Annotated in this window: 810 protein-coding genes, 7 tRNA genes, 20 pseudogenes and 2 riboswitches (2 of these 839 only partly in view); of the genes and pseudogenes, 525 read left to right on the top strand and 312 right to left on the bottom strand. The window is 70.0% G+C overall.

Translation table 11 applies throughout. The annotated features are described in order from the left end of the window. Together rarD and ACSYGN_RS16665 are read right to left on the bottom strand one after the other, a co-directional pair. A protein-coding gene (rarD, locus tag ACSYGN_RS16670) for an EamA family transporter RarD (protein WP_460396349.1) crosses the window boundary here: on the bottom strand, positions 1–80 show its 5' portion. It extends 955 nt beyond the left edge of the window; only the first 80 of its 1035 coding nucleotides appear in the window; it begins with the start codon at positions 78–80; its stop codon lies off the left edge, out of view. Between the two features lie 143 nt (positions 81–223). Next, positions 224–1078 carry an SDR family oxidoreductase gene (locus ACSYGN_RS16665; RefSeq protein WP_460396347.1) on the bottom strand — a complete coding sequence of 285 codons (855 nt, stop codon included), beginning with the start codon at positions 1076–1078 and terminating at the stop codon, positions 224–226. A gap of 211 nt (positions 1079–1289) precedes the next feature. Between ACSYGN_RS16665 and ACSYGN_RS16660 the strand changes: the two genes are divergently transcribed. Next, complete coding sequence (locus ACSYGN_RS16660; protein WP_460403512.1) at positions 1290–1643, top strand: winged helix-turn-helix transcriptional regulator; 354 nt, start codon at positions 1290–1292, stop codon at positions 1641–1643. Positions 1644–1691: 48 nt separating this feature from the next. Here ACSYGN_RS16660 and ACSYGN_RS16655 read toward each other — a convergent pair whose 3' ends face one another. From ACSYGN_RS16655 to ACSYGN_RS16635, 5 genes are all read right to left on the bottom strand, one after another. After that, positions 1692–2771, bottom strand: a complete 1080-nt coding sequence (locus ACSYGN_RS16655) for a 2-oxoacid:ferredoxin oxidoreductase subunit beta (RefSeq protein WP_460396345.1) — start codon at positions 2769–2771, stop codon at positions 1692–1694. Beyond that, positions 2764–4692 (bottom strand): 2-oxoacid:acceptor oxidoreductase subunit alpha, encoded by a 1929-nt coding sequence (locus ACSYGN_RS16650; RefSeq protein ID WP_460396343.1) that lies wholly within the window; start codon positions 4690–4692, stop codon positions 2764–2766. The genes ACSYGN_RS16655 and ACSYGN_RS16650 overlap by 8 nt, the downstream gene beginning before the upstream one ends. A 373-nt stretch (positions 4693–5065) precedes the next feature. Next, a complete protein-coding gene (locus ACSYGN_RS16645; protein ID WP_460396341.1) occupies positions 5066–5737 on the bottom strand; it encodes a LuxR C-terminal-related transcriptional regulator in 672 nt (223 codons plus the stop codon). 184 nt (positions 5738–5921) lie between these two features. Then, complete coding sequence (locus ACSYGN_RS16640) at positions 5922–7448, bottom strand: sensor histidine kinase (RefSeq protein ID WP_460396339.1); 1527 nt, start codon at positions 7446–7448, stop codon at positions 5922–5924. Positions 7449–7577: 129 nt separating this feature from the next. Continuing rightward, positions 7578–8855: a sensor histidine kinase gene (locus ACSYGN_RS16635; protein WP_460396337.1), complete on the bottom strand. Its 1278-nt coding sequence runs from the start codon at positions 8853–8855 to the stop codon at positions 7578–7580. 283 nt (positions 8856–9138) lie between these two features. Between ACSYGN_RS16635 and ACSYGN_RS16630 the strand changes: the two genes are divergently transcribed. From ACSYGN_RS16630 to ACSYGN_RS16575, 12 genes are all read left to right on the top strand, one after another. Beyond that, positions 9139–9558 (top strand): NADH-quinone oxidoreductase subunit A, encoded by a 420-nt coding sequence (locus tag ACSYGN_RS16630; RefSeq protein ID WP_460396335.1) that lies wholly within the window; start codon positions 9139–9141, stop codon positions 9556–9558. Beyond that, positions 9549–10301, top strand: a complete 753-nt coding sequence (locus tag ACSYGN_RS16625; RefSeq protein WP_460396333.1) for an NADH-quinone oxidoreductase subunit B — start codon at positions 9549–9551, stop codon at positions 10299–10301. Before ACSYGN_RS16630 ends, ACSYGN_RS16625 begins: the two co-directional genes overlap by 10 nt. Next, complete coding sequence (locus ACSYGN_RS16620) at positions 10298–12052, top strand: NADH-quinone oxidoreductase subunit C (protein ID WP_460396331.1); 1755 nt, start codon at positions 10298–10300, stop codon at positions 12050–12052. The genes ACSYGN_RS16625 and ACSYGN_RS16620 overlap by 4 nt, the downstream gene beginning before the upstream one ends. Next, positions 12049–13017 (top strand): complex I subunit 1/NuoH family protein, encoded by a 969-nt coding sequence (locus ACSYGN_RS16615; RefSeq protein WP_460396329.1) that lies wholly within the window; start codon positions 12049–12051, stop codon positions 13015–13017. The genes ACSYGN_RS16620 and ACSYGN_RS16615 overlap by 4 nt, the downstream gene beginning before the upstream one ends. Then, positions 13017–13628 (top strand): NuoI/complex I 23 kDa subunit family protein, encoded by a 612-nt coding sequence (locus tag ACSYGN_RS16610; protein ID WP_460396327.1) that lies wholly within the window; start codon positions 13017–13019, stop codon positions 13626–13628. The genes ACSYGN_RS16615 and ACSYGN_RS16610 overlap by 1 nt, the downstream gene beginning before the upstream one ends. After that, complete coding sequence (locus ACSYGN_RS16605) at positions 13625–14317, top strand: NADH-quinone oxidoreductase subunit J family protein (protein WP_460396325.1); 693 nt, start codon at positions 13625–13627, stop codon at positions 14315–14317. Before ACSYGN_RS16610 ends, ACSYGN_RS16605 begins: the two co-directional genes overlap by 4 nt. After that, complete coding sequence (nuoK, locus tag ACSYGN_RS16600; RefSeq protein WP_460396323.1) at positions 14317–14697, top strand: NADH-quinone oxidoreductase subunit NuoK; 381 nt, start codon at positions 14317–14319, stop codon at positions 14695–14697. The genes ACSYGN_RS16605 and nuoK overlap by 1 nt, the downstream gene beginning before the upstream one ends. Continuing rightward, positions 14694–16688 carry an NADH-quinone oxidoreductase subunit 5 family protein gene (locus ACSYGN_RS16595; RefSeq protein WP_460396321.1) on the top strand — a complete coding sequence of 665 codons (1995 nt, stop codon included), beginning with the start codon at positions 14694–14696 and terminating at the stop codon, positions 16686–16688. The genes nuoK and ACSYGN_RS16595 overlap by 4 nt, the downstream gene beginning before the upstream one ends. A 6-nt stretch (positions 16689–16694) precedes the next feature. Beyond that, a complete protein-coding gene (locus ACSYGN_RS16590; RefSeq protein ID WP_460396319.1) occupies positions 16695–18269 on the top strand; it encodes an NADH-quinone oxidoreductase subunit M in 1575 nt (524 codons plus the stop codon). Further along, positions 18266–19765 carry an NADH-quinone oxidoreductase subunit N gene (locus tag ACSYGN_RS16585; protein WP_460396317.1) on the top strand — a complete coding sequence of 500 codons (1500 nt, stop codon included), beginning with the start codon at positions 18266–18268 and terminating at the stop codon, positions 19763–19765. The genes ACSYGN_RS16590 and ACSYGN_RS16585 overlap by 4 nt, the downstream gene beginning before the upstream one ends. 275 nt (positions 19766–20040) lie before the next feature. Further along, complete coding sequence (gene htpX / locus ACSYGN_RS16580; protein WP_460396315.1) at positions 20041–20904, top strand: zinc metalloprotease HtpX; 864 nt, start codon at positions 20041–20043, stop codon at positions 20902–20904. After that, entirely contained in the window at positions 20901–21293 is a 393-nt protein-coding gene (locus ACSYGN_RS16575; RefSeq protein ID WP_460396313.1) for a YccF domain-containing protein, read from the top strand. Before htpX ends, ACSYGN_RS16575 begins: the two co-directional genes overlap by 4 nt. Before the next feature lie 171 nt (positions 21294–21464). Here ACSYGN_RS16575 and ACSYGN_RS16570 read toward each other — a convergent pair whose 3' ends face one another. After that, positions 21465–22709 carry an APC family permease gene (locus ACSYGN_RS16570; RefSeq protein WP_460396311.1) on the bottom strand — a complete coding sequence of 415 codons (1245 nt, stop codon included), beginning with the start codon at positions 22707–22709 and terminating at the stop codon, positions 21465–21467. A 188-nt stretch (positions 22710–22897) separates the two neighbouring features. Between ACSYGN_RS16570 and ACSYGN_RS16565 the strand changes: the two genes are divergently transcribed. Beyond that, the gene (locus ACSYGN_RS16565; protein WP_460396309.1) at positions 22898–23164 is read left to right on the top strand and encodes a GlsB/YeaQ/YmgE family stress response membrane protein; all 267 of its coding nucleotides are present in this window, start codon (positions 22898–22900) and stop codon (positions 23162–23164) included. Positions 23165–23271: 107 nt separating this feature from the next. Here ACSYGN_RS16565 and ACSYGN_RS16560 read toward each other — a convergent pair whose 3' ends face one another. Then, on the bottom strand, positions 23272–23760 hold the full coding sequence (locus ACSYGN_RS16560; protein WP_460396307.1) for a YajQ family cyclic di-GMP-binding protein: 489 nt from the start codon (positions 23758–23760) through the stop codon (positions 23272–23274). A gap of 223 nt (positions 23761–23983) precedes the next feature. Between ACSYGN_RS16560 and ACSYGN_RS16555 the strand changes: the two genes are divergently transcribed. Both ACSYGN_RS16555 and ACSYGN_RS16550 read left to right on the top strand, forming a co-directional pair. Then, a tRNA-Tyr gene (locus tag ACSYGN_RS16555) sits at positions 23984–24065 on the top strand. 122 nt (positions 24066–24187) lie between these two features. Then, complete coding sequence (locus tag ACSYGN_RS16550) at positions 24188–24400, top strand: hypothetical protein (protein ID WP_460396305.1); 213 nt, start codon at positions 24188–24190, stop codon at positions 24398–24400. A 58-nt stretch (positions 24401–24458) separates the two neighbouring features. On the opposite strand, the gene ACSYGN_RS16545 is transcribed toward ACSYGN_RS16550, so the two are convergent. Then, positions 24459–25115 carry an SDR family oxidoreductase gene (locus ACSYGN_RS16545; protein ID WP_460396303.1) on the bottom strand — a complete coding sequence of 219 codons (657 nt, stop codon included), beginning with the start codon at positions 25113–25115 and terminating at the stop codon, positions 24459–24461. 96 nt (positions 25116–25211) lie between these two features. Beyond that, positions 25212–26363, bottom strand: coding sequence for an amidohydrolase family protein (locus tag ACSYGN_RS16540; RefSeq protein ID WP_460396301.1), 1152 nt, complete (start codon positions 26361–26363; stop codon positions 25212–25214). 391 nt (positions 26364–26754) lie between these two features. Here ACSYGN_RS16540 and ACSYGN_RS16535 point away from each other — a divergent pair. The 8 genes from ACSYGN_RS16535 (at position 26755) to ACSYGN_RS16500 (ending at position 31755) form a co-directional block, all read left to right on the top strand. Continuing rightward, positions 26755–26827: transfer RNA gene (locus ACSYGN_RS16535), tRNA-Thr, on the top strand. Positions 26828–26873: 46 nt separating this feature from the next. Continuing rightward, a tRNA-Met gene (locus ACSYGN_RS16530) sits at positions 26874–26946 on the top strand. 89 nt (positions 26947–27035) lie between these two features. Further along, a complete protein-coding gene (gene rpmG, locus ACSYGN_RS16525; protein WP_003948671.1) occupies positions 27036–27200 on the top strand; it encodes a 50S ribosomal protein L33 in 165 nt (54 codons plus the stop codon). Positions 27201–27379: 179 nt separating this feature from the next. Next, positions 27380–27835, top strand: coding sequence for an FAS1-like dehydratase domain-containing protein (locus ACSYGN_RS16520; RefSeq protein WP_460396299.1), 456 nt, complete (start codon positions 27380–27382; stop codon positions 27833–27835). Positions 27836–27842: 7 nt separating this feature from the next. After that, positions 27843–28271 carry a MaoC family dehydratase gene (locus ACSYGN_RS16515; RefSeq protein ID WP_460396297.1) on the top strand — a complete coding sequence of 143 codons (429 nt, stop codon included), beginning with the start codon at positions 27843–27845 and terminating at the stop codon, positions 28269–28271. 168 nt (positions 28272–28439) lie between these two features. Further along, entirely contained in the window at positions 28440–29009 is a 570-nt protein-coding gene (locus ACSYGN_RS16510; RefSeq protein ID WP_460396295.1) for a TetR/AcrR family transcriptional regulator, read from the top strand. Positions 29010–29105: 96 nt separating this feature from the next. Then, complete coding sequence (locus ACSYGN_RS16505; protein ID WP_460396293.1) at positions 29106–30551, top strand: DHA2 family efflux MFS transporter permease subunit; 1446 nt, start codon at positions 29106–29108, stop codon at positions 30549–30551. A 148-nt stretch (positions 30552–30699) separates the two neighbouring features. Beyond that, entirely contained in the window at positions 30700–31755 is a 1056-nt protein-coding gene (locus tag ACSYGN_RS16500; protein ID WP_460396291.1) for a UDP-N-acetylmuramate dehydrogenase, read from the top strand. A 74-nt stretch (positions 31756–31829) separates the two neighbouring features. Here ACSYGN_RS16500 and ACSYGN_RS16495 read toward each other — a convergent pair whose 3' ends face one another. Both ACSYGN_RS16495 and ACSYGN_RS16490 read right to left on the bottom strand, forming a co-directional pair. Further along, positions 31830–32870 (bottom strand): adenosine deaminase, encoded by a 1041-nt coding sequence (locus ACSYGN_RS16495; protein ID WP_460396289.1) that lies wholly within the window; start codon positions 32868–32870, stop codon positions 31830–31832. 144 nt (positions 32871–33014) lie between these two features. Next, positions 33015–34241: a pyridoxal phosphate-dependent aminotransferase gene (locus ACSYGN_RS16490; protein ID WP_460396287.1), complete on the bottom strand. Its 1227-nt coding sequence runs from the start codon at positions 34239–34241 to the stop codon at positions 33015–33017. A gap of 263 nt (positions 34242–34504) precedes the next feature. Between ACSYGN_RS16490 and ACSYGN_RS16485 the strand changes: the two genes are divergently transcribed. The 12 genes from ACSYGN_RS16485 (at position 34505) to ACSYGN_RS16430 (ending at position 49990) form a co-directional block, all read left to right on the top strand. Beyond that, positions 34505–34577 (top strand) — tRNA-Trp (locus ACSYGN_RS16485). Positions 34578–34684: 107 nt separating this feature from the next. Continuing rightward, positions 34685–34975, top strand: a complete 291-nt coding sequence (gene secE, locus ACSYGN_RS16480; RefSeq protein ID WP_460396285.1) for a preprotein translocase subunit SecE — start codon at positions 34685–34687, stop codon at positions 34973–34975. Positions 34976–35055: 80 nt separating this feature from the next. Next, positions 35056–35937 carry a transcription termination/antitermination protein NusG gene (gene nusG / locus ACSYGN_RS16475; protein ID WP_460396283.1) on the top strand — a complete coding sequence of 294 codons (882 nt, stop codon included), beginning with the start codon at positions 35056–35058 and terminating at the stop codon, positions 35935–35937. 202 nt (positions 35938–36139) lie between these two features. After that, positions 36140–36574 (top strand): 50S ribosomal protein L11, encoded by a 435-nt coding sequence (gene rplK, locus ACSYGN_RS16470; RefSeq protein WP_460396281.1) that lies wholly within the window; start codon positions 36140–36142, stop codon positions 36572–36574. Between the two features lie 111 nt (positions 36575–36685). Further along, the gene (rplA, locus tag ACSYGN_RS16465) at positions 36686–37411 is read left to right on the top strand and encodes a 50S ribosomal protein L1 (protein ID WP_460396279.1); all 726 of its coding nucleotides are present in this window, start codon (positions 36686–36688) and stop codon (positions 37409–37411) included. 242 nt (positions 37412–37653) lie between these two features. Further along, complete coding sequence (locus ACSYGN_RS16460) at positions 37654–38589, top strand: hypothetical protein (protein WP_460396277.1); 936 nt, start codon at positions 37654–37656, stop codon at positions 38587–38589. A 211-nt stretch (positions 38590–38800) separates the two neighbouring features. After that, positions 38801–39640: a LolA-like protein gene (locus tag ACSYGN_RS16455; RefSeq protein WP_460396275.1), complete on the top strand. Its 840-nt coding sequence runs from the start codon at positions 38801–38803 to the stop codon at positions 39638–39640. Between the two features lie 415 nt (positions 39641–40055). After that, the gene (gene rplJ, locus ACSYGN_RS16450) at positions 40056–40586 is read left to right on the top strand and encodes a 50S ribosomal protein L10 (protein WP_460396273.1); all 531 of its coding nucleotides are present in this window, start codon (positions 40056–40058) and stop codon (positions 40584–40586) included. A gap of 114 nt (positions 40587–40700) precedes the next feature. Next, entirely contained in the window at positions 40701–41081 is a 381-nt protein-coding gene (gene rplL / locus ACSYGN_RS16445) for a 50S ribosomal protein L7/L12 (RefSeq protein WP_460396271.1), read from the top strand. Positions 41082–41709: 628 nt separating this feature from the next. Continuing rightward, a complete protein-coding gene (gene rpoB, locus ACSYGN_RS16440) occupies positions 41710–45195 on the top strand; it encodes a DNA-directed RNA polymerase subunit beta (protein WP_460396269.1) in 3486 nt (1161 codons plus the stop codon). Between the two features lie 94 nt (positions 45196–45289). Continuing rightward, a complete protein-coding gene (locus ACSYGN_RS16435; RefSeq protein WP_460396267.1) occupies positions 45290–49189 on the top strand; it encodes a DNA-directed RNA polymerase subunit beta' in 3900 nt (1299 codons plus the stop codon). A gap of 222 nt (positions 49190–49411) precedes the next feature. Further along, positions 49412–49990, top strand: a complete 579-nt coding sequence (locus ACSYGN_RS16430) for a DUF1707 and DUF4190 domain-containing protein (protein ID WP_460396265.1) — start codon at positions 49412–49414, stop codon at positions 49988–49990. 171 nt (positions 49991–50161) lie between these two features. On the opposite strand, the gene ACSYGN_RS16425 is transcribed toward ACSYGN_RS16430, so the two are convergent. Beyond that, positions 50162–50701, bottom strand: coding sequence for a DUF397 domain-containing protein (locus ACSYGN_RS16425; protein ID WP_460396263.1), 540 nt, complete (start codon positions 50699–50701; stop codon positions 50162–50164). A gap of 255 nt (positions 50702–50956) precedes the next feature. On the opposite strand from ACSYGN_RS16425, the gene rpsL reads away from it, so the two are divergent. The 7 genes from rpsL to ACSYGN_RS16390 all read left to right on the top strand — a co-directional run bounded on the left by rpsL (position 50957) and on the right by ACSYGN_RS16390 (position 58471). After that, positions 50957–51328 (top strand): 30S ribosomal protein S12, encoded by a 372-nt coding sequence (rpsL, locus tag ACSYGN_RS16420; protein WP_003948652.1) that lies wholly within the window; start codon positions 50957–50959, stop codon positions 51326–51328. Positions 51329–51330: 2 nt separating this feature from the next. After that, positions 51331–51801, top strand: a complete 471-nt coding sequence (gene rpsG / locus ACSYGN_RS16415; protein WP_073792897.1) for a 30S ribosomal protein S7 — start codon at positions 51331–51333, stop codon at positions 51799–51801. Positions 51802–51842: 41 nt separating this feature from the next. Next, positions 51843–53969, top strand: coding sequence for an elongation factor G (gene fusA / locus ACSYGN_RS16410; protein WP_460396261.1), 2127 nt, complete (start codon positions 51843–51845; stop codon positions 53967–53969). A 156-nt stretch (positions 53970–54125) separates the two neighbouring features. Then, positions 54126–55319 carry an elongation factor Tu gene (tuf, locus tag ACSYGN_RS16405; protein WP_460396259.1) on the top strand — a complete coding sequence of 398 codons (1194 nt, stop codon included), beginning with the start codon at positions 54126–54128 and terminating at the stop codon, positions 55317–55319. Positions 55320–55513: 194 nt separating this feature from the next. Next, a complete protein-coding gene (locus ACSYGN_RS16400) occupies positions 55514–55876 on the top strand; it encodes a hypothetical protein (protein ID WP_460396257.1) in 363 nt (120 codons plus the stop codon). Positions 55877–55937: 61 nt separating this feature from the next. Further along, positions 55938–57935 carry a hypothetical protein gene (locus tag ACSYGN_RS16395; RefSeq protein WP_460396255.1) on the top strand — a complete coding sequence of 666 codons (1998 nt, stop codon included), beginning with the start codon at positions 55938–55940 and terminating at the stop codon, positions 57933–57935. A 281-nt stretch (positions 57936–58216) separates the two neighbouring features. Next, a complete protein-coding gene (locus ACSYGN_RS16390; RefSeq protein ID WP_460396253.1) occupies positions 58217–58471 on the top strand; it encodes a hypothetical protein in 255 nt (84 codons plus the stop codon). On the opposite strand, the gene ACSYGN_RS16385 is transcribed toward ACSYGN_RS16390, so the two are convergent. Continuing rightward, positions 58456–59364, bottom strand: coding sequence for an RpnC/YadD family protein (locus ACSYGN_RS16385; protein WP_460396251.1), 909 nt, complete (start codon positions 59362–59364; stop codon positions 58456–58458). The genes ACSYGN_RS16390 and ACSYGN_RS16385 overlap by 16 nt on opposite strands. A 392-nt stretch (positions 59365–59756) precedes the next feature. Between ACSYGN_RS16385 and ACSYGN_RS16380 the strand changes: the two genes are divergently transcribed. The 36 genes from ACSYGN_RS16380 (at position 59757) to truA (ending at position 84321) form a co-directional block, all read left to right on the top strand. Further along, complete coding sequence (locus ACSYGN_RS16380) at positions 59757–60278, top strand: hypothetical protein (RefSeq protein WP_460396249.1); 522 nt, start codon at positions 59757–59759, stop codon at positions 60276–60278. Positions 60279–61923: 1645 nt separating this feature from the next. Next, the gene (gene mycP / locus ACSYGN_RS16375) at positions 61924–63141 is read left to right on the top strand and encodes a type VII secretion-associated serine protease mycosin (protein WP_460396247.1); all 1218 of its coding nucleotides are present in this window, start codon (positions 61924–61926) and stop codon (positions 63139–63141) included. Between the two features lie 105 nt (positions 63142–63246). Continuing rightward, entirely contained in the window at positions 63247–63840 is a 594-nt protein-coding gene (locus ACSYGN_RS16370) for a hypothetical protein (RefSeq protein WP_460396245.1), read from the top strand. Positions 63841–63881: 41 nt separating this feature from the next. Beyond that, the gene (locus tag ACSYGN_RS16365; protein ID WP_460396243.1) at positions 63882–64880 is read left to right on the top strand and encodes a hypothetical protein; all 999 of its coding nucleotides are present in this window, start codon (positions 63882–63884) and stop codon (positions 64878–64880) included. 171 nt (positions 64881–65051) lie between these two features. Further along, positions 65052–65678, top strand: a complete 627-nt coding sequence (locus ACSYGN_RS16360) for a serine/arginine repetitive matrix protein 2 (RefSeq protein ID WP_460396241.1) — start codon at positions 65052–65054, stop codon at positions 65676–65678. A gap of 580 nt (positions 65679–66258) precedes the next feature. Further along, positions 66259–66567, top strand: a complete 309-nt coding sequence (gene rpsJ, locus ACSYGN_RS16355; protein WP_003948644.1) for a 30S ribosomal protein S10 — start codon at positions 66259–66261, stop codon at positions 66565–66567. 17 nt (positions 66568–66584) lie between these two features. Continuing rightward, the gene (gene rplC / locus ACSYGN_RS16350; RefSeq protein WP_360951642.1) at positions 66585–67229 is read left to right on the top strand and encodes a 50S ribosomal protein L3; all 645 of its coding nucleotides are present in this window, start codon (positions 66585–66587) and stop codon (positions 67227–67229) included. A gap of 7 nt (positions 67230–67236) precedes the next feature. After that, positions 67237–67887 carry a 50S ribosomal protein L4 gene (gene rplD / locus ACSYGN_RS16345; RefSeq protein ID WP_460396239.1) on the top strand — a complete coding sequence of 217 codons (651 nt, stop codon included), beginning with the start codon at positions 67237–67239 and terminating at the stop codon, positions 67885–67887. Beyond that, positions 67887–68306 (top strand): 50S ribosomal protein L23, encoded by a 420-nt coding sequence (gene rplW / locus ACSYGN_RS16340; protein ID WP_460396237.1) that lies wholly within the window; start codon positions 67887–67889, stop codon positions 68304–68306. The genes rplD and rplW overlap by 1 nt, the downstream gene beginning before the upstream one ends. Before the next feature lie 45 nt (positions 68307–68351). Beyond that, positions 68352–69188 carry a 50S ribosomal protein L2 gene (gene rplB / locus ACSYGN_RS16335; RefSeq protein WP_460396234.1) on the top strand — a complete coding sequence of 279 codons (837 nt, stop codon included), beginning with the start codon at positions 68352–68354 and terminating at the stop codon, positions 69186–69188. 12 nt (positions 69189–69200) lie between these two features. After that, positions 69201–69482 (top strand): 30S ribosomal protein S19, encoded by a 282-nt coding sequence (gene rpsS / locus ACSYGN_RS16330; RefSeq protein ID WP_006140908.1) that lies wholly within the window; start codon positions 69201–69203, stop codon positions 69480–69482. A gap of 41 nt (positions 69483–69523) precedes the next feature. After that, the gene (gene rplV / locus ACSYGN_RS16325; protein WP_003974262.1) at positions 69524–69871 is read left to right on the top strand and encodes a 50S ribosomal protein L22; all 348 of its coding nucleotides are present in this window, start codon (positions 69524–69526) and stop codon (positions 69869–69871) included. Continuing rightward, complete coding sequence (rpsC, locus tag ACSYGN_RS16320; RefSeq protein ID WP_043443029.1) at positions 69871–70692, top strand: 30S ribosomal protein S3; 822 nt, start codon at positions 69871–69873, stop codon at positions 70690–70692. The genes rplV and rpsC overlap by 1 nt, the downstream gene beginning before the upstream one ends. Positions 70693–70697: 5 nt before the next feature. Continuing rightward, the gene (gene rplP, locus ACSYGN_RS16315) at positions 70698–71117 is read left to right on the top strand and encodes a 50S ribosomal protein L16 (RefSeq protein ID WP_360951656.1); all 420 of its coding nucleotides are present in this window, start codon (positions 70698–70700) and stop codon (positions 71115–71117) included. Continuing rightward, positions 71117–71341: a 50S ribosomal protein L29 gene (rpmC, locus tag ACSYGN_RS16310; protein WP_018564811.1), complete on the top strand. Its 225-nt coding sequence runs from the start codon at positions 71117–71119 to the stop codon at positions 71339–71341. The genes rplP and rpmC overlap by 1 nt, the downstream gene beginning before the upstream one ends. Next, positions 71341–71625 carry a 30S ribosomal protein S17 gene (gene rpsQ, locus ACSYGN_RS16305; protein WP_200418828.1) on the top strand — a complete coding sequence of 95 codons (285 nt, stop codon included), beginning with the start codon at positions 71341–71343 and terminating at the stop codon, positions 71623–71625. The genes rpmC and rpsQ overlap by 1 nt, the downstream gene beginning before the upstream one ends. 305 nt (positions 71626–71930) lie before the next feature. Beyond that, the gene (gene rplN, locus ACSYGN_RS16300) at positions 71931–72299 is read left to right on the top strand and encodes a 50S ribosomal protein L14 (RefSeq protein ID WP_003998823.1); all 369 of its coding nucleotides are present in this window, start codon (positions 71931–71933) and stop codon (positions 72297–72299) included. Positions 72300–72301: 2 nt separating this feature from the next. Further along, positions 72302–72625: a 50S ribosomal protein L24 gene (gene rplX, locus ACSYGN_RS16295; protein ID WP_360951661.1), complete on the top strand. Its 324-nt coding sequence runs from the start codon at positions 72302–72304 to the stop codon at positions 72623–72625. Beyond that, the gene (gene rplE / locus ACSYGN_RS16290) at positions 72625–73182 is read left to right on the top strand and encodes a 50S ribosomal protein L5 (protein WP_053661885.1); all 558 of its coding nucleotides are present in this window, start codon (positions 72625–72627) and stop codon (positions 73180–73182) included. The genes rplX and rplE overlap by 1 nt, the downstream gene beginning before the upstream one ends. Positions 73183–73187: 5 nt before the next feature. Continuing rightward, entirely contained in the window at positions 73188–73373 is a 186-nt protein-coding gene (locus ACSYGN_RS16285) for a type Z 30S ribosomal protein S14 (protein ID WP_003956452.1), read from the top strand. Positions 73374–73616: 243 nt separating this feature from the next. Then, the gene (rpsH, locus tag ACSYGN_RS16280) at positions 73617–74015 is read left to right on the top strand and encodes a 30S ribosomal protein S8 (protein WP_030831671.1); all 399 of its coding nucleotides are present in this window, start codon (positions 73617–73619) and stop codon (positions 74013–74015) included. 24 nt (positions 74016–74039) lie between these two features. Continuing rightward, complete coding sequence (gene rplF / locus ACSYGN_RS16275; protein WP_460396230.1) at positions 74040–74579, top strand: 50S ribosomal protein L6; 540 nt, start codon at positions 74040–74042, stop codon at positions 74577–74579. 3 nt (positions 74580–74582) lie between these two features. Next, positions 74583–74966 carry a 50S ribosomal protein L18 gene (gene rplR / locus ACSYGN_RS16270; RefSeq protein WP_460396228.1) on the top strand — a complete coding sequence of 128 codons (384 nt, stop codon included), beginning with the start codon at positions 74583–74585 and terminating at the stop codon, positions 74964–74966. Between the two features lie 36 nt (positions 74967–75002). Next, positions 75003–75608, top strand: a complete 606-nt coding sequence (gene rpsE, locus ACSYGN_RS16265; RefSeq protein WP_285561820.1) for a 30S ribosomal protein S5 — start codon at positions 75003–75005, stop codon at positions 75606–75608. Next, positions 75608–75790 carry a 50S ribosomal protein L30 gene (rpmD, locus tag ACSYGN_RS16260; protein ID WP_460396226.1) on the top strand — a complete coding sequence of 61 codons (183 nt, stop codon included), beginning with the start codon at positions 75608–75610 and terminating at the stop codon, positions 75788–75790. Before rpsE ends, rpmD begins: the two co-directional genes overlap by 1 nt. Before the next feature lie 2 nt (positions 75791–75792). Next, a complete protein-coding gene (gene rplO / locus ACSYGN_RS16255) occupies positions 75793–76248 on the top strand; it encodes a 50S ribosomal protein L15 (protein WP_460396224.1) in 456 nt (151 codons plus the stop codon). A 281-nt stretch (positions 76249–76529) separates the two neighbouring features. Next, positions 76530–77843 (top strand): preprotein translocase subunit SecY, encoded by a 1314-nt coding sequence (gene secY, locus ACSYGN_RS16250; RefSeq protein WP_460396222.1) that lies wholly within the window; start codon positions 76530–76532, stop codon positions 77841–77843. Beyond that, complete coding sequence (locus ACSYGN_RS16245; RefSeq protein ID WP_460396220.1) at positions 77843–78505, top strand: adenylate kinase; 663 nt, start codon at positions 77843–77845, stop codon at positions 78503–78505. The genes secY and ACSYGN_RS16245 overlap by 1 nt, the downstream gene beginning before the upstream one ends. 169 nt (positions 78506–78674) lie before the next feature. Then, entirely contained in the window at positions 78675–79511 is an 837-nt protein-coding gene (map, locus tag ACSYGN_RS16240; protein WP_460403510.1) for a type I methionyl aminopeptidase, read from the top strand. Positions 79512–79883: 372 nt separating this feature from the next. Continuing rightward, positions 79884–80105: a translation initiation factor IF-1 gene (gene infA / locus ACSYGN_RS16235; protein WP_003948620.1), complete on the top strand. Its 222-nt coding sequence runs from the start codon at positions 79884–79886 to the stop codon at positions 80103–80105. Between the two features lie 61 nt (positions 80106–80166). Further along, positions 80167–80280: a 50S ribosomal protein L36 gene (gene rpmJ / locus ACSYGN_RS16230; protein ID WP_003998809.1), complete on the top strand. Its 114-nt coding sequence runs from the start codon at positions 80167–80169 to the stop codon at positions 80278–80280. 221 nt (positions 80281–80501) lie between these two features. Then, on the top strand, positions 80502–80882 hold the full coding sequence (gene rpsM, locus ACSYGN_RS16225; RefSeq protein WP_116148529.1) for a 30S ribosomal protein S13: 381 nt from the start codon (positions 80502–80504) through the stop codon (positions 80880–80882). Positions 80883–80948: 66 nt separating this feature from the next. Next, complete coding sequence (rpsK, locus tag ACSYGN_RS16220) at positions 80949–81353, top strand: 30S ribosomal protein S11 (protein ID WP_003956432.1); 405 nt, start codon at positions 80949–80951, stop codon at positions 81351–81353. Positions 81354–81572: 219 nt separating this feature from the next. Next, on the top strand, positions 81573–82595 hold the full coding sequence (locus ACSYGN_RS16215; RefSeq protein WP_003966937.1) for a DNA-directed RNA polymerase subunit alpha: 1023 nt from the start codon (positions 81573–81575) through the stop codon (positions 82593–82595). A gap of 205 nt (positions 82596–82800) precedes the next feature. After that, positions 82801–83310, top strand: coding sequence for a 50S ribosomal protein L17 (gene rplQ / locus ACSYGN_RS16210; RefSeq protein ID WP_460396217.1), 510 nt, complete (start codon positions 82801–82803; stop codon positions 83308–83310). A gap of 159 nt (positions 83311–83469) precedes the next feature. Further along, positions 83470–84321 carry a tRNA pseudouridine(38-40) synthase TruA gene (gene truA / locus ACSYGN_RS16205; RefSeq protein ID WP_460396215.1) on the top strand — a complete coding sequence of 284 codons (852 nt, stop codon included), beginning with the start codon at positions 83470–83472 and terminating at the stop codon, positions 84319–84321. 95 nt (positions 84322–84416) lie between these two features. On the opposite strand, the gene ACSYGN_RS16200 is transcribed toward truA, so the two are convergent. Further along, on the bottom strand, positions 84417–85304 hold the full coding sequence (locus ACSYGN_RS16200) for a hypothetical protein (RefSeq protein ID WP_460403508.1): 888 nt from the start codon (positions 85302–85304) through the stop codon (positions 84417–84419). Between the two features lie 125 nt (positions 85305–85429). Between ACSYGN_RS16200 and ACSYGN_RS16195 the strand changes: the two genes are divergently transcribed. From ACSYGN_RS16195 to ACSYGN_RS16175, 5 genes are all read left to right on the top strand, one after another. Next, positions 85430–86611 carry a CapA family protein gene (locus ACSYGN_RS16195; RefSeq protein ID WP_460396213.1) on the top strand — a complete coding sequence of 394 codons (1182 nt, stop codon included), beginning with the start codon at positions 85430–85432 and terminating at the stop codon, positions 86609–86611. A gap of 205 nt (positions 86612–86816) precedes the next feature. Continuing rightward, positions 86817–89285 (top strand): HAMP domain-containing protein, encoded by a 2469-nt coding sequence (locus ACSYGN_RS16190; RefSeq protein WP_460403506.1) that lies wholly within the window; start codon positions 86817–86819, stop codon positions 89283–89285. A gap of 6 nt (positions 89286–89291) precedes the next feature. Next, positions 89292–91262 carry a poly-gamma-glutamate synthase PgsB gene (gene pgsB / locus ACSYGN_RS16185; protein WP_460396211.1) on the top strand — a complete coding sequence of 657 codons (1971 nt, stop codon included), beginning with the start codon at positions 89292–89294 and terminating at the stop codon, positions 91260–91262. A 103-nt stretch (positions 91263–91365) separates the two neighbouring features. Beyond that, on the top strand, positions 91366–91851 hold the full coding sequence (locus ACSYGN_RS16180) for a poly-gamma-glutamate biosynthesis protein PgsC/CapC (protein WP_460396209.1): 486 nt from the start codon (positions 91366–91368) through the stop codon (positions 91849–91851). 16 nt (positions 91852–91867) lie between these two features. Next, the gene (locus ACSYGN_RS16175) at positions 91868–92938 is read left to right on the top strand and encodes a C40 family peptidase (RefSeq protein WP_460396207.1); all 1071 of its coding nucleotides are present in this window, start codon (positions 91868–91870) and stop codon (positions 92936–92938) included. 63 nt (positions 92939–93001) lie between these two features. Here the strand turns inward: ACSYGN_RS16175 and ACSYGN_RS16170 are convergent, their stop codons facing one another. Next, entirely contained in the window at positions 93002–93880 is an 879-nt protein-coding gene (locus ACSYGN_RS16170; protein WP_460396205.1) for a hypothetical protein, read from the bottom strand. Between the two features lie 648 nt (positions 93881–94528). Between ACSYGN_RS16170 and rplM the strand changes: the two genes are divergently transcribed. The 3 genes from rplM (at position 94529) to glmM (ending at position 97330) form a co-directional block, all read left to right on the top strand. After that, a complete protein-coding gene (gene rplM, locus ACSYGN_RS16165; protein WP_460396203.1) occupies positions 94529–94972 on the top strand; it encodes a 50S ribosomal protein L13 in 444 nt (147 codons plus the stop codon). 42 nt (positions 94973–95014) lie between these two features. Then, positions 95015–95527 (top strand): 30S ribosomal protein S9, encoded by a 513-nt coding sequence (gene rpsI / locus ACSYGN_RS16160; protein ID WP_460396201.1) that lies wholly within the window; start codon positions 95015–95017, stop codon positions 95525–95527. Between the two features lie 444 nt (positions 95528–95971). Then, entirely contained in the window at positions 95972–97330 is a 1359-nt protein-coding gene (gene glmM, locus ACSYGN_RS16155) for a phosphoglucosamine mutase (protein ID WP_460396199.1), read from the top strand. 72 nt (positions 97331–97402) lie between these two features. Here the strand turns inward: glmM and coaA are convergent, their stop codons facing one another. Next, entirely contained in the window at positions 97403–98371 is a 969-nt protein-coding gene (gene coaA, locus ACSYGN_RS16150) for a type I pantothenate kinase (RefSeq protein ID WP_460396197.1), read from the bottom strand. A gap of 285 nt (positions 98372–98656) precedes the next feature. Between coaA and glmS the strand changes: the two genes are divergently transcribed. Next, positions 98657–100504: a glutamine--fructose-6-phosphate transaminase (isomerizing) gene (gene glmS / locus ACSYGN_RS16145; protein ID WP_460396195.1), complete on the top strand. Its 1848-nt coding sequence runs from the start codon at positions 98657–98659 to the stop codon at positions 100502–100504. A 96-nt stretch (positions 100505–100600) separates the two neighbouring features. Here glmS and ACSYGN_RS16140 read toward each other — a convergent pair whose 3' ends face one another. The 4 genes from ACSYGN_RS16140 to ACSYGN_RS16125 form a co-directional block, all read right to left on the bottom strand. Beyond that, positions 100601–102412 carry a M16 family metallopeptidase gene (locus ACSYGN_RS16140; protein WP_460396193.1) on the bottom strand — a complete coding sequence of 604 codons (1812 nt, stop codon included), beginning with the start codon at positions 102410–102412 and terminating at the stop codon, positions 100601–100603. 15 nt (positions 102413–102427) lie between these two features. Next, positions 102428–103345 (bottom strand): hypothetical protein, encoded by a 918-nt coding sequence (locus ACSYGN_RS16135; protein ID WP_460396191.1) that lies wholly within the window; start codon positions 103343–103345, stop codon positions 102428–102430. A gap of 209 nt (positions 103346–103554) precedes the next feature. Beyond that, a complete protein-coding gene (locus ACSYGN_RS16130) occupies positions 103555–103752 on the bottom strand; it encodes a DUF397 domain-containing protein (protein WP_460396189.1) in 198 nt (65 codons plus the stop codon). A gap of 8 nt (positions 103753–103760) precedes the next feature. Beyond that, the gene (locus ACSYGN_RS16125; protein ID WP_460396187.1) at positions 103761–104612 is read right to left on the bottom strand and encodes a DUF5753 domain-containing protein; all 852 of its coding nucleotides are present in this window, start codon (positions 104610–104612) and stop codon (positions 103761–103763) included. Positions 104613–104851: 239 nt separating this feature from the next. Here ACSYGN_RS16125 and ACSYGN_RS16120 point away from each other — a divergent pair, with 239 nt between their 5' ends. The 8 genes from ACSYGN_RS16120 to tsaE all read left to right on the top strand — a co-directional run bounded on the left by ACSYGN_RS16120 (position 104852) and on the right by tsaE (position 112246). Then, positions 104852–105298, top strand: a complete 447-nt coding sequence (locus ACSYGN_RS16120; RefSeq protein ID WP_460396185.1) for an ATP-binding protein — start codon at positions 104852–104854, stop codon at positions 105296–105298. Positions 105299–105354: 56 nt separating this feature from the next. After that, positions 105355–106284: a hypothetical protein gene (locus ACSYGN_RS16115; protein ID WP_460396183.1), complete on the top strand. Its 930-nt coding sequence runs from the start codon at positions 105355–105357 to the stop codon at positions 106282–106284. A 10-nt stretch (positions 106285–106294) separates the two neighbouring features. After that, positions 106295–106666, top strand: a complete 372-nt coding sequence (locus tag ACSYGN_RS16110; RefSeq protein WP_460396181.1) for a holo-ACP synthase — start codon at positions 106295–106297, stop codon at positions 106664–106666. Positions 106667–106710: 44 nt separating this feature from the next. Further along, complete coding sequence (locus tag ACSYGN_RS16105; RefSeq protein ID WP_460396179.1) at positions 106711–108144, top strand: NAD(P)H-hydrate dehydratase; 1434 nt, start codon at positions 106711–106713, stop codon at positions 108142–108144. An 86-nt stretch (positions 108145–108230) separates the two neighbouring features. Next, positions 108231–108956, top strand: coding sequence for a L,D-transpeptidase family protein (locus tag ACSYGN_RS16100; RefSeq protein ID WP_460396177.1), 726 nt, complete (start codon positions 108231–108233; stop codon positions 108954–108956). 116 nt (positions 108957–109072) lie between these two features. Further along, complete coding sequence (alr, locus tag ACSYGN_RS16095) at positions 109073–110290, top strand: alanine racemase (protein ID WP_460396175.1); 1218 nt, start codon at positions 109073–109075, stop codon at positions 110288–110290. A 135-nt stretch (positions 110291–110425) separates the two neighbouring features. Continuing rightward, positions 110426–111646: an alpha/beta fold hydrolase gene (locus ACSYGN_RS16090; protein WP_460396173.1), complete on the top strand. Its 1221-nt coding sequence runs from the start codon at positions 110426–110428 to the stop codon at positions 111644–111646. A gap of 87 nt (positions 111647–111733) precedes the next feature. Continuing rightward, positions 111734–112246, top strand: a complete 513-nt coding sequence (gene tsaE, locus ACSYGN_RS16085; protein ID WP_460396171.1) for a tRNA (adenosine(37)-N6)-threonylcarbamoyltransferase complex ATPase subunit type 1 TsaE — start codon at positions 111734–111736, stop codon at positions 112244–112246. 443 nt (positions 112247–112689) lie between these two features. On the opposite strand, the gene ACSYGN_RS16080 is transcribed toward tsaE, so the two are convergent. Then, positions 112690–113265 (bottom strand): hypothetical protein, encoded by a 576-nt coding sequence (locus ACSYGN_RS16080; RefSeq protein ID WP_460396169.1) that lies wholly within the window; start codon positions 113263–113265, stop codon positions 112690–112692. A gap of 167 nt (positions 113266–113432) precedes the next feature. Here ACSYGN_RS16080 and tsaB point away from each other — a divergent pair, with 167 nt between their 5' ends. The 4 genes from tsaB to ACSYGN_RS16060 are packed head-to-tail and all read left to right on the top strand — an operon-like array spanning position 113433 to position 116017. After that, positions 113433–114089: a tRNA (adenosine(37)-N6)-threonylcarbamoyltransferase complex dimerization subunit type 1 TsaB gene (gene tsaB, locus ACSYGN_RS16075; protein ID WP_460396166.1), complete on the top strand. Its 657-nt coding sequence runs from the start codon at positions 113433–113435 to the stop codon at positions 114087–114089. 56 nt (positions 114090–114145) lie between these two features. After that, positions 114146–114625 carry a ribosomal protein S18-alanine N-acetyltransferase gene (rimI, locus tag ACSYGN_RS16070; RefSeq protein WP_460403504.1) on the top strand — a complete coding sequence of 160 codons (480 nt, stop codon included), beginning with the start codon at positions 114146–114148 and terminating at the stop codon, positions 114623–114625. Then, entirely contained in the window at positions 114618–115724 is a 1107-nt protein-coding gene (gene tsaD / locus ACSYGN_RS16065) for a tRNA (adenosine(37)-N6)-threonylcarbamoyltransferase complex transferase subunit TsaD (RefSeq protein WP_460396164.1), read from the top strand. The genes rimI and tsaD overlap by 8 nt, the downstream gene beginning before the upstream one ends. Continuing rightward, positions 115721–116017 (top strand): hypothetical protein, encoded by a 297-nt coding sequence (locus ACSYGN_RS16060; RefSeq protein ID WP_460396163.1) that lies wholly within the window; start codon positions 115721–115723, stop codon positions 116015–116017. The genes tsaD and ACSYGN_RS16060 overlap by 4 nt, the downstream gene beginning before the upstream one ends. 45 nt (positions 116018–116062) lie before the next feature. Here the strand turns inward: ACSYGN_RS16060 and ACSYGN_RS16055 are convergent, their stop codons facing one another. The 4 genes from ACSYGN_RS16055 to ACSYGN_RS16040 form a co-directional block, all read right to left on the bottom strand. Then, positions 116063–118369 carry a beta-xylosidase/alpha-l-arabinosidase gene (locus ACSYGN_RS16055; protein WP_460396162.1) on the bottom strand — a complete coding sequence of 769 codons (2307 nt, stop codon included), beginning with the start codon at positions 118367–118369 and terminating at the stop codon, positions 116063–116065. Between the two features lie 203 nt (positions 118370–118572). Further along, entirely contained in the window at positions 118573–119484 is a 912-nt protein-coding gene (locus tag ACSYGN_RS16050) for a carbohydrate ABC transporter permease (protein WP_460396161.1), read from the bottom strand. A 4-nt stretch (positions 119485–119488) separates the two neighbouring features. Then, positions 119489–120379: a carbohydrate ABC transporter permease gene (locus tag ACSYGN_RS16045; protein WP_460396160.1), complete on the bottom strand. Its 891-nt coding sequence runs from the start codon at positions 120377–120379 to the stop codon at positions 119489–119491. Next, positions 120376–121713 (bottom strand): ABC transporter substrate-binding protein, encoded by a 1338-nt coding sequence (locus tag ACSYGN_RS16040; protein WP_460396159.1) that lies wholly within the window; start codon positions 121711–121713, stop codon positions 120376–120378. Before ACSYGN_RS16040 ends, ACSYGN_RS16045 begins: the two co-directional genes overlap by 4 nt. Before the next feature lie 169 nt (positions 121714–121882). Here ACSYGN_RS16040 and ACSYGN_RS16035 point away from each other — a divergent pair, with 169 nt between their 5' ends. The 5 genes from ACSYGN_RS16035 to ACSYGN_RS16015 all read left to right on the top strand — a co-directional run bounded on the left by ACSYGN_RS16035 (position 121883) and on the right by ACSYGN_RS16015 (position 128048). Further along, the gene (locus ACSYGN_RS16035; RefSeq protein ID WP_460396158.1) at positions 121883–122935 is read left to right on the top strand and encodes a LacI family DNA-binding transcriptional regulator; all 1053 of its coding nucleotides are present in this window, start codon (positions 121883–121885) and stop codon (positions 122933–122935) included. A gap of 596 nt (positions 122936–123531) precedes the next feature. Continuing rightward, positions 123532–124878 (top strand): endo-1,4-beta-xylanase, encoded by a 1347-nt coding sequence (locus ACSYGN_RS16030; protein WP_460396157.1) that lies wholly within the window; start codon positions 123532–123534, stop codon positions 124876–124878. 186 nt (positions 124879–125064) lie between these two features. Next, positions 125065–126075, top strand: a complete 1011-nt coding sequence (locus ACSYGN_RS16025) for an LCP family protein (RefSeq protein ID WP_460403502.1) — start codon at positions 125065–125067, stop codon at positions 126073–126075. 192 nt (positions 126076–126267) lie between these two features. Then, complete coding sequence (locus ACSYGN_RS16020) at positions 126268–126624, top strand: YciI family protein (protein WP_460396156.1); 357 nt, start codon at positions 126268–126270, stop codon at positions 126622–126624. A 185-nt stretch (positions 126625–126809) separates the two neighbouring features. Further along, positions 126810–128048: an RNA polymerase sigma factor gene (locus ACSYGN_RS16015; protein WP_460403500.1), complete on the top strand. Its 1239-nt coding sequence runs from the start codon at positions 126810–126812 to the stop codon at positions 128046–128048. A gap of 16 nt (positions 128049–128064) precedes the next feature. Here ACSYGN_RS16015 and ACSYGN_RS16010 read toward each other — a convergent pair whose 3' ends face one another. Continuing rightward, the gene (locus ACSYGN_RS16010) at positions 128065–129420 is read right to left on the bottom strand and encodes a class I SAM-dependent methyltransferase (RefSeq protein WP_460396155.1); all 1356 of its coding nucleotides are present in this window, start codon (positions 129418–129420) and stop codon (positions 128065–128067) included. On the opposite strand from ACSYGN_RS16010, the gene ACSYGN_RS16005 reads away from it, so the two are divergent. The 5 genes from ACSYGN_RS16005 (at position 129419) to ACSYGN_RS15985 (ending at position 134387) form a co-directional block, all read left to right on the top strand. Further along, on the top strand, positions 129419–130360 hold the full coding sequence (locus ACSYGN_RS16005) for a polysaccharide deacetylase family protein (protein ID WP_460396153.1): 942 nt from the start codon (positions 129419–129421) through the stop codon (positions 130358–130360). The genes ACSYGN_RS16010 and ACSYGN_RS16005 overlap by 2 nt on opposite strands. After that, positions 130357–131205, top strand: coding sequence for a polysaccharide deacetylase family protein (locus tag ACSYGN_RS16000; protein WP_460396151.1), 849 nt, complete (start codon positions 130357–130359; stop codon positions 131203–131205). The genes ACSYGN_RS16005 and ACSYGN_RS16000 overlap by 4 nt, the downstream gene beginning before the upstream one ends. Positions 131206–131601: 396 nt before the next feature. Then, positions 131602–131910 carry a co-chaperone GroES gene (gene groES, locus ACSYGN_RS15995; RefSeq protein WP_039652762.1) on the top strand — a complete coding sequence of 103 codons (309 nt, stop codon included), beginning with the start codon at positions 131602–131604 and terminating at the stop codon, positions 131908–131910. 160 nt (positions 131911–132070) lie between these two features. Then, positions 132071–133696, top strand: a complete 1626-nt coding sequence (gene groL, locus ACSYGN_RS15990; RefSeq protein ID WP_460396149.1) for a chaperonin GroEL — start codon at positions 132071–132073, stop codon at positions 133694–133696. A 184-nt stretch (positions 133697–133880) separates the two neighbouring features. Beyond that, a complete protein-coding gene (locus ACSYGN_RS15985; RefSeq protein WP_460396147.1) occupies positions 133881–134387 on the top strand; it encodes a hypothetical protein in 507 nt (168 codons plus the stop codon). 113 nt (positions 134388–134500) lie between these two features. On the opposite strand, the gene ACSYGN_RS15980 is transcribed toward ACSYGN_RS15985, so the two are convergent. From ACSYGN_RS15980 to ACSYGN_RS15970, 3 genes are all read right to left on the bottom strand, one after another. Further along, positions 134501–135208 (bottom strand): ester cyclase, encoded by a 708-nt coding sequence (locus ACSYGN_RS15980; RefSeq protein WP_460396145.1) that lies wholly within the window; start codon positions 135206–135208, stop codon positions 134501–134503. A gap of 288 nt (positions 135209–135496) precedes the next feature. Continuing rightward, positions 135497–136270: an SDR family NAD(P)-dependent oxidoreductase gene (locus ACSYGN_RS15975; RefSeq protein ID WP_460396143.1), complete on the bottom strand. Its 774-nt coding sequence runs from the start codon at positions 136268–136270 to the stop codon at positions 135497–135499. A 188-nt stretch (positions 136271–136458) separates the two neighbouring features. Beyond that, the gene (locus tag ACSYGN_RS15970; RefSeq protein ID WP_460396141.1) at positions 136459–137133 is read right to left on the bottom strand and encodes an MOSC domain-containing protein; all 675 of its coding nucleotides are present in this window, start codon (positions 137131–137133) and stop codon (positions 136459–136461) included. A gap of 80 nt (positions 137134–137213) precedes the next feature. Here ACSYGN_RS15970 and ACSYGN_RS15965 point away from each other — a divergent pair. Further along, positions 137214–138110, top strand: a pseudogene (locus ACSYGN_RS15965) (LysR family transcriptional regulator); the annotation flags it as partial. A 214-nt stretch (positions 138111–138324) separates the two neighbouring features. Here ACSYGN_RS15965 and ACSYGN_RS15960 read toward each other — a convergent pair. Continuing rightward, entirely contained in the window at positions 138325–138654 is a 330-nt protein-coding gene (locus ACSYGN_RS15960) for a WhiB family transcriptional regulator (RefSeq protein WP_460396139.1), read from the bottom strand. 381 nt (positions 138655–139035) lie between these two features. Here ACSYGN_RS15960 and ACSYGN_RS15955 point away from each other — a divergent pair, with 381 nt between their 5' ends. The 4 genes from ACSYGN_RS15955 to ACSYGN_RS15940 all read left to right on the top strand — a co-directional run bounded on the left by ACSYGN_RS15955 (position 139036) and on the right by ACSYGN_RS15940 (position 143892). After that, on the top strand, positions 139036–139647 hold the full coding sequence (locus ACSYGN_RS15955; protein ID WP_003948568.1) for a response regulator transcription factor: 612 nt from the start codon (positions 139036–139038) through the stop codon (positions 139645–139647). 479 nt (positions 139648–140126) lie between these two features. Continuing rightward, positions 140127–140708, top strand: coding sequence for a sigma-70 family RNA polymerase sigma factor (locus ACSYGN_RS15950; protein WP_460396137.1), 582 nt, complete (start codon positions 140127–140129; stop codon positions 140706–140708). Between the two features lie 180 nt (positions 140709–140888). Continuing rightward, positions 140889–142394: an IMP dehydrogenase gene (guaB, locus tag ACSYGN_RS15945; protein ID WP_460396135.1), complete on the top strand. Its 1506-nt coding sequence runs from the start codon at positions 140889–140891 to the stop codon at positions 142392–142394. Between the two features lie 373 nt (positions 142395–142767). Then, complete coding sequence (locus tag ACSYGN_RS15940; protein WP_460396133.1) at positions 142768–143892, top strand: GuaB3 family IMP dehydrogenase-related protein; 1125 nt, start codon at positions 142768–142770, stop codon at positions 143890–143892. Positions 143893–144688: 796 nt separating this feature from the next. Here the strand turns inward: ACSYGN_RS15940 and ACSYGN_RS15935 are convergent. After that, positions 144689–145897: a nucleotide sugar dehydrogenase gene (locus tag ACSYGN_RS15935; RefSeq protein ID WP_460396131.1), complete on the bottom strand. Its 1209-nt coding sequence runs from the start codon at positions 145895–145897 to the stop codon at positions 144689–144691. Between the two features lie 315 nt (positions 145898–146212). On the opposite strand from ACSYGN_RS15935, the gene ACSYGN_RS15930 reads away from it, so the two are divergent. From ACSYGN_RS15930 to ACSYGN_RS15895, 8 genes are all read left to right on the top strand, one after another. Further along, complete coding sequence (locus ACSYGN_RS15930) at positions 146213–147919, top strand: glycerol-3-phosphate dehydrogenase/oxidase (RefSeq protein WP_460396129.1); 1707 nt, start codon at positions 146213–146215, stop codon at positions 147917–147919. A 464-nt stretch (positions 147920–148383) separates the two neighbouring features. Beyond that, positions 148384–150666, top strand: a complete 2283-nt coding sequence (locus ACSYGN_RS15925; protein WP_460396127.1) for a serine/threonine-protein kinase — start codon at positions 148384–148386, stop codon at positions 150664–150666. A 234-nt stretch (positions 150667–150900) separates the two neighbouring features. Then, positions 150901–153645: a protein kinase gene (locus ACSYGN_RS15920; RefSeq protein WP_460403498.1), complete on the top strand. Its 2745-nt coding sequence runs from the start codon at positions 150901–150903 to the stop codon at positions 153643–153645. Positions 153646–153911: 266 nt separating this feature from the next. Next, entirely contained in the window at positions 153912–155594 is a 1683-nt protein-coding gene (locus tag ACSYGN_RS15915) for a serine/threonine-protein kinase (protein ID WP_460403496.1), read from the top strand. Positions 155595–155761: 167 nt separating this feature from the next. Continuing rightward, positions 155762–157420, top strand: coding sequence for a serine/threonine-protein kinase (locus ACSYGN_RS15910; RefSeq protein ID WP_460396124.1), 1659 nt, complete (start codon positions 155762–155764; stop codon positions 157418–157420). Positions 157421–157540: 120 nt separating this feature from the next. After that, complete coding sequence (locus tag ACSYGN_RS15905) at positions 157541–158716, top strand: serine/threonine-protein kinase (protein ID WP_460396122.1); 1176 nt, start codon at positions 157541–157543, stop codon at positions 158714–158716. 105 nt (positions 158717–158821) lie between these two features. Further along, positions 158822–160453: a succinic semialdehyde dehydrogenase gene (locus tag ACSYGN_RS15900; protein ID WP_460396120.1), complete on the top strand. Its 1632-nt coding sequence runs from the start codon at positions 158822–158824 to the stop codon at positions 160451–160453. 103 nt (positions 160454–160556) lie between these two features. Continuing rightward, on the top strand, positions 160557–162362 hold the full coding sequence (locus ACSYGN_RS15895) for a GMC family oxidoreductase N-terminal domain-containing protein (protein WP_460396118.1): 1806 nt from the start codon (positions 160557–160559) through the stop codon (positions 162360–162362). 172 nt (positions 162363–162534) lie between these two features. Here ACSYGN_RS15895 and ACSYGN_RS15890 read toward each other — a convergent pair whose 3' ends face one another. Further along, complete coding sequence (locus ACSYGN_RS15890; RefSeq protein ID WP_460396116.1) at positions 162535–163548, bottom strand: LPXTG cell wall anchor domain-containing protein; 1014 nt, start codon at positions 163546–163548, stop codon at positions 162535–162537. A gap of 424 nt (positions 163549–163972) precedes the next feature. Continuing rightward, complete coding sequence (locus tag ACSYGN_RS15885; RefSeq protein ID WP_460396114.1) at positions 163973–164275, bottom strand: chorismate mutase; 303 nt, start codon at positions 164273–164275, stop codon at positions 163973–163975. Positions 164276–164711: 436 nt separating this feature from the next. On the opposite strand from ACSYGN_RS15885, the gene guaA reads away from it, so the two are divergent. Continuing rightward, a complete protein-coding gene (gene guaA, locus ACSYGN_RS15880; RefSeq protein ID WP_460396112.1) occupies positions 164712–166289 on the top strand; it encodes a glutamine-hydrolyzing GMP synthase in 1578 nt (525 codons plus the stop codon). 25 nt (positions 166290–166314) lie between these two features. Here the strand turns inward: guaA and ACSYGN_RS15875 are convergent, their stop codons facing one another. Beyond that, the gene (locus ACSYGN_RS15875; RefSeq protein ID WP_460396110.1) at positions 166315–166809 is read right to left on the bottom strand and encodes a pyridoxamine 5'-phosphate oxidase family protein; all 495 of its coding nucleotides are present in this window, start codon (positions 166807–166809) and stop codon (positions 166315–166317) included. Between the two features lie 243 nt (positions 166810–167052). Here ACSYGN_RS15875 and ACSYGN_RS15870 point away from each other — a divergent pair, with 243 nt between their 5' ends. The 3 genes from ACSYGN_RS15870 to ACSYGN_RS15860 all read left to right on the top strand — a co-directional run bounded on the left by ACSYGN_RS15870 (position 167053) and on the right by ACSYGN_RS15860 (position 169986). Continuing rightward, positions 167053–167883 (top strand): class II aldolase/adducin family protein, encoded by an 831-nt coding sequence (locus ACSYGN_RS15870; RefSeq protein ID WP_460396108.1) that lies wholly within the window; start codon positions 167053–167055, stop codon positions 167881–167883. 159 nt (positions 167884–168042) lie between these two features. Continuing rightward, entirely contained in the window at positions 168043–169320 is a 1278-nt protein-coding gene (locus ACSYGN_RS15865; RefSeq protein WP_460396106.1) for a hypothetical protein, read from the top strand. A gap of 135 nt (positions 169321–169455) precedes the next feature. Then, positions 169456–169986 carry a DoxX family protein gene (locus tag ACSYGN_RS15860; protein ID WP_460396104.1) on the top strand — a complete coding sequence of 177 codons (531 nt, stop codon included), beginning with the start codon at positions 169456–169458 and terminating at the stop codon, positions 169984–169986. 98 nt (positions 169987–170084) lie between these two features. Here the strand turns inward: ACSYGN_RS15860 and ACSYGN_RS15855 are convergent, their stop codons facing one another. Next, on the bottom strand, positions 170085–170342 hold the full coding sequence (locus ACSYGN_RS15855; protein WP_460396101.1) for a hypothetical protein: 258 nt from the start codon (positions 170340–170342) through the stop codon (positions 170085–170087). Continuing rightward, positions 170329–171822: a PspC domain-containing protein gene (locus tag ACSYGN_RS15850; protein WP_460396098.1), complete on the bottom strand. Its 1494-nt coding sequence runs from the start codon at positions 171820–171822 to the stop codon at positions 170329–170331. The genes ACSYGN_RS15855 and ACSYGN_RS15850 overlap by 14 nt, the downstream gene beginning before the upstream one ends. A 179-nt stretch (positions 171823–172001) precedes the next feature. Here ACSYGN_RS15850 and ACSYGN_RS15845 point away from each other — a divergent pair, with 179 nt between their 5' ends. Further along, positions 172002–173294, top strand: a complete 1293-nt coding sequence (locus ACSYGN_RS15845; protein ID WP_460396096.1) for an ATP-binding protein — start codon at positions 172002–172004, stop codon at positions 173292–173294. Beyond that, positions 173291–174013, top strand: a complete 723-nt coding sequence (locus ACSYGN_RS15840; protein WP_460396094.1) for a LuxR C-terminal-related transcriptional regulator — start codon at positions 173291–173293, stop codon at positions 174011–174013. Before ACSYGN_RS15845 ends, ACSYGN_RS15840 begins: the two co-directional genes overlap by 4 nt. Here ACSYGN_RS15840 and ACSYGN_RS15835 read toward each other — a convergent pair. Beyond that, positions 173979–174452: an ATP-binding protein gene (locus ACSYGN_RS15835; protein WP_460396092.1), complete on the bottom strand. Its 474-nt coding sequence runs from the start codon at positions 174450–174452 to the stop codon at positions 173979–173981. The two genes, ACSYGN_RS15840 and ACSYGN_RS15835, sit on opposite strands and share 35 nt — an antisense overlap. Positions 174453–174582: 130 nt before the next feature. Between ACSYGN_RS15835 and ACSYGN_RS15830 the strand changes: the two genes are divergently transcribed. The 3 genes from ACSYGN_RS15830 to ACSYGN_RS15820 are packed head-to-tail and all read left to right on the top strand — an operon-like array spanning position 174583 to position 176050. Then, positions 174583–175395: a helix-turn-helix domain-containing protein gene (locus tag ACSYGN_RS15830; protein WP_460396090.1), complete on the top strand. Its 813-nt coding sequence runs from the start codon at positions 174583–174585 to the stop codon at positions 175393–175395. Then, complete coding sequence (locus ACSYGN_RS15825) at positions 175392–175640, top strand: DUF397 domain-containing protein (protein WP_460396088.1); 249 nt, start codon at positions 175392–175394, stop codon at positions 175638–175640. The genes ACSYGN_RS15830 and ACSYGN_RS15825 overlap by 4 nt, the downstream gene beginning before the upstream one ends. Before the next feature lie 56 nt (positions 175641–175696). Then, on the top strand, positions 175697–176050 hold the full coding sequence (locus ACSYGN_RS15820) for a hypothetical protein (RefSeq protein ID WP_460396086.1): 354 nt from the start codon (positions 175697–175699) through the stop codon (positions 176048–176050). Positions 176051–176061: 11 nt separating this feature from the next. Here the strand turns inward: ACSYGN_RS15820 and ACSYGN_RS15815 are convergent, their stop codons facing one another. The 5 genes from ACSYGN_RS15815 to ACSYGN_RS15795 all read right to left on the bottom strand — a co-directional run bounded on the left by ACSYGN_RS15815 (position 176062) and on the right by ACSYGN_RS15795 (position 181024). Continuing rightward, a complete protein-coding gene (locus tag ACSYGN_RS15815) occupies positions 176062–176844 on the bottom strand; it encodes a MerR family transcriptional regulator (RefSeq protein WP_460396084.1) in 783 nt (260 codons plus the stop codon). Between the two features lie 15 nt (positions 176845–176859). After that, a complete protein-coding gene (locus ACSYGN_RS15810) occupies positions 176860–177621 on the bottom strand; it encodes an ABC transporter permease (protein WP_460396081.1) in 762 nt (253 codons plus the stop codon). Between the two features lie 10 nt (positions 177622–177631). Then, positions 177632–178429: an ABC transporter ATP-binding protein gene (locus tag ACSYGN_RS15805; protein WP_460396079.1), complete on the bottom strand. Its 798-nt coding sequence runs from the start codon at positions 178427–178429 to the stop codon at positions 177632–177634. 234 nt (positions 178430–178663) lie between these two features. Continuing rightward, a complete protein-coding gene (locus ACSYGN_RS15800) occupies positions 178664–180013 on the bottom strand; it encodes a ferredoxin reductase family protein (RefSeq protein ID WP_460396077.1) in 1350 nt (449 codons plus the stop codon). A gap of 60 nt (positions 180014–180073) precedes the next feature. Further along, on the bottom strand, positions 180074–181024 hold the full coding sequence (locus ACSYGN_RS15795) for a quinone oxidoreductase family protein (RefSeq protein ID WP_460396075.1): 951 nt from the start codon (positions 181022–181024) through the stop codon (positions 180074–180076). Between the two features lie 109 nt (positions 181025–181133). Between ACSYGN_RS15795 and ACSYGN_RS15790 the strand changes: the two genes are divergently transcribed. Beyond that, the gene (locus tag ACSYGN_RS15790; RefSeq protein ID WP_460396073.1) at positions 181134–181751 is read left to right on the top strand and encodes a TetR/AcrR family transcriptional regulator; all 618 of its coding nucleotides are present in this window, start codon (positions 181134–181136) and stop codon (positions 181749–181751) included. A gap of 379 nt (positions 181752–182130) precedes the next feature. Here the strand turns inward: ACSYGN_RS15790 and ACSYGN_RS15785 are convergent, their stop codons facing one another. Next, complete coding sequence (locus ACSYGN_RS15785) at positions 182131–183318, bottom strand: C40 family peptidase (RefSeq protein WP_460396071.1); 1188 nt, start codon at positions 183316–183318, stop codon at positions 182131–182133. 8 nt (positions 183319–183326) lie between these two features. Further along, positions 183327–183498: riboswitch (cyclic di-AMP (ydaO/yuaA leader) on the bottom strand. A 365-nt stretch (positions 183499–183863) separates the two neighbouring features. Here ACSYGN_RS15785 and ACSYGN_RS15780 point away from each other — a divergent pair. Next, positions 183864–186446 (top strand): ATP-dependent DNA helicase, encoded by a 2583-nt coding sequence (locus tag ACSYGN_RS15780; protein ID WP_460396068.1) that lies wholly within the window; start codon positions 183864–183866, stop codon positions 186444–186446. A 57-nt stretch (positions 186447–186503) separates the two neighbouring features. Here ACSYGN_RS15780 and ACSYGN_RS15775 read toward each other — a convergent pair whose 3' ends face one another. Together ACSYGN_RS15775 and ACSYGN_RS15770 are read right to left on the bottom strand one after the other, a co-directional pair. Beyond that, on the bottom strand, positions 186504–188060 hold the full coding sequence (locus ACSYGN_RS15775; protein WP_460396066.1) for a M23 family metallopeptidase: 1557 nt from the start codon (positions 188058–188060) through the stop codon (positions 186504–186506). A gap of 312 nt (positions 188061–188372) precedes the next feature. Further along, complete coding sequence (locus ACSYGN_RS15770; protein ID WP_460396064.1) at positions 188373–189248, bottom strand: esterase/lipase family protein; 876 nt, start codon at positions 189246–189248, stop codon at positions 188373–188375. Between the two features lie 687 nt (positions 189249–189935). On the opposite strand from ACSYGN_RS15770, the gene ACSYGN_RS15765 reads away from it, so the two are divergent. After that, entirely contained in the window at positions 189936–190358 is a 423-nt protein-coding gene (locus ACSYGN_RS15765; RefSeq protein ID WP_460396062.1) for a cobalamin B12-binding domain-containing protein, read from the top strand. Positions 190359–190406: 48 nt separating this feature from the next. On the opposite strand, the gene ACSYGN_RS15760 is transcribed toward ACSYGN_RS15765, so the two are convergent. Beyond that, complete coding sequence (locus ACSYGN_RS15760; RefSeq protein ID WP_460396060.1) at positions 190407–192047, bottom strand: DUF5691 domain-containing protein; 1641 nt, start codon at positions 192045–192047, stop codon at positions 190407–190409. Between the two features lie 517 nt (positions 192048–192564). Next, positions 192565–193920 (bottom strand): SWIM zinc finger family protein, encoded by a 1356-nt coding sequence (locus tag ACSYGN_RS15755; protein WP_460396058.1) that lies wholly within the window; start codon positions 193918–193920, stop codon positions 192565–192567. A 133-nt stretch (positions 193921–194053) separates the two neighbouring features. Between ACSYGN_RS15755 and ACSYGN_RS15750 the strand changes: the two genes are divergently transcribed. The 7 genes from ACSYGN_RS15750 to sucD all read left to right on the top strand — a co-directional run bounded on the left by ACSYGN_RS15750 (position 194054) and on the right by sucD (position 203536). Next, positions 194054–195184, top strand: a complete 1131-nt coding sequence (locus ACSYGN_RS15750; RefSeq protein ID WP_460396056.1) for an ATP-binding protein — start codon at positions 194054–194056, stop codon at positions 195182–195184. A gap of 238 nt (positions 195185–195422) precedes the next feature. Beyond that, positions 195423–197978 (top strand): DUF5682 family protein, encoded by a 2556-nt coding sequence (locus ACSYGN_RS15745; RefSeq protein ID WP_460396054.1) that lies wholly within the window; start codon positions 195423–195425, stop codon positions 197976–197978. Further along, positions 197975–199144 (top strand): VWA domain-containing protein, encoded by a 1170-nt coding sequence (locus ACSYGN_RS15740; protein ID WP_460396052.1) that lies wholly within the window; start codon positions 197975–197977, stop codon positions 199142–199144. Before ACSYGN_RS15745 ends, ACSYGN_RS15740 begins: the two co-directional genes overlap by 4 nt. A 259-nt stretch (positions 199145–199403) precedes the next feature. Beyond that, positions 199404–200387, top strand: coding sequence for a hypothetical protein (locus ACSYGN_RS15735; protein ID WP_460396050.1), 984 nt, complete (start codon positions 199404–199406; stop codon positions 200385–200387). A gap of 285 nt (positions 200388–200672) precedes the next feature. Next, complete coding sequence (locus ACSYGN_RS15730) at positions 200673–200978, top strand: hypothetical protein (protein ID WP_460396048.1); 306 nt, start codon at positions 200673–200675, stop codon at positions 200976–200978. 463 nt (positions 200979–201441) lie between these two features. Continuing rightward, complete coding sequence (gene sucC, locus ACSYGN_RS15725; RefSeq protein WP_460396046.1) at positions 201442–202623, top strand: ADP-forming succinate--CoA ligase subunit beta; 1182 nt, start codon at positions 201442–201444, stop codon at positions 202621–202623. Between the two features lie 28 nt (positions 202624–202651). Continuing rightward, positions 202652–203536 carry a succinate--CoA ligase subunit alpha gene (gene sucD, locus ACSYGN_RS15720; protein WP_460396044.1) on the top strand — a complete coding sequence of 295 codons (885 nt, stop codon included), beginning with the start codon at positions 202652–202654 and terminating at the stop codon, positions 203534–203536. Positions 203537–203694: 158 nt separating this feature from the next. On the opposite strand, the gene ACSYGN_RS15715 is transcribed toward sucD, so the two are convergent. After that, entirely contained in the window at positions 203695–204879 is a 1185-nt protein-coding gene (locus ACSYGN_RS15715) for an RNA polymerase sigma factor (protein ID WP_460396042.1), read from the bottom strand. Here ACSYGN_RS15715 and ACSYGN_RS15710 point away from each other — a divergent pair. After that, on the top strand, positions 204793–206016 hold the full coding sequence (locus ACSYGN_RS15710; RefSeq protein ID WP_460396040.1) for a cell division protein PerM: 1224 nt from the start codon (positions 204793–204795) through the stop codon (positions 206014–206016). The two genes, ACSYGN_RS15715 and ACSYGN_RS15710, sit on opposite strands and share 87 nt — an antisense overlap. 122 nt (positions 206017–206138) lie before the next feature. Here ACSYGN_RS15710 and ACSYGN_RS15705 read toward each other — a convergent pair whose 3' ends face one another. Further along, positions 206139–207002: a hypothetical protein gene (locus tag ACSYGN_RS15705; protein ID WP_460396038.1), complete on the bottom strand. Its 864-nt coding sequence runs from the start codon at positions 207000–207002 to the stop codon at positions 206139–206141. A 278-nt stretch (positions 207003–207280) separates the two neighbouring features. On the opposite strand from ACSYGN_RS15705, the gene purN reads away from it, so the two are divergent. After that, the gene (gene purN, locus ACSYGN_RS15700) at positions 207281–207910 is read left to right on the top strand and encodes a phosphoribosylglycinamide formyltransferase (protein WP_460396036.1); all 630 of its coding nucleotides are present in this window, start codon (positions 207281–207283) and stop codon (positions 207908–207910) included. Then, positions 207907–209499, top strand: coding sequence for a bifunctional phosphoribosylaminoimidazolecarboxamide formyltransferase/IMP cyclohydrolase (gene purH, locus ACSYGN_RS15695; RefSeq protein WP_460396034.1), 1593 nt, complete (start codon positions 207907–207909; stop codon positions 209497–209499). The genes purN and purH overlap by 4 nt, the downstream gene beginning before the upstream one ends. Positions 209500–209638: 139 nt before the next feature. Here the strand turns inward: purH and ACSYGN_RS15690 are convergent, their stop codons facing one another. Beyond that, positions 209639–210268, bottom strand: coding sequence for a hypothetical protein (locus ACSYGN_RS15690; protein ID WP_460396032.1), 630 nt, complete (start codon positions 210266–210268; stop codon positions 209639–209641). Positions 210269–210531: 263 nt separating this feature from the next. Here ACSYGN_RS15690 and ACSYGN_RS15685 point away from each other — a divergent pair, with 263 nt between their 5' ends. The 8 genes from ACSYGN_RS15685 (at position 210532) to ACSYGN_RS15650 (ending at position 220198) form a co-directional block, all read left to right on the top strand. Then, positions 210532–211386 (top strand): bifunctional methylenetetrahydrofolate dehydrogenase/methenyltetrahydrofolate cyclohydrolase, encoded by an 855-nt coding sequence (locus tag ACSYGN_RS15685; RefSeq protein WP_460396031.1) that lies wholly within the window; start codon positions 210532–210534, stop codon positions 211384–211386. Positions 211387–211453: 67 nt separating this feature from the next. Further along, on the top strand, positions 211454–212098 hold the full coding sequence (locus ACSYGN_RS15680) for a DUF3017 domain-containing protein (protein ID WP_460396029.1): 645 nt from the start codon (positions 211454–211456) through the stop codon (positions 212096–212098). Between the two features lie 385 nt (positions 212099–212483). Beyond that, entirely contained in the window at positions 212484–213824 is a 1341-nt protein-coding gene (locus ACSYGN_RS15675; RefSeq protein ID WP_460396027.1) for a helix-turn-helix domain-containing protein, read from the top strand. Between the two features lie 544 nt (positions 213825–214368). Continuing rightward, complete coding sequence (locus ACSYGN_RS15670; RefSeq protein WP_460396025.1) at positions 214369–215358, top strand: malate dehydrogenase; 990 nt, start codon at positions 214369–214371, stop codon at positions 215356–215358. Positions 215359–215499: 141 nt separating this feature from the next. Further along, positions 215500–216600: a hypothetical protein gene (locus ACSYGN_RS15665; RefSeq protein ID WP_460396023.1), complete on the top strand. Its 1101-nt coding sequence runs from the start codon at positions 215500–215502 to the stop codon at positions 216598–216600. A 304-nt stretch (positions 216601–216904) separates the two neighbouring features. Continuing rightward, positions 216905–218758 carry a hypothetical protein gene (locus ACSYGN_RS15660; protein WP_460396021.1) on the top strand — a complete coding sequence of 618 codons (1854 nt, stop codon included), beginning with the start codon at positions 216905–216907 and terminating at the stop codon, positions 218756–218758. Between the two features lie 20 nt (positions 218759–218778). Further along, positions 218779–219147, top strand: a complete 369-nt coding sequence (locus tag ACSYGN_RS15655; RefSeq protein WP_460396019.1) for a hypothetical protein — start codon at positions 218779–218781, stop codon at positions 219145–219147. 10 nt (positions 219148–219157) lie between these two features. Continuing rightward, positions 219158–220198 (top strand): hypothetical protein, encoded by a 1041-nt coding sequence (locus tag ACSYGN_RS15650; protein ID WP_460396017.1) that lies wholly within the window; start codon positions 219158–219160, stop codon positions 220196–220198. A gap of 34 nt (positions 220199–220232) precedes the next feature. On the opposite strand, the gene ACSYGN_RS15645 is transcribed toward ACSYGN_RS15650, so the two are convergent. Continuing rightward, on the bottom strand, positions 220233–220730 hold the full coding sequence (locus ACSYGN_RS15645) for a carboxymuconolactone decarboxylase family protein (protein ID WP_460396015.1): 498 nt from the start codon (positions 220728–220730) through the stop codon (positions 220233–220235). Between the two features lie 47 nt (positions 220731–220777). Here ACSYGN_RS15645 and pdxR point away from each other — a divergent pair, with 47 nt between their 5' ends. Further along, entirely contained in the window at positions 220778–222202 is a 1425-nt protein-coding gene (gene pdxR, locus ACSYGN_RS15640; protein WP_460396013.1) for a MocR-like pyridoxine biosynthesis transcription factor PdxR, read from the top strand. A 59-nt stretch (positions 222203–222261) separates the two neighbouring features. Here pdxR and ACSYGN_RS15635 read toward each other — a convergent pair whose 3' ends face one another. After that, positions 222262–223122 carry a DMT family protein gene (locus ACSYGN_RS15635; protein ID WP_460403494.1) on the bottom strand — a complete coding sequence of 287 codons (861 nt, stop codon included), beginning with the start codon at positions 223120–223122 and terminating at the stop codon, positions 222262–222264. A gap of 243 nt (positions 223123–223365) precedes the next feature. Next, positions 223366–223458, top strand: a riboswitch (ZMP/ZTP riboswitch). A 44-nt stretch (positions 223459–223502) separates the two neighbouring features. On the opposite strand from ACSYGN_RS15635, the gene ACSYGN_RS15630 reads away from it, so the two are divergent. From ACSYGN_RS15630 to ACSYGN_RS15615, 4 genes are all read left to right on the top strand, one after another. Beyond that, positions 223503–224954, top strand: coding sequence for a glycine hydroxymethyltransferase (locus tag ACSYGN_RS15630; protein ID WP_460396011.1), 1452 nt, complete (start codon positions 223503–223505; stop codon positions 224952–224954). Positions 224955–225144: 190 nt separating this feature from the next. Further along, a complete protein-coding gene (trpS, locus tag ACSYGN_RS15625) occupies positions 225145–226158 on the top strand; it encodes a tryptophan--tRNA ligase (protein WP_460396009.1) in 1014 nt (337 codons plus the stop codon). Positions 226159–226490: 332 nt separating this feature from the next. Further along, the gene (locus ACSYGN_RS15620) at positions 226491–227075 is read left to right on the top strand and encodes a 2'-5' RNA ligase family protein (RefSeq protein WP_460396007.1); all 585 of its coding nucleotides are present in this window, start codon (positions 226491–226493) and stop codon (positions 227073–227075) included. A gap of 197 nt (positions 227076–227272) precedes the next feature. Next, positions 227273–228382 carry a YihY/virulence factor BrkB family protein gene (locus tag ACSYGN_RS15615; protein WP_460396005.1) on the top strand — a complete coding sequence of 370 codons (1110 nt, stop codon included), beginning with the start codon at positions 227273–227275 and terminating at the stop codon, positions 228380–228382. Here the strand turns inward: ACSYGN_RS15615 and ACSYGN_RS15610 are convergent. Next, positions 228336–229616, bottom strand: a complete 1281-nt coding sequence (locus ACSYGN_RS15610) for a D-alanyl-D-alanine carboxypeptidase family protein (protein WP_460403492.1) — start codon at positions 229614–229616, stop codon at positions 228336–228338. The genes ACSYGN_RS15615 and ACSYGN_RS15610 overlap by 47 nt on opposite strands. A 205-nt stretch (positions 229617–229821) precedes the next feature. Between ACSYGN_RS15610 and ACSYGN_RS15605 the strand changes: the two genes are divergently transcribed. Together ACSYGN_RS15605 and ACSYGN_RS15600 are read left to right on the top strand one after the other, a co-directional pair. Beyond that, positions 229822–230061 (top strand): SCO4848 family membrane protein, encoded by a 240-nt coding sequence (locus ACSYGN_RS15605; RefSeq protein WP_460396003.1) that lies wholly within the window; start codon positions 229822–229824, stop codon positions 230059–230061. 25 nt (positions 230062–230086) lie between these two features. Then, a pseudogene (locus tag ACSYGN_RS15600) lies at positions 230087–230329 on the top strand (metallophosphoesterase); the annotation flags it as partial. A 101-nt stretch (positions 230330–230430) separates the two neighbouring features. Here ACSYGN_RS15600 and ACSYGN_RS15595 read toward each other — a convergent pair. After that, the gene (locus ACSYGN_RS15595; RefSeq protein WP_460403490.1) at positions 230431–231930 is read right to left on the bottom strand and encodes a sensor histidine kinase; all 1500 of its coding nucleotides are present in this window, start codon (positions 231928–231930) and stop codon (positions 230431–230433) included. A 134-nt stretch (positions 231931–232064) separates the two neighbouring features. After that, positions 232065–232751, bottom strand: a complete 687-nt coding sequence (locus ACSYGN_RS15590; RefSeq protein WP_460396001.1) for a response regulator transcription factor — start codon at positions 232749–232751, stop codon at positions 232065–232067. 156 nt (positions 232752–232907) lie between these two features. Here ACSYGN_RS15590 and ACSYGN_RS15585 point away from each other — a divergent pair, with 156 nt between their 5' ends. After that, a complete protein-coding gene (locus ACSYGN_RS15585; protein WP_460395999.1) occupies positions 232908–235319 on the top strand; it encodes an MMPL family transporter in 2412 nt (803 codons plus the stop codon). Between the two features lie 4 nt (positions 235320–235323). Here the strand turns inward: ACSYGN_RS15585 and ACSYGN_RS15580 are convergent, their stop codons facing one another. Further along, complete coding sequence (locus ACSYGN_RS15580) at positions 235324–236100, bottom strand: TetR family transcriptional regulator (protein WP_460395997.1); 777 nt, start codon at positions 236098–236100, stop codon at positions 235324–235326. A 10-nt stretch (positions 236101–236110) separates the two neighbouring features. Beyond that, a complete protein-coding gene (locus ACSYGN_RS15575) occupies positions 236111–236551 on the bottom strand; it encodes a VOC family protein (RefSeq protein WP_460403488.1) in 441 nt (146 codons plus the stop codon). A 625-nt stretch (positions 236552–237176) separates the two neighbouring features. On the opposite strand from ACSYGN_RS15575, the gene ACSYGN_RS15570 reads away from it, so the two are divergent. From ACSYGN_RS15570 to ACSYGN_RS15550, 5 genes and pseudogenes are all read left to right on the top strand, one after another. Further along, the gene (locus ACSYGN_RS15570; protein WP_460395995.1) at positions 237177–240518 is read left to right on the top strand and encodes an ALF repeat-containing protein; all 3342 of its coding nucleotides are present in this window, start codon (positions 237177–237179) and stop codon (positions 240516–240518) included. Positions 240519–240600: 82 nt separating this feature from the next. Continuing rightward, a complete protein-coding gene (locus ACSYGN_RS15565; protein WP_460395993.1) occupies positions 240601–240990 on the top strand; it encodes a hypothetical protein in 390 nt (129 codons plus the stop codon). Positions 240991–241329: 339 nt separating this feature from the next. Next, complete coding sequence (locus ACSYGN_RS15560) at positions 241330–241827, top strand: hypothetical protein (RefSeq protein WP_460395991.1); 498 nt, start codon at positions 241330–241332, stop codon at positions 241825–241827. A gap of 44 nt (positions 241828–241871) precedes the next feature. Continuing rightward, positions 241872–244037 (top strand): S1 family peptidase, encoded by a 2166-nt coding sequence (locus ACSYGN_RS15555; protein ID WP_460395989.1) that lies wholly within the window; start codon positions 241872–241874, stop codon positions 244035–244037. Positions 244038–244124: 87 nt separating this feature from the next. Beyond that, positions 244125–244271: pseudogene (locus tag ACSYGN_RS15550) on the top strand (NINE protein); the annotation flags it as partial. Between the two features lie 71 nt (positions 244272–244342). Here the strand turns inward: ACSYGN_RS15550 and ACSYGN_RS15545 are convergent. From ACSYGN_RS15545 to ACSYGN_RS15525, 5 genes are all read right to left on the bottom strand, one after another. Continuing rightward, positions 244343–245104: a succinate dehydrogenase iron-sulfur subunit gene (locus tag ACSYGN_RS15545; RefSeq protein ID WP_460395987.1), complete on the bottom strand. Its 762-nt coding sequence runs from the start codon at positions 245102–245104 to the stop codon at positions 244343–244345. Next, entirely contained in the window at positions 245104–246858 is a 1755-nt protein-coding gene (sdhA, locus tag ACSYGN_RS15540; protein ID WP_460395985.1) for a succinate dehydrogenase flavoprotein subunit, read from the bottom strand. The genes ACSYGN_RS15545 and sdhA overlap by 1 nt, the downstream gene beginning before the upstream one ends. A gap of 23 nt (positions 246859–246881) precedes the next feature. Next, complete coding sequence (locus ACSYGN_RS15535; RefSeq protein ID WP_460395983.1) at positions 246882–247364, bottom strand: succinate dehydrogenase hydrophobic membrane anchor subunit; 483 nt, start codon at positions 247362–247364, stop codon at positions 246882–246884. 5 nt (positions 247365–247369) lie between these two features. After that, positions 247370–247750: a succinate dehydrogenase, cytochrome b556 subunit gene (sdhC, locus tag ACSYGN_RS15530; protein WP_460395981.1), complete on the bottom strand. Its 381-nt coding sequence runs from the start codon at positions 247748–247750 to the stop codon at positions 247370–247372. Positions 247751–247963: 213 nt separating this feature from the next. Beyond that, positions 247964–248554, bottom strand: coding sequence for a 2-oxo-4-hydroxy-4-carboxy-5-ureidoimidazoline decarboxylase (locus tag ACSYGN_RS15525; RefSeq protein WP_460395979.1), 591 nt, complete (start codon positions 248552–248554; stop codon positions 247964–247966). A 154-nt stretch (positions 248555–248708) separates the two neighbouring features. Between ACSYGN_RS15525 and ACSYGN_RS15520 the strand changes: the two genes are divergently transcribed. Both ACSYGN_RS15520 and ACSYGN_RS15515 read left to right on the top strand, forming a co-directional pair. Next, a complete protein-coding gene (locus tag ACSYGN_RS15520; RefSeq protein ID WP_460395977.1) occupies positions 248709–250364 on the top strand; it encodes a family 20 glycosylhydrolase in 1656 nt (551 codons plus the stop codon). Between the two features lie 255 nt (positions 250365–250619). After that, positions 250620–251213 (top strand): hypothetical protein, encoded by a 594-nt coding sequence (locus tag ACSYGN_RS15515; RefSeq protein WP_460395975.1) that lies wholly within the window; start codon positions 250620–250622, stop codon positions 251211–251213. 169 nt (positions 251214–251382) lie between these two features. Here ACSYGN_RS15515 and ACSYGN_RS15510 read toward each other — a convergent pair whose 3' ends face one another. After that, complete coding sequence (locus tag ACSYGN_RS15510) at positions 251383–251916, bottom strand: DUF1877 family protein (protein ID WP_460395973.1); 534 nt, start codon at positions 251914–251916, stop codon at positions 251383–251385. A 290-nt stretch (positions 251917–252206) separates the two neighbouring features. Here ACSYGN_RS15510 and ACSYGN_RS15505 point away from each other — a divergent pair, with 290 nt between their 5' ends. Together ACSYGN_RS15505 and ACSYGN_RS15500 are read left to right on the top strand one after the other, a co-directional pair. Then, positions 252207–252620 (top strand): hypothetical protein, encoded by a 414-nt coding sequence (locus ACSYGN_RS15505; protein ID WP_460395971.1) that lies wholly within the window; start codon positions 252207–252209, stop codon positions 252618–252620. Between the two features lie 92 nt (positions 252621–252712). Next, positions 252713–254185, top strand: a complete 1473-nt coding sequence (locus tag ACSYGN_RS15500) for a DHA2 family efflux MFS transporter permease subunit (RefSeq protein ID WP_460395969.1) — start codon at positions 252713–252715, stop codon at positions 254183–254185. A gap of 135 nt (positions 254186–254320) precedes the next feature. Here the strand turns inward: ACSYGN_RS15500 and ACSYGN_RS15495 are convergent, their stop codons facing one another. Continuing rightward, the gene (locus ACSYGN_RS15495; protein WP_460395967.1) at positions 254321–257002 is read right to left on the bottom strand and encodes an FG-GAP-like repeat-containing protein; all 2682 of its coding nucleotides are present in this window, start codon (positions 257000–257002) and stop codon (positions 254321–254323) included. Positions 257003–257631: 629 nt separating this feature from the next. On the opposite strand from ACSYGN_RS15495, the gene ACSYGN_RS15490 reads away from it, so the two are divergent. Continuing rightward, a complete protein-coding gene (locus ACSYGN_RS15490; protein WP_460395965.1) occupies positions 257632–258279 on the top strand; it encodes an RNA polymerase sigma factor in 648 nt (215 codons plus the stop codon). Positions 258280–258354: 75 nt separating this feature from the next. Next, positions 258355–259161 carry a hypothetical protein gene (locus ACSYGN_RS15485; RefSeq protein ID WP_460395963.1) on the top strand — a complete coding sequence of 269 codons (807 nt, stop codon included), beginning with the start codon at positions 258355–258357 and terminating at the stop codon, positions 259159–259161. 61 nt (positions 259162–259222) lie between these two features. Here the strand turns inward: ACSYGN_RS15485 and ACSYGN_RS15480 are convergent, their stop codons facing one another. Further along, the gene (locus ACSYGN_RS15480) at positions 259223–259795 is read right to left on the bottom strand and encodes a Uma2 family endonuclease (protein WP_460395961.1); all 573 of its coding nucleotides are present in this window, start codon (positions 259793–259795) and stop codon (positions 259223–259225) included. 484 nt (positions 259796–260279) lie between these two features. On the opposite strand from ACSYGN_RS15480, the gene ACSYGN_RS15475 reads away from it, so the two are divergent. Both ACSYGN_RS15475 and ACSYGN_RS15470 read left to right on the top strand, forming a co-directional pair. Continuing rightward, a complete protein-coding gene (locus tag ACSYGN_RS15475) occupies positions 260280–260942 on the top strand; it encodes an RNA polymerase sigma factor (protein WP_460403486.1) in 663 nt (220 codons plus the stop codon). Next, complete coding sequence (locus tag ACSYGN_RS15470) at positions 260942–262051, top strand: hypothetical protein (RefSeq protein WP_460395959.1); 1110 nt, start codon at positions 260942–260944, stop codon at positions 262049–262051. The genes ACSYGN_RS15475 and ACSYGN_RS15470 overlap by 1 nt, the downstream gene beginning before the upstream one ends. 412 nt (positions 262052–262463) lie before the next feature. Here the strand turns inward: ACSYGN_RS15470 and ACSYGN_RS15465 are convergent, their stop codons facing one another. Beyond that, a complete protein-coding gene (locus ACSYGN_RS15465; RefSeq protein WP_460395957.1) occupies positions 262464–263375 on the bottom strand; it encodes a L,D-transpeptidase family protein in 912 nt (303 codons plus the stop codon). A 172-nt stretch (positions 263376–263547) separates the two neighbouring features. On the opposite strand from ACSYGN_RS15465, the gene ACSYGN_RS15460 reads away from it, so the two are divergent. From ACSYGN_RS15460 to ACSYGN_RS15450, 3 genes are all read left to right on the top strand, one after another. After that, positions 263548–265140: an acyl-CoA mutase large subunit family protein gene (locus tag ACSYGN_RS15460; protein WP_460395955.1), complete on the top strand. Its 1593-nt coding sequence runs from the start codon at positions 263548–263550 to the stop codon at positions 265138–265140. A gap of 98 nt (positions 265141–265238) precedes the next feature. Beyond that, the gene (gene leuE, locus ACSYGN_RS15455; RefSeq protein ID WP_460395953.1) at positions 265239–265898 is read left to right on the top strand and encodes a leucine efflux protein LeuE; all 660 of its coding nucleotides are present in this window, start codon (positions 265239–265241) and stop codon (positions 265896–265898) included. After that, positions 265891–266151 (top strand): LysE family transporter, encoded by a 261-nt coding sequence (locus tag ACSYGN_RS15450; RefSeq protein ID WP_460395951.1) that lies wholly within the window; start codon positions 265891–265893, stop codon positions 266149–266151. The genes leuE and ACSYGN_RS15450 overlap by 8 nt, the downstream gene beginning before the upstream one ends. A 302-nt stretch (positions 266152–266453) precedes the next feature. On the opposite strand, the gene ACSYGN_RS15445 is transcribed toward ACSYGN_RS15450, so the two are convergent. The 3 genes from ACSYGN_RS15445 to ACSYGN_RS15435 form a co-directional block, all read right to left on the bottom strand. Next, positions 266454–267650 (bottom strand): acyltransferase family protein, encoded by a 1197-nt coding sequence (locus tag ACSYGN_RS15445; protein ID WP_460395949.1) that lies wholly within the window; start codon positions 267648–267650, stop codon positions 266454–266456. A 356-nt stretch (positions 267651–268006) separates the two neighbouring features. After that, positions 268007–269341, bottom strand: coding sequence for a polysialyltransferase family glycosyltransferase (locus ACSYGN_RS15440; protein ID WP_460395947.1), 1335 nt, complete (start codon positions 269339–269341; stop codon positions 268007–268009). Next, positions 269338–270315 (bottom strand): glycosyltransferase family 2 protein, encoded by a 978-nt coding sequence (locus tag ACSYGN_RS15435; protein WP_460395945.1) that lies wholly within the window; start codon positions 270313–270315, stop codon positions 269338–269340. The genes ACSYGN_RS15440 and ACSYGN_RS15435 overlap by 4 nt, the downstream gene beginning before the upstream one ends. A gap of 198 nt (positions 270316–270513) precedes the next feature. Here ACSYGN_RS15435 and ACSYGN_RS15430 point away from each other — a divergent pair, with 198 nt between their 5' ends. Genes ACSYGN_RS15430 through ACSYGN_RS15415 form a run of 4 tightly spaced genes read left to right on the top strand, consistent with a single transcriptional unit; the run spans position 270514 to position 275486 of the window. Beyond that, positions 270514–271827, top strand: coding sequence for a DUF6716 putative glycosyltransferase (locus tag ACSYGN_RS15430; RefSeq protein WP_460395943.1), 1314 nt, complete (start codon positions 270514–270516; stop codon positions 271825–271827). A 50-nt stretch (positions 271828–271877) separates the two neighbouring features. Beyond that, positions 271878–273326, top strand: coding sequence for a cytidylyltransferase domain-containing protein (locus ACSYGN_RS15425; protein WP_460395941.1), 1449 nt, complete (start codon positions 271878–271880; stop codon positions 273324–273326). Between the two features lie 13 nt (positions 273327–273339). Continuing rightward, entirely contained in the window at positions 273340–274278 is a 939-nt protein-coding gene (locus ACSYGN_RS15420; RefSeq protein WP_460395939.1) for an N-acetylneuraminate synthase family protein, read from the top strand. 38 nt (positions 274279–274316) lie between these two features. Then, positions 274317–275486 (top strand): hypothetical protein, encoded by a 1170-nt coding sequence (locus ACSYGN_RS15415; protein WP_460395937.1) that lies wholly within the window; start codon positions 274317–274319, stop codon positions 275484–275486. Between the two features lie 29 nt (positions 275487–275515). Here ACSYGN_RS15415 and ACSYGN_RS15410 read toward each other — a convergent pair whose 3' ends face one another. Next, positions 275516–276385, bottom strand: coding sequence for a class I SAM-dependent DNA methyltransferase (locus ACSYGN_RS15410; RefSeq protein WP_460395935.1), 870 nt, complete (start codon positions 276383–276385; stop codon positions 275516–275518). A gap of 425 nt (positions 276386–276810) precedes the next feature. Here ACSYGN_RS15410 and ACSYGN_RS15405 point away from each other — a divergent pair, with 425 nt between their 5' ends. The 9 genes from ACSYGN_RS15405 (at position 276811) to ACSYGN_RS15365 (ending at position 287350) form a co-directional block, all read left to right on the top strand. Continuing rightward, positions 276811–278043, top strand: coding sequence for an amidohydrolase (locus tag ACSYGN_RS15405; protein WP_460403484.1), 1233 nt, complete (start codon positions 276811–276813; stop codon positions 278041–278043). A gap of 300 nt (positions 278044–278343) precedes the next feature. Beyond that, positions 278344–279405 (top strand): BMP family lipoprotein, encoded by a 1062-nt coding sequence (locus ACSYGN_RS15400; RefSeq protein ID WP_460403482.1) that lies wholly within the window; start codon positions 278344–278346, stop codon positions 279403–279405. 330 nt (positions 279406–279735) lie between these two features. Then, the gene (locus ACSYGN_RS15395; RefSeq protein ID WP_460395933.1) at positions 279736–280785 is read left to right on the top strand and encodes a BMP family lipoprotein; all 1050 of its coding nucleotides are present in this window, start codon (positions 279736–279738) and stop codon (positions 280783–280785) included. Between the two features lie 261 nt (positions 280786–281046). Then, positions 281047–282756, top strand: coding sequence for an ABC transporter ATP-binding protein (locus tag ACSYGN_RS15390; protein ID WP_460403480.1), 1710 nt, complete (start codon positions 281047–281049; stop codon positions 282754–282756). Continuing rightward, a complete protein-coding gene (locus ACSYGN_RS15385) occupies positions 282753–283877 on the top strand; it encodes an ABC transporter permease (protein WP_460395931.1) in 1125 nt (374 codons plus the stop codon). Before ACSYGN_RS15390 ends, ACSYGN_RS15385 begins: the two co-directional genes overlap by 4 nt. Beyond that, positions 283877–285139: an ABC transporter permease gene (locus tag ACSYGN_RS15380; protein ID WP_460395929.1), complete on the top strand. Its 1263-nt coding sequence runs from the start codon at positions 283877–283879 to the stop codon at positions 285137–285139. The genes ACSYGN_RS15385 and ACSYGN_RS15380 overlap by 1 nt, the downstream gene beginning before the upstream one ends. Next, entirely contained in the window at positions 285136–285537 is a 402-nt protein-coding gene (locus tag ACSYGN_RS15375; protein ID WP_460395927.1) for a cytidine deaminase, read from the top strand. Before ACSYGN_RS15380 ends, ACSYGN_RS15375 begins: the two co-directional genes overlap by 4 nt. A gap of 69 nt (positions 285538–285606) precedes the next feature. Continuing rightward, positions 285607–286890 carry a thymidine phosphorylase gene (locus ACSYGN_RS15370; RefSeq protein WP_460395925.1) on the top strand — a complete coding sequence of 428 codons (1284 nt, stop codon included), beginning with the start codon at positions 285607–285609 and terminating at the stop codon, positions 286888–286890. Between the two features lie 73 nt (positions 286891–286963). Beyond that, positions 286964–287350: an STAS domain-containing protein gene (locus ACSYGN_RS15365; RefSeq protein ID WP_460395923.1), complete on the top strand. Its 387-nt coding sequence runs from the start codon at positions 286964–286966 to the stop codon at positions 287348–287350. On the opposite strand, the gene ACSYGN_RS15360 is transcribed toward ACSYGN_RS15365, so the two are convergent. Beyond that, positions 287234–288256 carry a sigma-70 family RNA polymerase sigma factor gene (locus ACSYGN_RS15360; RefSeq protein WP_460395921.1) on the bottom strand — a complete coding sequence of 341 codons (1023 nt, stop codon included), beginning with the start codon at positions 288254–288256 and terminating at the stop codon, positions 287234–287236. The genes ACSYGN_RS15365 and ACSYGN_RS15360 overlap by 117 nt on opposite strands. A gap of 207 nt (positions 288257–288463) precedes the next feature. Further along, on the bottom strand, positions 288464–289801 hold the full coding sequence (locus ACSYGN_RS15355; protein ID WP_460395919.1) for an MFS transporter: 1338 nt from the start codon (positions 289799–289801) through the stop codon (positions 288464–288466). Positions 289802–289864: 63 nt separating this feature from the next. Between ACSYGN_RS15355 and ACSYGN_RS15350 the strand changes: the two genes are divergently transcribed. After that, positions 289865–290992 (top strand): LysR family transcriptional regulator, encoded by a 1128-nt coding sequence (locus ACSYGN_RS15350; RefSeq protein ID WP_460395917.1) that lies wholly within the window; start codon positions 289865–289867, stop codon positions 290990–290992. A 116-nt stretch (positions 290993–291108) separates the two neighbouring features. Here the strand turns inward: ACSYGN_RS15350 and ACSYGN_RS15345 are convergent, their stop codons facing one another. Beyond that, positions 291109–291870 carry an alpha/beta hydrolase gene (locus ACSYGN_RS15345; protein WP_460395915.1) on the bottom strand — a complete coding sequence of 254 codons (762 nt, stop codon included), beginning with the start codon at positions 291868–291870 and terminating at the stop codon, positions 291109–291111. 132 nt (positions 291871–292002) lie between these two features. Here ACSYGN_RS15345 and ACSYGN_RS15340 point away from each other — a divergent pair, with 132 nt between their 5' ends. Together ACSYGN_RS15340 and ACSYGN_RS15335 are read left to right on the top strand one after the other, a co-directional pair. Next, positions 292003–293157, top strand: a complete 1155-nt coding sequence (locus ACSYGN_RS15340; protein WP_460395913.1) for an adenosine deaminase — start codon at positions 292003–292005, stop codon at positions 293155–293157. 128 nt (positions 293158–293285) lie between these two features. Then, a complete protein-coding gene (locus ACSYGN_RS15335; protein WP_460395911.1) occupies positions 293286–293828 on the top strand; it encodes a hypothetical protein in 543 nt (180 codons plus the stop codon). Positions 293829–293990: 162 nt separating this feature from the next. Here ACSYGN_RS15335 and ACSYGN_RS15330 read toward each other — a convergent pair whose 3' ends face one another. From ACSYGN_RS15330 to afsQ1, 5 genes are all read right to left on the bottom strand, one after another. After that, positions 293991–294191 (bottom strand): PspC domain-containing protein, encoded by a 201-nt coding sequence (locus ACSYGN_RS15330; RefSeq protein WP_460395909.1) that lies wholly within the window; start codon positions 294189–294191, stop codon positions 293991–293993. Between the two features lie 64 nt (positions 294192–294255). Then, entirely contained in the window at positions 294256–294852 is a 597-nt protein-coding gene (locus ACSYGN_RS15325; protein WP_460395907.1) for a VanZ family protein, read from the bottom strand. A 358-nt stretch (positions 294853–295210) separates the two neighbouring features. Then, a complete protein-coding gene (locus tag ACSYGN_RS15320) occupies positions 295211–295831 on the bottom strand; it encodes a hypothetical protein (RefSeq protein ID WP_460395905.1) in 621 nt (206 codons plus the stop codon). A 91-nt stretch (positions 295832–295922) separates the two neighbouring features. Next, positions 295923–297497 carry an ATP-binding protein gene (locus ACSYGN_RS15315; RefSeq protein ID WP_460395903.1) on the bottom strand — a complete coding sequence of 525 codons (1575 nt, stop codon included), beginning with the start codon at positions 297495–297497 and terminating at the stop codon, positions 295923–295925. Next, the gene (gene afsQ1, locus ACSYGN_RS15310; RefSeq protein ID WP_181923142.1) at positions 297494–298171 is read right to left on the bottom strand and encodes a two-component system response regulator AfsQ1; all 678 of its coding nucleotides are present in this window, start codon (positions 298169–298171) and stop codon (positions 297494–297496) included. The genes ACSYGN_RS15315 and afsQ1 overlap by 4 nt, the downstream gene beginning before the upstream one ends. A 293-nt stretch (positions 298172–298464) precedes the next feature. Here afsQ1 and ACSYGN_RS15305 point away from each other — a divergent pair, with 293 nt between their 5' ends. Continuing rightward, entirely contained in the window at positions 298465–299289 is an 825-nt protein-coding gene (locus tag ACSYGN_RS15305) for a SigE family RNA polymerase sigma factor (RefSeq protein ID WP_460395901.1), read from the top strand. A 316-nt stretch (positions 299290–299605) separates the two neighbouring features. Here the strand turns inward: ACSYGN_RS15305 and ACSYGN_RS15300 are convergent, their stop codons facing one another. After that, the gene (locus ACSYGN_RS15300; protein ID WP_460395899.1) at positions 299606–300280 is read right to left on the bottom strand and encodes a uridine kinase family protein; all 675 of its coding nucleotides are present in this window, start codon (positions 300278–300280) and stop codon (positions 299606–299608) included. 200 nt (positions 300281–300480) lie between these two features. Between ACSYGN_RS15300 and ACSYGN_RS15295 the strand changes: the two genes are divergently transcribed. From ACSYGN_RS15295 to ACSYGN_RS15285, 3 genes are all read left to right on the top strand, one after another. Continuing rightward, positions 300481–300861, top strand: coding sequence for a hypothetical protein (locus ACSYGN_RS15295; protein WP_460395897.1), 381 nt, complete (start codon positions 300481–300483; stop codon positions 300859–300861). Between the two features lie 95 nt (positions 300862–300956). Further along, positions 300957–301172, top strand: coding sequence for a type II toxin-antitoxin system VapB family antitoxin (locus ACSYGN_RS15290; protein ID WP_460395895.1), 216 nt, complete (start codon positions 300957–300959; stop codon positions 301170–301172). Continuing rightward, positions 301169–301591 carry a PIN domain-containing protein gene (locus ACSYGN_RS15285; protein ID WP_460395893.1) on the top strand — a complete coding sequence of 141 codons (423 nt, stop codon included), beginning with the start codon at positions 301169–301171 and terminating at the stop codon, positions 301589–301591. Before ACSYGN_RS15290 ends, ACSYGN_RS15285 begins: the two co-directional genes overlap by 4 nt. Before the next feature lie 88 nt (positions 301592–301679). Here ACSYGN_RS15285 and ACSYGN_RS15280 read toward each other — a convergent pair whose 3' ends face one another. Together ACSYGN_RS15280 and ACSYGN_RS15275 are read right to left on the bottom strand one after the other, a co-directional pair. Continuing rightward, positions 301680–302342 carry a response regulator transcription factor gene (locus tag ACSYGN_RS15280; RefSeq protein WP_460395891.1) on the bottom strand — a complete coding sequence of 221 codons (663 nt, stop codon included), beginning with the start codon at positions 302340–302342 and terminating at the stop codon, positions 301680–301682. Beyond that, positions 302339–303520 carry a sensor histidine kinase gene (locus ACSYGN_RS15275; RefSeq protein WP_460395889.1) on the bottom strand — a complete coding sequence of 394 codons (1182 nt, stop codon included), beginning with the start codon at positions 303518–303520 and terminating at the stop codon, positions 302339–302341. Before ACSYGN_RS15275 ends, ACSYGN_RS15280 begins: the two co-directional genes overlap by 4 nt. Before the next feature lie 224 nt (positions 303521–303744). Here ACSYGN_RS15275 and ACSYGN_RS15270 point away from each other — a divergent pair, with 224 nt between their 5' ends. Then, positions 303745–304347: a DUF308 domain-containing protein gene (locus tag ACSYGN_RS15270; RefSeq protein WP_460395887.1), complete on the top strand. Its 603-nt coding sequence runs from the start codon at positions 303745–303747 to the stop codon at positions 304345–304347. A 106-nt stretch (positions 304348–304453) separates the two neighbouring features. On the opposite strand, the gene ACSYGN_RS15265 is transcribed toward ACSYGN_RS15270, so the two are convergent. Beyond that, positions 304454–305179 carry a PH domain-containing protein gene (locus ACSYGN_RS15265; protein ID WP_460395885.1) on the bottom strand — a complete coding sequence of 242 codons (726 nt, stop codon included), beginning with the start codon at positions 305177–305179 and terminating at the stop codon, positions 304454–304456. Positions 305180–305327: 148 nt separating this feature from the next. Between ACSYGN_RS15265 and deoC the strand changes: the two genes are divergently transcribed. The 5 genes from deoC to ACSYGN_RS15240 all read left to right on the top strand — a co-directional run bounded on the left by deoC (position 305328) and on the right by ACSYGN_RS15240 (position 309501). Further along, a complete protein-coding gene (deoC, locus tag ACSYGN_RS15260; RefSeq protein WP_460403478.1) occupies positions 305328–306326 on the top strand; it encodes a deoxyribose-phosphate aldolase in 999 nt (332 codons plus the stop codon). Positions 306327–306332: 6 nt separating this feature from the next. Then, positions 306333–307763 carry an aldehyde dehydrogenase family protein gene (locus tag ACSYGN_RS15255; RefSeq protein ID WP_460395883.1) on the top strand — a complete coding sequence of 477 codons (1431 nt, stop codon included), beginning with the start codon at positions 306333–306335 and terminating at the stop codon, positions 307761–307763. Further along, positions 307756–308661 carry an aldehyde dehydrogenase family protein gene (locus ACSYGN_RS15250; protein ID WP_460395881.1) on the top strand — a complete coding sequence of 302 codons (906 nt, stop codon included), beginning with the start codon at positions 307756–307758 and terminating at the stop codon, positions 308659–308661. Before ACSYGN_RS15255 ends, ACSYGN_RS15250 begins: the two co-directional genes overlap by 8 nt. Positions 308662–308872: 211 nt before the next feature. Continuing rightward, entirely contained in the window at positions 308873–309094 is a 222-nt protein-coding gene (locus tag ACSYGN_RS15245) for a type II toxin-antitoxin system VapB family antitoxin (RefSeq protein ID WP_460395879.1), read from the top strand. Beyond that, the gene (locus tag ACSYGN_RS15240; RefSeq protein WP_460395877.1) at positions 309091–309501 is read left to right on the top strand and encodes a PIN domain-containing protein; all 411 of its coding nucleotides are present in this window, start codon (positions 309091–309093) and stop codon (positions 309499–309501) included. The genes ACSYGN_RS15245 and ACSYGN_RS15240 overlap by 4 nt, the downstream gene beginning before the upstream one ends. A gap of 10 nt (positions 309502–309511) precedes the next feature. On the opposite strand, the gene ACSYGN_RS15235 is transcribed toward ACSYGN_RS15240, so the two are convergent. Next, positions 309512–310174, bottom strand: a complete 663-nt coding sequence (locus ACSYGN_RS15235) for a hypothetical protein (protein ID WP_460403476.1) — start codon at positions 310172–310174, stop codon at positions 309512–309514. Between the two features lie 117 nt (positions 310175–310291). Between ACSYGN_RS15235 and ACSYGN_RS15230 the strand changes: the two genes are divergently transcribed. The 15 genes from ACSYGN_RS15230 (at position 310292) to ACSYGN_RS15160 (ending at position 327711) form a co-directional block, all read left to right on the top strand. After that, positions 310292–310573 carry a ribbon-helix-helix domain-containing protein gene (locus ACSYGN_RS15230; protein WP_460395875.1) on the top strand — a complete coding sequence of 94 codons (282 nt, stop codon included), beginning with the start codon at positions 310292–310294 and terminating at the stop codon, positions 310571–310573. Beyond that, positions 310570–310995: a PIN domain-containing protein gene (locus tag ACSYGN_RS15225; RefSeq protein WP_460395873.1), complete on the top strand. Its 426-nt coding sequence runs from the start codon at positions 310570–310572 to the stop codon at positions 310993–310995. The genes ACSYGN_RS15230 and ACSYGN_RS15225 overlap by 4 nt, the downstream gene beginning before the upstream one ends. A gap of 330 nt (positions 310996–311325) precedes the next feature. Continuing rightward, positions 311326–311658 carry a hypothetical protein gene (locus ACSYGN_RS15220; RefSeq protein WP_460395871.1) on the top strand — a complete coding sequence of 111 codons (333 nt, stop codon included), beginning with the start codon at positions 311326–311328 and terminating at the stop codon, positions 311656–311658. 124 nt (positions 311659–311782) lie between these two features. Further along, positions 311783–312799 carry a phosphate ABC transporter permease subunit PstC gene (pstC, locus tag ACSYGN_RS15215; protein ID WP_460403474.1) on the top strand — a complete coding sequence of 339 codons (1017 nt, stop codon included), beginning with the start codon at positions 311783–311785 and terminating at the stop codon, positions 312797–312799. Positions 312800–312874: 75 nt separating this feature from the next. After that, positions 312875–314119 carry a phosphate ABC transporter permease PstA gene (gene pstA, locus ACSYGN_RS15210; protein ID WP_460395869.1) on the top strand — a complete coding sequence of 415 codons (1245 nt, stop codon included), beginning with the start codon at positions 312875–312877 and terminating at the stop codon, positions 314117–314119. A 56-nt stretch (positions 314120–314175) separates the two neighbouring features. Beyond that, a complete protein-coding gene (gene pstS / locus ACSYGN_RS15205; RefSeq protein WP_460395867.1) occupies positions 314176–315894 on the top strand; it encodes a phosphate ABC transporter substrate-binding protein PstS in 1719 nt (572 codons plus the stop codon). Continuing rightward, the gene (locus tag ACSYGN_RS15200; protein ID WP_460395865.1) at positions 315891–318479 is read left to right on the top strand and encodes a hypothetical protein; all 2589 of its coding nucleotides are present in this window, start codon (positions 315891–315893) and stop codon (positions 318477–318479) included. The genes pstS and ACSYGN_RS15200 overlap by 4 nt, the downstream gene beginning before the upstream one ends. A 272-nt stretch (positions 318480–318751) precedes the next feature. Beyond that, entirely contained in the window at positions 318752–319729 is a 978-nt protein-coding gene (locus ACSYGN_RS15195) for a substrate-binding domain-containing protein (RefSeq protein ID WP_460395863.1), read from the top strand. A gap of 206 nt (positions 319730–319935) precedes the next feature. After that, positions 319936–321378, top strand: a complete 1443-nt coding sequence (locus tag ACSYGN_RS15190; protein WP_460395861.1) for a hypothetical protein — start codon at positions 319936–319938, stop codon at positions 321376–321378. Between the two features lie 129 nt (positions 321379–321507). Beyond that, positions 321508–322440, top strand: a complete 933-nt coding sequence (locus tag ACSYGN_RS15185) for a sortase (protein WP_460395859.1) — start codon at positions 321508–321510, stop codon at positions 322438–322440. 40 nt (positions 322441–322480) lie between these two features. Beyond that, entirely contained in the window at positions 322481–323323 is an 843-nt protein-coding gene (locus ACSYGN_RS15180; protein WP_460395857.1) for a phosphate ABC transporter ATP-binding protein, read from the top strand. 44 nt (positions 323324–323367) lie between these two features. Continuing rightward, the gene (locus tag ACSYGN_RS15175; protein ID WP_460395855.1) at positions 323368–324147 is read left to right on the top strand and encodes a sortase family protein; all 780 of its coding nucleotides are present in this window, start codon (positions 323368–323370) and stop codon (positions 324145–324147) included. Positions 324148–324242: 95 nt separating this feature from the next. After that, a complete protein-coding gene (locus ACSYGN_RS15170; RefSeq protein WP_460395853.1) occupies positions 324243–324680 on the top strand; it encodes a gamma-glutamylcyclotransferase in 438 nt (145 codons plus the stop codon). Positions 324681–325005: 325 nt separating this feature from the next. Further along, on the top strand, positions 325006–325830 hold the full coding sequence (locus ACSYGN_RS15165; RefSeq protein WP_460395851.1) for a purine-nucleoside phosphorylase: 825 nt from the start codon (positions 325006–325008) through the stop codon (positions 325828–325830). Between the two features lie 249 nt (positions 325831–326079). Continuing rightward, positions 326080–327711 (top strand): phospho-sugar mutase, encoded by a 1632-nt coding sequence (locus ACSYGN_RS15160; protein ID WP_460395849.1) that lies wholly within the window; start codon positions 326080–326082, stop codon positions 327709–327711. A gap of 125 nt (positions 327712–327836) precedes the next feature. Here the strand turns inward: ACSYGN_RS15160 and ACSYGN_RS15155 are convergent, their stop codons facing one another. Together ACSYGN_RS15155 and ACSYGN_RS15150 are read right to left on the bottom strand one after the other, a co-directional pair. Next, complete coding sequence (locus tag ACSYGN_RS15155; RefSeq protein ID WP_460395847.1) at positions 327837–328274, bottom strand: type II toxin-antitoxin system VapC family toxin; 438 nt, start codon at positions 328272–328274, stop codon at positions 327837–327839. Next, positions 328271–328504, bottom strand: coding sequence for a FitA-like ribbon-helix-helix domain-containing protein (locus tag ACSYGN_RS15150; RefSeq protein ID WP_460395845.1), 234 nt, complete (start codon positions 328502–328504; stop codon positions 328271–328273). The genes ACSYGN_RS15155 and ACSYGN_RS15150 overlap by 4 nt, the downstream gene beginning before the upstream one ends. A 152-nt stretch (positions 328505–328656) precedes the next feature. Between ACSYGN_RS15150 and ACSYGN_RS15145 the strand changes: the two genes are divergently transcribed. Beyond that, positions 328657–330105: an NAD(P)H-quinone dehydrogenase gene (locus ACSYGN_RS15145; RefSeq protein WP_460395842.1), complete on the top strand. Its 1449-nt coding sequence runs from the start codon at positions 328657–328659 to the stop codon at positions 330103–330105. 260 nt (positions 330106–330365) lie between these two features. After that, positions 330366–331298: a DeoR/GlpR family DNA-binding transcription regulator gene (locus ACSYGN_RS15140; RefSeq protein ID WP_460403472.1), complete on the top strand. Its 933-nt coding sequence runs from the start codon at positions 330366–330368 to the stop codon at positions 331296–331298. Between the two features lie 93 nt (positions 331299–331391). Here ACSYGN_RS15140 and ACSYGN_RS15135 read toward each other — a convergent pair whose 3' ends face one another. Continuing rightward, complete coding sequence (locus tag ACSYGN_RS15135) at positions 331392–331946, bottom strand: TetR/AcrR family transcriptional regulator (RefSeq protein ID WP_460395840.1); 555 nt, start codon at positions 331944–331946, stop codon at positions 331392–331394. A gap of 323 nt (positions 331947–332269) precedes the next feature. Then, positions 332270–334042 (bottom strand): acetyl/propionyl/methylcrotonyl-CoA carboxylase subunit alpha, encoded by a 1773-nt coding sequence (locus ACSYGN_RS15130; RefSeq protein ID WP_460395838.1) that lies wholly within the window; start codon positions 334040–334042, stop codon positions 332270–332272. A 372-nt stretch (positions 334043–334414) separates the two neighbouring features. On the opposite strand from ACSYGN_RS15130, the pseudogene ACSYGN_RS15125 reads away from it, so the two are divergent. Further along, positions 334415–334930: pseudogene (locus ACSYGN_RS15125) on the top strand (hypothetical protein); the annotation flags it as partial. Between the two features lie 166 nt (positions 334931–335096). On the opposite strand, the gene ACSYGN_RS15120 reads toward ACSYGN_RS15125, so the two are convergent. The 4 genes from ACSYGN_RS15120 to ACSYGN_RS15105 all read right to left on the bottom strand — a co-directional run bounded on the left by ACSYGN_RS15120 (position 335097) and on the right by ACSYGN_RS15105 (position 337982). Beyond that, positions 335097–335717, bottom strand: coding sequence for a nucleoside triphosphate pyrophosphatase (locus tag ACSYGN_RS15120; RefSeq protein ID WP_460395836.1), 621 nt, complete (start codon positions 335715–335717; stop codon positions 335097–335099). 80 nt (positions 335718–335797) lie between these two features. Next, a complete protein-coding gene (gene mmpB, locus ACSYGN_RS15115) occupies positions 335798–335926 on the bottom strand; it encodes a morphogenic membrane protein MmpB (RefSeq protein ID WP_460395834.1) in 129 nt (42 codons plus the stop codon). Between the two features lie 212 nt (positions 335927–336138). Continuing rightward, positions 336139–336348, bottom strand: a complete 210-nt coding sequence (locus tag ACSYGN_RS15110; RefSeq protein ID WP_460395832.1) for an acyl-CoA carboxylase epsilon subunit — start codon at positions 336346–336348, stop codon at positions 336139–336141. Between the two features lie 29 nt (positions 336349–336377). Then, complete coding sequence (locus ACSYGN_RS15105) at positions 336378–337982, bottom strand: acyl-CoA carboxylase subunit beta (protein WP_460395831.1); 1605 nt, start codon at positions 337980–337982, stop codon at positions 336378–336380. Positions 337983–338094: 112 nt separating this feature from the next. Between ACSYGN_RS15105 and ACSYGN_RS15100 the strand changes: the two genes are divergently transcribed. The 5 genes from ACSYGN_RS15100 to hutH all read left to right on the top strand — a co-directional run bounded on the left by ACSYGN_RS15100 (position 338095) and on the right by hutH (position 345373). Then, the gene (locus tag ACSYGN_RS15100; protein ID WP_460395829.1) at positions 338095–339078 is read left to right on the top strand and encodes a biotin--[acetyl-CoA-carboxylase] ligase; all 984 of its coding nucleotides are present in this window, start codon (positions 338095–338097) and stop codon (positions 339076–339078) included. 295 nt (positions 339079–339373) lie between these two features. Next, positions 339374–340546 (top strand): adenylate/guanylate cyclase domain-containing protein, encoded by a 1173-nt coding sequence (locus ACSYGN_RS15095; RefSeq protein WP_460395827.1) that lies wholly within the window; start codon positions 339374–339376, stop codon positions 340544–340546. A gap of 1114 nt (positions 340547–341660) precedes the next feature. Further along, a complete protein-coding gene (locus ACSYGN_RS15090) occupies positions 341661–342461 on the top strand; it encodes an enoyl-CoA hydratase/isomerase family protein (protein WP_460395825.1) in 801 nt (266 codons plus the stop codon). A 116-nt stretch (positions 342462–342577) separates the two neighbouring features. After that, the gene (locus ACSYGN_RS15085; RefSeq protein WP_460395823.1) at positions 342578–343738 is read left to right on the top strand and encodes a GGDEF domain-containing protein; all 1161 of its coding nucleotides are present in this window, start codon (positions 342578–342580) and stop codon (positions 343736–343738) included. Positions 343739–343834: 96 nt separating this feature from the next. Further along, positions 343835–345373 (top strand): histidine ammonia-lyase, encoded by a 1539-nt coding sequence (gene hutH / locus ACSYGN_RS15080; protein ID WP_460403470.1) that lies wholly within the window; start codon positions 343835–343837, stop codon positions 345371–345373. A 69-nt stretch (positions 345374–345442) separates the two neighbouring features. Here hutH and ACSYGN_RS15075 read toward each other — a convergent pair whose 3' ends face one another. Beyond that, the gene (locus ACSYGN_RS15075) at positions 345443–345820 is read right to left on the bottom strand and encodes a hypothetical protein (RefSeq protein ID WP_460395821.1); all 378 of its coding nucleotides are present in this window, start codon (positions 345818–345820) and stop codon (positions 345443–345445) included. 109 nt (positions 345821–345929) lie between these two features. Here ACSYGN_RS15075 and ACSYGN_RS15070 point away from each other — a divergent pair, with 109 nt between their 5' ends. Then, positions 345930–346280 carry a hypothetical protein gene (locus ACSYGN_RS15070; RefSeq protein WP_460395819.1) on the top strand — a complete coding sequence of 117 codons (351 nt, stop codon included), beginning with the start codon at positions 345930–345932 and terminating at the stop codon, positions 346278–346280. A 195-nt stretch (positions 346281–346475) separates the two neighbouring features. Next, a complete protein-coding gene (locus ACSYGN_RS15065) occupies positions 346476–347741 on the top strand; it encodes a L,D-transpeptidase (protein ID WP_460395817.1) in 1266 nt (421 codons plus the stop codon). Between the two features lie 58 nt (positions 347742–347799). Here ACSYGN_RS15065 and ACSYGN_RS15060 read toward each other — a convergent pair whose 3' ends face one another. Continuing rightward, positions 347800–348000: a DUF397 domain-containing protein gene (locus ACSYGN_RS15060; protein WP_460395815.1), complete on the bottom strand. Its 201-nt coding sequence runs from the start codon at positions 347998–348000 to the stop codon at positions 347800–347802. Beyond that, entirely contained in the window at positions 347981–348832 is an 852-nt protein-coding gene (locus tag ACSYGN_RS15055) for a helix-turn-helix domain-containing protein (RefSeq protein ID WP_460395813.1), read from the bottom strand. Before ACSYGN_RS15055 ends, ACSYGN_RS15060 begins: the two co-directional genes overlap by 20 nt. Before the next feature lie 133 nt (positions 348833–348965). On the opposite strand from ACSYGN_RS15055, the gene ACSYGN_RS15050 reads away from it, so the two are divergent. Genes ACSYGN_RS15050 through ACSYGN_RS15035 form a run of 4 tightly spaced genes read left to right on the top strand, consistent with a single transcriptional unit; the run spans position 348966 to position 350365 of the window. Next, entirely contained in the window at positions 348966–349175 is a 210-nt protein-coding gene (locus ACSYGN_RS15050; RefSeq protein ID WP_460395811.1) for a hypothetical protein, read from the top strand. Beyond that, entirely contained in the window at positions 349172–349540 is a 369-nt protein-coding gene (locus ACSYGN_RS15045) for an ATP-binding protein (protein WP_460395809.1), read from the top strand. Before ACSYGN_RS15050 ends, ACSYGN_RS15045 begins: the two co-directional genes overlap by 4 nt. Before the next feature lie 7 nt (positions 349541–349547). After that, on the top strand, positions 349548–349733 hold the full coding sequence (locus ACSYGN_RS15040; RefSeq protein ID WP_460395807.1) for a hypothetical protein: 186 nt from the start codon (positions 349548–349550) through the stop codon (positions 349731–349733). 29 nt (positions 349734–349762) lie between these two features. Next, on the top strand, positions 349763–350365 hold the full coding sequence (locus ACSYGN_RS15035; RefSeq protein WP_460395805.1) for a hypothetical protein: 603 nt from the start codon (positions 349763–349765) through the stop codon (positions 350363–350365). A gap of 626 nt (positions 350366–350991) precedes the next feature. Here the strand turns inward: ACSYGN_RS15035 and ACSYGN_RS15030 are convergent. Beyond that, positions 350992–351240: an Imm1 family immunity protein gene (locus ACSYGN_RS15030; protein WP_460395803.1), complete on the bottom strand. Its 249-nt coding sequence runs from the start codon at positions 351238–351240 to the stop codon at positions 350992–350994. A gap of 36 nt (positions 351241–351276) precedes the next feature. On the opposite strand from ACSYGN_RS15030, the gene ACSYGN_RS15025 reads away from it, so the two are divergent. Further along, positions 351277–352076 (top strand): IS5 family transposase gene (locus tag ACSYGN_RS15025; RefSeq protein WP_460403468.1). Its coding sequence is split into 2 segments (ribosomal slippage): positions 351277–351625 and positions 351625–352076, totalling 801 coding nucleotides; the frame shifts between segments, so codons are not numbered across the junction. Here the strand turns inward: ACSYGN_RS15025 and ACSYGN_RS15020 are convergent. The 4 genes from ACSYGN_RS15020 to ACSYGN_RS15005 all read right to left on the bottom strand — a co-directional run bounded on the left by ACSYGN_RS15020 (position 352055) and on the right by ACSYGN_RS15005 (position 355069). After that, positions 352055–352339 carry a hypothetical protein gene (locus ACSYGN_RS15020; RefSeq protein WP_460395801.1) on the bottom strand — a complete coding sequence of 95 codons (285 nt, stop codon included), beginning with the start codon at positions 352337–352339 and terminating at the stop codon, positions 352055–352057. The two genes, ACSYGN_RS15025 and ACSYGN_RS15020, sit on opposite strands and share 22 nt — an antisense overlap. A 232-nt stretch (positions 352340–352571) precedes the next feature. Continuing rightward, on the bottom strand, positions 352572–353066 hold the full coding sequence (locus tag ACSYGN_RS15015; RefSeq protein ID WP_460395799.1) for an Imm1 family immunity protein: 495 nt from the start codon (positions 353064–353066) through the stop codon (positions 352572–352574). A gap of 242 nt (positions 353067–353308) precedes the next feature. After that, positions 353309–354457: an ISAs1 family transposase gene (locus ACSYGN_RS15010; RefSeq protein ID WP_460395797.1), complete on the bottom strand. Its 1149-nt coding sequence runs from the start codon at positions 354455–354457 to the stop codon at positions 353309–353311. An 87-nt stretch (positions 354458–354544) separates the two neighbouring features. Continuing rightward, positions 354545–355069 carry a hypothetical protein gene (locus ACSYGN_RS15005; RefSeq protein WP_460395795.1) on the bottom strand — a complete coding sequence of 175 codons (525 nt, stop codon included), beginning with the start codon at positions 355067–355069 and terminating at the stop codon, positions 354545–354547. Between the two features lie 374 nt (positions 355070–355443). Between ACSYGN_RS15005 and ACSYGN_RS15000 the strand changes: the two genes are divergently transcribed. The 7 genes from ACSYGN_RS15000 to ACSYGN_RS14970 all read left to right on the top strand — a co-directional run bounded on the left by ACSYGN_RS15000 (position 355444) and on the right by ACSYGN_RS14970 (position 363235). Further along, positions 355444–355896 (top strand): hypothetical protein, encoded by a 453-nt coding sequence (locus ACSYGN_RS15000; RefSeq protein ID WP_460395793.1) that lies wholly within the window; start codon positions 355444–355446, stop codon positions 355894–355896. Positions 355897–356042: 146 nt separating this feature from the next. Continuing rightward, positions 356043–356399: a hypothetical protein gene (locus ACSYGN_RS14995; protein ID WP_460395791.1), complete on the top strand. Its 357-nt coding sequence runs from the start codon at positions 356043–356045 to the stop codon at positions 356397–356399. 94 nt (positions 356400–356493) lie between these two features. Beyond that, the gene (locus ACSYGN_RS14990; RefSeq protein WP_460395789.1) at positions 356494–356757 is read left to right on the top strand and encodes a hypothetical protein; all 264 of its coding nucleotides are present in this window, start codon (positions 356494–356496) and stop codon (positions 356755–356757) included. Continuing rightward, positions 356745–357152, top strand: a complete 408-nt coding sequence (locus tag ACSYGN_RS14985) for a hypothetical protein (RefSeq protein WP_460395787.1) — start codon at positions 356745–356747, stop codon at positions 357150–357152. The genes ACSYGN_RS14990 and ACSYGN_RS14985 overlap by 13 nt, the downstream gene beginning before the upstream one ends. Positions 357153–357302: 150 nt before the next feature. Then, on the top strand, positions 357303–358793 hold the full coding sequence (locus ACSYGN_RS14980; RefSeq protein WP_460395785.1) for an ABC transporter permease: 1491 nt from the start codon (positions 357303–357305) through the stop codon (positions 358791–358793). Positions 358794–358928: 135 nt separating this feature from the next. Next, entirely contained in the window at positions 358929–359612 is a 684-nt protein-coding gene (locus ACSYGN_RS14975; RefSeq protein ID WP_460395783.1) for an ABC transporter ATP-binding protein, read from the top strand. Positions 359613–359974: 362 nt separating this feature from the next. Next, positions 359975–363235, top strand: a complete 3261-nt coding sequence (locus ACSYGN_RS14970) for a S8 family peptidase (protein ID WP_460403466.1) — start codon at positions 359975–359977, stop codon at positions 363233–363235. 86 nt (positions 363236–363321) lie between these two features. Here ACSYGN_RS14970 and ACSYGN_RS14965 read toward each other — a convergent pair whose 3' ends face one another. Next, positions 363322–364242, bottom strand: coding sequence for a helix-turn-helix domain-containing protein (locus ACSYGN_RS14965; RefSeq protein ID WP_460395781.1), 921 nt, complete (start codon positions 364240–364242; stop codon positions 363322–363324). Positions 364243–364420: 178 nt separating this feature from the next. On the opposite strand from ACSYGN_RS14965, the gene ACSYGN_RS14960 reads away from it, so the two are divergent. Beyond that, the gene (locus tag ACSYGN_RS14960; RefSeq protein WP_460403464.1) at positions 364421–365464 is read left to right on the top strand and encodes an NAD(P)-dependent alcohol dehydrogenase; all 1044 of its coding nucleotides are present in this window, start codon (positions 364421–364423) and stop codon (positions 365462–365464) included. Between the two features lie 450 nt (positions 365465–365914). Here the strand turns inward: ACSYGN_RS14960 and ACSYGN_RS14955 are convergent, their stop codons facing one another. From ACSYGN_RS14955 to ACSYGN_RS14935, 5 genes are all read right to left on the bottom strand, one after another. Then, positions 365915–367021 carry a serine hydrolase domain-containing protein gene (locus ACSYGN_RS14955; RefSeq protein ID WP_460395779.1) on the bottom strand — a complete coding sequence of 369 codons (1107 nt, stop codon included), beginning with the start codon at positions 367019–367021 and terminating at the stop codon, positions 365915–365917. A gap of 144 nt (positions 367022–367165) precedes the next feature. Then, entirely contained in the window at positions 367166–368137 is a 972-nt protein-coding gene (locus ACSYGN_RS14950; RefSeq protein WP_460395777.1) for a hypothetical protein, read from the bottom strand. Further along, complete coding sequence (locus ACSYGN_RS14945; RefSeq protein WP_460395775.1) at positions 368137–368847, bottom strand: cytochrome b N-terminal domain-containing protein; 711 nt, start codon at positions 368845–368847, stop codon at positions 368137–368139. Before ACSYGN_RS14945 ends, ACSYGN_RS14950 begins: the two co-directional genes overlap by 1 nt. Beyond that, entirely contained in the window at positions 368844–369032 is a 189-nt protein-coding gene (locus ACSYGN_RS14940) for a hypothetical protein (RefSeq protein WP_460395773.1), read from the bottom strand. Before ACSYGN_RS14940 ends, ACSYGN_RS14945 begins: the two co-directional genes overlap by 4 nt. Before the next feature lie 91 nt (positions 369033–369123). Then, positions 369124–369843, bottom strand: coding sequence for a DUF4389 domain-containing protein (locus tag ACSYGN_RS14935; protein ID WP_460395771.1), 720 nt, complete (start codon positions 369841–369843; stop codon positions 369124–369126). 362 nt (positions 369844–370205) lie between these two features. On the opposite strand from ACSYGN_RS14935, the gene ACSYGN_RS14930 reads away from it, so the two are divergent. Further along, positions 370206–371726: a lysyl oxidase family protein gene (locus ACSYGN_RS14930; RefSeq protein WP_460395769.1), complete on the top strand. Its 1521-nt coding sequence runs from the start codon at positions 370206–370208 to the stop codon at positions 371724–371726. 233 nt (positions 371727–371959) lie between these two features. Then, positions 371960–372472, top strand: a complete 513-nt coding sequence (gene msrA / locus ACSYGN_RS14925; RefSeq protein ID WP_460395767.1) for a peptide-methionine (S)-S-oxide reductase MsrA — start codon at positions 371960–371962, stop codon at positions 372470–372472. Between the two features lie 40 nt (positions 372473–372512). Here the strand turns inward: msrA and ACSYGN_RS14920 are convergent, their stop codons facing one another. Next, positions 372513–373631 (bottom strand): hypothetical protein, encoded by a 1119-nt coding sequence (locus tag ACSYGN_RS14920; RefSeq protein WP_460395765.1) that lies wholly within the window; start codon positions 373629–373631, stop codon positions 372513–372515. 130 nt (positions 373632–373761) lie between these two features. On the opposite strand from ACSYGN_RS14920, the gene ACSYGN_RS14915 reads away from it, so the two are divergent. Further along, entirely contained in the window at positions 373762–374916 is a 1155-nt protein-coding gene (locus tag ACSYGN_RS14915; RefSeq protein WP_460395763.1) for a cystathionine gamma-synthase, read from the top strand. 7 nt (positions 374917–374923) lie between these two features. Here ACSYGN_RS14915 and ACSYGN_RS14910 read toward each other — a convergent pair whose 3' ends face one another. The 3 genes from ACSYGN_RS14910 to ACSYGN_RS14900 form a co-directional block, all read right to left on the bottom strand. Next, positions 374924–375172 (bottom strand): hypothetical protein, encoded by a 249-nt coding sequence (locus ACSYGN_RS14910; protein WP_460395761.1) that lies wholly within the window; start codon positions 375170–375172, stop codon positions 374924–374926. Then, the gene (locus tag ACSYGN_RS14905; protein ID WP_460395759.1) at positions 375169–375684 is read right to left on the bottom strand and encodes a sigma factor-like helix-turn-helix DNA-binding protein; all 516 of its coding nucleotides are present in this window, start codon (positions 375682–375684) and stop codon (positions 375169–375171) included. The genes ACSYGN_RS14910 and ACSYGN_RS14905 overlap by 4 nt, the downstream gene beginning before the upstream one ends. 183 nt (positions 375685–375867) lie before the next feature. Continuing rightward, positions 375868–376410 (bottom strand): MarR family winged helix-turn-helix transcriptional regulator, encoded by a 543-nt coding sequence (locus ACSYGN_RS14900; RefSeq protein WP_460395757.1) that lies wholly within the window; start codon positions 376408–376410, stop codon positions 375868–375870. A gap of 163 nt (positions 376411–376573) precedes the next feature. Here ACSYGN_RS14900 and ilvA point away from each other — a divergent pair, with 163 nt between their 5' ends. The 3 genes from ilvA to ACSYGN_RS14885 all read left to right on the top strand — a co-directional run bounded on the left by ilvA (position 376574) and on the right by ACSYGN_RS14885 (position 379920). Then, complete coding sequence (ilvA, locus tag ACSYGN_RS14895) at positions 376574–377803, top strand: threonine ammonia-lyase (protein ID WP_460395755.1); 1230 nt, start codon at positions 376574–376576, stop codon at positions 377801–377803. Between the two features lie 285 nt (positions 377804–378088). Beyond that, positions 378089–379072: an ATP-binding cassette domain-containing protein gene (locus ACSYGN_RS14890; protein ID WP_460395753.1), complete on the top strand. Its 984-nt coding sequence runs from the start codon at positions 378089–378091 to the stop codon at positions 379070–379072. Continuing rightward, positions 379069–379920 (top strand): ABC transporter permease, encoded by an 852-nt coding sequence (locus ACSYGN_RS14885; RefSeq protein ID WP_460395751.1) that lies wholly within the window; start codon positions 379069–379071, stop codon positions 379918–379920. Before ACSYGN_RS14890 ends, ACSYGN_RS14885 begins: the two co-directional genes overlap by 4 nt. 163 nt (positions 379921–380083) lie before the next feature. Here ACSYGN_RS14885 and greA read toward each other — a convergent pair whose 3' ends face one another. Together greA and ACSYGN_RS14875 are read right to left on the bottom strand one after the other, a co-directional pair. Continuing rightward, the gene (gene greA, locus ACSYGN_RS14880; RefSeq protein ID WP_460395749.1) at positions 380084–380584 is read right to left on the bottom strand and encodes a transcription elongation factor GreA; all 501 of its coding nucleotides are present in this window, start codon (positions 380582–380584) and stop codon (positions 380084–380086) included. Positions 380585–380878: 294 nt separating this feature from the next. Then, entirely contained in the window at positions 380879–381277 is a 399-nt protein-coding gene (locus tag ACSYGN_RS14875; RefSeq protein WP_460395747.1) for a DUF4307 domain-containing protein, read from the bottom strand. Between the two features lie 273 nt (positions 381278–381550). On the opposite strand from ACSYGN_RS14875, the gene mca reads away from it, so the two are divergent. Together mca and ACSYGN_RS14865 are read left to right on the top strand one after the other, a co-directional pair. Next, positions 381551–382432 carry a mycothiol conjugate amidase Mca gene (mca, locus tag ACSYGN_RS14870; protein WP_460395745.1) on the top strand — a complete coding sequence of 294 codons (882 nt, stop codon included), beginning with the start codon at positions 381551–381553 and terminating at the stop codon, positions 382430–382432. Further along, a complete protein-coding gene (locus ACSYGN_RS14865) occupies positions 382425–382688 on the top strand; it encodes a hypothetical protein (RefSeq protein WP_460395743.1) in 264 nt (87 codons plus the stop codon). The genes mca and ACSYGN_RS14865 overlap by 8 nt, the downstream gene beginning before the upstream one ends. Positions 382689–382867: 179 nt before the next feature. On the opposite strand, the gene ACSYGN_RS14860 is transcribed toward ACSYGN_RS14865, so the two are convergent. Further along, positions 382868–386071 (bottom strand): tetratricopeptide repeat protein, encoded by a 3204-nt coding sequence (locus ACSYGN_RS14860; protein ID WP_460403462.1) that lies wholly within the window; start codon positions 386069–386071, stop codon positions 382868–382870. A 208-nt stretch (positions 386072–386279) separates the two neighbouring features. Continuing rightward, the gene (locus ACSYGN_RS14855) at positions 386280–386654 is read right to left on the bottom strand and encodes a hypothetical protein (RefSeq protein WP_460395741.1); all 375 of its coding nucleotides are present in this window, start codon (positions 386652–386654) and stop codon (positions 386280–386282) included. Between the two features lie 322 nt (positions 386655–386976). Between ACSYGN_RS14855 and ACSYGN_RS14850 the strand changes: the two genes are divergently transcribed. From ACSYGN_RS14850 to ACSYGN_RS14805, 10 genes are all read left to right on the top strand, one after another. Next, positions 386977–387516 carry a hypothetical protein gene (locus tag ACSYGN_RS14850; protein WP_460395739.1) on the top strand — a complete coding sequence of 180 codons (540 nt, stop codon included), beginning with the start codon at positions 386977–386979 and terminating at the stop codon, positions 387514–387516. 1 nt (position 387517) lies between these two features. Continuing rightward, positions 387518–389203, top strand: coding sequence for a WXG100 family type VII secretion target (locus ACSYGN_RS14845; RefSeq protein WP_460395737.1), 1686 nt, complete (start codon positions 387518–387520; stop codon positions 389201–389203). Between the two features lie 103 nt (positions 389204–389306). Further along, complete coding sequence (mycP, locus tag ACSYGN_RS14840; protein ID WP_460395735.1) at positions 389307–390542, top strand: type VII secretion-associated serine protease mycosin; 1236 nt, start codon at positions 389307–389309, stop codon at positions 390540–390542. 318 nt (positions 390543–390860) lie between these two features. After that, complete coding sequence (locus ACSYGN_RS14835) at positions 390861–391208, top strand: hypothetical protein (protein ID WP_460395733.1); 348 nt, start codon at positions 390861–390863, stop codon at positions 391206–391208. A 10-nt stretch (positions 391209–391218) separates the two neighbouring features. Further along, positions 391219–392667: a hypothetical protein gene (locus ACSYGN_RS14830; RefSeq protein WP_460395731.1), complete on the top strand. Its 1449-nt coding sequence runs from the start codon at positions 391219–391221 to the stop codon at positions 392665–392667. After that, the gene (locus ACSYGN_RS14825) at positions 392552–394588 is read left to right on the top strand and encodes a thioredoxin domain-containing protein (protein WP_460395729.1); all 2037 of its coding nucleotides are present in this window, start codon (positions 392552–392554) and stop codon (positions 394586–394588) included. The genes ACSYGN_RS14830 and ACSYGN_RS14825 overlap by 116 nt, the downstream gene beginning before the upstream one ends. 200 nt (positions 394589–394788) lie before the next feature. Beyond that, positions 394789–396057, top strand: a complete 1269-nt coding sequence (locus ACSYGN_RS14820; RefSeq protein ID WP_460395727.1) for a glycosyltransferase — start codon at positions 394789–394791, stop codon at positions 396055–396057. Then, on the top strand, positions 396054–397880 hold the full coding sequence (locus tag ACSYGN_RS14815; RefSeq protein WP_460395725.1) for an ArnT family glycosyltransferase: 1827 nt from the start codon (positions 396054–396056) through the stop codon (positions 397878–397880). Before ACSYGN_RS14820 ends, ACSYGN_RS14815 begins: the two co-directional genes overlap by 4 nt. Further along, positions 397877–399121, top strand: coding sequence for a glycosyltransferase (locus tag ACSYGN_RS14810; RefSeq protein WP_460395723.1), 1245 nt, complete (start codon positions 397877–397879; stop codon positions 399119–399121). Before ACSYGN_RS14815 ends, ACSYGN_RS14810 begins: the two co-directional genes overlap by 4 nt. Before the next feature lie 34 nt (positions 399122–399155). Next, positions 399156–401615, top strand: a complete 2460-nt coding sequence (locus tag ACSYGN_RS14805; RefSeq protein ID WP_460395721.1) for a galactose oxidase-like domain-containing protein — start codon at positions 399156–399158, stop codon at positions 401613–401615. A 13-nt stretch (positions 401616–401628) separates the two neighbouring features. Here ACSYGN_RS14805 and ACSYGN_RS14800 read toward each other — a convergent pair whose 3' ends face one another. The 3 genes from ACSYGN_RS14800 to trhA all read right to left on the bottom strand — a co-directional run bounded on the left by ACSYGN_RS14800 (position 401629) and on the right by trhA (position 404102). Next, positions 401629–402375 carry a Mut7-C RNAse domain-containing protein gene (locus tag ACSYGN_RS14800; RefSeq protein ID WP_460395719.1) on the bottom strand — a complete coding sequence of 249 codons (747 nt, stop codon included), beginning with the start codon at positions 402373–402375 and terminating at the stop codon, positions 401629–401631. Between the two features lie 259 nt (positions 402376–402634). Then, positions 402635–403303, bottom strand: a complete 669-nt coding sequence (locus tag ACSYGN_RS14795) for a TetR/AcrR family transcriptional regulator (protein ID WP_460395717.1) — start codon at positions 403301–403303, stop codon at positions 402635–402637. Positions 403304–403388: 85 nt separating this feature from the next. Continuing rightward, on the bottom strand, positions 403389–404102 hold the full coding sequence (trhA, locus tag ACSYGN_RS14790) for a PAQR family membrane homeostasis protein TrhA (RefSeq protein WP_460395715.1): 714 nt from the start codon (positions 404100–404102) through the stop codon (positions 403389–403391). A gap of 456 nt (positions 404103–404558) precedes the next feature. Between trhA and ACSYGN_RS14785 the strand changes: the two genes are divergently transcribed. After that, positions 404559–406382 carry a phosphoenolpyruvate carboxykinase (GTP) gene (locus ACSYGN_RS14785; protein ID WP_460395713.1) on the top strand — a complete coding sequence of 608 codons (1824 nt, stop codon included), beginning with the start codon at positions 404559–404561 and terminating at the stop codon, positions 406380–406382. Between the two features lie 299 nt (positions 406383–406681). Here ACSYGN_RS14785 and ACSYGN_RS14780 read toward each other — a convergent pair whose 3' ends face one another. The 6 genes from ACSYGN_RS14780 to ACSYGN_RS14755 form a co-directional block, all read right to left on the bottom strand. Then, positions 406682–407449 carry a hypothetical protein gene (locus ACSYGN_RS14780; protein ID WP_460395711.1) on the bottom strand — a complete coding sequence of 256 codons (768 nt, stop codon included), beginning with the start codon at positions 407447–407449 and terminating at the stop codon, positions 406682–406684. Next, on the bottom strand, positions 407436–408998 hold the full coding sequence (locus ACSYGN_RS14775; protein ID WP_460395709.1) for a vWA domain-containing protein: 1563 nt from the start codon (positions 408996–408998) through the stop codon (positions 407436–407438). The genes ACSYGN_RS14780 and ACSYGN_RS14775 overlap by 14 nt, the downstream gene beginning before the upstream one ends. Then, positions 408995–410191 carry a toxic anion resistance protein gene (locus ACSYGN_RS14770; protein ID WP_460395707.1) on the bottom strand — a complete coding sequence of 399 codons (1197 nt, stop codon included), beginning with the start codon at positions 410189–410191 and terminating at the stop codon, positions 408995–408997. Before ACSYGN_RS14770 ends, ACSYGN_RS14775 begins: the two co-directional genes overlap by 4 nt. 12 nt (positions 410192–410203) lie before the next feature. Next, positions 410204–411280, bottom strand: coding sequence for a hypothetical protein (locus ACSYGN_RS14765; RefSeq protein ID WP_460395705.1), 1077 nt, complete (start codon positions 411278–411280; stop codon positions 410204–410206). A 287-nt stretch (positions 411281–411567) separates the two neighbouring features. After that, a complete protein-coding gene (locus ACSYGN_RS14760; RefSeq protein WP_460395703.1) occupies positions 411568–411990 on the bottom strand; it encodes an SCO4983 family protein in 423 nt (140 codons plus the stop codon). 122 nt (positions 411991–412112) lie between these two features. Further along, positions 412113–413324, bottom strand: coding sequence for a pyridoxal phosphate-dependent aminotransferase (locus ACSYGN_RS14755; RefSeq protein WP_460395701.1), 1212 nt, complete (start codon positions 413322–413324; stop codon positions 412113–412115). Positions 413325–413499: 175 nt separating this feature from the next. Here ACSYGN_RS14755 and ACSYGN_RS14750 point away from each other — a divergent pair, with 175 nt between their 5' ends. Further along, on the top strand, positions 413500–414420 hold the full coding sequence (locus ACSYGN_RS14750) for a hypothetical protein (protein WP_460395699.1): 921 nt from the start codon (positions 413500–413502) through the stop codon (positions 414418–414420). A gap of 166 nt (positions 414421–414586) precedes the next feature. Further along, on the top strand, positions 414587–415495 hold the full coding sequence (locus ACSYGN_RS14745) for a S1 family peptidase (protein ID WP_460395697.1): 909 nt from the start codon (positions 414587–414589) through the stop codon (positions 415493–415495). A gap of 30 nt (positions 415496–415525) precedes the next feature. On the opposite strand, the gene ACSYGN_RS14740 is transcribed toward ACSYGN_RS14745, so the two are convergent. Further along, positions 415526–417163, bottom strand: coding sequence for an N-acyl-D-amino-acid deacylase family protein (locus ACSYGN_RS14740; protein ID WP_460395695.1), 1638 nt, complete (start codon positions 417161–417163; stop codon positions 415526–415528). Positions 417164–417270: 107 nt separating this feature from the next. Further along, a complete protein-coding gene (locus ACSYGN_RS14735; RefSeq protein WP_460395693.1) occupies positions 417271–418560 on the bottom strand; it encodes an amino acid deaminase in 1290 nt (429 codons plus the stop codon). A gap of 251 nt (positions 418561–418811) precedes the next feature. Here ACSYGN_RS14735 and ACSYGN_RS14730 point away from each other — a divergent pair, with 251 nt between their 5' ends. From ACSYGN_RS14730 to ACSYGN_RS14710, 5 genes are all read left to right on the top strand, one after another. Further along, positions 418812–419576 carry an IclR family transcriptional regulator gene (locus tag ACSYGN_RS14730; protein WP_460395691.1) on the top strand — a complete coding sequence of 255 codons (765 nt, stop codon included), beginning with the start codon at positions 418812–418814 and terminating at the stop codon, positions 419574–419576. A gap of 187 nt (positions 419577–419763) precedes the next feature. Continuing rightward, the gene (locus tag ACSYGN_RS14725; RefSeq protein WP_460395689.1) at positions 419764–420897 is read left to right on the top strand and encodes a macro domain-containing protein; all 1134 of its coding nucleotides are present in this window, start codon (positions 419764–419766) and stop codon (positions 420895–420897) included. 100 nt (positions 420898–420997) lie between these two features. Beyond that, complete coding sequence (locus tag ACSYGN_RS14720; protein ID WP_460395687.1) at positions 420998–421657, top strand: hypothetical protein; 660 nt, start codon at positions 420998–421000, stop codon at positions 421655–421657. A 135-nt stretch (positions 421658–421792) separates the two neighbouring features. Then, a complete protein-coding gene (locus tag ACSYGN_RS14715) occupies positions 421793–422449 on the top strand; it encodes an RES family NAD+ phosphorylase (RefSeq protein ID WP_460395686.1) in 657 nt (218 codons plus the stop codon). A gap of 25 nt (positions 422450–422474) precedes the next feature. Next, positions 422475–427121, top strand: a complete 4647-nt coding sequence (locus ACSYGN_RS14710) for a CHAT domain-containing protein (RefSeq protein ID WP_460395685.1) — start codon at positions 422475–422477, stop codon at positions 427119–427121. 9 nt (positions 427122–427130) lie between these two features. On the opposite strand, the gene ACSYGN_RS14705 is transcribed toward ACSYGN_RS14710, so the two are convergent. Then, entirely contained in the window at positions 427131–429020 is a 1890-nt protein-coding gene (locus tag ACSYGN_RS14705) for a caspase family protein (protein WP_460395683.1), read from the bottom strand. A gap of 207 nt (positions 429021–429227) precedes the next feature. Between ACSYGN_RS14705 and ACSYGN_RS14700 the strand changes: the two genes are divergently transcribed. From ACSYGN_RS14700 to ACSYGN_RS14670, 7 genes are all read left to right on the top strand, one after another. Further along, positions 429228–429788: a hypothetical protein gene (locus ACSYGN_RS14700; RefSeq protein ID WP_460395681.1), complete on the top strand. Its 561-nt coding sequence runs from the start codon at positions 429228–429230 to the stop codon at positions 429786–429788. A 126-nt stretch (positions 429789–429914) separates the two neighbouring features. After that, positions 429915–431684: a hypothetical protein gene (locus tag ACSYGN_RS14695; RefSeq protein WP_460395679.1), complete on the top strand. Its 1770-nt coding sequence runs from the start codon at positions 429915–429917 to the stop codon at positions 431682–431684. 29 nt (positions 431685–431713) lie between these two features. Beyond that, positions 431714–431998: a hypothetical protein gene (locus ACSYGN_RS14690; protein ID WP_460395677.1), complete on the top strand. Its 285-nt coding sequence runs from the start codon at positions 431714–431716 to the stop codon at positions 431996–431998. Beyond that, positions 431995–432624 (top strand): hypothetical protein, encoded by a 630-nt coding sequence (locus ACSYGN_RS14685; protein WP_460395675.1) that lies wholly within the window; start codon positions 431995–431997, stop codon positions 432622–432624. The genes ACSYGN_RS14690 and ACSYGN_RS14685 overlap by 4 nt, the downstream gene beginning before the upstream one ends. A 48-nt stretch (positions 432625–432672) precedes the next feature. After that, the gene (locus ACSYGN_RS14680) at positions 432673–434238 is read left to right on the top strand and encodes an AAA family ATPase (protein WP_460395673.1); all 1566 of its coding nucleotides are present in this window, start codon (positions 432673–432675) and stop codon (positions 434236–434238) included. Positions 434239–434327: 89 nt separating this feature from the next. Then, a complete protein-coding gene (locus ACSYGN_RS14675) occupies positions 434328–434888 on the top strand; it encodes a hypothetical protein (protein ID WP_460395671.1) in 561 nt (186 codons plus the stop codon). Positions 434889–434985: 97 nt separating this feature from the next. Beyond that, a complete protein-coding gene (locus ACSYGN_RS14670; RefSeq protein ID WP_460395669.1) occupies positions 434986–435327 on the top strand; it encodes a hypothetical protein in 342 nt (113 codons plus the stop codon). A 161-nt stretch (positions 435328–435488) separates the two neighbouring features. On the opposite strand, the gene ACSYGN_RS14665 is transcribed toward ACSYGN_RS14670, so the two are convergent. Continuing rightward, positions 435489–436823 carry a M14 family metallopeptidase gene (locus ACSYGN_RS14665; protein ID WP_460395667.1) on the bottom strand — a complete coding sequence of 445 codons (1335 nt, stop codon included), beginning with the start codon at positions 436821–436823 and terminating at the stop codon, positions 435489–435491. Positions 436824–437359: 536 nt separating this feature from the next. On the opposite strand from ACSYGN_RS14665, the gene ACSYGN_RS14660 reads away from it, so the two are divergent. Next, on the top strand, positions 437360–437914 hold the full coding sequence (locus ACSYGN_RS14660) for a hypothetical protein (protein WP_460395665.1): 555 nt from the start codon (positions 437360–437362) through the stop codon (positions 437912–437914). Positions 437915–438171: 257 nt separating this feature from the next. After that, a pseudogene (locus tag ACSYGN_RS14655) lies at positions 438172–438392 on the top strand (P-loop NTPase family protein); the annotation flags it as partial. Positions 438393–438432: 40 nt separating this feature from the next. Here ACSYGN_RS14655 and ACSYGN_RS14650 read toward each other — a convergent pair. From ACSYGN_RS14650 to ACSYGN_RS14640, 3 genes are all read right to left on the bottom strand, one after another. Continuing rightward, positions 438433–439170 carry an SAM-dependent methyltransferase gene (locus ACSYGN_RS14650; RefSeq protein ID WP_460403460.1) on the bottom strand — a complete coding sequence of 246 codons (738 nt, stop codon included), beginning with the start codon at positions 439168–439170 and terminating at the stop codon, positions 438433–438435. Between the two features lie 96 nt (positions 439171–439266). Then, on the bottom strand, positions 439267–440556 hold the full coding sequence (locus ACSYGN_RS14645; protein ID WP_460395663.1) for a DUF1266 domain-containing protein: 1290 nt from the start codon (positions 440554–440556) through the stop codon (positions 439267–439269). A gap of 270 nt (positions 440557–440826) precedes the next feature. Beyond that, positions 440827–442560, bottom strand: a complete 1734-nt coding sequence (locus tag ACSYGN_RS14640) for a chitinase (RefSeq protein WP_460395661.1) — start codon at positions 442558–442560, stop codon at positions 440827–440829. Between the two features lie 579 nt (positions 442561–443139). Here ACSYGN_RS14640 and ACSYGN_RS14635 point away from each other — a divergent pair. The 17 genes and pseudogenes from ACSYGN_RS14635 to ACSYGN_RS14555 form a co-directional block, all read left to right on the top strand. Further along, a pseudogene (locus ACSYGN_RS14635) lies at positions 443140–443931 on the top strand (hypothetical protein); the annotation flags it as partial. A gap of 437 nt (positions 443932–444368) precedes the next feature. Then, positions 444369–445076 (top strand): Flp pilus assembly protein CpaB, encoded by a 708-nt coding sequence (gene cpaB, locus ACSYGN_RS14630; protein WP_460395659.1) that lies wholly within the window; start codon positions 444369–444371, stop codon positions 445074–445076. A gap of 12 nt (positions 445077–445088) precedes the next feature. Beyond that, complete coding sequence (locus tag ACSYGN_RS14625) at positions 445089–446360, top strand: AAA family ATPase (protein WP_460395657.1); 1272 nt, start codon at positions 445089–445091, stop codon at positions 446358–446360. 23 nt (positions 446361–446383) lie between these two features. After that, positions 446384–446776, top strand: coding sequence for a TadE/TadG family type IV pilus assembly protein (locus tag ACSYGN_RS14620; protein ID WP_460395655.1), 393 nt, complete (start codon positions 446384–446386; stop codon positions 446774–446776). A 1-nt stretch (position 446777) separates the two neighbouring features. Further along, complete coding sequence (locus tag ACSYGN_RS14615) at positions 446778–447155, top strand: TadE/TadG family type IV pilus assembly protein (protein ID WP_460395653.1); 378 nt, start codon at positions 446778–446780, stop codon at positions 447153–447155. A 60-nt stretch (positions 447156–447215) separates the two neighbouring features. After that, positions 447216–448553, top strand: coding sequence for a CpaF family protein (locus ACSYGN_RS14610; protein ID WP_460395651.1), 1338 nt, complete (start codon positions 447216–447218; stop codon positions 448551–448553). Between the two features lie 15 nt (positions 448554–448568). Continuing rightward, on the top strand, positions 448569–449513 hold the full coding sequence (locus ACSYGN_RS14605; protein WP_460395649.1) for a type II secretion system F family protein: 945 nt from the start codon (positions 448569–448571) through the stop codon (positions 449511–449513). Between the two features lie 27 nt (positions 449514–449540). Further along, positions 449541–450428 (top strand): DUF5936 domain-containing protein, encoded by an 888-nt coding sequence (locus ACSYGN_RS14600; protein ID WP_460395647.1) that lies wholly within the window; start codon positions 449541–449543, stop codon positions 450426–450428. An 86-nt stretch (positions 450429–450514) separates the two neighbouring features. Then, the gene (locus ACSYGN_RS14595; protein ID WP_460395645.1) at positions 450515–452053 is read left to right on the top strand and encodes a sensor histidine kinase; all 1539 of its coding nucleotides are present in this window, start codon (positions 450515–450517) and stop codon (positions 452051–452053) included. 29 nt (positions 452054–452082) lie between these two features. Beyond that, positions 452083–452952 carry a response regulator gene (locus ACSYGN_RS14590; protein ID WP_460395643.1) on the top strand — a complete coding sequence of 290 codons (870 nt, stop codon included), beginning with the start codon at positions 452083–452085 and terminating at the stop codon, positions 452950–452952. Between the two features lie 130 nt (positions 452953–453082). Beyond that, entirely contained in the window at positions 453083–453313 is a 231-nt protein-coding gene (locus tag ACSYGN_RS14585; RefSeq protein ID WP_460395641.1) for a hypothetical protein, read from the top strand. Then, positions 453313–453900 carry a pilus assembly protein TadG-related protein gene (locus ACSYGN_RS14580; protein ID WP_460395639.1) on the top strand — a complete coding sequence of 196 codons (588 nt, stop codon included), beginning with the start codon at positions 453313–453315 and terminating at the stop codon, positions 453898–453900. Before ACSYGN_RS14585 ends, ACSYGN_RS14580 begins: the two co-directional genes overlap by 1 nt. Positions 453901–453934: 34 nt before the next feature. After that, positions 453935–454519, top strand: coding sequence for a hypothetical protein (locus ACSYGN_RS14575; protein WP_460395637.1), 585 nt, complete (start codon positions 453935–453937; stop codon positions 454517–454519). A 7-nt stretch (positions 454520–454526) separates the two neighbouring features. Next, entirely contained in the window at positions 454527–455168 is a 642-nt protein-coding gene (locus ACSYGN_RS14570; protein WP_460395635.1) for an OmpA family protein, read from the top strand. Between the two features lie 140 nt (positions 455169–455308). Continuing rightward, positions 455309–455722 carry a hypothetical protein gene (locus ACSYGN_RS14565; protein ID WP_460395633.1) on the top strand — a complete coding sequence of 138 codons (414 nt, stop codon included), beginning with the start codon at positions 455309–455311 and terminating at the stop codon, positions 455720–455722. A 192-nt stretch (positions 455723–455914) separates the two neighbouring features. Further along, positions 455915–456292, top strand: a complete 378-nt coding sequence (locus ACSYGN_RS14560) for a type II toxin-antitoxin system RelE/ParE family toxin (protein WP_460395631.1) — start codon at positions 455915–455917, stop codon at positions 456290–456292. Further along, positions 456289–456627, top strand: a complete 339-nt coding sequence (locus ACSYGN_RS14555) for an XRE family transcriptional regulator (protein WP_460395629.1) — start codon at positions 456289–456291, stop codon at positions 456625–456627. Before ACSYGN_RS14560 ends, ACSYGN_RS14555 begins: the two co-directional genes overlap by 4 nt. A 181-nt stretch (positions 456628–456808) precedes the next feature. Here the strand turns inward: ACSYGN_RS14555 and ACSYGN_RS14550 are convergent, their stop codons facing one another. Together ACSYGN_RS14550 and ACSYGN_RS14545 are read right to left on the bottom strand one after the other, a co-directional pair. Continuing rightward, the gene (locus ACSYGN_RS14550; RefSeq protein ID WP_460395627.1) at positions 456809–457000 is read right to left on the bottom strand and encodes a hypothetical protein; all 192 of its coding nucleotides are present in this window, start codon (positions 456998–457000) and stop codon (positions 456809–456811) included. Between the two features lie 11 nt (positions 457001–457011). Beyond that, positions 457012–457551, bottom strand: a complete 540-nt coding sequence (locus ACSYGN_RS14545; protein WP_460403458.1) for a DUF5753 domain-containing protein — start codon at positions 457549–457551, stop codon at positions 457012–457014. A 277-nt stretch (positions 457552–457828) separates the two neighbouring features. Here ACSYGN_RS14545 and ACSYGN_RS14540 point away from each other — a divergent pair, with 277 nt between their 5' ends. The 3 genes from ACSYGN_RS14540 (at position 457829) to ACSYGN_RS14530 (ending at position 460699) form a co-directional block, all read left to right on the top strand. Next, entirely contained in the window at positions 457829–457960 is a 132-nt protein-coding gene (locus tag ACSYGN_RS14540; protein WP_460395625.1) for a hypothetical protein, read from the top strand. Positions 457961–458173: 213 nt separating this feature from the next. Next, complete coding sequence (locus ACSYGN_RS14535) at positions 458174–460024, top strand: hypothetical protein (protein ID WP_460395623.1); 1851 nt, start codon at positions 458174–458176, stop codon at positions 460022–460024. A gap of 84 nt (positions 460025–460108) precedes the next feature. Further along, complete coding sequence (locus ACSYGN_RS14530) at positions 460109–460699, top strand: hypothetical protein (protein ID WP_460395621.1); 591 nt, start codon at positions 460109–460111, stop codon at positions 460697–460699. A gap of 10 nt (positions 460700–460709) precedes the next feature. Here ACSYGN_RS14530 and ACSYGN_RS14525 read toward each other — a convergent pair whose 3' ends face one another. Further along, positions 460710–461120, bottom strand: coding sequence for a DUF192 domain-containing protein (locus tag ACSYGN_RS14525; protein WP_460395619.1), 411 nt, complete (start codon positions 461118–461120; stop codon positions 460710–460712). 103 nt (positions 461121–461223) lie between these two features. Between ACSYGN_RS14525 and ACSYGN_RS14520 the strand changes: the two genes are divergently transcribed. The 10 genes from ACSYGN_RS14520 (at position 461224) to ACSYGN_RS14475 (ending at position 472775) form a co-directional block, all read left to right on the top strand. Then, positions 461224–461988: a prepilin peptidase gene (locus tag ACSYGN_RS14520; RefSeq protein WP_460395617.1), complete on the top strand. Its 765-nt coding sequence runs from the start codon at positions 461224–461226 to the stop codon at positions 461986–461988. A gap of 78 nt (positions 461989–462066) precedes the next feature. Next, on the top strand, positions 462067–462642 hold the full coding sequence (locus tag ACSYGN_RS14515; protein ID WP_460395615.1) for a dihydrofolate reductase family protein: 576 nt from the start codon (positions 462067–462069) through the stop codon (positions 462640–462642). Between the two features lie 86 nt (positions 462643–462728). Then, positions 462729–463604: an LLM class flavin-dependent oxidoreductase gene (locus tag ACSYGN_RS14510; RefSeq protein ID WP_460395613.1), complete on the top strand. Its 876-nt coding sequence runs from the start codon at positions 462729–462731 to the stop codon at positions 463602–463604. Positions 463605–464753: 1149 nt separating this feature from the next. Beyond that, the gene (locus ACSYGN_RS14505) at positions 464754–465527 is read left to right on the top strand and encodes an isoprenyl transferase (protein WP_460395611.1); all 774 of its coding nucleotides are present in this window, start codon (positions 464754–464756) and stop codon (positions 465525–465527) included. A gap of 393 nt (positions 465528–465920) precedes the next feature. Then, positions 465921–467246 (top strand): PhoH family protein, encoded by a 1326-nt coding sequence (locus ACSYGN_RS14500; protein ID WP_460395609.1) that lies wholly within the window; start codon positions 465921–465923, stop codon positions 467244–467246. Positions 467247–467730: 484 nt separating this feature from the next. Continuing rightward, positions 467731–468435: an aggregation-promoting factor C-terminal-like domain-containing protein gene (locus ACSYGN_RS14495; RefSeq protein ID WP_460395607.1), complete on the top strand. Its 705-nt coding sequence runs from the start codon at positions 467731–467733 to the stop codon at positions 468433–468435. A gap of 162 nt (positions 468436–468597) precedes the next feature. Continuing rightward, entirely contained in the window at positions 468598–470133 is a 1536-nt protein-coding gene (locus ACSYGN_RS14490; RefSeq protein WP_460395605.1) for an AI-2E family transporter, read from the top strand. A 586-nt stretch (positions 470134–470719) separates the two neighbouring features. Then, on the top strand, positions 470720–471667 hold the full coding sequence (locus ACSYGN_RS14485) for a MarR family transcriptional regulator (protein ID WP_460395603.1): 948 nt from the start codon (positions 470720–470722) through the stop codon (positions 471665–471667). 111 nt (positions 471668–471778) lie between these two features. Then, positions 471779–472165: a roadblock/LC7 domain-containing protein gene (locus ACSYGN_RS14480; protein ID WP_460395601.1), complete on the top strand. Its 387-nt coding sequence runs from the start codon at positions 471779–471781 to the stop codon at positions 472163–472165. Between the two features lie 181 nt (positions 472166–472346). Next, entirely contained in the window at positions 472347–472775 is a 429-nt protein-coding gene (locus ACSYGN_RS14475) for a hypothetical protein (protein ID WP_460395599.1), read from the top strand. Positions 472776–472907: 132 nt separating this feature from the next. Here the strand turns inward: ACSYGN_RS14475 and ACSYGN_RS14470 are convergent, their stop codons facing one another. Genes ACSYGN_RS14470 through ACSYGN_RS14460 form a run of 3 tightly spaced genes read right to left on the bottom strand, consistent with a single transcriptional unit; the run spans position 472908 to position 476517 of the window. After that, positions 472908–475277 (bottom strand): ABC transporter permease, encoded by a 2370-nt coding sequence (locus ACSYGN_RS14470; protein ID WP_460395597.1) that lies wholly within the window; start codon positions 475275–475277, stop codon positions 472908–472910. Further along, complete coding sequence (locus ACSYGN_RS14465; RefSeq protein ID WP_460395595.1) at positions 475274–475996, bottom strand: ABC transporter ATP-binding protein; 723 nt, start codon at positions 475994–475996, stop codon at positions 475274–475276. The genes ACSYGN_RS14470 and ACSYGN_RS14465 overlap by 4 nt, the downstream gene beginning before the upstream one ends. Further along, positions 475993–476517 (bottom strand): PadR family transcriptional regulator, encoded by a 525-nt coding sequence (locus ACSYGN_RS14460; RefSeq protein WP_460395593.1) that lies wholly within the window; start codon positions 476515–476517, stop codon positions 475993–475995. The genes ACSYGN_RS14465 and ACSYGN_RS14460 overlap by 4 nt, the downstream gene beginning before the upstream one ends. 408 nt (positions 476518–476925) lie before the next feature. Here ACSYGN_RS14460 and ACSYGN_RS14455 point away from each other — a divergent pair, with 408 nt between their 5' ends. Then, a complete protein-coding gene (locus tag ACSYGN_RS14455; RefSeq protein WP_460395591.1) occupies positions 476926–479346 on the top strand; it encodes a transglycosylase domain-containing protein in 2421 nt (806 codons plus the stop codon). A 70-nt stretch (positions 479347–479416) separates the two neighbouring features. Here ACSYGN_RS14455 and ACSYGN_RS14450 read toward each other — a convergent pair whose 3' ends face one another. The 4 genes from ACSYGN_RS14450 to ACSYGN_RS14435 all read right to left on the bottom strand — a co-directional run bounded on the left by ACSYGN_RS14450 (position 479417) and on the right by ACSYGN_RS14435 (position 486058). Beyond that, entirely contained in the window at positions 479417–481513 is a 2097-nt protein-coding gene (locus ACSYGN_RS14450; protein ID WP_460395589.1) for a SpoIIE family protein phosphatase, read from the bottom strand. Between the two features lie 371 nt (positions 481514–481884). Continuing rightward, positions 481885–482649 (bottom strand): cytidylyl-2-hydroxypropylphosphonate hydrolase, encoded by a 765-nt coding sequence (gene fomD / locus ACSYGN_RS14445; protein ID WP_460403456.1) that lies wholly within the window; start codon positions 482647–482649, stop codon positions 481885–481887. An 89-nt stretch (positions 482650–482738) separates the two neighbouring features. Then, positions 482739–484133 carry a class II fumarate hydratase gene (locus ACSYGN_RS14440; RefSeq protein ID WP_460395587.1) on the bottom strand — a complete coding sequence of 465 codons (1395 nt, stop codon included), beginning with the start codon at positions 484131–484133 and terminating at the stop codon, positions 482739–482741. A gap of 242 nt (positions 484134–484375) precedes the next feature. Beyond that, positions 484376–486058, bottom strand: coding sequence for a fumarate hydratase (locus ACSYGN_RS14435; protein WP_460395585.1), 1683 nt, complete (start codon positions 486056–486058; stop codon positions 484376–484378). Between the two features lie 159 nt (positions 486059–486217). Here ACSYGN_RS14435 and ACSYGN_RS14430 point away from each other — a divergent pair, with 159 nt between their 5' ends. Beyond that, a complete protein-coding gene (locus tag ACSYGN_RS14430; protein ID WP_460395583.1) occupies positions 486218–486952 on the top strand; it encodes a DUF1707 SHOCT-like domain-containing protein in 735 nt (244 codons plus the stop codon). A gap of 213 nt (positions 486953–487165) precedes the next feature. Then, positions 487166–487543, top strand: a complete 378-nt coding sequence (locus tag ACSYGN_RS14425; RefSeq protein ID WP_460395581.1) for a WhiB family transcriptional regulator — start codon at positions 487166–487168, stop codon at positions 487541–487543. 332 nt (positions 487544–487875) lie between these two features. On the opposite strand, the gene glpX is transcribed toward ACSYGN_RS14425, so the two are convergent. Then, entirely contained in the window at positions 487876–488910 is a 1035-nt protein-coding gene (glpX, locus tag ACSYGN_RS14420) for a class II fructose-bisphosphatase (protein WP_460395579.1), read from the bottom strand. A 125-nt stretch (positions 488911–489035) separates the two neighbouring features. Between glpX and ACSYGN_RS14415 the strand changes: the two genes are divergently transcribed. Next, positions 489036–489569 carry a DUF4245 domain-containing protein gene (locus ACSYGN_RS14415; protein ID WP_460395577.1) on the top strand — a complete coding sequence of 178 codons (534 nt, stop codon included), beginning with the start codon at positions 489036–489038 and terminating at the stop codon, positions 489567–489569. Positions 489570–489659: 90 nt separating this feature from the next. On the opposite strand, the gene ACSYGN_RS14410 is transcribed toward ACSYGN_RS14415, so the two are convergent. Then, positions 489660–489914, bottom strand: a complete 255-nt coding sequence (locus ACSYGN_RS14410; protein ID WP_460395575.1) for an exodeoxyribonuclease VII small subunit — start codon at positions 489912–489914, stop codon at positions 489660–489662. A gap of 68 nt (positions 489915–489982) precedes the next feature. Further along, entirely contained in the window at positions 489983–491227 is a 1245-nt protein-coding gene (gene xseA / locus ACSYGN_RS14405) for an exodeoxyribonuclease VII large subunit (protein ID WP_460395573.1), read from the bottom strand. Positions 491228–491358: 131 nt separating this feature from the next. Between xseA and ACSYGN_RS14400 the strand changes: the two genes are divergently transcribed. Both ACSYGN_RS14400 and ppgK read left to right on the top strand, forming a co-directional pair. Further along, positions 491359–492375, top strand: a complete 1017-nt coding sequence (locus ACSYGN_RS14400) for a 4-hydroxy-3-methylbut-2-enyl diphosphate reductase (protein ID WP_460395571.1) — start codon at positions 491359–491361, stop codon at positions 492373–492375. A gap of 130 nt (positions 492376–492505) precedes the next feature. After that, positions 492506–493255, top strand: coding sequence for a polyphosphate--glucose phosphotransferase (gene ppgK, locus ACSYGN_RS14395; protein ID WP_460395569.1), 750 nt, complete (start codon positions 492506–492508; stop codon positions 493253–493255). Positions 493256–493273: 18 nt separating this feature from the next. Here ppgK and ACSYGN_RS14390 read toward each other — a convergent pair whose 3' ends face one another. Next, positions 493274–493705, bottom strand: coding sequence for a DUF6542 domain-containing protein (locus tag ACSYGN_RS14390; RefSeq protein WP_460395567.1), 432 nt, complete (start codon positions 493703–493705; stop codon positions 493274–493276). Between the two features lie 410 nt (positions 493706–494115). On the opposite strand from ACSYGN_RS14390, the gene ychF reads away from it, so the two are divergent. Next, the gene (ychF, locus tag ACSYGN_RS14385; protein ID WP_460395565.1) at positions 494116–495204 is read left to right on the top strand and encodes a redox-regulated ATPase YchF; all 1089 of its coding nucleotides are present in this window, start codon (positions 494116–494118) and stop codon (positions 495202–495204) included. 142 nt (positions 495205–495346) lie between these two features. Here ychF and ACSYGN_RS14380 read toward each other — a convergent pair whose 3' ends face one another. The 9 genes from ACSYGN_RS14380 to ACSYGN_RS14340 form a co-directional block, all read right to left on the bottom strand. Beyond that, entirely contained in the window at positions 495347–495610 is a 264-nt protein-coding gene (locus ACSYGN_RS14380) for a type II toxin-antitoxin system RelE family toxin (RefSeq protein ID WP_460395563.1), read from the bottom strand. Further along, complete coding sequence (locus tag ACSYGN_RS14375; RefSeq protein ID WP_460395561.1) at positions 495603–495872, bottom strand: type II toxin-antitoxin system Phd/YefM family antitoxin; 270 nt, start codon at positions 495870–495872, stop codon at positions 495603–495605. The genes ACSYGN_RS14380 and ACSYGN_RS14375 overlap by 8 nt, the downstream gene beginning before the upstream one ends. 95 nt (positions 495873–495967) lie before the next feature. Then, positions 495968–496297 (bottom strand): CU044_2847 family protein, encoded by a 330-nt coding sequence (locus tag ACSYGN_RS14370; RefSeq protein WP_460395559.1) that lies wholly within the window; start codon positions 496295–496297, stop codon positions 495968–495970. 17 nt (positions 496298–496314) lie between these two features. After that, the gene (locus tag ACSYGN_RS14365; protein WP_460395557.1) at positions 496315–497559 is read right to left on the bottom strand and encodes an extracellular solute-binding protein; all 1245 of its coding nucleotides are present in this window, start codon (positions 497557–497559) and stop codon (positions 496315–496317) included. Further along, positions 497556–498422, bottom strand: a complete 867-nt coding sequence (locus tag ACSYGN_RS14360) for a hypothetical protein (protein ID WP_460395555.1) — start codon at positions 498420–498422, stop codon at positions 497556–497558. Before ACSYGN_RS14360 ends, ACSYGN_RS14365 begins: the two co-directional genes overlap by 4 nt. Positions 498423–498436: 14 nt before the next feature. After that, a complete protein-coding gene (locus ACSYGN_RS14355) occupies positions 498437–499888 on the bottom strand; it encodes a VWA domain-containing protein (protein WP_460395553.1) in 1452 nt (483 codons plus the stop codon). A 96-nt stretch (positions 499889–499984) separates the two neighbouring features. Then, the gene (locus ACSYGN_RS14350) at positions 499985–502243 is read right to left on the bottom strand and encodes a tetratricopeptide repeat protein (protein WP_460395551.1); all 2259 of its coding nucleotides are present in this window, start codon (positions 502241–502243) and stop codon (positions 499985–499987) included. Positions 502244–502250: 7 nt separating this feature from the next. Beyond that, positions 502251–503951, bottom strand: a complete 1701-nt coding sequence (locus ACSYGN_RS14345) for a trypsin-like serine peptidase (RefSeq protein ID WP_460395549.1) — start codon at positions 503949–503951, stop codon at positions 502251–502253. A gap of 228 nt (positions 503952–504179) precedes the next feature. After that, positions 504180–506795, bottom strand: a complete 2616-nt coding sequence (locus ACSYGN_RS14340) for a glycosyl hydrolase family 65 protein (protein WP_460395547.1) — start codon at positions 506793–506795, stop codon at positions 504180–504182. A 193-nt stretch (positions 506796–506988) separates the two neighbouring features. Here ACSYGN_RS14340 and ACSYGN_RS14335 point away from each other — a divergent pair, with 193 nt between their 5' ends. Together ACSYGN_RS14335 and ACSYGN_RS14330 are read left to right on the top strand one after the other, a co-directional pair. Next, positions 506989–507273 (top strand): type II toxin-antitoxin system Phd/YefM family antitoxin, encoded by a 285-nt coding sequence (locus ACSYGN_RS14335; protein WP_460395545.1) that lies wholly within the window; start codon positions 506989–506991, stop codon positions 507271–507273. Further along, positions 507270–507524, top strand: a complete 255-nt coding sequence (locus tag ACSYGN_RS14330) for a Txe/YoeB family addiction module toxin (RefSeq protein WP_460395543.1) — start codon at positions 507270–507272, stop codon at positions 507522–507524. The genes ACSYGN_RS14335 and ACSYGN_RS14330 overlap by 4 nt, the downstream gene beginning before the upstream one ends. A 56-nt stretch (positions 507525–507580) precedes the next feature. On the opposite strand, the gene ACSYGN_RS14325 is transcribed toward ACSYGN_RS14330, so the two are convergent. Then, entirely contained in the window at positions 507581–508171 is a 591-nt protein-coding gene (locus ACSYGN_RS14325) for a TetR/AcrR family transcriptional regulator (protein WP_460395541.1), read from the bottom strand. A 142-nt stretch (positions 508172–508313) separates the two neighbouring features. On the opposite strand from ACSYGN_RS14325, the gene ACSYGN_RS14320 reads away from it, so the two are divergent. From ACSYGN_RS14320 to ACSYGN_RS14310, 3 genes are all read left to right on the top strand, one after another. After that, complete coding sequence (locus tag ACSYGN_RS14320) at positions 508314–508745, top strand: tautomerase family protein (RefSeq protein ID WP_460395539.1); 432 nt, start codon at positions 508314–508316, stop codon at positions 508743–508745. Next, positions 508738–509748 carry a zinc-dependent alcohol dehydrogenase gene (locus tag ACSYGN_RS14315; RefSeq protein ID WP_460395537.1) on the top strand — a complete coding sequence of 337 codons (1011 nt, stop codon included), beginning with the start codon at positions 508738–508740 and terminating at the stop codon, positions 509746–509748. Before ACSYGN_RS14320 ends, ACSYGN_RS14315 begins: the two co-directional genes overlap by 8 nt. A 132-nt stretch (positions 509749–509880) precedes the next feature. Beyond that, the gene (locus ACSYGN_RS14310) at positions 509881–511320 is read left to right on the top strand and encodes an ATP-binding protein (RefSeq protein WP_460395535.1); all 1440 of its coding nucleotides are present in this window, start codon (positions 509881–509883) and stop codon (positions 511318–511320) included. Positions 511321–511383: 63 nt separating this feature from the next. Here the strand turns inward: ACSYGN_RS14310 and ACSYGN_RS14305 are convergent, their stop codons facing one another. From ACSYGN_RS14305 to ACSYGN_RS14295, 3 genes are all read right to left on the bottom strand, one after another. Continuing rightward, entirely contained in the window at positions 511384–511563 is a 180-nt protein-coding gene (locus ACSYGN_RS14305; RefSeq protein WP_460395533.1) for a hypothetical protein, read from the bottom strand. 352 nt (positions 511564–511915) lie between these two features. After that, entirely contained in the window at positions 511916–512905 is a 990-nt protein-coding gene (locus ACSYGN_RS14300; RefSeq protein WP_460395531.1) for a hypothetical protein, read from the bottom strand. Then, positions 512902–513870: a helix-turn-helix domain-containing protein gene (locus tag ACSYGN_RS14295; protein ID WP_460395529.1), complete on the bottom strand. Its 969-nt coding sequence runs from the start codon at positions 513868–513870 to the stop codon at positions 512902–512904. The genes ACSYGN_RS14300 and ACSYGN_RS14295 overlap by 4 nt, the downstream gene beginning before the upstream one ends. Between ACSYGN_RS14295 and ACSYGN_RS14290 the strand changes: the two genes are divergently transcribed. Next, positions 513869–514075, top strand: coding sequence for an ATP-binding protein (locus tag ACSYGN_RS14290; protein ID WP_460395527.1), 207 nt, complete (start codon positions 513869–513871; stop codon positions 514073–514075). The genes ACSYGN_RS14295 and ACSYGN_RS14290 overlap by 2 nt on opposite strands. 124 nt (positions 514076–514199) lie before the next feature. Here the strand turns inward: ACSYGN_RS14290 and ACSYGN_RS14285 are convergent, their stop codons facing one another. Continuing rightward, complete coding sequence (locus ACSYGN_RS14285; RefSeq protein WP_460395525.1) at positions 514200–515684, bottom strand: FG-GAP-like repeat-containing protein; 1485 nt, start codon at positions 515682–515684, stop codon at positions 514200–514202. Between the two features lie 131 nt (positions 515685–515815). Between ACSYGN_RS14285 and ACSYGN_RS14280 the strand changes: the two genes are divergently transcribed. The 3 genes from ACSYGN_RS14280 to ACSYGN_RS14270 all read left to right on the top strand — a co-directional run bounded on the left by ACSYGN_RS14280 (position 515816) and on the right by ACSYGN_RS14270 (position 520980). Continuing rightward, positions 515816–518062, top strand: a complete 2247-nt coding sequence (locus ACSYGN_RS14280; protein WP_460395523.1) for a DEAD/DEAH box helicase — start codon at positions 515816–515818, stop codon at positions 518060–518062. A gap of 414 nt (positions 518063–518476) precedes the next feature. After that, positions 518477–518830 carry a hypothetical protein gene (locus ACSYGN_RS14275; protein ID WP_460395521.1) on the top strand — a complete coding sequence of 118 codons (354 nt, stop codon included), beginning with the start codon at positions 518477–518479 and terminating at the stop codon, positions 518828–518830. 38 nt (positions 518831–518868) lie between these two features. Continuing rightward, a complete protein-coding gene (locus ACSYGN_RS14270; RefSeq protein ID WP_460395519.1) occupies positions 518869–520980 on the top strand; it encodes an AIPR family protein in 2112 nt (703 codons plus the stop codon). Positions 520981–520996: 16 nt separating this feature from the next. Here ACSYGN_RS14270 and ACSYGN_RS14265 read toward each other — a convergent pair whose 3' ends face one another. The 3 genes from ACSYGN_RS14265 to ACSYGN_RS14255 form a co-directional block, all read right to left on the bottom strand. Further along, positions 520997–522610 (bottom strand): serine/threonine-protein kinase, encoded by a 1614-nt coding sequence (locus ACSYGN_RS14265; protein ID WP_460395517.1) that lies wholly within the window; start codon positions 522608–522610, stop codon positions 520997–520999. An 82-nt stretch (positions 522611–522692) separates the two neighbouring features. Next, a complete protein-coding gene (locus ACSYGN_RS14260; protein WP_460395515.1) occupies positions 522693–522884 on the bottom strand; it encodes a hypothetical protein in 192 nt (63 codons plus the stop codon). 11 nt (positions 522885–522895) lie between these two features. Beyond that, complete coding sequence (locus ACSYGN_RS14255) at positions 522896–523747, bottom strand: helix-turn-helix domain-containing protein (RefSeq protein WP_460395513.1); 852 nt, start codon at positions 523745–523747, stop codon at positions 522896–522898. Positions 523748–523979: 232 nt separating this feature from the next. On the opposite strand from ACSYGN_RS14255, the gene ACSYGN_RS14250 reads away from it, so the two are divergent. Further along, positions 523980–524393: an ATP-binding protein gene (locus tag ACSYGN_RS14250; RefSeq protein WP_460395511.1), complete on the top strand. Its 414-nt coding sequence runs from the start codon at positions 523980–523982 to the stop codon at positions 524391–524393. Between the two features lie 43 nt (positions 524394–524436). Here ACSYGN_RS14250 and ACSYGN_RS14245 read toward each other — a convergent pair whose 3' ends face one another. The 6 genes from ACSYGN_RS14245 to ACSYGN_RS14220 form a co-directional block, all read right to left on the bottom strand. Continuing rightward, positions 524437–527637: a type I restriction endonuclease subunit R gene (locus tag ACSYGN_RS14245; protein WP_460395509.1), complete on the bottom strand. Its 3201-nt coding sequence runs from the start codon at positions 527635–527637 to the stop codon at positions 524437–524439. Positions 527638–527643: 6 nt separating this feature from the next. Beyond that, positions 527644–528258, bottom strand: coding sequence for a DUF4276 family protein (locus ACSYGN_RS14240; RefSeq protein ID WP_460395507.1), 615 nt, complete (start codon positions 528256–528258; stop codon positions 527644–527646). Then, a complete protein-coding gene (locus ACSYGN_RS14235; protein ID WP_460395505.1) occupies positions 528255–529502 on the bottom strand; it encodes an AAA family ATPase in 1248 nt (415 codons plus the stop codon). The genes ACSYGN_RS14240 and ACSYGN_RS14235 overlap by 4 nt, the downstream gene beginning before the upstream one ends. 7 nt (positions 529503–529509) lie before the next feature. Continuing rightward, positions 529510–530781 (bottom strand): restriction endonuclease subunit S, encoded by a 1272-nt coding sequence (locus tag ACSYGN_RS14230; protein WP_460395503.1) that lies wholly within the window; start codon positions 530779–530781, stop codon positions 529510–529512. Continuing rightward, complete coding sequence (locus ACSYGN_RS14225) at positions 530778–532844, bottom strand: type I restriction-modification system subunit M (protein WP_460395501.1); 2067 nt, start codon at positions 532842–532844, stop codon at positions 530778–530780. Before ACSYGN_RS14225 ends, ACSYGN_RS14230 begins: the two co-directional genes overlap by 4 nt. 78 nt (positions 532845–532922) lie before the next feature. Then, positions 532923–535052, bottom strand: coding sequence for an N-6 DNA methylase (locus ACSYGN_RS14220; RefSeq protein WP_460395499.1), 2130 nt, complete (start codon positions 535050–535052; stop codon positions 532923–532925). Positions 535053–535242: 190 nt separating this feature from the next. On the opposite strand from ACSYGN_RS14220, the gene ACSYGN_RS14215 reads away from it, so the two are divergent. Next, positions 535243–536937, top strand: a complete 1695-nt coding sequence (locus ACSYGN_RS14215) for a TIGR04141 family sporadically distributed protein (protein ID WP_460395497.1) — start codon at positions 535243–535245, stop codon at positions 536935–536937. A 222-nt stretch (positions 536938–537159) separates the two neighbouring features. Here the strand turns inward: ACSYGN_RS14215 and ACSYGN_RS14210 are convergent, their stop codons facing one another. Beyond that, entirely contained in the window at positions 537160–538278 is a 1119-nt protein-coding gene (locus tag ACSYGN_RS14210) for a threonine synthase (protein WP_460395495.1), read from the bottom strand. Positions 538279–538605: 327 nt separating this feature from the next. On the opposite strand from ACSYGN_RS14210, the gene ACSYGN_RS14205 reads away from it, so the two are divergent. From ACSYGN_RS14205 to ACSYGN_RS14185, 5 genes are all read left to right on the top strand, one after another. Then, complete coding sequence (locus ACSYGN_RS14205) at positions 538606–539835, top strand: DUF4190 domain-containing protein (RefSeq protein WP_460395493.1); 1230 nt, start codon at positions 538606–538608, stop codon at positions 539833–539835. A gap of 176 nt (positions 539836–540011) precedes the next feature. Next, entirely contained in the window at positions 540012–540764 is a 753-nt protein-coding gene (locus tag ACSYGN_RS14200) for a GntR family transcriptional regulator (RefSeq protein ID WP_460395491.1), read from the top strand. A gap of 344 nt (positions 540765–541108) precedes the next feature. Next, entirely contained in the window at positions 541109–541312 is a 204-nt protein-coding gene (locus ACSYGN_RS14195) for an SPOR domain-containing protein (protein WP_460395489.1), read from the top strand. Positions 541313–541521: 209 nt separating this feature from the next. Next, a complete protein-coding gene (locus tag ACSYGN_RS14190; protein WP_460403454.1) occupies positions 541522–541962 on the top strand; it encodes an NUDIX domain-containing protein in 441 nt (146 codons plus the stop codon). A 96-nt stretch (positions 541963–542058) separates the two neighbouring features. Beyond that, positions 542059–542511, top strand: a complete 453-nt coding sequence (locus ACSYGN_RS14185) for an ATP-binding protein (RefSeq protein ID WP_460395487.1) — start codon at positions 542059–542061, stop codon at positions 542509–542511. Positions 542512–542621: 110 nt separating this feature from the next. Here the strand turns inward: ACSYGN_RS14185 and ACSYGN_RS14180 are convergent, their stop codons facing one another. Beyond that, positions 542622–543296, bottom strand: a complete 675-nt coding sequence (locus ACSYGN_RS14180) for a hypothetical protein (protein WP_460395485.1) — start codon at positions 543294–543296, stop codon at positions 542622–542624. Here ACSYGN_RS14180 and ACSYGN_RS14175 point away from each other — a divergent pair. Further along, positions 543258–545813 (top strand): SpoIIE family protein phosphatase, encoded by a 2556-nt coding sequence (locus ACSYGN_RS14175; RefSeq protein ID WP_460395483.1) that lies wholly within the window; start codon positions 543258–543260, stop codon positions 545811–545813. The genes ACSYGN_RS14180 and ACSYGN_RS14175 overlap by 39 nt on opposite strands. Positions 545814–545979: 166 nt before the next feature. Here ACSYGN_RS14175 and ACSYGN_RS14170 read toward each other — a convergent pair whose 3' ends face one another. Beyond that, complete coding sequence (locus ACSYGN_RS14170) at positions 545980–547629, bottom strand: hypothetical protein (protein ID WP_460395481.1); 1650 nt, start codon at positions 547627–547629, stop codon at positions 545980–545982. Between the two features lie 85 nt (positions 547630–547714). Between ACSYGN_RS14170 and ACSYGN_RS14165 the strand changes: the two genes are divergently transcribed. Together ACSYGN_RS14165 and ACSYGN_RS14160 are read left to right on the top strand one after the other, a co-directional pair. After that, entirely contained in the window at positions 547715–549001 is a 1287-nt protein-coding gene (locus ACSYGN_RS14165; protein ID WP_460395478.1) for a glycoside hydrolase family 18 protein, read from the top strand. Between the two features lie 39 nt (positions 549002–549040). After that, positions 549041–549157, top strand: a pseudogene (locus ACSYGN_RS14160) (transposase); the annotation flags it as partial. Positions 549158–549176: 19 nt separating this feature from the next. On the opposite strand, the gene ACSYGN_RS14155 reads toward ACSYGN_RS14160, so the two are convergent. Beyond that, the gene (locus tag ACSYGN_RS14155) at positions 549177–549350 is read right to left on the bottom strand and encodes a hypothetical protein (RefSeq protein WP_460395476.1); all 174 of its coding nucleotides are present in this window, start codon (positions 549348–549350) and stop codon (positions 549177–549179) included. Positions 549351–549707: 357 nt separating this feature from the next. Here ACSYGN_RS14155 and ACSYGN_RS14150 point away from each other — a divergent pair, with 357 nt between their 5' ends. The 9 genes from ACSYGN_RS14150 to ACSYGN_RS14110 all read left to right on the top strand — a co-directional run bounded on the left by ACSYGN_RS14150 (position 549708) and on the right by ACSYGN_RS14110 (position 563037). Next, positions 549708–551882: an ABC transporter family substrate-binding protein gene (locus ACSYGN_RS14150; RefSeq protein ID WP_460395474.1), complete on the top strand. Its 2175-nt coding sequence runs from the start codon at positions 549708–549710 to the stop codon at positions 551880–551882. A gap of 524 nt (positions 551883–552406) precedes the next feature. After that, positions 552407–554323 (top strand): translational GTPase TypA, encoded by a 1917-nt coding sequence (gene typA, locus ACSYGN_RS14145; RefSeq protein WP_460395472.1) that lies wholly within the window; start codon positions 552407–552409, stop codon positions 554321–554323. A gap of 638 nt (positions 554324–554961) precedes the next feature. Then, positions 554962–556611, top strand: a complete 1650-nt coding sequence (locus ACSYGN_RS14140) for a peptide ABC transporter substrate-binding protein (RefSeq protein ID WP_460395471.1) — start codon at positions 554962–554964, stop codon at positions 556609–556611. A gap of 179 nt (positions 556612–556790) precedes the next feature. After that, positions 556791–557717 carry an ABC transporter permease gene (locus ACSYGN_RS14135; RefSeq protein ID WP_460395469.1) on the top strand — a complete coding sequence of 309 codons (927 nt, stop codon included), beginning with the start codon at positions 556791–556793 and terminating at the stop codon, positions 557715–557717. A 34-nt stretch (positions 557718–557751) separates the two neighbouring features. Continuing rightward, positions 557752–558675: an ABC transporter permease gene (locus ACSYGN_RS14130; RefSeq protein ID WP_460395467.1), complete on the top strand. Its 924-nt coding sequence runs from the start codon at positions 557752–557754 to the stop codon at positions 558673–558675. A gap of 51 nt (positions 558676–558726) precedes the next feature. Then, positions 558727–559773, top strand: a complete 1047-nt coding sequence (locus ACSYGN_RS14125; RefSeq protein WP_460395465.1) for an ABC transporter ATP-binding protein — start codon at positions 558727–558729, stop codon at positions 559771–559773. Continuing rightward, positions 559766–560914 (top strand): ABC transporter ATP-binding protein, encoded by a 1149-nt coding sequence (locus ACSYGN_RS14120; protein WP_460395463.1) that lies wholly within the window; start codon positions 559766–559768, stop codon positions 560912–560914. The genes ACSYGN_RS14125 and ACSYGN_RS14120 overlap by 8 nt, the downstream gene beginning before the upstream one ends. A gap of 95 nt (positions 560915–561009) precedes the next feature. After that, positions 561010–561417, top strand: a complete 408-nt coding sequence (locus tag ACSYGN_RS14115; protein WP_460395461.1) for a VOC family protein — start codon at positions 561010–561012, stop codon at positions 561415–561417. Between the two features lie 87 nt (positions 561418–561504). Further along, on the top strand, positions 561505–563037 hold the full coding sequence (locus ACSYGN_RS14110; RefSeq protein ID WP_460395459.1) for an ISL3 family transposase: 1533 nt from the start codon (positions 561505–561507) through the stop codon (positions 563035–563037). An 80-nt stretch (positions 563038–563117) separates the two neighbouring features. Here ACSYGN_RS14110 and ACSYGN_RS14105 read toward each other — a convergent pair whose 3' ends face one another. The 9 genes and pseudogenes from ACSYGN_RS14105 to ACSYGN_RS14065 all read right to left on the bottom strand — a co-directional run bounded on the left by ACSYGN_RS14105 (position 563118) and on the right by ACSYGN_RS14065 (position 573312). Beyond that, positions 563118–564800 carry an ISAzo13 family transposase gene (locus ACSYGN_RS14105; protein WP_460395457.1) on the bottom strand — a complete coding sequence of 561 codons (1683 nt, stop codon included), beginning with the start codon at positions 564798–564800 and terminating at the stop codon, positions 563118–563120. A 73-nt stretch (positions 564801–564873) separates the two neighbouring features. After that, a complete protein-coding gene (locus ACSYGN_RS14100; RefSeq protein ID WP_460395455.1) occupies positions 564874–565425 on the bottom strand; it encodes a hypothetical protein in 552 nt (183 codons plus the stop codon). A gap of 620 nt (positions 565426–566045) precedes the next feature. Continuing rightward, a pseudogene (locus tag ACSYGN_RS14095) lies at positions 566046–566280 on the bottom strand (transposase); the annotation flags it as partial. A 195-nt stretch (positions 566281–566475) separates the two neighbouring features. After that, entirely contained in the window at positions 566476–567471 is a 996-nt protein-coding gene (locus ACSYGN_RS14090; protein WP_460395453.1) for an ABC transporter ATP-binding protein, read from the bottom strand. Continuing rightward, positions 567468–568466 (bottom strand): ABC transporter ATP-binding protein, encoded by a 999-nt coding sequence (locus tag ACSYGN_RS14085; RefSeq protein WP_460395451.1) that lies wholly within the window; start codon positions 568464–568466, stop codon positions 567468–567470. Before ACSYGN_RS14085 ends, ACSYGN_RS14090 begins: the two co-directional genes overlap by 4 nt. After that, positions 568463–569395, bottom strand: a complete 933-nt coding sequence (locus ACSYGN_RS14080) for an ABC transporter permease (protein ID WP_460395449.1) — start codon at positions 569393–569395, stop codon at positions 568463–568465. The genes ACSYGN_RS14085 and ACSYGN_RS14080 overlap by 4 nt, the downstream gene beginning before the upstream one ends. Continuing rightward, positions 569392–570474, bottom strand: coding sequence for an ABC transporter permease (locus ACSYGN_RS14075; protein ID WP_460395447.1), 1083 nt, complete (start codon positions 570472–570474; stop codon positions 569392–569394). Before ACSYGN_RS14075 ends, ACSYGN_RS14080 begins: the two co-directional genes overlap by 4 nt. Before the next feature lie 58 nt (positions 570475–570532). After that, on the bottom strand, positions 570533–572404 hold the full coding sequence (locus tag ACSYGN_RS14070; protein WP_460395445.1) for an ABC transporter substrate-binding protein: 1872 nt from the start codon (positions 572402–572404) through the stop codon (positions 570533–570535). A gap of 371 nt (positions 572405–572775) precedes the next feature. After that, on the bottom strand, positions 572776–573312 hold the full coding sequence (locus tag ACSYGN_RS14065; RefSeq protein WP_460395443.1) for a hypothetical protein: 537 nt from the start codon (positions 573310–573312) through the stop codon (positions 572776–572778). Between the two features lie 146 nt (positions 573313–573458). On the opposite strand from ACSYGN_RS14065, the gene ACSYGN_RS14060 reads away from it, so the two are divergent. From ACSYGN_RS14060 to ACSYGN_RS14035, 6 genes are all read left to right on the top strand, one after another. Beyond that, a complete protein-coding gene (locus tag ACSYGN_RS14060) occupies positions 573459–573635 on the top strand; it encodes a hypothetical protein (protein WP_460395441.1) in 177 nt (58 codons plus the stop codon). Between the two features lie 194 nt (positions 573636–573829). Beyond that, positions 573830–575452, top strand: coding sequence for a peptide ABC transporter substrate-binding protein (locus ACSYGN_RS14055; protein ID WP_460395439.1), 1623 nt, complete (start codon positions 573830–573832; stop codon positions 575450–575452). Positions 575453–575458: 6 nt separating this feature from the next. Continuing rightward, the gene (locus ACSYGN_RS14050; protein ID WP_460395437.1) at positions 575459–576382 is read left to right on the top strand and encodes an ABC transporter permease; all 924 of its coding nucleotides are present in this window, start codon (positions 575459–575461) and stop codon (positions 576380–576382) included. Further along, a complete protein-coding gene (locus tag ACSYGN_RS14045) occupies positions 576375–577352 on the top strand; it encodes an ABC transporter permease (RefSeq protein ID WP_460395435.1) in 978 nt (325 codons plus the stop codon). Before ACSYGN_RS14050 ends, ACSYGN_RS14045 begins: the two co-directional genes overlap by 8 nt. Before the next feature lie 6 nt (positions 577353–577358). Beyond that, the gene (locus ACSYGN_RS14040; protein ID WP_460395433.1) at positions 577359–578375 is read left to right on the top strand and encodes an ABC transporter ATP-binding protein; all 1017 of its coding nucleotides are present in this window, start codon (positions 577359–577361) and stop codon (positions 578373–578375) included. Further along, the gene (locus ACSYGN_RS14035) at positions 578338–579462 is read left to right on the top strand and encodes an ABC transporter ATP-binding protein (protein ID WP_460403452.1); all 1125 of its coding nucleotides are present in this window, start codon (positions 578338–578340) and stop codon (positions 579460–579462) included. Before ACSYGN_RS14040 ends, ACSYGN_RS14035 begins: the two co-directional genes overlap by 38 nt. A 128-nt stretch (positions 579463–579590) precedes the next feature. On the opposite strand, the gene ACSYGN_RS14030 is transcribed toward ACSYGN_RS14035, so the two are convergent. Then, positions 579591–581735: a S9 family peptidase gene (locus ACSYGN_RS14030; RefSeq protein WP_460395431.1), complete on the bottom strand. Its 2145-nt coding sequence runs from the start codon at positions 581733–581735 to the stop codon at positions 579591–579593. 190 nt (positions 581736–581925) lie between these two features. Here ACSYGN_RS14030 and ACSYGN_RS14025 point away from each other — a divergent pair, with 190 nt between their 5' ends. Both ACSYGN_RS14025 and ACSYGN_RS14020 read left to right on the top strand, forming a co-directional pair. Then, positions 581926–582120 carry a hypothetical protein gene (locus ACSYGN_RS14025; RefSeq protein ID WP_046733847.1) on the top strand — a complete coding sequence of 65 codons (195 nt, stop codon included), beginning with the start codon at positions 581926–581928 and terminating at the stop codon, positions 582118–582120. 428 nt (positions 582121–582548) lie between these two features. Continuing rightward, positions 582549–583475, top strand: a complete 927-nt coding sequence (locus ACSYGN_RS14020; protein WP_460395429.1) for an RpnC/YadD family protein — start codon at positions 582549–582551, stop codon at positions 583473–583475. A 212-nt stretch (positions 583476–583687) separates the two neighbouring features. Here the strand turns inward: ACSYGN_RS14020 and ACSYGN_RS14015 are convergent, their stop codons facing one another. Beyond that, entirely contained in the window at positions 583688–584347 is a 660-nt protein-coding gene (locus ACSYGN_RS14015) for a hypothetical protein (protein WP_460395427.1), read from the bottom strand. A 439-nt stretch (positions 584348–584786) separates the two neighbouring features. Between ACSYGN_RS14015 and ACSYGN_RS14010 the strand changes: the two genes are divergently transcribed. From ACSYGN_RS14010 to ACSYGN_RS13970, 9 genes are all read left to right on the top strand, one after another. After that, on the top strand, positions 584787–585134 hold the full coding sequence (locus tag ACSYGN_RS14010; protein WP_460395425.1) for a hypothetical protein: 348 nt from the start codon (positions 584787–584789) through the stop codon (positions 585132–585134). A 94-nt stretch (positions 585135–585228) separates the two neighbouring features. Beyond that, the gene (locus ACSYGN_RS14005) at positions 585229–585387 is read left to right on the top strand and encodes a hypothetical protein (RefSeq protein ID WP_460395423.1); all 159 of its coding nucleotides are present in this window, start codon (positions 585229–585231) and stop codon (positions 585385–585387) included. Between the two features lie 83 nt (positions 585388–585470). Then, a complete protein-coding gene (gene mshB / locus ACSYGN_RS14000; RefSeq protein ID WP_460395421.1) occupies positions 585471–586358 on the top strand; it encodes an N-acetyl-1-D-myo-inositol-2-amino-2-deoxy-alpha-D-glucopyranoside deacetylase in 888 nt (295 codons plus the stop codon). Further along, positions 586355–586771 carry a DUF6113 family protein gene (locus ACSYGN_RS13995; protein ID WP_460395419.1) on the top strand — a complete coding sequence of 139 codons (417 nt, stop codon included), beginning with the start codon at positions 586355–586357 and terminating at the stop codon, positions 586769–586771. Before mshB ends, ACSYGN_RS13995 begins: the two co-directional genes overlap by 4 nt. Positions 586772–586962: 191 nt before the next feature. Further along, positions 586963–589320: a hypothetical protein gene (locus ACSYGN_RS13990; protein ID WP_460395417.1), complete on the top strand. Its 2358-nt coding sequence runs from the start codon at positions 586963–586965 to the stop codon at positions 589318–589320. A gap of 169 nt (positions 589321–589489) precedes the next feature. Then, complete coding sequence (locus tag ACSYGN_RS13985) at positions 589490–590509, top strand: ABC transporter ATP-binding protein (protein ID WP_460395415.1); 1020 nt, start codon at positions 589490–589492, stop codon at positions 590507–590509. Next, a complete protein-coding gene (locus ACSYGN_RS13980; protein ID WP_460395413.1) occupies positions 590506–591246 on the top strand; it encodes an ABC transporter permease in 741 nt (246 codons plus the stop codon). The genes ACSYGN_RS13985 and ACSYGN_RS13980 overlap by 4 nt, the downstream gene beginning before the upstream one ends. Positions 591247–591335: 89 nt before the next feature. Then, entirely contained in the window at positions 591336–592496 is a 1161-nt protein-coding gene (locus ACSYGN_RS13975) for a sensor histidine kinase (RefSeq protein ID WP_460403450.1), read from the top strand. Then, positions 592493–593107, top strand: a complete 615-nt coding sequence (locus ACSYGN_RS13970; RefSeq protein ID WP_460395411.1) for a response regulator transcription factor — start codon at positions 592493–592495, stop codon at positions 593105–593107. Before ACSYGN_RS13975 ends, ACSYGN_RS13970 begins: the two co-directional genes overlap by 4 nt. 167 nt (positions 593108–593274) lie before the next feature. Here ACSYGN_RS13970 and ACSYGN_RS13965 read toward each other — a convergent pair whose 3' ends face one another. Then, positions 593275–594126 (bottom strand): transglutaminase family protein, encoded by an 852-nt coding sequence (locus ACSYGN_RS13965; protein ID WP_460395409.1) that lies wholly within the window; start codon positions 594124–594126, stop codon positions 593275–593277. 255 nt (positions 594127–594381) lie between these two features. After that, a pseudogene (locus ACSYGN_RS13960) lies at positions 594382–595431 on the bottom strand (GNAT family N-acetyltransferase); the annotation flags it as partial. A 140-nt stretch (positions 595432–595571) separates the two neighbouring features. On the opposite strand from ACSYGN_RS13960, the gene fdxA reads away from it, so the two are divergent. Continuing rightward, complete coding sequence (gene fdxA / locus ACSYGN_RS13955; RefSeq protein ID WP_460395407.1) at positions 595572–595892, top strand: ferredoxin; 321 nt, start codon at positions 595572–595574, stop codon at positions 595890–595892. A 196-nt stretch (positions 595893–596088) separates the two neighbouring features. Next, positions 596089–597192: a bifunctional succinyldiaminopimelate transaminase/glutamate-prephenate aminotransferase gene (locus tag ACSYGN_RS13950; protein ID WP_460395405.1), complete on the top strand. Its 1104-nt coding sequence runs from the start codon at positions 596089–596091 to the stop codon at positions 597190–597192. An 86-nt stretch (positions 597193–597278) separates the two neighbouring features. Here ACSYGN_RS13950 and ACSYGN_RS13945 read toward each other — a convergent pair whose 3' ends face one another. The 3 genes and pseudogenes from ACSYGN_RS13945 to ACSYGN_RS13935 all read right to left on the bottom strand — a co-directional run bounded on the left by ACSYGN_RS13945 (position 597279) and on the right by ACSYGN_RS13935 (position 600362). Further along, positions 597279–597728: an ATP-binding protein gene (locus ACSYGN_RS13945; RefSeq protein ID WP_460395403.1), complete on the bottom strand. Its 450-nt coding sequence runs from the start codon at positions 597726–597728 to the stop codon at positions 597279–597281. Between the two features lie 439 nt (positions 597729–598167). Beyond that, positions 598168–599256, bottom strand: a complete 1089-nt coding sequence (locus tag ACSYGN_RS13940) for a heavy metal transporter (RefSeq protein ID WP_460395401.1) — start codon at positions 599254–599256, stop codon at positions 598168–598170. Positions 599257–599376: 120 nt separating this feature from the next. Continuing rightward, a pseudogene (locus tag ACSYGN_RS13935) lies at positions 599377–600362 on the bottom strand (IS5 family transposase). A gap of 281 nt (positions 600363–600643) precedes the next feature. On the opposite strand from ACSYGN_RS13935, the gene dapE reads away from it, so the two are divergent. Then, the gene (dapE, locus tag ACSYGN_RS13930) at positions 600644–601750 is read left to right on the top strand and encodes a succinyl-diaminopimelate desuccinylase (RefSeq protein ID WP_460395399.1); all 1107 of its coding nucleotides are present in this window, start codon (positions 600644–600646) and stop codon (positions 601748–601750) included. 82 nt (positions 601751–601832) lie between these two features. Further along, entirely contained in the window at positions 601833–602591 is a 759-nt protein-coding gene (locus tag ACSYGN_RS13925) for an LOG family protein (protein ID WP_460395397.1), read from the top strand. 376 nt (positions 602592–602967) lie between these two features. Here ACSYGN_RS13925 and folP read toward each other — a convergent pair whose 3' ends face one another. Further along, positions 602968–603828, bottom strand: a complete 861-nt coding sequence (gene folP / locus ACSYGN_RS13920) for a dihydropteroate synthase (protein WP_460403448.1) — start codon at positions 603826–603828, stop codon at positions 602968–602970. Between the two features lie 159 nt (positions 603829–603987). Between folP and ACSYGN_RS13915 the strand changes: the two genes are divergently transcribed. After that, entirely contained in the window at positions 603988–604389 is a 402-nt protein-coding gene (locus ACSYGN_RS13915) for a DivIVA domain-containing protein (protein WP_460395395.1), read from the top strand. Next, positions 604386–605006, top strand: a complete 621-nt coding sequence (locus ACSYGN_RS13910) for a DNA-3-methyladenine glycosylase I (RefSeq protein ID WP_460395393.1) — start codon at positions 604386–604388, stop codon at positions 605004–605006. The genes ACSYGN_RS13915 and ACSYGN_RS13910 overlap by 4 nt, the downstream gene beginning before the upstream one ends. Before the next feature lie 44 nt (positions 605007–605050). Here ACSYGN_RS13910 and chcB read toward each other — a convergent pair whose 3' ends face one another. Next, positions 605051–605881: a 2-cyclohexenylcarbonyl CoA isomerase gene (gene chcB, locus ACSYGN_RS13905; RefSeq protein ID WP_460395391.1), complete on the bottom strand. Its 831-nt coding sequence runs from the start codon at positions 605879–605881 to the stop codon at positions 605051–605053. A gap of 351 nt (positions 605882–606232) precedes the next feature. On the opposite strand from chcB, the gene ACSYGN_RS13900 reads away from it, so the two are divergent. Beyond that, on the top strand, positions 606233–606400 hold the full coding sequence (locus ACSYGN_RS13900; protein ID WP_003966491.1) for a DUF3117 domain-containing protein: 168 nt from the start codon (positions 606233–606235) through the stop codon (positions 606398–606400). Between the two features lie 164 nt (positions 606401–606564). Here the strand turns inward: ACSYGN_RS13900 and ACSYGN_RS13895 are convergent, their stop codons facing one another. Beyond that, the gene (locus tag ACSYGN_RS13895) at positions 606565–607197 is read right to left on the bottom strand and encodes an O-methyltransferase (protein WP_460403446.1); all 633 of its coding nucleotides are present in this window, start codon (positions 607195–607197) and stop codon (positions 606565–606567) included. 442 nt (positions 607198–607639) lie between these two features. Between ACSYGN_RS13895 and sigE the strand changes: the two genes are divergently transcribed. The 5 genes from sigE (at position 607640) to ACSYGN_RS13870 (ending at position 612573) form a co-directional block, all read left to right on the top strand. Further along, positions 607640–608353: an RNA polymerase sigma factor SigE gene (gene sigE / locus ACSYGN_RS13890; RefSeq protein WP_460403444.1), complete on the top strand. Its 714-nt coding sequence runs from the start codon at positions 607640–607642 to the stop codon at positions 608351–608353. Then, positions 608350–609327, top strand: a complete 978-nt coding sequence (locus ACSYGN_RS13885; protein WP_460395389.1) for an anti-sigma factor family protein — start codon at positions 608350–608352, stop codon at positions 609325–609327. The genes sigE and ACSYGN_RS13885 overlap by 4 nt, the downstream gene beginning before the upstream one ends. Before the next feature lie 80 nt (positions 609328–609407). Further along, entirely contained in the window at positions 609408–611039 is a 1632-nt protein-coding gene (locus ACSYGN_RS13880; protein ID WP_460395387.1) for a S1C family serine protease, read from the top strand. Positions 611040–611168: 129 nt separating this feature from the next. Beyond that, positions 611169–611663 (top strand): sec-independent translocase, encoded by a 495-nt coding sequence (locus tag ACSYGN_RS13875; RefSeq protein ID WP_460395385.1) that lies wholly within the window; start codon positions 611169–611171, stop codon positions 611661–611663. A 238-nt stretch (positions 611664–611901) separates the two neighbouring features. Next, positions 611902–612573: a hypothetical protein gene (locus ACSYGN_RS13870; protein ID WP_460395383.1), complete on the top strand. Its 672-nt coding sequence runs from the start codon at positions 611902–611904 to the stop codon at positions 612571–612573. A 205-nt stretch (positions 612574–612778) separates the two neighbouring features. On the opposite strand, the gene ACSYGN_RS13865 is transcribed toward ACSYGN_RS13870, so the two are convergent. From ACSYGN_RS13865 to ACSYGN_RS13855, 3 genes and pseudogenes are all read right to left on the bottom strand, one after another. Then, the gene (locus ACSYGN_RS13865; RefSeq protein WP_460395381.1) at positions 612779–613912 is read right to left on the bottom strand and encodes an Mrp/NBP35 family ATP-binding protein; all 1134 of its coding nucleotides are present in this window, start codon (positions 613910–613912) and stop codon (positions 612779–612781) included. Positions 613913–614179: 267 nt separating this feature from the next. Next, positions 614180–614818: a DUF1003 domain-containing protein gene (locus ACSYGN_RS13860; protein WP_460395379.1), complete on the bottom strand. Its 639-nt coding sequence runs from the start codon at positions 614816–614818 to the stop codon at positions 614180–614182. A 337-nt stretch (positions 614819–615155) separates the two neighbouring features. Beyond that, positions 615156–616436: pseudogene (locus ACSYGN_RS13855) on the bottom strand (magnesium transporter MgtE N-terminal domain-containing protein); the annotation flags it as partial. Between the two features lie 229 nt (positions 616437–616665). Between ACSYGN_RS13855 and ACSYGN_RS13850 the strand changes: the two are divergent. Beyond that, positions 616666–617424, top strand: a complete 759-nt coding sequence (locus tag ACSYGN_RS13850; protein WP_460395377.1) for a hypothetical protein — start codon at positions 616666–616668, stop codon at positions 617422–617424. A 134-nt stretch (positions 617425–617558) separates the two neighbouring features. Here ACSYGN_RS13850 and ACSYGN_RS13845 read toward each other — a convergent pair whose 3' ends face one another. Both ACSYGN_RS13845 and ACSYGN_RS13840 read right to left on the bottom strand, forming a co-directional pair. After that, positions 617559–618137 carry a hypothetical protein gene (locus tag ACSYGN_RS13845; protein ID WP_460403442.1) on the bottom strand — a complete coding sequence of 193 codons (579 nt, stop codon included), beginning with the start codon at positions 618135–618137 and terminating at the stop codon, positions 617559–617561. 144 nt (positions 618138–618281) lie between these two features. Then, the gene (locus tag ACSYGN_RS13840) at positions 618282–619412 is read right to left on the bottom strand and encodes a magnesium and cobalt transport protein CorA (protein WP_460395375.1); all 1131 of its coding nucleotides are present in this window, start codon (positions 619410–619412) and stop codon (positions 618282–618284) included. Between the two features lie 483 nt (positions 619413–619895). Here ACSYGN_RS13840 and ACSYGN_RS13835 point away from each other — a divergent pair, with 483 nt between their 5' ends. Next, complete coding sequence (locus tag ACSYGN_RS13835; RefSeq protein ID WP_460395373.1) at positions 619896–620480, top strand: suppressor of fused domain protein; 585 nt, start codon at positions 619896–619898, stop codon at positions 620478–620480. A gap of 70 nt (positions 620481–620550) precedes the next feature. Here the strand turns inward: ACSYGN_RS13835 and ACSYGN_RS13830 are convergent, their stop codons facing one another. Next, entirely contained in the window at positions 620551–621864 is a 1314-nt protein-coding gene (locus ACSYGN_RS13830; protein ID WP_460395371.1) for an MFS transporter, read from the bottom strand. Between the two features lie 207 nt (positions 621865–622071). Between ACSYGN_RS13830 and ACSYGN_RS13825 the strand changes: the two genes are divergently transcribed. From ACSYGN_RS13825 to ACSYGN_RS13815, 3 genes are all read left to right on the top strand, one after another. Then, positions 622072–622713, top strand: coding sequence for a DUF6758 family protein (locus ACSYGN_RS13825; protein WP_460395369.1), 642 nt, complete (start codon positions 622072–622074; stop codon positions 622711–622713). Between the two features lie 187 nt (positions 622714–622900). Then, entirely contained in the window at positions 622901–623758 is an 858-nt protein-coding gene (locus ACSYGN_RS13820) for a PHP domain-containing protein (RefSeq protein WP_460395367.1), read from the top strand. Positions 623759–623822: 64 nt separating this feature from the next. Next, a complete protein-coding gene (locus ACSYGN_RS13815; RefSeq protein WP_460395365.1) occupies positions 623823–624428 on the top strand; it encodes a MarC family protein in 606 nt (201 codons plus the stop codon). A 294-nt stretch (positions 624429–624722) separates the two neighbouring features. Here ACSYGN_RS13815 and ACSYGN_RS13810 read toward each other — a convergent pair whose 3' ends face one another. Further along, positions 624723–624875, bottom strand: a complete 153-nt coding sequence (locus ACSYGN_RS13810) for a hypothetical protein (RefSeq protein ID WP_460395363.1) — start codon at positions 624873–624875, stop codon at positions 624723–624725. 162 nt (positions 624876–625037) lie between these two features. Between ACSYGN_RS13810 and ACSYGN_RS13805 the strand changes: the two genes are divergently transcribed. Then, on the top strand, positions 625038–625943 hold the full coding sequence (locus ACSYGN_RS13805; protein WP_460395361.1) for an NYN domain-containing protein: 906 nt from the start codon (positions 625038–625040) through the stop codon (positions 625941–625943). A gap of 63 nt (positions 625944–626006) precedes the next feature. Here ACSYGN_RS13805 and ACSYGN_RS13800 read toward each other — a convergent pair whose 3' ends face one another. Together ACSYGN_RS13800 and ACSYGN_RS13795 are read right to left on the bottom strand one after the other, a co-directional pair. Continuing rightward, positions 626007–626900: an alpha/beta fold hydrolase gene (locus tag ACSYGN_RS13800; RefSeq protein ID WP_460395359.1), complete on the bottom strand. Its 894-nt coding sequence runs from the start codon at positions 626898–626900 to the stop codon at positions 626007–626009. A 259-nt stretch (positions 626901–627159) separates the two neighbouring features. Continuing rightward, the gene (locus ACSYGN_RS13795) at positions 627160–629529 is read right to left on the bottom strand and encodes a DEAD/DEAH box helicase (protein ID WP_460395357.1); all 2370 of its coding nucleotides are present in this window, start codon (positions 629527–629529) and stop codon (positions 627160–627162) included. A 537-nt stretch (positions 629530–630066) separates the two neighbouring features. Here ACSYGN_RS13795 and ACSYGN_RS13790 point away from each other — a divergent pair. Next, entirely contained in the window at positions 630067–630816 is a 750-nt protein-coding gene (locus ACSYGN_RS13790; RefSeq protein WP_460395355.1) for a ferritin-like fold-containing protein, read from the top strand. An 82-nt stretch (positions 630817–630898) separates the two neighbouring features. Here ACSYGN_RS13790 and ACSYGN_RS13785 read toward each other — a convergent pair whose 3' ends face one another. The 4 genes from ACSYGN_RS13785 to ACSYGN_RS13770 all read right to left on the bottom strand — a co-directional run bounded on the left by ACSYGN_RS13785 (position 630899) and on the right by ACSYGN_RS13770 (position 632991). After that, positions 630899–631177 carry a hypothetical protein gene (locus ACSYGN_RS13785; RefSeq protein WP_460395353.1) on the bottom strand — a complete coding sequence of 93 codons (279 nt, stop codon included), beginning with the start codon at positions 631175–631177 and terminating at the stop codon, positions 630899–630901. A 393-nt stretch (positions 631178–631570) separates the two neighbouring features. Then, on the bottom strand, positions 631571–631798 hold the full coding sequence (locus tag ACSYGN_RS13780; protein ID WP_460395351.1) for a DUF3107 domain-containing protein: 228 nt from the start codon (positions 631796–631798) through the stop codon (positions 631571–631573). 138 nt (positions 631799–631936) lie between these two features. After that, positions 631937–632578 (bottom strand): TetR/AcrR family transcriptional regulator, encoded by a 642-nt coding sequence (locus tag ACSYGN_RS13775; RefSeq protein WP_460395349.1) that lies wholly within the window; start codon positions 632576–632578, stop codon positions 631937–631939. Between the two features lie 197 nt (positions 632579–632775). After that, positions 632776–632991 (bottom strand): hypothetical protein, encoded by a 216-nt coding sequence (locus ACSYGN_RS13770; protein WP_460395347.1) that lies wholly within the window; start codon positions 632989–632991, stop codon positions 632776–632778. 452 nt (positions 632992–633443) lie between these two features. Between ACSYGN_RS13770 and ACSYGN_RS13765 the strand changes: the two genes are divergently transcribed. From ACSYGN_RS13765 to moeZ, 12 genes are all read left to right on the top strand, one after another. Next, positions 633444–634451 carry an alpha/beta fold hydrolase gene (locus ACSYGN_RS13765; RefSeq protein WP_460395345.1) on the top strand — a complete coding sequence of 336 codons (1008 nt, stop codon included), beginning with the start codon at positions 633444–633446 and terminating at the stop codon, positions 634449–634451. An 8-nt stretch (positions 634452–634459) separates the two neighbouring features. Then, on the top strand, positions 634460–636193 hold the full coding sequence (locus ACSYGN_RS13760; RefSeq protein WP_460395343.1) for a DUF3152 domain-containing protein: 1734 nt from the start codon (positions 634460–634462) through the stop codon (positions 636191–636193). Positions 636194–636261: 68 nt separating this feature from the next. After that, positions 636262–636357 carry an Ms4533A family Cys-rich leader peptide gene (locus ACSYGN_RS13755; RefSeq protein ID WP_460395341.1) on the top strand — a complete coding sequence of 32 codons (96 nt, stop codon included), beginning with the start codon at positions 636262–636264 and terminating at the stop codon, positions 636355–636357. A 298-nt stretch (positions 636358–636655) separates the two neighbouring features. Next, positions 636656–638374 (top strand): ABC transporter substrate-binding protein, encoded by a 1719-nt coding sequence (locus ACSYGN_RS13750; RefSeq protein WP_460395339.1) that lies wholly within the window; start codon positions 636656–636658, stop codon positions 638372–638374. A gap of 4 nt (positions 638375–638378) precedes the next feature. Continuing rightward, positions 638379–639464 (top strand): ABC transporter permease, encoded by a 1086-nt coding sequence (locus ACSYGN_RS13745; protein WP_460395337.1) that lies wholly within the window; start codon positions 638379–638381, stop codon positions 639462–639464. A gap of 32 nt (positions 639465–639496) precedes the next feature. After that, complete coding sequence (locus ACSYGN_RS13740; RefSeq protein WP_460403440.1) at positions 639497–640495, top strand: ABC transporter permease; 999 nt, start codon at positions 639497–639499, stop codon at positions 640493–640495. Beyond that, positions 640492–642087, top strand: coding sequence for a dipeptide ABC transporter ATP-binding protein (locus ACSYGN_RS13735; RefSeq protein ID WP_460395335.1), 1596 nt, complete (start codon positions 640492–640494; stop codon positions 642085–642087). Before ACSYGN_RS13740 ends, ACSYGN_RS13735 begins: the two co-directional genes overlap by 4 nt. Before the next feature lie 307 nt (positions 642088–642394). After that, positions 642395–644044 carry a DUF3492 domain-containing protein gene (locus ACSYGN_RS13730; RefSeq protein WP_460395333.1) on the top strand — a complete coding sequence of 550 codons (1650 nt, stop codon included), beginning with the start codon at positions 642395–642397 and terminating at the stop codon, positions 644042–644044. Then, the gene (locus ACSYGN_RS13725; protein ID WP_460395331.1) at positions 644041–645336 is read left to right on the top strand and encodes a hypothetical protein; all 1296 of its coding nucleotides are present in this window, start codon (positions 644041–644043) and stop codon (positions 645334–645336) included. The genes ACSYGN_RS13730 and ACSYGN_RS13725 overlap by 4 nt, the downstream gene beginning before the upstream one ends. Positions 645337–645469: 133 nt before the next feature. Next, positions 645470–646429, top strand: a complete 960-nt coding sequence (locus ACSYGN_RS13720) for an NAD-dependent epimerase/dehydratase family protein (protein WP_460395329.1) — start codon at positions 645470–645472, stop codon at positions 646427–646429. Then, positions 646417–647166 (top strand): spherulation-specific family 4 protein, encoded by a 750-nt coding sequence (locus ACSYGN_RS13715; RefSeq protein ID WP_460395327.1) that lies wholly within the window; start codon positions 646417–646419, stop codon positions 647164–647166. The genes ACSYGN_RS13720 and ACSYGN_RS13715 overlap by 13 nt, the downstream gene beginning before the upstream one ends. A 63-nt stretch (positions 647167–647229) precedes the next feature. Next, positions 647230–648408, top strand: coding sequence for an adenylyltransferase/sulfurtransferase MoeZ (gene moeZ / locus ACSYGN_RS13710; RefSeq protein WP_460395325.1), 1179 nt, complete (start codon positions 647230–647232; stop codon positions 648406–648408). Between the two features lie 110 nt (positions 648409–648518). Here moeZ and ACSYGN_RS13705 read toward each other — a convergent pair whose 3' ends face one another. The 3 genes from ACSYGN_RS13705 to ACSYGN_RS13695 form a co-directional block, all read right to left on the bottom strand. Beyond that, a complete protein-coding gene (locus tag ACSYGN_RS13705) occupies positions 648519–650081 on the bottom strand; it encodes an alpha/beta hydrolase (protein WP_460395323.1) in 1563 nt (520 codons plus the stop codon). A 156-nt stretch (positions 650082–650237) separates the two neighbouring features. Then, positions 650238–651782 (bottom strand): alpha/beta hydrolase, encoded by a 1545-nt coding sequence (locus tag ACSYGN_RS13700; RefSeq protein WP_460395321.1) that lies wholly within the window; start codon positions 651780–651782, stop codon positions 650238–650240. 162 nt (positions 651783–651944) lie between these two features. Beyond that, on the bottom strand, positions 651945–654707 hold the full coding sequence (locus tag ACSYGN_RS13695) for a lysylphosphatidylglycerol synthase transmembrane domain-containing protein (protein WP_460395319.1): 2763 nt from the start codon (positions 654705–654707) through the stop codon (positions 651945–651947). 186 nt (positions 654708–654893) lie between these two features. Between ACSYGN_RS13695 and ACSYGN_RS13690 the strand changes: the two genes are divergently transcribed. The 5 genes from ACSYGN_RS13690 to nudC all read left to right on the top strand — a co-directional run bounded on the left by ACSYGN_RS13690 (position 654894) and on the right by nudC (position 665400). Continuing rightward, the gene (locus ACSYGN_RS13690) at positions 654894–655280 is read left to right on the top strand and encodes an MGMT family protein (protein ID WP_460395317.1); all 387 of its coding nucleotides are present in this window, start codon (positions 654894–654896) and stop codon (positions 655278–655280) included. Between the two features lie 284 nt (positions 655281–655564). Beyond that, positions 655565–658924, top strand: a complete 3360-nt coding sequence (locus ACSYGN_RS13685) for an ATP-dependent helicase (RefSeq protein ID WP_460395315.1) — start codon at positions 655565–655567, stop codon at positions 658922–658924. 273 nt (positions 658925–659197) lie between these two features. Further along, the gene (locus tag ACSYGN_RS13680) at positions 659198–662887 is read left to right on the top strand and encodes a UvrD-helicase domain-containing protein (RefSeq protein WP_460395313.1); all 3690 of its coding nucleotides are present in this window, start codon (positions 659198–659200) and stop codon (positions 662885–662887) included. Positions 662888–662897: 10 nt separating this feature from the next. Beyond that, a complete protein-coding gene (locus tag ACSYGN_RS13675; RefSeq protein ID WP_460395311.1) occupies positions 662898–664301 on the top strand; it encodes a dipeptidase in 1404 nt (467 codons plus the stop codon). A gap of 154 nt (positions 664302–664455) precedes the next feature. Beyond that, positions 664456–665400 (top strand): NAD(+) diphosphatase, encoded by a 945-nt coding sequence (gene nudC, locus ACSYGN_RS13670; RefSeq protein WP_460395309.1) that lies wholly within the window; start codon positions 664456–664458, stop codon positions 665398–665400. Positions 665401–665487: 87 nt separating this feature from the next. On the opposite strand, the gene ACSYGN_RS13665 is transcribed toward nudC, so the two are convergent. Then, positions 665488–665730: a mycoredoxin gene (locus ACSYGN_RS13665; RefSeq protein ID WP_460395307.1), complete on the bottom strand. Its 243-nt coding sequence runs from the start codon at positions 665728–665730 to the stop codon at positions 665488–665490. 288 nt (positions 665731–666018) lie between these two features. Between ACSYGN_RS13665 and ACSYGN_RS13660 the strand changes: the two genes are divergently transcribed. The 4 genes from ACSYGN_RS13660 to ACSYGN_RS13645 all read left to right on the top strand — a co-directional run bounded on the left by ACSYGN_RS13660 (position 666019) and on the right by ACSYGN_RS13645 (position 669579). Next, positions 666019–668232, top strand: a complete 2214-nt coding sequence (locus ACSYGN_RS13660) for an ATP-dependent DNA helicase UvrD2 (RefSeq protein WP_460395305.1) — start codon at positions 666019–666021, stop codon at positions 668230–668232. A 165-nt stretch (positions 668233–668397) separates the two neighbouring features. Further along, on the top strand, positions 668398–668718 hold the full coding sequence (locus tag ACSYGN_RS13655; protein WP_460395303.1) for a hypothetical protein: 321 nt from the start codon (positions 668398–668400) through the stop codon (positions 668716–668718). A gap of 175 nt (positions 668719–668893) precedes the next feature. Next, on the top strand, positions 668894–669262 hold the full coding sequence (locus ACSYGN_RS13650) for a WhiB family transcriptional regulator (RefSeq protein ID WP_460395301.1): 369 nt from the start codon (positions 668894–668896) through the stop codon (positions 669260–669262). Next, positions 669259–669579, top strand: a complete 321-nt coding sequence (locus tag ACSYGN_RS13645; RefSeq protein ID WP_460395299.1) for a hypothetical protein — start codon at positions 669259–669261, stop codon at positions 669577–669579. The genes ACSYGN_RS13650 and ACSYGN_RS13645 overlap by 4 nt, the downstream gene beginning before the upstream one ends. 454 nt (positions 669580–670033) lie before the next feature. Here the strand turns inward: ACSYGN_RS13645 and ACSYGN_RS13640 are convergent, their stop codons facing one another. Then, complete coding sequence (locus ACSYGN_RS13640) at positions 670034–671413, bottom strand: ABC1 kinase family protein (RefSeq protein ID WP_460395297.1); 1380 nt, start codon at positions 671411–671413, stop codon at positions 670034–670036. Next, positions 671406–672632 (bottom strand): TOMM precursor leader peptide-binding protein, encoded by a 1227-nt coding sequence (locus ACSYGN_RS13635; RefSeq protein ID WP_460395295.1) that lies wholly within the window; start codon positions 672630–672632, stop codon positions 671406–671408. Before ACSYGN_RS13635 ends, ACSYGN_RS13640 begins: the two co-directional genes overlap by 8 nt. Before the next feature lie 294 nt (positions 672633–672926). Between ACSYGN_RS13635 and ACSYGN_RS13630 the strand changes: the two genes are divergently transcribed. The 4 genes from ACSYGN_RS13630 to ACSYGN_RS13615 all read left to right on the top strand — a co-directional run bounded on the left by ACSYGN_RS13630 (position 672927) and on the right by ACSYGN_RS13615 (position 676813). Then, positions 672927–673523, top strand: coding sequence for a M48 metallopeptidase family protein (locus tag ACSYGN_RS13630; protein WP_460395293.1), 597 nt, complete (start codon positions 672927–672929; stop codon positions 673521–673523). A 135-nt stretch (positions 673524–673658) separates the two neighbouring features. Further along, the gene (locus ACSYGN_RS13625) at positions 673659–675347 is read left to right on the top strand and encodes a TerD family protein (protein WP_460395291.1); all 1689 of its coding nucleotides are present in this window, start codon (positions 673659–673661) and stop codon (positions 675345–675347) included. An 11-nt stretch (positions 675348–675358) separates the two neighbouring features. Beyond that, on the top strand, positions 675359–676039 hold the full coding sequence (locus ACSYGN_RS13620; protein ID WP_460395289.1) for an AIM24 family protein: 681 nt from the start codon (positions 675359–675361) through the stop codon (positions 676037–676039). 18 nt (positions 676040–676057) lie between these two features. Continuing rightward, a complete protein-coding gene (locus ACSYGN_RS13615; protein WP_460395287.1) occupies positions 676058–676813 on the top strand; it encodes an AIM24 family protein in 756 nt (251 codons plus the stop codon). Between the two features lie 98 nt (positions 676814–676911). Here the strand turns inward: ACSYGN_RS13615 and ACSYGN_RS13610 are convergent, their stop codons facing one another. Both ACSYGN_RS13610 and ACSYGN_RS13605 read right to left on the bottom strand, forming a co-directional pair. Beyond that, positions 676912–677433 (bottom strand): NUDIX hydrolase, encoded by a 522-nt coding sequence (locus ACSYGN_RS13610; protein WP_460395285.1) that lies wholly within the window; start codon positions 677431–677433, stop codon positions 676912–676914. After that, a complete protein-coding gene (locus ACSYGN_RS13605) occupies positions 677430–678950 on the bottom strand; it encodes a zinc-dependent metalloprotease (protein WP_460395283.1) in 1521 nt (506 codons plus the stop codon). The genes ACSYGN_RS13610 and ACSYGN_RS13605 overlap by 4 nt, the downstream gene beginning before the upstream one ends. Positions 678951–679144: 194 nt before the next feature. Between ACSYGN_RS13605 and ACSYGN_RS13600 the strand changes: the two genes are divergently transcribed. The 4 genes from ACSYGN_RS13600 to ACSYGN_RS13585 all read left to right on the top strand — a co-directional run bounded on the left by ACSYGN_RS13600 (position 679145) and on the right by ACSYGN_RS13585 (position 682360). Continuing rightward, positions 679145–680257 carry an SDR family oxidoreductase gene (locus tag ACSYGN_RS13600; RefSeq protein ID WP_460395281.1) on the top strand — a complete coding sequence of 371 codons (1113 nt, stop codon included), beginning with the start codon at positions 679145–679147 and terminating at the stop codon, positions 680255–680257. A gap of 143 nt (positions 680258–680400) precedes the next feature. Then, positions 680401–680862, top strand: coding sequence for a molybdenum cofactor biosynthesis protein MoaE (locus ACSYGN_RS13595; protein WP_460395279.1), 462 nt, complete (start codon positions 680401–680403; stop codon positions 680860–680862). A 174-nt stretch (positions 680863–681036) separates the two neighbouring features. Continuing rightward, on the top strand, positions 681037–681201 hold the full coding sequence (locus ACSYGN_RS13590) for a hypothetical protein (RefSeq protein ID WP_460395277.1): 165 nt from the start codon (positions 681037–681039) through the stop codon (positions 681199–681201). Between the two features lie 61 nt (positions 681202–681262). Beyond that, on the top strand, positions 681263–682360 hold the full coding sequence (locus ACSYGN_RS13585; RefSeq protein WP_460395275.1) for a YlbL family protein: 1098 nt from the start codon (positions 681263–681265) through the stop codon (positions 682358–682360). 114 nt (positions 682361–682474) lie between these two features. Here the strand turns inward: ACSYGN_RS13585 and ACSYGN_RS13580 are convergent, their stop codons facing one another. After that, positions 682475–683017: a PPA1309 family protein gene (locus ACSYGN_RS13580; RefSeq protein WP_460395273.1), complete on the bottom strand. Its 543-nt coding sequence runs from the start codon at positions 683015–683017 to the stop codon at positions 682475–682477. 164 nt (positions 683018–683181) lie between these two features. On the opposite strand from ACSYGN_RS13580, the gene ACSYGN_RS13575 reads away from it, so the two are divergent. From ACSYGN_RS13575 to ACSYGN_RS13560, 4 genes are all read left to right on the top strand, one after another. Beyond that, the gene (locus ACSYGN_RS13575) at positions 683182–686160 is read left to right on the top strand and encodes a UPF0182 family membrane protein (RefSeq protein WP_460403438.1); all 2979 of its coding nucleotides are present in this window, start codon (positions 683182–683184) and stop codon (positions 686158–686160) included. A 44-nt stretch (positions 686161–686204) separates the two neighbouring features. Beyond that, a tRNA-Met gene (locus ACSYGN_RS13570) sits at positions 686205–686278 on the top strand. A 284-nt stretch (positions 686279–686562) separates the two neighbouring features. Next, positions 686563–688446, top strand: coding sequence for a tetratricopeptide repeat protein (locus ACSYGN_RS13565; protein WP_460395271.1), 1884 nt, complete (start codon positions 686563–686565; stop codon positions 688444–688446). Positions 688447–688694: 248 nt separating this feature from the next. Continuing rightward, a tRNA-Met gene (locus ACSYGN_RS13560) sits at positions 688695–688768 on the top strand. An 84-nt stretch (positions 688769–688852) separates the two neighbouring features. Here ACSYGN_RS13560 and ACSYGN_RS13555 read toward each other — a convergent pair. The 3 genes from ACSYGN_RS13555 to hisN form a co-directional block, all read right to left on the bottom strand. Next, complete coding sequence (locus ACSYGN_RS13555; RefSeq protein WP_460395269.1) at positions 688853–689266, bottom strand: Fur family transcriptional regulator; 414 nt, start codon at positions 689264–689266, stop codon at positions 688853–688855. A gap of 130 nt (positions 689267–689396) precedes the next feature. Next, positions 689397–689789, bottom strand: a complete 393-nt coding sequence (locus ACSYGN_RS13550) for a CBS domain-containing protein (RefSeq protein ID WP_460395267.1) — start codon at positions 689787–689789, stop codon at positions 689397–689399. A gap of 169 nt (positions 689790–689958) precedes the next feature. Then, the gene (gene hisN, locus ACSYGN_RS13545; RefSeq protein WP_460395265.1) at positions 689959–690759 is read right to left on the bottom strand and encodes a histidinol-phosphatase; all 801 of its coding nucleotides are present in this window, start codon (positions 690757–690759) and stop codon (positions 689959–689961) included. A 386-nt stretch (positions 690760–691145) separates the two neighbouring features. Between hisN and ACSYGN_RS13540 the strand changes: the two genes are divergently transcribed. Continuing rightward, complete coding sequence (locus tag ACSYGN_RS13540) at positions 691146–691757, top strand: TetR/AcrR family transcriptional regulator (protein ID WP_460395263.1); 612 nt, start codon at positions 691146–691148, stop codon at positions 691755–691757. Between the two features lie 218 nt (positions 691758–691975). Here the strand turns inward: ACSYGN_RS13540 and ACSYGN_RS13535 are convergent, their stop codons facing one another. The 6 genes from ACSYGN_RS13535 to ACSYGN_RS13510 form a co-directional block, all read right to left on the bottom strand. After that, positions 691976–692299, bottom strand: coding sequence for a DMT family transporter (locus ACSYGN_RS13535; protein WP_460395261.1), 324 nt, complete (start codon positions 692297–692299; stop codon positions 691976–691978). A gap of 76 nt (positions 692300–692375) precedes the next feature. Further along, positions 692376–693386: a ribosome small subunit-dependent GTPase A gene (gene rsgA / locus ACSYGN_RS13530; protein ID WP_460395259.1), complete on the bottom strand. Its 1011-nt coding sequence runs from the start codon at positions 693384–693386 to the stop codon at positions 692376–692378. A gap of 17 nt (positions 693387–693403) precedes the next feature. Further along, entirely contained in the window at positions 693404–694720 is a 1317-nt protein-coding gene (gene aroA, locus ACSYGN_RS13525) for a 3-phosphoshikimate 1-carboxyvinyltransferase (RefSeq protein ID WP_460395257.1), read from the bottom strand. A gap of 350 nt (positions 694721–695070) precedes the next feature. Beyond that, a complete protein-coding gene (locus ACSYGN_RS13520; protein ID WP_460395255.1) occupies positions 695071–695793 on the bottom strand; it encodes a M50 family metallopeptidase in 723 nt (240 codons plus the stop codon). A gap of 354 nt (positions 695794–696147) precedes the next feature. Beyond that, entirely contained in the window at positions 696148–696915 is a 768-nt protein-coding gene (locus ACSYGN_RS13515) for an NPP1 family protein (protein WP_460395253.1), read from the bottom strand. A gap of 215 nt (positions 696916–697130) precedes the next feature. Continuing rightward, positions 697131–699353, bottom strand: a complete 2223-nt coding sequence (locus tag ACSYGN_RS13510) for an RICIN domain-containing protein (RefSeq protein WP_460395251.1) — start codon at positions 699351–699353, stop codon at positions 697131–697133. A 505-nt stretch (positions 699354–699858) separates the two neighbouring features. Between ACSYGN_RS13510 and ACSYGN_RS13505 the strand changes: the two genes are divergently transcribed. The 11 genes and pseudogenes from ACSYGN_RS13505 (at position 699859) to ACSYGN_RS13455 (ending at position 710508) form a co-directional block, all read left to right on the top strand. Beyond that, positions 699859–700674 (top strand): SOS response-associated peptidase, encoded by an 816-nt coding sequence (locus tag ACSYGN_RS13505; protein ID WP_460395248.1) that lies wholly within the window; start codon positions 699859–699861, stop codon positions 700672–700674. A 142-nt stretch (positions 700675–700816) separates the two neighbouring features. Next, on the top strand, positions 700817–701404 hold the full coding sequence (locus tag ACSYGN_RS13500) for an alpha/beta hydrolase family protein (protein WP_460403436.1): 588 nt from the start codon (positions 700817–700819) through the stop codon (positions 701402–701404). A 259-nt stretch (positions 701405–701663) separates the two neighbouring features. Continuing rightward, complete coding sequence (locus tag ACSYGN_RS13495; RefSeq protein WP_460403434.1) at positions 701664–702380, top strand: sigma-70 family RNA polymerase sigma factor; 717 nt, start codon at positions 701664–701666, stop codon at positions 702378–702380. After that, the gene (gene rsrA / locus ACSYGN_RS13490; RefSeq protein WP_460395246.1) at positions 702377–702703 is read left to right on the top strand and encodes a mycothiol system anti-sigma-R factor; all 327 of its coding nucleotides are present in this window, start codon (positions 702377–702379) and stop codon (positions 702701–702703) included. Before ACSYGN_RS13495 ends, rsrA begins: the two co-directional genes overlap by 4 nt. Before the next feature lie 217 nt (positions 702704–702920). Next, positions 702921–704231 (top strand): HD-GYP domain-containing protein, encoded by a 1311-nt coding sequence (locus tag ACSYGN_RS13485; protein ID WP_460403432.1) that lies wholly within the window; start codon positions 702921–702923, stop codon positions 704229–704231. After that, the gene (locus tag ACSYGN_RS13480) at positions 704228–705457 is read left to right on the top strand and encodes an HD-GYP domain-containing protein (protein ID WP_460395244.1); all 1230 of its coding nucleotides are present in this window, start codon (positions 704228–704230) and stop codon (positions 705455–705457) included. Before ACSYGN_RS13485 ends, ACSYGN_RS13480 begins: the two co-directional genes overlap by 4 nt. A 105-nt stretch (positions 705458–705562) precedes the next feature. Further along, on the top strand, positions 705563–706543 hold the full coding sequence (locus tag ACSYGN_RS13475; RefSeq protein WP_460395242.1) for a tetratricopeptide repeat protein: 981 nt from the start codon (positions 705563–705565) through the stop codon (positions 706541–706543). A 174-nt stretch (positions 706544–706717) separates the two neighbouring features. Next, entirely contained in the window at positions 706718–707368 is a 651-nt protein-coding gene (gene def / locus ACSYGN_RS13470) for a peptide deformylase (protein ID WP_460395240.1), read from the top strand. A 322-nt stretch (positions 707369–707690) separates the two neighbouring features. Further along, positions 707691–708783, top strand: a pseudogene (cyc1, locus tag ACSYGN_RS13465) (epi-isozizaene synthase). After that, positions 708780–710189: a bifunctional albaflavenone monooxygenase/terpene synthase gene (locus ACSYGN_RS13460; protein ID WP_460395238.1), complete on the top strand. Its 1410-nt coding sequence runs from the start codon at positions 708780–708782 to the stop codon at positions 710187–710189. Before cyc1 ends, ACSYGN_RS13460 begins: the two are co-directional and overlap by 4 nt. 127 nt (positions 710190–710316) lie before the next feature. Beyond that, positions 710317–710508, top strand: coding sequence for a hypothetical protein (locus ACSYGN_RS13455; protein WP_460395236.1), 192 nt, complete (start codon positions 710317–710319; stop codon positions 710506–710508). A gap of 39 nt (positions 710509–710547) precedes the next feature. Here ACSYGN_RS13455 and ACSYGN_RS13450 read toward each other — a convergent pair whose 3' ends face one another. From ACSYGN_RS13450 to ACSYGN_RS13435, 4 genes are all read right to left on the bottom strand, one after another. Next, on the bottom strand, positions 710548–711060 hold the full coding sequence (locus ACSYGN_RS13450; RefSeq protein WP_460395234.1) for a GNAT family N-acetyltransferase: 513 nt from the start codon (positions 711058–711060) through the stop codon (positions 710548–710550). A 116-nt stretch (positions 711061–711176) separates the two neighbouring features. Next, entirely contained in the window at positions 711177–712805 is a 1629-nt protein-coding gene (gene mctP / locus ACSYGN_RS13445; protein ID WP_460395232.1) for a monocarboxylate uptake permease MctP, read from the bottom strand. Beyond that, positions 712802–713089: a DUF3311 domain-containing protein gene (locus ACSYGN_RS13440; protein WP_460395230.1), complete on the bottom strand. Its 288-nt coding sequence runs from the start codon at positions 713087–713089 to the stop codon at positions 712802–712804. The genes mctP and ACSYGN_RS13440 overlap by 4 nt, the downstream gene beginning before the upstream one ends. Positions 713090–713365: 276 nt before the next feature. Next, on the bottom strand, positions 713366–714130 hold the full coding sequence (locus ACSYGN_RS13435) for a GntR family transcriptional regulator (RefSeq protein ID WP_460395228.1): 765 nt from the start codon (positions 714128–714130) through the stop codon (positions 713366–713368). A 416-nt stretch (positions 714131–714546) separates the two neighbouring features. On the opposite strand from ACSYGN_RS13435, the gene ACSYGN_RS13430 reads away from it, so the two are divergent. The 4 genes from ACSYGN_RS13430 (at position 714547) to ACSYGN_RS13415 (ending at position 719377) form a co-directional block, all read left to right on the top strand. Next, positions 714547–715830, top strand: a complete 1284-nt coding sequence (locus ACSYGN_RS13430; protein ID WP_460395227.1) for an extracellular solute-binding protein — start codon at positions 714547–714549, stop codon at positions 715828–715830. Between the two features lie 171 nt (positions 715831–716001). Further along, positions 716002–716988 (top strand): carbohydrate ABC transporter permease, encoded by a 987-nt coding sequence (locus ACSYGN_RS13425; RefSeq protein ID WP_460395226.1) that lies wholly within the window; start codon positions 716002–716004, stop codon positions 716986–716988. 5 nt (positions 716989–716993) lie between these two features. Continuing rightward, positions 716994–717881 carry a carbohydrate ABC transporter permease gene (locus tag ACSYGN_RS13420; protein WP_460395224.1) on the top strand — a complete coding sequence of 296 codons (888 nt, stop codon included), beginning with the start codon at positions 716994–716996 and terminating at the stop codon, positions 717879–717881. Between the two features lie 8 nt (positions 717882–717889). Beyond that, complete coding sequence (locus tag ACSYGN_RS13415; RefSeq protein ID WP_460395222.1) at positions 717890–719377, top strand: glycoside hydrolase family 3 protein; 1488 nt, start codon at positions 717890–717892, stop codon at positions 719375–719377. 201 nt (positions 719378–719578) lie between these two features. Here the strand turns inward: ACSYGN_RS13415 and nagB are convergent, their stop codons facing one another. Continuing rightward, positions 719579–720364 (bottom strand): glucosamine-6-phosphate deaminase, encoded by a 786-nt coding sequence (gene nagB / locus ACSYGN_RS13410; RefSeq protein WP_460403430.1) that lies wholly within the window; start codon positions 720362–720364, stop codon positions 719579–719581. A 477-nt stretch (positions 720365–720841) separates the two neighbouring features. Here nagB and ACSYGN_RS13405 point away from each other — a divergent pair, with 477 nt between their 5' ends. Together ACSYGN_RS13405 and ACSYGN_RS13400 are read left to right on the top strand one after the other, a co-directional pair. After that, positions 720842–721924 carry an SIS domain-containing protein gene (locus tag ACSYGN_RS13405; RefSeq protein ID WP_460395220.1) on the top strand — a complete coding sequence of 361 codons (1083 nt, stop codon included), beginning with the start codon at positions 720842–720844 and terminating at the stop codon, positions 721922–721924. 428 nt (positions 721925–722352) lie between these two features. Continuing rightward, on the top strand, positions 722353–723819 hold the full coding sequence (locus ACSYGN_RS13400; protein ID WP_460403428.1) for a sensor histidine kinase: 1467 nt from the start codon (positions 722353–722355) through the stop codon (positions 723817–723819). 182 nt (positions 723820–724001) lie between these two features. Here the strand turns inward: ACSYGN_RS13400 and ACSYGN_RS13395 are convergent, their stop codons facing one another. Both ACSYGN_RS13395 and ACSYGN_RS13390 read right to left on the bottom strand, forming a co-directional pair. Then, entirely contained in the window at positions 724002–724259 is a 258-nt protein-coding gene (locus tag ACSYGN_RS13395) for a WhiB family transcriptional regulator (protein WP_003992873.1), read from the bottom strand. A gap of 327 nt (positions 724260–724586) precedes the next feature. Continuing rightward, positions 724587–725555, bottom strand: a complete 969-nt coding sequence (locus ACSYGN_RS13390; RefSeq protein ID WP_460403426.1) for a diacylglycerol/lipid kinase family protein — start codon at positions 725553–725555, stop codon at positions 724587–724589. 136 nt (positions 725556–725691) lie between these two features. On the opposite strand from ACSYGN_RS13390, the gene ACSYGN_RS13385 reads away from it, so the two are divergent. Further along, positions 725692–726183, top strand: coding sequence for a hypothetical protein (locus ACSYGN_RS13385; RefSeq protein ID WP_460395218.1), 492 nt, complete (start codon positions 725692–725694; stop codon positions 726181–726183). Positions 726184–726336: 153 nt separating this feature from the next. On the opposite strand, the gene ACSYGN_RS13380 is transcribed toward ACSYGN_RS13385, so the two are convergent. The 3 genes from ACSYGN_RS13380 to ACSYGN_RS13370 all read right to left on the bottom strand — a co-directional run bounded on the left by ACSYGN_RS13380 (position 726337) and on the right by ACSYGN_RS13370 (position 728467). Next, entirely contained in the window at positions 726337–727473 is a 1137-nt protein-coding gene (locus tag ACSYGN_RS13380) for an RNA polymerase sigma factor SigF (RefSeq protein ID WP_460403424.1), read from the bottom strand. Between the two features lie 17 nt (positions 727474–727490). Further along, positions 727491–727904 (bottom strand): ATP-binding protein, encoded by a 414-nt coding sequence (locus tag ACSYGN_RS13375; RefSeq protein WP_006136266.1) that lies wholly within the window; start codon positions 727902–727904, stop codon positions 727491–727493. 302 nt (positions 727905–728206) lie between these two features. Then, positions 728207–728467: a UBP-type zinc finger domain-containing protein gene (locus ACSYGN_RS13370; protein WP_460395216.1), complete on the bottom strand. Its 261-nt coding sequence runs from the start codon at positions 728465–728467 to the stop codon at positions 728207–728209. A gap of 61 nt (positions 728468–728528) precedes the next feature. On the opposite strand from ACSYGN_RS13370, the gene ACSYGN_RS13365 reads away from it, so the two are divergent. Next, entirely contained in the window at positions 728529–730124 is a 1596-nt protein-coding gene (locus tag ACSYGN_RS13365; protein WP_460395214.1) for a Na+/H+ antiporter, read from the top strand. A gap of 34 nt (positions 730125–730158) precedes the next feature. Here ACSYGN_RS13365 and ACSYGN_RS13360 read toward each other — a convergent pair whose 3' ends face one another. Together ACSYGN_RS13360 and ACSYGN_RS13355 are read right to left on the bottom strand one after the other, a co-directional pair. After that, positions 730159–731043 (bottom strand): 1-aminocyclopropane-1-carboxylate deaminase/D-cysteine desulfhydrase, encoded by an 885-nt coding sequence (locus ACSYGN_RS13360; RefSeq protein ID WP_460403422.1) that lies wholly within the window; start codon positions 731041–731043, stop codon positions 730159–730161. Positions 731044–731264: 221 nt separating this feature from the next. Then, positions 731265–731858, bottom strand: a complete 594-nt coding sequence (locus tag ACSYGN_RS13355) for an N-acetylmuramoyl-L-alanine amidase (protein WP_460395212.1) — start codon at positions 731856–731858, stop codon at positions 731265–731267. Positions 731859–732197: 339 nt separating this feature from the next. Here ACSYGN_RS13355 and ACSYGN_RS13350 point away from each other — a divergent pair, with 339 nt between their 5' ends. The 3 genes from ACSYGN_RS13350 to ACSYGN_RS13340 all read left to right on the top strand — a co-directional run bounded on the left by ACSYGN_RS13350 (position 732198) and on the right by ACSYGN_RS13340 (position 735687). Continuing rightward, entirely contained in the window at positions 732198–733604 is a 1407-nt protein-coding gene (locus tag ACSYGN_RS13350) for a family 2B encapsulin nanocompartment shell protein (RefSeq protein ID WP_460395210.1), read from the top strand. Between the two features lie 115 nt (positions 733605–733719). Continuing rightward, complete coding sequence (locus ACSYGN_RS13345) at positions 733720–734919, top strand: family 2 encapsulin nanocompartment cargo protein polyprenyl transferase (protein ID WP_460395208.1); 1200 nt, start codon at positions 733720–733722, stop codon at positions 734917–734919. A 354-nt stretch (positions 734920–735273) separates the two neighbouring features. Further along, positions 735274–735687, top strand: coding sequence for a YciI family protein (locus ACSYGN_RS13340; protein WP_460403420.1), 414 nt, complete (start codon positions 735274–735276; stop codon positions 735685–735687). A gap of 9 nt (positions 735688–735696) precedes the next feature. Here the strand turns inward: ACSYGN_RS13340 and ACSYGN_RS13335 are convergent, their stop codons facing one another. The 3 genes from ACSYGN_RS13335 to ACSYGN_RS13325 form a co-directional block, all read right to left on the bottom strand. Next, a complete protein-coding gene (locus ACSYGN_RS13335; protein WP_460395206.1) occupies positions 735697–736446 on the bottom strand; it encodes a VOC family protein in 750 nt (249 codons plus the stop codon). Between the two features lie 25 nt (positions 736447–736471). After that, positions 736472–736888: a VOC family protein gene (locus ACSYGN_RS13330; protein WP_460395204.1), complete on the bottom strand. Its 417-nt coding sequence runs from the start codon at positions 736886–736888 to the stop codon at positions 736472–736474. Between the two features lie 162 nt (positions 736889–737050). Further along, the gene (locus ACSYGN_RS13325) at positions 737051–737416 is read right to left on the bottom strand and encodes a helix-turn-helix transcriptional regulator (protein WP_460395202.1); all 366 of its coding nucleotides are present in this window, start codon (positions 737414–737416) and stop codon (positions 737051–737053) included. A gap of 59 nt (positions 737417–737475) precedes the next feature. Between ACSYGN_RS13325 and ACSYGN_RS13320 the strand changes: the two genes are divergently transcribed. The 3 genes from ACSYGN_RS13320 (at position 737476) to ACSYGN_RS13310 (ending at position 738857) form a co-directional block, all read left to right on the top strand. Then, positions 737476–737610: a hypothetical protein gene (locus ACSYGN_RS13320; protein WP_460395200.1), complete on the top strand. Its 135-nt coding sequence runs from the start codon at positions 737476–737478 to the stop codon at positions 737608–737610. A gap of 64 nt (positions 737611–737674) precedes the next feature. After that, positions 737675–738262 (top strand): DUF5994 family protein, encoded by a 588-nt coding sequence (locus ACSYGN_RS13315; protein WP_460395198.1) that lies wholly within the window; start codon positions 737675–737677, stop codon positions 738260–738262. Between the two features lie 7 nt (positions 738263–738269). Beyond that, entirely contained in the window at positions 738270–738857 is a 588-nt protein-coding gene (locus ACSYGN_RS13310; protein WP_460395196.1) for a hypothetical protein, read from the top strand. Here ACSYGN_RS13310 and ACSYGN_RS13305 read toward each other — a convergent pair. The 3 genes and pseudogenes from ACSYGN_RS13305 to sodN all read right to left on the bottom strand — a co-directional run. Then, positions 738854–738991, bottom strand: a pseudogene (locus ACSYGN_RS13305) (transposase); the annotation flags it as partial. The gene ACSYGN_RS13310 and the pseudogene ACSYGN_RS13305 overlap by 4 nt on opposite strands. Before the next feature lie 207 nt (positions 738992–739198). Then, positions 739199–740440, bottom strand: a complete 1242-nt coding sequence (locus tag ACSYGN_RS13300; protein ID WP_460395194.1) for a PP2C family protein-serine/threonine phosphatase — start codon at positions 740438–740440, stop codon at positions 739199–739201. Positions 740441–740802: 362 nt separating this feature from the next. Further along, positions 740803–741198 carry a superoxide dismutase, Ni gene (gene sodN / locus ACSYGN_RS13295; RefSeq protein WP_460395192.1) on the bottom strand — a complete coding sequence of 132 codons (396 nt, stop codon included), beginning with the start codon at positions 741196–741198 and terminating at the stop codon, positions 740803–740805. A 145-nt stretch (positions 741199–741343) separates the two neighbouring features. On the opposite strand from sodN, the gene sodX reads away from it, so the two are divergent. Continuing rightward, the gene (gene sodX, locus ACSYGN_RS13290; protein ID WP_460395190.1) at positions 741344–741778 is read left to right on the top strand and encodes a nickel-type superoxide dismutase maturation protease; all 435 of its coding nucleotides are present in this window, start codon (positions 741344–741346) and stop codon (positions 741776–741778) included. Here sodX and ACSYGN_RS13285 read toward each other — a convergent pair. Beyond that, on the bottom strand, positions 741685–742308 hold the full coding sequence (locus ACSYGN_RS13285; protein WP_460395188.1) for a CGNR zinc finger domain-containing protein: 624 nt from the start codon (positions 742306–742308) through the stop codon (positions 741685–741687). The genes sodX and ACSYGN_RS13285 overlap by 94 nt on opposite strands. 107 nt (positions 742309–742415) lie before the next feature. Between ACSYGN_RS13285 and ACSYGN_RS13280 the strand changes: the two genes are divergently transcribed. Then, a complete protein-coding gene (locus tag ACSYGN_RS13280; RefSeq protein WP_460395186.1) occupies positions 742416–743225 on the top strand; it encodes a class I SAM-dependent methyltransferase in 810 nt (269 codons plus the stop codon). Between the two features lie 94 nt (positions 743226–743319). On the opposite strand, the gene ACSYGN_RS13275 is transcribed toward ACSYGN_RS13280, so the two are convergent. Genes ACSYGN_RS13275 through ACSYGN_RS13265 form a run of 3 tightly spaced genes read right to left on the bottom strand, consistent with a single transcriptional unit; the run spans position 743320 to position 746035 of the window. Continuing rightward, the gene (locus ACSYGN_RS13275) at positions 743320–744120 is read right to left on the bottom strand and encodes an amino acid ABC transporter ATP-binding protein (protein WP_460395184.1); all 801 of its coding nucleotides are present in this window, start codon (positions 744118–744120) and stop codon (positions 743320–743322) included. Continuing rightward, complete coding sequence (locus tag ACSYGN_RS13270; RefSeq protein ID WP_460395182.1) at positions 744117–745046, bottom strand: amino acid ABC transporter permease; 930 nt, start codon at positions 745044–745046, stop codon at positions 744117–744119. Before ACSYGN_RS13270 ends, ACSYGN_RS13275 begins: the two co-directional genes overlap by 4 nt. A 32-nt stretch (positions 745047–745078) precedes the next feature. After that, the gene (locus ACSYGN_RS13265) at positions 745079–746035 is read right to left on the bottom strand and encodes an ABC transporter substrate-binding protein (RefSeq protein WP_460395180.1); all 957 of its coding nucleotides are present in this window, start codon (positions 746033–746035) and stop codon (positions 745079–745081) included. A 582-nt stretch (positions 746036–746617) separates the two neighbouring features. Here ACSYGN_RS13265 and ACSYGN_RS13260 point away from each other — a divergent pair. From ACSYGN_RS13260 to ACSYGN_RS13245, 4 genes are all read left to right on the top strand, one after another. Further along, positions 746618–747850, top strand: coding sequence for an NAD(P)-dependent malic enzyme (locus ACSYGN_RS13260; RefSeq protein WP_460395178.1), 1233 nt, complete (start codon positions 746618–746620; stop codon positions 747848–747850). 307 nt (positions 747851–748157) lie between these two features. Beyond that, positions 748158–749123, top strand: a complete 966-nt coding sequence (locus tag ACSYGN_RS13255) for a zinc-binding dehydrogenase (RefSeq protein WP_460395176.1) — start codon at positions 748158–748160, stop codon at positions 749121–749123. 182 nt (positions 749124–749305) lie between these two features. Beyond that, complete coding sequence (locus ACSYGN_RS13250; protein WP_360963182.1) at positions 749306–749515, top strand: HTH domain-containing protein; 210 nt, start codon at positions 749306–749308, stop codon at positions 749513–749515. Beyond that, complete coding sequence (locus tag ACSYGN_RS13245) at positions 749515–750111, top strand: Clp protease N-terminal domain-containing protein (protein ID WP_460395174.1); 597 nt, start codon at positions 749515–749517, stop codon at positions 750109–750111. Before ACSYGN_RS13250 ends, ACSYGN_RS13245 begins: the two co-directional genes overlap by 1 nt. Before the next feature lie 357 nt (positions 750112–750468). Here ACSYGN_RS13245 and ACSYGN_RS13240 read toward each other — a convergent pair whose 3' ends face one another. The 7 genes from ACSYGN_RS13240 to ACSYGN_RS13210 all read right to left on the bottom strand — a co-directional run bounded on the left by ACSYGN_RS13240 (position 750469) and on the right by ACSYGN_RS13210 (position 760142). Next, positions 750469–751494, bottom strand: coding sequence for a PadR family transcriptional regulator (locus ACSYGN_RS13240; protein ID WP_460395172.1), 1026 nt, complete (start codon positions 751492–751494; stop codon positions 750469–750471). Between the two features lies 1 nt (position 751495). Beyond that, positions 751496–752386, bottom strand: coding sequence for a DUF4097 family beta strand repeat-containing protein (locus ACSYGN_RS13235; RefSeq protein WP_460395170.1), 891 nt, complete (start codon positions 752384–752386; stop codon positions 751496–751498). A 501-nt stretch (positions 752387–752887) separates the two neighbouring features. Continuing rightward, a complete protein-coding gene (locus ACSYGN_RS13230) occupies positions 752888–753067 on the bottom strand; it encodes a DUF6104 family protein (RefSeq protein WP_460395168.1) in 180 nt (59 codons plus the stop codon). Between the two features lie 153 nt (positions 753068–753220). Beyond that, entirely contained in the window at positions 753221–757162 is a 3942-nt protein-coding gene (locus ACSYGN_RS13225; RefSeq protein WP_460395166.1) for a multifunctional oxoglutarate decarboxylase/oxoglutarate dehydrogenase thiamine pyrophosphate-binding subunit/dihydrolipoyllysine-residue succinyltransferase subunit, read from the bottom strand. A 282-nt stretch (positions 757163–757444) separates the two neighbouring features. Beyond that, positions 757445–758596, bottom strand: coding sequence for a sensor histidine kinase (locus tag ACSYGN_RS13220; RefSeq protein ID WP_460395164.1), 1152 nt, complete (start codon positions 758594–758596; stop codon positions 757445–757447). Further along, positions 758593–759333, bottom strand: coding sequence for a response regulator transcription factor (locus ACSYGN_RS13215; protein WP_460395162.1), 741 nt, complete (start codon positions 759331–759333; stop codon positions 758593–758595). Before ACSYGN_RS13215 ends, ACSYGN_RS13220 begins: the two co-directional genes overlap by 4 nt. A gap of 113 nt (positions 759334–759446) precedes the next feature. Next, positions 759447–760142 carry a spermidine synthase family protein gene (locus ACSYGN_RS13210; protein ID WP_460395160.1) on the bottom strand — a complete coding sequence of 232 codons (696 nt, stop codon included), beginning with the start codon at positions 760140–760142 and terminating at the stop codon, positions 759447–759449. A 220-nt stretch (positions 760143–760362) separates the two neighbouring features. Here ACSYGN_RS13210 and ACSYGN_RS13205 point away from each other — a divergent pair, with 220 nt between their 5' ends. The 5 genes from ACSYGN_RS13205 (at position 760363) to lon (ending at position 768209) form a co-directional block, all read left to right on the top strand. After that, complete coding sequence (locus tag ACSYGN_RS13205; protein ID WP_460395158.1) at positions 760363–763659, top strand: ATP-binding protein; 3297 nt, start codon at positions 760363–760365, stop codon at positions 763657–763659. Positions 763660–763754: 95 nt separating this feature from the next. Continuing rightward, positions 763755–764129 (top strand): cupin domain-containing protein, encoded by a 375-nt coding sequence (locus ACSYGN_RS13200; RefSeq protein ID WP_460395156.1) that lies wholly within the window; start codon positions 763755–763757, stop codon positions 764127–764129. Beyond that, positions 764126–764566, top strand: coding sequence for a hypothetical protein (locus ACSYGN_RS13195; RefSeq protein ID WP_460395154.1), 441 nt, complete (start codon positions 764126–764128; stop codon positions 764564–764566). The genes ACSYGN_RS13200 and ACSYGN_RS13195 overlap by 4 nt, the downstream gene beginning before the upstream one ends. 219 nt (positions 764567–764785) lie before the next feature. Further along, a complete protein-coding gene (locus ACSYGN_RS13190) occupies positions 764786–765685 on the top strand; it encodes a rhomboid-like protein (RefSeq protein ID WP_460395152.1) in 900 nt (299 codons plus the stop codon). Between the two features lie 100 nt (positions 765686–765785). Next, positions 765786–768209 (top strand): endopeptidase La, encoded by a 2424-nt coding sequence (gene lon / locus ACSYGN_RS13185; protein ID WP_460395150.1) that lies wholly within the window; start codon positions 765786–765788, stop codon positions 768207–768209. Between the two features lie 102 nt (positions 768210–768311). Here the strand turns inward: lon and ACSYGN_RS13180 are convergent, their stop codons facing one another. Further along, complete coding sequence (locus ACSYGN_RS13180; protein ID WP_460403418.1) at positions 768312–769115, bottom strand: lysozyme; 804 nt, start codon at positions 769113–769115, stop codon at positions 768312–768314. A 425-nt stretch (positions 769116–769540) separates the two neighbouring features. Here ACSYGN_RS13180 and ACSYGN_RS13175 point away from each other — a divergent pair, with 425 nt between their 5' ends. Then, a complete protein-coding gene (locus tag ACSYGN_RS13175) occupies positions 769541–770035 on the top strand; it encodes a MarR family winged helix-turn-helix transcriptional regulator (RefSeq protein ID WP_460395148.1) in 495 nt (164 codons plus the stop codon). Positions 770036–770276: 241 nt separating this feature from the next. Here the strand turns inward: ACSYGN_RS13175 and ACSYGN_RS13170 are convergent, their stop codons facing one another. Beyond that, entirely contained in the window at positions 770277–771065 is a 789-nt protein-coding gene (locus ACSYGN_RS13170) for a protein phosphatase 2C domain-containing protein (RefSeq protein WP_460395146.1), read from the bottom strand. 386 nt (positions 771066–771451) lie between these two features. Here ACSYGN_RS13170 and ACSYGN_RS13165 point away from each other — a divergent pair, with 386 nt between their 5' ends. The 5 genes and pseudogenes from ACSYGN_RS13165 to ACSYGN_RS13145 all read left to right on the top strand — a co-directional run bounded on the left by ACSYGN_RS13165 (position 771452) and on the right by ACSYGN_RS13145 (position 777461). Continuing rightward, complete coding sequence (locus ACSYGN_RS13165; RefSeq protein WP_460395144.1) at positions 771452–774391, top strand: sensor histidine kinase; 2940 nt, start codon at positions 771452–771454, stop codon at positions 774389–774391. Beyond that, positions 774388–774888: a roadblock/LC7 domain-containing protein gene (locus ACSYGN_RS13160; RefSeq protein WP_460395142.1), complete on the top strand. Its 501-nt coding sequence runs from the start codon at positions 774388–774390 to the stop codon at positions 774886–774888. Before ACSYGN_RS13165 ends, ACSYGN_RS13160 begins: the two co-directional genes overlap by 4 nt. Positions 774889–775085: 197 nt before the next feature. After that, positions 775086–775502 (top strand): annotated as a pseudogene (locus ACSYGN_RS13155) (DUF742 domain-containing protein); the annotation flags it as partial. Next, positions 775483–776100 carry a GTP-binding protein gene (locus ACSYGN_RS13150; protein ID WP_460395140.1) on the top strand — a complete coding sequence of 206 codons (618 nt, stop codon included), beginning with the start codon at positions 775483–775485 and terminating at the stop codon, positions 776098–776100. The pseudogene ACSYGN_RS13155 and the gene ACSYGN_RS13150, both read left to right, overlap by 20 nt. Positions 776101–776213: 113 nt before the next feature. Beyond that, positions 776214–777461: a styrene monooxygenase/indole monooxygenase family protein gene (locus ACSYGN_RS13145; protein ID WP_460395138.1), complete on the top strand. Its 1248-nt coding sequence runs from the start codon at positions 776214–776216 to the stop codon at positions 777459–777461. A gap of 123 nt (positions 777462–777584) precedes the next feature. Here the strand turns inward: ACSYGN_RS13145 and ACSYGN_RS13140 are convergent, their stop codons facing one another. From ACSYGN_RS13140 to ACSYGN_RS13125, 4 genes are all read right to left on the bottom strand, one after another. Continuing rightward, on the bottom strand, positions 777585–778655 hold the full coding sequence (locus ACSYGN_RS13140) for a C40 family peptidase (protein ID WP_460395136.1): 1071 nt from the start codon (positions 778653–778655) through the stop codon (positions 777585–777587). Positions 778656–778795: 140 nt separating this feature from the next. Then, complete coding sequence (locus ACSYGN_RS13135) at positions 778796–779110, bottom strand: hypothetical protein (protein WP_460395134.1); 315 nt, start codon at positions 779108–779110, stop codon at positions 778796–778798. A gap of 10 nt (positions 779111–779120) precedes the next feature. Next, positions 779121–779783 carry a TetR/AcrR family transcriptional regulator gene (locus ACSYGN_RS13130; RefSeq protein WP_460395132.1) on the bottom strand — a complete coding sequence of 221 codons (663 nt, stop codon included), beginning with the start codon at positions 779781–779783 and terminating at the stop codon, positions 779121–779123. Positions 779784–779896: 113 nt separating this feature from the next. After that, complete coding sequence (locus tag ACSYGN_RS13125) at positions 779897–780835, bottom strand: AurF N-oxygenase family protein (protein ID WP_460395130.1); 939 nt, start codon at positions 780833–780835, stop codon at positions 779897–779899. 196 nt (positions 780836–781031) lie between these two features. On the opposite strand from ACSYGN_RS13125, the gene ACSYGN_RS13120 reads away from it, so the two are divergent. Beyond that, complete coding sequence (locus ACSYGN_RS13120) at positions 781032–782138, top strand: ferritin-like domain-containing protein (protein WP_460395128.1); 1107 nt, start codon at positions 781032–781034, stop codon at positions 782136–782138. A gap of 42 nt (positions 782139–782180) precedes the next feature. On the opposite strand, the gene ACSYGN_RS13115 is transcribed toward ACSYGN_RS13120, so the two are convergent. The 4 genes from ACSYGN_RS13115 to ACSYGN_RS13100 form a co-directional block, all read right to left on the bottom strand. Further along, on the bottom strand, positions 782181–783632 hold the full coding sequence (locus tag ACSYGN_RS13115; protein ID WP_460395126.1) for a penicillin-binding transpeptidase domain-containing protein: 1452 nt from the start codon (positions 783630–783632) through the stop codon (positions 782181–782183). Further along, on the bottom strand, positions 783629–785062 hold the full coding sequence (locus ACSYGN_RS13110) for an FtsW/RodA/SpoVE family cell cycle protein (protein ID WP_460395124.1): 1434 nt from the start codon (positions 785060–785062) through the stop codon (positions 783629–783631). The genes ACSYGN_RS13115 and ACSYGN_RS13110 overlap by 4 nt, the downstream gene beginning before the upstream one ends. Before the next feature lie 43 nt (positions 785063–785105). Beyond that, positions 785106–785873, bottom strand: coding sequence for an SH3 domain-containing protein (locus ACSYGN_RS13105; protein ID WP_460395122.1), 768 nt, complete (start codon positions 785871–785873; stop codon positions 785106–785108). A 220-nt stretch (positions 785874–786093) separates the two neighbouring features. Beyond that, positions 786094–786600, bottom strand: coding sequence for a protein-tyrosine phosphatase family protein (locus ACSYGN_RS13100; RefSeq protein WP_460395120.1), 507 nt, complete (start codon positions 786598–786600; stop codon positions 786094–786096). A 100-nt stretch (positions 786601–786700) separates the two neighbouring features. Between ACSYGN_RS13100 and ACSYGN_RS13095 the strand changes: the two genes are divergently transcribed. After that, complete coding sequence (locus ACSYGN_RS13095) at positions 786701–787504, top strand: nuclease-related domain-containing protein (protein WP_460395118.1); 804 nt, start codon at positions 786701–786703, stop codon at positions 787502–787504. 198 nt (positions 787505–787702) lie between these two features. On the opposite strand, the gene ligD is transcribed toward ACSYGN_RS13095, so the two are convergent. After that, complete coding sequence (gene ligD / locus ACSYGN_RS13090) at positions 787703–788578, bottom strand: non-homologous end-joining DNA ligase (RefSeq protein WP_460395116.1); 876 nt, start codon at positions 788576–788578, stop codon at positions 787703–787705. A 117-nt stretch (positions 788579–788695) separates the two neighbouring features. Between ligD and ku the strand changes: the two genes are divergently transcribed. Continuing rightward, a complete protein-coding gene (gene ku / locus ACSYGN_RS13085; RefSeq protein ID WP_460395114.1) occupies positions 788696–789772 on the top strand; it encodes a non-homologous end joining protein Ku in 1077 nt (358 codons plus the stop codon). Positions 789773–789805: 33 nt separating this feature from the next. On the opposite strand, the gene ACSYGN_RS13080 is transcribed toward ku, so the two are convergent. The 3 genes from ACSYGN_RS13080 to ACSYGN_RS13070 are packed head-to-tail and all read right to left on the bottom strand — an operon-like array spanning position 789806 to position 793708. Further along, positions 789806–790618 carry a helix-turn-helix transcriptional regulator gene (locus tag ACSYGN_RS13080; RefSeq protein ID WP_460395112.1) on the bottom strand — a complete coding sequence of 271 codons (813 nt, stop codon included), beginning with the start codon at positions 790616–790618 and terminating at the stop codon, positions 789806–789808. Between the two features lie 40 nt (positions 790619–790658). Beyond that, positions 790659–791216 carry a hypothetical protein gene (locus tag ACSYGN_RS13075; RefSeq protein ID WP_460395110.1) on the bottom strand — a complete coding sequence of 186 codons (558 nt, stop codon included), beginning with the start codon at positions 791214–791216 and terminating at the stop codon, positions 790659–790661. After that, complete coding sequence (locus ACSYGN_RS13070) at positions 791213–793708, bottom strand: nitric-oxide reductase large subunit (protein WP_460395108.1); 2496 nt, start codon at positions 793706–793708, stop codon at positions 791213–791215. Before ACSYGN_RS13070 ends, ACSYGN_RS13075 begins: the two co-directional genes overlap by 4 nt. A gap of 764 nt (positions 793709–794472) precedes the next feature. Here ACSYGN_RS13070 and ACSYGN_RS13065 point away from each other — a divergent pair. From ACSYGN_RS13065 to cobT, 3 genes are all read left to right on the top strand, one after another. Then, positions 794473–795369, top strand: a complete 897-nt coding sequence (locus ACSYGN_RS13065) for a DUF2249 domain-containing protein (RefSeq protein ID WP_460395106.1) — start codon at positions 794473–794475, stop codon at positions 795367–795369. Positions 795370–795428: 59 nt separating this feature from the next. After that, positions 795429–795923 (top strand): hypothetical protein, encoded by a 495-nt coding sequence (locus ACSYGN_RS13060; protein WP_460395104.1) that lies wholly within the window; start codon positions 795429–795431, stop codon positions 795921–795923. Between the two features lie 680 nt (positions 795924–796603). After that, the gene (cobT, locus tag ACSYGN_RS13055) at positions 796604–797740 is read left to right on the top strand and encodes a nicotinate-nucleotide--dimethylbenzimidazole phosphoribosyltransferase (RefSeq protein WP_460395102.1); all 1137 of its coding nucleotides are present in this window, start codon (positions 796604–796606) and stop codon (positions 797738–797740) included. 198 nt (positions 797741–797938) lie between these two features. Here the strand turns inward: cobT and ACSYGN_RS13050 are convergent, their stop codons facing one another. The 4 genes from ACSYGN_RS13050 to ACSYGN_RS13035 all read right to left on the bottom strand — a co-directional run bounded on the left by ACSYGN_RS13050 (position 797939) and on the right by ACSYGN_RS13035 (position 807832). Then, positions 797939–799513 carry a hypothetical protein gene (locus ACSYGN_RS13050; RefSeq protein WP_460395100.1) on the bottom strand — a complete coding sequence of 525 codons (1575 nt, stop codon included), beginning with the start codon at positions 799511–799513 and terminating at the stop codon, positions 797939–797941. Next, complete coding sequence (locus ACSYGN_RS13045) at positions 799510–805452, bottom strand: hypothetical protein (protein ID WP_460395098.1); 5943 nt, start codon at positions 805450–805452, stop codon at positions 799510–799512. The genes ACSYGN_RS13050 and ACSYGN_RS13045 overlap by 4 nt, the downstream gene beginning before the upstream one ends. Positions 805453–805622: 170 nt before the next feature. After that, on the bottom strand, positions 805623–806360 hold the full coding sequence (locus ACSYGN_RS13040) for a polysaccharide deacetylase family protein (protein WP_460395096.1): 738 nt from the start codon (positions 806358–806360) through the stop codon (positions 805623–805625). Beyond that, positions 806357–807832 (bottom strand): MGDG synthase family glycosyltransferase, encoded by a 1476-nt coding sequence (locus ACSYGN_RS13035; RefSeq protein WP_460395094.1) that lies wholly within the window; start codon positions 807830–807832, stop codon positions 806357–806359. The genes ACSYGN_RS13040 and ACSYGN_RS13035 overlap by 4 nt, the downstream gene beginning before the upstream one ends. 209 nt (positions 807833–808041) lie before the next feature. On the opposite strand from ACSYGN_RS13035, the gene ACSYGN_RS13030 reads away from it, so the two are divergent. Both ACSYGN_RS13030 and ACSYGN_RS13025 read left to right on the top strand, forming a co-directional pair. Next, positions 808042–808461, top strand: coding sequence for a BlaI/MecI/CopY family transcriptional regulator (locus tag ACSYGN_RS13030; protein ID WP_460395092.1), 420 nt, complete (start codon positions 808042–808044; stop codon positions 808459–808461). Positions 808462–808483: 22 nt separating this feature from the next. Further along, on the top strand, positions 808484–809620 hold the full coding sequence (locus tag ACSYGN_RS13025; protein ID WP_460395090.1) for a M56 family metallopeptidase: 1137 nt from the start codon (positions 808484–808486) through the stop codon (positions 809618–809620). On the opposite strand, the gene ACSYGN_RS13020 is transcribed toward ACSYGN_RS13025, so the two are convergent. The 4 genes from ACSYGN_RS13020 to ACSYGN_RS13005 form a co-directional block, all read right to left on the bottom strand. Next, positions 809580–811334 carry a hypothetical protein gene (locus tag ACSYGN_RS13020; RefSeq protein WP_460395088.1) on the bottom strand — a complete coding sequence of 585 codons (1755 nt, stop codon included), beginning with the start codon at positions 811332–811334 and terminating at the stop codon, positions 809580–809582. The two genes, ACSYGN_RS13025 and ACSYGN_RS13020, sit on opposite strands and share 41 nt — an antisense overlap. A gap of 217 nt (positions 811335–811551) precedes the next feature. After that, entirely contained in the window at positions 811552–811980 is a 429-nt protein-coding gene (locus ACSYGN_RS13015; RefSeq protein ID WP_460395086.1) for a PIN domain-containing protein, read from the bottom strand. Next, on the bottom strand, positions 811977–812234 hold the full coding sequence (locus tag ACSYGN_RS13010) for a type II toxin-antitoxin system Phd/YefM family antitoxin (protein WP_460395084.1): 258 nt from the start codon (positions 812232–812234) through the stop codon (positions 811977–811979). The genes ACSYGN_RS13015 and ACSYGN_RS13010 overlap by 4 nt, the downstream gene beginning before the upstream one ends. A gap of 39 nt (positions 812235–812273) precedes the next feature. Next, positions 812274–812792 (bottom strand): ATP-binding protein, encoded by a 519-nt coding sequence (locus ACSYGN_RS13005; protein WP_460395082.1) that lies wholly within the window; start codon positions 812790–812792, stop codon positions 812274–812276. A gap of 142 nt (positions 812793–812934) precedes the next feature. Between ACSYGN_RS13005 and ACSYGN_RS13000 the strand changes: the two genes are divergently transcribed. Together ACSYGN_RS13000 and ACSYGN_RS12995 are read left to right on the top strand one after the other, a co-directional pair. Next, entirely contained in the window at positions 812935–813831 is an 897-nt protein-coding gene (locus tag ACSYGN_RS13000) for a helix-turn-helix domain-containing protein (RefSeq protein ID WP_460395080.1), read from the top strand. Next, on the top strand, positions 813828–814022 hold the full coding sequence (locus ACSYGN_RS12995; RefSeq protein ID WP_460395078.1) for a DUF397 domain-containing protein: 195 nt from the start codon (positions 813828–813830) through the stop codon (positions 814020–814022). The genes ACSYGN_RS13000 and ACSYGN_RS12995 overlap by 4 nt, the downstream gene beginning before the upstream one ends. A gap of 211 nt (positions 814023–814233) precedes the next feature. Here the strand turns inward: ACSYGN_RS12995 and ACSYGN_RS12990 are convergent, their stop codons facing one another. Further along, positions 814234–814500, bottom strand: coding sequence for a hypothetical protein (locus ACSYGN_RS12990; RefSeq protein ID WP_460395076.1), 267 nt, complete (start codon positions 814498–814500; stop codon positions 814234–814236). A gap of 397 nt (positions 814501–814897) precedes the next feature. On the opposite strand from ACSYGN_RS12990, the gene ACSYGN_RS12985 reads away from it, so the two are divergent. The 3 genes from ACSYGN_RS12985 (at position 814898) to ACSYGN_RS12975 (ending at position 818239) form a co-directional block, all read left to right on the top strand. Beyond that, complete coding sequence (locus tag ACSYGN_RS12985; RefSeq protein ID WP_460395074.1) at positions 814898–816340, top strand: DNA phosphorothioation-associated putative methyltransferase; 1443 nt, start codon at positions 814898–814900, stop codon at positions 816338–816340. Positions 816341–816399: 59 nt separating this feature from the next. Continuing rightward, entirely contained in the window at positions 816400–817251 is an 852-nt protein-coding gene (locus ACSYGN_RS12980) for a hypothetical protein (RefSeq protein ID WP_460395073.1), read from the top strand. Positions 817252–817807: 556 nt separating this feature from the next. Continuing rightward, positions 817808–818239 (top strand): HIT family protein, encoded by a 432-nt coding sequence (locus tag ACSYGN_RS12975; RefSeq protein ID WP_460403416.1) that lies wholly within the window; start codon positions 817808–817810, stop codon positions 818237–818239. Between the two features lie 13 nt (positions 818240–818252). Here the strand turns inward: ACSYGN_RS12975 and ACSYGN_RS12970 are convergent, their stop codons facing one another. From ACSYGN_RS12970 to ACSYGN_RS12940, 7 genes and pseudogenes are all read right to left on the bottom strand, one after another. After that, positions 818253–818876: a class I SAM-dependent methyltransferase gene (locus tag ACSYGN_RS12970; protein ID WP_460395072.1), complete on the bottom strand. Its 624-nt coding sequence runs from the start codon at positions 818874–818876 to the stop codon at positions 818253–818255. A 1023-nt stretch (positions 818877–819899) separates the two neighbouring features. After that, positions 819900–820044: pseudogene (locus ACSYGN_RS12965) on the bottom strand (transposase); the annotation flags it as partial. Positions 820045–820377: 333 nt separating this feature from the next. After that, a complete protein-coding gene (locus ACSYGN_RS12960) occupies positions 820378–820575 on the bottom strand; it encodes a hypothetical protein (protein WP_460395069.1) in 198 nt (65 codons plus the stop codon). 680 nt (positions 820576–821255) lie between these two features. Further along, a complete protein-coding gene (locus ACSYGN_RS12955) occupies positions 821256–821471 on the bottom strand; it encodes a hypothetical protein (protein ID WP_460395067.1) in 216 nt (71 codons plus the stop codon). Positions 821472–821544: 73 nt separating this feature from the next. After that, positions 821545–822441, bottom strand: coding sequence for a phospholipase D family protein (locus tag ACSYGN_RS12950; protein WP_460395065.1), 897 nt, complete (start codon positions 822439–822441; stop codon positions 821545–821547). Further along, positions 822438–824330 carry an ATP-binding protein gene (locus ACSYGN_RS12945; RefSeq protein ID WP_460395063.1) on the bottom strand — a complete coding sequence of 631 codons (1893 nt, stop codon included), beginning with the start codon at positions 824328–824330 and terminating at the stop codon, positions 822438–822440. The genes ACSYGN_RS12950 and ACSYGN_RS12945 overlap by 4 nt, the downstream gene beginning before the upstream one ends. After that, positions 824327–825931 (bottom strand): DEAD/DEAH box helicase, encoded by a 1605-nt coding sequence (locus ACSYGN_RS12940; protein WP_460395061.1) that lies wholly within the window; start codon positions 825929–825931, stop codon positions 824327–824329. Before ACSYGN_RS12940 ends, ACSYGN_RS12945 begins: the two co-directional genes overlap by 4 nt. Before the next feature lie 475 nt (positions 825932–826406). On the opposite strand from ACSYGN_RS12940, the gene ACSYGN_RS12935 reads away from it, so the two are divergent. The 8 genes from ACSYGN_RS12935 to ACSYGN_RS12900 all read left to right on the top strand — a co-directional run bounded on the left by ACSYGN_RS12935 (position 826407) and on the right by ACSYGN_RS12900 (position 838233). After that, positions 826407–827582, top strand: coding sequence for a cysteine desulfurase family protein (locus ACSYGN_RS12935; RefSeq protein ID WP_460395059.1), 1176 nt, complete (start codon positions 826407–826409; stop codon positions 827580–827582). Between the two features lie 59 nt (positions 827583–827641). Next, entirely contained in the window at positions 827642–828754 is a 1113-nt protein-coding gene (locus ACSYGN_RS12930) for a DUF4007 family protein (RefSeq protein ID WP_460395057.1), read from the top strand. After that, entirely contained in the window at positions 828751–832329 is a 3579-nt protein-coding gene (locus ACSYGN_RS12925) for an ATP-binding protein (protein ID WP_460395055.1), read from the top strand. Before ACSYGN_RS12930 ends, ACSYGN_RS12925 begins: the two co-directional genes overlap by 4 nt. Continuing rightward, positions 832326–833159, top strand: coding sequence for a phosphoadenosine phosphosulfate reductase domain-containing protein (locus tag ACSYGN_RS12920; protein WP_460395053.1), 834 nt, complete (start codon positions 832326–832328; stop codon positions 833157–833159). The genes ACSYGN_RS12925 and ACSYGN_RS12920 overlap by 4 nt, the downstream gene beginning before the upstream one ends. A gap of 439 nt (positions 833160–833598) precedes the next feature. Beyond that, complete coding sequence (locus ACSYGN_RS12915; RefSeq protein ID WP_460395051.1) at positions 833599–836055, top strand: DUF262 domain-containing protein; 2457 nt, start codon at positions 833599–833601, stop codon at positions 836053–836055. Between the two features lie 271 nt (positions 836056–836326). Continuing rightward, positions 836327–836536, top strand: a complete 210-nt coding sequence (locus ACSYGN_RS12910; RefSeq protein WP_460395049.1) for a hypothetical protein — start codon at positions 836327–836329, stop codon at positions 836534–836536. 75 nt (positions 836537–836611) lie between these two features. Further along, positions 836612–837262 carry a hypothetical protein gene (locus ACSYGN_RS12905; RefSeq protein WP_460395047.1) on the top strand — a complete coding sequence of 217 codons (651 nt, stop codon included), beginning with the start codon at positions 836612–836614 and terminating at the stop codon, positions 837260–837262. Positions 837263–837468: 206 nt separating this feature from the next. Beyond that, positions 837469–838233 (top strand): phosphoadenosine phosphosulfate reductase, encoded by a 765-nt coding sequence (locus tag ACSYGN_RS12900; RefSeq protein WP_460395045.1) that lies wholly within the window; start codon positions 837469–837471, stop codon positions 838231–838233. 94 nt (positions 838234–838327) lie between these two features. Here the strand turns inward: ACSYGN_RS12900 and ACSYGN_RS12895 are convergent, their stop codons facing one another. The 3 genes from ACSYGN_RS12895 to ACSYGN_RS12885 form a co-directional block, all read right to left on the bottom strand. Then, the gene (locus ACSYGN_RS12895) at positions 838328–838534 is read right to left on the bottom strand and encodes a hypothetical protein (RefSeq protein ID WP_460395043.1); all 207 of its coding nucleotides are present in this window, start codon (positions 838532–838534) and stop codon (positions 838328–838330) included. A gap of 383 nt (positions 838535–838917) precedes the next feature. Beyond that, entirely contained in the window at positions 838918–839136 is a 219-nt protein-coding gene (locus ACSYGN_RS12890; protein WP_460395041.1) for a hypothetical protein, read from the bottom strand. A 523-nt stretch (positions 839137–839659) separates the two neighbouring features. After that, on the bottom strand, positions 839660–841177 hold the full coding sequence (locus ACSYGN_RS12885; protein ID WP_460395039.1) for an AAA family ATPase: 1518 nt from the start codon (positions 841175–841177) through the stop codon (positions 839660–839662). A 203-nt stretch (positions 841178–841380) separates the two neighbouring features. Here ACSYGN_RS12885 and ACSYGN_RS12880 point away from each other — a divergent pair, with 203 nt between their 5' ends. The 3 genes from ACSYGN_RS12880 to ACSYGN_RS12870 all read left to right on the top strand — a co-directional run bounded on the left by ACSYGN_RS12880 (position 841381) and on the right by ACSYGN_RS12870 (position 844736). Then, positions 841381–843774 (top strand): hypothetical protein, encoded by a 2394-nt coding sequence (locus ACSYGN_RS12880; RefSeq protein WP_460395037.1) that lies wholly within the window; start codon positions 841381–841383, stop codon positions 843772–843774. Between the two features lie 150 nt (positions 843775–843924). After that, entirely contained in the window at positions 843925–844254 is a 330-nt protein-coding gene (locus tag ACSYGN_RS12875; RefSeq protein ID WP_460395035.1) for a plasmid mobilization protein, read from the top strand. Continuing rightward, on the top strand, positions 844251–844736 hold the full coding sequence (locus ACSYGN_RS12870) for a hypothetical protein (RefSeq protein ID WP_460395033.1): 486 nt from the start codon (positions 844251–844253) through the stop codon (positions 844734–844736). Before ACSYGN_RS12875 ends, ACSYGN_RS12870 begins: the two co-directional genes overlap by 4 nt. A gap of 644 nt (positions 844737–845380) precedes the next feature. Here the strand turns inward: ACSYGN_RS12870 and ACSYGN_RS12865 are convergent. From ACSYGN_RS12865 to ACSYGN_RS12825, 9 genes are all read right to left on the bottom strand, one after another. After that, positions 845381–845602, bottom strand: a complete 222-nt coding sequence (locus tag ACSYGN_RS12865; protein ID WP_460395031.1) for a hypothetical protein — start codon at positions 845600–845602, stop codon at positions 845381–845383. 224 nt (positions 845603–845826) lie between these two features. Then, entirely contained in the window at positions 845827–847251 is a 1425-nt protein-coding gene (locus ACSYGN_RS12860) for a DUF6177 family protein (protein WP_460395029.1), read from the bottom strand. Beyond that, complete coding sequence (gene eccCa, locus ACSYGN_RS12855) at positions 847248–851321, bottom strand: type VII secretion protein EccCa (protein WP_460395027.1); 4074 nt, start codon at positions 851319–851321, stop codon at positions 847248–847250. Before eccCa ends, ACSYGN_RS12860 begins: the two co-directional genes overlap by 4 nt. After that, entirely contained in the window at positions 851318–852223 is a 906-nt protein-coding gene (locus ACSYGN_RS12850) for a MinD/ParA family ATP-binding protein (protein WP_460395025.1), read from the bottom strand. Before ACSYGN_RS12850 ends, eccCa begins: the two co-directional genes overlap by 4 nt. A 357-nt stretch (positions 852224–852580) precedes the next feature. Next, complete coding sequence (locus ACSYGN_RS12845; RefSeq protein ID WP_460395023.1) at positions 852581–853591, bottom strand: ubiquitin family protein; 1011 nt, start codon at positions 853589–853591, stop codon at positions 852581–852583. After that, positions 853588–853896: a hypothetical protein gene (locus ACSYGN_RS12840; protein ID WP_460395021.1), complete on the bottom strand. Its 309-nt coding sequence runs from the start codon at positions 853894–853896 to the stop codon at positions 853588–853590. Before ACSYGN_RS12840 ends, ACSYGN_RS12845 begins: the two co-directional genes overlap by 4 nt. A gap of 101 nt (positions 853897–853997) precedes the next feature. Continuing rightward, positions 853998–854855 (bottom strand): immunity 49 family protein, encoded by an 858-nt coding sequence (locus ACSYGN_RS12835; protein WP_460395019.1) that lies wholly within the window; start codon positions 854853–854855, stop codon positions 853998–854000. Between the two features lie 10 nt (positions 854856–854865). Next, positions 854866–855888: an Imm49 family immunity protein gene (locus ACSYGN_RS12830; protein WP_460395017.1), complete on the bottom strand. Its 1023-nt coding sequence runs from the start codon at positions 855886–855888 to the stop codon at positions 854866–854868. Between the two features lie 3 nt (positions 855889–855891). Beyond that, entirely contained in the window at positions 855892–856341 is a 450-nt protein-coding gene (locus ACSYGN_RS12825; protein ID WP_460395015.1) for a hypothetical protein, read from the bottom strand. A 110-nt stretch (positions 856342–856451) separates the two neighbouring features. Here ACSYGN_RS12825 and ACSYGN_RS12820 point away from each other — a divergent pair, with 110 nt between their 5' ends. Continuing rightward, the gene (locus tag ACSYGN_RS12820) at positions 856452–856772 is read left to right on the top strand and encodes a hypothetical protein (RefSeq protein WP_460395013.1); all 321 of its coding nucleotides are present in this window, start codon (positions 856452–856454) and stop codon (positions 856770–856772) included. A 130-nt stretch (positions 856773–856902) separates the two neighbouring features. Here ACSYGN_RS12820 and ACSYGN_RS12815 read toward each other — a convergent pair whose 3' ends face one another. Beyond that, a complete protein-coding gene (locus tag ACSYGN_RS12815; protein WP_460395011.1) occupies positions 856903–857547 on the bottom strand; it encodes a TetR/AcrR family transcriptional regulator in 645 nt (214 codons plus the stop codon). A 492-nt stretch (positions 857548–858039) separates the two neighbouring features. On the opposite strand from ACSYGN_RS12815, the gene ACSYGN_RS12810 reads away from it, so the two are divergent. After that, positions 858040–858165, top strand: coding sequence for a hypothetical protein (locus ACSYGN_RS12810; RefSeq protein ID WP_460395009.1), 126 nt, complete (start codon positions 858040–858042; stop codon positions 858163–858165). A 132-nt stretch (positions 858166–858297) separates the two neighbouring features. On the opposite strand, the gene ACSYGN_RS12805 is transcribed toward ACSYGN_RS12810, so the two are convergent. Further along, positions 858298–858933 (bottom strand): TetR/AcrR family transcriptional regulator, encoded by a 636-nt coding sequence (locus tag ACSYGN_RS12805; RefSeq protein WP_460395007.1) that lies wholly within the window; start codon positions 858931–858933, stop codon positions 858298–858300. Between the two features lie 191 nt (positions 858934–859124). On the opposite strand from ACSYGN_RS12805, the gene ACSYGN_RS12800 reads away from it, so the two are divergent. Beyond that, positions 859125–859955: a DAPG hydrolase family protein gene (locus ACSYGN_RS12800; protein ID WP_460395005.1), complete on the top strand. Its 831-nt coding sequence runs from the start codon at positions 859125–859127 to the stop codon at positions 859953–859955. A gap of 66 nt (positions 859956–860021) precedes the next feature. On the opposite strand, the gene ACSYGN_RS12795 is transcribed toward ACSYGN_RS12800, so the two are convergent. Together ACSYGN_RS12795 and ACSYGN_RS12790 are read right to left on the bottom strand one after the other, a co-directional pair. Next, positions 860022–860324 carry a hypothetical protein gene (locus ACSYGN_RS12795; RefSeq protein ID WP_460395003.1) on the bottom strand — a complete coding sequence of 101 codons (303 nt, stop codon included), beginning with the start codon at positions 860322–860324 and terminating at the stop codon, positions 860022–860024. A gap of 383 nt (positions 860325–860707) precedes the next feature. Then, positions 860708–861157, bottom strand: a complete 450-nt coding sequence (locus ACSYGN_RS12790) for a hypothetical protein (protein ID WP_460395001.1) — start codon at positions 861155–861157, stop codon at positions 860708–860710. A 196-nt stretch (positions 861158–861353) separates the two neighbouring features. Here ACSYGN_RS12790 and ACSYGN_RS12785 point away from each other — a divergent pair. From ACSYGN_RS12785 to ACSYGN_RS12770, 4 genes and pseudogenes are all read left to right on the top strand, one after another. Continuing rightward, a pseudogene (locus tag ACSYGN_RS12785) lies at positions 861354–861662 on the top strand (transposase); the annotation flags it as partial. Positions 861663–862128: 466 nt separating this feature from the next. After that, complete coding sequence (locus ACSYGN_RS12780) at positions 862129–862626, top strand: hypothetical protein (RefSeq protein WP_460394999.1); 498 nt, start codon at positions 862129–862131, stop codon at positions 862624–862626. Next, positions 862626–862853 (top strand): helix-turn-helix transcriptional regulator, encoded by a 228-nt coding sequence (locus ACSYGN_RS12775; protein ID WP_460394997.1) that lies wholly within the window; start codon positions 862626–862628, stop codon positions 862851–862853. The genes ACSYGN_RS12780 and ACSYGN_RS12775 overlap by 1 nt, the downstream gene beginning before the upstream one ends. 44 nt (positions 862854–862897) lie before the next feature. Next, positions 862898–863734 carry a DUF4386 domain-containing protein gene (locus ACSYGN_RS12770; RefSeq protein WP_460394995.1) on the top strand — a complete coding sequence of 279 codons (837 nt, stop codon included), beginning with the start codon at positions 862898–862900 and terminating at the stop codon, positions 863732–863734. 326 nt (positions 863735–864060) lie between these two features. Here the strand turns inward: ACSYGN_RS12770 and ACSYGN_RS12765 are convergent, their stop codons facing one another. After that, a complete protein-coding gene (locus ACSYGN_RS12765; protein ID WP_460394993.1) occupies positions 864061–864939 on the bottom strand; it encodes an NADP-dependent oxidoreductase in 879 nt (292 codons plus the stop codon). A 71-nt stretch (positions 864940–865010) separates the two neighbouring features. Here ACSYGN_RS12765 and ACSYGN_RS12760 point away from each other — a divergent pair, with 71 nt between their 5' ends. After that, positions 865011–865394, top strand: coding sequence for a MerR family transcriptional regulator (locus ACSYGN_RS12760; RefSeq protein ID WP_460394991.1), 384 nt, complete (start codon positions 865011–865013; stop codon positions 865392–865394). Between the two features lie 306 nt (positions 865395–865700). Here the strand turns inward: ACSYGN_RS12760 and ACSYGN_RS12755 are convergent, their stop codons facing one another. Next, complete coding sequence (locus tag ACSYGN_RS12755; RefSeq protein ID WP_460394989.1) at positions 865701–866471, bottom strand: sulfite exporter TauE/SafE family protein; 771 nt, start codon at positions 866469–866471, stop codon at positions 865701–865703. Between the two features lie 480 nt (positions 866472–866951). Here ACSYGN_RS12755 and ACSYGN_RS12750 point away from each other — a divergent pair. Next, positions 866952–867161, top strand: a pseudogene (locus ACSYGN_RS12750) (tyrosine-type recombinase/integrase); the annotation flags it as partial. Between the two features lie 42 nt (positions 867162–867203). Here the strand turns inward: ACSYGN_RS12750 and ACSYGN_RS12745 are convergent. Next, positions 867204–867686 (bottom strand): annotated as a pseudogene (locus ACSYGN_RS12745) (ISAzo13 family transposase); the annotation flags it as partial. Positions 867687–867767: 81 nt separating this feature from the next. Between ACSYGN_RS12745 and ACSYGN_RS12740 the strand changes: the two are divergent. Continuing rightward, positions 867768–868193 (top strand): restriction endonuclease, encoded by a 426-nt coding sequence (locus tag ACSYGN_RS12740; RefSeq protein WP_460394987.1) that lies wholly within the window; start codon positions 867768–867770, stop codon positions 868191–868193. Between the two features lie 149 nt (positions 868194–868342). On the opposite strand, the gene ACSYGN_RS12735 is transcribed toward ACSYGN_RS12740, so the two are convergent. Further along, a tRNA-Arg gene (locus ACSYGN_RS12735) sits at positions 868343–868414 on the bottom strand. A 270-nt stretch (positions 868415–868684) separates the two neighbouring features. Between ACSYGN_RS12735 and ACSYGN_RS12730 the strand changes: the two genes are divergently transcribed. The 26 genes from ACSYGN_RS12730 (at position 868685) to ACSYGN_RS12605 (ending at position 898198) form a co-directional block, all read left to right on the top strand. Next, positions 868685–869134 carry a response regulator gene (locus ACSYGN_RS12730; RefSeq protein ID WP_460394985.1) on the top strand — a complete coding sequence of 150 codons (450 nt, stop codon included), beginning with the start codon at positions 868685–868687 and terminating at the stop codon, positions 869132–869134. A gap of 94 nt (positions 869135–869228) precedes the next feature. Then, entirely contained in the window at positions 869229–870230 is a 1002-nt protein-coding gene (nrtL, locus tag ACSYGN_RS12725; RefSeq protein WP_460394983.1) for an ArgS-related anticodon-binding protein NrtL, read from the top strand. Positions 870231–870323: 93 nt separating this feature from the next. Continuing rightward, positions 870324–871715, top strand: coding sequence for a diaminopimelate decarboxylase (lysA, locus tag ACSYGN_RS12720; protein ID WP_460394981.1), 1392 nt, complete (start codon positions 870324–870326; stop codon positions 871713–871715). Positions 871716–872037: 322 nt separating this feature from the next. Then, positions 872038–873330: a homoserine dehydrogenase gene (locus tag ACSYGN_RS12715; RefSeq protein ID WP_460394979.1), complete on the top strand. Its 1293-nt coding sequence runs from the start codon at positions 872038–872040 to the stop codon at positions 873328–873330. Positions 873331–873336: 6 nt separating this feature from the next. Then, positions 873337–874395 (top strand): threonine synthase, encoded by a 1059-nt coding sequence (gene thrC / locus ACSYGN_RS12710; protein ID WP_460394977.1) that lies wholly within the window; start codon positions 873337–873339, stop codon positions 874393–874395. Between the two features lie 517 nt (positions 874396–874912). After that, entirely contained in the window at positions 874913–875830 is a 918-nt protein-coding gene (gene thrB / locus ACSYGN_RS12705; protein WP_460394975.1) for a homoserine kinase, read from the top strand. 402 nt (positions 875831–876232) lie between these two features. After that, positions 876233–878293, top strand: a complete 2061-nt coding sequence (rho, locus tag ACSYGN_RS12700) for a transcription termination factor Rho (RefSeq protein ID WP_460394973.1) — start codon at positions 876233–876235, stop codon at positions 878291–878293. Between the two features lie 355 nt (positions 878294–878648). Beyond that, on the top strand, positions 878649–880451 hold the full coding sequence (locus ACSYGN_RS12695; RefSeq protein WP_460403414.1) for a trypsin-like serine protease: 1803 nt from the start codon (positions 878649–878651) through the stop codon (positions 880449–880451). A gap of 290 nt (positions 880452–880741) precedes the next feature. Further along, positions 880742–881938 carry an LCP family protein gene (locus tag ACSYGN_RS12690; protein WP_460394971.1) on the top strand — a complete coding sequence of 399 codons (1197 nt, stop codon included), beginning with the start codon at positions 880742–880744 and terminating at the stop codon, positions 881936–881938. A 199-nt stretch (positions 881939–882137) separates the two neighbouring features. Next, on the top strand, positions 882138–882362 hold the full coding sequence (rpmE, locus tag ACSYGN_RS12685) for a 50S ribosomal protein L31 (RefSeq protein WP_460394969.1): 225 nt from the start codon (positions 882138–882140) through the stop codon (positions 882360–882362). Positions 882363–882477: 115 nt separating this feature from the next. Continuing rightward, a complete protein-coding gene (gene prfA / locus ACSYGN_RS12680; protein WP_460394967.1) occupies positions 882478–883554 on the top strand; it encodes a peptide chain release factor 1 in 1077 nt (358 codons plus the stop codon). Between the two features lie 165 nt (positions 883555–883719). Further along, on the top strand, positions 883720–884565 hold the full coding sequence (gene prmC, locus ACSYGN_RS12675; RefSeq protein ID WP_460394965.1) for a peptide chain release factor N(5)-glutamine methyltransferase: 846 nt from the start codon (positions 883720–883722) through the stop codon (positions 884563–884565). A 109-nt stretch (positions 884566–884674) separates the two neighbouring features. Beyond that, entirely contained in the window at positions 884675–885322 is a 648-nt protein-coding gene (locus ACSYGN_RS12670; RefSeq protein ID WP_460394963.1) for an L-threonylcarbamoyladenylate synthase, read from the top strand. Further along, positions 885319–885993, top strand: a complete 675-nt coding sequence (locus ACSYGN_RS12665) for an arsenate reductase/protein-tyrosine-phosphatase family protein (protein WP_460394961.1) — start codon at positions 885319–885321, stop codon at positions 885991–885993. Before ACSYGN_RS12670 ends, ACSYGN_RS12665 begins: the two co-directional genes overlap by 4 nt. Before the next feature lie 626 nt (positions 885994–886619). Further along, the gene (locus tag ACSYGN_RS12660) at positions 886620–887867 is read left to right on the top strand and encodes a serine hydroxymethyltransferase (protein WP_460394959.1); all 1248 of its coding nucleotides are present in this window, start codon (positions 886620–886622) and stop codon (positions 887865–887867) included. 211 nt (positions 887868–888078) lie between these two features. After that, complete coding sequence (locus ACSYGN_RS12655) at positions 888079–889470, top strand: MraY family glycosyltransferase (protein WP_460394957.1); 1392 nt, start codon at positions 888079–888081, stop codon at positions 889468–889470. Positions 889471–889771: 301 nt separating this feature from the next. Further along, complete coding sequence (locus ACSYGN_RS12650; protein WP_460394955.1) at positions 889772–890209, top strand: hypothetical protein; 438 nt, start codon at positions 889772–889774, stop codon at positions 890207–890209. Between the two features lie 274 nt (positions 890210–890483). Next, positions 890484–891254, top strand: a complete 771-nt coding sequence (gene atpB, locus ACSYGN_RS12645; protein ID WP_460403412.1) for a F0F1 ATP synthase subunit A — start codon at positions 890484–890486, stop codon at positions 891252–891254. 77 nt (positions 891255–891331) lie between these two features. Next, a complete protein-coding gene (gene atpE / locus ACSYGN_RS12640) occupies positions 891332–891571 on the top strand; it encodes an ATP synthase F0 subunit C (RefSeq protein ID WP_460394953.1) in 240 nt (79 codons plus the stop codon). Positions 891572–891611: 40 nt separating this feature from the next. Continuing rightward, entirely contained in the window at positions 891612–892160 is a 549-nt protein-coding gene (locus tag ACSYGN_RS12635; RefSeq protein ID WP_460394951.1) for a F0F1 ATP synthase subunit B, read from the top strand. Continuing rightward, a complete protein-coding gene (locus tag ACSYGN_RS12630; protein WP_460394949.1) occupies positions 892157–892972 on the top strand; it encodes a F0F1 ATP synthase subunit delta in 816 nt (271 codons plus the stop codon). Before ACSYGN_RS12635 ends, ACSYGN_RS12630 begins: the two co-directional genes overlap by 4 nt. 168 nt (positions 892973–893140) lie before the next feature. Further along, entirely contained in the window at positions 893141–894730 is a 1590-nt protein-coding gene (gene atpA / locus ACSYGN_RS12625) for a F0F1 ATP synthase subunit alpha (protein ID WP_460394947.1), read from the top strand. A gap of 21 nt (positions 894731–894751) precedes the next feature. Then, positions 894752–895666, top strand: coding sequence for a F0F1 ATP synthase subunit gamma (locus tag ACSYGN_RS12620; protein ID WP_460394945.1), 915 nt, complete (start codon positions 894752–894754; stop codon positions 895664–895666). Beyond that, positions 895666–897102, top strand: coding sequence for a F0F1 ATP synthase subunit beta (atpD, locus tag ACSYGN_RS12615; RefSeq protein WP_460394943.1), 1437 nt, complete (start codon positions 895666–895668; stop codon positions 897100–897102). Before ACSYGN_RS12620 ends, atpD begins: the two co-directional genes overlap by 1 nt. A gap of 129 nt (positions 897103–897231) precedes the next feature. Next, positions 897232–897606, top strand: coding sequence for a F0F1 ATP synthase subunit epsilon (locus ACSYGN_RS12610; protein WP_460394941.1), 375 nt, complete (start codon positions 897232–897234; stop codon positions 897604–897606). A gap of 145 nt (positions 897607–897751) precedes the next feature. Further along, entirely contained in the window at positions 897752–898198 is a 447-nt protein-coding gene (locus tag ACSYGN_RS12605; protein ID WP_460394939.1) for a DUF2550 domain-containing protein, read from the top strand. On the opposite strand, the gene ACSYGN_RS12600 is transcribed toward ACSYGN_RS12605, so the two are convergent. The 3 genes from ACSYGN_RS12600 to ACSYGN_RS12590 all read right to left on the bottom strand — a co-directional run bounded on the left by ACSYGN_RS12600 (position 898177) and on the right by ACSYGN_RS12590 (position 901496). Beyond that, entirely contained in the window at positions 898177–898308 is a 132-nt protein-coding gene (locus ACSYGN_RS12600; RefSeq protein WP_460394937.1) for a hypothetical protein, read from the bottom strand. The genes ACSYGN_RS12605 and ACSYGN_RS12600 overlap by 22 nt on opposite strands. A gap of 527 nt (positions 898309–898835) precedes the next feature. Next, positions 898836–900662 carry a glycosyl hydrolase family 18 protein gene (locus tag ACSYGN_RS12595; RefSeq protein ID WP_460394935.1) on the bottom strand — a complete coding sequence of 609 codons (1827 nt, stop codon included), beginning with the start codon at positions 900660–900662 and terminating at the stop codon, positions 898836–898838. A gap of 261 nt (positions 900663–900923) precedes the next feature. Continuing rightward, the gene (locus ACSYGN_RS12590) at positions 900924–901496 is read right to left on the bottom strand and encodes a cob(I)yrinic acid a,c-diamide adenosyltransferase (RefSeq protein WP_460394933.1); all 573 of its coding nucleotides are present in this window, start codon (positions 901494–901496) and stop codon (positions 900924–900926) included. 343 nt (positions 901497–901839) lie between these two features. On the opposite strand from ACSYGN_RS12590, the gene ACSYGN_RS12585 reads away from it, so the two are divergent. After that, positions 901840–902163 carry an STAS domain-containing protein gene (locus tag ACSYGN_RS12585; protein ID WP_460394931.1) on the top strand — a complete coding sequence of 108 codons (324 nt, stop codon included), beginning with the start codon at positions 901840–901842 and terminating at the stop codon, positions 902161–902163. 368 nt (positions 902164–902531) lie between these two features. Beyond that, positions 902532–905063 (top strand): ATP-binding protein, encoded by a 2532-nt coding sequence (locus ACSYGN_RS12580; protein WP_460394929.1) that lies wholly within the window; start codon positions 902532–902534, stop codon positions 905061–905063. A 119-nt stretch (positions 905064–905182) separates the two neighbouring features. Here ACSYGN_RS12580 and ACSYGN_RS12575 read toward each other — a convergent pair whose 3' ends face one another. Then, positions 905183–905716 (bottom strand): hypothetical protein, encoded by a 534-nt coding sequence (locus ACSYGN_RS12575; RefSeq protein WP_460394927.1) that lies wholly within the window; start codon positions 905714–905716, stop codon positions 905183–905185. 72 nt (positions 905717–905788) lie between these two features. Between ACSYGN_RS12575 and ACSYGN_RS12570 the strand changes: the two are divergent. The 3 genes and pseudogenes from ACSYGN_RS12570 to ACSYGN_RS12560 form a co-directional block, all read left to right on the top strand. Then, positions 905789–906092 (top strand): annotated as a pseudogene (locus tag ACSYGN_RS12570) (transposase); the annotation flags it as partial. Positions 906093–906190: 98 nt separating this feature from the next. Then, positions 906191–907615 carry an IS4 family transposase gene (locus ACSYGN_RS12565; RefSeq protein ID WP_460394925.1) on the top strand — a complete coding sequence of 475 codons (1425 nt, stop codon included), beginning with the start codon at positions 906191–906193 and terminating at the stop codon, positions 907613–907615. A gap of 52 nt (positions 907616–907667) precedes the next feature. Continuing rightward, positions 907668–907879, top strand: a pseudogene (locus tag ACSYGN_RS12560) (IS5/IS1182 family transposase); the annotation flags it as partial. Positions 907880–907897: 18 nt separating this feature from the next. Here the strand turns inward: ACSYGN_RS12560 and ACSYGN_RS12555 are convergent. Further along, a complete protein-coding gene (locus tag ACSYGN_RS12555; protein WP_460394923.1) occupies positions 907898–908359 on the bottom strand; it encodes a hypothetical protein in 462 nt (153 codons plus the stop codon). 86 nt (positions 908360–908445) lie between these two features. Here ACSYGN_RS12555 and ACSYGN_RS12550 point away from each other — a divergent pair, with 86 nt between their 5' ends. Further along, positions 908446–908598, top strand: a complete 153-nt coding sequence (locus ACSYGN_RS12550) for a hypothetical protein (protein ID WP_460394921.1) — start codon at positions 908446–908448, stop codon at positions 908596–908598. Positions 908599–909005: 407 nt separating this feature from the next. Here the strand turns inward: ACSYGN_RS12550 and ACSYGN_RS12545 are convergent, their stop codons facing one another. Then, a complete protein-coding gene (locus ACSYGN_RS12545) occupies positions 909006–909200 on the bottom strand; it encodes a DUF397 domain-containing protein (protein WP_460394919.1) in 195 nt (64 codons plus the stop codon). Between the two features lie 8 nt (positions 909201–909208). Continuing rightward, the gene (locus ACSYGN_RS12540; RefSeq protein ID WP_460394917.1) at positions 909209–910081 is read right to left on the bottom strand and encodes a helix-turn-helix domain-containing protein; all 873 of its coding nucleotides are present in this window, start codon (positions 910079–910081) and stop codon (positions 909209–909211) included. Positions 910082–910300: 219 nt separating this feature from the next. Between ACSYGN_RS12540 and ACSYGN_RS12535 the strand changes: the two genes are divergently transcribed. The 4 genes from ACSYGN_RS12535 (at position 910301) to ACSYGN_RS12520 (ending at position 913051) form a co-directional block, all read left to right on the top strand. After that, complete coding sequence (locus tag ACSYGN_RS12535; protein ID WP_460394915.1) at positions 910301–910504, top strand: hypothetical protein; 204 nt, start codon at positions 910301–910303, stop codon at positions 910502–910504. Positions 910505–910508: 4 nt separating this feature from the next. Continuing rightward, positions 910509–911459, top strand: coding sequence for an ATP-binding protein (locus tag ACSYGN_RS12530; protein WP_460394913.1), 951 nt, complete (start codon positions 910509–910511; stop codon positions 911457–911459). 615 nt (positions 911460–912074) lie between these two features. Beyond that, positions 912075–912410, top strand: a complete 336-nt coding sequence (locus ACSYGN_RS12525; protein WP_460394911.1) for a hypothetical protein — start codon at positions 912075–912077, stop codon at positions 912408–912410. A gap of 134 nt (positions 912411–912544) precedes the next feature. Next, a complete protein-coding gene (locus tag ACSYGN_RS12520) occupies positions 912545–913051 on the top strand; it encodes a hypothetical protein (protein ID WP_460403410.1) in 507 nt (168 codons plus the stop codon). On the opposite strand, the gene ACSYGN_RS12515 is transcribed toward ACSYGN_RS12520, so the two are convergent. Beyond that, positions 912993–913799, bottom strand: coding sequence for an IS5 family transposase (locus tag ACSYGN_RS12515; protein ID WP_460394909.1), 807 nt, complete (start codon positions 913797–913799; stop codon positions 912993–912995). The two genes, ACSYGN_RS12520 and ACSYGN_RS12515, sit on opposite strands and share 59 nt — an antisense overlap. 908 nt (positions 913800–914707) lie before the next feature. After that, on the bottom strand, positions 914708–915379 hold the full coding sequence (gene nucS / locus ACSYGN_RS12510) for an endonuclease NucS (RefSeq protein WP_460394907.1): 672 nt from the start codon (positions 915377–915379) through the stop codon (positions 914708–914710). A gap of 250 nt (positions 915380–915629) precedes the next feature. On the opposite strand from nucS, the gene ACSYGN_RS12505 reads away from it, so the two are divergent. Then, positions 915630–916022 (top strand): SCO5389 family protein, encoded by a 393-nt coding sequence (locus ACSYGN_RS12505; protein ID WP_460394905.1) that lies wholly within the window; start codon positions 915630–915632, stop codon positions 916020–916022. 168 nt (positions 916023–916190) lie between these two features. Here the strand turns inward: ACSYGN_RS12505 and ACSYGN_RS12500 are convergent, their stop codons facing one another. Next, the gene (locus ACSYGN_RS12500) at positions 916191–917219 is read right to left on the bottom strand and encodes an LLM class flavin-dependent oxidoreductase (protein ID WP_460394903.1); all 1029 of its coding nucleotides are present in this window, start codon (positions 917217–917219) and stop codon (positions 916191–916193) included. Between the two features lie 223 nt (positions 917220–917442). Here ACSYGN_RS12500 and ACSYGN_RS12495 point away from each other — a divergent pair, with 223 nt between their 5' ends. Next, complete coding sequence (locus ACSYGN_RS12495) at positions 917443–917784, top strand: ATP/GTP-binding protein (protein ID WP_460394901.1); 342 nt, start codon at positions 917443–917445, stop codon at positions 917782–917784. A gap of 26 nt (positions 917785–917810) precedes the next feature. Here the strand turns inward: ACSYGN_RS12495 and ACSYGN_RS12490 are convergent, their stop codons facing one another. Further along, positions 917811–918655 carry the 3' portion of an ABC transporter permease gene (locus ACSYGN_RS12490; protein ID WP_460394899.1) on the bottom strand. 37 nt of this gene lie beyond the right edge of the window, so 845 of the gene's 882 nt are visible here — the last part of the coding sequence; its start codon lies off the right edge, out of view; its stop codon occupies positions 917811–917813.

Below are 918655 nucleotides of genomic sequence, written 5' to 3'. Positions count from 1 at the left end.
ACGAGCCCCCACATCCCGTAGGCCGCGAAGCCGTTCAGCAGACCTGTCCGTCGTTCACCCTTCGACGACTCCCCGGCCACCGGCCCCTCCTTCACGCCCCGGGTCCCGCGTGCCGGGCCCACCCGCACGAAGGTAACGCCGGGCACCCCCGCCTGTCATAGGTGTATCGCCATACGGTCATGACAGCGGGGTGCCCGGGGCCGCCCGGGACGGAGGGGGCCGATCAGCTCTTGAGTGCCGCCCTGATCGCGTCGGCCAGCGGGGTGGTCGGGCGTCCGGCCAGCCGCGACAGGTCGCCGGTGGACACGACCAGCTCGCCCTTCGCGATGGACGCGTCCACGCCGACCAGGATCTCCGCGAACGGCTCGGGCACGCCCGCGCCGGTCAGGATGCCCTTCATGACCTCACCGGGGACGGAGTTGTAGGCGATCTCCTTGCCGGTCTGCGCGCTCAGCTCGGCCGCGTACTCGGCGAAGCCCCACGCCTCGTCGCCGCCCAGCTCGTAGGCCTTGTTCTCATGGCCCTCGCCGGTCAGCACCGCCACGGCGGCGGCCGCGTAGTCGGCGCGTGAGGCGGAGGAGACCCGGCCCTCACCGGCCGCCGAGACGACCGCGTCGTGCGCCAGGACCGGGGCCAGGTTCTCGGTGTAGTTCTCGTGGTACCAGCCGTTGCGCAGCAGCGTGTACGGCAGACCGGAGGCGAGCAGGGCCTCCTCGGTGCCGCGGTGGTCGTCGGCGAGTGCGGCCTTCAGGCTCGCGGGCGCGCTGGTGTACGCCAGCAGCGCGACCCCGGCCGCCTCGGCGGCGTCGATGACCGCCTTGTGCTGCTGGACCCGGCCCTTGTCGAACTCGTTGCCGGAGATCAGCAGCACCTTGTCGCCCGCCGCGAACAGGCCCTCCAGGGTCTCCGGGCGGTTGTAGTCCGCTACGGCGATCTTCACACCGCGGGCCGCGAAACCGGCCGCTTTGGCTTCGTCGCGTACGACGGCGGTGATCTGCTCGGCCGGGACCTTCTCCAGCAACTGCTCCACGACGTGACGGCCGAGATGTCCGGTGGCTCCGGTGACGACGATGCTCATGATCTGCGCTCTCCTTGTGGGGTGGCTTCTCCACCAACCTAGGGCGTGCGCTAACTCTGCGAAAGTACCCACTTAGAAGTAAGGTACTGGTATGGGAGTAAGCAACCAGGTCAGGACCGTGCCGGGGGCCATACCGGATTCCGCACAGGGGTCCGCGCCGGCCTCAGTGCCAGTGTCAGCATCAGCATCCAAGTACGACATCGACGAGGCCATGTGCCCGTACCGTCTCGTCCTCGAGCATGTCACCAGCCGCTGGGGTGTGCTGGTGCTGATCGAGCTGCTCGACCACCCCCGCCGCTTCAGCGAACTGCGTCGGGTGATCGGCAGGGTCAGCGAGAAGATGCTCACCCAGACCCTCCAGACCCTGGAGCGCGACGGCCTGGTCCACCGCGATGCCAAGCCGGTCATCCCGCCCCGCGTCGACTACTCCCTCACCGACCTCGGCCGCGAGGCCGCCGGGCAGGTGCGGGCCCTCGCCCTGTGGACCAAGGACCGCATGGCCGACGTGGAGCAGGCCCGCCGCACCTACGACGAGGCCCGGGAACTCAGGTCCCGGGCCTCGTGACTCATCTCGGCTCGGCGGGCAGCTGACGCGCGTCGACCGTCGTACTGCTCAGCCGACGACCGTCCAGGTGTCCCCGCCCGCCAGCAGGGCCGCCAGGTCGCCCTTGCCGCGCTGCTCGATCGCGGTGTCCAGCTGCTCGGCCATCTGCGTGTCGTAGACCGGCCGGTCCACGGACCGGAACACACCGATCGGAGTCTGGTGCAGCGTGTCCGGGTCGGCCAGCCGCGACAGCGCGAACGCCGTGGTCGGGGAGGCGGCGTGCGCGTCGTGCACGAGGATCCGCTCCTCGTTCTCCGGCGTCACCGTGACGACCTCCAGATCACCCGTCACGGGGTTGCGCACGACGCCGCGCGCGCCGTCGACACCGAAGCGGACCGGCTGCCCGTGCTCCAGCCGGATCAGCGCCTGTTCGGCCTGCTGCTTGTCCTTGAGGGCGTCGAAGGCGCCGTCGTTGAAGATGTTGCAGTTCTGGTAGATCTCGACCAGCGCCGTACCCGGGTGCTGCGCCGCCTGCCGCAGCACCTCCGTCAGATGCCTGCGGTCGGAGTCGATCGTACGGGCGACGAAGGAGGCTTCGGCGCCCAGAGCGAGGGACACCGGGTTGAAGGGGGCGTCCAGCGAGCCCATGGGGGTCGACTTGGTGATCTTGCCGACCTCGGAGGTGGGGCTGTACTGGCCCTTGGTGAGGCCGTAGATCCGGTTGTTGAACAGCAGGATCTTGAGGTTGACGTTGCGGCGCAGCGCGTGGATGAGGTGGTTGCCGCCGATGGACAGCGCGTCGCCGTCACCGGTGACGACCCAGACGGACAGATCACGCCGGGAGGTGGCCAGACCGGTGGCGATGGCGGGGGCGCGGCCGTGGATGGAGTGCATCCCGTACGTGTTCATGTAGTACGGGAAACGGGACGAGCAGCCGATGCCGGAGACGAAGACGATGTTCTCCCTGGCCAGACCGAGTTCCGGCATGAAGCCCTGCACGGCCGCCAGGACGGCGTAGTCGCCGCAGCCGGGGCACCAGCGCACTTCCTGATCGGTCTTGAAGTCCTTCATGGACTGCCTGGCCTCGGCCTTCGGCACCAGGGAAAGTGCCTCGATCGTGCCCGTGCCTTCCGTGGACGTCTCAGCCATCGATGGCCTCCTTGAGCGCCGCAGCGAGCTGCTCCGCCTTGAACGGCATGCCGTTGACCTGGTTGTACGAGTGGGCGTCGACCAGGTACCTCGCCCGGATGAGGGTGGCGAGCTGACCGAGGTTCATCTCGGGGATCACCACCTTGTCGTAACGCTTCAGCACCGTGCCCAGATTCCTCGGGAAGGGGTTGAGGTGGCGCAGATGGGCCTGCGCGATCGGCACTCCGGCCCTGCGCAGCCGCCGCACCGCCGCGGTGATCGGCCCGTACGTCGAGCCCCAGCCGAGCACCAGCGTGGGCGCCTGCTCCGGGTCGTCCACCTCCAGGTCCGGCACGTCGATGCCGTCGATCTTGGCCTGGCGGGTACGGACCATGAAGTCGTGGTTGGCGGGGTCGTAGGAGATGTTGCCGGTGCCGTCCTGCTTCTCGATGCCGCCGATGCGGTGCTCGAGGCCGGGCGTGCCGGGGACGGCCCAGGGGCGGGCGAGGGTCTGGGGATCGCGCTTGTACGGCCAGAAGACCTCGGTGCCGTCCTCCGTGGTGTGGTTCGGGCCCTGCGCGAACTGCACCCGCAGGTCGGGCAGCTCGTGCAGTTCGGGGACGCGCCACGGTTCGGAGCCGTTGGCGAGGTAGCCGTCGGAGAGGAGGAGGACCGGGGTGCGGTAGGCGAGCGCGATGCGCGCCGCCTCCATGGCCGCGTCGAAGCAGTCGGCGGGGGTGCGCGGCGCGACGACGGGCACCGGGGCCTCGCCGTTGCGGCCGTACATGGCCTGGAGGAGGTCGGCCTGCTCGGTCTTGGTGGGCAGACCGGTGGACGGGCCGCCGCGCTGGATGTCGACGACGACCAGCGGCAGCTCCAGCGACACCGCGAGCCCGATGGTCTCGCTCTTGAGCGCCAGACCCGGCCCGGAGGTGGTCGTGACGGCGAGCGAGCCGCCGAAGGCCGCGCCCAGAGCCGCGCCGATGCCGGCGATCTCGTCCTCGGCCTGGAAGGTGCGCACGCCGAAGTTCTTGTGCTTGCTCAGTTCGTGGAGGATGTCCGAGGCCGGGGTGATCGGGTACGAGCCGAGGTACAGCGGCAGATCGGCCTGTCGGCCGGCGGCGATCAGGCCGTAGGCGAGGGCGAGGTTGCCGGAGATGTTGCGGTAGGTACCGACCGGGAACGCCTTCGAGGCCGGGGCCACCTCGTAGGAGACCGCGAAGTCCTCGGTGGTCTCCCCGAAGTTCCAGCCCGCCCGGAACGCCGTGACGTTCGCCTCCGCCAGTGCGGGCTTCTTGGCGAACTTCGACCTCAGGAACTTCTCCGTCCCCTCCGTCGGCCGGTGGTACATCCAGCTCAGCAGGCCCAGCGCGAACATGTTCTTGCAGCGCTCGGCCTCTTTGCGGGTGAGGTCGAACTCCTTCAGCGCCTCGACCGTCAGCGTCGTCAGCGGCACCGGATGGATGCTGTAGCCGTCGAGCGAGCCGTCCTCCAGCGGGCTGGCCGGGTAGCCGACCTTCTGCATCGCGCGCTTGCTGAACTCGTCCGTGTTGACGATGATCTCCGCGCCCCGCGGCAGATCGCCGATGTTCGCCTTGAGCGCGGCCGGGTTCATCGCGACCAGCACGTTCGGCGCGTCACCGGGGGTGAGGATGTCGTGGTCGGCGAAATGCAGCTGGAACGACGAGACGCCGGGAAGGGTGCCGGCAGGCGCGCGGATCTCGGCCGGGAAGTTCGGCAGGGTGGAGAGATCGTTGCCGAACGACGCGGTTTCGGAGGTGAAACGGTCACCGGTGAGCTGCATACCGTCACCGGAGTCTCCGGCGAACCGGATGATCACCCGGTCGAGCCGGCGGACGTCTTTCGCCCGCACCGGTGTGGGCTGCTCTCCTGTCACGGCTCCGTCGGCGGGCTCCGCTGGGCTGCTGACCTGGCTGGTCACTGAACTGGACCTCCCTCGAGGCGGGTGTCTGGGAACGGCCTTCCCACAGGTGCTCCCAGCCCCAACCCTACGTCCGTTAGGTTCGCCTTCCTTCGCCCGTTCGGATGATGGACGACACATTGGGACGAGCGCCGGCACGAGCATGGGCGCGAGCGCTGGGGTGGGTGCGGGGACCAGCGACAGGACTGACGCCGATACGGCCCGACCCGTCCAGGCGGCCCGAAAACCTGACTTGTCACGTTTTGCTCGCCTCCGGCTCATCCCGAAAGACGCTTCCGAGCGCTCTGCGGTTCACGGTCCGCCGCCGGGATCCCGGGGCGAGTGCCGCGGGGCCGGCGGCGGCCGACTCGTTATCTGACACGGTGTCAGATGGTCAGGAGTTCAGGTAGGTCAGCACCGCCAGAACACGCCGGTGGTCTCCGTCACTGGGTGACAGGCCGAGCTTCAGGAAGATGTTGCTGACGTGCTTCTCCACCGCCCCGTCGCTCACCACCAACTGCCTGGCGATCGCCGAGTTGGTCCGCCCCTCGGCCATCAGCCCCAGCACCTCCCGCTCCCGCGGGGTGAGCCCGGCCAGCACATCCTGCTTGCGGCTGCGCCCGAGCAGTTGCGCCACCACCTCCGGGTCCAGTGCCGTACCGCCCGACGCCACCCGCACCACCGCGTCCACGAACTCCCGGACCTCGGCCACCCGGTCCTTGAGCAGATAGCCGACGCCATGGCTCGAACCGGCGAGCAGCTCGGTGGCGTACCGCTCCTCGACGTACTGCGACAGCACCAGCACCCCGAGCCCCGGATGCGCCTTGCGCAGCTGCACCGCGGCCCGCACGCCTTCGTCGGTGTGCGTGGGTGGCATGCGCACGTCGGCCACCACCACGTCCGGCAGCTCGCCCTGCTCGTTCAGCTCCGTCACGGTCTTCACCAGCGCGTCCCCGTCGCCGACGCCCGCGACCACCTCATGCCCGCGGTCGGTCAGCAACCGGGTCAGTCCCTCCCTGAGCAGCACTGAATCCTCGGCGATGACCACCCGCACCCTGTACTCCACGATCTACGGCCCCCAGCCCGGCTTGCGCGCCCCGGGCCTCCTCACACAGCGGCCACAGGGCAGTCCAGGACCCAGCATTCCAGCATCCTGGCGCGTGTGTGCCGGTCGTGGGGGAGTGCGGGGGCGGGGGAGTGCGGTTTTCGGCCGTAATAGGGGGTATGCAGCTCAGCCGCGCCAGGGCAGCTCAGCCGCGCCAGGGCAGCTCTGCCGTGATCCGGGTGGGGCCGCCGACCGGTGAGTCCACCACCAGGACGCCGTCCACCGCGTCCAGCCGCTCGGCGAGCCCCGCGAGCCCCGATCCCGCGGTGATGTCGGCGCCGCCCCTCCCGTCGTCCTCGACCTGGAGCAGCAGCCGGTCGTCGGACCGCCACACGTCCACGGAGGCGGTCTTGGCGCCGCTGTGCTTGCTGACGTTCTGGAGCAGCTCGGAGACCGTGAAGTACGCGATCCCCTCGATCGCGGCGGCCGGCCGCTGCGCCAGGTCCACCTCCACCCGCACCGGCACGGTGCAGCGGGAGGCGACGGCGGAGAGGGCGGCGTCGAGGCCGCGGTCGGTGAGGACGGCGGGGTGGATGCCGCGGGCGAGGTCGCGCAGTTCCTGGAGGGCGAGCTTCACCTCGCCGTGGGCCTCGGTGACCATGGTCGCGGCGGCGTCGGGGTCCTCCAGCAGTTTCTCCTTCGCCAGGCCGAGATCCATGGCGAGGGCGACGAGGCGGGCCTGTGCGCCGTCGTGCAGATCGCGCTCGATACGCCGCAGATCCGCGGCCGCCGTGTCCACCACGATCCCCCGGTCCGACTCCAGCTCCACCACTCGCGCCGACAGCCTGGACGGCCCGAGCAGCCCGTGCACCATCAGCCGATCCACCATTGTCAGCGCCCGCACGATCCACGGTGTGGCCAGTGTGAACAGCAGACCCACCAGCGCCGTCACGGTGATCTCGAACGGGTTGTCCAGGTAGATCCGGTGGTGTGCGTCGCCGTAGAGCTGGAGACCGCCCTGCCCGCCGTACATCGGGAAGACCCAGAACCACAGCGGATACGTCAGCAGCGCCCAGCCGTACGCCCAGAAGTTCACGGCCACCACGAACGAGATCACCGACCACGGGAACTGCAGCAGCGCGTACAGCAGCGCCCGCCACGAGGTGCCGCTCCTCAGCACCGCCCCGATCCACGCCATCAGCCCAGTCCCGCGCATCCGCAGCGGCTCGGGCTCGGCCACCTCCAGCCGCAGCATGCTGCGCGCCCGCCCCCGCTCCAGCGCGCCGAAGCCCCGGCAGCCCGCCAGCGCGGCCGCCAGCACGGGGACGCCCAGGAAGGTGATCAGCAGGCCCGCGCCGAGCGACACCATCGTCACCGCGTAGACGAACGTGAGGATCCCGAGCGGCAGGCTCAGGAACACATAGCCCAGCTCACGCCAGCTGCGCCCCTCGAACGGCGCCCGCAGCACGGCGGGCACCCGCTGCCACCCGCTGCGGGAGGGGGAGTCGTCCTCCCGCCCGTACGGGTCCTGCTGCCCGTACGACCCGGATGACCCGTACGAACCGTACGACCCGTAGTTCGCGTACGCCGGGGGCACCGGGTGCACCAGGGGCACCGGGGGCACCGGGTGGTCCTCGTGGCGCCCGTCGTCCCCGTACTCCCCGTTCTCCCCGTACTCCCCGTTCTCCCCGTACTCCCCGTTCTCCCGGTACTCCCCGAAGCGCGTGGCCATCGCCGTCGTCCGTTCTCCTCGTCCCGCGACAGCCCTGCCGCCGCGGTTGCCGTGACCTTGCCTCCACACTGCTCGTCGGCAGGCCGCCGGACCATGGAGTCCGTGGGCCTCTTCGCCCGGGGGTTTTCCCTACCCCCTGGTGGCGGGCGCCCGGTCCCGCCAGGGCAGTTCCGCCGTGATCGTGGTGGGACCGCCCTGCGGGGACTCCACGACGAACAGGCCGTCCACGGCGTCCAGCCGGTCCGAGAGCCCGCGCATCCCGGAACCCCCGTCGAGGCGCGCCCCGCCCCTGCCGTCGTCCCGGACCTGGATGAGCAGCCGGTCGTCGGACCGCCACACATCGACGGAGGCGGTCTTGGCGCCGCTGTGCTTGCTGACGTTCTGGAGCAGCTCGGAGACCGTGAAGTACGCGATCCCCTCGATCGCGGCGGCCGGTCTCGCGTCCAGATCGGCCGTGACCTGCACGGGGACGGTGCAGCGGGAGGCGACGGCGGAGAGGGCGGCGTCGAGGCCGCGGTCGGTGAGGACGGCCGGGTGGATGCCGCGGGCGAGGTCGCGCAGTTCCTGAAGGGCGAGCTTCACTTCGCCGTGCGCCTCGGTGACCATGGCCGCCGCCGCGTCCGGGTCCTCCAGCAGCTTCTCCTTCGCCAGGCCCAGACCCATGGCGAGGGCGACGAGGCGGGCCTGTGCGCCGTCGTGCAGATCGCGCTCGATACGCCGCAGATCCGCGGCCGCCGTGTCCACGACCACCCCCCGGTCCGACTCCAGCTCGGCGATCCGCCGCTCCAACTCGTCCGAAGGCGACAGCAGTGCCTGCACCATCGCCCGGTCCGCGTTGGCCAGCCCGCGCGCCAGGAACGGCAGCAACGGCCACAACACGAACAGCGAGGTCAGCGTGACGGTGAAGGTGAGAACGCCCCAGGGCAGCCGTATGAGGTCGTACAGCACCGTGCGCCATGCCACAGGGTCCTTCAGCGCCATCCAGAGCCGCTGGAAGACCCCTTGTTCTCGCCGGTCCCCGTGCCCCGCCCGACCCTTCTTACGGCCCCTGCGGCCCTTCCCCGAAGGCAGCGGGCTCGGCTCGTCGATCCGCACCCCGAGCAGCGCCCGCGCCCTCGCCCGCTCCAGCCGGCCCAACTGGCGCGCACCCCACAGCCCCACCGCGAGCAGCGGGAACCCGACCACCGTCACCGTGAGGCCGCCACTGATCGACAGCATCGTCACCACATACACGAACCCCAGCAGCGACATCGGGAGATTCGCCAGCAGATGCGCGATCTCCTTCCAGGTCGCCGCGTCGTAGGCGAGACGGGGCGGCGGCAGAGGGGCGTCGCCGGTTTCCGGGTGAGCGGAGCGGCCCGCCGCGTACGGGCGTGACGGACCCGGGGCGGGGAAGCGTTCGGTCATACGGGCCAGCCTGCCGTGCGGCAGGCTCCCGCGCCATGAGGTCGGCCGCCGTGCACAACGGGGGAAAACCCCACTCCCGTGGCCCCTGCTGCGCAGGACTGCCGACCACGCCTTTATCAGGGCCTAGACTCCCGTGCGTACAGATCGTCGAACACAGGGTCCACCGACGTCACGCGGTACGCGCCGCCGGGCACGGGAGCCGTTCCTCGCGCAGCCGGATGCGGCGGGCGCGGCGGGGCGCGGCCATCGGGACCCCACGAGTCCAGGGAGCGAGGGACCCACGGTGCGGGAAGAGTTGCCGGACGCGCTGCACGGCACGACCGTCGTCGTCGCGGCGGACTACTTCCGGTCCTATTCGGCCGTCGGACTGCTCGCCGTCATCGGCATGCTGTTCGTCGCCGTCGCCTTCGGCGCCGGACGGCTGCTCAGGCCGGTGGTCCCCACCCCCGAGAAACTCCTGACCTACGAGTGCGGCGTCGACCCCGTCGGCGAGGGCTGGGCCCACACCCAGGTCCGCTACTACGTCTACGCCTTCCTCTACGTGATCTTCGCAGTCGACTCGATCTTCCTGTTCCCCTGGGCGACGGTCTTCGCCGCCCCCGGCTACGGCGCCACGACCCTCGTCGAGATGTTCATCTTCCTCGGCTTCCTGGCCGTCGGCCTGCTGTACGCATACAAGAAGGGCGTCCTGACATGGACGTGACCCCGGACACCGGCGGGCGGCAGCCCGTCGCGCTGCCCGAGCCCAAGAGGCTGGGTGTGCTCTCCCGGCTCGCTCCCGAGCCGATGAAGGTGGTCCTCAACTGGGGCCGCCGCTACTCCCTGTGGGTCTTCAACTTCGGCCTCGCCTGCTGCGCGATCGAATTCATCGCCGCCTCGATGGCCCGCCACGACTTCATCCGCCTCGGCGTCATCCCCTTCGCCCCGGGACCGCGCCAGGCCGACCTGATGATCGTCTCCGGCACGGTCACCGACAAGATGGCCCCCGCGGTCAAGCGGCTCTACGAGCAGATGCCCGAACCGAAGTACGTCATCTCCTTCGGCGCCTGCTCCAACTGCGGCGGCCCCTACTGGGACTCCTACTCGGTGACCAAGGGCGTCGACCAGATCATCCCGGTCGACGTCTACGTCCCCGGCTGCCCGCCCCGGCCCGAGGCCCTTCTCCAGGGGATCCTCAAGCTCCAGGAGAAGATCGCCGCGGAGTCCCTGGGCGAGCGGTACGGCGACAACGGCGGCGCCCGAGCCGGTGCCTCCGCGCGCCCCTCGGCGGCGGCACTGCAGAGCGGGCTGGTGACGCCTCCGCAGGCACCGGGCGGGGGCGCGGGTTCGGGGTCAGGGTCGGATTCGACTTCGGCTTCGGGGTCGGCTTCCGCTCGGGGTGCGGCTTCGGGTGAGGCGGGCCGAGAGGGCCAGGCGCCGGACCAGGGTGCGGAGGACGGACGATGACGGCGCCTTCCGGCTGGCTGCCCGCCCCCGTCGAGGAACTCTTCGGCCAGGAGGCCACGGCCGACGAGTCCTACGAGGTCCTGACGGTCGACGTCCCGCCGACCGCCTGGCTGGCAGCCCTGGAGACTGCCCGCGACCGGCTGGGCTGCACCTACTTCGACTGGCTCAGCGCCGTCGACGAACCCGGCACCGGCTTCCGCGTCGCCGCCCACGTCGTCGCCCTGGCGCCGGTACGCCGCCTCCTCGTCCGTACGACCGTCCCCCACGAGGCACCGGTCCTTCCCTCCGCCGTCGCGGTCTACGCCGGCGCGGGCTGGCACGAGCGCGAGACCCACGAGATGTTCGGCGTCACCTTCGAGGGCCACCCCGGCCTGCACCACCTCCTCCTTCCCGAGGGCTTCGAGGGCCACCCGCTCCGCAAGGACTTCGTCCTCGCATCCCGGGTCGCCAAGTCCTGGCCCGGCGCCAAGGAACCGGGCGAGTCCGACCACGGCGGCCCCAAGCGCCGCCAGATCCTCCCGCCGGGTGTCCCCGACCCCAACGAGTGGGGCCCCCTGAAGGGCCAGCTTCCCCCTGCCCCGGCCCGCCCCGCGCGAGCCCGGGCAACCGGCGACCGTCCGGCCCGCGCCGCGGGCGACCGCCCGGTCCGCCGCACCCGTACGGCGGCCGAAGGCTCGGCCAGCCAGACGAGCCCGGCATCGGCGGCACCCTCCACCGACACCGCCGCCGACGCGGGGGGCGCGACTCCAGCCGGCCCCCGCCGTAACCGGTCCGCCGGCGGAGGCTCGGCCTCCCAGCTGGCTGCGGCGGGAGACGCGGCCCAGGGGACCCCGGGCACGGCTGCCCCGGTGAGCCCTTCGGGTTCGGCAGCTCCGGCAGGTTCGGCAGCTCCGGCAGGTTCGGCAGCTCCGGCCGGTTCGGGTACTGCGGCGGGCTCGGGGGCTCCGGTGGACGCCGGTGGCGCGCAGAAGGCCCGGACTTCTCAGACCCCGGGCACCGAAGGCACCCACACCGGCAACGGCACCGAGGGAGCCCAGGGCACGGACGGAACCCGGAGCGGGGAGGGAACTCCCGGCACCGAGGGAGCCCAGAGTGCGGACGGAGCCGGAGCCGAGAGCACGGCAGCCCAGCACCCCGCCCCCGCCCCCGCCCCGAACCCGGCCTCACCCCGTCGGTCGCGGAGCGCGAGCGAGGGCTCGGCATCGCAGCGCTCCCCGGAGCCCGCGACAGACGAGCCCGGCACCCCGCCCGACCGGCCGACCACCGCATCCCGCAGCTCGGACGCCCCGTGGCACCACGCCCGACCGGCCTTCGACAAGGCCACTCCGACGGCCCCGGCCCCGGCCCCGATCGAAGAACCGTCGGCCGAGGAGCCCGCAGCCGAGGAGCCCCTCGTCACCGAGCCGTCGCCCGAAAAACTCCGGCCTGGCCAGGCACCGACCAGCGCACGGTCGGCCCAGGAGCCCACCGGGGAGCCCCCGGCAGCCGACGCCCCGTCGCCTGAGAAGTCCCTGCCCGGAGAGCCCCAGCCCGAGGAGCCGCCGTCGGCGAAGGGAATCCCAGCCGAGGGAACCCCGGTCGAGGAAACTGCGGCCGAGCGGCCTTCGGCCGAGGAGCCCCCGCCCGACGCCTTGCCCGAGCCCCCGGCTCCCGCCGCCCCGGACGCCCCAGCTTCCCCGGACGCCCCGCGCACCCCCGGTGACCCCGACGCGCCCCACACCCCCGAAGACCCCGCAGGAGGCCCGCAGTGAACGACGTGCTCGACGTCGCCCTGCGACTTGTGGCCGTCTTCGTCGTCTTCCTCACCTTCCCCCTGATCGTCGGTCAGACGGAGCACAAGGTGATGGCCCATATGCAGGGCCGCCTCGGCCCGATGTACGCCGGCGGTTTCCACGGCTGGGCCCAGCTCGTGGCCGACGGCGTGAAGTTCGCGCAGAAGGAGGACGTGGTCCCGGCAGGCGCGGACCGCCGTGTCTTCCAACTCGCCCCCGCTGTGTCCCTCCTGCCGTATCTGCTCGTCCTGCTCGCCATCCCGATCGGCCCGGGCGAGGGCGCCGTCGGTCAGGTCCTGGACGCGGGCATCTTCTTCGTGCTCGCCGTGATGGGCGTCGGCGTCCTCGGCTCGCTCATGGCCGGGTGGGCCAGCGCCAACAAGTTCTCCCTCCTCGGCGGTCTGCGCACCGCCGCTCAGCTCCTCGCCTACGAACTGCCGATGCTCCTGACCGCCGCCTCGGTCGCGATGGCGGCCGGCACGGTCTCGCTCCCCGGCATCGTGCACGCCTTCCACTGGTGGTGGCTGCCCTGGCAGATCACCGGTGCGCTCGTCTTCTTCGTGGCCGGTCTTGCCGAACTCCAGCGCCCGCCCTTCGACATGCCCGTCGCCGACTCGGAGATCATCTTCGGGGCGTACACCGAGTACACCGGACTGCGTTTCGCTCTGTTCCTCCTTGCCGAGTACGCCGGAATCGTCGTGCTGTGCGGTCTGACCACCGTTCTCTTCCTGGGCGGCTGGCACGGACCCTGGGGCGCCGACGGCCTCGGCTGGCTGTGGACCCTGCTGAAGACCGCGATCCTCTCCTTCGTCGTCATCTGGCTGCGTGTCACCTATCCCCGCCTGCGCGAGGACCAGCTCCAGAAACTCTCCTGGACCCTGCTCATCCCCCTCTCCCTCGCCCAGATCGCCCTCACCGGCATCGTCAAGGTGGTGATCTCCTGATGGCCGAGCCCGTACCGCCCACTCGGTCCCGCATCCCCGGCGCCGGCCTCGCCAAGGGCCTGGCCGTCACCCTGCGCACCATGACCAGGAAGACGGTCACCCAGCAGTACCCGGAGGTCCAGCCCGACCTTCCGCCCCGCACCCGCGGTGTCATCGGGCTGTTCGAGGAGAACTGCACGGTCTGCATGCTGTGCGCCCGTGAGTGCCCCGACTGGTGCATCTACATCGACTCCCACAAGGAGACGATCCCCGCGACCACTCCCGGCGGCCGGGAACGCAGCCGCAACGTCCTCGACCGCTTCGCCATCGACTTCTCCCTGTGCATGTACTGCGGTATCTGCATCGAGGTCTGTCCTTTCGACGCGCTCTTCTGGTCCCCGGAGTTCGAGTACGCCGAGACCGACATCCGCGACCTCACCCACGAACGCGACAAGCTCCGCGAGTGGATGTGGACCGTTCCGGCCCCGCCCGCTCTCGACCCCGGCGCGGAGGAGCCCAAGGAGCTCGCTGCCGCCCGCAAGACCGCGGAGAAACTGTCGGCCGCCCAGCCCGAGCCGACCCCGGAGCCCAAGTCCCGGCCCCGCACCGGACCACAGGAGGGAGACGAGTGAGCCTCGCCGCAGCCACCGCCTCGGTCACCGCGCCCGCGGCCCACGCCACGGCCGCCGCCCAGACCCACGGCTTCCTCTCCCCGACCGGTGTCGAGATCGCCTTCCTTCTCGTCGGCGTGGTCACCTTCGGCGCCGCCCTGATCACCGTCACCACCCGGCAACTGGTGCACGCCGCCCTGTGGCTCGTGGTGGCCCTCGGCGGTCTCGCCGTCGAATACCTGCTGCTCACCGCCGAGTTCATCGCATGGGTGCAGGTCCTCATCTATGTCGGTTCCGTGGTTGTTCTCCTTCTCTTCGGACTGATGCTCACCAAGGCCCCCATCGGCCGCTCCCCGGACGCCGACTCCGGGAACCGGTGGGCCGCCCTCACCGTGGCCGTCGCCGCCGCGGCCGCCCTGATCTGGGTGGTCACCGACGCCTTCCGCACCACCTGGATCGACCTCGACGGCCCGGCCGCCGGCTCCACCAAGACCACCGGCGCAAGCCTCTTCCAGAACTGGGTGCTGCCCTTCGAGGCGCTCTCCGTCCTCCTCCTCGCCGCCCTGGTCGGCGCCATCGTCCTGTCCCGCAAGGCCAGGGTGGAGGCGGAGAACAGCTCTCCCCCCGTGAACTCCCGACCCACCTCCGAGAGTTCCCCGTCCGTCCCGGATGCCCGGAAAAATCCGGCCGAGCAGGAAGGCGCCCGCTGATGCACCTCGCCTATCCCGCCGTCCTCTCCGCCCTCCTCTTCAGCACCGGTTTGTACGGCGTGCTCGCCCGCCGCAACGCGATCCTCGTCCTGATGTCCGTCGAGCTGATGCTCAACGCCGTCAACCTCAACCTGGTCGCCTTCGACGTGTGGCTCAGTAAGGCTGCCCGGGACACCCTGCACTCCGGCCAGGCCCTGACCCTGTTCACCATCACCATCGCCGCCGCCGAGATCGGCATCGGCCTGGCGATCGTCCTCGCCGTGTACCGCAACCGCGGCACCTCGGACATCGACCGGCTCCGCGACAGCGCCGAGGGCCACGAGCCCGACGGCACCGACAGCGAGGCCCCCGCGGCCGAGAAGGCTGAGGCCACCGCGTGACCACGACCACCCTCGCCGTCCTCGTCCCTCTCCTTCCGTTCCTGGGCGCGGCCGCCGGACTGCTCCTCGGCCGCACGGCCCCCGGCTTCGTCCGCCCGATCGCCGTCCTGCCGGTCCTCACCTCCTTCGTCCTGGCCGTCCTGGTCGCCGCGCGCCAGGGCGGCGGCCACGCGATCAACGCCTCCACCGAACTCACCCCGACCGGTTCGGTCCCCATCGATCTGGCCCTGCACATCGACGGCTTCGCCGCCCTCGTTGCGATCCTCGTCGGCGTCGTCGCCACCTGTGTGCAGATCTACTCGACCGCCTATCTGCGCGACGACCCGCGCTACCCCTCCTACGCCGCCCTCGTCTCCCTCTTCACCTCCGCAATGCTGCTGGTCGTCTACTCCGGCGACCTGATCGTGCTGCTGGTCGGCTGGGAAGTCATGGGCATCTGCTCCTACTTCCTCGTCGGCCACTACTGGGAGACCCCGGAGGCCCGCGCCGCCTCCATGAAGGCCTTCCTCGTCACCAAGCTCGGCGACGTGCCGTTCCTGATCGGCCTGTTCGCCCTCGCCACCGACGCGGGCTCCTTCAACATCACCCGCGTCCTCGGCGCCGTCGCCGACGGCCGGCTCAGCCACCCGACGCTGATCGCCCTGCTGCTCCTGGCGGGCGTGGCGGGCAAGTCCGCCCAGTTCCCGCTGCACACCTGGCTCCCCGACGCCATGGCGGGCCCGACCCCCGTCTCCGCGCTGATCCACGCCGCGACGATGGTCGCCGCCGGTGTCTACTTCGTCGCCCGTCTCCTCCCGGTCTTCGAGGCATCCTCGGCCGCGATGGTCGTCCTGTCCGTCATGGCCGGGATCACGATGGTCGGCTCCGGGCTCGCCGCACTCGCCCAGGACGACATCAAACGTGTCCTCGCCTACTCGACGATCGGCCAGCTCGGCTACATGACCGGCGCCCTCGCCGTCGGCGACCGCGGAGCCGCCGTCTTCCACCTCCTCTCGCACGGCGCCTTCAAGGCCCTTCTGTTCCTCGCGGCCGGTGTGGTCATCCACGCCGCCGGGACCAACTCGCTCAGTGCCATGTCCCGTATGGACCGGCTGCGCGAGCGCGTCCCCGACGCCTACTGGACGATGACCGTGGCGCTCCTCGCGCTCGCCGCGATCCCGCCGTTCAGCGGCTTCTTCTCCAAGGAGTCCGTCCTCGGGGCCGCCGAGAACGCCGCCAACGGCCACACCGCGGACATCCCCGGCGCCACGGGCTGGATCGTCCTGGTCACCGGCCTCGTCACGGCCGTGCTCACCGCCGCGTACGCGATGCGCCTGTGGCTGCTGGCCTTCCGCGGCCGAGGCGCCGCAGCCCCCGACCACGGCCGCCAGCCGCTGGCCATGACCGCCGTGCTCTGGGTGCTCGCCGTCCCCTCCCTCGCGTTCGGCGGGCTCGCCTACCGCACACTGCCCGACTGGTTCGACAGCCCCGACCTCACCCCGACCCTCGCCACGTCCGTGCTCGGCACGGGCCTGGCCCTGGCCGGCGGCATCGTCGCCTACGGAGCCTGGCGGCACCTCGCTGCGCTCAGGGCCGCCGTCCCGCTGGGCGCGGTCGCCGCCCACCCCGAGGCCGACGCCGCCGAGGTGGAGGCCGAGGCGATCGCCTCGCACCGGCCCGCCTACGGCGACCTGGCCTCCGCACCCGACCCCGCGGACCCGGGACGGCTGCTGCTCGGCCCGCTGCACCGCGCCGCGGCCGCAGGCTTCCACCTCGACGCCGTCTACACGGCGCTGTTCGTCCGGCCGGTCCAGGCCGGAGCGGAACTCGTACGGTTCCTCGACCGTGAGGTCGTCGACACCTACGTACGCGGCACGGCCGCCCTGCCTCGCTGGCTCGGCACCGCCGTACGACGTGCCCAGACCGGCAATGTGCAGACCTATGTGAGCGCGCTGCTCGCCGGCACCGTCGTCCTCACGGTCGCCGTCGTCCTTGTCGCCACGGGAGCGTGAGCAGGCGTGATCGATATCAACGAGTCCGTGATGCAGTTCCTTCTGGCGTTCATCGTCGTCGGGCCGCTCATCGGCGCCGCCGCGGCCCTCCTGCCCGCCCCGCCCGGACTGAAGGGGAAGTCACCCGAGCAGGCCGTACTGCGGCACGGCGTCACCGTGACCGGGGTCGTCCTCGCCGCCGCGATCGTCCTCGCACTCGGCTTCGACCACGACCATCCGTCGAAGATGCAGGCCACGACCGACATCAGCTGGATCCCCGCACTCGACGTACGGATCCACCTCGGCATCGACGGCATCTCCCTCCCCCTTCTGGTCCTGACCGCGCTGCTGACCTTCCTCTGCGCGCTCTACACGTACTTCAAGCCGCCCGCGGGCCCCGCGCCGAAGGCGCTGGTCGCGCTGCTGCTCGTCCTCGAGACCGGCACCCTCGCGACCTTCGCCGTCCTCGACCTGCTGCTGTTCTTCCTCGCCTTCGAGACCGTGCTGATCCCGATGTACTTCCTCATCGCCCGCTGGGGCGGTGCGGGACGGGCCCAGGCCGCGTGGAAGTTCATCCTCTACACGGTGCTCGGCTCCGTCGTCATGCTGCTCGGCCTGCTCCTGATCGGAATCAAGGCGGGCACCTTCGACATGGTGGCACTCGCCACTGACAACGGCCGGTCCCTCACCACATCCGTGCAGGTCATCGCCGTTCTGGCGATCGGTATCGGGCTCGCGGTCAAGACCCCGATGTGGCCGCTGCACAGCTGGCTGCCCGACGCCCACACCTCCGCGCCGACCGTCGGCTCCGTCCTGCTGGCCGGTGTGCTGCTGAAGATGGGCACGTACGGGTTCGTCCGCATCCTGCTCCCGGTGGCGCCCGACGGGTTCCGTACCTTCGCGCCGTACCTCGCGGCCTTCGCCGTCGTCGGCATCATCTACGGTTCCCTCGCCTGTCTCGCCCTCGCCAAGCAGGGCGCGAAAGGCGACCTCAAGCGGCTCATCGCCTACTCCTCCGTCGGCCACATGGGCTTCGTGCTGCTCGGCATCGCCACCATGACCCCGACCGGTGTGAACGGCGCGCTGTTTGCCAACATCGCCCACGGCCTCATCACCGGCCTCCTCTTCTTCCTGGTCGGCGCCCTCAAGGACCGCACCGGCAGCACCGATCTCGACACCCTCGCCGAAGGGACCGGCGCCGCCCTCTACGGCAGGGCACCACGCCTCGGCGGCCTGCTCGCCTTCGGCGCCGTCGCCTCCCTCGGCCTGCCCGGCCTCGCCGGATTCTGGGGTGAGATGCTCGCCCTGTTCGGCGCTTTCAAGCCGGCGGCCGCTCTCGACCGCGGCACCTTCCTCACCTTCATGGCGATCGCCGCGTTCGGGACCCTGCTCACGGCCGCGTACATGCTTGCCGTCGTCCGCCGCGTCTGCATGGGCCCCGTACTCGGACAGAGCCCGCAACTCGCCGACGTCCACACCTACGAGTTCGCGGCCTGGAGCCCGCTCGTCGCCCTCACCGTCGTGGCCGGGCTGTGGCCGAGGACCCTCCTCGGCCTGACCGACCCGGCCGTGCAGCAGCTCCTCGCAGGAGGCACCCGATGAGCTCCCTCGTCCAGTCCGTCGACTGGCTCGCCATCGCGCCGCCCGTCATCGCCGCCGTCACCGGCCTCACCGTCCTCGTCGCCGACCTCTTCCTTACCGACGCGCGCAAACCGCTGCTCGGCTGGGTCTCCGTCGCCGGACTCGCCGCCGCGGCCGTACTGCTGCTGCCGCTCCTCGACGGTGACCGCAGCACCTTCTGCGTCCCCGGGCAGCCGCAGGCATGCAGCTACACGGTGGACCGCTTCACCCTGGTGATCCAGTTCCTCGTGCTCGGCGGGGCCCTCCTCGCCGCCCTCCTGTCGGTCACCGGGCTCAAGGACGCCCGCGGCTCGATCCCCGAAGGCGAGTTCTGGTTCCTGCTGCTCTCCTCGGCCGCCGGCGCCGCCCTCCTGCCCGCCTCCCGAGACCTGGCGACCCTCATCGTCGCCCTGGAGGTCGCCTCCCTGCCCGCCTTCGCCCTCGTCGGCCTCAGGCACGGCGACCGCAAGTCCTCCGAAGCGGCCCTGAAGTTCTTCCTCTCCTCGGTCACCGCCACCGCGGTCAGCCTGATGGGCATCAGCTTCGTCTACGCCTCCACCGGCACCCTGTACCTCACCCAGGTCGCCCAGCGGCTCCAGCACATCGACGGACAGCTCCACACCCTCGCCCAGACCGGCGTCGTCCTCACCCTCATCGGCTTCGCCTTCAAGACGGCAGCCGTCCCCTTCCACTTCTGGGTGCCTGACACCTACGTCGGCGCGCCGCTGCCGGTCGCCGCCTATCTGTCGGTCGTCGGCAAGGCCGTCGGCTTCTCCGGCCTGATCCTTGTCACCGTCGTCGCCTTCCCGTCCTACGCCGATGTCTGGGGCCCGGCACTCGCCATGCTGGCCGCCCTCACCATGACCGTCGGCAACCTGGGGGCCTTCCGGCAACAGCCCACGCGCGCGTACAGCGCGGTACGGCTGCTCGCCTGGTCGTCGGTCGGCCAGGCCGGCTACCTCCTGGTGCCGATCGCCGCAGCCGGGTACTCCGACGACGCCCAGAAGTCGATCGGCTCCACGGTCGCGTACGCCCTCATGTACGCCGCCGTGAACCTCGGCGCCTTCGCCGTGGCCGCGCTCGTCGGCCGTACGAAGTCCCTCAACCGCGTCAGCGACTACCGCGGGCTGTACGCCTCCAACCCCTTGGCCGCCCTTCTGCTGGCCTTCTTCCTGCTGTGCCTGGCCGGGCTGCCGCCGGGCGTCATCGGCCTGTTCGCCAAGGTCACCGTCTTCTCGGCGGCCGTCGACGCGGGACTGGGCTGGCTCGCCGTCGTCATGGCAGTCAACGTCGTCGTCGCCCTCTTCTACTACCTCCAGTGGACGACCCTGCTGTTCCGCGCCCCCGAGGGCGAGCCGTCCAGGCACCGGGTCCCCGCGCCCCTGACCGCCGCGATCGCCCTGACCGGGGTCCTCGGCATCGCCCTCTCGGGCGCCCCCCAGCTGGTCCTGCGCTTCACCGCGACCGGACTCTTCTGACACACGGACATGTGACACGCGCGCGTGCGGGTATTCGGCTCGCCCGCGCGCGTGCATGCGTTTCCCGCCTCACCCGGACGGCCGAGCCCGCGGGTGCCCCGGAGCAGGGGAACTAGTGGCCCCCGCCTGGCGTTGACCAGTGCGGAAGGGTCCACTGGACGTGACACCACGACGCCGGTGGCACCGGAGGACGAACGAAGAAGATCAGCAAGCGAGACCAGCAAGCCACACCGCAGGCAAAGGGTTCCCCTGCTGCAGGACTTGGAGGGCGTACCGTGCACCGCCGGCACAACGGGCTCAGGACCGCAGTCCTCCTCGGGGGACTGTCCGCACTCATCATCCTCATCGGCAGCTTCTTCGGCCGCACCGGCCTGATCGTCGCGGTCCTCATCGCCCTCGGCACCAACGCGTACGCCTACTGGAACAGCGACAAGCTGGCACTGCGCGCCATGCGCGCCCGCCCGGTCAGCGAGTTCGAGGCCCCCGCCCTCTACCGCATGGTCCGCGACCTCTCCACCCAGGCCCGCCAGCCCATGCCGCGCCTCTACATCTCCCCGACCGAGGCTCCCAACGCCTTCGCGACGGGCCGCAACCCGCGCAACGCCGCGGTGTGCTGCACCGACGGCATCCTGCGCATCCTCGACGAGCGTGAACTGCGCGGCGTCATCGGCCATGAGCTCAGCCACGTCTACAACCGCGACATCCTGATCTCGTCGGTCGCCGGAGCCCTCGCCTCGGTGATCATGTTCCTGGTCAACTTCGCCTGGCTGATCCCGATCGGCCGCTCGGACGACGACGACGGCCCCGGCATCCTCGGCTTCCTGCTGATCCTGATCCTGGGACCGCTCGCGGCCTCCCTCATCCAGCTCGCCATCAGCCGCTCCCGGGAGTACGAGGCCGACACCTCCGGCGCCCAGCTCACCGGCGACCCCCTCGCCCTCGCCAGCGCCCTGCGCAAGCTGGAGACGGGCACGAAGCAGCTTCCGCTGCCCCCGGAACCGCGGATCGAGACCGCCAGCCACATGATGATCGCGAACCCGTTCCGGCCCGGCCAGGGACTGTCCAAGATGTTCTCGACCCACCCGCCGATGGCGGATCGCATCGCCCGGCTCGAGCAGATGGCAGGTCGTCACCAGTGAAGACAATCCTCAACATCATCTGGCTGTTCCTCAGCGGCTTCTGGCTGTTCCTCGGCTACCTCCTGGCCGGCGTGCTGCTCTGCATCACGATCATCGGAATTCCATTTGGCATTGCGTCCTTCCGTATCGGTCTCTACGCCCTGTGGCCCTTCGGATACACCACGGTGGAGCGCCGCGACGCCGGGGCACCGTCCTGCATCGGCAACGTCCTGTGGCTGGTCCTGGCCGGATGGTGGCTGGCACTCGCCCACATCGTCACCGGCATCGCCATGTGCCTGACGATCATCGGTATCCCGTTCGGCTTCGCCAACTTCAAGCTGATCCCCATCTCGCTGTTCCCGCTGGGCCGCGAGATCGTCCCGACCGACCAGCCGTTCGCGACCCGCTGACGGCGCGGGGTCGGCCGTACGGCCGGCGTCGTCCGCCGTCCCCCGTCCACAAGCGGCGGGTTGTCCACAGGCCCGGCCCGTTGTCGGTGGCGGCGTGCATCATGGACCCGTGACCGCCGCACGGTCACACACCAGGCCCTGAGACACCCGACCAGGCGTACGGCCGTACGGCTACTGCGCGACCCACCGTCGTACCCCGTAAACCACCACACCCAGTACCAGTACGCCCGCACCCGTCACCACCGACACCCACGGCAGGGCGAAGGCAAGCGTCACGCAGCCGAGCAGCCCCAGGACCGGGACCGCACGCGACACCGGAGCACCGCCGAGCGTCCAGGCGGAGGCGTTGGCCACCGCGTAGTACACCAGCACACCGAAGGAGGAGAAACCGATCGCGCCGCGCACATCCACCGTGGCGGCCAGGACCGCGACCACCGCGCCCATCGCCACCTCCGCCCGGTGCGGCACCGCGAAACGGGGGTGCACGGCCGCCAGTGCGCCCGGCAGATACCGGTCCCGGGCCATCGCCAGCGTCGTCCGCGACACCCCCAGGATCAGCGCCAGCAACGACCCCAGCGCGGCCACTGCCGCACCCGCCCGCACCACGGGCACCAGCCCCGGTACCCCCGCCACCCGCACTGCGTCCGCCAGCGGCGCGGCGGCGTGCCCGAGGCCGCCCGGCCCGAGCACGGAAAGGACGGCGAACGACACACACGCGTACACGACCAGCGTGATGCCCAGCGCGATGGGAATTGCGCGGGGAATGGTGCGCGCGGGATCCCGCACCTCCTCGCCCAGCGTCGCGATCCGCGCGTAGCCGGCGAATGCGAAGAACAGCAGCCCGGCAGCCTCGAGCACACCTCCGGCCGCCCCCGACGACCAGCCGATGCCCAGCCGCCCGGCGTCCGAGGCATCGGATCCCAGACACACCACGACCACGGAAGCGAGGACCGCCAGCACCACCGCCACGATCACCCGCGTCAGCCAGGCCGACTTCTGCACACCGCCGTAGTTCACCGCGGTCAGCGCCACCACGGCCGCGACGGCCACCGCATGCGCCTGCCCCGGCCAGACATACGCACCCACGGTGAGCGCCATGGCCGCGCACGACGCCGTCTTGCCGACGACGAACGCCCAGCCCGCCAGATAGCCCCAGAACGGTCCGAGCCGCTCCCGCCCGTACACATAGGTGCCGCCCGACTGCGGGTAGCGCGCGGCGAGCCGGGCCGAGGAGTCGGCATTGCAGTAGGCCACGAGGGCTGCGACCGCGAGTCCCAGCGGCAGCGCCGACCCTGCCGCCCGGGCCGCCGGGCCGAGCGCGGAGAAGACACCGGCACCGATCATCGAGCCGAGGCCGATGACGACGGCGTCGCGGACGCCCAGGGTGCGGCGCAGCGAGCCGCCGGTCTGTGTCATGGCCCCGCACCTTAACGGCCGACGCAACCACCAGGTGTTGCCATGACGTCCTCCTCGGCAACACGGCACGAACACATACGCGACAACTGCAAGCGGGACACTGGGCGCGCATCGGGGCACAGCGCCTCCAGACTCGGATCACAGTGCCGGGACAGTGCGAACACAGCACGGAGGGGCAGGTTCACGGCATGACCATCATCGGCTGGATCATCCTGGGGTTGTTGGCCGGAGCCATCGCCAAGTTCCTGCTGCCGGGGCGCGACCCGGGCGGCTTCATCGGTACGACCCTCATCGGCATCGCGGGGGCGTTCATCGGCGGCTGGATCTCGGCCAGGTGGCTGGACCACCCGATCACCAAGGACTTCTACGACACCGCGACCTGGGCGTCGGCAGTCGGCGGCGCGCTGGTGCTGCTGATCGTGTACCGCATCCTGTTCGGCAACTCCCGCGACTGACGGTCCGGACCCGGCTCGTCGAACAAGCCGGACCAGCGGCACAAGAGGGGTGGGCACCGCCGCGGTACCCCACCCCTCAGCGTCGCTGTCGGCTACCGGCCGCAGTCCTACCGGTAGTTGACGAACTGCAGGGCGAAATCGAAGTCCTTGCCCTTGAGGAGAGCGATCACGGTCTGGAGATCGTCGCGGCTCTTGGAGCTGACGCGCAGTTCGTCACCCTGCACCTGGGCCTTGACGCCCTTCGGCCCCTCGTCGCGGATGATCTTCGCCACCTTCTTGGCGTTGTCCTGGGAGATGCCCTCCTCGATCGTCGCGAAGATCTTGTACTCCTTGCCGGAGAGCTGGGGCTCACCGGCGTCGAGTGCCTTCAGCGAGATACCGCGCTTGATCAGCTTGGACTGGAAGACGTCGAGGATCGCCTTGACCCGCTCCTCGGAGTTCGCCTCCATCAGGATCTTCTCGCCGGACCATGCGATCGAGGCACCCACACCCTTGAAGTCGTAGCGCTGCGAGACCTCCTTGGCGGCCTGGTTGAGGGCGTTGTCGACCTCCTGCCGCTCGACCTTCGAGACGATGTCGAAACTGGAGTCGGCCATGTCCTGTGGCTCCTTGTATCGGGGTGCGTTCGGGGTGCGTATCGGCGTGCGTGGGGCGGCCGCCGAGCCCGGTGAAATGCCGGGCCGCATCCGCACAAGCCTAGCCATCCCACGCCGCCCCAGCGCAGATCAATCGGGTGGCGAACCACCCCTCGGCATCGGGTATTGTTTACGTCGTTGCCAGGGAGCACCGCCGCAAAGCGGTTCGAACGGCGATACCCCCGGCGGTGTGCCCGAGCGGCCAAAGGGAGCAGACTGTAAATCTGCCGGCTCAGCCTTCCCAGGTTCGAATCCTGGCGCCGCCACTCTGGGGAAAACCCCCTCTCATCTGCGGAGACGCAGACGGGAGGGGGTTTCTTCGTTTGTGGGGTGCCTGTGGGGCGGAGTGTTCGGCTGCGGCCGAGGGCTGGGCGGGCACACTGAGGCCATGTCGTCACGTCGCAGAAACTGTCCCGAGTGCCGCCGGGAGATCGCCGTCGTCGCCGGGCGATATGCGCGGCACGATCCGCCGGGAGCGCGGGAGACCGGACAGTTGATCTCCTGCCCGGGATCCCGGCGGGCGGCGGAACTCGGAGCGGCGCAGCCGTCGTTGGACGGGTACGAGGTGCCGGAATTTCCTGGGCAGCTGCCTCTGTTCTGAGCCGTCCGGGGCGGGCGCGGGAGCCCGGTGCCGTCGTACCGCCCGCGCCGGTCCGTGGTCAGTTGCCCGCCACCGACTTCACCGCCACCGACACCGGCGTCGACCCGCCGATCAGCTCCAGCACCAGCCCGGCCGTCGCCGACGAGTCCACCAGCTCCGCCAGCACGGCGGCCACGTCGTCGCGTGGCACCATGCCGCGCCCGGTGTGCGCCTCCAGCCGCACCAGACCCGTGCCGGCGTCGTTCGTCAGCCCGCCGGGGCGCAGGATCGTCCAGTCCAGGGCGTCCAGACCGGTGACATAGGCGTCCGCCTCGCCCTTGGCGCGCAGATAGACGTCGAACACGTCATCGCCCGGACGGCCCGGGTCCGCGCCCATCGAGGAGACGACGACATGGCGCCGTACACCCGCGCGCACCGCCGCGTCGGCGAACAGCACCGCCGCCGCGCGGTCCACCGTGTCCTTGCGCGTCGCGCCGCTGCCCGGGCCCGCGCCCGCCGCGAAGACGACCGCGTCCGCCCCGCGCAACTGCTGCGCGACCTCCTCCACCGACGCCGACTCCAGGTCCAGTACGACCGGTTCGGCGCCCGCCTCCCACAGATCCGCGGCCTGCTCCGGCTTGCGGACGATGCCCGCCACCTCGTCCCCACGCGCCGCGAGCAGCCGCTCCAGCCGCAGCGCGATCTGACCATGACCCCCAGCGATGACAATGCGCATGTCTTTGACCGTACGCCCGAGAGGGCGCACCCGCCGCCGCGCCCTGTCGCCCGGCTGCAGGGTGCCGGGCTGTCGCGGCGCCGACGGGGCCACCGGCTACGACAGCTCCCCCCGTCCCTGCCGGGGCAGCCCGAGTTCCACCGCCGCCGCGGAGTCGCAGTACTCCCGTACCGCGCTCGTCCGCGCCACCACCCGCCCCTGGTGCACCACGATCCGGCTGTACGCCAGCGACAGAGCCGCGTCCAGCCGGTCCCCGCGCACCGCCAGCAGCTCGGCCGGGAAGCCCGCCTCCACCCGCACCTCGGGCAGTCCGAGCACCGCGCGGGCCGACGCGCCGACCGCGTCGTAGGCGTCCTCCGGGCGCAGACCGTGCCGGGAGGCGAGCAGATAGGCCGCCTCCAGCGGATCGCCCCGGCCCACCGGGTTGGAGACGTCCCGCAGAGCGCCGCTGCCCGCCGCCACCCGCACCCCGGCCGCCCGCAGCAGCCGAACGGGAGCCATGCCCCGCCCGTCGACGGCGCCGCAGCCCCCTTGCGGCAGGCACACCACCGCCACACCGGCCGCCGCGAGCTGGTCCGCCGTGCGGGCCGCGACCTCGGCCGGGAGGCGGCCGAGGCCACCGCACGGGCTCAGCGTCACCCCCGGACGCAGACCGCCCGCCATCGCCGCGAGCCGGGCGAGCCGCGCCGGATCGGTGGCGTCCGTGTGCAGGTCGACCGGGCGGTCGTACTCCGAGGCCACCGCCAGGACCGCCTCGGTGTAGCCCGTCGGATCCGGGTCGGCGTCCGGGCAGCCGCCGACCACGGAAGCGCCCATCTCCATCGCGTCCCGCAGCACGGCGAGGCCGTCGGCCCCGGCCCGGCCCGTCAGCAGCCGTGGCATCGCCACCGCGGTCAGCTCGGTCAGCCCGCGCAGCGCCCGCCGTGCCCGTAGCACGGAGCTCAGCGCGCCGAGCCCTTGGACGTCGCCCACGCGTACATGCGCCCGCAACGCCGTGGCACCGTGGCCCAGTTGCAGCAGAGCGGCCTCGGTGGCCCGGCGCTGGACGTCGTCGGGGTCGTAGGAGACGGGGCCGTCGTTCTCGGCCGTCAGGGCCGTGTCGCCGTGGGCGTGCGGTTCGGCGGGGGCCGGCAGCAGCAGATAGCCGGTCAGGTCGACCCGTGTGCCCCGGGTTCCGGCGTCGCCCGCGGTGAGACTGCCCGCCGTGCCGACCGCCTCGATGCGCCCGCCGCCCAGCCGTACGTCCACGGTCCGGCCGTCCGTGAGCCGCGCCCCGCACAGCAGCAGCTCCTGCGGGTCCGCGGACGCCACCGTCGGCGACGAAGCGGACGACGAGGCGTGGGACGACGAATGGGACGACGAATGGGACGACGAATGAGGCGGCTGGGGCTGCGGCTGGCTGTCGGGCATCGCACTCCAAGGGATCACCGCGCAAGATCACGCAGAGTGAGTCGAGCCTAGGGTGGCGATCCGGCCCCGGCACGGAGGAGCGCAATAGTCGTACCGGTGTGGTCCCGTGTGGGAGACGGGTTCCGAGGGCGGTCCGAGGCGTCCGGGGCAGCTGCCGAACGACCCCAGGCAGACGGCGCGAAACGGATTTGGGCGAACGGCTGCCGAGCGTGTAATGTCTTCATCGCTCGCCCCAATAGCTCAGTCGGCAGAGCGTCTCCATGGTAAGGAGAAGGTCTACGGTTCGATTCCGTATTGGGGCTCTGGTGTGTGAGGTTCCCGTCGCGAGGCGGGGTCCGATCGCATCGCAGCGGTGTAGCTCAGTCGGTAGAGCAAGCGGCTCATAATCGCTGTGTCACCGGTTCAAGTCCGGTCACCGCTACACACGGTAGCCGATTGCGGGGTCGGTCCTTCGATCGGCTACTCTTTCTTGCGTTGAAATAATCTATCCGTTCGTCAAGGAGCACTCACGTGGCTGCCACCGACGTCCGCCCGAAGATCACGCTGGCCTGCGTGGAGTGCAAGGAGCGGAACTACATCACCAAGAAGAACCGGCGTAACAACCCGGACCGTCTTGAGATGAAGAAGCACTGCCCGCGTTGCAATGCGCACACCGCGCATCGCGAAACGCGATAATTCAGGCTCGTACACGAGGCCGTCCCCACACCGGGGGCGGCCTCGCGTCGTTTCGGCCCTGGTCACCGACCGGTCCGGTCGGTTCCGGTCGGTCGGCCACGGTGGCAGACACGCAGCACACACAGACACGCAGCACACACAGAAAACGCAGACTCGCAGACACCAGGAGGTACCGGGCCATGGCGCTCGACCAGTCCTTCGTGGGGCGGACCTACCCGCCCACCGACCCCTATGAAGTGGGCCGGGAGAAGATCCGTGAGTTCGCGGAGGCCGTGGGGGACGGCAACCCGGCGTACACGGACCAAGAGGCCGCCAAGGCGCTCGGACACCCCGATGTGATCGCCCCGCCGACCTTCGTGTTCTCGATCACCTTCAAGGCCGCCCGCGATGTCGTCGCCGACCCGCAGCTCGGCCTCGACTACAGCCGCGTGGTGCACGGCGACCAGAAGTTCGCCTACTCCAGGCCGGTGCGCGCCGGGGACCGGCTCCGGGTCACCTCGACCATCGAGTCGGTCAAGTCCATGGCGGGCAACGACATCCTGGACGTCCGCGGCGAGGTGCACGACGAGGCGGGCGAGCACGTCGTGACCGCCTGGACCAAGCTCGTGGCCCGCGCGGCCGACGAGGAGGCGTGAGGAAGCGATGACCGCGAAGATCTCGTACGACGACGTCGAGGCCGGCACCGAGCTGCCCGCCCGGACCTTCCCCGTCACCCGCGCCACGCTCGTCCAGTACGCGGGCGCCTCCGGCGACTTCAACCCCATCCACTGGAACGAGAAGTTCGCCAAGGAGGTCGGACTGCCGGACGTCATCGCGCACGGCATGTTCACCATGGCCGAGGCGATCCGCGTCGTCACCGACTGGGTGGGCGACCCGGGCGCGGTCGTCGAGTACGGCGTCCGCTTCACCAAGCCCGTCGTCGTCCCCAACGACGACCAGGGCGCCGTGATCGAGGTCAGCGGCAAGGTCGCGGCCAAGCTCGACGACAACACGGTGCGCGTCGACCTCATCGCGACCAGCGCCGGGCAGAAGGTGCTGGGCATGTCACGGGCGGTCGTACGGCTGGCCTGACGGTGACTGTGCGTCGACGACGATGCGTCGACGACGATGAGTGATGAGTAAGGGGCGCTCGCCATTGCGAGCGCCCCTTACTGCTGTTCGGCACCTGCCGACGGCCCGCCCCAAGGTTCTTCATATCCCCCCTTGACGTAGTTAGTGATTGAGTACTAACTTACTCGTATGGTCAGGATGAGCGCAGAAGAGAGACGCGAGAGCGTCATCCGCGCGGCGACGACGGAGTTCGCGCGCGGCGGTTACTACGGGACGTCCACCGAGGCGATCGCCAAACGTGTCGGTGTCTCGCAGCCGTATCTCTTCCGGCTCTTCCCGGGCAAGAAGGCGATCTTCCTCGCGGCGTCGCAGCGGTGCGTGGAGGACACCATCCGGTCGTTCGAGGAGGCGTCCGAGGGCCTGGAGGGCGAAGAGGCCGAGCAGGCCATGGCCAACGCGTACGCCAAGGTCATCGTCGAGCGGCCCGAGCGGCTGATGATGCAGATGCAGATGTATCTCGCGGTCGCCGCCGCCGAGCAGGAGGGTGACCGCGAATTCGGAGAGGCCGTGCGGGCCGGCTGGGAGCGGCTGTGGGACATCCTGCATCTGCGGCTCGGCGCCGATGTCGAGCAGACGACGGTGTTCATGGCCTACGGCATGCTCATCAACTGCCTGGTGGCCATGGGTTTCCCGCCGGAGCACCGGGTCTGGCAGGGGATCTACCCTGTCGCCCGGGCCGGCGGACGGCTGGAGAAGTAGTACACGACAGGAACAGGGCAGGCCCTCACCCGCCCTTTTTTCTTGATCGTGAAAGTTAGTCATCAATTACTAACCGAAGATCTCCTTGGGGGAGAGATGTCACAGCAGACCACCCGCCGCGGGGGCGCCGCCTGGGCCCTCGTCATCACCAGCGTCGCCGGATTCATGGCGGCCCTCGACAACCTCGTCGTCACCACCGCCCTGCCGTCCATCCGCAAGGACCTCGGCGGTGCCCTGGACGACCTCGAATGGACCGTGAGCGCCTACACGCTCACCTTCGCCGTCCTGCTGATGTTCGGCGCCGCCCTCGGCGACCGCTTCGGCCGCCGTCGGCTCTTCCTCGTCGGACTCACCGTCTTCACCGGCGCCTCCGCCGCCGCGGCCATGGCATCCGGCATCGACGCGCTCATCGCCGCCCGGGCGATCCAGGGCGTCGGCGCCGCGATCATGATGCCGCTGACGCTGACCCTGCTCACCGCAGCCGTGCCCGCCGCCAAACGCGGCATGGCCTACGGCATCTGGGGTGCCGTCAACGGTCTCGCCGTCGCCTCCGGACCCCTCATCGGCGGCAGCCTCACCGAGCACGTCTCCTGGCACTGGATCTTCTGGCTGAACGTCCCGCTGGGCCTCGCCCTGCTGCCGCTCGCCCGGCTGCGTCTCGCCGAGTCCCACGGCACCGGCGCCCCGCTCGACATCCCCGGCACCCTGCTGGCCAGCGGCGGACTCTTCGGCATCGTCTACGGCCTGGTCCGCGGGCCCGCCGACGGCTGGACCAGCTCCCTCGTCCTGACCGGCCTGTTCGCCGGTACCGCGCTGCTGACCGGGTTCGTCATTTACGGCACCCGCGCCAAGAACCCGATGCTCCCCATGCGGCTGTTCCGCTCCCGCGCCTTCTCCGGCATCAACGCGGCCAGCCTGCTGATGTTCCTCGGGATGTTCGGATCGATCTTCCTGCTCAGCCAGTACATGCAGGGAGTCCTCGGCTACTCGCCCACCGAGGCCGGCCTCAGGATGCTGCCGTGGACCGGTATGCCGATGCTCGTCGCGCCGATCGCCGGGATCCTTTCCGACCGCGTCGGCGGCCGCCCGGTCGTCGCCGCCGGACTCTTCCTCCAGGCCGCAGGGCTCGGCTACATGGCCGCCGTCGCCACCGCCGACGCCTCCTACGCCATCCAGCTGCCCGGTCTGATCATCAGCGGGATCGGTATGGCCCTGTACTTCGCTCCCGCCGCCAACCTGGTCATGTCCAGCGTCCGCCCGGAGGAACAGGGCATAGCTTCCGGCGCCAACAACGCCCTGCGTGAGGTCGGCGGCGCCCTCGGCATCGCCGTCATGTCCTCGATCTTCGCGGCCCAGGGCGGCTACGAGTCCGGCCAGGCCTTCGTCGACGGACTGCGGCCCGCCCTGGTCACCGGCGCCGCCGTGGTCGCCGTCGCCGGCATCGCCGCCCTGCTGATCCCCACCCGCCGCCGCGCCGCACAGCTGCTCGCCAGCAGCGAGCAGGAGCCTGCGGCCGCGGCCCTGGACAGCGTCGGTCACTGACCGGACAGCATCAGAAGAGCCGCAACGCGCACGCACGCGTGGGACCCCGCCACCGCAGGCGGGGTCCCACGCGCGCGTGCCCGCCGTGCCGCCCGTCGCCGCTGCCGAGGCGGGCGGCGGTGTCAGTGCCATCTCGTAGTCTTGGCGCGTGCAGGAACTCCACGACGCCCCCCTCGCCCCCCTGACCACCTTCCGGCTGGGCGGCCCCGCCACCCGGCTCGTCACCGCCACCAGCGACGCCGAGGTCATCGACGCCGTCCGCGAGGCCGACGACAGCGGGACCCCGCTGCTGATCATCGGCGGCGGCTCCAACCTGGTCATCGCGGACAAGGGCTTCGCCGGCACCGCCCTCGTCGTCGCCACCAAGGGCTTCGCCCTGGACGGTACCCGCCTCGAACTCGCCGCGGGCGAGGTGTGGACCGACGCCGTCACCCGAACCGTGGAGGCCGGACTCGCGGGCATCGAATGCCTGGCCGGCATCCCCGGCTCGGCGGGCGCGACCCCCGTCCAGAACGTCGGGGCGTACGGCCAGGAGGTCTCCGCCACCATCACCGAGGTGGTCGCCTACGACCGCAGGGCCCGCGAGACGGTCGTCCTCACCAACGAGGAATGCGCCTTCTCCTACCGCCACAGCCGCTTCAAGGCCGACCCCGACCGGCATGTCGTGCTCCGCGTCCGTTTCGAACTGGAGGACGCGGACGGGCTGTCGGCGCCGATCAAGTACGCCGAGACGGCCCGCGCCCTCGGAGTGTCGCCCGGCGACCGGGTGCCGCTCGCCGACGCGCGCGAGATCGTGCTCGAGCTGCGCGCCGGGAAGGGCATGGTCCTTGACCCCGAGGACCACGACACCTGGTCGGCCGGATCGTTCTTCACCAACCCGATCCTCAGCGACGACCAGTTCGCCGCCTTCCACGCGCGCGTGCGGCAGCGGCTCGGCGACGGCATCCAGCCGCCCGCCTACCCGGTGGGGGACGGCCACACCAAGACCTCCGCCGCCTGGCTGATCGACAAGGCGGGCTTCACCAAGGGATACGGCGCAGGGCCCGCCCGCATCTCCACCAAGCACACCCTCGCCCTCACCAACCGCGGCGACGCCACCACCGAGGACCTGCTCGCCCTCGCCCGCGAGGTCGTCACGGGCGTCCACCAGGCCTTCGGAGTCACCCTCGTCAACGAGCCGGTGACGGTCGGCGTCAGCCTGTAGATCTCCGCGGACCGGAGCATCGGCGACCACAGTTCTCTGACCGCTTGCAGCACGCCGGCCGATGCCACGTGAGCTCACACCCCCGGTGCGCCCAGCCAGTCGTCCACCCCGGACAGCATCCGCGCCTTCGTCCCCTCCGGGGCCGCCGAGGCGCGGATCGACTGCCGGGCCAGCTCCGCCAGTTCCTCGTCCGTGAAGCCGTGGTGGCGCCGTGCGATCTCGTACTGCGCCGCCAGCCGCGACCCGAACAGCAGCGGGTCGTCCGCGCCCAGCGCCACCGGGACCCCGGCGTCGAAGAACGTGCGCAGCGGCACATGCTCGGGCTTGTCGTACACCCCGAGCGCCACGTTGGACGCCGGGCACACCTCACAGGTCACCCCGCGCTCCGCGAGGCGCCTCAGCAGCCGTGGGTCCTCCGCCGCGCGCACCCCGTGCCCGATGCGGTTCGCGTCCAGGTCGTCCAGGCAGTCGCGCACCGAGGACGGGCCGGTCAGCTCGCCGCCGTGCGGTGCCGACAGCAGACCGCCCTCCCGGGCGATATGGAACGCGCGGTCGAAGTCCCGTGCCATGCCCCGGCGTTCGTCGTTCGACAGACCGAAGCCGATCACCCCGCGGTCCGCGTAGCGCACCGCCAGCCGGGCCAGCGTGCGCGCGTCCAGCGGATGCTTCATACGGTTGGCCGCCACCACCACCCGCATCCCGAGGCCGGTCTCCCGCGACGCGCTGTCGACGGCGTCCAGGATGATCTCCAGCGCCGGGATCAGACCGCCGAGCCGCGGCGCGTACGACGTCGGGTCCACCTGGATCTCCAGCCACCCCGAGCCGTCCCGCAGATCCTCCTGCGCCGCCTCCAGGACCAGCCGCTGTATGTCCTCCGGCTCCCTGAGGCACGAGCGTGCCGCGTCGTACAGCCGCTGGAAGCGGAACCAGCCCCGTTCGTCCGTCGCCCGCAGTCTCGGCGGCTCCCCGCTGGTCAGCGCGTCGGTCAGCGCGTCCGGCAGTCGTACGCCGTACTTGTCGGCGAGCTCCAGGACGGTGCCCGGCCGCATCGAGCCGGTGAAGTGCAGATGCAGATGGGCTTTCGGCAGTTCAGAGACATCACGTACATGCTCCATCCGGTGATCCTGCCGTACGTTCCCGCCATCCGGGTAGTCGTTTCACCGTCCGTGGGATTGCTCGCACACACGCGCGGGCCGCCTCCCCAGGGGGAAGCCCGGGGAAAACGGCCCGATACGCGCGCGTGGACGACAGCTTCCGCGTCAGTCCCGCGCCTCCGCCAGCAGCTTCTGGATCCGGCTCACGCCCTCGACGAGATCCTCGTCACCGAGCGCGTACGACAGCCGCAGATAGCCCGGCGTGCCGAACGCCTCGCCCGGGACCACCGCGACCTCGACCTCCTCCAGGATCAGTGCGGCCAGCTCGACCGTGTCCTGCGGGCGCTTGCCGCGGATCTCCTTGCCGAGCAGGGCCTTCACCGACGGGTACGCGTAGAAGGCGCCCTCGGGCTCCGGGCAGAACACGCCGTCGATCTCGTTGAGCATCCGCACGATCGTCCGGCGGCGGCGGTCGAACGCCTCGCGCATCGTCGCGACGGCCTCCAGATCGCCGGAGACGGCCGTCAGCGCGGCGACCTGTGCGACGTTCGACACGTTCGACGTGGCGTGCGACTGGAGGTTCGTGGCGGCCTTGACGACGTCCTTGGGGCCGATCATCCAGCCCACCCGCCAGCCGGTCATCGCGTACGTCTTCGCCACGCCGTTGACCACGATGCACTTGTCGCGCAGCTCGGGCAGCAGCGCGGGCAGCGAGGTGAACTTGGCGTCGCCGTAGACGAGGTGCTCGTAGATCTCGTCCGTCAGCACCCACAGTCCGTGCTCGACCGCCCAGCGGCCGATCGCCTCGGCCTCCTCGGCGCCGTAGACCGCGCCGGTCGGGTTGGAGGGCGACACGAAGAGAAGGACCTTGGTCTTCTCGGTGCGTGCGGCCTCCAACTGCTCGACGGAGACCCGGTAGCCGGTCGTCTCGTCGGCGACCACCTCGACCGGCACACCGCCGGCCAGCCGGATCGACTCGGGGTACGTGGTCCAGTACGGCGCCGGGACGATGACCTCGTCACCCGGGTCGAGGATCGCGGCGAACGCCTCGTAGATGGCCTGCTTGCCGCCGTTGGTGACCACGATCTGCGAGGCGTCGACCTCGTAGCCGGAGTCACGCAGCGTCTTCGCGGCGATCGCGGCCTTCAGCTCGGGCAGGCCGCCGGCCGGTGTGTAGCGGTGGTACTTCGGGTTCTTGCACGCCTCTACGGCGGCCTCGACGATGTAGTCCGGGGTCGGGAAGTCGGGCTCACCGGCACCGAAGCCGATCACCGGACGCCCGGCGGCCTTGAGGGCCTTGGCCTTGGCGTCCACGGCGAGGGTGGCGGACTCGGAGATCGCGCCGATGCGCGCGGAGACCCGGCGCTCGGTCGGAGGGTTTGCAGCGCTCATGGCCTCCATCGTTCCAGACATGAAACGTGACTGGAACGCGGGTTTCACGGACCGAACAGTTCGGGCAAAAGTTTGAAGATCTGTCCGGATCCGCGGCCCGGCCAGGGTGATCTTCGGCTGTCCAGGGCCGGACCGGCACTATCTGTTCGACGCCCGGCGTCGGAGCACGTACACTCTCACCTCGTTGGCCTCCGACGGCCCGCGATCGATCGCAAGGTGCACACCGAGCACCCGGTCGGATGCGGTACGTTGGGGGAACACATAGGGTCGTAGCTCAATTGGTAGAGCACCGGTCTCCAAAACCGGCGGTTGGGGGTTCAAGTCCCTCCGGCCCTGCTACACACACCGCCAGGATGTGTGCACAGTGTACGTACCAGCGATGCACCGCCGTGCGGTCCGACCGGGCGCGGCACGGCCACGACCCGGAATCAGGTGAGGACGTTATGACGGACGCCGTGGGCTCCCTCGACACGCCTGATGCCCAGGACGAGCTTTCCGAATCGACGAAGAAGAAGGCCCGCAAGGGTGGCAAGCGTGGCAAGAAGGGCCCGCTCAAGCGCCTCGGGACCTTCTACCGTCAGATCGTCGCGGAGCTCCGTAAGGTCGTCTGGCCGACGCGCAACCAGCTGACGTCGTACACCACTGTGGTGATCTTCTTCGTCGCCATCATGATCGCCCTGGTGACCGTGATTGACTATGGACTCAACCACGCGGCCAAGTACGTCTTCGGCTGAGTCCAGAGCGAAGGGCGCCGTGGTACCGGCGCCCGTTTTCGCATGTTCCACCACTCTGTATCCAGGAAGAAGCAGCCATCGTGTCTGACCCGAACCTGAACGACGCCATCGAGCCGGACGAGTCGGTCGATGACGAGCTCGACATCGTCGAGGGCTCGGACGACCAGGACGAGTTCGAGGCTGCTGACGCCGAGGCGGGCAAGCCGGCCGAGGAGGACGCCCTGCACGTCGAGGGCGACGCCGAGGACGAGGACGAGGCGGAGGAAGAGGCCGCGGTCGACACCGAGGCCGACGAAGAGGCGCAGGCCGACGAAGAGGCGCAGGCCGAGGAACCGGCCGAGCCCGTCGACCCGGTCGAGGCGCTGCGCGACGAACTGCGTGCCCTGCCCGGCGAGTGGTACGTCATCCACACGTACGCCGGCTACGAGAACCGCGTGAAGACCAACCTGGAGCAGCGCGCCGTCTCGCTGAACGTCGAGGACTACATCTTCCAGGCCGAGGTGCCGCAGGAAGAGGTCGTCCAGATCAAGAACGGCGACCGCAAGACCATCCGCCAGAACAAGCTCCCCGGCTATGTCCTGGTGCGCATGGACCTCACCAACGAGTCCTGGGGTGTCGTCCGCAACACCCCCGGCGTCACCGGCTTCGTGGGCAACGCCTACGACCCCTACCCGCTGACCCTGGACGAGATCGTCAAGATGCTCGCCCCGGAGGCCGAGGAGAAGGCAGCCCGCGAGGCCGCCGAGGCCGAGGGCAAGCCGGTGCCGCAGCGCAAGGTCGAGGTCCAGGTGCTGGACTTCGAGGTGGGCGACTCGGTCACCGTCACCGACGGCCCCTTCGCCACCCTGCAGGCCACGATCAACGAGATCAACGCCGACTCCAAGAAGGTCAAGGGCCTGGTGGAGATCTTCGGCCGCGAGACCCCGGTCGAGCTGAGCTTCGACCAGATCCAGAAGAACTAGCGCGCGAAGGCCCGTCGCCGGGCCTGGCGCAGCCGTCCTTCTGGACCCCATGCTTCCGCGCAGGTCAGGTGTCGCTCACGCGTTCGCCTGACCTGCGCGGTTTTTGGCCGCGCATCCATACCCGTTATCGTTGTGCGGTATGCCTGCATCCGGGTGGTCCCCGGAAGCCGGCAGGACCCGAACGGAAAGGACCCGGAGAGCTATGCCTCCCAAGAAGAAGAAGGTCACGGGGCTCATCAAGCTCCAGATCAACGCCGGTGCGGCGAACCCGGCTCCGCCGGTCGGCCCCGCGCTGGGTCAGCACGGCGTCAACATCATGGAGTTCTGCAAGGCCTACAACGCCGCGACCGAGTCGCAGCGCGGTTGGGTCATCCCGGTGGAGATCACGGTCTACGAGGACCGTTCCTTCACCTTCGTCACCAAGACGCCGCCGGCCGCCAAGATGATCCTCAAGGCCGCGGGTGTCGAGAAGGGCTCCGGCGAGCCGCACAAGACCAAGGTCGCCAAGATCACCCAGGCGCAGGTCCGTGAGATCGCCCAGACCAAGATGCCCGACCTCAACGCCAACGACCTGGACGCCGCGTCGAAGATCATCGCCGGCACCGCCCGTTCCATGGGCATCACGGTCGAGGGCTGACCTCAACCCCCGTAGCAATGACGCGGTGGTGACCCAAGTGCACCGCCGCACGTGGCAGGGCCTGCTCGGCCCGTACACCACGACTCCTTACAGAACACACAGGAGCAAGTTGTGAGCAAGCGCAGCAAGGCTCTCCGCGCTGCGGACGCCAAGGTCGACCGGGAGAAGCTCTACGCCCCGCTCGAGGCCGTCCGTCTCGCCAAGGAGACCTCCACGACCAAGTTCGCCGGCACCGTCGAGGTCGCCTTCCGCCTGGGTGTCGACCCGCGCAAGGCCGACCAGATGGTCCGTGGCACCGTGAACCTCCCGCACGGCACCGGTAAGACCGCCCGGGTCCTGGTCTTCGCGACCGGTGACCGTGCCGAGGCCGCGCGTGCCGCTGGCGCCGACATCGTCGGCGCCGACGAGCTGATCGACGAGGTGTCGAAGGGCCGTCTGGACTTCGACGCCGTCGTCGCCACCCCGGACCTCATGGGCAAGGTCGGCCGCCTCGGCCGCATCCTCGGCCCGCGTGGTCTGATGCCGAACCCGAAGACCGGCACCGTCACCCCCGACGTGGCCAAGGCCGTCACCGACATCAAGGGCGGCAAGATCGAGTTCCGCGTCGACAAGCACTCGAACCTGCACTTCATCATCGGCAAGACGTCCTTCGAGGACGCCCAGCTGGTGGAGAACTACGCGGCGGCGCTGGAGGAGATCACTCGTCTGAAGCCGTCCGCCGCCAAGGGCCGCTACATCAAGAAGGCCGCTGTCAGCACCACCATGGGCCCCGGCATCCCGGTCGACCCGAACCGCACCCGCAACCTCCTCGTCGAGGAGGACCCGGCCGCCGTCTGAGCCCCGCGCTCCGTCCGGCAGCCGCGTCAGGGACGCGACAAAAAAGGCGGGCCCCGCAACCTTTCGAGGTGCGGGGCCGTCTTTATTGCGTACGGCTGTCAGTGCCCTGTACTAGCCTGCAAGGCACAGTGATCGCACAGGAACAGACGCGGTGTCAGGCATCGGAAGGCACACCGGATCACAGCGGATCACGCACAAAGGCCCCTTGCGCAGGGGCCGTTCACACGGGGGTGGGTCGAAGCATGAACAGCACGGCAGTACGGCGTGTGGGTCTTTCGCTGGCGGTGGTGACCGCCCTGACAGGCGTGGCCGCCTGCTCCTCCTCCGGCTCCGGCAAGGACTCCGCATCGGACGGCAGGTCCGCGCACAAGGGGACCACGCATGTCAGCCCGATATCCGCCCTGCGCTCGGCCGAGCGGTCCACGGACAAGGCCGACTCCGCCCGGGTCGAGTCGTCCGCCGTCGTGGGCTCGCTGATGTCGATGAAGGGCCACGGCTCCCTCGCCTGGAAGGACGGCATCACCGGCTCGCTGACCATCAGCTACACCGGCGGCACCACCGCCAAGGCCATGCGCAGCCTCGGCAGCACCACGATGGAGGCCCGGTATCTGCCGGACGCGTACTACGCGCACATGGGTGACGCCTTCGCCCGGCAGGCCGGCGGCAAGCACTGGATCCGCTACGGGTACGACGACCTCGCGGACCTGGCGGGAGGCTCCGGTGCGTACCTCAAGGACCAGATGCAGAACACCACGCCGAACCAGTCGGTGAAGCTGCTGCTGGCATCCGGGGACGTCAGGATGGTCGGCGAGGAGAGGGTGCGCGGCGTCGACGCCACGCACTACTCGGGCACGGTCAACGTCGCGGACCTCGCGGGCAAGAGCTCCAACCTCACCGCCGAGCAGATGGACAGCCTCAAGAAGCAGCTCACCCAGGCCGGGGTGGACACCGAGCAGGTCGACATCTGGGTCGACGGCGACGACCTGCTCGTCAAGAAGGTCGAGCAGGCGGACATGGCGAACGGCCGGATGACCCAGACCGCGTACTACAGCGACTACGGCGTCAAGGTCGATGTCCAGAAGCCCCCGGCGGGCGACACCGAGGACTTCAAGGCTCTGGTCCGCAAGCAGGGCGGCACGGACACCGGGACCGGCACCGGCACCGGCACCGGGCTGTGACGCGCTGAGCGGGCCTCGGCCCCAGGGCCAGGAGCTCCCGTCGCCTCGGTCCCATGAGTAACGGGAGTCCCAAAACAACACCAAGAAAACGGAAGACCTCATGGCTACCAGCGGGTTACTGTAGCCACAATCGCAAATCTGTGTACCGGGCATGTGTTCCATGTGAGAGTGCCGTGCTCCGTGCACCCACTCGTTTCCTTGGGGGGAATCGATGAGGTCTTCCGCAGGCGCCGCCGGGCTCGCCGTACTGCTCCTTGCCGGAGGTGCCGTCGGCTGCGGCGGCAAGGACAAGGCGGCCTCGCCCGAGATGAAGCCCGCGGCCGCCGTCGCCGCGGCCGCCAAGAACGCCGAGAAGATCACCTCGCTGAGCTACCGCATGAGCGGCAAGGTCCCCGGCGAGGGGCAGATCGAGGGCGAGGCGGCGATGAATGTCGACCCGCCGGCCATGAGCATGAAGATGAGCACCAAGGTCAGCGGGGCTTCCCAGAAAGTGGAGATCCGGCTGGTCGACAAGGCCATGTACATCGGCGGCGGTGCCGAGATGGCCAAGGAGATGGACGGCAAGCTGTGGATGAAGTTCGACATGTCCATGCTTGACTCCGCAGGGAAGGCGCACACGAACCAGTTCGGTGCGGGCCAGGCCCAGCAGAACCCGGCGACCGAGTCCGGCTTCCTCACCGAGTCCGACGACGTCAAGAAGGTCGGCACCGAGACCGTCGACGGCGTGAAGACCACGCACTACGAGGGCACGGTGCCGCTCGCCGACATCCGCGCCTCGCTCAAGGGCGAGGACAAGGCGACCCGGGAGAAGCGAGACAAGAGCCTGAAGCAGTTCGAGAAGATGGGCGTCGACAAGCTCACCATGGACATGTGGATCGACGGAGAGCAGCACACCAAGCAGTTCCGGATGCGTGCCGACGCCGACAAGGGTCCCCTCGATCTGAAGATCCTCTTCCTCGACTACAACAAGCCCGTCACCGTGACAGCCCCTCCGGCCAAGGACGTCATGGACCTCGCCGAGATGATGAAGGAGGCCGGCACCGACAGCTGAGCCGCCGGTCCAGCCCCCTCGCCGGACCCCACCGGGCCCACCGGCCCCACCAGCCCCGTAGCCACCCGCCGTCACCGGACGCTGCGACGCGGCGGACGCAGGACGGCGGACGCAGAACGGGAGGAGCGCGGGAACGGATTTGCTTGACGGCGATCCGTTCCCGTACTCTCCTGGAGAAGCCAAAGACCGCTGGTCGTTGCCGTGTGCTCCTCCGAGGACGCGGTGGCCGAAGGATCCGCAGAACTGCGGACGACCCGCGCAGGTGACAGTGGATGTGCTCCCGGAGACCGGCGCCGTAGAGGTTGCCGAGCCCGGTCGAGCTACGCCCCGTGCGCCTGCGCCGGGGCGTTTCGTTTTTCCCAGACCTCCTTCGGGTCCGCGCGGTCAGAATCACCCGGAAGGAGGCCGAGGCTCTATGGCGAGGCCCGACAAGGCTGCCGCGGTGGCCGAGTTGACGGACCAGTTCCGCAACTCCAACGCCGCTGTGCTGACCGAGTACCGCGGTCTCACCGTGGCGCAGCTCAAGACGCTGCGCCGGTCGCTCGGTGAGAACGCCCAGTACGCCGTGGTGAAGAACACGCTGACCAAGATTGCGGCCAACGAGGCCGGGATCACCACGCTGGACGACCTGTTCAACGGTCCGACGGCTGTCGCCTTCGTCACCGGTGACCCGGTGGAGTCGGCGAAGGGTCTCCGTGACTTCGCCAAGGACAACCCGAATCTCGTCATCAAGGGCGGTGTCCTTGACGGCAAGGCGCTGTCCGCCGACGAGATCAAGAAGCTTGCGGACCTCGAGTCCCGTGAGGTTCTGCTCGCCAAGCTGGCGGGTGCGTTCAAGGGCAAGCAGACCCAGACTGCTCAGCTCTTCAAGGCGCTCCCCTCGAAGCTCGTCCGCACCGTGGACGCGCTCCGTGCCAAGCAGGACGAGCAGGGCGGTGCCGAGTAACTCGGCTCGCTTTCCGATCCTCGCCGCGTAAGGCGGGGGTCGATGCGGGCCCGACGTACGCCCGCCACACCCCGTACATCCGGCACCTGCCGAATTAGTGGAAGGACCGCCATCATGGCGAAGCTCACCCAGGAAGACCTGCTCGCGCAGTTCGAGGAGATGACCCTCATCGAGCTCTCCGAGTTCGTGAAGGCGTTCGAGGAGAAGTTCGACGTCACCGCCGCCGCTGCGGTCGCCGCTGCCCCCGTCGGCCCGGCCGTCGCGGTCGAGGCCGAGGAGGAGAAGGACGAGTTCGACGTCGTCCTCACCGGCGCCGGCGAGAAGAAGATCCAGGTCATCAAGGTCGTGCGCGAGCTGACCTCCCTCGGCCTGAAGGAGGCCAAGGACCTGGTGGACGGCGCCCCGAAGCCCGTTCTCGAGAAGGTCAACAAGGAGCAGGCCGAGAAGGCCGCCGAGTCCCTCAAGGGCGCCGGCGCCTCCGTCGAGGTCAAGTAACACCTTCCGGGGTCTCCCGGAGACTCCCGGGGTCCTGCGGACCCCACCGCGCGCCGAAACGGGCCCAAGGGGCCTGTAACGCGAACGCACCGAGGAGCGATCATCCATCCGGGTGGTCGCTCTTCGGCGTGTCCGGGGCCTGGTGGCGGCGGCCTTGAACGGGCGGCAGTGAGGGGTATGGTGATCTTCGCCCAGCCTCGAGCGCCGCTGGTGGCAGCAGGGCACGTGACGAGCGCGGCACCCGGTTCGGGCAAGGAGGGCCTTGACGAACCGCACGCAGCGCGCAATTCTCAGGACGCGTCGTCACAAGGATCCGAATCCGAGGCATGGATCGGCGACGAAGAGGGCAGTATCAACGTGCAATGAGGGCAGCATGCCGAGGGCGTTGAGAACAACGAGGGTCTCACGAAACCCGCACTGGACATCAGTGTGCCAAGTGGCTACACTGACCCTTTGCGCTGCCTGTTAGCTGTCCCCTGCCCGTCACCAGGGGCATGCCCTCGCCCGAGCATCGATACCGGACCGTCTCTGAGCTGGCCTTTCGGCTGATTTGGATAGGGTCTGTGTCGCGCACGGGAGAGGGGCCGGTACGCGCGTAGTGAGTCCGAGCCCTCGGAAGGACCCCCTCTTGGCCGCCTCGCGCAATGCCTCGACCGCGAATACGAACAACGGCGCCAGCACCGCCCCGCTGCGCATCTCCTTTGCAAAGATCAAGGAGCCCCTCGAGGTTCCGAACCTTCTCGCGCTGCAAACCGAGAGCTTCGACTGGCTGCTCGGCAACAACGCGTGGAAGGCTCGCGTCGAGGATGCTCTGGACAACGGTCAGGACGTCCCCACCAAGTCCGGCCTCGAGGAGATCTTCGAGGAGATCTCCCCGATCGAGGACTTCTCCGGGTCGATGTCGCTGACGTTCCGCGACCACCGTTTCGAGCCGCCGAAGAACAGCATCGACGAGTGCAAGGAGCGCGACTTCACCTACGCCGCGCCCCTGTTCGTGACGGCCGAGTTCACCAACAACGAGACCGGCGAGATCAAGTCCCAGACCGTCTTCATGGGCGACTTCCCGCTCATGACGAACAAGGGCACCTTCGTCATCAACGGCACCGAGCGTGTCGTGGTGTCGCAACTGGTCCGTTCCCCCGGTGTCTACTTCGACTCCACGATCGACAAGACGTCCGACAAGGACATCTTCTCCACCAAGATCATCCCTTCCCGGGGTGCCTGGCTGGAGATGGAGATCGACAAGCGCGACATGGTCGGTGTCCGCATCGACCGCAAGCGCAAGCAGTCCGTCACCGTCCTCCTGAAGGCGCTCGGCTGGACGACCGAGCAGATCCTCGAGGAGTTCGGCGACTACGAGTCGATGCGCGCCACCCTGGAGAAGGACCACACCCAGGGCCAGGACGACGCGCTGCTCGACATCTACCGCAAGCTGCGCCCGGGCGAGCCCCCCACGCGTGAGGCCGCGCAGACGCTGCTCGAGAACCTGTACTTCAACCCCAAGCGCTACGACCTGGCCAAGGTCGGCCGCTACAAGGTCAACAAGAAGCTGGGCACGGTCACCGGGCTCGACGCGGGCGTGCTCACCGTCGAGGACATCATCGCCTCGATCAAGTACCTGGTGAAGCTGCACGCGGGCGAGACCGAGACGTCCGGCGACAACGGCGAGACGGTCGTCGTCGAGACCGACGACATCGACCACTTCGGCAACCGCCGTCTGCGCAGCGTCGGCGAGCTCATCCAGAACCAGGTCCGTACGGGTCTGGCGCGTATGGAGCGCGTCGTGCGCGAGCGCATGACCACGCAGGACGTCGAGGCGATCACGCCGCAGACCCTGATCAACATCCGGCCGGTCGTCGCCTCCATCAAGGAGTTCTTCGGCACCAGCCAGCTGTCGCAGTTCATGGACCAGAACAACCCGCTGTCGGGTCTGACGCACAAGCGGCGTCTGTCCGCGCTCGGCCCGGGTGGTCTGTCCCGTGAGCGGGCCGGCTTCGAGGTCCGTGACGTGCACCCGTCCCACTACGGACGCATGTGCCCGATCGAGACCCCTGAAGGCCCGAACATCGGTCTGATCGGCTCGCTCGCCTCCTACGGCCGGGTCAACGCCTTCGGCTTCGTCGAGACGCCGTACCGCAAGGTCGTCGACGGCCAGGTCACCGACGAGGTCGACTACCTGACCGCCGACGAGGAGGACCGCTTCGTCATCGCCCAGGCCAACGCCGGGCTCACCGACGAGCTGCGGTTCGCCGAGCCGCGCGTCCTGGTCCGCCGCCGTGGCGGTGAGGTCGACTACGTCAGCCCCGAGGACGTCGACTACATGGACGTCTCGCCGCGCCAGATGGTGTCGGTCGCGACCGCCATGATCCCGTTCCTGGAGCACGACGACGCCAACCGTGCCCTCATGGGCGCGAACATGATGCGCCAGGCCGTTCCGCTGATCCGCTCGGAGTCCCCGCTCGTCGGCACCGGCATGGAGTACCGCTCCGCCGTCGACGCCGGCGACGTCGTCAAGGCCGAGAAGGCCGGTGTGGTCCAGGAGGTCTCCGCGGACTACATCACCACCGCCAACGACGACGGCACGTACATCACCTACCGTCTGGCCAAGTTCGCCCGCTCCAACCAGGGCACCTCGGTCAACCAGAAGGTGATCGTCAACGAGGGCGACCGGATCATCGAGGGCCAGGTCCTCGCCGACGGCCCGGCCACCCAGCACGGCGAGATGGCGCTCGGCAAGAACCTGCTCGTGGCGTTCATGCCGTGGGAGGGCCACAACTACGAGGACGCGATCATCCTGTCGCAGCGCCTCGTGCAGGACGACGTCCTCTCCTCGATCCACATCGAGGAGCACGAGGTCGACGCCCGTGACACCAAGCTGGGCCCCGAGGAAATCACCCGGGACATCCCGAACGTCTCCGAGGAGGTCCTCGCCGACCTCGACGAGCGCGGCATCATCCGCATCGGTGCCGAGGTCGTCGCCGGTGACATCCTGGTCGGCAAGGTCACTCCCAAGGGTGAGACCGAGCTGACGCCCGAGGAGCGCCTGCTGCGCGCGATCTTCGGCGAGAAGGCCCGTGAGGTCCGCGACACCTCGCTGAAGGTGCCGCACGGCGAGATCGGCAAGATCATCGGTGTGCGCGTCTTCGACCGCGAGGAGGGCGACGAGCTTCCCCCCGGTGTGAACCAGCTGGTGCGCGTGTACGTGGCGCAGAAGCGCAAGATCACCGACGGCGACAAGCTCGCCGGCCGGCACGGCAACAAGGGTGTCATCTCCAAGATCCTGCCGATCGAGGACATGCCGTTCCTGGAGGACGGCACCCCGGTCGACATCATCCTCAACCCGCTCGGCGTGCCGTCCCGGATGAACCCGGGACAGGTGCTGGAGATCCACCTCGGCTGGCTCGCCAGCCGCGGCTGGGACGTCTCCGGCCTCGCGGACGACTGGGCGATGCGGCTCCAGGCGATCGGCGCCGACCAGGTCGACCCGGGCACCAACGTCGCGACCCCCGTCTTCGACGGTGCGCGCGAGGACGAGCTCGCGGGTCTGCTGCAGCACACCATCCCGAACCGGGACGGCGAGCGCATGGTGCTCCCGTCCGGCAAGGCGCGGCTGTTCGACGGCCGCAGCGGTGAGCCGTTCCCGGAGCCGATCTCGGTCGGCTACATGTACATCCTGAAGCTGCACCACCTGGTCGACGACAAGCTCCACGCCCGCTCCACCGGCCCCTACTCGATGATCACCCAGCAGCCGCTGGGCGGTAAGGCGCAGTTCGGCGGCCAGCGGTTCGGCGAGATGGAGGTGTGGGCCCTCGAGGCCTACGGCGCCGCGTACGCCCTCCAGGAGCTGCTGACCATCAAGTCCGACGACGTGACCGGCCGCGTGAAGGTCTACGAGGCCATCGTCAAGGGCGAGAACATCCCCGAGCCCGGCATCCCCGAGTCCTTCAAGGTGCTCATCAAGGAGATGCAGTCGCTCTGCCTGAACGTGGAGGTGCTGTCCAGCGACGGTATGTCCATCGAGATGCGTGACACCGACGAGGACGTCTTCCGCGCTGCGGAGGAGCTCGGCATCGACCTGTCCCGGCGTGAGCCGAGCAGCGTCGAAGAGGTCTGACGGGAGTCCGGGAGCCTTCCGCGTGAAGGCTCCCGGCCCCTGGACCCCCGTATCAGACCCCAAGACTCACGACCCTGAGAGGGATTGACGCATAGTGCTCGACGTCAACTTCTTCGACGAGCTCCGGATCGGCCTGGCCACCGCTGACGACATCCGCCAGTGGAGCCACGGCGAGGTGAAGAAGCCCGAGACCATCAACTACCGCACCCTCAAGCCCGAGAAGGACGGACTCTTCTGCGAGAAGATCTTCGGTCCGACCCGGGACTGGGAGTGCTACTGCGGCAAGTACAAGCGTGTCCGCTTCAAGGGCATCATCTGTGAGCGCTGCGGTGTCGAGGTCACCCGTGCCAAGGTGCGCCGTGAGCGGATGGGCCACATCGAACTGGCCGCGCCCGTCACGCACATCTGGTACTTCAAGGGCGTCCCGTCACGCCTGGGCTACCTGCTCGACCTGGCCCCGAAGGACCTGGAGAAGGTCATCTACTTCGCGGCGTACATGATCACGTACGTCGACGAGGAGCGCCGCACCCGCGACCTGCCCTCCCTGGAGGCGCATGTCTCGGTCGAGCGCCAGCAGATCGAGAACCGCCGCGACGCCGACCTGGAAGGCCGCGCCAAGAAGCTCGAGGCCGACCTGGCCGAGCTGGAGGCCGAGGGCGCCAAGGCCGATGTGCGCCGCAAGGTGCGCGAGGGCGCCGAGCGCGAGATGAAGCAGCTGCGCGACCGCGCGCAGCGCGAGATCGACCGCCTCGACGAGGTGTGGACCCGGTTCAAGAACCTCAAGGTCCAGGACCTCGAGGGCGACGAGCTGCTCTACCGCGAGCTGCGCGACCGCTTCGGCACCTACTTCGACGGCTCGATGGGTGCCGCGGCGCTGCAGAAGCGCCTGGAGTCCTTCGACCTCGACGAGGAGGCCGAGAAGCTCCGCGAGATCATCCGCACCGGCAAGGGCCAGAAGAAGACCCGCGCCCTGAAGCGGCTGAAGGTCGTCTCCGCGTTCCTGCAGACGTCCAACAGCCCCAAGGGCATGGTCCTGGACTGCGTGCCGGTCATCCCGCCGGACCTGCGTCCGATGGTGCAGCTGGACGGTGGACGCTTCGCGACCTCCGACCTCAACGACCTGTACCGCCGTGTCATCAACCGCAACAACCGCCTGAAGCGGCTTCTCGACCTCGGCGCGCCCGAGATCATCGTGAACAACGAGAAGCGCATGCTCCAGGAGGCCGTCGACGCGCTCTTCGACAACGGCCGCCGCGGCCGCCCGGTCACGGGCCCCGGCAACCGTCCGCTGAAGTCGCTGTCCGACATGCTCAAGGGCAAGCAGGGCCGCTTCCGCCAGAACCTGCTCGGCAAGCGAGTCGACTACTCGGCGCGTTCCGTCATCGTCGTCGGCCCGCAGCTCAAGCTGCACCAGTGCGGTCTGCCCAAGGCGATGGCGCTGGAGCTCTTCAAGCCGTTCGTGATGAAGCGCCTGGTCGACCTGAACCACGCGCAGAACATCAAGAGCGCCAAGCGCATGGTGGAGCGCGGCCGCACCGTCGTGTACGACGTCCTCGAAGAGGTCATCGCCGAGCACCCGGTGCTGCTCAACCGTGCCCCCACCCTGCACCGCCTCGGCATCCAGGCCTTCGAGCCGCAGCTGGTCGAGGGCAAGGCCATCCAGATCCACCCGCTCGTGTGCACCGCGTTCAACGCGGACTTCGACGGCGACCAGATGGCCGTGCACCTGCCGCTGTCCGCGGAGGCGCAGGCCGAGGCCCGCATCCTGATGCTGTCCTCGAACAACATCCTCAAGCCGGCCGACGGCCGTCCGGTGACGATGCCGACCCAGGACATGGTCCTCGGTCTGTTCTTCCTCACCACCGACGGCGAGCTGCGCAACGTGAAGGGCGAGAACCGCTCGTTCGCGTCCGTCGCCGAGGCGATCATGGCGTTCGACTCCGGCGAGCTCTCGCTCCAGTCGCGCGTGGACATCCGCTTCCCGGTGGGCACCATCCCGCCGCGCGGCTGGCTGCCGCCCGCCCGTGAGGAGGGCGAGCCCGAGTGGCAGCAGGGTGACACCTTCCGGCTGAACACCACCCTGGGCCGCGCGCTCTTCAACGAGCTGCTGCCCGAGGACTACCCGTTCGTCGACTACGAGGTCGGCAAGAAGCAGCTCTCCGAGATCGTCAACGACCTCGCCGAGCGCTACCCGAAGGTCATCGTGGCGGCGACGCTCGACAACCTGAAGGCGTCCGGCTTCTTCTGGGCGACCCGCTCCGGCGTCACCGTGGCCATCTCCGACGTCGTCGTCCCCGAGGCGAAGAAGGAGATCGTCAAGGGCTACGAGGCGCAGGACGAGAGGGTCCAGAAGCAGTACGAGCGCGGTCTGATCACCAAGGAAGAGCGCACCCAGGAGCTCATCGCGATCTGGACCAAGGCGACCAACGAGGTCGCCGAGGCGATGAACGCGAACTTCCCGAAGACCAACCCGGTCTCCATGATGGTCAACTCCGGCGCGCGCGGAAACATGATGCAGATGCGTCAGATCGCCGGTATGCGCGGTCTGGTGTCGAACGCGAAGAACGAGACGATCCCGCGTCCGATCAAGGCGTCGTTCCGTGAGGGCCTGTCGGTGCTGGAGTACTTCATCTCCACGCACGGTGCCCGCAAGGGTCTGGCCGACACCGCCCTGCGTACGGCCGACTCGGGTTACCTCACCCGTCGTCTGGTCGACGTCTCGCAGGACGTCATCATCCGCGAGGAGGACTGCGGCACCGAGCGCGGCCTCAAGCTGCACATCGCGGAGCGCGGCGCGGACGGCGTGCTGCGCAAGGCGGAGAACGTCGAGACGTCCGTGTACGCGCGCTGCCTCGCTGAGGACATCGTGGTCGAGGGCAGGGTGCTGGCCCCGGCCGGCACCGACCTCGGCGACGTGCTCATCGAGGAACTGGTCCGCTACGGCATCGAGGAGGTCAAGACCCGCTCGGTCCTGACCTGCGAGTCCGCCGTCGGCACCTGCGCCATGTGCTACGGCCGTTCGCTCGCCACCGGCAAGCTGGTCGACATCGGCGAGGCGGTCGGCATCATCGCCGCCCAGTCCATCGGTGAGCCCGGCACCCAGCTGACGATGCGTACCTTCCACACCGGTGGTGTGGCCGGTGACGACATCACCCAGGGTCTGCCGCGTGTCGTCGAGCTCTTCGAGGCCCGTACCCCGAAGGGTGTCGCCCCGATCTCCGAGGCCTCCGGCCGCGTGCGGATCGAGGAGACCGAGAAGACCAAGAAGGTCGTCATCACCCCGGACGACGGCACCGACGAGACGGCGTTCCCGATCTCCAAGCGTGCCCGTCTGCTGGTCGGCGAGGGCGAGCACGTCGACGTGGGCCAGAAGCTCACCGTGGGTGCCACCAACCCGCACGACGTGCTGCGCATCCTGGGCCAGCGTGCCGTCCAGGTCCACCTGGTCGGCGAGGTCCAGAAGGTCTACAACTCGCAGGGTGTGTCGATCCACGACAAGCACATCGAGATCATCATCCGGCAGATGCTGCGCCGGGTGACGATCATCGAGTCCGGCGACGCCGAGCTGCTGCCCGGCGAGCTGGTCGAGCGCTCGAAGTTCGAGCAGGAGAACCGTCGTGTGGTCCAGGAGGGCGGTCACCCGGCCTCCGGCCGTCCGCAGCTCATGGGTATCACCAAGGCCTCGCTGGCCACGGAGTCCTGGCTGTCGGCGGCGTCCTTCCAGGAGACGACCAGGGTTCTGACGGACGCGGCGATCAACGCCAAGTCCGACAGCCTGATCGGCCTCAAGGAGAACGTCATCATCGGTAAGCTCATCCCGGCCGGTACGGGTCTGTCCCGCTACCGCAACATCCGGGTCGAGCCGACCGAGGAGGCCAAGGCCGCGATGTACTCGGCCGTCGGCTACGACGACATCGACTACTCGCCGTTCGGCACCGGCTCCGGCCAGGCCGTCCCGCTGGAGGACTACGACTACGGTCCGTACAACCAGTAGGCGAGCAGCCTGAACTGAGGGGCGGTCACCTCGTTTCGTACGAGGTGACCGCCCCTCGGCGTTTCTCCGCCGTTTCCGGTGCGCCCTCTGATGTTCTCTGACCTTCTCTGACGTTCCTTCACAGTCATGTCCTGATGTCGCGTTTCACCGTCTGGGGGACTGTGACGGAATTGCCCACTTGGCGCATCATGGAAGGACTCGGGGGTTGTGGGGAGGTGCTCCGTGACCGATCAGTCGTCACAGCCCTGGCACCAGGGACGGCCGTGGCCGCCGCAGGTGCCGGGCGCTGTACAGCCGTGGGCGGGCCAGAGCATGGCGTCGTCGACGGCGCCGTCGATGCTCGCCTCGCACGCCGACCGCGAGCGGGCCGTGGACGTGCTCAGAGCCGGGTACGGCGAAGGGCGGCTGGACCAGCCGGAGTTCGAGAAGCGGGTCTCGCGGGCCTACACGGCCCGTACGGTCGGTGAACTGGCGCTGCTCGTCGCCGATCTGCCGCACGGCCCGATGCCGCTGACGACGGCCCCGGTGCCCGTGCCGGGCACCTTCCTGCCGGTGCCGCCGCCGCGGACCAACGGCAAGGCGCTGGCGGCCTTCGTGTGCGGGCTGCTGTGCGTGCCGACGATCGGCTTCACCGGCATCCCGGCGCTCATCCTCGGCCACGTGGCCCGCGCCGAGATCAGCCGCTCCGGCGAGCCCGGCGACGGCCTCGCCCTCACCGGGGTGATCCTCGGCTGGCTGTCCACCGGCTTCTGGGGCCTGCTGCTGGCGGTGGCGATGCTGTCGGCGGTGGTGTCGGCGTGAGGGGGTGCTGATCGGCCTTCCGGTCCAGGTCTGTCTGCCCGGGGGCGAGGCGGCCGGCGAGTCCGAGGAGGTGACGCCGGAGCCGGCCCGTTCTCCCGGCGATTTCCTCATGGGCTACGGCGGACTGACCCTTTTCGTCGCGGGGATCGTGAGGAGGCCCTGTCCCGCCCATTACCGGTCGGCTGCCAGGTCTGTGTCCGGCTGGCCGGGCCGTGAGGTCACCGCGGGGGCACAGGGCGTCTGAGGGCTTCGGTGGAGTTCGTCCAGGCCGCCCGGCTGACCGTGGTGCAGGGGAGGAGACGGTTCCTTGGAATCGCGTATGGCGATCAGGGGGCCGGTCTCCGCTATTTCCACGCACGCGTTGCCGGAATCCTCGGAGTACGGGGACTTGCGCCACCGTGGCTGGGACAAGGCGCACCTCAGCTGAGGAGCGCGTGGCTTCCCGCCGCCCGTAGCGGGCCCCGTCGGGCCTCTGCGGATCTGCTCCGGCCGCTGGCGCTTGCGCGGCGGAGCCGCACTGTGACACAGCTCCGTGCCCCTGTCGGAGCGGTCAGGCGAACCGGCGATCAGAAGATCGGATCTTGTGACGCACGGCGGTGAATTCGATCCGCAGCAGGTCGCGTCCCGTCCCCTTTGCGTGTCGTTCGCCTCCGTTCGCGTGTTGTTCGCGTTCGTGGTACAGCGATGACCACCCTCAAAACCGCAGGTCATCCTCGGCGCAACCGGTCCCCCTCTTTCTGTTTTGACCGGAGTGATTGTGCTAGGTACGCTCAGACCTTGTGCCTGGGGTGTGCCCTGGCCCTCGTGCGTGCCATCACACCGCACCGGGGCCGTGACCGGCCACCGTGATCCGCGCTCTTTTCTGCCCTCCGGCAGGGGGTCCGCGGAATCCGACACACCCGACCGCGTGGGTCGGCGACGTTCCAGGTTAGCTGTACTTATCGGCACACAGAAACCGGAGAAGTAGTGCCTACGATCCAGCAGTTGGTCCGCAAGGGCCGACAGGACAAGGTCGAGAAGAACAAGACGCCCGCACTCGAGGGTTCGCCCCAGCGTCGCGGCGTCTGCACGCGTGTGTTCACGACCACCCCGAAGAAGCCGAACTCGGCCCTGCGTAAGGTCGCGCGTGTGCGTCTGACCAGCGGGATCGAGGTCACCGCTTACATTCCGGGTGAGGGACACAACCTGCAGGAGCACTCCATCGTGCTCGTGCGCGGCGGCCGTGTGAAGGACCTGCCGGGTGTTCGCTACAAGATCATCCGCGGCTCGCTCGACACCCAGGGTGTCAAGAACCGCAAGCAGGCCCGCAGCCGCTACGGCGCCAAGAAGGAGAAGTAAGAATGCCTCGTAAGGGCCCCGCCCCGAAGCGCCCGGTCATCATCGACCCGGTCTACGGTTCTCCTCTGGTGACCTCCCTGATCAACAAGGTGCTGCTGAACGGCAAGCGCTCCACTGCCGAGCGCATCGTCTACGGCGCCATGGAGGGCCTGCGCGACAAGACCGGCAACGACCCGGTCATCACGCTGAAGCGCGCCCTCGAGAACATCAAGCCGACCCTCGAGGTCAAGTCCCGCCGTGTCGGTGGCGCCACCTACCAGGTGCCGATCGAGGTCAAGCCCGGCCGTGCCAACACCCTGGCGCTGCGCTGGCTCGTGGGCTACTCCCGCGCCCGTCGCGAGAAGACCATGACCGAGCGTCTGCTCAACGAGCTTCTCGACGCTTCGAACGGCCTCGGTGCGGCCGTCAAGAAGCGCGAGGACACGCACAAGATGGCCGAGTCCAACAAGGCCTTCGCGCACTACCGCTGGTAGTCGCAGTCCACATCGAGAGACCGAGAGAAGACAGAAGCCTCATGGCTACCACTTCGCTTGACCTGGCCAGGGTGCGCAACATCGGCATCATGGCCCACATCGACGCGGGCAAGACGACCACCACCGAGCGGATCCTGTTCTACACCGGCGTTTCCTACAAGATCGGTGAGGTCCACGACGGCGCCGCCACCATGGACTGGATGGAGCAGGAGCAGGAGCGTGGCATCACGATCACCTCTGCTGCCACCACCTGTCACTGGCCGCTGGAAGACGTCGACCACACCATCAACATCATCGACACGCCGGGGCACGTCGACTTCACCGTCGAGGTGGAGCGCTCCCTGCGCGTGCTCGACGGTGCCGTGACGGTGTTCGACGGCGTCGCCGGCGTGGAGCCCCAGTCCGAGACGGTGTGGCGTCAGGCGGACCGCTACGGCGTTCCGCGCATCTGCTTCGTCAACAAGCTCGACCGCACCGGTGCCGAGTTCCACCGCTGCGTCGACATGATCAGCGACCGTCTGGGTGCCCAGCCGATCGTCATGCAGCTGCCGATCGGTGCCGAGGCCGACTTCAAGGGCGTCGTGGACCTGGTCCGCATGAAGGCGTTCGTCTGGTCCGCCGAGGCGACCAAGGGCGAGATGTACGACGTCGTCGACATCCCGGCCACGCACACCGAGGCCGCCGAGGAATGGCGCGGCAAGCTCCTCGAGTCCGTCGCCGAGAACGACGAAGAGATCATGGAGCTGTACCTGGAGGGCGAGGAGCCCTCCGAGGAGCAGCTGTACGCCGCGATCCGCCGCATCACCATCGCCTCCGGCAAGTCCAAGGACACCACCGTCACCCCGGTGTTCTGCGGCACCGCGTTCAAGAACAAGGGCGTCCAGCCCCTGCTCGACGCGGTCGTGCGCTACCTCCCCTCCCCGCTCGACGTCGAGGCCATCAAGGGCCACGCCGTCAACGACCCGGAGGAGGTCGTCAAGCGCAGGCCGTCCGACGACGAGCCGCTGTCGGCGCTGGCGTTCAAGATCATGAGCGACCCGCACCTCGGCAAGCTCACCTTCGTCCGGGTCTACTCGGGCCGCCTGGAGTCCGGCACCGCGGTGCTGAACTCGGTCAAGGGCAAGAAGGAGCGCATCGGCAAGATCTACCGCATGCACGCGAACAAGCGTGAGGAGATCGACTCGGTGGGCGCGGGCGACATCATCGCCGTGATGGGTCTGAAGCAGACCACGACCGGTGAGACGCTGTGCGACGACAAGCAGCCGGTGATCCTGGAGTCCATGGACTTCCCGGCGCCGGTCATCGAGGTCGCCATCGAGCCCAAGTCGAAGGGCGACCAGGAGAAGCTCGGCGTCGCGATCCAGCGCCTGGCCGAGGAGGACCCCTCCTTCCAGGTGCACTCCGACGAGGAGACCGGCCAGACCATCATCGGCGGTATGGGCGAGCTGCACCTCGAGGTGCTGGTCGACCGTATGCGCCGTGAGTTCAAGGTCGAGGCCAACGTCGGCAAGCCGCAGGTCGCGTACCGCGAGACGATCCGCAAGACTGTCGAGCGGGTCGACTACACGCACAAGAAGCAGACCGGTGGTACCGGCCAGTTCGCCAAGGTGCAGATCGGCATCGAGCCCCTCGAGGGCGGCGACACGTCGTACGAGTTCGTCAACAAGGTGACCGGTGGTCGCATCCCGAAGGAATACATCCCTTCGGTGGACGCCGGCTGCCAGGAGGCCATGCAGTTCGGCATCCTCGCGGGCTACGAGATGACCGGCGTGCGCGTGATCCTGCACGACGGTGGCTACCACGAGGTCGACTCCTCCGAGCTGGCGTTCAAGATCGCCGGTTCGCAGGCGTTCAAGGAGGCCGCGCGCAAGGCCTCGCCCGTGCTGCTCGAGCCGCTGATGGCCGTCGAGGTCACCACGCCCGAGGACTACATGGGTGAGGTCATCGGCGACATCAACTCCCGCCGTGGCCAGATCCAGGCCATGGAGGAGCGGATGGGTGCCCGCATCGTGAAGGGCCTCGTGCCCCTTTCGGAGATGTTCGGCTACGTCGGGGACCTCCGCAGCAAGACGTCGGGTCGCGCCAGCTACTCGATGCAGTTCGACTCCTACGCCGAGGTTCCGCGGAACGTCGCCGAGGAGATCATCGCGAAGGCCAAGGGCGAGTAACGCACTTCGTTTGCACGCTCTAGGCTTGACCCCGGAGCCTCACGGGACAAACAGCCGCAATCCGCGGTGTTTGTCCCGGGTTCCGGGCCTTTACAGCAAAGATCACCTGGCGCCGATGAAGTAAGGCGTACAGAACCACTCCACAGGAGGACCCCAGTGGCGAAGGCGAAGTTCGAGCGGACTAAGCCGCACGTCAACATCGGCACCATCGGTCACATCGACCACGGTAAGACGACCCTCACGGCCGCCATTACCAAGGTGCTGCACGACGCGTACCCGGACCTGAACGAGGCCACCCCGTTCGACAACATCGACAAGGCGCCCGAGGAGCGTCAGCGCGGTATCACCATCTCCATCGCGCACGTCGAGTACCAGACCGAGGCGCGTCACTACGCCCACGTCGACTGCCCGGGTCACGCGGACTACATCAAGAACATGATCACCGGTGCCGCGCAGATGGACGGCGCGATCCTCGTGGTCGCCGCCACCGACGGCCCGATGCCGCAGACCAAGGAGCACGTGCTCCTGGCCCGCCAGGTCGGTGTTCCGTACATCGTCGTCGCCCTGAACAAGGCCGACATGGTGGACGACGAGGAGATCATGGAGCTCGTCGAGCTCGAGGTCCGTGAGCTCCTCTCCGAGTACGAGTTCCCGGGCGACGACCTGCCGGTCGTGCGTGTCTCCGCGCTGAAGGCGCTCGAGGGCGACCCGGAGTGGACCCAGTCCGTTCTGGACCTCATGAACGCCGTCGACACCTCCATCCCGCAGCCCGAGCGTGACGTCGACAAGCCGTTCCTGATGCCCATCGAGGACGTCTTCACGATCACCGGTCGCGGCACGGTCGTCACCGGCCGTATCGAGCGTGGCATCCTCAAGGTCAACGAGACCGTCGACATCATCGGCATCAAGACCGAGAAGACCTCCACCACGGTCACCGGTATCGAGATGTTCCGCAAGCTGCTCGACGAGGGCCAGGCCGGTGAGAACGTCGGTCTGCTGCTCCGCGGTATCAAGCGCGAGGACGTCGAGCGCGGCCAGGTCATCATCAAGCCGGGCTCGGTCACCCCGCACACCGAGTTCGAGGCGCAGGCCTACATCCTGTCCAAGGACGAGGGTGGCCGCCACACGCCGTTCTTCAACAACTACCGCCCGCAGTTCTACTTCCGTACGACGGACGTGACCGGCGTGGTGACCCTCCCCGAGGGCACCGAGATGGTCATGCCGGGTGACAACACCGAGATGCTGGTGTCGCTCATCCAGCCCGTCGCCATGGAGGAGGGCCTGAAGTTCGCCATCCGTGAGGGTGGTCGCACGGTGGGCGCCGGCCAGGTCACCAAGATCAACAAGTGATCTCGGTCTGAGACCCCAGGTCTCGGAAGAGGCCCGTACGACTTCGGTCGTACGGGCCTCTTCGCGTGTGCGGACGTCAACCAGATGGGTGTGAAGGCCACCGTGACGAAGCCGGGGGAGCGGCGGTTGATGGTGGTGACGGTGGTGACGGTGGTGACGGCGGATGCGGGCGTACGAGGCGGGAGGTGTCGTGGATGTCGAACGACGCAGGAGTGTCCGGCGGCCGGGTGGACCTGGCGTCCTCGCCCGCCGAGAAGCGGGCGGCGTCGGGGGCGCTGGAGCGGCACGTCGAGCCGGACACGGCGAAGGCCGGCCGCTGGGCGGACGAGGAGACCACGGCGGCGGTGAAGGCGTTCGGGGCCCGGGACGGCGACGGCTGGGCCACGGCCTCCGCGCTGCGCAAGGCCCACGAGACCTGGGAGGACCAGGTACGGAACCTCCTGGACCGGCTCGGCTCGGAGCGGGACGCGCTGCGCAGCGGCAACCGGGTCCTGACGAGTACGGATCTCGCGACGGGATCGGCGCTGCGGGAGACGTCGGCGCTGGACCGGTACTGAACCGGGACGGGGACAGGGACAGGGACGGGGACGGTCAGCGATGCCGACGTACCACGAGATCATGAGCGCCGACCTGGCCGCCCTCACCACCGCCGCCGAGCGCTGGGACGGCATGGCGGTCGAGTTCGCCAAGCAGGAGAAGGCCTACCGCCGGGATGTGCACCGCATCTCGATGGGCCGCTCCTGGACCGGCCTGAGCGCGACAGCGGCGAACGCCCGCTTCGACGCGACGCTGAAGGAGTTCCAGTACGCGCAGACGGAGGCGAAGGCGATCGCGTCGCTGCTGCGGGATGCGCATGCCCAGTTCGTGGGGCTGCGGGGCAGAGTGGAGGCTGCACGGCGGGACGTGGTGGGCGCCGGGCTGCGAGTGTCGGAGCGGGGAGTGGTGAGTTCGGACGAGGACGCCGACCACGGCCCTGTGGACCACTGGCAGGAACGGCTCGACAAGGCGGTACGGGATGTCGCGGACGCGGACGAGGGGGTGCGGATCGCGTTGGCGGGGGCCGTGGTCGACTCGGGGGCCCTGGTGGGGGGACGGGGCTTCAACGGTGGGGCGATGGGTGACATCGAGAAGTACGAGGCCGGTGAGGCGGAGGGCCTGCTGGGCAGGCTGGCAGCCGGACGCTCCCTGTCACATCGCCAACTGACGGAACTCCAGAGGCTGTTCAGGGACAACGAGGGGGATGAAGCGTTCTCCCGCACGGTCCTGGACGACCTGGGAGCCGGGGGCACGATCAGACTGACGAACGAACTGAACGACCTGATGCATACGGGTGCCGCCGCTGCGGGCGACTACGCGTCGATCGAAATGGGCCTGGCCGACTCGCTCGCTACGGCGACGAAGGACACGAAGTCTGACTGGTACCGGGACTGGCGGGCGGAGATGCGGAAGGCGGGGGTGGGGCACTACGCCACGGAGGCGCAGGGCGCGTACCTGGACAAGGCGGTCGGATACCAGTCGCTGGTGACGCTGATGGAGAAGGGGCACGGCTATTCCCCGTCGATGCTGGGCGATCTGACCGACGACATGATCGCGGCGGAGCGAAAGGAACCTGGCATGTGGCGCCTGAAAGGGGACTACAGCGGCAACCGGACGGGCTGGTTCGCGAACGACCCCGTGGACGGAATGCTGGGCATCATGAGCCACGACCCGGATACGGCGGCGCGGTACCTGAATTCCGGTGACCATCTGAAATACCTGATGAAGGACCGCGACTGGAACGTCGCCCTCCACTCCCAGGAAGGCCCGAAAGCACCGACCTATACGCCGGGTCTGGACGTCGACGACCGGGCGGGCTTCGGAGCGGCCCTGCAAGCGGCGGCAACAGGAATCGACCCAGCGGATAAGAACGCCCACTTCGTCACCCACACGAATGAGAACGACGAGGTCTTCCGAAACTCGCTCAAGTATCTGGCAGACAGCGAGGACAAGTTCCCGCCGTCACTCCGGAAGTCTGTAGCGGCGATGCTTGTCAATCACGGGGGAGTGGTGCATGCGGCGATGAGCGAGGTGGCCATTTCCGAGTCGCCGCTGGATCAGCACGAACTGTTCGAGGTGGCGAAGCAGGTGTCCAAGGACAAGGACGCTTACGGAACGCTGAACGGGGGCCTGAACCAGGCCATGGTGGCCGGCATCCACGGCGACGACTCGAACTCGACGGAATCCCTGGTCCGCGCGGGCCGGACAGTGGGCTTCCTGGAGGAGGCCCGCATCCAGGCCCAGGGCGACCCGAAGACGGCGGAGTTCACGAGCAAGCCGATGTTCGACAAGGCGATTGGTTATATTCCGGTGGTGGGGGGTGATGTGCAGGAGGGGTTTGATTATGTTACGGACAAGTGGCTTGCTGATGAGCAGAAAAAGCTTGACGACAAGAATGTCGATGACAATGTCCAGGCGTACAGCAAGAGAAACGGCCAACTGATGGCTCTTGCAGGGGAATGGAGCAAGCTGCATCGAGTGGATGCCGACTCCTACTTCAATTCCAAAGAAGAGATCAATAGATCGGCTCGCGATGGTATTGCTCACGCTGCGGGAGTGTCAGGGGAACAGCCCAAGTGAAACAAGCCTTGATGGTCCTGATCCTTTTGACGGCTTGTTGCGCATGTTCCGTTGAACATGCGACTCCGAGTGAGATCTGTGGGACGCAGGTCGATCCTGGCCTGACTCGTACGCTTGTAAAATCCACGTCTGATTTTCACGAATTCACTCGCGTTGATCGCGCCGAAGCGATCACTGCACCTTGTGCGCTCATCTCGGGTCACGATCCCGTGCTTGAATTTAGTTTCTCGTGGGATGAGACTCGCACGGATCTCTTCTACTTGGCAACCGACACAGGCGCAGTGTCACGCATTACTGACCCCCGCCGTATCGAATCCGGCTACGAAACAATCGTCGGAACCGACGGAGCCATCTCCACCACCCCCTGTAAGACCACCGGCGGCAACTATTTCACCCTCACCCTCCAACTCCCGCAGGTGCGGCAGCAGGACCGCACGCACCGGCAGGACATCGAGAGGTTCATGAGGGCCTACTTCCCGGCCACCCTCAAAACCCTGGGCTGCGGGAAGAGTAGCCAGCCTCAGCAGGCGTCGTGATCGGGCTCGGAGAAGACCTCGGCGGCCGACGTGGCCGTGATGGCGCGGTCGAACCAACGCCCTAGGAGGTCAAGGTCCTCGCAGGACGTGATGCGCTGGCGGTCTTCGCCCGAGAGTGAGACACCCCGGCGGTCCAGAAGAAGCGTGATGTCCTCGGCCTTTCCCTGGACGATGCCTTCGGCCCGGCCCTCGTCGCGCAGCTCGTCGGCGACGGAGGACTGGAAGAATGAGAGGTCGACGGCCATGAGTTCCCTCCAGAGGTCTGCGGCCGGGGTCTTTTCCAGGCCTTGCAGGGTCAGTTCGATCAGTTTCTCGGCGCTGTCTTCGTCGCGCTCCTGCAGGTCACGCAGGGCAGGAGCCATCGCGTCCAGTATGGCCTTGATCTCCGGATCGCGGCGGTGCACAACGGCTGACAGCACCGACATCGGGAGGTCTTGGGCCACAGAGTCCGGCGTGGTGAAGACGGGGATGTTGTTCGGCCCCAGCACCATGGGACGCAGGGTGAGCGCGGGCCAGTGAGCCGGGCCGATGTCCACGTGTCGGGCCGCCCACCTGGCGGTGGCACGGTCCTGGCAGACGACCGCCAGTACGGGCGGCAGCTTGTACTTGGCGTAGAGGTAGGCGAGGTAATAGGTCCAGCTCGCGAGCTTGTCCGGGTCCTGCTTGCCCTGGGCCTCAATGGCGAGGATGTACTGCTCCGAGCTGGCGGTCGTGATGCTCAGCACGGTGTCGACACGTCGTTCGAGCGGGTAGATCTCGGTGACGTCGGTCGGGAGCAGCTCGCTGGACACGGGGTCGGCGAACGGGATGCCGATGGTCCGGGCGGTGCGGGCGAAGAGTCCTGGGTCCTCCTGGAAGATCCGGTGCATCACTTCGTGTGGGGAACTGACCATGGTGGTGCTTGGCCTCTCGTCGGCGTGAACGTGAGGTCGTAGCGCGCTGCGCCCGTACGTTCACTCCCTGGTGTTGCCGGGAGCATATGCAGACCAATCACCTGAAAATCTAGCTGAGTTGAAGAAACTCACCCATCCGAGTGATCACCGGGAGAGAAAGCGGTGATGTCCGATTCGGCCCGGACCGTCACGCCCGTGGCTCCAGGAAGTCGCAGAGTCCCCGTATCTGAGTACGCGCACTCATGTGCCGCCCCGCGCAGCCGTGTTGAGTAGAGCAACAGCCTGGAGCGAGCTAGCACGATCACTACCGCCGACACTTACCGTGTCGATCTTGTCGCAGGCCGTCGTTAGAGTTGTGGCTGAGACTCTGTTGTGCGACCGCAGGGGAGGGCATGGTGCTGCCGAGCGATGGCGGGACAGGCGCGCAGCCGTCGTCGTGGGCGTCGGGGGTGTTCGACGGAGTACGGGACGCCGCGCATGCCGCCGCCGACGTGGCCACCGAGTTGTCGTCGTTCACGCAGTTCCAGAAGCGGATCGACGATCTGATCCGGGATCTGAAGGGGTCGGACGCCGCGCCGGGGAAGGTCGGGCAGGAGCGGCTCGTGCGGCATCAGTTCGGCGGTGGGGACAAGACGTGGGCGGAGGCGGCGGGGCTGTTCAGCGCGTACCAGACGGTGATCGGTGAACTGGAGACCCTGTCCAAGCTGCTCTCCGACTCTATGGAGGGCATGGGCATCGCGGTGATGGCTTCGCACAAGGGCTACCAGAACATCGACCTGGACGTCCGTGAGCGCATGGCGGCGATCAGCGCGGAGACGACGGAGCACTACGGCGGGAGTTGCAACCCATCGTCGAAGAGGCATGACGGCAACGAGAAGAAGCCGAAGGGCGCCGACGCGGGTGGCTCGATCTGACGGGCTCGACGGGAACGAGGGAGAGCTGATGGCAGGGAAGGGAACCGGCGGCGGTACATCCTTCGAGGACATGAGCCACGAGGAGATGCTGGCGTGGCTCGACCAGGCGAACTCGGGCGAGGTGCAGTCCGCGGCCGACCGCCTCACCACGGCCGCCAAGGAGATCCGCAAGATTGCCGAGGAGCTCAAGGTCCGCCCGCAGTGGGTGGAATGGAAGGGCGAGGGTGCGAACGCGTTCCGCACCTGGGCCGGCGATCTGGCCAACTCGACGTTGCGGCTGGGTGACTTCAGCGAGGGCGCCGCGAAGTGGCTGAGCGAGGCGTCGGGCGCCATCGCCACGGCCCAGGCGTCGGTCCCGCGCGACTCCAAGAGCGCGCAGGCCAACCTGAGCGCGGCGAAGGCCGCCCACAACGACCCGGACGCGGCGGCAATCAGCGTCAAGTCCAGGAGCGAACTGGCCGCCCTGGCGGCGGACTGCGAGAAGGTCCGCCAGGAGGCGGCTGCGCAGATGCGGAAACTGGGGCAGTCGTATTCCTGGTCCGCGACGCAGATCAACGCGCTGGAGAGGCCGAAGTTCCCGCCGCCGCCCGCAGCTGTCTTGTCGATCGATCAAGGGTCCGAGGACATGGCTCGCCCCGAGACCGCAGCTTCCGGTACGACAAGGCGTGGTGGGAGCAGCAGCGTTTCCGGCAGAGTCGGTACCACTGGAGCGGCGCGTGGCCATGCGGTGACCTCCGGAGGGCTTGAGGTGAATCCCTCTGCAAGCCCGGAGCTGCCGCATCGCGCGGACCGTCTGGGTCCGCGTTCGTCGGTCGACGAGCCCGCAACCCATGTCGGCATCGACTCTTTGGGCGTAGTGCCGGAAGTTCACCATTCGCCCGCGGACGTTCCGGGTGGGGCGCCTGCGACCCCTCGTCCGAACCCGGAAGTATCGCCAGTTGCGAACGGCGTGGTACCGCCCCGTGTTGGCGGGCCATCACGCGTGCCATCTGCCTCAGGCGGCCCGGGCAGGCCGGCCCCCGGCGGACGCCTGCCCACCCAGTCCGGTCACGGGGCGGCCGGTACGGTTCCTGGTCGAGGAGTCACCGGACCCGGCGCAGCCCCGAGCCGTGGCCTGTCTGGCTCCGGCGCTCCGCTCGGTGGGCGTGCCCTCCCGGGCCAAGGCATGGCACCCGGCCGGGGCGTACCGGCCAGTTCTGGGATCACCGGTGGGCGCCCTGCCGCAACGTCCGGCACCGGCAGGCCAGTCGGGCGACTGCCCGGCGGGACGGTCGTCGGCGGAGAGTCCGCGGGCAGCCGGAATTCGGCTGGCGGCAGGTCAGCAGCAGGTCCGCGAGGGCAGTCGGTCATTCGCTCGCCTGAACCGACAGCCGGGCAGTCCGTGTCGTCTCCGCGTGATGGGGTCACCGGCGGCCGCGTACGGCAGACAGGTCGCACTCCGACACGCCCTGGTGCCCCGGTACCCTCCGCACCGACGCGGGGAGGTATCTCCGGAGGCGTTCCCGGCGGGTCCGGTACTCGGGGTGCCACTGCCGGGGAGACAGGTGGTGCCCGGCGGCGACGGTGGAAGCAGACCGACCGGCGCGACGAACCACGGACCGAAGATCGCTGATCGAGGACCAGGGACAGGGGAGGAAGGAAGGGCATGCCCACCGGCACAGCGCGCCACAGGAGGATCTGGGCCTTGGCCTCGGCGGCCACCGGTCTGTTGCTGGTGGGCGGCACAGCCACGCAGGCACAGGCCGACTCCACCCGATCCCAGCAGTGGTATCTGGATGCCATGCACGCCGAGGAGATGTGGCGGACGAGCACGGGCAAGGGGATCACCGTTGCCGTGATCGACACAGGGGTCGATCCGGACAATCCCGATCTGAAGGGGCAGGTGCTTGACGGAAAGGACCTCGCAGCCGCAGCTCGAGCCGGTGACGAGCACACGGACTACGACGGTCACGGCACGGGAATGGCAGGGCTCATCGCTGGCACCGGCGCCTACGACGGAGGAAAGGGTGCGTTCGGCCTCGCACCGGGCGTCAAAGTCCTTCCTGTTCGGATCCCGGGCGCGAAAGATGACACCCCCTTCGCAGGACTGTCCTACCTCAGCAAGGCGATTCGCTATGCGGCAGACTCAGATGCAAGAGTGATCAACATCTCCTTGGCCTCGACCACCCACTCATCGCAGCTGACCGCCGCCGTGAAATACGCCTTGGACCACGGCTCGCTCATTTTCGCTGGTATAGGCAATGACGGAGACAAGGGCAACCCCGTCGAATATCCGGCGGCCACTCCCGGTGTCGTCGGTGTGGCCGCGGTGGGCAAGAACCTTCGGCGGGCTTCCTGGTCCGGGTTCGGTCCCCAAGTGGACATCTCCGCTCCCGGGGTGGACATGGTCCACGCCTGCGGCGGCAAGACTGGCCTCTGCAAGTCCGAAGGCACCAGTGACGCCACCGCCCTCGCCTCCGCCAGCGCCGCACTGATCTGGTCGAAGCATCCGAACTGGACCAACAACCAGGTCCTCCGCGTCATGCTCAACACCATCGGTGCCCCCACGGACGGCAGCAAGCGCAACGACTCCATCGGCTATGGCATCGTCCGCCCCCGTATCGCCCTTCAGAACCCCGGCGACCCAGGCCCCGCAGACAAATACCCGCTCCCGGACTTCCAGGCCGCCGCGTCGGCATCACCGTCTCCGGGCACCACCGCTGCCGGAGGTTCCGCCGCTCCCGCAAGGGCCGGTCAGGCATCCTCCGGTGACGGCGACAGCAGCACGCTCCTGTGGAGCGCGACCGGTGTCGGAGCCGCCTTGCTCGTCGGCGGAGGTGCTGCGGCCGTGGTCATCGGCAGGCGTCGGCGTTCCGCTGTGTAGTTCGTCAAATGGACGTCATGGTCACAGGTTCTGGCGCCGTCGGGCAGCAGGCAGATTGCTAGCCTGGCAGGCGCACGCCAACAAGCCTACGGGGGGCGGACATTCATGTTGGAGTCGACAGAGCATATAACCGGCGGTCATGCCACAACTCCGGTCAATACGCGGCTGAATCAGCTGCCGGCCGACTCAGGAGGTTCTGGCGGCGGGCAGCCCGACCTGGCGTCGTCGCCTGCAGAGAAGCGTGCCGCGGCGAAAGCGATCGAGGATCACATTGAGCCCGGCACCAAGACTTCCGCCGACTGGGCGGACGAGGAGACCAACGCCGCCGTCAAGGAGTTGAAGGCCGCCTACCACATGGTTGGCGGAGCAGTGACCCCGCTCTATGTCACTACCGGACCGGTATCCATCGCCTACGGCGATGCTCTGCAACGTGGCGTGGACACCCTGACTTGGGAACTTGGCAATTCCATGAAAGCGGATGCCGACGCAACTGCAAATGCCGCGATTGCCGACGAGTACCTGCGCTCCAACGAGAAGGTGGCATACATGATCGACGGTTGGGCGCAGGGCCGGTCAGACATCGACACCAGTACGCCCGAGGGTCAGGACTTGGTCCGGAAGTTCACCACGAACATGCTCCAGGGTCACAACCGAGGAGCCGAAACGGCGGGCAAGTACATGACCGACACAGCGAATTGACCCCATCCATGACATCTGCTTCGACCACCCCGAGGAAACCCGTGAGCGTACCGTCCCGCCGCCGCCCCGGACGGCTCGTCGTGGTGATCGTTGTCGCCCTGTGTGTTTCGCTGGCGGGTGGGATCGGGGGCTGGCTCTATGCCCGTTCGAGCGATGGCACGGATCCCTGCAGCGAACTGAGCGGGGACAAACGCATACGCTCGGTCCTTGAGCCCGGTGAGCACGATGGTGCGAGCTGCTCCCGACTCGGGAGTGCCATTCGGCGAGCCACGACCGGTGAAAAGGCCGGCGGGCACTCGCTGAGCCAGGCGCAGGCGATGAAGAACGTTGTGCTCGCCCTGGACGACGTCACCAGGAACGGAGCGGGCCATCTGGACCCCGCGCTTGCTGTTCCCGTGTCGAAGGCGTTGGCGGACTACATGCCGGACGTCTATCAGATCGTCGCGCCCGGCAACGTGGAGTACGTGCGTGCGGAACGTGACGCCGAGCCACCCTGGCAGGATGATGACGGCGTGCACATGTCCGTTTTTTCAACTGCTCTCCTCCACGTGATGCGTGAGCTCGCGGACAGCCCACCCGCGTATGCGCAACTGCGGGACGCGGCGTCCCGGCACGCCGCCGAATCGTTCGCGTCGGTACCGCGCAGCGCCGAGGACTGGCGCTTCGAATCACCCACGCGAGCGGCGGCCTACGTCCTTGGCGCGCTGGACGCCGTTGCTGACGATGTCCGAAAGGGTTCGGGGGAGGACAACTGGAAGGACTGGAGCACCGAGGTCTTCGATCGGCTGACGAAGACCTCGTCCACGCTCCCCGCTTACGAGGATGATCCCGCCGGACATATTCAGATCTCGTGGCAGCAGACGCTGCATGCCACCGGTCAGAAAGACCTTCTGCCCGGCCTTGAGGGCCAGGCCACCGGTATGACCGAGGTGTGGGGCAAAGCGGCGGGTCTCGATACGGAACTCCGGAAATCGCTCCTCGAGGTGGCCCGTGACAACTCGGACCTTGGCCTGCAGAGCACCCAGCGAGACCTGTCCTGAGCTCCTGGTGTCATTGCATTCGGGAACTGGGGGGAGGCCGTCAAACTTGCCACCTCGGGTTCAGCGGTGGACAAGCACCCCCAGGAGGAGCGGTCTATGCAGAACGTGCTCCCGGTGATGGCGTCGGCGTCCCCCCACCCCCCGCAAGCCACTGCCGTACCATGCCGCACTGTGGCGATACCGAACCCCTGGGGAGCACCGTACGGCGGTCTGCCGCCTGCGCCTCCGGACATCCCGGCGAAAGATCTGCGGCCTCGGCGCTTCTGGTACGTGGTGGCTGCGGTGCTGGGGCTTGTGCTCGCCGGTGTCGGTACCGGTCTCATCGTGGTGACGGTCAAGAACACGGTGGAGTCGATCGACACCGCTCAGAGCTTCTCCAGCGGGGGCTCCCGGACGGTCCGGTTCGTCCAGGGGGAGACCAAGGCCATCTACGTCTCCCAGTCCGGGAAGAGCCAGGTCAGCTGCCGGATCCCGGGGCTGGGGTCCGGGACGATCAGCCAGCCGGACAGCACCTTCCGTATCACTCTCGGGTCCCGCAGCTGGGAGCGTGTCTTCGAGGTGAAGCCCGGCACGAGCGGTGACTACACGGTCACCTGCGTCTCGGAGCTGCCGGCCGAGTTCGCGGTGGGCGACAAGCCCCGTGTGGGGGCCACGGTCGTCGGCATCGTCGCGGCGGTCGGCTGCTTTCTCGCCGCGGTTGCCGCCGTCGTGAGCATCGTCGTTGTCACCGCTGTGCGGCGCAGCCGCCACCGTCGTCGGCTCCTCGCCGGGTGGGCTCCTCCGCCGCAGTGGGGCTGACCTTCAGCCTTCAGACCCGGTTCGGTCCGGTCCGGTCCGGTCCGGTCCGGTTCGGTTCCGTTCGGATTGCGTCCTGAGGCGGGCGGCTCGTTGCGATCGTTCGTGATCGCCGGTGGTCGTCCATGAGTGCCTGCGATTGCTCGCGATCGCCCGTGATCCTCGCCCCGCGTTTGACCCTGGCCCTTCCGCGGGTACTCTCTACGCCCCGATTGGCCAGCCCCCCGTCCGCTGTGGCAGACTGTCGGAGTTGCTCGGTCGAGTGTTGATGCTGCGCGCCTCCCGCCGGGGGGACCGGAAGCGAGTCCCACAGTACTCGTCAACTCCATGAGGGTTGGACGTACGGGAATCTTCCGGGAAGTGTCAGTGCGGCACCGGCCAGGCACCCGGTGGGCTTTTCGTCCCCGGCTCGCGGTTCTGGTAGGGCCGTGTTCAGTCCCCGCAGGGATGTTCGAACAAGGGACATCTGTGTCGGCGGACGTGCGACACGCCCGACCGCGTGGGTCGGAGAGCGGGGGAGTCCTGGAGACAGGACGACCACCGGGTTCCAGAGCGTTCACAGAGACAGGACTACGGAGTAGCCATGGCGGGACAGAAGATCCGCATTCGGCTCAAGGCCTACGACCACGAGGTCATCGACTCCTCGGCGAAGAAGATCGTCGAGACGGTGACCCGTACTGGTGCGTCGGTCGCGGGCCCGGTGCCGCTGCCCACTGAGAAGAACGTGTACTGCGTCATCAAGTCGCCGCACAAGTACAAGGACTCGCGCGAGCACTTCGAGATGCGCACGCACAAGCGCCTGATCGACATCCTCGACCCCACGCCCAAGACCGTTGACTCTCTGATGCGACTCGACCTCCCGGCCGGTGTCGACATCGAGATCAAGCTCTGAGGGCCGGTGAGCTGAGAATGACCAAGCAGATCAAGGGCATCCTGGGCGAGAAGCTCGGCATGACGCAGGTGTGGGACGAGAACAACCGTGTTGTTCCGGTCACCGTCGTCAAGGCCGGCCCCAATGTCGTCACCCAGGTCCGCACGAACGACGTCGACGGCTACGAGTCCGTCCAGCTCGCCTTCGGCGAGATCGACCCGCGCAAGGTGAACAAGCCCCTCAAGGGTCACTTCGCGAAGGCCGACGTCACCCCCCGTCGCCACCTCGTCGAGATCCGCACGGCTGACGCCGCCGAGTACACGCTCGGCCAGGAAGTCACCGCCGAGGTCTTCGAGGCCGGTGTCAAGGTCGACGTGACCGGCAAGAGCAAGGGCAAGGGCTTCGCCGGTGTCATGAAGCGTCACAACTTCAAGGGCCTCGGCGCCGGACACGGCACCCAGCGCAAGCACCGCTCCCCGGGCTCCATCGGTGGCTGCGCCACCCCGGGCCGTGTGTTCAAGGGCCTCCGCATGGCGGGTCGTATGGGCAACGAGCGGGTCACCACCCAGAACCTGACCGTCCACGCCGTTGACGCGGAGAAGGGTCTGCTGCTCATCAAGGGCGCGGTTCCCGGTCCGAACGGCGGCCTCGTCCTGGTCCGCACCGCGGCCAAGGGGGCCTGAGGTAACGATGAGCACTGTTGACATCCTTTCGCCCGCGGGCGAGAAGGCCGGTACCGTCGAGCTCCCCGCGGAGATCTTCGACGCCAAGGTCAGCGTTCCGCTGATCCACCAGGTCGTCGTCGCGCAGCTGGCCGCCGCCCGCCAGGGCACCCACAAGGTGAAGACCCGTGGCGAGGTCCGCGGTGGCGGCAAGAAGCCGTACCGCCAGAAGGGCACCGGCCGCGCCCGTCAGGGCTCGACCCGCGCCCCGCAGTTCGCCGGTGGTGGCGTCGTGCACGGCCCGACCCCGCGTGACTACTCGCAGCGCACCCCGAAGAAGATGAAGGCCGCCGCCCTGCGCGGTGCCCTCACCGACCGGGCGCGTCACAACCGCATCCACGTCGTCGCCGGCGTGGTCGAGGGCGAGAACCCCAGCACCAAGGCCGCCAAGAGCCTGTTCGGCAAGATCAGCGAGCGCAAGAACCTGCTCCTGGTCGTCGACCGCGCCGACGAGGCCGCGTGGCTGTCCGCCCGCAACCTGCCCCAGGTCCACATCCTGGAGCCGGGCCAGCTGAACACGTACGACGTTCTCGTCTCGGACGACGTGGTCTTCACCCAGGCCGCGTTCGAGTCCTTCGTGTCCGGCCCGAAGGCCAACACCGAAGGGAGCGAGGTCTGATGGCCATCCGTCACCCCGCCATCGCCTCCAAGGCGGCCAAGGCCGCCAAGGCCGCGCGCGTCGCCAAGGCGCGTCGTCACGCCGCCGAGGGCAAGAACACCGTCGAGACGCCGCTGAGCAAGTCGTACACGGACCCCCGTGACGTCCTGCTGAAGCCGGTCGTCTCCGAGAAGAGCTACGCGCTCCTCGACGAGAACAAGTACACGTTCATCGTCGACCCGAACGCCAACAAGACCCAGATCAAGCAGGCCGTCCAGGCGGTCTTCTCGGTCACGGTCACCGGGGTCAACACGATCAACCGCCAGGGCAAGCGCAAGCGCACGAAGACCGGTTTCGGTCAGCGCTCCGCCACCAAGCGCGCGATCGTGACCCTCGCCGAGGGCGACCGCATCGACATCTTCGGCGGTCCGACCGCGTAAGCGGCCGGTCCAGATAATCGGGAATCTTCCGAGGACTGAGAGACAATGGGAATCCGCAAGTACAAGCCGACTACGCCGGGCCGTCGTGGTGCCAGCGTCGCCGACTTCGTCGAGGTCACGCGGTCCACGCCGGAGAAGTCGCTGGTCCGCCCGCTGCACAGCAAGGGCGGCCGTAACAACGCCGGTCGTGTGACCGTTCGCCACCAGGGTGGCGGACACAAGCGCGCCTACCGAGTGATCGACTTCCGTCGTCACGACAAGGACGGCGTGCCGGCGAAGGTCGCGCACATCGAGTACGACCCCAACCGCACCGCGCGCATCGCGCTGCTGCACTACGCCGACGGCGAGAAGCGTTACATCCTCGCCCCGCGCAACCTGCAGCAGGGCGACACCGTGGAGAACGGTCCCGGGGCCGACATCAAGCCGGGCAACAACCTTGCCCTGCGCAACATCCCCGTCGGTACCACGATCCACGCGATCGAGCTCCGTCCCGGCGGTGGCGCCAAGTTCGCCCGTTCCGCGGGTGCCTCGGTGCAGTTGCTGGCGCGTGAGGGTGCCATGGCGACCCTCCGTATGCCGTCCGGCGAGATCCGCATGGTGGACGCGCGCTGCCGCGCCACCGTCGGTGAGGTCGGCAACGCCGAGCAGAGCAACATCAACTGGGGCAAGGCGGGCCGCAAGCGGTGGCTGGGCGTCCGCCCGACCGTCCGTGGTGTCGTCATGAACCCGGTCGACCACCCGCACGGTGGTGGTGAGGGCCGGACCTCCGGTGGCCGTCACCCCGTGTCCCCCTGGGGCCAGAAGGAAGGCCGTACTCGTTCGCCCAAGAAGGCGTCGAACAAGTACATCGTCCGCCGCCGCAAGACGAACAAGAAGCGCTAAGGACGGGTTGAGATGCCGCGTAGCCTGAAGAAGGGGCCCTTCGTCGACGACCACCTGATGAAGAAGGTGGACGTACAGAACGAAGCCGGTTCCAAGAACGTCATCAAGACCTGGTCCCGCCGCTCGATGATCGTCCCGGCCATGCTCGGCCACACGATCGCGGTGCACAACGGCAAGACCCACATCCCGGTGTTCGTCACCGAGTCGATGGTCGGCCACAAGCTCGGCGAGTTCTCGCCGACGCGCACCTTCCGGGGTCACGTCAAGGACGACCGGAAGTCGAAGCGCCGCTAAGCGGATCGCATTCAGACACGTAAGTAACTGAAGGGACAACCATGGAAGCCAGGGCCCAGGCGCGGTACATCCGCGTCACGCCCATGAAGGCCCGCCGCGTGGTGGACCTCATCCGTGGCATGGACGCCACGGAGGCCCAGGCCGTCCTGCGATTCGCTCCGCAGGCAGCCTCCGTGCCCGTCGGCAAGGTGCTCGACAGCGCCATCGCCAACGCCGCGCACAACTACGACCACACCGACGCCGACAGCCTCTTCATCTCGGAGGCGTATGTCGACGAGGGCCCGACCCTGAAGCGGTTCCGTCCGCGCGCCCAGGGCCGTGCCTACCGGATCCGCAAGCGGACCAGCCACATCACCGTGGTCGTCAGCAGCAAGGAAGGAACCCGGTAATGGGCCAGAAGGTTAACCCGCATGGGTTCCGGCTCGGTGTCACCACGGACTTCAAGTCCCGGTGGTACGCCGACAAGCTGTACAAGGACTACGTCAAGGAAGACGTCGCCATCCGCCGGATGATGACGTCCGGCATGGAGCGCGCCGGCATCTCCAAGGTCGAGATCGAGCGCACCCGTGACCGTGTGCGTGTGGACATCCACACCGCTCGTCCGGGCATCGTCATCGGCCGCCGCGGCGCCGAGGCCGACCGCATCCGCGGCGACCTCGAGAAGCTCACCGGCAAGCAGGTCCAGCTGAACATCCTCGAGGTCAAGAACCCCGAGACCGATGCCCAGCTGGTCGCGCAGGCCGTCGCCGAGCAGCTCTCCTCCCGCGTCTCCTTCCGCCGGGCCATGCGCAAGAGCATGCAGTCCGCCATGAAGGCCGGCGCCAAGGGCATCAAGATCCAGTGCGGTGGCCGCCTCGGCGGCGCCGAGATGTCCCGCTCGGAGTTCTACCGCGAGGGCCGTGTGCCCCTGCACACGCTCCGCGCGAACGTGGACTACGGCTTCTTCGAGGCCAAGACGACCTTCGGCCGTATCGGTGTGAAGGTCTGGATCTACAAGGGCGACGTCAAGAACATCGCCGAGGTCCGCGCCGAGAACGCCGCAGCCCGCGCGGGCAACCGCCCGGCGCGCGGCGGTGCCGACCGCCCGGCCCGTGGTGGCCGCGGTGGCGAGCGGCGCGGTCGCAAGCCGCAGCAGGCTCCGGCTGCCGAGGCCCCCAAGGCCGAGGCTCCCGCCGCCGCTCCGGCTGAGAGCACCGGAACGGAGGCCTGACCGACATGCTGATCCCCCGTAGGGTCAAGCACCGCAAGCAGCACCACCCCACGCGCAGCGGCGCTGCCAAGGGCGGTACCACGGTCGCGTTCGGCGAGTACGGCATCCAGGCGCTCACCCCGGCGTATGTGACCAACCGTCAGATCGAGGCCGCTCGTATCGCCATGACGCGTCACATCAAGCGTGGTGGCAAGGTCTGGATCAACATCTACCCGGACCGTCCGCTCACCAAGAAGCCCGCCGAGACCCGCATGGGTTCCGGTAAGGGTTCCCCGGAGTGGTGGATCGCCAACGTCAAGCCCGGACGCGTGATGTTCGAGCTGTCGTACCCCAACGAGAAGATCGCCCGTGAGGCGCTGACCCGTGCGGCCCACAAGCTGCCGATGAAGTGCCGGATCGTCAAGCGCGAGGCAGGTGAAGCGTGATGTCGGCCGGTACCAAGGCGTCCGAGCTGCGCGAGCTGGGCAACGAGGAGCTTCTGGGCAAGCTCCGCGAGGCCAAGGAAGAGCTGTTCAACCTCCGCTTCCAGGCGGCGACCGGTCAGCTTGAGAACCACGGCCGTCTGAAGGCGGTCCGCAAGGACATCGCGCGGATCTACACCCTGATGCGCGAGCGTGAGCTGGGCATCGAAACGGTGGAGAACGCCTGATGAGCGAGAACAACGTGACTGAGAAGACCGAGGCGCGCGGTTTCCGCAAGACCCGTGAGGGTCTCGTCGTCAGCGACAAGATGGACAAGACCGTCGTCGTCGCCGTCGAGGACCGCGTCAAGCACGCCCTGTACGGCAAGGTCATCCGCCGTACGAACAAGCTCAAGGCGCACGACGAGCAGAACGCCGCGGGTGTCGGCGACCGCGTCCTCCTCATGGAGACCCGGCCGCTGTCCGCGACGAAGCGCTGGCGCGTCGTCGAGATCCTCGAGAAGGCGAAGTAACCGAGCGGGGGCTCACGCCCTCGTCGGCCCCCGCTGGGGGCTTCACCGCCGGGCCCTCGGGCCGGGCGGGCGGGCCCCCGCCGGGTGCCGCCGCGGCCTGAGGGCCGACGGCGGTCACCCAGCGCCCGCCGAGGCGGCGCCGCTTTGGGCCCCAGGGCCCGGGCGGCGCGCGACCCGGCGGACGGGCTTCCCTCCCCGAGGCACAAGTAATTCCTGCGGGAGCTGCTCGCAGGACGGTTCCGCCAGGCTCGCAGGGCCGCCCTACAAGGGCCCTGCGGGAACCGGCAGACAATCAGGAGATAGACGTGATCCAGCAGGAGTCGCGACTGCGTGTCGCCGACAACACTGGTGCGAAGGAAATCCTTTGCATCCGTGTGCTCGGTGGCTCCGGTCGCCGCTACGCGGGCATCGGTGACGTCATCGTCGCCACCGTCAAGGACGCGATCCCCGGTGGCAACGTGAAGAAGGGTGACGTCGTCAAGGCGGTCATCGTTCGCACCGTCAAGGAGCGCCGCCGTCCGGACGGCTCGTACATCCGCTTCGACGAGAACGCCGCCGTCATTCTGAAGAACGACGGCGACCCTCGTGGCACCCGCATCTTCGGCCCGGTCGGCCGGGAGCTGCGCGAGAAGAAGTTCATGAAGATCATCTCGCTCGCGCCGGAGGTGCTGTAAGCATGAAGATCAAGAAGGGTGACCTGGTCCAGGTCGTCACCGGCAAGGACAAGGGCAAGCAGGGCAAGGTCATCGCGGCCTTCCCCCGCGAGGACCGCGTCCTGGTCGAGGGCGTCAACCGGGTCAAGAAGCACACCAAGGCCGGTCCGACCGCTCGCGGTTCGCAGGCCGGCGGCATCGTCACGACCGAGGCGCCGATCCACGTCTCCAACGTCCAGCTGGTCGTTGAGAAGGACGGCAAGAAGGTCGTCACGCGTGTCGGTTACCGCTTCGACGACGAGGGCAACAAGATCCGCGTTGCCAAGCGGACGGGTGAGGACATCTGATGGCTACCACCACCACGCCGCGTCTCAAGACGAAGTACCGCGAGGAGATCGCGGGCAAGCTGCGCGACGAGTTCAAGTACGAGAACGTCATGCAGGTGCCCGGCCTCGTCAAGATCGTGGTCAACATGGGTGTGGGCGACGCCGCCCGCGACTCCAAGCTGATCGAGGGCGCCATCCGCGACCTCACCACGATCACCGGTCAGAAGCCGGCCGTCACCAAGGCCCGCAAGTCCATCGCGCAGTTCAAGCTGCGTGAGGGCCAGCCGATCGGTGCCCACGTCACGCTCCGTGGCGACCGCATGTGGGAGTTCCTGGACCGCACCCTGTCGCTCGCGCTCCCGCGCATCCGCGACTTCCGTGGTCTGTCCCCCAAGCAGTTCGACGGCCGTGGCAACTACACCTTCGGTCTCACGGAGCAGGTCATGTTCCACGAGATCGACCAGGACAAGATCGACCGCGTCCGGGGTATGGACATCACCGTGGTCACCACGGCGACCAACGACGCTGAGGGCCGCGCGCTCCTTCGTCACCTCGGCTTCCCGTTCAAGGAGGCGTGAGCGAGATGGCGAAGAAGGCTCTGATCGCTAAGGCTGCTCGCAAGCCCAAGTTCGGTGTGCGCGCGTACACCCGCTGCCAGCGCTGCGGTCGTCCGCACTCCGTCTACCGCAAGTTCGGCCTCTGCCGTGTGTGCCTTCGTGAGATGGCTCACCGCGGCGAGCTGCCGGGCGTGACCAAGAGCTCCTGGTAATCCCGTATTTCGGGATTCTGGGACCTCTCGGTAAGCAACCGGGCCGGCGAAGGTCCGCTCTCCTGATGCCGTAGGCTGGGAGGGTTGGGCTTTCGCCGCCCTGGATCACCCGCGGACAGATGTCCGCCGAAAGATTGCTTACTACGCCGTAGGTCCCCGCGCCGCACCCGTCCCGTCTCAGAAGTACGGGGAGAGGGATGGCGCATATAGGAAACCCCGGCGAGAAAGGCCACAGGCCAATTCATGACCATGACTGATCCGATCGCAGACATGCTGACGCGTCTGCGGAATGCGAACTCGGCCTACCACGACTCGGTAGCGATGCCGCACTCCAAGATCAAGTCCCACATCGCGGAGATCCTCCAGCAGGAGGGCTTCATCACCGGCTGGAAGACCGAGGACGCCGAGGTCGGCAAGAACCTCGTCCTCGAGCTGAAGTTCGGCCCGAACCGTGAGCGCTCCATCGCGGGCATCAAGCGGATCTCCAAGCCCGGTCTCCGGGTCTACGCGAAGTCCACCAACCTGCCGAAGGTGCTCGGCGGCCTGGGCGTGGCGATCATCTCCACGTCGCACGGGCTCCTCACCGACAAGCAGGCCGGCAAGAAGGGCGTGGGTGGGGAAGTCCTCGCCTACGTCTGGTAGCGGAAGGGAACGGAGGAAACAGCTATGTCGCGCATCGGCAAGCTCCCCATCGCGGTTCCCGCCGGCGTGGACGTCACCATCGACGGCCGCACGGTCTCGGTCAAGGGCCCCAAGGGCTCGCTGACCCACACCGTCGTGGCGCCGATCGAGATCGCCAAGGGCGAGGACGGCACCCTGAAGGTGACCCGCCCCAACGACGAGCGTCAGAGCAGGGCCCTGCACGGCCTCTCCCGCACGCTGGTGGCGAACATGATCACCGGCGTGACCCAGGGTTACGTGAAGAAGCTCGAGATCAGCGGTGTCGGTTACCGCGTGGCCGCCAAGGGCGCGAACCTCGAGTTCGCGCTCGGTTACAGCCACCCGATCACCGTCGAGGCCCCCGAGGGCATCACCTTCACGGTGGTGAACCCGACCCATTTCCAGGTCGAGGGCATCGACAAGCAGAAGGTCGGCGAGGTTGCGGCCAACATCCGCAAGCTGCGCAAGCCCGACCCGTACAAGGCCAAGGGCGTCAAGTACGAGGGCGAAGTCATCCGCCGCAAGGTCGGAAAGGCGGGTAAGTAAGCCATGGCATACGGGCAGAAGATCCTCAAGGGCGACGCCTACAAGCGCGCCGCGATCAAGCGCCGCCACACCCGGATCCGCAAGCGGGTCAACGGTACGGCGGAGCGCCCCCGTCTGGTCGTGACCCGCTCCAACCGTCACATCGTGGCGCAGGTGATCGACGACCTCAAGGGCCACACCCTGGCATCGGCGTCCACTCTGGACACCTCGATCCGCGGTGGCGAGGGCGACAAGTCCGCGCAGGCCAAGCAGGTCGGCGCCCTGGTCGCCGAGCGTGCCAAGGCCGCCGGTGTCGAGGCTGTCGTGTTCGACCGTGGTGGCAACCAGTACGCGGGGCGCATCGCCGCCCTGGCGGACGCCGCCCGCGAAGCCGGGCTCAGGTTCTGAGCAGCCGTAGCTAGCGGAAAAGAGAGAGGTAATCCAATGGCTGGACCCCAGCGCCGCGGTGGCGGTGCCGGTGGCGGCGAGCGGCGGGACCGGAAGGGCCGTGACGGCGGCGCTGCTGCCGCCGAGAAGACCGCGTACGTCGAGCGCGTCGTCGCGATCAACCGTGTCGCCAAGGTTGTGAAGGGTGGTCGTCGCTTCAGCTTCACCGCGCTGGTCGTGGTGGGCGACGGTGACGGCACCGTGGGTGTCGGTTACGGCAAGGCCAAGGAGGTGCCGGCCGCCATCGCCAAGGGTGTGGAGGAGGCCAAGAAGCACTTCTTCAAGGTCCCCCGGATCCAGGGCACCATCCCGCACCCCATCCAGGGTGAGAAGGCTGCCGGCGTCGTGCTGCTCAAGCCCGCGTCCCCCGGTACCGGCGTCATCGCCGGTGGCCCGGTGCGTGCGGTGCTCGAGTGCGCCGGTATCCACGACATCCTGTCGAAGTCGCTCGGCTCCGACAACGCGATCAACATCGTGCACGCGACCGTGGCGGCCCTGAAGGGCCTGCAGCGTCCCGAGGAGGTCGCGGCCCGCCGTGGCCTGCCCCTGGAGGACGTCGCCCCCGCGGCTCTGCTGCGTGCTCGTGCCGGAGTGGGTGCGTGATGGCTCAGCTCAAGATCACGCAGGTCAAGTCCTACATCGGCAGCAAGCAGAACCACCGTGAAACCCTGCGGTCCCTCGGGCTCAAGGGCATCAACGACGTGGTCGTCAAGGAAGACCGCCCCGAGTTCCGTGGCATGGTGCGCCATGTCCGTCACCTCGTGACGGTCGAGGAGGTGGACTGATCATGGCGGAGACGAACCCGCTCAAGATCCACAACCTCCGTCCCGCCCCCGGCGCCAAGACCGCCAAGACCCGTGTCGGTCGTGGTGAGGGCTCGAAGGGTAAGACGGCCGGTCGTGGTACCAAGGGCACCAAGGCCCGCTACCAGGTTCCGGAGCGCTTCGAGGGCGGCCAGATGCCGCTGCACATGCGCCTCCCGAAGCTGAAGGGCTTCACGAACCCGTTCAAGACCGAGTACCAGGTCGTGAACCTCGACAAGCTGGCCACGCTCTACCCCGAGGGTGGCGAGGTCACCGTCGAGGGTCTGGTGGCCAAGGGCGCCGTTCGCAAGAACTCGCTCGTCAAGGTCCTCGGCCAGGGCGAGGTCTCCGTGGCGCTGCAGGTGACGGTCGACGCCGTCTCCGGCTCCGCCAAGGAGAAGATCACCGCCGCCGGCGGCACGGTCACCGAGCTGCTCTGAACCCCTCAGGCGCTTCGATGACATGAACGGTCCCGACCGGGGATACCCACAAAAGGGGTATCCCCGGTCGGTCGTTCCTAGGGGGCCTCTGTCGCCGGTATGGTGGCCAGCACTGCCCACTTTCACCGGGCGCCCCACATGGGGCACCCTGAACGGCAGCCGACCGTTGGTCATTTGTCACACCGTTGTGCCGCACCGTTTTGTCACACTGTTTTTCTCTATTCGTCGCACCTCAAGACCGTCGCCCTTGACGCACTTGCGCGGGGGTCGCAGGAGGCACCGTGCTCACCGCGTTCGCCCGGGCGTTCAGGACGCCCGACCTGCGCAAGAAGCTGCTCTTCACGCTGGGCATCATCGTGGTCTACCGGGTCGGTACCCACGTCCCGATCCCCGGCGTCAACTACAAGGCCGTCCAGACCTGTGTGAACGAGGCGTCCGGCAACCAGGGCCTGTTCGGCCTGGTCAACATGTTCAGCGGCGGCGCGCTCCTCCAGATCACGATCTTCGCGCTAGGCATCATGCCGTACATCACGGCGAGCATCATCCTTCAGCTGCTGACCGTCGTGATCCCGCGTCTGGAAGCCCTCAAGAAGGAGGGCCAGGCGGGTACGGCGAAGATCACGCAGTACACGCGGTATCTCACGGTGGCGCTCGCCATCCTCCAGGGCACCGGCCTGGTGGCCACCGCCCGCAGCGGCGCCCTGTTCTCCGGGTGCTCGACCGCGGGCAACATCGTCCCGGACCGCGCGATCTTCACCACCATCACCATGGTGATCACCATGACGGCCGGTACGGCCGTGGTGATGTGGCTCGGCGAGCTCATCACCGACCGCGGCATCGGCAACGGCATGTCGATCCTGATGTTCATCTCGATCGCCGCGACCTTCCCGTCCAACCTGTGGGCCATCAAGAAGCAGGGCACCCTGGCCGGCGGCTGGATCGAGTTCGGCACCGTCATCGGGATCGGCCTGGTCATGGTCGGCCTGGTGGTCTTCGTGGAGCAGGCCCAGCGCCGCATCCCCGTGCAGTACGCCAAGCGCATGATCGGCCGCCGGTCCTACGGCGGCACCTCGACGTACATCCCGCTGAAGGTCAACCAGGCGGGTGTCATCCCGGTCATCTTCGCGTCGTCGCTGCTCTACATCCCCGCACTGATCGCCCAGTTCTCCGGCGGGAACTCGGGCTGGAAGTCGTGGGTGCAGCAGAACCTGACCAAGGGCGACCACCCGATCTACATCACCAGCTACTTCTTGCTGATCGTTTTCTTCGCGTTCTTCTACGTGGCGATCTCCTTCAACCCCGAGGAAGTCGCCGACAACATGAAGAAGTATGGTGGCTTCATCCCGGGCATCCGGGCTGGCCGACCGACCGCTGAGTACCTGTCGTACGTGCTCAACCGGATCACCTGGCCGGGTTCGCTGTACTTGGGTCTGATCGCTCTCGTACCGACGATGGCGTTGGTCGGCTTCAACGCGAGCGGGAACTTCCCCTTCGGTGGGACGAGCATCCTGATCATCGTGGGTGTGGGTCTTGAGACGGTGAAGCAGATCGAGAGCCAGCTCCAGCAGCGCAATTACGAAGGGTTCCTCCGCTGATGCGAATCGTCCTCGTCGGCCCGCCGGGCGCCGGAAAAGGGACGCAAGCCGCGTACCTCGCAAAGAACCTCGCCATTCCACACATCTCCACGGGCGATCTCTTCCGCGCCAACATCAGCCGCCAGACGGAGCTGGGCAAGCTCGCCAAGTCGTACATGGACGCGGGCAACCTGGTCCCGGACGAGGTCACCATCGCGATGGCCAAGGACCGCATGGAGCAGCCGGACGCCGGGAACGGTTTCCTGCTGGACGGTTTTCCGCGCAATGTCTCGCAGGCCGAGGCGCTCGACGAGCTGCTGAAGACGGAGAACATCGGGCTCGACGCGGTACTCGACCTGGAAGTCCCCGAGGACGAGGTGGTCAAGCGCATCGCCGGCCGCCGCATCTGCCGCCACGACTCGGCCCATGTTTTCCATGTGGTGTACAAGCAGCCGAAGCAGGACAGCGTCTGCGACGAGTGCGGCGGCGAGCTCTATCAGCGTGACGACGACTCCGAGGACACGGTCCGCAAGCGCCTGGAGGTCTACCACACCCAGACCGAGCCGATCATCGACTACTACCGGTCCCAGGACCTGGTGGTCACGATCAGCGCGCTCGGCAAGGTGGAAGAGGTCACCGGCCGGGCCATGGAGGGCCTGAAGGCGAAGGCCGCGGCCCGGTAGCTGTCGGTGGAACGTCCGGCCGTGGCGCCCGTACGGGTGTCACGGCCGTACTGTTGTGTAGGTAATCGGCTGACCATCGGCAGCCGATCTTGCAGCCGGTCTTGCAGCAGATCGGTTGCCGATCGGTCGCCCATCGGTTGACATGAGTGACGGAGAGCGCAGGGCCCCCATGGTGCAGATCAAGTCCCCCCAGCAGATCGCCAAGATGCGTGAGGCGGGGCTGGTCGTCGCCGCCATCCACGCGGCCACCCGCGAGGCCGCGGTGCCCGGGGCGTCCACCAAGGATCTGGACCAGGTCGCCCGCAAGGTGCTCGCCGAGCACAACGCCAAGCCCAACTTCCTCGGCTACGGCGGCTTCCCGGCCACCATCTGCACCTCGGCCAACGAGGTCGTGGTGCACGGCATCCCCTCCGACGAGGTCGTCCTCAAGGACGGCGACATCATCTCCATCGACTGCGGGGCGATCATCGACGGCTGGCACGGCGACGCCGCCTACACCGCGTTCGTCGGCTCCGGCCACGCCCCCGAGCTGATCGAGCTCTCCCGGGTCACCGAGGAGTCGATGTGGGCGGGCATCGCCGCGATGAAGCAGGGCAGCCGGCTGGTCGACGTCTCCCGCGCCATCGAGACCTACATCCGCCGCCAGCCGAAGCCGGGCGGCGGCAAGTACGGGATCATCGAGGACTACGGCGGCCACGGCATCGGCACCGAGATGCACATGGACCCGCATCTGCTGAACTACGTCGACCGGCGCCGCGGCAAGGGCCCCAAGCTGGTCCCCGGCTTCTGCCTGGCCATCGAGCCGATGGTCTCCCTCGGAACACCGCGCACCCAGGTCCTGGAAGACAACTGGACCGTGATCACCACCGACGGCACCTGGTCCTCCCACTGGGAGCACTCGGTCGCCCTGACGGAACAGGGCCCGCTGGTGCTGACGGCACCCGACGGTGGCAAGGCCAAGCTGGCGGAGATGGGCATCACGGCGGCCCCGGACCCGCTGGGCTGAGGGCCGGGCGGCCCCGGACCCGCTGGGCTGAGAGCCGCGCGGCCGCGGACCCGCTGGGCTGAGAGCCGCGCGGCCGCGGAGGGAGCGGGCGGAGGGCGTGCGCGAGGTGACCGGCCTCGCGCGCCATCTCGTACGACATCTCTCGTACGACATCTCTCGTACGACATCTCTCGTACGACATTTGTCGCGTCGTACGGCACCTCTCGCCGCCGCCCGCATAATGATCTTCGCAGTGGGGCAGACTCCCCCGATTCGTCTTTCAGGGTGCGGTTGACGTAGACTGACTCGTCGGCTCCCTTGCACCCGCATGTCCGCATGCGCTCGGACGGTGCGCAGGAGCCGATCAAGGTAGTCGATTCCGAAGGGCGAAGCGTGGCCAAGAAGCAAGGTGCCATCGAGATCGAGGGCACTGTCGTCGAGTCTCTGCCGAACGCCATGTTCAAGGTCGAGCTCCAGAACGGCCACCAGGTCCTGGCACACATCAGCGGCAAGATGCGTATGCACTACATCCGCATCCTCCCTGACGACCGGGTCGTGGTGGAGCTGTCTCCGTACGACCTGACGCGTGGCCGGATCGTCTACCGCTACAAGTAGATCTTGCCCACGTCCCGCGCGAGCGGGGCCGCCGGCAACTGACCCGGAGAACCTCAATCCCATGAAGGTCAAGCCGAGCGTCAAGAAGATCTGCGACAAGTGCAGGGTGATCCGCCGTCACGGCCGGGTCATGGTCATTTGCGAGAACCCGCGCCACAAGCAGCGCCAGGGCTGACGCACGACCGATCCCTCTGCTTCGATCCGCAGAGATTCGCGCGACGCAAACTGAATATGTTCATACGCAGGACCCGAGCCCCAGGGCTCGACACCCCCGGCTCGGAGGCCGGGGACCCAGTCCGTACCAAATCTTCGCCCGCACCCTGTGCGGAGCGCGAAGAGGCCGGCGGCTGGGAGCCGGTTCTGCGGAAGACCTCCGAAGACAACTGGAGCCATTGAATGGCACGCGTTTCCGGTGTCGACATCCCGCGCGAAAAGCGCGTGGAGGTCGCCCTCACCTACGTGTTCGGCATCGGCCGGACCCTCTCGCAGGAGACGCTGGCTGCGACCGGCGTCGACCCGAACACCCGTGTTCGTGACCTGACCGAAGAGCAGCTCGTCGCGATCCGCGAGTACGTCGACAACAACATCAAGACCGAGGGTGACCTCCGTCGCGAGATCCAGGCCGACATCCGCCGCAAGGTCGAGATCGGCTGCTACCAGGGTCTGCGGCACCGCCGCGGTCTGCCCGTCCGCGGTCAGCGCACCAGCACCAACGCCCGCACCCGCAAGGGCCCGCGTCGCGCCATCGCCGGCAAGAAGAAGCCGGGCAAGAAGTAGTCCGCAGCGGACACCCTGTCCACGGTCTTCGCTGTAGGACCGACCACCTCCCGTAGGAGTTAGTAGATGCCCCCCAAGGGTCGTCAGGGCGCTGCCAAGAAGGTGCGCCGCAAGGAAAAGAAGAACGTCGCTCACGGCCACGCGCACATCAAGAGCACGTTCAACAACACGATCGTCTCCATCACGGACCCGTCCGGCAACGTGATCTCCTGGGCCTCCGCCGGCCACGTCGGCTTCAAGGGCTCCCGGAAGTCCACGCCGTTCGCCGCGCAGATGGCCGCCGAGTCGGCTGCCCGCCGCGCCCAGGAGCACGGCATGCGCAAGGTCGACGTGTTCGTGAAGGGCCCGGGTTCCGGCCGCGAGACCGCGATCCGCTCCCTGCAGGCCACGGGCCTCGAGGTCGGCTCCATCCAGGACGTCACCCCGACCCCGCACAACGGCTGCCGTCCGCCGAAGCGCCGCCGCGTCTGATCGGGTGCGGCGGCGTTCTCCGCGTGAGCGGAGGTGAACCCCGCCGCCGCGTCTGACGCTCCGGTCCGTGCCGCAGGCACGGTTTGGCTTGAGGTTCGGGCGGTACGGCTCCGTAGAGGCGTGCCGCCCGTACCCTTGCAGTACCCGCGCTTTTCACGGGCGCGGCTTCCGTCGGACGTCAAATAGCGGGCGTCCACGAATGAAGGATCTGATCACCACATGCTGATCGCTCAGCGTCCCTCGTTGACCGAAGAGGTCGTCGACGAGTTCCGCTCCCGGTTCGTGATCGAGCCGCTGGAGCCGGGCTTCGGCTACACCCTCGGCAACTCGCTCCGCCGCACCCTCCTGTCGTCGATCCCCGGTGCCGCCGTCACCAGCATCCGCATCGACGGTGTCCTGCACGAGTTCACCACCGTGCCGGGCGTCAAGGAGGACGTCACCGACCTCATCCTCAACATCAAGCAACTGGTCGTGTCCAGCGAGCACGACGAGCCCGTCGTAATGTACCTGCGCAAGCAGGGCCCGGGCCTCGTGACCGCCGCCGACATCGCCCCGCCCGCCGGTGTCGAGGTGCACAACCCCGACCTGGTCCTCGCCACGCTCAACGGCAAGGGCAAGCTGGAGATGGAGCTGACCGTCGAGCGCGGTCGCGGCTATGTCTCCGCCGTGCAGAACAAGCAGGTGGGCCAGGAGATCGGCCGTATCCCGGTCGACTCGATCTACAGCCCCGTGCTCAAGGTCACGTACAAGGTCGAGGCCACGCGTGTCGAGCAGCGCACCGACTTCGACAAGCTGATCGTCGACGTCGAGACCAAGCAGGCGATGCGTCCCCGTGACGCCATGGCCTCCGCCGGCAAGACGCTGGTCGAGCTGTTCGGTCTCGCCCGCGAGCTGAACATCGACGCCGAGGGCATCGACATGGGCCCGTCCCCCACGGACGCCGCCCTGGCCGCCGACCTCGCGCTGCCGATCGAGGAGCTGGAACTCACCGTCCGCTCCTACAACTGCCTCAAGCGTGAGGGCATCCACTCCGTGGGTGAGCTGGTCGCACGCTCCGAGGCGGACCTGCTGGACATCCGCAACTTCGGTGCGAAGTCCATCGACGAGGTCAAGGCGAAGCTGGCCGGGATGGGTCTCGCGCTCAAGGACAGCCCGCCCGGATTCGACCCCACCGCTGCGGCGGACGCGTTCGGGGCGGACGACGACGCGGATGCGGGCTTCGTCGAGACCGAGCAGTACTGAGAACTCGGGCCGTCCGGTCCGTACCCGGGTGCGGGTGCGCTGTGCTTGATCGCGCCACGCGGCGCAGCCGCAGATCGGTACCGCCCCGCGCCCCTTCCGGGAGCGCCCCTTCGGGGCTGCTCCCGGATCTTCGACAGACGACCGTCTGCTCGGATACTGACCCCGGTACCTGATACGGCCAGGGCAGACACACAGGAGAAGAACCATGCCGAAGCCCACCAAGGGTGCCCGTCTGGGCGGCAGTGCCGCGCACGAGAAGCTGCTGCTCGCGAACCTCGCGAAGGCGCTCTTCGAGCACGGCCGTATCACCACCACCGAGGCGAAGGCCCGCCGTCTGCGGCCGTACGCCGAGCGTCTGGTCACCAAGGCGAAGAAGGGCGACCTTCACAACCGCCGTCAGGTGCTCCAGGTGATCACGGACAAGAGCGTCGTCCACACGCTCTTCACCGAGATCGGCCCGCGCTACGAAAACCGTCCGGGTGGCTACACCCGTATCACCAAGATCGGCAACCGCCGTGGCGACAACGCGCCCATGGCCGTGATCGAGCTGGTCGAGGCGCTGACGGTGCAGCAGAACGCCGTGGGTGAGGCCGAGGCCGCGACGCGGCGTGCCGCCAAGGACGCGGAGGAGACCAAGGTCGATGCGACCAAGGTCGACGAGGCCGAGGCCGCCGAGGAGGCCCCCGAGGCCGCCGAGGAGTCGAAGGACGCGTAAGCGTCTGCGGGGTTCTGTGCGTTCTGCGGCTGCGGCGCCGTCGTGGCTGGTCGCGCAGTTCCCCGCGCCCCTTCAGGGCGCTTGCGGGCCCGTCCCTTCATGGGGGCGGGCCCGCTTTCGTGTGTCCGCACCCGCATCCGCGCCTGAGAGGATCTGTTCGTGAGTGACAAAGCACAGCCCGGGTCCGTACGCATCCGCCTCGATCTGTCCTACGACGGCACCGCCTTCCACGGCTGGGCCAAGCAGGCCGGAGGCAGGCGCACCGTGCAGGAGGAGATCCAGGACGCCCTGCGTACTGTGACCCGGTCCCGCGAGACGTACGAGCTGACCGTGGCCGGACGCACCGACGCCGGGGTGCACGCCCGCGGTCAGGTGGCGCATGTGGATCTGCCCGAGGCGGTGTGGCGGGAGCACCACGAGAAGCTGCTCAAGCGGCTCGCCGGGCGCCTGCCGAAGGATGTGCGGGTGTGGGCCCTGCGGGAGGCACCGAAAGGTTTCGACGCCCGCTTCTCAGCCGTCTGGCGCCGCTACGCCTACCGCGTCACCGACAACCCCGGGGGAGTGGACCCGCTGCTCCGCGGCCATGTCCTGTGGCACGACTGGCCGCTCGACGTGGCCGCCATGAACGAGGCCGCCGGCGCGCTGCTGGGCGAGCACGACTTCGCCGCGTACTGCAAGAAGCGGGAGGGCGCCACCACCATCCGCACCCTCCAGGAGCTGAGCCTGGTCAAGGACGCCGACGGGATCATCACGGCCACGGTGCGCGCGGACGCGTTCTGCCACAACATGGTGCGCTCGCTGATCGGCGCGCTGCTCTTCGTCGGCGACGGCCACCGTCCCCCGGACTGGCCGGGCAAGGTCCTCGCCGCCGGGGTGCGCGACTCGGCGGTGCATGTCGTACGCCCGCACGGCCTGACCCTGGAGGAGGTCGGCTACCCGGCCGACGACCGACTGGCGGCGCGCAGCAAGGAAGCGCGGAACAAGCGGTCGCTGCCGGGCGGGTGTTGCTGACGGGAGTGCCGTGAAGGGGCGCGGGGAACTGCGCGACCAGCCACGACGGACCCGCAGACGATCGACGGCCGATCGCGGCACTTCCCACTGAGCGCTTAGGCAGCGGCCCACGTGGCGAGGGTAGCGCCCAGCGCCCCCGCGGCTTTGTCGGCGTCGTTGCCGTCGCCGCGGGCGTCGGGGGCCAGTTCCACGTGCAGGAACGGGGAGTGCTGACGTGTCGCCGACCTGCCCTGGACGTTCAGCGTGCCCTCCAGCGGGCAGTGTGCCGACCAGCCCCGGCAGACGCGCAGGCCGTCCGCTTCCATGCGGTCGGCGAGCGCCGAGGCGGCGTTGGACGCGCTCTGTGCGGCGCCGCCGGAGATGACGGCGTCGTAGGGGCCGCCGGAGGACTCGGCGAAACCGTGGACCTGGAGGCCCGGCACCCCGTACTTCTGCAGGGTCACGACGATGGTGTGGAAGGCGCTGTCCTCGCGGTGCGCGACGTCCGCGGCGCCGTTCTGCCCGGCCTTCCGGTGGGCTCCGGCCAGGACCAGGGAGCCGCCGGGACTGTCCTCCAGCAGGCGTAGACCGAGCTTCTCGGTGTCCTGGTCGGAGACCGGGTGCGGAACCTGGACGTTCCAGCGGGTGCGGGAGTCCGCGTTCAGGTAGAGGCGGCCCCAGTGCGCGGCTCTGCCCGGCCCGGTGGCGGCGATCTCGTCGTAGCGGTGGCCGGATCCGGTGTCGGTGAGCCGCGTGACGCCGAGGCCGAGCGGGGCGAGCAGGCGCTGGGCCTGTGCCGCGTCTCCCTCAAGCAGGTGCCCCACGGCCTGGGAGAGCCGGTCGCGTTCGGTCCTGTCCGGCGGCGTGTAGGGACCGCCGGGGCGGAAGTCCGCGGTGTACGAGAGGACACGCTCGTGGATGTCCACCAGCTCCCGGGCCCGCGGGACCGAATCGTTCGCGGCCTCGTGCGACGGCGTACCGCAGGCTGCCAGACCGATCGTCAGACCTGCCACGGCGAAGATCAGTAGGAAATGTGACTGTCTTGTGATCGGTGACCTATGTTTCATGGTGTGTCGCATGTGAACATATCGCGGTGACATTCCGTAGGTCTCACCGTAAGTCTCTCCGTATGACTCGCTTGCTGGCGACTCTGGGCCTTGTGGCCGTTCTGGGCGCCGGCTGTTCCGCCGGACCTTCGGACGTACGGATCAAGGCGGGCGGCCGCAGCTTCACGGTGGCCGCCGCGGGCGATGTGCTCATCCATCCCGAACTGGTGGAACAGGCGGCAAAGGACGCCAAGAAGACGGGCAAGGGGGTGGACGGGCTGGACTTCGGACCGCTCATGGCCGGCGTCAAGCCGATCATCAGCAAGGCCGATCTGGCCATCTGTCACCTGGAGACACCGGTCGGCAACCCCAAGGGGCCTTTCGAGGGTTATCCGGAGTTTCTCGTTCCGCCCCAGATCCTGACCACCCTCAAAGATGTGGGCTACGACACCTGCTCGACGGCCTCCACTCACACCTTCGACCACGGTCTCAAGGCTGTGAAGCGCACCTTGGACGCGATGGACAAGGCGGGCCTCGGGCACACCGGGTCCGCGCGTACGCCCGAGGAAGCGCAGAAGATCAACATTCGGGACGTCAACGGCGTGAAGGTCGCCCACCTCGCCTACTCCTGGGAGTCCTTCCTCAACCCCACGCCGAAGAACGAGAGCTGGGCCTTCAACCGGATCAGCGCCGACGCCATCAAGAAGACCGTGGTCCGGGCCCGCGCGGAAGGGGCCGAGGCGGTGATCCTCTCGGTCCACTGGGGTCTTGAGCACTACAACGAGCCGAGCGTTCCGCAGCTGGAGCTGGCGGAGAAGATCACCAAGGAGACCGGTGTCGACCTGGTGATCGGCCATCACTCGCATGTGGTGCAGCCCATCCAGAAGGTCAACGGAACCTGGGTCGCCTACAGCCTAGGCAACGAGGTGGCCCGGCACTCCTCGCCCACGGGGCTCACCGAGGAGGGTGTGATCGGCTGGTTCCGCTTCCGGGAGAAGGCCGGTGGCGGCTGGGACGTCAGCGCCCGCTACCGCACCACCCTCGTCGACATCCCGCCTCAGCTGGAGGAGGGGCAGAAGGCCCCGGCCGGTGCTGTCACGGACCACCGGGTGGTGGACGTGCAGCGGGTGCTCGACCACCCGGGCAACCTCTCCGAGGAACGGCTCGCCCGCTACCGGCTGGCGGCGAACCGTACGCGCGGCTTCCTCTACAACCGGGGGGCTCCGGGCGGCGACGGCCTGAAGCCGCTGGTGCTCGGAAGGTGAGCAGTATCACGGCATTTGTCTGGAACCGGAGCCCAACCCTGGCCCGGTTCGTCGGTCTTGCAGGTATGGATGGTGTTTCACGATCCGGTCGGCGCTCGTCGCCGCGGTCGCCGGGTCGGTGGGAAGGCGAAGGGGCAGACCGGTGAGACATGGCGTCGCACGCCTCACCCGCGGCGGCCGACGGCGTCTGCGCAGGCGCGCGGACATGCCGCTCCTGGGCGGTGTACGGCCGCCGATCGCGCTGCTGTGCGTGCTGATCCTCGCCCTGGCCGGCCTGACCATCAAGGTGCTCGGTCCCACCGCCGAGCCGCTTGTGCCGAAGGCGGTGCTGTCCTCGCAGCAGTACTTCGCGCAGGACGGCGCCATCGCCCTGCGCGCCTCCATCGACGAGCGCGTCGCCGACCTCCAGCGCACCGTCACCGCGCTGAACGGGGGCAAGCCCGTGGCGCCGGAGCGGATTCTGTCCGACATGGGCGACGCCTACCAGAAGTGGACCGGCACCACGGTGGTGGACCTGGAGAGCGGGGATGTGCTCGCCGCACATGGAGAAACGATTCCTCTCGGCTGGCTGGACAAGGACGTCCTCAGCGGCAGCAAGGCCCTGGTCCCCCGGATGGTGCGGCTGGAGACAGGCGACGTACGGCTCATGACCATGGCCGTGCTCGACTGGAAGAGCCGGCCGCAGCAACTGCTGATCGCCTCCAACAGCCTGTCTGTGCCTGACATCAACCTGGGCCCGTTCCGTTCCATGGCGGTCGTGGCCCGGGGCGGCGAGGTCCTCGCCACGGCCGGTTTCGAACAGGCCGAGGCTCTCAACTCGGACGCGGAACGCGAGGAGCTCGCCTTCCTGCGGAAGCAGATGACCCGGCTGGCGGAGCACGCGGCGAAGGAGACCGAGCAGAACCCCGTCCGGACGAAGGAGCCCGGCTCACGGGGCTACCCCGGCGTCAGCGGAACCCTGCTGGGCGACGACTACAACGGTCGTGTGGCCACGGCCGGATACGCCTCCCTCGCCGCCGCGGACCCGGAGGAGAAGGCGGCTTCGAGTGCCGGTGCGGGCCTCGGGCTGACGGTGGTGGCCATGCTCCCCTCGGTGGAACAGACCGGAGGGCAGCGGGGACTGTACGGACTCGTGACGGCCGCCGTCCTGGTGCTGCTCGGCCTGCTGGCCGTGGCCGTGCTGTGGACCGCCGTACAGCGGCCTCTGCTGCGGCTGTTCCTGGAGTCCCGCAGACTGGCACGCGGCGATCTGGCCCGCCCCGTGGCCGTGCCCCGCTGGGGCGAGACCGCACGGATCGGCACCGCCCTCGAACGGCTGCGCGAGCAACTGCTGGACGGTCCCGGGGCGGCGACCAGCCAGGACGGTGAGCACGGCGAGTACGGCCGGGGCGGCGAGTACGGCCAGGGTGGCGAGTATGGCCGGGAAGGCGAGTACGGTCAGGAGGGCCAAGACGGCCAGGAAGGCAGCGTTGGGGCCCCCGGTCGTCGCCGCGGCCGGTTCGGCCTGCGGGTGCCGCTCGCGCTGACGGCCGTGCTCCTGCTGCTGTGGTGTGTGCCGGTCGCTCTGCTGCTGAACCGTACGGACGGCTCGGTCAGCGTGCCCACCACCATGGTCAACGACCAGCGTGACCGCACCGACCTCGTCGCCGACCGGATCCGCCGGGCTCTGAACGAGGCCCAGGCCGACCTCGCATCCACCGCGCGGCTGATCGACGTACGGGACGCCGACGCGACGACCGGGGTGCTCACGGAGGCGCTGACCCGGCACACCCGCTACGGAGCGCTGTACGTCGTCGGCGCTGACGGCGAGGTCGTCGCCCGCGCCGGTGACGATCCGCACACGTGGCGCACCGGCCGGGCCGGAGACGGTGGCGGCGGCGACGGCGGCGACGGCGGTGACCAGGACGCGGCGCTGATCCGGCTGTCGGGCGAGGGCGGCAGGAAACCGGTGATCCAGGCCGGGGCCGCCGTACCGGCGCACAAGGGCACGTATGTGGTCGGGGAGATACGCGTCGAGTTCCTCGACTCGCTGCTGCGCAGGCCCGGCCTCGGCCAGGTCCGCCTGGTCGATCACAAGGCGAGGACGGTCGCCGCGAGTGACGGCTTCCTGGCTTTCGAGCACCTTCCCAAGGACGAGCTCACCGACCTGGTCGAAGCGGCGAGCGTGCAGGTCGGTGCGGGCCCTGTGGAGAACGGCCTGCTGATCCGCGAGGGCGGCGGGGTCACCATCGCCGCCGCGGCGCCCTTCTCGGGCGGCGGGATCGCGTCCGACATCGGCTGGACGGTGGTCAGCTGGCAGAACGCCAAGCACTCCGGGATCACCCCCTACCAGCGCGAGGACCGCAGCGTGCTCGCCGGGATTCTCGGGCTCGCGGCGATCGTCGTCTGCCTGGGCTGGATCCATCTGGTCGTCGTACGGCCGTTGCACGCGCTCGCGACCAGTGCCGAGAGACTCGCGGACGGCGATCTCAGGACCGTGCTCTACCCGCGCTACCACGACGAGGTGGGCGCCGTCGTCCGCAGCCTCGAACTGATCCGCCAGCAGTTGCAGGCAGGCAGACAGGCCATGGCGCGTCGGTGGGCCGAACCCACGCCCGGCCCCACACCCGGCCCGACGCCCGGCTCCACGCCCGGCTCCACGCCCGGCCCGACGCCCGAAGCCCGAGGAAGGTGACCCGTAGTGCTCTACCTCTACTTCGTCCTGCTGATCGGTGCGGTGGCTCTGCTGGTCGCCGGGATCGTGGAGCAGCGCAGGCACTACGCCGCCCTGCACGTCATCCCCTCCCGGGTGCTGGTCAACGGCATCCGCGGCAAGTCCTCCATCACGCGGTTGTGCGCGGGCGCCCTGCGCGGCGGCGGCCTGGTCACCGTGGCGAAGACGACGGGCACCGCGGCGCGTTTCATCCACCCCGACGCGACCGAGGAGCCGGTCTACCGGAAGTTCGGCATCGCCAACGTGGTGGAGCAGATCGGCATCGTCCGGCGGGCCGCCACCTACCGTCCCGATGCGCTGGTCATCGAGTGCATGGCCGTCATGCCGGCCTTGCAGGAGGTCAACCAGAGCAAGCTGATCCGCTCGACGATCGGCGTGCTGTGCAACGTCCGCGAGGACCATCTCGCCGAGATGGGCCCCACGCTGGACGACGTGGCCCGCTCGCTGTGCCGCTCGATGCCGGAGAACGGGATCTGCGTCACCGCGGAGAAGGAACGTTTCTCCATCCTCCAGAAGGAGGCCGAAGCCCGTAACTGCCGACTCGTCTACGCCGACCCGGAGACCGTCACCGACGAGGAGTTGCGCGGCTTCAGCTGGTTCACCTTCAAGGAGAACGTCGCGATCGCGCTGGTCGTGGCGGGGCTGCTCGGAGTGGAGCGCGAGGTCGCGCTGCAGGGCATGTACGACGCCCCGCCGGACCCCGGCGTGCTGTCCGTGGAGCGGTATCTCACCCCTGAGGGGAAGCGGCTCGCGTTCGCCAACGTGTTCGCGGCGAACGACCCCGAGTCGACCCTGATGAACATCAACCAGCTGCTCGACCTCGGGGCGGTCCGCCGCCCGCTGAACGTGGTGATCAACTGCCGCCCCGACCGGGTGGAGCGCAACGGGCAGATGGGCGAGATCATTCCGGACCTCCGGCCGGACAACGTGTTCGTCATCGGGCAGCCGTCCAGGAGCGCGATCGACGCCATCCCCGCCGACTGGCGCGACCGCGCGGTCGACCTGGGCGGTGATCGGCGCTCGGCCGACGAGTTCATGCCCGCGCTGCTGGGCCGGATGTCCGACGGTTCGTCCCTGGTCGCGATCGGCAACATCCACGGCCAGGGCGAGGAACTCCTGGAGTACCTCGGCGAACTTCCCGCGGACGAGAGCGACACCGACATGACGGCGAGCACGGCGGCCGTCACCCCGGCGCAGCCGCAGCGCCTGGACCCGTACGCCTCGTACCCCGCGGCCTACGAGGAGCGGTACCAGGCCGCGCGGACCCAGGAGATCCCGGTGGTCCGCCTGCCCCTCCAGCCGACGGGCTGGTACGGCGACCGGTCGAGGACGTACGGCGGTGTCACGGGGATGTACGCCCGTGATGCGGCGACGTATGCCGGTGACACGGGGATGTACGCCGAGGGCCCGGACGTACAGTCCGGCGGGCGGGAGACGTACTCCGGCGGCGTGCCGGGCTCGGGGCGACGGGGTGGCGGGACGGGACGGCTGCCCCAGTGGCCGTACGGTGCGCCCGGCCCCGTGTCCCCGAACGCCGAGGGGCTGTCCCGCGCGGCGGGTCAGTGGCCGCCGCGCACGGCGGGTCGGCCGCCGGAGCAGCCGTACCCCGACGACGTCCGCGGCCGGCCGGCGCGGCACCCCGCCGACGTGGACGGCCCCGGGCAGCGGACTGCGCGGCATGTGCACGACGAGGACACTCGCGGGCAGTGGACCGCGGGGAACGTGCCCGACGAGGACACCCGCGGACTGTGGACCGCGGGGAACGTGCACGACGAGGACGGCCGCGGAGAGTGGACCGCCGCCCGTTACCTGCCCGACGAGGACGACCCCGGGCAGCAGCCGGTGTGGTACCTGCCCGATGACGACGACCCCGGACATCCGCCGGTGCGGCACCGGCCCCACGACGATGACGGCCGCCGACATCCGCCGCGTCCCTGACATCCGGTGCGCGCCATCCCGCGCACCGGCCTCGACAGCCTCCCGCTCCCGCCCCGCTCCCGCTCCCGCCCCGCTCGCAACGCCCACCCCGCCCGGAGTCCCCTTGACCACCGCCGCCCTGACCCCCGAGATGGCCGCCCTGGGCATCGCCATAGGCCTGCTCTTCTCCCTGCTGTGCTACCTCACCACCAACCTGTCGCCCGGCGGCATGATCACACCCGGCTGGATCGCCATCACGCTCATCGAGGACGTGCAGCGCGCGGCCATGGTGGTGGGTGTCACCGCACTGACCTACGGCGGAACCAAGATCATGCAGCGGCTGGTGATCCTCTACGGCAAGCGGCTGTTCGCCGCCGTGGTCATGCTGGGTGTGCTGCTCCAGGCGACGGTGATGATCGCGCTCTCGATCGAGTTCCCGCTGATGTACGGCAACCAGACGCTCGGCTTCATCGTGCCGGGCCTGATCGCCTACCAGATGGTCCGCCAGCCCAAGGGGGCCACTCTGCTGGCCACCGCCACCGTCTCCCTCATGGCCTACATCGTCGTCGCCGCAGGCCTGCTGCTCGGCGTGATGCCGGCGACCGTCTGAGAACCGAGGACTCACCATGGCAGGCAAGAAGAAGTCACGGCCCGTGCTCACGGGGTTCGTGCTGCTCGGGCTCGTCGGGGGCTCGGGCTACCTCACCGTGGAACTGCGGGCGAAGCAGGCACCGGGTGTCACCGAGGTGCGCAACGTCGGAATCCTGGAGGGGGGCTCCGGCGCGTCGAAGGAGACCGGGAAGGAGACCTGGTCCCGGCTGGAGAACCCGGCCCGCTCCGTGCTGCGCGGGGCGGACGGCCAGATCAAGGGTGTGTTCACGGACGGCGCGCGCACGGCGACACTGACGGGTCCGGCACGGACCTTCCAGGAGCCGACCTCGACCGCGTCCAAGGTGTCCACGACGGACTGGGTACGGCTGATGCCGGAGCCCTGGTCCGAGGGTGCGCGGAAGGAGAAGTGGTTCAAGGACTGGTACGCCGAGTACGCGGGGAGCAAGGAGGACGACATCTTCGCCGTCGCCTTCCAGTATGTGGCGGGCGCACCGGACAAGAAGGACAAGCAGGGCACGCTCTACGCCGGTGACGCGAATTTCGGTCCGCTGAACACGACCGGGGCGGAGGGCGGTGACCTGCGTCTGGAGCAGTCCGACTTCTACGACTTCCTGGGCGTGCCGTACCCCTTCCGGGACGGCGTCGTGGGGCAGCCGGAGGCGTTGAAGGCCCGCTCGCTGGACTGCTCGGGGTTCACCCGCATGGTGTGGGGCTACCGCGCCCGTTATCCCCTGATGTCCTCGGACAAGTCCGGCGACGGCCTGCCGCGGACCGCCAACGGGATGGCCCGTTCCCACGAGGGCGTCGACGTCCTGCCGCTCACCGGCATCACCGCGCAGGACCGCCCCTCCGCCATCGACCAGCTTCAGCCGGGTGACCTGGTCTTCTTCAAGCTCGACACCCGTACCGGCGAGCGCCTCGACCATGTCGGCACCGTCCTGGGTCATGACACGGAGGGGCACCTGATCTTCATCTCCAGCCGCGAGGAGGTCAACGGCCCCACCATCGGCGACATCGGCGGCGTCTCCCGCCTGGACGGCAACGGCTACTACGCGAAGACCCTGCGCAGCGCCAAGCGGCTGTGAGGCGCCCCGGTCGGCTATCCGTCCGGGCGAGGGTGCGGCAATCCGCCCGGGGCGAGGGCGCGGCTATCCGTTCGCGGCGGCCGACGCCTGGGCCTCGCCGCGGCGGTTGATCTGGCGGAAGGTGAACTCCGCCAGGTCGTCCCCGGTGGAGAAGACCTTGCTGTCCTTTGCGGTGACGTCCTTGCCGTTGGTGAAGCCCGCCAGGGTGAAGTAGGCGTAACGGCCGAAGGAGTTGGTCGTCGAGCGGCAGACCGCGGAGTCGCAGAAGGACTTGACGCCCTTGCCGGTCAGCGACTTGACGATGCTCTTCTTGTCCGCCTGGGTCTTGGTCCTGCCAGCCGCAGCCTCCGTGTCGAAGACGGCGACGCCGACCGTGACCGCGATGCCGTCCTTGATATAGGTGACACGCATCAGACGGGTGCAGCCGTTGGCCTTCAGGACCTTGGGCAGGGTGCCCGAGGCGACCGAGGTGCAGTCCGTGGCGTCGGCCGTGGCGCCCTTCTTGTAGACGGTCTCGCCCATGGTGAGCTGTGTGCCCGGGAACAGGGTCTCCGGACTGAGCGGAGCCGTGTCCTTCTTCACACTCGATATGAACTCCTTGGGATCCAGCGGAGGCGCGGCGGTCGTCGGCGAGAAGGACGGCGCTGTCGCGGAACCGCTCGGCAGGGCGGCGCTGGCGGGCAGGTTCGTCGGGCTGCCCGACGCACTGCTGTCGCCGTTCGCCGAGACCACGGCCATGGCTACGGCCGCGGTGACCCCGAGGGTGGCGAGCACGCCACCCCCGATGAACAGCAGCTTCTTGCGCTTGTTGCGCGACTCCGACGCCTCGGCGAGCGCGGCCCAGTCCGGTGTCTGGTCCCCGCTGCCGCTGCTCCAGGGCTGCTGGGAATTTGGTTTCCAGGGATCCCACTGGGACTGGGAGCCCCCCTGCCCGTGATTCATGGGGCGCATCTTAGACAGAGAGTTGGCATGGTCGGGGCGCCCGAGCACCCTGCGGAGCAAGGAGATTGAGGACCATTCACCTCATGGTGGAGCAAGCCGGTCCGCTTTTTTTGGGCGGGGTGCTCCGTGGGGGCGCGGCGGGGTTGTGCCGGGTCTTGCTGAGAAGCGGATCGCGATTACGGTGCGTGATGGCGGCGCGGGCCCGACCCGGGGGTCTCTCGCCCCCGCCGCCCCTTCCCGTTCCCGACCCTGGGGCTGCGCCCCCAGACCCCCCCTTTCGGCCCTGCGGGCCTCGTCCTCAAACGCCGGACAGGCTCAGAATCAGCCCCTCCGGCGCTTGAGGAGCGGGGGTACGGGGACGGAGCCCCCGCGACGGGACGGGAAGAGGCGGCGGGGGCGAGCAACCCGGCCGCCCCGCCCCGCAGGGCACCGGCCTCGTTTTGACCCTTCCAGCCCGTCCCGGTATTCTGCTTGTTCGTTGTGTATTGGCTTGCTCATTCTCACGGGACGGGCCCTTACACCGGTCCACCGGGCCGATGACCAGCGACCCCACGAATGCGGTATGCGTCGCCGCCGTGCGGTCTGGGCTGTCGTGATCGTTTCGGTGACCTGTTCAGGACCATTCACTCGAAGCGAAGGCTACGAACCGTGCGTACGTACAGCCCCAAGCCCGGCGATGTGACGCGCCAGTGGCACGTCATCGACGCTCAGGACGTCGTCCTGGGTCGTCTCGCCAGCACTGCGGCGTCCCTTCTCCGCGGCAAGCACAAGCCGATCTACGCCCCTCACGTCGACACCGGTGACTTCGTCATCATCATCAACGCCGACAAGGTGCACCTCTCCGGCAACAAGCGGACCCAGAAGATGGCCTACCGCCACTCCGGCTACCCGGGTGGTCTGCGCTCCGTCCGTTACGACGAGCTGCTGGACAAGAACCCGGAGAAGGCGATCGAGAAGGCCGTCAAGGGCATGCTGCCCAAGAACACTCTCGGCCGCCAGATGCTCTCCAAGCTGAAGGTCTACAAGGGTGACCAGCACCCGCACGCGGCCCAGCAGCCCGTGCCGTTCGAGATCACCCAGGTCGCGCAGTAACTCCGGCCACCCCCTAAGACTGAAGAGAATCTGAGGAGCATCGTGGCCGAGACCACTGCCGAGCAGCCGCTCGAAGAGCTTGACATCGACAGCTACACCACCGAGTCCGAGGTCCCCGTCGAGGGCGAGTACACCTCGGAGTCCATGGCCTCCCGCTTCGGCGAGCCCCAGCCGGCCGCCGGCCTGGGCCGCCGCAAGAACGCCATCGCCCGCGTCCGGATCGTCCCGGGCTCCGGCAAGTGGAAGATCAACGGCCGCACCCTTGAGGACTACTTCCCCAACAAGGTGCACCAGCAGGAGGTCAACGAGCCCTTCAAGGTGCTCGAGCTGGACGGCCGCTACGACGTCATCGCCCGCATCGCGGGTGGCGGCGTCTCCGGTCAGGCCGGTGCCCTGCGCCTCGGCGTGGCTCGCGCGCTGAACGAGGCGGACGTGGACAACAACCGCGGCCCGCTGAAGAAGGCCGGCTTCCTGCGCCGCGACGACCGCGCGGTCGAGCGGAAGAAGGCCGGTCTGAAGAAGGCCCGTAAGGCCCCGCAGTACAGCAAGCGTTAATCAGCGCCGCCTGCACGTACTCCGAACGCCCCGACGGCACGCGTCTGTGCCGGCGGGGCGTTCTTTTATCACACGGACTTGGGTCTAATGGCACAAGATGCTCAAAGACAAGTGTGATCAGATGTTCAGGCATGGAATGCCTGTGATGCGGAGCCGCATCGGCCCGACCTCGACCCCCTCGAGTCGTCGGGCCATCGCCATGTCGGATGATCGACACATGGGAACATCGGAACATCGGAGCTGCGACGTATCGAGACCTTGAGACCCGGGAACTCGGGACGTCGAGCCATCGACACATCGGACCTCGACACATCGGGCCATCGAGACATCGAGACATCGAGCCACATCGAACCAGACATCGATCCATCGACACATCGAGATATCGCGGCAGCGGATCGGCGAATGCCCAGCGGCTTCCGGACTGACGCTTCCTCAGGAGGACAAGTGGGACGACTCTTCGGCACGGACGGCGTGCGCGGCGTCGCCAATGCGGACCTGACGGCCGAGCTGGCACTCGGCCTGTCCGTCGCGGCGGCGCATGTGCTGGCCGAGGCGGGCACCTTCGAGGGCCATCGCCCGACAGCGGTGGTCGGACGGGACCCGCGCGCGTCCGGGGAGTTCCTGGAGGCCGCGGTGGTCGCGGGCCTCGCGAGCGCGGGCGTGGACGTGCTGCGCGTCGGCGTGCTGCCGACGCCCGCGGTGGCGTATCTGACCGGCGCGCTCGGCGCCGACTTCGGTGTGATGCTCTCCGCCAGCCACAACGCCATGCCCGACAACGGCATCAAGTTCTTCGCCCGCGGCGGCCACAAACTGGCCGACGAGCTGGAGGACAAGATCGAGGCCATCTACGCGGAGCACCGTACCGGCGCACCCTGGGAGCGCCCCACGGGCGCCGGCGTCGGACGGGTGCGGACGTACGACGAGGGCTTCGACCAGTACGTCGCCCACCTCGTCGCCGTCCTGCCCAACCGTCTCGACGGCCTGCGGATCGTCCTCGACGAGGCGCACGGCGCGGCCGCCCGGGTCTCGCCCGAGGCGTTCTCCCGGGCCGGGGCCGAGATCATCACCATCGGTGCCGAGCCGGACGGCCTCAACATCAATGACGGCTGCGGCTCCACCCACCTCGACAAGCTCAAGGCCACCGTCAAGGAGCACGGCGCCGACTTCGGCATCGCGCACGACGGCGACGCCGACCGCTGCCTGGCCGTGGACCACACCGGCGAGGAGGTGGACGGCGACCAGATCCTGTCCGTGCTCGCGCTGGCGATGCGGGAGCGTTCCGCGCTGCGCTCCGACACCGTCGTCGCGACCGTGATGTCGAACCTCGGCTTCAAGCTGGCCATGCGGCGCGAGGGCATCGAGCTGGTGGAGACGGGCGTAGGCGACCGCTATGTGCTGGAGGAGATGAAGGAGCACGGCTACGCCCTGGGCGGCGAGCAGTCCGGCCACGTCATCATCCTCGACCACGCCACCACCGGCGACGGCACGCTGACCGGCCTGATGCTGGCGGCGCGGGTCGTGCAGACCGGCCGCACCCTCAAGGACCTCGCCTCGGTGATGGAGCGGCTGCCGCAGGTCCTGATCAACGTCCCGGACGTCGACAAGTCCCGGGTGACGACCTCCACGGAGCTGGTGGCCGCAGTGGCCGAGGCGGAGCGGGAGCTCGGCACCACCGGTCGGGTGCTGCTGCGCTCGTCGGGGACCGAGCCGCTGGTACGGGTGATGGTCGAGGCGCAGGACATCGACCAGGCGCGCTCGGTGGCGGGCCGGCTGGCCGACGCGGTGAAGTCGGCGCTGGGCTGACGGTCGTCGTAGCGTTCAACGGGGCCCGGCCACCGGCCGGGCCCTCGCCGTGTCCGCCGCCAGGTGCCTCTGTCAGAGCTTGCGCAGCCGCAGCCGCTGGACCTTGTGGTCGGGCCCCTTGCGCACGACGAGCGTGGCACGACCCCGCGTCGGGGCTATGTTCTCGACGAGGTTGGGCTTGTTGATCGTGCGCCACAGACCTCGGGCGTAGATGAGCGCATCCTCCTCGGACACCTGCGTGTACTTGCGGAAGTACGACGAAGGGTCCTGGAAGGCGGTCCGGCGCAGCTTCCTGAAGCGGCTGAGGTACCACCGCTCGATGTCCTCGACGCTCGCGTCGACGTAGACGCTGAAGTCGAAGTAGTCGGCGAGACCGACCCGGGTGCGGCCGTCCTTGCCGGGCAGGGCGGGCTGCAGGACGTTGAGCCCCTCGACGATGAGGATGTCGGGACGGCGGACGACGAGCCGGTCGCCGGGCACGATGTCGTAGATGAGGTGGGAGTAGACGGGGGCGGAGACCTCGTCCTTGCCCGCCTTGATGTCGGCGACGAAGCGGGTCAGGGCCCGGCGGTCGTACGACTCCGGGAAGCCCTTGCGGGACATCAGTCCGCGGGCCTCCAGCTCCCGGGTGGGCAGCAGGAAGCCGTCCGTCGTCACCAGCTCCACGCGCGGATGCTCGGGCCAGCGCGACAGCAGGGCCTGGAGCAGCCGGGCCACCGTCGACTTGCCGACGGCGACGGATCCGGCGACGCCGATCACGAACGGGGTGCCGGACTGGGAGCCCTGTTCGCCGAGGAAGGTGTTCAGGGCGGTGCGCAGCCCGTCGGTCGCGCCGACGTAGAGATTGAGCAGCCGGGACAGCGGGAGATAGATGTCCCGCACCTCGTCGAGATCGATGACGTCACCGAGACCGCGCAGCCGCTCCACCTCCGCCGCGCTCAGCGGCAGTGGCGTCTTGTCGCGCAGCGCGCTCCACTCGGCACGGGTGAGATCGACGTAGGGAGTCGCCTCCGGCCGCTGCCGGTGGGCGCTCCGGGGCATCGAGGAGACCGGAGAAATCACATTCCATTGTTAACGGAGTTTGAACGGGCCGGTGGGTGGGGTGGGTCACGCCCGGCCACGGCTCAAGTGGGGCGCTGGCGCGACCCAGTCGCGGCCCGGCTGCGTGGGAGGCGCACACGCGGTGCGCAGAGGGTCGGCAGCAGGCGCGCGGAGGTTCGAAGGGTCGCGTACGCGCCGCGCAAGGGCCCATACGGCCCCCACGATTTCCGATTTCGGGCACGCGGGGCGGCTTTCCGGTGGTCGGGCGACCGTAGGCTGCCGCTCATGTGTGGAATCGTTGGATACGTAGGGTCGCAGTCGGCGCTCGAGGTCGTCATGGCCGGGCTGAAGCGGCTGGAGTACCGGGGCTACGACTCGGCGGGTGTCGCGGTGCTCGCGGACGGCGGGCTGGCGTCGGCGAAGAAGGCCGGGAAGCTGGTCAATCTGGAGAAGGGGCTCGTCGAGCAGCCGCTGCCGGCGGGTACGACGGGCATCGGGCACACCCGGTGGGCCACGCACGGCGGACCGACCGACATGAATGCGCATCCGCATCTGGACAACGCGGGCCGGGTGGCGGTCGTGCACAACGGCATCATCGAGAACTTCGCGCTGCTGCGCGCGGAACTGGCCGAGCGGGGCCACGACCTGGCCTCCGAGACGGACACCGAGGTCGTCGCGCATCTGCTTGCCGAGGCGTACTCCTCCGGCGCCGATCTCGCGGAGGCGATGCGGCAGGTGTGCCGCCGCTTGGAAGGGGCGTTCACGCTGGTCGCGGTGCATGCGGACGAGCCGGATGTGGTGGTCGGGGCACGGCGGAACTCCCCGCTGGTGGTGGGCGTCGGGGAGGGCGAGGCGTTCCTCGCCTCCGACGTGGCGGCGTTCATCGACCACACGCGGTCGGCGGTCGAACTGGGCCAGGACCAGGTCGTGGAGCTGCGCCGCGACGGTGTGACGGTGACGGGTTTCGACGGCGCCCCGGCGGACGTCCGCTCGTACCACATCGACTGGGACGCATCGGCGGCCGAGAAGGGGGGCTACGACTACTTCATGCTCAAGGAGATCGCCGAGCAGCCGAAAGCTGTCGCCGACACCCTCCTCGGCCGCATCGACGCGTCCGGCTCGCTGACCCTGGACGAGGTGCGCATCGCCCCGTCCGAACTCCGCGAGGTGGACAAGGTCGTCATCGTGGCCTGCGGTACGGCCTTCCACGCGGGCCTGATCGCGAAGTACGCCATCGAGCACTGGACGCGCATCCCGTGCGAGGTGGAGCTGGCGAGCGAGTTCCGCTACCGGGACCCGATCCTGGATCCGCGCTCACTGGTGATCGCCATCTCGCAGTCCGGCGAGACGATGGACACCCTGATGGCGCTGCGGCACGCCCGTGAGCAGGGCTCGAAGGTGCTGGCCATCTGCAACACCAACGGTTCCACGATCCCGCGCGAGTCCGACGCGGTGCTGTACACCCACGCGGGCCCGGAGGTGGCGGTCGCCTCGACGAAGGCGTTCCTCACGCAGCTCGTGGCGTGCTACCTGGTCGCCCTGTATCTGGGCCAGGTGCGGGGCACCAAGTGGGGCGATGAGATCCAGGCGGTCGTCCGGGAGCTGTCGCGCATCTCGTGCGAGGTGGAGCGGGTCCTGGAGACCATGGAGCCGGTACGCGAGCTGGCGCGCTCGCTCGCCACGAAGAACACGGTGCTGTTCCTGGGCCGGCACGTGGGCTACCCGGTGGCCCTGGAAGGCGCCCTGAAGCTCAAGGAACTGGCGTACATGCACGCCGAGGGCTTCGCGGCGGGCGAGCTGAAGCACGGCCCGATCGCCCTGATCGAGGAGGACCTCCCGGTCGTCGTGGTGGTCCCGTCCCCGCGTGGCCGCTCCGTCCTTCACGACAAGATCGTCTCCAACATCCAGGAGATCAGGGCACGCGGAGCCCGCACGATCGTGATCGCGGAGGAGGGCGACGAGACGGTGGCCCCGTACGCCGACCATCTGATCAGCATCCCGGCGACGCCGACGCTGCTCCAGCCCCTGGTGTCGACGGTGCCGCTCCAGGTCTTCGCCTGCGAACTGGCCACCGCCCGGGGCAACGAGGTGGATCAGCCTCGGAACCTGGCGAAGTCGGTGACGGTGGAGTAGGAGCCGACGCCTTCGCGGGTGCCGTGTCACACCGACGGGACCGGGCTGCTCGGGCGCAGCCCGGCCCGCCGGGGTGACCGGGCCTGCGGCTCCGGCTCAGCCGCCGGCGTTCTGGAGACGGCGGTAGGACCGGCGGGTGTAATGGACGAGCAGGACCGCGGGGAGAACCGCGCGGGTGACGTTCGGCCATGCCGGGCGACCCGCGTCGGACGCGCTCCCGACCGCGATGAGCAGGACGAGGACGAACACCACGTTCAACGCCATCATGAGCGAGAACCGGAGCAGCGCCTTGCGGTACTCCGGGCTTCCGGCACCGGCGGCCTTCGCGCCACCCGTCTTCGCCCCGCCTGCCTTTGTCCCGGCCGCCTTCGCCCGCGTGCGCTGCTTGCGCGGCTGAGGTATCCGCTCCGGGTCGCGGGCCGGAAGGGGGACGACGGCGTCGGCGGGAACGGCCGCGTCCAGCACGGCGATCCGCTCGGGGGTGAGGTCCCCGAACATGGTCGGCTCGACGGCGACACGGAAGCCGTCGAGTCCGGTCAGCAGCCGACCCCCGTCGGGGCGGGTGGTCATCGCGGCGCAGGCGTCGTACCGCACGGTGACCGGGCCGCCCGGCAGCAGCAGGCTGACGCCCTCGTCGCCGATGATCAGCGTGACGTTGTCGCCCTCCAGGTGCGGATGCCGGGTGCCGGTGAGCGTGGACCCGGAGAACTGCGGGGCGAGCGTGAACCCGGCCCAGTCGGCACCTCGGGTGGGCACCTGGAACAGCCCGTTGTCCCACGCCTCCCGGGCGACCTCGCGCAGGTCGTCGACCGTGACGGCGGTCAGCTCGGCCCTGTGCTGCTCGGGGGAGAGGATCTCGTGGCCGAGCAGCAGGCTGAGCGCGTATCCCGGCAGCATGGCGGCGCCGAGGTCGGGGGTGTCGTAATTCTTGAGCATTTTGCCGCGGGCGGAGTCCAGTTCGGCCTGCTCGATATGCCCGGCGCGCAGCCGGGCCAGCGTGTCCACGAACCCGCCGACCACCGCGTCCTGCTTCTTCGGCAGCGCGTCGGCGTACGCGGTGAGGGTGGCGAAACCGGCGTCGCGGGGGGAGTAGTGGGCGTCGGCTGTGTAGGAGTAGCCGCCGTCCACGCGCAGGTCGCGGTACAGCGCGCGGCTGAGGACGTCGGCGAAGAGGGCGGCGGCGGAGGAGCGGCGCAGCACGGCGTCGAAGACGATGTGGCCGTCGTCGCCGCAGACGTAGGCGGGCGTGTGGGGGAGCGTGTCGGTGGCGGCCGGGGCCGGTATGCGGCGGCCCGTCGGGAGAGCGAGGTCGAGGCCGTCGGGCACATGGTCGGTGGTGATCCACAGGACCGCGTTGTCCCGGGTGAAGCGGGTCTCGGCCCAGTGCCGCAGCTGCTCGCCCGTCAGGCTCCAGGTGCCGAGTTCGTCGTAGCTCGACAGACCGTAGCCCTGCGCGCCGTAACGCCACAGCGGCATCTGCGCGTTGGTCCCGTTGGCGCGTCCCGCGGCTTCGGTCCGGAGGATCTCCTTCTCCGTCTCCAGACGCTCCAGGGGAAGGTTGCGCAGGGAGGCGCAGACGGAGTTGAGATAGGCGACGACCTCGTCCTCGGAGCCCGTGACGTGGAACAGGGTGTAGGTGTTCGCGGTGGATCCGTTGAAGTGCACGTCGGAGACGCCGAGGCGGTGCAGTGCGAGGTGCTCGACGAGGTGGGTGATGCCGAGCGTGGCGAGGGTCTCGTCGGCGCGGCCGACACGGAAGAAGAGCCCGGCTGTGACCTCCCCGGGGCACGGGGCGTGCAGGACGGGGATGCCGTGGACGGTGGCGCGGCCGATGAGCCCGTCGAGGGCGTCGAGAGAGGTGAGGGCGTCGTCTTGGTCCGCGACGACGGAGGTGTCATGCGTGGTCATCTCGTTCCTGTCCCCTCAGAGCGTCTTCAGCGCGGCCGTACGGTACTTGGCGAACCGCGTACGCCAGTTGCCCAGGTTCCACCACGGGGATTCGGAGGCCGTGTTGCCCAGGGCGGCGAAGTGCGGGGCGGCGTCCGTGAGATGGCCGCCGAGCGAGAAGGCCAGGGCGAACGCGCTGTGCCCCATGACGTCGTGCCAGCCGGGGCGGTGGTCCGGGTGCAGCAGCGAGACGCGCGCGGAGTGACGCAGGTCGTCCCGGACCGAGACGTCTCGCATGTACTGCTCGTCCTCGCCGTCGGCCAGATCGAGCCAGTGCTCGACATGGGCCTCGGCGACGACGATGCCAGCGTTCGATCCCTCCGGCGCGGTGCTCAGGCACTCCTCGGCGAAGCCGTGCGCGTCCTCCCAGGAACCGCTCCACTTCGGGCACATCTGCTGGAGCAGCTGCAGTTGGGCACGGACATGGTGCGGATGGTGGGCGGCCAGCCGGTCGTAGCGGCGCCGTGCCTCGGACTGGCCCAGCCCAAGCCCGCGGGCCGTGGTCAGCCGGGCGGTCCAGGCGGGTGCATAGTCGGGGTGCTCCGCGCAGACGTCGATCAGTATCCGCTCGGCCTTGCGCAGCCAGGCGTGGAACTGCTGAAACTGGTCGCGCGAGACGTGCTTGGCGCGGGCGTGGCTGCGGATCGCCCAGCCGACACGGATGTACCGCTCGGCGAGCAGAGTGCGCGCCAGCCAATCCTCCGGCCGGTCCTGTACGGCCTTCTCCAGAAACTCCTCGGTTCCGTCGATCCCGGCGAGTGCCCCGACGGCGAACGACACCTTGTCGACAGAGTCGAGTCCGGCGAAGAACTGCTCGGTCGCCGCCCAGTCCCCGTCCTGTGCGACGGCCCGCAGCGGTGTGAGCTCGGGTAATGCGTCGAACGGATCGGTCACCGGCTCCGACGCCCCGCCGCCACCGCTGGATGTCCTGCTGATACGTCCGCCCCCCTAGGCGTGTGGGAATCCGCCGCCACAACGGGACGGCTCAACCGGCCGTCCAGGCGCGCGATATGACGACCCGGCGCGCCGACGTGCTCCACACGTGCGCACGCGTGATCGATTCCCCGCAGGCTAGCAGGGAGCTGTGACAGGAGGGCACCGAGTTATCGGGGGGCGGGGGTGCGCTTGAGGGCGTCGAGGAAGGGGGTGAAGACGGTGGCGGGGAACATGAGGGGGCCGTGGGCGCGGTTCTTGGAGTCCCGTATGGCTACGCGGCTGGGACTGTCTGCTATTTCGACGCAGGAGTCGCCGTCGCCGGGACCTGAGTGGGACGACTTGCGCCAGTTGTCGAGGGTGTCCATGAAGGGCCTCACAGCTCGTTGGCCAGCCTGTGGATGAAGTCACCCGACCGGGGAGGGGTAAGTGATACGGCTTCTACCTTACGGAAAAGCGTTCGAAACGCTGCGAGTTGTGCTTCCGTGTCTACGACGGCCGCACCGTGAGGGGCGTCGCGGATGACAGTGTCCAGCTTGGGAACCGTGCCTCCGGCGTACGTCATGGCACTTGTGGCGCCGGCGAATCCTTCGAGGTCGAAGGGGATCACGCGGACCGTGATGTGACCGGTCTCGCCCAGTTCGCGCAGGCGCAGCAACTGGGCTTTGGCGGTGGGACGGTCGCTCACCATGATGCGGAGAGCTGCTTCGTGGATCACCGCCTCGTACCGCATGGGATCGGGAGTGTTGAGGATGACCTTGCGCTGCATTCGGTGCCGGATTCGCAGATCGATCTCGTCATGCGGGAGTTCAGGAACTCGGTAGGAGTAGACGGCGCGGGCGTACGCCTCGGTCTGGAGCAACCCGGGGATGTACAGAAACTGGACCTCCCGCAGGGACGTGGCGTGGTGTTCCAGCTCCGCGAGGTCCAGAAACGACGTGGGCAGCAGCCCCCGGTACTCCTCCCACCAGCCGCGTGTCCGATCGGTGGCCATCGCCACCAGGGCGTCGATGAACTCCTCGTCCATGCAGGTGTAGTGGGAGGCCAGGCGGCGGAGGCGTTCCTCGCTCACGCCCGTTAGTCCGGACTCGGCGTGGGTGATCTGGACGCGGCCCGTTCCGAGCAGCGCGGCCGCCTCAGCGGCCGTGAGTCCCGCAGCTTCGCGGAGTCTGCGCAACTCGATTCCTAGCCGAAGCTGTCGTGCGGTTGGCTCCCGCCTCAGGACCATTGACGCTCCTCGGTTCAACAGATCGGGGCCTGTGACTCGTTCGGGGGTACATCGCGGGACCCGCTTGTTTTGGATGACATGTTAGCCATACCGTCAGTGATGCGACGCACACGCTGCGGAATCGCCGGGAATCCGGAAGCGCACCGCCCCGCCCTGCCAAGACGGTCGCGGCAATGCCACCGCCCGAGCCCTGCAGCCCTCCGACATCGAAACCCCCACCACCGACACGGAGCTGACGCATGCCCGGAAACGAGTCCCAAGCCTGGGAGTACTGCCTCTACATCCCCAACGACCCGCGCGCGGTGGCGGTGTGCCGCCGCACCCTCCGTCTCATCCTTACGATGCACGGCCTTATCGGCCTGGTTGACGTCGCCGAGCTGCTGGCAAGCGAACTGGTCGGCAACGCCGTCCGGCACACGAAGGGCCCGGCGGCGCTGCGGGTGTCCTGGTCGGGCAGGGCGCTGCGGATCGGGGCGTGGGACGCGGACCCCGAACCGCCGCAGCCGCCAAGCGCGTTGGACCAGGTCAACGAGGCGGAGGACGGCCGCGGGCTGGGCCTGGTGCGGGCCTGCGCCGAGCTGTGGGGCTGGTACCCGCTGAGCCGACACGGCGACCGGGGCAAGTTCGTGTGGTGCGAACTGGCGGCGGAGGCGCGGGACCTTACGCCTAGTGAATGCGTGGGGTGACTTCCGTGACCTCGAACGGCGTAGCTCGTTGATCAGGTCGTACGAAAGGAGAGCTGATGGTCAGCTCGTCTCACGAGGCCACGCACCGCATCTTCCAGGAGCGGCCCGAGATCCTCACCCCCGTCTTCAAGCTGCTCGGCGTCGAGTCGCCCGAGAAGCCAGAGGTGGAAGTGATCACTTCGGACGCGACGGAACTCAGACCGCTGGCCCGCTACGTCGACACGGCGCTGCGTGTGAAGCCCGCCGACGGTGACGACTTTCTCCTCGTCGTGGAGACGCAGAACGCGCGGAGCCAGAAGAAGGAGATCAGCTGGCCGTACTACGTCGCGTACCTCCAGTCGAAGCACGGACTCCCGGTGCTGCTGGTCCTGGTCTGCAAGGAGCTGGCCACCGCCAAGTGGGCCGCGGGCCCGTTCGACTGCAAGGCGCGCGGCTGGACCGTCCAACGTACGTATCCCCTCGTGTTGGGCCCGGACAACGTCCCTGTGATCACCGACGAGCGTACGGTCGTCGAGCAGCCGGCCATGGCAGCGTTGTCCGTTTTCATCCATGCCGAACCCGCCGACTCCAAGGCCATACTGGAGCGGGCGTGTCGTGGCTTCGCGAGGCTGGATCCTACGGATGAGAACTTCTTTTTCCAGTTCGTGGATGCCGGTCTTGGAGATACTCCAGCCGGAGAGAAATGGAGGCAGATCATGTCGTTCGTCAACTACTTCCCCGGCCGGGGCACGGTCTTGGAGCGTGCCTTCCACGACGGTGAAGCCCAGGGCGAGGCCAAGGGCAAGGCCGAGGGCAAGGCCGAGGGCATCATCCGCGTGCTCGAAGTGCGGGGGCTGGACGTCTCCGACGACGTGCGTGAACGGATCACCAGCTGCACCGACCTCGACCGCCTCGCCGACTGGCTCGACCGGTCCGTGACCGTCACGGAAGCCCAAGAGCTCTTCATCGAGGAAGAGCCGGACAGCGAGGAGCCGCTCGAATCGTAGAGTGCCCCGCATGAGTGTCATCGGGGTCGGGATCGACGTTGCCGAGATCGAGCGGTTCGGGGCTGCGCTGGAGCGGACGCCGGGGCTTGCCGAGCGGGTGTTTCTGCCCAGTGAGCAGCGGCTTCCCAACGGTGAGCCACGCGGTATCGCCTCCCTCGCGGCGCGGTTCGCCGCCAAGGAGGCCCTTGCCAAGGCGCTCGGTGCGCCGCCCGGGCTGCTCTGGTCCGATGCCGAGGTGTACGTCGAGGACAGCGGGCGGCCCCGGCTGCGCGTCACCGGTACCGTCGCCGCCCGCGCCGCCGAGCTCGGCGTGACCTCCTGGCACATCTCGCTCAGCCACGACGCCGGTGTCGCCTCCGCCGTCGTCATCGCCGAGGGGTGACCTCGTAGTGGTGGTCGTCCCACCCGCGCGGCAGACTCGTGCGCATGCGTACTGCCTACAGCGTGGACACCGTCAGGACAGCCGAGCGGGAGCTCATGGCGCGGCTTCCGGAGGGCACGCTCATGCAGCGTGCCGCCGCCGGGCTCGCCGCCGCCTGCGCCGATCTGCTCGGACGGGTCTACGGCGCCCGTGTGGTTCTCCTTGTCGGCAGCGGTGACAACGGTGGCGACGCCCTCTACGCGGGGGTCCGGCTCGCTCGGCGCGGGGCCGGAGTCGCCGCAGTGCTGCTTTCCCCCGATCACGCCCATCCCGGCGGGCTTGCCGCCCTGCGGCGTGCGGGTGGGAGCGTGGTTGCGCCTGCCGAGGCCGTTCCGCTCATCGATCGCGCCGACCTCGTCCTCGACGGCATCGTCGGGATCGGGGGGAAGGGCGGGCTGAGGCCCGAGGCCGTTCCGCTCGTCGAACGGGCGCGGCGGGCCCGGGCCGCCGTCGTCGCCGTCGATCTGCCCAGTGGCGTCGAGGCGGACAGCGGGGAGGTGCTTGGGGACGCCGTTCGGGCCGATCTCACCGTCACCTTCGGGACTCATAAACCCGGGCTCCTTGTTGATCCCGCCCGGGAGTACGCCGGATCCGTGCGGCTCGTCGATATCGGGCTGCAACTGCCCGCCGACGGCGCGATCGAGGCGTTGCAACACATCGACGTCGCCCGGCTGCTGCCGCTCCCCGGTGCCGCCAGTGACAAGTACCGGCGTGGGGTCCTCGGTGTCGCCGCAGGGTCTGCCCGGTATCCCGGGGCCGCCGTGCTCACCGTCGCCGGGGCGCTGCGTGGCGGGGCCGGGGCCGTGCGGTATGTCGGGCCCGCCGCGGATGCCGTCATCGCCCGTTTTCCCGAGACCCTTGTCTCCGATCGCGGGCCCCGCAAGGCCGGGCGGGTCCAGGCGTGGGTCGTCGGGCCCGGCGCCGGTGACGACGCCGCCACCGTCGCCGAGGTGCTCGCCGAGGACGACGTACCCGTGCTCGTCGACGCCGACGGGCTGCGGCTCGCCGACCGCGACGCCGTACGCGCCCGTACCGCACCCACCCTCCTGACCCCGCACGCCGGTGAGGCCGCCGCGCTGCTCGGGCTCTCCCGCGAGGAGGTCGAGGGCGCCCGGCTCGCCGCCGTACGGGAGCTGGCCGCCGCCTACGGCGCCACCGTCCTGCTCAAGGGGTCCACCACCCTGGTCGCCGACCCCGGCGGCGGAGCCGTACGCGTCAACGCCACCGGCACCGCCTGGCTCGCCACCGCCGGGAGCGGCGACGTGCTGTCCGGCCTCGCCGGATCCCTGCTCGCCGCCGGGCTCGACGCCCGGGACGCCGGGAGCGTCGCCGCGTACCTGCACGGGCTCGCCGGGCGGTACGCCGCGGACGGCGCCCCCGTCGGTGCCCACGACATCGCCGACGCGATCCCCGCCGCCTGGAAGGACGTACGCGACTGACGGCGGCCATGAGCCATTCCTGAAATCGGGTGACCGGTGCCGCGCGGTGCCTTCGGACCGGCCACCCGGAGCGTTTCGCTGATCGCATGATTGTCGGACATATCGCTCGCCGTGGTAAGGGCCGCCAGATCACCGGCCTGTGCCTCGCCGCCGCCGCTGTCGTCCTCCCTGCGGGCGCCGCGAGCACCGCCCACGCCGCCACCCGGTCCGCCCACGCCCCGAAGGCGGCGTGCAGCAGGCGCACCGGGCCCTACCAGCGGCAGGTCGAGCGGTGGCTGCACCTCACCGTCGACGGGAAGCAGTCCCGCGCCGACTGCCTCGCCGTCGCCGCCTTCCAGAAGGACCACGGCATCAAGCCCGCCCTCGGCTACGCGGGCCCGTCCACCTGGTCCCGGATGATGCTCCTCGCGGCAGGCGACGACCCCGACGCCGCAGGGACATGCCCGGTCAGGAGCTACCGCGTGGCCTGCGTCGACCTCGACCGCCAGCTCACCTGGGTGCAGAAGGGCGACAAGGTCCTCTTCGGGCCCGTCCCCATGCGCAGCGGACGCGCCGGGCACCGCACCCGCACCGGCTGGCACCGCGTCTACTGGCGGCACCGGCACCACTGGTCCACCCTCTACAACACCCCCATGCCCTACGCCCAGTTCTTCGACCGCGGCGAGGCCTTCCACGCCGTTCGCGGCAGCATCTTCACCACTGTCGGCTCATGGGGCTGCGTCAACCTCCGGCCCGCGGACGCCCGCAGGCTGTGGGGCGTGCTGAAGAACCGCGACCGTGTGTATATCTGGGGTCGCCGTCCCGGGTCGTAGACCCTGCTGTCCCGGTGGGCGGGGGAGGGGGCAGACCCCGAGGTCCACCCGCCCACGGGACGTCACCGCACGCACCGGGCGGGGCTGTCGTACGCCTCTGCGACACTGGAGGCGCCATGAACGAGAAAGCACCCGCGTCAACCGCGCAGTCGACCGCGCACCTGCGTGCCCGCGCCGAGATCGATCTGACCGCCCTGCGGGCCAACGTACGTGCCCTGCGCGCCAAGGCGCCCGGCGCCGCCCTGATGGCGGTGGTCAAGTCCGACGCGTACGGCCACGGCGCCCTCCCGTGCGCCCGCGCCGCCGTCGAGGCCGGTGCCACCTGGCTCGGCACGGCCACCCCGCACGAGGGCCTGGCCCTGCGCGCCTCCGGGCAGCTCCCGGACGACGTACGGATCATGTCCTGGCTGTGGACCCCCGGCGGCCCCTGGCAGGAGGCCATCGAAGCCGGACTCGACGTCTCCGCCAGCGGCATGTGGGCCCTCGACGAGGTCACCGCCGCCGCGCGTCGGGCGGGCCGCATCGCGCGCGTCCAGCTCAAGGCCGACACCGGACTCGGCCGCAACGGCTGCCAGCCCGGCGCCGAGTGGGCCGCTCTCGTCGCCGACGCGCTGCGCGCCGAGGCCGACGGGCTGATCCGGGTCACCGGTCTGTGGTCCCACTTCGCCTGCGCCGACGAACCCGGCCACCCTTCCATCGCCGCCCAGCTCGCCGTCTTCCGGGACATGACCGACTACGCCCGGCAGCAGGGCCTGCGCCCCGAGGTGCGGCACATCGCGAACACCCCGGCCACGCTCACGCTCCCCGAGTCCCACTTCGACCTCGTCCGCACCGGCATCGGCCTCTACGGCATCTCGCCCAGCCCCGAGATCGGCGTCCCCGCCGACTTCGGACTGCGCCCCGTGATGACGCTGTCCGCCTCCCTGGCCCTGGTCAAGCAGGTCCCCGGCGGTCACGGCGTCAGCTACGGCCATCACTACGTCACCCCGGGCACCACCACCCTCGGCCTCGTCCCCCTCGGCTACGCGGACGGCATCCCGCGGCACGCCTCCGGCACCGGTCCGGTGCTGGTCGGGGGCAAGTGGCGCACGGTCGCCGGGCGGGTCGCCATGGACCAGTTCGTCGTCGACCTCGGCGGCGAGGAGCCCCCGGTCGGCACCGAGGCGGTCCTCTTCGGCCCCGGCGACCGCGGCGAGCCCACCGCCGAGGACTGGGCGCAGGCCGCGGGCACCATCGCGTACGAGATCGTCACACGCATCGGAACGCGCGTTCCCCGCGTCTATACAGACGTGGACAGCACGGCGGCTGACGGCCATCGCGGCGAAGACGGTTGAAAGCGGTAGCAGCGAGGCAGTACCGCATAGACGCCAGGCATAGGCCAGATATAAACCAGGCGTGAGCCAGGTATGACTCATCAGCGACCCGGGCCACGGCAACGGCATCGGCAGTACGGCAAGGAGGAGCGGTTCGTGACCGAGAGCAGCGCGGAGGCCCTCACGGCCGCCGCCTCCGCCGCGCAAGGAGCCGGCAACTGGCGCAAGGTGACCGGCATCGCCGGGGCCGCGGTAGGAGTGATCGCCGCCGGTGCGGCCGCCGGTGTCGCCATCGAGCGGATGACCGTCGGCCGGGAGATGCGCAAGAGGGCCCGGCTCGCCCTCGACGCGGCGGGCCCCTACGGCGCCCTGCGCGGCACCCCCGGCAAGACGTACGCCGACGACGGCACCGAGCTGTACTACGAGGTCGAGGACGTCGGACCCGCCCCCGGGGTCGCCCCGCGCAGGCGCCGGCTCTTCGGCCGCAAGACTCCGGCCCCCGTCACCGTCGTCTTCAGCCACGGCTACTGCCTCAACCAGGACTCCTGGCACTTCCAGCGCGCGGCGCTGCGCGGCGTCGTACGGACCGTGTACTGGGACCAGCGCAGCCACGGCCGGTCCGGGCGCGGGGTGGCGCAGGCCGAGGGCGCCCTGCCCCTCACCATCGAGCAGCTCGGCCAGGATCTGAAGGCCGTCCTCGACGCCGCCGTGCCGGACGGGCCGATCGCGCTGGTGGGCCACTCCATGGGCGGGATGACCATGATGGCGCTTGCCGACCAGTACCCCGAGCTGATCCGGGACCGGGTCGTCGCCACCGCCTTCGTCGGCACGTCGTCCGGGCGGCTCGGCGAGGTGAACTTCGGGCTGCCCGTGGCCGGGGTCAACGCGGTGCGCCGGGTACTGCCCGGCGTGCTGAAGGCGCTGGGGCAGCGGGCTGAACTGGTGGAATGGGGGCGGCGGGCCACGTCCGACCTGTTCGCCGGGATCATCAAGCGGTACTCGTTCGCGACGAAGGACGTCGACCCGGCCGTCGCCCGGTTCGCCGAGCGGATGATCGAGAGCACCCCGATCGATGTCGTCGCCGAGTTCTATCCGGCGTTCACCGACCACGACAAGACCGAGGCCCTCGCCCGGTTCGCCGGTATGCCGGTGCTGGTGCTCGCCGGGGTGCAGGACCTGGTCACGCCGAGTGAGCACAGCGAGGCGATCTCGGACCTCTTGCCGGACGCGGAGTTGGTACTGGTGCCGGACGCCGGGCACCTGGTCATGCTGGAACACCCGGAAGTGGTCACCGACCGCCTCGCTGATCTGCTCGCCCGCGCTGGGGCAGTGCCACTTTCGGCTACGGTAAGTGGCTGTGACTCCGCCTCCTCCTGAGAGGTGGCTTCCAGCCTTCCGGCTGCGGTTCAGCCCGAACCGATCCCTCGCGGAACGTCATCAGAGTACTACTGCAAGTGAGTGATGATGGAAGCAATGGCCACACCGCACAACCCGGCTGACGCCCGACTCGTCGTCAGCTCGCCCGAGCAGATGCGCGAGCTGGGCCGCCGCCTGGCCAAGCTGCTGCGGGCCGGCGACCTCCTCATGCTCAGCGGGGAGCTCGGCGCGGGCAAGACCACGCTGGCCAGGGGGCTCGGGGAGGGTCTCGGTGTGCGCGGCGCGGTCACCTCGCCGACCTTCGTCATCGCCCGCGTCCACCCGTCCCTGGGTGACGGTCCGCCGCTGGTCCACGTCGACGCGTACCGCCTGTCCGGCGGGCTCGACGAGATGGAGGACCTCGACCTCGACGTGTCGCTGCCCGAGTCGGTGGTCGTCGTGGAGTGGGGCGAGGGCAAGGTCGAGGAGCTGACCGACGAGCGGCTCCAGGTCGTCATCCATCGCGCCGTCGGCGACACCACGGACGAGGTGCGGCACGTGACGGTGACCGGGCTGGGGGAGCGCTGGGCGAGTACCGACCTGACCGTGGTGGCCGCCTGAGCCCGAGGCGGTGAATGCAGCGGTGAATGCCCCGACAGTGCGTCGGCAAGATGTTGCGCGGCGCCCATTCGGCATGGTCACATGGTATTCAGCCCGTGGTTAGGGCTGCCTAACCGCGCCCGCCCCCGCCCCCCAGGAGGCGCCCCATGCCGGCCACCGACCCCAAGCCTCCGCAGCGGCCCCCGGCCCCGGCCGGTGTGAGCATGCGAACCCTTCTGGCGTCCTGCGCGGCAGCGGAAGCCGTCTCCCGCCCCCCGGCACCGCACCCTTGCAGCGCCGGTCAGGGCAACTCCGCAAGGGGCGCGGGGCTGTGTCACCATGCGGCTCCGCCGCGGGGCGCGACCAGCCACGACGCAGCCGCAGACACCCAGCGACCGAATACAGGGGCGCGGGGACCTGCGCGAACCCCCGCCGCACCCGCGCCCAGCGAACCCGCCCCCGCCTCAGCGAACCACCACCACCCGGCACCCGATCGTCGCGAACCCCCACATCGCCGTCCCGTCGGCCCGTGACTCCCGGATCCCCCCGGTCCGCCGCGCCTCCGATTCCTCCGAATCCCCGGAGGGGCGCCGCGCCTTTCCCACCGCAGCGCTGAACCCGATCGCCACTCCGTCCACTGACGCGAACCGCACCACATGCTCGACCGGTGTCCCGTCCGACCCCACGACGGAATGCGACCGCGAGCTCACCGCGTACACCCCCGGAACGGGATCGACGTCCCCCGGCGTCACGGTGAACGTCTGCCGCACCCGCCCCCCGGTCCCCACCAGCCACACCCGTTCCGCGCCCACCGAGTAGACGACCCGCTGGCCCTTCCCGGAGTCGACCGGAAGCGCCCTGGGATCCCGCCGCACCCGGGACGGACCCGGCGCCCCGGCCGAGGCCGACGTGCTGGCCCGGGCCTTCCCGCTCCCCAGCCCCGCCGGGACGTTCGCCGCCGCCTGGTACCCGAGGAACCCCACCGTCGCGAGCGCCGCCCCGGTGAGCCCGGCCACGAACCCCGCGCTGCTGCTTGCCACCGCTCGCCCACCTCACCGTCGTACCGCACCGTCGTACCGCACCGGAAGAAACCGGGAGCAATCATCAAGAACAGCCCAAAACGGCCGTACCCGCCGCGACCGTAGCAGCCCGTGACCGCCGGGCCGGAGCGACCGTGCCGGGGCCGCCGGAGCCGTAGGCTGTTCGCGTGCTCTTGCTCGCTCTCGATACCGCCACCCCCGCCGTCACCGTCGCGCTGCACGACGGCGCGGATGTCATCGCTTCCTCGACCCAGGTGGACGCCCGCCGGCACGGCGAGCTGCTGCTGCCCGCCGTGGACCGCGTGCTCGCCGAGGCAGGGGTCGGACTCGACGCCGTCACCGGCATCGTCGTTGGCACCGGACCCGGCCCGTACACGGGCCTGCGCGTCGGGCTGATGACCGCCGACACCTTCGGGATGGCGCTCGGCGTCCCCGTCCACGGGGTGTGCACGCTGGACGGTCTCGCCTACGCCGCCGACATCGAGAAGGGCCCCTTCGTCGTGGCGACCGACGCCCGCCGCAAAGAGGTCTATTGGGCGACGTACGCCGACTCCCGCACCCGCCTCACCGGACCGGCGGTCGACCGCCCCGCCGACATCGCGGAGCGCGTCGCGGGCCTGCCCGCCATCGGCGCGGGCGCCCTGCTCTACCCCGACACCTTCCCCAAGTCGCACGAGCCGGAGCATGTGTCCGCGAGCGCCCTGGCGTGTCTGGCCGCCGAACGGCTCGCGGCCGGCGAGGAACTCCCGGCGCCCCGCCCCCTCTATCTGCGCCGCCCCGACGCCCAGGTCCCGAAGAACTACAAGGTGGTCACCCCCAAGTGACCACCGGACCGGCCACCGGACCTGCCGCCGGGCAGGCGACCGTCCGTCTGCGCGAGATGCGCTGGTGGGACATCGACCCCGTGCTCGACCTGGAGAAGGCCCTGTTCCCCGAGGACGCCTGGTCCCGGGGCATGTTCTGGTCCGAGCTCGCGCACGCCCGCGGCGCCGAGGCGACCCGCCGCTACGTAGTCGCCCTCGACGGCGACCGGGTCGTCGGCTACGCGGGCGTCGCCGCACAGGGCGACGTGGCCGACATCCAGACCATCGCCGTCGCCCGCGACCGCTGGGGCACCGGCCTCGGCGGCGACCTGCTCGCCGAACTGCTGCGCGCGGCCACCGACTTCGAGTGCGCCGAGGTGATGCTGGAGTGCCGGGTCGACAACGTACGCGCACAGAAGCTGTACGAGCGCTTCGGCTTCGCACCCATCGGCCTCAGACGCGGCTACTACCAGCCGGGGAACGTGGACGCCCTGGTGATGCGCCTGACCGACCCTTCGCAACCCGCATCAGCACAAGGAACCGACAGCAATGGCTGAATCGCGCGACGAGCCCCTCGTCCTCGGCATCGAGACCTCCTGCGACGAGACCGGCGTAGGCATCGTCCGTGGCACCACCCTGCTCGCGGACGCCGTCGCCTCCAGCGTCGACGAGCACGCCCGCTTCGGCGGAGTCGTGCCGGAGGTGGCGTCCCGGGCCCATCTGGAGGCGATGGTCCCCACCATCGAGCGGGCGCTGAAGGACGCTGGAGTGAGCGCCCGCGACCTCGACGGCATCGCGGTGACGGCCGGGCCCGGCCTGGCGGGCGCGCTGCTCGTCGGCGTCTCGGCGGCCAAGGCGTACGCCTACGCGCTGGGCAAGCCCCTCTACGGCGTCAACCACCTCGCCTCGCACATCTGCGTCGACCAACTGGAGCACGGCGCGCTCCCCGAGCCGACGATGGCCCTCCTGGTCAGCGGCGGCCACTCGTCCCTGCTCCTCTCCACCGACATCACCTCCGACGTACGGCCGCTGGGCGCGACCATCGACGACGCTGCGGGCGAGGCCTTCGACAAGATCGCCCGCGTCCTGAACCTCGGCTTCCCCGGCGGCCCGGTCATCGACCGGTACGCCAGGGAGGGCGACCCGGCGGCGATCGCCTTCCCGCGCGGCCTGACGGGCCCGCGCGATCCGCGGTACGACTTCTCCTTCTCCGGTCTGAAGACGTCGGTCGCCCGCTGGATCGAGGCCAAACGGGCGGCGGGCGAGGACGTGCCGGTACGGGACGTGGCGGCGTCCTTCCAGGAGGCCGTCGTGGACGTCCTCACCCGCAAGGCGGTCCGCGCCTGCCAGGACGAGGGCGTCGACCACCTGATGATCGGCGGCGGCGTCGCCGCCAACTCCCGGCTGCGCGCCCTGGCCCAGGAACGCTGCGAGAAGGCTGGCATCCGGCTGCGCGTACCCCGCCCCAAGCTGTGCACGGACAACGGCGCGATGGTGGCGGCGCTGGGGGCGGAGATGGTCGCCCGAGGCCGCACGGCTTCGGCGTGGGACCTCTCGGCCGACTCCTCGCTCCCGGTGACGGAAACGCACGTGCCGGACCCCGCCCACACCCACGACCACGCGCACGAGACCGACGGGGAGAACCTGTACTCATGACGACGGTCGCGCTGATGTGGGAGGCCCGCGCGGCAGAGGGCCGCGGCGACGAACTCCTGTCCTGGGTACGGCAGCAGAGCACCCAGGGGGCCTCCCCCCTCCGCCGCGAATCCTTCCGGGCCCCGGAGGACCGCGTCCTGGTCATCACCTGGTGGAACGCCCCCTACGACGCCCCCCTGCCCGAACTCCCCGAGCCCCCGGCCGACCTGGCCTCCCGCCCGGTCCACCGGTGGCGTTTCGAGTCGATGGGCGAGTCGATGGACGAGTCGATGGGGGAGTCGGCGGGGGACTGACAGGACCGGCCCTGAGGGGAGGTTCAGGACCGGTCCCGGAACTGCTCACCCCACCGATGACACCTCCGTCCCGCACAGCAGCTCCCGGTCCGGCCCCAGGACTCGCACCTCACCCGTGAGCGTCACGCGCGCCGTGTGCCGTACCTCCGCGGCCGACGTCCCCAACCGCAGTTCCAGCGCCCCCGGTTCGACCACCCGCCTGCCCGCGCGGTCCGTGAAGGACGACAAGTCCGGGTGGAAGTGGAAGGTCACCCGGCGCTGTTCGCCCGGGTGGAGGGTCAGGCGCTGGTAACCGATCAGCCGGACGTCCGGGCGGGTCACCGAGGCCACCGGGTCGTGCAGGTACAACTGCACGACGTCCGTGCCCTCGCGCTCGCCCGTGTTCCGGACGGTGAGGGAGAGATCGTAGGAGCCGTCGGTGGTGATCTCGGCGCCTGTGCCCTCGTAATCCGACCAGGTGAACTCCGTGTACGAGCGGCCGTGCCCGAAGGGGTACAGCGGGGTCGGGTCCAGGTTGCTGACCTCGCCCGCCAGGCCCAGCGGGGGCTGGAGGTAGGTCCAGGGCTGGCCGCCGGGTGTGCGCGGCACGCTCACCGGGAGGCGGCCCGAGGGGTTGACCCGGCCGGACAGAACGCCTGACACCGCCGGGCCACCCTCCTCGCCCGGGAAGAACGCCTGGACCACCGCGCCCAGTCGGCCGTCCCAGCGGCCCAGGGCGTAGGGGCGGCCGGTGAGGAGGACCAGGACCACCGGGGTGCCGGTCGCCACCAGCGCGTCCAGCAACTCCGCCTGTACGCCGGGGAGATGGAGGTCCGCCACATCGCAGCCCTCGCCCGAGGTGCCCCGCCCGAACAGACCCGCCCGGTCGCCCAGCACCGCCACGCACACATCCGCCTCGGACGCACGTGCCACCGCCTCCGCGAAGCCGGACGTGTCCGGGTCCGTGACCCCGCAGCCCTCCGTGAACGTCACCTTCGCGTCCGGGAGTTCGGCGCGCAGGGCGTCCAGGACCGTCGGGATGTCCACGCCCAGCGGGACGTCGGGGTGGTTCGGGAGGACATGGGACGGGAAGCTGTAGCAGCCCAGCATCGCCAGGGGGTCCGCCGCGCGGGGGCCGATCACCGCGATGCGGGCGTCGGCGGGGAGGGGGAGCACGGCGGCCGGGTTGTCGAGCAGGACCACCGATTCCTCCGCCAGCCGACGGGCCACCGCGCGGTTCGCCCGGGAGTCCAGGTCGACCGGGGCGGTGGGTTCCGGGCTCCAGTCCTCGTCCAGCAGCCCCAGTTCGCACTTCTGGAGCAGGACCCGGGTCGCCGCCCGGTCGACCAGCGACTCGGGGATCTCGCCCGCGCGGACCGCCTCCCGCAGAGGTGCGCCGTAGCACTTCAGGGTCGGGAGTTCGACATCGATGCCGGCCGTCAGGGCCGCGTGGGCCGCCTCCGCGGAGGAGCCCGCCACCCTGTGCAGGGTCTCCAGGAAACCGATGGCGAAGTAGTCCGCGACCACGGTGCCGGTGAACTGCCACCGGTCACGGAGGAGTTCGGTGAGCAGCCGGGGGTCGGCGGAGGCCGGGACGCCGTCGGTCTCGGTGTACGCCGCCATCACCGACCGCGCGCCGCCCTCCCGCAGCGCCATCTCGAACGGCGGCAGCGTCACATCGGCGAACTCCCGCACCCCGGCCCGTACCGGCGCGAGATTGCGCGCCCCGGCCGAGGAGGCGTACCCGGCGAAGTGCTTGAGGGTGGCGACGATCCCGGCCGACTCCAGACCGCGCACATAGGCGGAGCCGATCGTGCCGACGAGGTACGGGTCCTCGCCGATCGTCTCCTCCACCCGGCCCCAGCGCAGATCGCGTACGACGTCCAGGACCGGGGCGAGGCCCTGGTGGACGCCCGCCGAGCGCAGGTCGTGGCCGATCCGGCCGGCCATCTCGCCGACCAGCTCGGGGTCGAAGCTCGCGCCCCAGGCCAGCGGCACCGGGTAGGCGGTGGCCTGCCAGGCGGTGAACCCGGCGAGGCACTCCTCGTGCGCGACGGCCGGGATGCCGAAGCGGCCCGCCTCTGCGATACGCCGCTGGGCGCGGGCCAGGGCCTGGGCACCGGTGGCCGGGTCGACGGGGGCGGTCCCGAAGCTGCGGGTGAGCTGGCCGAGGCCGTGGGTGATCAGCTCGTCCCAGTCGTGGTCGGCGGTCATGTCGTGCTGGTGGGGTGCGACCCCGTCGCCGTCCGTGTCGGCGCCCACCCATACGCCGTACAACTGGGCGGTCTTCTCCTCCAGGGTCATCCGGGAGAGCAGGTCGGCGACACGGGCGGCGGCGGGCAGCGCGGGGTCGCGCCAGGGGGCGGTGGTCATGGAACTCCTGTCAACGGTGGGACCTGGGGGCTGCAGGGGGCCGATAGCGCGTCTCCGGCGTGATCCGCAGCAGGCCGGGCAAAGCCGCTGCGGCTGGGCAGCTCCCTGAAAGGGGCGCGGGGAACTGCGCGACCAGCCACGACGGTGCCGCAGACGACAGACGACAGACGACAGACGGCACATCGCGGCACCTCCAGCGGAGCTCACTTGCCGCCGACGCCCATCAGGCCACCCACCAGCGCACGCCGGGCCACCAGATAGACGATGAAGATCGGGATGCCGGAGAGGACGACCGAGGCGAGCAGGGCCGGGATGTTCACGCCGAACTGGCTGACGTAGTTGAACAGGCCGAGCGTCAGCACACGGGGGCCGTCGGACTGGGTGAAGATCAGGGGGAAGAGGAAGCCGTTCCACGCCTGGAGCGCCGAGTAGATGACGACGGTGCTGATGCCGCCCTTCGTCATCGGGATCACGAGCTGGAACAGCATCCGGGTGGCCGAGGCGCCGTCCAGCGCCATCGCCTCGTACATCTCCTCCGAGATGTCGCGCAGGGTGCCGGTGAGGATCAGCACGGACACCGGCATCGCGAACGCCGCTGTCGGCAGGATGATCGCGAGGAGGCTGTCGTAGAGGTTCAGCTTCGCGATCATCAGATAGAGCGGGACCACCACGGCCTGCGCCGGGATGGCGACACCGAGCAGGAACAGCCGGAAGGCCGCCCCCGACCAGAAGGTGCGGGTGCGGACGGCGACGTAGGCGAGCGGTACGCACAGCACGAGGACGATCGCCACGACCGCGGCGGCGACGGTTGCCGTGTTGGCGAGGAAGTGCCCGAACCCGTTGTGCAGAACGGTGTTGTAGTTGTCGAGTGTCGGATCGGACGGCGGTTTGAGGGCGTTGTTGCCGAGCGCCTGGTCCTGGCGGGTGAGGGACGCCGAGATCATCGCGTAGATCGGGATGATGACGACGGCCAGCCAGATGAACGAGCCGATACCCGCCACGGGGTTGGGGCGCCGGGTCCAGTGGCGGCGGCGCCTGCGAGGAGCCGCGGCACCCCGCGGCTCCTCCCCGGCGCTCACCGGGCGCGGACGTGGCAGCGTGTCGTGTGATGACATGGCGTCACATCCCTTCCCGTGTGCTACGCATGGCGCCGAACCCGGAGAGCTTGACCATGAGCAGCGAGAGCCCGGTGGCGGCGACCACGAGGAAGGTCGCGACGGCGCTCGCGTAGCCGAAGTCGTAGCTCTTGAAGCCCGCTTCGTACATCAGATACGGCAGGATCGCGGTGTCGGTGCCGGGGCCGCCCTGGGTGAGGATGAGGACGGTCTCGAAGTACGTCAGTGAGCCCACGATCATCAGCACACTGGACGTGGTGGCCGTGTTGCGGAGCTGGGGCAGGGTGATGGAGAAGAACTGGCGGTAGCGGCCCGCCCCGTCGATCGCCGCGGCCTGGTAGAGGACTTCGGGGATCTGGCGGGCCCCGCCCTGGTAGATCAGGGTGTGGAACGGGATGAACTGCCAGCCGCCGACGAAGACGATCGCGAGGAAGGCGCCGTTGGTGGAGCCGAGGGTGTCCTGCTGGATGATCCCGAAGTTCGGGTCGAGCAGGGCGTAGAAGAGCAGGGCGATCGCCGTGGACGAGAGCAGGAACGGCACGAAGAAGATCGCGGAGAGGATCGCGCGGTTGCGCTGGCGGCCCGCCGCCCAGACGCCGATCAGCAGGGAGACGACCGTCTGGAAGGCCCAACTGGCCAGCGTCAGGAGGACGGTGACCGTGAGGGACTGGGTGAGGCGGTCGTCGTTCAGCAGCTTGCGCCAGTTGTCGAAGCCGACCGGCTGGGGGTCGCCGAGGCCGTTCCACTTGGTGAAGGACAGATAGACGGCCAGCACCATGGGGGCGACCGCGAAGAACGCGAAGAACAGCACACCGGGGACGGCCCAGGCGGCGTGCGGGCGCCCCGCGCGGTTCACACCGCCGGACGCCCGCACCTTGGTGGCCGTGGAGCTCACTTGAGCCCCTTCAGTGCCGAGACGAACTGGCTCGGCGTCGACTTGCCCACGAACAGCTTGTTGATCTCGGTCAGCATCGGCGTCGAGACGTCCGGGTCGACCGCCTGGTCCCAGCTCAGCGTGAACGCCGGGGCGTCCTTGACCATGGCGTACTGGAACTTGGCGAACTCCGGGTTCGGGGAGGCGTCGAGAAGCTTCTCCGCGTTGGACGTCGTCGGGATGTCGCCGTTGGCGACGAGATCCTTGGCGTACGCCTCCGACGCGCACTCCTTGAGGAACGCGATCGCCGCGTCCTTGTTGCCCGTACGGGCGTTCACCGACCAGTAGTTGGTGGGGTTGCCGACGACGTTGCGGATGTCGCCGGCGCCGCCCTCGATCTTCGGGAAGGCGCACCAGCCCAGGTTGTTCTTGGCGAAGTCCGGGAACTTGCCGAGCTGCGTGGAGTACTCCCACGAGCCCATCAGATGCATCGCCGCCTTGCCCTTGGCGAACACCGCGGGGGCGCCGCCGTTGGTGTACGCCACCGAGCTGTAGCCCTTGCCGAAGGCGCCGTCGTCGATGAGCTGCCGTACCGTCTCGGCGGCCTTCAGCACCGCCGGGTCGCCCCAGCCGCTCGCGTCACCGTTCTTGATCTTGTCGAAGACCTCGGGCCCGCCGATCCGGTCGGTCAGGTACTCCAGCCACATCAGCTCGGGCCAGATGTCCGCGCCGCCGAGCGCGAAGGGGGTGATGTTCGCCTTCTTCAGCTTGGCGTTGATCGCCAGCAGCTCGTCGAAGGTGGTGGGCGGCGTGAGTTTCTGTTCGGCGAACACGGACTTGTTGTAGAAGAGGATCACCGGCTGCATGCCGCGCATCGGGATGCCGTAGTTGTGGCCGCTGAGACCGCCCGCGGCTATGACCGACGGCAGGAAACCGTCCTTGAGGACCGCGTCCGACGTGATGATGTCGGTGAGGTCGACGAGCTGGTTCGCGTCCTTGTACGCCTTGATGGAGCCGCCGCCCCAGTTGAAGAACACATCGGGCGCGTTCGGCGAGCCCATCGCCGTGCGCAGCTTGGCCGGGTAGTCGGCGCCGGGCACCTTCTCCAGCTTGATCTTGCCGCCGGTCTTCTTGGCCGCTGCCGACGCGTTGAACCGGTCGACCGACTTGACCTGGACCTTCACGGCATCGTCGCCGTAGACGAAGGCCGTGAGCGTCTTGCCGCCGCCACTGCCGCCGCTGGAGCCGCAGGCGGTGAGTCCGGCGGCCGAGATGAGGGTGGTGGCGCCTGCTGCGCCAAGGAACCAGCGCCTGCTGTGGGACTCGTAGGACCCGTGGGACCCGTTGGACTCCATGGACGGTTACCTCTTCTGTTCGACCTCATTGGCGAATGGTGCGAGTTGCTGCCAGTTGATGCGAGATGGTGCCCGGTACGAATGTTTCGGATCACACTCCGAATGTTCCGGAAAGTTATGGCCCGCAGAGGACTTCGTCAAGGGGTTGTGCAGGGTTACGATCGCCGACATGACAGCTCCGGAATCCGCTGAAGCCCAGACGGCAGCTCGGTCGGCCCAGACCGCGACGCTCGCCGAGATCGCCCGCGAGGCCGGGGTGTCCGCTCCGACTGTTTCGAAAGTTCTCAACGGACGCGCCGATGTCGCCCCCGGCACCCGCATGCGCGTCGAGGAACTGCTGCGCACGCACGGCTACCGGCGCCGCCGCGCCGAGGCCACCCGATCCCCGCTGATCGACCTGGTCTTCCACGAACTGGAGAGCGCCTGGGCGATGGAGGTCATCCGGGGCGTGGAGAACGTGGCGCGGGAGGCCGGGCTGAGTGTCGTGCTCAGCGAGAGCGCGGGCCGCCTCACCCCCGGCCGCACCTGGGCCGACCAGGTGGCCGCCCGCCGCCCGCACGGCGTGATCCTGGTGCTGTCGGGCCTCGACGAGTCCCAGCGCGCCCTGCTGACCAGCCGCTCCATCCCGTTCGTGGTCATGGACCCGGCCGGTGACCCGGGCGCCGACGTCCCCTCGATCGGCGCCACCAACTGGCAGGGCGGCCTCGCCGCGACCCGGCACCTGGTCGAACTCGGCCACACCCGCATCGGCGCGATCAGCGGGCCCTCACGGATGATGTGCAGCCGCGCCCGCGTCGACGGCTACCGGGCCGCCCTGGAGACGGCGGGGGTACCGGTCGACCCCACCCTCATCAAGGCCGGCGACTTCCACCACGAGGCCGGCTACCGCCTCGGCCTCGACCTCCTGCGCCGCCCGGACCGCCCCACGGCGATCTTTGCCGGCAACGACCTCCAGGCCCTCGGCCTCTACGAAGCCGCCCGCGAACTGGGCCTCCGCATCCCGGAGGACCTGAGCGTCGTCGGCTTCGACGACCTCCCGGTCGCCCGCTGGGTCGGCCCCCCGCTGACCACGGTCCGCCAGCCCCTGACAGAAATGGCAGAAGCAGCAGCGAAACTCCTCCTGGACCTGAGCCGAGAGGAGGAACCGGCCCGGGCGACGAGGGTGGAACTGGCAACGAGCCTGGTGGTGCGCAGCAGCACGGCGTCGCCTGCGGCGGGCTAGGCGCTCGCTCCGTTGGAAGTGCCGCGATGTTCCGTCTGTCGCCTGCGGCATCATCGTGGCTGGTCGCGCCCACGCGGCGGAGCCGCATATCAGTACAGCCCCGCGCCCCTGGGGAGTTGCAGTCCCCTGCGTTTCGGGCGAAGTCCGCTGCGGTTCGGCAGCGCCCTGAAGGGGCGCGGGGCTGTGTCGATGTGCGGCTCCGCCGCGAAGGGGGTACCTCCCTGCTCGAACGAAGTTGAGAGCTTGGGGGAGCGACCAGCCACAACCGCCCCGCACCCGCGGATGGGTCCGCAGCCCCCTGCGAGTCGGGGTGCGGATCAGGCGCAACGGGACCGCAACCCCCCAGGGGCGCGGGGAACTGCGCGATCAGCCACAAACAACCCGCACCCGCGACAGGTCCGCAGCCCCCTGCGAAGGCGCCCGAGGGTCGCACCCACGGCACAGCAACCCCCTCAGGGGCGCGGGGAACTGCGCGATCAGCCACAAACAACCCGCACCCACCCCACCAACCCGCCGGGTTGACGACACTCACCGCGCCCCCCACACTGCTCCGAAGTCAATCGGTTGCACAGCCGAAACTTTCGGAGGCACCCGCAATGAGATCTCTGAGAACGGGCTTACCCCTGACCGGACTGGTCACCGCCGCCCTCCTCCTGGCGGCGACGCCCACCGCGCACGCCGCAGACACCCCCCTCCGCGACCTGGCCGCAGCAAAGAGCAAAGTGATCGGCACCGCAGTCACCGGCTCCAAACTCACCGGCACCTACGGCGACATCGCGGCCGGCCAGTTCAGCTCCCTCACCCCCGGCAACGCCATGAAGTGGGGCTCGGTCGAGCCGACACAGGGCAGTTTCAACTGGTCCGAGGCCGACCAGATCGTGGCATTCGCGAAGGCCCACAACCAGCAGGTCCGCGGCCACACCCTGGTCTGGCACAGCCAGAACCCGAGCTGGCTGACCAACGGCACCTGGACCTCGGCCCAGCTCAGCAGCCTGCTCCAGAACCACATCAGCACCGAGGTCACCCGCTACAAGGGCGACATCGCGGCATGGGACGTCGTCAACGAACCCTTCAACGAGGACGGCACCTACCGCTCCACCCTCTGGTACAACGGCCTCGGCTCCGGCTATATCGCGAGCGCCCTGACCTGGGCCCACGCGGCCGACCCCGCCGCCAAGCTCTACATCAACGACTACAACGTCGAGGGCGTCAACGCGAAGAGCACCGCGCTCTACAACCTGGTCAAGTCCCTCAAGGACCAAGGCGTCCCGATCGACGGCGTCGGCCTCCAGGCCCATCTGATCCTCGGCCAGGTCCCCTCCACCCTCCAGCAGAACATCCAGCGCTTCGCCGACCTCGGCGTCGACGTCGCGATCACCGAGCTGGATGTGCGTATGCAACTCCCCGCCACCGACGCCTCGCTGGCGCAGCAGAAGGCCGACTTCAAGTCGGTGACGGCGGCATGCGCGGCCGTCAGCCGCTGCGTCAACATCACGGTGTGGGGATTCACCGACTCCGACTCCTGGGTGCCCGGCACGTTCCCGGGGTACGGGGCGGCGACACCGTACGACGAGAACTACGCGCCGAAACCGGCGTACTACGGCATCTCCGAGGCCCTCGGCGGCACGACCACGACCCCGCCGCCGACCGGCGCGTGCTCGGCGACGTACAGCGTGGTGAACCAGTGGAACACCGGCTTCACGGGCCAGGTGAAGATCGCCTGCTCGGGCGCCTCGCTGTCGTCGTGGAAGGCGACATGGACGTACGGCGCGGGCCAGCAGATCACCCAGGCGTGGAACGCGACCTGTACCCAGTCGGGCGCGGCGGTGACCTGCACGAACGCCTCGTACAACGGGACGGTCCCGGACGGCGGTTCAGTGACCTTCGGCTTCAACGGGTCCTGGAGCGGCAGCAATCCGCTGCCGACGGTGACCCTGGGCTGAACCACCGCGGGGGCCGGGACGGCTGAGGCGGGGGTGAGAATCGTGAGATTCTCCGAAGAAAACCGCCGCACGACCCCGCTCCTAACAAAGTCCTAATAATCCGCACCTACCTTCCTGACCGTGACAGGACTTGAGGCGAACGGCGGGAGCGGCAAGGACGGCAGAGGGGTGGGCCGGCGGTCGGCGGTGCTGAAGGCCGTCGGCCTCACCCTGGCGGGCACCCTGGTCGTGGGGATCGCCGCGGCGGGCTGGGCCTACTGGCAGCTCAACGACAACATCAAGAGCGTCGACATCAACAGCGCGCTCGGCGACGACCGCCCCGCACGGGCGGTGACGACCCCGTCGGCCTCCGCGTCCACCTCTGCCTCTGCCTCCGCCTCGCCCTTGCCCAGCGGATCCGTGAACATCCTGGTCCTCGGCTCGGACTCGCGCAGCGGCAAGGCCAACAAGGAACTCGGCGGCGGCAACAGCTCGGGCGCCCGCTCCGACACGGCGATGGTGGTGCACATCGACGCGGGCCGTGAGGACGCGACTGTGGTCAGCATCCCGCGCGACACCCTCGTCACGCGTCCCTCCTGCCCGCTGTCGTCGGGGGGTTCCACGGCGGTGTCGTACGGCGCGATGTTCAACAGCGCGTACTCGGTGGGCGGGCCGGTGTGCGCGGTCAAGACGGTCGAGTCCCTGACGAACGTCCGCATGGACCACTACATCGAGATTGACTTCTCCGGCTTCGCGAAGCTGGTGAACGCCCTGGGCGGGGTCACGGTCACCACGGACGAGGACATCGACGACGACGACAGCCACCTCCACCTCAAGGCCGGCACCCACCATCTGAACGGCAAGCAGGCCCTGGCCCTCGCCCGCACCCGGCACGGCATAGGCGACGGCAGCGACCTCGGCCGCATAGGCCTCCAGCAGAAGCTCGTGAAGGCCCTGCTGAAGCGGATCTCCTCCGAGAACCTGCTGACCGACCCGGCCAAGCTGTACGAGGTCGCCGACGCGGTGACCGACAGCCTGACCACGGACACCGGCCTGGACTCGCTCGCCGAGCTGATGACCCTCGGCAAGAGCCTGGGCGGCCTGGAGCCGGGGAACGTCAAGACGGTGATGATGCCGGTGGTGACCGCCCCGAGTGACCCCAACCGCGTGGTGGCGAAGGAACCGGCGGCGAGCACCCTCTGGGCGTCGCTGCGCTGACGTACTGCGCTGACGTAGACGTACTGCGCTGACCTGCGGAAACAGTGGCTTGGAGACGCTCGGCGAGAAATTCTCGAGGAAATTCCGGCGCGTCTGTCGATCCGGCGGGGTTCCGTTCGACGCAATGGGTGAGAGGCGGGCGGCCGTACCGCAGCGGCCGCCCGGATCGTGAACTGAACCCAAGGAGTCACCATGCCTCGTTACCTGTCACTGATCCGTGTCGACGAGTCCGCCGTGCCCGCCGAGGGCCCGAGCCCCGAGCTGATGCAGCGGATGGGAGAGCTGATCGAGGAGATCACCAAGGCCGGGGTGATGCTCGACACCGCGGGACTGACCCCCACCGCGGAGGGCACCCGGGTGCACTGGGAGGGCGGGAAGCTCTCCGTGACGGACGGCCCGTTCACCGAGTCGAAGGAGGTCGTCGGCGGTTACGCGCTGATGCAGTGCAAGGACAAGGCCGAGGCCCTGGAGTGGACGAAGCGCTTCCTGAAGGTCCACGAGGACTACTGGACGGTGACCTGCGAGGTGCGGGAGATCATGGAGTCCTGAGCCGTCCGGGGGGCGGCCCGACCGGCGGTCCTTTGCCGGACCCGAGGCGGGGTGTTCGATGGTGGACTGTGGACGTGGAACCGCAGCAGCCCCCGGAGCGCACCCCGCCCCCGGAGCGCACCGCACTCCCGAAGCACAGCTCGCCCCCGCCCCCGGACCGGGACGGCACCGCTGCCGAGCACGCGATCGAGACGGTCTTCCGCCTCGAATACCCCCGCGTGGTCGCGGCCGTGGCCCGGGTGGTCCGCGATGTGGGCATCGCCGAGGAACTGGCCCAGGACGCCCTGGTCGCCGCCCTGGAACGCTGGCCCCGGGACGGCGTCCCGGACAACCCGGGCGCTTGGCTGACGGCCACCGCCCGTCATCGCGCCGTGGACCTGGTCAGACGCCGGGAGAACTACGCCCGCAAGCTCCAGGAGATCGGCAGGGACCTGACGGCGGCGACGGCGACGACGACGGCGCAGCCGGAGGAACCGTCCGATCCGGAAGACATCGACGACGACCTCCTCCGCCTGGTGTTCACCGCCTGCCACCCGGTCCTGCCGCCCGAGGCACGCACCGCGCTCACCCTGCGCCTGCTGGGAGGCCTCACCACGGCCGAGATCGCCCGCGCGTTCCTCACCCCGGAGCCGACGGTCGCGCAGCGCATCGTCCGGGCGAAGCGGACGCTGGCGACGAAGAACGTCGCCTTCGAGGTGCCGTACGGCCCGGACCGCGAGGCACGGCTCGGCTCGGTCCTCGACGTGATCTATCTGATCTTCAACGAGGGGTACGCCGCGACGGCCGGCGCCGATCTGCTGCGCCCCGAACTGTGCGAGGGCGCGCTGCGGCTGGCCCGTCTGCTGGCCGGGCTGATGCCCAAGGAACCCGAGGTGCACGGACTGGCCGCGCTGCTGGAGTTCCAGGCGTCCCGTACGGCCGCCCGCACCGGCCCGGACGGCACCCCGGTCCTCCTCAAGGACCAGAACCGCCGCCGCTGGAACCGCCTGCTCATCATCCGCGGCGTCGCGGCCCTGTCCCGTGCGGATGCAGCGGCGACCGGCGCCCCGGGCCCGTACGCCCTCCAGGCGGCGATCGCCGCGTGCCACGCCCGTGCCTACACCTACAAGGAGACGGACTGGCCCGCCATCGCGACCCTGTACGCTCTGCTGGCGGCCCGGACCCCGTCCCCCGTGGTCGAGTTGAACCGCGCGGTGGCCGTCTCGATGGCCGAAGGCCCGGCCCGGGCCCTGGAACTGGTGGACACTCTGGCCACCGAACCCGCCCTCCGCGACTACCACTTGCTCCCGAGCGTCCGAGCCGACCTCCTCCTCCGCCTGGGCCGTAAGACCGAGGCCCGCGAGGAGTTTGAACGAGCGGCGGCCCTGACCCGCAACGAACGCGAGCGGGAACTGCTGCTGGGACGGGCGGAGGGGTGCGAGTGACGGCGAGTCGGCTGTCTCAGCCGATGGGGTCGATGGGGTCGACGGGGTCAATGGGGTCGGTGGGCTGGACGGGCCGACCGATGAGCATCGTCGGCGCGCCCGCGACCCGAGTCAGAAAGACGGTTGCCGAGTGGGGGCCCGACGGCTTGACCTTCCTGCGCAGTTCCTCCGGCTCGACGGCCGAGCCGCGCTTCTTGACCGTGAGCGTGCCGACCTCCCGTTCACGGAGCAGTGCCTTCAACTTCTTCACACTGAAGGGCAGTTGGTCGGTGATCTCGTACGCCGACGCGTAGGGGGTGGGGCGTGCCTCGTCGGCCGTGATGTACGCGATCGTCGGGTCGATCAGCCCGCCGCCGATCTCCTCGGCGACCTCGGCGACCAGGTGCGCGCGGATGACGGCGCCGTCGGGTTCGTACAGGTACCGTCCCACCGGCCGTACTCCGGGATCGGGCAGCCCGCGCCCGAGCAGGGTGCGCGGCCCCGGCAGCAGGGTGGCCCGTACCGCGCCCGGTGTGCTCCCCTCCCCGAACCAGAGCACGGCCTCCTTCACATCGCCGCCGTCCGAGACCCACTCCGCCTCGGCCGCCGCCGGGAGCGACTCGTGGGGGATGCCCGGTGCGATCTTCAGCGCGGCCACCCGCGCCGCCGCGGTGGCCCCGACCGCCCAGGACAGCGGCGGCGAGTACGCCTCCGGGTCGAAGATCCGCCCCCGGCCCCCGCGCCGCGCCGGGTCGGCGAAGACGGCGTCGTACGACGATGTGTCCACCTCCGTGACATCCGCCTCCCGCACCTCGACGAGGTCCGAGAGTCCCAGCTCGGCCGCGTTCGCCCGCGCCACCGCCGCCGTCAGCGGGTCCCGGTCCACCGCGAGGACCCGGATCCCGGCGCGGGCCAGCGCGATGGCGTCGCCGCCGATGCCGCAGCACAGATCGGCGACCGAGGCCACGCCCAGCTCCCGCAGCCGCCCGGCCCGGTACGCGGCCACGCTCGTCCGGGTGGACTGCTCGACCCCGTTCGGTGTGAAGAACATCCGCTCCGCGTCGGCCGCCGGGAACTTCGCCGCCGCCCGCTGCCGCAGCCGCGTCTGACCGAGTGCCGCCGACACCAGCTCCGGCGCGTGCTCGCGGCGCAGCCGGGTGGCCACGGCCAGTTCGTCGGCGGGGGCGGTGCCGCGCACCTCGTCGAGGAGGGCGCGGCCCTCGGGGGCGAGGAGGGCGCGAAGGGCATCGAGGGCGTCGAGGGGGGCGTGGGCGTTCACCGGGTCATTGTCGATCAGCCGCAGGGCGGATGTGGGCCAGTCGGTGGACGGTACGGCAGTGGCGGCGGTGTCGGCCGGGGTCGGGGGCCGGTGCCTGGGAGGATCCGGCACCATGCGAGTGGTCGTACAAAATGACAAGAAGAGGGCAAAGGGGCGGAAGGTGATCCGTGCCGGTCTCACCACCGCCCTGGCGGCAGTCGCCGTCGCCTCCGGCTGTACGTCGCAGACCGGACCCGATGCCACCGGCCACCCCGCCCCGGGCCAGGAGGCCGGCCGCGCTCCCGCCGCCGCCCGCGCCCTGGACACGTACGCCACGCGGCTGCGCGCCACGTACACCGCCCGTGCCGCCGTGGCGAGACGCTGGGGCCTGCGCCAGGTCCCGCTGACGCCCCCGCTGCCCCCGGCCCGCAAGCCGAGGATCACGGCCCGCAAGGGCTTCGAGGTCGACGGCCAGGAGGAACTGAACCTCCCCCCGGTCTTCACCACGGTCCCCACCCGGGACAAGGTCGTCTTCCTCACGATCGACGACGGCAACGAGAAGGACCCCGAGTTCCTGCGGATGATGAAGGACCTGCACATCCCGTACACGGCGTTCCTCAGCAACTTCCTGATCAAGGATGACTACGCCTACTTCCGCCGCATGCGCTCCCTGGGCATCACCCTCGACAACCACACGCTCCACCACCCCGATCTGCGGGGCATGTCCTACGACGAGCAGAAGCAGGAGATCTGCGGCATGCAGGACGTGATGGAGAAACAGTTCGGCAAGCGCCCGGCCGTCCTGCGCCCGCCCTACGGCAGCTACGACCGGAACACCCTGCGGGCCGCCAAGTCGTGCGGCATCCGGTACGCGCCGATCTGGGACGAGGAGGTGTTCGTGGACCACTGGGAGTACCGGGAGGCGGACCAGCACCTGCACCCCGGTGACATCGTCCTGACCCACTTCCGGGGCCGTACGGAGTGGAAGGGCACGATGCCCGACATGGTCCGCCGCTTCCTGGCCAAGGTCACCGCCGAGGGCTACGCGGTGGCGCGCCTGGAGGACTACCTGTGACCCCGCGCAGGCCGCTGACCGCCCCCACCCTCCTCCTGACCCTGCTCCTGCTCCTGCCGCTCACGTCCTGCGCCCAGTCGGTGGACCCCATCGAGCGCCTCGGCAAAAAGGCGGCCCAGCGAGTGGACCACCCGACCGCGCACGCCGTCCCCGGCGCGGGACTGCCCCCGTACCGCCGCTGGGGCCTCCCCGCCCCCCTGACCCGCCCCCCGAAGCCCTCGGCCGCACCCCCGGCCCGCACGGCGGGCCCCGGCCTCCCACCCGCCCTGGACCACATCCCCACCCGCGACCGGGTGGTGTTCCTGACCTACGACTACGACACCAGCGCCCACCGGGACCCCCGCTACCCCCGCGACCCCCGCTTCCCCGACATGGTCCGCGACCTGCACCTCCCGGTCACGGTGTTCGTCACCGGCACCCCCGCCGACACGGACCACGCCGAGTTCACGAGACTGCGCGCCGCGGGAGCCGCCGTACAGAACCGGACCCTCGACCACCACCCCCTGCGCGGCCTGCCGTACCGCACCCAGCACACCCGGATCTGCGCCGAGCAGGACCGCCTCCGAGCCCGCCTGAACACCCACGCCCGCTTCCTCCGCCCACCCCACGGCACCTACGACACGACAACCCTGCGAGCCGCAGCGGACTGCGGAGTAGGCGCCCTGATCTTGTGGCGAGCCACCCTGACGAAAACCACCCTGACCTACACCCGAGGCGCCCCCCACCTCCACCCGGGAGACATCGTCCGCATCCCCCCGAGAAGCCCGGGAACAAGAACAACGAGCCTCCTGCGAAAGCTGCAGACGGAGGGCCTGACGGCGGGCCGCTTGGAGGACTACCTGTAGCCAGCGATGAGTGGGCGGGGGTTATTGCGGCACTGGCGGGGTTATCGCGGCACTTCTGAGGGCAAGGCCAGCACTATCCAGCCCGTCCGGCGTTTGAGGACGAGGCCCGAAGGGCCGAAAGGGGGGTCTGGGGGCGCAGCCCCCAGAGACGCCCACTGCAGCCAAGGGTGCCGACAAAACAGCCGTAGGCAAATGAACCGATCGGCCGACGCGCCGCAGGCAACTGGCACTCCGCTTGACCGAGTGCTAACCGCAGTCATAGTCTCGGCTCTGGCACTCCCCCCTGGAGAGTGCCAACAAAGCGACGGGCAGGTCCGGCACCCGCGACGACGGATCGACCTGGTCGCCACCTCAGACAGTTAACCCCGTGAGATCTCCGAAGGGGGAGGTCGGATCGTGACGACCGCCAGCTCCAAGGTTGCCATCAAGCCGCTCGAGGACCGCATCGTGGTCCAGCCGCTGGACGCCGAGCAGACCACGGCCTCTGGCCTGGTCATCCCGGACACCGCGAAGGAGAAGCCCCAGGAGGGCGCCGTCCTCGCCGTGGGCCCGGGCCGTTTCGAGAACGGCGAGCGCCTTCCGCTCGACGTCAAGGTCGGCGACGTCGTCCTGTACAGCAAGTACGGCGGCACCGAGGTGAAGTACAACGGCGAGGAGTACCTCGTCCTCTCGGCTCGCGACGTGCTCGCGATCATCGAGAAGTAGTCACTTCACTTCCTGACTGACAGGCAGAGGAACGTTCTGCTGCCTGATGCCAGATGCCAGACAGATGACGCTGCGCCCCAGGCCCCCGGGACCACAGACAACGGGCGCCGGGGCGCAGCGCCGTTTTCACCCACAGATTTCCGAGAGGGCTCCCGCTGTCATGGCGAAGATCCTGAAGTTCGACGAGGACGCCCGTCGCGCCCTCGAGCGCGGCGTCAACAAGCTGGCCGACACGGTCAAGGTGACGATCGGTCCGAAGGGCCGCAACGTCGTCATCGACAAGAAGTTCGGCGCGCCCACCATCACCAACGACGGCGTCACCATCGCCCGCGAGGTCGAGCTCGACGACCCGTACGAGAACCTCGGCGCCCAGCTGGTGAAGGAGGTGGCGACCAAGACCAACGACATCGCGGGTGACGGCACCACCACCGCCACCGTGCTCGCCCAGGCGCTGGTGCGCGAGGGCCTGCGCAACGTCGCCGCCGGTGCCTCCCCGGCCTCCCTGAAGAAGGGCATCGACGCCGCGGTGAAGGCGGTGTCGGAGGAACTGCACGCCTCGGCCCGCCCGATCGACGAGAAGTCGGACATCGCCGCGGTGGCCGCGCTGTCGGCGCAGGACCAGCAGGTCGGCGAGCTGATCGCCGAGGCGATGGACAAGGTCGGCAAGGACGGTGTCATCACCGTCGAGGAGTCCAACACCTTCGGTCTGGAGCTGGACTTCACCGAGGGCATGGCCTTCGACAAGGGCTACCTGTCGCCGTACTTCGTCACGGACCAGGAGCGCATGGAGGCCGTCCTCGACGAGCCGTACATCCTGATCCACCAGGGCAAGATCGCCGCGATCGCGGACATGCTGCCGCTGCTGGAGAAGGTCATCCAGACCAACGCCTCCAAGCCGCTGCTGATCATCGCCGAGGACGTGGAGGGCGAGGCCCTGTCCACCCTCGTCGTCAACAAGATCCGCGGCACCTTCAACGCGGTCGCGGTCAAGGCCCCCGGCTTCGGCGACCGCCGCAAGGCGATGCTCCAGGACATGGCGACGCTGACCGGCGCGACCGTGATCTCCGAGGAGGTCGGCCTCAAGCTCGACCAGGTCGGCACCGAGGTGCTGGGCACCGCCCGCCGGGTCACCATCACCAAGGACGACACGACGATCGTCGACGGTGCCGGCAAGTCCGAGGACGTGCAGGGCCGCATCGCGCAGATCAAGGCCGAGATCGAGAACACGGACTCCGACTGGGACCGCGAGAAGCTCCAGGAGCGCCTCGCGAAGCTGGCCGGCGGCGTGTGCGTGATCAAGGTCGGCGCCGCCACCGAGGTGGAGCTGAAGGAGAAGAAGCACCGCCTGGAGGACGCCATCTCGGCGACCCGCGCCGCGGTCGAGGAGGGCATCGTCTCCGGCGGTGGCTCGGCCCTCGTCCACGCGGTCAAGGTCCTGGAGGACAACCTCGGCAAGACCGGCGACGAGGCCACGGGTGTCGCGGTCGTCCGCCGCGCCGCCGTCGAGCCGCTGCGCTGGATCGCGGAGAACGCGGGCCTTGAGGGCTACGTCATCGTCTCCAAGGTGGCGGAGCTGGAGAAGGGCAACGGCTACAACGCCGCCACCGGCGAGTACGGCGACCTGGTCAAGGCCGGCGTCATCGACCCGGTGAAGGTCACGCGCTCCGCCCTGGAGAACGCCGCGTCGATCGCCTCCCTCCTCCTCACGACCGAGACCCTGGTCGTCGAGAAGAAGGAAGAGGAGCCGGCGGCCCCCGCGGCCGGCGGCCACGGCCACGCCCACTGAGGCACCGGCCCAGTCACCGCACCGGAGGCCCGGCACCCCTGAACACCTGGGGTGCCGGGCCTCCGGGCTGTCCGCCAGGAGAGGGGTGTCCGTGAGCGCAGGTGTGCTGCCCGGGTGCGCGACCGCATGGTTCGACCCGTTCCGTACCGTCCTCTGTCTGACGCCCAGGGGCCACCGCGACTGGGTGGACGACGTGGTGGCGTTCATGCGTGGAGGGGCCGTCGGACGGAGCGTCGGTGTCGATCCGGTGCCGCTGTTCGAGACGGTGACACGTGAGTCGGTGAGGGAGAGCCTGCTGCCGGTCACGGGGGAGGGCGCTCGGGACCTGCTGACGTTCCTCGCGGTGGGATCCTTCTACGACGGCCCCGATCCGTCGCTCCGGGAGCCCGACGAGGTGAGGGACGGGTGCGTTCGTGAGGTGCTGGCGTCGGTGGGGGACCGTGCCGTGTTCTTCACGAACCACGGCCACGCCGGGGACGTTCAGGACTCGGACGGGGATCCGGGCCCGGGCTTCATGGCGTCGGGCTTTCACTGGAACTCACTCGCCGTCACGCTCTATGACGTGTGTCTGATCGGGTCACCTGCGATCACCTGCTCGTGGCCTGGAGGTTCGAGGACGCCTGACGGGCGGGCTCAGGATGCACAGGAGACGACGGCCCAAGGCGGCATCCCTCTCCGTCGGCGCCGATGAACGGGCCGCGTTCGTGCGGACGGCCGCGCGCGGTCGATCGTCGCGGAAACCCCCGCTCCCGCGGTGCGGGAACGGGGGCTGCCCCTCGCGGATCCAGGGGGTTCCGGGGCGGGTCAGGTCTCCAGGGTGTCCAGGACGCCCAGCTGGGACATCAGGCCGAGACGGTCGTACTGCCACCAGCCCTCGGTGATCCTGCCGTCCGTCCCGCAGCGGAAGACCGTCGTGCCGGTCATGGTGACGTTCCTGCCCGTTGCCGGGATGCCCAGGAAGTCGCCCTTGTGGGTGCCGTTCCAGGTCCAGCGGGTGCAGACCTGGTCGCCCTCGGCGATCTGGTCCTCGACGGTGAACGAGAAGTCGAAGCCGCCGCGCCACATCTCGACCTCACGCCGGATGTTGTCCAGCCCGAGGGTGTCCTGCTCGTTGGCCGGGTCGTGGTCGTGGTAGTTCTCGGCGAACAGGTCGTTCAGCGGGGGCAGTTCGTCCGATGTGGCCATCGTCTCGAACAGCCTGCGCACCGTGGCCGAGGCCAGTTGCTCGTCGCGCACCACGTCGAGGTCCGTGAACGTCGGCATCTCGTCGCACAGGGCAACCATGTCCCGGAAGATCCTGTCCGTCTCCGGGAGGTTCGAGTTCCGCATCGCCTCCTCGTACGAGGGGAACTCCACGATCTCTATGAAGTGCGACGCGTCCGACCGGTCCTTGCCGATCACGTTGTGGGTCGCGGTCCGCTTACCGCTGGTCGCCTCGACCCACGTGTCCATCAGCCGGTTCATGTCGTCGAAGCGGCTGGTCTTGCAGTCGATGAGCTGTACGAAGGTCATGGTGGGGTGCCTCCGGTCCGTACAGTGTGCCTGAATGCCCGGGTACGGTAGATATGCATATCTTCGCACCGAAAGTTCCGGCATGTGATGTCGCACGGATGGCGGCATGGGTGCCCGGTTCCTGATGCCGTGCGGGCGGCGGCTGCGACCGGGCCGAGCGGATGTCGACGGTGCAGACGGCGGACGCCTGCACCGGCGCACCTAACGAGGCGTCACTCACCTCTGTCCCCACTCCTTCCGCTCATCTCCGGGTCGCGTACGTCTCTACTGCTCTACGTCTCTACTGCTCTACTGCGGCCCGTACTTCCGGCCGGTCCGGGAGGTGATCCCTCCCAGCAGCCCACGAGGCGTCACCTTCACCAGACCCATCAGCGCCTTGTACCGGGGGTCCGGGATCGACAGCGACTTTCCGCGCGCCATGTCGTGGAGCGCCGCCGCGACCAGCTTGTCGGCGTCCAGCCACATCCAGTTGGGGATGCTGTCCGTGGCCATCCCGGCCCGCTGGTGGAACTCGGTGCGCACGAACCCGGGGCACAGCACCATCAGCCGCACCCCGCTCCCGGCCAGGTCCCGCGCCGCGCCCTGGGTGAACTGCACGACCCACGCCTTGGACGCGCCGTAGGTGCCGCGCGGTACGAACGCGGCCACCGACGCGACATTGACGACGCCCCCGCGCCCCCGCTCGCGCATCGACTCCGTCGCGGCCGACGTCAACCGGAGCACCGCCTCGCAGTGCACCTTGATCATCTTCAGCTCGTCGGCCATGGAGACATCGAGATAGCGGCCCTTGTTGCCGAAGCCCGCGTTGTTGACGAGGAGATCGACCGGGTTCTTCCGGTCGGAGAGCCGTGCGGCGACCGCGTCGATGCCGTCGTCCGTCGCCAGATCGGCGGTCAGCACCTCGGCCTCGATGCCGTGCCGGTCGTGGAGTTCGGTCGCCTGCTCGCGCAATCGCTTGGTGTCCCGGGCCACCAGGACCAGATCGTGTCCGTCGGCAGCCAGCCGCCGCGCGAACGCGGCGCCGATCCCTGCGGTCGATCCCGTAATCAGAGCCGTTGTCATGGCCCAAGAGTAGTTACCCGGACTAAGCGCTCCGCTGGAAGTACCGCGATGTGCCGTCTGTCGTCCGCGGCACCGTCGTGGCTGGTCGCTCCCCCAAGCTCTCGACTTCGTCCGAGCAGGGAGGTACCCCCATCGCGGCGGAGCCGAGCATGTCGGCACAGCCGCATGTCGGCACAACCCCGTGCCCCCTAGCGAAGGCCCCCGTACTTCGCCACATAGCGCTCTGCCTCTTCCCTCGAGTCGGGATGCAGCGCGGTTCCCGCCGCGAGGACCCGCGGCAGAAGGCCGCGCTCGGTGGTCTCCGCGCGGAACAGGAGGGCCACCGTCACTTCGTGGTCCGGCCGGTGCACGATCTCGACCCGGTCGCCTGCCCGTATCTCACCCGGCTCGACCACCCGCAGATAGGCGCCGGGCGCCCCCTTGCCCGTGAACCTCTTCACCCAGCCCCGTTCACCCAGATGGGCCTGGAAGGTACGGCACGGGATGCGTCCCGAGGTGACCTCCAGGACCAGCTCCGGACCCACGCGCCAGCGCTCGCCGATCAGGGCGCCGGACACATCGAGGCCCTCCGTCGTGAGGTTCTCGCCGAAGGAGCCGTTGGGCAGGGTGCGGCCCAGCTCCCGCTCCCAGTCGTCGAGGTCCTCGCGGGCGACCGCGTACACCGCCTGGTCGTCCCCGCCGTGATAGCGCAGGTCGCACACCGCGTCCCCGGCCAGCCCGCTGCCGCCGGTCCCCTTCGGGCCGGGCGCGGCGACCCGCACCGGACCCTCCGCGGGACGCTTGTCGATACCGGTCAGGCCCTCCGCCTGGTCCGTGTACTCCACGGCCGTGGTCCGGCCGAGGTTCACCGAGAGAAGTCGCATATCAGTACAGTACGCACGACCACCCCAAAGTATCGAGGCATTTTCGGGCACGACATCAAAGCCTGACTTATGATGAGAGCATGATCGAGGCCCGCCATCTCCGTGTCCTGCGCGCCGTCGCCACCACTGGCTCCTTCTCGGCCGCCGGCCGCGAACTGGGCTGCACCCAGCCCGCAGTCAGCCAGCAGATGAAGGCCCTGGAGACCTCGGTGGGCACGCCCCTCCTCGTCCGCGGCGGACGAGAGATGCGTCTGACCCAGGCCGGGGAAGCCCTCGTACGGCATGCGGCGGGCATCCTCGCCGGGCTCACCGCCGCCGAGGAGGAGATCGCGGCCATCGCGGGACTGCGGGCAGGCCGGGTCCGGCTCGTCTCCTTCCCCAGCGGCAGCTCGACTCTCGTGCCGACCGCGCTGGCCGCCCTGCGCGCCGCGCACCCCGGCACCCGGGTGTCCCTCCAGGAGGCCGAACCGCCGCGCTCCGTGGAACTGCTGCGCGAGGGCGACTGCGACATCGCGCTCGCCTTCCGGTACGAGCACGCGGCGGGCGGCGCGGAGGAGTGGGCCGACCTCGTCGTACGGCGCCTGCTGACGGACCGGCTCGTGGCTCTGGTGCCGGAGCGGCACCCGCTCGGCGGCGCCGGTGCCGTCGCCATCGCCGACCTCGCGCGCGAGCCCTGGATCGCCGGGTGCCCGCGCTGCCGCGGCCAACTGGTCGAGGTCTGCGAGAGCGCGGGCTTCACGCCCCGTATCGACTTCGCGACCGACGACTATCCGGCGGTGGTCGGCCTGGTGGGTGCGGGCCTCGGTGTGGCGGTCCTGCCCCAGCTCGCCATCGAGTCCGTACGGCCCCGGGGGGTGCGCATGGTCGCGCTGGAACCGCCCGTGCGGCGGGAGATCGTCGCACTCACCCTGCCCGATCTGGCGCGGGTGCCGACGGTGGCGGCCACGCTGGACCATCTCACGCGCGCGTCGGTCCGACAGACCCGCCAGGCCCGTCAGGCTCGCCAAGAACATCATGAGCGGCACGGGCTTCAGGAGCCGCAAGGACATCAAGAGCTCCAAGGGCATCGGGGGTATCAAGGCCATCCGGGCCATCAAGAGGGCCGAAATCCTCGGGGCGGCGAAAAATGAGGGCACGCGTGCGCGTGCCCTGTGCAATCAGTGAGAAGTGGTAGATCGAAGAAACGTTCCTTCAAGTGTTCGAGACGCCGTCCCCGCTGGCCGCCGATGCGGTCACCAGCCGGTTCCGCGCCCGTCCCATGAGCTCTTCGCGCTCGTCCTCGGTCAGTCCGCCCCAGACCCCGTACGGCTCGCGTACCGCCAGCGCGTGTGCGGCGCATTCCGCACGGACCGGGCACCTCATGCAGACCTCCTTGGCCGAGTTCTCTCGAGCGCTCCGAGCCGCACCGCGCTCCCCCTCGGGATGGAAGAAGAGCGAGCTGTCGACCCCGCGGCACGCAGCCAGGAGCTGCCAGTCCCACAGGTCAGCGTTCGGTCCGGGAAGGCGGGAGAAATCTGCCATTGCGTGACCCCTTGTAGCCGTTCTGAGCGGATACGGTGCCAACGACCGTACATCTCCGTTGTAAGGAGATGAAAATATGACTCATTGCGAATCTAGCCCCAGACACCGTGAAACGGGAAGAAAAGCGGCTGAATGGGGCACGGGTTGTGATGAAAAATTGAGGACCGGCCGGGCATGTCTGCACCGTGTCCGTGCCCTCACGTAGAGTGCCGAAGATGGCACACGGCCCCGTAACTCTTTCGAGTGACCGTCGTTGAGAGTGCGGAGGCGGTTGAAAACACAAGAGCTCGGGCAGGCGTCCGAGACGGTCGACCGCACAGGTGACGATTTCGTACCAGCCTGGAGGCACAAGGTGACGCGCATCAGTTGCGGAGGGCGGCCATGACATCCGTCCTCGTCTGCGACGACTCCCCGCTTGCCCGAGAGGCGCTTCGCCGCGCGGTCGCGACCGTGCCCGGCGTCGAGCGCGTGACGACGGCGGCCAACGGCGAGGAAGTCCTCCGCCGCTGGGGCGCCGATCGCTCGGACCTGATTCTGATGGACGTACGCATGCCCGGTCTGGGCGGCGTCGAGACCGTTCGGCGGCTGCTGTCCGCCGACCCCGGTGCGCGCATCATCATGCTCACCGTCGCCGAGGACCTGGACGGTGTGGCGCTCGCCGTGGCCGCGGGCGCCCGTGGCTATCTGCACAAGGACGCCTCGCGCGCGGAACTGCGCGCGACCGTCACCCAGGCGCTCGCCGACCCGACCTGGCGGCTGGCCCCGCGCCGGCTGCGTTCCGCCGAGATGGGCGCCGCGCCCACGCTCACCGCGCGTGAGATCCAGGTCCTGGAAGGCATGAGCCACGGCCGCTCCAACGCCGAGATCGGCCGCGAGCTGTTCCTCTCCGAGGACACCGTCAAGACACACGCGCGGCGGCTGTTCAAGAAGCTCGGCGCGTCGGACCGCGCGCACGCGGTGGCCCTCGGGTTCCGCTGGGGCCTGGTCCGCTAGGGCCGAGGGATCCCACTCCGGTAACCGGATTCAGGTCGGCGACGGGACCCTCAGCCCGGCCGACAGGATCCAGAACCGAACGGATTCAGGGCCGACAAGGCCGTGGCCGGGCAGGACCCCGGTCCCGGCGGGGGCCTCGGGCCGACCAGGTCCGGGACAGGTCCCCGACCGGGGAGACGGCCCTGTCGGCACGGGTGTTGACACAGGCCATCGGGATGGAGAAACCGGGCGCGGGAATCCCCGTCCGCCGCACAGCCGGCGGGACGGTGAATCGGTCCGCCCGGTGCTCCGCCCGGTACCCGCTGCTCGTTTCGCCGCGGATGCCGCATCCTTGAGATGTGGAGTCTCTCGGGGACGAGTCGGTCGAGCGGAAGGGGAGGGCGCAGGGGATGAGTTCCGGCGCACCTGCTCATAACGCTTCGGTGCACAACCACGGGCGTGATGCCACGGAGCGAACGACGTCAAGGCACCATGGACCGATGCGCGACGACGATGCGGCCACCGGGGCGATCGGTCCGCTCGTCCACCGCGCCGTCGACGGGGACGAGCAGGCGACCCACGATCTGCTGGCCCACGTCCACCCGCTCGCGCTGCGCTACTGCCGCACCCGCCTGTCGCGGCTTCCGGGTGACGCGCGTCATTTCGTCGAGGACCTCGCCCAGGAGGTCTGTGTCGCCGTCCTCCTCGCCCTGCCGCGCTACCGGGACACCGGCCGCCCCTTCGAGGCGTTCGTCTTCGCCATCGCCGCGCACAAGGTGGCCGACCTCCAGCGCGCCGCGATGCGTCACCCCGGCTCCACCGCGGTCCCCTCCGACGAGATGCCGGAACGTCCCGACGACTCCCTCGGCCCGGAGGAACGCGCCCTGCTCAGCAGCGACGCCGCCTGGGCCAAGAAACTCCTCGCCAACCTGCCGGAGAACCAGCGCGAACTGCTGCTTCTGCGTATCGCCGTGGGCCTCACGGCCGAGGAGACCGGCCAGATGTTGGGAATGTCACCCGGCGCGGTCCGGGTGGCGCAGCACCGGGCCCTGAGCAGGCTCCGCGCGCTGGCCGAGCAGTAGGACAAACTCCCCTCGCATGCGTGGCGCATGAACTCGCATGAACTGCCGAACACACGCCCCCGTATCCATATCCGTACGAACATACGAAGCCTGAAGCGGTCCGCAACGGTGGAATGGGAGGTTGATACTTCCCGTTAGCATGGACATCCGCACCGATCAAGGCCATTTGGGGAAGGTGTCATGACTGCCAACGTCGACGGAGTGCCCGGAAAATTCGCGACACTCGGGCTGACCTACGACGACGTGCTGCTGCTGCCGGGCTCGTCGGACATGGCGCCCGACGAGATCGACACCGCCTCGTACGTCTCCCGGAACGTGCGGGTCAACATCCCGCTCCTGTCCGCCGCCATGGACAAGGTCACCGAATCGCGCATGGCGATCGCGATGGCCCGCCAGGGCGGCGTCGGTGTACTGCACCGCAATCTCTCCATCGAGGACCAGGCCAACCAGGTCGACCTGGTGAAGCGCTCCGAGTCCGGCATGGTGGCCAACCCCATCACCATCCACCCGGACGCCACGCTCGCCGAGGCCGACGCGCTGTGCGGCAGGTTCCGTATCAGCGGCGTGCCCGTCACCGACGGCTCCGGAAAGCTGCTCGGCATCGTCACCAACCGTGACATGGCCTTCGAGACCGACCGCGAACGCCGGGTCAGCGAGGTCATGACGCCGATGCCGCTGGTCACCGGCAAGGTCGGCATCTCCGGTGCCGAGGCCATCGGGCTGCTGCGCAAGCACAAGATCGAGAAGCTGCCCCTGGTCGACGACAGCGGTGTCCTCAAGGGCCTGATCACCGTCAAGGACTTCGTCAAGGCGGAGAAGTACCCCAACGCCGCCAAGGACGCCAAGGGCCGTCTCCTGGTCGGCGCCGCGGTCGGCGTGGCCGGTGACGCCTTCGAGCGTGCCCAGGCCCTCATCGAGGCCGGTGCCGACTTCATCGTCGTCGACACCGCGCACGGCCACTCCCGGCTGGTCGGCGACATGGTCGCCAAGATCAAGTCGAACTCCTCGGGCATCGACGTCATCGGCGGCAACATCGCCACCCGTGACGGCGCCCAGGCGCTCATCGACTCCGGCGTGGACGGCATCAAGGTCGGCGTCGGCCCCGGCTCCATCTGCACCACCCGGGTCGTCGCCGGTGTCGGCGTCCCGCAGGTCACCGCGATCTACGAGGCCGCCCTCGCCGCCAAGGCCGCCGGCGTCCCCGTCATCGGCGACGGCGGCCTGCAGTACTCCGGCGACATCGCCAAGGCCCTGGTCGCCGGTGCCGACACGGTGATGCTGGGCTCACTGCTCGCGGGCTGCGAGGAGTCCCCGGGCGAGCTGCTCTTCATCAACGGCAAGCAGTTCAAGTCGTACCGCGGCATGGGCTCCCTGGGCGCCATGCAGACCCGCGGCGACCGCAAGTCGTTCTCCAAGGACCGCTACTTCCAGGAGGGCATCGCCTCCGACGATCAGCTGATCCCGGAGGGTATCGAGGGCCAGGTGCCCTACCGCGGCCCGCTGTCCTCCGTCGTCCACCAGCTCGTCGGCGGCCTGCGCCAGTCGATGTTCTACGTCGGCGGCCGGACCGTGCCGGACCTCCAGGAGAACGGCCGCTTCGTCCGCATCACCTCCGCGGGCCTCAAGGAGAGCCACCCGCACGACATCCAGATGACCGTCGAGGCACCGAACTACAGCCGCAAGTGATGTCCCGCGCCCTGAAGGGGCGCGGGGAACTGCGCGACCAGCCACAACCGACCCGCACCCGCGGACAGGCCGCAGCCCCCTGCGAGGTGGGGCAACGGGCAGCCCACGGCACAGCAACCCCCCAGGGGCGCGGGGAACTGCGCGAACAAGCCCCACAACCCGCACCCGTCCCACCACCCGCCCCCCATTGACGCCCACGCGCGCGTGAAGCCGCACGAAGCCGCCTTGAAGCGGTGTGGCGGCACCGCTGAAGCACCCCCTGATGCACCGACGAGGGCGGCCCGGATTCGTCCAGGATCCTCCGGGGCCGCCCTTGTCGTGCCGGTCGGCGATACTGGAAGACGCTGAAACGCATCAGGGAAAGGCCACAGACGTGACTGAGATCGAGATCGGGCGCGGCAAGCGCGGCCGCCGGGCGTATGCCTTCGACGACATCGCGGTCGTCCCCAGCCGCCGTACGCGGGACCCGAAGGAGGTCTCGATCGCCTGGCAGATCGACGCCTACCGCTTCGAGCTGCCCTTCCTGGCCGCCCCCATGGACTCGGTCGTCTCCCCGGCCACCGCCATCCGCATCGGCGAGCTCGGCGGCCTGGGCGTGCTGAACCTCGAAGGCCTGTGGACCCGGTACGAGGACCCGCAGCCGCTGCTCGACGAGATCGTCGGCCTGGACGACGAGACGGCGACCCGGCGTCTCCAGGAGATCTACGCCGCGCCCATCAAGGAGGAACTGATCGGCGCGCGCATCAAGGAGGTGCGCGACTCCGGTGTGGTCACCGCCGCCGCGCTCTCCCCGCAGCGCACGGCCCAGTTCTCCAAGGCCGTCGTCGACGCGGGCGTGGACATCTTCGTCATCCGCGGTACGACCGTCTCCGCGGAGCATGTCTCCGGCGCGCACGAACCGCTGAACCTGAAGCAGTTCATCTACGAGCTCGACGTCCCGGTGATCGTCGGCGGCTGCGCCACCTACACGGCGGCCCTGCACCTGATGCGCACCGGCGCGGCGGGCGTCCTGGTCGGCTTCGGCGGCGGCGCCGCGCACACCACGCGCAACGTCCTCGGCATCCAGGTCCCGATGGCCACGGCCGTCGCCGACGTGGCCGCCGCCCGCCGCGACTACATGGACGAGTCCGGCGGCCGCTATGTGCACGTCATCGCGGACGGCGGCGTCGGCTGGTCCGGCGACCTGCCCAAGGCGATCGCCTGCGGCGCCGACTCGGTGATGATGGGCTCCCCGCTCGCGCGCGCCACCGACGCGCCGGGCAAGGGCCACCACTGGGGCATGGAGGCGGTCAACGAGGAACTGCCGCGCGGCAAGAAGGTCCACCTCGGCACCGTCGGCACCATCGAGGAGGTCCTCACCGGCCCGTCCCACACCTCGGACGGCTCCATGAACCTCTTCGGCGCCCTCCGCCGTGCCATGGCCACCACGGGCTACAGCGAGCTGAAGGAGTTCCAGCGGGTCGAGGTCACGGTGGCGGACTCGCAGCACAAGCGGTAGTCCTCCGGACGGGACGTACGACAGGGGGGCCGGTCACCTGGTGAGGTGACCGGCCCCCCCTGTGTGTGTCGAGGCGCTCTGTGCCGCGACAGGTGGAGCGAGTGGTGGGCGTGTCGGGGGGCGCGGGGCGCGCAAAGGGGGGCGCGCGGTTGTCTTCGGGGCGAAAACGGGCTGTTGGCGGCGTCGAGGGCGATAACGTCCGTGTCGGCGCCCCAGTTCTTCTGGAGCGCCCCCTTCCAAGGACTTTGTTCCGGACCCCGGCCCTCGGGGCCCGGCCCGATGTCCGACGGACCGTCCACCGGGCTACTGGGCGGTGTCGTGGAAGGGGGCGTCCATGGGACGTCACCACAAGCCCACCCGCTGGGACCGGATCCGTCTGTGGATGGTGAAGTGCCGGAGGAGGTGGATTTTGCGGATCTTCGGATGGTGAGCGGCCACCCCCAAGAGGACTAGGGGTGGACACTCCGTAAACCGTCCAGGAGCCTGCCGCAGTTTGCCGCTGCGGTGGGCTCCACCTTTTGGCTGGGGCGATGGGCGGCCATCCCTATAGGAACTAGGGGCGGACACTCCATGAACCGTCCAGGAGCCTGCCGCAGTAGCCTGCTGCGGTGGGCTCTGCCCTCTGGGCGGAACAATGTGCGGCCATCCCTGCATGAACCAGGGACGGACGCCTCGCGAACCAGTCAGGAGCCTGCCGCATTAGTCCCTGCGACCGACCCCACTGGCCCCCACGGTACTGGCGCCGCAAGCCCCACGCCACCAACCCCGGAGGCCCGCCCACCCCGCGCGCCCCCCTTCACAACCGATGCGCCGCCCCCGTAGGTGTGGCGCCCCGCGTGTCGAGCAGTAGCTGGGCCTTCACAGAGAGGCCCTGGAGGTCGTAGGTGCGGTGTTGCTGGAGGAGGATCGTGAGGTCCGCGTGGGCCGCCGCCTCGTAGAGGGAGTCCGCGCGCGGGACGGGGCGGTCGAGGACGCTCCAGGCGGGGACGTAGGGGTCGTGGTAGCTGACCGAGGCGCCCAGTTCCATCAGCCCCAGGGCGATCTCCCGGGCGGGCGTCTGCTGCCGGTCGGCGAGGTCGGGCTTGTACGTGACGCCGAGCAGCAGCACGCGTGCGCCGCGGGCGGACTTGCCGTGCTCGTTGAGGAGCGCGGCGGCGCGCTGGACGACGTAGTGCGGCATCCGCCCGTTGACCTGCTGGGCCAGCTCCACCAGGCGCAGGGAGCGGCCCGCGTGGCCCGTCAGGTTCTGCGGGACGGAGTGGCCGCCGACGCCGGGGCCGGGCCGGAACGCCTGGAACCCGAACGGCTTGGTCTCCGCGCAGCGGATGACGTCCCACAGGTCGACACCCAGGTCGTGGCAGAGGACGGCCATCTCGTTGACCAGGGCGATGTTGACATGCCGGTAATTGGTCTCCAGGAGCTGCACCGTCTCGGCCTCGCGCGGCCCGCGCGCGCGGACCACCTTGTCGGTGAGCCGCCCGTAGAAGGCGGCGGCCGACTCGGTGCAGGCGGGGGTGAGGCCGCCGATGACCTTGGGCGTGCCGGCGGGCGTGATGTCGCGGTTGCCGGGGTCCACCCGACTGGGGGAGTGGGCGAGGTGGAAATCGCGGCCCGCGCGCAGGCCCGAGCCGTCCTCCAGGAGCGGGCGCAGGAATTCCTCTGTCGTCCCGGGCGGGACGGGTGATTCGAGGATCACCGTGGTGTGCGGGCGCAGCCGCGGGGCGAGGGTCCGGGCGGCCGACTCCACCTGGCCCAGGTCCGGCCCGCCGTCCGCGGCGCGCGGGACGGGCGCGCAGATCACGGCGGTGCGCACCCGGCCGAGTTCCGCGGGGCCGTCGGGCGTACGGAATCCCGCCGCGAGCATCCGGCGCAGTTCGGCGGGGCTTACGGCGCAGGATTCCGGGCCGGTCGGGTAGCCGACGGTGGGGATGCCCGCGGCGACGGCGGCCTGGGCGAGGGGCAGGCCGAGCGGACCGAGTCCGATGACGGCGAGGTCTGCGGGCATGGCGTGGACCGTCCTTGCCAGTAGCCGGTGCGGGGCGGGTGCGCAAGCCGGGTGGGCCGGATGAGCGGGGCGCAATGTCAGACTAGGAGTAAATATGACCGTTATGCGGGATTGAGCGTGGTGTTTCCGTGAGTGTTGTCCACAGGCTGGAAGGGAGTGGTGGCCGAAGTCGGGCAAGCCGGTCAGAATTCGGGCAGGGTGGGTACGAACCGGGCTTCGCCCCCATGGCACGACCGATGGCACTACCGATGACACGACCGACGGCCGGACCGAAGGCACGACCGACGGCTCGACCGACAGCAGCGGGAGGCAGCGGTGAGAACAGCGACACTCGGCCCGGCGCAGCGCGCCGAGTCACTGGCGGCCATGGCCGAACGCGAACTGGACGTCCTGGTGGTGGGCGGCGGGGTGGTCGGCGCGGGCACCGCGCTGGACGCCGTGACCCGCGGCCTGTCCACAGGGCTGGTGGAGGCGCGTGACTGGGCGTCGGGCACCTCCAGCAGGTCCAGCAAGCTCATCCACGGCGGCCTGCGCTATCTCGAGATGCTCGACTTCGCCCTGGTGCGCGAGGCACTCAAGGAACGCGGGCTGCTCCTCGAACGCCTCGCCCCGCACCTGGTCAAACCGGTGCCGTTCCTCTACCCGCTCCAGCACAAGGCCTGGGAGCGCCCGTACGCCGGTTCGGGCGTGGCGCTCTACGACGCGATGTCGATGGCCCGGGGCCACGGCCGCGGCCTGCCCATGCACCGCCATCTGACCCGCCGCCAGGCGCTGCGCGTCGCCCCCGCCTTGCGCAGCGACGCCCTGGTCGGCGCGCTGCAGTACTACGACGCCCAGATGGACGACGCCCGTCTGGTGGCGACGCTGGTGCGCACGGCGGTGTCGTACGGCGCGAAAGCTGCCAACTACGCGCGCGTGACGGCTTTTCTGCGTGAGGGCGACCGTGTGGTCGGGGCGCGGGTGAAGGACGTCGACGCGGGCGGGGAGTACGAGGTCCGCGCGAAGCAGGTGGTCAACGCCACCGGGGTGTGGACCGACGACACCCAGGCGATGGTGGGCGAACGGGGACAGTTCCACGTCCGCGCCTCCAAGGGCATCCATCTGGTCGTCCCCAAGGACCGCATCCACTCCACGACCGGGCTGATCCTGCGGACCGAGAAGTCCGTGCTGTTCGTCATCCCCTGGGGACGGCACTGGATCGTCGGGACCACCGACACCGACTGGGACCTCGACAAGGCCCACCCGGCGGCCTCCAGCGCCGACATCGACTATCTGCTGGAACACGTCAACTCGGTGCTCGCGGTGCCGCTCACGCGTGACGACGTCCAGGGTGTCTATGCGGGGCTGCGGCCGCTGCTCGCCGGGGAGTCCGACGCCACCAGCAAACTGTCGCGTGAGCACACCGTGGCGCATCCGGCGCCGGGCCTCGTGGTCGTGGCGGGCGGCAAGTTCACGACGTACCGGGTGATGGCCAAGGACGCCGTGGACGAGGCCGTGCACGGACTCGACATGCGGGTCGCCGACTGTGTCACCGAGGAGATCCCGCTGCTGGGCGCGGACGGCTACCGGGCGCTGTGGAACGCGCGGGCACGGATCGCGGCGCGCACCGGCGTCCATGTCGTACGGGTCGAGCATCTGCTGAACCGCTTCGGCTCGATGACCGAGGAGGTGCTCGACCTCGTCGCCTCGGACGCGTCGCTGGGCGAGCCGCTGCGCGCGGCCGACGACTATCTGCGCGCCGAAGTGGTGTACGCCGCCGCCCATGAGGGCGCACGGCACCTGGAGGACGTGATGACCCGGCGGACCCGTATCTCGATCGAGACGTTCGACCGGGGCACCGGCAGCGCCCGCGAGGTCGCCGAGCTGATGGCGCCGGTGCTGGGCTGGGACGAGGACCAGATCGGGCGCGAGGTCGAGCACTACGAGAAGCGGGTGGAGGCCGAACGCGAGTCGCAGCGCCAGCCCGACGACCTGACGGCCGACGCGGCCAGGCTGGGCGCCCCCGACATCGTGCCGCGGTGAGCAACTGAGGTTGCGGGGGCGGCCGGTGCCGCCCCCGCCCGCCGTTTCCCGATATCACTCGAATGTCACTCGAACGAGTGGCCAGGACCGGGATCTTCTCCCGGCGCCCGTCCGTTCTTCCCCTGTACGGGCAGAACTCGGCGGCGTAATCGGCGACGAACTCGGCGACGTACAGGTGGCGTACGGGTGGCGTACAGGTGCGGACGACGGCGTGCGCCCGTCGTTCCCCGCCGCGGACGCGGGGCGCGCGGAATGACCACCGGTGTCCGAAGTCGTGCCGTCACCGGCCTCTTTGGCCGCCGCTCGTTTCGCCGGGCGGCGTGACGGGTATCTCACCGGGTTCGTGCTCGGCACAGGCATTCACAGGTGCTTATGTGGGTCCATGTGGGGCACCCTGGGCGTCGGGCACTTGTCGGGTGAGAGACAATGGGTGCTCTGTCGGGGCGGGTTGCATGAGGGGACGCATGTCGGAGGCGGAGCGGGCGGGCACATCCCGTCAGGACGAGAGCGAACGTCTCCTCGCCGGGCGGTACCGGCTGGGAGCAGTGCTCGGCCGCGGCGGCATGGGCACCGTGTGGCGTGCCGAGGACGAGACCCTGGGCCGGACGGTCGCGGTCAAGGAGCTGCGGTTCCCGTCGAACATCGACGAGGACGAGAAGCGACGCCTCATCACCCGCACGCTGCGCGAGGCCAAGGCGATCGCGAAGATCCGCAACAACAGCGCGGTGACCGTCTTCGACGTGGTCGACGAGGACGACCGGCCGTGGATCGTGATGGAGCTCATCGAGGGCAAGTCCCTCGCCGAGGCCATCCGGGAGGACGGGCTCCTGAAGCCCGTCCGCGCCGCGGAGGTCGGTCTCGCGATCCTCGACGTGCTGCGCTCGGCGCACATCGAGGGGATCCTGCACCGTGACGTGAAACCGTCCAATGTGCTGATCTCCATGGACGGCCGGGTCGTGCTCACCGACTTCGGCATCGCACAGGTCGAGGGCGACCCGTCCATCACCTCGACCGGCATGCTCGTCGGCGCCCCCTCCTACATCTCCCCGGAGCGCGCCCGCGGGCACAAGCCGGGCCCGGCGGCCGACCTCTGGTCGCTCGGCGGTCTGCTGTACGCGGCGGTCGAGGGCGTGCCGCCGTACGACAAGGGGTCGGCGATCGCCACGCTCACCGCGGTGATGACCGAGCCCCTGGAGGAGCCCAAGAACGCGGGCCCGCTCAGGGACGTCATCCACGGTCTGCTCACCAAGGACCCGGTGAAGCGGCTCGACGACGCCGGCGCGCGGGCCATGCTGACCAAGGTGATCGACGACGCCGACCCGAAGGCCGCGCCGGAGCCGCTCGACGCGACGAGGATGGTGCCGCTGCCGCCGCAGCCCGAGGAACGGGCGGGCAAGGGCGGTTCGGGCGGCAAGCGCAGCGAGGAGGCCGCCGAGAAGCTGCGCGGCGCGCTGCGTTCGGTGCGCAAGGCGGCGGTCGCCGCCGGTGGCTCGGCCACCAAGGCGGGCAACGGAGCTCCGGGCAACGGCGGCGCGGGTACGGCGGGTTCGGATGCCGCCGGAAGCGGTGCCGCAGCCGGTGCCGTTCCGGGTGCACGTCAGCCCCTCCCCGGTCCCGCTGCGCCGGGCGCCCCGGCTCGCGGTGCGTCGGCTCCCGGTGTCTCGGCTTCCGGCCCTGCGGCGGCCGCAGCCTCGGGCGCGCGGACCCCGAGTTCCCGGCCATCGGTGCCGCGGCCCTCGGCTCCCGCCGCCGGGGCGTCCGTTCCGGGGACCACCGCGGCCACCGGCGCGGGTGCCGCGTCCGGCGGCTCCCCTGCCGGTCCGGCGCCGGCCGACGCGGGCCGGGCGCCGAAGACGAACGGTCCCAAGGACGGGGGGCGTTCGGGCTGGCCGGTGATGGCACCGCCGGAGGATCTGCACGACCTGCCGCCGAGGCCCGCGCGGACCGTGCCCAGGGCGCCGATCACCGATGTGGTCCCGCGTCGGACGCTGGTGATCGTGGCGGTCGTCGTCGTCCTCGCAGTCGTCGGCACCGTGCTGGGTATCTGGCTCAGCAGCCGTGACAGTGGCACCAAGGGCAAGGCGAGCAACGGGTCCAAGACGGCCGTGACGGCGAGCGTGAGCGCGAGTTCCGGCGGTACCGCGGGTACCGCGGGCACCAAGGAGGACACGGGCGGCGGGACCGTCACGGACGGCAGCGCCTCGGGCTCCGGGACCGGCTCGACGGCGACGCCGGGCAAGGCCGAGAGCGTGAGCTCGTCCGGCGGTTCCGGAAGCGGAGACTCGGGTTCGAACGGTTCAGGGTCGGGCGTGGGTGCCGCGGTGACGACGTACAAGTCGAGCCAGGGATTCTCCATCGGCCTGCCCAGCGGCTGGAAGTACACGACGACGGATTCCGCGGGTGCCCGGTTCACCGGTCCTGACGGGCAGAAGCTGCTCGTCGCCTGGACCAGCACCCCCAAGAGCGACCCGGTGGCCGACTGGCGGAACCAGGAGCGCTACATGACGCGTTCTCAGTACCACCGGATCCGCATAGAGTCGGTGGACTACCGGGGCTGGACCACGGCCGACTGGGAGTTCACCTCTGTGGACGGCGGCGTCAAGTACCGCACGATCGACCGGGGGTTCCGCGTCAACGATCATCTCGGACATGCGCTGATGTACACGGCGAAAGCAGCAAACTGGGACACTACGCTGCGCAAGAACACCTGGAAGACACTCACGACCACCTTCGAACCGAAGTCTTGAGGCGGGCGGCCCATTCGGGGCCGTGAGATCTCGCATCCCCGCTTTGCGAGTTGCCTCCGGCACGTATCGTGAGTGGTTGCGGACCGTGCGCGTACAGGAATCCGTACAACGGGCATCCGTACAACGGGTGTCCCTGCAACGGGAATCCGTACGGGACGGGCCGCAGGACGAACGTGTGTGATCGAGCGGACCGCCGTGCGCGGTTCGACCAACCGGACGGCCGGGGGAGGCAACGTGGACGACTATGCGGGTCGGGTGCTCGCCGACCGCTACCGCCTGCCGCTGCCCCCGTCCGACGAGTACGAACTCACCGAGACCCGGGCCTTCGACACCTACAGCGGGCAGGAAGTCCTGGTCCGCCAGGTGCCGTTGCCCGAGGTGGTCGAGGCAGAGGTGCTCGACGCCGACGGGCTGCCCGACGGCTTCACCGCCCGGGACCGCGGCGCCCGGCGCCCCCCGGCGCGGACGGCCACCCGGCGGCCCGCCGACCCTGCGGTCCGGCGCGCCGTGGAGGCCGCGCAGGCCGCCGCCCGGATACCCGACCACCCCCGGCTCGACCAGGTCTTCGACGTGTTCGCCGAGGGCGGCTCGCTGTGGATCGTCAGCGAAGTCGTAGCCGCGCGGTCGCTGGCGGCGCTGCTCGCCGAGAACCCGCTGACGCCGTACCGGGCGGCCGAGGTTGCCTCCGACGTCCTCATGGCACTGCGCGTGCTGCACGCCCACGGCTGGGTGCACCGGAACATCACCTCGCGCACCGTGCTCATCTGCGACGACGGCCGGGTGATGCTCACCGGGCTCGCGGTCGGCGCGGCGGAGGAGGCACTGTGCGGCTACGACCCGGTGCCCGCCCCGGAGGGCGACGAGGAACCCGGCGGCGGCGGCGCGGGCATCGCTGGTACGGCGGCCCACGGGCCTAGCGCCCCCGCCACGCCGGACGTACCGGGCGTACCCGGTGGCGACGTCGACCCCGAGGCCGCCCGGCGGGCCGCCATCCGGGCGCGGGAGTCGCGGGGGCTGCCGTCGGCCGGTTCGGACGTGCCCGGCGCGGCGCGCGGACCGGCGGCGATCGAGCGCCGGGAGGCCGTGGAGTCGGGCGGTGACATCAGGGCCGCCCGGGCCGGGGCCATCGCCGCGTACCGGGCCGGTGCGCGGGCTGCCGCCCGCATCCAGGAGGCCCAGCAGAACGGCCGCGCCGCCCTGCCCGGCGGCCGTCCCGCGGCCGAGGGCGACGCAGCGGCCCAGCAGGGCGCCCAACCGCCGTACCAGACCGGCAACGGGGTGCAGCACCCGCCCGCCCCCGCGCCCCCGGGACAGATAGCCGACCCCTACGGCGTACGCGGCGCCCCCCGGCCCGGAGCCATACCCCCGCCCGGCGCCATACCCCCGCCCGCGGGCTACGGCGCCCAGGAACGCACCGCGCTGCCCCCCGCGGGCAACGGTGTCGGCGGCGAAGCCCCGTCGGCCTACGGCACCGCCCCCGGCGACGGCAACCGGCCGCCTCTGCTGCCGCCTCCCGGCCGCGGCGCCCGCCCGCATCAGCTCCCGTCCGCCGGCCTGCCCCCGCTGGAGGCGCACCCGGGCGGCCCCGCCGGAGCGGCCGACACCACAGCCCTCGCAGGTCCGCCGGGGCCTCCGGGGCCGGGGCCGGGACCTGGTCCGAGCCGCTGGGACGACCTGGCCGCCGGGACGCCCGCGCGGCGTGGTCCGGCGACCGCGCTGGCTGCCGAGCGGGCACGGCAGGCGCGGATGACGGTCGTCGGCCCGGTGACCGAGCGCTGGTCGCCGGAGCAGGCCGGTCCGGTGCACGAGAACTGGCAACTGGCCGCGCCGATCGGACCCGCGACCGACCTGTGGGCGCTGGGCGCGCTGCTCTTCAGGGCCGTACAGGGACATGCGCCGTACCCGGAGGACTCGACCGCCGAGCTGGTGCAACTGGTCTGTGCGGAGCCCCCGGCGTTCGCGGAGGAGTGCGGACCGCTGCGGCCGGTCGTGGAGTCGCTGCTGCGTCAGGACCCCACCGAGCGACTTGACTTCGAGGACCTGCGGGGCTGGCTGCGTTCGCTGGTGCGGTCGGCGCCCGAGCCGGAGGCAGGCGCCCATGTCGTCGCCACACCGCCCACCGACCCCAGCAGGCTGCCCATCGTGCGGCGGCGCGGCGAGCTGGTGCGCAGGCGGCGCGCCGGACTGCCCGCGAGCAGCCCGCACGGACGGCACAAGCGGGCCCGCGAGGAGGCCGCCTCACCACGCCGCCTCGGCCGCACCCTGCTCCTGCTGATCCTGCTCCTGCTGGCCGGAGCGGTGGCGTACGCGATGCTGTTCATGCCCAAGTCGGGCGCACGGGACACCGGGAGCGGCGACCGCACCGGAGCGGCGGGGGAAGTGAGCCCTGCACCGGAGAAGTCGGCCGGGACGGGAGACCGGACCCCCGGATCGTCCGGCAGCCCGGCCGGCAGCCCGTCCGGAGACGGCGGCAGCCCCTCCCGGCCGTCGGGTTCCGCCTCCGCGCAGAGTGCCGACCCCGATGTCGCCGCCGGGTTCACCCTGCGCAAGGACCCCGAGGGCTTCCAGGTGGCCGTGGCCAAGGGCTGGAGCCGCACCCCGAAGAACGACCGCGCCCAGGTGGTGTACGCACACGGCGACTTCGAGCTCTTAGTGGTACCGGGCCGCGACAGCGCGAAGAGCTACGGCAGCGACCCCATGTCCTACCAGCGCGACAAGGAACAGGAGCTGGCGCCGTACCGCAACTCCAGCTGGGCCACCGCCTCCGGGCTGCGCACCATCGAGGTGGGCGGACGGACCATGGCCGAGGGGCAGTTCACCTGGACCGACGACCGGGGACGCGATCTGTTCGTGCGCAACCTCGCGATCCTGATCGACGGCCGCTACCACGTGCTCCAGGTCCGCGGCCCGGACGCGCAGCGGGACCAAGTGACGAAGCTGTACGAGCAGGCGTCGGCCACGTACCGGTACACGGGGTGAGGGAGCGTGCACCGGTACTCGGGGTGACGAACCCCGGCACGACACAGGGGACGAGAACAGGATGTGGTGAGGCGTGGTGAGAATGCGGCTCGCCGTACACCGAGTGACGGCCTTTGCGCAGCCCGCAGTTGGTCCGGCAGTTCCTTCGTGTCACCAGAAGCGACAACCGTCACAGTGCGGTCTCCGTGCCGCCCCTCAGGTTCCCTGAACGCAGGGCGGTCCTTACTCTGGCGTTGTCAAGACCATTGCGGGGAAACGTGAATCAGATGCAAGGCCTGCTCCTCGCGGGCCGCTACCGGCTCGCCGAATCCATCGGCAGCGGTGGCATGGGCCGTGTGTGGCGCGCCCACGACGAGGTGCTGCACCGGACGGTCGCCATCAAGGAGCTGACCGCCGCTCTCTATGTGTCGGAGAGCGACAGAGATTTGCTGCTGGCCCGCACCCGGGCGGAGGCGCGCGCCGCCGCGCGCATCAACCACTCCGCCGTCGTCACCGTGCACGACGTGCTGGAGCACGACGGCCGCCCGTGGATCGTGATGGAGCTGGTCGAGGGCCACTCGCTGGCCGACGCCGTCAAGGAGCGCGGCCGGATCGAGCCCCGCGAGGCCGCACGCATAGGTCTGTGGGTGCTGCGCGCCCTGCGCGCCGCGCACAAAGCGGGCGTGCTGCACCGTGACGTCAAGCCGGGCAACGTTCTCCTCGGTGATGACGGCCGTGTCCTGATCACCGACTTCGGCATAGCGCAGATCGAGGGCGACACCACCATCACCCGTACCGGTGAGGTCGTCGGCTCGGTCGACTATCTGGCCCCCGAGCGGGTCCGCGGCCACGACCCGGGCCCGGCGTCCGACCTGTGGGCGCTGGGCGCCACGCTGTACACGGCGGTCGACGGCCGGTCGCCGTTCCGCCGTACCTCGCCGCTGTCCACCATGCAGGCGGTCGTCGAGGAGGAGATCGGCGAGCCGCAGCACGCCGATGCCCTCGGCCCCGTCATCTCCGCGCTGCTGCGCAAGGATCCGGCCGCCCGTCCGGACGCGGAGGAGACCGAGCAGATGCTCGCCGACGCGGCGGAGGGCCGCCGGCCGAGCGCGGCGCAGGCGTATGTGCCGACGCAGCAGTACGACACCGGCGCCAACTCCCGCTCGGAGACGGCCACCGCGGCCCACGGGGCGCACTCCTCGGCGGCCGGAGGGGGCACGGGCGGTCAGACGGCCATGGGACCCGGCGGCCCCGGAGCGACGGTGGTCGGCGGCCCGAGGCCGCAGCAGCATGCCGCGCCGCGCGCACCGAGGCGCCGTCGGCTGCGCACCGTCGCGCTGTTTGTCGCTGTCGCCGCGCTTGTCGGCGGGGCGACCACGGTGGTCCTCCAGCAGTGGCACGACAGCGGATCGTCGGCCCAGTCGGGCGGCACGACGGGCGACACGGTCGCCTCATCGACCGCGCGCCCGTCGCCGTCGCCGTCGGACACCGGCGATTGGGGCACGCTGCCAGCCGGCTGGGTGCGCTACGACGACGCCCGCGGCTACGGCCTGGCCCTGCCGAGCGCGGAGTGGAAGCGGACGGTCTTTGACGCCCACCAGACCGACTACTCACCCGACGGCGGCAAGCATTTCATCCGTATAGCCGTCGACCGCGCGTCCGACTTCGACAACGCCTACGACCACCAGAAGGACCTGGAGGTGCAGTTGGAGGACCTGAAGGACTACAACAGAGTCACCCTCCATGAGAACATCTACCGGGACCGTCCGGGCTCGGTGTGGGATTGCACGTGGACGGCGACGACCAAGGACAACAAATTCCCAGGACCGCGCCGCGCGACCGAGGAGACGTACTTCTCACGGGACGGCGTGGAGTACGCGATCTACATATCTTCCCCCGCCGAGGACTGGGCGACCACGAGCCAGCAGTTCAAGACGGTGCTCCAGAGCTGGCGGCCGGACGGGAGCTGACGCCCTGGCCGCGGCCGGTGTCCAACGGCGGCATGTCGGGCGGCAGCTGACAGGGCGGCCATCGGCCGGATCTGTACAGACCTTCCCGGCCGCCGTGGCGCGGCGCTGGCGGGCTTGGCCGGTCGCCTACCCGGAGTGCGGGGGTCCGCTGCGGCATGATGGGGCGTATGGGGACCGAGGGGGACACCGTCCGTGTCATCGCGGGGCGTTACCGGCTGGAGGCGCGGCTCGGGCGCGGCGGCATGGGCGTCGTATGGCGCGCGACCGACGAACTGCTCGGCAGGCGGGTCGCGGTCAAGGAACTGGTCCAGGACACCACCCTCTCCGGAGAGGACGCCAGGCGGCAGCGCGACCGCACCCTGCGCGAGGCCAGCGCGGTGGCCCAACTGCGCCATCCGCACATCATCGTGGTGCATGACGTGGTGGAGCAGGACGAACGCCCGTACATCGTCATGGAGCTGATCGACGGCGGCTCCCTCGCCGACCGGATCGCCGCGCACGGCCCGGTCGGCGCGCGCGAGGCCGCGCGGATCGGCGTGGCCCTGCTGGGCGCCCTGCGCACCGCGCACCAGGCGGGCGTGCTGCACCGGGACATCAAACCGGCGAACGTGCTGGTGGAATCGGCCACCGACCGGGTCGTCCTCACCGACTTCGGTATCGCCCAAGTCGTGGGCGCGACCACACTCACCGAGACCGGTTCCTTCGTCGGCTCGCCCGAGTACACCGCCCCGGAGCGGATGTCCGGTGACCGGACCGGCCCGGAGTCCGACCTGTGGTCGCTCGGCGCGCTGCTGTGCACGGCGCTGAGCGGTGAATCGCCGTTCCGGCGCGACTCGTTGGGCGGCATCCTGCACGCGGTCGTCGTCGACGAGATCCGTACGCCCGCGCAGGCCGAGCCGCTGCTGCCCGTCGTACGGGGCCTGCTGGAGCGCGACCCGGAACGGCGGCTCGGCGCGACGGAGGCGGAACGGCTGCTGCGGGCCTATCTGGACACCGGCAGCACGCCGCTCCCCGTGTCCTCGCCCTACAGTCCTACGGCCCTCGACACCCCCACACCCGCTCCCACTTCGCCGCCCGCACCGCCCGGCTCCGCCGCCCCGCGCTACTCCACCCGGGGCGTGCTGGTGACGGCGCTGCTGGTCGCCGCGATGGCGGGGGCGGGCGTGTCGGCGGCGGCGCTGCTGATGAAGGGAGGCGGGAGCGGAGGCACGCCGAGGCACTCGGCGTCATCGGTGTCGGCGTCCGGGGGATCGTCCGCATCGGAGTCATCGGAGTCACCGGGGCCGTCACGTACGGCGTCCGCGATCCCGCCCGTATCCGCGTCGCATTCACCGGTCACCCCCACGGTCACCGTGACCCGCTCCCCGTCCTCCGCCTCCCGTACGGCGCCCTCGGGATACCGCCTGGTCGAGGACCCGGCGGGCTTCTCGCTCGCCGTGCCGGAGGGCTTCACACGCAAGCCGCAGGGGGTGCGGATCTTCTACATGTCGCCGGGGGAGACCTTCCGCCTCGGTATCAAGATCGCGGCACCGGAGGAGGGCGGCCCGGTGGCGGTGATGAACCGCGCCGACGCCGCGGGTCCCGACACCAACCCCGGCTATCACGACGGCCTGGTCACCTCGACCACGCACGACGGACATCCCGCCGCGCTCTGGGAGTTCAGCTGGGACGGCTTCAGCACCGCGGAGGGCCCGAGGCACACCTACGACCTGTGCTGGGAGGAGGCCGGGCGGCTGTACGACGTATGGGTGTCGGCGCCGGTCGGGCAGGTGCGGGAGGCACGGGAGTACTTCGACGTCGCCCTGGACACCTTCGTACGACGATGAATAAGACGACAAACAGGCAGGTCCCGATGCTGGTTGCTCCGCCGGACGGTGGGGTGTGTCACGGGGGCGTCTTGGGGGTTCGCTTCGACAATCACACCTGTCACACGGTACTCATGGGGCATGAGTGAAGTCGGCGAACATGAGCCCGACCCCGACGGCCGTCTGATAGACGGCCGCTATCAGTTGCTGGAGCGGGTCGGGGGCACAGGCTCCGGGACCGTCTGGCGGGCGCTCGACCAGGTCGAGGGCCAGGAGGTGGCCGTCAAGCAGCCTCGGCTGGTCGGGGAGTCCGGGTCGTGCGGTGAGCCCGAGGGCGAGGAACGCCAGCGCGCCGTCAACCGGCTCTGCCACGAGGCCCGGGTCGCCGCTCGTGTCGATCATCCGTCCGCCATCGTCATCCATGACGTCGTCGTCGAGGACGGGCTTCCCTGGGTCGTCATGGAGTACGTGCGCGGCGAGTCGCTCGACGCGCGGCTCCGGCGCGGGACCGTCTCGCACGACGAGGCCGCCCGTATCGGGGTCGCCGTGCTCGGTGCGCTGCGCGCCGCTCACGCCGCCGGCATGGTGCACCGGGACCTCAAGCCCGCCAACGTGCTTCTTGGCGAGGACGGGCGGGTTCTGCTCACCGACTTCGGGATCGCCCACGTGAACGGCACCGGGAACGGCAACAGTGAGGATTCCGGTTCCGGTGACGGGGAGTTCGTAGCGCCCGAGCAGTTGTCGGGCCCCGGTGCCGGGCCCGCATCCGACCTGTGGGCCCTGGGGGCGTTGCTGTACGCCGCCGTCGAGGGTGCCGCTCCGGAGCGGGGTGCGGTCCAGGACGGAACGTCGCTGGTCGACGAGCCGGGCGGGCCCCTCGGGGAGCTCGTCGTGCGGATGCTGGCCCGGGAGCCGGAGGAGCGGCCCGGAGCGGCCGAGGTCGCGGTGGTTCTCGATGCCGTTGCCGAGGGGCGGGACGTTCCCGAGATTCCGGTTCCGGTTCCGGTTCCGGTTCCGGGTTCTGGTCTGGTCCCGGGTCCGGCACCGCTGGTGGACATCCCCGCTCAGGTGGACGGCCGGGAGGAGGCGCCTCCTGGCTCGTTCTCGGATACCTCGGATACCTCGGATACCTCGGATGCATCGGAAGCCTCCGACGGCTCCGACGGTTCCGACGCCTTGGCTGCCCTGGAGGCCGACGCCCACCCCCGCAACAGCCCCCTCCGCCGTCTCCTCACCGGGCTCGGTCTCGCCCTCCCCCCTGCCCCCGAGCCCGGGGAAGATCCCGACCGGCAGCCCACCGTCCGCGCAATCCGCTGATCAGCACGTTCGTTGCCAGTGGCCACTGGCGGTATGTGTGCACCCCGTGAAGCGTCGTTACCGACGGGTACCCAAAGGGCTCCGCCGCGGCATACGCTGCCCGTCATGACGGACTCGCAGGCCGCTGAGAAGACCGGCACGACCGGCACGCCCGGTACCAACCCCCTCGCCCCCGCCCCCGAGGGCGCCCGTACCGCCGCCGATGTGGTCACGCCCCAGCTGGTCGCCCAGCTCACCAAGGGCGTCGCCGGGTCCGGCCGTACCGCCAACCACACGCCGTTCACCGGGGAGAAACTCGCCGACCTGCCCGAGTCCACCCCGGAGGACGTGGCGAGGGCGTTCCGGTCGGCCCGTGCCTCGCAGGGCGTCTGGGCCCAGGCGCCGGTGCGCGAGCGGGCCGCCGTACTGCTGCGCTTCCACGACCTCGTGCTGGAGCGCCAAGCGGAGGTCCTCGACCTCATCCAGCTGGAGACCGGCAAGGCCCGCCTGCACGCCCACGAGGAGGTGCAGGCCGTCGCCGTCGCCGCCCGCCACTACGGCCGCAAGGCGCCCGCCTACCTGCGCCCCAAGCGGCACGCCGGTGCCATGCCGACCCTCACCAAGGTCACCGAACTGCGCCACCCGCGCGGTGTCGTCGGCCAGATCGCCCCCTGGAACTACCCCCTCGAACTCTCGGTCGGCGACGCCCTCCCCGCCTTCGTCGCGGGCAACGCCGTGGTCATGAAGCCGGACACCGAGACCTGCCTGACCGCCCTCTGGGCCCGTGACCTGCTGATCGAGGCCGGGCTTCCGGCCGAGGTCTTCCAGATCGTCATCGGCGACGGCCCGGTCGTCGGGCCCGAGATCGTCAAACACGCCGACTACGTCTCCTTCACCGGCTCCACCCGCACCGGCCGTGAGGTCGCTCAAGGCGCCGCCGCCCGGCTGGTCGGCGTCTCCCTGGAACTCGGCGGCAAGAACGCCATGCTGGTCCTCGACGACGCCGACATCGAGAAGGCCGCCGCCGGCGCCGTCCGCGCCTGCTTCTCGTCCGCCGGGCAGCTCTGCATCTCCATCGAGCGGCTCTACGTCCACGAGTCGATCGCCGACGCCTTCCTGGAGCGTTTCGCCGCCCGGACCAAGGCGATGCGGCTCGGCACCTCGCTCGCCTACGGCGCCGACATGGGATCCCTCGCCGGACCGCGCCAGTTGGAGAGCGTCCGGCGGCATGTGGACGAGGCCGTCGCCAAGGGCGCCAGGGTAGTCGCCGGTGGTGTGGCGCGGCCGGACATCGGGCCGTACTTCTTCGAACCGACCGTCCTCGACGAGGTCGAGGCCCCGATGGCCGTGTGCGGCGAGGAGACCTTCGGCCCGGTCGTCTCGATCTACCGCTTCGCGACCGACGACGAGGCGATCGAGCGTGCCAATGCGACGCCGTACGGGCTCAATTCCTCCGTCTGGACCAAGGACGCGCGGCGCGGGCGCGCCGTTGCCGCCCGGCTGCGCACCGGCACCGTCAACATCAACGAGGGGTACGCCCCGGCGTACGGCAGCGTCCAGTCCCCGATGGGCGGTATGAAGGACTCCGGTCTCGGCCGCCGGCACGGCTCCGAGGGCATCCTGAAGTACACCGAGGCGCAGACGGTCGCGCAGCAGCGGCTGCTGCCCATGGCGCCGTCGCTGGGCATGGACGACGAGCGGTACGCCGAGTTCATGAGCCGCAGCCTGCGGCTGATGAAGGCATTCCGCTTCCGCTGAGCCCTCGCATACGCCCTCCGCCCGGCCCCCGAAGTCCGTACTTCCCGCAGGTCCGTACGCCCCGTAGGCCCGTACGTCCCGTAGTTCTCGACGAGGAGAGCACGTGTCACAGGAGAACGCTGTCCCCGCCTCTGACGCTGATGTCTACGACTACGACGTCATCGTCGTCGGATCCGGCTTCGGCGGCTCGGTGACCGCCCTGCGGCTCACGGAGAAGGGCTACAAGGTCGGTGTGTTCGAAGCCGGCCGCCGTTTCACCCGCGAGACGCTGCCCAGGAACTCCTGGGACCTCAAGAACTACCTCTGGGCCCCCAGGCTCGGCATGTACGGCATCCAGCGCATCCATCTGCTGGGCAACGTCATGGTGTTGGCGGGAGCGGGTGTCGGTGGCGGTTCGCTGAACTACGCCAACACCCTCTACGTACCGCCCAAGCCGTTCTTCGACGACCCCCAGTGGCGTGACATCACCGACTGGCAGGAGGAGCTGAAGCCGTACTACGACCAGGCGCGGCGCATGCTCGGCGTCCGCCTCAACCCGACGATGACCCCCTCCGACGTGCATCTCAAGGCGGCGGCCGAGCGGATGGGCGTCGGCGACACCTTCCACATGGCGCCGGTCGGGGTGTTCTTCGGGGACGGCCGGGACGGTGACGGGGAGGTGAAGGCGCGGCCGGGCGAGCAGGTGGCCGACCCGTACTTCGGCGGGGCCGGGCCGTCCCGCAAGGCGTGCACCGAGTGCGGCGAGTGCATGACGGGCTGCCGCCACGGCGCGAAGAACACCCTCAACGAGAACTATCTCCACCTCGCCGAGAAAGCGGGCGCCGAGGTCCGCGCCATGACGACGGTCGTGTCCGTCACCGACGACTCACGCGGCGGCTACGCCGTGGCCACGCTCCCCACGGACGACCGCAGGAAGGGCAAGGGCCGCACCTTCACCGCCCGCCGGGTCGTCCTGGCCGCCGGTACCTACGGCACCCAGACCCTGCTGCACCGGATGAAGGCGGGCGGTCAGCTCCCGTGTCTCTCCGACCGCCTCGGCGAACTGACCCGTACCAACTCCGAGGCCCTGGTGGGCGCCCAGACGGACGACCGGCGCTACCGCAAGGTCACCGGCGAGCCCCGCGCGGACTTCACCCAGGGCGTCGCGATCACCTCGTCCGTCCACCCCGACGCCGACACCCACATCGAGCCGGTCCGTTACGGCAAGGGCTCCAACTCGATGGGCGGCCTCTCGATCCTCCAGGTCCCGTACGCGGAGGGCGGTTCGCGGGTCGCCGCCTGGCTGGCGAACGCGGTCCGCCACCCCGTCCTCGTGCTCCGCTCCCTCTCCAACCGCCGCTGGTCGGAGCGGACCATCATCGGCCTGGTGATGCAGTCCCTGGACAACTCCCTGACGACGTATCTGAAACCGGACGGCGTAGGCAAGGGCCTGCTCACCGCCCGACAGGGCCACGGCGCCCCCAACCCCCGGCAGATCAAGGCCGCCTCGGAGGGCGCGGCGGCCCTCGCGGCCGAGATCAACGGCTTCCCCGGCTCCAACGTCGGCGAACTCATGGGCACCCCCCTCACCGCCCACTTCCTCGGCGGCTGCCCGATCGGCGCCGACCGCGACACCGGCGTCATCGACCCCTACCACCGCCTCTACGGCCACCCCGGCATCTCCGTCGTCGACGGCGCCGCGGTCTCCGCCAACCTCGGCGTCAACCCCTCGCTGACCATCACGGCGCAGGCGGAGCGGGCGATGTCGTACTGGCCCAACAAGGGCGAGACCGACCCGCGCCCGGCCCAGAACACGCCCTACGAACGCCTCGCCCCGGTACCCCCGCACCACCCGGCGGTCCCACCCGAGGCCTTCGGCGCCCTGCGCCTGCCGTTCCTCGGCATGCCGACGGTGCCGCCGAAGCAGTAGAAAAGGCAGAAGCAGGAGAAGAGGCAGAAGCAGGAGAAGTTCGTAGGGACACGAGAAGAGGGACCCGCGCCCCCCTCCGAGCGCAGCTCCCTCTTCTCGCCTTGCGACAAGCCTGTGAGGCTGACGCGCCGTACGGCTGACCAGCCGTACGGCCTACGTCGCACCGTTCCGCTTACGCCTCCGTGCCTGTACCCGCACCCGCCTTGCGACGGCGCGCCACGACGACCACGCCCGCACCGAGGACGACGGCGACACCGCCGACGAAGCCGATGGTCGGCACGATGGAGCTGGAGCCGGTGCTGGCGAGGGTGCCGGTGGGCGCGATCTGGGTGGCACCGCCCTGCGGTGCCTTGCCGCTGCTCGGCTTTGTGCCCTTGCCCGGCTTGGCCTCGCCCGGGTTGTTGTTGCTGCTGCCGGGCTTGAGGACGGTGAACTCGTAGAAGTCGAACGCGCTGTGTATGCAGTTCTTCTTCTGGTCGAGATATCCGCCGATGCCCATGCTGAAGCCGTTACCGGCCGGAGCCTTCGCGGTGATGTCGAGGCGCAGCTTGATGCCGACCGTCTCCTTCGGACCAAGGTCGGTCTGGCCGAAGTAGAGGCCGTTGCCGACCTCGTCCGCCATGGACTCCCAGGCCTTGGTCTGGGGGTCGAAGTACTCGAGCTTGGCGTAGGTGCTCAGCCAGTCCTTCTCGTTGTCGCTGAGCGTGTCGTTGTCGACTATCGCGAGCCACTGCACGGTACCGAGCGACTCGTCGCTGTGGTTGGCGGCGGACATCGTGAAGTAGTGCCAGCCGCTACCGGCGACGATCTTGCCGGGCAGACCTGACACGGAGATGCTGAGCTGCGACTCGGGGTCGGCCATGTTGTCGTCGACCGCGCAGTTGCTGGGCTCGGCGGTCGGCGTGGCGCTGTCGCTGGGCTTGGTCGACGCCGATGCCGACGCCGACACCGAGGTGCTGGGCGCAGGGGCGGACTGGCTCGCGGAGTCGCTCGGCGCGGGAGCGCTCTGGGACGCGGAAGCGCTCGTGGAGGCGGACGCGCTGTCGGACGGCGATGCGCTCACGGAGGCGCTCGGCGACGCGGACGACTGGTCGTCGTCGGCAAAGGCGGTCGGTGCCGCGAGCAGGGCGAGCGGCGCTATCGCTGCAGTCGCGGCCGCTGCTGCCATGGCACGACGAAGCTTCATGAAGACCTCGGCTTATCCGGCGTACCCCGGCGCGATGTGCGTCGCGGTACGGACGTCGGTGGGAGGCCTCCGCGTGTGGGGCGCGGAAGTGCCCTCGATCACCCTTGATTCACATGACTACGGAGTTCGATCCGTGACGCCTGTGAAAGGTTGTGCGCCACCTCACAGGAACTTTATGTGCCCTGTGTCACACCTGGGGATCGCCTATGACGCCGACGGCTGCCGAACGATGCCGCGGGTCTGGCCGGGATGTCCGGGATGTCCGCCGGCCAGCCCCGGCCAGCCCCGGGCGTCCCCGGAGCCGGCCGTTTCTCTCGGGTGACCGGACCGCTGTCCCCTGCCGTCCGGTCACTCGGCCGGAACGAGGTCCCACGACGCGCGGCCACGCCCCCCGTACGGGGGAGCCACCGCCCTGCGGACGGACTCAGACGCGCCCCCGGCACAGTTCGAGCAGCGTCATGGCGAGCGAGGTGCCCGGCTTGCCGAGCGCCTCGCTGTAGTGGCCGAGGATCTCCATCTCCCGGGAGAGATTCACGCGCCGCCCGCCCGAGGTGATCCGCGCCTCCTGGACCACGGCGGACACCGCCATCCGTTCCTGGATCAGCGCGATGATCCGGTCGTCCAGGGCATCGATGCGCTCCCGCGCGCCACTGATGACGTCGGCGGCCTCGGCGGTGCGGGCGCCGGTCTTCTCGATGGTGGTGGTGGCGGTGGTGGCGGCGGTCATTGGGGGCCTCCAGATAAAGGTGTGGGTGAAGGCAGGTCCCCCGGAGTGACAGGCTCCGGAAACGCCAGGCGCCCCGGGCCTTGTCGGCCCGGGGCGCCTGGGAAGTCGCTTGTCAGTTGCTCAAGCAGCACGACCATGGCAGCCGGTGGGCCGGTTGCCATAGGTAAAGAGGAAGGTCGTCTGCGCGAGCATGGCCCCAGTATGCCGCGTCGGCGGGGGAGCACCACCAACACGGTTCACATGCTGAGACCGGCTCACGGCACTGTGGCGGAAGCGGCGACCATATCCAGCCCGTCCGTCGTTTGAGGACAAGGCCTGTCCAGGGCCGACAGCGGGGGCCTGGGGGCGGCAGCCCCCAGCACGACGGCGAGGCGACCAACCCCCACCCCAGTAGAATCGGCCCCACAGACCCCGCCCGATCCGCCGGAAGGCCCCCGTGTCAACAGCGACAATCGCCGCCGCCCCCGACACCGTCCTGGTCGTCGACTTCGGCGCGCAGTACGCCCAGCTCATCGCCCGCCGCGTCCGCGAGGCCCGGGTCTACAGCGAGATCGTGCCGAGCACCATGCCGGTCGCCGAGATGCTCGCGAAGAACCCGGCGGCGATCATCCTCTCCGGCGGCCCCTCGTCCGTGTACGAGGCTGGCGCGCCCACCGTCGACCCCGCGCTGTTCACCGCCGGAGTCCCCGTCTTCGGCATGTGCTACGGCTTCCAGCTCATGGCGCAGTCCCTCGGCGGCACCGTCGACAACACCGGCGCCCGCGAGTACGGCCGTACCGACCTGCACGTCTCCCGGACGTCCTCCACCCTCTTCGAGGGCACCCCCGCCGAGCAGGCGGTGTGGATGTCGCACGGCGACGCCTGCTCCGCCGCCCCCGAGGGCTTCGCCGTCACCGCGTCCACCGACGTCGTCCCGGTCGCCGCCTTCGAGAACGACACGAAGAAGCTCTACGGCGTCCAGTACCACCCCGAGGTCATGCACTCCACGCACGGCCAGCAGGTCCTCGAGCACTTCCTCTACCGCGGCGCCGGACTCACCCCCTCCTGGACCACCGGCAGTGTGATCGACGAGCAGGTCACCGCCATCCGTGAGCAGGTCGGCGACAAGCGCGCGATCTGCGGGCTGTCCGGCGGCGTGGACTCCGCAGTGGCTGCCGCCCTCGTCCAGAAGGCCATCGGCTCCCAGCTGACCTGCGTCTACGTCGACCACGGCCTGATGCGCAAGGGCGAGACCGAGCAGGTCGAGAAGGACTTCGTCGCCGCGACCGGCGTCCAGCTGAAGGTCGTCGACGCCCAGGAGCGCTTCCTCACCGCGCTGGCCGGGGTCTCGGACCCCGAGCAGAAGCGGAAGATCATCGGCCGCGAGTTCATCCGCGTCTTCGAACAGGCGCAGGCCGAGATCATCGCCGACGCTGGCCCGGCGGTGGAGTTCCTGGTCCAGGGCACCCTCTACCCCGACATCGTCGAGTCCGGCGGCGGCACCGGCACCGCCAACATCAAGTCCCACCACAACGTCGGCGGCCTCCCCGAGGACCTGGAGTTCCAGCTCGTCGAGCCGCTCCGCAAGCTGTTCAAGGACGAGGTCCGCATGGTCGGCCAGGAACTCGGCCTGCCCGAGGAGATCGTCCAGCGCCAGCCGTTCCCCGGCCCCGGCCTCGGCATCCGTATCGTCGGCGAGGTCACCGAGGACCGGCTCGACCTGCTCCGCGAGGCCGACGCCATCGCCCGCGAGGAACTCACCGCCGCCGGTCTCGACCGCGACATCTGGCAGTGCCCGGTGGTCCTCCTCGCGGACGTCCGCAGCGTCGGCGTCCAGGGCGACGGCCGCACCTACGGCCACCCGATCGTGCTGCGCCCCGTCTCCTCGGAGGACGCCATGACGGCCGACTGGTCGCGCCTGCCGTACGACGTCCTGGCGAAGATCTCGACCCGCATCACCAACGAGGTCCGCGACGTCAACCGCGTCGTCCTCGACGTCACCTCCAAGCCGCCGGGCACCATCGAGTGGGAGTGAGTCCGTCCGCTTCTTGCGGTACGGCTCAGGTCCGCCGGAGGGTGCGCACCGGCTCTCCGGGCTTCCAGACCTCCAGGACGACGTACTTGTCGTCCGCGACGTAGGTCCGCACGACCTCCGTCAGTTCGGTGCGGAAGAGGTGGAGCGGCTGCGGCGGTTCCACCTCTTTCACATACGCCGCTTTCGCCTCCGGCTCATCGCCCCGACCGACGTCGCCGACCTCGACGGCCCGCCCGCTGACGCGGATGTCGCCCACGCTCAGATCCGTGCCGGGACCAGGGTTCGACTGAAGGGCGAACCGCGGATCGCGCCGCAGATCGAGCGCCTTGAGAGAGTTCGGCATCATCCCGAGCCACAGCTCACCGTCCAGGAAACTCACCTCCAGCCCGCTGGTACGCGGCGAACCGTCCCTGCGCAGCGTCGCCAGCACATGGTGGGTGGCCGCTCCGAAACGCTCCTCGGCGATCTTGGCCAGTTCAGGTTCCACGGCGGCGAACGCCGCCCAGTTCACAGGCTCCATACCTCCAGCCTCACGCGCATACCCGACACCTGCTGTCAGATATTCGAGACCCGGCCCCGGGTGTCCCGGACCCGGCGCGGCCACGCGGCTCGCCCGATCTCCCGGGCGAGCCGCCTGGCCCGCCTCGCAAGGCCCTTGGTTTCATTTGGTTCACCTCTTTACGTCTTTCCTGAACTTCTCTGTTCTCCTGGACAGACCGGCGGTAACTTCCGCCTCGTCGAGCAACCCAGCGCTGGAGGACCTATGCCAGGGCCCACCCCGCCCCCGCCCCCGCCCCCGCCCCCGCCCCTGCCCCTGCCCCTGCCCCTGCCCACGGAGCAGCTGCGGTTCGCGATGCCGCCGATGCACGAGTCCGTCGAGGACGAACGGCGCCACCGCAAGGAGCGGCTTGCGGGCGCGCTGCGGATCTTCGGGCGGTCCGGCCTCGAGGACGGGGTCTCCGGACACATCACCGCGCGCGATCCGGAGTTCAGCACCTGCTTCTGGGTCAACCCGTTCGGGATGCCCTTCAAGCACGTCACCGTCAGCGACCTCGTGCTCGCCAACCAGGACGGCCAGGTCATCGAGGGCCGCTACCACGTCAACCAGGCCGCCTTCACCGTCCACGCCCAGGTCCACGCCGCCCGCCCCGATGTCGTCGCCGTCGCACACTGCCACTCCGTGCACGGCCGCGCCCTCGCCGCGCTCGGGGACCTCCTGGACCCCATCACCCAGGAGAGCTGCGCCTTCTACGAGGACCACGCCCTCTACGACGCCTACTCCGGTGTCGCCGTCGACGCCGAGGAAGGCCGCCGCATCGCCTCCGCCCTGGGCTCCCGCAAGGCGCTGGTCCTGCGCAACCACGGACTGCTGACCGTCGGCGACTCCGTCGACGCGGCCGCCTGGTGGTTCCTGTCGATGGAACGCTCCAGCCAGGTCCAGCTCACCGCGAAGGCCGCCGGGCGTCCCGTCCTCATCGACCACAAGCTCGCCGCGGCCACCAGGGACCAGCTCGGCACAGATCTGGTCGCGTGGATCAACTACCAGCCCCTGTGGCAGGACATCAGCCGCAGCGAGCCCGACCTGCTGAGCTGAGCGAGCCACCCACCAAGCCCACCTCGTCAACACGACGCGCCGATCATCACCCTTACGGGCCAGCCCTGTGCACCGAGCACCCCGCTGGATAGGGCACAATTCGCTGTCGTCACCCAGGAGTTGTGAACCCTCGGGTTCACCGGAAGGCAGGCGTGGGTCGTGGCGGTCCAGGAGGCGAGAGAGGGCGCGACGGCGAGCGCCCACGAGGGCGGCTGCACCTGCGGTGACTGCCCGCACGGCGCACGCGCCGGACACCGGCGAGCGGTCGCCGAATTCCTCCTCAAACGCGACGAGTTCGCGGCCGGGCACGGACTTCCGGCAGCGGTGGCCCACTCGGCCTCCGCCTCCCGCCAGTGGGTCTCCGAGGAACTCACCCAGTCCGCGGAACTCGTCGCCGAGCGCCGCCGTGCCGAGGGCCGCGCCTGGCTGGCGCGCCTCTGGCGGCGTACCGCGGTCACGGTATGGGGTCTTGTCGTCATCCTCCTCCTCGTTCAGTCGCTCACCGCGATCGGCACGGGCTGGACCGCCGCCCGCACGGCCGGGCTGCTGGCGGCGCTCGCGGTGGCCGCGGCACTGACCGCAGCCTCCTGGTTCCACCGGGCCCGGGGCGGTGCGCTCGCCCCGGTGATAGGCGAGGACAACCGCCTGTCCACCTCCCGCGCCGTGGCGGCCGCCTGGGTCCTCTTCATCTCCTTCTCGGTTCTGGTACTGGTGGGCCGGCTCGGCGCCGCCTCCGGCCACGCCGAGCGCGACGCGCTCATCTCGGGCCTCGAACTCGCCCGTGGCGCGGGCGTGGTGACCGTCCTCGCGGTGGTCTGCGGCATCGCCGTGCTGGTGCGGCGGGTGGTCGGGGTGCGGGTGCTGGGGCAGCGGCTCCAGAAGCTCCGCGCGGACCGCCCGCGAGCCGCCGACCTCCTCACCGACGACTCCGGCCGCGGCACCTTCACCGACATCCAGTACGTCATCATGAGCGCCGTCGCCCTGGCGTTCGCCGCCGTACGCCTCGCCCGCCGTCCCGACCAACTGCCCGACCTGCCCTGGGGCCTCGCGGTACTGGTGCTGATCTCGGCCGCGACCTATCTCACCGGCAAGTACGCCGAGGGCGGCCGCCCCGTCATCCTCTCCGTCGTCCGTGCCCGCGAGGCCGGTGACCTCGACGCGCCCATCCGCACCGGCGACGACATCGAGATCCGCGGCGCCGGCTTCGTCCCACCGGGCGCCCAGAGCGCCGACCGGCTCTCCCGCATGGTCGTCCGCATAGGCCCCGTCAACGTCCACGTCCCTCTGGTCCCGGTCACCGGCGGCTTCAGCAACCCCTCGGACACCGTCCTGACCGTCCCGGTCCCCGCCGATGTGGAACCAGGCCGTGTCGAGGTCCAAGTGGTTACCGCCGCAGGCCTGGAGACCAACCGCTGCACCATCGACGTCCTGGACTGACCACCGGCGCCCGGCCTGAGGACGAGACGGGCCGAAGCCGAAAAATGTGCTGCATCGGGATTGAGCGGCACCTCCCTGTCGTACGTAATGGACTACCGAGGGTCTCTGCACGGCGGGCGAGAGGCGGCACGAGCGATGACTCACGGCATGCGTACGGACACGCACACCACCCCTTATCTCGCGGGCGACCGGAACTGGCGGGAAACCGCCAGCCGTTACGCCCTCCTTCCACTCCGGGTCTTTCTCGGCGTCACCTTCATCTACGCCGGACTCGACAAGCTCACCAACAGCGCCTTCATGAAGTCGTCGGGGCCCGAGTCCCTCGGTGACACCCTGCGGTCGGTGCACGACTCCTCGGCCATCCCGGCCATGATCGACCTGGCCCTGAAGAGCCCCGTCGGCTTCGGCTACGCCATCGCTCTCGGTGAACTCGCCGTCGGCATCGGCATCCTGGTCGGTCTGCTGGGCCGTATCGCCGCACTCGGCGGCGCGTTGATCTCCCTCAGCCTGTGGCTGACCATCAGCTGGGCCTCCACTCCCTACTACTACGGCAACGATCTGCCCTATCTGATGGCCTGGCTCCCGCTCCTCCTGGCCGGCACTCCCTATCTCTCCCTGGACGCGGTGTGGCGGGCACGGCGGCAACCTGCGGGCGGCTACCGGTAGTCCGGGCCACTTCGGCGGACCGCACCGCCGGTTCGGTCGGCTCAGGCAAGGCGGTCAGATCAGCCGTTCAGATCAGTCGTTCAGCCCGTTCCGCTGGTTCAGCGCGACAACGGGGGCCCGGCGGCTGGTGTCCTCGCGTCCTCGACTGCTCGGCGCGCAGCCCTGCGGTGTTTGCGTATCGCCCTGGCCGTGATCCCGGCCAGGGCGGCCAGGAAGAGGCCGCACACGGTGAGCGGGAACGCAGCGAACCACACCGTGTCCCAGGCGCCGCCCGCGTCACCGACGTAGGCGATGCCCGCCGCGGTGAGGAACACGCCCGCTATCAGCCGTCCGGGCTGGAACTCATGACGCAGCACGGGTCACCTCCACCTGTCCCGCGCCGATCCGGAGATCCAGATCGATCGTGCCGCCCTTCGCGCTCCCGGCCGACGGCGCGAGTGTCACCCGCTTGTGCTGGTCAGGCTGCACGTCCACGTCCTTCTTCTTTTCGCCGGGCAACTGGATGTCCCCGACGCCCATGTCGATGCCCGCCTTCACGGTCACACCCTTCGGAACGATCACCTGGAGCTTGCCCACCTTCACCTCGGCCGCCGCCGACAGGGTCTGCCCCTTGCCGAGCGGGAGACGGCTCAGGTCCAGCACTCCCTTCCCGGTCCCGAGTTCGTACTTCGGCTGTACCTCGGCCACCGTGGCTGGCCGCCATGTGACGCGCTCCCAGTGGGTGGTCACGTCCTTCGGTATCGCCGCCGCCGCCGCGAGCAGACCCGCGGTGACGATCGCCAGGAACATCGACCCGGCACCCGTACGCCCCAGGAAGGAGCTGACGGCTATCCCCAGGCCCAGGACGATCAGCGCGCAGGCCAGTCCGGTCTGGAGACTGGTGCCGAGCGGGTGGGTGCGCCATGTCAGGCCGGTGCCCAGGCCGCCCGCCAGCAGGGCCAGCAGGAAGACCCAGCTACCGATCCAACGCGGGGCCCGCGGTCTCGGGACCGGCGGGCGCGGGACGCCCGCCACCGGGCGCCCGGCCCACGGGGTGCCGCGGCCGATATTGACGGCGGCCGCCACATCCCGGTTGCGCGAGTCGCTGGGGCCCCAGAGATAGCCGGTGCCCCCGACATGTCTGCCGTCCTTGACGATCGGGTCGCGCCACCAGGATGGGTACATGATCGGTGGTGCCTTCGGCTCCGGCGGCGCGTCCGCGACGGCCTGGGCCGCCAGCGGGTCGTCGGGGGCGGGGGTGTCACGGCGCTGAGACCAGTACCCCGCGCCCGCCAGCAGCAGGGAGAGAATGACCGCGAAGGTCATCACCCCGCCGTTCTTCAGCATGGTCAGGAACACTCCGCAGCCGACCAGGGCGAACAGTATGGACGCCAGCACCGGGCCGTCGACCCGGCCGGTCAGCAGCTTGCGCAGCTCGTTCTCGTCCTCGTCGTCGTACGGCACGATGAGCCAGACGAAGCCGTAGAAGATGAGGCCGATGCCGCCCGTCGCGGCCAGCACGGCCAGGGTGATGCGGAAGATCACCGGGTCCATGTCGTAGTGCCGCCCCAGACCCGCGCACACCCCGCCCAGCATCTTGGTCCGCCGGTCACGGCGGAACCGGGGGGACACCTCGGCCGGCTCGGCCGGTGCGGCCGGCATGGCCGGCCCGGTCTCGCCGCCCGTCCCCAGATCCGCCCGCGCGTCCGCCTGCGTGCCCGCCCGCTCGTGCGCGCTCGTGTGCGCACGCGGTTCCTTGTCCTGCGGACCCGGTCCGGGCGCAGGGGGTGCGGTGGACGCGTCGGACCGGACACCCTGCTCGGGCCCCTGGTCCGCGGCGTGCTGGTGATCTGCCATGGGTCCATGGTGACGGCCGTGGCGCCGCCGCGGCAGCCGGAATGACCCTGGCCCAACCCTGAAATCACCCCTGACTCCACGCGGGGGACCCGTTCGACGGCCTGCCCGTTCGAAGATCAGGGGCGTCTCGGGGGTCGACCCTGATGCCTCGCCCTTCGCAACGTGTGAATATCGGGGGCATGCCGGAAGCCGCAGCAGCGCCACTCGCCGAACCGCGGCCGCCGCGCAAGCTCTACCGCAGCAGCGACGGTCGCTGGCTGGGTGGTGTGGCGCGGGGGCTCGCCGGGCATCTCGGGCTGCCCGTGATCTGGGTGCGGCTCGTCTTCGTAGGCCTCTTCATGGCCGATGGCCTCGGCGCTCTGCTCTACGCCGCGTTCTGGTTCTTCGTACCCCTCGGCGTCGGCGGGGTCGGCGGCCAGAAGCCCCCGTCCCTCGTCACCACCGAGATATCGGCCGACGGCCGCCGCAGAATCGTCGCCCGCAAACCGGACCGCGGCCAGATAGTGGCCCTGCTCCTCATGGTCGTCATGGCCATGGTCTTCGTGGGCAATGTGGACCTGGGCAACGGCGCCCGCGCCTACCTCTGGCCGACCCTCCTGGTCGGTGCCGGTGTCGCCCTCGTCTGGCGCCAGGCGGACAACGCCCGCCGGGCCCGCTGGGTCGAGGTCGGCCGCCGTCGCCGCACCCTCACCCTGCTGCGCGCGGGAGCGGGCGTCCTGCTGGTCACGGCCGGTGTCTCGGCCATGTTCGTCCTCCAGGGCTCCGCCGCCCACCTCGGCTCGGTGCTCCAGGCCGCCCTCGCGGTCATCGTCGGTATCACCCTGCTTGCGGGGCCGTACCTCGTGCGGATGACACAGGACCTCTCCCAGGAGCGGCTGATGCGCATCCGCGCCCAGGAACGCGCCGAGGTCGCCGCCCACGTCCACGACTCCGTGCTGCACACCCTGACCCTGATCCAGCGCAACGCGGAGAACGCGAACGAGGTCCGCCGTCTCGCCCGCGCCCAGGAGCGTGACCTGCGCACCTGGCTCTACAAGCCGGAGGGCACCGGCAAGGACGAGGCCCAGGAACCGGACACGCTCGCCGAGGCGGTCCGCCGCAGTGCGGCCGAGGTGGAGGACAAGCACGGCGTCCCCATCGAGGTGGTCGTCGTCGGCGACTGCCCGCTCGACGAGAAGACCGGCGCGCAGATGCAGGCCGCGCGCGAAGCAATGGTGAACGCCGCCAAGTACGGTGGCGAGGGAGGCGCCGTGCAGGTCTACGCCGAAGTCGAGGGCCGGAAGGTCTTTGTGTCCGTGCGCGACCGCGGACCGGGTTTCGACCTCGACTCGATACCGGCCGACCGCATGGGTGTCAGAGAATCGATCATCGGCCGCATGGAGCGCAACGGCGGCACGGCCCGGCTGCGGGCGGTGCCCGGTGGCGGCACGGAGGTCGAGCTGGAGATGGAGAGGGCGGAGAACACGTCATGAGCGACCCGACAGGGGCGAACGCCGAGCCCATGGAGCCGACCGGCGGCGGTACCGCCAAGCGCCATGTGCGCGTGGTCCTCGTCGACGACCACCGTATGTTCCGTACCGGCGTGCAGGCCGAGATCGGCCAGACCGCCGAGACCGGTGTCGAGGTCGTCGGCGAGGCCGCCGACGTCGACCAAGCGGTCACGGTCATCACCGCGACCCGCCCCGAGGTGGTCCTGCTCGACGTCCACCTCCCGGGCGGCGGAGGCGTCGAAGTACTCCGCCGCTGCTCCTCGTTGATGGCCGACGCCCAACACCCCGTCCGCTTCCTCGCCCTCTCCGTCTCGGACGCCGCCGAGGACGTGATCGGCGTGATCCGCGGCGGCGCACGGGGCTACGTCACCAAGACGATCACCGGCACCGACCTCGTCAACTCCGTCTTCCGCGTCCAGGACGGCGACGCCGTCTTCTCCCCGCGCCTGGCCGGCTTCGTCCTCGACGCCTTCGCCTCCACCGACGCCCCACCCGTCGACGAGGACCTCGACCGCCTCACCCAACGCGAACGCGAAGTCCTGCGCCTCATCGCCCGCGGCTACGCCTACAAGGAGATAGCGAAGCAACTCTTCATCTCGGTGAAGACGGTCGAGTCCCATGTCTCCGCGGTCCTCCGCAAACTCCAGCTCTCCAACCGCCACGAGCTCACTCGGTGGGCGACGGCACGACGGCTGGTGTGAGTGTCGGCAACCCTTCGAGCGCCAGCTCGAACCACACCTCTTTGCCGATGCCACACTCCCGGCGCTCCGCGCCCCAGTCGTCCGCCAGCGTCGAAACCAGGGTCAGGCCCCTGCCTGACTCGTCGTCCGGCGATGCCGTTCCCGGGGCGGGGAGCATGGCGCTCGCGTCGGTCACCGTCACGCGGATTCTGTCGTCCGTGACCACACAGCGGGCCCAGATCTCCCGGCCCGCCGGGACCTTCGCGTGGCGGTAGGCGTTCGTCATCAGCTCGCTCAGGAGCAGTTCCGCCGTGTCCGTCAGATCCTGCGGCAGGGCCCAGGAAGCCGCTTGGCCACGGAACAGGGCCCGTGCCCTGCCCACGCTTCTCGCGTGACGCGGCAGGCGCCATTCGATGTCCTTCGGGGCCGTCGTGGGCAGCGGTGGCCACGGGGTCTGCATGCGCCGTTCATCCCTTGCGTCGAAGTTTTGACGATTCGTGGGATTGCGGTTCCCGGTTGTGCCTAGCCTCGCGAGTAGCAGTGCAGGTACGCAGCGTGGCGGTACCTGACCAGGGCTCGCGGAGGTGTCTATGGCGACAATCGTGAACTCCCAGCCGCCGATTGCGTGGCGGTACTGCGGCAGCCAGATCAAGATGTGGCGTGCCGAGGCCGGTATCACTCGGGAAGCGCTGGCGACCGAAGTCGGCTACGACTACGAGTACGTCAAGTCCATGGAGAACGGCCGTCGTCGGCCCACTCTGCGGTTGTTGCAGATTGCGGATCAGCTGTGCAAGGCGGGTGGGAAGCTCGTTGCTGCGCAGGAATACCTGAAGCCGGAGCCGTTCGCAACGTTCTCGCAGGATTTCATTCGGTACGAGTCCGAGGCCATCTCGATTAGCTCGTATGAACCGCTGCTGATTCCGGGTCTGCTGCAGACGGCAGAGACCGCTCGCGCGCTGCTCAAGGCCCACTGGCCTCCGCTGGACGATGAGACAGTCGAGGAGCGCGTGATGGCGCGGCTGAAGAGGCAGGACGTCCTCGCACAGCAGACCAGATCGTTCAGCTTCGTGATCGGTGAATCGGCGCTGCGCAACGAGGTTGGAGGCGCCGAAGTTCACTTGGATCAGCTGCGGCACCTGTTGGCACTGTCCGAGCAGCGGAACATCACCGTGCAAGTGCTGCCTATCGCCGGTGCACATCCGGGCCTCAACGGGCCCCTCGTCTTGCTGGAAACGACAGAACACGAGCATCTTGGGTACGAAGAAGGACAGACAACGGGCGTGCTCTACTCGGATCCGGACCGTGTCAGCATCGCCACGCAGCGCCATGCGATGATCTTGCGCCAGGCGCTGAGTCTTTCGGAGTCCGAGAGATTCATCAGAGAGGTAGCGGAGGGGTCATGACGCAGGACCTGCGATGGTTCAAGTCCAGCTACAGCGGCACAGAGGGTGGCAACTGCCTTGAGGTGGCACGCGGCTGGCGCAAGTTCAGTCACAGTGACAGTCAGGGCGGTGCCTGCATAGAAATAGCCCCCTGCCCCCACACCATCCACATCCGAGACTCGAAGCTAGGCCCCCAAAGCCCCCGCTTCACCGTTCCCGGAGCCGCTTGGGCCGCGTTCGTCGCCTACGCGTCCTCCGGCGCTTGAGCTTCGAGTCGGGGGTGGGGTGCGGGGGTGCCAGGCGGGCTGGTTAGGGTCCGCTCATGGACGTACTCATTCATCTCTTCGTCGGCCTGCACATCATTGGCATCGCCGCGCTTCTCGGCGGGTTTCTCAGCCAGATGAAGGCGATGGGCCAGGGCACGGCCCGCTTCGTTCCCGGGATGCTGCACGGGGCGCTGACCATGCTCGTCACCGGCATGGTGCTCGTCGGGCTCGCCCAGTCCGAGTGGGGGCACGTCAACGTCGCCAAGATCGGCATCAAGCTGGCCGTGCTGATAGTGATCCTCGGGATCGTCTATGTGCAGCGCGACGAGGAGAAGGTCGACAAGCGCCTGTTCGGGGTGGTCGGGCTGCTGACCATGGTGAACATCTTCATCGCAGTGCTTTGGACGTGAGCCAGCGTGAGTCAGTGCAGGTTCTCGGTCCTGTGGGCAGGCACTCGCTCGATACGGGTCCAGCCCCTCCAGCCCCGCTCCTCCAGGATCGCCAGGAGCCGCTTGGCGGCCGGTGAGGACTCGACCGTGGTTCTGTCCAGCAGGTCGACGAACTGGTCGTCGAAGCCGTCGGCACCTACCTCGCCGGCCTCGATGGCACGCATCATCAGACGCTCCATGATGTCGGCGATCTCGACGAGCCGCGGATCGTCGACCGAGTAGTCGAGTGCCCCACTGAGAAGGCTGTAGAGCTTCACCATGTCGGGGTCGTCCAGCTCCTCGTGCTTCTTGGCGATCACGGAGTCGATCAGATGCGGCACCTGGGCGGCGACCATGATCCAGGCATCCCGCTCCCTCTCGATGTACCGCTCCTCGACGCCGAGACCGCGCAGCCGGTCGAGATAGTCCACGACGCTCTGCGGGAGCGCCAGCTGCTCTCCTGCGGAGAGCCGGGCGAGCCGTCTGCGGGTGCCCTGCAGCCGCTGGATCTCGGCGCGCAGGTCCTTGTCGATCTCCCGGACGCCGTCGGCGAATTCCTCCGGGTCGGCGTCGAGGAGTTCCTGCACCCGGGCCAGCGGCACGCCGGCGTCTGCCAGGGTGCGGATCCGGATCAGTCGTACGACGGCGGCAGCGTCGTAGGACCGGTAACCGGATCGGTCGCGTTCGGGCTCCGGGAGCAGCCCGATCTGGTGGTAGTGGCGTACCGCCCGCACCGTCACCCCGGCGTACGTCGCAAGCTGGCTGATGGTGAGCATGGGTCTCAGCCTGCCTCAGGCGATTTTCCGGCGGTAGGCGGCCAGCGCGAAGACGTACGCCACGACGAGGATGCCGAGGCACCATGCGAGGGCGGTCCAGATGTCGTCGCCGATCGGCCGCTGGGCGAACAGGTCGCGGATCGTGTTGACGATCGACGTCGTCGGCTGGTGCTCGGCGAAGGCGCGCACCGGGCCGGGCATGGTCTTCGTGGGCACGAACGCCGAGCTGATGAACGGCAGGAAGATAAGCGGGTAGGCGAAGGCGCCCGCGCCCTCGACGGATGACGCGGAGAGCCCGGGAATCACGGCGATCCAGGTCAGGGCCAGGGTGAAGAGGAACAGGATGCCGGCGACCGCGAGCCATGCCGCCACTCCTGCCCCTGTGCGGAAGCCCATGAGCAGCGCGACGCCCACGACGATCACGAGCGAGATCAGGTTGGCGACCAGTGAGGTGACGACGTGTGCCCACAGCACACCCGACCGTGCGATCGGCATGGACTGGAATCGCTCGAAGATCCCGCTCTTCATGTCGGTGAAAAGCCGGTACGCGGTGTAGGAGATGCCCGACGCGATGGTGATGAGCAGGATGCCGGGCAGCATGTAGTTCACGTACGAAACCGACCCTGTGTCGATCGCGCCGCCGAACACGTAGACGAACATCAGCATCATGGCGACCGGCGTGATGACGGTCGTGATGATGGTGTCCACGCTGCGTGTGACATGGCGCAGGGTCCGCCCGGTGAGAACAGCGGTGTCGGCGAAGAAATTCGTGGTCATCTTTGTCCCCCTACTTGTCTGCGCCGGTGGCTTCGGTCTTGACGTCGCTGCCGACGATCGCGAGGAAGATCTCCTCCAGGGTCGGCTGCTTCTCGATGTACTCGACCGTGGCGGGCGGGAAGAGCTGCTTGAGCTCGGTGAGGGTGCCGTTCGCGATGATCCGGCCCTTGTGGAGGATCGCGATCCGGTCGGCGAGCTGTTCGGCCTCGTGCAGGTGCTGCGTGGTGAGCAGCACCGTCGTGCCGCACGCGGCGAACTCCTTGACGGCGTGCCACACCTCGATGCGCGCCTCGGGGTCGAGCCCGGTTGTCGGCTCGTCCAGGAAGATCACCGGCGGATTCCCGATGAGGCTCATCGCGATGTCCAGCCGTCGGCGCATCCCGCCCGAGTACGTGGACACCATCCGCGTGCCGGCGTCGGTCAGCGAGAAACGGCTCAGCAGGTCGTCCGCGATCACGCCCGGGTCCTTGAGGTGGCGCAGCCTGGCGACGAGTACGAGGTTCTCCCGGCCGCTGAGGATCTCGTCGACGGCCGCGAACTGCCCGGTGAGGCTGATGGACTCCCGCACGTCCGCCGGTTGCGTGGCGACGTCGAAGCCCTGGACGCCGGCCGTCCCCGCGTCGGCCTTCAGGAGCGTGGCGAGGATCTTCACGGTCGTGGTCTTGCCCGCCCCGTTGGAGCCGAGCAGGGCGAAGATGCTGCCCCGCGCCACGTCGAAGTCCACGCCGCGCAGCACTTCGAGCTTCCCGTACGACTTCTCCAGACCCCGCACGAGAATCGCCGGACCGGCGATCGATTGGGCCACCATGGTCATTTCCCTCCTTCGCGGAGCTGTTCCACGCGACTGCGAGGAAGCTCCTGCCGGAAGGATGGAGGGTTGACCCAGCGTCAGGGTCAAGCTCGTTCCGACCGCGGCGTCCAGATCGCCGGCGCGGGTGCGAGCCAACCGCAGATGCGGGCCACCGCCGACCACACCGGCATTCCCTGGCGGCGATGCCAACTGATCGGCGTGGCTGAACGGGCCGCAGTCACAGGGTGATCATCAGCGGAAGGCGAAGTACTCGGTGTGCAGGTGATCCCCAGGGATGCCGTGGGCCCGGAGGCTGCGCATGAGGCTCTTGGTCAGAGAGGCGGGGCCGCAGAGGAACACGTGGGTGTCGGGGGCGAGTGGGCCTGTGATGGCCTCGATCCGGTCGACGGTGAGGTGGCCCTCGGCCTTGCTGAAGTGCGGATGAACCCGTAGACCGGGGTGATCGCTCGCAGCTGAGGTCAGTTCGGTCAGGAAAGGCGCCTCGTCGAGGCTGGGGGCGCAGTAGAACAGGTCCGCTCGGGGCAACGCGTCGTCCGGCTCGCCGAGCCAGCCGAGGAAGGGTGCGATACCGATGCCCCCGGCGATCCAGATCTGCCGAGGGCCGCCGAGGGTGTGATCGAACATGCCGTACGGGCCGGTGAGGGTCGCGGGCAGTCCCTCGCGCAGGTCCGCGTAGATGGAGCGGGTGCCGCGGCCGAGCGCGCGGATGGTCAGGCGCACCGAACCGTCTGGATACGTTCCGGCGACGCTGAGGGGGTGCTCACGCCGGGCGTGGTTGCCTCCGATACGCAAGTACACGAACTGGCCGCCCATCACGGGCAGCGTGACCGGGCCGGTCGGGGTGAGGGTGACGTCGGTGATGCCGACCGCGGGTCGCTCGACGCGGTGGACGGTATAGTCGGCCCGGGGTTCCCGGCGCCGCCGGATCAGTTCGTCGTAGCCGTACGCCGCCAAGCCGACGGCGCCCATGGTGAGATACACGACCCGCAGCGCGGTGGACCCGCCGATCACGGGATCCATGGCCCAGCCGTGGACGAGGGCGAGCAGGACCAACAGGCCGGTGGCACGGTGCAGGAGTAGCCAGCGCTCGTAGGGCAGGCGCAGGATCCGGCCGACGCGGGCCAGCGACACGGCGACCAGTACGAGCAGACCGACCGCCGAGACGATTCCGAGGACGAGGCCGGTGCGGGCCAGCTGGGTGGCCTGATCGGGGCCGATGTTCTCTGCCGCGGTCTGGGTGAGCAGGATGTGGGGGGCGAGCAGGAGCATGGACCACAGGGCGTACTGCTTGTGCCACACATACATCCGATCCAGGCCGCCGAACCACTGCTCCAGCCAGGTCAGCCGGGTGGCCAGCACCAGCGCCAGGGTCATCAGGTAGACGGTGCACACTCCGGCGAGTTCGCCGAGGAAGTAGCCGGCACTGATGTCCGTCGGCCGCAACCGGTCCCAGGCCAGCAGCAGCAGGACGCCCAGGGTGCTCACGGTCAGCGGACCCGCGTGACGCTTCTTCAGGCGCGCGTCCAGGGGACGGCGCGCGATCCGGACGGCGTACGCCGCCATCGCGATCAGGAAGGGCATGATCGGCCTCTCAGCGGCCTGGTGCCGGTGGCGGCACCAGGGCAGTCCCTAGGTAAAGGCTCAGGGGAGCAGCACGGTGCGCCGGCCGTCGCCGGACCGCTGCCGCCATGCCGCGGCGACATCGCTCAGCGCCACTTCGTCGATGTCGATCGAAAGCTCTCCGGATGCCGTTATCCGAAGGAACTCCGGGACCGCCTTTCTCAGGTCGGCCAGGGGCACCGTACCCACCCCACTGCCGAGGATCTCCAGACCTGAACTGCGCAAGACGTCCGCACGCAACGTGATGGACGGGCCGGCGGACTGCCCCACCTCGACCAGGCGGACGCGGGGCGCGCCATGGGTCATCCCGCGACGGCTGATCGCCGTGATCGCGGCCTCGGCGGGCGCGCCCCACAGATAGTCGACGATGACGTGGATCCCGACGTCACCGGCCGCCGCGCTCATTGCGGCCGCGTCGTCGGTCCCTCCCAGCTGCACGGTGGCGTCGACGCCCAGCCGGTCGAGCGCGGCCGCGTCGCGGCCCGCGGCGATGATCCGACCGGCGCCCAGGCGCCGCGCCAGCTGCACCGCGAGGCGGCCCGACACGCCGGTGGCGCCCAGCACGAGCACCGTCTCCCCAGCCTGCAGATTCGCGCGCCAAGTCAGCGCGAGCCAGGCTGCCAGGCCCGGATTCATGATCGCGGCGGCGGTCACGTCGTCCAGAGCTTCGGGCAACGGTACGCACATGCCGTGCGGGGCCGCAGCCACTGGCGCCATCGTGCCGAAGGGCGAGCGCACGCCCCCGAAGTAGACGCGGGTGCCGTCGGCCAGCCTGCCGACCCCATCCACCCCGGGAACCATCGGGTAGTCGCCGTCGCTGCCGTAGTGCTCGCCGCTGGCCAGGGCGCGCACGATCGGGTGCAACCCTGCCGCGCTCACTTGGACCAGCACCTCGCCCTCACCCACCACCGGCTCGGCGAATTCCCCGAACTCGGGCGTCTTGCCCACTGCGCTGATCACTGCTGCCTTCATTGCGACTCCCCTCTTGGCTGAATCCAGATTCACCGAATCGGCATTCGGTGAATCTGGATTCAGAGTAGGATGGGTCATCATGGGCAGTCAAGGACCGATGGGAGGGCCGGTGGGGGTACGCAAGACCAGGGCGGCGCAGACCGAGGCGGCACTGAAGGACGCCGCCCGGCGGCTGTTCGCCGAGCGCGGCTACCTGAACACGAAGATCGGCGACATCACGGCGGCCGCCGGCCGCGCCACCGGATCCTTCTACGACCACTACACGGGCAAGGAAGAACTGCTCCAAGCTCTGCTGGCCGACATGAACGCCCAGATCGACCACGAGATCGACGCCGGCGACTACCCGCCCCAGCACGACCTGAGCGACCGCGACCAACTACGCGGCCACCTCGCCGTCGGCTGGCAGATGTTCCGCGACCACCTGCCGGTCGTGGTCGCCCTGACCCAGTCCCGCATCGTGGCGGACCTCGGATCGGGCCGGGCCTGGCGCGATCTCGCCACCGAGACCGAGGTACTCCGCGACCACCTCCGCTACCTGCAGTCCCACGGGCACCAGCTACCCGGCGACCCCACACTGGTCGCCGCCGCCATGGGCGCCATGGTCTCCGGCCTCGGCTACGCCATCCTCACCGCTGACACCCACGGCCCCGCCGCCAGCGACGACGAGATCCTCGACACCCTCACCGACCTGCTCCTGCACGGCCTGGCCGGCACGCCACCGGCGTAACCCGCCGGAGAGACTCGAACGGAACCCGGGACCCCGCCTCCAGTACGGACTTCCTCCGCCCGCCACCCTCGCCTTCAGCCCACTCGACGTCGACCAGGCCGAGGTCCGTTGCCACCCCGGGCTCCCCATACCTGCCGAAAGCGGCCGTGACGGGTACAGCGAGAACCGGACCAGAGAAATGAGATCAAACGAACGAGGCATACACCGCCGCTCATCAGTACGCGACGCAATGAGAATCCGACAGCTCGAACGAGAACGAGTGAGAATCCGACAGCGTCATTGCGACGGGACGGGGGCGATTCTCGGCGATCTGTCACAGACGACAACTTGACGACAGATCGCTGAGAATCCGACAGATCTGAAGCGGCCCCAGAGGCGGTCAGGCCACCCGCACCACGCTGTGGATGATCGACGCGCCGCCGTAGTAGATCGACTCCTCGCGCACGTACGCGCCGGGCTTCGGGGCGTGGATCATCATGCCGTTGCCGATGTAGAGACCGACGTGGCTGACATCGGAATAGAAGAAGATCAGGTCACCCGGCTTCGCGTCGGCAACGGAGACCGTCGTTCCTGCGTTGACCTGGTCGTACGTCACACGCGGGAGGCTGACGCCCGCCGCCTTCCATGCGGCCTGGGTGAGGCCCGAGCAGTCGTAGGAGCCGGGGCCGGTGGCGCCCCACACATACGGCTTGCCGATCTGCGCCCGGGCGAACGCCAGCGCCTTCTCCGCCTTCGTCGAGGTCGAGTCCGAGGAAGACGACGAGCCTGATGAAGAGCCCGATGAGGAGGAGGACGAATCCGAGGACGAGCCCGAGGACGCGTTGTCCTGGGCCGCCTTCTCTGCCGCTGCCTTCTCGGCCGCCGCCTGCTGCTTCGCCAGTTCGGCGGCCTTGGCTGCGGCTTCTTCCTGCTTCTTCTTCTCGATCGCCGCGAGCCGGGCCTTCTCCTCGGCGTTGAGCTTCGAGAGCAGGTCACGCGCGTCGGTGAGCTTCGTCTGGACCGTGGCCTTGGCCGTCTTCAGGTCCGTCTGCGACGTGGTGAGCGCCTCCAGGCTCTGCGCGGCCTCCTGACGCTTCTTCATCGTCGCCGACTGCTCGCTGATGTAGTCGTCGACCGCGCCCTTCTGGCGGTTGGTCAGACGGCTCATCAACTGCGTCTGGTCGAAGTAGTCCTGCGGAGAGTCCGCGAGGAGGAAGGTCGCCGTGTCGGGTTCGGCGGCGCCCGTGCGGTACTGGGCGGCGGCGAAGGAACCCAGCTGCTCCCTGGCCGTGTTGAGCTTCTGGGTGCGCTTGGCGACGTCGTCGAGGAGGGTGTCGACGCGCTTCCGCTGCTTAGTGGACTTCTCCTTGGCCGCGTTGTACTTCTCGGTCGCCGACTCGGCCTGGCGGTAGAGGTCGTCGACCTTCTTCTGGACCTCCTCCAGGCTCGGTCTGTCGTCCGAGGGCGCCGCGTTGGCGGTCTGGGAGAGAAGGGCCACGGAGGTGAGGGCGGCGGCCGTGGCGATGGCGGGGGTGCGTATGCCTGCGACGCGCGGGCCGGCGGGGCGCGACTTGCGGTGCGACGCCAAGGGAGGCGACTCCTTCCACGTTCCGCCTACCGGGTTAGCTGTCGGGTTCGGGCGGGTGGTTCGGAAGGGTTGCCCTACGGTCCCTATCCCGGCGGGGATACGGGCCGATTCACCCCAAGTTCGGTTGGGTCCCCGGCTCCGGCTGCCGTGGGGGCGCACCGGACTCGGCGGAGCCGCGCGGCCCGGCGACGTTCGCCGGTGGGGGTCGTGCGGCCTGCCCGGCACGGTAGCCAACTCGTGTGGCCTCTGTGAAGGTTGATGGCCGATATGCCCGATACTAATTTGTGACCTTCACCTCGGTGAGGCTTTGTCGTCGTCCTTATGGGGGGATCTGCGACCGCTTGTCCGAGACGGGGGATGGTCTGGTCCGGGGGCGGTTCGGATGCGGCCCGGGTGCGGCCCGGGTGCGATGTGCCCGGTCGCCGGTGTCCGCGTGCCTGATGCGTCCTGGTCCGTGCGCGGGTCCGCGTACGCCCGGCGGTGCCGCCGGGGGATTCCCGGAGCGGGCCCGGGTTGTCAGTGGGGGGTCCTAGACTCGGAGAGCGATGAGCAGCCTCTTTGACGACAGCTTCCTGGCGGATCTCCAGGCCCCGCGGGGCCATGACGAGGAGCCCCCGCCGCCGCCCGAGGACGAACACGTACCGGAGTCGCTTCCGGACGATCTGTTCGGCGGGAAGTTCGACGTGCCTCCGGACCGGGACGAGTACTACCGCAACGGCGCCCCGCGCCCCGCCGTGGATCCGGCCGCCCTGCTGGAGGGGCTGAACGACAACCAGAGCGCCGCCGTCGCGCACTCCGGCACCCCGCTGCTCATCGTGGCCGGAGCCGGTTCCGGCAAGACCCGTGTGCTCACGCACCGCATTGCGTATCTGCTGGCCGATCGCGGCGTGCACCCGGGCCAGATCCTCGCGATCACCTTCACCAACAAGGCCGCCGGCGAGATGAAGGAGCGCGTCGAGCAGCTCGTCGGGCCGCGGGCGAACGCGATGTGGGTGATGACCTTCCACAGCGCATGCGTGCGCATCCTGCGCCGGGAGTCCAAGAAGCTCGGCTTCACCTCCTCCTTCTCGATCTACGACGCCGCCGACAGCAAGCGTCTGATGGCGCTCGTCTGCCGTGACCTGGACCTCGACCCCAAGCGCTACCCGCCGAAGTCCTTCAGTGCCAAGATCTCCAACCTGAAGAACGAGCTGATCGACGAGGAGGACTTCGCCGCCCAGGCCGCCGACGGCTTCGAGAAGACCCTCGCCCAGGCGTACGCGCTCTACCAGTCCCGGCTGCGCGAGGCGAACGCCCTCGACTTCGACGACCTGATCATGACGACGGTCAATTTGCTGCGCGCCTTCCCGGACGTCGCCGAGCACTACCGCCGCCGCTTCCGTCATGTCCTCGTCGACGAGTACCAGGACACCAACCACGCCCAGTACGCGCTGGTGCGCGAGCTGGTCGGCACCGCGGAGCGCCCGGTGGACGTACCGCCCGGCGAGAACGACCTCCAGCCCGCCGAACTGTGCGTCGTGGGCGACGCCGACCAGTCGATCTACGCCTTCCGCGGCGCGACCATCCGCAACATCCTCCAGTTCGAGGAGGACTACCCGGACGCCACGACGATCCTGCTGGAGCAGAACTACCGGTCCACGCAGACCATCCTGAGCGCGGCCAACGCGGTCATCGAGCGCAACGAGTCCCGCCGCCCCAAGAACCTGTGGACCAACGCGGGCGCGGGCGCCCGGATCACCGGCTATGTCGCCGACACCGAGCACGACGAGGCGCAGTTCGTCGCCGACGAGATAGACCGCCTCACGGACGCGGGCGAGGCCAGGGCCGGTGACGTCGCCGTGTTCTACCGCACCAACGCCCAGTCCCGTGTCTTCGAAGAGGTCTTCATCCGCGTCGGCCTGCCCTACAAGGTCGTCGGCGGCGTCCGCTTCTACGAGCGCAAGGAGGTCCGGGACGTCCTCGCCTATCTGCGGGTGCTCGCCAACCCGGAGGACTCCGTTCCGCTGCGCCGCATCCTCAACGTCCCCAAGCGCGGCATCGGCGATCGCGCCGAGGCCATGATCGACGCGCTCGCCCAGCGCGAGCGGATCAGCTTCTCGCAGGCGCTGCGCCGCGTCGACGAGGCGTACGGCATGGCGGCCCGGTCGACGAACGCCGTCAGGCGGTTCAACGTGCTGATGGAGGAACTCCGTACGATCGTCGAGTCCGGCGCCGGACCGGCCACCGTCCTGGAGGCCGTCCTCGAACGCACCGGCTATCTCGCCGAGTTGCAGGCGTCCACCGATCCGCAGGACGAGACCCGTATCGAGAACCTCCAGGAACTCGCCGCCGTGGCTCTGGAGTTCGAGCAGGCGCGCGGCGAGGGCGCTGCGGCGGCCACTGAGGCTGCGGCGGCCACTGAGGCTGCGGCTGCCACTGAGGCTGCGGGGGCTGCGGGGGCTGCGGGAGGCGTGGCCGCTGTGGCCTCCGGTGGCACGCTCGCCGACTTCCTCGAACAGGTCGCGCTGGTCGCCGACTCCGACCAGATCCCGGACGACGAGGAGGACGGCTCGGGCGTCATCACCCTGATGACCCTGCACACCGCCAAGGGCCTCGAGTTCCCGGTCGTCTTCCTCACCGGCATGGAGGACGGCGTGTTCCCGCACATGCGCGCCCTCGGCCAGACCAAGGAGCTGGAGGAGGAGCGGCGCCTTGCCTACGTCGGGATCACACGCGCGCGGGAGCGGCTGTATCTGACCCGCTCCACCCTGCGCAGCGCCTGGGGCCAGCCCTCCTACAATCCGCCCTCCCGCTTCCTGGAGGAGATCCCGGCCGCGCATCTGGAGTGGAAGCGCACCGGAGCGGTCGCTCCCGTCTCCTCCAGGCCGGTGGCGGGTGTCGCGGCCTCGCTGTCGTCGTCGCGTTCACGCTCGTCGGCGTCGGGCGCGTCGGGGTTCGCCACACGCCGGACGTCGGAGAAGCCGGTGGTGTCTCTCGCGGTCGGGGACCGGGTGACCCACGACCAGTTCGGGCTGGGCACCGTCGTCGGGGTCCAGGGCACGGGCGGCGATGCCGTGGCCACCATCGACTTCGGCGACGACAGGCCCAAGAAGCTGCTGCTGCGGTACGCGCCGGTGGAGAAGCTGTAGGCGGCAGGACCGGGGCGCGGGGCGGGAACTCCCTGCTCCCTCCGGCCGCCGCCGGTGCTACGTCGGGTCGAGGCCGTGGCTGCGCAGCCACGGGAGCGGGTCGATGGGGGACCCTCCGGCCGGGCGCACCTCGAAGTGCAGGTGCGGGCCGGTCGAGTTGCCGGAATTCCCGGAGTACGCGATCGGGTCACCGGCCTTGACCGTCGTACCGGAGGCCACGCGGTAGGTGGAGAGGTGGCAGTACCACGTCTCCGTGCCGTCCTTCGCGGTCACGATCATCATGTTGCCGTAGGCGCTGTTCCACTTGGTGCTGACGACGCCGTCGGTCGCGGCCATCACGGTGGTGCCGTAGGAGACCGGGAAGTCGATGCCGGTGTGCACGGACATCCAGTTGACGCCGGCCTGGCCGAAGTAGGCGCTCAGGCCCCGCTGTGCGACCGGGATGGCGAACTTGGGGCGCAGCCGCTCCTTGCGGGCGGCCTCCTCGGCGGCCTTCTTCTTCTCGGCCACCCGCTCGGCCTTGAGGTCGATACGTTCCTGCGTACGGCTGGCCCGGTCGGCGAAGTCGTCGGCGCCCGCGGCGAGACTCGCGAGCTGGGTGTCGAGCTTGTTGTTCGCGACGGACGGCTTCACCGACTGCGCGTCCGAGGCGGACGCCGAGGTCTCCTTGTCGCCACCGGTCAGATTGCCGACGGACGCGGCGGCCACACCGGCCACACCCATCACACACACAGAGGGCACGGCCACCGTGAGGAGCGCGGAGCGTTTCGCGGGGGTACGGCGGCGTGAGCGAGCCGCGCTGCGGGAGGCGGGGAGCGGGGTGTACTCCTCCTGGTCCTCCAGCAGTGGGGGGACCTCGGCGGGCAGCTCGCCCGCGTCGGGGGCGGACGGACCGCCGCCCTCCGGGGCTGCCTCGTCGTATCCGGAGCCTTCAGCACGGCCCGCACCCGCCGATTCCGCTGAGCTTGCCGATCCCGCCGGACCCTCGAAGTCCTCGAACGCCTCGAAGGTGGCGGTCTCCAGTTGGTCGAACGGTACGGCCGTCTGCTGGTCCTGGGGCGCCTGGGCCACGTGGTCCTGGTAGTCCTGGTGGTCGTAGGACGTGTCGTAGGACGTGGTGTCCGGCTGGTCGTACGGTGCCGGGTCCTGGTGACCGTTGTTCCACTGCGTGGCGTCGTAGGCGCCGGTCTCGAAGGTCTGGGTGCCCCATTCCCAGTGCTGGGTCTGGTCGGCGGCCGTGTTGGTCTGGTCCGGCTGGAGCCAGCCGCTTGCGTCCCACTGGCCGGAGATCTCGGGTCCGGTGCCCTGCGGCGGGATCGTGGCCTGCGTGCCGTACCCGGTGGACCAGGCGGTCGCGTCGTAGCCGCCGGTGTCGTAGCCCGTCTGCTGCTGGGCCGCGTAAGGGTCCTGGTACGTGGTGGTCTGGTGGGCGCCGGTGGTCCAGCCCGAGGCGTCGTAGCCGCCGGTGGCGTAGGCCGCGCCGTCGTAGCCGCCGTAGGTGGTGAAGTCGCCGTACTGGGCGTCCTGCCCGCCGTACGACGCGTACTGCGCCGAGGCGGCATCGGAAGCCGGGGCCGGGGAGGTCACGGTCCCCGACGGGTGACGGTCGTTCACCAACTTCTCTTTCGCCTCGACTACAGGGGCTGCCAGAGCAGTGCGGCGACTGTACCCGTCGGTATGAGGGCGCGACAATCTTCCGCAGGTTTCGTGACAGGCGGAAACGGGCATTCGGCCGTCTTTCGGGGGACGGCGGGCACGGGTTTGGCTTTTTGTTCGAAGCCTGTTCGAAGTTGTCGGGGCGCGACCGGACTGTGACCCGTCGGTGATCGGGTCGGTGTCGGGGAGTTGCGGGGGAGTCGCGGGGGAACGGCGGCGGTCGGTCGGCGGTCAGGCGGCAGTCAGGCGGCAGTCAGCGGCGCTCAAGCGTCAGGCGACGGTCAGGCCGCCCTGGCCGGACACGACCCCTGCCACCGTCTCCGTCTCGTCGGCGTCCAGGGCCTGCCGTATCCCCGCTGCGACCGCCGGGTGCACGGGCATGGCGAGGTGGCCGATGCCGGTCACCCGCACGTTCTGCGCCAGCAGGTCGGGGTGGTCGACACCGGCGGTCTCCAGCGGGTCCATGAGGTGGTCGAGGTCACTCCAGAAGCTGACGAACCGCGTCCGGCAGCCCGGGGCGGGCAGCGCCAGTTCCTCAAGCACGTCGGAGCCGGGGCGCATCTGGCGCACGATGGGATGGGCGTCGGCCAGGGGGACGGCCTTGGTGCCGGAGTGCGGGGTGCCGAGCGTCACCAGCGTGCGGACCCGGTCGTCGCCGCCGAGCCGCTGCACGTAGTACCGCGCGATCAGGCCGCCCAGACTGTGCCCCACGATGTCGACCCGGTCGCTGCCGGTGCGCTCGCAGATGTCCGCGATCAGCTTGCCGAGCTGCTCGGCCGCTCTGCGTATGTCGAAGGTCAGCGGGGAGTAGTTGAAGCACACCACCCGCTGCCTGCTGTGCTGGGCGAGGCTGCGGCGCAGCAGGACGAAGACCGAGCGGTTGTCGATGAAGCCGTGCAGCAGCACGACCGGTGGCGCGGCCTCTCTCGGAAGCCGGGCCGTTCCGTCCGGCGGGGCGGCGGCCGGGGGGTCGCCGTCCTGGCGTTCCTCGAAGATGCCGGACGGATACATGAAGAGGTGGCCCACCAGGATCGCCAACTCCAGGGCGGTCGCCTTGAGGAGGGCGAGGGAGAGTCCTGCCAGCCTCTCGGGCAGCAGACGCCGGCAGAGCGGGAGAAAGGGCTGCACTGCCCCGATTGCCTTCATGGCCGACCTCCTGTCGGCACGCGTGACGAAACCATTGTCCCCACGTGTGCCCTCGGGGGAAACCGCTGCGGAGGTGACCGGCGGGGCGTGAGCGGGTCATGCGGGGTGGGTGGGGCGTGTGGCGCTTGCGGTGTGCGCGGTGCGTGCGCCGTGTGCTGAATGTGGTGCTCGTGCTCTGTCGGCATCTCTGTGTGCATCGGCGGTGACACGACGTGGTTCCCTGTCGTCGCGCCCTGCCTGTCCTGCCCGGTCTGCCCGACCGGCGTTGCTGGTCTGTGCTGCCCGCCCCGTCTGCCCTGTGTGCCCGTTGTACGCCTGCCGATACGCCGCACCACCGCGGCGCGCGGATGGCGGCGCGGTGGTGCGGCGACCTTGTAGCGGCTCCCCTTGCGTCGGTTCCCGGCGCGGCTCTCGGGCCGCTGCCTCATGCGGCTCGTGGGCCGCGGAATCCTGGAACCGTGCGCGGCGAATGTGTCCCACCGTGTGATTTCCCCCTCGGTGTGCACCGTGAAACTGCCGGTTGCAGGATGTTGGCGATAACGTTCGTTCACTTCCCCGGCCGGTGTGCGACGCGGGGAACGCACGGCATGGTCGAAACGCTCGGCATGTGCGGTACTTGTCGGTACGGGCGGGTTCGGGGCGGCCGGATCCGGCACGGATGGACGCAGTCGCTTCATGGAGGCAGTGATGGGTGTGGCAGCCGGTCCGATCCGCGTGGTGGTGGCCAAGCCGGGGCTCGACGGCCACGATCGCGGGGCCAAGGTGATCGCGCGTGCCCTGCGCGACGCCGGTATGGAGGTCATCTACACCGGGCTCCACCAGACGCCCGAGCAGATCGTCGACACGGCGATCCAGGAGGACGCCGACGCCATCGGCCTCTCCATCCTCTCGGGTGCGCACAACACGCTCTTCGCCGCCGTGATCGACCTCCTCAAGGAGCGTGACGCCGCGGACATCGTCGTCTTCGGCGGCGGCATCATCCCCGACGACGACATCGCGCCGCTCAAGGAGAAGGGTGTCGCGGCGATCTTCACACCGGGGGCCACGATGCAGTCGATCGTCGAGTGGGTGCGGGCGAACGTAAGGCAGCCGGCCCCCTCGGGCGGCTGAGCCGGCTGGGCTGGCGGAGCGGGCTGGGCTGGGGGAGCGGGCCGGGTGCTACGGCGCCGCCAGTTCGTCGGCCATCGCCGCGCGCAGGCGCAGTGTCGTGACCAGCCGTTGGAACGCCTCCGCCCAGTACCCTCCGGCGCCCGGTGAGGAGTCCTCCGACTCGTCCGGCACCGCCAGCAGCCCGTCCAGCCGCGCCGCCTCCGCGGGATCCAGGCAGCGCTCGGCCAGTCCCATCACCCCGCTGAAGCTCCACGGGTAACTCCCCGCATCTCGCGCGATGTTGAGCGCGTCGACCACCGCCCGGCCGAGCGGCCCCGACCAGGGCACGGCACACACCCCGAGCAACTGGAACGCCTCGGACAAGCCGTGCGTCGCGATGAAACCGGCGACCCACTCGGCGCGTTCGGCCGGATCCAGGATGCCGAGCAGCTTGGCGCGCTCGGCCAGGGACACCGCGCCCGGCCCGGCCGACTGCGGGGCCGACGGCGAACCGAGCAGTGCGCGGGACCACTCGGTGTCCCGCTGTCGCACCGCGGCCCGGCACCAGGCCACGTGGAGTTCGGGCCGCCAGTCGTCTGCCACGGGCAGCGCCACCGCGTCGCCCGGCGAGCGTCCGCCCAGCCGCCGCTGCCAGGTCCCGAGCGGCGCCGACTCCACCAACTGACCCAGCCACCAAGACCGTTCCCCCCGTCCTGCCGGAGGCTTCGCGACGACACCGTCCCGCTCCATGCTCGCGTCGCACTCCGGCGGCGCCTCCACCACGATGACCGGTGAGCCCTGGGTGCGGTCGACGGCCACACAGGTGCCGGCCCGGACCGCCATCCGCGCGGCCAGCGCCGAACCGGGCAGCGCCGACAGCAGCTCGGCCGCCGTCGCCCGTACGTTGCGGCTGCGGTCGCCGAGTGCCTCCTCCAGGAACGGCTCGTCCCCGGCGCACAGTCCGGTGCGCAGCGAGTCCAGGAACATCAGCCGGTCCTCCGCCCGCTCCGTCGCCCACGTCGTCGCCAGCAGTTCGCGCGCGGCCGAGGCGTCCCGGGCGCGGAGCGCGGCGAGCAGGGCGACCCGCTCGCTGAACAGCCCCTCCTGCCACAACTGCCGTATGCGCTCCGGGTCCTCGGTGTCGGGCAGACGGCTGCCGGACCCCGGGGCGGTGCGCAGGGCGAACCGCCAGTCCGGGTTCAGCCGGGCCAGCCACAGGGCGCGCGGGCCCGTGAACGTGAGTGCCGCCGCCCTCAGATCCGTACGGCCCCGGGCCGCGTCCAGCAGTGCGGGGAGCATCTGCGGGGGTGCCGCGTAGCCGTGCGCGTTGGCCGTGGCGAGCCACTGCGGCAGCAGCTCCATCAGGTCCGGCGCGGTGCCTCTGCGGCCACCGGCCGTGCCGGGCCGGTCGGTCAGCAGCATCGCGAGCCTGCGGACCGCCGCGGCGGGCAGCGCCGGGCGCGGATCCGCGGGCGCCGGGTCGGGCCGCCGCGCCGCGCGGGCCGGACGCAGCCCGGCCCGCCGCCGTACGGTCTCCACGGCCGCCGCGTCCAGCAGCGCCACCGGGGCCTCCCGGGCCGGGCCGGACCCGGCGGGCGGCCGCCGGTCGGTGCCGAGCAGGGCCGTGGTGACCAGCGTCTCCCAGGCGTCAGCGGCGGATGACGACCCCGCCGCGGTGGCGGGGGCGGTGTCGGTGCCGTTCCCGTTCAATGCGGTCCTCCCGTGGTGTGACTGGCTCTGTGGTGGGGTGTTGCGGTGCGGCTGGTGGTGCGGCTGCTGACGCCGCTCGGGCGGCCGTCGTGGGTGGGCGGGGCCGGGTGCCGGGACGTGCGGATGCCGGCGGACGCCGAGGCCGCGCGGCAGGGGTTTTCGCCCCCGCCGCCCCTTCCCGTTCCCGTCCCTGGGGGCTGCGCCCCCAGACCCCCTATCGGCCCTTCGGGCCGTGCGCTGCGGGGCGGCAGCGGCCCGTGCCGCACTTCGTACGGCGTCAGCAGCGTGTGCCCCTCCACGCACGGTGGTAGCGGCCCGTGCCGCTCCCTGCGCGGCGGCAGCAGCACCCCGCGAGGTTCCGGACCCTGCGACCGTGACCGCCCAGGCAGGAGCCGGAGTCCGGCGGCGGCAGGTGCCCTGCCGGATGCCGGGCGGCCCGCACTCACCCCGGGGCCGCTCACCCCGAGGCCGCTCACCCCGAGGCCGCTCACCCCAGGGCCGCTCAGCCCGAGGCTGCTCAGCACAGGACCACCGCCTCGCCCGGGCCCTCGGGCCAGGCCGTGAGCGGGGTGAAGCCGCGGTGGCCGTGCTCGCCGAAGACCTTGACCGGGGACCCGCCCGAGAGCGCCACCAGCCGCCACAGCCCCGGACGGCTGCGGGCCGTCGCGCTCAGCGGCAGTGCCGAGTCGCCGTCCGCGTCGGCCAGCTGCCAGGAGTCGCCGTCCTGGGCCGGTACGACCCGGTCCAGTGTCACCGGGACCGCATCCAGCCAGGGGTCCGCCAGCAGCGCCTCGCCGTAGGCCGCCGCCGCGCGCTCCGTGGTGACCCCGGGCGGACGGATCGCCGCCGGGGCAGGTGCCGAGAACCGCTCGCCCAGTGCCGCCCGCAGCTGTCCGGCGCCCGGGTACGAGGACACCGCCGCCTCCATGGCCAGCCCGACCGGCAGGGCGAGTTCGGGAGCCCGGCCCGCCGCACCGTAGGACAGGAGCAGTGCCGTACGGCCCGACTCCGCGCCGTGCAGCCATATCCGGCGCGTCGTCAGTTTGGGGTCCACCGTGTCGTACTGGGCGAGGACCAGCCAGCGGTCGTGCACCGGCGGACCGTCCGCCGACGCGGGCAGGCCGACGCGGGAGCGGACTGTCGCGGCGAGGCCGTCGGGAAGCCGCTCGCGGAGCAGCCAGCCCTGGTCGAGCAGATGCAGCAGCGCGCATTCCTCCAGCAGCCGCACCGGCCAGCCGGGGCCCGACGCCGGTATCGCCCCCAGCTCCCGTACCCGCGCCGCCAGTCCGGGCGCCTGCGCGTCGACCATGCGGGCCGCGGTCTCCTCCCACATCCCGTAGCCCGCCTGCTCCGCTGTGGCCAGGCCGCCGCGCAGCAGGTCCGTGAGGCGCTGCTCCAGTTCCGACGCGCCCGCAGTGACCCGCTCGGCCCGACGCTCGGCACGGCGCCGCGCCGCCACCGGATCGGCGGATCCGGAGGAGGACGAGCCCGGCGCCCCCGCCGTTTGGGCCTCCGCCCGCTTGCGGCGGCCCGCGAGCCACTGCTCGGTCCAGTCCGGCGGCTGCGCCGTCGGCACCGCTGCGTCCCCGCCCGCCCACAGGAGCAGAAGCCCCAGTGCGTGCTTGCACGGGAACTTCCGGCTCGGGCAACTGCACTTGTACGCGGGCCCGGCCGCGTCCGAGATGTCGATGATCGTCTGATACGGCTTACTGCCGCTGCCCTTGCACAGCCCCCACACCGTCCCCTCGTCCGAGCTGCCGGCCGCCGACCACGGTCCGGCCGCGCCGAGTTTGCTTCCCGCTTTGCGTGAGGCGGCGTCAGGTGCCAGTGCCAGCACCTGGTCCGCCGTCCAGCGCACCCCCTGCTGAGTCATGCCATCGAAGGTAGATCCCACCACTGACAATCGGCCCTGCGAGCGCATTTTCGCAGGTCAGAACGCATTGTCAGTGGTGTGGTGCACGGTGGACACCAGATCCGAACCGGCCGAGCTGGAGGGGGCCTCAGCCATGTCTGTGTCCGTAGAACCGACGTCCGTGCAAGCACTGGCCGAAGAGCCGGCCGAGGCGTTGCGACCGCACGCCGAGGACGCCTTCGCCACCGAACTGGCCGCGCTGGCAGCGCAGGACGACCGTCCGCGCCCGGCCCGCTGGAAGCTGTCGCCGTGGGCCGTCGCGACCTACCTCCTCGGCGGCACGCTGCCCGACGGCACGGTGATCACCCCGAAGTATGTGGGCCCGCGCCGCCTGGTCGAGGTCGCCGTCACCACCCTCGCCACCGATCGCGCCCTGCTGCTGCTCGGCGTGCCCGGCACCGCCAAGACCTGGGTGTCCGAGCACCTCGCCGCCGCCGTCAGCGGGGACTCGACGCTGCTGGTGCAGGGCACCGCCGGCACCCCGGAGGAGGCGATCCGCTACGGCTGGAACTACGCGCAGCTGCTTGCCCACGGCCCCAGCCGCGACGCCCTCGTGCCCAGCCCCGTCATGCGGGCCATGGCGGAGGGCATGACCGCCCGCGTCGAGGAGCTGACCCGTATCCCGGCCGATGTGCAGGACACGTTGATCACGATCCTGTCGGAGAAGACGCTGCCGATACCGGAGCTGGGCCAGGAGGTGCAGGCGGTCCGCGGCTTCAACCTGATCGCCACGGCCAACGACCGCGACCGCGGGGTCAACGACCTGTCCAGCGCGCTGCGCCGCCGATTCAACACGGTGGTGCTGCCGCTGCCGGAGAGTGCCGACGCCGAGGTCGACATCGTCTCGCGCCGTGTCGACCAGATCGGCCGGTCGCTCGACCTGCCCGCGGCACCCGACGGCGTCGACGAGATCCGCCGTGTCGTCACCGTCTTCCGTGAACTGCGCGACGGGATCACCACCGACGGGCGGACGAAGCTCAAGTCGCCCAGCGGCACGCTGTCGACGGCCGAGGCGATCTCTGTCGTCACCAACGGTCTCGCCCTCGCCGCCCACTTCGGCGACGGGGTGCTGCGGCCGAGCGACGTCGCCGCGGGCATCCTCGGCGCCGTCGTCCGCGACCCGGCCGCCGACCGGGTCATCTGGCAGGAGTACCTGGAGACCGTCGTCCGTGAGCGGGACGAGTGGATGGACTTCTACCGCGCCTGCCGCGAGGTGAGCGCGTGAGCACGGCCATGGGTGCTGCCGGTACGGCCGGCAGTTCTGTTGTCGCCGGTACTGCCGGCACCGCTCGTTATCACTGAGATCACTGAGATCACTGACATCACTGGGGGAGTCATGGACATCATCGTTCGGGGAGCGGGATTCATGGGCGGCAACCGTACGGCGGACGACGACACTCGCTGGCCGCGTCGGCAGGCGGGCGTCGGCGCCTCGCGGCGGGCCGGTCACGGAGGGGGCCGGTGTGGCGGGCACTGAGCGGACCAGGGGCGGTGCCGCCGGCGGGCCGCTGCTGCTCGGGGTACGGCACCACGGGCCGGGGTCGGCGCGGGCGGTGCGGGCCGCGCTGGACGCCGGGCGGCCCCGGGTCGTACTCATCGAGGGACCGCCGGAGGCGGACGCGCTGATCCCGCTGGTGGGCGAGGAGGGGATGCGGCCGCCGGTCGCCCTGCTCGCCCACGCGGTGGACGAGCCCGGCCGCTCGGCGTTCTGGCCGCTGGCCGAGTTCTCACCGGAGTGGATCGCCCTGCGCTGGGCCGTGGAGCACGACGTCCCGGCCCGCTTCATCGACCTCCCGGCGGTGCACACGCTGGCCTGGGAGGCGGGGGGAGGCACGCCGGGGGCGGGGGAGCCCCCGGTTGCCGGTCCGGAGGGGGGCGCGGTGCCTGGTCTGGGGGAGGGCACGGTGCCCGTCCCGGGGGAGGGTGCGGTGCCCGGTCCGTCCCGTCCGGGGGAGGGAACCGCAGCCGGGCCCTCCGCCCCGGAGGGTGTCGTAGCCCCCGAGGGCGAGGGCGCCGGTCCCGGGGCGGGCGAAGCCGACATACGGGTCGATCCGCTGGCCGTGCTCGCCGAGACCGCTGGTTACGACGATCCCGAGCGGTGGTGGGAGGACGTCGTCGAGCACCGGGGGAGCGGGGCGGAGCGGGACGCGTTCGCGCCGTTCCTCGTGCTGGAGGAGGCCATGGAGGCGCTCCGCGAGGTGTACGGGGACGGCGGCCACGCCCGCGACCTGGTGCGCGAGGCGTACATGCGGCTCCAGGTGCGGGCGGCGCGGCGTGAGTTCGGGGACGACGCGGTGGCCGTGGTGTGCGGCGCCTGGCATGTGCCCGCGCTGCGGCGCAAGGTTGCGGTCACGGCCGACCGCGCCCTGCTCAAGGGGCTGCCCAAGGTCAAGACGGACATGACCTGGGTGCCGTGGACGCACCGCAGGCTGTCCCGGTACAGCGGTTACGGAGCGGGCATCGACTCGCCGGGGTGGTACGCGCATCTGTTCGGTGTGCGCGACCGTCCCGTCGAGCGGTGGCTGACCAAGGTGGCGGGGCTGCTGCGCGACGAGGACCGCATCGTGTCGTCGGCGCATGTCATCGAGGCGGTACGGCTGGCCGAGACGCTCGCCGCGATGCGCGGCCGTCCGCTGCCCGGCCTGAGCGAGACGACCGACGCGGTACGGGCCGTGATGTGCGACGGCTCGGACGTGCCGCTGGCGCTCGTCAACGACCGGCTGGTGGTCGGGGACGTGCTGGGCGAGGTGCCCGACTCGGCGCCCGCGGTGCCGCTCCAGCGCGACCTCACCCGGCTCCAGCGCAGCCTGCGCCTCAAACCGGAGGCACTGGAGCGGGAACTGGAACTCGACCTGCGGGGCGACACCGACGCCGGGCGCAGCAGACTGCTCCACCGGCTGCGGCTGCTCGGCGTCGACTGGGGCAGCCCGGCACGCTCGCGGGGCAGCACGGGCACCTTCCGGGAGACCTGGCGGCTGCGCTGGGAGCCGGAGCTGTCCGTGCGGGTCGCCGAGGCCGGGGTGTGGGGCACCACGGTGCTCTCCGCCGCGACCGCCAAGGCGGAGGCCGACGCTCTCGGCGCACAGGCCCTCGCCGAGGTCACCGGACTCGCCGAACGCTGTCTGCTCGCCGAGCTGACGGACGCGCTGCCCCTCGTGATGCAGGTCCTCGCCGACCGGGCGGCGCTCGACTCGGACGTCGGCCACCTCGCCCAGGCGCTTCCGGCCCTGGTCCGCTCCCTGCGCTACGGCGACGTACGCGGCACGGACACCAGAGCGCTGACCGAGGTCGCCGCGGGACTCGCCGAGCGGATCTTCGTCGGTCTGCCCCCGGCGTGCGCCGCTCTGGACCCCGAGGCGGCCGAGGAGATGCGGCGCCATGTCGACGCGGTGCACAGCGCCGTGGGCCTGCTGGGCGACGCACCGGCACCGGGTCACGCCGATCTGCGGGCGCGCTGGCGTGCGGTCCTGCGCACCCTGTCCGTACGGGACAGCGTCCCCGGGGTCATACGCGGGCGTGCCGTGCGGCTCCTGCTGGACGAAGGGGAGCTGGCGCAGGACGAGGCAGCCAGGCTGATGGGGCTCGTCCTGTCACCGGGCACACCGCCCGCCGACGCGGCCGCCTGGATCGAAGGGTTCGTGGGCGGCGGCTCGGGCGGCGGACTGCTGCTCGTGCACGACGAGCGGTTGCTCGCGCTGGTGGACACATGGCTCATGGGTGTGCCGGCGGACGCCTTCACCGACGTACTGCCGCTGCTGCGCCGCACGTTCTCGGCGTACGAGCCCGGGGTGCGCCGCACGCTCGGCGAGCTGGTCCGGCGCGGGTCGGGTGGCCGGGAGAGCGCGACGGCGGCCACCGGGTCCGGCACCCCCGGCTTCGCTGCCGTGCTCGACACCGGGCGCGCGGACGCCGTACTGCCGGTGCTGCGCCTGCTGCTCGGCCTGGACGAAGCAGCGGGCGCGGGTGGCGTGGCCGGAGTGGGTGGCGATGACAACGATCCTGTGGGGGTGGGCGGATGACCGCCGAGGTCATGGACCCGGGCCGGGAGCGGCTCAGGCGCTGGCGGCTGGTGCTCGGCGGTGGCACGGCCGACGGCACCGGATGCGCGCTGAGCGGGCAGGACGCCGCGATGGACGGAGCACTGGCCGCGCTCTACGGAAGGGGTGACAAACCGCAGACGGGTAAAGCTGCTGGCCGTTCGGCGGGGCTCGGGGCTTCCGCGCCGTCCGTGGCGCGCTGGCTCGGGGACATACGGACGTACTTCCCGTCGTCCGTCGTGCAGGTCATGCAGCGCGACGCCATCAACCGGCTCGGGCTCTCCGCGTTGCTGCTGGAGCCGGAGATGCTCGAGGCGGTGGAGGCGGACGTCCATCTGGTCGGCACCCTGCTCTCGCTGAACAAGGCGATGCCGGAGACCACGAAGGAGACGGCGCGGGCTGTCGTGCGCAAGGTCGTCGAGGACCTGGAGAAGCGGCTGGCCACCCGCACCCGGGCCACCCTGACCGGCGCCCTCGACCGCAGCGCCCGCATCGACCGGCCGCGTCATCACGACATCGACTGGAACCGCACGATCGCGGCCAACCTCAAACACTATCTGCCGGAGTACCGGACGATCGTGCCGGAGCGGCTCATCGGGTACGGGCGGGCGTCCCAGTCGATGAAGAAGGAGGTCGTCCTCTGTATCGACCAGTCCGGGTCGATGGCGGCGTCCGTCGTCTACGCCTCGGTGTTCGGGGCGGTGCTGGCGTCGATGCGGTCGATCGACACTCGGCTCGTCGTCTTCGACACGGCCGTCGTCGACCTCACCGATCAGCTCGACGACCCGGTGGACGTGCTCTTCGGCACCCAGCTCGGCGGCGGTACGGACATCAACCGGGCGCTCGCCTACTGCCAGTCGCAGATCACCCGGCCCACGGAGACGGTGGTCGTGCTGATCAGCGACCTGTACGAGGGAGGCATACGGAACGAGATGCTCAAGCGGGTCGCGGCGATGCAGGCGTCGGGGGTGCAGTTCGTGACGCTGCTCGCGCTGTCCGACGAGGGCGCGCCCGCCTACGACCGGGAGCACGCGGCCGCGCTCGCCGCGCTCGGGGCACCGGCGTTCGCCTGCACACCCGATCTGTTCCCGGAGGTGATGGCGGCGGCGATCGAGAAGCGGCCGCTGCCGATACCCGACGCCGGGTGAGGCCAGGCCCGGTGAGGTCGGCGCGGGGTGAGGCCGGCGCGCGGAGCCGGACGGCCGACCGGCTGGCGCCGACGATTTGTCGACCTGGGGCGGATCGGAAAACGGGACATGACTACCCATCGGTAAGAGGGGGGTTGCGCGGCCTCGGGCCTCCCGTGCGAGGATCGGCGGGCTCGGCCCGTTCGCGGGGGTCCGCCTCCCCGGGCCATGTGAGCAGCCGTTACGCCGTAGCCCGTCGCACGGGAGGATCTTCCCCGTCTTGACCTTGCCAGCAGCCTTTCCCAGCACCGTTCAGCGTCTCGCGCGCACGGTGGCCGGGCGGCGCCTGCTGCAAGTCTCCCTGCTGGTGGGCGGGTTGTTCGTCCTCGGGTTCCTGTACGGAGGGCGGGCGCAGGCGGCGGAGGGGGTGCCCTTGCCATCGGCGACCCGCGTCGCGTCTGCCGCGGCAACTGACACGTCGTCCGGTAGGTCGTCCATTCCAGCAACGCCGGACACGTCGTCCGTTCTGCCGGTTCCGCTGGACGGGGTACGGGAGTTGGCGAAGCCGCTCACCGAACAGGTCGTCCCGTCGGTGGAGGCCACGGTCAGCCAGGTCGTGCAGCCCGTCGCGGACACGGTGAAGACGGTGACGGACGGGCTGAGCGAGGGAAAGGTGACGTTGCCGTCGCTGCCCTCGTTGCCGGAGCTGCCGATCCTCTCGGAGCTGCCAAGCCTGCCCGGCCTGCCCGGTGCGGGGGACGAGCCGTCGGTCCCCGCCTCGCCCACGGTTCCCGGTGACTCGGCGCTCCCTGTGCAGCCGGGACAGGCCTCACCCGCGCCTGTTGCCGGGACCGAGGAGTCCCGGCGACCGGCGCAGACCGCCGCCGCTCACGGCGACGACGACCGGCAGACCGCCGGCAGGCGCGCACCGGTCGCCGCAGCGCAGACCGTCGCACCGCAGACCTACGGCCCGAGCTACACCCCCGCCGACGCGACCCCCGCGAACGGGGTGGCGCGAGCGGCCGTAGGACCGTCTCCCCGCGCCGGTCACGCCCCGCTCCGGCAGGCGCCGACCGGGGACCCGGACGGCACCGTGGGCAACCGCTCCGCCGCGGGCGACGGCGCGTCACGGCACTGCGACGCGCACGCCGCCGTCACCTCCGTCCGCCGGGCGCCGGTGCTGCTCGTCGCCGGTGCCACCGCGTGTGCGGCCACGCCAGGGACCCGGGACAGGCACCGGGACATCCCCGTCTTCCCCGGCTAGCGACAGCGGGCCGGATCTTTCCCGCGGGCGCGGGTATCTGACGCGCGCCACCGGGCAGGCCGGCCGTTCCAGCTGTCCGGCCCCGCTCTTCTTCTCTTCGGTCGCCGGACGGCATGACCCCCGGTCGCGCATCCGGCCTCCCGGCCTGCTGGACGCACGCTCCGTCGGCTTCGTCCCGGCGCGGCGCATCCCGTTCCGTCAGGGCCAGGCCAGGTCCGGTCCGTCCCGGCCCGATCAGGTCCGTACACGGCGCGACCTTCCAGCACACAAGGAACTGACGCACTCATGAACAAGCACATCCGACGTACGCCCATGACCACCGCCGCGACCACCACCAGGACCCGCGTGAGGCTCAGGGGAGCGCTGGCCATCCAGGGTGCCAGGGCCGGGCGGGCCTTCTGCGCCGACCTCGCCGCACGCACCGAAGCGACAGCGGCCATACGCACGTTCCTCGCAGCCGCCCCCGTCCAGCGTCCGGCGCACAGGCAATACCTGAGCAGCGCGTACATCACGTACACCGCATACACCCCGTACACCCCGTACACCCCGTACACCCCGTACACCCCGTACACCCCGCCCACTGACGCCTGAGTCCGATCCCGATCGGTCGGATCACGTTCCCGGCCGTTCGGATCCTGACCTGTTCGGAATGAACTCCGCGGGGCACAAGGAGTCGGGCGCCCGAATGCCGTCGGTGCGCCCGTCCGGGGCCTCGCGGACCGGGGGGACCGGTCCCCATTGGGGTGGGGATCGGCCACCCAGGGCCCCCAGGGGCTGTCAGGGACCTCACCGGGCCCAACCCCAGCCCGGTGAGGTCTCACCTCCGCGGCACGCGGTGTCAGAGGGCGGGACACCGTGTGACGGGCATCACCGCACGGGTGTGACCCCCCTTTTAGGGGCAGCAGGAAGGCAGCGATAACCTGCGAAGCGGACCTGCCGCTCCCCCGGACACCGTGTGCGCACCCTGTGTGACACATAGTGGACGTCACGTTGCCCTTCGCGGCACGCCCACGCATCCAACGAACCACGAGATCACTGATAGGGACGGAAGCGCGTGGACCTGTTCGAGTACCAGGCGAGGGACCTCTTCGCCAAGCACGGTGTACCGGTGCTGGCCGGTGAAGTCATCGACACGCCTGAGGCGGCGCGCGAGATCACCGAGCGGCTGGGCGGCAAGTCGGTCGTCAAGGCTCAGGTGAAGGTCGGTGGTCGCGGAAAGGCCGGCGGTGTCAAGCTGGCCGCCACTCCGGACGAGGCCGTCGCCCGTGCGACGGACATCCTCGGCATGGACATCAAGGGCCACACGGTCCACAAGGTGATGATCGCCGAGACCGCTCCGGAGATCCTCGAGGAGTACTACGTCTCCTTCCTCCTCGACCGCGCCAACCGCACCTTCCTCTCCATCGCCTCCGTCGAGGGCGGTATGGAGATCGAGGAGGTGGCGGCCACCCGCCCCGAGGCCGTCGCCAAGACCCCGATCGACGCGGTCGAGGGTGTGGACGAGGCCAAGGCCCGTGAGATCGTCGAGGCCGCGAAGTTCCCGGCCGAGGTCGCGGACAAGGTGGTGAACGTGCTGGTCACGCTGTGGCAGACGTTCATCGAGGAGGACGCCCTCCTGGTCGAGGTCAACCCGCTGGCCAAGGTTGCCTCCGGTGACGTCCTCGCCCTCGACGGCAAGGTGTCGCTGGACGACAACGCCGAGTTCCGTCACCCCGACTTCGAGGCGCTGCACGACAAGGCGGCCGCCAACCCCCTGGAGGCGGCGGCCAAGGAGAAGAACCTCAACTACGTCAAGCTCGACGGCGAGGTCGGCATCATCGGCAACGGCGCGGGTCTGGTCATGTCGACCCTGGACGTCGTCGCGTACGCCGGTGAGGCCCACGGCGGTGTGAAGCCTGCCAACTTCCTCGACATCGGCGGCGGTGCCTCCGCCCAGGTGATGGCCAACGGTCTGGAGATCATCCTCGGCGACGAGGACGTCAAGTCCGTCTTCGTCAACGTGTTCGGCGGGATCACCGCCTGCGACGAGGTCGCCAACGGCATCGTGCAGGCGCTGAAGCTCCTGGAGGAGCGCGGCGAAGAGGTCACCAAGCCGCTCGTCGTCCGTCTCGACGGCAACAACGCCGAGCTGGGTCGCAAGATCCTCACCGACGCCGACCACCCGCTGGTCCAGCGCGTCGACACCATGGACGGCGCGGCCGACAAGGCCGCCGAGCTGGCCGCAGCCGCCAAGTAAGCACCGAGGACGAGGACACCGACACACCATGGCTATCTGGCTCAACAAGGACAGCAAGGTCATCGTCCAGGGCATGACCGGCGCCACGGGCATGAAGCACACCAAGCTCATGCTGGGCGACGGCAGCAACATCGTGGGCGGCGTGAACCCGCGCAAGGCGGGGCAGACCGTGGACTTCGACGGCACCGAGGTACCCGTGTTCGGGACCGTCGCCGAGGCCATCGAGAAGACCGGCGCCAACGTCTCCGTCATCTTCGTGCCGGAGAAGTTCACCAAGGACGCGGTCGACGAGGCGATCGACGCCGAGATCCCGCTCGCCGTCGTGATCACCGAGGGCATCGCCGTGCACGACTCGGCCGCCTTCTGGGCGTACGCAGGAAAGAACGGCAACAAGACCCGCATCATCGGCCCCAACTGCCCCGGCATCATCACCCCGGGCCAGTCCAACGCCGGCATCATCCCGGGCGACATCACCAAGCCGGGCCGTATCGGCCTGGTCTCGAAGTCCGGCACGCTGACGTACCAGATGATGTACGAGCTGCGGGACATCGGCTTCTCGACCGCCGTCGGCATCGGTGGCGACCCGATCATCGGCACCACCCACATCGACGCCCTGGCCGCCTTCCAGGACGACCCCGACACCGACCTGATCGTCATGATCGGTGAGATCGGCGGCGACGCGGAGGAGCGGGCCGCGGCGTTCATCAAGGAGAACGTGACCAAGCCGGTCGTCGGCTACGTCGCGGGCTTCACCGCCCCCGAGGGCAAGACCATGGGCCACGCGGGCGCCATCGTCTCCGGTTCGTCGGGCACCGCCCAGGCGAAGAAGGAGGCCCTGGAGGCCGCGGGCGTGAAGGTCGGCAAGACGCCGACCGAGACGGCGAAGCTGGCGCGCGAGCTCCTCGCCGGCTGATCCGGGAGCAGTGCTCGTCGGCTGATCCCGGAGCGGTGCTCGCCGGGTGATTCCGGGCAGTACGCGGAAGGGCCCGTACCCCCGAGTGGGTGGTGCGGGCCCTTCCGCATGCCCGCCCGCGCGGCGGCGGAAGCTCGTCGGTGTGTCCCGGGTACGCGTCAGCGCGTCTCCGGTACGAGGCGTTCCGGGCCGTGGGACGTCTCCTTGCGCAGCTTCGCGCGCAGTTTCTGCTCCGCTCCCGACAGCGGTCCCAGCACCACCCTCGGCGGCACGCCCCGGACCGCCGTTCCGGCCGGTACCGGTGGCTCGTAGCGGGTCGGGGCGATGTGCAGGGTCAGGGCCGTCGCGCCCGCGATCACCACGGTGAGGGCGAACGCCGCCCGCGTCCGCACCCGTACCCGCTGCTCACCGTCGGTCCGTACATGCGGCGGGCGGCCGGGGTCCAGTCGTTCCGAGGAGGCCAGCCGGGCCAGCCGGTGGGGCAGCTCGGCGGGATCGGACAGCTCCGGCAGGCGTGCCGCGACCGTCTCGCGCGCGAGCATCAGCCGGTGCGCCGTCGCGGGGGTGCTCGCCTCCGTCTCCGCGGCCGTCTCCGGGAGGTCGAGGCCGACACCGTCGTAGAGGAGGAGCGTGCGGCGGTGCCGGGGCGGGAGTTCGAGGAGTACGGCCATGAGGGCACGGTCGGCCGGGGAAGGGGCCGGTGCGGCGGGGGTGCCCGGGGGGAGGGGCGGTTCGGGGAGGCGGTGGCGGCGGCGCATGCGGTGCCAGGGGGAGAGGGCGTAATCGTGCGCGGCCGCGCGTACCCAGCCCGCCGGGTCCCGGTCGCGGGCCACCTCCGGCCAGCGTTCCCAGGCGAGTTGGAAAGCGCGCTCGACGGACTCGCGGGCCAGATCGCGGCGGCCGGTGAGCAGATAGGACTGGCGTACGAGGGCGGGGGCGCAGAAGGCGTAGAGGGCGTCGAACGCCTGAGCGGGTGTCAGGTCGGGCGTGTGCTGACCTTGTGTCACAGGGCACCCCTCCACAGGAAAAAGCACATAAGCGTATTTTGGGCGACACTGCGAAGGTTCGCCTGTTGCGACGGAAAAGAGTGTGCCGTTGGGAGCATGGCGCTCGTGACGCAGACGCCCGCCCGCCGCCCGCCGCTTCCGCGCCCCCGCAGCGAGGGCCGCCGTGACCGACCGCCCGGACTGGCCGCCGGTGTCCTGGGCGGGGTGGTCGCGGCGGGCCTCGGGCTCTGCTGGTCCGCGGTGCTCGTCATGGTGCTCTGGATCACCTCGCCCTACCCCGACAGCGGCCCCGGCGGCGCGCTGCACATCGCCGCGGCGCTGTGGCTCCTCGCGCACGGGGCGGAACTGATCCGCACCGACACGCTCACCGGCACGCCCGCGCCGATGGGGGTGACCCCGCTGCTGCTGCTCGCGCTGCCGGTGTGGCTGGCGTACCGGGCGGCACGGGACGCGGTGGAGGCGACGCAGGAGTCGACGCAGGAGTCGCAAGTGCAGGCCGGTGAGGGTGCCCGGCCGCTTCCCGGCTCCGGACGGAGCGCATGGGGCGGAGTGATGCTCGGCTATCTGACCGTCGGTACGGCGGCGGCGCTCTACGCCTCGGGCGGCACCCTGCGCCCCGCGTGGGCCTGGACGGTGCTGTGCCTGCCGCTGCTCGCGGGGACGGCGGCGGGAGTGGGGGTGTGGACGGCGTACGGCAGACCGCCGGCGCCTGTGCGTGCCGCGCTCGTACCGCTGCTGCCCACGTGGCTGCGGCCTCTGCTGCTGGGCCCGGACGCGGTGGTGCGCCTGGGTACGGCGGTGCGGGCGGCGGCGGCCGGGACGGTGGTACTGGTCGCCGGTGGGGCGCTGCTGTTCGCGGTGTCGCTGCTCTGGCATGCGGGGGCGGCGCACGAGTCGCTTGCGCGGCTGACGGGAGGGGTGTCGGGGCGGTTCGCGGTGGTGGTGCTGTGTGTGGCGCTGCTGCCGAATGCGGCGGTGTGGGGCGCGGCGTATGCCCTGGGGCCGGGCTTCGCGCTGGGCGTCGGCCACTCGGTGGGGCCGGTGATGTCCGCCCCGGCGGTCGTGCTGCCCTCGTTTCCGCTGCTGGCGGCGGTGCCGGGGGCCGGGGGCGGCACTTTGCTGAACTGGGGGGTGGGGGTTGTGCCGGTGGGGGCGGCGGGGGTGGTTGCGTGGGTTGTGGCTTCGGATGCGCGGGGGGTGGCGGTGCGCTGGCCGGTGATCCGGATGGTGGGTACGAGCGCCACGGCGGGTTTGCTGTGCGCGGTCGCAGTGGCCTTCCTGGCCGCGGTTTCGGGTGGCTCCCTCGGCCTTGCGGCCCTCGCCGAGTTTGGGCCGGCGTGGTGGATGACAGGGGCGGCGGCCCTGACCTGGATGACGGCTTTGGGAGTACCAATGGGCCTGGCCCTGATGCTGTGGGATCAGCGGCGGCAAGCTGTGGCCGTGAGTGATGGGTCGGCCCACGAGGTGCCGTGAATCGCGTGGGTGCCCCGGGGTGGGGTGTGGGTTTTTCGCCCCCGCCGCCCCTTCCCGTCCCGTCACGGGGGCTCTGCCCCCGTACCCCCGCTCCTCAAACGCCGGAGGGGCTAGCGGGGCCGTCAGGCGTTGTTGCCCAGTAGGCCCCTCAGTTCCTTCGGGAGGAGGTGGGTGCAGGACTGTTTGGCCTGGTGGGTCAGGGCGTCGCTGGTGCAGGTGTAGTAGTCGCGGTAGACCAACTGGGCCGTGAAGGTGGCGGCCACCAGGGAGAGGGCCAGGGTTGCCGTGACCAGGCCGCTGATCGCGGCCGTCGTCTGGGAGCGGCCGGTGTCCGGGGGCGGCGGGGTGTTCGGGTCGGTGGCTCGGCGGGGCTTGCCGCGCAGGCTGCTGATGCCCCAGTAGAGGGCCAGCGCGCCCAGCAGCAGGGCCATGTACGGCCAGCCGAACAGGATGAAGAAGAACGCCCACATCCCGCCCAGCAGTGAGTAGCGCGCCCGGCGCTGCACCGGGTCCGTGGGGTCCCAGCGCATACCCGGGCCGGACGGTCCGCCCTGGCCCTCGGGGCCGCCCTTCCCGCTCGGGCTGCCCGGGCGTTCGCCGAAACCGCCTCCGGCCGAGCGGCCCGGCTGACGGTCGCTCCACTGGCTGCCCCACGGGGTGTAGCCGCCGCCGTCGGAGCCGCCGTGGGAGTCGGAGGAGTCGTCGTCCTTGCCGTGCCCGCCCTTCGCCGGGCGGCGGGGCTGCCACGGGCGGTCCGGGGTGCCCTCCGGCGGCGGGGCGAAGGGGTTGTCGTCCGCGTCCTTGCGGCCGTCACCGTTCCCGCTGTCGCCGCCCGCGCCGCTGCCCCCGCCCGTGGGCGGTGCGTCCGGCGGTGATGCCGGGCGCTCCCGCAGCAGCGCGCGGCCGCGCAGCGCAGGGCCCCGCCGCCCTCCCAGCGACGGTGTCTGCGGCGGGAGCGGGAGGAGTCGCAGGCTGCGGTCCGGCATCAAAGTGAGCGTCTTCCCCTTGTGGCGACAAAAGTCTGCCGACGAATGTCTGAGCGAGCCGATTGAGCTCTCACTTCGTGAACGCGCCTCGCACGGGCCGCGTTCCCGAACCGGCTCCCTCCCAGACGCTACCTTCCGGCCACGCCCCCGTCAGGCGGGGGCCGTCCTGTGTGCCGGTATCGTTGCTGGCGGCCGTCCGCTTCGTACACTTCCCCGTATCCGGGGGCGCGAAGCATTCGTACGACCATACAAACGCTCTCCCGAGAAAGGGCCCCACCGTGGCCGCCAAGCCCGTGGCCAAGCGCCTCGTCGTGCTGGTCTCCGGATCCGGCACCAACCTCCAGGCGCTCCTCGACGCGATCGCCGAACTCGGCACCGAGGCCTACGGCGCCGAGATCGTGGCCGTGGGCGCCGACCGCGCCGGTATCGAGGGCCTCGCGCGCGCCGAGCGCGCCGGGCTGCCCACCTTCGTGCGGAGAGTGAAGGACTACCCGACCCGGGAGGAGTGGGACGCGGCGCTCACCGACGCCGTCGCCGCCCACCGGCCCGACCTCGTGGTGTCCGCCGGGTTCATGAAGATCGTGGGGAAGGAGTTCCTCGCGCGCTTCGGCGGGCGGTTCGTCAACACCCACCCCGCCCTGCTGCCCAGTTTTCCCGGAGCCCACGGCGTGCGGGACGCACTCGCGTACGGCGCCCGGGTCACCGGTTGCACCGTCCACTTCGTCGACGACGGCGTCGACACCGGCCCGATCATCGCCCAGGGCGTGGTCGAGATCCGGGACGAGGACGACGAGAGCGCTCTGCACGAGCGCATCAAGGAAGTCGAGCGAAGGCTGCTCGTCGAGGTCGTGGGGCGCATCGCCCGTAACGGCTATCGCATCGAGGGACGAAAGGTAGTCATCCAGTGACCGTCACCGCGGAGAGCAACAAGCGGGCCATCCGACGGGCGCTCGTCAGCGTCTACGACAAGACGGGCCTCGAGGACCTCGCGCGCGGACTGCACGCGGCCGGTGTCGAACTCGTCTCCACCGGTTCCACCGCCTCCCGTATCGCCGCCGCCGGAGTTCCCGTCACCAAGGTCGAGGAGCTCACCGGCTTCCCCGAGTGCCTGGACGGCCGCGTCAAGACCCTGCACCCGAAGGTGCACGCCGGGATCCTCGCCGACCTGCGGCTCGACAGCCACCGCCGCCAGCTCGACGAGCTGGGCGTGGCCCCCTTCGACCTGGTCGTCGTGAACCTCTACCCGTTCCGCGAGACCGTCGCCTCCGGCGCCACCGCCGACGAGTGCGTCGAGCAGATCGACATCGGCGGCCCGTCCATGGTGCGCGCCGCCGCCAAGAACCACCCCTCCGTCGCCGTCGTCACCAGCCCCGCCCGCTACGCCGACGTGCTCGCCGCGGTCCAGGACGGCGGTTTCGACCTGGCCACCCGCAAGCGGCTCGCCGCCGAGGCGTTCAAGCACACCGCCGCCTACGACGTCGCCGTGGCCTCCTGGTTCGCCGACGAGTACGCCCCCGTCGACGCTGCGGCCGACAGCGGCTTCGCCGCGGGGACCTTCCCCGACTTCCTCGGCGCCACCTGGGAACGCGCGCACATCCTGCGCTACGGCGAGAACCCGCACCAGCCCGCCGCCCTCTACACCTCCGGCACCGGCGGCCTCGCCGAGGCGGAGCAGCTGCACGGCAAGGAGATGTCGTACAACAACTACACGGACACGGACGCCGCGCTCCGGGCCGCGTACGACCACGACGAGCCGACCGTCGCGATCATCAAGCACGCCAACCCGTGCGGCATCGCGACCGGTTCGGACGTCGCCGAGGCGCACCGTAAGGCGCACGCCTGCGACCCGCTGTCGGCCTACGGCGGCGTCATCGCCGTCAACCGGCCCGTCAGCAAGGAGATGGCCGAGCAGGTCGCCGAGATCTTCACCGAGGTCGTCGTCGCGCCCGGCTACGAGGACGGCGCCCTCGAAGCGCTCACCAAGAAGAAGAACGTCCGTGTGCTGCGGACCCCGCACGGCCCCTCCGCGCCGGTCGAGGTCAGGCCGATCGACGGCGGCGCGCTGCTCCAGGTCGCCGACCGCCTCCAGGCCGACGGCGACGACCCCGCCAACTGGACGCTCGCGACCGGCGAGGCTCTGTCCGGGGCGGAGCTCGCCGAGCTGGCCTTCGCCTGGCGGGCCTGCCGGGCCGTCAAGTCCAACGCCATCCTGCTCGCCAAGGACGGCGCCTCCGTCGGCGTCGGCATGGGCCAGGTCAACCGGGTCGACTCCGCGAAGCTGGCCGTCGAGCGGGCGGGCGCCGAGCGGGCCCAGGGCTCCTACGCGGCGTCCGACGCGTTCTTCCCCTTCCCGGACGGGCTGGAGATCCTGATCGAGGCCGGCGTCAAGGCCGTGGCGCAGCCGGGCGGTTCGGTCCGCGACGAGGCCGTCGTGGAGGCCGCGCGGAAGGCGGGGATCACCATGTATCTGACGGGGACGCGGCACTTCTTCCACTGAGTGTTTCCGGGGAAGCGGACCACGTCCGGTTCTCCGGAACGCGGCAGGTGTTGCCTGAACACACCTGGGCCGTGCCACCCCTATGGGGGGACACGGCCCAGGGAAGAGGCGGCCCAGGGAAGAGGCGGTGCTTACCGGTTCAGTAACGCGGGCGGTTGAACCAGGCGGTGCCCGACGGGACGATCATGGCGGCCGCCATCACGCCGCCGAAGCCTATCCACATCAGTGCCCAGATCAGAGCTACGGAAGAACCGGACTCGGCGGCGCCGAAGAGCATCAGCACGCCGACGAGGGCGCCGAGGATGCCGTAGACCATCGTGGTGATGCGGATGCCCTGGCCGCCGTTGCTGAACTTGACGCCCAGCGTGATGGACAGCGCGGCGAAGCCGAGGAACAGGATCGCGATGACGAGGATGACGCCTGCTCCGGCATGACCGACGTCGGAGAAGCCATTGCTGCCGAAGCTGTCCTCGCCCGCGTTGGACGCGTCGTTGAGCGTCGCCGCGCCGAAGATGGCGAAGATGCCGATGAGGATCTGCACGGCCGACACGATGTAGAGGAAGACACGTGCGGTCATCAACAGGCCTGGCATGGTCTGCGGCATCATCGTGGCGCCGGGGTAGGCGGAGTACGCGGGCGGCTGGGGGTAGCCGTAGCCCTGGGGAGGGATGCCTGGCGGCGGCGGGGTCTGCGGGTAGCCGTAGTTCGGCTGCGCCGGCGGCTGCTGAGGCGGCGGGCCGTAGGGGTTGTTCGGATCGCCGAAGCTCATGGCGCTCTTTCCTCCGTTGTGTCCGAGTGCGGGGACGACGCGCGACATGACGCGGAGGAGATTTCTACATATGCGGTCTTGTCCCCCCGGTACTGCCCGCGACACTGCCCGTTCATCGTTCTTTAGGAGGGTCTTACTTGTCCAGCCGCATTCGCTGTGCGTTGTGCAAGTGCAACATCATTTGATCAAGAGATGGCATGCGGTGGCCGTTCCGGTCGCACACCGATTGGAACCGGGAGCCCCTCATCCGCGAGGATGGGACCATGACCGCCCAGATTCTCGATGGCAAGGCTACCGCCGCCGCGATCAAGACCGACCTTGCCGCCCGGGTCGCGGTGCTGAAGGAGAAGGGCGTCACGCCCGGCCTCGGCACGATCCTCGTCGGGGACGACCCCGGCAGCCAGAAGTACGTGGCCGGCAAACACCGCGACTGCGCCCAGGTCGGCATCGCCTCCATCCAGCGCGAACTGCCCGCGACCGCCACCCAGGAGGAGATCGAGGCGGTCGTGCGCGAGCTGAACGAGGACCCGGCGTGCACCGGTTACATCGTCCAGCTGCCGCTGCCCAGGGGCATCGACGAGAACCGCATCCTCGAACTGATGGACCCCGGCAAGGACGCCGACGGCCTGCACCCGATGAACCTCGGCCGCCTCGTCCTCAACGAACCCGCCCCGCTGCCCTGCACCCCCAACGGCGTCCTCACCCTGCTGCGCCGCTATGGCGTGGAGCTCAAGGGCGCCGAGGTCGTGGTCGTCGGCCGCGGCATCACCATCGGCCGTCCGATGCCGCTGCTGCTGACCCGGCGCAGCGAGAACGCCACGGTGACGCAGTGCCACACCGGCACCCGCGATCTGTCCGCGCATCTCAAACGTGCCGACGTCATCATCGCCGCCGCCGGTTCCGCCCATCTGATCCGCCCCGAGGATGTCAAGCCGGGCGCCGCCGTTCTCGACGTCGGTGTCTCCCGCAGTGCCGAGGGCAAGATCGTGGGCGATGTGCACCCCGGGGTCGCCGAGGTCGCGGCCTGGATCTCCCCGAACCCGGGCGGCGTGGGCCCGATGACCCGCGCCCAGCTGCTCGTCAACGTGGTGGAGGCGGCGGAGCGCGGTGTCGCCTGACGCACAGAACAAGCCACAGAGCACGTCCGCGCCGGCGAAGGCCACTTCCGCGACCAACGGCACCTCTGTGAGCACCAGCGCTTCCGCAGCCAACGCCGCCTCTGCGGCCAAGGCCGCTTCCCCAGCCAACGGCGTATCCGTGGCCAAGGGCGCCTCCGCAGCCAACGGCGCATCCGTGGCCAAGGGCGCATCAGCCGACCCGAGGGGCGCGGGGAACTGCGCGACCAGCCACATCGAACCGGCAGACGAAGACGCACGCACCGAGCCGGAGGCACCCACCCCCGATGCCAACGGCGCCGCCGACACCGCCGAACCCCAAGTGGTAACGCGAAGCCGCCGTTTCCCCCGCCTCACCAGGGACACCGCCCGTCCCGAGGGCGGCGGACGGGCCGCGCCCGGTGACGCACCCGCACCCGCCCGCCAGTGGCCCATCCTCACCGTGCTCGGGATCGCCGCCCTGGGGCTGTTCGTCACCGCGCTCGACCTGACCCGGGCCGGCATCCTCCTGATCGGCGCCGCGCTGCTCGCCGGTGCCGTGCTGCGCTGGGTGCTCCCCGGCGTCGGCATGGTCGCCGTGCGCTCGCGGTTCACGGACATCGTGACCTACGGCGTGCTCGGCGGAGCGATAGTGCTGCTGGCGCTGATGGCCCAGCCGCATCCTTGGCTGGAGATCCCGTTCCTCAAGGACACGCTGCACTTCACGCTCCACTGAGGAATCGGACGATGTGACCGCGTCGATCGCGGTGACGGCGGGCCGTCCCCTCCCCCGGGAAGGACGGCCCGCCGTCGCACCCCACTCTTCTGCACCGCCGTCAGCCTGTTCAACGTCTGTCGGTGCGCTGTGGCACGGAAGTGACCGTTCCGCTACGCATTCGCGGTCTGACCGGCGGGTTCCGAGGCGGCGGGGGTGCGCGACGGCGCGTGGGCATGGCCCGGAAGGCCCCGTGTGTCCCTGCTCCAGGAACTGCGATCCTCGAAGGACGCATCCTTGCGGGTAGCCGCCCCCGGGTACCCGTCAAAAGGGGGCACACGCGCGGGGGAGGCGCGTCGGAAGCGCGGCGGGAAACAGTACGTACCGGGGGAAGAGGGGGGAACGAATGCCTCGTTGGAGGGCCTTGCCGGACGAACTCGATCCGCAGGTCAGGGAGTTCGCGGAGCAACTGCGGCGGCTCGTGGACCGTAGCGGTCTCGGGATCGCGGCGCTGGCCGACCGCACGGGCTACAGCAGGACGTCCTGGGAGCGTTACCTCAACGGCCGGCTCCTCGCACCCAAGGGTGCGGTCGTCGCGCTGGCCGAGGTCACCGGGACCAGTCCCGGCCATCTGACGACCCTGTGGGAACTCGCCGAGCGGGCCTGGAGCCGGTCCGAGCTGCGCCGCGACATGACCATGGAGGCGATACGGATCTCCACGGAGCGCGCCGCGCAGGAGGGAACCGGAACACCGCAGTCCGCGGGGAACCGGGACGACGGCACGAAGCCGGTCAAGGCCGTCAAGACCATCAAGACCGATAAGCCCGCCAAGCCGGTCAAGGCCGTCACGGCAGCCAAGGCCGCGAGGGCGGCCCGTGCCGCCGGCGGTGCGACGGCCCCCGCCGCGCCCGGCGTCGCCGGACCGGCCGGAGTCGCACCGACCCTGCCGCCGCCTGACCCGGCCACCGCGCCCCGAGAAGACGCCACCCCCAATTCATGGGGCCTGGCCGGATACCGAGGACCCTCGCCCGCCGGGGGCCGCGCCGAGGGGAGTACGGCGGGGAGTACGGCGGCCACCGCGGCCGACGTCACGAGGCTCGCCCCGGCGGTCCCGGACGCCGTAGCCCCGAACGGCCCGCACACCGAACCACCGCGGACCCGCACACCGCGGCCGACCGGCATGACCGGCGGAACCGGCGTGGCCGGAGACGCCGGAGCGGCGGGAGGTGCCGGTGGCCTGGGCGGACCGGCGGGCAGGCGGCGGCTGGTGATGTTCCTCGCGGGCATGGTCGCCGTACTGGTCGTGGTCGCGGTGGCGCTCTTCCTCACCCGCGACGACGGAGGGAACGCCGAGGCCGCGCACACCAAGAACAAGCCCTCGGCCACCGCCGCACAGAAGATCCCGCCCGGCGTGAAGTGCGTCGGCTCCGGGTGCACCGGCAAGGACGCGGAGGCCATGGGCTGCGCCAAGGACACCACCACGGTGACCACCGTGAAGAGCGCGACCGTCGGCACGACGCTCGTCGAGGTCCGCTACAGCTCGGTGTGCCGTGCCGCGTGGGGCCGTATCACCTCGGCGGCACAGGGCGAGAAGGTCACCCTGACCGCGGGCACGAAGACGGTGTCGGACTCCATCACCACGCCCGGTGACACCATCGCGTACACCCCGATGGTGGCCGTGAAGAACGGCAGCGGGACAAAGGCCTGCGTGACCCTGGCATCGGGCGAGCAGGGCTGCACGCCCTGAGCTACGACGGTCACCCTGCGTCGCCTCCAGCCGCGGGCAGCCGCCGCGGGCAGCCGCCTCCAGCCGCGGGCAGTCGTGGCCAGTCGTGGGCAGCCGTGGAAAGTTCCCTTCCCGTACCGGCATGAAGCCGGCGACGGCGGGCACGCGCCCGGTATCCCCCACGGGAGTCCGGTGATCCGGTACCCCCCGCCAGGCGGCCGCCCTTCCCCTCTCTCCCGGACGGGCGGCCGCCGAGGTACTGTCGTCACCGTTTCCGCCCGCCTCGCCACGGCAGGACCACGACAGGACACGACAGGACCTTGCGGTTATGTGGGACGGGCCACACGGGCCCGGGCGTCCGGTGGTGAGGGGACGCGCGATAGCCTGGCGGCCGGATCTCTCTTGACGCCAAGATATCGATCATCTGTGCCGTGATCGCTCATCGCGGCGGCACCGGCCACGGGCCGGCACCGGTCGCCAGCCGGTACCGGTCCGGACCGGCGCGGGGGATCCCGTACCCCCGGGGCAGGGACGCCCCACCGCCAGCTGTCATACGGAGAACGCCATGACCCGCACTCCCGTGAACGTCACCGTGACCGGCGCGGCCGGCCAGATCGGTTACGCCCTGCTCTTCCGCATCGCCTCCGGCCAGTTGCTCGGCGCGGACGTGCCGGTCAAGCTGCGTCTGCTGGAGATCACCCCGGCGCTCAAGGCCGCCGAGGGCACCGCCATGGAGCTCGACGACTGCGCGTTCCCGCTCCTCCAGGGCATCGACATCTCGGACGACGCGAACGTCGCCTTCGAAGGCACCAACGTCGCCCTCCTCGTCGGCGCCCGCCCCCGCTCCAAGGGCATGGAGCGCGGTGACCTCCTGGAGGCCAACGGCGGTATCTTCAAGCCGCAGGGCGCGGCCATCAACGCCCACGCCGCGGACGACATCAGGGTCCTCGTCGTCGGCAACCCCGCCAACACCAACGCGCTCATCGCCCAGGCCGCCGCGCCCGACGTACCGGCCGACCGGTTCACGGCGATGACCCGCCTCGACCACAACCGCGCGCTCACCCAGCTCGCCAAGAAGAGCGGCACCACGGTCGCCGACATCAAGCGGCTCACCATCTGGGGCAACCACTCCGCCACCCAGTACCCCGACATCTTCCACGCCACCGTCGCGGGCAAGAACGCCGCCGAGGTCGTGGCCGACGAGAAGTGGCTCGCCGAGGACTTCATCCCGACCGTCGCCAAGCGCGGCGCCGCCATCATCGAGGCCCGCGGCGCCTCCTCGGCCGCCTCCGCCGCCAACGCGGCCATCGACCACGTCCACACCTGGGTCAACGGCACCGCCGAGGGCGACTGGACCTCCATGGGCATCCCGTCCGACGGCTCCTACGGCGTCCCGGAGGGCCTGATCTCCTCCTTCCCGGTCGTCTGCAAGGACGGCACGTACGAGATCGTCCAGGGCCTGGACATCAACGACTTCTCCCGCACCCGTATCGACGCCTCCGTCCAGGAACTCGCCGAGGAGCGCGAGGCGGTACGCGCCCTGGGCCTGATCTGATCGTTTCCGCTCGGTTCGCATCTCGGTTCGTATCGAGTGCTTTCGGGCCGTGTTCCGGTTCTGTCCGGAACACGGCCCGCGCCCGTTTTCACCGGTACCGTCATGAGCGGTACCCACCAAGGGTGAATCGGGGGATTCGCGATGACCGGACGCGACGAGTACGGCGGCGCAGAGGCGGGATCGGCGTCAGGGGGAGGCGGCGGTTCCGGTGGCTACGGCGGCTCCGGCGCCGGTGTGCCTGACTGGGCGTCGGCCGAGACGCAGGCGGCCAACACACCGCCACCCTGGGCCGTGGCGCAGACACAGACCGGCATCCCGGTGCCACCGCCACCACCCGCTTCCACTCCGACGCCCGCTCCGGCGCCCGCTCCCTCGGCCCCTCCCGCCCCGACGCCCGCTCCGGCGCCCGCTCCCTCGGCCCCTCCCGCCCCGACGGGCGAGCCGAGCCCGTACACCCCGCCCGCCTTCCCCACGCAACCGCCCGCGTACACCCTGACCCCCACCACCCCTGAGCCCCCGCAGCCCCCGGCGCTCGCGCGCGGGGTCGGCCGTATCGCCGGGCTGGTCGCCCTCGCCGTCGTGGCCGGAGCGGGTGCCGGGACCGGCGTCTGGTACGCCGCCAGGGGCCACTCCGGCGACACCGCGGGCCCGGCGACGAGCGTCAGCGTCACCGCACCGGCGCCCTCCGGCACGCCCTCCGCGGCAGGCACGACGCCGCCCGTGTCCCCGTCGGACACGTCCCTCGCGACCACCCCGGCGTCGGAGTACGCCTCCGCGTCCGCCGCCCCGGGCTACCGCACCGCCGAGGACCCCGTCGGCTACACCCTGGACGTCCCCCAGGGCTGGAAGCGTCGGCAGGAGCAGGGCGAGAAGGCGCCGGTGGTCTACTACGACTCCCCGTCCGACGGCCGCCAGCTCCAGATCTTCGCGCTCGCCGAGGCCACCCCCGCCGAGTCCCTGGACCTCGCCGAGAACGCCCCCGGCTACGGCTTCGCCCACCAGCCCGGCTACCAGGTCCAGGACCGCACCTCCGGCGACACCTGGGCCGAGGTCTCCTACCGCTACGACGACAAGGACAAGGGCGCCCGCCTAGTCGTCGACCACCGCTTCCAGGCGGCCGACGGCACGCTGTACGCGTTCCGCACGAGCGGCCCCGAGGACCTCGGCCCGGCCCTGGTCCGCGGCCCCCTCACCACGGCGCTGGCCTCCTTCTGCCCGTCCGGCGGCTCCGGGTGCTCCTAGGGCGTGTCTGACAATTCCCGCCGGGCGCGCGACGCCTGGCACGGCACCTCGCCGCGTTGTCGGATCACCCGAGTACGTCCAGTACGCGGGAGATCCTCCGCCTTGCGATGCACCGCACCAGACGCCGCGCGCTGATCCGACGCGAATTGTCAGACACGCCCTAGGCCGGGATCTCCGCTCGGACAAGCGTGTGACAGCATCAGGACGGCGATTTTCACTGTTCCCGTCCCTCAGGTCCCCCCTATGCTGATGTGATGTCAGCTCGCCGGTGAGCGAGTGAAGTTCCACGCATCGGGGGATTCGCGTGAGTACCGGACACCTGCCGGAACAGCCACGTCCGCAGCCGCACCACCAGCCGCACCACCAGCACCAGCCGCAGCCCGCGGACCCGGGGGCGCCCGCGCCCATGCCCATGCCGCCCGTCCCACCGCACGCCAGCGAGGCCACCCGTCTGCTCTGCGCCGGCACCTACCTGGACGCCGGCTACCGCAACCGGGTGATCGAGGAACTCCACCTCAACATGCAGCGCTTCGTGGCGCCGTCGCTCGGCCACGACGCCGCACGGGTCCTGGCGCACGCGCTGCGCGCCCGCCGACAGGAACTCCAGTGGGCGCTGGCCGCGCTGGGACTCTGGCTGGCGGGTGCCGCGCTGACCCGCGGTCTCGCCGTCTTCTTCCTGACACCCAGCCTGTACCTGTGGATCGGGGTATGGATCAGGGGTCGTCGTCTCGAACGGACGCCCCTCTACCGCGTCGTGCTGTCCTTCCTCTTCCGCTGGGCCGGCCGGATCTGGTTCGCCGTCCTGCTGGGCATGACGTTGTTCGTCGCGTTCGGCGGCGGGGACGGCGGCTCGTCCTCCGGTTCGTACGGTTCCTCCAGCCTGTACGGCGACAGCTACTCGTCGAGCTCGTCCAGCGCGGCCGGCGCGGCCAGCGCCGCCGTGGACCCGAGTGCGCTGGGCGATCTGATCAAGCCCTGGCAGGCATGGGCGATGATCGTCGTCTTCGGTCTCATCGCGGGCTGCGAGGTCGCCGGGCGGATCCAGTTCGCGCGCCTCATGGCCGCAGAACTGTCCTCGCAGCGCTTCCCGGACGCCGCCACCGACCCCGCCGAGCAGAACGACGGGCAGCGCTTCCGCTGGCTGGCGCACCGCGTCCGGACCGAGCAGCACGCGCACCTGATCATGTACCACGAGGCCCGGCCCTTCTGCGGGGCGGGCAGCGCCTACGACACCTGGGTCCTGCCGGTCGAACTCCGGCCCGACACGCTCAAGAAGCATCAGCAGCCGATCAGCAACCGCGATGTCCTGGAGCGGATCCGGCCGCTGCTCGAACGGCTCCGGCTGCCCGCCGAGCACGCGGGCCCCGGGGTGCGCGACCGGCTGCGCACGCTGGAGATCGACGAGTGCGTGTTCCTGCCCGCCGAAGGGCTGCCGCGGCGCGACGAAGCGCCGTACCAGCCCGAGCAGTTCGAGTACCACCGGGCGCACGCCGTCGAGGAGGGTGCCGAGAAACGGCGGCACTTCCTGCGGATCCGGGTCGGCGGCTGGGAGGAGGAGCTGGTCGTCACCGTGTTCGTGCGCATCCACACCCAGGGGCGCATGCTCATGCTGGAGATCGCCCCGCACGTCCTGCTGCCGGTGCGCGAGGACTTCAAGAACGCCGACCGTACGGCCCACCGCTTCCGGCACAACAACGCGCTGGGCAAGGCCGCCTGGGCCGTCGTACGGGTGCCCGGCTCACCGGCGCGCTGCATCGTCGTCGTCGGCAGGACCATTGCGTACCTCTGGCGCCAGCTGACCGGCGGCTACACCAATGCGCTGCCCGACGGCCCCGCCCTGTCCGTGCGGGAACTGGGTGCGGCGGAGGTGGGTTCGACGTTCCAGGAGATGGACGTCTCGCGGTATCTGAAGAGCATCCAGGACCGTGTCGCGAACGGAGTGCGGACCGCGCTCGCCGAGTTCGGCTACCAGACAGGCGAGTTCGTCCAGCAGGTCAACAACATCAGCAACGGCGGAGTGCATATCCGCGACATCTCGGGTGGCACGTTCGCCTTCGGCGACAACGCGAAGGTGTCCTCGACGACTTCGGCCGCCCCCTCGAACAGCACCGCGACCACCACCTCCGCCCCCACCGGCAGCAACGGCCTGGAGCCGTAGAGCAGAAGGGAGCCCGCGCCATGACGTCGGACGACCCAAAGATCACCATCCGTGACATCTCGGGCGGCACCTTCGCCTTCGGCGACAACGCCCACGTGGAGAGCCACCACACCACCGGCCCCACCGCACCCCTCGACGAGGCCGCCGAAGCCGCCCAGGAACTGCTGCGTGCCGTGCGGGAGTTGCGTGCCGACCTGGTCCGGGTGCGGGCCACCGACCAGACCGCGACGCTGGACACCGCGCTCGCCGACACCGAGGACGAGATCACCCGCACCGGCCGGGCGGCCCCCTCGCGCCGCGAGCGGCTGCGCGAACTGCTGGGCGACTCCCAGGCCCTGCTCACCGTCCTCGCCTCGGCGGGCACGGTGGCCGGGCTGGTAGGGCTGTGAGAGGAGCACCGTGAACGGGGGACCGAGATACTGGAACGAGGAGACCCAGCGCTGGGAGGACACGGACGGCACGGCGACGGTGAGTCCGCCGACCCTGCCGGACCAGCCCCCGCCCCGCCCCATGACGCCACCGTCGGCGCCCCCGGTCGCCCCACCCTGGTACGACCCGGAGCGCAGCACCACGCCCCACGGCACCACCACCACCCCGCCACCGACACCAACACCGCCCCCGGACACCGGGACCTGGCAGTTCTCACCGCCCCCGGACACACCCCCCACCCGGCCCCGGACGCGTGGCACCAGCCGCCGCCTGGCCGTGTCCGTGATCATCGGAGCCGCCGCGCTCGGAGTGGCCGTGAGCCTGGTCCTGACGCTGGTGATCGGTGACGGCAAGGGCAAGCAGAAGCCGACCGGCGCCCACGGCACCACCACGGCGTCCGCACCTCCGTCGACGTCGTCGTCGCCGCAGTCCGGCTCGGCCGGCCCTCCAGACACCACGCCCACATCCACGTCCACGCCCACCGGCACCGCGACCGCCCCCTTCTCCGGCTCCGCCCGACCCCCCACGGGCTACGAGTCGTACCCGGACGACGCGGGCTTCCGCATCGCCCGGCCGAAGGGATGGAGCCGGACCACGGTCGCCTCGGTCTTCGGCATCAAGGTGGTCAACTACCGCAGCCCGGACCGCAGACACCGGCTCCAGATCTATCAGGTGGAGGAGTCGTCACCGGACGCCTCGTTCGACCTCTTTCTGTCGGACCAGACCGTCAAGCCCCGCGGCTTCCAGTCGCTGTCCCGCGAGAACCTGGACACCGCGGGCTTCACCGGCACCCGGCTCGAATGGAGTGCGACGCGCATCAAGGGCGAGCCGGACGTGGGCACATGGCACGTCTACGACGAACGCTTCGTGGCCCCGGACGGCAACATCTACGCCATCGCCGCCTACGGCCCCGCCGCCGACGGCAACGGCACCGATGACCTCCAGCGCCTCACCACCGCGTTGACCTGGTTCTGCCCGAAGGGCGCGGCGTGCGGGACACCGCAGGACTGAGAACCAGGTCGGACATCGGCACCGGTCGTACGGCTCAGCCGCGCTGCCCCGGCGTGTAGTGCCCCGGCACCATCCGCGTCGTCACGGCGAACCGGTTCCATGCGTTGATCACCGTGATCAGGGCGATCAGCTGGGCCATTTCGGCCTCGTCGAAGTGCTTGGCGGCCGTGTCGTACACCTCGTCCGGCACAAAGCCGTCCGTCAGGACCGTGACCGCCTCGGTCAGCTCGATCGCCGCGAGTTCCTTCGCGGTGTAGAAGTGCTTGGACTCTTCCCACGCGCCGAGCTGGATGATCCGCTCGACGCTCTCCCCGGCGGCGAGCGCGTCCTTGGTGTGCATGTCCAGGCAGAACGCGCAGTGGTTGAGCTGCGAGGCGCGGATCTTCACCAGCTCCAGCAGCTTCGGGTCGATCCCCCGCCGGGCGGCGGCGTCCAGTCGGACCATCGCCTTGTAGACGTCGGGGGCGTGCTGCGCCCAGGCGAGACGGGGGGTGTGCTCGGGGACGTACGTGGTGTTCTCGTCGTTGCTCATGGCATCGACCCTAGGCGGCGGGCAGCCCACGGGTATGGTCCATTTCCATGGGTGATTCATGGGCCACTTTGGCCGCCTCGGGTGTGGACCTGCACCTGGAACCGGCCGGACCGGGACTGCGGCGCGGCCTGACCGACGCGCTGCGCGAAGCGGTCCGCACCGGCCGGCTGCGCCCCGGCACCCGGCTGCCGTCCTCCCGTACCCTGGCCGCCGACCTCGGCATCGCCCGCAACACCGTCGCCGAGGCCTACGCCGACCTGGTCGCCGAGGGCTGGCTCACCGCCCGCCAGGGCTCCGGCACCAGAGTCGCCACCGGACTGTCCGCACCGGCCCCGGGGCGGCCCCGGCCGGGCAGCGCGGCGTCGCCCACCCACCCCCGCCGCCCCGGCCGCCTCCCCTACGACCTGGTCCCCGGCACCCCCGACCTCTCCGCCTTCCCCCGCACGGCATGGCTCAAGGCCGCCCGCCGCGCCCTCGCCGCCGCCCCCAACGAAGCCCTCGGCTACGGCGACCCGGGCGGCCGTCCCGAGCTGCGCACCGCGCTCGCCGGTCACCTCGCCCGGGTCCGGGGCGTGCGCGCCGACCCCGGGAACATCCTCGTCACCGCGGGCTTCTCCCAGGGGCTGCGCATCCTCGGCACCGTCCTTCGGGCGCGCGGGGTGCGCACGGTCGCCGTCGAGTCGTACGGCCTCGACTTCCACTGGAACCTGCTCGCCACGACCGGGCTGCGCGTGAAGCCGCTCCCGTTCGACGACCTCGGCACGGACACCCGCGAGCTGGCGGACATGGACGTGGGCGCCGTACTGCTGACACCCGCGCACCAGTTCCCGATGGGCGTGCCCCTGCACCCCGACCGCCGCGCGGCCGTCGTCGACTGGGCCCGCCGCACCGGCGGGGTGATCCTGGAGGACGACTACGACGGGGAGTTCCGCTACGACCGCCAGCCCATCGGCGCGCTCCAGGGCCTGGCTCCCGGCCAGGTCGTCCACTACGGCACCGCCAGCAAGTCCCTCGCCCCCGGGATACGGCTGGCCTGGGCGGTGCTACCGCCGGGGCTCACCGAAGAGGCCAGGGCGGTGAAGGGCCACGCCGACAGCTGCGGGGTGTTCGACCAGCTCACCCTGGCCGAGTTCCTCACCTCCGGCGCCTACGACCGCCATGTCCGCGCCGTCCGGCTGCGCTACCGGCGGCGCCGCGACGCCCTGGTCGCCGCCCTCGCCGAGCACGCCCCGGAGGTCCGCGCCACCGGGATCGCCGCAGGGCTGCACGCGGTGCTGCGGCTGCCGCCCGGCACCGAACCGTCGGTCGTACGGGCGGCCGTCTGGCAGGGCCTCGCCCTGCACGGTCTGTCGAGATTCCGCCACCCCCTGGCCGCCCCCGACGGCCTGGACGCCCTGGTCGTCGGCTACGGCACACCCCCCGACCACCTGTGGACGGCCGCCCTGGAGGCCCTGTGCCGTGCGCTGCCATGAGCCCTCTCAGCGCCCAGCCCCGCAGCGATCCTCCCCGCAGCCGAACGAGGCAGCGTGCGTCACCCCCGCGGCACCCGCTCCTCGGCCTCCGCCTCCGTCTCCTCCACCGGCGCCTCCCCGAACCGTGCCAGCAGCAGCGCCCCTGCCACCGCCACCGCGAACCCCAGCACCGCGAGCCACTCCAGGCCCTCCCGGGTCCGGTCGCCGAGCCACACCACGCCCACCGTGGCCGGGCCCAGCGTCTCCCCGATGACCAGCCCGGCGGTGGCCGTTGTCACCGAGCCCCGCTGGAGGGCCGACGTCAGCAGCATGAACCCGGCGCCGCCGCCGATCAGCAGGGCGTACGCCGCCGGATTGGTGAGCAGGTCCGAGGGGTGCAGCGAGTCGATCAGCCGGACGGCCACCTCCACCACCCCGAAGCCGAAACCGGCCCCGAGACCCAGCACCAGCGCGCGGGACCTGCCCTTCAGCCGGCTCCCGAGCGGCGCGAGCAGCAGGACGGCCACCGACATCGCCAGCATCGCGTACCGCAGCTGGGTGGTGCCGCTTTTGTCGCCCTCCGGGCCCGACGCCAGGCCCAGCATCGCGAGTCCGGCGCACACCACGCCCACCGCGCCCCACTCGACCCCGCTCAGCCGTACTCCCAGCAGCCGCGCCGCGACCACCGCGGTCACCGCCAGACTGGACGCCAGCGCCGCGCTCACCGCGTAGATCGGCAGCGAGCGCAGTGCCGCGATCTGGAACAGGAAGCCCAGTCCGTCCAGGGCGAGACCCGCCACATAGCGCCACTGGCGCACCGCCCTGAGCAGGAGCGCCGCGTCGCCGCCCCCGCCCCCCTCGGCGGCCGCCGCCCGCGCCGCCATCGCCTGGAGCACCGTCGCCGTACCGAAGCAGACCGCCGCGCCCAGCGCGCACACCATTCCGAAGACCACACCGGGACTCTAGAAGACGGGACTCCAGAAGACGGGAAAGGGAAGTCCAGGGACGGCCCATCCCGTACTCACCCGTAGTCGCCCGTAGTCCCCCACAGGCGCGCGTACTAGCTCGTACTCACTCGTACTCGCTCGTACTCACTTCTACTCACTCGTATTCGACCGTACTCGGCCCTTTCCGCCCGCATCGTGGACGACGGGCCGGCGGCCTCCGGGGCGGGCGATAGGCTTGCGGCGGGCCGTGACTGGCGCGCTGGGATGGGACCGACCATCGGGGAGCGGCCCAGCAGTGAGCGTCGTGTGCCGTGCGCCTGGGCCGAACCGTGAACGCAGTACGTGAAGATGTGCACACGACGTCCGGAGGTCCCATGTCAGAGCAGCAGCCCCTGTCCACCGAGTCCACCGCCTTCCGCGCCGGCCTCGATGTGATCCGCGCCGTCGAGCCGCGCGTCGCGGACGCGATCGGGCAGGAGATCGCCGACCAGCGCGAGATGCTCAAGCTGATCGCCTCCGAGAACTACGCCTCCCCGGCGACACTCCTCGCGATGGGCAACTGGTTCAGCGACAAGTACGCCGAGGGCACCGTGGGCCGCCGCTTCTACGCGGGCTGCCGCAACGTCGACACCGTCGAGTCACTCGCCGCCGAGCACGCCCGCGAGCTGTTCGGCGCCCGGCACGCCTACGTCCAGCCGCACTCCGGCATCGACGCCAACCTCGTCGCCTTCTGGGCCGTCCTCGCCCAGCGCGTCGAGGTCCCCGCCCTGGAGAAGGCCGGTGTCCGCCAGGTCAACGACCTCTCCGACGCCGACTGGGCCGAGCTGCGCCAGGCCTTCGGCAACCAGCGCATGCTCGGCATGTCCCTCGACGCCGGCGGCCACCTCACCCACGGCTTCCGCCCGAACATCTCCGGCAAGATGTTCGACCAGCGCTCCTACGGCACCGACCCGGCCACCGGCCTGCTCGACTACGACGCCCTGCGCGCCTCGGCCCGCGAGTTCAAGCCGCTCATCATCGTCGCCGGGTACTCCGCCTACCCCCGCCTGGTGAACTTCCGTCTGATGCGGGAGATCGCCGACGAGGTCGGCGCCACGCTCATGGTCGACATGGCGCACTTCGCCGGTCTGGTCGCGGGCAAGGTGCTCACCGGCGACTTCGACCCGGTGCCGCACGCCCAGATCGTGACCACGACCACCCACAAGTCGCTGCGCGGCCCGCGCGGCGGCATGGTCCTCTGCGACGACACCCTCAAGGACCAGGTCGACCGCGGCTGTCCGATGGTGCTCGGCGGCCCCCTCCCGCACGTCATGGCCGCCAAGGCCGTCGCCCTCGCCGAGGCCCGTCGGCCCGCCTTCCAGGACTACGCGCAGCGCATCGTCGACAACTCCCGCGCCCTCGCCGAGGGCCTGACGCGGCGCGGCGCCACCCTCGTCACCGGCGGCACCGACAACCACCTCAACCTCATCGACGTCGCCGGCTCCTACGGCCTCACCGGCCGTCAGGCCGAGGCCGCGCTCCTGGAGTCCGGCATCGTCACCAACCGCAATGCCATCCCGTCCGACCCGAACGGCGCCTGGTACACCTCCGGCATCCGCGTCGGCACCCCCGCGCTCACCACCCGGGGCCTCGGCACCGCCGAGATGGACGAGGTCGCCGCCCTCATCGACCGGGTCCTGACCACCACGCAGCCGGGCACCACCAAGTCCGGCGCCCCGAGCAAGGCCGCCCACGTCCTGGACGAGAAGACCGCCGACGAGATCTCGCGCCGCGCGACCGACCTGGTGGCGGGCTTCCCGCTGTACCCGGAGATCGACCTGGGCTGAGGCGCCCCGCCAGGGGCGCGGGGAACTGCGCGACCGGCCCACCACGGCCCGCAGTTCCCCACGCGCCGCCCGCCCGGGACCCGTGCACGAGACCCGCCCGGGAGCCACGCGCCGCCCACCGCGGAGCCCGCCCACCGGACCCCCATAGCCGTGCGCCGAAGCCCCTGCGCTCTCTGCGACAATGAAAAACATGGCCTCTGATCGACCCCGTGTGCTCTCCGGAATCCAGCCCACCGCAGGTTCGTTCCACCTCGGCAACTATCTCGGCGCCGTACGCCAGTGGGTGGCCCTCCAGGAGACCCACGACGCGTTCTACATGGTCGTCGACCTGCACGCGATCACGATCCCGCAGGACCCGGCCGAGCTGCGCGCCAACACCCGCCTCGCCGCCGCCCAGCTCCTCGCGGCCGGACTCGACCCCGAGCGCTGCACGCTGTTCGTCCAGAGCCATGTCCCCGAGCACGCTCAGCTCGCCTGGGTCATGAACTGCCTCACCGGGTTCGGCGAGGCCTCCCGTATGACCCAGTTCAAGGACAAGTCCGCCAAGCAGGGCACCGAACGCGCCTCTGTCGGCCTCTTCACCTACCCGATCCTCCAGGTCGCGGACATCCTGCTCTACCAGGCAGGCGAGGTCCCCGTCGGCGAGGACCAGCGCCAGCACATCGAGCTGACCCGCGACCTCGCCGAGCGCTTCAACGGCCGCTTCGGCCAGACCTTCACCGTCCCGAGGCCGTACATCCTCAAGGAGACGGCGAAGATCTACGACCTCCAGGACCCGGGCGTCAAGATGAGCAAGTCGGCGTCCACGCCGAAGGGCCTCATCAACCTCCTCGACGAGCCGAAGGCGACCGCGAAGAAGGTCAAGAGCGCCGTCACGGACACGGACACCGTGATCCGCTACGACGCTGCCGAGAAGCCCGGTGTGAGCAATCTCCTCACCATCTACTCGACCCTCACCGGCACCTCGGTCGCCGACCTGGAGAAGAGCTACGAGGGCAAGGGCTACGGCGCCCTCAAGACCGACCTCGCCGAGGTCATGGTGGAGTTCGTCACCCCGTTCCGGGAGCGCACCCAGCAGTACCTGGACGACCCCGAGACGCTGGACGCCGTCCTCGCCAAGGGCGCGGAGAAGGCCCGTACCGTCGCCGCGGAGACCCTCGCCCAGGCCTACGACAGAGTCGGCTTCCTGCCCGCGAAGCACTGAGCGCAGCTCAGGGCGGCTCAGGGCAGCACAGAGCGGCACACCGGGCACGGCCGGGCACGGGGAGTGGCGGCGCGGGGCGTGGGGCGCGGGGCACTGAGGCGCACGGCCGTACGCATGTCGTCGCACGACCGTCCGCACGTCCTGCTCCGAAGCGCCGCACATCACTCCCGCTGCGCCTGCCCACGGCCCGGTCCGGGCCGTACAGTCGAAGGCGGACGGCAAACAGCACAGACGACTCACAACTCACCGGAAACCGCCGGATCCCACCGGACCGCCCCGGACCACACCGGATCGCACCGGGCCCATTCGGCACGACGAGAAGGAGACACGACGTGGGGACCGTAACGATCGGCGTGTCGATCGCGGTCCCGGAGCCTCACGGCAGCCTGATCCAGGCGCTGCGCGCGGGCTTCGGCGACGCCGCGGCTCTCGGTATCCCCACCCATGTCACCCTGCTCCCGCCGACCGAGGTCGACGAGGCCGGCCTTCCGGCCATCGGGCGGCATCTCACCGAGGTGGCGCGTTCCGGGAGACCGTTCCCGATGCGGCTGTCCGGCACCGGCACCTTCCGGCCCATGTCGCCGGTCGTGTACCTGCGGATCGCCGAGGGCACCGAGGCGTGCACCTGGCTCCAGAAGCAGGTCCGTGACGCCTCCGGGCCGTGCGCCCGCGAACTCCTGTTCCCGTACCACCCGCATGTCACGGTGGCGCACGGCATCGACGACCCCGCCATGGACCGTGCCTTCGAGGAGCTCGCCTCCTACGAGGCCGACTGGTCCTGCACCGGCTTCGCGCTCTACGCGCGCGGCACCGACGGCACCTGGCGCACCCTGCGCGAGTACGCCTTCGGCGGCGCGGTGGTCCCGCCGCAGATACCTCACGCGGACCGGGACCGGGGCACGATCCCCAGCCGCTGAGCCGCCCGCCTGCACCAGCCTGCACCAGCCTGCACCCGCCTGCGCCCGGCCGACCGGTCAGCCGGTCAGCCGGTCGGCAAAGCATCGCCCGTTCGTGTCACCGCAGGTCGCACTTCCGCGCTTTCGGGGAACCCGGAGAACCGGGGAACCCGGAGAACCGGGGAACCCACGGATCGCGCGGAGGGCAGGGCTCGGACATGGACTGGCTGAAGAGGCTCCCGTTCGTAGGACCTCTCGTGACGCGTCTGATGCTGACGCACGCGTGGCGGTCGTACGAGCGGCTGGACCGGGTGAAGTGGACCCGGCTGGCCGCCGCGATGACCTTCATCAGCTTCATCGCGCTCTTCCCGCTGCTGACCGTCGCCGCGGCCGTCGCCGCCGCCACGCTCAGCGCCGGCCAGCAGCAGAAACTGGAGAACAAGCTCGCCGAGCAGGTGCCCGGTATCTCCGACCAGCTGGACATCAACGGCCTGGTCCACAACGCGGGCACGATCGGACTGATCGCCGGAGCGGTGCTGCTGCTGACCGGCATCGGCTGGGTCGGCCAGGTGCGGGACTGTCTGCGCGCGGTGTGGGAACTGCCCGACCGCGAGGAGAACCCCCTCGTCGCCAAGGCACGGGACGCGGGCATCCTGGTCGGCCTCGGCGGCGCCGTCCTCGTCACGTTCGCCGCGTCCACGATCGGTTCGGCCGCCGTCGGCTCGACGGCCCGCGGGCTCGGCCTCGACGAGCACGGCTGGAGCAGCGTCCTGCTGCGGGCCGCCGCGTTCGCCGTGGCCGTGCTCGCCGACTTCCTGATGCTCCTCTACGTCCTCACCCTGCTGCCCGGCGTGGAACCGCCCCGCCGTCGCCTCCTCGTCGCCGCACTCCTCGGCGCGATCGGCTTCGAACTGCTGAAGCTGCTGCTCAGCGGCTATATCCAGGGCGTCGCCACGAAAAGCATGTACGGCGCGTTCGGGGTGCCCGTCGCCCTGCTGTTGTGGATCAACTTCACCGCGAAACTCGTCCTGTTCTGTGCTGCCTGGACGGCGACACCGAGCAGGGAGCGCGAGGCGAGTGAGGCGAGTGAGGTGAGTGAGGTGCAGGAGCCGAGTAAGTCGGCTGAGCCGAACGAGCCGAACGAGCCGAACGAGCAGACCAAGACAGCTGAGCCAAGCAAACCAACTGAGCCGAGCAGGCAGACCGAGCCGAAGGAGCCGGATCAGCCGAGCAAGGGCGCCGGACCCGGCGAGTCCGGTGACGGCGACGGTGCCGGTGACGTCACTTGCGGCGGCGCACCAGATCGGGCAGCGGCCACCGGCGGTTGACGAGGAATCCGCCCGCCGCGAGCAGCAGCACCACCCCGCCCGCGATCCCGAGCGCGATCCCCGCGCCCCTTGACCCGCCCCCGGCCTGCGCCGCCGCCGGTGCCTTCGAGGCGCTGTCGCCGCCCGCCTCGCCCGCGGACGCCGTGGCCCCCGCCTGCGCGCCCGCCGAGGCGGTGGCCGCAGCACCCTTGGGCGCCACCAGCGTGCCCACCGGGGTCACCTTCCCGGCCGCCTGGAACCCCCAGTCGAACAGCTTGGCGGTCTCCTTGTAGACCTCGTTGTGCTCCGTGGCCTCCGGTTTCATCACCGTGACCAGCAGCACCCGGCCGTTCCGCTCCGCGACGCCGGTGAAGGTGGCGCCCGCGTTGGTGGTGTTGCCGTTCTTCACACCGGCGATGCCCTGGTAGACGGGTACGTCGGCGTCGCCGCTCAGCAGCCGGTTGGTGTTCTGGATCTCGAAGGACCCGCGGACCTTCTTGCCCTTCTTGTCCTTCTTCGTCTCACCGGGGAACTTGGTGCGGACGGTCGAGCAGTAGGTGCGGAAGTCCTTCTTCTGGAGCCCGGAGCGGGCGATCAGCGTCAGGTCGTACGCCGACGAGACCTGGCCGGGAGCGTCGTAGCCGTCCGGGGTCACGACATGGGTGTCGAGGGCCTGGAGCTCGTCGGCGTGCGCGTTCATGTCCTTCACGGTGTTCGCGACGCCGCCGTTCATCGCCGACAGCACATGCACGGCGTCGTTCCCGGAGCGCAGGAACACGCCCAGCCACAGATCCCGGACGGTGTAGCTCTCGCCCTCCTTTATCCCGACCATGCTGGATCCCGCGCCCATGCCCGCCAGATCGGCGGACACCACCTTGTGCTGTTCGGAGCTGGGGAACACCGGCAGCACGGTGTCCGCGAACAGCATCTTCATCGTGCTGGCCGGGGGCAGCCGCCAATGCGCGTTGTGCGCGGCCAGCACCTCGCCGGACTCGGCGTCGGCCACGATCCACGACCGCGCGCTGAGCCCCTTGGGCAGCACGGGCGCCCCGGTGCCGAGCTGGGCCTGCGTCCCGGACTGCCCCAGGCGGGCCCCGCCCACCGTCGACATGGTCGCCGGGGGAGTGGCCGAGGGACTGGTGCCGGGGCTCGGCGCGGCGAGGGCGGCGCCCGGCGCGGCGAGGGCGCCGGTCAGGGCGAGGGAGAGCGCGGCGGCGGAGGTGATCAGTGCGCGTCGGCGGTTACTGGGCGTCATGGCGGTGTCGGGGCGTCCGGTCGTCAGGGGGGCGGTCTTGGGGAGAGCGGTCGTCAGGGAGCTGGCCATCAGGGAGCTGGTTGTCAGGGAGCTGGTTGTCAGGGGTGGGGGCACGTCCGAGAAGGTACCTGCCGCGCGCGGCGCCGCCCTCATGCCCGGCCCACCCCGGCCACAGAACCGGCCGGAGGACGGAGATACTGAACCTATGAAGCTCAGCCGTCCCGTCTCCTGGTTCCTGCTCGCCTTCGGGGTATGGAGCTGGGTCATTTGGGTCACTTTCGTAAAAAACCTAATTAAAGACAGCAGTGGGCAGGCCTTCGACGGCGGCCACCCGACGGCGTTCTTCTGGGTCCATCTGGCGCTGGCCGTCGTCTCCTTCGTATTGGGGACGGTCATCGGGGGCATCGGGTTGCGCGGACTGCGCGCACTGCGCCGGACGTCATAGCGGGAGCTGCCGACACGTGGTCATCGTCTTGATCCACGAGGCCGTGAAGCACCACGTCGACGTCCAGCTCTCCGGCCACACCCACGGCGGCCAGCTCTGGCCAGGCAACCTGATCGCCGCCGCGGCCAACCCGACCGTCGCGGGCCTGGAGCGCTACGGCGACACCCAACTCCACGTCACCCGCGGCGCCGGGGCCTGGGGTCCGCCGACGCGGGTGGCGGCGCCGTCGGACATCACGGTCATCCAGCTCGTGTCCCGGCAGGCATAGGCGCGAGCGGTCCGGGTTTTCGCCCCCGCCGCCCCTTCCCGTTCCCGTCCCTGGGGGCTGCGCCCCCAGACCCCCGCCTGTCGGCCCTTCGGGCCTCGTCCTCAAACGCCGGACGGGCTGAATTCAGCCCCTCCGGCGTTTGAGGAGCGGGGGTACGGGGGCTGAGCCCCCGTGACGGGACGGGTAGGGGCGGCGGGGGCGAGCAACCCGGACTGTGCGTCCGGCACCCCCGCGGGCAGGGTGACCGTCACCGCGAGCCCCTTCTCCGGTGCCGTGCACACGCTCACGTCGCCGCCGTGCGCGCGGACCACGCCCTGCACGATCGCCATGCCGAGCCCGCTGCCCGCACCGCCGCCCGCCCGGAAGAAACGGTCGAAGATCCGCGCCGCGTCGTCCTCCGCGAGCCCCGGACCCTCGTCCGCGACACACAGCCGTACGACCCCGTCCGCCCGCTCGACCCCCAGCCGCACCGGCACCTCGTCGGGTGTGTGGATACGCACGTTGGTGAGCAGGTTGCCCAGGACCTGCCGCAGCCCGGACTCGTCGGCGTGCACCAGCAGGGCACCCTCGGCGGACACCGTGACCGGCCGCTGAGGCTGCTGCACCCTCAGATCCTCGGCGGCCTCCCGCACCAGCCTGCTCAGATCGACGTTGCGGAAGCGCACCTCGGGCTGCTGGTCGAGGCGGGCCAGGATCAGCAGCTCGTCGACCAGCCGCCCCATCCGGTCCACCTCGCCGTTCATCCGGTCCCAGGCCCGCTGCCGCTCGTCCCGCTCGCGCAGCATGCCCCGCTCGTAGAGCTGGAGATAGCCGCGGATCGCGGACAGCGGGGTGCGCAGTTCGTGCGAGGCGTCCGCGACGAACCGGCGCAGCTGGGCCGCGCTGCGCTCGCGCGTGCGGTACGCCGACTCGACCTGGTGGAGCATCGAGTTGAGGGCCAGCCGGAGCTGCTCGACCTCCTGCGTCGGATGCTCGCTGGAGGGCACCCGCCGGGTCAGATCGCCCTCGGCTATCGCCGACGAGGTCTCCACCATGTCCTCCAGCGGGCGCAGCCGACGGCGCACCTCGAACAACGTCAGACAGGCCAGCAGCGCCAGCAGCAGGGTGCCGACGGTCAGATCGAGGCGCAGAGCCTTGGCTATGCCCTGGTGGAGTCCGTCGGAGGAGCTGGATATCTCCACGTAGGAGCCGTCGGCCAGCCGGACGGCGACGGCGCGGTAGGCGGCGCCGTGGACGCTGATCTCCCGCGCACCGGCGGCACGGGCCAGCCGGCTCGGGTCACCGACCGCCTCGGCCAGCGCCCGCTGCGAGCCGGACGGCGCGAACCCGGCGATCGGCAGCGCCCTGCCCCGGCCGTCGACCAGCGTGAACACCGAATCCGGGCTCGGGCTGCCGGTGGGCGTGGCGACGAACTTGTCCCGGATGACCGCCAGCGCGGCCAGCGAGTCGAGCTGCTTCCTGGTCAGCGGCGTACTGCTCAGCGAGTCACGGGTCTTGGTCAGATGGGTGTCGATCTGGTCCAGCAGATAGTGCCGCATGCCCATCAGGCTCACCGCGGTCGCCGCCACGATGCCGAGGGCGAGCAGCGCCACGTTCGTCATCGTCAGCTTGCCGCGCAGCGAGTGGATGCCGTGCTTGCAGCGCAGCAGCGTGGGCAGTTTCCAGCGACGCGGCCGTGGCGGGGTCGGTCGTGGCGGTGTCGATCGTGGCGGGGTCGGTCGTGGCAAAGTGGGTTTCATGCGAGCCCGTATCCGACACCGCGCCGGGTGGTGATCACCGGCGGTCCGAGGGCGTCCAGCTTGCGGCGCAGATAGCTGATGTACGTCTCGACCACGGTCGACTCGGCCGGGGCGTGCTCGTACTGCCAGACATGGCGCAGCAGTTGCTCCTTGGGCACGACCTGGCCGCCGTTGCGCACCAGGAACCGCAGCAGCGCGTACTCGGTGGGGGTCAGCTCGACCGTGCGGCCCGCGCGGCGCACCGAGTACGTCGCCTCGTCCAGCTCCAGATCGCCGTAGCGCAGCGGCGGGCGCTGCGGGAGCACATCGGCGGGGCGGGTGCGGCGCAGCACGGCGCACATCCTCGCGACCACCTCGTCGATGTTGAACGGCTTGGTGATGTAGTCGTCGCCGAAGCCGAGCGCGCCGACTATCTCGGCGGGCGAGTCACGGGCGGTGAGGAAGATCAGCGCCAGCTCGGGCCGTCGTGTGCGCAGTTCACGGCCGAGGGCGCGCCCGTCGCCGTCCGGCAGCATCACGTCGAGCAGGGCCGCGTCCGGCCGGGTGCTCTCGGCGAGGGCCAGCGCCTCGCGGACGGTGCCCGCGGTCATCACTTCGAAGCCGTGGTAGCGCAGGGCGATGGCGAGGACGTCCGCGATGCTCGGTTCGTCCTCCACGACCAGCACGGTGCCTGGAGCCGTCATGCCCCCAGTATCCGCATCGCCACTGACAACGGGCGAGGCCCGCTCTTTGGAGTTCCTTGAGAGTCATGGCGCGCCGCCTCCGCGTGCCCGCGCCGCGGCCGATTCTGGTGCGCAGGACCTGGGGGACCGACCGACTGAACACGAAGGAGCTTGAGCGTGGCGGCATGGGCACGATGGTGCTACAGGCATCGGCTGGTGGTCCTGGTGATATGGCTGGGGGCGCTGCTCGGCCTCGGATTCTCGGCGTCGGCGGCGGGTACGGAGTACGCGAACGTCTTCTCCCTCCCGAACACGGACTCCAAGAGCGCCTACGACCTGATGGAGAAGGCGTTCCCGGCCAGTTCGGGTGACACCGACACGGTGGTGTGGAAGACCGACGGCGGTTCGGTGCGGGACGCCTCGGTGAAGTCCCGTATCCAGCCCGCACTGGACGAGATCGCCAAGATGAAGGGCGTCGGCGACGTCACCGGCCCCTATACGAGCGAGCGCGGGGCGACGCAGGTCAGCCGTGACGGGAAGATCGCCTACGCGCAGATCACCTTCACCCAGCGTGCCAACGAGGTGCCGAAGGCACTCGTCCAGGACGTCGTGGACACCGCGCAGCACGCGGGCGGTCAGGGCCTTCAGGTCGAGCTGGGCGGGCAGGCCATCCAGCGGGTGCAGGAGCCGCCGCAGGGCCTGTCGGAGTCGGTCGGCATCCTCGCCGCGGCCGTGGTGCTGTTCCTGGCGTTCGGCTCGTTCTTCGCGATGATGCTGCCCATCGGCATCGCCGTGTTCGGCGTCGGCACCGGCCTGTTCACCGTGCAGCTGCTCAGCCACACCACCGACATCCCCGACATCGCCCCGCTGCTGTCCTCGCTGATCGGCCTCGGCGTCGGCATCGACTACGCCTTGTTCATCGTCACCCGGCACCGGCGGGGCATCCTGCGCGGCATGGACCCGGAGGATTCGGCGGTCACCGCCCTCAACACCTCCGGCCGGGCCGTGCTGTTCGCGGGCGGCACGGTGTGCATCGCGCTCGCCGGGATGCTGGTGACCAACCTGCGCTTCCTGGACGGCGTGGTCATCGGCACCTCGCTCACCGTTGTCTTCAGCGTCCTCGCGGCCACGACACTGCTGCCCGCCCTGCTGGGCTTCCTCGGCCCGCGGGTGCTCAGCCGCCGCCAGCGCCGTCGGCTCGCGGCCGAGGGGCCCGAGCCGGAGCGGACGAGCGGCCCGGCGGCCCGCTGGTCGGCGGCCGTGCAGCGGCGCCCGCGCTCGGTCGCGCTGCTCGCCGTGGTCGTCATGGCCGTGCTCGCCCTGCCCGTCCTCTCGCTGCGCCTCGGCGCCACCGACCAGGGCAACGACGACGCGTCCACGACCACCAGGAAGGCCTACGACCTGCTCGCCGAGGGCTTCGGCCCCGGCTTCAACGGCCCGCTCCAGGTGGTCGTCTCCAGCGGCGACACCACCACCCTCGTCAAGGACATCCAGGCGACCGACGGCGTGGCGCAGGCCGCCGCGCTGCCGCCGCGCGCGGGCGTGACCGTCGTCCAGGTCGTCCCGACCACGTCACCGCAGTCCGCGCAGACCGACGACCTCATCGACACGCTGCGCGACACAGTGATCCCGGATGCGGGGGCGAAGGCCCATGTCGGCGGGGTCACCGCGGTCTCCAAGGACTTCGCGTCCGTCACGGGCGACCGGCTGCCGCTGTTCATCGGCACGATCATCGGCCTGGGCTTCCTGCTCCTGCTGGTCGCCTTCCGCTCGCTGGTCGTGCCGCTGACGGCCGCCCTGATGAACCTGATCGCCGCGGCCGCCTCCTTCGGCGTGCTAACCGCGGTCTTCCAGTGGGGCTGGGGCCTGGACCTGCTCGGACTCGGCAAGGAGGGCCCGATCAACGCCTTCCTCCCGGTCATCATGCTGTCCCTGCTCTTCGGCCTCTCCATGGACTACCAGGTGTTCCTGGTCAGCCGTATGCACGAGGAGTGGGTCCACACGAAGGACAACGCACGCGCGGTCCGGGTCGGCCTCGCCGAGACCAGCCGCGTCATCAACAGCGCAGCACTGATCATGGTGTGCGTCTTCATGGCCTTCGTCCTCAGCGGCGACTCCGGGGCGGCTATGGCGGGCGTGGGCCTGGCGGCGGCGGTCGCGCTCGACGCGTTCATCCTGCGTACGGCGCTGGTTCCGGCGGCGATGCATCTGCTGGGCCGCTCCAACTGGTGGCTGCCGGCCTGGCTGGACAAGCGCCTGCCGCATCTCGCGGTCGAGCCCGCGGAGGACCCCGCCGGCCCCTCCGACACCGGCCCGTCCTCCGTCGTCCACGGCTTCATCCGCACCGCCGACGGCGGCCCCGTGGAGGGCGCGACCGTCACCCTTCTCTCCCGCGGCGGACTCCGTCTCGACCAGGTCAGCTCGCTGGCCGACGGCTCGTACATCGTGTCGGTCCCGGCGCCGGGCGGCTATCTGCTGTCGACGACGGCGGACGCGTACAGCACCTCGGCGAGGCAGATAGAGGTGCTGGACGGCCCGCTGGTCTACGACGTGGAGCTGACGGAGACCGGTGTGGACGCCGTGAACTGAGCACTCACCCCGCTGACTTCCTGCCGGGCCCGGGCAGCACCCGTACTACCCCGGTCAGGCCCGGCAGGAAGTCGGTGAACAGCTCGTGCCCCTCCCGTACGAGGGGTCGCAGCACCCGGAACCGGGCCAGGGACACCGCTCGCTCGGCGAGCCGGGCGCCGCGTTCGGCGAGCCGGTAACTGCTCTCGCGCCCTTCGGTGCGGTCGAAGATCCAGTACAGCACGAGCCCCATCTGCGCCAGCCACATCATCTCGGGCAGCACATCGCGCAGCTCGTCGGGCACCTTGGTCTTCACGGCCCCAGCCAGCACCTCCCGGTGCACGGCGATCGCCGCCTCACGAGCGGGCTCCGACTCCTCGGAGAAGGGGCTGAGGGGACTGTCCGGGTCGGCGGCGTTCTTGAAGAACTGGACGGCGAACTCGTGGTACGGCGTCGCGATGTCGAGCCACGCCTTGAGCACCCCGGCGAGCCGGGTCTCCAGCTCGGTCTCCCGGTCCAGGATCGGCCGGATCACCACCCGGTGCTCGGCGGCGATCCGGTCGTAGAAGCCCTGGATCAGGTGTTCCTTGCCCTCGAAGTAGTAATAGGCGCTCCCGACGGAGACCCCGGCCTCCTGAGCGATGGCCCGCATCGTCGTCTTGTCGTACCCCCGCTCGCGGAACAACCGCATGGCGGTCTCCAGAATCAGCGCACGGGTCTGCTCGGACTTGCTGGGCCCGTCGCTCTTGGGCCCGTGGTTCTTCGGGCTGTCGCTCTCGGGACCGTCGTTCTTGGGTGGCACGCCGGGAAGCCTAACCAGTCGCGCCCGGTGCCCCTTGCCGCTGACGTGAGCGCCCGAGCTCGGGCCGGCTGCTGTAGTCGGTGAGACCGAGGAGGTTGCCCCAGGGATCGGCGAACTCGACGGTCCAGCCGGTGGCCACGGGAAAGGCCTCGTCGAGCGGGGTGATCCCGCCGGCGGCCAGCACCCGCGCCGCGGCCCGCGCGTCCGGCACCTCCAGCCACACCCGGGGCGCGGCCCAGGGCGGCGGCCGGTGCCCGAGCGCCTCCTCGACCCGCAGCACGATCCCCGCCGTCTCCCGGCCGACGTCGAGCAGCGCGATCCCGGCCTCGTCGAGCCGGAACCGCACCGTGAACCCGGCACGCTCGTAGAACCCGACGGCCTGACCCAGATCCCCCACGGGCAGCAGCACATTGTCGAACCCGAGCAACTCGTACGACGCATCGCCTGACATGTTGCCTGACATACCGTCAGATTAGGCCCCCGGGCCCATCGGAGCCCGCTGACATGCCGTCCGGCCTACAGCCCGCATGACCACCTGAGGCATGATGACCGGGCTGACAACCACATATTCCCGTCCGTCCAGGAGCATTCCGATGGGAACGTCGCTCCTGCGGTCCGGGCGCAAACCAGCACCCGGTGGGCGATTGAGGAGTGTTTCCAGGACGCGAAGAACGAATGCGGCTTGGACCAGTGCGAGGTGCGCCGCTATGTCGGCTGGTCACATCACCCTTGCATGCTGCTCATGCTTTCCTGGCTGCCGTTCCTCTTTGGATGAGCAACTGGTTGAAGGGCGACGGGCTTTAAACATCGCACGGTTGCCTCATCTGGCGAACAAAAGCGGCTATTCAGTAATGAACCGCAGCGTAGCGATCTTGTGATCATCGTCATCGCGTCACGCGGCACTTACAACTGGTCAATGCATTCATCTCACATCTAAGGTCACCAGGTGTACCTGTCGTGTCCCTGTTTAACGTTGCGGCTGAAAAAGGGACATGTCGGTCGCTCACACGACGCTTCGTCTGACGGCGGACCTGCGCACGCGCTTCGTCGCCAGGCACCGATCCGGGGGGATCAGTTTGACCACCACCTACTGGAGCAGACGACGCGTGCTCGGCGCCCTCGCGGCCACCGCAGCCGTCGCTGCCACCTCGAGCCTCGTCCTCAGCCCGTTACCCGCCCAGGCCGACATGCTGCCGACCGACGACGGCGGTGACCCGCTCAACCTGCCCGGCACCGACCGGGCGAAAGCCGTCCAGGCATGGCTGCTGGGCGGCCCGGCCGTCCGAGCCGCCGCGGAACTGGCGTTGATCGGTTCCGACACCGGCATACAGACCTTCCTGACTGTGGACCTTCCCAAGGCCACGTCGGACGACAACCGGATGGCGATCCTCACCTCCCTCGTCGGAGGCGGCAAGGGCGTCCAACGTGAGGCCACCAAGGCGATCGACGGCGGTGACGCCGCCATCACCGCGTTTCTGACGGGCGGCTTCAAGACGGCCTTGCTGGAAGACTTGCGCGTGGCCACACTGACCGTGCTGACCCAGGGTGCCAAGGCCGTCCAGCGCGATGCCGGAGCCGCTCTGGACGCGGGCACTCAGACCGCGCTGGAGGCGTTCCTCCGCGACGGCCAGTACACCGCCCGCATGGAGGACATGCGCGCCGAGGTGCTCACCCTCACGGTCCAGGCAGGCCCGGAGGTGAAGAAGTACGCCTCCCGCGCCCTGGACGGAACCGACAACGATATCGAGTGGTTCCTCGAGACCGGCCAGCACATCGCCCGTGCCCGCGACCAGGAATCTGCGACGATCGAGGAACTTGTCGCGCTCGTCCAGCGCGAAGGCAAGTTGGCAGACGCGAAGACCAAGAAGGCTGTGACGGCCGCGCAGAAGGCCGTGGATGCCGCACAGAAGGCCAAGGAGGCCGCGGAGACGGCGGCGGCCGAGGCACAGGCCGCTCAGAACGACGTGGTCAAGTCGGGCAAGGCGGCCCGCAAGGCCGCCGACGCCGCGCAGGGCGCGGCGAATGCCGCCAGGGTCGCCATCAGCGCCTCCCACACCGCGGTCGACGCGTCCCGCCGCGCCGCCTATGCCGCTACCGCTGCGAGCCAGGCCGCGGCCACCGCCGGATCCGCCGCCGCCAGGGCGTACAACGCCGCCATCGCCGCTTCGAAGGACGCATCCAAGGCGTCCGCCGCCAAGGACGCAGCGGTCGCCGCCCGCAATGCCGCGGCCAAGGCCCGTACCGCTGCGAAGGCCGCCGACTACGCCGCCACCGCCTCGGTCCAGGCCGCGAGCGCGGGCGCCTCCGCCGCCTCGGCGGCCCGCAACGCCGCCTCCGCCGCGAATGCCTCCGCAGCGGCCGCTTCCGCCGCCGGCAAGGCGCAGGCGGAGGCCGCGGAAGCCCGGCGGCAGGCGGAGATCGCGAACACCAACGCCGCGATCGCAACCAGTGCCGCAGGGACGGCACAGACGCTGGCGAACGCTGCGGCGCAGGCCGCCCGCACCGCCCGCGACGCCGCGAACAGTGCGGCCGACCACGCGCAGAAGGCCGCGGAGGCCGCCGAATGGGCGGTTCAGTACGCGGGCCAGGCCGTCGAGTACGCGACGAAGTCGACCGACTTCGCCAACGAGGCCACCAAGGCCGCGAACACCGCCACCGACGCCGTCGCCCAGGCGATCGAGGTGGAGAAGAAGGCCCGGGAAGGCGAGCAGCAGCGCCTGGATGACGACATGCGACAGGCGATGGCGGAGACCCGCCTGCTCGCACAGATCGAGGACGAGGAAAGGGCCAAGTACGTCGAGAAGCGCGCACAGAGCGAGCAGACCGACGCGGCCACGAAGGACCTTGTCTCCCAGGCTGAGACAGCCCTGAAGGCGGGCGACACCGGCCTTGCCGCGATGCTCGGGCGCAAGGCGGCCATCGCCCTGATGAACAGCCTCGGCACATGGTCGCGCGAGGCCGCAAGGTACGCCCTGTCCGGCACGGACGCCGACATCCATGCCTGGATCGACACCGACCGGCAGCTCGCGCAGAACCAGGACGACCGGGAGACCGCCCTCTACCTCGCCCAGGTCTGCGGTCCGGACATCGGCGATGCCTCGGCTCTGGCGCTGGAGAGCACTGGCGCCGGTGCCGTGGCCGACTTCCTGAGCAACGGCGTCATCGAAGCCGCCAAGGACAACAATCGCGTCCGGATCCTCCGCATTCTGGCCGCCAGCCCCGGAAGCGCGGTGAAGAAGGCGGCGAACGACGCACTGGACGCCGGCACCGCCAGGGCCCTGCACGAATTTTTCAGCACCACGTACCCCCCGGCACAGCGGGATGACGATGTGGTCGCCACCCTCGCCCTCATCGATACGGCAGGCCCGTACACCAAGGCGTACGCCCAGGCCGCGATGGACGGCCCGGACTGGATCCGCCGCCACTTCGTCGCCTCGGTGCAGTACAAGACGGCGCAGCTCGACTACGACCTCGCCTGCCACACCGCCGCCATGCAGGGTGCGATCGCCGGTGCCGCGAAGATCGCGAAGAAGGCATGGGAGGACGCCGCTCGCGCCCAGCAGGCGGCGGCTACGGCACGCAACGCCGCCCAGGACGCGCTGGATTGGGCGGCGAAGGCACGCGGCTTCGCCGCAGATGCCCAGAAGTGCTCCGATCAGGCGAACGCGAACGCAGCCGCGGCTGAGAAGTCCGCCCAGGACGCGCAGAACTCGGCCGACCGGGCCAAGGACGCGGCCGTGACCGCCCGTACGGCTGCCCGCTCCGCCAACTACTCCGCCCGCCGCGCCGCCGGCGCTGCCGCCAGCGCGGTGGCCTCCGCCAACTCGGCTCAGGCATCCGCCGTCGCCGCCCGTGCCTCAGCCATCCAGGCGGGCAAGGACGCGAAGGCTGCGGCCGCGGCCGCGAGTGAGGCGAACGAGATCGCCGTGACCAAGCGGCAGGCCGAGGTCGCGGCGGCTGCCAAGAAGGCGGCCGAGGAAGCACACAAAGCCAAGGAAGCCGGGCAGGACCCCGCCGACACGCCTGCCAATGACAAGGTTGATGACGACGACCTTCCCTGGTGGAAGGAAGGCGCGAGGGGGCTGGCAAGTGGTGCCAACTACCTGAGCATCATCTACGGTTTTGCCTCTGCCGGCGCCGATCTCATGGGCGCGGAGTATCTCGGCCTGGGCTTCGGTGGTGCCTCGATCCAAATGTCCGTGTACAGCACCGTGTTCACCGGGATCGGCTACGGGTTCACAAGCCGCGAATTCCTGTCGTCTCTCGGGGGAACTGCCCTGGGCATTTTCACCTTCGGTCAGTCGACGTGGATCGGGAAGGCGGGCGGTACCGCGGTGGTCACCAAGGTCACGCAGTTCGGGCACGATCTTGTATCGCCGATCACAGGCGTGCTGGGATCGCTGGGGGACCTTTTCTAGACGACCTTCATGCACAATCCGAGCCGAGGGTCGGTGACACCTCCGCCGCCGGCCCTCAGCCACCAGCGAGGAAGGAATCGCCGTGCTCGCCCGGCTTCCGCTGCCCTGTCTGCTTCTGATGGCGGCCCTTTCCACCTTGTTCCTCTGTTTCGCCCTGTACGGATGGAGCAAGGAGCGCAAGCTGGCCGCGCGGGCATGCGTCGTGTCCGTCGGCTGCTGCCTGGGCATGGTCGCCGTAGGTGCTGTTCAGTACCAAGACTGGACTGCAGGGCAGATGCTCGTCGGATACTCCTTTGCCTGGACCGGGCTCACGATCGGCTTGTTCCCGTCCCGGAAGCTGATCCGTGAATACGCTGAAGAACGTCGCCATGGTGCAGAGAAGGTGAAGTTCGAGTACCCCAAGCAGCATTGGAGATTCCTTTTCGGTGCAGTCACGGTCATGATTTTGCTGGCCTTTGTCCTCTCGTCCTGACTGCACGCCGTTCGAATCGGAATCCTGTGGGGATAGTTTACGGAAGCGGGTGAGTGGATAGAACGTTAAATGCCTCCAGGATTCGACCGGGGGAAGTGAAGAATTGCCGGTGTGTAGATGCGTTGTTGCTTCACGTCGCGCACCGGAAAACCAAGCTGGGCAAGCGGGAATGACCCGTTGCCGGAATCGGAGGGACTGCGTGTTCTGCGTGTTAATTCGAGCCGACTTACCCGCACACGAGTGCGTTCCGGCTTGCCCGGCCCAAGCCGACTGGTGAGGAACATGAAGAAGACGAATTCCCCGGTAGCGGTACCGGTGAGGTCGCACCGTAGGAGACTCATGGCCACTGCCCTCGTGGCACTGGCAGCAGGGGCCCTGACCTGGTTCACAGGGGCGAGCAGTGCACCCGCTGCCGGGCACACCGCGTCCGGAGCGGCCACCTCCGTGGTGGACGAGGCCCCCGGATACGCGGTCGAGAACTTCAACTACCCGAACGCCGACAAGATTCTCGCCGAGAAGAACATCGTTCTCAAGCGGGGCGACGGCCACATCATGCTGGCCGACTGCTCGAGCGGCACCGGCCTGCTCCAGATCATGGCCCGTGAGAAGTCGGACCCGATCTGCTTCCAGGTCGTCGGCAACTCCGGCTGGCTGACCCTGGAGATCCCGTCCGTCGTCGGTGTCAGGGGCAACAGCTACGACACCCAGGTCGACATGACCGTGGGGACCGAGGAGAAGTCCTTCGACGTCACGAAGAACGCCTGGACCCCGGTCGGTGAGGTGACGGACCCGGATGGCCGTGACTACGTGCTCGTGGAGATCAGATCGACCAAGTAGCTCAGCCGATCGCCTCTGCCGGATCTGCCCCAAGGAATCAACTGATGCGACACACCAGACCCGTGCGCCTTTCCGCACTGGCCGCCTCCCTGTTCATGCTGACTGCAGTCCCTGCCGCCGCCGTGACCGGCCCCGCCGTCTCCGCCGCCGAGACCACCTACGCCTACACCGCGCAGATCATCGTCGGTGACCACGACCGCGGCTGCTCCGGAGTCCTGGTCGACGAGGAGTGGCTGCTCACCGCGGCCAGTTGCTTCGCGGACGACCCCGCCACGAGCCTCACGGTGCCGGCGGGCAAACCCGCCAAGACCACCACCGCGACCATCGGCCGCTCCGACCTGAGCAGCACCTCCGGGGCTGTTCGTGAGATCGTCGAACTGGTGCCCCGTACCGACCGCGATGTGGTTCTGGCACGCCTGGACAGCCCGGTCACCGGGGTCGCCCCGATCGCTCTGGCCACGACCGCGCCCGCCACCGGAGAGGAACTGAAGCTCGCCGGGTACGGCCGCAGCAAGACCGAGTGGGCACCGCTGAATCTGCACACCGGCGCGTTCTCGGTGGACAGTTCCACAGCCACCACCGCCACGGTCACCGGCAAGGACGGCGTGTCCGCATGCATGGGCGACACCGGGGGCCCCCTGGTCCGCACGAGCGGAGGCACTGCTCAACTGGCCGCCCTGAGCAGCCGTTCCTACCAAGGCGGCTGCTTCGGCATCGACGCGGCCGAGACCCGCACCGGGGGCATAGCCACCCGCGTCGACGACCTGGCTTCCTGGGTGCAGTACAAGGTGAATGTCGGCCGTATCACCGACTTCAACTGTGACGGCATCCGCGACACCGCGATCGCCGACCCGGACGCCGCTGTCGGCGGTGACGCAGGCGCGGGTCTGGTCCGCATCGTGTACGGAGGGGGCAAGGGTACCGCCGAGATCACCCAGGACCTTGACACGGTTCCCGGAGGATCGGAGGCGAACGACCGATTCGGTGCGGCGCTGGCCACCTTCGACCACAACCTCGACGGCTGCACCGACCTGGTCGTGTCCGCTCCGGACGAGGACCTGGGGACGGCCACCGACGCGGGCCTGGTCAGCATCCTTCATGGTGCCCCGGGTGGGCTGACCACCGGTGACGCCGCTGTCGCCCTCCAGCAGGGCTCCGGCACCGATTCCCTCGCCGCCATGGGTGCCGAGTCCGGCGACCGGTTCGGCTACGCCCTCGCCGCCGGCACCACGAATGCCGGTGACCCGTACCTGGCCGTCGGCGCACCGGGCGAGGACGTCGGTGACCTCACCGACGCGGGCGTCGTGGTCTACCTGCACGGCACCGGCACCACCAACATCGCCATCGACCAGGACAAGCTCAGGAGGGGCGGCACGACGGAAGCGGGCGACCAGTTCGGCGCGGCGATCGCCGGCTCGCCGCAACTCCTCGCCGTGGGCGCTCCGGGCGAAACGGTCGGATCGTTTGCCTCCGCCGGCGGGGTAACCGTGCTCACCCACACTCTCGACGCCGACAAACTACCGATCGCCGTGGCCGGCCTCGACCAAAGTCTCGACAAGGTCGCGGGCGAGGCGGAAGCCGGCGACCGTTTCGGTGCATCGGTGGCTCTGGCCGACTCGATCCTCGCGGTCGGTTCTCCGGGTGAGGCACTCGGTGGGGCCGCCAAGGCGGGTCGAGTCGATACTTTCGGCATAGTCCTGCTGCCCGTCGGCGGCATTCGTGCCTGGGTGACCCAACTCTCCTCCCTCTACCAGGGCGCGACCGGCATCGAGGGCACCGCCGAGGCCGGTGACGCATTCGGCCAGACCCTGTCCGCCGTCAGGACCACCCCAGGTGCGGATGGAACCGCTTCGAACACTCTGCTCGCGGTCGGTGTCCCCGGCGAGGACAGCACCGACGCCACCGACTGCGGCACCATTTACGTCTTCAGACTGGGGGACGGCACCTTCACCTTCATCGGCACCACGCGCCCGGGCAAGTCCGGCATCCCCGGTACGGTCGGCGCCTCGCAGAAGGTCGGTTCCGCCATTCAGGCTACGGGCACGGACCTCTACATCGGCATGCCCTACGGGCCCGCCCCCTACGGCTCCGTGTACGCCGTACCGTGGGCCAACATCCTCACCGGTGCCACCCAGACCGTGACGACGATCAAGCCGGGCACCGGCGGCCTTCCGGCGGCCGGTAAGAGGTTCGGCTCAGCGATCCGCTGACACACCGACTCGCCTACTCCCGCCTGACCGGTCCCGCGGTGCTGACCACACCGCGGGACCGGTGCTGTCACACAAGAAGCAAGTGCCGGGCGTTGGTACGTCGGCAGCACCGGCGTCGCCATCGCCCAGCTGTTCACCTGCGGTGGGCTCGGGGTCTGGGCGCTGATCGACGGCATCATCTTCCTCACGAGCAACGACCGCACCGACAAGCAGGGCCGTGTGCTCAAGGGCTGACAACGTGTGAAACGAGGGCTCACTTCCCAGGTCGGGGAGCGAGCCCTCGTCCGTGAAACAGCGGACCGCGGTCAGAAGCGCCGCGTGATCAGGGCCCGCTTGACCTCCGCGATCGCCTTCGTGACCTCGATGCCGCGCGGGCAGGCGTCCGTGCAGTTGAAGGTCGTGCGGCAGCGCCAGACGCCGTCGCGGTCGTTGAGGATCTCCAGGCGCTGCTCGCCCGCCTCGTCGCGGCTGTCGAAGATGAAGCGGTGGGCGTTGACGATGGCCGCCGGGCCGAAGTACTGGCCGTCGGTCCAGAAGACCGGGCAGGACGACGTGCAGGCGGCGCACAGGATGCACTTGGTGGTGTCGTCGAAGCGCTCGCGCTCCTCGGCGGTCTGGAGGCGCTCGCGGGTGGGCTCGTTCGTCTCCTTGGTGACCAGGAACGGCATGACGTCCCGGTACGCCTGGAAGAACGGCTCCATGTCCACGACCAGGTCCTTGAGGACCGTGAGGCCCTTTATGGGCTCGATCGTGATCGGCTTCGTGGGGTCGATGTCCTTGATCAGCGTCTTGCAGGCCAGGCGGTTCCTGCCGTTGATCCGCATCGCGTCGGAGCCGCAGATGCCGTGGGCGCAGGAGCGGCGGAAGGTCAGCGTGCCGTCGAGGTCCCACTTGATCTTGTGGAGGCCGTCGAGGACGCGTTCCTTCGGGTCGATCTCCAGCTGGAAGTCTTCCCAGACCGCCTCGGCCGCGACCTCCGGGTTGAAGCGGCGGATGCGGAAGGTGACCGTGATGTAGGGAGAGGCCGCGGCGGCCGACTCCGCCTTGTCCAGAACGGGGGTTGCCATCAGTACTTACGCTCCATCGGCTGGTAGCGGGTCTGGACGACCGGCTTGTAGTCGAGCCGGACGGACTCGGCGCCGTCGTCGCCCACCTCGCGGTACGCCATGGTGTGGCGCATGAAGTTGACGTCGTCGCGGTTCGGGTAGTCCTCGCGGTAGTGACCGCCGCGGGACTCCTTGCGGGCGAGCGCGGAGATCGCCATGACCTCGGCGAGGTCGAGCAGGTTGCCCAGCTCGATGGCCTCCAGGAGGTCGGTGTTGAACCGCTTGCCCTTGTCCTGGATCGCCACGTTCCGGTAGCGGGCGCGGAGTTCGGCGATCTTGTCCACGGCCGTCTTGATGGTCTGCTCCGTGCGGAACACCATCACATTGGCGTCCATGGCCTCTTGGAGCTCGCGGCGCAGGGTCGCCACCCGCTCGCTGCCGGTGGAGGTCCGCAGCTGCTCGATCTGCGAGACGACGAACTCCGCCGGGTTCTCCGGGAGTTCGACGAATTCGGCGCCGTCGCTGTACTCCGCCGCCGCGATGCCGGCCCGGCGGCCGAAGACGTTGATGTCCAGCAGGCTGTTGGTGCCGAGGCGGTTGGCGCCGTGCACCGAGACGCAGGCGACCTCGCCGGCGGCGTAGAGACCGGGCACCACCGTGGTGTTGTCCGCGAGGACCTCGCCCTGGACGTTGGTGGGGATGCCGCCCATCGCGTAGTGCGCGGTGGGCTGGATCGGGATCGGGTCGGTGTACGGCTCGATGCCCAGGTAGGTGCGCGCGAACTCGGTGATGTCCGGGAGCTTGGCGTCCAGCTGCTCCGGCGGGAGATGGGTGAGGTCGAGGTAGACGTGGTCGCCCTCGGGACCGCAGCCGCGGCCCTCTCGGATCTCCGTGTAGATGGACCTCGACACCACGTCGCGGGACGCCAGGTCCTTCATCACCGGCGCGTACTTCTCCATGAAGCGCTCGCCGTCCTTGTTGCGCAGGATGCCGCCCTCGCCGCGGGCGCCCTCCGTGAGCAGGATGCCCATGCGCCAGATGCCGGTCGGGTGGAACTGGAAGAACTCCATGTCCTCCAGCGGCAGTCCGCGCCGGTAGACCGCGGCCTGGCCGTCACCGGTCAGGGTGTGCGCGTTGGACGTCACCTTGAAGAACTTGCCGCAGCCGCCGGACGCGTAGATCACGGCCTTCGCCTGGAAGACGTGGATCTCGCCCGTGGCGAGCTCGTACGCGACGACTCCCGCCGACTTCTTGACGCCGTCGACCTCGATGATCAGCTGGTCGAGGACGTAGAACTCGTTGAAGAACTCCACGCCGTGCTTCACACAGGTCTGGTACAGCGTCTGGAGGATCATGTGGCCGGTGCGGTCGGCCGCATAGCAGGAGCGGCGCACCGGGGCCTCGCCGTGGTTGCGGCTGTGCCCGCCGAAGCGGCGCTGGTCGATGGTGCCGTTCGGGGTGCGGTTGAACGGCAGGCCCATCTTCTCCAGGTCGAGGACGGAGTCGATGGCCTCCTTCGCCAGGATCTCGGCGGCGTCCTGGTCGACCAGGTAGTCACCGCCCTTGATGGTGTCGAAGGTGTGCCACTCCCAGTTGTCCTCCTCCACATTGGCGAGCGCGGCGGCCATACCGCCCTGCGCTGCGCCCGTGTGGGAGCGGGTGGGGTAGAGCTTGGTCAGTACGGCGGTGCGGCTGCGCTTCGTCGACTCGATGGCGGCGCGCATGCCCGCGCCGCCGGCGCCGACGATGACGGTGTCGTACTTGTGAATCTTCATGGGTGGTTGCCTCAGCCCCGTGACTAGCGGATGTTCGGGTCGAAGGTGAAGATCACCAGCGAACCCAGTACGACGGTGAACACCGTGGCGGTGTACAGCAGGCCCTTGAGCCAGAGCCGGGTATTCGCGCGTTCCGCGTAGTCGTTGATGACCGTGCGCAGACCGTTGGCGCCGTGCAGCATCGCGAGCCAGAGCATCAGCAGGTCCCAGACCTGCCAGAACGGGGAGGCCCAGCGGCCCGCCACGAACGCGAAGCCGATCTTGGAGACACCGCCGTCCAGCACGAGCTGGATCAGCAGATGGCCGATGACCAGGACGACCAGCACCACGCCGGACAGCCGCATGAACAGCCAGGCCGCCATCTCGAAGTTGCCCCGGGTGGACTTGGGGGTCTTCGCGGTGCGCTTGCGCGGGGCCTCGATGAGCGGGGCCGGGTGGTCGACGTCGTAGTACGAGGCGCTCTCGACGGGACCGATCCCGGAGGCGGGGGACTCAGTGGTGGACATGGGCGTCAGCTCCCGAACAGGACACGAGCGGCGTGGCCGAGGACCGGGTAGATCGCGCCGGCCATCAGGACGACCCAGACGCCGACGACGGACCACAGCATCTGCTTCTGGTAGCGCGCGCCCTTCGACCAGAAGTCGACGGCGATGACCCGCAGGCCGTTGAGCGCGTGGAACAGGATCGCGGCGACGAGGCCGTACTCCAGCAGCCCGACGATCGGCGTCTTGTAGGTGGCTACGACCTTGTCGTAGTCCTCGGGCGAGACACGGACGAGCGCGGTGTCCAGCACATGGACGAACAGGAAGAAGAAGATGAGGACCCCGGTGACTCGGTGAGCCACCCAGGACCACATTCCTTCCCGTCCGCGGTACAGCGTTCCAGCCGGCACGGAAGGACCCTCCGGGAGCGGGGACTAGGGCCGCGCCGGCTCGGTGTCGGTCGGGCCCGGCCGGGTACGGTCCACCGGCCCCCAGCATCGTAGCCAGCCGCTGGGCGCTTGCTCAGTGGGGGGCCGGTTGTGTGATCCAACTGGCACCGAACGAGTGAGCTGCGCCGCCGGGTCTGGGATAGGGTGTCCGGTTATGTGTGGGGTCCAAGGGACTCATGCGTCGGGCCCAGGGGCCAGCACGAGGCCCAGTCGGGCCCTTGCCAGACGCCGCAGCTGCTCCGCGGCGACCACCCGTTCCTCGTCCGGATCGTTCGCCAGCCGTGACCGGATGCCCTCCAGGGTCCGGTTGAGGGCCTCCTCGGGCGCCACGTCGTCCAGACAGATGACGAACGGATGTCCGAATTTCACCGCGTACGCCGAGTGGGCCGCCTTCAGGGCGGTACGGGCCGCCAGATAGGTCGAGTACGACGGGTACGCGGGGCTCGTCGGATACACCGGGCTCGTCGGATACACGGGGTTGGCCGTATACACGGGGTTGGCCGTATACGCCGGGCTCGCCGGCGGGTACGCGGGGCTCGCCGTGTCCGGCGGGCCGCCGGGCAGCGGCTCACGGCCCAGTGCCGCCGTGAGGTCCTCGGGGGTCAGGTCGTACGCCGCCTCGTCGGACGCGGCCAGCAGGGCGGCCACATCGGGATAGGGGCGGTGCGCGGCCATCCGGTCGGCCCACCGGGGTGAGGGCAGGCAGGCCAGCAGAGTGCGGCGGGCCTCGTCGGCGGGCGCGGTGTTCAGGTCGGTGAGCGTCACGTGAGTGTCGGCAGAGGATCCTGTGGACGGTGTGATGACACGGTATCGACCGGGGTCACGGAGCGTCCGACAGATGCCCCGATTTCACCCGGACGAGAGAGTTTTGAAACAGCGAGTGGACAGCCGAGTCAGCCGTTGGGCATAGGTTGGCGGGGTGAGCCAGCACCGACGCCGACCCCCGGCGAAGAATGTGAAGCAGCGACGCGCGGTCGTCGCCGGAGTGTTCGCGGCGACCGTCGCGCTCGGGGCCGGTATCGGGATCGCCGCCTCCGGCGGTGACGGCAAGCCGTCGGACACGGCGAGCGGCCGGGCCTCCGGCACTTCGTCGGGCACCAAGGACACCGCGAACGGAATGGCCGCGACCCCGAGCCCGACCCGCTCCTACGCCCTCTCGTCGACACCCCGGGTCATCCCCGCCGTGCGCAGCCACACCCCGGGCCGTGGCCCTGGCTGGCGTCCCTCGAAGTCGTACCGCGTCGTGGTGAGCGATCCCAAGCTGGCCGACGAGGGGCAGTTGATCGCCGGTGAGCTGGGCCTGGACTACGCCGGGCAGCGCACCGACGTACGCCCCGGGGACGTACGGCTGGCGCTCGGCGGCGGAGTGGGCGGCAACGCGGAGTCGTACACCATGACGGTGAGCGGCGGCCGGGTCAGCATCAGCGGGCCCTCCGACGCGGGCGTCTTCTACGGCACCCGCACCCTCAAGCAGGAGGTGCACGGCGGCGGTACGGCCCCGGAGGGCGTCGTGCGCGACACCCCGGCCAAGCCGGTGCGCGGGCTCATGCTGGACACCGCGCGCAAGCATTTCACCGCCGCCTGGATCGAGGACCGGGTACGGGAGCTGGGCGATCTGAAGTTCAACCAGTTCGGCCTGCACTTCTCCGACGACCAGGGCTTCCGCATCGAGTCCTCCTCGCACCCGGAGATTGTCTCGGCGCAGCACCTCACCAAGGCCGAGGTCAGGAAGATCGTCGCTCTCGCCGCGTCCCGGCACATCACCGTGGTGCCCGAGATCGACTCGCCCGGCCACCTCGGCGCCGTCATCGCCGCCCACCCCGACCTCCAGCTGCGCAGTGTGCGGGGCACGGCGCCGCGCGGCACCATCGACATCTCCAAGCCCGCCGCCGCGAAGATCGTCGACGATCTGCTGGAGGAGTACGCCCTGCTGTTCCCCGGCGGCTCCTGGCATCTGGGCGGCGACGAGTACCAGGCGCTGATGGCGAGCGACCCGGCCGCCTCCTACCCGCAGCTCGCCGCCGCGGCCAAGCAGAAGTACGGCTCCTCCGGCACCGTCTCCGACCTGACCACCGGCTGGCTCAACGCCCGCGCCGCCACCGTCCGCCCCCGGCACGCCACCATGCGGGTGTGGAACGACGGCTTCTTCCGGGGCACCTCGGTCGCGCCCGCCAAGGACCTCCAGGTCGCCTACTGGACCGGCAAGGAGTACGGCGCCCGGCAGCCGCTGGAGTATCTGAGCGCGGGACGCAAGGTCGTCAACTACAACGACGAGTACCTCTATTACGTGCTCGGCCAGCCGCAGACCTTCGTCTACCCGACGGGACAGCGCATCTACGAGCAGTGGAACCCGCGGGTGCTGCGCGGCAGCACGGCCGTGCCGTCCCGCTACGACGGCCAGATCCTCGGCGGCTCCTTCGCCGTGTGGTGCGACCTCTCGGGCTCCCAGACCCAGGACCAGGTGGCCGCCGGCATCCGTATGCCGCTGCGGGCGACGATCCAGAAACTGTGGGACCCGGGCGCGCCGAAGCTGTCGTGGACGGACTTCCGCAAGCTCGCCGGCCGGCTGGGCTGAAGCCCCCTTTGCCCGGTTTCCCCGGCCCGCGGCGGGCGCTCCCGAATGTGCGCGGGGGGCGATCAAGTGTGCGCGACCGGTGATCTTATGCTCTGAGCGAACGCCTCCCGGTGTGATCGGCCATTGGCCGAAAAGTTCTTCTTCCGTATGCTCGGCCGCCTTGGCGCGATGTTCCGTGATGCTCATGGACCGTCGCGCACGGTAAGCGAAGTGCGGGCTCCGTACCGGAATGGTGCCCCGTCTTGGGAGGCGTGGATGAGCCTGGTGGAACTGGTCGCGCAGGCCGATGAACGTGGCCTGGCCGCGAGCGGACTGGCTTGTTTGGATCGGTGCGTGCCTCTGCTCGGCGGCGACGATGACGTGCTGCGGCCGCTGTGGACGTGCCTGACCGGCGAACCCGGCAGCGGGGAGTGGGGCGAGCTGGTTGACCGGGCGCGCACCGAACTGGACACCGAGAGTGCAGGGAGCGCAGGGAGTGCAGGGAGCGCCGAGGGCTGCGAGGGGGACGAGGCTGTGCTGCTCGCCCGCGGCATGCTCGCCGCCGTGCCCGTCGAGCGCACCCCGGACGCCCTGCGGGCCTGGGCCGACGACTGCTCCGTGACCGCGCTGCGGATCCATCATCTGCTCGGCCCCGCCGAGGACTCCGAGCCCCCCTTCGACCAGTGCCGTGAGGGCGTGGCCGAGGGCATGTCGCCGCTGGTCGCGGTCGAGCTGCGGCGCCAGATCGCCGTACTCGAACTGCTCGCCGAGCACGGCGCGGCCGGGCTGCGTCCGGCGCTGGAGGTGTCCACGGAGGGGCGCCGGGTGCTGCGCGCGGTGGTGCACCGCCGGGCGAGGAGCCGGGCGTAGGAATACCGGCGCGGCCCGGAGGAGGGCCGATAGGGGGTCTGGGGGCGGAGCCCCCAGGGTCGGGAACGGGAAGGGGCGGCGGGGGCGAAGACCCCGAACCCCACCCGACCCGGGAGACCCGGCGGGCGCCGGAGTGCCGACAGGTCGGCCGAGGGCGGCGCGCCCGGTCTCAGAGCAGCAGCCACTTCACCACCGCGTCGCCGTAGGTCGCGGTCTGCCGGTAGAACGCCGTCAGGCTGTCGTGCGCGGATTCGAACACCCGGCGGGTGCGGGGCTCAGCGGCGGTGCCGCCGTAGCGGGGCAGCAGATCGGTGCGGGCCAGCCGCCAGAGCGACTCGAAGTCGGCCGAGCCGAGGAATGCCGAGACCCGCACCACCTGCGGCGCGGTGAGCAGCAGGAACGGCGGTTCGGCCTGGTCGGCCGTGAACACCGGTCGGCCGCCGAGGATCACCTGGGCCCGCGGGCCCTCCTCGTCGTGGAAGGGCGGTGTGCCGGCGTACAGCAGGTCGTGGTCGAGGTAATGCCGGTCCAGCAGTCCCTCAAGATGCCGGTCGACCCGGAAACGTACGGTGTCCCAGTCGTCGTCGAACAGCTTCCGCATCCAGTTGGCGCTGTTGCGCAGGGCCGGCGGGGGCACCGCGCGCAGATGGAAGTACGTGTTCATCACCAGAAGGAGCGCACGGGCCGGGCCGGGCGTCACCATCGCCACGAACGTGCTGGTGACACGCGGGTGACCGGCCGGGGGAGGGGCGGCGCGTAAGCGAGACCCGGACCGAAAGCGCCCTGAAGCGGGGCTGCATCGACATGCGGCTCCGCCGCGATGGGGGTACCTCCCTGCTCGAACGAAGTTGAGAGCTTGGGGGAGCGACCAGCCACGACGGTGCCGCAGACGACAAACGGCACATCGCGGCACTCCCAGCGGAGCGCTTAGGCGGATTCCGGATCGCGGGTGACGAATGCGCCCCTGACCTCGCTCTTCCCTATGTGACGACTGTGACGGCAGTTCAGGAGACCCGGAGCCACACCGCGGCGAAGCCGATGCGGTGGGCGGCGGACATGGTGGCGACCATGCGCGAGGGCGCGCGGTTGTACCTCGACTACTCGGCGCAGAGCCTGTGGCGGGTGGACCGGATGATCGACGACCTGCGCCGGGAGGGCACGCCCCACCAGGCGATGGACGGCGTGCTGCGCGGGTTCGGCGCGTACACCGGGGAGGTGATCGTGCGTCAGACCGGCGGTGAGTGGGTCGGCGAGGACGAACACCGTATCCGTACGCCGGACGGCAGGCTGTGGGACCCGATCGAGGAAGCCCGCCGCTGTTTCGCCGGGTACGGGTCGCTGCGACTGCTGTGCCGCGATGCCACGGATGTCATGGATGCCACGGAAGGCTGGCAGGGGCAGGCGTAGGCGTGAGTCCCAGAGCCGAACACTCGGCAAAAACGCGGTAATAAGAGACGCCAGCGTTCCCAAATCGGCGATGCCGGGCGCAGGATGGGCCCATGGCCGACAATCGTCGTTGGTGGGCGCTGGTCGTCATCGCGCTTGCCCAGCTGATGGTCGTACTCGACATGACCATCGTGAACATCGCCCTTCCGTCCGCGCAACGCGCACTCGGCATGTCGGACGCGAACCGCCAGTGGGTGATCACCGCCTACACCCTGGCGTTCGGCGGGCTGCTGTTGCTCGGCGGCCGGGTCGCCGACCTGGCGGGCCGCAAGAAGACGTTCATGATCGGGCTTCTGGGCTTCGCCGCAGCCTCCGCGATCGGTGGCGCGGCGCAGAGTTCGGCGATGCTCTTCGGGGCCCGCGCCCTCCAGGGCGTTTTCGCCGCGCTGCTCGCGCCCTCCGCGCTGTCGCTGCTCGCGACGACGTTCACCGATCCCAAGGAACGCGGCAAGGCGTTCGGCGTCTTCGGCGCCATCATCGGCGCGGGCGCCGCCATCGGACTCCTCGCGGGCGGCTTCCTCACCGAGTATCTGAACTGGCGCTGGTGCCTGTACGTCAACGTGCCCATCGCGCTGGTCGCGTTCGCCGGCGCCTGGACCCTGCTGGCCCCCGTCCAGCGGTACCCGGGCGCCCGTCTCGACGTGCCGGGCGCGCTGCTCGGCTCCGCCGGGATGCTCTCGCTGGTCTACGGCTTCTCCGAGGCCGAGTCCCGCGGCTGGAGCGACGGAGTGGTGCTCGGACTGCTGTTCGGCGGCGTCTTCCTGCTGGGCCTCTTCGGCCTGTGGCAGACCCGGGCGCGGGTGCCGCTGCTGCCGATGACGGTGATCAAGGACCGGCAGCGCATCGGCGCGTTCTGCACCGTTCTGCTCGTCACCGTCGGCATGTTCGGCGTCTTCCTCTTCCTGACCTACTACATGCAGGGCGTCATCGGATACTCGCCGGTCAAGACGGGTGTCGCCTACCTCCCCATCACCGTCGGCATGGTCATCGGCTCCACGCAGGTCGCCGCCCGGCTGCTCAACCGGGTGCCGCCGCGCCTGCTGATCGTCCCCGGTCTGCTGGTCGCGGCGGGCGCGCTGGCGCTGATCGCCCAGGTGGGCGTGGAACCGGCGTACGCCTCGCACATCCTGCCCGGCATGCTGATGCTCGGCCTCGGTATGGGCACGGCGATGATGACGTCCGTCTCGCTGGCCACCGGCAGTGTCGCGCCGCAGGACTCCGGCGCCGCGTCCGCGACCTTCAACACGGCCCAGCAGGTGGGCGGTTCGATCGGTACGGCGCTGCTCAACACGATCGCCGCGAGCGTCACCACCCGCTACCTCACCGCCCACGCCGCTCCCGGCGCCGACAGGCGGCTGCTCCAGGCCCAGGCCACCGTGCACGGCTTCAACGTGGCCACCTGGTGGGCGATGGGCTCGTTGCTGCTGGCCGCCCTGATCGCGGCCGTGGTCATCGACGCGCCCCACGCGCCGATGCCCCACAGGGCGGAGGAAGCGGTGCCGCAGCCGGTGGAGAGCGCCACGTGAGACTGGGGCCGCCCCTTCGCCGTACGTGAGACGGTGCCTGTTCCCCGCACCGGACTTCCGCGAACGGGACCGGCCCGGGTCCCCGCCCATCAGGCGGGGACCCGGGCCGGTCCCCGTGGTTTTCCCGTTCCGGGCTTACGGCGTCAGCGTCTGCCCCAGATGCTTCCCCGCCGTCAGACCGAGCGCCGACCTGGTGAGCGCCACGGTCTGCGCCAGTCCGAGGCCGCTGCCGCCGCTCGGGGTGTACATCAGGACACCGTCGCCGCTGTCCTCGCCCTCGGCGCCGAAGACCAGGTCGGCCCGGCCGTACCCGGACAGGTCGGCCAGTGAGACCGCCGAGCCGAACCGGTCGCCGCTCTCTGTGCTGCCGGGGACACCGGCCGTGTCCTGCGAGACGGCCACCGAGCCGGTGCCGGTGAGCCCCGTGGCGCTGCCCTTGATCAGCACCGCGTTGCCCGCGTCGGCCTGGTTCACCCCGCCGCGCGTCAGATCCTCGCCGGGGACACCGGCCAGGACGTCCGCGTAGCCGTCGGCGTCGAAGTCCCCGACCGCGACGGAACTGCCGAAGGCGTCGCCGGACTCGTTGCCGCCGGGCACCGAGGCCGTGCCCTGCTGGATCACCGTCATGCCGGTCGTGGTGAACCCGGTGGCGGTGCCCGGAACCATGGTCACCTGGCCGCCGGACGCGCCGCCCGACTCGGTGGCGGAGGGCTGGCCGATGACGATGTCGTCGTAGCCGTTGCCGTTCACGTCGCCCGCGGCGATCGCGCGGCCGCCCTTGACGGAGATCACCCCGGCCTTGACCAGCCCGGTCGCCGAGCCCGTGAACCGGACGACACGGCCGGTACCGGCGGTGTCGCGGTAGTTGAGGGCGACGTCGGCGTAGCCGTCCCGGTTGAAGTCGCCGGTGGCCGCGTCGAGGTACGAGACGGCGCCGGTGGCGGTGGTGAGGGTGCCGTAGCTGGTACGGCCGTCGGTCAGCCGCACGTGGTAGCTGCCGCCCTGGCCGGTGCCCGCCGAGAACACGTCCGCCTTGCCGTCGCCGTTGAAGTCCCCGACGGTGACGGCGGAGCCGAGCTTGGCACCGGTCGCCGTGACCCCGGAGGTCGCGTAGGAGAAACCGGAGTTCAGACCCGGCCCGTAGAGCACGGTCACCCCGCCCCGGTCCGGGTGGCCGCTGGTGTCGTCCTCGCCGGGGGCGCCGATCGCGAGGTCGGCGATGCCGTCGCCGTTGACGTCTCCCCAGGCGGTCGCGGCGCCGAAGTCGTCTCCGGTCTCGGAACTGCCGGGGACGCCGGCGCTGTTCTGGGTGATGGTGCGCCGCGCCGCCGCGACCGGACCGTCGTCGCCGCCCGGTACGACGGTCACCGAGTTGGCGCGCGGGGTGCCCGCGACCAGGTCGGCGATGCCGTCACGGTTGAAGTCCGAGGTGGCCAGGGCATGCGAGACGCCAGGGGTCTTGGCCAGGGTGGCGATACGGCCGAGCTGCTTGTAGAGCCGGTCGCCGGGGCAGGCGGTGGCGTTGGTGTTCCGGTGGCCGAGGACCCGCGGCACCGTGATCGACGTGCCCTTCTCGATCAGGTTGCCGTCCTGGCCCTTGGCACTGCCGGAGGTCAGCGTCACCTTGCCGGTCGGATCGATGCCGTACATCCCGAACTTCCAGGCCACGATCCGCGCGATCGCGTCCAGCCCGGCGCGGCTCGGTGTCGCGGTCATGAAGTTGCCGATGTACGAGATGCCGACGGTGTTCGTGTTGAAGCCGACGTCGTGCGCGCCGATGACCGGCAGGTCCGCACTGCCGCTGCGGCCCTCGAAGATCTGGCCGCAGCGGTCGACGACGAAGTTGTAGCCGAGGTCGAAGTAGCCGCGCGCGATGTGCTCCTGCTGGATGGAGCGCAGCCGGGCCGCCGAGGAGGCGCAGGACAGGCCGTTGTCGCTGTCCACACCGGTGTGGTGGACCACGGCCGCCTTGATCTCGGTGCCGTACTCCGGCGTGCCGTTGTACTTCGTGGACGCGCCCCACTGGGCCTGCGTGATGATCGGCGGCTTCACGACGGTGGAGGGGCGGGCGGTCGGGACGGTCGAGGTGGGGGAGGGGGAGACCGTGTCGGACGGAGAGGCCGAGTCGGTGGGGGACGCGCTGTCCACGGGCGTGCCGGTGGGTGTGTCGGTGGACGCGCCGGTGGGTGTGTCGGTGGGTGTCGCGCTGTCTGCGGGGGAGTCCGAGGGCAGCGGCGTGTTGCTCGGGGTGTCGCTCGGCGTGTCGCTGGGGGAGTCCGTCGCCCCCGCTGCCACGTACGCCGCGGGCTGGGTCGCCGTCCCGTGCGGGTCGGTGCCCGGGTCGAGGAGCCGTACGTCCATGCCGGCCGGCTGGCCCGTCGCCTCCGTGCCGCCCTTGCCGACCAGGCGCACCTGGATGCCGTCGGAGTCGCCGGTCCACAGCGAGGCGGTACCGCCGCGCGCGGCGTCGGTGGCCCGTGCCTCCGCGCCGTCGGCCTGGTACGGGTCGTCCGCCAGCGCCTGCCACTGCGCCCAGGCGTGGGTCGTACGGTCCCGGACCCGCACCTCGGGCGTGCCCTTGGCCTTGGCATCGGGATCGTCCCAGGTCAGCAGCACCGCGCTGAAGCGATCCGTGGTCTGCTGCGCCAGATCGCGCCGCCCGCTCGGGTGCTGGGCGAGCCGGATCGTGTGCACGGACGCCTTCCGCGCCTGCCCTTTCCCGCCCCCCGCGCCGCCCGGGTCCGCCAGCGCGTAGGTGACGGCACCTGTGCCGCCGAGCACGACGGCCCCGAGGGTCAGCCATGCCCTGCGCTTCATACTGAGCGGCCTGTACACATGTGTCCTGCGAGGACTCAACAATCCCACCCCTGCACATGGAACTCGAAGACACCACCCTTCACAGGTGGCACTTACAGAGCGCATAGCCGTGGCCAGATGTCACTCGCTTTGCTCGGCCTCTTCGAGGCGGGCGTCAACGGCCGTACCCGGCGGACGGTATGCGCTGAAAGCCCGGCCTGGCCTTCGGCACCCTGCTGACCGTCAGACTCGTCCCGTAGGACGTGAAGCGGTGGGAGTGCCGTGGGCGGGTGGTGAGCACGGGTGACTGCTGTCGGCCCGCCACCTACGACCCCGACAGGCAACAAGTCCTAGTACGTCTGCAAGATGACGAAAAGGGCGCGGCGATGACCTTGTGAGGAGTGGCCCGTTTCTGTCGGCGGCCGGCTGTGGTTGGCGTCGGCTGACGGTGCGTGTCGCTCCGGGATCGTCACGCAGACCCTGGCGGCGCGGCTGCATCGGGACTCGGCCTGGGGGAGTGTGACGTTTGTTTGGGCTGTGGCGCTGTTGAGCTTGGGGCGTGTGCGCGGGTTGCCGTGTCGCACGGGGTGGATCCGGTAGTGGATCCGGTAGTGGATTCGGCACGAACTCGGTACGGACGAGGACGGTTCTTGGGCCACGGAGGGGTACCGCGACGCGCACAGGCGTACGACGGGGAACTGGGGGCGGCGGTCGCGCGGGCCCAGGAAGGTGACGAGACGGCTTTCGCGGTCGCCTACCGGCTTGTGCAGCCGGGGCTGCTGGGCTATCTGCGCGGCATCGTCGGCGACGACGCCGAGGACGTGGCCTCCGACGCCTGGCTCGAGATAGCCCGCGACCTGGGCCGGTTCCGGGGTGACGGCGCGGGATTCCGCGGCTGGACCGCCACCATCGCCCGGCACCGGGCCCTGGACCATCTGCGCCGCCAGAAGGTACGGCCCCGCTCGGCCGGGCTGGAACCCGAGCTGCTGGATCTGCCCGGACCCCACAGCACCCATGAGCAGGCACTGGAGTCGATGTCCACCGCGCACGCGCTCGGCCTGGTCCGTGAGCTGCCGCGCGATCAGGCGGAGGCGGTGCTGCTGAGGGTCGTCGTGGGCCTCGACGGCCCCTCCGCAGCCCGGGTCCTCGGCAAACGCCCCGGCGCGGTGCGCACCGCCGCCTACCGGGGACTGAAACGGCTCGCGCGCCGACTCGGTGTCGAGACCCCTTCGGACGAACGTGTGACGAACAAGGGTGTGACGGATGAGGCCCCCCGGACGCTGGGGGAGTCGAAATGAACAGTCATGGCGGGAAGCCGTATAGATCCGGTAGATCGCATGGGTCACAGCGACCTGACAGGAACGGGAACGGACATGGGTGATCGGCAGAGCGGTGACGGGGTGCCGGGCCGTCGCCATGCGCACCCCGACGGCTCCGTGCCCGGCACCCGGCGGGTGACGGCCGACGGCGGTCTGGAGGCGCTGCTGGCCGCCGCGATCCGCGCGGACGAGGTGGACCCCGTGGCCGAGCAGCGGGCCGTGGCGGCGTTCAGCGCCGCCCGGGACGCGGGCGCGCTCACCGCGCGCCCCCGGGGCCGCGACGACTGGCGGCCCCGCGAGACGCGCCGCAACCGGCGCTCGCTGAAGGTCACCCTCTCCGTGGCCGTCGCCGGACTCACCCTCGGCGGTGTCGCCTACGCCGGTATCGGCGCCGGAGGCTCCGGTGAGGACGACGGCGCGCACCCTGGCGGTACGACCCCCTCGGCCGGTGCCCGGGACGGCTCGTCCGGTGCTACGGCGGACGGCGGCGCGCCCTCCGGCTCCGCGAGCACCGGCCGCCCGGACACCGCCCAGGACACCGCGGCCCACTGCCGGGCCTACGAGCAGGTCAAGGATCGTGGCAAGGCACTCGACTCCACGGCCTGGCAGCGGCTGGTGGACGCCGCGGGCGGTACGGCGAACGTCGAGGCCTACTGCGCCGACCAACTGGCCCGTGCCGCACAGGACAAGGCCGCCAAGACCACCGGCGCCAACCCGAACTCCACGTCCGACGCGAACCCCAGGTCGACGGCCACGACGGGCGGGAACGCGAACGGCGGCGGCAACGGCAACGCTTCCGACTCGGGCAACGCGAACGGGAACAGCGACAAGAAGGCGACCAAGACTCCCGGCAAGGGGTGAACCGCTGCCGGGCCTTGTGCAGGTGCTTGGCGAAGCAAGGAACGGGCCCGATGACCGGCGGTCAGGGCACGAGGGCGTTGAGATCGATGTCGAGCGGGAAGGGTACGGAGATCTTCAGTCGGTCCCGGTGGATGCCGGTGGGCACGTACGAGTTGGTCATGGCGTCGAGTTCGTAGATGTGGACGGCGGGGGCCCCGGCCTCGTCCTCGATTCGCCAGAAATGGGTGATCTTGGCCTGTGCGTACTTGAAGGGCTTGAGGGACCGGTCGCGGTCGGCGGATTCCTCCGAGACGACCTCGATGACGAGAGGGATGTCATCGGGTGCGTACCAGGTGCGGTCAGGGTCGTAGGCGGCGGTGGTGACCAGGATGTCGGGCTCGGGGCGACTCTTGTTGTCGAGCCGTACGGTCATCTCGCGCTCGACCTCGAACCCGGCGGGGGCGGCCTGCCGCAGGGCGAAAGTGAGACTTTCTACGAGCCGAGAGTGCCAGGACCGCTGCGGCGACATCATGAAAATCAGGGCTCCGTCGATCAGTTCGGTGTGCCGCGGTGCTTGTGGGAGGTGGTCGAGGTCGTCGGCTTCCCAGCCGCTGGGCCTGGGCGGGATCATCCAGTCGGGGAGTTCGGCGGTCATGGCTTCCTCCATGCGCTGCAAAGGGAGCGGTCAGGGGCCTTGATCCCGGATTTCTAGACGGGCCATGCACCTGGCGTCAGCGTAGTTGATGCTGCTCCTCGACGAGCGGCAGTCGCTGTGGTGGTGGCGGGCCCTCACGCGGTTGCTGGCAGCGTCGGGTAATGCCCGAATCGTCGCAGGTCAGGGCGGCAAAACCGAGACGACGGCCGGGGCCGCCACCCCCCACAGGAGAGGCCCCGGCCGTCGCACGGCACGGGTCGCATGGCGACCCGTACTCCCTACAGCGCCAGGGGTGCGTTTTCTGTCACACCCCACCTCGATTTGAGTTACTTGCATGTTGGACTGACACGGACAGACATGGACGAGGAACGGACCGAGGTCGTAACGTGCCCTTCGCGCCGGGCGCGGAAAGGCCGATCGACCTGAGACGGACTGCCGCCCCACACATTCGGGGGCGCTGGACGGGGCCTAGAGGGGCATGCGGGTGCTGGGGGACGACGCGGAGCTGACCGCCGCGGTGCTTGCGGCACAGAACGGGGACGAGACCGCGTTCCGGACTGTGTACCGCGCTGTGCACCCGCGGCTGCTCGGGTACGTACGCACATTGGTCGGTGAGACGGACGCCGAGGACGTGGCGTCCGAGGCGTGGCTCCAGATCGCCCGGGACCTCGACCGGTTCTCCGGCGACGCGGACCGGTTCCGGGGCTGGGCGGCACGGATCGCCCGCAACCGGGGCCTCGACCACATCCGGATGCGCGGCCGGCGCCCGGCGATCGGCGGTGACGAGACCGAACTGACCGGCCGGGCCGCCCCGTCGGACACCGCGGGCGAGGCCATCGAGGCGCTCACCACCGACCGCACCCTCTCCCTCATCGCCCAACTGCCGCAGGACCAGGCCGAGGCGGTCGTGCTGCGGGTGGTCGTCGGGCTCGACGCCAAGACCGCCGCGGAGACCCTCGGCAAGCGCGCCGGTGCCGTACGCACGGCCGCGCACCGCGGTCTGAAGCGGCTCGCGGAGCTGATCGGCGCCGATCCGGAAGCGGCCGGTGTGCTCGGCGCCCTGCCACCCCAGCGAGAACCGCGTGACCGCGCGGTGACGTCCGCCACTGTGACGCATCCGCGTCCGCGGACGCAGAAGGACATGTGATGGCCGACGAGCAGTACAGATGGCTGAACCGCGAAACGGCCGAACGCCTGCTGCGCGGCGAGTCCGTCGAAGCCGTCGAATCTGTCGACGCGTCGGCCCGTGACCAGGCAGAACGGCTTGCCAAGACCCTTGACGCGCTGTCCGTGCCGGACATCCCGGCCAGCGGTGAGCTGCCCGGTGAGGCCGCCGCGGTGGCCGCGTTCCGCAAGGCCGCCGAGGCACGCGCGAGCGACGCCGCCGACCTGGCCGTCACCGGCGGTGACCCGTCCCGTGACGTCGGCCTGGTCCGGATAGGGGGTCCGGCCCGCGCCGGGTACGGCCCCGCGCGCTCCCGCCGGCGCCGCCCGGTACGCCTCGGGCTCGCCGCCGCGCTGCTGCTCGGCTCGCTCGGCGGCGCCACCGCGCTGGCCGCGACCGGGGTCATCCCCGGACCGTTCGACCACACCGACCCCGGTCCCGCCGCCAGTGTCTCGGCCCCCGTCACCCCCGATCCCACCGCCGGTTCCGCCACCCCGGACGGCACCGCCGGCGGCGGCTCCGGCGCCCCCTCGACCGGCACCCCGTCGAACGGCAACGGCGGCGGTGGCCCGGCCCGGGACGGCTCGACCGCCGGTGCCGAAACCGGCGCCGCCGCGCCGCCCGGCGGGAAGACCAGCGGGTGGAGGGGTGCCACCGCGGCCTGCCGCGACCTGCGGCACGGCAAGAACCTCGGCGTCGGCCGCAAGCGCGCGCTGGAGGAGGCGGCGGGCGGGGCGTCCCGGGTGTGGAGGTACTGCCGGGGCGTCCTCAAGTCCGCGGGGGAGAGCAGCGGTTCCTCGAACGGCAACGGCAACGGCAATGCCGACGGCGGCGGTCAGGGCAACGGCAACGCCAACGGCGGCGGCCAGGGGGAGCAGGGCAACCAGAACGGCAACGGCGGTGACGACGACGGTCCGATACGCGGGGGCCACGGTGGCCACTACCACCACCACCGGGACGGCACCGCCCTGACGCCCGCCCCGGCCGCCTTCGGCCCGCCCTCGCACCCGTCCCGCCGCACCCCGGCCGCCCCGCAGGGCACGGGCACCTCCGTCATCCCGTCGCCGGACCCGACGTACAGCGCGCTCTGAACTGCGCCTGAACCGCCTCTGAACTGCGCCGATGCCTCCGCCACCACCTTCCCGGAACTTTTTTCCGGAGGGGTGTGACATTTTCAGCTCCGGCAACGCAGTACTGGATGAGCCGACTGGTCATCGGCCCTCGCACAGAGCCGGGGTTCCCCCCGTACCTACGGCTCGTGCATATGGCGCGGGCGGGACACGTTCCCCCGGTCCCGCCCGCGCCCCATCAACACCTTCAGCCACAACCGCGCATGTCCTAGGGCCGCGACAGGCAACGTTTGCCCGTCAAGGAGCGGCGTCCGGTGCGTGCTCTCGGCGTGCCGGGCGCAAGCCCTCGTACTGGACGTACTTGGGCTTGTGCCCGGTGCGGCGAGAGTGCGTGCCGGACGTCGCGACGGGGCGAACGTTGCCTGTTGGGGCACTAGCGGTGGATGACGACCTTGTCGCCCACCCGCACCTCGGCGAACAGCTCTGAGATCGCCGCCTCGTCACGGACGTTGACGCAGCCGTGCGAGCCGCCCGCGTAACCGCGCGCCGCGAAGTCGTAGGAGTAGTGCACGGCTTGGCCGCCGCTGAAGAACATCGCGTACGGCATGGGGGAGTCGTAGAGCGTCGACACATGGTTCCGTGACTTCCAGTAGACGCTGAACACCCCTTCCCTGGTGGGTGTGTACTGCGAGCCGAAGCGCACCGATATGGTCGAGACGGTCCGGCCGCCGATCATCCAGCGCAGCGTGCGGGTGGTCTTGTCGATGCACAGCACCCGCCCGGTCAGACAGCGCGTATCGGGCGGACCGGCAGGCTGACCACCCATCAGATACAGCTCCCACTGGCCCGGTTGGCGTGTCATGCTCAGCAGCCGCCGCCAGGTCATGGAGTCCGTCTTCCCGGTCCGTGGCAGCCCGCGCCTGCCCTGGAAGCCCTTGACGGCTGCCTCGGTGAGATCGTCGTAGGTCCCCGTCGGTCCGTCGAACAGCCACTCCAGCTGCCGCAGCCGTGCCTGGAGCTCACGCACATCGGGCCCGCTGTCGCCACGGGACCACAGGACCGGTGACTCAGCGGTGACCGGCGTACGGCTCGCCCCGCCCCCGGCTCCGCCCCCCGACCCGCCGCCTGCCCCGCTCCCGGCACTGTCGCCCGCGCCGACGCCCGCACTGCCGCCCGACGGACCGGACGGCGTCCCGGACGGCGTCGCGGACGGCAGCTCGACGTGTACCGGCAGCCGGTGCTTGCCGTCGGCGTCCGTCGGCTGGACGGTGCAACCCGCGGTCACCACGGCGAGCGCGACGGCCGACGCGGCGGCACCGACGACGGCGGTGAACGTCTTCCCCATGGCGTTGCCCCTCCCCATGCCCATGCCCCTCCCATACCCCTGGACCTCCCCCATGCCCCTGCTTCTGATGCCTGCCCCGGCGTGACCGGGCCGGGATCCCGGGGCATGGTGGTGAGGGGCACGGTGGCGAGCGAGCCCCCGGACCGAGGCACCGCACGGCGGGAGGCGGACGATGGCGACGGCGCACGAATCGGAGTCGGGACTGCCGGTCGAGCCGGTGTACGGCCCGCAGGCCCTCGCGGGCTGGGACCCGGCCGGACGGCTGGGCGAGCCGGGGGCGTACCCCTTCACGCGCGGGGTGTACCCGACGATGTACACGGGCCGCCCCTGGACGATGCGCCAGTACGCCGGTTTCGGCACCGCGACGGAGTCCAACGCCCGCTACAAGCAGCTGATCGCGGGCGGCTCCACCGGTCTGTCCGTCGCCTTCGACCTGCCCACCCAGATGGGCCACGACTCCGACAGCGCCGTCGCGCACGGTGAGGTCGGCAAGGTGGGCGTGGCGATCGACTCGCTCGACGACATGCTGGTGCTGTTCGACGGGATCCCGCTGGGCGAGGTCTCCACGTCGATGACGATCAACGCCCCCGCCGCCCTGCTGCTCCTGCTGTACCAACTGGTCGCGGAGGAGCAGGGCGTGAGCGCCGGCCGGCTGACCGGCACGATCCAGAACGACGTGCTCAAGGAGTACATCGCGCGCGGGACGTACATCTTCCCGCCCAAGCCCTCGCTGCGGCTGACGGCCGACATCTTCAAGTACTGCAAGGCCGAGCTGCCGAGGTGGAACACCATCTCGATCTCCGGCTACCACATGGCGGAGGCGGGCGCGTCCCCCGCACAGGAGATCGCCTTCACCCTCGCCGACGGCATCGAGTACGTGCGCACGGCGGTCGACGCCGGGATGGACGTGGACGACTTCGCCCCGCGGCTCTCGTTCTTCTTCGTCGCCCGTACGACGCTCCTGGAGGAGGTCGCCAAGTTCCGCGCCGCCCGGCGCATCTGGGCGCGGGTCATGCGGGACGACTTCGGCGCGAAGGACCCCAGGTCGTGGATGCTGCGCTTCCACACCCAGACGGCGGGCGTTCAGCTGACGGCGCAGCAGCCCGAGGTGAATCTGGTCCGGGTGGCCGTGCAGGCGCTGGCCGCGGTGCTGGGCGGCACCCAGTCGCTGCACACCAACTCCTTCGACGAGGCGATCGCCCTGCCCACCGACAGGAGCGCCCGCCTGGCCCTGCGCACCCAGCAGGTCCTCGCCCACGAGACGGATGTGACGGCGACGGTGGACCCGTTCGCGGGGTCGTACGCGATCGAGTCGATGACGGACGACGTGGAGGCGGCGGCACTGGAGCTGATGCGCAAGGTCGAGGACATCGGCGGCGCGGTCGCCGCCATCGAACACGGCTTCCAGAAGGGCGAGATCGAGCACAGCGCCTACCGGATCGCCCGGCAGACGGACTCGGGGGAGCGGATCGTGGTCGGCGTCAACCGCTTCCGCCTCGACGAGGAGGAGCCCTACGAGCCGCTGCGCGTCGACCCCGCCATCGAGACCCGGCAGACCCGACGCCTCGCCGCCCTGCGCGCGGCCCGCGACCCCGCCGCCGTCGACGCCGCGCTCCTGGAGCTCCGGAAGGCAGCCGAGGGCCGGGACAACGTGCTGTACCCGATGAAGGAGGCCCTGCGGGCCCGGGCGACGGTGGGCGAGGTGTGCGGTGCGCTGCGCGAGGTGTGGGGGTCGTATGAGACACCTCCGAGCGACACCTTCTGAGCGGGGCGGCTCACGGGCGGTGCTCCGAATGGTCCGCCGCTGACCGCACTGCGGGACTCCGGGACGGAATGTCGTACCCCCGTGCGACACTCCCTTCCATGTTCGGTGTCATCCATCTCCCCACCTATCTGGCAGGGCTTGTCCTGATCATCCTCCTGCCGGGGCCCAACTCCCTCTACGTCCTGTCCGTCGCCGCCCGCCGCGGGGTGCGCGCGGGGTACACCGCCGCGGCCGGGGTCTTCTGCGGGGACACCGTGCTGATGACGCTCTCCGCCGCCGGCGTCGCCTCGCTGCTCAAGGCCAACGCCGTGCTGTTCGGGATCGTGAAGTACGCGGGGGCCGGGTATCTGACCTGGCTGGCCGTGGGGATGCTGCGGGCCGCCTGGGGGATGTGGCGGACGCGCCGGGAGAAGCAGCTCGCCGACGAGCAGCAGGCCACGGCCGCGGGCCCCGCCCAGGAGCGGGTGTACCGCAGGGCGCTGGTCGTCAGTCTCTTCAACCCCAAGGCGACCCTGTTCTTCATCGCCTTCTTCGTGCAGTTTGTCTCAGACGACTACGCCTACCCCGCCTTGTCCTTCCTGGTGCTCGGCGCCTTCGCCCAGCTCGCGAGCGTGCTGTATCTGTCGGCCCTGATCTTCGGCGGGACGCGGCTTGCCGCAGCCTTCCGACAGCGTCGCCGCCTGGCGGCGGGTGCCACCTCGGCGGCCGGAGTGCTCTTCATGGGCTTTGCAGTCAAGCTGACCCTGGCGAGTGCGTAGCGCGCGGTTGGACTCTGGAACGTTCTTCGTGCAGTTCGTCGACCCGGGCTACGCCTACCCCGCGCTGTCCTTCGTGGTGCTCGGCGCCTTCGCCCAGCTGGCCAGCGTGCTCTGCCTCAGCGCCCTGATATTCGGCGGCACCCGCCTCGCCGCCGCCTTCCGCCGCCGCAGACGCCTCGCGGCAACGGCGACCTCGGCGGCGGGTGCCCTGTTCATCGGCTTCGCGGTGAAGCTGACGCTGGCCAGCGCCTGAGCGGGTGCGGCGGGCTGCCGGTACGCGGGTGCGGGTGCGTACACGGATGCGCCGTATCAGCCGTTACCGGCCGCTGACGGCTGACTCCGAAGCCTGAGAGCCCCGAACAAAAGGGGCGCCCGGCTCGCGGCGTCTGGCACGCACGCTCGCCGCGTTGCCGAAAGGCCCTAGTAGCTCCTCCCCCAAGCTCTCGGCTGCGCTCGAGCAGGGGGGACCCCCATCGAGGACCTTCCGGCGCCTTGCGATCGCACGCACCAGACGCCGCGAGCTGATCGGACTCCCCTTTTGTTCGGGGCTCTGAGTCACATCCCTGCCCGGGATGAACCGAGGCCCAGATTCTCCGGCTTGAGGCTCCTTTTCAGCCGCGGCCCGAGCGGCTTCTCCACCAGGCGGTGCATCAGCCAGGCCAGCGTCAGCAGACCGAGCACGGTCACCGCCAGCGTCGGCCACGGGGCGAGACCCAGCTTGCGGTGCAGCACGCGGATCACGAACCAGCCCAGGTGCTCGTGGATCAGATAGAAGGGGTACGTCAGGGCGCCCGCGGTGGCCAGCCAGGGCCAGCGCGCCCAGCGCGTCCAGCCCAGCGCCACGACCGCCACGGCGGCGAAGGCGAGGGTGACGAACAGCAGGATCACCTGCGGATCGCGATGGATGCCGCCGCTGGTCGGGAAGGGGTGGTACAGCCCGGCGATGGCGTAGTGCTGACCGAGCAGCCAGGACATCGCCACGATGCCCCACAGCAGCAGATCGCTGCCGAAGCGGTGGATCAGGTACAGCGCGAGACCGCCCACGAAGAACGGGGCGTACTCGCTCATCACCACCTCGTCGATCAGCGGGTTGTGGGTGACCCCGGCGAGGACGGCGGCCAGCGTCCACACGGAGCAGAACAGCACCACCCGCCGGTAGGTGACGCCCCGCCGGACCACCAGCAGCGCGAACAGCGCGTAGAACCGCACCTCCACCCACAGCGTCCAGCACACCCCGAGCACCCGGGGCACCCCCACCGGCTGCTGGAGCATCGTCAGGTTCACCAGGAAGTCGTCCAGCCGCAGCGGCCGGACCACGACCGGCAGCGCGATGGATGCGGCGGTGATGATCACCAGCGCCGCCCAGTAGGCGGGGTAGAGCCGGGCCACCCGGGAGCGGAAGAAGTCGCCCATGGTCCGGCCCCAGCTGCTCATGCAGATCACGAAGCCGCTGATGACGAAGAAGAACTGCACGCCCAGACAGCCGTAGACCGAGAACCGGGCCAGACCCGGGAACAGATGCGCCGGTGTCGCGTGCCAGGAGTCGCTGACGGTGCCGCCCCGGCCGGTGAAGTGGTAGAGGCAGACCATCAGGGCCGCCAGCAGCCGCAGCCCGTCGAGAGCGAGCAGCCGGTCGGAACCGCCGCGCGCACTCCGGCCGCGACGGCCTTCGGCCGGGGCGGCGGCGGGACCCGGTACGGCGGGGTGCGCGGCGGGAGCGGGAGGCGCGGAAGTGGAGGGAATCGCAGACATGGTTGCGGGGGCCCTTACCCGGTGACGGTGGTTTCAGCCCGGCCGATTCAGCTCAGGTCTGTGGGGTGCCTGTGTCACCTTACCGGTGCCTCGGTAAAACACAGGATCGGCTTGATTGACAAGCAGACGATTCGCCTGTCGGTCGAATTCCGTTCATCTGTACGTCGTTTTCACTCTGGGATTTCTCCACCCTTCGCGCCGATTTCCGGTGCGGTGGGCGGCGGTGAATGAACGGCAGGTGGCAGCAGATGAACATCCGTCATCCGGAAAAGACACAGGGGCCGTTCCCCGATCGGGAACGGCCCCGTTTACAGGCCGCGTCAGCGACTCAGTGCAGTTCAGCGACTCAGTGCAGTTCAGCGGCTCACCGCGCGCCGCAGGCTGCGGGCTTTGCGGGCGACGCGGCGCACCGTGGCGTTGCGCGGGATGAACGCGAGCTGTGCCGGTACACCGCCGGGCAGGGCGAGCGAGGTCAGCCGCTTGCGCTTGAAGTAGCGCAGGACGCGGGGGTTCAGATGCTTCGCCAGATACCGCTCGGTCTCCACGCGCAGCTCGGGAAGGATCTTCGGCTGCATCGCGAAGCCGACGGCGCGCAGCAGCGGACCCAGGGTGGCCGCGTCCATGCCGCGGCGCTGCTCGGTGACGGCCCCCCGGTCCGTCAGCTCGGGCAGCAGCGCGTCGACGATCGTCACCGGCACGCGGTTGCTGTTCTCGAACGGGGTCAGCCGGTCCATCAGCAGTTCGGTGCCGATCCGGGCGACCGGCAGCCGGTAGAGCGCCGACGCGGTGAGCAGGGCGGTGGAGAAGCAGCCCACGACGAGTGCCGGGCGCATCCGCTGGTACAGCATCTCGGCGAGGACCGGGGTGTCGATGACCGTGAGTTCGGCGCCGGCCTCCTCCGCCGCGCGCTCCAGGCTGCGGGTGTAGCGGGCCGGTGCGGTGGGGTGCGGCTTGAACACCACGCGGGTGTGACCGAGTGCGAGGGCGCCCTTGAGCATACGGATGTGCAGGTTCTCCTCCTCCTCGGCGGTGAGGATCTCCAGCGCGGAGAGGTACTGGCCGAGCAGCAGGGCCGGTTCCTCGATCTGCGGCAGACCGTCGCCGGTGTCGAGGAGTTCGGTGAGCACCTTGGTGAAGGCGGGGGTCGGCACCAGCTCCGCGGGCACTCCGAACTCGGTGAGCAGGAGCGGCTCCAGACCGGGCACCAGGTCCAGGTGGAGGAGGCGGTCGACGCGGGTGCCGACCAGCGGGTCGATCTTGTTGCGGGTGGGGCCGTAGCTCATCAGGCCGTCCGCGTAGACCGTGACGGGGGCGCCGGTGAAGATCTGCGCGAGGCCCAGCGACGGGTTGACCTGGATGGACTCCACGGCGAGCTCGATGTCGTCGTCGCCGAGCTGCCAGGCGAGCCGCAGATGACGCTGCCACAGCACGAGGTCGTCCATGCGGGGGGCCCAGCCGCCCGGGTGGAAGGGCGAGATGGTCTCGTTGTACGACAGCACCTCGTCGAACCGCTCGCGCAGCCGGTCGAAGCCGGGCATCTCGTCGATGCCGGGGGTCGTCTCGGGTGTCGCCGCGTTGTTGCAGACCAGCAGGATGCGGCGGTCGGCGGGACCGAAGCAGCCGGAGTCGAGGGCGGCGGCGAGGGTGGCGGTGCCGTAGAGCGTCGACGCCTGGAAGATCTGCGTGGTCACGCGGCTGCCCCCGTACCGACGGGACGGCGGCGCAGCCGGCGCAGCCGGGAGGCGCGCTCGATGTCCATGGAGTCCAGCGCCTCCTCCAGGATGTCCTGCGGCATCCGGCGCAGGGCGACGGCGCTGAGGGACTTGAGTTTTCTCGCCACCGGTGGCTCGAACCTTTCGATGGATCCCAGATGATGGGAAATGATGGCGCAATAGGTGCGGACGGCCTTCGGCAGCAGTTTGTCCGCGTCCGGGTCCTGCGCGGTCTCCTCGACGACCTCGTCGAACGCGCGGATGAAATCGAGCTGACGGACGTCACCGATCTGGGTGAGCGACGAGGCGACACCCCGGCGGTAGAAAACGCCCAGCAGACTCACCGCGGCGAAGGACTTCGCCTCCCGGTGCAGTTTCCAGATCCACGGCCGGTCCTCGGCGGTGCGCAGCCCGTCGGTGAAGTGCACCAGACCCTGGTCCACCAGCCGCCGGTGGTAGACGCCCGCCCAGGCGTAGGCGTAGTCGACCGAGGTGGAGCGGTCGGAGGGCAGGATCGCGTCCCTGGGGTTCATCACCACACCCCGGTGGCCGACCGGCACCCGGTGCACGACGCGTGCCCGCGCGGTGCACTGGACGTGGTCGGTGCGGATGAAGTCACACCCCAACTCTTCCATTGCGGAGACCAGTTGGGGGTAGTAACCCGGGGCGAGCCAGTCGTCGCCGTCGAGGAAGGTGAGGTACTCGCCGCGCGCCTTGTCGATACCGGTGTTGCGGGCGGTGGCCAGTCCTCCGTTCTTCTCGTGCCGGACGTACACCGCGCCGGGGAGCTCCCGCTCCGCGCGCGCGAGGATGTCCGGCGTCTCGTCGCGCGAGCAGTCGTCGACGAGAATGAATTCGAAGTCCTCACGTGCGTTCGCACGCAGGCTCCTCAGGGTGTCTGGCGCGTATTGCTGCACGTTGTAGAACGGCACGATGACGGAGAGCTTGACCACGCATGGGACGTTAGGGCGAAGCCCGTCATTCGTCTTGACCGTTGCCTTGATATGAGGTGAACGACGCGTGGCGAAGCTGTGAACCGGGTTTTATTCCGCTGTGTCGGCGGCCTGATTCGCCAACCGGCGAGATGCTGTTAACCCTTTGTTGCGGTGGGGTTGGGCCGAACCTAGAAATGCCTTCCTACGGTCTTCGACGTGCCAGCAAGTGCAACGAGGACCCGACGGGTAGCCGTACTAGCCGATTCCGACACCCGGTGGAAATGGGGCGCGCTCACCGCGAAGCGCATCGTTCCCTCCGATGCGGACATGAAGCTCGACGGCTATCTGCTCCGGGGACGTGCCACCCCGACGGCCCGTCAGCTCCAGGAGGTCGGCGTCCACGCCGACTCGCTCCGCGAGGTGACCGCCGTCGAATTCCTGCGCGTGATGGGCGAGGAGACGTACGACGTCCTGGTGCTCTCCCTCGTCGGCGGGGGAGTCCAGGCCATGCTGCACGGACTGCGCCACGTATGGGCGAGCGCCGCCGAACGGCCCGTCGTCGTGACCGGCTACGTCGGCGTCGTCTACGAGAAGCTCGCCGACGGACTGCTGCTGCGCCACGGCGCCGACCTCGTCCTCGCCAACTCCCGCCAGGACGCGGACCGTTTCCGCGCCGTCTACGAGGGAGTGGGCGCCGACGCCTCCGCCGTGACCGAGGTCGCCCTGCCGTTCCTCGGCGGCGCTCCGTACGCCGGTACCGACGAGCCCTACACGGTGGTGTTCGCGGCGCAGCCCTCGGTCCCCGAGAGCCGCAAGGACCGCACCTATCTGCTGGAGCGGCTGATCCGGCACGCCCGCTCCCACCCCGACCGCCAGGTGCTGCTGAAGCTGCGCTCCAGGCCCGGCGAACACACCACGCACATCGAGGAGCTGCCCTACCAGAAGCTGGCGCAGAACCTCGACGCGCCTGCCAACTTCCAACTGGTCTACGGCCATATGGGCGAGGTCCTCGACCGCACCGACCTGCTGGTCACCGTCAGTTCCACGGCCGCCCTGGAATCGCTGCACCGGCGTATCCCCACCGCCGTGCTCACCGACCTCGGCGTCCGTGAAGGCCTCGGCAACCACCACTTCGTCGGCTCGGGCTGCCTCACCTCCTGGGACCGCCTCGACACCGGCCGCCGGCCCGAGCCCGACCCGGAGTGGATCGCCCGGCAGGGGGTCGCGGCCGACGGCTCGTACGCCACCGCCTTCGACACGGCGCGCGAGCGGATCGCCAAGCTGCTCCACCGCCCCGGCGGACTGCCGCCCCTGAACCCCTACTACACCACCGAGACCGCGCCCGGATATCTGCCGGGCATCCTCGCCCGCCACCACCTCGGACCCGACGGCGCCCCGCTGCCCGGCGCGCCCGCCGCCGACCGGCAGCCCGGCCCCGTCCGCCAGATGGTCCGCCGCGCCGCCCGCGGCGCCTACCGCCACGGCGTCCAGCGCGTGGCACCGGTGATCCGCCGGATGGGCGAGCTGTGAACGCCGCGACACCCCACCGGGGCGGCGGAGGAACCGAAGGAGCAGAGCCGATGTCCAACTCCCGTGCGAGCCGAGGTGCCCAAAACGCCTCGATGCGCCGCGTGCTCGCCGTGATCCCCGCCCGCGGCGGTTCCAAGGGCGTGCCCATGAAGAACATCGCCCCGGTCGGCGGTATACCGCTGGTCGCCCGCGCGGTGCGCGCGTGCCTGGCCGCCCGTCATGTCACCGACGTGGTCGTCTCCACCGACGACCAGGCCATCGCCGCCGCTGCCCGGCACGCCGGTGCCGAGGTCGTGATGCGGCCCGCCGCCATCGCCGGGGACACCGCCACCTCCGAGTCGGCCGTCCTGCACGCCCTGGACGCCCACGAGGCGCTGCACGGCGCGGCCATGGACGTCGTCCTGCTGGTGCAGTGCACCAGCCCCTTCATCGTCCACGAGGACATCGACGGTGTCGCCGCCGCGGTCCTCGACAAGGGCGCCGACAGCGCCCTGACCGTCGCCCCCTTCCACGGCTTCATCTGGCGCGACGCCGCCGACGACCCGGTCGCCGCCGGGGCAAAGACCACGGCGGCCGAGGGCGGCGGCGGCTCCGTGACCGTCGCCAGCACCACCGCCACCGAGGGCGGTTACGGCGTCAACCACGACAAGTCCTTCCGCCCGCGCCGCCAGGACCGCCCCCAGGACCTGCTGGAGACCGGCGCCGCCTACGCCATGGAGACCGGCGGCTTCCGCACCCACCGGTTCCGCTTCTTCGGCCGTACGGAACTCGTCCGCACCGACCCCGCCCGGGTCCTGGAGATCGACGACCCGCACGAACTGGCCCGCGCCCGCGCCCTGGCCCCCTTCTTCGACGCGGACCGGCCGGGCTCCCTCCCGACCCTGGCCGACATCGACGCCGTCGTCCTCGACTTCGACGGCACCCAGACCGACGACCGGGTGCTGATCGACTCCGAGGGACGGGAGTTCGTCTCCGTGCACCGCGGGGACGGCCTCGGCATCGCCGCCCTGCGCCGCAGCGGCCTGACGATGCTGATCCTGTCCACGGAACAGAACCCCGTGGTCGCCGCCCGGGCCCGGAAGCTCAAGATCCCGGTCCTGCACGGCATCGACCGCAAGGACCTCGCGCTCAAGCAGTGGTGCGAGGAGCAGGGCATCGCGCCGGAGCGCGTGCTCTACGTCGGCAACGACGTCAACGACCTCCCGTGCTTCGCCCTCGTGGGCTGGCCCGTGGCGGTCGCGAGCGCCCACGACATCGTGCGTGGCGCCGCACGCGCCGTCACCACCGTCCCCGGCGGCGACGGCGCGATCCGTGAGATCGCGGGCTGGCTGCTCGGCGCGTCCCTCGACGCCCCCGGCACCCCCGACTCCACAAACGCTCCCGACTCTCCCGACTCTCGCGACTCCTCCGAGTCTTCCGACAACCCCGCCCAGCCCGCCCAGCCCGCCCAGCCCGCCCAGCCCGCCCAGCCCGCCCAGCCCGCCCAGCCCACCCAGTGAGGACCCCTCTTCCATGAGCACCAACTCCCGTCTGCGTCACTTCGGTTCCCGCGAGGTCGGCCACGGAAGGCCCGTCTACGTCTGCGGCGAGATCGGCATCAACCACAACGGTGACCTGGAGAACGCCTTCAAGCTCATCGACGTGGCCGCCGAGGCGGGCTGCGACGCCGTCAAGTTCCAGAAGCGCACCCCCGAGATCTGCACCCCGCGCGACCAGTGGGACATCGAGCGGGACACCCCGTGGGGCCGCATGACCTACATCGACTACCGCCACCGCGTGGAGTTCGGCGAGGACGACTACCGCAAGATCGACGAGCACTGCAAGGAGAAGGGGATCGACTGGTTCGCCTCCCCGTGGGACACCGAGGCCGTCGCCTTCCTGGAGAAGTTCGACGTCCCCGCCCACAAGGTGGCCTCCGCCTCCCTCACCGACGACGAACTGCTGCGCGCCCTGCGCGCCACCGGCCGCGCCGTCATCCTCTCCACCGGCATGTCGACCCCGAAGCAGATCCGCCACGCCGTCGAGGTGCTCGGCTCCGACAACATCCTGCTCTGCCACGCCACGTCGACCTACCCGGCGAAGGCCGAGGAGCTCAACCTCCGCGTGATCAACACGCTGGAGAAGGAGTTCCCGAACGTCCCGATCGGCTACTCCGGCCACGAGACCGGCCTGCAGACCACCCTCGCCGCGGTCGCGCTCGGGGCGACCTTCGTCGAGCGTCACATCACCCTCGACCGTGCCATGTGGGGCTCCGACCAGGCCGCCTCCGTCGAGCCGCAGGGCCTTCAGCGCCTGGTGCGCGACATCCGCGCCATCGAGTCGTCGCTGGGTGACGGCGTCAAGAAGGTCTACGACTCCGAGCTCGGCCCCATGAAGAAGCTGCGCCGGGTCACCGGCGTCGTCGCCGAGGCGGAGATCGCCGCGGCGGCGGGCGAGCCGGTCTCGGTGTGAGACCGGACGACTCCGGATTACGGGACGGTCGTACATCGATGAGCACCCGCGCCGGCACCACGGCCGGCTTCGCCCCGCACACTCTCGCCTTCGTCGAGAGCCCGGTGCAGCTCCTGAACGTGCTGGAATGGGCGCACGCGCACGCCATGGGCGCCGCCGGTCCGCCCGGCACGTCCACGGGCACACCCGGGATGCCGGGTGAGGCGCAGGCCGGGGTGCCGGGCGCGGTGCACGGTGGGGTGTCGGGCGCGGGGCTCACCCTCGTCGTCCTGTCCCCGACCGACCCCATGACCCGGGGCCAGCTGCGCCGTATGGCCGAGCTGGCCCGGGACGAGGGGTACGAGGTGCGCTGGGAGGAGGCGCGGGGCGGTGCCGGCGCGCCCTTCCAGACCGTCGGCGGTCTCGCACCGCTGCTGCGGCGGGCCGGGCGGGTGGTGATGGGCGACCCGTTCTCGCGCTATGTGCAGCTGCTGCTGACCATCACCAGGGCGCGTGAGCTGGTCGTCGTCGACGACGGCACCGCCACGATGGAGTTCGTCGCACAGCTCGCCCGGGGCGAACGTCTGGTGCGCTGGCACCGCAAGGGCGGCCGCCCCGGCCCGCGCGACCTGCTGTTCGCCCCGGTGTCCTTCTCGGCCCGGCGTCGGCTGACGCCGGGCCGGCGGCGCAGTGTGGAGATCTTCTCCTCGATGCCCATCGACGAGACACCGGACGGGGTGACGGTCACAGAGAACGATTTCGGCTGGACCCGCACCCGGTTCGGCCCGCCCCGGCTCACCAAGGGCGCCGACATGGTTGGCACATCCCTGGTGGAGACAGGGGTCGTCGACGGCGACCGGTATCTCGACGCTGTACGGGGCCTCGCCAAGGCGCACGGGGCGACCCGCTACTTCGCGCACCGCCGGGAGAGCGCGGAGAAACTGCACCGGCTCGCCGCGCAGACCGGTCTGGAGATCGTCCGCCCCGATCTGCCGCTGGAGCTGATCGCCCGGCGCGGGCCTATCGGGCGGACGATCCTCAGCTTCCCGTCGACCGTCGTGCACACCCTGCCGCTGGCACTGGTCGGCACCGGCGTACGGGTCGCGGTGTGCGACATCGACCCCGCCTGGCTGACGGAGACCGCCTCGCCCCGGGCCCACGGCTTCCTCTCGGACGTCACGGGCACGGCCCGGGACGTCCACCGACTCGCGGCGGTGGCACCGGCGTAGGGCCCGGGCCTGGGGAGCGCTCCTGACGATCAGTGCCTGCGGGCCAGCACGAAGCCTCGCGGGTACTTCTCGTCGCCCCAGGGCTCCCGGTGGACCCGGGCCATCACCTGGAAACCGGCCTCGGTGAGCAGCGCGCCGATCGTCTCCGGGGTGCGCCAGTGGTAGTCGAGCGAGATGGCGTGGCCGTAGCGCTCGTCGAGATGGACGCGGCGCTCCTCGGACCCGTCGGACCCCTTGGACACGGTCTGGAAGGCCAGCAGGACATGCCCGCCGGGTACCAGGACGCGGCGGAACTCCTCGAACACCGTCGGCAGATGGTCGTCCGGGACATGGATGGTCGAGTACAGGGCGAGCACGCCGGCGAGTGTCTCGTCCGGGAGGCCGAGCGCGGTCATCGAGCCGACGTGGAACCGCAGATGCGGATGGGTCTCGCGGGCCAGCGCCACCATCTGAGGGGAGACGTCCACGCCGAAGACCGGCAGGCCCATGGCGTCCAAGCGGGCGGCGACATGGCCGGGGCCGCTGCCGATGTCGGCCACGGGGGCGTCGGAGTGCTCCTTCACCAGTTCGGCGAAGATGCCGAGCAGGGCGCGTTCGAGATGGCTGCCGGGGAGGGCGGTGCTGTCGGGGTACTCGGCGGCGTAGTCACGCGCGATGGTGTCGTAGGCGGCGCGGGTGGCGGCGAGGAAACCGGGGTCGGCGCCGGGGTCCCTTCCGGCTGAGGGCGCGGTCGCAGGGGGCGCGGTCGCAGGGGGTGCGGCGGTGGCGTCGGTCGCGTCAGCGGTGTCAGTCGAGGTAGCCGCCTCGGCCCTGCCGGTGGCGTCGGTGGCGTCGGTCGCGGCGGTGTCGGGCGCATCGGTCGTCTTCGTCGTGTCGGGCACGTTCGTCACGTGGGTCACGGGCGCGCACGCTACCCGGACGGTCGTACCGGCGTCCGGGGTTTTGCGGCGCCGTGTGCGGGCTCCTTGCGACGTCCCCCGACGACTTCCCGGAGGGTGCTCCCCAGCGGCGGCTTGGTCCCGGCTGGTGGACAACTTGAGCGGGCCTTGACCGGTGCGTGATATCCCAGAGACAGCAGCAGAGCAGAGCACCGACGAGCACCGCGAAGCACAGAAGAGCACAGAGAGACGGGTATCGGGGTGTGATGGAAGTCACTCTCCGTGGATTCCATGATCCACTCGGCCTTGAAGGCGCGAGTTTACCCATCTCATCCGGCAGCCATGCCTGAGACGGCCAGTTTTTCTTCCCCTAACGGGCTGAAATTTGTTGATCGAGGGTCAGTTGGCCGCCCTGGCGTCCTACCCTTCAGAGGGTGAACCAATTGATGTCCCGAGAATCCGAGGCCGACGTCCCCGGGGATGCCACGCTCCCCGGCACCCTGAGCGAGGAACTGTTCGCCGAGCTCGTCGCGTTCCGGCGCGACCTCCACATGCACCCTGAGCTCGGCAACCAGGAGTTCCGCACGACGGCCGTCATCAAGGCGCGCCTGGAGAAGGCCGGTCTCCGGCCGCGCGTGCTCGGTATCGGCACCGGTCTCGTCTGTGACATCGGACTGGAGGGCGACGTACCGCCCGACCTGCCCATGCTGGCCCTGCGGGCCGACATCGACGCGCTGCCGATCCCCGACGCGAAGAGCGAGTGCCCCTACCGCTCCACCGTGCCCGACCGGGCGCACGCCTGCGGCCACGACATGCACACCACGGTCGTGCTGGGTGCCGGTCTGGTCCTCGCCCGGCTGCACCGCGAGGGCCGGCTGCCGCGGCCCGTGCGGCTGCTGTTCCAGCCCGCCGAGGAGGTGCTGCCGGGCGGCGCCGCCGACCTCGTCGAGGCCGGTGTGCTGGACGGCGTGGGCACCATCGTCGCCGTGCACTGCGACCCCCGGGTCGACGCCGGGCGGATCGGGCTGCGGCACGGCGCCATCACCTCCGCCTGCGACCGGCTGGAGGTCGCGCTCGACGGCCCCGGCGGCCACACCGCCCGCCCGCACCTCACCACCGACCTGGTCACCGCCGCCGCCCGGGTGGTCACCGACGTGCCCGCCGTGGTCGGCCGCCGGATCGACACCCGCAGCGGGCTCGCCGTCACCTGGGGCCGTATCGAGTCGGGGCATGCGCCGAACGTCATCCCGCAGCACGCCGAACTCTCCGGAACCGTGCGGTGCCTGGACATCGGGGCATGGCGGGCGGCGCCGGACATCGTCGTCGCCGCGATCGACGAGGTGGCCAACCTGCACGGCGCCAAGTCCGAGATCAACTACGTGCGCGGTGTGCCGCCGGTGGTGAACGACCCCGGTGTGACCGAACTGCTCCGGGACGCCCAGACCCTGCGCCGCGGCGCGGGCACCATCGAGGACACCGAACAGAGCCTCGGCGGCGAGGACTTCTCCTGGTACCTGGAACACGTCCCGGGCGCCCTGGCCCGCCTCGGCGTGCGTACCCCGGGCGAGCGCACCGTCCGGGATCTCCACCAGGGCGACTTCGACGCCGACGAATCCGCGATCAGGGTGGGCGTCGAGCTCTTCACCGCGGTGGCCCACCTCTACGGGGCGACCGGCTGACGAACCGGTCTGCGACGGCCTGCGACCGCGTGCGACCGCGACCGCGTGCGACCGCGCGATACGACAGGACGAAGGGGTGTCCGATGGGCACCCCTTCGTCCTGTTGTGTCACCCCCCTGTAACCCCGGTGCGGAGCCTGTAACCGAGGGGCGGCACGAATCGGTAACGGCCGTCCGAACCCCGTTCCGCTCACCTTCTACGCGCGTTACTGTGCGCCGAACTCGCCGCCAGAGGCGGGTAATTGGGGACGCGGTCCGGTGACGGTGCCGTGGGACTGAGGGGTGTTGTGCTGTGCGTCTGATCTCCCGGAGGACGAGATTCTCCCAAGCCGCGGTCGCCGCCGCCGTCATCGCGCTCGCGGCCGCCGGGTGCGGCAAGTCCAGCAGTGACTCCGCGGGCGGCACGTCCAAGGACGGCACGTACTCCGGCAAGGGCATCGGCCTCGCGTACGACATCGGCGGCAAAGGCGACCAGTCGTTCAACGACGCCGCCTACGAAGGTTTCCAGAAGGCCGAGAAGGAGTTCAAGATCGGCGGGCGGGATGTCGAGCCGCAGGACAACGAGTCGAACGCCGACAAGATCCAGCGTCTGGAGACCCTCGCGAAGGCCGGCTACAACCCGATCATCGGCGTCGGCTACTCCTACGCCCCCGCCGTCAAGGCCGTCGCGGCGAAGTACCCCAAGGTCACCTTCGGCATGATCGACGACAGCACCATCAAGGCGGACAACGTCGCCGACATGGTCTTCGCGGCCGAGCAGTCGTCGTATCTCGCCGGTGTCGCCGCGGCCTCCGCGACCGAGAAGGACCACATCGGCTTCATCGGCGGGGTGGACATCCCCCTCATCCACACCTTCGAGGCGGGCTTCGACCAGGGCGCCAAGTCCGTCAAGCCGAAGATCAAGATCGAGTCGCAGTATCTGACCCAGACCGCAGCCGAGGGCGGCTTCTCCAGCCCCGACAAGGGCAAGGCCGCCGCCCAGGGTCAGCTCGACGCGGGCGCGGATGTGATTTACCACGCCGCCGGACTGTCCGGCCAGGGCGTGATCCAGGCCGCGGCCTCCGCCAAGGCGTGGGCGATCGGCGTCGACTCCGACCAGTACAAGCAGTCCGCGCTGGCCGCCTACAAGGACCACATCCTCGGCTCCGCGCTGAAGAACGTCGGCGGCGCGGTCTACGACCTGGTGAAGTCCGTGATCGAGGGCAAGCCCGAGAGCGGTGTCGTCGAGGGCACCCTCAAGTCGGGCGGTGTCGGCTTCGCCGACTCCAATCCGAAGTACCAGGCGATGAAGGACGTGGTCGCCGCGGTCAAGAAGGCCGAGCAGGACATCATCGACGGCAAGGTCACCGTCGCCGCCCAGTGACGTCCCCGCCGCCGAAGGCCCGCCAGGACCGCCAAAGGCCCGCCGGAGGCACCACCCGAGGGGCACGGGACGAACGCAGGACGAACGCCTGACCCAGGCCGGCCCCCTGCAAGGACCCCTGCCGGAGGTCCTGGGCCGGTCGGGCAGCCTTCTTCCCGGTACGTCCCTTGCCCCGTGCGGAGGGCGCACCGAGTTCCGTATGGTTTGAGTCACTGCGGCCACAGCTCGATAACGGACCGGACAGAAGGGTTTTTCCGACTCGTCTACGCGCGTTACGCTGCGGCGGAACCAGCGCCTGGTAGGGGCGCATGCACAAAGGAGTCATGTTCCATGCACCGGGTGTCCCGTATCGCGGTTGCAGGCATTGCAACTGCAGCCCTTGCCGTCACCGTCTCAGCCTGTGGCAGCTCGTCCAGCTCGTCCACCGGAGGCAGCGGAAAGTCCAAGGGTATCGGTCTCGCGTACGACGTCGGCGGCAAGGGCGACCAGTCCTTCAACGACTCGGCCTACGCGGGTCTCCAGCAGGCGGAGAAGGACTTCAAGGTCAGCGGCCGTGATGTCGAGCCGCAGGACAACGAGTCCGACGCCGACAAGATCCAGCGTCTGGAGACCCTCGCCAAGTCCGGCTACAACCCTGTGATCGGCGTCGGCTTCGCCTACGCGCCGGCCGTCAAGGAAGCCGCGGCGAAGTTCCCCAAGGTCACGTTCGGCATCATCGACGACAACCAGATCCAGAAGAAGAACGTCGCCGACATGGTGTTCCACGAGGAGCAGTCCTCGTACCTCGCCGGTGTCGCCGCCGCCCTGACCACCAAGACCAACACGGTCGGCTTCATCGGCGGTGTGGACGTCCCGCTGATCCACAAGTTCCAGGCCGGCTTCGAGCAGGGCGTCAAGGACACCAAGAAGAACGTCACGGTCAAGTCGCAGTACCTGACCCAGACCGCGGCCGAGGGCGGCTTCTCCAGCCCGGACAAGGGTGAGACCGCCGCCGAGGGCATGATCAGCGACAAGGCGGACGTGGTGTACGCCGCGGCCGGCCTCTCCGGCCAGGGCGTCATCAAGGCGGCCGCCGCGCACAAGGTCTGGGCGATCGGCGTCGACTCCGACCAGTACAAGCAGGCCGCACTGGCGAAGTACAAGAACTACATCCTCACCTCGGCTCTGAAGAACGTCCAGGGCGCGGTGTACGACCTCTCCAAGTCCGTCATCAAGGACAACAAGCCGCTGAGCGGCGACGTCCGTGGCTCGCTGGCCAACGGCGGCGTCGGCCTGGCCGACTCCAACCCGACCTTCAAGAACAACGCGGAGCTGCAGGCCGCGCTGAAGAAGGCCGAGGCCGGCATCAAGGACGGCTCCATCACCGTCAAGACTTCTTGACAGGCGCTTAGCACCACGTACGACACAAGGCCGTGGGCCGGGTCGACCGGGCCGGCCCATGGCTGGAATGGCGTTGCGAGAGCAGCGTCACGGCGATGGAACGGGGTGTGGGGATGAGGCTCTCCCTGCGCCCTGTTCGCGCGGCAGAATGCTCGGGACGGATCGAGACTGAAAAAAACAGACCGATCCGGACCGGGCCTATTTAAAGCAGGGGCGCTACGCGCGTAGAGTGACTCGCCCCTTTCCCGAGGAGAGTGCGCCATCGACGCGTCCAGCAGCCCTCCGCTCACCGCCGAATCGACCGTTGCGGTAGAGCTGACGGGGATCACCAAGAGGTTCCCGGGTGTCGTTGCCAACAGCGACATCCACCTCTCTGTCCGAAAAGGCACCGTGCACGCCCTCGTCGGCGAGAACGGGGCCGGCAAGTCGACCCTCATGAAGATCCTCTACGGCATGCAGAAGCCGGACGAGGGCACCATCGCCGTGGACGGCCAGGAGGTCGTGTTCCACAGCCCCGCCGACGCCATCGTCCGCGGGATCGGCATGGTCCACCAGCACTTCATGCTGGCCGACAACCTCACCGTCCTCGAGAACGTCGTGCTCGGCAGCGAGAAGCTGTACGGCATCGGCGCCGGCGCCCGCCGGAAGATCAAGGAGATCTCCGACCGCTACGGCCTCGGGGTCCGCCCCGACGTGCTGGTCGAGGACCTCGGTGTGGCCGATCGTCAGCGCGTGGAGATCCTCAAGGTCCTCTTCCGCGGCGCCCGCACCCTGATCCTCGACGAGCCGACCGCCGTGCTCGTCCCGCAGGAGGTCGACGCGCTCTTCGACAACCTGCGCGAGCTGAAGGCCGAGGGCCTCGCCGTCATCTTCATCTCCCACAAGCTGGGCGAGGTCCTGTCCGTCGCCGACGACATCACCGTCATCCGGCGCGGCACCACCGTCGGCACCGCCGTACCCTCCGAGACCACCCCGCGCCAGCTCGCGGAGATGATGGTGGGCAGCGAGCTGCCGACCCCGGAGACCCACGAGTCGACCGTCACCGACCGGCCCGTCGTCGAGGTCAAGAACCTCACCGTCTACGCCACCGGCGGCGCCTCCCTGGGCGAGGTCGCCGAGCCCGTCGGCGCCACCACCGCGGGCGGCAGCGCCACCGGGGCCAGCGTTCTCACCGAGACCGCCCCCACGATCGAGGGCCGCAAGCGGGTCCTCGACGACGTGACCTTCACCATCCACGCCGGTGAGGTCATGGGCATCGCCGGTGTCGAGGGCAACGGCCAGACCGAACTGGTCGAGGCGCTGATCGGCCTGAAGAACGCCGACCACGGCCAGATCCTCTTCGAGGGCGCGGAGATCACCTCCTGGGCCACCCGCAAGCGCCGGGAGAAGGGCATCGCCTACATCCCCGAGGACCGCCACCGCCACGGCCTGCTGCTGGATGCACCGCTGTGGGAGAACCGCATCCTCGGCCATGTCTCCGAGCGTCCCAACGCCAAGGGCTTCTGGCTCGACCCGAAGGGCGCCCAGGACGACACCCGGCGTATCGTCGAGGCCTACGACGTCCGCACCCCCGGTATCGACGTCACCGCGGGCTCGCTGTCCGGCGGCAACCAGCAGAAGCTGATCGTCGGCCGCGAGATGAGCCACGACCCGAAGTTCCTGATCGCCGCCCACCCCACCCGCGGTGTGGACGTCGGCGCGCAGGCCGCCATCTGGGACCACATCCGTGACGCCCGCCGCGAGGGTCTGGCGGTCCTGCTGATCTCCGCCGACCTCGACGAGCTGATCGGTCTGTCGGACACCCTGCGCGTCATCTTCGACGGCAGGCTGGTCGCCGACGCCGACCCGGCCACCGTCACCCCCGAGGAACTGGGCTCGGCGATGACCGGTGCCGCGTCCGGACACCTGGAGCACACCGAAGACGGCGCCGACACCAGCGCAGAAGCCGCCCCGGAGGACGAGGACCGATGAAGAAGTTCGACAAGGAGCGAGTGCTCCTCGCGGTGGCCGGACCGGTCATCGCGATGGTCCTGGCGATCGCGCTCACCTCGATCGTGCTGCTCGCCTCCGACCGCAACCCCTTCGAGCCGTACCGGCTGATGATCGAGCAGCTGTCGTACTCCGACGTCCAGGTGCTGATCATCAACCAGGCGTCGCTGTACTACATCGCCGCCATCGCGGTCGCCCTCGGCTTCCGCATGAACCTGTTCAACATCGGCGTCGACGGCCAGTACCGGCTCGCCGCCGTGATGACCGCCGTGGTCGGCGCCAATGTGAACATGCCGGCCGCGATCCAGGTCCCGCTGCTCCTGCTGGTCGCCATGATGACCGGTGCCTTCTGGGCCGGTATCGCGGGCGTCCTCAAGGTCACCCGCGGGGTCAGCGAGGTCGTCGCGACCATCATGCTGAACGCCATCGCCACCAGCGTCATCGGCTACGTCACCCTCGCCAATGTGTGGGGCGTGCGGGTCGGCGACAACATGACCACCGGCACCATGCACAAGTCCGGCTGGATCCCCGGCATCAGCCTGGGCGCCGACGCCGGCGAGGTCTACGGCCTGGTCTTCCTCGCCATCGCGCTGGGCGTCCTCTACTGGCTCGTCCTCAACCGCACCCGCTTCGGCTTCGACCTGCGCGCCACCGGCGCCTCCGAGACCGCCGCCGCGGCCTCCGGTGTCAACGCCAAGCGCATGATCATGGTGTGCATGCTGGTCTCCGGCGCCGTGTCCGGCCTCGCCGGTCTGCCGCTGCTGCTCGGCGACACCCACACCTACAGCCTGAGCTTCCCGGCTGGCCTCGGCTTCACCGCCATCGGCATCGCCCTGCTCGGCCGCAACAACCCCGGCGGCATCGCGCTGGCCGCGCTGCTGTGGGCCTTCCTGGAGAAGGCGTCCCCCGCCCTGGACTTCGCGACTCCGACCCCGTACGAGAAGGAGATCGCCACGATCATGGAGGGCCTGATCGTGTTCGCGGTCGTCATCTCCTACGAGGCGGTACGGCAGTACGGCCTGCGCCGTCAGCAGAGCCGCGTCGGCGCCGAACTCGCCGCGGCCGCCCAGAACAACTCCGAGACGAAGGAGGTGGCGGCCTGATGTCCACCACGACTGTGGCCAAGCCCAAGGCACAGCAGCCCGCCAGGGGCGGCCGTAAACTCTCGCTCCCCGTACTCCTGCTGATCATCGCGGGCGTGCTGGTCCTGACCTCGATCGTCCGTCTGATCACCGGCGCGGACGGCATCACCTCGACCGGACAGATGTCCACCGCGCTGCGGCTGGCCGTCCCGATCGGCCTCGCCGGTCTCGGCGGTCTGTGGTCCGAGCGCTCCGGCGTCGTCAACATCGGCCTCGAAGGCATGATGATCCTCGGCACCTGGTTCGGTGCCTGGGCCGGCTACCAGTGGGGCCCGTGGACCGGTGTCGTGTTCGGCATCGTCGGCGGTGCGCTGGGCGCGCTGCTGCACGCTGTCGCCACCGTCACGTTCAACGTCAACCACATCGTCTCCGGTGTGGCGCTGAACATCCTCGCCCTGGGCGCCACCCGCTATCTGTCGAAGTTCACCTTCGCGAACGCCCCGCAGGGCTCCTCCAAGCAGTCCCCGCCGATCGACTCGCTGGGCACCTTCGACATCCCCGGCCTGTCGAGCTGGCTGAACACCCTCAACGAGAAGCACTGGTTCCTGGTCTCCGACATCGCCGGTCTGATCGGCGGTCTGGTGACCGACCTGTCGCCGCTGACCGTCATCGCCGTCGCCCTGGTGCCCGTCACCTGGTGGGTGCTGTGGCGCACGTCCTTCGGCCTCAGGCTGCGCTCCTGCGGCGAGAACCCGGTCGCCGCGGAGTCCCTCGGCGTCAACGTCTACAAGTACAAGTACATCGCCGTGGTGGTCTCCGGCGGCCTCGCCGGACTCGGCGGCGCGTTCCTGTCGATCGTCGCGTCCAACGTCTACCTCGACGGCCAGACCGCGGGCCGCGGCTACATCGGTCTCGCCGCGATGATCTTCGGCAACTGGATGCCGGGCGGCCTCGCCCTCGGCGCCGGCCTGTTCGGCTACACCGACAGCCTCAACCTGCGGGGCGGCACGGTCAACGTCCACGCGCTGATCCTGCTGCTCGCGATCCTGCTGGTGTTCGGCGCGGCCTACCTGGCCTGGCGCAAGAAGCTCGTCCCGGCCATGACCACCGCGGTGGTCGGCATCCTGATGTTCCTCTGGTACGCCACCACCAACGAGGTCCCGCGCCAGGTCGTCACCGCCACCCCGTACCTCGTCACCCTGCTGGTGCTGTCGCTGTCCGCGCAGTCCCTGAGGATGCCGAAGGCGGACGGCCTGCCGTACCGGAAGGGACAGGGCAAGTGACCGCCGCGGCCGACGCCGACTGGGAGGCACTGCGCAAGACCGCCCGGGAGGCCATGTCCCACGCCTACGCGCCCTACTCCGGTTATCCGGTCGGGGTGGCCGCGCTGGTCGACGACGGCCGCACGGTCTCGGGCTGCAATGTCGAGAACGCCTCGTACGGCCTCGGGCTGTGCGCCGAGTGCGGGCTGGTGTCGGAGCTCCAGCGCACCGGTGGCGGCCGGCTGACGCACTTCACCTGCGTCGACGGCGACGGCCAGAGCCTGGTGCCGTGCGGGCGCTGCCGCCAGCTCCTCTACGAGTTCGGCGGGCCCGGCCTGCTGCTCGACACCCCCGCGGGCATCCTCCCGCTCTCCGAGATGCTGCCCCAGGCCTTCGGCCCGGGCCATCTCACCAAGTAACTCCCGCGCGGCCCCTTCGGGACACCAGCCCCAAGGGGCCGCGCCCTTCGTACCCCCGGAAGGAACGCCATGGCCATGGACGCCATCTCCGTCATCCGCACCAAGCGGGACCGCGGTGAGCTGACCGACGAGCAGATCGACTGGGTCATCGACGCCTACACCCGCGGCGAGGTCGCCGACGAGCAGATGTCGTCGCTCGCCATGGCCATCTTGCTCAACGGCATGAACCGCCGCGAGATCGCCCGCTGGACGGCGGCCATGATCGCCTCCGGCGAGCGCATGGACTTCTCCTCGCTGTCCCGCCCCACCGCCGACAAGCACTCCACGGGCGGTGTCGGCGACAAGATCACCCTCCCGCTGGCCCCCCTCGTCGCGGCCTGCGGCGCGGCCGTCCCGCAGCTCTCCGGCCGCGGCCTCGGCCACACCGGCGGCACCCTCGACAAGCTGGAGTCCATCCCCGGCTGGCGCGCGCTGCTGTCCAACGAGGAGATGCTGCACGTCCTCGACACCACCGGTGCGGTGATCTGCGCGGCAGGCGACGGTCTGGCCCCCGCCGACAAGAAGCTGTACGCCCTGCGCGATGTGACCGGCACCGTCGAGGCGATCCCGCTGATCGCGTCCTCGATCATGTCGAAGAAGATCGCCGAGGGCACCGGCTCCCTGGTCCTGGACGTGAAGGTCGGCACCGGCGCCTTCATGAAGACCCTGGCCGACGCCCGCGAGCTCGCCTCCACGATGGTCGGCCTCGGCACGGACCACGGTGTGAAGACGGTCGCCCTCCTCACCGACATGTCCACCCCCCTCGGTCTCACCGCCGGCAACGCCCTGGAGGTCCGCGAGTCCATCGAGGTCCTGGCCGGCGGCGGCCCCGCGGACGTTGTCGAACTCACCCTCGCCCTGGCCCGCGAGATGCTGGACGCGGCGGGCGTGAAGGACGCCGACCCCGCCAAGGCCCTGGCCGACGGCTCGGCGATGGACGCCTGGCGCCGCATGGTCGCCGCGCAGGGCGGCGACCCCGACGCCGTGCTCCCGGTGGCCCGCGAACAGCACGTCGTCACGGCCCCCGCCTCCGGCGTCCTGACCCGCCTCGACGCCTACGGCATCGGCATCGCCGCCTGGCGCCTCGGCGCGGGCCGCGCCCGCAAGGAGGACCCGGTCCAGGCGGGCGCCGGCGTGGAACTCCACGCCAAGCCCGGCGACACCGTCACCGCGGGCCAGCCCCTCCTCACCCTCCACACGGACACCCCCGAACGCTTCGCCTACGCCCTCCAGGCCATCGAGGGCTCCTACGACGTCGCGGCCCCGGGCACGGACTTCACCCCGTCGCCCGTGGTGCTGGAGCGCATCGCCTGACCACGGAAACGCTTTCAGACGAACGGGATCGGTGGACCTCCGCCGATCCCGTTCGGCATGGTTGGGCACGCCGATGATTTGTGCGCCCCCGTGCGGTCTACCGCACGTGGACGCCAGGACACCCGCCGTGCTTGTGCTGACCGGCTCTCTCGTCGGGGACGAGGTGGCCGGGCTCTGTGGTGAGGTGCGGGCGGTGCTGGCGGCCGGCGGTGGCGGGGTCGTCGTCTGTGATGCGGGTGGGCTCGGGCCGCCGGGGCTCCGGCAGGTCGAGGTGCTGGCGCGGTTGCAGCTTGCCGCGCGGCGGGAGGGCGGGCGGATCCTGCTCAGGCGCCCCGGCCCGGGCCTACGCGCCCTTCTCGATCTCGTCGGGCTCCGCTTCGAGGTGGAGGGGGAGGTCGAACAGGGGGAACCAGCGTGCCGTGTCGAGGAAGAAATGGAACCCGGTGAGCCGGCCCTCTGATATCTCCAGCACCTGGATCGACCACGGGGCGAAGCCGCCCTCCTCCGGGTCCGGCTTGTACTGGGCGAAGCCCGGCAGCCCATTGACCTCGACCGGCAGCAGGCGCGAACCGGCGCAGGCGGAGCCCAGGGTCGTCATGAAGCCCGTGATGTCGGCATGGCCGGTCAGCCACAGGTCGAACGGCGGCATCGTCATCACCGCGTCCTCGTGCAGCAGCGCCGTCAGTGCCGTCATGTCGTAGCCCTCGAAGGCAGCCACATAGCGCTCCAGGAGCCTGCGCTGACCCTCGTCCAGCGGGTCCGACACCGCCGCCGCCCGGTCGGCAGGGCCCGAGCGCTCCGCGAGCGTCGCGCGGGCCCGCTGGAGGGCGCTGTTGACCGATGCGACCGAGGTGTCCAGCAGCTCGGCGACCTCGCCCGCCCGCCAGGCCAGCACCTCCCGCAGGATCAGCACCGCCCGCTGCTTGGGGGGCAGCTTCTGGAGCGCCGCCATGAACGCCAGCCGCACCGACTCCTTCGCGACCGCCGCCTCCGCCGGGTCCCCGTCCGCCGGAAGCACCCGCGCGTCCGGCATCGGCTCCAGCCAGGTGCTGTCCGGGCGTGGCACGAGGGCGGCGCGGGCCAGCGGGGTCGACTCGCTGAGGTCCATCGGCCGCGCCCGCCTGTTGCCCGCCGTGAGCATGTCCAGGCAGACGTTCGTCGCGATCCGGTACAGCCAGGAGCGCAGGCTGGAGCGGCCCTCGAACTTGTCGTAGCTCTTCCACGCCCGGATCAGGGTGTCCTGCACCGCGTCCTCGGCCTCGAAGGAGGAGCCGAGCATCCGGTAGCAGTACCCCGTCAGCTCCGTCCGGTGCTTCTCCAGCGCGCTGTCCAGGTCCGTGTCCGTCGTCGCCGTGCCGTTGCCCATGGTCCACCCACCCCGTGCGCCCGTTCCTGTGCGGCGCCTGTACGCGCCCGTCCCAGCACTTCGGAAGCTACCCCACCCCACTGACAACGGCCCGCGCAGCGGACGTATGCGCAGGTCGGGGACGTATGGGGTGATTCGGCGCCCAAGCCCATGTGCCCCCGACCGGGATGGTCGGGGGCACATGGCCGGGGCTGTCGTCGCGTCGGCTCAGTGGGCCGTAGCCGTTGCCGGTAGCCGCTGCGGGCGGGCTGCCAGGCGGGCCGCCCTGGTGCCGAGGGCCGTGATGGACGCGACGCCCAGCACCGCGAGGATGCCGACGCCCACCGTCCCGGACCAGCCCGTCGCGTGGAACGCGATCGCGCCCACCGTGCTGCCGGTGCTGGAGCCGATGTAGTACGACGACGTGTACAGCGCCGAGGCCTGTGCGCGGCCCGTCTTGGCCGTCTTGCCGACCGCCGCGTTCGCCACCGCGTGGCCCCCGAAGAAGCCCGCCGTGATCAGGACCAGACCCAGCAGGATGAGGGGGAGCGACCCTGCGAGCGACACCAGCAGACCGGCGGCGGTCGTGGCGGCCATCAGGTACAGCGTCCCCCGGCGGCCCAGCCGGTCCACCAGACGGCCGGACGCCGACGCCGACGCCGTACCGACCAGGTACACCAGGAAGATCGAGCCCACGAGGCCCTGCGGCAGGGAGTACGGCGCCTCGGTCAGCCGGTAGCCGATCACCGTGTAGACGCCGCCGAAGACCGTCATGAACAGCGCGCCGATCGCGTACAGGCGGCGCAGCAGCGGGTTGGAGAGGTGGTCGCGGACCGAGCGCGCCAGGACGCGCGGCCGCAGCGAGCCCGCCGTGAAGTGCTGCGGCTCCGGCAGCAGCAGCCGGAACGCCACCGCGCACGCCACCGCCACCACACCGATCACGCCGACGCCGGCCCGCCAGCCCCACTCCTGCGCGACCCAGCCGGTGATCACGCGGCCGCTCATCCCGCCCACGCTGTTGCCCGCGATGAACAGGCCGATCGCGGAGAGCAGAGCCTTGGGACGGACCTCCTCGGCGAGGTACGCCGTCGCCGACGCCGGAAGCCCGGCCAGCGCGGCGCCCTGCACCACCCGCAGCGCCACCAGCGCACCCAGCGAGGGAGCGAAGGGCACCAGCAGACCGATCGACACCGCGACCGCCATCGCGGCCGTCATCACCGTGCGGCGGCCGAAGCGCTCGGACAGCGCGCTCATCGGGAGCACGAACAGCGCCAGTCCGCCCGTCGCACCCGCCACCGTCCAGCTCGCGTCACCCGGGGCGACCGCGAACTCCCTGGAGATCATGGGCAGCAGAGCCTGGGTGGAGTAGAGGAGCGCGAAGGTCGCGACACCCGCGAGGAAGAGCGCGAGGCTCATGCGGCGGTAGCCGGGGCCACCGGGGGTCATACGGGAGTCCGGAGCGGAGTCCGTTGCGGAGTCTGTCGCAGGGGCTGTCGCGGTGGGTGTTGCGGGGGCTGCCGGGACGGCGTCCATGTCGGTGGACGTCCCCGTGCTGGCGGAGAACATGCTTCGAAGCTATGTACGCTCCGTGTCATCCGTCCAATGCGCGGAATCGCCATAATCATTCCCATGACGCATCAGCAGAGGCCACAGGCGCGGGTGTCACCTACCGGAAACGAACGTGACATGCGAGACAGGGTCGACCGGCCCGTCACTCTGGGCCATCCCGGCAGGTCCGACCGGCCCCGCGCCTCCTCCGACCGGCCCCGCAACACATCCGGAAGGCCCCGCAACACTTCCGGCAGGCCCCGCACATCCCCCGACCGGCCCGGCACGGCGGACCGGGCCGAGTCCGCGGACCTCGCGCAGGTGCTCGCCCCGCGCCTCGCCCACTTCGCCGCCGTCGCCCGCACCGAGCACATCACCCGCGCCGCGCAGGAGACCGGGGTCCCGCAGTCGACCCTGTCCCGATCGATGGTCCGCCTCGAAAAGGATCTGGGCGTCGACCTGTTCGCCCGCCGCGGCCGCACCGTCTCCCTCACCCCGGCCGGCCGCGCCTTCCTCACCTCCGTCGAGCGCGCCCTCGGCGAGATCGGCCGCGCCGCCGAGGAGGTCCGCGCGGACACCGACCCGGCCACCGGCAAGGTCGCCTTCGGCTTTCTGCACACCATGGGCGCCGAGACCGTGCCCGGCCTGCTGCACACCTTCCGTGAGGACCACCCCCGGGTCCGCTTCACCCTCGTCCAGACCTACGGCGAGGCGATGATCGAGAGCCTGCGCTCGGGTGACCTCGACGTGTGCCTGACCTCCCCGGTCCCCGACGCCCCGGACCTCTTCACCCGGCGTCTGGACGAGCAGAAGCTGCGGCTGGTCGTCCCCGTCGGCCATCGGCTCGCCGGTCGCCGCCGTATCCGGCTCGCCGAGGCGGCCGACGAGATCTTCGTGACCATGGAACCCGCTTACGGCCTGCGCCGTATCACCGACGGCCTCTGCAGGGAGGCAGGATTCCGGCCGCGGGTGGCCTTCGAGGGCGAGGAGGCGGAGACCCTGCGGGGCCTGGTGGCGGCGGGGCTCGGCGTGGCGCTGCTGCCGCCGCCCCCGGTGCCGCGACCGGGCGTGGTGGAGCTCACGGTCACGGCACCGCGGGCGGTACGGGAGATCGGGGTGGCATGGCTGGAGGGGCACCCGGACACCAGGCCCGTCGCCGCGTTCAAGAGGTTCCTGCTCTCGAAGCGCGGCAGCCTGCTGCACGACTGACCGGCCAGGGGCCGGTGAGGGGCCGGCGAGTGACCGGTGAGCGACCGGCGAGGCGGCGATCACCGACGCACCTGCGCGGGCCCACCGTCACCGGTACGGCCGCGGCGGGCCGGCCCTCACTGGTACAGGCGCTCCCCGAACCCCGCCGCGAGCGGCATCCGCAGCCCCAGCGGCGGCGGTGCGGCGAGCGCGTCCTGCACCGGGCGGGACAGAGATCGGCCGAACAGCGCCCCCATGACGAAGTCCGTGGCGAGGGAGACCACTTCCGACCGGTACTGGTGCAACCCGTGTCCGTCGGCGTGCACTTCGAAGCGGCACACGTTCCGGTTCGTCTTCTTCACCCGCTCCGCGAGCCGGAACGACAGCTCGGGATCGGTCCGTTCGTCGTTCGTGCCGTGCACGATCAGCACATGCCGGCCCGCGAGCTGCCTCACCGGTTCGGGCGACGCGGCCACATCGTCCTCGGGCAACCAAGGGGCCAACGCCGCCAGGGAGTTGACGGCGTCATGGCCGCCCGCCCGCAGCGCGGCCCGCCCTCCCATCCCGAACCCGACCAGGCAGACCGGGACATCGCCGTACCGGCGCAGCACCTCGTCGGCGGCCCACTCCGCGTCATGGGCGAGATGCGCCTCGCTGCCGTTCCAGCCCCTGTATCGGTAGTGCACGAGGTGGGTCGCCAGACCCTCGTCGCGCCCCGCGCGTGCGAACCGGCGCCCCAGCGCCCTGATGAACGAGACCGCCGTCACGGGAGACGGCCTGCGCACGGAGACCTCGTCACCGCCGGGGAGCAGCAGCACCACGCCGCTCACCGCCGTCGGATCCTGACCGAGCGCCCTCCCCAGCCGGGCCGTCCGGACCGGCGTCGCTTGCTGTGCCATGACAGAACAGTGTCAGAAGCAGCGGTGTACGCCACCCTTCCCCCTGGTCACCGTTACGTATCGGCCGTTGTGCACAGGCACAGACAGGGCCCCGAGGGGGCGCTCTACGCGCGTAGGCGCTACAGTGCGGAAATGACCAGCCAGAGCATCAACACCCCGACGCCGGATCAGATCCGCCGGGCGCCGAAGGTTCTGCTGCACGACCACCTCGACGGCGGCCTGCGCCCCGGCACCGTCGTCGAACTCGCCCACGCCACGGGCTACTCCCAGCTCCCCGAGACCGACCCCGGCAAGCTGGGCGTCTGGTTCCACGATGCCGCCGATTCCGGTTCGCTGGAGCGGTACCTGGAGACCTTCTCCCACACCGTCGGTGTGATGCAGACCCGGGACGCCCTCGTCCGGGTCGCCCGCGAGTGCGCCGAGGACCTCGCCGAGGACGGTGTCGTCTACGCCGAGGTGCGCTACGCCCCCGAGCAGCATCTGGAGGGCGGGCTGAGCCTCGAAGAGGTCGTCGAGGCCGTCAACGAGGGCTTCCGGGAAGGGGAGTCGCTGGTACGCGCCGCCGGGCACCGCATCCGGGTCGGCGCCCTGCTCACCGCGATGCGGCACGCCGCCCGCTCGCTGGAGATCGCCGAACTCGCCAACCGTTACCGCGACCTGGGCGTCGTGGGCTTCGACATCGCGGGCGCGGAGGCCGGTTACCCGCCCACCCGGCACCTCGACGCCTTCGAGTATCTGAAGCGCGAGAACAACCACTTCACCATCCACGCCGGTGAGGCGTTCGGGCTGCCGTCCATCTGGCAGGCCCTCCAGTGGTGCGGCGCCGACCGGCTCGGGCACGGGGTGCGCATCATCGACGACATCGAGGTCGGCGACGACGGCTCGGTGCGGCTGGGGCCGCTCGCGTCGTACGTCCGCGACAAGCGGATCCCGCTGGAACTGTGCCCGAGCTCCAACCTCCAGACCGGCGCGGCGGCGTCGTACGCCGAGCACCCGATCGGGCTGCTGCGGCGGCTGCACTTCCGGGCCACGGTGAACACGGACAACCGCTTGATGTCCCACACCACCATGAGCCGGGAATTCGAGCACCTGGTCGATGCGTTCGGCTACACGCTCGATGACATGCAATGGTTTTCTGTCAATTCAATGAAATCAGCATTCATCCCTTTCGATGAACGACTGGCCATGATCAATGACGTGATCAAGCCTGGATACGCCGAACTGAAGTCGGAATGGCTGTTCCAGCAGACCGCCTCTATCAGCGGTTCTGTGGGCGAGAAGGGCTGACGGGGATTCCCGGACGGAATGCGGTGTTCACAATTCCGCCGCATTTCGCTGTTTGCGGGAGACGGTCCCGGCTGTTTACGGTCGAGGACCGCTCGTATCCCCGTGATCAGTCAAGGACGCACATTTCGATGAATTCGAAGCATGCGAGGCACGCGAAGCACGCACAGCGCACGACCGCACAGCGGGCGGACGCGAAGAAGCCGTCCGCCGTCAAGGCCCTCGGTGTCGCCGTCCTCGGCGCCGCCTTCGCCGCCGCAGGCGCGGGCGCCGCCAACGCCGCCCCGTCGGTGGCGGACGTGCCGGACGCCGGCCAGGCCGTCCAGACCGCGAGCACGCTCCCTGCGGCCAACCTCGCCCAGACGGTGCCGGGCGCGGGCGAGGCGGTGGCGCAGGGCCAGAGCGCGGTCGGCTCGTCGCTCGCCGCGCTCCAGCCCGCGGCCCAGCAGCTGATGGCGCAGGCCCAGGCGGGCCCGGCGCAGCCGGTGGCCGAACTGCTGGGCGGACTGCCGACGCAGGGCCTCCCGGCCCAGGGCCTGCCGACGGCGGGGGGTCTCCCGACCGGCGGTCTCCCGACGGCCGGTCTCCCGACGGCCGGTCTCCCGACGGCTGGTCTGCCGACCCAGGGCCTGCTGACCCAGGGCCTGCCCGTGAACGGCATCCCCCTGACCTGAGCCAGGACCCGGACCGCAACCGCACTCGGACCGGACCCGCACCCAGATCGGGCCCTCACCCGGACCGGACCCGCAGCCGGACCGGGCCCTTCTCCCCCCACACGCCGTCGGGGCGCGCCCCGGACCCGGAGCGCGCCCCACCGGCGTTCGTACACACGGCCTTTACCAGGACGAGTGGACCTTGTCCTCCGACGGGAACAGGATCCACAGCGCGATGTAGAGCAGGAACTGCGGACCCGGCAGCAGACAGGACAGGACGAAGATCACCCGCATCGTCGTGGCGGAGGTGCCGAAGCGCCGTGCCAGCGCGGCACACACTCCGCCGATCATGCGGCCTTCGGTGGGGCGGACGAGGGCGGTCATGTCCGGCTCCTTCTTGAGCGTCGGTGCGGGGCTGCCCGGTCGGCTGCCCCCTCTGACATCCAAGCTATGCTCCGGGGCCGCCGGGGACCTCGCTCCAGGGTGCGATTCCGACCCTTGAAATCGTCGGGGTACGACCCTGAGGAGCGGCCTCCTCGGCAGGCGGCCGGACATCCGTCTGCCGCACCCGCTCACGTTCCCGTCCGCGCCGCAGCCAGGAGCGGGCGGCGGGTACGACAGCGAGGTGGGCCAGTGCCACCCCGGCGGTGTTGAGCATCAGCGCGTCGACGTCAGCGACCCGGCCGGGCACGCCGGTCTGGAGCAGGGCGATGCCGAGGGAGATCAGGGCGCCCGTGGTGACGGTACGGATCAGGGAGGCGAGGGGGGAGACGTCGAGCCGGCCGTGGGCCATGGGGATGAGCACGCCCAGCGGGGCGAGCAGCCCGAGCCCCTTCCCGATCAGCCGGGCGGCGTCGGGCCAGCCCAGGGCGAGGTCGGCGCGGACGGTGGCGAAGGGTCTGAGGTTGGCGGGCGTCACCCATGGGACGTCCAGCGGCCGTAGCGAGACCCAGGCGACTAGGGCGAGGTGCGCGACGAGGAGGACACCCCCCGTCACTCGGATACGGATCGCGGCATTGCCGCCGATGGACCCTTGACGCTGCACGCCCCCCTAGACGCACCCTCCGGCACGATCGGTTCCGGTCGCGCGATGTGGCGAACCTCCCGCTCACCCCACGCCGCAGGCCCCGCCGTACGGGCGCCGGACGGTGCGTTTCCGCAGCGTACGAGCGTGTGGGCAGGTGAGGAAGCATCCAGCAGCCGCCCGGGCCGAGCCCTGAATCACCTACTTGAACCTTCGACGAGACCTCCACCACACCCCACCCTCCTAGCCCGTCCGGCGTTTGAGGACGAGGCCCGAAGGGCCGAAAGGGGGGTCTGGGGGCGCAGCCCCCAGGGACGGGAACGGGAAGGGGCGGCGGGGGCGAGAAAACCCCGCGCAGGCTCGCGGCCGGCGACCCGCCTCAGCCGTTCGCGACCCCCTTCGACGGAGGCTGCGTCGTTCCCGGGTGGGTGCGGACGTCATCCGTGCAGGCATAGCGCCGCAGCGGGTCGGTCTCGGGCCCGCCGAGGACCACCGAGCCGTCGCCCTCGGCCGCCGCCGAGTCGGAGAGGGTGCAGACGATCTGGGCGAGGGCGTACGAGGTGAGGTCGGCCGGGGCGGTGCTCAGACGGAGGGTGTCCTCGGGGTCGCCGTTGCGCGGTCCGGCCACGGTCATACCGCCGCGCACGTCGGTCGTGTACCCGGCCGCCTTCTCGCTCGCCGACGGCGACTGCGCGAGCTGGTCCAGCAGCCCTTGGGCGACGATCACCCGCCGTTCCGCGTCGGCGGAGCCGTCCGGCACCCGTACCGTCCGGTCGACGGCGACCAGCGACGAGCCGCACAGCAGGAACACCTGCACCGGAACCCCGTGCGAGGTCTGCGTGATCACGTCCGGCTCGGACAGCGAGCAGGGCACCCGGGACGGCGCGGGCCCGAAGTCGGTGGGCACCTGGGTGGCCCGTATCCCGCAGCCGGTGAGCCCGGTCAGGACCAGGCCGGCCGTGCCGAGCAGACCGAGCGCCCGCAGCTTGCGTATGTTCATCACCTGTCCGTCACGCCCGTCACGCCCATTATGTTCACCATGTCCGTCACGTCCGCCACGTCGATCACGTCGATCACGTCGATCACGTCCATCACGCGCCCTTCTCGGACGGTCCGCCGTCCCCCGGTCCGTCCGGCTCGTCCGTCAGCTCGGACGCGTCCTTGGGCAGCCGCAGGGTGAACACCGCGCCGCCCTCAGGAGAGTTGGCGGCGGTGATCGAGCCGCCATGGATATGGGCGTTCTCCATGGCGATGGACAGACCGAGACCGCTGCCCTCCGAACGCGGCCGGGAGGCGCTCGCCTTGAAGAAGCGGTCGAAGACGTGCGGCAGGACGTCCTCGGGGATGCCGGGCCCGTGGTCGCGCACCCCGATGACGATCTCGTCGTCCTCCTCGCGCACCGCGACCCGCACCGGCGAGCCGCCGTGCTTGAGCGCGTTGCCGATGAGGTTGGCGAGGATGACGTCCAGGCGGCGTGGGTCGACCCGGGCGTGCAGCCCGCGCTCCGCGTCGAGTTCCACGGCGTCGAGCCAGGCGCGGGCGTCGATGCAGGCGGTGATCTGGTCGACGATGTCGACGTCGTCCAGCACCAGACGGGCCGTTCCCGCGTCGAAGCGGGTGACCTCCATCAGGTTCTCGACGAGGTCGTTGAGCCGCCGGGTCTCGCTGACCACCAGCCGTACGGCGGGCTCGATCATCGGGTCGATGCCGCCCGCCTCGGAGTCCAGCTCCTCCTCCAGCACCTCGGTCACCGCGGTGAGGGCGGTGAGCGGGGTGCGCAGTTCGTGCGACATGTCGGCGACGAAGCGGCGCGAGGCGTCGTCGCGCCCGGCCATCTCGGCGACCCGTTTCTCCAGCGCCTCGGCCGCGTCGTTGAACGTCCGTGACAGATCGGCGAGTTCATCGGTGCCGGACACCCTGAGCCGGGTGTCGAGGCGGCCCTCGCCGAGCCGCCGGGCGGCGACACCGAGCCGGTGCACCGGCTTGAGTACGGTCGTGGCGGCGGCCTGGGCGAGCAGCGCGGAGCCTATGAGGGCGAGGGCCGTGGCGATACCGAGCGACCAGGCGAGCGAGTTGAGGTCCTTCGCCTCCGGCTCGAGGGACTTGACCATGTAACCGGTCGGCCCGCCGCCGATCACCCGGGTCCCGGCGACCAGATACGGGGTGCCGTTCTCGACGACCCGCTGCCAGTACAGGTGGTACGGCGACGCGTTGTTGTCCGTCACCTTCTGCGTCCGGTCGACCGCCTTGCGCAGCGAGCTGGGCACATCCTCCATCGAGAAGCCGTTCAGGCCGCCCGAGTTGCCGTACACCGTCGCGCCGCCGGAGTCCCGCGCCACCAGCAGCACAGTGAACCGCTGGCTGCTGCCGGCCATCTGCCCGGCCGTGCGCTGGAGTTCGTCCTGCGTGGGACGCGCGGGCAGCGCACCGGCGCGGTTCTGCATCTCCTGCTGGAAATCGCGCAGCACCGCGTCCTGCGTTCGGGTCAGCACCGCCTCACGGTTGAGCCAGTAGGCGATACCCGACGCGGACACCGCCGCAGTCAGCGCGACCAGCCCGAAGACCACGACCAGCCGCAGCCGAAGACTGGTGAACCGCAGCCGCGAGAACACACCGCCCTTGCGCCCCGCCGCCCAACGGCGGAGTCCCCCTTGCGTGTTCGTCACTGAGGCGCATCCAGGCGGTAGCCGACCCCACGGACCGTACGGATGAGGGTGGGTGACGACGGCACGTCCTCGACCTTGGCGCGCAGCCGCTGCACGCACGCGTCGACCAGCCGGGAGTCGCCGAGATAGTCGTGCTCCCACACCAGCCGCAGCAACTGCTGCCGGGACAGCGCCTGTCCGGGCCGCCGGCTCAGCTCCAGCAGCAGCCGCAGCTCGGTCGGCGTGAGCTGGAGGTCCTCGCCGTTCTTCGTCACCGTCATGGCGGAGCGGTCGATGACGACGTTGCCGAACGTCGCCGAGTCGCTCGACTCCCGCTCCCCGCGCCGCAGCACTGCCCGGATCCGTGCGTCCAGCACCCGGCCCTGCACGGGTTTGACGACATAGTCGTCGGCGCCGGACTCCAGGCCTACGACCACATCGATGTCGTCGCTGCGCGCGGTGAGCAGGATGATCGGCAGCTGGTCCGTGCGCCGGATACGGCGGCACACCTCGAACCCGTCGATGCCGGGCAGCATCACATCGAGAACGATCAGATCAGGCCGCTGCTCGCGCAGCAGCTTCAGACCGTCCTCACCGGTGGCAGCGGTGGCCACCCGGTGTCCCTGGCGGGTCAGAGAGAGCTCCAGGGCCGTACGGATGGCGTCGTCGTCCTCGATCAGCAACAGGGAAGGCACGGGGCTCATTCTGGCCCATGGAGGGGCCGCCGTACGACCCACGGCGCCGACGCCCTCGTACCGCCATCACCTGTGCACCCTGCGTGACAACCCTGTGGTGCCGCTCAGCGCGGGGGCCCTGTGACAGGTCTGTGACAGTCGGCGGACACGGCCATGAAGGTCCGGCGGCAAGCTTTTCGGCACAGGCAAGGAAGCGAGGCCGGACCAACTGAACCGGCCGAGCAGGCCGGATCGGCCGAGCAGGCCGGACAGGCCGACCACGAAGACCGGAAGTCCACTACTGGGGGCGCGAGATGAACACGCTGCACGGCACCAGCACCAGCGCTGTGGTCACGCGTCTGCACGACGTGCACCGGGTGGCGGAGAAGGCCGGCTGTGACAAGTCCGGTATCGAGAAGTCTTCGGTCTTCGAGAAGTCCGGGGTCGCTGGGGGTCCCTCCCTGCTCGAGCGTAGTCGAGAGCTTGGGGGAGGGCGGGGGTGCGCTCGCGGCGCCGGGCGTCAGCACACCGCGTACATAGCGGTGGTTGACGCATACACGGGGGAGAACAACGGGGGAAGCGCGTACAGGGAGGCAACGGAGGAGCGCCGCTCGCTGTCGGAGGCGGAGTTCACCGCCTACGTCCAGGAGCGCCGCGCCTCCCTGTACGCCACCGCCTACCACCTGACCGGCGACCGCTTCGAGGCCGAGGACCTGCTGCAGAGCGCGCTGTTCTCGACGTACAAGGCGTGGGACCGGATCAGCGACAAGGCGGCGGTCGGCGGCTATCTGCGCCGCACCATGACGAATCTGCACATCAGCGCGTGGCGCCGCCGCAAGCTGAACGAGTACCCGACCGAGGAACTGCCGGAGACGCCCGGCGACACGGACGCGATGCGCGGCACCGAACTGCGCACGGTCCTGTGGCAGGCGCTCGCCCGGCTCCCCGAACTCCAGCGCACCATGCTGGTCCTGCGCTACTACGAGGGCCGCACGGACCCGGAGATCGCGGAGATCCTCGGCATCAGCGTCGGCACGGTGAAGTCGAGCATCTGGCGCTCCCTGCGCCGGCTGCGCGAGGACGAGGTCCTCAGCTTCGGCCGTGACGAGGAGCACGCCTTCGGGGAACTGGTCGCGTAGACCGGCCGCCGAGGGTCACGGGGGAAACGGGACGGGGGCAACGGGGGCACGGGGAAACACGGGGGTTCGGGGGGACTCGCGGGGGAGTGCGAGGGACGAGGGTCCGGGATCACGGGGGAAACGGGGGTCACGGACCACGGCCACGGGGGCGAAACCGGGGGAACGCGGGGAACAACGGGGGCACGGTGCCGGGGGTTCGGGGGAGCACCGGGAAAGCGGAAGCGGGACTGGAAGGCCGGGGGGTCCGTCCAGTCCCGCTTCTGCGTGCGCGCGCGGCGGAGGCTGTTCGTCTCCGCTGTTCGTCTCCGCTGTTCGTCTATTCGTCGACGCTGACCACGGCCGGAACGTCGATGTCGCTGCCTTCGACGGTGACGTCGGCACGCCGCCCGGCGGCAGCGGCGGCGAGCCGCCCCATGGCCTCGTCGCGATCACACGCGTAGGCGCCGAGGGCGGTCTGCCGGGCGATGATGGACCGCTCGGCCCGCATGAGCCGCCAGCCGCGCCGCAGCAGGAACGGAACGGACTTCCGCCCCTCCTTGAGATCCCGCAGGAACCGCCGCCGGAAGGTCCGCACAGGCCCACGGCTGAGACACAGCGCGTCGGCGAGCACCCCGAGCTCCCGGCACCGTCCGACGATCTCGGCGGCGAAGATGCCCTCGGCGATGAACAGGGGCGTACGCCCGATCTCGACGACCTCTTCCCCGGTCCGGGCGCTCAATGAGATGTCGTAGAGGGGGACGGCGGTACGACCGGTGCGGCACAACTCTTCGACGGCGGCGACGGCGGCGTCGGAGTCCCAGGAGAGCGGGTGGTCCCAGTCGATGTCGGAGCTCCCGGGCACCTGGGGCAGCGTGGGGTCGTCGGCTTCCTTGTAGAAGTCGTCGAGCCGCAGCACCGGCAGACCGGAGCGGGCCGAGAGGAGGGACTTGCCAGAGCCCGAGGGGCCGCAGAGCAGTACGACACGCGCCGGTATGAACGGTAGGGAACTCACGGAATAACAGTCTGAGGCATACAACCACCTGGGCACGACCCTCCCGCCCCCGATCACGGCGTGCTTCGCGCCACGTCACGCGATGTGACGACACCACGACACCTCACGCGATCGAGTGGACGGGCTTTGAAGGACACGGCAAACCTGCACTACCCTGCGTGCCGAACCGATCACCCTGCGCACCGAAGGCGGTCCAGTACATGGCACGACACGCGTCCCTCCGGAAGCCGGGGACAACGGCCCGGCGAGCCCTGATCGCCCTCGCCACGGCAGGCGCGGCCCTGAGCGGTGCGGCGGCAACGGCATCGGCGGCCCCGCTCCCGGCCCTCGGTGACACCGACATCCCGACCGGCGCCAACGCCCTGACCGACTCGCTCCCCTACATCACGGCCCCCCTGGCCGGCCTGAAGCCCAACCCCCTGGCCGGCACGGGCACCGACCCCCTGGACAACGGCATCGGCACCCAGATCGCCGACTTCCGCGCGATCGACAGCCGAGCCCTGACCCGGCCGGTGGCGGAGACGGAGTCGATCGGGGGGCTCCCGCTGCTGGGGCGCCCGTTGGGGGCGCTGGGGGGCTGAACGGACCTCTGGGGAAGGCGGATGGCCGGACCGGGTGCATGGTGCACCCCCTGAGATATCATTGATGGCACAGATGATATCCATGGAGGTGCTCGGTGAGCAGAACCGTGATCGACCTCGACGATCAGCTGGTCGCGGATGTGGCCAAGGCCCTCGGCACCAGCACCAAGAAGGACACGGTGAACACCGCCCTGCGTGAGGTACTGGAGAACCGGAGGCGCGCCCTGGCCCTCGCCCGCCTACGGGCGGCGGCCGTGGAGGGCGCCTTCGACCTGGATCTCTTCGAGGACAAGGGGAACTACCGCCGGTGAACGCCGCGCAATTCCTCATCGACACCAGCGCACTCGCCCGACTGCTGCGCGGCGATGCCGAGCAGTACGGCTGGGACCAGGCTGCTGCCGCCGGGCTCATCGCCACGTGCCCGATCACGGAGCTGGAGTTCTTCTACAGCGCGCGCTCCGCCACCGACCGGGCACGAGGCGTCGAGGACATGCGTCTGATCTTCGGCTGGGTACCGGTCGACGACCGCGCCTACGACCGCGCCTGGCAGGTCCAGGAGGTCCTCACGCGGCGTGGGCACCATCGCAGCGCCGGGGCCGTCGACCTGGTGGTGGCGGCCACGGCCGAGTTGCAGGGTCTTGCCCTGCTGCACCGCGACCGCGACTTCGAGTGCATCGCCGCCGTCACCGGCCAGCCCCTCCAGTGGTACGGCCCGGAACCGGGCAAGTGAGCCGACGCCGGGCGTCGTGAGGCAACCGGAACCAGACTGCTCGACATCGCCACAGCGGCCACCTGTTTCGGGGTTCTGCTCGGCAGGCTCAGGGGTAGAGACCGGCTCGGAAGGTGAACGAGACGAGTTGCGCTCGATCACGTGCGCCGACCTTCGACATGGCCCGCACCGCATGCGTCTTCACGGTGAACGGCGACACGGACAGCTGGGCCGCGATCTCGTCGTTGCCGAGACCGCTCGCGACGAGCACGATCACGTCCCGCTCCCGAGGTGTCAGAGCGTCGAAGCGGCGCAGCAGTTCCTGGTCGATCACCGGGGGCGGACTGTCGGTCATGTGACCGATGAGCGCGGCCGTCGCGGCGGCCGACAGCGCACCGCCACCGCCGACGACCTCGGTGATTCCGGCGACGAGTTCAGCGGGGCTCACGGTCTTGCTCAGGAAACCGTTGGCGCCCGCGCGAAGGGCGGCGAGAACGATGTCGTCCTGGTCAAAAGTGGTCAGCACGATCACCCGCATCTTTTCGGGCGGGTGCTCTCTGCGGATCCGGCGGGTGGCTTCGACACCGTCGATGCCGGGCATCCGGATGTCCATCAGGACCAGGTCGACGGGGTGGTCCTGGAGGAAGGGGACGACCTGGAGTCCATCGGAGAGATCACCCACAACAACGAGATTCGGGTCGAGCCGCAGCATCGCTTTGATGCCGACTCTTATCTCGTCCTGGTCGTCGACGATCAGAATCCGCGTCGTCATACGACGGCTCCCAGGGGGCTGAACTCCGCATGGATCCGGAATCGCCCGTCGTCACTGTCGATCGTCAACCGCCCGCTGGAGGACTCGACGCGTTCGCGCATCCCCACGAGTCCGAGTCCGTTGCCCGAGCCGGAGCCGCGCAGTGAGTGACCGACGCGGTTCTCCACGGTGACGCAGATCCTGCCGTCGTGCTCGCGCACATCCACCGTTGCCGCCCCCTCTCCATGCCGGTAGGCATTCGTGAGTGCCTCCTGAACGACCCGGTAGACCGTCACGCCGACGCTGGGCTCCACGAAACCGGCGGGGATGTCGATGGAGGGCCGGACGTCGAGGCCGATGCTCTCGAAAGAGGCGACAAGGCCTTCCAGACCGCTGAGCGCCGGGGTCGGCCGGAGCGCCTCGTCGTCGGGGATGTCGTCTCCGAGGCGCAGGAGCGCGAGGATCCGTTGCGTTTCGACGACGACGGTGCGGGCGCTGGACCTGGCTGAGACGAGGGCCTGCCGGGAAGACTCGGCGTCTTCGGGCAGCCCGATCTCCGCGGCACCGAGATGCATGCTCAGCATCGCGACCTGATGGCCGATGACGTCGTGGAGGTCCCGGGCGATACGGAGTCGTTCCTCGGTCACCCGTCGGGTGGCTTCGATCTCGCGGGTGGCGATGGCGCTTTCGGCCCGTTCCTCCAGGGTGCGCCAGTGCTCTCGATGGATGCGCAGCGCGGCCCCTGTCGCACCTCCCGCTATGGCTGAGAAGAGTGCGGCGGCTCCCACGATCGCACCGCCACGGAATCCTCCCAGCGTCATGAACGCCCCCAGGAAGAACGCCGCCACGATGCCGGTTCCGGCCAGCGGCTGCTTCCCCCTGAGGGTGACCGAGAACAGCACGAGCACCGCCATCATCCACACCGACAGGGGGTCGTGCCCCACCGCTGTGACGGCGAAGGACGCCGCGCTCGCCACGACCAGTCCTGCCCACGGCCTCCACCATGAGAGGGCGACACCGCCGCCGGCGAGGAGCACGGACAGGGCCGTCGGCCCATCCGACCCTCGCAGGATCACTGCCACGATCTGGCCGGTGAACACCAGCGCGGCCACCGAATAGGCGACGAGGTGCAGCGCCTCGGGGCGGCGGACCCACAGGGGTGCCACGGGCCCGTCCTGACTGTTCTGCGCCTTCACCATGACCCGATTCTCGTCCACGTGTGCTGCGGCCGTGTACTTCGAATGATGTAGACGGCGAGCCCGGTCCGGGCGATGGGGGGCGGCAGAACTCATTCGATTCGAAGTGGATGGCAAGTGGATGGCAGAACTACTTCGTTCGAAGTACGCGGCCCCTCCCGAGGCCGCCGAGACTCCTCATCGAGGCGACCGTCTCACCCCATCACGATCGCAGAACGGGACACCCGATGACTCAGACCACCCTGACTTCGAGCACGACCACGACCAAGACCACGACGACGCCCTCCGGGCTCCGATCGCTCTACCTGATCCGAGTCGCCTTCTCCCTGATCTGGGTGGCACTCGTCGTCACGACCTCCGCCTCGCTCGTGTCGACGGACAGGCCCACAGCGATCGCGGCTGTGCTGCTCGTCGTCTACCCCCTGTGGGACGCCATCGCCACGCTCCTCGAGCGTCGCATGGCCGGCACCGGCTCCACGGACCGCGTCGGTACCACCAACGTGGCTCTCGGCCTCGCCACCGCCGCCGGGATGATCATCGCCGTCTTCTCCACCATCGGGACGGCCCTGCTCGTGTTCGGCATCTGGGCCCTCCTTTCCGGAGCGATCCAGCTCGTCGTGGCGATCCGGCGCCGACGCACCGTCGGTGCCCAGTGGCCCATGGCCGTCAGCGGTGGACTGTCCGTCCTCGCCGGTGCCTCCTTCGCTGCCATGTCCGCCTCGGCGACGAGCAGCCTGTCCACTGTCGCCGGATACTCAGCCTTCGGCGCCTTCTGGTTCCTTGTCTCCGCCGTCGCCCTGAGCATCCGCAGCCGACGCGAAGAGCGTTGACCACCGCTGTCCCACGCTGGACGGTGGTGCCATACGCAGCACGTACTGGCGAGGAACCCGTACCGGCAATGTGATCTACGACCCTGAACGCTCAGCGCGGGCCGACTCACCCCACCGCCAGCAGAATCGCGAGCAGCACCGCGCCCGCCGTCACCGGTGCGGCGACCTCGTAGGCCCAGCGCACCGTGACCTCGCCCTGGGCCGACTCCTCGGTCTCCCGGCGTTCCAGCAGCTCGCGGAGGTCGTCCATGACCTGGTCGCCCTCGGCGCGGGTCGGGCCCTCGGCCGCGGTGCCGCCGTAGCCCCCGAAACCGCCGCCGAAGCCGCCCAGCCCTCCGAAACCGCCGGGTCCCCCGGAGCGCCCGCCCGGCCTGCGGCCGCCAGCGATGTCCGCGGCCCCGGCCGCCGCACGTTCCGCCCGGCGCGCGGCCCTCTTGCGGGCGCGCAGCGACACCGGTACGGCCCACAGCTGGTACTTGGCGCCGTCCTTGGTAATGGCTTCGTTGGTGTAACCGGAACGCAGAGAGGCGAGCTGCCCCCAGGGCACGGTGACCGTGCGGAAGGGGTTGCGCACCCGCAACGCGTCGTCGTTGGCGAAGACGGCCGGGCGCAGGGTGAAGGCGATGACCAGCGGCAGCACGAGTATCAGCCCGGCCAGCGCCAGCCAGGGGGTGCGGCCGTTGCCCCGGACCAGCGCGTCGAAGCCGAGCCACACCACGACCCCGAGCAGCAGGACACCGCCGACCATTCCCCAGGGCGACCGGTAGGCGCGGTCCTTGTAGGCGGGCGTGGGGGGCTGCGGTGCTGATGACTGGTCGTCCGGGGTCGTCATGGTCCCGATTCTGCCCGACGGCGGAATCGCAGCCGCTCCCCGCAGCCGGTCCCTGACCAGTCCCTTACCCGTCCGTGATCGATGCCCTCCTGCTCGGACCTCGGGGCTATACAGCAGCTACGCGCGTAGATATGCTCGTCTGGTGACCATGCCCAGTACTGCACCTGATGCTCCCGATGCGCCCCCTGCGCCCGTCGCATCGGCCGCGCCTGCCGCGCTAGCCGACGTCACGGCGTCCGACAGCACGCTGCGCCGCTTCCTTCACGGGCTGCCCGGCGTCGACGCGGTCGGCCTGGAGGCGCGTGCCGCCTCCCTCGCCACCCGTTCCATCAAGACCACCGCGAAGGCGTACGCCATCGACCTCGCCATTTCGATGGTCGACCTGACGACGCTGGAAGGCGCGGACACCCCGGGCAAGGTCCGGGCGCTCGGCGCCAAGGCCGTCCATCCTGACCCGACGGACCACGAGACGCCCTCGACGGCGGCCGTGTGCGTCTATCCCGACATGGTGGCCGTGGCGAAGGAGGCCGTCGCGGGCTCCGGAGTGAAGGTCGCGTCCGTGGCCACCGCCTTCCCTGCCGGGCGTGTCGCGCTCGATGTGAAGCTGGCCGATGTGCGGGAGGCCGTGACCGCGGGCGCGGACGAGATCGACATGGTCATCGACCGGGGGGCGTTCCTCGCCGGTCACTACATGAAGGTCTACGACGAGATCACCGCCGTGAAGGAGGCCTGCGGGTCGTCCGCGCGGCTGAAGGTGATCTTCGAGACCGGTGAGCTGTCGACGTACGACAACATCCGCCGGGCGAGCTGGATCGGGATGCTGGCGGGCGCCGACTTCATCAAGACGTCGACGGGGAAGGTCGCGGTCAACGCGACGCCCGCGAACACGCTGCTGATGCTGGAGGCCGTGCGGGACTTCCGTGCGCAGACGGGGGTGCAGGTGGGCGTGAAGCCGGCCGGCGGTATCCGCACCACCAAGGACGCCGTCAAGTTCCTCGTGCTGGTCAACGAGACCGCCGGCGAGGACTGGCTGGACAACCACTGGTTCCGCTTCGGCGCCTCATCCCTTCTGAACGATCTGCTGATGCAGCGTCAGAAGCTGGCCACCGGCCGCTACTCCGGCCCCGACTACGTGACGGTGGACTGATCCCTCATGGCTTTCGAATACGTACCCGCGCCCGAGTCCCGCTCCGTCGTCGACATCGCAGCGTCCTATGGTCTGTTCATCGACGGCGAGTTCGCCGAGGCGGCCGACGGCAAGGTTTTCAAGACGGTCAGCCCCAGCACCGAGGAGGTGCTGTCCGAGGTCGCCCAGGCGGGCGAGGCGGACGTCGACCGCGCCGTGAAGGCGGCCCGCAAGGCGCTGGCCGGGTGGTCGGCGCTGCCGGGCTCCGAGCGCGCGAAGTACCTGTTCCGCATCGCGCGGATCGTCCAGGAGCGCAGCCGTGAGCTGGCGGTGCTGGAGACTCTGGACAACGGCAAGCCGATCAAGGAGACGCGCGACGTCGATCTCCCGCTGGTCGCCGCCCACTTCTTCTACTACGCGGGCTGGGCGGACAAGCTGGAGCACGCCGGCTTCGGCACCGACCCGCGCCCCAGGGGCGTGGCGGCCCAGGTGATCCCCTGGAACTTCCCCCTGCTCATGCTCGCGTGGAAGATCGCCCCGGCGCTCGCGACGGGCAACACGGTGGTCCTGAAGCCCGCCGAGACGACCCCCCTCTCCGCCCTCTTCTTCGCGGACATCTGCCGCCAGGCGGGCCTGCCGAAGGGTGTCGTCAACATCCTTCCGGGCTACGGCGACGCGGGCGCCGCGCTGATCGGGCACGGGGACGTCGACATGGTCGCGTTCACCGGTTCCACGGGCGTCGGCAAGACGATCGCGCGGTCGGTGGCGGGCACGGGCAAGAAGCTGCTGCTCGAACTGGGCGGCAAGGGCGCGAACATCGTCTTCGACGACGCGCCGATCGACCAGGCGGTCGAGGGCATCGTGAACGGCATCTTCTTCAACCAGGGCCAGGTGTGCTGCGCGGGCAGCCGGCTGCTGGTGCAGGAGTCGGTCGAGGAAGAGCTGCTGGCAGCTCTCAAGCGCCGCCTGTCGACGCTCCGGCTGGGCGACCCGATGGACAAGAACACGGACATCGGGGCGATCAACTCGGCGGGACAGCTCGCCCGTATCACCTCCCTCGTGGAGCGGGGCGAGGCGGAGGGCGCCGAGCGCTGGTCCGCCCCCTGCGAACTGCCGTCCTCCGGCTACTGGTTCGCCCCGACGCTCTTCACGAACGTCACCCAGGCGCACACCATCGCGCACGACGAGATCTTCGGCCCGGTGCTGTCGGTCCTCACGTTCCGCACCCCGGACGAGGCGGTCGCCAAGGCCAACAACACGCCGTACGGCCTGTCGGCGGGCGTCTGGACGGAGAAGGGCTCCCGCATCCTCGCGGTGGCGAACAAGCTCCGTGCGGGCGTGGTCTGGTCCAACACGTACAACAAGTTCGACCCGACGTCGCCGTTCGGCGGTTACAAGGAGTCGGGCTACGGCCGCGAGGGCGGCCGCCACGGCCTGGAGGCGTACCTCGATGTCTGACAAGACCGAAACGGCGGAGCGGCTGTCCGTCTTCAAGACCTACAAGCTGTACGTCGGCGGGAAGTTCCCGCGTTCCGAGAGCGGCCGGGTGTACGAGGTGACGGATCCGAAGGGCAACTGGCTGGCGAACGCACCGCTTTCGTCCCGCAAGGACGCCCGTGACGCGGTGGTCGCGGCGCGCAAGGCGTTCGGCGGCTGGTCCGGCGCCACGGCGTACAACCGCGGCCAGATCCTCTACCGCGTCGCCGAGATGCTGGAGGGCCGCCGGGAGCAGTTCACCCGCGAAGTGGCCGAAGCCGAGGGCCTGTCGAAGAGCAAGGCGGCGGCCCAGGTGGACGCGGCGATCGACCGCTGGGTCTGGTACGCGGGCTGGACGGACAAGATCGCGCAGATCCTGAGCGCGGCGAACCCGGTGGCGGGCCCGTACTTCAACCTGACCTCCCCCGAACCGACGGGCGTGGTGGCGGTCCTGGCCCCCCAGAACTCGTCGTTCCTGGGCCTGATCTCGGTGCTGGCCCCGGTGATCGCGACGGGCAACACGGCAGTTGTGGTGGCGAGCGAGAAGACCCCTCTCCCGGCTCTGTCCCTGGGCGAGGTCCTGGCCACGTCGGACCTCCCGTCCGGCGTGGTGAACATCCTCTCCGGCGGCACGGCTGAACTGGCCACCCCGCTGGCCGCCCACCAGGACGTCAACGCGATCGACCTGACGGGCGCGGACGACTCCCTGTCGAAGGACCTGGAGATCGCCGCGGCGGACAACCTGAAGCGGGTCTTCCGTCCACAGCCTGTGGACAACTGGCTCCCGACCCCGGACGCCACCCGCCTGAAGGCCTTCCTGGAGACCAAGACGGTCTGGCACCCGACGGGTTCCTTGGGTGCCTCGGGTTCGTCGTACTGACTCTGGCGCTGGAGCCGCACCCCCTCACACGACCGGGGGTGCGGCTCCGGTCGCGGATCTCCGACGCGAGGGCGCATCGCCGAGTGAGATGTCCCGATCTGGACCGGCCTGTATGTAACGCCGTGAATGTCATATCTGCGCTAGCATGGCCCTGCGAATGTTGGCGACATACGCTTCTATGTACATGACCAACATTGCACAGGAGGCACCCATGTCCGTGACTCAGATCGACATCGACGACGAGGCCCTGGAGCGGGCTATGGCCCTGTCCAAGGTCAGGACCAAGAAGGAAGCGGTCAATCTCGCTCTGCACTTCTATGCCGAGCAGCAGGAGCGGGCGGCGCGCATCAGCCGTCACTTCACGCGTGCGCGTGAGTGGGGTGCCGTCGAGGACGCCGAACGCCTGCACCAGGCAGAGAAGGACAGCCGGTGATCTATCTGCTCGACACGTCCGGCCTGGTCCGGCTGCTCCGTGATCCAAAACTACAGGCGGCCTGGCACGACGCGATCGATGCCGGGGCCATCGCGTCCTGCTATGTGCAGCGTGCCGAATTTCTCTACAGCGCTCGGAACGGGCGCGAGTACGACGAGATCGTGGAGATGTTCACCGATCTTTACCCTGACGCATCGGTGCCGAAGAACGCGGCGCGCTGGATCAGCTCGGTCCAGCACCGCATGGCCCAGGCCGGGGAGCATCGCAGCGCCTCGGCCGTGGATCTCGTCATCGCAGCCACAGCGGCCCATCACGGACTAGCCGTCCTCCATGACGATGCCGACTACCGCGCCATCGCTCGGCATGCGTCGGACCTGATCGAGTACAACATCCACGACGTGGTGTGAGGCTTCATGCTCAGCTCGGCGGATAGCCGATCCCCGCAAGGTCCTCCGCGAGGTTTGCCAGGTTGATCTCCGGGTTCAGTGCGCTGATCACGTCCTCAGTCAGAGGGCGAGAGGCGAGGACGTGCCGTACGGCCTCCAGGTCGACCGGAGCCTCGAAGTAGTCTTCGGCCCACGCCTGAAACGCCTCCGGCGTGCGGTCCACCAGCAGTTGGAAGAGAAACCCGGAGCCGTCAGGATCGTCCGACGGCTCGTCCGGAAACTCGATCGTCCCGGTCCTCCAGGCGTTGTCTCCCGCCGTACGCCATATGCAGGCGGTGACGACAGGCATCCCCTCGTCGGAGAACGCGGGCTCCTCCACGTACTGCCGGAAGGCGTCGGGAACGTCGTCGAGTACCCCGGGCCAAGGCGCGTCCTCCACGTAGGGGCTCATGGGCGATTCGTGATCGAACCCGCACATGTAGACGCCGGCGTCAGAGAAGACGATCGAGTACTCGTCACCCGAGCCGTTCTGCATCGAAGCCATCGCCTCCCCCTCGGACCAGCGGGCGTCGAAGGAGTGGTAGCGGTCCGCCCACTCAGGGCTGAGGATCGCCTCCAGAACGGCAAGGGAACGGCAGTGCTCTCGGAGAACGGCCGGCTCGGGCAACTGCCGAGCAACGTCATGAACGGTCACCCGCGCATTCAAGCGCACCTGTGACACTGCTGCCGCGTTGAAGGACACCAGTGCGGCCACGTCACCAATCGTGGGCGCGGTGGTAAGGGGGTCAATACCTGGAGTATGGTCTCTTGTATGGCGACGACCAAGAAGGTGACGGTGACCATCCCCGAGGATCTCCTCGACGAGATTCGAGCGGAGGCGGCGGAACGGGGTCTTTCGGCATACGTCGCAGAGGCGCTGCGCTTCAAGCGTGACCGGGACCGGCTGCGAGAACTGGCCGACTGGCTGCAGGAGGAACACGGCCCCCTCACCGAGGACGAGCGCACGGCAGCGTTCGAGGAGTTGGCGGATCTCGACGCCGAGCATGAGCGACGCCGCGCCACCCGAAAGCACCACTCCGGAGAGGCCGCGTGAAGAAGCGGGTTGTCGAGCACGGTCAGCGGCCGCTGCGCATCTTCGTGCTCGATTGCCAAGCCCTGTCCCTGGCTGTGCGCGGCGACCGGAAGATGATCGCATGGCTCGACCTCGCGGCCCGGGGTGAAGCCGAGGTGGTGACGTCTCCCATGACGCTGGTCGAAGCGTACGACGGCAGAACCACGGAGCAGCGCTGGGACTGGGTGCTCTCCCGGCTCAAGGTCGCCGACATCGGGAAGGACGAGGCCCGCCAGGCCCGCCGCCTCCTGGCCGATGCCAAGCTGCACGGCCACAAGTACGCGATCGACGCCGTGCTCGCCGTCATCGCGCGACAGCAGAAGGGGCAGGTCACCGTGTTCACCTCGGACGTGGACGACCTGGAGCGGCTGCTCCCGGACTCGATCGTCGTCAAGAAGGTCTGACCAGGCCCTCTGGTCTCAGTTCTGGTCTCATGCACTCCAGTGCAGCACCGTCCAGAAGCTTCGCCCCGGGAAAACGTTGTCCGCGGCCTCGTGGTGAGCGCTTTCTCCGGTCTGGCCTAGAGGTTGCCAAGGGGCTACTTCGAGATGAAGCGTGGCAGGGGCAGTCAGTTTTGTCCCTTCGGGGCTCCTGACTCCTCAGTAGATTACTGTTGCCGTCTCCAACGTCGCACCTGCGGTTTTTACTCTTCTAGGGGCGGCGGGGGTGGGGACATGGACGGGTTAGGCGGGGCGGCAAGACCGGCTGTCGCGGCGATGGGCATGAGATGTCAGGTGGACATCGACGGCCAGGGAAGGTTCGGCTGGCGCCTGGTCGCGCCGAACGGCAGGTCGGTGGCGGTGTCGCTGACCTCGTACGACACCCACGCCCGGTGCCGGGCCGCGTTCCTGCGGCTGTGCGCGCACCACGCCGAGACGGGCGGCGGCGTACAGCACAGCAGTGACGGCGGCGGCTGGGTGTGGGCCGTGTGGGACTCCTCGGGGCGTCATCAAGCGGGTGCCGCGCGCACCTATGAGCGGCACGCCACCTGTCGTGCCTCCTACGACCGCTTCCGCGCGATGCTGGCCGAACTGGGCTCCGCCGGGCCTGAGTTGTGGGGGGAGTAGGCCCCGTCCGGCTATAGCGTCCGGCGGTAGTACTCCGGCGCCCGATGTTGTCCGTAGGGCACCCGTCGTTCACACCTCGGGATGTGCACGTCAACGTCGCGACCGCAGCGTCTGACAGGTGCCCATGCTGAAGAGACGGCCCCTGCCCGCGCCGGGCGGGGCCGACGACATGCCCCGGCGGCTGTACGCGGACCCCGGGGTCCCCGACCGTGTCTTCCGTGCCGTAGCCCGCGGCGGCGGCGGAATCGTGCTCGGCGTCATGCTGCTGGTCGGCGGATTCCTGCTGGTCAGGGCGTGGCAGGCGCTGGACCGGGCGGGCTGGTCGTTCCTGACCACGGCCGCCTGGGAACCGGACGCCGGGCACTTCGGGATCGCCGCCGTCCTGGTCGGCACCGTGCTCATCGCCCTGGTCGCGGTGAGCGTCGCGGTGCCGCTCGCGACCGGTGCCGCGCTCTACATCTCCGAGTACGCTTCGCCCCGGCTGCGGCGGACGCTCATCAGCGTCGTCGATCTCATGGCCGCCGTACCGTCCGTCGTCTACGGGCTGTGGGGAGTGTTCTTCCTGGAGGGCAAGGTGCTGCCCACCGCCCGCTGGATCTCCGCCTACTTCGGCTGGATCCCCGTCTTCAAGGTCGACGGCGCCGACCCCCACGACCCGCTCGCGCCCGAGACCGTCTACACCTCGTCCACCTTTATCGCCGGGCTCGTGGTCGCCATGATGGTCGCGCCGATCATCTGCTCGATCATGCGCGAGGTCTTCTCCCAGGCACCGGCCGGTGAACGGGAGGGCGCCTACGCGCTCGGCGCCACCCGCTGGGGCATGATCCGCAGCGTCGTCCTGCCGTTCGGCAAAGGCGGCATGATCGGCGGCACCATGCTCGGCCTCGGTCGGGCGCTCGGCGAGACCATCGCCGTCTACATGGTCATCTCGCAGGTCTTCACCGTGCAGTGGCACGTCCTCCAGTCCGGCACCAGCTCCGTCTCCTCGCTGATCGCCCTGCGCTACGGCGAGGCCAGCGAGTTCGGCATGTCCGCGCTGATGGCGGCCGGGTTCGCCCTGTTCGTGATGACCCTCGTCGTCAACTTCGCCGCCTCCTCCATCGTCGCCCGCAGCCGCTCCGGCGCGGCGAGCGAGGCGTGAGGGCCCCATCGCCATGACCTTCAACTCGTCAGCCCTGCCTACGGCGCCGTCCCGCGCCCCGAGGAGACAGCGCGTATGACCCTCGCGCCCCGGTTCCCCGACGCCTCGGCGGCTCCCTTGCCGCCGCGCACCGCGCTGCCCGCCCGGCGGCCCGCCGAGCCCGGCGGCGAGCGGCGGCGCGCCCTGCGGCAGTTGCGCGCCGGCGATGTGTACGCCGTCGTCGGCGCCGCCCTCGCCGCGCTCGCCCTGACCTGGGTGATGTTCACCCGGCTGCTGCCCTTCGATGGCGCGATCGGCTTCACCGTCGTGGCCTACGTGCTGTTCCTGCTGCTGTACGCCCTCCTCGTCTCCCTCGACGAGGACGGACCCGCGGTCGCCGACCGGATCGCGGCGGCAGTGATCGCGTCGCTGGGGCTGCTGCTGGTCGCCGTGCTGGTGTTCGTCGTGGTGTTCGCGCTGTGGGAGGGCCGCAAGACGCTGCCGCACCTGAACTTCTTCACCCAGGACATGAAGCTCGCCGGGCCGCTGGAGCCGCTGACCGTCGGCGGCATCCTGCACGCGATCACCGGCACCCTCGTGCAGATCGCCATCGCGCTCGTCGTCACCGTGCCCGCCGGGCTGGTCTGCGCGGTCTTCCTCAACGAAGTCCCCGGCCGCTTCGCCCGGTTCGTACGGACCGTCGTCGAGGCGATGACCGCGCTGCCCTCGATCGTCGCCGGCCTCTTCGTCTATGCCACCGTCATCCTCGGCCTCGGCATGGAACGCTCCGGATTCGCCGCCGCGCTCGCCCTGGCGGTGATGATGCTGCCGATCATCATCCGCGCCGCCGATGTCGTCATCCGGCTGGTGCCCGGCACGCTGCGCGAGGCGTCGTACGCCATGGGCACCTCGCGCTGGCGCACCGTCTGGCACGTGGTGCTGCCCACCGCCCGCTCCGGGCTCACCACCGCGGTCATCCTCGGCACCGCGCGCGGGATCGGCGAGACCTCGCCGGTGCTGCTCACCGCGGGCTTCACCGCCGAGCTGAACGCGGACCCCACCTCCGGCCCGATGGTCTCACTGCCCCTGGCCACGTTCGAGTTCGTCAAGTCGCCCGAACCCGCCATGATCGCCCGCGGTTTCGGTACGGCGGCCACGCTGATGGCCCTGGTGCTGCTGCTGTTCGTGGCCGCGCGCATCGTCGGCGGGCGTGGGCCGGGACATTTGACCCGTCGTCAGGAACACCGCCGAGTCACCGCCTCCCATCGTGACGCCCAGCGCTTCGCCGCCCGCGCCGCCCGCGCCGCCCGCGGCCCTCAGCGCAATCCGCCCACACCGTGAAGCCGCCTCGCGCCTGACCCGCCCCCGTAACCCCGTACGCACCCGAGGAGTTCCCCGTGAGACCCGCAACCGCCTTCCGCCTGGGGGCGACGGTCCTGGCGCTGCTCACCGCGCTGCTCGCCGTCCACCCGCCCGACGCCCGCGCGGTGTCGTACACGAAGATCACCGGCTCAGGCTCGACCTGGAGCTCCAACGCGCTCGACCAGTGGCGGCGCAACATCTCCGCGAACATCGGACTGACCGTCAACTTCACCGCCAACGGCTCCTCGCAGGGCCGTGAGCAGTTCAAGAACGGCGTCGTCGACTTCGCGGTCTCCGAGATCCCCTACGGCCTCACCGAGCAGGGCGTCACCGACGCGCCGCCCTCCCGCGGCTACGCCTATATGCCGATCGTGGCCGGTGGCACGGCGTTCATGTACAACCTCAAGATCGGCGGCAAGCAGGTCACCAATCTGCGGCTGTCCGGCGACTCCCTCGCCAAGATCTTCACCGGCAAGGTGACGATGTGGAACGCGGCGGAGATCCGCGCCGACAACCCCGGTCTCACCCTGCCCGCCCGGCGCATCGTCCCCGTGGTGCGCTCCGACGGCTCCGGCACCACCGCGCAGTTCACCACCTGGCTCGCCAAGGAGCAGGGTTCGCTGTGGCGGGACTACTGCAACCGCACCGGGCGCGGCAGTTCGTGCGGCATGACCTCGTACTACCCGGTGCTCGGCGGGTCGTCGATGATCGCCAAGTCCGGCTCGCTGGGCGTGTCCGGCTTCGTACGGCAGCCGCAGGCCGAGGGCGCGATCACCTACGTCGAGTACTCCTACGCCGTCAAGACCGGCTTCCCGGTGGCCAAGATGCTCAACCAGTCGGGCTACTACGTGGAGCCGACCGCCTCCAGTGTCGCCGTCGCCCTCACCGGCGCGCAGATCAACCAGGACAAGAACTCGTCGAGTTATCTCACCCAGATCCTCGCCGGCGTCTACCGCAACGGTGACCGCCGCACCTATCCGCTGTCCAGCTACAGCTACATGATCCTGCCGACCTCCATCGGCGGTGACAAGAACCCGATGACCACCGAAAAGGGCCTCTCCCTCGGCACGTTCGCCCGCTACTTCCTGTGCGACGGGCAGCAGCAGGCCGAGGAACTCGGCTACTCGCCGCTGCCGAAGAACCTGGTGCAGGCCGGGTTCGACCAGGTCAAACGGGTGCCCGGCGCCCCGACCGCCTCCATCAACATCAACGACTGCCGCAATCCCACCTTCTCCGGCGGAGTCAACACCCTGATCAAGAACGCCCCTTACCCCAAGTCCTGTGACAAGAAGGGCTCCACGCAGTGCTCCGACGGCACCGCGGGCGCCAAGCAGAACACCCCGGTCAAGCCGGCGGCGCAGGGCGACTCCTCGTCGTCCGGCGGGGGATCGGGTGGGTCGGGGAGCAACGGCGGTTCGGGGAATGGGACTTCCGCCGACCCCTCGGGCACGGCGGGGTCCTCGGGCGGCACCGACAGCAACGGCGACGGCACACCGGACGCCCAGGCCGCAGGCGGCGGTACGGGCGGTCAGAGCATCGACCCGGACACCGGTGAGGTGGTCGGGGACGGCAGCGGCAGCGGGGACACCTCCGTCGCCGCCAACCCGGTGAACGTCGGCTACGGCTCCTCGTTCGGGCTGCGCGGCGCCCTCATGACCCTGTCCGCCCTGCTGCTGCTCGGCGTCGTCGTCGGGCCACCCCTCGCCGCACGCGTCATGGCGAGCCGCGCCCGGCGCAGAGGCGGTGCCGCATGAGAGCCGTGGGATCCCCGAAGTCCCGCCCCCGTCCCCGTAACCGCCCCCGTCTCGCCGCAGGCGTCGGCGCCCTGCTCACCGCGCTCGTCGTGGGCCTGTTCCCGCTGCCCCAGAACCAGGCGCGAGCCGCCACCGCTGAGGACACCGCCGCCACCTCCGAGGGCTCCGCGGTGACCAAGACGGGCGCCAAGGGGCCGTACGACGACTTCTCGAAGCTCAACGTCACCGTGCACCAGACGAAGAACCTGCGCGGGCAGGGCGTGAAGGTCACCTGGACCGGCGGCGCGCCCGGCGACGTGGCCGGCGGGCGGCATCTCAACTTCCTCCAGATCATGCAGTGCTGGGGCGATGATGCATCCGCCGGACCCGACCGCAGCCAGTGCGAGTTCGGCACCGAGGCCGGGGCCACCACCTTCCAGGAGGGCCTGCGCACCCTGCCCAAGGGCTCCGACCCGCTGGAGACGCAGTACACCGACGACAGCGGCGGCAACAACCCGTTCGTGCCGTTCCGGCCGGTGGAGGGCAACCCGACCACCACGCCGTACGACCACACGTACTTCGGCCCCGAGGACACCAACTCCGTGGCCTGGGCGCCGGACGACACCAGCGGCGGCGGTGAGGCGGCAGTCGAGGTCAAGTCGTCACGCGAGTCGCCCCACCTGGGCTGCGGCGCCCGCACCACCACGAGCGGCGCCGTGCGGCCCTGCTGGCTGGTGGTGATCCCGCGCGGCACACACGACCCCGACGGCAGCGCCCCCACCGACGGCGCCCTGCGCACCTCCGCGCTCAGCCAGTCCAACTGGAACCAGCGGCTGGTGTTCCGGATGGACTTCCTGCCCGTCGGCGACAACTGCACGGCGGACAAGACGGAACGCCGGGTGATCGGCTCCGAGATGGTGACGGACGCGATCACCTCCTGGCAGTCCGCGCTGTGCGAGGGCAGTGGCAGCCGCTTCACCTTCACCCAGAGCGGCGAGGAGCACGCCCGCGAGCAGATCACCCAGCCGACCGCGTCCTCCCCGGGCCTGGCGTTCACCGTCGACCCGGTGCGGCCGCCGGACGGGGCGGCACCAGTGGTGCACGCGCCCGTCGTGCTCGGCGGGCTCGCCGTCGGCTTCTTCTGGGAGATCAAGGGGCTCGGCGGCCAGATGACCGGCCTCAGACTGAACCCCAGACTGCTCGCCAAACTGCTCACCGAGTCCTACGTCCGTGACGTACGGCTGATCAACTCCGCGAGCATGACGGTGCCCGACCACCTCAAGGGAAATCCGCAGTCCATCACCGTGGACCCGGAATTCCTGCAGCTCAATCCGCAGTTCAAGGGCGCCGCCGTCTCCGACGCCCCGCTGCCCGTCATGGTGACCTCGGACAATTCCGATGTGAACCGCGTGGTGTGGAACTACCTCCAGTCCGACACCGACGCCAGGAATTTCCTGAAGGGCGTCGCGGACCCGTGGGGGACGAAGGTGAATCCGTATTTCAAGGAACTGAACCTGGCGACGGACACCACCCGCACCGACTTCCCCAAGACCGACCCCACCACCACCGAGCTGACCGGCTCCTACGGAAAGCTCTCCTACGACGTCATCGACCTCGGCCCCTATGTGCTGGACATGCACACCGGGGCCCTCAAGACCCGCCGTGGCAACACCGGCGGCGTCTTCCAGATCAGCGGCGACAACCCGCCCGCGCTGATCGGCGAGACCCTCGGCGCCGGACAGCGCAAGGCCTACTCCCTCACCGACGCCGCCTCCGCCGACCGCTACCAGCTCGACGTGGCCGCGCTGGAGAACGCCGACGGCGAGTACGTGAGACCCACCAGCACCACCCTCCTCAAGGCGGCCGCCCAGATGCCCGACTCCGCAGTCGCCGGGGTCAAGGCGCCCGCCCCCGCCAAGGCCAAGGACGGCGCCTACCCGCTGACCGTCCCCGTCTACGCCGCCGCCTCCACCGACCAGCCGAAGGCCGCCCGCCAGGACTACGCCCGGCTCATCCGCTACGCGGCCGGTGCCGGACAGATCCAGGGCACCGACCGCGGCGAACTCCCGCTCGGCTACGCCCCGCTGCCCGCCTCCTGGCGCACCCAGGCCCAGCAGGCGGCCGACACCCTGGAACGCGGCGTCACCTCCTCCTCCGGCCCGAGCACCGGGGCGGACTCCGGCGGCACGGGCTCCTCCGGCGGCAGCGGCGGGGACGCCGGCGCGGCGGGTGGGGCCGCAGGCAGTGGCGGTGCCGGTGCGGGGACGTCCGGCTCCGGCGGCGGCAGCGGTGGCAGCGCGGCGACGGACAACCCGGACACCCACGACACCGCCCACCCCTCCGCCGCCCCGACCGACCCGGCCAAGGTGAACGTCGCCAAGTCCGGCGGCATCACGCCCTCGGAGGTGCTCGGTGTGATCCGCTGGGTGCTGCTCGCGGTGCTGGTCGCGGGCGGGGCGGCGGCGCTGGCCGGGCCGGTGATGCTGCGGTACTCGGTGCGTGACGGCACACGAAGGGCCGCTACGGCCGCCGGTGCGGGTCCGGGTGCGGGTGCGGGTGCGGGTGCCGGTGCGGCTGCTGGTCCGGGTCCGGGTGATGCCGGATGAGCTGATCCGGCGGGCGGGCCTCACCGCACCCACCGCAGCCGTCTCCCGGAGACGGCTTTCCCCGGAGCCATAGCCAAGAGAAAGGGCTCCGGGGAAATGCGCTACCCGCCGAAGAATTCCCTAGGTGTCCCCTTGGAAATGTGCTCTTAACGTGATGGGCGGCAGGATTTTGTGGCCGTGATCGGCCGCCGTACGGAATTGTTTTCCGCGGCCGGCCGAATTCCGCGCCTCCCTTCCCGGAGCGCGGCCCGTTATTCCCCGGAGGAGAAAACGTGAACGTCAAGTCCCGTGCACGCCTCGGTGCCGTGATCAGCGTCGCCGCCCTCGCCGTCGGTGCCCTGGCCGCACCGGCCGTCGCGGACCCGGCGGACGGCAGCCACCGGCTGCTCGCCGGCGTCGGCTCCGACACCACGCAGGACGTCATGAACGGCCTGAGCGAGTCGGTCGACGGCGGCGGCACCATCGCCTCCTACAACGCCACCCCCCTCGACCCCACGGTCACCACCATCCAGACGCGTGACACCGGCTGTGTCATCAACCGCCCCGACGGCTCCTCGGCGGGTATCGACGCCCTCCGTAACGCCGTCGACAACACCACGGGCTGCCTGGACTTCGCGCGTTCCTCGCGCGGTCCGGCCGACACGACCACCAACGACCTGACGTGGATCCCGTTCGCCCGCGACGCGGTGACCATCGCCGTGCGCTCGGACAGCGCGCTCAACAGCAACCTGGACCTCAGCACGGCCCAGCTCGCCGCCATCTACAAGTGCCGGACCACCACCCTCAACGGGGTGACCCTGGCGCCGCTGCTGCCCCAGGCGAACTCCGGCACCCGCACCTTCTTCCTCGGCCAGATCGGCGTCTCCGCCAGCGAGGTCGGCTCCTGCGTCGGCACCATGCAGGAGCACAACGGCGCCGAGCTGACCGCCGCCGGCAACATCGCGCCGTACTCCATCGCGCAGTACATCGCGCAGACCAGCGGCGTGGTCGCCGACCGGCACGGCAAGACCGTCCTCGGCAAGGTCAACAGCGTGGCGCCTCTCAAGGCGAACGGCACGCTGAACGTCGCCTTCCCCTACGCCCGTGACGCCTACAACGTCGTCCCGACCTCGAAGCTGACCGACGCCGTCATCGCGCCGACCTTCGTCGGCGCCTCCTCCGGCGTCTGCTCCGACACTGCCACGATCGAGCTGTACGGCTTCGGCCCGATCACCAACTGCGGCGCCACGACCCTCAAGGGCGAGCGCTGACCACCGCACCCCGACACCGCACACCGGCCGGGCACCCCAGGGGTGCCCGGCCCGGCGGCGTATCCGAATCCGGCCCCGTTCTTCGCTTCCCCGCCCCTTTCCCCGCCCCTTTCCTCGCTCCATAGGAGCCCGACCACGATCCCTGGGGGGACCACCGCATGAACCGCCAGGCACCACCGAGACCGTCCGTGTCCCTGAGATCACCCGTGTCCGTGCTGATGTGCTGCGCCCTGCTGCTGGGCGCGCTCGCGGGCGTGCTCGCCTTCGCGAGCCGGGCCAGCGCCTTCACCTCCACGGGCAAGTTCACGCTCACCCCGGCCAGTGGGAAGATCGCCGACGCCCCGATGGCCGTCACCTCCGCAAGCACCGACGGGCCCTGCCCGGCGAGCGGCAACCCCACCGCGATGTACATGTGGCTGCTCAAGCCCGGCAGCACCACGGCCGCCCTCCAACTCGCCAAGTCCTCGGCCGGGGACACCATCTCCACGACGGCGCCGTTCACCGTCCCCCTGACGGGCAGCACCGGCAGCCCGTCCCTGGAGGCACGGCTGCGCGCCTACGTCCCCGACGGCTCCCTCGACGGCAAGTACACCCTCGCCCTGGCCTGCGGCGGTGGTACGGCGGCCCCCGCCTTCCTGTCCACCATCCAGGTCAGCGGCGACACCTGGTCCCTGGTCCAGACCCAGCCGACCAGCCTCGACCTCACCGGCGCGGCGACCACGACCGGCGGCTCCCTCACCCTCACCGCCGCACTGACCCCGTCCGGCGCCACGGGCTCGGTCGCCTTCTCGTACGCGGCGAGCGCCGACGGCGAGCGCACCCAGCTCGGCTCGGTGAACGTCTCCGGCGGCAAGGCGGTGCTGACCACCACGGCACCGGCGACCGCGGGCGCGTACTACTACTTCGCCGCCTTCACCCCGACCGACGCCGAGGCCTACGGCGCCAGCCAGGACACCCTGGGCCTCCAGATCACCGCACCGAGCAGTCCGAGCCCCAGCCCCAGCCCCTCGGGTTCGGTCACCCCGAGCGGCTCCGCCGGCCCCACCGACTCGGCGTCGCCCACCGACAGCGCCTCCCCGACCGACTCCGCCGACCCGGACCTCACGGTCACCGACGAGGACGGCAACACCCTCGGCGCCCACCCTGATCTGGCGGCAGGTCAGAAGCTGAAGATCACCGCGCGTGGCTACTCCGCCGACGCCAAGGTCAAGGTCACCCTGGCCGACAGCGACGCCACCTTCGCCGACGCCACCGCCGGCTCCGACGGCACCGTCACGGACTACGCCTTCACCGTGCCGGACGGCATCCCCGACGGCGACCATGTGCTGACCCTCGCCGAGGACGCAACCGGCGGCCACAGCGTCGACTTCGCGTTCACCGTCGGCGGGTCGAGCACCTCGCCGAGCCCCAGTCCGGGCGACAGCTCCGGCACGAGCGGCGGCGACAGCGGATCGGGCAGCGGTGGCGGTTCGGGCGGCTCGTCCGGCGGCGGGGGCGGTTCGATGGCCTCCACCGGCGTCCAGGTCGGCGCCCTCGGCCTCGGCGGGCTCGCCCTGGTGTGCGCGGGCGCGGCCCTGGTCCTGCACGTCCGCCGCAAGGGCCTGCTGACCTTCGCCGACCTCTTCGGCGGCGACGGACGGCACCAGTGAGGCCGTAGGCGTACGGCGCTTGTGGCGCCGTAGGCGTACGGCGCGCCTGTCCACCGGCCCGGGGTGGGACACCACCCACCCCGGAGCCGCCCCCAACCCACCTCCCGCCGCCCGAGGAGCGCACCCACCGTGTCCGTGCTCGCCCCGCCGCCCCCGGCACCGCCCGCGGCCGCCGCGCCGCCCTCCCCGCCGTCCGCCGGGGAGCGGCCGCCCGCCCGGCCCGGACTCGCCCTCTCCGGCGCCGTGTTGTGCGTCCTGGCCGCCGTCCTGCTCGGCTTCGCCGCGAACCTCGCCCTCGTCGGCCATCTCCAGCAGGCCCGCGACCAGCGCGTCCGCTACGCCGAGCTGCGCAAGGAACTCGCCCTGGGCACCGCCCCCGTGGGCCAGCGCACCTACGACGGCAAACCTCTCCAGCCCGGCGCCCCCGTCGCCCTGCTGCGCATCCCCGCCCTGCACCTCCGCAAGGTCGTCAGCGAGGGCACCACCTCCGGGATCCTGATGTCCGGGCCCGGCCACCGCCGCGACACCCCGATGCCCGGCCAGGCGGGCACCGCCGTCGTCATGGGCCGCCAGTGGGGCTACGGCAGCCCCTTCGCGCGGATCGGCGACCTCCCTGTCGGCGCCCGCGTCGAACTCACCACCGGCCAGGGCACGTCCGTCTACGAGGTCACCGGCATCCGCCGCGCCGGCGACAAGCTGCCCGTCCAACTCACCGGCAGCCAGGGGCGCCTGACCCTGATCACGGCGACCGGAGGCCCGTACACCCCCTCCGGTGTGCTCCGTGTCGACGCACGTCTGACCACCCCGGTCCAGCCGAGTCCGCCCCGGCTGCTGCGCAGCGGCTGGATCACCCCGGCCGAGGAGGCCCTGGGCACCGAGAACGACGCGTGGCTCGCGGTGTTCCTGTGGTCACAGGGGCTGCTGCTTGCGGCACTGCTGACGGTGTGGACGTACCGCGTCTGGGGCCGCTGGCAGACCTGGATCTGCGCGGTACCGGTGCTGACCGCCCTGGGCCTGGCGGTCGCGTCGTCCCTGACCCGCCTGCTGCCGAACCTGCTCTGACCCACCGAACCACTCTATGAGCCATGGGAGTTGAAGCCCGATGCAGTCGTCACCCGATCTCGTCGACACGGTCGTCCAGCCAAGAATCGGCCTGGGTGGGCCCGGTGACCCGGCGACGCTCCGGGCCGAGGAGATCTCCGCCTGGTTCGGCGACCACAAGGTCCTCGACCGGGTCTCGCTCACCATGCCCGCGCGGCAGGTCACCGCACTCATCGGGCCGTCCGGCTGCGGCAAGTCGACGTTCCTGCGCATCCTCAACCGGATGCACGAGCTGATCCCCTCCGCCGCGCTCGCCGGACGTGTGCTGCTCGACGAGGAGGACATCTACGACCGGGGCCGTCGTATCACCCGCGCCCGCCGGGAGATCGGCATGGTCTTCCAGAAGCCCAACCCGTTCCCCGCGATGTCCCTCTACGACAACGTGGTCTCCGGCCTGAAGCTCAACGGCATCAAGGCCGGCCGCGACGGCAAGGACGACCTTGTGGAGGAGTGCCTCGTCAAGGCGGGCCTGTGGAACGAGGTCAAGGACCGGCTCCGCCAGCCCGGCGGCGCACTCTCCGGCGGCCAGCAGCAACGCCTGTGCATCGCACGGTCGTTGGCGGTACGACCCCGAGTCCTTCTGATGGACGAACCCTGCTCGGCCCTCGACCCGACGTCCACACGACGCATCGAGGAGACCATCGCCGAGCTCAAGTCCGAGGTCACGATCGTGATCGTCACCCACAACATGCAGCAGGCCGCCCGGGTCTCCGACGCCTGCGCCTTCTTCCTCGCCGCCCAGGGCACCCCCGGCGTGATCGTCGAACACGGCGACACGGACGCGATGTTCAACTCCCCGCGCGACGAACGCACCTTGGACTACGTGAACGGCCGCTTCGGGTGACGGGACCGAGGCCCGTCCGGGCGTGGCAACGTGGGGGAGGGGGGTTGGGGTTCGTCCGCGCCGTTGCTCTGTTCGCCGCCGGCATGCTCACCGTCGGGTTGCTCGCGGCCTGCTCCCCGGGTGGCGGGGCGGCGGCGCCGGTCGGACGGGGCGAGGACGGTGTCGCCGGTGTCTCTGCCTCCGTCATCGCCCCAGATGTCCGCTCGGCGGGTCGTACGGCCGCCGGTGAGAACTCCTCACCGAGCGGGTCACGCGCACCCGTGCCCCTGCCCACGCCCCCGACCGGCACCCCCGGCACCCCCGGGGCCTCCGCTCCCGCACCCCGGACGACGACCCCGCCCTCGTCCCCCGCGCCCCGGGCCAAGGGCCCCGACCTGTCCCGCAGGTCCGCCCCGCCGTCCTCGGCAGAGCAACCGAAGGCATCCGCCCCCGCCTCCGGTCCGTCCCCGGCGCCCGGTCGCGCCGTGCTGCGGATCGGGGGCTGGACGGCCGGCGTCGTACGGGGCGGGCAGGACGAGGTGGACGCATGCCGGAACGCCGTGCAGTGGGCCGGGCCCGAGATCGGCCGGGAGAACGGCTACGAGCTGCGCACGGTGGTGATCGTCGGCCATGACTACTGCAACGGCTTCGACCGCTTCGCCGCACTCCCCAACGGCAGCCGCGTCACCCTGACCACGGTCCGCGGCACCTTCACCTACCAGGTCTACGGCCACTACCTCACCCCAGGCCGGGGCGTCCCCGCCGCGGGACTCTACTGGGGCGATTTGACCCTCCAGTCCTGTGTGGGGCCGGACACGGGCTTCAGCTACCTCGTGCGGGTCTGACGTCGTTCCCGCGACGTCGTTCCCGCGGCGTTGTTCCCGGGGCCTTGTTCCCGGGGCGGGAGTTGCGGATGGGCGGGCTGCCGTACCCTCGACCCATGTCGCTCTACGCCGCCTACGCGGGCAACCTCGACGCGCGGCTGATGTCCAGCCGCGCACCGCACTCCCCGCTCCGTGCCACCGGCTGGCTGAACGGCTGGCGTCTGACCTTCGGGGGCGAGCCCCTGGGCTGGGACGGCGCGCTCGCGACGGTCGTCGAGGAACCCGGCGCGCAGGTCTTCGTCGCGCTCTACGACATCGCCCCGATGGACGAGGACTCACTCGACCGGTGGGTCGGCGTGGGAATGGACATCTACCGCCGGATGCGGGTGCGGGTGCACACCCTGGAGGGTGAGGAGCCCGCCTGGCTCTACGTCCTCGACGGCTACGAGGGCGGACTGCCGTCGGCACGCTACCTCGGCGAGATCGCCGACGCGGCCGAGTCGGCGGGGGCACCGCACGACTATGTGATGGAACTGCGCAAGCGACCCTGCTGAGCACTCCGCTGGAAGTGCCGCGATGTGTCGTCTGTCGCCTGCGGCACCGTCGTGGTTGGTCGCTCACCCAAGCTCTCAACTTCGTTCGAGCAGGGAGGTACCCCCGTCGCGGCGGAGCCGCAGATCGGTATAGCCCCGCGCCCCTTCAGGGCGCTGGGGCTGAACGGGCCTGATATCGGCCGATCGATCGGGACCGCTTTCACCCCATCCGTCACAGTTCTCGGCTCCTCCCCGCACCTTTTGTCGGAAACGACATGACAACGATCGCCATCCCGTGTGGATTACCATCTACGCGCGTAGGCCGAGAGCGGCTACCCTCGACCGCGTGAACGCATCTCTTCTTCCGGACGACATCCAGGGCGACCCCCACGCCGCCGCTGACGCCGCTGCCGCGCGCCTGCGCGAACTCACCGGCGCCGAGACCCACGACGTCGCCCTCGTGATGGGCTCCGGCTGGGCACCCGCCGTCGACGCTCTGGGCGAGGCCGACGCCGAGTTCCAGGTCACCGAGCTCCCCGGCTTCCCCCCGCCGGCCGTCCAGGGGCACGGCGGCAAGATCCGCTCGTACTCCATCGGCGCCAGGCGCGCACTCGTGTTCCTCGGCCGCACGCACTACTACGAGGGCCGGGGCGTCGCAGCCGTGGCGCACGGGGTGCGTACGGCCGTCGCCGCGGGCTGCAAGACCGTGGTGCTGACCAACGGCTGCGGCGGGCTGCGCGAGGGCATGCGGCCGGGGCAGCCCGTGCTGATCAGCGACCACCTCAACCTCACCGCGACCTCGCCGATCGCCGGCGCGAACTTCGTCGACCTGACGGATCTGTACTCGCCGCGGCTGCGGGCGCTGTGCAAGGAGATCGACCCGAGCCTGGAGGAGGGCGTGTACGCGCAGTTCCCCGGGCCGCACTACGAGACGCCTGCGGAGATCCGGATGGCCCGGGTGATCGGGGCGGACCTGGTGGGCATGTCGACGGTGCTGGAGGCGATCGCCGCGCGCGAGGCCGGGGCAGAGGTGCTGGGAATCTCCCTGGTCACCAACCTCGCCGCCGGAATGACGGGCGAGCCGCTGAACCACGAGGAGGTCCTCCAGGCGGGCCGGGATTCCGCGACACGGATGGGCACACTCCTGGAGCGGGTGCTGCACCGCCTGTAGCAGGCGTTTCTCCCCGCTGCCTTTAGCCTGTCCGGCGTTTGAGGACGAGGCCCGAAGGGCCGATGAGCGGGGGTCTGGGGGCGCAGCCCCCAGGGACGGGAACGGGAAGGGGCGGCGGGGGCGAAATCCCGGCGGGGCGAAATCCCCACCGCACACCCACCCCACCGCACACCCACCCCACCGCACACCCACCCCACCGCACACCCACCCCACGGCCAGCCACACCACGTACAAGAGAGGTTGAACCCCGTGCACGACCACCTGTTCGCCCGCGCCAAAGCGTGGCTCGCCGAGGACCCCGACCCGGACACCCGCGAGGAACTCGCCCGCCTCATCGACACCGCGGACATCCCTGAGCTCACCGACCGTTTCTCCGGCACCCTCCAGTTCGGCACCGCCGGCCTCCGCGGCGAGCTCGGCGCGGGCCCCATGCGGATGAACCGCGCCGTGGTCATCCGCGCTGCCGCCGGCCTCGCCGCGTACCTCCGTCAGCAGGGCCAGGGCGACGGCCTCGTCGTCATCGGCTACGACGCCCGCCACAAGTCGGCCGACTTCGCCCGCGACACCGCCGCCGTCATGGTCGGCGCGGGGCTGCGCGCGGCCGTACTGCCCCGCCCCCTCCCCACCCCCGTCCTCGCCTTCGCGATAAGGCACCTTGGCGCGGTCGCCGGCGTGGAGGTCACGGCCAGCCACAACCCGCCCCGCGACAACGGCTACAAGGTGTACCTCGGCGACGGCTCGCAGATCGTGCCGCCCGCGGACGCGGAGATCGCCGCGGAGATCGCCGCCGTCGCGAGCCTCGACGACGTCGCCCGCCCGGACGAGGGCTGGCAGATCCTCGGCGACGAGGTCCTCGACGCCTACCTGACCCGCACCGACGCCGTCCTCACCCCCGGCTCCCCGCGCACCGCCCGCTCCGTCTACACGGCGATGCACGGCGTCGGCAAGGACGTGCTGCTGGCCGCGTTCGCCCGCGCGGGCTTCCCCGCGCCGGAGCTGGTCGCCGAGCAGGCCGAGCCCGACCCGGACTTCCCGACCGTCGCCTTCCCCAACCCGGAAGAGCCCGGCGCGATGGACCTCGCCTTCGCCAAGGCCCGCGAGACCGAGCCGGACCTGATCATCGCCAACGACCCCGACGCCGACCGCTGCGCCGTCGCCGTCAAGGACGCGGCCGGGTGGCGGATGCTCCGTGGCGACGAGGTCGGTTCGCTGCTCGCCGCGCACCTCGTCGCGCGCGGTGCCACGGGGACGCTCGCCGAGTCGATCGTGTCGTCCTCGCTGCTGGGCCGTATCGCCGAGAAGGCGAAGCTGCCGTACGTGGAGACCCTCACCGGGTTCAAGTGGATCGCCCGGGCGGACGGACTGCGCTACGGGTACGAGGAGGCCCTCGGCTACTGCGTCGACCCCGACGGCGTACGCGACAAGGACGGCATCACGGCGGCGCTGCTCATCACCGAGCTGGCCTCCGAGCTGAAGGAGCAGGGCCGTACGCTGCTCGACCTCCTCGACGACCTCGCCGTGGAGCACGGTCTGCACGCCACCGACCAGCTCGCGGTGCGGGTCGAGGACCTGACGATCATCGCCGACGCGATGCGCCGCCTGCGCGAGCAGCCCCCGGCCGAGCTGGCCGGGCTGGCCGTGACCCGCGCCGAGGACCTGACGCAGGGCACGGAGACGCTGCCCCCGACCGACGGTCTGCGCTACACCCTCGACGGCGCCCGGGTCGTGGTCCGCCCCAGCGGCACCGAGCCGAAGCTGAAGTGCTACCTGGAGGTCGTCGTCCCGGTCACCGACCACGCCGCCCTCCCGGCCGCCCGCGCCAGGGCGACCGAGCTGCTGACCGCGATCAAGCGGGACCTGTCGGCCGCGGCCGGCATCTGAGCCCTACGCCCCCGCGACGCGTGCCCTGTCGCGGGGGCGTCGGTGAAGTAGCTCCGCCTCATGGGGAGTTGGGCTGCCGCAAGCTCCCCGGCCGCCCGGGCGCCGTCCGCCCCACGATGGGACGGTCAGTCGGCGTCGATGACCTCAATGGGGCACCGGGCCGGCGATCCGCTGTTGGGCTTGCTGACGCCCTTGCCGATGCGGGCGTCAGCGGTGACCAGGGGGACGCCCATCACCTCTGCCAAAGCGACGTAGGTGGCGTCGTGGGCGGACAGGTTGGAGTGCAGCACACGGACTCGGGGGAGCAGTGGTGCGGCCTCGCACCGGTGGATCGGCAGGGCTTGGTAGGTCTTGAAGTGCTGGTCGAGTTCGGCGGAGGTGACCTTGGGTACGCCGCCCCGGGTACCGCGTGCCATGCCCAGGAGTGCTGAGGCGATCTCGGTGTCGATCAGATGGGGGGCATAGAGCCGGGTCTCTGCAGAGATGCGAGCGCGGGCCTTCTGCCCTCGCCGTCCTCTGTCGGTGAGGAAGACGACCAGGGTCGAGCAGTCGACGACGATCAACGGCCTGCCCGCCCCTCGTCGATCGCGTCGAGGACGTCGTCGATGTCAACCTCACGTGCGGCATAGCGCTCGGCGCGGGCAGCCATCTCAGCGAGCGTGGGCGTAGCCGCTTCGCGAGTTATCAGGCTCAGGAGATAGGCCTGGAGGGACTGGCCTGCTTCGGCGGCGCGCCCTTTCAGACGGCGGGCGACGTCCTCGGGGACCCCTCGGATGGTGAAGGCAGTGTCCATGACTGCATTCTAGCGTCAATGACGTCAAATTGCAGTCATGTCCTGTCTCTCTGATCGGCCCCGCCCCGCCCCGGCCGGGCCCTACGGCCCCGGGTAACGGAACCGCACCACCCCCGCCCCCGGGTCGGTGGGCCCTTGTTGGGTGCGGGACAATGGGGTACGTGACTCGGATCGTGATCATCGGTGGCGGACCCGGCGGATATGAAGCGGCGCTCGTGGCCGCGCAACTCGGCGCGGAGGTGACCGTCGTCGACAGTGACGGACTGGGCGGGGCGTCGGTGCTGACCGACTGCGTGCCGTCCAAGACGCTCATCGCGACGGCCGAGGTGATGACCACCTTCGACTCGTCGTACGAGGAGCTGGGCATCATCGTCGCCGACGACACCCCGCCCCTGGAGCAGGCCGCCCGGGTGGTCGGTGTGGACCTCGGCAAGGTCAACCGGAGGGTCAAGCGGCTCGCGCTCGCGCAGTCGCACGACATCACCGCCTCCGTCACCCGCGCGGGCGCCCGCGTGCTGCGCGGCCGGGGCCGGCTGGAGGGCATGCAGGCGCTCGACGGGTCCCGCAAGGTCGTCGTCAGGGCGGTCGACGGTACGGAGGAGACCCTCGCCGCGGATGCGGTGCTGATAGCGACCGGCGGTCACCCGCGGGAGCTGCCCGACGCGCAGCCCGACGGTGAGCGCATCCTCAACTGGACCCAGGTCTACGATCTCACCGAGCTGCCCGAGGAACTCATCGTCGTCGGCTCCGGTGTCACCGGCGCCGAGTTCGCCGGTGCCTACCAGGCCCTCGGCTCCCGGGTCACCCTGGTCTCCTCCCGCGACCATGTGCTGCCCGGCGAGGACCCGGACGCCGCCGCCGTCCTGGAGGACGTCTTCCGCCGCCGCGGCATGAACGTCATGGCGCGCTCCCGCGCCTCCGCCGCCAAACGGGTCGGCGACCGTGTCGAGGTCACCCTCTCCGACGGCCGTGTCATCGAGGGCACCCACTGCCTGATGGCCGTCGGCGCCATCCCGAACAGCGCGGGCCTCGGCCTGGAGGAGGCCGGTGTCAAGCTGCGCGAGTCCGGTCACATCTGGACCGACAAGGTGTCCCGCACCACCGCCCCCGGCGTCTACGCCGCCGGAGACGTGACCGGTGTCTTCGCCCTCGCCTCCGTCGCCGCCATGCAGGGCCGTATCGCCATGTACCACTTCCTCGGCGACGCGGTGGCCCCCCTCGACCTCAAGAGCGTCTCCGCGAACGTCTTCACCGACCCGGAGATCGCCACCGTGGGGTGCAGCCAGGCCGACGCCGACGCCGGGAAGATCGACGCCCGCTGCGTCAAGCTGCCGCTGCTGCGCAACCCGCGCGCCAAGATGCAGGGCATCCGCGACGGCTTCGTCAAGATCTTCTGCCGCCCGGGCACCGGCATCGTCGTCGGCGGTGTGGTGGTCGCACCGCGCGCCTCGGAACTGATCCATCCGATCTCGATCGCCGTCGACAACAATCTGACAGTCGAACAGATCGCGAACGCGTTCACCGTGTACCCGTCTCTTTCGGGGTCGATCGCCGAGGTCGCCCGCCAGCTCCACACCCGCAAGACGGCCGGGGAGATCTGAGGAAGGGCCAGGCGGGAACGGTGGGCGGCCCGCCTTGTCCGGATCCGACTCCCGTACGATCACAGGGAGTTGCCGGGCACGCGTACGGTGTCCCGTACGACTGCGTTCACGCCGTGTTGACGTCACAGGCGGGCGGCGGACGTCTTATACCACTCCGCCACCCCCTGTGCGAACAACTTCTGCTATTCGGCGCAAACTGCTGAAACCAGACGGTCGTTGGGGTTACTGTCAGTTTCGTGTTCGCTGCAGAACGTCGCCAATTGATCCTCGAAATGGTGCGAGCGAACGGAGCCGTGTCGCTCCGTGAGCTCGCCCGTGTCGTCCAGACCTCAGAAGTGACCGTACGACGGGACGTGCGGGCATTGGAGGCAGAAGGACTCCTCGACCGCCGGCACGGCGGTGCGGTACTCCCGGGCGGTTTCACTCGGGAGTCGGGCTTTCCTCAGAAGTCCCATCTCGCGACCGCCGAGAAGACCGCCATCGCGGACCTCGCCGCGGGCCTCGTCGAAGAGGGCGAGGCCATCGTCGTCGGCGCCGGGACGACCACCCAGGAGCTGGCCCGCCGGCTGGCCCGGGTGCCCGGTCTGACCGTCGTCACCAACTCCCTGCTGGTGGCCCAGGCGCTGGCCCACGCCAACCGTGTCGAGGTCGTCATGACCGGCGGCACCCTGCGCGGCTCCAACTACGCGCTGGTCGGCTCGGGCGCCGAGCAGTCCCTCCAGGGGCTCAGGGTCTCCAAGGCCTTCCTGTCCGGGAGCGGGCTGACCGCCGAGCGCGGGCTCTCCACGTCCAACATGCTGTCGGCGTCCGTCGACCGCGCCCTGGTCCATGCGGCCGCGGAGGTCGTCGTCCTCGCCGACCACACCAAGCTGGGCACGGACACCATGTTCCAGACCGTGCCGACCGACCTCATCACCCGCCTCGTCACGGACGACCCGCCCGCCCACGACGACCGAGCCGCCACCGAACTCCAGGCCCTCGCCGACCAGGGGGTGCAGATCGTCGTGGCCGGGGCGGCCGGGAACCCGGGGGGTGACCATGTCCCGGCGCGCCAGCAGCGCCGGGACCTTCCGCTCCCGGGCCCGCGCCGCAGTGCCGCGGCAGGTGGCCTGCGTCCGGCCGCGGTCCTCGGCGACCGCGACCAGTCACAGGCCCCGGAACGCGCCCGCGTGGCGGACCTGCGGCGCCGCTGAGGCGTACGGCACGTTCGTATCCGTTGAGACCGGGGGGCCGTGGCCGGTCGCCGTGACCACCACGGCGTCGTAGCACCAGCAAGCACCCTCCTGTTACGGCTTCAGCCCACGCAGTGTCAGCCGCAGGAGCCGGTCGGCGAGTTCGGGGTCGTCCGGGGTCTCCTCGGCGGCCAGTGCGATCGCGTGGGTGAGCTGGAGCAGGTCGCCGATCGCGACGCCGGGGCGGATCGCGCCGGACTCCTGGGCGCGGGCCAGCAGTGCGCCGCCCGCCTCCCGGATCGGCCCGCTGCACCTGGCGAGGTCCGAACCGGAGTCACCGCGGTCGTACGACACCGCCATGAGCGCCCGCGCCAGCCCGCGGTACTCACCCGCGTGGGCCACCACCGCGCGCAGCCAGGTCACCAGCGCCGCGCACGGCTCGTCCGCGCGCAGCAACTCCCCCGAGCGGGCCAGCAGATCGCTCACCGCGTCCTCGAACACCGCGCTCATCAGGGCCTGGCGGTTGGGGAAGTGCCGGTACAGGGTGCCGATCCCGACGCCCGCGCGCCGGGCCACGTCCTCCAGCGAGGCGTCCGTGCCGTGCGCGGCGAAGGCGGCGCGGGCCTCGGCCAGCAGCCGCTCGTGATTGCGGCGCGCGTCGGCCCGCATGGCGCGCCCGGGCCCGCAGGAGGCGGCCGCATCCCCGGGGGCTTGTCGCCGAACCTCCGGTGCCTCAGCCGGTGCCGCTTTCGGTGCCGCCTTCGGTGCCTCCTCGCGTGAGGTCACGCCCGCCGCCATCGTTCCCACCTGCCCTCACTCACGCGCCCGCCGCGCCGTGTTCCAGGATGCCATCACCCGGGGCGCGCGCGGTGAAGCGCAGGGCGAAGAGCAGAGCGGCGGGAAGCGGCGAGCGCCCGGCGGACCGTTTCCTTCCGGTCCGCCGGGCGCTCGGCGAGTTCGTTCGTGCCCCTACGTGTTCGACTGCCGGGGCGTCAGTCCTTGATCTCGCAGATCGCCGCACCCGAGGTGATGGAGCCGCCGACCGCGGCCGACAGGCCCTTGATGACGCCGGCCTTGTGGGCGTTGAGGGGCTGCTCCATCTTCATGGCCTCCAGGACGACGACCAGGTCGCCCTCCTTGACCTCCTGGCCCTCCTCGACGGCGACCTTGACGATGGTGCCCTGCATCGGGGAGGCCAGGGTGTCGCCGGAGGCCACGGGGCCGGACTTCTTGGCGGCCCGGCGCTTGGGCTTGGCGCCCGCGGCGAGACCGGTGCGGGCCAGGGTCATGCCCAGGGAGGCCGGCAGGGAGACCTCCAGGCGCTTGCCGCCGACCTCGACGACGACCGTCTCACGCCCGGACTCCTCGTCCGCCTCGGTCTCGGCCGGGGCGGCGAAGGGCTTGATCTCGTTGACGAACTCGGTCTCGATCCAGCGGGTGTGGACCGTGAACGGCTCGGCGGAGCCGGTCAGCTCCGGAGCGAACGCCGGGTCCTGCACCACCACGCGGTGGAACGTGAGGGCCGTGGCCATGCCCTCCACCTGGAACTCCGCCAGGGCCCGGGAGGCCCGCTGGAGCGCCTCGGTACGGTTGCGGCCGGTGATGATCAGCTTGGCCAGCAGCGAGTCCCAGGCGGGGCCGATGACCGAGCCGGACTCCACGCCCGCGTCCAGCCGGACACCGGGGCCGGACGGCGGGACGAACCGCGTCACCGTGCCGGGTGCCGGGAGGAAGCTGCGGCCCGGGTCCTCGCCGTTGATACGGAACTCGATCGCGTGGCCCCGCAGCGGCGGGTCGTCGTAGCCGAGGGCCTCACCGTCGGCGATACGGAGCATCTCGCGCACCAGGTCGATGCCGGCGATCTCCTCGGTGACCGGGTGCTCGACCTGGAGCCGGGTGTTGACCTCCAGGAAGGAGATCGTGCCGTCGTTGCCGACCAGGAACTCGACGGTGCCCGCGCCGACGTAGCCGGCCTCCTTGAGGATGGCCTTCGACGCCCGGTACAGCTCGGCGTTCTGGGCCTCGGAGAGGAACGGCGCCGGGGCCTCCTCCACCAGTTTCTGGTGGCGCCGCTGGAGCGAGCAGTCGCGGGTGGAGACGACGACCACGTTGCCGTGGGTGTCGGCGAGGCACTGGGTCTCCACGTGCCGCGGCTTGTCGAGGTAGCGCTCCACGAAGCACTCGCCGCGCCCGAAGGCGGCCACGGCCTCACGGACCGCCGACTCGAACAGCTCCGGGACCTCGTCGAGGGTGCGGGCGACCTTCAGACCGCGCCCGCCGCCGCCGAACGCGGCCTTGATGGCGATCGGCAGTCCGTGCTCCTGGGCGAAGGCGATCACCTCGTCGGCCCCGGACACCGGCTCCGGCGTACCGGCGACCAGGGGAGCGCCCGCGCGCTGCGCGACGTGCCGGGCGGAGACCTTGTCGCCGAGCTCGCGGATGGCCTGCGGGGACGGGCCGATCCAGATCAGGCCCGCGTCGAGGACCGCCTGCGCGAAATCGGCGTTCTCGGAAAGGAAGCCGTAGCCGGGGTGGACGGCGTCCGAGCCGGACTCGCGCGCTGCGTTGAGCACTTTCTGGATGTCCAGATAGCTGGTCGCCGGGGTGTCACCGCCCAGGGCGAACGCCTCATCCGCGGCGCGGACGTGCAGAGCGTCCCGGTCCGGGTCGGCGTAGACGGCCACGCTCGCGATCCCGGCGTCCCGGCAGGCCCGGGCAACGCGGACAGCGATTTCGCCACGGTTGGCGATGAGCACCTTGCGCACGATTGAGGCTCCCTCCTTGAAACAAGCCGAGTTTAGGGACTGCCGACACGGCACATCGACCCGTCCCCAATGGTGAGCTTGCCCACACGGAGCGTGATTCGAGGCGCGCTCGACCCGCAAAATCCCTTGTCGCACCGCGGTACGCAGCGCTGCTCCGGGAAACCCTAGCCCGCTCCTGTGGTCAAGGTCTCTGTGCGAGCGTGCTGCGCCCCACTCCGTTTCTTTGTCGAGTCCCTACGAATGGCCCAACGTTCGTTTGCCTTCGGCAGGACCCTTGTCCGGTGGTTTACCCGTTAGTAGCGTGCCCGATGACTTGACGACTCGACGGTACTTCGTCGAACAAAGCTCTGGCTTGAGGGTGGGTGAAGGCCGGTGGTGCGCAGACCGGTGGCATGGCTCGTGGCGGTCGTGCTCCTTGTCGAGGGGTTCTTCATCGCGGCCCTCAACTGGTTCCTCGGCATAGTCGCCGACCGCCAGAACATGTCGCTCGCCGGGGTGGACCCCGACGCGATGTCGCTCTCCTCGAAGATCGGCGGGATCGTCTTCGGCGTGTACTTCCTGCTCTGCGCGGTGGTCGCCGTGCTCGTCGCGGTCCGCGACCGGGCCCCGGCCGGGCTGGGCCGCGTCCTGCTGATCAGCGTGGCGGTGGTGCACGGGCTGCTGGGCGCGTTCGCGGTCGGGCTGAAGGGCTGGGCGGCGTTCACCTACATGGTGGTCGTCATGGCGCTGATCGTGCTGCTCCTGATGACCTACGACGCCCAGGAGCGGCCGGCCGCGGCGGCTGCACCGGCTGCACCGGCTGCGGAGGGCACCCCTGGGGGCGGCACGCCCGCGGATGAGGGTGGCTCTCCGGTGGATGGTCCGGCTCCGGTAGAAGGTCCTGCTCCGGTGGATGGTCCGGTCCCGGCGGACGGTCCGGCTCCGGTGGATGGTCCGGCTCCGGTGGACAGTCCGATGCCGTTGGACGGTCCGGCTCCCGTGGACGGTCCGGCTCCCGTGGACGGTCCTGCTCCGGTGGACGGTCCGACGGGACCGGTCGACGGCCCCGCTCCGGTCACTCCGCCGCCGGCGCCCACAGCTCCGTGATTCCCACGCCCAGTTCGCGCAGCAGCCGCCGTAGCAGCGGCAGGCTGATCCCGATCACATTGCCGTGGTCGCCGTCGATCCCGTCGATGAACGGCGCTGAGAGGCCGTCCAGCGTGAACGCCCCCGCTACATGGAGCGGCTCGCCCGAGGCGACGTACGCCGCGATCTCCTCGTCCGTCGGATCGCCGAAGCGGACCACGGTGGACGCGGTCCCGGAGGCGTGGCGCCCGCTCACCGTGTCCCACACGCAGTGGCCCGTCTGGAGCGTCCCCGCCCGCCCGCGCATCGCCTTCCAGCGTGCCGTGGCCTCCTCCGCGTCCGCGGGCTTGCCGAGCGCCTGACCGTCCAGCTCCAGCACCGAGTCGCAGCCGATCACCAGCGCACCCTTGACCTCCGGCCGCGCGGCCACCACGGAGGCCTTCGCCTCGGCCAGCGCGAGCGCCAGTTCGGCGGGGGTGGGTGCGGTGACGGCGTCCTCGTCGACACCGCTGACGAGCACCTCGGGGTCCAGTCCGGCCTGCCGGAGCAGGTTGAGCCGGGCGGGGGACGCGGAGGCCAGCACGAGCGGGCGGGGCGGGGGGTTCGTCATGGTGGAAGCGTATCCATTGCGCTCCGGGGGCGGTTCGCCTCCGGCGAGGTGGCCTCGGTACGGGTGCCGCCGGAGTCGTTTCAGCGCAAGCCGATGACGATCATGATCAGGACCATGGCCAGGGCCAGGAGCATGCCGAGTCTGCGGAGCATGGCCTGGAGTTCGGTCAGCTCTTTGGGGGGTTCGTCTTCCGGGTCGGACCACAGCACGGTGTCAGCGTGCGCTTGGGCTTGGCCGGGGGCATGAGTACGGGTACTCAAGTTGTGGGGCGGGGTTGTGCGCGGCGGTTCTTGCGCAGTTCCCCGCGCCCCTTTTTCTGCGCAGTTCCCCGCGCCCCTGAATGTCGCTTCGGTCGGATGGTCGCTGCGGGCCGCGGGGGGCTGGTCGCGCAGTTCCCCGCGCCCCTGAGGGTCGGCTGTTGCTAGCTGGGCCAGAAAGTGCGGGTCCATGATGTGGGACCCGGCTTCGGTAGACGGTGGTCTGCCTTGCGGGCCGGGTCTGACCAGGCTGGGGTGGAGGGCGGGGGAGGGGTGGCGGTTGCTGCCGCTATCGCCGCCCTCGCTCTGACCACCGCCAGGGCGGCGGCCAGTTCCTCCGGGGTCGGGTTGCCCCGTACGACCTTGATGGTCATGTGTGCTCCATGGGGAGGGGGACCGGGGGCTAGAGGGGGATGTTGCCGTGCTTCTTCGGGGGGAGGGACTCCCGCTTGGTGCGGAGCTGGCGCAGGCCGCGGACGATGTGGCGGCGGGTCTCGGACGGCATGATCACCGCGTCGATGTAGCCGCGCTCGGCAGCGATGTAGGGGTTGAGGAGGTGGTCCTCGTACTCCTGGATCAGCCGTGCCCGGACCGCGGCCATGCCCTCGGCGTCCTCGCCGTTCGCCTCCGCCTCGGCGAGGGTGCGGCGGTGCAGGATGTTGACGGCGCCCTGGGCGCCCATGACGGCGATCTGGGCGGTCGGCCAGGCCAGGTTGAGGTCAGCGCCGAGGTGCTTGGAGCCCATGACGTCGTAGGCACCGCCGAAGGCCTTGCGGGTGATGACGGTGATCAGCGGGACGGTGGCCTCGGCGTAGGCGTAGATCAGCTTGGCGCCGCGCCGGATGATGCCGTCGTGCTCCTGGTCGACGCCGGGCAGGAAGCCGGGCACGTCGACGAAGGTGAGGACGGGGACGTTGAAGGCGTCGCAGGTGCGCACGAAGCGGGCGGCCTTCTCGCTGGCCTTGATGTCGAGGCAGCCGGCGTACTGCATGGGCTGGTTGGCGACGATGCCGACGGGGTGGCCCTCGACCCGCCCGAAGCCGGTGACGATGTTCGGGGCGTAGAGCGGCTGGGTCTGGAAGAACTCGGCGTCGTCGAGGACGTGCTCGATCACCGTGACGATGTCGTACGGCTGGTTGGCGCTGTCGGGGACGACGGTGTCGAGCTCCCGGTCCTCGCCGGTGACGGTGAGGTCGGCCTCCTCGGGGAAGGTGGGGGCCTCGCTGAGGTTGTTGGACGGCAGGTAGGACAGCAGCTGCTTGATGTACTCGACGGCGTCCTTCTCGTCACCGGCCATGTGGTGGGCGACGCCGGAGACGGCGTTGTGGGTGCGGGCGCCGCCGAGCTCCTCGAAGCCGACGTCCTCACCGGTGACGGTCTTGATGACGTCGGGGCCGGTGATGAACATGTGCGAGGTGTGGTCGACCATGACGGTGAAGTCGGTGATCGCGGGGGAGTAGACCGCGCCGCCCGCGCAGGGCCCGACGACCAGGCTGATCTGCGGGATCACACCGGAGGCGTGGGTGTTGCGGCGAAAGATCTCGCCGTAGGCGCCGAGCGAGGCCACGCCCTCCTGGATACGGGCGCCGCCGGAGTCGTTGATGCCGATGACCGGGCAGCCCGTCTTGAGGGCGAAGTCCATCACCTTGACGATCTTCTGGCCGTAGACCTCGCCGAGGGCGCCGCCGAAGACGGTGAAGTCCTGGGAGAACACGGCGACGGGACGGTCGTCCACGGTGCCGTAGCCGGTGACGACGCCGTCGCCGTACGGCCGGTTCTGCTCCAGTCCGAAGTTGGTGGAGCGGTGCCGGGCGAACTCGTCCAGCTCGACGAACGACCCCTCGTCGAGCAGCAGCTCGATCCTCTCCCGGGCCGTCAGCTTGCCCTTGGCGTGCTGTTTCTCGACGGCGCGTTCCGAACCGGCGTGCGTCGCTTCCTGGACCCGGCGCTGGTGATCCGCGAGCTTGCCCGCGGTCGTGTGGATGTCGGTCTCTTCCGGCTCGGACATAGGGACTGCGGCTCCCTGCCTGCTCAAAAGTGGCGTCGGTTACTCATCCGTAGAGTAATGGTGGGTTCCGCCGATCGGCAGTGCGGCGTCTCACACACCTAGGGTGGCCTGCATGACGCCGCGAGATGTTTCAAACGGGAATGAGGGTCCTGCATCCGGGAAGAACAGCCCCTGGCCCGGCAATAGTCCCGGAGCCGGTGGTTCCGGGGGATCCTCCGGTTCCGCTCCCGGTTCCGCTCCCGGGTCCCCGTGGTCGGACCTGGATCGTCCGCCGCTGAACGCCGCAGCGCTGCGGCGGGGACTGGTACGGGAGCCCGGGCACGACCTGGGCGGCGGACCCGGTCTCTACCGGGAGATCGAGATCGTACGGCGGACCGGCTCCACCAACTCCGACCTGGTCGCGCGGGTGGCGGCGGGGACGGCCGACGAGGGCACGGTTCTGATCGCCGAGGAGCAGACGGCCGCGCGGGGGCGCCTGGACCGCCGCTGGACGGCCCCGCCGCGCTCGGGCCTGTTCTTCTCCGTCGCGCTGCGCCCGGCCGGTGTCCCCGTGTCCCGCTGGGGCTGGCTGCCGCTGCTGACCGGCGTGGCCGTGGCGACGGGACTGTCGCGGGCCGCGGGCGTGGACACGGCCCTGAAGTGGCCGAACGACCTCCTGGTGAAGGTGGGCGGGGAGGAGCGCAAGGCGGGCGGCATCCTCGCCGAGCGGGCCGGGGAGGACGGGGTGGTCGTAGGGGTGGGCATCAATGTCACCCTGCGCGAGAACGAGCTGCCGGTGCCGCAGGCGGGGTCGCTCGCGCTGGCCGGGGCGATCAGCACGGACCGGGATCCGCTGCTTCGGGCGGTGCTGCGGGCGCTGGAGGACTGGTACACCCGGTGGCTTGCGGCCGACGGCGACCCGACGACGAGCGGCCTCCAGGAAACCTACGTGGCGGGCTGCGCCACGCTGGGCCGCACAGTGCGTGCCGAACTTCCCGGCGACCGGGCCCTCGTCGGGGAGGCGGTGGCCATCGACGGGGACGGGCGACTGGTGCTGGTGACGGAGGAGGGGGCGCGGGAGGCGGTGGGGGCGGGGGACATCGTGCATCTGCGATAGCCCGCCGTCAGCCAGCCGGCCGTCAGCCCCTCCGGCGTTTGAGGAGCAGGGGTCTGGGGGCGGAGCCCCCAGGGACGGGAACGGGAAGGGGCGGCGGGGGCGAGCAACCCGGGCTCAAGCTCCCCCCGGCCCTATACCAGCCGCGCCCCGCGAATAAGCATCGGCTCACCACAAATACGCCCTAAGCCCCCCAACCCTCACCCCAAAACCTCCTGCGCGAGTGAGCCAGCCCACAGCTGCCGTAGAGTTGGGGCCGGTCGATACCTGACCGTGGCAGATCGGAAGGGCAGCAGGCGTGACCGTCGACGACACGGGCTCCGGCGCGGACGCGGACGGCCGGGTGGACCCTCCCGCGCTCGCGGCACCGCTGGAGCCGGATGACCCGGACGACGCGGATGCCGTCGACCCCGGTGGGCATCCGCTGGCGCTGCGTCTCGAAGGGCTGATCCTGGGCGCGGAGCGGCGTTACACACCGTTCCAGGCGGCCCGTAGCGCCGGTGTGTCCATGGAACTGGCGTCCCGGTTCTGGCGGGCGATGGGGTTCGCGGACATCGGGCAGGCGAAGGCGCTCACCGAGGCGGACGTACTGGCCCTGCGCCGGCTGGCCGGCATGGTGGAGGCGGGGCTGCTGAGCGAGGCCATGGCGGTGCAGGTGGCCCGCTCGACGGGCCAGACCACCGCCCGGTTGGCGGAATGGCAGATGGATTCGTTCCTGGAGGGCCTGACCGAGCCGCCCGAGCCCGGCATGACCCGTACCGAGGTGACGTACCCGATCGTCGAGCTGCTGCTGCCCGAGCTGGAGGAGTTCCTGGTCTATGTCTGGCGCCGCCAGCTGGCCGCTTCCGCGGGCCGGGTGGTGCAGGCGGCGGACGACGAGGAGATGGTCGACCGGCGTCTGGCGGTGGGCTTCGCGGATCTGGTCGGCTTCACCCGGCTGACGCGCCGGATGGAGGAGGAAGAGCTCGGCGAACTGGTCGAGGCCTTCGAGACCACGGCCGCCGACCTGGTCGCGGCGCACGGCGGACGGCTGATCAAGACGCTGGGCGACGAGGTGCTGTACGCCGCGGACGACTCGGGCACGGCCGCCGAGATCGCGATGCGGCTGATCGAGACGATGGCCCACGACGAGACGATGCCGGAACTGCGGGTCGGTATGGCCCTCGGCACGGTGACGACCCGGATGGGCGATGTGTTCGGTACGACGGTGAATCTGGCGTCGCGGCTGACATCGATAGCGCCGAGGGACGCCGTACTGGTCGACACCGCTTTCGCCGAGGAACTGGTCCGCACCAAGGAGGCCCCGGCCTCGGAGGCGGAGGCCGCGGAGGCAGCGGCGGCGGCCGAGAAGGAGGGCGAGGAGCCGCCGACGTACCGTTTCGCGCTCCAGCCGATGTGGCAGCGGCCGGTGCGAGGGCTGGGCGTGGTGGAGCCGTGGCTGCTGACCCGACGGGACGATCCGCGGGGCTGACCCGGAGGGACGACCCGAGGGCTTTGACCCCGCCGCAGACGGGCGGGCCGCCCGCTCACCCCTGACCGTCATCGACCGTGATCGACCCGCAGCGGAGTGGCCCCCGGCACGCTGCCGGTGCCGCCCGGCGGCCGAGGCGTCGTGCCGGGCACGGGTGTGTTGGGAAGCTCCGGGGTGGTCCTGCCGCCGGGAGCGAGCGGCGACGGCGCCGCCTCACCCCTGGCCGTCATCGGCTGCTATCGACCGTCATCAGCTGTCATCGACCCCCAGCGGAATGGCCCCCAGCGGGCCGACGCAGAGCCCGATCACCGGCACACACAGCCCGGGCCCGTCCTCGCCCGGCGGTGAGGCGGCCGACGACGGCGACGGGCTCGTACCCGGCGTGGCGGTGGGACGAGGAGCCGCGCTGCCGGTGCCGCCCGGCGCCCGGGGCGTGGTGCCGGGCACGGGTGTGTTGGGAAGCTCCGGAATGGTCGTACTGCCGGAAGCGGGCGGCAACGGCGACGCCGCCCGAGGCGGACCACCGCCTGGAGCGGACGGCGTCACGGCATCGCCGGGCAGTAGGCTCGCACCACCCAGCAGCGAGGACGTGGCCGAAGGCCGCACACCGGGTGTGGCGCCGACGCCGGGGTCGGCCGAGGCGGCCCCTCCCGAGCGCCCGCCACCGCTGCCACCGCCGCCGCTGCTCCCGTCGCCCGGCAGATGGGGCAGAGCCTCAGCCGTGCCGAGCCCACCCCCATCTCCGCCCCCGCCACCGATGGCCCCGGAGACCAGCCGCACGACTTCGAACGCCCCGGTGGCCAACGCGAGCCCCCCGACGGCGTACAGCCCCTTACGCGCCCGGGGCCTCCTGTGCCGCCCCCTCTGCGGCCGAGTCACCGCACTCCTCATACGCCCCCTCCTCGCCCGAGCCCTCCACAGCCCTGCCGTAGCCCTGCCACACGGCGGGTGCACGGCGGATCAGGGCGGACGCACGGTATGCCCGCCGATGCCAGGTCCGGACGGAGTCAGGAGGAATGTCACTCGAACGGGTAAACGGCCCGCCCTTTCCCTGGGCGGTTCCGGCTGGGATGATCGAGGTCGGGCGTTAACCGTCGTTAACCGGGAGGGTGGCATGAGCGAGGAGCGGTTCGGCGAGTACGTGGGGGTGCGGCGGCATGACGACGGCCATGTCGCGGAGCTCGTCCTGGACCGGCCCAAGGCCATGAACGCGGTGTCGACGGAGATGGCGATATCCATCGCGGGCGCGTGCGCGGCGCTGGGCGCCGACCGGGACGTACGGGTGGTGGTGCTGACGTCGTCGCACGAGCGGGCGTTCTGCGTGGGCGCCGATCTGAAGGAGCGCAATGCGCTCACGGACGCCGAGCTGGTGCGGCAGCGCCCGGTCGCCCGGGGTGCGTACACGGGCGTGCTGGAACTGCCCCAGCCGACGGTGGCGGCGGTGCACGGCTTCGCCCTGGGCGGTGGTTTCGAGCTGGCGCTGGCCTGCGATCTGATCGTGGCCGACGGTACGGCGGTGGTGGGGCTGCCAGAGGTGTCGGTGGGCGTGATCCCGGGCGGGGGCGGTACCCAGCTGCTGCCGAGACGGGTGGGTGCGGCGCGGGCGGCGGAACTGGTGTTCACGGCACGCCGGGTCGCGGCGGCGGAGGCGCGTGAGCTGGGGCTGGTGGACGAGCTGGTGGAGGAGGGCCGGGACCGGGAGGAGGCGCTGGCGCTGGCCGCCAGGATCGCCGCGAACTCGCCGGTCGGCCTGCGGGCGGCCAAGCGGGCCCTGCGGCTGGGCCATGGCCTCGATCTGCGGGCGGGTCTGGAGGTCGAGGACGCGGCATGGCGCTCCGTGGCCTTCTCGGGCGACCGGGCGGAGGGAGTGGCGGCGTTCAACGAGAAGCGGAGGCCGGTGTGGCCAGGGGAGTGAGGACGAGTCCCTCGCCCCTGTCCGTCGTGCAGATGGGTTCGTCTGTTCGCTTCGTCAAATATCCCGTTCACTTCTTCGATATCCCGATTCACCCGAAATCTCCCTAGCCTGGGAAGATGGCTGAGGACGAGCGGCTCACGGCGGTCGTGGCGCTGGCGCAGGGGATGGCGGGGGCGCATACGCCTCCGGAGTCGTGGCGGGCCGCCGCCGCCGGGGCGTGCCGGGCGCTGGACGGGAGTTTCGCGGCGCTGTCGGTGTGGGAGCGCGAGCTGGGGCGGCTCAGGGTTCTCGTCAACGTGGGACAGCGGGCCGAGGGCGAGGAGGAGTTCCCGGACAGCGAGACGTACCCCGTGCACCGCTTCCCGGAGATCACCGAGTTTCTGCATGAGCGCTGGGCCGGAGGCGGCGGCCCCAACGCCTGGGTGGAGACGGCCGAGGGCCCGGCGCCGGACGGGGGTGCCGGGCGGGCTGGCTATGTCCATCAGCGTGTCGCCGCCCTGCGCCGCCGGGGCCGGGGCTGCTGTGTGGTCGCGCCGGTGGTGCTGCACGGCCGTGCCTGGGGCGAGCTGTATGTCGCCCGCCCGCTGGGCGCCCCCGTCTTCAACCGCGCCGATGCCGACTTCGCGACCGTGCTGGCCGCCGTGGTCGCCGCCGGCATTGCGCAGACGGAGCAACTGGAGGAGGCCCGGCGCCTGGCGTTCACGGACGCGCTGACCGGGCTCGCCAACCGTCGTGCCGTGGATGTACGGCTGGACAAGGCGATCGAGCGGCACCGGCGCGACGGTGTCGCAGTGAGCCTGGTCGTCTGCGATCTGAACGGCCTCAAGCGGGTGAACGACACGCACGGTCACGCCGTCGGTGACCGGCTCCTGGAGCGTTTCGGCTCGGTGCTGTCGCTGTGCGGCGCCATGCTCCCGGGCGCCCTCGCCGCACGCCTGGGAGGCGACGAGTTCTGCCTCCTGGCGGTCGGCTCCCCGGCCGACGACGTCGTGAAGGCAGCCGACGAACTGTGCCGCAGGGCTGCCGAGCTGGAGCTGGGCGAGGGCGTCGCCTGCGGGGTCGCCTCGACCGAGGACCCCATCGGCCCCGTCCGCTCCGCGCGCCGCCTCTTCCGGCTCGCGGATGCGGCGCAGTACCGGGCGAAGGCACTGCACGCGGACCGACCGGTGGTCGCGGGCCGCGAGGGCCCCGACGACCCCGTGGTGCGCCTCGCCGACACCCCGTCGCCGACCCCCGCCCACGCCGAACGCCGCCGCTTCCGGGGACGGCAGCCGTGAGACATGGCTCCCTGGCAGCAGGGCGTGAGTAAGGGGTGACCTGCCCTCCCACTAGTGACACGACCGCATTCACCCCGTACGCTCCTGAATATGAATATGCACACTGTGGTGGTGGGAACGTCCGGAGTCACCGCGTCCGACGTTCTCGCCGTGGCGCGCGGCGGTGCCCGGGTCGAGCTGTCGGAGGAGGCGGTGGCCGCGCTGGCCGCAGCCCGCGAGATCGTGGACGCGCTGGCGGCCAAGCCCGAGCCCGTCTACGGCGTCTCCACCGGCTTCGGCGCCCTGGCGACCCGGCACATCAGCCAGGAGTTGCGCACCCAGCTCCAGCGCAACATCGTCCGCTCGCACGCGGCGGGACTCGGCCCCCGGGTCGAGCGTGAGGTGGTCCGCGCGCTGATGTTCCTGCGTCTGAAGACCGTCTGCTCGGGCCACACCGGTGTGCGCCCCGAGGTCGCGCAGACCATGGCCGATGTGCTGAACGCCGGGATCACCCCCGTCGTGCACGAGTACGGCTCCCTCGGCTGCTCCGGCGACCTCGCCCCGCTGTCCCACTGCGCCCTGACCCTGATGGGCGAGGGCGAGGCGGAAGGCCCCGACGGCACCGTGCGCCCGGCCGCCGAACTGCTCGCCGAGCACGGCATAAAGCCGGTCGAACTGCGCGAGAAGGAGGGCCTCGCCCTCCTCAACGGCACCGACGGCATGCTCGGGATGCTGGTCATGGCCCTCGACGACCTGGACCTCCTCTACAAGGCCGCCGACATCACGGCATCCCTCTCCCTGGAGGCCCTGCTCGGCACCGACAAGGTCCTCGCCCCCGAACTGCACGCCATCCGCCCGCACCCCGGGCAGGCCGCCAGCGCCGCCAACATGCTCGCGTTCCTCAAGGGTTCGGAACTCACCGGCCACCACCAGGACGACGCACCCCGCGTCCAGGACGCCTACTCGGTGCGCTGCGCCCCGCAGGTCGCCGGCGCCGGACGCGACACGATCAGCCACGCCCGCCTGGTCGCCGAGCGCGAGCTGGCCGCGGCCGTCGACAATCCCGTCGTACTGCCCGACGGACGGGTCGAGTCCAACGGCAACTTCCACGGCGCTCCGGTGGCGTACGTCCTCGACTTCCTCGCGATCGCCGTCGCCGACCTCGCGTCCATCGCCGAGCGCCGCACCGACCGCCTCCTCGACAAGAACCGCAGCCACGGCCTGCCGCCGTTCCTCGCCGACGACCCGGGCGTCGACTCCGGGCTGATGATCGCCCAGTACACGCAGGCGGCCCTGGTCAGCGAACTGAAGCGGCTCGCCGTACCGGCCTCCGCCGACTCCATCCCGTCCTCCGCGATGCAGGAGGACCATGTCTCGATGGGCTGGTCGGCGGCGCGCAAACTGCGCACGGCGGTCGACAACCTCTCCCGCGTCCTCGCGATCGAGCTCTACGCGGCCTCCCGGGCCGTGGAACTGCGCGACGGCCTCACCCCGGCCCCGGCCTCACGCGCCGTCATCGATGCGGCCCGCGCGGCGGGTGTGGCGGGACCCGGCCCCGACCGTTTCCTCGCCCCCGACCTGGCGGCGGCGGACGTCTTCGTACGCGACGGCTCACTCGTCGCGGCGGCCGAAACGGTCACTGGCCCTCTCCAGTAGGCCGACCGGACCGACCGACCCCCGAAGGCCCGGGACCTCCCGCCGAGCCTTCGGGGGTCGGTCGGGACCTCAGAATCCCAGCCGCTCCCGCCGTACCGAATACACCACGAACCCGGCGCCGACGGCGAGGCAGAGGCTGCCGCCGAAGATGTACGGCGTGGTGTCCACGGCTCCGGTGTCGGCGAGCCGGGTGCTGTCGGCGTCGGCGTCGGTGTACCGGGCGGAGGTGCCGGACCCGGAGGAGGTGCCGGACCGGGACATCGACCGTGAGGTGTGAACGGTCCCGGTCTCGGCCCTCGTCGTGGTCACCCTGGCCTGCTGCGTCGCCGACACGTCCGATCTCGCCGGGGTGGCCTGCGAAGCGTTGGCGTTCGGGACGAACCAGAGGGCGCACAGCAGGGTGCCTGCGGCGGTGGCGGTCAGCAACGGGCGGCGAGCGGATGACACGGAATATCGATCCCCTTGTGACGCTGGCTAATTGGCCGTGTGAAGAGATGTTAGTGAAAATCGCGGGTCACAGGAAAGTCACGAGAGGTTTCAGCCGTAGTCTCGCCGCATGAGCACTCCAGAGAACGCGCGTTTTGTACGGCTTCGGGTGGACCTCGTCGTGGAGATCGACGACGAGGACGCGGTGGTCGGTGCCGCATTGCAGAAGATTTCACACGATCCCGATATGCCGGTGGATGAGCGGGTACACGCGGAAAGCGCTGTGACGGAAGACACCGCCGAGGCCATCGCCTATCTTGTCGACCCGTTCGACCTGGTCAACGCGGTGCCGGGGGTGGAGCTCGCGCAGGCGAGCTGGTCGAGCGAGCAGATCGATTACGACCCCGACTCGCCGGACTGGGACCTCGACGAGGATGATGACGACGAACGCGAGGACGACGGCGAGGACGACCGCGACTAGCCGCGACCAGGAACGCGGCGACAGCGCGGCGACGACGCGGTGACGCCCGTCACGACGACGACCGTCGCGGTGAAGCCGCAGAAGCCGGACGTGGCGTGCCCCACACCCGGCGTGCGGCGGGAACTGGGCGGAGTCGTGACGGCGTTGAAGTTTCTTATACGGGGGCTTTACGGGGTTGTTGGGGTTTCGGCGACGATGGAGAAGCGTGTGATGACGAACAGTAAGCGGCGCAGGGGGCTGATGGCCGCGTCCGCACTGCTCGGCGGTGTACTGGTGCTCTCGGCCTGTTCCGGAGGCGATGACAAGTCCTCCTCAGGCAGCGGCAGCGACTCTTCACAGGCCAAGGCCGACGAGGCCGCGGCGAAGAAGGCTTCCGAGGCCGATATCACGATCTCGCCGAAGGACGGCTCGGACAGCGCCTCCATCAACAACTCCGCCGGTGTGACGGTGGCCAAGGGCACGCTCACCTCCGTCACCATGACGACCGCCGCCGGCACCGCGGTCTCCGGCCAGCTGTCGGCGGACAAGAAGAGCTGGAAGCCGAGCGCCCAGCTGGAGCGCTCGACCACGTACAAGGTCACGGCGGAGGCCAAGGACTCCGCGGGCAGGGTCGCCCACGAGAACGCGTCGTTCACCACGGTCTCCCCGGCGAACAGCTTCATAGGCAACTTCACGCCGGACAACGGCTCCACGGTCGGCGTCGGCATGCCGGTGTCGATCAACTTCGACAAGGCGATCACCAACAAGGCCGCCGTGCAGAAGGGCATCACGGTCAGCTCCAGCAGCGGCCAGGAGGTCGTCGGCCACTGGTTCAGCACCAACCGCATCGACTTCCGCCCGGAGAAGTACTGGCAGGAGAACTCCACCGTCACGCTGAAACTGAGTCTCGACGGTGTGGAGGGCGCCTCCGGTGTCTACGGCGTTCAGCAGAAGACGGTGACCTTCCACATCGGCCGCAACCAGGTCTCGTACGTCGACGCGAAGACCAAGCAGATGAAGGTCACGCAGGACGGCAAGACGATCAAGACCATCCCGATCTCCGCCGGTTCACCTGAGAACAAGACGTACAACGGCACGATGGTGATGTCGGAGAAGTTCAAGGAGACGCGCATGAACGGCGCGACCGTGGGCTTCACCGACAACGACGGCAAGGGCGAGTACGACATCAAGGACGTGCCGCACGCCATCCGCCTGACCAGCTCCGGCACCTTCATCCACGGCAACTACTGGGGCGCCAAGTCCGTCTTCGGCAGCGTCAACACCAGCCACGGCTGTGTGGGCCTGTCCGACACCAAGGGCGCAGGCGACCCGAGCACCCCGGCAGCGTGGTTCTACAACCACTCGATCCTCGGTGACGTGGTCGTCGTCTCCAACACCGGCGACAAGACGGTCTCCCCGGACAACGGCCTCAACGGCTGGAACATGGACTGGGCCCAGTGGAAGGCGGGCTCGGCGGTCTGATCCGACCGACGTGAGTTTCGGAAGGCGGCTGCCCCCGGGGGCAGCCGCCTTCGGCGTTTCAGCGAGCCTTGATGGCGTCGACGAACGGACCCCAGGCGCCGTGCCCAAGGACAACGACGGGCCCTCCGTCGACCTTGGAGTCACGGACGGGGACGACGCCGGGGATGTTGTCGGCGACCTCTACGCAGTGGCCACCGTCGCCATTGCTGTAGCTGCTCCTGCGCCACGCTGCACGCAAGTCACGTTGGATACTTGCCATTTCGATAGTCCTCGGCTGCTTGCTCGATGAGTTTCAGGGACGCCTTCGGGTCAAGCGCGGCGGCCCTGAGCCGACCGTACGCCTTCGCATATTGGTTCACGAGAGCCGGGTCGTCGATCAACTGACCGGTGTACATCCCCTCCGTGTACATGACCGGCGGGGCATCAGCAAAGGTCAGGAACCTCGTGGTGCCCATCATGAAGGGATATGCACCCCCGTTCCGCAGCATCACCTGCGGAAGCGCTCGACGCTTGCTCATCACCTCCACGATGTGGGCAAGCTGTTCAGCCATCTCGTTCGGCGGGAGGATCGGATCTCGCAGGATCGACTCATGCAGAACGATCCAGCTCTCGGGTGACTCCCGATCCTCGAACAGCCAGGCCCGCTCGCGTCGATTGGCAACCTTCACGGCCACATCCTCCTCGGACTCCGTGGGATGCGCCGCCAAAACCACGGCCCTGATGTACGGCTCCAGCTGGAGTGGTCCCGGAATCAGCTCGGGACCCCACTCCTCGATCTCCAGCGCGTGCTTCTCCATCTCCAGCACATCGGCGAAGTACTCGGCGTGGCTGCCCTTCCGAGCCTTCCGTACGTCCTCACAACGCCGCTCGAAGAACCCGTCCGTGTCCAGCGCCTTGTCCACGTGCCGTGCCAGATCCACCGGCATCCGCCGTTCCCCGCGCTCGATGTCGCTGAGGTACGACTTGCCGTAGAAGCTGCCGTTGAGCAGGCCCTCCAAGGACAGCCCCGCCGCTTCCCGCTTCCACCTCAACTCCGCGCCGTAGAAGGTCGGGACGCTGATGGAGCCGTCGATGTCCCTGCGTCGTGGCATGGTTCACCCCGTTTCCGCTGTCGTTGCCGTGTATGCGAAACCCTTTTCACGGTACGGGATCTGACGCCACCGTGTGAGTGATCCGTCACAGAAAGCGACGCGATCCGACGCACCACAGGAAGGCGCCCCCCACATGCCCACCGCCTACGACATGACCCTCTGCGTGGAGGAACTGCGCGAGGCCCTCGCGTTCCACGGCATCAGGCTCCCCTCGCTCCGTGTGGACCTGCCGAGCCTCGCCGCTGCCGCCGAGCCGCACGGCGGCCTGGTGGCGCTCGGGAACTGCAACGCCGCGACCGCCCGGGCGATCGCGGCCGTGCTCCGTGAGGCGGCCGGCCGATGACCTTCGCACTCAGCCTGCTGGCCACCCCCAAGGCAGTGCCCGAACTGCGCCACCAGTTGCGGCATTACGACTACGAAGTCCGCCTCTGCGCAACGGAGTTGGTGACCAACGTGATCGACCACATCGGTGAGGGCACCCCGGTGACGGTGCGGGTCGCGTCGGCGGATGACGGCCGCACGCGGATCGAGGTCACCGACAACGACCCACGCGCCCTGCCCGTACGCCTGTCTGCCGACGCCACGGACGAATCCGGCCGGGGCCTGGCCCTCCTCGACGCCCTCGCCCTGCGCTGGGGCGTGGACCAGGAACCGGACCACAAGACCGTGTGGTGCGAACTGGCCGGACCGGATGCCTTGACGACATAGTTGATCTTTGGCCGCCGGAACGATCCCCTGGGCGACGCCGTTGACTGCCGTGGCGAAGCGAAAGGTGCTGGGAATGGGGTTCTGGGATTTCAAGGCGAGCGAGGATCGTGAGCAGTGGATCTTCGACCCGTTGGTGGGTGTGGGTCCGCTGCGGTTCGGGATGTCAGCGCAGAACTGCCCGGGTTGGGATTGAGCCTGGGCTCCGAACGCAAGGACGACATCATGATCAGTGACGCGTTGTTTGTCGCTCGCGAGTTGGCCGATGACCCCTACAGCACCGAGCCGGTCATCCCCTGGAGGGATGTCCGTAACGTGCCACACGATACCTGGCGAGCGTGGGAGGTCAGGGCCGACGAGGATCGCGTCCGGTGGGAACTCGACCCGTGGGTGGGCGTGGGCCCGTTGCGCTTCGGAATGAGACCCGAAGAAGTCGCCAGAGCCCTGGGAGGCGAAAAGTGCGCGGCACGCAACCCAGTCATAGAGCACCCCCTTGGGTGGGAGTGGGAGCTCGAATGGGAACGGTACGAAGAATCGGGTGTGACAGCCCACTACCGCGCTGGTCTTTTCCTTCTGGCCGTGACAATCGACGGCCGGACGGGCCCGCAGGTCACCGTTGAAGGCACGAAGCTGATCGGAGAGCCTCCGTCGGCCGTCTATGAAACGATGCTCGACCACGTCGAGACACACAACCTCCGTCTCACCTTCGAAACCAGCGGAGATCCGTCGGTGTATGAGCTGGGCCTGATTCTGGAGAAGACTCGGGCTGGAGACTCTGCGGTCAGCGGGGCCACCTTCGCCACCCGCATGTGGATGGATAACTCCTGAGGTTGCGGGAGGCGTGGCGCGTGCTCATTCGCTCAATATACGCGCCACTCCCTTTCAGGAATAGGCCCCTCCCGATGGTCAGTGCTCTGCTTAGCCCATTCGGACGCAACGAACACAGGACGGCTTCGGGCATAGTCGCCATTCTGCTGACAGCGCATCACCAGCCCTAGACCGGGAAGTCCAGCTTCGCCGTTCGACCCAATGTGCAGACCTCTCAAACCAAGGGGCAAATCCTCAAGAGATTCGGCGGTTTCCTCGATCCAGGGGGTGAGTTCCGAAGGAAGCCGACCTACCAGGCGCACGCCGCCATAGGAAACCTGGGGTCCGTGGCACGCGTCGATGGAAACTGCCGCCAGAGTCATCTTCTCCCTATGGTAGTAGGTGTCGATACCTACTCCGGAGAAAGGAGCCCACTGTGCACCGGGACCCCATCCACTGACCGGCTTGTGTAGAGCTGCGGCCACTTCATGGACACTTTGACCGAATTGAAGGGGGCCTACGCTCTTGAACGGTTCCCAATCCCAGTGTAAACGCTCAGAATCCGGGAGGATCTCCATTTCCCACCACATAAAAAACCTCAATGTCAATATGGAGCTGCTAAGCTTCTGGCCGAGTGTGGGGTAATTTCAGTATGTTTGATCAAGGAGCTCCCACTCGATGCATTCCGGCCGCTTGCCTGTTCGAGACTGGCAGAATTCTTCGATGGCGTCGCGGACCTGCGTCACCGGAATAGCCGTCTCGCGGGGATAGCATTCTCCCCCTCCGGGATCTTTGATCAGCAGCGGATCAGATGAAGGCGGTTCCGGGTTCATTGATGTCCAGACAGACCTGAAGATATCCTCTTCGGCTTCGTCTTGGGGTTCCTTAGAGGTCATCTCATTTGGCTCGGTAGGCTGTTGGCCGTGGCAGGGATCGTTGAGCGGCTGGTGCCGGATGAGTTGTGGGGTCTGTTCCAGCGGGTGGTGCCGGCGGCGCCGTCGCGGCCTCAGGGCGGTGGTCGACGCCGACATGGTGATCGTGAGGTGCTGGCGGCGATCGTGTTCGTGGCCACGTCGGGCTGCACGTGGCAGCAGCTGCCCGCGGCGTCGTTCGGCCCGTCGGGAGCGACGGCTCACCGCAGGTTCACCGAGTGGTCGAAGGCCAGGGTGTGGGCCAGGCTGCACCGCCTGGTCCTCGACGAACTCGGCTCCCGCGGTGAGCTGGACTGGTCGAGGTGCGCGATCGACTCGGTGAACATGCGGGCCCTGAAAAGGGGGACCTGACAGGTCCGAATCCTGTCGACCGGGGCAAGTACGGGTCGAAGATCCATCTGATCACCGAGCGGACCGGTCTGCCCCTGTCGGTCGGAATCTCCGGCGCCAACCTCCACGACAGCCAGGCCCTGATCCCGCTCGTGAAAGGCATACCCCCGATTCGGTCCCGCCGAGGTCCCCGCCGACGCAGGCCCGGCAAACTGCACGCAGACAAGGGCTACGACTACCGCCACCTGCGGCAATGGCTGTCCCAGCGCGGCATCCGGCATCGCATCGCCCGCAAGGGCGTCGAGTCGTCCGCCCGCCTGGGCCGGCACCGCTGGACCATCGAACGCACCATGGCCTGGCTCGCCGGCTGCCGCCGACTCCACCGCCGCTACGAACGCAAAGCCGAGCACTTCCTCGCCTTCACCAGCATCGCCTGCACCCTCATCTGCTACCGCAGACTCACCAAATGAGATGACTTCTTAGTGGTCCACCACCTCAATGCCCCGTACCCCTCATGGGTATTTATCGAGACGTATAGGCAGTTGTCCGCTTGTCTTTCGTCGGTTTCTTCGGGGTACTTGCCTTCAACGATACAGACGGATGCACGCTCGGGTAGGGTTTCGTAACCGCTGGGATCTGCGACGCGCTGCTCCAGGTTCTCCATTACGTCGTCGACGAGGACCTTGACCTCTTCTTCGCTCCGGGCGTACTTTCCACGGCTGTAAACGATCATTTTGTTATCGCCTTGCTCGGTTATCTGGATCTCGCACGGCTTCGTACCGGGAAGCGGCCCGCTGAGGAGAATTCTCAGCGGGCCGCCTGCGACTCAGGCTACCGCAGGAAACGGGGCGAAATGATCTCCAGCGGGCCTTTTCTTGTGATGGTTTGAGGGAGGATCGCTTCCACTAGGGCCCGGTCCGGGCTCGCCAAGAGCGAGCCCGGACTATTGCACAGTCGGGAACTGTCTAGAGCTCATTGCTTTCCTCGTAGAGCTCCCCAGTGGAGTGCCCCTTAATCCATTCCACTCCCGTGGGACGGAAACCCGTGCTCTGTCGAAAGTACTCCTCAATGACAGGGCGGACATCGCTGAGCGGAATAGCGCTGACTCTGTTGAAGAAGCTGGGGCACCACGGATCACTCAGTACCTGCGGGTCCACTTCTGGAGGAGAGGGATTCCAGGAAACCCAGACATATTCTGCGATTTCTGTACCCGAGACCGCAGCGACCTGGTCTCTAAACCTGTTGTCGCAGTACCAGAGCAGCGCCCCGTAGCCGGAGTCATAGTCAAGGCCGATGCCGAGCACGCTATCGATGTCAGCATCATTGTCTTTGACGACCGCGAAATCCGCAGTCATGTAGCCCGTCCTTTTGTTTTCAGCGAAGATCGGATCGAGATAGTTCTGCAGCTCAGAAGTCGTCGCTAGAAACAGGGGGTCACTTCCGAACACCTTCAGCGCCATGCTATTCCATCTTTCCGCCCCACAGAATCTTCTTGCCGCCAGGGTGGTATACTGTGGGTTTCGATTTGGCAGGGAGGATGTACCCGACCGTCATATCACAGTTCTGTCCCTTTACATTCTTGACCCACTTCGGGAGCCTTTTGAGTGGCTTCGCTACTGTAGCCAGGCTGAGCCTGGTGCCAGGCGCCCTACCAGTGGAGCAGGGCTGATTCAAAGTCCTGGTGATCATGTGGCGTTGCCGGTCAGGGCAGTCCGATCAAGTCCAGCGGACGGGTGAAGGGCGTATAGGACATCTCGCGCAGGCCGGCGGCGATGCTGCGGTGCCCGGCAGCGCGCAGGGTGTGGATCGCGAAGCTGCGCAGCGTGGCCATGTTCTCCGGTCCGTGCCCGGTGCGGATCTTCGAGGCGTCCTCGCCGAATGTGGTGTCTCTGACGTGGTGCACGGCCTCGATGCCCCATTGCGCGCGGGCGAGTTGGCCGATGGCCTGGGGAGATGCCGCCCGTGCCGTCAGGTCGGTGATGGCGTAGACGGTCTCACGGGTGATCTTGCCGGTCTTGAGGTCGGTGCGGTGCCGGTGGATCTTCGCGGCCTGCGCCAGGTACGGGAAGTCCAGCCCGAGACCGGTGACGGTGAGCGTGCGCACCGAGCGGGTCTCACGTCGCCCGTGCCCCGCCTCGCGGTCGTAGCGGCGGGCGGTCACCTCCTTCCACGGCAGCGAGCGCAACGCGTTGTGCAGCGTCGGCTGGTTCCGCTTGACCACGAGCAGGTAGTGCGCCTTCTTCGCCTCCACCAGCCATCTGGCGTGGTCACGATGGGTATGCAGGGCGTCGGCGGTCACCACGACATCGGCCAGGTCGAACGGCGCCAGCAAGTGCGTGAAGCCGGTGACCTCGGTGGTCTTGTCCGGTACCCGCAGCTGGCTGACGGTGCGTCCGCCGTCCAGGACGTCGGAGAGCAGGTGGGCGGCCGGGCCGGTGTCCGTGCGCGAGCCACGGGCGGCCTTGCCGTCCACGGCCAGGTGCCGGCTGCCCGCGGGGTCACATCCGAGCAGGTCGGCAAGCCCGCCGGGACATACGAGGGTCAGGACGCGGCGGATCGTGGAGGGCGACGGTGCGCGGCGCACGCCCAGCGGGCCGACGGCACGCACGCCGAGGCGGGCGAGTGCGTCCAGGGGCGCGTGGCGCGCCCACTGGCCCACGGCCAGATAGGAGCGAGCCCCGGCCAGCACCGCGCAGCAGGCGGTGAGCAGGACCGATACCAGCGTATGGCGCCGTCCCCGCCGATCTCGCGGATCGCGAAGAACGGCCAGCCGTTCGGCGACACCGTTCACGCCGCGCTGGGCGGCAGTGGGCGACTTGGTCAGGCAGACAGTGGCAGACTGGCGGCACATCGAAGCTCCGGACGGGCGAGGCGACTTGGGAAGGTCACCCCGTCAACCGGAGCTTCGTTGTCTTAGTGACGGACTTCCGCCGGATAGTCACACCTCAGCCACCTGCACGTTTCCATGACCCCCAGGACTTTGAATCAGCCCTGACCAGTGGAGCCAGACTTCTGCGGGGGTAATGTCCCAGGATGTGCCCGCAATCTCTCCGGGATTGCAGAAGAGCGCCCAGGTCACCACGGCGTTGCCGGCACGCTGTGCGCCCAGCTCGATTTCGAAGCCGTCGACGAACAGGTCGCCTCCCGGACTGGACCGGAGCCCCACGTCGTGCTGAACCGCGTAGGACTCCATGTCCTCGAAAAGTTCCGACGGAACCCGGCCGATCAGACGGATCCCCTCGTGGGTGACCTGTGGACCGAGCCGTCCATCGACCAGCACGCACGTCAATCCCGCGCCTTCGACGAAGTAGCACTTCACCGCGGGTCGACTCCAGGTCGGCTGCGGCTTGGAGAACTCGACCCGCCACTGCGTTCGGCCCGTCGAGTGCCAACTCCCCATGTTGTGCTGCTTCGCAGTGAAGCCCTGCCCCGCCATGGCCGCGACGGTGTCCTCCCGACTCATTCCAAAGTCCAGTGGCCCAATCGTCTGGAGTGGGACGTACCGCCACTGGTCCCTCTCGGAGTCCCCGAGGACCGCCCAATGATCCGTGCTCACGACCCAATGATCGTCCATGCGGTGCTACTCAGCGCAATCCGTCCGGAAGATCCGAAGGAAACGCCCCAGCCGTCTCGCCTGTCGCGACGCCTGGTGGCGGCGAACGCCGCTACCCGATGCACCGACACCCATGACTCGCCCATGAAGGGCCCACCTCGCCGCGGCGGGCTTGTCGCGATCACAGGGGCCCTGGTCGGCGCACCGCTGACGGTGGCCGTCCCCCACCGCAGCCGTAGATCGTGATCACGGATGTGGAGGTCGCTCGTCGGTAGCCTGCGCGTGTGGATGAGACCTGGGACGAAGTGCAGCTGATCGCGGATGGCTTCGAGCGTGTGTACGTCGAGTTGGAGTGGTACGACGGACCGCGCGTCGGCCTCGCCGATGTCGAGGGCAAGCCCCACTACTTCCAGAGTTACGACTACGACCAGGCCGACCAAGCCGACGAGTACAGCGTCTGGCCCGCGAGCGACGCGACGGTGGAACTGGAGCGCGAGCAGTGGGCGATCTTCGCGAGATGGAACGAGCGCCATGAGGCAGGGGTGGTGGGGCCGGAGACCCATCCGGGCCATGGCGGGATTGACGCCCGCTACGACGAACTGGACCTGCTGCTGGCGCCGTACCGGCAGGCGCCGGACGACGCGAGGCGACTGGTGGGCGAGGCGCGGTTCGATGCCAGGGCCCGCTACCGGATCGAGGGTCTGGACTACTGGTTCCGATGGCGTCCAAACAGATGAGGCCGCCGTCGATCATTAGGTGTTGTGTGGACAACTAATGATCACGCGGCGACTTCCGGACGGAATCAAGCACGCCAACGACCAGATGCCCTCGGGCTACCCTGCAACGCGCTGCGACAAGAAGACCATCGTGAGGGGCTGACGTAATGAGGACGCGCACGCTGAGGTTCGGGCTGTATGCGGATGAGGAGGGACTGGCATGGATCGGCGGGCTCGTCGAGGAGGCTGTCGGCTCCCGCAGCGCTCGTATCGTCACGGAGACCGTCGCCCACACCGCTTTCGGCGGCGAGCTCACGACCGCTGATATGTACGACTACCTGTCGGAGCAGTGGCGCTTGGAGCATCCCGGACAGAGCAGCGGTACGCGAGAACTGGTCGAGCTGTGCGTCCGTTTGAAGTGCTCGCTCAAGACGTGGCGGGCCGTTCGCAAGTCAGTGATCAGCGGTATGTGCCCGGAGGGTCTCGCACCTCACACTTGCCGCGTTCCGTGGTCCGCGGCCTGAGCCGCACATCACAGACCTGACAGACAACCGGATCCGCAAGACGGTCTGGTGCGAACTGGCCGAACTGACAGCGTGACGCCGATAGCCTGCGCGGATGCAGCCAGTACAGAGCGTCGCCATGATCCACATGTGGGACATCGACGGAAAGCCCGGCGGCGACGACGACTCCAAGGCGTTGAGCAAGCCGAGTCTGGACTGCACCGACTACGAGATCTACGAGGTGCTGCGCCGCCACCAGGGGCACCGCCGTGGAGCCGGCGCTGTCCGAAGCGAAGAAGCGCCTCGGCCTGTACTACGTCATGGAGAAGTACAACTCCATCTCCCGCAACCTCTGAAGGCCGCACCATGCTCGTACTGACCGCCCTGGCGGCCGGAATCATCGGCACGCTGGCCCTCACTGTGAAGGGAATCAGGGTGACGGCCGCGTCCGGCACCCGAGGGCTCGCCTTCCTCGGCTTCGCGGTGGGACTCGGCCTGTACACCTGGGGCCTGTTCTTCGTCATGCTCGCCGACGCGGGGAACGGCGGGGCCGATTCGGCCCCTCCGCCCAGTTGCCGTAACGATCCCCGCGCGCTCCATGTCACCGGAACCGACGTCAGCTTCCTGCCGCTCCGTGTCGAGTGCCGGCTTGCGTCGGGCGGACAGTACAGCTCCGACGACGTACCCGGATACGTCAATCCGGGAGCCTTCGGAGCCGCCCTGGCCGGCACTCTCGCCGTCGTACTCGTCAAAGCCCGTGAGGAGAAGCGTTGACGTAGCTCATTCGGGTGTCATTTCAGCGTCGGCGGCGCCCGGGTCCTGACAGCTCCGTGCGGGCCGGTTCCTGGGTCTCCGACAGGCTTCTCATGGTTCTCTTATTCGGGGCTTAGTGAGTCATCACACGCCGTGCCTAGTTTGCGGCGCATGTTCTTCACCTACCTGAGGCGCGAACTGCGCCGCCGCAGAAAGGCGGCTCTCGTCGTCGCCTCCGGGCTGGCGCTCGGCATCGCCCTGGTCATCGTGGTCACCTCGGTGTCCTCGGGCATGAACACCGCGCAGGACAAGGTCCTCCAGTCGCTGTACGGCCTGGGTACGGACATGACGGTCACCAAGGCCGCGACGCCGACCGGGAGCAGCTCGCAGCGGCCCCGGTTCCAGTTCGACGCCAAGGGCAGCGACGACGACTCGAAGCAGAGCAGCGACCGGGTCGTCGTCCAGGGCTTCACCACCCTGGCCTCCACCACGGTCAGCAAGGTCGGCGGCCAGAAGGGTGTCTCGTCCGCGGTCGGCGGGCTGAGCCTCAACGTGGTGAAGGTCAGCGGGCAGTTCACCCGCGGCCAGTTCAAGCAGGACCCCAACAGCTCCAACAGCTCCAACAGCTCCGGCGGCCAGGAAGGCGGCCCCGGCGGCGCCGGTGGCGGCAGCACCGGGCAGCCGCAGGGCGAGGTGCAGGGCGGCGGCGCCAACTTCGACATCAACCAGTACACGGTCATCGGCACCGACGTCACCAAGACCGGCCTCGGCCCGCTGACCTCCTCGAAGATCACCAGCGGCCGTACCTTCAAGACCGACGAGACCGACGCCAAGGTCCTCGTCGCCGACTCCTCGTACGCCAAGCAGAAGAAGTACAAGGTCGGTTCCACCGTCACCATCAAGAGCGTCAAGTACAAGGTGATCGGCATCGCCACCGCCACCAGCGGGGACTCGGCGGCCAACCTCTACATCCCGCTCAAGCAGGCGCAGACGCTGGCCGGTGAGAAGAACAAGGTCACCACGATCTACGTCAAGGCGACCGACTCGCAGCAGATCGACACGGTCAAGAGCGCCATCCAGAAGAACGTCTCCGGTACGACGGTCACCACTTCCGCCGACCTTGCCAAGACCGTCTCCGGTTCGCTGTCCACCGCCTCCAGCCTCGCCTCCAACGTCGGCAAGTGGCTGTCCATCGCGGTGCTCGTGGCCGCGTTCCTGGTCGCCGGTCTGCTGACCTCCTCCGCGGTCTCCCGGCGGGTGCGCGAGTTCGGCACCCTGAAGGCGCTGGGCTGGAAGTCGCGCCGGGTGACCGGGCAGGTCGTCGGTGAGGCCATGGTCAACGGCCTGGTCGGCGGCGCCCTCGGCATCGCGCTCGGCCTGACGGGCGCGTACGTCGTCACCTCCATCAGCCCCACCCTCCAGGCTCAGCTGGGCAGTTCGGCCAGCAGTGCGGGCGGTGCCGGCGGCCCCGGCGGCGGCTTCGGCGGGCCCGGCCGGCAGGCGGCGAAGACCCTGGAGGTCGCGCTCACCGCTCCGGTCAGCGTCAGCACCATCGCCCTCGCGGTCGCCCTCGCGGTGGCGGGCGGCCTGATCGCGGGTGCCTTCGGCGGCTGGCGGGCCTCCCGGCTGCGGCCCGCGGACGCCCTGCGCCGCGTCGAGTAGTCGAGGAGCGGCGGCGTCCACCCGGCCGCGACCGCCGCAACGGCCCGCGGCCACTGGGGCCTGTCTTCAACGGCAGGCCCCAACACCCATAGATAGACAGACAGACCCAGACTTGACCAGGAGTTGGCAGTCCCCATGTACGAACTCAGCGGCGTCACCAAGCGCTACACACGCGGCAAGGACATCGTCAACGCGCTCGACGGCATCGACCTGACCATCGGCGACGGCGACCGCCTCGTCATCCAGGGCCCCACCGGCGGCGGCAAGTCGACGCTGCTCCAGATGCTCGGCGGGCTCGACCGGCCCACCTCGGGCGAGGTCGTCCTCGACGGCACCGACCTCGCCAAGCTGTCCGAGGCCCGGCTCACCAAGGTACGCAGCGAGAACATCGGCTTCGTCTTCCAGTCGTTCAACCTCATCCCGACGCTGACCGCGCAGGAGAACGTGGAGACGGCCCTCGTACCGCTCGGTGTGAAGACCAAGGAGCGGCGCGAACGGGCCGCCGAGGCACTGAAGTCGGTCGGTCTCGGGGAGCGGCTCGGGCATCTGCCCGGCGAGATGTCGGGCGGTCAGCAGCAGCGCGTCGCCATCGCGCGGGCGCTCGTCAAGGAGCCCAAGGTGCTGCTCGCCGACGAGCCCACCGGCAACCTCGACGAGGGCATGCGCGACGAGATCATGGAGGTTCTCGAACGCATGTGGAAGGAGCACGGGTTGACGTTCATCATGGTCACCCACGACTCCTCGATCGCGAAGAAGGCCCCGCGTGTCGCCACGATCCGCAAGGGGCGGATCACGGTGAAGGAGAACGCCGGAACCTGAGCGTCCTGCGCGGGTACCTTTTGCTCGGGTGACGGTTCGTCACGGCTCGTCAAGCCAGCCGCACCGTCCCCAACCCGGCGATCATGTAACGGAGTTGACGCGACGGCGTCACAGCTGGCGCGCGGTCTTCTTACCGTTCTCTCATCCTCTTGTAACGCATCGACACCCCTCGGCATACTGCGGTGTTCCGGGGGGTGTACGCACGCGCGTACGAGACTGCCCCCGGTCGGGTGCGGCGGGACGACCACAACCCGCCCGACTCACCCGGCACTCCATCAGCAGGGGGAGTTTTGCGCAGACACGTCAGAAGTGCGTACGCCGCCACGGTGGCGACGGCCGCCGCAGTGGCACTCGCCGCGGGAATGACCAGCCCTGCGGCGGCCGGGCCCGAGCAGCGCGCGACCGGCGCGACCGGCCGTGCCGCCTCGTTCGCCGGGCAGCACCACATCACCCTGATCACCGGTGACCGGGTCACCGTGGACGCCAAGGGACGGGTCCTCGGCATCCAGCCCGCCAAGGGCCGTGAGCACATACCCGTCCAGCTCCGCAAGAACGACGGGCACACCTACGTGATCCCCGCCGACGCGGCCCGCATGGTCGCCGGCGGCAAGCTGGACAAGCGGCTGTTCGACATCACCGAGCTGAACAAGGCCGCGACCCGCACGTCCCAGAAGAAGGGGCTGAAGGTCATCGTCGGCTACCAGGGCGCCGCCAAGGCCGCCAAGGCCGACGTCCGCGACGCGGGCACCCTGCGCCACAGCCTCACGACGCTGAACGCCGACGCCGTACAGACCCCGCAGCAGGACACGCCCGAGCTGTGGGACGCCGTCACCAACGGCGAGAAGACCGCCTCCGGCATCGCGCACGTCTGGCTCGACGGCACCCGCAAGGCCAGCCTCGACAAGTCCGTCCCTCAGATCGGCGCGCCCACGGCATGGGCGGCCGGTTACACCGGCAAGGGCGTCAAGATCGCCGTACTCGACACCGGTGTCGACGCCGACCACCAGGACCTGAAGTCCCAGGTGATCGAGTCCAAGAACTTCTCGACGGCCATCGACGCCACCGACCACTTCGGTCACGGCACGCACGTCGCGTCCATCGCCGCGGGCACCGGCGCCAAGTCGGGCGGCAAGTACAAGGGTGTCGCGCCCGGCGCGAAGATCCTCAACGGCAAGGTCCTCGACGACTCCGGCTCCGGTGACGACTCCGGCATCCTCGCCGGCATGGAGTGGGCGGCCGCGCAGGGCGCCGACATCGTCAACCTCAGCCTCGGCGGCACCGACGCGCCCGGGATCGACCCGCTGGAAGCCGAGGTGAACAAGCTCTCCGACGAGAAGGGGATGTTGTTCGCCATCGCCGCGGGCAACGAGGGCCCCAACAGCATCGGTTCGCCCGGCAGCGCCGACGCCGCCCTCACCGTCGGCGCGGTCGACGACAACGACAAGCTGGCGGTGTTCTCCTCCACCGGCCCGCGCGTCGGTGACGGCGCCATCAAGCCGGACGTCACCGCGCCCGGTGTGGACATCACCGCCGCCGCGGCCCCGGGCAGCGTCATCGACAAGGAGGTCGGCGAGAAGCCGGCCGGCTACCTGACCATCTCGGGCACCTCGATGGCCACCCCGCATGTCGCGGGCGCCGCCGCGATCCTCAAGCAGGAGCACCCCGACTGGGGCTACGCCGAGCTCAAGGCCGCACTGACCGGCTCCACGAAGGGCGGCAAGTACACGCCGTTCCAGCAGGGTTCGGGCCGTATCGCTGTCGACAAGGCCATCAAGCAGACCGTGATCGCCGACCCGGTGTCGCTGAGCTTCGGCATCCAGCAGTGGCCGCACAGCGACGACACCCCGGTCACCAAGCAGCTGACGTACCGCAACCTCGGCACCAAGGCGGTCACCCTCAACCTGTCCGCCACGGCCACCGACCCCAAGGGCAACGCGGCCCCGGCCGGCTTCTTCAAACTCTCCGCGACGAAGGTGACGGTCCCCGCGGGCGGCAAGGCCTCCGTCGACGCCACCGTGAACACCAAGCTCGGCGGCACCCTCGACGGCGCCTACTCCGCGTACGTGACCGCGACCGGCGGCGGCCAGAGCGTCCGCACCGCCGCAGCCGTCGTCCGCGAGGTGCAGTCCTACGACGTCAAGCTGAAGTTCATCGGCCGTGACGGCCAGGCAGCGCCGAACTACCTGGCCAACATGGTCGGTACCAGCGGCCTCGGCAAGAACCAGTGGTTCTCGCCCTACGACGCCTCCGGCACCGTCACCGTTCGGGTGCCGAAGGGCGGTTACATCCTCGACACCGCGGTCGTCGTCGACCCGCAGGACGCGGCGAAGGGCGTCGACTGGATCGCCCAGCCCAAGCTGAACGTCACCAAGGACACCGCGGTCACGATCGACGCCCGCACGGCCAAGCCCGTCGACATCACGGTGCCCGACGCCTCGGCCAAGATGGGGCTCGGCCTCGCCGACTACACGGTCTACGCGAGCGACAGCGGCGGGTCGTTCGGCTGGTTCGTCCAGTCGTACGACAACTTCCACACCGCGCACCTCGGTCCGCAGATCACCGACGGCACGCTGAGCCAGGAGTGGGACGCGCACTTCACCAAGGGCACCGACGAGCAGTACGCCACCACCTTCTCCAGCAAGGTCAAGGAGCTCGCCACCGGCTACACCCGGCACTACAAGGCGAGCGACCTCGCCACGGTGAAGGTCCACATGGGCGGCGGGATCAGCGGCAAGACGGGCGTCGTCACGGCATTCGGCTATCTGCCCGACGGCTCCGGCGGCTCCGCCCTCGGCGTCGAGCAGAAGCTGCCCGGCACCCGGATCATGCACCTGTCCACCGTGGGCGGCCCCCAGTGGGAGCTGGCCTTCGACCAGTACGGCGGCCTCGACCCCGACGGCTTCCCGATCGACGAGGCGTCGTACATCCAGGGGTACCTCGACACCTTCAAGGGCGGCAAGACGTACGAGAAGACCTTCGCCACCGCCGTCTTCGGCCCGCACCTCGAAGCGGACTATGGCCTGTACCGCGAGGGCAACGACATCTTCGGCATGCTGCCGCTGTTCGCCGACTCCGCCAAGCACCCGGGCCAGTCGCTGTTCACCTCGGTGAACACCACGCTGTACCGCAACGGCACCAAGATCGGCACCAGCGACGACCCGCTGTTCGGCGAGCACCTCTTCAAGGTCCCGGCCGGTGACGCCGAGTACAAGCTGACCACCTCGGTGAAGCGGAGCGTCAAGATCGCCGCCGCGTCCACCCGGATCGACGCGAGCTGGACCTTCCACTCGAAGAAGCTCTCCGGCTCGAACCCGGTCAAGCTCCCCGCGTCCACCCTCCGCTTCAATGCCAAGACCGGTCTCGACAACCGGGTCGCGGCGGGCAAGACGGTCACCTTCCCGGTCACCGTCGAGGGCGCGGCCGCGGGCAGCAACCTCAAGTCGCTGTCGGTGTACGTGTCGTACGACTACGGCCAGACCTGGAAGAAGGTCGAGGTCCGGGGCGGCAAGATCACCGTGAAGAACCCGGCCGCGGGCAAGGCGATCTCGTTCCACGCCAAGATCGCCGACAAGAAGGGCAACAAGTCGACGGTCTCGATCTACAACGCGTACTACGGCAAGTGAGGCTGTAGCTACTCATCGGGCGCAGCCCGAGCGGCCCGCCGGAGAAGATCTCCGGCGGGCCGCGCTGTGTCGGTGCGCACAGGGTTCTACGGCTGCCGGACCCTGGCGGCGTCCGTCCCCCAGCTGGCCAGCAGCCGCAGCGCGTCCGCGGACGGTGAACCGGGCTCCGCGTGATACGTGATGAGCGCCTGATCACTGTCACCGGGGGGCCGGAAGGACTCGAAGTTGAGGGAGAGGTCACCGACCAGTGGATGGTGCAGCCGCTTGACGCCGAAGGCCTTCTCCTTGACGTCGTGGGTGGCCCACAGTCGCCGGAACTCCTCGCTCTTCACGGACAGTTCGCCGACCAGCGCGGACAGCTTGGGATCATCCGGGTAGCAGCCGGCGTCCATCCGCAGACCGCAGACGATGTCGATCGCCTTCTGCTCCCAGTCGATGAAGAGATCGTGGTACTCGGGCTTCAGGAAGACCAGCCGCGCCCAGTTGCGCTCGGCCGGCGGCAGCTCGCCCCAGTCGCCGAAGACGGCGGCGGCCATCCGGTTCCAGGCGAGGATCTCGGAGCGCCGCCCCATGATGTAGGCGGGAACCCCGTCCAGGACGTCGAGCAGTTGCCGCAGGCCACCCCGCACCTGCTGGGGCCGGGCGGAGGGCTTCTTCTTGTGCTGCTTGGGCTTGGCGAGATGGGTGAGATGAGCATGCTCGGCGTCGCTCAGCCTCAGCGCCCGCGCGATCGAATCGAGCACCTCCGCCGACACATTCCGCCCGTTGCCCTGCTCAAGACGCGTGTAGTACGCCACGGACACCCCGGCGAGCTGTGCCAGCTCCTCACGCCGCAGCCCCGGCACCCGGCGGTGCCGCCCGTACTCGGGCAGCCCGACATCCTCGGGCTTCAGCCGGGCACGCCGGGTCCGCAGGAACTCGCTCAGCTCGGCACGCCGGTCCATTGCCCGGCCGGTGGCGGAGAACGCGGAGGACTCAGATGCGGGGCCGGGGGCGTGTGTGTCCATACGCCCAGTATTCCCGCAGGCCAGGTGGTGGTGGGCCGGCATCCTGACCCCGCCGGTGGTAGGACCGGTGGGCGTAGGCAGGGGTGGGGGCTGGGAGTGTGCGGAAAGGTGGGGCAGGCTGGAGGCCGTAGGAGCACCCCCGTAGATCCATCAGGAGACTCTTTCCATGACCACAGCTGTGACCACTGTCGCTGCGTATGCCGCACCCGCCGCGAAGGCACCGCTGGAGCGCACCACGATCGAACGCCGGCCCGTAGGCGAGCACGACGTACTGATCGACATCAAGTTCTCCGGCATATGCCACTCGGACATCCATCAGGTGAGGGAGGGCTGGGGCCGGGCGGCGTTCCCGATGGTCCCGGGCCACGAGATCGCGGGCGTCGTCTCGGAGGTCGGCCCGGGTGTCACCAAGTACCGGGTCGGCGACCGGGTGGGCGTCGGCTGCATGGTCGACTCCTGCCGGGAGTGCGACAGCTGCAAGGAGGGCCTGGAGCAGTACTGCACCGGTGGGGGCCCGGTGTGGACGTACAACAGCGTCGGCAAGGACGGTGAGCCCACGCTCGGCGGCTACTCGGAGAAGATCGTCGTCGACGAGAAGTACGCGGTCCGCATCCCCGACGGCCTCTCCCTGGACGTGGCCGCCCCGCTCCTCTGCGCCGGCATCACCACGTACTCCCCGCTGAAGCACTGGAACGCGGGCCCGGGCAAGCGGGTGGCCGTCGTAGGCCTCGGCGGTCTGGGCCACATGGGAGTCAAGATCGCGCACGCGCTGGGCGCGGAGGTCACCGTCCTCTCGCAGTCGCTGCGCAAGAAGGACGACGGCCTGAAGCTCGGCGCCGACCACTACTACGCCACGTCCGACCCGGAGACCTTCACCTCCCTCAAGGGCACCTTCGACCTCATCCTCAACACCGTGTCCGCGCCGCTGGACTTCGCCGCCTATCTGAAGCTGCTGCGCAGGGACGGCGCCATGGTCAACGTCGGCCTGCCCGAGGAGCCGGTGCAGATCCCGGTCTTCGCCCTCTTCGGCATGCGCCGCAGCGTGAGCAGCTCCGGCATCGGCGGCATCCGGGAGACCCAGGAGATGCTCGACTTCTGCGCGGAGCACGGTTTGGGCGCGGAGATCGAGCTGATCGCCGCGAGCGAGATCAACGAGGCGTACGAGCGCGTCGTGGCGAGCGACGTCCGCTACCGCTTCGTGATCGACACGTCGACGATCTGACACCGGTCGCTGACCCGCACCGGCAACGGCGGCTTTCGCCCGGGCCGCGCAACTCCACTGGGGAGTTGCGCGGCCCGGCCGTGTGTACGAAGGCCTACGTAAGCGAGGACCACCGCTATTTTTTGTCCGCCTTGTAGAGCTTGATGTCCTTGTTGGCGAACAGGTGGACGTAGCCGCACCGCCAGCAGATGAGGCCAGTGGCGTTCTCGTCGGCCCAGGCCAACTTCATGAACTCCATACCGGTGCTGTTGAGAAGGACACCCCGCTCGCGGAACAGATCTCCTTGGCACACCTGGCACTTGAGCCAGACTTCCCCCAGTGCTGCACGTACCGGCTTCGCCATCGCGTGAACGCTCCCGTATTTTCCGTATGGTCTGACGGAAGACTACGGGGGTGAGGAACCACGGGGAGTAGCGGGAACCGGTCCGCGTGAGCAACTGCCCAGCAGGATCAGGCCCGCAGACCCTTGAGCCCGTCGTAGCAGGCCATCACGAGCTCCAAGCCCCGGGTGTCGGCCGCCGGTTCGCGCATCTGGTTGGTCGTGTACGCCACCGTCATACGGGCCTGGGGGTCGGTCATGACGATCGAGCCGCCCCAGCCGCCCCACCCGAAGGTGTTGCCGAACAGCCCGTAGCCCAGCCCCCAGCGGACCGGCATGCCCAGGATGCGGTCCTCGCCGCTGAACTGTTCTTGGTGGGCGCGGTCGCAGCCTGCCTCAGACAGCAGCCGTACCCCGCGCACCGTTCCTGCGCAGGCCAGCACCGACTGCACGAGGGCGATCGAGCGGGCGTTGCCGAAGCCGCTCGCCGCGGGGATCTGTGCTCGGCGCCAGGCCACGCTGTTGGCGTCCCGGACCCGTACGGCGGTGCCGGCGGCCGGGGACGCGGTGGTGCTGGCCGCGCTCGCGGTGTAGTCCTCGTCCCGCGACGGCGGCGGGACGGAGAGGGCCACCCGGTGGTCGTGCTCGGCGGCCAGCCCGATATGGAAGTCGGCACCCAGCGGCCCGGCCACTTCCTGCGCGAAGAACTCGCCCACGCTCCGGCCGGTGATCCGACGTATCACCTCACCCACGAGGAACCCCTGCGTGAGCGAGTGGTATCCGGCCGCGCTCCCCGGTTCCCATCGCGGAGCCTGCGCGGCCAGGCGCGCGGTGACGGACGGCCAGTCGTAGACGTCCTCGATCGGCCCGTCCCAGGCGGGCAGACCCGCGGTGTGCGAGAGCAGGTGCCGTACCAGCACGCCTTCCTTACCGGCTGCGGTGAACTCGGGCCAGTAGCGGCCGACCGGCGCGTCCAGATCGAGGTCGCCGCGGTCGGCGAGGATCAGCGCGCACAGTGCCGTCATCGTCTTGGTGACGGAATGGACGTTGACGATCGTGTCCCGCTGCCACGGGGTCGTGCGGTCCGCGTCGGCGAACCCGCCCCAGACGTCCACCACCGGCTCACCGTCCACGAAGACAGCCACCGAGCCACCCGCGTCCCCCTCGTCCAGCAGTCCGGCCAGCGCACTCGGCACCGCGGAGAACAGATCGTCGTACGAGCCCTGGATATCGGCCATGGGCCGTATTAGCGCGCAATCGGCCCGGCGGGGGCAATCGAATTAATTGCGACAACCGTGGCTGGTGGCTGGTGGCTGGTTGCTGGTTGCTGGTTGCTGGTGGCTGGTGGCTGGGGGCGAGTGGCTGTGCACCGGGGCCGTTCCTCAGGTCCCGGCCGCCGGGGCGTCGCCTGCTTCGTGATCGCGGTAGTACGAGCGCCAGATCATGCGGTGCACTCGTGTCCAGCGCGGGATCGACCGGACGCCGGGGATGAAGGGGATCAGTACCAGACCCAGGCTGAGCAGGGCCATCAAGCCCCAGATCAGAGCGTCGGCGTTGCCGGACGACTTGAACGGTTCGATCTGGTACCAGAACGTGTAGAGCCACAGCCACGCCTGGCCCGGGTAGTTTCCGGTCTCGTTCATCATGCCCCACTGGTCGCCGCCCAGGTGTTCGGCGCGGGCCAGATCTTCCAGGTAGGAACCGTCGGAGAGGAAGAGCAGGGGGAGGGTGTAGTCGGTCTGGTAGAACTTGCCGTCGGCCTGCAACTGCCCGTCCAGGGCACCCGACTGGGCCAGAGCGAGAAGCTGCGCGGTGAGGACCGGCACCGGGCCGTAGTCGCCCTTGACGACCTTGGCGGGGTCGCCGCCGGGAGACTTGCCCAGTGCGTCCGAGTAGGCCGTGGTCCATGCCTGCTGCTGGGAGGCCGGAGCCGCGGCCCAGGTCGCGAGGGCCGCTTTGACGGCGGGCGGTTGGGGAGCGTTGGTCAGCGGGCGGAGCACGAAGTCCTCGGCGGTGTCCACCGGGATACGGACCCCGGCGGCGCTCTGCAGCCCGATCGGGCCGATCTTCTGCGCCGCGTCGGGTGTGTGGTTGTACGGCGGCCCGTACGTGGCTGTTCCGCTGGTGCCGCCGAGTTCCGCCACGGCGGTCGCCGTGAAGTCCGCGCCGACTGCCCGCGACCACGAGGCCAGAGTCACCGGCTTGACATCGGGTGAGGAGAAGACGGCGGCCAGGGCGACGGTGAGGAGTGCCACCACCACCAGGGCGATCGTGAACTCCTTGATGAGGTCGTACGGCCGGGTGGGGAAGGCGGCCGGGTCCGGTACCGAGGCCTTCCGGTGTCGTCGGATCATTACGCCGCTCCCTCCGGTGCGGGCGAGGCGGCGCCGCTGTCCGGGGGAACCGTCGCCCCGATGGGCGGCACGATTCCGCGCAACCGGACCAGCAGGATGTGCCAAACGGTCAGCAGCCCGAGGACGAACGGGAGCAGCACGATGTGCCACATCAGCATCTGGCCGAAGTCCAGCACATTGAAGTACGCGCCGATACCGACCGAGTTGAGCCCGTCCTTGGCCTGCCCGGCGATCCACTGCGAATCGAAGTTCTGCTGGACCAGGTAGCCGGTGAAGGCCGTGCCGATCGCGGCGAAGAAGCACACCGTGCCGGTGACCCAGGTCAGCGCTCGCCTGCCGCGCCAGGCGGCCATGAAGAACTTCCCCCACAGGTGGACGACCATGAAGAACATGAACAGTTCGACGCTCCACAGGTGCAGGCTGTTCACGTACTTCCCGGTGTCGGAGACGTGCCACCAAGCGGGTCCCTTCAACGCGAGCACCCCGCCCGTGACGAGCACCACGATCAGCGAGGCCACCGTGAGAACGCCGAAGACGTAGATCCACGAGGTCAGGTAGGCCGGCTGGGTGTCGGGCAGCACCTTGTCCGGGGGCAGGGCCGCGACCGTCCTCCGCCGGACCGCTCCGGTCCAGCCTCCCCCGGCGGACACGTTCTTGTACGGCGCGGCAGGCGGCCCGGCAGCCGCGCCTCCCTCACCCTGGCCGCTCATCTACGGCCTCTGGGGAAGGGCAGCAGCAGAGCCGCAACGAAGACGATCACCATCAAGCCGATGACCACGAGGTTCGCGACGGACAACTGGATGACACCCCAGTGCACGTAGCGCCCGGTCCCGTTCAGATCGATGGGCGCGGCGAACGCACTCCCACCGGACCGCGGGAGCCCTGTGATTCTCATGACCTGTCCACCCTGCCCACCTGTCCTTGTCCGCTGTCCTTGTCCGCGAATTGCTGAGCCCAGCCCGATCGCCCGATCACATGACAAGCCGCTACGTCCCGGATCCGCTCCCCGAGCCCTTCACCACCGAGACGGCACGCCCGCCCATGTCGAGACGGAACGGCGGGTAGGCATCGGTCATCAAGGCGGCATAGGCAGTCACCCGCGCGACCCATCGGGCCAGGCCGATGAGGAGGTCGAAGAGGTGGACCGGGTAGCGGGCAGTAGCCGCCAGAACAACCACGGCGACCAGGGAGAGGAAAGGAATCAGGCCGACACCACGCCAGCCGTCCCCTTCTCCCCAGCCCCAGCCGTAAACGAAGATCCCGACGACGATGTACTGCGGGATCGCCAGCAGCCACCACTTCACGAGCACCAGGCCGCGGGAGAGGCGCTCGGGATAGGCGACGTCGAAGCGGGCCGGGTAGTCGGGCACATCCGCGAGGGTGAACGGGGGGTACCGGTCGGTACCGAGGGCGGTGTGGGCGTAGTAGCTGACACGCCAGTTCCAGCGCAGTGCGCCGACGTTGAAATCGAACAGGGACCGCGGGTACCGGCCGGTGAACAGGATGGCGAAGAACGCGATGACGGTCACGAGGGTGAACGCGATCCAGAGGAAGAACAGGACGATGTAGTGCGGGATGGCGAGGAGCCATTTCACCAGCCACAGCCATCGGGACAGCCGAGGGTCGAGAGACGCCTCGATACGCACCGGCGACCCCGGCGACCCCGGTGATCCGGGCGATCCCGGCGACTCGGCGACAGGAATCATGTGGCGCAGCTCCTTTCGGACGTCCCCGCCCGGAGTGCCACCGTCCGTACCCCACCCGAGCAGGCAGGCGGCCAGGCGGCTTCCTGATCATGGATTCAGGCTCGCATGCGAACCGGAACGCCGCGACTGGCATTGGTCCGCTCGCACAGGACACACCGACCCAGCTCGTCCCCAACGGGCTATGCGCGTTCCCCTGGCAGCAGTCGGGCGGCGGAGCCCTAACCGCCACATTCAGGACGACCTTCGGTCGCCAGGCAACCCTTGTTGACTTTTCACCCTTTTCACAGATGGCACACGAGTACTTCCTGCCGTGCCTGCATGACGTGCACGACCCGTCCCGACCAGACGCAGAAAGAGCACCCATGACCAGACACCACTCCCATGTCTTACGGCGCTCGGCGATCATCGCCGCTGCCGCCCTCACCACCGGCGCCGCCGGAACCCTCGCCGCGCCCGGCGCGGTAGCGGCGACACCGGCGGGCACGCCGAAGCTCGCACTGATCGCCGCTTCCCCCGCGGTGACCGTCGACCGATGGCAAGGCGAGCCGGGGGTCTACCTGGACCTCGGCACCTACATCACGGTCGACGGGGGACCGCTCGAACTGCGGGTGACGCGCAAGTCCTACAACGACCCCGTCGTCGCGTCGCAGGTGATCCGCTCCGGCGGCCGGACGCTGACCAAGAGCCTGCCGAAGGGCCTGGTGAAGGACTTCTCCGGCCTGCCGGGTTTCCTCAAGGTCAGCATCAGTGACCAGTCGGGCGCGAAGGTGGCCGACACCACGCAGTCGTTCTGCCCAAACAACCGGGCGGGCCGGATCCGTCCGGACGCCCCGGCCACCTCGAAGTACCCCGACGGCTGCTCCAACAACCCGTTCGCGCTCGGCGGGGTGTGGGGTGTCGAGAAGGGCTGGGCGGCAGCCACGGCCCAGGGTTTCCGCGGGGACAACACGGTCGACCTGCCGGCCGGCACCTACACCGCGAAGGTGTCGGTGGCGAAGGAGTACCGCGACCTGTTCGGAATGCCGGACAAGACCCAGACCGTCAAGGTGACGGTCCGTCAGCAGAGCTCCGGCGGGGGCCAGGGTCTGGCCGGCGTCGGGCGCGGGCAGAAGAAGGCGTCGAAGAGCCCGAAGCCGGCCGCCCGACGCCCGGTCGGCAGGGCGGCCGTCCCCGCCGGTGTGCCCAAGCCCGACCTGCGTGCCCTCCCCGCGTACGGCATCGCGATCACCAACGGGGACGAAGGCGGAGCGGGTGTCGCCCCGGGCAAGGACTACCTCGCCTTCAGCGCCACCGTCTGGAACGGCGGCCCCTCGCCGCTGGTCGTGGACGGGTTCCGCAAGCCCGGCGCGGAGAAGATGGACGCGTACCAGTACTTCTACGACGCCAAGGGCAAGCAGGTCGGGTACACACCCACCGGCACCATGGAGTGGGACCCCCGGGACGGCCACCAGCACTGGCACTTCAGCGACTTCGCCAGCTACCGGCTGCTCGGTGCGGACAAGAAGGAGATCGTCCGCAGCGGCAAGGAGGCGTTCTGCCTGGCCAATACCGACTCCATCGACTACACGGTGAAGAACGCCAACTGGCACCCGTACAACACCGACCTCGCCACTGCCTGTGGTGAGGAGACCGCCGTCTCGGTGCGCGAGGTGCTCGACGTCGGCAACGGCGACACCTACAGCCAGTACCGGCCCGGTCAGTCCTTCGATGTCTCGGATCTGCCGAACGGCACGTACTACATCCAGGTCATCGCCAACCCGGACAACCGGCTCAAGGAGCAGAGCACGGCCAACAACGTCACGTACCGCAAGGTCGTCCTCGGCGGCACGCCGGGGGCCCGCACGGTGACGGTGCCGAAGTACGGCCTCATCGACGCTCCCTGAGCAGACGCTCCCTGAGCACCGGCGGGCGGGGGCACGCGCCTCCGCCCGCTGTGCCGTCCGAGGCCGTCCGAGGCCGTCCGAGAAGAGGCCGGAACGGCGTCCGCGGGGTCGGCTGGACGGGCACGGAATCGCCTGGAACCCTCACACGTTGAGGAGGGTGGGCATCGCATACCGGTGGCGTGCGAGCCGAGTAGCCCGAGTCACCGAAGCTGATCGATATCGGAGGGGCCGTAATGGCTGAGCAGACGCAGAGGGCTGTTCTGGCGGGCGGATGCTTCTGGGGGATGCAGGACCTGATCCGCCGGCTCCCGGGCGTGACCGCGACCCGGGTCGGTTATACCGGGGGTGATGTGCCGAACGCGACGTACCGTAACCACGGCACGCACGCGGAGGCCATCGAGATCCTCTTCGACCCCGCGAAGACCGACTTCCGTACGCTCCTGGAGTTCTTCTTCCAGATCCACGACCCGAGCACCAAGAACCGCCAGGGCAATGACCTCGGCCTCAGCTACCGCTCGGCGATCTATTACGTGGACGACGAGCAGAAGAGGATCGCCGAGGACACGATCGAGGACGTGGACGCCTCCGGCCTGTGGCCCGGCAAGGTCGTCACCGAGGTGGAGCCGGTCGGGCCCTTCTGGGAGGCCGAGCCCGAGCACCAGGACTACCTGGAGCGTTACCCCGACGGCTACACCTGCCACTTCCCGCGCCCGGGATGGCGGCTGCCCGCCCGAACGGAGGGCTGACCTCGATCGAGACGGCCCGGCAGGAGGCGGCGGATTCCGGTCAGTTCCGCAGCGTCGCCGGGCTGCCGCCGTTCGCCTCGTAGCCCGCCACTGCCAGGGCGCGGTAGATCGCGAACTCGGCCGCCGGGTCCGCCGACAGGGTCCAGGGGAGGGCGCCCACATGGCCGTCCACGTGGATCAGCTGGTCCATCGCCTCCGCCCAGCGTTCCGCGCGGACCAGGAAGAAGAGCAGCAAGTGACGGACGTGCGCGAGCATCGGGTCGTCGGGGCGGGCCTCGTGCACCGCGAACAGCGCGCCGTGCATCGCCTTGGTAACGACCTCGCTCTGGTAGAAGCTGCGGACCAGGTTCACCTCCGGCAGATGCTCGTACACCGCGAACAGCGGCATCGCCGCCAGCAGCGAGCCCTGCGGGGCGCGCGCCGCCGCGCCCTCCGCGAAGGAGTACGCCAGCTCGCGCGACCCGTGCCACTTCTCGCACCAGTAGTGCAGCGCCGCCAGATGCGCGCCCATGTGGTTCGGCGCCCGGTCCAGCACCCTCAGCCACAGCTTCTCGAACTCCGGGTGGGAGTACGACAGGCCGCGGGCCACGGAGAGCTCGGTGATGTGCGGGACCGGGTCGTCGGGGGAGAGCCCGGCCGCCCGGGACGCCGCTTCGCTCGCCTCCTCCAAGATGATCCGGAACTCGTCCGTCCCCGGCACCGCCGTACGCCACGCCTGCTGTGACAGGAACTCCGCGTGCACCGCGGCCCCGCCCGGGTCGTCGGGCGCCTCGGCCCGCCACACCCGCAGCCACTGGCCGCCCGGTATCTCACTGACCCCGCCCGGCCGCTGCCGGAGCTCCAGCGCCGCCGCGCCCGCGAACGCCTGCACCCGCTGCCAGCGCGGCTCGCCCCCGGTCTCCGTACCGGCCAGCAACTGCGCGGCCGCGCGATGGTCCTGCGTGCGCTGCACCAGGTCCAGTACGGCCAGCAGGTCGTCGTCGGGGCCAGGCATACGGATGTCCAGCTCCTCCTCCCGCACGAACCCGTAGTCCGCCGGGTCCGCCGCGTCCGGATGCCCGGGCGGGACCTGTTCGATCATCCCGCGCCTGCGCCGCAGGAACGGGAGCAGCACCACGCCGAGCATGATCAGCGACGTGAGGACCCAGAGGATTGCCATGCCTCAAGCGAACCAGACGGGACCGACAAAAGGCCAACGCCCTCCCCGCCGCCTGTGGACAACTCCCGCCGGGCGGGGCTGTGTGCCTTCGTCCGGCGGGGCGCCCACCCGCCGACTACCCTCGGTGCGCATGAGTGACAGGCATATCAGTCAGCACTTCGAGACCCTCGCTATCCACGCGGGCAACACCGCCGACCCCCTCACCGGCGCCGTCGTCCCGCCCATCTACCAGGTCTCGACCTACAAGCAGGACGGCGTCGGCGGGCTGCGCGGCGGCTACGAGTACAGCCGCAGCGCCAACCCGACCAGGACCGCGCTGGAGGAGAACCTCGCCGCCCTGGAGGGCGGCCACCGCGGGCTCGCGTTCGCGTCCGGGCTGGCGGCCGAGGACTGCCTGCTGCGCACGGTGCTCCGCCCCGGTGACCACGTGGTCATCCCCAACGACGCCTACGGCGGCACCTTCCGGCTGTTCGCCAAGGTGGTCTCCCGGTGGGGTGTCGAGTGGTCCGTCGCGGACACCTCCGATCCGGCGGCCGTACGGGACGCGATCACCGCCGAGACCAAGGTCGTGTGGGTCGAGACGCCCTCCAATCCGCTGCTCGGCATCACCGACATCGCGGCCGTCGCCCAGGTCGCCCACCAGGCGGGCGCCAGGCTCGTCGTCGACAACACCTTCGCCACGCCGTACCTCCAGCAGCCGCTGTCCCTCGGCGCGGACGCCGTCGTGCACTCCCTCACCAAGTACATGGGCGGCCACTCCGACGTCGTGGGCGGCGCCCTGGTCGTAGCCGACCAAGGCCTTGGCGAGGAACTGGCGTACCACCAGAACGCGATGGGAGCCGTGGCCGGGCCGTTCGACTCCTGGCTGGTGCTGCGCGGCGCCAAGACGCTGGCGGTGCGTATGGACCGGCACAGCGAGAACGCCGGCAAGGTCGCCGAGATGCTCACGCGCCATGCGCGCGTGACGCGCGTGCTGTACCCGGGCCTGCCCGACCACCCCGGTCACGAGGTCGCCGCCAAGCAGATGCGGGCGTTCGGCGGCATGGTCTCCTTCCAGGTCGAGGGCGGCGAGGAGGCCGCCGTCGAGGTGTGCAACCGCGCCAAGGTGTTCACGCTCGGCGAGTCCCTGGGCGGCGTCGAGTCGCTCATCGAGCACCCCGGGCGCATGACGCACGCGTCCGCCGCGGGCTCTGCCCTCGAGGTCCCCGCCGACCTCGTCCGCCTCTCCGTCGGCATCGAGAACGTCGAGGACCTCCTGGAGGACCTGCGGCAGGCGCTCGGATAGCCCGTACTTACCAGTTGCTCAGCGGCGGGGTCGTCTGCGACGGCGGCTCCGCCCACGGGTGGACCGTGACCGCCCACACGGTGAACGCCACGGCCGCCGCGCACAGCAGCAGCCACAGCAGGCGGCGCGCGGCCGTCCTGCGGCGCAGCACGCGCGTGCCGCGCCGTACGGCGTCCGCGTACAGGTCCGGCGGCACCCGGGGCGCCGGACCGTCCATGAGCCGGCGTACGGCCGCCTCGCGCTCGGCCCGGTTCACGACGCCGCCACCTTCGCCCCCGTCGTCCCGGGCAGCGGCGCGGCCGGTGCGGGCTGCGGCGGGTGCAGCAGCAGGGCGGTGGCCCGGTCGCAGATCGTGTGGATCCGTTCCGCGGGCAGCCCCAGCTGCGCCGCGACCTGCTCCTCGGCGACACCCTCGTACAGCCTCAGGACGACGACCAGGCGCGCGTGCGGGGTGAGGTCCGTCAGCACGCCCGGGGCGCGCCCGCGGAACCGCCCGAAACCGCCGTACTGGTGCCATGCCTCGTGCGCGAAACGCGCGGTGAGTTCCTGGCGCGCGATGTCGTACGGGTCCTCGCCGCGCAGTCCGTCCCAGCGCGCGTACGTGCACGCGAGGGCGAGCGTCAGCAGCCGACGCGCGCGCGGGTTGTCGTCCGGCGCCTCGGCGGTGAGCAGCGTGGCGGAGTGCAGCAGTCGTCCCGCCGCCCCGGCCACGAATGCCTCGAACTCCTGGTTGCGGCCGGCGCTCCGGGACGCATGCCGTTCTCCCATCGCGCCTCCCGCCTTCCCCGCCCGGCTATGGCCCGATCTCCTCTCATATGAGGCCAGACCCGGCCCCGTGGTCAAGAGCCGGGCCGCAAGTGAGGCGGCTGCGGGCTGCAATGGACGGCAGTCGGGCAGTCGGGCAGTGGGACAGTCGGGCGGGCGGCAGCGCGGCGAGGGCGCGTGGCGGGATCAGCGGGCCTGCGGGGCCTCCGACCCGCCTGCCGCGCCCGGCGTGTCCTGCGGGGCGCCGCCCGCTGTCTCCGGTGCCGCCATGCGCGCGGAGAGCGCGACATTGAAGCGCGTGAGGAGCGCGCAGAACGTCTCACGTTCCCCCGCGGCCCAGTCGTGGGTGAGGTCGGCCATCAACTGCCGCCTCGACGACCGTACTTCCTCCAGCCGTACCTCCCCGCGCGGGGAGAGCTGGAGTACGACGGCCCGGCCGTCCTCGGGGTGCGAGGTCCGCTTCACCAGCCCCGTGTCGACGAGCGGGGCCACCTGCCTGGTCACCGTCGACGAGTCGATGCCCATGCTCGACGCCAGCGCCTTGACGCCCATCGGGCCTTCCTTGTCGAGCCGGTTGAGCAGCAGATACGCCGCACGGTCCATGGAGTTGCGCACCTGCCCCACGCCACCGAGCCGGGTCTGTTCGGCACGGCGGGCGAACACCGCCACCTCGTGCTGCAACGTGTCGAGAAGACCGGTGTCGCCGAGGGGCGACATGTCCATCGACATTTCAGGTGTTGTGGGCATGGCCGGGGGCTCGCTTCATGAAGAGGGCGCTGGAATGGGGGACAGAGTACGCGGCCGGGAGGCGGGCCGTACGGGCGCTGGGCAAACCCGTCTCGGAGGTTGGTCACAGGCGGACCGTGCGCCTGTGAACTGCGATGCTTGAGTCATGCACGACAGCACGGCTGACTTCTTCCGATCCGTCACTCTCGACGATGTACGGGGGGCCCGGAAGATGCTCGCGGGCGTGGCACGCACGACCGCGATGGAGGGCAGCCGCCAGTTGTCCGGGCTGGCGGGCACGCCGGTCCATCTCAAGTGCGAGAACCTCCAGCGGACGGGTTCCTTCAAACTGCGCGGCGCGTATGTGCGGATCGCAGGGCTGCTGCCCGAGGAGCGGGCCGCCGGCGTCGTGGCCGCCAGCGCGGGCAACCACGCGCAGGGCGTGGCGCTGGCGTCGTCGCTGCTCGGGGTCCGCGCCACGGTGTTCATGCCGAAGGGCGCCCCGCTGCCGAAGATCAGCGCGACCCGGGACTACGGCGCGGAGGTGCGCCTGCACGGCCACGTGGTCGACGAGACGCTGGCCGCCGCGCAGCAGTACGCGGCCGAGACGGGCGCCGTGTTCATCCACCCGTTCGACCACCCCGACATCATCGCGGGGCAGGGCACGGTCGGTCTGGAGATCCTGGAGCAGTGCCCGGAGGTGGGCACGATCGTCGTCGGGATCGGCGGGGGCGGGCTGGCGGCGGGGATCGCGGTCGCGGTGAAGACGCTGCGGCCCGATGTGCGGATCGTCGGGGTGCAGGCGGAGGGTTCGGCGGCCTATCCGCCGTCGCTGGCGGCCGGGCGTCCCGTGGCGATCGACAACCCCACGACGATGGCCGACGGCATCAGGGTCGGGCGGCCTGGTGACGTGCCGTTCCAGATCGTGCGGGAGCTGGTCGACGAGGTCCGCACGGTGACCGAGAGCGAACTTTCCGCGGCGCTTCTGCTCTGCCTGGAGCGGGCCAAGCTGGTGGTCGAACCGGCCGGGGCGAGCCCGGTTGCGGCGCTGCTGAGCCGCCCGGGCAGCTTCGAGGGTCCGGTCGTCGCGGTGCTGTCCGGCGGCAACGTCGATCCGGTGCTGCTCCAGCGCGTCCTGACGCACGGCATGGCCGCGCAGGGCCGCTACCTGGCCGTACGGCTGCGGCTGACCGACCGCCCGGGTGCCCTCGCGACGCTTCTGGGGGTGTTGTCAGTGCTCGACGCTAATGTCCTCGACGTGAGCCATGTACGGACCGACCCACGGCTCGGGCTCACGGAGGCGGAGGTCGAACTGCATCTGGAGACGAAGGGTCCGGCGCACTGCGCCGAGGTCGACCAGGCGCTGCGGGACGCGGGCTACACCGTCATCGACTGAGACGGCGGGCTCCGCGGGACCGGGCTTGGGTGTATGCGGCGGGCTCGGCCGGAGCCGGGCTCGATCACCCACTCGTTCGAGTACGTTTCGGCTTTCTGCATTGAGAGACGCGATACATCGCGTTATGGTGAGTGCGGTGGTGGGCCTCACGTGTGGCGACACCCGCGTGACCTGCGTGCTCGCGATCAGCGTGCTCTCGGAGCGGCGAAGTCGGCAAAAAAGAGCATGCGGAACACGGCACGCATACCTAGCGTTTTCGAAGCACCCAAAGACGTGGAGACTCACATGCCAGGCGCCATCTATGCCGAAGGTCTGGTGAAGACCTTCGGCGACGTAAGGGCTCTGGACGGCGTCGACCTGGATGTCCCAGAAGGCACCGTCCTGGGCCTGCTCGGGCCGAACGGCGCGGGCAAGACGACCGCCGTCCGCTGTCTGACGACACTGCTGCGCCCGGACCGCGGCACCGCGATCGTCGCGGGCATCGACGTGCTGAAGCACCCCGACGCCGTGCGCCGGTCCATCGGGCTGTCGGGGCAGTTCGCCGCGGTCGACGAATATCTCACCGGCCGGGAGAACCTTCAGATGGTCGGCCAGCTCTACCAGATGCGGGCACCGGCCGCGAAGAAGCGCGCGGCGGAGCTGCTGGAGCAGTTCCATCTCACCGACGCCGCCGACCGCACCGCCAAGACCTACTCCGGAGGCATGCGCCGTCGGCTCGACCTCGCGGCGGCACTGGTCGTCCAGCCGCCCGTGATGTTCATGGACGAGCCGACCACCGGCCTCGACCCGCGCAACCGCCAGCAGCTCTGGGACGTCATCAAGCAGCTGGTCTCCGGCGGTACGACGCTGCTGCTGACCACGCAGTACCTGGAGGAGGCCGACCATCTCGCCCATGACATCGCGGTCGTCGACCACGGCAAGGTGATCGCCAAGGGCACCTCGGACCAACTGAAGGCCCGCACCGGCGGCGAGCGCGTCGAGGTGGTCGTGCACGAGCGGGAGCGGATGGCGGACGCCGCCGAGGTGCTGCGCGGCTTCGGCAAGGGCGAGACCACGGTCGAGGAGCACACCCGCAAGCTCACCGTGCCCGTCACCGGCGGCGCCAAGCTCCTCGCGGAGGTCATCCGCGAACTCGACGCCCGCGGTATCGAGATAGACGACATCGGCCTGCGCCGACCCACCCTCGACGACGTCTTCCTCTCCCTGACGGGCCATCTGGCCGAGGCCAAGGAAGAGGAGAACGGAAACGGAAAGGAGGCCGCGAAGTGAGTGCCGTCTCCGACGCCGTACGCGCCGTGGCGCCGTCAAGCCCGGTAACCCAGTCTGTGCGCGACTCGCTGATCGTCGCCAAGCGGAATTTGATTCGTATGGGCCGGATTCCCGAGATGCTCATCTTTGGGCTGATCCAACCGATTATGTTCGTGGTGCTGTTCACCTATGTGTTCGGCGGTTCGATCCAGGTCGGCTCGTCCAGTTCCACGCAGGCTTACCGAGAGTTCCTGATGGCCGGCATTTTCGCCCAGACCGTCACGTTCGCCACGGCGGGCGCAGGTGCGGGAATCGCCGACGATATGCACAAGGGGCTCATCGACCGCTTCCGCTCCCTGCCGATGGCACGTGGTGCGGTGCTGACCGGCCGCACCATCGCCGATCTGGTACAGACGGCGCTCACCCTCGTCGTCCTGGCGGTCGTCGCTGTGATCGTCGGTTGGCGCACGCACGAGAACTTCGGCAAAGTACTCGCCGGCTTCGGCCTGCTCCTGCTGCTCGGGTACGCGTTCTCGTGGATCGGTGCGCTCATCGGCCTGTCCGTGCGCACGCCTGAGGCGGCAACCTCGGGCGGCCTGATCTGGCTGTTTCCGCTGACCTTCATCTCGAACGCGTTCGTGGATGCGAATCAGATGCCGCCCTTCCTGCGGCACATAGCGGAGTGGAACCCGTTCAGTGCCACCGTGCAGGCGTGCCGCGAGTTGTTCGGCAACCTTCCCCCGGGCTTCCAGGCATCCGAGGCCTGGCCCATGCAGCACCCGGTGTGGGCCTCGCTGATCTGGTCGGTCGTGATCATTTTTGTCTTCCGCATGCTCGCGGTCCGCAAATACCGCCGGGCGGCCGGTTGACCATGTTTCGTCCCGGGGCCGGCTCCGGCATGACGACACCCCCGGCGCCTGGGTGGCCGGCGGGAACCGAGGGATTCGGACCCGCGCGGTCTGCGCGGCATCGGGGGTCGTCCTGGATGTGCCGGGTCTGTCGGGCTCAGCCGGAGTGGGGCTCGGTCTGGGCTCAGCCCGAGTAGGGCTCGGCCTTGAGGATCTTCACCGAGGCCTTCTTGCCGTTGGGCAGCTCGTACTCCGCGTCCTCGCCGACCTTGTGACCGATCACGCCGGAGCCCAGCGGGGACTGCGGGGAGTAGGTCTCGACGTCCGCGCTCGCGTACTCGCGGGAGCCGAGCAGGAAGGTCAGCGTGTCGTCCTCGTCGCCGTCGAAGGCGATCGTCACGACCATGCCGGGTGCGACCGCACCGTCCGCCGACGCCGGAGCCTCGCCGACCTTGGCGTTCTCCAGGAGCTGGGTCAGCTGGCGCACGCGGAGCTCCTGCTTGCCCTGCTCCTCCTTGGCCGCGTGGTACCCGCCGTTCTCCCGCAGGTCGCCCTCCTCGCGCGCGGCGGCGATCTTACCGGCGATCTCCGTGCGCGCGGGACCAGACAGGTACTCCAGCTCGGCCTTGAGCTGGTTGTACGCCTCCTGGGTCAGCCAGGTGACGTTCTCGCTGGTCTGGGTCACAGGTGCTCCTCGTAGGTACTGGGAATACAAAGCATCGCCCTACCCAGAAGAATGTTCCTCCATGGGAGGGCGAAACCACGAGCCTAACAATTCATGTGCCGAAGGGGGAGGACATATGACAGCAGAATCGCATCGGCGCAGGCCAGCGCCTACGTAATCCGGGTCACGTGCGCACGGGCCGCAGACCGGTTGCGGACGGGGCCCGGGTGTGTGCTCGGGCGGGTCCGTGGGCATGTCCGAGGGTGTGTCCCCGGGCCCATCTGCGGGCACGGGGCGGCCGTCGTCCGGCCCCGGTCAGCCGTTGTGGCAGCCCAGCAGCTCGGCCGTGGAGCCCCGGGACGTCGTACGGAGCGTGACGACCTTGTCGATCTGGGTGGCACCGCCCGAGAAGCGGAAGTCCGCGCGGCCCACCTCGGCGCCGTCGGCGTTCTGGGAGCGCAGGGTGCAGTAGCCCTTGGCGCCGGAGTCCTTGTGGACCTCCAGATGCACCTTGACCGCGTCGTCCGTCACGCTGAAGGCGACCACCTGGGCGCTGATCTTGCTCCCGGCAACATAGTGGTAGCCGAGCCAGCCGACCACCACCGCGAGGACGGCCCCCAGCACGATCGCCGCCGTTCTGAGCTTGCGGTCGGCACGCTCGTCCGAGGAACGTCCGTACCGGCCCTCGGGCAGCTGCACGCTCGCCGTACTCATGATCGTCCTCTCGGCCGGGGCGGGACCGCGGTCCCTGGCGGGGCGCTCCGGAGCGGGCTCCGGAATTATTCGCCTCCCGATTCGGTCACTATAGAAGCCGCCCTCCAGCGGCCGTTGCCTGCCCCTGGACGCCGTCCGCATCGGACGACCTGCCCGCCGATCCCCGTCCGACAACCCTGTTCGACAACCCTGTCGACGACACTTGTTGAATCGTGTTGTACCGCGTTGAACCGCCCCCCTCACCCGGGGCGCCGAACTGCTGAGGATTGAGTCTTGACCGACCAGCTACGACTGATGGCCGTCCACGCCCACCCCGACGACGAGTCGAGCAAGGGCGCGGCCACCATGGCGAAGTACGTGTCAGAGGGGGTGGACGTGCTGGTCGTGACCTGCACGGGCGGCGAGCGCGGCTCCATCCTCAACCCCAAGCTCCAGGGCGACAAGTACGTGGAGGAGAACATCCACGAGGTGCGCCGCAAGGAGATGGACGAGGCCCGGGAGATCCTCGGCGTGAGTCAGGAGTGGCTCGGGTTCATCGACTCGGGCCTGCCCGAGGGCGATCCGCTGCCGCCGCTGCCGGACGGCTGCTTCGCCCTGGAGGACGTGGACAAGGCGGCCGGGGAACTGGTGCGCAAGATCCGCGCCTTCCGGCCGCAGGTGATCACCACCTACGACGAGAACGGCGGCTATCCGCACCCCGACCACATCATGACTCACAAGATCTCCATGGTGGCGTTCGACGGCGCGGCGGACACCGAGAAGTACCCGGAGAGCGAGTACGGCGAGGCGTACCAGCCGGCCAAGCTCTACTACAACCAGGGCTTCAACCGCCCCCGCACCGAGGCGCTGCACTTCGCCCTGCTGGAGCGCGGGCTGGAGTCGCCGTACGGGGACTGGCTCAAGCGCTGGAAGGAGTTCGAGCGCACCGAGCGCACGCTCACGACGCACGTCCCCTGCGCCGACTTCTTCGAGATCCGCGACAAGGCGCTGATCGCGCACGCCACGCAGATCGACCCCGACGGGGGCTGGTTCCGGGTGCCGATGGAGCTCCAGAAGGAGGTCTGGCCGACGGAGGAGTACGAGCTCGCGAAGTCGTTCGTCGATACCTCCCTCCCCGAGGACGACCTCTTCGCGGGCGTCCGCGACAATGCCTGACATGAGCGCAAGCGTGAGCCTGGCAGTGACGCATCTCGTCCCCCTCGCCAAAGAGGTCGACCAGAACAAGGTCACCCCCGGAGTCCTCGGTTTCATCGTCTTCGCGGTGATGGCCCTGGCGGTGTGGGGTCTCATGAAGTCGATGAGCAAGCACATGGGCAAGGTCGACTTCAAGACCGACCCGGAGCCCGACAAGGACACCGGCCCCAGGGACTCGGTCCCGCACAGGGGTGCCGGTAAGGCGCAGCCGAACTGACCGAGGCGCTCCCGCTGTGACGGCTGTGACGGCTGTGACGGCTGTGACGGCTGTGACGGCTGTGACGGCTGTGACGGCTGTGACGGCTGTGACGGCTGTGACGGCTGTGACGGCGCGGGTCGGCTGGCTGCCCGCCCGCGCCCGACCGCCTGCCGCCCCACGGACCTTGCCGCCCCGGCTCAGTACCGTTCCGGAACCGGTACGCCCATCACCTCCCGTGCGTGACGGCTCGGGACCATGCCCAGGCGCCATGCCTGCCACCCTGTTTCCAGGTTCACGCCGCGTTCCAGGAGCAGTTGGTAGGCCTCGGTGTACTCGTCGAGTTTCTCGTCGCGCAGGGCGTGGCGGGCCGAGGCGAGCTGGGTCAGCTCCTGCTGGGCGACCGCTGTGCCGACCTCGACGCCGCCCGGCGCCGCGTACGGCAGCAGCGTGCAGCGCAGAAAGCGTGCCCAGTCCTCGCCGCGCAGGTCGCCGTACGAGGTGAACAGGGTCAGCGCCGTGTCGCACAGGGCCAGCGCCTGCTGGGTGCGGGCGTTGCCCGCGTCGACGACGGCCAGCTCCAGGCAGGTCCAGGCCTCGCCGTGGGCGACGCCGATGCGCTGGAAGTCGGCGCGGGCGTCGACGAGGAGCTGGCGGGCGAAGCCGGAGTTGCGCAGCGAGCCGGTCTGGGCGGCGCGCTGGTCGCGGGTGGCGCGGGCCGAATGGTGCCGGGCGCAGGCGAGGCCGTAGACGTCGCGTATCCGGGAGAACATCTGCCGGGAGCGTTCCAGCTCGCGGACGGCGCGGTCCAGGTCGCCGGTCTCTTCCAGGGCCTGGCCGAGGTAGTAGACGGTCCAGGCCTCGCCGCGGGCGTCCTCGTTGTCATGGTGCCGGGCGGCGGCGCGGCGCAGTCCGTCCACCGCGGTGGACGCGTCCTCGTCCACCAGCCGGGCGCGGGAGAGCTGGGTCAGCGCCCATGCCTCGCCGCGGGCGTCGCGGGTGCGGCCGTACAGATCGAGGGCGGTGCTCAGCTCCGCCTCGGCGCGCGGGACCTCGCCCATGCGCAGCCGTAGCTGGCCGAGCTGGAAGTGGGCCCAGGCCTCGCCGTGCACGGACTCGCCCCGGCGGTGCAGCACCAGGGAGCGGGTGAGCAGGTCGAGGGCCTCGGCGAGCCGGGAGCGGTCGCGTTCGACGGCGGCGAGGGCGTGCATGGTCCAGGCGCGGTCGGTGGCGAGTTCGGGCGCCGCCTGGAGGTCCAGAGCCTCCTGGAGGCGGGCCGCGGCCTCGGTGAGGTTGCCCTGGTGGTGCAGGGTGATGCCCAGGGAGCACAGGGCGCGGGCCGCGCCGGCGTCGTGGTGGGCCTGCTGGTAGAGGTCGACGACGGAGGTCAGGGTGGTGCGGGCCTTGTCCAACTCGCCGAGCTGGCGGGCCGCGATGCCGGTGCGCCACTGCACCGAGCGGATGAGCAGGCCCTGGTCGACGGCCTGGGCGAGGTCGCTGATCTCGCCGAGGCGGTAGAGGTCGCCGCGCAGCAGGCAGTAGTCGCACAGCGCGCCGAGCAGATTGAGCACGGCCTGCTGGTCGACGCCCTCGGCGTGCCGCAGGGCGGCGGTGATGAAGCTGGACTCGTCGTCCAGCCAGCGCAGCGCCTCGTCGAGGGAAGTGAAGCCGTGCGGGCCGAAGCGGTCGGAGCGGGTCGACATGTTGCCGTCGACCAGGCGCAGCACCGAGTCGGCGAGCTCGGCGTAGTTCACGATGAGACGTTCCTGCGCGGCGGTGCGCTCGGCGGGCTCCTCCTCGTCCAGCAGCCGTGCGTGGGCGAAGGCGCGGACCAGATCGTGGAGGCGGTAGCGGCTGCCCCGGACGTGGTCGAGCAGACCGCCGTCGGCGAGGGCGGCCAGTAGCCGGGTCGCCTCCCGTTCGTCGGTGCCGAGCAGCGCGGCGGCCGCGGCGGCGCCCAGCGAGGCGCGTCCGGCCAGCGCGAGACGGCGCAGCAGCCGCCGCTCGGTGTCGGACCGGTCGGTGTAGCGCAGCCACAGGGCCCGCTCGACGGGGCCCACCGGGCCGTAGGCGTCGAGGTCCGCGGCGAGCTGCCGTGCCGGGCGCGGGCCGAGGGCCGAGCCGGTGATACGCAGCGCCAGCGGCAGCCCGCCGCACAACTCCCGGATCCGGTCGGCGGATTCGGCGTCGTAGGGGTGGGAGCGGTCCTGTGCGGACGCGTCCAGGAGCTCCTCCGCACCGGCCGCGTCCAGTGCCTCGACGGGCAGCCGGTGCACCCACGCAGTCAGATCGGCGGGCAGGTCGAGCGGGGTGCGGGCGGTGACCAGGACCAGGCTGTCGGAGTGCTCCGGGACGAGGGCGCGGACCTGCGCGGGGTCGGAGGCGTCGTCCAGGACGATGGTGACGGGCAGGTTCGCCAGATGCTGCTGGTAGAGCTCGCCGAGGCGTCTGACCTGCTGGTCGGGGGAGGAGCGCTCGCGGAACAGGAGCTGCTCGCGGGGTGCGCCGAGCCGGTTGAGGAGGTGGAGCAGCGCGTCGCGGGTGGTGAGCGGTGCTTCCTCGGGGCTGCCGCCGCGCAGATCGACGAGGCAGGCGCCGCGGAAGTAGTCCTTGAGGTCGTGCGCGGCCCGCACGGCGAGCGCGGTACGGCCGGAGCCGGGTTCACCGTGCAGGACGACGACGGTGGGGCGGGTCTCGGTGTGGGCGCGGGCCGACTGCACCCACTGCCGCAGCCGCGCCAGCTCCGTCCGCCGCCCGGCCAGCGGCTCCTCGGGGTCGGGGAGCTGGCCGAACGACTGCTCCAGCGCGGTGCGTCTGCGGGCCGCGGCGCTCTTGTCGGAGCCGCGCAGCTGGGGTCCCGTGCGGGTCTTCGGGCCGGTGGAGGCGTTCAGCACGCGCTGCTGGTCGAGGAACGGGCGGATGCCGCGCACCTCCAGCGCCGTCAGCCACGTCAGCCGCAGCGCCTCCGGGCCGCCGGGCTGGCCTGCCGCACCGGCGCGGTGGTGGGCGGCGGGCAGATGCGCCCCGGCGACCTTCACGACGGTGGCCGCGGCGCCGACGACTCCTACGGCCGCGCCCGCGCCCAGCGCGGTGCCCGCGCCGGTGCCGAACGCCAGGTCGGACACCACGGCCGCCACGGCGGCGACCGCGGCCACCAGCAGGGGAGTTCCGGCGCCCTCACGGGCGTAGCGCTGCCCGAACGTCACCTGCCCTGCGGAGGCCTCGTCGAGCGCGCGCGTATAAGCCTCGTACTCCTCCGCGGCCGTCTGCGCCATCGCGTCCAGCGCCCCGCGCGCCCGCGCGGCCAGCGCCTGTCCGTCGAGTTTCCCGCCCGATCTCCGCACCTCCTCCTCCACGGCCCGCCCGATCAGCCGCTCGGCCTCCATCCGATGGCCGTCCCGCATACTCATGTCCCCCTCCGGCAGCGACGGTTTCCTCGATCGAGTCCCCCGACCGAGGAAACCGATCGAGGAACTCGATCGAGTGTCCTGCGCCCGGGCCGCCGTGGGGAGAGGGCGGAGTGGGGGGAGGGAAGGGGGATCGGGTGTAGCCGGGTTCCGGGTCGTCCTGGCGGACGGCCAATCGTTGAAGGGTTGTTGAAGGGATGAAGACTTACGCAGGGATCTGCCCCAGAACGAAAACCGCGACCAGCAGCACCCCGAGCACCCCACCGCTGATCCACACCACCCGAGCGCTGAGACGCGGCAGCAGGATGCCCACAGCCGTCGCGAGCGCCGCAGCGGGCACCGCGTAATAAGCGAGCGCCATCATCACCAGGCTGAAGCGCGGATTGCGGATCCCGTCCTGGCACGTGTCGCACGCGACGGCAAGCAAGGGGACAAGCGCCGACGACACCCAGCCGAGACCCAGGACGAGCAGTGCACCGGCGATGCGGTTGAACCAGTCGACCAGCGACCGGCCGAGCACGCTGCGCTCGTCGGCCAGCTCGGGAAGGTCTTGGTCGTAGTGGCTGCCGAAGCTCTTCATGCCCGTGACGCTACGAACCTGCAGGCCGCGACCGCATCGGCCGGCGTACTCAACTGCGGCATGGGGATCAACGTCGTACACGACTTGTACCCCGCTCGCGCAACTTGGCCGGAAGAGGCCCGCAGCCTCCGAGGCAAGGACGGGTGACCAGGCAGAACATCCTCACCGCACCATGAATCCACGCCAGTTCTGATCGACTGAGTACAGCTACTCAGGCCTTCTCGATCTCCAGCCACTACCGTCACTTCGGTCGAGACACTTCCGTTCGCGCCCACCACCTCAGCGGCGGACCTGCCACGGCAGCAATCACGGGGAGGTCTTGGTGTCATCAAGCGCGGCTTCGGACCGCGGGGGTACGTCATCCTGGGCGTCCGGCATCTTCGACGCAGCGAAGGACGCCGCTGCGGACGTGATGACGGAGCTGACGTCGTTCACGAAGTTCCAGCAACGCATCGACGCACTCATCCGGGACCTTGAGGAGTCACCGGCGAGCACCCACCAGGTGGGCATGGACCAGCCCGACCGCGGACACTTCGGCGGCGGCGAGGGAGCGTGGGGTTCGGCCGATGCTCTCAGTACCGCGCACGAGAAGGTGATCGGGGAGCTGAAGAAGCTGTCCAAGCTGCTGTCCGACTCGATCGAGGGCATGGGGTTGGCGGTGCTCGCCTCGCACAAGGGCTACGAGAACGTGGATGCCGACGTCCGCGACCGGTTGCACGCGATCACGTCGGAGACGACGAAGAGCTTCGGCGGCAAGTACGCACCCCATCTGCCCAAGCAGCAGCCGGGCGCCGGACACGACGGGCAGGCCGGCGCGCCGACGGCGGAGGCCTCGGGCGGCGAGACCGCGGGAGGGATCTGAGATGGGCGACGATCCGTTTGCCGACATGTCCCACGAGGAGATGCTGGCCTGGCTCGACAAGGCCAACCCCTCCATCGTGCAGGCGGGCGCCGACAAGCTCCTCGCGGCGGCCAGGGAGATCGAGAAGATCGCCACCGAGCTCAAGACCCGCCCCCAGTACGTGGAGTGGAAGGGCCAGGGCGCCGACTCCTTCCGCGCCTGGGGCGGCGACCTGGCCAACGCCACGCTGCGGATCGCCGACTACAGCACCGATTCCGGCAACTTCCTCTCCCACGTCGCGGATGCGATTGCCCGTACGAAGTCGTCGATCCCGCGTGACGACGGCGGCGCGCAGGCCGACATCGACGCGGCGAAGGCCACACCGAACGACCCGGATGCGGCGAAGGCCCTGGCGAGGGCGACCGCGCAGAAGGAAGCGGTGCGTCAGCAGGCAGCCGACGAGATGACGAAGCTGGGGCAGGCCTACGATCAGTCGGCGGAGCGGCTGACGGCGTTGACGCCGCCGAAGGTTCCGCCGCCGCCTGACGCGATCGTGCCGAAAGACTCCAAGAACGTCAGCTCCGAGAGAAACAAGGCATTGCCGGGCTCCACCACCGGCTCGGCATCCTCCGGCGCAGTATCCGGTGCAGTTTCCACGGGACACACTGGGACCGCGTCCTCAGGCAAGACGGTCCACACGCCGCAGAGCACGGCGACGGGCCACGGTGGCGAGGCATCGACAGGCCGCGCGCAGCGTGTGGAGCCCGTCAGTGTCCCGCATACGGACATCGACTCTGTCGCGACGCTGCCTGACACGCGTACGCCCGTCCCATCCACGGGCGCCACGCCGCCCGGCCACGGGCCGGTGTCCAGCGGCCCCAGCACGCCGACCGTTCCCGTGCCGCCCCTGACCAGTGGGACCAGGGGACGTACAGGCATCGGCCCCGGGGCGCGGCTGCCTGCCGGGCCTTCGGCCAATGCGGGCCAGGGCCGGACGGTGGGCACGGCACGGCCACTCGGACAGGGAACCGGCCGACCGCTGACCGGTACGCCTGGATTCAGCGAGGGCCGAACAGCCCCCGTTGCCGGACGCACTTCGGCATCGACGCCGTACGGGCGCAACCCTGATGGTTCCGGCGGGATCTATGGCGGTCGCCCCTCGCAGCCGCAGGTGGGCAGGGCAACGCCGTACCGCGGCACTGTCGTTGGCGGCGAGCCGGAGGACGGGCGTGGACCTGGTGGCCGGACCGTGTCCGGGACCCAGCCTGGCGGGCGGACCGTGCCTGGCGCGCAGCCTGGTGGCCGGGCTCTGCCTGGGCCACAGGCCGGTGGCAGATCTGGTCCTGCCTGCGAGCCGGGTGTCGGGCGGTCGGCTACGGGGCGTGGGCAGACTCCGGCGGGACAGCGCGCGTCGGTACCGAGCCGGGGAGTCATCGGCGCTCCGCCCCCGCAGCGTGCCGCCCGAACCGTGGCGGGAGAACGTGCCGTTCCGGGAAGGGCCGCTCTCTCCAGTGACGGGATCGCGGGCGGCTCCGCATCGGCCCGGCGCGGCGGCAAAGCCCGCACGGGCACCGGAGGCGCCCCGACGTCGTCCCCGCCGAGGCGCCGCAAGGAGGAGCACGTTGGGGAACGTCCAGGCTTCGTCACCGAGGACGAGGAGACGTGGCCGTCGGACCGACGGCGTACCGTGCCCCCTACCGTCGACTGACCCCTCGCAGAATACGGACCGACCTCGCATGTTCAGCAGACGTCACCGATCGCACGCGCGCCGAGCCGTACTCTCCGTTGCTGCAGGAATGCTGCTGGCGGGCGTGGCAGCCGCGCCCGCCCACGCCGAGTCGGTCCGCGACCAGCAGTGGTTCCTGGACGCCATGAAGGCCGAGCAGATGTGGCAGACCAGCACGGGCAAGGGCGTCACCGTCGCGGTCCTCGACACCGGAGTCAACGCCGACCACCCCGACCTGGCGGGCAGGATCCTGCCCGGCAAGGACATGGCCACCACCGAGCGCGGCGACGAGCACACCGACTACGACGGCCACGGCACCAGCATGGCCGGCTTTATTGCAGGCACTGGAGCCCGCGCCGACGGACGAGGAGCGTTCGGCCTCGCGCCCGGCACAAAGATCCTCCCTGTTCGCCTTCCGCGCGTCGAGAAGCTCGATCCGGCCGCGGCGGACGAGACCTTTGCCAAGGCGATGGCGACAGCGATCCGCTATGCCACCGATCACGGTGCGAAGGTCATCAACGTTTCCCAGGCATCCACCCTCGGCGGCGCGCAGCTGACCGACGCGGTGAAGTACGCGCTCGACAAGGGAGCGCTGGTCTTCGCCGGTGTCGGAAACGACGGGGATAAGGGCAACCCGGTCATGTACCCGGCGGCGACTCCGGGCGTCGTTGGGGTCGCGGCGGTCGGAAAGGACCTCAAGAGGACGGCGGAGTCTGCGTACGGGCCGCAAGTCGATATGGCTGCCCCCGGTGAGGACATGGTCGAAGCCTGCGGCGGCAAGACGGGACTGTGCACGTCGCACGGCACCAGCGACGCCACCGCGCTGGCGTCCGCGAGTGCCGCGCTGATCTGGTCGGCGCACCCGAACTGGACGAACAACCAGGTCCTGCGCGTCATGCTGAACACCATCGGCGGCCCGGTCGACGGCTCCAAGCGCACCGACGCAATCGGGTACGGCATCGTCCGCCCCCGCATCGCCCTGACCAACCCCGGCAATCCGGGTCCGGCCAACCAGTATCCGCTGCCCGACTTCCCATTGAAGGCGTCCACGGCGCCGTCGTCGCCCTCCACCGGAGTCGGTGGCAGCAAGGACCACCAGACCGCCGCGGCCAAGGACAGTTCCTCGTCGAGCACCACGACCTGGGTGGCCGCGGGGGCCGGGGCCGTGGTTGTCGTCGGTGCTGCGGCCGCTTTCGCCGTGCTGCGGCGCCGCAAGCGCGCGGTCGGACTCGGACAGGTCACCCACCCGCAGGCACCAGACGGGCCGCCGCCGTCGTACCGCCCGACCAGCACGAACCCTCAGGATGAGCGCCGATCGTAATGAGCCACACCCGTATCCGGCCCGCGTGTGCCCTGCCCGCGCTGCGGGTCTGGGTACAGATACTCAGGCCCGGATTTGAGTGATCGCACGGAGGCAACGCATAGCCAGCAACTCGTAGCGTGTGCGACAGCAATGGGAATAGGGACCGAGGGCTGGGCCGAGGAGCTTTCCGGTAGGAGACCGGGTTACGGGGAGGGAAACGCGCATGGCATGGGACGAGTGGGAGCAGCTCAAAACCGACGCCGCTGCGCGTGGTGGCCCGGAGAGGGTACACCTTGAGCAGCTTGGCGACCCGGGGGCGGTAATGCCACGAGCAGCGTGGCGGAAGGACTCAAGTCCACCAAGGCCGCCTGGAACAAAGCGGGTGAGGGCGTCGGCGGACTGCGGGATGAGATCAGCAAGGCCCTGACCAAGCTGTCGGACGGGCAGAAGGGCCTTGGCGACGACGCGGGATGCCTGACCGCCGGCGCCCAGCAAGAGGTGTACAGATCATGGGCTCGTTACGTGAAGTCCGTCAACGAGCGTTGCGGCGGCGTCAAAGAGGTTCTTGAGCAGGTCGGGCATGACCTGCTCCTCACGGATGAAGGTGTCCGGGCCGCCTTCGGCAACGTCGATCTCAAGTATGCCGATACGCCCGCCCTCGGCGGTCACCGTTCGGGACGGTGACGAACAAACCATGGACCTCGCCACACTCAAGAACCTCAAGCCGTCGGAGTTCGAGCAAGCGGCTGACGGGTATCGCGCGACCAGCGACATGGCCGGTGCGGCAAAGGACGAGATCGACAACGTCATCGTTGCCGGGATGAACGAGTCCCTCAAGGGCCAGGCGCTGACGGCCGCGATCAGGGAGTTGAAAAAGCTCTCCGCCAACTTCCACTACACGCAGACCGAGTGCAGCTTGGCGAGCGTGGCGCTCAACGGTTTCGCCTACGACATGGATTCCGTCCGAAAGAAACTGCTGTCGGCGCTGGACGATGCGGCGGCCCGGAAGTTCACGGTCAATCCCGACGGCAGTGTTACCTACCCCGAGGGGCAGCCCGCCAACGGCGTTGAGGAGCCGCCCAAGGGCGGATCGGTCAGCGGCGCGACCGATCCGACAGCTCAGGCAGTGGAGCGCCAGTCGGCGAACCTCGACCCCAATCCCCATCATGCTGAGGCCCTGGCCATCGCGGACCGTATCGCCGCCGCTTTGAATGAAGCGACGGAAGCGGACAGCAAATGGGAGCCGAAGCTCCGGGCGCTGAAGGCCGACGATGACCTCACCGTGTCCAACCGTGACCGGACCGACGCCGGGTCGGACACGAGCGGCGTATCCAAGGCCGCTGAGCACTACCTGGACAGCATCGCGCCGCCACCGAAGGACGGCGATCCGAAGGCCAACGCCGAGTGGTGGAAGGGACTCACCCCGGAACAGCGCGAGGCTTACCTTGCCCTGCATCCGAAGGATGTCGGACGGATGAACGGGCTGCCCGCGGAAGTGCGGGATGAGGCCAACCGTACGGTGCTCGATGAGACGCGCGCGCAGTACCAGCTCGACCTCGACGCGCTCCCCCCTGAGCCCACCAGCAAATACACATGGATCACCACAGCCAGGGGGCCGGTCGAGGTCTACACGGACGAGTGGATCTCATGGAACTCGAAGTACGGCGACCGAACGGCCGCCCTGCAGAAAGTCTTGAAGGGAGTCGACGCCATTCAGGACCGGTTTGACAGGACCGGTCAAAAGGGATTGCCTGAGGCCTATCTCTTGGGATTCGACCCCAAGGGCGAGGATGACGGTCGAGTCATCATTGCCAATGGGAACCCTGATACGGCCATCGATCGAGGAAACCGATCGAGGAACTCGATCGAGTGTCCTGCGTCCCGGCCGCAGTGGGGAGAGGGCGGAGTGGGGCCCGGCAGAACGCCCGCCGCGGCCCGCCCCTCCCCGCCCGCCGTCCCCCGCCCCGTTCGCGTGCTGCCCCGGTGGCGCATGGGCGGGGCGGAGGCGGGTGCGCAAGGATGGGGGTATGCCCAACCGACTCGCGCAGGCCACGTCCCCGTACCTCCTCCAGCACGCGGACAACCCCGTCGACTGGTGGCCCTGGTCGGAGGAGGCGTTCGAGGAGGCGCGCCGGAGTGGTAGGCCGGTGCTGCTCAGTGTGGGGTATTCGAGCTGTCACTGGTGTCATGTCATGGCTCACGAGTCCTTCGAGGACCAGGACACCGCCGCCTTCCTCAACGAGCACTTCGTCAGCGTCAAGGTCGACCGCGAGGAACGTCCCGATGTCGACGCCGTCTACATGGAGGCCGTGCAGGCCGCCACCGGGCAGGGCGGCTGGCCCATGACGGTGTTCCTCACGCCCGGCGCCGAGCCCTTCTACTTCGGCACCTACTTCCCGCCCTCCCCCCGCCCCGGCATGCCCTCCTTCCGCCAGGTGCTGGAGGGTGTCCGCCACGCCTGGAGCGAGCGGCACGACGAGGTCGCCGAGGTCGCCCGGACGATCGTGCAGGATCTCGCCCAGCGGGAGATCGACTTCGGCGGCGCCAAGGCCCCCGGCGGACCGGAACAGGCGCAGGCGCTGCTCGGGCTCACCCGGGAGTACGACGCGCAGCACGGCGGTTTCGGCGGGGCGCCGAAGTTCCCGCCCTCCATGGTGATCGAGTTCCTGCTCAGGCATCATGCCCGCACCGGTTCCGAGGGGGCCCTCCAGATGGCCGCCGACACCTGTGAGCGCATGGCCCGCGGCGGTATGTACGACCAGCTCGGCGGTGGGTTCGCCCGCTACTCCGTCGATCGACTCTGGGTCGTGCCGCACTTCGAGCGGATGCTCTACGACAATGCGCTGCTCTGCCGCGTCTACGCCCACCTCTGGCGGGCCACCGGATCCGAGCTCGCCCGCCGGGTCGCCCTGGAGACCGCCGACTTCATCGTGCGTGAACTGCGTACTTCCGAGGGTGGGTTCGCGTCCGCGCTGGACGCCGACAGTGACGACGGGACCGGCGCGCACGTCGAGGGTGCCTACTACGTCTGGACACCCGCAGAGCTTCGTGACGTGCTCGGGGAGAGTGACGCGGCCCTCGCCGCACGGTACTTCGGGGTGACCGAGGAGGGGACCTTCGAGCACGGTGCCTCCGTGCTGCAACTCCCCCAGCAGGAGGATGAGTTGTTCGATGCAGCGGCGATCGAGCGCATCCGGGCCGGGCTGATGGCCGCCCGCCTGCAGCGTCCCGCGCCCGGCCGGGACGACAAGGTCGTCGCCGCCTGGAACGGGCTCGCGATCGCCGCTCTCGCCGAGACCGGCGCCCTCTTCGGCCGCCCCGATCTCGTCGACGCCGCGACCGGCGCCGCCGATCTCCTCGTACGGCTGCACCTCGACGACCACGCGCACCTCGCCCGCACCAGCAAGGACGGCCGGGCCGGTGCGAACGCCGGGGTGCTGGAGGACTACGCCGATGTCGCGGAGGGCTTCCTCGCGCTGGCCTCCGTCACCGGCGAGGGCGTCTGGCTGGAGTTCGCCGGGCTGCTCCTCGACCATGTCCTCGTACGGTTCGCCGACCCTGCTTCCGGCGAGCTGTACGACACCGCGGCCGATGCGGAGCAGCTGATCCGGCGGCCGCAGGACCCCACCGACAACGCCGCCCCCTCCGGCTGGACCGCCGCCGCGGGCGCCCTGCTCAGCTATGCCGCGCACACCGGCTCCGAGCCCCATCGCACCGCCGCCGAGAAGGCGTTGGGCGTGGTCGGGGCACTCGGGCCGAAGGTGCCGCGGTTCATCGGGTGGGGGCTCGCCGCGGCGGAGGCGCTGCTCGACGGGCCGCGCGAGATCGCCGTCGTGGGCCCGGCTCTGGACGACGAGGCCACCCGGCTTCTGCACCGCACGGCACTGCTCGGCACCGCCCCCGGCGCCGTCGTGGCCGTGGGAACGCCGGACAGCGACGAGTTCCCGCTGCTCGCCCATCGTCCGCTCGTCGACGGTGAACCGGCCGCGTACATCTGCCGTAACTTCACCTGTGACGCCCCGACGACCGACCCGGAAGCGCTGCGGACCAGGCTCGACGGCTGAATCGCCGCATGTGGCATATGCCCAACACGGTTCAAATATGAACAGAGGTCACAAGAGGCGACGAGGAGTTCCATCGTGATGAAACACGCTCTTCACTGAAAACGCCTGCGCGCTTCACAGATCGCCCATAGTCTCTCCATCTGGCGCGACGTCCTGCCATATCCGTCGTGTCCGGGGGATTGGGATCTGGGGGGATCTGTTTGCTGACGTCTGTCTTCATCGCTTCCGTTTCGGTTGCCCTGTTCTGGATGGCGGCCTTCACCCTGTGGTGGCAGATGCACGCGTGGCGCACGCCCGAGGTGCTGGCCTCCACCCGGTTCAGCAGACCGGAAGGGGACGAACACGTCTCCTTCTCACTGCTGCTGCCCGCCCGCCATGAACAGGCGGTGCTCGACCACACCATCCAGCGGCTGCTGGAGTCCACACACACCGACTTCGAGATCATCGTCATCGTCGGCCACGACGACCCGGAGACCGCCGCGGTCGCCGAGCACGCGGCCGGGCGTGACCCGCGGGTGCGCGTCGTCGTCGACACCCATGAGAAGAAGAACAAGCCGAAGGCCATGAACACGGCCCTGCCGCACTGCCGCGGCCAGGTCGTCGGGGTCTTCGACGCGGAGGACCAGGTCCATCCGGAGCTGCTCGCCCATGTCGACCACGCCTTCCGCACCACCGGCGCGGACGTGGTGCAGGGCGGGGTGCAGCTCATCAACTTCCACTCCAGCTGGTACAGCCTGCGCAACTGCCTGGAGTACTTCTTCTGGTTCCGCTCCCGGCTGCACCTGCATGCGCAGAAGGGGTTCATCCCGCTCGGCGGCAACACGGTGTTCGTCCGCACGGACGTGCTCAGGGAAGCCGACGGCTGGGATCCGGACTGCCTCGCCGAGGACTGCGATCTGGGCGTGCGGCTGTCCAGCGTCGGCAAGAAGGTCGTCGTCGCCTACGACTCCGACATGGTGACCCGGGAGGAGACCCCGGGCTCGCTGATGTCGCTGCTGAAGCAGCGGACCCGCTGGAACCAGGGCTTTCTCCAGGTCTACCGGAAGAAGGACTGGAAGCAGCTGCCCGGCTTCGGGCAGCGGCTGCTGGCCCGCTACACCCTCATGACGCCGTTCCTCCAGGCGTTCTCCGGCGTCGTCATCCCGCTCAACGCGGCGGTCGCGCTCTTCCTCGACGTGCCCGTGGGGATCGCCTTCCTCACCTTCCTGCCGCTGGTCACCGCCGCGGTCACCTTCGTGTTCGAGGTCGTCGGACTGCACGACTTCGGCCGGCAGTACGGGCTCCGCGTCCGGTTCGTCCACTACGTCAAGCTCATCGTGGGCGGCCCCTTCTACCAGGTCCTCCTCGCCGGTGCCGCGATCCGCGCAGTGTGGCGCGAGCAGCGGGGCCGCAACGACTGGGAGCTGACCTCCCACGTCGGCGCGCATCTCACCGCAACCGAAGCGATCCGAGAGGACGTTCCCGCGTGACCTCCACACTTCCCGCGGTGACCAGGGCCACGGTCCCCGCGCAGCGCGAGCCTGCGCCAAACAGCCGTTCGGCTGATCGAACACGGCCGCCGGGGCGGTTCCGCGCCTCCCGACCCGACCTGCTGCTCTGCGGCGCCCTGCTGGTCGTGATCCTGCTGGTGCAGGGCTGGAACATCACCGCCTACCCGACTCTCAGCGACGACGAGGGCACCTATCTCGCCCAGGCATGGGCGGTCCAGCAGGGCCACGGGCTCGCCCACTACACCTACTGGTACGACCACCCGCCGCTCGGCTGGCTCCAGATCGCCCTGCTCACCTGGATCCCCTCCGTGCTCAGCCCCGGCTCGATGACCGTCGGCACCATGCGCATCGCGATGCTGCTGGTCAGCGCCGTGAGCGCGGTTCTGGTCTATGTCCTGGGCCGTCGGCTGTCGCTGCCGCGCTGGGCCGCCGGGCTCGGCATGGCGCTGTTCGGGCTCTCGCCGCTGGCCGTCGTGCTCCAGCGGGAGATCTTCCTCGACAACATCGCCGTGATGTGGGTGCTTCTCGCGTTCACCTTCGCCGCCTCGCCCAGCCGGCATCTGTGGCACCACTTCGCCGCCGGCCTCGCGGCCGCCGCGGGCGTGCTCACCAAGGAGACGATGCTCGTCGTCCTGCCCGCCCTGTTCGTCACCATGTGGCGGCACAGCCACCGCGACACCCGCAAGTTCGCCCTCACCGGCGCGGTCACCGCGTGCGTGATGATCGGCTTCTCGTACCCGCTGTTCGCCCTGCTCAAGGGCGAGTTGTTCCCCGGCAGCGGGCATGTCTCGCTCTGGGACGGCATCGTCTACCAGATGTCCCGGCCCGGCTCCGGCTTCATCCTCGACCCGGGCTCCGGCTCCTGGGGCGCGCTGCACTCGTGGCTGTACTACGACCGGGTGCTGCCCCTCGGCGGTCTCGCGGGCGCCCTGCTGCTGCTAGTGCCGCGACAGGCAACGTTCGCCCCGTCGCGACGCCCGGCACGCACTCTCGCCGCACCGGCCGAAGACCCAAGTACGTCCGGTCCGTCGACGGGGCCCTCCGGCCGGCACGCCGAGAGCACGCACCGGACGCCGCTCCTTCACGGGCAAACGTTGCCTGCCACGGCACTAGCCACCTGGCGCTGGTCGGTCACCGCCCGCGCGCTCGCCGGTCCCGCGCTCGCCGTGGCGATCCTGGCGCTGGTCGCGATGCGGCCCAGCGGCTATCTGCCCGCGATGTACATCATCCAGGCCCTGCCGTTCCTCGCCCTGGTCCTCGCCGGGGGCACCGCCTCCGTCGCGCACGCCGTGCTGCACCGGCGGCGCCGCGAGGGCGAGCACCGGTACCTCACCGGCGGCCGGTACGCGCTCGCCGCCGTCCTCGCCCTCGCCGCCGGCGCCTACGTCGTACCGCGCTGGTACGACGGCGACCGCACCGCGATGACCGCCGACGCCAACGCCCCCTACCGGGCGGCGTCCACCTGGCTCGGCACCCACGTCGACGACCCCGAGGACACCCGGGTCCTCGTCGATGACGCGCTCTGGCTCGACCTGGTGCACGACGGGTACCGGCCGGGGCTCGGCGTCATCTGGTTCTACAAGGCCGACCTCGACCCGGCGGTGACGAAGACCATGCCGGACGGCTGGCGCGACATCGACTACGTGGTCGCCTCCCCGACGGTACGGCGCGACGCGCGCGACCTGCCCAACGTCAAGGCGGCCATCCAGCACTCCACCCCGGTCGCCACCTTCGGCACCGGCGACGACCGTATCGAGATCCGCAAGGTCCGGACGACCGCAGCGGCCGGAGGCACCCGATGACCTACGAGCACACCGTCCCCGGGGAGCTGGGTGATCCGGCCGTAGAGGCGGCGGAAGTCGCTGAGCCCGGCGCTGTCACCATCGTCGTACCGACGTTCAACGAGTCGGCGAACGTACGGCAGTTGCTGCATCAGATCACCGAGTCGGTGCCCGCCCGGCTGCCCTGCGAGGTGGTCTTCGTGGACGACTCCACCGACGACACCCCCGAGGTGATCCGCGAGGTCGCGCAGGACTGCCCCTTCCCGGTGACCGTGCTGCACCGTGAGCAGCCGGTCGGCGGGCTCGGCGGGGCCGTGGTCGAGGGGCTGAGGGCGGCCGGCTCGGAGTGGATCGTCGTCATGGACGGCGACTGCCAGCATCCGCCCTCCTTGGTGCCGGAGCTGGTGGCGACGGGGGAGCGGGCGCACGCCGGTCTCGTCGTCGCCTCCCGCTACATCAAGGGCGGCAGCCGCGCCGGGCTCGCCGGTGGCTACCGCATCGCCGTGTCACGGGGCGCGACCTGGCTGGCCAAGGCGCTCTTCCCACGGCGGCTGCGCGGCATCAGCGACCCGATGAGCGGTTTCTTCGCCATCCGCCGCAGCGCCGTCACCGCCGAGGCACTGAAGCCCCTCGGCTACAAGATCCTGCTCGAACTGGCCGTGCGCAGCCGCCCGCGCACCGTCACCGAGGTGCCGTTCGTCTTCCAGGACCGTTTCGCCGGGGAGTCCAAGTCGACCGCGCGGGAAGGCTTCCGCTTCCTGCGCCATCTTCTCGGCCTGCGCACCGCCTCCCCTGCGGCCCGGATGGCGGCGTTCGGTCTGATCGGCGCCAGCGGCTTCGTGCCCAACCTGGCCGGGCTGTGGGCGCTGACCGGGCTCGGGCTGCACTACGTCCCCGCCGAGATCCTCGCCAACCAGCTGGGCGTCGCCTGGAACTTCGTGCTCGTCGAGCAGTTGCTGTTCCGTGAACGGCGCGGCCACCGCCGCTGGTGGGACCGGGCGGGCCGGTTCGCGCTGCTGGCCAACGCCGATCTGGTCCTGAGGATCCCGCTGATCGCGGTGCTCGTGGACCGCTTCGGCATGGCCGTGCTGCCCGCCACCGCGCTCGCGCTGGTGACGACGTTCGTCCTGCGTTTCGTCGGCACGGAGGCCCTGGTCTACCTCCCGCGCCGCGGTACGGCCGTCGAGCCGCGCCGCGGTACGGCTGCCGGGCCGCGCCGCGGTACGGCCGCCGAACCGGCCGCTCCGGAGGCCGCGCAATGAGCCGTGACTGCACCACCTTTGCAAGGAGAGCCGCATGAAGAGCCGCATGAATGACAAGCGACCCAGACGGCGCAGAAGGACCGCGCTGGGCGGGGTAGGGACCCTGACCGCCGGACTGCTGCTGAGCGTGCCGCAGCCCGCCCAGGCCGCCAACCTCGTCATCAACCCGGGCTTCGAGACGGCCGGCGCCGACGGGATGCCGTACTGCTGGGAGAAGTCGGGCTGGGGCGACAACGACTTCACCTTCGAGACGACGAGCGACGCGCACGGCGGCGGCAAGGCCATGAAGGTCACGCTGACCCGCCGCGTCGACGGCGACCGCAAGGCGCTGATCACCGAGTCGACCTCGTGCGCGCCGGTGGTGACGCCCGGCAAGCAGTACGACCTCGGGCTCTGGTACAAGACGACCACCCCCGACGCGGCGGTCACGCTGTTCCGGCACGACGCCACGGCGGGCTGGCAGTACTGGACCGACCTCAAGACCCTCGACATGAGCGCCGGTTGGGCCCAGGCCTCCGTCCGCACCCCCGCGGTCCCGGCCGGTACCGACCGGATCACCTGGGGCGTCTCGGTGTACGGCACCGGGTCGGCGACCACCGACGACTACAGCATGGAACAGGTCGCCGACGTGGTGCCGCCCGCGGGCTGCACCGGCACCAGCGCCCAGTGCGCCGACGGCAGTTGGCAGGTGCTGCCCACGCAGAACCCGGTGCGCTCCATGCACTCCGTCGTCCTCAACAACGGCAAGGTGCTGCTGATCGCCGGGTCCGGCAACAGCGAGGAGAACTTCAACGCGGGCACGTTCACCTCCGCGGTCTACGACCCGGTGAACGGCACGTACAAGGTGATCCCCACGCCGAAGGACATGTTCTGCGCGGGGCACGTCCAGCTCCAGGACGGCCGGGTGCTGGTGATGAGCGGCAACAAGGCCTATCCGGTGGCCGGCGGGCACGGCTACGAGGGCTTCAAGGACTCGTACATCTTCGATCCGACGACCGAGACCTACAGCAGGACCAACGACCTCAACGACGGCCACTGGTACCCCTCGGCGACCGAGCTCGGCAACGGCGATGTGGTCTCCTTCGGCGGGCTGCGCGAGGACTCCACCGGCTCGGTGACCGCCGAGTACTGGTCGGACGCCCAGCAGAAGTGGCTGCCGCTGAACCAGGTCCACCAGACCTGGTCGTACTGGGGCCTGTACCCGTCGATGATCCTGATGCAGGACGGCCGCCTCTTCTACTCGGGCAGCCATGTCTTCGGCAACAACATCCCGGGCACCGGCAGCGCGATCTACGACTACGGGGCGGGTACCGTCACCTCGGTCTCCGGGTTCCAGAACAAGGACCAGCGTGACCAGTCGGCGAGCGTGCTGCTGCCCCCGGCGCAGGACCAGCGGGTCCTCACCCTCGGCGGCGGCAACATCGACTCCAACCCGGACGCCAACCGGCTGACCGACCTGATCGACCTCAAGGCCCCCAACCCCGCCTACACCGCGGGCCCGCCGCTCCCGCAGGGCACCGTCGACCTGGGCAACGGGCCGCAGCCCGAGACCGGCAGCCAGGGCAAGATGTACGTCTCGGCGGTGCTGCTGCCCGACGGCAAGGTCCTGGAGACCGGCGGCGCGCTGCACAACCGCGCCAACCCGGTCTACGAGTCGTCGATCTACGACCCGAACGCCAACACCTTCGACCCGGTGGCCGCCGACCCGGAGGCCCGCGGCTACCACTCCTCGGCGTTCCTGCTGCCCGACGGCCGCGTGATGGCCACGGGCGACAACCCGGGCAACGGCACCTGGAACCACAACGTCTCGATCTACACCCCGCCCTACCTCTACAAGGGCACCCGCCCCACCATCACGTCGCTCATCAACCCGGAGTGGACGTACGGCACCACGCAGCGCATCACGGTGGACCGGCCGATCGCCAAGGCCGAGCTGATCCGCCCGGCTGCGGTCACGCACTCCTCCGACCCCAACCAGCGCTTCGTCGACCTGCCCCTGTCGGTGGACGGCAACAACGTCGACCTCAACGTCACGAGCAACCCCAACCTGGCTCCGCCCGGCTGGTACATGCTCTTCGCGGTCGACGCCAACGGCGTGCCCTCGGTGGCGAAGTGGGTGCACCTCCAGGGCCCGTCGGCGGGCACCGGCACCGCCGCCGCCACGTCGGCCACCACGGGAGCCCCTACGGCCGACCCGCACTACCACGCCTTCGCCGACGATCTGACGGGCAAGATCACCAAGGCCGGGAAGAGGCGGACCTCGCAGAAGGTCAGCAGCTATATCTCCGGCTGCGACCGCCACTACGGCTCGGTCAACGTCTGCGTGCCGACCGTCTTCCCGCCGCAGGTCAGGAAGACGACCCTGGCCCGCTGCACCTGGCTGAAGCAGAACGACTACGGCCGCCTCAAGGTCAACGGCGCGGACGACCCGCTCGGCCTGGACCGCAACAGGGACGGCATCGCCTGCGGGAAGGGCGACCTGCGGAAGATCTGACCTACGAGCTGACTTACGAGCTGCGCTGTGCGGACTCGGTGAGGGCGCGCGCCACGATGGCCTCCAGCTGGTCGTGGTGCGCGCCCTTCCAGTACACCCGCCCGCAGGCGCCGCACTGCGCGAACACGTCGTACGACCGCCGGGTGCCGTCCTCCAGCCTGTGCGCCACCTGGTCCTTGCCCGCGGCCGACAGCAGCCCGTTGCAGGCGGTGCAGCGGGTCCAGGGACGCAGCTCGGGCGCGAACCGGTCGAGCACGTCCCGGAGCTGGTCGTCCGGCTTGGTGCTGTAGACGAACCCGCCTGCCCACAGCTCGCGGCGGCGCAGCAGCCCGCGGTCGCGGCTGAGCATCACGCGCTTCTCGGCAGCGGAGAGGGCGGCGAGGGCCGGGTCGCCGATGTCGGTCGACTCGTAGGCCGCGTCCACCCCCAGCAGCCGCAGCCGCCGGGCCAGGGTGCCGAGGTGCACGTCGAGAAGGAACCGCAGCGGGGCGCCGGGCACCCGCTGGGGCCGCTGGACCTCCTGAACCCGCACGTTCTCGCCGGGTGCCGGGATCCGGCTCACCGGCACCTCCCGGCCGTCGGCGAGCAGGGAGCCCACCTCGGTCAGCGGGACGCCGAGCGACTCGACGAGATGGCCGAGGGTCGAGACACCGTCCACGGCGACCGCACTGGCTCCGCGGCGCCGGGCGGCCGGGACGAACACATGCAGGGCGGGGGCGAATTCGACGTGGATCTCGGGATGGATCTCGGGTCCGTTCACCCGGTCAGCATGGCACGGCCGGACGGCGGGACCTTAGGGCCTCTCCGGCGGATCATGCCGGAGACGCGGGGGCCGGCGCGCACATCTGCGGCGTTGTCGTCGGTCGCCGACTCCCCCGAGTTCTCGGCTGCGCTCGAACAGGGGGGACCCCCATCGCGTCGACTCCCTCCTCCGCCTTGCAGCTGCACGCACCAGCCCCCGCTCACCTGGGCCTGATGGGTCCCGTCGGTTTCCTCCGACTTGATCCGCCGGACAGGCCCTAGACCTTTTTCGCCGGGAGGCCCTGCTCGATGACGTCCAGGGCACGCTCCACCAGGGCGGGCAGCTCGTCCGCGTGGTCGTGCTCGGCCCAGTAGAGGATCACCTCCATCAGGCCGCCGACCAGGGACATCGCGAAGACCCGGACCTCCAGCGACTCCGGGTCCAGCCCGGTGCGCTCGGCGATGGCCTGGCCCAGCACGCGGCCGGTGCCCGACATGCTCTCCATGATCCGCGAGCGGACCGCCGGGACCTCGACCATCAGGCGTGCCCGGGCCTTCAGGACCACGGGGTCCTCCATCGCGGTGGCGCTGATCGCGTACCGCATGATGTAGCGGACGGAGTCCATCCAGGGCTCGTCCGACGGCCGCTTGCGCAGCTCCTCCAGCATGACCGGGTCGTACTCGTCCGTGAGGACGATGTCCTCCTTGGTGGCGAAGTAGCGGAAGACGGTCGACGGCGACACCTCGGCCCGCTCGGCGATCTGCTCGACGGTCGTCGCGTCGTAGCCCTGCTCCCGGATCAGGGCGTAGGCCGCGGCGCGGATCCCTTCACGCGTCTTGATCTTCTTGCGTTCACGCAGGCCGAGCCGTGGGCGGTCGGCCGGAGCGAGGTGCGAGGGGGAGGGCGAGTGCGCGGGTGAGTGCGAGGGCGAGTGTGCGGCCGTCATGGCGGTCATTCTCCGCCATCCACCACGGCGGAGGCCACGGCTGGTAGCCGTGGCCTCCGGGGGTGACGGGGTGCGGGTGGGGCGGCTAGCCGTGCTGGTACGCCACCAGGGAGATGCCGACGTAGTGCACGACGAACGCCGCGAGGGTCAGCGAGTGGAAGACCTCGTGGAAGCCGAACCAGCGCGGTGACGGGTTGGGGCGCTTCATGCCGTAGATCACGCCGCCCGCGCTGTAGAGGACGCCGCCGACGATCACCAGGACCAGGACGGCGATGCCGCCGGCGCGCATGAAGTCGGGCAGGTAGAAGACCGCCGCCCAGCCCATCGCGATGTAGCACGGGGTGTAGAGCCAGCGGGGGGCGCCGACCCAGAAGACCCGGAAAGTGATGCCGGCCGCCGCGGCCGCCCAGATGCCCCACAGCAGCCACTGGCCCTTGCCCCCGGGCAGGAGCAGCAGGGTCAGCGGGGTGTAGGTGCCGGCGATGATCAGGAAAATATTGGCGTGATCCAGTCGGCGCAGGATGCCGTCCATGCGCGGACTCCAGTTGCCCCGGTGGTACAGCGCGCTCACCCCGAACAGCAGGCAGGCGGTCAGTACGTAGATGCCGCAGGCTATGCGGCCGCGGGTGGAATCGGCCAGCGCCGTGAGGACGAGACCGGCGACGAGAACGGCCGGAAACATGCCGAGATGCAGCCAGCCGCGCAGCTTCGGCTTGATCGGATACGGCAAGGAGAGCGCTACGGAACCGCCGCCTTCGGCCGCGGTGTCCAGTGGCGCGTCGGGGACGGACGCAGTCATGTCCAGCATCGTACCTACGGGACCGTAAGTTGCGGATGAGTGGGGCCCGTACGGGGGTTGAGAGTGGCCATCGTCTCACGCCACGCCTGGCCCGCGTGTCTCTTCCCGGCCCTGCCGTGATCGCCGCGCTTGCCCGGCGATCACTGTAAAGGAATCTTTAGCCGCACATTGTGTGCACGTAAAGTCACACGTCAACCGTGGTCTTCCTCACTCCGCTCACATGTGATGTCCTCTGGACAGATGGGCGCGCGCATCGGAGGATCAAATGAGTGCGGTCGGCACCGGATGAGCGGTCCGGTACTCGTTGTGCGGACAGAGAGAGTGCCGTTCGGGGCATCGCGAGGCTTCCCCCACCTGGTGTATCCCGGGGGTGAACCTCTCGGTTGCCCCCTGTGTGCATCCGGGTCGCAGCCCCCACGGGGCCTCCAACAAAAAATCCCTCAGTTAGGAGCAATCGTGGCGCGCGACATCGCGGCTCCCCCCGTCGTTCCCACTCAGCACAAGCACCTGATCTCGTGGGTCAACGAGATCGCGGACATCACGCAGCCGGACAACGTGGTCTGGTGCGACGGATCAGAGGCCGAGTACGAGCGCCTGTGCGAGGAACTCGTCACGAAGGGCACCTTCAAGAAGCTCGACCCCATCGAGCGGCCGAACTCCTACTACGCGGCATCCGACCCCAGCGACGTGGCCCGGGTCGAGGACCGCACCTTCATCTGCTCCGAGAAGGAGGAGGACGCCGGTCCCACCAACCACTGGACGGACCCCGCCGAGATGCGCGAGGTCTTCACCGGTGAGCAGGGCATATTCCGCGGCTCCATGCGCGGCCGGACGATGTATGTCGTCCCGTTCTGCATGGGCCCGCTCGGCTCGAAGCTCTCCGCGATCGGCGTGGAGATCACCGACTCCGCCTACGTCGCCGTCTCCATGCGCATCATGACGCGTATGGGCCAGGCTGTCCTCGACGAGCTCGGCACCGACGGCTTCTACGTGAAGGCCGTGCACACCGTGGGCGCCCCGCTGGAGCCCGGCCAGGCCGATGTGCCCTGGCCGTGCAGCACCACCAAGTACATCTCGCACTTCCCGGAGGCCCGCGAGATCTGGTCCTACGGCTCCGGCTACGGCGGCAACGCGCTGCTCGGCAAGAAGTGCTACGCCCTGCGCATCGCCTCCGTCATGGCGCGTGACGAGGGCTGGCTGGCGGAGCACATGCTGATCCTCAAGCTCACCCCGCCGCAGGGCCCCGCCCACTACGTCGCCGCCGCCTTCCCGAGCGCCTGCGGCAAGACCAACCTCGCCATGCTGGAGCCCACGGTCTCCGGCTGGTCGGTCGAGACGATCGGCGACGACATCGCCTGGATGCGGTTCGGCGAGGACGGCCGCCTCTACGCCATCAACCCCGAGGCCGGCTTCTTCGGCGTCGCGCCCGGCACCGGCGAGCACACCAACGCCAACGCCATGAAGACCATGTGGGGCAACGCGATCTTCACCAACGTCGCTCTCACCGAGGACAGCGACGTGTGGTGGGAGGGCATGACCGAGGAGCCGCCCGCCCGTCTGACGGACTGGAAGGGCAACGACTGGACGCCTGCCTCCGCCACCCCGGCCGCGCACCCGAACGCCCGCTTCACCGTGCCGGCCGCCCAGTGCCCGATCATCGCGCCCGAGTGGGAGGACCCGCGGGGCGTGCCGATCTCGGCGATCCTCTTCGGCGGGCGCCGCGCCAGCGCCGTACCGCTGGTGACGGAGTCCTTCGACTGGGACCACGGAGTCTTCCTCGGCGCCAACGTGGCCTCCGAGAAGACCGCCGCGGCCGAGGGCAAGGTCGGCGAGCTGCGCCGCGACCCCTTCGCGATGCTGCCGTTCTGCGGCTACAACATGGGCGACTACATGGGCCACTGGATCGACCTGGCCAAGGGCAAGGACCCGGCGAAGCTGCCGAGGATCTACTACGTCAACTGGTTCCGCAAGAACGACGCGGGACAGTTCGTCTGGCCGGGCTTCGGCGAGAACAGCCGCGTCCTGAAGTGGGTCGTCGAGCGCATCGGCGGCACCGCCGAGGGCGTCGAGACCCCGATCGGCGTGCTGCCGACCCGGGACGCACTCGACACCACGGGGCTCGCGCTGTCCGAGAACGACCTGGACCTTCTGCTCACAGTGGACAAGGAGGTCTGGCGCGAGGAGGCCGCCCTGGTGCCCGAGCACCTCAACACCTTCGGGGACCACACCCCGAAGGAACTGTGGGACCAGTACCGCGCACTCGTGGAGCGCCTGGGCTGAGCACCGGCCTCCGCACCACTCCGCACCACTCCGTACGACTCCGTACGACTCCGCGGCCGGTCGGCGTACCCCGACCAGCGATCGTCACGACCGGCCGCGGTCACCCACCCGTGAGACCGGTGGCCCTAGTCGCTGCGGTCACCCCTGAGACCGGTGGCCCTGGTCGCCCCGGTCATCCCTGAACAGGCGAGGCCCCGTACAACGGCGTGCGGGGTTCCGGCCTGCTGCCGCGTCCCCGGCCACGCCCCGGCGGGGCGGCGGGGAGGCTCCGGCAGGCCCTCGCCGTTCCCTTCCCGTGCCTACTGCGAGCGGTCCTCCAGATAGCGGGTGTGCGTCTCCTGGCGCCTGGCCTCCGTGTCGCGCAGGGTGTCGGCCAGCTGCCGGACCTCCTCGTCGATCAGGGACAGCTGGCGCACCAGATGGTCCTCGGGCGGCTGCTGGCCCGGGGTCAGTCGGGTCCACCAGCGGGTGCGGGCGTAGGCGTCGACGGCCTCCGGGATGTCCTGCCGTACGGCGCGCGCCAGGATGTGCAGTCCCTCGGGGTCCTGGGCGAGCAGCTCGGCGGCCCAGCCGGGGTCCAGTGCCGTGGCAGGCAACGTTTGCCCGTGAAGGAGCGGCGTCCGGTGCGTGCTCTCGGCGTGCCGGCCGGAGGCCCTCGTAGTGGACGTACTCGGGTCTTCGGCCGGTGCGGCGAGAGTGCGTGCCGGGCGTCGCGACGGGGCGAACGTTGCCTGTCGCGGCACTAGCAGTGCGGTGAGGACCTCGTCGAGCCGTCCGGCCCGCTCGGCCGCGGCCTGTGGCAGTCCGACCTCGGCGAGATAGCCGCGCAGCTTCTCGAAGTCCTGCCGCACCTCGTCGAGTTGCGCGGACGGGTCGGGGAAGTCCGGCAGGGCGGGCCGCTCCGGCGGGGCGATCAGCGCGCCCGCGCCGTACAGCCCGGCCACTACGACCGGCCAGTACGGCCCCGCCACCCCGGTGAACGTGAGCACCAGGCCCACCAGACCGCAGGCGCTGCCCGTGATGTTCTTGCGGGACTCAAGGTAGCCGAGGGCTCTACTGGTAGCCACGGATCTCCTCGAAGGCGCCGTCCAGCGAGCCGTTCTGGGCGTCGAAGAGGCGGCCGCCGGTCAGATCGGCGATGTGCCGGAGCTCGGAGCGGTCCGAGTCGCCGAAGACGATGGGGAAGACGGGGGTGTCCCGCTGTGTGCCGGTGAGCCGGGCGTAGAACGTGTCGAAGTCCCCGGCCTTCGCCCCGGCCGTGTTCTCGCCGTCCGTCATCAGCACGATCGAGGTGAACGAGTCGCCGTCGAGGCCGAGATGGTCGTACGCCTTCTCCAGCGACGTGTAGATGGCCGTGCCGCCGTCGGCGCTCAGGCCCGCGGTGTCGCGCCGGATCGCGGCGAGACCCTGCTGCGGGTCGGACGGTTCCACGACATGGGTGCGCACGCTCTTCACGTCCGACCCGAACGGCATCAGCGTGACCTCCTCACGCTCCCGGAAGTCGCCGGTGAGCCCGGTGAGGGCCTTCTTCAGCCGGGACAGCCGGTCGCCCTCCATCGAGCCGGAGGTGTCGAGTACGTACACCGTGCGGGAGGGGCGGCGCAGCTCGTTCTCGTACGAGTCGAGCAGCCCGTCGGCGACGGAACGGCTGCCCGGGAAGGGCAGTTCGCGCCGCCGGTCGGTGCCGAGGCCCGTCGCGGGAAGCACGGAGGCGATCACCGGGCGGCGGTGGGTGGTGTCCGTGATCAGTTTCTGCACGGCCGTGGTGCGCAGATCGTCGGTCACCCGGCGGACGTTCTCCCGGGTCGTGGCGCTGGACGCGGCGAGTGAGGAGAGCGGGTAGTCGGCGGTGACGACACCGTCGTGGGGGCGGATCACGGTGAGGTCGCCGATGTCCATGAGGACGGACTCGTAGTTGAGCAGGGCGTCCACATTGCCGCGCCGCTTGTACGCCGTCGCCAGCCAGCCCGACGAACCCGACGTCAGCTTCTGCCCCTTGAAGAACTCCTTGAGCTGCGGGGTCGCCTTCGCCACGTCGGCGTCGGTGAGTGCGGACTGGGCGCCGGAGAGCGCCGAGGCGACCGAGACCAGCGTGGAGAAGCCGGAGTTGGAGCGCGCCGGGTCGGTCATGCCGTACGTCAGCTTGCCGTCCCGCACCGCCTTCGCCACTTGCGACCAGGTGACCTGGTCCGGCTGCCAGCCGAGGGCCTTGACGGTGGCCGGTTTCACCCCGAGGGCGACCGGGCTGGACATCACCGGGGTCTCGGACACCACCTTCTTCGCCGCCTCCGGGCGCAGCCGCAGATAGTCGTCGGACGACAGCCACAGGGCGTCGTAGGCCTTGTCGGCCTTGCCCTTGGCGACCAGGTCGACGGCGTCGAGGGTGCCCATGTAGGTGGGCCGGATCGTGATGCCGGTGTCCTTGCGGACCTTCTCGAACACGGCCGTCATGTCGCTGAGTTCGCTGGAGGCGAGGACCCGCAGCGTGCCGGCCTTGGGGGCGGTGGGGTCGTCGGGCTTGTCGTCGCCCGATGAGGAGGAGCAGCCGGTCAGCAGGGCTGCCGTGGCGAGGGTGGAGGCGGCGAGGGCCGCCGCCAGCGGTCGTCTCGTGGTCATGTGAGCCCGCCCTCCAGCTCGCCCTTGGCGCGGCTGCGCTCCAAGTAGGCGCTCGCCGACTGGAGTTCGGACGTCAGCGACAACACCGTCGACGCCATCGCCTCGGTCGCCTGGACCTTGTAGGTGTCGATGGCGTCGAGGGTGCGGTAGATCTGCTGGAACGCCGAGCGCAGTGTCTCCACGCCCACGGCGGGGTCGGCGGCGATGCGCTGGATCTCGCCGCTCTGCGTGGCGAGCATCTCGGCGTTGCCGCGGATCAGGTCCTCGGTGGTGCCGCGCAGCGCGTTGACCTGCTCGACGACCTTCTTCTGGTTCTCCAGCGCCGAGGCCAGCATCACGGAGATGCGCAGCGCCGACACGGTGGTCGTGGCGGCCCGCTCCACACCCTTGATCAGCTCGTCGTTGTTGCGCCGTACGACGTCCATGGCGAGGTAGCCCTGTGCGCACACCGCGAGCTGGGTGAGCAGGTCCTGGTGCTTCTGCCGGACCGGGAAGAGCACGTCGGCCCGTAGGGTGTCGGCCTGCTCGGGGTCGGCGGCGGTGATGTGCCCCTCGACGGCGGTGTCGAGCGCCTCCGCGAGCACGACGTACTCCTGGAGCTTGCCCATGGTCTCCCACAGGCGCACCCGCTCGGTCTGCAACGCGGCGTTGTCGCGCCGCAGTTCGTCCTGCCCGCCGCGCAGCGAGCCGACGATCCGGTTCAACGTGGTCTGCGAGGAAGCGTACTTGGCGACGTGGTCGCGCAGCTTGTTGCCGCCGGGCAGCCGGGAGAGGAACTTGCGGCCCCTGCCCGCGGGCAGGTCGCGCGGGTCCAGGTCCTCGACGACACGGCGCAGTTCCACCAGCGAGCCCGCGACCTTCGACGATGCGTCGCCGCCCTTGTCCGGCAGGCTGCGCACGGCCCGCTCCAGCATCCGGTTGGACTGCGCGGTCGCGGTGCGCATCTCACCCGCGCCGAGCGCCGTGATCTCGCCGACCTTCCCGGCGAACTCCGGGGAGCGGGCGTCGAGGGCGGCGAGCGACTCGACGTAGGCGCTCGCCTTGCGTGCCATGTCGGTGCGCACCCCGTCCTCGACGGGGACGAGCCCGCCCGCCTTGTCGCGCGGCACGGCCGCGACCGGCTCGGGCGGGGTGAGGGTGAGATCGCTCTGGGGCGGGGTGAGCGTGAACTCCCCGTCGCTACTGCTGGTCATGTGCTGTCCCCCCTAGCCGCGGGCCCGCTGCGCCATCTCGTGCAGCACCTTGGAGGTGGGCACGGGCGCCTGCCGGACCCCGGCGAACGACTGGTTCAGATAGGTGGCGAGTCGGGCGGTGGCCGAGGTGAACTCGGCGGTGTCGCCCTGTGGCCGGAAACCGTGCTTGACGGCGAGCTTGCGCAGCACCGGGTCGTCGCTGAGGAGCCCGGCGAGCGTACGGCCGTTCTCGGTGAGCGGTACGACGGTGTGGTCGCTGTTGACCGTGGTGTCCGGGTAGAGCACCACGAGGTCGTCGGCGGTGTGCTGCTCGCTGAGCAGAGCGGCCACCTGCGACTCGTACACCAGCACCAGCGGATTGCCCGCCCCGCTGATGAAGTCCCGGAACGCCGAGTCCGTGCTGGACTGCTGGGCGCCCTGCACACTCACCAGCTTGTGCAGCAGCGGTGCCGTCTTGTCGACGTCGGCCTCGCTCGCGGCGACCTTGCCGCCGAGGGCGACATAGGAGGCGGCGGCGAGATACAGCGCGCCGGAGTTGGAACTCTCCGGGTCGGTGCTGGAGATGTACAGGGTGCCGGTCAGCTCCCCGTGTCCGGCGGTGCCCTTGAGCTGCTGCCAGGTCCGGTCGTGCCCGGCGGCGTCGAGATAGGCGGCCATCTTCAGGGTGCCGCGGCTCTTGACGTCCAGCGTGGCCAGGCCGTTGGCGGCGAGCACCTGGGCGGCGCTGCGGTGGGCCACCACCACAAGCGGCGAGTAGAAGGGCCGCGGCAGCGGCGTCCGCACGTGGTACTTCGCGGCCAGTTCATTGGCGGGCGACTGGCTGGAGGGGAAGGCGAAGTCGTAGCCCTTGAGGTCAAGGCCCTCCATGGCCCAGGACCCGGACGACTCCGTCTTCACGGTGTAGCCCTTGGCGGCGAGGGCCTTCACCACAGCGGGATCGGAGAAGAACTCCGCCTTCTCCGAACCGATCACACCACGCACGGTCTTCGTTGCCGTGCCCTTGTCCCCCGAGTCCCGGCCCGCGACGACGGCAGCCACCACTCCGCCGATCAGCAACACCGCGAGGACTATCCCTGCGATACGTCTCACACCGGGGAGAGTGCTCGCGGAAGGCGACAACTGACCGGAGTTCAGGTGAACGTGAGGTGACGTGGCGTACCCGTTGTGCAACGGGATTGCCGGAATGGGCTGTTCCGTCCTTGCCGGGCCCGTGGGGGGCCGTGAAGGCCCGCGGGGGCTCGTGGGGGCGTGGAGGCCCGCGGGGGCTCGTGGGGAGGGCTGCGGGGTGGGCTCGCCAGGAGGGTGTGGCGCCCGGTCCGCGCGTCTCTGCGGTGCACGCGGGCCGGGGCCGTCGGGGGACCCGGTGAAGGGTCAGGTCAGCAGGCTGCGCTGAGCTCCTGTGCGGCGGCGTGGGCGTCCATCCGTTCGGCGGCGAGGATGGCCGCCGCGGTGTCCGCGCGGGAGGCGGCCACGACCAGGGCGCGGCCTGCGAGGGTGTGGGCGCGCCGGTGCAGCGCGGCGGGGCGGGCGTCGGCGGCGGACATCGTGCCGCGGGGCGGGGCGTGGCCGCCGCGCAGCCGGGCGACCTGGTGTGCCAGCTGTTCGGCTGCGTCGTCGAGATCGGCGGACGGGGCCAGGGCGCGCAGGTCGTCCGTGACGGCCAGCAGTGCCGCGAGATGACCCGCGAGCTGGATGTCCAGCTCCTCCTCTCGCGACCGGTGCGGGAAGTCCGAGGCGGTGCCGGCCATCTCGCTGGGGACCGACCGGTGGACTGACTTGGTACGGATCGGTTCATACATGGATGGCCTCCTGTGCAGTGGCAGAAGCCATCCTAGCTTAGATCTCGTCTAAAGTTTGGGGTCGTCGCAAAATAGGTGACGGAGACTACGGAGAGTGAGTGGTGTCCGGTCGGGGCCAGCCGTCAGGGCTGGCTGTAGCCGTCCAGGAAGTTCCCGATCCGGGTCATCGCGTCACGCAGATCACCGGCTGTCGGCAGGGTGACCACCCGGAAGTGGTCCGGCTCCGGCCAGTTGAAGCCGGTGCCGTGCACGACCATGATCTTCTCGCGGCGCAGTAGGTCCAGCACCATCTGGCGGTCGTCCTTGATCTTGAAGACCTTGGGGTCGAGCCGCGGGAACAGATACAGCGCGCCCCTGGGCTTCACGCAGGTCACGCCCGGGATCTCGGTGAGCAGTCGGTGTGCCACGTCCAACTGCTCCCGCAGTCGCCCGCCCGGCAGTACCAGGTCGTTGATGGTCTGGCGGCCGCTGAGCGCGGCGACCACACCGTGCTGGCCGGGCATGTTGGCGCACAGCCGCATGTTCGCCAGGATCGTCAGGCCCTCGATGTAGGAGTCGGCGTGCGTGCGCGGTCCGGAGATCGCCATCCAGCCCACCCGGTACCCGGCCACCCGGTACGCCTTCGACATGCCGTTGAAGGTGAGGGTGAGCAGATCGGGGGCGACCGACGCGGTGGGGATGTGCACGGCGTCGTCGTAGAGGATCTTGTCGTAGATCTCGTCGGAGCAGACCAGCAGATTGTGGCGGCGCGCCAGGTCCGTCAGCGCCGTGAGCAGGGCCCGGTCGTAGACCGCGCCGGTGGGGTTGTTGGGGTTGATGATGACGATCGCCTTGGTGCGATCGGTGATCTTGCGCTCTATGTCGGCGAGGTCGGGCATCCAGTCGGACTGCTCGTCGCAGCGGTAGTGCACCGCCGTGCCGCCGGACAGGGAGACGGCCGCCGTCCACAGCGGGTAGTCCGGCGCCGGTACGAGAACCTCGTCGCCGTCGTCCAGCAGCGCCTGCATCGCCATCACGATCAGCTCGGAGACGCCGTTGCCGATGAAGACGTGCTCCACGTCGGTCTCGATGCCGAGGGTCTGGTTGTGCATCACCACCGCGCGGCGGGCGGCCAGCAGCCCCTTCGCGTCGCCGTAGCCGTGCGCCGACGACACATTGCGGAGGATGTCCTCCAGGATCTCGGAGGGGCACTCGAAGCCGAACGCCGCAGGGTTGCCGGTGTTGAGCTTGAGGATGCGGTGACCCGCCGCTTCGAGCCGCATCGCCTCCTCGAGCACCGGGCCCCGGATCTCGTAACAGACGTTGGCGAGCTTGGTCGACTGGATCACCTGCATGTGAGGGAGCTTACGGCTCGGTAACGCCTCTTGGGTCGTGTTTTCCGCCACGTGAGACGCCCGGTTTGGGGTGTTGTCCACAGTGACTGTCCCTGGTGCCCCTGTCCTCTCTACAATTTCCGGCCATGTCCAGGCATTCGCAGTCCACTTCCGTTCGACGGGCGGGAGGTACGGCATGACCGGCGCGAACGACGCCACCGGCAGTGCCGCCGACGCCACCGGCGTGCCCGCCACCCCCGCCGCGCCGCCGAACGTCTACCTCCCGCAAGCCGCCGAGGCGCCCTCCTACGACGAGTACCGCGACCCGGCGGCCGCGCACGGCTGGCAGAACGCCTACGACGAGACGGCGCAGCTCCCGGTGGTGGTGCCGGACGGGCCGGATCCGGGTTATGCGGGCGGTCGGGCTGGTGCGGTCGGTGGGGCCGGTGGGGCGGGCATGGGCTCCATGGCTGAAACGACGTATGTGGCTGAAATGGGTGCTGGTGCCGGTGCGGTGGATGTGTCCGGTGCGCCGGACGGCAACGCGCCCGACGACACTGCGCCGCTGCCGTTCGCCGTGGCACCGGCGGCCCGGGGCTCCGCCGCCGCGGTCCCGGCCGCGGCCACAGCCGCGCCCGGAGCCCGTGCCGCTGCTGGGCGGGCCGCGGCGCGACGGGCGCGGAAGAAGCGGCAGGCCAACCGGTCGCGCAAGGCCGTGGTGGCCATGGGCGCGATGGGGGCGGTGTCCCTCGCCGCAGTGATCGCGGGGTTCTCGTTCTCCGGGTCCTCCTCGGGCGGGCCCGGGGCGAAGGACAGCCGGGCCGGGACCAGCGCCGGGGACACATCGCCGAGCGAGGACGCGTCGTCGGCCACGGCGGCGTCGCCGTCGGCTTCGGCGTCGCCGTCGGCGAGCAGCGGGGGTGGCGGTTCGGCCTCGGCCTCCGCCGGGACCGCCTCGGGCCGGGCTTCCGCCTCGGCCTCGGCGGGCGGGGGCGGTACGGCCACGGCGCGGTCCAGTACGGCGTCCACGCCCACGGCGAGTGCGTCCGGTGCGGCTGGCACGGCCCCGGGCAACTCGGGGCGGGGGCACGGACGGGGGAACGGCGGGCCCAAGTAGGAGCGCTCTGGGAGCGCTCTGCGGTGATGGGGAATGCGGTCCGCCCGTGCGGCGGGCCGCATCCGGCTTCTTGTGGTGACCTTCCCCGCCCATCACAATGCCCATGACAAGAACGAGGGCGGCCGGAAGATCTCCGGTCGCTTCCGTCCGTAGAGGGGACCCCCACATGAAGAAGCCTCTCCTCGCCACGCTCGCGGCCCTGGTGATCACCGGGGCGGGCATGGCAGCACCCGCGGCCGCCGCGACGCAGGGAGGCACGGCCACGGCCACCGGCACCAAGGCCGCCGCTACAAAGACCACATCCACGGTCACGTCCACGAAGGCTGTGGCGCCCACGCTCCGGGCCGTGACCTTCGCCGGTACCGTCTCGCTCAGCAACTGCTCGGGCTCGGTCATCCGCTTCCCCGCCTCGGCGGACACCGACCCCGCGCTGGTCATGACCAACGGCCACTGCCTGGAGACCGGGTTCCCCGACCCGGGCGAGGTCATCGTCGACCAGGCGTCCAGCCGCACCTTCGGCCTGCTCAACTCCTCGGCCACCCGGGTCGGCACCCTGCGCGCCAGCAAGGTCGCCTACTCGACGATGACCGACACGGACGTCACGATCTACCAGCTCACCACCACGTACGCCCAGATCAAGAGCACGTACGGCATCAGCGCGCTCACCCTCCAGGACACCCACCCGACGGTCGGCACCGCCATCACAGTCGTCTCCGGGTACTGGAAGGCGACGTACTCCTGCGCCATCGACGGGTTCGTCTACCGGCTCAAGGAGGACGTCTGGACCTGGAAGGACTCCGTCCGCTACACCTCGGCCTGCCAGACCATCGGCGGCACCTCCGGGTCGCCGGTGATCGACAACTCCACCGGCAAGGTCGTCGCCGTCAACAACACCGGCAACGAGGACGGCCAGACCTGCACCCTGGACAACCCCTGCGAGGTGGACGCCAGCGGCAATGTGACTGTCCGCAAGGGCATCAACTACGCCGAGGAGACCTACCAGATCCCGGCCTGCTTCACGACCGGCAACAAGCTGAACCTCAGCGCCAGCGGCTGCACCCTGCCCAAGCCGTAGCCGCGTCCTAGCCCCGGCCCGGGCGGGCGGTCACGCCGGAGTGCGGCGTACCGCCCGCCCCGCCAGCACGTCGGTGCGCCGCCCGTCCTCGATCACGAACCGCCCGTCGACCAGCACGTACGGGATGCCGACGGGCAGCGCGCGCGGCTGCTCGAAGGTGGCCCCCGCCGCCACCGTCGCCGGGTCGAACAGCACCAGGTCGGCCCGGTACCCCTCACGCACGAGCCCCCGGTCCGGCAGCCGCAGCCGGGCCGCCGGGCGTCCGGTGAGATGTGCGACGCATTCCTCCAGCGACAGCACGCCCAGCTCCCGCACATACCGGCCGAGGTAGTGCGGGAAGGTGCCGTGGGCCCGCGGATGGGGCTTGGCGCCGACCAGGATGCCGTCGGAGCCGCCGGTGTGGACGCGGTGCCGCATGACGGCCCGTACGTTCTCCTCGTGGCCCACGTGCTGGAGGACCGTTGGCCCGAGCCGGTCCCGCAGCAGCAGCCGGCGGGCGGTCGTCCAGGGGGTCTCGCCGCGCAGCCGGGCCGCCTGCGCGACTGTACGGCCGGTGAACTCCCCGAGCGCCGGGTCCGTCACCCCGGAGATCTCGACCGTGTCCCATGCGACGGGTACGCCGTGGCAGCCGTCGGCGCCGGTGACCTCCAGGTCGTGCCGGATCCGCTCGGCGGTCGTGTCGTCCGCGAGCCGCTCGAGCAGCCGCTCCGGGCCGCCCTCGCTCGCCCAGCTCGGCAGCAGGGCGGCCAGGGTGGTGCAGCCGGGGGTGTAGGGGTAGGTGTCGAGGGTGAGATCGGCGCCGTCCGCCAGCGCCTTGTCCAGCAGCGCCAGCAGTTCGGGCGCGCGGCCCTCGTTGACGCCGAAATTCAGGGTGGCGTGGGTGAGATGCAGCGGGCAGTCCGCCTCGCGGGCGACGGCGATCATCTCCGCGTAAGCGGCGAGAGCGTTCGCACCGTAGGAGCGGTGGTGCGGGCAGTAGTAGCCGCCGTACGCGGCCACCACCCGGCACAGTTCGGTGAGTTCGGCCGTGTCGGCGTACATCCCGGGCGCGTAGGTGAGCCCGGACGACATGCCCACGGCGCCCTGTTCCAGGCCCTGGGCGACCAACTGCCGCATCCGGTCCAGCTCCCCGGGTGTCGCCGGACGGTCCTCCCAGCCGACGACCATCGCCCGGACGGTGCCCTGCGGGACCAGATACGCGGCGTTGACGGCGATCCCGCGGTCGAGGCGGTCCAGATACCCGGCCACCGACCGCCAGCCGAAGCCACTGCCGCCACCTTCTTCGAGGTCGTCGAGGTCGTCGCCGTACCCGTTCCAGCCGGTGACCGCCCGGCGCACCTCCTCCAGGGTGCGGTCGTCGACGGGCGCGTACGACAGCCCGTCCTGGCCGAGCACCTCCAGCGTCACGCCCTGCGCGGTCTTGGCGAGGTGCTCGGGGTCGCGCAGCAGGGCGAGATCGCTGTGCGCGTGCATGTCGATGAAACCGGGGGACAGCACCAGGCCCTCGGCGTCCAGCTCCCGTACCGCCTTGGGGCGCTGGCAGCCGGCGGCGGCCGCCTCCTTGACGATCGAGACGATCCGCCCGCGGTCGACCACGACGTCCGCGCGGTACGCGTCGCCGCCCGTGCCGTCCACGACATCGGCGTCCCGGATGACCAGCTCTTCCATTCCTCCCGGCCTCCCTCCCGCCAACGGGGTTTCGTGCGTGCTCGTGCTCAGCCCGATCGCGTTCAGCTTGCTCGTGTTCAGCCTGCTCGTGCTCAGAAGTACGTCCGTCAGAAGTACGTCCGCAGGTACTCCACGACCGTCCCGTCCGCCTCCGCCACCGGGATCAGCGGCCACTTGTCGAAGACCGTGCACGGATGCGACAGCCCGAGGCCCACCCAGTCGCCGACCCGGAGATCCGCCTCCGGCCCGGTGTGCAGCCAGGCATGCTGATCGGACAGGGCGGTGACCGTGATGCCGGTGGCCACCCGCTCGATGCCCTCCCGGCGCACCACCTGGGCTACGGGCAGACCAAGGTCGTACGCCGCGTCCCGCTTGCCCGCGTTGACGAACGCCTGCTCCGGCGACGGCCGTGACACGACCTGCGTCCACAGCCTGAACGCCGGTTCCAGCGCGCCTTCTTCGGGCACCCGGTTGAAGGGGGTCAGACGCCGGTAGTGACCGTCGTCGTGCGAGACGTACGCCCCGGAGCGAAGCAGCTTCAGCACCGGGGCGGAGAGCTCGGGGATGCCTGCGAACACCTCGGCCACCGCGTCGAACCAGGCGCTGCCGCCCGCGCTCACGATGATCTCGTCGAGGCCGCTGAAGCGCCCCGCCTTGTCGAACTCCACGGCCAGCGCGACCAGTCGGCGCAGCCAGTCGTGCACCCGCTCCGGGTCGGCGTCCGGCACCTCGCCCTCGTACCCGGCCACGCCCACAAGCCGCAGGGCACGGGCCGCGGCGACCGCGTCGGCCACCGCCCCGCACTCCGCCTCCGTACGCACCCCGGTGCGGGCGCCCGCACCGGCGGCCAGCTCGACCACGACGTCCACCGGATGCGGCGCGACGCCCGCGAGTGCCGCGTCCATCGACTCGGCCCCGCGCACCGAGTCGACGTAGCAGACGAACCGGAACTCCGGGTCGGCGGCGAGCTGTCCGGCGATCCAGCGCAGGGCGGCCGGGTCGACGAGCTCGTTGGCCAGGAAGACCCGGCTCACCCCGAACTCCCGTGCCACCCGCACCTGGTGCGGCACGGCGAGCGTGATGCCCCAGGCGCCGTACTCGATCTGACGGTGGAACAGCTGCGGCGCCATGGAGGTCTTGCCGTGCGGCGCGAAGGCGAGGCCGTGCCGGACCGCGTACGTCTCCATCAGCCGCAGGTTGTGCGCCAGGCGCTCGGCGGACAGTGCCAGGACCGGGGTGGTGAAACCGCCGGTGAAGAGATTGCGGCGCTGGGCGGCGAGCGCGCCGACGGTCAGGCCGTCCGCGTCCGGCGGGAGGCCCTTGAAACGGTGGTCCACGCGTTCCTCCGCCAGACGAGCCAGGCGGTCGAGAGCTTCCTTGCCGAGGTCACGGGCCATGGAGGAGCCTCCCTGAGCTGGTGTGTTGCGCGTCACGCAATATTCGTTGCGCTTGGTGCTCGCCGCTGTCTAACATCTCGGGCGAACGAGGTCAATGCACCGGCCACATACTGCCCGCGCACTCTGTCTGCGGCCTGTCCGCGCAGTGACACCCCAGGGACGGCTCGCACTCGGCCAACGCTTTCCGGCGTCCGTACGATCCCCGCCCCGTCGCGAACCCCGCCGCACGGCCCGGAGGAGGCCAGCACCCCATGAGTCAGAGTGTCGACCGCGCCCTGCGGGTTCTGCCGCTGCTCGCCGAGGGGCCCGCCGATCTCGGACGGGTCGCCGGTCATCTCGGCGTCCACAAGTCCACGGCCCTGCGCATCCTGCGCACCCTCCACGAACACGGCCTCGTATACCGCCAGTCCGACCAGCGCTACCGGCTCGGTGTCCGCCTCTTCGCGCTCGCCCAGGAGGCGGTGGAGAACCTCGACGTCCGCGAGATCGCCCATCCCCATCTCGAACGGCTGGGCGCGGAGTGCGGGCACACCGTGCATCTCGCGGTGTACGAGGACGGCGAGGTGCTGTACGTCGACAAGGTGGACAGCCGCCACCCGGTGCGCATGTACTCGCGGATCGGCAGCCCCCTCGCGATCACCGTGGCCGCCGTCGCCAAGGTGCTCCTCGCCGATCTGCCGGAGGCGGAGCGCCGCACGGTCGCCGAGCGGCTCGACTACCCGCGCCACACGCCCCGTTCGACCCCGGACGCCGCCGCCTTCCTCACGGAGCTGGCGGCCGTGCGCGAGCAGGGCTGGGCCGTCGATCTCGGCGGCCACGAGAAGTCCGTCAACTGTGTCGCCGCGCCCGTGCGGGGTGCGGACGGGCGGGTCGTCGCGGCGATCTCCGTCTCCGCGCCGAGCGCGGCCGTGGGCACCGCGGACCTCCTCGCGCTGCTGCCGACACTGCGCCGTACGGCGGAGGCGGTCGGCGGTGAGTACTCCGGCGCCCCTGATGCTCGCCGGGGCTCTGGCTGACCGACTCTCGCCGGGCCTCTGACCGACCTCGCCGGGCCTCCGGCTGACTAACCGTCATCTCACCGAAGCAGGACCGGACTTCGCCCCGCAACCGACCGGCTCCCGACCGGCCCCCGGGTGTCCAATGGAGGAGGGGAGCAACGGAACGGCTTGTGAGGGCGGAGGCGGCAATGGGAACCTGACTCCCATGCCGCAGCCCCCTCACTTGCCGGACCACGGAGCGGTACTCGCGGAGGTGAGGACGGTGCGGCGGGCCGGGGTCGTCAGACTGCGCGGACTCGACACTCCCGAACTCACCCGGATAGCCAGGGAACGCCCGGGAGAACAGGGGGAGTTACCCGCGCACGCGGTCGAGAGGCTGCTGCGTGACGCGGTCGGAGCGATCGGCGGTGGCACGCTCCAGACGGCCGCCGAGTACAGCCTGGGCCTCGCCCAGGGCACCCGCGACTGGCCCGCCGCCGACCGGCGCAGGCGCGCCGCGGAGGTGTACGGGGTGAGTGTCGAACGGTTCCGCAAGCACCAGGAGCTGATGGTGCTGGGGCAGATCACCGAGCAACTGCTCGACATCGCCTCCCGCACCGTCACCGGCGGCCGGCCCGGCACCGACAGCATGTACGGGACCGACACCGGCTCCGGCACGGCCCGCCCCGACCGGCTGGCCGCCGCCCACCGCGTCGTACACCCGTATGTGCACAACCGCACCGTCCCCGTCACCCTGCACGTCCACTCCGTCGATCTGCTGCGGGACGTCGATGTCGTCGTCTCGCCGTCGAACACGCACTTCGCGCTGCCCGCGACGTACAAGTCGTCCATCGCGGCGACCCTGCGCCGCGCGGGAGCGCGCACCGACCCCACGGGGGCGCTCGTCGAGGACCTGGTCCACGACGAGCTGCGGGGGTGGGCCGTCCGGCACGGGACTCCCGGCCGGGCGGCCCTGCCGGGCACCGTCGCCGCCACCTCGTCCGGCACGCTCGCCGACCAGGGCGTGCGGCGCATCTACCACGTGGCCGTGGCCGTGCCCCGCCCCGGCACCAACGACTACGACGTCCAGCCCGCCGACATCACCCGCGGAGTCACCCGGGTCTTCCGGCTGCTCGCCGAGGAGACCGAGCGCTACGACCCGCCGCTCACCTCGCTGTGCCTGCCCCTGCTCGGCGCCGGGCGGGGCGGGCTGCCGCCGCTGGAGAGCTTCGGCGCGCTGTGGGCGGCCGTGGAGGCCGAGCTGGCCCGCGGCGCCGACTGGGACGTCCACCTCGTCGTACGCCGCCATGCCCGCGCCGACCTGCTGGAACGGCTGCTGAGTGAGCGACGCCGACCGTAGGCCGGACCGGGACCCGAGACCCGGGAGCAGGGAGCACAGACCCGAGACCTGGGAGCACGGACCCGGGAAACCGGCATTCGAACGCGAGGAGGGGGAACAAGTGACCGTGAACCCGTACGCCGTGCTCGCCGCGGCGGCCGCCCAATGGGACCGGATCGCGGGCCGTATCGCCGAGCCCACCCGGGAACGCCTGGCCGCCCTGCTCGCCGTCGTACGTCACGGCCGCGCCGACCTGGGTACCCGCGACCGGGCCGCCGAGGAGGCCGCCGGACTGCTGCGCCAGGCGCTGCCCGACGAATTCGCCCTCCAGGAGAGCCGGTTGAGCACCGGCACCCTCGACGCCCCCGTCACCCATCTGGGCTTCCACGCCGAGGACCTCGCCGTGCTCGTCCTCGACGGCCACCGCATGGTCGGCCCCGTCCTCGGCCCGGTCCGCGACCGGCTGCTCGCCGCGCCCGCGCTGGACGCCGACACCGTTCTGCGGCGCGGCGGCGACCCCTACGCGCCCGAACTGATCCGGCTGCCCGGCGCCGGGGGCCGCCCGCAGCTCCCGCAGTTCCAGTTCTCCGAGGGCACTTTGCCCTGGCTGGTCGTCCTGGAGGTCAACGAACTGCTCGACGCCGCCCACGACCCGTGGGGCGCCGCCGACTGGTGGCTGTCGTCCAACGCCTGGCTCGGCACCGCCCCGGCCGGACTCCTCGGCACCGGCAACGACCGCCGGCTCGCGGACACGGCGCGGTTCCTGATGGAGGAGGGGTAGTGCCCGGCGGGGGGAGGAACTGGTCCCGACGGGCGAGGAGCCGGTCCCGACGGGGGAGGAGTGACGAGGGTGCGTACCGCCGAGGAAGAAGAGACGACGGTGTCTGCCGCCGAGGAAGAAAAGAGCTGACCGACCGTGCCGAACTACCGGCCGCCCGAGGCCCTGACGGCCACCCCGGCCAAGGCGATGCTCGCGCGGGGCACCCTGCTGCACCGCGTCCACTCCGCGCGCCGCGACCCCGCGGACTTCAACCCGCGCCCCGCGCACTGCCTCTACGGCGGCGGCCGCTTCGACGCCACCCTGTGCGACCGCTACGGCTACCTCTACGCCGGTACCACCCCGGCCGCCGCCGTCTGCGAGACCCTGCTGCGCTCCCTGCCCTTCGACCCGTCCGGCGGCCCCCGCCTGCTGCCCCGGGTCGCCGTCGAGCGGCGCCGCCTCAGCACCCTGCGGCTCACCGCCGACCTCGGGGTGGTCGCCCTGATGAACGCCCAGGATCTGGCGGGCGTCCACCAGGACAGCTGGCTCGTCCAGACCGAGGCCGCCGAGTACGCCTACACCCGGGACTGGGCCCACTGGATCCGCCGGCACACCGATCCCTGGGCGCAGGGCTTCGTCTGGGCGTCCAAGCGCGAGCCCGGCGACCGTACGGTCGTGCTCTTCGGCGACCGCTGCCCACCCGGCGCACTGGAGGAAGTCGACGGCCACGACGTGGACTTCGGCACCGAGGAGGGCCTGCGCTGGCTCGACTCCGTGCTCCAGCCCTACTTCGCGAGACTGGCCCCCCGATAGCGGGGCGGCGTAGCAGAATCCTCATATGTCCGACAACGCAGTCGAGTTGGCCGAGCTCATCGCCGACATCACCGCAGAACGCGACGAAGTCCTCGCCGAGATCGCCCGGTTGTCCTCCGGCGACCCGGACGCCGCCTCGCTGTGCGGCTACGCGGGGGAGCTGAGCCACCGGCTGTACACGCTCAAGGAGCGGGGCGAGGACGAGGAGGACGCCTCCCTCGCCGTCGAGGCGTTCGAGCACGCCTTCGCCGACCCCGCCGTCGTGGCGGAGCGCGAGGCCGCGGGTGACACGGCGGTGTGGGCGGCCTGGCGGATCCTGTTCGCCCATCTGCGCGCCTTGCGGTACGACCTCGAACCGTCGCGTGGACTCATGGACGAGGTATGGCGGTTGCTGACCGAGGGCGCGCCCGGCCTGCCCGCCGCCGACCCCGACTTCGCCGACGTACGGCACCTCGCCCGCACCCTCCTCGCCGCCTGCGCCGAGATCCGCTACCAGCGCCGTGACCCGGACGATGACGAGAGGGCCCTGCTCGACGAGGCCCTGCGCCGCAACGCGGACGCCCTCACCGCCGTAGCGGGACCGGACGACGCGGAACCGGCTGGCGCGGACGGCCCGGCTGGCGCGGACGGCCCGGGTGGCGCGGACGGCCCGGGTGGCGCGGACGGCCCGGGTGGCGCGGAACCGGACGTTGCGGACGGCCCGGATGGCGCAGGCCCGGACGGTCCGGAGGGCGCGGGACCAGACGGCGCGGACCCGGACGGTCCGGACGGTCCGGAGGGACCGGCCCCGGACACCGCGGCCCCGGACACCGCGGCCCCGGACACCGCGGCCCCGGACACCGCGGCCCCGGACACCGCGGCCCCGGACACCGCGGCTCCGGACAGCACGGCCCCGGACACCGTGGAGGCGACCCAGCTCCGCACCACCCTGGCCTTCCTCCACCTGGAGCGCGCCATCGGCTTCGGCTCCGTCGACGACGCCGCCGAGGCCGTACGGCACTACCGCACCGCCCTCCAGGCCACGCCCCCCGGTGCCGACGACCTGCCCGAGCTGCGCCAGAGCCTGGCCTTCGCCCAGTTGGTGCACGGCCGGGCCGTCGGCGACCGCGACGAGCTGGAGGCCGCCCGCGACGCCTACAGCACCGCCCTCACCGAGGCCCGCCTCCGCGGCGGCCCGGCACCGGAGTGGGCCACGGAGGCCGAGCTGAACTCGGTCTTCATCCGCATGCTGATCTGGTCCACCTGGAAGGACCGCTCCCACGCCGCGGCCGCCGAGGTGGAGCTCACCCGGCTGCTCGCCGACCCGGAGACGGTGGCCGGACTGGTGCCCCACTACCTCGACGGATTCGGACGCCTGCTGTACGAGCGGGCCGCCGAACGTGACGACGACGAGGGCCGTGACCGCGCCGTGGCCCTGATCCGGCGCGCCATCGCCGAGTGGCAGTTCGAGCGTGACGGCGACGTCACCGCGACCGCGATGTTCCTCGCCGCGTTCCAGCAGGTCCGCTACCTGGACGACGGCGATCCGCAGCGCGCCCGGGACGTCCTCGACGCGACCGGTCTCATCCTCGCCCAGGAGAACGACCCCCTCGACCTCAAGACGGTCTCCCGCACGATGGACATCTGGGCCCGCTACGTCCTTGCCGACCGGGGGCTCTTCCCCATGACCGACGGAGTGCCGGAAGGTGTCGACCCGACGGCCGTCCTGAAAGACATCGGAGTCCTGTTCCAGGAGCTGACGTCGGGCCGGAACCTCATCGACGTCTCCCGGGACGAGCATCTGCCCGGCGTCGGACGGGACATGGCGGGTGTCGAACGTCGCCGTGAGTACTTCGAACAGGCCCTCGCCCAGGTGCGCGGGGCCGAGCCCGGCAGTGAGGCCCGCGGGAGGATCGCCGCACTGCTCCTCGGCAGCCTCGCCGTGTTCGACCCCGACGGCGCCTTCGTCACTCCCGAACACCGGCGTGAACTGACCGACGCCATCATGGAACGCGCCGACGTGGATCCCGCCTGGCGCGGTCAGGCGCACGCCGTGACCGGCGCGGCGCTGCTCGGCCAGGAGCAGATCCGTACCAGCGGCGGCCTGGACGAGGCCCTCGCCCACTTCGACCAGGCCGAGGCCGCGGGCGGGGCGAGCGGGGAGTACAGCTTCGACCTCGCCCGCCTCCTGGCGCAGACCCAGCGGGGCCAGACCGGTGGCGGCACCGACGACCTGGAAGCAGGCCGCGAGGCCTGGCAGCGGCTGCGGGACAACCCGGCGCTGCCGGCCGACCTCCGCCGCACCATGGACCTCCAGCAGGCGGGCTTCGACGTGATGGCCGCGGTCGGCCACGGTGACCTGCCCGCTGCGGACGCCGCCATCGCCCGGCTCACGGCGGGCCACGCCGAGATGAGCGACGAGGACACGACGCGGATCGAGATCCTCACCCTCCTGGAGAACGCCCGCTCCCAGCGCGACAACCTCGCCCGCGCTCTCGGGGCGCCGCCGCTGCCGCCGCTGTCCGGCCGCCCGACCGTCGCCGAACTGCGCCGCCAAGCCGCCCGGTTGCCCCGCGACCACCGCGCCTGGGTGCTCGGCGACAACGGCATCTCCCGGTTCAGCCGGGCGGGCCGCGCCAAGGACGGACCCGGACTGCTGGAGGCCGCACGGCTGCTCCAGGAGGCCCACGACCTCTCCGACCCCGGCGGCCACAACCGGCTTCGGTACGCCAACACCCTGGGCATGGCCCACTGTGCCCTGGCGACCCTCCAGATCGACCGCGTGTGGGCCCGCAACCGCCTCGCACGCGGCATCACCCACCTGGAGAACGCAGTCGCCGAGGCCAAGGGCCCCGAGAACCGCCTCTACGCCCTCACCGGTCTCAACCTCGCCCGCGCCTACCGCATGCGCGACGACTCCGCCCGCCGCGACCGTGCCGCCGCCCGCCGTATCGGCCTCGACTCGCTGCGCGGCCACGCCTGGGCCGCGCTGCTCCAGTCCGGCACCGATCACGCCACGGTCGCCGCCGCGGAGGCCACCGAGACGGCGCTGGAGGTCGCCGGATGGTGCCTCACGGACGACCGCCCAGAGGAGGCCCTGCGCGCCCTGGACGCCTGCCGCGGCCTGGTCCTGCACGCGGCGGTGACCTCCACCGGCGTACCCGGCCTGCTGACCGCCGCGGGCCACGCCGACCTCGCCGCCGAATGGCGGGCCTCCGGCGCGGACGCCACGCAGACCCCCTCGGACCCGTTCAGCGCCGCGCAGGCGCCGCCGACCGCGCCCAGCTCGCTGCGCCGCCGGGTCCTGACGGCGCTGACGGACGGGAACGACCCCCAGGCCGCCCTGCTCCTCGATCCGCCCGCCCCCGACGAGATCGGCCGCGCCCTGCGCTCCCTCGGCAAGGACGCCCTGGTGTATCTGGTCCCGGCCTCCGACGACGTCGCCGGTACGGCGGTCGTCGTCACCTCGGGCGGCAGCGTGCACTCCGTACCCCTGCCGACCCTCACCCAGGACGCGGCGCCGCTACGGGAGTACGCACCGGCGGGCGTGCCGCTCGGTGCCGGGCGGGCGGAGCCCGACGCCCCCCGCGCCCCCCGCGCCCCCCGCGCCCCCCGCGCCCCCCGCGCCCCCCGCGCCCCCCGCGCCCCCCGCGCCCCCCGCGCCCCCCGCGACCTTCGCGACCCCCGAGACCTCGGCCCCGTCCCCGGCTACCACGGCAGCAGCGGCGGCACCGGCGGCGCGCCCCCGACGCTGCGCGCGCAGCTCGACCGCCTGTGCGGCTGGGCCTGGTACGCCGGGATGCGGCCGCTGCTGGAGGCGTTCGAGATGCCGCAGGGGCGGCAGCCCCGGCTGGTCCTGGTGCCGATGGGCACCCTCGGCCTCGTCCCGTGGCACGCCGCCTGGCAGGCGGGCGGCCCGCGCGGACGCCAGTTCGCCCTTCAGGCCGCCGAGATCTCCTACGCCGCCTCCGCCCGCCTCCTCTGCCTGGTCGCCGCCCGCCCCGCACCCGCCCTCACCGGCGCCGCGCTGGTCGTCGGCAACCCGACCGGCGACCTGTACTACGCAGGCGAGGAGGCCGACGCCGTGCAGCGCGCCTTCTACCCCGGCGGCCGCTTCCTGGGCCGCCGCACCACCGGCCCCGCCGACGGCGAGGGCACCCCGCGCGAGGTGCTGGACTGGCTGCGCTCGGTGCCCGAGCCCGGCGAGGAGGGCGCCGGTGTGCTGCACCTCGCCTGTCACGCCTCCGTCGCCGCCAACGCCCGGCGCAGCGCCTATCTCTCCCTCAGCGGCGGCCAGTTGGCGGCCGAAGAGCTGACGGAGGCGGTCGGCCCCGGCGGCGGCAGACTCGGCCTGGTGCTGCTCGCGGCGTGCCGCAGCCATGTCTCGGGCCGGGGCCACAACGAGGCGTACACCCTGGCCACCGCCTTCCTGGTGGCCGGGGCCCGCTCGGTGGTCGGCTCGCTGTGGCCGGTGCCGGACGAGGCGACCTCGGTGCTGATGTACCTCACCCACCACTATCTGCGCACCCACGGCGAACCCCCGGCGCGGGCGCTGCGCAGGGCCCAGCTCTGGATGCTCAACCCGGACCGCGAACTGCCGGACGGACTCCCGGACAGCCTCAGAGGCCGGGTGAGCCGTATCGACCCGCATGACTTGAGCGCGTGGGCAGGGTTCACCCACCTGGGGCAGTAGAGCGTTTCGCTACGGCACCAGGGTGCGCAGGGGCACGGTGAGAGTGGTCCAGCGGCGCGCCCCGCCTTCCAGAACGGGGCCCAACAGCCGGGCGTGGAAGCCCTGCCCGGGATCCAGGTCGGGAAGCTTGAAGGGCAGGGTGTTCAACTCGCCTTCGGCGACGATCAGTTTGAGCCAGTCACGTGCCTCCGCACCGGGTACGGCGGGACGGCCGTCCGGCAGCGAGAGCCGCACGGGGTCGCCGTCCAGGGCGTGACCGGTGTGGCCGGGGCCGATGAAGTGGCCCGGGTAGAGGGCGGAATGGGAACCGTAACGGCCCGTCAGATCGAGGAGCAGGCACCACACGGTGCGGTCGGGAGAGCGGTTCTGGAGCCGGATGGACACCCAGGGCGCCTGCGGTGTTCTGTCGGGCCCGGCCGTGTACGGGCAGACGATCTCGCCGCTCCCATCGGGCAGCAGCACCTCGCCCGGTGCCGCGTCCCACGGGGCGATCTCCACCCGGACCAGACCGTCCAGCAGCGAGCGGGGCGCGGTCAGCTCCCGTAGCTGGTGCCAGCGGGTGAGGTGCGCCAGGCAGTCCGCGACCTGGCGCGCGGCCTCGGGGCCGCCGGTCGGCAGGGGGTCGGTGAAGGGGGTGCCGTCCCGGCGCAGCACCTTGGCGGTCCCGTCCCGCAGCAGGACGCGGAAGTGCAGGTCGGCTGCGCGCTCGGGGCCGTCGGTGAGGCGGAGCAGGGGAGCGGATTCGATCGCCTCGGTCAACTCCCGTACGACGTCGGGGGGTCCGTCGAGGGTCACGCTGCCCGGCGGGAGGGCGAGCGCGGAGAGGGCGACCGGGTAGACACGGTCGCGGGCGGGGGCCCAGCCGACCGGAGTGACGAGGGTGCGGTCGGTGCGGACCGCCCTCGCGGTGAGGACGGGGGCGGAGGCGATCGCGGGGGCCGGGTGGTCGCCGCCGTCGACCACGGTGAACGTGGTGCCCTGTGCCACGGCCCCGTCCCCCTCCCGCAGCCCGTGGACGCTGCCGCAGTCCACCTCCCAGCCCTGCGCGCCGAACCGAAGCAGCAGATGGGGGGCGAGTCCCCTGGCCGCACGGCCGGTCGTGCCGGGGAACGGCCGGTCGGCGGGGCCGCCCGGCAGGTCCGGGAACAGCACCGGCTGCTGGGCGCTCCCCGACCGCTGGACCCGTGCGGCGGCGGCCGACAGCAGCTCCCGGCCGGTGGTGGCGGCCCCGGCCGCGCGGACCGCGCCGATCAGCGCATGCGTGAACGCGCCGTGCCGACGCCCGCCGAACCACCCCTCGTAGGCGGGCTGGTCGAGCCGGCTGGCGGCGAGCAGCAGATGCCGGCCGGACGGCGGGGTCACGGTGAACTCGCGAGCCACCGGTGCGGGGTCGGCGAAGTCCCAGCCGGGTGACGGGGGTGCGTACCGGGCGGTCAGCTCCGACCGCAACGGATCCCGGGACGCCCCGCCGGAGTGGCAGCAGTCCAGCACCGCGGTCACCGGGACACCCCGGGCCGCGACCGCGTCGAGCAGGGCGCCGAGGCGCTTGTCGAGCAGCGGCCCGTCCGCGCACACCAGGGCCTGGTTGCGTCCGGTCGCCTCGATGAGCAGATCGTCCCCGGTGGCGGGTAACTCCGTGCCGTGCCCCGAGAACCACAGCAGCGCCTTGTCACCGGCCCCGGCCGCGCCCAGTTGCCGCGACACCGCCTCTGCCACGGCCTCGACGGTGGCCTCGGCGTTCAACAGCTCACGCACATGGACCTGTTCACCGGAGGAACCGGCGAGATCGGCAAGCAGCCGCCGGACCTCGGTGATGTCATTGACGCAGCCGCTCAAGGAGCGGGCCACGGACACCGGATAGTCGTCGATCCCCACCAGAAGCGCATAAATCTTCCCCATACGGAGAGTCTGCCAGGGGAAGTACGGGCGCATTGTGCACGAGATGGTCGTGATCCGGGCCGATTGCGGGCGGAAACGGGTTCCGGGCAAGCCATTCGACGTTTTCAGTCGCACTCTTGACGTGGCGTCATTAACCTTTCACTCATCGGTGGGACAGGAAACCGGCCTCGCTCCGGTTCGCCGCCGCCCATGACACTCGGGGGACACATGGGGTACGTAGAACGGTCGCGCAGAATCGTCGGACCGCAGCAGCCCGGACAACAGCCCATCGGCCAACCGGCCTTCGGACCGGCGTTCGGGCAGCCCGCCTCCGGACCATCGACCTCCGGCCGGCCGTCGACCGGCCACGCCCCGCCCGGTCACGCCTCACCGGGACCGGCACAGCGGCAGCGCACCCCGGCCGTGCTGCGCGAGCTGTTCCGCAAGCGCGGCTCCCAACTCCTCGACTCGGTACGGAAACTGGACACCGGCCTGGACGAACGGGCCTGCCAGGCGCTCGCCGACTGGATCCGCGACGAGTACGCGGCCTCCTACGGCGAGGTCCCACTCGGCTTCGTGGCCCGCTGCTACCTGGGCCCGCCCTACGTGGACCACCAGCTCAATCTCTTCCACGTCATCGTCCGGCACTTCGCACCCGCCGAGCCGATGCCCGAGCCGTTCGCGGCGGCCCGGATGCTCGCCCGCTCCGGCGGCTACGCCTACGTGGAGGTCTACAGCGACGGCCTGATCCTCCCCGTCCTGGACGACGGCACGGTCGTACGGCCCTGACGGCAGCCACTGCCTCCGCCCCCCAAGACGCACCGCCGACGCCGTAGCCACCGCCCCGCGCCACGGCACCCCCTGCGTCTCGCACCCACCCACAGCCCCTCACGCGGTACGTGAACGGAGTTCCCCATGTCCGACATCGACTACGCCCTGCGCCGTCAGGTGGCGGAGGTGAACAACCTCGTCATCAGACTCACCGAACAGGTCGGTTCGGTGTCCGGCCAGGTCTCCACCGTCGAGGCCAACCAGCAGCAGACCCGCACCGAACTCCAGCAGCTGCGCGACGACTTCCTCTCCTTCGTGAAGCAGGCCGAGGCCACGGCGAACGTGCAGCGCGCCGAGACCCGTATCGGCGTCATCAAGGACGACATCGACCACAAGTTCGGCCACCACAAGACGGTGCGGCGCACCGCGGTCGGCATGCTCCAGGCCTTCGACATCGGCCTGGTGTCCCCGGAGACCGTCCGGACGGTCAGCGACCAGCTGATGATCCAGACGCCCCGCTACTGGCTCGCGCCGGCCCTGGTCGCGCTCGCCTCCTGGTCGGACGACGACCGGGAGCTGTGCGACCGTGCCGTGCAGGAGGCGTTCCGCCGCTCGCCCGACCGCACCGCCCTGTTCTTCGCCCTCGTGCTGCGCCGCCAGGAGCGCCGCGAGGCGGCGGTCCGCTGGCTGCGCCACTATCTCCTCGCCCAGGACCCGACGGCGCTGGGCCGGGAGTTCGCCGTCATCCTGGAGGCCATCGCGCAGGGCGCGTTCGGCCTGGTCGGCCGTGATCTGCTGGACCGCACCCTCGCCGAGTGGCGCACCCAGCTGATGGACAGCGCCGACACGCAGGCCAGGCAGGTCAAGCGGTGGCGCGAGGAGATCGACACACTGCGGGTGCGGGGCACCAAGGACGAGTTCCCACGGCTCTCCGACGTCTCCCCGCAGTGGGACAAGCTGGACTCCGTGCTGTCCGCGGCGCGCGGCCAGCAGGCCCTGCTGGACAAGTACCGGGCCGTCATGGACCGGGAGTTCGCGCCCTCCGAGCGCATCGAGGACGCCGTCGACGACATCCTCGACCGGCTCGTCTCCGAGTACGACAACGAGGAACTCCCGCTGCGCCGCGACCTCGCCTTCAACGAGGCGGTCGTCGCCAGCGACGGCGATGTGATCACGGCCCGCCGCACGGCCGACGCGGACGCGGCGTCGTACGAGGAGACCCTCGACTACCTCACCGTGCAGACCACCGCGGCGCTCAACCCGCAGGCCATCGGCACCTCCCCGGCGACGCAGCGGCTGGCCGTGGCGGCCTGCCACGAGTGGTTCCAGCAGGCGCACGCCGCGCACACCCGCGACTACCGCGGCGCCGTGCCGCAGGACGTGGAGGCGCGGTTCGACTCGGCGCACGGCGTGGGCGCGCAGACCTTCCAACTGCCTCCGTGGACGGGCTCGTTCACCCAGCCGCTGGCCGCGCTGGAGAAGTCCCTGTCCGACCACTGGGACCGGCACATGGAGCCGTTCATCGCGGCCCTCGCCTACCCGCTGGCGAAGAAGGTCGCCCCGCTGGTCGCGGTCGTGGCGTGCATCCTGCTGTTCTTCTTCGGCGTCTCGGCAGGCTTCGCGCTCGGGGCGGCGGCGATCGTCGGCGGCGTGTGGGGCGTGATCATCCACAATGCCGCCCAGACCGCCAGGCGCCACCAGGACACTGCCCGCGAGCTGCTGGCCCGGGCCAAGACCGAGTCGCTGCACCAGCTGCGCGGGGCGAGTGCCGAACTGACCGACTGGTACGAGAAGTTCCGGGCCGCCGACGAGGTGGAGGCCCGGGTGCGTGAGCTGATCGCGTCGCTGCCGACGGCGAGCGGGGGTGCGTCGCCGTTCGAGGGACGGACGGTGAGCGGGGAAGGACGGGCGTGATGACCTGGGCTGCGAATGGTACGAACGGCGTGAACGGGTCCCGCGTGGTGAACGGGGCCGGTGGCGTGAACGGGCAGCAGCGAGGCGGCGAGGCGCCGCCTCCGCCCACCCGGGCGCCGGGCGAGTCCCCGTGGGCGGCGAGCGGCTCGGCCGGCGGCGGGGGTGGCGAGGGTACGTCGCCGTGGGCCGCCGTACGCAGGCCGCAGCAGGAGCGGGTGACCGGCAGGCTGCGCCGGGTGGTGGAGGGGCTGCCCGACTGGGAGCCGCTGCCGCCGGGCGAGACGCTGGTACGGCGGCCGGGCAGCACCCTGTGAAGTGGCGGAAGAAGCTGCCGAGCGGGCCCGCCGCCGTCGCGGCACCGGGAGCCGCCCCCGGCCTGTGGGGTGACGGCGGCGCGTACCAGACCTGGGTCGGCTTCCTGCGCGCCTGGGCCGCCTTCGAGCCGGTCGACCCGGAGGCGCTGCCCCGGCTGGAGCAGGAGCAGTTCGAGGCCGACACCTGGGTACGGCTGAGCACCCACGTCATCGCGGCGTTCACCGCCCGTCTGGCCCGCTGGAGCGAGGGTCTGGTCCGTGCCCTGAACGAGGCCCGTGACGAGTTCAGCTTCGGCCGCGAACTGGCCCAGGCCCGCACCGGACTGCGCTCCGTACGCGCCCTGGCCGCGCACCCCGGCCTGCCGGAGAGCCTGCGCACGGAGCTGGGCAAGCTGATCGACGAGCAGATCCCCCGGATCCAGGCACAGCTGGAACAGAGCCTGGAGCACGAGGCGCGCAGAGGAGCGAACGCGCGGTTCGTGGAGCAGCGCCGCCGCACCCTGCGGGACAACGCGCTGACGGCCGTACTGACGACGCCTCCGGACCCGGCATCGGCCCCACCGGCGGACCCCTGGGCGTCGTACACCCCAGGCACCCCGTCACGCCGCAGAGTCCTCCCCGACTGACCGTTCCTCTCAGCCCATTGGCCGCTAGCGATCCCGAAGGCGCACCGAATGCCGAACTACGCCGAGAGCCTCACCCATCTGGACAGCTACGTCTCCGCCCGAGTCCCGGTGATCGCCCTGCGGACGATCGAACAGCAGCGCGCGCTACGGCTGCTGCGGGAGTCGGCGAGCCAGTCGCGGCGCAGCAGCATGCCGTTCTGGATCTACACCAGAGCGACGGGCCTGCGCGATCTGCGCACCAACGCACCGGTGCAGGAGGACCGTTCGCTGGCGGCGGCGATGGAGTACGCCGCGGCGCAGTTCGGTACACGGGCGAACGCCACGATGGTCTTCGTGGACCCCGACGAGCTGGAGTCCGACACCCCGGTCACCCGGCACTTCGCCGAGCTGGCGCGGATCGCCGACAGCAACATGGGCAGCATCGTGCTGATCACGGACACCCCGATCTGGAGCGGCCTCCAGCGGCTCGGCATGAGCCTGCGCCTCGACCTGCCGGACGCGGACGAGACGTACGCCATCCTCAGCGGCTTTCTGGGCGACCACCACGGCCACATCCCGATCGAGTGGACCGAGGAGGACGCGCGCCGGGCGGCGCAGTTCCTGAGCGGGGTGACGGAGGCGGAGTGCGTCAACCTGATGGCGACGATCGCGGCCAAGGGCGCGATCCGCAAGGACGACGTGCTGGGTCTGGCGCAGGCCAAGGACCGTATCTTCAGCGATCTGACGGGACTTGAGCGGGTCCAGCTGAAGCAGAGCGACTACTCGATCGGCGGCCTGAGCGGGCTGCGTGCCTGGCTGGAGCGCAAGCACGACATCATGTCGAGGGACCTCCGCCACACGGCCCTCCGCCCGCCCCGCGGGGTGCTCCTGGTGGGAGTCCCGGGCTGCGGAAAGTCATTGTCGGCGAAGGCGATCGCCCAGGAATGGCAACTGCCGCTGTACCGCCTCGACATGGCGAGCATCCACGGCAAGTACCTGGGCGAGTCGGAGGGCCGCTTCCGTGAGGCGCTGTCGATGGCGGACCGGGTCGCGCCCTGTGTGCTGTGGATCGACGAGATCGAGAAGGGCTTCGCCGGCCGCGACGACATGTCGGGCGTGCCGCAGCGCATCATCGGCCATTTCCTCTACTGGCTCCAGGAGTCGGAGTCGAGGGCGTTCGTGGTGGCCACGGCCAACGACATCCGCCACCTCCCGCCGGAACTGCTGCGCAAGGGCCGCTTCGACGAACTGTTCTTCGTCGACCTGCCCGACGCACAGGACCGCAAGGAGATCATCGGCATCTACTTCCACCGCTACCTCCAGGCCGACCCGGTGGGCGACCAGGTGGACCGCCTGGTCGACCTCTCGGAGGGCTTCGCCGGCTCCGACATCGAGGCCGCGCTGCACGACGTGGGCGAGGAGGTGGTGCGGCGCGGGGGACTGGCCCAGCTGAAGGACTCGCACATCATGGACACCTTCGCCCAGGTACGGCCGCTGAGCGTGGTCAACCCCGAGCAGATCGAGGACATCCGCGCCTGGGGCCGGGAGCGCGCGGTACCGGCGGGCCGGGGCGCGGTCACCCCGACGCCGGGGGACGGCGGACGGACGCGGCGGATCGTCTTCATGGACGAGTGACCGAACAGGTGATGGAGCGAACGGGTGTGAAAGGGGAAGAAGAACGGGCTGGGTGGTTCCGGCACAGCAATGTCGTCCATACTGCCCGCGTGGAGCAGCGCATAGGACCGAGCAGCAAGCCCCTGGAAGGCGCCGGATTCGACCCGGCCTTCATCCCCGGGCTCACCACCCCCGCGAAGCCGGACGAGCCCGACACTCCGGAGGCCCCGGAGGACGAGGTCCCGACGGCCAGGAAGCCCCCGGAGGACGAGACGGCCGCCCCCGAACCACCGAAGCCCGAGGCGGAGACGGAGACGGAGACTGAGACGGACGACGAGGAGGAACCCGAATCCTCCGAGGACCCCGAGCCCTCCGTGGAATCCGACTCCTCCGAAGGCCCGGTGTTCGAGGCGTCCGACCGCCGCGCCCGGATAGTGGCGGACCGGGCGGGCGTGCGCCTGAGCCTCGACGAGGAGGCGTGCGAGTTCCGCTGGGACGAGATCGGCGCGGTGGAGACGGAGCCCGCGCGCTTCGGCAAGCGTTTCACGATCACGGTGCACACGCCTGACCGCCGCTGGTACCCGATCGAGATCGAGGCGGCGGCCAGGAGCCGCTTCAAGGACTGGGAGACCCAACTGGACGAGGTCCTGGACGCGTACTTCCAGGAATGACACCGGGCGCCGATCACCTGCCTAAGATCAGGTGATCGGCCTCGATTGTCTCTGGTTGGTTCGGCGTGCGTCACACATGGGTTGGGAGCTGAGTGGATTGCTCTACATTGCCGTCTTCGTGGTCGGTTGCGTGACCGCCCTCACCGGCTGTGTGGCGCTGGTTTCCGGATGGGTGCCGCCGTGGCTGGACCATGTGGCGCGACCCCGGCTGTTCGGGCTGTGGGGCCTCTGTATGGGCGTCTTCTGCATGGTGCAGTTGCCCGTTCTCAGGGATCGCGTGGTGGGCATGGGCCCGGTCGCGATAGATGCGGTCCCGCTCCTTGCGGTCGTCGGTATGGTGGCGCTGCTTCTCGGCAAACGGCCTGGCCGGGCGCGCCGACTGTTCGACGCGCTCGACCGGCGCTCGGACAACGGTGGCCGGAGGCCGGCCGCCGGCTAGTGCCGCGGCGGGCAACGTTTGCCCGTCAAGGAGCGGCGTCCGGTGCGTGCTCTCGGTGTGCCGGCCGAAAGTCCTCGTACTGGACGTACTTGGGCTTTCGGCCGGTGCGGCGAGAGTGCGTGCCGGGCGTCGCGACGGGGCGAACGTTGCCTGTCGCGGCACTAGCAGTACTGGGACGCCTTCCCGATGGACCGGTACATGCAGTCGGCGTTCTCCAGGAGTTGGAGTACGGCGTCGCGGTTGCGTGAGGTCTCCCGCTCGATGACCTCGTCGGGCGGGTAGAACCCACCGGCGGAGCTGGAGGTGGGGTACATCTCGAAGGTGTAGTCGAAGATCTTCTGGGTGCCCCAGAGATAGTCGTCGATCGTGCCGTCGGTGATGTAGAGGTCGCTGGACTGCTCCGCCGTGTAGCCGTTGCTGGCGGCCATCTTCTGTCCTACGGCCTTGAAGGCGGCGGCGTCGTCGGCGGTCATGCCGGTGGCGGTGTCGGAGTAGGTGTAGCCGAAGGGCCAGAGCACCAGTTCGCTGTAGGTGTGGAAGTCGATGCCGGCCTTGATCTGCTGCTTGCCTGCGACGACACGGCTGCGGGCGAAGTCGGCGACGACCTTGACCTCGGGGGCGGACTCGGCGGAGGCGCCGCGGTAGGTCTCGGACGAGGTTGAGCCCGAAGAACCGCCGCAGCAGCCCCAGTTGTAGTTCCAGTTGCGGTTGAGGTCGGTACCGACGTAGGAGGAACCGGAGTTGGGCTGCCGGTTCTTGCGCCAGGAGCGGTAGGACCCGGAGGCGATGTCGTACTCGCCGCCGTCGGGGTTGAGGTCGGGCACGATCCAGATCTCGCGGCTGTCGACCAGGTTGGTCACACGGGAGTCGGTGCCGTATCCGGCGCCGAGTTCGCGCAGCAGGTAGAGCGCCATCTCGACGGTCAGATGCTCACGGGCGTGCTGGTGGAAGGTGAGGAGGACCTCGGGCTCGTTCTCGTCGGTGGCGACGTTGTCGCTGACCTTGATGGCGACGATGTCCCGGCCCTGGTAGGACTTGCCGATGACCCGCTTGCTCATGATGGCGGGGTAGGCGGCGAGCCGCTGGTCGATCTCGGTGTTCATCTCGGCGTAGTTGTGGTACTTCGAGTCCGCCGAGGGGAAGTCGAAGAGCCGCAGCTGATCGGCGGGCGTGGTGCGATCGGGGGCGTCCCCGACGGGCGTGACGTCGTACCCGAGCTGCCGAAGCCGCCGGATCTGATCACTCCGCCCGGAGACGACGACAGTCTCCTCATCGGCCTCGTCGACGGTGACGCCGGTGCGCTGGATGGCGGTGCGGGTCACGGGGGTGGTCGCCTGATGGATCTCGTACTGCTTCACCTCGTCGCCGGACGACGCGGCCGTACGGGCCCCGTCGGCGGTGGCCGTGGCGGTGGCGGAGATGGGCGCGGCGAGTGTGAGCGCCACGAGGGCGGCAAGAACGCCGTGACGCCTGCCGCCACGCATGCGAAGTCGCATGAAAGCTCCTTGTGGGGTCGGGGGTGGCTTCAGTGCGACGTACGTGGTGCGGGTGTGGCGCTCATGGTGCAGCTCTGGCATGCTCAGGTCAATAAGCAGCAAAAGCGCCTGCGTAGGAAATCGGCCGAAGGGAACAAAGGGCTCACAAGAATCGCACAGTGCACCCCCGCAGCAGTGGCCCGCCGCGCCCGATCCGTCCCGCCCGACCTGGCGCCGGCCCCGCGGAACGGAATCGTGAACCGACAAGAACGGTGGCAAGGGCTGTGCCATCTTCGACAACAACGTCGGACAGTCGCGGTACATGTACCTGCAGATGTGCAAAGTGGACGGCACCGGATGTGACAAGGACTCCGGAAACTTCACTGAATACGCGGGCCCTGTCCGCGTCTCCAGCGCCGTATGTGCACCCGTGACGGCGAAGATGGGCCTGAGTCCCAGTAGCTTGTACATCAACTTCAAGTCCGAGTACATGTTCTCCTGTGACTGAGAACCTGCCCGGCAGTGTCCGGGCCTCCGCGCGCTTCCTGTTAGTGACCATGGCCGCAGGGTCCCTTGCTCTGACCGCCTGCGGCAGCCAGGGAAGCCAACAGACCGGCAAGTCCTCCGTACCGCAGTCCTCGGTGGCTGCAACGGCGACACCCGAGCAGTCGGCCACGGACGGCGCCCTCAGCGAGGCAGCGCAGAAGGCGGCCGCCCAGCGTGCGGCCGATGCACCCAGCGGAGATCCCGTCCACCCGACGAACACCGCCATCCCCGATCCCGATGATTACGGATTCGGGAAGGCCGCGGCCACGGCCGCGCGAGGTGAGGTCGTCGCGTACACGCCTCGCCTGAAGTCGGGACACGTCGTCGTACCGCTGACCATTCACAACACCAGTGACAAGCGAGCGGCCTACACCGTCATCGTGACAGTCGTGGGCGGCAAGCAGAAGTCTCCGTTCTCGGTGACGGAAAAGGCCGACAACGTCTGGCCGGGAACCACATGGCCGACCGAAGCGGACATCACGGCCTCCGGTCTCAAAGACGCGACCGGTGGCTCGAAGATCAGCTTGAAGGTCGTCAGGAACGACCCGTTCGGCAACGCCCGCTGACCTGTCATACGCGCCTCGTCCGCTGCGCGGGCTGCCACCGGCGCTCCACTCGTTCACCGGCCGCGCTTCGATTCGTCGCGGCCGACCAGGGCAGGGACTTGACCACGCCCTCCTTACGCCCTGGCAGGCGCCCGTCCCAGGAACGCACAACTGTCGTTGCTGCGGTCCTTGATGCCGGCTGAACACCCCAAGCTCCGCCCGCCCTTCAGGCCGTTCCGGCCGGGGTGGGCGGAGCCAAGTCGTGCCTGATCAAGGTGCCCGGCGCCGCGAACATCGGCCTGATCGATCTGACCGCCCGCTACGCCCGGAGGCTGGATTCCACGTCGTCGTCGAATGCATCCTCTACGCCGACCGCTACGGAGACATGCTCGCCCAACTGCGCGCCGACCACCGGGGCCCGACCCACGGCTACTACCCGGACGTGCCGTTCCGTGAGACCGTCGCCCGGCACGCCACCAAACTCATCGCCGACGACGTCACGTGGCACGTGGCGGGCCGTCACGTGCCACATGCCGCCGTCACGGCTTCCGGGCCACTGCCACATAGAGCGGGACCTGGGCCGGTGCTCCCTGGGCGAGGTCGGGGTGCCAGTCGGTGGCTACCTGGATGCCCGGGTCGATGAGGTCGAGGCCCTCGAAGAAGCGGGTGAACTCGGCGCGGGAGCGGACCTGGGCGGGGATCCCGCTGTCGCGGTAGATGTCCACGATCTTGGCCCACGTCTCCGGAGCGAAGTCCCCCGTCACATGTGTGAGCACGAGGTGGCTGCCGGAGGGGAGAGGGTCGAGGAGGTCCTTCACCAGGTCGTAGGGTCGGTGCTCGTCGGACAGGAAGTGGAGCAGGGCCACCAGGGACAGCGCGATCGGCTGGTCGAAGTCGAGGATCTTCCTCGCTTCCTCGATGATCTTCCCGGGCTCCCTCACGTCGGCCTCGATGTACTTGGTCAGCCCCTCGGGAGTGCTCCGCAGCAGTGCCTCCGCGTGACGCAGCACGATGGGGTCGTGGTCCACGTACACCACGCGTGCGGCGGGAGCGGCCTCCTGGACCACCTGGTGGAGATTGGGTGCGGTCGGAATCCCGGTCCCGATGTCGAGGAACTGGCGTACACCGCTCTCCGCCAGGAGCCGACCGGCCCGGTTCATGAACTTGCGGTTGATGCGTGCGGCGGTTCCGATCTCCGGGAAGAGGGATATCACCCGCTCCGCCGCTTCCGAGTCGACCGGATAGTTGTCCTTTCCGCCCAGGTAGTAGTCGTACATGCGTGCGGAGTGCGGCTTGCTGGTGTCGATGGGCGTGAAGTTCTGCTCTGCCTCGGCCAAGGGAGTCTCTCCTTCAGGTGTGAACCCGCCCGCGGGTCAACGGAACGGGATGGTGAGCCAGGGGCTGCCGGGTTCGGACATCAGGACGCGGTGGGTGTCCAGCACGCTCGTGTACCAGTCCCCGAACTCCTCGTTGTCGAAGTGCAGACACCGGCCCAGGATGTAACCGGCGGAGAAGTCCTGCCAGGAGCGGTACGAGCGCGCGGCGGCGACCCCCGCCTCGATGACGGCCGCCTCGGCCTCTTTCAGGTCGCAGTACCGGGCACCCAGCCCCCAGCGTGCCATCCCCGACGCCCGCCCGATGTCCCACGCGTCGACGGAGCCGATGAACTGGTTCTCGGCGAGGATGCCGTCGGCCCGGAACCGGGACTCGTAGCGTGTGATCCGGCCGATGAGATGCTGAACGCCCTTGACCCGCGCCTCGGTCTCCGACTCCGGGACCGTCGGCGTGCTGGTCACACCGTCGGGCGTGATGACGCTCTCCCCGGCCGAGCGCCGCCGCAGTACGCGTGCCGCCGTCTCACGCCAGTACGACGTCTCGACGTACCCCCCGAAGTCGCGGGCGATGGCCCGCCGCACCTGAAGTGCGAAGTCCCACACGGCGTTGGCCCCGTCGAGGGCTAGCAGCTCACGCTGCTGGACCTGCCACTCGGCGCGGCTGCCGACACCCCACCACTCCCGCAGGGATGTGCGCTCCGCCGGATAGCCGTGGCCGTGGTACGCCATCGCGTTCCACGGCTGCCCCTGGCGTACGAAGAGCAGCGCGCCGCAGGCCAGACCGCGGGCGACAGGCCCGTCGAGGGGGCCCCCGACCCGGAGGGTGCGCAGCGACTGCTCCCGCTCGGGAACGCCCAGTTGCTCGGACGGCTGCGCCCAGGCGGCGGAGTACGGCGGCGCGCTGGGCAGGAACGCCTCGCAGGGGCTGCCGGGATTGACCACGACGTACGGCGGATCGCCCGGCTGCCACACCTTGGCGAACCAGGCGAGCCGGTTCCAGTCGAACACCCGGTGCGGCTCCGGCGGCGGCAGCATGCCCTCGGTGTAGACCGCCCAGATCAGCCCACCGGTGCGTGGATCGCGCCCGAACACCGGGACGGTGGCGCTTTGTTCGGAGTCGGCCGCGTCACGCCGGATCTCGAAGTACACCCGTTCCCGGGCGAGTGCATCGAAGTAGCCCGGCCAGTCGTCCCGCGACTTGGCGTGCAGCAGCGCCTCCTCCGCATCGGTCGGCGGGATCCAGGCGGGAGGGGCGGCGGGAGCGGCATGGGGAGCAACAGCCGGAGCGGTGAAGGGAGCAGCAGCGGCAGTCGGAGGTGCGGGAGGCACCGGAGGGACCGGAGGCACCGGAGGCCGTGCAGGACCGGAACCGGTGGGTGGTGGCCCGAACGACATACCGTTGACCTATCAGCTGTCGGCGATGTGGATCCGCAAGCGGCGAGCGCGCAGGATGATCCACCTTACCTTCGTGGGGAACAGATGAACGCCCGGCCCCGTGGAGAAGGGCCGGGCGTTCGTCGTGAACCCGATGGGTCAACCTGCCGTCAGGCAGCCGGTGTTACGTCAGCAGCGGCTGTACCCACAGGCGAGCAGCCGGCGTTATGGCAGCGCGTGCACGTGCGGGCCCACCGAGCCCGACCACGAACTCCCCGCGCTCGCGTCCCAGTTGGTCGACCACGTCATGGCGCCGCGCAGGTCCGGGTACGTCTTCGAGGGCTTGAAGGTGCCGCAGCCCGTTCCCTTGGCCAGGCAGTCCAGGGCGTTGTTCACGACCGAGGGGGAGACATACCCGCTGCCTGCCGCGCTGGTGGAGGCCGGGACGCCCAGGCCCACCTGGGACGGGGCCAGACCGCCTTGGAGCTGGATGCAGGCGAGGGCGGTCAGGAAGTCCACGGAGCCCTGGCTGTAGACCTTGCCGTCGCAGCCCAGCATCGAACCGCTGTTGTAGTACTGGGTGTTGACGACCGTGAGGATGTCCTTGATGTTCAGGGCCGTCTGGAAGTAGCCGTTGGACGTCGACTGCATGTCGATGGTCTGCGGGGCCATGGTGATGACGAGGGACGAGCCCGCCTTGGTCGACAGCGACCGCAGCGCCTGCGACATGTACGTCGCGTTGATCCCGTTCTCCAGGTCGATGTCGACGCCGTCGAAGCCGTACGTCTGCATCAGCGAGTAGATCGAGTTCGCGAAGTTCGCCGCCGATGTCGAGTCGGTCACCGAGATCGAGCCGTTCTGGCCGCCGACCGAGATGATGACCTTCTTGCCGGCCGCCTGCTTGGCCTTGATGTCGGCCTTGAACTGGGCGACGGTGTAGCCGTTCAGGCCCGCCGAGTCCAGGTTGAACGTCACCGCGCCCGGTGTCGTCGTGGCGTCCGCGAAGGAGACCGCGATGATGTCGTACTGGGACGACACGTCCGAGATCTTCTGGACCGTCGCGCCGTTGTTGAAGTTCTGCCAGTAGCCCGTCACGGCGTGCTTGGCGACGGTGCCGCCCCCGCCTCCGCCGCCGCCCGAGGCGTCCGTCTTCGCCGTCACCGCGGCCGACTTCGGGGACTCACCGGCCGAGTTGGTCGCCGTCACCTGGAACGAGTACGACGTCGAGGCCGACAGACCCGTCAGGGTCGCCGAAGTACCCGTCACCGAGGTCGTCTTGGTGCCGCCCTGGTAGACGTTGTAGCCCGTCGCGCCGGAGACCGCCGGCCAGGAGAGGGAGACCGAGGAGGAGGTCGTGCCCGACACCGTCACGTTCGTGGGGGCCGCGGGGATGGTCGGGGCCGGGTCCGTGCCTCCGCCGCCGTCCGCGCCGTAGACCGACACGTCGTCCGCGTAATAGGCCGCCTGGCCGTACCAGCCGTGCGTGAAGACCGTCACGGACTTCGTCGACGCGCCGGTCGTGAAGGTCGTCGTGAGCTGCTTCCAGGACGACGAGTCCGGCGTCCACGTCGACACGTCCGTGGTGCCCGTGCCCGTCACGCCGAGGTAGGAGTAGCCGCCCTGCACCCACGCGCTCAGCGTGTAGGTCGAGTTGGGCTGCACCGCCACCGACTGCGTGCACTGCGCGAAGTCCAGGTTCGCCGGCGTCGCCTTCAGGGCCGTCGAACCGCCGTGCACCGGCGACGACACCGTCGCACCGCTGTTCTCCGAGCACGTCCAGTTCGTGAGGCCCGACTCGAACCCGGAGTTCTTCACGTTGTTGACGTCGGCCGCGGAGGCGTTGCCGATTCCGGCGTAGGTGAGGGCGAGCGCGGTGGCCGTGGCTCCGGCCGCCGCGATGATCCGGGTCCGCTTCCTCGCTCGCCTGCGGGTGCGGGTCCCGCCTCTGCTGTCGGGCATGCCTGCTACGGGGTCCACTAGGGCCTCCGGTGGGGAAAGGGAGTGGGGGATGGGAGGCATGGGGATGCTGTTGCGACGGTGGCCACCGTTTCCTCCTGCCCTTCCAAGGTGGTCCAGACCAATCGGTCGTGTCAAGCGGTCCAGACCAACTCCGCCCCTCTGTCGGTCCGTTACGTCCCTTCCTTCGCTCACATGTCCGATGGCGTCGGGCGGTGAAGCGGGCGCCCGCGCTACGACAGACGGTGAAACGGGCGGCCGTACGGCGGCAGACGGTGAAACGGACGGTCGTACGGCGAGTCGCACGCGTAGGTGACGCCCGCTGAGGGAAGCGAAGGTGAGGGACCGGACGGAGGTCCCACGTCAACCGAATGCTCTACCTGCCCCGTTTTGACGCAACTTGTGCGACGCAGTTGCCGCTCAGCTACAGAAACGCTGTTCTCCGGCCACGAAGGCGTGGCTACAGTGCTCAGGTAGTCACGCAGTGAAGTCATCTCGGCGTATTGGAGTGACACCGGTGGGCCGAGGGTGAGTAGCGGGGAGCTGCGCGTGCCAACTGCCATCGCCGTGACCAGTGCCGACATGGCGCTGCCGCCGCAGGACGAACGGACCATGCCCGCGGTCGTCCTCCAAGACCTGGACAAACGGCCCCTCGACCAGGTGCTCGCCGACTTCCAGACGCTGATCGACCAGTGCGGGCACGTCATCGTCGTGTGCTCCCGGGCCGTGCCCGAAGGGGTGGAACAGCGGCTGCACACCGTCCGCTCCCTCCTGGAGAGCGACCGGATCGCGCTCTTCAGGCCGGATCTGCCCCCGCTCGGACTCGCCGTCCTCGCCCGCCAGTTACGCCAGCTCGCCTCCTGCGACCTCAGCCCGGGCGTCCTCGCCTCGGCCGGACGGCTGCTCACCCACTACGTCCACTGCGGCGCCGTGCTCAACTCCGTGACCCGCCTGGACCGCGTACCCGTCGATCTGCGCCAGCACGCGAAGTCCTGGGTGCCCGGCAGCCAGTTCGGGGTCGTCGCCCACCCCGAGCCGCAGCTCACCAGGATCGGCCCCGACACCGCCCTCGCCGGGCCCGAGTTCGGCACCTGGATGCTGGTCGCCAAGGGGCAGCTCCAGACCGACTGGGTCAACTCCAGCCTGGCCACCGCCTGGAGTGTGCTGGGGCTGCGCGAGTGCCCGCTGCCCGCGGAGTCCGCCCGGTGGTGGGGCACCGGCAGGCTTGTCGAGTTCTGCACCTATCTGCCGGACCTCTCGGTCCTCTATCAACTGGTCGCCTCCGTACGGCAGAACGTCTGCCACTGGTGCGGCATCGACGTCATCGGTGACCGCTGCGTCTTCTGCTCGGCGGTCCCGCCCGTCTACGACACTCCGCTCGCGCGGGCCGTCGACGGCCGCCACGCGGAGGGCAACGGCATCAGCCGTGACTCCCGGGCCCTCGACAGCCGGGAGGGCGGCCGGCGCGGCCGTGGCCGCGCCTCCCGCGCCATCGAGCCCCGCACCTCCCGCACTTCCAGCGACACCCGCGACACCCGCGACACCCGTGCCATCCCCGGCCGCAGTCCCCTCGCCCTGGAGAGCCGCGGCTCCCACGCCCGGCAGAACCGAACGCCACCCGGCTGAGTCCTCACCCACACCGGACCACACGTGACCGCAAGGAATCGGCCGGGTACGGAGTGCGCACAGATCAACGCTCTCCAGAGCTCATCTCCACAGCTCATCTCCACCGCTCACCCCCGCCGACCGCCGGAACCGCCCGCACCACACCCGTCCGCTCGACCGATATCCCCAATGAGGTTGTACGGTTCATGAACTCCCGTCAGCGCCGCGGCGTGATACTGCTGATCCTGTCGGTCCTCTGCGCGCTCGGCGCGTTCGCCGGCGTGCTCTCCGTCATCAGTGACGCGAAGTCGAAAGTCGGTCCCGAGGTCACGGCCTACCGGGTCAAGGATGACATATCGCCCTATACGACGCTGTCCACGGGCCAGTTCGAGAAGATCCAGATGCCCGAGCGGTGGCTGTCCGACAACGCCGTGACCGATCTCCGCCAGCTCCAGGGCAAGATCGCGGTGACGACCCTGCGCAGGGGCTCGCTGCTCCAGAGCGACATGATCGTCGACCAGCCCGCCCTCAAACCGGGGGAGCAGGAGGTCGCCATCATGATCGACGCGGCCACCGGCGTCGCCGGGAAGATCACCCCGGGCTCCACGGTCAACGTCTACGCCACCTTCGAGGGCAAGCGCACCAGCGACCCCGACCTCTCGAAGATCATCGTCACCAACGCCCGGGTCCTCGACGTCGGCAGGATCACCGCCCTCGAACCGGACCGGGACAAGAACCAGCAGCAGGCCACCGACGCCGTCCCCATCACCTTCGCGCTCTCCACGAGCGACGCCCAGCGCATCACCTACGCCGAGTCCTTCGCGCAGCGCGTGCGGCTGGCGCTCGTCGCACCCGGCGGCAGCACCACCGTCCCGGACAAGGACCGCACGTACGAACTCGCGACGGACAAGTGAGAGGCCGCAGCAATGCCCACGAGGATCCTCCCGGCCGTCGGTGACGTGGACGCCGTACGGTCCATCACGACGCTGCTCAGCCAGCTACCGGACGCCGAACCGGTGCTCCCCGTCACCGACTCGACCATGCTGATCGACACGCTCGCCCGGCTCGCCGCCGAGTCCATCGACGAGCTGCCCGAGATCGTGGTCGTGCACGAGCGGATCGGCCCCGTGCCCGCGCTGGAGCTGATCCGTGAGGTCGCGCTGCGCTTCCCCGCCGTGGGCGTCATCCTCGTCAGCTCCGACGCGGGACCCGGTCTGTTCGCCGCCGCCATGGACTCCGGCGCCCGCGGTCTGGTCGCGCTGCCGCTGTCCTACGAGGAACTCGCCACCCGCGTCCAGGCGGTCGCCCAGTGGTCCGTGGGCGTACGGCGCCATCTGGGCCACGGCGGCGACGTGTTCAGCGGAGTCGGCGGCACCGTCGTCACCGTCAGCGGCGCAAAAGGGGGCGTGGGAGCCACCCTGACGGCCATTCAACTCGCGCTCGCGTCCCAGGCGTCCGGACGCAGCACGGTCCTCGTCGACATGGACCTCCAGACCGGCGACGTCGCCTCCTACCTCGACATCCAGTTCCGCCGTTCCCTCGTCGACCTCGCCTCGATCACCGACATCTCCCCGCGCGTCCTCGCCGAGGCCGTCTTCCGGCACGACAGCGGCGTCGCCCTGCTGCTCGCGCCGGGCGACGGGGAGCGAGGCGAGGAGGTCACCGACCGGGCCGCCCGGCAGATCGTCAGCGCACTGCGCTCCCGCTACGAGGTCGTCGTCATCGACTGCGGCGCCCAGCTGAGCGGCGCCAGCGCCGCCGCCGTCGAGATGGCCGAGCGGGCGCTGCTGATCACCACCCCTGACGTGGTCGCCGTACGGGCCGCGAAACGCACCGTGCGGATGTGGGACCGGCTCCAGATCCGCAAGGCGGAGGAGACGACCCTCGTCGTCAACCGCCACACCAAGGCCACCGAGATCCAGCCGCCGCTGATCCAGCGCATCACCGGCACGACGGTCGCGGGGACGGCGATCCCCGCCAATTTCAAGGAACTTCAGGGCGCCGTCGACTCCGGTCGGGTGCACCAGCTGGACAACAAGGGCGCGGTGAAACAGGCGATGTGGGGGCTCGCGGCGGAACTGGACCTCGTCCGTATCCCCGAGGGCGCCCAGCGCGGCGGACGGCTGCGCAGCGACCGGGGCTCGGTGAGCTTCCGGCGGCGCGGCAGGGACGCGGGACGGGACGGAGGAGGGGGATGAGGACCATCCAGAGGAAGTGCGGGATGAGAGGCATCCGAGGGAAGTTACGTGACGACCGGGGCCAGGTCGCCGTCGAGTTCCTCGGCATGACGCCGGTCATCATCATCACGCTGGTGCTGTTGTGGCAGTGCGTTTTGGTGGGGTACGCCTACACCCTCGCGGGGAACGCTGCGGACGAGGGGGTGCGGGCGGGGACCGCGGCCACCCGTGGCGCGCGCTTCGGCGCGTGCCGTGAGGCGGCGCTCAAGCACCTGTCGGGGGCGTGGCGGGAAGGGGCGAGCGTGACCAAGTGCGGCGGGAACGGCTATGTGACCGCCGATGTGTCCCTCAAGGTCCCGGTCCTCTTCCCGGGCTCCATCGACTTCCCCGTGACCGTGCACGGCCATGCGGGCGCGGTGGAGGAGGTGAAGGACTGAGATGCCGGATCAGAAGACGCCGGGCCGGCGTGCATGCGGGCGGCGACGCCGTGACCGGGGGCAGGTCGCCATCGAGTACCTGGGGTTCATCCCCATCCTGTTACTGGTCGGCCTCGCCGCCATCCAGCTGGGGGTGGCCGCCTACGCCGCCCAGCAGGCCGGTACGGCGGCCCGTGCGGGTGCCCGTGCCGCCTCGCTGCGGGAGGACGCCGGAGCGGCGTGCGCGCAGGCGGTCAGCGGGCGGCTCGCCGTGACGTGCGAGTCGTCGGGCGGTGGCGACACGGTCACCGTCACCTCCCACGTGACCATCCCGCCCGTCTTCCCCGGCCTCGGGCACATCGAGGCCTCCAGGAGCGCCACCATGCCCGTCGACCACTGAACAGTGGACCACTGAACATCCGTACCTGAGCCGTATCTGAAGGAGCGAGGAGCACGACCCATGAGCCTGCGGGCACGCATCAACTCCCCCGAGGAGCACGGCAGCAGGGGCGAGGACGGCCATATGGTCGCCACGTACCGCGCCAAGCTGCTGCAGGAGATCGACCTCGCGGAGATGAGCTCGCTGGCCGCCGCCGAGCGCAGAGCGCGCCTGGAGCGGGTGCTCGGGCACATCATCAGCCGCGAGGGCCCGGTGCTGTCCACGGTGGAACGGGCGCAGCTGATCCGCCGCGTGGTCGACGAGGCACTCGGCCTCGGCATCCTGGAGCCGCTCCTCGAGGACGCCTCCATCACGGAGATCATGGTCAACGGCCCCGACGCGATCTTCGTCGAACGAGCGGGCCGCGTCGAGCAGTTACCGCTCCGCTTCGCCTCCCACGACCAGCTCATGCAGACCATCGAGCGGATCGTGTCGACGGTCAACCGCCGGGTGGACGAGTCGAATCCGATGGTCGACGCCCGTCTCCCGTCCGGCGAGCGCGTCAACGTGATCATCCCGCCGCTGTCGCTGACCGGCGCCACCCTCACCATCCGCCGCTTCCCGCGGTCCTTCACACTCCAGGAGATGATCAGCTTCGGCTCGCTCGACGAGCACATCCTGTTCCTGCTCGCGGGCCTGGTGCAGGCGAAGTTCAACATCATCGTGTCGGGCGCGACCGGCACCGGCAAGACAACCTTGCTCAACGCGCTGTCCGGGCTGATCCCCGGGGGCGAGCGCATCATCACCATCGAGGACTCCGCGGAGCTCCAGCTCCAGCAGTCCCATGTCATCCGTCTGGAGTCCCGCCCGCCGAACGTGGAGGGCAAGGGCCAGATCAGCATCCGCGACCTCGTCCGCAACTCCCTCCGTATGCGCCCCGACCGGATCGTCGTCGGTGAGGTCCGGGGCGGCGAGTCCCTCGACATGCTCCAGGCGATGTCGACCGGCCACGACGGCTCCCTCGCCACCGTCCACGCCAACAGCGCCGAAGACGCGCTGATGCGCCTGCAGACCCTGGCGTCCATGTCCGACGTCGAGGTCCCCTTCGTCGCGCTCCACGACCAGATCAACAGCGCCGTCGACGTGCTCATCCAGCTCACCCGGTTCGCCGACGGAGCCCGCCGCATCACCGAGATCGCCCTGCTCGACAGCCACGGCGGGGAGCCGTACCGCCTCGCCACCGTCGCCCGCTTCGACGCCCAGCCGATGACCCACAACGGCCGTATCTACGGCGCCTTCCAGCACTTCCCGCTCACCCGCCGCACCGCCGACCGCCTCTACATGGCCAACCAGCCCATCCCGCAGGCGTTCGGCGTCGCCCGCAGCGCGGACCAGCTCGCCACCCGAGAAGCCAGGTAGGTAGGTACCGTCCCCATGGATCTGCACACCCTCGTCCAGCTGACCACCGGCATCACGCTGCTGACCTGCGTCCTGGCGGTGCTCGGCCTGCACACCTACGCCATGGGCAAGGCACAGCGGGCGGCGCTCGTCGAACGCCTCTCGCACACCGGGCAGATCCCGGCCGCCGGCAGGCAGCGCCGGTTCCGCGGCCTGGACCGGCGGCTGCGCCGTACGAAGGCCGGCAAGAAGCTTGAACTGAGGCTGCTGACGACCGGATTGGACATCACGCCGGGCGAGTTCTTCGTCTACATGATGGCGGCCGTCGTGGGACTGTGGCTGGTCGGACAGGCGTCCCTCGCACCCTTCTTCGGCCCGATCGCTGGACTGCTCGGGGTCTGGGCGGCCCTCCAGTTCCTCAACTGGCAGCGACAGAGGCGCATCGAGAGGTTCATCGGCCAACTCCCCGAAATGTCCCGCATCCTGGCCAACGCCACCCAGGCCGGACTCGCCCTGCGCACCGCGATCGGCATGGCGGCGGAGGAACTGGAGGCACCGGCGGGCGAGGAACTGGCCAAGGTCACCAACCAGTTGGCGGTCGGCCACTCCATGGAGGACGCCCTCGGCGAACTCGCGGACCGTCTCCCCTCGCGCGAACTGGTCGTCCTGGTCACCACGCTGATCCTCTCCAACCGGGCGGGCGGCCAGGTCGTCGGCGCCCTGCGCAACCTCACGGAGACCCTGGAGGAACGCAAGGAGACCCGGCGCGAGGTCCGCACCCAGCTGTCCCAGGTCAGCATGACGTCGTACGCCGTTCCCGTACTCGGCATCGGCTCGTTGTTCCTGATGAACGGGGTCAAGGACGGCGCCCTGGACCGGATGACCGGGTCACCGGTCGGCCAGGCGTGCGTGATCATCGCCTTCGGTCTGTACGCCGTCGGATTCGTCCTGATCCGCCGCATGTCCCGTATCGACATCTGAGCACCGGGAAAGGAGAGCACGAGCGACATGGCACTGCTGCTCGCACTGCTGATGGGCCTCGGTGTGTGGGGCGTCTTCGCCGGCATCCGCATGTACCGCGCGGACGCCAAGCTCCCGAGCGACCTGGCGCTCGCCCTGGAGGTCGGCGCCACCCGCACCGGCGCCGTCGACTCCGTCATCGACCGCCTCGGCATGCGCTACGCGCCATTCGTGCTACGGCTGATGGGCCCGCGCCTGGTCGCCAAGTACCGCACGAAGATCGACCTCGCGGGCAACCCCGGCGGCCTCACCATCGACCGCTACGCCGCCCGCCGCGCCGTCTACGGCTTCCTCGGCGGCTTCGGCGGCCTGGTCATGCTGATGAAGGGCAACTACTTCGTCGCGCTGCTGCTGTTCGCGTTCGCCGCGTTCTGGACCGAGGTGGGGATCTGGTCGGCGATCCGGATCCGCAAGGACGTCATCGAGCGCACCCTGCCGGACTTCCTCGACGTCCTCGCCGTCGTCGTCAGCGCCGGGCTCGGCTTCCGCCAGGCCCTGGACCGGGTCGCGTCCCACTACGAGGGCCCGTGGGCCGACGAACTGCGCATCACCCTGCGCCAGATGGACCTCGGAATGAGCCGCCGCCAGGCCTTCGCCGAACTGCGCCGCCGCAACGACTCCGAGCAGGTCGCCATGTTCGTGTCGGCGCTCCAGCAGGGCGAGGAACTCGGCGCGCCGATCGTCGACACGCTGGTCTCGCTGGCCAAGGACATGCGCCGCACCGACGCCCAGAACGCCCGCCGCAAGGCCGCGCGGGCCGTCCCCAGGGCGACCCTGGTGATCACCACGTTCATGGTCCCGGCGACGCTGCTGCTGCTCGGCGCCGGGCTGCTGCTGGGGTCGGGGACGGACTTCGGCACGATCGCGGGGAAGTAGGGGGGCGGGGCGGTGGTGATGACGGGGGTGCCGGTAGTGATGGCCGTATTCATGCCCTTGGCATTCGGGCGCCGGGAGAGACGGTCATGACCACGACATGGGAACGCACCGGACTGCTGTGGCGGCGCCCGAAGCCGCCAGAGATCACCACGCCCCCGGCGGGCACGGTCCTCCCGGCCCACACGCGCACCGGCGCACCGGACGTCCCGGTCACATCGGTGACCCCGGCCCTGCCGCCGGGCTGGGCCCCAGCCGACGGCGTCCGCGGGGGCCGTGAGTCACTGCCCGGGGTGCCGAGACAGGTCGGCCCCGGCACGACGCCGGAGGCCCCGCCACGCAGCCGCCCGCCGGCACCCCTGCCCGCCGAACCGGAACCCGCTCAGCCACCCCTGGAACCAGCGGCCCCCGCCCTCCCCCTCCAGGTGAACGCCCTCCAGGCGATGTGCCGTCAGGTGTTCGCGTTCCGCCTGGCGATGATCGCGCTGGCCGCCCCGGCCGCACTGGTCAACGCGTCACCGGGTGTGCCGGTGCGCTTGGTCTCGACGGCGGTCGTGGTCACGTTCATGGGCTCGTACGTCCTGTTCCGCGACTGGGAACGCTTCGGCCCCCTCCTCCTGCGCCACCCCTCACTGCTGGTGGTGGACACCCTGCTGGGCTCCCTGCCACTGGTCTCGGCGGGCCCGGACACGACGCTCGCCTACGTCGGCGTCTGCACACCGCTCCTCGCAGGCATCGTCTACAGCTGGCGCGGCGCCGCCTGCTTCGCCTCCCTCCAGTCCCTGATCCTCCTGCTGGTCCACGCGACACGGCAGGACCTGCACCGCAACGTCCCCGAGTCCCTGCTCCTGCCCGGGCTGTGCATCATCGCGGGCGCGATGGGCTCCAGCCTGCGCAACCTGATGCTCCGCTTCGGCACCGCGACCCAGGCACTGACCGAGGTGCAGGCACGGCTGGCGGTCACGGAGGCGGTGAGCGCGGAACGGGCGAGGCTGGCACGGGAGATGCACGACTCGGTGGCGAAGACGCTGCACGGCGTGGCACTGGCGGCAGACGGGCTGGCCAGCACGACGAGTACGGAGCGGGTGGACGGTGCGCGGGTGAAGGGCCAGGCGGAACTGGTCGCCCGTTCGGCCCGCCGGGCGGCAGCGGAGGCCCGAGAACTCCTGGCGGACCTGCGCCGCGAGAACGACCCGAGGCATGGGACGGACGTCCTGGTCGAACTGGCGGCGCGAACGAGGGACTTCAGCACGCGAACCGGTCTGATGGCGGCGTACCACCCGACGGGGGAGCACGCCGTCCCGCCCGTCCCCCCGGCGGTGGCCCGCCAACTCCTCACCATCGCCACGGAGGCCATGGAGAACGCCCACCGCCACGCGGTCGCGACCCGGGTCGACATCAGCGCGGGCGTCCATGGCGACCTGCTGCGCATCAGTGTTTACGACGACGGCAAGGGCCTGCCGCCGGGCACGAGTCTCGAACAACTGCGCCGCTCGGGCCACTTCGGCCTGGTGGGCATGGTCGAGCGGGCGGCGTCGGTGGGGGCGCGTATCAGGGTCGGCCGGGGCGGGCACCCGACGGGCACGGAGGTCCGCTTGGAGCTACCGCTGGCGGCGCTGACGACATGAGCGGCGAACCGTACGAGAGGAGGCAACAGATGCCGGACAACCAGGAGTTACCACCTTTCCCTCCGGCTGCGCCCAGGGCGCCGCTCAGGGTGGTCGTCGCGGACGACAACCCGGTGGTGCGGGCGGGCCTCACGGCGCTGCTCTCGGGCCGCGCCGACATCACGGTGGTCGCGGAGGCGGAGGACGGCCGCGAGGCCTACGAGGCGGCGACCCGGCACCGTCCCGACGTGGTCCTGCTGGACGTCCGGATGCCCGGAGTGGACGGCATCTCGGCCCTGCCGTACCTGGTGCGGATCGCGCCGGTGGTGATGCTGACGTACAGCAGGGAGTCGGAGATCGTCCAGGAGGCGCTGCGGAGAGGGGCGAGCGGCTACCTGGTCCACGGCGAGTTCACGGCCGACGAGCTGGTGACGGCTGTACGGGACATCCGGGAGGGCCGGGCTCACTTCTCGCCTACGGCGGCGGGGGCGTTGTTGGCGCAGTTGCGGTCGCAGGGGGTGGGGACGGTGCTGCCGGAGGGACTGGGAGCGGGTCAACCTATCACTACGGCAAGGAACTTCGGGCCAGAACCGCTCCTGTCACCAACTAATTCTTCAGAAAACCTTTCGCAAGTGCAACCAGGTGTGGGACAGTCGTCGTCTGGGTGGAAGAGCGGTCACCTGCCGGCCGCTCCCGACAGGTCGCGGTTCCAGCTCAGCACGAGGGAGGCGGAGATCATGGACCTCATCGCGTCGGGGATGAACAACCAGCAGATCGCCGCCATGTGCTTCATCAGCGAGAAGACGGTCAAGAACCACATCAACCGCATCTTCGCCAAGCTCCACAGCACCAGCCGCGCGGAGGCTGCCGCGAAGTGGCTGGGGACGGCACCGGGTTCTGCTTCGCAAGGGCTGAGGTGAGCGGGGATGACACGGACAAGCCGCTCATGGGCCCGGAATTGGGCCCTGGGATGGGTCCCCGGACCCTCCGGTGGGAAGGGTCATCCGGCATACGTTTTTGGCACCGAAAGCGATCCCGGAGGGGAGCCCCATGAGCGATGTGATGCTGAAGGCGGCCGTCGCGGCCAAGGTGCGGGTGAATGGTTGGAAGAACACCACGGTCGACGCCATGCAGCGCCGGGCTGGCGACAAGGGCCAGACGGCGGTGGAATACCTGGGCATCATCGCGGTGGTCGTGGCGATCGTTCTGGCGATCACGGGTACCAACATCGGGCAGACGATCCTCAACAAGATTCAGGCGAAGATCAACGAAATCACCTGATGCGTCTGCGCAGGTACCACGACGCAGGGCAGGCCTTCCCCATCTACATCACGGTGGTGGCGGGCCTGCTCTTTCTCGCGTTCGCATATTTTGCGGTCGGCCAGGCCGCAGCCAATCGGAACGGCGCCCAGACAGCCGCCGACGCGGCGGCGCTCGCGGCGGCCCAGGACACCCGGAACAAGCTCGCGGCCCTGTGGGTCACGGACGTGCTCGATCCGACCAAGTGGCAGGACATCTTCAACGGCAACCAGGCGGTCCCGTCCTGCGCGCGCGCCTACGACCTCGCCGCTCAGAACGATGCCACGGTGCTGTCATGCGTACCGGGTCTCCTGAGCTACACCGTGGAAGTGCAGACCAGCAAGACCGTCGGCCAATCCGTCGTCCCCGGCACGGAGAGCAAGAAGTCGACGGCCACGGCCACCGCGGTGATCGAGGCGCTCTGCACATTTGAGCTACCGGGCGCAGACGCAGGGCAGGACACACTTCCGCAGCTCAGCTGCAAAGACAGGGACTGGAATCTGGATCCCAAGAACCTGACGAACCTGCCGAAACCCCAGGACCTGTTCGACGTCCATCTGGCCGACTGACTAGCGAACGACGAGTGGAGAAGGAAGCAGAGCAATGAGCATTCGGTTCACTGCGAAGGCCCGTAGGGGGATGGTCGTGCTTACTGTTGCGGCCGGTCTGGCCCTCGGAGTGGCCGGTTGCGGCAGCGGAAGCAGCAGCGATGACAAGAAGCCGGACTCGTCGGCGTCCGCGTCGAAGAACGGTGGTTCGAATCCGAGTGCTCAGGAGGGGCAGTCCGCGACGCCCCTGGCCGAGCTGAAGGGCACCGATGGCCTCCTCCTTCAGATCACTGCGGCCCAGCGTGACTCGGGCGGATTCGTCACGGTCAGCGGGAACCTGAAGAATGACGGTGCGAAGTCGGTTGTCGTGCCAGCGCAGACAAGCGGCGACGAGACCGAGATCGTCAAACACGGCCCCTCGCTCGGTGGTGCAACGCTTGTGGACTCAAAGAGCAAGAAGCGCTACTACGTCCTGCGTGACACCGAAGGCCGACCGCTGACCACCACGGGCCTCGGGACGCTGGAAGCCGGCCAGTCGCTGCCTGTCTTCATGCAGTTCCCGTCCCCGCCGACGGACACGACCGAAGTCACCTTCCAACTGCCGACCTTCTCCAGCGGCACGATCAAGATTTCCGGGTGAGGTTCCCATGACCCACACCCGGACGACGACCCCGCGCCTCGCCCTGGTCGTCACCGCAGCCACCGTGCTGATCGCCACCAACCTCGTGGGCGCCACGACTGCTCGTGCCGACGACAGCCCCAGCGTCCCCCCGGGTACGGAGGCGTCGGCCTCGGCACCCGTACAGATCGACGCCAACGACCCGGACCTGAAGCTCCCCGAGGGCGGCACCCTCGCCGACCCCAAGGTCCTGGACATCAAGTCGGTCGTGGAGGACCAGTCGGGCGACGAACGCCGGGAGGACACGAACACGGACGTCACCTTCGCCCTCCAGGCCGAGGTTCTGTTCGGCAAGAACAGTGCCTCGCTGAACGCCGAGGCGAAGGCGCGTATCGCGACGATCGCCGCGGAGATCAAGAAGCAGAACTCGACGCACATCCGGGTGTTCGGCTTCACGGACAACCTCGGCAGCCACTCTCACGGCGTCGACCTGTCGCGTCAGCGGGCCAACGCCGTACAGGCCGTCCTGGACGACGACTTGAACGACCCGAACATCGTCTTCGACGTGCGTGGCTACGCCGAGCAGTACCCGATCGCGGACAACTCGACGGAGGAGGGCCGCAAGAAGAACCGCCGGGTCGAGGTCTCGTTCCCGAGGACCCAGAACTGAGCCCACCGGGGGAGCGGGCGCCGCTCCTGTAGTTGACCTCCGACCAATTCGAGGAGGTCTGGGACACGGCCTGTCGGCAGATCGAATCCCGGGTCGGCTGACCTCTCGGCCCTGCGGAGGATTCTTGGCATCCTCTCGGCATGACCCCGACCCTTCCCCGCACCGTCCGAGCCGTCGACACCGCTCAGCTCCTGAACCTGGCCCAGGAGGCGGCCAAGCACGGCTTCAGTCAGCGGCTCCCGGTCGACTGGCTCCAAGCGCACCTGGCGGTAGAGGCAACGCACTACCTGTTCCCTACGCTGGTCCAGCGGCTGAGGCATCGTCCCGAGGTGCCGTTGCAGTGGAGGTGCCAGCAGCTGCTGACTGTCAGGACCGGCGAACAGATCTTGGGTCTCCTCGACGTCCTTCCCGACACCTTCGACAAGATCCCGGAGACCTTGGACGTGGAGTCCAAGAAGGACGTCGTCAGCCGCATCGAGCATGCGATGACCGTGCGTGAGTGGGCCGAACGGCCGGCCGCTGATGACGGTTCTGAGGAAGAGCCACGGATCTGAGACAGGGCACCCGGAAACGGCCTGAGCCGGTTCAGAAACCCGCTGGTCAGAGCCGTGTTCTATGGTACGAGCGCGAGATCTTGCCACGATGCAGGGTCTCAGAACTCGCTGGATGCCACACGGGTTCACTCGAAAGCATGAGCTGCCCTGATCCCGCTCTACGAAGTTAATGCTTGCGTTAACTTCGTAGCCGTGGCTCAATGGGAAGTGATTCTGGTGGCCGAAGTCGCCACTTGGTACGACGCACTGGTCGAAGAGGACTGGGGCAGTGCGGAACAGGTGGAAGATGCGATTGACATGCTGGCTGCGACCGGGCCGACACTCGGACGGCCGCTGGTCGATCGGATCAAGGGTGCCGAACAGCACCATATGAAGGAGCTGCGGCCCGGGTCGTCCGGGAGCGGGGAGATCCGCATCCTTTTTGCCTTCGACCCGATTCGTCGCGCGGTGCTTCTCGTGGCTGGTGACAAGGCCGGCGACTGGCAGGGCTGGTACGACGCCAATATCCCGCTGGCTGAAAAGCGCTATCAAAGCCATCTCACCGAACTCGACTCCAGGGAGTACGAATGAGCAGCGTCAGCTGGGAGGAGACCAAGCGCAAGGCGCGGGAGCGTCGTATCGCGGCGGGCCTGCCCGTGCGTACGGCCGAGGAGAAGCAGGCGGCCATGGACCGGCTGGCCGCCGAGGTGCGGGCGTATCAGCTGGCCGAGGTGCGGCGCGACCAGGCGCTCACGCAGCGTGATGTTGCCGCGGCGATGGGGGTTTCGGCGCCGCGCGTTTCCTCGATTGAGCACGGTGAGGTCGACCGCACCGAGGTTGCGACCCTCCGGTCCTACGTGGAAGCGCTCGGCGGCAGGCTCCGGGTCGTCGCCGACTTCGGCGACACCGAGTACACCGTGGCGTGAGCAAAGAGGCTCTTGGCCGACTGCAAAATGTGGTCCGCCTGGTCGCCTTGCCGGCCGTCCAGCTCCATTCCGCGGCCGCAAGGCTTGATCCGGCCGCGAGACGGAGAACATCGTCCCAGGCCAGCGATTCACGGCCGTGTCATGGATCGCGAGACCCTACACCCGCTCCCCGGGGCGACGCTTAGAGCAGGTGGTCGGCTTTGCCGGCCTTGATGTCCTGGATGAGGGCGCGGAGGGCTTCGCGGCTGTCGGTGAGGTAGTGGCCTTCCTGCGCGGCTACTGCGATGTAGGCGTTGCCCTTGTCGTCGGTGCCTATGCGGAAGCAGTTGTTGCCCTCGCCGCAGTAGGGGGCTTCCCAGTTGATGTCGGTCATGGTCGCTTCCTTCAGAATTCGTGGGCGATGCGGAGGATCAGATCGCGGGATGCCGACGACGACAGCGCTGTGGCATCCATCCAGTCCAAGTGGGCACGGTACTTGGTGAGTTGTGCCTCGGCTCCCATGAATTCCGGTCCGTGTGCGGAATCCAGCTGGACCGTGTCCAGTTGTGGCACAGCGCCGTGTGCATAGAGAAGCGCGTGTCCGGCGCCGGGGAAGCCGCTCACGCTTATCGGGATCACGCGAACCTCAATGGTGTCGTGCTCGGATCGCTCGGCGAGATCCTTCAATTGCGCATGGCTCACCTCCTTGCTGCCGAACGGCATACGCAGGGCGGCCTCATGGACGTAAGCCACGTACGGCAGCGATTCAGACCGGTCGAAGACCTTTTGGCGCTCCATACGGTGGGCCACGCGCAGCTCCACCTCAAGTCGGCTCAGAGCTGGAAGCACTGCGGCAAAGACAGCGCGCGCGTACTCCTCGGTCTGGAGAAGGCCGGGGATGTGCATAACCTGTGCCGTCCGCACGCGGCTGGCGTGCCATTCCAGTTCGGCGATGTCCAGCAGCCCGACGGGCAGCGTGCCCCGGTAACTCTCCCACCAGCCCCGCTGCTTGCCGTAGACCGACGCCGCCGTACAGGTCGTCAGCGAACTGGCCGCCTGCGCCTGCCGGTTCTCGTCCGCCGCCGAGGTCTACCTGTCGCTGCGCTACCGAGACGGCACCCTTCGGGTCGTCCTCTACGACAGCCACACACGCCACGCCCACCCCCACCTCGCCGCGGCCTGCGAGGCACGCCGCAGGGCGGCCCTGCGCCTCCTCCGCTGCGTGGTGCGCGCCTGTCGTGGCGACTGGGGTTTCGACGACGCCAGGGAACCCGGCGGCGGCACCCGTATGTGGGCGGTGCTGCCCAGGGCAGGCGCCCGCGCCTACGGCGGGGTCGGCTGCGCCACCGGATGAGAACTCCCTGCGCAACCACGGGATTTGGGCGTCGATTTGGGCCCCCGGGCCCATCTCGCCCGTCCTGCCCCTCCCTAACCTCTGGCGGTGTCGTGGACGTAGGACGGCGGAGCCGGGGGAGGGGCCATGGCCTCGAACGGGGGAGTTGCGGGTGCTGGACCGGAGGGCCCCGGGGCCGTAGACCTGGCCGGTGCCGGTCGCAGGGCGGCTCGTATGCCGGGCCCGCTCTCCGCAGCCCTCGTCCTCGTCCACGCTCTCTTCGTCCTCACCGTTCTCGGCGGCCTCGGCCTCCTTCTGACGGCTGCCGCAGCTGGGGCCCTCGACGGTCGGCTCCTCGCCCTCACCGTCTACGGCGCCGCCCCCGGCACCCTCGGCTGGTGGCTCGCCCGGCGCAGTTGGACCGGCGGTATCCGGACCTGGGGCGCCCTGGTCGCCGTACAGCTCTGGCTGATCGCCGAAGCCCTCGCCAACCTCGCCGCCGGGTCAGGGCGTGCCGTCACCCAGCTCCTCCTCCCGGTCGTCATCCTCGTACTGCTCCTGCGGCGCGACACCCGCCAGTGGTACGACCTCCCGCCACACGTGCGCGCCCTCCGCCGCCCCTTCTCCCTCGCCCGCGTGATCCGCTGGCGCCGCGACGACGGACAGACCTCCGTCGAGTACGCCGGCCTCGTCGCCATCGTCGCCGCCCTCATCGCCGCGCTGCTGGTCAGTGGCATAGGCACCCAGATCTACGGCGGCCTGCGCAACGCCGTCTGCGAAGTCACCGGCTCCGCCTGCCCTGCGCCCGCACCCGCAACCGGGCCCGCAGAAGGCTCGTCGACGACCACCGGCACAACCACCAACACCGGCACCAAGCACGAAGACAACCACCCCGACCCCGGCTGCTTCTCCGGCGTCGGCGCCTTCTTCGGCTGTGCCGGTGACCAGCTCAAGCAGGTTGGTGAGGGCCTCGTCGTCGACGGTGTCTGGGGCGATGTCACCGGCATCGCAGACATGGTCGTGCACCCGGTCGACACCCTCAAAGGCATCGGCGACTACGGCAAGAAGCTCGGCCACGACTGGTCGCAGAACTCCAAGGATGCCGGGAAGAAGTGGTCGGACGGCGACTACCTCGGCGCCCTCTGGGACTGGACCGGCGCCTCGGCCAAGACCGGCGGCACCGTCCTCTACGACCTCTTCATCGGTGACGACGTCGCCAACGACTGGAACAACGGCCAGAAGACCCGCGCCGTCAGCCACGTCGTCTGGAACATCGGCTCCCTCTTCATCCCCGGCTACGACGCCGCCAAAGTCGTGGGCAAGGCCGACGAACTCGGCAAGCTCAGCAAACTGGGCAAGCTCGGCAAGCTCGCGGAGGAGGCGGCCGAGGCCGCGGAGGACGCCAAGAAGGCGGCCAAGGCCGGTGACTTGGCGGCAGCCGAACGCGCCGCCAAGGAGGCCGAGGAGGCCGCCGCGGAGGCGGAGCAGAGGGCCAGGAAAACGGGCTGTCTCATCGGCGCCCCGGCCCGCCGCATCCCCTACGACGGCACCGAAACCCCGTACGACGGCACCGGCACCGGCACCGCACGCGCCTACGGCACCACCGTCCTCGCCGCCGCGGACGCCCCGCGTCTCCTCCTCGCCGAGGAAGGCTGCGACAAGGAGGCCCAGGAGGCGGCCGAGGAAGCCCGCAGGCTGGCCGACGAGGCCGACGAAGCCGCCGGGCTGATGACGAAGGACGCGAGCGCGGCGGCCAAGAACCCTTCCGTCGGGCAGGGCGACCCCAAGAAGTTCAAGGACCACTTCCAGCGCCACAAGAAGGTCGTCGAGGACGCTCTCGGTACCAAGTACAAGAAGCTGGGCGAGGACGGGCCGCGGTTCCTGAGCGATATCCGGGAGAACATCAAGAACGGCACATTCCAGCTCGTCGGCAAGGGAACGTTGAAGAAGGGCGAACCGGAAGCCCTCATCTACCGTGGCAGGGGCGTCACCATCGTGCTGAGGGAGAACGGCGACTTCTGGACCGCCCTGAAGACCGGCGAGGGCCTGGACACCGCCATCGTCATCACCAAGAAGGCCCAGTAGTCCGGCAGCAGCACGATCACCCGCTCACTCGCATCACCCGCATAACCCGCGCACGCCACTCGTCCCCCACAGACAGGAGCAACCGTGCCCCGATCCCGCCCGACCCCCTGGACCCGCGTCGAGGAGGCCCTGCGTGACCAGCGCGTCACGGACGTCCTCGTACCGGGCCGGATCGACCGGGACGACGCGATCACCCGCTTCACACCACAACCGCTCGTGGTGTTCGTCGTACTGGACGAAGGGGCGCTACGCCTGGAATCGGTGGGCCAGTACAACCACCTCGACGTCCGCTACGTCGACGCGATCGACCTCGACGGCATCGAACTCTTCGAAGCCGTACGGGAAGAGGGTGACGAGGTCGCCCTCGCCTCACTCGGCGAGCAACTGTTCGGCGACGGCTGGGACCGCCTCCGTTGCACCTCCCTGCGCCGCTTCACGGACACAGGCGTCCAGCCGGACCCGGAGGAAGGCGAGTTGAAGTGCCTCGCCCTCGAACTCGAGTCCCACTTCTGGGTGTTCTTCGATCCGACCTGGACCTTCGGTATCCGGATCGGCAACGCCGAGGACATGCGCCGCTGGGAGCGGGAGTACGGCGACCAGCACGAGGACGCCGAGGACGCCGAGCACGACGAGGACGACGAGAAGCAGGGGGACAGCGAGGAGCGCACCGGCTAGGAACCCGTGGTCACCCCCCAGCTCCCACCCGCACCTCCACCTTCACCCCCACCCCCAACCCCCACCCCGCCATGACCCCCGCCCCCGCCTCCAGCACATGCCGGGAACGCAACCGGGGCAGCCCCATCCGCCCCGGTCTCATCGTGCGCACCGCGATGACCGTGAGGTCCCGGTCGAGGTACGCCACGTCGATCGGGAAGCGCATCCGGAAGGTGTGAATGCTGTTCGCCGGAGAGAGAAGGATCGCCCCCTCCACCGCGTCCCTCCCCAACAGCCCTTTCGTACGCGCCCGGTACGACGCGGCGATCTCCAACGGAACGACAACGGGAACGACAACGCGACCGGCACCGGCACTAACCCCGTCGCCAAGTCCCGCACCCCCCACGACCAGTTCACCCCACCCGTCGCTCCAACGCCCCATCCCCGTCCACCCCTTCGTCAGGACCGCCGTACCGCCGTCCACAACGGCAGACTAGGCCCCCGGACCCATCCCCCCCACCGCCCCTTCCCACTAAGGTCCCCGCGTGCGCGCACTCCTCCCACCGCTCCCGGCCGTTCTGGCCGTCCTGGCCGCCCTCTGGGGCGCCGGAACGGGACTGCTGCTGCCCAGGGCCGCCCACCGGCTGTCTGTGGAGGCGGAGGAGTCGTGGAGCGGGAGCTGCCCCGGGGGCCACCCGATAACGGGGGCCTTCGGCGGCTGGCTGGGCCGGGCGCGCTGCACAGAGGCCTCCGCCTGCGGCCCGTACGGCCCGAACACGGCGACGACCGCGACCGTCACCGCCCTCGTCTGCGCCACCCTCACCGCTGCGAGCGGCCCGCATCCGGAGACGGCCGCCTGGCTGCTCATCACCCCCGTCGCCCTGCTCCTGGCCCTGGTCGATCTGCGCGTACACCGTCTCCCCGACGTCCTCACCCTCCCCCTCGCCGCCGCGACCGCCGCCCTCCTCGGCCTCGCCGCCGCGCTCCCCGGTGCCACCGGCTCCTGGCCCACGGCGCTGCTCGGAGGACTCGCGCTCGGGGCGGCGTACTTCGTGCTGTTCCTGATCAACCCGGCCGGGATGGGCTTCGGCGATGTCAAACTCGCCCTCGCCCTGGGCACGGCCCTCGGCTGGTACGGCTGGCCGGTCCTCCTCACCGGCGCCTTCGCGGGCCTGGTCTACGGCTCCCTGTACGGCCTCGCCCTGGTCGTCCTGCGCCGCGCCGGGCGTCGGACGGCGATCGCGCTCGGGCCCTTCATGATCGCCGGGGCGTTCACCGGGCTGCTGCTCGGCGCGTTCACCACGGCGTGAGCCGGTCGGCGTCGTACGCTGCCGGACCAGCCGGCGGCGGCGGACGGGCGCGTCGGCGCGCACGAGATCGGATGCACCATGCGAAAGATCGTCCTGACGATGTCGGTGTCGCTCGACGGGTACATCGAGGGCCCCGGTCACGACATCAGCTGGCACCGCGTCGACGAGGAACTGCACCGGTACATCAACGAAGACCTCCGCCCGATGGGCGCGTTCCTCAACGGCCGGGTCACCCATGAGCTGATGGCCGCGTTCTGGCCCACCGCCGACGCCGACCCCGAGCTGGACCCGGCCATGGCCGAGTTCGCCGGGATCTGGCGCGAGATGCCGAAGTACGTCTACTCCCGGACCCTGCCCGAGGGCCCTGCCGAGTGGAACACCACGATCGTCGGGGACGTCGTGCCCGAGGAGGTCGAGGCCCTCAAGGCGCAGCCGGGCGGTGACCTCGCGCTCGGCGGGGCGGACCTGGTCTCCTCCTTCCTCCGCCACGACCTGATCGACGAGTTCCGCGTCTACGTCCATCCCGTGCTCATCGGCGGCGGCACCCCCCTCTTCCCGCGCCCGGAGACCGGGACCCTGATCCCCCTCCGCCTCATCGGGTCCCGCACCTTCGGCAACGGCGTCGCGCTCCTCACATACGACCGGGAGCGATGAGCCCGAAGAGGACGGCAACCAACTTCCCTCACCGAAAACAGAGGTAACGAGTTGTAGGAAGGCGCCCGAATCGATAGGAAGATCCCATGACTGGACTCGGCGCCGTTTTCCGGCCTCAGCTTCCGCCCGAGCGACTGCGGGCCATGGCCCGTCTCGCCGAGGAGACCGGACTGGAAGAACTCTGGCTGTGGGAGGACTGCTTCCGCGAGGGCGGTCTGACGGCAGCCGCCGCCGCGCTCGCGTGGACCGAGCGGACGCGTGTCGGCGTCGGACTGCTCCCGGTGCCGTTGCGCAACGTCGCCCTCACCGCGATGGAGACCGCAGCCCTGCACCGTATGTTCCCCGGCCGGGCGGTCGTGGGCGTCGGGCACGGTGTGCAGGACTGGATGGGCCAGGTCGGCGCCCGCGCCGCCTCCCCGCTGACGCTCCTGCGCGAGTACACCGGCGCCCTGCGCGCCCTGCTGCGCGGCGAACGCCTCACGACCACCGGCCGCTACGTCACGCTCGACGACGTGGCCCTCGACTGGCCGCCGCAGGAGTCGGCCGAAGTGCTGGTCGGCGCTACCGGACCGCGCACGCTGCGGCTGTCCGGCGAGATCGCCGACGGCACGATCCTCACCTCGGCCACCCCGCCCGAGGGCGTACGCCGCGCCCGCCGGCTCATCGACGAGGGCCGCACGACGGCCGCCCGCACCGCCGGGCCGCACCGCGTGGTCGTCTACCTCTACGCCGCCACCGGCCCCGGCGCCGCCGCCCGGCTCCAGACCGAGCTGACGGCGGAGGGCCTGGACGCCGTACCCGACCTGGGCGCGGCGGGCGACGCCAAGACCGTCGCCGAAGCCGTCCAGCGCCTGGCCGAGGCGGGCGCCGACACGGTCATCCTCCAGCCGACCGCCGACGAACCGGACCCCGAGTCCTTCTTCCGCTTCACCGCGGAGGAGGTCCGCCCGCTGGTGCCGTAGCACCCGGAGCCGGGGCGCCAGCCCGCCATCGGACGGTGATGTCCGTCATACGGGCCCGCGCCGCCGCCTGATACCGGGATGGCCGGGAACCGACGTCCCGGTGTTTTCCGATCGTTATCAAGCGGCCCTCGCGTCACATCCGTCTCTCACGTAGGTTCAGACCAAGGTAATTCGCGTGAGCAAAGCTGCGCGGGCGGTACCGCGCAGAGGAGGGGGCTGCGCGGTACCGGTGCCGTCGCCGACGTCCCCGGTCGGCCTCGGTCCGTCCCGGTCGAGGGGGCGGTCGCCGTCCCGGCGGAGCCGTCAAGCGGGCGTTCGCCGGTGGGTCGCCCGTCGGAGGGACGCCGCGCGGATCGGCGGCGCGTCGTCGATCCGCGCCTTCGGAGCCGTAGACCCTCTTGATCGCCGGGCATATGGTCCGATTCCCTGGGAATCCACTGTGAATCGGCCATGATCGGCCCATGAATCAACGCCTTCAACCCGAGCGCCCCGCTGTCGCGCAACTCCGGAGAGTAGTTGTTTCGCGGCAATGCACGCAGCATCACTTACGAAGGGTTATGGTGGAAACCCCCCCTCGGGCCGGTCCGTATCCCCCCCCACGGACCGGCCCGTTTTTTCTTGCCCGCCCGGGCGGCCGGTTCCGGGCCGGTGTCCGCCCGGCGACCGACACCCGGGCCGGGCCGGTACTCGGCCCGGTGTTTCCTCGCCCGCACAGCGCCCGCCCAGCATTGCCCCGCATCCGCGCGGCTTCCCTACGGCCACCGGCCACCGGCCACCGGCCACCGGCCACCGGCCACCGGCCCCCGGCCCCCGGGCACCTCCCGAACCGTGCCCCAGCGAATGCACCCCGCGCACGCCCCCTCCGTACCGCCGTTCCGCGCCACGTCCGCACTCCCCTCCGCGCTCCCGCCCGCCCTCCCGGCCCCGCCCCGGCCCCGAGGACCGCACCCCCCGCCCCCGCCCCGCAGGGGTAGGCTTCGCCCTCTAGGACCGCCATTCGGGCGGCCGGACACACACGGCCGTCCCAAGGGCCTGTCGTGACGACAAGCCCTGGCGACCGCCACACGGACAGTGCCCGCCCTCTGCCGCCCCGACGCGGCCGAGCCCGTGCCACGCCTGTCCGATCCTCACGGAGGGGCTGACGATCACGTGAACCTGCGCGACAAGCTGCGCGGCCTTCTGGTCAGGCTGTACGCACGCCGGGTGGAAGGTCACCTGGACCACGCTCAGGTGCCCAAGCACATCGGCGTCATCATGGACGGCAACCGGCGCTGGGCGAAGGCGGCGGGCTCCACGACCGTGCACGGTCACCGGGTCGGCGCCGACAAGATCGACGAGTTCCTCGGCTGGTGCGCCGAGACCGAGGTCGGGGTCGTCACCCTCTGGCTGCTGTCGACGGACAACTTCGACCGGCCCAAGGACGAACTGGTCCCGCTCCTCGGCATCATCGAGGACGTGGTCCGCAGGCTCGGCGCCGACGGCCGCTGGCGGGTCCACCACGTCGGCACCCTCGACCTGCTCCCCTCCGGCATGCAGCGCACGCTGAAGGAGGCCCAGGAGGCGACCGCCGCGAACCACGGGATACTGGTCAACGTCGCCATCGGCTACGGCGGCCGCCAGGAGATCGCCGACGCCGTGCGGTCCATGTTGCTCGACGCCGCCGACAAGGGCTCCTCCATCGAGGACGTCGCCGACGCCGTCGACATCGAGATGATCGGCCGTCACCTCTACACCGGCGACCAGCCCGACCCGGATCTCGTCATCCGCACCAGCGGCGAGCAGCGGCTGTCCGGGTTCATGCTGTGGCAGACCGCGCACTCCGAGTACTACTTCTGCGACGTCTTCTGGCCCGCCTTCCGCAAGGTCGACTTCCTGCGTGCCCTGCGTGACTTCGCGGCCCGGCACCGGCGCTTCGGCGGCTGAAAACGTACGTATAGCTCGCACGCCGTGGCGAGCATTCACCCGTTCGCGTACCCGGACAGCCGTAGACACACCCGCCCGGAAGGACCCCCGTACCGCCCTCTCCCTGCCGATGTAACAAGGAGTTCACCGGCGCGTCGTCATATGCCCTGGCATGGCGGCGCGTGTTCGAGGGCATAAGCCAGACAGGTCGACACCCGAACCACGGGTGTCGGATCTCAGCGGGCGGCACGGGGCCGTCCGCCCGGGAGGCCCTTTGCACCAGCCCGACCGTGCGGTCGCTGCACGGAAGCAGCCGCGGAGGGCCGGTCCGCGGCCCCTCGCGTGCGAGGGCCGTCGACCGGTCCAGCACCGTCTCGTCGCTCCCCGACCTCATCCGAGGGGGTACGTCCTTCCGTGGTGACCAGCACAAAGCGCCACAAGCCAGACCGGCGCACCTATGTTCTCGACACCAGCGTCCTGCTGGCCGACCCGAACGCCCTGAGCCGCTTCGACGAGCACGAGGTCGTGCTTCCCATCGTGGTGGTCACGGAGCTGGAGGCCAAGCGGCACCATCCCGAACTCGGCTATTTCGCCCGGCAGGCGCTGCGCCTGCTCGACGACTACCGGGTGCGGTACGGCCGTCTCGACGCCCCCATCCCGATCGGGGAACTCGGCGGGACCGTCCGTGTCGAGCTCAACCACTCGGACCCCAGTGTGCTGCCCGGCGGCTACCGCCTGGGGGACAACGACTCCCGCATCCTCGCGGTGGCCCGCAATCTGCAGGCCGAGGGGTTCGACGTCACCGTGGTGTCGAAGGACCTGCCGCTCAGGATCAAGGCGTCGTCCGTGGGCCTCCTCGCCGAGGAGTACCGCGCCGAGCTCGCCATCACGGACTCCTCCGGCTGGACCGGCATGTCCGAACTGACCCTCCCCGGCGAACAGGTGGACCTCCTCTTCGAAGAGGGACACGTGTACGTCCCGGAGGCCGCCGACCTTCCCGTGCACACCGGTCTGACCATCCAGTCCGAGCGCGGCAAGGCACTCGGCCGGGTGACGGCGGACGGCAATGTCCGTCTGGTGCGCGGCGACCGCGAGGCGTTCGGCATCAAGGGCCGCAGCGCCGAGCAGCGCATCGCGCTCGACCTGCTGCTCGACCCGGACGTCGGCATCATGTCCATGGGCGGCCGGGCCGGCACCGGCAAGTCGGCGCTGGCGCTGTGCGCCGGTCTGGAGGCGGTCCTGGAGCGCCGTCAGCACCAGAAGGTGATGGTCTTCCGTCCGCTGTACGCGGTGGGCGGGCAGGAGCTCGGCTATCTGCCCGGCTCCGAGGCGGAGAAGATGAGCCCCTGGGCACAGGCGGTCTTCGACACCCTCTCGGCGGTCACCACCCGGGAGGTCATAGAAGAGGTCACCGCGCGCGGAATGCTGGAGGTTCTCCCGCTCACCCACATCCGGGGACGCTCCCTCCATGACGCGTTCGTCATCGTCGACGAGGCACAGTCACTCGAACGGAATGTGCTGCTGACCGTTCTGTCCCGGATCGGCGCGAATTCACGGGTCGTTCTGACCCACGATGTCGCACAAAGGGACAATCTGCGCGTCGGCCGATATGACGGTGTGGTCGCCGTCGTGGAGAAACTGAAGGGGCATCCGCTCTTCGCCCATGTGACCCTCACCAGGTCCGAGAGGTCCCAGATCGCCGCGCTTGTGACCGAAATGCTCGAAGAGGGGCAGATTTAAGTTATCCGCGGGAAAAAGCCGCACCTGGGACGGAAGGCGGGATCTGAGACCGAAGACCGGAAAGAGGAACGAACTCCGGATCTGTGGTCGAACAGCGGCAGTTGGCGCCGCCCGGCAAAGGCCGAGAGCCTAGCGGGGCGGCGCTTCTGCTTGTGGGGATTCTTTGAATCGTCTGGGCCAAACGGGGTGTGAGCTTTCACACTCAACTCAGAATTGCCTTGCGGCGCCGTGTTACGGCAGAGTCTCAATCCTGTCAGGCCCCGCATACGGCACAGTCGTACCCCCAGCGGTACGGCGCCCCGGTAGCAACACTGCCAACTCAACAGCGACGCCGTATGCCGCCCGAGCACCACGCGGCGCTCCCCGCAAGGGAGTTGCCCACGGGCCCGCGCCTCCCGTGACCCCGTAGTTGGGAGGCCAGCGTCAAGGGGCACGATTGCGTCCGCCAGGGTCACCGAAGCGGGCGATGCTGGAAGGAAACCGTGTGAGCCGGATTTCGGTCCGGGGATTCGCAGTGGCCTCCGCCACCGCGGTCACCGCCGTCGGAAGCGTCGTCGGAGTTGCCTCGGGCAGCGTCGCACAGAACAACGACGCCGAGTCGACGGCCGCCGACACCACGCTCCTCGCCGACATACCGACGGGTCAGCAGGCAGAGGTTCAGACCGCGACCGCGTCCCTGACGCAGCAGGCCGACGCCCAGGCGATCGCCGCGGACGCCAGCGCCAAGAAGGACGCCGAGGCCAGCGCCCGCAAGGCCGCCGCCGAGGCCGCCGTCGCCAAGAAGGCGGAGGCGGAGAAGGCCGCCAAGCTGGCCAAGGAGCGCGCCGAGGCCAAGAAAGCGGCCAGCCGCGACTCGGCCCGTGCCGACGCGTCCAGCTTCTCCGTGCAGAGTTCCTACACGGTCGCTCAGATACAGGCCATGGCACGCCAGATGGTGGCGAGCAGCCAGTTCCAGTGCTTCAGCAACATCGTGGACCACGAGTCGAGCTGGAACTACCACGCCGTCAACGCCTCTTCCGGCGCCTACGGCCTCTTCCAGGCGCTGCCCGGCTCCAAGATGTCGTCCGCCGGATCCGACTGGCAGACCAACCCGGCCACCCAGATCAAGTGGGGCCTCAACTACATGAACAGCCGCTACGGCAGCCCGTGCCAGGCGTGGTCGTTCTGGCAAGCGAACCACTGGTACTGAGCCCGCGCGGCCCGATCGTCCGCTGACGGCCGCCGAACTCAACCCTCGAGAGCCCCTCCCCGTCTTAGGGGGAGGGGCTCTTCGCCCTGTACGGTCGGACGCGACGACTCCGGAGGGAGTGGTGTGCGCAACGGGGGACAGAACACGGGTAGAGGACGGATCATGTCACGAGTGCCTGAGTGGCTCGGACGGCTCGGCGCCGGACTGACGGAGATGAGCGAGCGGCTCGACGAACGCCGGGTCCAGATCGAGCAGGACCAGGCGGAGGCGGGGCCTGCGGCGTCGGCCTCGGCGCCGGAGCAGGAAGCGGCACCCGTACCGAGACCGGTCCCGGTCCCGGTCCCGGTCGTCCCGGTCCCGGATACGGATCATCCGGCGGACGCGGATCCGCGATATGCGGATCCTAGAGACGCGGAACCGGCCGACGCCGTTACCGCCCCCGACGCCGAACTGCCGTCCCCGAAGCGGCAGCAGCCCGCCCCGCCCCCCACCCCCGTTGCTGTCCCCGTCTCTGTCCCTGTCCCCGTCATGCAGATGATCCGCCCGGATCCCGCGCACGCCGTGCCGTGGGGTGTGCGGGTCGCCGCCGAGGCGGGCTGGCGGCTGCTGGTGCTGGCGGGGACGGTGTGGGTGCTGATGCGGGTGATCAGTGCCGTACAGCTCGTGGTGCTGGCCTTCGTGGCGGCGATGCTGATCACCGCGCTGATGCAGCCGACGGTGTCCCGGCTGACCCGGCGCGGAGTGCCCCGCGGGGTGGCGACCGCGCTGACGGCGATCCTGGGCTTCGTCATCATGGGGCTGATCGGGTGGTTCGTGACCTGGCAGGTCATGGAGAACATCGACAATCTGTCCAACCAGGTGCAGGGCGGCATCGACGATCTGCGCAAGTGGCTGCTGAACAGCCCGCTCCATGTCACCAACAAGCAGATCAACGGGATAGCGAAGAATCTGCGTGACGCCATCGGCGCCAACACCGACCAGATCACCTCGGCGGGCCTGGCCGGCGTACAGGTGGTCGTGGAGGCCATGACCGGCATCCTGCTGACCTTCTTCTCGACGCTGTTCCTGCTCTACGACGGCCGGCGGATCTGGGAGTGGTCGCTGAAACTGGTCCCGGCCCAGGCACGGCCCGCGCTGGCCGGAGCCGGCCCGCGCGCGTGGCGGACGCTCACCGCGTACGTCCGGGGCACGGTGATAGTCGCCCTGATAGACGCCATCTTCATCGGCCTGGGCATCTACTTCCTCGACGTCCCGATGGCTGTGCCGCTGGCCGTGTTCATCTTCCTGTTCTCGTTCATCCCGCTGGTCGGAGCGGTGGCCTCCGGCGCGCTGGCGGTGGTGGTCGCGCTGGTGACCCAGGGTGTGTTCACGGCGGTGATGACACTGGCCGTGGTGCTGGCGGTCCAGCAGATCGAGGGCCACATCCTCCAGCCGTTCATCCTCGGCCGCGCTGTCCGCGTCCACCCGCTGGCGGTGGTCCTGTCGGTGGCGGCGGGCGGCATGATCGCCGGCATCGGCGGAGCGGTGGTCGCGGTCCCGCTGGTGGCGGTCACCAACACGGTGGTCGGCTACCTGCGTTCCTACGCCCAGGAAGAGGCAGCCCTGGCAGCCCAACTGGACGAGGAACCCCCGGAAATCGAAACGGCACCGACCGGCGGGACGCCATCCCGCGACGCGGGGGCCATGGATCCGGTCTGACCCCGGCCCGGGACCGCGCGGACGGACCGCCACGACTGGGCCGCCCTTGACCGCGGCACCCTGATGGGCTGTATCTGGCCGGGCCCCCTTGCCAGGGCTGGCTCCGTTGTGGCTGCCGATCCCGGTTCCCACCCTCACCGGGCCTGGCCCTTGCCCCGCGCGGGTTGGGTTCCGCCCTGTTCAGGCCCCGGTGCCGGGCCCGGGTGCCCGACGGGCACAGCCCGCGTGGGGTCCGAGGGGCGCAGCCCCTGGGGTCGGGACAGGGCAGGGGCGGCGGGGGCGGAATTCCCTTGCTCGGCAGCGTGCGGCGATCGCCCTGACCGGCGCCGTGCCCCCGACTCCCGCCGACGAGGCTGTCAGGACCTCGTCGAGGGCATCCGGGCAAGGACGCACGCGGCTTTCGAAAGCGTTCAAATGACCATCGGATAAAGCCAACCGAAGGGTCGGACTTCTCACCTTCCGGGCCGGAATCCGTCATGTGCAGCCAGCTCGGAAGACCTCGGCCGTCCCCCTCGGCCCGGCTGATACACATTGCCCCCTCAGCGCTATGCGTCAGGCGTATGTGCGAAAAAAGCCAAGGGGAGTGATGTCGGGCTTTCGGGAGGGCGTTCGGGATTCGCTCGGCCGGGTCGGATTCGAGCTGCTGGCGCAGGCCCTGGCCGCCTGCGGAGGGGACGGATACACCGGGGACCTGCGGGTGACGGGCTCGCCCGGCGGCACCTTCCGGCTGCGGAACGGCCTCGTCGTCGCCGCCGAGACCCCCGGCGCTCCCGGCCCCGAGACGCTGCTGCTGCGCTCCGGCCGGGTCACCGGCGAGCAGTGGGCCGAACTCGTACGGGAGTCCGGCGGTTCGCGCTGGCCGGCCGACGGTCTGATCGCCCACGGCTACGCGGGCGCCGCACAGCTCAGAGTGGTCTGTGTGCTGGCCCTCCAGGACGCCGCCTTCGCGATCGCCGCAGGTCAGATCGACGGCTGTATCCGCATCGACCCCACCGACCCCGCCGAGCAGCCCCGGCTGGCGGAGTCGCTCCTCGCCTCGGTCGCCGTGGGCGAAGGACCCTTCCGGCTGCTCCAGGACGCGGCCCGCCGGCTCGGCGCCGTGGCCTCCCTGCCGTACCCCGTGCACCCCGACCGTGAGCGCCCCGTGCCCGGTGCGCCGCTACGGCAGCTCAGCGGCTTCCAGGCCGAGCTGCTGATCCATGCCGACGGCCGCCGTACCGCCCGTGACCTGGCCTTCCGCTGCGGGCGCGGTGTCTACACGGTCACCGTGGAGGTCGGCCGGATGCTGGCCGAGGGCCTGCTGGAGTGCAACGGCGCCCCCGTGCCGATACCCGTGCGGGTGACGCCCGAAGGTTCTCCCGTACGGCAGCGCGAACCGGCGCCGCCCCCTTTGCCGCCCGCACCGATCCCGCTGCCGCTCAACCTGCCCCGCCGCACCCCCGGCGCGAGCGGTATCACCGAGACCCTCACCCCGCAGAAGAACGAGACCGGCTGGCGCGGATTCTTCCGGCTGCGCAACGGGACCGCGCGATGAGGAACACCAACGCACCGGACGCCTTTGAACAACTCCGGTGGATAACTCCGAACACCCGTGAACCACAACCGTCACCAGGCGAAAGTCGCCGAAAATGAGGGAGTTGCGCCAATGGACCACGAAGCGCTCGCGCGGGAAATGCGCGGACTGCGGGAACAGGTCACCGGAATCACCGACACCGCGCTCGCCGCCTGTGACGGACTGCTGATCGCCGCCGACACCGCCGACTCGATCGACCCGGAGGGCCTGGCGGCGCTCGCCGCGGCGGGGCTCGGGCTGGCTCGGCGCACCGCCCACGCGACCGCGCGCGGCGCGCTCCGGCAGACGGTGACCTACGGCAGCCACGGGTGCGCGGCGTTCTACGCGGTGGGCGACACCGCCCTGATGGTCGTGCTCGGCGACGAGGGGATCGACGTGGACCGGCTGCACCGGGCCACCCTGCCCGCCCTCGACCGCATCGGCTCGATCCTCACGGCGAAGACACCCGAGGGCGTCTGAAGCAGACCGGATGAGCCGGCGGCATCCGAGGCCCCAGCGGCCCCGCAGGCCCCAGAAGTACCACCAGCACAGGCCCCAGAAGCACCACCAGCACAGGCCCCAGAAGCACCACCAGCGGCACCAGACGGCCCCCATGGCCCAGAGGGCCTAGAGGACTCAGAGAACCAGAGGAACCAACGGAATGGCGACGAAACGTATGACTACGGGATTCTCCGACCAGGTGATGAGCCTTGTGAAATCGCTGCGCACGGACGCACCGGACTGCGTCGCGGCGGGCGTGGTCGACATGAGCACCGGGATGCTGCTCTCGTACGAGACCGTGGACAACCACCCGCCGGAGGTCCTCGACCTCCTCGCGGGCGCCACCCTGGACCTGTTCCAGGGACGTACGGTCGTGATGATCGAGGACGTCTTCAAGGAGCGGCGGGGGAGCAGCAACGACAACCACTTCTTCCAGGAGATCCTCGTCAACAGCGACAACCTCACCCACCTGTTCGTGAGGATGACGGAGCAGCAGGACGTCATCGCCGTCGTCGTCTGCCGCAAGTCGGTGAACGTCGGCATGCTGTTCGCACAGGTCCGGCGGGTGGTCAAGGAGCACAGCCTGTAGCCGGACAGCCGGACAGCCGGACAGCCGGACAGCCGGACAGCCGGACAGCCGGACAGCCGGACAGCCGGACAGCCAAAGCACCAGACGGGACGGTGGCCCCTCCCCCGCGGCAGGGGCCACCACCGGTTTCGGCTACTCCGTGCGCAGCCCGTCCGGCCGCATCAGCCGCAGCAACGGCGGCAGGCTGAGCAGGGTCACCACGAGGACGACCCCCGCGCCGATCCCGGTCATCGCGGCCACGCTCGCCCAGTCCACGGTCACCGCCGTGGCGGTCATCTTCAGCAGCACCACGCCCAGCGCAAGACCCACCGCCGAGGCCAGCAGCAGGCCCAGCCCGATCGGGATCGCCGTCTGCCACAGCACCGACAGGCCGAGGGTGCGGCGCCGGGTGCCGAAGGCGACCAGCGCGGACAGCAGCTTCTTGCGCTCCCGCAACTGCTCCAGCTGCGAGACCAGCAGGCTCGCCCCGATCAGCGCGAGGACGCAGGACGCCCCGACGAACAGGCCGGTGCGGATCGAGGTGAACTTCATGTCCTGCGTGGTCGACGACCAGGTCTGCACGGAGAGCAGCGGAGAGATGCCGACGGCTGTGTTGCGGACGTGCTCCAGGGCGTCCGGCACCGAGCGGTCGATCGACAGATACAGCGACTCGCTCACGGCGCTCTCCGCGGCGTGCGGCAGTGCGCCCCGGGTCATCAGCACACCCTGCCGGGTCAAGCCGTTGGGATCCTTGACCGTGGTCACCTGGCGCAGCTTCCCCCGTACCGTCCAGCTCGCGCCGGTGCCCGGGTCGTCGTTGGTGTAGCCCGGGTCGAGGTACAGGGTGCGGCCGGGCTTGGCCATGGCGATGTTCCCGGACTCCGAGTTCTTGGCGATGAACACGTCGCCGTCACGGCAGGACGGGAGCTTCGCCACCTCGCGCAGTGCGGCGCAGTCGCCGAGGGTGAAGTCGAGGAAGTTCTCCGGGTCGGTTCGCCGGTCGGCGAGGGAGCCGTTGCCCAGGGCGATGACATGGCTGACGCCCTTGGTGGCGCCGAATTTCGCGGCGGACGCGGTGATCGGTGTGCCGTCGGGCATTTCCACCTGCATCTGCGCCCGGGTGAGGTCGTTCGAGGTGTCCTTGGTGTACTCGTGCTCCACGCCGGCGAACAGCATCTGGAGCGCGATCGCCCCGGCGACGGCCACCGCGATGCCGTTGACCATGCGGGCCGCCGTACCGCTGCTCAACTGGAGTCGGCGCACGGCCAGTTGCCACGCCACGCCGCCCGAGTTCAGCCGGGCGACCACCGACTCGACGACCCAGGGCAGCAGCGCCGTCACTCCGACGAGCAGCAGGACGACACCGCCGGTGACCATGTACTGGTTGAAGTCGCCGTTGGCGTGGCCCTTGCCGATCATCGGATAGAGCAGCGCGAGACCGCCCAGCGGCAGCAGCAGCCGCCACCACAGCCGGCGCCGCGCGGGGCGCGCCGTACGCACCACGCCCAGCGGCTCGATGACCACCCCGCGCAGCGCGAACAGTGTCACCAGCACCGCCGCGGCGGGCACCGCCACCGCGACCAGCAGGGCGAGGACGGGGGAGGGGTTGAGATAGCTGGGGAACACGCTGACGCCCAGTACTTCTGCCTGGCCCGCCAGTTGACGGCCGATCAGGAAGAAGACCGTCCCGAGGACAAGCCCGGCGAGCGCGCCCGCGAGGGCCTCGCCCGCCGCGATCCGCCGGGTCATCCCGCTGTCGGAGCCGACCAGCCGCAGCGCGGCCAGCCTGCGGTCGCGCCGCTCGCCGCCGAACCGAACGGCCGCGGCGATGAACACGGCGATCGGCATCAGCAGCACCACGAACACCACCAGCGCCAGCAGCAGCAGCACCGGGTCGGTGCGCTCGGGCGACGCCGTGGGGCTGCCGTAGCGGTCGATGCGGGCCACGGTGGGCGGGTGGATCTTCGAGGCGAGGTTGTCGGCGCCCGCGTAGTAGGCCAGTTCGTGCGAGCCGATCAGACCGCTCTCCCCGATGGTGCCGACGACCCGGTACGGCAGCCGCTCCCGCAGCAGCTTCCCGCCGCCGGACGCGAGCAGGTCCTTCAGCGCGGGGGAGACCAGCATGTCGCCCGCCGCCGGGAACTTCGCCACACCCGGCGGCAGCGGTGACCGCGCCCCCTCGGGCTGCACCAGCCGGCCGCGCACGTCCTTGCCGCGGAACGTCGTGTCGGTGTCGGCGATGACCAGGGTGTCGTCGGCCCGGGGCATGGTCTTCTGGCTGTAGGTGTAGTCGAGCCGGGCCTCCTCGCGGTCGTGCCGGGCGACCAGGATGTTCGGCACCGCCGTCGTCAGCAGCAGCACCGCCACGCCGAGCCCCACGCCGACCGCGGTCAGCGTGACCCGAACCCAGCTCTCGCGCCCGCCGGTGAACGCGAACCGGACCCCCATGCCCAGGTCCCGGCCCCACTGCCGGAGCCTCCCCGGCTGCGCGGGTCGCGGCCGGAGGGACGTCTGCGCGGTCATACGATCCGCTCCATGTCCCGCGACCGCCCGTCCCGTACGACGATCTCGCGGTCGGAGTAGGCCGCCACCCGCGCCTCGTGCGTGACCAGCACGACGGCCGCGTTCGCCGAGCGGGCCGCGTCCGTGAGCAGCTCCATCACCCGCTCGCCGTTGAGGGAGTCGAGCGCGCCGGTCGGCTCGTCGGCGAAGATCACCCGGGGCGAGGTGACCAGCGCCCGCGCCACCGCGACCCGCTGCCCCTGACCGCCGGACACCTCACCCGGCCGCTTGCCCGCGACGTCGTCGACCTCCAGCCGCGCCATCCACTCCCGCGCGGTCCGCTCGGCGGCCTTGCGGGGTGTGCCGTTCAGCCGGAGCGGCAGGGCCACGTTCTCGGCGCAGGTCAGCTCCGGCACCAACTGCCCGAACTGGAACACGAACCCGAACTCCGAGCGGCGCAGGGCGCTGCGCTCGGCGTCGTTCATCACCGCCATCTCCCGGCCGTCGTAGCGGATCGACCCGGAGTCGGGGGTGACGATCCCGGCGAGGCAGTGCAGCAGGGTCGACTTGCCGGAGCCGGAGGGGCCCATCACGGCGACGACCTCGCCGGGGTGGATGGAGAACCCGGCGCCGTCGAGGGCGAGGGTCGGGCCGTACGCCTTGCGCAGATCCTCGGCGACGAGCAGGGAGCCGGCCGGGGCGGACACCGGGGAGGCTTCGGACGCGGAGACCTGGCTCATGACGTCACCGCCTCGGCGAGCTTGTCGAGACGGGCGGCGGTCAGTTCCAGCCATCGCAGATCGGCCTCCAGATGGAACAGGGCGTGGTCGCAGATCAGCTGGTCGGCCAGGTCGCCCTTGCGCTTGCGGTCGGTGAGGATCCGCATCATCCGCAGATGCTCGGAGCGCTGGGTGTCGAGGATGTCGCCCGCGTCGCGGTGCGTGAGCAGCGCCAGGACGACCTTGGTGTAGAGGGTCGACTGGAGGTACGGCTCCGGCTTCTCAGGGGTGGCGAGCCAGCGCCGCACGTCGGTGACGCCGGCCTCGGTGATCGCGTACCGCTTGCGCTCGGGCCCGTCGCCGGGCTCGATGCCGTCGACCTCGACCATCCCGTTCTTCAGCAGACGGGACATCGTCGAGTAGACCTGGCCGTAGTGCAGCGGCCGGTCGTGACCGAACTTCTCGTCGAAGGCACGCTTCAGGTCGTAGCCGTGCCGGGGCCCGGACTCCAGGAGCCCCAGGAGAGTGTGACCGATGGACATGAGCAGCACTGTACACACGGTGTATACCCCTGATGTATACGCGCTGTGCGCAGACCGCTGTCCGAGGTGGGGTGCCCGCAGGTGACAGGCGTTTGTCACAGTTCCGCTACACGCCGGCCGCGCGCTTTTGGCCGTTCGCGCGCCCTTCCCGGCCGATTGCTGTTCCAGGCGCCACACTTCAGCCGTCCGTGGCAACCTCCGGCGCTGCTCGCACGTCGGTTGAGGCAAGGATGGGTGCTGATTGTCACGTGCCCGGTGGACCGGATCGCGGGCCGTTTGTCATAGAGAGCGGTGTTAGCTTGCAGAGCTGACCTGAGCCGTGGCCCGAGTGCCGAACGAGCACCGACAGTCCAATCGAGGTCGTACGACACTCGCGACCCACGAGAACGAAGCGGAGCGGACGCAGTCATGGGACGAGCGGAAGACAGACGAGCGCGGCAGCGCGGTGGCCGCCGCGCGACGCCCGAGCGCTCGTCCGGGACGACGGCGTCGACGGGACCGTCCGGCACTCCGGGACCGTCCGGCACTCCGGGACCGTCCGGCACTCCGGGACCGAGCGGCGGTCGTGCGGCGGCCCGCCGGGCGGCCCAGGGTAAGGGCAGGGCCAAGGCCAAGGGCAGGGCCAAGGGGGGCGGCGACGGCAGGTCCTTCATACGCCGGATGTTCACCTGGAAGAAGATCCTCGGCGCATTCCTCGGCGTCTGCCTGCTCGGCATCGGCAGCTTCATCGCGATGTACATGCTGATCGACATCCCGGCGGGCAACGCCCAGGCGTTGCAGCAGAGCAATGTCTTCAAGTACAGCGACGGCAAGCTGCTGGCCCGTCAGGGCAAGACCAACCGTGAGGAAGTCAACCTCGCCAAGGTGCCCAAGGAGGTGCAGCACACCTTTGTGGCCGCCGAGAACAAGTCCTTCTACAACGACAACGGCGTCGACCTCAGGGGCACGGCCCGCGGTCTGCTCAACACACTGTCCGGCAAGGGCGCGCAGGGCGGTTCGACGATCACCCAGCAGTACGTCAAGAACTACTACCTGACGCAGAACCAGACCGTCACGCGCAAGCTGAAGGAACTGGTCATCTCGCTGAAGCTGGACCGGGAGAAGTCGAAGGACTACATCCTCGCCGGCTACATCAACACCAGTTACTACGGCCGTGGCGCCTACGGCATCCAGGCCGCCGCGCAGGCGTACTACCGCGTCGACGCCCAGAAACTCTCGGTCGAGCAGGGCGCCTATCTCGCCGCACTGCTCCAGGCCCCCAGCCAGTACGACTGGGCTGTCGCCTCCGACACCAGCAAGAAGCTGGTCCAGGCACGCTGGAACTACGTCCTCGACAACATGGTCGAGGAACACTGGCTGGACTCCGCCAAGCGCGCCGAGCTGAAGTTCCCGATACCCAAGGAGCCCAAGGCCGCACCCGGCATGGGCGGGCAGACCGGCTACATCGTGGACGCCGCCAAGACCGCGGTGGAGAAGCAACTCGTCGCACAGGGCACCGCGCCGACCTTCAAGGACGCCGTGGCGCTGTTCGACCGGGGCGGCTGGACCGTCACGGTCAACATCGACAAGAAGAAGCAGGCGGCGCTCGAGAAGGCCGTCAAGGACCAGCTCACCAGCAAGCTGAACGGCAAGAAGCGCGCGGTCGACAAGAACGTCCAGGCCGGTGCCGCGTCCGTCGACCCGAAGACAGGCAAGGTCGTCGCCCTGTACGGCGGCGTCGACTACTTCAAGCACTACTACAGCAACGCGACCCGCCGGGACTACCAGGTCGCCTCCACCTTCAAGCCGGTGATCCTGGCCTCCGCGCTCGCGGACGGCGCCCAGACGCAGGACGGCAAGACGATCGACGCCAACACGGTCTACGACGGCACCAGCGGTCGGCAGGTCGTGGACAACGGCAGCAAGGTCGGATTCGGCCCGCCCAACGAGGACGACCAGAACTACGGCGACATCACCGTGCAGACGGCGATGAACAAATCGGTCAACTCCGTCTTCGCGCAGATGGGTGTCGACGTCGGCATGAAGAACGTCATCGGCACGGCCGGGAAGCTCGGCATGGACACCGACGGACTCCAGGCGGTGCCCGCGCAGACCCTGGGCTCCATGGGCGCGAGCCCGCTGGAGATGGCCGGTATCTACGCCACCCTCGACAACCATGGCAAGAAGGTCACCCCGGCCCTGGTCGCGAAGGCCGAGCACAAGGACCACACGGTCACCTTCTCCGATCCGATCGGCGAGCAGGTGATCAGCAAGACGGCCGCCGACACGGTGACCTCGGTGCTCACCGGCGTGGTCGACGACGGTACGGCCCGTACGTCGGTGGCCGACAACCCCGCCCGCAACGGCCAGCAGGTCGCGGGCAAGACCGGAACCTCCGACAACAACAAGTCGGCCTGGTTCACCGGCTACACCCCGGACCTGGTGACCTCGGTCGGTCTGTTCGGCGAGGACATCAAGACCGGCGCCCATGTGAGCCTCAAGGGCGCCACCGGGCTCATCCCGGGCAGCGGACGTATCAACGGCGGCGGCTACCCGGCGAAGATCTGGGCGGCGTACACCTTCGGCGTGACCAAGAAGTCCAAGTTCGACCTGGACACCACTCAGGGCGCGGCGGTCAAGCCGTCGACCACCCCGTCGGCCACCGAGTCGGCCAGCGAGTCCCCGTCCGAGACGCCGTCCCAGACCCCGACGAGTGAGGCACCGACATCGCAGGCGCCGACGCAGACTCCGACGCAGACGCCGACGCAGACCCCGACGCAGACCCCGACGCAGACCCCGACCGGGACCCCGACGACGGGCGGCGCGACCGGACAGCCGCTGACGCAGTAACAACAGTAGGCAACGGAAAAGGGGAGGGGCGTCCGGCCGGGCGCCCCTCCCCTTTTCCGTCGTTTCCGTCCTACGACCGGTTCAGCTCGAACCAGACCACCTTCCCGGTGCTCAGCCGGGTCGCCCCCCACCGCCGGGCCAGCCGGTTGACCAGGTACAGTCCCCGGCCGCCCTCGTCGGTGGCGCGGGCCTGGCGCAGCCGGGGGAGCTGCGGCACGTCGTCGCCGACCTCGCAGCGCAGCACATCGGTGCGCAGCAGACGCAGTGTCACCGGGCGGGAGGCGTAGCGCACGGCGTTGGTGACGACCTCGCTGACCAGCAGCTCCACCGAGTCGCTCAGCTCCTCCAGACCCCAGCGGGCCAGCGCGCGGCGGGCCAGCCGGCGGGCCCGGCCGGGTGCCGCGTCCTCCGGCTCCAGGAACCAGTACGCCACGTCGCTCGGCGCGATCCCGTCGAAGCGGGCGGCGAGCAGCGCGATGTCGTCGTCCCGGTCGCCCGGGCCGAGCATGTCGAGCACCTCGTCGCACAGGGCTTCCAGCGGCGGCGGATGGTCGGGCCCGGTGAGCTGCGCGGTCGCGGCGAGCTTCTCGCGGAGCTGCTCTATGCCGGTCCACACGTCACGCAGCCGGGACTCCACCAGGCCGTCGGTGTAGAGGAGCAGGGTCGCCCCGGCGGGCGCGTCCAGCTCCACCGCCTCGAAGTCGACGCCGCCGACGCCGATGGGCGCTCCGGGCGGTACCCGCAGCACCTCGGCACGGCCGCCCAGATGCAGCAGGACGGGTGGCGGATGACCGGCGTTGGCGATGGTGATGCGGTGCGACACCGGGTCGTAGACCGCGTACATGCACGTTGCCATGCGGTCGGTGCCGAGCCGTTGGGCCTGCTCGTCGAGGTGGTGCAGCACCTCTTGCGGCGGCAGGTCCAGCCCGGCGAGGGTCTGCGCGGTGGTGCGCAGCTGGCCCATGATCGCGGCCGAGGTCATGGAGTGGCCCATGACGTCGCCGACGACCAGGGCGACCCGGCTGCCGGGCAGCGGGATGGCGTCGTACCAGTCGCCGCCGACCCGCGCGGTCTCGGCGGCCGGCAGATAACGGGAGGCCAGCCGGACCCCGGTGGGGCGGGGGAGATGCTCGGGGAGCATGGTGCGCTGGAGTTCGTCGGCGATGTACGCCTCACGGCCGTAAAGGACCGCTTTGTCTATGCCGAGGGCGCTGTGCGTGGCAAGTTGCGCGGCGACCAGCAGATCGTCGGCCTCGAAGGCGAGCCGATCGGGGCGGCGCAGGAACACCGCGGCGCCGATCACCCGGCGGCGGCCGCGCAGCGGGGCGAGGATCGCGCGCTGGCCGGTCGGCACGATCAGCTCGCCGTCGTCGCCGAGCAGTTCGGGCAGCGCGGCACGGGCGGCGGGCGCATCGGCGAACACCGGGCGCACCCCGCGCAGTACTTCGGTGAGGGCGCCGCCGGGCCGGACCTCGCACAGTTCGGCGGTGACCGCGGACAGTTCCGACAGCTCGGGCTCCGGCTGGAGCACCGGCCCGAAGCCGCCGTCGGTGTCCCGGTCCTCCGGGATCCGGTCGGTGCGCCGCAGCCGCAGCACGACGGGGCCGGTGGGCCGTTCGTCGCCGACCGGCAGCGGGTCGCGGAGATAGACGAGGATCGCGTCGGAGAAGGTCGGCACGGTCGCCCGGCACAGCCCCATCACGATCTCGTCGAGGTCTATGCCGCGGGCGATCCGCCGGGTCGCGGCGCCCACGAAGCGCAGCCGGTCGCCGTCCCGGCGCATCGGCATGGGCCGCCCCGGCGTCACTCCGAGGCCGCTGCGGCGCTCGGCGGGGCCGGGCCGCTGCTCGTCGCCCGGCTGGGCCGGTATGCCGTCCGTGACCGGACGCGGGCGATGGGTGCCGTGCTCGGTCGCCGACGGCTGGGCGTGCTCGGGGCCGGTGCCGGAGGTCATGGGCGTGCCCGGGGGCGCGGTCTCCTTCTCCTGGGCGCAGGCCGCGGCCGTCGCCGGACCTGTTGCGGGTGTGTCACCGGTGCGGGCCTGCGCCGGTAAAGCGGTGGACGCCGTCGCGGCGGGCGGCACGGAGGCACGCATCAGCGCCCCGCGGGGGTCCGAGGGGTCGACTCCCGTCTGGGGATGCTCGAAGAAGGCCGGCTGCTCCGTCACGCCTGTCGAATCCGTCCCGTGGGGGCCGCACGCCGCATGCGTGCGTCGTCCCGCCGACTTGCCGATACCCGCAATACGTGCCCCAGGAACGGAATTCCCGCGTGGCCTGAGGCTGTTCCTGTGCCACCGGCACGACCCGCGCCGCCGGCACGACAGGCGCCACGTGCGCCACCTGCCCCCACGGCGCCACCGGCGAACCCCGTGGGGTCCGTGCCGGAGTTCCCCTCGTACCCCTCGCTCACGTCCTGCCGCCCCTCGATGACGTTTGGGATGACGTTAGATCAGACTCGCCGCATGCTTCGGAGTTGCCCCTGAGCGCGCCCTTGCGGAGGACGATCCTACGTTTCTTGACCAGGGGCGCATCAAGGGTCTCATGAGGACACGTGCGCAGGCGTACGGTCCCAGTCCTCCGGCAGTGACGGTACATCCCAGGACGGATCCGGGCGCCAGTTCTGCCAGCCCTCGGAGAACGGCGGCCCCCAGCAGCGGATCGCCTCCACCGCCGAAAGGCCCGCTTCCCGCACCTGGTCCGCCAGCCGCGCGTCCATCAGCCCGTCCCGCTGGGCCTGGGCGAACTCGTCCTCGTCGTGCCACTGCCAGCTGCCGTCCGGTCGTACGGAGATGTCCAGAAAATGGTCCTCGGAGTCCACTCCGCCGTGCCACCGGGTCAGTGGTTCCTCAAGGTTGACGTACCAGTTCTTGAACCGCCAGCCCGGTTCCCAGAACAGCCACACCGACCAGGGCTCACCGGGCCGCGCCAGCTTCAGCACCCCGGTCCCGGCCCACCGGTCGCGCCGTACGGTGCGCGGCTTGGTGTACCGCGACTCCAGCGGCTCGGCGTGCAGCGGGGTGCCGTCGGCGATCACGGGCCGCATGCACTCGGTGCCGGGTGCCATCCAGACGGCGAGTGTGTCGGCGTCGTCCCGTACGACGGTGACGGGCCGTGCGATGTGGAAGCGCGCGCCGGAGTTCTCCCGGTACCGCCACAGGATCTGCGTCCCGGGGACCCAGTACGCCGCCGGATGCGCCGTGTCTTCCACGTATCCCGCGTCTTCCGTGTCTTCCGTGTCTTCCGTGCCTTCCGCGTATGCCGCGTATTCCACGTCCCTCACCGCTCCGCCGTCTGCCATGAACAGATATTAGGTGCCTGGGGCATACGACGCCGGGGAAACCCCGGACGGTTCACACTGGGGACGGCACTGCTGCGTGACGGTTTACGGACGTGTCACGGACGGGTCATCCGCAGGACATCCAGCGCCCGGTCGAGCTGTTCGACCGTCAGGGTTCCCCGCTCGACATAGCCGCCCTCCAGCACCACTTGACGGATCGTCTTCCGCTCGGCGAGCGCCTTTTTGGCGACCTTGGCGGCTTCCTCGTACCCGATGTACCGGTTGAGCGGGGTGACGACGGAGGGGGACGACTCGGCGTACTCGCGGGCCCGCTCCCGATGGGCGACGATCCCGTCGACGGTCCGCTCGGCGAGCAGCCGGGCCGCATTGGCGAGCAGCCGGACGGACTCCAGGACATTCTTCCCGATCACCGGAAGCATGACATTGAGCTCGAAGTTCCCGGCGGCACCGGCGGTGGTGACGGTGACGTCGTTACCGATGACCTGGGCGGCGACCATCAGCACGGCTTCCGGGACGACCGGGTTGACCTTGCCCGGCATGATCGAGGACCCCGGCTGGAGATCGGGCAGGGCGATCTCGGCGAGCCCGGTGCGGGGCCCGGAGGCCATCCAGCGCAGATCGTTGGCGATCTTCGTCAACCCCACGGCGACGGTCCGTAGCTGCCCGCTGACCTCGACGACGGCGTCCCGGGCACCCTGTGCCTCGAAGTGGTTCCGTGCCTCGGTGAACGGCAGCCCGGTGACCCGGACGAGCTCCTCGATCACGGCGGAGGCGAACCCGGGCGGCGCGTTGATCCCGGTCCCGACGGCGGTCCCCCCGAGCGGCAGCTCGGCGAGCCGCGGCAGGGCGGAACGCAGCCGCTCGACACCGTGGCGCATCTGGGCGGCGTACCCGCCGAACTCCTGGCCGAGGGTGACGGGGGTGGCGTCCATGAGATGGGTCCGCCCGGACTTCACGACGTCGGAGAACTCGTCGCTCTTGCGCTCGAGGGCCTGGGCGAGCTGTTCCAGCGCGGGGACGAGATCACGGACGACGGCCGAGACGGCGGCGATGTGGATGGAGGACGGAAACACGTCGTTGGACGACTGCGAGGCGTTCACATGATCATTGGGATGGACATCCCGTCCGAGCCGCTCGGAGGCGAGCGTGGCGAGGACTTCGTTGACGTTCATGTTGGACGAGGTCCCGGACCCGGTCTGGAACACATCGACGGGAAAGTGCTCGTCCCAGACCCCGGCGGACACTTCCTCGGCGGCCTCCTGGATCGCCCGGGCGATGTCCGCGTCCACCACCCCGAGCTGCGCGTTCACCTTGGCGGCGGCGGCCTTGATGCGGGCGAGCGCCTCGATATGGGCGCGCTCGATCCGCTGCCCGGAGACGGGGAAGTTCTCGACGGCCCGCTGGGTCTGGGCCCGCCACTTGGCCCAGGAGGGCACGAGCACGTCCCCCATGGAATCCCGCTCGACGCGATACCCGTCACCACCGGCCACGCGGACCACCTCCGGTGAGGTCAGCGTGCCGGGGGCGCGGGCTATTCCGGGTTTCGCCCCCGCCGCCCCTTCCCGTCCCGACCCTGGGGCTCCGCCCCCGTACCCCCGCTCCTCAAACGCCGGAGGGGCTGATTCTTAGCCGTCCGGCGTTTGAGGACGAGGCCCGAAGGGCCGACAGGGGGGTCTGGGGGCGCAGCCCCCAGGGTCGGGAACGGGAAGGGGCGGCGGGGGCGAAAACCCTCCTACGCCGGCCCGGCGGCCCCCCGAACCGGAATCGACGTGAACGTCGGCTGAGGCGCAGGATCCTGGAAGAAGTCATTCCCCTTGTCGTCGACCACGACGAACGCCGGGAAGTCCACCACCTCGATCCGCCACACCGCCTCCATCCCCAGCTCCGCGTACTCCACGACCTCGACCTTCTTGATGCAGTCCTGCGCCAACCGCGCCGCAGGCCCGCCGATCGACCCCAGATAGAACCCCCCGTGGGCCGCACATGCGTCCGTGACCTGTCGGCTCCGGTTGCCCTTGGCCAGCATGACCTTGGACCCACCCGCCGCCTGGAACTGCTCGACGTAGGAGTCCATCCGCCCGGCCGTGGTCGGCCCGAAGGACCCGGAGGCGTAACCCGACGGAGTCTTCGCGGGCCCCGCGTAGTACACCGGGTGATCGCGGAGGTACTGCGGCATGGCCTCCCCCGCGTCCAGCCGCTCCTTGATCTTGGCGTGCGCGATGTCACGGGCGACGACCAGCGGCCCGGACAGCGAGAGCCGCGTCTTCACAGGGTACTTGGTCAGCTCGGCGAGGATGTCGTCCATCGGCTGGTCGAGGTCGATGCGGACGACATCGCCGTCGGAGGCGTCGAGGTGCTCGTCCGTCGTCTCCGGCAGGAACCGCGCCGGATCGGTCTCCAGCTGCTCCAGGAACACCCCCTCGGCGGTGATCTTGGCGACGGCCTGGCGGTCGGCGGAGCAGGACACGGCGATGGCCACGGGGCAGGAGGCCCCGTGCCGCGGCAGCCGCACCACCCGCACGTCGTGGCAGAAGTACTTGCCCCCGAACTGCGCCCCGATCCCGATCCGCTGCGTCAGCTCGAAGACCTTCTCCTCCAGCTCCTTGTCCCGGAACCCGTGCCCGAGCGCGGAGCCCTCGGCCGGCAGCTCGTCCAGGTAGTGCGCGGAGGCGTACTTGGCCGTCTTCAGCGCGTACTCGGCGGACGTACCGCCGACGACGATCGCGAGATGGTACGGCGGACAGGCGGCCGTACCGAGCGAACGGATCTTCTCCTCCAGGAACTTCATCATGGCGCCCTCGTTGAGGACGGCCTTGGTCTCCTGGTAGAGGAACGACTTGTTGGCGGAGCCGCCGCCCTTCGCCATGAACAGGAACTTGTAGGCGCCGCCGTCGGTGGCGTACAGCTCGATCTGCGCGGGGAGGTTGGAGCCGGTGTTCTTCTCCTCCCACATGGTGAGCGGAGCCATCTGCGAGTAGCGCAGATTGAGCTTGGTGTAGGCGTCGTAGACACCGCGGCTGAGGGCCTCCTCGTCGCCGCCCCCGGTCAGCACCTGCTGCCCGCGCTTGCCCATGACGATCGCGGTACCGGTGTCCTGGCACATCGGCAGCACGCCCGCGGCCGCGATGTTGGCGTTCTTCAGCAGGTCGAGGGCGACGAACTTGTCGTTCGCCGAGGCCTCCGGGTCGTCGATGATGCGGCGCAGCTGGGCGAGATGGGCGGGGCGCAGATAGTGCTGGATGTCGTGGACGGCCTCCTCGGCCAGCCTGCGCAGCGCCTCCGGCTCCACCTTGAGGAACGTCCGCCCGTCGGCCTCGAAGGTGCTGACGCCCTCCGCTGTCACCAGCCGGTACGGGGTCGTGTCCTCTCCCAGGGAAAGGAGATCGGTGTACGCGAACTCAGGCATCGGGCCCATTCCTCACTCGGCAGCCAGGTGCGGCCTCCATCGGCAGCGCTCCCAGCGTAGAACCCGGGCCTGGAGGGCCGGCTGTGAGGTAAGGCTCAGTGAGCGGTGCGGCGATTGACCGTCCACAGGCCTAGTCGCGATCTATCGCGTTTCGGTACGCTGCTGCCCGTGGACCTTCAGAAGCATGCCCAGCAGAGCCCGGCCCCGACCCCCGCGCCGGCTCCGGCTCCGGCTCCGGCGCCGCGTGTCGGCGAGCTGCGCGCCTCGGACGCCGACCGTGACCGTGTCGCCGACATCCTCCGCGAGGCCCTGGCCGAGGGCCGGCTCACGGCCGACGAGCACGCCGAGCGTGTCGAGGGGGTGCTGCATGCCAAGACGGTCGGCGAGCTGGATGTCTTCATCCAGGATCTGCCCGTCGCCCATCAGCGCCCCGCAGCCTCCGGGTACATACCGGTGCCGCCCCGCCCGTCACCGGACGCGATACCCCATGACGCGGACGCCAACGTTGTCGCGGTGTTCAGCACCGCGACCCGCAAGGGCCGCTGGCGCGCGGGCCGACGGCTGCACGCGTACGCGATCTTCGGCACTGTGGAGATCGACCTGAGCGAGGCGATCTTCGAGTACCAGCAGGTCGTCATCAAGGCGATATCGGTGTTCGGCACGGTCGACGTCCGGGTCCCGGAGAACATCTCGCTGCGCGGCACGGGCGGCGGTGTCCTGGGCACCTTCGACGTGCGCACGCTGGACTCGGTGGAGCACGACGCGCCCGTGGTGTACATCGACGGATGGGCCGTGCTGGGCACCGTGGACGCGCGGCCGAAGCGCGGCAAGACCGTGGCGGACATCCTCGACCGGGTGCAGAGCAAGGTCGACAAGGCAGTGCGCAAACATCTGGACCGTTGACGGTTGTGAATGCGGCGGGTTCCGAAAAGATTCGGTCCACCGTTAGTCAGCAGTGTTCACGGGGCCCCGCGTACGGCGGCCCTTCTCCGGCGCGCGGTTGCGCGAACAAGCCACCGTGGCCCGGCTGTTCGGGACCCTGTGCATAGGCACGCCCACAGCGGGTAGGGCTTGCTGCGTCGCCCTCGCTCGCGAAGCCGTCGTCAGGAGTAGACCGTGCTGCAACCGCCGCATTCGTCTCTGCAGGTAGCTGCCATTCCGGCCCAGCGGGTGCCAGTGCGGGACAGGGACCAAGACGCACCGTGGCACACCGAGGCGGTGTGCCGCCGCGACGAGGCAGGCCTGTTCTTCGCGCCGTCCAAGGAGCCCACCGCGGCACGGCTGTCCCGCGAGGAGGCGGCCAAGCGGGTCTGCGCGCGCTGCCCGGTGATGGTCGAGTGCCGCGAGCACGCCCTGCTCCAGCCCGAGCCCTACGGCGTCTGGGGCGGCCTCACCGCCGCCGAACGCCGAGTGGTCCTGGCCCGCCGCCGACGCCGCGACATGGAACTGAAGAAGGCGTCAAGGACAACGACCGGCATAGCCCAGGCGGGCTGACACGGGGGACGCGGACACGGGACTGCGGCGGCTCTCTCAGCGGTCCCGGTCCATTCCGGAACCTTCGCGACTCCGGGCAGGGCAACTCCCCATGGGGACGCGGCCTCTCTGCGACTCCGGCCACGGCAACCGCCTTAAGGGGCGCGGGGCTGTATTGATATGCGGCTCCGCCGCGTGGGCGCGACCAGCCACAACGCAGCCGCAGACAAAGACGCACCCGCAGGCAAGAGGACCCAGTAGGCTCGCAGGTCACAGGGTGATGGGGCGCCCCCACCGCACCGGGGACGCCCCATCACCCTGCGCCGACCCCGGTAGGGGCCCGCAGGCCCGACCTACTTGGCCCGGTCGAAATCAATCGCGCTGTACGCCCGCAACTTACTGAGCCGATGCTCGGAGCTGATCCGCCGCACAGTCCCCGACTTGGACCGCATCACGATCGAATCGGTCACCGCGGTCTCCGAGCGGTAGCGCACCCCGTGCAGCAACTCCCCGTCCGTGATCCCCGTGGCGACGAAGAACACGTTCTCGCCGGACACGAGGTCATCGGTGGTGAGCACGCGGTCAAGATCGTGCCCCGCGTCGAGCGCCCGCTGCCGCTCCTCGTCGTCCTTGGGCCACAGCTTGCCCTGGATCGTGCCGCCGAGGCACTTCACGGCGCAGGCCGAGATGATGCCCTCGGGCGTGCCGCCGATGCCGAGCAGCAGATCGACCCCGGTGTCTTCGCGCAGCGCGTAGATCGACCCGGCGACATCGCCGTCGGAGATCAGCTTGATGCGTGCTCCGGCCTCCCGTACCTCCTTGACGAGCCCGTCGTGCCGCGGCCGGTCGAGGATGACGACGGTGACGTCCTCGGGCGTGGCCCGCTTGGCTTTGGCGATCCGGCGGATGTTGACGGCCACGGGTGCGTCGATGTCGACGAAGTCGGCGGCTTCGGGGCCGGTGACCAGTTTGTCCATGTAGAACACGGCGGACGGATCGAACATGGACCCGCGCGCGGCGGCGGCGAGTACCGCGATGGCATTGGGCATGCCCTTGGCGGCCAGGGTCGTGCCGTCGATCGGGTCGACGGCGATGTCGCAGTCGGGCCCGGTGCCGTCGCCGATGCCCTCTCCGTTGAAGAGCATCGGCGCCTTGTCCTTCTCGCCCTCGCCGATGACGACGATGCCGTTCATCGAGACGGTCGAGACAAGGGTCCGCATGGCACGTACGGCGGCACCGTCGGCGCCGTTCTTGTCGCCTCGGCCGACCCAGCGACCGGCGGCCATGGCGGCGGCCTCGGTCACCCGGACGAGTTCGAGGGCGAGGTTGCGGTCTGGAGCTTCAGAGGGAACCTGCAGGCCAGACGGCAGATTGTGGTTCTCGGTCATCGGGCGCACCTTTCTGATACGACGACGGCCGGATGAGGGTTTCGCCTCTGACTCTATCGCCACACATATAAAATGAGCACAACCCCCCACGGATGAGCGCGCGAGGCGCCTGCGACGATAGGCGCGTGGCAGGTTCGAACGGCAAGCAGAAGACGGCCCGGGACATGATCCTTTCCCTGGGTCTGATCGGGATCGCGGCGGCGCTCATCTACGTGTTCATCCCGCACGACGACCACGCACCCGACCTCAAGCGGGTCGACTACCGGGTCGAACTCCTCACGGCACGGCGCGCGGCGAGCTACCCGGTGGCCGCCCCCGAGGGCCTGCCCGGGACCTGGAAGGCGACCTCCGTCCGCTTCCACGGGGACGACCACGACGCTTGGCACCTCGGGTTCAACGCCCCCGACGGTCAATACGTGGCGATCGAGCAGTCCACCCAGAAGCGCTCCGTCTTCATCGACGACGCCAGCCAGGGCGGCAGTGAGACCAAGGTCACGGAGCAGATCGACGGCCGCACCTGGATCCGCTGCACCGGCGGCCGCTACAACGCCCTCGTCCTGGAGAACACCGCAGACGCCAAGGGCTCGACGACTGTGATCGCGGGCACGGGCTCCTTCGAGCAGCTGACGCAGATGGTGCGGGCGCTGAAGCTGGCATGACGAAGGCCCCCGGCGCGCACACAGCCGGGAGCCTTTCGGGGCGCGGGGGACGCGGGAACCAGGCGTCCGGTGCTGACGACCACGGGGCCGTTACTCGGGGTCTCCCTCCGCCGTCTCCCGCTCCCCGGCGAGCGCCGCGTCCAGCCGGGCCCGGGCGCCCTCCAGCCAGCGCCGGCACACCTTGGCCAGCTCCTCGCCCCGCTCCCAGAGCGCAAGGGACTCCTCCAGCGTCGTACCGCCCGCCTCCAGCCGCCGTACGACCTCGACCAGCTCGTCGCGCGCCTGCTCGTAGCCGAGGGCCTCGTCCGTGTTCGCCGTATCCGCCGTGTCTGTGTTGCCGCTCATCCACCCACCTCGAAAGCCGGTCCGGCCGTCGGTACGGCCCTCTGTCTGATCATCTGCTCGCTGATCGTCTACTTGGCAGCGCCCGCAGCGCCCGTGCCGCCGCCCGTGTCGCTGACACGCACCGTGAACTCGCCCTCGGCGACACGCGCCCGCAGTGCCTCGTCCGCCGTCACCTCGCCCGGATCGCGCACCACATGCCCGTCGGCCCGCTGGAGCACCGCGTACCCGCGCTGGAGGGTCGCGGCCGGGGACAGGGCGACCACGCGCGCGTGGGTGTGCGCCAGCTCCGAATCGGCGCGGTCCAGGAGATGGCCGAGGGTGCGCCGGGAGCGCTCGGCCAGCGCCGCGATCTGCCCGGACCGCTCGTCGATCATCCGGTGCGGATCCTGTATCGACGGCCGGGCCAGCGTGTACGCCAGCCCCCGCTCCTCCCGCTCGACGAACGCCGCGAGGCACCGCCGTGCCCGGTCGCGCAGCTGCCGTACCCGCTCGAACTCCTCGCCCACGTCCGGTACGACCTTCTTCGCCGCGTCGGTCGGTGTGGAGGCGCGCAGATCGGCGACGTAGTCGAGCAGCGGGGTGTCGGGCTCGTGCCCGATCGCGGACACCACCGGAGTACGGCAGGCGGCGACCGCGCGGACCAGCTGCTCGTCGGAGAACGGGAGCAGATCCTCGACGCTGCCGCCGCCGCGCGCGACGATGATCACATCCACGTCGTCGATCTCGTCGAGTTCCTTCACCGCCTGCACCACCTGCACAACGGCGTGCACGCCCTGCACCGGCACATTGCGCACCTCGAAGCGGACCGCGGGCCAGCGGTGCCGGGCGTTCTCCAGCACATCCCGCTCCGCGGCGGAGGCGCGCCCGCAGACCAGCCCGATCAGCTGCGGCAGAAAGGGCAGCGGCTTCTTGCGCTCCGCCGCGAACAGGCCCTCGGACGCCAGGGCCTTCTTCAGCAGTTCGAGCCGGGCCAGCAGCTCACCCATGCCCACCGGCCGTATCTCGGCGGCCCGCAGCGAGAGCTGCCCGCGCGGCGCGTACCACTCCGGTTTCGCGTGGACGACCACGCGCGCGCCCTCGCTCACCACGTCGGCAACGGCGTCGAACACCTGCCGGTAGCAGGTGACGCCGATCGAGATGTCGTACGACGGGTCGCGCAGTGTCAGGAAGACGACGCCCGCGCCCGGCCGCCGCGAGAGCTGGGTGATCTGCCCCTCGACCCAGATCGCGCCGAGCCGGTCGATCCAACCCCCGATGAGCCGCGACACCTCGCCGACGGGCAGCGGGGTCTCGGCGGACGTGTTGAGAGCCATGTCCGCGAGCGTAGCCGCCGCCACCGACAACGCCGCGGGCGCACGGCCGACATCGTGGGCGCACGGCAGCTCCCGTGTGACCGCCCCTGCGCCGTCGCGGCGATCTTCGACCCTCCGGGTGCGGCCTTACGATGGTCCCCATGACTGCTTCGTCTGGCCGCCGTGTCCTGCTCGCCGCCCCCCGGGGCTACTGCGCGGGTGTGGACCGCGCCGTGATCGCCGTCGAGAAAGCCCTGGAGCAGTACGGCGCTCCGGTCTACGTCCGGCACGAGATCGTCCACAACAAGTACGTCGTGCAGACCCTGGAGAAGAAGGGCGCGATCTTCGTCGAGCGGACGGAGGAGGTCCCCGAGGGGAACATCGTGATGTTCTCCGCGCACGGCGTGGCCCCGACCGTCCACGAGGAGGCCCGGCGCGGCCGGCTCGCCACCATCGACGCGACCTGCCCGCTGGTCACCAAGGTCCACAAGGAGGCCGTCCGGTTCGCCAAGGACGACTACGACATCCTCCTGATCGGACACGAGGGCCACGAGGAGGTCATCGGCACCTCCGGCGAGGCCCCGGACCACATCCAGCTCGTCGACGGCCCCGGCGATGTCGCCAAGGTCGAGGTGCGCGACCCGTCCAAGGTCGTATGGCTGTCCCAGACGACCCTCTCCGTCGACGAGACGATGGAGACCGTGGACGCGCTGAAGTCGAAGTTCCCGCAACTGGTCTCCCCGCCGAGCGACGACATCTGCTACGCCACGCAGAACCGTCAGCTCGCCGTGAAGCAGATGGGCGCCGAGGCGGACCTGGTGATCGTGGTCGGCTCCCGCAACTCGTCCAACTCCAAGCGGCTCGTCGAGGTCGCCAAGCTGGCCGGCGCGCGTGACGCGTATCTCGTGGACTTCGCGAGCGAGATCGACGAGGCATGGCTGGAGGGCGTGACGACGGTCGGGGTGACGTCGGGCGCGTCGGTGCCGGAGGTGCTGGTCGAGGAGGTCCTGGAGTGGCTCGCGGAGCGCGGCTACGGCGATGTGGAGCTGGTCAGGGCGGCGGAGGAGTCGATCACGTTCTCGCTGCCCAAGGAGCTGCGCCGGGATCTGCGCGAGGAGGCGGCGGCGCTGACCGCGGAGCGCGGCGGCACGGGCACGCCGGAGGCGTGACGGGGCGGCGGCGGGCGCCTGAGTCGGGCACCCGCGAGGGCCGTACACGGGGCCGTAGACGGTGGCCTTACGCGCGGGGAGCGTGCATGGCTGGGAAGAGACTGTCACCCGCAGGCCGTAACGTATATCCATGAAGATCTTCGGCTTGGACATCGGCGGCTCCGGCATCAAGGGTGCCCCGGTGGACCTCGACATGGGCGATCTCGCGGAAGAGCGCCACAAGGTGCTCACCCCGCAGCCCGCGACTCCCGACGGCGTGGCAGAGGGCGTGCGGCAGGTCGTCGAGTATTACGGCTGGTCCGGCCCGGTGGGCCTGACGTTCCCCGGCGTGGTGACGGGCGGCTCCACGATCCGTACGGCGGCGAACGTCGACAAGAGCTGGATCGACACCGACGCGGGCTCGCTGTTCAGCGAGCGGCTCGGCGGGTTGCCGGTGACGGTGGTCAACGACGCGGACGCGGCGGGCGTGGCCGAGATGCACTTCGGCGCGGGCCGGGGCCGCAAGGGCACGGTCATCATGCTGACCTTCGGCACGGGCATAGGCAGTGCCGTGTTCGTGGACGGCGTCCTGGTCCCGAACACCGAGCTGGGCCATCTGGAGCTGAACGGCCATGACGCGGAGAAGCGGGCGTCCAGCAAGGCCAGGGAGGACGCGGACCTGACCTGGGAGCACTGGGCGCGCCGCGTCCAGCGGTATCTGGCCCATGTGGAGATGCTGTTCTCGCCGGAGCTGTTCATCATCGGCGGCGGCGTCAGCCGCAAGTCGGAGAAGTTCCTGCCGTTCGTCACGGACATCAGGGCGGAGATAGTCCCGGCGCAGCTCCTGAACAACGCGGGGATCGTAGGAGCGGCGATGCACGCGGCGGAGCAGCACGCCTGACGGCTGCCGCCGCCGCCCTCAGCCGCCGCCGTGGCCCTGCCGCCGCTGCCGTACGATCCGCACTCTCCTCACGAGCACGATCAGTCCGGCGATCAGCGTGCCGCCGTAGAGCCACCCGGCCTGGGTGGCCAGGGCGGTGGCCAGCCCCACCAGCCACCCCGCGGTACCGCCGTCGGAGCCGGTGACGGGCACCAGGCCCACGGCGAAGGCGATCGGCAGGACGACGGGCGCGGTGAGCACATCGCCGCCGCGCACCCACAGGGCGGTCAGCACACAGACGGGCAGGAAGAGAACGCCGTAGACGGTGAGGGAGCCGTCGAAGAGGAACTGGTCGGCGGTCCCGAGCAGAAACATCAGCGCACCGCAGAACAGCCCGCCACCGAGCCCGGTGAGCCGGGCCCCGGCGACGGCCGACGACCGGGCCGCGCCTTGCCCGGAGACGCCCCGCACGCTCCCGGGCGGCGGCCGCCGCACCACACCCCCGGACCCGGCACGACCACCGGCACCGGGACCGGGACCGCGGCGGGCCTGCGGCGGCAGACTGGCCCCCTGCCCGCCCCGCCCGGACACAGCCCCGGACGCTGACGCTGCCGCCCCGGCCCCCGCTGCCCCTGCTCTCGGCTGCTTAGCTCGACCCCTGTGTTGCTCCACTGGACCAACTTAGGTCTGTTTATGTGCCGAATCGCCCCTCAGACACGCCGTAGAACAGCCGTTGGCCAAGACCTTGCCGTCCACCGGACCGACCCGCGACCGGCCACCGGACCGGCCCCCGACCGTCCTCCGGCAGGCCGTAAACTGGTGGATCGGCCGATCCGGCCTCTCGCCCGCCCCTCGCCCTCTCATCCACGGGAAGTCGCAACGTGTCGCTCACGATCGGAATCGTCGGCCTGCCGAATGTCGGCAAGTCGACCCTTTTCAACGCCCTGACCAAGAACGACGTGCTGGCGGCCAACTACCCGTTCGCCACGATCGAGCCGAACGTCGGCGTGGTCGGCGTCCCGGACGCACGCCTGACCAAGCTGGCCGAGATCTTCGGCTCGCAGCGGATCCTCCCGGCGACGGTCGACTTCGTGGACATCGCGGGCATCGTGCGGGGCGCGAGCGAGGGTGAGGGCCTGGGCAACAAGTTCCTGGCGAACATCCGCGAGTCGGACGCGATCTGCCAGGTCATCCGGGCCTTCAAGGACGACAACGTCGTGCATGTCGACGGCAAGGTCTCGCCGAAGGACGACATCGAGACGATCAACACCGAGCTGATCCTCGCCGACCTCCAGACGATCGAGAAGGTCCTGCCGCGCCTCCAGAAGGAGTCCCGGATCAAGAAGGACGTGGCCCCGAAGGTCAAGGCGGTCGAGGAGGCCAAGGAGATCCTGGAGAAGGGCGACACCCTCTTCGCCCACGGCCTGGTCCAGGGCACCGAGCGCGCGGAACTCCTCCACGACCTGCACCTGCTCACCACCAAGCCCTTCCTCTACGTCTTCAACGTCGACGAGGACGAACTGTCCGACGAGGGCTTCAAGGAAACCCAGCGCACCCTGGTCGCCCCCGCCGAGGCGATCTTCCTCGACGCCAAGCTGGAGGCCGACCTCGCCGAACTGGACGAGGCCGAGGCCCTGGAACTCCTGGAGTCCGTCGGCCAGCACGAACCCGGCCTCGCCACCCTGGCCCGCGTGGGCTTCGCCACCCTCGGCCTCCAGACCTACCTGACCGCAGGCCCGAAGGAATCCCGCGCCTGGACCATCAAGAAGGGCGCCACGGCCCCCGAGGCAGCCGGCGTGATCCACACCGACTTCCAGAAGGGCTTCATCAAGGCGGAGGTCATCTCCTTCCACGACCTGGTCGAGACAGGCTCGGTCGCCGAGGCCCGCGCCAAGGGCAAGGCCCGCATGGAGGGCAAGGAGTATGTGATGCAGGACGGGGACGTGGTGGAGTTCCGCTTCAACGTGTGAGCAACCCGCTACTGCACGCCAGATGTTCCGTTAAGCGTGCAGGTCGGAAGGGGTTGACTCCTCCGGGAGCCAGCCCCTTCCTCGTCACCGTGCTGGATCGGTGCTGGATACTCTGAACAGTCCGAGGCCGGATCAGCCGGCATCAGGCGCCGTAGACGGTGGAGCGGTGCCCGACGTGTACGACCCACACCACGAGTTCTCCGTTGTCGACCGTGTAGACGACCCGGTAGTCGCCGACTCGCAGTCGACGGCGTTCCGGCTGTGACACGAGCGCGGTGGTGTTGAAGCCGAGGGGGTCGCTCTCCAGTTCGGTCAGCTTGGCCAGAATGCGCAGCGCCATGTCGCGAGGGATCTTCCGAAGCTCGGCCTGCGCCTCGGGTCGGAAGACGGTCCGGTACTCACTCATTGCGCGCCAGCGTCTCCCTCATGATGTCCTCGATCGGGATGCCGGGCGCAGGGTTGGCCATGCGCTCGTCGATGATGCGGTTGATCTCGCGCTCTTCCCATTCCTGGTACCTGCGCAGCACCTCGATGGACACGACGGCGGCGACTTCCTTGCCTCGGCGCGTGATGACGGTGGGCACGTCGTCACGGTCCGCGCGCTCCACGACTTCCGCCAGGTGGGCGCGCACGTCGCGGATGGACTCTATGGGCAGCGGCTGCGTCATGCGCTCAAGTGTATCGAGTGTGCCATGTGTACACAATCGGCGATGTGTGCGCCAGCCGTGGGGCCGGTGCTCGGGGTGGTGGCGCCGGGCCGGGATCAGTCCGGTGGTGTGGGTTCCGTGCCGCTCCAGCGGAGGGTGACGTCGAGGTGGGTGCTGGTGTTGGCGCTCGCCAGGACCGCGCCGAGCTTGGCGTCCAGGACTACGCCGAAGGTGACCTCCACCTCGTCGGGGCGTTGGGCGACGCTGCGGAACTGGCCGATCACCTCGGAGGCGGCGGCGGTGATCGGCGTCAGTGCCTCGCGGAGGCTTGCTCCCGCGCTCTCCAGACGGGTTCCCAGGCCCACGGCTCCGGTTCCGGTGCGGGCGGGTGGGGCTACGAGGACGACGGTCCCGTCGTCCAGGCTGAACTGGATGGCGTCCGCCATGAGGACTCCTGGATGGATCAGCGAGGGTTCGGGGTGCTGCAGAGGGGCGTGGGCGGCGGCGGGGACTGCGGGGAGGAATATCCGAGTTCCTTCTGGACCTTGTTGAGCGCCGCCAGCGGCGGGGCCGACTTTGTGTCGTTCGCGTAGTCCAGGACCGCCCGGTAGAAGGCGGCGGACACATCGGGATCCATCGCGTCGGCGGCGCTGAAGCAGAGCGTGTAACGCGAGGAGTGGAGCAGTTCGGCTATTCGGCCCTGGGTGGCGTTGTCGTACTCCGTCACCTTTACGTTCTTGTCGGCGGAGAGCGCGAAGCCGGGTTCGTTCACCCATGTCTGCTGGGCTTCCGTACTCGCCAGGTACCTGATGAACTCGTCGGCGCTCTTGTTCCGGGTGAACTTTCCGACGAAGTCCGCCGAGACCTCCAGGGTGTCACGCGAGGACGGTGCGTACGTGTACCGGTCGTTCCTCACCTGGTCCGGCTCGAACGGCATCGCGGACAGGGTGCCGTGGCTCAGAGAACACCCCTTCGTGGCCATGCTCTTGGCGGCATCCCGGAAGTTGAGCCTGGACGCGGCTTTGAGGGTTTTCGCTCCGAGGAGGTTCCCCCACGCTGTCCACGCGTCTTTGACGGGCCCCTTGTCCCACTCCGCCTTACCCGAGGCCCAGGCGGTGTAGGTGTCGGCGCCCGCCTGGGAGAGCAGGATGTCCGCTATCCAGTCGGCGCCCGGCCAGCCGGAGGTCGGGCCGGACTCCAGTCCCAGGCACCAGGTGGGGGAGCCGGACCTCGGAGTGGTCCAGCTCCCGGCAGGTCGTGCGGTGGACCTGGCGTCGTACCAGATGAGGCTCTTGACGTCGGCCTTGACGGGGACCGCGTAGACGTCCTGGCCGTTCATGCCGAGACTGCGGAAGGGCTGTACGTATGCCTTCGTGTCCACGTCCAGCTTCAGGAGAGCCCCCTTTTCCTTCCGGTACTTGGCGATCGCTCCCACACTGGGCAGCACGGCCAGGTCGGGCTTCGCGTCCGCGCCCACCGCGGCGTCGAGCTGCTGGGTCAGGGCGCGGGTGACCTGAGGTTCGATGTCGATGTCGCGATGGTCGTGCTCGAAGTCCTTGACGACCGCGTAGAACGCCTTGAACTCGGTGTCCGACCAGGGAACCATGATCGTCACCTTGACCTTCTCCGGTTCGCCGCACGAGACGGACGCCAGGAGCAGCCCGAGGAGCAGGGCGCAGCGCAGGAGCGGTGCCGTGAGTCTTCTCATGGGCGAGGGAACCTGTACTCGGCGAGTCGGGGACGGTAGGCCAGATACGCGAGCGCACCGGCGGCGGCGAGCACCGGCAACGCGATCGCCTTGCGGGGTGGGTCGATCGCGCACATGGCGATGCTGATCGACGCGGTGGCCAGCGGGGCCGCGACGAGAGCCGGGCCGGGGTACCGCCGGAAGAGGTGGGCGATGATGTGGCCGGTCCAGCAGACCAGCAGCAGCATGACCGCCAACGGTCCCATGAACAGGGGCCAGAGGAGGTCGGGGTCGCGCCAGCCCGAGCGGCGCTGGTGATTGCTTGCTGTGGCCTCCAGAACCTCGAGATCCCCGAGCGATTGCTTGAGACCGCCTGTGAAGGGGACCGGGTCCTTGCCGTCGTACTCCCGCGCGTGGTCCAGTGCGTCGCCCGCTCTCTCCAGGCCCGGTTTCCCGTCGAGGACCGCAGTGTTGGCCATCTGGACGCACGTGGCCAACTGGCCCTGGACGAACTGGATGTGGCTCAGTCCCCGCTCCCCGGCCGCGTTTCCCTCCGTCGCCGAGGTGAGATGGGAGCTCACGCGGGCGGTGGCGTTGGCGAACTCGCCGCTGGTGCCGATCAGGTCGATCGCCCCGGTCCGGGAGACGGCCTTGAGAGCGGTGTCGGCGTCCCTGGCCTGGCCGATCGCATTTTTTATGTGCTGGAGGGCCGTGTCCGTGCGGTCAGCGGCGGCGGTCTGCTCTTCGGCCCCGTTCGCCATCACCACGTACAGCACCGCCGTCACCGCCACCATGCCCAGCACGCCCGCCCTAAGCCACCGCAGCACCACGATCGGATGCGGCGAGCGCAGCCGCCCGCCGGTCACGACGCGTCCGCCGGTCATGACCCGCCCGCCCGTCACGACGCGTCCACCGGTCCACCCGCCACACCCGCGTCCCCGAACCGATGCCCGCACTCCTCGCAGAACTTGGCCGCCGGCGACGTCGATGTCGTATCGCACCGTGGGCACACGCGTGGCAATCCGGCCTCGCCGGGCGGGAGTTCTTGCGCGCCGTCCAGCGGCGGCTCGACCGGTCGGCTCACGGTCTTGGTCGAGTCGACGCCGATGCCCAGCATCTGTCCGCGGGCGACGTCCCGCCGCACCCGCAGTCGGCCGTCGGGGCCGTCGGTCGCCACCGAGCGCAGCAGCCGTAGGCGCGTGGTGTCGCGGAGGGATTCCGCGAGGCTTATGGCGAGGCGCAGTTCGCGGTCCGCGCGGTCGAGGTCTCCGCGCAGATGGGCGTCCGCGCAGGCGCGCATGGCCATACCGAGTTCGCGTTCGTTCTCGACACGGGTGAGGTCGGGGGAGCGGGCGATGCCGAAGCCGGGTGTCGAGCGGCGGCGTACCACCATGGCCGCGGTCTCGGAGCAGGGCCCGCGGGTTCCGTCGGGGAACTCGGCGTGCAAGGTGATGCGGGCGGCGCGCAGGATCTCGTCGACGGTCAGACTGTCGGGGTCGAAGCGGAGGGAGACCTGGTACTGGCGGGTCTCCGGAGGCCAGGAGCCCAGGGGAATGTGCGTCTCGCCGTCCTGCTGGTGACGTGCCGTCAGTTCGGCCTCGACCGGGCGGCTCTGCCGTACGAACGCCAACTGGAAACGGCTGTTGAGACGTAAGCCCAGATACACCCGGGGTACGACGATCCGCTGCGCCTCGCGCATCAGGCGGGTGAAGTCCTCCGTGAGGTCGGAGATGGTGACGACGGCCTCGGCGGTGCCGTGCAGGGCCTCGGTGATGCGCAGGAGTTCGGTGTAGTGCCAGTCGTCGCCGAGGCCCCTCGCATCGCAGATGAACCGGTCGACGCACGACGTGAGGATGTTCCCGAGCTGTTCGGGCGTCTCGTGTTCGTTCTTGCCGTCCGTGTAGAGCACCGCGTGGCGCACCGTGCCGGGGGATTCCACCGACGCGAAGAGGCGGCGGGCGCGGTCCAGCCACTGGCCGATCGCCGTGCCGCCCTCCGGGAGCTGGCCGATGACCCGGAGCTTGGCGTCCTCCCGGGCCCGGCCGTCGACGCGGGCCAGACCGCCCGTCGTCGGGAAGATCACGTCGGCCTTGTGGTTGCCCGCGATGATCCCCAGGTGAGTGCCGTCCCGCAGGGTGTCGATGGCCGCGCACATCGCGCGTTTCGCCTCGTCCAGTCGGTGCCCTGACATGGACAACGAGCGGTCCATGATGAGGATCTCGGCACTCCGGGTCTCCGGGGCCGCACCGGCGGCGGACTGCGCCGTGACGGTGATCAGGGCGTCCGCCCGTCGCTCGTCGTAGGGCAGATCCGAGGGTGCGTCCACTTCCAGGGCGAAGCTGAGCCCCAAGGGTGACCTGTCCCCCACCGGCACCACCCGATCTGTCGCTATGTGTTTCGCTGCGCGCCTCGCTACGGAGCGTGCTTGCATCCTCGACGGAACGTGTTACGAGCTTAGCCCCCCGGGTACTGCCCCGGAACGGGAATGACCTGATCGACCTGATCGACCTGATCGGCCCGATCGACCCGATCTTCCATGCTTTCCCGGCCATCCCCATCTCAGCGCCGGACGCAGTCGGTTCGCCAGGTCCACCAGTGCGACGTACTCGTGCTCGGTGGGCGCGTGCGGGCCGAGGTCACGGATCGCGTCGGACAGTTTCAGCCGGTCACGGGTGTGCAGGAACTCCGCGTACTGGATCTCGGCACACAGTGCGGCGGCCGCCGCCTCGCTCACGTCGAGATCCGGAAGGGCCGCCCTGGCCTGGGCCACGTCGTCCTCGGTCGGCGCCTGCCATCCTGCCCGGAGGTCTGGATCGGCAGGATCGGCGGCCGGATCGGCCGGATCGGGGAGGACCATGACGCGCAGGCGTACCGCCGCCACTCGTGCCTCGCGCTCGTAACGGAACTCCTTGGCCAGTTGCTCGGCGATCTCCACCGCCTTCGCGCGCTCGCCCGCCCGCAGCAGTACGCGGGCCAGGCCGAAACCGGCCGCGCCGAGCGCGGGGGTGGTGTCGAAGACCGTGCTGTAGTGCGACCGCGCGACGGTGCGGTCGTCGTGGAGTTCGGCGCACAGGCCGAGGGCGAGGTGCGGTATCAGCTCACCGGGAAGGGCCCTGCGCACTTGGGCCAGCACGGCGGCGGCCCGCTTCGGGTGCCTGTCGGCCAGGGCGATCAGGCCGCAGTACCAGTCGGCCAGCCAGTGCCAGTCGGGCAGGCCTGCCGCCGCGAGCTGTTCTGCCGCCGCCGCGGCGTCCTTTCTGCGCAGGGCGAGCCGGCTCTCGGCCAGTGCGCCGCCGGCCGAGCCCGTGACGCCCGGGTCGTCGGGATCGGACAGGGGGGCCGGGAGGGCGGCTGCGACGTCGCCGGGTTCCGGTGACGAGAACGGCGCGGGCATCGTCAGCAGACCTTCCTCGTCCGGCTGCGCACCGACCCAGTGGGCAAGGGGCCGGGCCGAGCCGAGTCCGCCGTGCAGCGGTTCCGGCACCGAGCCGAACAGGGCGGAGGGCCGCGACACCTGACGACGTGTCGGCGGAGCCGCCACGACCTGCCGGATGACACCGCTGAGCTGCTCCGCGAACTGCCGTGCCGACACGAACCGCCGCCACGGTTGCTCGGGGTCCGTGGCGCGGTTCAGCAGCAGATGGAGCGAGTCGACGCCCGGCGCGGATCGGTCCGTCCACCGGGAGCGGCACACGTCGCGCAGGGTCATGCCCAGTCCGTAGAGGTCGAAGCCGGGGCCGGGCTTCAGATGTTCCGGATCGTTCTCCGGCGGCGCGAAGGCCCTCGTGTACGCCACGACCGGCCCGGTGTCCTTCGTCTGGCTGCGCACCGCGCCGAAGTCGATGAGCCGCACCCTGTCCAGTGCGCCCGCCGGGTGCTCCTCCTGGAAGCGGATGATGTTCAGGGGCTTGACGTCACAGTGCAGCAGGTCCCGGGCGTGCAGGTAGTCGAGTGCCTGGAGGATACGGACACCGTGCGCGAGGACGGTTTCGAGACGGTCGCCGTCGCGGGACGAGAACGGTTCGCCCGGTACGTATTCGAGGACGAGGTACGGCCCTTCGTCCTCGTAGCCCAGGATGCGGACGATGCTGTCGTGCCGGAGCTCGACCAGTACGTTCCGTTCGTGCAGGGCGGTCTTGGCGACCGACTTGTGCAGGGCCTTGAGGACGACGGGGGTCGCGAGGTTGCGGTCGTCGGCGAGGTAGGCGGCGCCGTACGCCCCCGAACCGATGACGCGGGTGACGTCGTAGCGGCCGGCGATGGTGAAACCGCCCGGCTGCGCGAAGTCGAAACGGGTGCCGCAGCGCGGGCAGAAACCGGCGGTCCGGCCCGGCTCGCCGTCGTGGCCACGGCCGACCGGCTGCCCGCAGGAAGGGTTGGGGCAGAAGCGGTGCGCCTCGCCGACCGGGTCCGACGAACCCGGCGGTACGTCCGGGGCCTTGGGACTCTCCAGAGCCTTGGGAATCTCCGGGGTCTCCGGGGCCTGAACGGGGTCGACCAGGCCGAGGCCGTACCAGGGGTCCGGGCGTACCTGCGCCACGCCGACGCCCGCACCGGCCCGCGCCGACGGTTCCGGTGCCGAGGCGCGGTCCGCCGACGCGGCGTCGTCCTGCGGCAGCGGCTGCCGGTCGCACACCTCGCAGAAGCCCTGCTCGTCGATTGCGCCGCGCCCGCAGCCGGGACGGTTGCACATCTGACGGCTCATCCGCCTGTCACCTCTCCTCGAACCGTCGGTTGACCTCGTCGATGTAGCGCTTGACCAGCTCGCCCGCGACCCCGAGGTCGATCGGCTCGGTCTGCAGTGCGCGGGCGGCGGGGGCGTGCCACTCGGCGAGCCGCCGGTCCTCGACGCCGAAGTGGCGCGCCGCCCGGACGCGGTGCAGTTCCAGGGAGGTGGTGAGGTCCCTGTAGGTCGTGATCATCCGGCCCAGGTCGTGCTCGAACCGGGCCAGGGCGGTGCGGGCGTCGGCGGCCTGGTCGTATATCGCGGTGAGTTCGGGGTTGGGTTCCGTGGCCCGGGCCACGGCCAGCCGGACCCGTAGCCGGGGCGCGGCCAGGCGGGGCAGCCGGGGTGCGGCGAAGAACCGTACGCCCCACTCCTGTTGGAGCGCGGAAGCGGCGTCCTCATGATCGGCGAGTTGTCCGACGGCCGTCTGGACCTCGGCGGCGCTCACACCCCGGGCGGCGCCCCCGCGCAGCGGTTCGGGATCGAGGGAGACGTCGTAGGCCAGGCCGTCCGGTGGCGTGCCCTCGAAGCCGAGGACCAGGCGGACCCCGCGCGACCGGGCGCGGGCGGCCAGTTGCCCGAGCAGTTCCCGTACGAGGTCTTCCGGGTCCTCGGCCCGATCGACGCCGCCCACCACCAGGCAGGCGGGCGGCATGCGGCGCAGCAGTTGTCTCCGCACCTCCCTGGCGTTTCCGCCCTCGAGCCCGAACCGGCCCGTGAGATAGCCGCTGAGGTCGCCGGCCGATTTGCCGCGCGCGTCGTAGGCCGCGTCGATGGTGCCGAGCCCGAGGACCGTGTCCCCGGGGGCGTCGGTGAGTTCGGCGTCCGTGACGCCGGGCCGGGCCGCCGGATCGGCCGTCCGCACCAGACGGACGAGCCAGGAGTCGCCCACGGCGGTGGTACCGCCGGTGCCGACGACGGCGGTGCCGGACCAACCGCTGTCGAGCAGCCGGGTCAGCTCCTGGGTCAGCGCGAGCCGCAGCGGGTCGCCCAGTACGTCACCGAGCAACTCGCTGCGTGAGTGTCCCAGTTCGTCAGTGCGGTCACCGCCGGTGAACTCCTTTATCCCGGGCAGATACCTCAGGATCGTCTCGGTCGGCAGCATCCAGGCCGCCTTCTCGTCACCGTTGACGTAGTCGGCCACCACGATGCCGATCACACGGCCGCAGAACTCGCCGCCCACCGCCATCGCCCCGGCGCCCGAGTATCCCGGCTCGATCCATGGGTCGCCCTGGTGGATCCGGTTCAACAGGCCCAACTCGCCCTGCCGGTGCCCCGATCCCGCCAGCCGCGCGTCCGTCTGCATGCCGAACGGTTCGTGCTGGGGAAAGCCGTACATCCGGACCGTGCCGCCGGAGAGGGGCGCCTTCCACAGTGTGGTCCGGGTGCCGCAGTTGGCCGGCTCGTCGAGTTCGAGCAGTGCCACATCGCCGCGCTGCGTGCCGTGTTCGTGCACCCAGGTGCCCGGGGCCACGTGCGCGGTGCGGGTCCACTCGGGGCGGCATGCCGCACTGCTGATCCGCACGTGAGACGTGGTCCCCCCGGGTGCCGCACCGGCGTACCGGACCACGTGCGCGCAGGTGAGCACATGGCGGTCGTCGAGCAGTACTCCGGCGCCACAGGGCGTGCCTTCTTCGTCGTCCACTCGCACACGCCACGGACGGTCACTGTGGTGATGCAGCGCCATATGCCCAAGGTAGGACAACGAGCGTCACATTGCCCCGGGTTGTCGTGAGGAGATCGGTTGTGGCCTTTGTGGCCGTCCTGGCGGTCACCGCTGTCGTGGCGGTCACCGCTGTCGTGGCTGTCGTGGCCGTCCTGGCCGTCCTGGCCGTCGCGGCAGTCGCGGCAGTCGTGGCAGTCGTGGCAGTCGTGGCAGTCCTGGCAGTCCTGGCCGTCCTGGCAGTCCTGGCCGTCACGGTCGTACGTCCAGTTCGGCCAGCGCCACCGTCTTGCCGCGCACGCTCACCCGCACGTACCGGACCGCGTTTCCGTCCACCGGGTGCCAGCCGTGTCCGTCCGCGGAGACCTCGACCGCCGATGACGTCGGCGTCTGCCGCCAGATCGGCCGGACCGCGCCGACGCCCACCCTGCGTCCCAGGTCGACGGTGAGGGCGCCGTGTTCGGCGGCGGGGGACCAGACGGTGGCCGGGCTGCCGTCCACGGCTGCCTCCGGGTACTGCCCCGGTTCGGCCGAGGTCGCCGTCACCGTCCGGCAACGGGCCAGGTCGGGGGTGGGGACGAGGTCGGGGCGGCGGGTCTTGAGAGTGACCGTGCCGGAGAGCGTGAAGCGGCCCTCCGGGGTCTCCAGGGGGATCGGGTCACCCGAGCGCAGCCGGACCGTGGTGGTCTCCGGCCCGATCTCGATGTCGTACGCCCGCCCGCGCCACCGCACCCCCGACAGGCGCACGCCGTGGGTGAGTTGGGGCGGGAGCGTCGGGTCGAGGCGCAGGGCGTCGGCGCGCAGCCGCAGACCGGTCAGGCCGTGCGTGAAGACCTGCAGGAAGCCGCCCTTGCCGGTGAGGAAGTCCTCGGCGGGGGAGCCCGCGAGCGGGTCGGAGGCGCCCGCCTTCTCGCCGCGCGACTCCGAGAAGATCGCGAACGGGCCCCGAGCGAAGGGCTGGTAGGCGCGCCGCAAGAAGGTGTACGCGCTGCAGCCCGGCTCGCCGATCGCGGCCGCGTCGATCGCGTGCACCGAGTCGGTCATGGCCGGACCGTCCGGGTCGGTGCGCGCGGTGTAGTAGTCGAGCGTGGCGGCCGCGGCGCCGTCCGGCATGGGCCACTCCAGCGGGTAGACGAGCAGCACGGTGTCGGCCTGCTTGATCGGGGAGCCGTCGTAGCCGTCGTACTGGAGGAAGACCTTGCGCCGGGGGTCGTACGGAATGCGCAGCCGTCCGGCGATCCGCCGCCAGTCGGCCGGGGCGGGGTTGCCCAGCACACGGGCGGCATCGGCCGCGGCGCGCAGCGCGGTTGCGGCGACGGCGTTGGTGTAGACGCCGTCGGTGACGCCGTTGCTGTACTCGTCGGGACCGGCCACTTCCCTGATGGAGTAGGAGCCGTCGGCGTTCGCGGTGACCCGCGAAGCCCAGTACCGGGCGAGCCCGTCCAGCAGTGGCCACCCCCGCTCTTGCAGCCATTCCCGGTCGCCGGTGGACAGGTAGTACTGCCAGGTGGCGAGCGCGATGTCGCCCTGGAGGTGGTTCTGGGTGACGCAATGCGGCGGCTGCCAGCTCTGGCACTCGTTCCACAGCCGGCCGTGGCTCGCGCTCGTCCAGGGATAGAACAGCCCCTTCACAGCGGTCCTCGCCGCGTTGTCGGCGGCGGCCGCGCGGGTGCGGTACCGGTACTCCAGCACCGGGCGGGCCAGCTCGGGGCGGGTGGCCAGCAGCGCAGGGAACATCCACGTCTCCGCGTCCCAGAAGATCAGGCCTGCGTAGTTGTCGCTGGTCAGCCCTGTCGGGGCGACGCTGTCCCAGGCGCCCGCACGCAGCGACGACAGCAGGCCGTACTGCGCCGAGCGCACCCAGAGCTGCAGGTCGGGGTGGCCGGGCACCTCGATGTCGGCGTCCCACAGAGCACGCCAGGCGTCCTGGTGGGAGCGGAGCAACGCCGCCCACCCGCGCACGGCGGCCCGGTGCGCGGCGGCGCGGGCGGCGGCGCGGGGGGCGCGGGAGGTGAGGGCGGTGTCGACGCCGACGTACTTGACGGCGGTGTAGGTGCGCCCGGAGCGGACCGGAAAGGTGACGTCCTGACGGACACTCAGTTCTCCTCCGGCACTGCGGGGTTGCTGCAGATGCCCGCCCGGCGCCTCGAAGGTGGACGCGACCGCGCCGTCGATCCCGGTGCCGTCGGTGCGGAACGCCACGCCGATCGTGCGCGCGTCGACGGGGCCCGCACCGGTGCGCGCGACACGGCGGGCGCCCCGGCCGTCGATGCGGTCGGTGAGCGTGAGCCGGCCGTCCCAGTGCGGGGTGACACGCAGTCGTACGGCTCCGGTGTGCGGGTCGTCCCGGGAGGTGAGGACGTCGTACGTGAGGTCCGTGCGGCGGCCGTCGGAGCCGGTCCAGGTGAGGCTGGTACGAAGCCGACCGCACCGCAGGGACAGCGTCTGCCGGTACCGGCTGACCCGGCTGCGGGCACCGTAGGTCTCGCCGTCGGCCGTCACATCGAGCCCGGTCCAGTTGGGGAGCGCGGCGAGCGCGTCGCGGCCGGCGGTGTTCTCGGGCCCGCGGGCGTACAGCCCGGAGACGAAGGTGCCGTCGTAGCGCGGGGTGTACAGAGGCCAGCCGGTCTTCTCTCCGGTGGCCGAGTATCCGGCGCCGGTGGGCGGGACCCGGGTGGCGAGGTATCCGTTGCCGACGTAGGGGTGGGGATCCTTCGCGTCGATCCGGACGGCGGTGGGGGCCCAGCCCGGGGCCGTGCACCCGTCGCCGGGGGAGCGGGGCGCGGCGTGCACCGCGGGGAGGGGGAGGGACAGCGGCAGGAGCAGGGCGGAGGCCAGGAGCGGGGCGATCAGGTGGGGGTGCTTCATGGGGCGACGATGCGGGGAGGGAGGGGGCGAAGGGTTGAAATACGTGGGGAATTACCACGAAGGGGTGTGAACGGAACCCTCCCTTGTGCCTGCACCGGCGGACAGCACGGCAGAAGCCGGGCCCGTTTGTTCTGCTCAAGGGCGGGTCGGAATGGTACGCTATTCGGTACCACTTGAGGATGGGAGTCAGCTCATGTCGATAACGGCGACCGAAGCCCGCAAGGCTCTCTTTCCGCTGATCAAGAAGGTCAACGACGATCATGAGGCCATCGAGATCGTCTCCAAGCACGGCAACGCCGTGCTCGTCTCGGCCGAGGACTACGCGGCACTGCGCGAGGGCTCGTACCTGCTGCGCTCTCCCGCGAACGCTCGTCGGCTCCTCAAGGCGTATGAGAACGCCCTGGCCCACGCCAACGTGTCGGAGCGCGACCTGATCGACCCCGACGTGCCGGATGCCGCTGGTGAGGGTGCCGAGTGAGGCTCGTCTTCGAGGATCAAGGCTGGGAGGACTACACGTCCTGGCTCAAGAACGATCGCAAAATGCTCGCGCGGATCAACAAGCTCATCGAGGACGTCAAGCGTGACCCCTTCACGGGGATCGGCAAGCCTGAACCGCTCAAGTACCACTTGCCCGGGGCGTGGTCGAGGAGGATCGACGACGAGCACCGCCTTGTCTACCTGGTGACGGCCAAGGAGATCGTGATCCTCGCGGCGCGCTATCACTACTGACCGCTGGCACCTCGGCCGTCCATGCCTCGGCGTCCGGGGTCCCCGGGCTTCTGCTGTCAGACCGGACGGTCGAGTGTGGCGGTGAGCAGCGGTTCGAGCTGCCGCGCGACCTGGTCCAGGGGGTCTGCGCTGCGCTTGGCGCGGCACATGGCGGTGGCGCCCTCGACCGAGGCCACGACGAGGGCCGCCAGGTCCGCGGCCTGATCGGGGGCGACCCGGTGCTCCGTCAGCGCTTCGGCGAGCAAGCGCTCCCAGTCCTCGAACGCCTCGGCCGCGGCGGCGAGGGCGGACGGGTTCACGTCGGCCGCCGGCTCCTCGACGGAGACGGCCAGCACGGGGCAGCCGGCACGGAAGCCGCTGTCCACGACGATGCCGCGCCACAGCGCCAGAAAGGCGCGCAGTCCGGCGACCGGGCCCGCGTCCAGATCCTTGCGGAGGATGCGGGAGACCGCGTCCCCCGCGTATCTGACCGCCTCGGCGGCCAGTTGCTGCTTGCCTTCGGGGAAGTAGTGGTACGTCGAGCCGAGCGGCGCCTTGGCGTGCTTGGCCACCTCCCGGATGCTCGCCGCGCTGAGCCCACGCCTGCTGATCAGGTCGGCCGCACCGGCCACGATGCGCTCACGCGACGGCGCGCCGGGTCTGGTCACAGTGGAACTCCCCTCTGGATATAACGCTCGTCATAGTCTAGCGTCGGCTTCGGTTATAACGACCGTCATAGGCGGGCTGCGGGCTGTAGGCCGTTCGACCGCAGTCCACCGACGGGGACCGCTGACTCAAGGAGGAGTCCGTATGCCGATGATCCGGCTCACCGTCCCGACCGGTTCTCTGACCGAGGAGGGCCGCGCGACCGTCCGGCGTGACCTGGCCGCCGTACTGCTGCGCTGGGAGGGTGCGCCCGACACCGCGTTCTTCCGTGCCCAGGCGTGGAGCTATCTGATCGAGCTGCCCGAGGGGGCGCAGACCACCGCCGAGGACGACGCGCCCCGCTTCCTGGTGGACGTCACCGTCCCGCAGGGCGCGCTGTCCGAGCGGCGCAAGGCCGGCCTCGTAGAGGACGTCACCAAGACGGTGCTTGCCGCCGCCGGGCTGTCCCAGGACGACGCCCTGCGGGTGTGGGTGCTGGTGCACGAGCAGCCCGACGGCACCTGGGGCGCGGGCGGCTCGGTCATCCGCTACGCCGACCTGGTGGCACTGGCGAAGGGGCAGCGGACCGATGCGTGAGCTGACCTACGTCGCCCGGAACACCGTCGAATGGCGTGAGGCACCCGACCCCGAACTCCGGTCCGGCGTGGAGGCGATCGTCGCCCCGGTCGCGGCGACCTCCTGCGACGTCGACGCCATGATCCTGGCCGGGCAGGGCTTCATCGACCCGCCGTTCGCCCTCGGGCACGAATGCGTGGCCCGGGTCGTCGAGACCGGCGACGCCGTGACCACCGTGGCCCCCGGCGACCTCGTGGTCGTCCCCTGGTCGATCAACTGCGGCACCTGCGACAACTGCCGCGCCGGGCTGACCGCCCACTGCACGGCCGTACCGCACATGGCCATGTACGGCGCACCCCTCGGTGGCACCTGGGGCGGGCTCTTCTCCGACCTGGTCCGCGTCCCCTGGGCGGACGCCATGCTGGTGCCGCTGCCCGGCGATCTGGACCCCGTCGCCATGGCCTCCGCCAGCGACAACTGGTCCCTGTCCTGGCGCCTGGTCGCACCCCATCTGAAGAACAGGCCGGGAGCCCGCGTGCTGGTCGTGGCCCGCGGCAGCATCGGCCTGTACGTGTGCGACATCGCCCGCGCGCTGGGCGCCTCCGACGTGCTGTACGTCGACCCCGACCCCGAACACCACAAACTGGCCCAGGGTTTCGGCGCACGTACGGCCGAGACGATCGAACCGATCCGGCACGGCTTCGACCTCGCGGTGGAGGCCACCGGCCGTGTCGACCAGCTCGCCCTGGCCGTCACCTCCCTCGCCCCGGAAGGAATCTGCGAGTCCGCGGGCAACCACTTCCGCCCTGGCGAACTGCCGCTGCTCGACATGTACCTCACGGGCGTCACCCTGCGCATCGCCCGCGACAACGTCCGCAACCACATCCCCGACGCGCTGAGCCTCGCCTCCTCGGGAAAGGTCGCACCGGATCGGGTCGTCTCCCACGTTCTCGACTGGGAACAACTCCCCGACGCGCTCCCCGAGAACCACCTCAAGCCGGTCTTCGTCCGCACCGACGTCTGACCACGGGCCCCGCCGCGACCGGGACCATCCGTTCGTCGGCTCCGTCTTCGCCAGGGCAGGCTGCAACAGGAGGGCAAGGTAAGATTCAATCTACGTAATAATCCATCTACGTTAAATACCCTGGAGTGTGTCATGGAATTCCAAGGCCGGGCCGGGGATCTTGAACTGCTGGCCGAGCAGTACCGGGCAGTGGCGCAGGGCGTCGGAGCCACTCGCGGACGGGCTGTGATCATGACGGGCCGACGCCGAGTGGGGAAGTCGCGACTGGTCCAGGAGTTCTGCGACCGCTCGGGAGCGCCGTACGTGGTCTTCCAGGCCACCCGGGGGCGTAACCCCGTGACCGAGCGCGCCGACTTCGCCGCGACCCTCGCGCAGTCGCCACTGCCGGGTGTGGAGCTGGTCGCCGGCCTCCAGGCGCAGGACTGGAACCAGGCCCTGCGTTCGCTGGCGCTCGCGGTACCGGATGACTCACCGAGCATCGCGGTGATTGACGAGGTGCCCTGGCTGGTCGAGCAGGACAAGGAATTCGAGGGCGCACTCCAAACCGTCTGGGACCGCCACCTGTCTTCCAAGCCCGTGCTTCTGCTTCTGGTCGGCAGCGACACATCGGTGATGGAGGCACTGCAGTCCTACGGGCGCCCGTTCTTCGGCAGGGCCGCGAAAATGACCGTCCGTCCTCTGAACCTGGCCGATGTGCAGGCCATGACCGAGCTGGACGCCGCCGGGGCCGTCGACGCCCAGTTGATCACGGGAGGATTCCCCGAGATCGTGCAGTCGTGGCGGCCGGGTATGGGGCGTACCGCCTTCTTGCAGGCTTCGGTCGCCAACCCCCTCTCGCCTCTGCTGGTGGCGGGCGAGCTGTCCCTGCTGGGTGAATTCCCCGAGGCCTCGCACTCAAGGGCCGTACTGGAAGCGGTCGGCAGCGGTGAGCGCACGTTCAGCACGATCGCGGCCCACGCCGGCGGCGCCGGCGCCCTGCCGTCCGGCACGCTCGCTCCGCTGCTGGCCATGCTGCAGACCAAGCGGGTCGTGGCCGCCGACCTCCCCCTGTCCGCCAAGCCCGACAGCAAGAACAAGCGTTACCGGATCGCCGATCCGTATCTGCGGTTCTGGCTGGCCTTCCTGGCCCGCGCGATCCCGCTCATCGAGCGTGGCCGCGGTGACCTGGCGCTGGAACGCATCGAACGGTCATGGACCACCTGGCGCGGGCGAGCGGTCGAGCCGCTGATCCGCGAGTCCTTGCTGCGCCTGATGCCCGACGACGACTGGCCTGAGACCGAGGCCATCGGCGGTTGGTGGAACCGTCAGAACAACCCCGAGATCGACCTCATCGGTGCGGATCGTGAGCCGGTGGCCCGGCAGGTGCACTTCGTCGGGTCGGTCAAATGGCTGGAGGCCCAGCCTTTCGGCCGTCATGAGTACGACGCCTTGGTACGCGACATGCTCGCCGTCCCCGGAACCGACCCGGATACCCCACTGGTCGCGGTGTCCCGCTGCGGGGTGACCGACGATCTGCCGCTCACCGCGCACTGGGGGCCGGAGGACCTCGTACGGGCGTGGCAGCCCCGCTAGCCGACCGCAGAACCCGATGCCGGGCCTTGCCCGCGCCTCGCGTTGCGGCGCGTACTGCGGGCCCTAAAGCAGGTGGTCGGCCTTGCCGGCCTTGATGTCGGTGATGAGGGTGCGCAGGGCTTCGAGGGAGTCGGTGAGGTAGCGGTCCTCCTGGCCGCTGACGGCTATGTAGCCGTTGCTGTCGGCGGTGGTGCCGAGCCGGAACACCGGGCCCGCCGGTCTGTCGACGACCGTCCGCCGCACCGGACATGACTGACATGGTGCAGCGGACGTCACTTCTGCCGCGCGGGACGTGCGACCTCGGTGAGCAAGGGACGACCGGCGTCAGAGCTCCACGTGAACGCTGGTCAGCGCGGCACCGAAGTCGTCCTCAGAGTCGCGGACCGTGATGCCGGCGGCTTTGCCGCACACGGTGCGGGAGCCGCTGAGGACGGGGCCGGACGCGGCGCCCCGGGCGGTCCACAGGCAGCCGTCGCCGTTCTCCTGGGGAATGCCGACGACGTGCCGGAGTCGGAGTTCAGCGGATGCGCGGCGGGCACAGTTTCCCGGCGGGGCTGGCTCAACAGCCGGCCGACGATGGAGAGCACGGTGTCGGTCAGCTTGTGTTCAGGGCCAAGTCGAGTACGACATAGCTGTGGTGCTCGCGTCCGTGCGGTGAGCGAACCGTTGACACAAGGACCTCGGCGGTGATCAGACGGTTCGCGTAGGCGCTCAGCAGGCTGGTGACTTCGTGATCCACGCGCGCTGTGATCACTCCTCGGTCCGCTGTTTCGATCTCAACCGTTCCCCGCAGCACACTGCCGCCGACGAGCCTGCCCGCCAACTGTTCCGAGTGCTCCTCGGGTTGTACGGCGCGCAGCGCGTCATGGCATCGTTGGGCGTTTCTTGAGCCGAGGCGGGAGGCACGCACACCGTTGTACGGCGAACTCCAGGTCAGGCTGACGTCGGTGCCCGAGTCGGCGAGTACCTCTGTCAAGTCGGCGAGACGGTTGAAGACCCGCCCGCCCAGTGGCAGCGCTGTTTCGAACACCGCGTCGATGGCCCCTGGGCCTGCCTCCGCCCGGTCGGTGATGTCGAGGACGGTTCCCATCGCGCGGTCGAGCAGCGACTCCGTCGAGACCACCTTCGGTAGCGGTAGCTCCTCGTCGTCTGCCGGTGCTTCCTCCAGGACCATCCCGTACGACGAGGGAAAGGTTGCCGCAGCGTAGAGCCGTGTCGCCTTTCGGACGGCTTGCGGCAACGGACCGTAGTCGTGTGTGGGGCGACTCTCATCGAGTGCGTGGGCGACGGTGGTGACAGCCTCCTGGAAGAGGGCCAGCCACCGTCCGAGTACGGACGACTCCACGCGATGCTCCCTGACGGGCGTCCCTTCGAGAGCCAACCTGAGTGATCGCCGAGCCGTACCGGCTTCGGCATGGCCGGTTTCATATCCCACGGTCTTCAGCAGCTTGCGCCGCTGTGCCGCGGTGAACTCCTCCGCCGACCGCACCGGATGATGACCCTCTGCTTTGGCACGGTTGGCCCGCATCCAGGCCTTCAGGGCTTCCTTGTCCGAGGGGTCGGGCAGGTTCTGCGGACTGTTCACAGCAGCACCTCCACATATCCTCGCCGGGCCCTCTCAGAGATGCCATTCTGTCCGCTCCGGCAGCGCTGCCACACCTCGTCATAGACCCCGAGGCTCTCGAAAACCTTGTGGTCGCCGACCGCCATGGCCCCAGTCACTCCCAGAGAACGGAAGTCCTCCGTCTCGGGAAGGCACAGGACATATGCGTCCACTCTCATGGCATGGCGTGTGCACCAGTCCTTGGTACCCAGATTGTCAAGGTAGTCAACCGCGTCGGCGTCTGCCATCGCCCGGCTGTATGCATCCGGAGGCACGAGGTAAGTGACGTCGATGTCCTCGGGATCCACTTTGCCGCTCACGAAGCTTCCGGCCAGCCATAGCCGCCCCACCACTCCGGTTGTGAGTTCCACCATGGCGTAGTGGGCCTGCAGCTCCCCGAAGAGGTGGCCGCGCGTGGACGAGTCCGTGAAGGGAGCCGCCTTCACCAGTTCCGACTCGACCTCGTCCCAGGTCAGCGGAAACCTGCCCGGGGTAGGGCACTCCGTGACGGGATCGAATGCGGGTAATGGTGACATACGGGCCCTTTGGTCAGATGGTGAACGCAGAGTCAACGTAATGGATCTCTCGGTGATGTGTGGGCCGAATGTGTGAACGCGCGGCGCAGTCACCGGCCGACCGCAGGTCCACGGCACCCGAATGAGTGATAGGGGAAGCGGCGGCTCCTCGAAGATCTCGGCCGCAGACGATCCTGGAGCCGACCTCACCGCCAGCACGCTGTTCCCTTTCTCCCAGACATCCTTGTGTTCTCCCAATCGCCCTCGGGCAGATGGCCGAATGAGCGCCTGGACGTACGTCTCATCCGTCACACCGCAGTTGCAGGCCAGTGTGGGCAAGCGGTCGGCGCTGATGGTCCGGACGCCGGACTCGATGTTGGAGATCTTTCCTCGATCCGCGCCCAGCAGGCCCGCCGCGAACTCTGCGGACATGCCTGCCGCAGTACGGATGCGCCTCTGGCTCGCCGTCTCGGCCCCGGGCACCGGCAAACCCCAACTGGCCCACCCGGACATGGACTCCGAGACCGGCCGGGCCCTGATCCTCGTCAACCGCCTCGCCACCGCCTGGACCGTCAGGCCCCGCCCCACGCGCGGAACATCCGTGATCGCGGGCTTCCCCCTCCGTCGGAACGGTTGACGCGGCGGGGCCGTCGGCGAGAGGGGCGCAACCGATTGGGCGTTGGCCGTCCGCTGTGGGACCGGGCGGCCGCACGTCTGCGCAGGCCCGGCCCCCTCCAGCGGCTCGGTAAGGACGGCGGGCGTCAGACCTCGACGTGGGTGCTGGTCAGCGCCGCGCCGAAGGCGCCCTCCGTTCCGCGGACCGTGATACCGGAGGCCTTGCCGCACACGTCGTAGGAGCCGCTGAGGACCGGTCCTGACGCGGCGCCTCGGGCGACCCAGACGCAGCCGTCGCTGTTTTCCCCGGGGATCCCGACGACCGTCTCGGCCTTGCCGTCCTTGTTGAGGTCGGCGAGGTGGACGGCGGCGCCGAACTGGTCACCGGACTCGGCGGTGTCGGGGACACCGGCCGTGTTCTGTGTGTACCCGGCCGCCTTGGCCGTGGTCAGGCCCGAGGCCGAGCCGCGCAGCAGCACCACGGTACCGGCCGCCGCGCGGGTGCCGATCCCCTCGCCGGGAGAGCCGACCAGGACGTCGGCGTACCCGTCCCCGTTCACATCGCCGGTGCTGAGCGACTGGCCGAACTGGTCGCCGTTCTCCCCTGTCCCGGGGACGCCTGCCGTGTCCTGGTGGACGACCTTCGGCTTCTGGTCCGGGGTGATGCCCCGTGCGCTGCCGTAGAGGACCTGGATCTCACCGCCGCGATGCGCCGCGCCCTTCTCGCCCGCGAGGTAGTCGTCCTCCGCGATGCCGGTGACCAGGTCGCCGTATCCGTCACCGTTGACGTCACCGATCACGCCGGCGTGACCGTCGGCGTGGGGGAGTTCGGTCGGCCGGGTGGACGGGTCGCTGCCGTCGCGTACCGGTCCGTCCATGTGCACCGGTCCGCGCAGATCGCCGTCCGTGGGGCCGGGCAACCAGAACCGCTCCGCCTTGCCGTCGCCGTCGACATCGCCCATCACCACACCGCGGGCTTCGCCGATACTCCGCTCGCGGTAGCCGGAGGCGGCCTTTCCCGCACGGGTGAAGGGGCCGCCGTAGGAGGAGCCCTCGCAGCGGGAGCCGACGGTGAGTTCCGGCGCGCCGTCGCCGTTCATGTCGCCCGAGGCCAGGGACATCCCGAAGCCGCAGGACGTCATGCCGTCCCCGTACCCGGACGGCGGGGAGATGTTCGCGCCGCCCTTCAGCCCCTTCGGTCCTCCCCACACGACGGTCACGGAGCCCCGGCTGCTCCGGCTGCCCACACCCTCCTCCGGGGTGCCCACGATCAGGTCCGCATACCCGTCCCGGTCCAGATCGGCGCTCGTCACCGCCGTTCCGAAACGGTCCCATGCCTCGGGATCTCCGGGGATTCCCGCCGTCGCCTGCGTGATGACGCTCCGGCGCGTGGTGCCGACCGACGAACCCGACCCGTACAGGACGACGACGGCCCCGGCCTGCTCGACGCCGCCATCGGCAGCGTACGGAGCACCGACGGCCAGGTCGCGGTAGCCGTCGCCGTTGAAGTCGTCCTGGACGGCGGCCGTGTTGGCCCCCTTGTAGGGCGCGGCGGCCGACGAGGACACCGGCGATAACGCGGCGACGACGGTGACAAGCACCACGGGCGCCGATGTGACTGCTCTGCGCAACGGAACTCCTTGACTTGGACAACGGTCGCCCCACTCGACGCGGGAGATATCCCAATGGTTGTGCGGAGGTACTGATGCGCCGCGCGGCGGCAGGGCTCCCGGGCCGCCGTGGCCGTCGTATTCCACAGGGCATGGGTGCGATACGGACAGTGGGAGGATGCCGGGAGGTACGACAAGGGCGGGGGCCGCACGTGGGGCGTGGTGAGCGGGAGGTCGTTGCGCGGGGAGCGCGGCTGGGTGAGGCGGTCCGGGCCGTGGTCGGTGATCATGGGCGGGCCGTCGAGGGTGTGCGGGCGGCGCTGCAGCCGATCCTTGACGCGGCGGTGAAGCGGGAACTCGACGCCATCCCCGTCGCCCGGTTGCAGGACGTCACCGAAGGGCGTCTGCGGCTGGGGAACGTCGAGGAGAGCGGGCTGCGTACGGTCGGGAGCGTTCTCGAAGCGGGCCCTTACCGGCTGCGGCAGATCCCCGGTGTCGGACAGCGCACCGTCGACCATGTGCTCGCCGCCGCCCGCCGGCTCTCCGAGGCCGCGTACGAGACCGTGGCGGTCCATATCGATGTCGAGCGGCCGGAAGCGGGTATCACCGCTCTTCTCCTCGCCTTGCAGGTGCTGGTGGAGGCCGGGCCGGACGCCAGGCGCGCCGTCGACAAGGCCGTCGCCCTGTCAGCGCTGCTCGATCCGTTGCTGGTCGAGGCCCGACCCGCTGCCGGGCGGTTGGGGATGCTGCTGGCGGGACAGGAGAAGCGGGCCCGCGCGCTCGCGGCGGTCTCCGCGATCCGGGAGCTCGTGGACGAGGCGGAGCAGGCCGGGCTGCCCGGGCTGTTCGCCCAGGCCTCGGTGGACCTGCTGCGGGGGCGCGCCACGGACGTAGCCGCCTGGACGGATTTCGAGCTGCGGTCCGCCGAGTACTACAGCCTCCTCGCCGAGATCTCCGTACAGCAGCCCGACACCGCCGCCGCCGAGGGCTATCTGCCGGACGAGATCGCCGAGCGGGTACGGAACCAGCACCTCGACGACTCCCACCGGTGCGTCTCCCTGCGTGGCTACCAGACGTTCGGCGCGCGCTTCGCCCTGACTCAGCGCAAGGTCATCCTCGGTGACGAGATGGGTCTCGGGAAGACCATCCAGGCGATCGCCGCGCTCGCGCATCTGGCCGCCGAGGGACAGACCCATTTCGTGGTCGTCTGCCCGCCCAGCGTCCTCGTGAACTGGACACGGGAGATCGAGGCCCGTAGCACCCTGCGCGCCGCGGTGCTCCACGGCCCCGGCCGGCACCACGCGTTCGCCGACTGGAAGGGGAAGGGTGGTGTGGGCGTGACCACGTTCGACGCACTGCGCGGGTTCCCCGTACCCGGAGCGGGGGAGATCGGGCTCCTCGTCGTCGACGAAGCGCACTCCGTGAAGAACCCGCAGGCCAAGCGCTCCCAGTCGGTCGCCCAGTGGGTGGAGCGGTGCGAGCGGGCTCTTTTCATGACCGGAACTCCTATGGAAAACAGGGTTCTTGAGTTCCGCAATCTCGTCCACATGCTCGACCGGGGCGTTGCCGCGTCGCTCGGCGAACGGGACGCCCCGGCCGGATCGGTCGCCTTCCGTCAGGCCCTCGCCCCGGTGTATCTGCGGCGCAATCAGGAGGACGTGCTGACGGAACTGCCCAGCCTCCAGCACACCGACGAATGGGAGGAGCTGAGCGCCTCCGACGAGAAGGCCTATCGCGACGCCGTCCGCGCCGGGAACTTCATGGAGATGCGCCGCGCCGCTTACCTGCGCCCCGAGAAGTCGGCCAAGCTGCAACGGCTCCGGGAGATAGTCCGGGAGGCCGGGGAGAACGGGCAGAAGACGGTGGTCTTCTCCAACTTCAAGGATGTCCTGGGCGTGGTGGAGGCAGCACTGACCCGGGGAGCCGGCAGCGGCGTTCCCGTCTTCGGTCCGCTCACCGGGAGCGTTCCGCCCGGGAGGCGGCAGCAGATCGTCGACGAATTCGCGGGCGTCACGGGTCCCGCCGTACTTCTCGCGCAGATCCAGGCCGCGGGTATCGGCCTCAACATGCAGGCCGCCTCCGTCGTCGTCATCTGCGAACCCCAGATCAAGCCGACCGCCGAACACCAGGCGGTGGCCCGGGCCCATCGCATGGGCCAGGTCAGGCCGGTCCGTGTGCACCGTCTCCTCGCCACCGGGGGAGTGGACGAACGCCTGGTCAAGATGCTGGAGTCCAAGACCCGTCTGTTCGACGCCTACGCCCGCCGCAGCGCCGTGGCCGAGTCCACCCCGGACGCGATCGACGTGTCCGACGGCGAACTGGCGCGCCGGATCGTCGAGGAGGAACAGGTGCGGCTGGGTATGACGGACGACGACAGTCGGCTCGCGGCGGCCGAGTGAGGTGTGGCGGGGTCGGCCGGGTGAGACGCGGGTACTCGTGCGGGGGTGCGGTTGCCAAGGGTGCCCTCGCGTACTGCTGCCCAGCAGACCGCTGCCGTGGGTTCCACGTACAGGCCCTGGGCGGCCAGGGGATGGTGATGCCCTCGGCGAGGGCGGGGGTTCCAAGGATGTGGAGGCCGGAAGACTGGGCTGCCGCGCTACCCTTCCCCTGAACGTTGCTCGGTGTGTCGGTGGGCGTTTTCGGGGGAGCGGATGGCATTCGCACAACCGAGGCGGGCAGAGCCACCGTCTCGGGCACGATCGCCGCGGCTGGCGGTGCTGCGCCCGCCCGATGTCCGGCGCAGCCTGGACGAACTCCACGACCGAGTCCACAAGCCGGAACAAGGTGCTCGGCGGAGGACCGACGATTACAGCTTGCTGGAAGACCCTCTCTTTCTCCGCATTCACGAGCAGGCGCCCTTCACCTCTGCTCTGCACCGGACGAGCCCCGGCGCGATCTACCCCTACGATCAGTTCGCGGCGGCGATCCCGGTCGCGGCGGAGACAGGCCTCCCCGGTGCTTCCGCCGACGCGCTCACCCGCCACCTGGTGCCGACCGACTTCGCCAGCCTGGTCCGTGACGGTTGGTTCGGCGCTCGCGGCGTGCCCTTGAAGGTCGCCTCGGACTCGGTGAAGGCCTCCGTCGAGACGGTCGGCGCCGCCCTGGTGGTCGTCGACTTCAACGGGCGGGCTCGTGGCAACGGTCCAGGTTTCGGGACACGGGATTAGATCATCACAGGACACCATCAGTGGGAGAGCGACTAGCCATGGCCACCTCGGGGGCGGACACACCTCGCCAGGTCACGCAGGTGCGCGAGCAGCTGCGCGAGACATTCAACGGGGTGATAGACGACAGCGACATCGCCCACTACCGAGGCGGGAACTACGAACAGCGCTTCCTCTCCCGCGCCCTCGCCGCCCTCGCGGTACGACGCGTGGGCAAGTGCAGCGTGGCCGAGGCGGCCCGGTTCGTGACGGACGGCATCGCGGACCAGGGCCTGGACGCCATCGCTCCCCTCCCCGACAGCGGGCAGGTCCTGCTTGTCCAGGCGAAGTGGAGCGACAAGGGCACGGCGACCTTCGACGTCGACGCGGCGAAGGCGATGGTGGACGGTCTGAACCGGATCGAGAACGAGCTGTACGACCAGTTCAACCAGCGTGCCGCCGCCCTCGCGCTGCAGGCCAGGCCGCTCCTCCTCAAGGAGCGAACCATCCTGGTGATCGCGTTGATGGGCACCGTGGAGCCCTCGCCACAGGCACGCGAGGTCCTCGACAACGCTCTCGACGAGTTCAACCAGCACGGCGCGCGCTTGAGCGTCGAGGTACTGTTCGCCGCCGATTTCCATGACCAGATCCACGCGGATCTCCGGCCGGAGCCGATCTGCCTCGACGTACGCCTGGACGACTGGTACCAGCAGAAGGGTGGGCTCGAGGCCTACCAGGGCACCGTCTCCGCCGAGAGCGTCGCTGAGTGGTACGAGACGTACGGGACCGCCCTGTTCGAGCAGAACCTCCGGGCCCCGCTCGGGACCACCGTCACCAATGCGGAGATCGGTCAGACCCTCACGTCCGATCCCACCAGGTTCTGGCACCTGAACAACGGCATCACGATGATCTGCGATGCCCTCACGGCCAGGCACGAAAGCGCCAAGGCACCGCGGAACAGACCGACCACTCTCTCTGTGACCGGGGCGAGCATCGTCAACGGCGCTCAGACGGTACGGGCCGTCGCCAGGGCCATGCACGACGACGGCGAGACCGCGGCCCACGCCACCCTCAGCATCAAGGTCATCAACACGCACGAGGACCGGAAATTCGGCGTACAGGTCTCGCAGGCGGCGAACCGGCAGAACGCCATCGAGCAGCGCGATCGCATCGCTCTGGAACCCGTGCACCAGGCGATCAAGGCCAACCTGCGTGCCGAACTGCGCAAGCAGTACGTGATCAAGCGGGGCGAGCCGGTCCCGCCCGAGACCGGCTGTTCACTGGACGAACTCGCCCTCGCCCTCGCCTGCCTGCACCCGGATGCCGCACAGACCGCCCGGGCCGCCAGTTCACGGGAGAACCTCTGGGAGCAGGGCCCCGCGGGCAGCCACACCCTGCTGTTCAAGAGCGAACCCTCTCCGCAGAAGGTGTGGCGCTCCGTGCTCACCCTGCGTGCGGCACGCAGCACGGTCTACAAACTCGGCAGCGGCCAGAACAGCCGCGAGGCGGCGACCGCGGAGCACGGTGGCTTCCTCGTCACCCACCTGATCTTCCAGCATCTCGGTGCCACGAGCATCGACGACCCCGACTTCGACTGGGGCAGCGAGGTGCTGGCGAAGATCCCTGCCTTCGTACCGGAGCTGGTGAGTCGGCTGACGCACCAGATCGTCACCCGTTACGGGCCGCGTCCCCAGATCAGGACCGCCTTCCAGACCGCGGAGACGTGCCGAGAACTCGCGAGGCAGGTCCTCGGCGACCTGGCCCATGGCGTCGCAGTTCCCGAGCCTCCCGTGAAGGAGCGCAAGCCGCGTCGCCCGAACACCGTGCCGCTCCTGGTCGACCGCCGTGTCATCAAGGACGGAGAACCGCTCGGGTACGTGGCTCTGAACGAGCCCGAGCGTGACGCCATGGAGGAATGGCTGGTCGAGGACGAGAGGCGACGCCAGGCGACCTGGGACAACAACAGGACCAGGCCGATCCTGTGGGCGTACGACGAGCAGCGGTACTCGCCGTCCGGGCTGGTGTCGAAAATGTGGGCGGACGCCGGCTGGGACGAGCGGCCCGTGTCCAACCAGGGAACGGCTCGCTGGTTGCGGTCGGACGGTCTGAGCCTGTGGGATCTGGCTCAGCGCATACACAGCGAAGAGGGCGAAGAAGGCGAGGACGAAGCCTGACGGCGCCGGTGGGATGTCAGTAGGGGCCCGGCCCTTCCGGGCCCCGCAGCCGGGCGAGGAGGTCGGCGATCTCGCGGGTCTCCTCGTGGTCCTCGCCGAGGAGTACGCACATGTCCTCGTGGAGGGCGTCGAGGACGCCCTCCGCCTCGGTGCGGCGGCCTTCGGAGAAGAGGAGGATGCCGATGCTGCGGCGAAGGTCGAGTGCGGTCTCGGAGGCGTCTCCGTCCGCGTCGGACACGACCTCCAGGACGTCCTGGAACTCCCGCAGGGCGGCCGTGGCCTGGCCGAGGTTGGCCCGGCAGTGTGCGGCATGTCGGCGGCACTCCAGTGCGCTTTCGCCGGCCGGTCCCGCCATGCGGGCGTAGACGGCGGCCAGCTCGTCGAACTCCGGTAAGGCGCGCCGGAAGTCCCCACCGGCCATGAGGATCGCCGCGCGCTGCCCCCGCAGACGGAGCACCCTGGGGTTGTGCGCCCCGAGGACGGTGGCCGCAGTGGCCATCGCTGCCTTGAGGACGTCCGCGGCCTGGGCGAACCGCCCCCTTTCGGCGAGGTTCTTGGACCGGGCGTATGCGTCCTGGATCGCGTCCCGCAGGTCGGTGTCGACACGCCCCGGGACCGGCACGGGAGCCGACGGACCGGGCGGGGGCGCGGGTGTCGTGGTCCGCCGTAGGGGTGCGTTCGGCTGCCGGTAGACCACCGTCGGGTCGGGAACCACGGCAGGGGAGCCACCGTCGGTGAAGGCCACGGGGTCAGCCACTGAGCCCGGTTGCGGCAGGTGCGGCGACAAGCGCTCGTACACCGCGTACGCGTCGGCTGGACGCTGTTCCGGCGCCTTGGCCAGGAGGTCCAGAGTCAGGGCCTCCAGGTCCTCCGGCACCTCGGGCCGCAGGGCGCGCAACGGCTTCGGCGGTTCGTCCATGTGCTGGTGCAGTAGCTGGTACTCGGTTCCGCTGAAGACCGGTTCCCCGGCGAGGAGTTCGTGCAGCATGCAGCCGAGTGCGTAAAGATCGCTCAGCGGCGTGATCTGCGCGCAGTCGATCTGCTCGGGCGGCATGTAGCGGCTCGTACCGATCCGGCTGCCGGTGGCCGTGAGCCGGGTGACGTCCGTGCCCAGCAGCTTCGCGATGCCGAAATCCAGCACCTTCACCGTGCCGTCCGCGGCGATCAGGACGTTGTCCGGCTTCAGGTCGCGGTGCACGACCGGGATCGCGTGGGCGTACGACAGCACCGTGCAGATCTGCGCTGCGATCGACGCGGCCCAGCTCACCGGGAGCCGCACCGCAGCGCCGTCCTCCGCGCCCGTGAGCACCCTGCGCAGGGAGACCCCGCGCACGTACTCCATCACCAGGTACAGCCGGTCGTACGACGCCTCGTCCAGCACCGCGTCGAACACCTGCGGCACCCCGTGATGCCCGATCCGTGCGGTGACGCGAGCCTCGCGCTCGAAGCGGCGGGCGAACTCCTTCGCCTGCGCGGGCGACGAGACGACATCGGGCCGGATGAGCTTGACCGCGATCTCCCGGTCCAGGACGGCGTCGTAGCCCCGCCAGACCGTGCCCATACCGCCGGACTCGATCTCCTCGATCAGCTCATAGCGGCCCTGCTCGCCGATTCTCCTTGCCTGCGCCACGCGTTGCGCCCCCGTCGTCCTGATGCCCAGTCAGCCGATTGCTGTCCACGGTACCGACTGGCGGCGGCGCGTGGGGCGGGTGTTACAGGAGGTGGTCGGCCTTGCCGGCCTTGATGTCGGTGATGAGGGTGCGCAGGGCTTCGAGGGAGTCGGTGAGGTAGTGGTCCTCCTGGCCGTTGATGGCTATGTAGCCGTTGCCTTCGGCGTCGGTGCCGAGACGGAAGCAGGAACTGCCCTCGCCGCAGAACGGGGTTTCCCAGGTGATGTCAGCCATCTGGCTTCTCCTCATAGCTGTTGGGCGATCTGGCGGATGAAGTCGCGGGACCGCTCCGGGGACAGTGCCAAGTCTTCCAACAGGTCGAGCTGCGCCCGGTATTTCGTGAGCTGGCCGTCGGCATGCAGGAAGACAGGTCCATGAGAGTTGTCCACCTGCACGGTATCGAGTTGCCGCACAGGCCCCTCGGTGTAGACGACCGTGTGCCCGGCTCCGGGGAAGGCGCCGTGGTTGAAGGGAAGGACGAGCACGGTGACGTTGTCCCACTCGGAGACCTTCAGCAGGTACTCCAATTGCGCCTGGGCAACGTCCCGCCCGCCGAACTGCATGCGCAGCGCCGCCTCGTGGATCACGGCCACGTACGGGGCCGGATCGTCGCCGGTGATCACCTTCTGGCGCTCCGAACGGTGTGCCAGGCGGAGAGCGACCTCATGCTCGGGAAGCTGGGGGACCACGGCACGGAAGATGGCCATGGCGTGCGCCGATGTCTGGAGCAGCCCTGGCACGTGCACGGTGTTGGCGCCTCGCAGACGTACCGCGCTGGCCTCCGTTTCGGAGATGTCCAGCAGACCTTGAGGCAGGCTCCCCCGGTAACGCTCCCACCATCCCGCTTCGTTCGGCTCCGCCATCTCGGCCAAGGCGCCGATGTACTTCTCGTCGGTGCAGTCACAGTTGCAGGCAAGCGTGCGCAGCCGTTCGGCGCTGATCCCGCGTAGTCCGGACTCCATGTTGGAGATCCTGCTCCGGTCGACGCCGAGGAGCCCTGCGGCGTACTCCGCAGACATGCCGGCAGTGGTGCGCATCCTGCGCAATTCACTTCCGAGACGCTTCTGACGTTGGGTGAGGATCGTCCTTGGTGGCATGTCGTTCCTTCCGTGCTGCGCAGTGCAAGTTCACTGCATCGAGGCCATTGTTACGGAGCATATGGCAAATATGGCCCCTAGTGTCCTACTGTCGGTATCGCGCACGCTACACACCGCAACGCCGGAAGCGCACCGCGCGAGCATGCCCGCCTGCCCTGGGACGGGTGTGTCCGCGACCAGGGCGGCAGGCCACCGGCGACCCCAAACCCCTCACACAACCGTGGAGTTCGCCATGCCCGAGATTCCCCTCGTACCCGTCCACTGGCGCTTCCCCGCCCACCCCACCTCGGTACGGAGGGCCCGGCACGCCGTCGCCGAGTCGCTGCCGTACGTCCTTCGCCCCCACCTCGGCGACGACCTCGGCCTGTTGACCTCGGAGCTGGTCACCAACGCCATCCGCCACGGTGCCTGCCGGGAGGACGAGGACCTCATCGAGCTCGTCCTGTGGCCCGCCGACGGACACTACTGGCTCGCCGTCTCCGACCCGGGCACCGGCAAACCCACCGTGGTCGACCCGGACACGGACTCCGAGAGCGGCCGGGGCCTGATCCTCGTCGACAGCCTCGCCACCGCATGGACCGTCCGGCCCCGCCCCACACGCGGTACGTCCGTGATCGCGGGCCTCTCTTTCCGGCAGGGCGGTTGACCCGGCGGAACGGTCTGCTGGGAGGGGCGGGACAGCGGGCGGGTCAGGCCGCCTCGTCGTCGATGTTCTCCTCCCGGCGGATCATCCGCCAAGCCGCCCGGCGGGCACTCTGGTTGAGCGACTGCTTGAAGCTGTCGTCGTGGCTGAAGTATTGCCGTCCCATGTCGGCGATGGTGTCGATGTGCTCGGCCATCTTGTCCTCGAAGACCTCGTCGAAGACGAGCCCGAAGTTCTCCTCGTCGTTGACGGCGGCGGCACGGACCTTCGGGTCCGCCTTCGCCTCGGAGAACGGCGTGATGACGTCCTGCTCGGTGAAGTCGGTGCCGAACTTGTCGTTGAACTTCTCGATCAGCTCCGACAGCAGCGACTTCTCCTGCTCCTTGGCGCCGCCCGAACCTTCGCCGAAGCCGCGCAGCTCCGCCGCCCCCTCGGCGGTCAGGGAGAGGTCGTGCTTGCCGGTTTTCTGGATGCGCAGGTGACTGAGATCGACGTCCCCTATGTCCACGCCGCCGTCCCCGCGCCGCGGCAGACGGTTGAGCAGGTGGCGGCCGTAGAGGTAGAGGCATTCGAGGTCGGCGTCGCGGTAGGGCACGATCTGCGAGAGGAAGCCGTACTTCCGCACGTAGTCGTTGAGATCCGCGCGGAACTGCTCAGCGGCCTCGGCGGCGTCCTCGTCGGGGTCGCCGGCCTCGTCCTTGCGGTCCAGCAACTCGGTGAACCGCTCGACGGCGGGGCCGAGGTGCCGGTACAGCTCGGCGTGTAGCTTCTCCCAGCGGGCCACCGAGCCCGCCGCCTTCTTCTCGGCCGCCAGATAGGCGTCGGCGAACTCCCGCATCTCCTCCTCGACGAGGATGTCGGGTTTCATGACCGCGCTCTGCGCGATGTAGAGAAGGTTGGGATCGGAGGGAAGGGTGTTCGCCTCCTCGAAGTACGGGACGAAGGACGCCTTGATGTCCTCGGCGTCGTTGACGAAGTCCAGTACGGCCAGGTCCGCCTGCGACTTGCGGTCGGCGGTGCGGTTCAGGCGGGAGAGGGTCTGCACGGCGCTGATGCCCGCGAGCTTCTTGTTCACGTACATCGTGGTGAGCAGCGGCTGGTCGAAGCCGGTCTGGTACTTCTCGGCGACGACCAGGATGCGGTACTCACGCTGCGTCGTCTTCGCGCCGGTGCGTACGGCCTTGTCGTCCTTGCGTGTGTACGCGAACGCCTTCGGCAGCGCGGACTCGGCGAGGCCGCCGTTCTCCTTCGGCTCGGTGGTCTCCTCGCCGTCGTACGTCAGGGTGCCGGAGAACGCGACCAGGACGCCGGGGTCGGCGTACGCCTGGTCGTCGATGTACCTCCTGATGTGGCGGGCCATCTGCACGGCGCTGTGCCGGGAGGCCGTCACCACCATGGCCTTGGCACGCCCGCCGAGTCGACCGGCGGTGTGCGTGCGGAAGTGCTCGACGATCACCTGCGCCTGCTGCGTCACGGTGGAGTCGTGCGTGAGCGCGTACCGGGCGAGCAGCGGATTCGCCTTGGACGGGTCCACCCTGCGCTCGTCCGGGTTCTTGTTCACCAGCTTCCAGTACGTGTTGTACGTGACGTAGGTGCGCAGGGGGTCGAGGATGAAGCCTTCCTCGATGGCCTGGCGCATCGAGTACGTGTGGAAGGGGACGTACGTCGGCTTGCCGTTGACGCTCTCCAGGGTGCCGAAGAGTTCGAGGGTCTTGGCCTTGGGCGTGGCCGTGAAGGCGAAGTAGGAGAGGTTCGAGGCCTTGCTGCGCTGGGTGGCTTTGCGGATGAGCGCGGTATCGGTGGTGGCCTCCGCTTCCAGCTTGGTGGCCCCGGCCTCGTCGGAGTCCGAGTCCAGGCCGAGGTCACGCAGTGCCGCGCGGACAGCCGTGGCGGCGTCGCCGGACTGGGAGGAGTGCGCCTCGTCCACGATGATCGCGAAGTTGTGGCCCTGGATCTCGGTGGGGTTGCGGCGCAGGTAGTCAATGAGGGCCGGGAAGGTGTGCAGCGTGACGGTGATGATCTTCCCCGTCTCGCGGGACAGCGCCTTGGCGAGCTGGTCGGACTTCGCACCGTGCTTCTCGTCGATCTTCACCACCAGACCGGCGGTCTTCTCGAAACTGCCGACGGTCTCGCGGAGTTGGGCGTCGAGATTGCGGCGGTCGGTGATGATCACGACCTTGTCGAAGACGGGCGCGCCCGGCTTGAGTCCTGCGGCCAGGGCATCGGGGTCGATCTCGTCCGGATCGGTGGGCGTGTGCAGCGACGACAGGCGGTGCGCCAGCCATCCGATGGTGTTCGACTTGCCGGAGCCGGCGGAGGCCATGCCGAGGTAGTTATGACCGGCGCCGTGGCGGGCCGCGTGACCGGCGAGCTTCTTGACTATGTCCCACTGGTGGTAGCGCGGGAAGATCAGCTTCTTACGGGTCCGCCCGTCCGGGCCCTTCTCCTTGCTCAGGTGTACGAACCGCTCCATCAGGTCAAGCCAGGTGTCCCGCTCCCAGATCTGCTCCCAGAGGTAGGAGGTGGCGTAGGTCCCGGGCACGGTGGGGCGCGGATTGCCGGCGCCGCCGGGCTTTCCCGGGCCATCCGATCCAGTGTTGAACGGCAGGAACCGGGTCAGCTTGCCGCGCAGTTCGGGCGCGACGTAGACCACGTCCGTGTCCACGGCGAAGTTCGCGATGACGCGGCGCGTGAAGATCAGCTCGGTCGGGTCACGCTTGGTACGGTACTGCTCCTTGGCGTGCTCCGCCCCCTGACGGGTCAGGCCGTTCTTCAACTCGGCGGTGGCGAGCGGGATTCCGTTGAGGAACAGGGTGAGGTCCAGCTCGTTGCCCTTGTCCGCCTGCTTCGTCGCGTACTGCAACTCCTTCACGAAGGTCAGCCGGTTCGCCCGGTAGTCGTCCAGGACCGCGTCCGACACGACGAGCGACGGCTTGAAGTACGCGAGTCTGATCAGGATGCCGTGGTCCTTCACGCCCTTGCGGAGTACGTCCAGCACACCGTCGGTGCCGATCGCCTGGTCCACACGCTTGGCGAACCCGGCCTGGGCGATGTTGGGATCCCCGCCGTAGAGGGCGATCAGCTCGCTCCAGTCGTCGGCTTGGGTCTTGCCGATGAACTCGAAGAGCTCGCCGGTGTCCAGGCCGAGGTGGGCTTGGTAGTGGGACTGGCTTCCCTCACCCCAACCGCGCTCCAGCATGGCGGCGACTATGGCGTTCCCGAATGCTGCTTCGTCGTGGACGGACATGAGCGGCTATTCCCCCCGCTTTCCGGTGACCAGATACGTGATGTCGCGGCAGAACTTGTCGAACGAGGATGAGTTGGTGCGGGCAAGGTCGAGATCCATGTCTTGGGTCAGTGCCGCCTGGTCCACGCGGGGGCGGTACCGTACGCCGTCGCGCCGGTGGTGGGTCAGCCAGCCCTTGCAATCGCGTAACGTCTCGCTGTTGGCCGGGACCTCCAACTGCTCGGCGAGACCAGCCCGGCCGCCGAGCGAGGGCGCCGACGCGAGGAACCACGCCTCGAACTCCCTGTTCGCCAGCACGACGGCCGTCCGGCGGTCCGGGCGCGTCGCTTCGGCGCGGGCCAGCAGCGCGGGCCCGAGGCTTGCCGGGCAGTCGTCGTCGGCGTCGATCACGACGAGGATGCCGCCCGGGTGGTCGGCGGGTACGCGTCGGGCCTGGGCCTCTACGGCGGCTTCCAACCCGCCCGGCCGGACGAGTCGGCCGCGGTCGACGAGGAAGGGCGGCTGGATGTCCGCGTCCCAGATCTCCGCCTCGTACATCAGCCGCCGGAGGAGCACGGGCAGCGCGCTGATCTCGCCCTCACCCTCGACGACGGAGGCGATAGTGACCCTCGGGTGGTTCACTCCTCGTCCTCCGGCTGATCGGACGGCTGTTCCAGGGGCTCGACGACCGGGCGCAACTGGTCAGAGCGCAGCAGTTCGGCCGTGGTCGCCAGGCCGTCGGCCACGATCGACCGGCTCACCGGGTCCACTTCGCCGATCACCGTCACCCCGTGCTCGGCGGCGACCACGCGGATGGCCGACAGATCGGCCTCCTTGCGGTCGAACAGCTCCGCGCTCTGCGTGGTGGCAAGGACTTGTACGTGCTCGCTTGCTTCCGTGAGCGCGTCGTAGAGGGCTCCGGCCGCGAGCGGGTGCAGGGCGAGTTCTGGCTCTTCGACGGCGATGAGCGGAATCCGGCCCCAGCCGTCGTGAGTGTTGGGTTGGAAGAGCGCGGTCAGCAAGCCGATGGCACGGATGGTCCCTTCCGACATGGACTCGGCTCGGAAAATGTGAGGTTCGTTCTCGCCGTCGGTGGCGAAGCTGATCCGCGCCGCGATGTAGTCGGCGGAGGGGTCCGTGGGACCGACCTCGACGACACCGGGCACGATCACCCCGAGGTACTGCGAGATACGGTCACGTTCTTGGTCCCCGAGCGCGGCCAGGGCCGGGCCGAGGTCGCCGCCGTCTTCACCCAGGGCTCCGGCGGTCGGGGCGTTGGGGCGGGCCTCACGGAGACTGGACAGGTCAGGGCTATAGAAGAACATCTTCGCGAGAGCCACGTGGAGGTCGAGGTACGGCTCATCGTCAGCGATGCGTGAAAGCCCCATCAAACGGTGACGGCGCCCCTTCTCTGTGCGGTCTCGCTCTAGGAAGTGCTCGGTGTCGGTGTCGCCCTTGGCGTCCGGGCGGTACATCTCGCAGAGCTCACGCTGGATACGGACACCAGGCCCTGCGTCCCGGCCCGCCCCGGACGCGGGCAGAGGCGCGAGGGTGATCTCGTACCGCCCGATCCAGGGCCCCGGCTCGTCTTCGATCAGGTCCAGTTGAAACTCGACACCGATAGTGAAGGAGGTCGCCGTCTCAGGGACCCTGCGGAGCACCTCCCCCCACCCGCCGTGCGCCGCCACGGCCGCCTCTGGGCCCTTCACCAGTGCGTCGCGAACGAAGCGCAGGGCGTCGAGGAAGTTCGACTTACCTGCGGCGTTCAGCCCGAGCAGTACGGTGAACCGGCCTAGTGTCACATCGCAATGAGCGATGGATTTGTAGTTGTCGATTCGGACACGGCTGATGAACGGCATCGGACGGTGAGGCGCGGCGGGGCTCATGGCGCGATCATTCCTCGATCCCTCGTCCGCTGGCAGTGGACACGTCGATCTGGCCGGTGACGGCGGCGGTGATCAGGGCTTGGTGCCGCTCGGCGAGGAGAGCTTGTGCCTGCCTCAGTTTTGTGCGGACTGATGTCAGCATCGCGATCGCCTGGCTGGTCCTCTTGACGAGCGAGTCGCCGTCAACCGGGATCGGGATTCTGTACTGCCGTAGTTGTTCTCCGGTGAGGTGAGGAATCGTTGCGATGTTCCCCTCGGCTTCAAAAACCCCACAGGCCTTGGCAAGTCGCAGCCAGTACATGAGCCACTCGACTGGCACCGGCCCGGCTCGACGCACCCGGTGGAGTGACTTTTGGAAGTAGCACTCCTGCAATCTGCCGTCCCAAACAGCGGCTTCCGCGACCCCTGCTCCGCCTTCGCAGACCAAAAGATCTCCTTGCCTCACCGAATAGCGACTTACTTCATCTGCCGAAAAATCCATTGTTGCCAGGTCATCGGTTTCAATCGTGTACCAATGCACATTGGCGTTCCGCAGGTACGGCCGCTGCTCCGGACCGCTAGCTCGGTCTGCATTAAGCATCTTGCCGAGTTCCGTCGCAAAATATGCGTATACAGGTCCAACTGACCATTCGGCAGGGATCTTAGGAAGCCACGGCCAGCCAGTTGATTTCCCATTTGCGCCGTTGATGCTACCCGACAGCATGTCGACGATGAGAGCCAACTCGCGTTCGGCCAACCCCTCAATCTGACTGTTTCTTCTGGAGGCAAGGGCCTCAACGCGAGCGGCCTCGGCATCGAGGAAGTCGGCGATGCGGCGTTGTTCCTCCAGCGGCGGTAGATCCACTGGCAGGTCACGCAGGAAGGCGTCCGGTACGCGCTGCTGGCCCGCAACGCCGTACATCTCCGCTTCCCCCTTTTTGAGGAAACTGTGTGTGTTCACTACGTGCAAAAGGAACCGTGGATCGATGAGCGGCCCTGGGCGGAGTACATGAAGCTCCGTGCTCCCGGTGCCCACGCCTCGATGGAGGCCGTCAATTAGCACTGCCCGTCCGGCCTCGAATGTGGGCGTGATCTTCGGTACAAGTACATCGCCGTCCTGGAAACGGGTATAGCCAGTGGCAACGGACGCTTTGGTCCGGCGCCGTGAGATGTCTAGTCTTTCTCCAGGCCATACAGCTTCCATGGGGAGGAAAGTGAGCTCCTCCTCGTTCGTAAGGCGATCGAAAGCAGGCGTCAATGGATTGACGTCAGCGAGGTGTCGCAGACGCACGGTGCTCATTCCGTCACCTCCCCAAGAAGCGCCTGGATCTCGGCCTCAAGGCCCTTCAATTCCGCGTCGATCTCTGCCAACGGCCGCGGCGGCTTGTACACATAGAAATGCCGTGTGAACGGGATCTCGTACCCGATCTTCGTCTTGCTGTGGTCGATCCACGCGTCCGGCACATGCGGCAGCACCTCGCGCCGCAGGTATTCCTCCACGTCCTCCTCCAGCGGCACGTTCTCGTAGTCCCGCAGGTCCGGGTCCGGCTCCGGCTCGCCCTTGATGCGCTGGACCTCGCCCTCCGGGTCCCGGACGCCGACCGCCTCCCGCAACGCCTTGCCGAACGGCGCGCCCGTAGGCCACAGCAGGCCGGCCGTGACCATCGCGTCCTTGAGGTCGATCCACGCGTCGGACTTCGTCGTCCAGGACTTGCCGACCAGCGGGCGCAGCGCCGCCACGAATGTCTCGGCGTCCGTGGCGCGTGCGATCGGCCTGGATGCGGTGAGGGCCGCCAACGTCTCCTCCGTCACCTCGAACCGGAGCTTCAACGGCCGTTCGACGGTGATCCGGTGATATCCGAAGTCCTCGTTGCGGAAGACCTTGATCTTCCCGGCCCGGTCGGCCAGGTCGTGACCGCCGCCCTTTTCCGCCGCGTCGACGACCGCCAGCGCCTCCGTGTAGAGCCTCGTGATTTCGGAGATGTGCTGCTCGCCCAGTTCCTTGCGCTTGTCGCCGAGCGACTTCCGCATCTTGCGCCAGTAGTCGCGCGCGTCTAGCAGGACGACCTTGCCTCGCCTGTCCCTGGCCTTGCGGTTGCTGAGTACCCAGAAGTACGTGGAGATGCCGGTGTTGTAGAAGAGCTGGTCGGGCAGGGCCACGATGCCCTCCAACCAGTCGTTCTCCAGGATCCACTGCCGGATCTTGGACTCGCCCGACTCGGCCGCCCCCGTGAACAGCGGGGAGCCGTTGAAGACGATCGCGATCCGGCTGCCGCCCGACCCCGACGCGTCCACCGGCTTCATCTTCGAGATCATGTGCTGGAGGAAGAGCAGCGAGCCGTCGTTGATGCGTGGCAGACCGGCCCCGAACCGTCCGCTCTCTCCGAGGCGTTCGTGTTCCTCCTCGACCGCGTCCTTGACCTTTTTCCACTCGACGCCGAACGGTGGGTTGGCCAGCAGGTAGTCGAAGGTGGCTCCGGCGTGGCCGTCGTCGCTGAAGGAGTTGCCGAACTTGATGTTCTCCGGGCCCTGACCCTTGATCATCATGTCCGACCGGCAGATGGCCCAGGACTCGGGATTGAGTTCCTGACCGAAGACCTTGACCGTGGCGTCCGGGTTGTGGGCGGAGATGCGCTCCTCGGCCGCGCTGAGCATGCCGCCGGTCCCGCAGGCCGGGTCCATGATTGTGCGGACGGTGCCGGGAAGGGCCAGCGCGTCGCTGTCCGGTGCGATGAGCAGATTGACCATCAACCGGATGACTTCCCGCGGAGTGAAGTGCTCACCGGCCGTCTCGTTGGACTGCTCGGCGAAACGCCGGATCAGCTCCTCAAAGATGTAACCCATCTGGTGGTTGGTGACGATCTCGATCGGTCGGCCTTCTTCGTCGAGGACGAGATTGCCGTCGGCGTCCCTCTTCAAAGGCCGCAGGTCGAGGTCGGCGAACCGTCCGACCACCTGGTACAGCAGGTTCGCTGCGTCCAGCCGCTTGATCTGCTGGGCGAACTCGTACCGCTCCAGCACTTCCCGCGCGTTGGGGGAGAAGGCGCCGTAGTACTCGTTGAGGTACTTCGCCGCGTGCGAGGGGTCACCCGCGATCGCCTTCAGCGTGTACGTGCTGGTGTTGTAGAAGCTGTGGCCGGACGCCTTGCGCAGGAAGCGGTCGGGGTTGATGTCCTGGCCCTCGAAGCGGGCGGCGACCTCCAGGACCTTGTCCTTGGTCGGGGCGAGGACACACTCCAGGCGCCGCAGCACGGTGAACGGCAGGATCACCTTGCCGTAGTCGGACTGCTTGTAGTCGCCGCGCAGGAGGTCCGCGACCGACCACGCATGGTTCGCCAGTTCCGTGTGCTTACTGCTGTTCAACGGAGTCCTTCCGGTGTTCGCCGTCCCAGCGGGACAGAGACGTCAAGTCTGGTCGTTCACGGTGCAGTGGCGCACGTTTCACGCCGATCCGTGACCGTGCGGCAACAGCGCGCCGCCGGTGAGTCCGGTACTGAGGAGACGTGTGACCTCCTCGGCGGCCTGGTCGGCACGGCGGGCGGCGGTACGTAGCTCGTGCAGGCGGCGGAAGGCGGCGCCGTAGCGCTGCTGCTCGGCGAGCGGGAGCAGTGGAACGCGTAGCCGTCGGGGGTCCACCCGGACGATGGATGAGCCGGTGGCCGCGGCGTTGACGTTCTGCTCCGCTGCGAGGAATCCGGCCAGGAACCAGGGATCGAGGCGACGCCGATCCGGGCGGAAGAGCAGCAGGTGGGGCCCTAGGAAGCAGCCTGCCTCGCCCGGCTCGACGACCCGGGCTACGGCGGTGCGCCCCGCATGGAGCATCTCTGTGAGCAGCACGTCACTTTCCTGGACCGAGGTGAGGACGGCGTCAGTGGCAAAGTGCGGTTTCGTTCCGGAGGCGGGCCGGTTCTTCATGACGTCGGTAGCCGTGAGTGTCGGCCGTCCGACGAGTTCCAGCTCGGGCTGTGGTCGCGGTTCGCCGCTACGGGTCCGGCGGCCTGTGGGCGCGGCGCGAAGCAGACTGAGAGCGCCGCCGCGTAGGAGATCCGCGACCGTTGCGGTGCGCCACTCTCGGGGCCGGTCGTCGGCCGGTGGCCAGTCGCCGTCGGTGCTGAGGGCGCCCAGGTCCCTTGCGGCTTGCTGTAGTTGGTCATACAGCTCCGATGCCTGCCGTGCCAGCAGGGCGGGGCGAAGGGTCTGCCGGGAAGCCGTACGGATGTGGCGGGCCGGAGTCAGATCCACGGCCTCATCGAGGAGGTCGGTGATCGGCACGGCGCCGGCGATGCCCGGGGCTCCAGTGAAACCGTCCTGGTCGGCGAGGTACGGCCGCCACGTCGAGAGCACGGTGTCGTTGATGGCAGCCCAGTCGAGGTTCCGGCTCTCGGAAGCGGCGGCATCGACGAGCAGGACTGTCCCGGGGGCTTCAGCCTGCGGATCGGGACCGGGCCGTTCGAGCACCCACAGGTGCAGGCCGATGTGGAGTGGGGTGGCCGCGCCCGGGGGCAGCGAGACGACTGCGCGGAGGGCTCCGTCACGTACGAGCTGAGCCCGGATACGCCGGCCGGCAGTGCGCTCCGCGACGGCGGGCGGCATGAGAAGTACGGCACGGCTGCGGGGCGCGAGGTGGGCCAGACAGTGCTGGACCCAGGCGAGTTCGGGCTCGCCCTTGGGCGGCACGCCGTAGGCCCAGCGCTGGTCGTACGCCAGATCCTCGTGCCCCCAGTCACGGACCCCGTACGGGGGATTGCACAGGACGGCCTCTGCGGTGAGGCCCTTGAAGGCGTCGGAGCGCAGGCTGTCCCCCGTGCGTACGGAGATTGCTGCCTTGGGAGCGCTCAGCCGGAGGCGCACGGCGGCCTGGGCGGCCTGGGCGACCAGGACGTCCTGGCCGTGCAGTTCGGTCGCGCCCGCGGATGCTGCCGCGGCGAGCAGCGATCCGGTGCCGCACGCGGGGTCGAGAACGCTCGCGGGGAAGGCGCCCGTGCTGTCGATCAGGAGTTGGGCCATGAGGTCGGCCAAGGGGCGTGGTGTGGGGTAGGTGCCGGTGGCCCCTGTGTCCTCCAGCAGGCGTTCGGCCAGGACATCCGTCGCGGCCTCGGCGCCATCCATGACGACGCATCGCAGCAAGGCTCTCAGCGGCCCTGTCGTATCGGCGCTGTATGTGGGGTCCTTGATCCCGGGGATGTCGTCGGCCCCGTCGTCCGCGGCCGACCGGACCCATCGCAGCATTGCGTCGTCACGTAGTTCGGGGAGGGCCTTGCGCTCTTCCCGGCCCAGCCGGGCGGCTGCGAGTACCGCGGGGAGCAGACGTAGGGCCAATCCACCGTCGCCGGGGCTGCTGCGCAGCGCGGTGCGAAGTTCGTCCGCCGGTGTGTCCTCGGGGAGTTGGCCACGGGCGGAGAGCCAGGCGCGTACGGCGTCCAGGTCGTAGGTCGGGCTGGTGTCCGTGCCTCCCGCCGGGGTGGGGAAGTCCGGGTGCCGACGACGCCAGTTGCTCACCGTGGCGCGGGTGACACCGGCCAGCCGGGAGATGTCGGCGGCGGTCACGAGGGCACTGGCCTGCTGGTTCATGGGCTCCTGCCGGTGACGTAGGGCGGGTGTGCGGGACGGCCCCCACTCTATACCGGCGCCCAAGCGATGTGAAGTGTTTGACAGTGCTTTCAGTTAGCGCTCTACTGGAGGTGCTTTCACCCCGCACCCCGGCTTCCCCGGGGCTCCCAGGCATCCCCCTGCCCACAACACCCTGGAACGGAGCGGCACCATGGCGACGAACACCTCCAGCACCTCCAAGCGCACCCTGTACCGGCTCACGGGCGTCGCTCCCACGACCGATGCGATGTTCGAAGTCCTCGATCCCGTTCGTCTTGACGCCGTTGGCGCGGAACTGGACTTCCCCGAGGAGTGGTTGGGGGTTCCGGCGCTGCTCGTCACGGGCAGCTTCGAGCAGTCGGTCGCGCCTTGGTGCGGCGAGATCAACCGCACGACCGGGTGCGAGGTGTCGCGGCCGGTGAACCGGTCGGCCGGGCTGCTGATGCTCGCGGTCGACGGCGAGGTGTACGCCATCGGCTACGACCAGGGGTTCCGCCTGGTGCCCGACCGTGTCAAGGACCGGCGGTTCGGGCTGAGTTTCGTGATCCGCAGGGTGGATCCCGCCCAGATCCGGGACCTGGTCTCCCATACGCCGGGCGGCGGACGGACCGACATCACCCTTGTGCCCGGTGGCACTCCGGTCTGGAGCCTGGGCGTCCAGGAGCACGCGCAGATCGTGCGTCGGCTGGGCGGTCGGCTGGACGGGATCCAGCTCACGATCGGCCAGGACAACCGTACGAAGATCTCCAGCGTCGAGGGCGGTACCGGGCTGCGGATGCGGCTCGGCGTCGACGCCGCGGACCTGGTCGCGGACATCCGGGCCATCGCCCGTGTTCTCCGGGACGAGGACCCCAGCCCGGCACTGGAATTCGTCGAGCACATCGTCCCCATCAAGGACGGCGACCTCGTCACGCGGCTGGAAGAGCGGCTCGACGACATGCTCGGCGAGGAGCCGGACGGACGTATCGCGGTCGCCGTCCCCTCCGACCACTGGGACGACTACTCCGCCGCCCAGGCGTTCGCCACCAAGGTCAACAGCCCGGAGGCTCACCTCACCGACGACTTCAGCCTGGAGTACGTCCTCGACCGCGCACGCGTGCAGCGTCCCGGAACGCGCGTCGCCGCACTCCGGGACGGCGCGGTCGCTCTCTACTCGCACACCCGGGCAGAGAGGAGTGACGTCATCTGGACGTCACACGTGCTGCACTGGCTTGAAGCGGAGGTGGCGCTCGGCGCCCGCCGGTTCTTCCTGCTGGACGGGCAGTGGTACGAGATCGGCGAGGCGTACCTGGAGGCGATCCGTTCGCAGGTGGAGCGGCTCATCACCGGCACGCCCTCGGTCGACCTTCCGGCCTGGGTGCTCGGGGACACGGAGCGGGATTACAACGAGTTGGCGCCCGACCTGCGGCCCGGTTACGTCTGCTTCGACCGTGACAACGTCCGGACCGCGCTGCACCGGGGCAACGGAGTGGAGATCTGCGACCTGCTGAGCCCGGACAACGTCCTGGTCATGGTGAAGCGGGCCAAGGGTTCCGACGCGCTGAGCCATCTGTTCGGCCAGGCCGTGGTCGCCGTACAGACCCTGCTGCACTCGCCGGAGGCCGCGGACGGGTTCGCCCGGAAGGTGGCCGCGGCCCGGCCCGGCCGGGCCCTGCCGGAGGGTTTCCGGCCGTCGAAGGTCGTCTTCGCGATCCTGCTGAAGAGCGGAGCCGACCTGACCGCCGACACGCTGTTCCCGTTCTCCCAGGTCACCCTGGTGCAGACGGCCAAGATGCTTGAGGCGTGGGGCGTCGCCGTCGAGGTCGTCGGGATCCAGGCCACGGCGGGGCCTCTGGCGAGGGCGGGAATCCGTCGGCTGGCCGCGTAGCGGGCGGGCGGTCCGGTGCGTGGATTGCAGCGCGCTTGTGGTCAGCGGCCGTGGACACGTCGCCTCTCGGTCCTGTTGCAAGCGGTGGTTCAACGGTGCGGAGGCGAGGCAAGGGACGTGCGACGGGTGTCGGCGAGGTCAGCGGCATCCGGTGCAATTTCCCGGGGTCCCTGATGGGGCGGGGCTGCACGGTGAGGCGCGGGGGCTCGCCCGGGCGGCGAACTACCCCTTCGCCATGCCCGTCTTCGCCCCCGCCCCGCACAGCGGGATGACCGCGGTGCGGTTGCCCAGAGGGCCCTGGCCCTCGCGTACCGCTGCCCAGCAGACCGCTGCCGTCGGTTCCACGTACAGGCCCTGGGCGGCCAGGTCCTGTTGGGCCTCGCGGATGGCCTCCTCCGGGACCGTGAGGAACTCGCCGCCCGAGTTGCGTACCGCGCGCAGGATCTGGCGGGCTCGGGGCGGGCGAGGGATCGCGATGCCCTCGGCGAGGGTGGCGGGGGTGGGTGAGGGCGGGGAAGCGGGGAGGGCGTCCTCGCCGGCCTGCCAGGCCCGGGCCAGGGGTGACACCGCCTCCGACTGGACCGCGTACAGGGCGGGGCGGCGGTCCAGCAGGCCCGCCGAGTGCAGTTCCTCCACAGCCAACACCGCGCCCAGCAGCAGCGTGCCGTTGCCCACCGGTACGACGATCACCTCGGGGAGACGGCCGCCCAGGTCCTCCCACAGTTCATGGACGTATGTCTTCGTGCCGTGCAGGAAGTACGGGTTGTAGACGTGCGAGGCGTAGAAAGTGCCCGGCTCGTCCGCCGCCGTCCTGGCCGCCTCCGCCGCCGCCTCCCGGTCGCCCTCGACCACCGTCACCCGCGCGCCGTGCGCCCCGATCTGCTCCAGCTTCTTGGCCGACGTGCCCTCAGGGACGTACACCGTGCAGGGCAGCCGTCCCCGTGCGCAGTACGCGGCGATCGCCGTGCCCGCGTTGCCGCTGCTGTCCGCGATCACCCGGTCCGGCTCCAACTGCCTCGCCAGCTCCGCCAGCAGCACCGCGCCCCGGTCCTTGAACGACAACGTCGGCATCAGGAAGTCCAGCTTCGCCGAGATGTTCTCCGTCAGCCGCACCAGCGGGGTGCGGCCCTCGCCGAGAGACACCGCGGGGGAGGCCAGGGGGAGCGTCTCGGCGTAGCGCCACAGTGAGCCGACCCTGCCGGTCAGGGCGTTCAGCGGAGCCGGGGTGGGGGAGAAATCCAGGTCCAGCGGGCCGCGGCAGAGCGGGCAGCACCAGGTGAGCGAGCCCGCCGGGACCCGGGTACCGTCCTGGGGGCAGAAGCAGTCCGGCATGGTTGTCATGGGGGCAGGGTAGATCGGGACGCCGGTGACGTTCTGTCAGGGGCGGCGTCCGTGTTTACGATGCGCCCAGTCAGTCGTACGTCAGTTCCATCAGTTCCATCGGTCTGCTGTACTGCGCCTGCGTATCCGCCGTCCCTCACGCCTGGAGCCCCGGTCCCCGTGTCCATACCTCCGTCCCCTGAGCCCCACCAGCCTGACCCCTTCCGCACTCCCGGGACTCCTCAGGACGGCGCCGAGAATCCCCACGGGACCCATGGGACCGATGGGAGCAGCGGCGGGGCTTACGGGCCGCCTGCGTCCGGTGCTCCCGCCGGGGGCAATCCGTTCGTGCCGCCGGGGACACCGCCGTCGGGGCAAGGGCCGACGCCTTCTTACCCCGGCTATCCCGGCTATCCGCAGGGGTCCTACGGGCCGCCGCCCGGTGGGCCCGGCGCCTATCAGCCCTGGGAGCAGGGCTACAGCCCCTACAACCAGGTCGCCCCCGTCAACGGCTTCGCCATCGCGTCGCTGGTGCTCGGGCTGCTGTGCTGTGTGCTGCCCGGGGTGGGGCTGGTGCTCGGGGTGATCGCCCTCGTGCAGATCCGCAAGAAGGGGCAGCGGGGGACGGCCATGGCCGTCATCGGGTCCGTGCTGTCGGGGCTGTCGCTCCTGGGGCTGCTCGTGGTGCTCGCCACCGGGGGCATGGCGGACTTCTGGTACGACGTCAAGGACGGCGTGCGCGACAACGGCACCAGCCTGTCGGTCGCCAAGGGCGAGTGCTTCGACACCCCCGGCGGCGCCCTGACCGACGACACCTACTACGACGTCGACAAGGTCCGCTGCGACGGGGAGCACGACGGAGAGGTGTTCGGCGTCTTCACGGTGCGCGGGTACAGCTCCTACCCCGGCGACACCAAGATCGGCAATATCGCCGACGACCGCTGCTACGAGCTCCAGGGCACCTATGCGATGGACTCCTGGGCCTTGCCCTCGAACGTCGACATCTACTACTTCACCCCGACCCGCGACAGCTGGGACACCGGGGACCGCGAGGTCACCTGTGTGTTCGGCAACACCACCGAGGGCCGCACCCTGACCGGCTCGCTGCGCAACGACGAGACCGTCCTCGACTCGGACCAGGCCGCATATCTGAAGGCCGCGCACGTCCTCAATCTCGCCCTCGACTCCGCGCCCGACGAGGAGTACGTCGAGGACGACCTCGCCGGGCACAAGGCGTGGGCCGGGCGGGTCGCGGACGCGCTCCGCGAGCAGGGTGACTTGCTGCGCGCGCGGAACTGGCCGTCCGCATCGCGCAAGCCCATCGACGCGCTCCTCAAGGACATCGACTCCGGCCGGGCCGAGTGGCGGAAGGCAGCCGAGGCGTCGGACGCCGATACCTTCTACAAGCACTACGACAAGGCCGCCAAGCTCATCGACGGCCGCAAGACCGTCACCGCCCGCAAGGCCCTGGGGCTCGCTACCACCCCGCCGTCGAGCGGGAACGGCAGCGGTGACGGGGACGGCGGCGGGAGCACCGGCGGTGACAGCGGTGGGGGTGACACCGGCCTGCAGGTCTGATCCCCGCCGGTCCACCGATCGAGTGGTGTGATCGCCACCGTAGCGGGAGAAAGTCCCTGGGTAACGCCCTTGCGGGCAGATGTCATCACTTCGAGTGATTCCCTGGCCCTTGCTTGCACGGGACAACATACGGTTGCCAGTCTGTTGCTGTCTGTACAAGCTGATGGGAGCGGCCAGTGACTTTCGGTGAGCAGCCGGCGTATCTGCGGGTCGCGGGTGATCTCCGCAGGAAGATCGCCGACGGTTCGCTCCCCCCGCGCACCCGCCTCCCCTCCCAGGCCCGGATCCGCCAGGAGTACGGCGTCTCGGACACCGTCGCCCTGGAGGCGCGCAAGGTGCTCATGGCGGAGGGGCTGGTGGAGGGCCGCTCGGGCTCGGGGACGTATGTGCGCGAGCGGCCGGTGCCCCGCAGCATCGCCCGCTCCGGCTTCCGTTCCACCGGCGGTGCCACGCCCTTCCGGCAGGAGCAGGCCGATGCGACCGTGCGCGGCACCTGGGAGTCGCGCAGCGAGCAGACCGAGGCGAGCGGCAGCGTCGCCGAGCGGCTCGCCGTCCGGCCCGGCGACCGCGTGATGTGTACGCGGTACGTGTTCCGGGACGCGGGAGAGCCGATGATGCTCTCCACCTCCTGGGAGCCCCTCGCCGTCACCGGCCGCACCCCGGTGATGCTGCCCGAGGAGGGGCCGCTCGGCGGCATGGGCGTCGTCGAGCGGATGCGTGCCATCGATGTCGTCGTGGACAACGTGACGGAGGAGGTCGGCGCCCGCCCCGGCCTCGCCGAGGAACTGCTCGCCCTGGGTGGCGTCCCCGGGCATGTCGTCCTCGTCATCCAGCGCACCTACTACGCCTCGGGCCGCCCCGTCGAGACGGCCGATGTCGTGGTCCCGGCCGACCGCTTCCGCGTCGCATACCACTTGCCGGTCAAGTAATGCACCGGAAATAGCCCGGTCGTGAAGTAGAGCACTCTCCCGGGGCAGTTGCCCCCGGCACCGCACCCCTCCGGCCTGCCTTCCCCACCTCCTCCTCCGCCGCCGTTCCCGCAGGTGGCACGGGGTGCCACCGGCGCGCCCGCGAGCTGTTGCACTGGGTCTCATGGACGGCGCGTTCACCGGCGTGCGCCCCCGCCCACCTGGCCGGTTGCGTACCTCCTTGTGAGAAGCCGTATTCGCTGCGTGAAGGTTGGGCGTAGGCTCGGGCATATGCGGATTGCGGTTTCCTTATCGGTGGCCGGGGTGCGGCCGGGGCCGGGAGCGGGAAGGGCGGGCGGGGCGCGATGAACGACGGCACGGTCTCTCTTCCCTGGCTCGTCATACGCCAGGACGACAACGGCAATCGCTACCGCGTGGGCAGGTACGCCACCCGTGCGGAGGCCCAGAAGATCGCGGACAGCCTCGACGACCGCGGTCACAAGCAGCTGTACTGGGTCGAGCGGATCGGGCACCACCCGCACAACGGGGACGGCGGCGCACGCGGCTGACCGGAGGCCCTAGGCTCCGGTGCATGACCGAACGGATCGTGGTGGTGGGCGCCGCCCTGCTCGGCGACGGGGACGCAGACCGTGCAGGCGGTGACGCAGGCCGTGCCGGCGGTGACGCAGGGCGCGCCGACGGTGGCGGTGACAGCCGTCCCGGCGGTCCCCAGGGTTCCTGCGGCCCCCGTCTCCCCTACGGCAACGGCGCCCGCCGCCTGCTTGCCGCGCGCCGTAGTGCGCCCCCTGAGCTGGCGGGGCGCTGGGAGCTGCCCGGCGGGAAAGTCGAACCCGGTGAGGCCCCCGACGCCGCGCTGGTACGTGAACTCCGTGAGGAACTGGGCGTGGAGAGCGAGACGCTGGCCCGGGTGCCGGGGGAGTGGCCGCTCAGGGCGCCCTACGTGCTGCAGGTCTGGACCGTCCGGCTGCTGCCCGGCTCCGCTCTCCCGAAGCCCCTTCAGGACCACGACGCGCTGCGCTGGCTGACGCCGGAGGAGATCTGGGACGTCCACTGGCTGGAGCAGGACGTACCGGCGGTGCGGGCGGTGCTCGCCCACCTCGCGCACCTCGCCGACCCCGCGGACCTCGGGGATGCGGCCCACCCGGCCGGCGCGGCCGACCTTGCGGAGCCCACCCGCCCGGTGGACGAAGCGGACTGAAGCTTTACGGTACAGCGGCCCAGATATCGGGTATGGGGCCAGTACCCCATGAAAACCGGACATGGGTGGGTTCGTCGGCCTGGGAAGTGATCGGAAGTGTTCGACCACGAAGGCGACGGCACCGGCCACACCGCCTGTCGCGCGAGGTCGAGGGCCGCCGCCGGTGACACCACCGTCGAATGGACCTTTCCCGCGGAACCCGGTGCCGTACGCACCGCCCGCAGCGCCGTCCGGGGCGGACTGCGCCGCTGGGGGCTCGACGCCCTGGCCGATCTGACGGTGCTGCTCGTCAGCGAACTGGTCACCAACTCCCTCCAGCACGCCACCGGCCCCATCGGCGTCCGTCTGATACGCCCCGCCGGCCGGCCGGGAGTGCTGCGCGCCGAGGTCTCCGACCCGCTCCCCGACCCGCCGCGCGAGCGCCCCGCGCGCCCCGAGGACGAGAACGGCCGCGGGCTCCAGTTGCTCACCCTCTGCTGCCTCCGCTGGGGCACCCGGACCGGCACCACCGGTAAGACGGTGTGGTTCGAACTTGCTGTGCCCGACTGACGCCGAACTCCCTGTTCCTGAAAGGCTTCGCGTCCCGCGAGCGGCCCCCGCGCGGCCCCCGCGCGGGGTGGCGGTTGTCGGCGGGTGTGATTCGACTGCGTGTCCCCTGGTTAGAAGACTGGAAGTGTTTCCGCAGCACGGACCGAAAACCGACGGGACCGTGCTGTGATCGTGAACACCGTGTTGTAGGGCCCCGTAGTGCTGGATACTGCGGGCAGCCGCTGCCGGTGACCGGTACCGGACGCGGTGAGCTGGAGGGGACGGTTCGCGTGAGCGAGATACCAGCGAAGGCGACGGGGTCCGAGGACCCGTCGGGCGGCGCGAGGAGTGCGGCCGCGTTCGGCGGCGCGCACCGCGCCGACGCCGACGCGCGTCCCGGCGACGCCGCCGGGCGCTCTGGTGACGCCGCCGCGCGGTCCGGCGATGCCTCCGGGCGTCCTGGTGATGCCGTCGGCCGTACCGGGGATGGCGCCGGGTGGTCCGGTGATGCCGCTGGTCGTACGGGCGATGCCTCCGAGCATCCCGGTGATGCGGCTGGTCGTACGGGCGATGGCGCCGGGCGGTCCGGTGATGCCGCCGTGCGTCCCGTCGCCGATACCGCCGCACACTCCGGCGATTCCGCGCCGCGCCCCGGTGCCGAGGCCGCCCGTCCCGGTTCCGGCAACGCTCGGTCTGGCGCTGACGCCACCCGTTCCGGGGCCGACCCCGCCCGTTCCCGGGCCGGTACCGGGCACCCCGGTCCCGGCGTGCCCCGCCAAGGTGCCGGTGCTCCGCACGCCGGTCACGGCGCCTTCCGCCCCGGTGACACCGTGTGGCAGTCCAGTCCGCCCGGTTCGATCTACGACTACATCAAGGTCGCCTCCTTCTCCATCGGTTCCGACGGACTGGTCGACCAGTGGAGCCTGCGCGCCGAGCAGATCTTCGGCATCCCCGCCGAGCGTGCCGCCGGTATGGACCCCATCGAGGCGTTCGTCGACCCCGACCTGCGCGAGCGCGGGCAGCTCAAGATGGCCGAGATCCTCGACGGGCGGGAGTGGACCGGTGTGGTGCCCTTCCGGATCCCCTCAGGGGCCGACGGAGCGGGCGGGGAGGACGGGCTCGCCGAGGTCTATGTGATGCCGACGCGCACTGCGGACGGTGACAAGGCCGCAGTCTGCATCGTCGTCGATGTACGGACGTTGCGCAGCATCGAGACGGATCTTGCCGCTTCGCAGGCGATTTTCGGACAATCTCCCTTCGGTTTTCTGCTGATCGACACCGAGTTGCGGGTCCGCCGCGCCAATCATCGGTTCGCCTCGATCTTCGGCGGCCACCCCGACGAGCACCGCGGCAGGGATGTCCACGACTATCTGCAGCGCGGCGAGGCGGAACGCGTCGCGGCCACCCTGCGGCGGGTCCTGGAGACCGGCGACGCCATCACGGACTTGCATGTCACAGGCTTCGTGCCGGGCTCGGAGGAACGCCGCCACTGGTCCATCAACCTCTACCGCGTCAAGAGCGGCAGCGGCCGCCCCATCGGTATCGCCTGGCTGGGCACCGACATCACCGCCCGCCGCGCCGCCGCCCGCGAGGCGGCCTCCGCCCGCCGCAACCTCGCCCTGCTCAACGAGGCCGGTGCCCGGATCGGCAACTCCCTCGACCTGGAGACCACCGCCCGCGAACTCCTCGACGTGGTCGTGCCCGGCTTCTGCGACCTGGCCACGGTCGACCTCTACCAGGGTCTGCTGTCCGGCGACGAGACCCCGCCCGGCCTCACCGACGGCAGCGCGGAACTGCGCCGTGTCGCCTTCGCCAGCGCCGTCTCCGACACGCCGATCGTCGGCGGCGGGCCGCCCGTCGCGGTGGGCGCGGTCCACCACTACCCCTTCATCTCGCCCTGCGCGGACGCCCTGCGCACCGCCCGCCCGCAGAGCGTGCCCGGTGTGGAGGGCGGCCTCGTCCAGTCCACGCTCGCCGTGCCGATGGTCGCGCACGACACCGTCGTAGGACTGGTGCAGTTCGCCCGGACCAAGGGCAGTGAGCCGTTCGGCGACCGGGACCGGGACCTCGCCGTGGAACTGGCGGCGCGCGCGGCCGTGTCCATCGACAACGCCCGGCTGTACCGGCGCGAGCACGAACGTGCGCTGATGCTCCAGCGCTCCCTGCTGCCGCCCGGCGACCCGGAGGCCTCCGGCCTGGACATCGCCTGCCGCTATCTGCCCGGCAACGCCGCCACCGAGGTCGGCGGCGACTGGTTCGACGTCATCGAACTGCCCGGCCACCGGACCGCGTTGGTCGTCGGCGACGTCATGGGGCGCGGACTGCGCGCGGCCGTCGCGATGGGCGAACTCCGCACCGCCGTCCGCACGCTGGCCCTGCTCGACCTCGAACCGGCCGAGGTGCTGGGCGCATTGGACGAGATCGCCCGCGGTCTCGGCACCCCCGGCGGCATCCAGCAGGCCACCCGCACCGCCCGCCAGCCCCGCGACGCCGACCTCTCCGAGGTGTACCTGGCGACCTGCGTCTACGCCGTCTACGACTCGGTGACCCGGCGCATCACCTTCGCCAACGCAGGCCATCTGCCGCCGGTGCTGGTCGAACCCGGCGAGGCCGCGCTGATGCTCGACGTGCCGCCCGGGATGCCGCTCGGCGTCGGCGGCGAGCCCTTCGAGGAGGTCGACGTCGAACTCCCGGAAGGCGCCCTTCTCGCGCTCTACACGGATGGACTGGTCGAATCACGCGACCACCCGCTCGACGAGGGCCTCCAGGCGTTCGTGGGCGCGCTCACCGACCCCTCACGGCCGCTGGAGGACGTCTGCGACCACGTCCTCAACACCCTCGACACCCACCACGGCGAGGACGACATCGCCCTGCTGATGGCCCGCGTCCAGGGCCTGCCCGCCGAGTCCGTCGGCGACTGGACGCTGCCGCGCGAGCCGCGCAGCGTGGGCCGCGCCCGGGAGTACGCGCGCGGGCAACTGCTCAGCTGGGACCTCGAACCCCTCGTCGACACCACGGAGTTGCTTGTCAGCGAGCTGGTCACCAACGCCCTGCGGTACGGCGAGGGCGACATACGTCTGCGTCTCCTCCTCGACCGCACCCTGGTGTGCGAGGTCTGGGACTCCGGCCTGGTCCAGCCGCGTCGCCGCCGGGCCCGTGACACCGACGAGGGCGGCCGCGGACTCCAGTTGGTGGGTCTGCTGAGCGCGGCCTGGGGCTCGCGGCGGACGCCCCGCGGCAAGACGGTCTGGTTCGAACTCCCGCTCCCGGACGGCGAGAACGGGCTGACCGACCCGGCGGAGGCGCTGCTCAGCCTGTTCTGACGGCCGGGGCGCTCGCGGGCTGTTCTGATGGCTGGGGGACTCTGCGGCTCAGGGTGACTGGCGGTGCGGTCGTCACCGCCGTCGTCGCTGATGCGGTCGTCACCGCCGTCGTCGCTGATGCGGTCGTCACCGCCGTCGTCGCTGGTGCAGTCGTCACCGTCCGTCGTCACTGCCCGTCGTCGCTGACGGGCAGCCGCCGTCTGCGCCGGGTGTCCGGGCCGCCGTAGCTCGGGGGCGGTCCGCCGTCGGGCTCCTCGCCGAGCAGCACCCCGCCGAGGACGGCCCCGCCGAGCCCGCCCGGGCCCTCCAGAGGGGCGCCGTACGCCCGTACGTCCCGCTCGGCGAGCTCCCGCGCCGCCAGGGCCAGCGCCAGCGCCTCGGCGGTGTCCGGCGCGCTCACGTCGTCCCCGCCGGCCAGCCGGGCGGCCTCCGCCAGCCGGGTGCGTGCCTCGCCGCCCACCGCGGCCAGATGCGTGGCGACGTAGTCCTCCGCACCGGCAAGCGCGCTGCGCGCGGTGAGCGCGGCGGCGGCGCCCAGCACGCCGTTGCCGGGCCGCCCCGTCATCAGGGGCGTGACCGCCCGTACGACGCTCCGCAGGGCGTCGAGAGGGTCGTACGGCCGTCCGCTCGCCAGTTCCTCCCGTACGGCGGCCAGGGCGGCGTCGGCGCGGGCCAGCCGGATCGCGTCGCCGGTCCCCGAGGCGGCGGTGCCGCGCAGCCCCGCCAGCTCCGCCTCCGCCCCGGTCAGCGACGCCGGCACCAGCGCCGCCGCCGCGCCCAGCTCACCGGCGAGCCGGACGACGGCGCCGGTGAGGATCTCGCCGTTAGCCACCGCCCCTTCGGCGGAGCGCAGTTGGCGGGCGGCGCGGGCGAGGTCGCCGGTATCGGCGGCCTGGTGGGCATGGTTGAGGTGCAGGGTGGCGAACACCAGGCGGTCCTTGGCCTGTTCGACGTACCCGGCGACGGAGGACGTCGCCGAGGCAGTCACGGAGGCGGGATGGCGGGCGGCGGCTGCGGTAAGTGCGGCGGGGGCGGCGGCGATCCGCGCGGCCAGTCCCCGGAACCGCGCCTCGGCGGCCCGGAGCGCCCGGCCGTCGGCCAGCCGGGGTGCGCGCAGCCGGTCGAAGTCCACGGCCACGGTGTCCAGCCGCCGCCCCGCCTCCGCGCAGCGGCCCACGATCCCGGTGAGCGCGTGCCGCCGTGACGGCTCGTCGGCGGGGATGCCGGTGTCGTAGCGCTGCCGTATCCGGAAGGCGGCGGCCAGCTCTGTCTCCGCGTCCCGGACGGCACGTGCGAACGGCTCGGCGTCCGCGGCGACTTCGGTGGCCACTTCGGTGGCGAACCCGAGCTCCTCCCTGCTGGTGCGCACACAGTCGTCCGCCTGGACGAGGGCGGTGAGAGCCTGCTCGTCGAGCACGGTGAGCGACGGCACGGGCGGCTCCGCGGACACCACACCGGGTGTGGCGGGCGTCGTACGGCTGTGGGCGCGCCGGGTGCGCCGTACGTACGCGAGAACCGAGAACAGAACGGCGGCGACCACGACGGCGAGGGGAAGCACGAGTGACGTGTCGGACGACTCGTCCCGCGCCGACGGCTGCGAGGCCGACGCGGTGGCGCTCCCGACGGTCACGCTTCCGGCGGGCCCGGCCGGGGTGCCGGGAACCGCGGCGGCGCCGTCGACCGTCGTCAAAGGCACCACCAGCCACATGAGCCCGACGGCGATGCCCAGCACGCCGTGTGCCACCCGCACGGATATGTGCGCGGCCGAGGCACGCCGCGACCGGCCCCGGGCACTCCGGGTCAGCGAAGACGTCACATTTCGGAGCGTATGGGCGACCGGACGTCACCGCGAGCGGTGCGCGTCCGGTATGGGGAGGACGTTGACGGAGGGACAACAGGGGATGAACCAGCCACAGAAAGAGACCCCGAACCTCACCGGGACGGAGGCGACGGAACGGAGGCAGGGAGAGACGGACACCACCGCGGGGCCCGAGGCGGGGCACGGCACCGACATCGCCCCTGCGGCCGTGGCCGGGGCCGGACCCGACAAGGACGCCGCGGCCGAGTTCGAGGTCGGCTCACAGACCGACTCCGCTCCCGAGCCCTGCCCCGCTCCGGGAGCCGACGCCGGCACCGCCCCCCAAGCCGCGGCCGCCGACCCCGCCCGCATCGCTCACCCCCGACGCCGCTGGCCCCGCCTGGTCCGCCGTGGCGCCCTCGCCTTGGCCCTCGTGCTGCTCCTCCCCCTCCTCGCCGCCGAACTCGCGCTCCGCCTGAACTACATGGGCGACCTCGCCGACGGCACCCGCACTCGGCACCGCGACGCGATCTGGCTGGGCCATGCCTGGGTGGACGGGCGCAAGACCGACGCCGATGTCACGGCTCTCGCCCGACGCCTCAAGGGCACCGGAATCAGCGACCTGTACGTCCACTCGGGCCCGCTGGAGCACGACGGCACGCTGCCCACGTCCGACTACCCGAGGGCACGCTGGTTCATCGCGGCAGTGCACCGTGAGCTGCCCGGTGTACGCGTCCAGGCCTGGCTCGGGGACAAGCTGGCCACGGAGTCGCCCGATGGCCTGCGGCTGACCCGTGCCACCACCCGTGCCGCAATCCTGGACTCCACCCGCGCGATCCTCGCCACCGGCTTCCAGGGCGCCCACTTCGACCTGGAGCCCCTGCACTCGGGCGACCACGACTATCTGGCCCTCCTGGACGGCTTGCGCCGTCTCACGCACGCCCGCGGCGCCGTGCTCTCGGTCGCCGCGCACCAGATCGACCCGCTGCCCGCGTTCCACTCCTTCTGGGGCACGACCACCGGACATCCGAAGTGGTGGTCGCAGGCGTATTTCGGCCAAGTGGCCCGCCGCGTCGACCAGATCGCCGTCATGTCCTACGACACCGCGCAGCCCCTGCAGAGCCTCTACGGCGGCTATGTCGCCGAGCAGACGTCCCTCGCCCTGGAGGTCACCCCGGCGTCCACCGACCTCCTCATGGGCCTGCCCTTTTACAGGGAGAACAACTTCGACCACTGGGCCCACGCAGAGACCGTCTCTGCCGCCGTACGAGGCGTCCGTCTGGGCCTGACCCGCACGGACGCCGACCGCGCACGCTTCGGCGTCGCCCTGTATGTCGACTTTGCGGCCAAGGAGGCCGACTGGCTGGCATATCGGGACGGTTGGGTATGAAGATGACGTCCATGCATACAGCCCGTACCCCCTGAGCCCCGCCGGTATCTGCGGGGCGGGCACTTCTGGTCCGGCTCCTGCTTCGCCGGAAGCTGCGGCCGGCCACCGCTGACCGCCGTACGCCAGTACATCCAGAACCAGCAGCACCCCGCGTGACGGCCACCGCACGCGGGGATCAAGGTGCGGATCCGTGCCCACGGCCGAGGCCGGAGCAGTGCAGATGGTCGGCGTCGGCCCGGACCCGGCGCATCTCGAGACCCGCGCCGAGGCGCTGCTCCAGGCGCCCCAAGGAACGGCACAGCTCGTCGAGGCGGCACTGGACCGACGGCAGATCGTCGTTCACGGACATGACGTGACCTCGCTTCCACGGCCCACGGCCCAGGCGGCAACGTTCATGCGCCTGCGAGTGCCGAGCGTCACCCCCTGCGGTGTGAAGGCACCCGCACTGCGGTGTGAAGGCACCCGCACGGATTGCCCGGAGCCTGCCGGTGCATGCCGGCACACGCTGCCGCACGCGCTCCGGTTGCGCCGCACGGGTGGGCTTCGCACCCCCGGCCGTCGTGTCGCCATCGGCTGGCGGAGCCGGTCACTTTCAGTGGGCGCGTACATCTGATCGGTTCGGCATATCGAGAGATCGACATACCGCACCACATCAGCACCGCACTTCCTCGGTAGGACGACAGCGGCTTTCCGGAGGTATCCAGAGATGTCCCACGACGGCGTCGGACTGCGCGCGGTCATGCGCTCGGTCGCCTTCCTCACCGCGGGAGTGCTCGCGGTGCCCGCCCTCTCCGGCTGTAGTTCGGACGAGCCGGAGGCCAAGCCGCTGGCCGGCCCCGACGTCCTGCCCGCCGCCCGCGCCCTGGTCGCCGACGGCGGCACGCTCCACTGGGCCGTGGACGCCGTACCCGAGACGCTGAACGCCTTCCAGGCGGACGCCGACGCCGGCACGAACCGCGTCGCCCAGGCCACTCTGCCGTCGATGTACCGGACGGACGCCGCCGGACGCCCCGTGCGCAACGCCGACTATCTGGAGTCCGCGAAGGTCGTCGACACCGCCCCCAAGCAGGTCGTCCTCTACCGGCTCGACCAGCGTGCCGTCTGGAGCGACGGCCGTGAGATCGGCGCCGCCGACTTCGCCGCGCAGTGGCGCGCCCTGTCCGGCAAGGACAGCGCGTACTGGACCGCGCGCAACGCCGGGTACGACCGCATCGAGAAGATCGAGCGCGGTGACAACGACCTGGAGGTCAAGGTCACCTTCAGCAGGCCCTACGCCGATTGGCGCTCGCTGTTCTCCCCGCTGTACCCCAAGGACGTCATGGGCACCCCGGACGCCTTCAACGACGGAGCGCGGCGCAAGCTCAAGGTGAGCGCGGGACCGTTCAAGGTGCAGAAGGTGGCCGTCAAGGACAAGGAGGTCGTCCTCGTCCGCAACCCGCGCTGGTGGGGGCACCCCGCGAAGCTCACCAAGCTGGTGCTGGACGCCGTACCGCGCGAGGACCGGGTCGACGCCCTCACCGACGGCACCGTCGACGTGGCCGACATCGACCCCGCCGACGCCCAGCGCATCACCGTGGCCGACCGCCCCCGCGGCACGGGCACGCCGCTCCAGGGCCCGGGGGAGCAGGGGGCGGCCAAGACCGCCACGACCGCGACGACCGCGCGTGCCCTTGTCGCCTTCGAGGTCCGCAGATCCCTCGAACCGGCCTACACCCAGCTCGCCCTCAACGGCTCCGGCGGCCCCCTCGCCGACGAACGCGTCCGCCGCGCCGTAGCCCGCACCCTCGACCGCACCGAACTGGCCCGGCTCGTCCTGAAGCCCCTAGGCCTGCCCGCGGTCCCCGTCGGCAGCCACCTCGCCCTCTCCGGCCAGCCCGCCTACACCGACAACAGCGGCGCCCTCGGCGACCAGGACACCGCGCAGGCGCAGGCCCTGCTGGCCGCGGCGGGGTGGGTGCCGGGGGGACCGGTGAAGGAGGCGGCAAAGCCGGACAAAGCGGCGGGCGGCAGCGGTGAGACGGCGGAGGGCTCCCCGAAGCCGAAGAAGAAGTCCTCCGACGAGGACGCGGGCGACGACGAGAAGGGCAAGGAGGGCAAGGAGAAGGGCACGCGTACGGGTGCGGACGAGGACGACAAACCGCGTGGTGAGAGGCACGACGAGGCGGGGGGCCGGCAGCAGGAGCGGGAGGACGGCGGGAGCGAACGGCATCTCGCCCAGGACGGCAAGCAGCACCTCGGGCCCCTCCAGCAGGGCGGAGCCCCCGGTGCCTACGCCCCCAAGGGCACCCCGGCCCCCGCAGGTGCCGCGGCCGGCCGTCTGGCCAAGGACGGCAAGGCGCTGACACTCCGCTTCGTGCTGCCTACGGGCCCCGGCTCGGAGAGTCTGCGGGCTGTCGCGGACCGGATCTCCTCGATGCTGCTCAAGGTGGGCATCCGGACGGACATCACCAAGGTGCCGGACGCGAGCTACTTCAAGGACCACATCGCGGCGGGTGACTACGACCTCGCCCTGTACTCGTGGCCCGCCACCGCCTACCCGGCCACCGACGCCCGCCCGATCTTCGCCAAGCCGGTTCCGGCGGCGGACGGCTCGCTGAACGTGGAGCAGAACTACACGCGAGTCGGCACGGACCAGGTGGATCAGCTCTTCGACCAGGCGGTTTCCACGCTGGACGAGGACGAGGAACGCTCGCTGGTCCGCAAGGCGGACTCCCGGATCTGGGCCACTGCCGCGTCGATCCCCCTCTACCAGCGCCCCCAGCTCACAGCCACCCGGAAGACCCTGCTCAACGTCGGCGCGTTCGGCTTCCAGACGCCGGTCTACGAGGACATGGGCTTCCTGAAGCCCGGAGCGACGGTCTCTCCGACCCCGGCAGCGTAGGGCTGCGCCGCTTTGCCGGAGTGTTGCCTCGGGGCTGCGCCCCCTGCCCCGGAGTGTTGCCTCGGGGCTGCGCCCCGGCCTCCCACCCGCCCGCCCCTCTCGGTTGGCTGCATAGCCCCCGCCCCCGGGGCTCCGCCCCGGACCCCGCAGTGTGACCCGGGGGCTCCGCCCCCGGGTTTCCCACCCGCCCGCCCGTCTCGGTTGGTTGTCTGGGTGCCCTTCCAGCTTGCCGAGTCGGGTGGTGGGTGGGCATAGGCCGGGGGTCCAGGGGGCGGAGCCCCCTGGGACGGGAGCGGACGAGGGCCCAGCCCGCGTACTACCCGGGGGTCCAGGGGGCAGCGCCCCCTCGGGGCCCGCACCGACCCGGGGTCACCAGACAAACCGCCCCCGCCCCGACCGGTCGAGCCCCAGCGGCAGCGGCCACGTACCATGGGGTAAGGCCGCGGCGTGTCCAGCCCGGCAGGGCCCGCGCACCAGAGACAGAAGCGCAGGGCCGTCCGCGAACTCCGGGAGAACGCCTCACCATGGCCGCGTCCAACACGCGTCACGACATCCGCAACGTCGCCATCGTCGCTCACGTCGACCACGGCAAGACCACCATCGTCGACGGCATGCTGAAGCAGGCCGGCGCCTTCGCCGCCCACCAGCTCGAGCAGGTCGATGACCGTGTCATGGACTCGAACGACCTGGAGCGTGAGAAGGGGATCACGATCCTCGCCAAGAACACGGCGGTGCACTACCACCCCAAGGACGGCGGGGAGCAGATCACCATCAACATCATCGACACCCCCGGCCACGCCGACTTCGGCGGCGAGGTCGAGCGCGGTCTGTCGATGGTGGACGGCGTGGTGCTGCTCGTCGACGCCTCCGAGGGCCCGCTGCCGCAGACCAGGTTCGTGCTGCGCAAGGCGCTCCAGGCCCGGCTGCCCGTCATCCTGTGCATCAACAAGACGGACCGCCCCGACGCCCGTATCGACGACGTCGTCAACGAGACGTACGACCTGTTCCTCGACCTCGACGCGGACGAGGAGCAGATCGAGTTCCCGATCGTCTACGCCTGCGGCCGTGACGGCATCGCCTCGCTGACCAAGCCGGAGAACGGCACGGTCCCGCAGGACTCCACCAGCCTGGAGCCGTTCTTCTCGACGATCCTGGAGCACATCCCGGCGCCGACCTACGACCCCGAGGCCCCGCTCCAGGCGCATGTCACCAACCTCGACGCGGACAACTTCCTCGGCCGTATCGCGCTGCTGCGCGTGGAGCACGGCGAGCTGCGCAAGGGCCAGACGGTGGCGTGGATCAAGCGCGACGGCTCGATCGCGAACGTCCGCATCAGCGAGCTGATGATGACGGAGGCGCTCACCCGCAAGCCGGCCGAGAAGGCGGGCCCGGGTGACATCTGCGCCGTGGCGGGCATTCCGGACATCATGATCGGTGAGACCCTGGCGGACACCGAGAACCCGATCCCTCTGCCGCTGATCACGGTGGACGAGCCGGCGATCTCGATGACCATCGGCACCAACACCTCCCCGCTGGTCGGCCGCGGCGGCACCGGCAAGGGCGCGGATGCGAAGGCGGCCGTCAAGGACCGCAAGGTCACCGCCCGCCAGGTGAAGGACCGTCTGGACCGCGAGCTGGTCGGCAATGTGTCGCTGCGCGTGCTGGACACCGAGCGCCCGGACACCTGGGAGGTGCAGGGCCGCGGTGAGCTGGCGCTGGCCATCCTGGTCGAGACGATGCGCCGCGAGGGCTACGAGCTCACGGTCGGCAAGCCCCAGGTCGTCACCAAGGAGATCGACGGCAAGGTCTACGAGCCGGTCGAGCGGATGACGGTCGACGTGCCCGAGGAGCACATGGGCGCGGTCACCCAGCTCATGGGTGTGCGCAAGGGCCGTATGGACAACATGTCGAACCACGGCTCCGGCTGGGTGCGCATGGAGTTCGTGGTGCCCTCCCGCGGTCTGATCGGCTTCCGTACCGAGTTCCTGACCCAGACCCGCGGCACGGGTATCGGCCACTCCATCCACGAGGGCTTCGAGCCCTGGTTCGGCCCGCTGCAGACCCGTAACAACGGCTCGCTGGTCGCCGACCGCTCCGGCGCCGTCACCGCGTTCGCGATGACGAACCTCCAGGAGCGCGGTGTGCTCTTCGTGGACCCGGGCACCGAGGTGTACGAGGGCATGATCGTCGGCGAGAACTCCCGCTCCGACGACATGGACGTCAACATCACCAAGGAGAAGAAGCTCACCAACATGCGGTCGTCGAACGCCGACGTGGCCGAGTCGATCGTCCCGCCGCGCAAGCTGTCGCTGGAGCAGTCCCTTGAGTTCTGCCGTGACGACGAGTGCGTGGAGGTCACCCCGGAGTCCGTCCGTATCCGCAAGGTGAACCTGGACGCCCGCGAGCGCGCCCGCGCCGCGAGCCGCGCCAAGCACGGCTGACCGAATCGAATCGGCCGAGGCCGGGTACCCGTTTCACGGGTGCCCGGCCTTTTGTGACGGGAGAAAGTCCCCGCACGGACAGGCGCATGCAGGGAAAACCCTTCATTTTCGCTCGACAACCGCATGGACGGCTTGATTCGCACTAGTCTGCGGCTGGAGCGTCCTGTGCCTGGCCTATGAGCCCCGGTATGAACGGTCTCCTGACGCGTCGACAGGTTGGCCGAAATGAGATGGCCGGACGCCGTGAGTGGCTGACGCCGACGGGCCGTTGGCGCCCATGCGCCGACGCCGCCTTCAGCGCAAGTGTTTTTCTACGTCAAGCGTCCGGAATTCGGACGGCTCAGACCGATAGGCGTGTAACAAGTCCGTTTCGCAGGGATCTTTCAGCAAACCGTTTGTCCGGATTTTGGAAGAAGTAGGCGCCAGGTGTGATCGAACCGAGACCTTTGTGATGTGGTTCGGGCTGGTGTCCATGCCAGATAGTTAGGCGCGTAGAGCTCGGATCGACGGGTCACGCGTCGCAGTTGGCGCCGACTCACGAGCGCGGGGGACACGTGACCATTTCAGGCACCGATGAAGGTGATGTGTCATGTGCTCCTCCCTGCGATGAACCATTGGACTCATGAGGAGGAACCGCAATGCGTGGTGCCAGAGGCGCCCAGTGGGTCGCGGGTGCGATAGTCATTGCCCTTGCTGCGACTGCGTGTGGAAGCAGTGACGACGACAGCGGCAGCGGCAATGGCAAGGGTTCAGCCGGTGGCACCTTCAGGATGGGCATCACCGAGCCGGTCGCCATCGACCCGTACAACGCTCAGGAGTCCGAAGGCACGCTCGTCACGGACAACCTCTTCACGGGGCTGTACGACCCCACCGCTGACGGTCAGGTGGTCCCGGCCCTGGCCACGTCCAAGAAGGTCAGCTCTGACGGCAAGACGTGGACCTTCACCATCAAGAAGGGCACCAAGTTCACGAACGGCGAGCCGGTCGACGCCGCGGCGTTCATCCGCGGCTGGAACCGAGTGGCGGTGAAGACGGCCGCGTCCGACGTCGCCTACCACATGGCCGGCATCGACGGCTTCGACGCTGCGCAGGCCGGCAAGGCCACGACCATGACCGGACTCAGTGCGCCGGACCCTTACACCCTCCAGGTGAAGCTCTCCGCACCGGACTTCGAGTTCTACATCAAGACCTCGCACACCGTGTTCAGCCCCGTCCCCAAGGCCGCGGGCGACGCCAAGAACAAGACGTACAACGAGTCGCCCATCGGCAACGGGCCCTTCAAGATGCAGGGCAAGTGGGAGCACAACAAGTCGATCACGCTGGTCCGTAACGACAGTTACGGCCTGACGAAGGCTCACCTGGACAAGGTGCAGATCGACATCCTCAACGCCAACAACGGTGTGACGCTCGAGTACCAGGGCTTCGAGTCGGGCCAGTACGACTGGGCCCGCATGCCCACCCCGCAGCTTCCGGCCGCCAAGGCCAAGTACGAGGCGCAGGGCGAGTGGATCAGTATGGACGCGAGCGGGATGAACTATCTTCTCCCGATCACCGACAACGGTCCCCTGAAGAACGCCAAGGCTCGCGAGGCGGTCTCCTACGCGATCGACCGCGACGCCATCATCAAGGGCGTCTTCCAGGGCATGATGACGAAGTCGACGACCATCCTGCCGCCGTCCTTCAAGGACGCGTACCAGAAGGACCTGTGCGCCTCCTGCATCAAGCAGGACAAGGCCAAGGCCAAGCAGCTCGCCAAGGAAGGCGGCCTGACGGCGGGAACCACCATCGAGCTCGCCTACAACACCGGGTCGGGCCACGAGGAGTGGATCCAGGCCGTCAAGCAGCAGCTCGAGGACGTTCTCGGCGTGAAGGTCAAGAGCACGGGCAAGCCCTTCGCCGAGCTGCTCGCCGACCAGCAGAAGCCGAACGCGACGGGCCTGTACCGCTTCGCCTGGGGCGCGGACTACCCGACGCCGGACAACTTCCTGTTCCCGCTGCTCGACACCGCGTCCATCAACAAGGACTCCTCGGGCAAGGTCACCGGTGACAACCGGGAGCGCTACAGCAACAAGAAGTTCGACGACCTGGTCGCCCAGGCTCGTGCCACCGCGGACCAGGCCGGTCGCAACGCGCTTTACAAGCAGGCCGAGAAGGTCGCGCTGGACGACATGGCCCTGATCCCGTTGTGGAACCGCACCCAGCTCCGCCTCGCCAACACCAAGAAGTTCACCGGCATGGCGATGGACTTCCACGAGAACCCGACCCTCCCTGAGATCAGCTTGAAGTAACGGGGCCACCGCCGCGGCGCGGAATCCGGCAACCGGGGGTCGTGGTGCCCGAGCAGTCGCTCGGGCACCACGACCCTCGACGACCGTCGGGAGCGGTGTGACCCACCCTCCCGCCCCCAGTCCCCACATCCGGGGCGAGGGAGCTGCTGAGGCAGCGGCAGTGAGGTAGAGAGGCAGTCATGGGAAGGTATGTGGTCCGCAGGGTGGGCCAGTTGATCATCGTCGTGCTCGGCGCGACGATGATTCTGTTCGCTTGCCTGTTCGTGCTCCCCGGCGACCCGGTGGGCCAGATCGCGGGCAGCGACAAGGCGCGCGATCCGGCCGTCATCGCGCAACTGCACAAGCAGTACGGGCTCGACAAGCCGCTGGTCGTCCAGTACGGCACCTACGTCGGCAAGCTCGTCACCGGAGACCTCGGCACGGACTACACGCAGGGCCGACCGGTCACCGAGATCCTGGCTCCAAAGCTGGCGAACACGGCAAAACTGGCGGTTGCGGCCACCGTGCTCGACATCATCATCGGCATTTCGGTCGGCGTGCTGGCCGCCATGCGCCGATATTCGATCTGGGACGTGTCGGCGACCTTCCTGACGACCCTGGCCATCGGCGTGCCGTCCATCGTGCTCGGCATGATGATGCAGCGCCTCTTCGTCATCGAGCTCGACTGGTTCCCGCTGATCGCGGGCGACGACATCAAGGGCATCGTGCTGCCGGCCGTCACCCTCGCCATCATCGACGCGGCCCTCGTCGCCCAGCTCGCACGCAGCACAATGCTGGAAGTGCTGCGTGCCGACTACGTCAAGACGGCCATCGCGAAGGGCCTGTCCCGGCGCACGGTGCTCCTCAGACACATCATGCGGAACTCGATCATCCCGGTGGTCACCTACCTCGGCATCTCGTTCGGCTCGCTGCTCGGCGGCGCGATCATCACGGAGACGATCTTCAACTGGAACGGCATCGGTCTTGCGCTGATCCAGGCGATTCAGCAGAACAACAACCCCATCATCGTAGGGGTGGTGACGATCGGAGTGGCGGTCTTCGTCCTGCTGAACCTGATCGTCGACCTGCTGTACGCCGCCCTCGACCCGCGTATCCGCCTTGCCTGACCCGCAGCGCCGTCCCCCTTCTAGGAGTCACACCATGACCGAACTCGTCTCGGGCACGGAAGAGCCGGCGACCGCCGGTCCGGCCGCGGCGCGCCCGGACGCGGAACCAGGCGTCGCCAGGGTCAGCCAGTGGTCGGACATCCGGCATCGCTTCTTCGCCAACAAGCTGGCTGTGCTGGGCCTCGCGATCATCGTGGTCCTCTTCCTCGTCGCGATCTTCGCGCCGCTCCTCGCGCCGCACGACCCGCTCAGGCAGGACTTGACCAACACCCTGCAGTCTCCGGGCAGCGGACACTGGCTGGGTACCGACGCCCTCGGCCGTGACCAGCTGTCCCGACTCGTCTACGGCAGCCGAATCGCCGTGATCGTGGGTCTTGCCTCGATCCTCGTCGCCCTCAGCATCGGCGTCCTGCTGGGCGCTCTGGCCGGCTACTACGGCCGCTGGGTCGACACGGTGATCATGCGCATAGCCGACATCTTCTTCGCCTTCCCGCTGCTCATCGGCGCCATTGTCATCATCCTTCTGATGGGCCGCGGCGTGCTGCCCGTCGTGCTCTCGCTGGGCATCTTCCAGTGGGCAATCTTCGCCCGTCTGCTGCGCAGCCAGATCCTGTCCGTGCGCGAGATGGACTTCGTACACGCGGCGAAGGCCCTCGGCGCGAGCCAGAGCCGGATCATCCGCAAGCACATCCTGCCCAACTCGCTGACAGCGGTGCTGGTGTACGGGACCAGCAATGTCGGTATCGCGATCGTCGCGGAGGCGTCGCTGTCGTACCTCGGCGTCGGCGTCGACCCGGAGGTCGCCGAGTGGGGCAACATGATCGCCGCGGGGCGCGGGTTCATGGGGGTCAAGGACTACATGTGGACGTATCCGAGCCTTGCGATCGTCATCACCGCGCTGGGCTTCATCCTGCTGGGCAACGGCCTGCGTGACGCACTCGACCCGAAGCTCCGGTGACGGGCAGCCATGAGCCGAACCCCCCTGAGCAAGCAAGACGAAGGTGATGGCATGACCAGCCTGGAGATGGCTCCCTCGAACGCCGGACCGGACGGGACCGCGCCGCTTCTCGAAGTCCGCGACCTGCACGTGGAGTTCAAGGTCCGCGACTCCGTGACCAAGGCGGTCAACGGCGTCAACTACAGCGTGAACTCGGGCGAGACCCTCGCCGTGCTGGGCGAGTCGGGCTCCGGCAAGTCCGTGACGGCGCAGGCCGTCATGGGCATCCTGGACAGCCCTCCCGGGAAGATCACCAAGGGTGAGGTCTTCTTCCAGGGCCAGGACATCCTGCGCCTGTCGGAGAGTGAACGGCGAAAACTGCGCGGCGCCAAGATGGCGATGATCTTCCAGGACGCGCTGTCCTCTCTCAACCCGGTGCTCTCCGTCGGCTTCCAGCTCGGCGAGATGTTCCGGTCCCACCAGGGCATGTCCCGCAAGCAGGCCAAGACCAAGGCCATCGAACTGATGGACAGGGTGCGCATTCCGGCCGCCAGACAGCGCGTCGGCGACTACCCGCACCAGTTCTCCGGCGGTATGCGCCAGCGCATCATGATCGCCATGGCGCTGGCCCTGGAGCCCGACCTGATCATCGCCGACGAGCCGACCACGGCCCTCGACGTGACGGTCCAGGCCCAGGTGATGGATCTGCTCGCGGAGCTGCAGCGCGAGTACAACATGGGCCTGATCCTCATCACCCACGACCTGGGTGTGGTCGCCGACGTGGCCGACAAGATCGCCGTGATGTACGCGGGCCGGATCGTCGAGGAGGCCCCGGTGCACGAGCTGTACAAGCGTCCCGCGCACCCCTACACGCAAGGCCTGCTCGACTCGATCCCGCGCCTGGACCAGAAGGGCCAAGAGCTCTACGCGATCAAGGGCCTGCCCCCCAACCTGCAGCAGATACCGGACGGCTGCGCCTTCAACCCACGCTGCGGCAGGGCACAGGACATCTGCCGTACCGAGGTGCCGGCGCTGGTCCCGGTCACCGAGGAAGACGGTACGGAACTGATCGGCCGCGGCTCCGCGTGCCACTTCTGGAAGGAGACGATCCATGGCTGAGCTCAGCAAGAACGACGAGCCGCAGGACGCCACGCCGAACGTCTCCGAGGTGGAGATCGCCGACGTGCACTCCGAGGAGGAGGCCGTCGCCGCCCTGGACGCAACGGTCGACCGAGGCGAGCCGATCTTGCAGGTGCGCAACCTGGTCAAGCACTTCCCGCTGACCCAGGGCATCGTCATCAAGCGTCAGATCGGCGCGGTGATGGCCGTCGACGGCATCTCCTTCGACCTCCACCAGGGCGAGACCCTGGGAATCGTGGGCGAGTCCGGCTGCGGCAAGTCGACGGTGGCCAAGCTCCTGATGAACCTGGAGCGGGCGACGGCCGGCGAGGTCTTCTACAAGGGCCAGGACATCACCAAGCTGTCCGGCCGGGCGCTCAAGGCGGTCCGCCGAAACATCCAGATGATCTTCCAGGACCCGTACACCTCGCTCAACCCCCGTATGACGGTGGGCGACATCATCGGCGAACCGTACGACATCCACCCCGAGGTGGCGCCCAAGGGCGACCGGCGCCGCAAGGTCCAGGAACTCCTGGACGTCGTGGGCCTCAACCCCGAGTACATCAACCGCTACCCGCACCAGTTCTCCGGCGGTCAGCGCCAGCGCATCGGCATCGCCCGCGGTCTGGCCCTCAACCCCGAGATCATCATCTGCGACGAGCCGGTCTCGGCGCTGGACGTCTCCGTCCAGGCCCAGGTCATCAACCTGATGGAGCGACTGCAGGACGAGTTCAACCTCTCCTACATCTTCATCGCCCACGACCTGTCGATCGTCCGGCACATCTCGGACCGGGTGGGCGTGATGTACCTCGGGAAGATGGCCGAGATCGGCACCGACGAGCAGATCTACGACCACCCGACGCACCCCTACACGCAGGCACTGCTGTCGGCGGTTCCGGTGCCGGACCCGGAGGACCGTGAGCACCGCGAGCGGATCATCCTGGTCGGCGATGTGCCGTCACCGGCCAACCCGCCGTCCGGCTGCCGGTTCCGCACCCGCTGCTGGAAGATGCAGGACAGGTGCGCGGAGGAGGTGCCGCTGCTCGCGATCCCCGAGCGCTTCAAGGACTCGGACTCTCCGGCGGCCCATGAGTCGGCGTGCCACTTCGCGGAGGAGAAGGACGTCGTCCACGCGGTGTGACGCCTCCCCGTGTTTTCGGCTCCCGGCGCCTCACATGGTGCCGGGAGCTGGCTTTTCCGGGCTCGTACGATCAACGCGCCGCCAGGGGGACCGAGATGTTTCACCACATCGAGCTGTGGGTCCCGGACCTGCCGCGTGCGGCTCGCGAGTGGGGCTGGCTCCTTGCCCGACTCGGCTATCACCCGTACCAGGAGTGGGCACATGGCCGCAGCTGGCGCCAGGGGTCGGCATATCTCGTCGTCGAGCAGTCCCCGGCGATGACCGGCACCCACCACGACCGGATGCGCGCGGGGCTCAACCACCTCGCCTTCCACGCCGGAACACGTACCGAGGTCGACGCGCTGGTGAGCGCAGCCCCTGCAAACGGCTGGACGCCGCTCTTCGCCGAGAGGTATCCCCACGCGGGCGGGCCGGATCACTACGCGGCCTACATCGCGAACACGGACGGATTCGAGGCGGAGCTGGCGGCCTCTGATTCCGGTCCTCCAGCTGAGGGACTCTAAGGGCTTGCCGGGAATGGGAGTGTCTAATCAACGGCCCTGTCTCACTTTCGGTGGTGACGGAAAGTCGTGAGGGGTCGTTGCATTCTTGTGAAGGATGTCAACGAGCTCGTGCAGACGGTGTTCTCGGGCCTGTCCCCGCTGGTCATCGAGAACGTGGCCGACGAAGGTGAGCGGATCGTGGTGCGGGCACGGACTCCGCGGGACACTGCGGTCTGCCCGGTCTGCGTGGCCTCGTCGGAACGCGTGCACGGCTATCACTGGCGGACGGTGGCCGACGTACCGGTCGACGAACGACGGGTAGCGGTCCGTGTGCGGGTGCGACGCCTGGTGTGTCCCACGCGCGGCTGCCACACCTTCCGCGAGCAGGTACCCGGAGTGTTGGACCGATACCAGCGGCAAACGGTCCGTCTGACGAGGCAAGTCATGGCCGTCGTCAAGGAGTTAGTGGGCCGAGCCGGGGCGCGTTTGCTGGCGATACTCGCGGTGAGCCTGTCGCGTCACACGGTCCTACGCACCCTGCTGCGGATCCCGTTGCCCACCGGGCGGGTGCCCCGTGTGATCGGCATCGACGACTTCGCTCTGCGCCGGCGCCACCGCTATGCCACCGTGATCATCGACGCCGCGACCCATGAGCGGATCGACGTGCTGCCCGACCGCACGGCCGACACCCTGGAAGCGTGGCTGCGCGAACATCCGGGCATCGAGATCGTATGCCGTGACGGCTCGGCGACCTATGCCGAGGCCATCCGCCGTGCCCTGCCTGACGCAGTGCAGGTCGGTGATCGCTGGCATTTGTGGAAGAACCTGTGTGAAGCCGCCCTGAGCGAGGTGAAGGCACACAGCAGCTGCTGGGCCACCGTACTGGACGCGCCGATCTACGACGGCCCCCGCGCCCAGACCACCCTCGAACGCTGGCACCAGGTCCATGGCCTGCTCGACCAGGGCGTGGGCCTACTCGAATGCGCCCGCCGCCTGCAACTGGCCCTGAACACCGTCAAACGCTATGCCCGAGCCGACCGGCCCGAGCGCATGCTCCGCGTCCCCAAGTACCGTGCCAGCCTGGTCGATCCCTACCGCGAGCACCTGCGAAAACGCCGGGCTGAGGACCCCGGCGTCCCCGTCCTGCACCTCTTCGAAGAGATCAAGTCCCTGGGCTTCACGGGCTGCCTCAACCTCCTGCACAAGTACATCAACCAAGGCCGTGCGGACGCCGACCGCAGCCATATCTCCCCGCGTCGGCTCGCCCGGATGCTGCCGACCACGCCCGACAAGCTCAAGGCCGAGCAGCAAGAGCTTCTGGCCAAGCTCACCGCCGCTTGCCCCGAGATGACCCAACTGGCCGCAAATATCAGGGACTTCGCCCCGCTCCTTGCCTCTCACGCCGACAATGCCGACGCGCTCTTGCGCTGGATCGTCCAGGTCCGCGGCGCCGACCTGCCACACCTGCATGCCTTCGCCCGAGGTCTGGAACGAGACCGCGACGCCGTAGACGCCGCCCTCACACTTCCGTACAGCAACGGCCCCACCGAGGGCGTCAATACCAAGACCAAGAGGATCGCGCGCCAGATGCACGGACGAGCAGGCTTCACCCTACTTCGCCACCGCATCCTCCTCGGATAGCCGCACTCTCCGTCACCACCGAAAGTGAGACAGGGCCGTTAAATTGACACACCCCTTCGAGGCTAAGGGCTCGCAGAGCATTAACTCGCAGTCTTGATCTCTGGGGTGGTGATGCCTGCGTCGCGTGCCATATTGAACAGGTCGTTCAGTGTGGCGAGTTGGTGTTCGGCGGGGTGGAGGTCGTGGCTTGCGGTTGCCAGCAGTTCCCGGATGTCTCTCAGGCGCCGGTTGATTGTCTCGGGCCGGACGCTGAAGAGGGCGGCGATAGCGATCTCGGGTAGGCCGTGGCGGTAATGGAGGACGGCGGCCAGGAGGCGGTCGGCGAGGGTGAGAATCGGGCGGCGTCCGGTGTTGCCGTCGCCCTTGGCGCGTGGGCGGTGGCCGCGTCGTTTGTCCAGGTGCGTCTCGCGCTGGGCCTCGTGGAGGGTGGTCAGCGTGGTGATGAGGTAGTCCCACTCGTGCGGGGGCAGCCCGGTCAGGGCCGGGTGGCAGAGCCAGGAGAGGTCGGGGCTCGGCTGGTCGAAGGGGTCCGGGGCGTCATTGACCTGGGCGTATGCCTCGGGGCGGAGGGTGTAGTTCCAGTCGCCGTGCCAGTCGTGGTGGGTCAGGGGCAGGGCTTCCATCTGCCCGTCACCGATGCGGATCCCCGTCTCATAGACGGTGGTATCGAGTTCCGCGTGGACTCTCAGGCCGGTGCGAGTGGTGGTCGCGGCGATGGACTGCACGATGACCTCGTGGCTGGTCAGGGGCCTGCCGCGCCAGTTCATGGTGATGTGGGAGAACAGCCGGTGCTCGATCCGGTTCCACTTCGAAGTGCCGGGAGGGAAGTGACAGACAGTGATGTTCAGGCCGGTCTCCAGGGCGAGGGCGGCGAGTTCGGCCTTCCAGGCGCGGGTCCGGTATCCGTTGGAACCGCCCGCATCGGCGGTGATCAGCAGTCGGCCGGCCTGCGGGTAGTCCTCCTTGCCGCGGCCCTTCCACCAGCGGCGGATGGATTCGACGGCGAAGGCGGCGGTGTCATGGTCGGTGCCGACACTGACCCAGCCGGTGTTGGTGGCCAGGTCGTAGATGCCGTAGGGCACGGCCTTCCCGAGTTCTCTGTCCGGGAAGTCATGGGTGCTGACCTGCACGGGGTCGCCTGCGGGCCGCCACTCGCGCCCGCCGTTCCTGTATGACCCGACGATTTCCTTCTTCTTCGTATCGACGCTGATCACCGGGTCCCCGGCGTCGATATGGATCGTGGCCTGCTCGTTGATGTAGCGGAACTGGCTGTCCCGGTCGGGGTGCTGCCGGCCTTCGATGGTCTTGGCGTTGCCCTGGAGGCTGAAGCCTTCCTCGCGCAGCACGTCGGCGACGGTGTCAGCGGATATCCGGTGGCCCTGGCGGGTGAGTTCGGCGGCCAGATGACGGGTGGACTTCGTCGTCCACCGCAACGGCGACATCGGATCACCCCGCACATCCGGCTCGACCAGGGCCAGAAGCGCCGGACGAAGTCCCGGGTCCAGATCGACCGTCCGTTTGCGGCCTCCGCCCACCCGGCGCACCCGCCCCAACGGGGCATCGCCGGAATCCAGTTCATCCGCACCCAGGGACACCGTGGCCTCCCGCACCCCGGCGGCCCGGGCGACCAGCCTGATCCCGCCATGGCCGATCGACCGGGCTTCCGCTCCTATCAGCAGACGCCGTTGCCGCTCGTCGAGATGCGGGAAGATCGCCTCGAACTTGGCTGCCAGAGCTGCCCGTTGCTCCTCCGATGCGCCCATACCACGCCAACGACTCGACCGGCGGGAAGCTACGGGTTAATGCTCTGCGAGCCCTAAGTTACCGGTATTGAGGTTAGGGCCTGGACTTCAGGAGGAAGGCGAATTCGGCGGTTCCGCCGCACCATTGAGCCTCGCTCCCGGTTGTATTCACCTCGAAGTAGCGGCGAAATTGGATCTGCTTGTTGTTGAAGGTCACCGTCTTCTTGATGGGGTAAGTTTGGGTCGTGGACGTGCCACCCTTGACTTGGACGACATACCGGCCGTCTGTCCCGTAGACGACCTTGTTGTTACCGTTCACCAGGTTTATGCGGCCGACGTTGACGCTCTTACCCGCGATAGGCGCCGTGTATTTCACGCTGAGCTGCCTGATGTAAGCACTGGACTTTGTCACCTTGCCGAGGCTCCACGTGGCCGTCGCGGTGAACTGATTTCCCTTCTTGCAACTCGCCTGCCCTGCAGCGTCGATGCTCAGTTGCCCGCTCTTGTAGCTATGAGCTGTAGAAGTGCGCTTGGCAGTGGTAGTCGTTGCAAGTTTGGTCGTGGCCGACGCCTGTCCGACGAAGACCAACAGCGTCGTCGCAGCGGCTGCAGAAGTGACGATCAGGCCCCGTGCGCGCGTCTTCAAGTTTTTCCCCTCGTTTTTTGGTCGTTTGTCGGCTTCATTGCTTCATTTGCTTGATGTGCCGACACATGGATGCTATGCGAGTGGCTGATTGGGCCGCAAGGTATTTGATCAAGGTTTGAGGTGCCGCACGGCGAAAGGTGCCCGGTACTACAGCCGGTGTTGTCACGGTGAGTGGTCTCGTCGGTGGTAGTGGCTGATGCGGGCTCGTGTCTGATGTCTGCGGCGCCAGCGGTTCCAGTGCAGGGCGAGCCAGGTCCTGGCCGCGCGGGCGGGAGCCAGGACGATGCGGTCGTACATGCGGCGGATCTCGTTCAGGGACAGCGGGACGGCGGCTTCCTCTTGGTCTTCGGTCGGGTCGATGGGGTTGGGTGAAGTTCCACCGATGATCTGGACAGGTTGATACTGGGACGGATGGTCCCGGAGGAAGCAGTTCAGGTCTGTGAGTAAGAAGAGCAATACGAGCAAGCGGTACTCGGACGAGTTCAAGAGGGACGCGGTCGAGTTGGCGCTCTCGTCGGACAAGACTGTGACCGAGGTCGCCCGGGACCTGGGTGTGAGCCCCGAGGGTCTGCGGGGCTGGGTGAAGCAGGCGAAGACCGACCGGGGCGAGGGTCCGGCGGGTGCGCTGTACACCGTGCTCTTGGGCGGCAGGTCGTGCGGGAGGTAGCGCCACTGGCAGCCGGTACGGGCCTGGTACAGGATCGCGTTGACGATCTCCCGCATCTCGTACTGGCCTGTATGCCCGCTGACTGAGGGATGCCTCGCCTTCCAGGCCGTGATGACCGGGCGGATCAACTGCCATGCCTCATCCGGCAGATCACTCGGGTACGGCTGGCGCCTGTCTACGCTCCCCATCGGACCGCACCACGGCCAACCGTGAAGCCCAGAAATCGGATAACCAACCATCAACCGCAACAAGAACCGCCGAACGCTCGCAGCACACCCACCGAGGGACTCGCACGGCTCTGACGCCGGATGCCTGCCGGGCAGGCCCGGCCCGTGGGCACGTCGCCGCGTCTTTACGGACCGGCGTCCGCGTGTCCCGCGGAGTCAGCCGTCGGCCTCCGCCCCCGCCCAGTGGCACGCCACCTGTCCCCTGCCGCCCCCGTCCAGCACCCCCGGCTCCCGGGACCGGCACGCCGCCGCCACCCCCGCCCGCTCCGCCTCCCCGCTCGCCAGCACCTGGCACCGGGCGTGAAAGCGGCAGCCCGAGGGGATACGGGACGGGTCCGGGGGCTCGCCGGTGAGGACCACCGGGGCGCCCGGGGCCTCCGGGAGGACCGACAGCAGCGCCTGTGTGTAGGGGTGCCGGGGCGCGGTCAGGACGTCCTCCACCGTGCCCGTCTCCACGATCCGGCCGAGGTACATCACCGCGACCCGGTCGGCGATGTTCCACGCGAGGCCCAGATCATGGGTCACCACCAGGGCGGACAGGCCCAGTTCGGTGCGCAGGCGCAGCAGCAGGGCGAGGATCTCGCCGCGTACGGAGGCGTCCAGCGAGGCCACCGGCTCATCCGCGATGACCAGCTCCGGCTCCAGGACCAGGGCGCCCGCGATCACCACCCGCTGGCGCTGGCCGCCGGACAGCTCGTGCGGGTAGCGCAGGAAGAAGCGTTCGGGCGGTCTGAGCCCCGCCCGGGCCAGGGCCTGGGCGACCGCCGCCCGCTCGTCCCCCGTGTGCCGGTGGACGCGCAGTCCTTCGGCCACCGCCTCGTACACCGTGTGCCGGGGGTTGAGGGAGCCGCTCGGATCCTGCAGCACCAGCTGGACGCGTCTGCGGTAGGCCCGCAGAGCCCGTGAGGAGTACGCCAGCGGTCTGCCGTCGAAGCGCACGCTTCCCGCGGTCGGCGGGACCAGGCCGAGCAGCGAGCGGGCCAGGGTCGTCTTGCCGCAGCCCGACTCGCCGACCAGGGCCACGATCTCACCGGCGCCGATGTCGAGTTCGACGCCGTCCACGGCACGGGCCGGCGGGGCGCCGTGACGCCCCGGGAAGGTCACCTGCAGGCCCTGGGCGCTGAGCAGCGGCGGCGGTGGTGGTGTCGTCACGTGGCGCTCCTCGCATCCTCTGCGGCGGTGGCCCGGCCGGGTACCGGAGCCTCCACATGCACACAGGCGGCCCGCCGTCCCTGCCCCGCGTCCCGCAGCGCCTGGTCCTGTGCGGCGCAGCCGTCCAGGGCCACCGGGCAGCGGGGGTGGAAGGCGCACCCGGAGGGCAGCGCCGCCGGGTCGGGCGGGTCGCCTGCCAGACCACGCGGGGCGAACCGGGAGGCCGGGTCGCCGATACGGGGGAACGCGGCCGACAGGCCCTTGCCGTACGGGTGCAGCGCGTCCTCGTACACCGCCCGCGCTGGGCCCTCCTCGACCACACGGCCCGCGTACATCACCGCCAGCCGGTCACAGGTGTCGGCGAGCACCGCCAGATCGTGACTGATCATGATCAGAGCCAGCTCCTGCTCGGTGACCAGCTGCTGGATCAGCCGGAGGATCTGCGCCTGGATCATCACATCGAGGGCGGTGGTCGGCTCGTCGGCGATGACCAGCCGCGGGCCGCAGGCCAGCGCCATGGCGATCATGACGCGCTGGCGCTGGCCCCCGGAGAGCTCGTGCGGATACGCCGTCGCCCGCCCGGCCGACAGGCCCACCTGCTCCAGGAGCTCGCCCGTCCGCTTCTTCGCTGCCCCCGCAGTCGCCCTCCCGTGCAGCAGGATCGGCTCGGCGATCTGGTCGCCGACGCGGTGTACGGGATTGAGCGAGTGCATCGCACCCTGGAAGACGATCGAGGCGCCCGCCCAGCGGACCGCGCGGACGCGTCCCCACCGCATGGTCAGGATGTCCTCGCCGTCCAGGAGGATCTCGCCGCCGACCCGGGTACCGGTCGGCAGCAGCCGCAGCATCGCGAGCGCCAGCGTGGACTTGCCGCAGCCGGACTCCCCGGCGATGCCGAGCTTTTGGCCGGCCGGCAGCGACAGGTCGACGCCCCGTACGGCGGCGGCCCCGCCCGGGTACGTCACGTCAAGGTTCCGGACCTCCAGCAGCGTCAACGGGCCACCCCCAGCCTGGGATCGAGCACGGACTCGACCGCCCGCCCGCACAGCGTGAACGCCAGCGCGACCAGGGCGATCGCGATGCCGGGCGGCACCAGGTACCACCAGTCCCCGGCACTGACCGCGCCCGCCTCACGGGCGTCCTGCAGCAGCCCGCCCCATGAGACGACCGTCGGATCGCCGAGACCGAGGAAGGCCAGCGTCGCCTCGGCGAGGACGGAGGAGGAGATCATCAGGGTCGTCTGGGCGAGGACCAGCGGCATCACGTTGGGCAGCACATGCCGGGTCATGACATGCCGGTGGCCGCCGCCGAGCGCCCTGGCCCGTTCGATGTACGGCCGTGACTCCACCGCGAGTGTCTGCGCACGCACCAGCCGGGCCGTCGTCGGCCAGGTGGTGACGCCGATCGCGAGGATCACCGTACCCAGTGAGCGGGACATCACGGTGGCCAGCGCGATGGCGAGCACCAGCGTGGGCATCACCAGGAACCAGTCCGTGATCCGCATCAGCACGGTCCCGTACGCTCCGCGGAAGTGCCCGGCGGTGATGCCGACGACCGCGCCGATCGCCACCGACAGCACGGCCGCGAGCAGCCCGACGAGCAGCGAGACCCGCGAACCCCAGATGACCAGACCCAGCAGGTCACGCCCGAACCGGTCGGTGCCCAGCGGGAATTCGGTACTCGGCGGCTGAAGCGGACTGCCCGGGGCGTCGGTCACCCTGGCCACTTCGGAGCCGACCGTCAGCGGTGCGGTCAGCGCGACGAGCGCGAACAGGGCGAGCGCGGCCAGGCCGAGGAGCCCGGCGCGATGGGTGCGGTAGCGCTGCCAGAACCGTACGGCGGAGCGGCGGCGGCGCTGCCAGGCCAGCGAGCGCGGCCCGGTCGGACCGGCCTCGGGCAGCGGGGGAGTGGTGTCGGTCGTCATCGGCCCACCCGGGGGTCGAGCAGCGGATAGAGCAGGTCGGCCAGGGTGTTCATGATGATCACCGCGGAGGCGAAGACGAGGAACAGCCCCTGTACCAGCGGCAGATCGGGCACGCTCAGCGCCTGGTAGAAGAGCCCGCCGAGTCCCGGCCAGGAGAAGACCGTCTCGACCAGGATGACTCCGGCGACCGTCCGGCCGAGGTTGACGAAGATCAGTGTCACCGTCGGCAGCAGCGCGTTCGGCACGGCGTGCCGCCGCCGGACCAGGCTGTCCCGCAGGCCCTTGGCCCGCGCGGTGGTCAGATAGTCGCTGCCCATCTCGTCGAGCAGCGCCGAGCGGGTGACCAGCAGCGTCTGCCCGTACTCGACCGCGACCAGCGTGATCACCGGCAGGACCAGATGGTGGGCGACGTCGACGGCATAGCCGAAGCCCTCCTTGCCGCCCGATTCCATGCCGCCGGTCGGGAAGAGCCCGGGGACGGGGCCCACGCCCACCGCGAACACGATGATCAGAAGCAGGCCCAGCCAGAACGACGGGACGGAGTAGAGGGTCAGCGCCAGGCCGGTGTTGAGCCGGTCGCCGAGCCGTCCGTGCCGCCATGCCGAGCGTGTGCCGAGGAACATGCCGAGCGTGGTGTAGAGGACGAAGGCCGTTCCGGTCAGCAGCAGCGTGTTCGGCAGCGCCTCGGCGATCTTGTCGACGACCGGCGCCCGGAACTGGTACGAGGTGCCGAGGTCACCGGTGAGCGCCTTGCGGCAGTAGTCGGCGAACTGCTCCCACAGCGGCAGGTCGAGACCGAACTCCCTGCGATACGCGGCCAGTTGCCCGGCCGAGACCGGGCGGCCGCCCGTCATCGTCTTCACCGGATCGCCCGGGATCAGCCGGAACAGGAAGAAGCTGGTGACGAGGACGGCGAGCAACGAGACGGCGGCGCCGCCGAGTTTTCCACCGCCGTAACGCAGATAGGCGGCGGTGGTGCGCGCTCGCGGCCCGCGGACCGCAGGTCCGGCGGGGACCGGACCGCCGGGGGCCGGACCGGCGTCCTTGCCGACCGGCGCGGACGCTGCGTCAGCGGTCATGGCGGCCCGCCTGCCACTGGGCTGGTGTGAAGGGTCGGTTCATCGCGGACACTCGGGGCTACTCGCGGTCGTCGGCGGTGGCGCGGCGGCGCATCGCGATCAGCACCCCGGCGCCGGCCAGGACCACGACCCCCGCGACGATTCCGATGACGACGCCTGTCGAACTGCCGCCGTCCGAGGAGCCGTCGGACGCGGCCGGTACCGCGGACCACCAGCTCCAGTAGCCGTCCTGGCCGTAGATGTTGCCCGCGGCCTTGGGCATTGTCTCGATCGACTCGATCTGATCCGTGCGGTATGCCTCGACCGCGTTCGGGTACGCCATGACGTTCATGTACCCGAGGTCGTACAGCCGTGACTCCAGCCGCTTGACGAGATTCGCCCGTTCGGCGGGGTCGTACTCGGCGAGTTGACGGGCGTACAGACCGTCGTACGTCTTGTCGCAGACGAAGTTGTCGGTGGCGCCGGTGTCCTTCGGGGTCGCGGGCAGGGCCGCGCAGGTGTGGATGGACAGCACATAGTCCGGGTCGGGGTTGACGGACCAGCCGTCGAAGGCGAGGTCGTACCTGCCCGCGAGCCAGGGATCGGTGACGTTGTCGAGGCAGTCGAGCGTGACGCCGACGCCCAGCTTGCCCCACCACTCTCTGAGGTACTGGCCGACCGCCTTGTCGTTGGGATCGGTGGCGTGGCACAGGAGACGGTAGTCCAGTGGCTTGCCGTTCTTGCCGACCCGCTTGCCGTCGCCGTTCTTCTTGTAGCCCGCCTCGTCGAGCAGCCGGGCCGCCCCGGCGGGGTCGTAGGCGAGTTCCTGGCTCGCCGAGGGCTTCCAGAAGTACGTCGAGAAGCGCGGCGGGATGTAGCCCTGGCCCTGGACCGCGTGCCCCTGGAACACCTTGTCGATGATGGTCTTGCGGTCGACGGAGAGGAACAGGGCGTGCCGCACCCGTTCGTCCAGCAGGGACGCGTCGCCGTCCCCGAACTTCTGGCCGTTTCTGGCCTGCGCGCCCGGGTTGACGGCAAGGGCGTAGAAGCGGCGGCCGGGGGCGTCGTTGACGTGGATGTCCTTGTCGCCCTTGAGGGAGGCTGCCTGCGCCGGTGTCAGGGACGGCGAGCCCGCGACGAAGGAGACCTCGCCCTTGCGCAGGGCGGCGACGGCCGCGTCCTGGTCCTTGTAGTACTTGAACTCCAGCTCGTCGAACTTCGGCGCCCCGCGCCAGAAGGTCTTGTTGGCCTTCAGCCGGACATAGCTGTCGGGCTTGTAGTCGCTGAGGACGAACGGGCCGTCGCCGACGACGGGGAAGGTCTTGTCGTTGTTGAACTTGGAGAAGTCGCCGACCTTTTCCCAGATGTGCTTGGGCACGATCGGCACGTCGAGTGCGGTCATCGTGGCCTGCGGCTTCTTCAGCTCGACGACGAGCTCGGTGGGGTTCGGGGCCGTCACCTTCCGGAAGTTGGTGACGAAGTTGCCGTTCGCGGTGGCCGCGGCCTCGTCGGTCATCATCTTGTCGAACGTCCAGGCCGCGTCGTCGGCGGTGACCTTCTGCCCGTCGGACCATGTGGCGTCGGAGCGGATCGTGTAGGTCCAGGTGAGCTTGTCGGCCGACGGTGACCACTTGGTGGCCAGGCCCGGGATCGGGTGGCCGTCACCGGGGTCGTAGTCGGTCAGGTACTCGTATGTCAGCCGCAGGATGCTGGTGCTGACCAGCCGCATCGCCAGGAAGGGGCTGAGCGAGTCGACGCTCTGGGCGACCGCGAGGGTGAGGACCTTGTCGCTCTCCCGCGCCTCGGCCCGCTGGGGCGCGGGGTTGAGCGGAGTGGCGAGGCCCGCCGAGAGCGTCAGGGCCACGGCGCCGGCGGCGGCCATGAGCCGGGGGAGTGGGCGGGAGCGCACTCGAGGTAAGTGCCCTCTGCCGTGCTGGTCTTGTGTGCTCATAGGTCGTGACCTCGCGTCATCACTCGCACGGGGATGGCTGTCGGACTGCTTGAGCGGTGTGTCGTCTGTGGAGGGCCAGCTGGGTGATGAGTGTGTCTATCAGTGGTGTCTCCACGCGTCAACGGCGCGTCGAGCCTGCGTGGCCTGCGAAAACGCCGAATCGGCGGCCACTCGGGCAACCATTGGCCGAGACCGGTGAAGACGACCTGGTCGGGTCCTGACGGTGCTTCGGTACAAGTCTCCCGGTGCATGTCGTTGAACGCAGGTCGCCCCGCCGCACGAGATGCGGCGGGGCGACGAGGCGAGAACCGGTAGCTCCCGTGCCTATCGGTTCGAGCCGGGAAGTGCGAGGGCGGAACGCCGGGCGTGTGTCACCCGTACTGGATGCCCCACAGGTTGTTGTTGCGCTTCGCCGGCGCCACGATGCCGGACTTCTTCCACACCTTGTGCTTGACGCACTGCTGGCGGCCGTTGGGCTGGAGGTAGTACTTGGTGACGCTGAACCCCTTGGCCTCGTGGTACATCATGAGGCGGCCCTTGGTCTTGCCGGGCTTCTTCTCGACCTTCGCCGAGTAGGTCCAGATGTCGGACTTCGACCACGTCTTGCCGACGGACACGCTGAACGAGGTCGACGCCTTGGCGAAGATGACCCCCGCTTCGGTGCCCAGCTGAACGGTGCCCGTCGCCGTCCAGCTGCCCGTCTTGTTCTTCGAGTAGCTGATGGTCACGCCGGGCCTGGCCCAGTCGCTGTGCACGTTGGTCGGCTTCCAGACCGTCTTCTTGTCGGAGATCGTGTAGATGGGGGAGTCGTCGCACTTGACGCCCGCGGCGGCGGGCGTCGCGGAGACCGCGACCGCTCCGGTGCTGAGCAGGGCGCCGGAGACGAGAGTGCCGATGACACGTCTCACGTGGGTGTCCTCCGAATGTGTGAATGAGTGGAGTGGCAAGGCGGCCCGCCGAGGCGCGCCGCCTTGACCGGAACGCGTCACAGCTTTTCAGCCAACTCACGGCTGGTCAAAGTGACTTGAGTGAAAATTGAGCCTATGAGTGTTCCGTGACGGTGATGATTTCGGGACTGGCCGGGCGGATGGGCCCCAGCGTCCAGTCGCCGTACTGCCGCTCCACCCGCAGCCCCGCCTCCGTCACGAAGCGCGACACCGCCTTCCGGGTCAGGAAGCGCAGGGTCGACGTGCTGACCCGGGACGGGCGGGGGCCCGGCCCCCTTCCGTGAGAAGCGGACCGCTCCCCGTGCGCGCCGACGCGCGCCGGTGCGCCTCCGATGCCCGACCCGGTGTCCCTCCGATGCCCGACCCCGTGTCCCTCGGATGCCCCCCTCCCGTCCCCCAAAGGGTGCGATTCATATGCGCTACATCCCCTTTGCATCGATATTGACCGTTAATGGATCAGTGATCACAGGGAGGCGTCATGCGTGGAGCCACTCACGCCAGATGGGCCGTGTGCGCGGTGGCGGCTGCTCTCGTCGCCACCGGCTGCGGTGGCGGGGGCAGCAGCGGCGGCGGTGGCGGGACGCTCAGTGCCTCCTGGGGGGACCCGCAGAACCCGCTGGAGCCCGGCAACACCAACGAGGTGCAGGGCGGCAAGGTGCTCGACATGATCTTCCGCGGGTTGGTGCGCTACAACTCCAAGACCGGCGCCCCCGAGAACATGCTGGCCGACAAGATCACCTCGTCGGACTCGCAGAACTTCACGATCACCCTGAAGCCCGGCTGGACCTTCAGCAACGGCGAGAAGGTCACCTCCAAGTCCTTCGTGGACGCCTGGAACTACGGGGCGAGCCTGAAGAGCAACCAGAAGAACGCGTACTTCTTCGGGTACATCGACGGCTACGACAAGGTCCACCCGGACACCGGCAGCCAGACCGCGACCACCCTGTCCGGGCTGAAGGTCGTCAACAACAGCACCTTCACCGTCAAGCTCAGCCAGAAGTTCTCGACCTTCCCCGGCACCCTCGGCTACGCCGCGTTCTCCCCGCTGCCGCAGAGCTTCTTCAGCAACCACGCCGGCTGGCTGAACAAACCGGTGGGGAACGGGCCGTACACCATCGACTCGTACACCAAGGGATCGCAGATGTCCCTGAAGAAGTGGGACGGCTACCCCGGTGACGACAAGGCGCAGAACGACGGTGTGGACCTCAAGGTCTACACCGACTACAACACCGCCTACACCGACCTGATCTCAGGCAACCTCGACCTCGTCGACGACGTGCCCGCCGCGCAGCTCAAGAACGTCAAGAGCGACCTGGGCAGCCGGTACATCAACACACCCGCCGGCATCATCCAGACCATCGCGTTCCCGTTCTACGTCGCGGCGTGGAACACCAGCGGCGCGCAGAAGGTCCGTACCGGACTGTCCATGGCGATCAACCGCGCGCAGATCACGAAAACCATCTTCCAGAACACCCGCACCCCGGCCACCGACTGGACCTCACCCGTCCTCGGTGAGGCAGGCGGGTTCAAGGAGGGGCTGTGCGGGTCCGCGTGCGACTACAACCCCACCGAGGCCAAGAAGCTGATCCAGGAGGGCGGCGGACTGCCCGGCGGACAGGTGAAGATCACTTACAACGCCGACACCGGGTCCCACAAGGAGTGGGTCGACGCCGTCTGCAACTCCATCAACAACGCACTGGGCAAGGACAAGGCATGCGTCGGCGACCCCGTCGGCACCTTCGCCGACTTCCGCGCCCAGGCCTCCCAGCAGAAACTGAGGGGCCCCTTCCGGGCGGGCTGGCAGATGGACTACCCGCTGATCCAGAACTTCCTCCAGCCCCTGTACTACACCAACGCCTCCTCCAACGACGGCAAATGGTCGAACCAGCAGTTCGACAAGCTGGTCAACCAGGCCAACGCCGAGACGGACAAGACGAAGGCCGTGCAGATCTTCCAGAACGCCGAGAAGGTCGTCCGCGACCAGATGGCCGCGATCCCGCTCTGGTACCAGAACGGCAGCGCGGGCTACGCGAGCCGGCTGTCCGACGTGGCGCTCAACCCGTTCAGCGTCCCCGTCTACAACGAGATCAAGGTCAGCTGATCCCCCATGGGCCGCTATGTCGCCCGGCGTCTGCTCCAGATGATCCCGGTCTTCTTCGGCGCCACACTCCTGATCTTCCTCATGGTGAACGTGATGGGCGACCCCATCGCCGGGCTGTGCGGCCAGCGGACGTGCGACCCGGCCACCGCGGCGCAGCTCAGGAAGGAGTTCGGCCTCGACAAGCCGGTCTGGCAGCAATACCTGACCTATATGGGGAACCTCTTCACCGGCGACTTCGGTACCGCGTTCAACGGCCAGAAGGTCACCGAGCTGATGTCGTCGGCGTTCCCCGTGACGATCCGGCTGACGATCGTGGCGATCTTCTTCGAGATCGTCATCGGGATCACCCTGGGCGTCCTCACCGGTCTGCGCCGCGGCAGACCGGCCGACACCGGCGTGCTCGTCGCGACCCTGGTGGTGATCGCGATCCCCACCTTCGTCACCGGTCTGGTCCTCCAGCTGCTGCTGGGCGTCCAATGGGGGTGGATCAAGCCGTCCGTGTCGACCGAGGCCACGTTCGGCGAGCTGATCGTGCCGGGCCTGGTGCTCGCCTCCGTCTCCCTCGCCTACGTCACACGCCTCACCCGCACCTCCATCGCGGAGAACCAGCGCTCCGACTACGTCCGTACGGCCGTCGCCAAGGGACTGCCCCGGCGCCGGGTCATCACCCGGCATCTGCTGCGCAACTCCCTGATCCCGGTGATCACCTTCATCGGCGCCGACATCGGCGCCCTGATGGGCGGCGCGATCGTCACCGAGCGGATCTTCAACATCCACGGCGTGGGCTACCAGCTCTACCAGGGCATCGTCCGCCACAACACCCAGACCGTGGTGGGCTTCGTGACGATCCTCGTCCTGGTCTTCCTGATCGCCAACCTGCTCGTCGACCTCCTCTACGCCGTACTCGACCCGAGGATCCGCTATGCCTGAGCAGTACGACCCCCAGGGCGCCATCTCGTCCGCCGGCATGGGCGGCGCGATGGACCTCGCGGCGTCGGAGGCGGAGACCCTGGAGCGCACCCCGGGCGGCCCGGAAGGCACCGGACCCACCGGCAAACCGCGCTCGCTGTGGTCCGACGCCTGGCGGGACCTGCGCCGCAACCCCGTCTTCATCATCTCCGCGCTGGTGATCCTCTTCCTCGTCGTCATCTCCCTGTGGCCCTCGCTGATCGCCTCCGGCAATCCCCTCAAGTGCGACCTCGCCAAGGCCCAGCAGGGCTCCCAGCCGGGCCATCCGTTCGGCTACGACGGCCAGGGCTGCGACGTCTACACCCGCGTCGTCTACGGCGCCCGTACCTCCGTCGCGGTCGGCGTCTGCGCCACCCTCGGCGTCGCCCTGCTCGGCTCGTTCCTCGGCGGGCTCGCCGGGTTCTTCGGGGGCGGCACGGACTCGACGATGTCCCGCGTCACCGACGTGTTCTTCGCGATCCCCGTCGTCCTCGGCGGTCTCGTCCTGCTGTCCGTGGTCACCAGCAGCACCGTGTGGCCGGTCATCGGGTTCATCGTGCTGCTCGGCTGGCCGCAGATCTACCGCATCGCGCGCGGCGCCGTCATCACCGCCAAGGAGAACGACTACGTCCAGGCCGCCCGCGCCCTCGGCGCCTCCAACTCCCGCATCCTGCTGCGCCACATCGCACCCAACGCGGTCGCCCCTGTGATCGTCGTCGCGACCATCGCCCTCGGCACCTACATCGCCCTGGAGGCGACCCTTTCGTACCTCGGCGTCGGCCTGAAACCGCCGTCGGTGAGCTGGGGCATCGACCTCTCCTCGGCCTCCGCCTACGTCCGGCAGGCCCCGCACATGCTGCTGTGGCCGGCCGCCGCGCTCGCGATCACCGTCCTCGCGTTCATCATGCTCGGCGACGCGGTGCGCGACGCCCTCGACCCGAAGCTGAGGTGACGGCGCATGCTCCTCGAAGTGCGCGACCTGCACGTGGAGTTCCGCACCCGCGACGGGGTCGCCAAGGCGGTCAACGGCGTCAGCTACGGCGTCGACGCGGGCGAGACACTCGCCGTGCTCGGCGAGTCCGGCTCCGGCAAGTCGGTGACCGCACAGGCCGTGATGGGGATCCTCGACATGCCGCCGGGCCGGATCACCGGCGGCGAGGTCGTCTTCCAGGGGCAGGACCTGCTGAAGCTGAAGGAGGAGGAGCGGCGGAAGATCCGCGGCGCGAAGATGGCGATGATCTTCCAGGACGCGCTGTCCGCCCTCAACCCCGTGCTCTCCGTGGGCGACCAGCTCGGCGAGATGTTCGTCGTGCACCAGGGGATGTCCCGCAAGGACGCCCGCGCCAAGGCCGTCGAGCTGATGGACCGGGTGCGCATCCCGGGCGCCGAGGAGCGGGTGCGGCAGTACCCCCACCAGTTCTCCGGCGGTATGCGCCAGCGCATCATGATCGCCATGGCGCTCGCGCTCCAGCCGGCCCTCATCATCGCCGACGAGCCGACCACCGCCCTCGACGTCACCGTGCAGGCCCAGGTCATGGATCTGCTGGCGGAGCTGCAGCGCGAGTACCACATGGGGCTGATCCTCATCACCCACGACCTCGGCGTCGTCGCCGACGTGGCTGACCGGATCGCCGTGATGTACGCCGGGCGGATCGTGGAGTCGGCGCCCGTGCACGACATCTACAAGGCGCCCGCGCACCCCTACACCCGCGGCCTCCTCGACTCCATCCCCCGCCTCGACCGGAAGGGCCAGGAGCTCTACGCCATCAAGGGTCTCCCGCCCAACCTCATGCGCATTCCGCCCGGTTGCGCCTTCAACCCGCGCTGCCCCATGGCCCAGGACGTGTGCCGCACCGACGAGCCCCCGCTGTACGAGGTGGACGAACACCGGGGCAGCGCCTGCCACTTCTGGAGGGAGTGCCTCAATGGCGACAGCAATGGCGACACCGATCGCGACGGCAGAGCCGATTCTTGAGGTCAGCGGGCTCGTCAAGCACTACCCGCTGACCCAGGGCATCCTGTTCAAGAAGCAGATCGGCGCCGTGAAGGCCGTCGACGGCGTGGACTTCACCCTCGGCCGCGGCGAAACCCTAGGCATCGTGGGCGAGTCGGGCTGCGGCAAGTCCACGGTCGCCAAGATGCTGGTCAACCTGGAACGGCCGACGGCGGGCTCGATCCGCTACAAGGGCGAGGACGTCACCGAACTCTCCGGGCGGGCTCTGAAGGCGGTACGGCGCAACATCCAGATGGTGTTCCAGGACCCGTACACCTCCCTCAACCCCCGGATGACCGTGGGCGACATCATCGGGGAGCCCTACGAGATCCACCCCGAGGCCGCGCCCAAGGGCGACCGGCGCCGCAAGGTGCAGGACCTGCTGGACGTCGTCGGGCTCAACCCGGAGTACATCAACCGCTATCCGCACCAGTTCTCCGGCGGCCAGCGCCAGCGCATCGGCATCGCACGGGGGCTGGCGCTGCGCCCGGAGGTCATCGTCGCCGACGAACCGGTGTCGGCGCTCGACGTGTCCGTGCAGGCCCAGGTGATCAACCTGATGGACCGGCTCCAGAACGACTTCGAGCTGAGCTACGTCTTCATCGCGCACGACCTCTCGATCGTGCGGCACATCTCGGACCGGGTCGCGGTGATGTACCTCGGGCGGATCGTGGAGATCGGCACCGACACCGAGATCTACGAGCATCCCACGCACCCCTACACCCAGGCCCTGCTGTCCGCCGTGCCGGTGCCCGACCCGGGCGCCCGTGAGCAGCGGGAGCGGATCATCCTCGCGGGCGATGTGCCGTCCCCGACCCATATCCCGTCCGGCTGCCGGTTCCGCACCCGCTGCTGGAAGGCGCAGGAGCGGTGCGCGGTGGAGGTGCCGCTGCTGGCGGTGCCCGAGGAGTTCCGGGCGGCGGGCGGCCCGGCGGCGCATCCGTCGGCGTGCCACTTCGCTGAGGAGAAACGGGTGGTGCCGCCGGAGGATGACGGGGGCGCGGAGGGCCGGGAGCAGGGCGGGGCCGCCGGGGACCGGTTTGTGGACGAAGACAACGGGCCGGGGTGACATGGCGCACCCCGGCCCGTTTACGGCACCCGCACGGCCGTACGCTGTTCAGCGTCGCGCGTCCGTATATCGGTACCGATTCCGTTGAGTTGCCTGCGTGTTAACGCAGTTCGTGCGGGTTTGTGGGGTTATCGAGGCAGGCTGGGCAGTCCGAGAGCGCGCCGCAGGAAGTCGGACTGGAGCCGCAGCAGGTTCTCGGCGACGGTCTCCTGCGGGGTCATATGGGTGACCCCGGACAGCGGCAGCACCTCGTGCGGGCGTCCGGCGGTCAGCAGGGCCGAGGAGAGCCGCAGGGTGTGGGCGACGACCACGTTGTCGTCGGCGAGACCGTGGATGATCATCATCGGGCGGTGCGGCTCGGCAGCGTCGACCAGACCGGCGTCGTCGATGAGGGAGTTGCGCCGGTAGACCTCCGGCTGCTCGGCGGGGTGGCCGAGGTAGCGCTCCTGGTAGTGGGTGTCGTAGAGGCGCAGATCGGTGACCGGGGCGCCGACGACCGCCGCGTGGAAGACGTCCGGGCGGCGCAGCACCGCGAGGGCGGCGAGGTAGCCGCCGAAGGACCAGCCGCGGATGCCGACCCGGGTGAGGTCGAGCGGGAAGTCGGAAGCGAGCGCCTGGAGGGCGTCCACCTGGTCCTGAAGGACGATGGCCGCGATGTCGTCCTTGATGGCCTTCTCCCAGGCGGGAGAGCGGCCCGGGGTGCCCCGCCCGTCGGCGACGACGACCGCGAAACCCTGGTCGGCGAACCACTGCGAGGTGAGGTGGGCGTTGTGAGAGGCGGTCACCCGCTGGCCGTGCGGTCCCCCGTAGGGATCGAGCAGAACCGGAAGGGGTGAATCTCCGGCGTAGTCCTGTGGCATAAGCACGGCGCATGGGATTCGGCGTGCGCCCCCCTGAAGGAGTGTCATCCGAGGGGACATACCGGGATCCTCGGCGTAAGACGCGATGACCGCGGCCCGCTTACCGTCGCGCAGGACCTCGGCGTGTGTGCCTGGCCGGTCCGGTACCGCCGACACCAGTACCGTGACACCCCCGGCGCGGACGGCGGAGTGCACGCCGGGCGCCTGCGACACGCGCTCCAGGCCGAGCTCGTTCACCCGGTAGACATGCACCTCGCCGGTCTCCGGCGCCTCGGCCTCCTCGCCTGCGGAGGCGGAGATCAGCACGTCATCGGCGGTGACGTCGAGAACGGCGCGGACATGCAACTGGGGTCCGGTGAGCGGACGTTCACCGACGGTGAGCACACGGGCGCCGCCCTCGTCCGCCATCCGGACGAGCTGGCCGGAGGGGCTCCAGCAGGGCACTCCAGGGAAAAGATCCAGCCATTTCGGATCTTCGTCGGCATGCACCATCCGCGTCGCCCCGGAGTCCGGGTCCACGGCCAGATAGAGCTGGCTGCACTGGTCCCGGGCCTGCACCAGGATCAGCGGCGCACCCGCCCCTGACCAGTGCACTCGCGCCAGATACGGATACCGTGCACGGTCCCATCGGACCTCGGTCCGGTCACCCTCAAGGGTGATCGCGAACAACCGTACGTCAGCGTTGGCGGTCCCGGCCGCCGGATATGCGACGTGGTGTGGCTCACGTTCCGGACGGGCGGGATCGGCGATCCACCACCGTGTCACCGGCGTGTCGTCCACGCGCGCGACGAGCAGCCGGTCCGACTCCGGGGACCACCAGAAGCCCCGGGAACGCGCCATTTCCTCGGCGGCGATGAACTCGGCGAGTCCATAGCAAACCGACCCGTTTCCGTCGACCGACTCCGGCTCGGCAAGCGCACGGTCTCCGTCACCTTCGGCCCCCACCACCCGCATCGCCCCCTGGGCGACGTAGGCGATGTGCCGTCCGTCGGGCGCGGGCCGCGGATCGATCACCGGCCCCGGCACGGTGAGTTCACGGGCCGTCCCGGCCCGCAGCTCGGCGGTGAACAGCCGCCCCGAGAGAGCGAAAGACGCCAGCTCAACGGCCGAATCGGTGGCGTAACCGACGATTCCGGCACCCCCCTCACGGCTGCGCTCACGGCGTGCGCGCTCTTCCGGCGGAAGCCTCTCCTCCGCGCCCCCGAGCAGGGCGCGCGGGTCCGCCGCGACGCGCTCCTGACCGGCGTCCACATCGAGAATCCACAGGGAGTTGGCCCGGTCCGTGCCGGAGCCCGAGCGCAGGAAGGCGACGCGGGAACCGTCCGGCGCCACGGTGAACGCGCGCGGCGCGCCGAGGGTGAAACGCTGGGTACGGGCGTGCCGGCGGGGGAAGGAAGCAGGCTCGGTCGTCATGCCCCGACCATATTGGCCATGCGCCCCCTTGTGCGGCCGTGCGCCGATCGATGCGCGAGTGGGGATAGTTATGATCACTGGTGGTGAGTGGGTATCAACCTGCTGGCAACCACGAAGAATTGTTGTACCGATCTACTGCCCCCATAGTCCGAACCCCCCGTGTCCCCGGGATCTTTGGAGGTGAGCCGCCGTGGCACTCTCGATTTCGGCGGTGGTGCTGCTGGCGATCATCGTCTTTCTGCTGATCAAGAAATCAGGTCTGAAGGGCGGGCACGCGGTGGTCTGCATGCTGCTCGGCTTCTACCTGGCTTCGTCGACCGTCGCTCCCACGATCAGCGATCTGACGACGAACGTGGCGAGCATGATCGGCAGCATCAAGTTCTGACGTCCCCCTCCGGAGGGGGACACGTGATCAACGGCGCACGCCAGGCACGTCCTGCTGCCGCGCCGCGGGGGGCGAACGTGCTCAAGCCGCCTTGCGGCACGGCTGGTTGACCGGTCGACTGAACGGTCGACTGAACGGTCGACTGCGGAGACGACACATATCACGACGCTAGCCCGTGCCTTTCCCTGCTGGGGAGGCATGGGCCTTTGGTGTGCGCGCGGTCGGAGTGGCCGTCAATTCCGTTACGCAAACCCACTCCTGTGAGTGAATATCCGCTGTTCAGCTGGATATCAGCCCGGTTTTCAAACGATGCTCACGGCAACCGCAAACATGCGGACGGCCCCACCGGGAGTGGCGATCCTGGCGTGCGGGCCGGGACATCACGCGGAAGCCGAAAAGTCTCCGCGCACGCCACACCAAGGAAAACCATGGTCAGCTCGCCCCATGAGGCGATGCATCGCATCTTCCAGGACCACCCCGGTCTGTTCTCCGGGGTCTCGGCGGCACTGGGCGTCCACCTCGCCGTGCCCGCCTCGGTCACCCTCCTGCCCACCGACCTGACGGAGAACAGACCCCTCGAACGCCGCGTCGACACCCTGCTGAGGTTCGACGCGGAGGACGAGGAGGACTCGTTCGTCCTCGCCGTCGAGGCGCAGAGTGGCAAGGACCTCGACAAGCCGGCGAGCTGGGCGTACTACGCGTCGTACCTGCTGGCGAAGTACGGCGTGCAGCCGGTGCTGCTGGTGGTCTGCCAGGACCGCGCGACCGCCGAATGGGCGGCGAGGCCGAGCCGTTTCGGCCCGCGCGAGTACCCCCTGCTCACCCTGTGCCCGCTGGTCGCGGGCCCGCACAACATGCCGGTGATCATCACCGCCGCCGAGGCCCGCAAGGACCTGGCACTCGCCACGCTGTCCGCGATCACACATGCCAAGAATCCGGACATCGAGACCATACTGAAGGCCATGTCGACAGCCCTCCGGGAAACTCCCTCGGACGTCGCCGCCCCGATCATCGAACTCATCTCGCAAGGTATGGGCTCGTACCCAGCCGCCGAAACCTGGAGCAAACTGGTGTCCGTGGACCTTTCGTTTTACAAGTCACCGATCTCCCAGGAGATCCGCGCCGAGGGCCGGGAACAGGGCCTGGAACAGGGCCGTGCCGAGGGTGAGGTGCTGCGTGCTGCTGCGGACGTCCTGGATGTCTTCGACGTGCGCAGCATGGACGTGCCCGAGACCGTCCGTGAACGCATCCTCGACTGCGACGACCTGGAAACCCTGCGCCACTGGCTCCGCCGTGCCGTGATCGTCCCGACGGCCGAGGACATCTTCACCGGCGACGTCGCCGTGGACGAGTAACTCGCGACCATCAACGGGCGCGGCTGCCCTTGCCGGGTCGCGTCGCCCACTCCTGCTTCGAGCCGGCTCCGGGACGGTCGGGGCGCGTTGGGGACCGCAGGCCAGAGGCTGTACCTGCTCGGATTCCCCCGCCCTCCCAGGGCGGTGGCTCGATGCGGCGCCGTGGGCGTCGGTCGGAGGTGCGCCGACCGACGCGTCACTTCGTCGTTCCGTTACCCGAGAACCGAAGACGAATCGCAGCCGAGGCTGGCGCGGCTGGCGACGGTGAAGGTGATGCTGCCGGTGTTCTCCCAGATGTTGTTGATGTTGGTGAACAGCCACTTCGTCGTAAGACTGTGGTCAGCCGATGACAGGGTGGCCGTCTGTCCCTCCGTCCCTGGCCTGATCCGGAACGTGACCGCGGTGTCGCCCAGCTTCTGCGGCGGCGTCTCCTGCACGGTCAGCGTCGTCCCGGCGAAACTGCCCGGCCCTGTCACCGACTCCACCTGGGCCACCGCCATGATCGATGCCAGGTTGACGCGGTGGATGTGGTACTGCGCCCCCACGGGGTTGCGTGTGGTCTCCGGACGCCACCTGAACGTGAACGTCGACCCCGGCGCGATCCGCCCACCGAACGGGTTCGGCGAGGACGACTCGTGGATCACTCCCTCACCCAGACGGGCACCGAACACGTTCCGCCAGTAGAACTGCGGGCTGAGCCACGCGTTCCCGGGCTGGATGCACTCCGACGCATGTGCTGCCATGGCCCGTGCCGCTGTGGTGGGCTGTTCCTGCGCCGCGGCAGCGCTTCCTGGCAACGACGTCCCCAGCAGCATCGCCGCGACAAGCGTTCCCAGCCCCCACGCCCCCCGCCGCACACGCCGCACCGGCATGGCAGCAACCCTGCTGCGATCCGCCGCACTGTTTCCTGCTTCGTACACGCTCCTGCCCTTCTCTGCTGTTGACCACGTTCCAGGCAAGCCGCTCCGCGATACGTCGTCAGGAGCGAGTCATGACAGAGCATGCGTGCGGGGACGATCACGTACGAGTGAGACATGCGTGTACCTTCGGCACATTCACTCGAATCTCGTCAACGGGTGAAAAATTCAGCCGTTGCCGACACTCGAATTCCATGTGGGGGCCTCCAGGGCTTCCGCGTAGTCGCGGGACGCCCAGTTCGGGGCGAGCTGCCGGCTCAGCGGTGCTCTCGGAACGTGACAGGCATGGCTTCCAAGCCATTCGGCGCAACCGCACGTCGAGGAACTGCTGAGGCAAGGACCCATAAGCCACACCCGGCCCTCCCGGGCCACCTGACAACTTAGGGAGGACACCATGAGTGGCCCGGCCGGTCCCGGACGCGATCTCATTCCCCGTCCCGAACAGACACCGGAAGCATTGCGCGCGGCCCTCGCGGTGGTTGATCCGGCGCGTCTTGAGGAGATGCAGGCGACGAAAGACGAGGCCTTCGCCAAGGCGGTCGAGTGGCAGTCCTTGAGCCCGGTGCAGAGCTGGGTGCTGATGTGGGCCAGGGACATCGAGATCGCCCGTCGTCCGGACCTGTCCGCTCGCCTTGCGCGTGCGAAGGCCCATCTGGAACACGAGGATCCCGCGACCGCCGAAGAGGCATTGCGTGAGCTGAGTGTCGTGCTGGACATCGCGATGAAGGCAGTCCGCGGATGAGCTGGAAGTGGGAATACGCCTTCGGCGCTGAAGGGGCCGCACGGACCGCGCCTGCGGGTTTCCTCGCCGCGGTGGAAGCAAGGCGGCCGAGTTGGTGAGAGCTGCGGAGGCCGTCCACGTCCACGGCCGGGCCCACGACGGTGTGGACCCGAAGGGCGGAGATGTGATCGTTCCTGGTGGCATGTTCACGTATCAGGTCGTCGTTCGCAGCGAGCGGGTGTACATCGTCCAGATCACCTGTCTGCGCTTCTGAGCGGGCCGGATGCCCTCGGCCGGTGATGGTCGGCACGCCCGTGAGTGTCAAACGCGGTGCCCCCGGCCTCGTAGGCTGGGGGCATGACGGAACTGCCCGCCCGGCGGCTGCTGCTTGTGCATGCGCATCCGGACGACGAGTCGATCAACAACGGCGCGACCATGGCCAGGTATGCCGCAGAAGGCGTCCACGTGACGCTGGTCACCTGCACCCTCGGTGAGCGCGGTGAGGTCATTCCGCCCGAGCTGCGGCATCTCAGTGGCGCCGCGCTCGGCGAGTACCGCCTCGGTGAGCTCACCGCCGCCATGCGCGCCCTCGGGGTCGACGACTTCCGGCTGCTCGGCGGGGCCGGGCGCTACGGCGACTCCGGGATGATGGGGCTGCCGGACAACGACGATCCCCATTGTTTCTGGCAGGCCGATGTGGACGAGGCCGCAAAGGATCTCGTCCAGGTCATGCTGGAGGTCCGGCCTCAGGTCGTCGTCACCTACGACGACAACGGCGGGTACGGGCACCCCGATCACATCCAGGCCCACCGTGTCGCCATGCGCGCCGTGGAGCTCGCCGCCGAGGCCGGGCACCAGGTCGCCAAGGTGTACTGGAACCGGCTGCCCAGGTCCGTCGCCGAGGAGGCCTTCGCGCGGCTCCAGGAGGATCTCGCCGGACTGCCCTTCGGGCGGGCCGGTGTCATCGGTGATGTGCCCGGGGTCGTCGAGGACTCCGTGATCAGCGCCGTCATCGACGGTGCCGGATTCGCCGCGGCGGCCAAGGTCGCCGCCATGCGGGCCCATGCCACTCAGATCGCCGTCGCCGACGGGACGCCGCCGTACTTCGCCCTCTCCAATGAGCTTGCCCAGCCTCTTCTCACCCGCGAGTACTACCAGCTCGTGCGGGGAGAGGACGGAGCCGGTGACGGCCTGCACGAAGGTGATCTGTTCGCCGGGGTCCTGGGCGAGGAGGCGGGCCGATGAGTTCCGGTCGGCCCTCGCTGCTGCTTGCCCAGCCGTTGCCGCGGCCCTCTCTCTGGCGTGTCGCCGGCTATCTGCTGCTCTTCGTGGTGGGCGCCCTCGTAGGGGCCGCCGGGGCGCTCGTGCAGGGCGGCTGGTTCCCCGGCGGGCTGCTGCTGGCCCTCGCCGGGGCCGGCGGGCTGTTCCTCGGCGGGGCCCGCGCGGCCGGGAGCCGGGCCGGAGCGGTCGCGCCCGCCGCGGGCTGGCTGGTCGCCGTCATCACCCTCACCGCGACCCGTCCCGAAGGGGACTTCCTGTTCAGCGCGGGGAGCGGTTCCTATCTGTTCCTGCTCGGGGGCATGGCGCTCGCTGTGATCTGTGCCACCGTTGGCCATGGGCGGCAACCGGCCAGCAGGCAGGTCCGACTTGGCAAGTGACGTACCACTTCTCCCCACCTGGCGTGTGCGCGTCCGGTGCGGGATTCCCCATCCGGCGTGGATTACACGTCAGAAGTGGCCAGTATGGTGGTGCGCGCCGCCGAGCCGCCCGAGCATGAGGTCCAAGCACGATGCGTGAGGTCGAAGCATGAGGTCGATACGGGCGGCGGAGCCAACCGGGAGAACCTGCCTTGAGTCGTGAAACTGACACTCCGTCCTCCGGGCCCAACGGCCGCGGAGGCGCCGCGTACCCCTCGGGGACACCGCCCTACGGCACCCCGAAGGTCTCCGACGCCGGTGCGGACGCGTCCCGTTCGGGTACGCCGTCCGAGGACCGCAAGACGGAGACCACACTGACGACCAGGATCCGGATCAACATCCCCGGATCCCGGCCGATTCCGCCGGTCGTCGTCCGCAAGCCCGTCGGGGATGCCGATGGGTCCGCCGGCGACGACGGCACGGACGCCGCTGCCGCTTCTCCGGAGCGTCCGGCGGGTCCGTCGGGCGGCCTGCCCGCCGTGCCGAGCTCGCCTGCCGCGCCTGCGGCCCCGGCCAAGGAGAAGCCGGCCAGCGACTGGTTCGCGCCCCGCAAGTCCTCCGGCCCCAAGGCCGGTCAGGGCGGCGGCGGTACCAACGGTGCCGGGATGCCCGGTGGTTCACCGGCCAGTGGTTCACCGGCCGGTGGTCCGCCGACCCCGGGAGCCGTATCCGGAGCCCCGGGTGCGGCGCCGCGCGGCGGTGCCCGGCCCGGTGGGGTCGTCGGGTCCGTGAGCGTGCCCGGCGGCGTCCGGGGCGGCACCAACGGTGCCGGTCTGCCCGGCGCCACCGGTGGCCCCGTGGCCCCCGGCCACGGCGGCGGCACCGGCTCCTTCGACGTCACCGAGGCGCTCTCCGCGGGCTCCCGCAGCACCGGCCCCCGCCCGGGCCAGGGCGGCGGCACCCCGGACTCCCGCCGCGACGACCTCCCGTACTTCTCGGAGGACTTCGCCGACGACGGCGCCGATGGTGCCGATGGTTTGGGCGGCTTTGACGGGTTCGGTGGCTTTCCGGCCAACGGCGGCCCGGGTGGTCCCGGTTCAGGGTCTGCCATTCCCGGTGCTCCCGGTGGTCCGGGCGGTGTCGGCGGCGCCGGTGGGTTCAACGGTCCGCGTGGGCGTGGCGGTGCGGGCGGTCCCGGCCGTCCGCAGGGTCCGGCAGGCCCGACCGGTGGTCCGGTCACCGGTACCGGCCCCGTCATCCCGCCGGTCGGCGGCGGCGTGAACGGCATGAGCGGCCGCGCGCCCGTCGGCAGCCTCGGCGACGACACCGCGGAACTCACCCCGCAGCCCCCTGTCGGCGGCCCCGGCATACAGGGCTTCGAGGGCTTCGACAGCTTCGGCGCCCCCTCGGACAACGTCTCCGGGCACACCGTCACCAGCGGCATCCCTGTCGTACCGCCCGCCCCGTCCTCGCCGTTCGGGCCGGGCGGGCGCGGCGACGGCGCGATGCGCACCCCGCCCCGGCTGCCCGAACCGCCCGCCCAGAGCAAGCCGGTCAATCAGGGCAGCCAAGGCAGTCAGGGCAACCAGAGCGCGGCTCCCACCGGCAAGAAGGCCAAGAAGGCCAAGAAGGGCCGCAGCAAGCTCGTCCTGCTCGGCGGTGTCGTGGTCCTCGGCGGCTTCGGTGTCTACGGCGCCGGTCTCCTGATGAACCACTCCGACGTGCCCAAGGGCACCACCGTCCTCGGCGTCGACATCGGCGGTGGCACCCGTGACGAAGCGGTCAAGAAGCTCGACGACGCCTTCGGTGACCGGGTCAACCAGCCGCTGAAGCTGTCGGTCGGCGGGAGCACGGTCTCGCTCCGGCCGGACAAGGCGGGTCTTCAGCTCGACACCACCGCCACGGTCGCCAAGGCCGCCACGAGTGACTACAACCCCATCTCGGTGATCGGCGCCCTGTTCGGCCAGAAGCGGGTCGTCGAGCCCGAGATGCCGGTCGACGAGGAGAAGCTGGAGGCCGCCCTGCAGGCCGCCTCCGGCGGTGCGGGCTCGGTCGTCGAGGGCTCGATCAACTTCCAGTCCGGCAAGGCCGTCGCCGTCTACGGCAAGGCGGGCAAGGGCATCGACGCGGCCGCCTCGACGAAGGCGGTCGAGGACGCGTACCGGACGATGGTGGAGACCAACTCCGCGAGCACGGTCAGCGTGCCGACCACCACCAAGCAGCCGACGGTGTCCAACGCCGAGGTCGACCGTGAGATGAAGGAGTTCGCGAAGCCCGCGATGTCCGGTCGCGTCACCGTACGGACCGACGCGGCGCACAGCATCCAGTTCGGCTCGCTTTCGCTGCCGAAGATCCTCGGCGTCAAGGCCGTGGGCGGCAAGCTCGTGGAGACGTACGACCTCGACGCGCTGAAGGCGGCGTACGGCAGCACCTTCGACGGTGTGCAGATCGAGACGGCGACCGGGAAGCGCGGTGTGCTGCCGCAGGACGTCGTCGGTGTACTGCGTACGGCGCTGCGCGGCAAGACGACGGCGGAGCGGGTCGGGGTCATCAACACCACCCAGAACTGAGGCCGACAGCAGTCAGAGGAGGGGCGTCCGGAATACCCGCCGGGCGCCCTTCCCATATGTCCGCATGCCCGCCGCCGCCCCTGTCACCCCGCCCGCATGACATCTGTCATCCCGCACTCTGGATCGACGGCACTGCCGTGCCCCGCCACCGGCCGCCAGCATGGTGGGCATGACGACGACAGCGGCGCAGACCGCGGCGCAGACAGTGGCGAAGAGGACGGCCGGGGCCGGGGGGACCACACCCGTGGTCGTCTTCGACCAGGTCGGCAAGACCTACGGCAACGGGAAGGTACGGGCCGTCGACGGGCTCACGCTCCGGCTGCACCCCGGGGAGACCGTGGCCCTGCTCGGTCCCAACGGCGCGGGCAAGTCGACCACCCTCGATCTGCTGCTCGGGCTCAAGCAGCCCGACACCGGCACCGTCCGGGTCTTCGGCACCGGTCCGCGCGAGGCGATCGTCGCCGGACGGGTCGGCGCGATGCTCCAGAGCGGCGGGCTGATGGACGGGGTCACGGTCGCCGAACTCGTCCGGCTCGCCTGCGAGCTGCACCCCCGGCCGTACCGGACCCGTGATGTGCTGGCTCGCGCCGGGATCTCCCAGATCGCCGACCGCAAGGTCGACAAGCTCTCCGGCGGCCAGGCCCAGCGGGTCCGCTTCGCCCTCGCCACCGCCGGCGACAGCGACCTCATCGTCCTCGACGAGCCCACCACCGGCATGGACGTCTCCGCCCGCCAGGCGTTCTGGGCGACCATGCGCGAACAGGCCGACCAAGGTCGTACGGTCCTCTTCGCCACGCACTACCTCGAAGAGGCCGACGCCATCGCGGACCGGGTGCTGGTGCTGCACCGGGGGCGGCTGCTCGCCGACGGGACGGCCGCCGAGATCAAGGCGCGGGCCGGGGCCCGCCGCGTCTCGTTCGACCTGGACGGCATGGAGGGCACGGAGGGCACCGCGGACGAGGGCGCGCTGCGCGGGCTGCCCTTCCTGACCTCGATCGACATGTCGGGATCCACCGTCCGCATCCAGTCCACCGACGCCGACGCCACCGTCCACGCGCTCTACGGCCTCGGCGTCTACCCCCGCAACCTCGAAGTCACCGGACTCGGGCTGGAGCAGGCGTTCGTCGCGATCACCGCCGCCGAAGAGGCCAAAGAAGCAATGCACGCCAAGGAGGCCACGCAGTCATGACCGGTCTGATCAGGCTCGAACTCGTCCGCGCCCTGCGCAACCGCAAGTTCCTGTTCTTCTCGGTGATCTACCCCTCCCTCCTCTTCCTGCTGTTCTCCAGCAGCTCCGGCTCCGGCAGCGAGGTCGACGGCACCGGCCAGACCGTCGCCATGTATCTGATGGTGTCCATGGCGTCCTTCGGCGCGCTCACCGCCGTGCTGATGGGCAACAGCGAGCGCATCGCCAAGGAGCGGGAGAACGGCTGGGTACGGCAACTGCGGCTGACCCCGCTGCCGGGGCGCGGCTATGTCCTCGCCAAGACCGCGGGCGCGGCGGTGGTGAGCCTGCCGTCGATCGTGGTCGTGTTCCTGGTGGCAGCCGTGGTGCAGGACGTGCGGATGGCCGCCTGGCAGTGGCTCGCGCTCGCCGGCGCCATCTGGGCGGGCAGCCTCGTCTTCGCCGCGCTCGGTGTCGCCATCGGCTATCTCGCCAGCGGGGACGCGGTCCGTCCGATCACGATGATCACCTACTTCGGGCTGTCCATCCTCGGAGGGCTGTGGATGCCGAGCACCACGTTCCCGCAGTGGCTCCAGGACATCGCGAAGTGGCTGCCCACCCACGCGTACGCTGCCCTGGGGAGGTCCATCGAACAGAGCCAGGCCCCGCAGCTCCAGGACATCGCCGTACTCGCCGCCTTCTTCCTGCTCTTCGCGGGCGGCGCGGCATGGCTGTATCGGAAGGACACGCTGAAGGCGTGAGTGCCATGACACAAACCACGCTCCCCTCGGAGCCCCTGCGGGACCCCGTGGTCCCGCCGGGGCGGCTGTCCGGCGACCGCCGCTCGGTGATGCGGCGCAAGGTGGTGTGGATCGGTGTCTGGCTGGTCTTCCTCAACCAACCGGTCGGCGACCTCCTCGCCGGGCACCACACCGTCGCGGGCACGGTCGCGGGCTGGCTGGGTCTCACCGTGTTCGTCGCGCTGTATCTGACGCTGGTGTTCCGCCGTCTGGGTTTGCCGCACATACCGAGGACCGTGCCCGCCGTCCTCGTGGCCCTCGCGGTCCTCGCGACGGTGCTCGGTCTCACGCTCGGCGCGAGCTGGCTCGGCCTGTACTGCTACGTCTCCGTCGCCTGCGCGGTCACGCTGCGGCTGCGGCACACGTACTGGGCGATCCCGGCGACCGCCGTGACCATGCTCGTGGTCGGTCTCAAGGTCGGCGAGCAGGAGGCACGGGACCTGTTCCTGCTGGTCGTGCTGATCGGGGCCGCGATGACCGGCGTGGTCCAGCTGATCCGTACGACCGTCGAACTGCGCCAGGCCCGCGCCACCGTCGCCCAGCTCGCCGCCAACGAGGAACGCCTGCGCCTCGCCCGCGACCTGCACGACCTGCTCGGCCACTCCCTGTCCCTGATCACGCTGAAGAGCGAACTCGCCGGGCGGATGCTGCCCGGCCATCCCGACCGCGCCGCACAGCAGGTCGCCGACATCGAACAGGTCAGCCGCCAGGCCCTCGTCGACGTCCGCGAGGCCGTCACCGGCTACCGCAGGCCCCGGCTCGCCGCAGAACTCGCCGGGGCCCGGGTCGCGCTGACCGCGGCCGGGGTCGCCGTGCAGGTGCCGGACGAGCCTGATCTCGGCGGTGTGCCCGAGGAGAGCGAGTCCACGCTGGCCTGGGCGCTGCGCGAGGCCGTCACCAACGTCGTACGGCACAGCGGCGCCGACCGCTGCACGGTGGAACTGCTGCACCGCCAGACCCTGGACGGCCCGGTCCTCGAACTCTCCGTCGAGGACGACGGCCCCGGCGATCCCGGCGGGAGCAAGGGCCACGGGAACGGCCTCACAGGCCTCACCGAACGGCTGGAGAAGGCGGGCGGGACGCTGGAGGCGGGACGGGTACGGCACGGTTTCCGGCTGGTCGCCCGGGTTCCCGCCGTCCCCGTGGACCCCGCGGACCCTGCGGACGACGGCACTGAAGGCATCAGGGCCGACATAGGATCCCGGGCATGACGGGAACGATCAAAGTCCTGCTGGCCGAGGACCAGTCGATGGTCCGTGAGGCGCTGGCCGCGCTGCTCGGTCTGGAGGACGACATCGAGGTCGTCGCCCAAGTGGCGCGCGGCGACGAGGTCCTGGCGGCGGCTCGGGAACGCGGCGTGGACGTCGCCCTCCTCGACATCGAGATGCCGGGCTGCACCGGTATCGAGGCGGCGGCCCAGCTGCGCAGGGAACTTCCCTCGGTGGCCGTCGTCGTCCTCACCACCTTCGGGCGCCCCGGCTATTTGCGCAGCGCCATGGAGGCAGGCGCCGGTGCCTTCCTGGTCAAGGACGCCCCGGCCGCCCAACTCGCCGCCGCCGTGCGCAAGGTGCTCGCCGGTGAACGGGTCATCGACCCCACCCTGGCCGCCGCGGCCCTCGCCGAGGGCGCCAACCCCCTGACCGACCGCGAACGCGAGATCCTCCGCGCGGCGGCCGACGGCTCCACCAACGCCGAACTGGCCGCCGCCCTCCACCTCTCCCAAGGCACGGTCCGCAACTACCTCTCGACAGCCATCCAGAAACTCGCGGTCCGCAACAGGGCGGAGGCGGTACGCATCGCCCGAGAGAAGGGGTGGCTGTAGGGGCTGGAGGGGCACTTGGGGCGCCTGGGGCGCCTGGGGCGTGTGTGGCGGGCTTCGGGGCTGCCCAGGCATGCGGTGAGGGCGCGGAGGACGGCACAGCGACCTTGTGGGGCCTGCTGAGGGGCTGTTGGCTACGGGGTGGCGGCCAGGCGCCGTAGGACCCGGGGCTAGTTGAGCAGCGCCCGGGCCGCATGGGCCTGTTGGCGGGCCTTGGTCGCTGTCGGGGCGTCGACGACTTCCACCAGGTTGGCGTAGGCGTCCAGTTCTGCCGCGCCCGATGTGTAGTCCCCGCGCTGGACGAGGAGTTGGGCGCGTTCGTAGCGCAGCCGGGCGGGGTGGGAGGGGAGCAGGAGGGAGAGGTCCACGGCCCACAGGGACACCTCCGTGCACTCCGGGCGGGCCGCCGCCCACGCCCGTATGTTGTTCAGGATCCGCAGCACCAGGTCCAGCGGCTCGGCCGGAGTCAGCATCGACGGATGCAGCGGCGCTCCCGTCGCCCCGGCCACCAGCAGCTCCGCGTCGGGCCCCGTCAGCACCCGGCCCCCCTCGAACGGGTCCGCCAGCACCTGCTCCTCCGCCGCCCCGAACCCCACGACGAAGTGTCCCGGCAGCGCCACCCCGTACACCGGAGCCCCCGCCCGCCGCGCCACCTCCATCCACACCACGGACAGCAGGATCGGCAGCCCCCGCCGTCGCACCAGCACCTGGTGCAACAGCGACGACTCCAGGCGCTGGTAGTCCGTGGCCGACCCGCCGAACCCGCACCGCTGCCCGAGCAGCTCGCACAGCGCCGCCGCCCAGGCCCGCGGCCCGCCCGGCCGGAACGGCAGCCGGCCCGCCAGCTCGTCCAGCTCGATCTGCGTGACGTCCATGCCCGCCTCGTCCAGCGCACCGTCCGCCACCGCCCCGATCAGCAGGCACAGCGCCGACAGGTCCGGCCGCTCGGACCGGGCCTCCGCCGCGAACCGCTGCCGCAGTTCGGCGGACCGCTCGGGCGTCGGGGGGAACGGGGAATCCATAGCTGGGTCGTGCCCTCTCACCGCGGGTCTTTACCGGCCTTCGCCATAAAACGCCGGGATTCGTCAGAATTGACGGAGATCGGTGGTCGTGCCATCGGATGTGGCGCTGTCTTCGGCCGTGGTCGTGCCACCGGCCGTGGTGGCGCCATCGGCTGTGGTCGTGCCACCGGCCGTGGCGCCTTCGGCGGTGGTCGTGTCACCGGCTGTGTCGGTGCCATCGCCCGTGGCGGGGTCATCGGTGTCCGGTGCGGGGTCATCGGCGTCCGGTGCTCGGTAGTGGTGGTACGCGTGGTGCGCCGCGAAGCCCAGGCCGCCGTACAGCTCCCGCGCCCCCGCGTTGTCCGCCTCCACCTGGAGCCACGCCGCCGACGCGCCCTCCTCCAGGGTCCGCTGGGCCAGCGCCGCCATGACCTCGGTGGCCAGCCCCCGGCGTCGTAGCGACGGGTCGACCTCGACGGCGGCGAAACCCGCCCACCGGCCGTCGACCACGCACCGTCCGATCGCGGCGGGAGCCGACCCCCCGGCGCCCGGTATCGACGCGAACCACACCGAGGGCCCGCTGCTCAACACCTTCAGGGCCACCTCGTCGACGCCCTTGCGCTGGTAGCGCGCCAGCCAGGCCTCGTCGGCGCGGCGGGACAGCACGACCCCGGCGCCCTCGGCCCGGTCGGCGACCGGGGCCAGTGCGCCGACCCACAGCCCGGCCGTCACCTCACGTACCCATCCGCGCCGCTCCAACTCCGCGCACAGCAGTTCCTCGGTGCCCTCGGCGCCGGTCGCGGTCTGTACGTAGGCGGGCAGGCCCCGTTCGCCGTACCAGCGCCGTACGACGTCCAGCGCCTCGTCCAGCGGCAGCCCGGGGGTGCCGAGCGGCAGCACCGAGTTGGCGCGGCGGGTGAACCCGGCGGCGGCGCGCAGTTCCCAGTCGCCGAGCCGTTCGCTCTCCACCGGACGCCAGGCGCGCGCGGCGACCCGCGCCAGCTCCCGGTACGAGGTGGCAGGGCCCCGGCGCCGGGCCGGGGCAGTTGTCACGCGGCGCGAAGCGCCTCCTTGAGGGGCGGTGGTCGGGTGGCGGGTGGGAACGACCTTGCCCGCGACCAGCTCGGACTCGGCGAAGCGCACGCTCTCGCCGTTCTTGCGTGTGATCGTCAGCACACCGTCGTCCCACGATGTGAGCACACCCACCGTCTCGGTGAATGTGCCGTTCGTGATCACCCCGTCGAGCAGACGCCGTACGGAGACCCGTCTGCCCACGTCAGCGGCTGTGATAAGGACTTCCAGGCGCGCGCCGAGCGAGAAATCCACAGGTCTGTTCACCCCTCATGTTCGGATCATGCCCGAGAACGGAGATACTAGGGGCGGGCATCGACGACGCCGCGCTCCCGCGCGCCAGGCGGCGGAGCCTGGTCAGGCCCGCCAGCGCCCTATCGAGGAGGAACGACAGCGTGACCTACGTCATCGCAGAGCCTTGTGTCGACGTCAAGGACAAGGCGTGCATCGAGGAGTGCCCGGTCGACTGCATCTACGAGGGCCAGCGGTCCTTGTACATCCACCCGGACGAATGTGTCGACTGTGGAGCCTGTGAGCCGGTCTGCCCGGTCGAGGCGATCTTCTACGAGGACGACGTACCGGAGGAGTGGAAGGACTACTACAAGGCGAACGTCGAGTTCTTCGACGACCTCGGCTCGCCCGGCGGCGCCAGCAAGCTGGGTCTGATCGAGCGCGACCACCCCATCGTCGCCGCGCTGCCGCCGCGCGCCGAGTAAACCGGCAGGCGGAACGCACCGACGCGCCGCCTCGGTCCCGTACGGCCTCGATCACCCCGATCGCCTTGATCGGGCCGCCGTACGGGGCCGAGGCGTTTTGCCGCAGCAGCAACCACGTCGGCCATCACGCCGAGACCACGCGCAACACGAGACCACGCGCAACAACCGCAGCAGCGCTGAAAGCGAGCCAGGAACCGTGTCCGGATCGTCCCCCGTCGCCGACCGTCTGCCCACCTTCCCCTGGGACAGGCTGGAGCCCTACAAGAAGACGGCCGCCGCGCACCCGGACGGCATCGTGGACCTGTCCGTCGGCACCCCGGTCGACCCGGTCCCCGAGCTTGTCCAGAAGGCGCTGATCGCCGCGGCCGACTCGCCCGGCTACCCGACCGTGTGGGGCACGCCGCAGCTGCGTGACGCGATCACCGGCTGGGTCGAGCGCCGTCTCGGCGCCCGCGGGGTCACCCATCGGCATGTGCTGCCCGCCGTCGGCTCCAAGGAACTGGTCGCCTGGCTGCCCACCCAGCTCGGCCTCGGCCCCGGCGACCGCGTCGCCTACCCGCGCCTCGCCTACCCGACCTACGAGGTCGGCGCCCGGCTGGCCCGCGCGGAGTACGAGGTCTACGACGACCCGACCGACCTCGACCCGGCGAACCTCAGGCTGCTGTGGCTGAACTCGCCGTCCAACCCCACCGGCGAGGTGCTGGACAAGGCGGCGCTCACCCGGATCGTCGGCTGGGCCCGCGAGCACGGCGTCCTGGTCTTCTCCGACGAGTGCTACCTCGAACTCGGCTGGGAGACCGACCCGGTCTCGGTCCTCCACCCCGACGTCAACGGCGGCTCCTACGACGGAATCGTCGCCGTCCACTCCCTCTCCAAGCGCTCCAACCTCGCCGGATACCGCGCCGCCTTCCTCGCCGGTGACCCGGCGGTGCTCGGCCCGCTCCTGGAGATCCGCAAGCACGGCGGCATGATGACCTCGGCGCCCACCCAGGCGGCGGCGGTCGCGGCCCTGGGCGACGACACCCATGTGCGCGAGCAGCGGGAGCGGTACGCGGCCCGTCGTACGGCGCTGCGCGAGGCGCTGCTCGGCCACGGCTTCCGCATCGAGCACAGCGAGGCCAGCCTCTATCTGTGGGCGACCCGGGACGAGTCCTGCTGGGACACCGTCGCCCACCTCGCCGAGCGCGGCATCCTCGTCGCGCCGGGCGACTTCTACGGCACCGCGGGCGAGCGCTTCGTGCGGGTGGCGCTCACGGCGACGGACGAGCGGGTGCGGGCGGCCGTGGGACGGCTGGCGTGAGCGTCGTCTGAGAGTCCGCAGACGGACGTGCCACGGGGCCCGGGGTGACTTCCCCGGGCCCCGTCGCACGTCTGCGAGGTGCTGCCTCAGCCGATCGGCAGACCGCCCTTGGTGACGGTGTCCGTCGGCAGGCCGCCCTTCGGAGTGGACTTGGTGGCGGACTGTGCGGTCCTGGCCGTCGTGCCGACCAGCCGGCCGGTCTGATGGGTGGCGTTGGCCGCGGTCTTCCGCACCTGCGGCGCCGCCTTCTTCACGGCCTTGCCACCCGCCTTGCCGCCGACCTTGCCCGCGACGGGCGTCGCCTGGTCGACCGCCTGGCCGCCGGCCTCGCCCGCGAGCCGCGTGACGTGCTGCGCGGTGCCGTCCACGGTGTTGGCGGCGTGCGCCCCGTCCAGAGCGGTCAGACCACCGAGATCGGGGGCGGCCGGCAGAGCGGGGGCCGCGCTCGCGGAACCGGCGGCACCGACCCCGGCGGCCGCTCCGGCAGCGACCAGCAGCGCGGCACGGGCGATCCGGCGGGTCAGGGGGAGGGACATGGTGCTCCTTCGACGGGAGAGAACGGTGAGAGTGGTGAAGTGTTGCGCCGCTCCCGGCGGTTGGCCGGGCCGGGCCGGTGGATGACCGACCGGCCGGGGGGTCTCCGGGCGCGGACGCAGTGACTACCGCTCGAAGGGCGCGAAGGTTGCGGCGGCGCCATGCAAAGAGTTGGCAATGCGTCGCATTATCGGCTGCGGATGAATTCGGGCAAAAGGTGCCCGGTGTGATGGTCGGCGGAATGCCTACGGCCCTTGTCTCGCAAGGGCTCGGGTGCCCGCGGGGGTGACCTGGCGAAAACCTGCGCGCGGTGGTGCGGAGGGACGCCCGGTGCAACCCCTGCGGGGGAGGGGTCGTACTACTGCCCGGTCTGCTGCCGGGACTGCTGCGGGTCTGCTGCGGGGTCTGCTGCCGGGTCTATTGCCCGGCCTGCTGCCCGGTCTACTGTCCGGTCACGATCCGTACGGAAGTGGTCGTGGACCCGGTGCTGCCACTGCCCGTTCCCGTTCCGGTGGCCACAGCGGTCGGGACCCACAGGCTGTCGATGCTTCCGGCGGCCCATTCCCGGCCCGCGTAGGTGACGCGGCGGATGTGCAGGGCGGACGCGTTGGCCACGGCCCACTGGGCGAGCTGCCAGCCACGCTGCTTGGTGGTGAGCACGTCCTTGGTGCTGGGGCCGGTGCCGGTCGCGTCGGAGGTGGAGCTGGTGGTCGGGTTGTCCGATGAGCCCCTCGTGGCCGTGGGCACCGGCACGACGACCGTGCGCCCGTCGCTGCCGGTGCTGGCGCTCGGTACCGGCACGGGCTTCGGCGTCGCGCCGTTCACCTCCGCCGCGGCCTCCTGGAACGCGTCGCGCCCGAAGTCCCGTACCAGAGCCTCCCGTACCGCGTTCGGGCCGGTGGCCGTCGATGTGGTGTCCGGACGGCCCTGACAGGTCAGCGTGGCCCCCGCGTGGCCGGTGAGCGCGGCCGACAGCAGCGTGGCGGCCGTCTCGTGCTTGGCGTACGCCTCCGGGTAGCCGCTGCGCTGCACGCGCTGCGCCGCCACGGTGAGCGGGAGTTCGGCGTATTCGGGCACCCGGACGAGATGCTCGTAGAACACGCCCGCCGCGTACGACGGGTCCATGATCTGCTTCTCGGTGCCCCAGCCCTGGGAGGGCCGCTGCTGGAAGAGACCGAGTGAATCCCGGTCCCCGCCTTCTATGTTGCGCAGCCCCGACTCCTGGAGCGCGGTCGCCAGCGCGATGGTCACCGCCCGCTCGGGCATGTCCCGGCCCGTGCCCACGGTGGCGATCGTCGCGGCGTTGACCGCCTGCTCCGGCGAGAACTCGTAGACCGCGCCGGTGCCCGAGGCGGAGACGACCTTGCAGCCCGGGCCTCCGGCGCCGCCGGTGACGTACTGCATGACGACGTACCCCGCGAGAGCGGCGAGCACCACGAAGGCGCCCAGGAAACGCAGGAGTCGCCCGTGACGCCTGGGTCGCCGGGTGCGCTGGGGATACGGGGGACTGGTGGGGGGCGGCTGTGACACGCGTACAAGGTACTGGAGGCATGGGGAGCAGTCGCCTCGGGTGTACACACCTGGTATGGGTGCCTGTTCGGGCGGCGGGCGGGTAGTCGGCCGGTGGCTAGGTCCTGTCTGGAGTTCGGATCACGACTGCGGTGCGATGCTGCGGAGCCAGAGCATCGCACCGCACAGATGCAGTCCGGCCTCGTAGCTCTCCGGGGTCTTGTCGAAGCGGAACGCGATGCCTCGCCAGTTCCGCAGCCGGTTGATGCACCGCTCCACGGTGTTGCGCTCGGTGTACAAGGCCGCGTCGTGGCTGACCGGGCGACCGCCCTTCGAACCGCGCTTCTTCCGGTTGGCGGCCTGGTCCACCTTCTCCGGGATCACCGCCCGGATTCCACGACGCCGCAGGTAGCGGCGGTTACGGCGGCTGGAGTAAGCCTTGTCCGCGGCCACTGCGTCCGGTCGGGTCCGGGGACGCCCGACCGGCCCGCGCACCTTCACCCGCTCCAGGACCGGGACGAACTGCGGGCTGTCGCCGGCCTGTCCGGGGGTGAGCACAAACGCCAGCGGACGGCAGCGCCGGTCGGCCGCCAGGTGAATCTTGCTGGTCAGCCCTCCCCGGGAACGCCCCAGTTGTGCGGCCTTCAGACGGGCCCGGTGCCGTCGGCGGGCCCGTCGCCGCTCAGCGCCCGCGTCGTCCTCGCACTGTCCGTCCTGCGGCTGTTGTCCCTCCACGGCGCCCCCTTTTCGGACTCGGCGGCCGCTTCCAGGGCCGCCAACTGCTCGGGTTCCAGTGCCATCCCGGCGGCGTGGTGGTGCGCCCGTGCTGTCGCCGAGTCCACGCTGACCAGGCCCAGGTCCGCCTGACCCCGGTCAGCGGCCTCGGCGATCACCGCCTCCATCAGGTGCTGGAAGACGCCCTGCGTCGCCCAGATCCGGAAGCGGTCGTACGCGCTCTGCCAGGGCCCGAACTCGCTGGGCAGGTCGCGCCAGGGACTGCCCGTGCGGAACCGCCACATCACCGCGTTGAAGTGTTTCCGCAGGTCGGGGATGGGCCCGACTGCGGCGATCGGAAGGTGGGGCTCGATCAGGGCCCACTGCTCGTCGGTGAGATCGCCTCGCGCCATGGCCGATGGCCTATCAAGGAGGGACCCCATGACGCAGGCGATCTACCGAACTCGTGATCCGGACTCCAGACAGGACCTAGTGCCGCGGCAGGCAACGTTTGCCCGTGAAGGAGCGGCGTCCGGTGCGTGCTCTCGGCGTGCCGGCCGGAGGCCCTCGTACTGGACGTACTCGGGTCTTCGGCCGGTGCGGCGAGAGTGCGTGCCGGGCGTCGCGACGGGGCGAACGTTGCCTGTCGCGGCACTAGGGGGTCTGGCCGGTGGCGCGGGTTAGGGTCGACGGCATGGCCGACACCTCGCAGGACCCGCTCACCTCGACCCCGTCGCTCGACCTCACCCTGGACGCCGCCGAGCTGACCGCGGCGCTGGTCGACTTCCCCTCGGAGAGCGGTACCGAGAAGCCGCTCGCCGACGCGATCGAGAACGCGCTGCGGGCCCTGCCGCACCTCACCGTCGACCGCTACGGCAACAACCTGGTGGCCCGTACGGACCTGGGCCGCCCGGAGCGGGTGATCCTCGCCGGACACATCGACACCGTGCCCATCGCCGACAACGTGCCCTCCCGGCTGGACGAGGACGGCGTGCTGTGGGGATGCGGGACCTGCGACATGAAGTCCGGCGTCGCCGTCCAGCTGCGTATCGCGGCCAGCGTCCCGGACCCCCGGCGCGACCTCACCTTCGTCTTCTACGACAACGAGGAGGTCGCCGCCGATCTCAACGGCCTGAAGCATGTCGCCGAGGCCCGGCCCGAGTGGCTTGAGGGCGACTTCGCGGTGCTGCTGGAGCCCTCCGACGGCGAGGTGGAGGGCGGCTGCCAGGGCACGCTGCGGATGCTGCTCAGGACCGGCGGCGAGCGGGCGCACTCCGCCCGCAGCTGGATGGGGTCCAACGCGATCCACGCGGCCGCGCCGATCCTGGCCCGCCTCGCTGCGTACGAGCCGCGCTACCCCGTGATCGACGGCCTCGAGTACCGCGAGGGTCTCAACGCGGTTGCCATCACCGGCGGCGTGGCCGGGAACGTCATCCCCGACGCCTGTGTCGTCACCGTCAACTTCCGCTATGCGCCCGACCGTACGGAGGCGGAGGCGATCGCCCATGTGCGCGAGGTGTTCGCGGACTGCGGGGTCGAGGAGTTCGTGATCGACGACCACACCGGCGGCGCCCTGCCCGGCCTGTCCCACCCGGCCGCGGCAGCCTTCATCGAGGCGGTGGGCGGCACCCCGCGCCCCAAGTACGGCTGGACGGACGTCTCCCGCTTCTCGGCCCTGGGCGTCCCCGCGGTCAACTACGGCCCCGGCAACCCGCACTTGGCGCACAAGCGGGACGAGCGGGTGGAGACGGCGAAGATCCTCGCGGCGGAGACGCGGCTGAGGGCTTGGCTCATGGCCTGAGGGCGGATCGGCTGAGGTCCGTTTTTCGGGACCGCCCTGGATCTAGGCTGAGCCGAGACAGCCGCAAGCGGAGGGAGCGCACATGGCCAACGGGAATCCCGCGGGCAGGAACCAGCGGCCGGCGGAGCGCCGGCTGGGCCCCGTCCTCCGTCGGAGGGACCAGGTCCAGGCCAGCACCACCGACCAGCGCCTCCTCGACCAGGGCGGGCCGACGGACTGGGTCCACACCGATCCCTGGCGCGTCCTGCGCATCCAGTCGGAGTTCATCGAGGGCTTCGGCACGCTCGCCGAACTCCCGGCGGCGATCAGCGTCTTCGGCTCGGCACGCACGCCGGTCGACTCGGCGGAGTACGAGGCCGGTGTGCGGCTCGGCCGGGGGCTCGTGAACGCGGGGTTCGCCGTGATCACCGGCGGCGGGCCGGGCGCCATGGAGGCGGCCAACAAGGGGGCGTGCGAGGCCAACGGGATCTCCGTGGGGCTGGGTATCGAGCTGCCGTTCGAACAGGGGCTGAACCCTTACGTCGACATCGGGCTGAATTTCCGGTACTTCTTTGTCCGGAAAATGATGTTTGTTAAGTACGCGCAGGGATTCGTGGTGCTTCCGGGCGGGCTCGGCACCCTCGACGAACTCTTCGAGGCGCTGACCCTCGTCCAGACCCGGAAGGTGACCCGCTTCCCCATCGTGCTGTTCGGCACGGAGTACTGGGGCGGGCTGGTGGGGTGGCTCAAGAACACGGTGACCGCCCAGGGCAAGGCGTCGGAGAAGGACCTGCTGCTGTTCCACGTCACGGACGATGTGGAGGAGGCGGTGGCGTTGGTGTCCAAGGAGGCGGGTCGCTAGCCGCGGGGCTCGCAGTTGATCCGGGGGCTGCGCCCCCGGGCCCGGAGTGTTGGCTCGGGGCTGCGCCCCGGCCCTTTTTGCCCACCCGCCCGCCCGTCTCGGTTGGCTGCATAGCCCCCGCTCCCGGGGCTCCGCCCCGGTCCCCGCAGTGTGATCCGGGGGCTCCGCCCCCGGATTTCCCACCCACCCGCCCGTCTCGGTTGGCTGTGTGGGTGCCCTTTCAGCCTGCCGAGTCGGGTGGTGGGTGGGCATAGGCCGGGGGTCCAGGGGGCGGAGCCCCCTGGGACGGGAGCCGGCGAGGGCCCAGCCCGCGTACCCACCCGCACCGGGGTGCGGAGGGCGGTGCCCTTACGAAGGGGGTGGGGCAGCCGCGGCGCTACGCCAACCCCCGCCGAGCCACCGCAGGGCCCCGGTGGCCCAGGACCGCCGCCACCATCTCCAGCACCTGCCGGGTCTCGGCAACCTCATGCACGCGGTACACCCGCGCCCCCAGCCACGCAGAAACAGCCGTAGTCGCCAGCGTCCCGATCAATCGCCCCCTGACCGGCAGGTCCAACGTCTCGCCGACGAAGTCCTTGTTGGACAGGGACACCAGCACAGGCCACCCCGTGGCGACCATCTCGTCCAGCCGGCGGGTCGCCTCAAGGCTGTGCCGGGTGTTCTTCCCGAAGTCGTGCCCGGGATCGATCAGCACCGCGTCACGCCGCACGCCAAGGTCGACCGCCCGCTCGGCCAGACCGACGGTCACGCGCAGGATGTCGGCCATGACATCGTCGTAGGTCACCCGGTGCGGCCGGGTCCGGGGCTGTGCCCCGCCCGCGTGGGTGCACACCAGCCCGGCCCCGTACCGCGCGGCGACCTCCGCGAGCCGGGGATCGACGCCGCCCCACGCGTCGTTCAGCAGATCCGCCCCCGCCTCGCACACGGCCTCGCCGACCTCGGCACGCCAGGTGTCCACGCTGATGACCAGGTCGGGGAACCGCCGCCGTACCTCCGCGACGAAGCCGACCGTGCGGCGCGCCTCCTCCTCGGCGGTGACCTCCTCGCCCGGCCCGGCCTTGACCCCGCCGATGTCGACGATCGCGGCGCCCTCCGCCACGGCCTGCGCCACACGCGCGAGGGCGGGTTCGTCGCGGAACGTGGCCCCCTGGTCGTAGAAGGAGTCGGGGGTCCGGTTCACGATCGCCATGATCACCGGCTCGTACGGCCCGAACTCACGCCTGCCCAGCCTGAGGATCCCCTGTGACATCTGCTCCCACGTCCCTGTCATCGCCCGTCCGTGACCCTAACGGCCGGGCTCGCATGGCACGATCGGACCCACACACATTCGACACCGAGCACACGAGCACAGCGGTACGCCGGACACACCGGCGCGCCGGGCGTTGGGGGCCCAGCCATGGTCATGTTCCTGTTCCTGGTCGTCGCGCTCGCCGTCGTGGTCGGCGCGGTGACGCTCGCCGTGGTGGGCGGCGGCGAGGGCACCACCGGCCCGCTGCCCGAGGCGGCCCCCGAGCACCTCGACGACCCTCTCCCGCCCGACCGGCCGGTGGCCCGCGAGGACGTGGAGAACCTCCGCTTCCCGATGGCCGTCCGCGGCTACCGCATGGCCGACGTGGACGACGCCCTCGGCCGCCTCGCCGCCGAGATCGACGAGCGTGACGCCCGTATCTCCGACCTGGAGTCCGCGCTGGCCGGGGCCAGGTCCGCCTCCCACGGCCAGGGCCAGAACCATGAGCAGCACCCTGGACGGCAGCCCGGGCAGCCCGGGGCTCATCCCGGGCCCGAGGACCCCCGATGAGCGATACGACCGCTGCCGACGTCACGGGCGTCACCGGCGCCGCCCTCGCAGGGCCCGACGGCGCGCTGCGCTGCCCCTGGGCGCTGTCCACCGAGGACTACGTGACGTACCACGACGAGGAGTGGGGCCGCCCCCTCCACGGCGACGATGCGCTGTACGAGCGGCTCTCCCTGGAGGCGTTCCAGTCCGGGCTGTCCTGGATCACGGTCCTGCGCCGCCGCCCCGGCTTCCGTACCGCCTTCGCCGACTTCGAGATCGCCGCGGTGGCCGCCTTCACCGACGACGATCGTGAACGCCTCCTCGCCGACCCCGGCATCATCCGCAACCGCGCCAAGATCGACGCCACGCTCGCCAACGCGCGGGTGCTCGCCGACTGGGGCCCGGGTGAGCTGGACGAGTTGATCTGGTCGTACGCCCCCGACGCGGCGAGCCGGCCGGCGCCGCGGACGCTCGCCGACGTCCCGGCGGTCACCGACGGGTCGACGGCCCTGTCGAAGGCCCTGAAGAAGCGGGGCCTGCGCTTCATCGGGCCGACGACCGCGTACGCGCTGATGCAGGCCTGCGGGCTGGTCGACGACCACCTGGAGACCTGCATCAGCAGACGCCACCCGGCATGACCGAACCGGCCTGACCCAACGGCGGGTCTGACCGAACCGGTCTGCTACCGGCCCAGGTACTTCGCCTTCTTCTTGTTCACGAACGCCTCCACCGCGATCGCGTGGTCCTCGGAGCCACCCGCCAGGGTCTGGAGCTCGTCCTCCTTGTCCAGGGTCTCCGTCAGGGAGTGGGTGAGCCCGTACGCCAGGGACTCCTTGAGCGCCGCGTACGCCACCGTCGGCCCCTCGGCCAGCGCCCGGGCCACCCTCTCGCCCTCCGCGCGCAGATCGGCGGCCGGGACGAGGCGGCTCGCGATGCCGAGGTCGTAGGCCTCCTGCGCAGTGATGCTGCGCGGGAAGAGCAGCAGGTCGGCGGCGCGCCCGGGGCCGACCACCCGGGGCAGGGTCCAGGAGACGCCGGAGTCGGCGGTCAGGGCGACCCCCGCGAACGACGTGGTGAAGACCGCGGTGTCCGCGACCACCCGGTAGTCGGCGGCCAGCGCGAAACCGAGGCCGGCCCCGGCCGCGACGCCGTTCACCGCGGCGACCACCGGCTTGGGCGCCCCGGCCAGCGCCCGCACGATGGGGTTGTAGTGCTCCCGCACCGTGCGCATCGTCTGCCCTTCGCCGGCCTCTCCGGCCTTGCCGGCCGTCCCGGCCTCGCGGTCCGCGGCCAGCAGCCCGATGTGCTCCTTCAGGTCCTGGCCCACGCAGAACGCCCGGTCCCCGGCGGCGGTGAGCAGGATCGCCCGGACGGCCGTGTCGTCGGCCGCGGACCTGACCGCCTCGCGGAGGGCGACCTTGGTCGCGATGTCCAGCGCGTTCATCGCCTCGGGGCGGTTCAGCACGATCGTCGCGAGCCCGTCGCTCACCTCGTGGAGCACGGTGTCGGCCATGAGTCGTCCTTTCCGGTGCTGTCCTGGGTTCCAGGACAGCATGGCGGAGATCTACGCCGGTGCACCTGCACGGTCATATGTGAGCTGCGTCAAGGAATTCCGGCCGGGCGGGGGGAGCGTGGGCGGGTGCGGGGGCGCGCAGTATCGCAGTCGCATCCCCGAATTGGGTGGTTTTGCTCGCGCGCGTTGCCCAAGCGATGCCTACCGATGTTGGTCATCGGGTCCTGAGATGCGGGATAATGGCTTGGAAGCAATGTGTTCGATGCCGGTGTCGCGTGTCCTGTGCGGATCGCGCGTGCCCTCCAGGGGCCGTCGGCTGACAATGAGCTGGTTTCAGGAAGGGGAACGAGCATGGCGGCCATGAAGCCGCGGACGGGTGACGGCCCGCTCGAGGTGACCAAGGAGGGGCGGGGCATCGTCATGCGAGTTCCGCTCGAAGGCGGCGGTCGGCTCGTCGTCGAGCTGACCCCTGACGAGGCCGACGCGCTCGGCGACGCCCTCAAGAAGGTCGTGGGCTGACGCGCAAGCGACCCTACCCCTGCAACCGCCCCGGCATCGTCTGAATCGGTGCCGGGGCGGTTGTTTCCGACACATTCGGCGCCTCCGGTACACCGTGACCGGTCCGGTACACCGTGAGCGTACTCAGCGCCCCACCGCGCTCAGCGTTCGACCGTCGACCGCGCTCAGCGCTTGAGCGCGCACAGCAGCCCGTCGCCCACCGGCAGCAGCGAGGGCACCAGCTCCTGGCTCTCGCGGACCGTGCGCAGCAGCTCCCGCAGCCGCAGCACCTCCGTCGGCTGCGGACCCGAGTCCACCGTGCGGCCGTGCGCGAAGACGCCCTCGAACACCACCAGGCCGCCCGGACGGAGCAGCCGCAACGATTCAGCGAGGTAGTCGAGGAACTCCATCCGGTCCCCGTCGCAGAACACCAGGTCGTAGCCGGCGTCCGCGAGCCGGGGCAGGACGTCCAGGGCGCGGCCGGGGATGATCCGGGCCCGGTTGGAGGCGAAGCCCGCGGCGCGGAACGCCTGGCGGGCGAACTGCTGGTGCTCCGGCTCCGGGTCGACGGTGGTCAGTACCCCGTCCGGCCGCATGCCGTGCAGCAGATGGATCCCGGAGACCCCGCAGCCGGTACCGATCTCCGCGACCGCCTTCGCGTCCACGGTGGCGGCGAGCAGCCGCAGCGCGGCGCCCGCGCCGGGGGACACCGAGCGGAGCCCTGCCTCGCGGGCCCGGGCGCGGGCCCAGCGCAGCACCTCGTCCTCGGCGACAAAGGCGTCGGCGAACGCCCAGCTCGTCTGCCGGTTGGCGGTAATGACCCTCTCCTGTCCCCGTGGTTGCCTGGGCGTGACTGTATCCGTTGGTCGCGGGAACCCGCAGATGGGACCGCGCGTTTAGAGGGGTGGAAGAGAGAGTGCGAGAGAGAACCGCGGGACGACGGGGAGGGGCGGGGAGCTGCGGATGGACGACTATGACAGGCCAGGGCCCGAAGACGGCCTCGAACCGGGGTGCGGGCGCGGTCTCGGGCAGGAGCTCGGGCGGGGGCTCGGGCGCGGTCTCGGACAGGGTCTCGGGCCGGCTCAGGTGCGAGGGTTCGAGCAAGTGCTGACGCAGCCGGATGAGCCGTATCAGCCCAGATCAAATTCTCGTAAAACCGCTTATCCGGAGCTAACGGGCGAGGTGGCTATGGTAGGGGCTCCACTGGACACCACCAGAGCCGACAGGGGAGGTGCGGCTGCGCCTGTGGATCGCGGAGGAGTGCTGCGGCGCTTCCTCGGATCGGCGGGCAGGCCGAAATCCGTGAACGACAACGCTGCTGACCAGAGTCACGCCGCTGACTTCACCCAGACCGCGACTTTCTCCACCGACGCGGACGGGCAGGCGTGGACTCCGCCCACCTGGGAGGAGATCGTCAGCACGCACAGCGGCCGCGTCTACCGTCTGGCCTACCGCCTCACGGGCAACCAGCACGACGCGGAGGACCTCACCCAGGAGGTCTTCGTCCGTGTCTTCCGTTCCCTGTCGACCTACACACCGGGCACCTTCGAGGGCTGGCTGCACCGCATCACGACCAACCTGTTCCTCGACATGGTGCGCCGCAAGCAGCGCATCCGGTTCGACGCGCTCGGTGAGGACGCGGCGGAGCGGCTGGCCAGCAGGGAGCCGACCCCGCAGCAGCTCTTCAACGACGCCCACTTCGACGCGGACGTGCAGCAGGCGCTGGACACGCTCGCGCCCGAGTTCCGCGCCGCCGTCGTGCTGTGCGACATCGAGGGGCTGTCGTACGAGGAGATCGCCGCGACCCTGGGCGTCAAGCTCGGCACCGTGCGCTCCCGGATCCACCGCGGCCGTTCGCAGCTGCGCAAGGCCCTCGCGCACCGCTCGCCGGAGGCCCGTGCCGAGGCCCGCGCCGAGCGCCGGTCGTTCGTGCCCCGCGTTCCCGCCCTCGGAGGAGGGAGCGCGACCGCGTGACCGCATCACGACTGACATCCGCCGCGAGCCAGTTCGCGGAACAGCACCTGGGAGACCGGCTCTCCGCCCTGGTGGACGGTGAGCTCGGCCATGACGCGCGCGAGCGTGTCCTGGCGCATGTGGCGACCTGCCCGAAATGCAAGGCCGAGGTCGACGCACAGCGCCGTCTGAAGAACGTGTTCGCGGAGGTGGCCCCGCCCCCGCCCTCCGAGAGCTTCCTGGCCCGGCTCCAGGGGCTCCCCGGGGGAGGTGACCGGGACGGCGACGGCGGTGCCTCGCCGTTCGGGGGACCCACCGGCGGCGGCCTGTTCGGAACGGGCGGACTGAGCGGTGCGCGCCGCCCGGAGCCGTTCTCCTTCGGCTACGTTCCCGCCCGCCCCGCCCACCAGAACAGCGCCGCGTCCGCGCTGGCGCCGTCCGCCCCGGACCGCGGCTTCCGTGTCCACCCCGTCACCCGGCCCGACGCCGACCGTGCGGCCTCACGCGGACTGCGGTTCGCCGTCGCGGCGGCCGGCGCGGTGTCGCTGGCCGCGGTCGCGCTCGGCGGTGTCACCGGCGGCGTACCGGCCGACACCTCCGCCGACGCCCGCGGCGGCACCGGCTCCGGCAGCAATATGACCCCGGCGCGCACCTCGGGTTCGGGGGCCGCCACGGCGCCCGAGAACCAGCGGCGGCGCCAGACCGGGCCGCTGCTCGCCCAGGGCCAGAGCGGACGCCCCCTGCTCGGCCAGACCGCGGTGGTGCCCACCTCGGTCTCCGCACCGCTGCTGCCCGGGGCCTCCTCCCCGGCCCCCGGGCAGGGCATCCGTGCGCTCACGACACCGGTCATGGCCGGTGCCGCGGTCATGTCCCCGCTGATCCGACCGCTCACCGCGGCCGCCCCGGTGTCCCTGACCACCTCACCCGCCACCCCGGAGGTCACGGCCCCCGGAGTCCTCGCCGCACCCGCCCCCGACCAGACCTCCGCCCGCTGACCCCGGAACCTGGTTGAATCCCCGGTGAGCCGTGTCCCACCGATCACCGGGGAGCGGCACCGGGCAATGGCGGGGAGAACATGACCGAGGGTCAACCACCGGAATCCAGGCGGGCCCCTGCGGGGGGCACAGACGGCGGCGACATAGACGGAGACACCGGCGGAGACACCGGCGGAGACTTCGAACTGGCGCTGCCCGTGAGGCCGTCGGCCGAGGGGGACTACGAGCTGCGCGGACCGGACGAACCGTCACCCGCCGACGCCGACGCGGTTGCGGATCTCGCTGGTGACCGTCCCAAGCCGTTGCACGAGCCCGATCACTACAGCACCCCGCCGTACGGCCGACCGGGCCCCTGGGCCCCGGCCCCACCGGTCCAGCACCCCGCCGCGACCCCGGCCCCGATCCCAGCCCCAGCCCCGATCCCGGCCCCGGCCACCGCGCCGGAGCCTGCGGCAGTGGTCCCTGGAGAATCCGACTCCGTCCCGCCCGCCGACCCCGGCGGCACCGAACCCTGGCAGCGCTATGACCCCTGGGCCGCGTCGACCGCCCAGGGGCCCTTCCAACTGACCGGTGCCGCCGTCCCCACCGAGCAGCAGCGGCGCAGGAAGGGGATGCGGGTGCTGATGGCCGGGGTGCTGGCGGTGGCGCTGGTCTCCGGGGGCGTCGGAGGGGTCGTAGGCGCCTATCTGGAGCGGCACCACGAGGTGGGCGGGGTGACGCTTCCACAGGCCGCGAAGGAGCCCGCGGGGCGGGCGCCTGACAGCGTGGCCGGGATCGCGGCGCGGGCCCTGCCCAGCGTGGTCACCCTGCATGTGACCGGTACCGACGAGTCCGACACCGGTACCGGGTTCGTGCTCGACACCCGCGGCCACATCCTCACCAACAATCACGTCGTCGCAGCAGCGGCGTCCGGCGGCGAGATATCCGTCGTGTTCAGCGGCGGCGACACCGCGAAGGCGAAGATCGTCGGGCGTGACGCCGGTTACGACCTCGCCGTCGTCCAGGTCAGCGGGGTGTCCGGGCTGAAGCCCCTGCCGCTCGGCAACTCGGACAACGTCCAGGTCGGCGACCCCGTCGTGGCCATCGGCGCCCCCTTCGACCTCGCCAACACCGTCACCTCCGGCATCATCAGCGCCAAGGAACGGCCCATCACCGCCGGAGGCGACGGCAGCGACGGCAGCGACGTCTCGTACGTCGACGCCCTCCAGACCGACGCGCCCATCAACCCCGGCAACTCCGGCGGGCCGCTCCTCGACTCCCGGGCCCGGGTCATCGGCGTCAACTCGGCCATCCGGTCCGCCGACAACGGCTCCGACTCCGACACCGGGCAGGCGGGCTCCATAGGCCTCGGCTTCGCCATCCCGGTCAACCAGGCCAGGCGCGTCGCCGAGGAACTGATCGGCAAGGGGAAGGCCGCCCATCCCGTCATCGGCATCACCCTCGACCTGCAGTACACCGGGGACGGCGCACGTGTCAGGGCCCAGGGCAACGACGGCGGGCCCGCGGTCGCGGTCGGCGGCGCCGGGGACCGGGCCGGGCTCAAGGCGGGCGACGTCATCACCGGGGTCGACGGCCAGCGCGTCCACTCGGGTGAGGAACTGATCGTCAAGACCCGCGCCCACCGCCCCGGCGACCGGCTCCGGCTCACCGTCCGCCGCGACGGCGCCGAGCGGTCCGTCGCCCTCGTCCTGGGGTCGTCCGACCGGAACTGACCGGACGCGTACGGCAAACAACGTGGAAAACCGTTCTCACAGGTTCACGCCGACCGCACGGGACGGTACCGGTGGGCCAGGTGTGCCGGGTACCGTTGAGCGACCGAGGACATCGCAAGGAGCTTTCAGGTGTTCAATGACATAGGGCCGCTCGAGCTCGCGACGATCGTCGTCCTTGCTGTGCTCGTCTTCGGCCCGGACAAGCTCCCGAAAGTCATCCAGGACATCACGCGGACGATCCGTAAGATCCGCGAGTTCTCCGAGAGCGCCAAGGACGACATCCGTACCGAACTGGGCCCGGAGTTCAAGGACTTCGAGTTCGAGGATCTCAACCCCAAGACGTTCATCCGCAAGCACCTCGACGGTGAGGACCTGGGGCTCGGCGACATCCGCAACGGCTTCGACCTGAGGAAGGAGATGGCCGAGGTCACGGACGCGGTCAACGGCCACGAGATCTCCGCCTCTCCGTCCTCCGGTGCATCGTCCTCGTCTGCGTCGTCCTCGTCGTCGTCCTCTTCCTCGGCGTCCTCCGCTTCCTCCGCCGACGGGCGCGTCGACCTGACCAAGCCGGCCGAGGGCCCCGGGCCCGACGACCGTCCGCCGTTCGACGCCGACGCCACCTGAGTCCTGTCACCCGGTCGCCGCGCGGCGCGGGCGACGGTCCCGTACGTGACGTGATTCATAGCCGGTCAGCGTCCCGTGTGACGTGAACAGGCCGTGTGAGTGACGCACGCGCCCGGTGGGTTCCCTGCTGCCCGAAGCGGGGTGGCTATGCTGCCCTGTTGTTGCGCGGACCGGACGAGTACGCCCGAAGGGGGGCGGGCCGCCCCGGTCCGACGAGAGCGAGGAGGCGTCCGGGTACATGGAGACGACAAGTCGGGCAGTCGCGCAGACGCCGGACGCGGAGGGTGGACGACAGGTCCCCTCCGCCCGGCGTACGGTCGACGGCTACCTGCTGGCGCCCTTCCCTTGGTACGGCCTCGATGAGGCGTTCACGGGGCCGCGCTGGCTGATGCAGGTGGGGATGGCGGCGGACGGCGCCGTCGAGCACGGTTCGATCGGGCACGGCGACGAACCCTCGGTCAAGAACGAGTACGCGGTGGGCAACCCGGACGACCCCAAGGAGCGGTTCGCGGTCGTCGTGACCGTCGCCGCGAACCCGGTACGGCGCAGCGCGGACGGCACCGGGGTGCTGGAGGCGACCTCGGTGTCCTCGGCGGCCTGGCTGGCCGGGGTGGGGCTGCTGTCCTGCACCTGGCCCGGGCAGATGGACCACAGCCTGCGGGACGACTGGCTGGAGCAGCAGACCGAGACGGCGTGGGTCCTCGCGGACGATCTCGACGGGGACGACTGGTCGTCGCTGTCGCTGCCCGTCGACGGGGTGCCTACGGCGTTTCACTACCGGGAATCGGAGTTCGGCTGGGTGCTGGCCGGGTCTACGCCGGGTGGGGTGCATGTGGGGGCGTACGGGAGGGGGATGAGTGCGTATGGTCTTGGGTTTGCCGTGATCAAGGACATCGCTGAATACGCCTGACGACGGGCTTGCCGGTGCGGGTTGGTTGTGGCTGGTCGCGCCCACGCGGCGGAGCCGCATATTGATACAGCCCCGCGCCCCTATCGGGGTGGCTGGGCGTTTGCCCCCGTGCGGGTTGTGGTGGGTTGCTCGCGCCCACGCGGCGGAGCCGCAGATTGATACAGCCCCGCGCCCCTTTGGGGCGCGGGTCACCCGACGTGCAGGGTCAGAACTTGTTCTTCGGGGTGAGGCCCAGGGACATGCCCGAGAGGCCTCGCTGGCGGCCGCCGAGTTTGCCTGCGATGGCTCGCAGGGCGGTGCCTGCGGGGGAGTCGGGGTCGGTCAGGACGACCGGCTTGCCCTCGTCGCCGCCCTCGCGGAGGCGGACGTCGATGGGGATGGAGCCGAGGACCGGGACGGTGGCGCCCGTGGTGCGGGTCAGGCCCTCGGCGACCCTCTCGCCGCCGCCGGTGCCGAACACGTCGACCATCTCGCCGCAGTGCGGGCAGGGCAGCCCGGACATGTTCTCGACGACGCCCACGATCTTCTGGTGGGTCTGCACGGCGATGGAGCCCGCCCGCTCGGCGACCTCGGCCGCCGCCTGCTGCGGGGTCGTGACGACCAGGATCTCCGCGTTGGGGACCAGCTGGGCCACCGAGATCGCGATGTCACCGGTGCCGGGCGGCAGGTCGAGAAGCAGTACGTCGAGGTCGCCCCAGTACACGTCCGCGAGGAACTGCTGGAGGGCGCGGTGGAGCATCGGGCCGCGCCAGACGACCGGGGCGTTGCCCGGGGTGAACATGCCGATGGAGATGACCTTCACGCCGTTCGCGGACGGCGGCATGATCATGTTCTCGACCTGGGTGGGACGCCCGTCCGCGCCCAGCATCCGCGGCACGCTGTGGCCGTAGATGTCGGCGTCGACCACGCCGACCTTCAGACCATCGGCTGCCATCGCCGCCGCCAGGTTCACCGTGACGGAGGACTTGCCGACGCCGCCCTTGCCGGAGGCGACCGCGTAGACCCGGGTGAGGCTGCCCGGTTTCGCGAAGGGGACCTCGCGTTCGGCCTGGCCGCCGCGCAGGCTGGAGGCCAGCTCCCTGCGCTGTTCGTCGCTCATCACGTCGAGGGTGACGTCGACGTGTGTCACGCCCTCGACCCGGGAGACCGCCTCGGTCACCCGCTGGGTGATGGTCTCGCGCATCGGGCAGCCGGAGACGGTCAGATACACGGTGACCGCGACCGCTCCGTCCGCGCCGATCTCCACCGATTTGACCATCCCCAGCTCGGTGATGGGCCGATGGATCTCAGGGTCGTTCACCGTGGCCAGTGCCTCACGCACCGCGTCTTCCGTAGCCATAGCCCCGATGTTACGGCGCGGGGTGGGGGGTAGGGCCTGTTGTTTGGCTCACGCCGCAGACGCGGGGTCTGGCACGCACGTCTGCCGCGTTGTCGTCACTCGCCGACTCCCCCGAGTTCTCGGCTGCGCTCGAACAGGGGGGACCCCCGTCGCGTCGACTCCCTCCTCCGCCTTGCAGCCGCACGCACCAGACCCCGCTCCCCGGCACTGGGCAGGCGGCGTCGGCACCCTGCGGCCTGATCCAAACAACAGGCCCGACCAGGCCTGTCAACCGTCGTCTGCGTCACGTGGCCGTGGGCGGTCCGGGGGGAGGGGTGGGAGCCGGCCGTCGGGGTGGCGCCCGTTCTCCAGGTCTTTCAGGAGATCCTGGAGTTCGGAGCGCATCCAGTCGCGGGTGGCGACCTCGCCGAGGCCCATGCGCAGGGCGGCGATCTCCCGGGTCAGATACTCGGTGTCGGCGATCGAGCGCTCGTTCTGCTTGCGGTCCTGCTCCAGGTTGACGCGGTCGCGGTCGTCCTGCCGGTTCTGCGCGAGCAGGATCAGCGGGGCGGCGTAGGACGCCTGGAGGGACAGCATCAGCGTCAGGAAGATGAACGGGTACGTGTCGAAGCGCAGCTCGTGCGGGGCGGCGATGTTCCAGACCACCCACAGGATGATCACCACCGTCATCCAGACGATGAACCTGCCGGTGCCGAGGAAGCGCGCGATGCGTTCCGAGAGCCGTCCGAAGGCCTCCGGGTCCCATTCGGGCACCAGACGGCGGCGCGGTGCGCGCGGCTGGTCCAGGCGGGTCCTGGGCCGTCCGGCGGCCGTGGCCCCGACCGGGGTGCGGTCGCGGTCGCGGGGGGCCTCGCGCACGGCCTCGCGGCCGGTCCCGCGGCCGCTCCCGTCGCGCTCAGGAGTCATGACCGCCCTTCCCCTCGTCCCCGCGGCCCGTTCCCGCGGCCCTGCGGCCCGTTCCCGCGGCCCCGTGGCCCGTCCCCTCGTCCCCGTGGCCCGTTCCCGCGGCCCCGCGGCCCGTCCCCTCGGCCCCGCGGCCCGTTCCCGCGGCCCTGCGGCCCGTCCCCTCGTCCCCGCGGCCCGTTCCCGCGGCCCCTCGGCCCGTCGCCTTTGCCCCGCGGCCCCTCTCCTCGTCCCCGCGGCCCCTCTCCTCGTCCCCGCGGCCCGTCTGCTCGTCCTCGTCGGTCACACCTGGGTCCTCGCGCTCGTCACGCCCGTCCTCGCCCGGGTCTCCGGCGTGCGGCGTGCCCGCGTCCACCCCTTCCCCGTCGAGATGGAACTCCGTCTCCCGCCAGTCCTCCGGCAGCAGATGGTCGAGCACGTCGTCCACCGTCACCGCGCCCAGCAGCGACCCCGACTCGTCGACGACGGGCGCGGCGACCATGTCGTACGTCGCGAAGAACCCGGCGACGACCGGCAGCGCCGCCTCCGGGTCGAGCGGCTGGAGGTTGGCGTCGACCAGCGAGCTGACCAGGGTGTACGGCGGGTCGCGCAGCAGCCGCTGGAAGTGCACCGTGCCGAGGTACTTGCCGGTCGGCGTCTCGTCGGGCGGGCGGCAGACATAGACCTGGGCGGCGAGCGACGGCGACAGGTCGGCGTTGCGGACCCGGGCGAGGGCGTCGGCGACGGTGGCGTCGGGCCGCAGCACGATCGGCTCGGTCGTCATCAGACCGCCGGCGGTGTGCTCCTCGTAGGACATCAGGCGGCGCATGTCGGCGGCGTCGGAGGGCTCCATCAGGCTCAGCAGCCGTTCCTGCTCCTCCGCGGGCAGCTCGGCGAGCAGGTCGGCCGCGTCGTCGGGGTCCATCGTCTCCAGGATGTCGGCCGCGCGCTCCTTCTGGAGCTTGCCGAGGATCTCGATCTGGTCGTCCTCCGGGAGCTCCTCCAGGACATCGGCCAGACGTTCGTCGTCGAGGGCGTTGGCGACCTCGGCGCGCCGCTTGGGGGAGAGATGGTGCAGCACATTGGCGAGGTCGGCGGGGCGCAGCTGCTCGAAGGTGGCGAGCAGGTTCTCGGCGCCCTGCCCCTGTTCCTCCAGGGAGAACCCGGTGACGGCGGACCACTCGACGGTCAGGGTCTCGCCCTTGCCCCGCCGGAAGGCGCCGGCCTTCTTGCCGACCCGTACGAAGACCCGGTCGATCTCCCACTCCCGGCGGGCGGGCAGCTGAGCGACCGACAGGTCGAGGACGGTGACCTCCGTGCCGGTCTCGGTGAGCGTGACGCGCCGGTCGAGGAGTTCACCGAACACCAGGCGCTCGGTGGGCCGTTGCTCGAAGCGCCGGACATTGAGGACGCCGGTGGTGATGACCTGGCCGGACTGGATGGCGGTCACCCGGGTCATCGGCAGGAAGATACGGCGCCGCGTGGCGAGTTCGACGACCAGACCGAGGAGCCGCGGGGGACGTTGCCCGACGCGCAGCATGACGACCAGATCGCGCACGCGGCCCACCTGGTCGCCGTTCGGGTCGAAGACGGCGGTGCCGGAGAGATGCGAGACGAAGATCCTGGGGGCGCCCGCTGCCATGGGCCGTGTCTCCTTCACGAGTTCCGATAGGGGCGATGTCGCACATGGTGCAGATATCGGCGATATCACTGGCATGCCTGCATTGCCCGCTCGGGTGGGCTTCAGGCTAGCCCGTCCAGATCGGATACGCCCTGGTGAGGGTCCGGACGGACGCCTTCCGTGGCACCCCTCCGGCACGGGTACGCTGCGTACGCCGCGCCGGTGTCCCGACAGAAAGGCGGCCCTGCCCGTGACTGCTGCGACTGCCCAGGGCCGTGTCCGCAGGGCCGCGCTCGCGGGCGCGCTGTGCGCCCTGGTCGTCACGGGGACGGGCCTCACCGGGTGCAGCGCCGATGATCCGGACGCGGGCACCAACGGGGTCGGCAAGCTGGCGCCGGGGAAGATCCAGTCGCAGACCCGCAAGGCGGCGGCGTCCGCGGCGACGGTACGGCTGTCGGGGACGGTGGTCACCAGCGGACGTACGTACTCGCTCGAGATGCGTCTCAAGGAGGACGGCGGCACCGGCTCGGTCACCTCGAAGGGCACCACGTTCCGGCTGCTGCGGGTGGGCGACCAGCTGTATCTGAAGGCCGACGCGACCTTCTGGACGCACGAGGAGAGCGGAAGCAGCGCGGACGGCGGCAGCGCCGCCGCGGACAAGCTCAACGGCAAGTACGTCAAGGTGCCCCGGAGCGACCCGGCGTACAAGAAGTTCATCGGCTTCACCGACAAGGACGTCCTCCTCGACAGTCTTCTGACCCTGCACGGCACGCTCGCGAAAGACGGCCATCACGAGCAGTCCGGCCTCCGCACCATCCGCATCACCGGCGACAAGGGCTCCGGCGGCACCCTCGACGTCTCCCTGGAGGGGCAGCCGTTTCCCCTGCGCCTGGCCCGCGCAGGCGGGGCGGGCACGCTCCGCTTCGCCGACTGGGGCAAGAGCTTCACGGTCACACAGCCCGCGAAGGGCGACACGGTGGACTACGGCGCGCAGCTGCCGACGTCCTGAACGCGTCGTGCGCGCACGGTGAAGCGGCCTGCGCCGGTGAGGGGCCCGTGCGGCCCGCGCCTCAGTCGCGCCTGCCCGCCTTGGTACAGGCGCTATGCCCGAGTACAGGCGCTATGCCCGCCGTAGCACAGGCACTACTGTGCCCGCTTGCGCCGCTTCACCAGCAGCCGCGGCAGCCCCGCCGGGATCGGCCGTCGCGTCGTCACCGGGGACGGCGCCGGAGCCGCGGCCAGGGAACTATCGGGCAGGGCCGCGGTGGCGCCCGTGGGGGTCAGCCGCAGCACCCGGCACTCCCGGGCCCAGCGCTCCGTCATCGTCTCGCCGTCGGGCGCGTTGAGCCGCTTGCCCTTCAGTTCGGCGACCGCCGCCTCCCACTCGGCGGACCCGGCGGTCAGCTCGGTGACCCGCGCCGACCAGGTGACCAGCCGGCCGCCCTTGTCCTTGCTGCGGACGGTCACCTCGGCCGTGCCACCGTCGGCGAGAGGGGCCAGCGGCTGCTCCCCGGGGCCATCGCCGACCACGTACGCCGCGCCCTCGTGCCACACGTGCCACAGCGCCCGCGCCCGGCCGCCGGGCACCTCGACCCAGACGAGCCCGGACTTCTTGGCGGCCTCCTCGACGAGCGCCAGGTCGAGGAACGCCCGCTCCGGGACGTCGTCCCGGCCGGTGGGCGCCTGCCCGGTGAGTGCCTGCTCGCGCGTCTCGCTCGTCATGTGCCCCAGCCTATCCAGCCGTGCGGCCTTCTCCGGCCGCTCCCGACGCCCGTGCAGCGCCCGCTCCCGACGCCCGTGCACCAGCCGCTCCTGCCGCCCGTGCAGCGCCTGAGTCCTGCGCATGAGCACCACCCGCTCCCGGACTCACAGCCAGCCGTTGCGCTTCAGCGCGCGGTGGATGCCGAGGCAGATCACGCCGGTGATGCCCATGATCACCGGGTAGCCGAACCGCCAGTGCAGCTCGGGCATGTACTTGAAGTTCATGCCGTAGACCCCGACCACCATCGTCGGTACGGCGATGATGCCCGCCCACGCCGTGATCTTGCGCATGTCCTCGTTCTGCGCCACGGACGCCTGGGCGAGGTTGGCCTGGAGGATCGAGTTGAGCAGCTCGTCGAAGGCGAGCACCTGCTCCTGGACGCGCACCACGTGGTCGGCGACGTCCCGGAAGTACTTCTGGATGCCCGGTTCGATCAGCCGCATCGGCCGCTCACTCAGCAGCTGCATCGGCCGGCACAGCGGCGACACCGCGCGCTTGAACTCCAGCACCTCCCGCTTGAGCTGGTAGATGCGCGCCGAGTCCACACCGCGCGCGACCCCGCCGCGGCCCGGCGAGAACACCTCGGTCTCCACCTCGTCGATGTCGTCCTGCACCGCGTAGGTCACCGCGATGTACCCGTCGACGACATGGTCGGCGATGGCGTGCAGCACGGCCGAGGGACCCTTGGCGAGCCGCTCCGGGTCGTCCTCCAGCCGGTGCCGCAGCGCACGAAGCGAACCCTGCCCGCCGTGCCGGACGGTGATGAAGAACTCCCGCCCGGTGAAGCACATGACCTCGCCGGTCTCCACGACCTCGCTGGTCGCGGTGAGTTCGGCGTGCTCGACGTAGTGGATGGTCTTGAAGACGGTGAACAGCGAGTCGTCGTAACGCTCCAGCTTGGGGCGCTGGTGCGCCTGCACGGCGTCCTCGACGGCCAGTGGGTGCAGCCCGAACTCGCCCGCGATACCGGAGAATTCGGCCTCGGTCGGCTCGTGGAGACCGATCCAGACGAACCCTCCGTCACGGCGCGCGGCGCGCAGCGCCTCGTGCGGGGTGAGCGGCACTTCGGTCTGTACGCGGACGCCGTCGCGGTAGACGGCGCAGTCGACCACGGCCGACGGGGTGCCCGGGACACGGGTGGTGTCGTACGCGCCGCTGTCCAGCCGGACGGTGCCCGTGCCCAGCACGGGGCGGGAGGGGCGGACGGCGGCGCGCAGGTCACGGATCATCGACATGGCGGGTTCCTTCGCAAACGCGCAGCGAAACGTCGGCCTGCGACGGCTGGAACTACCCGGAATGAGGACGTCCTGCGTGCGGATGTTTGGCACGTCCACAAAGCGGGGAGCACCGCACCATCGCGGTGGAGGGTTCGCTGCTGATTCGGATCAAGCAGAACGAAACGGAACGCTCTTCCGAAGACGCGTGCGACCACGCGAACATGACACGAGAGGTGGCAGGCGGCAGTCAGCCAGAAGCCGGAGCTACATCAGCAGCCGGAAGAGCGAGTGGTACTGCACGGGTGACTTCGATCCATTGCAGCCCCACCTCCTCCAGCCGGTCCCCCGTGAGGGACGTTCGATCCCCGTGGGGGGAGTCTCATCGGCGTCGGGACTTACCACGACGCCAATGCGCCCTGCCCGAACTCGCCCAAGACTAGCAGCCGGCCGAAGTGTCAAGGTTTCGCTTTGCCCGTTACTGACGAGTTCTATGCTCACCGCATGGCTGATGTTCTTCCTCTGGTCGAGGCGCGGTTGAGCGGCGCGCTCGGTGCGCCGGACGCGCGCGCCGCGGTCACCTTCCTCGGTACGGATCGCATCGAGGTGCTGCGCTTCCACGAGGGCGACATCGTCCGCTACGCCACGCTCGGCATGTCCGCCCACCCGATGACCGACCCCACGGCGGTGGCCGCCGACCCCGTCCGCGGACCGCGGGCCGAGCTGATCCTCTCCGTGCGCCGCGACCGCGCCGACACCGACAAGGTGCTGCGCACGCTCGCCGTGCTCGCCGCGTCGCCGCAGGTCGAGGGCGTGGTCGTGGCGCCCGGCGGTTCGCTGGAGGTGGGCGGACCGCTGTGGCCCGGCGCCCCGTTCGGCGCGGTGCTGGTCGCGGAACCGGGCGGGCTGGTCGAGGATCTGGACCTCGACGCGCCCCTCGACCCCGTACGGTTCCTGCCGCTGCTGCCGATGACGGCGAACGAGGCCGCCTGGAAGCGCGTGCACGGCGCCCAGGCGCTCCAGGAACGGTGGCTGACGCACGGTACGGACCTCCGGGATCCGGTCCGGAAGTCCGTCCCGCTCGACTGACCGTCAGCTCCGCGCCGGGCCGCGCCGAGTGAGCAAGCTCACCAACACCGACCCTCCGTACGCCAGTTGGTCAACGTTCGGCAAAGACGCTGACGCTGTCGTGGGTGGCGTGCCGGTTCTCCAGCTCCTCGGCTTCGTGAGTCAGCGCATCACGCCGTACGACGACCACGAGCGCGCCCAGTACCGCGGTGACCGCCGCGACCACGAACGGGATGCGGACGCTGCCGGTCCAGTCCTCGATCTTCGGCGCGAAGTACGGCGCCGCGGCCGCCGCGAACCAGCGCACGAAGTTGTAGCCCGCGCTCGCCACCGGCCGCGGTGCGTCCGACACCCCCAGTGCCAGCTCGGTGTAGACGGTGTTGTTCACGCCGATCAGCGCGCCCGACAGGATCGTGCAGACCACGGCGGTGGTGTGGCCGCCGTAGCCGAGGACGACGACGTCGGCGCCCAGCAGCACCAGCGAGCCGCTCAGCACCGTCAGCGAGCCCAGCCGTTCCTGGAGGCGCGGTGCCACCAGCACCGAGAACACCGCCAGCAGCGCGCCCCAGGCGAAGAACACCGCCCCCGACCGGTACGGCGTCATGTCCAGCACGAACGGGGTGAAGGCCAGCACCGTGAAGAACGTGTAGTTGTAGAAGAACGCCGAGACCGCCGCAGACGCCAGACCGCCGTGCCCGAGCGCCCGCAGCGGGTCCAGCAGCGAGGTCCTGCGGGCCGGCTTCGGCTGCTCCTTCAGGAACACCGTGATGCACAGGAAACCGATCGCCATCAGCGTGGCCGTGCCGAAGAAGGGGTAGCGCCAGCTGATGTTGCCGAGCAGCGCGCCCAGCAGCGGGCCGCAGGCCATGCCGAGGCCGAGGGCCGACTCGTAGAGCAGGATCGCCGCGGCGCTGCCTCCCGCCGCCGCGCCGACGATGACCGCCAGGGCGGTCGACACGAACAGCGCGTTGCCGAGGCCCCAGCCCGCCCGGAACCCGACGAGCTGCGCGACCGAGTCCGAGGTGCCCGCGAGCCCCGCGAAGACGACCACGAACGCGAGGCCGAGCAGCAGGGTCCGGCGTCCGCCGATCCGGCTGGAGACGAAGCCGGTGAGCAGCATCGCGACGGCGGTGATCAGGAAGTACGAGGTGAACAGCAGCGAGACCTGACCGGGTGTGGCGTCCAGGCCCTGGGCGATGGACGGCAGGATCGGGTCGACCAGTCCGATGCCCATGAAGGCGACGACGGACGCCCCGGCCGTCGCCCAGACCGCCCCCGGCTGCCGCAGGATGCCGGTCGCGCCCGTGTCGAACGGGTCCTTGTGCCGCTTCTCAGCGTTCTCAGCGTTCTCCGCGTTCTCCGCGTTCTCTGGGTTCTCCGGATCCTCGGGGACCTCCGGGTCCATGCGCGCTCCTTCTGGCGATATGTCTCACCGGCGATATGTCTCGGCCGTCCCGCCTCCTGTCTGCACGGCGAGATGGTTGCTGTTTACACATACTAAGTTAGCCTAGATAATTAATGCAATGAGCATCTAGTTTCATGTCGTGACGGTTCCGTCCGGACGGGTGATCGTCCTTGACGTGGCGGTGTGCTGGTAGGACCGTGGGGCGCTATGAGGGGCGAACCCAGTTGCCCGAAGTGCGGTGGCCGGGTCAGGGCTCCCGGACTCTTCGCCGATTCCTGGCAGTGCGATGTGCACGGAACCGTCCATCCGGTGCAGCCCGTGGTCCCGCCGAGCGTCGAGGCCCTCAGCGTCGTGGTGCACCGCACCCAGGTGCCCCTGTGGATGCCGTGGCCGCTGCCGGTCGGCTGGCTGTTCACCGGAGTGGCCAACGCGGGCGACGACCGCAGCGGCGGCCGTGCCACCGCGGTGGCCTGCTCCGGTCCCGGACCGCTCGGCGGTGGCGGTGAGCTGATCCTGGTCGCGGAGGAGCTCGGTGTCGGCCTCGGCGCACGGTACGCGGGCATGGAAGGCCCGGACCCGGGGCCGTATCTGGACGTGGAGAAACCGCCGCAGGCCAAGGTGCTCGCCGCCGGCCGCCCCACCCCGCTCTGGCATGTCTCCGGCGCCCCCGCCGACCGCGCGGTCTTCGCCGGCGAGGCGCTCGGGATGTGGCTGTGGGCCGTGGTGTGGCCCGAGCAGTCCGGGCTGCTGCTCTACGACGAACTGGTGCTGACCGACCTGCGGGACGCGGGCGCCGAGATAGACCTGGTGCCGTGCGGGGCGCTGTCGCCCCGGCTGCTGGAACCCTGAGCGCTGTGGGGCGGCGGGGGCCGGCGGTGCCTGAGTGCGGCGGGGGGGCCGGCGGTGCCTGAGTGACGGCTAAGCTTTTGCCGTGTAGGGGGTGTACGACGGCTGGGGGTGTGACCGGGGCAGGTCCGTGGCCCGGCTATCCTTAGGTGTCCTCATTCCGTCCTGGTCACCGTCTGGAGCACGCGTCGTGCGCATCGACCTGCACTGCCACTCCACGGCCTCCGACGGTACGGACACCCCTGCCGAGCTGGTCCGGGGCGCGGCCACGGCCGGTCTGGACGTCGTCGCGCTGACCGACCACGACACCACCCGCGGCCACGCCGAGGCGATCGCCGCGCGGCCCGAGGGGCTCACCCTCGTCACCGGTGCCGAGCTGTCCTGCCGTGTCGACGGCATCAGCATGCACATGCTGGCCTACCTCTTCGACCCCGAGGAGCCCGAGCTGCTCGCCGAGCGCGAGCTGGTGCGCGACGACCGGGTGCCGCGGGCCCAGGGCATGATCGCCAAGCTCCAGGACCTCGGTGTGCCCGTCACCTGGGAACAGGTGGCGCGGATCGCGGGCGACGGCTCCGTCGGGCGCCCGCATGTCGCCAGCGCCCTCGTCGAACTGGGCGTCGTACCGACCGTGAACGACGCCTTCACCGGCGCCTGGCTCGCCGACGGCGGCCGGGCGTACGTCGAGAAGCACGAGACCGACCCCTTCGAGGCCATCCGGCTGGTCAAGGCCGCCGGCGGAGTCACCGTCTTCGCCCATCCGGGCGCCGCCAAACGCGGCCGTACGGTGCCGGAGCAGGCGATCGCCGAGATGGCCGCGGCCGGGCTCGACGGCATCGAGGTCGACCACATGGACCACGACGAAGCCACCCGTGCGCGGCTGCGCTCACTGGCCGCCGATCTGGGGCTGCTCGTCACCGGCTCGTCGGACTACCACGGCAGCCGCAAGACCTGTGTGCTCGGCGAGTACACCACCGACCCCGAGGTCTACGGGGAGATCACCAGGCGCGCGACGGGCGCGTTCCCGGTGCCGGGGGCCGGCGGAGCCTGAGGCGGATCCTTCCCCGCCCTTCCGCGCTGCCCATCCCACCTCTTTCCAGCAAGGCCAGTTTGTGATGTTCGACGTCGCCGTCTTCGGTTCCCTCTTCCTCACCCTCTTCGTGATCATGTCTCCCCCGGGGATCACCCCGATCTTCCTCGCCCTCACCGCGGGACGACCCGCCCGGATACAGAAGCGGATGGCCTTCCAGGCCGTCTGTGTGGCGGGCGGTGTCATCGCCGTCTTCGGGCTGCTCGGTGACCAGATCCTCGGCTATCTGCATGTCTCCGTGCCCGCGCTGATGATCGCGGGCGGACTGCTGCTCCTGCTGATCGCCCTCGACCTGCTCACCGGCAAGAGCGACGATCCCGAGCAGACCAAGGACGTCAACGTCGCCCTCGTACCGCTCGGCATGCCGATCCTCGCGGGGCCCGGTGCCATCGTGTCGGTGATCCTCGCCGTGCAGCGCGCGGACAGTGTCTCCGGGCAGATGGCCGTGTGGACGGCGATCCTCGCGATCCACGTCGTGCTGTGGGTGGTGATGCGCTACTCGCTGCTGATCATCCGGGTCATCAAGGACGGTGGCGTCGTCCTGGTGACACGGCTCTCGGGGATGATGCTCTCCGCGATCGCGGTGCAGCAGATCATCAACGGGGTGCTCCAGGTCGTCGGGCGGGCGTGAGGACGCCGCGTCGGATTGCCGCGCGCAACGGCGCTCCGGGTGGCCGCGCGCAATGCCGCTCCGGGTGGCCGCGCGCAATGCCGCTCCGGGTGGCCGCACGCAACGCAGAACCCCCGTACGACGTCGCTGCCGTACGGGGGCTCTGAAAGTCACTGTGGTGCCCGGTCGTCCGCTGTGCTGGGTGCGGTGCGCTGTGCGCGGTGCGTCTTGCCGGGCGGGTCAGTGCGTGCTGTGCTGGTGTGTGCCGCTGTGCGTCATGCTCATCGGCGTTCGTACCGTGCTGATCCGCGTCGGTCAGGAGGCCGGGGTCTCGGCCGGCCGGATCCAGAGCCGCTGTCCGGTGGCGGCGGCCTGCTGAACGATCCGGTTGACGGAGGCGGCGTCCACGACGGTGCTGTCCACGGTGGTCCCGTCGACCTCGTCGAGTCGCATGATTTCGAAGCGCATTGCTTCTCCCTTCGTCTTGTGGTTCTGATCCATACAACGCGACGCTTGTTACAAACATTCCTTACGCTAAAGAAATTTTTCGAACGACTAACTACCGACCGGTAAGCGCTTGTGGAGGGACCGACCGGGACCGGTTGTGTTCGCAGCGTGACGGCCGGGACAATGGACGCAATGAACGACGACCACGAGGCACTGCAAGCCCGCATCGACCGCACCAACGAGCTGCTCCAGCGCATGCTCGCCGAGGTGGCGAAGACGCCCTCCACCCACGCGATCTTCGTCGACGCCGGATATCTCTACGCGGCCGCGGGACGGCTCGTCGCCGGCACCGAGGACCGCCGGGCCTTCGACCTCGACGCCGAGGGACTGATCGAGGCCCTCATCGACAGAGCCCGCACGATCTTCGCCGACAGCAGACTGCTGCGCGTGTACTGGTACGACGGCGCCCGGCGCCGTATCCACACGGCCGAGCAGCAGTCCATCGCCGAACTCCCCGACGTCAAGGTCCGCCTCGGCAACCTCAACGCCAACAACCAGCAGAAGGGCGTCGACTCCCTGATCCGCTCCGACCTGGAGTCCCTCGCCCGGCACCGCGCCATCAGCGACGCGGCCCTGCTCGGCGGTGACGAGGACCTGGTCTCGGCGGTCGAGGCGGCACAGGGCTACGGCGCCCGGGTGCACCTGTGGGGCATCGAGGCCCCCGAGGGCCGCAACCAGGCCGAGCCGCTGCTGTGGGAGGTCGACAGCCAGCGCACCCTCGACCTCGACTTCTTCAAGCCGTATGTGTCACGGCGTACGGCCGCCGCGTACGAGCCGGGCACGACGCCTCGGCCCTCCCGTGAGGACGTGCGCTTCGTCGGCGCCCAGATCGCCGCGAAGTGGCTCTCCTCCCGGGGGCGGGACGCCCTGATCGGGCTGCTGCCCGGCCACCCTTATCTGCCCGGCCCGGTCGACCAGGATCTCCTCGTCGAGGCCGAGGGCATGCTCCAGTACTCCCTGCGCGGCCAGGCCGACCTCCGCCGCGCCCTGCGCGACGGCTTCTGGGAGCACCTTCAGACGCAGTACTGAACCTCGTTCTTCGGACAGCTCGGTTCCTGGGCTTCCTGCAGTTCCTGTGCTTCCTGCAGTTCCTCAGCGGCTGCCGACGGTGTCCCAGAAGTCGGCCAGGGCGCGGGCGGTGATGTCCGGCCGGTCGGTGTTGGGGGAGTGCTCGGCGCCGGGGACGACGGTCCGGCGCGCCTTCAGCCGCCGTGCCATGTCGTCCAGCAGCGGCACCGGCCAGGTGTCGTCGCGTGCTCCCGACAGCACATGGAAGGGCAGCGGCAGTGCGGCCAGTTCGGCGACGCGGTCCGGCTCCGTGCACAATTGCCTGCCGGTGGCGATGAGTTGGGCGGGCTTGTTGCCGAGCCAGCGGCGCCGCAGATCCTCCTGGTCGCCGAGCCCCGCGTCGAGGTCACCGCCGTCGGCGCCGGTCTCGGTCTCCTCGGGCGCGTCCATGGCCTGGATGGCCTCCCACACCTCGGCCATCGACATCACGGCGAGCGCGTCCCGCAGCAGCTTGACGCGCTGCTGCTGACCGGCCGAGATCGCCGCGGGGCCCGAGGACATCAGGGTGAGCGAGACGAACGGCGCGTGGTCGAGCAGTAGGGCGGCCCGTGCGATCACACCGCCGAGCGAGTGCCCCAGCAGATGCACCGGGCCGTCGCCGAGCGCCGCGGCCTGCGCGAGCACGTCCCGCGCGAGTTCCTCCTGGGCGTAGGCGGACTCGTCGTGTTCGGGTCCGTCGGACTCGTACTGCCCGCGCCCGTCCACCGCGACCGTCCGGTACCCGCGAGCGGCCAGCGCCTCGTGCAGCGGATTGAAGTCCTCCTTGCTGCCGGTGAACCCGGCCAGCAGCAACGCGACCCCTCTGGGCGCCGTCCCGGGGGCCACGGGCGCGTCGACGACGGCGAATTCACCGCGGGCGGTCGCCAGGGAGTGGGCACGGGCGCCGGGGGGCGGGACGAAGGAAGGGGGCCTGCTCATGGGGGTGAGGTTAGCGGGCCTGGCGGGTGGGGGCGGTTGAGGGATGGGGCATGGGGGGTGAGTCCGGGGCAACCTTGCCCGGTTTCCCTGGCCTTGGCGTTGGTGCCGGCCTTGGCCTTGGCGTTGTTCGGGGAACGCCGACAGCCCGGTCCACTCGGGGTGGGCCGGGCTGTCGGCGGTGACTGGACAGTGTCCGTGTCTTCGGTCGTTCTTCGGTTGTTCTTCAGTTGTTCTTCGGCTGCCGCGCCGTCAGGCGGGATCAGGCCTCCGGTGCCTCGGCGACGGCTGCCGCCTTACGGGTGCGGCGCGTCCGGGGCGCGGGCTCGGCCGTCTCGGTGATCGTGCCGGCCTCGGCGGTCTCCGTTGTCGCGGCGGTCGCCTTGCGCGTACGCCGACGCGGCTTGGTCTCCGGTTCCTCGGTGGCCTGTGCCGGGATCTCGGCGACGGCCGCGGGGGCGGTGGCCTTGCGGGTGCGGCGGGCGCGGGGCTTGGCCTCCGTGCCTTCGGCGGTGTCGGCGGCTGCCGCGGCGGTCTCGGTCGCGGCGGCGGCCTTGCGGGTGCGGCGGGGCTTGGCCGTCGCGGTCGTTTCGGCCGCTTCGACAGCCTCGACAGCCTTGACCGCTTCCGACGTGGCCTCGGCGGTCTCCGTCGTTGCGACGGCTGCCTTGCGGGTGCGCCGGGTGCGGGGCTTGGGCTCCGTGGCCTCGGCCGCGCCTTCGGCCTCGGCCGTGTCGGCGACTGCCTCGGCGGCGGGAGCAGTGGCCGCCGCCTTACGGGTACGGCGGCGCGGCTTGGCCGCCTCCGTGCCCTCCGCCGACTCGACAGCGGCCACAGCAGCCTCGGTGGCCGCAGCGGGTGCGGGGACTTCGAGAGCGGTGCTCTCCGACTCCGGCGCGGCTGCGGCGACGGTGGCCTTGCGGGTCCGTCGGCGGCTCGGCTTGGCTTCGGCGGCCTCGGCCGTGTCGGCGGCTGCCTCGGCGGTGGGCGACGCCTCGGTCTCGGTGGCCGGTTCCGTCGCTGTGGCAGCCGCGGTCTCGCTCACCGCCGTAGCAGCGGCCTTGCGGGTCCGGCGGCGGCGCGGCTTGGCCGCCTCCGTGGTCTCGGCCGTGTCGACGGCCGCGACCGCCTCCGCGGCTGCGGGTGCGACCGGCTCCGGTTCCACCGCCGTGGGTACGGCGGCTGCCGTCACCGGCTCCGCCGACGCTCCGTTGCGGGTGCGGCGACGGCGGCGCGGGGTGCGGCGCTCGCCCTGCTCCTCGGCCGTGGCCGTCCCCTCGGCGACCGGCGCGGCCTCCAGGGCCGTACCGCCCTCCGCGGAAAGTCCGCCGCGCGTCCGGCGGCGGCTGCGCGGTGTGCGCGCCGGGCGCTCGCGGTCGCGCTCACGCTCGGCGGACCGGGGCTCGCCCCGGCCGCCGCGCCCGCGCCCACCACGGCCGCCGGTCTCGCCCAGGTCCTCCACTTCCTCCGCCGCCAGCCCGGCGCGTGTGCGCTCGGCACGCGGCAGGACACCCTTCGTGCCCTCGGGGATACCGAGGTCGCTGAAGAGGTGCGGGGAGGTGGAGTACGTCTCCGCCGGGTCGCCCAGGTTCAGCTCCAGCGCCTTGTTGATCAGCTGCCAGCGCGGGATGTCGTCCCAGTCGACGAGCGTGATCGCCGTACCCGATGCGCCCGCGCGGCCTGTACGGCCGATGCGGTGCAGATACGTCTTCTCGTCCTCGGGGGACTGGTAGTTGATGACGTGTGTGACGCCCTCGACGTCGATGCCGCGCGCGGCGACGTCGGTGGCGACGAGGACGTCGACCTTGCCGTTGCGGAAGGCGCGCAGCGCCTGCTCGCGGGCGCCCTGGCCGAGGTCGCCGTGGACCGCGCCGGAGGCGAACCCGCGGCGCTGGAGCTGCTCGGCGATGTCGGCGGCCGTGCGCTTGGTGCGGCAGAAGATCATCGCCAGCGCGCGGCCCTCGGCCTGCAGTATGCGGGCGACCATCTCCGGCTTGTCCATGGAGTGCGCGCGGTAGACGAACTGCGCGGTGTTCGCGACGGTCGCGCCCTCGTCGTCCGGCGCGGTGGCGCGGATGTGGGTGGGCTGCGACATGTAGCGGCGCGCGAGACCGATGACCGCGCCCGGCATGGTCGCCGAGAACAGCATGGTCTGGCGCTTGGCCGGAAGCATGTTGATGATCTTCTCGACGTCGGGCAGGAAGCCCAGGTCGAGCATCTCGTCGGCCTCGTCGAGAACCAGGCACTTCACATGCTTGAGGCTGAGCTTCTTCTGGCCCGCGAGGTCGAGGAGCCGGCCCGGGGTGCCGACTATCACGTCGACGCCCTTCTTCAGGGCCTCCACCTGGGGTTCGTAGGCCCGGCCACCGTAGATCGCCGTGACGCGCACATTGCGGACCTTGCCCGCGGTCAGCAGATCGTTGGTGACCTGGACGCACAGCTCGCGTGTGGGGACGACGACAAGGGCCTGCGGGGCGTCGGTGAGCGCCTCGGGACGGGCGCGGCCCGCCTCGACGTCGGCGGGGACGGTGACGCGCTCCAGGAGCGGAAGACCGAAGCCCAGCGTCTTGCCGGTGCCGGTCTTGGCCTGGCCGATGACATCCGTGCCGGTCAGGGCGACGGGGAGGGTCATCTCCTGGATGGGGAAGGGGGTGGTGATGCCGACGGCCTCAAGGGCTTCGGCGGTCTCGGGGAGGATTCCGAGTGCTCTGAACGTCGTAGTCAGGGTGCTGCCTCTTCTGTGAACGCGGTGCGAGGCGAGCGCGGGGGTCTGGTCGGAAACCGTGCTGGGGACGTCGGTTTGCCTTACGGGCGAGCCGGGGGGCAAGCCGTTTGGCACGGGACCACTGCCGACGCTCTAGCGCTCGTACCGCTGAGGGTCCCTCCGGTCGTCGTACGCAATGTGCCGTACGGCCAGGGAGGGCGGTCGGGTCGGAGCCGATCGGGCCACCGACCGGGCATCCTCATACGTGCGGCCTGTCGGGATACGTCGAAGTACCCAGCAGGCGCATTACCACCATACCCCGGATTTGCGCACATGCGATGGCCGATTTGGTCACGTAGTCGTCGTCACACTGGTTGACCAGGAACTTCCGCAGGACTTACGGAGGACTTCCGGACCGCTTCCGAAGCTCCACCGGGCGGCGTCGGGCGGGCTATTGTGCGCTTCATGACGACCTCTGACAAGCCAGACAACACCGCCGGAGAATCTTCGGAGGCACCCACCGGAATCGCCGCGCAGGAGTGGGCGACGGCTTCCGCGGACCCGCAGTACCGCGCCGCGGTCGTCGACCTGCTCGGTGCGCTCGCCTACGGCGAGCTGGCGGCGTTCGAGCGCCTCGCGGAGGACGCCAAGCTGGCGCCCTCGCTGGCCGACAAGGCGGAGCTGGCCAAGATGGCCTCCGCCGAGTTCCACCACTTCGAGCGGCTGCGCGACCGGCTCGCCGAGGTCGGCGAGGACGCGACCCTCGCGATGGAGCCGTTCGTCGCCGCGCTCGACGGCTTCCACAAGCAGACGGCACCCTCCGACTGGCTGGAGGGCCTGGTCAAGGCGTACGTCGGCGACTCGATCGCCAGCGACTTCTACCGCGAGGTCGCCGTCCGCCTCGACTCCGACACCCGTGAGCTGGTGCTCGCCGTCCTCGACGACACCGGGCACGCCGAGTTCGCCGTGGAGAAGGTGCGCGCGGCGATCGACGCCGAGCCCCGGGTGGGCGGCAGACTCGCGCTGTGGGCACGGCGGCTGATGGGCGAGGCACTTTCGCAGTCCCAGCGTGTGGTCGCCGACCGGGACGCGCTGTCCACGATGCTGGTCGGCGGGGTGGCGGCCGGCTTCGACCTTGCGGAGGTGGGCCGGATGTTCTCCCGCATCACGGAGGCCCACACGAAGCGGATGGCAGCCCTGGGGCTGGCGGCCTAGGGTCTGGGACTGCGCCTGAGGCCTGGGGCTGGCGCCTGAGGCCTGGGGCGTGCGGCCTGATGCCTGGCGGCCGGCGTCCGGGTCACGCCGGGGCTGATCGTCGGCGGAGTCTCCCGGCCGGGCGGAGCAGCAGCGAGAGCGAGGCCGCGGAGACCACCGCCGCACCGGCCAGTCCGGCCAGTCCGATCAGGACACTGCCAGAGCCGAGCGCGCTGTGGGTGAGGAAGTCGCCGAACAGGGCCCCGGCGGCTCCCGTCGAGAGCACCAGGACACGGGCGGGCAGCCGGTGGGCGAGCCGGTGCAGTGCCGCCCAGGCCAGCACGAGACCGAGCACAGCGGAGCCGAGTGCTTCCAAGATCATGTCGGGGTCCCTCCCACACGGCCGGACTGCGCACCAAGTCGTTACCGGGCATACCCGTGACCTGCGGAATGCAATCCTCCCCTGTGGGTGACTTGTGACCCTTCTGTGGGAGATCACACCCCGTGTCCGGCATCCCTCCGCCAAGGGCCGACGACGCACACGACACAGGCCCGGCGACGGACACGCCACAGGCCCGGCGACGGACACGACACAGGCCCGGCGACGGACACGCCACAGGCCTGGCGGCGGGCGCGACACAGGCAGGGCGGCGTACACGACAAAGGCCCGGCGATCTGATCTCCATCAGATCGCCGGGCCCTAGTGACGGCCTGCGGCCCTCGCTACGACGCTTCGGCCGCGGCGCTCGTCCGCGGACCTCGGCGACGGCGTCGGCTACACCGCGCCGAAGCCCACCTTGCGCGGCGCGGGCTCGCCGAGCTCGACATAGGCGAGGCGGTCGGCCGGGATCAGGATCTTGCGGCCGTGCTCGTCTGTAAGGCTCAGCAGCTGCGACTTGCCGGCCAGTGCGTCGGCCACCACACGCTCGACCTCCTCGGCGCTCTGAGCACTCTCCAGAACGATCTCGCGGGGCGCGTGCTGCACACCGATCTTGACCTCCACGGCTTTGTCCCTCCGACGGTCAGTGGAATGCGCGGCCCTCCGCGCCGTACCCAGCACACATTAGCCCGGTGAAGGGACGCGCACGCTCCGCAGGGGCACGCCAGAAGCGAACAGCGGACGGGAACAAAACCCGTCCGGTCACTGATGCTGCTCGGCCTGGAGCGGGAAGCCGGCGATGCCCCGCCAGGCCAGCGAGGCGAGCAGCTGGACGGCCTGGTCGCGCGGGACACTGTGGTCGCTGTGCAGCCAGGAGCGGGCCACCACCTGCGCGAGACCGCCCAGGCCGGAGGCCAGGAGCATCGACTCGGCCCGGGACAGCCCGGTGTCCTCGGCGATGACGTCGCAGATCGCCTCGGCGCACTCCAGGGAGACCTTGTCGACGCGCTCGCGCACCGCGGGCTCGTTCGTCAGGTCCGACTCGAAGACCAGACGGAAGGCTCCGCCGTCGTCCTCGACGTAGGCGAAGTAGGCATCCATGGTCGCCCGTACGCGCTGCTTGTTGTCGCTCGTCGACGCGAGCGCGCTGCGCACGGACTGGATCAGGGACTCGCAGTGCTGGTCGAGCAGCGCGAGATAGAGGTCGAGCTTGCCCGGGAAGTGCTGGTAGAGCACCGGCTTGCTGACCCCGGCACGCTCGGCGATGTCGTCCATCGCGGCCGCGTGGTAGCCCTGCGCCACGAATACTTCCTGGGCGGCGCCCAGCAGCTGGTTCCGTCGGGCACGGCGCGGCAGGCGCGTCCCTCGCGGGCGCGCCGCCTCTGTCTGCTCGATGGCTGTCACGCCGCCTCCCAAGTTCGTCCACATGCGGTGTGCCGCGCCGCCATCGTACTTTTCAGTAACCGTGGTGCGCGCGCTGCGAGCGCAGAATTTCATGGAGCGGACGGCGGCGAAAGCCGCGCAGAGGGTTTCAAACCGGTGCAGGGTGGGCACAGGCGCCCCGCCGCTGATCAGCGGGGTCCCGGATCACCGTCGGTGGGCTATCGGTAGTCGTCCTCGTCCAGAGAGACGACGCGTGCCTGTTCCGCGAGGTCCGCCTCGTTGGCGCGGTCCTTGTCCTCGTCGCTCATGGGCTCGTCCCGGTCGGGCGCGACAGCCGCGTGCTGCTCCGCGGCATCGCCCTCGGGTGCCTCTACGTCCAGCTCCGTGGCGTCCTCGGACTCGAACGTCTCGGGGTCGGTGGGGTCGACGGCCATCGCGGGCTCCCTTCCTGGAACGTCCCTGAGGAATGCGGGGGTCACTTGGGGTGCCCTGCGTACGAGCGTAGGAGACCTGGAGGCCGTACGCTATGCGATCCGCACACGCGCGTGCGTGCGATTCACCTGCGATGTACATCCGCCCGCACGCGTGCGTGGAAAGTTGCGGAGAGCAGAGAACGGTCTGGAGCCCCGCCCCACGCGCGCGGGGATCGGTCCCGGGCTCTGCCCCACGCGCGCGTGGGAATCGATGGCGAGTCGATCCGGGGCCGCCCGGGGCCGCCCGGAGCGGCCGCGAGCGGTCGAGAACGACCCGCAACGATCCGAATCGGTAAGGATCTTGCGAGAATCCACCGCACGCGTCGCGGATCGTGTGCATCCGTGGTGATCCGTCCGGCGCCTGTGACGGCGAACACGCGAAACGGCGTGTGATCGTCTCGTAACATTGGCCCATGTCGTCGACAGAGGTGCCGTCCGTACCACCCACCCATGTGCTTCCCGCGGCGGACGCCGTCCGGGTCGCCGAGGGTGAGCGGCTCAGGTCGGTGGGGCTCCCGGGCATCACTCTGACGATCCGTTCGAGGCCGCCCGTGCGCGAGGGGCTGCCGTCCGCGCTCTACGTCCACGGTCTCGGCGGGTCCTCGCAGAACTGGTCGGTGCTGATGCGGGAGCTGGAGGACACCGTCGACGGCGAGGCGGTCGATCTGCCGGGTTTCGGCGGCTCCCCGCCGCCGGACGACGGCGACTACTCCGTCACCGGTCACGCGCGTGCCGTCATCCGGCATCTCGACGCCTCGGGGCGCGGTGCGGTGCATCTTTTCGGCAACTCCCTCGGCGGCGCGGTCTCCACCCGGGTCGCCGCACTGCGGCCCGACCTCGTCCGCACCCTCACCCTCGTCTCGCCCGCGCTCCCCGAGCTCCGGGTGCAGCGCACGGCGGTGCCCACGGCGCTGCTCGGGCTGCCCGGAGCGGCCCCGCTGTTCACCCGGCTCACCCGCGGGCTGACGGTCGAGCAGCGCGTCCGCGGCGTCATGGGGCTGTGCTACGGCGATCCCGGCCGGGTGACCCCGGAGGCGTTCCGCGATGCGGTGGCGGAACTGGAGCGCAGGCTGCAACTGCCGTACTTCTGGGACGCGATGACGCGTTCCGCGCGCGGTGTGGTGAACGCCTACACGCTGGGCGGCGAACACGGGCTCTGGCGTCAGGCCCAGCGCGTCCTGGCCCCGACCCTCCTGATCTACGGCGGCCGTGACCAACTCGTCGGCTACCGCATGGCGCAGAAGGCCGCGCGGTCCTTCCGTGACTCCCGGCTGCTCAGCCTGCCGGACGCGGGGCACGTGGCGATGATGGAGTACCCCGAGACGGTCGCCGCGGCCTTCCGGGAGCTGCTGGGGGCGGCAGGGAAACCGGGGGCCGCTGCCGACGACGGCGGCCCCGCCGCCCCGGGTGCGGGGAGCTGAGGGCCACCGTGGGACGCCACAGCCGCCGAGGGCTCGCCGCCAGGAACGACGCCCAGGACACCGCCGCGCGGCGCGATCAGCAGGGAGCGGCGGGTACGGAGGGCCCCGGTGTGACGGGGGCTCCGGGCGTCGACGGTGCCGCGGCGCGAGGAGGGCGCCCCGGGCCCGGCCCGGCGCCCGAGGGCCGCCAGCAGCGGATGCCCGACGGCACGTCCGCCGGGGGAGTGCCCCGGTTCCCGGACGGCACCCCGGCGCACGGCGTTCCGCGCCTGCCCGACGGCACCCCCGCGCGCGGGGTCCCGCGTTTCCCGGACGGCACCCCCGCCCAGGGCGTCCCGCGTTTCCCGGACGGCACCCCCGCCCAGGGCGTCCCGCGTTTCCCCGACGGCGCCCCCCGCGCCCGGGGCGGGCACCCTGAGCAGCGTGAACCCGGCGGCGGCTGGGGCCGGTTCGGCAGCGCGGCCCGCGCTGCCGGCCCCGCGGCACAGCCGGGCGGAGCCACCGGGCCGGGCGGACCCTCGATACCGCAGCAGCGCCACGCGCCGCCGGCCGGTACCGGCATCGGGCCTGGCACCCCACGCGGTCCCCGGCCCCGCACCGGCAGCACTGGACCCACCACCGCACCCGGTCCCGGTGCCCGCCCCGGCTACGGCCCCCGCCAGGATTACCTGGACGCCTTCGACACCCCCGGCGACGTGAACGCGAACGGCACCGTCTTCGCCCCCCGCCCCAAGTCCACCAGGACCCAGAAGAACCCCAGGACCGCCAAGATCCCCAAAGCCGCCGGCCCTCTCGACGCCACCACCTCCCACCCCTCCGACCCCCACCCCACCGACCCCTTCGCCTCGGTCACCGACTGGCCCCCCGGCATCGGTATTCCCAACGACCCGCAGGACGACGAGGACATCGCCCCCACCGGTGAGCCCGCGCCCGGCAAGAGCGTCAAGGGGCGCACGTACACCGGTATCGCGGCCGCCGCCGTCACCACCGTGCTGGCGATCGTGGTGGCGGGTCAGGTTGCCGACGGCCGCGACGGCGTCGACACCCAGGCGCAGTCGGCCACCGATCAGGCCCGTGACGCACGTGACACCGCTTCCGGCGGCGTCGACCCCAGGGCCTCCTCGTCGGCGCCCGCCGCCTCGATGACGTACGCGCAGAAGATGGACACCAAGTACGCCCTCGGCGCCACGCTGAAGGGCTCGGGGAAGTTCGACACGGTCCCCGGTGCCGACAAGGCGCCGGGCAAGGGGCGCAAGTACACCTACCGTGTGGACGTCGAGCAGGGACTCGGTCTCGACGGCGCGCTGTTCGCCGAGGCCGTCCAGAAGACCCTCAACGACGACCGGAGCTGGTCCCACGACGGGGCCCGTACCTTCGAGCGGATCTCCACCGGCAAGCCCGACTTCGTGATCACCCTGGCCAGCCCCGGCACCACCGCGGTCTGGTGTGCCAAGTCCGGCCTGGACACCACCGAGGACAACGTCTCCTGCGACTCGGCCTCCACCGAGCGCGTGATGATCAACGCCTACCGCTGGGCGCAGGGCTCCAAGACCTACGGCGACGCCATCCACGCCTACCGCCAGATGCTGATCAACCACGAGGTCGGCCACCGGCTCGGCTACCACCACGTGACCTGTGAGAAGGACGGCGAGCTGGCGCCGGTCATGCAGCAGCAGACCAAGTTCCTCGACCATGAGGGAATTCACTGCCTGCCCAACCCCTGGCCGTACCCCAAGAGTTGACGGGCGACCCGGCGCCCGGCGCCGGGGCCGCTTTGACACAGACAAAAAAGTCATTCATATTCGAGCTCATGTGGTCTAGTCATGTCATGAGCAGCGCCGCCGCCTTCGAGCTGGCGCTCATCGGCGTGACCGCCCTCTGCGTGGCTGACATCCACTGTCGCTGACGCCCGCCCTCTGGCGTTCGCGTCGCGAGTTCCCTCTCTTCTCCCCGTGACCGGGACACAACTCTCACGAGTGTGACCGGACACGTCTCGTGACCATGGCTCAACCGGCCTTGTCACGGATCGATCTTCGACGACCCGACGCCGGGCAGACGTCTGTCCACTTCCGTCTCATTCCTCGTACACCCGTCTCGCGATCCGAGAAATCGATCCAAGGCATCGATAAGGCCTCGATCCGAGGCATCGATCCGCGACAGCGATCCGAGACACCGAGAGTCAACCCCGAGAGGTCGTCATTCCGATGCGTCAACCGTCCGTCAGAGCGCGCCGTGCGGCCGCCGTATCCGTCAGCCTGATCGTGGCAGCGGGCGCCGCCGCCTGCGGCCCGAAGGACAGCGATGCCAAGAGTTCCGGTGCCGGCTCCACGCCGCACAAGGGCGGCACTCTCACGGTCCTGAACTCCAACCCGCAGCAGGACTTCGACCCCGCCCGCCTCTACACCTCCGGCGGCGGCAACGTCCCCTCCCTCGTCTTCCGCACCCTGACCACCCGCAACCGTGAGAACGGCGCGGCGGGCGCGAAGGTCGTCCCGGACCTGGCCACCGACACCGGGCGGCCCAACAAGGACGCGACCGTGTGGACGTACACGCTGAAGCAGGGCCTCACGTACGAGGACGGCACCCCGATCACCTCCGCCGACATCAAGTACGGCATCGAGCGCTCCTTCGCCCCCGAGCTCTCCGGCGGCGCTCCCTATCTGCGGGACTGGCTGGTCGGCGCGGCCGACTACCAGGGGCCGTACAAGGACAAGAAGGGCCTGTCGGCGATCGAGACGCCCGACGAGCGGACCATCGTCTTCCATCTGAACAAGCCCGAGGGCGAGTTCCCCTACCTCGCCACGCAGACCCAGTTCACGCCCGTCCCGAAGGCCAAGGACACCGGCACCAAGTACGAGCAGCACCCGGTCTCGTCCGGCCCCTACAAGGTCGTCAAGAACGAGAACGACGGTGAGCACCTCGTCCTCGTCCGCAACACCCACTGGTCGGCCGCCACGGACGCCGAGCGCAAGGCGTACCCCGACACCATCGACGTACGCTCCGGGCTCGACTCCTCCGTGATCAACCAGCGGCTGTCCGCCTCCCAGGGCACGGACGCCGCCGCGGTCACCACGGACACCAACCTCGGCCCGGCCGAGCTCGCCAAGGTCACCGGCGACAAGGAACTGGCCTCACGGGTCGGCACCGGTCGTTTCGGCTACACGAACTACATAGCGTTCAACCCGAAGGTCAAGCCGTTCGACAACGTCAAGGTGCGCCAGGCCGTCGCCTACGCCCTCGACCGCTCCTCGGTGGTCAACGCGGCGGGCGGCTCCTCGCTCGCCGAGGCCGCGACCACCTTCCTTCCCGCGCAGAAGTCGTTCGGCTACCAGCCCTACGACCTCTTCCCGGCCGGTGCCACCGGCAACGCGGCGAAGGCCAAGGAACTGCTGAAGGAGGCCGGTTACGCCAAGGGGCTCACCGTCACGCTGACCCACTCCAACAGCAAGGACTTCGAGACCAGCCCGGAGATCGCGACCGCCCTTCAGGACGCGCTCAAGAAGGCCGGCATCACGGTCAAGCTCCAGGGGCTGGAGGAGAACGACTACTCCGACAAGATCCACAACGTGAAGACCGAGCCGGGCTTCTTCCTCGCCCACTGGGGCGCCGACTGGCCCTCCGGCGGTCCCTTCCTCGCCCCGATCTTCGACGGCCGCCAGATCGTCGAGGACGGCGCCAACTTCAACACCGGCCTGCTGAACGACAACTCGGTCAACACCGAGATCGACGCGATCAACAAGCTGACGGATCTCGACGCGGCCGCGGGGCGCTGGGGCGCGCTGGACGAGAAGATCGCCGAGAAGGCTGTCGTCGTCCCGCTGTTCCACCCCGTCTACAAGCGCCTGTACGGCAAGGACGTCAAGAACATCGTGATCAGCGACTGGACCGGCGTCCTGGACATCTCGCAGGTCGCGGTGAAGTGACGGAATGAGCGACACCCTCGTCGCCGACCGGGCCCCCGGGACGGACACCACCGTCCCGGGGGCCTCGGGGGCCCGTCAGTTCTGGCGGCGGCTGCGTACCCAGCGCGCCGCCCTCGTCGCGGCGGCAGTCGTCGCCCTGCTCGTCCTGGTCGCGCTCGCCGCGCCGCTGCTCACCGCCCTGGAGGGCCAGGACCCCACCACCTACCACCCCTCGCTCATCGACTCCGCGCGCGGCGGCGTGCCCGTCGGACCGCTCGGCGGCATCGGCGCCCACCACTGGCTCGGAGTCGAACCGCAGACCGGACGCGACCTGTTCGCCCGCCTCGTCTACGGCGCCCGCGTGTCGCTCGGCGTGGCCATGGCGGCCACCGTCGTCCAGGTCGCCATCGGCGTCGCCGTCGGTGTCGCGTCCGCGCTCGGCAGCCGATGGGTCGATCAGCTGCTGAGCCGCGTCACGGACATCATCGTCGCCATGCCGCTGATGATCATGGCGCTGGCCCTGCTCGCCATCGTCCCGTCGAGCTTCCCCCGGCCCGTGCTCGTCACCCTGGTCATCGGTCTGATCGCCTGGGGCAACATCGCCAAGATCGTGCGCGCCCAGACGCTCACCCTGAAGGGCCTCGACCATGTCGCCGCCGCCCGGCTGAGCGGCTGGGGCACCTGGCGGATCGCCCGCCGCGAACTGCTGCCCGGCCTCGCCGCGCCCGTCATCACCTACGGCGCGCTCCTGGTCCCCATGAACATCTCCGTCGAGGCCGCCCTGTCCTTCCTCGGCGTGGGCGTCAAGCCGCCGACGCCGTCCTGGGGACAGATGCTCACCTCCGCCGACGTCTGGTACCAGGCCGCGCCCCAGTACCTGCTGCTGCCCGCGGGCGCGCTGTTCGTCACCGTCCTCGCCCTGACCGTCCTCGGCGACGGCGTCCGCACGGCCCTCGACCCGCGTGCCACCTCCCGCCTGCGCGTCGGCACACGACGCGGCAAGGACGCCGGCGCGGCGGCCGCCACCGGGACCGGCATCGACGGCGGTGCGACTGCCGACGGCGGTGCGACTGCCGACAGCGGCAAGACCCGCGAGGAGGGCCGCGCATGAACGGCTTCAGCGGCTTCAGCGGTATCGCCGGTATCAGTGGCTTCGGCGGCTTCGCGGTGCGCCGCGCCATCGGCGCCGTGGTCACCCTGCTGGCCATCTCGGTGATCGTCTACGTCGTCTTCTACGTCACCCCCGGCAACGTCGCCCAGATCAGCTGCGGCCCGCGCTGCTCACCGGAACAGGTGCACCAGGTCGCCCAGCAGCTCCGTCTCGACGACCCGCTCTACCTGCGCTACTGGCACTTCCTGACAGGTCTCGTCGCAGGCCAGGACTACTCGACGGGAACGTCCGTCGCGCACTGCTCGGCACCCTGCCTCGGGCTGTCGTACCAGAGCGACCAGCAGGTCATGGCCGTCATCCTGGCCAAGCTGCCGGTCAGCCTGTCCCTGGTGCTCGGCGCGATGGTCCTGTGGCTCCTGCTCGGCGTCGGCACCGGTGTGCTGTCCGCCTGGCGGCGCGGACGGCTCTCCGAGCGGGCGCTGACCGCAGTCACCCTGGCGGGCACCGCCACACCGGTGTTCGTCATCGGGCTCGTCCTGATGATCGTCGTCTGCGGCGAGCTGCGGCTGCTGCCCTTCCCGCAGTACGTCGCCTTCACCGCCGATCCCGAACAGTGGGCCTGGAACCTGCTCCTGCCGTGGCTCTCGCTCGCCCTGATCGAGGCCGCGACCTTCGCCCGGCTCACCCGGGCGGCGATGCTGGAGACCCTCGCCGAGGACCACATCCGCACCTTCCGGGCCTACGGCGTGACCGAACGCTCCGTCGTCGGCCGGCACGCCCTGCGCGGCGCCCTGGCGCCCGTCATCGCCCTGAACGCCAACAACGTCGGCTCCGCCGTCGGTGGCGCCGTCCTCACCGAGACTCTCTTCGGGCTGCCCGGCATCGGCCAGGAACTCGTGCACGCCGTGACCGTCGTGGACCTTCCGGTCGTCGTCGGCATGGTCCTGGTCATCGGCTTCTTCGTGGTCATCGCCAACGCCGTCGCGGACGTCCTGTACGCGGTGGCCGACCGACGGGTGGTACTGGCATGAGCCTGGTTCAGGTCACCGACCTCACGGTCGAGTTCGGATCCCTGCGGGCGGTCGACGGGCTCTCGTTCGAGCTGGCGCCGGGCGCGGCCCTCGCCCTGGTCGGCGAGTCCGGCTCCGGCAAGTCCACCGTCGCCGCCGCCCTGCTGGGGCTGCACCGGGGGACGGGAGCGCGTGTCGGCGGCTCGGTGCACGTCGCCGGGACCGATGTCCAGCGCGCCTCGGAGGAGGAACTGCGGCGGCTGCGCGGCGCCCGGGCCGCCATGGTGTTCCAGGACCCGCTGTCCTCCCTCGACCCGTACTACGCCATCGGCGACCAGATCGCCGAGGTCCACCGCGTGCACACGCGCGTGTCACGACGAGCGGCACGCGCGCGTGCGGTCGAAGTACTCGACAGGGTCGGCATTCCGGACGCGGTACGGCGCTCCCGCTCGCGCCCGCACGAGTTCAGCGGCGGCATGCGCCAGCGCGCGCTGATCGCCATGGCGCTCGCCTGCGAACCGGACCTGCTGATCGCCGACGAGCCGACCACCGCCCTGGACGTGACCGTCCAGGCCCAGATCCTCGACCTGCTGCACACCCTGCGCGCGGAGACCGGCCTGGGCCTGCTGCTGGTCACCCACGACGTGGGCGTCGCCGCCGAGAGCGTCGACGACGTGCTCGTCATGCGGCACGGACGGGCCGTCGAGAGCGGGCCCGTCGCCACCGTCCTGGGGGCGCCCGCACAGCCGTACACCCGCGACCTGCTCGGTGCCGTCCCCCGCGTGGACGCGCCGCGCGCCGCGCCGTCCGGGGCCGGCGACGAGATCGTCCTGGAGGCCACCGGACTGCGCCGTGAATTCGGCCGCGGCAAGGGCCGGTTCGCCGCCGTGGACGACGTGTCGCTGACGATCCGGCGCGGCGAGACCGTCGGGATCGTCGGCGAGAGCGGCAGCGGCAAGACGACCCTCGGCCGGATGCTCGTCGGGCTGCTGGAACCCACGGCGGGCGAGGTCCGCTACGAGGGGCACGCGCGGTCCGGCCCGGGCCCGGCCGTCCAGATGGTCTTCCAGGACCCCGTCTCCTCCCTCAACCCCCGCCGCAGTGTGGGCGAGTCCGTCGCCGACCCGCTGCGGGCACGCGGCGAGCGCGACGAACGGCGCATCCGCGCGCGTGTGACGGAACTGCTGGAGCGCGTGGGACTCGAAGGGGCGCACTACGACCGCTACCCGCACGAGTTCAGCGGCGGCCAGCGCCAGCGCGTCGGTATCGCCCGGGCGCTCGCCGCCGACCCGCGCGTCATCGTCTGCGACGAACCCGTCTCCGCGCTGGACGTCACCACCCAGGCCCAGGTCGTCGCCCTGCTCGGCGAGCTCCAGCGCGAACTCGGGCTGGCGCTCGTGTTCGTCGCCCACGACCTCGCCGTCGTACGGCAGGTCAGCGACCGGGTCGCCGTGATGCGCCGCGGCCGGATCGTCGAGGAAGGGCCCGCCGACCAGGTCTACGACTCCCCGCGCGACCCCTACACCAGACAGCTCCTGGCCGCCGTACCCGCGCTCGACCCGCGGGCCGCGGCCCGCCGCCGGGCCGAGCGGAAGGAACTGGCCGCGGCATGACGGTCACACCACGACGCCGGTCCGCCGTGCGGCGCGGCGGGCCCGGCGCGCGGAGGGAGGCGACGGTGATGTTCACGGTGATGTTCACGGTGATGTGACGGCGCGTCGCGCGCGACGGAGCGTGTAGCGCGCCGGGCACGACGCACACGCCAACGCGACCCGCACCGGAAAGTTACGAGCGTTCACCCCTTCTGGTGGCACGACGGACAACCGTCCGTCGCGCCACCGCCTTGTCCGCATACGTTCGTCCCGCTGTGAGCCGCGGGGTCAACCGCGGCTCCCCTTGGGCGAGATCGGGGGTGTGCTCGTGCGCATCGGACTGCTTACGGAGGGTGGTTACCCGTATGTGGGCGGTGACGCCAGATTCTGGTGCGACCGGCTCGTGCGCGGGCTCGGACAGCACGACTTCGACGTCTACGCGCTCAGCCGCACCGAACGGCAGCACGACGAGGGCTGGGTCCCCCTGCCGCCGCAGGTCGCCCGCGTCCGCACCGCCCCCCTGTGGGCCCCCGCCGCCGGCCGGGTCCCCAGCGGCCGCCGCGCACGCCGGCGCCTCGCCGAGTGCTGCGCCGAACTGGCCGCGGCGCTGTGCGGGGGAGACGACGAGGCGGACCGTTTCGGCGGTGCGCTCTACGGACTCGCCGAACTCGCCCGCGACGAGGGCGGACTGGGCGGCGCGCTGCGCTCCGAGGACGCCGTCCGCGCCCTGGAGCGCGCCTGCCGGGCACCGGGCGCCGTCCGCGCCGCGCACGAGGCGCGGGTGCCGGATCTCCTCACCGTCGCCTCCCACGTCGAACGCGCCCTGCGCCCCCTCTCCCTCGACTGGTACGGGGACGACGCCCTCGGCGCCGCCGACCTGTGCCACGCAGCCTCCGGCGGGACCGCCGCGCTGCCCGGACTGCTCGCCCGGCACTTCTGCGGCGTACCGCTGCTGATCACCGAGTACGGCGTCCCGCTGCGCGCCCACCACCTGGCCGCCCGAGACCGGCCGCCCGCCGTACGGGCGCTGCTCGCCGCACTCCACGGCCGCCTCGCCGCCGAGGTCTACCGCGGCGCCGCGCTCGTCACCCACGCCACCGCGCACACCCGCCGCTGGCAGGAACGCTGCGGCGCCGACCGCGCCAGGCTCCGCACCGTCCACCCCGGCATGGACGCCGCCCCCTTCGCACAGGTTGGTGAAGCCCGCGGCGGCGCCGACCAGGACACGCTGGTGTGGACCGGCCGGATCGAGCCCGCCAAGGACCTGGTGACCCTGCTGCACGCCTTCGCCGCCGTCCGCACGCAGATCCTCTCGGCACGGCTGCGTATCGTCGGCGCACCGTCCGGGCCCGAGGGGCACGCCTACCTGGAGCACTGCCGGGAACTGGCGGAACGGATCCTCCCCGCCGCCCCGGTGACCTTCGAGGAGACTGGTGGTGCCGGAGTTCCGGCCGACCCCGCTGAGGTGTACGCGTCGGGTTCCGTGGCCGTGTTCTCCAGTGCCGTCGAGGGCTTCCCGACCGGCCTGGTCGAGGCGATGTTCTGCGGCAGGGCGACGGTGTCCACCGACGTCGGCGCCGTGGTGGAGGCCGTCGGCGGAACCGGCCTGGTCGTCCCGCCGTCCGATCCGGGAGCGCTCGCCGAGGCGTGCGTCGCGCTGCTGCGCGACCCCGAGCGGCGCGAGCGCCTGGGTGCCGCCGCCCGCACCCGCGCGCTCGAACTGTTCACCGTCGAGCGGAACATCGCCGCCTTCCACGCCCTCTACCTGGAGATCGTGTCGCGCTGCCCGGTACGGCGCGTCGTCCTCGGCGACACCGGCGAACCCCTGCCGTTCGCCGTCCCCGCCGAGGCCCACGTACCCGGCCGCTGGACACGCCTCACCGCCCGCACCATGACCCCCGGCGGCCCCGGCCGCTCGCCGGGCGCACCGGTCCGCGCCACGGGCACACCCCTGGCCATGACGGAGGGGGCACGATGACCGCACCGGACACCCCGGGCAGCCCCGCCACCGGCCGGCAGACACCGTCGGCACACCGCTTCCGGGAGCCGTTACCCCCGCTACCGGCACTGGACGAGCCCGAACCGGATGCCCTGGTGCCGCCGACCGACGTGCCCGCACCAGCGGGCCCGGTGTTCCCGGACGGCACCGTGCCACCGGGTGAGGAGCGCCGGAAAGCCGCCGTGGACCCGGTGAAGGCGCTGATGCTCCGTCACCGTGAGCTGTGCGAGCGGGCCGTGGACCCGCTGGAGATCGCGGCCGGACTGGAGGCCCACGGCATCACCGACCGGACCGCCGCGCACTACCGGCACCGTGACGTCTTCTCGCTCGCCGAGGAGATGTACGCGCGCGTACCCCGCGACGACGGGTCCGCCCCGCCGCCCGCGCCAGCCGCCGTCCCCCGCAGCCGCGTCGCACTGTTCCTGCTGCCCCTCCTGCCCGGTGCCCTGTGCGCGGCGGCGGTGACCGGCTTCCGCCTCTTTGAGGGGTGGCCGCGCCCGGCCGTGGCCGCCGCCGGCCTCCTCGCGGTGGCGCTCGCCCTGCTGATCGCCCTACGCCACGGCCCCCTGAGCATGCCCAGCGGCACACACGCGCGGCGCACACCGCCGTGCACCCGCGTGTGGACGTGCTGGCTGCTCGGCTACGCCCTCCTCGGCGACGGTCTGCTCGGCGGCATCCTGGACGGCGGCCCCGACGGCCTGCCCGACGGCACCGCCCACGGCCCCTGGCCGACGGCCACCGCGCCGGTGCTGGCCCTCACCCTCGGCCTCGCCCCGGCCGCCTGGAGCGCCCGGCTCCTCACCGTCCGCGCCCGCCGCAGCCTGGCGGCCAGCCGCGGTCTCGCGGAGTTCTCCCTCTCCGCACGGCCGCTGCTGCCCGTCACGTTCACCCTGTTCCTGGGCTCCCTGGCCGGGCTGCTCACCCTCTGCGGCACCCTCCTGCACGAGCCCGCCCGCTCCGCACAGGGCCTCGGCCTCGGCGCGCTGCTGCTGCTCGCCCGCCTCCTCGCCGTCCACGGCGCCACCCGCGCCACCGCGCTCGCCATCGGCCTCACGGCCGGTGCCGAGATGACGGCCCTGGCCCTGCCCCTCACCGCCCGCCTCCCCGGCTGCGGCCCGCTCGCCGCCCCCGTGGACCTCCTGGCGGACACCTGGGGCCCCGGCAGCATCCCCGCGCTGCTCTGCGGCACCGCGGCCCTGGCCCTCCTCGCCCCGGCGATCCGCACGCTGACCAGGGCCTCCGCGCACGCCGGACCCGGTGAAGCGCCATGACTCCACCCCCCACGCACGACCGAGGCGGGCGACCGCCTCACCCCTTTGAAGGAGAACACCAGATGAGCACCTCCCGATCCGGACTGTCCGGAGCATCCGGGACCGCCGGAGCGCACACCCCGGGAGCCGCACGATGAGGGTCCTGCTGATCGGAGCCAACGGCTACCTCGGCCGCTTCGTGGCCGACCGCCTGCTCGCCGACCCGGCCGTCCAGCTCACCGCGCTCGGCCGCGGCGACGACGCCGACGTCCGCTTCGACCTCGCGACCGGCAGCCCCGGCGCGCTCACCCGTTTCATCGACGCCGTGCAGCCGCAGGCTGTCATCAACTGCGCGGGCGCCACCCGCGGCGGCGCCCGCGAACTCACCCGCCACAACACCGTCGCCGTCGCCACCGTCTGCGAGGCCCTGCGCCGCAGCGGCTGCGGCGCCCGGCTCGTGCAGATCGGGTGCAGCTCCGAGTACGGGCCCAGCCAGCCCGGCTCCTCCACCGCCGAGGACGCCGTACCACGCCCCGGCGGCCCGTACGGCGTCAGCAAGCTCGCCGCCACCGAACTCGTCCTCGGCTCCGGTCTGGACGCCGTCGTGCTGCGCGTCTTCTCGCCCGCGGGACCCGGCACCCCCGCCGGCTCCCCGCTCGGCAGACTCGCCGACGCCATGCGCCGCGCCATGCAGTCCGGCGACGGTGAGCTCAAGCTCGGCGGTCTCGGCGCCCAGCGCGACTTCGTCGACGTGCGCGACGTCGCCCGTGCCGTGCACGCCGCGTCGCTCTCCGCTGCGCAGGGCGTCATCAACATCGGCTCCGGCCGCGCCGTGCGGCTGCGGGACGCGGCCGCCGTCCTCGCGCGGGTGGCCGGATACGGCGGCGCCCTGAACGAACTGGACGGTGCGCCCGGCACCCTCCGCGCGGCCATCGGGCACCCCCGCACCGACCCCGACCACGTGCCTCCCGTCGCATACCCGTACCCCGACGGCTGCGGAAGCTGGCAGCAGGCCGATGTGCGCACCGCGCGCGACCGGCTCGGCTGGCGGCCCCGCATCAACCTGGAGGAGTCCCTCGCCGACATCTGGATGGAGGCGGCATGCCGTCTGTGACCGGTACGACGGGGACCGCCACGAGCACCGTCGTCCGCACCGGCCTCGGCGTCCCCGGTGTCGCCCACCCCCTCCTCGCCCCGGCCGAGTGGGCCGGACTCGCCCGCCCCGGCGCGCCCTTGCACTGGGTCGTCCTCGACGTCGACTCCGGACCGGGCGTGCGCGCCGACCCGCTCTGCCTCGCGGCCGCCGGGCGGCTCAGGCGCGCGGGAGTGCGCGTCCTCGGCCGGCTCGACACCCGGCACGGCACCCGGCCGTTCGCCGATCTGGTCGCCGACGCCCAGCGCTATCTGGACTGGTACCAGGCCGACGGCTTCCTGCTGGAGCGCTGCCCGACCGGGCGCGCGGCGCTCCCGGGAATCCGCCGCCTGGTGGGCACGCTCCGCGCGATCTGTGACAAGGCCCATATCGTCCTCGGCCACGGCACCCATCCGTACCCCGGCTACGCCGAGAACGCCGACCAGTTGGTCACCTTCCGCGGCCCCTGGAGCGACTACCGCTGGTCCGAGGCCGCGGAGTGGACGGCCCATTACCCGCCCGAGATGTTCTGCCACTTCGTGCACGGTGTGCCCCACGGACATCTCGACGAGGCGCTGCGCGTCGCCCGGTGGCAGGGCGCGGCCACGATCTGCTTCACCGAACTGACCGACCGCGGCGGCCTCGCCGACCCCTGGGAGTCCATGCCCGGCTACTGGGACGATCTCATCTCGCGGATCGGAACGGGTGTCTCGGAATGAAGAAACCCGTGGCAGTGTTACAGCCAGCACAACTGTAGTGATCGACCGACCAACGGAGTCCCCGTGTCGTTGCCACCCCTGGTCGAGCCCGCTCCCGAGCTCACCGTAGACGAGGTCCGCAGGTACTCCCGTCACCTGATCATCCCCGACGTGGGGATGGACGGGCAGAAGCGGCTGAAGAACGCCAAGGTGCTCTGTGTGGGCGCGGGCGGGCTGGGCTCGCCGGCGCTGATGTACATGGCCGCGGCGGGCGTGGGCACGCTCGGCATCGTGGAGTTCGACGAGGTCGACGAGTCCAATCTCCAGCGCCAGATCATCCACAGTCAGTCCGACATCGGCCGCTCCAAGGCGGAGTCCGCCCGGGACACCGTCAAGGGCATCAACCCGTATGTGAACGTGGTCCTTCACGAGGTGCGGCTCGAGGCCGACAACGTGATGGAGATCTTCAGCCAGTACGACCTGATCGTCGACGGCACGGACAACTTCGCGACCCGCTACCTGGTCAACGACGCCTGCGTACTGCTGAACAAGCCGTACGTGTGGGGCTCGATCTACCGCTTCGACGGCCAGGCGTCCGTCTTCTGGTCGGAGCACGGTCCCTGCTACCGGTGCCTGTACCCGGAGCCGCCGCCCCCCGGCATGGTTCCCTCCTGCGCCGAGGGCGGCGTCCTCGGTGTGCTGTGCGCGTCCATCGGCTCCATCCAGGTCAACGAGGCCATCAAGCTGCTCGCCGGTATCGGTGAGCCGCTGGTCGGCCGGCTGATGATCTACGACGCCCTGGAGATGCAGTACCGCCAGGTGAAGGTCCGCAAGGACCCGGACTGCGCGGTCTGCGGCGAGAACCCGACCGTCACCGAACTCATCGACTACGAGGCCTTCTGCGGTGTCGTGTCCGAGGAGGCCCAGGAGGCGGCTGCCGGTTCGACGATCACTCCCAAGCAGCTCAAGGAGTGGATCGACGACGGCGAGAACATCGACATCATCGACGTCCGCGAGCCGAACGAGTACGAGATCGTCTCCATCCCGGGTGCCCGGCTGATCCCGAAGAACGAGTTCCTCATGGGCACCGCGCTGGAGACCCTCCCGCAGGACAAGAAGATCGTCCTGCACTGCAAGACGGGTGTCCGCAGTGCGGAAGTCCTCGCCGTGCTGAAGTCCGCGGGCTTCGCGGACGCCGTGCACGTCGGCGGCGGTGTGATCGGCTGGGTCAACCAGATCGAGCCGCACAAGCCCGTGTACTGAGTCCCGGTCCTCACCTCCTGCCGGTTCTGCCGGTCCTGCCGGACTTCCTGCCGGTCCTGCCTGATGGCGGGGGTCGCGCGCACCACGGGTGCCCGCGGCCCCCGCCGTCGTCATGAGCAGACCTTGCCGTCCCTGGGCACCGTCCCGTTCAGCAGATAGGCGTTCACCGTCGAGTCGACGCAGTCGCTCCCGCTGCCGTACGCCCCGTGGCCCTCGCCCTGCCAGGTCAGTTCCACTCCGACGCCCTTGCCCAGTTCGTCGGCCATCCTGCGGGCCCCCTCGTACGGTGTCGCCGGGTCGCCGGTGTTGCCGACCAGCAGGATCGGGGCGGCGCCCGGCGCGCTGACCTCCGGGGTGTCGTACTGCCCGGCCACCGGCCAGTCGTGGCACCAGCCGGCGGTGTCCCAGCCGAGGAAGTCCCCGAACACCGGTGAGATCTTCTCGAAGGTCGGCAGCGCCTTCTTCGTCTGTTCGGCGGTCGGCCGCTGCCGGTCGTCCAGGCACGATATGACCCGCTGGGAGTGGGTCATGGTGCCGTAGTGCCCCGAGCTGTCGCGGTCGTTGTACTGGTCGGCCAGCGCCAGCAGTTCCGAACCGTCGCCCTGCCCGGCCGACTTCAGCGCGCTGGTGAGGGCCGGCCAGCTCGCCTCGCTGTAGAGCGGCAGGACGATACCGGTGACGGCGAGGGTCTGCGTCAGCTTCCGCCCGGAGGACGTCGGCAGCGGTGTCTTGTCGAGCCGGTCCAGTAGGTCCACGATCTTTCGCGAACCCTGCTTCGGGTTCTGGCCGGTGGACTTGAGATAGTCGTCCAGTGCCCGCTGGAAGCCCTTCGCCTGGTTCTCGGCGTGGCCCACCGCGTCGGCGCTCGGGTCGACCACCGCGTCGAGGATCAGCCGCCCCACCTTCTTCGGGAACAGGTGTGCGTAGACGCCGCCGAGTTCGGTGCCGTAGGAGATGCCGAAGTAGTGCATCTTCGTGTCGCCCAGCGCCTGCCGCATGAGGTCCATGTCGCGCGCCGTGTCGGTCGTCGAGACATGCGCCAGCAGTTTGCCCGCGGCCGTCTGGCAGCTCTTGCCGAAGTCGGTGGCGTCCTGGAAGTACGCCTTCTCCTCGGCCGCGTCGTCCGGTGTCGCGTCGATGGACTCGGCGGCCTGGATCGCCTTGTTGTCACGGCAGCGGACGCCCTCGCTCCCGCCCACCCCGCGCGGGTCCCAGCTCACCAGGTCGTAGCGCTCGCGCAGTTTCGACGCCGTGGGGGCGTACAGCGGCATCGTGGAGACGCCGGAGCCGCCGGGGCCGCCGAAGTTGAACAGCAGGGAGCCGAGGTGTTTGCCTCCGCCGTCGCTCGCCTTCGCGCGGATCAGGGCGATGCCGATGGTCTCCCCGGCCGGTTTCGACCAGTTGAGCGGCGCCTTGAGCGTCGCGCACTGCCATTCGCTGCCGGGTGCGGGGGAGTCGGAGGTGCCCTTGCAGCGGCCCCAGTCCAGCCGTTGCGACGTGAGCGACGCGGGCAGACCGGCGGTGGCGTCGGCGGCGGGTGCCGTGGACGCCGGTCCCGAGGAGTCCTTCCCCTCGTCCCCGTCGTCCCCGCTCCCGCCGGACGACCCGCTGCCGCAGCCGGCCACCAGCAGCGCCGCCGCGAGCGTGGCCGTCCACCGTACGAAACGCGACATGTGCATCCCCCTCACAGGCTCTCCGCACTGAGCCGCGGAGAGCGGTCAGGCCATACTAGGCGGATCAAGCCGAGCCCGCTCCGGCCTGTGGATAACGCTCTGACCTGTGATTTTGTGGGAGATACGGGGGAGCGGGGCGACGCTGGCCCGTTTCCCTCAGGAGCAGACCGTGCCGGACTTCGGGACCTTCCCGTCCAGCAGATAGCCGTCCACCGCGGCCCGTACGCACGGGTTCTTGCTGTCGTACGCGCCGTGCCCCTGCCCCTTGTACGTCAGCTCCACGCCGACCCCCTTGCCCAGCGCGGCCACCATCCTCGCGGCACCTTCGTACGGTGTCGCGGGGTCGCCGGTGTTGCCCACGACGAGGACGGGTGCCGACCCGGTGGCAGCCACATCCGGGTGGTCGGCGGCGCCCGGCACGGCCCAGTCGGTGCAACTGAGCAGGCTCCAGGCCAGATAGTCCCCGAACAGCGGTGAGGCGGCGCGGAACTCGGGCAGCTTCCTCTCGACGTCGGCGGGGGTGTAGCGCGACTTGTCGTCGGCACAGTTGATCGCGATGTTGGCCGCGGTGATGTTGCTGTACTCGCCGTTGCTGCTGCGGCCGTTGAGCGAGTCCGACAGCAGCATCAGGGTCTTGCCGTCGCCGCCGTAGGCCTCTTCGAGCCCCTGGGTGAGGTAGTCCCAGAAGTCCTTCGAGTAGAGGGACTGGACGATGCCGCCGAGCGCGGCGGACTGGGTGAGGCGGCGCGGGAAGAGCCCCGGGATCGGCTTGGCGTCCAGTTCCCGGAGCAGTCGGGCGATGCGGGCCTCCACGTCCTGGACGCTGTCGCCGAGGGGACAGCCCTCCGGCTTCGCCACGCAGTTCGCTGCGAAGTTGTCCAGAGCGAGCTGGAATCCGCGGGCCTGCCCGAGCGAGCTCTGCTCGGGATTCTGCGTCGGGTCGACCACCGCGTCGAACACGGCACGCCCCACGTGCCGGGGGAACAGATGGGCGTAGACGCCGCCGAGTTCGGTGCCGTAGGAGATGCCGAAGTAGGAAAGCCTGCTGTCGCCCAGGATTTGGCGCAGAAGGTCCATGTCGCGGGCCGCGTCCGTGGTGCGCACATGCGGCAGCACCGCCTCGGAGTGCTTCTCGCAGGCCGCGTTGAACTCCTTGGTGGAGGCGAGGAGCCCGGCGCGCTCGGCGGCGTCGTCCGGGGTCGCGTCCTGCTGGAAGTACGCGTCGAGCCGGGCGTCGTCCAGACATGTGACGCCCTTGCTGCGGCCGACCCCGCGGGGGTCGAAACTCACCAGGTCGTAGCGGGTGCGGAGGGTGTCGTAGTCCGAGCCGAAGGCGGGCAGCGTCTGCACGCCGGAGCCGCCTGGGCCGCCGAAGTTGAACACGAGCGAGCCGATGCGCCGGTTCGCGGGGCCGCTCGTCCTCGCCCGGATCAGGGCGATGCCGATGGTGTCGCCCCTGGGGTCGCTCCAGTCGAGAGGGGCCCTCATCGTGGCGCACTGCCACCGGCCGCCGTCAGGGAGTGGTGACGGGGAGTTCCCGCCGCCCTCCGCGGCGGACGGAACCGGGCAGTCCTTCCAGGTCAGCTTCTGCTTCGTCAGGTCCCCGTGGCCTCCTCCGCCGCCGCAGGCCGCCACCAGGGACGACAGCAGGAGGGCGGTCGCGGTGAGGGCGGCGGCGCGCAGCCGGGCGCGGTACGGCATGTCCCCATCCTGCGGCGGTTCGCGGCGGCCCGCGCGGGGCACGGGCCGGACGAGCTACGCGCGCGTGAGCACCCGCGCCGGGGGTTCCCCGGCGTGTCGTGCGCGACTCCCGGACTCCCGGACAACAGGACTCCCGGACAACAGGGCTACTGGGTTACAGGGTTACAGGGCGCCCTTCCGCGTCAGGTGGTTGAAGGCCAGCCAGCCCGGCAGCACAGGCAGCCACAGCGTCAGCAGCCGGAACATCAGGACGGCCGGTGCCGCGACCTCCTTGGGCAGGCCCACGGCGATGAGACCGACGGTCAGGGTGGCCTCGACGGCGCCGACACCGCCCGGGGTCGGCGCGGCGGACCCGAGCGCGTTGCCGGCCAGGAAGACGACGGCGACGCTGGCGATGCTCAGCGAGGTGCCCTGGTTGCCGAACGCGCGGATCGACGCGTCCAGGCACATCACGAAGCTGGCCGTCAGCAGCAGCATGCCGCCGATGCCGGTGGCCAGCTTCTGCGGCCGCTGGAGCACGTCCAGCATGCGCGGCACCACACCCGCGAACAGCGACCTCACGCGCGTGACGACGAATTTCCGCAGGAGGGGAACCGATGTCACCACCAGCACCAGTACCGCCACCGTCAGCAGACCCGCGATGACCGTCCGGGACGGCGACAGCGACGGGGTCTTCTCGGTGCCGGTCAGATAACCGAACGACAGCAGCATCAGGATGTGGGCGCCCAGCCCGAAGAGCTGCGAGGCGCCCACGCTGGCCACCGCGAGTCCCGGCCGCACACCCGCGCGCTGGAGGAACCGTGTGTTGAGCGCCACACCGCCCACCGCGGCCGGTGCCACGATCTTGACGAACGATCCGGCGACCTGCGCCTCCACGGTCCGAGGGAAAGGCACCCGCTCCGGCACGAAGCCGAGCAGCGCCATCGCCGCGGCGACATAGCTGGCGGCCGAGAACAGCACCGCCGCCGCGATCCAGCCCCACTGGGCGTCGGAGAACAGGGTCCCGAACTCGATGTGCGTGAGCTGCGTGAGCAGGAAGTACGCGCCGATCGCGCCCGCGATGAAGCTGATCAGGGTGCGTGGCCGCACCCGTTCGAGCCTGGCGGGTTCCACGGGCGCCTGGGGCCTGATCCGCAGTACCTGGTGGCGGATCTGGGTGAGCAGATCCTCCTCGCGCGCCTCGTCGATAGCCTCGTCGATCGCCCGTTTCTCGGCCCTGGCCTCCGCGCGAACGGTCCGCTTGTCCGGCTTCTCCGGGGCCGTACCGGCCTCCGGCGAGGCCTCGGCGAGCCGGGCCGACTTGGCCAGCCGGGACGCCTCCAGCACCGCCTCGCGCTCCCGCTCGGCACGCTCCCGGGCGAGCTTGCGCAGTGTCGCGCGCGTGGAGCGGGTCAGCGCGATGGGCTGGAGCATGGGCAGACTGTCGGCGACCTTGTCGGGGCCGAGCACCTCGACCGCCGACGCCACGGCCCGCTCTGCGCCCACCCGCAGTCCCGCCGTCGTGAGCAGCTGGGCGACGTCCATGCGCAGCAGCAGATCACCGGCCGCGATCTCGCCGCCGCGCAGATCGGTGAGGATCACGGAGCCGGAACGATCCACCAGGATCGCGTCGCCCGCCAGCCTCCGGTGTGCGATGCGCCGCGACTGGAGTGCCGCCACCTGCTGCCAGGTGCGGCGCAGCAGTTCGTCGGTGATCTCGTCGTCGGCCAGCGAGTCAAGGGTGTGCCCGCCGGTGTGCTCGTAGACGAGCATCACGGCGTCCGGGCCGAGCTCCGAGGTCGCGATCAGCCTGGGCGCGGTCGCCCCGGCTGCGATGGCCGCGTAGGAGAGCAGCGCCTCCTGTTCCAGGGCCTGGCGCAGCGACTGGAAGCTGCTGCGGGTGGCGAAGCCGCGCAGGGCGAGGTTGCGCCAGGCGCGGTAGAAGAAGCCCTGCGCCTGCTGCTCCCGGTCGACGACGGTGATGTCGAGCGGTGGCCCGTCCTCCAGGGTGACGAAGTAGCGCCTGCCGCGGTAGCCGTTCTCGGTGGCCTCCGGGCTTTCCTCGCGGGAGGCGGTGACCGGGCGGAAGCCGACGGTGCGCAGGCCCGCCATGAGGGCGCGGCCGGTGGGGCGCACGTTCGGCGAGCCGACCGCGTACAGGGTGCCGTAGGCCACGGTCCAGCCGATGAGCACCGTCAGGATGATCGAGAACGGTGTGGTGTAGCCGGTGACCAGCATGGAGAACGCGTCGAGGAGCAGCACGGTCCACAGCGCGGCTCTCCAGCGCGGTCTTCGTGACATGCCGACGGCCGTCATGTACGCGATGACGGGGGCGAGATAGCCGTGGACCGGGTCGGTCAGGGCATGCAGATTGCTCGGGGAGGGCTGGGTGAGCGCCTCCTGGATCGAGTCGGGCGCCGCCTTGGCGACCCACAGGTCGGTGGCGAGCGTCACACCGTGCGCGAGGACGGCGGCCAGGACGCCGTCGGCGATCCGCAGCCCGTCCCGCTTGATCAGCCGCTCGATCGCGAACGCCACGGGCACCAGCAGGATCGCGATGCTGGAGACCAGCCCCGCGATCTTGGTCAGCAGATCGGGGGCCTGGCCGGTGCCCTTGTTGATGTCCTGTTCGAGGCCCGACGTGGTGCCGTGCGCGAAGCCGGCGATGGCGAGCAGCACGATGATGGCGGCCACGCCCACCATGAGCCGCATCAGGTCGGAGGGACGGTGCACGCGCGCGGGGAGCAGCGGTTCGTCGCCGTCGACCTCGTCGATGTGTGCCACGTCGGCGTCCTCGGGGGTGCGGGGTGCGGGCGTGGCGGCGGTCGGCCTGTGGTCGGCGGCCGTCTCGTCGTGCCGCTGCCCCTTCCGGGCGGCGGTTTCGGGGCGCGACGAGGCGTCCGAGGGGCCCTCGGCTCCCTCGGGGTGCACGCCTTGCTGCTTCATCGTCTCTTCTTGATCTCGTATCACCGGTCACCGCCCGCACGATGGTGGCACGTCCCACCGACAGACGGGGGCGTCAGGGTGCGACAGCGGGAGCGGACAGTCTGCCGGACGCGCCGTTTCGGTGCGAAGGAGCGAGCCTCCAACGGGCACATCGCGTTGTCGGTGGGGTGGGGCAGGATGGGGCGAATGAGCGAGGAGAGCCTTCCCCAGGACGCTCGCGCGGAGTGCGCGGACGCCCTGCCGGACTATGCCGAGCGGGTCCTGGAGGTCGCGGAACGGATCCCGCCCGGGCGTGTCATGACGTACGGAGACGTCGCCGAGTGGCTGGCGGAGGGCGGCCCGCGGCAGGTGGGCCGGGTGATGGCGCTGTACGGGGCCCCCGTCCCATGGTGGCGCGTCATCCGCGCGGACGGAATCCTGCTGCCCGGCCACGAGCTCGAGGCGCTCGCCCGCTACCGCGCAGAGGGCACCCCGCTCCGGGACGCGGGCCGCGCGGCCGACGGGCATCTGCCGCGAGTCGACATGCGGCGGGCGCGCTGGGACGGCGGCACGGGTGTGGAGGATCACACCTGACAGCTTCCGGCATCGCAGGGACCCGGCGGCGGGATGTGGTCCGTACGGGTGACAGCGGGGACACGGCTGCGATGCCGTACGTTCGAGGGGCGAGGGACGCGAGTGACGCGCCGGCCGGATGAGCCGCGAGAGGTCGGAGCGCTGTGAGGGAAGAAGCGGAAGCACGCCTTCCGTAGTGTCCGCCGGCGTAGCGTCGGCCGCACGTGTCCCCCTCACCCCGCGGCCACCGCCTCCCGCGCACGGCAGTCAGGCAACCAGCACAACCACCAGGACCGGCGAACCACGTGAGCTCCTCTTTCTCCACCCGACGCCCGACGCACCCCCAGGTGCGGCAGGGGAGCCGTGGCGCTTACCGACTGGTACGTACCCCGCCGACGGAACCGGTCCCCCCTCGTCTTGACGCGGCACAGCGCGCCGTGGTTGACCACGGGGCCGGACCGCTGCTCATTCTCGCCGGTCCCGGCACCGGCAAGACCACCACGCTCGTCGAATCCGTCGCCGCCCGCATCGCCCGCGGCACCGACCCCGAACGCGTCCTGGTGCTCACCTTCAGCCGAAAGGCCGCCGTGGAACTGCGCGACCGCATGGCGCTGCGCATCGGCGCGGCCCGTGCGCCCCGGGCGACCACGTTCCACTCGTTCTGTTACGCCCTGGTCCGAGCCCACCAGGACAGTGATCTGTTCGTCGAGCCGCTGCGCCTGCTGTCCGGGCCCGAGCAGGACGTGACCGTCCGCGACCTCCTCGCCGGCCAGCCCGGCCTGGAACGGCTCGGCCTCGCGCATGTGCGCTGGCCGGACGAACTGCGTGCCTGCCTGACCACCCGAGGCTTCGCCGACGAGGTCCGCGCCGTCCTCGCCCGCAGCCGCGAGCTCGGACTGGGCCCCGCGGCCCTGGACGCCTTCGCCCGCCGTATCGGCCGCCCCGACTGGCGGGCCGCCGCCGCGTTCCTCGCCGAGTACCTCGATGTGCTCGACCTCCAGGGCGTGCTCGACTACGCCGAACTCGTCCACCGCGCCGTCCTCCTCGCCCGGCGCCCCGAGGCCGCGGCACAGCTCGCCGCCCGCTACGACGCCGTGTACGTCGACGAGTACCAGGACACCGACCCCGCCCAGATACGGCTGCTGCACGCCCTCGCGGGCGACGGGCGCACCCTTGTCGCCCTCGGCGACCCCGACCAGTCGATCTACGCGTTCCGCGGTGCGGACGTGAACGGCATCCTCGGCTTCCCGACGGCCTTCCCGCGCGCGGACGGGCGCCCCGCCCCCGTGCAGGTGCTGCGGACCTCCCGCCGCTCCGGAGCCGCCCTCCTGGCCGCCACCCGGCTGCTGACCCGGCGCATGCCGCTCACCCGCCTGCCCGCCGACAAGGTGCGCGCGCACCGCGAACTCGCCCCCGCGCGCGAGGGCGGCAGCGTCGAGGTCTACACCTACCCGACACCCGGCACGGAAACGGACAACATCGCGGACATCCTGCGGCGTGCCCATCTGGAGGACGGCGTGCCGTGGGGCGAGATGGCCGTCCTGGTGCGCGCGGGCTCCCGCACGATCCCCACGGTCCGCCGCGCTCTCACCTCGGCGGGCGTCCCCCTGGACATCGACGGCGACGACCTCCCCCTGCGCCACGAACCCGCGGTGACCCCGCTCCTGACCGCGCTGCGGGCGGTCGCCGAGGCGGAGGCGGGGGGCGGCGGTGAGCGGGGGAGGGGCACCTCCGGCGGAGCGGACCGGGCAGACCCCGTAGGTGACAGCGAGGCCCCCACGGACGCCCCGTGCTGGCTCGACACCGAGACCGCGCTGACCCTGCTCGCCTCCCCCCTCGCCGGCATGGACGCCGCCGATCTGCGGCGGCTCGGACGAGCCCTGCGCGAGGAGGAGCGGGCCGGCGGGAACGCCGTACCGCCGCCCTCGGACGAACTGCTGACGAGGGCACTGGCCGAGCCGGAACGGCTCGTCACCCACGACCCCGCGTACGCGCGCGGGGCCCAGCGGCTCGGCGCACTGCTCAGGAAGGCCCGTGAGCGCCTCGCAGGCGGCGGCACGGCCGAAGAGGCGCTCTGGGACCTGTGGGAGGGCACCCCCTGGCCGGGACGCCTCGAACGGGCAGCCCGGCGCGGTGGCGCAGCCGGACGCAACGCCGACCGCGACCTGGACGCGGTGTGCGCGCTGTTCGCGACCGCCGCACGCGCGGAGGAACGCACCGGCGGACGCGGCACGCTGAACTTCCTCGCGGAGGTCGAGGCCCAGGACATCGCCGCCGACACCCTCACCCGGCGCGCCGTGCGCCCCGACGCCGTACGCCTGATGACCGCACACCGTTCCAAGGGCCTGGAATGGCGCCTGGTCGTCGTAGCGGGCGTCCAGGAGGGCCTGTGGCCCGATCTGCGCCGCCGCGGCTCCCTCCTGGAGGCCGACCGCATCGGCCGCGACGGACTCGCCGAGCCCCTCACCCCCGGCGCGCTGCTCGCCGAGGAGCGCCGCCTGTTCTACGTCGCCGCCACGCGTGCGCGGGAACGTCTCGTCGTCACCGCCGTGAAGGCGCCCGCCGACGACGGCGACCAGCCCTCCCGCTTCCTCACCGAACTCGGCGTCGAACCCAAGGACGTCACCGGCCGCCCCCGCCGCCCCCTCTCGGTCGCCGCCCTGGTCGCCGAACTCCGCGCCACGACCGTCGACCCGCGCGTGTCCGACGCCCTCAGGGAGGCCGCCGCCCGCAGACTGGCCCGGCTCGCCGCACTCACCGACGAGGACGGCCGCCCACTGGTGCCCAGCGCGCACCCCGACCGCTGGTGGGGCATGTTCGACCCCACCGAGAGCAGGGTGCCGCTGCGCGACCGCGGCCAGCCCGTGGTGCTGTCCGGCAGCGCCCTGGACCAGCTCGCCAACACCTGCGCCCTCCAGTGGTTCCTGGGCCGCGAGGTGAAGGCCGACACGCCCGCGACCACCGCCCAGGGCTTCGGCAACGTCGTGCACGTCCTGGCCGACGAGGTCGCCTCGGGACGCACCCCCGCAGACCTCAACGTCCTCATGGAGCGTCTGGAGTCGGTGTGGAACGCGCTCGCGTTCGACGCGCCGTGGAAGTCGGCGCAGGAGAAGGACAACGCGCGCGTGGCGCTCGAACGCTTCCTGACGTGGCACGTCATGGACCGCACCGGCCGCACCACGGTGGCCAGCGAGCACGACTTCGACGTGACGCTGGAGGCCGGCGACTACCAGGTGCGCATCCGCGGCCAGATGGACCGCGTCGAGGCCGACCACGAGGGACGTGCCTACGTCGTCGACTTCAAGACCGGCAAGCACACGCCCAGCGCCGCCGAGGTCGCCCGGCACCCGCAGCTCGCCGTCTACCAGCTCGCCGTCCGCGAGGGCGCCGTCGACGACGTCTTCGGCGGCACCCGCCCCGAGCCGGGCGGCGCCGAACTCGTCCAGCTGCGGCAGGCAGCCGCCCAGCGGGACGGCGGCGAGACTCTGCCCAAGGTGCAGGCCCAGGAGCCCCTCCAGGGGGAGTGGGCGGGGGAACTGCTGGCCACCGCCGCCGGCAAGGTCCTCGACGAGCGGTTCTCGCCCAGCGCGGGCCAGCACTGCGCGCACTGCGCCTTCCGCGCCTCCTGCAGCGCCCGCCCGGAGGGCCGGCACGTGGTCGACTGACCCGAGTGCCGCGGCAGGCAACGTTCGCCCCGTCGCGACGTCCGGCACGCACTCTCGCCGCACCGGCCGAAAGCCCAAGTACGTCCAGTCCGTCAACGGGGCCTTCCGGCCGGCACGCCGAGAGCACGCACCGGACGCCGCTCCTTCACGGGCGAACGTTGCCTGCCGCGGCACTAGTGAGCGATCGCACCCCACCCGCCGACCTGCACTTTCCCTCGCCAGCCGGGGCAATCCGGTCATCCGGTGTCAGTGCCCGCCGTTAGCCTCTGCGACATGCCCGCCCGTATCACCGATCCCGAGCAGCTCAAGGAGCTCCTCGGGATCCCCTTCACCCCGGAGCAGACGGAGTGCATCACCGCGCCGCCCGCCCCGCAGGTGATCGTGGCCGGAGCCGGATCCGGCAAGACCACGGTGATGGCGGCACGCGTGGTGTGGCTGGTCGGCACCGGACAGGTCGCCCCGGAACAGGTGCTCGGCCTGACCTTCACCAACAAGGCGGCCGGCGAACTCGCCGAACGCGTCCGCAAGGCACTCGTCAAGGCCGGAGTCACCGACCCCGACGCCCTCGACCCCGACCACCCCCCGGGCGAGCCGGTGATCTCCACCTACCACGCCTTCGCGGGCCGCCTCCTCACCGACCACGGCCTGCGCATCGGACTGGAACCGACCACCCGGCTGCTCGCCGACGCCACCCGCCACCAACTGGCCGCACGCGTACTGCGCGCCGCACCCGGCCCCTACCCGGCGCTCACCCGCTCCTTCCCCGACCTGGTCAGCGACCTCCTCGCACTCGACAGTGAACTCGCCGAACACCTGGTGAGCCCGCAGGACCTGCGCGGCCACGACACCGAGCTGCTGCACACCCTGCAAGGCGTCCGGCTCAGCAACGCCGACCTGCGCAAGGTCCCGGAGACCGCCGCCGCCCGCCGCGAACTCGCCGACCTGGTGCTCCGCTACCGGGCCGCCAAACGCGAACGCGACCTGCTCGACTTCGGCGACCAGATCGCCCTCGCCGCCCGCCTCGCCACGCTCCCCGAGGTCGGCCGCATCCTGCGCGACGAATTCCGGGTGGTGCTGCTCGACGAGTACCAGGACACCTCGGTCGCCCAGCGCGTCCTGCTGGCCGGACTCTTCGGCTCCGGCACCGGCCACCCCGTCACCGCCGTCGGCGACCCCTGCCAGGCCATCTACGGCTGGCGCGGCGCGTCCGTCGCCAACCTCGACGACTTCCCCGAACACTTCGCCCGCACCGACGGCGGCCCCGCCACCCGGCAGGCGCTCGGCGAGAACCGCCGCAGCGGCGGCCGCCTCCTCGACCTCGCCAACGGCCTCGCCGAACCCCTGCGCGCCATGCACGCGGGCGTGTCGGCCCTGCGCCCGGCCCCCGGAGCCGAACGAGACGGCACGGTGCGCTGCGCCCTGCTGGCCACCCAGGCCGAGGAGATCGACTGGATCGCCGACTCCGTCGCCCACCTCGTCGCCACCGGCACGGCGCCCGGTGAGATCGCCGTCCTGTGCCGCACAGCGACCGACTTCGCCCAGATCCAGGGCGCCCTCGTCGCCCGCGACGTACCCGTCGAGGTCGTCGGCCTGTCCGGACTGCTGCACCTGCCGGAGGTCGCCGACCTCGTCGCCGTCTGCGAAGTCCTCCAGGACCCCGGCGCCAACGCCTCCCTGGTGCGCCTGCTGACCGGCCCGCGCTGGCGCATCGGCCCCCGCGACCTCGCCCTCCTCGGGCGGCGCGCCCGGCTGCTCGTCGCCCACGCGCGCGCGGTCGACGACGACCCGGACCGCAGGCTCGCGGAAGCCGTGGAGGGCGTCGACCCGTCGGAGGTGATATCGCTCGCCGACGCCCTCGACACCTTCCTGGAGACCCCCCTGGGCGGCACCCCCGGCGAGGGCGACACCGACAAGCTGCCCTTCTCGGCCGACGCGCGCGTGCGCTTCGCCCGCCTGGCCGCCGAACTGCGCGACCTGCGCCGCTCGCTGTCCGACCCCCTGATGGACGTCCTGCACCGCGTCCTCGCCGTCACCGGCCTGGAGGTGGAGCTGTCCGCGTCCCCGCACGCCCTCGCCGCCCGCCGCCGCGAGACCCTGTCCAACTTCCTCGACGTCGCCGCCTCCTTCGCCGGCAACGAGGCCGAGGCCGGCCTCCTGGCCTTCCTGGGTTTCCTGCGCACCGCCGCCCAGTACGAGAAGGGCCTCGACAACGCGCTGCCCGGCGGCGAGAACACCGTCAAGGTGCTCACTGCCCACCGGTCCAAGGGCCTCGAATGGGACGTCGTGGCCGTCCCCGGCCTGGTCACCGGCACCTTCCCCAGCGGCCAGGGCCGGGAGAAGTGGACCGCGCAGGCCAAGGTCCTGCCGCACCGGCTGCGCGGCGACGCCGACACGCTCCCCGATGTGGCGACCTGGGACGCCAAGGGCCTCAAGGCCTTCCACACGGCGATGAAGGACCACCAGCTCACCGAGGAGCTCCGCCTCGGCTACGTCACCTTCACCCGCCCCCGCTCCCTCCTGCTCGGCTCCGGCCACTGGTGGGGACCCACCCAGAAGAAGAGCCGCGGGCCGTCGGACTTCCTCAAGCAACTCCACGACCACTGTGCGGCCGGGTACGGCGAGATCGAGGCATGGGCGGACGAGCCCGGCGAGGACGACGAGAACCCCGCCCTGCACCGCGCCACCGCCGACCTGGCGTGGCCGCTGCCCCTGGACGACGAGGCCCTCCGGCGTCGCCGCGCCGCCGCCGAGACCGTCCTGGCCCACCTGGAGCGGCAGACCGCCCACCATCCGTACGGCCTCGGCCCGGCCGCCGCCCTTGGCTCAGCCCCGGACGAGGCGGCCACCCGTCATACGGACACCACGGACCCCACGGACAGCTACGACGACCCGGACTGGCCCGTGCCGCCGGACGACGAGCCCTTCCCCGAGGAGCCCTTCTCGGACGACGCCTTCCCCGAAGAGGACGACCCCTTCGGCGCCGACGTCTTCGAGGACGATCTCGGCACTCCCACCGGGGCCGCCCCCACCGGGGCCGCCCCCACCGGGGCCGCCCCCACCGGGGCCGCCCCCACCGGGGCCGCCCCCACCGGGGCCGCCCCGACCGAGGACACCGCCGACTGGGACTCCTGGACCGCCGCCCGCCCCGCAGACCGCCCCACAGACCGCCCCGCCATCCCCCACCAGGCCCCCGCCCCCGACGAACCCCGCCAGGACCCCCTCACGCCCGAGGAGGCCCGCACCGTCGCCTCCTGGGACCGCGACCTCGACGCCCTCGCCGGAGAGCTCCTGAAGGCCCGCCAGGACGTCACCGACGTACCCCTGCCGCCCACACTCACCGCGTCCGAGCTGCTGCGCCTGGCCGCCGACCCGGACGCCTTCGCACAGGAACTCGCGCGCCCCCTGCCACGCCCCCCGCAGCCCGCCGCACGCCGGGGCACCCGGTTCCACGCCTGGGTGGAGTCCCGCTTCGAGGAATTGACGCTGCCCTTGCTCGACCCCGACGACCTGCCCGGCAGCGAGGCCGAGATCGCCGACGAACGCGACCTGGCGGCCCTCAAGGACGCCTTTGAGCTCACGCCGTACGCGCGCCGCACCCCGCACCGGGTGGAGGCGCCGTTCCAGCTGGAGATCGCCGGCCGCGTGGTACGGGGCCGGATCGACGCCGTCTACAGAACAGGTGACGGCGACGGGGCCACGTACGAGATCGTCGACTGGAAGACCAACCGCACCCGCACCGCCGACCCGCTCCAGCTGGCGCTGTACCGGCTGGCCTGGGCCGAGCAGCAGGGCGTGCCCCTGGAGTCGGTCACGGCGGCCTTCCTGTACGTGCGAGGCGGCGAGATCGCACGACCGGAAGAGCTGCCCGGACGGGCCGAGTTGGAGCGGATCCTGCTGGGTCAGGACCAGGGAAAGCCGTTGTGTGACCAACCGCCCAGCCAGGATGCCGCCGCGGGCCGATAGGCTCGTGACCATGAGCCAGTCCCCGGACAGCGCTGTCCGCACGTACATCGAGCAGCACCGCACTGCCTTCCTGGACGACCTCGCTGCCTGGCTGCGGATCCCCTCCGTGTCCGCCCAGCCAGACCACGCACCCGATGTACGGCGCAGCGCGGACTGGCTGGTCGACGCATTCGCCCGCACCGGCTTCCCGGTCACCGAGGTCTGGGAGACCGCCGGAGCCCCCGCCGTCTTCGCCGAGTGGCCCGCCGACGATCCCCAGGCGCCCACCGTCCTGGTCTACGGCCACCACGACGTGCAGCCCGCCGCACGCGAGGACGGCTGGCACACCGAGCCCTTCGAACCCGTCGTCCGCGGAAACCGGCTCCACGCGCGCGGGGCCGCCGACGACAAGGGCCAGGTGTTCTTCCACACCCTCGGGGTGCGCGCCCACCTCGCCACCACCGGTCGCACCAGCCCCGCCGTCCACCTCAAGCTCCTGATCGAGGGCGAGGAGGAGTCCGGCTCCCCGAACTTCCGGGAACTCGTCGAGAAGCACGCCGAGCGGCTCGCCGCCGACGCGGTGATCGTCTCCGACACCGGGATGTGGTCCGAGGACACGCCCAGCGTGTGCACCGGGATGCGCGGCCTCGCCGAGTGCGAGATCCGGCTCCACGGCCCCGACCAGGACATCCACTCCGGCTCGTTCGGCGGCGCGGTGCCCAACCCCGCGACTGCGGCCGCCCGCCTGGTCGCCGCCCTGCACGACGAGCACGGGCGCGTGGCGGTCCCCGGCTTCTACGACGGTGTCGTCGAGCTCACCGACCGCGAAAGAAAACTCTTCGCCGAGCTGCCCTTCGACGAGCTGAGATGGCTGCGCACCGCCAAGTCTCACGCCACCCACGGTGAGGCCGGACACACCACCCTGGAGCGCATCTGGGCCCGTCCCACCGCCGAGGTCAACGGTATCGGCGGCGGCTACCAGGGACCCGGCAGCAAGACGATCATCCCGTCCTCCGCCATGGTGAAGCTCTCTTTCCGGCTGGTCGCCGGACAGGACCCGGACCACATCGAGACCGCCGTGCGCAGCTGGGCCGCCGTGCAGCTGCCCGCCGGGATTCGGCACGAGATCACCTTCGCCCCGGCCACCCGGCCGTGTCTGACCCCGCTCGACCATCCCGCCCTGGAGTCCGTCGCCCGAGCGATGGGCCGTGCCTTCGAGAGCCCGGTGCTCTTCACCCGCGAGGGCGGCTCCGGGCCCGCCGCCGACCTCCAGGAGGTTCTCGGCGCACCGGTCCTTTTCCTGGGCGTCTCCGTGCCGTCCGACGGCTGGCACGCGCCCGACGAGAAGGTGGAGATCGACCTGCTGCTCAAGGGTGTCGAGACCACCGCCTACCTGTGGAGCGACCTCGCCGAGAACTGGCGCTATGTCCCCTGACGACCCGGGGCCCTCCCGAGCCGCGTTCCACGCGCACACTGGGAAGGCGGGCCCTCGCACCCCGTCCCCGCCCGGACCCGGTCACCACCCGTCGTACGACCCGATGAACCGCTTGCCGAAACAAACCAATGCACCGGGGGAGTTGGAAGCACCCGTGACCACCTGGACCGACCACACCGCCGAACGACCCATCTCGCTCACCGCCCCGAGCGGCGTCGACCGGGCCGCCCACCATCGGCTCGACGAGGCCTGGCTCGCGGCGGCGTGGAGCCACCCCACGACCCGCTGCTTCGTGGTCTCCGGCGGCCAGGTCCTCATCGACGAGACGTCGGACGGCCGGACCGAACTCGTGATGACCCCGTCCTTCGAGGCCCCCCTCACCGAGGCGCACCGCTACTTCCTGGGCATCGACCAGGACGGCATCCGCTACTTCGCGCTCCAGAAGGACGCCCTGCCCGGCCGTATCGACCAGTCGGCGCGCCCGGCCGGACTGCGCGAGGCCGGACTGCTGCTCTCACCGCGCGACGCGGGACTGATGGTGCACGCCGTCGGTCTGGAGAACTGGCAGCGCACCCACCGCTTCTGCTCCCGCTGCGGCGAGCGCACGGTGATCGCCGCGGCCGGTCACATCCGCCGCTGCCCCGCCTGCGGCGCCGAGCACTACCCGCGCACCGACCCCGCGGTGATCATGGCGGTCACGGACGACGACGACCGCATCCTGCTCGGCCGGCAGGTCCACTGGCCCGAGGGCCGCTTCTCGACCCTCGCCGGTTTCGTCGAGCCCGGCGAGTCCGTCGAGCAGTCGGTGCGCCGCGAGATCTTCGAGGAGGCCGGCCTCACCGTCGGCCGGGTCGAGTACGTCGCCAGCCAGCCCTGGCCGTTCCCGTCCAGCCTCATGCTCGGCTTCGTCGCCCGCGCCACCACGACCGAGATCAACGTCGACGGCGACGAGATCCACGAGGCCCGCTGGTTCTCCCGCGACGAACTGCGGACCGCCTTCGAGTCCGGCGAGGTCCTGCCCCCGTACGGCATCTCCATCGCGGCCCGCCTGATCGAACTCTGGTACGGCAAGCCCCTGCCGACGCGCACCTTCATCTGAGACCCGGGTTCGTCCGACATCTCCGGACACGACGAAGGCGGTCCCCGAGCCCACCTCGGGAACCGCCTTCGTCACGACCGGCTGCGGTCAGACGCTGATCCTCTGCTTCACCTGGGCGAGCGACGGGTTCGTCAGCGTCGAGCCGTCGGCGAAGAGCACCGTCGGCACCGTCTGATTGCCGTCGTTCGCCTTCTCCACGAAGGCCGCGGATGCCGGGTCGTGCTCGATGTTGATCTCGGTGTACGCGATGCCCTCGCGGTCGAGCTGGCTCTTCAGTCGGCGGCAGTAGCCGCACCACGTGGTGCTGTACATCGTCACAGTGCCCTGCATCTCGGTCGCGCTCCTCAGGCAGCTCGGGAAAGAGGTCCGGGGTGGGAACGCGCCGGGCGGGACCGGCATTCCCTCCCGGGGTATGCGGGCGGGTGACGTCTGCCGCATCGGTCCGGGCGGTGCCGGGACGGGGGCGATGCGGTGGCTTGGCGCGGTGGCTTGGACGTGGTGGCTCGGACACGGTGGCGTTGATACGGCCATATGGCCGGGCCTGCGCTGATACGACCGCGAGGTCCCGCCTGTGGACAACCGGCGCAGCAGTCTCCGGCGACCTGGCAGCATGGCCGTGTGACAGCAGCAACGCACTCCACCCTCTTCCCGCAGGTACCGGACTCGGCCGACGCGGTGCTCGACGGGCTCGACCCCGAGCAGCGCGAGGTGGCGACCGCCCTCCAGGGACCGGTGTGCGTGCTGGCCGGGGCCGGTACCGGCAAGACCAGGGCGATCACCCACCGCATCGCCTACGGGGTGCGCGCCGGGATCCTGCAGCCGTCGAGCGTGCTCGCCGTCACCTTCACCAACCGGGCCGCGGGCGAGATGCGCGGCCGGCTGCGGCAGCTCGGCGCGCAGGGGGTGCAGGCCCGCACCTTCCACTCGGCGGCGCTGCGGCAGCTCCAGTACTTCTGGCCGAAGGCGATCGGCGGCGCCCTGCCCCGGCTCGTCGACCGCAAGATCCAGCTCGTCGCGGATGCGGCGGCCGCCTGCCGTGTCCGCCTCGACCGGGGCGAGCTGCGGGACGTCGTCGCGGAGATCGAATGGGCCAAGGTCACCCAGACCGTGCCCGCCGACTACGCGCCCGCCGCCGTCAAGGCCGGCCGGGAGGTCCCGCGCGACCCGGCCGAGATCACCCAGCTGTACTCGGTGTACGAGGATCTCAAGCGGGAGCGCGCGGTCATCGACTTCGAGGACGTCCTGCTGCTGACCGTCGCCGTGCTCCAGGACCGGCACGACATCGCCGGACAGGTCCGCGCCCAGTACCAGCACTTCGTGGTCGACGAGTACCAGGACGTCAGCCCTCTCCAGCAGCGCCTGCTGGAGCTGTGGCTGGGCGACCGCGACAACCTGTGCGTGGTCGGCGACGCCAGCCAGACCATCTACTCCTTCACCGGCGCCACCCCCGACCATCTGCTCGACTTCCGTGTCAGACATCCCGGCGCCACCGTCGTGAAACTGGTCCGCGACTACCGCTCCACACCCCAGGTCGTCCACCTGGCCAACGGCCTGCTCGCCCAGGCCAGCGGCCGGGCCGCCGACCACCGGCTCCAGCTGGTCTCGCAGCGCGCCGCGGGCCCCGAGCCGGGCTACACCGAGTACCCGGACGAGCCCGCCGAGGCCGAGGGCGCCGCCCGCCGGATCCGCGAGCTGATGGACGCGGGCGTCCCGGCGAGCGAGATCGCCGTCCTGTTCCGCACCAACGCCCAGTCCGAGACCTACGAACAGGCCCTCGCCGACGCCGGGGTCCCGTATCAGCTGCGCGGTGCCGAGCGCTTCTTCGACCGGCCCGAGGTGCGCAAGGCGATCGCCGAGCTGCGCGCCGCCGCCCGCTTCGGCCGCAACGACGCGCTCCTCGCCGACACCGTGGACCTGCCCTCCCAGGTGCGCGCCGTGCTCTCGGGGGCGGGCTGGACCCCGCAGCCCCCGGCTGGTTCCGGCGCCGTCCGGGAGCGCTGGGAGTCGCTGACCGCGCTGGTGGACCTCGCGCAGGCCTTCGCCGCGGCGAAGAGCGGCGCGGATCTCGGCGACCTCGTCGCGGAACTCGACGAACGGGCGGGCGCCCAGCACGCCCCGACCGTGCAGGGCGTCACCCTCGCCTCGCTGCATTCGGCCAAGGGCCTGGAGTGGGACGCCGTCTTCCTGGTCGGGGTGGCCGAGGGGATGATGCCGATCAGCTACGCCAGGACCGACGAGCAGATCGAGGAGGAACGCCGCCTCCTCTATGTCGGCGTCACCCGCGCCAGGGAACGGCTCCAGGTGTCCTGGTCGCTCACCAGATCCCCCGGCGGGCGCCCCAGCCGCCGCCCCAGCCGTTTCCTCGACGGCCTGCGCCCCGGCTCGGCGGGCCCGGGGGGACGGACCTCGGCGGGCGCGTCCGGCGGAGGCGTCGAGCGCGGGCACATCACCGCTGCCGCGGCCGATGCCGACGCCCTCGTCCCTCGGCGGGCCCAGCGCAGCCCCGCACGCTGCCGGGTCTGCGGGCGGACCCTCACCGACGCCGGTGAGATGAAACTGATGCGCTGTGAGGACTGCCCCTCGGACATGGACGAGGGGCTCTACGAGCGGCTGCGCGAGTGGCGTGCCGGGCAGGCACGGCTCAGCGGGCAGCCCGCGTTCTGTGTCTTCACCGACAAGACGCTGATGGCCATCGCCGAGACGGTCCCCGAGGGCGACGGCGAACTGGCCAGGATCCCGGGGGTCGGAGTGCGCAAGCTGCGCCGTTACGGGGCCGATGTCCTGGCCATCTGCGCGGGCCGGGAGGCCGGGGAAGCCATGGCCGGGGACTGACGGGAACTCGTCGGAAAAATAGTTTGCGCAAGCCCCAGCAATCCCCATAGGTTCTAGGAACGGAAACGGGGACCTTCTCGGAGGCACTGATTCCGTGTTCTACTTGCATGCCCGACGGACTGACTCACCCCCAGTCCCCCTAGACGCCGAGAGGAGGCGAGTCCAGTGATCAGCATCGAGACCAGCACCACAAGCATCGTCAAAATGACCGGTCGCTCGGCCGTCTCCCTGTGCATGCTCGGCGCCTCCAACCCGGGCACCGGTCTGTCCGGCATTCGTGCCGTGCGCCCGGAATCCTCCGTGTCTCTGGCGGGTCTCCCTGCCAATGAGCGCGATGAGCGACCGACCAAGGCACTGGAAGCAGTAGTGGCACAGGCAAAGGCCTATGCCTTTACGGCAGCCGGTGCCGGAAGCCGGAAGCAGACGACGCAGCACCACCTGATGTGGGCCTTCCGTGGGCCAGACCCCTGGAGTGATCCAGTCTGATCGTCGATCAGGCCGGCGCCTTCAGGGCCGCGGAACCCCAACAGGGATCCGCGGCCCTTCTGTTTTCCCCGAACGGGGGAGACGGAGCGAAGGGGCCTCGGGACGAGCAACACCACCGGTACCAGACGCAACCCGGTCCAACCCGACCGGAACGACCAGACGAGGAAGACGAACCGTGCAACTCGAAGCGCACGCCCCGTCCGTACCGCCTTCCGAAACGATCCCCCCGCCCGGCCTCACGGAGGACTCCACCTTGATCCCGCTCACCGCGCTGACCGCGCTCGACGACGCCATCGAGAGCCTCGGCGTGCTCGTCCCCTGCCGCTCCAACGACCCGGAGGTCTTCTTCGCCGAGTTGCCGGCGGACGTCGAGTACGCCAAGTCCCTCTGCCGCACCTGCCCGCTGATCGAGGCCTGCCTCGCCGGTGCGAAGGAGCGGCGTGAGCCTTGGGGCGTCTGGGGTGGCGAACTGTTCGTCCAGGGTGTCGTCGTCGCCCGGAAGCGGCCGCGTGGCCGCCCGCGCAAGAACCCGGTCACGGCATGAACATCCCGGGAACCATCGACCGCCCCCTCACGCACGATCCCAAGAAGCAGGCCCCGATGAAGCCGTCCATCAGCGAGCCCACCGGCTTTGCCACCCCAGACTCCACCACCGGCGCGCACGACTCGCGCCAGAACAGGACCCGAGAGATGCAACTCATCCCAGAAGCCATGGCTCGCGCGCACATGCGCGAGCGGATGCGGGAGGCGGAGAGTGAACGCCGGGCGGTGAGCCTGGTGGTCGCCCGCCGGATGCAGCGCCGGGCCGAGCGCGCGTCCCTGCGTGCCCGCCGCGCGCTCGCCATTGCGGTGATGCAGTAGTACCCGCCCCGCAGCCGCCGGGTGGGTGAACGACCGTAGGATGCGCCGGTCTCCGCGACCGGGGCCCGGCGCTTCCCGGTGGGGGCCGGTCCGTGTGAACGGCCCGGCCCCCACGGTGCGTTGTGCCCGGTGATCAGGCCGCCGCCGCTATCGTCGCCAAGGTGACGAGTCGTGCCCCAGGCAGTGACAACGGGGGCTCCGCCACGGAGCCCCAGCCCGTCGTGTGTGCCCGCTGCGGTACCCGAGCCGCAGGAGCGCAGCTCTTGACCTGGGCCTGCTCCGTGGAGGACGGGACCCGTCACCACTTCTGCGACCGGTGCGCCCGCGACAACCTCCGGGCCATCGAGGGACGACTGGATTCGTCCTGGTGGTGACGGGCCTGGAGACACGGGCAGGGAGACATGGGCCCGGTGACGTAGGCGTGTGACACGCCGCCCGGCTCACGCCGCCCGGCTCACGCCTCCACGGCGGCCGCCTCCTCCTCACCCTCGTCCGCCACGAAGCCCGGCAGCCACTCCTCCAGCTCCTCGCGCAGTCTCACCGTCGCGCCCAGCTGACACAGCACACCGATGGTGCTCAGTGTCACCCGGTGGATCAGCAGGTACGAGGGCGGCAGATTGAGCCGTTTGCCCAGCTGGTAGGCGGGGGAGCGGGGATCGGCGATCCGGGCCGCCTGGCCGCGCATCCAGCCCCTGGTGAAGGTGAACTCGTCCACCTGCGCCGGTTCGATGATCGGCAGCAGATAGTCCAGGACCGCGTCGGGGTCCAGTTCGATGGACTCCTTGACGAAGCCCTCCGCGCACAGCATCTCGTAGACCGGCTCGGCGTCGCCGTCCAAGGTCATGCGCAGCGCCTCGCCGATCGGCGTGGGCAGACCGCCGGGCAGCCGGTCGACCGTGCCGAAGTCCAGCACCCCGAGCTTCCAGTCGCCGTCGCCGTCGCCGTTGCCGTCCGGGCCGCCGGGAAGCAGCCGGAAGTTGCCCGGGTGCGGGTCGGCGTGCAGCAGACCGGTGCGGGCGGGGCCCGAGAAGAGGAAACGGGCGAGCAGTTGTCCGGCGCGATCGCGCTGCTCCTGGGTGCCGTCCGAGATGATCTCCGAGAGCGGGACGCCCTCCATCCACTCGGTGATCAGCACCTGGTCGCACTGGTGCACCACCGCCGGGACCGAGACGTCCGGGTCGCCCGCGAACTCCTCCGCGTGCACCTGCTGGGCCTGCGCCTCCAGGCCGTAGTCCAGCTCCTCGGAGACCCGGTCGCGCAGCTCGGCGATCAGCGGCTTGACATCCATCCCGGGGATGAGCGGCCCCAGCAGCCGGGCGAACCTGCTCAGTTGGGTCAGATCGGACAGCAGGGCCTCCCCGGCGCCCGGGTACTGCACCTTGACGGCCACCTCGCGCCCGTCGTGCCACACCCCCCGGTGCACCTGGCCGATCGACGCCGCCGCCGACGGCTTGTCCTCGAACTCCAGGAACAGCTCCTGCCAGTCCTCCCCGAGCCGCTCCGCCAGCGCCGCGTGCACGCTGCTCGTCGGCATCGGTGGCGCGGCCTCCTGGAGCTTGGTCAGGGCGGCCCGGTAGGGACCGGCGACCTCCTCGGGCAGCGCCGACTCGAAGACGGACAGGGCCTGCCCGAACTTCATCGCCCCACCCTTGAGCTCGCCGAGCACCTTGAACAGCTGCTCCGCGGTGCGCTGTTGCAGCTCACGGCCGACGATCTCCGCGGACTCGCCCACGATTCTCTTGCCGAGGCCCCAGGTCGCCCGTCCGGCGAAGCCGAGCGGGAGCGCGGCGAGCTTGGCGGTCCGGGTGACCGCCTTCCGGGGAAGATCAGACATGCGCCCTCCAGGTCCCAGTCTGCCGTGCCGCATCCGCCCTGTGTGCTGCCTTCGGCGACGGCTGCCGCGCCTCCATTGTCTCGTGCGGCACTTCGTCCTCCGCGGAGTGTTCCTCCTTACCCTTCCGCGCGCCGTTCCTCACGGCCCCGCACCGGCATCCCGGGTGCGGCCGCACCGGCCGGGCACGCCAGCGCAGGGCGGGGAGTGACACCTCCCAGCGTGCACCCGCGCTCGACGGAGTGTCCCCGGCGAGGAACGCCAGCGCGTGCGCGGCGGCCAGTCCGGCGACCGTCGTGGCGAGTGCCAGGTCGCAGGAGCGTACCGGGCGGGCTCTCCCGGCGCGCCACTGGGCCACCAGACGCGGCCAGACCGGGTCCCGGTCGGCGCGGCTCTGCTGAAGACAGCCCGCGCAGCCCGTTCCGCCGGGCAGGACGAGGGGGCCGACGATGCCCGTGGCCTCCACCACACCGGCGTAGAGATGGGGCGTTCCGGACTCGATCAGCGGGGCTGCGCGGGCCGGGTCGGGGGCGTGCACCGAGACATCGTCGCGCGGGGCGAGGATCACCAACGACAGCCCCGGCTCGCCGTCCCCCGGCGGCCACGGCCGGCGCCGGCGCGGCGGCGTGTCCGGTGCCGCCCGGCGCACGGCCCGCTGGGCCGCGTCGGTCCGCCGCTCGCCGACGGCCTCGGCGGGCATCCCGCCCGGTGTGACATCCCAGGGCTCCACACATCCGATGTCGCGCACGTCGATCTCGCCGACCCCGGCCGCCGCCAGCAGATTCGCCACCTGCGCTCCCACCCGGCCCGCGCCTCTCACCTGCACGCGCTGGGAGCGCCGGGCCGCCAGCCGGGCAATCGGCTCGCCGGGCCGGGAGGTGGTCAGCGACAGGGAGGCCAGGTCGGGAAGGAGCCGGTCGAGGGCGTCCTTGCGGGCGCGCAGCGCCTCGCCCGCACTCCCGCCGCCCCGGGCGTCGTCCAGGAGTCCCGCCCGTGCCAGCCGTTCGACCAGCTCGTCGACCTGAGGATCCGGCAGATCCATGCGGCGCCCCTCCTCACGCAGCAGATCGAGCCCGCGGGTGCCGTTGAGCAGGTCGAGGAAACTTCCCGTGGCCGTGTCCACCGGACCCAGCGTCAGCGCGTGCGCCGGTGTCATCCCGAACTGCACGGTGTTGAGGTCGCGCCAGCCGCGCCGCAGCGCGGGTTTCACCAACGGATGCATCACAGGTCCCCGTAGCTCTGAGATCGTCGTGGACCGGGCAGGATCCGGGGATCCAGGGATCCGAAGGTCCGCAGATCCCGGGATCCGGACACGGTCCGGTGTGCGGGTGCGTCGGAGGAGCCCGGTCGGTGGTCCCCCCCACTGGTGCCAGCATGCCCGGACCGCCCGGGCGGTGCCGCGCGTTGTCCACAAGCGAGAGGTATTAGTCGTATGAATCAGACGCCTGGTGGGGGATCGGCACCGAACCGTTCCGGACCCGGGACTTCCGCCGTGTGCAACAGGTAACGTCGGGGCGTGTCCGCCGATCCACTCAACCGCGCCGGAGTGCCACAGCGCAGTACGACGAGCCTGCCACCGGGCGGCTCGGGGGCGAACGCCATCGAGGTGCGCCGCAGCAACCGCCGGCGCCGGACGGTCTCCGCGTACCGCGAGGGCGATCGCACCGTCGTGCTGATCCCCGCCCGGATGTCCGAGGCGGAGGAGCGACGCTGGGTGAGCGTCATGCTCGACAAACTGGCGGCCCAGGAGAGCAGACGGCTGCTCGGCGACAGTGAACTGGCCGAGCGGGCCGGGCGTCTGTCGGACCAGTACTTCGGCGGCCGCGCCTGCCCCGTCTCCGTGAGGTGGGTCACCAATCAGAACACCCGCTGGGGTTCGTGCACCCCGGCCGAAGGCAGCATCCGTCTCTCGCACCGCTTGCAGGGCATGCCCGAGTACGTCGTCGACTATGTGCTCTGCCACGAGCTCGCGCATCTGCTGGTGCCGGGTCACGGCCCGGATTTCTGGCGGCTGCTGGAGGCCTATCCGCGCACCGAGCGGGCGAAGGGCTTTCTCGAAGGAGTGGTCGCCGCCGCCCGGTTGCCGCATCCGCCGGGCGCCCGCGGCGAGTGACCTCGTACGACGCGGCGTCCGCCACAGCCGGGCGGGGATTATGTACCGGGTCTGTACCGGCTTCGTCCGGTGTCCGAGTTTGCGGTTAGCCTGACGCGACGCACTCGCATTCGGAATGGGGGACGGTCGTTACGCATGCCCAGGGAATTCCAACGCGGCCACAAGGCCAGGATCAGTGACCTCACCGCGGGCACGGATCTGTACGTAGGCGTGCAGATCTCCGCCCCCGGGCTGACCTTCGACATCAGCTGCTTCGGTCTGGACGCCGATGAACGGCTCTCCGACGACCGCTACTTCATCTTCTTCAACCAGCCCAAGTCCCCCGAAGAGGCGATGCAGCTGCTGGGCGCCCAGGCGGGTGACACGGAGTCCTTCCGGGTGACGCTGGACCGGATCCCGCCGCAGATCCAGAAGCTGTCGTTCACCGCGACGCTCGACGGTGCCGGACAGATGTCGCAGATCGCCCCCGGGTACATCCGGATCGTGGCGGGCGGCGAAGAGGTGGCCCGGTACTCCTTCGACGGCTCGGAGTTCACCACCGAACGCGCCGTCATGCTCGGTGACCTCTACCTCAAGGACGTCTGGCGCTTCGCAGCCGTCGGACAGGGCTTCGACGGCGGCCTGGATGCACTGCTGAAGAACTTCGGCGGCGAGGTCGCGGAGGAGGAGACGCCCGCCCCGCAGCCGCCGCAGAGCGGCGGCGCCCCGGGCTTCGCCCCGCCGCAGCAGTCCGCCGCGCCCCCGGCGTTCGGCGTGCCCGCGGCCCCGGCCCCCGCTCCGGCCCAGGCCCCCGCGCCGCAGCCCGCCGCTCAGGGCTTCGCGCTCCCGGCCGCGCCCGCACCGTCGCAGGTCCCCGCGCCCAGCCCCTCGGTGCACGCCGCGCCGACGATCATCGCGCCCATGACCCCGCCCGGCACCGGCACGGTTCCGCCGCCCGCCCCGGCCCCCGCGCCGCTCGGCCAGCCGCAGCCGCCGTACGGCCAGCCCGCCCCGGGCCAGACGCCGCCGATGCCGCCCGGCTACGGCCAGCCCCCGGCCCCGCAGGCGCCCCCCGGCTACGGCCAGCCCCCGGCGCCCCCGGGATACGGCCAGCAGCCGCCGCTGGGGCAGGTCCCCGGTCAGCCCGGCGGCTACGCGGTGCCGCAGGGCGCGCCCCAGGGCGGCGCAGGTGTGACCGCCGCGCTCCAGAAGTACAAGGAGACGCCCACCGGGCAGCGCTGGACCCTGCAGAACAGCAAGCTCGTCCGCGTCGACCTCGGTATGGGCGGCCAGCCCGTGCTGGCCAAGCAGGGCAGCATGGTGCTCTACCAGGGCAAGGTCGACTTCGGCTACAAGGGCGCGGGTTTCGCCGGCCGCATCGTCCAAGGTGCCACCGGCCAGGAGATGCAGCTGATGCGCTGCACCGGCCAGGGCCAGGTGTTCCTGGCCGAGAACTCCACCCATCTGCACGCGGTCGAGCTCCAGGGCGACGCGATCTGCGTCTCCGCCGAGAACGTCCTCGCCTTCGACGAGGCCCTCCAGTACGAGGTCCGCCGCATCGAGGGCCACGGCATCCCCGGCGGAGCCCTGTTCACCATGCAGTTCCAGGGGACCGGCACCATCGTCGTCAAGACGCACGGCACGCCCGTCGTCCTGCCGGTCACACCCACCACGTTCGCCGACTGCAACGCCGTCGTCGCCTGGTCGGCCGCCTCCCAGGTGATCGTCTCCAGCCAGGTCCGGATGCGGCGCAACGCTTACCCCGGCGACACCGGAGAGAGCGTCAACCTCCAGTTCCGGGGCGCGCCCGGCAATTTCATCGTCGTCCAGCCCTACGAGGTCTGAGGGAGCCCGTCATGAACCAGCCGCTCGCGGGCTACGCTCCCGCCCCCGTGACCGCCCGTATGGAGAACCACGGCAGCCACATGCTGAAGGTCGCCATGCAGACCGGGCACGACCTCCTCGCACGCACGGGCTCGATGATCGCCTACGAAGGCTTCATCCAGTACGAGCCCAACCCGCCGGCCGTGCGCCAGATCGCCCGCGACTGGCTCACCGGCGAGGGCGCGCCCCTGATGAAATGCTCCGGCGACGGACTGCTCTATCTCGCCGACTACGGCGCCAATGTCGTCGTGATCAACCTCAACGGCGACGGCATCTCCGTCAACGCCACCAATCTGCTCGCCTTCGACGCCCATCTCACCTGGGGCGTGGAGCGGGTCAAGGGCCTCGCCAAGTTCGCGGGGCAGGGCCTGTGGAACACCAAGATCTCCGGGCAGGGCTGGGTCGCGCTGACCTCCCGCGGCGAGCCCATCGTCGTCGACTGCGGCGGCGGTGAGGACGAGACGTACGTCGACCCGGACGCGCTGGTCGCCTGGTCCCCGAACCTCAAGGTGAAGGGCAAGCGCAGCTTCAAGGCGCAGTCACTGATCGGCCGGGGCAGCGGCGAGGCCTTCCAGATGGCCTTCTCCGGTCAGGGCATCGTCGTCGTCCAGCCCAGCGAGGACAGCACCGACCGCCTCCGGTTCCGGGGCTGAGGGGGAGCAAGGATCACGATGCAGAGCTCGCTTTTCGCCTTCAACGACGCCCAGACCCAGGACCGCTGGAGCCTCCAGAACAAGCAGATGCTGCGGGTCACCCTGGCCGGTCACGACGACATCCTCGCCCGCAAGGGCACCATGGTCGCCTACCAGGGACTCGTCGAGTTCGACGCCGAGTACCGCAGCAACGGTCAGGCACGCGCGCGTGCGTACACCGGCGAGGGACTCGACCTGATGCGCTGCCACGGGCAGGGCACCGTCTACCTCGCCAACCTCGCCCAGTACGTCCATGTGATGGACGTGGAGCGGGAGGGACTCACCGTCGACAGCAGCTATGTGCTGGCGATGGACTCCTCCCTGCACCACGAGGTGATCGCCGTCGACAGCCTCTACGGCATCTCCGGGTCCGGGAAGTATCAGCTCAACATCACCGGGCAGGGCAAGGTCGCCCTGATGACCTCCGGGGCGCCGCTGCTGATGCAGGTCACGCCCGACAAGTACGTCAACTGCGACGCCGACGCGATCGTCGCCTGGTCCACCGGGCTGCGGGTGCAGATGCAGGCCCAGACGCACTCCAGCGGGGTGTGGCGGCGCCGGGGCAACACCGGTGAGGGCTGGGAGCTGAGCTTCATGGGCAGCGGCTTCGCCCTCGTGCAGCCCAGCGAGCTGCTGCCGCCGCAGAACGCCGTGATCGGGCAGGGCGTCGCCGCCCAGTTCGGCATGGGACAGCAGGGCGCGCGCGGGGCCAACCAGGGCAACGTCTGGAGCTGAGCACGCGGACACAGGTAAGGGGCGCCGGCCTGTGCGGGCGCCCCTTACACGTCACTGCACAGCTACGTCACTGCCCAGCCGTGGGCGTCCGCGCCGGGTCACAGCCGTGCGAGCGTCGCCTCCAGCAGCCGTACGACGGACTCGTCGGCCACCGCCGCGACCTCGTCGTAGGGGAACCAGCGGACGTCCAGGGACTCCTCGCTGACGGTGTGCTCCGCGCCGGGCGGAGCCAGCGCCGCGTACTGCACGTCGTAGTGCCGGTGGCAGGGCGGCGGGATCGGATGCCGGTCCAGCCGCACCGGGCCGCCCGGCAGCAGCGCCAGGCCCGTGATCCCCGACTCCTCGGTGGCCTCACGCAGCGCGGCCGCCGCCAGCGTGGCGTCGCCGGGCTCGCAGTGACCGCCGAGCTGGAGCCACATCCGCAGCTTCCGGTGCAGCGTCAGCAGCACCCGCCCGGGCTCCGGGTCGATCACCAGGGCGCTGGCCGTGACATGCCCGGCGTGGCAGGACTTCCACACGCCGTCGGGGTGGGCCGCCAGATGGTCCAGGTAGTCCTGGCACAGCTCCGCCTGGTCCTCGTGGTTCTTCAGTACGAGGACCGCGTCGTCGAGCAGGCTCACTCGGCGCCGTCGCCCTTCGCGTCGCCCGTGTTGTCGTTGTTGCCTTCGTTGCCTTCGTTGCCTTCGTTGCCTTCGTTGCCTTCGTTGCCTTCGTTGCCTGCGTCGCCTTCGTCGCGCTCGCTCTTGCGCAGGTCGGGCTTGGGGCCGGACTCGCCCGCCGCCTCGCCGAGCAGCTGGTCGAGCTCGGAGAAGTCCAGCTGCTCGCGGTGCACGAAGCCGTCCGGGTCGTCCAGGTCGGAGGCCGTCGGCAGCATGTCCGGGTGCGCCCACAGGGCGTCCCTGCCGTCCACACCGCGCGCGTCCGTGAGCGAGGCCCACAGCCGGGAGGCGTCGCGCAGCCTGCGCGGGCGCAGCTCCAGGCCGATCAGCGTGGCGAACGTCTGCTCCGCGGGGCCGCCCGTCGCCCGGCGGCGGCGCAGCGTCTCACGAAGCGCGTCGGCGGACGACAGACGCGGCTTCGCGGCCGCGTGGACCACCGCGTCCACCCAGCCCTCCACAAGCGCCAGGGCCGTCTCCAGACGGGCCAGGGCCTGCTTCTGCTCCGGGGTGTCCTCCGGCTGGAACATGCCCTGCTGGAGCGCGTCCTGGAGCTGCTCCGGGTTCTGCGGGTCGAACTGGCCGACCACGTCCTCCAGCTTGGCCGTGTCGACCTTGATCCCGCGCGCGTACCCGTCGACCGCGCCGAACAGGTGCGAGCGCAGCCACGGCACATGCGCGAACAGCCGCTGGTGGGCCGCCTCGCGCAGCGCCAGATACAGCCGCACCTGGTCCTCCGGGATGCCCAGGTCCTGGCCGAACGACTCGATGTTGACCGGCAGCAGCGCGGCCCTGCCCGCCGGACCGAGCGGGAGCCCGATGTCGGTCGAGCCGACGACCTCGCCCGCGAGCACACCGACGGCCTGGCCGATCTGCGTGCCGAACATCGCGCCGCCCATCGAGCGCATCATGCCGATCAGCGGGCCCGCCATGGCCTGCATCTCCTCCGGCAGAACCTCGCCCATCGCGGTGCCGACCCGCTCGGCGACCGGGTCGACCAGCTCCTGCCAGGCGGGCAGGGTCGCCTCGACCCATTCCGCTCGGCTCCACGCCACCGCCGCGCCGGAACCGGACGGCAGCGATGTCACGTCGTCCAGCCAGTGGTCGGCGAGGCGGACGGCCTCCTGCACCGCGGACCGCTCGGCAGGGCCGATGCTCGCGTCCTTGACGCCGTCAGGGGTGCCCTGGGAGACCGTCTGCCGGGCGATCTGCTTGGCCATGTCCCAGTTCACCGGGCCGCCCTCGTAGGAGAGCATCTGGCCCAGCTGCTGGAACGCGGCGCCCAGATCGGTGGGGTTCAGTGAACCGAACATGGCCGCGAGCGGATTGTCGGCACCGGAGCCGCCGGCTCCGGGCACCCCGAAACCGAACGGGTTGGCCGGTCCCTGCCCACCACCGCTCTGCTGGTCCTTCTTCTTGCCCTCGTCGCCGTCGTCCGGCTCCTCCGGCGGAAGGCCGAATCCGAATGGGGTGTCACTCACGGGATTCCTCGGCTGGTAAGGCCACCGGTTCTCATTCCGGCGGCACGGCTGCCCTGCAACACCACCCAGCGTAGACACCCGGACCCGTTCGGGCCTCGATGCTTCGCCGACTCTCGGCCTGCGGCAGGATGGATGCCACCTGGTACGTACGCGTCACTCGCGCCCGTATTGACGACAACCGCTGGAGACGCCCGGTGAGTTCCCCAGATCCGCAGGTTCGCGCAGCGCGAAACCACTCAACCACGCCCGCCGGCCGAGGGCCCGTCGTCGCGGTCACCGGTGCGGCGAGCGGTGTCGGCGCGCTGCTCACCGAACGGCTCGCGGCATCCGGCGGGATCAAACGGGTCGTCGCCATCGACGAGCGGCGGGGCGAGTGCGCGGGGGCCCAGTGGCACATCCTGGACGTCCGGGATCCGGCCATCGCCGACAAGCTGCGCGGGGCGGACGTCGTGGTGCACCTCGCCCTGGACCTCGACCTGGAGACCGACGCGGCGGCGCGCACCGCCTACAACGTGCGCGGCACACAGACCGTCCTGACGGCCGCCGCCGCGGCCGGGGTGCACCGGGTGGTGCTGTGCACCTCGGCGATGGTCTACGGGGCGCTGCCGGACAACGAGCTGCCGCTCTCGGAGGATGCCGAGCTGCGGGCGACGGCTGAGGCCACCGGGGTCGGCGACCTCCTGGAGATCGAGCGGCTCGGCCGGCGCGCGCCGCGCGCGCATCCGGGCCTCAACGTCACCGTGGTGCGGCCCGCCGTCCTCGTCGGCGGCACCGACACCGCGCTGACCAGGTACTTCGAGTCGCCCCGGCTGCTGGTCGTCGCCGGCTCGCGGCCCGCGTGGCAGTTCTGCCATGTGGAGGACCTGTGCAGCGCGCTGGAGTACGCCGTCCTGGAGAAGGTCGACGGGGAGCTGGCCGTCGGCTGCGACGGCTGGCTGGAGCAGGAGGAGGTCGAGGAGCTCAGCGGGATCCGGCGCATGGAGCTGCCGTCGGCGGTCGCCCTGGGCGCCGCCGCCCGGCTGCACCGCATCGGGCTCACCCCCTCCCCGGCCGGTGACCTTGCCTACACGATGTACCCCTGGGTGATCAGCGGCAGCCGGCTGCACGACGCGGGATGGCGGCCCGGCTGGACCAACGAGGAGGTGCTCGCGCAACTGCTGGAGGAGGTCACCGGACGGCACACGCTCGCGGGCCGCCGCCTCGGCCGCAAGGACGCCACGGCGGCGGGCGCGGCGGGCGCCACGGTGGCCCTGCTGGGCGCGGCGGCCGTCGTACGGCGTGCGCGGAAGGCGCGGCGGCGGATCTGAGCGCGGGCGCACGCGTCCGCGGGCTGGCACGTCCGTGGGCGGGCACCTCCGCCGGCTGGGTACGGCGGACGGATCCCCTGTCGGCGCGTGCGCGCGCAGGCGGTGTGTTTCACGGGCTCGCGCGCGTGGGGCACGATGGACCCATGGCAACCACCAACGACCACCCGGGCGAGCAGGCCGCGCCGGACCCCATCAAGCTGATCGGCATCCGGGAGACCGCGCTCTCCGTGGACGAGGTCTTCCAGGCGGTCGGGGACTCGGCCGCCGGGGGGGTCGCCCTGTTCGTCGGTACCGTCCGCAACCACGACGGGGGCGCCGACGTCGACGAACTCGGCTACTCGAGCCATCCCGGTGCCGAGGCCGAGCTGCGGCGTGTCGCGGAAAAAGTCGTCGCCGAGTACCCGGTACGTGCGCTGGCCGCCGTCCACCGGGTGGGGGACCTGAAGGTCGGCGACCTGGCCGTCGTCGTCGGCGTGTCGTGCCCGCACCGGGCGGAGGCCTTCGAGGCCTGCCGGAAACTGATCGACGACCTCAAGCACGAGGTGCCGATCTGGAAGCACCAGAGGTTCTCCGACGGCACCGAGGAGTGGGTCGGCGCCTGCTGAGCGCCTGAGCGCCGTCGTGCCCTGCTCTGCGCTCCCCCCGCCCCACCGGCGCCGCCGTGCTCCTTCGCGCGCATCCGCTTGCGTAACCGCGCCCCTGGCGTGCGCGTTGTCCGTACTGATGTTTAATCTGCTGATCAGTAAGTTTGCTGTGGCTCGTGGGGCTGGGAGGTCGGGATGGCGGCGCTCACCTGGTTGCTGATTCCGCTTGCGGCGGCGGTCGGTGCCGGTCTGTGGGGGAGTTGGGCCAACAGGACCCGCAAGGCCCGCAGCGACGGACCCGAACTGGACGGCTATGCCCGGTTCCGCGAGGCCATGGAGCGGTCCCACTCCGGCACCTGAGACCGGCAGGGGGGAGCTGCCCTGACGGCGCTCCGACAGAAACGTCCCGTACTGTCGTGCCATGCCACGCCGCACCGCGACGATGCTCGCCTCCACCCTCATGCTGATCGCGCTCCTGTGCGCGGGAGTCCTCATCCCCGTGCCGTACGCGGAGATGTCTCCGGGACCGACGGTGAACACCCTCGGCGAGCACGACGGCGAGCCGGTGCTGCAGATCTCCGGGCACAAGACCTACGGCACGAGCGGCCACCTCAACATGACCACCGTCCGGGTCACCAGTGCCGACTACCGGATGAACCTCGTCGAGGCGCTGTACGGCTGGCTCGCGCACGACACCAAGATCGTGCCGCACGACACGCTCTACCCCGATGGCAAGACCGAGGAGCAGTCGACCCAGGAGAACGCCGAGGAGTTCAGCCAGTCCCAGGAGAGCGCCAAGGTCGCCGCCCTGAAGGAGCTCAAGATCCCGGTGAGGTCCTGGGTGATCGTCTCGACGGTCGTCAAGGACACCCCGGCCGAGGGCAAGCTGCACGCCGGTGATGTGATCAAGGCCGTCGACGGGACGGCCGTGAAGCAGCCGTCGGACGTCGCCAAGCTGGTGACGAAGCACAAGCCCGGCCAGGACGTCGTCTTCACCGTCGTCCCCGCCAAGGAGCAGGCCGCCGCCGAGAAGGCGAACAGGACGGCCACGAAGACGGAGAAGGTGACGATCACCACGGCGACCTCGCACGACAGCGGTGCCGCGCGAGCCATCGTCGGGATCTCCGCCGGGACGGACCACACCTTCCCGTTCACCATCGACATCAAGCTCGCCGACGTCGGCGGTCCGAGCGCCGGTCTGATGTTCGCCCTCGGCATCTACGACAAGCTCACCCCGGGCAGCCTCACCGGCGGCACGTTCGTGGCCGGTACCGGCACCATCGACGACAACGGCAAGGTCGGCCCGATCGGCGGCATCGAGATGAAGACGGTCGGCGCCCGCGACAAGGGCGCCCGGTACTTCCTGACGCCCGCCGAGAACTGCGCGGCCGCCGCCAAGGACACCCCGAGCGGGCTGCGGCTCGTCAAGGTCTCCACGATCGACGACGCCATCGGCGCCCTCAAGGACATCCGCAGCGGCGACACCGCCGCCCTGCCGAAGTGCTCGGCCAAGGGCTGATCCCGAAATCCCGGTGGCCCGGGCGCGGCGGCCCGGGGGCGGCGGCCCGGGCACGGCGGCACGGGCGGCGCTCGCCGCGCCGCCCGCGGGATCCGCGCTCACCCGCTCACCCGCTTACTCGGCGAACGTCGCCGCCAGCGCCTCCGCGAGCCCCGGCACCAGATCGGGGCCGGTGAGGACCTCCGTCGACGAGTCCTTGTCGCGCAGCCTGAGCGCCGACTCACGGGCGCCGTCGCGCAGCACCGCCACCGTCATGCGCACCTCCTGGCGCTCCGGGTGTCCGGCCACCCACGAGGCCAGCCGCGCCCCGTCCAGGCCCTGCGGTACGGACGCCTCGGCGGACGGCGGCAGCATCAGCCGCTCCACCGTGAGTGCGCAGCCGGTCACCGCCCCCGGCCAGGCGATCGTGCCCAGGAACTCGTCGAGCGGCTTGTCCGTTGGCACTTCGTCCTGCTCGATCGGGGTGAGACCGGTGGTGGCCGGTTCGTCCTCCAGACCGAGCTGGGCCGCCAGGGCGGGTTCCTGGGTCCGCAATTGTGCGGTGTCGACGAGGGCGAAGAGGCGGGCGGGCTGGTCCCAGCCGAGGCCGGAGGCGTACTCGTCGATCTCGAGCACGGCCCGGGTGAGGGGGTTCGCTGCCATGGAGGTGTTGGACATGGTCACAATCCTGCCTCGTTCCGCACCAGAAGCGGGAACCGCGTGAACGGTGAGTAGGTTGCATAGGAGAGGCCCCGTGATCAGGCGGGGCCGAGTACGGTCCACGATCCCGAGGGCCAGACGGAACAACAGCGAACTTCGAGGTGCGCACCTTGGCTTTCCAGATGCCGGACCGCGGCGGAGGCCCCACGGGGCCGCGGATCAGAATGGGACGACCGTCCCGGCGGGCCCGGTCACTGCTCATGACGCTGGGCGTCCTCGCGGTCCTGGGCATGGTGTTCACCATGTTCGCGGGCTTCTGGACGGACTGGCTGTGGTACCGGTCGGTGCACTACTCCTCGGTGTTCACGACCACCCTGTGGACCAAGATCGGGCTGTTCTTCGTCTTCGGCCTGCTGATGGCGGCCTCGATAGGCGTCAACATCTGGCTGGCGCACCGGCTGCGGCCCCCGCTGAGCGCCATGTCCACGGAGCAGCAGAACCTCGACCGGTACCGGATGGGGATCGCGCCGTACAAGAAGTGGCTGCTGCTGTCCATCACGGCCCTGGTCGGGCTGGTCGCGGGTGCCTCCGCGTCCAGCCAGTGGCGGGTCTGGCTGATGTGGGTCAACGGCGTGCCCTTCCACCAGAAGGACCCGCAGTTCCACCTCGACGTCTCCTTCTACGCGTTCGACCTGCCCTGGTACCGGTTCCTGCTGGGCTTCGGCTTCGCGACCGTGATCCTCTCCGTCATCGCCGCAGCGCTCACCCACTACCTCTACGGCGGGCTGCGCCTGACCAGCCCCGGCGCGCGCGCCACCGGGGCCGCCACCGGGCATCTCTCGGTCCTCATCGGGATCTTCGTCGCCCTCAAGGCGGTCGCCTACTGGCTCGACCGGTACGGCCTCGCGGTCAAGTCCAGCGACTTCAAGGCGACGGGCAACTGGACGGGGCTGCGCTATGTCGACGCCAACGCCTACTACCCGGCCAAAACCATCCTGTTCTTCATCGCGGTCATCTGCGCACTGCTGTTCTTCGCCACGCTGTGGCGGCGCACCTGGCAGCTGCCCGTCATCGGCTTCGGCCTGATGGTGCTCTCCGCCATCCTCATCGGCGGCCTGTACCCGGCGATCGTCCAGAAGTTCCAGGTCGAGCCGAACGAGCAGGCCAAGGAAGCGCCGTACGTCAAGAAGAACATCGAGGCGACCCGCAAGGCGTACGGGATCGACAGCGCGAACGTCGCCGACTACGCGGGCGCCAGCACCACCAAGGACAAGACCGAGCTGCGCGACGACGCCACCGGGACCGCCAGCTACCGCCTCATGGACCCGAACATAGTCTCGCCGACCTTCGAGCAGCTCCAGCAGGTGCGCAACTACTACGGCTTCCCGTCCAATCTCGCCGTCGACCGCTACAAGATCAACGGCAAGGACCAGGACACCGTCATCGGTCTGCGTGAGCTGAATCTCGACGGCATCCCGAAGAAGAACTGGATCAACGACCACTTCCGCTACACCCACGGCTACGGCGTGGTCGCGGCCAGGGGCACCGGGGCCGACTCCGAGGGCCGGCCGGTGTTCACCGAGTCCGACCTGCCGTCCTCCGGCGACCTGGGCACGTACCAGCAGCGGATCTACTACGGCGAGAAGACCGACACGTACTCCATCGTCGGCGGTCCCCAGAAGGAGATCGACTACTCCGACGACACCGGTGAGAAGACCACCAGCTACACCGGCAACAGCGGGGTCAGCCTCTCCAGCCCGATCAACCGCGCCGCGTACGCGGCGGCGTTCAGCGAGCCGCAGATCCTGTACTCCGGTGCCATCGGCAAGGGTTCGCGGATCCTCTACAACCGCACGCCCAAGCAGCGCGTCGAGGCGGTGGCCCCCTGGCTGACCATCGACGGCGTCTCCTACCCGGCGGTGGTCGACAACCGCATCCAGTGGATCGTCGACGCGTACACCACCACCAACGGCTATCCCTACTCCTCGCGCACCACGCTGGGCGACACGACCACGGACTCGCTGACTGCCGCCAACAACCAGCGTGTGGTGGCCCAGCAGAACCAGGTCAACTACATCCGCAACTCGGTGAAGGCGACCGTCGACGCGTACACCGGCGAGGTCAAGCTCTACCAGTGGGACACCCAGGACCCGGTCCTCAAGACCTGGATGAAGGCCTTCCCCGGCACGGTCAAGTCGAAGAAGGCCATCTCGCAGGACCTGATGGACCATCTCCGGTATCCGCAGGACCTGTTCAAGGTCCAGCGCGAACTGCTCACCCGCTACCACGTCACGGACGCGCAGACCTTCCTCAGCGGCAGCGAGGTGTGGCAGATCCCGGACGACCCGACCAACAAGTCGGGCGACGCGGTGCCGCCGTACTACCTGAGCCTCAAGATGCCCGGCGATCAGTCCCAGGCGTTCTCCCTGACGACGACCATGACACCGAACGGCCGTGACAACCTGAGCGCCTTCATGTCGGTCGACGCCGAGGCGGGCACCAGCGACTACGGCAAGATCACCATCCTGAAACTGCCGACGGGCAGAACCATCGACGGTCCCAAACGGGTGCAGAGCCAGTTCAACTCCGAACCGGCCATCGCCGAGTCCATCCGGCTGCTCAGAGGCGGCGACTCGGACATCGAGTACGGCAACCTGCTGACGGTGCCGCTCGACGGCGGGCTGCTCTACGTGGAGCCGGTCTATGTGCGCGGCGGTGACCTCAAGTACCCGCTGCTGCGCAAGGTGTTGGTGACCTACGGCGGCAACACCGCCTTCGAGGACACCCTGGACGCGGCGCTCGACAAGGTCTTCGGCACGGACGGCTCGACCACCACGCCGTCGGACTCGGGGAACACCAACCCGCCCACGTCGAGCAACCCGACGGTCCGCCAGGCGCTCAGCGACGCCCAGAAGGCGTTCGAAGCCGGTCAGCAGGCCCTGAAGGACAACGACTGGACGGCCTACGGCAAGGCGCAGAAGGACCTGCAGAACGCGCTGAAGCGGGCCGAGGACGCGCAGGCCAAGGCGGACAAGTCCGCCGGCAGCACCAAGAAGCCCAGCAGCAGCGCCGGTTCGGGCAGCAGCGCGAGTCCGAGCAGCAGTCCCAGCTCCAGCCCGAGCAGCAGTCCCAGCCCCAGCAAGAGCGGGGGCAGCGGCTGATCAATGGGCACACCCCGCGCCGTGATACGGTTGTTGCACAACGGCGCGGGGTGGAGCAGCTCGGTAGCTCGCTGGGCTCATAACCCAGAGGTCGCAGGTTCAAATCCTGTCCCCGCTACTGACGTCGACGGCAGCGATGCCGAAGTGACGGCGAAGGCCCGGGTCCTGAGCGGACCCGGGCCTTTGTGATGTGCGCCGCCCGTCGTGAGACGCCGGGACGCGGCTGCCGCGTCAGGAATCGCATATGCCGTGCCACGAGTTGGTGACGGTACCGCCGCGCCGCCGTGGGGAGTTGAGGGATCTGTGTTTGACTTGTCTCTCTGTGGGCATGTCGACAAAACGCTGAAGTGACCTCACTGGCTGCGGTATACCAGGTGTACCCGGGTTGCGGGTGGTGCGACGATGGACGTTATGGGGGACAAGGCAACTCTGTTCGAGACAGGGCGGTTTGTGCATCCTTCCGATCGGGAGGATGCCCGGGACGAGACCGGGCAGGTGGCCGACGAGGCCGTGGAGGAGCTGCGCATGCGGCTGGCAGCCGAGAACGGCGACGCCGAGGCGATGAGCGTCCTCGGAGCCATGCTGCTGCGCCGCGGTGATCTCGACGGCGCCGAGCCTCATCTGCGTGCTGCCACCGCCGAGGGCGACCGGGCCGCCGCCAACAACCTCGGAGTCCTTCTCCACCAGCGCGGATACCCCGACGAGGCGGCCGGCTGGTGGCGCATCGCCGCCGTCGCCGGCTCCGCCGCGGCCGCGCACGCCCTCGGCCGCCACCACCGTGAGCGCGGCGACGAGCCCGCCGCCGAGTACTGGCTGCGCCAGTCCGCCGAGCAGGGGCACACCCTCGGCGCCTACACGCTCGCCGATCTGCTGGAGCACCGCGCCGACGCCGACGCCGAGCAATGGATGCGGGCCGCCGCGGAACGCGGGCACCGGGAGGCCGCGTACCGGCTCGCCCGCGCGCTCGATCTGCGCGCCGGACAGGAGAGCGACCGCGCCGGTCGGGAGCGCGACGGCGAGGGCGGTGCCAAGGCTGCCGCCAAGACCGTTGCCAAAATCGCCTCCAAGACCGCCGCCGAGGCCGAGCAGTGGTACCGGCAGGCCGCCGCGCGCGGGCACCGGCAGGCCGCGCTGCATCTCGGCACCATCCTCGAACGGCGTGGCCGGCTCAAGGAGGCGGGACGCTGGTACCTGACGTCCGCCAAGGACGGCGACGCGCGCGCCGCCTGCGCCCTGGGCTTCCTGCTGCGCGACGCCGGGGACATCGAGAACGCCTTCGTATGGTGGCTCAGAGCCGCGCAGGACGGTGACGGCAACGCCGCCAACGCGCTCGGCGCGCTGCACGCCCAGCGCGGCGAGCAGCAGACCGCCGAGCGGTGGTACCGGGCGGCGATGGACGCCGGGGACGACAACGGCGCGTACAACCTCGGGCTGCTCTGCGCCGAGCAGGGCAGGACCGCGCAGGCCGAGCAGTGGTACCGGCGCGCCGCCTACGCCGGCCACCGCGAGGCGGCCAACGCGCTCGCCGTCCTGCTGCTCCAGGGCGGCGACACGGCGGGGGCCGAGCCGTGGTTCTCCAAGGCGGCGGAGGCCGGCAGCGTCGACGCCGCGTTCAACCTGGGCATCCTCTACGCCGGGCGGGGCACCGAGCGGGAGACCGCGCTCGCCCTGCGCTGCTACGAGCGTGCGGCCGCCGCCGGTCACACCGAGGCCGCGCTCCAGGTCGGCATCGCCCGGCTGCGCGAGGGCGACGAGCGCGAGGCCGAGCGGTATCTGCGGTGCGCGGCGGGCGGCGGCAGCGCCGAGGCTGCGTACCGGCTCGCGACCGTGCTCGACGCCCGGCGGCCCCCGGCGCCCGCGCACGGGCTGGGGCAGTCGGTGTACGAGAAGACCGAGTGCGAGGAGTGGTACGAGCGGGCGGCCTCCCAGGGGCACCGGCGGGCCCAGGTGCGGGTCGGGATGCTGGCCGCGGCGCGCGGTGACGTGGTCGAGGCGGCCCGGTGGTACCGGAAGGCCGCGGACGCCGGATCGCGCAACGGGGCGTTCAATCTCGGGCTGCTGCTGGCCCGGGAGGGGAGCGAGCCGGAGGCGGCGGTCTGGTGGACCCGGGCCGCCGACGCGGGGCACGGCCGGGCGGCGCTGCGGCTCGCCCTCGTCTACGCGCGTCGTGGCGAGCTCGCGGAGGGGCAGCGGTGGGCCGACCGGGCGGTGTCCCTCGGGCCGGGGGAGGTGGCGGCTCGGGCGGAGCGGTTGCGGGACGCGTTGCGTTCTGAGCTGTCTGCGTGACGCTGCGCTGGCTTTGGCGGGGTTTTCCCACCCGCCCGCCCGACTCGGTTGGGCAAGAGGTTGCCGAGTTCTGGGGCTTCGCCCCAGACCCCATGGCCAAGGGCTGGTGGTGGGTTTCCGCTGTGCGGGCCCCGGGGGTTCGGGGTGGGGATTTTGCCCACCCACCCGCCCGACTCGGTCGGGTCATGGGTGCTCCGAAAAGCGATTTGCTTCTGTCCGGTGCGGTCACGTAGTGTTCAGCACGTCGACGCGGGGTGGAGCAGCTCGGTAGCTCGCTGGGCTCATAACCCAGAGGTCGCAGGTTCAAATCCTGTCCCCGCTACTGAAGGCCGAAGGCCGGAGTCCATGTGGTTCATGGGTTCCGGCCTTCGGTTTGTTCTTGTGCTGTGTGCTGTGTGCTGCGTGGTTACTGTGCGCAGGTCGGGCAGAGGCCACGGTATGTGACCTCCACCTCCGACACCTTGAAGCCGAAGCGCTCCGCGTCGGGGAGGTCGGCCAGCGGGTTGCCACTCGGGTGGACGTCCTTGATGGCGCCGCAGCGGGCGCAGACCAGGTGCTGGTGCGGGACGTGCGCGTTCGGGTCGTAGCGCTTGGCCCGTCTGTCGGTGGTGACCTCCAGGACCTCACCGAGGGAGACGAGCTCGCCCAGGGTGTTGTACACGGTCGCCCGGGAGATCTCGGGCAGCTTCGCGACCGCCAGGTGGTGCACCTCGTCGGCCGTCAGGTGGACGTGCTCACCGTCCAGCACCTCGGCCACGACACGCCGCTGCGCGGTCATCCGCCATCCGCGACCGCGCAGCCGTTCCAGAAGGTCGCTCATGGAGCGGATTCTAACAGTGTGCAGACCATTTTACGAATGAGTGTCACTTTGGAATCGGTCTAAGGAAGGGGCGGGGGCCCTGTTCCGGGGGCACTGTTCTGTCTGGGCGTGGTTCCCCACCCCTCCCGTGTCAGGCCGGTACGTGCTGCCTCGCCGGGGCCCAGCAGCGGATGATGTCGCGGACCGAGACGATGCCGGCCGGTTCGCCGTCGTCCAGGACGATGAGGTGACGGAAGCCACCGTGGGCCATGGTGCGGGCGGCCTCCTCCAGCGTCCAGGACGGTGCGGCGAACACGACCTCGTTGGTGGTGTGGGCGTGGGTGCGTTCCGTGTCCGGGTCCTGGCCGTGGCCCACGGAGTTCAGGATGTCGCGCTCGGTGAGTATGCCGATCCCGCCCGCGTCGGGGTCGAGGACCACGGCTGCGCCGACCCGGCGTGCGGACATCAGGGCGGCGGCCTGGCGGAGGGTGTGTGCGGGGCCGATGGTGAGGACCACCGTGCTCATGGCGTCACGGACGAGCATGGGATGGAGCCACCTCCTGTAGAAACCGTGCCGAACGGTCCCGCTGGGCCGCTCGTGCACGAATTCACAAATTCACAAGTAGGGCGACTCTCAGAGTGACAGGTAAAACAGGGGTCAACAAGGGGGCGCGCATGCTCTTCTGAGGGCGTACGCGCTCACCTGCGGAGAGTCAGCCGCGCTGGTTGAGATACCCCAGCAGTTCCTCGTGCAGCAGTCCGTTCGACGCCGCCGCGTTGCCGCTGTGCGGGCCCGGGCGGCCGTCCAGGCCGGTGAAGGTGCCGCCCGCCTCCGTCACCACGATCGCCGTGGCGGCCATGTCCCACAGCGACAGCTCCGGCTCCGCACACAGGTCCACCGAGCCCTCGGCCACCATCATGTACGGCCAGAAGTCGCCGTACGCGCGCGTGCGCCACACATCGCGGGTGAGGTCCAGGAAGCCGTTCAGCCGGCCCTGCTCCTCCCAGCCGGACAGCGAGGAGTACGCGAACGACGCGTCCGAGAGCTGCGCCACCCGCGAGACCGCCAGCCGGGTCGCCGACGACAGGCTGCGGCCGCCGAACGCCCCGTGGCCCTTCGCGGCCCACCAGCGGCGGTTCAGGGCGGGCGCGGACACCACACCGACGACCGGCTGCCAGCCGCCCTCGGCCACCTCCATCAGCGCGATCAGGGTGGCCCAGACGGGGACACCGCGGACGTAGTTCTTGGTCCCGTCGATCGGGTCGATCACCCAGCGCCGCGGGCCGGTGCCCTCGACGCCGTACTCCTCACCGATGATCGCGTCACGTGGGCGGGCCCGCTGGAGCTGGCCGCGGATCAACTCCTCCGCGGACTTGTCCGCCTCGCTCACGGGGGTCATGTCCGGCTTGGTCTCGACCTTGAGGTCGAGCGCCTTGAAGCGGTCCATCGTCGCGGCGTCGGCGGCGTCCGCCAGTACGTGGGCGAGGCGCAGGTCGTCGAGGTAGTCCGGCATGGGACGAACGGTATCCGAGCATTCGCTGTGCTGTGTATCTGCGGGTGGGGGCGCGGGCGGTGCGGGTGCGGGTGGGGTGCGGTGTGAGTTCGGGTGCGGGTGCGTCGTGGTTGGTCGCTCCCCCAAGCTCTCAACTTCTTTCGAGCAGGGAGGTACCCCCATCGCGGCGGAGCCGCATGTCGACACAGCCCCGCGCCCCTGGGGAGTTGCGGCTGACGCCCTTGGGGGCGCGGGAACTGTTCGACGGAGGCGCGGGACTTGTTCGACCTGCCGGCCGCGCACAGTGCCTAACGGCACCCCCCGGATGGGCTTCATGAACCCTTGACAGTGCATGCGCCCACGTCAAGTCTGGGCGCAGAGCCGCCGCTGGCCCCTGGGAGGCGAAGATGCCTGCAGCGCGGGAATCCCTGCTCGACGCCGCGTACTCGGCGCTGGCGCGCCGGTCGTGGTCCACCATCCGCATGGTGGACGTGGCCGCCGTCGCCGGAGTGTCCCGACAGACGCTTTACAACGAGTTCGGGAGCAAGGAAGGGCTCGCCCGGGCGCTGGTGCGCCGGGAGGCGGACAGCTATCTCGCCGGAGTCGAGCGCGCCCTCACGCTGTCCGGTGACGTACCCGACCGGCTCGCCGCGATCGCCGAGTGGACGGCGCAGGCCGCCCGCGGCAACACGCTGGTCCGCGCCATGCTCACCGGATGCTGGAGCGAGCGGCTGCCCTCGCCGACGCTCTCCGCGGTGCCGTCCTCCTCGGCCGTACCGGCGCAGCGCAGGGCGGACGGCCCGCTGCCCTCGCCCGCCGACTTCGTGGCGGCCGTACGGGACCGTGCCGTCGCGGTGCTGGCCGGGCCCGGGGCGTCCAGGGCCGAGACCGTCGACCTCGTCCGCTCCTGCGAACTCGCCGTCCGGCTGGCCCTGTCCTGTGTGGCGGCACCGCCCGCCGAGGGCCGGATAGCGGAGCTGATCCGCGACGCCCTGTACCGCAGACAGCCCGTCGGCTGACCCGGACCGGCCAAGGACACTGGCCACACCCTGCCCCCCAGCTCACCTGGGCTCTGAACAGGTCGAGCGAAGTCTGCTGCGGTTCGGCAGCGCCCTGAAGGGGCGCGGGGCTGTACCGATCTGCGGCTCCGCCGGGTGGGCGCGACCAGCCACGACGGTGCCGCAGACGACAGACGACAGACGACAGACGACAGATCGCGGCACTCCCAGCGGAGCGCTCAGCGTGCGGACCCCGACAACTGCAGCCCGATCACCCCGACGATCACCAGGCTGATCGACACGATCTTCAGCGTCGAGACCAGGTCGCCGAGGAAGGCCATGCCGTAGATCGCGGTGCCTGCTGCTCCGATGCCCGTCCACACGGCGTAGGCCGGGCCCACGTCGAGCTTTCTGAGGGAGAGGGTCAGCAGGCCGAAGCTGCCGAGGGCGAAGGAACAGAAGGCGATCGTCGGCCACAGCCGGGAGAAGCCGTGGGACAGCTTGAGGCTCACGGCGAAGCCGGTCTCCAACAGACCGGCCACGATGACCAGCAGCCACGCCATGTGCTGTCCCCTCCAGAGTCCGGGTCGGTGCGTTTATGCACTTTCCGGACTCAAGACCTCACAAACAACGCGATGGTCAGTCGCCCTCCCTGCGCTCCCGTGTCGCCAGCAGTCGGCGCAGGGAGTACAGCCGGGCCGGGTCGGCGTGGCCGTCGGCGACCCAGGCGTCCAGGGCGCACTCCGGCTCGTCGTGGCTGCATGCGCGCGGGCAGCCTTCCGTACCGGGCTCCAGGTCGGGGAAGGCGTGGATCACCCGGGAGGGATCGATGTGCGCGAGGCCGAAGGAGCGTACGCCCGGTGTGTCGATGACCCAGCCGTCGGTGCCGGTGAGCGGCAGCGCCAGAGCCGAGGTGGTGGTGTGCCGGCCGCGGCCCGTGACGACGTTGACATGTCCTGTCATACGCCGTCTGTCCTTCGGCACCAAGGCGTTGACCAGGGTCGTCTTGCCGACGCCGGAGTGCCCCACGAACGCCGTGATCTTGCCGTCGAGATGCTCGCGCACCCGGTCCGCCGCGTCACCGTTCTCCAGTTCCGCACGGCTGGTGACGACGTAGGGGATGTCGAGGTGGCCGTAGAGCTCCAGGAGCATGTCCGGCGGGGCCAGATCGGACTTGGTCAGGACGAGGAAGGGGTCCAGGCCGCCGTCGTAGGCCGCGACCAGGCAGCGGTCGATGAGGCGCGGGCGGGGTTCCGGGTCGGCGAGGGCGGTGACGATGGCGAGCTGGTCGGCGTTGGCGACGACCACGCGCTCGTACGGGTCGTCGTCGTCCGCCGTGCGGCGCAGCAGTGAGCTGCGCTCCTCGACGCGGATGATGCGCGCGAGGGTGTCCTTCTGGCCGGACAGATCACCCACCAGGGCGACATGGTCGCCGACGACGGCGGCCTTGCGGCCCAGCTCGCGGGCCTTCATCGCGACTACGACCCGGTCGTCGACGAGGCAGGTCAGACGGCCCCGGTCGACGGTGAGGACCATGCCCCCGGCGGCGTCCTCGTGCTTGGGCCGGATATGCGTGCGCGGTCGGTTGCCCCGGCGGTTGGGGCGGGTGCGGATGTCGTCCTCGTCGGTGTGCTTGCCGTAGCGGCGCATGACGGCTGCCCTGTGCCCTACGCCCCGAGCATCCCGGTCCACAGGTCCGGGAAGTCCGGCAGGGTCTTCGCGGTGGTGGCCACGTTCTCGATCCGTACGCCGTCGACCGCTAGGCCGATGATCGCACCGGCGGTCGCCATACGGTGGTCCTCATAGGTGTGGAAGGTCCCGTCGTGCAGGGGGCGCGGGCGGATGTGCAGGCCGTCGGCGGTCTCCGTGACGTCGCCGCCCAGCTCGTTGATCTCCTTGGTGAGCGCGGCCAGCCGGTCCGTCTCGTGCAGCCGCAGATGCGCCACACCGCGCAGTGTCGAGGGGGAGTCCGCGAGCGCGGCCACCGCCGCGATGCCCGGGGTCAGCTCGCCGACGTCACCGAGGTCCACATCGATACCGTGCACGGCACCCGAACCGGTGAACTCCAGGCCGTACTCCGTCAGTTCGCAGGAACCGCCCATCTCGGTGAAGATCTCGCGCAGCCGGTCGCCCGGCTGGGTCGTCCGGGACGGCCAGTCCGGGACGAGCACCCGGCCGCCGGTCACCAGCGCCGCCGCCAGGAACGGCTGCGCGTTCGACAGATCCGGCTCGATCGTCAGGTCCCGGCCCAGCAGCGCGCCCGGCGTGACCCGCCAGACGTTCGGCTCGCCGCCCGACTCCGGGGTGTCCACCTGGGCGCCGACCGCTCGCAGCATGTCCACCGTCATCCGGATGTGCGGCATCGACGGCAGTGTGGCGCCGGTGTGGCGGACCTCGACGCCCTGGTTGAAGCGCGGCCCGGACAGCAGCAGCGCCGACACGAACTGGGACGAGGACGAGGCGTCGATCGACACCGGGCCGCCCTCCAGGGCACCCCCGCCGTGCACCGTCAGGGGCAGCGCGCCGCGCCCGTCGTCGTCGATACGGGCGCCGAGCGCGCGCAGCGCGTCGACCACGCCGTTCAGGGGACGCTCGTACGACCTCGGGTCGCCGTCGAAGCGGATGGGGCCGTCGGCCAGCGTGGCCACCGGCGGCAGGAAGCGCATCACCGTGCCCGCGTTGCCGACGTCGACGGTGGCCGGGCCGCGCAGGCCCGCCGGGAACACCCGCCACGCCTCGCCGGAGCCGTCGGGGCCGACGCCCTCCTCGATCTCGACGCCCATCGCGCGCAGGGCGCCCGCCATCAGCAGCGTGTCGCGGGAGCGCAGCGGGCGGCGCAGCCAGCCGGGCTCGGAGGCGAGGGCGGCCAGCACCAGGGCGCGGTTGGTGACCGACTTGGACCCGGGCACGTGGACCGTCGCGTCGACGGCTCCGCTCGCGTGCGGGGCGGTCCAGAGGGCGGTGGGCGCGGGGTTAGCGGTCATGCGCCCCACTTTAATGGCTGCCGACAACCGGAGATCTTGATCGAAGACGGCGAAACCGTGGCGAAATCAGGGCGTGGTAGACGCCGGGCCCGGTGAACCGGGTATGCCGCGCATATATGCGCGCGGCGATGTCCCATCCGTCCGCGTACCGCGTGGCAGGACCGTTCGGAAGGACTGTCGCACGGTGCACGGCGGGACCGTACACACCGTACGGCAGGACCGTTGCACGGTGCACGGCAGGACCGTACGGCAGGGCAGCTGGACGGTGCACGGCAGGACTGCTGCGCGGTGCGCGTCGGCGCCGTAGGTACCGCACGGCAGGGCCGCAGCGCACCGCGCGGCAGCCCCCGTCACACCTCCAGCAGCCAGCGTCCGCCGCCGATCAGCGAGCACAGCGACACCGCGTGGAACAGGAACAGCCACAGTCCCGCGGGCACATGCGTGAGCCGGGACAACTGGTCCGCGTCCGAGTCCCCGGCGCCGTCGCGCATCCGCCTGGCCTGGAGCTCGAAGGGCGGGCGCACGCCGCCGACCAGCAGGAACCACACCACCGTGTACGCGAACGCCGCCTGCACCTGGGGCCCTGCCAGCCACGACACCAGCAGGAAGGTGCCGCCGGTGATGATCACGGTCAGCGCCCCGTAGGCGTTGCGGATCATCACCAGCATCGCGACCAGCAGCGCCGTCGCCACCCACAGCAGCAGGGTGATGCGCCCGGCGGACAGCAGCGCGGCGCCGCCCAGACCGAGCAGCGGGGGAGCGGTGTAACCGGCCGCCGCCGTGAGGATCATGCCGATGCCGTAGGGCTTGCCCCGGCTCACGGTGAGACCGCTGGTGTCGGAGTGCAGCCGTATCCCGGTCAGTCGGCGACCGGTGAGCAGCGCGACCAGACCGTGCCCGCCCTCGTGCGCGATGGTGATGGCGTTGCGGGAGACGCCCCACACCGTGCGCGGCAGGATCACAGCGACCGCCGCGACGAGCGTGGCGAGCACCACCCACAGCTGAGGGTCGGTCTGGGTGCCGGTGAGACGGTCCCAGAGGTCGGGCAGCGTGGTGACGGCGGTGCTGGCCATGTTCGGTGGTCGCTCCCTCTCCGGTCGGGGATGTGGCAGTGTGGCACGTTTGCGCGGACGGCAGCGGACGGCTGCGGACGGTATCTGAGACGCCGACGTGGCAGCGATCGTTCCTGACGGCAAACGTGCAGGTCACAACAGCATTCACAGCAGCGTTCACAACAGCATGAGAGCCCCGGAGTGATCCGGGGCTCCTGTCTCTGCCATCTCTACCCGTGCCGACTGTGCGCCGGCCCGGAGGTACCTGTGACCAGCTCAGGCCGTGACGCGTGAGGGCCGAGCGTCAGGCCGTCAGGCATGCGGGTCGGGCCGTCAGGCATGCGGGTCGGGCCGTCAGGCGTACGAGGCGAGCCGTCAGGCGTACGGGTCGAAGGGGATTCCGGACGGCTTCGCGTAGTTGAGGGCCCACTGGAAGTCACCGTCGTCGATCTTGATGGTGGCCGAGCCGAAGTCGGCGCTCATGAGCTTGTCGCGGTATCCGGCCGGGTAGCCGTCCCAGCCGACGAGGCGCGGGTAGAACCAGTTGCCCGTGACGTTCTCCGCCGGGTCGTCATTGCTGTTGGCGAAGCGGAAGCAGTGGGTCGAGACGCCGTCCTTGTGGTACACGATCTTCGGGTGGGTGCCGTCGAAGCGGATCGCCGAGCGGGCGGCCAGCTGGTAGCCGCTGTGCTGGGACACCGACACGTACTGGATCTCGTTGTCGTAGATCCACACGATGACGTGCTCCCAGTCGTGGGTGTGCCCGATGGCCGCCGGACCGAGGGTGGCCTGGTCCTTCTCGAAGTAGCTGGCGTACATGACGGCGCACCAGCCGTTGTTGCACTTGGAGCGTGAGTAGGTGTTGGCGTTGGCCAGCTGGGCGTAGTCGTGGCAGTGGCCGTTGACGTCGCCGCCGAGCTTCAGGCCGGGGTTGAGGGTGCCGTCGGCGCCGATGGCGGCCGTGGCGTAGCAGCCGTCGCCGTCGTAGTCGTAGGCGGGGGAGAAGGTCTGGTCCAGGCCGTCCGCGTTCTGCGGCAGCAGGGTCAGCACGTTCGCCTGGGCCGTCGTCGGGACCGCCACGAGGAGCGTCATCGCGCCGACGGCTCCGAGCAGCAGCTTGGTGAGGGATTTCAGCTTGGGCATGTCAATTCCTTGTTGAGGGCGTTGAAGGTGTCGAAGGTGCTGAAGGCAGGTGGTGGTGAGAGCAGGCCGAGGCCGAGGGTGTGAACGGCCGTCCCGCCACCCGCCGTGAGGGCGAGTGACGGGACGGCCGGCAGTGGAGCTTGCGTGCTGGGCTTGCGTGCTGGCTTGCGTTCTGGGTTTGCGGTCTGGGTTTGCGTTCTGGGTTTGCGGACGCTCTACGGGTAGGCCGTCAGGTTGGCCACATTGGTGGTGGAGTTGGACGGACCGCCCGTGCTGTTGATGACGTGCCGGATGGTGCCCACGCCGCCCAGGGACACGGTCAGCATGCTGGTGAAGCGCACATTGGAGTTGTTCGGCGCCTCGATGGCCCGCTCGGCGGTCACGCTCGAGTTGGCGTTGAAGTAGCAGTAGCTGCCGAGTCCGTAGGCCTGGTGACTGGTGACCGAGTCCGCGACCTTGTAGGCGGCGTAGCCCTGCGTGGAACCGTTCATCCAGGAGGACTGGTTCGGCGGGTCGTAGGGCATCTCGTTCTGGTAGAAGTACGTCCGCCCGCCGTTGCCGTTCCAGATGGTCTGGTACTTCTGGTAGTGCTCGACGAACAGGCCGTACGCGGTGACGTTGTCACCGTTGACGATCAGGCCGGTGTCCGCGGTGTTGCTGTTCCAGCCGACGCCGCTGCCGTGATCGGCGCGCCAGATCCAGTTGTGGTCGGCGATGACGTTGTCGCTGTTGATGACCAGGCTGGTGGTCGCCTTGCCGACGGCGGCGCCGCCCACGCGGAAGTACACGTCGTGCAGGGACGTCGGGTCGGAGGCGTGGGAAGCGGACGCGTTGGACGGCCCGACTTCCATCAGGGTGGGCGAGTTGGTGGTGCCCGCGTCGAACAGGATGCCCGCGACGTTCACACCGTCCACGTCGGCCACCTTCATCGCGGTGATGCCGTTGTCCGGGATGAAGGTGGCCAGGCCCAGGCCGAGGATCACCGTGTCGGCGCGGTTCACCTGCAGGGTCTGGTTGAGGTGGTAGACACCCGGGGTGACGAGGAGATTCTTGCCCGCGGCCAGGGCGCTGTTGATGTCCGCGGCGGTCGCGCCCGGCTTCACGATGTAGAAGGTGTCCAGGGACAGCGAGGTGCCGGAAGGTGATCCGCTCGCCCAGCTGACGCCGGTGGCGTTGGACCGCTGGGAGGGCACGAACACCTGGTAGGCGCCGTTCTCGTCGACGTACATGAACGGCTTCTCCCGGACGACCGGGGACTGCGCGACCGTGGTGTACGGCGGGTTCGGGAAGCTGGTGGACGGGACGCCCTGGCTGCCGACGAAGACCATGTTCCAGTTGGAGCCGGTCCAGCTGCCGAGCTGGGAGTTGCGGGTGAGCCACTGCTGCTGGCTGCCGGAGTTGACCTGACCGTCGATCTTGGAGTCGGCGAGGAGGCCGCCGCTGGACCAGCCGCCGTCGTCCAGGGCGAGGTCGCCGCGCAGATGCATCCGGCGGTAGGACGCCGCCTGCGAGACCGCCCAACGGTCGCTGCCGCTCGTCGGGTTGACGGACAGGTTCTCGGCACCGCGCCAGAAGTTCTGCGTCGCGTTGCCCTGGAACCAGTCGGCCTCGGCGTGCACCGCGCCGTTGATCGTGACCGCGTCCGGGCTCAGACCGAGACCCGCGACCTGGGTGTAGAAGCCGACATTGACGTCCGCGTCGTAGGAACCGGGCTTGAACATGACGGCGTAGCGCTGGGAGCCGAACTGGTTCGACTCCTGCTGCTGGAAGATCTGGGTCAGCTTGCTCTGGATCGTCGAGGACGACATGGACGGGTCGAAGACGACCACGTTCGAGCCGAAGTCCGGATTCGTGCCCGGCTGGGTCACGGGGACCACCTGGAAGCGCTGGGCGGCGCTGCCGTTGCAGGTGTACTGGACGAACTGCACGCTGTTCGCGGTGGAGGCACTGGGGTCGTCGAGGCACTTGCCGCTGTTGCGGTTGACGAAGTGGTAGGCGCCGCCGCCCTCGTGGACGGGGAGCCACTGCTGGTTGGCGCCGCCGCCGTAGGTCCACAGGTGGACGAGGGCGTTGTCGGCCGTGGACACGTCGGCGACGTCCGCGACCTGGTTGGTGTCGTTGCGGTTGTTGATACGGACGTAGCCGTCGCCGGTGGTGGTGAAGCTCCACTGCTGGGCCGTGGAGCCGTTGCACGCGTACTGCTGCACGACGGTGCCGTTGGCGGTGGCCGCCGCCTTGGCGTCCAGGCATCGGCCGCTCGCGGCGTTCATGACGGTCGCGAAGCCGTCGGGCAGTGCGGCGGCCGCGCTCGCCGCCGCACTCGCGGGCGCCGGTGCGGCGGTGATCAGGGAGGCGACGGCCGCGGTGACCACCGCGGAGGTGGTCGATCTGCGGCGGCGTCTGAGCGCGGAGCGCAAGGGGGTGAGCGGGGTGAGCATGGATTCTCCTTACCGATCAAGTCGGCGGGGGGTGGAGTGGCAGCGCCAGCGTGGGAACGCGGGGGAACGCGGTCAGCCGGCCGGTGGCGCGTGAAAGCGCGGCATGGGAGACGGCCGTGGGGGGCTGGGCATGCAAGGCCCTTCGTGGGGGTGAACAACCAAGGCCGCTCGTGGGGGAACAACCAAGGTCGCGTTCACCGCGTGAACGGTGAATCCATCACGCGGTGCGATGCTGACCTGAGAACCTAGGGGTCTGGATCACTTTCGTCAAGAAGTGAAGTAAGCGGTGAGAGAAGCGAGTTACCGCTTCGGTCAGGCGCCCGTCCGCCCGCGGGGACACAGTCACCTGGGCTGTCCCATGCCTACAGCCGCACATGGTCCTTGACAGCAGCGGTCTGCGACTCTTGGACGTGTCCCGGAGACTCGGACACAAGAGCAAGCTGACTAGTACTGACCGCTTGCGGCATGACCTGGCGTTTCGCAGGTCGGATGGGGGCTTGAGGATATGTGCGGACGTTATGCGGCGAGTCGCAGACCCGAGGATCTCGCAGGGGTCTTCGAGGTCGAGAAGTGGGAGCCCGAGGAAGCCTTGGACCCCGACTTCAACGTGGCTCCGACCAAGGAGGTCTACGCCGTCCTCGACCGTCCTCTGAAGGACGCCGGTGATCCGCGTCCGGTGCGGCAGCTGCGCAGGCTGCGCTGGGGCCTGGTGCCGTCCTGGTCGAAGACCCCCGAGGGCGGCGCCCGGATGATCAACGCGCGCTCGGACACGGTGGCCGAGAAGCCGTCGTACCGCCGCGCCTTCGCCGCCCGGCGCTGCATCCTGCCCGCCGACGGCTACTACGAGTGGGTCACCGGCAGCCAGGAGCGCGATCTGGAGGTCGAGGGGAAGAAGAAGCGGCCGCGCAAGCAGCCGTACTTCGTGCTGCCCGCCGACGGCTCGGTGTTTGCGATGGCCGGTCTCTACGAGTTCTGGCGCGACCGCACCCTGCCTGACGAGCACCCGCGGGCCTGGTGGGTGACCTGCACGGTGATCACCACGGACGCCGAGACCACCCCGCTCGCCGTCGCCCCCGCCGAGGGCCCGCGCTCCCTCGCCGACATCCACCCCCGGATGCCCCTGATGCTCACCCCGGACCGCTGGGACGCCTGGCTGGACCCGGCCCGCACGGACCCCGACGACCTGCGCGGCCTGCTCGCCCCGCCGCCGCCCGGCCTGATGCGCGCCTACCCCGTCTCCACGGCCGTCAGCAATGTCCGCAACAACGGCCCGGAGCTGCTGAAGGAGCTCGCGGCGCCGGAAGAGGGCACACTGTTCTGACGTGACCACCGAGACCGGCGGGACGACAGGGGCCGCAGGCACGCCCCGCACCACCGCCCCCACCGAGACCACCGCCCCCACCGAGACCGCCAAGACCCGCGAGACCACCGAGACCCGCGAGACCGATGCCGGTACCGCCCGTATCACCTGGCACCGCGCGAAGCGGCCCCGGCTGGTGCTCGCCGTGAGCCATGGCGCGGGCGGCGGCATCGAGGCGCGGGACCTCCGGGCGCTGGCCCGGGTGCTGCCCGGGCACGGGGTGAGCGTCGCCCTGGTGGAGCAGCCCTGGCGGGTGGCCGGGAAGAAGGTCGCCCCGGCTCCGAAGACCCTCGACACCGGCTGGCGCGGCATCTGGCCCGCCCTGACCGCGCCCGGACTGCCGGTGATCTCCGGCGGGCGCAGCGCCGGCGCCCGGGTCGCCTGCCGTACGGCGCCGGCGCTGGGCGCCGTCGCGGTGCTCGCCCTCAGTTTTCCCCTCCATCCGCCGGGCAGGCCCGAGAAGTCCCGCGCGCAGGAACTGCTGGGCGCCGGGCTGCCCACGCTCGTCGTCCAGGGCGGCAACGACACGTTCGGGCGGCCCGCGGAGTTCCCCGACGGGTCGTACGACCTGATCGAGGTGCCGTACGCCGACCACGGCCTCGCCGTCCCCAAGCGCGCGGAGCTCACCCAGGAAGGGGCGCTGGAGATCGTCACCGGCGGTGTCGCCGAGTGGGCCGCGTCACTCGGGTGACGACCGGGAATGCCCGGGACCGGACCACTGTTGAGGCGGACAGATGTGCTGGCGAAGCAGCACCGACGTCGTGGGAGAGGGAGTCCGCCGCATGGGTTCGACGATCTGCCCGAGCCGCAGCAGCGGCCGCACCGACCTGGACTGGACGGTGCTGCACGCGGCCAAGACCGCCCCGATTCGGGCGGCGGCGGACAGGGGTCGTGTTCTATCCTCCGATTCGAGTGGGACCGGCTTCGGTCCTGCCCGGAATCTTGAGGAGGTGGGTCCGGTCACCGGTACCGACGCAGGGACCGACAACGGCCAGGCGGAGCAGCCCGAGGGCCAGGGCATGAGTGCGGACACGACGGCGGCCGGACGGGACCGGTCCGCCGAGTCGACCGCGGAGCGCAGTGCGCGCTTCGAGCGGGACGCGCTCGAATACCTCGACCAGATGTACTCGGCCGCTCTGCGCATGACGCGCAACCCGGCCGACGCCGAGGACCTGGTGCAGGAGACCTACGCCAAGGCGTACGCGTCCTTCCACCAGTTCCGTGAGGGCACCAACCTCAAGGCGTGGCTGTACCGGATCCTCACCAACACCTTCATCAACTCGTACCGCAAGAAGCAGCGCGAGCCCCAGCGCAGCGCGGCCGAGGAGATCGAGGACTGGCAGCTTGCCCGTGCCGAGTCGCACATGTCGACCGGGCTGCGCTCCGCCGAGTCGCAGGCGCTGGACCATCTGCCCGACTCGGATGTCAAGGAAGCGCTCCAGGCGATCCCCGAGGAGTTCCGCATCGCCGTCTATCTCGCGGACGTCGAGGGCTTTGCGTACAAGGAGATCGCGGACATCATGGGGACACCCATCGGCACGGTGATGTCCCGGCTGCACCGGGGCCGCCGTCAACTCCGCGGCATGCTGGAGGACTACGCACGTGAGCGCGGTCTCGTCCCGGCCGGTGCGTCGGAGTCGGACGAAGCGAAAGGCTCGGGCTCATGAGCTGCGGAGAGCCGCACGAGACGGACTGCAGTGAGGTACTCGACCACCTCTACGAGTTCCTCGACCGTGAGATGCCGGACATCGATCGCACCAAGATCCAGCAGCATTTCGACGAGTGCTCGCCGTGCCTCGAGAAGTACGGGCTCGAACAGGCCGTGAAGAAGCTGGTCAAGCGGTGCTGCGGGCATGACGACGTGCCGACCGACCTGCGCGCCAAGGTCATGGGGCGGATCGATCTGATCCGCTCCGGTCAGTCGGTGCCCGAGCACGATGTGACCGCCGCGCCGCCGGAAGCCGAGAAACTCCTGAACCAGGAGTCCTGAACCTTCTGCCCGCGCAGGCACCGGTACCGCTTCACCCCGCGCCCGCCGCCCGTGCCACGCCCCCCGCAGGGTTCCCGCACGGTTCCCGCGCCCGCGGATCATCACCCGAACGTGGTAACCCGCGTCCCAGCGCCCGCGTGTCCCCGCCGCCCGGCCTAGGCTCCGGAGCCTGGACAGGCACGGCCGGGGGACGGGTATGCGGTGGGGGCGAGGCGGCGTGGAGGCGGTTCCGGTACGGGCCCGGGTGTACGCGACCTGTGTCGCCGTCTGCGCCCTGGCCTGCCTGGTCCCCCCGGTGCCGCGGACCCCCTGGTGGACCGTCGCGCTGCTCGCCGCGGTGTACGCGGCCTGTGAGCGCTGCGCCGGCCGCCGTTTCGCCGGCGCGTTCCACCCGGTGCTCTTCGCCGGCGCCTTCCTGCTGACACCGCCCGCCGCAGCGCTCGTACCGCTGCCCGGGACCCTGCTCGCCCCGGCGGCACGCCGGACGCCCCCGCTGCGGCGCCTCTGGCGGGCGGCCCGGCTGGCCCTCGCCCTCTGGGCCGCCGCGCGGGTGCACGGGGCGCTCGACGGGCCGCGCGCCGTCGCGGCGCCCGACTTCCCGTACGCCGTGCTGCCCGTCGCGGCCGCCGTCCTCGTCTTCTGCCTGGCCCTCGCCGTCCTCGACGGCGGGATCCGCGCCGCCGCCGAACGGCTGCCGACGCGCCGCGCCTGGCGCGGGCTGCTGGGCCCCTCCCTCGCACCCGCCGCGGTGCACGGGCTCGCCGGACTGATGACGGCCGTCCTGTGGCGCAGCCCCTACGGCCCCTGCGCCGCGCTGCTCGTGCTGCTGCCGATGGGCGTGTCCTGGTGGGCCTTCGCGCAGTACCACCGGGAGCGTGCCGCCCACCAGGCCACCATCCGCGCCCTCGTCCAGGCCGTCGACATCAAGGACGGATACACGCGCGGGCACAGCGAACGCGTCGGACAGGCGTCCATGATGATCGCCCGGGAACTCGGCATGGACGACGACCGCGTAGAACTCCTGCGCTTCGCCGGGATCCTGCACGACGTCGGCAAACTCGGCGTGCCCACCCGGCTGCTGCGCAAGGACGGCCCGCTCACCCCCGAGGAGCGCCGGGTGATCGAGCTGCATCCCGAGTACGGCCACGAAATGGTGCGAGGAATCGGTTTTCTGGGCGAGGCCCGCGCTGCGGTCCTGCACCACCACGAACGGCTCGACGGCAGCGGCTACCCCTACGGACTGACGGGCAGCCAGATCCCGGAGTGCGCACGGGTGGTGGCCGTCGCCGACGCCTTCGACGCGATGACGTCCACCCGCTCCTACCGCCGGGCCCGGCCGGTCGGGGCGGCGCTGGAGGAACTGGAGCGGTGCGCGGGCGCCCAGTTCGACCCGCGGATGGTCGAGGCGCTGGTAGAGGCCCTCGCCCGGGCGGGCGGCTGGCACCCCGTGGTCACCGCGGACGAGCCCGGTGCTGCGGCTCCCGCCGCCCCCGCGCCCGTTCCCGGCGGGCCGGGGGTACTGCGATGACCGCGCGCCGCCTCGTCCTGCTCACCGCCGCCCTCGTCGCAGCCGGATGCCTGGCCCACACCCTGTGCACAGGGCTCGACGCCAGGCCCGTCGCGCTGGCCTTCGGCGCGTTCGTCACCGTCGGCGAGCTGACCCGCTCCAGCGGCGCCCCGGTGCGGGAGGCCGCGCCGCTCGGTGCCGCGGGGGCACTGTCCTACGCGCTGCTCGGCGAGGCCGGGGGCCGCACCGGCGGGCAGGGCGCGGCGCAGGTCGTCGCCGTGGTGCTCGCCGCCTGTCTGCTCGGCAGCGTGCCGCACATCGCACGCGGCCGCGGACCGGTCACCGGCCATCTGGCCCGGCGGGTGCTCACCGTCGCCTTCGCCGCCGTCTGCTTCCAGCCCCTGTACCGCGAGGGCGCCTTCGGCGTCCGGCAGGGCCCCGGCCATGTGGTGCTGCTCCTCGCGCTCCTCGCCCTGACCGTGCTGTGCGACGCCGTGCTGGCCGCCGCGCTGGACCGCTCGCGCACCGGATGGCCGTTCCCCCAGCTGCTGCGCGACGAACTGCGCGCGCTGCCCTGCATCGGGACCGCGGTGTGCGCCACCGGCGCCGCGATGGCGCTCGCGGTCGATGTCGCCGGACTCTGGGCCCTGCCCGTGTTCGCACCGCCCCTGCTGCTGACCCAGCTCTCCTACCGGCGGTACGCCGCCGTCCGCACCACCTACCGCCAGACCATCGCCTCCCTCGCCCGCGCCACCGAGATAGCGGGCTGCACCCCCGCCGGACACGCCCGCCGGGTCGCCGCCCTGAGCCGGGCGGTGGGCCGGGACCTCGGCCTGTCCGCACCCGAGCTGACCGTCCTCGAATACGCGGCCCTCATGCACGACATCGGCCAGCTCAGCCTGGTCGATCCGGTGCCCGCGGGTGCCACCGCCGGGCTTCCGGCGGCCGAGCAGCGCAGGATCGCGCTGCTCGGCGGTGCCGTGGTGCGCCAGACCGGGGTGGACGCGGCGGTCGCCGTGGTCGTGGAGCGGCTGGCCGACCCGTATCCGGAGCAGCCGCTGGCCGCGCGGATCGTGCGCACGGTGAACGCGTACGAGGAGAAAGCCCGGGACACCGGGCCCGGCGGGCCGCTGGCCGCACTGGAGGAACTGCGGCTCGGCACCGCCCAGGATCACGCGCCCGACGTCGTCGAGGCCCTCGCCCGGGTGCTGGCGAGGGACTGTCTTACCCTGCCCCCGGCTGGGTAACCCATGGGTAATGAGCGCCTCTCAAGCCGCACGTGGTTGGATGCGAGAGAGCGGACGTACGGGGGCTTCGGCCGGCTCACTCCACGGAACTGGCAGGCGGGAATCGTGAGGATCTTCGGCAAGGGACGGCACCGGCCCTCCGCCTCATGGCGGCAGGCCACCGATCGCGCGTTCACGCTGATCGGTGACGGCCGGTACGAGGACGCGGGCGCCCTGCTGACCCGCGCCGCCGATCTGGAGCCCTGGCTGTCCGAATCCTGGTTCAACCTGGCCCTGCTGCACAAGTTCCGCCACGACTGGGAGCAGGCCCGGGCGGCGGGACTGCGCGCCGTGGCACTGCTGGAGCGCGAGTCCGGCGCCCCGGACTGGTGGAACGTCGGCATCGCCGCCACCGCCCTCCAGGACTGGCCGCTGGCCCGCCGCGCCTGGCAGGCGTACGGGCTCCAGGTGCCCGGCGCCAGCGCGGCCGCCGGGGAGCCCGCCGGGATGGAGCTGGGCAGCGCGGCCGTACGGCTGTCGCCGGAGGGCGAGGCCGAAGTGGTGTGGGGGCGACGGCTCGACCCGGCGCGGATGGAAGTGCTGTCGATTCCGCTGCCGTCGTCGGGGCGCCGCTGGGGCGAGGTCGTCCTGCACGACGGGGTGCCGCACGGGGAGCGCACCACTGCCGCCGGGCACGCCTATCCGGTGTTCGACGAGATCGAGCTGTGGGCCCCGTCGCCCGTCCCGACCTGGGTGGTGCTGCTGGAGGCGGCCACCGAGGGCGACCGGGACGCGCTGGAACGGCTCGCCTCCGACGCCGGGTTCGCCGCGGAGGACTGGTCGTCGTCCGTGCGGCTGCTGTGCCGGATGTGCTCCGAGTCGCGGATGCCGTCCGACGAGGGCGACGGCGTCCACCTCGACCCCCACGACCACAGCGAGCCGGGGCACCCGGGGCCGCTCGGCCACCGCACCGACGGACAGCTGTGGGTGCCGGAGCGCGAGTGCGGGGTGGCTGCGCCGGCTTCGCTGGTGAGGGGGTTGCTGGACGGGTGGGTTGCGGACAGCCCGGACTCGCGTGACTGGCGGGATCTGGAAGAGGTCTGTTAGGGCCTTCCGGCGGATCAAGACTGAGTGCCGTTGTCGGCTGCGGGTCTGTCGTAGCTGGTCGTCCCGCGAGGCAGAGCCGCATATCGATACAGCCCCCGCCCCTTCGGGGGCGCGGTCCCCGTACCCTGTATCAGCATCTACTCCCCGTTCTTTTCAGGAAGGCGTACGTCGGTCATGGCGCAGCAGGACACCGATCAGCAGCACGCGGGCGTGCTCCCCGTGGACGACGAGGGCTTCGTCATCGACACCGAGGACACCGAGGAGCGTGAGACCGCCTGGCGCGAGCGCGGCAGCTCGCGGCCGATCACGGTGGTCGGCAACCCGGTGCTGCACAAGGAGTGCAAGGACGTCACCGAGTTCGGCGCCGAACTCGACCAGCTGGTCGCGGACATGTTCGCCAGCCAGCGCGCCGCCGAGGGCGTGGGCCTCGCCGCCAACCAGATCGGCGTCGACCTGAAGGTCTTCGTCTACGACTGCCAGGACGACCAGGGCGCCCGGCATGTCGGCGTGGTCTGCAACCCCCGGGTCGTCGACCTGCCCGCCGACCGGCGCCGTCTTGACGACAGCAACGAGGGCTGCCTGTCCGTGCCGACCGCCTACGCGGCGCTGGCCCGCCCCGACTACGCCGAGGTGACCGGGCAGGACGAGAAGGGCAACCCGGTCAAGGTCCGCGGCACGGGTTACTTCGCCCGGTGTCTCCAGCACGAGACCGATCATCTGTACGGATACCTGTACATCGACCGGCTCTCGAAGCGGGAGCGCAAGGACGCGCTGCGGCAGATGGCCGAGAACGAACCCCGCTACCCCGTCGTGGCCAACGACTGAGGCCCTCGCGGGATGCGGTGCGCCGTGCGCCCGTGAACGGCGCCCGACCAGGAGTTTCTCTGGTCGGGCGCCGTTTTTCATGCCCTTTCCCCGACCCTGTGGATTCGATCTCTTGTTCCCATTTCTAGTCCCCGTGTCCCCTTTTCGATCCGCTGTGCGATATCTGCGGGAGGATTATCGGCACGGTGGGGTAGTGAAGGGCGCAAAGGCATTCCCAGCGCACCGGGTTTGGTGCTGAATGGAAGCGCGGGGATAGTGCAAACGGCGTACGCCCGGCTCGGCAGGGGGGTGTGCGCCCCCGACGGCTGAGAGGGGACAGTTCGTGCCTGCTTTCCCGTACCGCACCTCACCGGCGCCGCCCGCGGACGCGGTCACCGTTCCGCCCTTACTGGCCTTACCCGTGATCGAGACGGAGTTTCCCCGGCAGCGGCATCCGTATTGGCCCGCGCTCCAGCGCGGCACCCGCAGGTGGCTGCTGGAAAAGCGTCTCATGCCGGCCGACAAGATCGCCGCGTACGCCGACGGCCTGTGCTACACCGACCTGATCGCGGGCTACTACATCGGAGCCCCCGACGACGTCCTCCAGGCGATAGCCGACTACAGCGCCTGGTTCTTCGTCTGGGACGACTGCCACGACCGCGACATCGTGCACGGCCGCGCCGCTGCCTGGCGGCGCCTCAGAACCGATCTCCATACGGCAGTCGACGCCCCGCGAGCCCATCTGCGCCACCACGATCCGCTGGTGGCCGCCTTCGCGGACAGCGTGCTGCGGCTCTGCTCGTTCCTGTCCGGCACATGGGCCGCGCGCTTCGCCCGGCACTTCCACGCCGTGATCGAGGCGTACGACCGGGAGTACCACCATCGCACCGAGGGGATCGTCCCGACGGTGGAGGAATATCTGCGGCTGCGCCGTCTCACCTTCGCCCACTGGATCTGGACGGATCTTCTCGAACCGAGCGCCGGACAGGAACTCCCGGACACCGTGCGGAAACACCGTGCCTATCGGCGGGCCGCACTGCTGAGCCAGGAATTCGCCGCCTGGTACAACGACCTGTGCTCGCTCCCCAAAGAACTCGCGGGCGACGATGTGCACAATCTCGGAATCAGTCTTGTCGTCCACCGCGGAATGACTCCGCAGGACGCGGTCGCCGAACTCCGCCGCCGGATCGCGGAATGCGTCACGGAATTCCTGCACGCGGAACGCGAGGCGCTGAGGCTCGCCGACCGGATCGCCGACGGAACGGTGCGCGGAAAGGAAATGAGCACCGCCGTACTGTCCTGCGTCGGCAATATGCGCAACTGGTTCAGTTCCGTCTACTGGTTCCACCACGAATCCGGCCGCTACTCGGTCGACCGATGGGACGACCCGTCCACGCCCCCGTACGTCAGCGAACGAAACGGCAGGTGAGACATGACCGTCGACTCCGTACCATCCGGCGCGCGGCGGAGCGTCGGCAGCGAACCGGATGAGCCGCCCCTCGCGGGCGGCGCGCTGCCGCTCCTCGGCCACGGCTGGAAGCTGGTCCGCGACCCGCTGGCCTTCATGGCCGGGCTCCGCGACCACGGCGACGTCGTACGTCTGAGGCTCGGCCCCAGGACGGTGTACGCCGTCACCACGCCCGAACTCACCGGAGCGCTGGCGCTGAGCCCCGACTGGGCGGTCGACGGCCCCCTGTGGCAGTCCCTGGAGGGACTGCTCGGCAAGGAGGGCGTGGCGACCGCCAACGGCCCCCGCCACCGGCGCCAGCGCCGCACCGTCCAGCCCGCGTTCCGGGAGGCCGCCATCCCGGCGTACGCGCAGGTCATGGAGGAGGAGGCGCACGGGCTGACCGAGCGCTGGCGGTCCCTGGAGCGCGTCGACGGAACCGTCGACGGGACAGTCGACGGAACCTCCGAGTCCTTCCGGATCGCGGTGCGCATCGCCGCCCGGTGCCTGCTGGGCGGGGGGTACGACAAGTATGTGGACGAGCGGGCGGAGCGGCTGTGCGCCGCGCTCGCCACCGTGTTCCGCGGTATGTACCGGCGCATGGTCGTCCCGCTCGGCCCCCTCTACCGGCTTCCCCTGCCGCCCAACCGCCGCTTCGACCGGGCCCTGGCCGATCTGCATCTGCTGGTCGACGAGATCGTCGCCGAGCGCCGTGGCTCGGGCCGGACACCGGACGATCTGCTCACCGCGCTGCTGGCCGCGAAGGACGACGACGGCGCCCCCATCGGGGAGCAGGAGATCCACGACCAGGTCGTCGCGATTCTCACCCCCGGCAGCGAAACCGTCGCCTCCACCGTCATGTGGCTGTTCCAGGTCCTCGCCACCCATCCGGAATGCGCCGACCGGATACGCGACGAGACGGAATCGGTCACCGGAGGCCGTCCCGTCGCATTCGGGGACGTCCGCCGGCTGATGTACACGAACAATGCCGTCGTGGAGGCCATGCGGCTGCGTCCCGCCGTATGGATTCTCACCCGGCGCGCGGTCCGCGACACCGAACTCGGCGGCCATCGCATTCCGGCCGGGGCCGACATCGTCTACAGCCCGTACGCCGTCCAGCGCGACGCGCGATCCTATGCGCACAGCCTGGAGTTCGACCCCGACCGCTGGCTTCCGGAGCGTGTGGGGGAGGTGCCGAAATACGCCATGAGCCCGTTCGGTACGGGCAATCGGAAGTGCCCGAGCGACCACTTCTCGATGGCTCAGCTGACGCTCGTCACGGCCGCCGTGGCGACGGCGTTCCGTCTGGAACAGGCGCCCGGGTCCGACGACTCGACCCGGGTCGGCATCACCCTCCGCCCCCAGCGCCTGCTGCTGAAACCGGTCCCCAGGTGACCGCCCGGGGCCGCCGGTGACGCCCCGGCGCGCGTTCAGGCGGCTTCCGGGCCCCGGAACGCGGGAGGCGGGGTGACGGGGGCGCGAGGCACGGGGGCCGGCACCTGTGACGCCCTACGCTGGCGTCGTGACGCCGAAGATGCCTGAAACGCCGAAGCCCGCCAGCTCTCGCCCCGACGCCGGGGCGAACGGCGGACGTGTGCCGTCGGCTGCCGCGGTACGGGCCGCTGCCGAGCTGGAGCGGTGGCGTGCTGACCCGGACTACCAGGCGGAGATCGCCTCAGTCCGGGAGGACATGGCCGCGCTCAGGGCGTGGTGACGTCTGCCGGTCCGCGTCGGTCCGTGCTCGTGGCGCGGCTCAGAACGCCAGCTCGTAGCTGAGGAGCATCAGCGTCTCGTCGAGGTGGGGGATGGGGTTCCAGTCGCGCGACGGGGCGCGGGTGAAGCCGAGGCGGTGGTAGATGCGGTGGGCCGCGTGCATGGCGGAATCGGTCGACAGGACGATGCCGGTGCAGCCCTCTACCGCCCTCGCCCGGTCCATGCAGGCCCGCACCAGCGCCTCGCCCGCGCCCCGGCCGCGCGCCGCCCGAGCGACCGCCAGCATCCGTATCTCCGCCTCCCCGGGCCGGGCGATGTCGGCCATGGGGCCGCCGGACGACGGTACGAAGGTCACGCCGCCCAGCACCTGCCCGTGCTCCGTGGCGACCAGCACCTCGGCGGCGGCCGCCCGCTTGGCCACGTCCTTGAGCTGGGCGAGATACGGGTCGGCCGCACCGAAGGTCAGCAGCCCGTCGTCGAGGTAGGCCGCGGCCGTGATCTCGCCGAGGGTGGCGTACTCGCTCGGGTCCGCCTTCCTGATCACGAGGTCCATGGCACCGAGTGTGCCGGACGGGTACGACAACGGGCCGCCGGATTTCCTCCCGGCGGCCCGGCGGCCCGGTATGCGTGGCGGAGTCCCGACGTCTGGTGCCACGCCCAGCGCCACGCCTAGTGGCTCGCCCCCGCTGTCGCCGACGGCTGTTCCACCCGTACCCCTGGGTCGCCCGCGTCGGCCGTGTAGTCCGACGGGCTCGTCTCGTCGGTGCCCTCGGGAGCCTTCAGCGCCTTCAGGGCCACCGTGAGGACGAGTGTGACGGCGGCGTTCAGGACGAAGGCCGTCAGGCCGATGTAGCCGATCTCGCCGATCCCCGGGATCTCCTTCGCCGAGCCGCCGAAGTGCGCCTGCGTCGGCGAGGCCACCCCGTACGCGGCGACGGTGCCGTAGACCATGCCGACCGCCCAGCCCGCGAGCAGTGCCCAGCGGTGGAACCAGCGGGTGAACAGGCCGCCGACCAGGGACGGGAAGGTCTGGAGGATCCAGATGCCGCCCAGGAGCTGGAAATTGATGGCGACCGTCTTGTCCATCGTCAGGACGAAGACCAGCGCGCCCACCTTCACCAGCAGCGACACGAGCTTGGAGACCCGGGTCTCCTGGGCCGGTGTGGCGTCCGGCTTGATGAAGTCCTTGTAGATGTTGCGGGTGAAGAGGTTCGCCGCCGCGATGGACATGATGGCCGCCGGGACGAGCGCCCCGATGCCGATCGCCGCGAAGGCCACCCCCGCGAACCAGGCCGGGAACATGTTCTCGAACAGCTGCGGGATCGCCAGCTGGCCGTTGGTGACCTTCACCCCGGCCGCGATCGCCATGAAACCGAGCAGCGCGAGCAGGCCCAGCATCAGGGAGTACAGCGGCAGGATCGTGGTGTTGCGGCGGATCACGTCACGGCTCTTCGAGGACAGCGTCGCGGTGATCGAGTGCGGGTACATGAACAGCGCGAGCGCCGAGCCCAGCGCCAGCGTGGCGTACGTCCACTGGCCCGCCTCGGCCGGTGCGAGGGCGCCGCGCGGCTTGCCGGTGGCCGGGTTGACCTGGGCGAACGCCTGGCTCGCCTTGGCGAAGACGTCGTCGAAGCCGCCCAGCCGGATCGGGATGTAGATGATCGCCACCGCGATCACGATGTAGATCAGCGCGTCCTTCACGAACGCGATCAGCGCGGGCGCCCGCAGCCCCGACGAGTAGGTGTACGCCGCCAGCACACCGAAGGCGATCAGCAGCGGCAGGTCCTTCACGAACCCGTTGGAGCTCGACCCGCCGCCGACGCCCATCACGTCCAGCACGGCCTGGATGCCGACGAGCTGGAGCGCGATGTACGGCATCGTCGCGAGGATGCCGGTCACCGCGACCGCCAGCGACAGGCTCTTGGAGCCGAACCGGCCGCGCACGAAGTCCGAGGTCGTCACATAGCCGTGCCGGTGCGACACCGACCACAGCCGCGGCAGGAAGACGAAGATCAGCGGGTAGACCAGGATGGTGTACGGCACCGCGAAGAAGCCGGCCGCGCCCGCCGCGTAGACCGCCGCCGGGACGGCGACGAAGGTGTACGCCGTGTAGAGGTCGCCGCCGAGCAGGAACCAGGTGACCCAGGTGCCGAACGACCGTCCGCCGAGACCCCACTCGTCCAGCGAGTGCTCGTTCTCCGCCCGGCGCCAGCGTGCCGCGAGGAAGCCCAGCACCGTGACGGCGAGGAAGAAGAAGACGAAGACACCGAGTGCGACACCGTTCACGCCGTCCTTCACTCCGACGCACCCCCCTCGGCGGCGGAACCGTGGGCAGCGTGGAGACGCCGGAGGCGCTGGTCGCGCTGCCAGAGCCGGTACGCCGTCATGGTGAGCGCCGTGGAGATCAGCACCCAGGCCATCTGGTACCAGTAGAAGAACGGGATGCCGATGAACTCCGGGTCGGTCTTGGCGTAGGAGCCGACCCACAGCATCGCCACGAAGGGCACGAGCAGGCAGAAGGCGACGGCGACCCGTAACGGCGTCACCATCGGCGGTCCGGACACTTCCGTTGCGTCTGACATCAGGCGACTCCGTCCCCTCGCGCGAGGCCTCGATAACCGCTGGTAACGCGCAGGCAATGTAGGGGACGGTGTCGGCGAACCGGAAGACGTCATCCGGACATCGCTGCGCAAAATCGCAACGAGCGAACGGGGTTTGAGGTGACGTCAGACGTCACCTCCACGCCGGCGGGTCAGTCCTGAGGCTGCTCGGGGCAGTCCTGAGGCCGCTTGGCTCAGCCCTGAGGCTGCTCGGCTCAGCCCTGAGGCTGCTCGGCTCAGCCCTCAGGACCGCTCGGATCAGTCCTGAGGCCGCTTCAGACGCGCGACGAACTTGTAGCGGTCGCCCCGGTACACCGACCGCACCCACTCCACCGGCAGCCCGTCGCGGTCCACGGAGTGCCGGGAGAGCATCAGCATCGGCAGGCCCACGTCGGTGCTGAGCAGCCCCGCCTCCCGCGGGGTGGCCAGCGAGGTCTCGATGATCTCCTCGGCCTCCGCGAGATGGACGCCGTAGACCTCGGCGAGGGCCGTGTAGAGGGACGTGTACTTCACCAGGGAGCGGCGCAGCGCCGGGAAGCGCTTGGCGGACAGATGCGTGGTCTCGATGGCCATCGGCTCGCCGTTCGCCATCCGGAGCCGCTCGATGCGCAGCACCCGCCCGCCCGCCGTGATGTCGAGGAGTTCGGCGAGCCGGTGGTCGGCGGTGATGTAGCCGATGTCCAGCAGCTGTGAGGTCGGTTCCAGGCCCTGGGCGCGCATGTCCTCCGTGTAAGAGGTGAGTTGCAGCGCCTGTGACACCTTGGGCTTGGCGACGAAGGTGCCCTTGCCCTGGATGCGCTCCAGCCGGCCCTCGACGACCAGTTCCTGGAGGGCCTGGCGCACGGTGGTGCGCGAGGTGTCGAACTCCGCCGCCAGCGTGCGCTCGGGCGGGACGGGCGTGCCAGGGGGCAGCGTCTCCGTCATCTCGAGCAGATGCTTCTTCAGACGGTAGTACTTGGGCACACGCGCGGTACGGACGGCCGCCCCACCCTCGTTCTCCGCACTGCTGACGTCGGTGCTCATCTTCCGCCTTCCGGCTCCGGGTGCCGTTGCGGCCCGCCTGTCGTGCACAGCCGGCCGTGGTGGCCCACATCGTGGCACGCCTGCGAGCGGGACGGTCCCGCTCTTTGGTGATCCCTTCTGTATACCGTCGCATTCCTTGATGGTCTAGTCCACCCCGCCCAAATGGTCCAGTCGGTTGTCTCGCCATTGGTCTACCCGTTTTCGCTGGGTTCCTACTTAAAGGTCCTTTCATATGTAGGTCGCGTAACGGAGTCTCCAGCCCCGGTGAACACCCTTGACAGGCCTATTGGTCTGGGCCATTCTCCCGGTGCTGGTCTACACCATTGGTCCAGTTCCCGGCCCCACGGGCGGTACGGCGTCGACGCTCTGACCGCGGGGGAGGCGGGGGGGTTTGTGGCATCCCTGAGGAGGGTGGCGTGAAGCGCAAGCTGGTAGCAGCGATCGGTATCGCGGGCATGATGGTCTCCATCGCGGCATGTGGGGGCAACGACAGCAAGGACTCCGGCAAGAGCGGTGCCGACGCCAAGGAGCTGACCGTCTGGCTCACCGTCGACGCGCAGAACAACTGGCCCGACCTCGTGAAGGCCGCCGACGCGGCGGTGGCCAAGAAGCACCCCGGCATCAAGATCAAGCACGAGTACTACGGCTGGCCCGACAAGAACACCAAGCTCGACGCCGTCCTGGCCACCGACAAGGCGCCTGACGTGGTCGAGATGGGCAACACCGAGATGCTCGGCTACATGGTCAACGGCGCCTTCGCGCCCGTGGACACCGCCAAGTTCACCAACTCCGCCCAGTGGCTGGACGGCCTCAAGACCTCCGTCACCTACCAGGGCAAGACCTACGGCGTGCCGTACTACGCGGGCGGCCGTGTCGCCAACTGGCGCAAGGACGTCTTCGCCGCCGCGGGCGTCAAGTCCGTCCCGAAGACGTACAACGACCTCACCGCCGCCCTCGACAAGGTGCAGAAGAAGCAGGGCGACAAGTTCAGCGCCTGGTACCAGCCCACCCGTGACTGGTACGCGGCCATGTCCTTCGTCTACGACGCCGGCGGCTCCATCGCCAAGGAGGAGGGCGGCCAGTGGAAGGGCAGCCTCTCCTCGCCCGAGTCCCTCAAGGGCCTCACCGACTTCAAGAATGTCGTCGACAAGTACATGCACGGCGACAAGACCAAGGACGAGTCCGACCGCTACATCGTCTACGGCCAGGGCAAGTCCGGCATGATCTTCGGTGCCGCGTGGGAGGGAGCGACCTCCGCCGACCCGAAGAACGACAAGACCGGCAAGCTCAAGGACAACCTCGAGAACTTCGTGATGCCCGGCCCCTCCGGCAAGAACATGCCGGTGTTCCTGGGCGGTTCCGACCTCGCGATCCCCACCCGCTCCGGCGCCCAGGCGGTCGCCGCCGAGTGGATCGAGGCGTTCACCGGCCCCTCCGGCCAGAAGGGCCTGATCGCCAAGGGCAACCTGCCCAACAACAAGACCGACCTCGCGACCCTGAAGAGCGACCCCGCGACGGCGGTCCCGGCCACCGCGGCCGAGTCCAACTGGTTCGTCCCGATGGCCCCCGGCTGGGGCAAGGTCGAGAAGGCCCAGGTGCTGCAGACCATGCTCCAGAACATCGGCACCGGCAAGAAGTCGGTGGAGGCGGCCGCCAAGGAGGCGGACGCCGCGATCGACAAGGTCATCAACAACAAGTGACCTGACCGCAGGGCCCCGTACGGTCCCGGGCACCGCTCCCGGGGACGGGGCCCTGCGTCCCGTACGGCCGCGCACGCCGAGTCGCCGCGAAGGCGCCCACCGGCGTGCCGCCCGGGCCGTGCGGGACGTCGCCTTCTCTCCGTACGACCCGAGGGACCGCAGGAGCGCCCGATGAGTTCCGCAGACACGACCACCCCAGCGAAGGTGCCGCCCCCGCGGCAGGCGCCGCCACCGGCCGCCCCGGACCGGCCACGCAGAACGCGGACGCCGGGCGGGGCCTCGGTGCCCTGGCTGCTGCTCGCCCCTTGTCTGCTGGTCCTCCTGCTGGTCATGGGCTACCCCCTGGTCCGGCTGGTCACCCTGTCCTTCCAGGCTTTCGGCCAGCCCCAGCTGTGGGGCTTCAAGCCCGCCGAGTGGGTCGGGTTCGACAACTTCTCCACGGTGCTCGGCGACAGCGAGTTCTGGGCCGTGGTCGTGCGCACGATCATCTTCGCGGGTGGCTGTGTGATCCTCACGATGGTCGGCGGCATGGCGCTCGCGCTGCTGCTCCAGAAGGTCTCCGGCTGGCTGCGCATACTGATCAACATCGTCCTGGTGGCGAGCTGGGGCATGCCGGTCATCGTGGCCACCACCGTCTTCAAGTGGCTCTTCGACTCGGACTACGGCGTCTTCAACGCCGTGCTCAGCCGCCTCCCCGGGGTCGACATGATCGGCCACAACTGGTTCGCCAGCGGCCCTGAGGGTCTTGCGGTGATCATGCTCCTTGTGGTGTGGGGCGCGGTGCCGTTCGTGGTCATCACGCTCAGCGCGGGTCTGACCCAGGTGCCCAAGGAACTGGAGGAGGCCGCGCGGCTCGACGGCGCGGGCGGCTGGGGCGTCTTCCGCTTCGTCACCCTGCCGATCCTCAAGCCCGTCATCGTGATGCTCACGACCCTCTCGGTGATCTGGGACATGGGTGTCTTCCCGCAGGTCTTCGTGATGCGCGGCGGACACCCCGAACCGGAGTTCCAGGTGCTCAACACCTACTCCTACGACCGCGCGTTCGTGGTCAACGACTATGCGCAGGGCTCGGCGATCGCCCTGATCACCGTGCTCCTGCTGCTGGGCGTGGTCGCGGTCTACATGCGCCAGATGCTTTCGATCGGAGAAGTGGAGTGAACAGCATGAGCGGCACGCTCTCCTCCGCGGCGCCCGGGACCCCCGCGGCCCCCACCGCAGCCGCCCCGGCCCGCCGCCGGAACTCGAAGCTCGGCTGGAACATCCTCGGCCTGCTCGTCTTCCTCGTCGCCGGCTTCCCGCTCTACTGGATGCTCAACACCGCGTTCAAGCCGGCCAAGGACGCCATCGATCCGGACCCGAGCCTGCTGCCCACCGGCCTCACGTTCGACAACTTCCGCCGGGCGCTGGACATCGCCGACTTCTGGGGCCCGGTCGGCCGCAGCCTCGTGGTGTCGGTCTCGGTCGTGGTGATCGGCGTGGTCGTCGGCACCCTCGCCGCGCTGGCCATCTCCCGCTTCGCCTTCCGGGGCCGCAAGGTCGTCATCGTGGGCATCCTGGCCGTCCAGATGGTCCCGCTGGTCGCGATGATCATCCCGGTCTTCCTGCTGCTCAACGATCTGCACCAGTACGACAAGCTGACCGGCCTGATCATCACGTATCTGACCTTCATCCTGCCCTTCACGGTGTGGACGCTGCGCGGCTTCATCGTCAACATCCCCAAGGAGCTGGAGGAGGCCGCGATGGTCGACGGCTGCTCCCGCACCGCCGCCTTCATCCGTGTCGTCTTCCCGCTCCTCGCCCCCGGCATGGTCGCCACCTCGGTCTACGGCTTCATCCAGGCCTGGAACGAGTACCTGTACGCCCTGATGCTGCTCAGCCAGGACCACCAGACCGCGACCGTGTGGCTCGGCAACTTCACCACCAAGCACGGCACCGAGTACGCCCCGATGATGGCCGGCGCCACGATGATGGCGGTACCGATCGTCGTCCTCTTCCTCCTCGTCCAGCGCAAGATGGCCGCGGGCCTGACCGCGGGCGCCGTGAAGGGATGACGCGACCCGTGACGACATTCGCCAGTGGCACCGACACTGTGACTCGCGACGCCCTCACCGTCCTCCAGCCCGGCTTCCCCGGCACCACAGCCCCCGACTGGCTGCTGCGCCGGCTCGGCGAGGGCCTCGCCTCCGTGGGCCTGTTCGGCCGCAACATCGACTCACCGGAGCAGGTGGCGGCGCTCACCGCCCAGCTGCGCGCCGAACGCGACGACGTCCTGGTCGCCGTAGACGAGGAGGGCGGCGACGTCACCCGCCTCGAAGTGCGCACCGGATCCTCGTTCCCCGGCAACCACGCCCTCGGCGCCGTGGACGACACCGAGCTCACCCGGGAGGTCGCCGCCGAACTCGGCCGCCGCCTCGCGGAGTGCGGCGTCAACCTCAACTGGGCACCGTCGGCCGACGTGAATTCCAACCCGGCCAATCCGGTGATCGGCGTGCGCTCCTTCGGTGCCGACACCGACCTGGCCGCCCGGCACACCGCCGCCTATGTCACCGGGCTCCAGTCGGCGGGGGTGGCCGCCTGCACCAAGCACTTCCCCGGGCACGGCGACACCGCCGTCGACTCCCACCACGCGATGCCGCGCATCGACGCGGACGCCGCGCTGCTGGAGTCCCGCGAACTGGCCCCGTTCCGCGCGGCGATCGCCGTCGGCACCCGGGCCGTGATGAGCGCGCACATCCTGGTCCCGGCCCTGGACCCGGAACGCCCCGCGACCCTCTCCCACCGCGTCCTGACCGGCCTGCTGCGCGAACGCCTCGGCTACGACGGCCTGATCGTCACCGACGGCATGGAGATGCAGGCCATCGCCGCCACCTACGGCATCGAGCGGGGCAGCGTGCTGGCCGTCGCGGCGGGCGCGGACGCGATCTGCGTGGGCGGCGGCCTGGCCGACGACGAAACGGTACGGCGTCTGCGTGACGCGCTGGTGACGGCCGTACGCACCGGCGAACTGGCGGAGGAACGCCTGGCGGAGGCGGCTCACCGGGTCCGGGCCCTGGCGACCTGGACGACGGAGCACCGTGTGCTGATGCGTACGGCCGTCACCCCGGACATAGGCCTGACGGCAGCCCGCAGGGCCCTGAGGATCACCGGCACCGCCGCCCCGCTCACCTCGCCCCCCTATGTCGCCGCGCTCACCCCGGTGGCGAACATCGCGGTGGGCGACGAGACCCCGTGGGGGGTGGCAGCGGATCTGACCCGGCTGCTGCCCGGCACGTCGACGGGCACCTTCACCGGCGACGGCGCAGGCCCCGCGGCCCTCTCGGCAGCGGGCGACCGCCGCATGGTGGTCGTGGTGAGGGACGAACACCGCCACCCGTGGATGTCCGGGGCCCTGGACACGATTCTGGCGGCCCGCCCGGACACGATGATCGTAGAAATGGGAGTCCCCCAGTCCCCGCCCCGCGGCGCGCTCCACATCGCCACGCACGGCGCGGCGAGGGCTTGCGGCAGAGCAGCAGCAGAGGCCCTGACGGGGACAACGACCGCCTGAGGCGGAGTCTCGCCCCCGCCGCCCCCGTACCCCCGCTCCTCAAACGCCGGAGGGGCTGATTTCAGCCCGTCCGGCGTTTGAGGACGAGGCCCGAAGGGCCGACAAGGGGGTCTGGGGGCGCAGCCCCCAGGGCCGGGAACGGGAAGGGGCGGCGGGGGCGAAAAAACCCACCCCGCCGCCCCACCCACCGGACCGGCCGGATCAGATCCCCTGCCACGCCGGCTTGTTGTCGTACGCGTGCCGGAAATACCCCGCCAGCTTCAGCTTCGACGCAGCAGCCTCATCAACCACAACCGTCGCATGCGCATGCAACTGAAGCGCAGACCCGGGACACACCGCAGCAACCGGCCCCTCCACAGCCGCAGCCACCGCATCCGCCTTCTGCTCCCCGGTGGCGAGCATCACCAGATGCCGCGCAGACAGAATCGTCCCGATCCCCTGCGTGATCACGTGATGCGGAACCTGCTCGATGTCACCCTCGAAGAAGCGCGCGTTGTCCACGCGGGTCTGCTCCGTCAGCGTCTTGATGCGCGTGCGCGAGGCGAGCGACGAGCAGGGCTCGTTGAACCCGATGTGCCCGTCGGTCCCGATGCCGAGCAGCTGAAGATCCGCCCCGCCGGCCTCGACGAGCGCACGGTCGTAGGAGTCGGCCGCGGCCTGCACGTCGGAGGCCGTCCCGTCGGGCCCGATGAACGCGTCGATCCCGACCTCGAGCGGCTCCAGGCACTCACGGATGAGCACCGAGCGGTACGACTCGGGGTGATCGGCGGGCAGCCCGACGTACTCGTCGAGCTGGGCGAACCGCGCCTTGGACACGTCCACCGCGCCGGAGCGGACGCGGGCGGCGAGCGCCTGGTAGATGGGCAGCGGGGTCGAGCCGGTGATCACACCGACGAGGGCGTCGGGCTTGTGCCCGAGGAGCTTTGCCACGGCATCGGCGATCAGCTCGCCACCCGCCTTGGCGTCCGGGACGATGACAACTTCCATGCTGGCCTGCCGTTCTGAAGCCCCGGAGAGGCCCGGGAACTGGGGTTTCGATACGGGGATCCGGCACTGCGCCCCGCGCGGACGCCGTACCGGAGTCCGCACCGGAGCCGGTGTTGGCTCCCATGTGGTTTAGACCAATCTATAGTCTAGTCGACGGCCCCCGCACCCGGCGCCCTTACCGCACAATCCGCTCAGGACAGGCGCGAGTGCCCCCGGCGGAGTGAAATGGGAGCCGTCACCGCCATTCGGTCACCGCTCAGGGCGGGTAGGGCGTGTTTCGAAAGTCCCGCCTGCCCCGCGGCGTCTGGCACGCACGCTCGCGGCGTTGCCGAAACGCCCGAATAGCTCCGCTATTAGGGCGCTCCGGCGCCTTGCGATCGCACGCACCAGACGCCGCGGGGCCCGCCCTTCGGGCGGACGACGGGACTTTCGAAACACGCCCTAGCCGTCCGCGCCCCTGCTTCGGGAGGACCCCGCATGACGACCGCCAAGCCCCCCGACCCCCGAGCCGACCTGCCCGGCCGGATCATGGCCCGTGAGACGGCCGAGCAGCCCGCGGTGCTGCGGCGGATCCTGGCGGAGGGCGCCCCGGCGATCCAGCGTGTGGCGCGGGAGATCGCGGCCCGCCGCCCCCGCTTCGTCCTGCTGACCGCGCGCGGCACCTCCGACAACGCCGCCCTGTACGGCAAATACCTGCTGGAGATCCGCGCAGGCCTGCCCTGCGGGCTCACCTCGATGTCCACGTTCACGGCCTACGGCGCCCGCCTCGACCTCACCGACGTGCTGATGATCGGCGTCAGCCAGTCCGGCGGCTCGCCCGACCTGGTCGCCTCGACCTTCGCCGCCCGTGAGGCCGGCGCGATCACGCTGGCCGTGACCAACAACCCCGACTCGGCGCTGGCCGGGGTGTCCGAGTACCACATCGACATCCTGGCCGGGCCGGAGCGTGCCCTGCCCGCGACCAAGACGTACACCGCCTCCCTGCTCGCCCTGTACCTCTTCGCCGAGGGCATGCGCGACGCCGAGGGCAGCCCCGCGACGGCGCTCCAGCCGCTGCCGGACCTCGCCGAGCGGCTCCTTGACCGCCGGGACGAGGTCCGTGCTCTGGCGGCCCGCTACCGCTTCGCCGAGCGCATGGTGCTCACCTCGCGCGGCTACGGCTACCCCACCGCCAAGGAGGCCGCCCTCAAGCTGATGGAGACGAGCTACGTCCCCGCCCTCTCCTACTCCGGCGCCGATCTGCTGCACGGCCCGCTCGCCATGGTGGACAACGTCTCCCCGGTCATCGCGGTCGTCCCCGACGGCAAGGGCGGCGAGGCCCTGCGGCCCGTCCTGGACCGGCTGCGCGGGCGCGGTGCGGACCTCATGGTGGTCGGCCCGCGGGGCGAGGTCGAGAAGGCGTCGGCGGGCTTCGTACTGCCCACCGAGGACGTTCCGGAGGAGGTCCAGCCGATCCTGGAGATCATTCCGCTCCAACTGCTCGCCTACGAGATCGCCGTCGCGCGCGGCCGGGATCCGGACGCTCCCCGGGCGCTGGCGAAGGTCACCGAAACGCGCTGACATGAACACTCCGTGATACGACGGAGAGCGCTTCCCGCACCCCCGCCGAAATCGCCCTGCTTTTCTCGCCCCGCGGGCGTCCCGGGGCGGCTAGGCTGCGAAAGCACCGACAACGAACTCCCTCCAACACATGGACACGGATAGTGGTCTAGTCCAGAATTGGCGGAGGACGACAAGACGACTCGACAACACGACTTCCGCCTTCCCCGCACAGGAGGGCGGACGAGGGTCCGGAGCTCTCTGCCCTGACTGCCCCGGCTCCTCATCATCGGCCGGCCGGGACCGCACACCCCGCGGCCGACATTGCTCCGGGCTGCGGTGCCGGTGAGGGTTGAGGGTCCCTCTCAGGCGCCGCGGCCCGCGGGTGTTTCCGGGCCGGGGCTTCGGGACGGTACAAACCGCCGGGTACGCTCACAGACGTGCCCTCCATGAACGAACTGGTCCGCCAGCACACCGCGCTCGACGACTCCGACCTCGAGTGGCTCCATCTGCTGGTCTCGGAGTGGCAGCTGCTCTCCGACCTCTCCTTCGCCGACCTGGTCCTGTGGGTCCCCACCCTGGACGGCACGCGCTATGTCTCCGTGGCCCAGATGCGCCCCAACACCGGCCCCACCTCCTACCAGGACGACATGGTCGGCCACCTGGTCCCGCGAGGCCGCAGGCCCCTGCTGGACGCGGCGCTGGACCAGGGCCGGATCGTGCGCGAGGGCGACCCGGAGTGGCGCGAGGAGGTCCCGGTACGGGTCGAGTCGATCCCGGTACGGCGTGAGGGGCGCGTTCTCGGGGTGATCGCCCGCAACACCAATCTGCTGACCGTGCGCACCCCGAGCCGTCTCGAACTGACGTATCTCCAGAGCGCGTCCGACCTGGCGCAGATGATCGCGGCCGGTTCCTTCCCGTTCCCCGGCCAGCAGGTCGACATGGACGCCTCGCCGCGCGTCGGCGACGGACTGATCCGCCTGGACGCCGAGGGCCTCGTCCAGTACGCCTCCCCGAACGCCCTGTCGGCCTACCACCGCCTCGGTCTCGCCGCCGACCTCGTGGGCCACCATCTGGGCGTGACCACGGCGGAACTCGCGCCCACCCGGGGTCCGGTGGACGAGGCGCTGAGCAAGGTGGCCAGCGGCTGGGCGCCCCGGGAGTTCGAGATCGAGGGCGAGGACGGGGTGATCCAGTTCCGGGCGATCCCGCTCAAGCCCAAGGGCACCCGTGTGGGTTCCCTGGTGCTGCTGCGGGACGTCACGGAACTGCGTCGCCGCGAGCGTGAGTTGATCACCAAGGACGCGACCATCCGGGAGATCCACCACCGGGTCAAGAACAACCTCCAGACGGTCGCCGCGCTCCTCAGGCTCCAGGCCCGCAGGATCGACTCGGAGAGCGGCCGCGAGGCCCTGGAGGAGGCCGTACGGCGGGTCGGCTCCATTGCGATCGTGCACGAGACGCTCTCCCAGAACCTCGACGAGCGCGTGGAGTTCGACGAGATCGCCGACCGGGTGCTCTCGATGGTCGCCGAGATCTCCCCGGGCAAGGTCACCGGCCGCCGCAGCGGGCGCTTCGGCATACTCGACGCCGTGGTCGCGACCCCGCTGTCCATGGTGCTGACCGAGGTCCTCCAGAACGCCCTGGAGCACGGCTACGGCCAGGGCGACACGGGCACGGTCGAGGTCTCCGTGGTGCGCGGCGGTACGACGAAGGAGGCGCACCTGCTGGTCACGGTGCAGGACGACGGCGTGGGCCTGCCCGAGGGCTTCGACCCGCACACCTCGGGCAACCTGGGGCTCCAGATCGTACGGACCCTGGTGGAGGGCGAGTTGGGCGGCACGTTCGACATGGTGCCGGCGCCGGAGCGGGGGACCAGGGTGATCCTGGACATCCCGGTGAACTCGCACAAGTAGCCGGGCCCGGCCCCTGGCCGACCGGTGCTTCCGGACAGCAAAGAGCCCCGGACCGTCCTTGGTCCGGGGCTGAGTGCTCGTTGCTTAGCGCATCGGGGTACTGCGCGCTGCGGCTCGGGGGCGGGAGTTGCGTACTCGCTGCACGCGCCGCCAAGCTCAGGCTGTCGCTAGGGGTGGTTGTGTCAGGCGGAGGCCTGACGGGCCCGGTTGCGGGCGGCGCGGCGCTTCATTGCGCGGCGCTCGTCCTCGCTGAGACCACCCCAGACGCCGGAGTCCTGACCGGACTCGAGCGCCCACTGCAGACACTGCTCGATCACCGGGCAGCGACGGCAGACAGCCTTGGCTTCCTCGATCTGCAGCAGCGCGGGACCAGTGTTGCCGATGGGGAAGAAGAGCTCGGGGTCTTCCTCGCGGCACACGGCGTTGTGACGCCAGTCCATGGCTGCTACCTCTCCTTGGTATTACGTGCGGGTTGCGGTTTGCTTGTGAATGTGAACGCTTTCACGAATCCCCTGACAAGGGAAGGGCCTAGCGCCAGGTTCCCTGGCGTGGGTCCTGTGATTCGTGGAGGGGTTCTGGTGATCAGCGGAGGCCGATGTGGCGGGCCGTCCCGATCGCCACGTAGAGACTCGCAAACCTCAGCGGCGGATACAACCCCTACTGGAAAGTTTTTTTTGATTCCTCGGTGTCGACTAGGTCACAGCCCTACTTCCATGGGGTGGATCCTGGCCTAAACGTTCGACTGAAAGGACTTTAGCGGAATCCACTCACACAATCACACGCAGTGCACGGCGTACGCCTGTGAACGTCACGCTAGTTCGCAGTCCGAGGTGGTCACCGTCCATCTGAAGGGGCAGGGGGACCTTCGAATGCAAGGTGAAGCGGTCCAGATCATGCAGTGAGAGGGCGTGCTTGCCATGGGGGCCGTGCTCGGGGGACGAAGTGAGAAGTTGTGTGACATACCGGGCGGTGGAAGCGGCCGACAGACGGCTGAGACCGAGTACGTCGAGCCCTGTATCGAACGAGGCCTTAGGCGACGCGTACACCGGGCGATTGCCCAGATAGGTCCACGGAGCCGTGTTGCAGACTATGGAAAGCACCAAATCGGTCACGGGTTCGGCGTTAGGCCGCTCAATTGTGATTGTCCCGCGTCGTCGGTGCGCTTCTCCGAAGAACTGACGCATCGCCTGACGCACATAGAGCGCGTGTGTCGATTTCCTGCCGCGTTCCCGCTGCTGTTCGACCCGGCCGACCACACCGGCGTCGAATCCGAGTCCCGCGTTGAAGGTGAACCAGCGGGAGGGCACCCCTTCGTCGGCGGTGCCGGGGGTACCGCCGGCCAGTCCGAGCCCGACCGTGCGCTCCCGGCTCTCGCGCAGCGCGTCCAGCAGCGCGCCGGTGGCCTCGACGGGGTCGTTGGGCAGACCCAGGGCGCGGGCGAAGACATTGGTCGAGCCTCCGGGGACCACGGCGAGACCGGGGCGCCGGTCGGGGTCGGGGCCGTCGTGCAGCAGGCCGTTGACGACCTCGTTGACCGTGCCGTCGCCGCCCAGCGCGACGACCAGGTCGATGTCCTCGCCATCAGCGGCGTCGCGGCCCAGATCGCGTGCGTGGCCGCGGTACTCGGTGGTGACCACCTCGAGCTTCATCTCACTGGCGAGCGCGTGGATCAGCACATCGCGCGTACGTGCGCTGGTGGTGGTTGCCGCCGGGTTGACCACGAGTAGTGCACGCATGGATTGCAGGGTACCTACTGCGCGGTACTCGGCCCATACCGAGGTGTGGATCAGGTAAGAGATCATCGCGTGAGCCTGGACACCCCCGCACCGGGGCGCAGGCCGCCTGATGCAGGCCCTTGGCTACTCTTCAGAGGTGACCAGCGAGCAGGAATCCGCCCCCGCGACCGCACAGAGCCCCACCGGACCGCGTCCGGCCCGGCTGACGTACGCCGCCGCACTGGCCGCGCTGGAAGGGCTGGCGCTGGTGATCGGCGGGCTCTGGATCACGGTCCGCGGTATCACCGGCGACCCGGACGACCAGGCCCAGGCCGTCACCGGCGGCATCACCCTGATTGTGCTCGCGCTGCTGCCCCTGCTCGCCGCGCGCGGACTGCTCGCCCGCCGCAGCTGGAGCCGCGGTCCCGTCCTCGTCATCCAGATCCTGGCGCTGCCGCTGGCCTACCAGCTCCTCCAGGCCGACAGCGCTGCCATTCCCGCCGGCATCGCCCTGGCCGTGGTGGCCGTGACCGCCCTGGTCCTGCTGATCCACCCGGCGACGACCGAGGCCCTCGGCATCCGCGGTCCGGGCCGCGGACAGGAGACCGGGCGACAGCCCGGGCCCGGATCCCGGCCCAAGGGGCGGTAGGCGGCCGAACCCCCGCCCCGGCCGTCGCCGTACAGCCCGTGGCCGTACAGCCCGTGGCCGTACAGCCCGGCGTCGTACGGCCTGGCGTCGTACGGCCTGGCGTCTACGGCCTGGCGTCGTACGGCTCGCTTCTGAACGGTCGCTCCTGACGGCTCACTCCTCGACGAGGAGCTTCTCCCGGAGCTGGGCCAGGGTGCGCGCCAGCAGGCGTGACACGTGCATCTGCGAGATGCCCACCTCCTGCGCGATCTGCGACTGGGTCATGTTCCCGAAGAACCTCAGCAGCAGGATTCGCTTCTCGCGCGGCGGAAGGTCCTCCAGCAGCGGCTTGAGGGACTCGCGGTACTCGACGCCCTCCAGCGCCTCGTCCTCGGCGCCCAGGGTGTCCGCGACCGCCGGGGACTCGTCGTCGGTGTCGGGGACGTCCAGGGACAGCGTGGAGTACGCGTTGGCGGACTCCAGGCCCTCCAGGACCTCCTCCTCCGAGATGGCGAGCTTCTCGGCGAGCTCATGGACGGTGGGGGAGCGGCCGTGCTGCTGGGACAGTTCGGCCGTGGCCGTCGTGAGCGCCAGGCGCAGTTCCTGGAGCCGGCGCGGTACGCGCACCGCCCAGCCCTTGTCTCGGAAGTGCCGTTTGATCTCGCCGACGACCGTCGGTGTCGCGTACGTGGAGAACTCCACGCCGCGCTCCGGGTCGAAGCGGTCGACCGACTTGATCAGACCGATGGTGGCGACCTGGGTGAGGTCGTCCAGCGGCTCGCCGCGGTTGCGGAAGCGGCGTGCGAGATGCTCGACGAGCGGCAGGTGCATACGGACCAGCTGGTTGCGCAGTTCCGCGTACTCGGGGCTGCCGTCCTTCAGGGTGCGCAGCCGGACGAACATCGCCCGCGCCCCGCTGCGGTCGTGCGGGTCGTGCTGTGTCCCCTGAAGACCGGGCACGCCTTCGATGCCCGGCGCGTCGTCCCGTTCGTGCTCGCTCATCGTCCCGCCCGTAGCCCTTCTCCGAGCCCTCGCCCCCGTGCGGACCGGGGCGTCCCCGGTCCGCGCCGCCGGAGGCGCGCTCTGCACGGCACCTTCCTGATCCCGCTGCCCGCCGACCGGGAAGCCGCCCTCCAAGGGGGCGTCCTCCGGGTGCGGTCTGGCCTGGTCGGGAATGCCGTCGATACCGTCCACCGTGCGCCGGGACATGTTCGGGCCTCCTTTGTCCCCCGAGCGACCGGCTCCGCCCGGCCGGGGCGGATCTCCGCCTCCGGCGGGCAGCTCCCGTGTGCCGCGCTCTTCGTCCCGCACCTGCCCGTCCCCGTTCGTCACGCCGGCCCGGGTCCCGCGCCGCGCTGTTTGTAGAGGCTGATCGAAACGGTTCTGTCCTCGTCGACGGCCGATGAGACCTTGCCCGCGAGAGCCGACAGCACGGTCCATGCGAAGGTGTCCCGCGAAGGGGCATGACCGTCCGTGGTCGGAGCCGACACCGTGACCTCGAGCGAGTCGTCGACGAGTCGGAAGACACAACTGAGCACCGAGCCCGGCACGGCCTGCTGAAGCAGGATCGCGCATGCCTCGTCGACCGCGATGCGCAGGTCCTCGATCTCGTCGAGGGTGAAGTCCAAACGGGCCGCGAGCCCGGCCGTGGCCGTGCGCAGCACCGACAGGTAGGCACCCGCAGCCGGCAGCCGGACTTCCACGAAGTCCTGGGTCGCGGGCTCGCCTGCGATCTGGGACACCCTCACCTCCAAGGTGGTACAAGCTTTTCAGGGCCGAGGGTCGCCCCCCGGGGTAACGCGATGTGTGGTGCAGCGGTGACGCTATCGCGCTCGCGGATTTCCTGTCCCCTGGGACCCCGTTGGACCCCGACCCCTTGGCGTCACTCACAGTAAACCTGTGAACACGCTCCGTGTCTAGGGGTTTCGCGGCGCCAATTCGGAAGAGGGCGCGCCGGATTGACGTACCCAGACGTCAGATCCCCGAACCGTCCGACGAACCGTCCCTCCGCCACAGGTGCTCACACCGGCACTCATACCGGCGCTCACACCAGCACGTGGTCCACGAAGCACCAGCGCCAGTCCTCGCCGGGCTCGAAAGTCTGCATGACCGGGTGCCCGGAGTCCTTGTGGTGCGCGGTGGCATGTTTCCCGGGGGAGGAGTCGCAGCAACCGATATGGCCACAGGTCAGGCACTTGCGCAGCTGGACCGGGTGCGTGCCGTCCCTGAGACACTCGGGACAGGTCTCGTCGAGCGGCTCGGGTGCCGGACGGGGCAGCGCGTCCGCGTGCGTGCACTGTTTCATGATTGCCAGATTACGACGCGCGCGCGGATGACCGCGCCGATAACGAGGGCGGGCGAGAAGCATGGACGTGATGCCGCTGCTCCTGCTGGTGGCGGGCAGTGCCGTGGTCGCCGGCGCGGCCCGTCGTACCCCGGTGCCGGCGCCGCTGCTGCTGGTCGCCGCCGGCCTCGCGGTGTCGTACGTGCCCGGGGTGCCGGACTACACCCTCGACCCCGGGATCGTCCTGCCGCTGGTGCTGCCCCCGCTGCTCTACAAGGAGGGCACCGAGAGCTCGTACCTCGATCTGCGCGCCCAGCTGCGGCCCGTGGCCCTGCTGTCCGTCGGCTACGTGCTCTTCGCGACCTTCGTGGTCGGCTGGGTCGCCTATCTGATCGTGCCGGGCCTGCCGCTGCCCGCGGCGCTGGTGTTCGGCGCCGTCGTGGCGCCCACCGACGCGGTCGCGGCCACCGCGATCGCCCGCCGGGTCGGCCTGCCCTCCCGCATCACCACCATCCTCCAGGGCGAGTCCCTGCTCAACGACGCCACCGCGATCACCGCCTACAACGTCGCCCTCGCCGCCGCGATCGGCGAGGGTGCCACCTGGGCGGGAGGCATCCGCGAGTTCCTGATCGCGGCGGTCGGCGGCGTGGTCGTCGGCCTGGTGCTGATGGCGCCGATCCACTGGCTGCGCACGCATATCACCGAGGCGCTGCTCCAGAACACCCTCTCGCTGCTGATCCCGTTCGCCGCCTACGGCATCGCCGAGCAGGTGCACGCCTCCGGGGTTCTCGCGGTGGTGGTCGTCGCCGTCTATCTCGGACACCACGCGTGGGAGGTCGACTTCGCCACCCGCCTCCAGGAGGACGCGGTGTGGCGGATGGTCGCCTTCCTGCTGGAGTCCGCGGTGTTCGCGCTGATCGGCCTCCAGCTTCCGGTCGTCCTCAAGGGCCTCGGGACGTACTCGGGCGCGGACGCGGCGGGGTACGCGGTGATCCTCTTCCTGGTGGTCGTCGCGGCCCGGTTCGTCTGGGTGTACCCGGGGACCTTCGTGCCGCGCATGCTGTCCGCCCGGATCCGCGAACGGGAGAGCAACCCGACCTGGCGGGCGCCGATCGTCACCTCCTGGGCGGCCATGCGCGGGGTGGTCTCGCTGGCCATCGCCTTCTCCATCCCGCGCACCGTCCATGGCGGCGGCGCCTTCCCACAGCGCAACCTGCTCCTCTTCCTCACCTTCACCACGGTCATCGGCACCCTCGTCGTCCAGGGACTGTCGCTGCCCGCCGTGATCAGGGCCGTGCGCTTCCCCGGCCGCGACATCCAGGCCGAGACCCTCGCCGAGGCCAATGCCCAGGCCCAGGCGTCCCGGGTCGCCGAGCAGCGGCTCGACGACCTCCTCGCCGACGACCGCAACGCCCTCCCGCCGCCGCTGGCCGACCGTCTCCGTGACGTCCTGGAGCGCCGCCGCAACGCCGTCTGGGAACGGCTCGGCCAGGTCAACCCGATCACCGGGGAGACGGTCGACGACACCTACCGGCGGCTGTCCCGGGAGATGATCAGCGCCGAGCGGTCCATGTTCGTCCGGCTGCGCGACCACCGCTACATCGACGACGAGATGCTCCGCACCCTGCTGCGGCGGCTGGACCTGGAGGAGGCGGCGGCCTTCCGGGAGACCGCGTAGGCATGCGTAGGCAGCGGCGGCGAGGCGCCGCGGCCTACGGGAACGGGCGGCCGGTGATCACGGCCGCGAGGGCGGTGCCGCGCGGGAAGGCGCCCTCCGCGGTGAGGGCGACAAGTCCGTACAACAACTTGGCGACATAGAGACGCTCCACGGGCAGTCCGTGGCAGTCCTCGAACTCCTGGGCGAAAGCGTCCAGTTCGGGGGTGACACGGGCGAAGCCACCGAAGTGGAAGCGGTCGTCGACCCGCCATTCGCCGCACCGCGCGCCGAACGCCCGCTCCTGGAGTTCCCGTACCGCGCCCGTCAGGAACCCGCCCGCGAGCGCGGACACCCCGACGGCCCGCTGCCCCTCGCCCAGCCCGGCCGCCAGCCCCGCCAGCGTGCCCCCGGTGCCGCAGGCCACGGCGGCCACGTCGGCCGGCCCGCGCAGTTCCTCGCCGAGCGCCCGGGCGCCCCGTACGGCCAGGGCGTTGCTACCGCCCTCTGGGACCACGTACGCGTGCTCGGCGTCCGCCGCCCGCAGGATCTCCGCGAGGACCTCCGGCTCGGCCTTGCGGCGGTACGTCGCGCGGTCCACGAAGTGCAGCCGCATGCCGTCGGCCGTGCAGCGGGCCAGGGAGACGTTGAGCGGGCGGTCCGCGAGCTCCTGGCCGCGGACCACGCCGACGGTGGGGAAGCCCAGCAGACGGCCCGCGGCGGCGGTGGCACGCAGATGGTTGGAGTACGCGCCGCCGAAGGTGAGCACGGTCCGGCCGGCCGCCGCCGGGAGGTTGGGCACGAGCTTGCGCCACTTGTTACCGATGAGCTCGGGGTGGATCAGATCGTCGCGCTTGAGGAGGAGCCGCACGCCGTGCCGGGTGAAACGGCCGTCGTCGACCTCATGGAGGGGCGACGGGAGTTGGGGGCGCAGGGCGGCGATCCGGTCGGCGGTGGCACGGGCTGCGGATGGGGCTGCCGCCCGGTCTGCGTTCGGGTCGGTGGTCGGGTCGGTGGTCGGGTCGGCGGGGCTGGTCACCGCACCATTGTGGCCACCGGCCCTGCCCCCGGCCCCCGCCGGGGGTGCCTGGGGACGCGCCGGTGGCCGGGCGGGGCGGGCCGGTGGCCGGGAGGCCGGTACCTCGTGGCGCCTGCTGCCGCCTGCTACTTCAGACGGTCGCGCACCCGCTCCCGCAGCCACTTCATCGTGAAGCCTCGCGGATCCACCTTGCCGGGCTGCCACTCCAGGTGGCCGATGACCGACCGCTCCGTCCAGCCGTGGTGCCGGCAGACCGCCGCCGCCACCTTCTCCACCGTCTCCAGCTGGGGCTTCGGCCAGGGATCCGCGCCGTCGCCGAGGTTCTCGCACTCGAAGCCGTAGAAGTACCGGTTGCCGTCCGTGTTCGACTCGTTGTCCGGCGGCAGGACGGCCTTCTCGGCTATGACCGCGCGCAGCACGTCGTCGTCGCCGAGTCCGGCGTGGTTGGCCCGGCCGTAGCCGACGAGATGGAGTCTGCCGTCCTTGGTGATCACTCCGTGGCACAACGGCCCCGGCAGCCCGGGGTGGCCGTCGCGGCAGACCTGGACGGTGTGCGCGCTGCCCGTGGTCACCGTGTGGTGGATCATCACGCCGTGGACCGGGCCCCAGGGCCCCTGCTCGTTGCGGTTGTGGTGGCGCCAGTCGCCGACCTCGACGACCTTTACGCCCTCCGCTCTCAGAGCGGCCAGAAAACTTCCCGCGGACATGGGTGACGACATGACCGCCTCCTTACGTGCTGTGCTCGTTGTGCTTGCCGTGCTCGTTGTGCGGTCTGCCGCCGCCGCGGCCGATGGTTTCCGGAGGTTGTACCGACGGTGGTCGTGCAGTCACACATCGTTCGGATCGTGTACGAGTGATTCCGGACATCGCGCGCTCGCCGCCCGGACCTTCCAGCGGTGGGGTGGTTGGACAAAAATGCCGCAACTGCCCAATCAACTGGTGATCCATTCCCGCTCTTTCGGGTAATGGCACGGCCACGCTGCGTGAGAAATGCTTGGTCGCGAGATCAGTGCACGCGGTGCGAGGGCACCGGTGCATCACTGGGAGGGCATTTCTCTATGTCGGTAGGCGAAGAGGTCCGCGCGGAGCAGAACGAGCCGCAGCAGAGTCTTGGCACCGCGGCCGCGCGGAACCTGGCCACCACCACCAAGTCGGCACCCCAGATGCAGGAGATCAGCTCACGCTGGCTGCTGCGCACGCTGCCCTGGGTGCATGTGCAGGGCGGCACGTACCGGGTGAACCGGCGGCTGACCTACGCGGTCGGCGACGGCCGTATCACCTTCGTGAAGACGGGCGACCGCGTCGAGGTCATCCCCGCCGAACTCGGTGAACTGCCCGCCCTGCGGGACTACGAGGACGAGGAGGTGCTCACCGAACTCGCCCGGCGCTGCCGGCAGCACGAGTTCGCCCCGGGGGAGGTGATCGCCTCCTTCGGCAGCCCGACCGACGAGGTGTATCTGCTCGCACACGGCAGGGCGGAGAAGGTCGGCACCGGCCCCTACGGCGACGACGCGGTGCTCGGTGTGCTCGCCGACGGCGCGTACTTCGGGGAGGCCGCCCTCCTCGACCCGGACGCCATCTGGGAGCACACGGTGCGCGCGGACACCGCCTGCACGGTCCTGGTGCTGGCCCGGCAGAACGTCGACCAGATCGCCGAGCGCTCCGACTCCCTGGCCGAACACCTCCGGCAGCTGTGCGCCCTGCCCAACCAGCGCACCAACAGGTACGGGGAGAAGGAGGTCGACCTCGCGGCCGGCCACAGCGGCGAGCCGGACATCCCGCACACCTACGTCGACTACGAGGCCAGGCCCCGCGAGTACGAGCTGAGCATCGCCCAGACCGTGCTGCGCATCCACACCCGCGTGGCCGACCTCTACAACCAGCCGATGAACCAGACCGAGCAGCAGATCCGGCTCACCGTCGAGGCGCTGAAGGAGCGTCAGGAGCACGAGCTGATCAACAACCGGGAGTTCGGGCTGCTGAACAACTGCGAGTACGACCAGCGGATCCAGCCGCACGACGGTGTGCCCGGACCCGACGACATGGACGAGCTGCTCAGCAGGCGGCGCGGCACCAAGCTTTTCCTGGCGCACCCGCGCGCGATCGCCGCGTTCGGCCGTGAGCTCAACAAGCGCGGTCTGGTCCCGGAGACCATCGACGTCGGCGGCAACCGCATCCCCACCTGGCGCGGTGTGCCGATCTACCCGTGCAACAAGATCCCGGTCAGCGAGGCACGCACGTCCTCGATCATCGCGATGCGCACGGGGGAGGACGAGCAGGGAGTCATCGGCCTCAGGCAGTCCGGTATCCCGGACGAGCTCGAGCCCAGCCTGTCCGTGCGGTTCATGGGCATCAACGAGCAGGCGATCATCAAATACCTGGTCACGGCCTACTACTCGGCCGCGGTGCTGGTCCCGGACGCGCTCGGCGTGCTGGAGAACGTCGAGATCGGCCGCTGGAGGTGATCATTCCGCGCCCCGGAGCAGTGTCCCCGGCCGCTGACGCGGGTAGACCTCGGTCGTACATGCCCCCAGCCGCCGCGCCAGCGCCACTGCCCGCGCACTGTCCGAAAGGGACTTGATGGCCGAGCTCATCACGGAGACGGAGCCGGATCTCCAGCACGGCACCCAGGACACGCAGGACATGCAGGACGCCGGGGACACCGGTACCGGGCGGCCCTCCGCCACGGTACCGGCGCCCGCCGGACGCGCGGCGCCGCCGCACGACGCGCCCGCCGCAGTGCCGCACGACGGGCATGAGGCGGCGGCGATCCTGGAGGCCGTCAGGGCGTCGGTCAACCCCGAACTGCGTTCCGCCGTGGAGTCGTTGCCCGGGCCGATGCGCCGTATCGGCCTCTACCACTTCGGCTGGCTGAATGCGGACGGCAGCGCGGCGGAGGGTGACTCGGGCAAGGCCATCCGTCCGGCGCTCGTCCTCACCGCGGCCGCCGCGCTGGGCGGGCCGCGGGCCCGGAGGGCCGCCGTGCGGGCGGCAGTCGCGGTGGAACTGGTCCACAACTTCACGCTGTTGCACGACGACGTGATGGACCGCGACGCCACCCGCCGCCACCGGCCCACCGCGTGGACGGTGTTCGGTGACTCCGACGCGATCCTCGCGGGCGACGCCCTCCAGGCGCTGGCCCTGCGGCTGCTCGCCGAGGACCCGCATCCGGCCGCAGCGGAGGCCGCCGCCCGGCTCGCCGGGTGTGTGGTGGAACTGTGCGCCGGGCAGCACGCGGACACCGCCCTGGAGGAGCGGGAGCCCGGCGAGGTCACCCTGGCCGAGGTGCTCGACATGGCCGAGGCCAAGACGGGGGCGCTGCTGGGCTGCGCCTGCGCCCTGGGCGGGCTGTACGCGGGGGCGGACTCCGGCGAGGTCGATGCACTGGACGCGTTCGGCCGGGAGGCCGGGCTGGCGTTCCAGTTGATCGACGACGTGATCGGGATATGGGGCGACCCGGACCACACCGGCAAGCCGGCCGGTGCGGATCTCGCGGCCCGCAAGAAGTCCCTGCCGGTGGTCGCGGCGCTCACCTCCGGCACCCCGGCGGCGGCCGAACTCGCCGAGCTGTACCGGCTGCCGCACGAGGAGGACGACACGGCCCGGCTCGAACGCACCGCCCTCGCCGTGGAGCGGGCGGGCGGCCGGGACTGGGCCCAGGTCGAGGCCGCGGACCGGATGGCCCGTGCCCTCGGGGCGCTGGCCCGCGCCATCCCGGAGCCGGACGACGCGGGCGGGCTGCTCGCGCTGGCGGAGTTCGTGACGCGGCGCAGCAACTGACGGCCGGCAGCGGCGGGACCGCTGCCGTCGGTCTGTCACGGCCCCGGAGCCGGGGGCGATGCGGTTCCTGACCTTGTATCGCCCCGGCACCGGCTCGCAGCGGGCGCGGGCTTGCGCGGCTCGCCATAGGCTGAATCCATGGATGGCGCGGAGGGCGCGGAGCGCGTCTGCCCCGTGTGCGGGCTGCCCGTGGGGACAACCGTCCGGCGGCACAAGACGCTGGGCGTGTTCGTCCCCGTGTGGGTGCCCGGGCCCTGCCGGAACCCCGACTGCCCGGCGTACGTCGCGCCGGATGCCGCAGAGGCCGCCGCGCCGCACCGGGAAGACCGGCCCGGAGCCGAGAGGAGCGGACCGATGAAGTACCTCGTCATGGTGCGGGGCACCCAGGCCGACTACGAGGGGATGGGCGGCAAGGCGTCGGAGACGTCCCCGGCCTGGACCGCGGAGGAAATGCAGGCCATGTACGCCCACATGGGCGCCATCAACGACGAACTCGCCAAGAGCGGTGAGCTGATCGACGCGCAGGGCCTGGCCGAGCCCGCGCAGGCCCGGACGGTCACCGTCGGGGCCGACGGCAAGGCCGTGGTCACCGACGGGCCGTACGGCGGGACCGAGGAGGTCATGGCGGGCTACTGGGTGGTGGAGTGCGAGAGCCTGGAGCGGGTCACGGAGATCGCCGAGCGTGCCGCCCGCAGCCCCGGCCCGGAGGGGCTCACCGACCACCCCGTGGTGATCCGCGCGATCATGGAAGGAACCGAGGACAACTGACCGCCGGAGTCATCGGGCGGCGGTGCCCAGGGTGCCGGTCTCCGGGTCACGGTCGGTGAGGCAGTAGACGCCGCCCGCCGGGTCGCGCATCACCGTCCAGTGGGGGCCGGTGGCGACATAGGACGCGCCGAGTTCCTCGTGCCGGGTTCGGGTCGCGGCGCGGTCGGCGGAGGCCATGTCGAGATGGGCGGAGGCGGGGCCGTCCTCCGCGAACCGCTGGAGCAGGATCCGGACGGGCGACCCCGGGGGCGGCTGGAGGACATGGAACTCCGGCCGTGAGCCGGCCACGGTGGCCCAGCCGGTGAGCCGCGACCAGAAGGCGATTTCGGCGTCGTGGACGGACGGCCCGGTGCCGAGGCACACCTGGTCCGCCCGGCACCCCTCGGCCACGGGAGGCCGTACCGTCTCCCCCTGCCAGGGCACGGCACAGAACAACTGCCCACCAGGGGACCGTAGTACGGCCCACCCCTCATGCTCGGCGATGCACCCGGCCCCGGCCGACAGCGCCGCCGCGGTGAACGCGCCGATGTCCTCGACGGCGAGATCGAGATGCGCGCCGCCCTCGCCGCCGTCGTCGGAGGTGAGCGACTGGACCTTCAGACAGGCGTCGGCGCCGTCGGGCAGCAGGGTGGTGAACTCGCCCCGCTCACCGCGCAGTCCGGACGGCCGGGTGCCCGTGACGGCCGCCCAGAACCCGACCGCGCGCTCGAAGTGCGGGCCGGGACGGTCGAGGAAGGCGTAGGTCCAGCGGACGGTCATGAAAGTGATTGTATGCGGCGCCGTTTCAGTCGCCCGAACGCTCCATGAACCGCAGCAGATTGCCCGCCGGGTCCCGGAAGGCGCAGTCCCGCACACCGTACGGCTGGTCCATCGGTTCCTGCAGCACATCGGCGCCGGACTCCTGCACCCGGTCGTAGAGGGCGTCGCAGTCGGCGGTGGTGAAGATGACCCCGCGCAGCACGCCCTTGGCCAGCAGCTGGGCCATGGCCTGCTTGTCGGCGGGGGAGATGTCCGGGCTGGCGGCGGGCGGCTCCAGCACGATCTCCACATCCGGCTGGAGCGGCGAGCCCACCGTCACCCAGCGCATGTCCTCGAAGGACACGTCGTTGCGGACTTCGAGCCCCAGCACGTCACGGTAGAAGGCGAGCGCCTTGTCGTGATCGTCGACGGCGATGAAGCACTGGTGAAGTTTGAGGTCCATGGCTCCTACGCTAAGCGCTCCGCCGGAAGTGCCGCGATGTGCCGTGTGTCGTCTGCGGCACCGTCGTGGCTGGTCGTGCCCCGCGGCGGAGCCGCATGTAGGCACAGCCCCGCGCCCCCGCAGGGCTGCCGAACCGCAGCAGACTTCGCCCGACACGCCCTACTAGGGCCGGGGCTTCGGCCCCGCCCGGTTGGGGCGGGTGAAGGCGCGGGCGACGCATGCCGGGATCACCGCGCTCTCCTCGTGCGACCGTGCCCGGTAGGCGCTCGGTGTCTCGCCCACCAGTTCCGTGAACCGCGAGCTGAACGACCCGAGCGAAGTGCAGCCGACCGCGAGACACACCTCCGTGACGCTGAGATCGCCGCGCCGCAGCAGGGCCTTCGCCCGCTCGATGCGCCGGGTCATGAGATAGCCGTAGGGCGTCTCCCCGTACGCGGCCCGGAAGCTGCGCTGGAAGTGCCCCGCCGACATCAGCGCGGTCCGCGCGAGCGCGGCCACGTCGAGCGGCTCGGCGTACTCGCGATCCATCCGGTCACGAGCCCGCCGCAACCGCACAAGGTCCTCGGATTCCACCCGCCCAGAATGGCATGCGCCCTGGAATCGGACCCGGTTTCGGCCGCCAGTCCGGATTCATCACGTCCGCCACCGTCATCGCGGTCCTGTCCGCACTGCTGTATGCGACAGGGAAATACCTGGTCACCACCGGCTTTTCAGGCCGGTGAGCGGAGTAGTGTGAAGAAACCGGGAGTTCTTCGCGTACCGGCTCCGCCGCGGGTGCCGTTTCCGGTGATCGACAACGCCGGGCCGCACCCACGAGCCCGGGGACAGGTCCGCGCCATGCCCGCGACCATTGACCGTACGACATCGAGCAGGCGCGCACCGTCGATGCCGGTTCGCCTGTCCCTGACGCCGGCGCCCGGCGGGCTGGACGGCACATGGTGGCCTCGCTCCAGTGACCTCACCCGTGAGCTGCCACCCTTGACAGCCGCACTGGGCGACCTCTGGGGTCGCATCACACGTATCACGGTGAACCCGGCCTACTGGCTTGTCATCCCGAGTTGGGTGTCCGTCGCCGGGCGCACGGTGCATGTGGGCTGGTCCACCGAGGAGCAGGATCCGCACAGACTGACCCTTTTCTCCACCGATGGCCGCCGGGACGTGCTGGTGATTCCGCCGGAAAGCGGTGCGGACGCCGCCGCGCAACTGATGGCCGGTGACGGCATCGATGCCCCGGCCCGGGAGGAAGCAGCAGACAGGATCGATGCCCGAATCAGGGAAGAAGCGTGGGACACCGACGGCGGAGCAGACCGGCCGTCGTCCCTGCCCCGGCCCATCGGCTCGGTAGGGCCTTCGCCCGGCGGTCGGCGGAGGTGAGAGAACCATGACCCTCATCACCGTGGCCGTGCTGCTCCTTCTGATCGCCGTCGGAGTCGTTCTGATCCACCGACTCAACGCCCAGCACGACGAACGGATCGCTGCCTTCCACTACAGCGATGTTCTGCCGGGGATCGGGCGTCGGACCCGGAGGCAGCGTCGGTCGGCGCTGGACGCGACCGTTCCGACGCGCCCCACCGCGACAGCGACCGCGGATGACATCGACTTCGGCCCGACCGCGAACGGTAGAGGAAGGCAGGTCATGGCGATATTGCGAGACCGGAAGACGTACCGCGAGAGGATCATGCTCGCTCTGTACCAACCCGCCGAAGGCAATCGCCTGCTGGGTGTCGATGGGGCCAAGCTCCGCACCGACCTCGGTATCTCTGAGCAGGACATGGCCGCTGCCTGTATGTACCTGGCGGGCGAAGGCTGGGTCGTCGTGGACTGGGGGAGGGGCAGCACGCCCGCGATGATCACGCTGACGCACCAGGGGATCCGGCAGATGGAGACGGAAGAGGAAGGACGGCTGAGCCGCCGCGTCGGCCTCTCGGCCCGGAGCGGACCTTCGCAAGGGCGGACACCGGGGCTCTAGAGACTGCGCGGGAGTGAGTCCTGTTGCCAGGACCCATGCTCAGCCGCGTGCCCCGAACGGTGCTGCGCACACTGGTCACCCGCTTTCGCTCCGTGTCCGGCGCGCACGGATCGTGTCCGTGGTCCGGGAATGCGGACGGGGCTCCCGCACCAGGGCTGTCTGCCATGAGGAAACCAGTCGGCCCTGCGCCTGGAACGCAGGCTGCCTAACCGGCCGTTCGCTTCTGCACGAGAGCACGACCGTGCACGGAGCGCAGGAAGAGCCGGGAATCCGGCCCGTGCAGCGTTACCCGGCCGGTCTCCTGCAATCGAGGCGTCATTCATGGTGGTTCGGCGGTCGCCTCACTCCAGGAGGGCGAGGTGGTCGGCGGCGCCCCCGCGCCATTCGATCAGGAAGAGGGTCGCGTCGTCGCTGGTGTGACCGCCCCGTTGCTGCTTCAGGGCGTGGGAGATTGCGCGCACCACCGCGCGTACTCCCTTCTCTGTGCGTTCGATGCGGTTGACCCAGTGGATGAGTTGCTCCTCGCCGAACTGCTCTTCGCCGGCTTCGTGTTCCTCGATCAGGCCGTCGGTGAAGCACAGCACCCGGTCGCCTTGTTGAAGTACCTGCTCGCTGATCTGGGGCTGTTCACCACCGAAGCCGACCGGCAAGGTGGTCGGACCTTCCAGTTGCCGGACGACCTGGTGGTCGCGGATCAACAGCGGCGTGGGGTGGCCCGCGTTGACCCACTGCAGGTGCCCCGTTGTGACGTTCAGACGCATCATCTGCGCGGTGACGAAGTGATCGGGCCCGAACTGCTCGGCGATGGCCCGGTCCATGAACGCGTAGATCTCGGACAGCCCGATGGCGGCACGTCTGGCGTGCCGGTAGGCCCCGACGGCAACGGTCGCCATCGTGGCGGCGTCCAGGCCGTGGCCCATCGCATCGACCATGGCCACGTGCAGGATGTCCTCGTTGAGTGCGTAGTCGAAGCTGTCGCCTGCGACGTTGTAGGCCGGCTCCAGGATTCCGGCCACGGCTACCTGTGGGACGGACATCGCCAGCGGCGGCAGCAGGGACCACTGGATCTCCGCGGCCACGCTCATCGGTTCGCGGCGCCGGGCGAGGAAGAACTGGTCGGTGTAGCTGTGCTTGGTGACCAGCATGTCGGCGACCAGACCGGCGAGCCTGCGCAGCAGCCGTCGGTCGTCGTCATCGACGGTGTCCAGGGTGAGGCCCATCACGCCCACCTGGTCGCTGCCGTCCAGCAACGGCAGATACATCCGGACGCTGTCGGACTGCGGCACCTCGACCGTGGTCGCCTGCAGGAAGGCCGTGCCGGCGGGAGAGCCACTGATCGGCTCAGGCTCGCCGACCGTCAGCCGCCGGCCCGGCAGCGGCACCAGCACCAGCTGGCCGTAGTCCTGCAGCAGGATCGAGACGTCGCGGCCACCGACCCTGGCCACCTCTTCCGCGATCAGCGGGGCGATCAGCTGCGGCGGCATCTCGTGTGCCCGGTCCAGCAGTACCCCCAGCAGCCGCTCGCCGAACCCTTCCGAACGGTCCAGCATGCCGTTGTCCGGCCTGTGCTCACGTTGTGCCATAGCCGCGCCCTTGCACCGGTGTCCTCAAAGCATCGGTCGCCATGTCCCTGCTCACCCGGTGTCGCCGTTACGGCACCCGCCCCGACATGCTCGGGGCAATCCGGCGGTCATGGCCGATTTCCTCGGCCCTCTCACGTGATCCGTACACACGGGCTCCTGACACGACCGTGATCAACGCTTCCAGAGTGACGCGGCTGACCAGCCCGAAGTGCCCATTACGTCAAACGTGGCATGTCACGCATGATCAGGAAAAGACCGCACCCGGACCGTCATGGACGCCGTTCTCGGCGGCCTGCGGACCGGGTGCGGACAGGTAGACCAGGCGATCGAAGAAATCGCAGGTCAAGTGACATGACCGAAGATCAGGCCTTCTTGGTCTCCCAGAAGATCTTGTCGATCTGGGCGATGTAGTCCAGGGCCTTCTGGCCGGTGGCCGGGTCGGTGGACGCCTTGGCGGCCGAGAGGGCCTTCAGGGTCTCGTTGACCAGCTGGTGCAGCTCCGGGTACTTCTCGAAGTGCGGCGGCTTGAAGTAGTCGCTCCAGAGCACGGAGACGTGGTGCTTCGCGAGCTCCGCGCGCTGCTCCTTGATGACGGTGGCGCGCGCCTGGAAGTGCGGGTCGTCGTTGCCGGCCATCTTCTCCTGGATGGCCTTCACCGACTCCGCCTCGATGCGGGCCTGGGCCGGGTCGTACACGCCGCAGGGCAGGTCGCAGTGCGCGCTGACCTTGACCTTGGGGGCGAACAGGCGGGAAAGCATGGAGCATTCCTTCCTCGTGATCGTCTTCTCAGGTGGGACATTACTCCCTGGGACTGGCGATTTCGCGAGTGCCCCCAAGGGCTTAGGACAAAAGTCCGGGGTGAGACTGACACTGGTGGAGCAGTAGACCGGGGAGGTGCCGGGCATGCCGGAGCTGTCGCAGGAGAGCGAGCGCGGGAGGACGACGGTGGCGCCGTTCGGCGTCGCCGAGGTGACCGGGCCGTCGATGGTTCCCACGCTGTACCACGGGGACCGGCTCCTGGTGCACTACGGCGCGCGGGTCAGGGCGGGTGACGTGGTCGTGCTGCGCCATCCGTTCCAGCAGGACCTGCTCGTCGTCAAGCGGGCCGCGGAACGCCGCGAGACCGGCTGGTGGGTGCTCGGCGACAACTCCTACGCGGGCGGCGACAGCACCGACTACGGCACCGTGCCCGAGGAGCTGATCCTCGGCCGGGTCCGCTTCCGCTACCGGCCACTGCGTCCCGATCAGCGCTCGCCGTTCGCGCTGCTGCGCTGGATGCTGTCGGCGGCCAGGCCCGTCCTCGCCGACCGGTCGGCGAGGCGTTTGCGGGCCCGGTAGGCGGCCACGTTCGCCCGGGTGGCGCAGCGGTCGGAGCAGTAACGCCTCGAACGGTTGGTCGAGGTGTCCAGGTAGGCGTTGCGGCACGGTGCCGCCTCGCACAGCCCGAGCCGGTCGACGCCGTAGGACGTGAGGTGGAACGCCAGGCCCATCGCGGCGATCGCCGCGTAGCCCGCGGTCGCGTTCGAGGGGTGGTCGGCCAGATGCATGTGCCACAGCGGGCGGCCGTCCTCGTCGCGGTGGTCGTGGCCGGAGATCTGGGGGCTCACCGGGAATTCCAGCAGCAGCGAGTTCAGCAGGTCCACGGCGAGCGTCTCGTCGCCGGTGTCGGCCGCCTCGAAGACCGAGCGCAGCCTGGCCCGCACCGAGCGGAAGCGCGTGACGTCGGCGTCGGTGGCACGGCGGGCGCCCGACGAGTCGCCGAACAGCCCGCGGACGGCGTCGACCGAGGTCAGCGAGTCCTTGCCCCGGGCCGGTTCCTCGGTGTTCACGAGACGCACGGCGTAGTCCGAGTAATAGGCCAGTTCCACTTGTAGTCCTTACGCAGGCGCTCTATGGTCGTAGGTGCGATCGGTAATAGGCGGTCGTGGCTTCAGGGTATTACAACTGTGTCCTGTGTGTGGGGAAGGCGGCAGCTGTGGCTGACAACGGTACGGACATCGACACGGAGATCGACACGGACATCAACACGAGCACCGGTGCGGGTGCCGACTGGCGGCGCTGGCAGGAGAGCTGGGACCGGCAGCAGGAGTGGTACATGCCCGACCGGGAGGACCGCTTCCGGATCATGCTCGACATGGTCGAGGCGTTCACCGGCACAGAGCCGCGCGTCCTGGACCTCGCCTGCGGCACCGGCAGCATCACCGCCCGGCTCCTCGACCGCTTCCCCGGCGCCGTCAGCACCGGCGTCGACCTCGACCCCGCCCTGCTCACCATCGCCCGCGGCACCTTCGCCGGCGACGACCGCGTCTCCTTCGTGGAGGCCGACCTCAAGGACCCCGGCTGGCCGTCCAGGCTGCCGTACGACACGTACGACGCCGTGCTCACCGCCACCGCCCTGCACTGGCTGCACAAGGAGCCGCTGAAGGACCTCTACGGCAGGATCGCAGGGCTCGTCCGGCACGGCGGTGTCTTCATGAACGCCGACCACATGGCCGACGACACCACCCCGCGGATCAACGCCGCCGAGAGCCGGTACCGCCACGCCCAGACGGAACGGGCCGTACGCGACGGCGTCCTCGACTGGGCCGCATGGTGGGCCGTGGCCGCAGCCGACCCCGTCCTCGCCGAGCCGACCGCCCGCCGCTTCGAGATCTACGGCGGGCACGCCGACGGTGACATGCCCTCCGCCGACTGGCACGCCCGCGCCCTGCGCGACAAGGGGTTCGGCGAGGCCCGGGCGGTGTGGCGCTCCCCGTCGGACACCGTTCTGCTCGCCCTCAAGTGACACCCTCACACGAAGTCCTCACATGACGGAGGAGGGACCGGGGCGACCCCGGTCCCTCCTCCGTGTGCCACCGGCCGTGTCGGCCGGCCGTGCGTCAGAGCACCTTCGACAGGAACGACTTCGTCCGGTCGTGCTGCGGGTTGGTCAGGACCTCGCGCGGATGCCCGGACTCGACGACCACACCGCCGTCCATGAACACCAGCGAGTCGCCCACCTCGCGCGCGAAGCCCATCTCGTGCGTGACGACGATCATCGTCATGCCCTCCTGTGCGAGGTCCCGCATCACATCGAGCACCTCACCGACCAGCTCGGGGTCGAGCGCCGAGGTCGGCTCGTCGAACAGCATCAGCTTCGGTTCCATCGCCAGCGCCCGGGCGATGGCCACGCGCTGCTGCTGGCCGCCGGAGAGCTGCGCCGGGTAGTGGCCGACCCGGTCGCCCAGGCCCACCCGGTCCAGCAGCCGCTGGGCGCGCTCCCTGGCGTTCGCCTTCGACTCCCGCTTGACCTGGACCGGCGCCTCCATCACGTTCTCCAGCGCCGTCATGTGCGGGAAGAGGTTGAAGCGCTGGAACACCATGCCGATGTTCCGCCGCTGCGCCGCGACCTCCTTCTCCTTGAGCTCGTACAGCTTGTCGCCCTGCTGCCGGTAGCCGACCAGCTCGCCGTCGACCCAGAGCCGTCCCGCGCTGATCTTCTCCAGGTGGTTGATGCACCGCAGGAAGGTCGACTTGCCGGAACCGGACGGGCCGATCAGGCAGAACACCTCCCGGGGGTTCACCTCCAGGTCGATGCCGCGCAGGATGTGCGCGAGACCGAAGGACTTGTGCACGCCCTCCGACCGCACCATCGGCCGGCTGCCCGAGCTCTGGACCATGTCCTTGATCAGATCGCTCATCGGGCCACCTCCGAGTGCCGGAAGGACGTCCACTGCTTGAGGTTCCTGCGCAGCCGCTGGAACGGTGTCGGCGGCAGGCTGCGCGACGAACCGCGGGCGTAGCGGCGTTCGACGTAGTACTGCACGATGCTGAAGATCGTGGTGAGGAGCAGGTACCAGATCGACGCCACGAAGTACATCTCGACCACCGCGAGCGAGGTGCTGGAGATGTCCGTGGCCCGTTTGATCAGTTCGTTGAACTGGACCGCGTAGGCCAGCGACGAGGTCTTCAGCATGTTGATGAACTCGTTGCCGGTCGGCGGCACGATCACCCGCATCGCCTGCGGGAGCACGACACGCCGAAGGGTCTGGCCGTGTGTCATGCCCAGCGCGTGCGACGCCTCGGTCTGGCCCTCGTCCACGGACTGGATGCCCGCGCGGACGATCTCCGCCATGTACGCGGCCTCGTTCAGGCCGAGTCCCAGCAGCGCCGTCAGGAACGGCGTCATCACCTGGTTCATCTCGTTCTTGTAGAACCCCAGGTTGAGGGTGGGGAACACGAGGGCGATGTTGTACCAGAGGAGCAGCTGGACCAGGACCGGGGTGCCCCGGAAGAACCAGATGTAGAACCAGGACACCGTGCTGGTGACCGGGTTCTGGGACATCCGCATCACGGCGAGCACGATGCCCAGCGCCAGGCCGAGCGCCATGGCGAAGACCGAGATGTACAGCGTGTGCCAGGCGCCGGACAGGATGGTCCCGTCCGTGAGGTAGTCCGGGATGACACTGTAGTTGATGTTCGCGTTGGCGAACGCGATGACGATCAGCGCCACCAGGCCGATGACCACCACGCCGGCCACCCAGCGGCCGTAGTGGCGCACCGGGATGGCCTTGATCTGCTCCGGCGGCACCTCCGGCGCTGGAGCCTTGTCGAGAATGTCAGTCACTGATGGAGCCCTTCACTGCCGTCAGGCGGGGCTCAGGAGCCGCCGTTGATGTTCGCCTCGGTGACCGCGCCCTGCGTGACGTTCCACTTCTGCATGATCTTCGTGTACTCACCGTTCTTGATGATGGCGTTCATCGCGGCCTGGAGGGCGTCACGCAGTTGCGTGTTGTCCTTGGCGAGGGCGATGCCGTACGGACCGGCCTCGATCTGGTCGCCGACGACCTCGAAGTCCTTGCCGCCGCCGGAGGTCTTGGCGTTGTAGGCGGCGACGGGGAAGTCGTTCAGGTCGGCGACCGAGGCGCCCTGCTTCAGACGGAGCAGCGCCTCGGGGTCGGTGTCGAAGGTCTGGAGCGAGATGGCCTTCTTGCCGTCCTTCTTGCACTTGGTGCTCTGCGCCTTGGCGATGCCCTCGGACGTGGTGCCGCGCTGCAGGGCGACGACCTTGCCGCACAGGTCGTCCAGGGACTTGATGCCCTTCGGGTTGCCCTTCTGGACGAGGATCGAGGTGCCGGCCGTGAAGTAGTCGACGAAGTCGACGCCGTTGCCCGCCTTCTTCCCGGTGTCCGAGTTGATGCCGTTCTGGCGGTCCTTCGTGTCGTTCATCGCCGACATGATCACGTTGAAGCGCTTGGCCTGCAGGCCCACGATCAGCGAGTCGAACTTGCCGTTCTGGAAGTCGAACGTGACGCCGAGCTGCTTGCCGAGGGCGGCCGCGAGGTCCGGGTCGATGCCGACGGCCTTGCCGTTCTGGATGAACTCGACCGGCGGGTACGCGATGTCCGAGCCCACCTTGATCTTGCCCGCGTTCCGGATGTCGGCGGGGAGCTTGGCGGCCAGGGGCGCGGAGGAGTTCGACGAGCTGGAGCCGCCGCCCTTGTCCGTCTGGTCACCGCACGCGGTGAGCAGCAGGGCGCCGGCGGCCGCGATCGCGCCGACCGCGACGAGACGAGAGGACGTGGCGGCCGTACGGCGGGTGGAGCGACCGGTCATGGTGGGTTCCTCCGGCTGAAGCGGTTCAAATGTCGATGGGTCGACGAGAACACACACCATCGGGTGTCGCGACCTCGTGTGATTACGGCATCTTGCCATTCGGACTACGCCGTTCAGACGATCTGATATGTCAAAATCGGATAACGGGCAACCCCCGAACCACATCAGTCCGACCTATCCCGGCCGCACCATCTTCGGTGCTCCCAGCTTCGGGCCGGAAGATTTTCGGCACATCTCACGATGTGGCCGAGTTCGGTTTGTTGCCCATGGCCGCTTCTGCGGGTGTCAAGGCTTTGGTGTGATCTTGTCCTCAGTTTCAGTTTTTCCGGAGCGGACGCGGGTGGCTGACCTGCCCGGTCCGGCGCCGCGTGGTGAGCGTTCGCTCAATGCACTCGTCGCCGGTGCCGTCCGTCCGGTAAGAAGGATCCCTACACCCCTCATCCGGGGCTCAGAGCGCGTGTGCGGCGCGCCCGTCGCGTATGGACCTGTACGGAACAGTCAACTCGGTCATGCGCGGTCCCGCCCACTTCTCAATCAGGAGTGGTCACCCTCAAACACTGAAGACTTAAGGGGTAAAACAAAGTGGCAGCGGAGATCGTCAATCCTCGCAGCGACAGCAAAACGGAACGGGACGGGCAGGAAGACGGGGCGGAGCCCCTTGATTCCTTCGATCCCGCATTCGCGCTGCATCGCGGTGGCAAAATGGCTGTTCAGGCCACTGTTCCGGTGCGTGACAAGGAGGATTTGTCCCTCGCATACACGCCCGGTGTGGCGCGCGTGTGCACCGCGATCGCGGAACAACCGGAACTCGTCTACGACTACACATGGAAGTCGTCCGTCGTCGCCGTCGTGACCGACGGAACGGCCGTCCTGGGCCTCGGTGACATCGGGCCCGAGGCGTCCCTCCCCGTGATGGAGGGCAAGGCCATCCTCTTCAAGCAGTTCGGCGGGGTCGACGCGGTGCCGATCGCGCTCGCCACCACCGATGCCGACGAGATCGTCGAGACCGTCGTCCGGCTCGCTCCCTCGTTCGGCGGAGTGAACCTGGAGGACATCTCCGCGCCGCGCTGCTTCGAGATCGAGCGCCGGCTCCAGGAGCGGCTCGACATCCCGGTCTTCCACGACGACCAGCACGGCACGGCGGTCGTCACGCTGGCCGCCCTGCGCAACTCGGCCCGGCTGACCGGGCGCTCGCTCGGCGATCTGCGCGCGGTGATCTCGGGCGCCGGAGCGGCCGGGGTTGCCATCACCAAGATCCTGCTCGGCGCCGGAGTGGGGGACGTCGCGGTCACCGACCGCAAGGGCGTCGTCTCCCGCGACCGCGACGACCTCAACCCCGTCAAGCGGCAGCTGGCCGAGCTGACCAACAAGGCGGGCATCAGCGGCTCCCTGGAGGACGCGCTGGCGGGCGCCGACGTCTTCATCGGCGTCTCCGGCGGTACGGTCCGGGAGGCCGCGGTGGCCTCGATGGCCAAGGGCGCCTTCGTCTTCGCCATGGCCAATCCCGAGCCCGAGGTGCACCCGGAGGTCGCCCACCGGCACGCGGCGGTCGTCGCCACCGGGCGGTCCGACTTCCCGAATCAGATCAACAACGTGCTGGCGTTCCCGGGGATCTTCGCGGGTGCGCTCCAGGTGCGGGCGGCGCGGATCACCGAGGGCATGAAGCTCGCGGCGGCCGAGGCCCTGGCGTCCGTCGTCGGCGACGACCTCGCGGCGGACTACGTCATCCCGTCGCCGTTCGACGAGCGGGTCGCCCCCGCGGTGACCGCGGCGGTGGCCGCGGCGGCCCGTGCGGAGGGTGTCGCGCGGCGGTGAGACCCCTCCGGGGGTGAGTGATCCCTACGGGGGCGCGTGACTGTGTTGGCTGGATGGCCCCGCCCGACCGGGAAGGTTCCGGTACCGGGCGGGGCCATTTCGCTGCCCTGGGCCACCGCGTTTTGGGTTGCCCCCGCCGCCCCTTCCCGTCCCGACCCGGGGGCTCCGCCCCCGTACCCCCGCTCCTCAAACGCCGGAGGGGCTGATTTTTGGCCCGTCCGGCGTTTGAGAACGAGGCCTGAGGGGCCGACAAAGGGGGTCTGGGGGCGCAGCCCCCAGGGACGGGAACGGGACTATCGTCACGGTCATGTTCGCCGCATTTGCCGCCCGCATCGACCGTGACCAACCGCTCGCCGGACTGGAGCTGGGGGAGCGCCCTGCCCCCGAGGCCCGCCCCGGCTGGAGCACCGTCGATGTCAGGGCCGCCTCCCTCAACCACCACGACCTCTGGTCCCTGCGGGGTATCGGCCTCGCGGAGGACAAGCTGCCCATGATCCTCGGCTGTGACGCCGCCGGGATCGACGAGGACGGCAACGAGGTCGTCCTGCACTCGGTCATCGGCCAGACCGGCCACGGCGTCGGCCCTAAGGAGCCCCGCTCCATCCTCACCGAGCGCTACCAGGGCACCTTCGCCGAGCAGGTCGCCGTGCCGACGTGGAACATCCTCCCCAAGCCCAAGGGGCTCTCCTTCGCGGAGGCCGCCTGTCTGCCCACGGCCTGGCTGACCGCCTACCGGATGCTCTTCACCAACGCGGGTGTGCGGCCCGGCGATTCCGTTCTTGTGCAGGGCGCGGGCGGCGGTGTCGCCACGGCCGCGATCGTCCTCGGCAAGGCGGCCGGGCTGCGGATGTTCGCCACCAGCCGGGACGAGGCCAAGCGCAAGCGGGCGGTGGAACTCGGCGCCGTCGAGGCGGTCGAGACGGGAGCCCGGCTGCCGCAGCGGGTGGACGCCGTGATCGAGACCGTCGGCGCGGCCACCTGGTCCCACTCGGTGAAGTCGCTGAAGCCCGGCGGCACGTTGGTGATCTCCGGGGCCACCAGCGGCGACCGGCCCTCGCACGCCGAGCTGACCCGGATCTTCTTCCTCGAACTCAAGGTGGTCGGCTCCACCATGGGCACCAAGGACGAACTGGAGGACCTGCTGTCCTTCTGCGTCGCGACCGGCGTACGGCCCGTCATCGACGCGGAGCTGCCGCTCGACCGGGCCCGTGAGGGCTTCGAACGGATGGAGTCCGGCGGCCAGTTCGGAAAGATCGTCCTCACCAACGGCTGACGACCGGCTGACGAACGGCTGACGACCGGCGGCTTGTCGCTGTCGCTGCTGCTGCCGTTGCCTCTGCCAGGCGGGCCCGGGTGTCCGGGCCCGCCTTTTGTGTGCCCGGGATCGAGCGACTAGCTAGCTGCTTGCGTCAACCAAGGTTGACACGGGTGAGAGTGTCAACCTACATTGACGCCATGACCGAAGCAACGGAACTCGCCGAGCGCGCGGGTGACCGCGATCCGCGGATCGGGCTGCGGGCCGTCGCCGCACTGCGCAAGCTGCTGGAGCAGCTTGAGGCCGTGCAGGTGCGCAACGCCCGTAACCAGGGCTGGTCGTGGCAGGAGATCGCCGCGGAACTCGGTGTCAGCAGGCAGGCCGTGCACAAGAAATACGGGAGGCGATGATGTTCGAACGGTTCACCAAGGACGCGCGTGCGGTGGTGCAGGGCGCGGTGGAACACGCCGAGCGGACGGGGGCGCAGTGTGTCGAAGCCGAGCATCTGCTGCTCGCGCTGCTCGACAGGGAGGCCAGCCGGGCCTCGTTCGCCCTGGCCGCACTCGGTCTGTCCGAGCGCCGTGATTCGGTGGCCCGGGAGCTGACCCAGGCGCGGCGCCGGGCCGGGCTGTCCCGCGCCGAGACCGACGCCCTCGCCGGGCTGGGGATCGATGTCTCGGACATCGTCGCCCGGATCGAGGAGGTGCACGGCGCCGGAGCCATGTCGGGCGACCGGAAAGCCACCGACCGCCGCCCGGGCGGGCGTCGGCCCTTCGGCCGCGATGCCAAGGCGGTGCTCGAACGCTCCCTCCGTGTGGCCGTCGCCCGCCGCGACCGCCATATCGGCGACGAACACCTTCTCCTGGCGCTCACCCTCCTCCCGGGCGTCCCCGCCGAAACCCTCGCGGACCATGGGGTGACCCATGACTCCGTCGTACGGGTGCTGTACGGCGGCGGGGACGCGGGCGGCGACCCGGGGAACTCCGGTCAGGCGAAGGCGGGGTGAAGGGGGAGCCCGGCGGGGTGGAGGGGAGGTCGGGTGCCTTTGCCCTGGCCGGGCTGGCCGGGGGTGGGCGCGTGGGCCGCGGCCCGGTCGGCCAGGGCCGGTGCTTGTGCCGTCTGGCGGCTGCGGCACCATCGTGGCTGGTCGCGCAGTTCCCCGCGCCCCTTTAGAGCGCTGCCGAACCGGAGCTGCTTCGCCCGACTTGCTTAAGGCGATAGCAACCGGATTCTGGCACTTGGTTGTTGGACGGGGTGGCGGAGGGCGGGTGCCCTCGCCTTGGCCGGGCAGACCGAGGAGGGTACTTCGACTCCCGCCCGGCTGTTCCGGGGCGGTCGTCCCCCTGTCGCCGGTGCGGTCGGCTCAGGTTCTCGGGGTGTGCAGTATTGCGCCGATGTGGGCTGCCGCGGTGGACAAGTGGTGGCGGGCTTCCTGTAGTTGGTCGGGGGTTACGCCGTGGTCGCGGGCTGCGTCGCGGATGTCGTCGCGGAAGCGGTCCAGGAGGCGGTCCAGGTCGCGGGCCGGGTCGCCGGTGGGGGGCTCATGGGCCCAGGCCGGTTCGTAGTCGACGGGGAAGTCCTGCCGGGGCTCGCTGTATTCCGGGGTCGGGGCCGAGCCGTTGGCGGGGCGGGTGAAGCCGAAGTCCTTGCCGAACTCCCTTCCGAAGTCCTTGCCGAACTCGCCGAACTCCTTGGCCAGTTCGGTCAGGCCCTCGCGCATCCCGGTCGGCCAGTCGCCGCGGGTGAAGTGGTCCTGGACATGCTCCTGGACCCGGCGTGCGATGCGCTGCATCTCTTCCTGCGCCTGGGCGCGGGCGTTGGCCTGGGCCTCCTGGGCCTGGCGGCGGGCGCGCTGGGCCTCGTCGCGGGCGCGGCGGCTCTCGTCCTTGGCCCGGCGCGCCTGCTCCTTCCACTCCTGCTTGACGCGCCGCATCTCCTCCTTCGCCGCGCGCCATTCCTCCTTGTCGCCGAGGCCGCCGAGGCCGCCGAACTCCCCGCCGCGCCTTGCCTCCGAGGCCGCCGCCCGCATCTCGCGCCGCAGATCACCTGCCGCGCCGCGCACATCGGCCCTGATCTCCGCTGCGAGTTCCGCCACCGACTCGCGGATCTCCAGTTCCAGGTCGGCCAGTTCACCGCTGCGGTCGGCCAGTTCGGCGCGGCCGGCGTCCGTGATGGCGTACACCTTGCGGCCGCCCTCGGTGGTGTGGGTGACCAGGCCCTCGGCCTCCAGCTTGGCCAGCCGCGGATACACGGTGCCGGCCGAGGGCGCGTACAGCCCCTGGAAGCGCTCCTCCAGGAGGCGGATCACCTCGTACCCGTGGCGCGGCGCCTCGTCCAGCAGCTTGAGCAGATAGAGGCGCAGTCGGCCGTGGGCGAAGACGGGAGGCATGTCAGAGCACCTTCTTGTCGGTCGTGCCGTCGCTCGGGGAACTTCCGTCGGCCTCGCTTCCGGGGGCGTCCCACGGTTCGTCCTCCGCGGGGGGCCGCCGCAGCAGGGCGATGGAACCCGAGACGGTGGTCGCCTTCAGCCGGCCGTTGCCCGCGCCGAGCCGCCCCGTGATCCGCTTGGCGCCCCACTGGCCGCTCACCCGCAGGTCCTCGAAGGCATTCGACACCGTACCGCTCGCGGTGTTGGCCTCCACCTCGGCGTCGGCCGGGTGGGGCAGACGGATGGCGATCTCGCCGGAGACGCTGGTGAGGGCGATGTCCGTGGGGCCGGCGGACGGGTCGAGGTCGACGATCATCGAGCCGCTCACCGTGTCGGCCTTCACCGCGGTGCCCGAGCCCTCGACCACCGTCAGGTCGCCGGAGACCGAGTTGAAGCGGAGGGCTCCGCCGAGTGCTTGTGCCTCCACGTTGCCCGAGACGGTGTCCGTGCGGACCGGGCCGCCGAGGCCGAGGAGGGTGGTGTCGCCGGTGACGCCCTTCACCTCGGTGCGGCCGTCGATGCCGGAGACGACTGCTGCGGCGCCGACCACTCCGACCTCGACGCGGGTGTCCGCCGGGACGGCCAGGGTGATGTCTGCGCTGCGGCGCCAGCCCTTGCGGTCGAGCCACTTCAGGAAGCCCTTCCAGGGCAGGTCCTCGTAGGCCACGGTGAGGGTGCCCGACTCCTGTGTCACCACCAGGGGTGGTCCCTCGATCGAGGTGACCTCCAGTCTTGCGGAACCTTCGTCCGTGCCCACCACGTTCACCGTTCCGTTGACTATCCGTACGTGCAGGGCGGTCACCGGGGTGTCGAAGGTGAGCTTCCTTGGTTCCGTTACGGGCCATTCGGGCATGGGGCGGGCTCCTTTTGCGGGGGTGTTGTGTGTCGGCGAGCGGCGACACGACACGCCATATCGCGTCCTACGTGAAACACGATATATCGCGGTGGGGGAAAGTCAAGGTACTCGTTCGGGTGAGTCACCCTGGCGGGGCTTCGGGGTGCAGGAGTGCAGGGGCGCTGCAGCGCGAAGGGCGCCCTTTCTGGGCGCCGTGGGTGTGCGGCTCGCCGCCGATGGGGTGGCCGCGGGGGTGGGTCGCGCAGCCCGGCGCTATCGGGTTGCCTCCCCCAGGCTCTTCGAGCAGGGGGGACCCCCGCAGCGGCACGACTGCCCGCGGCTGGGTGGGTGCGGCCGCTCGCGGCTGGGGCGCGGCGTGGTCGCCGACCGCGGCTGCCTCCGCCGCGTTGCGGCATGACTGCCCGCGGCTGGGCGGGTGCGGCTACCCGCGGCTGGGCGGGTTGACTGCCCGCGGCCAGGGGACTGGGCGGGCCAGCCGACTGCTGCCGACGCGTCGCGTTACTCGTCGTCCTCGTCGTCCAGGCGGGCCAGCCAGGTGGCGAGGCGTTCGATCGGGACCTCGAAGTCGGGGTTCAGGTCGACGAAGGTGCGGAGCTGTTCGGACAGCCACTCGAAGGTGACCTCCTCCTCGCCGCGGCGCTTCTCCAGTTCTTCGATGCCTCGGTCGGTGAAGTACACGGGTGTTCTCCTGGGGACGTTCTCGGGACTCGCGGGTTGCGTTGTATACGTCCAGGTTAGAAGGGGGTCACGGAGGCAAAGGAACGGCCCCGTCCTTCCGGCGCAGACAGCCGGGGGACGGGGCCGGTACGAACCGTAGGACGGTTCAGTGGGTCACGCCTCGAAGACCTCGCGGACCAGCTGCTCCTGCTCCGCCTGGTGGCGCTTGGCCGAGCCGACCGCCGGGGACGAGCTGTGCGGACGCGAGATGCGGCGCAGCCGCTCGCCGTGCGGCACGTCCGCGCCGACCGCCAGGTCCAGGTGGTCGATGAGGTTGAGGGCGATGAACGGCCAGGCGCCCTGGTTCGCCGGTTCCTCCTGCACCCACAGGTACTTCGCGGCGTTCGGGTACTTGGCGATCTCGGCCTGGAGCTCGGCACCCGGCAGCGGGTACAGCCGTTCGAGGCGGATGATCGCCGTCTCGGCGGCCGCGGGGTCGGCGGCGCCGCGCCTCTGCCGCTCGGCCTCCAGGTCGTAGTAGACCTTGCCCGCGCAGAAGACGACCTTCTTCACGGCGGCCGGGTCGACCGTCGCGTCGCCGATGACGGGCCGGAACGCGCCGGTCGTGAACTCCTCCGACTTCGAGGCCGCCGCCTTGAGACGCAGCATCGACTTCGGGGTGAAGACGACCAGCGGCTTGTGGTGCGGGTTGTGCACCTGCCACCGCAGGAGGTGGAAGTAGCTCGACGGGAGCGTCGGCATCGCGACCGTCATGTTGTTCTGGGCGCAGAGCTGCAGGAACCGCTCCGGGCGGGCGGACGAGTGGTCCGGGCCCTGGCCCTCGTAGCCGTGCGGCAGCAGCAGCGTGACGCCGGAGGTCTGGCCCCACTTCTGCTCGGCCGAGGAGATGAACTCGTCGACGACCGTCTGCGCGCCGTTGGTGAAGTCGCCGAACTGCGCCTCCCACATCACCAGCGCGTCCGGCCGGGCCAGCGAGTAGCCGTACTCGAAGCCCATCGCGGCGTACTCGGACAGCAGCGAGTTGTAGACGTTCAGCCGTGCCTGGTCCTCCGACAGATACAGCAGCGGGGTGAAGTCCTCACCGGTCTCGCGGTCGATGATCACCGCGTGCCGCTGGCCGAAGGTGCCGCGCTGGGAGTCCTGGCCGGCGAGCCGCACCGGGACGCCCTCCAGGAGCAGGGAGCCGACGGCGAGGGTCTCGCCCATGCCCCAGTCGATGGTGCCGTCCTCGACCATGGCCGCCCGGCGCTGGAGCTGCGGCAGCAGCCTGGGGTGGACGGTGATGTGGTCGGGGATGTTGACCTGGGACGCGGCGATGCGCTTGACGACCTCGGTGGAGACCGCGGTGCCCACGGTGACGGGGAAGCCGTCCTGCGGCTCGTGGGACGGCGCCGGGGCGGGCTGCGAGGTGGCCTCGCGGACCTCGGTGAAGACCTTCTCCAGCTGGCCCTGGTAGTCCTGGAGCGCCTGCTCGGCCTCGTCCAGGGTGATGTCGCCGCGGCCGATCAGGGACTCGGTGTAGAGCTTGCGCACCGAGCGCTTCTTGTCGATCAGGTCGTACATCAGCGGCTGGGTGAAGGCCGGGTTGTCCGACTCGTTGTGCCCGCGGCGCCGGTAGCAGATGAGGTCGATCACCACGTCCTTGTTGAACGCCTGCCGGAACTCGAAGGCCAGCCGGGCCACACGGACCACGGCCTCCGGGTCGTCGCCGTTGACGTGGAAGATCGGGGCCTCGATCATGCGGGCCACGTCCGTCGCGTACATGGAGGAACGCGAGGACTCGGGGGCCGCGGTGAAGCCGACCTGGTTGTTGATGACGACGTGGACCGTGCCGCCGGTGCGGTATCCGCGCAGCTGCGACATGTTGAGGGTCTCGGCCACCACGCCCTGGCCCGCGAAGGCCGCGTCGCCATGGATCGCCACCGGCAGGACCGTGAAGTCCGTGCCGCCCTTGCCGATGATGTCCTGCTTGGCGCGCGACACGCCTTCGAGGATCGGGTCGACGGCCTCCAGGTGGGAGGGGTTCGCGACCAGCGACACCTTGATCTGCTCGCCGTCGAGGCCCGTGAAGGTGCCCTCGGCGCCCAGGTGGTACTTCACATCGCCCGAGCCGTGCATCGACTTCGGGTCGAGGTTGCCCTCGAACTCGCGGAAGATCTGGGCGTACGACTTGCCGACGATGTTCGCCAGCACGTTCAGCCGGCCGCGGTGGGCCATGCCGACGACGACCTCGTCGAGGCGGGACTCGGCCGCGCTGTCCAGGACCGCGTCCAGCAGCGGGATGACCGACTCGCCGCCCTCCAGGGAGAAGCGCTTCTGGCCGACGTACTTCGTCTGCAGGAAGGTCTCGAACGCCTCCGCCGCGTTGAGACGGCGCAGGATGCGCAGCTGCTCCTCGCGCTCCGGCTTGGTGTGCGGGCGCTCCACCCGGTCCTGGATCCACTTGCGCTGCTTGGGGTCCTGGATGTGCATGAACTCGATGCCGGTGGTGCGGCAGTACGAGTCGCGCAGCACGCCGAGGATGTCGCGCAGCTTCATCATCGACTTGCCGGCGAAGCCGCCGACGGCGAACTCGCGTTCCAGGTCCCACAGCGTCAGCCCGTGCTCGACGATGTCGAGGTCGGGGTGCTTGCGCTGGCGGTACTCCAGCGGGTCGGTGTCGGCCATGACATGGCCGCGCACCCGGTAGGAGTGGATCAGCTCGAACACCCGGGCGGCCTTGGTGACGTCGTCGTCGTGCGAGGTGTCGATGTCACGCAGCCAGCGCACCGGCTCGTAGGGGATGCGCAGCGATTCGAAGACTTCGTCGTAGAAGCGGTTCTCGCCGAGCAGGAAGTTGGCGACCTGGCGCAGGAACTCGCCGGAGGCGGCGCCCTGGATGACCCGGTGGTCGTAGGTCGACGTGAGCGTCATGACCTTCGAGATGCCGAGCTTGTTGAGGGTGTCCTGGGAGGTGCCCTGGAACTCGGCCGGGTAGTCCATGGAGCCGACGCCCATGATGACGGACTGGCCGGGCATCAGACGCGGCACGGAGTGGACGGTGCCGAGGCCGCCGGGGTTGGTCAGGGAGACGGTGACGCCGGTGAAGTCGTCCATCGTCAGCTTGCCGTCGCGGGCGCGGCGGACGATGTCCTCGTAGGCCTGCCAGAACTCGAAGAAGGTCAGGGTCTCGGCCTTCTTGATGGCGGCGACGACGAGCTGGCGGTCGCCGTTGGGCTTGACCAGGTCGATGGCCAGGCCGAGGTTGACGTGGGCCGGCTTGATCAGGGTCGGCTTGCCGTCCTTCTCGCCGAACGAGAAGTTCATCGACGGCATGGCCTTGATGGCCTGCACCATCGCGTAGCCGATGAGGTGGGTGAAGGAGATCTTCCCGCCGCGGGCCCGCTTGAGGTGGTTGTTGATGACGATGCGGTTGTCGAACAGCAGCTTCACCGGGACGGCGCGGACCGAGGTGGCGGTCGGCAGGTCCAGGGAGGCGTTCATGTTCTTGGCGACCGCGGCGGCCGGACCGCGCAGGGTGACCAGTTCCGGCCCCTCGGCGGCGGTGACGGGCGCGGCGGCGGGCGCAGGCTTCACGGCGGCGGCCGGCTTGGCGGCGGGCTGCACGGGGGCAGGCGCGGGAGCCGGGGCCACGGCGGGCTGCACGGGGGCAGGTGCCGGAGCCGGGGCGACCGGCGGTGCGGCGGCCGGAGCGGGCTGCTGCACGGGCGCCGGGGCGGCGGCCGCGGGCGGGGTGACAGGTGCCACCGGCGCCGGTGCCGGTGCCGGGGCGGCCGGAGCCGCCGGGGCGGGAGCCGGTACCACGGGCGTGGCGGGCGGGGCGGGCTGCGCGGGCGCCGGAGCGGCCGGAGCGGGCGCCGATGTCGCCGCACCCCCCGCCGTTTCCGCCGTTCCCGCCGCGGCCGGGGGACCCGGCCGGTAATCGGCGAAGAAGTCCCACCAGGCGCGGTCTACCGAATTCGGGTCCTGGAGGTACTGCTGATAGATCTCGTCGACGAGCCACTCGTTCGGACCGAACGCGGCAGCGGGATTCTTGCCCGCTTGGTCGGCGTCGGTCGAGATGCTCGATGCGTTACTGGGGGACTGTGGCGACACGGCGGCAACCGCCCTCTTCCGCTTCACAAGGTGATGGACAGCGGGAATAAAGGCTACGCCCCCACGACCGGGAAGGTCAGGTGGGGCCAATGCTTCGTCGCGTAAGTCACATCGCGGCGCGGGTTTCGGGGGCCGAATTGGCGGGAAACAAACGGGGTTTCGCCTTGAAACCCATGCGCCACCAGGGGGCCCGCACCCGGTGCTCGCGACCCCCTGCCTGATCACACGTGTCCGTCAGCGACGAGGTTCACCGGATCTTGTGATCCAGCCTCGCACTGTACGTCAACCGGCCACCAAGGGATCTCCCGGGAGGGTGATACGAATCCGGCAACCCCGCTCGGATTCGGCCACCCCGATCCGCCCGCCGTGCAGATCGACCGCCCAGCGCGCGATGGCCAGGCCGAGCCCCGTACCGCCGTCGCTGCCGGGCCCGTGCGGACGGCTGACCGCCCCCCGGTTGAACCGCTCGAAGACCCGGTGCCACTCCGACCTGGGGATGCCGGGCCCCTCGTCAAGGACCTCCAGGTCCAGCGACTCCGGCTGGGCGCCGCGCCGCGCCTTCACCGTCACCCGGCCGTGCGGCGGGCTGTGCTTGACCGCGTTGTCGATCAGATTGGCGACCACCTGGTGGATACGCTCCGGGTCCGCGTGCGCGGTCAGTTCCGGCGGGGACACGTCGAGATGCAGATGGACGTCGGTGCGGGTGTGGGTGCCGGAACCGGAGGCGAGACCGCCGCGCGCGGAGACCACCATGTTGGCCTCCTTCAGCACCCCCGACAGATACGGCCACACCTCGAAACGCCGCTTGCGCAGCGGTACGACGCCGTTGTCCAGGCGGGAGAGGTCCAGCAGGGTCTCCACCAGCCGCCCCAGCCGCTCCGTCTGTTTCAGCGCGGTGCGCATGGTCTCGGTGTCGGGCTCCGCTATGCCGTCGACGACGTTCTCCAGCACCGCGCGCAGACCCGCGATCGGGGTGCGCAGCTCGTGGGAGACATTGGCGACCAGCTCCTTGCGCTGCCGGTCCTGCGCCTCCAGCTCGTCGGCCATGACGTTGATCGTCTGCGCCAGGTCGCCCAGTTCGTCGCGCCGGTTCTCCGTCACCCGGCGGGTGTAGTCGCCGTGGGATATCGCGCGGGCCACCGTGTTCATGTCGTCCAGCGGGGCGGTGAGCGAGTGCGCCACGAACTGGGTGATCAGCAGGGTGGCGATCATCGAGAACACCGTGATGAAGCGCAGCTCCGTCTTGGTGTGCACCGCGATCATCGACAGACCGGTGGTGATCAGCACCGAGGTGACGACCAGCGCGCCCAGCTTCGTCTTGATCGAGAACGGGCGCACCGTGGAGCCCCAGGGTTCCCCGCCGGGGTTCTGCGGGGCGGGCGGTGGTGCGGGCGGTGGTGCGGACGTTGGTACGGGCGGCCGGGTGCCGCTCATGGTGTCGGGCTCTCCAGCGCGTATCCCACGCCGTGCACCGTACGGATGCGCTCGGCGCCGATCTTGCGGCGCAGTGCCTTGATGTGGCTGTCCACGGTCCGCGTGCCGGAGGCGTCCGCCCAGTCCCACACCTCGGCGAGCAACTGCTCGCGGGAGAGCACCGCGCGCGGTGTGTTCGCCAGGCAGAGCAGGAGGTCGAACTCGGTGGGCGTCAGATGGACGTCCTCAGCGCGTACCCGCACCCGGCGCTGCGCGTGGTCGATCTCCAGTTCACCCAAACGAAGGATGCCCGAGCGCGGAGTTGACGCGGCGATCGCGGCGCGCTCCACTCGGCGCAGCAGGACATGCACCCGCGCGGCCAACTCCCGCATCGAGAACGGCTTGGTCATGTAGTCGTCGGCGCCGACCCCGAGGCCGACCAGCATGTCGGTCTCGTCGTCGCGCGCGGTGAGCATCAGCACCGGCACCGGGCGCTGCGCCTGCACCCGGCGGCAGACCTCAAGGCCGTCGAAGCCGGGCAGCATGATGTCGAGGATCAGCAGGTCGGGCTGCCATGCCTCGGTGGTGTCCACGGCTGCCGGGCCGTCACCCGCGGTCTGCACGAGGAATCCCTCGGCGCGCAGACGGGCCGCGATGGCGTCGACGATCGTGGGGTCGTCCTCGACGACCAGGACCCGGCGTTGCGCGCCCGGGGTAGCCGTCGTCGTACCGCTGTGCGAGGTGTGTGTCTGCTCCATCGCCCGCCCCTGAAGTGTGCTTTCCGGAACCAGTGGGGTGATCCCATGACTGCGCTGTGCGCTTGATTGATCCGCGTCAGGCATGCAGCGTACGGGGAGTTACCGCGAGTTTTCTATCCGGGTCCGAAGGCGAGATGGACGGCGTCGGGAACGCCCCGGGCAACGGGGATCTCTTCGGTACGCACCTGTTTGAACCCGGCATTCCACAAGGTTTTCTCGAATTCCGGGGAGGGCTGCGCCGACCATACGGCGAGTACCCCGCCGGGCCGCAACGCCCTTGCGCAGCTTGCCAGTCCGGCCGGTGAGTAGAGCCCTTCATTGCCCTCGGTGACCGTCCAGCCGGGGCCGTTGTCGATGTCGAGGCACAGTGCGTCGTACGCGGCACGGGCCTCATCGAGGTGGGCCAGGAGATCCGCCGCGACGATCTCGGTGCGCGGGTCGGCGAGCGCCCGCGCAGACAGTTCGGCGAGCGGCCCGTCGCGATGCCAGCCGATGACGGCCTCCTCCCGCTCCACGACCGTGATCCGCCCCCAGCGGGGGTCGGCGGCCGCATGCGCGAGCGAGAACCCGACGCCCAGCCCGCCGATCAGCAGGTCCGGCCGGTGCGGGGCGTCGTTGTCGTGTATGCGGAGCGCGTCGCGCGCGGCGTCCACGAGCCGTCGCTCCGAGCGGCCGTCCGAGGTGTCCATCAGGAAGCAGCCGTTGGCGATGATCTGGAGCAACGCGCCGTGCCTGCGCAGCACGACCTCGCCGTACGGTCCCTCACGACGGTCCAGCACCACGGGCGTGGTGTCGTACGAGGTGGTCATGGAAACCCATCCTGCCCCAACGACCCGTGTCGCCTGAGGGAATTACGGATGACCGCGCGCAGGGGGTGCCGGGTGCCTACCCTCGGAACCAGAAGGCACCAGTGGCACCAGAGGCGCCGGAGGCACCGGAGGACGCGACCGGGGGACACCCGGGGACAAGGGGACACCCGGGGATGACAGGGGGATACCGGGGGACACGGAAGGACTGCGGGGTGATGCGGTGGCCGCGGGCAGTCCCTTCGTGGGACGCGAGGACGTGCTGGCCGAACTCCGGGACGCGCTGGAGCGCACGGCCGCGGGCCGGGGCGGCCTGGTCACGCTGACCGGTGCGGCGGGGGCGGGCAAGACCCGTACCGCCGAGGAGGCGGCGGCGCGGTCGGGCTGCCGCGCCTTGTGGACCTGGTGCCCGCCGGGCACCGCGGGCCGCGCCTTCCGCCCCTGGTCACGCCTGCTGCGCGAGCTGGCGGCCGACGACGCGACCGGCGGACGGCTGGTCGCCGCGTCACCGCCGCTGCGGGCGCTGGTGACGGGCGCGGCGGCCACCGGCCCACGGGCCGCCACCGACTTTCCGGCCGCCACCGACCCTCCGGCCGGCGGCGGCACGGACCCGGAGACCGCCCGCCTGCGCCTGAGCGGCGACGTGGCCGAACTCCTCGTCTCGGCGGCACGCCGCGAGCCGCTCCTGCTGGTCCTCGACGATCTGCACTCCGCGGACGCCTCGTCCCTGCGCCTCCTCCTGGAACTCGCCGACACCGCCCGCACGGCCCCCCTCCTGCTCCTGGTGACGGCCCGCGACGACGACACGGCCTGGCGCGACCGCACCTGGGCCCGTGCCCAGCTCTTCCGCCGGGGCCGCACCCTGCCCCTGGGACCGCTGAGCGAACCCGAGGTGGCGACCCTGGTCGAGACGGCGACCGGCACCCCGCCGACCGCGGAGACGGTACGAGCGGTGCTGCACCGCACGGGCGGGGAGCCGTTCTTCGTCACGGAACTGCTGCGTGACGGGGGCGTACCCGCCGCATCCGCCGAGGCGGCGGACGGGGGCGTGCCTGCCGCATCGGCCGAGGCGGCGGACAGGGGCATGCCTGCCGCATCCGCCGAGGCGGCGGAGGAAGCGGTCCCCTCCGTGACCGTCCGCGCCGCGGTCGCCGCCCGGCTGGCCGAACTCGACCCGCGCACGGTCCGTGTCCTGCACGTCGCCGCCGTGCTCGGCACGCGGTTCCGGATCGATGTGCTCGCCGAGGCCGCCGGAGTGCCGCTCGCGGAGGTGCGGGGGCTGCTCGGCGAGGCCGACAGGGCGGGGCTGCTGGGGAAGATCGCCCCGGACCGGGCCGCCTTCCGCCACGACCTGCTGCGTGAGGCCGTCCACGGCACTCTCACCCCCGCCGAGCGGGCCGCGCTGCACCACGCCGTGGCCGCGGTGCTGACCGGCTACGCCTGCCGGGGCCGCGACACCGGCCCCGCCGAGGTGGCCCACCACCTCCTGCTGGCAGGCCCCGAACACACCCGGGAGGCCGCCGCCTACGCCCACCAGGCCGCCACCCGCGCCGAGCACCTCTACGCCTTCGAGGACGCGGCCCGCTGGTACGAGCACGCGGCGCAGGCGTACGACGCGGCGCAGGCGTACGACGGTGCCGCCCCCGCCGGCACCGAAGTCGTGGACGTGCTCCTCGGCCTGGGCGCCGCCCGGCTCGGGGCCGGGGAACGCGACGCCGCTCGCGGCGCGTTTCTGCGTGCCGCCCGTCTCGCCCGTGCCGCCCGGCGGCCCGATCTGCTGGCCCGTGCCGCCCTCGGGCTCGGTACCGGGCCCGTCGGGTTCGAGGTCGATCTCGCGGACCGGGAGCAGCTCGACCTGCTCACCGAGGCCCGCGCCGCCATCACCGCCACGCACCCCGCCCTGCGGGCCGTCGTCACCGCCCGGCTCTCGCTCGCCGCCGCTCTCGTGGAGAGCGAGGAGCACCGCGTCGAGCTCGCCGAGGAGGCCGTCGGCATCGCTCGTGAGGCCGGTGACTCCTCCGCGCTCGGGACCGCGCTCGCCGCCCTGTGCGATGCGCGGTCCGGGCCGGAGCACTGCCGTGAGCGCCTCGGCTGGGCCGGTGAGATCGTCGGTATCGGGCGCGCCCTGCCCGAGCCCGTGCTCGAACTGCTCGGGCGCCGACTCCGGCTCGTCGCGCTGCTGGAGACCGGTGACTTCGCCGGGGCCGACGCCGAGGCCGTCGCCTACGAGACGGCCGTACGACCGCTGCGGCGGCCCCTGTACGCCTGGTACGTGCCGCTGTGGCGCGGCTCCCGGGCGCTGCGCGAGGGGCGCTACGACGACTGCGCCGCCGCCCTCGACGAGACCGAGGCGCTCGGCCGGGCCGCCGACAGCCCCAACGCCGCCCTGCTGGCCGGCACCCAGCGCTGGTGCCTGTACGCCTGGACCGGCGACCTCGACGCCATGACCCGGCTGCTCGCCACCCTCCCGGCACTGGAGCGGCTGCCCGGTCTGTGGCCCCGCGTCACCCTGGCGCTGCTCGCCGCGCAGTACGGCCGGCTCGACGAGGCCGCGCTCGGGCTGTCGGCCGTGGCACCCCGGCTCGCCACCGAGCCGCGCGACAGCGAGTGGCTGCCGATGGTCGCCCAGGCGGCCGAGACGGTCGGCGCGCTCGGCGCCCACCCCACGGCACCGCTGCTGTACAACCTTCTCGCCCCCTACGCCGGGCTGTTCGCCATCGAGGGCATCGGCGCGGCGGTGCGGGGTCCCGTCGAGCGGCATCTCGCGCTGCTCGCGGCGGCCATGGCCGACCCGGAGCGGGCGCGCGCCCACCGGGAACGGGCCCTCAGGGCAGCCCGGGAGACGGGCTCGGCGGCGCTCGCTGCGCGGATCGAGACGGAGACCGGCGGCATGGGGTCCACTCCACGGCCGGGGACGGGCCGTGCCGCCGATGTCGTTGATGCAGCCGAAGTCACCGACTCCGTCTTCCGGCGCGAAGGCCGCCTCTGGCACCTCGGCTATGCCGGTCGCGAGGTGCGCCTCGCCGACAGCAAGGGACTGCACGACATCGCCGTGCTCCTCGCCCGCCCCGGCACCCCCGTGCCCGCCGTGGAACTGGCCGCCGCCCCGGTCCCCGCCCCTGCCCAGGCCGCGCTCGCCGAGGGACTGCACCCCGAGGGCGACACGGGCGAGGTCGTCGACGCCACCGCGCGGGCCGCCTACCGGCGCCGACTGCGGGACCTGGAGACGGAGGCCGAGGAGGCGGACGCGACCGGGGACGCGCGGCGCTCGCAGCGGATCGCCGCTGAACGGGACGCGCTGGTCGAGCAGCTGTCGGCGGCCTACGGCATCGGCGGCAGGGTCCGCCGTACCGGCTCGCCCGCAGAGCGGGCCCGCACCGCCGTCACCGCCCGCGTCCGGGCCGCCGTACGCCGTATCGACGACGTCCACCCCGAACTCGGCCGCCACCTCCACGCCGCTCTGCGCACCGGCACCCTCTGCGTCTACCAGCCCGAACGGCCCCCCGACTGGCGGTTGTGAGGCCGCGTCGCACATCGTGCCGCCCCGTCTCACGCCCTGAGGGCACAGGGCGCCGTACGACAGAGGTACGGCCGAGAAGGCGAAAGCAGGACATCATGCCCCGTACATCCAAGGCCGAGGCCGAACTCACCGTGGACGAGCCGGTCATCGAGGGACGCTACGCGCAGATCGGCCCCTACACGGTCGGCTACGAGACCATGAAGCAGGACATGGACCCGGCGCCGCTGTTCCGCGGGCTGCCCGAGGACCGCTGCCAGTGCCCGCACTGGGGCCAGGTCCTCACCGGCCGCATCGTGTTCCGCTACCCCGACCACGACGAGGTCTTCCACGCCGGTGACGCCTACTACGGCGCCCCCGGCCATCTCCCGCTCCTCTTCGCCGGTACCGAGATCGTCGAATTCAGCCCGACCGCCGAGCTGAACCGCACCATGGAGGTCATCGGCGCCAACCTCGCGACGGCACAGCCATGAACCCGCAAGGACTCCTCGACAGCGCCCGCGCCAAGGAACTCGCCGAGCTCTTCGTGCGCTTCATCGAGACGAACACCGCTCCCGACGGCCTCTTCACCGACGACGTGTTCCTCGACCTGAGCGTGCCCCAGTGGCGGGTCCAGACCTCGGGACGCGACGCACTCGTCGAGCTGCGCCGCCGCTTCCACCCGCCGCTGGGCAGCGTGCCGCGCCACCGCGTCGATGTGACGGACACCGGGCTCGTCCTCGAATGGGAGGAGTGCTGGGAGAACGAGCAGGACGAGCAGGACGAGCAGGGCGGCTGGTACTGCCGTGAGCTGATGCGCGCCGACGTCCGCGACGGCGCCATCGACGACATCTCGATCTACTGCACCGGCGACTGGGACGCCGGTGTGCGGGCCGCCCACGCCCGGGAGGTGACACTGCTGCGGCCTTGAGGAGTGTGCGGTCGCCCCGAGTCGGCCTCATGCGTCTCGCGATGCGTCTCGCGATGCGTCTCGCGATGCGCCTCGCGATGCGCCTCGCGATGCGCCTCGTGAGAAAGACGCGTGAAGCTCCTTGGAAGTTCCTGAGAATCGGGCCCCGCGTGGTGTCGGTCACAGACACCGGCCGTGCGGGGGCCGAAGGGTGGGGTGAAACGGAAGGAGCCCCTCACTGTGGAACGCACCGCGACGGTCGACACCACGGCCTCGTGCACGCCCCCGGGCCCGCCCCTTCCCCGGACCGGAGACCTCTTGGACGCGATGCCCGCCCAGCCGGGACGTCCGCGCCCGATGGCGACCGCCGCCGTTCCCGTCCCGGCCCCCCGCCGCCGCTACGACGCCTTCCGCGGTCTCCGGGGTCTCGGCGCCCTGAGCGCCGTGCGCGCCCTCCACCCCTGGCGTCTCCTCCCCACCCCCACCGGCGCCCCGTTCACCTTCGGCTACGCGCTCGTCCTCGTCGTCACCTCGCTGATCACCGAGTACGCCGACCCCGCCGCTCTCGTGAACGCCCTGCACCAGAGCTCCAGCACCGATGTCGCCCATCTGCTGCACACACCGGGAACCGTGCTCCTCGCCAGCGCGCTGTGGGTGGCCGGAGGCTTCGCGTCGCCGTTCGTGTTCGGGTTCCTGCTGGTGCTGACCGCGCTGGAACGCCGTACCGGCGCCCGGTGCGCTGCCACCGTGTTCCTGCTCGGGCATGTCCTGGCCACCCTCCTCACGGAGGGCACCGTCGGTGTCGCCGTGCTGGTCGGGCATCTGCCCGAGACCTCGCTGCACCGGCTCGACTACGGCATCAGCTTCGGTGTGGCCACCAGCGTCGGCGCGCTGGCCGGGCTGCTGAAGCCGTGGCTGCGGTGGCCGCTGCTGGCTGTGTTCGGCGGGCTGCTGGTCGAGGACCTGCTGGAGTTCGCCGACCCGATGACGAACTGGGGCCATCTGATCGCCCTGGCCATCGGTGTGGCGATCTGGCCTCTGGTCCGCCGCGTCCGGCGGGCGCGCACCCTGGCGCCGGACAGGCCCTCAGGGCCTGCCGCCTCCCCTGTTGTTTCCTCTGTTTCCTCGCGTCTTTCCTGACCGCTGACTGATCGCTGACAGCGAACGGCTGACGGGGAACAATCGATCGCCCCTGTGCATTGAGTCGGCATAACTCAACTTGACTGCCGAAGGGGAGATCATGGCTGCTGAGTCCACGGCGTTCACACCGCTCACTCTGCCTGTGCTGCCGCTCGACGACGAGGTCGTGCTGCCCGGGATGGTGGTTCCGCTGGACCTGAACGACTCCGACGTACGGGCCGCGGTGGAGGCCGCCCAGGCCGCCGCCCGCGCCGAGCCAGGAAAACCCAGGGTTCTCCTGGTGCCCCGTATCGACGGTACCTATGCGACGACCGGTGTGCTCGGCACAGTCGAGCAGGTCGGACGGCTCGCCGACGGCGACCCGGGCGCCCTGATCCGGGGCCGTGGCCGGGTGCGCATCGGCGCCGGGACCACCGGGCCCGGTGCGGCCCTCTGGGTCGAGGGCGCGCGGATCGACGAGAGCGTGCCCGATCCGCTGCCCGGTCAGGTCACCGACCTTGTGAAGGAGTACAAGGCGCTGGCCACGGCGTGGCTGCGCAAGCGCGGCGCCTGGCAGGTGGTCGACCGGGTGCAGGCCATCGACGACGTCTCCGCGCTCGCCGACAACTCCGGCTACTCGCCGTACCTCACCACCGATCAGAAGGTGGAGCTCCTGGAGACCGCCGACCCGGTGGCCCGGCTGAAGCTCGCCACCCAGCAACTGCGCGACCACATGGCCGAGCAGGACGTCGCCGAGAGCATCGCCAAGGACGTCCAGGAGGGCGTCGACAAGCAGCAGCGCGAGTTCCTGCTGAGGCGCCAGCTGGAGGCCGTCCGCAAGGAACTGCGCGAGCTGAACGGTGAACCGGAGGGCGAGGAGACCGGCGACTACCGCGCCCGTGTGGAGGCCGCCGACCTGCCTGAGAAGGTCCGCGAGGCCGCCCTCAAGGAGGTCGACAAGCTGGAGCGGGCCTCCGACCAGTCGCCCGAGGGCTCCTGGATCCGCACCTGGCTCGACACGATCCTCGAACTGCCGTGGAACGAGCGCACCGAGGACGCCTACGACATCCGGGGCGCCAAGGCGATCCTGGACGCCGAGCACGCGGGCCTGGAGGACGTGAAGGAGCGGATCACCGAGTATCTGGCGGTGCGCAAGCGGCGCAACGACCGCGGCCTGGGTGTCGTGGGCGGCCGTCGCGGCGGTGCCGTGCTGGCCCTGGTCGGCCCGCCCGGCGTCGGCAAGACCAGCCTCGGCGAGTCCGTGGCCCACGCGATGGGCCGCAAGTTCGTGCGCGTCGCGCTCGGCGGCGTACGCGACGAGGCGGAGATCCGCGGCCACCGCCGTACCTACGTCGGCGCGCTGCCCGGCCGTATCGTGCGGGCGATCAGGGAGGCCGGGTCGATGAACCCGGTGGTCCTGCTCGACGAGGTGGACAAGGTCGGTTCGGACTTCCGCGGCGACCCCGCGGCCGCCCTGCTGGAGGTCCTGGACCCCGCGCAGAACCACACCTTCCGCGACCACTACCTTGAGGTCGAACTCGACCTGTCCGACGTGGTGTTCCTCGCCACGGCCAATGTCCTGGAGGCCATCCCGGAGGCCCTGCTCGACCGTATGGAGCTGGTCCGCCTCGACGGCTACACCGAGGACGAGAAGGTCGTCATCGCCCGGGACCATCTGCTTCCGCGCCAGCTGGAGCGGGCCGGTCTGAACAAGGCCGAGGTGACCCTCGAGGAGGGCGCCCTGCGCAGGCTCGCCGGTGAGTACACGCGCGAGGCCGGCGTGCGCAATCTGGAGCGGGCCATCGCCCGGCTGCTGCGCAAGGTCGCCGCGGAGCACGAACTGGGCGACCGGGAGCTGCCGCTGACCGTCACCGACGACGATCTGCGCGCCCTGCTCGGACGGCCGCACCATGTGCCCGAGTCGGCACAGGACCCGGCCGAGCGCCGTACGGCCGTACCCGGTGTGGCCACCGGTCTCGCGGTCACCGGCGCGGGCGGCGACGTGCTGTTCGTCGAGGCGTCGCTGGCCGACCCGGAGACCGGCGCGGCCGGGCTGACCCTGACCGGCCAGCTGGGTGACGTGATGAAGGAGTCGGCGCAGATCGCGCTGAGCTTCCTGCGCTCGCACGGCGCCGAACTGGAGCTGCCCGTCGCCGATCTGAAGGACCGGGGCGTGCACATCCACTTCCCGGCGGGCGCGGTCCCCAAGGACGGCCCGAGTGCCGGCATCACGATGACGACGGCGCTCGCGTCCCTGCTCTCCGGCCGTCTGGTCCGCACGGACGTGGCGATGACCGGCGAGGTGTCGCTGACCGGCCGGGTGCTGCCGATCGGCGGCGTGAAGCAGAAGCTGCTCGCCGCGCACCGGGCGGGGGTCACCAGGGTGATCGTCCCCAAGCGCAACGAGCCCGACCTGGACGACGTCCCGGCGGAGGTGCTGGACAAGCTGGACGTCCGCACCGTCACCGACGTCCGCCAGGTCCTGGAGCTGGCGCTCGCACCGGCGAGCAACGGTGCGGCGCCGGAGGTTCCGGTCGCGGCGTGACGGACGCGCACCGGATGAGGGGGAGGCCCGGGTTCCGTGAGGGAGGCCCGGGCCTTCGCCCTGAGCAGGGGTGGACTCAGTTCGCCCTGAGCGGTGGCGGACTCAGCCGTTGGCGAGCGCCTGGACGCGGTCGAGGGCGCCGTTGAACTTGTCGTGGTCGCCGACGGTCGGTCCGGACGAGGTGTACTGCCACATCGTGTAGTACGACCAGCCGGCCGGCAGCGTCCCCGCGTCGGAGGCGTAGCGGGCGATCCACAGCGGGTCGGCGGAGGCGAAACCGCTGTAGTTGCCGGTGCACTGGGTCCACCAAGTGGTCGCCGTGTAGATCACGGCGTTGCGTCCGGTACGGGACTTGTAGGTGCTGAGGAAGTCGGAGATCCAGCTCACCATCGAGCTGGTCGACTTGCCGTAGCAGGCCGCGCCGTACGGGTTCCACTCGATGTCGAGCACACCCGGCAGCGTCTTGCCGTCCTTGGACCAGCCGCCGCCGTGGTCGACGAAGTAGTTGGCCTGGGTGGTGCCGCTCGTGGTGTCGGGGGTCGCGAAGTGGTACGCGCCGCGGATCATGCCGACGTTGTACGAGCCGGTGTACTGCGAGGAGAAGTAGGGGTTCGTGTAGTACGTCCCCTCGGTCGCCTTCGTGTACGCCCATCGGACGCCGCTGCTCCAGAGGGTGGACCAGGCGACGTTGCCCTGGTAGCTGGAGACGTCGACACCCTCCGTCTGGGTGGTGGCCGCGACGCGCGGGGAGGGGAGGCTGCCCTGGCCGTCGTGGGCGATGACCCCCATGCCCATGTAGGCGCTGCCCCGGACGGGTGACACCGGCCGGGTCTCGGCTGAGGACGGGAGGGCGGACAGCGAGGAGAGCGCGGCGAGCAGCACGCCTACTGCGGTGAGGCGGCGCAGCCGGTGGAGCCCGTAGGGGGTACGGGGGGTCCGGGGGGTGTGGGGGAGGAGGCGGGGGACACGGGAGCTGACGTCGAGTGAGGGACGTATATCGCCTATGCGGCGAAACAGGGTGAATTGGTATCTGGGCACGGGCATATCGTGCCTCCGCGGGCTCGGTGGTGCTCGGTGGGGGGATCGTTGGGGGTCGGTGGGGGGAGCGGGCGTGTCCGCCGTACGGGGGAGGAATGTTCCGCGCCGGGGGGATAGTGGCGCGAACATGTCACCACGCTCCGCCTGTGAAGCTACGCACGTAGACCGGCTGGTGGGAAGGGGGTCCGGAGGCTGCCGTTGGTCTACGCCTGCGAAATACTTGCCAAGCTGCGGCTATCGCCGCGTCTGGCGGAAACTTTCACGAGCGGGAAACCCGGATCAGAGGGGCTGGCGTGCACGAGGACGGAAACGGCGAGGAGCACCGGTCGGAGACCGGCGTGGCCTCGCCGGGTGGCGCGGAGCGGGAATTCCTCTCCCTGGAGCGCGAGCTGACGGTGTTCCTGCGCCGCGCCCGGTCCAATCAGGCGGAGATGGCCCGGGAGGTGCATCCCGAGCTGGAACCGGCCGCGTACGGGCTGTTGGTCCGTCTGGAGGAATGCGGCCGGCAGCGCGCGACGGAGCTGGCCGCGTACATCGGCGTCGGCAAGGCCACCATGTCGCGTCAGCTGCGTGCGCTGGAGGACCTCGGGCTGGTCGCCCGGGAACCCGATCCTGCGGACGGGCGGGCCTGGCTGGTCCATCTCACCGAGGAGGGCCGCGGGCGCTATCGCAGGGTTCGTGAGGCGCGTCGTGCGTCTTATGTCCACCGGCTGGCCGACTGGGACCCTCGGGAGGTGGCTGAACTGGCCCGGCTGCTGAACCATCTCAACCGGAGCATGGAGAAGTAGCCGTCTGCCAGCCTCTTCGGGACGGATTCGCCTACGGCGGGTTCGCCGATCGCGGGTGGGGGTCCGTTGTGGCTGGTCGCGCAGTTCCCCGCGCCCCTGGGGGGTTGGTGCCGGCGTTGGCTGTGTGGCTCGCCCGGACTCAGCCTGAGCACGAGCATCAGGTGCGGCGCCGTCGTGGCTGGTCGCGCAGTTCCCCGCGCCCCTGGGAGTTGCCGCTGGCGTCGGCTGTGTGGCTTGGCGGTCACAGTTCTACGTACGCCACCGTCGCGTCGTCGTGGGTCTTGCTGCGTCGTAGGAACGCTCGTTCCTCGCGGTCGGCCGTTTCCAGTTCTCGTACGCGGTTCACCAGGGACTGGGCGCCCCGGTCGCGGATGTAGGTGAACAGGTCGTTCCAGTCGCCCTGGTGGAAGCGGTCCGTCCAGCGGGTTGCTCCGTCCGTGAGGGCGGTCAGTGCGCGTACCTCTGTGCGCGGCAGGGTGCCGGTCACCGCGCGGGTGGCGACCTCCGGGTCGGCGGCTGCCGTGAAGAAGCCGCCCTCCTTGTTGCGCACCGTCGAATCAACGAGCGCGGCGCTCGCCAGCGACGCGCGCGGCAGCCGGGAGAGGCGGTCGTCCAGGACCGGGACGACCGTGCCGTCGGGGGACTCCAGCAGCAGCGCCGAGTCGGACAGCACCAGGTGTTCGACCGTCTCGTCGGACCAGCGCGCCATGACCACCGTTGCCTGCGGCGTGCGCGGGTGAGAAAGGTCACAGGTGTCCCGGTGTGCCTCAGCTGTGCGAAGGATCGCCCGGAAGAGAACTTCAGCCAGTGTCAGATCTCGGCAGGAAACGGTCAGTTCGGTCAGCGCGCCGCCGAGCCGGGCGGTGAACCAGGGGACGGAATGCAGACACCCCGTGCCGCCCCTCGGCGGTGTGACCCCGTCCAGCACCACCAGGCAGCCGCCCTGCCCCGAGGCCGGTAGCCCGATACCCGCGAAGTCCTCATTGGGGCGGCCGGGTTCACCGGGTTCCGAAACGACGTCAGTACGCATCCGGCCAGTCTGCACGAGCCCTCCATAAGCTTCACGAAAGGCTGGCAACGGCCCTGCAGGGGACGCACACGCGCAGCTCAGGCGCCTGTTTTGGCCGGGATTGGCGCGGTCCGGAAAGCCGTGGCGGCGAATACTGCCAAACCCCGCCGCCCGCGTCCAACCGGCCGCGCGGAAAACGTGCCCGCACAGGCCGCCGGAACTTGCCCGCCAACTCTCTCCCGATGTTCACTCCTTCGGGTGGCGGGTCGGGCGATGGGGGACCACTGCCCGCAGGCGCTGGGAGGGTCGGGACCCCCGGGGGACGGCATGACGCGCGCCACTAGGCTCCGGAATGACGGGGCATCACCCGGGCCCTTGAGTACACGAGTACAGGAATGCGAGCACCGGTGCAGAAGAAGCGGTCTCGGCGCACAGGCAAGCAGTCGGCCCCCGCGGGCGGCCCGGAGCAGACGCCCGCCGTCCCCGTAGGCAAGGGCCGTCCCACCCATGTGCGCAACCGGCTGATCGTGGCCGTGGCCGTGGTGGCCGCCGCCGTGGCTGCGGCCGGGGCGCCCTCCGTGCTGGCCGCCTCCCAGCGGCTGAGCGACTCCCAGGACCTGGTGACGCTGGCGGAACGCACCCAGAACGCGCTGACCCTCGCCCATTCGCTCGCCGACGAGCGGGACGAGGTCACCTCCTACATCGCCGCCGGGCGCCCCAAGAACAAGGCGCCCTCCGAGCAGCGCGGCACCCGCGTCGACCGCGAGGTCGTGGACCTGCGCGCCGACAGCGACACACCCACCGAGCTGCGCACCGACCTCGACGCCATAGCCTCCGTGCGCAGAGCGGCGCTCACCGGCAAGAGCACCGCTCTCGAAGCGCACGAGGCGTACTCCACGACCATCAGCAGGCTCCACCGGCTCGCCGAGGACCTGGCCGAGCAGATGCCCCCGCGCGCCGGCTCCGGCGCCTACTCGCTCGCCGAACTGGACGCCGCCGTCCAGCAGTCGGCGGCGGCCCGCGGACTCCTCCTCGCCGCCCTCGACGTGCCGAGCACCACGCAGACCGTCTACGACCCCATCACTGGCCTGCCCAGCACCACGCAGACCTCCTCGGCCGCCGACACCAAGAAGCGCACCGCGCTCACCACCGCCGCCCAGCAGGCCCGGCTGCGCTCCGACGCGGCCCTCTCCGACTTCCGCGACACCGCGCCGCAGTCCGCCGTCGAGTCCTACGACACGACCGTCACCGGCCCCGAGGCCGACGCCGCCGACGCCTATCTCGCCAAGCTCACCGACCAGCCGACCCTCACCGACAGCGAGCTCGGCACCAGCGTCAAGAAGCTGGACGCGGCCCTCTCCGCCCGCGTCGAGATGATGCGCGGCGTGGAGTCCGCGCTCTACGACCACCGCAGCAAGGATCTCGCCCAGCTCCGCAACGACGACGTCACCGCACTGGAGATCCGCGTCGCCCTCCTCGGCGCCCTGGTGCTCGTCACCCTCGGCATCGCCACGGCCATGGCCCGCACCCTCACTCGCCCGCTGTCCGCGCTGCGCCGAGGCTCCGCCCGGCTCGCCGAGGCCGCGGACCCGATGGCCGAGGAAGCCGTCAAGTTCACCGGCCGCAACGACGAGTTCGCCCAGGTCGTCCGCTCCGTCAACGCCCTGCACGCACACGCCGTGGCCCTGCACGAGCGGGTCACCACCCTGGAGACCGACCGCAAGCACCTGGTCGGACAGCGCCAGAAGATGGCCGACACCCGCGAGGACCTGCGCACCGAACTCGCCGACTCCGCAGCCCAGTTGGAGCGGCTGCGGCACAGCATCGGCAGCACCTTCGTCAGCCTCGCGCTGCGCACCCTCGGTCTGGTCGAGCGGCAGCTCACGGTCATCGAGGGACTGGAGGAGCGCGAGCAGGACCCCGACCGGCTGTCCACGCTCTTCAAGCTGGACCACTTCGCCACGGTGATGCGCCGCCACAGCGAGAACCTCCTCGTCCTCGCCGGTTCCGAGCATGTCCAGCAGTCCGCCGGACCGGTCCCGCTGGTCGACGTGGTGCGTGCCGCCGTCAGCGAGATCGAGCGCTACGACCGGGTCCGCATCGCCGCGCTGCCCCCGCACACCCACCTCGCCGGGTTCGCCGCCGACGACCTGAGCCATCTGCTCGCCGAGCTGATGGAGAACGCCACCGCCTCCTCGCCGCCCGACGTCCCCGTCGAGATCTCCGGCTGGCTGCTGGAGAGCGGCGAGGTCATGCTCTCCGTCCAGGACGAGGGCATCGGCATGGCCGGCGAGCGGCTGGCCCGGCTCAACACCCGGCTCGCCGAGTTCGACCCCGAGTCGCCCTACGACCAGGAGGGCGAGGAGGGCCTGGGCCTCGGCCTCTACGTCGTCGCCCGCATCGCCCACCGGCACGGTGTGCGCGTCCAGTTGCGCGAGCAGAAGCAGGGCGGCACCGCGGTCGTCGTGCTCCTGCCGCAGCCCCTGCTCGCGGCGGCGCCCTCGGCGGCGGTCCCGGCCTCCGGCCCGGTCGGCGGCGGTGCCCCCGCGTTCTCCCTGCCGGGGGCGGACGCGGAGGTCAACTCCCATGTGCTGCCGGGGCGTACGGCGGGGAACGACGGCACGGGTGCCGCCGACGTCGACGCCGACGTCGACCCGCTGGTGACGCTGGCGGAGCAGGCCTTCGGGGTAGCGGCAGGGACGGAAGCCCCGGCGCCGGAGGGGCCGACCGAGCACTCGGACGCGCCGGAGGCGGGGGACACACCCGCCCCCGTCCCCGTGCCCGCCCCCGCGCAACCCGCCCCGCACGCCGAACAGGCCCGGGAGCACACCGCAGTACCGGAGCAGCGCACGTCCGAGACGACGATGGAACTCCTGATCCCCGCGCCCGCCGCCGAACCGCAGCCCGCGCCCGCACCGGCCGGCCCCGCACACCTCGGCCCCGACTCGGCCGGCCCGGCCCAGCCCGCCGACCACGCCCGCACCCCCGACGCCACGGACGCCACCGGCGCCCCGGGCGACGCCCCCGCCGTTCCCGGCGCCACCGATGCCGCCGACACCGTAGATGCCGTAGACGCCGCAGACGCCGTCACGGCGAAGGGACTTCCCAAGCGCACCCCGAACATCACCGCACCCACCCAAGCCCCAGGCCCCCGGACCCGTTCCGTGGACGCCGAGGCACTGCGTCGCAAGCTGGGCGGCTTCCGCCGGGGGGCGGAAGCCGGTCACCGGGACGTGGCGGCGGAAATCGCAGAGCAGACCGGGCAGAACCGGACACCCGAGGCCCGGCCCGCGGAGCGAACCGCCGAACAAGCCATGGGGGGAACTGTCGAGGAGGCAAGCAGTTGACCGCGCCCAGTACCTTCGGACTGAGCAGTGAAGCACGCAATCTCCACTGGTTGCTGACGAACTTGGTCGAGGAGGTGCCGGGCATCCAGTCGGTGGCGGTCGTCTCGTCGGACGGCCTGCTGCTTCTCTCCTCCGACCCCGGCGCCGCCGCCGAGGCCCGCGAGGCACGCACCGCCGTCCGCAAGGGCCCGCGGGGCTCCGCGGCCGATCTCGCCACGGTGGTGTCGGGCATCGGCAGCCTGACCGTCGGGGCGGCCCGTCTGATGTCGTACGGCGGTGTCAAGCACACCATGGTCGCGATGGAGGAGGGCAGCCTCTTCGTCATGTCGATCAGCGACGGCTCGCTGCTCGGTGTGCACGGCACCCCGGACTGCGACATGAGCGTCGTGGCGTACCACATGGCACTGTTCGTCGGCCGCGCCGGCCATGTCCTGACCCCCGAACTCCGCAGTGAGCTGCGACAATCGGTGGAGTCGGCGACGGGCGGCAGCCGATGACGGGCGCCCACGATCAGCCGGAACACCCGGGATACTCGGAACACTCGGAACAGCCCAGGCAACCGAAACAGCCCCGGCAATCGAAGCCCAGGCAGCGGAATCAGCCGAAGCAGGCGAACCAGCCGAAGCAGGCGAACCAGCCGAAGCAAGCGAACCAGCCGAAGCAAGCGAACCAGCCGAAGCAAGCGAGCCAGCCGAAGCAGGCGAGGAAACAGCTCCCGGTCCGCGGCGGCGACCGCAAGCCCGCCCGGGTCCGTCCCTACTCGCTCACCGGCGGCCGTACCCGCTTCGGCCATGTCCTCCTCGTGGAGACGTTCGTGGCCAGCACCGCGGCGCTCGAAGGCCCCGAGGAGCGCAAGGAACTGACGAACAGCGCCCTCACCCCCCGGGTCATGCCGGAGATGCGGGCCATCGTCGAACTGTGCCGCCGGATGCGTACGGTGGCCGAGATCGCCGCGCTGCTGCAGATGCCGCTCGGCGTGGTCCGCGTCCTGCTGAGCGACCTCGCGGACCAGGGAAAGATCCGTGTGTACGGCACCGGAACCGGCCATGGCACGGGCCGCCCGGACCGGGCTCTGCTGGAAAGGGTGCTGAGTGGACTACGCCGTCTCTGACGCCGAACTCGGCGCGGAGGACCTGAAGCCCTGGCAGACGGACACCACCCGGGCGCCGATCGCCACCAAGATCGTCGTCGCCGGGGGCTTCGGGGTCGGCAAGACCACCCTGGTCACCGCCGTCTCCGAGATCACGCCGCTGCAGACCGAGGCGCTGATGACGCAGGCGAGCGAGGAGACCGACGACCTCACCGCCACGCCCGGCAAGACCACCACCACGGTGGCCATGGACTTCGGCCGTCTCACGCTCGACGACGACCTGGTGCTCTATCTGTTCGGCACACCGGGCCAGCAGCGGTTCTGGTTCATGTGGGACGACCTGGTGCGCGGCGCGATCGGCGCTGTGGTGCTCGCGGACACCCGCCGCCTCAAGGACTGCTTCCCGGCGCTGGACTACTTCGAGAGCTGCGGGCTGCCGTACGTCGTCGCGGTCAACCACTTCGACGACAGCGAGCTGTTCGAGCCGCAGGACGTACGGGAGGCGCTGACCGTGCCCGCGCACATCCCGGTCGTGATCATGGACGCCCGCCGCCGTATCTCGGTGATCGAGACCCTGCTGTCCCTGGTGGCCCACGCGCTCGAGGCCACCCCCGAATAGCCCGTGCCCCAATAGCTGGGTGCCCCAACAGCCCGTGCCCGAACAGCCCGGGACCAGCTCCCCTTCCCCCGAGTTTCCCGGGACCACCCCCGAACAGGGAGACACCTGCCGTCATGCGGAAGATTCTCGTCGTAGGAGCCGGTCAGTCCGGACTCCAGCTCGCCCTCGGACTCCAGTCGCACGGGTACGAGGTCACCCTGATGTCCAACCGGACCGCGGACGAGATCCGCACGGGCCGGGTCATGTCGACCCAGTGCATGTTCCACACCGCCCTCCAGCACGAGCGCGACCTCCAGCTCAACTTCTGGGAGACCCAGGCCCCGAGGATCGAGGGCCTCGGCGTCTCGGTGGCGGCCCCCGGCTCATGGGCCGAGGGCCCCGCACAGCGTGCGATCGACTGGGTGGGCCGGCTCGACGGGTACGCCCAGTCGGTCGACCAGCGGCTGAAGATGGCGGGCTGGATGGAGGCGTTCGCCCAGCGGGGCGGCCAGCTGGTCATCCACGGCGCGGCGGTCGGCGACCTCGACTACTTCTCCCGCGCGTACGACCTCGTGCTGGTCTCGGCGGGCAAGGGCGAGCTGGTGTCGATGTTCGAGCGCGACCCCGAGCGCTCGCCGTACAACACGCCGCAGCGTGCGCTGGCCGTGGCCTACGTCCACGGCATGGGCCCGCGCCCCGAGCACCCGGACTACGACGCCGTGCGCTGCAACCTGGTCCCGGGCGTCGGCGAGCTGTTCGTGATGCCGGCCCTGACCCTGTCCGGCCGCGCGGACATCCTGTTCTGGGAGGGCATACCCGGCGGCCCCCTCGACGTCTTCAACGGAGTCAAGGACCCGGCCGAGCATCTCTCCCTGACCCTCGACCTCATGGCCCGGTACACGCCCTGGGAGCACGAGCGGGCTGTCAAGGCCGAACTGACCGACGCGGGAGGTACGTTGTCCGGCCGCTTCGCCCCGATCGTGCGCAAGCCGATCGGCCGGCTGCCCGGCGGCGGTCTGGTGCTGGGCGTGGGTGACGTGGTCGTCGCCAACGACCCGGTCACCGGCCAGGGCGCCAACTCGGCGGCGAAGTGTGCCGCCGTCTATCTCGCCTCGATCCTGGAACACGGCGACGGTGAGTTCGACGAGGCGTGGATGCAGGCCACCTTCGACCGCTACTGGGCGACCGCCGAGCATGTCGTGAAGTGGACCAACACGATGCTCACCCCGCCCCCGGAGCACGTCCTGAACCTCATCGGCGCGGCAGGCGCCCTCCAGCCGGTCGCCGACCGCTTCGCCAACGGGTTCGACGACCCCGAGGACTTCGAGGGCTACTTCTACGACCCGGCGAAGACGGCCGCGTATCTCGCCTCCGTGGCCTAAGCAGGTCGGGCGAAGTCCGCTCCGGTTCGGCAGCGCCCTGAAGGGGCGCGGGGAACTGCGCCACCAGCCACGATGGTGCCGCAGACGACAGATGGCACATCGCGGCACTTCCAGCGAAGCGCTTTAGCCGTTCCGGTCCTCCGGTCCTGGGTGCCCGTCCGGGCGTACGGCTCCCAGGACCGGGGCGGACGCGAGCGGGACGATGTCGATGTGCGCGCCGGGTCGCGGGGCCTGGACGACCTCGCCGCCGCCGATATACAGGGCCACATGGGTGGCGTCGGGGAAGTAGACGACCAGGTCACCGGGGCGCAGCTCGGACAGCGGGACCCTCGGCAGCCGCGCCCACTGCTCCTGGCTGGTCCTGGGGACGGGGGTGCCCGCGTGGGCCCACGCCTGGTAGGTCAGCCCCGAGCAGTCGTACGACTCCGGGCCCTGCGCGCCCCACTCGTACGGCTTCCCGAGCTGCCGCAGGGCGTAGCTCACGGCGCGCTGGCCCTGTGCCGACGGTTTGCCGTCGTCGGTGCCGAGGGCGCCGGAGGTCACCAGTTTCCGCTGGGCCTGCGCGGCCCCGTCCTTCTCCAACCGGGTGAGCGCGGCGAGCTGTTCGGGGGTGAGGGCGGCGAGCAGGGCCTCCACGTCGGCGAGTTTCTTCCGTACGGCGTCGCGGTCCTTCTTCTGCCGTTCGGCGAGGGAGAGTTGGCGGTCCAGGGCGGTACGGGCGGCGCGGGCCAGCGTGGCCGCCCTGCGCTGGCTGCCGGTCAGCCTGCTCACTGTCTCCGCGCGGTCACGGGACACCCGGCCGATGACATGGCCCTCGTCGAGGGCCTGCTCGGGGTCGCGGGCGAGCAGCAGCCGTACGTACGGCGAGACGCCGGTGACCGTCTGGTACTGCTGCCGGGCCAGCCGTCCCGCCGCTCTCCGGCTGTCCTGGAGGGAGAGACGGGCGCGGGCCAGCTCACCTTGCAACCGGTCGACCTCGGCGCGCTGCTTTGTCAGCTTCTCCTGGGTGGCGTCGTAGGTTTCGGTGGCCTTCTCGGTCTCCCGGTAGAGCCGCTGAAGGTCCGTCAGCAGCTCGGCCACGGGCCGCTGTCCGGGGTCCGGCACGGCCGCCGCGGGCCACGCGGGCCAGGGCGCGAGGACCGTGCCGACCGCGAGAGCCGCCGTACAGGCCAGCCGGGGCAACCTTCCTGACACGTCATCACCTCCGGTGCGGGGCAGCGGGTCCGCTCCGCACCGCGAGCTTCGGACGGGTGCGCCGATTCCGCGCGCCGGGTGTGCGCGGATCGGCGCAACGGGTCACCCGTGGGTGTACGGGTCACCTGTCGGCTGCCGGGTCAGCTCCGGGTGTCGTCGCCCGGCCCGGCCGGACCCTCGCTGCCCGACTTGGACCAGGGCCAGCGCAGGCCCAGGCCGGTGCGCCGGGTCTCGCCCGCCGGATCGAACGCGTACTTCCATCCCTGCGGGGTGCCCAGCCGCTTGCTGTGGCCTCGGGGCACCCTACGGTAGACGAGGACGGTCGGCGGGCCGCCGTGCGCGTCCGGGACCGGGATGCGGTACGTCTTGGGCGGGTGCCCGGTCGGACCCACCAGCACGGGCAGGACACGCCCGTCCATGGGCCCGCCCTCGAACGGGGTGTCTTGGCTCTTCACACGACCAGTGTCAGTCATCCGCCGCGATCGCCGCGACGATCGCCGCCGTCTGCGGGTCGCGGGCCGCGGTCACCGTGAGCAGGGCGGTGAACTGCTCCACCAGCCAGTCGCGCAGCTCGGTGACCGGTGGCTGCTTGTCCTCGTCGAGCCAGATCAGTGAGGCGGCCTCCACGGCCGTGATCCACATCCGTACGGTCATCCGCAGCCGCGGGCCGGGGTCCGTGACCCCCAGATGGCTGAGGATGTGCTCGGCGGCGACCCGGCGCACCCCGTCCACGATGGCCGTCGTCCGGGACGTCTCGACGACGCTGCCGCCCTGGAGCAGGGCGCTGAAACCGGCGTCGTGCTGGTCGACGAAGGCGAGATAGCGGTCCAGGGCCCGGTGCAGCCGGGGAAGCAGCGGGCCCTCGCGCGGCTCGTCGAAGCACACCCGCAGCTCGTCGGCGGCGGACCGCAGGGCGGCCTCGTAGAGCTGCTGCTTGCCGCCGGGGAAGTAGCGGTACACCAGCGGCCGCGACACCCCGGCCGCCTCCGCCACGTCGTCCAGCGAGACCTCGTCGGGCGCGCGCTGTGCGAACAGCGTCAGCGCGGCGTCCAGCAGCTGGCTGCGCCGCTCCTCGACACTGAGCCGGCGGTAGGCGGGGGTGGACGGGGTGGGGACGGAGGGGGACATGACCGCAGGGTAATCGCCACCCCCGCGTACCCGCCCCCGGTCAGGCGCGCCCCGCCCCCGGGCGCGACGAAAGGTGCTACGCCAGGGCCGTACCCCAGGCCCTACCCCAGGGCCTACGCCAGCAGCCCCGACGACCGCCACATCCGCCGTCCGACGCCGCGCAGCACCCCGATGTCGTCGAGGAAGTCGGTCAGTTTCTTCGCCCCGGTCTGCATGACCTCCCGCCGGTGCGCGCTGGCCTTCACCTGGGCCAGGGCCTCCCGCCGGTCGAGGCCGGCGTTCGTATAGACCTCGGGGTTGATGAAGGCGACCGAGAACACCCGGGCGAACTCGCCGGAGGTGACCCGGGTGAACTCCTTCGACCAGCGGGGCGCGGTCATCATCTGGCGCCGCAGCTCCTCGCGGGCGTAGCGGACGTGCCGCGCCTCCTCCACCACATGGATCCGGGTGACGCCCCTGATCAGCGGCTGGACGCGCTCGTCGGGGAAGGTGAGCCGCTGCATCCAGTCGAGGACCTCCTCACCGAGCAGGGTCGCCGTGAAGGAGCCCGGTGTGGTGGAGATCGTCTTGAACACCCGGCCCAGGTTCCCGTGGGCCCGGCTCACCGGGTACCAGGGTGCGTCACCGCGGGCGATCAGACGGGCGAACATCTTCGAGTGCCGGCACTCGTCCTCGATCTCGGTGAGGGCGTAGCGGACATGGGCGCTGGTGGCGGCCTTGTCGTAGATGTGGCGGACCAGCAGCTGCATCAGGATGAGCTCGAACCAGATGCCGAGCGAGGCGAGCGCCGCGGCCTCGTGCTGGGAGAGCAGGATGCGCTGCTCCTCGCTCATCCGCCTCCACAGCGGTGTGCCGTAGAGCGACACCAGCTCGGGCGGCCAGAACCACTTGCCCTCCTCGAAGGGCGCGTCCCAGTCCAGCTCCTTGTCCGGGTCGAAGGAATGCTTGGCGGAAGAGTCGAGCAGCCGCTCGGCCACCTGCTCCCGGTCCTTGAGCAGGCCGAGCGCGTCCCGCACCCCGGCGAGCGCGTCGGCTTCCGTCACGGTCGTCATGGCTGGTCCACCTCGTCGTACGGGTACGTGTGTGTGCCTGTGTGTGCCTGTGTCGGCCTGTATGTGTGCCACCAGGGCCCGCGTACCGCGGAGTTACCCGCGGTACGCACTTATGAGACTGCCTGTCAGCAACACCGTCAATCCCTTGCGCACGACTTGTTGACGCCGGGTCTACCACCGTGTGAGCCTGCGGGGTATGCCGACCCACGAGCTCTACGCCACCCCACCGGGAGACCCCCACTGGCAGGTGCCCGCGACCGGCGCCGCCAGATTCAGCTGGGAGTACGACGACGGCCGCGACCGGCTGCTCGCCCTGTACCAGAAGGGCAAGGACAAGCAGTGGGACGGCCAGAAACGCATCGACTGGGACCTGGAGGTCGATCCCGCAGACCCCCTCGGCACCCCCGACGAGGCGATGACCCTGTACGGCACCCGCCACTGGGCGAAGCTCACCGACAAGGACAAGGGCGAGCTGCGTCGGCACTACGCCTCCTGGCAGTTCAGCCAGTTCCTGCACGGCGAGCAGGGCGCGATGGTGTGCGCGGCGCGGATCGTCGAGTCGGCCCCCGACCTGGACGCGAAGTTCTACTCGGCCACCCAGACCATGGACGAGGCCCGGCACGCCGAGATCTACGGCCGCTTCCTGCACGAGAAGATCGGGATGCTCTACCCGGTCAACGACAACTTGCAGTCCCTCCTCGGCGACACCCTGCGCGACAGCCGCTGGGACATGCCGTACCTGGGCATGCAGGTCCTGATCGAGGGCTTGGCCCTCGCCGCGTTCGGCATGATCCGCGACACCACCGACAAGCCGCTGCCCAAGCAGATCCTGGCCTACGTCATGCAGGACGAGGCCCGCCACGTGGCCTTCGGCAGGATGGCCTTGCGGGACTACTACAAGCAACTCAGCGATGCCGAACTGCGCGAGCGCGAGGAGTTCGTCATCGAAGGCTGCTACCTCATGCGCGACCGACTGCGCGGCGTCGAGGTCCTGGAGAACTTCGGCATCCCCAAGGCCGAGGCGGAGGAGTACAGCGAGCAGTCCGAGTTCCTCGCCCTGTTCCGCAAACTCCTGTTCTCCCGCATCGTCCCCTGCGTCAAGGACATCGGCCTGTGGGGCAAGCGCCTCCAGCAGGCCTACGTCGACATGGGCGTCCTCGACCTGGGCGACTCCGACCTCGACCTCCTGATGACCCAGGACGAGGAGATCGCCGACCACCTGGACGCCGAACGGTTCGAGGCGGAGGAGAAGGCACGGGTGGCGGAGGTGACGGGGGCGATCGAGGCGGGGGCGGAGGGGTGAGACCGGTTGCGCCCCCTCGGCGTGACCGCCGGCTGACCGGGCTCACGGATCCAGCACCGCCTCCATCACCGCCCGGGCGATCGGTGCCGCGATGCCGCCGCCGGTGATCTCGCCCCGGTCGTCCGAGGCGTCCTCGACCACCACGGCCACCGCCACCCTCGGCTGGATCTCGTCGTCGGGCTGCGCCCAGGACACGAACCAGGCGTACGGCATACCGGAGTTGTCGAGGCCGTGCTGGGCGGTGCCGGTCTTGCCGCCCACGATCGCGCCCGGGATCGCGGCGTTCGTACCGGTGCCCTCCGCCACGACGTCCGCCATCAGTTCCTTCATCAGTTCGGCCGTCTCCGGGCGCATCGCCTGCCGGGCCGGGCGGGGGGCCGTCGTCGTGATCGTCCGGCCCGCGTGGTTCGTCGTACGCTCCACCAGATACGGCTCCCGCACCTGCCCGCCGTCCGCCACGGCCGCCGCGACCATCGCCATCTGGAGCGGCGTCGCCCGCGTGTTGTACTGCCCGATCGACGACAGCGCGAGCTGCGCCCGGTCGACGTGGGCGTCGAAGGTGCTGCGCGCCACCGAGAACGGGACCCGCAGGGTGCTGTCGTTGAAGCCGAAGCCCGTCGCCGTCGACGCCATTGCACGGGCGCCCACATCCACGCCGAGCTTTGCGAACACCGTGTTGCACGACCACTCGAACGCCTCCCGCAGCGAGGCGTCCATGCAGCCGTCGCCCTCGTTCGTCAGCCGGGTCAGCGTCCCCGGCAGCCGGTAGGGGTCGGGCGAGTCGGTCGGCGCGTCCAGGTCCGTGACCACACCGGAGTCCAGCGCCGCCGCCGCGGTGACCACCTTGAACGTCGAACCCGGCGGATACGTCTGCCGCACCGCCCGGTCGAGCATCGGCTTCGCCGGATCGGCGTTCAGCCGCTTCCACGCCCGCCCCGCCGTCACACCGTTCCCGGACAGCTCGCCGGGGTCGTACGACGGCGAGGACACCAGCGCCAGGATCCGCCCGGTGGACGGCTCCACCGCCGCCACCGCGCCCTTGTGGCCGTCCAGCCCCTCGTACGCCGCCTGCTGCGCCGCCGGGTCGATGGTGGTGACGACGTCACCACCCGGCGGCCGTGTCCGCGTCAGTCCGCCGAGCAGCGGCGCCAGCAGCGGATCGGTGCCGGACAGCACCCCGTCCTCGGCGTGCTCCAGCAGCGTCGTGCCGTACTCCTGCGAGGCGAACCCGGTCACCGGCGCGTACAACGGCCCGTACTTGTACGTCCGTTCGTAGCGAAGCTGCTCCCCGCTGTCCCGGGAACCGGTGACGGGCACCCCGCCGACCAGGACGTCACCGCGCGGCTGTCCGTAACGGGCGATGCCGGCACGCCGGTTGGCGGGATTGTCGGCGTACGTCCCGGCCCGCACCACCTGCACCCGGGCGGTGTTCACCAGGAGTGCGAGCAGCAGCAGGACACAGAACGCGGCGGAGTGCCGGATGCACCGGGTCACGGGGCGGCCTCCGTGTCCATCAGGGCGTCCTCCTCGCCGCTCGGGGCCACTTCCTCGGCCCTTTCGACCCCTTCGACCCCCTCGGCCTCCTGGCCGCGGCGGGCCGAGTCGCCCAGGCGGATCAGCAGCGCCACGATCGCCCAGTTGGTCACCACCGACGAGCCGCCCTGCGCCAGGAACGGCATCGCCATCCCGGTCAGCGGGATCAGCCCTGTCACCCCGCCCGCGATCACGAACACCTGCAGCGCCACCAGCGAGGCGAGCCCGACCGCCAGCAGCCGACCGAACGGGTCGCGCAGGGCGAGGCCCGCCCGGTAGCCGCGCTCCACCAGCAGGGCGTAGAGCAGGAAGAGCGCGGTGAGCCCGGCCAGGCCCAGCTCTTCGCCCGCGGTGGCGAGCACGAAGTCCGACTTCGCGGCGAAGCCGATCAGATGCGAGTGCCCGAGCCCGAGCCCGGTGCCGAGCACCCCGCCCGCCGCGAACGCGAACAGCGACTGCGCCAGTTGGTTGGGGCCCTGGCCCGCCTGGATCGACGCCAGCGGATGCAGCCAGTCCTCGATCCGGCCGTGCACATGCGGTTCGAGCCGTCCCACCGCCATCGCGCCGAACACCGCGAGCAGAAGCCCGACCGCGATCCAGCCGACGCGGCCCGTGGCGACGTAGAGCAGCACCACGAACAGCCCGAAGAACAGCAGCGAGGTGCCCAGATCGCGCTCCAGCGCCAGCACCCCGACGCTCAGCAGCCACACCGCGGCGACCGGACCCAGCACCCGCCCCGTCGGCAACTGCATCCGCCACAGCCTGCGGCCCGCGTGCGCCAGCGCCTCCCGGTTGGCGGCGAGATACGCGGCGAAGAACACCGCCAGCAGCACCTTCGCGAACTCGCCCGGCTGGATGGACAGTCCGCCCGCCCGGATCCAGATACGGGCGCCGTTGACCGCCGGGAAGAACACCGGCAGCGACAGCAGGGCGAGCGCGGCGGCCCCGCAGAGGTACGCGTACCGCCGCAGCACCCGGTGGTCGCGCAGCAGCACCACCACGACGATGAACACCCCCACCCCCAGCGTGGACCACTCCAGTTGGGCGGGCGCGGCCAGGTCGGCCGGGGTCTCCAGATCGAGCCGGTAGATCAGCACCAGGCCGATCCCGTTGAGCAGCACCCCGATCGGCAGCGTGAGGGGATCGGCGTACGGCGCCCGCAGCCGCACCGCGAGATGCGCGAGCAGCGCGAGGATGCCGAGCCCGGCGCCGTAGTCCCGGGCGTCGGGCGGAAGGGTGCCGGTCCTTGCGAGGCCGACGGCGCAGTAGCCGTACACGCACAGCAGCACGGCCAGGGCGAGAAGGGCGAGTTCGACGCCACGGCGCCGGGGGAGGCGTACGGCGGACACGGGCGGGTCCGCCTCCGCCACGGTCGTTCCGGCCTTGATCATGTCCGGAACCTACCTAATTAGCATCAATTGCGCCCCCTGGTGCTCAGCACCAGCGTGGCGCGGGCCCGATGACGTCGATGAAGCGCGCCGAACCCCAGGCCCAGGTGCCGTCGGCGAGGAGATACCAGATTCGATTGCCGTCGACGGACTGCCCCTGGGTCCGGCAGAAGATCGACACGATGTCCCCGCGACGCACCACACGGATCACCTGGCTGCCCCGGTCGGGCGCACTGCGCAGCAGCAGTTCGCGCGCGGTGACGACACCTTTCGCGTTGCGCTGGCTTTGCTGGTGACTGCCCTGCTGGCTGCTCTGCGGACTGTCCTGCTGGTTGCCCTGCTGGCTGCTCTGCTGGGGGTCGCCCTGCTGCTGCCCGCTGCTCTGTTGCTGACCGGACTGTTGTTGTCCGCTCTGCTGTTGGCCGCCTTGCTGTTGCCCACCTTGCTGCTCATTGCTCTGCTGCCCGCTGCTCTGTTGCTGACCGGACTGTTGTTGTCCGCTCTGCTGTTGGCCGCCTTGCTGCTGCCCGGCCTGCTGCTGTCCGGCCTGTTGTTGGCCGTTCGGCTGCTGCCCGGTCTGCTGCTGCCCCCCTTGCTGCTGGTTGGCCTGGCTCCAGCTGTCGTCAGCGCCTCCGCCGCCCCCGTCGCTTCCGGTGTCGCCGCCGCCCCAGCCGTCCATGCCGCCCATACCGCTCTCGTCCTGCGGTGCGGCACCGGTGTTGCTGCTGCCCGGGTCCGACTGCCCCCAGCCGTCGTCGGCCACGGCCGGGACAGTCACGGCGGCGGTGACGAGGGCGCCGGCGGCGGCCGTCATGGCGAGACGGGCGAGGGCTGAGCGCAGGGATCTGCGGGGTGTACCGGGCGTACGGGGCGTACGGGGTGTACCGGACATGGAGATACCTCCAGGGATGCGATGAACGGGTCGTATCCGACCAATCGCCACATTAGGAGTGCCCTCCGTGACCCGCCCGTCGCACTGCGCCATCGGTGCCGGGCATCGGGCGTCGGGAGTCCTCACCCGGGAAGCGGCCCGGTCACTCCGCCAGCTCCTCCAGCAGCCGTGCCGTGGGCAGCCCCGCCTGGAGATACTCGACGAACAGGTCGTTGTGCAGCGCCCACGGCGAGCGACGGGACCGGATCAGCCGGATCGCCTCCTCCGCCGTACGTCCCTGCCGCACCAGCGTGTGCGCGACCACGAGCCCCGAGCGGTTGTACCCGTGATAGCAGCGCACCAGCACCCTGCGCCCCTGCTCCATCGCGTCGCCCGCGGCCTGCGCCAGCCGCATCACCCCCGCGAGCTGCGTCCCGTCCAGCGGTCCGTCCGGGATCGGCCATACGTGGTGCTCCACCCCGGGACCGGGACCGTGCCCGGGCAGCCTCAGCAGGGTCTGCACGAGATCGAACTCGTCGTCCACGACGGCGAACGCGAGCTGCCCCGAATGACTCCGGTACTCGTGCCCGCCCATCCACAGCCCGGGCACGATCTCGTCCCACGGACGCTCCGGAGCCGGTACGTCGGGCTGCCTTCTGCGGGTACGCAACAACGCCTCCCCAGCTCCCCCTCCGACCTTCTCTCAAAGTAGCCGGGTTCTTGCCCCGGGAGCACCCCGCCTGGTCCCATGGTTCGTGGGGTGATGGTGCATGAAGGGACTGCGCGTCGTACCGGCCTGGCGGCACGGTCAGGAGCGGCTCTACGTCCGTCTCGACGACGGACGGAACATCGCCTGGTACGACAGGGATGCCGCCAGGGTCAACCTGCTGAACGACGACCACAGGCAGGGCGTGCTGGAAGCCCTGGGCCCCTTCCTGACGGGCCCGGTCGCGGTGGGCCCGCCCCCGGTGCCCACGCCCGCCGAACTGGCCAGGCTCGCCCTCCATCCGGACGACGACCTCGCCCCCAACCGCCCCGGCGAGGCGCTGCTGATCGCCCTGGACCGCGACCCCGGACCACCGCACCGGCTGCGCCCCGACCCGCGCCGCAGGGCCCTGCACGCCGAGCAGACCGTCGGCGAGGAGCTGGACCGGCTCGACGGCGCGGGCTGGCACGCCCTGCACTCGATACCGCTGCCCGGCGGCGACCGCGTCCACCATCTGGCCATCGGTCCCGGCGGGCTCTTCGCGATCCACTCGGTGTACGCCCGCAAGCAGCGGGTCCTGGTCACCGACCCGATGGTCACCCTGGGCCGCCACGAGCCGAGCGCCCTGCTGCGCCGGGTACGGGCGGACGCCGACCGGACTTCCTACGCCCTCACGGCCGAGGTGCGCCCGGTGCTGGCCCTGGTGGACCCGTCCGGGATACGCGTCCTGGCCGCACCGCGCGAGGTACGGATCATGACCGCCGCCGACCTCCCGGGCCTGGCCCGGCTGGGCGGTGTACTGAAACCGGCGGACGTGGAGGCGCTGTACGCCATGGCGCGGGACAGGGGGACGTGGGGGAGGGTGTAGGGCGGGTCCGTGGGTGACGGTGACGGTGGTCCAACACGTGGGTTCGCCCCTGCCGCCCTTTCCGTCCCCTCCCGCCAAAAATTAGCCCCTCCGGCGTTTGAGGAGCGGGGGGCCGGGGGCAGCGCCCCCGGGACGGGATGGGAAGGGGCGGCGGGGGCGAGAACTTGTCCTCGCACGACCGGTGCGGTGCCTGCCCGGTCAGGGCAGCGCCGCCCCCGCCCCCAGCAGCGGCGCCAGCAGGTCGCCGTACTCCCGCACCCGGGGTGCGAGGTCCCCGGCCCGGAACTCCAGCTGCTCCGCCGCCCGGCACCCGGCCACCTCCTCCCAGGTCACCGGCGCCGAGACGGCCGGCTCCGGGCGCGCCCGGAGTGTGTAGGGGGTGGCCGTGGTCTTGCGGGCCGCGTTCTGGCTCCAGTCGACGAACACCTTCCCCGGCCGCAGGCTGCGGGTCATCCGGTGCAGCACCAGCCGGGGCATGGCCTTCTCCGCCTCCACGGCGAGCCGCTTGGCGTACTCGGTGACCTGCCCGGAGTCCGCGGGCCGCAGCGCGGCCAGCAGATGCAGCCCCTTGGAGCCGGAGGTCTTCGCGAACGCGGTGATCCCGTCGGCCGCGAGCCGGTCCCGCAGCCAGAGGGCCACCTCGCAGCACTGCACGACCCCGGCGGGCGGCCCGGGGTCGAGGTCGAACACCAGCCGGTCCGCCTGTCCCGGCGCGCCGATCACCCACTGGGGTGTGTGGAACTCGGTGACGAGATTCGCCGCCCACATCAGCGACGGCAGGTCCTGCACCAGCACCATCCGGGCCGGGCCCTCGGAGCGCGGCACCTCGGCCGTGGTGACCCACTCGGGTGTACCCGGCGGCACGTTCTTCGAGAAGAACATTTCGCCGTCCGGCCCGTCCGGGTACCGCAGGAACGACACCGGCCGGTCGCGCAGATGGGGCAGCAGCACGGTGGCGGCGGTGGCGTAGTAGTGCAGCAGCTCGCCCTTGGTGAAGCCGCTCGCCGGATACAGCACCTTCTCCAGATTGCTGAGCGCGAGCCGTTTCCCCTCCACCTCCGTGATCGGCGTCATACGATAAGACTCCCGCAAATGACGTATATGCGCATAAAGCGAATGAATCGCGCGCAGTGCATAAAACGATCAAATATCCGAACGTATTTTCGAATCGACACGGAAAGGATGCTGCACGTGCGATCCATTTGGAACGGCGCCATCTCGTTCGGCCTCGTCAGCATCCCGATCAAGCTGATGAACGCCACCGAGAGCCACTCGATCGCCTTCCGTCAGATCCACGCCGAGGACGGTGGCAGGGTCCGCTATCGAAAGGTCTGCGAGCTGGAGGACCGGGAGGTCAGCTCCGCGGAGATCGGCAAGGGATACGAGGACGCGGACGGGACGATCATCCCGATCACTGACGAGGACCTGTCCCATCTGCCCCTCCCGACGGCGAAGACGATCGAGATCGTCGCGTTCGTCCCGGCGGACCGCATCGACCCGCTCCAGATGGAGTCGGCGTACTACCTGGCCGCGAGCGGCGCCCCCGCGGCCAAGCCGTACACGCTGCTGCGGGAGGCGCTCAAGCGCAGCCAGAAGGTGGCCATCGCCAAGTTTGCGCTGCGCGGCCGGGAGCGGCTGGGCATGCTGCGGGTGGTCGGCGACGCGATCGCGATGCACGGCCTGCTGTGGCCGGACGAGGTGCGCGCCCCCGAGGGTGTCGCCCCGGACGTGGACGTCTCGGTGCGCGACAAGGAACTCGATCTGGCGGACGCCCTGATGGACACCCTGGGAGAGGTGGATCTCGGCGATCTGCACGACGAGTACCGCGAGGCGGTGGAGGAGGTCATCGCCGCGAAGGCGGCCGGTGAGATGCCTCCGGACGTCCCGGAGCCGGCCGGGGGCGGCAAGGTGCTCGACCTGATGGCGGCCCTGGAGAAGAGCGTCCTGGCGGCGAAGGAGTCGCGCGGGGAGACGGCGACGGAGGCGGAGGACTCCGGGGAGGCCGAGGTCAAGCGGATGCCCGGAGGCCGTACGAGTCGTACGGCGGGGCAGCGGGCCGGTGAGGGGAAGACGGCGGCCAAGAAGACGGCGGCCAAGAAGACGGCCGCGAAGGCCCCGGCCCCGGCCAAGAAGACCGCGGGCACGGCGAAGAAGGGTTCGTCCGCGGCGAAGAAGACGTCCGGTACCGGCACGAAGAAGGCCGCGGCCAAGTCGAAGGCGTCCAAGACTCCCGCGAAGAAGGCGGCACCGCGCAAGCGCACGGCCTGACGTACGGCGCGAAGCGCAGCGGGCGCGTGGTCGCTACGGCCGTGCCCCGGGCGGGGTCTTCTTCTTCTTCCCGCCCGGCTCGCCCTGGACGCCTTGGAGGCCCTGGACGCCCTGCGCGCCCTGCACGTCCTGGACGTCGTCCTTCCGGTCCGTCCGTTTCAGCTGTGCCAGGCACAGCGAGGGCTCGACGAAGACCTCCAGCCGGTCGGCCGTGAGCGGTGCGCGCACCTCCGCGAGGACGCCCCGCATCAGCCCCAGATGGAGTGAGCACACCACTTCCCGGTGCTGCTCGGCGATCTCCCGGAACGGGCAGTGGCGGACGCGGATGACCGGGCAGGTCGCATCGCTGGTCCCGGCGGCGTCGGCGGACGGCGCCTCGGGGGCGAAACCGACGCTCTCCAGCACCTTCACCAGCCGTCGTACCCCTTCGGCGGCGTCGATCCGCTCCAGCGGGGCCGGACGGTCGGCCAGATAGCGGCCCCAGGTCTCCCCGGCCTTGACCGAGACCTGCCCCGGGTGCGGCATCGAGTCCACGACGAGGCCGGTGAGCATCTCGGCCAGCATCCGGTAGCTGCGCAGCCCGCCGCCGGGGTCGACGGCGACAGCCCGGTAGACCATACGAGGTCTGCCGGGCTGGTCGCGTTCCTCGGGGTCGCGGGTGGCCAGCCTGGCGTCCACGAGCCCGTCGAGGTGGAATCGGGCGGTGTTGGGGTGCAGGTCGGCGCGTGCGGCGACGTCCTGCACCCCCATGGGTCGTGCTCCGGCGCGCAGGATCTCCAGCACCCGGGAACGGCTCTCGCCCAGGGGCTGTGACGGACTCGGGTCGGTCAGTACCTGCTCGCTCATGGGCACTAGTTTATTCGAATACCTCCGTAAAAATTCCCTCTTATGGGCCTTGCTGCGGGAAGTCGGGCCTGTTCGGACCGTGGGTGACCCCCGAGGGTCCCGGGGTGGCACCCCGGTCGGCGCCACTCGCGTCACGCACACTCGCGTCACGCACACTCGCGTCACGCACACTCGCGTCACGCACACCCGCGTCACGCACACCCGCGTCGGGGGCAGGTGCCCCGGCGGCCGTGGACCCCGCGGGGGCCCGCCGCAGCCGCCGTAGCAGCCGGTACGCGATCAACGCGTGCGGTCCGCCCGCGGCAATCAGGGCGAGGGCCTCCAGCAGCCGGTGGTGGAACAGCAGGGTCGCCGCGACCAGCAGGACGGCGATCACCGACACGAATGCCGAGAGTACCCGGTGGAAGCGGCCCACTTCCGAGTGCGGCCAGTCGGTCTGCTCGGCGGGCTCCGGTGCGTCCGGTACGGCACGCCGGTACCCGGCGAAGACCTGCGAGGCCCACGCGCTCGTCGGCTGGCTGCCGTAGAACTCCAGCACCCCGACCACGACGAGCAGGACGACGGAGTAGAGCGCTACGAAGACGACCTCGCCGCTCATGTCTCCTCCGGACCGCCGGCGGTGGCCTCTGCGGGCACGATCTCGGTGAACAGCAGGTCCTGCTCGGCGAAGTCCAGGTCGTCGACGGTCGTGCCGGACACGGCCGTCGCGGACGCGGTCGTCGCCTCGCCGGCAGTCGTGCCTGCCTCGGCTGCCGCCTCGGAGGTCTCCGAACCCGCGTTCTTCGCGCCGGAGTTGCGGTAGCGCACGCCCTGCCAGGTCATCCACAGCAGCGGCAGCACACCGCCGACGAGGAACACCACGTCACCGGGCAGCCGGAGCCATTCGAGCACGGTGTTGGCGTGGCCCTGGAGGTAGCCGAGGCTGCGGGCGTCGGCGTAACCGGCGTCGAGAACCTTGTAGAGCTGGAGCGCGCCGCCGGGCAGCAGGGTGGCGAAGCTCATCCACGCCAGGCCCAGGTTGAGGGACCAGAACGAGATGCGTGGCCACTTGTCGCTCCAGCGTTCCTCGGGGATGAGGTACCGCAGTGCGAACATGGCGAAGCCGACGGCGAGCATGCCGTAGACACCCATCATGGCCGCGTGGGCGTGGTTGGCGGTGAGGCCGGTGCCTATCTCGTAGTACGACACGATCGGCAGGTTGATCAGGAAGCCGAACACACCGGCGCCCAGGAAGTTCCAGAAGCCCACCGCGGCGAGGAACATGACGGCCCAGCGGTGCGGGAACGGCGTCGACGAGGGGCTGTGCCTGCGGGCGCCGAGCCCGAGGAAGCTCCAGGCCTCGACGGTCAGGAACAGCAGCGGCACGACCTCCAGCGCGGAGAACATCGCGCCCAGAGCGAGGTGCTCGGCCGGTTCGCCGGAGAAGTACAGGTGGTGCATCGTGCCGATGATGCCGCCGGCGCTGTACAGGACGATGTCGAGATAGATCACGGCCAGCGCGACCCGCTCGCGGACCACACCGAGCAGCACGAACAGATAGGCGACCGTGACGGTGGTGAACAGCTCCAGGAAGTCCTCCACCCACAGGTGGACGACGATGAACCGCCAGAAGTCGGCCTCCGTGTAGGAGGAGTCGGGCGAGGCCACCAGGCCGACGGCGTAGAACGCGGGCAGCGCGAGGGCGGCCAGGAAGAACATCCACGGCATGTTCGCGACGCTCTCGGCGGCCAGCCGGCGGCGCAGGCCGCGGAAGAGGATGAACGCCCAGATGGCCAGACCGCTGACCAGCAGCACCTGCCACAGACGCCCGAGGTCCAGATACTCCCAGCCCTGGTCGCCCAGCCAGCTCCACATGGCGCCGAACCAGCCGCGGATACCGGCGAGCTCACCGAGCATCGACCCGAACACGACCACCGCGAGCGCCCCGAGCAGCAGATACGACAGCAGCGCCTGCTTCTTGGGCTCCCAGCCGCGGGCGATCAGCGGCGCGAGGAAGATGCCGATGGCGAGGAAGGAGGTGACCACCCAGAAGATCGCCAGCTGGGTGTGCCAGGTCCGGGTGACGTTGTACGGCAGCAGCCTGTCGAGCGGGATGCCGAAGAAACTGCCGAGGTCGGCCCGGTAGTGCTGGGTGGCCGCGCCGAGCAGCGACTGGATCAGGAAGAGCGCGGCCATGACGAAGAAGAACCAGGCGGTGGTGCGCTGTCCGGCGGTGAGCTTCACGTCGCGCGGCGCGTGGAAGCGCAGCATCCGCTGGTCACGGCCGTGCCAGCCGAGGAAGTTCCAGCGGCCGAACGCGGCGAACAGTCCGCCGGTGCCCACCAGCAGGAAGATCAGCGACAGCACGCTCCACGTCATGGTGTGGCCGGTGGGGTGGTTGTCCACCAGCTTCTCCGACGGCCAGTTGTTGGTGTAGCTGTAGTTCTCGCCGGGCCGCTCGGCCGATGCCGCCCAGGCCGACCATCCGAAGTAGGCGGTCAGCCGGTGGATGGTCTTCGGGTCGGTGATCGCGCTGGGGCGCAGTCCCTGCTTCCCGTCGGGGCGGCCGAGCAGGTCGGCGTAGTGCGCGGCCAGCTTCGGGAACGCGTCGGCCTGTGCGTCTGACCAGACGAGCGTCTTGGTGCCGTCGTCGTAGCGGTTGGTGCGGAAGTCCTTGACGGTGCGCTCGTGCGCGTCGGCCGAGTCGGTGGCCGAGGCGGCGTACTCCTTCTGCACCGACTGGGCGGCGCGGTGCAGGTAATCGGCGGTGAAGTCGGGACCCAGATAGGCGCCGTGGCCGAAGATCGAGCCGTACTGCATGAGGCCGTTGCGCAGGAACGCCTTCTGGCCCTCCCGGATGTCGTCACCGGTGAACAGCTGCTCGCCGCTCGCTGTGACCACGCGGTCCGGGATGGGCGGCTCGGCCTGGTAGGTGCGCATGGCGAGCAGTCCCATGACCAGGAAGCCGACGGCGGTCACCAGGATCGCCGCCTGGATCCAGCCGCGCGCGATCATGCGGGGCCGTTTGCCGCCGGGGAAGCCGTTCGCGCCGTTTCCGGCTCTGTCGGGCTCTCCGGTGGCGGAGGGAACCACGGTGTCGGGTGTCCCCATGTGTCCTCCTCGGGACAAAGTGGTGCGGGGGTTCGGTGCGGGGGTTTGGTGCGGGGTGCGGGGGGTTGGAGCGGTGGATCGAGCGGGGGATTGATGCGGTGGAGGGGTCGGGTCGTTTCTCTGCGAGGTACTAACGATCAACAGAGTAAAAACAAGTTAGCATCGTATAAAAGCGCCGTGAGGAGCGGGAGGGCGCATGAACGCGATCACCGTGCCGGTGTGTCCCGATTCCTCCCCGTCCGCGAACGGCCCGGGCCCAAAGCCCCCATTCCGGGGTCCTGCATCAGGGCCGGTCGGCCCACTTGATCCGGGACCGCCGGTCGCTGTACCCGGGACCTCGCGGCCCACGCAGCCGCCAGAACGGCGGGTGATGCTGGCGGGTGACCGGTGCGGAGGCGCCGAGAACCACTGGTTCGTCTGCCCGACCAGTACGTCCCCGAGAGACGCGGCGGATCGCCGTGCCCGCACCCACCCGTCCGGTCACATCGAGGCTGCCGCCCGCTGCACGTCGCCAGCGGTCGGGCGGCGGCCCGAGAAACGTCCGGCGCCGCATGCGGGGCCGGACGGTGCGGCGCGGCACGGGGCCGCCCGACGACATGACGGGAACCGGGACATGGCGGGATCCGGGACATGACCGAAGCGCCCGCCGCAGCCCGCACCGCAGACCCGCCGTACGTCCCGCACACCGTGAAGGATTCGCTCCGCCTGCCCCTTCTGCCGTCCCCGCCGTGCCTGCTCTGCCTGCCTGCTCGACCATTGGAGACATGACCGCCATGAGCGATCTCACGCTTTCCGCGAGTCCCGCGGACGCGACGGCGCTCGCCGCCGCGGAGGAGCACCACTCGCATCTGGCCGGGGAGTTGTCCGGCCGGGTGGCGACGCTGCTGGCGGCCGCCGACCGGGACGCCGCCGCGGCCGACCGCATCCGTCATGGCCTGGTCTCCTTCTGCGACACCCAACTGCTCCCGCACACCGCCGCCGAAGAGGCCACGCTCTACGCCACCGCCCGCCGCACCACCGACGGACGGCTGCTGATCGAGAGCCTGATGGGCGAGCACGGCCGGATCGCCGCCCTCGTCGACGCGCTGCGCGAGGCCGGGGCCCCGCTGACCGCCGCGTCCGACGCCCGCGCGCTCCAGGTGCTCGTCGAGGAGCACGTGGCCAAGGAGAACGGCCTGGTCCTGCCGCTGCTCGCGGTGATGCCGGGTGTCGACCTGGCGGCGCTGCTGACCGACATGCACCGCGCCTTCGAGAAGGAGGCGGGTGCCGCGGAGGCGGCGGCGGCCGAGGCCGCGATGGCACGGGCCGCCGTGCCCGGGTGGACGGAGCCGGTGCAGGTCGCGCCCGGGTCGGTAGCGCTGGAGTCGGTGGTGCCCGCGCCGAGGCCGGCCGGTGGCGGCTGCGGCGGAGGCTGCACCTGCGGCGAGGCGGAGGTCGACATCCCCGAACTGGACGTCCGCGCGATCCCCCACACCCTGCGCCACGGCACCGTCTTCGGCGCCTTGGACGCCGTACCGGTGGGACGTTCCCTGGTCCTCGTCGCCTCGCACGACCCGCTGCGCCTGCTCGCGCAGATCGAGGACCGCAGCCGCGGCCACTTCACGGCGCAGTACCTCCAGCGCGGTCCGTCGGCCTGGCGGATCCTGCTCAGCCACCGCTGACGCGCCGCCCCTGATCTTTCTTCCCCACCCTCACCCACCCGAGCCGAGAAAGGCATCTCATGGACCGAACGCACCGGCGGATAGCGGCCCTGACCGGTTTGGCGGGGACCGCCCTGCTGGCCGCGGGCCCCGTCATGCTGCTGCGCGGCGGTATGGGCCGTAAGCAGATCCGTACCGAACTGGCCGCCCAGAAGATCACGTTTCCCGAGCACGGACTGCCGCCGCAGCTCGCCTCGTACGCCGGCCGCACGGTGGAGACCGGCCAGACGGCGTACGCCTACTCGGAGCTGATCAAGGACCACCTGAACCACGCCACCGGCGGCCGCACCTACTCCGAGATCAGCAACGAGCTGATGGCCGGAGGCGGCGGCGAGGACGAGGAGAAGCTCACCGAACTGCGCCAGACCGCGTTCATGGGCGAGACCCTGCGCGGCTCGCTGATGTCGGCGTACCAGGCATGGCACCTCACCACCCTGGTCATGGGCCTGGGCGGCATCCTGACCGGCCTCGGCACGGCCCTGGTGGGCACGGCGCGGGCACTGACGAAGGAGTAGCGCCGCCGGCTCCGCCGAAGTGCCGCGATGGGGCCGTCGATCGGCTGCGGGCCCGTCGTGGCTGGTCGCTCCCCCAAGCTCTCAACTTCGTTCGAGCAGGGAGGTACCCCCGTCGCGGCGGAGCCGCATGTCGGCACAGCCCCGCGCCCCTTGGGGGCGCTGCCGAACCGTACGCGACTTCACCGGGGGCACTTACCTGCCCGAGAGGCGGCCGTCCGTGGGCCGCTCGCCCGGCCGCCGCCCGCAGCCTCGCTGATGCTGATCATGCGGGGCGCGCGGGCCATGCGAGCCGAGCGGGCCGTACACGCTCTGCACGCCCTGCAGTCCGAGCGCGCCGTATGGCAGGATGCCGGTGACGGACGCGGAGGAACTCCGGTGCGGGCCACAGGGCCCCATTCCGGGGCGGGCCCGCCACTGTGACCGGGGAGCCGCCTCCCCTCGATGGCCACTGGCGGCCGGTGAGAGCCGGCTGCTGGGAAGGCCGGGAGGCAGGCGCCGCCGTCCGGGCCGTACCGGCCGCGCGAGCGGCACGGGGCGGGCCGGACGCCGAGATCCGGGAGCCAGGATATTCCGCCCGTCCCGCGACCAGGCGGCTGTTGCGACACGGCTGTTGCGAACACTGGCTGGCGCGGCCCGTCACGGCGGCGTGGAGACCCGTCGAACCCGGAAGGACTCCCTTCGTGACGCCGTCGCCCGGCTCCGGTCCCGTACGTTCCCACGCCCCCGCAGACGCTCCTGCGACCCCCGGTGACCTGCTGGAACGCACCCTGGCCGCCATCACCCCCGCCGACCCGGAGGCGTACGCCGCCGCCGAGGACCGCCAGGGTCACCTCACCAAGCCCCCGGGCTCGCTCGGCCTGCTGGAGCAGGTGTCGATCCGCCTGGCGGCGCTCTCCGGCTACTGCCCGCCCCCGATGCCCGAACCCGCGGCGGTGGCCGTCTTCGCCGCCGACCACGGTGTGTACGCCCAGGGCGTCACCGTCTGGCCGCAGGAGGTGACGACGCAGATGGTCGCCAACTTCCTCGCCTCGGGAGCGGCGGTGAACACCCTGGCCGCGCAGAACGGCGCCAAGGTGGTCGTGGTCGACGTGGGCGTGGCAACTCCGGCCCCCGACTGGCCGGTTGCCGCCCCGGACGCCCTGCTGCAACGCCGGGTGCGCAACGGCACGGCGGACTTCACCGAGGCCCCCGCCATGACGCGGGAGGAGGCCGTCCAGGCGCTGGAGGTCGGCATCGAGGTGGCGGAGCGCCTGATTGCCGACGGTAACCGCTGCCTCCTCACCGGCGACATGGGCATAGGCAACACCACCCCCTCCTCGGCCCTGATAGCGACCTTCACCGGCGCGGACGTTGCCGCCGTCACCGGCCACGGCGCGGGAATCGACGACGAGACGCAGCGCCACAAGGTGGACGTGATCCGCAAGGCCCTGGCCCTGCACACCCCCGACCCGAAGGACCCGGTGGGCGTCCTGTCGGCGGTGGGCGGCCTGGAACACGCGGCGCTGGCGGGCTTCGTCCTCGGCGCGGCCGCACACCGGATCCCGGTGATCCTGGACGGCGTGATCGCCACCTCGGCCGCCCTGGTGGCAACGGCCCTCGCCCCGGCGGCAGTCGACGCCTGCGTGGCCGGACACCGCTCGGTGGAACCGGGCCACACCGTCGCCCTGCGCCATCTCGGCCTCGACCCCCTGGTCGACCTGGGCCTGCGCCTCGGCGAGGGCACGGGCGCGGTCCTGGCCCTGCCGCTGGTGCAGTCGGCCGTACGCGCCCTGCGGGACATGGCGACGTTCGAGTCGACGGGCGTGGCCGGAGGCTGACCTCGCAGAGGAACCCCCGGGCCGCTGATCCGCCCGGGGGCTCCGCGGCAGTAGCCGCCGTCCAATTCCTGCACGGCCTCGGCACGGTGGCCACCGAAGCCCCCTCCCGGAAGTTATGCAAGCACCCTCCCGGACGTCACGCGCGGCCGGCAGGCAGATGCGACGCCCGAACCGGCCGCTCACCGCGCCCGCGGCGCCTCAGCGGCACAGTTCCTTGATCAGGCGGTGCAGATGGTCGCCGTCGAGGGGTTTGCGGTGGGCGAGGAGGTTGCGGGTGTCGCGGAGGGTGCGGAGGTGGTGGCGTTCGGCGGGGGTGAGGGTGATGGCTCCGTCGCAGTGGGCGGCCCACATGGCGCCCAGTTCCAGGGTGTCGATGACTTTGGCGGGCGGCAGCGGCTCGGACGTCGTGTCCGGCGGGCCGTACTCCTCCGCCAGACGGGGGAGCGGGATACGGGTCCGGCGCCGCATCGTGGCGGCGAAGCGTTCGCGGGCGTCGTCCAGCAGCGGGAGCAGGACGTGGTTCTGGGCCAGCCAGACCCGCGCCGCCACCACATGCTCGTGGCCGAGATCCTGGTGCGGATGGATGCGGAGCCTGCCGTCCCAGCTCTCCACGGCACCCGTGTTCCAGGCGGCCAGCAGGCTCTCCTCAGGGCGTCGGCCCGGGTTCCTGGTCGCCTCGGGCCGGTGCGCGGGTACCGCCGTGTCTGCCGCGTCCGGAGCCGGGAGTACGGCCAGTACGTCACGGAGCGCGTCCGGCAGCGTCTCCAGACGGCCGTCCTTCCAGTGCGCGGCCAGCGCCGCCGCCGCGTCGAGGAACGGGCCGCAGATCTCGGTGATCGTGGCCTGGGTGACCGCTTCGTGGAGGTGGTGGCGGTCCGCCGTGGAGTGCAGCGGCGGGCGGGACAGGGCCACCACCGTGGCCGTGTCCAGGCGGCCGATCACGCCCCACCACCAGTGGACCGCGATGTCCTCGCGCGCCAACTGCTCGGGCAGGCCAGGCGGTACGTCCTCGGTGGACGCCACGACCAGGGCGCGGGGACCCCGTTTGGGCGGCAGCCCGGCTTCCTTGCCGGTGGCGACAAGACGGCGCAGCAGATCCGCGGCGGCCGACGGCACCGGTTCGCGCCAGGCCCGTACGATCACCGGTCTGGTCTCTGCCCGGTAGCCGCTCGGGTGGCCACCCTGGTGGTCGCTACGGCTGCCGGTGAGGCGGGTGAGGACGTCTCCGGCCGTGTCGTCGTCACCGGTCGTCCCGGTCGTCCTTGCCGCCGGCATCCGGTCGTGGAAGGCCGACTCCAGCTCCTTCGACAGCCGTTCCAGTAACCCGGCCAGTGCCTCGGCCGGGGTGGGAAGGGCTGTGGCCGAGGGGGCGGCCGTCTCCACCGGCGGTGGGACGGCCATGGAGGCGAAGTCCGGCAGGCCGTCGTCGTAATCGAGGACCGGTGCCAGACCCGACCACCTCTCCGGGGGCGGGAGTTGGGCTATTGCCTGGGAACGGACAGGCTGCGGTGCCGTCGGGTCGTCCGGTGGCAGGAGGATGAAGTCGGGCAGCTCGTGCAGCAGTTCGTCGAGCAGGTGCCCGGCGGGGCTGTTCGGGCCCTCCAGCAGCGTGCGCGGCAGCAGCCACAGGCAGCTACGGCCGCCGTTCAGGTCGGTCAGCAGGCGGCTCAGCCAGATCCTGACCCCGGGCAGGGCGGTCACGTCGGTGGCGGTGCCCGTGCCGATGCCGGTGGTGGTGCCAGTGGAAGTGCCGACGAAAGCGGTGGTGATCAAGAGCCCTGCCCCACCGCGTTCAGCGCCCGGAAGGTGACCGGATCGAGCGCGTACCCCTCCTCGCTGTCGTCCAGCACGCCATGGTCGGCGAGCCGGTCGGTGAACCGGCGGACCTCGTCCAGGCCGAGATCGGTGACGGCCGCGATGTCGGCGCCGTTGCACCGCTCGCCCGGCTCCAGGTACTGCACCCAGGCGGTCAGCGAGACCCGCATGTTCTCGTCGAGTTCGACCCGGTCGAGATGGTCGCGGGCGACGCTCTCCTGGGAGTGCTGGGCCCGGGTCGCCTCCAGCGCCGCCTCCAGGGTGGCACCGCCCCGGGTGGCGAGGTCGACGGTGCGTTCGACCAGGCTGGGCCAGCCGCCGGTGGCCTCCATCAGCCGCCGCCGCTTGTCCGGGGTGTCGAACGGGCACTCCGGCCAGGCCCGCAGACTGTCGGTGTTCCACCGCTCCGGCCGCAGCACCCGGGCGGCGCGCTCGTCCCCGAGGACGCCCTGGGCCCTCGGGTCGACCAGGGCGATCGCTGCGCGCTGCGGCGTCCCCTTGGCGCCGACGGTGTGCTGATGCAGCCGCTCCAGGGCCTGCCCGAGCGTGTCGAGGCCGCAGTAGCGCAGGTCGGCGACGACCACGCCGGGGCCCTTGTCGCGGGTGGCGCGGGTGAGCAGGTCGACGAGGGTGTCCGGCGCGGTGGTGTGCACGGTCAGGCCGCGTGCGTCGGCGTAGGTCCGGACGGCGGGTACCACCAGCTCCGGCCCGTGTGCCTTGGTGAGGCAGACCAGGGTCAGTCCGGGGCTCGTCGCCTCGTACAACTGCTGCTCGGTGAGCGGGCTGTAGCGGCTGACGCCCGAGGAGCGGTCGGTGCCGAGCAGCCGCCGCGAGAAGCGCGGGTTGTAGTCGTAGGGGAGGCTGAACTCGGTCTGCCGCAGCTCCAGTTCGAGGTCCTCCCGGGTGCCCAGCATATGCACCACATTGGGGCTGCGCACCGCGTAGTGACGCCGGTCGGCCTGCTGGATCAGCAGCCCGAGGCCCACCATCTCCTCCAGGTAGATCTTCACGTCGCTGGCGGTCAGCCGACGGAACCCGTCCGGCCAGTTCCGCTTGGCCTCGCTGAGCAACTCGTCGGCGTCGTACCCGAGATGGAAGCCGTCGGCCTGGCTGCGCAGCGCGATGAGCAGCGCGAGCACCCGGTAGCGGTCCTCCAGGTTGATGGTCAGCCGCAGCCGCTCGGCGATGTGCCGGTGCACGTCGGCCGAGCCCGTCACCCCGCGGATGTCCTCCTCCGTGACGGTGATCGGCCACTGCGCCGAACCCAGCGGTTTCTCGCGCAGCGCGGTGACCAGCCGCTCGCAGAAGATCTGCACCAGGCACGCCTGGTAGTTGGTCGCTGCCAGCACCCGCCACACCAGCTCCGGACGCTCGAAGCGGTACCCGAACGCCGCCATCGGCTCCACCACCAGCCGCTGGGCCTCGGCCGGCTTGAGCGGACCGATCAGCTCCTCACCGCCGTGCGCCAGCGGCACATTGGACAGACGGCTGAACCGCTGCACCTGGTGCAGCCCGGCGAACACCACCTTGAAACGACGGTCGGTGCTGTCCATCAGCCCCTTGAGCTGCGCCACATTGGCGAACGTGCCCTCCCCGCCGCTGCCGCGCACCGCCTTGGAGTCGGCGGTCAGGAAGGCGTCCGCCTCGTCGGCGAGCACCAGCACCCGCCGCTCACGGTTCTCCTCCAGCCAGCGCCGCACCTGCTCCAGCAGCACATCGGGCGACACCGTCGTGGACACCTTCGGCCCGACGACACCCACCCGCCGCAACTCGGCCGCCAGCACGGGCCAGATCCGCTCGGCGGGCTCGGCCTCGCCGACGCCGCGCGCCTTGAGATCCAGATACACGGCCTTGCGGTCGGGGGCGGAGGGGAAATCGGCCTCGACCTTGCGCAGCAGCGCCGACTTGCCCAACTGCCGTCCGCCGTAGAGGAACAGGGCACCGAGCGGGTCGGTGACGGCGGCCATCTCACGGGTACGGCCGTAGAACACCTCGGGCGGTACGAGCCCCGCCACAAACGGGGTGTACGGGTTGAAGCCGCTCCACGGCAGTGTCACCCGCTGCACGGCGCGGAACGACCGCGGCGAACGCGCCGCCACCCACCCGAACACGGCGGGGTCGACGACCAGGGCCTGCGGCACGGAGGTCCGCGCGTGCTGCGCCATGGCCCGCCGCCCCGTCAGTCCCAGCGGGTAGAGGTAGAGGATGAGGCACGCCCCGGTGTCCCCGCGGTCCAGCAACTCCAGCGGACTGCGCCCGCGTTGCTCGTCCGACACCACCAGCACGGTGTACGCCGTGGCGGCGGAGCCGAGTTCGGCGACGTAGCCCGGAACGCTCTCACCGGCCCGGACCTTCGCGCTCAGCCGGAAGATGCCCCGGACCTGACGACCGTCGTCCCGCGTCGGCGGACGTCCGCCCTCCAGTCCCAGCAGCCGCAGCACCGCGGGCACATGCTTCTGCCACTCCGCACCCCGCGTGGACGGCTTGCTCAGCGCGTCCCACGACTCCAGACCCGCCAAGGCGCCCTCGGTGAGCGGCTGCCCGTCCGCGTAGTGCTCGGCCCACGGCAGCGCCGAGTACCCCTGCTGCCCCGCCTTGACGGGCGAGACGGCACCCAGCCCCGCGACGAACCGGTCCAGTTCCCCGCCCAGGTCCGCGCCGCTCCAGTCCGGCAGGGCGTCGCCCTTGCGCAGCAGCGCCAGGCACTCCTCGGCGGTGACGGTGTCGCCCGCCTCCAGCAGGCTGGTGATCCGCTTGTGGTCCTTCTCGGAGAGCGTGAGCCTCTCCAACTGGTCGCGCAGCCGCCGTACATACGTGTCGACGAGCGCGCGCAGGTCGTCCTCCAGCCGTCGTATCTCCGCGACCGTGACCCGGAAGGCCCCGTCGGGCTCGGGCTGCTCCAACTGCTCAAGCCGCCCGACGAGTTCGCGTTCGGTCAGCTCGTCGAGGCTCTGCTGGGTGCGCAGTTCGGCGAGCAGCCCGGCGGCGATACGGTGTGTCTCCGACCGGATGTTCGACCAGCGCGCCCACTGGGCGTCCCGCAGCCCCCGCCACCCGGACGGCAGCCCCTCCGCACCCCCGGCGGCGGCCGGAACCAGTCCCAGTTCCAGGGCGTCGACCAGCGCGTCGGCCAGATGCAGATCACCACGCTCGGCGTAGGCGGTCACCACCGCGGGCGTGTCCACCGGCTCCAGCAGCGAGGCGACGGCCGCGGCGAAGCCAGGAGCGGTCGGGTCGGGCGTCCCGTCGGGGGTGCGGGGCAGCTCGGGGGCGGCGAGCAGTGCCTCGGGGCCGGGGGCGAACTCGTCGGTGGCGAGCGGGACTTCGGTCTCCGTGCGGCTGCTTGTGCCGGTGCCGGTGCCGGTGCCGGTGCCGGTGCCCGTGTCGGTGCCGGTGTGGGTGTCGGTGTCGTCGTCGGGGACGGCGGGACGTACGGAGAGGGGCGGCCGGGAGCCCGCCGAACGCAGCTCCCCCTCCAGCCAGCGCCGCAGACACAGCAGGGCGGCACCCTCCACCCCCGGCAGGGTGTCGAGCCCCTGCACCTGACCGAGGGCATGACTCAGCGCGGTCACGGTGTCGCTGCGCTCCTCCACCTCCGGCGCGGCCAGTGCACGCGCCCGGGACAGCAGAGTGGCCACCTGCTCGATCCGGTTGAGCAGCGCCCGCTTGGCCTTGGCCTCGATCGGCTCCTTGGCCTGCTTGGGCGTGCGGATGGCGGCGTCGGCCTCCTCGATGATCCGCTCGGACGAGTCCCGCTTGCGGAACACCTGCCAGACCTTGTCCAGCACCGAGGCGTCCGCCTTCCCGGAGGCCCAGTCGTGGACGGCCTCCAGGGCATGGCCGAGGGGCTGCTCGGGACGCATCAGCAGGTTCTGCACCTGGGTGGCGCGGGCGTAGCCGATCTTGCGCCGCGGAAGCTCGACCCGGAGCTGATCGGCCTCCTCGGCGACACCGGAGCGGGTGAGGACGGGATCGGTGTCACCGACGGGGTGCAACGTGCCCGGGTCCACTCGCTGGTAGCGCCGCAGCACCTCGATCACGGCTTCCAGCAGTTCCGCCCAGGGTCCGTCCAGCGCGGACGAAGGATCGGTCTGCAACAGCAGATCGTTCGGCCACCCGACGACCAGCCCGGCACGCGCGGAGGCGACAGCGGCCAGCACCAGCGCCGCCCGGTCGCCCTGCACCTTGTCGAGGTCGGGCGTGAACCGGGTCATCACCGGCGTGGCGTCCTCGGGGGTGACACAGGAGAACGCGGCATCGGCGAACGCCAGACACTCGGCTCGGTAGAGCGGCTCGGCGGACCCGAGGGTCATCCAGTAGGCCTCGGCGAAGCGGGCGGCGCGGACGAGTCGCTCTACGGGGGTGGGGGCTTGGGGGGTGGGGGAGTGCCAGGGGAGGTAGGTCTCGGTGGGGGGTTCGGGGGTGTTGGGGGGCTCGGGGGTTTGCGGGGGTTCCGGGGCTGCGGGGGGTTCGGGTGCCGGTGGGGCTTCGGGGGTTGGGGGAGTGTGGGGACCGTCGGGTTCTGCCACGGCTTCGGTGGCGTCGTCGTCTTCGGGCGCGCCGTTGTCGTCGGCCTCGGGGAGGGGGTCGGCCTCGGGCGCCGGCGGCTGAAGGTCATCGGGGCGTTCGTCGGTGCTGCTGGGTACGTCGAGGGGAGGACGAGGTGCAGGGATCAGTACGTCGACGGGAGCGCCGTCGGCAGCCAGATCAACGGGGGGAGCGGCGGCCTCGACCGGATCCACCGGATCCACCAGATCCACCGGGCTCTCCGCGCTCACCGGGCTCTCCGGGCTCTCCTCGACGGGAGCCGTGGCGGCACCGTCGCCAAGACCGGCGATCTCCTCATCAAGGGTCTGGAGAGTCACCCGAAGGGAGTCGAGATAGGGCCCACTCCCACCCTGCGCGGCGGCCCGCTCCACAAGCGGCAGCAGACCTTCCCGCTGCTCCAGAAGCATGGCGAGCCGACGACCGCGCTGAGCCTCCCGCTCCTCCTGGTCCCGTAACTCCTGGACGATCACTTGGAGTTCGCGGAACCCCTCCTCGACGCCCCACTCACGACCGGCCTCTCGAACGAGATCAGCCATGCCGACCCGGGCGACAGGCCAGGCGGCAGCCTGCTCCAGCAGTTGCTGAGGCAGATCGAGCCCATCGCCCACCCGCTCGGCGGCCAGCCCGAGAACATCGACGAGTTCGGAAGCACGCGAACGAAGAGCATGCAGCGCATCAGCAGGCCCGGTGCCGCCCATCCCGTCGGTCTCGGTCTCGGCCTCGGCGTCGTCGCGCATCACAGCATCCCCCAACTCGCCGATCGGCAGCCGCAGATGAACACCGGCACCGTCCTCAGTCTCCCCGCTGTCCGCGTCCGTGTCCGCATCGGCGTCCGAATCGGCATCGGTGACGTCGATATCGGTGACGTCCGCATCGGCGTGAACCCCGCCGCCCGGCCCGAACGAAAAGTCGTCCCCCGGACGATCGGCGGCTTCCATCAACTGCTCCCAGTGCTGCTCGACCAGGATCTGCCGGGGGTTGCCGTCCTCCATGACCATGGAGTGAAGGGTGAGCCGGGCCAGCACGGGCGGCAGCGAACCGATCACCGAATCAAGGGTGTCGAGATCGGGCTCGCGAAGAACCTCCGTCGGGTGATTCTGGGCATGCCCCACCAGAAGCCCGGCGAAAGCGGCCGCGGTGTCGGCGATCTGCTTGAGATCACGGATCTGGGCCCGCCTGAGCCAGGCACGCACAGAGCGAACCTCACGACGGCTGAACCGGAGACTGTCACGCCGCAGCGAGAGCCTGGCCCGGAAGACCAACGGCCCCGGGATCCGCAGCAGTTGATGAATCTGAGCATCGTCGAGCCCCGCCAGCCAGGCCTTGAGCTCACCACCCGCACGCGCCATGGCGAAATGCTGCCAGAGCGGGGCGCATTGCGCAGGTGGTTGGACAGCCGCCGTTGGTTTGGAATTGTTTGCCCGTTTGATGAACCCGAACCAATCAAACGGCCGTCCCGTTGGCGATCAAATGTACGGACGGGCAAGCCTCAGGCCTCTACAAGGCAGAGAGTCCTGCGTCAGGCCGCTCCCCGCCAACTGTGGTCCCTCAACCGGCCTACCTCGTAACCCCGTTGTTCGCACGTGTCGAGAATGCGAGGCAGCGCCCCGAGAGCTGAACGCCAAGCGCCCGGGGCGGAGGTGCAGTCGGAGTCGTGGAGCAGGATGGTGCCGCCGCCGTCCAGGTCGGCCGTGACCGTGCGATGGACGGACTCCGGTGTGGCACGGGCCGTCCAGTCCTCGCCCCAGCAGGTCCACAGCACCGGCGTGAGACCGAGGCGGTGGGCGGCCAGATGGGCCGAGGCCGACATCACGCCGTACGGGGGCCGGAAGAGCGTGGGCCGGCGGCCTGTGATGTCGGCGACCGTGTCGCGGGCGCGGGCGAAGTCGTCGTACGTGGCGCGCGGACCCCGTAGCAGCAACGGCCGGTGCTGCCAGCCGTGGACGCCGATCTCATGTCCGGCCGCGGCGATCTCACGGACAAGACCGGGAGAGCGGTGTGCCTCGCGCCCGAGCAGGAAGAACGTCGCGTGGACCTCGCGTTCGGCGAGCAGACGCAGGAACAGCGGGGTGGACAGCGGGTCGGGTCCGTCGTCGAAGGTGAGGGCGATGTGATCGGGGCGGCCCCGGCCCGAGAGACGGGGCATGCAGCGGTTGCGCAGCGGGCCGAAGGTGGAGACGACGGGTGCCGCGTGGGCGGCCAGGAGGACGGGCAACGCGGTGAGGGCGGCGGTGCGGGCCAGCCGGGCGGCGGTCATGAGTGGTGGCCTTCCGGGTGGGGCGCGTCGCCAGGGTGGGGGCCGTCGGGGTCGAGGTGGTGCCCGATGGCGTGGATCACGTCCGGGACCGGGCCGTCGTAGGCGGTGGCGATCCCCGTGCCGACGGCGCAGGCCCACACCCCGAAGGCCATGGCCATGGTGGCGACGAGCCGACGCGCCGCAGGTCGGCGCCGACGGCGCACGTCGTCCCGCGGTGGCTGCGAAGAAGGCGATGAAGGTGATGAAGGTGATGACGGTGATGGCGGTGATGACAGCCCCGCGCGGTGGACGCGGGCTATCTCGGCCGCAGGGCCGCCGCCTTCGCCGCCTTCGCCGCCTTCGTCGGCCTCGTCTGCGAACAGGGCGAGCCCGGCCGCGCGTTGGCGCAGTCCCAGTGGTCCGTCGAGCAGATCGCACAGCACACTCTTGAGCTGCCCCGGGTCGCGGATCCACGCTGCCGCACCGGCCGCGTCCAGCGCGGCGGCGTTGGTCAGTCCGTGGCCCGGTATGCACCGGTAGCTCGCGACGGGCACTCCGGCGGCGAACGCCTCCAGCGAGCTGAGCCCGCCCGCGTTCTGGACCAGGACGTCGACGGCGTGCATCAGGCCGGGCATGTCGTCGACCCAGCCGTAGGCATGCTCGATACCGTCCGCACGCAGCTTCGCGGCCAGGGCCTCGTTGCGGCCGCAGACGACGACGGGGACGGCGGCACCGCAGTCGCGCAGCTCCAGCGCGACCTGCCGGACCGGTCCGACACCCCAGGAACCGGCGACCAGCAGCGCGAGCGGGGCGTACTCCGGCAGGCCGAACCGGGACCGGGCAGCGGCGCGCTCCGCCGCCCCGCCGGGACGGAACCGCGGATCCACCACCGGACCGCACACCCGGACGTCCCGCGCCCCGGCGGCCCGCGCCTGCCCGGCGGGCACGGCGTGGGCGGCGAGGTGGACGTCGACTCCGTCGGCCACCCACAGCGGGTGCACGGAGAAGTCCGTGAGATACGTGAGGACGGGCACGGTCAGCCGCCCGTCCAGCCGGAGTCTGCCCAGGACCTGGCTGGCCCCTGGGTAGGTGGACACGACCGCACCGGTACCGGGAAGCAGCGCGTTCCGCATGCGTTCCTCGGCGGAGCGCAGCAGAGCCCCGGCCAACGGTCCGCCGCCCCCGGCGCGTTCGGTGCTGCCGTAGACCCGCTGGTAGGCCCAGGGGGCCCGGACCAGCATGCGGTGGTAACCGTCCCGTATGAGCCGTCCCGTGCGGGCGGGCAGCAGGTCCAGCAGGTCGAACCGGTCGACGACGATGCCGCGCGCCGTGAGACGGCGGGCCAGTTCGGCGGCGGCGCCGTCATGACCGGCGCCGATGCTCGCCGAGACGATGGCGATGCGCTCGGCCCGCGCCGAGGCGGGCGCCGGGTCGGGGCGCAGGTCGGCGGCCGTCAGAGCGCGCGTCCGCACCGGGCTTCCCAGGTAGGGCATGGGGGCTCGTTCCTCAGCGAAGGGAGGGGGCGGCCGAACTCTACAACATGTAGTAGGTAACCTCGTACAAGATGTAGTAGTTCCGTCGGCCCATCGGCGTCGACCACGCACAGCGCTTCTACAGGTCGTAGTAGCCCCCGGGTAGGCTGGGCCGCCGAAGGAAACAGGAAGCATCCAGCGGGAAACGGGAAGCAGGAAGGCGGTGACCGGTGCGCGACCGGAAGAGCGACGAAGACGGCGGCGCGGCGACCGGCAGAAGGGCGCGCGGGGAACTGGAGAGCGGTGTCCTGGCCGCCCTGTGGGCCGCCGACCGGCCGCTGACCGCACGGAAGGTCCAGGAACGGCTGCCCGGAGACCTCGCGTACACGACGGTGCTGACGATCCTGTCGCGCCTCTACGACAAGGGACGACTGGTACGCCACCCCGCGGGCCGCGGATACGCCTACGCGCCCGTCCGCGACGAGGCGTCCGAGACCGCCGTACGCATGCACAGCCTGCTGGAGGGCGGCCCGGACCGCGAGGCGGTACTCACCCGCTTCGTGAACGAACTGTCGCAGGACGACGAGCGGTTGCTGCACCGCCTGCTGGGCGATCAGGAGCCGGGGCCGGACACCGGGCCGCGACGGTGACGGGCAATGAGCCGGTGAACCGGTGAGAATAAGCGTCTACATCCCGCTCCTGGTCACGGTTGTCCTCGCGGTGATCACCCCGCGGGCAGCCCGTCGACCGGCACCGCGGCCGGCGGCCTGCTTCCTCGCGTGCGCGGCACTCGTCACGGCGACCGGCTGGCTCGGCTCACTGGCCCTGCTGGCGTTCACCGGGTTCGCGCAGATCCCGGAGGTCGCGCAGGAGGGTCACTGGTCGCTGCCCCTGCTCCGCAGCCAGGACCCGGTCTCCTTGACCGTCGCAACCGCCAGCGCCCTGACCCTGGCGGCGGGGCTCGCGGGCCTGGGCGTGGCGGCCGTACGGCAGCTACGACACCTCGTACGGGCCCGCCGGGAATGCGGCCGCATGCCCGGGGACACCGAACTGGCCGTGCTGGACGACACGACACCGCAGGCGTTCGCGCTGCCCGGCGCCCCCGGCAGGATCGTGGTGTCCCGGGGAATGCTGTGCTGCCTGGGCAACGCCGAACGCGAGGCCCTCCTGGCGCACGAACGGGCCCATCTCCGTTGCCGCCACCACCTCTTCCAGACGGTGTGGCGACTGGCGGCGGCAGCCAACCCGCTGCTACGACCCCTCGCCGAGGCGGGCGGATTCGTACTGGAGCGATGGGCCGACGAGGAGGCCGCGGCCCGCGTCGGCAGCCGTACGGTCGTAGCACGCGCCGTAGGCCGCGCGGCGCTCGCCGCCTCCGCCGCCGCAGCAGCACGCCCCGCCGCCCTGGGCGCGACCGGCGGCCCGGTACCGCAGCGGGTACAGGCCCTGCTGGCCCCACCACCCCCGCGCCGCACCCTGCCCTTCGTGGCGGGCGCCCTGCTGCTCACCCTGTGCTGCGCCGGACTGGCCAACGCGGCGTCGGACAGCGAGAACCTTTTCGACGCGGCGGAGCGGGCGCAGTGCGCGGCGGAGGCCGATGCCTACGCGCATGCTGCTGCCCTCGACGCGCAGCCCGATGCCGACGCGCCAGCCGATACCGATGCCGATGTCGACGCCTGCTGTGGCCACCGCGGAGACGGCGAAGGGCATGAAGGCGAAGGCGCCTGGGACACCGGCGCCGGCCCCCGTCCCCCGGGCGCTCCGGATATCAGCCCGGGGACCCCGTGGTCACGATACGGGCGGTGCTGATCGTCATAGGCGTGCCGGTGACGGCGATGAGATACATGCGCTGATGCGCGCCCGGCAGCGCGCGACGACCACTGGCGGGCCGTACGACGTACGTGGCCTTGCTGTGCGGGCGGAGAGTGGTCGGCCCCGAGACGATGGTCCACCAGTTGGAGGCGCCCTGGCCGATACGGCTGGCGAAGTGCGGGGTGAGCGCGGTGCCGGTGGTGTTGACCGCGCGCACCGTCACGCCGGTGATGGCCCGGTGGGGCCGGTCGCTGATGTGAGGGGTGAGCGTCATGTGCAGCGGAGGCGAGCTGGTGGCGGCGACCGTGGCGCACACCAGGGCAGGGATGACAAGGGCCGTGGCGACGCCGACCTTGGCACGGCGGCCGGTGAGGTGCGGGATACGGGGCTGCCAGGCGGAGGCCAGCGAGGCGGCGGGGACGGTCGCCGCGGCGGCCAGCCACAGCGGGGTCATCATCAGGAAGTAGCCGTCCTGGGAACGGGTGGCCAGATAGAAGGGCAGCCACGGCAGGACGATCAGGGCGGTCCCCAGCCGCCGGGCGAACAGCAGCGTCGCAACGAGCAGGCCGGCGAGGAGCAGCATGCTGGCGTAGGAGTAGAAGTCGAGGCGGCTGCTGCCATCGGTGAAGTAGTAGGAGATACCCATCAGCCCCTGCCCATGCAGGATCGCCTTCTGGGTGATCGGCAGCAGCATGCCTTCCACCCAGGTGGTGAACCCCTCGGCGGCGAAGTAGGCGTTGATGCTGGCCCACGTCAGGAGCGCGATCCCGGTGAACCGGGCGAGAACGGCGGCGGCGCCGCGGCCCCCGAGTTCGCCGCGCCGTACCGCATACAAACCGATCAGCAGGAACGGCGTGAAGAACCAGGCAAGCTGCTGGGCGGCACAGGCGGCCCCCAGACACACCGCCCGAACCACCCCACCGCGCCCAAGACGCCCGCCCGCACCGGTGACGGGCCATCGAACGGCCACGGGGATGAGGAGGGCGAGGGCGAGGATGGCCGGGTATCCGGAGCGGGCGTAGCCCGGCAGGAAGCCGAACCCGAGACACACGGCGGTGGCCGCAGACCGCCAGGGCACCGGGACCAGCAGCCACAGCACAACGGCGCTGGTGACCAGCGCCCCGGTGGTGACCAGGGTCGCGGCGGCCGTGGAGTGCACGAAGGCATGCACCGGCGCGGCGATCAGGGCGGTCAGCGGCGGATACCCGTAGGTGAGATCAGCCCCGCCGGACATCGTCTTGGTCACGCCGGATTTCGCGGTGCCGAACAGCCAGGGCCAGGGCTGCCCGTAGACCGGCCGGCCGTGCAGGATCTCGTTGGCGGCCTGAGCGGTGAGCACGCCCTCGTCGGTACCGGCGTGATCCAGAAAGTAATGGCACCCCACCAGGACCACCGCGAGGACGAGCACCGCGAGATCCACACGCATCAGAGCCCGCCGCCCCCGCACCAAGAGCGCCAGCACCCCGCACACGAGAATCCCGCCGTAGACGACGGAGATGACCCCGGCGACGGGCGGTTGGGAGAGCATCGCCTTGGTCCAGGCGGAACGGGTCCCGATGAACAGACTGATCGTCGCGATCAGCGTCATCCCCCGATGCCACTGCTGAGGAGCCACGGCACCAACGGCACCCCGGGGCTGATCGGAGACGTCCGGGGCGTCCGGGGCCGCATCTCGCCGCCGCCCTAGCACATCGACAATACGGGCGTTCATGTCCACCTTCTCCACCCTTGTGTACTAGAGCATGTAGAGGTGGGAGGCGGATGTGCGGTTCATCCGAAAGAGGTGAGAGTGCCATGAGAAAGGGGCTTGGCACCTTGAGTCGCCGCCTTGGCGAAGGAGTGGGCCCACTCGCGCGCGGTCTCGCTCGAACGGGGTAGGCGGCTGCCTGGCGCCCGCGCGCTGTCTGCCGCGCTGCGAGGGGCGATGGTCACTGGTCGTCAGGCCAGACACGGAAGGCGGTGTGACCGGTCAGCGGGCGCACTGCGCGGAAGTGGCGACGGTCCAAGGTCAGAATGGCGTCCGTGCGGTACTCGGCCGCCATGACGACGTTCATGGTGTCGGTGAGACCGATCTGCGGATAGCGGCGCATCGTAACCAGCGCGGTCGACAGATGCGGCTCGATCTCGGGCACCGCGTACCGTCGCACGGCGACGCGGTCCCGGATGTGGGCCAGCGCGGCGTGTGCGGCATCGGGGCAGATCCTCGTGGTGAGCAGGTAGTCCAGTTCTGCCAGCACCAGGGGCGTCACCACCAGGTGAGCGGCGGACGCCACCGCCGCTCGGCACTCCTTGTGCTCCGAGTCGGTTGCGTTGTAGTAAGCGAACAGCCCCGACGTGTCGGCGATCAGTACGGTCACGCGCCGAACCCCTCCAGGTAGCCGCCGCGCCCTGCCGTCCAGTCCACGGGCGACCCGCTGTGGAACACCGGAGCCTCGTCGTCCTCACCCATTGGGTCAGTCGGATACGCGGAAACGGCGATGTCCGCCTGGCTCACGGGAGAGAGTATGGCGACCGGCCGTCCGTTCTTGGTCACCGTGATGGACTCGCCATGCTCTGCGGCAGCGAGGATCTTCGAAGCGTTCTGATTGAACTCGCGGGCGGTCGTCTCCATGTAGTACATGGTAGTACACGCCCGCCCGGGCACGCATCCTCAGCAAGCGGAAGGACCAGAAGGTTGGGGGATCGGACCCGAGGCGCCACCGCCGCCGAGGTCGACCTCGGCCCAGACGGTCTTGCCGGACGGGGGACGCGGCACGGTGCCCCAACGCGTAGCGAGCGACTGGACGATGAGAAGACCGCGGCCGTGCTCGTCGTCGCAGGGCCGGCCGTGCGGTTCGGCGCTCGGAACCCGCTCACCGCGGCTGTCGGCAACCTCGATGCGCAGCGTGGCGGACGCGGGGTCGGCAGCTTCGCTCAAGGCGAGAGCGAGGAGAAAGTCCCGGCCGGGCAGACGCCCATGTGTCACGGCATTGGTGGCGAGTTCGGCAACGACGAGTGCGACGGTCGCCACGGCTTCCCCGTCCCGATCCCAGCCCCAGTCGATGAGTTGCTGCACGGTGAGCAGCCGAGCGAGGCGGGCCCCGCGCTCGGTGGAACTGAGCTGCTGACTGAAGTGCAGGGAGACCGGGACCGATTGGTGCTCACGAACGGCTGACGTTTTCAACTTCATGTGACAGAGCGTGGCCGGACGTGCCTACGCTGACCAGGCATGCGATCGGTACGGAGCGTGCGCGTACCGGCACGGAAGGTTGCGCGTCTGGTGCGTCGGGCGTAACCGGACGCACCTACGACTGACTGGGGACGGTGATTCCATGGCGAACATGGCCACGGGCACGGGCGTGAGCAGCAACAAGGACGGCGAACGGCGCCCCGAGCCTCCGGAAGACGCGGATGACGTGATCGCCCTGAACAGGGCCATCGGCAAACAGATCAAGCTGCTGCGAGAGCGCTTGGGCTGGACCCAGAAGGAATTGGCAGACCGCCTCGGCTACAGCGAGGACCTGATCTCCTCCGTGGAGCGAGGGCGGAGGACGGCTCAGCCGGAGTTCCTGGACGCGGCAGACGAACTTCTGGGTGCGGGCGGCCTGCTGAAGGCGTTGAAGGAGGACGTGGAAAAGGCGAAGGCCAAGGCCCGAGTACGGCACCCGGCATGGTTCAGGGACTACGCGCGGCTGGAGGCGGAGGCCGTGGAATTGAACTTCTACAACAGCCAGGACATCCCCGGCTTGTTCCAGACGGAACCGCGAGTACGGGCCTTGTACGAGATGCGGAAGCCGCTGCTGGACGAAGAGACGATCGAGCGGCGGGTGGCCTCTCGACTCGACCGGCAGAAGATCCTGACTCGCTGGCCTGCGCCCATGGTGACCGCGGTGGTGGAGGAAGCCACGCTCAGGAGGCCTCTCGGCGGCTGGGAGGTGCACAAGGAGCAACTGGAGCAGTTGCTCAGGATCGGTGGGCTGCGGGGCGTCGAGCTCCAGGTGATGCCGCTGGACAGGAGCGAGCACGCAGGTATGGGCGGGTCGTTCACCATGCTGACCCCCAAGGGGAAGCCGCAGGTTGGCTACACGGAAATCCAGAATCACTCACGACTGGCGACGGATGCCGAGGAGGTCCGTATCCTGGCCGCACGGTACAGCACCATCAGGGCCCAGGCGCTCACACCACGTGAGTCCCTGGAACTGATCGAGAGGATGCAGACGGAACGATGACCACCGAGGATTCCGCACGTCTCACCTGGTTCAAGAGCAGCCACAGCGGCAACGAGGGCGGCGAGTGCCTGGAGCTAGCCACAACACCCAACACGGTCCACGTGCGGGACTCCAAGGAACCGAACCGAGTCCAGCTCGCCTTCTCGCGGAGGAGCTGGGCGGCGTTCGTGGGCGTCACACGGCGCCCCTGACGATCGAATTGGGGCCACGGCTTTGCAGCTCGTGGCCCTCTGCTTATACTTGCTATCTCAGCGGTGATCACTTCCAGATTTCGTTGAGGACGAGGGCAGCTCGGGCGGTGTCCCCGATACCAGCCGAGGCAGAGCTGATGTGTTGCAGGGTGCGCCAGTGTCTGCTTGAGCTCGGCGACAGCTCGCTCGCCGAGGGCACGGGTGCCTCTGATCAGGTTGTTCGTGGTAAGTGGTTTCCGCCGAACGCCTTGTGTTTCTGGCTCAACCATAGGTTGTTGCCGTTCTCGTGGATGTCGGCGAACCGGTTGGACTCGATCAACGTGCCGTCAACGATGACGTGGGTCATGCCCTCGCGTCGGCAGCGGTCCAGGACCTCGTGCAGATCCGGGGCCTGATCGGCGAGGACATCGATGCCTTCGTGCAGGTAGCCGTATCCGGCGGCCTGGAAGACGCGCGCGTTGCGGGTCAGGCAGTGCACGCAGCGCACTCACGGAACCAGCGCAGGACCAACACGGCCAGGCGGAAGCGGAAGGGGCCGAGTGCACGGCTGCTGCCCGGAGCGTCGATCTGCCGTCGGCGCGCGGCCAGCAGGCGCGCCAGGTGATCCACGACGTGGAGCGGGACATCGAGCGTGGCACCATAGGTGACCAACGTGAAGCCTCTGGTGGTTCGGACATGATCTTGTGGTGAGACCTGTCCTACCAGGGGCTTCACGTCTCTCCGCAACCGGGCACAGCCCGTTAGAACTGGTTGCACATGGGTGGTTCACATCGCTTCGCGAAGATCATCTCACTGAGAAAACGTCACTGGATCGGGAGTCACGTAAGGTTCGATGCTGTCGCATGCTGGCCTGTCCGTGGAATCAGGGGACGCCGATGACACAGCAGCTTTGGAGCAGCCAGAGGCATCGGACCGCCATTGGTCGTGTCGGCCTCTCGCTACCGGCCCGTCGTGCAGTAGGCGACCTCCAATTGGAACCAGACGCGGGAGTACTGGACTACGGGTGCGGTCGTGGCGGCGATGTACGGGCTCTGCAGCACCTCGGCCTTGATGCCGCGGGGTGGGACCCGGTGCATTTCCCGGATGGGCGGCGTGAGCCTGCCGAGGTGGTCCTTCTTACCTATGTCCTGAACGTCATTGAGAACCCCGCCGAACGACGAGAGACGCTCCTCCGCGCCTGGGACCTCACTAAATCCGTGCTCGTGGTGTCCGCACGGTTGAGGTGGGAGCGCAACCAGATCAAAGGCAAGGAGTACGGCGACGGCATCCTCACTCAGCGCCGCACCTTCCAGCACCTCTACGCCGCTGGCGAGCTTCGGGACTACGTTGAGGAAGCCGCTGGTGTCCGCTGCGTGTCGTCGGCGCCGGGCATTGTCTATGCCTTCAAGGACGACGCGGCCCGCCTCAGCTACCTCGCCCGCCAGGTCGCCCCTGACGGGGGCTGGCTCGCGTCCGAGGACACCGCCTCGGCGATCACTTCGGTCGTGGATCATCTCGAACAGCGGGGCCGGATGCCTCAGGTTGAGGAAATGCCGCAGCCTATCATCAGCCTCCTCGGCCACCTGCGCCCCACTGAACTGAAGCGCCTTGCCGAGCAGGAAGCCGACCCTGTGAAGGTGGAACGGAGCGCCGAACGCGGAGCCCTCGACACGCTGCTCTTCCTCGCCCTGGAGTTGTTCCACGGCCGGGGCCCCGTGAGCAGTCTGCCCCTGCCTGTGCAGGTGGACATCCGTGCGTTCTTCCCCTCATACACCGAGGCGTGCCGGCGTGCCGATCGCTTGCTGTTCAAACTGCGCGACGACGCATACGTCCGCCGCGCGATGAACGGATCGATTGCCGGCAAGTTCACCGCAACCGCCCTGTACGTGCACCGTCGGGCACTTCACCGGATCCCGGCCGTGTTGCGTCTGTACGAGCAGTGCGCGAGCATCGCTGCCGGCCGTCCCGGCGAGTGGTCCGTCGTCAAGCTCCGCCACCAGGGCCGCGGTGTCAGCTGGCTCGACTACCCCGAGTTCGACACGGATCCTCACCCGCGTCTCGCGGCGTCGTACGCCGTCGACCTGAAGACCCTCAAGTCCTCCTTCACCTCGTACGCGGACTCCGCCAACCGTCCACTGCTGCACCGTAAGCACGAGTTCCTTGCCGAGGATGATCCTGACGCGCCCAAGTACCGGAGGCTCACGGACGCCGAGGTGCGTGCTGGCCTTTACGAGAGTCCGCACCTGATCGGCACGGAAGAGGGCTGGGAACGCGAACTCGTACGCTGCGAGCGGGAGCTGCGAGGCCACCGGCTTGTACGGCGCGCCACCAGCACCTGAGCGTCGCACCGGCTCTTGGTACCGGGGCGATTGTCAGTGCCATGTGTCATGCTCCGTCCATGACCACTACCCGTATGGAGGGCTCCTGCCTGCCCTCATACCGCACGCTGTCAACACTCGCGCTGTCCGAGCCTGAGGACCATGTCCGTGAACTCACCGACTGGGTGGAGCATGCCTCCGCCGTCTCCGGAGTCCCCGGGACGCAGAACAGCTGGGACACGGCCTACAAGTGGCTGCGCCTCGCGCAGGGCCTGCGCACGGTGACGTTCGACATGTCGTATGACGACGGCGGCATGTGCTCGGCGGGCCTCGACTTCGATGCCGTCTGGACCGAGATGATGGAGGAGTGGCAGCAGCACCAGGTCCGTCTCGGCTACCTGCGCGCGGCACTCGAAGGATTCGTCCGGCTGCTGTATCCGGACACCGGAGAGCCTGGGCTGGCCGTCGAAGCCGCTGAGGAGAAGCTGCACCACCACGTCGGTGCATGGCCTATCCACGCGCATGCGGTCGCTGACCATCTGCGGACGTATGCGCCGGGCGGTGTGTCGGGCGCCGGCACGTCGGTGGCGGCAGCGGTGACTCAGGCGATTGCCTTGCACGAGATGGCCGTCCGGGGCTATGCGTCCGTCCCCGAGCCGGGCAGCGACGCGGACGGGAAGGTCTTTCCCACGGGGCACGCCGAGGTCTGCGCGGTCAAGGAAGCCTCCACAGTCCTGCTGCTGGGGATCCAGTTGCTGATGGCGGCAGGGGTGAAGGAGGATCGCGTTGCTGTCTTCGACGACAAGTACCTTCTCGACGGCATGTGGATTCCCGACTCCGCAGGCGGCAGCCGGTGGGTGGATGAAGAGATGCCCTACGGCGAGTACCTCGCCGTTCTCCACCTCCAGCCTGGCGAGCCGCCTGAGTTCTAATCCCGCCACCTGCGGTGGCCTGCTCGGCACGTACCAGTGGTTCAGTTGGAGTCACACGCTGCCTCGTCCTCGTCGAGGTCACTTTCCCCGGGGCTCTCATCAGGGATGGCCTGAGCGAGCGGGCTCCCGTACCTCGTGAGATCTCGGCATCCCACCTGAATGCGGGGTCAGTTGAGTTGGTGTTGTGGTCTCCAGGGGCGTAGGTCAAGATCGGCATGTGAGAGGCCGTATGGATGGCTGGCAGTGACCGGTGAGCCTTGCTGGGTGGGGCGCTCTACAACGCCGTTACATGCGGTCGCTCGCTTTCCTCACGCCGCGTACGGGTAGGGGCCGCACTCAGCCCCCGGTTGTGCTACTCCACAAGGGGTCAATCGACAGGTACTGGGGGAGTGGCTCCGGCGTTGAGGGGGGAGTATCTATATGGCTCAGTAGTTGTCTTTAGTGTCTGCGCCGTCTGCGACGCTGGCACTGACCTTACGGAAGGGTGCAGAGCGTGGCTCGTGTCGAAGGAGTACCTGCAAAGAGCCTCACCTGGAGGGCTCGACTTGACGAACTGATGTCCCGGGCTTCGAGATCGCAGCGTCGGGTAATGGCTGAGCCCGGGTGTCTATTCTGCATGCGCGAGGACGCGTCGCTCAATACAGTTCGTAGGGAGAACGACACCTGTTACGTGAGACTTGATAACTATCCAGCGGTGGACGGACACGTTGAAGTTGTGCCTAAGCGTCATGTCGTTTCCTTCTTTGAGCTAACACCTCGTGAAGTCCTGGATGCGTACGCTCTGCTAGTTGAGAGTCAAGCGGAACTAAACTCGACGCATCAGCCAGACGGCTACACGATTGGCGTTAATGAAGGCAGAGCAGCAGGGCGCACTATTGATCACCTGCATATCCATCTCGTTCCGCGACATGATGGGGATGTTGCCGATCCTCGTGGGGGTATCCGGCAGGTCCTCCCTGGGCCGAGCCCGGATGCATGGGCCGGATAAACAAATAGTCTCTTCAGACATGTCCCGTTGCGAGAAACCAGGCGCCTCGAGTAGAGGATTGATAGGATACGCAATTGAATCCAGCCTGGCGCATCATGCTGGAAAATGCGATGGGGTCAATATATGTAAACCAGCGAGATCCCGATACGGCACCCAGCCGTTCCCAGCCTTCCCCGGCGCCGTTCTTCATGCTCAGGGCGGCGACTCCTTCTGGACTCAGGACTTTCGCAATCTTCCGCAGTGAGGGTAGCAAGTCGGTTCGTGGAACGTGAAGAAGGCTGCCGCTAGCCCATACGCCGCTGAAGGTTTTCTCCCGAAATGGGAGTCGCCTAATGTCCATGCAGACGAAATCAATTTGGCTTTCTCTGGCTGCTGGGATCCGTTGGCGAGCTTCACGTAGCATTGCTTGACTGATATCCACGGCTACTACTTGTTTTCCGCGAGAGGCGAAGAAGTTTGCATCTCGACCTGCACCGCACCCTAGGTCCAGAATAGGATCCTCAGTCTTGAGGGATTCGGAGAATTTCAAAACATCCGCCTGAAGGCCGGGGAAATTTTCATAGGCCCAAGTGGCATCCGCGTACGTGTGTGCGCTATGTTCATACGATGTGCGTGTGATATCAGTAGTTGCGTCCATTATTGCCGCCTCGCGCTAGAGGTCTCGGAAGTCTGTAGCATCCAATGACTCAGCGAGCTCATTGAGTTTCCGAGGAAGATCCGCATTGTAAAGCTCCGGGTATCCGCTACCCGCGTCGGCGCTGACGCAGCCTATGAATTTCAATTGTGCATTCTGGATGGGGCTAGCGAAAAGTGCCGTCCTGTGGGAGAATTTGTTGAAATCATCATAGTTTTTGAAACCCATTACGCGGTCTGGGCTAATTTGAGACTGCTGTATGAAGTAATTTCTGTGCTTCAGTGGGGTCGCGTCCATGGAGCTTGGGGCGTTGTGCTTCCAGCACAACCCAATGATGCCGACTCCCTTGATTGGTCGGAAATCCCTAAGTGTAGTGGCTGCGCCGAGGCGGTAGCTTGCGATGCGCTCCAGTTCGCCAGCAAGTGGGTGCCGCAGGGACCTCCTCTTCCTCCAGACGTGGAGAGCCAAATCGGAAATGTTGAGCGGAGGGTGAACCTGGGTCATCCCCAATTCGATGACTTCGCCAAGTCGAGTCAGTAGTTGGCGCTGCAATTGGATCCTTCTCTGCACCGTCGATCGAGAGCGTAGAGCTGAAAATGGCTGTATGGCGCCAAATGTCCCGGCGACGGCGAGGGCGGTTGGAACAACCCATGATGCTGACGCCCAACCGCTCTTCCAATAACCCTCTGAAGGGTAGTTATTGGCGTTGGCTGCCAGAAAAACAGTGGCTGCTAGAGTGATTGCCTTATCTGTCAACTCGCTAAGCCTGGACCTCATTACGCCAGCGTAACTGGACTTAGCTTGCGCTTCCTTTTGGCTTGCTCCAAACGTGTGACCTTCCTCAGCGGCGACGAGGCTTATATACAGCGGAGCGTTGCGGGGCCCGAAGCCAAGGCTTCGAGCCCCGCCCGTCGTGGCCTGCTCGGCGGTCGTGTCTCAGGGTGTTGGGGAGTGCGGGGGCGCTTTCGTCGGGCTCGGAGGGGTAGATCTTGTCCATGCTGCCTTCAGGGAGGTAACTGCGGGGGAAGGCGATCCACTCGTCATGCGTCTCGAAGAGCACGGCGGTGACCAGTCGCAGGAGCGCGTCGTCGTTGGGGAAGACCTGGACGACGTCGATGCGGCGTTTGATCTCCCGGTTGAGCCGCTCCAGCGGATTGGTGGACTGGATTTTCTTCCAGTGCCGTTCCGGGATGGCAGCGAAAGCGGTGAGGTCGTCCTTGGCGGCCTCGGCGATGATGGGCTCGCAGTCGTCCCGGCGCAGCCCGAGGTCGAGGAGGGGGTATTCGATGACCTCGTGGGCTTCCCTCCGCTGGCGGTTGGCGCGATGGATTTCGTCGAGCGATATGCCGATGGCGACCGCCGCCGGGGCGTCCGCGGTGGCGCCATGCTCCCGAAGCCACCGCCCGAACACCTTGATCTTGAAGTCGGCGGTGCAGTTGCGGCGGCCCGGAGCGCCATTCGCCATGCGGACCGGGATGGGGATCGACCGGGGTGTCCGGCCGGTTCAGCCGCTGCATGAGTGTTTCCGTGGCCCCGTCGCGGCGGCGCCGCTTGAGCTCGTGGACGTCCAGTTTCCCCCACCTGCGGCGTACGGGATGGCGATCTCGCGCGCGTACGCGAGGGTCGCCGGATGCTCGCTCTCGTCGCCGACATTGGCGAACAGGAAGGAGCGGAAGTCGATCTCTCCGCGAGCGGCGAGCACGAGCGGGGCTGTGCTCTGTACACCGCCTCCGTAGGAGACGGCCTTGATCTGATGGTGGTTGGGCTCGCTGGAAGCGGAGCGAGGAATGAAGCCGGCGGGATCGGCGTGATGGGCTCCGGAGGTCTACGGCAAGATCGACATATGAGAGACAGTATGGATTGAGTGATCGAGAAGCAAGTGTTTCTCTCACTGCTGTTGGCGAACGCGAAGGTCAGTAATACCGCCGGCGTCCACAGGCCGCGGGCTACGGCTGGGGCTTGATGGTGACGGAGTATCCCTGGGCCAGGACGGACGCCAGGAACTCGGCCGCGGTGCCGTGTTCGGCGCTGGTGAAGATCTGTGAGGCAGGCGGTGGCTGTCGAGGAGGGCGAGCCGTCGGCGCGGTGAGTCTGCGACCACGAGGCTTCTGAGAAGCCTGCCGCCCTGCACGGAGCGCGGCAACTTCGGAAGCGACGATGGTTCGCTGCCGCTGTCGCCCGTCGTCCAGGATCGTCTCAAGGAGCCACAGCGGAGAGCCGGAGATGAGAAGGTCGGCGGCGGCGATCCGGTGCCGGTTGCGCCAGCGAGAGATTGCCTGTGCGTCCCGCCCGAGGACGCGCGCCCGCTACCTCCTGGATGCCGACTACGACTGGGAGTTGCCCCTTGTCCTCTGGGTCATAACCGAGAGGGATGCCAGCCTTTTAAGCGGCTAGCCGTTCCCGGTCGGCTGTGCGGTCGCCTTCGCCGCCGAGCCGCATGACCGTGCTCAGCAGCCAGTACGGTTTGCCCGAAGCGATCAGATCGGGTTCGTCGAGCGTGCCTTCTGTCCGCCACGGTTGTGACGTCTGCCGCTCCACCTGGAAGAGGAAGGCGATCTCGGCGTGCCCGAGGAGGAACAGGACGCGAACCTCTGCCATGAGACGGCCTTCCCCATCACCCTGTGCGCGTGTTCATCGGCGATGCGCTGGCGGCCATGCCGTGGCTGTGATCTTAGGCGTGCTCAATGCCCGGTCGCAGCTCCCACGAGCCCACTTCGGTGTAGTACCGGCCGAAGTGCTGGAGCCAGGCCGCGAGCGTCTCGGTCGTTCTGCGCGCCTGCTCCTCTGTATCTCCTGTCCGCTCGGCGATGGCCCGCTGGAGCTCGATGTTGCTGAGACGCTGTTCTGCGGTGAGTCGACCAAGTTCCGGGATCGCGTGCAGGCGGGCCTCGACCTCAGCGTTGAAGGCGTCTTCCGAGAGGCCGGCGGGAACATCGAGCATGGCCAGGTCCCGCACGATGCCGGCCTCGACCAGCGAGGTGAACCGCTGCCGCCCGCTGTAGAGGGCGTAGACGTTCGCCGGTCTCCTTGTCTCCGGGAACCAGTACGGCGCTGCTTCGTCCTCGGACGGCGGAGTGACTCGCTCGCTTCTCAGTAGTTCAGCCTGCTCCCGTACGAGGGCTGCCGTGTGGGGTGTGGCTATGGTGGAGTGGGCGTTGATCTGGCCGAGGACGCGCTGTACTTCGGGGTGGTCGATTGGCACCTCCAACAAGAGTTCCACGTTGGCGTTCGGTACGCGTCCAGTGGCTTTGCCGGTCAGGTTGGCGGAGCCGACCAGACAGCGGCCATCGGCACGGTAGAGCTTGGCGTGGAGGGACGGACACAAGGCAATGGAAATGCGTTCGTCGCTCAGGGCAGCTTCGATGATCTCCGGGTCGGAGACCCCGGCGGCTACCTCCGCCGGGGTCCAGCGCGTAACACACGTGATCTTCTGGACGGAGGAGGGCATCGCGGCGATGGTCTCCTCGAAGATCGCCTTCTTGATGAAGGGGGTGATGATGACCACCTCCTCGGCAGCGTCCTCCATCAGGTCCGCGATCTGCTGCCAGACATGGTCCGGCTGCGTCACTCCTCTTCGCTCCCGTCCTCGATGAAGTCACGGGCGTACCGGCCCCAGTCGCTCCGGGCATCAGCGATGACCCGGCGCGCCTTCTTGTTGGGGATCTCGTCCTCCATCCGTGCCCAGGAGAAGATGAGCAGCTTGAAGGTCTCGGTCGCACGGGCGAGCCGCTGGCGGAGCTCCGCTTCGTTCGCGTCTTCGGGCACGTCCTCAAGGACGGCCATCAGCTTGCTGTGCAGAGGGTGTTCCGTGTTGAAGGACACCTGGAGCATGCCAGCGAGCAGATCGATGTTGAAGAATGCTGACGAGTCCTGAGGGCTGGAGATCCAGCGGACGCGCCAGTCGTTCTCCATGGCCTCGTCGACCAGGGTCTGGGCGGTGTCCTCGTCGACGTGGTGTCGCTCGGTCAGCGCGGTCAGCTGCTCCTGGCGCTTGTCGGCTTCCGTCGCCTCCTCGGCGAGGAGGTCGGTCGTGCCGGTGTACCCGTCCTCCTGCCGGCGCTTAACGGCGTCCGTGGCCTTGGAGGTGACGTCCTGGTCGTACCGCTTCCTGCCCTTCCGGCCGCCCAGCGTCTGTTGCTTCAGTTTCTTGCGCATCTTGCCCAGGAGGCCCTTGAGGTACTGGGCGAGGTCGATCAGCGGCAGCCGGGGGTCGCCGAGTTCCCGCAGGCGGTCCTTGAACTGCTTGGGTGTCTCGTCGGGGTCCTGTTCAGCCGACCAATCGAAGTCGGCGAGTGACGAGAACACGACGGCGGTCTGCTTGTTGTTGGTGACGCCGAACACCTCGTCGAGCTCGGGCGGGAAGTCAACCTCGACGCCCCACCACCGCTCCACCGGGTCGTAACCGATCGCCCACGAGGTGTCGAGGTCGAGCTCGCGGCCCTTTCGGACCAGGGAGACGCCGATGTTCCGACGGGCGTGCTGTCCCCACTTCTGGGCGCCAGCGTCCCGGTTCGGGTTGGCCGTGTCGGGCCACGGATGGCCGGAGACATCGGAACGGCGGGCTTCAGGCCGGGCGATGGATGCGTGCACCGTTACGGTGTGCTGTGTGCCATCGACCGTGATGGGATAGCGGTAGACCCCGGGTTCCGCCTCGTTGCCCATGTGGAAGGGCTCGAACATGGGGGTGCTGGTGAACGGCGCGGGCGTTCCGGTGTTCGCCATGAGGTACAGAGGGTCATTGGGTTCGGCGTAGTAGGCGCCGTTGTCCCCTTCGGTGACCTTCTCGATGACCTTCCCATCGCGAACGGGCGCCATCTTGATGTCCACGGAGCCGTCGTGCAGGTAGTGCCGGTACACACGACCGATCAGCTCAGCGGTGTTGCGCAGGGTGGCCCCGGCGCTGTGCCACTTGACGCGGTCCAGGTTCGTCCAGACGACGAGGGTGCCGCTGGTGCCCAGGGGTACCTCACTGAGGTCGTCCCAGTACTCCGGAACACGGCGAGGTTCGGGGGCGGGAACCTCATCCTGCCCGTTGGTGATCTTGTCGAGGTCGAGGTAGGTGTAAAGAGCGTTCGCAGGGCTGTTCGTCCACGACCAGACCTCGACTTTGGTGCACTGGGACATGCTGGAGTTGGGCAGGCCCATGCCGAAGCGGCCGATTCGGCTGCGGTCGTCGCCGAGACCGTCTCCGTATTTCAGAGCGCGGCGCAGGAGTTCGCTGTCCATGCCCTTGCCGTTGTCGAGGACGGCGATCGTGTCCACCCGGTACCTGGTCTGGGCGGCACCCTCGATAGGGCTCTCGCAGGCGAAGACCTGTACCAGCGTGGCTTCCGCGTCGATGCTGTTGTCGATCAGCTCGGCGAGCGCGTAGGCGGTGTTCTTGTAGCCGCTGTCGCGCATGGCCTTGACGGTCAGCGAAGGGCTGACGATCCGGTAGTTGTTTCCTTCGCCGGTCACGCTGTCTCCCATACATCTTCCCAGTTGGTGAATGCTTCGGCGACGTCGCCGAACCCGGGGAGCTCCGGGTCGACGACGGTGACGATCTCGCACGTTTCGGTTCCGCCGGCCTTGGGGCCGCGGATGACCCGGCCTACCATCTGGCTGTACAGCACCAGGGACTTGGTCGGCCGGGCGATGACGGCGGCGCTGGCCGCGGGCGCGTCGAAGCCCGTGGTTAGGACTCCGAAGTTACAAAGGATCATCGGGCGCCGCGCCGCGCTCTTGAAACGACGGATGGCGTCGCTTCGGTGCCGCGGCGAGGACTCGCCGGTCACGAATACCGCGTCGAGGTCGGCCGCGGACAGCACGGAGGCGATGAGTCGGCAGTGCTGCACCGATGCCGCGAACACGAGGATGCGGCGGTGCTGCTTCTCAAGCAGCTCCATGATTGTCTGGACAACCATGAGGTTCCACTGCTCGTCCTTCGCGAGCTCGGCGATGATGCTGTCCGGAATCTCGAACGCTCGCGCCAGGCTCTGCTGATCCCGGGCCGACAGATGCATGCCGGCTTCTGCGGCCACGGTGCGCATGACCGGTTTGGCCAGGTAGCCCTGGTCGATAAGGGCTGTCACGGGATTTGTGTAGCCCTCGATCTCCAGCATGACCTTCTGGCGGGAGAAGAAGTCGGCGAGTTCCTCGTCCTTGGCGATGTCCGCCCACGTGCGGCCCGGGGTCGCGGTGAGGCCCAGGAGGCTGGAGTCGTGACGTACCGTCAGGTCATCCACTACGGCCTGGAACGTGGGGGCGATGATCTGATGTGCCTCGTCGAACACGGTCAGAGTGCTGCGGGCGGCCAAGGTATGCAGGAACTGTGGGTCGGATTTGGCGGTTGAGACGGCCTTCTCCAGCCCGAGGACGACCAGTCCGTCGGTTACGTCCGCGAGGTCCGGGGAAGCACTGCCCCACACACGGAGGACCGGCAGGGGACGGTCGCCGACCTTGCTCCAGGCGCGCTCGAACTCGGCCGCGGCCTGCTCCAGTAGTTCCTGCCCGTGAGCCAGCCACACCACCAGGGCGGGTCCGTGCTGCCGCAGGTGGTCGCAGATCATGCTCATGCCGGTCCGCGTCTTGCCAACGCCCGTCGGCAGATGGAGCACGGCCCGGCGGGGGCCGTCGTACAGCAGCTCCTTGACCCGGCGCGCCGCGCGGAGCTGATGGGGGAACAGGGCGTAGTCGGGTGCTGTCTCCCGCTTGAAGGAGGGTAGTTGAGGCTGTGCGCGTTCGACGGTGAAGCCGAAGAATTCCAGAAGCTCCCTGCGCTCGTCAGACGTCCACTTCAGCGTCTGCAGGTACTCCAGCGGCTGTCCGTCGTCCAGTGACCCGAGCCGTTGCGCCAGTTCCGCCTGCTTGGACCCAGGAACGAGGCCGAACAGTATGGCGCGCTCGTCCTCGTCCGCGACCAGGAGCTCGGCGTCGATCGCGATCGCAGCAACGGCTCGCAACCGCTCATCACCAGCCGTGCCTCCTTCGATGAGGTCGAGGAGGCCGCATAGCTCCTTGCCGAGGTGCTGGCGGATGTAGTCCGTGGGGGCGTTTGCCAGGACTGCCTCGAAGGGCATTCCTGGTGACCACGTCGTCACAGCCTCACCTGACCGATGAGGGCTGACGGCAAGCCGTGAGCCGCTCGCACAGGAACGACCGTCATCGTGAGGATCCTCCCCCAGCTCGACGCACACCAAGCAGCGCTTCAACGTGCAGATACTGCGACGTGCAGCGTGCGGACCACACTAACCGGGACCACTGGCAACAGGAGCACCATCAGATCAAAAGCCCAGCCAGAGACGGCAATTGGCGACACAGCTGCCCGACTTCCCGGCTGTGAAACGGATCTTTGAGCATGCAGCTCGCGAGCGCCGAATATAGAACATTCATTCGGTAAATGGCTTGCGACACCACGCGTTCGAGTGATTCAAAGAGTGGATCTAGGGTCGCGGCTAGGATCACGGCGAGCTACTGGTGGAACCCCGGATGCGGGGCGAGGTTTCCACCAGCAGTACATTGGTGTGGGACACGAGCGAGGCGGGGTGGCAGACGATGAGCGAGCCAAATGGGCTGGATACGTCCTATTTTGACTACAACGCCACCGCTCCGATCCGGCCCGAGGCCCTCGCGGCCGCCATCGAGGCCATGCAATCGGTGGGCAACGCCTCAAGCATGCACCAACCCGGACGGCAGGCGGCTCATCGAGTCGACGTCGCCCGCCGACAGCTAGCCGACCTCCTCGGCTGCTCGCCCGGCGAGATCATCTTTACCTCCGGGGCGACAGAAGCGAACAACCTGGCCCTGCGGGCCGCGTTCACCGCCGGAAGCCCCCTGGTCACAAGCCCTGTTGAGCATCCGGCTGTTCTGGAGACAGCCCGTGCGGTCACTGCCGGGAGCCCCGAGGATCTTATGCTTTTGCCAGTCGGCGGCGACGGCCTGGTGGATCTCGACCCCCTGGAACAGGTCTTTGCCGCGCGTGGTGGGGGAGTGGTCTCCCTGATGGCGGCGAACAACGAGACCGGTGTCCTCACCGATCTCCGCGTCGTGGCCAAGGCGACCCGTGAAGCCGGTGCACTCGTCCACACAGACGCCACACAGCTCATCGGCCGCCTCCCCGTGGACGTTGCTGAACTTGACGTCGACCTCTTGTCGCTGTCGGCCCACAAGTTCGGCGGACCACAGGGGGTCGGTGCCCTGTATGTGCGGCGTGGGTCCCCACTCCCGCACCGGCCCCTCCTCGTGGGTGGTGGACAGGAGCGGGGCTGGCGCGCGGGCACGCTGAACGTGGCAGGGATCATCGGCATGGGAGCAGCAGCCGAGGCCGCGGCGCGCGGCCTCGGCGAGGAGGCCGAGCGGGTCGCAACCCTGCGTGACCGTCTCGAACGCCTGATTACCGGCGCCCTGCCCGACTGTCATATCAACGGTCGGTGCGATCAGCGCCTGCCGGGTGTGACGAACATTACTTTCCCTGGGGTGCCCGCGGACGCGGTCCTGGCGGCCATGCCCGACGTCGCTGCCTCGGAGGGCAGCGCGTGCGCGTCCGGCGCTCCGACGCCGAGTCACGTGCTCCTGGCGATGGGTCTGTCCCGGGCGGACGCCGACAGCACGATCCGCTTCTCGCTCGGCTACGCCACCACGGATGCCGAGATCGAGCACGCCGCGCAGGCCGTCAAACGCGCTGTGACGCAGGTTCGGGCCGCGCTGGCCGAAGCCGACGCTCTCCGCTGACCGTTACCCCGTTTACCAACCTCGTTAGAGCAATCGCATTGGACACAGAGAGGTCCCGTATGTCAGACAGCCGGCTTGGGGAAGCCGCCCTTTTTGCCTTCGCGCGACACGAAACGTTCGCGCCCCGCTTCGGCTGGCTGCACAAGGCGTACATGCAGGTCAAAAACGATCAGGGCGCGTTCCTCGCGGCTGATGCCCCGGTGCGGTTCGGCGTGGGCAAGAACATGGTCCACTCCATGCGCTACTGGTCGCGGGCGTTCAAGCTGACCCGCGAGCACACGCCCGAGCAGCGCACACAGGCCAAGTTCTCCTATCCCACCTGGGAGGCCCGCTGGCTCCTCGATGAGGACGGAGCGGACCCGTATCTGGAGGAGAACGGCAGCCTGTGGCTGCTGCACTGGTGGCTGGTGTCGTCCCGTCCTGGAGCTAAGAGCCACGCGCCAGCCTGGTACACGGCCTTCCATCTCGCGCCGTTCTCCCGGTTCACGGTCGCGGACATGACGCAGGTGGTCACCCGGCATGTGAACTTCTCCTACGACAAGAGCCCGGAGGAGGCGTCGATCGTCAAGGATATCGAGTGCCTCACCAAGATGTACGCGCGCAGCGCCCCGGAGAAGGCGGGCTCGCCGGGCAGCTACGAGGACCTGCTCGCATGCCCCTTCCGTGACCTGGACCTGCTCACCTTTGTCGGCACGCGCGGAAATGCCGAGTGGCAGTTCACCAGCGGGCACCGCACCTCGCTGCCCGCGCGGGTCCTGGCCTATGCCTGCCTCGACTACGCGGCCAAGTTCTCCCGCCAGGCCAACTCGATCTCCGTGGCCCGCCTCGCCAACGAGCCGGGCTCCCCGGGGCGCGCCTTCCGCGTCCGGGAGAACGAGATCGTCATGGCACTGCAGAAAGTCACTGCGAACCTCCCGCAGCTCAACCTGACCGAGGCCGTGGGGCAGCGCAGCCTCGCATTCAGCACCGACCCCTTCGATCTGGCCTGGGAAGTACTCGACGAGCAATACGACTTCGTCACCCGCCGCCCCGGCTTCCCCACCCGTGAGGAATGGGCCGCCAAGTTCCCCAAGCTCGCCGAGGCCGAGCGGAAGGAACTCGCCACGAAGGCTACGGACGCCACAGACACGGACGACACCACCGACACACTCTTTGCCCAGGAGACCGCGTGACCACCGCAACCCCCACGCGGACCTCGAGCAGCCCGGCGAGCTCCGCCCCGCAGTTCCCTGCCGGCATCGAACTCGTCGGCTCCCAGATGCGCTCGACCAACCTCGAGCGCGATGTCGAGGACGCGCTGCACGACCCCTACGTCGGCGCCCGGGCCGTCGACGTCCTGGAACGTATCGCGAGTGCACTGGCGGACCAACGCCGCACCCGCTCCTGGTCGTTCACGGGCCCCTACGGCTCCGGCAAGTCCACCCTCTCCAACATTATCGACGCGCTGCTGGGGCAGGATGCCAAGCGGCGCAGCGAGGCCGAGCGCATCCTCAAAGAGGCCAGCCCCGCCCTCGCCCAGCGCCTTGCCGCAGCCCGCGACGCAATCGCCCCCGAGGGATTCCTCGGCGGCGTGGCCACCGCACGCCGCGAATCCGTCGTCGCCACCCTCTCCCGCGCCCTGCACACTGCGGCGGCGCGACGCTGGGGCAAGCGCGTCCCGAAGGCCATCGCCATCGCCTTGGAGGCGTGTGCTGACCCAGACCGGGCCGGGGCCAAGGAAATTGTCGGCGCCGTCACGGCTCTGACGGCGGACGGACAGCAGCCTTTGCTCCTCGTCATCGACGAGTTCGGCAAGACGCTGGAACACCTCGCCGGCCACAACGAGTTCGCCGACGCCCAGCACGACCTGTTCCTGCTGCAGGAACTCGCCGAGAAGGCTGCCGGCCCCAACGGGCTGCCCGTCTATTTGATGACCCTGCAGCACCTGTCGTTCATGGATTACGCCTCACGGTCCAGCGAACTCAAGACCCGCGAATGGGCCAAGATCCAGGGGCGCTTCGAAGACATCACCTTCGTCCCCCACCACGGCGACTCCCTGCACCTGCTGCGCCGCCGCCTCGATCGCTCGGCCGTCAACTCCGCGGGGCAGGCCCTGATCAGCGCATCCGCTGCGGCATCCGCGGACATCTGGACCCAACACGGTCTCGGCGTCCTTGCCGAACTCGGCCCCGACCACTTCGCCGACCTCTACCCGCTGCACCCCATCACGGCCCTGGCCGTGCCGATCCTTGCCGCCCAGATCGGCCAGCACGACCGCAGCCTGTCGGGCTTCCTCAACAGCGGGGAGCCCAACACGGTCCGCCACTCGCTGGCACAGCACAGCAACGGGAAAGCTGAGCACGCCAGCACGGTGCGGCTGCCGCAGCTGTACGACTACTTCCTCAACTCCGGGCGTACCACTCTGCTCGCTTCCGCCAACGCGAGCCGGTGGATCGAGGTCGACTCACGCATCCGGGACGCCAACGGCCTCCCCGATGCCGACCAGGACGTACTGAAGACCATCGGCGTCCTCAATCTGATCGATTCCGACGGGGCCCTCAGCGCCACCGCGCCGATGATCCACTTCGCCCTCCACGACCCCACCGACGTCGCTGACCCCGACGCCTTCACTGCACTCGAAGTGCGGCTCGCCGACCTCGTGCGCCGAGGCTTCGTGGTCCACCGTGAGTTCAGCGGCGAGTACCGGGTCTGGCAGGGCACGGACGTCGACATCGACGGCCGGCTCAAGGACATCATCAGCCACTTCGACGACGCCGCGGTCATCAACCGGTTCAGCAGCCTCATCCCCCAGGCATTCGTGGCCAGCCGCCACAGCCAGATCACCGGCATGATGCGCGTGTTCTACACCGCGGTCAGCGGCCCGGAGACCAAGACCGTCGCCGCCCCGGACGAGCTTAGGGAGCCCGCCGACGGCCTCGTCGTCTTCCACCTCGGCACCGATGCCGACCGGCCCACCGTCCACTCACCCCTGCCCGTACTCATCGGCACTACCGCCAACCCCGACGTGGTGCTAACCACGGCCACCTACCTCGTCGCGCTCAAGGAACTCAGTAACCAGCAGGACATCGACCATGTCGCCCGGCGCGAAGTCATCGAGCGGCTCGTGCAGGCCGAGGCAGAACTGCTGGAGCTGTTGCAAGACGCCTTCTACCCGCCGTCCTCCCAAGCGTCGTGGAGCCTGTGGCACACCGGGATCGCCCCTGGCGAAGAACCCGCCGCCTCGGGCCTGACGGCCCGCAGCTTGAGCGGCCTGGTCTCCCTCGCCTGCGAATCGGTGTACCCGCACACCCCGCACATCCGCAACGAGATGCTCGGCCGCCACGTCCTGACCAGCCAGGCCGCCCAGGCCCGCGGAATACTGCTGACGGCCATGCTCTCCGCCTCGGGCGAGGAGAACCTCGGCCTCCCTGGGTACAGGGCAGAACGAGCCATCTACCACGGTGTCCTCGCCTACCTCGGCCTGCACCGCGAGAACGGAGAGACACAGGCCGAGAGCCAGCAAGAGAGCCTGCTCCCGTACGGCTTCTCCCCACCCGGCGAGGGCCACGAGCACGCCCAGCCCGCCTGGAACGCCCTCAACGAGGTACTGTCCGGGGCCACCGAGCGGGTCAGCATGGAAGAGGTCATCCGCATCCTGATGAGCCCGCCTTTCGGGCTCAAGGCTGGCGTGGTCCCGGTCTTCCTGATCCCGGCCCTGATTATCCGCCGCCACGACGTCGCCCTGTTCGAGGAAGGCACCTACCTGCCCCGGCTGACCATCGACGTCGTTGAGCGCCTCGTTAAGGGCCCGGCACGTTTCTCGGTGAAGTACGCGCCGGCCGGAGACGGCCAGCGTGGCAGCATCATCAAGAAGCTCATGGTCTCGCTCGGCGTGGAGGCACCGCGCTCCAAGGCCCTGCGCAACCCCGACCTCCTCTCCGTCGCCAGCGCCCTGATCATGCGGGTGGCCGACCTGCACAAGTACGCCCGCACCACTAAGAACATCTCCGCCGACGCCCGCAGCGTGCGGACCACGATCGCCCGGGCCCTGGACCCCGACGACCTGGTTTTCCACGCACTGCCGAAGGCCCTCGGCCTGCCCGAGACCTCGGCTCGCACCCGCGCCAACGCGGAAGCTGCGAACACCTACGTCGAACGGCTCACCGCAGCGGCGGACGAACTCGTCGCCATCGACAGCGAACTGCGCGCCCAGGTCGTGCGCGTTCTCGCCAAGGAGTTCCGCCTGCCGGCCGAACTGCCGGAGCTGCGCGCACAACTCGTGGCCCGGCTGCGCGGCTTCGCCGACGCAGTACTGACCCCAGAGCTGCGTGGCTTCGTCGACTTCGTCCTCAGCGACGACCTTGAGGACGACGACTGGCTCGAACCCATCGTCGTACGCCTGACCAACTCCGCCCTCGGCGACTGGGACGACCGCGAGGCCAAGGTCTTCCCCCAGAAGGCCCGGTCGATGGCCGCCGCCCTCGACCGCGTCGGACACCTGCACCACGCCGGGAACGAAGTCCGCGGCCGGGAAGAGAAACTCGACGCCCAGTTGTTGACCTTGACCGACAGCGCTGGCGTGGAACAACGCACCCTGATCTACGTACCCGAACAGGCCCGCAGCGAGGCCAACAGCCTCGCCGCCGATGTCCTGAAGCAGGCCGAGAAGGCTCTCGGACCGGACGGAGCGAGGATCCTGCTCGCGGCCCTCGCCCAGCGCGTAACCGATGTCGCGACAGCAGCGAGTGGAAGGAAGACACAGGGATGACCGACGGAGCCGACGCCCAGAAGGTCCGGCACGTGCTCGGTATCTCCGGCGGCAAGGACTCCTCAGCGCTCGCCGTCTACATGCGTAACCGAGTCCCGGAGATGGAGTACTTCTTCTGCGACACGGGCGCCGAGCTGCCCGAGACCTACGAGTACCTCAACCGCCTGGAGGCCGCCCTCGGCAAGTCCATCGTGCGGCTGAACGCCGACCGGGACTTCGACCACTGGATGGAGGTCTACCAAGGCACCTTGCCCAGCCCGCAGATGCGCTGGTGCACCAAAAACCTCAAGATCAAGCCCCTGGAAGACTGGGTCGGTGACGACAGGGTCATTTCCTACGTTGCCATCCGAGCCGACGAGAACCGCCTCGGCTACGTCAGCACCAAGCCGAACATCGAAGCGGTCTTCCCCTTCCGTGAAGACGGCATCGACAGGGACGGCGTCATGCGCATCCTCGACGAGGCTGGCATCGGCCTGCCTGACTACTACGAGTGGCGCACACGCTCCGGCTGCTACTTCTGCTTCTTCCAGCGCAAGCATGAGTGGGTCGGCCTCAAGGAGCGCCATCCCGACCTGTTCGACCGTGCCGTCGAGTATGAGGAAAAGGTCCGCTACCGGCACACCGCTATGAAGGGCCGCAACTACACCTGGTCACAGGGCGAGTCGCTGCCAGAGCTGATAGAACGCAAGGAGGAGATCGAGGCCAAGCATGAGGCGGCCGTTGAGCGCGCATCCAAGCGCATCAAGCCCAACCGCCCCTTGCTAGAGGTTCTTTCCGACGCACTCGACGCAGACGACGACGAGGCTGGCTGCTCCGTCTGCCACCTCTGACGCGCAACCACACACAGCGGCCCCAGCAGCCAGAGCTGGGGCCGCTGGTCTGTCCCAGACCGCCCGAAGGAAGGCAGCCCACTCGCCCACGACAAGTCGAGCTTCTCTGCGTTGGGGTGACACAACGTCACATGTGGGGCATGATGAGCGCATGCCGCTCCTGCAACCTCTGACGTCCACTCATATGCCACCATGAGTGACGGCCACATCCACAGGCGCGGAACGGTAACGGAGAGAAACCGGGGATATGGAAACTCGCGAGATCTTTGATGCGGCACCGCTTTCGGTTTCTCAATTCCTGGGCGAGCCCATTCAGGGCCTCTATATTCCCCCGTATCAGCGTGCGTACAGCTGGGAACTTCCCAAGACTAGGCGTCTACTCAGTGACGTCGCCCATGGTCTTAACCACCGAACCTGCTGAACGAAAAAGGGACTACGCATGCCTACGCAGGCCAAGGAAATATTCGAGGCGCAGAGCAAGAGTCTCCGCGAGCTGCTGTCTGACAACGGACTGGGCCTCTACCTACCGCCCTACCAGCGTCCGTACGGCTGGGGCAAAGACAAGGTCGAGAAATTGCTCGACGACACACTGCATGGCCTCAAGAATCTAGGTGAGGCGCCGGACAGCTTCACCTTCTTGGGGACCGTCATCACCATCCATGACGTCAACCACGTCACAGTGAAGCCAATCGTCAAGCCCGAGGTCCCGTCCAAGGTCCTTACCGTGATCGATGGGCAGCAGCGTTTGTCAAGCCTTCTTATCCTGCTTGTCGGCCTGCACAACCTCATTCGTCAGCGTGCATGGAAGGTCTTCAAAGGTAACGAGCCGGATCCGACCGATAGTGCTCGGACTCACCTCTACTCGGAAACGATCAACATCCTACAGATGCTTGGGGCGGCGTTCTACGAGCGGAAGAACTTCGGAAGTACGCCGATCTACCCGCGCCTCATTCGAGCCTTCGTGGATCAGTGGGCAAAGACGGATAACCTCAAGCTGTATGAGTCGCCGATCGCCCACCTTATCTACAGCTACTCGGTGCTAGCCGACGACGAGAAGCCAGCTTCTAGGCCCACGGACTTCAGGCCGAAGCCGCGACCGAATGCGGGCGAAGGCGAAGGCGATCTCATCAAGAGGTTCAATGAGATCCGTACGGCGTTGACCAAGCTGGCGCAGCGAAGGTCTATCGAGGAGCTGGAGGATCTGCCGCCGCTAGCAACCCTTGCTACCGGCATCGAGTTCCAGCGTGCGCTCTTCAATCACGAACTCGACCCCGAGCTCTGCACTTGGATGGGGCAGTTGCAGGACGAGCCCGAGGCTGAGCTGATGCGACTCGTCATGTTTGCTGCCTATAGCTTGAACCGCATCGCTCTGACGGTCGTGCAAGGCAAGGACGAGGACTACGCCTTCACGATCTTCGAGTCCTTGAACACCACGGGCGAGCCTCTGACCGCCTTCGAGACCTTCCTCCCTCGGGTGGTCATGGCAGAGAAGATCGAGGACTACCAGGAATCGGGCGCATACACGTACATGAAGGCGGTCCAGGGCTACCTCGACCGTTTCGACGTCGGAGACAAGCTTCAGAACGCAACTCGAGACCTGCTAGTCACTTTCGCGTTGGCAGAGACCGGGAAGAAGCTCTCCAAGCGCCTCCCGGATCAGCGGGTCTACATGCGCGATACCTTTGAACGCCACAAGGACTCGGCCGATGATCGGAGCGCGTACTTGCGCCACATAAGCGACACGGCCGCCTTTATCGGGAACACTTGGGAGCCTGCGGCCAACTCTCCTCGTACGCTACCCGGGCTAGAAGCGACCGCCATGACAGACACCGTGAAGTTGTGTCTAGCCTTCCTCAATTCGCTCAATCACACCATTGCCATCGCGCCGCTCGTGCGCTTCTACTCCGAGGCTGTCCACGCGGACGAAGAGGAAGCGAGGACTAAGCGCATCGCCGAGTTCGAGAAGGCGATCAAGGCAATCACTGCCTTCACGGTCTTCTGGCGAGCAACCCGCCGCGGCACGGGCAACATCGACAGCCAGTACCGGGCGGTCATGGCCGGGGACTCGCTCACGGGCATGGGACCGCTCGCTCGCCAGTGGGAAGTGCCCGACGCATCGAAGCCTGATCCGACCGTCGACGCTGAGCTGCTGAAGAAGGAACTTACGGCGCGTTTGTCGCACCCTAAGCACGGCGCCATCCCAAACTTGGCCTCGTTCCTGGCAGATGCTTCCGCGCTGCCGCTCTACTCAATTAGCCGCCCGCTGACGCGTTTCCTTCTTCTGGCTGCATATCACGACACACTTGAAGATCCGGAGACTCCGGGACTGATCATCCAAGGCAAGGCGGGGGTCGCCTCGTGCTTCACCGCAGACGGTTGGGAGGACGAGACACACCTCACGATCGAACACATCGCACCACAGCAGGCCACGAGTGGGTGGGATCAGGAGTTCTACAGCGAGAAGGAGACCGTCCACAAGCTGGGCAATCTGGTCCTGGCACCAGGCGCTGCCAACACATCCCTCAGCTCGCGGCCTTGGACCGAGAAGAAGGTCCTGTACGCGGCTCTTGGTGCCCCGACGGCCGACGACGCCAAGTCGATCCTCAACAGTTCTGGCTTGACTTTCGCGCAGACGACTGAAGATCTAGCGGCCATGTCGCACTACCTCCCGCACCTGCGAGCACTGGGTCAGCGTAAGGACGAGTGGAATCCGACGTTCATGGATCAGCGTGCTGACGTCCTCCTACGTCTGGCCTACACACGACTCAAGGGCTGGCTCGGCCTGGAGTTGTCTGACTCCAGCAGTGATCCCGTGGTCCAGGTCGAGGATGCGGAGATCGAGAACGACGAGCTCGACGAGAGTGAAGATGCTGGGCGAGCGGTTGGAACGGCGTAGCTCCACGGGACAGTTGGGCGGCGTTACGGCCCGGATTCCGTGGGAGACCAGCCCCGCTAGTATTCGAGTCTGACTTCGCCATCTTGCGGCGGATCCGGCTACGTTGGATGGCAAACAATCGCTTCGAGCTCGCCGCGGGCTGGCCCCGACGGAGTTCGGCCCGGTCGGTACATTCGGCCATACCCACGGCCACCTTGACGGCTCGTACACAGCACCCAGAGAACTGTTCGGACGGACCTCAGAGGTCGCGCGGATTCCATTCGCGGTGCCGATGCTTCCGGTACCAGCATGGATCCTCAAGCGTGAGCTGCCACCACATCAGCCACGTCTCGGGGAGCGGATGCCGGTGTGGCTGGAGGAAGGGGTAGTCCTCAAGCGGGGCAGCGTCCGCGGACAGGCGGCCGTCGGTGTCAGCGGCGACTGCGTGGTGCGCACCGTCGGCGGCCCGGTCCAGAGCCAAGTGCCGTCCGCCCTGCCGTAACGATATGGTGGGGCTGGCTAGTGCGTGCTACCCCGCTTCGCCGGCTGCGCTGCACGCCTTCCAGGAGGATCGACCATGACCGCGGCGCGCATCCCGTTTCTCATGGGCCACTCTGAAATTGCTGCCCTTTACGGGGTCAAGACCCAGACTTCGCAGCTCTGGCGCAGCAATGGAGTGCTTGCGGAGCCCGATCTCATTGCTTCAGGTAACCCTTATTGGCTCCTCTCCACGGCCATGTGGCTCCGCGGGCAGGCCTCCCGAGAAGTCGACACTGAGCGCCTCCATGCCTACCGCGCCGCGCACCCCCAGGGATACGACGAGCCGGACTCGACGAAACTCCCGATCATCGTCGGAATCCAGGAGGTCGCCCGTCTCTGTAGGGTGGACAGTCAGGCAGTTTCCCGGTGGCGTTATCGCGGCTCGATCGCTGACGCAGACCTGGTCCTGTCCCGCTCACCGCTCTGGCTGCTCGACACCATCCTCGGCGATGCCCGCCGGCGTGAGCGGGACCTCGACCCTGGGTATCTGCAACAACTCCGAGCAGGTAAACGCTCACCGCAGAAGCCACGGGGTTCCAGATCTGGAACCCCGCTCGCCGAGCGCCAACCGCTGCCACCCCTTCCGGATGCCAGAATCTTCAACCCGTCAGAGCAGCGGGAAGCAATGGCCTTTGTTAGAGAGCTGCTAGCAGGTGGGTTCTCCGTGAGCGTTCGAGCCCGGCGATGACCGACCCAGCTACCCCCCTTCCCTGAAACCGCACTTGGCAGTGCAAGAGTTCTCCTTCACCTTGTGTGAGATAAACACTTGACGAGGATGGTATCAATAGAACCTCTCAAAACGTGCAGGCTTGGAGCGACATGCAACTGACCACTCAGACGAGTGACACCCCCCTGGAGACGGACCCGCTCAAGGTCATCTCTTACGGTGGAGGCGTGCAGTCCACCGCGCTGCTCGTCCTCGCTGCTCAGGGACACATTGGGTACCGGACCTGCCTGTTCGCAAACGTCGGTGACGACAGCGAGAACCCTGGGACCCTCGAATATCTGAACAGTGTGGCCATCCCCTACGCCACTGATGCTGGGATCGAACTCCATGTTCTGGAGCGACGACGCCGCGACGGCACGGTTGAAACGCTCTGGGAGCGTCTCCATCGACCGGACGCCAGGTCTATCCCTATCCCGGTCCGCATGGCCAACGGCGCTCCGGGCCGCCGCTCATGCACCGCCGACTTCAAGATCAAGGTTGTTGGCCGGTGGCTCCGCAAGTGCGGAGCCACCAAGGTCAACCCAGCAATCGTCGGTGTAGGAATCTCTCTCGACGAGATCCATCGCGCCAACCGGCGTCGAAGCGAAGAACACGAGGTAATCGAGTACCCGCTTCTCGACCTTGGGCTCCGCCGCGACGACTGCCTTGCGATTATCCGGGACGCTGACCTGCCTGAGCCGCCGAAGAGCTCCTGCTTCTTTTGTCCCTTTCGCACGGCAGCGGCATGGAAGGAACAGCGTCTCAACGATCCAGAACTGTTTGAAAGGGCCGCACAGTTGGAGGAGACCATCATCAGCCGCAGGCTCGCCATCGGCCGGGATCCGGCGTACCTCACGCGATACGGCAAGCCACTCCCTCTCGCCATCCCCTCTGTGGTCACGGGCAATGACGATGAGGACGGGTCATGCGACTCTGGCTGGTGCATGACGTAATCGGTCATCGTTCGGGACTGCTGCAGGATTGGGTGCCACCCGATCGGCTTACCGTCTGCGAACTGGAATGATTTGGCGGCTAGGTCGAGTTCCGTCAGGCGTCGTACATGCAGCGCGCCCGATGCCTGCCGTCCCGCCTGGGCTGCTCGCCGGGTACGTCGGTGACCTGGCGCTTGGCGCCTGCGCTGCCGAGGGGCTGCGGGCGGCCGGGGAGGCGGTCGAAGAAGACGCCGTGCCCCTCTCGTCCCGGCTCCTGTGGATGCTGGACCGGCTGCATGCCCTCGCGGTCCCGGGCCGACATGCGTCCTTCGCCGTTGGCTAGGTCCCGGAGGACGAGCGGGCGCCGTCGGAAGGAGCGGACGGCGGCCTTCCCACACCTGAACTCGACGCCCTGCACAAGGGGTTCGAACGCATGGCCACCGGATGGTCGGGCGGTGCACCCGCGCTGGTGTCGGATCTTGCCCGTACCGACACTGCCACCGCATCGCATGTCCTTCAGCTGCTGTCGGATCATGCGGACGAGGAGATCGCCCGAGCCGCTGCGCTCGCATCCAAGGAATGCGAGAAGGCGTACTTGGCACAGGTACGCCCAGCGCAGCCGCCCGCGCGACGTAAGGGTGGGCGGCCGTAACGAGAGTAAGAAGCGGTGAGGGGCAGCCTCGCCGACTGCCCCTCAGATGTGGGCTACGCGGTGCGCTTGAGGTAGGAAAGTACGCCCATGCCTCCGCTGAAGGCCGCAGCGAAGGCGCTGCCACTCGCACCGAAAGTCGCGAGAGGATCGCCGTGGAAGGCCATGACCACGATGACCGCGACGAGAGAAACCACAACAGCACACAGACTGACGATCGCAACATCACGCCCGGGGTGCGTACAGGCGAGCTGCTGCGTCGAGTTGGCCGACACTCGGTACCTCCATTGACTTGTTCGCTATCTCCGCTGAATCTGGACGCACTTGACCTGGGCCAAGTGTCCCCAGCGGTACGCAGCGGGGCTTAGGGCGCCCCGGAACAGCCGTCCGGCTGTGTCCACGTATGAAGCGATGAAGTCAAGGAGCCTCCTATAAGTGGTTGGTAGACCGACTCTAGCGATCCGTCAACTTCACTGCAACGACCAGTCGTTGAACGCCTTTGCCGGAGGGAGGGGGCTGGCTTACGGCAGGTTGGACAGTTGCAGTGCCGGCTAGCCTTGCCGCATCACCGGAATGAAGTCGCACGACGTCCGCGTCTGTGTCCGACCACACCGTCGGCGACACCCGCCACGATCCTGCGCTACGTTCGCGCGCACCCCGGCGCCAAGCCGAAGGACATGGCGGGCGAACTGCCGAACGTCGACCTGAACCGTTCCGGGTTCGGTAGGGACTCTCGGATGTGCCCTGTCGTCTCGTGCATACTCCGCAGCAGAGAAAGTCACGCGACCCTGGCTCATCTCACGTCAGGCCGTGGATAGGTCCGTCACCGTACAGCGCGCCGATGTCGACCAGGATGACATCGCGGCGGTGTCCGGCGGCGGCGATGACGTCGGGATGGAAACCGTGCAGGGAGAACAGGGCGAGGGTCGCGTCGCCGGCTCGGTGCCCCTGGTCGGCGAGCAGGGTTCGGATGTGCTCCAGGCGCTCGAGGTCCTTGAGTCCTCGGGGCTGGACCGTGGCCTTGGCCTCGCCGATCAGGGCGATGGCGGCTCGCGGGTTTTGAGGGCGTTCGCCGGGGGCCAAGGCGAGTAGGTCGACCTCGTGCTTGGTCCGGGCGGCCGGGTCGGGGATCTCCGCCTTGCCCACCGTGCCGAGCGACAGCCCCGTCTCGTCGCTGGCAAAGGAGCGGGCCCATTCGCGCGCGGTCTCCTCGAAATGCGGGCCGAGGATCTTCGAGTGGTACGTCGGACGGGAAGACTGCCACACCTGGGCACCGCGCCGCCGTTCCACCAGGTCCACCATGGGCAGTGTGATCAGCTGGTTGAAACGGATCACCGGGTCCGCCACGCTGATGGCCGGGTGCCGCGCCTTGAGCAGGTCCTGCTCCTTGCGGATGTAGCCGGTGGACTCGAGCACCTCCAGCGGGGCGGACATGGCGGAGCGGGACCGTTCCAGCATCGAGCCGACCTTCGCCGGGGTCGAGGCGCCCCGGGCGACCGCGGACAGGACGTCGTAGTACAGCGTGCGGTGGGTGATCCGCGGGTCCTCGCGCAGCAGGAACTCCGCCTCCACCCGGGAGTAGAGGGCCCGTCCCGGGTCCAGCAGGGTGCGTTCCACCCAGGGGGCGAACTCAGCCTCACTCTGCGGAGTCTGCCCCGCGGCCAGCGGCCGATAGCCCGGGGCGCCGCCCAGCACGGAGTCGACCTGCAGCGCCACTGCCGGGTCTGCGATTCCCCAGTGGGTACGGGCCGTTCGGTAGTCGAAGGCCGGCAGACGCAGGTCCAGAACGGCTCGGCCGCGTAGCGGCTTGGTCCCGGACAGCAATTCGGACATTACGCTCATCGCCGAGCCGCACAGCACGATCCGGCCGCCGGGTGCCTTGCCGGACTGCGACTGGTCGTACAGGAGTTGCAGAAACCCGGGGATCTCAGGGGAGTGCTGCAACAGGTACGGCAGCTCGTCGATGACGATCAGCGGTGCCCCCGAGGACCGGTTCACCACGTCCAGCGCAGCGGTGAGTACATCCCGCCAGTCGTCCAGCCGCATCGCTCCGGGCCGCACACCCGCGTGCGCAGCGATCATCTCGGTGAACCGGTGCAGCGCGGGCACCCGGCCTTCCTCCTGTACAGCGGTGAGGTACAGCCCGCCCACTGCGTCTGCGAGTGCCTCCAGCAGGAACGACTTCCCGTTTCTCCGGCGCCCCGAGACGATGGCCAGCCGCAGCTCGGTGGCTGGATCGGCGAGGAAGTCGTTCAGGAGGGCCCACTCGTGATCGCGGTCCAGTAGCCGCCCCGGCTTGTCGATCTGTCCAGTCACAGCTTCCCCGATTCTGTGTAGGTGCACCTGAACAAAAACGGTACAGGTTGAGCTTGACTCTTTGCTGCGCCCACTGTGTCATGCTGCGACTCCACCCAGGCGCGGCTCTGTACGTTGTTCGGGTGACACACGAAGCGCAATCCGGTCTGGCCGCCTGCTCTCTTCTTTCCTGGGGCACGGAGCATGGCGAACGTCTTGATCCAGTGGCCACGGACGCGGTCCTGTCTCTGCTCGCCCTGAGCGGCGCCAAGGTACGCAATGGGCTGCCCGAGGCCACTCCCGACCTGGTACGGGCCGTGCTGCTCGAGGCGCTGCCGCAGTTCCTGTCCGTCGCACCGGGCGAGGAGGGCGCGGCACTGGTGGTGCTGCGCGTGCTGGCGGATCGCACCAGAGCGGACGGGCGGCTCAACGCCAAGCGGCACGCGCGGCTGCGCGAGGCGATCGACAAGTGTGCCGCTGAACACCTTCGGGTGATGTGTGATCCATGCGAGTTGACGCTCCCTCGCTTCTGGGGCGGCGTGCTGCGGTCGCGCGGTGTCGACGTACGGGATGCACAGGCGGTGCGGGCAGAGTTGGAGGAACTGGCGCAGTTGCCGTATGCCGAGCGTGCCGGGCTGCTTGCCCTGCCGGACGTGACGGACGCCGCGGAGTCGGACGCGGGCACTCCGCCCGCGGTCCCGGCGGCGTATGCGCTCGGCCCCTACCGGCGCGCGCTGGCGATGGAGCGGCAGGCGACGGCCGCGATGGCGCTGGGGCAGCGCCTCGCCCTGTGTCTGACCGAGTCGGACGAGGCACCGTGGGTGCTGGAGTTGCTCGGCTCCGAGCAGGTGGCGCGTCTGATGGATGCCGATGGAGTCGACGAGTGGACCGAGGCGGTCACGAAAGCCGGGCTGCGCGTGGGGCGCCGCTGGTCGTTGGGGTCGGTCGAACTGCCGGTGGCGGCACTTCCCGCTCCCGGTCCGCGTCCGGACGACATGAAGCTGTTCCACGCGGTGGGCGAGGTGATCGACCAGTACGACATGCTCTGTGGGGACGAACCCTTCGCGCCGCCGCACCCGTTGCCCGCGGACCGGGACGGCTTCGTGTCCGCGCTGTGCGGTAGCGGGTTGCTCGCGTCCGCCGCGCAGCTCGCCGAGTCACCGCCCGCTGACACCGACACGGAAGGCGTCGACGTCGCGCTCGCGACCGGTTTTCTCGTCCTGGATCCGGAGGGCAGGCCGCGGCCCGGGCCGTCCCTGGAGGCCTGGCATGAGCGGGACGTGGATGAACTGGCGGCTCTCGCGGTGCGCGCCCTGGTGGAGCTGTGCGAGCGGCTGGGCAGGGATCCGGACCTCGGGGACAAGTACGAGGGCGAGACCCTGGGCGCTCTGGTGGCGCTCTACTGCACGGCGGGCGAGACCCGGTCGGTGGCGCGAGACGCGGCCGAGGCATCCGACTGGCGGGTGCCGCCGGACGCGTCGCTCACCGCGCCGGTGCGCGGACACGCGGACTCCACGGAGCCGGAGGAGTCCGGGTGCACGGCGGAGGCATACCGTCTGCCACCGCTGCCGGAGCTCGAACGGCTGGTGCAGACGGGCCCGTTGGACGAGCAGGACGCCGTCGAGCTGGCGCCGGCGGCTCGGAGGCTGGCCGCCCGCCTGGACCTGCTGGCCGCGGCCGGTGTGGTGTGGCGGCACGGCGAGGCGTACGGGCTGACCCCGCTGGCTGCCGCCTTGCTTCGCGAGGCGCTGTTGCTGACCTACGGCGGCGCCTGGCCACCGCGTACTGGGGAGTCGGCGCGGGAGACAGACGAGTCCGCCGCGGGTGAATTGGAGGAGCCGGGGTGGACGCCGTCGACCGTGGCTTATCGCTTCCCCACCATGGAGGCGGTGCTCGCAATGGACGCCGCACGGTTGCTCCCCGCCGCGCGGCGGTGGGACGACTACGCCGCCCATCACGTGCTGCTCCGGTGGGTCGCGGGCGGCGAGGGGCCCGAGGCGCGCTGGCCGAGGCTGCTGGCGACGCTGGCGGCGCCCCCGTACTCCACGGATCTGCCGGGTCACCGCAGCCTGGTGGCGCACACCCTGCCGGACGCCCCGCCCGGGCTCCTCGCCGGGTACGTCGGTGACCCGGTGCTCGGCGCCTGGGCTGCCGAGGGGCTGCGGGCGGCCGGGGAGGCGGTCGAAGAAGACGCCGTGCCCCTCTCGTCCCGGCTCCTGTGGACGCTGGACCGGCTGCACGCCCTCGCGATCCCGGCCTGGCATGCGTCCTTCGCCGGCGGTTGGGTACCGGATGACGACGAGGATGCGCCGCCGGAAGGAGCGGACGACGGCCTTCCCACCCCTGAACTCGACGCCCTGCACAAGGGGTTCGAGCAGATGGCCACCGGTTGGCCGGGCGGCGCACCCGCGCTGCTGTCGGATCTCGCCCGTGCCGACCCGGCCTTCGCGTCGCATACCCTTCAGCTCCTGTCGGAGCATCCGGACGAGGTGATCGCCCGCCCCGCTGCGCTGGCGTACGAGGAGTGCGGGAAGGCGTACCAGGCACAGGTACGCCCGGCGCAGCCGACCGCGCGACGTAAGGGTGGCGGTCGTAAGAAGAGCAAGAAGCGCCGCTGAACCAGGTCACCGGTCGCGTCCGCAGCGGCCGGTGGCTCGCGGGCTTCCTCGGTGCTCCGTGTCAGGGGGGTCTTCAACTGCTGGCCCTCGAAGTCGGGTGAGTGAGCGGCCGTACTCGCACTGTCGTCATACGCGTATTACGATGCCTTCGTGGCAAAGACACGCATCAGTATCAGCTTGGAGCAGGACCAGGCCGAACGCATCAGACAGCATGCGGAACGGGCGGGCATGGACGTCTCGGCGTACCTGGTGCATGCCGCAACGCGCCAGATGACCGAGAGCGATGCCATAGAGGAACAGTTCGCCGAGGTGGACGCGCTCATCGCCCGGGCGCAGCGGGCAGCGGACGGGCTGCCCGCCGAACCCGCCTCGGAACCGGCTGCGGACCTGACGGAGCAGGAACGCCGTGAGGTCGAGGAGGCCCTGGGGCTCGTCCACGGCCGGGACCGGCAGGTCCGCCGTCCGGGACACGCCGCGTGAGCGCACGGGTGCCGGTCTACGACACCGGCATGCTCATCGCACTCGCCGACCGCAAGGCGAAGGCGGTGGCTCTGCACGAGGGACTGCGCACGGTCCCGCACCGGGCGCTGGTGCTCGGACCGGTCCTCGCCCAGGTGTGGCGCCCCCAGCCGGCTCTGATGCACGCCCTGTCCGGCGTCTTGAAGGACTGCACGGTTCCTCAGGCCCGTACATCCGAGCCGCCCATGCGTGAGACGAAGGCGGGCCGCCCGGAGTGTCTGGCCTGTGCGACGGGCCCGGACCTCGCGGACTGGCGGCGCATCGGCACCGCTCTGGGACGGGCGGCCCTGCCGACGAAGAAGCGGCGGGACGCGGTGGACGCCTGGGTGACACTGGCGGCGGCCCGGCACGGCAGCGCGGTGATCTTCACCACCGACCCGGGGGACATCCACGCCTACCTGACGGTCCTCGCACCGACGGACGTGCATGTGGTGGCCGTCTGACGATCGACTGTCACGCGGGTTCGTCCGTTGTGCACGTCCGGGCCGAGGCCTCACAGGCACACTCAGCCCAGACTGTCGTGCCGTCGGCGGGTACGGCTCGACGCCCCAGCGGTCGGCCAGGGCGGTGACCAGGAAGAGGCCGCAGCCGGAGTCGGATGCGGCATGACAGGGCGCCCGCGCCCGTCAGCCACGTGTTCTGTGCCCCCCGTGGATGCCACGCAGTGAGTCAATTTTGATCCGCCGTCAGAGGGGACGGTTCAAGCGACGCCGACAACGTTCATCCCTGGACGGGCCTGGAGGCCTGGGCGGTGAGTGCGACTGCCCGTACGGCCTGGAGGGCAACTTCTGCGAGCACCTCGTCGCAGACAGCGTGCGGGTAGCCGTCGAAACTGCCGCTAGGCAGCCTTGGGCCGCGCCGCACGCGTGCCCGGGGCGGGCTCCTGTGCGTCCTCGGGCCAGAAGATCTCCTCCTCTCCGAAGTCCGGGGCCTGGAAGGGCTTTGTCGTCGGAGGCGGCGATACTGCCGTGGAACGGCGGGGTCGCCCTTCCACGGCGGAGAACAGCGACGTGGGGTCGATGAGAGGTCTGCCTTTCGTTACAGGTTTCTGATGGGGCTTGGCGTGCCGTGACCGGACACAGCGGTCCTACAACTTGGTCATCTTGGCGTACGGGCTCAAGATCCGCATTTGCGCCGAGCCGAAGTCCACGAGCGCCGCGACTCCGTCCTCGATGCCGACCACCCGGCCGAGGCCGTACACGTCATGAGTGATCTGGTCGCCCATCGCGAAGTGCTTGGGAGCCAGTGCGACCGGCGCCTTGAAGGGGCTGGTGGGCAGATGACGCTTCGGTGCCGCAGGTTTCGTCATAGCTCAGTATGAGCCTACGCGTATCCGGCTCGCTGTGGCCGTCGGCACAGATTCGGACGGGAAAACCACGTCACGCCACTGACCTGGTGTTTCGAGACCCGGTGAGGCCCCTGTATCTGTCCCGGTTGCGGCATGAACCTCAGCTGACAACAGTCAGCCACAAGTGCGCCGATCGATCGGGCACGCGTACGCTCCGCCCACCCTGAGCCAGCCGGTGACGTCTGTCAATCTGCTGAGCCGGACCGGGCCTTGAGGTGTGCGGTGAGGGTCTGGAGCGCGGTCCAGGCGGCGGGGTCGGATCCGTCGCCGAGGGGGTAGTGCAGGGCCGGGTCTGCGGTTGTGCCGAGTTGTACGGGTTTCATCGCGAGCGGGGGGCGGCGGGCGTGGGTGAGTCCGGTGGCGTGTACGTCCGTGGCGCCGAGTGTGAACGTGACCGGGATCGGCGGAGCGGCGAGGAGGGGTCGTAGCGTCAGGTCGGCGCTGGCCGCTGTCAGGGTGGTCAGCATGGTCGATAGGCCGTGGGCGTCTATGAGTTCGGCGGCCAGCGGCTCGATCGCCTCCAGGGGGACCTGCTGGCCTGCCGGGTAGCCGACGGTGAGCGTGATGTCCTCTGCGACGCCCGCCGTGGTGCGTGTCGTGCGGTGCGTTGCGATGGCCGGCCGGTCGGGGGTGCCGATGACGAGGGCGTGGGTGGGGTGGGGCGAGCGGTCGCGGGCCAGGTCGGTCAACTGGCGTGGTGACCAGGGGAGGTTGACCGGCTCAGCGGTGCCCCATCCGGCGGGTGCCGCGCCTGTGAAGTGGCGCCAGGCCGTTTCCAGGGCGCCGCCGAGCACGAGGTCGGCGGCGGGGGAGCGGACGGTGCGCAGTGCCACCGTGAGTCGTCGTTCCTCGGTGGGTCCGGCGCCGTCGGTGAAGGCTTCCGCGACCTTCGCGGGTGGGCCCGTGGGCGTGAACGTGCCGTCCTGCCAGACCAGTTCGGTCCCGGAGAGTCCGTCGTAGTAGCCGCCTGCCGGGTTCTGGACGACCCAGCGGTTGGGTGCGCCGCCGAGGGCCGTGCGAAGGGGGAGGGTGAGGCGGACGTGGGGCGGGGTGACGATGTGCAGGGCCCGGCCGGTTGTTGCGGTGGTGCGCAGTATGTCGGACAGCCAGGTGGTCAGGCCCAGGACCGGGCGGTCGGCGAGTACCACCGCGGTGGACTCGGTGAGGACGTCGACGGCGGGCAGGGCTCCGTCCGGCAGCTGTGTCGCGGTGACGTCGTCGCACTGCTGGGCCGTGTCCACGACCGCCGTGCTGGTGGCCTCGTGCGGCCAGGTGGTTCCGCCGAGCAGCATGGTCAGGCGTGCGCAGATCGACGCGGCGAGGGGTTCGGCCGCGGGGACGGCGGTGGATGCGCGTGCCTCGGTCCACCAGTACGGCGGCTGCGGAGCCCCCATGTGAGGGCCGAGGAGGCGTTCGGCCTCGCCGGGTGTGTGGATGAGGAGGGGAGCCTCGACGGAGACCAGAGGGCGGCCGGCCGCTGTGCACAGCTGGATGACGGCGCCGTCGTCGGTGGTGGTCAGGCTCAGGTCGGGGCCGCCGGCGTGCAGGGCGGCGAGCAGGGCCGGGGGATCGGGCACCTTCTGGGTGAGGGCGATGACGTCCTTGGTCATGCCGGCGCCTGGGTGGGTTCGCCCTCGGGCGTGAGGGCGGTCTGGATCAGCTCGTGACGGCGGCCGCGGCGGACCAGGGTGCCGCGGCCGGGCGGCTGTGCGGAGGCGTACAGGCCGGGGAAGAGCTGGCCTTCGGTGCGGTCGCCGGTCATGACGAGGGCGGTGGCGCCGCTCTCGCGCAACGCTGTGAGGAACGGCTCGTACAGGGCCCGCGAGGACCCGGCGACACGGCGTGCGACGACGAAGTGCAGGCCGATGTCCCGGGCCGAGGAGATGTACGGCAGGAACGGGGCGAGGGGTTGCTGCCCGGCCGCGGTGAGGATGTCGTAGTCGTCGACGACGATGACGATTCGTGGGCCGGTGAAGGACACCTCGTCGGTGAGAGCGTCGGGGTCGGCGGTTTCCGGCAGGCGTTTGTCCAGTTCGGTGGCGATGCCGGTGGCGAGCGCGCCTGCCAGTTTCGTGTTGTGCGCGTAGCCGCCGCGATAGGGCTCGGGGATGACGCCTCGCAGGCCGCGCCGCGGGTCGAAGACGCCGAAGACCAGTTCGTCGTCGCCGTAGCGGTCGATGAGGTTGCGGGAGATGAGCTTGAGCAGGTTTGTCTTGCCGCACTCGTTGTCGCCGAGGATCAGCAAGTTCTGGTCGGTGCCGAACAGGTCGAGGACGGTCGGGGAGAGGGCGTCCTGGCCGACGCCGATCGGGATCGCGCGGGGTTCCACCGCGGTGGAGGGCAGCCGCCCGGCAGGCAGCTTCGTCGGCAACACCCTGACGGGGGCGGCGAGTTCACCGTGCCAGGTGGCGCGCAACCGGGCCGCCGTCTGCTCCAGGGCAGGGCCGAGGTCCTCCGTGGTGGCGTGGGCGTCGATGCGCGGGAGTGCCGTCTGGACGAACAGTCTGCCGTCCGTCAGGGCCCGGCCCGGTGTGTCCGCGGACAGGGTGTGGGAGAGCTTGCGGTCGATACAGGAGTCGGCCGGGTCGTTGAGGCGCAGTTCGATGCGGCTGCCGAACAGGGACTGGGTGGCGATGCGTACGTCGTTCCAGCGGAGCATGGCGGCCACGACGTGGATGCCGTAGCCGCTGCCGCGTTTGAGGAGCTCGGCCACGTCGTCGTCGAGATGGGCGAACTCGTCGCGCAGCGCGCCGAATCCGTCGATGAGCAGCACCACGTCGGTGGAGCCGAGCCGGGGCAGCTCGCCCCCGGCACGCAGGGCCCGCAACTGGTCGATGGAGTCGATGCCCCGCTCACGGAAGATCTCCTCGCGCTCGGCGAGCATGACGCGTACTTCGGCGACGGTGCGGGCGGCGCGCTCGTGGTCGGCGCGGGTGGCGATGCCACCGACGTGCGGCAGACCGGCCAGGGCGCTCAGGCCGCCGCCCACCAGGTCCAGACCGTAGACGGCGACGTCGCGCGGCGTGTGGGTGAGGGCGAGGGAGAGAGCCAGGGTGCGCAGCAGGGTCGTCTTTCCGGCGGCCGGGCCGCCGATGACGGCCGTGTGTCCGCCCGCGGTGTTCAGGTCGTGCACCCACGGGCCCTGCCACTGCCTGGCCGGATCGTCGAGGACACCCAGCGGTACCCGCAACGGGCTGTCCGGGCTGTCCGGGCCGTCGGGGCCGTTCGGGCCGTCGGCGCGGGCGAGTCGGAGGCCGTCGGCGGACGCCTGAACGGGGCCTGCGGCCGTGTCGAGGCTGAGGGCTTCGGGCAGGGGCGGCAGCCAGATGCGGCGTACCGGCTCGGCGGCGTCGGCGAGCTGGCCGACCGCGACGGCCAGGACCGTCGGCCCCGCCGCACGCTCACGCAATACCGGCGTCTCCTCGTCCGCTACGGCTGCCTGCGCAGCGGCGGGGGCATTGAACGCCGGATAAGGCCAGACGAGCGGCTCGGCGTCGGCGGTGCTCTCGTGTACGACGGGACCGCGGTAGGCGCCGGAAACGAAGCCCGCCTTGAAGCGGGTGTACGTCGAGGTGTCGACCTTCAGGTAACCGAAGCCGGGCAGCGGGGGCAGGTGGAAGGCGTCCGTGGTCTCCAGGACCGTACGCGACTCGTCCGCCGAGAAGGTGCGCAGCCCGAGCCGGTACGACAGGTACGTCTCCAGGCCCTTGAGCCTGCCGCCCTCGATGCGCTGGCTGGACAGCAGCAGGTGGACGCCGATGGAGCGGCCGATCCGCCCGATGGACAGGAACAGGTCGATGAAATCGGGCTTGGCGGTGATCAGTTCACCGAACTCGTCGATGACGACGAACAGGTGCGGCAGCGCCTCCAGGCCGGGGCGGGTGGTGGCGCGCAGGGCGCGGTACTGGCCGATGTCGGCGATGTTCCCGGCGTCCTTGAGTACCTGCTGGCGTCGCTTGATCTCACCGGCGAGGGAGGTGTGCACACGCTCGACGAGACCGGCGTGGTTCTCCAGATTGGTGATGACGCCCGCCACATGCGGCAAACCCATGAACGGGGCGAACGTGGCACCACCCTTGTAGTCGACGAGCACCATCGCCAGATCCTCCGGCGGATGCGTCGTCACCAGCGCGAGTACGAGGGTGCGCAGCAGTTCGCTCTTGCCGGATCCGGTCGCGCCGACGCACAGCCCGTGCGGGCCCATGCCGAGCTGCGAGGACTCTTTCAGGTCGAGTAGCACCGGCGCGTGCCGGTCGTCGAGACCGATCGGTACCCGCAGGAAGTCCTGTTCGCCGCGTGCTGCCCACTGCCGGGTCAGGTCGAGAGCGGCGACATCGTCGATGCCGAGCAGCCCGGGGAAGTCCACCGGGCCCGAAACCGGCGTACCCTCGGCGGCCGATTCGGGGGACAGGCGCAGCGGCGCCAGAGCCCTGGCGAGAGCTTCAACCCCGGAGAGGCTCACGTGGTCCACGATGCCCTGCGTCCGTACGACGTGCTGTTGGCGCAGGTCCTCCACCGTGATCCGGTCGTCGTCGACAGTGATGCGCACGCAGACGTCATCGGGTTCCTGCACCTGTTCGGCGAGAAGATGCAGGACCGTGACCCCCATGTCCGGCAGGGCCACGGCGGTGTCGGGACGCGGGAGTTCGACGGCGTTCTCGCCGTACACGTCGCTCACCACGAGCAGCCGGTCGGTGAGAGTGAGCGCCTTCGTGTCGGACAGGCCGCGGCGCACCTCGGCCGCATACGAGGCGCGCCGCTTCAGATCCGGGCCGATCACCTGGGCGAGCTGGATCAGGTCGGGGGCGATGCGACGCGCGGCGACGGCGCCGTCGTGGGCCTGCGGGTCGTGGGCTTGTGGGTCGTGGGCTTGTGGGTCGAGGACATGCGGGAGCCATTTCGTCCACTCCCACTCTTCGACGCGGTCCCCGGGGGTGCCGAGTGCGATGGCCACGTCGTCCGGGGCGTGCGTCACGGCCGTCTGTATGAGCAGGGCCCGTGCGACGCGCAGGACGCCCTCACGGTCGCCCACGATGCTGACGTTGCCCGCCCGGTCGAGGGGGACCGTCAGCGGATGGTCGGAGGTGGTGGCGAACCGGGCCTGCACGGCGCGGGCCTCGTTGAGCATGAACGGATCCGGAGGGGTCAGCACGCCCCCGGCAGTGCTGTGACCGATGGTCAGCTCCTGCACCGGGACGTCGCCGACGCCGACCCTCACCTGGAGGAAGTCCGCGTCCGTACGGCGCCGTTCCCACAGGCGGGCCGCGTCGCGCAGGACGTCGTGCAGAGCCGCGGGTGCGGGGTGGAGGACTCGGGCGGCACGGCGGCGCTCGCGCTCGGCCGCGCCCAACTCGGCCCGCAGTTCCTCCAGATACTCCAGGTACCGCTCACGCTGTGTGCGCCGCTGCCGCTGGGCCTTGCCACGCTGGGAGAGGAACAGGGCCACCGCGCCGAGCAGCGCGATGACCAGGACGACGGCACCCAGACCGGCAAACTGGCTGGAGCGGATCACGGTCATCATCACGACCGATCCCATGACGCCGGTCATGGGCAGCAACGCCGCGGCCCCGTTGCCCATCTTGCCCTCGGGCAGGTTGGGCGGTGGTTCGATGGTGCGCGCCTGGAGGGGCGGCAGCGGACGGACCGAACGGGCCGGGCGGTGGACCAACTGCTGCGTCAACGGACTCGCACCGCCCGCTGCATCGCCTCGGCGGTCAGTTGGGTGGCGGCCCGGCGGGTTGCCTCGCCGAGCCGGTCGGCCTTGATGGGGCCTCCGGCGGCCAGGTGCCGGTCGTAGGGCAGGTGCACGACAGTGACTCCCGTCTCGCGCAGGTGGGCCGTGGCGGATGTCAGGTCGAGTTTCAGATCAGGTGTGCCCGAGGTGAGGGCGACGACGGTGGAGGCGAGCGCCGCATGCGGCAACTGCCCGAGCCAGTCAAGGACGATCCGGGTGCCACCCACCCCTTCTGCGGTGAGCGGGGCGACCACCACGCGCGCATGCGCGGTGTCCATCGCGGTACGGGCCACCTCGCCGGGCAGTGTCTCGCAGTCCACGACCGTGACGGCGAAGTAGCGGCGCAGCGCGAGCGTGACGGTGCGGTAGGTGGGGATGTCCAGCGGGGCGCCGAGGCGGCCCTGACTCGCGGGCAGCAGCCAGCCGCCATCCGAGATGGGCACCAAGTAACCAGTGATGTCGGTGAGTTGCATCGACGGAGTGAGGATGTGGGCGAGGTCGGCGCACGACCAGCGCACCGCCTCGGCCCCCAGCCGCACCGGCAGCGTGCCCAGTGCGGCGTCCGCCTCCAGGGCGAGCACCGGGTCGTGCCGGTAATGGTTGAGAGTGCGCGCGAGAAGTGCCGCGGTGGTGGTCTTGCCGACGCCGCCGCGGATCGACGTCACCGCGATCACCCGGCCCGTGGTCACGGGCTGCTGCAATGCACCCGCGAGCTGGGTCTCCTCGGCGACATCCCGCGCGGCGGACGAGGTGAGCTTGCGCAGTGACCGGCCCGCGCGCCGGGTCACCGAGTCACCGTGCCGCGGTGAACCGAGGGCGAAGGCGAGCCGCGGGTCGAGTGTTGCCACGGGCTCGGGCGTCACCGCCGGAAACTGGGCATGGCGGGGGGAACGGGGGACGGGGGAGGCGTTCTGCGGCGGCTGGGCGACCGGCGGATGTCCTGGCGCGGGCTGCGGTGAGGGCCCAGGGACGGGCTCCGGCGAGGGCCCAGGGACGGGTGGTAGGGCGGAAGCGTGGGGCGGGGGCGAAGGGCTCACTGGCGGCGGTGCCGCCTCGGCCGGAGTATCGGGGGCCGCCTCGGAGGGAACATCGGGGGCCGACTTGGACGGAGCCTGAGACTGCGGGGACCCATCCGCAGGTTGCGCAGCCGCCTGCTCCGGGACGGGAGGGTGCAGCGGCGCAGAGGGCGGCCGTCGCCCGCTGCCCTAAACCTCCACGACCAGCGGATAGGCACGTGCCCGCAACGCGAGGGCCAGCGTGACGGCCGTCGCCACCAGCACCGTCCACACGGTCACCGTGCGCAGCGCCAGCACTCCGGCGACGGCACCGGACACGGCCGTGACCACCGTCGCCAGGGCCAGCCCCCGGTGCGTGGCGGCCAATGCGGTCGTCACCTGGTAGCGGCTGACGGACGACCCCGCCGAGCGGCGGTCGTCCAGCCCTGCGAGTCCCGACGCTGTCAACGCAAGCCGGGGAAGCACACCCAGTGCCACCACGGACAGGACCGCAAGCAGTGCCCCCGTCCGGGCCGAGCCCACCGGGCTCGCCCCGCCCGCCTGAAACGCGAGTGCGACCTCCCAGCACACCCCGGCCCCGGCCAGCGCACCGGCGCCCACCACAGCACCCCGCCCGAACGGCGAACACCGACCGAGCAGCACCAACGCCACGACCACCACCGCGGCCATGGCCGCCAACCGCACACTCCCCGACCATCCCTCGGCGTCGGCAAGCGACCACGCGCCCTGCACACCCACCGCGGCAGCCGCCACGATCAAGGCGGCGGCAAGCCCCTTGCGTCCGGCCCGCCCGAGCAGCGCACCCGCGGCGAGGGCCACCGTGGCGACCACGAGCAGCCCACTACCGGCGCCCTTGGCCTCGTACCCTTCCTGCGTCATGAACCCGGCGGCCAGCGCCCACAGCACACCCGCGCCCGCCGCCACGATCCGCCGCGCCCGCGCATCCCACCGCCAGGCCCGCACGTCCACATCGCCGGCCGCCTCATCACTCACGTCATGGACGACCGGAGCGGACGGCGCATCCTCGATACGCACCAGCCGCAGCACGGCGCCGTCAGGCACCTCCGCAGACTCCAGCGTCGAATCCGGCTCCAGGGCACTGCCGTCGGCCGTCATCAGGTGCCGGACCTGCGGCCGTTCGCCCACCCGGTCGTCGAGCAGACACATCACTTCCGGCAACAGCGCGTTCGAACCTATCATCGGGCCGAGTCCGCCCCCTGCGCCGTCCCACCCGTGGCCGGGCCGGAGGCGGGCACGGAAGGCCTTGACGCAGGCACGGATGTCCCGTACGAGCTCTTCCCGATCACCCGGTGCGAGACGAACGACCACCCCACGCACCCGGCACACACCACAGCCGCGATCACCACACCCGCGAACGCCTTCCCCAGCCGCTCGTCCACCGTGCGCCGCTGCCGCTGCGCCCCGAACAGCACGGCGTCACGCAACCGCCGACGCCGCACCGCCACCGACTCAAGAAGCTGACTGTCGTAATCCTGGGCTGACATGACTCAATTCCGGTTCGCTGAAGTCAGGCACCCGCACCCCTGATCCCACAAAGTGGGCCACCGCAGGTCATGAGAGGCCGAAGCAGGCGCAGTTGCAATCATCAGGTCTCGAACTCGCCTGCCCATGCCCCTTCCAAGAGCGCCTTCGGAAGGTAATCCGACTGCACGTCGATGGGGAACCCGGCGTCATGGGCGAAGCAGGCAATGGCAAGAGGTCCCAGTGCAACAAGCCCAGAGCTGCGGCGCGCACGCTCTTCATCCGCTGTCCAGTACTCCTTGTGGCGCCGCAGCGCCAAGGCAAGGGAATCGTTGAACCGAGCGCGGTCGTCGCGCACGAGGTGGGTCATGAGCTCGATCGGCGACCAGAGGATCACCGACATCAAGTCCGGGCTGGCGATCCGCAGCCCCTCAGGACGGGTCCCTTGAGCGGCAGCGACCAGCAGCTGGCCGAAGTCGTCCCTTGCGAGCCAGTACGCCTGGAGCGCTTTCATCCACGTGTAGACGTATTCGTCATACTCCGCGCCCGATGCCCGCAGCAACTCGACCGGCACGTGGCACAGTCTGGCCATGCGGTCCTTCTCACGGCAGACAACCGCCAGCCAAAACGCTGTGATCCAGTTGCCGGCATCCGCCGCCTGAGGACGGGACGCGGGGATGCTTCGTACCTCGTGCTCAATACGAGCCTGGATCGATCCCTCGCCGGCCAGAGCCGCATCGAACAACGCGCTGCCTGCCTGCATGGCTGTCACCCAGGCGTCCCACGTCTCGAACAGGCCGACCGGTGGATCGGCAAGGCAACGAGTCTCGGCACGGGTGAGCGCCGAACTCAGCGCATCACCGATCGCGTCCGGTGATACATCCAGGTCTTCAAGTGCCCATGTCACGTTGCGACTGAGCACCGCCAGATCTGCCGTCAGGTCCTCCCTGGGGCAGTCATGGCGAGGAACAACGACGGGCACTGCTTCTCCCCTAGAAGATCTTGAAATACTTCACGGCGGCACCAGCGTACGTCCCGGTATGCGGAGCGGCCTGGACCAGGATGTATTGAAGCCCTTCCTTCCGTCGAAGGGCGCGCTTGATTTCAGCAGCGATATCGGCTTCCTTTCCGCCGCGTGCCTCCATCAACTCAGCAATGGTCTTCACGTATTCGACAGTGCCCTGCTTTACTCTTCGGCGCGCCTGATCCGCCTCACCCCATCGCCGGCCAAGTCTCCCGTCCGGCGCCTTGGCCTCGACAATGAGCAAGTCGCCCCTGCCGTGGTCGAGGCGATAGACCTGGTCGAACTGGTGGGCGCCGTTGGCCGTCTTCCCAAGGTCGATTAGCTCCGCGTCCGGGAATGGTTCCGGCACTTGCCGCTGGTAGCGATGGAAGGCTTCCAGCGGTGGGTAGAGGATCTTCAGCATGAGTTCGGCACTGGCGATGTGGGGTGCCGCCGGGTCCATGGCGTTGATGGCGGTGACCAGTGTGTCCCAGGTCTCCTGGCTGCCGAACCAGGCGTTCTGCAGGGTCTCCACCCACGCATAGATGTACTCGTCGAACTCCACTCCCGAAGCGCGAAGGAACGACACGGGAATACAGGCCAGTTGGTCGAGGCGCTCGTTGTCGCGGCAGATCATGGCCAGGTAGTACGAGGTGAGCCAATTGCCCGCGTGCAGGTACTCCTGAGGGCCGGTCGCAGGGAGGTTCTTGATCTCGCCCTTGCTTCCAATACGGCACGGGACGGGGCCATCCGCTGCGGCGCCCGAGATGAACAGGCCCGAGCCGACCTGCATCGCAGTGACCCATGCCTCCCACGTCGGGAACTCCCCTGCCACGGGATCCGTCAGGCAGGTCCACTTGGCGACGGTCAGCGAGTAATCCAGAGCGTCGAATCGGTCGAATTCCGATGTCTCGAGTTCCGAGAGCGCATCTTCGGTGCTCTGGACGATCGGCGCCATGGCTTCGTCCATGTTGTCCACGGGGAAGTCGTGGCGGGTCAGGGTCGGCGTCACTGACTACTCCGCGCCCGCAGTGGTCAGCCTCAGTGGGAGCTCTGCGCTGGCCAGCATACGGGTGATCTCGATGGGAAGATTGTTGAACTCGGTCATTACCACGTCGGCCGGATCGATTCGTCGAATCTGCCCCTCTCTTCCCTGTGCCTCGATGGCGTAACGATAACCGCGCGGAGCATTGGGATCGTTGGCTACGACCCAGCGTGCGCCGTACCGCTGGATGAGATAGTCGGCCACGTAGAAGAGGAGGTCCGTGTGAAGCGTGACCCAGTCAGACTGTTCGAACTCGTTGAGCGGGAGCTTGGACACGTAGTCCTGCAGGGGCGGAATCAACTGCTGAGCATCCCGCGAGTAGACTTTTGGCGGCAACCCGAGCATATCGGCCACATCCATGATGACCCGCCGCCCATGTTCAGCCCACTCTGATACGTCAGGGCTTGGTGGCGTTGCCATGTGGGATACCTTTCATTGCGGTTGACCTATTTAGGATCCACGCCCGTCCCGAACCGATCCGGGCGTCCCGTTCGGACCGGGGCGGGTCACGGCGCGGCACACTGGGACGTATGGACGTGAATTCAGCGCACGAGCGGAAGCTTGCCACGATCGGCCTCGCCGTGGTGATCCTCGCGGCAGGGACCGTCGTCGCACGGCGGCTTGGCTACAAGGTGGGCGGCGACACCGTCGTGAAGTGCCGGGACGGGCATCTGTTCACCACGATCTGGGTGCCGGGGGCGTCGCTGAAGTCCATCCGCCTGGGATGGTTTCGCTGGCAGTACTGCCCGGTCGGCGGACACTGGGCACTGGTCTCGCCTGTCAAGGACGAGGACCTCACGGACGCGGAACGACGCTCTGCTGCTGTGCACCACGACGTGCGAGTGCCCTGACGGTCCACCTCGACCTGGGGCAGGTCCCCACCTGGAAGGGGCACGCCGGGCCGCAATGACCGACGGCAGTCGCGGCCGCGCGAGTGCGGGGCTCTGCTCTGACGACTCGGCGCTCTATCGACTCAGCGCTCTACTCGGAGCCCCCGTCGGGTCCGTAGAGGATGCTCAGAATCCGCTCGATGTGCTCTGTGGCCCGGGGACTGCCTGGGTCGAGCGGTGCGCCGAGCAGGCCGGCGGAGAGCGCCGGCAGCGCGAACGGCATGGCCCCGGCGGTGAGCAGGAACAGCAGGAAGGACGGTTGGGTGAACCCGCGCAGGTATCCGGCGCGTTGGGCCTGCTGGAACAACGGTGCCATCAGCGCGGCGACCGGCTCGAACTGCCGTAGCACATAGTCCAGGCGCTCACCGCCGCGCACACTCTCGTTCAACATCAGGCGTAGCAGGGCCGGATGGTGCGCGTTGGCGTCCAGGAACGCGCGGACGGCCGCCCGGGTGGCCGCCCGCACCTCGGCCGGGTCCTGGGGAGCGAGGACGGCGTGCGGGGCCAGTGTGCTGCGGTAGCGGTCCACGGCCCGGTCCACCGCCGCCCGCCACAGCCCGGTCTTCGACCCGAAGTGGTGGCGGACCATTCCGTGTGCGACGCCGACCGTGTCGGTGATGTCACGCAGAGCCGTCGCCTCGAAGCCGCGCTCCGCGAAAGCGCGCTGCGCGGCGTCCAGCAACTCCTCGCGGGCACGGTCGGAACCGCCCCGATTCGCATGATGGGCACTCTCCATATGGAGAGTATAGGTGCTACTCTCCATATGGAGAGTAGGTGAGGTTCATGACACACCCGACGGTGAAAGAGAGAGTCTTCTACGACGTCATCTGTAACGAACGCCGCGTCTACCAGCACTGGTACACCCGTTTCCTGCTGGCCGGCGTGGACCTGGACCGGACCCGGCGCGTGGTGGCCCGCACGAGGCGGTGGCGGGACTGGTGCACGCAGTGGTACGAGGAGGGCGCCCGTCTGGAGCGTCAGGCGGACGACGCCCTGGCGGAGGGCGACCGCGCCTGCGCACGACGGTGGCTGCACGAGGCGGTGGGCTGCTTCCACATCGGCCAGCACTTCTTCTACCTTGACCCCGCACTGAAGCAGCGGTCGCTGGACAAGATCTGGGAGCTGTACCCGCGGGCGCTGGACCTGCACGAGGGACCCGGCCGCCCGGTGCGTGCCGACATTCCCTTCCGTGGCGTGCGCATCCCCAGCTACGCATGCCCAAGCGTTCATGAACTGGGCAGTCGGAGAAAAGGAGCTGAAGTTCTACCCCGACGGCGAGCACGTCTGCGCCAACTACCTCGACGAGGCTCTGCCCTACATGGTCGATTGGACCAGCCGGCATCTGCGGGTCTGACGCCGGAGGCACCAGGGTCTTCGTGGCGTGCGGGCCGCCGGACGCGGCCCGTATCGCCGCAACCTGAAGTGGGCGGAGGCAGTCCGGAGCGTCTGTAGGGGCTTTCACGACGTTGTGGGCCGCCACGACCCATTACGACAAGGGCGCCTCGCGCAGATAGGACAGCACGAGGCGCGGGAGTTCCACGGCGAGGAGATCCCAGTCGTTGTCGGGAGCGCCCGCTGGTGGTGTGGTCACCCGCCACTCGAGCGTCGCCTGTGCCGCTCGCATGGCCAGGGACACCTGGACCTGGCTGAGATGCGGGGGCCGACCGGGGTGGGACAGCACGGCATCGCACCCTCGGGTGAAGATCTCCTGCAGCCTGCGCACGGCCGTGTCGCCGTTGCCTGACTGGCCGATGGTGCGCACGGCGAATTCCCGGATGAGGTCCGCGTCACGTCGGAACCAGGCGACCATCGCGGTGACATGGCCGGTGACGAAACCGTCGAAGTCGTCCGACCGCGCTGCCGCGGCGGCGTACTGGGCCTGTTGAAATGCGGTGATCTGGTGCAGCCACCGTTCCTGCGTCGCGGCGATGAGCGCTTCCTTGCCGGAGAAGCGGCTGTAGATGGTGCCCACCGAGACACCGGCGCGTTCCGCGACATCGGCGATGGTCAGGCCGCCGGTACCGCGCTCGGCGATCAGCGTCTGCGCGGCGTGCAGGATGCGCTCCATGGCGGCGCGGCTTCGCTTCTGCTGCGGGGGCGGAGGCACGTTCTCACTGGTCACACCCGGCATTCTGGCACCTTCAAAAAAGTAGAATCTGAATTCAGGTTCATGTTATGGTGATGGAGCAGGGTTTGAAAACGCACGGGTGAAGCCCCTCTGCCCTTCGGCAAGGGCGCCGAACGACGCCGACGCCGACGCCGCCCACGCTCTGCGAAACCGAGACCCCACCCGTTCACGAGAAGGTGACGCACATGTCTGACCCGAAGACGCCGCCGCATCCGGTCACGTACTACCCGGTCGTCACGCAGGAACTGTTCCGGTCCAACGCCGAACGGATCAAGGACAAGCCCTACGCGAAGTACTTCAGCGGCGACATGCGGCTCCGCGAGGAAGTCCTGCCGTACCTGAAGGAGGCATTGGCCCCGGAGGACACGCTGTCCTCCCAGCCGGCGGACCTCAACACACTCCTCGACCCCGGATACCACCGACGGGAGATGGGGTTCGGCCTCACGAGGACCGGCCACCCCTACGTCGCCGGCCTGAACCGCTTCCCCGGCTGCACCGCGGAGATGTTCACCTGGTGGATGTGGTGGCACTCCGTCGAGCCCGAGCGCTACTCCCTGTGGCACCCCTACTGCCACGTGCAGTCCGTTCCTCGCAACAAGGACGTGCTCACCCAGCCCGGCCTCAGCGACTTCGAACGCATCATCGGCAACACTCACGACATCGTCGAATACCTCGGCCCGCAGCGCATGGAACTGGTCGCGAACTTCGTCGACCCGGCCGAACTGGGCCTGGACACCAGCCGTTTCGACGCGGCCGGATACCACGCCTACGCATGCGCGGACATCGAGGGCGGTGTCATGATCCACCTGGCCCGCGACACCGAGGACGGCTTCGAAGTCCGCAGCCGCTTCATCTTCGACCGGGGTGGTCCCGGCATCGACGCCGACGACGAGGCGGGTCGAGTGTTCGGCCATGGCATGGCCTACGAACTGTTCGTCCACCTCCAGAGCGAGTTCACCCACCTGTCGACGTTCCTCGCCGACCTCTACGGCGAGTTCGGCGCACAGCGTCCTTGAATCACGGAGTGCCTGCCGAAGTGATCGGCGTCCGCTCCGAGCCCCGCCCTTCGGCGCCTGCTCGGGTCAAGAATCCTCCCTGCCCATTGCCTCGGCGTGAACGTACACATCACCCTCGGCGACGTCGTCGACCTCCTCGGCTCGCACGGCGGAGAAGTCGGCCAGCTGCAGGATCCCGGTCAATGCCGTCTGCATGAGGAGAACGACCTCGGCGTAGCGCTTCCACTCCGGCGCCGCCGGGTCCTGCCGTTCCGCCACTGCCCGCATACCGGCCTCTGCCAGTTCTGGGGCGCTCCAGCGGACGTAGAGGCCTCCGGCGTACTCACCCTGGCTGTCGACTTCCACACGGACGCCGGGCTGTCCCGGCACTCCCGGACGCTCGACATACGCGGGAAGGCCGGCGCGGTGGAGTTCTCGGCAGACCCGGCCTGCCAGGTCGTACCCAGCGGCGATGACTTCCTCCGAAGCGTAAGGGTGACCTTGTGCCTTGGCTCTGGCTCGACCCGCGGGGTCTATGAACGTCACTGGGCGTCTCCCAGGCGTGATGCGTGCTCGGATCTTGGACGGAGCCGGGTGAACGACGAAGGGCGCGAAGACGTCTCTCTGTGCGTCAGAGGAACCAAGGAAGAGATCCTTCGCGAGGTCGGCCTGCCCATGCGCAGCTGAGAGAGCGGGCTCGGCTGGGCGGTGTCTCGGGCCGACCGGGGGTTGTCCACGGGGAAGTGGTGGCGGGTCAGAGTCGGCGTCACTGATTACTCCGCGCCCGCAGTGGTCAGCCTCAGTGTGAGCTCTGCGCCGGCCAGCATACGTGTGATCTCGATGGGAAGATTGTTGAACTCGGTCATTACCACGTCGGCCGGATCGACTCGTTGAGTCTGCCCGTCTCTTCCCTGTGCCTCGATGGCGTAACGATAACCGCGCGGAGCATGGGGATCGTCGGCTACGACCCAGCGCGCGCCGTACCGCTGGATGAGATAGCCGGCCACGTAGAAGAGGAGGTCCGTGTGAAGCGTGACCCAGTCCGACTGTTCGAACTCGCTGAGTGGGAGCTTGGACACGTAGTCCTGCAGCGGCGGAATCAACTGCTGAGGGTCGCGCGAGTAGACATCTGGCGGCAACCCGAGCATGTCGGCCACATCCATGATGACCCGCCGCCCGTGTTCAACCCACACTGATACGTCGGGGCTTGGTGGCGTTGCCATGGGGGACATCTTTCATTGCGGCTGACTCATCTAGGGCAGGTCCGAATTCGATGAATATATTTCGATCACCGTCGAACACGGGAGCAATGCTCATGACCTGTGGATCGGCCTCGGGTTGGACGCGTACTTTCCCGAGTGATCGACTTCTGGTCATCGAGTAGGCCAACGTTGCACCGTCGGCCGGGAAGGCAGGCCCGTGCTTAGCGTAGTGAACGCCGATGGAACGACTGAGACCGGCTCCCTGATCGACGACATCGTCCGCGAGGGCGCGCGGCGGATGCTGGCCGCCGCCCTGGAAGCTGAAGTCAACACCTATATAGCCAAGTTGACCGATCAGCGTGACGACCACGGACGCCGCCTGGTGGTCCGCAACGGCTACCACCAGGCGAGGATGGTCACGACCGCGGCCGGCGTGGTCGAGGTGAAGGCCCCGCGGGTGAACGACAAGCGCATCGACGCGGCCACCGGCGAGCGGATGCGGTTCTTCTCGGCGATCGTCGTAGCCGCAGTCGGCGAGGAGCAGCATGGAGCGGTCCAGGGCGCCCAGCAGGCGCTGCCCGTAGGGGAGTTCGCTTTCGCTCTCGGGGCCGAACGCGGCGGCGAGCGTGGGAGCGGGTGCCGCACTCGGTGAGCACCACCAGCCGCAGCAGCGGGTAGCCGCTCCCTGCGATCTCCGCTGCGCTTGTGATATCGCCAGGTGACCTGGGGGTTGTCGGGGACGTGCAGGAAGGTGCCGTCCACAACCACAAGGCGCCACCCGCGCCAGCGCACGCCTGGCTGCCCGGGGCGGCCGAGGGACCGGAAAGGATTTCGAACAGCCGCAACCGTGTTGGGTCGCTCGACCTTCCTTGAACTCGTAAGAGCACGCCGACGCTCCCGGCGCCGCGGCTGGCGATGTCAAAGATGTTTGACTTGCTACGCGCCACGGGCGTACGTTAGCGATGTCAAAGGTTTTTGACATGGGAGGAATCATGGCCGCAGCAGAGCCGCACCTCAACGGCGACGAGCCGGTCCGGATGACCGTCATCGAGCGCACCGTATGGGCCTCTCTGGTCACCGTCATCGTGTCCTCGGGCGCCTACCTCGCGCTCATCGTGTCCCGTCTGTCGTCCCGACCGGTCGCGGAGATCTCCTGGGTGGGTCCCATGTTGTGGACCGTGGGTCTGGCCGTCGCCGGCACGGTCCTGCTCACGATCGTGTTCACGGTCGCCGCCGAGGCCAACCGGCGCGGCGGGTGCTCACCGGCCAGCCGCGGCGAGGTGACCTCCGACGTCCGCGACCAGGAGATCGGCCGGCTCGGCTGGCGGGCCTCGATGAGCGTGATCAGCGTCGGCTTCGGTGGCGCCCTCGTCCTGGCGATGCTCGACGCCGACACATTCTGGATCGGCAACCTGCTCTTCCTGTTCGGCACCGCCGGCGCGATTACGGAGGCCATCACGAAGATCGTTCTGTACCGGCGAGGCTTCTGATGAGTCCCAAGCCCACCAGGGTCACCAACCGGATCCGGGCACTGCGCGCGGACGCCGACGCGATGACCCAGGCCGACCTCGCCCGCCGCCTCGGCGTCACCCGCCAGACAGTGATCGCGATCGAGCAGGCACGCTACTCCCCCTCGCTGGAGATGGCGTTCCAGATTGCGCGGGTCTTCGGCCTGCCGCTCGACGCGGTCTTCCAGTACGAGACGCCGCACGACTGACGCGCGGCGCGATCCACCCCATGGCTGCCTTGGAGGCGGCTTCCATGACCAACGTGAAACGCACGGCCCGGATCACCGGCCTGGCCTACCTCGGCCTCGCGATCTCCGGCCTGCTCGGCTATCTCCTGATCCGCGGCCAGCTCTACGTGCCCGACGACGCCACGCGGACGGCCGCGAACCTCGTCGCGCACGAAGGACTCGCCCGCCTCGGCATCGTCACGGACATCGCCATGGTGCTCACCCAGGCCGTCACCGCAGTGTCGTTCTGGAATCTGTTCCGCCCGGTCCACCCCGTCGCCGCCGGCTCGATCGCGGCGTTCGGGCTGGTGAACTCGGTGGTGATCCTCATCGCCACCGCATGCTGTGCCACGGCCCTCGACGTGGCCCTGCGCGCCGACGCGACGTCGACCAGCGACGCGCTGCTGCTCTACGACCTCAACAGTGCCGCCCTCAGCCTCGCAGGCCTGTTCTACGGGCTATGGCTGATCCCCATGGGATGGCTCGCCGGCCGCTCCGGGTACATGCCCCGACCGCTCGGCTGGATCCTCATCGGCGGTGGCGTCGGATACGTCCTGAGCGTCCTCATCGCCTCGCTCGTCCCCGGCACTCCCAGCGTCGCCTACGCGTTCACCGTGCCCGCCACGATCGGTGAGCTCTGGATGGTCGGATACCTGCTCACCAAGGGCGTGGCGGACCGGCCCACCGCAGACGGTCGACCGACGACCAGCCGTGCGGTGGCGCGGCAGCGACACGAGCCGAGAGCCGATCAACCTCCGATCGCGCCACCCGAAACCCCTTTACTGTCTTCCCCCTGCTGCGATCCCACCATCCACCCGCACCCGGACCCGGCCCCAAAGGCCGCAGACACAACCGCCGACTGAGGCCAGGCGCCCCTGCGACTGCGGACGCCTGGCAATCGGGCGAGCCGGTGTCGGCACTGACGTCCAGGCCGACGTCACCGCCGAAGCCCTTCGGATTTGCTCAGCATCCTCGTGTTTCACCCGAACCCACGGATGCATCGGGCTGACACACACCGGTGGACCCGCGGGTTCGCGCTGAAGGACCTTCGGTTCCCCTGGAACCCACGGGGATCTCGGCCCGGGACTCCCGAAGCTACGGCGAGCCGCAAAGTAGCCCGGGTCGTGGGTCAGGTCTCACGTCTGGCGCAGGCACATGCTGCAGTCTCATCTTGACAAGCCGTTCCCCATCAGGTCAGCAGCAGGACCTTGCCGTCCAGCCCTCCCCGCTCGAACAGCTCCGACGCGGCGGCGACCTCGGCCAGCGGGTAGCGCGCCGCGACGCCCAGCCGCAGCTCGCCCTTGTCGAGCAGCCCGACGAGGTGGGCGAGGTCGTCGCCGTCCGCGCTCACGTAGAACATCTGCGCGTCGATCCCGGGCCGCTCGAAGGCCTCGACGATGGACCGCAGCCGACCGCCGGGCCGCACCGCGCCGCCGACGTCCAGGCCGGTGGTGTCCAGGACCACGTCGTAGGTCTCGCCCGGCACATCGGCGGGCGCGGTGAAGACCGCGCCCGCACCGAGATCCCGGGCCGTGGCGACAGCCGCGGGCCGGCGCACCAGCGCGTCGACGGTCGCGCCGAGCGACCGGCCGAGCTGGACGCCGAACCGGCCCACCCCTCCGGTCGCGCCGGTCACCAGGAGACGCTCCCCGGGCCGCAGCCCGGCGGACCTCAGCGCCTGGTAAGCGGTCAGGGCCGCCAGGGGCAGGGCAGCCGCCTCGACCAGCGGGACGGACGTGGGGGCGGCCGCGAGCTGCCCGGCGGGAACCGCGACCAGCTCGGCCCAACTGCCCCGCAGGGGGTTGCCGTACTGGGCCGTGAGGCCGACGACCCGGTCGCCGGGCCGGAAGGCGCCGCCGCCGTCCACCACGACGCCGGAGATGTCGTTGCCGAGGGTGGCCGGCAGGGTCTGCGGCAGGAAACCGTCGCGGACCTTCCCGTCGACGGGGTTGAGGCTGCTGGCGACGACGGCGACGAGGACCTCGCCCGGCTCGGGAACCGGGACGGGCAACTCGCGGACGGCGAGCACGTCCGTGCCGCCGTGGGCGGTGATGTGAATCGCTCTCATGCCGCCGAAGCTAAGGTGTCACACCAATGTGAGGGTCAAGTGATGCGCGCCACGCAGGGAGGTGACGGGCGGTGCAGATCGGCGAACTGGCGAGGCGCTGCGCAGTGCCGGTCCGGCTGCTGCGCTACTACGAGGAACAAGGCCTGCTGCACCCGGGGCGTACGGCCGCCGGGTACCGGACCTACACGAGCGGCGACGTCGAGACGGTGCGTCGGATCCGGCAACTGCTGGCCGCCGGGCTGCCCACCGCGATCATCGCCGAGGTGCTCCCCTGCCTCGTCGCGGAAGGGCGCGACCTCGTGCCGGCCTGCGCGGACCTGGTCGCCAAGCTGCGCCACGAGCAGGAGCGCATCGACGCCACCGTCGACCGGCTCCTGGCCTCCCGCCGGCTGCTGCAGGAAGTGATCGACCGGCCCGTGCCAGCCTCGCCGGCAGAGGCCGTCGCCGAGGGCTGAGCCCGGATCCACGTGCGCCGTGAGGCGCTGACAAATCGAGCGGAGGTGAGAGGCCGTGCGCCACGAGGCGCTGTGATCCGCGTGCGGGTGTGAGACCCGCGCCGTCGTCCCGTCGCAGCGGGACGGCAGAAGCAGGGGGTAGCCGGGCCCGGCGAGTCGGCCGGATCTGGTGGAGAGCAGCCCCGACAGCGACGGGACGCACCGGAACTACCGGACGGTGCGGGTCCGGCAAGCGAGACGGGAAGGTGGATGCGAGGAACCAGCGGTGTAAAGCCCCTCAAGACCTCCGCCAGTGAGCACCGCCGATCAACCGCTTGGGTTGATCCATAGCTGGATCGCCAGGCCGAGACCGATCAGCGCGACGAGACAGCGCAGGATGCTGGCCGGTAGGCGCCTGGTGATGCGGGGGCCGAGGGTGGAGCCGACGAACATGCCCACGCCAAGGGGGCCGACGGCCGTCCAGTCAACGGGTCCCACGGTGGCGAACACAGCGGCAGAGGTGAGGGCCGCCGCGCCGACAAGCATGTTCTTCAGGGCGTTGGCAGTGGGCAGGCGCCACTCGGCGGTGATCAGGAGAAGAGCGAGGATCATCACACCGGATCCGGCGCCGAAGTAGCCGTTGTAGAGCGACATCGCGGTCAGCCCGAGGGGCATGATCACGCGCCAGGCGCGCGGCGGACGGCCGGGCCGGTGTTGGTGGTGGCGGGTGGCGAGCCGGGGCTGGGCGAGCACCGTGAGGGAACCGGCGGCCACCAGGAACGGCACGATGCCGGCGAAGGCGCCTGGCGGGGTGGACAGCAGCAACACGGATCCCGCCGCTCCTCCCAGCGCGGCAACGGGGACCCAACGACGAAGCCACGGCCCCTGGTCGGCCAACTCGGGCCGGGAGGCGAGGGCCGCGCCGGGCCAGCAGGCCACGAGCGCGACGATGTTGACCACATTCGCCGCGAGGGCAGGAAGCCCCGCCGCGAGCAGGGCCGGGTAGGAGATGAGCGACGTGATGCCGCCCGCAGTCCCGACCAGCCCGGCGAGGACTCCGGCAGCGGTCAACAGCGCGAGGTCGCCGGTGCCGGTCATGACCGGGCCGCTTGGGCTGCGGATATGTGGGGGACGCTCGTGACGGGATTCACTGGAAGGGGCCTCCCTTGGTCCGGCCCGGCCAGAAGGCGGGCAGGCTGATGGAAGCCCTCGGGGTTTTTATCCCGTCAGGTGTGGGGCCGAAAGCCTCGGCCCTGGCGCCGCTCGGTCCAGTCCACCGGCACCCTGATTGTCGTCACTTGAGGCGGGGCCGTCGCGGAACCCTAGGCGCAACCGCGAGCTGCCCGGATGGTATCAGCGGTGCGTGATCCATGTTCAAAAGGGCCAGCTCCGGGAGGAGATCCGGTGCCTCCCCCGCGCGTGAAGAGCCGCTGTCATGAATCATGAGCAAAGCCAACCTCTGTGAAGCTGGTGGTGACCACGGCGGTGCCGGGGAGGTCAGGGCCGGCCTGTGTCCCCGGCCCGGCGACCGCCCGGGCGAGCTGGTCGACGTCGACATCAAAGAGCTCGGCGCGGCACGGCGGTCGATGTGGGGCGTTCTTCGGGGGCCTGTACTACGCGGCCATGCGACCGGGGGAGGCGCTGGGGCTCCGCCGTTCCGACTGCGTGCTTCCGGCGTCGGGCTGGGGCCGTATCGAGCTGGCGGAGACCCGTCCCACGGCCGGGAAGTCATGGACGGACTCCGGGGAAGCCCATGACCGGCGCGGCCTGAAACAGCGGGCCCAGGGCGCAGGGAGCCGCCGAAAAACAACTTCTCGATCTTGATGGGGGTTACTCGGGTCTGAGGTTGTGTCCGGCGATGGCGGCGAGTTGTCGGGCCGTGGTCACGGTGAGGGGGCCGGTGGGAAACGTTTGGCCGAGGGCGGCGAGAACGGGTGTGGTTTCCCGGAGGGTGGCACCGATCCCGTTCTTGGACAGGCCAGTCGCCTCGGCGAGGGGTGCCTGTGCCATGGACCAGCGGTTCTTCAGGAGGTGGACAACAAGTTGGTCGGCGGCGGACAGGCGTCGGCCGCCTGCGCCGGGACCGCCGTCGGGGCGTTTGCCGGGAAGCAGGATCGGGGGGTGTTCGGCGAGGTAGGCGCGGTAGCGGATGACGAGGTCGTCGAAGGCTGCGGGTTCCAGGCCGGTGAGACTGGGGTGCCGGAGCCAGGCGGGCGTCTTGTCCCCGGGTGGGAACCGGCCGAACGACGTATCGCGGGGCGGTGGCGGAACTGGTGGGGCGAAGGGTTCGGGACGCAGCGTGTAGTTCCAGGATGCACATCGACGCGGAACTGCCCTGGAAGCCCTCCTGAACAAGATTTCGCTGCTGAGGGGCTGTCCATCCGTGAGGCGTTTGTGCTGCGAGACGACGGCGGGCAGGTGACCGAACAGATAGACGGCGTGGTCGAGTTGGATGGGGCTCCCTACCTCGTTGAGGTCAAGTACTGGGCGGATGCGCTCGGTAAGGGGCCCGTTGCTGAGCACTTGCTGCGGGTGTACGGCAGAGCCGAAGTCCGTGGCTTGATGATCTCGGCCTCGGGCTTCACGCAACCGGCCGTAGATGAGTGCCAGCGCGTCCTGGCTCAGCGCGTCGTTGTTCTCGGAGAGCTTCGTGAACTTGTGATGCTGCTGGAACGTGAGCAGCCTCTGGCCGAGTGGCTGCGGGAGAAGGCGTGGAGAGCCATGATCGATCGCGAGCCGCTTGCCATCTATGGTGTCCACTTCTGGCGCGGCTGCCCTCGGTGGGTACGTCGCTGCGAGCGGGCTTCCTGGCCTGCCTGAGCTGGGGCGCAGTCCACCAAGATCATTACGTCGTCATTACGCGATCACTGGCAAACGCCTGCTTCCGGCGGCATCCGCCTGCACATACAACAAGACCCCGGCCTCAGCGTTTCCGCTGGTGACGGGGTCTTTAGGCACCTCAGAAGGGGTGCCCCCGGCAGGATTCGAACCTGCGCACACGGCTCCGGAGGCCGTTGCTCTATCCCCTGAGCTACGGGGGCGTGTCTGGTGCGGGCTCTTGCTCGCGGCGACGGGTAGAACACTACCAGCTCCCTCGGGGTGTTCATGAACGGTTTAGGCGGGGGTCGGTGGGTCAGCGCTCGTGGGTGTGGTCCGGGCGGACACGGGCCGCGGTTCCGAGGGTCCGGGGTGAGTCAGCGCTCGGTGGGGTGATCCCTCGTACGGGGGTGGAAGTGGGGAAAAGCCGGACGCGGTGGCCGGTCCCGACCTACTCTCAAGTTGTGCCAGGCGCGTCGGGTCGGGTGCTTGTTGTGGACGACAACAAGGTCATCCGCCAGCTGATCAGGGTCAATCTCGAGCTGGAGGGGCTCGAGGTCGTGACCGCGTCCGATGGTGCCGAGTGTCTGGAAGTCGTCCATCAGGTGCGGCCCGATCTCGTCACTCTCGATGTTGCTATGCCCCGGCTTGACGGGCTTCGTGCTGCCGCCTTGTTGCGGGCTGATCCGCGGACTCGGGAGCTTCCGCTCGCGATCATCAGCGCCTGTACTCAGTACGAGGTCGAGAGCGGGCTCGACGCCGGCGTCGATGCCTTTCTTGCCAAGCCCTTCGAGCCTGCCGAGCTTGTTCAGCTCGTCCGTCATCTCATTGAGAGGGGGCGGCGGGGGCCGGACGGTCCGGATGGGGTGGCTTGTGAGGGGCAGGTGCAAGGGCAGGTGCAGGGGGCTCGGGAGGTGGCTCCTGAGTCTTCGGCCAGGCCCTGAGGGGCAAGGAGACTGTGTTCTTCCGGGGGTCCATATGTCGGAACCCCTTAAACTCGGTCGCATTCCCACCCCTCCTCTCCCATACGCTGGATCCGTGATCCCCGTCGAGCTCTCGCGCATCGTTCTGCATGCGGTGCGCCTTGCCGTCGCCGAAGGGGCGCTCAGTGTTGATGTTCCTGAGCGGGTTGTCGTGGATGTGCCGGGGCCAGGGGGGTGCGGGGACTACGCCACCAACGTTGCTCTGCAACTTGCTCGCCCTGCCCACCAACCCCCCCTCCACGTTGCCGAGATCCTCCGCCCCCATCTCGCCGCCGCGCCTGGAGTCTCCCGCGTCGACATCACCGGGCCGGGGTTCCTCAACATCAGCCTCGACACCGTTCACCGCACCGCCGCCGCCCACACCCTCGTCCGCCAGATCCGCACCCAAGGCATCCGCTTCGGGTACAGCGACGCCCTCGCCGGACAGGTCATCGAGCTCCGCGTGCCGTATGAGATTCGTGCCGAAGTCGTCGCGGAGGCGGTTGCCCGGATCGTCGGGTCCCAGGGCGGGCGTGTTGAGATCGAGCACGGGGAGCCGGTCAATCTGCGGCCCGTGCCCGCGCCTGAGGATCCTGCTCCTCTCGGTGCCGACGCCGCTCGCTGGGCGCTGCTCCATCCCGCTCCGCACGACAGGCCCCGTATCACCGCCGACCATCTTGTGCAGCGCGAGGCCAACCCCCTCTTCCGCGTCCGCTACGCCCACGCCCGCACCCGGGCCCTCGTACGCAACGCAGCCCGCCTCGGGTTCACCCCCGACGGTGACCTGACCGATGAGAATCCCGGCGCCGCCCACGACAGCGACGACCTTTTCATCGCCCTCACCTCCCACCCCCGCATCCTCACCTCCGCGGCCACCGACCGCGCGCCCCATCGTCTTGCCCGGCATCTCGTCACCGTCGCCGATGCCGTGCTCGCCCTCGCGCCCTCCGTCCTGCCGTTCGGCGAGGAGAAACCCTCGGCCGCCCACCGTGACCGGCTCGCGCTCGTCGACGCCGCCGGGACGGTGCTCGCCGGTGGCCTCTCCCTCCTCGGCATCGACGCCCCCGATCACCTCTGAGGACCGGCACCAGCCGAGTCGGAAACGTCAAGAACTCCGCCGGCCTCAGAACCGCGACCGACCGCGACAGACCCCAGAGAGCAGCCCCACACCATGAGCCGTTCCGCCCACCCCGCCGGACCCCGTCACGCCGACGTCCTTCCCGAAGGGCACTACTCCGCCCCGCCCGCCGATCTGAACGCCCTCGACCCCAAGGTGTGGGCCGAGACGGTCAGCCGGGGTGCCGATGGTGTCGTCAGCGTCGGCGGTGTCGACGTCAAGCGGATCGCCGAGGAGTTCGGTACGCCCGCCTACGTGCTCGACGAATCCGACTTCCGGGAGCGCGCCCGCGCCTGGCGTACCGCCTTCGGGCCCGGCGCCGACGTCTTCTACGCCGGCAAGGCTTTCCTCTCCCGCGCCGTCGTGCGGTGGCTGGAGGAGGAGGGGCTCAACCTCGACGTCTGCTCCGGGACCGAGCTCACCACCGCCCTCTTGGGCGGTATGCCCGCCGAGCGCATCGCCTTCCACGGCAACAACAAGTCCGATCGTGAGATCACCGCCGCCATCGAGGCCGGCGTCGGGCGGATCGTGCTCGACTCCTTCCAGGAGATCGTGCGCGTCGCTCATATCGCGCAGTCCCTCGGCAAGCGGCAGCGGGTACTGATCCGGATCACCGTCGGGGTCGAGGCGCACACCCACGAGTTCATCGCCACCGCCCACGAGGACCAGAAGTTCGGGATCCCGCTCGCCGGCGGGCAGGCCGCCGAGGCCGTGCGGCGTGCCCTGCTGCTCGACGGGCTCGAACTCATCGGGGTCCACTCCCACATCGGGTCCCAGATCTTCGACATGTCCGGCTTCGAGGTCGCCGCACATCGCGTGGTCGGGTTGCTGCGCGACATTCGGGACGAGCATGGGGTCGAGCTGCCCGAGGTCGATCTGGGGGGTGGGCTCGGGATCGCCTACACCAGTGACGACGATCCCCGTGAGCCTTACGAGATCGCCAAGGCCCTCACCGAGATCGTCACCCGTGAGTGTGACGGCGCCCGGCTGCGTACGCCCCGTATCTCCGTCGAGCCCGGACGCGCCATCGTCGGGCCCACCGCCTTCACCCTCTACGAAGTCGGCACCATCAAGCCTCTGAACGGGCTGCGGACGTACGTGTCCGTCGACGGGGGGATGTCCGACAACATCCGGACCGCGCTCTACGACGCCGAGTACAGCGTCTCCCTCGTCTCCCGCTCCTCCGACGCCGAGCCCATGCTCGTCCGTGTCGTCGGCAAGCACTGCGAGAGCGGGGACATCGTCGTCAAGGACGCCTTCCTGCCGGCCGATCTCGCGCCCGGCGACCTCATCGCCGTACCGGCCACCGGCGCGTACTGCCGCTCCATGGCCAGCAACTACAACCACGCCCTCCGCCCGCCCGTCGTCGCCGTCGACGACGGCGAGGCCCGCGTCATCGTCCGCCGCGAGACGGAAGAGGACCTGCTCCGCCTCGACGTCGGGTGACCACGTCGCGCGACAACGCGACAAGAAGTCGGGTGACAACTGCCGGATCGAAGATCTTCCGTCTTCGTCGCTCAGGTAGATGAAATACATGTCTCACGATCCGGACCAAGCCAAAAAAGGCCGGTCCGGTGAGTGAGACTGGTTCAACCGAAAGACCGTGCGTGCGTGGACCGTGCAGACTGGCAGTCTCGGTGGTCCAGGCGTCCGGGCGTCCAGGCGTCCGGGTAGTCCTGGCAGTCCGGGCAGACTACGAGTCACGGTCGTCGCCCGTACGGACGACGGTGGTACAGACGGTACAGACCGTATGAGGAAACGAGGTCGGATGATGCGTACGCGTCCGCTGAAGGTGGCGCTGCTGGGCTGTGGGGTCGTCGGCTCAGAGGTGGCGCGCATCATGACGACGCACGCCGACGATCTCGCCAACCGGATCGGGGCTCCTGTCGAGCTCGCCGGTGTCGCCGTACGGCGGCCCTCCAAGGTGCGTGAGGGGATCGACCCCGCCCTCGTCACCACCGACGCCACCGCGCTCGTCAAACGCGGCGACCTCGATGTCGTCGTCGAGGTCATCGGCGGGATCGAGCCCGCCCGCACCCTCATCACCACCGCCTTCGAGCACGGCGCCTCCGTCGTCTCCGCGAACAAGGCCCTGCTCGCCCAGGACGGGGCCGCCCTGCACGCCGCCGCCGAGGAGAACGGGCGGGACCTCTACTACGAGGCCGCCGTCGCCGGTGCCATCCCGCTCATCCGGCCGCTTCGCGAGTCCCTCGCCGGGGACAAGGTCAACCGCGTGCTCGGCATCGTCAACGGCACGACCAACTTCATCCTCGACAAGATGGACAGCACCGGGGCCGGGTATCAGGAGGCCCTCGACGAGGCCACCGCCCTCGGGTACGCGGAGGCCGATCCGACCGCCGATGTCGAAGGGTTCGACGCCGCCGCCAAGGCCGCGATTCTCGCGGGGATCGCCTTTCATACGCGTGTGCGGCTCGATGACGTCTACCGCGAAGGTATGACCGAAGTCACTGCCTCCGACTTCGCCTCCGCCAAGGAGATGGGCTGCACCATCAAGCTGCTCGCCATCTGCGAGCGGGCAGCGGACGGGGGATCGGTCACCGCCCGCGTGCACCCCGCGATGATTCCGCTCAGCCACCCGCTCGCCTCCGTACGCGGCGCCTACAACGCCGTCTTCGTCGAGTCCGACGCCGCCGGGCAGCTCATGTTCTACGGGCCCGGGGCCGGGGGCGCGCCCACCGCCTCCGCCGTGCTCGGTGACCTTGTCGCCGTCTGCCGCAACCGGCTCAACGGCGCCACCGGGCCCGGCGAGTCCGCGTATGCCGCCCTGCCCGTCTCGCCCATGGGCGATGTCGTCACGCGCTATCACATCAGCCTGGACGTCGCCGACAAGCCGGGCGTACTCGCCCAGGTCGCCACCGTCTTCGCCGAGCACGGGGTCTCCATCGATACGGTTCGGCAGCAGGGCAAGGACGGCGAGGCCTCCCTCGTCGTCGTCACGCACCGCGCGAGCGACGCCTCCCTCTCCGGGACCGTCGACGCGCTGCGCAAGCTCGACACCGTGCGGGGTGTCGCCAGCATCATGCGGGTTGAAGGAGAGTAACGAGCAATGACCCACCAATGGCGCGGAATCATCGAGGAGTACCGGGACCGGCTGCCGGTGTCCGACAGCACGCCGGTCGTGACGCTCCGCGAAGGTGGTACGCCGCTCGTACCCGCGCAGGTTCTCTCCGAGCGCACCGGCTGTGACGTCCATCTCAAGGTGGAGGGCGCCAACCCCACCGGGTCCTTCAAGGACCGCGGTATGACCATGGCCATCAGCCGGGCGAAGGAAGAGGGTGCGCAGGCCGTCATCTGCGCCTCCACCGGCAATACGTCGGCATCCGCCGCCGCCTATGCCGTGCGGGCCGGGATGGTGTCCGCCGTGCTCGTGCCGCGCGGCAAGATCGCCATAGGGAAGATGGGCCAGGCCCTCGTCCACGGCGCCAAGATCCTCCAGGTCGAGGGCAATTTCGACGACTGCCTCGACCTCGCCCGCGCCCTCAGCGACAACTACCCCGTCGCCCTGGTCAATTCGGTCAACCCGGCGCGGATCGAGGGGCAGAAGACCGCCTCGTTCGAGGTCGTCGACATGCTGGGCGACGCCCCCGACATCCATGTCCTCCCGGTCGGCAACGCGGGCAACATCACCGCGTACTGGAAGGGGTACAAGGAGTACGCCGCCGACGGCATCGCCGGCCGGACTCCGCGGATGTGGGGGTATCAGGCTTCGGGCAGCGCGCCGATCGTGCGCGGCGAGGTCGTCAAGGACCCGTCCACCATCGCCACCGCCATCCGCATCGGCAACCCCGCCTCCTGGCAGTACGCCCTCGCCGCGCGCGACGAGTCCGGCGGGCACATCGACGAGGTGACGGACCGTGAGATCCTGCGCGCCTACCGGCTGTTGGCCGCCCAGGAGGGCGTCTTCGTCGAGCCCGCCTCCGCCGCGTCCGTCGCCGGTCTGCTGAAGGCCGCCGAGCAGGGCAAGGTCGACGCCGGGCAGACCATCGTGTGCACCGTCACCGGCAATGGGCTGAAGGACCCCGACTGGGCCGTCGCCGGAGCGCCGCAGCCGGTCACCGTGCCCGTCGACGCCGCCACGGCGGCCGAGCGGCTCGGTCTCGCCTGACGGAGGCGTGCCCGGGTCCGACCCAGGACGGCCGGGGCCCGGTGCAGGTTCTTCCGAGGACCTGCCCGGGTCCGGTCGGGCCGGGTCGAAGGCCGTCGAAGGCCGGCCGCGGAACGCCCGAGCAGCCCGAGTACGGCACGCGGGTACGGCATGAGGGGTGCACAAGAGGCCGACGACACGCATCGTGCGCCTCCTGTGCGCCCTATGTCGTGACTGAACCTTCCTTCGATAAGCTGTACTGAACCCGCCCGCCGCATATGCCTCCACCGCGTCCCTAGGGTCTGTCTGGAGACAGACCCTTGCCGGCCGCGCACGGTCGCAGAGGGCCCGGCGTCGCGCCGCCCCCGCGCGCCGCGGGCGTAGGTCGCCCCGTGTCGTTCGTGTCACATTCCCCCACCTCGATCACCTTCAGCCTCACGCATTACGCAGTTCCACGAACCACCCAGTTCCACGAACCACCCAGTTCCACGAAGTACACAGCTCACGAATCACGCAGTTCAAGGAGAGTCAACGAGCGATGGCCGGTCCAGCGTTCCGCGCCGCCGCCGTGCGGGTGCGCGTCCCCGCCACCAGCGCCAATCTCGGCCCGGGCTTCGACGCCCTCGGCCTCGCGCTGGGGCTCTACGACGACGTGGTCGTCCGGGTGGCCGACTCCGGGTTGCACATCGACATCGCCGGCGAGGGCAGCGAGACCCTGCCGCGTGACGAGAAACACCTTCTCGTACGGTCCCTGCGCACCGCCTTCGACCTGCTCGGCGGACAGCCGCGCGGTCTTGAGATCGTCTGCGCCAACCGCATCCCGCACGGCCGCGGCCTCGGCTCCTCCTCCGCCGCCATCTGCGCCGGTATCGTCGCCGCGCGCGCCGTGACCATAGGCGGCGAGGCGAGGCTCGACGACACCGCGCTGCTGGAGCTCGCCACCGAGATCGAGGGTCACCCCGACAATGTCGCGGCCTGTCTGCTGGGCGGGTTCACCCTCTCCTGGCTGCAGGGCGGCGCCGCCCGCGCCATCAGGATGGAGCCCTCCGGTTCCATCGTTCCGGTGGTTTTCGTGCCCGGGAAGCCGGTGCTGACCGAGACCGCCCGCGGACTGCTCCCGCGTACCGTTCCGCATGTCGACGCCGCCGCCAACGCGGGCCGTGCCGCGCTGCTCGTCGAGGCGCTGACCAGACGCCCCGAGCTGCTGCTGCCCGCCACCGAGGACCGTCTCCACCAGGAGTACCGCGCGCCCGCCATGCCGGAGAGCATCGCGCTCGTCGAACTGCTGCGCGCCGACGGCATCCCCGCCGTCATCTCCGGCGCAGGGCCCACGGTGATGGCGCTGGCCGACGCGGCCACCGCCGACAAGGTGGAGGCACTGGCGGGCGAGGAGTGGGCCGCCAACCGGCTCGCCCTCGATCTGCGTGGAGCGAGTGTGCTGCCGCTTGCGTCGTGACACCCGATTGCCGGATTTGGAGAGGGGGAATGTTTGTTGGATCCGGTAGTGTTAATCTCAAGTCTGCACCCGACCCCACCATGGCGAGGTGCTTCGTGTCCCCGTTCGGGACAGACATTCTTCCGGGAGCTCCCCAAGCCGCACTGTGTTCCGTACGTCGTATATGGGCAATATGCCGTACGCGCGCACTGAACGGCCCGCGGGGCACGCTCCGGAATCGGTGCAACCACACCACGTGACACCCGGTGTCACGACTCGGGGTAGCGCCATCACCAGATATCTCTTCCGCCGTTTTGGCGGACCACCGCCCCGGCTTGGTTCACAGGAACAGGACCGATGCCGGGCAGCACAACCGGTCGCCGAGCCAGACAGGCCGACGTCCGCTCCAGGGAAGGACCCTTCGTGAGCGACACCACCGATCTGATGGGCGCACGTGTCGAGGAGACCGCTGCCGCGCCCGCCACGGACGCCTCCGCGCCTGCCACCGGTGCCGGCTCCCGGCGGCGCCGTGGCACCGGTCTCGAGGGCATGGTGCTGGCCGAGCTGCAACAGGTCGCATCCGGCCTCGGTATCAGGGGCACCGCGCGTATGCGCAAGAGCCAGCTGATCGAGGTCATCAAGGAGGCCCAGGCCGGGGGCGCCCCGGCCCCCAAGACGACGGCCGCGGGCGACGCCGCCGAGACCAAGCCGAAGCGCCGCAGCACGTCTCGGACCCGTACGGCCGAGTCGCCCGCCGCCGAGAGCGCCGCGGCCCAGGCCCCCGCCGAGCAGGCCACGGCCCAGCAGCAGATCGAGATCCCCGGCCAGCCGTCCGGCAAGGCGGCCGCCGCGGCCGAGCAGGCCGCGCCCGCCGAGGAGGCCCCCGCCGAGCGCCGCCGGCGCCGCGCCACCGCCGAGGCCGGCAGCCCCGCGAGCAGCAGCGCCGAGACGATCGCCGCCGAGGCCAAGAGCGAGCCCAAGGCCGAGACCCCGGCCCCGCAGGGCGACGCCGGTGAGGGTGCCGAGGGCCGCCGCCGGGACCGCCGTGAGCGCGGCCGGGACCGTGACCGGGACCGCCGCGGCGGCAAGGGCGACGAGCAGCAGGGCCAGGGCGGCCAGCGCCAGCAGCAGAACCAGCAGCAGGGCGGCGGCCGTCAGGAGCGCCCGGACCGCCAGGAGCGCCAAGAGCGCCCGGACCGTCAGGAGCGGCAGGACCGCAACGCCGGTCCGCAGGACGACGACGACTTCGACGGCGGCCGCCGCGGCCGCCGCGGGCGCTACCGGGACCGCCGGGGCCGTCGCGGCCGTGACGACATGGGTACCGAGCCCCAGCTCGCCGAGGACGACGTCCTGATCCCCGTCGCGGGCATCCTGGACATCCTCGACAACTACGCGTTCATCCGCACCTCCGGCTATCTGCCGGGCCCCAACGACGTGTACGTCTCCCTCGCCCAGGTCCGCAAGAACGGGCTGCGCAAGGGCGACCACCTCACCGGTGCGGTCCGTCAGCCGAAGGACGGGGAGCGCCGCGAGAAGTTCAACGCGCTGGTGCGGCTCGACTCCGTCAACGGCATGGCGCCCGAACACGGCCGCGGCCGACCGGAGTTCACCAAGCTGACCCCGCTCTACCCGCAGGACCGGCTCCGTCTGGAGACCGACCCGGGCGTGCTGACCACCCGGATCATCGATCTGGTGTCGCCGATCGGCAAGGGCCAGCGCGGTCTGATCGTGGCCCCGCCGAAGACCGGCAAGACCATGATCATGCAGGCGGTCGCCAACGCGATCACGCACAACAACCCCGAGTGCCACCTGATGGTCGTCCTCGTCGACGAGCGTCCGGAAGAGGTCACCGACATGCAGCGGTCGGTCAAGGGCGAGGTCATCTCCTCGACCTTCGACCGTCCCGCCGAGGACCACACCACGGTCGCCGAGCTGGCCATCGAGCGCGCCAAGCGCCTGGTGGAGCTGGGTCACGACGTCGTCGTACTGCTCGACTCGATCACCCGTCTGGGCCGTGCGTACAACCTCGCCGCCCCCGCCTCCGGCCGCATCCTGTCCGGTGGTGTCGACTCCACGGCCCTCTACCCGCCGAAGCGCTTCTTCGGCGCGGCCCGCAACATCGAGGACGGCGGCTCGCTGACCATCCTCGCCACCGCCCTGGTGGACACCGGGTCCCGCATGGACGAGGTGATCTTCGAGGAGTTCAAGGGCACCGGCAACATGGAGCTCAAGCTCGACCGGAAGCTCGCCGACAAGCGCATCTTCCCCGCGGTGGACGTCGACGCGTCCGGCACCCGCAAGGAGGAGATCCTGCTCGGCGCCGAGGAGCTCGGTGTCGTCTGGAAGCTGCGCCGGGTGCTGCACGCGCTCGACCAGCAGCAGGCGATCGAGCTGCTCCTCGACAAGATGAAGCAGACCAAGTCGAACATTGAGTTCCTGATGCAGATCCAGAAGACCACGCCGACGCCCGGCAACGGCGACTAGGCGCTCCGCGCGGGAAAGCCGCGATGGGCCGTCGGTTGTCTGCTGGCCCGTCGCGGCTTGGTCGCGCAGTTCCCCGCGCCCCTTTCGGGCGCGGCCGCACCGTAGTCGACTTCGCCCGGGCCTCTTAGGGCTAGATCTGCTGCAACTTGGGACTAGATCTTCTGCAACTGCCGTTGAATTCGCTTCAGTTGGGACATGACAGCCGACTAGGATAGGCACAGCCTGCACACAGGCCGCTCGGTGCACAGCTCTCGCAGCTGTAACATCGGGCGGCCTTTCGGCGCAGTACGGAGGGGCGCTTTCTGCGCGCTCTCCCAACACGTGTCTCACTGGGGGGACTTCCTTGACCACACCCATGTCCGGCAAGGCTCGCCATAAGCGCCGGATACGCATCGTGCTGCCCCTGGCCGCGGCCGGTGTCGCCGCCGGCGTCGCGGCGGCGCTCCTCAGCTCGACGGCGAACGCGGCTCCGGTGCTGCCCAAGCCCACCGTGAAACCCGACGTCTCGGGTTCCCCGTCCCAGGCGGAACTGAAGCGGCGCTTCGACGGCGCCATCGCCCAGAACGACGTTCCCGGGCAGAGCAGCGCCAAGACGTCGCTCAGCGCGAGCACCTCGGGCACCTCGATCAGCCCGTACATCATCGGCGGCAGCACGACCACCATCAGCTCCGCGCCCTGGATGGCGCAGCTCTGGTACTTCGATGACAGAGGCACCGCCTCCACCACCGACGACATCGGCTTCTTCTGCGGTGGCACGGTCGTCTCGCCGTCGAAGATCCTCACCGCCGCGCACTGCGTCAAGGGCTACAACTGGGCGGCCAACGGCGGCGTCGTCACCGGCAGCACCCAGCTGTACGACGGGGACCTGCACGGTGGCCAGGGCACTGGCGTGCTGCGGCAGTGGAACCACCCGTCGTACAACCCGAACACGATCGACAACGACATCGCCGTGCTCACCCTCGCCGTCCCGGTCAAGGCCACGCCGATCCGCATGGTCACCTCCGGCGACACTGCGTCCTACGCGACCGGCACCTCGGCGAAGGTCTACGGCTGGGGCCGCACCAGCTCCACCACGCAGGACATCTCGCAGACGCTGAAGACGGCGACGCTGCCGATCAAGTCGGACACCACCTGCTCGAACGCCTTCCCCGTCGACTTCATCAAGGGCCACATGGTGTGTGCGGGCACGCCCGCCACCGGCAGCGACACCGGCACCACCACCGCCTGCAACGGCGACTCCGGCGGCCCGCTCGTCGTGAACGGCCGGGTCGCCGGCGTGGTCTCCTGGGGCGTCAAGGACTGTGTGACGAAGGGCGCCTACAGCGTCTTCAGCAAGGTCACCACGTACACCGGCGCTGCCTACGCGCAGATCGACGACGGCAACCTGAGCTACAAGGACGGCAAGGCCGACCTCTTCCTGCGCAACTCCTCCACGAAGACCGGCTACGAGAAGGACTCCAAGAGCACGTCCCTCGGCTCCGCGATCTCGCTGGGCAACTGGGACGGCGTCAACCTGGTCCGCCAGGCCGACCTCAACCGGGACGGCTACCAGGACTTCGTCTACCGGGTCAGCTCCACCGGTGATGTCTGGTGGGACCACTTCGTGCTCAACTCGGCCCGCACCTCGGGCTCCTGGACCAGCACGAAGCTGTTCTCCAACTGGAAGACCCGCACCCGGATCATCACCCCGGGCGATGTCACCGGCGACTACCTGCCCGACATGCTGTCCGTCGACTCCGGCGGCAAGCTGTGGATCTACCCCGGCAAGGGCAACGGCACCTTCGGCTCGCCGTCCGCGGTCGGCACCGGCTGGAGCCAGTACAACATGCTCCTCGGCCACGGCGACTTCAACGGTGACGGCAAGGCCGACCTGCTCGCCCGCAAGTCCAGCACCGGCGACCTGTACCTCTACAAGGGCACCGGCAAGAACGGCAGCGGCGCGTTCTCGGCCCGTGTGAAGGTGCGCAGCGCCTGGACCGGCTACAACGCCTTCGCGGCCGTCGGTGACGTCAGCGGCGACGGCAAGGCCGACTTCCTGGCCCGTGCGACCAACGGCACCCTGTACCTCTACAAGGGCACCGGCAAGGCCACCACCGACATCTTCGCCACCCGGGTCTCGCTCGGCACCGGCTACCAGAAGTACGACATCTTCGGCTGACAGCAGATTCGGTATCGGGTGGACCCGGTATCGGCTGGTATCCGCCGGAAAACCGGAAAAGACGCAGGTGACCGGGGTGCGCTCCGGTCACCGGTCACCCAGAGTGCCCATCGCCCCCGGCGGTGGGCACTCCGCGCTGTAGGACCACTGGCAACACTGTGCAACCCTTTCCCGAGTTTCGCCGTCTGACCAGTCGGGGTGACGATGGTCAGGTGCGCCGCTGTCGCCCGCACCGGGCCCGACCCTGAACGCAGGGGGTTACCGACCGGAGACACGAAACCGAGGAGCGCATGTCTGCCGAGAGCACGCCGGAACCCGGCATACCGGGGGAGAACGGCACCAGTGAGAGCCCCGGCCACCGAGCGGGGGGCCGCCGCCGCGGAAAGGCGGGCGGCCCGCGTCCCAAGGGTCTTCGGATCATGGCCTGGACCGCCGCGGGCGTCATCGTGCTCGGCGGCACCGGCGCCGGATATGTCTACTTCAAGCTCAACGGCAACATCAAGACCGTCGACATCAACCAGGCGCTCGGCACCGACCGGCCGAAGAAGGTCGACAACGGCTCCGAGAACATCCTGGTCCTCGGCTCCGACAGCCGCTCCGGCGGCAACAAGAAGATCGGCGGCGGCACCGACGACGGCAGCGCCCGCTCGGACACCGCGATGATCATCCACGTCTACGAGGGCCACAAGCGGGCCAGCGTGGTCTCCATCCCGCGCGACACCCTCGTCGACCGGCCCCGGTGCACCGACACGCACGGCGTCAAGCACGCCGCCGCGTCCCATGTGATGTTCAACGAGTCGTACTCCACCGGCGGCGCCGCCTGCACCGTCAAGACCGTCGAGTCCCTCACCGGCATCCGCATGGACCATTACCTGGAAGTCGACTTCAAGGGCTTCGAGAAGCTCATCGACGAACTCGGCGGGGTCCGGATCACCACCACCAAGGACATCAGCGACCGGCAGAGCCACCTCGACCTCAAGGCCGGCACCCACACCCTCGACGGGCAGCAGGCCCTCGGCCTCGTCCGCACCCGGCACGGTGTCGGTGACGGCTCCGACCTCGGGCGCATCCAGCTCCAGCAGGCGTTCGTCAAGGCGCTGGCCGACCAGGTCAAGCATGTCGGCATCCTGACCAACCCCAAACGGCTGCTCGACCTCGCCGACACCGCCACCAGCGCCGTCACCACCGACTCCGACCTCGGCTCGGTGAACTCCCTGATGTCCTTCGCCGATGGGCTCAAGGGCATCAGCTCGTCCCATATGAAGATGATCACGATGCCCGTGCGGTACGACCCCGCGAACCCCAACCGCGTGATCGTCGCCGAGGCCCAGGCGAAGCTCGTCTGGGACGCCCTGGAGAATGACCGCCCGATCCCGGCCGGCGCCACCAAGGGCACGGCGACGGGGGAGGCCAAGGGCGTTGTGACAGCGGCCTCAGAGGCCTCAGCGGGCCCGTCCGCGTCGGCGTCAGCGTCAGCGTCGTCCTGAACGCCGCCGTACGACACCTTCGTACAACACCTCGTACGGCACCTTCGTACGACACCTTCGTAGGCCCCGGGAATACCACAGAGGCGTTCCCGGTTTTGGGGGATGCGGCCAGTCCTGGCAGACTGGTACGTCGGCCCCGGTTCACGCCTTCGCAGCCCGCGACGGCGACCCGGCGCCCTCCCGAAAACTAGGAGACACCTTGAAGCGCGACATCCACCCCGAGTACGTCGAGACGCAGGTCAGCTGCACCTGCGGCGCGTCGTTCACCACCCGTAGCACGATCAAGTCCGGCGCCATCCGGGCCGAGGTCTGCTCCGAGTGCCACCCGTTCTACACGGGCAAGCAGAAGATCCTCGACACCGGTGGCCGAGTGGCCCGCTTCGAGGCCCGCTTCGGCAAGGCTGCGGCCGGCTCCAAGAAGTAGCGAGTCCCAGATCGCCGGTCCACGGCAGCGCCCGCACCGGGCGCTCCGGGACCGGCGTTTTTGGTCACCCGCCCTTCCCCCAGCCACGCCACCCGCAGTATTCAGGAGCCCCAAGATGTTCGAGGCCGTCGAGGAACTCGTCGCCGAGCACGCCGACCTGGAGAAACAGCTCGCCGACCCCACGGTCCACGCCGACCAGGCCAACGCGCGCCGGCTGAACAAGCGCTACGCCGAGCTCACCCCGATCGTCACCACGTACCGCTCCTGGAAGCAGACCGGCGACGACGTCGAGACCGCGCGCGAGCTGGCCGCCGACGACCCGGACTTCGCCGCCGAGGCCAAGGTGCTGGAGAAGCAGCGCGAAGAGCTGACCGAGAAGCTCCGCATGCTGCTGGTCCCGCGCGACCCCAGCGACGACAAGGACGTGATCCTCGAGATCAAGGCGGGCGCGGGCGGCGACGAGTCCGCCCTGTTCGCCGGCGATCTGCTGCGGATGTATCTGCGCTACGCCGAGCGGGTCGGCTGGAAGACCGAGATCATCGACGCGACCGAGTCCGAGCTGGGCGGCTACAAGGACGTCCAGGTCGCCGTGAAGACCAAGGGCGGCCAGGGCGCCACCGAGCCCGGACACGGCGTGTGGGCCCGCCTCAAGTACGAGGGCGGTGTGCACCGGGTGCAGCGCGTCCCGGCGACCGAGTCCCAGGGCCGTATCCACACCTCCGCGGCCGGTGTCCTCGTCACCCCCGAGGCGGAGGAGGTCGACGTGGAGATCAACCCCAACGATCTGCGCATCGACGTCTACCGCTCCTCCGGACCCGGCGGCCAGTCCGTCAACACCACCGACTCCGCGGTGCGCATCACGCACCTGCCCACCGGGGTCGTGGCCTCCTGCCAGAACGAGAAGAGCCAGCTCCAGAACAAGGAGCAGGCACTGCGTATCCTGCGCTCCAGGCTGCTCGCCGCGGCGCAGGAGGAGGCGGAGAGGGAGGCCGCGGACGCCCGCCGCAGCCAGGTCCGCACCGTCGACCGCTCCGAGAAGATCCGCACCTACAACTTCCCGGAGAACCGCATCTCGGACCACCGTGTCGGCTTCAAGTCCTACAACCTCGACCAGGTTCTGGACGGCGACCTCGACGCGGTGATCCAGGCGTGCGTCGACGCGGACTCGGCGGCCAAACTGGCGGCCGCCTGAGGCCCCCTGAGGCCGACTGAGACCGTCGGCAGCCCGCACCGCCGGACCATGGTCTGACCCCGTCCGACCGCCGGTCCGGACCCCACGGGGCACTGCGGCCGGACTCCGGTCGACCCCAGCCCGGCCCCGGTCGGACCCCTCGTACGGACACTTCGGAGGACTCGCGTGAACCTGCTGCTCGCGGAGGTGGCCCAGGCCACCCAGCGGCTGGCCGACGCCGGCGTGCCCTCGCCGCGCACCGACGCGGAGGAGCTCGCCGCGCATGTGCACGGTGTGAAGCGGGGCGAGCTGCACTGCGTCAAGGACTCCGACTTCGACGCCCGCTACTGGGAGGTCATCGCCCGGCGCGAGCAGCGCGAGCCGCTCCAGCACATCACCGGGCGTGCCTTCTTCCGCTATCTGGAGCTCCAGGTCGGCCCCGGGGTGTTCGTCCCGCGCCCCGAGACCGAGTCGGTGGTCGGCTGGGCGATAGACGCCGTGCGCGCCATGGACGTGGTCGAACCGCGCATCGTCGACCTGTGCACCGGCTCCGGCGCCATCGCGCTCGCCCTCGCCCAGGAGGTCCCGCGCTCGAACGTGCACGCCGTGGAACTGTCCGAGGACGCCCTCGTCTGGACCCGCAGGAACATGGCGGACTCCAGGGTCGACCTGCGCCAGGGCGACGCCCGGAACGCCTTCCACGACCTCGACGGCCATGTCGACCTGGTCATCTCCAATCCGCCGTACATCCCGCTCACCGAGTGGGAGTACGTCGCCCCCGAGGCCCGGGACTACGACCCCGAGCTGGCGCTGTTCTCCGGCGAGGACGGCCTCGACCTGATCCGCGGCCTGGAACGCACCGCGCACCGGCTGCTGCGCCCCGGCGGCGTCGTCGTCGTGGAGCACGCCGACACCCAGGGCGGACAGGTGCCGTGGATCTTCACGGAGGAGCTGGGCTGGGCCGACGCCGCCGACCACCCCGACCTCAACCGGCGGCCCCGCTTCGCCACCGCCCGCAAGGCGATGCCTTGAGTACCCGCCCGCACGGTGATGCCGTGAGCGCCCGCCCGCATGGCGATGCCGTGAGCACCCACCCGACTTCTTTTCCGCAGCAGTACGTGTACGAGGAGGCCCGCTAGACATGGCTCGGCGATACGACACCAACGACGTGACCGACCGCGCTACCGGTCTGCGCGAGGCCGCGTCCGCCGTCCGCCGGGGCGAGCTCGTGGTCCTGCCGACCGACACGGTCTACGGCATCGGCGCCGACGCGTTCTCCTCGGAGGCCGTCGCCGACCTCCTGGAGGCCAAGGGGCGCGGCCGCAACATGCCCACTCCCGTCCTCATCGGCTCCCCGAACACCCTGCACGGCCTGGTCACCGACTTCTCCGAACTCGCCTGGGAACTGGTCGACGCGTTCTGGCCGGGCGCGCTCACCCTCGTCGCCCGGCACCAGCCGTCCCTCCAGTGGGACCTGGGGGACTCCCGGGGCACGGTGGCCGTCCGGATGCCTCTGCACCCCGTCGCCATCGAGCTGCTGACCGAAGTCGGCCCGATGGCCGTCTCCTCCGCCAACCTCACCGGGCACCCCGCGCCCGAGAGCTGCGACGCCGCCCGCGAGATGCTCGGCGACTCGGTCTCCGTCTACCTCGACGGCGGCCCGACGCCCGGCAATGTGCCGTCGTCGATCGTCGACGTCACCGCCGAGGTGCCGGTGCTGCTACGCGCGGGCGCGATCGGCGCGGAGGAGCTGCGGAAGGTGGTACCCGACCTCGAGGTGGCGAATTGACGGCCCCTGAGGGGCGTGGCATAGGCAACGGGGTGGAGATGGGACACCTGGTGACACCCAGGATCCCCACCGACAGCTTCCGCATCCTCCACGTCAGCACCGGCAACGTGTGCCGCTCGCCGATCACGGAGCGGCTGACCCGTCATGCCCTGGCGGACCGGCTCGGCGACCCGCTGTGGGGCGGGCTGATCGTGGAGAGCGCGGGGACCTGGGGGCACGAGGGGGCGCCCATGGAGGCCAACGCGGAGACCGTGCTGGCGGACTTCGGAGCGGATGCCTCCGGCTTTGTGGGGCGGGAACTGCTCGATGAGCATGTGATCCGTGCGGACCTGGTGCTGACCGCTACGCGGGATCACCGTGCGCAGGTCATCTCCATGGGGCACTCTGCCGGGCTGCGGACCTTCACGCTGAAGGAGTTCACCCGGCTGGTGCGGGCCATTGATCCTGCGACGCTGCCTCCGTTGTCGGAGGGGGTGGTGGCTCGGGCCACGGCGCTGGTGCGGGCTGCTGCCGCTCTACGCGGGTGGCTTCTTGCGCCTACGGCTGAGGCGGATGAGGTTCATGATCCTTATGGGGCGCCGCTTACGTTTTTTCGGTCCATCGGGGAGGAGATAAATGAGGCGGTGGATCCTGTTGTCACGGCGTTGACGGGGGTGGCGGCGCCGATGTGAGGCCTTGCTGCCGCTGCTTGTCGTGCCGGGGGTGGGCTTGCCCGTGCGGTGCCGCCGTGGGGCGGACGGCCGGGGTTGCTGGGCACCCGGTGCTGGGGGCTGTGCCCACCCGTTCCTCCCCCAAGCTCTTCGAGCAGGGGGGACCCCCGTGCGGAACGATTGCCCACAGCCGCGCGGGGCGGGTTGCCTGCGGCCGGGCGGGGCGGGTTGCCTGCGGCCGGGCGGGGCGGGTTGCCTGCGGCCGGGCGGGGCGGGTTGCCTGCGGCCGGGCGGGGCGGGTTGCCTGCGGCCGGGCGGGGCGGGTTGCCTGCGGCCGGGCGGGGCGGGTTGCCTGCGGCCGGGCGGGGCGGGTTGCCTGCGGCCGGGCGGGCCGGTTACGCACAGCCGGGCGGGGCGGTTGCCCGCAGCCGGGCGGGCCGGTTACGCAGAGCCGCGCGGAACGATTGCCCACAGCCGGGCGGGGCGGTTACGCACAGCCGGGCGAGGAGATTGCCCGCAGCCGGGCTGGGCGGTTGCCCGCAGCGGATGCGGGAGCGGCAGTGGCCGCCGGTGGTTGGCCGCGGCAGCCGTGGGGTGGCTGGCCTACATTGGGGGGTACGTCGGTTCGGCGTGTTGTGGGGTGTGTCATGGGCGTTGTGCGTGGGCTCGAGGGGGATGTCCTGCGGCGGCAGGATCCGGAGCTTGCCGATGTGCTGCTCGGGGAAAAGGAGCGGCAGGCCGGGTCGCTCCAGCTGATCGCCGCCGAGAACTTCACCTCGCCCGCCGTCCTCGCCGCGCTCGGCTCACCCCTCGCCAACAAGTACGCCGAGGGCTACCCCGGCGCCCGCCACCACGGCGGCTGCGAGATCGTCGACGTCGCCGAGCGCATCGCGATCGACCGGGCCACGTCCCTCTTCGGCGCCAGCCACGCCAACGTCCAGCCGCACTCCGGCTCCTCCGCCGTCCTCGCCGCCTACGCCGCCCTGCTGCGTCCCGGCGACACCGTCCTCGCCCTCGGGCTGCCCTACGGCGGTCACCTCACCCACGGCGCTCCGTCCAACTTCTCCGGCCGCTGGTTCACCTTCGTCTCGTACGGGGTCGACGCGGAGAGCGGGCTCATCGACTACGAGCAGGTCCGCACCCTGGCCCGTACGCACCGGCCCAAGGCCATCGTGTGCGGTTCGATCTCCTACCCCCGGCACATCGACTACGCCTTCTTCCGCGACGTCGCCGACGAGGTGGGCGCCTATCTCATCGCCGACGCCGCGCATCCCATCGGCCTCGTCGCCGGGGGAGCGGCGCCCAGCCCGGTGCCGTACGCCGACGTCGTCTGCGCGACCACCCACAAGGTGCTGCGCGGACCGCGTGGCGGGATGATCCTCTGCGGCGCGGAGCTGGCCGAGCGGGTCGACCGGGCCGTCTTCCCTTTCACCCAGGGCGGCGCCCAGATGCACACCATCGCCGCGAAGGCCGTGGCGTTCGGCGAGGCGGACACGGGGGCGTACGCCCTGTACGCCCACCAGGTCGTCGCCAATGCCCGGGTGCTCGCGGACGGTCTCGCCGCGGAGGGTCTCATGGTCACCACCGGGGGCACCGACACCCACCTGATCACCGCCGACCCGGGGCCGCTCGGGGTCGAGGGGCATGCCGCCAAGGAACGGCTCGCCGCCGCGGGCGTCGTGCTCGACTGCTGTGCACTGCCCTACGGCGACGCCCGCGGACTGCGCCTCGGCACCGCGGCGGTGACCACCCAGGGCATGGGGGAGGCCGAGATGGTGGTGATCGCGGCGCTGATGGGCCGCGTCCTGCGGGGAGACCCGGAGGACGTCGCCGGGGCGGATGTGCGTGAACAGGTCCGTGAGTTGACCGGCAGATTCCCGCCGTATCCGGGGTGAAAGGGTAAGCCTGCGGTTCACCCTTTCGGCGTACAGCGGGTGAAAAGACATATACCGGGTGAAAGGTGGGCGGTGCGGTCAGGTGTGTCCTTGTGCCGCCACGCTCACAGCCCCATGTGCAACCATCCCCACTACCCGGGAGTCCTCACAGATATGCGTACATCGCTAGGCTGTGGGGCTGAGATGGCCAGCGAGACCTGTGGGGAAGCCCGTGCGTGAATACCTCCTGACGCTCTGCGTCACGGCCGCGGTGACGTATCTGCTGACCGGGCCGGTGCGCAAGTTCGCGATCGTGGCCGGGGCGATGCCGCAGATCCGGGCACGCGATGTGCACCGGGAGCCCACTCCGCGCCTCGGCGGCATCGCCATGTTCTTCGGACTGTGCGCCGGACTGCTGGTCTCCGATCACCTCACCAACCTCAAAGAGGTCTTCGAGAAGTCGAACGAGCCGCGCGCTCTGCTCTCCGGCGCCGCGCTGATCTGGCTGATCGGTGTCCTGGACGACAAGTTCGAGATCGACGCGCTGATCAAGCTGGGCGGCCAGATGATCGCCGCGGGCGTCATGGTCATGCAGGGTCTGACGATCCTGTGGCTGCCGGTCCCCGGTGTCGGCAATGTGGCGCTGACCCAGTGGCAGGGCACTCTGCTGACGGTGGGTCTGGTCGTCGTCACCATCAACGCGGTCAACTTCGTCGACGGTCTCGACGGTCTCGCGGCCGGCATGGTGTGCATCGCGGCGGGGGCGTTCTTCCTGTACGCCTACCGCATCTGGTACTCGTACGGCATCGAGGCGGCGGCGCCGGGCACCCTGTTCGCCGTGATCCTCATGGGCATGTGTCTCGGCTTCATGCCGCACAACATGCACCCCGCCCGCATCTTCATGGGTGACTCCGGCTCCATGCTCATCGGCCTGGTGCTCGCGGCGGGCGCCATCTCGATCACCGGACAGGTCGACCCCGACGCGCTCTCGCTGTTCGCCGGGTCCGAGCAGGCGGCCGTGCACCAGACGGTGCCCGTCTACATCCCGCTGCTGCTGCCCCTCACCATCATCGCGGTGCCCGCCGCCGACCTGGTGCTGGCCATCGTGCGCCGCACCTGGCGCGGCCAGTCCCCGTTCGCCGCCGACCGCGGCCATCTGCACCACCGGCTGCTGGAGATCGGCCACTCGCACAGCCGGGCCGTGATGATCATGTACTTCTGGTCGGCCCTGATCGCGTTCGGCGCGCTCGCCTACTCCGTCAACTCGGCGTCCATGTGGATCGTGCTCGGAGTGGTGTTCCTCAGCGCCATCGGTCTCGTCCTGCTTCTGCTGCCGCGCTTCACGCCGCGTGCCCCGCGCTGGGCCGAGGCCTTCGTGCCGCCGCGCTACCGCCGTCGCCGTCAGTCCGTGGTCGCTGCACAGCACGCGGTGACGGTCGCTTCGTCGTACGAGGCGGCCGAGACAGCACAGGAGACGGTTTGTCAAGATGCTGCGCAGGACCGCTCTCCGGTCGGTGCGGGCGTGTCCGGAGCGGTCCGAGTGAATGGTGTGAACGGTGCTACGGCCCTCCGAGGCGGTAAAGCACGTTTCGCCGACCGGCGCAAGACCGGGTCGTCCCGCTGAAGGTCCCAAGGTAAGAATCTGACTAAAGCGTTGCCAATTCGTGGGAGTGCAAAGCGGGTTAATACCCGACATAAGACCTTGGATTTTGCACAAATGCGCGCCACCGGTCTCATGTGTGATAGCGCGCACACTCGCCGGGTAAAGACCTCATCAAATAGTTTGTGATACCGTTCACTAAACCCCGGATAGAGCCGAAGGGCCCTAGCGCGACGGTCCATTGGCGTGAGGGATCGCTCCTCGGACCGGGTCTACGCTCGTCCATGACGACATCCTGCCCCCCTGTGAAAGCGGAGTTGCCGCCATGCTGTCCCATGACGTCCGGAGTCTTCTGCCGATCGCGGTCCCGACCGCGGCCGTCGGCGCCATCGCCGTCGCCGCGAGCGGCGCCGTGGCCGGCGGCAAAGGCGCGACCGGTGCGGCCGTGGGCCTGGCGCTGACAGTGCTCTTCATGGGGCTGGGTATCGTCGCTCTGCAGTGGACGGCAAAGGCTCTCCCTCAGCTCTTCCAGGCCATGGGCCTGTTGCTCTACGTCGCCCAACTCCTGCTGCTCATGATCTTCGTGGCCCTGTTCAAGGACACGTCGCTCTTCAACCCGAGGGCGTTCGCGCTGTCGCTGGTCGTCTGCACCGTGGTGTGGATGGCCGCACAGGCCCGCGCGCATCTCAAGTCCAAGATCTTCTACATTGATCCGGACACGGTGAAGAACGGCGGGCCCGCCGGAACCGGGCCGAGGTCGTGAGGGGTAGGGGCGGGATAAGCACGTGGAAAGTCTCCTGCTATCGTCCGGTGCAAAATGCGGCATCGAGGGCGCGGGCATCCGAGCCGACGCCTGTTCCAACGCAACGCTCGAGGCCCCCCAGCCGCACCCCCATCCGTAACACCAGTCCGGTGCCGATCCGCGGCTGTGCGCCGCGCCGACACAACGAGGTTGCCGAAACCCATGCGTCACGCCGAAGGAGCCCGCGGTGAGTGCTGACCAGACCCAGCTCGCCTTTGACTGGAGCTGTCGGATCCTGTCCGACAACGGGTGTGGCTTTCCGGCTCCGGGCCTGCACTCGTTTCTCTTCAAGCCCCTTGTCACGGTCGGGGGCATCGAGTTCAACAAGGTGATGCTCCTTGCCATCATCACCAGTGCACTCGTCGTCGCCTTCTTCTCCGCGGCCTTCGGTCAGGCGCGGGTCGTCCCCGGCAAGCTGCAGATGATCGGCGAGGCCGGCTACGACTTCGTACGCCGAGGGATCGTGTACGAGACGCTGGGCAAGCGCGAGGGCGAGAAGTACGTCCCGCTGATGGTCTCGCTGTTCTTCTTCGTCTGGATCATGAACGTGTGGTCCGTGATCCCGCTGGCCCAGTTCCCGGTGTCGTCGATCATCGCCTATCCGATCGTGCTGGCCGCGGTGGTCTACGTGACCTGGATGGTGCTGACGTTCAAGAAGCACGGTTTCATCGGTGGCTTCAAGAACATCACCGGTTTCGACAAGTCCCTCGGCGCGGTGCTGCCGTTGGTCGTCGTGATCGAGTTCTTCTCGAACGTCCTCGTCCGTCCCTTCACCCACGCGGTCCGGCTCTTCGCCAACATGTTCGCCGGTCACCTGCTGCTCGTCATGTTCACCGTCGCGAGCTGGTACCTGCTGAACAGCTACATGATCCCGGCCGCGGGCGTCTCGTTCCTCATGACCATCGTCATGATCCTCTTCGAACTCTTCGTCCAGGCCATCCAGGCGTACGTCTTCGTCCTGTTGGCCTGCTCCTATGTTCAGGGCGCTCTGGCCGAGCACCACTGAGCCTTCCCGTCCGCACACCCCACCATTCGTCCGGTGGCCAACCACCACCGGTTCGCAACAGAGAAGGAAGAAACGGCATGTCCGCTGCCATCGAGCTCGCCGCCGGCGTCTCCGGTTCCCTCGGTTCCATCGGTTACGGTCTCGCCGCGATCGGCCCCGGCGTCGGTATCGGCATCATCTTCGGTAACGGCACCCAGGCCCTCGCCCGCCAGCCCGAGGCGGCCGGTCTGATCCGCGCCAACCAGATCCTCGGCTTCGCCTTCTGTGAGGCGCTCGCCCTCATCGGCATCGTCATGCCGTTCGTGTTCGGTCAGTAGTACCTACTTACCGCTACACGCATCGTCGAAAGGCACTGATGTGATCGCCAACCTGGTTCAGCTGGCGGCTGAGGAAAAAGAGAACCCCCTCGTCCCGCCGGGCCCCGAACTGCTCGTCGGCACCATCGCCTTCGCCATCGTGTTCTTCTTCTTCTGGAAGAAGCTCCTCCCGGCCATCAACAAGGTCCTGGACGAGCGCCGAGCAGCGATCGAAGGCGGCATCGAAGAGGCCGAGTCCATGAAGGTCGAGGCCCAGAGCGTCCTTGAGCAGTACAAGGCACAGCTCGCCGAGGCCCGGCACGAGGCCGCGCGACTGCGCCAGGAGGCGCAGGAGCAGGGTTCCGCACTCATCGCCGAGATGCGGGCCGAGGGCCAGCGGCAGCGCGAGGAGATCGTCGCCGCCGGTCACGCCCAGATCGCGGCCGACCGCAAGGCCGCCTCGTCGGTCCTGCGCCAGGACGTCGGCAAGCTCGCCACCGACCTGGCCGGCAAGCTGGTCGGCGAGTCCCTCGAGGACCACGCCCGCCAGAGCCGCGTGATCGACCGCTTCCTCGACGAGCTTGAGGAGAAGGCCGAGGCCGCGCGATGAACGGAGCGAGCCGCGAGGCCCTGGCAGCCGCACGCGAGCGTCTCGACGCGCTCACGGACTCCCGGTCCGTGGACGCCGTCAGGCTCGCCGACGAGCTGGCGGCCGTCACCGCGCTGCTCGACCGCGAGGCGTCGCTGCGTCGGGTCCTCACCGACCCGGCGCAGGCCGGTGAGGCCAAGGCGACCCTGGTCCAGCGCCTGCTGGCAGCCCAGGTCGGCGACGCGACCACCGATCTGCTGTCCGGCATGGTGCGCTCCCGCTGGTCGCAGCCCCGCGACCTGGTGGACGCCCTGGAGCAGCTGGCCGACACCGCCGACCTCACCGCCGCCCAGCGCCGCGGCACGCTCGACAACGTCGAGGACGAACTGTTCCGCTTCAACCGGATCGTCTCCTCGAACACCGAGCTGCGCGCCGCGCTGACCGACCGCGCGGCCACCGTCGCGGCCAAGGCGGGGCTGCTGCGCCGGCTGCTCGGCGGCCGTGTCGAGTCCGACACGGAACGTCTGGTCACGCGCCTTGTGACCGCGCCGCGCGGACGTAGCCTGGAGGCGGGACTGGAGTCCCTGTCCAAGTTCGCCGCGGAGCGCCGGGGCCGGATGGTCGCCGTCGTCACCTCGGCGGTACCGCTGAGCGACCGGCAGAAGCAGCGCCTGGGCGACGCCCTGGCGAGGGTCTACGGCCGCACCATGCACCTCAACCTCGACGTCGACCCCGAGGTCGTCGGCGGGATCCGGGTGCAGGTGGGCGACGAGGTCATCAACGGCTCCATCGCCGACCGTCTGGAGGACGCGGCCCGCCGTATGGCGAGCTGACCGCCCCCCGGCACCGGCGCACAGCGGCAGTCGGGCGCCACTCACAACAGCACCAAGTACTCATTACGGCCCTGGTTGGGCCGTGCAGAGGATTCACCTCGAATTGGGGGGAGTCCCCAAACCCCCCAAGTGAAACTTCGGGCCCAACAAGGAGAGCAGGGAACCCAGATGGCGGAGCTCACGATCCGGCCGGAGGAGATCCGGGACGCGCTGGAGAACTTCGTCCAGTCGTACCAGCCGGACGCGGCCTCGCGCGAGGAGGTCGGTACGGTCACCGTTGCCGGCGACGGTATCGCGAAGGTCGAGGGACTTCCCTCGGCCATGGCCAACGAGCTGCTGAAGTTCGAGGACGGCACCCTCGGCCTCGCCCTCAACCTCGAGGAGCGCGAGATCGGTGCCATCGTCCTCGGTGAGTTCAGCGGTATCGAGGAGGGGCAGCCGGTCACCCGTACCGGCGAGGTGCTCTCCGTAGCGGTGGGCGAGGGCTACCTCGGCCGTGTCGTAGACCCGCTGGGCAACGCGATCGACGGCCTCGGCGAGATCGAGACGTCCGGCCGCCGTGCCCTGGAGCTGCAGGCCCCCACGGTCATGCAGCGCAAGTCGGTGCACGAGCCCATGGAGACCGGCTACAAGGCCGTCGACGCGATGACCCCGATCGGCCGCGGCCAGCGCCAGCTGATCATCGGTGACCGCCAGACCGGCAAGACCGCCCTGGCCGTCGACACCATCATCAACCAGCGTGACAACTGGCGCACCGGCGACCCGAACAAGCAGGTCCGCTGCATCTACGTCGCCATCGGCCAGAAGGGCTCGACGATCGCCTCCGTGCGCGGCTCTCTCGAAGAGGCCGGCGCGCTGGAGTACACGACCATCGTCGCCGCCCCGGCGTCCGACCCGGCCGGCTTCAAGTACCTGGCGCCGTACACCGGTTCGGCCATCGGCCAGCAGTGGATGTACGAGGGCAAGCACGTCCTGATCATCTTCGACGACCTGTCCAAGCAGGCCGACGCCTACCGCGCCGTGTCGCTGCTGCTGCGCCGCCCGCCGGGCCGTGAGGCCTACCCCGGCGACGTCTTCTACCTGCACTCCCGGCTGCTGGAGCGCTGCGCAAAGCTCTCCGACGACCTGGGCGCCGGCTCGATGACCGGTCTGCCGATCGTCGAGACGAAGGCCAACGACGTCTCGGCGTTCATCCCGACCAACGTCATCTCCATCACCGACGGCCAGTGCTTCCTGGAGTCGGACCTGTTCAACGCCGGTCAGCGCCCCGCGCTGAACGTCGGTATCTCGGTCTCCCGTGTCGGTGGCTCCGCCCAGCACAAGGCGATCCGCCAGGTGTCCGGCCGGCTCCGCGTGGACCTCGCCCAGTTCCGTGAGCTGGAGGCGTTCGCCGCCTTCGGTTCCGACCTGGACACCGCGTCCAAGAACCAGCTGGAGCGCGGTCAGCGCATGGTCGAGCTGCTCAAGCAGCCGCAGTACCAGCCGATGGCCACCGAGGACCAGGTCATCTCCATCTGGGCCGGTACCACCGGCCGCATGGACGACGTCCCGGTGGGCGACATCCGCCGCTTCGAGAAGGAGCTCCTGGAGTACCTGCACCGCAAGGAGCAGGGCCTCATGACCTCCATCAAGGAGGGCGGCAAGATGTCGGACGACACCCTCACCGCCATCGCCGACGCGATCGCCGAGTTCAAGAAGCAGTTCGAGACTGCGGACGGCAAGCTGCTCGGCGAGGACGCGCCCGCCGCCGCGAAGTGACGTAAGGAAGGGACCTGACTCATGGGAGCCCAGCTCCGGGTCTACAAGCGTCGCATCCGATCCGTCACCGCGACCAAGAAGATCACCAAGGCGATGGAGATGATCGCCGCCTCGCGCGTCGTCAAGGCGCAGCGCAAGGTGGCGGCCTCCACGCCGTACGCGGCCGAGCTCACCCGCGCGGTCACGGCGGTCGGCACCGGATCGAACACCAAGCACCCGCTGACCACGGAGGCGGAGACGGCGAGCCGTGCCGCGGTGCTGCTCCTCACGAGCGACCGCGGACTGGCCGGCGCCTTCAACTCCAACGCCATCAAGGCGGCGGAGCAGCTGACCGCCCGCCTCCAGGCCGAGGGCAAGGAGGTCGACACGTACATCGTCGGCCGCCGGGGCCTCGCGCACTACAACTTCCGTGAGCGGGTCGTCGTGGAGTCGTGGTCCGGCTTCACCGACGAACCGGCGTACGCGGACGCCAAGAAGATCGCGGCCCCGCTGATCGCGGCCATCGAGAAGGAGACGGCGGAGGGCGGCGTGGACGAACTCCACATCGTCTTCACCGAGTTCGTCTCGATGATGACGCAGACGGCGCTCGACGCCCGGCTGCTGCCGCTGCGGCTCGAAGAGGTGGCGAAGGAGCGCCCGGAGGGCGAGATCCTGCCGCTGTACGACTTCGAGCCGTCGGCGGAGGAAGTCCTCGACGCGCTGCTGCCGCGCTATGTGGAAAGCCGTATCTACAACGCGCTGCTCCAGTCGGCCGCTTCGAAGCACGCCGCAACGCGGCGCGCGATGAAGTCGGCCACCGACAACGCGGGAGATCTGATCAACAACCTCTCCCGTCTTGCCAACGCGGCCCGCCAGGCCGAAATCACCCAGGAAATCAGCGAGATCGTCGGTGGCGCGAGCGCCCTGGCCGACGCGACCGCGGGGAGTGACCGCTAATGACCACCACTGTTGAGACCGCGACGGCCACGGGCCGCGTTGCCCGGGTCATCGGCCCGGTCGTCGACGTGGAGTTCCCCGTCGACGCGATGCCGGACATCTACAACGCCCTGCACGTCGAGGTCGCGGACCCGGCGAACGAGGGCCAGAAGAAGACGCTGACCCTGGAGGTCGCCCAGCACCTGGGTGACGGCCTGGTCCGCACCATCTCGATGCAGCCCACCGACGGTCTGGTCCGCCAGGCCGCGGTGGTCGACACCGGCTCGGGCATCAGCGTCCCGGTCGGCGACTTCACCAAGGGCAAGGTGTTCAACACCCTCGGCGAGGTACTGAACACCGACGCGGCCTACGAGGGCGAGCGCTGGACCATCCACCGCACCGCCCCGGCGTTCGACCAGCTCGAGTCCAAGACCGAGATGTTCGAGACCGGCCTGAAGGTCGTCGACCTGCTCACCCCGTACGTCAAGGGCGGCAAGATCGGCCTGTTCGGTGGTGCCGGTGTCGGCAAGACCGTGCTGATCCAGGAAATGATCATGCGTGTCGCCAACCTCCACGAGGGCGTCTCCGTCTTCGCGGGCGTCGGTGAGCGCACCCGTGAGGGCAACGACCTCATCGCGGAGATGGAGGAGTCCGGCGTTCTGGAGAAGACCGCGCTGGTCTTCGGCCAGATGGACGAGCCCCCGGGCACCCGTCTGCGCGTCGCGCTGGCCGGCCTCACCATGGCCGAGTACTTCCGTGACGTCCAGAAGCAGGACGTGCTGTTCTTCATCGACAACATCTTCCGCTTCACCCAGGCCGGTTCCGAGGTGTCCACGCTGCTCGGCCGTATGCCGTCCGCGGTGGGTTACCAGCCGAACCTGGCCGACGAGATGGGCCAGCTCCAGGAGCGCATCACCTCGACGCGCGGTCACTCGATCACCTCGATGCAGGCGATCTACGTCCCCGCGGACGACCTGACCGACCCGGCCCCGGCCACCACCTTCGCCCACCTCGACGCGACGACGGTGCTGTCCCGTCCGATCTCGGAGAAGGGCATCTACCCGGCCGTGGACCCGCTGGACTCCACGTCCCGGATCCTGGACCCGCGCTACATCGCGCAGGACCACTACGACGCCGCCATGCGCGTCAAGACGATCCTGCAGAAGTACAAGGACCTCCAGGACATCATCGCGATCCTCGGTATCGACGAGCTCGGCGAGGAGGACAAGCTCGTCGTCCACCGCGCCCGTCGCGTGGAGCGCTTCCTGTCCCAGAACACCCACGCCGCCAAGCAGTTCACCGGTGTGGACGGCTCGGACGTTCCGCTGGACGAGTCGATCTCCGCGTTCAACGCGATCTGCGACGGCGACTTCGACCACTTCCCCGAGCAGGCGTTCTTCATGTGCGGCGGTCTCGAGGACCTGAAGAACAAGGCGAAGGAGCTGGGCGTCTCCTGAGCCGAGTGCTCCGAGCGGGAGGGGCGCGGCCACAGCCGTTGCCAAGGTGTGTCCAGCCCCTCCCGTCACGCCCGATAGAATCGACCCACACCCGGCACTACCGCCGGGTGGTGACCCGAGGAGCCTTCCTTGGCTGCTGAGCTGCACGTCGAGCTGGTCGCCGCCGACCGCCAGGTCTGGTCCGGCGAGGCCACCCTGGTCGTCGCGCGCACCACCTCCGGCGACATCGGCGTCATGCCCGGTCACCAGCCGCTGCTCGGTGTGCTGGAGTCCGGCCCGGTGACCATCCGGACGAGCGATGGTGGAACGGTCGTCGCCGCGGTGCACGGCGGTTTCATCTCGTTCGCGGACAACAAGCTCTCGCTGCTGGCCGAGATCGCCGAGCTCTCCGAGGAGATCGACGTCCAGCGCGCGGAGCGGGCCCTGGAGCGGGCGCAACGCGCGGCGGACGCCTACGCGGAACGCCGCGCGGAGGTTCGCCTGCGAGCGGCGACCACGCACTGAACCAGCGCTCACGAGCGATGACATACCTCAGCCGCGGTCGGCACCGGAGCAATCCGGAGCCGGCCGCGGCTGTGGCAGATCTGGATGATTTTTCCGTTCCGTTACCTGTTCATTCGGTACCTAGGAGACGAGGAGGTCGGTGTCGATGGTCCTCGCTCTGACTGTGTGCGGAATCGTCGTGGCCCTGGTGGTGGTGGGGCTGTTCGTCTTCGGTCTGCGCCGCAGACTGATCCAGCGTTCCGGCGGCACGTTCGACTGTTCGCTGCGCTGGGACGTGCCGGAGCGTCCGGACCCCAGCGGCAAGGGCTGGAGCTACGGCGTCGCCCGCTACAGCGGTGACAGCGTCGAGTGGTACCGGGTGTTCTCCTATGCTCCCAGGCCGCGCCGGGTCCTTGACCGTTCCGCCATCGAGGTGGCGGGCCGCCGTCTCCCCGAGGGCGAGGAGGAGCTGGCGCTGCTGTCGGACGCGGTGATCCTGGTCTGTCTGCACCGGGGCACGCGCCTCGAACTCGCGATGAGCGAGGACGCGCTGACCGGTTTCCTCGCCTGGCTGGAGGCCGCCCCGCCCGGTCAGCGGGTCAATGTGGCCTGACCTGCGAGGACCGGGCAGACGGGGTGCTGGGCGTCGCTCTGGCTGATCACCACGGTGCGCAGCTCGGGGCTCAGTGACACCGAGACGGTGAGCGGGCTGGCGGTCAGCAACGCCGCCAGGGCCGCTCCGGTGAACGTCCCTAGCGTCGCGAACCTGGCCTGCCCGGCCGTCGGCCGGCCGGAGCGGGACCGGTCCGGCGTGCTCTCGCAGTGCTCCGTGTGCGTCCTGTGCTCCCTGTGTTCGCTGTGCTCTTCGTGCGTCCCGTGCGCTCCGCGTTCGCTGTGGTCCCCGCGTTCGCTGTGGTCCCTATGGTGGCCATGGGAACTGTCGGACCTGTGGGACCGGTTGGACCTGTTGGTCCTGTTCGTACGGCGTTTCATTTTTCTGCCCCCGCGTGCGGTATGCCGCTTTCTGGTCTGGATAGAGAGTGTTCCGGTTCCGTGACCGCTGCTCACCTGCCGATCTTCCTGCCGATATGTGCCGAACGGCCCGGTACCGCGCACGCCGGGGGCGCGTAGAGCGCGTAGGGCGTGCAGGGAGCGCAGAAAAGCCCGCCGCGGACGGACCGTGGTCCGCCCGCGACGGGGTGGGGGGTGCGTTATATGGCTCGGTGACTACTGCTGCCGCGTGCCACGGACTAGCCGAGGCCGCTGCTGACCGCGCTCACCAGTTCGCCGTTGCTGGTGTCTCCGCTGAAGTCCCAGAAGAACGCGCCGCCGAGGCCCTGGTTCTTGGCCCAGGTCATCTTTCCGGCGATGGTGCTCGGGGTGTCGTAGGACCACCAGTTGCTGCCGCAGTGGGCGTAGGCCGTACCCGCGACGGTGCCGGTGGCCGGGCAGGACGTCTTGAGGACCTTGTAGTCCTCGATGCCCTGCTCGTAGGTTCCGGGTGCCGGGCCGGTGGCGGTGCCGCCAGGGGCGTCCTGGGTGACCCCGGTCCAGCCGCGGCCGTAGAAGCCGATGCCGATCAGCAGCTTGTTCGCGGGGACCCCGATCGCCTTGTACTTGGCGATCGCGTCGGCGGTGTCGAACCCGGCCTTCGGGATGCCGCTGTACGAGGTGAGCGGGGAGTGCGGTGCCGTCGGACCCTTGGCGTCGAAGGCGCCGAAGAAGTCGTACGACATCACGTTGAACCAGTTCACGGAGGACGCGGCCCCCGCGTAGTCGGCGGCCTCGATCTTGCCGCCGGCGGAACCGTCCGCGGTGACCGCGGAGGTGACCAGGGCGGAGGAGCCGAACTTGGAGCGCAGCGCGGCCATCACGTTCTTGTAGGCCGCGGCACCACTGGTGTCACAGCTCAGACCGCAGGCGTTCGGGTACTCCCAGTCGATGTCGATGCCGTCGAAGACATCGGCCCACCGCGAGTCCTCGACCAGGTTGTAGCAGGACTGCGCGAACGCGGTCGGGTTGGCCGCCGCCTGGGCGAAGCCGCCGGACCAGGTCCAGCCGCCGAAGGACCACAGCACCTTGATGTTCGGGTACTTGGCCTTCAGCTCACGCAGCTGGTTGAAGTTGCCGCGCAGCGGCTGGTCCCAGGTGTCGGCGACGCCGCTGACCGACTGGTCGGCGGTGAACGCCTTGTCGTAGTCGGCGTAGGAGTCGCCGATCGCGCACTGGCCGTTGGTCACGTTGCCGAAGGCGTAGTTGATGTGCGTGATCTTCGGGGCCGAGCCGGACGTCACCAGGTTCTTGACGTTGTAGTTGCGGCCGTAGATGCCCCACTCGGTGAAGTAGCCGAGCTTGACCTTGTCACCGGTGGTCGGCGGGTTGGTGCCGCCGCCGGTGGTGTGAACGGCGACCGAGCCGCTCGCGGGACCCGTCTGGTCGGCGGTGTCACGCGCCTGGACGGTGTACGAGTAGTCCGTGCCGGCGGTCAGACCGGTGTCCGTGTACGAGGTGTCGGTCACCGTGGCGACCTTCGCACCGTCGCGCAGGACGTCGTAGTTCTTGACGCCCTTGTCGTCGGTGGCCGCGCTCCAACTGAGCTTCACCGAGGTGTCGGTGACGCCGGAGGCGGTCGGAGTGCCGGGCGCGGAGGGCGGGTTGTCACCCGGGACAGTGGTGCCGCCGTCACAACTACCGCCGTTGAGTGCGCAGTTGCTGGGGGATCCGGAGCCGGAGCCGTTGAAGCCGAAGGACACCGAGGCGCCCGGGGCGATGGAGCCGTTGTAGGACTTGTTCTTGGCGGTCCAGTGGGTGCCGGAGCTCGACACGTCCGCGTCCCACGCGGAGGTGACCGAGGTGCCGGACGGGAAGTCCCACTGGATCGTCCAGGAATCAATGGCGCTGGAACCGGTGTTCTTGACGGTCCACTTGCCCTCGAAGCCGGTGCCCCAGTCCTGGGTCTTGGCATAGGTGGCGGTCGCGGTGGACGCGGCCTGAGCCGGGCTCGCCAGTCCCACCAGACCGGCGAGGGGGAGCAGCAGGGTCGCGAACCCCGCAGCAGCTCTGTGCCTGAAGCGCATGCAGCGCCTCCTTGTCGGGGGGTGAGGATGAGGGGGCGTGACTGAGCCTTCACGCCCTCAGTGCCGTGAGAATAGGAAGGTCTGGACCAGCGGTCAATAGGTCTGGACCACTCGTCCGGATAATCGGCTTGATCCTCAACTTCCTTTCGAATCCAGGGCATTGATCAAGCAGATCTTCCGATACACAGGCCGTACCCGCCCCGCGCCGTACATTCCGCCGCAGACCGCACGCGGAACGCATGCAGACCGCATGCGGAAGGCTCAGCGTTCCCCTCCCGGCACCCACAGCACGTCACCGGTCTCCTTGTTGGCCGTGCGCGCCAGGATGAACAGCAGATCCGACAGCCGGTTGAGATAGGTCGCGGTCAGCGGGTTCATCACCTCGCCGTGCACCTCCAGCGCCGCCCAGGTGGAGCGCTCGGCCCGGCGTACGACCGTGCAGGCCTGGTGCAGCAGCGCCGCGCCCGGGGTGCCGCCGGGCAGGATGAACGAACGCAGCTTGTCCAGTTCCTCGTTGAAGCGGTCGCAGTCCGCCTCGAGACGGTCGATGTAGAACTGCTCCACCCTGAGCGGCGGGAACTTGGGCTCCGCCACCACCGGGGTGGACAGATCCGCGCCCACGTCGAAGAGGTCGTTCTGGACGCGGGTGAGCACCGCCACGACCTCCGTGTCGAGGCCGCCCAGTGCGATCGCGGTGCCGACGACCGCGTTCGCCTCGTTCGCGTCCGCATAGGCCGCGATGCGCAGATCGGTCTTGGCGACCCGGCTCATGTCCCCCAGAGCCGTGCTGCCCTGGTCGCCGGTCCTGGTGTAGATACGCGTCAGATTGACCATGCGGCCAATGTAGACCGACCGGTCCCGCCCGGACGTGACAGGTGTCTCACGCCGCGAGACGTGAAACGCGTTACTCCGCAGTCACAGAGTGCGTTCCCGGGCGCTAGTGTCCGTTGAACGGCGCAATTGAGCACGACCTGCACCGCGCTGCTCACCCCTGCGGGTGAATTCGGTATCGGTTCGCTTACGAGGAGCAACCGCTCTGCCGCTGAAGCAGTCAGAGGTTGCACAGCCGGCGTCACGGAGTACGCGGAGCAGGTCACCGCGTGCGCCGTCGCGTGACACACCGCGCACGACATCGTGCACAGCACCGCGGACACCATGGCACTCACGGGGAGCGCATATGCACATCAGGGGCGACCACGTCGAACTGGTCGTCGGGGGCCGCCTCGACGTACGCAGCGCGGCGGACGCCCGTACGGTCCTGCACTCGGCCGTCGACGACGGAGTGGGCGATCTGGTGCTGGATCTGTCCGAGCTGGACTCCTGGGACGCCACCGGACTGGGCGTCATCATGGGGGCCCACCGGCGGGCCGGCCGCTGCGGCCGGACGCTGGTGCTGCGCGGCGTACCGCCGCAGATGCAGCGCCTGCTGGTGGCCACCCGGCTGCACCGGATCCTGACCATCGAGGGAGGCATCGCGGCGGAGTCGCTGCCGCAGGTGTGATCCTCGTCGCGTCGGGGTTTACGGGGCCGGGGTGCCCCGTGTGAGTGAGGGTGACGAGCCGGTCGTATGACCGTAGTTGTCCGATTGGCTCCGCCGGAGATGTCCGGTTGATTCCCCGGAGCCCGGACGACCTGGGCGAGCCGGGCGTTCCGGTTGTGAAGCCCATCTGACGTGCAATCCTCACGAGACCGTGATGTCTCGGGCGGGGCACCCCCCTGGACTGTCGGAGATACTTACGGAAGGTTTAGGGTGCGGACGCCCGCCGCTGTACGACCCTCGAGCGGGCCCGGACCAGAAGCGACAGCGCGGTGTGCGGCAAGGCCGGGAGGGGCTTCAGAGCACAGCGACGCTTTTGGGGGCTGGAACCTATGGACCCGAACAACGCGGGACCCGAAGCGTACGGTGACGACGCGTACGACGCGTACGGCGACGACGGCGACGCACTCGCGCCGAACCGGCGCCCGCCCCGGGAATCCCTCACCCCGGACTTCGGCCCGAGCACTCCGGCGCTCGCCCGGACCGCCCGAGTGGTCACGGGGGAGTACCTGCTGACCGTCAATCCGGTCGACGGCAGCGAGATCGAGGTGTGCCCGCCCGGCGAACTGCCCGGCCGCCCCGAGAAGCGCACCGCCGCCGAGCGCGCCGAGGCGGAGCGTGCCGCCCGGCCGCCCGCGCCTCCCGGCCCCGACCAGCCCGCGCTGCCGCTGCTGGAGCGCCAGGAGGACCGCGAGCAGCTCGTCCGGCTGCTCGCCCGGGGCCGCGGCGTACGGCTGGTCGGCGCCGCTGGCTCGGGCCGCACCCGGCTGCTCGACATCGTCGCCGAGGACTGCGCGGACCTCGCCCCCGACGGCGTCGTCCGCCTCAGCGGCTTCCACCGCACCGCGGACGACCTCCTCCACGACCTCTTCTACGCCGTCCACCGCGCCCCCCGCCACCGCCCCGAGCGGGACGAACTGCTGGAGCTGGTCCGGGAGATCGGAGCGGTCGTCGTCGTGGACGACGCCGAGCTCGGCGGCGTCGCGCTGGAGGAGCTGCTCGACGCCACGCCCGAGTGCGCGTTCCTCGTCGCGACCACCCCGGAAGCACCCGCCCCCACCGCCGAATCGGAGATGGAGGACGTCGTCCTGGGCGGCCTCGACCGCGCCGCCAGCCTGCGCCTCCTGGAGGCCGCCGCCGGACGCCCCCTCACCGAGGAGGAGGAGAACTGGGCCGGCGACCTCTGGTTCGAGTCCGAGGGCCTGCCGCTGCGCTTCGTCCAGGCCGGTGCCCTGCTGCGGCAGCGCGACCAGCTCCGCGCCAGCGCCCACGCCGTGGAGGAGTACGGCGTCTTCCAGGACGCACCCGCCGACGGCCCCGCGGACGTACCGGCCGACGCGGTGGACGACGGCGAGGAGATACCGCTGCCGTCCGTCGGCGAGACGGCGGGACCGGCCGCGCTGCTGGCGTCCCGGCTGAGCCTGTCCGCCCGCGCCGCCCTGCGCTTCGCCGTCGCCCTCGGCGGCGAGGTGCCCCACCAGGCGCATCTGCCCGCGCTGGTCGGCGACACCCACGCCGACGCCGCCCTCGGCGAACTGGCGGGCTGCGCCCTGGTGACCCCCGTCGGCTCCCGCTACCGGCTCTCCGCCGGGGCGGTCGCCCAGCTCACCGCCGCCGGGTACGCCGACACCCTGGAGACCGACGCCCGCACCCTCGCCGAGCACTACGCCTGGTGGGCCGGGCATCCCTCCGTCACGCCGGAGCGGGTGTGCGCCGAGGCCGACGCGGTGCTCGCGGCGCTGGCCGCCCTGGTGCCGCTGACCACCCCGGAATCCGACGACCCCTTCGAGACCGGCGACCCCTTCGACAGCACCGGATCCCCCGCCCCGGCCCTGCCCGCCGAAGTCGACGAGGCACAGGCTGACATCGCTGTCCGGCTGGCCCGCACCGCCGCCCCCGCCTTCGCCACCGGCCTCGACTGGAGCGCCTGGGAACGCGCCCTGCGCTCCGGCGCCGAGGTCTCCACGCTGGCCGGTGAGGTCTCCGACCAGGCCTACTTCCACCACGAGCTGGGCGTCCTCGCCCTCTGCCTCGGCCAGATGGACCGCGCCCGCGCCGAACTGGAGGGGTCCATCGCCCTGCACGGCGCGCTCGCCGAGAAGCGCGGCACCGTCGCGGGCCGCCGCGCCCTGGCCCTGGTCGCGGACCGCACCGGCACCGCGCTGGGCCTGGCCGCCGTGCTCGGCGACGACTTCGACGACGACCGCGCCCTGCCGCCGGGCACCGTCCGGGCGGCCCTCCCGCCCGGCTCCGCCCCCGACACCGCGACCCTGATCGCCTACAACCCCGGCAAACCCCACCCCTCCGGCGGCGGCATCCGCCGACTCGCCCGGCGCAACCTGATGGCGGTGGGTTCCGGTGCCGTGCTCGTGGCGGTGATCGGGACGGTGGTGACGCTCGGGATGACGTCCAACGACAACGCGGACACGCCGTCCGACCAGGTGGGCGTGAACCCCTCCATCAGCGTGGGCCTGGACGACGGCGACCTGTCGGTCACCCCGAAGAAGGCCGCCAAGACCGACACCGCGAGCCCCACCGCCAGCCCCACGGACGATCCGACACCATCGACGGTGCCGTCCCCCGACCCGACGGGCACGAGGCGCTCGGGGACCGGCTCGACCCACACGCCGAGCCCGTCGAAGACAACGAAGCCGTCGACTTCGCACTCGTCGACGCCAAAGCCGTCGTCCACGCCCTCGAAGTCGCCGAAGCCCCCGACCTCGCCCACTCCCTCCGCGTCGCCGTCGGCCTCTGCGACCCCATCCACCCCGTCGTCGGCCAGCGGACCGGCGTCCAGCGCCCCGGCGACGACAAGCAGTTCGGCTGTCACCCCGACGAACGACACGTCCAGCCCGATGATCTGATCTCGCGTCACATGACAACCAAGGGCCCCGCCCTTCCGGTACTCGGGGTCCAGCCATGGTGACGCCCAGGGACTGGGGCCGGTGGCGCGCGGCCCCCGGGCGGTACAGAGTGACCAGGGTTAGTCGACGCTGGCGTCTGTCTCCGGAGTCTTTCGGGCGTTGTTCCTGAGGTTGGCGAAGGGCAGGGCTCCTCCGTGGAGTTCTTTGAACTCGTCGATCAGGTCCTGCTCAGCCTCACCCGCGTCGTCCTCGGTCATCGGCCGCCAGGCGACGAGCAGTGCGTCCGAGTCGGCCAGCTGCCAGATGTAGCGTCCGCCCCAGTGGCCGGCCAACAGACCGGTGCCGTGGCGGCGGTAGTCGGCAAGCCGCTGATTCAGTCCGTCCTGACCTGCGGCCTTGCCGATGTACACGACCGTTGCCCCGTCCACCCAGGCATCGCCGAGCTTGTCGGCGGTCACGGACGGGTCGCGTCCCTTGAGATGCCCGGCAGGGCTGGTGGGGAGGAACGACGGGGGCGAGGTGTCCGTGCGGATCACCACGTAGATTCCGTGCCCGGTGGGGACGTTGCTGCCGGACAGTTCACGGAACGGCACGAAGCCGCGGAAGCCACGTGCAGTCAGGGTCCTCTGTGTCAGCTCTGGTGTCGGGCTCATACCAGGCATCGTGTCAGGCGCATCTGACAGTCCTCGGCGGTAGGTCTCGTACCGGGGGCTCCAGGCCCAACCGAACCCGAGGATCACGCGCTCGGACGCTCCCGCGGTGGCCTGAGCACGAAGGCCCACCTCGCCAGCGACGGCCGTGCGCGACCTCTGGCCCTCCGCGTCACCGCAGGTCAGGCTGGCGACGCGCCGTCTTCGAGACCGTCATGGCTGCCATCCACGTTCCGCGAGGCGGGCCCGGAGGCCGAGGACCCGGCCCGATGTGGTCCTGGCAGACCGCGCGTACTCATCCCACGCGATCCGGAGTCACCTCCGCCGACGTGGAATCCGCGCTGTCATCCCCCAGCCGTCCGACCAGGTCGCGTCCCGCGAGGTGCAACACCGTTGCGTTTGGCCGATGGGTGGGTCTGTCAAGGGGGCGAACACGAGGGCGGGACCCCGGGTAGGTCCCTTGGTGTCGAGCCAGGGATGAGCAACCCGGAGGTCCCGTTGTTACGGAAGTCTGCCAGCGTCCGGTGCCCAGCGACAGATCCGGACCTGTACGCGCCCGGCCACCTCGGCGAGCTGACCCGGATCATCGATCCCGTCCTCGTCGATGCGGTGATCGAGGAGACCGCTGCGCGGGAACAGCGGCTGCGTCTGCTGCCGGCGCGGGTCGTGGTGTACTTCGTCCTCGCCCTGGCCTTCTTCGAGCGGTCCTCCTACCAGGCGGTCTGGGGCAAGCTCACCGCGGGCCTCGCCCACACCGCCGTGGCACGGCCGTGTGCCTCGTCCCTGTCCCGTGCCCGCCGCAGGCTCGGCGTCGCACCGCTGCGTGCCCTGTTCACAGTCCTGGCGGGGCCGGTGGCCACCCCCGTGCAGTCCTGCGCCTTCTACCGCGGGCGTCGCGTGGTCGCCATCGACGGCACCACGCTGAACGCCCCCGACGAGACGGCGGTGACCTCGCGGTATCCCAAGCACGTCGGCCGCGTGCGTGAATTCGGATACCCGATCGTGCGCCTGGTGGCCCTGGTCGAGTGCGGCACCCGTGCCCTCCTCGACGCGGTCTTCGGCCCGGACCGGATCGGGGAGATCTCCTACGCCCACCGCCTGCTCGGCCGTCTGGACGCCTCGATGCTGCTGCTGGCCGACGCCTACTACGACGCGGTCGGCTTCCTGACCGCGGTCTCCGACACCGGCGCGGCCTTCCTGCTGCGTTCCACCCGCAAGCGGCGCCCGACCGTCCGGCACCCGCTGTCCGACGGCTCCTACCGGACCTTCATCCAGTCCAACAACTACCGGGCAGGCCACGGCTACGGACAGCGCCTGGAGGTCAGGGTGATCGAAGCGTGGGTGACCGTCACTCTCGCAGACGGGACCCGGCGCACGGAGCTGTGGCGCCTGCTCACCACGCTCCTGGATGCCGAACGCCACCCGGCCACGGAGCTGATCGAGCTCTACCACCGGCGCTGGCAGGCGGAGACCTGCTACTTCTCGCTGAAGTCCACCATCCTCGACGGCCGGGTCCTGCGCTCACGGACGGTCCCCGGCCTCGAGCAGGAGATCTACGCCCTGCTGACCGTCTACCAGGCACTGATCAGGACGGCCGACGACCTCACCACCGTGCACCCGCAGCTGTCCGCGCACCGCGTGAGCTTCACCGTCCTGCTGCAGGCCGCCGCCGACCAGATCGTGACCGCAGCAGGCATCGCCCCGGCCGAACCGGTAACGCTGGTGGGCGCGATCGGCCGCGCCGCCCTGGCGAACCTGATCCCGCAGCAACGCCGGTGGCGAATGAAGTCACGGATGCTGAAGAGATACAGCACGTACCCCTTCAACCGGAACCGCCACCCGAGAACGGCGCAGAAATACACCATTCACACCGAAGTGATCGCCGACGGATGGACCCCTTGACAGCAACGCCGCCCGCCAAACGCAACGGTGTTGCACCAGGCGGGACGTCATCTCCGACCAGATCGGCCACGGCTGCGGCGAGGGCGCGTCGGCGGTCGCCCACCGGCTTTCGATGCTGAGGCGTACAAGCAGCGCAACGCGGTCGAGCGACGCATCAACCGGTTCAAGCAGTGGCGCGGCCTGGCCATGCGAACGGACAAGCTCGCCATCGCCTATCAGGCCGCACTCCACCTCGCCGCCATCTTCATCTGGACACGGCGGTGACGATGAAGCGACGACCTGTCAGTCGTAGAAGAAGAGTTCCAGGTCCTCCACGGATCCAGGCCCGGTGAGGAAGCCCTCAGCCTTCGCGATCTCGTCTTCTGGTGGCAGCTCGCCCTTCAGAAGCTGCCGCATCCAGATTTCTCCCTGCTCGCCGACCGCGTAGATGCCGGACAGCAGCTCAGCCATGCCCGCAGGGTGCGGCGGGCGGCGCCCGGCGACTGGCCGGAGCACCCATCGGCCTGACCGGGCTGCGAGTCGCAGCACCCCGGCCCAGTTCGCGATCCTCCCGATTCGAACGTGCCACGAGTCCTCGGTGAAGGGGGCCATCCGCCCGCCACATAGAGGGTTTGTGGCGGCGCCGATGTCCTCGATGACCTGCCGTTCCACGGCGTCACGGACCCAGCGCCCTTCCTGCGCTTCTTCGATGGCGGCTTCCCACCACATCCACCCGCCGTCGAATCGGTCCGCGAATGTGTCCATGAGGACAGGCTTCCATGCACGATGCCGCAAGCATTCACGAGGGGGCCAATCAGAGGACCGACTCATCAAAGAGACAGGCTCTAGACGTGGCCCTGCGGGAGAAGACGCAGCGGAAGATGGTCTACGAGTCCGCCGCCCGGGTGGATGAGGTCCTGTGCCTGAACGTGGAGGACCTGTACCCGCAGGACAAGCGCGGCAAGATCGCTGCCAAGGGCGGGGCGACCGAGTGGATCCACTGATAGTCCGGTACTGCCCAGTTGCTGCCCCGGCTCATCACCGGACGCATCTGCGGGCCGCTGTTCCCCACCGGCGCAAGGCCCCGGCTGGCATACCGTCGCTGGGCCGCGTAGCCCGGCGCTTGCGGGTTGCATCCCCAGAGGGGGGATGCTCCCCCCGGTACATCTGACCAGTAAGAAGGCCGAGGCGGCCGTACGCAAGGCTCTCTCACGCCGTCACCATGATTGAGCTTCCTGCTGGCATGACGATCCACGCCTTCACCCTGAAGGCAGTACAGCGGGACGGGTTGTGGCACCCAGAGTGGCCCGTCGGCGTCATGCCGCTGAAGACAGGCGATGATGCGGCGCAGGGCGAAACCTGGAATGTGGACCGCGGTCTGTGTCCTGGTCGGCCCCCAATGGTTGTGGGCCTACCGGTCGAAGTCGCCTGCCTTGATGCTGGAGGCGAAGGCTTGCCACTCGTCGGCCGTGAAACAGAAGAACCCATCATCGGGGCGCTTGGAGTCGCGCACCGCCCGGCCCCCGTCGGCCAGGTCGGCTATTTCTACACACTCGTTGGTGCTGCCGCTGTAGCTGGACTTGCGCCAGTTCGTCGGGGTGTCCATCGATACCTCTAGCTTCCCTCGGTCCCGAGTTCTTGAGCGATCCTGGCGATGTGTTGCAGGGAGTCGGCGGGGTTGAGCGCGCTGGAGCGCAGGTCATCGAAGACGAGGGTGTACCCGGCTACTTCTTCCTGGGTGTCCAGGTACAGGCTGGATGACAGGTTCTCCAGCCAGACCACCCCGCTGTCATTGGGCACCGCGAACGACAGCACCAGGAACGGGCCGGACAGGCCGGCATGAGCGCCGATCTTGTACGGCAGGACCTGAAGCGTGATGTTGGGTCGCTCCACCATCTTCGTCAGGTGGGCGAGCTGGGCACGCATGACCTCTGCTCCGCCCACCGGTGTAAGTAGTGCGGCCTCCCCGATGATGGCCCAGAACCGTACCGGGTCCTGGTTGCGCGTCAGGATGGCTTGACGTTCCGCCCGCACCTTTTTCAGGGTGTCCACGACTTCATCCCGGACCATGGCCGGGTTCGCCTTCATGACGGCCTGGCTGTAGTCCTCGGTCTGGAGCAGGCCGGGGATCAGGATGGACTGGAAGGTGCGGATGTAGTTCGCATCGGCCTCAAGGCCAAGGTAGTTGGCGTAGGCGGGCGGGATGATCTGGCCGTAGGCGTCCCACCATCCCCGCTTGCTTCCGTCCCGGGCCAGGGCCGTCAACCTCTCGAGCAGTTCGTCATCCTTGAGGTGATAGCTGGCCAAGAGGTCGCGTACGTCCCGCGCCCTGATGCCCAGGTACCCCAGCTCGATGCGGCTGATCTTGGAACGGCTGCACTCCAGTGTCTCGGCGGCCTGCTCCAGGGAAACGCCCGCTTCTTCCCGCAGTTTGCGCAGTTCAGAGCCCAGGCGGCGGCGACGCACCGTCGGTGTCTGCTCGGCCACCGTGTTCCTCCCTTTGTTCTTCGGGACCAGTCTGCCCGTTTTCGCCGGCCAGTGGTATCTGGTGATCTTGGAACCGTTCTTGGCGAACGGAACCGTTCCAATAGAACCGTTGCGACAGGAACCGATTTCGGTCTACCGTAGGCGACCCGTCACTGCCGGTGTTTCTGAGGAGCACCGACCGTTACGGACAGCCCCACTGGTCATGGCCTAGGAGCCCCATTGGTCAGCAACGAGTTCGGCCAGACCCCAGGTTTACGGGTGCCGCTCATGCGCCGGGTCGCGCCGGGACAGCACGGCTTCTTGCTTTGCTTCGGGCGCGATGGCGTGCGTATCGAGACCATCACCGAAGCCCAGGCCATGACGTTGGCGACCGATTTGGCCCGTGAGCTCGGGCTGTCTGTGGCCAGGCAAGCGGGCCCATGACCGCATGAAGTCCCCCACCACCAGCGGCCGGTTGATGGCCGCGCCCGTCGAACGAGGCCAGCACCATGACCGTCAGGACCAAGCCAGCCGCCCATCACCTCAACCGCTCAGTACGCGGCCAGCTCCGGGCGGAGGTCCGGTTATGACCAATCCGCCTCAACCCTGGTTTAGCCGCCTTGAGTTGGCCTGTGAGCCGACCGCCGTCCGCTGGGCTCGGATGCACGCTCGCGCAATCTTGAAGCAGTGGGAGGTACCCGAAAGCGTCATTGATGATGCGGAGCTGGTTGTCTCGGAGTTGACCACCAACGCCGTCCGCCACAGTGGTTCGGCGGTCGCTCCGCCGCCCTCGGTGGTAGATGGTCGCGTGCGCCGTTTCGTGTTGACGCTGTGGTGCTTCCCCGACCACATCCACATCTACGTCTATGACCAGGACCGCACGCCGCCAGTACTGCGGCCACCCTCGCTCGATGACAACGGCGGGCGCGGCCTCCGTCTGGTCGAGGAGCTGAGTTCCAAGTGGGGCTATGCCTTCCCCACTCCGCACCCGGACTCGGGTAAGGCAGTCTGGGCGCAACTCGACTTCCCCGGCGAGCCCGCTCCGACCGACCTGCCCGCCGAAGAGCAGGCTCATCTACCGCCGCCACGTCGTTCCGATGCGCCGACCTGGCACGATGACCCGGCCACCATGACCGAGGTGGTCACGCGACTGCGGGACAGGGCGACGCCTACAGCGACGCCGTCACCCGCTGACACGCCGAGTCGCGAACTGCACTTGTGGGAACGGCAGCTTCTTTCGGGCCGGTTGACGATGGACGTCGACACCACCATTGCGCGCGACTGCCAGGCGCATGACGGCCCACTGTCGAAGGTCGAGAGCGCACCGGTCATCCGTTCCCACGGCTCCACCGTGCAGCCACACGTACTGCTGGCCCAGCACGGGGAGGACGGCCCGTGATGCGGGCCGGGTAACCCATCATGCCGAGTGGTCCTTGTCCTTCGGCCCCACAAATGAGGACCACTCACCAAGCGGCACCCCTGATGCGGTAACGGGTCTTCTCCCCGTGAGGCCCTGAGTAATGCTCCTGCGTCGGGGGTGTCTCGCCGTGTCCGATGAGGCATCACTCGAGCCCCGCCGACCGCGCTCGATGACGCGTCATTCGCCCGGCCCGTCGGCCGCGTGGAGAGGCTGTAGTACGGCAGCTGACCCGGAGGTGACGAGTAATTGTCGCACCCTGCAGATCAGTTGAGGTTGATCAGGCTGCGCGACCTTCGACGTTCGACGAGGTGGCCGGGTTCGATGCGGGCTCCGACTCGGACGAGAGCGACGAGGTGGGGTGCGTTCACGGCCCGCCATCGAGTCTGGCGGACTCGACGAACTTGAGGGCCACGGCGGCGCCGGTCTCAACACGAGCGCGTGGGCGGACTTCCCGGGCGGTCTCGCCTGACTAGTGGTCTTGTCCGGGGCAGAGCATCAAGGCAGACCTGTAGCGCGGGCGTTGAGTATGCGAACTCAGGACATGTGAGTACTGCGCCCGGTCACGGGAGCTGGCCGGGACGGTTGGCTGGGCTCATGAACACGACCTCGGCAACCACGCATCAGCAGGACACTGACCGCGGGCTACGGAAGTGGTCCGGCTGGGGACTAGGACTGCTCCTGCCGATGGTCGTCCTGAGCTGCGTCCCGGTCCTCGCCAGTGGGCGCGGCAGCCGGTGCATCACCTACGGTGACGAGTGCTCTGCGGTCCCCGGCGCATTCCTCTACGGATGCTTCTGGACGGCCGTCGTCGCCGGCTTGACGGCGCTGTTGTGGCCCCGGGCCCGCTGGACGGGCGCCAGAGCCGGGATCGTCGTGGTGCAGTGGACGGCTCAGGTCGTGTTGGCCTGCCTGATCCTCAGCTACGCCTGAGCTTGTTTCCTCAGAGGTTGTTCTCTTTCCGAACCTCGTGTGCGGTTTCTGCTGGTCAGGCATGAGATCCCGCCTGTCGCGGAAGTCTCGGTCCGTTGCTGACCGAGATGTCGTGGGGGTGGCGGATGCCGTCGATGCGGGCGGTTCTGGAGGCGCGGCAGAAGGCCGCGGCGGTGCGGGTAGAAGAACTCGAAGCCGAGCTGGAGCGGGTGCGGGCGGCTCTGGCCGACGCCGAAGAGGTGCTCAGGTGCCGCGTGATCGGCGTGGAGCAGTATCTGGAGGCGCTGGCCGAGGAGGACGCGCCCGCCATGGCGGTCGGCGGGGTGTCGCGGAGGAAGCCGGTTGGACCGCGCCGGGCGGTGCCTCACCGGCAGAACGCTGCCGGGGTCGAAGAACTGTCCTCGGACTACCAGGGGTTGATGGCCGCCGCCCTGGAGGCGGGAGGCGACGGGCTGGGTGCCCGGCGTGCAGCGGTGGTGCTGGGCTGGGACAGTGCGTCCGCCTCCCGTGTCGAGGGAGCGCGGGCCCGGCTGAAGCGGCTGGTGGAGCGGGGCTGGCTGGTGGAGGAGAAACCAGGCAGGTTCACGCTGCCCGCACCCGAACAGGTTGCTGGTGCCGGGCGGCCAGACGGCGGCTCATGAGCATGGTCATCGACCACAGGATGACGGCTTCGCTGGTGTCGGGGCGCCGCTCGTAGTCACGGACCAGACGCCGGCTGCGCAGGAACCAGGCAAAGGATCTTTCCACGACCCAGCGGCGGGGCAGGACCTGAAAGCCGGAGACGTCGTCACTGCGGCGGACGACATCGAGAACGAGTCCGAGGTGGCGGGCGGTCCAGTCCTGGAGATGGCCGGTGTAACCGCCGTCGGCCCAGATGCGCGACAGCCGCCGCAAGCGGCTCTTCGCTGTCGGCAGCAGGATCCGGGCGGCGTCCCGGTCGGTCGTGGAGGCCGGCGTGACCAGCACGGCCAGCAGGAGTCCGAGGGTGTCGGTGAGCAGGTGCCGCTTGCGTCCGTTGATCTTCTTCCCGGCATCGTATCCCCGTGAAGCGAAGGTGACGGCGGCGTCCGCCTTCACCGACTGCGAGTCCACGACCGCCGCACTCGGCTCCTGATCACGGCCCTCAGCGTCGCGGACGGCTCCGCGCAGCCGGTCGTGCAGCTCGGCCACCAGTCCCACGTCCCGCCAGCGGGCGAAGAAGGCGTACACCCGCGGCCAGGGCGGGAAGTCGCAGGGCATCGCGCGCCATTTGATGCCGTTGTCGACGAGGTAGCGCACCGCGTCGATCATCTCTCGGTGGCAGTAGCCCTCCGGACGGCCGCCCCGGCCCGCCAGCCATCCGGGCACCGGCAGCAGATCCCGCACGAGTGCCCACTCGGCATCGCTCATGTCCGAGCCGTACCGGGGCCGGCGCTCCGGCCGGTCGGCCGCGTTCCCGAACCTGTGGGCGAGACAGTCACACCCAGGAATGGCCGGACTGGACCCGGCAACCGCCACCACGCGACACTTCGACAACAGGGCCTCTTGCTCCTCGCTGGACTCGACAACCGCGAGCTACCAAGAGGCCCTTCTGTCATGCCCCGACATCGGCCAACTCACCCGATCCAGGACCCCGTTCGAGCCAGATCGAGCACCCGAGCGGATAGAGAACGGCCAGTCAAGGGTTTGAGTCGCTCGGGTTCGGGCGAAAGCCGGTGAACTACCAAGCGATGGCCGACACCCGCGATATGCCGGCATCCGCAGCAGCGGAAGGACCTACCGCAAAGCAGTGAGCCCACGGTTCCATGGTGCCCGCCAGGGCACGCCCGACGTCGGCGCGCAACGGTGGGACGAAGGAGCGGTACTCGCTGGTGTGCCAGAACCACGCCCCGGCCTGTCGGCAAGCGTGTCCGCAGTAGATCCGCTCGGTGACCGTGACCGAGCGCGAACCGCGTCCCGGAACCGGGCATCGCACGACGAACTCGTAAGACCGTCCCGGTGACTGGTCGGTGGTGGACGGCGTCCTGACGGTGCTGTGCGCGCGGGCGGGACATCGACCCGGACACGGAGCGCTGGGAAGGCGGTAACAACGACGCGCCCACGCACCGTCAGAACCTGCGGAACCTTTGGGATGAGGCTTTGGACGCCCCGCCTCCTTCACCTGCCCCACCTTCCGGCTACCGGGGTGGGGGCGGCGGCAAGGCTGTAGCCGACGTCAGCTGCACCCCCAAGGGCGCAAAGAACTGCGCGATCAGCCACAACGCACCCGCACCCGCAAGGGAACCGCACCCGCAGACACCCGCCCCCGCAGGGGCCCGTCAGAACAGGCGGAGTTTGTCGTCCTCCAGGCCCCGCATCGCGTCGTAGTCCAGGAGTTGGCAGCCGATGCCTCGGTCGGTGGCGAGGACTCGGGCCTGGGGTTTGATTTCTTGGGCGGCGAAGATGCCGCGGACCGGGGCGAGGTGGGGGTCGCGGTTCAACAGGTCGAGGTAGCGGGTGAGTTGTTCCACGCCGTCGATCTCGCCGCGGCGTTTGATCTCCACCGCGACCGTCTGCCCCGCGGCGTCCCGGCACAGGATGTCCACCGGGCCGATGGCGGTCATGTACTCGCGGCGGATGAGCGTATAGCCCTCGCCGAGCGTTTCGATGCGGTCGGCGAGCAGTTCCTGGAGGTGTGCTTCCACGCCGTCCTTGATCAGGCCGGGATCGACGCCGAGTTCATGGGAGGAGTCGTGCAGGATCTCCTCCATCGTGATGATCAGCTTCTCGCCCGCCTTGTTGACGACCGTCCACACCCCCTCCTCGTCGCCCGAGCCCTCCTTCAGCGTGCAGGGCGGCGACATCCAGTTCAGGGGCTTGTAGGCCCGGTCGTCGGCATGGATCGACACGCTGCCGTCGGCCTTCACCAAGATCAGACGGGGTGCCGCGGGGAGGTGGGCGGTGAGCCGGCCGGCGTAGTCGACGGAACACCGGGCAATGACGAGACGCATGGTGCGCAACGCTACTCGACCCCGGCACCCGGCGCGATTCGCCCTGGAAGACCCGTGTTCCTTCATGGCTGATTGTCGGCTCAAACGGTTCATCGCATGTACGCGTTCTGCTGGTGCGGTCACCGTCCGCTGCCTACGGTAGGGAACGGGAGGTCGCGGTGTGTGTACGCACCGTGGTTGACAACGCGAACTCCCTCCTTGACCTGTGTCCGGCAACCCCTGTCCCGGCGGGGGTGCGAGAGGAGAACCCATGTCGCTCGACGTCTCACCGGCCCTACTCGAACAGGCCGAGCGAGGCGAGGTCGACGAAGCCGAATTCGTCGACTGCGTCCGGACCTCCCTGCCCTTTGCGTGGGAGATGATCAGCTCCCTGGTGGCCCAGCTGAAGGTCGACGGCGGACCGTTCGCCGACAACCAGACGCCTCCGCCAGACGAGCACGCGCGCGGTCAGCTGCTGCGCGCGCTCGCGAGTGACGCGATACGCGGTGCGCTCCAGCGGCACTTCGGGGTGCGGCTGGCGTTCCAGAACTGCCATCGCGTGGCCGTGTTCCCGCAGGACGACTCGGTCGACCAGACCCTCGCCCGCTTCACCTCGGTGCGCAGCCAGATACTCAACCAGTCCCCGGAGCTCAGGGACTGCTGACCGCGCACCCGTCCGGACCCCTCGTCCGGCGGTCCTCGGCTTGCCGCTCCGTGCGGGAGGTGCGATCGACATGGAGCGGCAAGTCTCAGCGGGGCAAGGGGAGTTGCCCCGCGTCCGTTTGATCCGGTTGATCCGGTTGATCGGGTTGGTGCGGAGTTACTGCGTCGTTCAGCGGAGTTGGGGCAGCACCTCGGCGCCCAGCCGCCGTACGTTCTCCTCGGTGGCCGTCAGATCCCCCGAGCCCTCGACGAGCAGCGCGAAACGGGTGACCCCGGTGCGTTCCGAGGTCGCCGCCAGCCGGTCGGCGGCGAGCTGTGGCGTGCCCACCGGATGCAGGGCGCACAGCAGCTCGGTGTACGCCAGCGGATCACGCATCGAGCGCGTCCGGCCGTCCACCGTCATATGCGCCTCAAGCCCCTGTTTCAGCCAACCCGGCATCGCCTTCGTCAGTGTCTCCACCGCCTCGGTGCGCCGGTCGGCGATCTGGACGACTCCGGCCGAGACATGGCCCGCCGCGCGGATCTCCTCAGCGCCGAGCCCTGCCGCCCGCGCGTGCTCCCGCCACAGGGCGACCATCCCGGCCTTCTCCTCGTCCCCGATGTGCATCCCGAGCAGCATCGGCAGCCCGCGCCCGGCCGCCAGCCGTACGCTCGCGGGCGAGGTGCAGGCGACCAGCACCTCGGGCCCGGAGGCGTCCGTCAGCGACTCCGCCGGGCGGGGGACCACCGGGACCTCACGGAAGGCGAACCGCCCGCCCGAGGCCCCCACCGCCGGTTCGCGCAGCCAGCGCAGCAGCAGGTCCAGCGACTCCGGGAACCCCTCCTCGTACGCCGCGAGGCCTGCGCCGAACACCTCCAGATCGACCCACGGCCCGCCGCGCCCGACGCCCAGCGAGAACCGCCCGCCGCTCGTCAGATGCAGCAGCGCGGCCTGCTCGCCGAGGGCGACCGGGTGCGCGGTGGGCAGCACGCTCACCGCCGTACCCACCCGGATGCGCCGTGTGCGCCCCAGCAGTGTCGCGGCCAGGGTGACCGCCGACGGGCAGACGCCGTACGGCACGAAGTGGTGCTCGGCCACCCAGACCGAGTCGAGTCCCGCCTCCTCGGCGGCCTCCGCCGTTCGGACCGCCCGGTGCAGCGCCTCCCCCTGGCCCTGGCCCGGGAACTGGGCCGCCAGTACGAAACTTCCCACGTGCATGGTGCTTTCCCGCTTCCTTGGCTCCGACACGGAGCTCCCCCACCCGGCATAACCGTCCGACACGTGCCGAGGACACGGGGTAGCGAAGAGATTTGCGGATTTTCTGGAGAACGGGGCGGGGCGGAGGGGGACTTGTCATGATTGGCCACCTACGCATACCCCTGTCCGCGCCGCGTACGCTGGACAGGGTCCCCGCAGTCCGTACGACCTCGTGAGGTGTTCCGTGTCCCCGCGCCGCAACCGACCCAAGGACCCCCGGGGAGGCGCCGCGGCGAGCCGCAGCGCCGAGGACGACCCGTCGGGCCGCTACGGCGGCTGGCAGTCCACGGAGAGCTGGCAGGGCGAGGACTGGAGCGTGCGGCACGTGGCGGGCGCCACCGCCGCGGGCAAGACGTACCGCTGCCCCGGCTGCGACCAGACGATCCCCTCCGGCGTCCCGCATGTGGTGGCCTGGCCGGAGCACGCGGGCGTGGACGACCGCCGGCACTGGCACAAGGCGTGCTGGAACGCGAAGGACCGCCGCACCACTCGGGTACAGCGGTCCCGCAACGCGCCGAGGTTCTAGGACGACAGAACGACAGGCTCTACGTCTTATACGTCCCGCTGCTCCAGCAGTGCCCAGGCCCCGCTGAACGCCACGGCCGTCACGCCCACGATGATCCACAGCGGGTCCCAGCCGGACGGGCCGCCGGTGTTGCTGAGGGAGGCGTCGTAGAACACCACGAGCTGGTTGGGGATCGAGTACTGGAAGAGGGCCGTCTGCACCTTCTCCAGCGAGGGCGTGAACATGAACAGTGCGATCACCAGCGGGGCGAGCACCACGCCGATCATGATCGTGATGGCGCCCGCGGAGTGCCGCACGATCGAGCCGACGAGCAGCGACAGCAGCCCCAGCAGCGCGATGTAGAGGCTGATGCCGACCGTGCCCTTGAGCCACTCCGACGCCGACGGCGCCTTCGCCGCGTCCACCAGACCGACCTGGACGACGGCCACGAACGACACTGCCGCCAGCGTCACCACGAAGGCCACGGTGAAGAACACGATCGACTTGGCCGCCAGCACCCGTACCCGGGAGGGGCACGCGGTTGCGGTGGTCCGGATCATGCCGGTGCCGTACTCGGAGGCGGTCGTCAGCACGCCCAAGGTGATGATGCAGATGCTGCCGAGCAGCAGTCCGAAGAGGCCGAGGGACAGCGCGGTGTTGCTGTCGGAGCCCGGCTCCTGCCCGGACGACGAGTTGGCGACGACGACACCGGCGAGCAGCCCGATCCCGACCACCAGCAGGACGAACACGCCCAGCGTCCACATCGTGGAGCGCACCGATTTGATCTTCGTCCACTCCGAGGCGAGGGCGTGCCCGAGGTGGGTGCGCACGATCGGGATGGGCGAGGTGTAGGTCGGGTACGGCGAGCCGGGCGCCTGCTGCCAAGCGGGCG

This window comes from Streptomyces sp. YIM S03343 (genome assembly GCF_054729195.1).
Note: the sequence above shows the minus strand (reverse complement) of the source record. Positions and strands in the feature narration are given on the sequence as shown.

Bases quoted from the DNA above. Each gene is read 5' to 3' on its own strand.
- ACSYGN_RS16035 (WP_460396158.1), top strand. From the start codon at position 121,883: ATGACAGCTCCGGAATCCGCTGAAGCCCAGACGGCAGCTCGGTCGGCC.
- ACSYGN_RS14865 (WP_460395743.1), top strand. From the start codon at position 382,425: ATGCCTGACATGAGCGCAAGCGTGAGCCTGGCAGTGACGCATCTCGTC.
- ACSYGN_RS14510 (WP_460395613.1), top strand. From the start codon at position 462,729: ATGACTGGACTCGGCGCCGTTTTCCGGCCTCAGCTTCCGCCCGAGCGA.
- ACSYGN_RS13425 (WP_460395226.1), top strand. From the start codon at position 716,002: ATGAGTTCCGCAGACACGACCACCCCAGCGAAGGTGCCGCCCCCGCGG.
- ACSYGN_RS14400 (WP_460395571.1), top strand. From the start codon at position 491,359: ATGGTCCCCATGACTGCTTCGTCTGGCCGCCGTGTCCTGCTCGCCGCC.
- ACSYGN_RS15590 (WP_460396001.1), bottom strand. From the start codon at position 232,751: ATGACGGCTCCAGGCACCGTGCTGGTCGTGGAGGACGAACCGAGCATC.
- ACSYGN_RS14830 (WP_460395731.1), top strand. From the start codon at position 391,219: ATGGACCTCGCCACACTCAAGAACCTCAAGCCGTCGGAGTTCGAGCAA.
- ACSYGN_RS14760 (WP_460395703.1), bottom strand. From the start codon at position 411,990: ATGTATGAACCGATCCGTACCAAGTCAGTCCACCGGTCGGTCCCCAGC.
- rplP (WP_360951656.1), top strand. From the start codon at position 70,698: ATGCTGATCCCCCGTAGGGTCAAGCACCGCAAGCAGCACCACCCCACG.
- secE (WP_460396285.1), top strand. From the start codon at position 34,685: ATGACGGACGCCGTGGGCTCCCTCGACACGCCTGATGCCCAGGACGAG.
- ACSYGN_RS15255 (WP_460395883.1), top strand. From the start codon at position 306,333: ATGGCTTTCGAATACGTACCCGCGCCCGAGTCCCGCTCCGTCGTCGAC.
- ACSYGN_RS15800 (WP_460396077.1), bottom strand. From the start codon at position 180,013: ATGCCCTTCCTGATCGCGATGGCGGCGTACGCCGTCCGGATCGCGCGC.
- ACSYGN_RS14075 (WP_460395447.1), bottom strand. From the start codon at position 570,474: ATGACCGCTGACGCAGCGTCCGCGCCGGTCGGCAAGGACGCCGGTCCG.
- ACSYGN_RS15110 (WP_460395832.1), bottom strand. From the start codon at position 336,348: ATGACCATCAAGGTCGTACGGGGCAACCCGACCCCGGAGGAACTGGCC.
- ACSYGN_RS15710 (WP_460396040.1), top strand. From the start codon at position 204,793: ATGGTGCTCTGGATCACCTCGCCCTACCCCGACAGCGGCCCCGGCGGC.
- ACSYGN_RS13310 (WP_460395196.1), top strand. From the start codon at position 738,270: ATGACCCTCATCACCGTGGCCGTGCTGCTCCTTCTGATCGCCGTCGGA.
- ACSYGN_RS14985 (WP_460395787.1), top strand. From the start codon at position 356,745: ATGCTCGTACTGACCGCCCTGGCGGCCGGAATCATCGGCACGCTGGCC.
- ACSYGN_RS14070 (WP_460395445.1), bottom strand. From the start codon at position 572,404: ATGAGCACACAAGACCAGCACGGCAGAGGGCACTTACCTCGAGTGCGC.
- ACSYGN_RS14370 (WP_460395559.1), bottom strand. From the start codon at position 496,297: ATGGCGGACGCCATCCAGTTCAGCCTGGACGACGGGACCGTCGTCCTC.
- ACSYGN_RS15665 (WP_460396023.1), top strand. From the start codon at position 215,500: ATGACCGGACGCGACGAGTACGGCGGCGCAGAGGCGGGATCGGCGTCA.
- ACSYGN_RS12800 (WP_460395005.1), top strand. From the start codon at position 859,125: ATGTCTGACCCGAAGACGCCGCCGCATCCGGTCACGTACTACCCGGTC.
- ACSYGN_RS13335 (WP_460395206.1), bottom strand. From the start codon at position 736,446: ATGACCGTCCGCTGGACCTACGCCTTCCTCGACCGTCCCGGCCCGCAC.
- ilvA (WP_460395755.1), top strand. From the start codon at position 376,574: ATGCACGACAGCACGGCTGACTTCTTCCGATCCGTCACTCTCGACGAT.
- rplF (WP_460396230.1), top strand. From the start codon at position 74,040: ATGTCGCGCATCGGCAAGCTCCCCATCGCGGTTCCCGCCGGCGTGGAC.
- rpmC (WP_018564811.1), top strand. From the start codon at position 71,117: ATGTCGGCCGGTACCAAGGCGTCCGAGCTGCGCGAGCTGGGCAACGAG.
- ACSYGN_RS14360 (WP_460395555.1), bottom strand. From the start codon at position 498,422: ATGACCGGCGGACGCGTCGTGACCGGCGGGCGGCTGCGCTCGCCGCAT.
- ACSYGN_RS13860 (WP_460395379.1), bottom strand. From the start codon at position 614,818: ATGACTCCTGAGCGCGACGGGAGCGGCCGCGGGACCGGCCGCGAGGCC.
- ACSYGN_RS12670 (WP_460394963.1), top strand. From the start codon at position 884,675: ATGGCTCGGCGATACGACACCAACGACGTGACCGACCGCGCTACCGGT.
- ACSYGN_RS14235 (WP_460395505.1), bottom strand. From the start codon at position 529,502: ATGAGCCCCGCCGCGCCTCACCGTCCGATGCCGTTCATCAGCCGTGTC.
- ACSYGN_RS12820 (WP_460395013.1), top strand. From the start codon at position 856,452: ATGGACGTGAATTCAGCGCACGAGCGGAAGCTTGCCACGATCGGCCTC.
- ACSYGN_RS14580 (WP_460395639.1), top strand. From the start codon at position 453,313: ATGCGTCTGCGCAGGTACCACGACGCAGGGCAGGCCTTCCCCATCTAC.
- ACSYGN_RS16370 (WP_460396245.1), top strand. From the start codon at position 63,247: ATGTTGGAGTCGACAGAGCATATAACCGGCGGTCATGCCACAACTCCG.
- ACSYGN_RS14875 (WP_460395747.1), bottom strand. From the start codon at position 381,277: ATGAGTACGGCGAGCGTGCAGCTGCCCGAGGGCCGGTACGGACGTTCC.
- ACSYGN_RS15045 (WP_460395809.1), top strand. From the start codon at position 349,172: ATGACCTTCGCACTCAGCCTGCTGGCCACCCCCAAGGCAGTGCCCGAA.
- rsgA (WP_460395259.1), bottom strand. From the start codon at position 693,386: ATGCGCCGCTACGGCAAGCACACCGACGAGGACGACATCCGCACCCGC.
- ACSYGN_RS14435 (WP_460395585.1), bottom strand. From the start codon at position 486,058: ATGGGCCCGATGCCTGAGTTCGCGTACACCGATCTCCTTTCCCTGGGA.
- ACSYGN_RS15555 (WP_460395989.1), top strand. From the start codon at position 241,872: ATGCGACACACCAGACCCGTGCGCCTTTCCGCACTGGCCGCCTCCCTG.
- ACSYGN_RS16140 (WP_460396193.1), bottom strand. From the start codon at position 102,412: ATGACCACGCATGACACCTCCGTCGTCGCGGACCAAGACGACGCCCTC.
- ACSYGN_RS15270 (WP_460395887.1), top strand. From the start codon at position 303,745: ATGACTCAGACCACCCTGACTTCGAGCACGACCACGACCAAGACCACG.
- rpsM (WP_116148529.1), top strand. From the start codon at position 80,502: ATGGCACGCGTTTCCGGTGTCGACATCCCGCGCGAAAAGCGCGTGGAG.
- ACSYGN_RS12955 (WP_460395067.1), bottom strand. From the start codon at position 821,471: ATGGCAGAGGTTCGCGTCCTGTTCCTCCTCGGGCACGCCGAGATCGCC.
- ACSYGN_RS16030 (WP_460396157.1), top strand. From the start codon at position 123,532: ATGAGATCTCTGAGAACGGGCTTACCCCTGACCGGACTGGTCACCGCC.
- ACSYGN_RS15135 (WP_460395840.1), bottom strand. From the start codon at position 331,946: ATGCGGGCCGACGCGCGCCGCAATCACGAGCGGCTGCTGGCCGAGGCC.
- ACSYGN_RS15470 (WP_460395959.1), top strand. From the start codon at position 260,942: ATGGCCGACGAGCAGTACAGATGGCTGAACCGCGAAACGGCCGAACGC.
- ACSYGN_RS15805 (WP_460396079.1), bottom strand. From the start codon at position 178,429: ATGGTGGCCCAATCGATCGCCGGTCCGGCGATTCTCGTGCGGGGTCTG.
- ACSYGN_RS12575 (WP_460394927.1), bottom strand. From the start codon at position 905,716: ATGAGCCCGACACCAGAGCTGACACAGAGGACCCTGACTGCACGTGGC.
- ACSYGN_RS15425 (WP_460395941.1), top strand. From the start codon at position 271,878: ATGTCCAACTCCCGTGCGAGCCGAGGTGCCCAAAACGCCTCGATGCGC.
- ACSYGN_RS12815 (WP_460395011.1), bottom strand. From the start codon at position 857,547: ATGGAGAGTGCCCATCATGCGAATCGGGGCGGTTCCGACCGTGCCCGC.
- leuE (WP_460395953.1), top strand. From the start codon at position 265,239: ATGTTCGGTGTCATCCATCTCCCCACCTATCTGGCAGGGCTTGTCCTG.
- ACSYGN_RS13805 (WP_460395361.1), top strand. From the start codon at position 625,038: ATGGACGCAATGAACGACGACCACGAGGCACTGCAAGCCCGCATCGAC.
- rplD (WP_460396239.1), top strand. From the start codon at position 67,237: ATGAGCACTGTTGACATCCTTTCGCCCGCGGGCGAGAAGGCCGGTACC.
- ACSYGN_RS16655 (WP_460396345.1), bottom strand. From the start codon at position 2,771: ATGGCTGAGACGTCCACGGAAGGCACGGGCACGATCGAGGCACTTTCC.
- ACSYGN_RS13625 (WP_460395291.1), top strand. From the start codon at position 673,659: ATGCCCAGGGAATTCCAACGCGGCCACAAGGCCAGGATCAGTGACCTC.
- ACSYGN_RS14280 (WP_460395523.1), top strand. From the start codon at position 515,816: ATGGGTGCGATACGGACAGTGGGAGGATGCCGGGAGGTACGACAAGGG.
- ACSYGN_RS15100 (WP_460395829.1), top strand. From the start codon at position 338,095: ATGACGCCGCGAGATGTTTCAAACGGGAATGAGGGTCCTGCATCCGGG.
- ACSYGN_RS14460 (WP_460395593.1), bottom strand. From the start codon at position 476,517: ATGTCCATCGGTCACACTCTCCTGGGGCTCCTGGAGTCCGGGCCCCGG.
- ACSYGN_RS14040 (WP_460395433.1), top strand. From the start codon at position 577,359: ATGCTCCTCGAAGTGCGCGACCTGCACGTGGAGTTCCGCACCCGCGAC.
- ACSYGN_RS15365 (WP_460395923.1), top strand. From the start codon at position 286,964: ATGATTTGTGCGCCCCCGTGCGGTCTACCGCACGTGGACGCCAGGACA.
- sodX (WP_460395190.1), top strand. From the start codon at position 741,344: ATGCCGGAGCTGTCGCAGGAGAGCGAGCGCGGGAGGACGACGGTGGCG.
- ACSYGN_RS13300 (WP_460395194.1), bottom strand. From the start codon at position 740,440: ATGGCACAACGTGAGCACAGGCCGGACAACGGCATGCTGGACCGTTCG.
- ACSYGN_RS13830 (WP_460395371.1), bottom strand. From the start codon at position 621,864: ATGGACCCGGAGGTCCCCGAGGATCCGGAGAACCCAGAGAACGCGGAG.
- ACSYGN_RS15360 (WP_460395921.1), bottom strand. From the start codon at position 288,256: ATGGGCAACGGCACGGCGACGACGGACACGGACCTGGACAGCGCGCTG.
- ACSYGN_RS15970 (WP_460396141.1), bottom strand. From the start codon at position 137,133: ATGCGACTTCTCTCGGTGAACCTCGGCCGGACCACGGCCGTGGAGTAC.
- ACSYGN_RS13995 (WP_460395419.1), top strand. From the start codon at position 586,355: ATGAGTTCCGGTCGGCCCTCGCTGCTGCTTGCCCAGCCGTTGCCGCGG.
- trpS (WP_460396009.1), top strand. From the start codon at position 225,145: ATGGCCTCTGATCGACCCCGTGTGCTCTCCGGAATCCAGCCCACCGCA.
- ACSYGN_RS13795 (WP_460395357.1), bottom strand. From the start codon at position 629,529: ATGACCCTCCCCGTCGCCCTGACCGGCACGGATGTCATCGGCCAGGCC.
- ACSYGN_RS13060 (WP_460395104.1), top strand. From the start codon at position 795,429: ATGGACCGAACGCACCGGCGGATAGCGGCCCTGACCGGTTTGGCGGGG.
- ACSYGN_RS15595 (WP_460403490.1), bottom strand. From the start codon at position 231,930: ATGACGAACGTGGCGCTGCTCGCCCTCGGCATCGTGGCGGCGACCGCG.
- ACSYGN_RS13450 (WP_460395234.1), bottom strand. From the start codon at position 711,060: ATGGACCTCGTGATCAGGAAGGCGGACCCGAGCGAGTACGCCACCCTC.
- ACSYGN_RS13095 (WP_460395118.1), top strand. From the start codon at position 786,701: ATGAAGGGACTGCGCGTCGTACCGGCCTGGCGGCACGGTCAGGAGCGG.
- thrB (WP_460394975.1), top strand. From the start codon at position 874,913: ATGGCCGGTCCAGCGTTCCGCGCCGCCGCCGTGCGGGTGCGCGTCCCC.
- ACSYGN_RS13705 (WP_460395323.1), bottom strand. From the start codon at position 650,081: ATGTCGCGTTTCGTACGGTGGACGGCCACGCTCGCGGCGGCGCTGCTG.
- aroA (WP_460395257.1), bottom strand. From the start codon at position 694,720: ATGACCGCTAACCCCGCGCCCACCGCCCTCTGGACCGCCCCGCACGCG.
- alr (WP_460396175.1), top strand. From the start codon at position 109,073: ATGAACGAGAAAGCACCCGCGTCAACCGCGCAGTCGACCGCGCACCTG.
- ACSYGN_RS14750 (WP_460395699.1), top strand. From the start codon at position 413,500: ATGACCGGCGCGAACGACGCCACCGGCAGTGCCGCCGACGCCACCGGC.
- rpsJ (WP_003948644.1), top strand. From the start codon at position 66,259: ATGGCGGGACAGAAGATCCGCATTCGGCTCAAGGCCTACGACCACGAG.
- ACSYGN_RS13810 (WP_460395363.1), bottom strand. From the start codon at position 624,875: ATGCGCTTCGAAATCATGCGACTCGACGAGGTCGACGGGACCACCGTG.
- rplW (WP_460396237.1), top strand. From the start codon at position 67,887: ATGGCCATCCGTCACCCCGCCATCGCCTCCAAGGCGGCCAAGGCCGCC.
- ACSYGN_RS15345 (WP_460395915.1), bottom strand. From the start codon at position 291,870: ATGGCACAGCAAGCGACGCCGGTCCGGACGGCCCGGCTGGGGAGGGCG.
- ACSYGN_RS12825 (WP_460395015.1), bottom strand. From the start codon at position 856,341: ATGGCAACGCCACCAAGCCCTGACGTATCAGAGTGGGCTGAACATGGG.
- ACSYGN_RS14210 (WP_460395495.1), bottom strand. From the start codon at position 538,278: ATGACAACCATGCCGGACTGCTTCTGCCCCCAGGACGGTACCCGGGTC.
- ACSYGN_RS13345 (WP_460395208.1), top strand. From the start codon at position 733,720: ATGGCCGAGCTCATCACGGAGACGGAGCCGGATCTCCAGCACGGCACC.
- ACSYGN_RS13460 (WP_460395238.1), top strand. From the start codon at position 708,780: ATGACCGTCGACTCCGTACCATCCGGCGCGCGGCGGAGCGTCGGCAGC.
- rpsS (WP_006140908.1), top strand. From the start codon at position 69,201: ATGCCGCGTAGCCTGAAGAAGGGGCCCTTCGTCGACGACCACCTGATG.
- ACSYGN_RS13435 (WP_460395228.1), bottom strand. From the start codon at position 714,130: ATGAGCACCGACGTCAGCAGTGCGGAGAACGAGGGTGGGGCGGCCGTC.
- ACSYGN_RS14700 (WP_460395681.1), top strand. From the start codon at position 429,228: ATGGGGTACGTAGAACGGTCGCGCAGAATCGTCGGACCGCAGCAGCCC.
- ACSYGN_RS12620 (WP_460394945.1), top strand. From the start codon at position 894,752: ATGGGAGCCCAGCTCCGGGTCTACAAGCGTCGCATCCGATCCGTCACC.
- ACSYGN_RS13915 (WP_460395395.1), top strand. From the start codon at position 603,988: ATGGTCATGTTCCTGTTCCTGGTCGTCGCGCTCGCCGTCGTGGTCGGC.
- ACSYGN_RS13000 (WP_460395080.1), top strand. From the start codon at position 812,935: ATGGCGAACATGGCCACGGGCACGGGCGTGAGCAGCAACAAGGACGGC.
- ACSYGN_RS16455 (WP_460396275.1), top strand. From the start codon at position 38,801: ATGAGGTCTTCCGCAGGCGCCGCCGGGCTCGCCGTACTGCTCCTTGCC.
- ACSYGN_RS15090 (WP_460395825.1), top strand. From the start codon at position 341,661: ATGAGCGAGGAGCGGTTCGGCGAGTACGTGGGGGTGCGGCGGCATGAC.
- ACSYGN_RS15830 (WP_460396090.1), top strand. From the start codon at position 174,583: ATGGCGACAATCGTGAACTCCCAGCCGCCGATTGCGTGGCGGTACTGC.
- ACSYGN_RS15495 (WP_460395967.1), bottom strand. From the start codon at position 257,002: ATGAAGCGCAGGGCATGGCTGACCCTCGGGGCCGTCGTGCTCGGCGGC.
- ACSYGN_RS13975 (WP_460403450.1), top strand. From the start codon at position 591,336: ATGCGGCGCAAGGTGGTGTGGATCGGTGTCTGGCTGGTCTTCCTCAAC.
- ACSYGN_RS15900 (WP_460396120.1), top strand. From the start codon at position 158,822: ATGACGGACTCGCAGGCCGCTGAGAAGACCGGCACGACCGGCACGCCC.
- ACSYGN_RS14610 (WP_460395651.1), top strand. From the start codon at position 447,216: ATGAGCCTGCGGGCACGCATCAACTCCCCCGAGGAGCACGGCAGCAGG.
- ACSYGN_RS16385 (WP_460396251.1), bottom strand. From the start codon at position 59,364: ATGGTCAGTTCCCCACACGAAGTGATGCACCGGATCTTCCAGGAGGAC.
- ACSYGN_RS14995 (WP_460395791.1), top strand. From the start codon at position 356,043: ATGAGGACGCGCACGCTGAGGTTCGGGCTGTATGCGGATGAGGAGGGA.
- ACSYGN_RS14345 (WP_460395549.1), bottom strand. From the start codon at position 503,951: ATGGCGCTGCATCACCACAGTGACCGTCCGTGGCGTGTGCGAGTGGAC.
- ACSYGN_RS13390 (WP_460403426.1), bottom strand. From the start codon at position 725,555: ATGCGTGCACTACTCGTGGTCAACCCGGCGGCAACCACCACCAGCGCA.
- ACSYGN_RS15975 (WP_460396143.1), bottom strand. From the start codon at position 136,270: ATGACAACGGCTCTGATTACGGGATCGACCGCAGGGATCGGCGCCGCG.
- ACSYGN_RS15835 (WP_460396092.1), bottom strand. From the start codon at position 174,452: ATGCAGACCCCGTGGCCACCGCTGCCCACGACGGCCCCGAAGGACATC.
- ACSYGN_RS15615 (WP_460396005.1), top strand. From the start codon at position 227,273: ATGGACTGGCTGAAGAGGCTCCCGTTCGTAGGACCTCTCGTGACGCGT.
- sodN (WP_460395192.1), bottom strand. From the start codon at position 741,198: ATGCTTTCCCGCCTGTTCGCCCCCAAGGTCAAGGTCAGCGCGCACTGC.
- ACSYGN_RS15810 (WP_460396081.1), bottom strand. From the start codon at position 177,621: ATGACCACGAATTTCTTCGCCGACACCGCTGTTCTCACCGGGCGGACC.
- ACSYGN_RS15035 (WP_460395805.1), top strand. From the start codon at position 349,763: ATGATCAGTGACGCGTTGTTTGTCGCTCGCGAGTTGGCCGATGACCCC.
- ACSYGN_RS14775 (WP_460395709.1), bottom strand. From the start codon at position 408,998: ATGACCACGAGACGACCGCTGGCGGCGGCCCTCGCCGCCTCCACCCTC.
- ACSYGN_RS12920 (WP_460395053.1), top strand. From the start codon at position 832,326: ATGACCGACGGAGCCGACGCCCAGAAGGTCCGGCACGTGCTCGGTATC.
- ACSYGN_RS13925 (WP_460395397.1), top strand. From the start codon at position 601,833: ATGGCCAACGGGAATCCCGCGGGCAGGAACCAGCGGCCGGCGGAGCGC.
- ACSYGN_RS15870 (WP_460396108.1), top strand. From the start codon at position 167,053: ATGCCAGGGCCCACCCCGCCCCCGCCCCCGCCCCCGCCCCCGCCCCTG.
- ACSYGN_RS15950 (WP_460396137.1), top strand. From the start codon at position 140,127: ATGCGCGACGACGATGCGGCCACCGGGGCGATCGGTCCGCTCGTCCAC.
- ACSYGN_RS14680 (WP_460395673.1), top strand. From the start codon at position 432,673: ATGCCGAACTACGCCGAGAGCCTCACCCATCTGGACAGCTACGTCTCC.
- ACSYGN_RS15465 (WP_460395957.1), bottom strand. From the start codon at position 263,375: ATGGGGAAGACGTTCACCGCCGTCGTCGGTGCCGCCGCGTCGGCCGTC.
- ACSYGN_RS15705 (WP_460396038.1), bottom strand. From the start codon at position 207,002: ATGCCGGACCGCAGCCTGCGACTCCTCCCGCTCCCGCCGCAGACACCG.
- ACSYGN_RS14550 (WP_460395627.1), bottom strand. From the start codon at position 457,000: ATGACCGACATCAACTGGGAAGCCCCCTACTGCGGCGAGGGCAACAAC.
- ACSYGN_RS12525 (WP_460394911.1), top strand. From the start codon at position 912,075: ATGAACACGACCTCGGCAACCACGCATCAGCAGGACACTGACCGCGGG.
- ACSYGN_RS16285 (WP_003956452.1), top strand. From the start codon at position 73,188: ATGGCGAAGAAGGCTCTGATCGCTAAGGCTGCTCGCAAGCCCAAGTTC.
- ACSYGN_RS12940 (WP_460395061.1), bottom strand. From the start codon at position 825,931: ATGCCCTTCGAGGCAGTCCTGGCAAACGCCCCCACGGACTACATCCGC.
- ACSYGN_RS14105 (WP_460395457.1), bottom strand. From the start codon at position 564,800: ATGGGCGCATCGGAGGAGCAACGGGCAGCTCTGGCAGCCAAGTTCGAG.
- ACSYGN_RS16170 (WP_460396205.1), bottom strand. From the start codon at position 93,880: ATGAATCACGGGCAGGGGGGCTCCCAGTCCCAGTGGGATCCCTGGAAA.
- ACSYGN_RS15245 (WP_460395879.1), top strand. From the start codon at position 308,873: ATGTCCGTGACTCAGATCGACATCGACGACGAGGCCCTGGAGCGGGCT.
- ACSYGN_RS16190 (WP_460403506.1), top strand. From the start codon at position 86,817: ATGCCGCTCCTGGGCGGTGTACGGCCGCCGATCGCGCTGCTGTGCGTG.
- ACSYGN_RS16660 (WP_460403512.1), top strand. From the start codon at position 1,290: ATGTGCCCGTACCGTCTCGTCCTCGAGCATGTCACCAGCCGCTGGGGT.
- ACSYGN_RS14860 (WP_460403462.1), bottom strand. From the start codon at position 386,071: ATGCGGGACGGCCATCGGATGGAGGCCGAGCGGCTGATCGGGCGGGCC.
- ACSYGN_RS15170 (WP_460395853.1), top strand. From the start codon at position 324,243: ATGTCGCTCTACGCCGCCTACGCGGGCAACCTCGACGCGCGGCTGATG.
- ACSYGN_RS12530 (WP_460394913.1), top strand. From the start codon at position 910,509: ATGAAGTCCCCCACCACCAGCGGCCGGTTGATGGCCGCGCCCGTCGAA.
- ACSYGN_RS13325 (WP_460395202.1), bottom strand. From the start codon at position 737,416: ATGGATCGCGAGTACGCCGAGCCGCTCGACGTGGCCGCGCTCGCGCGG.
- ACSYGN_RS16635 (WP_460396337.1), bottom strand. From the start codon at position 8,855: ATGACCGAACGCTTCCCCGCCCCGGGTCCGTCACGCCCGTACGCGGCG.
- ACSYGN_RS13945 (WP_460395403.1), bottom strand. From the start codon at position 597,728: ATGTCCCTCCCCCTGACCCGCCGGATCGCCCGTGCCGCGCTGCTGGTC.
- ACSYGN_RS16005 (WP_460396153.1), top strand. From the start codon at position 129,419: ATGCGAGTGGTCGTACAAAATGACAAGAAGAGGGCAAAGGGGCGGAAG.
- ACSYGN_RS13815 (WP_460395365.1), top strand. From the start codon at position 623,823: ATGTTCGACGTCGCCGTCTTCGGTTCCCTCTTCCTCACCCTCTTCGTG.
- ACSYGN_RS14535 (WP_460395623.1), top strand. From the start codon at position 458,174: ATGCCGGGCCCGCTCTCCGCAGCCCTCGTCCTCGTCCACGCTCTCTTC.
- ACSYGN_RS13045 (WP_460395098.1), bottom strand. From the start codon at position 805,452: ATGGCGCGTGCGGGTGGTGAGCTCAAGGCCTGGCTGGCGGGGCTCGAC.
- ACSYGN_RS14135 (WP_460395469.1), top strand. From the start codon at position 556,791: ATGGGAAGGTATGTGGTCCGCAGGGTGGGCCAGTTGATCATCGTCGTG.
- ACSYGN_RS12810 (WP_460395009.1), top strand. From the start codon at position 858,040: ATGAACTGGGCAGTCGGAGAAAAGGAGCTGAAGTTCTACCCCGACGGC.
- ACSYGN_RS15765 (WP_460396062.1), top strand. From the start codon at position 189,936: ATGGGTGTGGCAGCCGGTCCGATCCGCGTGGTGGTGGCCAAGCCGGGG.
- ACSYGN_RS15350 (WP_460395917.1), top strand. From the start codon at position 289,865: ATGACGCATCAGCAGAGGCCACAGGCGCGGGTGTCACCTACCGGAAAC.
- ACSYGN_RS14575 (WP_460395637.1), top strand. From the start codon at position 453,935: ATGAGCATTCGGTTCACTGCGAAGGCCCGTAGGGGGATGGTCGTGCTT.
- ACSYGN_RS16055 (WP_460396162.1), bottom strand. From the start codon at position 118,369: ATGACCACCGCCCCCTGGCGCGACCCCGCGCTGCCCGCCGCCGCCCGT.
- ACSYGN_RS13535 (WP_460395261.1), bottom strand. From the start codon at position 692,299: ATGGCGTGGCTGCTGGTCATCGTGGCCGGTCTGTTGGAGACCGGCTTC.
- ACSYGN_RS13785 (WP_460395353.1), bottom strand. From the start codon at position 631,177: ATGATCTTGGAAGCACTCGGCTCCGCTGTGCTCGGTCTCGTGCTGGCC.
- ACSYGN_RS15030 (WP_460395803.1), bottom strand. From the start codon at position 351,240: ATGACCTCTAAGGAACCCCAAGACGAAGCCGAAGAGGATATCTTCAGG.
- ACSYGN_RS13395 (WP_003992873.1), bottom strand. From the start codon at position 724,259: ATGGACTGGCGTCACAACGCCGTGTGCCGCGAGGAAGACCCCGAGCTC.
- ACSYGN_RS14935 (WP_460395771.1), bottom strand. From the start codon at position 369,843: ATGATTCCTGTCGCCGAGTCGCCGGGATCGCCCGGATCACCGGGGTCG.
- rpsK (WP_003956432.1), top strand. From the start codon at position 80,949: ATGCCCCCCAAGGGTCGTCAGGGCGCTGCCAAGAAGGTGCGCCGCAAG.
- ACSYGN_RS12930 (WP_460395057.1), top strand. From the start codon at position 827,642: ATGTCAGACAGCCGGCTTGGGGAAGCCGCCCTTTTTGCCTTCGCGCGA.
- sucD (WP_460396044.1), top strand. From the start codon at position 202,652: ATGGCTATCTGGCTCAACAAGGACAGCAAGGTCATCGTCCAGGGCATG.
- ACSYGN_RS12995 (WP_460395078.1), top strand. From the start codon at position 813,828: ATGACCACCGAGGATTCCGCACGTCTCACCTGGTTCAAGAGCAGCCAC.
- ACSYGN_RS14950 (WP_460395777.1), bottom strand. From the start codon at position 368,137: ATGATCCGACGACACCGGAAGGCCTCGGTACCGGACCCGGCCGCCTTC.
- ACSYGN_RS14035 (WP_460403452.1), top strand. From the start codon at position 578,338: ATGGCGACACCGATCGCGACGGCAGAGCCGATTCTTGAGGTCAGCGGG.
- ACSYGN_RS14350 (WP_460395551.1), bottom strand. From the start codon at position 502,243: ATGAGCCGTCAGATGTGCAACCGTCCCGGCTGCGGGCGCGGCGCAATC.
- ACSYGN_RS16460 (WP_460396277.1), top strand. From the start codon at position 37,654: ATGAACAGCACGGCAGTACGGCGTGTGGGTCTTTCGCTGGCGGTGGTG.
- def (WP_460395240.1), top strand. From the start codon at position 706,718: ATGGCGCAGCAGGACACCGATCAGCAGCACGCGGGCGTGCTCCCCGTG.
- ACSYGN_RS14020 (WP_460395429.1), top strand. From the start codon at position 582,549: ATGGTCAGCTCGCCCCATGAGGCGATGCATCGCATCTTCCAGGACCAC.
- ACSYGN_RS14745 (WP_460395697.1), top strand. From the start codon at position 414,587: ATGAAGAAGCCTCTCCTCGCCACGCTCGCGGCCCTGGTGATCACCGGG.
- ACSYGN_RS15485 (WP_460395963.1), top strand. From the start codon at position 258,355: ATGGGTGATCGGCAGAGCGGTGACGGGGTGCCGGGCCGTCGCCATGCG.
- ACSYGN_RS15750 (WP_460396056.1), top strand. From the start codon at position 194,054: ATGTCTGTGTCCGTAGAACCGACGTCCGTGCAAGCACTGGCCGAAGAG.
- ACSYGN_RS16495 (WP_460396289.1), bottom strand. From the start codon at position 32,870: ATGGAGCATGTACGTGATGTCTCTGAACTGCCGAAAGCCCATCTGCAT.
- ACSYGN_RS13540 (WP_460395263.1), top strand. From the start codon at position 691,146: ATGCCTGCAGCGCGGGAATCCCTGCTCGACGCCGCGTACTCGGCGCTG.
- ACSYGN_RS15070 (WP_460395819.1), top strand. From the start codon at position 345,930: ATGAGCACTCCAGAGAACGCGCGTTTTGTACGGCTTCGGGTGGACCTC.
- ACSYGN_RS14055 (WP_460395439.1), top strand. From the start codon at position 573,830: ATGCGTGGAGCCACTCACGCCAGATGGGCCGTGTGCGCGGTGGCGGCT.
- ACSYGN_RS16245 (WP_460396220.1), top strand. From the start codon at position 77,843: ATGCGAATCGTCCTCGTCGGCCCGCCGGGCGCCGGAAAAGGGACGCAA.
- ACSYGN_RS12775 (WP_460394997.1), top strand. From the start codon at position 862,626: ATGAGTCCCAAGCCCACCAGGGTCACCAACCGGATCCGGGCACTGCGC.
- ACSYGN_RS15275 (WP_460395889.1), bottom strand. From the start codon at position 303,520: ATGGTGAAGGCGCAGAACAGTCAGGACGGGCCCGTGGCACCCCTGTGG.
- ACSYGN_RS16130 (WP_460396189.1), bottom strand. From the start codon at position 103,752: ATGGACACCCTCGACAACTGGCGCAAGTCGTCCCACTCAGGTCCCGGC.
- ACSYGN_RS13215 (WP_460395162.1), bottom strand. From the start codon at position 759,333: ATGGAGCAGACACACACCTCGCACAGCGGTACGACGACGGCTACCCCG.
- ACSYGN_RS15180 (WP_460395857.1), top strand. From the start codon at position 322,481: ATGCAGTCGTCACCCGATCTCGTCGACACGGTCGTCCAGCCAAGAATC.
- rplQ (WP_460396217.1), top strand. From the start codon at position 82,801: ATGCCGAAGCCCACCAAGGGTGCCCGTCTGGGCGGCAGTGCCGCGCAC.
- pdxR (WP_460396013.1), top strand. From the start codon at position 220,778: ATGGGTGATTCATGGGCCACTTTGGCCGCCTCGGGTGTGGACCTGCAC.
- ACSYGN_RS14045 (WP_460395435.1), top strand. From the start codon at position 576,375: ATGCCTGAGCAGTACGACCCCCAGGGCGCCATCTCGTCCGCCGGCATG.
- ACSYGN_RS16545 (WP_460396303.1), bottom strand. From the start codon at position 25,115: ATGCGCATTGTCATCGCTGGGGGTCATGGTCAGATCGCGCTGCGGCTG.
- ACSYGN_RS13550 (WP_460395267.1), bottom strand. From the start codon at position 689,789: ATGCTCGTCCGTGACGCCATGAGCACGGTGGTCCTCACCATCGGCCCC.
- ACSYGN_RS15200 (WP_460395865.1), top strand. From the start codon at position 315,891: ATGAGAGCCGTGGGATCCCCGAAGTCCCGCCCCCGTCCCCGTAACCGC.
- ACSYGN_RS13080 (WP_460395112.1), bottom strand. From the start codon at position 790,618: ATGAGCGAGCAGGTACTGACCGACCCGAGTCCGTCACAGCCCCTGGGC.
- ppgK (WP_460395569.1), top strand. From the start codon at position 492,506: ATGAAGATCTTCGGCTTGGACATCGGCGGCTCCGGCATCAAGGGTGCC.
- ACSYGN_RS14735 (WP_460395693.1), bottom strand. From the start codon at position 418,560: ATGGCCCGTGACCTCGGCAAGGAAGCTCTCGACCGCCTGGCTCGTCTG.
- ACSYGN_RS13170 (WP_460395146.1), bottom strand. From the start codon at position 771,065: ATGCGTACTGACGTCGTTTCGGAACCCGGTGAACCCGGCCGCCCCAAT.
- ACSYGN_RS15445 (WP_460395949.1), bottom strand. From the start codon at position 267,650: ATGTCTGCGATTCCCTCCACTTCCGCGCCTCCCGCTCCCGCCGCGCAC.
- ACSYGN_RS13865 (WP_460395381.1), bottom strand. From the start codon at position 613,912: ATGGCTACGGAAGACGCGGTGCGTGAGGCACTGGCCACGGTGAACGAC.
- ACSYGN_RS14825 (WP_460395729.1), top strand. From the start codon at position 392,552: ATGCCCAACCGACTCGCGCAGGCCACGTCCCCGTACCTCCTCCAGCAC.
- ACSYGN_RS15910 (WP_460396124.1), top strand. From the start codon at position 155,762: ATGGGGACCGAGGGGGACACCGTCCGTGTCATCGCGGGGCGTTACCGG.
- ACSYGN_RS13040 (WP_460395096.1), bottom strand. From the start codon at position 806,360: ATGACCGCCGCCCGGCTGGCCCGCACCGCCGCCCTCACCGCGTTGCCC.
- ACSYGN_RS12500 (WP_460394903.1), bottom strand. From the start codon at position 917,219: ATGCACGTGGGAAGTTTCGTACTGGCGGCCCAGTTCCCGGGCCAGGGC.
- ACSYGN_RS14290 (WP_460395527.1), top strand. From the start codon at position 513,869: ATGCCTGCCGCAGTACGGATGCGCCTCTGGCTCGCCGTCTCGGCCCCG.
- ACSYGN_RS16510 (WP_460396295.1), top strand. From the start codon at position 28,440: ATGGTCAGGATGAGCGCAGAAGAGAGACGCGAGAGCGTCATCCGCGCG.
- ACSYGN_RS16040 (WP_460396159.1), bottom strand. From the start codon at position 121,713: ATGGAGTCCAACGGGTCCCACGGGTCCTACGAGTCCCACAGCAGGCGC.
- ACSYGN_RS13035 (WP_460395094.1), bottom strand. From the start codon at position 807,832: ATGCCCTACCTGGGAAGCCCGGTGCGGACGCGCGCTCTGACGGCCGCC.
- ACSYGN_RS14115 (WP_460395461.1), top strand. From the start codon at position 561,010: ATGTTTCACCACATCGAGCTGTGGGTCCCGGACCTGCCGCGTGCGGCT.
- ACSYGN_RS15730 (WP_460396048.1), top strand. From the start codon at position 200,673: ATGAACAAGCACATCCGACGTACGCCCATGACCACCGCCGCGACCACC.
- typA (WP_460395472.1), top strand. From the start codon at position 552,407: ATGGCCGCGTCCAACACGCGTCACGACATCCGCAACGTCGCCATCGTC.
- ACSYGN_RS13275 (WP_460395184.1), bottom strand. From the start codon at position 744,120: ATGAGCGATCTGATCAAGGACATGGTCCAGAGCTCGGGCAGCCGGCCG.
- ACSYGN_RS15690 (WP_460396032.1), bottom strand. From the start codon at position 210,268: ATGAGCTTCGGCGATCCGAACAACCCCTACGGCCCGCCGCCTCAGCAG.
- groL (WP_460396149.1), top strand. From the start codon at position 132,071: ATGGCGAAGATCCTGAAGTTCGACGAGGACGCCCGTCGCGCCCTCGAG.
- ACSYGN_RS13675 (WP_460395311.1), top strand. From the start codon at position 662,898: ATGAGCCAGTCCCCGGACAGCGCTGTCCGCACGTACATCGAGCAGCAC.
- ACSYGN_RS12605 (WP_460394939.1), top strand. From the start codon at position 897,752: ATGGTCCTCGCTCTGACTGTGTGCGGAATCGTCGTGGCCCTGGTGGTG.
- ACSYGN_RS14455 (WP_460395591.1), top strand. From the start codon at position 476,926: ATGGGACGAGCGGAAGACAGACGAGCGCGGCAGCGCGGTGGCCGCCGC.
- ACSYGN_RS15605 (WP_460396003.1), top strand. From the start codon at position 229,822: ATGAAGCTCAGCCGTCCCGTCTCCTGGTTCCTGCTCGCCTTCGGGGTA.
- ACSYGN_RS15820 (WP_460396086.1), top strand. From the start codon at position 175,697: ATGGACGTACTCATTCATCTCTTCGTCGGCCTGCACATCATTGGCATC.
- ACSYGN_RS13220 (WP_460395164.1), bottom strand. From the start codon at position 758,596: ATGAGCGGCACCCGGCCGCCCGTACCAACGTCCGCACCACCGCCCGCA.
- ACSYGN_RS15915 (WP_460403496.1), top strand. From the start codon at position 153,912: ATGCAAGGCCTGCTCCTCGCGGGCCGCTACCGGCTCGCCGAATCCATC.
- ACSYGN_RS13985 (WP_460395415.1), top strand. From the start codon at position 589,490: ATGACGACGACAGCGGCGCAGACCGCGGCGCAGACAGTGGCGAAGAGG.
- ACSYGN_RS14155 (WP_460395476.1), bottom strand. From the start codon at position 549,350: ATGTCCGTGAACGACGATCTGCCGTCGGTCCAGTGCCGCCTCGACGAG.
- rpsC (WP_043443029.1), top strand. From the start codon at position 69,871: ATGGGCCAGAAGGTTAACCCGCATGGGTTCCGGCTCGGTGTCACCACG.
- ACSYGN_RS14515 (WP_460395615.1), top strand. From the start codon at position 462,067: ATGCGAAAGATCGTCCTGACGATGTCGGTGTCGCTCGACGGGTACATC.
- ACSYGN_RS14770 (WP_460395707.1), bottom strand. From the start codon at position 410,191: ATGACCAGCAGTAGCGACGGGGAGTTCACGCTCACCCCGCCCCAGAGC.
- ACSYGN_RS13440 (WP_460395230.1), bottom strand. From the start codon at position 713,089: ATGTCAGACGCAACGGAAGTGTCCGGACCGCCGATGGTGACGCCGTTA.
- ACSYGN_RS12790 (WP_460395001.1), bottom strand. From the start codon at position 861,157: ATGGCAACGCCACCAAGCCCCGACGTATCAGTGTGGGTTGAACACGGG.
- rimI (WP_460403504.1), top strand. From the start codon at position 114,146: ATGCGCTGGTGGGACATCGACCCCGTGCTCGACCTGGAGAAGGCCCTG.
- ACSYGN_RS15335 (WP_460395911.1), top strand. From the start codon at position 293,286: ATGAATTCGAAGCATGCGAGGCACGCGAAGCACGCACAGCGCACGACC.
- ACSYGN_RS13200 (WP_460395156.1), top strand. From the start codon at position 763,755: ATGCCCCGTACATCCAAGGCCGAGGCCGAACTCACCGTGGACGAGCCG.
- ACSYGN_RS15295 (WP_460395897.1), top strand. From the start codon at position 300,481: ATGGCACGACACGCGTCCCTCCGGAAGCCGGGGACAACGGCCCGGCGA.
- ACSYGN_RS14915 (WP_460395763.1), top strand. From the start codon at position 373,762: ATGAGTGACAGGCATATCAGTCAGCACTTCGAGACCCTCGCTATCCAC.
- ACSYGN_RS15515 (WP_460395975.1), top strand. From the start codon at position 250,620: ATGAGCCTGGTGGAACTGGTCGCGCAGGCCGATGAACGTGGCCTGGCC.
- ACSYGN_RS15055 (WP_460395813.1), bottom strand. From the start codon at position 348,832: ATGCCACGACGCAGGGACATCGACGGCTCCATCAGCGTCCCGACCTTC.
- ACSYGN_RS15460 (WP_460395955.1), top strand. From the start codon at position 263,548: ATGGCGACGGCGCACGAATCGGAGTCGGGACTGCCGGTCGAGCCGGTG.
- ACSYGN_RS13350 (WP_460395210.1), top strand. From the start codon at position 732,198: ATGTCGGTAGGCGAAGAGGTCCGCGCGGAGCAGAACGAGCCGCAGCAG.
- rpmD (WP_460396226.1), top strand. From the start codon at position 75,608: ATGGCTCAGCTCAAGATCACGCAGGTCAAGTCCTACATCGGCAGCAAG.
- ACSYGN_RS16115 (WP_460396183.1), top strand. From the start codon at position 105,355: ATGGTCAGCTCGTCTCACGAGGCCACGCACCGCATCTTCCAGGAGCGG.
- ACSYGN_RS14260 (WP_460395515.1), bottom strand. From the start codon at position 522,884: ATGGCTGACATCACCTGGGAAACCCCGTTCTGCGGCGAGGGCAGTTCC.
- ACSYGN_RS15395 (WP_460395933.1), top strand. From the start codon at position 279,736: ATGCACCGGGTGTCCCGTATCGCGGTTGCAGGCATTGCAACTGCAGCC.
- ACSYGN_RS14590 (WP_460395643.1), top strand. From the start codon at position 452,083: ATGCCGGACAACCAGGAGTTACCACCTTTCCCTCCGGCTGCGCCCAGG.
- ACSYGN_RS14525 (WP_460395619.1), bottom strand. From the start codon at position 461,120: ATGGGGCGTTGGAGCGACGGGTGGGGTGAACTGGTCGTGGGGGGTGCG.
- msrA (WP_460395767.1), top strand. From the start codon at position 371,960: ATGGCTGAGCAGACGCAGAGGGCTGTTCTGGCGGGCGGATGCTTCTGG.
- ACSYGN_RS16625 (WP_460396333.1), top strand. From the start codon at position 9,549: ATGGACGTGACCCCGGACACCGGCGGGCGGCAGCCCGTCGCGCTGCCC.
- ACSYGN_RS13720 (WP_460395329.1), top strand. From the start codon at position 645,470: ATGAGGGTCCTGCTGATCGGAGCCAACGGCTACCTCGGCCGCTTCGTG.
- ACSYGN_RS16560 (WP_460396307.1), bottom strand. From the start codon at position 23,760: ATGGCCGACTCCAGTTTCGACATCGTCTCGAAGGTCGAGCGGCAGGAG.
- ACSYGN_RS13970 (WP_460395411.1), top strand. From the start codon at position 592,493: ATGACGGGAACGATCAAAGTCCTGCTGGCCGAGGACCAGTCGATGGTC.
- ACSYGN_RS15085 (WP_460395823.1), top strand. From the start codon at position 342,578: ATGGCTGAGGACGAGCGGCTCACGGCGGTCGTGGCGCTGGCGCAGGGG.
- ACSYGN_RS13575 (WP_460403438.1), top strand. From the start codon at position 683,182: ATGCCGGACCGCGGCGGAGGCCCCACGGGGCCGCGGATCAGAATGGGA.
- rplE (WP_053661885.1), top strand. From the start codon at position 72,625: ATGGCTACCACCACCACGCCGCGTCTCAAGACGAAGTACCGCGAGGAG.
- ACSYGN_RS14620 (WP_460395655.1), top strand. From the start codon at position 446,384: ATGAGAGGCATCCGAGGGAAGTTACGTGACGACCGGGGCCAGGTCGCC.
- ACSYGN_RS12690 (WP_460394971.1), top strand. From the start codon at position 880,742: ATGTCTGCCGAGAGCACGCCGGAACCCGGCATACCGGGGGAGAACGGC.
- ACSYGN_RS12845 (WP_460395023.1), bottom strand. From the start codon at position 853,591: ATGATAGGTTCGAACGCGCTGTTGCCGGAAGTGATGTGTCTGCTCGAC.
- ACSYGN_RS13825 (WP_460395369.1), top strand. From the start codon at position 622,072: ATGAGGGGCGAACCCAGTTGCCCGAAGTGCGGTGGCCGGGTCAGGGCT.
- ACSYGN_RS14195 (WP_460395489.1), top strand. From the start codon at position 541,109: ATGAACGACGGCACGGTCTCTCTTCCCTGGCTCGTCATACGCCAGGAC.
- ACSYGN_RS14990 (WP_460395789.1), top strand. From the start codon at position 356,494: ATGCAGCCAGTACAGAGCGTCGCCATGATCCACATGTGGGACATCGAC.
- ACSYGN_RS13005 (WP_460395082.1), bottom strand. From the start codon at position 812,792: ATGAAGTTGAAAACGTCAGCCGTTCGTGAGCACCAATCGGTCCCGGTC.
- ACSYGN_RS14710 (WP_460395685.1), top strand. From the start codon at position 422,475: ATGTCCGACAACGCAGTCGAGTTGGCCGAGCTCATCGCCGACATCACC.
- ACSYGN_RS15935 (WP_460396131.1), bottom strand. From the start codon at position 145,897: ATGCCCGCAGACCTCGCCGTCATCGGACTCGGTCCGCTCGGCCTGCCC.
- ACSYGN_RS15925 (WP_460396127.1), top strand. From the start codon at position 148,384: ATGTCGGAGGCGGAGCGGGCGGGCACATCCCGTCAGGACGAGAGCGAA.
- rplL (WP_460396271.1), top strand. From the start codon at position 40,701: ATGGCGAAGCTCACCCAGGAAGACCTGCTCGCGCAGTTCGAGGAGATG.
- rpmJ (WP_003998809.1), top strand. From the start codon at position 80,167: ATGAAGGTCAAGCCGAGCGTCAAGAAGATCTGCGACAAGTGCAGGGTG.
- chcB (WP_460395391.1), bottom strand. From the start codon at position 605,881: ATGGCCGACACCGTGCTCCACGAGGTGAGCGACGGGCTCGCGACGATC.
- ACSYGN_RS14140 (WP_460395471.1), top strand. From the start codon at position 554,962: ATGCGTGGTGCCAGAGGCGCCCAGTGGGTCGCGGGTGCGATAGTCATT.
- ACSYGN_RS12715 (WP_460394979.1), top strand. From the start codon at position 872,038: ATGATGCGTACGCGTCCGCTGAAGGTGGCGCTGCTGGGCTGTGGGGTC.
- coaA (WP_460396197.1), bottom strand. From the start codon at position 98,371: ATGCCCCGGAGCGCCCACCGGCAGCGGCCGGAGGCGACTCCCTACGTC.
- ACSYGN_RS13400 (WP_460403428.1), top strand. From the start codon at position 722,353: ATGAACGAACTGGTCCGCCAGCACACCGCGCTCGACGACTCCGACCTC.
- ACSYGN_RS15645 (WP_460396015.1), bottom strand. From the start codon at position 220,730: ATGAGCAACGACGAGAACACCACGTACGTCCCCGAGCACACCCCCCGT.
- rplR (WP_460396228.1), top strand. From the start codon at position 74,583: ATGGCATACGGGCAGAAGATCCTCAAGGGCGACGCCTACAAGCGCGCC.
- ACSYGN_RS13255 (WP_460395176.1), top strand. From the start codon at position 748,158: ATGTTCGCCGCATTTGCCGCCCGCATCGACCGTGACCAACCGCTCGCC.
- ACSYGN_RS14940 (WP_460395773.1), bottom strand. From the start codon at position 369,032: ATGAGAATCACAGGGCTCCCGCGGTCCGGTGGGAGTGCGTTCGCCGCG.
- ACSYGN_RS14120 (WP_460395463.1), top strand. From the start codon at position 559,766: ATGGCTGAGCTCAGCAAGAACGACGAGCCGCAGGACGCCACGCCGAAC.
- ACSYGN_RS14130 (WP_460395467.1), top strand. From the start codon at position 557,752: ATGACCGAACTCGTCTCGGGCACGGAAGAGCCGGCGACCGCCGGTCCG.
- ACSYGN_RS15015 (WP_460395799.1), bottom strand. From the start codon at position 353,066: ATGGCGCTGAAGGTGTTCGGAAGTGACCCCCTGTTTCTAGCGACGACT.
- ACSYGN_RS16515 (WP_460396297.1), top strand. From the start codon at position 27,843: ATGACCGCGAAGATCTCGTACGACGACGTCGAGGCCGGCACCGAGCTG.
- rplC (WP_360951642.1), top strand. From the start codon at position 66,585: ATGACCAAGCAGATCAAGGGCATCCTGGGCGAGAAGCTCGGCATGACG.
- ACSYGN_RS15370 (WP_460395925.1), top strand. From the start codon at position 285,607: ATGGCCATGGACGCCATCTCCGTCATCCGCACCAAGCGGGACCGCGGT.
- ACSYGN_RS15840 (WP_460396094.1), top strand. From the start codon at position 173,291: ATGAGCGACCCGACAGGGGCGAACGCCGAGCCCATGGAGCCGACCGGC.
- ACSYGN_RS13635 (WP_460395295.1), bottom strand. From the start codon at position 672,632: ATGCATCCGTTGGTGAAACCCGCGCTGCGGCGCGGCTGGCGCGACCTC.
- ACSYGN_RS12545 (WP_460394919.1), bottom strand. From the start codon at position 909,200: ATGGACACCCCGACGAACTGGCGCAAGTCCAGCTACAGCGGCAGCACC.
- ACSYGN_RS15670 (WP_460396025.1), top strand. From the start codon at position 214,369: ATGACCCGCACTCCCGTGAACGTCACCGTGACCGGCGCGGCCGGCCAG.
- ACSYGN_RS16570 (WP_460396311.1), bottom strand. From the start codon at position 22,709: ATGACACAGACCGGCGGCTCGCTGCGCCGCACCCTGGGCGTCCGCGAC.
- ACSYGN_RS13755 (WP_460395341.1), top strand. From the start codon at position 636,262: ATGTGGTCTAGTCATGTCATGAGCAGCGCCGCCGCCTTCGAGCTGGCG.
- ACSYGN_RS16520 (WP_460396299.1), top strand. From the start codon at position 27,380: ATGGCGCTCGACCAGTCCTTCGTGGGGCGGACCTACCCGCCCACCGAC.
- ACSYGN_RS13110 (WP_460395124.1), bottom strand. From the start codon at position 785,062: ATGATCAAGGCCGGAACGACCGTGGCGGAGGCGGACCCGCCCGTGTCC.
- ACSYGN_RS14365 (WP_460395557.1), bottom strand. From the start codon at position 497,559: ATGAGAAGACTCACGGCACCGCTCCTGCGCTGCGCCCTGCTCCTCGGG.
- ACSYGN_RS13665 (WP_460395307.1), bottom strand. From the start codon at position 665,730: ATGCAGGGCACTGTGACGATGTACAGCACCACGTGGTGCGGCTACTGC.
- glmS (WP_460396195.1), top strand. From the start codon at position 98,657: ATGTGTGGAATCGTTGGATACGTAGGGTCGCAGTCGGCGCTCGAGGTC.
- ACSYGN_RS14660 (WP_460395665.1), top strand. From the start codon at position 437,360: ATGGCCGCAGGGTCCCTTGCTCTGACCGCCTGCGGCAGCCAGGGAAGC.
- ACSYGN_RS15955 (WP_003948568.1), top strand. From the start codon at position 139,036: ATGACATCCGTCCTCGTCTGCGACGACTCCCCGCTTGCCCGAGAGGCG.
- ACSYGN_RS13505 (WP_460395248.1), top strand. From the start codon at position 699,859: ATGTGCGGACGTTATGCGGCGAGTCGCAGACCCGAGGATCTCGCAGGG.
- dapE (WP_460395399.1), top strand. From the start codon at position 600,644: ATGGCCGACACCTCGCAGGACCCGCTCACCTCGACCCCGTCGCTCGAC.
- ACSYGN_RS15770 (WP_460396064.1), bottom strand. From the start codon at position 189,248: ATGAAGGCAATCGGGGCAGTGCAGCCCTTTCTCCCGCTCTGCCGGCGT.
- ACSYGN_RS12660 (WP_460394959.1), top strand. From the start codon at position 886,620: ATGGGCGTTGTGCGTGGGCTCGAGGGGGATGTCCTGCGGCGGCAGGAT.
- tsaD (WP_460396164.1), top strand. From the start codon at position 114,618: ATGGCTGAATCGCGCGACGAGCCCCTCGTCCTCGGCATCGAGACCTCC.
- ACSYGN_RS16120 (WP_460396185.1), top strand. From the start codon at position 104,852: ATGCCCGGAAACGAGTCCCAAGCCTGGGAGTACTGCCTCTACATCCCC.
- ACSYGN_RS14930 (WP_460395769.1), top strand. From the start codon at position 370,206: ATGACCAGACACCACTCCCATGTCTTACGGCGCTCGGCGATCATCGCC.
- rpsH (WP_030831671.1), top strand. From the start codon at position 73,617: ATGACCATGACTGATCCGATCGCAGACATGCTGACGCGTCTGCGGAAT.
- ACSYGN_RS12755 (WP_460394989.1), bottom strand. From the start codon at position 866,471: ATGACCGGCACCGGCGACCTCGCGCTGTTGACCGCTGCCGGAGTCCTC.
- ACSYGN_RS13770 (WP_460395347.1), bottom strand. From the start codon at position 632,991: ATGGCCGTCGACCCCACCGACCCCGAGACGTTCGAGTCCGAGGACGCC.
- ACSYGN_RS15685 (WP_460396031.1), top strand. From the start codon at position 210,532: ATGACCGCCCAGATTCTCGATGGCAAGGCTACCGCCGCCGCGATCAAG.
- ACSYGN_RS15890 (WP_460396116.1), bottom strand. From the start codon at position 163,548: ATGAAGCTTCGTCGTGCCATGGCAGCAGCGGCCGCGACTGCAGCGATA.
- ACSYGN_RS16550 (WP_460396305.1), top strand. From the start codon at position 24,188: ATGTCGTCACGTCGCAGAAACTGTCCCGAGTGCCGCCGGGAGATCGCC.
- ACSYGN_RS14030 (WP_460395431.1), bottom strand. From the start codon at position 581,735: ATGACGACCGAGCCTGCTTCCTTCCCCCGCCGGCACGCCCGTACCCAG.
- ACSYGN_RS13265 (WP_460395180.1), bottom strand. From the start codon at position 746,035: ATGACCGGTCGCTCCACCCGCCGTACGGCCGCCACGTCCTCTCGTCTC.
- ACSYGN_RS15610 (WP_460403492.1), bottom strand. From the start codon at position 229,616: ATGACGCCCAGTAACCGCCGACGCGCACTGATCACCTCCGCCGCCGCG.
- ACSYGN_RS14695 (WP_460395679.1), top strand. From the start codon at position 429,915: ATGTCCGACATCGACTACGCCCTGCGCCGTCAGGTGGCGGAGGTGAAC.
- ACSYGN_RS14320 (WP_460395539.1), top strand. From the start codon at position 508,314: ATGCCGATGATCCGGCTCACCGTCCCGACCGGTTCTCTGACCGAGGAG.
- ACSYGN_RS14600 (WP_460395647.1), top strand. From the start codon at position 449,541: ATGGCACTGCTGCTCGCACTGCTGATGGGCCTCGGTGTGTGGGGCGTC.
- ACSYGN_RS13245 (WP_460395174.1), top strand. From the start codon at position 749,515: ATGTTCGAACGGTTCACCAAGGACGCGCGTGCGGTGGTGCAGGGCGCG.
- ACSYGN_RS13125 (WP_460395130.1), bottom strand. From the start codon at position 780,835: ATGACGACCGTGACGGAAGCCGACGCGCTCGCCGGGGTGCGGGACGCG.
- ACSYGN_RS13645 (WP_460395299.1), top strand. From the start codon at position 669,259: ATGAACATCCCGGGAACCATCGACCGCCCCCTCACGCACGATCCCAAG.
- ACSYGN_RS13120 (WP_460395128.1), top strand. From the start codon at position 781,032: ATGCCGACCCACGAGCTCTACGCCACCCCACCGGGAGACCCCCACTGG.
- ACSYGN_RS13515 (WP_460395253.1), bottom strand. From the start codon at position 696,915: ATGCCCAAGCTGAAATCCCTCACCAAGCTGCTGCTCGGAGCCGTCGGC.
- ACSYGN_RS14570 (WP_460395635.1), top strand. From the start codon at position 454,527: ATGACCCACACCCGGACGACGACCCCGCGCCTCGCCCTGGTCGTCACC.
- ACSYGN_RS14250 (WP_460395511.1), top strand. From the start codon at position 523,980: ATGCCCGAGATTCCCCTCGTACCCGTCCACTGGCGCTTCCCCGCCCAC.
- ACSYGN_RS13595 (WP_460395279.1), top strand. From the start codon at position 680,401: ATGGCAACCACCAACGACCACCCGGGCGAGCAGGCCGCGCCGGACCCC.
- ACSYGN_RS14740 (WP_460395695.1), bottom strand. From the start codon at position 417,163: ATGGAAGAGCTGGTCATCCGGGACGCCGATGTCGTGGACGGCACGGGC.
- nucS (WP_460394907.1), bottom strand. From the start codon at position 915,379: ATGCGTCTCGTCATTGCCCGGTGTTCCGTCGACTACGCCGGCCGGCTC.
- rplJ (WP_460396273.1), top strand. From the start codon at position 40,056: ATGGCGAGGCCCGACAAGGCTGCCGCGGTGGCCGAGTTGACGGACCAG.
- ACSYGN_RS15850 (WP_460396098.1), bottom strand. From the start codon at position 171,822: ATGGCAGATCACCAGCACGCCGCGGACCAGGGGCCCGAGCAGGGTGTC.
- ACSYGN_RS14270 (WP_460395519.1), top strand. From the start codon at position 518,869: ATGGCCACCTCGGGGGCGGACACACCTCGCCAGGTCACGCAGGTGCGC.
- ACSYGN_RS13590 (WP_460395277.1), top strand. From the start codon at position 681,037: ATGGCGGCGCTCACCTGGTTGCTGATTCCGCTTGCGGCGGCGGTCGGT.
- ACSYGN_RS14970 (WP_460403466.1), top strand. From the start codon at position 359,975: ATGACCAGCCCTGCGGCGGCCGGGCCCGAGCAGCGCGCGACCGGCGCG.
- ACSYGN_RS13405 (WP_460395220.1), top strand. From the start codon at position 720,842: ATGACGACCGCCAAGCCCCCCGACCCCCGAGCCGACCTGCCCGGCCGG.
- lon (WP_460395150.1), top strand. From the start codon at position 765,786: ATGGCTGCTGAGTCCACGGCGTTCACACCGCTCACTCTGCCTGTGCTG.
- ACSYGN_RS13340 (WP_460403420.1), top strand. From the start codon at position 735,274: ATGAAGTACCTCGTCATGGTGCGGGGCACCCAGGCCGACTACGAGGGG.
- ACSYGN_RS14380 (WP_460395563.1), bottom strand. From the start codon at position 495,610: ATGAGTGAGTACCGGACCGTCTTCCGACCCGAGGCGCAGGCCGAGCTT.
- ACSYGN_RS15740 (WP_460396052.1), top strand. From the start codon at position 197,975: ATGACCGCCGAGGTCATGGACCCGGGCCGGGAGCGGCTCAGGCGCTGG.
- ACSYGN_RS13845 (WP_460403442.1), bottom strand. From the start codon at position 618,137: ATGACGAGCGAGACGCGCGAGCAGGCACTCACCGGGCAGGCGCCCACC.
- ACSYGN_RS15105 (WP_460395831.1), bottom strand. From the start codon at position 337,982: ATGTCCGAGCCGGAAGAGACCGACATCCACACGACCGCGGGCAAGCTC.
- ACSYGN_RS14945 (WP_460395775.1), bottom strand. From the start codon at position 368,847: ATGAGCGGCCAGGGTGAGGGAGGCGCGGCTGCCGGGCCGCCTGCCGCG.
- ACSYGN_RS15330 (WP_460395909.1), bottom strand. From the start codon at position 294,191: ATGACCGCCCTCGTCCGCCCCACCGAAGGCCGCATGATCGGCGGAGTG.
- ACSYGN_RS15545 (WP_460395987.1), bottom strand. From the start codon at position 245,104: ATGGCAACCCCCGTTCTGGACAAGGCGGAGTCGGCCGCCGCGGCCTCT.
- ACSYGN_RS16425 (WP_460396263.1), bottom strand. From the start codon at position 50,701: ATGACCTGCGGTTTTGAGGGTGGTCATCGCTGTACCACGAACGCGAAC.
- ACSYGN_RS15560 (WP_460395991.1), top strand. From the start codon at position 241,330: ATGGCCACTGCCCTCGTGGCACTGGCAGCAGGGGCCCTGACCTGGTTC.
- ACSYGN_RS15575 (WP_460403488.1), bottom strand. From the start codon at position 236,551: ATGTCAGGCGATGCGTCGTACGAGTTGCTCGGGTTCGACAATGTGCTG.
- ACSYGN_RS16105 (WP_460396179.1), top strand. From the start codon at position 106,711: ATGCGTACTGCCTACAGCGTGGACACCGTCAGGACAGCCGAGCGGGAG.
- ACSYGN_RS15815 (WP_460396084.1), bottom strand. From the start codon at position 176,844: ATGCTCACCATCAGCCAGCTTGCGACGTACGCCGGGGTGACGGTGCGG.
- ACSYGN_RS12585 (WP_460394931.1), top strand. From the start codon at position 901,840: ATGCACATCAGGGGCGACCACGTCGAACTGGTCGTCGGGGGCCGCCTC.
- ACSYGN_RS14755 (WP_460395701.1), bottom strand. From the start codon at position 413,324: ATGCAGGTGATCCAGTCGACCAAGCTCGCCAACGTCTGTTACGAGATC.
- ACSYGN_RS16195 (WP_460396213.1), top strand. From the start codon at position 85,430: ATGACTCGCTTGCTGGCGACTCTGGGCCTTGTGGCCGTTCTGGGCGCC.
- ACSYGN_RS15010 (WP_460395797.1), bottom strand. From the start codon at position 354,457: ATGTGCCGCCAGTCTGCCACTGTCTGCCTGACCAAGTCGCCCACTGCC.
- ACSYGN_RS14490 (WP_460395605.1), top strand. From the start codon at position 468,598: ATGTCACGAGTGCCTGAGTGGCTCGGACGGCTCGGCGCCGGACTGACG.
- ACSYGN_RS13835 (WP_460395373.1), top strand. From the start codon at position 619,896: ATGGCTGATGTTCTTCCTCTGGTCGAGGCGCGGTTGAGCGGCGCGCTC.
- ACSYGN_RS14125 (WP_460395465.1), top strand. From the start codon at position 558,727: ATGACCAGCCTGGAGATGGCTCCCTCGAACGCCGGACCGGACGGGACC.
- ACSYGN_RS12860 (WP_460395029.1), bottom strand. From the start codon at position 847,251: ATGACCAAGGACGTCATCGCCCTCACCCAGAAGGTGCCCGATCCCCCG.
- ACSYGN_RS15885 (WP_460396114.1), bottom strand. From the start codon at position 164,275: ATGACCGCCGCCACCACCGCCACCACCACCATCGAGAAGACCGGCGCC.
- ACSYGN_RS15250 (WP_460395881.1), top strand. From the start codon at position 307,756: ATGTCTGACAAGACCGAAACGGCGGAGCGGCTGTCCGTCTTCAAGACC.
- ACSYGN_RS16100 (WP_460396177.1), top strand. From the start codon at position 108,231: ATGATTGTCGGACATATCGCTCGCCGTGGTAAGGGCCGCCAGATCACC.
- ACSYGN_RS15980 (WP_460396145.1), bottom strand. From the start codon at position 135,208: ATGACCTTCGTACAGCTCATCGACTGCAAGACCAGCCGCTTCGACGAC.
- ACSYGN_RS13965 (WP_460395409.1), bottom strand. From the start codon at position 594,126: ATGGATTCCCCGTTCCCCCCGACGCCCGAGCGGTCCGCCGAACTGCGG.
- rplX (WP_360951661.1), top strand. From the start codon at position 72,302: ATGAAGATCAAGAAGGGTGACCTGGTCCAGGTCGTCACCGGCAAGGAC.
- ACSYGN_RS15320 (WP_460395905.1), bottom strand. From the start codon at position 295,831: ATGAACATACGCAAGCTGCGGGCGCTCGGTCTGCTCGGCACGGCCGGC.
- ACSYGN_RS15405 (WP_460403484.1), top strand. From the start codon at position 276,811: ATGTCCCGAGAATCCGAGGCCGACGTCCCCGGGGATGCCACGCTCCCC.
- ACSYGN_RS14640 (WP_460395661.1), bottom strand. From the start codon at position 442,560: ATGCCCGACAGCAGAGGCGGGACCCGCACCCGCAGGCGAGCGAGGAAG.
- ACSYGN_RS14470 (WP_460395597.1), bottom strand. From the start codon at position 475,277: ATGACCGCGCAGACGTCCCTCCGGCCGCGACCCGCGCAGCCGGGGAGG.
- ACSYGN_RS13735 (WP_460395335.1), top strand. From the start codon at position 640,492: ATGAGCCTGGTTCAGGTCACCGACCTCACGGTCGAGTTCGGATCCCTG.
- rpsE (WP_285561820.1), top strand. From the start codon at position 75,003: ATGGCTGGACCCCAGCGCCGCGGTGGCGGTGCCGGTGGCGGCGAGCGG.
- ACSYGN_RS15120 (WP_460395836.1), bottom strand. From the start codon at position 335,717: ATGACGAACCCCCCGCCCCGCCCGCTCGTGCTGGCCTCCGCGTCCCCC.
- ACSYGN_RS16380 (WP_460396249.1), top strand. From the start codon at position 59,757: ATGGTGCTGCCGAGCGATGGCGGGACAGGCGCGCAGCCGTCGTCGTGG.
- ACSYGN_RS12905 (WP_460395047.1), top strand. From the start codon at position 836,612: ATGACCGCGGCGCGCATCCCGTTTCTCATGGGCCACTCTGAAATTGCT.
- ACSYGN_RS14475 (WP_460395599.1), top strand. From the start codon at position 472,347: ATGGCGACGAAACGTATGACTACGGGATTCTCCGACCAGGTGATGAGC.
- ACSYGN_RS14245 (WP_460395509.1), bottom strand. From the start codon at position 527,637: ATGTCCGTCCACGACGAAGCAGCATTCGGGAACGCCATAGTCGCCGCC.
- ACSYGN_RS13235 (WP_460395170.1), bottom strand. From the start codon at position 752,386: ATGCCCGAATGGCCCGTAACGGAACCAAGGAAGCTCACCTTCGACACC.
- rpsQ (WP_200418828.1), top strand. From the start codon at position 71,341: ATGAGCGAGAACAACGTGACTGAGAAGACCGAGGCGCGCGGTTTCCGC.
- ACSYGN_RS13565 (WP_460395271.1), top strand. From the start codon at position 686,563: ATGGACGTTATGGGGGACAAGGCAACTCTGTTCGAGACAGGGCGGTTT.
- ACSYGN_RS15780 (WP_460396068.1), top strand. From the start codon at position 183,864: ATGAGCAGCCTCTTTGACGACAGCTTCCTGGCGGATCTCCAGGCCCCG.
- ACSYGN_RS12975 (WP_460403416.1), top strand. From the start codon at position 817,808: ATGTCCCGGGCTTCGAGATCGCAGCGTCGGGTAATGGCTGAGCCCGGG.
- xseA (WP_460395573.1), bottom strand. From the start codon at position 491,227: ATGGCTCTCAACACGTCCGCCGAGACCCCGCTGCCCGTCGGCGAGGTG.
- ACSYGN_RS14480 (WP_460395601.1), top strand. From the start codon at position 471,779: ATGGACCACGAAGCGCTCGCGCGGGAAATGCGCGGACTGCGGGAACAG.
- ACSYGN_RS14315 (WP_460395537.1), top strand. From the start codon at position 508,738: ATGCGTGAGCTGACCTACGTCGCCCGGAACACCGTCGAATGGCGTGAG.
- ACSYGN_RS14585 (WP_460395641.1), top strand. From the start codon at position 453,083: ATGAGCGATGTGATGCTGAAGGCGGCCGTCGCGGCCAAGGTGCGGGTG.
- ACSYGN_RS15355 (WP_460395919.1), bottom strand. From the start codon at position 289,801: ATGTTCTCCGCCAGCACGGGGACGTCCACCGACATGGACGCCGTCCCG.
- ACSYGN_RS16050 (WP_460396161.1), bottom strand. From the start codon at position 119,484: ATGTCATCACACGACACGCTGCCACGTCCGCGCCCGGTGAGCGCCGGG.
- ACSYGN_RS13210 (WP_460395160.1), bottom strand. From the start codon at position 760,142: ATGACCACCTCGTACGACACCACGCCCGTGGTGCTGGACCGTCGTGAG.
- ACSYGN_RS15675 (WP_460396027.1), top strand. From the start codon at position 212,484: ATGCCTCGTTGGAGGGCCTTGCCGGACGAACTCGATCCGCAGGTCAGG.
- ACSYGN_RS13715 (WP_460395327.1), top strand. From the start codon at position 646,417: ATGCCGTCTGTGACCGGTACGACGGGGACCGCCACGAGCACCGTCGTC.
- ACSYGN_RS15380 (WP_460395929.1), top strand. From the start codon at position 283,877: ATGTCCACCACGACTGTGGCCAAGCCCAAGGCACAGCAGCCCGCCAGG.
- ACSYGN_RS12565 (WP_460394925.1), top strand. From the start codon at position 906,191: ATGAGCAACCCGGAGGTCCCGTTGTTACGGAAGTCTGCCAGCGTCCGG.
- atpA (WP_460394947.1), top strand. From the start codon at position 893,141: ATGGCGGAGCTCACGATCCGGCCGGAGGAGATCCGGGACGCGCTGGAG.
- ACSYGN_RS13020 (WP_460395088.1), bottom strand. From the start codon at position 811,334: ATGAACGCCCGTATTGTCGATGTGCTAGGGCGGCGGCGAGATGCGGCC.
- rpsG (WP_073792897.1), top strand. From the start codon at position 51,331: ATGCCTCGTAAGGGCCCCGCCCCGAAGCGCCCGGTCATCATCGACCCG.
- ACSYGN_RS13790 (WP_460395355.1), top strand. From the start codon at position 630,067: ATGACGACCTCTGACAAGCCAGACAACACCGCCGGAGAATCTTCGGAG.
- ACSYGN_RS12580 (WP_460394929.1), top strand. From the start codon at position 902,532: ATGGACCCGAACAACGCGGGACCCGAAGCGTACGGTGACGACGCGTAC.
- lysA (WP_460394981.1), top strand. From the start codon at position 870,324: ATGAGCCGTTCCGCCCACCCCGCCGGACCCCGTCACGCCGACGTCCTT.
- deoC (WP_460403478.1), top strand. From the start codon at position 305,328: ATGCCCAGTACTGCACCTGATGCTCCCGATGCGCCCCCTGCGCCCGTC.
- ACSYGN_RS15510 (WP_460395973.1), bottom strand. From the start codon at position 251,916: ATGGTGACGCCCGGCCCGGCCCGTGCGCTCCTTCTGGTGATGAACACG.
- rplV (WP_003974262.1), top strand. From the start codon at position 69,524: ATGGAAGCCAGGGCCCAGGCGCGGTACATCCGCGTCACGCCCATGAAG.
- ACSYGN_RS13880 (WP_460395387.1), top strand. From the start codon at position 609,408: ATGACCGAGGGTCAACCACCGGAATCCAGGCGGGCCCCTGCGGGGGGC.
- mycP (WP_460396247.1), top strand. From the start codon at position 61,924: ATGCCCACCGGCACAGCGCGCCACAGGAGGATCTGGGCCTTGGCCTCG.
- ACSYGN_RS12595 (WP_460394935.1), bottom strand. From the start codon at position 900,662: ATGCGCTTCAGGCACAGAGCTGCTGCGGGGTTCGCGACCCTGCTGCTC.
- ACSYGN_RS12515 (WP_460394909.1), bottom strand. From the start codon at position 913,799: ATGAGCGATGCCGAGTGGGCACTCGTGCGGGATCTGCTGCCGGTGCCC.
- map (WP_460403510.1), top strand. From the start codon at position 78,675: ATGGTGCAGATCAAGTCCCCCCAGCAGATCGCCAAGATGCGTGAGGCG.
- ACSYGN_RS12970 (WP_460395072.1), bottom strand. From the start codon at position 818,876: ATGGACGCAACTACTGATATCACACGCACATCGTATGAACATAGCGCA.
- ACSYGN_RS13745 (WP_460395337.1), top strand. From the start codon at position 638,379: ATGAGCGACACCCTCGTCGCCGACCGGGCCCCCGGGACGGACACCACC.
- ACSYGN_RS15875 (WP_460396110.1), bottom strand. From the start codon at position 166,809: ATGGAGCCTGTGAACTGGGCGGCGTTCGCCGCCGTGGAACCTGAACTG.
- ACSYGN_RS15860 (WP_460396104.1), top strand. From the start codon at position 169,456: ATGACTCACGGCATGCGTACGGACACGCACACCACCCCTTATCTCGCG.
- ACSYGN_RS16620 (WP_460396331.1), top strand. From the start codon at position 10,298: ATGACGGCGCCTTCCGGCTGGCTGCCCGCCCCCGTCGAGGAACTCTTC.
- ACSYGN_RS14900 (WP_460395757.1), bottom strand. From the start codon at position 376,410: ATGTCGATGGACATGTCGCCCCTCGGCGACACCGGTCTTCTCGACACG.
- ACSYGN_RS13355 (WP_460395212.1), bottom strand. From the start codon at position 731,858: ATGTCGTCACCCATGTCCGCGGGAAGTTTTCTGGCCGCTCTGAGAGCG.
- ACSYGN_RS14955 (WP_460395779.1), bottom strand. From the start codon at position 367,021: ATGGCCGATATCCAGGGCTCGTACGACGATCTGTTCTCCGCGGTGCCG.
- ACSYGN_RS13840 (WP_460395375.1), bottom strand. From the start codon at position 619,412: ATGTCGATGATCCGTGACCTGCGCGCCGCCGTCCGCCCCTCCCGCCCC.
- rsrA (WP_460395246.1), top strand. From the start codon at position 702,377: ATGAGCTGCGGAGAGCCGCACGAGACGGACTGCAGTGAGGTACTCGAC.
- rplB (WP_460396234.1), top strand. From the start codon at position 68,352: ATGGGAATCCGCAAGTACAAGCCGACTACGCCGGGCCGTCGTGGTGCC.
- ACSYGN_RS13910 (WP_460395393.1), top strand. From the start codon at position 604,386: ATGAGCGATACGACCGCTGCCGACGTCACGGGCGTCACCGGCGCCGCC.
- ACSYGN_RS14845 (WP_460395737.1), top strand. From the start codon at position 387,518: ATGGGCGACGATCCGTTTGCCGACATGTCCCACGAGGAGATGCTGGCC.
- ACSYGN_RS13075 (WP_460395110.1), bottom strand. From the start codon at position 791,216: ATGAGCGGCGAGGTCGTCTTCGTAGCGCTCTACTCCGTCGTCCTGCTC.
- ACSYGN_RS15415 (WP_460395937.1), top strand. From the start codon at position 274,317: ATGAGCACCCGCGCCGGCACCACGGCCGGCTTCGCCCCGCACACTCTC.
- ACSYGN_RS13145 (WP_460395138.1), top strand. From the start codon at position 776,214: ATGCGGAAGATTCTCGTCGTAGGAGCCGGTCAGTCCGGACTCCAGCTC.
- ACSYGN_RS13765 (WP_460395345.1), top strand. From the start codon at position 633,444: ATGTCGTCGACAGAGGTGCCGTCCGTACCACCCACCCATGTGCTTCCC.
- ACSYGN_RS16400 (WP_460396257.1), top strand. From the start codon at position 55,514: ATGTCGAACGACGCAGGAGTGTCCGGCGGCCGGGTGGACCTGGCGTCC.
- ligD (WP_460395116.1), bottom strand. From the start codon at position 788,578: ATGACGCCGATCACGGAGGTGGAGGGGAAACGGCTCGCGCTCAGCAAT.
- ACSYGN_RS12985 (WP_460395074.1), top strand. From the start codon at position 814,898: ATGACACAGCAGCTTTGGAGCAGCCAGAGGCATCGGACCGCCATTGGT.
- ACSYGN_RS14080 (WP_460395449.1), bottom strand. From the start codon at position 569,395: ATGACGACCGACACCACTCCCCCGCTGCCCGAGGCCGGTCCGACCGGG.
- ACSYGN_RS14010 (WP_460395425.1), top strand. From the start codon at position 584,787: ATGAGTGGCCCGGCCGGTCCCGGACGCGATCTCATTCCCCGTCCCGAA.
- ACSYGN_RS14340 (WP_460395547.1), bottom strand. From the start codon at position 506,795: ATGAAGCACCCCCACCTGATCGCCCCGCTCCTGGCCTCCGCCCTGCTC.
- ACSYGN_RS15960 (WP_460396139.1), bottom strand. From the start codon at position 138,654: ATGGCAGATTTCTCCCGCCTTCCCGGACCGAACGCTGACCTGTGGGAC.
- ACSYGN_RS16665 (WP_460396347.1), bottom strand. From the start codon at position 1,078: ATGAGCATCGTCGTCACCGGAGCCACCGGACATCTCGGCCGTCACGTC.
- ACSYGN_RS14890 (WP_460395753.1), top strand. From the start codon at position 378,089: ATGCCAGGCGCCATCTATGCCGAAGGTCTGGTGAAGACCTTCGGCGAC.
- ACSYGN_RS15795 (WP_460396075.1), bottom strand. From the start codon at position 181,024: ATGAAGGCAGCAGTGATCAGCGCAGTGGGCAAGACGCCCGAGTTCGGG.
- hisN (WP_460395265.1), bottom strand. From the start codon at position 690,759: ATGCCGGACTACCTCGACGACCTGCGCCTCGCCCACGTACTGGCGGAC.
- ACSYGN_RS16505 (WP_460396293.1), top strand. From the start codon at position 29,106: ATGTCACAGCAGACCACCCGCCGCGGGGGCGCCGCCTGGGCCCTCGTC.
- prfA (WP_460394967.1), top strand. From the start codon at position 882,478: ATGTTCGAGGCCGTCGAGGAACTCGTCGCCGAGCACGCCGACCTGGAG.
- ACSYGN_RS15005 (WP_460395795.1), bottom strand. From the start codon at position 355,069: ATGAGTCGGGAGGACACCGTCGCGGCCATGGCGGGGCAGGGCTTCACT.
- ACSYGN_RS13620 (WP_460395289.1), top strand. From the start codon at position 675,359: ATGAACCAGCCGCTCGCGGGCTACGCTCCCGCCCCCGTGACCGCCCGT.
- cpaB (WP_460395659.1), top strand. From the start codon at position 444,369: ATGAACTCCCGTCAGCGCCGCGGCGTGATACTGCTGATCCTGTCGGTC.
- ACSYGN_RS13640 (WP_460395297.1), bottom strand. From the start codon at position 671,413: ATGTCTGATCTTCCCCGGAAGGCGGTCACCCGGACCGCCAAGCTCGCC.
- ACSYGN_RS14555 (WP_460395629.1), top strand. From the start codon at position 456,289: ATGAGCAGCGTCAGCTGGGAGGAGACCAAGCGCAAGGCGCGGGAGCGT.
- ACSYGN_RS13365 (WP_460395214.1), top strand. From the start codon at position 728,529: ATGGACGTGATGCCGCTGCTCCTGCTGGTGGCGGGCAGTGCCGTGGTC.
- ACSYGN_RS15020 (WP_460395801.1), bottom strand. From the start codon at position 352,339: ATGATCGTTTACAGCCGTGGAAAGTACGCCCGGAGCGAAGAAGAGGTC.
- ACSYGN_RS14410 (WP_460395575.1), bottom strand. From the start codon at position 489,914: ATGAGCGGCAACACAGACACGGCGGATACGGCGAACACGGACGAGGCC.
- ACSYGN_RS14920 (WP_460395765.1), bottom strand. From the start codon at position 373,631: ATGGCAATCCTCTGGGTCCTCACGTCGCTGATCATGCTCGGCGTGGTG.
- ACSYGN_RS16010 (WP_460396155.1), bottom strand. From the start codon at position 129,420: ATGGTGCCGGATCCTCCCAGGCACCGGCCCCCGACCCCGGCCGACACC.
- ACSYGN_RS13370 (WP_460395216.1), bottom strand. From the start codon at position 728,467: ATGAAACAGTGCACGCACGCGGACGCGCTGCCCCGTCCGGCACCCGAG.
- ACSYGN_RS13580 (WP_460395273.1), bottom strand. From the start codon at position 683,017: ATGTCCAACACCTCCATGGCAGCGAACCCCCTCACCCGGGCCGTGCTC.
- ACSYGN_RS15265 (WP_460395885.1), bottom strand. From the start codon at position 305,179: ATGACGACCCCGGACGACCAGTCATCAGCACCGCAGCCCCCCACGCCC.
- pstC (WP_460403474.1), top strand. From the start codon at position 311,783: ATGCTGAAGAGACGGCCCCTGCCCGCGCCGGGCGGGGCCGACGACATG.
- ACSYGN_RS13750 (WP_460395339.1), top strand. From the start codon at position 636,656: ATGCGTCAACCGTCCGTCAGAGCGCGCCGTGCGGCCGCCGTATCCGTC.
- rplK (WP_460396281.1), top strand. From the start codon at position 36,140: ATGCCTCCCAAGAAGAAGAAGGTCACGGGGCTCATCAAGCTCCAGATC.
- ACSYGN_RS14230 (WP_460395503.1), bottom strand. From the start codon at position 530,781: ATGAGCACCGTGCGTCTGCGACACCTCGCTGACGTCAATCCATTGACG.
- ACSYGN_RS13555 (WP_460395269.1), bottom strand. From the start codon at position 689,266: ATGAGCGACCTTCTGGAACGGCTGCGCGGTCGCGGATGGCGGATGACC.
- thrC (WP_460394977.1), top strand. From the start codon at position 873,337: ATGACCCACCAATGGCGCGGAATCATCGAGGAGTACCGGGACCGGCTG.
- nuoK (WP_460396323.1), top strand. From the start codon at position 14,317: ATGCACCTCGCCTATCCCGCCGTCCTCTCCGCCCTCCTCTTCAGCACC.
- ACSYGN_RS14565 (WP_460395633.1), top strand. From the start codon at position 455,309: ATGACCCCGACCCTTCCCCGCACCGTCCGAGCCGTCGACACCGCTCAG.
- ACSYGN_RS14335 (WP_460395545.1), top strand. From the start codon at position 506,989: ATGTCGATAACGGCGACCGAAGCCCGCAAGGCTCTCTTTCCGCTGATC.
- ACSYGN_RS15500 (WP_460395969.1), top strand. From the start codon at position 252,713: ATGGCCGACAATCGTCGTTGGTGGGCGCTGGTCGTCATCGCGCTTGCC.
- ACSYGN_RS13700 (WP_460395321.1), bottom strand. From the start codon at position 651,782: ATGCCGTACCGCGCCCGGCTGCGCGCCGCCGCCCTCACCGCGACCGCC.
- ACSYGN_RS15305 (WP_460395901.1), top strand. From the start codon at position 298,465: ATGAACACGCTGCACGGCACCAGCACCAGCGCTGTGGTCACGCGTCTG.
- ACSYGN_RS12770 (WP_460394995.1), top strand. From the start codon at position 862,898: ATGACCAACGTGAAACGCACGGCCCGGATCACCGGCCTGGCCTACCTC.
- ACSYGN_RS13240 (WP_460395172.1), bottom strand. From the start codon at position 751,494: ATGCCTCCCGTCTTCGCCCACGGCCGACTGCGCCTCTATCTGCTCAAG.
- ACSYGN_RS13320 (WP_460395200.1), top strand. From the start codon at position 737,476: ATGCGCCCTGGAATCGGACCCGGTTTCGGCCGCCAGTCCGGATTCATC.
- ACSYGN_RS14295 (WP_460395529.1), bottom strand. From the start codon at position 513,870: ATGTCCGCAGAGTTCGCGGCGGGCCTGCTGGGCGCGGATCGAGGAAAG.
- ACSYGN_RS14375 (WP_460395561.1), bottom strand. From the start codon at position 495,872: ATGACGCAGCCGCTGCCCATAGAGTCCATCCGCGACGTGCGCGCCCAC.
- ACSYGN_RS14855 (WP_460395741.1), bottom strand. From the start codon at position 386,654: ATGAAGAGCTTCGGCAGCCACTACGACCAAGACCTTCCCGAGCTGGCC.
- ACSYGN_RS13010 (WP_460395084.1), bottom strand. From the start codon at position 812,234: ATGGAGACGACCGCCCGCGAGTTCAATCAGAACGCTTCGAAGATCCTC.
- ACSYGN_RS14980 (WP_460395785.1), top strand. From the start codon at position 357,303: ATGTTCTTCACCTACCTGAGGCGCGAACTGCGCCGCCGCAGAAAGGCG.
- ACSYGN_RS13065 (WP_460395106.1), top strand. From the start codon at position 794,473: ATGACCGCCATGAGCGATCTCACGCTTTCCGCGAGTCCCGCGGACGCG.
- ACSYGN_RS13250 (WP_360963182.1), top strand. From the start codon at position 749,306: ATGACCGAAGCAACGGAACTCGCCGAGCGCGCGGGTGACCGCGATCCG.
- ACSYGN_RS13690 (WP_460395317.1), top strand. From the start codon at position 654,894: ATGAGCGAGGAGAGCCTTCCCCAGGACGCTCGCGCGGAGTGCGCGGAC.
- ACSYGN_RS13420 (WP_460395224.1), top strand. From the start codon at position 716,994: ATGAGCGGCACGCTCTCCTCCGCGGCGCCCGGGACCCCCGCGGCCCCC.
- ACSYGN_RS15230 (WP_460395875.1), top strand. From the start codon at position 310,292: ATGGCGACGACCAAGAAGGTGACGGTGACCATCCCCGAGGATCTCCTC.
- nagB (WP_460403430.1), bottom strand. From the start codon at position 720,364: ATGGAAGTTGTCATCGTCCCGGACGCCAAGGCGGGTGGCGAGCTGATC.
- ACSYGN_RS13615 (WP_460395287.1), top strand. From the start codon at position 676,058: ATGCAGAGCTCGCTTTTCGCCTTCAACGACGCCCAGACCCAGGACCGC.
- ACSYGN_RS16125 (WP_460396187.1), bottom strand. From the start codon at position 104,612: ATGGTCCTGAGGCGGGAGCCAACCGCACGACAGCTTCGGCTAGGAATC.
- ACSYGN_RS12915 (WP_460395051.1), top strand. From the start codon at position 833,599: ATGCCTACGCAGGCCAAGGAAATATTCGAGGCGCAGAGCAAGAGTCTC.
- ACSYGN_RS14795 (WP_460395717.1), bottom strand. From the start codon at position 403,303: ATGACGGCCGCACACTCGCCCTCGCACTCACCCGCGCACTCGCCCTCC.
- ACSYGN_RS15145 (WP_460395842.1), top strand. From the start codon at position 328,657: ATGGGGTACGTGACTCGGATCGTGATCATCGGTGGCGGACCCGGCGGA.
- ACSYGN_RS14050 (WP_460395437.1), top strand. From the start codon at position 575,459: ATGGGCCGCTATGTCGCCCGGCGTCTGCTCCAGATGATCCCGGTCTTC.
- ACSYGN_RS16585 (WP_460396317.1), top strand. From the start codon at position 18,266: ATGAGCTCCCTCGTCCAGTCCGTCGACTGGCTCGCCATCGCGCCGCCC.
- ACSYGN_RS13695 (WP_460395319.1), bottom strand. From the start codon at position 654,707: ATGAAGCAGCAAGGCGTGCACCCCGAGGGAGCCGAGGGCCCCTCGGAC.
- ACSYGN_RS12650 (WP_460394955.1), top strand. From the start codon at position 889,772: ATGCTGTCCCATGACGTCCGGAGTCTTCTGCCGATCGCGGTCCCGACC.
- ACSYGN_RS13520 (WP_460395255.1), bottom strand. From the start codon at position 695,793: ATGGCCAGCACCGCCGTCACCACGCTGCCCGACCTCTGGGACCGTCTC.
- ACSYGN_RS16020 (WP_460396156.1), top strand. From the start codon at position 126,268: ATGCCTCGTTACCTGTCACTGATCCGTGTCGACGAGTCCGCCGTGCCC.
- ACSYGN_RS15480 (WP_460395961.1), bottom strand. From the start codon at position 259,795: ATGACCGCCGAACTCCCCGACTGGATGATCCCGCCCAGGCCCAGCGGC.
- ACSYGN_RS12520 (WP_460403410.1), top strand. From the start codon at position 912,545: ATGCGGGCGGTTCTGGAGGCGCGGCAGAAGGCCGCGGCGGTGCGGGTA.
- ACSYGN_RS12980 (WP_460395073.1), top strand. From the start codon at position 816,400: ATGACCACTACCCGTATGGAGGGCTCCTGCCTGCCCTCATACCGCACG.
- ACSYGN_RS14665 (WP_460395667.1), bottom strand. From the start codon at position 436,823: ATGCGACTTCGCATGCGTGGCGGCAGGCGTCACGGCGTTCTTGCCGCC.
- ACSYGN_RS14465 (WP_460395595.1), bottom strand. From the start codon at position 475,996: ATGAGCCAGGTCTCCGCGTCCGAAGCCTCCCCGGTGTCCGCCCCGGCC.
- ACSYGN_RS14215 (WP_460395497.1), top strand. From the start codon at position 535,243: ATGGCGACGAACACCTCCAGCACCTCCAAGCGCACCCTGTACCGGCTC.
- ACSYGN_RS13510 (WP_460395251.1), bottom strand. From the start codon at position 699,353: ATGCTCACCCCGCTCACCCCCTTGCGCTCCGCGCTCAGACGCCGCCGC.
- ACSYGN_RS15825 (WP_460396088.1), top strand. From the start codon at position 175,392: ATGACGCAGGACCTGCGATGGTTCAAGTCCAGCTACAGCGGCACAGAG.
- ACSYGN_RS14165 (WP_460395478.1), top strand. From the start codon at position 547,715: ATGAACCAGCCACAGAAAGAGACCCCGAACCTCACCGGGACGGAGGCG.
- ACSYGN_RS15280 (WP_460395891.1), bottom strand. From the start codon at position 302,342: ATGACGACGCGGATTCTGATCGTCGACGACCAGGACGAGATAAGAGTC.
- ACSYGN_RS14705 (WP_460395683.1), bottom strand. From the start codon at position 429,020: ATGGGGAAGATTTATGCGCTTCTGGTGGGGATCGACGACTATCCGGTG.
- ACSYGN_RS14650 (WP_460403460.1), bottom strand. From the start codon at position 439,170: ATGTACGACTACTACCTGGGCGGAAAGGACAACTATCCGGTCGACTCG.
- ACSYGN_RS15655 (WP_460396019.1), top strand. From the start codon at position 218,779: ATGACGTCGGACGACCCAAAGATCACCATCCGTGACATCTCGGGCGGC.
- ACSYGN_RS14220 (WP_460395499.1), bottom strand. From the start codon at position 535,052: ATGAACCAGCAGGCCAGTGCCCTCGTGACCGCCGCCGACATCTCCCGG.
- ACSYGN_RS15340 (WP_460395913.1), top strand. From the start codon at position 292,003: ATGACCAGCCAGAGCATCAACACCCCGACGCCGGATCAGATCCGCCGG.
- ACSYGN_RS14595 (WP_460395645.1), top strand. From the start codon at position 450,515: ATGACCACGACATGGGAACGCACCGGACTGCTGTGGCGGCGCCCGAAG.
- ACSYGN_RS13585 (WP_460395275.1), top strand. From the start codon at position 681,263: ATGCCACGCCGCACCGCGACGATGCTCGCCTCCACCCTCATGCTGATC.
- ACSYGN_RS16610 (WP_460396327.1), top strand. From the start codon at position 13,017: ATGGCCGAGCCCGTACCGCCCACTCGGTCCCGCATCCCCGGCGCCGGC.
- atpE (WP_460394953.1), top strand. From the start codon at position 891,332: ATGTCCGCTGCCATCGAGCTCGCCGCCGGCGTCTCCGGTTCCCTCGGT.
- ACSYGN_RS14150 (WP_460395474.1), top strand. From the start codon at position 549,708: ATGTCCCACGACGGCGTCGGACTGCGCGCGGTCATGCGCTCGGTCGCC.
- ACSYGN_RS13900 (WP_003966491.1), top strand. From the start codon at position 606,233: ATGGCGGCCATGAAGCCGCGGACGGGTGACGGCCCGCTCGAGGTGACC.
- ACSYGN_RS14015 (WP_460395427.1), bottom strand. From the start codon at position 584,347: ATGCCGGTGCGGCGTGTGCGGCGGGGGGCGTGGGGGCTGGGAACGCTT.
- ACSYGN_RS16110 (WP_460396181.1), top strand. From the start codon at position 106,295: ATGAGTGTCATCGGGGTCGGGATCGACGTTGCCGAGATCGAGCGGTTC.
- ACSYGN_RS16060 (WP_460396163.1), top strand. From the start codon at position 115,721: ATGACGACGGTCGCGCTGATGTGGGAGGCCCGCGCGGCAGAGGGCCGC.
- ACSYGN_RS16175 (WP_460396207.1), top strand. From the start codon at position 91,868: ATGGCAGGCAAGAAGAAGTCACGGCCCGTGCTCACGGGGTTCGTGCTG.
- fusA (WP_460396261.1), top strand. From the start codon at position 51,843: ATGGCTACCACTTCGCTTGACCTGGCCAGGGTGCGCAACATCGGCATC.
- ACSYGN_RS14255 (WP_460395513.1), bottom strand. From the start codon at position 523,747: ATGCCACCAAGGACGATCCTCACCCAACGTCAGAAGCGTCTCGGAAGT.
- sdhA (WP_460395985.1), bottom strand. From the start codon at position 246,858: ATGAAGATTCACAAGTACGACACCGTCATCGTCGGCGCCGGCGGCGCG.
- ACSYGN_RS13130 (WP_460395132.1), bottom strand. From the start codon at position 779,783: ATGTCCCCCTCCGTCCCCACCCCGTCCACCCCCGCCTACCGCCGGCTC.
- ACSYGN_RS13480 (WP_460395244.1), top strand. From the start codon at position 704,228: ATGACCGCGCGCCGCCTCGTCCTGCTCACCGCCGCCCTCGTCGCAGCC.
- ACSYGN_RS12505 (WP_460394905.1), top strand. From the start codon at position 915,630: ATGTCGCTCGACGTCTCACCGGCCCTACTCGAACAGGCCGAGCGAGGC.
- ACSYGN_RS12840 (WP_460395021.1), bottom strand. From the start codon at position 853,896: ATGTCAGCCCAGGATTACGACAGTCAGCTTCTTGAGTCGGTGGCGGTG.
- ACSYGN_RS14605 (WP_460395649.1), top strand. From the start codon at position 448,569: ATGGATCTGCACACCCTCGTCCAGCTGACCACCGGCATCACGCTGCTG.
- guaB (WP_460396135.1), top strand. From the start codon at position 140,889: ATGACTGCCAACGTCGACGGAGTGCCCGGAAAATTCGCGACACTCGGG.
- atpD (WP_460394943.1), top strand. From the start codon at position 895,666: ATGACCACCACTGTTGAGACCGCGACGGCCACGGGCCGCGTTGCCCGG.
- ACSYGN_RS14810 (WP_460395723.1), top strand. From the start codon at position 397,877: ATGACCTACGAGCACACCGTCCCCGGGGAGCTGGGTGATCCGGCCGTA.
- ACSYGN_RS15905 (WP_460396122.1), top strand. From the start codon at position 157,541: ATGAGTGAAGTCGGCGAACATGAGCCCGACCCCGACGGCCGTCTGATA.
- ACSYGN_RS13725 (WP_460395331.1), top strand. From the start codon at position 644,041: ATGACCGCACCGGACACCCCGGGCAGCCCCGCCACCGGCCGGCAGACA.
- ACSYGN_RS12935 (WP_460395059.1), top strand. From the start codon at position 826,407: ATGAGCGAGCCAAATGGGCTGGATACGTCCTATTTTGACTACAACGCC.
- glpX (WP_460395579.1), bottom strand. From the start codon at position 488,910: ATGACCGAGAACCACAATCTGCCGTCTGGCCTGCAGGTTCCCTCTGAA.
- ACSYGN_RS14730 (WP_460395691.1), top strand. From the start codon at position 418,812: ATGAGTCAGAGTGTCGACCGCGCCCTGCGGGTTCTGCCGCTGCTCGCC.
- ACSYGN_RS12865 (WP_460395031.1), bottom strand. From the start codon at position 845,602: ATGACGAAACCTGCGGCACCGAAGCGTCATCTGCCCACCAGCCCCTTC.
- ACSYGN_RS14625 (WP_460395657.1), top strand. From the start codon at position 445,089: ATGCCCACGAGGATCCTCCCGGCCGTCGGTGACGTGGACGCCGTACGG.
- ACSYGN_RS16395 (WP_460396255.1), top strand. From the start codon at position 55,938: ATGAGCGCCGACCTGGCCGCCCTCACCACCGCCGCCGAGCGCTGGGAC.
- ACSYGN_RS13980 (WP_460395413.1), top strand. From the start codon at position 590,506: ATGACCGGTCTGATCAGGCTCGAACTCGTCCGCGCCCTGCGCAACCGC.
- ACSYGN_RS14905 (WP_460395759.1), bottom strand. From the start codon at position 375,684: ATGGGAGAACGGCATGCGTCCCGGAGCGCCGGCCGCAACCAGGAGTTC.
- ACSYGN_RS13195 (WP_460395154.1), top strand. From the start codon at position 764,126: ATGAACCCGCAAGGACTCCTCGACAGCGCCCGCGCCAAGGAACTCGCC.
- ACSYGN_RS12910 (WP_460395049.1), top strand. From the start codon at position 836,327: ATGCTTCCGGTACCAGCATGGATCCTCAAGCGTGAGCTGCCACCACAT.
- ACSYGN_RS14975 (WP_460395783.1), top strand. From the start codon at position 358,929: ATGTACGAACTCAGCGGCGTCACCAAGCGCTACACACGCGGCAAGGAC.
- ACSYGN_RS15385 (WP_460395931.1), top strand. From the start codon at position 282,753: ATGAAGAAGTTCGACAAGGAGCGAGTGCTCCTCGCGGTGGCCGGACCG.
- ACSYGN_RS15420 (WP_460395939.1), top strand. From the start codon at position 273,340: ATGAGCACCAACTCCCGTCTGCGTCACTTCGGTTCCCGCGAGGTCGGC.
- ACSYGN_RS15065 (WP_460395817.1), top strand. From the start codon at position 346,476: ATGGAGAAGCGTGTGATGACGAACAGTAAGCGGCGCAGGGGGCTGATG.
- ACSYGN_RS12780 (WP_460394999.1), top strand. From the start codon at position 862,129: ATGGCCGCAGCAGAGCCGCACCTCAACGGCGACGAGCCGGTCCGGATG.
- ACSYGN_RS15535 (WP_460395983.1), bottom strand. From the start codon at position 247,364: ATGTCCACCACTGAGTCCCCCGCCTCCGGGATCGGTCCCGTCGAGAGC.
- mshB (WP_460395421.1), top strand. From the start codon at position 585,471: ATGACGGAACTGCCCGCCCGGCGGCTGCTGCTTGTGCATGCGCATCCG.
- ACSYGN_RS16565 (WP_460396309.1), top strand. From the start codon at position 22,898: ATGACCATCATCGGCTGGATCATCCTGGGGTTGTTGGCCGGAGCCATC.
- ACSYGN_RS14725 (WP_460395689.1), top strand. From the start codon at position 419,764: ATGCCGCAGCCCCCTCACTTGCCGGACCACGGAGCGGTACTCGCGGAG.
- trhA (WP_460395715.1), bottom strand. From the start codon at position 404,102: ATGACTGCGTCCGTCCCCGACGCGCCACTGGACACCGCGGCCGAAGGC.
- ACSYGN_RS12765 (WP_460394993.1), bottom strand. From the start codon at position 864,939: ATGAGAGCGATTCACATCACCGCCCACGGCGGCACGGACGTGCTCGCC.
- ACSYGN_RS15060 (WP_460395815.1), bottom strand. From the start codon at position 348,000: ATGGCAAGTATCCAACGTGACTTGCGTGCAGCGTGGCGCAGGAGCAGC.
- ACSYGN_RS14805 (WP_460395721.1), top strand. From the start codon at position 399,156: ATGAAGAGCCGCATGAATGACAAGCGACCCAGACGGCGCAGAAGGACC.
- ACSYGN_RS13680 (WP_460395313.1), top strand. From the start codon at position 659,198: ATGCCCGCCCGTATCACCGATCCCGAGCAGCTCAAGGAGCTCCTCGGG.
- ACSYGN_RS13105 (WP_460395122.1), bottom strand. From the start codon at position 785,873: ATGACGGCCGCCGCCGGCGCCCTCGTCACCGCCGCCGTGACTGTCCCG.
- ACSYGN_RS15150 (WP_460395845.1), bottom strand. From the start codon at position 328,504: ATGGACACTGCCTTCACCATCCGAGGGGTCCCCGAGGACGTCGCCCGC.
- pstA (WP_460395869.1), top strand. From the start codon at position 312,875: ATGACCCTCGCGCCCCGGTTCCCCGACGCCTCGGCGGCTCCCTTGCCG.
- ACSYGN_RS14615 (WP_460395653.1), top strand. From the start codon at position 446,778: ATGCCGGATCAGAAGACGCCGGGCCGGCGTGCATGCGGGCGGCGACGC.
- ACSYGN_RS15755 (WP_460396058.1), bottom strand. From the start codon at position 193,920: ATGACTCAGCAGGGGGTGCGCTGGACGGCGGACCAGGTGCTGGCACTG.
- ACSYGN_RS16490 (WP_460396287.1), bottom strand. From the start codon at position 34,241: ATGAGCGCTGCAAACCCTCCGACCGAGCGCCGGGTCTCCGCGCGCATC.
- ACSYGN_RS12555 (WP_460394923.1), bottom strand. From the start codon at position 908,359: ATGGACACATTCGCGGACCGATTCGACGGCGGGTGGATGTGGTGGGAA.
- ACSYGN_RS15630 (WP_460396011.1), top strand. From the start codon at position 223,503: ATGTCAGAGCAGCAGCCCCTGTCCACCGAGTCCACCGCCTTCCGCGCC.
- ACSYGN_RS15845 (WP_460396096.1), top strand. From the start codon at position 172,002: ATGCCGGAAGCCGCAGCAGCGCCACTCGCCGAACCGCGGCCGCCGCGC.
- ACSYGN_RS16640 (WP_460396339.1), bottom strand. From the start codon at position 7,448: ATGGCCACGCGCTTCGGGGAGTACCGGGAGAACGGGGAGTACGGGGAG.
- ACSYGN_RS14965 (WP_460395781.1), bottom strand. From the start codon at position 364,242: ATGGACACACACGCCCCCGGCCCCGCATCTGAGTCCTCCGCGTTCTCC.
- ACSYGN_RS12590 (WP_460394933.1), bottom strand. From the start codon at position 901,496: ATGGTCAATCTGACGCGTATCTACACCAGGACCGGCGACCAGGGCAGC.
- ACSYGN_RS16215 (WP_003966937.1), top strand. From the start codon at position 81,573: ATGCTGATCGCTCAGCGTCCCTCGTTGACCGAAGAGGTCGTCGACGAG.
- ACSYGN_RS13870 (WP_460395383.1), top strand. From the start codon at position 611,902: ATGGAGACGACAAGTCGGGCAGTCGCGCAGACGCCGGACGCGGAGGGT.
- ACSYGN_RS13070 (WP_460395108.1), bottom strand. From the start codon at position 793,708: ATGGGGACACCCGACACCGTGGTTCCCTCCGCCACCGGAGAGCCCGAC.
- ACSYGN_RS13800 (WP_460395359.1), bottom strand. From the start codon at position 626,900: ATGAGCAGGCCCCCTTCCTTCGTCCCGCCCCCCGGCGCCCGTGCCCAC.
- ACSYGN_RS12895 (WP_460395043.1), bottom strand. From the start codon at position 838,534: ATGTCGGCCCGGGACCGCGAGGGCATGCAGCCGGTCCAGCATCCACAG.
- ACSYGN_RS15635 (WP_460403494.1), bottom strand. From the start codon at position 223,122: ATGGTGTGCGCGCTGGGCGCGGCGGTCTGCTTCGGTACGGCGACGGTG.
- hutH (WP_460403470.1), top strand. From the start codon at position 343,835: ATGCACACTGTGGTGGTGGGAACGTCCGGAGTCACCGCGTCCGACGTT.
- tsaE (WP_460396171.1), top strand. From the start codon at position 111,734: ATGGAAGCAATGGCCACACCGCACAACCCGGCTGACGCCCGACTCGTC.
- ACSYGN_RS13330 (WP_460395204.1), bottom strand. From the start codon at position 736,888: ATGGACCTCAAACTTCACCAGTGCTTCATCGCCGTCGACGATCACGAC.
- ACSYGN_RS14485 (WP_460395603.1), top strand. From the start codon at position 470,720: ATGTCGGGCTTTCGGGAGGGCGTTCGGGATTCGCTCGGCCGGGTCGGA.
- rplO (WP_460396224.1), top strand. From the start codon at position 75,793: ATGGCGGAGACGAACCCGCTCAAGATCCACAACCTCCGTCCCGCCCCC.
- ACSYGN_RS14310 (WP_460395535.1), top strand. From the start codon at position 509,881: ATGGAATTCCAAGGCCGGGCCGGGGATCTTGAACTGCTGGCCGAGCAG.
- ACSYGN_RS12695 (WP_460403414.1), top strand. From the start codon at position 878,649: ATGTCCGGCAAGGCTCGCCATAAGCGCCGGATACGCATCGTGCTGCCC.
- ACSYGN_RS12630 (WP_460394949.1), top strand. From the start codon at position 892,157: ATGAACGGAGCGAGCCGCGAGGCCCTGGCAGCCGCACGCGAGCGTCTC.
- ACSYGN_RS15050 (WP_460395811.1), top strand. From the start codon at position 348,966: ATGCCCACCGCCTACGACATGACCCTCTGCGTGGAGGAACTGCGCGAG.